Raw genomic sequence first — 922746 nt, forward strand, 5'->3', positions numbered from 1 at the left:
CGGGTTGTCGTCGTCCCGCCTCGGTGGAGATGGGTTCCATCGAGGGTAACGCCGGGGAACCGGCCGGGTCAGGTGGTTGCGCCGTCGTGGTTCAGAGCCGACGTGCGCGCTCCTTGCGACGGTCGAAGAACTGGAGACCGATGTTCACACCCATGACGACGGTGCCGAGGAGCATGGACACGAGCCCGGCGATCCGGAACCCGACCGGCAGCTCCAGGAGCAGCGCGAAGACGACCCCGAGCACGATGAGCGCGGCACCCACGGAGAACAACACCAGATACTTCATGCCCCCAACGGTACCGGCTGAGCGGCGGCCCCGGGACGGGACCGCGACCTAGGCTGGAGCCATGACCCGTCTCCCCCGTCGCGCGCACCTGCTCATCGCGGCGGGCACCGCCCTCCTGCTCGCGGTCACCGCCGCCGGCTGCTCCGCCTTCCCGAGCGGTATGCGCTCCGGCGCCGAGTCGACCCCGTCGGCAGACGGCTTCCCCACGGACGTCGTCTTCGACTACCAGCTCGGTGGCGGCTACGAGCCGGCGGCCGGCGTGGGCGGCGTCGCGCGCGACAGCACCGACTCCCCCGACCCCGACCGGTACTCCATCTGCTACGTCAACGGGTTCCAGAGCCAGCCGGCCGATCGCGAGGCCTGGCTGGCCGAGCCGGACCTCGTCCTCACCGACGACGCCGGTGAACCGGTCATCGACGAGAACTGGCCCGACGAACTCATCTTCGACCTCTCCACCGACGACCGTCGCGCGCGCATCGCCGAGCGGGTCGGTGCGAGCATCACCCGCTGCGCTGAGGCCGGCTTCGACGCCGTCGAGATCGACAACCTCGACTCGTACACCCGGTCGGACGGTCGACTCACCGTGGGGGACGCGATCGCCCTCGCCACCCGGTACGCCGACCTCGCCCACGACGCGAGCCTCCTCATCGGGCAGAAGAACGCCGCCGAGCTGGGTACGCGAGGCCGGGACGACGTCGGGTTCGACTTCGCCGTCGCGGAGGAGTGCCATCGCTTCAACGAGTGCGCCACCTACTCCGAGGTGTACGGAGACGCCGTGCTGGACATCGAGTACACCGACGACCTGCGCGGCACCTTCGACGAGGTGTGCGCCGATCCGCAGGTCCCGTTCTCCACGATCCTGCGCGACCGCGACCTCCGGACGGCCGACAACCCCGCCCACGTCTTCGACGCCTGCGCTCGGTAGGCAGCGGCAGGAGATCCGGTCCGGGGCAGGAGGTTCCACGGCGACGCGTCCTGTTGCGGGGTGGACCCCCGGCGCCCAGGCATCTCCAGCAGGTGTCGGTAGCGTGGAGGCATGATCCGGACCCACGACGCATGAACCTGGAGCAATTGGAGGCGGTCGTCGCGGTCGTCGACTACGGCTCGTACGCCGCAGCGGCCGACGTCCTCCGGATCTCGCAGCCCTCGCTCACGAGACGCATCCAACGCTGCGAGACCGACCTCGGGCTCGCGCTCTTCACCCGGGTCGGCCGGCGCATGCAGGTCACCGATGCCGGACGGTCCGTGCTCGGTCCGGCGAGGCGGATGCTGCAGGAGGCGAACGGGCTCCGCGCGCTCGCCGACGCCCAGCAGGCGCTCACCGCCGGCACGCTCCGGATCGGCGCGCTCCCCTCGCTCGTCGCGACCCACGTCCCGGAACTCGTCGCCCGGTTCCACGCCGCGCACCCCGACGTCCGCATCGAGGTCACGGGCGCCGTCGACTCCGCCGAACTGCTCGAAGCCGTCGACCTCGGGCGCATCGACCTCGGCGTGGCCGATGTGGCCACCGCCGGCCCCGGCGTCGAGGTGCGGCTCCTGGAGGAACAGCGGTTCGCGATCGTCCTCCCCGGCCTGAGGACCGTCGCCGAGCGCGAGGCCGAGCACGTGCCGCCGACCATCACCGGCGACGAGCTGGCTGCGCACACCCTGGTGACCCTGCCGCGCGGGACGTCGATGCGCGCCGTGACCGACGAGGCCTACGCCCGCTTCGGCGTGCAGCCACCGCGGGTCATCGTGACCACCCAGCGCGACGCGCTCACGCGGTTCGCGACCGCCGGCGTCGGACTGACCGTGGTCCCCGAGCGGCTCGCCGACTGGGCGGCGGCGAACGGCGCCCGGGTCCGCCGGTTCCCGACACCGGTCACGAGGAGCATCGGCCTGCTCGTGCGCCACGACAGCGTCGGGACACCCGCCGTGAGTGCCTTCCTCCGATTGGCAGAGCTCGTCCCAGCCGGGGATTGACGACGCCCTGCGTCAGCCGCAGAGGTCCGCGGCGGCGTTGCGGGACTCGACCTCGACGGGCGCGGGCGCGGCAGGCGGGGTCAGTGCGGCGAAGTCGTCGCCGATGACGAGCACGACGTCCTCATCGTCCGGCCCCGGTTCGCCGCTCACGACGACCGTGATCCCCAGCTCCTGGGCGAGGGAGGCGGCCGTCGCCCGAGCCGCGTCCGAGTCGCGCGCGAGCAGGACCGTGACCGGGGTGTCCGTCTCCGCGTCGCCGATCGACGCGACGGTGTAACCGAGGGCGGTCAATCGATCGGCCGTCGCCGTCGCGACCCCGTTCGTCTGCGAGCCGTTGAGGACGCTGACCGCCTCGACCCGCACCGGTTCGACGGGGGCGACCGGCTCGGCGGGGGACGCATCACCGGTTCCCGCGATCGGCACCGGGACATCGGTGGCGAGGCTCGAGAAGACGATCGCGGCGTCATCGCTCGGGACGACCCGGTTGGCGTCCGACGGCGCCTCGGTCCAGGGCATCGTCAGGAAGGTGATGGCCGACGCCGGCACCTGCGCGACCCGGTGGGCGAGCGAGGTCAGGCTCGCGAGGTCGCCGAGCGCGGTGTCGACGGTGAGCGAGGAGGTGACCGCGTCCAGGAAGCGGATGAGCCGGTCCGGCCGGGTGAGCACCTCGGCACTCAGCGCCCGCTGCACGATCGCGGACATCACCATCTGCTGGTTGCCGAGGCGCGAGATGTCGCTGCCGTCACCCACCGCGTGCCGGGTGCGGGCGAGCGCGAGCGCCTGCGTCCCGTCGATGACCTGCGCTCCGGCGGGCAGCGCGAGGTTCGAATAGGGGTCCTCCATGTCCGCCGGCAGACACACCGCCAGCCCGTCCATGCCGTTGACGATCGTCTGGAAGCCGCTGAAGTCGAGCTCGACGAAGTGGTCGATCGGCACACCGGTCATCGCCTGCACCGCGGCGACCGAGCAGGCGGCACCGGAGTTCAACGCCGCGTTGACCATGCCGTAGTCGTCGGGCGTCCCCCGCCCGGTGTCCGTGCACATCGACAGGTCGGTCAGCGTGTCACGCGGGATCTGCATCGCGTCGATCCGGGTGTTGCCCTCGGAGACGTGCACGAGCACCATCGCGTCACTGCGCTTGGTGCCGGTGTCCTCTCCGTAGTCGCCGACCGCGAGGTCACGACTGTCGGAGCCGAGGAGGAGGACGTTGATCGCCGGGTCCGGTGCGCCCGGCGGCGCGGGCTCGGTCGACCGTCCGGTCGGGGCGGCGATGGCCTCGGAGCTGAGGTTGCCCTGCAGCCGCAGTGCGAGCGCACCGACACCCCCGAGGAGCGCGAGCACGAGGCCGCCTGCGATGCCGACGATGAGGCGCCGACGGCGGACCCGCGCGCTCACCCCACCGCCGTGACGGCGAGCGTGAGCGGCACGTGGACGGACGGGTGCCTCGGGGAGATCGGGTCTGCGCATCGTCCCAGTGCACCAAGCGTCGAAGCGGCGGACAAGCAGCCTGCCCGGTGCGACTCATACGCGGCGCGCATGCGTCGGAGATCAGCTCACGGGCGAGGCGACCTGCGAGCCACGCAGCCCGGGCACCGCACGCTTACCGAACTGGCCGGTGACGACCAGGATGAGCGTCGTCGCTGCGAGGAGGATCCAGCCCGGCCAGCCGAGCAGGGTGCCGAACACACTGCCGGTGTCCTGCATCGACGTCGGGCTGGCGAACAGCAGCAGTGCCCCGACGGCGGCGTTCACCGCGCCGTGGGCGATCACCGCCGGCCAGACCGAGGCCGAGCGGAGCCGCAACCAGCCGATGAGGACGCCGAGCAGCATGCACCAGCCCAGCATCAGGAGCAGGCCGAGGACGTCGGTCCGCTGGTAGTTGTAGCCGAGGAGGATGAGCGGTGCGTGCCACACGCCCCAGATCGCCCCGGACAGCAGGAGGGCAGGCCAGGTGCCGAGCGGCAGGAGGTTCGGCAGCAACCAGCCGCGCCAGCCGAGTTCCTCCCCGAACGCGGACAGCGATGCCACCAGGACGCCGAAGGGCAGGGTGAGGAGCTGGACGAGGGCGACCGTGGTGAGCTCGTCCCGCCCGAGCTCGCCGGCGCCCGAGGCGGTCATGATGGCGGCGAGACCGGACAGGCCGACGAGGTCGAGCTCGATGAGGCCCATGGCCTGCCCGAGCAGCATGGAGCAGAACGCGAGGACGGGGAACCCGACGAGCGCCGCCGCGCAGAGCCCGAGGGTCCGGCCGAGCGGACGCAGGGGCGCGAGTCCGAGCAGCCGCGGGATGCTCCTCGGCCGGGCGACGAACAGCACCACGACGAGCGCGGCGACGGTCGGGGTGTACATCATGCCGAGGGCGATGAGCTGGAACCACGGGTTCGCGAGCCCCTCACCCGACAGCCACAGCGGTGCGGCGACGAGCCAGGCGAGGCCGACGGCGAGCACGGTGAAGACCGTGACGGCGACCCACGGGACGCTGGTGGGCAGGATCGGGGCCAGCTCGCGGTTGCGCCGGCGCTGGCGGTCCGCCTCCGACTCCGGCTGCTGCGCGAGCACGGCCCGCCCGGCGGCACCGATCACCGGAGCCGCGGCCGGTGCTGGTACCGGCGATCCGTCGGCGAGTGGCGTCCGGATCGGCCCTGGCGCGGGCTGTCCGATCGGCGCCCAGCCGCCCTCGGTCGGTGTGTCGTCCGGTCGCTGCATGTGATCCCCCGTGGTCGCGAACAGCTTCCTACGCTACGGAGCGACGGCGCGCGGCGCATCCACCGCCCGGGGGATCACGCGGTGAGGTGACAGCCGCAGGACTCCCGCAGGAGGAGCCCGACGGGGACGACGGTGCTGCGCTCGTGCTCGCCGTCCGCGTCACCGAAGCGGGCGAGCGCCCGGGTGGCGGCCAAGCGGCCCAGTCGTGCCGGGTCCTGTTCGATGACACTGACCGCCGGATCGAGCTGGTCGGCCATCGGGAAGTCACCGAAGCCGAGCGAGGCGATCCCCCGCGAGCGCAGCGCGGGGACGAGCGCCATCGTCACACGCGCGTTCGCCGAGAACAGGGCCGTCGGCGGAGAGGCGAGGGCGAGGAGACCGTCCACGACGGCGGCGGCCGGTTCGCGGTCCGTCGCGTCGAGGCTGACGAGGGCGTCGTCGACATCGATCCCGCTCTCGGCGAGCGCCGAACGGTAGCCCTCGAGTCGGCGACGGGTGCTCGGCGGGTGTGCCGAGTCGGCGATGAAGGCGACGCGGGTGTGCCCGTGCTCGAGCAGGTGCCTCGTCGCGAGGTAGGCGCCGCGGTGGTCGTCCTCGACGAAGCTGTCGGCGTCGAGCCCACCGGGGGCGCGGTCGACGAACACGATGGGGGTGTGCTCGGCCCACGGCGCGAGCCACGACTGGTCCTCCGCGACGGGCGCGAGGACGAGCCCCATGAGCTGTGAGCGGAGCAGCGAGTCGAGCACGGCACGCTCGCGCGCCGGGTCGTCGCCGATGCTCGTGACGAGGGTGGTGATGCCCGAGACCGAGCAGACCTCCTCGACGGCGCGGACGACCGCGGCGAAGAAGGGGTCGACGACGTCCGGGACCGCGACGCCCACGGAGGAGGACCGCCCGGCGCGGAAGGTGCGCGCCAGGACGTTCGGGACGTAGTTCAGCTCCCGCATGGCCGATTCGACCCGCGACCGCGTCTCCGGGAGCACGTGCGGGTCGTCGTTGAACACGCGGGAGACCGTCTTCGAGCTCACGCCGGCGAGGGACGCCACGTCCTGCATCGTGGCCATGGCTGCTCCTCGGGTGGTTCCACCTGCGTGGCGTGGTCGGATCGGGCTGGTTCGCGGGCGGCGACCGAGGACGCCGCCCGCGATCCGTCAGCGACCGGCGAGCGCGGTCTCGATGACCTGCTCGAGCTCACGGAGGCGAGGCAGTGCACGGTTCGTGAGCAGTTCCTCACGCTTCGCCGACGAGATCGAAAGGCTATCCTTCCACAGCGAACGACCGGCCATCGCGCCGCCGGCACCGTTCTCGACCGCGGTGCGGACCTGGCCGACGAAGGTCTCGTGGTCGACGCCGGCGGACAGCACGGCCCACGGCACACCGGCGGCGGCCTCGGTCACGGCTGCGGCTGCCTCGGCGGAGCCCGGGTACTGGAGCTTCAGGACCTTGGAACCGGCGGCGACGGAGATCTCCGCGGCACCGCGCACGAGCTCGGGGAAGATCTCGGCGTAGGCCTCGTCGCTCTCACCGTCGAGCTGGTAGACGAGGATCTCGACGATGAGCAGCACGCCCTCGGCGGTGCACTCCTCCACGAGGCGGGCGATCTCGTCGATGACGACCTGCTCGGCCTCGCGCTGGTCGGAGCGCAGGTAGAAGAGCATCTTGGCGGCGTCGCCACCGAGTTCGCGGACCCGGCGGGCGTCCATGCCGGGGACGTACTTCGTCCGGCGCAGACCGTTCTCGGTGTCGAAGCCCGAGGAGTCCATGCCGACGACGAGGCCGGTCGTGCGGGAGAGGGTGCGCTCGTCGACGACGAGCGGGAGGGCGACCTCCGGGTCGAGGAGGATGGCCGGCGCGTGGTTGCCGAGGAACCGGACGAGGTCGCTCTTGGCCTCGGCGAGTTCGTCACGGCTGATGCCGGCCGCGCCGTTCGGGGCGTCGGTCATGACGGCCTTCATGCCATTGCGCTGGTCGCCGGCGACGATGAGCATGCCGCCGCCCGGGGTGCTGATCGTGGCCATGGCGCGGCGTTCGAGCGTCGTCAGCTCGTTGGTCCTGGTGGCTACTGCGTTCATGAGGTGCTCCTTGTGCTTCGGATGGGGTCTGATCCCGGCAGCGGTCGCGCCGGGGAGGATCGGTCTGGGTCGTCGGGTGGTCGGTCGGTCAGGGATGTGATCGGGAGGTGGCTGGTTCGAGGAGGGCCCCGGCGAAGACGGCTGCGCCGTATGCCGTGTCCTGGGACCGGTGCGACACCTGCACGCCGGGCAGGACGGCCGCTCGGGCGCGTTGCACGGACCGCATGCCGGCCCAGCCGCCGGTGAGCAGCGCCGAGGTGGCCGGGGCGACCTCGCGGTCCATCGCCGCGATGAGCACGGCGAGTTCGTCGTTGCCGTGCCGGAGCACCGCTTCGAAGAGCTCGGCAGGTCCCGCGCCGTCGGCACGGACCGTGAGCTTGAGGACGCCGTCGTCGTTCCGGGCGCCCGCGACCGAGACGTCGCCGTCGCCGAGCAGCCCGCCCGCCGGGAGCGCCATGACCTCGTCGTCCAGGCGGTCGCGCCCTGCGCGGTCGGTCACCCCGACGAGCTGGAGGGTGCGACGCATCAGCAGGCCGGTCTTGACGCCGGCGACGAGCACCCAGGTACCCGGCACGACGTGACGGACGCAGTTGATGAACACCTCGGCGAGGCGCGCCCGGGCGGCGAACGGGAGTGGTTCGTCGAGGCGTCGCAGCAGGACCTCGGCCGTGCCCATCGAGACGTGGTACCGCTCGGCGGGGAACGAGCCGGTGGAGACGGCCGACACGAGGTGGTCGTGGCCGGCGACGGTCAGGGCCGCACCGGAGAAGACCGGCGGCACCCACGGGCCGCTCGCGGAGCCGAGCGGGGCACCGGCGTCGGTGAACGGCGGGAGGAAGGACGCGTCGACGCCGAGGTGGTCGAGCAGTTCGGGCCACGGCTCCCCCGTGTCCTGATCGAGCAGGCCGGTGCGCGACGAGAGCGAGTACTCGGCGGCCTCCTCGCCGCCGAGGGCCGCGACGAGGTACTCCGGCAGGTTGAGCCAGCGCGTTCCGGCGAGGTCGAGTCCGGCGTCGCGGAGGTGGAGGAGCTTGATGACCGAGACCTGCACGCCGAGCGGCAGGCCGGTCCGACCGGCGAACTGCTCGGCGATCTCGGCCGGGAGGGCCGCGAGCTGTTCGGCGCCGCGCGGATCGAACCAGGCGATGGCGGGCGCGACGGGCCGGCCGACGGCGTCGAGGACGATCCCGGACTCCCCCATGCCGGAGACGGCGAGCGCCCGGACCCGCGCGGCCGGCCCGAACCGGTCGACGAGTTCCGCACCGACGTGGTCGAGGAGCTCCCGGACGGTGGCGATGAGGGACGCCGCCTCCATCACGGTCGTGCCGCCTGGACCGGCGAGCCACGGGGTGGGCAGCTGGTGGATGAGGACTTCGGCGCCGTCGGCGTCGGTCACGAGGATCTTGACGCCGGTGCTGCCGAGGTCGAGGCCGGCGACGAGTCGATCCGAGGCCACGGAGGCGACGGCGGTCGAGTCGAGGTTCGCAGCAGGGTGCACGGCGGTGTCCGTTCAGGTTCCGACGTCCGTGTCGGCTTCCGACGATGACTCTATGTCATCGATGTCATGGCGAGCATACCTCGTTCATGTCATCGATGACATACCCCAGTGTGAATTCTTCGGAAACCGGGTACCGGATGGTGGCGAAGGCCGGCGGGCTCAGTCGCCGAAGTCGTCCACCGCCGGCTCGAACACGATCTCGAGGTCGACTTCGAACGACTCCCCGGGCTCCAGCATCCGACCGGCCTTCCCGCGATCCGGACCGGCGGCGTGACTCGGCCAGCAGGTGCCGGGTTCGATACCGAGGGCGTACGACCCCGCGGCCGTGCTCCGCCACACCGTGAGGAACGGCAACTGCTCCGGCCGGAACCGGACCGTGACCGTGCCGGCCTCGCCCGACAGGGTCGCGAGGGACCAGCCGTCGGGCCCGGCGACCGCGTCGAGGGCGTCGACCTGCTCGTCGGCCGCCGGCTCGGGCTCGCCGATCACCCGCCGCCAGCCACCGGCGTCCGGGCGTTCGGACCCCGCCCCGCCGGGGACGTCGGCCTCAGCCGCCACGACGGCACCGCCGTGCAGCACCGGCCAGCCGAGGTTCACGTGGTAGAGCAGGCGCACCGGCTCGGCGACGAACCCCTCGTTCCGGACGACGTCGTGCAGACGGATCCGCGCGACGCCGACCTCGGCTCGGATGCTGCGGGTCACCGTGAGGTTCTGCTGGAAGACGGCGCCCTCGCGGAGCAGGCCGTCGACGAGGAGCTCGTACCTGCCCGCCGCGGTCCATCGCCCCTCGCGGCGGGTCAGGGTCGCCGGGATGCGATGCGCCCGACCGTGCATCCCGCCGTCCGCCTCCGCGGCCACACCGACCGCGGTGAGCCCGCAGGTCGTCAGCAGACCGCCCTGCCAGCGACGGGCCCAGCTCTCGGCCTGCGGAACGGTCGTCGGCGCGACAAAGGACACGACTTCGCCGTTCCAGGAGGCCTCGCCGAGGTCGAGGAACTGGTCGACCTCGACCGTGACCTCGAGTCCGCCGAGGTGGCGCAGTTCGACCTGGCGCCGGCCCGTCGACGGCCCGTCGTCGACGCGGACCGCACGCGGAGCCCACGCCCGCTCGACGGCACCGGATCGGGCTTCGACGAAGCGTCGACGCCGGGCGCCCCACACGGCGTCGCGGTCGGCCTGGTCGTCGGGCGTCTGTTCGGGCGGCGTCGTCGTCATGGCGGGTCCTCGGGTCGGTGTGGTCGGGTCGAACGATTCGGCGGGTGGGGCCGGCTCAGAGGGCGGTGTAGCCGCCGTCAATGACGAGGCTCTGGCCCGTGAGGTACGAGGAGGCGTCGGACGCGAGCAGCAGGACGAGCCCGTGGAGGTCCTCCGGCTGCCCCATCCGGCCCGCCGGGATGTCCGCGGTCCACTCGGCGGCGAGGTCGGGGTTCGCCTCGGTGAACTCGCGGGTCATGTCCGAGAGGAAGTACCCGGGGGCGATCGCGTTGACCCGGACGCCGGAGGGTGCCCACTCGACCGCGAGTGACGACGCGAGGTGACTGACCGCCGCCTTCGAGGCGTTGTACGAAGCCTGGAACTGCGGCTGGTTCACGATGAACGCCGACATCGACGAGATGAAGACCGCTGAGGCGGGCCGACCCGCCGCGATGGCACGACGGGCGAAGGACTGCGCGGCGAAGAAGGTGCCGTCGAGGTTCACGGCGAGCACCTTCCGCCAGGTGTCCGCCGGGACGTCGACGCTGTCGCCCCAGATGGTGATGCCCGCCGCGGTCACGAGCAGCGACGGCGCGCCGAGCGCGGCCTCGGCAGCGGCGAAGGCGGCCTCGACGGCGGTGGCGTCGGTGACGTCGACCGGGTGCGCCGAGGTGCGGACGCCGTACTCGGACGCCAACCGCTCGGCCGACTCGTGGACGGTCGGCAGGAGGTCGAGCAGCGCCACCTGGACGCCCTGCGCGGCGAGCGCCGTGGCGATCGAGTAGCCGAGCCCGCGGGCCCCGCCGGTGATGACGGCCGTGCGGCCGTGGAGGTCAGAGAACATGTGCGGTCCTTCGATCGGGGCGGGCTGGTGGAGGTGTCGTCGGGCGACGCGAGTCGCTCAGATCTCCTGGTCGGTGGGCAGGATGACGAGGTCGCGGATGGTGACGTGTCGGGGTCTGGTGAGCATGAAGAGCACGGCGTCGGCGACGTCCTCGGAACGGATGCCGGTACGTGCCGCGATCTGGTCCTCCACGCCGGAGGCCCCCTCGGCGATCCCCCACAGCTCGTTGAGCACGACGCCGGGGGCGACCGCGCCCATCCGCACCCCGGATCCGACGAGGTTCCGCCGGGTGGTGTGGACGAACGACTGCATGGCGTGCTTCGTCGCGGAGTAGACGGGCTCCCAGTGGATGTCCTGGTGACCGGACACCGAGCTCGTCACCAGGACGTCGCCCGCGCCCTGCTCGACGAGGTGCGGCAGCGCTGCGCGAACCGTCGCCATCGCTCCGAGGACGTTGACGCCGACGAGTTCCTCGATCGCGGTCATCGGGGTGTCGACGACGTCACCGCCGACGTAGAGGCCCGCGTTGGCGAGGACGATGTCGAGGCGTCCGAAGGCGGCGAGCGCCAAAGCGACGGCCTGCTCGGACACGGCGGGGTCGACGAGGTCACCCGCCAGGAAGACGCTCGGTGTCGGCAGGGCGTCGGCGACGCCCGAGAGTCGCTCGGTGGAGCGTCCCACGAGCACCGTGCGCACCCCGGCACCGGCGAGCGCCTGGGCGTACGAGCGGCCGATGCCCGAGGACGCTCCGGTGATGATCGCGACCTGCCCGGTGAGGTCGATGGCGCTGGTCGACACGCTCATGTCGTGGTCCTTCCGTGCGCCGTCCCGGCGCGGTCGGTCGTGGATTCCTGCGCGGCGAGCGCGGCTCGTCGCAGCAGTTCGTCGGGTCTCGTGTCGATGCGGGCGACGGCCTCGTCGCTCAGGTACACCGGCCCGCCGGCGGTGAGTGCTCCGAGGAGCACCTGGGCGACCTTCACGGCCATCTCGGTGATCCGGAGGACCTCGGCCGCACTCGATCCGAGGGCGAACATCCCGTGGTTCTGGAGGTAGACGACCTTCGGCGCCCGGCCGGTCGTGGCGAGCTGCTCGCGCAGCATGCGGCGGACCGTGCGGGCGAGCTCGAGCCCGGGGTCGACGTAGGGCACGAGCAGCGGATCGGTGCCGAGGACCACGATCTGGTCGGGGAAGAGGGAACCGCGGGTCAGGGCGTCGGCCGACGGCGAGCAGAGCAGCGCGTTGACCGGTACGGGATGGGTGTGGCCGACCGCGATGACGCCTGGCAGGTCGAGGCAGACGGCGTGGAGGATCGCCTCCACCGAGGGGCGCCGACCGTTGCCGGCGAGTGCCGCGGCATCGAACAGCGCGGCCACCTCGGCGTCCCCGCCCGTGTGGGAGTCGACGAGGTCGAGCACCGGTCCGATCTCGAGACGGACCGCGTCGTCGGCGGTCGCCACGGCCATGGACGCGCCGCTCGCCTTCACGAGCATCGCCGGATCACCGTCGTCTGGCAGGAGCAGGGAGGTGTTGCCCTCTGCCAGCAGGGCCCACGCCCGATCGGGGCGGCCGAGGTCGCGCGAGAAGGCGACGAAGCGGTCGAGGAGGTCCGTCTCGATCTCCGGCTGGTCGATGCGGTCGGTCATATCGGTGTCCGCTCATGGTCGTGGTCGTCGTGATCGTCCTGGCCGTGCCGGTAGACCGCGTCGAGTGACGGCGCGTGACCGGCCGCGACGAGTTGCACGGCCAGATTGCCGAGCGCCGAAGCCTCCGCAGGACCGGCGGTGACCGGAAGACCGGTCCGTGCCGCCGTGCGGGCGCACAGGAGCCGGTTGCGCGATCCGCCGCCGACGATGCGGACCGAGCGGATCGCCACCCCGGTGATCGCCTCGCAGGCCCGGACCGTCTCGGCGTAGGCGACCGCGAGACTTTCGACGACGCTGCGCACGGTGTCACCCCGTCCGCCCGGTGGACGCTGTCCGGTCTCCCGGCACAGCGTCGCGATGCGTTCCGGCATGTCCCCCGGGACGAGCAGCCGTGGGTCGGCGACGTCGAACACGGCGGGCGTGACGTCCGTGGCCGCGTCCCGTTCCGTCTCCGACACGGCCGCCACGAGATCGACGAGGTCGACCGCGCTCCCGTCCTCGGCGGACCAGGCGCGGGCGCACTCCGTGAGCAGCCACATCCCCGCCAGGTTGCGGAGGAGCAGCGATGAACCGGCGACACCGGCCTCGTTCGTGAAGCCGGTGGCCCGCGCGTGCTCAGTGAGCACCGGCGCCTGCAGACATACCCCGACGAGGGACCAGCTGCCACTCGAGACGAGGAGCTCCGCGCCGTCCGGCCGGGCGAAGGCGAGCGCTGACGCGGTGTCGTGCTCCGCGACGCGGTGGACGGGGATCGGCACGCTCGACCCGAGACGCGCGGTGACCTCCGGCGTCGTCGGGCCGGCGACCGTCCCCGGTGCGACCACCGGCGGGAAGTCGAAGCCGTCGAGGCCCCATCGACGGATGAGCTCCGCCGCCCAGTCACCGGTGCCTTGATCGAGCAGCTGCGTCGTCGAGGCGATCGTGCGCTCCGCTCCGACGACGCCGGTGAGCAGCCACACCCAGAGGTCCGGGACGAGCAACACGGCCGGGCGATCGCCGTCGGCTCGGCGCGCGTCGAGCTCCTCGGCGCGGGACCGCAGCTGGTACGAGGTGTTGATGGTCTGCTCCAGCACGCCGGTCACCGCGTAGGCCGTCGCTGCGTCGACGAGCACGGCGGCGCGGGCCGGTCCATCGGCGTCGGCGCCGCGGTGATGCGGCACGGTCGGGAATGCCGTACCGGTGCCGACGCCCACGAGTGCGATGTCGACGCCCCAGCTGTCGACCCCGATCCCGTCGAGCACACCGCCCGCGGCCGCTGCGATCCGGACGGCCTCCGCGAGCCCGACGAGGGTCTCCTCGAACAGGCGCTCCGCATCCCACCGGAGTCGACCGTCCTGCGTGATCGGGCCGTTGGGGAACCGGTGCACCTCGGTGAGCGTCAAGCGGCCGTCGGCCCAGCGGCCGAGCATGACGCGACCGCTCGACGCGCCGAGGTCCACGGCGGCGTGGAAGCGTGGAACGGCCTGATCGGTCATGGCGTCGTCGCCTCCTCGCGCGGCGGCGTGGCCGGTTCGCTCAGCGGCGTCGTCGGGTCGGGGTCCTGGACGGCGGCCGGTGTGGTCAGCGCCTCGAGGGAGGTGAGGATGGTCGTCGCGCTCGACACGGCGAGCGCGCCCCAGGCGGCGGCCGACGCGACCGCTGCCGCCGGGTCGTCCTGTCCGTCCTCGCCGTGGAGTCCGACGAGGAATCCGGCCAACGAGGCGTCGCCGGCACCGGCCGTGTTCACGACCGTGGCTGCGACGTGCGCGTGCCACAGACCCGCCGCGGTGCGGAGAAGCGCCCCGTCGGCCCCCATGCTCACGTAGACGAGGTCGCAGCCGGCACGGTGCAGTTCGTCGGCGGCGGACGCGACATCGCCGATCGTCAGCAGCTCACGGCCGGTGAGCTCGGCGAGCTCGTGCGCGTTCGGCTTGAGCAGGTGGACGAGGTCGAGGTTCGCGACGGCGGTCTCGAGCGCCGCACCCGCGGTGTCGACGGCCACGCGCGCTCCCCGGTCACCCGCCTGCCGGAGCAACTGGAGGATGTCGACGAGGCCGGTGCCGCCCTGGACCGTCGGGATCGTGCCGGAGAGGACGAGCCAGTCCGCGCCGATCCGGTCGATCTCCGCGCCGGAGGTCGCGACGACGGCGGCCCAGTCCTCGGCGCGCAGCGGGATCGCCGGTTCGTTGACCTTGGTCGTCCCGGTCGCGGCGTCGAGGATGGTCGTGTTCACCCGCGTCCGACCGTCGGTCGGGACCACGGCGAGCAACGTGCGGAGTGCCGGGTCGTCGGCGAGGATCCGTCCGTCCGCACCCATCGGCACCACCGCACGGACCGGGAGCGGCGAGAGGGTGACCGCCCGCGCGACGTTGACGCCCTTGCCGCTCAGCTCGGTGGACACACCCACCGCCCGGTTGACGTCGCCGAGTCGCAGCCCGTCGACGCGGTAGGTCTGGTCGATCGCGGCCGCCGGCGTGACCGTCACGATGCCGCTCATGCGTCCGCCCCGACCGTCTCAACGCGGACGCCGGTCGCGAGGAGGGCGTCGAGGGTCGGTTCGTCGACGCCGTGGTGCACCACCGCCACGTCGAGGCGGGCGGCCGGGACGGAGGCCGCGAGGCCGTCGGCGCCGAACGTCGCCGGGTCGGCCAGGAGGATCGCCGTGGAGGCCAGCTCGACCGCCGACGCGACGACCGCCGCCTCCTCCGGCGAGGCGTGGAGCAGTCGGCCGTCCGCGGAGACACCGAGCGCCTCGACGACCGCGACGTCGAGGCGGAGGCCGGCGAGCTGCTCGCGCGCCCAGGCGCCGGTGAGGACGCCGCGCCCGTCCGCCGTCCCACCGACGAGGTGGACGACGGCCGATTCCTCGGCAGCGGCAGCGGCCAGCGCCACCGGCACCGAAGCGGTCACGATGACGGTCCCGGCGGTCGTCGCGAGGCCCCGGCGAGCGCCTCACAGGCCGAGCCCGCGCCGAGGAAGACCGCTGAGCCCGGGTCGACCAGGGTCAGCGCCCGCGCGGCGAGCGCACCGGACGCCCCGGAGTCCTGGCCCGGGTCGAGGTCGACCCGCACCGCACCGCCGTGCGCGCGTCGGAGGCGTCCGTCGAGTTCGAGGACGCGGAGGTCGCGTCGGATCGTCTCCTCGGTCACGCCGAGGTCTGCTGCGAGCACGCCGACTTCGAGCCGTCCGTCCTGGTCGAGTCGGGCGAGGATCTCCCGACGCCGGTCGTCCACCGGACTGGACGTGGCCGTCCCGCGGCCGCCGACGGAGGCGCTCATCGTTCCACACCGGCACGGTCGTCGCGTTCGGACCCCGGATCGTCGGGGCTCGGCTCCTCAGCCCGCCGTCGCCACCAGGGGCCGATTGCCTCGACGAGCTCGTCGAACGCGGTTCCGACCCCGGCCCAGTACGCGGCCGAGGCGTCCGTCGGCAGGACGGCGGGTGCGTGTCGGACGACGTCGCGCTGGGCCTGTTCCACCGACGGCAGGAGTCCGGTGGCGACCCCGGCGACGATCGCGGCGCCGAGGGCTCCGGCCTCCTCGGAGTCGACGACCGTCACGGGCGCGCGGAGGGCGTTGGCGACCAGCTGTACATAGAGCGGAGACCGCGCGAGGCCGCCGCCGAGGACGATCGGCTCGTCCCACCGGAACCGCTCGCCGAGCGCCCGGGTGTGCCAGCGGTGCATGAGCACGATGCCCTCGAGGGCTCCGCGCAGCACATGTGCCCGAGTGTGCCAGTCGCGGACGCCGGCGAGGGTGGCCGACGCTTCGGCACCGAGCGGCGAGTCCGATTGGAAGGGCAGGACGAGCGGCACCTGCTCCTCCGGAGGGAGGGCCGCGGCCTCGGCGATCAGCGCGTCGCGGCCGGTGGCGTCGGTCACGCCCAGGAGCCGGAGCGTCCAGTCGAAGGAGGGCGATGCCGTCGCCGAGGTGGACATCGCGATCCGCAGGTCCGGGGTGATCGAGAGGCGGGACTGCCACCGCGGGTCCACGTCGGGCTGGGTCGTCGTCACGCCGTTGGTGCTGAACGAGCCGGCCACGAGGGCGAGCCGCCCGGGGACGAGCGCTCCCATGCCGATCGACGAGGCCTGCACGTCGTGGAGTCCCGTGACGACCGGCGTCCCGGCGATGAGGCCCGTGGTCGCGGCGGCCTCAGGGAGCACCCGCCCGACGATCGTGCCGCTCGGGTTGATCGGCGGCAGCAGGCGGAGCAGTTCGGCGGGCAGGCCGTAGGCGTCGAGGACCTCGGCGCTCCAGGTGGCGGTCCCGACGTCCAGGAAGGAGGCGCAGGCGTCGGAGTAGTCGGTGGAGATCTCTCCGGTGAGCCGCAGGCGGACCACGTCCTTGCAGAAGAGCATCGCGTCCGCCTGCTGGACACGCTCCGGGTCGTGGCGGAGCAGCCAGCGGAGGAGGTTGCCGGCGGCGCCCGGCGTCGGCAGCTGTCCGGAGCGTTCGAGCACCACGCGCAGCCGGTCCGGGTCAGCCGCGAGTTCGGCGGCCTCGACGTGCGCCCGGGAGTCCATCGCCGTGATGGCCGGGCCGACCGGCGCTCCCGCGGCGGTCACGAGGTGCAGGCCGTCGCCGTGGCCGGTGATCCCGACGGCGGCGACCAGGGTCGGGTCGACACCCGACGTCGCCATCACCTCCGACACCGCATCGGCGACCGCGGCCCACAGGGCGTCCTGCGACCGCTCGGCGTGCCGGGCGACCGGGCGGTCGACGGGGCTCGCGCGCCGAGCGACCGCGACCGGCCGCAACCGCTCGTCGTGCAGGACGGCTTTGACGGCGGTCTGCCCGACGTCGATCCCGAGCAGGAACCGCGACCCCGACTCGTGGGGTGCGCTGTGCGGCCCGTGCTCAGCCATCGGCGGCCTTCCGTTCGTCGTCATCGTCGTCGTCGGGTGCGCCCGATCATGTTGATCTTTGCACCGATCCCACCGAATCGGAAGGGATATCGGACAGATTCGGATACGCTGGCCAGACCGGACGGAGCAGTCATGTACCCAGCAGAGCGTCACGCCGCGATACTCGCGGGCGCCCGCGACGGCGACGGTGCCCTGTCGGTCGCCGAGCTGAGCAGCCGACTCGGCGTCACACCGGAGACCATCCGGCGCGACCTCGCGGTGCTCGAGCGACAGGGGCTCATCCGCCGCCACCACGGTGGCGCGGTCCTCGCCCGGCGACCCGCGTTCGAGCCCAGCCTCCAACGACGCCGCGAGGGCGAGCGCATCGAGCGCGCCGCCGTCGCCCGCCTCGTCGTCGAGCAGCTCCCCGCGGAAGGGGTCGTCCTGCTCGACTCCGGTGCGATGACCCTCGAGGTCGCGGCGCTCCTCCCCCACGCCAGCCGACTCCTCGTGGTGACGAACAGCCTGCCGATCGTCGCTCTGCTCGGTGGCCGGCCGCGCCTCACCGTGCTCGCCCTGCCCGGGCGGGTCCGCGCCGTCACGCAGGCGACCGTCGGCGCGTGGACCGTCGAACGGCTGTCCGGACTCCACGCCGACGTCGCCGTCCTCGGCGCCAACGGGGTGGGGCTCGCCTCGGGCGCCACGACGACGCTGCCGGAGGAGGCCGAGGTGAAGCGGGCGATGCTCGGCATCTCCCGCCGACGCATCCTCGCCGTCACCGCCGCGAAGTTCGGCACCACCTCGTTCCACCGGGCCGCGCGGCTCGACGAGTTCGACCAGATCGTGACCGACGACGGGCTCGACCCGGACACCGTCGACGCGCTCGCCGAGAGCGGTCCCGAGCTGCTGCTGGCCACCACCTGACCATCCACACCGGCACCGGGTCGATCATCCCGCGTGCACCCCGAGAGGAACCACCATGACGCTCGTCTCCACCGCCGCGCTCCTCGACGCACAGCGCGCCGTGCTCGCCTTCAACGTCATCCAGCTCGAACACGGCGAGGCGATCCTCCGGGGCGCGGAGCTCGCGGGGCGAGGCGTCATCCTGCAGGTGTCCGAGAACGCGGCGAGGTACCACGGCGGCCTCGCGCCGATCGGGCTCGCGAGCCTGGAGCTCGCCCGCGAGGCCGGCATCGCGACCGCCGTGCACCTCGACCACGCCGAGGACGAGACGCTCGTCGAGGAGGCGGTCCGGCTCGGATTCACCTCGGTCATGTTCGATGCAGCCACCCTCCCCGACGAGGAGAACCGCGAACGCACCGCAGCGGTCGCCCGGGCGGCTCAGGCGCAGGGCGTGTGGGTCGAGGCCGAACTGGGGGCGATCGGCGGGAAGGGCGGCGCACACACGCCCGGCGTCCGGACCGACCCCGGTGAAGCCGTGGCATTCGTCGCCGGCACCGGCGTCGACGGCCTCGCGGTCGCGGTCGGCAGCTCGCACGCGATGACGTCGCGGAGCGCGACCCTCGACTTCGGCCTCATCCGCGAACTCGCTGCAGCCGTCCCGGTGCCACTCGTCCTGCACGGTTCGAGCGGCGTGAGCGACGAGGACCTCGTGCGGGCGGTGGACGCGGGCATGCGCAAGATCAACATCTCGACCCACATCAACGGCGTCTTCACCCGAGCCGTCCGTGAGCGCCTCGACGCGGACCCGTCACTCGTCGACCCGCGGAAGTACCTCGGCCCGGCGCGCGACGCCGTCGCCGCCGAGGTCGCGCGGCTCCTCACCCTCGTCGCATAGGACTCGTCGCCGACCCGACCGTCAGTCGATCGAGTCGTTCACAACCAGTGGACGATGTCCGGGTCCAGGCAGACCCCGCCGAGGCCCTCGGTGGTGGTGACGCCGTCCGCGAACCGGATCACCACGGCCCGTCCCTCCATCCGCACGTACTCGGCCCGGAGCCCGAGTCGGAACGGGACGTCGGTCGACGCGGCGGCCGCACGGCTCGCGCGTTCGGGGACCGTGATGACCAGGCGGTGGGCTCGCCCCGCTGCATCGACGACCTCGGCCTCGATCCGTCGCGGAGCATCGTCGGACAGCCGGCGCACCGCGGTCGCCGCGACGATCACCTGGGTCATGTCGCGATTCTCGCACCCCATGGAGGGTGGCGTCGAGGCGAAGCGGACCGGACGCAGCGCGACGGCGCCGGAGCTCGAAGCTCCGACGCCGTCGCGGTCTGGTGATGCGGGGTGGCCAGCAGGCCTAGCCGCACTTGGACTGGTAGACGGCATCCTTCGCGTCGCCGTCGACGTTGTCCTTCGTGATGATGGTGAAGCCGGTCTCGATCTTGGTCTCGACCTTGTCACCGTTCAGTGCGGCGATCGCCTGGGCGACGCCGTCCTTGCCGATGGTGGCCGGCTCCTGAGCGACGAGCGCCTGGACGGTGCCCTCCTTCAGCTGCTTGACCTGGGCGGGACCCGCGTCGAACCCGACGATGGTGACCGAGTCCTCCTTGCCGGCCTGCTTGACACCGGTCGCGGAACCTTCGGCCGCGAACAGGTTCGCTGCGAAGATGCCCACGATGTCGGGGTCCTTCTGGAGCGCCGCAGTCACGATCTCGGCAGCCGTGGACGGCTCGTTGTGGCTGTACTGCACGCCGAGGTCGGTGAACTTGTCATCGCCCTTGACCGCTTCCTGGAAGCCCTCGGCACGGGCGTCCGTGGTCGAGATGCCGGGGTCGACCGAGACCACGAGGACCTTGCCGCCCTCGGGGTGCGCTTCCTTGATCGCGTCGAACGCCGCAGCGCCGCCGCCCTTGTTGTCGCTGGAGATCTGCGAGACCGCGAACGACGGGTCGTCGACGGTGGTGTCGACGAGGACGACCTTGATGCCCGCGTCGGCCGCAGCCTTCAGCGGGGCCTCCATGGCCTTCACGTCGGTCGGGGCGACGAGGATCGCGTCCGGCTTCGAGGCGACGACCGAGTCGACGAGCGGCTTCTGCAGCGTCGGGTCGAACTTCTCCGGACCCTGGGTCGTGACCGTCGCGCCGGCATCCTTCGCCGCCGATTCGATACCGCACTGCATCGAGATGTAGAACTCGTCGCCTGCGACGCCCTGGATGAACGCGATCTTGTAGCCGTCGGAACCTGCTCCTGCGCTGCTGCCGCCCGAGCTCGCGCCACCGGAACACCCGGTGAGCATGAGGCCTGCCGACGCGCCGAGCGCGAGGACTCCGAGAACTGACTTCTTCCACTTCATTGTGATTACCCGTTTCTCTTGAACTGCTGGACTACTGGGATGGTGCGGGGGGGTGTTGATCTGTGTAAGGGGTTATTTCTTCTTCCTGCTGACGAGGGCTCGCCAGAAGCTCGTGGATCCACCGCGGGCTGCGGAGGAACGGCGGACCTGGTCGACGTAGACGGCCAGGATGAGGACGGCGCCGACCGCGACCTGCTGCCAGAAGGGCTGCACGCCGGTGATGACGAAGCCGTTCTGGAGGACGGCGGGGATGAACAGACCGACGACGGTGCCGAAGATCGTCCCGTAGCCACCGAAGAGCGAGGTGCCACCGATGACGACCGCGGCGATGACGTTCAGGTTCGTCTGCGACTGACCGGCGATCGCGGTGGTGCCGAACTGCGACAGCGACAGGATGCCGGCGAGACCCGCGAGGCCTCCGGAGATCGCGTAGATGCGGATGAGGTGACGGTCGACCTTCACGCCGACGCGTCGTGCCGCCTCCTCGCTCGATCCGACCGCGTAGGTGTACAGCCCGAACTTCGTCTTGTGGAGGACGAGCGCACCGATGATGACGACGACGAGGGCGATGACCGAGATGATCGGGACTGCGCCGAAGATGTTGCCGTACCCGATGGAGTCGGTGAGGACCGACGGCACCTCGCGGATGTCGACACCGCCGGTGAGGATCTGGGCGAGGCCGAGCGCCATGCCGAGGCTACCGAGGGTGACGATCAGCGGCGGCACCTTCGCCTTGGAGATGAGGATGCCGTTGAACGTGCCCCAGAGGATGCCGACGCCGATCGACACGATGATGCCGACGATCGCGGTCCCCCAGTCGTCGCCGCCCATGGCCCGCATCGTCGTCGCGGACACGACGCCCGAGAAGACGAGGACGGAACCGATCGAGAGGTCGATGCCGGAGGTGATGATGACGTAGGTCATGCCGACGCCGAGCACCGCGAGGATCGAGGCGTTCTGCACGACGAGCCGCAGGTTGGACAGCTGCGCGAACGTGTCGGGTGCGATCGCGGAGAAGATCGCGATGACGACGAGGAGGACGATGAAGATCTGGAAGGCCTGGGCCTTGAAGAGCTTCCTGATCGGGGTCTCCCGATCCTTGGCCGTCTCGATGGCGGTCGTCTCCGGCCCCATCTCGGCCTGCTTCACCGCGCTCATGCGACGTTCCTCGTGCTGGCACCGGTCATGAGACCGACGAGTTCTTCCATGTTCGTGTCCTTCGTGTCGACCGTCGCCGCGCGGTGGCCGAGCCGCAGCACCTGCACGCGGTCGGACACCTCCATGACGTGCGGCATCGAGTGGCTGATGAAGACGACCGCGATGCCCTTGTCGCGCACCCGGCGGATCGTCTCGAGCACGTTCTTCGTCTGGCGGACGCCGAGGGCGGCCGTCGGTTCGTCGAGGAAGACGACCTTGTTGGCCCAGTGCACCGCGCGGGCGATGGCGATCGCCTGGCGCTGCCCACCGGACATCGCGCCCACCGGGTCGGTGAGCGAGCGGACGGTCGCGCCGAGTTCGTCGAAGGCGTGACGCGACTGCTTGCTCATCTCCTTGACGTTCATGAGGCCGAGCAGCCCGCCGAGGCCCGGCCGCATGATCTCGCGGCCGAGGTAGACGTTCTGGACGGGGTCGAGGTGGGGCGCGAGGGCGAGGTCCTGGTAGACCGTCTCGATGCCGAGCGCACTCGACTGCATGGGCGAGGTGAGGGTGATCGGTTCGCCTTCGAACTTGATCACGCCACTGTCGACCGCGAGGTTGCCGGAGAGTGCCTTGACCAGGGTGGACTTGCCCGCGCCGTTGTCGCCGATGAGGGCGGTGACCTCGCCGGGGTAGACCTCGAAGTCCGCTTCGTCGAGGGCGCGGACGTGCCCGAACTGCCGGGTGAGGCCTCTGGCCTCCAAGACGGGAGTCGTCATGTCGTTCTCGTTCCTTTCCAGCCGGTCCCGGTGGACGGGTCCGGCGTGTGGTGGCTGTCGTACCGCCGTTCGGGGCGGTGGTGTGTGGTGAGCTGCTGCGTGATCGTGGGTCCTGCGTCGAGGGGTGGCGTCATCGGATGCCTCCCGATGCGAGGGTCGCCGGCCAGCCCACACCGGGGCCGGCGGCGAGCACGGTGCCGGAACCGCTGACGGTCCAGGGCCCGAACCCGGCCGGCACGGCGAAGACCTCTCCGGCGGAGAACTCGACGGCCTCGGCGCCGGTCTCAGGGACCAGTGCGCCTGCGCCGGTGAGCGCGAGGGCGACCGAGAAGCCGGCGTCCACGGGTGCGCTGCCGTCGGTGCCGGGCGCCACGGCGAAGAGCTGGAAGTAGGGGTCGGCGGCCGCGGGCAACAGCGACACCGGCGCGTCCGTGCGGGCGTCGAGGTCGTGCAGCACGACGAGGTGTTCGATCTCGGACTGCGGGAGTGCCTTCGTCGACACCGCGCCCATCACGGTCTCGAATCCGAGGCCGAGATGGGACTCGTCGCGGGTCGAGGTCGTGACCGACCACTCGAGGAGGATGGAGAGGTCGGTCGGTTCCTGTACCTCCGCGAGGAAGATGCCGCCGTCGATCGCGTGGGCCGTTCCGGCCGGGACGAGGATGCCCATGCCGCGCTCGACGACGATCCGGTTCATGTGCGAGAGCATCCACTCGCTGTCCTGGGCGTCGCGACGGCGGTCGAGCTCGTCGGGGTCGACGTCCTCGCTCCATCCGAGGTGGACGGCCGATCCGGGCTCGGCGTCGAGGATGAACCAGGCCTCCGTCTTGCCGTAGACGCAGTCGAGGTGGGAGGCGGCGAACGCCCGGTCCGGGTGGACGTGCACGGGGAGGCGCTGACGGGCGTCGAGCAGCTTGACGAGGATGCCGGTGTCGGCGGCGTCGGTGCCGTGGTCCTGTCCCGCCCCGGTCCACTGCTCCGGGTCGGCCGCGACGAGGTCGCGGAGGAGGACGCCGTCGACGGTGCGGGCGAGGCCGATGGCGCCGCCGGGTTCCTGGTCGGCGCGGCTCACGGTCGCTCCGAGCCACTCCTCCGGCTGGAACTCGCTCTGCTGCTCGATGCCGCGCAGGCTGGCGATGCGGTCGCCGCCGCGGTAGAAGTGCTCGATGAGGTTCGGCGCGAGTCGCGTCGGCTGGGCGAGCCTCGTGGGCTGGGTCGTGCTCATGCTGCTGGTCCTCCGACCATGCTCGTGGTGGACGCGGTGCGCGCGTCCACGGTGTGACGCTGTGCCGGGCCGGGGATCTCTCCGGAACCACGCGACACCAGGGAGGTCGGGACGACCCACTCGCGCGGTTCGTCGGCCGGTGATTCGCGCAGTTCGAGGAGTCGCTCGATCGCGGCGGTACCGATGACGAACGGATCCTGGTTGATGCAGCTGACGGCCGGTCGCAGGACGTCGGCGAGGGTGAAGTCGCCGAACGCGATGTGCGCCGTCCCCTCCCGCCCGATGCGGTGCAGGGAGGTCGTCAGACCGATCGCCGCCTTCGCGTTCGACGCGAAGAACGCGGTGGGCGGGTCGTCGAGTCCGAGCAGGCGCTCCGTCTCGGCGGCGTAGTCGAGCGAGCCGTCGATGGTCCAGGAGACGAGCGACGGGTCGAGGTCGATGCCGGCCTCGGCGAGGACGTCGGTGTAGCCCTGGTAGCGCCGACGAATGGTGAGGAAGCGTTCGTCCCGGTCGTAGAAGGCGATGCGGGTGTGGCCGAGCTCGACGAACTGGCGGATCGCGAGCTGGGTGGCGGCGTAGTCGTCGACCACGACGCTGTCGAAGGCGGCGAGCGGACGGTCGACGGCCACGACGGGCGTCACGTTCCGGAACGCCTCGAGGTAGGGCAGCTCCGCGGCGACCGGGGCGATGATGACGCCGGCGACCTGGTGGCCGGCGATGAACCCGGTGAGCTGGTCACGCTCGCGCCCCTCGTCGAGCCCGGTGCTCGCGACGAGGACGCTGAGGCCCTCCTTGAGCGCGCGGGCCTCGATGGCGCTCACGAGCGAGGCGAAGAACGGGTCGGCGAGCGAGTCGATGAGGACACCGATCGCGCCGCCGGTGCCGGACTTCAGGGAGCGGGCGGCCGTGTTGGGCACGTACCCGAGGCGATCGATCGCCTCGAGCACGCGGCTTCGGGTCTCGGGGTGCACGGACGCTTCGCCGTTCACCACCCGCGAGACGGTCTTGATGCTGACGCCGGACTGCGCAGCCACATCCTTGATCCCGGGCGGCCGCATCAGCGGGTCCCCCTGACGGGAAGCGGAACGGGTCGGACGTCGCAGCCGGTCCGGAGCGACGGGACGTGCGCACGTGTCCGGATCGGACTGGTCGCGGTGTTCGCGGGGTTGCAGGTGCCCATGGGCTCCACCTCCTGACAGCGTTGTCATCGGTCGGGGTGGTGCAGCTGCAGAACCCCGTCGTTCCTTCGTGCGCCTATACTGACCGCAGATCGACAACGTTGTCAAGCAACGTTGTCTGAAAGGGATCAAATTCATTTGGAACTCGCATCGAAGAGGCGTTCAGACCCCTCGGATGCGGGTCGCCACCCGGGAATCATCGAGGAGTCAGCGTGATCGTCGTCGTCGCAGGAGCAGCCGGAAGCGGCAAGACCACCCTCGGACGTGAGCTCGCCAGGGCCCTCCGACTCCCGCTCCTCGACCTCGACACCATCACCAATCCGTTGCTCGACGGTCTCGGTGCGGTGACCGATCCCGACGGCGCCGAACCGCTCCACTGGAACGACGCGAAGCTGCGCCCGACCATGCGCCCGGCACGGTACGCGGCCCTGCGAGCGGTCCTCGCCGACCAACGCGACAGTGGTGTTGGCGCGGTGCTCGTCGCACCCTTCACCGCGGAGCTGCGTGGCGGCGCCGAATGGGACGCGCTCGTCGAGGCGGCCGGGGTCGTCCCGAAGGTCGTCTGGCTGCACGCCGATGCCGCCACGCTCGCAGCCCGCCGGGCCGAACGCGGTGCCGAGCGGGACACGCACATCGTGGATCCGTCGACCGACACCCCACCCGCCATCGAGCACCTGTCGATCGAAGCGGCGTTGTCCACCTCGCAGCAGCTCGCCGCCGTCCAACGTGCGCTCGGCCTCGGACGGACCATCAAGGCCTCCGCACCGATCTTCGACCAGGTCTTCGCTGCCGGGCTCTTCGACCTCGACGGGACCCTCATCGACTCGACGCCGGCCGTGAACCGGTCGTGGGCGCAGCTCGCTCGCGAGTACGGCCTCGAGGGCGACCTGCTCGCCGCGGGACACGGCCAGCCCGCTGCCCAGCTGCTCGCCGCGATCTTCCCGCCCGAGCAGGTCGCCGGAGCACTCGCGCGGATCATCGAGATCGAGGCCGACGAGGTCGCCGACGTCATCGCGCTCCCGGGGCGGCGGAGGCGCTGGCGGCGCTGGGTGACGACGCGAAGGCGATCGTCACGAGTGGCACGAGACTCATCGCCGGCAACCGGATCGCCGCCGCCGGGCTCGTGCGGCCCGAGGTCGTCGTGACCTTCGACGACGTCACGAAGGGCAAGCCGGACCCCGAACCGTTCCTGCTCGGCCGCACCCGGCTGGGCATGGAGTCGCAGCCGTGCGTCGTGTTCGAGGACGCACCGGCCGGGCTCGCCGCAGCGCGCGCCGCCGGCTGCTGGACGGTCGGCATCGCTGGGACGCACGAGGCGCACGAACTCGATGCGGACCTCGTGATCGACGGCCTCTTCCAGCTCCGGCTCGAGCCGGTCGCCGAGGGTGGGTTCCGTCTCGTCCCGGCGTCGCTCGGCTGAGCGGCACCCCGATCCCGGCGCCTGTCGACGGGCCTCCGGACACGTCCTCGATCGCGACGACTCCCCCGCGCCGACGGTTCGTTCTCCACCGCCGCTTCGGGTAGTTGCAATGCGCTCCGTTGTCTTGCATCTGAAATAACACTGCTAACATATCGACCGCCATGTCGACCCTCAGTGCCACCGCCTCCCGCCGCTTCCTCCGCCCGATCTCCGCACTGGTCCTAGCCGTAGTCTGGTTCACCCTGTGGTGCCTGACCCCGGGCATCACCGACCAAGGCCCCGTGCGTCTCGTAGCGCAGGAGGACACCCTCGTGGTGTTCCTCGAGTCCCTGATCGCCGGCCTCCTGGTGATCGCCATCGCCATCCTGCAGCGCACCCACACCCGTGAACTCTTCGCTCCGTCCCGGCAGCGGTTCCTGTACGTCATCCCGGTCGCGCTCGCACTCACGTTGCCGTTGCACTACGAGCTCGAGTTCCCGGTGCTGCTCTACATCTTCTGGATGACCGTCTCGGTGTTCTGGCAGGACTACCTGACCTTCGGACTCCTGCAGCGCCATCTCGCCGCGAGCTTGCCGTCGCGCGCGGTCATCCCCGCCGTCGCCGTCCTGTTCGCCCTCGGACACGTCATCCTGCTCCCCGACAAATTCGGGCTCCTGCCGAACCCGCTCCCGGCACTGAGCATGCTCGCGCTCGGACTCCTGCTCGCGTGGCTCCGTCGCCGATTCACAACGATGCACCTCATCCTGACGCTGCACCTGTCGTTCTACTTCGTCTTCGCGTGAGGTCCGGCCGCACGTCCGAACGCGACCATCGGCGACCACCTCGACCGGCTTGACGACCGCACACTGAGACTCGCGCCCTGGTCATGTCAACGGGCCCGCAGATCCCATCCGCACCACTCCTCGACAACCGCGGAGACTCGTTCCCTGAGCCTGTCGAAGGGCCCCCGAGCAACCTCCCCCACCGCACGCCGGCACCGCGGGCACTCGGTCCCTGATCTTGTCGAAGGGCCCACGAACAGCCTTCCCCACCGCACCTCGACGGACGCCGCGGCCGCGGCCCCGCCGGTCCCTGAGCTCGTCGAAGGGCGACCCGAGCAACCTCCCCCACCGCACCTCGACAGACTCCGCGACCGCGTCACCGCCGGCCCCTGAGCCTGTCGAAGGGCGCCCCGAGCAAGCATCAACTGTCGGATAAAAGTCCAGATCAAGGTCTGATTCGGTGGCCGTTCGAATGTCAGTGGTCCGTGTTTGGATGGATCCATGACCAGCACCGCACCGAACCCGCTCGCCGCCGCCGCGGCCGGGTTCGATGCGGTCTGGCAGGGCGCGCTCGACGCGATCCGTCCCGGCACCGGTGTCGCGGAGCAGCTCGAGAACCTGAACGACGAGGCGATCCTCCGTGTCCTCGACGAGCTCGGCGCCGTGCAGCACGCGGTCGAGGTCCTCGCCGCCCGCGTCACCGGTGCGATCGCGTTGCGCCCCTCCCCTACCCGCCGCGACGACACCCTGGTGCGGGCCGCCGGTTACGCCAACCCGGGCGTCATGGTGTCCGAGCGGTGGCGGGTGGCACGCGCCCGAGGCGCGGCGATCGCCGAGGTCGGTGCCGCCATCACGCAACCGCGCGGGCTGCTCGGCGAGCTGGAGGAATGCCCGTTCCCGGCGGTCGCCGCGGCGCTCAAACCGGCCGCCAGTTCCGAGTCATCGAACACCGACGCAGTCCCGGATGACACCCACCCGTCAAGCGATGGCGGCACACCCAGAGCACCCCTGAGCGTCGACGGCGCCGCGGTCATCGTCCGCGAGCTCCGCAACGCCGGCCGCATCTGCACCCGAGGCGAACTGGACGCGGCGTCGGTGATCGCCATCGAGCACGCTGCTCACGCGCCCCTGCAGGACGTCACCCGCATCGCGAAACTCGTCCGCACCCGCCTCGACCAAGACGGCCGCGAACCCCGCGACGAACTCCTCCGCCGAGCAGAACGCTGCACCATCCACGAACTCCCCACCGGCATGACCCTCCTCCGCGCCGAGCTCGCCCCAGAAAGCGCCGCCTTCATCCGCGCCGGCCTCGACGCCCTCATCGGCGCCACCCACCGCAAACCCCACTTCACCAATCCCGACACGGCCGACCCCGCCGACCAACCCGACGGATCCGGGAACCACATGCCCGACGGGCCGTCACTCATCCCCATCGACCGGCGACGCGCCATCGCCCTCACCGAAACCTTCCGACACCTGGCCGGCTGCAGTGGCGCCGCCACCGAACTCACCCCCGTCACCGTCATCATCCGCACCGACCACGACACCCTCGAAACCGGCATCGGTGCTGCCACCATCGACGGCATCGACGAACCCATCGGCCCCGGCGCCCTCCGCCGCCTCGCCGCCGACGCCAACCTGATCCCCGTGGTGCTCCGCGGACCATCCCAGGTCCTCGACCTCGGCACCAGCACCCGCCTGTTCTCAAGAGCCCAGAAACTCGCCCTCGCCGAACGCGACGGCGGCTGCGCCTGGACCGGCTGCACCCACCCACCCTCCTTCACCGAAGCCCACCACATCCGATGGTGGTCCAAAGGCGGACCCACCAACCTCGACAACGGAATACTCCTCTGCCCCTTCCACCACCACCGCATCCACGACGACCACTGGAACATCACCATCCAAAACGGTGTCCCCTGGTTCATCCCACCCAGCCACATCGACCGACACCAAACCCCCATCCGAGGCGGACGCATCCACCTCGCCGCCTAAACCACGGCACCCGTCTGCCTGCACACCCGCCCGCCCGTCGACAAGCCCAGGGAACGACACGGGAACCACCCTGCCTCGCACACGCTCAGCGACCGGACCACCCGACCCCCGAGCCACTCGAAGGGCCCACGAACAACCGTCGCACCTGCCCTTCGACAAGCTCAGGGACCGAGACGCGACACCATCGCGCAGAGCGCGCCTCTGCGACCGACGCCGTATTCGAGAACCCGGCCACCCCGGTCCCTGAGCCTGTCGAAGGGCCCACGAACATCCGTCGCACCTGCCCTTCGACAAGCTCAGGGACCGAGACGGGAGCCGCCACCCGTCGACAAGCTCGGTGAACGCCGCCGTATTCGACGACCCGGCCACCCCGGTCCCCGAGCCTGTCGAAGGACCCACGAACAACCGCCACACCTGCCCTTCGACAAGCTCAGGGACCGAGACGAAAACCACCCTGCCTCGCACACGCTCAGCGACCGACGCCGTCCTCGACAACCCGGCCACCCCGGTCCCTGAGCCTGTCGAAGGGCCCACGAGCGACCACCTGCCCTTCGACAAGCTCAGGGACCGAGACGGGAACCACCCTGCCTCGACAAGCTCAGGGACCGGACCACCCGACCCCCGAGCCACTCGAAGGGCCCACCAACGACACCAACCCGTCGACAAGCTCGGGAACGACGCCGTATTCGACAACCCGGCCATCCGGTCCCTGAGCCTGTCGACGGGCCGACGCAGCGCACTGCCGCCGCAGGGTCAGCCTGCGGCGACGACCTCTTCCACGGCCACCCGCGCACCGACGGCCGCCAGCCGTGCGCGCGCCGCGATGAACGCCTCGCGCAGTCGCGCGTCCGATCCGAGGTCGCCGAACACGACCTCCAGGTCGAGGAAGGCCCCAGGGCGGTCCGCCTCCTGCGCGACCGCCGCCTGCAACTCGGCCAACCGTCGATCGACCGGGGCAAGCTCCCGCCCGTCCTCACCGACACCCTCGATGAACCGACTCCACGCCGCGAGCACGAGCGCCGAACGCGCGATCCCGCCGCCGGTCCGCAACTGCTCACGGACGACCGGGAGCAGGAACTTCGGGATGCGCTCCGAACCGTCGACGATCTGCCGCGCCAAGGTGTCCTTGATCGCCTCGCTGCCGAACCGGCGCATCAGCTCCGCGCAATACGCGTCGATGTCGATCCCCGGGACCGGCGCGAGCGTCGGCCTCGCCTCCTCATGCATGTACCCGAGGAGGAACCGCGAGAACAGCTCGTCACGGCAGACGTCGTGCACGTACGTCTCCCCCGCCAGCAGCCCGAGGTAGCTCATCGCCTGGTGGGAGGCGTTCAACAACCGGAGCTTCATCAGCTCATAGGGCTCGACGTCCTCCACGAGCTGCACGCCCACCTGCTCGTACGGCGGACGGCCGTCGGAGAAGTCGTCCTCGAGCACCCACTGTTCGAACGACTCCGAGAGCACCGGCCAGCGGTCGTCGATCCCGAACCGCTCGGAGACGAACGCGCGCTGCTCGTCCGTCGTCGCCGGGGTGATGCGGTCCACCATCGAGTTCGGGAACCGCACCTCGGCGGCGATCCAGGTGGCGAGCGCCGGGTCGACGCGCTCGGCGAAGGCGAGGATCGCCGTCCGGGCGACGTGCCCGTTGCCCTGGATGTTGTCGCAGGACATGACCGTGAACGGGACCGCACCCGCATCGCGTCGGGCACGGAGGGCCGCCGTGATGAATCCGAGCGGACTCTGCGGCAACGCGCCCGCCGGCAGCCCGTCGAGGTCCGCGAGCGTCGCGCCGTCGCTCGGCTCGAACGCGCCGGTCGCGTCGTTCACCCCGTAGCCGCCCTCGGTGATCGTGAGCGAGACGATCCGCGTCGACGGATCGCTCACCCGCGCGAGGACCGCTTCCGGGTCGTCGGGAGCGAACAGGTACTCGACGATCGACCCGACGACGCGCGCCTCGACCTCGCCGTCCGGACTCGTCGTCACGAGGGTGTAGAGCCGGTCCTGAGCACCGAGCGCGTCCCGCATGGCGGCGTCACCGGCCAGGGTGCCGACGCCGACGAGCCCCCAGGACGCGTGCTCGTCGCCGGGGAGCCCGAGTACGCGGTCGACGAACATCGCCCCGTGCGCCCGATGGAAGGCGCCGACCCCGAAGTGGACGATGCCGGGTCGGATGGCCGAGCGGTCGTAGGCGGGGACGGCCACCCGCTCGTCGAGAGCGGTGAGGGTGGCGTCGGAGAGCTGGGTCATGTGGTGCCTTCTCGTCGGTGAGCGGGTTCCGGGTGTTGCAGGTCGAGGGTGCTGCGGCTGCAGGGTGGTGCAGGTCGAGGGTGCTGCGGCTGAGGGGTTGGTCAGGTGCCGTGGGTGGACTCGGACTCCACCAGCGTCGACGCGTCGAGCGTGACGATGCGGGTGGCGCGCTGCTTGGTGGCGTCGACCAGACGGGCGTTCGGCTCGTCGACGCCGAGCACCCAGGCTTCGGCCTCGTCGCGCGGGTGTCCGTGACCGAGGCGTCGGGCGATGAGTCGGTCGCGGCGGACCTCGTCGTCCACGTCGACGTACCAGGACTCGTCGAGATGCGCGGCGACACCCTGCCAGCCGTGGTCGTCGAACAGGAGGTAGTTGCCCTCCGTGATCACGAGTGGCACCTCGGGGCGGACGAGGACGGCACTGCCGATCGACGCCTCGAGCGAGCGGTCGAACCGGGGTGCGTAAATCGGTGTGCCCGGCGACTCGGCGGTGCGTCCGGCACGGGCGAGGCGGGAGAGCAGCGCGATGTAGCCGTCGACGTCGAAGGTGTCGGGCGCGCCCTTGCGGTCGCGTCGCCCGAGGCGGACGAGTTCGGCGTTGTCGAGGTGGAAGCCGTCCATTCCGACGATCACCGCCTGGTCCCCGAGCGCAGCGGCGATCGCGTCGCTCACGGTGGACTTGCCCGCTCCGGGCGCACCGACGATCCCGAGGATCCGGCGGGACCCGGTGGCGGCCAGCGAACGGGCGTGATCGATGAGGCCGTCGAGGCCGGTCCCGGCGGTGGTCGTGGTGCCGCTCATCGTGATGCCTGACCTCTCCTCAGAGCCGACCGGTCGCGATCGCGCCGTCGCCCGACTCACGGTAGGTCCAGGGGATGCGTGTGTCAACAACGGATGTCACCGGTGTCATGATTTGCGGCGAAAATCCATGTCACGGGTGACATGGCCGTCATTCCGTGGTTATGATGCTCCCGACCCGGTGCACCGACGCACGGGCCTCATCACGTCGATCGGACCACCTCATGACTGACTTCAACGGCCGCACCATCCTCGTCACGGGAGCGAGCGGCGGCATCGGCGGCGCGACCGTCCGCCACCTCGTCGCAGCGGGCGCGCAGGTGATCGCCTCCGGTCGCAACGTCGAGCACCTCGACGCCATCGCCGCCGAGACGGGTGCCGAGCCGCTGCCCTTCGACCTCACCTCAGAGGACAGCATCCGCGACGCGATCGAGGGACGCGACATCTGGGGCGTCGTCAACTCCGGCGGTTGGGGCGGCGAGATCGCCTCCCCACAGGAGACCGACATCGACGTGTTCGACAAGGTCATCAGCATCAACGCACGCGGGTCGCTGCTCGTCACGAAGTACGCGTCGCGCGAGATGATCCGCCAGGAGCGCGGCGGCGCGATCGTCAACGTCTCGAGCCAGGCGAGCCTCGTCGCCCTCTCCGGCCACATCTCCTACGGCTCGTCGAAGGCCGCGCTCGACAACATCACGCGGGTCTCGGCCCTGGAACTCGGGAAGTACGGCATCCGGGTCAACGCCGTCAACCCGACGGTCGTGATGACGCCGATGTCCGCCTGGTACTGGGGTCGCCCCGACATCGAGGGCCCCTTCCTCGAGGCGATGCCGCTCGGCAAGTGGGCCACCGAGGACGACATCGCCGGCCCGATCACCTTCCTGCTGAGCGACGCCGCCGGCATGATCTCGGGCGTCTCGCTGCCGATCGACGGCGGCTACACCGCGCGCTGACCCGATCCGGCAGGACCGAACGGGAGGGACCCGAGCATGGCCACGATGCGCCAGATCGCCGCAGCCGCCGGCGTGAGCGCGAAGACGGTCTCGCGGGTCTTCAACGACGACCCGCACGTCCTCCCGGCGACCCGAGAACGGGTCGAGTCGATCATGCGGGAGCTCGACTACGTGCCGAACTCCCTGGCGACGGCGTTCCGCTCGGGCCGTCCGTCGGTCATCGGAGTCGCCGTCCCCGACATCGTCGACCCGTTCTTCGCCGAGATCGCGCGTGCGGTGGAGCGGACGGCGCGCGATCACGACATGTCGACGCTCGTGACGAGCCTCGGCGACGACCCGGACCGCGAGCGCGCGGTCCTCGAGCCGATGCTCCGGCGTCAGCTGGCCGGAGTGGTGCTCGCGCCGATCAGCGACGACCAGAGCTCGCTGAGTGCATGGGCGTCGCGGACGCCGTTCGTGTTCGTCGACCGCGCGCCAGGCGGGCTCGCCGCCGATGCCTTCACGCAGGACGACTTCGGTGGAGCGTTCGCGGCGACGTCCCACCTCGTCGAGCACGGCCACCGCCGGATCGGCTTCGTCGGCGACGAGCTGGCCCTGCCGACGACCGCCGAGCGGCTGCGCGGGTACCGGGCGGCACTCACCGAAGCCGGGCTGCCCGCCGACGAGGAAATCATCGCCCTCGGTGCGGCGACCCGCGAAGGGGCGGCACGTGCGCTGGCGGCGGTCGACTCGCGGGCGACGGCCTTGTTCTCGTCGAACGCCGTCTGCACGATGGCGTTGCTGCCCGCACTCGCCGAGCAACCGCTCCCGCTCGTCGCGTTCGGCGACTTCCCCCTGGCCGAGCTCCTGCGACCGTCGGTGTCCGTGATCACGCAGGACCCGGAGGCCCTCGGCCGACTCGCTGCGGAACGGATCATCGACCGCCTCGACCGCCCCGATGCGCGATACCGCCGGAGCACGGTCCTCCCGGTGCACCTCGTCGAACGCGACTCCTGTCGGTCCGCGCCCGCGGTCGTCTGAACCCCCGGTTCGGAGCCGCCCCGTATGGCCGTCGAATCCCCGGCCCCTGAACCATCCCGGTCCCTGAACCATCCCGGGCCCTGAACCATCCCGGTCCCTGAGCCTGTCGAAGGGCGCCACGCGAACGCCCCGAACACTCGACCGGCTCAGGGAACGAACCCGGCCGGCCTAGTAGCTCAAGGTCACCGGCGCGAGCTCCGCGGTCTGGTCGCCGACACGGCTCGGGTCGCGCGGGTCGAGGCGACGGACCTCGCCGACGTCCGCGAGTTCGTCGAGCTCGATCCAGAAGATGTTCGGACTCCGTGTCGAGCCGAAGTAGTAGACCCGGTTCGTGAGGTCCGCCCCGGCCCGCCACCAGGTCGGGTACACGTCGCCCGTCGAGTACGGCGCGCCGTACGGCACTGACACGTTCGCGATGAGCTGGAACACACCCGCCACCGCCTCGACGGTGTCCGCCGGCTCCGGCAGGTAGTGGAGGAAGTAGGAGGCGCGCACGAAGCGGTCGACCGAGGTGATGTCGCCGGGAGGTGGCAGCTCGCCGCCGAACGGCCGGTAGCGGTCGCGGTTGGTGATCTGCTCGTCGAGGCTCGGCGAGTTGGCCATGACGGTGTACTCGCGGCCGTGGTGGACGACGAGCCGGCCGTCGATCGGCTCGATGATCGCGGAGTCACCCGATGCGTCCTCGAGCGCGATGTGGATCCCCATCTGGAGGCCGCGGAACATCGGGGACGTGATGCGGACCGTGTCGATGTCGGCGACCGCTTCGGCGACCGACCCGTAGGTGTCGAGGAGGTACTGCACCCAGAGCGCGTTCGACACCGTCGGACGGCCGTCAGGCTCGGCGAACGTCACGTCCTCCGGGTCGAGGTAGAGCGCGTGCGCTCCGAGGCCCGCCGTGTTCAGGCCGTCGACGGTCCCCATCCCCCACATGCTCGTGACGACACTGCCGTACCGGGAGGTCCACCGGTGCGAGGTGGCGTCGCCCGTGCCACCTCGGTCGGTACCGCTCGGGACGAACCACAGCTCGGGTTCGTCACTCTCCGACCAGTCCATGCAGCGGCTGACCGTCTTGGCGACCGCGTTGTCGTTCCAGAAGATTCGAGTGCACACGCGCTGAGCGTACTCCGAGCACGGTGCTCGCCGGAGGGGCTATCGCCCACGCAGTGCCGCGGCCTCGCTGAGCCATCGGCTGTAGCAGTCCCAGGGGTCGACGTCGCGGGCGACCGAGGCGACGTGGGCGAGCAGTCGGGGCGACCCCGTGAACCATTCGGAGCGTTCGAGGCGCTCGCGGGCGAACTGTTCGTGACGCGCACGCTCGACGTGCCGGTCGCCGCGTTCGAGGGCGAGCAGTTCGTCGTGCCAGATCGCGGCGAACCGCTGGCGGGGGTTCGTCGTCGTGCCGATCTTCACGCGGTCGCCGTGGCGGAGGTAGTAGACGACGTCGATCCGCGGCCGGGCGAGGTCGTCGTCGGGCACATCCCCCTGCCGCCACTCGCACGCGGCGCACAACCAGGCGGTCGGGTAGCGACGGCCGAGCCGCGAGCCGCACATGATGCACGGCGAGGGCAGGGCGTCGACCACGCCCCATCGCTGCTCCGCCCAGTCGGCGGCGAGGGCCAGGTGATCCTCGCAGAGCGCGACGGGCGCGTCGACCGGTGCCACGGCGTCACACCCGGGTTGTACGCATCGTCTGTGGGGCATCTCCCGAGTGTCCCCCACCCCGCCGACACCGGCCTCCGCTCCCGGTCCCTGAGACTGTCGTAGGGCACACCAACAGACCCCACCCTTCGACAAAGCTCAGGGACCGAACGGTTGCGCGGGCAGGGACCGGCCGGATGGGCTGACAAGGGCTGACCGTTCGGAAACGAACGACTCCAACCCCGGTCCCTGAGCCTGTCGAAGGGCACACGGACAGACCCCACCCTTCGACAAGCTCAGGGACCAAACGGTTGGGCTGGCAAGGGACCGGCTGAGTGAGCGGACAGGGACTGACCGTTCGGAAACGACCGACTCCAACCCCGGCCCTGAGCCTGTCGAAGGGCACACGGACAGAGCCCACCCTTCGACAAGCTCAGGGACCGAACGGTTGGGCTGGCAGAGACCGGCTGAGTGAGCGAACAAACGAACGACTCCAACCCCGGTCCCTGAGCCTGTCGAAGGGCACACGGACAGACCCCACCCTTCGACAAGCTCAGGGACCGATCAGGCGAAGCGGCAGGGTCGAGCGACCGTCCTCCACAACTCCTCTGCGATCCGAAAGCGTCCACCGTCCGACGTCCGCGCAGACCGACAGGATCGAGGTCCTGCGAGGCTTCCCGGATGCCCCACGTCTACATCCTCAAATGCGCCGACGGATCCTTCTACACCGGCAGCACCATCGACCTCGCTCGACGAGTCGCCGAGCACATGGACGGCCTCGGAGCGACCTACACCCGCGAGCGACTGCCCGTCACACTCGTCTGGTCGGCCGAGTACGACCGCGTGGACGACGCGTTCTTCATCGAGAAACGTCTCCAGGGGTGGAGCCGGGCGAAGAAGCAAGCAGTGATCGACGGGCGGTTCGACGACCTCCCGCGTCTCAGCTGCTCGCGGATCACCGCATGGCGCGATCCAGAACCCGGATCGACCCCGGTGGCCGGTCCCTGAGCTGCGCCGCACTGAGCCTGTCGACGTGTCGGAGGCCGCACCACCAGAGCTCGCCCTTCGACAAGCTCAGGGACCGAACGGTGGGCTGGCAGGGACCGGCTGGGTGAGCGGACAGGGACCGACCATTGAGAAACGACCGACTCCGACCCCGGTCCCTGAGCCTGTCGAAGGGCACACGAACAGGCCCCACCCTTCGACAAGCTCAGGGACCGAACGGTTGGGCTGGCAAGGACCGCCCTTCGACAAGCTCAGGGACCAGAGAGGCGAGCGGACAACCCTTCGACAGGTTCAGGGACCGGGCAAGTGTGCGGACAGAGAGCGCCCTTCGACACGCTCAGGGGCCGGCCCGCGCGCTCCCGGCTGGGAGACGATCGGGTGGCCTCCCAGCCGATGCGCACGTCACAGCGCGATCGCGCGACCCTCCTCGTGGGAGCGGATCGCCGCTCGGTAGATGTCGTGGGTGAGCGCCGCCTCCTCGGGGCGTGCGGCACCGAAGCGGTCGCCGAGGGAGCCGTGCCGCTCGGCGAGGAACACGGCCCACATCTGGAGGATCGTGTCGGAGAACCCGGACTCGAAGTTCGGGCCGGTCACCGTCGGCCACACCGACTGGCTGCCCGCGTCGAGCTGCTGCCACACCTGCTCCCGACCGACGCCCGGGATGTCCCGCACCGCGAACACCTCGACGAGCTTCGGGTTCTTCGTGCTGAACCGGACCCCGCCGTCGAGACCGATCGCCTCGAACTCCCACGTGTTCTTCTGCCCGGGATCGATGCGCTTCGTCTCGGTCGTGAGCGGGAAACGGACACCGTCGTGGGTCGCCCAGCTGTGCAGCACGGCGTTGTCCCAGGTGTCGCACGGCACGAGCGAGCCGTCAGGGCCGGGACGCTCGGTGACGATGTTCTGCAACACCCCGTACACGCTCTCGGGTGCCCAACCGAGCCGCAGCGGCACGTGCCAGGTGTGCATTCCGAGGTCGTTCATCACGCCGGCCTCGCCGCAGAACTGCGTCTGGCGCTTCCAGTTGATCTGCTTGTCACGATCGATGTCACTCGAGTGCAGGAAACTGTTGCGCGCCTCGACGATCGTGCCGAGCGCCCCGGACCGCACGTATTCGATCGCCAGCTGCGCTCCCGGAAAGAACGGCATCTCACTCGAACACCGGACGAAACTCTCCGGGTGCTCGGCCATCGCCGCGAGCACGGACTGCGCGGCCGCCGCGTCGATCCCGAAGGGCTTCTCCGCCAGCAGGCCCTTCCCGGCTCGGATGACGTCGGTGTAGATCTGCTCGTGGAGGTCGTGTCGCACGGCCACGTAGACGACGTCCACGGACGGGTCGGCGAGCAGCTCGTGATAGTCCGTGGTCTTCGTGACGACCGTGTCGATCTCGTCGAACCAGTCGAGCGCCGCCGGGTTGATGTCGCAGACAGCCGTCAGTCGCGGTCGCACCGGGTGGTCGATGAGCGCCGGCCAGCGCTGGATGGCCGCGGCGATCTCGCGCCCCATGAGCCCACCCCCGATGATCGCGACGTTGACGCGCTCCGCCGTCGCCCGGTCGGCCGTCACCTGGTCGCCGCTCATGCGCGAGCCGCCTCGAGGATCGCGAGGCCGGCGTCGGCGTCGGCGCCGTCGTGCAGCACCGCCATGAGTGCCGCGGTGATCGCGGCCGGGTGCTCGTGCTGGATGATGTTGCGGCCGTAGACGATGCCGCTGACCCCGGCGTCGAGGACGGCGACCGTGCGCTCCAGCAGGGTCCGGTCGTCGACGCGACCGCCGCCGCGGACGAGGACGGGGATGTCACCGGCGACCTGCACGACGCGCGCGTACTCCGTGATGTCGCTGCTCGGGTCGGCTTTGATGAGGTCGGCGCCGAGTTCGACCGCCTGGCGCACGAGGGTGACGATCTTCTCGATGTCGCCGTCGACCTGGTACCCGCCGGCCGTCGTGTTGTCCTGCATGACGAGCGGTTCGATCATGAGCGGCATCCCGTACCGGGTCGCTTCGCGGCGCAGGGCCATGATCGAGCGGATGTTCGCCTCACGGACCTCGGGGTGCTCGGGGATCTGCATGAGGTTGACGCACACGGCGACGGCGTCCAGCCGGACGGCCTCCTCGATCGCGTGCGGCACGTGGTGGCTGTAGAGGATCGAGTCGAGCGGGTTGCCGTAGACGTTCGCGACGTCCGTGCGCAGGACGAGCGCCGGCTTGTCCTTGCCGGGGACCTGCTGCAGGAGACGGGCCTGACCGAGGGTCAGCTGGACGGCGTCCGGGCCCGCGGCGACGAGCGTGCGGACGACCTCGCCCATGTCCTCGATGCCGGTGATGAACGAACGCTCGCCGAAGAACCCGTGGTCGACGGCGACGTCGAGCGCGCGACCTGATCGGGCGTTGAAGAGACGATTGAGGCGGTACAGCGACATTGCGGCGGCTCCTGATCGTGACGGGGAGGGTTTCCGAATCGTCCCTCGGTGTGTCACAGTAGTGGCCTGAGACAACGTTGTCTAGCTTGCGTCGGGTCACCCCCGGGGCGAAGAACGGAGGGTCCATGGGCGAGATCGTCGTCGCCGGTCACATCTGCGTCGACCTGTCGCCGGGGCTGAGTGCGAGCGCACGCATCGATCCGGGCGCCCTCATCGACACCGGCCCGCTCCGCATCTCCCTCGGCGGCTGCGTCGCGAACACCGGCCTGGCCCTCGCCGATCTCGGGAGCACGGTCCGCCTGCACGCGACCGTCGGCGACGACGAACTCGGCGCGATCGTCGCGTCGCGCATCGCCGCGCACGACCGACTGCACCCGGCGCTCGAGGTCACCAATCGGGCCGCGACCTCCTACAGCGTCGTCGTCGAGCCCGCCGGCCTCGACCGGACCTTCTGGCACCACACGGGCGCGAACGAGGTGTTCACCGGCGAGCACCTGGCCGTCGGCGACGCGGACCTCGTCCACCTCGGCTATCCCCCGCTGCTCCCCGGGATCGTCGCCGACGACGCGGCGCCCCTCGCGAAGCTGCTCGAACGGATCCACCGACACGGTGCGACCACCTCGATGGACCTCGCCGTCGTCGACCCCACGAGCGCCGTCGGCAGACTCGACTGGGAGGCGATCCTGCGACGCACCCTGCCGCTGACCGACGTCGTGAGTCCGAGCGTCGACGACCTGCGTTCGGCGCTCGGCACGCTCCGCCTGCCGGCCGGAACCAGCGCATCGCCCCTGGCCCAAGCGGCGGCATTCGCCGACCTGCTGCTCGCCTGGGGTGCCGGGGTCGTGGGGATCTCGGCCGGCGAGGACGGTCTGCTCCTCCGGGCCGCCGGTGTCGACCGCCTGCGTTCGGGCGGACGGATGCTCGCACCGCTCGCCGAGGCCTGGGCCGACGTCGACCTCGTCGCGCCGCCCGTCCCCGCACCCGCGTTCGTGTCGACCAACGGCGCCGGGGACGCGTCGACCGCCGGCCTGCTGTTCGCGATGTCACGCGGTGCCGCACCGGCGGAAGCAGCCGAACTCGCGGGCGCGAGTGCCGCTGCGACGATCGCGGGACGCCGGCCGACGGCGGCCGTGATCACCCGACTGCGACCCGGACTCAGCGGCCTCTTCGGGGTCGCGGGGGCGGACGAGCCGGTCGCGTGATCCCCCATACGCCAGGATGGTGAGCATGCGCAGCTCCCGACCCCCGACCATGAACGACGTCGCCGCGGCGGCCGGGGTGGGGCTGAAGACGGTCTCGCGGTATGTGAACGGCGCGACGAACATCAACCAGGAGCTGTCGGAACGGATCGGCGCGGCGATCGAGGCCCTCGGCTACCGGCACAACCTGGCGGCCGCGAGCATCCGCCCCGGACGGTCCAGCAAGGTCATCGGGCTCATCATCAGCGACCTGGCGAACCCCTATTACTCGGTGCTGGCACGCTCGGTGGAGCGCGTGTGCACCGAACACGGCTACCTGCTGATGTCCGCGAGCTCCGAGGAGGACGCCGACCGGCACCGACTCCTCGTCGACCGGCTGGTCGCGCAGCGCGTGGACGGCCTCGTCGTCGTGCCACCACGGCAGGCGACGACGGCCTGGGCCACGAGCACGATCGTGCACGTCCCGATGGTGCTCGTCGACCGACCGACCGGGCCGCTCGAGTCGGTCGAGGTGCACACGGTGCTCGCCGACAACGCGGGCGGAGCGACCCGGGCGACGGCGGCCATGCTCGCCGCGGGTGCGCGTCGGGTCGCGTTCCTCGGTGACTCACTCGAGCTGTACACGATGCGGGAGCGCCTGGCCGGCTATCACCGGGCGCTCGCCGAGGCCGATCTCGGCGGCGCGACGGGGACGGGCCCGATCGAGCCGATCGTCTCCGACGGCGCACACTCCGTCGAGGACGCCGCAGCGGTCGTGGCAGGGTTCCTGGCGTCGGGCGAGGTGGACGCCGTGTTCGCCGCGAACAACCGGGCCGCGATCGGGGCCATGCAGGCGTTCGCGACGGCCGGGCGACGGCTGCCTCTCGTCGGGTTCGACGACTTCGAGGCGGCACCGCTCGTGACGCCGGCGGTGTCGGTGGTGGCGCAGGACGTGGCGCTCATGGGCCGGGTCGCGGCGGAGACCCTCCTGGCGCTCATCGCCGGCGAGGCGGGCCCGCCCGTGACCCACACGCTTGACGTGCGTCTGGAGCTGCGCGGTTCCGAGCGCTGACGCCCTTCGACAAGCTCAGGGACCGGAGGGGGTGCTCAGGGACCGGGAGGAGTGCTCCCGGACTGCAGGGGCATTCACGGACCGGGGGAAGCCACCCCGTGTACGAAGAAACCGCACACGGAGAACCGCTCCCTGAGCCTGTCGAAGGGCACACGAGAAGACGCCGCCCTTCGACAAGCTCAGGGACCGGGAGAGGTGCACCGGGACCGCCCTTCGACAAGCTCAGGGACCGGAAGAAATGCTCCGGGACCGCCCTTCGACAAGCTCAGGGACCGGAAGGGGCGCTCAGGGACCGGAGGGGGAGCTCAGGGACCGGTGACGGGAGCTCAGGGATTGGTGACGGGCGCTCAGAGACCGGCGGGGTACGTGAGGCCGTGGCCGAAACGGAAGAGCGGGTCCTCGGTGTCGTAGGGGACGTCGGACCGACTCGCCTCGACGGCCGCCATCGAGCGCGGCAGGTCGAACGGCAGCCGGCCCTCCGGCAGCGCCCGGCCGAAGACGACGTCGAGGAACGCCGCGTCACTGCCGCCGAAGCTCGCGACCAGCGCCGCGACCGCATCCGCCACCCCGGTGAGGATCGCCGGTCGGTCGAGGTGCATGTCGAGCACGGTCGGCACCGTCAGCGCGAGCGCCCGCAACCGCTCGACCTCGTCGGCCGGAATGTCGAGCGATCCGGCGTGGAACATGGCCTCGAAGCCGCCGGGCCGCGGTTCGTACGGCGTCTGCATGCGCACGAGCGCGACGTCCGCCGAAGCCGGATCCGCGACGACCTCGCCGTACGCGCCCGCGACCTCGGGGTCCACGCCCTCCAGGTACAAACGTGGACGCGGCGAGCGCACCGGCAGCGTCTCCTCCACGTTCGTCAGGACGGTGAACGCACGGCGCTGTGCGGCCTCACCTGCTGCGACGAAGTCCGCGCGCCCGACGATGCCGCTCGCGGCGCCCGCGTCGACGTACGGCTGCTCGAAGAGCCCCAGCAGGAACTTCTCGCGCAGCAGTCGGCGCACCGAGGCGTCGATGCGGTCCTCGGTGACACGTCCCTGCTCGACGAGTTCGACCACGAGTTCGGGTCGGGCCTCGCCGCCGAACTGGTCGCAGCCGGCCTGCAGGATGCGCTCGACCCGGGACAGCTCGTCGAGGTGCTCCAGGCCCCACGCCCGCGCTGGCATGTCCTGCCCCATGATCGACGTGTCGGTGACGAGCCCCCAGTCGGTGCAGACGATGCCTGCGAAGCCGAGCTCCTCGCGCAGGAGCCCGGTGATGATCCCGTGGTTGAAGGCGAACGCGACCTCCTCGTGTCCGGTCCCGACGGGCATGCCGTAGTACGGCATCATCTGCGCGGCTCCGGCGGCGATCGCGACGCGGAACGGGATGAGGTGGTAGTCGAAGTTGTCGCCGGGGTACACCTGTTCGCGCCCGTAGGCGAAGTGCGGGTCCTCCCCGTCGAGCTGGGGCCCACCACCCGGGAAGTGCTTCGTCATCGTGGAGACCGACTGCGGCCCGAGTTCGGCGCCCTGGAACCCTCGGATGTAGCCGGCGACGAGTTCGGCACTGAGCTCGGCGTCCTCGCCGAAGGTGCCGCCGATGCGCGACCAGCGAGGTTCAGTCGCGAGGTCGACCTGCGGGTGGAGCGCCAGCCGGATCCCGACGGCGAGGTACTCCTGCCGCGCGGTGTCGGCGAACGCCTCGACGAGGTCGGGCGACCCGATCGCCGCGAGGCCGAGCGTCTCGGGCCACTGCGAGAACGCGCCGGCACGGGCCGCCGTCCCGACGTTGTCGGTGAAGTGGTTGCGGGGGTCGGTCGACAGCGTGACCGGGATGCCGAGCCGCGTGCGAGACGCTCGTTCCTGCAGGGCGTTGGTCCACTCGGCGAGCGCCGTCGTGTCGGGCGCGGTGCCGAGGACGTTGAAGTGGGACATGAGCTGCTCGCCGATCATGTGCTCGCCGCTCGCGAGTCCCATGTGCGGGTTCGCCTCGTCGATGGGGCCCGGGGCGATCATCGTCTGGAAGAGCATGCCGGCCTTCTCGGCGACGGTCATCCGTCCGAGGAGGTCCTCCACCCGGTCCTCCACCGGCAGGCTCGCGTCGCGGTAGGGCAGCGCCGGTTCATGCTCGCTCATGGGTGGTCCGTTTCTCGTCAGTGAGTGGGGCGGCGTCGGGATCACCCGGGCTCAGGCGAGCCGGAAGCGAAAACCGAACTCCGTTCGGGAACGGAGCGTGACTCCAGTATGCCCGCTGACGAGGATCACGCAAGACTCAGTCGGCGTGGTTCCCCATGGCGCGCAGCCCGTCGGCCAGCCAGTCCAGCGACGGGGAGACGCCTGGTGCGACCGGATGGCGATTGAGGTGGCCGTGGAGGACGCCCGGCTCGAGCCGACTGCGGACGGGTGCACCGGCGGCCTCCGACGCCGCGATGAGCAGCTCCCCCGACGGCCGGAGGTCGTCGAACTCCGAGAGCAGGACCGACAGCGGCGGGCGGTCCGGGGTCACGGGGACGATTCCCGGCAGGGCGAGCTCGGGCACGTCCTCCAGCCGACCGACGTAGTTCTCGACCATCCAGTCGATCGACTCGGTCGGGAACCGCATGAAGTCCGGCAGGACCGCCATCTCGGCCAGGACGTCCGCGGGCAGGGCGGGCACGGCGGCGTGCAGGAACGGGTAGGCCAGCAGCACGGCGTCCGCACGACGATCGCTGCGGAGTGAGGCGGCGAGCGCGAGGGCCGCTCCGGCGCTTGCTCCACCGATGGCCGTCCGCGCACCGGGAACGGCCGACCGCTCGTCGTCGAGCTGCTCCCAGACCGCGAGGACGTCGTCGAGCGGCACTGGATAGCGCGTCGTACCGTCCGCCAGGCGGTAGTCGACGGACACGACCTCGGCGCCCGCTCGCGCCGCCAGTTCGGCGCTCACGACGTGCGCCTCCGGCCAGTCGAGCGTCCCCGCCGCGAAGCCGCCGCCGTGCACCCAGAGGAGGGCGGCACCACTGGGGTCGGCCGGGACGTAGCGCCGGATCGGGACCGCACCGTGCGGACCGTCGACGACCTCGTCGGTGATCACCACGTCGCTCGGTGGGCTCCACGGCCCGTCGTCGCCGTAGGCTGCGAGTCGTTCCTGGAACGCCTCGTCGAGCGTCCCGCCGGCGGCAGCGCGATCGGCGTTCGAGAACCCGTCGAAGAGGCTCAGGCGGTCGCGGTAGTACGGATCGAGTGACATGCGCCGAGCCTACCCAGCCGGCTCGGTCGACTCGGTCGACTCAGACCACGATGCCGCCGACGCGGTGGAGGTAGAGGTCGATGGCGTCCCGGCTCTCCTGGATGCAGCCGAGCTTCGCATCCAGTCGCTCGCGATGCTCGAGCAACCGCTCCAGCACCTCCGCCGAGGGAGTCACCTGGTAGATCGTGTCGTCGTCCTCGAAGCAGGGCAGGACCTGGAGGATGAGCGCGGTCGGCATGCCGACGGCGATCAGCTCGCGGATGCGCTGCACCTTCGCGACGAGGTGGTCCCCGTACTCGCGGTACCCGTTCGGGCAGCGGGTCGGGCGCAGCAACCCCTGTTCCTCGTAGTACCGGAGCAGCCGCGGCGTGCTCCCGGTGGCCGCCGCCAGTTCGCCGATGCGCATGCAAGACCCCTTCGACCGAGTTGTGTCCTCTTGGAGCAGCCGTCGGTGCCGGGCGGATATTCCCGGGGCATCCTCGTCGGCTTGACCCTGCCACCAGTGGCAGGCCGGGAGACTCACCGACATGACCACCGACAGCGTGCGCACGGCACGATCCACGACCCCTCCTGCTGCCCGAACCCGCCCTCCCGTCCCGACCGCGCTGCTCCTCGCCGCCGTCGGATTCGTGACGCTCCTCACCGAGGTGCTCCCGGCCGGCGTCCTCCCCGCGATGGCCGCCGACCTGGGCGTCTCGGAGTCGATCGCGGGCCAGAGCGTCGCCGTCTTCGCACTCGGCTGCATCGTCGCCGCGATCCCGCTCAGCCGTGCGCTCGCGAAGCTCGACCGCCGGACGGTCGTGCTGCTCGCCCTGATCGTCTCGGCGCTCGCGAACGCCGGCGCGGCCGTCGCGCCCGACCTGCTCACGCATCTCGCGACCCGGTTCGTCGCGGGGCTCGTGGCCGGCGTCGTCTGGGCGATACTCCCGGGGTACACGCGCGGGTTCACCACCCCGGAGCGGTTCGGTTCCACCCTGGGCGTCGTGCTGTCCGGTGCCACGCTCGGCTTCGCGCTCGGCGTCCCGGCCGGCGCGGTCCTCGGCGAGGGGTTCGGTTGGCGCACGGTGTTCGGGATCGTCGCCGCCGCCACCGCGCTCCTCGGCGTCCTCGCGGTCGTCGTCGCTCCCCGCGTGGCAGGCAGCGCCCCCGGGCGTTCGACACGCATGGGTGCGGCGCTCCGCATCCCCGCGGTCGTCACGATCCTCGTGGCCCTCGCCGTCTGCATCATCGGCCAGAACATCGCGTACACCTACCTCGCACCCGTCCTGTCCTCCCGCGGGACGCCCGTGCCGCTCGGGTTGCTCCTCGCCACGTTCGGTGTGGCATCGGTCGTCGGGACGCTCGGCGCCGGACGGCTGGCGAACCTGCGCCTCGGGACGACCATCGTCACGGCCGCCCTCCTCGGGACCGTCGGCCTCGCCGTCGTGGCCTGGGATCCCCCGGTCGTCGTCCTCCTCATCGCCGCGGCAGGCTGGGGGCTCGCCTTCGGCGCTTACTCCGTGCTGTTCCAGGTGGCGATCGCCCGGGTCGCCGGGAACACTGCGGATGCGGCCCAGTCGGCGCTCGTCACGGTGTGGAACTGCTCGATCGCCATCGGCGGGGCGGTCGGCGGGATCATCCTCGGCACCTGGGGCCCGGCCCTGCTCCTCCCGGCAGCCGCCGCGCTGACCGTCGTCGCCATCCCCCTCTGCGCCGTGATCGCACGCGCCGTCCGCCGCGGGTGAACGACGGAGGACCCGGCACGCCGGAGCCGGGTCCTCCTAGACTCGATGCGATGCCCGTCCCGTTCCTGCACTCGCCGAACATCCTGTTCGACACCGTCGTGGACCGCACGGAACGGCTGTCCCCCGGCTTCGTCCGCCTCACCCTCGCCGGTGCCTCGCTCGCCGACTTCGCCCCGTACGAGCGGGACCAGCGGATCAAGATCCTGCTGCCCGGAGAGGACGGCGCGTACCCGGACGGACTCCACGGCGGCCTGCCGGAGCACGCATGGCGGCGGGCCTGGCGCGCACTCCCACCGGCGGACCGCCCGGTGATGCGCAGCTACACGGCCCACCGCGTCAGGCCGGCGCTGCAGGAGGTCGACCTCGACGTGTTCATCCACGAGCCGGCCGGTCCGGCGAGTCGTTGGGCGCTCGCGGCGCGGCCGGGCGACCGCTTGCTCGTCTCGGGTCCGGACGTCCGTCGCGGCGACCCGACACACGGTGTCCAGTGGGCGCCGGGTACCGCGACGACCGTGCTCATCGCCGCCGACGAGACGGCCTTCCCCGCCGTCCACGGGATCCTGCGTTCCCTCGACGAGGACGTCCGCGCCCACGCCCTCCTCGAGCTCGGCGACCCCGCCGACACTGCCCTGCTCGGGCCACTGCTCGAGCGTCACACGGTCGAGGTCCATGAACGGGCCGGGCGGGCGGGCGGTGACGCGCTCGTCGCCGGCGTCGAGCAGTGGCTCCATCTGCACGGGTCGTCGGCGGCGACACTGGGCACGGACTTCGCCGCCTGGCTGGTGACCGAGAGCACCCGGATCCCCCTCCTGCGCGCTGCGACGACCGACCACGGGATCGATCCGGAGCGCGTCCACGGGCAGGGCTACTGGAACGCCCGCCCCAGAGCCACACCCGAGTGAAGGTTATGCTTGCCTTACTCGGTCGCATCCGCCGCGACCCGTTCGAAAGGTGATCCGTGCCCCTCCCCTCGCCCATCGTCGACGTCTCGTCGCCGTCGCCGCCCTCTCCATCGCCGCCCTCGGCCTCTCCGCCTGCAGCAGCTCGAGCGCCTCGACCCCCTCGGACACCGCGACGAGCGCGACGCACGTCATGGAGCACGCCCACGGCGAGACCAGCATCCCCGACGCACCCAAGCGGGTCGTCGTCCTCGAACCGGTGCAGCTCGACACGACCGTCGCGCTCGGCATCACCCCGGTGGGCGCAGCAGTGCTGAACGAGACCGCCGGCGTCCCCGCCTACCTCGGCGAGCAGGCCGCCGACATCCCCACCGTCGGCACCGTGGCCGAGCCGAACGTGCAGCTGATCGCCGCCGCGAAGCCCGACCTCATCATCGGCACCGAGTCGCGGCACTCCGCCCTGTACGACCAGTTGTCCGAGATCGCGCCGACCGTCTTCATGGCGACGCAGACCGACCCCTGGCGCGACAACGTGCAGTTCGTCGCCGAGGCGCTCGGCGACCCGGACGGCGCGGACGAACTCCTCGACGCCTACGACGCACGCTGCGCGGAGATCGCGAAGGAGCACGACACCGCCGGCAAGACGGCACAGCTGATCCGCCCCCGCGACGGCGTCCTGACGCTCTACGGCCCGACCTCCTTCGCCGGTAGCACCCTCGAGTGCGCCGGGTTCACGACGCCCGAACACGCCTGGGAGGACATCTCCCTCGACCTCTCCCCCGAACGCGTGCTCGAGGCGAAGGCCGACCAGGTCTTCGTGACGAGCGTCGATCCCGACGACACCTCGACCTTGCCGGCCTCCCTCACCGCGAACACGGACGCCTTCCCCGAGCTGCACCTCGTCGACCAGTCCTTCTGGATCACCGGCGTCGGCCCCCTCGGCGGCATGGCCGTCCTCGACGACCTCGACCGGCTGCTCTCCGACGGGTCGTGACGAAGCCGACCGCCATCCTGACCGCCCGCGACACCTCGGTGAGCGGGCGTGCGCCGCAGCGACACCGCCTGCTCCTCGTACTGCTCGCGGGCGTCGCAGTGCTCGCGGTCGCCATCCTCCTGTCACTGTTCGTCGGCGCGAACCCCATCGCGCCGGATGACGTCCGTGCGGCGCTCCTCGGTGCTGGGTCGGACGAGGCGGACTTCGTCGTGTGGGACCAGCGGGTGCCGCGCACGGTCGCGGCACTGGCCGTCGGTGCGGCCCTGGGCGTCGCGGGTGCGCTCATGCAGGCGTTCACCCGGAATCCGCTCGCCGACCCCGGCATCCTCGGGGTCAACGCCGGGGCAGGCTTCGCGGTCGCCGTCGGCCTGGCGTTCCTCGGCGTCCGGGCGCCGGGCGACATCGCCTGGCTCGCCTGCGGTGGGGCGCTCGTCGTCACCCTCGTCGTGTACGCGATCGGCTCCGGCGGGCGTGAGCAGTCCTCCACCGCCCGACTCACCGTCACCGGCGTCGCTTTCGGTGCGGTGCTCGCCGGGCTGACGACGGGGATCGCGATCACGCACCCCGACGCGTTCGACCGGATGCGCGGCTGGAACGCCGGCAGCCTGCTCGAACGCGACCTCGGCGTCGTCGTGCCGGTCCTCCCCTTCCTCGTCGTGGGGCTCGTCCTGGCCGCGGCGAGCGCGCGGAGCCTCAACGCGATCGCCCTCGGCCCGGACGTCGCCAGAGCACAGGGCGTCAGCGTCACGCGCAGTCGCATCCTGGTGCTCGCCGCGGTGACGCTGCTCGCCGGTGGCGCCACCGCGATCGCCGGGCCGATCGCCTTCGTCGGCCTCGTCGTGCCCCACCTCGTGCGCTGGTCGGTCGGCAGTGATCAGCGCCGCATCCTCGGGGGTTCGGTCCTCGTCGGCTGCGTCCTCGTGCTGTGCTCCGACGTCGTCGGACGGATCGCGGTGCTCCCGGGCGAGATGCCCGTCGGGCTCGTGACCGCGTTCGTCGGCGCGCCCGTCCTCATCGCGCTCGCCCGACGCAGAACGGCCTCGGGCCTGTGAGCACGACACGGGAACGGACGGGCGGCGGTCCGATCACCGGACGCCGACCGGCACCACGGACCCTCCTCGTCTGCGCCGCCGTCGTGCTGGCGATCGTCGTCGCGGCGATCGCCGGTCTCGCGCTCGGCGACTACCCGCTGACCACCGACGAGGTGATCGGCGTCCTCACCGGTCGCGTCGACGGCCTGGCGCGCACGGTCGTCCTGGATTGGCGACTGCCCCGCGTGCTCGCGGCGATCGGCTTCGGCGCAGCGCTCGGTGTCTCGGGAGCGATCTTCCAGACGCTCACCCGGAATCCGCTCGCGAGCCCCGACATCATCGGCCTCGCGAACGGCTCGTTCACCGGGATGCTCGTCGCGCTCCTCCTCCTCGGTGGCAGCTGGCCGGCGTTGATGGCCGGGTCGCTGATCGGCGGTCTGGCGGCCGCGGCCGCGATCTTCCTGCTGGCCCTCCGCCAGGGCTTGTCCGGCTTCCGCTTCATCGTCGTGGGCATCGGGGTCTCGGCCATGCTCGCCGCGTTCAACAGCTGGCTCCTGCTCCGGGCCGACCTCGACGTCGCGCTCTTCGCGGCGGCCTGGGGTGCGGGGACGCTCAACACTGCGACCGCGACCGTCGTGTGGCCGGCACTCGCGTGCCTCGTGGTGCTCTTCGCGGTCCTGCCGTTGGCCGCCCGTCCGCTCCGCCAGCTCGAACTCGGTGACGACGTGGCCGCTGCGACCGGGGTGCGCCTCACCCGTGAACGCGCCATCCTCATCGGCCTCGCGGTCGCGCTGGTGAGCGCGGTGACCGCCGTCGCTGGCCCGATCGCGTTCATCGCCCTGGCCGCTCCGCAGATCGCACGCCGGCTGACCCACTCGCCGGGCATCCCGCTGGTCGCGACGGGACTCATCGGAGGCGTCGTGCTCCTCGCGTCCGACCTCGTGGCCCAGCATCTGATCCCGCTGACGGTGCCGGTCGGCGTCGTCACGGTGGTCGTCGGCGGGCTGTACCTCACGCAGTTGCTGCTCCGCGAACGGCGGCGCTGAGGGGTCTGGACCGCACGGCTCAGCGGGCGTCGTCGAGCTCCAGCAGTTCGCCGACCGTGCAGTCGAGCACCCGGCAGATCGCCGTCAGGGTCGAGAACCGGATCGCCTTCGCGCGGTCGTTCTTCAGCACGGACAGGTTCACCACGCTCACCCCGACGAGCTCGCTGAGTCGGGCGAGGGTGAGACCGCGGTCGGCGAGCAACCGGTCGAGGTTGCAGTGCACGCCGGTCGCGACGTCCTCCTCGGGCGTCGGCACCATCAGACGAGTCCCTCGGTGTCGGCGCGCAGGCGCTCACCGGCGCGGAAGGCGATCGCGAGGCCGCCGACCGCCATGGCGACGAAGAACGGGATCCAGGTGAGCGGATAGGGGGTCCCTTCGACGGCGCCGTCGGTCGCCGCCGCGAGCGCGCCGTTGGACGCCATCGTGCCGAACCAGGTGTCCGCGATCCACCCGCAGAGGATGGCGATGGAGGCGATCGAGAGCAGCCGTGCGTTCCCGGGGGCGAAGGCGTCGCCACGGAGCAGGCGGCGGAAGAAGCGGAACGCGCAGACGATGACCAAGAGGTTCGCGATCGCCGGCAGGATCGCGGCGAGCAGCACGCACACGAAGGTCACCACCGGGAGGTCGGCCACGACGACCGAGCCCTGGTCGATCGTGAAGGATCCGGCTCCTGCCGCACCCGGAAGGACTGCATCGACGGCGTCGAAGAAGACGGGCACCCGGGTCCCGTCGGTGCCGAAGATCTCGAGCAGCCGGAGGACGAGCGTGACGACGACAGCCCCTGCCGCGACGACGGCGGCACCGAGCACGGATACGAGGTCGTTGCGGGTGGAGCGCTGGGTCTTCGCGGCCTGCCAGGCCGCGTGGTCGAAGCCGGACGGCGTCGGGCGATCGGTGGACTCGGTCATGATCATCACATCCATATCGATTGTCGTTGGTATCGATAAACGATATGCCGAGATCGATCAGAACGCAAGAGCGGGCGGTAAGCACGTCCGCCCAGCCGGATCACCCGGGCGGTGACCCGTCGAGCGCGTCGAGCTCTCGCAGCGCCGCCTCGGCACGCTGGAGTCGATCAGCCTCCGGCTCCTCCCACCACTCCGGGCCGCGTTCACCGAGCCCGTGCTTGGCGAGGCCGACGCGACGGCGGGCAGCAGCGACCGCGTCGGCGTCACCCGCCCGCTTCGCGACGCCGACGCCGGAGCGCCCGCGGCCGAGGTGGGACTGCAGGGACGCGACGAGTTCCGACGGCAGACTCGGATCCGTCCGACGCCAGCGTCTACCGTTCACGACGAACCAGTGGTCGTCCTCCTCCGGCCCGTCGTCCGATCGCGGCGTCACGGGTGCCTCCTGGAGACGACGCAGGGCCCGGCCCACCGCAAACGCGGACGAGACCGGACCCTGGAGGTCATGATGGCGCGATCAGCCGTTCTTGACGGCGTCGAGCACGCCCGCCCAGCCGAAGGCGGAGATGGCGTCGGCGAAGGTCGAGTCGCCGCGCCCCTCGCCGATCTGCTTGCCCGAGGCGTCGCGGACGACGACCGTGTGGTCCTTCTCGGCCTCGGTGCCGTTGCCCTCCTCGATGAAGTCGATGTGGATCTCGCTGTCGCCGAGGGTGCCGGTGACTGTGGTCGTGGCGTCCTTCTCGGTGGTCTTCGTCGTGAGGAACGGACCGCCGCCAAGTGCCGCGAGCGCCTCGTTGATCTGGTTCGTGAGCGATGAGGTGTTCATGTGTCTCTCCCTACGGTGGTGAAGTGACCAGGGTAGTGAGCGGACCCGGGAACGACGGGAGCATGGCGCTCGCGCACGAGATGTGCGATAGGGCGACTGGAGACGGCGACCGGACACGGCGACCGGAGTCGCCGCAGGAGCAGAAGATCCGCCTCGCGTCAACGGTCGGCACCATCCAGGTGCGGTCGGAGCCGCGAGTCGTAGGCTGCGAGCCACGCAGACCGGCACCCCGACACCGACGGGCCGGTCGACGAGACGAAGGAGACCCCATGGCCGGAGACACCGACCCCTACACGACCCTCAACAAGCTGCTCGCGGACTTCCGCTTCGCGATGCTCACCACGGTGGACCTCGACGGCAAGCTCGTCGCCCACCCGCTCACCGTCCAGGAGCGCGAGTTCGACGGCGACCTGTGGTTCATCGTCGGCAAGGACGCCTCCGCCGTGCAGCAGCTCGACGTCAACCCGAACGCCGGCGTCACGCTGAGCTCGGACAGCTCGTGGGTGTCGCTCGCCGGCACCGCAGAACTGGTCGAGGATCAGGCCAAGCTGGAAGAGCTGTGGAACAGCGTCGTCGAGGCCTGGTTCCCTGACGGCCCCTCCGACCCGCGCGTCGGTCTGCTGAAGTTCTCGGCCGACAGCGCCGAGTACTGGGACAGCCCCGGCGGCAAGATCGCGACCGCCGTCGCGTTCGTGAAGTCGAAGGTCACCGGCGAGACCTACGACGGCGGCGACAACGCGAAGCTCGACCTGTAACGAGCGGTCGACCGGCGGGCGTCAGTCCCGCTCGTCCGCCAGGACTCCGCCGAGGATGCGGGCCGCCTCATCGAAGCGGCCCGCGTCCTCGCCGGAGTAGTTGACCCGGAGGTAGGGCCCCGCGGGTTCGGCCGGGAACCACTCGGTGCCGTCGGAGACGATCAGCCCGCGGCTCTCGCAGGTGCGGACCACGCGCGGCACATCGGTGCCTTCCGGGAGCCGCAGCCACAGGTTCAGTCCACCGAGCGGCAGCCGCTCGAGGTGCGCCGTCGGGGCGTGCTCACGCAGACTCGCGACGAGCAGGTCCCGCCGAGCACGGAGGAGCGGTCGCAGACCACGGAGGTGCGACCGCCACCCGGGTTGGGTGACGACGTCGAGGGCTGCGGCCTGCAGGACCCCGCTGATGTACATCGACTCGGCGGCCAGGTCGGCCAGGATCCGGTCGTGGGCGGGCCCCCGCGCGATGACGGCCGCGACCCGCAGCGCCGGCGAGACGCTCTTCGTCAGCGACCGCAGGTAGATGACGTGTCCGTCGTCGTCGAGCGCGGCGAGCGGCCGGGAGTCGACGTCGATCGCGAGGTCGTGGGCCCAGTCATCCTCGACGAGGAACGCGCCGTGCCGCCGGACGGTCTCGAGGATCGCGACCCCCGTCTCCGGTGACCAGCGGCCGCCGGTCGGATTCGCGAAGGTCGGCTGTGCGTAGAATGCCCGCGCGCCGGTGTCCTGGAACGCGCGCTCCACGACGTCCGGGTCCGGTCCGTCGGGACCGGTCGGCACGGGGACCAGCGTCACGCCCGCCTGCTCGGCCGCGAGGATCGCACCCCAGTAGCTCGGCGACTCGATGAGCATCGGCTGGCCCGGGCCGACGAGCGCTCGGAAGATCGAGCTGAGTCCGCTCTGACTGCCGGAGATCACGATGACGTCCCGGGCGGTCGGCGGCGTGACCCCGGGCGGTGCGGTTCCCGCGAGGTCGGCCGCGAACCACGCCTGGAGCTCCGGCGACCCGGCCGCCGGCGATCGGGTCATCGCCACGTCGGTGCGGGCGACGCGCGCGAGCGCGGCGCGGACCAGCCGTTCAGGCAACAGTTCTCGGGCGGGGTATCCGGAGTGCATCGCGATCGCGGCGGGCGCGACCGACCGTTGCGCCGAGGAGAGCGCGCCAGACCGCCACGGCAACGCACCGAGCGCGGCGGTCTGCCAGCCGTAGTCCACCGTTCGCGCCGGACGAGCCGCCCGCACGAAGGTGCCGACGCCCGGCCGGCTCTCGATGAGCCCTTGCCCGGCGAGCTGGCGCATCGCGTTCTGGACGGTCACCGGACTCGCGCCGAACTCGGCCGTCAACGCCCGATTGGAGGGCACGCGTGCACCCGGAGGCGCCGCTGCGATCCAGGCGGTCATGGCGGCGACGATCCGCCCGGTGCTATCGTTGTCCATGATTCCACAGAGTAGCGTTATCGTGACGCCGGCGCGAGTGTTATCCCGCAGCGGGCTCGGCTGGGGCTTCCTCGGCGTCCTGGCGTTCTCCTTCACAGTCCCCGTCACGAAGGTCGCGCTCGTCGGGCTCTCGCCGCTCTTCATCGGTTCCGGGCGCGCGGTCGTCGCAGCCCTGCTCGCCGCGATCACCCTCGCCGTCCTGCGAGCGCGCCGACCGACCGGCATGCACTGGGCGCGCGTCGCGATCGTCGCAGGTGGCGTCGTCGTCGGATTCCCACTCCTCACCTCCTTCGCGCTGACCACCGCTCCGGCCGGTCACAGCGCCGTGGTGATCGGCCTCCTCCCGGCGGCGACGGCGGTCGCCGCCGTCCTCCGGGGCGGCGAGCGCCCGACCCGACGCTTCTGGATCTTCGCCGGCTCTGGTGCGATCGCCGCGATGCTGTTCGCGTCCGTGCAGCACGGCGGCCTCGCGCCGATGGCCTGGTCGGACCTCCTCTTGCTCGGTGCCGTCGTCGCAGCCGCGATCGGCTACGCGGAGGGCGGACTGCTCGCCCGGGAGCTGGGCTCCTGGCAGACGATCTCCTGGGCGCTCGTCGTGGCATCACCGCTCATGGTCGCCCTCACGTCACTGTCGGTCGTCCAGCAGCCGCCGACCGCAGCCATCGACAGCTGGCTGGCGTTCGGCTACCTCGGCGTCGTGAGTATGTTCCTCGGCTTCTTCGCCTGGTATCGCGGACTCGCGATCGGCCCGATCGCCCGGGTCAGCCAGATCCAACTCGTCCAGCCGGTGCTGAGCATCGTCTGGGCTGCCCTCATCCTCCGCGAGCGACTCGACTGGGCCACCGTGCTCGGCGGGCTCGCGGTCATCCTGTGCGCCGGCCTCGCCGTCCGCACCCGTCTCGACCGGAAGTGACCCCACCATGCGCCACACCCCCACGTACCTGATGACCGACGTCGACGAGGTCAAGCGCCTCATCCGCAACCACCCGTGGGCGACGTTCGTCTCGCCCGCGAGCACCGGGCTCGTCGCCTCCCACTACCCGGCGATCCTCGAGGAGGACCGCGATGAGCTGTCCATCGTCAGCCATTTCGGCCGACCGGACGAGCGCTCGCACGAGCTCGGCGAGCACGAGATCCTCGTCATCATCCAGGGCCCCCATGACTACGTCTCGCCGAGCTGGTACCCGGAGGGCCAGTTGATCCCGACGTGGAACCACGTCACCGCGCACCTGTACGGCACGCCGGAGGTCCTCAGCGAGGACGAGAACTACGAGATGCTCTCGCGACTCACCGACCACTTCGAGGATCACCGACCGGACGGCCGCCACCTGTCCCAGGACGAGGCCGGCACCCGGCGGGCCGCGAAGGGGACGGTCGGCCTCCGGATGCGCGTGACCCGCTTTGACGCCCGCGCGAAGCTCAGTCAGAACAAGACGCCCGAGGTGGTCGACGACATCACCGCGCACCTTGCGGAGCGGAATCCGGCACTGGCCGAGGAGATGCGCCGTCAGCAGGATCGGCGTCCGGCGGGGCACTGACCCGACGGGCACCGGAACGACCGCGGGCGTCGCTCACGAGCACGAGGGCGACGCCCGCCGCACTGAGCAGGAACCCGCCGGCCGTCAGGAGCGTGAACGGCTCCCGGAACAGGAGCGCACCCGCGACGGCGGTCGTCGGCGCGACGAGGAACAGGAGCGCGTTGAGGACCGTGACCCCGATGCGACGCAGCAGCCACCAGTAGAGCCCGTAGGCCGACAGCGTCGGGACGAGCGCGAGGAAGAGCGTCGTGAGCCAGAAGGTCGCGTCGCCCGGCGGCACCGCCTCACCGGTCGCAAGAGCGAGCACGGCGAGGAGCACCATGGTCGCCGTCGCGTGGACGGTCAGCGTGAGGAGGACCGGGGATCGGTGCGGCGAGCGCCGTTCCAGGATCGTCGCGGTGATGAGGCTGGCCATGGCCAGTGCGGGCAGGGCGTAGGCGATCGGCGGTGCGTCCGAGGCACCGAATTGGGATTGCACGATGAGGAACACCCCGACCGCGCCGATCCCGAGTCCCAGCCATTGGGCACCCGGCACCCGCACGTGCAACAGCGGTCCGGCGAGTGCCGCGATGACGAGCGGCTGGACGGCATCGATGAGCGCGGTCGTGCCGGTCGAGATGCCCACGGCGACCGAGGCGTAGACGAACACGACGTAGCCGAACTGCGCGAACAGGCCGATGACGAGCTGCGACCGCACCTGAGCCCGGGTGGCGTTCCGCCACTGCCCGCTGAGCAGTAGCACGATCGCGAGCCCCACGGCGAGCGGGACGAACCGCCAGAGGAGCACGGTGAGCACCGGCACGTCCTCGGTTCCGATCTTCGCGACGATGAACCCGGAACTCCACGCGAGGACGAATCCGATCGCCGCGAGGGGGACGATGACCGCGCGGATCGCGCGAACCACAGGTATACCGATCTGTTTACTCATCCTCGCAGTATACAGACTGGTATAGTTTTCGCATGACGGTCGACACTCCGGAGCTCGCACCCCTCACGCCGGGTGCCCGACGCGTGCTCGACGCCGCCTCCGTGCTCTTCTACGAGAACGGCATCCACGCGGTCGGCGTCGACACCATCGCGGAGGCCGCCGGGGTCACGAAGAAGACGCTCTACGACCGCTTCGGCAGCAAGGAGGCCCTCGTGCTCTCCTACCTGCAGCATCGCGACGCCCGCTGGCGCGACTGGGTCGACGAGTACCTCGCCCGGCATCCGGAGCCCGGGATCGACCGGATTCTCGCGATCTTCGACGCCGCGATCGGCTGGTCGGACGACAACAGCCCCAAGGGCTGCAGCGCCGTCAACGCACGCGCGGAGATCCCCGACCACGCGACCAGCGGCCTCGTCCTCCCCGAGGTCACCCGACAGAAGCAGTGGCTGCTCGACCGCTTCGCCGAGCTCATCACCGAAGCCGGCCTGTCGGACCCCGGAGCGCGGGCCCGCGAACTCATGCTGCTCTACGAGGGCGCCATCGTGACGGTCGGGATGCGCACCTTCCGCGAACCGTTCGAGACCGCGCGTGCGATCGCGCGTCGGCTCCTGGCCGCCTGACCGGAGCCGGCGCCGGTCTGTCGCCGACAACCCGACATCGCGTAGGGTCTCGGGATGGACTTCACCGACGACGCCACCGCCGCCGACCGCGAGAACAGCACCGACCGCATCGCCATCGTCACCGGGGTCGGGCGCCGCCGCTCGATCGGCGCGGGACTCGCCACCGGTCTCGCCGCGGACGGCTGGAACCTCGTCCTTAACGCCTGGCGACCCTACGACGACCGCGTCGGCTACGAGCGGACCCCCGACGACCCCGAGGCGATCGCCGACGAGTGCCGCGCGCTCGGCGTGACCGTCGAGGTCGTGTTCGGTGACCTCGCCGACCCGGCGTTCCCGGCCGAACTCGTCGGGCGGGCTGCGCAGCTGGGTCCCGTGTCGGGGCTCGTCATGTCGCACTGCGAGTCGGTCGACAGCTCGATCCTCACGACGGACCTCGACAGCTGGGACCGCCACTTCGCCGTGAACGCGCGGGCGACGTGGCTCCTCATCAAGGCCTTCGCCGAACAGCTCCCCGTGCAGGAGGCGCTGCCCCGGGTGGCCGGTCGCATCGTCGCCCTCACGAGCGATCACACCGTGAACAACCTCCCCTACGGGGCGAGCAAGGGTGCGCTCGACCGCATCGTGACCGCTGCGGCGGTGGAGCTGGGCGACCGCGGGGTGCGGGCGAACGTCATCAACCCGGGTCCGATCGACACGGGCTGGATGACCGACGACATCCGCCGCTGGGGCACCGAGGCGACGCCCGCCGGCAGGCTCGGAACGCCGTCCGACACCGCCGACCTCGTGCGCTTCCTGTTCTCGCCGGCCGGGTCCTGGATCAACGGCCAGGTGCTCTCGAGCAACGGCGGCTTCAACGTCGGCTAGCGGCGTCGCTCCCGGCCGACCCGCGCACGGATGTCGGCGATGTCGGTCGGCATGATCCGGCAGCAGCCGCCGATGATCGTCGCCCCGGCCTCCAGCCAGGCCTCCACCTCGCCGACCCCGGCGGCTCCGCGCCAGCAGCGGGCGCCGGCATCCCACTGCTCGCCGGAGTTCGGGTAGACCACCACCGCCTTGTCCGTCACGGACCGCGCGGCGGCGATGGCCGGGAGGACCTCGTCCGGGTGCGCGCAGTTGACACCGACGGCCTGGAACTCGTCGATTCGCTCGACGAGACGGAAGCCCTCCGCCATCGGTTCACCCGAGCGCAGACGACCGCCCTCCACCGTGAACGACAACCATGCCGGCACGCCCGAACCCCGCACCAGATCGGCGAGCGCCGTCGCCTCGTCGAGCGTCGGGATGGTCTCCAGGGCGAGGAGGTCGGGGGCCGCGTCGACCAGCACGGCCAGACGTCGCTCGTGCCACTGCCGCAGCTCGGTCCGACTGAGGCCGGAGGCACCCTCGTACTCCGAGCCGTCGCCGAGCGTCGCACCGTACGGACCGATCGACGCGGCGACGAGGAGCGGGCCGTCGGGGTCTGATTCCGACCGCGTGTCGCGCGCCGCACGCGCCACGTCGACGCTCGATCGCAGGAGCCGCTCGGTCTCGGGAGGCGCGATACCGATGCGCTCGAACGCCTCGAAGCCGACCTGGTAGGACGAGGTGATCGCGATCTGCGCACCCGCGGCGAAGAACTCCCGATGAGCGTCCAGAATCGCCTGTGGCTTCTCGAGCAGCAGACGAGCGCTCCACAACGCGTCGGAGAGGTCGTGCCCGCGTGCCTCGAGCAGCGTTCCGAGACCGCCGTCGATGGTCCAGACACCGCGCCGAAGATCCATGCCGTCCATTGTGCCCGCACCAGCGCGGGGAGGGGCGCCACTGGACACCTGGTATTGTCTATACCCGTCCAGAGCCGAGAGGACGCGTTCTCCCCGAGAACGACCCGCCACCCGACGTGCAGCTCCCCCGAGCTCCGTGCCAGTGCAGCATGGCGATCCTCCGGCATTTCTCGGGCACTGAGCGATTACGCGAGTGCCGAATGATTCAACACGACTGTCAGGAAACGAGTACTGCTTGTGAACTCCAGCGACAACGCGGCATCATCGTCCCCCGCATCCCCCTCCCCCAAAACCGGCCGGAAGCCGGCCCGTAAGACCAGACGCCTCCGCGTCGACGACGTCCTCGTCGTGAAGCGGTCGCGCATCCGCACCGCCATCTCGGGCACCGTCGTCGGCAACTTCATGGAGTGGTTCGACTTCGGCATCTACGGCTACCTCGCGGTCACGATGACCGTCGTCTTCACCGAAGGGCTCCCTCCTGAGGCCGGCATCCTCGTCACCCTGTTCGGGTTCGCCGTGTCGTTCCTCGTGCGTCCGCTCGGCGGGCTCGTGCTCGGACCACTCGGCGACAAGATCGGCCGGAAGAAGATCCTCTTCCTCACGATGTCGATGATGGCCGCGGCGACCGCCCTCATCGGCGTGTTGCCGACCGCCGCCCAGATCGGGCTGTGGGCCATCGCCCCGCTGTACCTCCTCAAGATGATCCAGGGCTTCTCGACCGGTGGTGAGTACGCCGGCGCCTCCACCTACGTCGCCGAGTTCTCACCCGACCGTCGCCGCGGGTTCTGGGCCTCCTGGCTCGACGTCGGGTCCTACGTCGGCTTCGCGGCCGGCGCCGGGACCGTCGCCCTCACCACGCTGATCGCGGAGGGCCTCGCCGGCCCCGACGCGATGACCGAGTTCGGTTGGCGCATCCCGTTCCTCATCGCCCTGCCGCTCGGTGCGGTGGCGGTGTGGTTCCGCCTCAAGATCCCCGAGACTCCTGCCTACGAGGTCGCCGAGACCGCCGGTGGGATCGAGTCCGAGCACGAGGACCCCATGGCCCGCCAGGGTGTCTTCGGGATCTTCCGTCACTTCTGGCGCCAGATCCTCATCGCGATGGCGATCGTCGCCGCGACGAACACCGCCGGCTACGCGCTCACGAGCTACATGCCGACCTACCTCGAGAAGGACGTCGGCGTCTCCAACCTGACGGCGGCGGTCGCGACCATCCCGGTCCTGCTCATCATGTCCGCCTGTCTGCCGCTCGTCGGCCGGATGTCCGACAAGCTCGGCCGCAAGCCCGTCTACCTCATGGCCGTCGGTGCAACTCTCGCCCTCATGGTGCCGGCGTTCGCGGTCATGCAGATCGGTGAGATCTGGGCCATCTTCATCGCTCTCTTCATGGTGGCCGCCCCGGTCGCGCTGTGGGCGGGACCGTCTGCAGCCTCGCTGCCGGCGTTCTTCCCGACGGCGTCCCGCTTCGGTGCCATGGCGATCGCCTACAACCTGTCGGTCTCGCTCTTCGGCGGCACGACGCCATTGTTCAGCGAGTTCCTCATCCAGCTCACCGGCAACACCTTCATGCCCGCGTTCTACATCATGTTCTTCGCGGCGGTGGCGGGCGTCGGCGTGCTCACGATGCGGGAGACGGCTCGTCGTCCGCTCATCGGCTCGGTGCCGACGGTCGAGACGAAGGCCGAGGCGGTGGAACTCGTCAAGGGGCAGGACGACAACCCGCTCATCGACACCCACACGATGCCACTCGACATCCTGCCGCCCGCGTCGACCACCGGTGCCGCGGCGGACGGCCAGGACGGACGCGTCACGACGCCCGCCGGCTAGGCGATTCGTCGACGCGTTCGTCGAGGACGGCGCGTTCGGTGATCACGATCGGGGCGGGTGCGCGGTGCGCATCCGCCCCGTCGCGTCCGACCCGCTCGAGGAGCGCGGCCTGCCAGCCGCCGCTCGCGACCGGCTTCGCCGGGGCAGCCGGCACGGTCGGCTCCACCTGCACCTCCGACGTCGTCGACGGCTGGAGTTGCGCGACCGACCCACGCTCCTCGACGAGCGCCTCCTGGATGATCCGTCGGGGATCGAACTGTCGAGGGTCGAGGCGTTTCCACTCGGTCGGGTCGAACTCGGGGCCCAGTTCCTCGGCGGCTCGCGCCTTGGTCGTCGCGACGAGGTCACGGACGGTGCGGACGAGCACCCCGAGTCGCTCGGCGTACACCGGCAACTGTTTCGGGCCGATGAGCACGGCCGCGAGGATCCCGATGACGATCAGCTTGTCCATGGTGAGTCCGAACACGATGCGCTCCGATGATCAGGCGGCAGGGGTGTCGGCGCGGGTGTCGGTGTCGGCCGACACCTCGTCCTTCAGGATGCGTGCCGACTGCCCGACGCTGCGGGCGAGGCTCGGGAGCTTCGCGGCGCCGAAGAACAGCAGGATGACGGCGAGCACGATGAGGGCGTGCCAGCCGGTGAGGTTCTGGAGGAGTCCCATGACGGGTCCTTTCGGGTCGATGCGGGTCAGGACAGAGGTGCGTGGAGGTGCCGCGGTCAGCGTCCGCTCGGCGGCGTTCCTCCGCCGCCGCCAGCCCCGCCACCGCCGGACGGAGCGGCACCGGCAGTCGGCGTCGTCGTGGTGTCGACCCGGACGGTGAGCGCCACCTGGTATCCGGAGGTCGCGTCGCCCGTCACCGTGGCGAGCTGCAGGGCGCCGCCGTCGTCGCCGAAGACGTTGTCGTCGTCGAGACTCACCTGGGCCAGGTTCGCGCTCGAACCGTCGTAGCCCGACAGCGCGTAGACGGTGTCGCACGCCGCCTGCGGGAGGGCGACCTGGGAGGTCGCGATCGCGTTCGCGGAGTCGGAGATGTCGTTCACCGTGGGGTACACCTCGAAGTGGATGTGCGGCCACCGGCCCGAGTAGCAGGCCGGGAAGATCGAGGTGTACGAGACGGTCCCCGAGCTGTCGGCGACCTGGACGCCGCGGAGGTAGGTCTCGTCCTCGATCCCGTCCGAGTACATCGAGTAGCCGCCCGACGCGTCGCAGTGCCAGACGTAGACGGCGACGTCGGCGAACGGGGCGTCACCGTTCGCCATGTCGAGGATGGTGAGCGAGAGGGCCATGGGGACCCCGCTCGCGGTTGTGCCGGACCCGATACTCGACCGGATGTCGCTGCGGACGATGCCGGACTCCTCGAGCACGTCAGCTCCGTTCGAGCCGTCGCCCGGGTAGGGGCCAGCGGTCTCGTCGGGGATCTCGCCCGATGGGAGGTCGCCGGTCGCCGTCGCGGTACTCGTGCCAGAACTCGCAGCGCCGGTGCTCGTGCTGCTGCTGCCGGACGCCCCGGTGGAGCAGGCGGCGAGCGCGACGGCCCCGACCCCGGCGCCGACGAGGCTCAGCACCGTGCGCCGGCTGACGAGGGTTCCGAGGTCGAACGCCACGCCCTGGTCGACGACCTCCTCGTCGGCCCGGTCGAGCAAGCGGCCCTCGTAGGCCGGGCCGTCCGGGGTGGTCTCGGGTGTCGGGATCCTGCTCATGGTGCGCCTCGCCTTCATCTGCGATCGGTGGTCTCGATCGGTCGTGAGACGAGCATCGGCGTGCCGGCTATGGACTCCCTATGAGCCGTCCATACGTCGTCGATGGGTCTGCTGGGCGATTGTCGAGCCTGCTGATCAGCGCGGGGTGGCCTTGAGCCCGTTGGGCGGTCCGTCGCGGTCGGAGGTGGTGCGCGGGACGTCGTATCGCACGAGGGCGTCGGCGCGTTCCAGGCTCGGTTGCACACTCATCAACACCCGCTTGAGCGGATCGATGTCCCAGGCGATGACGAAGTACGCGTCGGCACCACCCCGATCGCGGCGCCGTTCGATGACCGCCTTCGGGATCACCGGGTCGTTCCGCATCACGAGCCACGTGTCGTGGTCGAGCCGGATCGGACGCGGGCGGGTCATGTGTCGAACATACGTTCGAATGTCGCGTGAGGCAAGTCGACGATCGAGCTGCTTAACTTTGCTTAACCGCTTGACCACCTTCTCGGCGTCCCGCTACGGTAACTGCGTAACCGATTAACCACTCACCGCAGAGGACGTCATGAACCAACGAGGGTTCCACCAGCCGAACGGCGCATGGGTCGGAGACGTCATCCCCTGGCAAGAGGACGGGGTCTTCCACCTCCTCTACCTGCACGAGTCGCGTCGCGTGCCCAAGATCGGCATGCCGTGGCATCGCGTGACCACCCGCAACCTCGTCGACTTCGACGAGCTCGGCGAGGCACTGGCGTCGGGCGGACCGTCCGCGCCGGACTTCAACGTCTACACGGGGAGCATCGTCCGGGGTCCCGACGGCGTCCACCACGTCTTCTACACGGGTCAGCACCCGGAGCGCCGCGGTGCCGACGGTCTGGCGCTGCAACTCGTCATGCACGCCGTCAGCACCGACGACATGCGCACCTGGGAGCGCCGGGAGGCCGACACCTTCGGCGCCACCGCAGGGTACGAGACCGCCGACTGGCGGGACCCCTTCGTCTTCTGGGACGAGGACGCGGCCGTCTGGCGGATGCTCATCACCGCCCGACACGCGCACGGCCCGGAACGGCGTCGCGGCGTCATCGCCCAGTGCACCTCCACGGACCTCTCGACCTGGGAACCCGTCGAGCCGTTCTGGGACCCGCGCCGCTACATCGCCCACGAGTGCCCCGAGGTCTTCCAGTGGGGCGACTGGTGGTACCTCGTGTACTCCGAGTTCAGTGAGTCGTTCACGACGCGCTACCGGATGTCGCGCACCCTGCACGGACCCTGGCTCGTCCCCGAGCACGACACGCTCGACGGACGCGCCTACTACGCGGCGAAGTCCGCCGCCCGCGACGGACGCCGGTTCTTCTTCGGCTGGATCGCCTCCCGCGAGGGGGCCCACGACGCGGGCGCCTGGCAGTGGGCCGGCACCATGTCGGTCCTCGAAGCGGAGCAGCGTGCCGACGGCACCCTCGCCTTCCACCCGCCAGTCGAACTGCGTGAGACGTTCGGACCCGCCGAGGAGCAGACGGACGCCGTCATCGCCCCGGGCACGGTCCTGAGCGCCCCCGACGGGTACGCCGACGCCCTGTCGGCCGTGGACGCGCCGAGTTCCTTCCGGCTGGTCGCCCGGTTCGACATCGCCCCCGGCACGACCGAGTGCGGCGTCCTCCTCCGGGCGAGCGACGACGGCGACGAGGGCTACGTCCTGCGCCTGGAGCCGAAGCGCGACCGCCTCGTGTTCGACCGCTGGCCCCGCTCCAGCACCGGCACGGAGCAGTGGCAGATCTCGGGCGACGTCCCGTTCGTCGTCGAACTCGAACGCCCCTGCCGCCTCGCCCCCGGCTTGCACGAGCTCGAGGTGATCGTCGACGGCGACCTGTGCGTCGCGACCGTCGACGACGCGGTCGTCCTCAGCACGCGCCTCTACGACCGACCGACCGGTCGCGTCGGCGTCTTCGTCGGTGAAGGGGCCGTCACCGTCGAGGCGTGCACGCTCCTGGAACGCGACGGCGGCGACTCCGACGACGACTCCCCGTCACACCGACTCCTCACCAGCACCACGTCCTGATCCCGACACCACGCTCCGCCCTGCTGCACCACCACCCGCACACCCGCACCCACCTGTGATCGATCAACGGAGATTCCGACCATGCCAACCACCGCACGCCCCCGCACCATGCGCCCCACCCGCGGCACCGCCTTCGTGGCGCTCGTCGCCGCTGCAGCACTCGCCCTCTCCGGCTGCGCCGGCGGATCGAGCGCCACGGACCCGACCGACGTCGACCCGAAGGGCGACATCGTCCCCCGCGAGATCTCGTGGCTGCTCTCCCGCCCGGCCGACGGCGGGGTGATCACCGCGATGGAGCAGATCGCCGACGAGTACGCGAAGGACCACCCCGGCTTCTCGCTGAACCTCATCACGACGCCCGACCGCCCGTCGTACATCCAGAAGTACGAGACCCTCGCGGCCGCGAACAAGCTCCCCGAGCTCTTCGACACCGACGCGACCCCGTTCGCGCAGAAGCTCGCGAAGCAGGGCCGGATGGTCGACGTCGACCTGCTCCTCGAGGACCTCGGTCTCGCCGACTCCTACCGCGAGGCGGCGCTCAACTACCAGCGGTTCGACGACGGCTCGCTGTACATGGTGCCGTTCGAGTTCCAGCTGGAGTTCTTCTGGTACAACCGCTCCCTGCTCGAGGACGCCGGTGTCACCGTCCCGGCCACGCTCGACGACTTCCCCGCCATGTGCAAGGCGCTCCGCGCCAAGGGCGTCACCCCGATCGCGCTCGACGGTCAGGACCAGTGGCCGCTCGAACGATACATGGCCTACTACCCGTTCCGGATGGCGGGTCCCGAGTACATCCAGGACCTGAAGGCCGGGAAGGCCTCCTTCTCCGACCCGGCAGGGAAGGCCGCAGCCGAGTGGCTGTACGACCTCGGGCAGGCCGGCTGCTTCCAGGAGGGCTTCTCCTCGACCGGTTACGCGGACGCGCAGGCGCTCTTCACCTCGGGGAAGGCCGCGGTCTACAACATCGGCACCTGGGAGCTCTCGAACCTCGCGACGGATGCGCTCGACCCCGGCGTCCGTGACGCGGTCGGCACCTTCACGCTGCCGACCATCGACGGTGCCGTCACTGCCGACAACGAGTACGTCACCCCGTCCGGCATCGGCATGGCGGTGAACGCGAAGACGTACGACCCGCTCGTGCGCGACTTCCTCGCGTTCGCCCTCGAGCGCTACCCGGAGCTCTACGCGGCGACGGGCGCCCTGTCTCCGACGACCTCCGCGCAGACCACCGTCCCCGCGAACGCGACCGAGCTGTACGCGAGCTCTGTGGCGCAGGCGGACGGCGTCGGACCGGCGATCGCGATGCCCTGGGACACCCAGCTCGACCCGGCCACGAACACCCGACTCCAGCAGGAACTGACCCTGCTCGTGCAGGGCGACATCACGCCGGACGAGTTCATCACGACGATGGACGCGGCCCTCACGGAGAACGTCGATGACTGAGCTCACCCAGAGCGCGGTGGGCGCGGCACCGGCCCGCCCACCGCGGCGGCGGAAGCCGATGTCCACGTCGATGCTGCCCCGCCGGTCGACCCTGTCGGTGCTCGTGTTCCTCGTGCCGCCGCTCGTCCTCTACGGTGTGGCGGTGCTCCTGCCGATCGTGCAGTCGCTGTTCCTCAGCCTCTTCTCGTGGGATGGCATCACGGACATGGCGTTCGTCGGACTCGACAACTACGTCAAGATGCTCACCCGGGACGACGTCTTCTGGACCTCCTTCGGCAACGCCCTCGGCTACCTCGCGATCTGCCTGGTGCTCCAGCTCGGCGGCGCGCTCCTCGTCGCCGGGCTGCTCACCGCCCTCCCCCGGGCCCGCGAACTCGTCAAGACGCTGTACCTCCTGCCAGCCGTCATCTCGACGGTCGCGATCGCCATCCTGTTCCAGCGGCTGTACGCGCTCGAACCGGTCGGGCTGATCAACCAGCTGCTCGCGTGGGTCGGCCTCGGCGACCTTCAGACGGCCTGGCTGTCGAACGTGCAGACGGTCCTCGCGGCCGTGTCGATCCCGGAGGGCTGGCGGTTCACCGGCCTGTACATGCTCATCATCTACGCCGCCCTCATGGCCGTGCCCCGCGACCTCGAGGAGGCCGCTCGGCTGGACGGCGCCTCCTGGTGGCAGATCTTCTGGCGGATCCGCTTCCCGTACATCCGGCCGGTGTGGATAACGACGACGGTCATGGCGACGACCTTCGCCCTCCGCGGCTTCGACATCCCGTACCTGCTGACGAACGGCGGGCCCGGTCAGTCGTCCGAGCTGCTGACCACGTACATGTACAAGACGGCGTTCGTCCACACGGACTACGGCTACGCCAGCGCGATCTCCATGTTCATCGTCGTCGAGTGTCTCGTCGCCGTCGGCCTCATCTTCCTGCTGCTCCGACGGAAGGACCAGTCATGACCGCCACCCTCCCCGCCCGGCCGACCGAACACGTCGCGCCCCCGGCGGCACAGGCACCGAAGCGGAAACCCCGGCACACCCCGCGCGTGCGGGTGCAGCGGACGATCCTCACCGTGACCGTCGTCGCGATCGTGCTCGTCCAGGTCTACCCCCTCGTCTGGTTGCTGCTCACGAGCTTCCGGACGGCGGCGGACTTCGCCGGCGGCAACCCCTTCGCGCTGCCGTCCGAGTGGACGCTCGACAACTACGCGCGGGCGTTCTCCACCGGCAACCTCGGGCTGAACATCGTCAACAGCCTGATCGTCACCCTCGGGTCGAGCGCCCTGATCGTCATCGCCGGCATGATGGCGGCGTACGCGCTCCAGGTCCTCGGGTTCCGGTTCAGCGGGCTCGTCCGCGGCCTGTTCCTCCTCGGCATCATCGTGCCCGTGCAGATCGCGCTCGTCCCCCTGTTCATCGACTACTCGCAGGTCGGCCTGCTCGACACCCACCTGTCGATGATCATCCCGCTGGCGGCGTTCGCCCTGCCGATGGCCGTCTACCTGTTCTCCTCGTTCTACGAGTACATCCCGCGGGAAATGTACGAGGCCGCGTCGCTCGACGGGGCTGGTCCGTACCGGATCTTCGGCCAGATCACCTTCCCGCTCTCGGTCAACACGATCATCACCGTCGTGCTCGTCAACAGCATCTTCATCTGGAACGACTTCATCTTCGCGAACACCTTCGTGCTCTCCGACGGATTGAAGACCATCCCGCTCGGCCTGCAGAACTACATCGGGGCGATGGGGAACACTGATTGGACGGCGACGTTCGCCGCCGTCTGCGTCACGGTCACACCGCTGCTGCTGGTGTTCCTCGTGTTGAACAAAGCGATGATCAGCGGCCTCGAGAGCGGAGCGACCAAGGGATGAGCAGCACCGACCAGCCGAAGCCCGGCGCGGACCACCCGAAGAACACCTCGGGCATCACGATGCGCGACGTCGCGAAGGCCGCCGGCGTCTCCGTGGCGACCGTCTCGCACGTCGTCAACGACAAGCCGGGGTCGCGGATCGGCGAGGACGCCAAGCGTCGGGTGCACGAGGCGGTGGCGGAGCTCGGCTACCGGCCGAACGCCCTCGCGAAGACGCTGTCGCAGGGGCACTCCCGGTTCATCGGCCTCGTCGCCGACGCGATCGCGACGACCCCGTTCGCCGGCCAGATCATCCACGGCGCCCAGGACGAGGCGTGGCGCCACGGCTACGTCCTGCTCGTCGCCAACACCGACGGCAACACGGCCGCCGAGGAGGAGGCGATCGCGATGATGCTCGAGCACCAGGTCCGCGGGATCCTCTACTCCACCTGGTTCCACCACGAGATCACCGTGCCGGAGGCACTCCTCCAGACCGACACGGTGCTCGTGGACTGCTACGCCGCGGGCAGCGGGCTCCCGGCCGTCGTCCCCGACGAGGAGCAGGGCGGGCGGACCGCGACCGAGGCGCTGCTCGCGGCCGGTCACCGACGCATCGCGTTCGTCAACACGACAACCCCTCACCGGCACAGACCGGCCGGCTCGCCGGATACCGATCGGCGCTGCAGGCGGCGGGGGTGGCGTTCGACGACACTCTCGTGTTCCCGGCCTCACCGGAGCAGGAGGGCGGATACGCGGCGACCGCCGAGGTCGTCGACTCGGGCGCCACTGCGGTCTTCTGCCACAACGACCGCGTGGCGATGGGACTCTACGACGGGCTGCGGGAACGCGGACTGCGGATCCCCGACGACATGGCCGTCATGGGCTTCGACAACCAGGACGTCATCGCCGCCCACCTCCGGCCGCCGCTGTCGACGGTCGCCCTCCCCCACTACGAGCTCGGGGCGGCCGGTGTCCGTCGGCTGCTCGGTCTCGACGCCGCGCTGCCCGCCGGGCCGCAGCTCATCGCCTGCCCGGCCGTCACGCGGCACTCCGTCTGAGGGCGCGACCATGCACGACGAGCAGCACGCCCTTCCACGGCCCGGCTTCCACCTGACGCCCGAGCGGAACTGGATGAACGACCCGAACGGGCTGGTCTTCCACCGCAGGCGGTGGCACGCCTTCTTCCAGTACAACCCGGAGGGTGGCGACTGGGGCAACATGAGCTGGGGCCATGCTTCGAGCATCGACCTGCAGCACTGGGACGAGCATCCGGTCGCCCTGCGGTACACCGCCGAGGAGCAGGTGTACTCGGGATCCGTGGTCGCCGCAGGTCCCGACGGACGCCTCACGGCGTACTACACGAGCGTGTTCACCGACGGTCGGCAGGCGCAGTCGCGGGCGACCAGTGACGACGACGGGCTCACCTGGCAGCGCGACCCGGAGAACCCGATCCTCGACCGCGGCTCGCACGCCTTCCGTGACCCGAAGATCATCCGATACGAGGACGCCGCGGGTTTCCGCTGGATCATGCTCACGGTGGAAGCCGTGGAGCGTCAGGTGCTCGTGTACTCCTCCACCGACCTCCGCACCTGGGAGCTCGTCAGCACCGTCGGTCCGTTCGGTCCCACCGGCGTCGTGTGGGAGTGCCCCGACCTCATCCCGCTCGCGGTCGACGGCCGCCCGGACGAGGTCCGGTGGGTCCTGCTCCTCAGCACCAACCCGGTCGGCGATGCGCAGGACCCGGACGGGTCATCGATGAGCTATCTCCTCGGCGACTTCGACGGCACGGTGTTCACGCCTGAGCGGGCCGAGCTGCAGCGACTCGACCACGGTCGGGACTTCTACGCGGCGGTCGGGTTCGACGGCGCTCCGGACGGCGAAGCGGTGATCCTCGGCTGGATGGGCAATTGGCGCTACGCGGCCGACCTCCCCGCCTCACCGTGGCGGGGCGCGATGTCGCTCCCCAGACGCCTGTCCTTGACCACGGTCGACGGCGAGCCGCGACTCGTGCAAGAGCCGCCGGCCTTCGTCAGGGAACGACTCGCCGCGATCGAACCGACGACCGTCGTCCTGTCCTCGGACGCCGTCGACCTGGCGCTCGAGGGCGACGGCGTGGTCGAGCTGCACTGGGATCCGTCGATCACCGGTGAGCTGCGGCTCCGGCTGACGGCCGACACCGACGGGGCGGTCCTCATCGCCCACGACCCGGCGGCGGCGTCACTCGCGGTCACCCGGTCGGGCGGTGCCATGGACACGGTGCACCCCGACTTCGCCTCCACGAGCATCGTCCCGCTCGCCGGCGACCGTACGGCGCGGCTCCTCCTCAGCCTCGACGGCCCGCTGCTCGAGCTGTTCGTCGACGGCGGTCTCGCCACCGTCTCCGACCTCGTCCTCCTCGGGAGCGGACGACCGACGCTGACCCTCGCGAGCGAACGCGCCAGTCCCGTCTCGGTCGCCGTCATCGTCCTCGACCGGGCGCCCGCCACCGACCAGGTGCACGCGCTCGCCTGAGCATTCCTCCACCGCACGATCCAGCACCATCCCCGCCACGGGTGCCTTCGGCGCGCCCGCGGCACCGACGAAAGGAACAGCAATGACGCACGACCTCTCCCGCCGGACCGTCCTCCAGGGCGCCGGCCTCGGGGCGCTCGCCCTGTTCGCGAGTGCCGGCACGCCCCTCGCCGCCCAGGCCGCGACCACCACCCAGGCGCAGGCGTCCCTCCGATCGGTGTTCCACATGACGCCGCCGTCGGGGTGGCTCTGCGACCCGCAACGACCGGTGTTCACGAACGGCGCCTACCAGCTGTACTACCTGCACTCCGGCCAGAACAACGGCCCGGGCGGTTGGGATCACGCGACGACGACCGACGGCGTCGCCTTCACCCACCACGGGACCGTCATGCCGTTGCAGCCGGACTTCCCGGTGTGGTCGGGATCCGCGGTCGTCGACACCGCGAACACCGCCGGGTTCGGTGCGGGTGCGGTCATCGCCCTCGCGACGCAGCCCACGGACGGTGTCCGGAAGTACCAGGAGCAGTACCTCTACTGGTCGACGGACGGCGGCTTCACGTTCACGATGCTCCCCGACCCCGTGATCGTGAACACCGACGGACGCGCTGCCCAGACCACGGCGGAGATCGAGAACGCCGAGTGGTTCCGGGACCCGAAGGTCCACTGGGACGCGGCCAGGAACGAATGGGTGTGCGTCATCGGCCGGGCGCGCTACGCGGCCTTCTACACTTCGCCCGACCTCACGACCTGGCAGTTGCAGCACAACTTCGACTTCCCGAACCACGACCTCGGCGGCATCGAATGCCCGGACCTCTTCCAGATGCGAGCGGGTGACGGCAGCTGGCACTGGGTCTTGGGCGCCAGCATGGACGCCTACTCGATCGGCCTGCCCATGACCTACGCCTACTGGACGGGCACCTGGGACGGCACGCGGTTCATCGCCGACGACCTCACCCCGCAGTGGCTGGACTGGGGCTGGGACTGGTACGCCGCCGTCACCTGGCCGAAGGCGGAGTCGCCCGACGACCGCCGGCTGGCGATCGCGTGGATGAACAACTGGAAGTACGCGGCCCGCGACGTCCCCACCGACGCCTCGGACGGCTACAACGGCCAGAACTCCGTCGTCCGGGAGCTGCGACTCGAGGCGCAGTCCGGTGGTCGGTACAGCCTGCTCAGCTCACCCGTGGACGCCCTCGCCGGGTATGCGACCTCCACCGTCTCCCTCCCGGACCAGACGGTCACCGGGAGCGCCGTCCTGCCCTGGAGCGGCCGGGCGTACGAGATCGAGCTCGACCTCACCTGGGACACCGCGACCAACGTCGGTCTCTCCGTCGGGCGGTCGGCGGACGGCTCCCGCCACACCAACATCGGGAAGGCCGGGGCCGAGCTCTACGTCGATCGTGCACCGTCCGACCTGGCCGGCTTCTCGCTGCAGCCGTACACCCGGGCCGCAGCGCCGATCGACGCGGCTGCGCGCTCGGTCCATCTGCGGGTCTTCGTCGACACGCAGAGCGTCGAGGTCTTCGTCAACGCCGGTCACACCGTCGTCTCGCAGCAGGTGCACTTCGCCGAGGGCGACACGGGGATCTCGCTCTACACCGATGGCGGGCCGCTGACCGCCTCGGGGATCACGATCCGCGAGTTCGGCACGGCGATCTGAGGCAAGCTCCCGCATCCATACGTCAGGATGGACGGATGGATCTCCAGAACCTCGCCGAGCACGGACGTTGGACGACGGCCCCTGCGGCGGTGACGACGGAGCCGGACGGTTCCCTGCTCGTCACCGCCGTCGAGGGCAGCGACGCCTGGCGGCACACCTCCTACGGTTTCGTCCACGACACGGAGCACGCGCTGATCGCGCCGATGCAGCGACGAGCGGCGATCGAGGTGTCGTTCGTCCTCGACGGCTCCGAGCAGTTCGATCAGGCCGGCGTGTTCCTCCGCGTGTCCGAAACGACGTGGATCAAGGCCGGGGTCGAGGTGTCCGACGGGGTCGCCCAGCTCGGTGCTGTCGTCACGCACGGCACCTCCGACTGGTCGGTGGCACCGGTCCCGGACTGGCTCGGACGAACGGTCACCGTGCGCGCGAGCCGAGACGGCGACGCCGTGACCGTGCGTGCCCGGGTGGATGGCGAAGCCTGGCGGCTGGTCCGCGTCGCCCACCTCGACCCGGAGACCGACGTCGAGGCGGGGCTCTTCTGCGCGGCCCCGACTCGCGCCGGCCTCACCGTGCGGTTCACCGCCGTCCGTCTCGGTCCGCCGGACGACGCGCTCCACGGCTGACGGTCTGCACGGTCGCGGCATTGCGCTCCGCGAGCTGCGCGAACGCGGCGGCGAGTTCAGGCGGCTCGACGACGTCGACGTCGGTGTCGAAGCGGTTCACGGAGGCGGCGAGCGCCACCCACGACCAAGCACCGGCGGTGTAACGCGTGCGGTCCGGGCCGAGGGGCTCGGCGGTGCCGTCGCCCATGAACGGTCGGACCGCATCGAACGGCAGGTGGAGCACGACGGTGCCGACACACGGCCACGCGTCGGTCTGCTCGGATCCCTTGAACCTCGCCGCCACGAACGCCTGGACGTCTCCACCCGGCACCTGGCGCGGACGGAATCGCGGTCCGGTCGGCGTCCTCGGCACGATCCGGTCGGCGCGGAAGATCCGCCAGTCGTCGCGGTCGAGATCCCAGGCCACGAGATACCAGCGCCCCTGGGAGGTGACCAGGTGGTGCGGTTCGACGCGTCGAGGGGGTTCCGGATCATCGTCGGATCGCCCGAAGCGGAGCACTTCCCGCGCGCGGATGGCTGCGGACAACGCGAGGAGGACCGGCACGGCCACCTGCGGGGTCGGTCCGTCGCCTGAGCGGGGCACCGAGGTGACGTCGAGCGCGTCGAGTCGATGACGCAGCCGCGACGGCAGGACCTGCCGCACGGTCGTCAACGCTCGGAGCGCGGGCTCCTCGAATCCGGATCCCGCGACGGCTGCGGTCTGGAGGGCGATGGTGAGCGCGACGATCTGCTCGTCGTCGAAGAGCAGTGGCGGGAGTTCGCTCCCGGCGTCGAGGTGGTACCCGCCGTCCGGCCCCATCGTGGCCTCGATGCGATACCCCATCTCGCGGAGCCGGTCGACGTCGCGGCGGATCGTGCGATGGCTGACGTCCAGCCGGTCGGCGAGCAGGGCCCCCGGCCAGTCGCGCCGCGCCTGCAGGAGCGAGAGCAACTGCAGGAGTCGGGAGGTCGGCGAGGCCATGGTGCGAGCGTAGTCCGAGTACAGGACACGATCTGTCCTAGATGCCTGGGACAGTGGTGCTCGACCGGGAGGAGCCCGGCACGAACCGAGGAGCACGCATGAGCATCACGACCACGACCCACCTCAACTTCCAGGGCGACGCCCGCGCTGCGCTGGAGTTCTACCAGTCCGTCTTCGGCGGGCGGACGACGATCGCGAGCTACAGTGACTTCGGAATGCCGAAGGACGCCCCGGGCGCCGAGCTGGTCGTGTTCGGTCAGGTCGAATCCGAGGACGGCTTCCGGGTGATGGCGTACGACAGCCCCGGTTCCACGGCGGGTTCGCTGATCGGTGCCGGATCGACCCGCCGTGAACACGGGACGACCGTCACCGAGCAGTCCTGCTTCGTCGCGGTGCGCGGCGAGACGCTCGCGGAGGTCGAAACGTTCTGGGACCGACTCGTCGTCGGAGGGTCGGTCGTCGAGCAGCTCGCCGCGTCGGCCTGGAGCCCCGGTTTCGGCATGGTGACCGACCGGTTCGGCGTCACGTGGGTGCTCGATGTGTCGGCGGCCAACTGAGGCGTCCGCTCACGTCCTGGAGCGGACGGAGAACGGGCCGGTGCGGACGATTGCGTCCACCGGCCCGTTCCGGTCGTCAGGTTGCGACTCAGCGCACCCTGTCGAACCGCTGCCCCTCAGGCTTCGAGGGAAGGAGGAAGAGGACGAACAGGATGAGGCCGCCGATCGAGGGGATGAGCGAGAGGAAGTAGAACGGGCCGGGGAAGTTGGCGTCGTGCAAGCGGCGCCAGGCGAGGGCCAGGTTCGGGACGATGGTCGCCAGCCCGATGAGGCCGAGGAGCACGACGCCCGTCAGGATCAGCGGAGCGGCTCCGGGGATCTCGAGGATGCCGGGCTGGGTGTAGTAGGTACGCGAACCGGTGCTGCTGTCGAACACGACGGCCTCGCGCTGCGCGGCAGCCGACGACGCCCCGATCGCGACGCCCGTGAACAGGAGGGCGTTCGGGATGAGCGCGACGAGGAAGACGAACAGCGTGGCCCACCAGTATTCGCTCCGCGAGGCGCGGCCGGTGAAGGTCGCGTACTTGCGGAGGTAGCGCTTGATGGCCTGCGGGAAGGTCGCCCCGTACAGCGGGAGCGTCAGGTCGTCCGGTGGGGCGGCGCCGCGGATCGGCGCGGGGGCGTACGGCTGCCCGTACGTCGGCGTCGCGGGGTATTCAGGAGTGGTGTTGGAACTCATGGTGTCTTTCGATCGAGGTACACGTTGCTGAGATCCTGGCATAACACATGACCACGCCAGAACGACTTGCACGACCGACCGATTTCAGGCATGGCCCCATCGGTCCCGGGCAACCTCGTCCGGTCCCTGAGCCTGTCGAAGGGCACACGGCGCATCCCACGAATCCGGCGGACCTCTCCCGGTCCCTGAGCCTGTCGAAGGGCCCACGAGGGACCTCCTGCTCTGGTGGTCTTCTCCCGGTCCCTGAGCTTGTCGAAGGGTGCACGAGGGACTTCCACAACCGGGACCACTCGCCATCTGGAATGTCAGTGGTCCATGGTGGACTTGTCCAATGACCGAGGCCACTGCCGCCGCGATCTGCGCTGGCGACGAGTACGCCGCGCAGCTGGCGGAGTTCTCGGACGAGTGGGCGGAGCTCCACCGGCAGCAGGCTGCCCTGGACGCGAAGAAAGCGCGCCTCCTCGCCCGCTCCGCCGCCTACGCCGATGCGTTCGCCGACGCCACGGTCCCGGCGATCTTCCCGCCGGCCGAACGTCAGGGCCTCTCCCGCCGGTCCACCTGTGCAGCCCTTGCGATGGCGACTCGCACGCCGGAACGGACGATCCAGCGGGCGACGAACGACGCCGAGCGCCTCGTGAACGACGCGCCGGCCGTGCTGGCGTCGCTGGAGGCCGGCCGGATCTCGGCGCGGCATGCGCAGGTGATCACCGATCAGCTCTGCGACGTCCCTGCTGCTGGGCGGGCAGCGTTCCTCCAAGCAGTCCTCCCCGTGGCGGAGCGCATGACCGCCGCCGGGCTCAAGAGCCGCGCCCGCGTGCTGCGCGAGCGACTCCACCCCGAGTCCATCACCGCCCGCGCGGTCCGCTCCGAAGCGGACCGCCGCGTCGAGTTCGAACCGGCCGCCGACGGCATGGCGTGGGTGCACCTGTTCACGACCGCACCCATCGCGCAGGGCATCATCGAGCGCGTCGAAGCCGCAGCGGCCGGGTCGCGCAATGCCGGCGACACCCGCACCTGCGCACAACTCCAGGCCGACGCCCTCGCAGCACTCGCCCTCACCGGCGTGACTCCGGAAGACGTCATGTCGAGCCCGGTCCTTCCGCACCCGATCGAGGTCCAGGAGCACATCGTGCCCACGGTGCAGATCACCGTGCCGGCGCTCGCCATGGCCGGCGTTTCTGACGCCCCGGCCACCCTCGACGGCTACGGTCCGATCGACCCGGAGACCGCCGCACGTATCGCAGTGAACGCGCCGAGCTTCACCCGGATCCTCGTCCAGCCCGAAACCGGCGCGGTACTCTCCGTCGGGCGCAATCAATACCGGGTCCCGGCAGACCTCCAGCGCGCGGTGCGCCTTCGGGACGGCACCTGTCGCGCACCTGGCTGCGGGAGACGAGCCCGGGCCTGCGATCTCGATCATTCGGTCGCGTGGGAGGACGGCGGGACGACGGATGTGGGCAATCTCGCCTGCCTGTGTCGACATCACCATCGGATGAAGCACCTCCCGGGGTGGAACCTCGACCACGGGCCCGGCGGGGTGCTCAAGTGGACGACGCCCGACGGGAAGCATCATCGGACGGAACCGGATCCCGCGCCGTTCTGACCAGCCTCGGCGTCCTCAGATCGAAGTGTCCCCCGTGGGCACTTCGACAGGCTCAGTGACCGGGAAACGTACACCCGGAACGATGGGGCGTCCTCGTGGACACTTCGACAGGCTCAGCGACCACGTCGACACACGCAGCGACCGGACGACGGACAGCAGGAACGGAACGCCCCGCGCAGCTCCGCGTCAGCGCCTTCGATCGAACCGCCGTCCAGACGGCCTCGACGGCATCAGCACGAGGACGAACACGACGATGCAGCCGATCAACGGGATCGCCGAGAGGAAGAAGAGCGGACCGGGGAAGCCGGCGTCATGCAGGCGCCGCCAGAGCATAGCCAGACTAGGCAGGACCGTGACGGCCACGAGGAGACCGACGATGACCAGGGCGGCGCTCAGCAGTCGAGACCCATCGTCGACCACCGGCTCGCGCTGCATAGCCGCGATCCCAGCGATCGCCAGCCCTGGACCGAACAACACCGTCGGTATGAGCCAGACCAAGACGAGGAACAATACGGTCCACCAGTACTCGCTCCTCGAGGCGCGACCGGAGAAGGTCGTGTACTGACGGAAGAACCGGCCAACGGCCGCCGACATCGTCGCCCCGGGGAGCGGAAGAGCAGGGCTCGGCAGGACACCAGCCGCAGGTACGGGCGGCTTCACCGCCGACCTCCCGCCGGACGGGGCGGACGCGCACCCCAGGGAGCTGTCGCTACTCATGATTCCCCTCGGGTCATGTATTTCTCATCGATACTCAAATGTAACATGTGAAAAGCGGATGTTCCGAGCCGGTTCCTCCAGGTACCGCCGTCATGACTCCGCGAGGATGATCACGTGATCGGAAAGCGCTTGCCGAGCAGGCCTCCGCACCGGTAGCCTCGTCCGGAACCCCACCCGGAAGGTCGCGATGCTGCGCCGACACGACACCTCCACCACGCCGATCGTCGTCAACGACAACGCCGCCTGGTGCTGGTTCCAGGATGAGCGCGCACTCGTCGATCCGGTCTCGAACCTCCTCGTCGTCGGCTCGATCGCGTCAACGGGCGGCATCGACGGCGAGCAGCGCGGCGGCAACGTCGAGGTCACCGTCGTCGACCTCAGCACCGGCACCGCCGACGTCGTCGTCCTGCACGAACGCCTCGAGTCCGACGACCACGACGTCCCGGCCCTCTGGCGGCGGCGCGACGGGCGCTGGCTCGCGATGTACACCCGCCACAAGACCGACGACCTCACCCGCTGGCGCATCAGCGAACCACACGACCCGCGTCGCTGGGGGCCCGAGCACACGTTCGACTGGAGCGCCCACACCGGCGGACTCGGCGTGACCTACTCGAACCTCCACGAACTCGACGGCCGCCTGTACTGCTTCGCCCGCGCCGTCAACGACGACCAGTGCGCGCTCGTGTCGGACGACGACGGCGACACCTGGAGCTACATCGGCAAGCTGTTCACCCGGCCGAAGGTCGGTTACGTCAACGGCTACACGCGCTACGTCTCCTCCCCCGGGCGCATCGACCTCATCACCACCGACCACCACCCGCGCGACTACGACAACAGCGTCTACCACGGCTTCCTCGACGCCGACGGGCTCCACCGAACCGACGGTGCGGTCGTCGACCCGCATCCGTTGCGTGGCGACGCACCCTCGCAGGTCGAGCTCACCACCCTCGTCGCCGCCGGGTCACGAATGCCCGACGGCGGCAGCTGGGCCGGCGACCTCCTCTCCCACTGCTGGACCGTCGACGTGCGACGAGCCCCCGACGGCACCGTGGCCGCCGTGGTCTCCGCCCGCGCCGACGACGGACCAGCGCATCCGGACGAGGCGACCGAACGCCTCCGGCCCGTCCTGGACCATCGGTTCCTGTTCGCCCGCCTCACGCCCGGCGGCTCCTGGCAGGTACACCCACTCGCCCTCGCCGGCCCCGGCCTCCTCCCGCACGAGCAGGACTACACCGGCCTCGCCGCGATCGACCCGGACGACCTCGACTCGCTCTACGTCTCGACGCCGGTCGACCCCCGAGATGACCGACCGCTCGCCCACCACGAGATCTTCCACGGTCGTACCGACGACGACGGGGCGACCTGGACCTGGACACCGGTCACCGAGGGCTCGGACGTCGACAACCTGCGACCGATCGTCGCACCCGGTGACCCCTCGACCGTCTCGCTCCTGTGGTTCCGCGGGGACATGGCGAGCTCGCAGGACTACCGGTGCGAGGCCGTCCTGCTCCGGCTGCCGCGCGCCGAGTGACGACCGGTCACTCGGGCCAGGACACCTCGCCGCTGAAGTCCGGGTGCTTGCGGAGGTAGGCCTGGATGAAGGGGCAGTACGGCACGATCGTCAGGCCTCGCTCGACCGCATCGTCGAGCGCCGCGGCGGCGAGGACGCTGCCGAGCCCCTGCCCACCGAAGTCCGGATCGATCTCGGTGTGGGTGAAGAGGATGCGACCCGGTTCCTCCCGGTACCCGGCGATCCCGGCGACGCGCTCCCCCACGAGGATCTCGTACTCGTGACGCTCGTCGTTGCGGACGACCTGCGGGCCGTCCTCGGGTGTGCTCGATGTCGACATCGGGGCTCCCTTCCGTTCGTCCCCCACTGTACGTCGAGCGCTCCGTCATGTGCTGTTTACGCAGCGGCCGATTCCGCAACGTGCCGGAAACACGCGCACAGGCCATCGGAAACACGCCGGTGTCACGCTGGGCGCACCCGACGCGCTCCAGCCGCGTCCCTGCGGAGAGGCACCTCGAATGGATCAAGGAAACACAGCGTTCATCCTGATATCAGCGGCACTCGTGCTGCTCATGACACCAGGGCTCGCGTTCTTCTACGGCGGCCTGGTCAAGGCGAAGAGCGTCATCAGCATGATGATGATGAGCTTCGGCGCACTCGGCCTCATCGGCGTCCTCTGGGTGCTCTACGGGTACGCGATCGCGTTCCCCGGCTCCGAAGGCACCGTCGCCCCCTGGGCGATCGACACCGGGAACATCGGTCTGACCGCCGCCCTCGAGACGCCCGAGGGAGCGGCCTACCCGCCACTCGCCTTCGTCGCCTTCCAGGCCACCTTCGCGATCATCACCGTCGCCCTCGTCTCCGGCGCCATCGCCGACCGCGCGAAGTTCGGCTCCTGGATGATCTTCGCCGGCATCTGGGCGACCGTCGTCTACTTCCCGGTCGCGAGCTGGGTGTTCAACTTCGGCCTCGCCGACGACGGCAGCTTCGCCTACGGTGGTTGGATCACGCACGGCCTGCAGGACGTCTTCGGCGTCGGCGTCATCGACTTCGCCGGTGGCACCGCGGTCCACATCAACGCCGGTGCTGCAGCCCTCGCCCTCGCGCTGGTCCTCGGCCGCCGCGTCGGGTTCAAGAAGGGCGTCCACGTCCCCCACAACCCGCCGTTCGTCCTCCTCGGCGCCGGTCTGCTCTGGTTCGGCTGGTTCGGCTTCAACGCCGGTTCGGAACTGGCTGCCGACGGCACCGCGGCACTCGTGTTCGTCAACACCATCGCAGCCCCGGCAGCAGCTCTGCTCGCCTGGCTCGTCGTCGAGAAGATCAAGGACGGCAAGCCGACCTCCGTCGGTGCCGCATCGGGAGCCGTCGCCGGTCTCGTCGCGATCACCCCGGCGTGCGGTTCGCTGCACCCGATCTGGGCGATCGTCCTCGGCCTCGTCGCCGGTGTCGTCTGCGCCCTCGCCATCGAGCTGAAGTTCAAGCTCGGCTTCGACGACTCGCTCGACGTCGTGGGCATCCACCTCGTCGGTGGCCTCATCGGCACCCTGTACCTCGGCTTCTTCGCCAACGGCACCGGCCTCTTCATGGGTGGTGACGCTTCGCAGCTGCTCGTCCAGGCGATCGCCGCGTTCGCCGTCCTCATCTACTCCTTCGTGCTCGCCTTCATCATCGGCTTCGCGATCGAGAAGACGATCGGCTTCCGCGTGAAGAACGAGGACGAGATCGCCGGCATCGACACCGTGGTCCACGGTGAAGAGGGGTACGTCCTGGTCGACACCAAGGCCTGATCCACCGGCCTGAACGACCTGCCCGACCCGACCCGACGAGGACGAGATGCGCGGAGCAGCTGGACCCGAACCGGCTGCCACCCCCGCTCATCTCGTCCTCGTCGACGTCGCGTCACGACCACCGGCCGACCCGGGCCCGCCCCGGCTCGTCCGGTTCGCCGACCTCGTGCGGCAACCACTCGACCGTGGCCGGGGCAGCGTGCGAGACGTCTGGACCAGCACCGACGTCGACCGCCGCATCCGCTGGCGACTGCAGGTCGTCGAGCTCCGTGACGCCGCCGGACTCATCGCCGCTCCCGACGACATGAACCACGCGATCGTCGGCTTCGCCGGCCCACAGGTCGCGGTCCGCGCGGGCGGAAACGAGCTGAACGGCCCCGGACGCATCCTGCACCGCGACGAGGTCCTGACCGTCCGCGAATCCTCCGTGCGCCTCTCGAGGCCGCGGCTGCGGGCGTCGGGGTCGAGCTCGATGATCCTGCTGAGCTACAGCACCTCGGAGGACCCGCCGACGCTGAACTTCGAGCATCCGGAGACCGCGCACGATCCCGCCGACGGCCTGCGGATCACCCTCGCCCTGCGCGGTCCGATCCGGCGCGGCGAGGGCGAGGTCCCGCAGGGTGCCGCCCTCGTCTCTGCTCCCCTCGCGGTGCCGCCGCGCTACCGCTGACCGCTAGCGCTGACCGGCGGTCCGGCCGTCGGCGAACCGCTGGCGCGCGTGCTGCTGCCGCGACCCGACCGGCACGGCCTCGGTCGCCGCGGGCAGCCCCATCGACGGCGTCGACACGTAGATACTCTCGGCGCGGTCGACGAGGAACGTCTCGTGCCAGACGCCGACGGCCTTCGGCGCGGTCCGGGCGCGCTTGTTGAACCGCGACCAGGCAGGCCGATGGGCGGAGGCCGGTGCCGACGCGTAGGCGTAGAGCTTGTCGATCGACGACCAGTACTGGACGAGGTACGGGCCACTTGAACCGAGCAGGATGTGCGAACCGAGGAGCCCGGACTCCGGGTCGGACATGAGCTCCTGCAGCATGCGCGGCATGTCGCCGAAGATCGGGAGCCACTTGTCCACCCGCCACCACTGGTTGATGGTCATCCCGATGTGGAACACGACGAGCTCACCCTCGTGACGATGAGTGATTCGGCCGACGACGACGCGTGACATAGACTGCTCCTGTTCGATAGTGACGCTATCCAAGTTGGATAGTAGCACTATCCAGACGAGGGGGACAGGATGAGGATCTCGGAACTCGCGGCGGTGTCCGAGGTGCCGGTGGCGACCATCAAGTACTACCTCCGCGAGCAACTCCTCCCGGAGGGCGAGCGCACCTCGGCGACCCAGGCGAGCTACGGCGACGCCCATGTGTCCCGGCTCCGCGTGATCCGCGCACTGCTCACCGCCGGCGTGAGCATCGCGGAGACCCGCAACGTCGTCGCCGCGCTCGACTCACCACCGGCGGGCCCCTACGACCTCCTCGGCGTCGCCCACACCGCCGTCACCCCGCGCCCGAGCGGCCCGGTCGACACGACCCGCGCACTGGAGCTCTACGAACGACTCGGCGGGGTCGAGGCGCATTGCGATCCCGGACTCCTCGCCGGCCTGGCCGGGGCCCTGGACACCCTCGAGCGAGCCGGCTTCACCGTGCCACCCGCGGTCCTCGACCGATACGTCGACGCAGCGCGCCGCATCGCCGAAGCCGAGATCGACGGCATCCCGGCGGACTCCCCCGAGCTGGCGGTGCAGTACATCGTGCTCGGCACCGTGCTCACCGAACCGCTCATCCTCGCCCTCCGTCGTGCGGCCCAGCAGGTGGTGTCGTCGGAGCGTTTCGACGGGACGGAAGCCCCGGCATCCCAGCCGTCCTGAGCCTCAGGCTCCGGAGCCTCAGGCTCCAGAGCCTCAGGCGTCGAGTTCCGCCGAGGTGGGCGGGTTCGCCCCCGGCCGCGACACCGTGATGCTCGCGGCCCACGCGGCGCGGTCGAGCAGCTGCTGCAGCACCTCGTCGGACACCTCACGAAGTCGTTCCTCGGCCCCGGGCCCAGCGATACCGGCGGTCAACAGTCCGTCGATCAGCGCACCCATGAACGTGTCGCCGGCACCGACGGTGTCGGCCACCTGCACCCGTGGCGTCTCGATCTCGAGCACGGAACCGTCTCTGACCGCGACCGCCCCGTCACCACCCATCGTCACGACCACGAGTCCCGGCCCGGCCGCGACCCACTCCCGAGCTGCGTCGACCGGCGCCACACCGGGCAGCAGGAACGCGACGTCCTCGTCACTCGCCTTCACGACGTGGGCGCGCGCGATGCAGTCGAGGGCCGCCTGACGGACGCGGGCCGCGTCGTCGATGAGCGACGGCCGGATGTTCGGGTCGTAGGTGATGAGTGCCGAGGGACGACGCGCCTCGACCAGCTCGCGGAGGCGGTCGGCACTCGGCTCGAGGACCGAGGCGATCGAGCCGGTGTGGACGACCGCGGCGTCCGGCGCACCCGAGGCCTCCAGATCGAGCGAGAGGTCGAACTCGTAGGTTGCCGCCCCCTCGGCGTCGAGGGTCGCCTGCGCCGTGGACGTCCGACCGGTCGGGGCCGACACGAGGGTCACCGCGGACGCGTCGAGCCAGGAGCGGATCGCCGCGCCTCGCTCGTCGTCGCCCACATGGGTCACCAGGGCCGGGGCGCGGCCCAGCCGACCGAGGGTGATCCCGACGTTCGCCGGGCTGCCGCCGGGGCTCTCCGCCTGCGTCCCGTCGAGCCGCCGGACGATGTCGATGAGGGTCTCGCCGGCGATGAGGACGTCGGTCGTGGGGGCTGCGTGCATGGCATCTCTCTCTGCTGGATCCGAGGGTCGGTGGCGTCAACCGGCGTCGGTCGACACCGCGGCGATGAGCGAGTCGCGCTCGATGATCGGCATCGTGACCAGCTCGTGCCCGAGGGCGTGCTGGCCGAGGAGCATCGAGGCTCCGAGCGCGCCGATCTCCTGGTAGGGCAGCCGTGCGGTGGTGAGGCCCGGGCGCAGGTAGCCGGCGAGGATCTCGTCGTCGAAGGAGACGACGGAGACGTCCTGCGGGATCCGACGCCCCAGTTCGAGCAGCACCTGGTAGGCACCGAAGGCGACGCCGTCGTTCGCGGCGAGGATGGCGGTGACGTCGGGGTGGCGCTCGAGGAGCGCGGCCGTCGCCTCGTACCCCGGTTCCGGCTGCCACTCGACGATGTCGACGCGCGCCGGTTCGATCCCGGCCTCCGCGAACGCCGCGGCGATGCCCGCGAAGCGGAGTGCCACCGTCGCCGTCTGTCGCGGATCGTCGATGACGTCCTGCGGCAGGTCGCCGACCACGCCGATCCGTCGGTGACCCGCGTCGACGAGCCGCTTCGCGACCGCGTACCCGGCCGCGCGCTCGTCGGGCAGGACGTTCGCGTGTCCCGAGGAGGACGCTCCGTTGAGCACGACGACGGGGACACCGGTCGAGGTGGTGGGGAGGTCGATGAGGCGGGCGCCGAGGAGGCCGATGAGGATGCCGTCGACCCGGTGGTCGATCATCGTCTCGAAGGCGCGGGCGAGGCCACCCTCGATCCCCTCGGTCTCCGCGATGAGCATCGTGTGGTCGTGGGCCTTCGACACCTCGAGCGCACCGCCGATGAGCCCCGAGGCATGCCGGGTGAGCGTGACCTCGTCGGAGATGAACCCGATCGTCCTGGTCTTCCCGCGGCGCAGCACCTGGGCCGCGGGGTTCGGGCGGTAGTCGAGCTCCGCCGCGGCGGCGCGGACCCGCTCGACGGCGTCCGCGGACAGCCGGGAACCGGGGCGGTCGTTCATGATCATGCTCACCGCGGCCTTGGACATGCCCGCGCGCTCCGCGACGTCCGCGAGGGTCGTGCGGCGGCGTTGCGTGGACATGACACTCCCTCGTGCGGTTTGCTGAATCAGTTCAGCATATCGCGCGGAGCTGTGTTATGTTTCGTCTGCTGAATCCGTTCAGCACCTCCATTCACGGCTCATCGTCCGCGCCCTGCGAACGGTCGGCCCCGATTTCGCAGGAGCAACAACGTGGTTGATCTGAGTCGCAGGGCGGCACTCGCCCTGCTCGGTCTCGGTCTGGCGGGCACGGCCATCTCCTGGCCGCGCCTCACCGGCGGAGACATCCCCGGCCGAGGTGACGACGCCCTCACCGTCGCCCTCTTCGGCACCGCCCAGGACGCCGCCGCCCGGCAGTCGCTCGTGGACGGCTTCCAGAAGCTGCACCCCGACATCCCCGTCCGGATCATCGCGATCCAGGGCCAGGACTGGGGCAACTTCTTCGCGAAGATCCTCACGATGGTCGCGGCGGGCACCCCGCCGGACATCGTCTCGGTCGCCACGGAGGGCACGCAGCTGTTCGCCGAGCGACTCGCCCACCCGATCGACGAGTACGTGCAGCGCGACGCCGCCGAACTGCAGGAGTACTTCGACGACGTGAACCCCTCGCTCATCGAGTCGTTCATGTACAAGGGCAACCTGTTCCAACTGCCCGACAACTTCAACGCGGCGAACATGTACTACAACACCTCCGCGTTCGAGCGGGCCGGCCTCGAGCGTCCGCGCGACGACTGGTCGGTCGACGACTTCTTCACCGTCGGCCGCACCATGCAGGCCAGCGCCCCCGGATCGTTCCTGCCGTACTTCTGGAACAACCGCCTCTGGGGCGGTGTCGTGCCGTGGTTGTACATCAACGACACGAGCTTCCTCACCGAGGAGAAGGCACCCGGCGGCGACTGGATGTGGTCGAAGTTCTACCCGAACGAGACCCCTCGTGGTGGTGGGTACCTGTGGGAGAACGCCGACGCGCTCAGCGACCGCACCGTCGAGAGCTTCGAGGTCCTGCAGCGCATGGTCTCCGAGGGCATCGCCGCGAACCCCGCCCAGGGCGGCGGTAACGAGCTCGTCTCGCTCTTCTCCCGCGGCTCGGTCGGCATGACGCCGGCCGGCGGGTTCTGGGTCAAGGGCCTCAACGACGCCGGCCTCGGGAACGACGAGTACGACGTCACCTACTTCCCGAAGATGCGCGGACAGCGCCACCAGTTCGGAGCCGGCGGGTACGCGATGATGCAGACCTCCGAACGCAAGGACGAGGCGTGGGAGTGGATGAAGTACTGCATCTCCGTCGAGGGCATGTCGATCGCGCACAGCCAGCCCGACTCGTCGCTGCCCCGGCGCTCGCTCAACGCCGAGCTGTACGGCGGTGACATCGGCCCGAAGCACTGGGAGGTCTTCTACGACACCCTCGACCGGTTCCCGACGACCGGCCCGATGCCCGCGCCGCCCCAGCAGGCGGCCGTGGAGTCGGCCCTCATCAAGAACGTGGTCGGCACGATCACGAACGGCCCGAACGGCGTCCGCCGCGGCCTCGAGACGATGCAGCGGGACCTCGAGCTCGCGCTGAAGGGACGATGATGGCACTGCAGTCACCGACGGCGACCCGGACACTGGTCGTCCCGCCCGAGGCCGAGACCGGACGGCGCAAGCGAGCCCCTCGCGGCAGCCGGCTGCTCGTCTGGGTGTTCCTCGCCCCGACGCTCATCGGCCTCGGACTCTTCAGCTTCGTCCCGATCATCGGGTCGTTCGTCCTCGCCTTCTTCCGGTGGGACATCATCTCGGCACCTGAGTTCGTCGGCGTCGGCAACTTCGTCGACCTCGCGGCCAACCCGACGGTGCGCGTGTCCTTCCTGAACACGGTCGGCTTCGTCGTGGTGGCGGTCACGCTGCAGCTCGCCGTCGCCCTCCTGCTCGCGATCCTCGTGCAGTCGCGGATGCCGGAATGGCTGCGCACCTTCTTCCGCTCCGCGCTGTTCTTCCCCCTGGTGCTGTCGGCCGCGTCCGTGTCGCTCGTGATGTCGTACCTGTTCAACCAGGAGTTCGGCCTCGTCAACGAGTTCCTCGGGCTCTTCGGCGTCGGGAACATCGGCTGGTTGACGACCGGGTTCGGGGCGAAGATCGTCGTCCTCCTCGTCTACGTGTGGCAGAACTTCGGCTTCACCTTCCTGCTCTTCATCGGCGGACTCGCCGCGATCCCACGCGAGGTCTACGAGGCGTCGTCGCTCGACGGCGCGTACGGCTGGAGCCAGTTCCGGAACGTCACCCTGCCCCTCGTGAGCCCCACCATGCTCGTCGCCTCCGTCATGGCCATCATCAGCGCCCTGCAGATCTTCGACCAGCCGTACGTCCTCACGCGAGGTGGGCCGGGAGACGACACCCGTACCGCGGTGATGGTGATCTACGAGTCCGCGTTCCAGCAGCTCGACTTCGGTCTCGCCGCAGCGATCGGCATCGTGCTGACGCTCCTGATCATGCTCGTCACCGCCGCACAGTTCCGGCTGAGCAAGCGTTTCGTCTTCTACGGATGAGGTCCCAGATGTCCATCGCAGCAGTCACTCCCGACTCATCACGCCGCCGACTCGCCTCGGCCGGGAAGTTCCTCGTCCTCGTCATCGCCGCGTTCCTCACGCTCGCGCCCGTCGTGTGGACGCTCATCACCGCGCTCACCCCCGCGAACGTCGACACCGGGCAGACCGAGTTCGGCCCGGGCGCGTTCATCGACGTCTTCCAGAAGATCCCGATCCTGCTCTACACGTGGAACAGCGCACTGGTGACGCTCCTCATCGCGGCCGGACAGATGCTCAGTGCGGCCATGGCCGGCTACGTGTTCGCGCGCTTCGACTTCGGCGGCAAGCGCATCCTGTTCGGCCTCATCCTCGCCACGATGATGGTGCCGATGCAGGTGACGATCGTCCCCGTGTTCATGCTCATCCGCGGCATGGGACTCTCCGACACGCTCCTCGCGCTCATCATCCCGATGATCCCGACGGCGTTCGGCACCTTCCTCATGCGGCAGTACTTCATGGGGTTGCCGCCGGAGCTCGCCGAGGCGGCGCAGATCGACGGGCGGGACCCTGGAAGATCTTCTTCCGCATCTACCTGCCGCTCGCCGCCCCGGGCCTCGCGATCGTCGGCATCCTCGCGTTCAACTACCACTGGAACGAGTTCTTCCGGCCACTGATCCTCACGATCAGCGAACAGAACTTCACCCTCCCGCTCGGGCTCGTGACCCTGCAGGGCAACCTCGGCACCGGGTCGGTCGCGACCGTCCTCGCCGGTGTCGTCCTGTCCATGATCCCGGCTGCGCTGGTCTTCGTGTTCGGCCAGAAGCCGCTGCGCGAAGGGCTCACCGCCGGCGTCAGCAAGTGACCAGCACCACCGCCCTCCCCTCGATCCGACTGATCTCGAACCGAAAGGAAGCCATGACCGGCCTCCACGCAACGCACGTCCTCGACCGCGGCTTCCCGCTGCTGCACCCGCGACCCGAGGCCGGGTGGTTGAACGACCCCAACGGCATCATGTTCGTCGACGGTCGCTGGCACGTCTTCTTCCAGTACAACCCGGGGTCGGCCCGGCACGAGGACATCCACTGGGGTCACGTGAGCTCGCCGGACCTGCTCGCCTGGGAGGAGCACCCGGTCGCCCTGGCACCCCGTCCGGGCACCACCGACGGCTTCGGCTGTTGGAGCGGCGTCGGGGTCGTCGATCAGGGCCGGCCGGCCGTCGTCTACTCGGGCGCGCGTGATCGACACGGGTTCTCGGAGGTCGTCGTCGTCCACGGCTCGGCGGATGCGCAGGACTGGAGCGGCGAGCGCATCGTCTCTGCCGGGCTCCCCGCGGACGAACGCGTGACGATGGTGCGCGACCCGTTCGTCTTCGAGCTGGGTGGGCGCCGCTGGGCGATCCAGGGCGCCGGCCGCTCCGACGTCGGTGGCGCGCTACTCCTCTACGGTGTCGACGACCTCGACGCCTGGACCGAGGAGGGGTACCTGCTGACGGCCGAGGCGCCGGTCGTCTCGGAGCTCGCTCCGTGCGAAGGGTGGGAGTGCCCCCAACTCGTGCGCGTCGGCGACGACTGGGTGCTGCTGGTGTCGCTGTGGCTCGACGGCCAGCCGCACCGCGGGGTGGCCTGGGTCCTCGGCTCGATGGACCTCGACGAGGCCACCGGGCGACCCGTGTTCAGCGCCCGGCGGACCGGCATCATCGACGAGGGGTCGAGCTTCTACGCCCCACAGGCCGTGCAGTCCGACGGCTCGGACGGACAGCCCGAACGCGTGCTCCTCTGGGGCTGGGCCCAGGAGATCGCACCCGATGGAGTCCGCGGCCGGACGCAGGCAGACACCGACGAGCACGGCTGGTCGGGCATGCTGACGTTCCCGCGCGAGCTCGTGGTCCGCGGCGACGAGGTCGAGCTGGTCCCCGCGCGGGAGCTGACGGGACTGCGGGCCGAGGTCGTCGACGCGGCGGAACTCCCTGATCAGGCGGAGGTGCGACTCACGGGTGCAGGCACGGCCTCCCTCGAGCTCGTCGGCTCGGAGACGCAGGTGGTCTGGCGCGGTGAGCTGGCCGAGGGCGACGAGGTCCGGATCCTCATCGACGCGTCCATCGTCGAGATCCACCACACCGGGCACCCCGCTCGGACCTTCCGCGCGTATCCGGCCGATGGCGAGCGGTACGCCGTGCGGCACGACGCGGGCGTGCGGAGCGAAGCGTGGTCGCTGGCGCTCCCCGCGGCCGTCGAGGTGTCGGCGTCCCGCTGACCCGGAGACGCGGTGACGCGCGGCACGGAATGCGCCGCGCGTCACCGCGTGCAGTCGCCGGACCTACTTCGCGAGGAACTCCAGGACGGCCTCGTTCCATTCCTCCGCGTGGCTGACGTTGACGCCGTGCGGCGCACCCTTGACGACATACAGCGTCGACGTCGGGATCGCCGCGTGCGTCCGTGCACCGGAGCCCTCGAAGGGGACGGTCGCATCGCTGTCGCCGTGGATGACGAGCGTCGGGACCGTGACGTTCGGCAAGTCGTCGCGGAAGTCGGTGTTCGCGAACGACGCCATCGCCTCGAGCGCGGCGGGCTTGAACGCCTGGTGCGCGAGCGCGAGGGCTTCCTGACGCTGCTCCTCCGTGACCTTCAGCTCGCCGTCGACCGAGAAGAAGTCGGTCGTGAACTGGTCGTAGAACGCGTCCTGGTCCGCCGTGAGACCTGCGGTCATCTTCGCGGCCTCGGAGACGGGGAGCGGACCGTCCGGGTTGCCGGGGGTCTGCAGCAGGTAGGGCGGCACTGCGGAGGCGAACACCGCACTGTGGATGCGCTCCGAACCGTGGCGGGTGAAGTACCGGGCGACCTCGCCGCCACCCATCGAGAACCCGACGAGCGTCACGTCGCGCAGGTCGAGCGCTTCGAGCACCGCCTGCAGGTCGTCGGTGAGCCGGTCGTAGCCGTAACCGGTCAGCGGCTTGTCGCTGCGACCGAAGCCGCGGCGGTCGTAGGTGATGACACGGTAGCCGGCGGCCTCGAAGGCCGGGACCTGTTCCTTCCACGACTCGCCCGACAGCGGCCACCCGTGGATGAGGACGACCGGGCGTCCGGTGCCGCCGGTGTCGTCGACGTGCAGCTTCGTCTCCTTCAGCAGGCCGTGGTGTGCGGTGATCTCCGACATGGCGTTCCTCTCCCGGGCCGCAGGTCGCGGCCACTCAGACCAGCTTCGGAGGGAGTGCCGCGAGCGGATGGGGGCTTGCGAACCGCGAGGCGATGTCCTATCCGATGAAGACTCCGGCGACGTGGCGACCCGGCACGTTCACCGCTCGGTCGGGAGCAACCCCAACCGCCGTGCGGTGGCCAGCGCGTCCTCGCGGGAGTCGACACCGAGTTTCCGATAGACGTTCCGGAAGTGGAACTTCACCGTGTTCGCGGAGACGTACAGCGCCTGGGCGATGTCCTGCCGGGTCCGGCCCTCCGCTGAGAGTTGCAGGATCCGCCGCTCGGTCGCGGTGAGTTCCACGAGCTGCGCGCTCTCCGGTGTGGGCTCAGGGCTCGAGGCGAGCGTCCGGTCGATCTGCGCCTGCGTCTCGCTCGGTGACACCGTGCGGAGGAGCTGGCGCAACGGTCGGCGTGGTGCGACCACGAAGGGCGTGAGCATCCCCGTCCTCGCCGTCGTCGCGATCGCCTGCAGGAGATGTCGTCGGCCGTCCTCGTCGGACTCGTCGGCGAGGGCCGAGGTGATGAGCAACTCGGTCTGCGCACCCGCGTCGATGTTCGTCTCGGCGAGTCCGGCGGTGGCGAGTTCGCGGGCGAGCGGCTTGCGATCCGTCAGGAGCGCCAGCCGGGAGGCGACCGCCGCGGTGTGGGCGTTCCGGTCCCGGCCGTCGAGGAGCGCGTTCGCCTCGGTCGGGCGGTCGAGCGCCAGCAGGAGTGACGCCTCCACCGCGTCGAGGAGTCGCTCCGACCCGGCATGACGCAGGCTGCGACCGGCGAACAGGCGGGTGCGTTCGATGAGCTGCAACGCCGCCCGCCGATCGCCCCAGAGGAGCGCGTGCTGCGCTTGCGCGTAGGTGATGAACGGTGCCCAGGACCGCTCACGGTTGACCTGCAGCTCCAGGGTCGCGAGCGCCACCTCCGCCGCCGCCCGGTCGACGCGGGCGACGGCGATCAAGGCTCGGGCGATGGCACCGGACAGTTGGACCAGCGGCACCATCCACCCGTGCGCACCGCCACCGTCGTCGTGGCGCCCGAGCCAGCGGTCCGCCTCCACGATCTCGCCGCGCACCGCGTAGAGCAGGGCGAGCTTGCCGGAGGCGTCACCGCCGTTCCGGCCGTCCCACGACTCGTGTCGGAGTTCGTACGCCTCGCGGAGCACGAGGCTGGCCTCGTGGAGGTCGCCGACGAGCAGCTTCGTGATCCCCACCTGCAGCAGGGCCGTGGGCACCCGCGGCCCGAACTCGGTCGGGCGGTGGACGCGGGCTCGTCGCGCGAGCTCCTCGGTGATCCGCGCATAGTGCAACGCCCGCTGGTGCCGACCGTGCACGCGGTAGGCGATCATGAACGCCGTCGACGCACTCAGGCTGATGCGCGCGAGCTCGGTTCGGGCTCGGTCTCGGAGGTCGTCGGGATCGGTCGGGAGCTGGAATTGCGCCACCGACTGGTCGAGTGCGTCGGTCTCGCCGCGGATGTTGAGCCTGATCTCCCGGACGGCGAAGACGATGGGGTGGCTCGAGAGCACGCGCGCCGGGAGCGCCTGCAGCGCGCGGTCGAGCGTCTCGAGGTCGAGCGCCATGAGGATCCCCCACTCGTACTCGATCACCGAGACGACCGTGTCCCAGTCCTCCTCCTGGATGGCCGTGGTGAGGAGACGGGTGACCGGGGCGACGTCCGTGGGGTGGAGGAACCCCGCCCCGAGGGAGGGAAAGTACCTATTCCGACCGATGCGCACGGGTCAACCCTAAGTGACCGTCACCTGTCGGGGAACACCCGGGGCAGGATGCGGGGTGGTCTTTGCCCGATCCGCCCGGACCGCGTCGGGGTTGCCGCTCTACTGATCCTCGGCCCCACAGCTGGGGCCAGGTTTTCGGCGGGCGCACCGCCGCTTCACGGGGAAGGCAACACACATGCAGCAGCACACGGGTCGAAGGAGTCACCGCGCTCGGTGGCGGAACCGGTGGGGGCACCGTCCGCCGGTCGCGCGACCATGGGGATCATCGGGGTGACCGTCCTGTCGGCGCTGTCGCTCGTCGGGGTCGGCTCGAGCGCGCAGGCGCTGCCGGGGACGCCGGGAACACCGCAGTCGGGCTCGGTCGTCTACACCGAGGACTTCGAGAACGGCGTGACGTCGCCGACGTACATCGAGGACTACGTCGGCGCCGACGGCACGCGGTACACCGCGGACGCCTCCTGGCGCGACCACACCCAGTGCAACGGCAACATCACGAGCTTCGCCTCGTCCGCGGAGCCGCAGTGCCTCGCGGCATCGGCGTCCGGCGAAGGGCGCACGCGGCAGCTCGCGTGGGCGCTCGGCGGCGGCAACACGGCCAACCACTCCGTGAGTGCCTGGACCTCGCAGCAAAACCTCACGATGAACCCGCCGAACGCGGTCGAGTTCGCGACCGTCGACCCGATCGCGCTCACGAGCGCCGGCCGGTACCTCACGACCTCGGTGGATCTCGCCGCGGTGTCCTGCAACGCGTCGCAGCAGCCCGTCCTCGAGTTCTTCCTCACCGACGACCAGGGCGGCGCGCACTCCGTCGGGGCCGTCAACGGCTGTACCGCAGCCGGCTCCCGGTCCGTCACCGCACCGGCCACCGGCGCGGCCGGGGCCGAGAACGTCCGTGTCGGCACCTACGTCTCGCCAGGCGCGGTCCTGCTCCCCGGAGCGACCGTCGGCATCGTCGCCCGCAACCTGACCGGTGGCGGCACGGCCGGCAACGACCACGCCTTCGACAACATCCAGGTGCTCGACGTCTCTCCGCAGTTGGACAAGTCGTTCAGCCCGGCGAGCGTCGTCGCCGGTGAGACGTCCACGCTGACCCTCACGATCACCAACACCGACGAGCTCGCGGCGAAGAACGGCTGGTCCTTCACGGACGCGCTGCCCGCCGGCCTGACGATCGCCGACGGCGACGCGTCGACCACCTGCCCGTCGGGTGTCGTCACCGCACCCGAGGGCGGCTCGTCCATCGACGTCACCGGGAACCTCAGCCAGGGCATGACCTCCTGCGCCGTCACCGTCGAGGTCACGTCGCCCGTCGCCGGGACGTTCACGAACGGGCCCGACAACATCACGAGCGTGGGCCTCAACCCGCCGGCCGACGCCACGGTCGAGTTCGTGCCGCAGGCCCCCGCGATCACCGTCGTGAAGTCCGCGTCCCCCGCTGCCGCGGAGTACGCCGTCGGCGACGAGATCACCTACTCCTTCCTCGTCACCAACACCGGCAACGTGCCGCTCACCGACGTCCAGGTCGACGAGGGTACGTTCACCGGGACCGGTGACCTCTCCGACGTCGTCTGCCCGCCGGGCGCGGCGACACTCGCCCCCGCGGCGGCCGTCACCTGCGAGGCCACCTACACGATGACGCAGGCCGACATCGATGCCGGGACCGTCTCCAATTCGGCCACCGCGACCGGGACCCCGCCGCAGGGCCAGCCACCGGTCTCACCGCCGTCCGAGGTCACCATCCCGGGCGTGGCTCAGGCCCCGGCGCTCACCGTCGCGAAGTCGGCGACGCCGACGACGGTCGCGAACGCCGGCGAGGACGTCACCTACTCGTTCCTCGTCACCAACACCGGCAACGTCACCCTCACCGACGTCTCGATCATCGAGGGCGAGTTCACCGGCACCGGCGAGCTCTCCGACGTGGTCTGCCCGGCCGCAGCCGGCTCGCTCGCTCCGGCGGCGACCGTCACCTGCGAGGCCACCTACTCGGTCACGCAGGCCGACGTCGACGCCGGCTCCGTGACCAACTCGGCGACCGCGACCGGCACCCCGCCGGCAGGCGGCACTCCCCCGGTCTCACCGCCGTCGGAGACCACGGTCGAGTTCCCCGCCGCGCCCGCCATCACCGTGGCGAAGTCCGCGACGCCGACCACGGTCGCGAACGCCGGTGAGGACGTCACCTACTCGTTCCTCGTCACCAACACCGGCAACGTCACCCTCACCGACGTCCAGGTCGTCGAGGGCGACTTCACCGGCACCGGTGAGCTCTCCGACGTCGTCTGCCCGCCCGCGGCAGGCGCGCTCGCTCCCGCCGCGACCGTCACCTGCGAGGCCACCTACACGGTGACCCAGGCCGACGTCGACGCGGGATCCGTCACGAACACCGCGACCGCGACCGGCACCCCGCCGAACGATGGCACTCCCCCGGTCTCGCCGCCGTCGGAGACCACCGTCGCGTTCCCGGCGACACCCGCCATCACGATCGTGAAGTCGGCCGATGCGGTGGCCCAGGACGGCCTCGCGGTCGGCCAGGTCGTCACCTACTCCTTCCTCCTCACCAACACCGGGAACGTCACGCTGACGAACCCGACGGTGGTGGAAGGGGAGTTCTCCGGCGCCGGCGAGCTGTCCGACGTCGTCTGCCCGGCCGAAGCCGCTTCGTTGGCACCGGGCGCGACGATCACCTGCGAGGCCACCTACACGGTCGTGCAGGCAGACGTCGACGCGGGCCTGATCACGAACTCCGCGACCGCGACGGCGACTCCGCCGAGCAGTGTGAACGGTGTGCCGCCGGTCTCGCCGCCATCGGAGGTCACGATCCCGTCGCCGCCCGTCCCCGGCCTCTCGGTGGTCAAGACGGCCGATGTCGAGCGGGCCACGACTGCGGGACAGGTCGTCACCTACTCGTTCCAGGTGACGAACACCGGCAACGTCACGCTGCGTGACGTCGCGGTCCAGGAAGGTGACTTCACCGGCACTGGGACGCTCTCGGCGATCACCTGCCCGACCGGCACGGCGCTCCTCGCCCCCGGCCTCCAGGTCGTCTGCACCGCGACGTACACGGTCACCCAGGCTGACCTGAATGCGGGCTCGATCCGCAACACCGCGTTCGGGACCGGCGTGACGCCGGGCGGCGAGTCGTTCACCTCCGACCCGTCCACGGCCACCGTGCGCACGCCGGGTCCGGTGCTCGCCTCGACCGGAACGACCGTCGCACCGCTGGTGGTCGGGGCGGCGATCCTGCTGCTGCTCGGTTCCGGGCTCGTCGTCCGACGCCGCCTCGTCACTGGGCGCTGACGCGGACCTGACCGATCGGGCGGGTCGAGCCTTCGGGCTCGGCCCGCCCGTCGTCCTTCCACCGCCACTACCCTGTTGAGGCCATGAGATCCGCGACCACCACGACACTGCTGCGCTGTGCGGCCTTCGGCGCCGTCGGTGCCGTCATCCTCGTCCTCGTCAGCCCGCTGACGTCGACCGCCGCAGTACTCAACCCGGTGCTCTACGCCGCGATCGCCGCCGTCACGATGGTGATGCCGATGCTCGCCAGGCGCTGGACGGGCGTCCCCGGTGCGACGGTGCTCACCGCAGCCGTCACCGGGCTCCTCGCGCTGCCCGTGACGGCCCTCGGCCCGGCGATCATCGTCGCGCTCGTCGTTCCGGCAGCCGCGATCGACCTGGTGCTCGCCCGCCGACGGCACCCCACCCGCATGACGACCTGGCTTGCGGCTGCGGCCGGCGGCGTCGCGATCTGGGCGCTGTCCTTCGTGGTCATCTCGCCCGACCTCGTCTCACCGGTGCTCGTCATCGTGCTGCTCGCGGTCCGGGTCGTGAGCTACGTCCTCGCCATGGAGCTGGCCGGTCTCGTCGCCGGGCGCCTCCGCCGATCCGGCGTGCGATCGGTGCGTCGCGGCGACGCCCGCCGAGGATCCTTCGACGCCTGATCCGCGTCAGCGTTCGACAGCCGCGTTCCACCGGGGGCGTCCCGGGTCGGCGTCCCACTCCTCCAGCACCGCTGCTCCGGAGGCGACGGGGAAGGTCGTGATCAGGCGCTCGTCGATGCCGTACACGAGCGCGACGGCGTCGGTGTCCGTCGGGTCGCCGAGCCCCAGAAGCATCCGACCGAGCGGCCCGTCGGCCGTCCGCACCGGTCGTGCGAGCTGGTCCTGCGCGGCGGCCGTCACCCGTGACAACAGGGACGATGTACGGGCCCACGGGACGAACTCGTCGTCGGGCAACCCGAACGCGCGCGCGAGCGCTCCGTCCAGCCAGCGGTCGCGCTTCAACCCGTACGGCGTCGGGACCGACGACAGCAGGTAGCCGTAGACGTGGAGGAGCCCGGCGTTCCCGACCGGCCAGACCTCGGCGAGGCCGGCGCGCGCATGGAGCGCTTCGAACAGCGCACGTGGGATCACGGGCCCGCCCGTGTGCTCGTCGATGACGGTCGACGCACCCCACGAGGCGAACCGGCCAGCCGCCGTGTCGTCGTCGATCGCCGCGCCCAACCAGGAGTGCTCCTCGAGCACGGTCGAGGGTTCGGTCTCTGCTCGTCGCGCGAGCTCCGTCATCATCACAGCACCACAGCATAGGCGGCTCGTGCGTCGGTGAATTCACCCGCCGTTCACCCGCCATGGTGATTGCGTCCACACTCACCGTTCATGATGGACGCAGCGTCCGCAGAAGCGGCCGTGTGAACGACCCGCTCAGAAGGAGCGCCTGTGGCCCCCACCATCCTCTTCGATTTCGACGGCACCCTCGCCCTCGGCGACGGGCCGATCACGGCCTTCGCCCGCGCCATCGCCGAGCGCTCCGGCGACACCGGATTCGCGATGCGTGCCGAGGCCGCCCTCGCCGCGTTCGCGACCGGCGAGACCGACGCCCGCGACGGGTACGACGCCGTGACCCGGATCGCCCGCGAAGCCGGCGTCGGTGGGGACGTCATCGGCGCCTCCTACGACGACTCCCGCGCCCTGCTCGGCTCGAGCGAAGCGGCGGTGACCTCCCCTGAGGGCCTGCCCGCATTCCTCGAGACGCTGGGCACCCACGCCCGACTCGTCCTGGCCACGAACGCCCCCGGCGACGGCATCACGGCGCTCCTCCAGACCTGGGGCGTCGCCGAGGCGTTCGACGCCGTGCACTTCACCGTCGGGAAGCCGGCAGGCCTCGTCCCGCTCATCCGCGACGCGCTCGCCGCCGGCCCTGTCCTCGCCGTCGGCGACATCGTCGAGAACGACCTCGCTCCCGCCGCCGAGCTGGGCGCCGACACCGCCCTCGTCGGCGCGACCTTCGAGCGTTCAACGGCCACCGCCACGATGCGTGGCCGCTCGCTCGCCGATCTGTACGAGCAGATCATCGCCTGGGCCGCAGCAGCATCGCGCCTCCCCGACGCCTCCCAGACTTCCACTCCCGCTCCGTCCGCCTCCTGATCACCCTCCACCCTCGAAAGGCATCCCGAACATGCGCAAGACCCTGCTCCTCACCGGCGTCGCGGCCGTCGCCGCCCTCGCCCTCGCCGGCTGCAGCCCCGCCGCCTCGTCGCCGTCGGCCACGGGCACGGCGTCCTGGCCCGACTCCATCACCATCTCGCTCGTGCCGTCGGTGGAGGGTGAAGACCTCGCCGAAGCGCTCGACCCGCTCACCAGCTACCTGTCGGAGAACCTCGGCATCGAGGTCAACGGGGTCGTCGCGACCGACTACGCCGCGACCGTCGAGGCCCTCGGCAGCGACCAGGCGCAGGTCATCATCACCGACGCCGGATCGCTCTACAACGCGACCGAGCGCTACGACGCGAACCTCGTCCTGCGCGATGTCCGCTTCGGCGCGACCTCGTACGCGTCGGTCGCCTACACGAACAACCCCGACAAGTACTGCGCCGAGGCTCCCGTCATGGTCACCTACGCGGCGAGCGACACCCCGCTCTCGTACTGCAACGGCATCGAGCCCGGCGCCGACGCTGCGACTGGCTCCGGGCCGGCCGCGCTGAAGGCCCTCGACAAGATCTCGAAGGGCACCAAGGTCGCCCTGCAGGCCGCGACCTCACCCGCCGGATACCAGTACCCCGTGGTCGCCATGCGTGACGCCGGCATCGACACGGACACCGACATCACCCAGGTGCCGGTCGAGGGCAACAACAACGCGGTCCTCTCCGTCTACAACGGCGACGCCGAGGTCTCGTTCGGCTACTGGGACGCGCGCACGACCGTCCTCAAGGAGGCGCCCGACGTCGCCGACAAGGTCGTCGCGTTCGCCTACACCGAGATGATCCCCAACGGCGGCGTCGCGGTCTCGAAGTCGCTCCCGGCCGACCTCACCAAGCAGCTCACGAAGCTCATGGCGGGCTACGCGGACTCCTCCGACGCGGCGAAGAAGGTCATGTTCGACCTCGTCGGCCTGTCCGGCTGGACCGACAAGACGGCACCGGAGGAGATCACCCGCTACGGCGAGATCCTCGACCAGTTCTCGAACTGACCCGCTCCAACCGATCGACCCTCTCCAGGAATCCGGTGCATGAACACTGATCAGCATCGCGCGGAGGCCCGAGCCCAGCTCGCGGCCTCCGCGTCGTGGTCCATCCGTCTCGACGACGTCTCGGTCACCTACCCGAACGGCACGAAGGCGCTCCGCAACGTCTCACTCGACATCGCCGCCGGGGAGATGGTCTCCGTCGTGGGGCTCTCCGGCTCCGGCAAGTCGACCCTCATCCGCACGATCAACGGCCTCGTGCCGGCGACGAGCGGGACCGTCACCGTCGGGCCGCACACCGTCACCGGTCTGCGCGGCCGGCAGCTCCGTCGGCTGCGCGGGCACGTCGGCATGATCTTCCAGGGCTTCAACCTGGCCGACCGGACGAGCGTGTACCGCAACGTGCTCGTCGGCCGGTTCGCCAGCACCCCGACGTACCGGAACCTCCTCGGCCTGACGACCGCGACCGACCGGGAGCTCGCCCTGCGTTCGCTCCAGTCGGTCGGCATGCTCGACAAGGTCTGGACCCGCGCGGCGCAACTCTCCGGTGGGCAGAAGCAGCGGGTCGCGATCGCCCGCGCCCTCACGCAGCAGCCGAGCGTCATGCTCGCCGACGAGCCCGTCGCGAGCCTCGACCCGCCGACCGCGCACACGGTGATGAACGACCTGCGCCGGGTGAACACCGAGACAGGCCTCACGGTGCTCGTCAACATCCACCTCATGGACCTCGCCCGCACCTACACGACCCGCATGATCGGGCTCCGCGACGGCGAACTCGTCTACGACGGCTCCGCAGCCGACGCGACCGAGGCGGACTTCGAACGGATCTACGGTCGCCCCATCCAGCCCGACGATCGGCTCGACCGATGACCGCGGCCGGGACCGACGTGAAGCTGCCGTCCGGGACCGACTGGCAGCTGCCGCCCAGGCCGAGCACCCGCCTGCGGACCGCCCTCATCATCGGGGCCGTCGCCGCTTTCACGATCGCCACCTGCCTCCCGGCGATCGGCGGCGTGCAGCTCGACTTCGGCGCGCTCATCTCCCACTGGGACAACGGATCCGGTCTGCTCCTCCAGCTCTTCCAACCCGACTTCGCCTTCCTGCCACGGACGGTGCAACCGATGCTCGAGACGCTGCAGATGGCGCTCGTGGGTGCGGTGGCCGCTGCGTTGCTGTCCGTCCCTCTGACGCTGTGGGCGGCTGCCCCGACGAACCCGAACGGCCTGTCGCGTCGCATCCTGCGCGCGATCGTCAACGTCGTCCGAGCGGTGCCCGACCTCGTCTACGCGACCATCCTCGTCGCCATGGTCGGCGTCGGTGCGCTGCCCGGCCTCCTGACGCTCTTCCTCTTCGACCTCGGCATCATCGTCAAACTCGTCTCGGAGGCGATCGACTCCGCCGACCACCCGTACATCGAGGCGGGCAAGGCCGCCGGTGGGACGCAGACGCAGATCAACCGCGTCACCGTCCTTCCGCAGGTCTGGCCGCTGTTCGCGAACCAGTGGCTGTACGCCCTGGAGCTCAACGTACGGATCTCCGCCATCCTCGGCATCGTCGGCGCCGGCGGCATCGGTCGACTGCTCGACGAGCGGCGGGCGTTCTACGCCTACGACGACGTCTCGGTCATCGTCCTCGAGATCCTCGTCGTGGTCGTCCTCATCGAGGTCGCGTCCAACCTGCTGCGGAGGCGACTCGTATGACCGCGAACGATCCGAACACTGTGCTCCCCCGCCGTCCCTCGCGACTCGTCCCGACCCTCGCGGCCGTCGCCGTCGGGATCGTCGTCATCGCTGCGACCGCCGGCCTGCCGATCGACTGGCGCGACCTCGGCACCGTCCCGGCGCAGCTCGTGCACTTCGGCGGGCTCATGTTCGAGAGCCCGAACTGGGAGAAGCTGCCGCGGGCCCTCACCGAGATGTGGCGGTCGATCTCGATGGCCTGGATCGGCGCGATCCTCTGCGTCCTCGTCTCCATCCCGCTCGGCATGCTCGCCGCAGGGTCGGTCGGTCCGGTCTGGCTGCGGCTGCCGTTGCGTGGGGTGTTCGCCGTCATCCGCGCGGTCCCGGAGGTGATCATCGCCCTCATCCTGCTCACGATCACCGGGCTCACCCCGTTCACTGGCGCCCTGGCCCTCGGGATCGCCGGCATCGGCACCCAGGGGAAGTGGGTCTACGAGACGATCGAGTCCGTGCAGGAAGGTGCCTCTGAAGCCGTCCGCGCGGCCGGTGGCGGTACCGCCGAGGTGACGCGCTGGGCGCTCTGGCCCGCCGCCGCCCCGGCACTGCTGTCGCTCGCGCTCTACCGGTTCGAGATCAACATCCGCACCTCGGCGGTCCTCGGGCTCGTCGGCGCGGGCGGGATCGGCAGCATGCTGGCGAACTACACCAACTATCGCCAGTGGGATACAGTCGGGATGCTGCTGATCGTGGTGGTCGTCGTGACCATGACGATGGACGCGATCTCGGGTGCCATCCGACGCCGGATCACCCGGGGCCCCGGCATCGCCCGCACCACCCGTACCGCCCTTCCCGCCCGCACGACGAGGAGCCGCAATGTGGACAGGGTCCGCTGACGCCCCGCCGACGGCCAGGATCGCGATGCTCGCGCCGTCGCTCCAGCCGAGCGAACGCCGGGTGGCCGAGACGGTGGCGGAGGACATCGAGGCGAGTATCGAGCGCACCGCCCAGGAGGTCGCCGACCTCGCCGGCGTCGGCCGCGCCACCGTCATCCGCACCGCGCAGTCGCTCGGATACGAGGGCTACCCGCAGCTGCGCGTCGCCCTCACCCGCGAGGTCGCGCTCGGGACACCGACCGCCCGCGACGATGGCGACGACACGATGCTCGGCACCCTCCGCGGGGCCATCGACCACTTCGCCGGTCGCCTCGGCCAGACGACGTCGGCGATGACGGAGGAGACGCTCGAACGGTTCGTCCGCGTGCTCGACGAGGCGCCGAGACTGCTCATCGCGGCGAACGGCCTCTCCTCACCGCTCGGTTCCGATCTGGCGATGCGCCTCATCTCGGCCGGCCGACCGGCCGAGTACCTGCCCGACACGCTCGGGCAGCAGATCGCCGCCACCCACCTCGGCCCGGGCGCGGCGTGTCTGGTCCTGTCGGGCTCGGGCGCGAACCGGGCGTCCGTCGACGTGGCCGCGGCAGCTCGGGCGAGTGGCGCGACCGTCCTCGCGATCACCTCCTTCCCGCGCTCGGCCGTCGCCGAACTCGCCGATGTCGCGCTCGTGGTCGCTCCCATCGACGCGACCTTCCGGGACGAACTCGTGCACACCTCTCGGGCCGCCATCATGCTCGTGACGGAATCGGTGGTCGGGCTGCTCGTGGGCCGACGGGGCGATCGTGCGCAGCGCGCCCAGTCGGCGACGCTCGCGGTCATCAGCGGCTCGCTGTCGGACGACGCCTCGGACTGACCCGGCTCGGGCCGACCGGCTCGGGCCGGTGCCGGGATCCGCGAGAATGTTCCCCATGCCCCGTCACCGACTGTGTCGTCACCTGCTCACCGCCGTGATCGCGGCCACCGGTTCACTCCTCGTCCTCACCGGCTGCGCGGGCCCCGCCACGACCCCGGCCGCGGACACCGACGCGACACTCCGCGTGGGCCTCGTCCTCGAGCCGTCGGACCTGAACATCCGGACGACCTCCGGCGTCGCACTCGAGCAGGTCCTCATCGACAACGTCTACCAGGGGCTGGTCTCGCGCACGTCGGACAACGAGATCGTCGACACCCTCGCCGAGCGCCACGAGGTCAGCGCCGACGGGCTCACCTACACCTTCGTCCTCCGCGACGGCGTGACCTTCCACGACGGCGCTCCGCTCACCGCCGCCGACGTGGTCGATTCGCTCACGCAAGTGCAGCAGAACGCGGCGTTCGTCGACCACCTCGACCTGGAGCAGCTCCAGACCGTCACGGCGGTCGACGACCGTACCGTCCGCCTGCAGCTCAGCTCCCCCGACTCCGACCTGCTGTGGGCGCTGACGGGTCGTGCGGGGCTCGTCCTCCGGTCCGGGGCGGACAACGACCTCTCGACGACCGCGAACGGCACGGGCCCGTTCACACTCACGTCGTGGAAGCAGGGCGACAGCATCACCGTCGAGCGGAACGACGACTACTGGGGTGACGCACCGAAGGTGAAGGAGGTCGTCTTCAGCTACATCCCCGATGCGTCCTCGGCCGTCAACGCGACCCTCGCCGGCGAGGTCGACGTGCAGATCGGTCTCGACGCGAACCTGCGGGACCAGGTCGCCCGTGCCGACGGCCTGACGATCGTCGAGGGGAAGACGACCGACAAGTACACCCTCGCCTTCAACAACCAGCGCGCACCGCTCGACGACCCCCTCGTCCGCCAGGCGCTCCGCACCGCCATCGACCACGCGGCGATCGTCGAGGCGGTCGGCGGCGCCGCGGCCCTGCAGTACGGACCGATCCCGGAGCTCGACCCCGGCTACGAGGACCTCAGCGACGTCGTGAGCTACGACCCGGAAGCGGCGAAGGCGCTCCTCGCCCAGGCCGGCCAGGAGGACCTCGCGCTCACGCTCACCGTCCCGAACCACTACGGCACCGCCGCCACAAACGTCCTGGTGTCGCAGTTCAAAGCCATCGGCGTCACCCTCACGGTCGACAGCGTCGAGTTCCCCACCTGGTTGAACGACGTCTACACGAACCACGACTACGACCTCAGTCTCGTGAACCACGTCGAGGCACGCGACGTCCAGCACTGGGCGGACCCGGACTACTACTTCGGCTACGACAACCCGACGGTGCAGTCGTTGGTCGCCGAGGCCAGGGCCGCGACCGACCCCGAGGTCGCCGACGAACGACTCCGCGAAGCCGCAGCGCTGGTCTCACAGGACCACGCGGCCGATTGGCTCTACACCGGGATCACCCTCACCGTCGTGCGCGACGGCGTCACCGGCTTCCCCACCGACTTCGTCAGCGAGCACCTCGACCTCCGGGACGTCGCCGTCACCGACTGATCGGTGGCGGGATCCTAGTCGCGCTCGGCGGCGCGCGTGGCGGAGGACACCAGGTCGTCTTTCGGCAGCGCCGTGCCGTCTGTGAGGGCCTGCGTCCACGCCTGCGTCGTCGCGACCGCGGCGAAGTTCGAGTCGAGCAGCGCCATGAGGGTCGTGTGCACCGTCTTCGCGTCGACGGACCCGGCCCCGTTCTCGAGGTTGATCGCACCGGTCGCGTCGGAGAGCACCTCGACGTCGATACCGAGTTCCTCCGCGCCCGCCGCGGACGCGATGACGCAGTTGTTCGTCATATAGCCGACCAGCGTGACGGTGTCGACGCCCTGCTCGCGCAGCCACGCCTCGAGGTCCGTCCCGGCGAAGACCGAACCGTACTGCTTCACAATGCCCTTCCAGGACGGCTGCACACGGCGGGCTACCTCGGGGTGCAGCCCGAACGCGCTCGTGTCCGGGTCGAAGACCGGAGCCCCGCTGCCCGATGAATGCTGGACGACGACGACCGGGATTCCTGCGGCCGTCGCCGCGTCGATGGCGGTCGCGATCCGCAGGATCGACTCCTCACGCGGCGGGTACTGGATCGCGAGTGGACCGGCGAAGTACTCCTGCTGGACGTCGATCAGGATCAGGGCGCGACGGGTCGTGGTCACAGGGGAACTCCTCGGTTCGGTGATGGCATCGGCACGACGCCGGTTCCATCCTCCCTCGGAAGCGGACGACGCGCGCCACCGATAGTCTCGGCGCATGGGGATCAGGGGTGCGGGGATACGGTCGGTCGGGATCACTGCGGGACTCGCAGTGATGGTGGTGCTGTCGGCGTCGGCGTGCGTGTCGTCCGCGACACCGAACGCGGCGCCGACCTCCGACGCACCGAGCACCCCCGTATCGACCGAACTCCTCGCGTGCAGCGACCTCGCGTCGCTCGACACGGTGGCCGGCGTCCTCGCCGCTGAACCGGCAGACGTCGTCGAGGCCGTGCAACCGTCCGATGCCGTGGATCTGGCCGTCCTGACGGCGGCCGGTGGGCTCGCCTGCTCCTGGCGGGTGGGCGCCGGTCAACAGATGATCGGCGACGGAGCGGGCGACTGGGCCTACCTCTCGATCGAGATCCTGCCGGGCGCTGCCGACGACTGGGCCCCGCCCTACGCGGGCGACACGCCGTCCGAGGACACGAGGACGATCGCCGGTGTCGAGGCGACCACCTCGACGGGCGAGACCGGATGGCGCGTGTCGGCGCCCGTCGGCTCGGCCTGGGTCGAGCTGTCGATCACCGCCTCCGGGCTGACCTCCACCGGCAGCCGGTTCGAGGGCACGCCGCGGGCGAGGTCCTCGACAACCTCGCCACGGCGGCGGAGACCACCTTCACGACGGTGGAACCGGCCTCCGAGGCTCAGCTCGCCTGGCCTGCGCTCGCGCCACGCGAAGGCGACGCGACCTGCGACGGCGGGCTGGACGAGGCCGGGATCGCTTCCGCGCTGCAGTACGGCGAGGCCACCACCACCTACACCGTCATCGACCCGCGGGCCCAGCCGATCGGCGATCTGGAAGATGCGGCGAGCGCCCGCGTCGGCGCGTTCAGCTGCGAACTCTTCGCGGAGGGCTTCGGGTACACCGACATCCTGGTCGTGCGCGACGGCGCGACGATCATCGACGAGCTGGCAGCCCAGCCCGACATGGCGGCGGCGCTCGAGCCGGTCACCCTCGAGGGCGCGGTCGACGGCGAGTCGGCATTCGTCGCGCGCCGCATGGACGGTCCGCGGTCGCCGCTCTACCTCACCGTCGGTGAGACGTTCTACGCCGTCAGCTCCGGCGACGGTGCGCAGACGGTCGCGGAGGCGATCATCGCCCAGACCCGCTAGCGGCGAGACCGACGCTCGCGATGAGCGGCGCGATTGTCACGACGAGGATGAACGCGCGCTCGGCCAAGCCGAAGGAGTGCGGACGCAGCGGCCGGACCAGGAGTGAGACCACGAGGGCGGCGAGCGCGACGGCGGCGATCGGATCGAGGACGCCCAGAACGGCGCCCGGCGCTCCACCGAACAGGCCTCCGAGCGGGCCGATGGTCGAGTACCCGAGGGTGAACCAGGCGACGGCGAACAGGAGGTGCACCCTCCCGCCCGCTGTCGTCGAGGAACCCGTCCGATCGGTCGGCACGAACGGCATCGCCGCCAGCAGACCCCCGAGCACGAGGAGCCAGCCGCCGACGCCGAGCCGACTCTCGCCGAGGGACGCGTCCGTCAACACGCCTGCGCCCAGTGCCGCCCAGGCGGCAGCCGCGCTCCAGGAGGACACGGTCGCGAGGGTCCGTGTGGTGCGCGAGTCGGCGACCGCGTAGTCGCTCACGGTGTCGCGGACGGGGTGGACCCCGCCGGGCACGACATGGAGGGCGATCAGCAGCAGCAGTCGACATCCGAACAGGACGGAGGCGAGGACGAAGATCGGTTGAGACATGATGACCCTTCAGGACGTTGTGGAACGGGCTTCCGTCCATGAGGCTAGAGATTCAAGTCGCTTGAAGGTCAAGGAGGGTTCCGGTGAGGATCGGTGAGCTGGCGAGACGGACCGGTCTGGCGACGTCCGCGATCCGTTTCTACGAGCAGCGCGACATGTTCAGCCCAGGGCAGGTCGAACGGCGCGCGAACGGGTATCGCGACTACGGGCCGAGCGCCGTGCGGCGTCTGGAACTGATCCAGGCGGGTCGGGCGGCCGGCTTCTCGCTCGACGAGATGCGGGATCGCATGCGCGACTGGGACACCATGCCCGTCTCGCAGCGCGTGGACCTGTTGCGGGAGCAGCTGGAGGTCATCGAGGAGCGGATGCAGGAACTCGCGCGCGGGCGCGAGACGGTGCGGGCCGCGATCGCCGGGTTGTCGGAGTCGGATCGGAGCTCGGGGTGAGGGTGGTCGCCGAGGCGATCATCGCGCAGCTGTGGTGACGGCGGCAGCGTCGGCAGGCGGTGTCGCCCGTCCGGCCAGGAACCGGCTCACTCGCCGGCGGTGTCGAATCCGCAGGTCTGGATGGTCCAGGCGATGAACGCCTGATAGTTCGGGTCGGTTGCGGCACTCTGCACGGCCTGCGACTCGGTGAACCTCGGGTCGAGCCCGACGTCGGAGACGAGGCTGTCGGCCGGGAACTCGGCGAGGATCGCGGCGGTCTCTTCAGCGGAGGTCGCGAAGACCTCGGCGCCGGCTGCGACCTCGGCGCTCACGCCGTCCAGGGGCAGGAGGTCGCGGATCGTCGTGACCTGCGCCTGCACGGCCTCGAGGTCCTCGCCGACGGTGCCCGACTTCGCGGTCGCCGCCGCGCGGTTGGCCGCGCAGAACGCCGTGTAGTCGGCGGGCCCGTCCGCGGCATCGGCGGTCGCCGTGGCGGTGGGGGTCGACGACGGCGCCGCGGAGTCGCGGTCCCCGCTGGACGGTGCCGAGCATCCGGCGAGGAGTCCGGCGACGAGGAGGCTGGAGCCCCAGACGAGGGCGAGTCGGCTGCGGTGCGGTGCGGTCATGAACGAGGTCCCCTTCAACGAACTGCGAGTCGGCGCCATCCATGTTGCCGCACCCGCGCGCGGTCCGAAAGGTCCGCGGCGCGGTCCGGAGCGTGATCTCGTATCGTTGATCGACGTGAGCACCTCCCTTCCCACGACGTTCCCGCTGTCCACCGAACGACTCGTCCTCCGCCTGCACCAACCGTCGGACGTGTCCTGGTTGCTCGCCGTCTACGGACGGCCCGACGTCGCCACCTACCTCCTCGACGAGCCGTGGACGGAGGAGGTCGCGCAGACGAAGAGTGCCGAGCGGCTCCAGCGCACCGGCCTGGACAGCCCGGCGCGTGCGCTCGCCCTCATCGTCGAGCACGAAGGTGCGCCGGTGGGCGAGGTCCTGCTCTGGTACACCGACCATGAGCGGGGCGTCGCCGAGATCGGCTGGGTCCTCGACCCGTCGCACGGCGGCAAGGGGTTCGCAACCGAGGCCGTGGGCGCGGTCCTCGATCTCGCGTTCAGCACCCCCGGGATGCATCGGGTCGCCGCACAGCTTGACGGGCGGAACACGGCTTCGGCACGACTCGCGGAGCGGGTCGGCATGCGGCACGAGGCCCACCTCCGGCAGAACTGGTGGAGCAAGGGCGAGTGGACCGACACGGTTGTCTTCGGCCTGTTGGCGAGCGACCGCGACTGAGGCTGATGGCCCGACGACTCAGCGGCGCTCCGGATCGATGATCAACAACGGGTCGTCGACCGCCAGACGCTCCAGCACCTCGTCCGTCGTCGACCGCTTCGCCTCCTCGACATCGGTGTCGGTCAGCGCGACGGCCTGCCAGAAGGCGACCCGGCCGTTCGGCGTCTCGATGGGAGCGACCACCGGGTCGGCGGTGACCGCCAGGGTGGTGAGGGCGCCGTCGGGATCGTCGGTCACGCCGTCGGCGAGCCGGATCCGGTCCCCGAGCCACAGTTCCTGCGGCCCACTGCGCACGTACTGCGCGAGGACGATCAGCGCGCGGTACGGCCACTGGGGCGGCGTCTCGTCCGCCGGCGACCGGCGCACGCGCATCGTGAGTTCGTACCCGAAACCGCTGGTCGTCGGGTCGTCGGAGTCCTTGCCCCACAGCTCGGTGAGCCCGTAGGTGACGTAGAACCAGTGGTCGGGGCCAGGCAATGCCGAACACCCCTGCAGAGCGGAGCCGAAGTGCAGTCCCGGCGAGTAGGCGACATGGAACTCGCGGGCACCCGGGTAGTGCTGCGACACCGCCTGCGTGACAGCGTCCCATCCCCGCTCGTCGAGGTCGTCGTGCTGAACGGGCGCAGCTTCCGTCGCGGCGGGCGGCGTCGGTGGCTGCTGGCGTTTGCGTCGGAAGAAGCTCATGCGACGAGTGTAGGCATCGGTCGCTCGGATGCACCCTCGGAGGCGGACGCGTCCAGCACATAGGCCGTCGGATGAGGGCAGATCAAGGGCGCCGCCCATCGATCGCGACGGCGATACAGTGAATTGGCCCGACACGGGGCGGGACACCTGGGAGGCCCGATGCCACGCTGGATCGAAGGCACGGAGCGCCACCCCCGGTTCGGCTTGTTGAGCCGGAGTCAGGGGCCGCTGGCGCTTGGGGTGGGGATCGTCACTGCGATCGTCGGCATCACCAGTCCGGCCGTCCTCCGGGTCACCGAGCTCCAACTGGCTTGGGCGGTGATGGGACTCGCGCTCGTCGCGACACTCGCGCTTCCGTGGGAGCGGATCGCGCGCCCGTGGGCGCTCACCCTCGTCAGCGCCGACCTCGCCGTCGTGGGATTCGTGAATCATGCGGTGTCCCCCGTCCTCGGCGCCTCGATCGTGCTGCTCGCGTTCCCCGTGCTCTGGCTGTCCTACAGCTTCGGACGCCTCGGCGTCGTCCTCGCTCTCGTGGGGAGCGTGCTCGTCATCTGGCTGCCCAGCCTGCTGTATGGCGAGGGTCCCGAGAGCGCGCAGGACCAGAGTGAGCTCGTCGCGCTCACCCTGCTGCTGGTGCTGGTCATCCTTGCCGTCGGCCTGCAGTCGCAACGGTTCGAACGCGCTCAGGCGAGCGTGCGGGCCGAGGGCGAGGCGAAGGTCGAAGCCCTGGAGGGGCAGAACCGGCTGGCCCTGATGCTCCGCACCGTCGCCGACGAGGTGAACGTCGGACTGGTCTTCTTCGACGAACACGGAGACCAGATCCTCAACAACCGACTCGCCGTGGAACTCGCGACGCTGGCCGGCTACGACGCGTCCACCGGGGGCGCCCGCTTCATCTGGGCGGCGGACGGTGTCACCCCGCTGGCGACGGAGGACCAACCGGTCGTGCGGGTGCTCGATGGACAGGACGTCCGCGACTTCTTCTACTGGGTGGGGCCTCCCGGCAAGCAACGAGCTCTCGTCGCGAACGGCCGACCGGTCAGTGGCGCGGACGGCGAACCGAACGGAGCGCTCCTGGTCGGGCAGGACGTGACCGAGCTCACCGAAGCCGTCCGGATGCGCACCGAGTCGCTCACGAGCCTCAGCCACGAACTCCGGACACCGCTCACGAGCATCCTCGGGTACCTCGACATGCTCGAGGACGACGCGGACGTCGCGCCCCGGGTGCAGGCCCAGCTCACCGTCATCCGCCGGAGCGCCGATCATCTCGGGCGTCTGGCTGAACAGTTCCTCGCAGCGAGCGCACCCCACCTGGAGATCACCGACGAACCCGTCGACCTCAGCGCCATCGTCCTCGAGGCGGCCGACGAGCGACGACGGCTCGGCCTGCCCGACGGCGTGGAGCTGCGCACGGCTGCCGTGCCGACGCTGCAGCTCGTCGGCGATCGAGCGCGCCTCCGGGAGTTGCTCTCGATCATGCTCGACAACGCGGTGACCTACACCCGCGCCGGCGAGATCCTCCTGAGCGTGCGCTCGGACGGAGCGGATGCGATCATCCGCGTCACCGACACGGGGATCGGCATCCCGACGGACGAACTCACCCGGGTCTTCGAACGGTTCCACCGGGCCGGGAACGTGCGCGAGGAGACGATCCGCGGTTCGGGCCTCGGACTCACCATCGCCAGGTCCATCGCGCAGGCGCACCGTGGCACGATCGAGGCGTTCGCCACCGGTGATCCCGGGACGACCTTCATCGTCCGCTTGCCGCTGGCCCGTCGGAAGCGTTCGGTCGATCGACGTCGCCGATGAGGCGCCTCGGTCGCTGAGGCACCCGGGCCGAGCGATACTCACCACCAGAAGGGCGCTTGCGTCACGTAAGGGGATTCGAGCCTGGCGACCTCGTCGTCCGTCAGCTGCACGTCGAGCGCGGCGGCGGCATCCGTGAGGTGTGCCGGTTTGGTGGCACCGATGATGGGAGCTGCGACCGTCGGGTTCCGCAGGACCCAGGCCAGTGCGACCTGAGCCATCGGGATCCCTCGCTCGACCGCGATCTCCTCGACGGCGTCGATGATCGGGCCGTCGGCGTCCGTGTCGAACGCCTTCGCCACCTCGTCGATGTTCGAGCGGTCCGTGGCTGCGCCGCGCGGCCGGGCGAGTCGTCCTTTGCCGTTCGGCGAGTAGGGCGTGAGGCCGACTCCGGTGTCCGCGCACATCGGGATCATCTCCCGTTCCTCTTCGCGTTTCAGCAGGTTGTACTGGTTCTCCATCGCGACGAAGGGCGTCAGCCCGCCCACCGCTGCAGCCGTCTGCAGCTTCGCGAACTGCCAGGCGTACATGGAGGAGGCGCCGAGGTAGCGCACCTTCCCCGCGCGGACGATGTCGTCGAGCGCCTGCATCGTCTCCTCGACCGGCGTCTCCTCGTCGAAACGGTGGACGTAGTACACGTCGATGTGGTCGGTCCCGAGTCGCCGCAACGAGGCGTCGACCTGTTCGAGGATGGCCGTTCGGGAGAGTCCCGATCCCCCGGGCCCGTCATGCATCCTCCCCGAGACCTTCGCCGCGAGGACGATGTCCTCACGGCGGCTGAACCGCGTGATCGCGCGGCCGACGTACTCCTCGCCGCTGCCCTGTTGGTAGACGTTCGCGGTGTCCCAGAACGTGATCCCCAGCTCGACCGCCTGCCGGAAGAACGGCGCGGACGCCGCTTCGTCCAGGGTCCAACGGTGGAGTCCGCGGGTCGGATCGCCGTAGGTCATGCAGCCGAGTGCGAGGCGGCTGACGCGGAGGCCGGTCGCTCCGAGGCGGGTGTACTCCATGCTTGGTGCTCCTTGCTTCAGTGGTGGGGCGAGGGGTGTTCGGAGGTGGCCGCCCAGCTGGCGAGGAGTTTGAGTGACTCCTCGCTCGGTGAGCCGGGTTCGGCGCTGTAGATCAGGAAGTTCAGGCCGGGCTGGTCCATCGGCTCCATCGCCTCGTAGATCATGCGGAGCTCGCCGACGACCGGGTGATGGAACACCTTCTCGCCGGACGTGTGATGGCGGACGTTGTGCGCGCCCCACCGGACGCGGAACTCCTCGCTGCGCGTGGACAACTCACCCACCAGGTCCTGCAGGGCCCGATCGTGCGGATTGCGCCCCGCCTCGGTGCGGAGGATGGCGACGTTGATGTCGGCCGAGGTCGACCAGCTCGGGTAGAACGCCTCCGCGAGGTCGCGGTGCAGGAACACGAACCGAGCCAGGTTCACCGGGCGCTCGGGGAGCGCGTAGAGGTCGGCGTACAGCGCGCGGAAGAGTGCGTTCTCGGCGAGGACGTCCATCCGGCCGTTCCGGACGAACGCCGGGCCTGCGGTGATGGAGTCGAGGGCGAGTTGCATACCGGGCCGCACGCCGGCCGGCGCAGACCGTCGACGGGCCCTGATCGGCGATTCGTTCGCCGCCCGAGCGAGGTCCGTGAGGTGGGAGCGCTCCGCGTCGTCCAACCGCAGTGCGGTGCCGATCGCGTCGAGGACCGCCTCCGACACCCCCGAGAGGTTCCCGCGCTCGAGACGCGAGTAGTACTCGACGCTCACTCCGGCGAGCATCGCGACCTCGGTGCGACGCAGCCCAGGTACGCGTCGGTTCGTTCCGCCAGGCAGCTCCACCTGCTCTGGCGTGAGTCGGTCCCGACGGGTCGTCAGGAACTCGCGCACCTCGTCTCGATTGTCCATGCCGACAACGATATGACGCGGTCTCCGGCGCTGGGGTGTTCCCGCAGGACACCCATCCTCGACCTCGTGGAGGCCGTCCGGGCAGGCACGCAGCGTCTCCCGTGCTCGCGCAGCCCTGAGACGTGCCCTGGCGGAGTATCCCTGCTTCGTCGCCGGTGGTGTGTGATCGAGGGATGCAGATCGACCACGGGAACGCGGCAGCACACCGCGTGTCATCGCCGACCTCGGACGATGGCCTCGCCGACTGTGCAGGCCGGAAGCCGCGACAACGCCTGACGCTGCTGTTGGCTGCGCTCGGGTTCTTCCTGATCACCCTCGACATCCTCATCGTCACCATCGCGCTCACCAGCATCGCGCGAGACCTCGGTGGAACGACGGCATCGCTGCAGTGGGTGATCGACGCCTACACCGTGCTGTTCGCGGCCCTCCTGCTCGTCGCCGGCAACCTCTCGGAGCGGTTCGGCGCGAAGCGGGCGTTCGGCGTCGGCATCACCGTCTTCCTCGTCACGTCGATCGCGTGTGCGGTGGCCCGTCGATCGGTGTCCTCATCGCCGCTCGAGTCCTGCAGGGCGCCGGTGCGGCGTTGATGCTGCCGGCGTCCATGGCGCTCATCCGTGAGGCGTTCCCAGGAGCTCGCGAGCGCGCTCGCGCGCTGGGTGTCTGGGCGGTCGGCGGCGCGGTCGCCACCGCACTCGGGCCGGTCCTCGGCGGCGCGTTGACGACCATCGACTGGCGACTGGTGTTCGCGATCAACCTGCCCGTCTGCATCATGATGCTCCTCCTGCTCCGGACGGTCGCATCGTCCCCTTCCCGCCCGGAGCCGTTCGACTGGGCCGGACAGTTCGTCTGGCTCATCGCGTCGACGGCGCTGGTGTTCGGACTCATCGAGGGCGGGTCGGACGGGTTCGGCAGTCCGGTCGTGGTCGCCAGCCTCGGCGTCGCGCTGGTCGGCATCGTCGGTTTCCTCGTCATCCAGGCCAGGAGCGCGCACCCGATGATGCCGTTGGATCTGTTCCGATCGAGCGGTATGCGCATCGCCCTCGCCGTCGGATTCGCGTTCATGGTGAGCAACTTCGGGACGGTGTTCGTCCTGAGTCTGTTCCTGCAGCAGCAGCTCCGACTGCCGCCGCTGCTCGCGGGCCTGGTGTTCCTCCCGTCGGCCCTCTTCGCCGTCGTCGGCAACATCGTCAGTGGCACCATCGCCAACCGGTTCGGTGTGCGCGTCCCGATCGTGTCGGGGCTGCTCCTCATGGTGGTCGGGCTCGCCGGCACCGTCGCCACCGCGCACCTGGGGTCGCCGATCTGGGTGGGTGTCTTCGCGTGCTTCACCGCCGCAGGAGGTTCCGTGGCGATGCCGCCGGTGACCTCCGTGGTCCTCGCGAGCGTCCCGGCATCGCGTGCCGGCACCGCGAGTGCGGTCTTCAACACCTTCCGCCAGCTCGGCGGCGCGGTCGCCATCGCGGTCTTCGGGGCGCTCCTCACCGGCTCGACGGGCTTCATCGCCGGGCTGCAGCTCAGCCTCGTCATCGCCGCGGCGCTCATCCTCCTCACCGCGATCGCGAGCGTGTTCATCAGGCCGGCGGACGGGGCCTCATGACGCCGTAGTCGACCAGGCGGGATCAGGCAGTATCGTCACCGACGCGCGGCGTGCGGCCGGGGTCGATGCCCAGCCGCTCCTCGACCCGCTCCACGTCGGCGAACCGCCGGTCCTCGACGACGAGCAGCACCTTCTTGGGCACCGTCTTGAGCCAGATCCTGCCGCCGTTCGCCAGTTCCCAGTACGGGTCTCCGACCTGGGAACCGGCGGGCTGTCCAAGGTGCCCGCTCAGCGCCGACTGCAGCTCCTGAGCGGCACTCCGCAGCGCGCCGGGGTCGTCGCTTTTGTCGGAGACCGCGATCACGACCTGGGCGATCGCTTCATCTGCGACGAGCGAACGAACGGTCGGCAGGTTCACGTGATACCCGGAACGGTGCTGCACACCGCTCGACGTCTCCAGTTTGAGCTGCCACCCGAGACGCTCCGCGATCGCCTTGAAGTCGTCACGACCCAGCGGCCACGACACCGACGTGAAGGCTTCGCAGACGGCATCGATCTGTGCGTCCGTGGCTCTGGCGAGTGCACCCATCCGGTCATCCTACGGCTGTCTCCGCACCGGCTTCGGCGGCGGGCGAGGAAGCGTCCCGAAAACTAGAACAGCCGCTGACCTGGGTGTTCCAGGGCAACGGCCGGGTGATGCTGGTGAAGCCGCCCAAGGGAATCGAACCCTTGACCTTCTCATTACGAGTGAGGGCGACGGGATCCATGGGCGTCCGCGGTAGTCCGCTGATCAGGGTTTTTCCAAGCCAGGGTCCGCCTAAGTTTGTCATGTCAGTCCCGCGTTGCTGTCATCTACACCTCGCCAATGAGACGACCGTCGCCCCCTCCCCCGTGCTCGTCGGGTGAAACTGTGCCCCCTGCCGTCATCAATCAGACTCCCGGGCGAAACCCCACCCTCTGAGGTTTCGAGCAGCTCGGGTTTAGACGCCGAGTTCTGAGCACCCGACACGAGCGGAATCTCGCCACATCGCCGGACCGACTGGCGGGCGGTCAGAAACGATCGTTTGCGAAGGTGTCCGCGCAGGCTGCCGAAAGGAATCGATCAACTCGGCAAGCCTTTCAATCGTCCTCGTCGCCGCCCGAGATGAGCTTCGGCGTCATCACTCGCGACGCTCCGCTTGCGACGCCTCTGGCTGTTTCCGGAGATCAAGAGGGGGCGACTCGGTTGCTCTCGAGCACTGACCGGACACCAGCATTGATTGAACATTGTGGGTCGACTACCCTACTTTGGGGGTGGAAACTGGTGTCCTCCGTTGAACGAAAGCGAGGGCTACATGAGGCCACGATCGATTTTCGCGACTGCCGCCGCTGCGGGAGTGAGCCTACTTCTGTTTGGAGTTGCGGTTCCCGCGTCTGCGACCGAAACGGCGGATCCGTTCGCCGATGCCAGGGCAGGATTCACCCAGTTGGGCCTGTCCTCGCATGAATCCGACTTGCTCCTCGGCAAGCTCGCGAATGGTGAGCCTCTTGATTCCATGACGGACGGGGCCGTGCCTGTTCGAACGGACCAGTACGTGCAGGTAGGTGACGCGCCGTACGCAGGTGATGGCGACCAGGTCACCGTGAAGTGGTTCGCTGACGGCTCGCCCGCCGTCACCTCGACGGAAGCGCCCACCGAACCTGCGAAGAACGCGACTGCTCGCGACATCGGCGGGTGCACATACACGTCGGGAAGCGGCTATAGCAGAGCCTACGGATGCACTGTTACTGCCTGGTGGGGAACCATTCAGATCGCATTCATAGCCGACTACACGCTTGTTCAGGGGGCCCAGACTATATCAGCGATGCCTACAACGGCTGGCAGCAGTGCGTCTATCCAACAAGCTGCGCAAGACCCGTGGATATTCAGGCCAAGTACACTGAGGGGTCAGGCGGCGACGCGTTCTCCCGCTGGGGCTCGACGGTGTCGGCGCCGTGGGGGTCGTGGGAAGTCTGGGTACAGATCATGGTTGGTCAGGACCGCGCGACGTTCGACTCTCCTTGATTCCAATTTCTCAAGACCTAGGAGGATCAATGTCGGCCCCGAATGACGTAACCATACCTATCGAGTGGACTTTCTTCTACTATGCGGCAATTGTGATCCTACTTGTCGCCGTGGCCGCCGGCATCGTCTGGAGCCTGCGACACAGTGCTACGGCGAGTACGGGATCGAGGACGGTTTGGGTCGTCATCCAGCTCGCCCTCCCACTGCTTGGCTTCGCCCTTTGGCTAATCGTTGAGTCTCGACCATCAACGCCCGCGACGACTGACGTCAGTCCGATGAGCTGAATCTGCATTCGACGTGAGGGCCTCGGGACGCAAGTCTCGGGGCCCTCACGTGTCTCGCGTAAGCCTCCCGCGGTCGTTGGTGACCGAGAAGAGGTGGTGCCTGAACCGCGCCGCCTGTATGGATCTATACATCGGACCGATAATCTTCGTTTTGTCAGTGAATGAGATTTATGCGGGTGCGGCAGCGTTCACTCGCCGACATCGAGGACAACGGCTACGCAAGGGAGAATCCTGAGGTGATGGCAAACAACCAGCTGAGGCTACCCGCTAGGCAACCAGCGACGATCTGAAACCAGAACGTACTTATCCATCGGACCTTACGATGCTCGCTCAAGTCAACGCGAGCCCGCCTGAAGACCCTCACCGCCACAATCACGGGCAGGAGAAAGAGGATCAGCCAGCCGAACACGAATGCCGCCCTCGACTGAAGGCCTACCTCCAGGGTCGATGTTCTCGATATGTTCGTGGCAATGTGGGTCAGCAGCGGGCGAGAAACGAGCTGGAACACGGTTACACAGATCGCCGATGCGAGGGCAAGGCTGGCAGCCGATCTCCATCCGGCTCTGGTTCCAGGAACTGTCCTGCCCTCCGAGCCTGTCACAAGAGAGACCTGACGATCATGAGCGCTGTGCCGCCACATTTTGGGACACGTTCGTGGCGTAGGACTTCGCCACCTGCGCGAGCTCAGCGCAATCTTCTCCCGGAACGACGCTCGAGCCTGCGCGCCCGGCCGCGAGAGCGAGCACGAGGCCACTGAGGCCGAGGGCGCCGAGAACGCGATGTGGGCGCTTCACAGGGCAATCCTCCGCCGGCGAAGCTCCGTGATGATCGCCACATCCTCCTCGAAGTGCCGCGATCGCTTGTTGGCCGAGAGAATCGTGTCCTTCCAACCTCGCTTCACCACATCCTGGAGTGCGATGTAGAACGTGGACTCCCCGAAATCGATGTCGTCCCAGGCCTCGTTCACTGCACGCTCCCGCGGCACGACCGCTTGGAAGCTCGGATCGATCCGAATCCGGTGAGAGCTGTACCCCTGGATCGAGATCGCACCCTCGACCCCACTGATGTCCAGGCCCATGTCGTCCGCCTGGTCAGCTTCCCTGACCCGACGTTCGTACATCGCGAGCTCCTCCGGGGTTCTCGCGGTCACAAACGTCTGAATCACCACATCACCAATAACCCCGGACAGCGAGACGTTGTGGAACTCACACCCCCCAATGAACACGGGACCACGGACACCAGTCAACCCACCCACCGTCACGTTCCGCAGCAACGCTCCAGCCAGCACGCAGCTCGCGACTCGCAGCGACCCTACCGACACATCCTCGATCACCGGACGTGCATCGAAGTCCTCAGCAAGACGCGTGCGGCAGTCATCTAGGAGAAGATCACCGAAGTTGGCTCCCCGGAGAGACTGCCCCTCTCGGAGGACCGCTCCTCGAATTTTCTGTCGCATATTCACTTCCCGTAGGTCCACATGGTGTACTTGGCGATCCGAGTCGGGTCGACGTAGGACCGCTTCAGATGACGCGCGAGCGTTGAGAGGTTGTCCGTCGTCAGCTCGTAGAACAGGCCCGAGCTGCTCAGAACCGCCGATGTTTCCTAAGACGAGACGAGCACAATGTTACGCAATCGAGAATCCTGAGCTTATGGCGAACACCCAGCAGACACTGGCGAGCACACAAGCCGAGAGAGTCGGGAACCAGAACGTCCTCCGCCACGTGACCTTGCCGTGGTTGTGAAGGTCGGTGCGCGCCTTCTTGAAGATCCTCACCGACATGATCGCCGGCAAGAAAACGAGGAGCACCCACCCGAATGCGAGGACTCCCTCGGATCGGAGAACGGTTTCCAGGGTCGCTGACTTCATGACTTCAGCGACGATTTGGTCGAGTAGCGGACGAGAAAAGAGCTGAAATGTGACGACGCAAATCGCCGATGCCAGCGCGAGGCCAACGGGCGCTCTCAGCCGGTCCTCGGGTTCGGGTCTCACTCCGTCGGTCCTCATCAAGAGAGGGACCTGAAGATCATGAGCCCCGCAAACATGACCATCGCGATACCGAGCCAGAACCACAACCTTGGACTCCAACCGCCGGACCGTGTCTCCGTTCTGCCCAGAGCTCTCCGAAAGTGCGGCCCAGCGATTCGATCGAATTTTTCTCCGAAGAAGACCAAAATCAAACCAGCTACTCCCACAACCGCTGCCCCAAAGAACATCTCTACGTGCACAGTCGATCCGCTCCTACCAGGGTGAGTAAAACTGTATGGAACACGAGGCCCCGGCCCCTGCAGCCGGGCCGACTGCAGAGTCCTCCATCGGCCAACCCTGTCGAGTGGCCCGTCGCTGACCTACCGAACTAGCCCAGACGCAGGAATACCCAGCTCAACACAAAGCCGGCGCTTACCCAGGCGATCGGCGCCCAGAACGTCCACCACCACCGTATGCGTTGATGGACGAGCACATCCCGTCGTAGCACCCGAACCGTTCAGAGGAAGAGTGCCGTTGGAAAGATGAACAAGAGACTGATCCCGAACACCATGGTGATGCGGGATTCGTTTGTGTCATCGGCCGAAAAGAACTGAGTCGGCGTTGACGTGAGCCGGTCGATCGTCAGTCGGAGGATGATCTGCAGCACCAGAGCAGTGAGCCCAGCGGCCACAGCGATGGGCCACACTCGTCCCCCGCCGAAGGTGGGCTCGCTTGTTTGGGTTTCGTCTGCGTTTCCAGACGTTGGATTGGACACAATTTTCTCCTGAGCCACAGCGGTGTTGAGCTAGCGTCTACGTACTATCGCTATCACCCCAGCGACCTGATCAGCATGAACGTTGCCAACACGGCAGCAAGAAATCCAAGCCATCGCCAAAGAACCGTGTCGCCGTCGGGAGAAGTCGTCTGTCGCCGGATGGTTCTCCGCAGGTGCGGGCCCGCGTACCGCTCGAAGAGCCGCGCGAAGACCATCAGGCCCAGACCTGCAACCAGCACAATGACCGATCCGATCATCATCTCAACATTCACTAGTGCTGCCCTTCCTACCAGGGGGTGACTCGCACGATCGAGCAGGCGAAACCAGCCCCGACAGTTGCGCCAACGCCCGGCGTGAACTTCGATCCACCGTCCCAGGCAAGTTCAACATAGCCCCCTCCGACCGCCGAAAAAGAACATGTGGCAACGTACTGGACGCCAGGCGGCGCCTTTCCGGCGGTTCCGGCTTGAGCACTAACTCCTGCTCCAAAGCCTCGCCCCCCCGTCCCAAACGTGCCACAGACCAACGCACACCCATTCACCGCCGCTGAGTAGCTGGCGTCCTTCCACTTGTTCGCCTGCGGGTTGTCGAAGAACTTGGTCCAGGTCTTGTTCCAGGCGTCATGGACCAGCTCCTGCGGACACCCGAGGAATAGACCGGTTAGCTACCGGAACGGATGAGAAGAAGAACTCCCACGCAGGCGCACGCGATCCCGCCAGCCACGGTCCCACCTGGGCGAGGTGTCTGGACGAAGTCGGAGTTCTTAGGAAGGGTCCAGCCGCCAACTCGCCTGAAGAAGCTATCGACAGGCCGACTGAACACCGCCGCGAGCACACCTACGACCATGAGGACAACTGCAGCTATGACCATCTTCTCAGCCCCACTCCTCTTACCATGCCCACGGCGTATTCCCTACGCCTCCACAGCTAGCTGTGGTGCCGATTACGATTCCGATGTATGGATACCAGCCATCCCCGCCGTCCCAGACGGCTCCGACAACGGCTCCGACTCCGGGCGAGACGCTACAACTGAAGTTCACGGTGTTGGCATTCGGGGTCTTTGCGCCCAATGTAATCGTACCGTTGAAGCCCTTCGCTCCAGTTGCAGCGCCGAAGGCATAGCCGCCGGTCCCTGCGCTGGCGCAGACGGCGGCGCATGCACCGGCAGTGGCAGTAATCTCAGCGTCGCCCCAGGATCTCGCCTGAGGGTTGTCGAAGAATTTCGTCCATGTCTTGTTCCAGTTGACAGGAACATTGGCCCAGGTGCTGTTCCAGTTGTCCGCCACCCGGTCGCCGTACGATTTCGCCTTGGCTGGTTGAGGGCGTGGTGGGAGCCGTTCTCCGGTGACGCTTCCGTTCGGTCCGATTTTGAGGCCGCGACACTCTTCGTTGATGCAGGCTCGTTCGCCGCTGAGGTCGAATCGGTTGACGGGGTCTGGTGGGTAGTCGTAGTTGTTGGTGACTCCACCTTCGACCGGGTCAACCTCGAGGAACCGTCCGAGCTCGGGCACGTATTGCCGTGCGCCCATCTCAATGGTGCTGATAATCCCACTGTGTTCGGTGAGCTTCTGGTGTTGCCCAAGCCAGCCCCAGTCGGCATCACCAGTCAGCGTGTCAGGTCCTGCGTCGTTACCTGAGACTGTTCCGAGCACCCCGGAGGTTGGGTCAACCGCCTGCCCGAACGGGTCGTAGCGGTGAACGCTCGGGCTTCGAGCACCTCCAGCATCGGCGGTCACGACAATGTCTCCGTGGATGTTCGGGTAAGACCACAGCTGTACCGCGCCGCGCATGGTCACCGAAACGCCTCCCGGCAGGTTCACCATGAGCTCGAGCACTGCGTTGGCGCCGTCAAGTGTGAACGCGGCGCCACCGCTGGAGGCGGTGTGGCCGTATCTCACGACGGTCGGCGTCCCTCCCCCGTACGGTGTCTCTGTTCGCTGTACGATGCGGCCCGTGACGTCGCGGAGGTACTCGACGATTGGGCCGGCTTGGATGACCGTCTTCGTGTGGCGATCTGCGATGTCGTAGCTGATCGTCTGGTCTGCGAGTTTCGTGGTGTTGCCGTGGGCGTCGTATGCCAACGACGTCGCCGCCAGTCCTTGAGACACAGGCCCTCGAGTCGGGTCGGCTGCTCCGCTGATCTGTGAGGACGTCAGTCGGTCGGCCCAGTCGTAGCAGTACGCGGTCGAGGTGGTTCCTCCCCCGACCACCTGGTCGGTGGAGGAGGTTCGGTTGCCATTCATGCCGGCTCGAGTGTTAGCGCCGCAGCCGTCTGCGTAACCGTAGCTGAGGTTGTGGCCAGGGATTGCTGCGGCAACGAGGCGGCCTGCTGTGTCGTAGGAGTAGCGGGATTCGTACGCTTCGTCCCCGTCCAGCAGTGTGTTCGAGAGAATCCTGCCCGACTGGGATCGCAGGACAGAATCGGTGACCGCTTCTCCGGTTGGGAAGGACCAGGTTTGGTCGGTGAGTGCCGCAGCGCCGTTGCGCTGGACTCCCTCGAGGGATGCCCCGTTGCTATAGCTGATCGACGCAAGTTCGCCCTGCACGTAGCTTGGCGTCGCCGAGATGCCCGCTTGTGTGACCCCGGTGAGGCGCCCATCGATGTCGAAGGTGGATTGCGACGTTTGAGCTGGTCCACTGGGGGTTTTGAGTGTCGTCGTTGTCGGTTGTCCGAGCCGGTTGTATCGAGTCTCGGTGACAGCACCCCAAACGTCGGCGTAGGTGGTGGTGCGACCGAGTAGGTCGACCGTCGTCGTGATAGCACCGGCGGAGTCCCCCGCGATCATGGTGAGGGGCGCGGTGACACTGTAATAGAACACAGCCGTTCGTGTGACCTGCTGCGCAGTCGCCGGATATTCGGTCTGAATACTGCGACCGCGCAGATCAAACATCGTGCAGGTCCAATCTGCGTCGCCGGAGCGTTTCGTCCCGACCTCTCGGCCCCACAGGTCGTACAGATACTGCGTCTCAGCCCGGGCGCCATCTGCCCCGGCTGGCGGGGTGGACTTCTTCAACGCACCGAACTGAGCGGTCGTCTTGGGGATCCCGCAGATGTGTGAGCTGGCGTCCTTCACTTGTGGATCGTCAGGCAGGGCCGCCTTGATCGTTTGGGTGTCCCCGAAGTAGCTGTAGGTGGTCCCAGCGACTGCGAGTGATTGTCCAGAGGCAACGCCCGCCGGGAGCATGCGTGAGGTGCGGCGGTTGTAGGTATCGGAGTGTCCAGCCTGGGTGCGCAGGTTCAACCCTTGTGGGTCGAGAGCTGTCTCGGTTGCGATCCCGAGCCAGGGTGATGCCCCGTACGAGGTTGTCGTCTTGCTTGCGGGGACGTCAGTGTTGTCGATGCCGGCAGGTGCACCAGGTGGTGCCGAGTCGTCCGTGATTGTGGATGTTGCCAGGTTGTATGCAGGGCTCAGGGCAGTTCCCGGGACGGCGGTGAAGGTCGTCTTGCCGGGTGCTTTCCAGTTGAGAACAAGCGCTGCTGGACCGGTGTCCTGGTAGTAGTGGATGCGAATTCGGGACACCTGGCCGGCTTCGGCGACATTGACGATGCCCACGGGTGACGGTGCCCATGCGCCGCCTCGCCAGAAGTTCACGACGAGGTTGTCGTCGACCCAGACCTGGGAGCCATCGTCAGAGTAGGTCTGGAACTCATACTTGCCCGCGGCGGGGAAGGTGATCGTTCCCGTCATGCGAGCGGACCAATTGGTTGCGGCGATCCCGGAGACCGGTGAGGCGGAACTCCAGTCTTTCTCTACAAGGCCACTCGGGACTGTGGGGATTCCTTGCGTCATAACTTTCGGGACGCCGCTCAAGGTCTGGTTGTTGTACCAGGCTGTGGAGAGGCCGCGTAGGCCCTCGTCATAGTTCGTCGACGTATGCGCCGGCGCCGTTGCACAGCTTGAGAGCGGGCGCTTGTCGGAACCGAAGCAGGACGCCGGCGCGGGCCCGTATGAATCGGTTTGGAGATCTGACTGGTTGTAGAGGTTGGTGATCATTCGACCCGTGGCGTCCGTTGTGGACAGAATCTGGTCTCGACTGCTCCACTCGACTGAGGAGCTCAGTCCCGAGGGTGTGGTCTCACTCACCCCACGCCACGCGGAATCCCATGTGACGGTTCGCGCGAGGGCGTCGGACCCGTCGTCCGCGACCGCGTTCACGATCGTCGTCCCTGCCTGATAGGTGTACTTGCGCCCGGGTTGTAGGTTCGCGCTGATGCCGTCCGGTGCGGCTAGCGTCACCGCGGCTGCCTTGCCAGCGGCGTCGTAGGAAATGACTGTTTGGTTTGTGTTGCTTGCGGTTCGGTTGGAATCTGCGAGCAGCCAATCGTTCTGGGCGACGTTTCGCACGGCAGTGAGTCGGCGGTCGGCGTCGTAGCTGAAGCTGAGATTCTGGTTACCCGGATTTTGGATCCCAATTAAACGGCCGGCTGCGTCGTAGAACAGACGGGTGGTGTCGGTCGTACCGGGCCGGTGACCTGGATACACGATGCGGCACAGCAAGCCGAGGGGAGCTTCGCTGCCGCCGGGGAGGGCTGGGCAGGCGGAGTTCGCAAGGTTCGAGTCCGCGCGCGTCAACGGAGCCTCAGCTGTGTCCCCTCCGTAGAAGTACCGGATGTCCCGAGGCACCGCCGAAGTACTCAGCCGGTCATAGGTTCGTTTGACTCGCCCTTGAGCGTTGTACTCGAGCGCGGGCGCGGCCGGTTTTGCGATGTCGATCGGACTGACGACTTGGTCGATGACACCATCAGCTCGGAACGTGTGCACGATGCCGGTTGCATCGGTGAAGGTGACGAGTTTGTTGCTCGACAGGGAGACGACTCCCGTCTCCCCTGCGGGTGGCCGGTAACCGCCGTCGGCAGCCCGCGTGTAGGAGTGCGTTCCACCCTTCGAGTCAGTGAGGGTAATTGACCCCTCTTCGACACGAGCTCTCGTGTAGCTGCCGATGTCGCCGGCGAGAATCGCCGAGGTCGCCCACCCGTCAGGCAGGATCTCGGGCGACTTCGTGAACCATGACGCCGGCACGATGAAGGGTGCACCGTTCGGGCCCAGTTTCGCCCACAGCTCGATTCCTGCGGGGCCGGATGCCTCGTAGTAGTCGAACTGGAACGGTTTCGGTCCAGCTGGCAGGGTCTTTGAGGTGGTCGCGAAGACCGGTGCCGGAGTGAATGCTGTGTTCGCCCACTTGTTGATGATCGTTGTTCCGTCGATGATCAGCTTCGCCCCGTCGTCCTGTCGCGTGCCGAAGTAGTAGTCGCCGGCGACGTTCGGTGAGATGAACCCTGTCCAGCGCGCCAAGAACCGGTCCGCGGGCACGCTCGCGCCCGGCGAGTCGGCGCCAGGCGACCCTGTCTCCCAGTTGAAGCTGATGAGTTTGTCCGTGCGTTGCAGCACCCGGGTGGCTGTTGCGAAGTCGTAGGTCTGGGTCTGGCCAGGCTTGGCGGTGGCGTCGAAGTACTCGGCCTTCAGTCCGGCGTTCGACTCTGTGAGCGAGTTGTAGTTGAATCCGACTCCCATCGGCCCGCCGACGGTGGAGACGGTGGGTGATGAGAACTGCACGTTCGCGTTCCCCGACGCCAGGTTTACGGCGACGGATCCGGCGACGTCGGTGGGCGAGATGCTGTCGGCCCCCAAGCGTTTATTGACGGTGAAGGTGGCAACCCAGGGAGTTGTCGACTCGACGTCGTATCCCACATCCTTCGTCAGAACGGTCCAAGAGTAGGTGGTTCCGTCCTGCAGCGATGCCGTTGGTATCTGCCACTGAGGGGCGTCCAACCAGTTCGACAACAGGATCCCTCCCGTTCTGGTGTCGGGTCCGGTCGCGATGCGGAAGCGATATTTCAACGCACGGCCTGCTGGATTTGGTGGCGCTGCGACCGCGAGGACGGGCGAGTCAGTGACTGTGATACTGCGGTCCTGTGGCTGGGAGGAAGCTTTGTCCACCACGGGGACATTGGCCGTGGTGAAAGCCCACGTGCCAACCGGTCGCGTGGTTGACGTTCCGAACACGCCGTCGTAGTTATCTCTGACGAAGGCACGCCAGTAGTACTTGCGGCCGGGGAGTAACTTGTCCGCGGGAACTTGGATCTGATCTTGGGCCAGCCATCCGGAATCCCAAACGGTGCCGACGTCCGGGTTGGGATTTTCGCTGAGACGGAAGAGGTACTGCAGCGAAGTGCCGGGCGCCGGGGTCACGCCCTTGATCTTCAGCGTCGGTGTCAGGTTCGTGTTGATGGCATTGTGTGCAGGAGCCGTCGGAGAATCGACGGTGCCACCGGTGGGGTACTCCTTCCACCAGACGTACATCTGAGACGCCTGATAGTGCTTATACGTGTAGGTGTTGGACTCCTCACCGGTGAATGTGAAATGCATCGCCGTCGTGCCAGCTCGGGTCCACGCTGCAACCTGACTGGTGAGTCGATCATCGTCGACGAGCCCGTTGCCATTGTTGTAAGTGGCGTTGCCGAGGAAGGTGCCTAGTGAGTTGTACTGGAAGCTTGTCGCAACCCACAAGCCTCCGGCCCGTACGGTGGTCGTTGAATCACGCGATTGGCCCGCCAGGCCGACCTGCACGTCGAGAACCTGCTTGCCCGAGATCGATGCCCAGTTATACAACGCCAGCGCGCGCCAGGTGCCGTTCGTGTTGGTGTTTCCGACCTGGATTCCATAATTGTGGTTGTACTGACCATTGGTCTTGTAGGTGTGAGTCTCGGCCGCTGTTGAGTAAAGGTCTGGGTCAACGAAGACTGGGTAGACGCGATCAGCGCTGTTCAGCCAGTTGCGGTCGGGTTCCAGCGAGAGAAGCCAATCCTTGCCGTCCTGCTCGACGCTGACGTCCACATTGGTTTGGGCGTTTGCCCGATCGCCCCTCTTGCTTGCCGAGTCCCACATCGTCGGACGTGGGATGGCGAGCTCTGGCACACCAAGTTCGTTCTCGAAGACGATGTCGCCGTTCCCATCTATTCGTACATCGAGTCCAGCCGTGGAAACTCGCCACTGCCATGAGGCTTTACCCGACGCGCCCGGCGCCGCCTTGAGCTCGAAGAGTTCCTTGACGCCGGCCGGGGTCACCTCGTACACGAGGTCCGTAGTCGGGAAGACGTCGTGGTAAACGGCACGTTCCTTGACATCGCTCCAGGGAAACATGTCGCGCTGCAGCGGCGATGCAGAGGCTCCCTCGAGAGTAAAAGTGATCTCCCGGAGGTTCTTCGTGATCGCAAGCAGCGGCGATTCGTCCGCTCGTCCAGCGAACACAGGAGCGAGGGGGTGCTGCACGACTTCAGCGCCGCCCTGGCCCAACCACTGGAACGGACCGCGACCTGAAAGATCTGTGGCGACCGGCTTCCACTCGCCATCGATCTTCACGTTCAGCGGCACGTCGGAGAACTTCGTGACGTTCGATCCGTCCGGCCCCTCGTACGTCTCCGAGTAGGCCTTCCGGTCAACGACCTCGGCCGACGAAGGATCCACCTCATCCACAGAGTCGAACTCGGGATCAGCATCCGGGGCGGGCGCCTCCTCCACCGGTTCCGCCGGCTGAGGAAGGCTCTCAATCTCCATCGGCACAGGTGCCTCGCCCTGTGGAAGCGCAGCGTCCTCCGAGGATCCGGTCAGCGCCGGTTCCAAAACCGACGATTCGCCGAGTTGCCCAGGCTCGTCGGGCTCGTCAGCAGCGGCAGGCTGCGCAATGGTTCCGACCAACGCTCCGACAATCGCAAAACCCAGCACCGCACGCATGAACCGTCGAGCGGCCACATATCCCCCAAAGTCAGAGCAACGAGGCCGAAGGTACGAGAAACCTGAAGATCACCGCAACATCGACTGCGTGATTTCACTTGTACGCGTGTCAGTCTTGACAAGATTGGGTCAACAACCACGGTCGCCCCAACGCTCATCATCCGGAGGCCTTCGATGCGTCAGGAACCTACAGGTTTACGAGACACGGATCGCATCAATGGCCGCGGCGAACTCAAGCCCGGAACGCTGCAGATCTCACCGGCAGCCACCTGTCTCGAAAACTCATCTCAGGGCAAGGTGTGTCTCGTCGAGTCCGGCCACGCCTTCTGAGACGTGCAGGTGTGATGAGGCAGATGGGGTACAGCAGAGTCAGCTCCGCCGGCCAGGACGCGCAGTTGCAGCTCGACGCACTCGTTGACGCCGGCGTCCAGAAACGGGATGTGTTCGCGGACGTTACCTCCGCCAGCAAGACCGCGATCGAGCGCCCCGGCATGACGAAACTGCTCGAGTACGCCGACGCCGGCGACACCGTGATCGCATGGCGCGTCGACCGACTCGGCCGCTCCCTCCTCTACGTCCTCAACACCGTCGAGCTTCTGCGCGGCCGCGGGATCCACGTTCGATCGCTCTCCGATGGGATCGACCCCGCGACGTCGACGGGCCGGCCGATGCTGCACATGCTTGCCACCCTGGCGGAGTACTAGCGCGAGCTCATCGTCGAACGTGTGAACGCTGGTATCGCCGCGGCACGCGAATCAGGCACCCTCTTCGGGCGCCCACCAGTCAACCCCAGCCATCGCGGAGAAGCTCGCCATCGTTACCGAAGCCCGCAGCCGTGGCCGCACCGCCGCGGAGGCCGCCGCACTCGTCGGCTGGAGCGTCGCGACGCTCTACTGTCATCAGACCGACTCCGCGAGCAGAATCCCTGCGCACTGAGGTTTCGAGCAGCTCGGTTTGGGCAATGAGGTCTGAGCACCGGGCGCCCGCGGAACTCCACCACGGCATCGGGTCGACCCTGCTCAGAAACGATCGTTCACAGCAGCCGATGCGTGTTGCTATCTCGATAGGACGCGACCTCATCCCCGCCTCGGGGATGGCGCTGTGCTCGAGGTCGCTGCCGGCACACACACGGGCCCCGATGAGGCCGCGGCGGAGATCAACCGATCTATCCGCATGGCTCACCGGTAGCGTCAAGCGCATCGGCACCAATCGCACCATTCGCATCTGATCGTGAGCGATGTCGGAGCTGGCCGGTACCCTGAGGTCAACATATCGATTCAAAGGAGAATCAGCCATGGCATCCAAGACGGTTTTCATCGCGTTCGCGAAAGAGGACGAGTCCACCCGCAACCTTTTCACCGGACAGCGCGTCCACCCCGACACCCCGTTCGAGTTCACCGACATGTCCGTCAAGGAACCGTACTCGTCGGAGTGGAAGGCAAAGGTCCGCGCCCGCATTCGCCGCTCCGACGGCGTGATCGCACTCATCAGCAGCAGCACCCCAATGGCCACCGGCCAGTTGTGGGAGATCAGTTGCGCCGTGGAAGAGGGTGTGCCGCTGATCGGCATCTGGATCGAGGACGGCTACCGCACCAAGCCGACCCAAATGGGCTCCGCTCAATGCATGGCCTGGACGTGGGACAACGTCGCCGACTTCATCGACGGCCTCTGAGATGAAACGAGCACTAGTGGTCGGCATCGACTACTACGACCGCTACAACGAGCTAGCCGGCTGCGCCAACGACGCCACCGCCCTGCATCCCCTTCTCGCCCGTAACGAGGATGTCTCGATCAACCTAGACTGCAGAATTGTGACCGCCACCGACCCCTCCACCCGGGTCACCCGCGACGAGCTGCTGCCCATGATCGACGCGACCCTCGCCCCTGGGGCAGAGTTCGCGCTGTTCTACTTTGCCGGTCACGGGGCTCCGGTCCGCGGGGACGTCGCGCTGGTCACCAGCGACGGCACCGAACACACCCCCGGTGTGCAGTTCAGCGAGGTCCTCGAACGGATCATCGCATCGCCGGTACAGGAGATCGTAGTCATCCTCGACTGCTGTTTCGCCGGCGGCGCAACCACCATCGCCTCCCTTGGCACGACCCTCGCCAACCTAAAGCCCGGCCTATCCGTACTCACCGCGAGCCGCGACGATCAGACCTCCGCCGAGACACCTGCCGGTCGAGGCCTGTTCTCCACCTACCTCGAAGGAGCACTGGACGGTGGCGCCGCCGACGTCCTGGGCCATGTCAACGTCTCCGGCCTCTACGCCTACCTCTCCGAATCCTTCGGAGCCTGGGAACAGCGCCCCACCTTCAAAGCCAACATCGACCGTCTCCACGACATTCGCGTCTGTGACCCCCGCGTCCCCCTCAGCGACCTCCGCAACCTCCCCACCTGGTTTCCCATCGTCGACCACGACTACCCGCTCGACCCGTCCTATGAGGACACCGCCGAACCGCGACAACCCGAGCACGAAGCCATCCTCAAAGCCTTTCAACGGCTCCGCGCCTGCCGCCTCGTGGAACCCGTCGGCGAAGACCACCTCTACTACGCCGCCATGAACTCCACCGGCTGCCGTCTCACCCCCCTCGGGCGGCACTACTGGCAGCTCGCACGCTCGGAGCGGATATGACCCGCATTGGCGTTACCGGCCACCAAGACATCCCCGCACAGGCGCTCCCACTCATCACAGATGGCATCCGAGCGTTCCTTGCCGAGCTGCCCGCTCCCGCTGATGGGTACAGCAGCCTCGCAGGCGGCGCCGACCAACTCTTCGCCCGAATCCTGCTGGACAGTGGCGGCCGACTTCACGCCGTCATCCCCGCAAGCAACTATGAAACCACCTTCGAAGGCGATGCCCTCAGGCAGTATCTCCGTCTGCTGCGCGAGGCGGTAAGCGTCGAGGAGCTGCCCTTCGACGCGCCGAGCGAGGGAGCCTACGATGCTGCCGGACATTGCGTCGTCGACCACAGCGACATCCTCCTCGCCGTCTGGGACGGAGAACCCGCCCGCGGCCAGGGCGGCACCGCCGACGCCGTAAACTACGCCCGCGCCCAGCACCTCCCAGTACACATCATCTGGCCAGCAGGTGTCAGCCGCTGACGCGGACTGTCCCCGAGCAGGCAGCGGATGTTGCCTAGTGCCGCAGGTGGTTGACCACGTGCCCACGGCACCATAGGTCGCCGTCGGCAGAACCAGTCACACTCAGACCCAGATGCCCTGTGGTCGGCGAAACAGCAGTCCGCCGGAGACCGTTTACGGCCCCTTGCGCGCTGATTCTGCTAACCCACCATGAACGATCCTTCTGGGCGGGCTGGGTAAGCCAAGGGAGTCGCCAGCTAAATGCGTTCGCCATAGCTTCCTCCCTCCAGTCGCGCTCAGGGGCTAGCGAACGCGCAAAGTCGACATCGCGTTGTCGATGTAGCATCCGAGTTCTTCGCTGCGGTCAGGCGCAAAGCATGCCTATCGAGCTGCTTGCATGCACGCAACTGCCGCGCTAACGAAACCCGCTTGTCGCACGCATCAGGGACGTTGCGTTCGCGACTCGCGAGCAGCAGCAGCAGCAGCAGCAGCAGCAGCAGCAGGAAATCGACTTGGTGAACATCGCTGTAGTCAAGGAAGTCGAGGGAGACACGAACCGGGCGTAGAAGTGAAGCTCGTACCGGCATGAACGCTTGCACTGCGCCCGGAGCGGGTGGTCAGCTATCGGGCGGTAGATAGAAGTTCCGCGTCATGGCGCGGTCGATGACCTGCGCTGGCACACCAAGCTCGGTCAGGAAGACGGTGTTGAGGATCGCAGTCGTGACGAGCATCAACGCGAACAGATTGCGTTCACCTCGCGCGTTCCCAGCATGCGCGAGCCCGTTCCGGACCTTCACCAGGCGTCTCGCCCAGTCTTCTTGGTCTTCGGTGAACGCTGCCATGGTCCCTGGTACGGGGATGGAGGCGAGGGCGAGAAGACGTTCGCGGAAGCTGGGCGCATTGCGTAATTTCTCCTTCACCCAGGCACGCTGCCGTTCATCTTTGGTAGCCGCGAGCAAATCCTCCTTCAGCACTTTGAATTCTGAGTCGGGAAAGTCCGTGACTGAACCTCGGAGATCCTCGTGGAGGGTCTCTGCGGCGATAGCGACCTGCAGCACCCGCATGTCCAGGAACGCCGGCCGATCATACTCGAGGCCGAAGAAAACGTTGCACGCCGCCCGGGCCTTCGCGCGCAGGGGGAGCCAGGTCTCGATGGTTTCCTTAAACGAAAGATCCTGGCTGGTGAAACGAAAATCTGCTGCATCCACAGCCGGCTCGTCCGGTCGCGCCTCGTGGATACGTCGGGCATGAAACGTGACCCACACGCGTCGGTCGATGTGCTCGTCGGAGCGCGGGAAACGGAATCGGTTGGGTTCCGCGTGCAGAAGCTTCATGCTGATCAGACCCGATGGCATTCCTGAGGCCAAGGTCATCAGGTCCGACAACGACTGAATGATGGTGTTGAAATCGCTGTACGAAGCGGACTCTGCGGGGGTGACGACGATCGCTGCGGTGACGTCCCCGGTCAGGGAAATCGAATCACGCCTGTGCAGGTAGCGGAAGTGACGATTCTCGACGGTGGCCTCAACCGTCCAGCCGTCGACCTCCGCCCGCTGGGGCTCCGCGGAGTTGATTTCTGCAGTCGACGTACTCCCATCGATGTGCACCCTCCCCGTCATGTTCTCGGGTTGCAACCAGTCTGTGAATTGCTCGAAGCGAAGCTCGGCGCGGCGGAACGCTCGCTCGTCCGGGTCGCTCAGGTGGGCGCCAACCAGGGCGGCTTGTGCGTGGAGTCGGTGGAGCGTCGGCCGGCTGAAACCGAAACTGCCGCCCCTGGCAGACAAGGTCTGCAGGTTGACCAGCGACACCTTTCCCTGCTGCGTTTCGCCGAGCACAAGTGGGAACAACCGGCCCACGGAGATCGTTGCGAAGGTGTCATCGATCTGTTGCTTGACGCTGGGATCGAAGCCACCGATGAGCGTGAGAGCGACGGTCCCGTTCGCGGCGATCATCGCGGTGCCATGCTGCGGTTGGTCCTCTTCGCCCGGCAGCCACCACGTACCATGCAGTTCAGTAGAGTCCATGGCCCCAGTCTGGCGCTTCCCAGAGCCGAGCTGCGGGCCAGCCGCTCGGTGAGCTTTCCTTACACACCGGCTAAACCCGCCGGCGTCGGCGGTGGATTTCAAGCCAAGACCCCGGGCGCCGCCGTCCGCGGATATCTTACTTCAAAGCAGGCCCCTAATATATCATCGGTTTGTTCGGGTACTCTCTTCGGGCAGCTACTCAGGCGATCAAATTATGGGCCGCATCAGGCGCACTGCGGTGGGGTCCGAGGCGTCGCCTAGTATCGCCAGAGACAGCCACGCAGGCGGGCGCTAAGCCTGTACCCCGATGGTCAGGTAGGTCCCCGCCCCCAGCCCCGCCATCCGCGGGGCTTCGTGCAGTGAGCACGGGCGCGACCCGCGCATTATCACGAGCGCTCGCCCTCCCCCGCGACCGCACTCGGGTTATATGCCCGGGTCGAAGCTCGGGGTCCATTGAGTCGGTAACGCCGACTACAAGGATGCCATTCGCCGCAGACATCGCAGCGCATGAGGCTTCCGCTGCCGCCACCACCCGATGGGCCTCCACAGCCAGAGCTCCCGACAAGCCGTAGAGTGCGCCGATCGGAATGGCGCGCTTGCCGTTGAGGTAGCGCAGCACCGTCGTGCGTACCATCCCGGCACGCCTCGCGACTTCGTCGATGGTGATACCTCGAGCCGCGCGTTGGCGGCGGAGTTCAGCGGCCACCGCGTCGTTGAAGTCGAAGGCGATGTCCATCCGGCCACCGTAGCAAACAAGAACTCACCCACACAAATCTAATATTTGACAAGTCGACCAAGTGGTTCCTATGGTGACCAAATGGACACCATCCCCCTCTCCCAGCAGATCGCTCAACGCGTCCAACACGCGTTGCTTAACCATGGCCAGACGGAAACCCAACTTGCGAACGCAGTCGGGATGCCGCCAGAACAGCTCCGGCTGAAGCTCGCCGGTCAGCTCGACTTCACCGTGGCCGAACTCGACCGGATCGGCGCCGCCCTTGGGCTAAGAGGCTCTGAACTCCTGCCATCATCTGCAGCAGCGGCCAATGGCCCCACCAGTGTCTGAGCCCGCAGAGAAGATGCCGATGGGTCCTCGGGAGTACTCGATCACCGAGGCAGAGTTCATCCGGCCGGAGTTCGACTTCGAGAGCGAGTTCGCCCAGTTCCGGAACTGGTGGGCGCGTGATCCACGCATCGTCGGGAACGCGTTCTCCCTGATGCTCTACCTCGTCACGCACCGACGCACATATCGGATCACGCAGTCCCGAGCCCAGCGAGACCTCGGCCTCGGGAAAGACGCTTTCAGGGCAGCCCGACGCAAGCTCGAGGCCGCGGGATTCCTTCGTGTCGAGGAGCACCGGCATCCAGCGGGGACTGTCGATGCCGCCGGGCAATCGATCGCCGGCCACCGCCGCGTGTTGCTGATTCTCCTCGATCCACCCCAGCCGGACTTAGCATCCGATGGTGGCGCTGCCGATACCTTGGCGGGTTTCCCTCCCCCGCTCTTCGATGCCTGGGACGAATCCGACTCTCCATCCCTGCACGGCACAGCGTCGGGAGCCGTCTCCGCTGCCGACCACGTCGGGTCTTCCTCACAGGCCGAACCATCGACGGTTCTCCCGCCACTTAAAGAACATCAATCCCCAGAACACCATTCTTCTTCGACGTCTCCCGGTTTGGAGCTGGCGGCGCAGGCTCTGCACCCTCGACTCAGCCTCGCCGCCGTGGGGCGGTGGCTGGCGAAGCACGCGCCATCGGTGAATGTGTCCGCGGTCGACGTTCTGGCGGCGAGCGTCGATGCGATCCATGGTTCGTCACGTCCCGTCGGTGATCCGGTCGCATACGTCGGCCGATCCATCGCCAGAGAACCTCATCGATGGCCCGCGAATGCTGGTGACTCAGACGGCGGAGATCTCGCCCCGCCGGGTCTCAGACGCATCGGCAATCGCCCGCCGACGGTAGCTGAGTGCCGCGCGGACGGACATCGGTTCGTCGGAACCTTCCGAGAGGTGTGTGGCACCTGCGGCGAAGAGCGTCCGGACTGGAGAAAGGACCGTGACCGTGCATCGGCCTGACCTTGCAGAGGCGGTGCCCGCTTCGACAGCTGCGGTCGATGCATCGCTACTCACCGCATCGTCCGATGCAATCGACCGCATCGGGCTGGATGTCTTCCTCGCCGCCATCGAGTCCACACGTGGCTACGTGACTCGCGTACTCAACCAGCACGCTCTCCACGGCGAGATCGACGCAGCAATGCAGGAGATCCGAGTCGTCGCGTGGCGACGAGCGGAGAGTTTCGACCCGACCCGGGGATCCTTCGGTCACTATGCCCAAGGCATCGCAGCCAAGGTCGTGCTCGCGACGCGGCGCGAAGCTGCAATCCAGTGTGAACGGTTCACCGCGGAGTTCGATACGGACCGCCCGGCAGCAGGCGGCGACCCGTTGGACCTTCTGGTGCACCGATTCGAGCAGCGCCGGCGTATCGCGTGGGTGCGGGAGACGGTGTCAGAACGGGACTGGACGATCGCCATCGAACTGATGCTCACCGACGAGGCCCGTGCCGACGTCGCGGAACGCATCGGCGTCTCACCCCGCACGATCCGCACCGCGCGGGAGAACATCGCCGCCGCTGCCTGGACCGCCAACACCGCGCTCCGCCTCACCGACCGTGGGTACCCGAACACGCGGCAGTCCGCGATCGAGTGCATTCCCGAGACCGACGGCCTGCGAGCAATCGCGCTCTTCCAGCCGGCCATGATGCGCGACGCAGCCGCTGTCGCGCGGATCACCGGCCTGAGCAAGCACCGGGTTCACAGCCGGATCGCTCACGTACGCAAGCTGCTCACACTCGCCGCACGCATCCTGGATGGAGAGTCCATCTGATGGCGGCGCCGATGCTCGCGGTCAAGGTCGTTCTGGCGATCGGGCCGAAGAAGGTCTTGGGCGGGGCGCTCGCGCTGCTGCTGGGCGGGCTCGTCGCGACTGCAGCGCTACCCGCGATCGCCATCACGCTGTTCGTCCCGACGGGGAGTGCGCTGCGGCAAGCGCACTGCGCGTCGCTCGGGACGGTGCCGGCGGAACAGCCGACCGGCCCGCTCGTGGTCGCCGAACAACTCCTCGTATCGGCGATCGTCGACGCGGCGGCGGCGATCACTCCGGAGCCGATGGCCAAGCTGGCAGCACTCACTGCGGCGTACGCGGCGTCAAACATGACTGCCTCGACGACCGACACGATCACCGATGACACACCACTCGGCGTGTACCGGCGCACCGTCCGCGGTGGGTGGGGAACAGCCGAGCAGCTGCAGGACACCGCCACTGCCACCGCGCTCATCCTGACCGGGTCCAGCGCGAACCGACCAGGGATCATGAGCGACCCCGCCTGGATCGACGAACCCGCCGGGTGGTGGCTGTCGACCATCGGCATCCACGCGGAAGCGCCGACTGTCGCTGGTGCAGAAGCGTCAGCCCGGAATGCACTCGCCGTCGTCGAACCAGAGCTCACGGACGAACAACTGACCGTGGGCGCAGCCTGCAACTACCTGCCGATCGACGGCGACAACCGCGAACTTGCCCTCCGACTGGTCAGCGCGATGGACGAAGGGCGCCTGGTCGGGAGCGACTACCTCCAGCAGCTCCGCAACGTCGCGAACGGAACCGCGCTCGCCGACTGCGGCATCGACTCCCGCATCATGCAGATCCTGCTCGTCGCACTGAACACGTTCAAGCAGGTAGCCGTGTCCGACCTCAACCGACGCTGCACCGGCTCGCTCGAGGGAGCCGGCGAGAACTCCTCGCACTACCGCGACGGCGGCGGCATGGCCGTAGATATCTACGCGCTCAATGGCAGCTCCGTGACAGGCGGTGACGGCCTGTCTCTGCAGTTGTTGGCACTCCTGGACTCCGTCGTGCCGCCCGGATCACGAGCCGGGCAGTCCAACTGCCGGAACAGCCCCGGATTCGCGCACTTCGACGAGTTCGAGGACACGTGCAATCACGTGCACATCGACGTCGCTTATGCGAATCCGGGGCTGTAGTCCGCAGAATGCGGATGCTCAGGCAACCTACTACTTGGCAGCCTCACGGAACTTCTCGAGAAGTGCAGCGGGGATGCGTCCCCGATCGGAGACGTCGTGCCCGTTGGCGCGCAGCCAGCTGCGCGCAGCCGCGAGCTCCTCCTTGTTGCTCCGGCTCGAACCGGCAGAGCTGGCCGTCTTCGACCGCGACACGGTGCGCGCCGCTTTGAGGTAGGGCTCGAGCGCAGCGCGCAGGGCCTTCTCGTTCTTCTCGGACAGGTCGATCTCATACGTCGAGCCTTCCAAGCCGAGCGTGATGGTTCTACCCTCGCCCTGCTTCAGCTCGGATCCGTCGAGGTCGTCGACAAGGGTGGTGATGACTTTCTGCGCCATGGGGATTCTCCTTCTTTGTATGAACGCGTTCGGACCGCAACCGACGATTGTCGTATGCGTGTTGCCCGGCGGGGGAAGCTACGTTCAGAGCATTGACGACGATATCGATAAAGCCTGGACTCCGTCGGGAATGGGACAGCCATAGCCGGGCCGACAATGCTGACGCTCGACCGGGCGGAACCGAATGCCACACCTCACGCACCGAGACCTCATCAGGCTTATGTGAGATTGACCATCGCGAATGCGCCTCCCCTCGCCCACCAACGGCGGAGTCCATCACAGGTTGGACAGTCGTTGCTTCGCAAGCCTCAGTGCGCAGAACCAAGGATCTGAACGCTGTCAGCCATCAGCGAGACAAGGACCGCATCAGAACCTTGCGATGCCGGCGAGGCACGGAGGACGTTCAACTCTCCTCGAACAGCGACCTCGCTTCCGGACCTCAGCGAGCCAGCCGCCTTCGTGGTGCCAGTGGATTGGCAGATGACCTGACACCACGCAACCCGGGTTTGGACGATGAGTCCATCGTCGCTCAAAGCTCGCTGATCGTCCGCCAGCACGAATGAAACAATCGGACGCTCCGCCGGGCCGGTGCGGAGGACCTCCCCATCAACGACGCCGATCACTTCAGCTCTTGCAGTCACACACCCTCGATCCTTTAAAGATGGCTTAACCATCTGCAAATCATGGACCAGTCCGAGACCGTGCACAATGACCCCATGCCCCGCGTCGCTCGCCCCAAGCTCTCCGACGATGCGCGGAGTGCGCTCGCGACCCTCGGTGAACCGGTGAACTTCGCGATCCTCTCGAGACTGCTCGCGGAGGGCCCGCTCACGCGCGGGCGCATCGCCGAGCTCGTTGAGGTGAACCGGGTCACGGTGCAGGACCACCTGGAAACATTGCGTGAACTGGGAGTTATCGAGGCCCACCCAATCCAGGAGCCTGACGGCAAACGGCACCGGTACGAGTACGTCGTCCTCGAGCAGGTCGTATCCGAGTGCTACCGGGATCTCGGCGTCGAACTTGGCCTGGGACGGACTCGACCAGCGTCCAAGTAGTCGGGAAGTTATCCACAGACGCCCGTCCTCGCCCGAAGCGGGTCCGCTCCCCCGCCTAGCGTCGACTGCATGACCTGGGCGAACCGATGAAACTGCGCGGCTGGATGTTCCTGCTCCCGCTGCCGTTCCTGGCGATTGTGCTCGTGGTGGTGATCCTCAGCCGTTGGGGTGGCTGGGTCATCAGCCAGGTCGTCGTCTCGTTGTTCGGAACCATGGTTCTGTTACACGACGCGCATCAGGATCCCGCGACACGTGCGTTGGTTCTCGCCATCATCTGGGCTGCTGCTGCCGCGAACGCGACGCTCTACATCCGACATGTCGCTCGGCGGCAGCGCACGGTCCAGGTCGCATCCGGTACATCCTTCGACCTCACTCCCTACCGCCGCCGGAACTAAGTCCGCAGGTCTGCCAGCATCACGCCAAGAGCGATCGAGGACGCACACGTCCTCGCGAACTCTCGGGAGGATCGATGCGGCGACCGCTGCTTGTAGGACTGCTTGCTGTCGGAGCCATCACTCTGACCGGGTGTGTCGATGCCGACGCCGCACCCCAGTCCACAGCCTCCTCCACAGACCGAACAGGCCGAACAGACCTCTCGCCCGCCGCTCCGGATCAGGAGCCAGTCGCCCGCGCGGCCACCTCAGACCTCGGCGTCGCCGTCTACGAGCTCGGCAGCTACGTGACGACCCAGGACTCGGGTCTCCTCCGCCAGCCCGGTGGCACAGACCGCTTTCCGGCCGGGAGTTTCGTGACGGTCATCGAGGTGTCGCTCGACGGCTTCGTCCCGTTCGGCGAGCTCGACCTGAGCGGGCTCACCGTCCGCGAGACGAGCTGGGCCGGGCTCGGCGATGCGGCCGAACTGGACACCAATGAGGGACCGGACTTCGCGGCTGACGGAGACGTTCCGTGGGGACCGGCCGGCGCGCAGGGGCGCGGTCGTGACTGGTCTCTACCGAACCACCTGAGCACGAGCTTCGCGCTCGCGTACTACGTGCCATTCGGTGTATCCGCGCTGGATCTCGTCGTCGATGTGCCTTCCCAGCGCGACCTGCTGACCCTCTCTGTCCCGATCCACGCGAAGTGAACACTGTGGGCGAACGCATCATCACGTCCATCTGGACCACGAACCTCGGCGGGCTTCTCCTGAAGACGATCCCCGACATCACGCCGAAGGCTGGTCCTGGATCGAAGGCCATCCAGGACCTTGCGGGCAACATCCTCTTCGTCGTCCTCATCCTCTGCGGCATCGGGGTGCTCCTCGCTGCCGCCTGCATCGCGCTCGGTTGGCTCATCAAGAACGGAGCACTGAAGTCCGTCGGGATCGCTGGGGTTCTCTGCTCAGTCGCCGCTGCCGCAATCGCGGCTGGCACCACCGCACTCATCAACTTCGGCATCGGGCTGCAGATCGTATGAGCGGCTTCTGGACTGACGACTTCGGCGTGCCCCAGTTCGGCTGCGGGCCCGCCGACATCCCCTGTCTGGCGCAGGAGTCTGCGGCACGCTTCATCGGCGGCGGCATCATCGGCCTCGGCGACTTCATGACCGACATGCTCGCAAATGCCTTCATCGGCAGCCGTCCCGGCGAGTCCAGCTGGACCATCGCCGACGGCCAGTTCTGGTTCTGGGTGGCGACGATGGCACTCGTCATCTCGATCGTGGCCTGCTTCCAGCTCGCGCCGGCGGCGATCATGCGAGACGGCCGGCGGATCGCGCAGGTCGCCGTCGGCCTGGTCGTCGCGGTGCCGTCCAGCGTCGCTGCTGTCTACGTGATGAGGCAGTTCGTGACGTACGGCGGCGAGACGACCGATGCACTCGTCGCAACCGTCCAGGACCAGAGCCTCGGTAACGCGCTACTGCGCATGTTCGGATACCGCGTGGTCGCCGATGTCCCCGTCCCGACCGACGATGGCGCGATCGCCCGGGCCATGACCACCGCCAAGCTCGCCCCGAACGTGGTCATCGGCCAGTACACGGTGGTCCTTCTCATCCTCGCCATCATGGCGCTGGCCGCGCTCTTCCTCTACGTCTCGATGTCGATCCGATCCTTCTCGCTCGTCGCCCTCGCCGCGACAGCACCGATCGGCCTCATGATGATCGGTCAACCGAAGTTCGCCGTCTGGGCGACGAGGTGGGCGAACCTGACGATCGGCCTCGTCATCGCCGAACCATTAGCGGCGGCGATCCTCGTCCTCTCGATCCAACTGGTCACGGACTCCACTGACCTCGGCGTCGTGATCGTCGCCGCCGGCGTCGTCTTCGCGGCAGCATTCGCTCCCCTGTGGGCGGTCCGCCTGGTCTCGTTCGCCGGCGACGAGGTCCGGAACTCCCTGCAACCGCGACCGCACGTCTCGGGCAAGGCCCAGAACGCCATGCGCCTCCTCGGACGGATTCTCGCGAAGTGACCAACTCGCCGGCATTGCCCCGCGTCCGCTTCGCGCAGCGCGAGCGGCGCGGCGCGTTCCTCGGTCTGAGCTGGCCCCAGCTCACCGTCATCTGCGCGACCGCCGCAGCCTCGGTCATATGGCTCCTGATTGATTGGGGCGCTTACTGGCGCATCGGGATCTGGCCGGCAGCACTCTCGATCGCCATCGGGAGCTGGACCTGGCACCGCGAGTCCGGTCTCGCGCTCATCTGGCGCGTGCTCACCTACGCCTCTCGACGGCATCGCCTCCAGACGAGCTTCAGGCGTGACGTGTGGGACTCACGAAAGGACGAACCCATGAAGATCGGAACGAAGCGGCACGGGACGGAAAGCCCGCGCGAAGTCCATCGCCATCGCCTCCCCGGCGCGTACGGATCGCTGCGCTTCGTCCAGGTCCCAGGTCGGGGCGGATTCCTCCTGGACCCGAAACGATCGCTCATCTCGTTCTCGGTCGACGTTCTGAGTTCCGCATGGCCGCTACTCGATGAAGGCGTCCAGCAAGCGGCATACGACGGCTTCGTCGGATGGATGAGCGGGCTCGAGGCGGTCCCCGGGCTGGTCGATACAACGGCGCGTATCCGTGTCGATGCCAAACCCGCCGACGAGCTCGCGCGCTACGCAGCGGAACGCGATCGAACCGATCCGTCGACCGTCAGCCCAGCGGTCCGAGCGGAGTACGACACGCTGATCACCGCGGGTGCTGATCGATCGATGCAGTTCACCAACACGGTGACCGTCACCTGCGACCTGCGCTCGCTCCGGTCGGCGATCAAGCACTCTGGCGGTGGCCTCGTCGGCATCGCTGCCATCGTCACCGACCTTGTCGAGCAGATGCGTGACTCGCTCGAAGCCATCGGCGTCGAGCTCCGGAACTGGCTCGACATCGAGGCGATCGACGAGATGCTCGCACTCGCCATGAACCCGACGAGCTTTGCAGCAGAGTCGCGGAATGACGGCCCGAACCGACTCGCTCCGGTGATGGGCATCGAGGAGCGCTGGGATCACGTGCAGATCGATGGTTCGGTCCACCGCACGTTCTGGATCGCCGAGTGGCCTCGCTCCGAAATCAGCGTGGGGTTCCTGGACAAGTTGCTCTATTCAGGCGACGCGACGCGGGTGCTCACCCTCAGCGTGCGGCCGGTACCGACCCACAAGGCTCTGAGTCAGGTGGGGCGAGCGAAGGTCGACCTCGAGGTCGCACGAGGCTTGCGCCAAAGACGCGGGATGATCACCACCCGTGAGCAGGATCGCGAATACGAGGATCTCAGCGAGCGCGAGGATGACATCGTCGACGGGTTCACCGACATGGAGTTCCGCGGGTTCGTAACCGTCTCGGCCGCCGACGTCGACGGCCTCACCCGCGCATCGGCCTCCATCCTGCAGTCAGCGCAGCCGGCCCGGGTCACGCTCGCTGCGATGTACTTCCAACAGGCCGCGGCGTTCATGTCGACCGCACTCCCGACTCCGGTGGGCAAGCAATGAGCCGGCGTCGATCCGGATCTGTGTCGCCTCTGAGCGCATGGCGCGATGCAATCGCCGAGGATGCGCTTCCGGCGAGTTCGATGCCTGCCGGCGGCTGGAAGGCACCGCACAACCTCCGCGCGCGGCCGGGCGTCGTCGCGCCGGTCCACCGCGCCTCCTCACGCACCCTCGGTGCCGCGCTGCCCTTCCTTGCCGAGAGCGGCGAACCGATGGCAGGCGCATACATCGGCCCGAACCTGCTGTCGCGATCCACGTTCTGCTTCGACCCGTGGGAGGCCTACGCCGCGGGTGTCGTTCGCTCGCATTCAATGGCGATCTTCGGGGTAAAGGGCAGCGGCAAGTCCGTGCTCGCGAAAGCACTCAGCACGCGCCTGTGTCGGCTAGGCCGGAAGGTCGCGGTGCCGCACGATCCGAACGGCGAGTGGACGCGCGTCGCCGCCTACGTCGGAGGTGTGACGATGCGCCTGGGCCCTGGTCAGGCCGCGCGGATCAATCCGCTCGATCCGGGACCCCGCCGCGCTGATGTGAGCGATGCCGATTGGACGCAGGAAGTCCTGCAGTTCCAGCGGGCCAAGGTCCGCGCCATGGTCGCCATCCTCCGGAACACGACGGAGCTCAGCGAGATCGAGCACACGGCTATCGATCTCGCGCTTGAGCAGGTGCATCGGTCGAACTCAACCGCGCTGGTGCCGATGGTGTGGGAAGCGCTGCGTCATCCCGAGTCCCACATCGCCGAGGAGATCGGTGCGGGCGGCCAGATGCTCGCCCACACCCTTCGTCGCGTGACGGTCGGCGATCTCGCCGACCTCATGGACCGCCCGTCGACTGTTGCTTTCGACGCGAGCACACCGATGCTGACGGTCGACACCTCAGAGCTCCTGCGCGCGAGTGCGGAGACGAAAGCGCTTCTGCGCCTGGCGACAACCGACTGGATCGAGCGAGGTACCCCTGCCGGTCCTGGCCAGGCGCGGCTGATCGTGCACGAGGAGGCAGCCGTCGCGCTGCTCAACGAAGTCGCGGGCGGTGGCAATCTCGTCGGACGAGTGAGCGACGAAAAGACCGCTCGTCACAAGAGGCGGTCGAACTGCTACCTCATCCACCGCATCAACGACTTCGACGCGCTTGGCGATCGCGGGTCCGCCTTGCATGCTCAAGCCCTCGGGCTCCTGGCGGACTGCGACACCCGCGTCAACTACGCGCAGCACACCGGCGAACTCGAGCGCAGTTCGCAGGTCCTTGGATGGAACCGGACGCAGACCGAGCTTGTCCGCAAACTCCGCCGTGGCGAAGGCTTCTGGCAGATCGGACCGGAGCGGGTAGCCAAGGTCCGCAACGACTGCACACCTGGCGAACTGGCTGTCTTCCGCACCGACGGCCCCGGAGCGGCACCCCGATGACCGACCGACTCGTGCTCGTTCTCCTCGGCATCATCGCCATCGCGGCGACCGCAATCGGCATCGCGGGCGCCGTGGTGATGGTCTTCGTGCTGCTGGCCTGTGGAGAGATACCGGCTGGACTCGGTCCGTTCGCCGCGGCTGGGCTGCTGGTCGCCAGCGGTTCGCTTTCCGCAACACCGGGTGGGGGCTGCATCGTCTCCACGGATGGCGCCCGTTGGACGGTCATCGGCATAGTGGTCCTGCTCACGATCGTCGCCGCGCTGTGTCTTGCCGGGTGGCTGTCGTTCCGTGAATCCGACCGCTGGTTCCGGTCACAGCTCCTGCGGCGCAACGGACTGGCCGGACGCAGCGAGGTGCGGCGACAGGTCTCCGAGCGGGCGCTTCTTCGAAGGGCGGGAACCCTTCGTCCGACGCTCGCGGATCCCACCGCCGATGATGTCGGTTGGCGGATCGGCACCTCGCGTGGCCTCGACGTCTACGTCTCGATCGAAGACTCTCTCCTCCTCGACGGCCCGCCCCGGTCCGGCAAGGGCTGGCGAGTCATCATTTCCGCGATCCTCGATTGGAACGGCCCGCTGGTCACGACCTCCACCCGCAACGACAACCTCGCCGCGACGATGGCACACCGCGCACAACGGGGAACCGTCACGGTCTTCGACCCGCAGCAGCTCTCAGGCGTCCGCTCCGCCCTCCGGATCTCACCGGTGACCGGCTGCGCTGACCCGCTCGTCGCCGAGCAACGAGCCCGGACGATCATCGCCGGCAGTGCACTCGGACGCTCCTCCACCAACCAAGAGTGGGCCGGCGCCTCGGGTACGCTCCTCGCTGCCCTGCTGCATGCGGCAGCGCTCAGCGGCGGTGGCACGACAGCGCTCCGTGACTGGGGCATGAGCCCGGTGTTGGCGGGGCGTGCTGTTGATGTGCTCGCTGACTCTGGCGCGCCGGGGTGGGCCATGGGTCTCGCGGATGTGATCGAGGGTGATGCGAAGCTGCTGGGATCGAAGTGGTTCGGCGTCGCCGAGGCACTGCGTCCGCTCGCTATCCCGTCCGTCTTCGAGTCGATGAATCCGGGATCCGACGAGGCGCTCGACGTCGACGAGTTTCTCGCCGGCTCGAACACGATCTACCTCATCGGCACTGGAACCGGCGCGGGGGCGGTCGGCGGGTTTCTCGGCGCGGTACTGGACGACATCGTCGAGTCCGCTCGTCGGAAGGCGCTGGCCTCGCCCGGAAACCGACTCGATCCTCCACTCGGGCTGATCCTCGACGAGATCGCGAACATGTTCGCCTGGCCGCAGCTGCCGACGATCCTCTCGGATGGTGGCGGTATCGGGATCTCGACGATGGTCGTGCTCCAGTCGCTGTCGCAGGCGAAGTCCGCCTGGTCGGAGAGCGAGGCGGACACGATCTGGAACTCCGCCATCGCCAAGCTCATGCTCGGCGGGTCGTCCAACATCAAGCATCTGCAGGACGTGTCGAGCATGCTCGGCCAACGGCAGGTGAACCGTGGATCCGTCAGCCGCAGCGAGACGGGCACGACCCGCTCCGAACAGCGACAGCTGGAGCCAGTGCTGACGGTCGATGAACTCCGACGGCTTCCTGAAGGCATGGGTCTGCTGAGCTACCGGAACCGACGAGGCGTCCTCCTCGACGTCGAGGGATGGACCACACGACGCGACGCTCGCGAGATCGTCGCGGGCAAGAGAGCGACGGAGGCTGCCCAGCGGCAGGTCTTCACCGAGCAGTCCGAAGCCCGGCGGAAGACGCATGGCTGAGACTGGCGGATGGCGGCAGGCAGCGGAGGGTGAGTTCCGGGCTCCGTTCGCGCTGGACGACGCGGACGAGGTCGGCGATGGGTTCGACACCTGGCCGGCACTGCCCGAGCCCGAGTACTTCGGTGTCGTCAACTGGCGGTCCTTGCCGGACGAACGCGAGCCAGAGGTCTGGCGACTGCTCGCAGAATGGGTCTCCTGGCTCTGCACCCGGTACACGATCCCGGCCCGGCTCATCCCAGACTGCTGGTATCTCCACGACGGCATTGTGGAGGAACTGTCCGCGCTCTTCAGCAGCTGGGAGGTGTCGTTCGAAGAAGCCGACAGCGGCGGGTACGGGCCCCTCGGCTGGCACGAGCGATTCGAGTACTTCCGCTCCCGCCTTCGCCACTACAAGCCCGAAGGCTGCGCGAACGGACACCTGGAAACGGCGAACCGGACCTTGCCGGAAGGACCTGAGCTCCGCGCACGCACCGCCCGCGCCGACCGAGACAGACCGGTGCCCTGATGCTCGCCACGGCTCCCAAGACCCTCGACTACCAGGCCGAGGCGAAGGCGTTCTTCAACGGACTGAAGAAGGCAAGCCCCGAGCGTCTGCAAGCCCTTCTGAACGAGGGCGCGTATGACGCCAAGCTCAGCTTCGTGCTGTGGGAGTCTCGCGACTGGATCGCTCGCGAGCACATCCGCGAGGCTCGAGGGCTCGGGTACGGGAGGGAGAAGGCCCTCGCGAAACAGCGCACCCAGTCGTTGCTCGGCCTCTACCGCAAGGACGCGAAGCGGAACTACGTGTCGCTGCCGACGCGAGTACTACTCCCGCCGCCCCGACTCCACGAGACAACGCCGGCGGAACAGCGACTCGCGGAGCAGCGTGCGAAGAGCTTCTTCTCAGCATTGAGTCGGGCAAGCCCGACTCGGCTCGAGGCGCTCTACCAGGAGCGACGTGGTGGCGAACAACTGTGGAGGCTCCTCCATCCTGAACCAGGCCGGCCGACGGCCGAGGAGCGGAAGAAGATCTTCGAGTCTCGTTCACGGCTCGATCCCGCAATGCGCCCCGCGCCGACGACCGGACCCTACAAGCGTGGGAAGGTCACCCCAGTTGGAATGACCCGCGCACGCGCACTCCAGCTGGCCGTCGAAGCGGAGAAGCGCCGCGAGGCCGAGCAACTCGCTCGCCGCGCCAGCCGGGGTCGAAACGGTCCGGCGATGAGCTGAGGTGGTCCACATGGTCCGCAGGGCGGAAGTTATCCACAGTCCAACACTTGTCACCCCGCGGCCGGTGTCGCCGTCCTTACGTTCGATGCAACAACGAACAGGACACCGAATGACTCGCTTCACCCGCATGATGCTCTCCACCTTCGACGACACCGGGCTGCCATCCAAGGCAGCGGCCGAGTGGCAGTGGATCAATCTGGACCACGTCGAGCGGATTCACGAACACGTCCACGAGGAGCCCGCGCGCGAGAATCCGCATCGCCCTGACCGGCCTCGATATCTCGCGTTCCTCGTACTGACGTTCTGCAGCGGCGCACTCCTCGCGCTCCCGGCAGGCAGATACGAATCTGATGATGCCGCTCTCGACGGCTTGGTCCACGTCCGGCAAACGCAGCTCGGCGCCGGCTGACGCGTTCGCAGCCTTAAGAGCGGCGGCTCAGCCGGTCAATACGTCATGACGTATTGAAGGACGGCCGCCCATCACACCATCCACCCTTCCGACAAACCATATGAATGGACGTCAACAAATGCCTCACAAAGAAGCCATCGGCTCCCGCAAGGGCGGTGTCGGCAAGACAACGGTCGTCCTTGGTCGAGCAGACGCCCTCGCCCAAGAGGGCCGAAAGGTCCTCGTCATCGACCTCGACCCGCAGTCCGATGCGACAACCGTTCTCGGGAGACACGGTGAGTACACCGTCTTCGATGTCCTCCACGCGGGCGACGCAGGAACGCTCGGCGCAGCGGCGGCTCCGACCGACTGGAAAAACGTCGACCTCATCGCCGGGTGCCCCGATCTTGCACGGATCGAGTCGGAGTCCCTCCTGACGCCTGAGCTGCGGCTCAAATCATCCGCCTGGGGAAGCGCGCAGCTCGACGCCTACGACAACATCCTGATCGACACGCCACCAGCGCTCGGACGACTCACCCTCAACGCACTGCTCTGGGCGGACAGCACGATCGTCGTCACCGACCCCACCGCCTTCGGCCTCACCGGCGTCGGACAGTACCTCGAGACGGTGGCGAAGGTTCGGGCGCTCCCCCACCTGAACCCCTCCCTGCGGTTCGCCGGCATCGTGGTCAACCGAGTCACTCCCCGACTGACCTCAGAGCACCGATACCGCTTGGAGGAGCTCGAGGCCACTTACGGCGAAGTCCTGCTCCGCCCGTTCCTGCCAGAACGTACGGCGATGCAAGATGCGGAGAGCCGCCGTCGGCCGCTCAGCTCGTTGACGACTCCCGGTGCACTGGTGCTGACCGAGCGATTCGCTGCACTCACAGAGGCGTTGCACGGAGTGGCAGCATGAGCGCGGATGACCGTCGCCCAGCACTGAGGAAGGCGCCGACGGTCGATGACCTCACAGCGCTGACCTCGCCCGCCGGTCGGCCCGGCGGCATGACGGATGATCTCGCCTCCCGCCGCCTGGGACCGGGTAGGCCGCGCAATCGCCGCCGGATGGAGCCATTCTCCTCGAAGATCGAGATCTCCCTCCGGGATGACCTCGACCGCTACCTCGCGATCCACGACATCAGCATCGTCGACTTCCTCGACGAGGCGATTCGCGACCGTCTCAACCGCAATCCGTCATGACAGACGGAAAGACGCACAGACGGGCAGGCGGCTATCTCGCTGACTGTCATGATCGACAGGCGGACAGCACATGCTGATCGCGTATCTCGATGAGTCCTACACGCGCGACTACTACTACATTGCTGCCGTGGTCATCGATGCGGAGCACGAGGACCGGCTCCGAGAGGCGATCGTGCGCGCGGCGGGCATTGCCGAGGCGTTCGGTCTCCCCCGTGACGTCGAACTGCACGCACACGAGATGACAGCAGGCAAAGGCGCGTGGTCGACTCTCCGCGGTCGTCACCGAGCTGTCGCGACCATCTACCGGCGAGCGCTCGAACTGCTCGTCGAGGTTCCCGTCGAGGTTTTCGTCCGGGGGTTGGACGTGGCACGGTTACATGCGCGGTACCGCTATCCACGCCGACCGCACGAGGTCGTCTTGCAGCACATCCTCGAGGAGCTCAGCGACCATGCTGTTGCGCGAGGGACGTGGCTGACCATCGTCGCCGATGAACTCCCGGACCAGGCCGCCCTGCACGCTCTCGTACGCCGATTCCGCGAGATCGGGACTCCAGGCTATGCCTCATCGACGCTCACCGGAATCGAACTGCCGCTGAGCTTCCGAGCGTCGCGAGGGACTCCTGGCATCCAGGCTGCAGACCTCGTGGCCTACCTATACCACCGGCTGGATGGACACCCCAAAGGAGACGCACGCGCGCGCCGCTCCGCGGAGCGGTTGTGGGCAGCGATTGAGCCGGCGGTTGTCCATGTCTGGGTCTGGCGCCCTTAAGCACGAAAGCCCCGCGAGGCGGGGCATCCGGCGAACAACGTTCTGGTGACCAGCCCGTCGTAGCTTCGATTCTACGGCACACCGTGCTGCCGGGGAAGACTCATGACGCGCGCAGAGCTCTCCTCAGCCGCAGAAGTTCGAGCTCCGCCCGACCACTTCATGCACATGTCTGATACTCGTTCAATCGCCCAACTAGCGCTAACGTTCGAGCATGGAACCTCACCGCAGCTCCTTTGTATCGACAAGCGTTGCAGCGAAGTTGCTTGGCCTCGACGCCGCCGTGGTCAGGGCAATGATTGAGGCCGGATCTCTACCCGAACCTCAATGGCTGAATCTTGGCCGACGACTGGAGCGGATCTACTCACTTGAATGGTTGAGGCTGGCGAGCGAATCGGTCGACCTTCAACGGTTGCAGGGGCTGGAGCTCGGCTTCGATCCGGCCCACTCAGTCGAATTCGTCCTCAGGTTCGCCAAGCCGGACTGGACACTGCCAGAGATCGCTGACCGGCTGGCCACAATTGACGATCTATGGATTGTCTGCGCCGCAGCCCTCAATCGGGAAGAAGGCCATGTTCCGAGCCTGAATGTCCGCCGGCTCTCGGCGGGTTCGCCGCTGGACGTGTTCGTCTGGGTTGGCGAACAGTGGGGCGCACTCGGCACCGGCGCCGTTGCGGCCCTGCTGCTCTACGTACTGAAAAATCCGGAGAAGGTGAGTGAAGCTATTCCACGTATGGTCGCCGGCTGGCGCGAGCAGCGGGCACGCGCAGATGATGCGAGAATCGCGCAGATCACCGCGAGGGAGAACCGCAAAGCTTTTGAACGCGACGCCGGCCAGATTCTCAGACGGATGAATTCGCGCCCGACGGGCTCCGCGTTGTCTGGTCTAGGCACCAGCAATCTTGATCTTACCTCCCCCGATCCAGCTACACCCGCGATAGCACCGAACGTTGGGGAGCAGGTTACGACGACCGGTGAAACTGAGACGAGCGACACACCGGAGTGACCTCGCCGGGCTTAGGTGAAACAGGTGTCTTGCTCACACCGTGCACAAAGACCTCACCCGGTCGATGAGGCTAGCCGCCGGAGTGGAGCGACCTGCGAAAGTTGTGCGCCGTTCACCTGGTGCTCACGCTGAACAGATAGCAGGTCCCAAGCCGCTGCGCCAGTGACAGATACTCCGCTCGCGCCCGACCGCCGGGTCACACCACGAACAAGCATGTGGTGGGTCTGGAAGACGCCTGAACCGATCTGCTCTTGGACGTCGTGGAAGAAGACGACGTTGGAAACCGGGCCGGTGCCGTCGTCGAGAGACACGAAGACAACGCGCTTGCCGCCACGCATCGGCGGCGTGTTGGTTGCTCGGCGTACGCCGGCGATGAGGACCTCGGTTCCACCGGGCAGGTCCACGAGATCGCGCGCCGGGATGACACCCAGCTCGCGGAAGAGCGGATAGAACCGCTCCATCTGGTGGCGGTTCACTGCTAGACGCATCTCCTGCAGTTCGAGGTCGGTTTGAGTTCTGCCGCGAAGCTCGAGCGAGGTCACTGTGCTGCGCTCTGGAACGGGCAGGTCGAGTTCGAACGCGAGCTGTTCATCGGCGATGAGCTGGGCGCTCGTTGTGACTCCAGCGAGGTGGGCGAGGAGTTCGTGGCGCCGTCTCGGGATGTAGTCGATGAACGCATCAAGAGCACCCACACGAGCCAGCGCCTCGAAGGTGCGGCGGCGCGGACGGACTCGGTCCCGAAAGTCCTGGAGCGATGAGAATGGCTGGTGTCTCGCAATGCGGGCGCGTTCCTTCTCCGTGCTTCCCTTCGTCTCGACCAGTGACATTCGCACGCCGAGCCGGCCGTCGGGCGCGAACTCGACGACGTACTCCAGCCCGGAGCGCTGAACATCGATCGGCAGGACTGGCACGTCGAGGTGGCGGGCTTCCGCGAGGATGAGGTCCTTCGGCCACATCCCCGGGTCATGAGTGAGGAGCCCGGCCATGAACTCGGCCGGGTGATGCCGCTTCAACCAGGCAGACTGGAAGGTCGGTAACGCGAAGGCCGCTCCGTGCGCCTTCGCGAAGCCGAAGGACCCGAAGCCAGCGAGAATCGTCCAGGCTTTGTCGATTACGGCTGGCCGGAATCCACGCGCCATCGCACGGTCGCGCACGAAGGTTTCGATTCCGGCGAGGCGCCCGCGGTCTGCGAGCTGTCGGCGGATGACGTCGGCGGGACCGAGACCGCAGCCGGTGAGTTCGTCGATGATCCGCATGACCTGCTCGTGGAATACGACCACGCCACGCGTCTCGCGCAAGATTGGCCGAAGTCTCTGGTCGATGTAGTCGGGCATCGTCTCGCCGTGCCGAACCTGAAGGTACTGCAGCGGCATGTTGTTCTGCATCGGCCCCGGGCGGAAGAGTGAGATCTCCACCGTGAGGTCGTTGAAAACTTCCGGCTGCAGCTTGCCGACAAGTTCCATCTGCCCGGGCGACTCGAGCTGGAAGACACCGAGCGTGCGCGTGGAACGGAGGAGTTCATACGTGGGTTCATCGTCGAGCGGCAGGGCGTCGAGTTCGATGGTCTCGCCGGTCAACCGTTCGTGCTCGCTGACGGCGTGAGCCATGGCCGACTGCATCCGCACGCCGAGGATGTCGAGCTTGATGAGGCCCATGTTGTCCATGTCGTGCTTGTCGTACTGCGACATCGGAAGGCCCATGCCCGACAGCTGTGTCGGCGTGCGGTTCAGCAGGGACGTATCGGACAAGATGACACCGCAGGGGTGGACGCTGATGTGGCGCGGCAGGCGATCGAGACGCTCGGTGACGTCCACAAGCAAGTCGAGTTCGCGGGACTCGCGAACCGCGTCAGCGAGGTCGGCCAGCTCTGGCTTGTCTCGGAGGGCGTCGCGGAACTCGCGGGCGTTGAATCGCCACATCTGCTTCGCGATCATGTCGATCATCGACTCGTTCATACCGAGAGCGAGACCCGCGTCGCGGACGGCTCCGCGCGAGCGGTAGGCGTTGGTCATCGACATGAGCGTCACGCGGTCTGAGCCGAAGCGGGCAAACACCTCGCGGTAGACGTCGTGACGGCGGGCGGACTCGACGTCGAGGTCGATGTCGGGCAGGTTGGTGCGTTCGGGCGAGAGAAAGCGTTCGAAGATGAGCCCGTTGCTGATCGGCTCGACCGACGACGTGTGGAGGGCGTAGTTGAGGACGGACCCGACGCCTGAGCCACGTGCCTGAATCCGGATCCCCATCTCGCGGATGATGTCGGCGACCTTGGCGACCGTGAGGAAGTAGGACGGCATGCCGAGCTGCTCCACGATCCGCATCTCGTGTTCGAGGGCCCGGTGCGCGTCTTCCAGTGGAGGCATCCCTGGCCGCGCGTACCGTTCATCGACGCCCACACGTGCCCGTTCCCACAGGGCCTGGTGCGGGTCGCCGCTGATGCCGATCACCGACGCTTCCGGCATGCGCGGCTGCTTCCAGCCGACATCGGACGCCGGGTCGAGAGCGCACCGTTCGGCGAGACGCTCGGTCTCAGCCAACAGCCGCTGCGCCGCGTTGTCATCGTGGCTGCCGGCGCCGACGATCATCCTGGCGATCTGCCGCATCTGCTTCGCGGGCTTCAACCAGGCCTGCCCGTTGACCTGCAGCTCGTTCAGGTCGTCGAGCTCCGCCAGCGGACGCAAGAATCTCGCGGCGTCCGCTAAGTCTGCGGTGGCGGCCTCGTCTGGAAGTCCGTATCGAACGGCGTTGGTGAGCACCGCGGGGATGCTGGCGGACTCCGCGAGGCTGAGCATCCGAGTCGCGACCGCCACATTGCCCCGAACCCCTTGATCGGTGAGATGACAGACGACCTCGATCACAAGATGACGCGCTGGTACCCGGTCCCGCCACCGATCGAAAGCCGCACCGGCGCCGGCGTGATCACGTCGCTCGATCGCCTGCCCGACATCGGACTCGGGCCCGAGCATCACCGTCAGCGCGGGATCGTTGGCGAGGATCGCGGCGAGTTCATCGCGAAGGATCGCCGGCCTCTCGCGGCGACCGTGCGCAGCGCTGACCGCACGACACAGTTGAGCGAACCCAGCTCCGCTGTTCTGACCATGCGCGAGCAGGACGACCCGGCCGATCGGCTCCTGGTGTTCGTCGAGGACGGCGAGGTCGGCCCCCAGCCCTGGCGAGATGCCCGCAGCCAGGCACGCTCCGACATGCTTTGGCCCTCCGTAGAGCCCGTCGCGGTCCGTCAAAGCGAGGAACGACGCCCCGTCTTCCGCTGCGAGACCGGCCAACGCGGCGCTCGACGTGACGCCGTAGTGCGCGGAGAGGTGGGATGCGACGTGGAGGTGGGAGAAACTCACGTCCAGGCGACCGCGAGGGTCCATCTGCCCGTGGTGTCACGGCGGAGGTCGTACCGGGTGGGCTCCTCGTCGCCTCGCGCTGCGTCGACCCGCCACGTCTCGATATCGATGCGAGCTGGCGAGGAATCGCCTGTCCACCAGGCTTGGCGAGAGAACAGCGCTTGCGGCTGGCCGATGACCCGGTGTTCGAACCGTTTCCACACGAACGCTCGCGGATCGCCGTCCGCCGCGAGATCAACATCCACTGCTTCGTCAACGATCGTCGCCATGCTGCACCTCCGAGTTTCGAACACGTGTTCGATGTAGCGAGTGTACGTTGTCCCGGCGACAGGGATGTCCCACGACACCGGTGGCAGCTCTGCAGCGGGACACCGGTAACAATCGATGTGACGGGATAGGTTCGTTCCATGTGGCAATCTGACGCGTCCGACTTCTTGGTAGTGCAGGATGCGGAGCTTGCGTTGTTGTCTTCGACGGTGCGAAACGATGCGGAGCAAGTCTCAGCCTTTCTCGCCAATGACTTCGCCGAGATCGGTCGCTCAGGTCGCCGCTGGACCTACGAGGAGATGGTCGCGGCGCTGCGGGACGAGGGGCCTCGCGCCGCTCCTGCGACGTCGGAGTGGCTGTTCAATCGGCTTTCCCCACAACTGGTCCTCGTCACCTATCGAATTCATGGCACCGATCACGACAGTCGACACTCGTCGCTGTGGGATCTTGCCGGCCCGGTGTTGCGGTTTCACCAAGGCACGATCATTCCCAGCAGCTAATCGACGGCGGCCAACGAAGGACAACACAGGCCGGTGCCCGAGTGGAGCGGATCGCTACGGGCAAGAGGATGCAGGGTGGAACGACCCCTTCTCCAAGACCTCCCGCTCCGTGACACCCGGAGCCCTCAAATGCTCGCTCCGGCGATGGCCCCTCTGCAGGCCGCGCGCTCAAGATCGACCCGCGCCGCGTGTCGTGTGGCACTCACGGTCGGTTCCGAAGCACCGAGCGCAAGCAACTCGGCTATCTGCTCACGGAGGTCGAAGACCCTCGGCGGGAGCACCAGGGTGTTCTGGAGCTTTCCGCGAGTGAGACCGACGTAGACGGCCGCGCCGTTCACTGCACCAGACGTGTAGCTGACGTCAGCGGTCTCACCCTGAGCACCATGCGCCGTGGATGCGTAGGCCAGGTGAACGTGTTCAGCGATGTAGCTCGCTGGTACGTTTCGGACGCGGCTTGGGTCCGAAACGGATTCGAGCGAGGCGTGCTCACCGGCGATGCTTCGGACTCGCCAAAGCTGACGGTTGCTCACGCCCAGGTTCTTCTCGTTTGCTCGACTCTGGACGAGGTCCCCTCATGGATGGGTTGCGAGTCCTGCGCGATGAGAACGGACCTTGCCTGCAGCTCGCCTCGCGAGAGTCGGAGTCGCTGGATCGTGTCATTGATGCGCTGCGCCTCCTCATTCGTCGCCGTCACCAACGCAACATGTAGCCCTGCTGCGGTGTCTGCGAGATACCGTTCGGCGAGGTAGGCCGTCGGATCCTCGCCAGGCTCAAGCTCGGCGACATGGCCGCCGGAGATGAGACGATCTGCCACGGCCAGCCGATCATCTTCGCTACGTGCATCGCGCAGGGCAATCGTGAGCTGCGCGTACTCGCGGTCGATCGCTCCGTCTGGCTTGCGGAAGCGGTGGACGTCCTCGAGATCGACGCGTGCCGTCGCAGCCTCGGTCGCGAGCAGCATCGCTCCCGAATGTCCAACTGGGCGCAACTGCATCGGGTCGCCGACGAAGGCCAGGTCGATGCCGGTTTGCTCTGCGGTGATACAGAGCGCGCGGGCGGCCTCGAGGTCGAGCATGCCGGCTTCGTCGACGATGACGCGGTCGTTGCGTCGGAGTCGGTAGCGGCGAGGAATCGGGTTGGCTGGACGTTCCCAGGTCCAAACATCGCGGCCGGCGTCATCTGTCTTCCAGGTCCAGCCATGCGCTCGGAGCATCTCGTGCACGCTCGTTGCATCGGCGCCCGTCTCGGCACCAGCGACCTGGGCGGCCTTCCGCGTCGGTGCAAGCAGTAGCGGGCGACGGCCGTTGCGGCGGAGCAGGTCGCACGCGACGCGCAGCATGGTCGTCTTGCCTGTTCCTGCTGGGCCGGTCACGGTGACGAGTCGATCACTGCCCGCCAACGCTCCGGCGGCGGCTCGTTGCCCTTCATCGAGCGAGCGACCGGCCGGAAGGGACGCGCTCTCGGTGGGGGAGACCGCCTCGTCAGTCAGAGACCGCCCCGGGGACGCGAGTTCGATCATGCGACGCTCGACATCACGCTTGAGCGTCACGGTGTGATTCGAGAGGTAGCCCTTCACCTGTGGCGGCACTTCGTCTACGCCGAGCAGGTCCGTGCAGCCCTCGTCGACGGCGCGCTGAAGCACCTGCTCGATCAGCGGTTCGAGCTGGGATCGTTCAGCGACGACGCCCGTTGTGGCGAGTGCCCGGAGCGCGCCCGCGCGGACATCGAATCGGCTGAATCGTCCTCCGCTCGGCGTCGAGCGTTGGTCAGCATCGGTGATCGCCCGCCTCGCGAGCAGATCGACATTGAGGTCATTGAGGCTGCTCACCACCGGCGCCACGGGGTCCCGCTTCTCAGCGAGTCTCGGATCGAGTTCGATGATCTCGTCTCGGACCAAGTTCTGCCAGTCCGCTTCGTCTATTGCGCGAGGCTTCGCGGGGCGCTCGTGCGCGTAGGCCCACTGGTCGATGGCGGTCAGGTCCTGCGGCGTGGGTTCAACGCCGGGGTGTTCGAGCCGCCACTCGTCGAGCCGGTTGGCGCGGTTCCGTTCGATCTGACGAGACCGCTTCGACAACGGTCGCACGATGTGGGCGAGCTGTTCGATCTCGCCGTCGTCGCCGATACTGAAACCCCTCCGGGCGAGCGCGGCGACCCACTCCGGGTCTGTCCTGGCAGCGAGGTCGCCTTCAGCGTTGATGACGGTCTGGAAACGCAGCGCCACTCGGGAGTCGATGTTGCTCCAACGCCCGTCCTCTCCGAGCACCTTGATGTTGAGCCACAGGTGCCGGTGCTGGTGGGGATCAAGTGCGCGCGACCGGGCGTGGCGGAGTTCTACGATCTCGATACGCGTCAGCGGCATGCGGCGGTGGCCGGCTTTCCCACGACGCGCATTGAGCTCACGCTTCCAGGCGAGGATGATGCGTTCGCGGAGGCGATCCTGGAGTGCGTCGTACGCTGCCGCGACCTCCGGATCGAGGATCGCCGCAATGGAGAACGATTTCGACGCGTTGATGGTGGCGTCAAGGAGCAGATCTGCTCGAGGTGAGGGGTTCCGGATGCCTCGCATGACCTCGGTGTCGGGATCAAGCGGCGAGTTTCTGTCGGTCGAGCTGGTCAGAGGTGACCTGTTCGTTCTCGACGATAAAGCGGGTTACGGTCTCGGGTGCGTAACCGAGCGCGCGGGCGATGCCAGCGGGGGTGCCGACAGTTGCATCGCAAGAACCACCGAGTGCATAGTCGACGGCCTGCCGGAGCCCCTGCGAGGCCAGGCCTCGCTTCCATCTGACCATCCCACCGCGCAAGAGCGTCTCCTTGGCAAAAGGCGGTAGTTCCGCCTCGCTAGCTCTTGTGGCTGGTCGACAACCCGAGCGGACTTGGCCATCCCGGTGCCTGCGTGCATCCCTGACTCGACACCCCAGTCCCTGTGCCGGGGCGGGGGCATGTGCCCCTCGCCCCTCCGTCATTGACGGCCCCGTCATCGATGCCCATCGCTGGTCGCCTGGTGCCAACCCTCTGAGCTATGGCGGCCGTTCGAGGGCAAGGCGAGCGGAGCGAGGCGCGGCAGCCCGAATGCGGGACTGGGGTGTGCTCGCGCGCCGCCAGCCTCGAAGGCGTTGGGGGGATGAGCCGACGCCGAACAGCGGCTGAAGTCTTCAAGACGCGTCCGCCTGATTGTCGGGCCCTCCACAAGAGCAGGAGGTGACGCACGAGCGTTCACCTCAACTCGCGCAAGCGACGGAAGGACAACATGGCACTGCCCCTCTCCCTGCAGCTCGCGGCGACCGCGTTGAGTGCGACCGCGCTCGGTACGACCGGTCCGGCGATCCCCCTCGACGCGCCAGCACTCGCTGCCGTTACGGCCTCGGGTTCCGCAAGCCCGTCGGTAGCGGAAGTGGGCGACTGCGTCGGCTTCGCACTCGACGTCACTGGGACCCAGGACGGCATCGCGATCGAACCGATCACAGCAGCGCTCACCGGACCCTACGACGCCTGGCCCCCGGTCGGCTCGGTCGCCGACGCTGTGACGGTCGGCTCATTTTCTGCGACCTGGACGGGCTCCGAGTGGAGCTACGACGGCGACTGCGTGAGCGTATCGGCCGCCGGTGGATACGCCTGGACGCTCGACAACCCGAACGATCCGGAAGGTCTCGACCTGATCATCCACGAGTCCTCCGTCGTCGATGTCACCGAACCGGCCGTCGTTGACCCGGAGGACGGCAACGAGACCGAGCTACCCGTCGACGACGAGGATGAGGGCGGCGGGACCGCCATCGATGTCGTTGCAGACCGCTCTGGCGGGAGCGTCGGGACCAAGCGTCCACAGCTCGCCGTCACCGGCGCGAACGAAGAACTCCTCATCGCCGGCGCTGCGGGAGGCCTGCTTGCGATCGCGGCGGGTGTTGCCCTCGCACTGCGGAGCCGACGAAGCCGAGCTCGAATGGAGCAGGCAGCATGAGCCGCCGCATTCTGAGCGCGGCCGGCGCATCGATTCTGCTTGCCACCACGCTGAGCTTGCCTGCCCTTTCGGCGAGCGCTTCGGTTCCCGCCGCGGACGATACCTCGGCCGCTGCGGACAGCACCACTCCATCCCCTCGGGCCACCACCGCCTATGGCTGGGGCCAGCTCGTGAACTACGTCACCCCGGACGGCTCTCTTGCGTACTGCATCGACGTCCAAGCCGACTGGCCATCAGGTGCGACCGGCGGCGGAACGCTCGTCGGCGGGATCGGAGCAACAGCCGGGACGCGCGACGTCGGCGGTACGGAACTCGCAATGCTCAACGCGGGCCTCTCCCAGTTCGGGCAGACCACGGACAACGACACCGCAGCAGCCGTCGCCGCGTTCGTCTACGCCTTCACCTCGCAGAACCACCCCGGCTACGACGGCGCCATCCACTACATCAGCCAGAAAGCCGACGGCCACGACGCCACCGTGACCGCAGCGTTCAACAGCATCTGGGCATGGGTCGGCGAGAATTGGGTTGCCGCAGCCGGCTCGAACACGGCGACCACAGCCATCACGATGACCGACAGCACCACCGGATACATCGACGTGACCGTCGACCCCGCAGCCGCGACCGGCACGCTCACCCTCACCGGCGCGCACCAGACCAGCACCGGGGCGACCTCGGTGGCCGTCGGCAATGGATCCCGCATCGACATCACCGGCGATCCCGCCGACGGCATCGCGGACTACGACATCCGCGCCGACGGTTCCTGGAGCACGCCCGGCGGCTACGCCTCCGAGGCCTGGATGTACGAGACGCCGGGCCAGCAGCGTCTCGCTCGCGGTAGTGACAACCGCTCCCCCGTCCCGTTTACCTCTGCTGCCAGCATCATCGCCTCGACGACCTTCCAACCGATCGTGACGAGCGAGATGCAGCAGACCCTCATCCCCGTCGGCGGCACCATCGTCGACCACGCCACCTGCGATATCTCCCCCGACAGCACCAGCACCACCTGGCGACGCAACCGAGACGGCGTCGGCGTCGAAGTCGTCTGGGACGTCGCGATCTACGCAAAGCTTCCCGGCGAGGACAGCCTCCCCGAGGTCCCGGAAGGACGGCCCGCGCTCGGCACAGCCACCGCCACCTGTGACGAGGTCGGCGACATCATGGAAGCCAGCTTCCCCCGCCCCGACACGGCCGACGGCCCGATCACCGCAGTCTGGTCACTCGACCTCGACAAGCAGTCCGACACGACCAAGTCCGTCCTGCAGGGACCGTGGCACGACGCGTTCGGGCTGCCCGACGAGACCACGGTCATCCCCCGCGTCACAACGAAGGCCGTGCCGTCGGTGATGGAGGGCGAGCAGTACGGCGACACCGCCCACCACGAAGACGTCGCCCTCTACCCCGACACCGCGGTGCAGACCTTCACCGCCTACCGCATCACCGACGGCCAGCCCGTCTGCGATGCCACAACCGAATACCTGCCGGAGTCGGCGCCGATCCTGGTCAACGGCCGCACCGATGTCCCCGGGCCGACATTCACTGCCACCCGCGACATCGGCACCGGGGTCAACTGGCTCGAACGCACCTACGCCGACGACACAAAGCAGGTGCTCCTCAGCGAAGGTGTCTGTGGGCAGGAGGGGGAGCAGACCCTCTTCCTCGACCGCCCCGGACAGAAGCTCGCGAGCACCGGCTACGACGGCGCCACGCTCGCCGCCGGCGCTGCTGCCACGATGCTCCTCGGGGCCTCGCCCTTCGTCGTTCGTCGTGTCATGCGACGCCGAGCCAGCCTGACCGACTCGAGCGAGGGACTCGCAGGATGAGCGGAGAACAAGCGGACCCGGCGTCCGCCCTGGGGCGGGACCAGCAAGGGTGGGTAGAGACGTATCGGCGCGGGCAAGCACTCCGAGACCTGGAACCAGACTATGAGGAGCTGTTCGACGACTCCGAGGACGTTCACGGCGACGACCCCCGGCCGGAGGCACATGTTCAACGCAGAATCGCAGAGGCACAGATGGATCTCCTCCTCCGCTTCACCGGGGCGTCGGACTACGCAGACGGACACGACCCCGACTCATGGCTCGACACGTTCTACGCGTTGGCAGGTAAGTGGCACGGGCAAGACGCCGCGATTGACGAACAATTGGAGAGCATTGACCATGTTCTCTCGCAGACCGGTGGGCCGCTCTGGCGTCCGGATTTGTACCTTCCGTTGGACGAGGTGTACCAAGCTGCAGTAGATGCCGTGCCTCAAAGCCCACAAACCGCGCCGTCGATTTACGCTTCGAGCTGGCGGGAGCCACCCCGTCTCATCGACTGGACTCCTGAAGAGGACCCTGCCGCGGGGTACCTTCGCGAGCTCAACTCACAGCGTGAACAGACGCGGTATGAAAACCCAGCTCAGCGAACCCCGGCAGAATCTGAGCTCGAACCTCGCGGGCGTTTGGCTAGGTTCGCTCGGAAAGCGACTATGAGGGTCAGCGGCTCTCGGACCGCCAGTGCCGAGAACGGACGAGTTACAACGAGCGGCCTAACGGATAGTGACGGAATGGTCCTGTAGCTCGACCAGTAACTCATCGTCGCCCGAAGCGGCCTACGTTGTCGCGAACGCGGTCGGAGCCGAGCGACGCCCGACGACGGGGTTGCCCTCGTCCCACACCACCCTCACGAGAGTCAGCGTCCGCCGAGGCCGCTCGTCACGATGCCGCGGATGAGGTGCTTCTGCAGCAGGATAAGCATGAGGACGGTCGGGAGCATCGAGATGACGGAAGCCGCCATCACGAGATTCCACTGGCTGCCCTGCTGCCCGAAGAACTGTTGGAGTCCGAGCGGGATCGTCCCGTAGGTGTTCACGTCGTTGATGATGATGAGCGGCCAGAGGAACGAGTTCCAGTAGGCGATGAACGAGAAGACCGCGAGGACCGCGAGGGTCGGGCGGGCGAGCGGGAGCATGACGTGCGTGAACGTCCTGACCACGCCGGCACCGTCGACGCGAGCGGCGTCGTCCAGTTCCTGCGGCACGGTGAGGAAGAACTGCCGACAGAGGAAGGCGCCGAGCGCGGTGAATGCGAACGGGATGATGAGCGCTTGGAACGAGTCGACCCAGCCGAACCCTTGCATCATCACGTACAGCGGGATGAGGAGGACGTCCTGCGGGATCATCATGGTCGCCAGGAAGAGGACGAACACGACGTTGCGTCCCCTCCACCGGAGGCGGGAGAAGGCGTAGCCGCTCAGTACGGAGACGGCCATGTTGATCATGGTGCCGATGACGGCGACGAACAGCCCGTTCAGGAGGAACCGACCGAAGGGCAGGTAGCTGAAGGCCTCCGAGTAGTTCTCCCAGCGGATCGACGAGCCGATGAGCGTCGGGGGCGTCGTGAACGTCTCTGCGGCGGGTTTCAGCGAGGTCGCGACCATGTAGATGAGTGGTGAGATGAACGCGAGCGCGACGAGACACAGCACCACGTAGGAGACGATCGACCGGGCGCGGCCGACGGACTTGGTCTGCCCCCTACGGAGGCCGCGGGGGTTCACGGTGACGAGCGAGGAGGTCGGCGGGTGCTGCGTGGCGACCGACCTGGTCGCCGGGATCCGACTACTCATAGTGCACCCACTTCTTCTGGCCGAGGAACTGCACGGCGGTGATGGCCAGGATGATGATGAACAGCACCCAGGCGGCGGCGGAAGCGACCCCGAGCTGCTGGAAGACGAATCCCTGGTTGTAGATGAACTGCACGAGCGTGGTGGTCGAGGACCCCGGACCGCCCTTCGTGAGGATGAACGGCTGGGCGAAGACTTGGAACGCGGTGATGAGCGTCATCATCGCCGCGAAGAAGATCGACGGCGAGATCATCGGGAACTTGATCCGCCAGAACGACGTCCACGCCCCGGCACCGTCGAGTTCGGCCGCCTCGAGCTGGCTCTCCGGCACCGAGTCGAGCGCCGCGGAGAAGATGAGCATGTTGTAGCCGAAGCCCTGCCAGACGCTCATTGCGACGATGGCGAGCATGGCCCACTGCTCGTCGGCGAGGAAGTTCGGAGCCGAGACCCCGATCGTCGACTGCATCGTCGCGTCGATGAGCCCGTCGGGCTGGTAGATCATCCGCCAGATGACCGCGTTCGCGACGATAGGGGTGACGGTCGGGATGAAGAAGAGGACCCGGAAGATCTGGCGGTGTTTGATCTTCGGGCTGAGCCACGCCGCGAGGCCCATCGACACGATCAGGTTGAGCGGCACGTACAAGACGACGAACAGGGTCGTGTTGAGGATGACCGTTCGGAAGATCGGGTCTGCGAACAACGCTGCGTAGTTGTCGAAGCCGACGAAGGTCGGCGACCCGAGCATCGGCCAGTTGTTCAGACTGATGACGAGCGACGCGATGATCGGCACGACGGTGAACAGCGCGAGACCGATCGCGTGGGGACTGGCGAATCCCAGTCCCCACCAGGATCGTCGGGCGTGGACCGCATCCGGATCGACGCGCGCGGAGCGCTTGGAGGGCCGGACGGCTCGCACCGGGGCCGCTGGGAGGGTAGCCATGCTGATTCTTCCTTCGCTTCGACGACGATCGGGGCGACCGGCGGGCGACACGAGTCGCCCACCGGCCGGACCTCACTTCGGCAGCTGGCTCGAGATCTGGTCGAGGACCTCGGCGCCGGACTGCTGTCCATTGATCGCCTGGATCGCGTACTGGGAGAACAGTTGGGCGAGCTGATCGCTGTTCTTGTTCCCGGGCAACGGGACGGACCCGTCCTGGGCCGCAGCGAAGCTCTCCTCGACGCCATCGATACCGGCGTTGTCGAACCATGCTGTCTGCGCAGCGGTCCGCGCCGGGAAGGCTCGACCTTCCTTGCCGAGGTTCGAGAGCACGTCGTCACTCGTCATGGTCGTGATGGCCCGATAGGCCTGCTCGGGAAACTCGCACTCCTTCGAAATCCCGAAGCCCGAACCCGCAGAGAAGGTCGTCGGCGCGCTACCGGCCGGCAACGTCACGACGCCGATGTCGAACGTCGCCTTGGCCTTCGTGTTGAGCAGAGACCAGGGTCCGTCGACGAACGTGGCGGCCTGTCCGTTGATGAAGGCGTTGTCATCGGCCGAGCCGTCCGCGCTCGCCTGCGTCGCGTAGCCTTCCTTCACGAGGCCGGCGAGCCAATCGAGTCCCTCGGCGAACTTCGCGTTGGTCACGTCGAGCGAGCCGTCCTCGCTCACCACGCGACCACCGTTGTACGACAGGATCATGGACTCGAGGTAGAGGTCCTCGACGCTCGTCGCATAGAGCTGCTTCCCTTTCGACTTGAGCGCCTCACCCGCCGCTTCGAAGTCGTCGACCGTCCAGCCGGGCTTCGGTTCTGCGACGCCGGCCTCAGCGAAGAGGTCCTTGTTGTAGAACATGATGAGCGGGCCGGTGTCGTACGGCAGGGCGTAGAGCTTGCCGTCGACCTTCATCGCGTCGAGCGCCGTCGTGTCGAACTCGTCGAGCGCGGTGCCACTGCTCTTGGCCAGGTCGTCGAGCGGGAGGAGGACGTCGGTGTAATTGGCTGCCCGGAGGCTCTGCACTGTGACGATGCACGGGGCGGTACCGGCGCTCAACTGGGTGCGGAGTTTCGTCCAATAGTCGGTGAACGGAGCACCCTGGATCGTGACGTCGATCTTGTCCGTCGACTTCACCTCGTCGGCGACCGTCTGCCACGCTGCCTGGTCCTCCTGACCGGCGATCCACATGGACCAGACGAGCGACTCCGCACTCTGGGAGCCGGTCGCGCTGCCACCGGCACACGCCGTGAGGGCGAGGACACCTGCCATCGCCGCGCCGGCCATGAGCTGTCGTTTCATCGGTTGCTTCTCCACTTCATCGTGTGTGCAGTACTCGAGGAATCCGGACCCGTTCGGGAACAGACGGGCGGGACGTGAAGTGATCTAAACATCAGATGTCTGCCCTGTCAATACTTGAAATCAGAGCGAAATTGCGACAGTTTGGACCCAATCATCACGGAGAGTCCGGATGAATGACACACGTACCGACCTCGACGCTTCCTAGCCCGACCCATCCATCAACGACGAAGGATCACTCATGGCCATGTTCAAGGACGACTCCGTCCGCCTCCCCGAGTTCGAGAAGTTCGTCCACGAGACACCCGCCTGGTTCTCCGACGCCAAGCTCGGAATCTTCGTCCACTGGGGCGCATACTCGGTAGCTGCCTGGGCGGAACCGATCGGCGAGCTCGGCGCGGCGGACCACTCGCATGACTTCGCCCGCAACCCGTACGCCGAGTGGTACTTCAACACCATCCGCATCGAGGGGAGCCCCGCGCAGCAGCACCACCGGGAGACCTTCGGAGACGTCGACTACGACCACCTGCTCGAGCTGTGGCGCGCCGAGCGATTCGACGCGGACGAAGTACTCGCCCTCGTGAAGCACACGGGAGCACGGTATTTCGTGCCGACGACGAAACACCACGACGGCATCACGCTCTGGGATGCTCCCGAGACGAACGGCCGCAACACCGTCGCCCGAGGCCCGAAGCGCGACCTTATCGGCGAATTCGCTGCAGCGACGGAACGCGCCGGACTCCGCTTCGGCGTCTACTACTCGGGTGGCCTGGACTGGCACTTCTCCCCCTCCGAACCGGTCGTCGAGACCGACGGGCCGGACGGCTGGACGAACCGGGCCAACGATCGGCCGTACGCCGACTACGCGTACGACCACGTCGCCGACCTCATCGAGCGGTACCGTCCCGACATCCTCTGGAACGACATCGAGTGGCCAGATCCAGGGAAGGACGATGGCGCTCGTGGGCTCGTCTCCCTCTTCGACCGCTTCTACGCCGCGACCCCCGACGGACTGATCAACGACCGCTGGGGAGACACCCATTGGGACTACCGGACCACGGAGTACCAGATGGGCGACATCACCGATGAGCCTTGGGAGAACTGCCGCGGCATCGGCTACTCCTTCGGGCACAACACCCTTGAGGACGAGACGCACCTCCTGAGCGGCGAGGAGGCGATCCGCTACTTCGTCGACATCGTCGCACGCGGCGGGAACCTGCTCCTGAACATCGGCCTGCAAGCGGACGGCACCGTCCCTCCGGAACAGCGCGCGACGCTGGAGACGCTGGGCGATTGGAACGCGGTGAACGGGGCGGCCATCTTCGACTCGCGTCCACTCGACGCTTCGATTGGGGCCCCTGCGGAAGGTCCCTGGGTGCGTTGGACCAAGGTCAACGGGCATGCCAACGCGATCGTGGACGCCGACGGCTCTGTAACACTGACCACAGGTGAAGGTCTCGACGTCGACTCGGCCCGCCTGATCAATGGAACCACATTGGCCACGACCGTCGCCGACGAACGCACGCGAGTCGCGCTTCCACCCCGCTCGACACCGGGCCCTCAGGTCATCGTGTTCGATCTCGTCTGAGCACCTTCCCACTGCGCGCCGACGTCACGTCCCGAGGAGACGTCGGCGCGCCATCAGACCATGGGAGCTGGGGCTGGCTTGACCCCCCTGCCGGCAACTGTGGACTCGTCTGGCCGCTTGATGGTCAGCTCGCGGATCAGCGGCCGCCGAGTCCGCCGTTCTCGGTCCGCAACCCTCGCCCACCCTGACCGCGCCGGCGTCCGAGCCTCCGAGCCTCCGAGCGCAACCGTGGGACGTGCAGGGAATCCGACCGTTCCGGACGAGGGCCGCTCTCCCTCCGGTCTCAGTCCACAGGTGTCCAGGCCGCTATGAGGTTGACGAGCATCGAGATGACGTCATCGGGTGTCGTCTGCCACATCTGCGGCGAGAGGTGCCCGCTGGCCTGCATGCTGGCGATGCCGTTCGCGCTCGTCAGGAGCAGCGCGCCGAACAGGTGCGCCTGCTCGTCACCGACGACATCACCGACGATGCGGAGGAACTCCGCCTGGGCACGACCGGCAGCCTCGATGGCGATCTCGGGGTTCTGCGTCGGCATCGTGAACATCATCCGATAGATCTCCGGTTCATCACGCCCGACGCTCATGAGGGCGTCCAGCGCCGAACGCAGGACCGTCGCGCGATCGTCGGCGGCACTCGGAAGTGTCCTCAACTGCTCAGCGATCCGATCCCAGCTCTCGGCACCGACAGCCGCCAGCAGGCTCTCCTTATCCGGGAAGTGCCGATATGGCGCACCTCGCGAGACATTTGCGCGTGCGCCGACCTCTCGCAGGGTGACCTTGGGAGGACCGCCTTCGTTGAGGAGCTCGCGGGCGGCGTCGAGGAGGGAGCGGCGCGTGGCCGCGGCGGATTCGAGACGACTGACCATCACTCCACTATACAGTTGACAATGTCACCTGACGTGCTACGGTTTCAAGATGACAACGTCACCCGAACCCACTGAACTCATCCTCGTCACCGGCGCCTCGACCGGCATGGGCGCAGCGACCGCCCGCGAGCTCGCCTCCCGCGGCTTCCACGTCCTCGCAGGCGTCCGGCGCGAGAGCGACGGTGAGGCGATCGCGACGACGAACCTCCACCCCGTCATCCTCGACGTCACACGCGCCGAGCAGATCGCCGACCTCGCGGCGTCCATCGAGGCCGATGGTCGCCCACTCCGAGCCATCGTCAACAACGCCGGCATCGCCGTGAACGCCCCGGTCGAGGTCCTCCCGATCGCGGAATGGCGACGCCAGTTCGACGTGAACTTCTTCGGCCACATCACGGTCACGCAGTCGATGCTTCCAGCGCTCCTCAAGAGCCGCGGGCGTGTCGTGATGATCAGCTCACTCGGAGGTCGCCTGGCCCAGCCGACGTACGGCGCGTACTCGGGATCGAAGTTCGCCCTCGAGGGCGTCAGCGACGCACTCCGCCGCGAACTCGCGCCACACGGGGTCACCGTCGCCATCGTCGAGCCGGGCGCCGTGCGCACCGAGATGGTCGGCCGTGGTGGTGTCACCCTCCAGAAACTCGCAGCCGAGATGACTCCCGAACAAGAACGTCGCTACGGCGGCCTCATGCACGCGATCCTCGCCCAGTCCGAAGGCTTCCTCCGCGACGGCGTCGATGCCTCCGAGGCGGCGAAAACCATCGCGACTGCCGCGACGGCCACCCGCCCGAAGACCCGCTACACCGTCGGCAAGGATGCAGCGCTCCTCACCCGCTTCGCACGCCTCCTGCCGGACCGCACCCTCGACCGAGTCCTGGCCTCGGCCCTACGTCCGCTCTTCCCGAAATCCCGCTGATCCACTCACGAACACCTGACACCCCACGGAGACGAACACATGAACACCTCGCAAGTACAATCAGCCCGCGGCGAGCGCACCGGCGGCCACATCGACGTCGAGACCCGAGGACCGGTGCTCATCGCCACGCTCGACGGCGGTCCACACGCACTGTTCGACGTATCGATGGCCAGAGAGCTCAAGGAACTCGTCGATCGCGCGGACCGCGACCCGGACGTTCGCGCCGTCGTGTTCACCGGCGCCCATCCCGACCGGTTCCTGAGCCACGCTGACGTCTCCTGGCTCCAGGAGGGCGGCGTCGGCTTCCCGCCCATCACCACCGGCGTCGCGCGCCTCGTGTCGCGACTGGCGACCGCGATCAACAAGACGCCTGTCATCAACACGATCGCGCACAAGACCCGCCTCAAGACGTTGCTGCAGCTGGACAACGTGCACTCCACCTTCCTGAAGATGAACGCGAGCGGCACCATCTTCATCGCCGCCCTGAACGGTTCTGCCCTGGCCATCGGTGCGGAGTTCGCGTGGGCATGCGACCTGCGGATCATGGCCGACGGAGATCACGTGATCGGGTTGACGGAGGTGTTGCTCGCGCTGACCCCGGGCGGCGGCGGATCACAGCGCTTGCCGCGGCTGATCGGTATGCAGCCGACGCTCTCGGCCGTGCTCGAAGGAAAGCCGTTCACCGCCGCTGAAGCATCGGCCGCCGGCGCGGTGGACGAGGTCGTCGCTCAGAGCGAGGTCGTCGAACGCGCCGTCGCCAAGGCTCAGTACCTGAGCCTGAGGTCGAAGGGATCGTTGGGCGCCATCAAGCGATCCATCTACTTCGGCTCCTCGCTCCCCCTCAAGGACGGCCTCCTCCTCGAGCACTCGGAGTTCCTCGTGCGCGACCAGCAGCAGGAGGCGCAGCAGCTGATGCTCGGCTACATCGCAGCAACCGACACCACCGGCGAACTGCCGCTGCTGGACAGCGAAACGTACGCGCAGGCACTCCGCGTCGGACACATCGGCAACCTCGCCACATCTGCGTCGCCACGCTGACTCACCGACATCCTCCCCACACATCAGCACTCCAGAAAGTTGACACTCATGCCATCCCTCAACAACGCCGTCGTCCTCGTCACCGGAGCGAACGGCGGTATCGGCACCGCGTTCGTGCAGGCCGTCCTCGCCCGCGGTGCCGCCAAGGTGTACGCCTCGGCGCGCACGCCTCGCACCTGGGACGACGACCGCATCGTGCCACTCACCCTGGACGTCACCGATCCATCATCGATCAGGGCTGCGGTGGCCGTCGCGAACGACGTCACGGTCCTGGTCAACAACGCCGGAGGCCTCCCACCGACCGCAAGCCTGCTCGACATCACCGAGGAACAGATCCGTCAGAACATGGAGATCAATTTCTTCGCACCGCTGTTCATGACGCGAGCCTTCACCCCCGTTCTCGCAACCGCGGAGAATGCCGCCCTCATCAACATCCACTCCGTCGCAAGCTGGTACGCCGGAGCCGGCGTCTACAGCGCCTCAAAGGCAGCCATCTGGTCGGCCACGAACTCGCTCCGTCTCGAACTCGCACCTCTGGGCGTCCACGTCACCGGCGTCCACATGGGCTACGTCGACACTGCCATGGCAGCTCACACCGACGACCCGAAGCTCAAGCCCATCGACCTCGTCGACACCGTGCTCGATGGTGTCGACAACGGCCAGTTCGAGATCGTCGCCGATGCGCTCAGCACCCAGGTCAAAGCCGGTCTCGCCGCACCGATCGAGGCGCTCTACCCAGAGCTCGACAGCACCGGCCGTTGATGATCAACAGGATCGCGCTGCCGCACCACTCCACACCCAGACACATCTCGATCAGCAGGAGTTCCCCATGACCATCGCGTTCTTTATCACCGCCGGCCTTGCCGCTCTCGCCTTCGTCGGCTCCGGCGTCCTCAAGGTCGTCCGCCCCAGTGCGGCCCTCCGAGCAAGCGGACTGACCTGGGTGGACGACTTCTCAGACCAGACGGTGAAGTTGATTGGCGTCGCAGAGGTACTCGGCGGCCTCGGGCTGATCCTCCCGATCCTCACCGGCATCGCACCGTGGCTCTCCCCGATCGCCGGAGTCGCACTGACGGCTCTGATGATCGGTGCGGTCGTCGTCGACGCCCGCCACAGACTGACCATCGTGCCCGCCCTGGCACTGGCCATCCTGGCGGTCGCCGCAGGCATCCTCGGGTTCCTCATCGTCGACTGAGCCTCGGCGTCAGGAGCCACGCACTCGGGTCGCCCGGACGATGACATCGTGACCGTCAGCCGCCTGCGATCGTTCCGCGACGTCTGGCCGACCGCCGTACTCGTCGTCCGCTACGGCCGCACCCGTGAACAGATCGCCGACGACATCGAAACCGGCCTCGCGGACATCGCACCGCTCGGCCGGTTCGCGCTCGCGAACCCTGATGTCGTCGAGCGCCTGCGCACCGACGCCCCGCTCAACGAGGTCGACCCCGCCACGATCTACAGCGGTGGCGCCACCGGATACACCGACTATCCCGTCCTGACCCGAGCCTGACGGGCCCGTACCGCCCATCCCGGCCGCCGCTCCGGCCGGGATGGGCCTCGCCTTTCATCGCAACACCGACCAGGAGAACGCAACTCCGCAGAGCGACGGCCCAGGGAGTGTAGGGAGCGACTGGTGCCCTTCTCCCACGTGTCTGGCCGGCCGCGAGGCGCACAGCGCACATACAGACGCCGTAGAAATACTGCCACCGACCCGGCAACAGACAACAGACAGATGGGACAGCATGAGCCAGACGGACAGCGCCGCCTCACACGAGGTTCGCGAATACCTCGATTCGTTGAGCCGAAACGGCTATGAAGCGCCCTCGCACCTCTGGGGGTTCGGCGGCTTGCATGGAGGGCTGATACTCGCAGCGCTCACGGAGCGGGCTCATCGACTGGCACCGGGCGTGTCAGTACGCAGTGTGACCGGCCGCTTCCACCGCACCATCCGCGAAGATTTTTCGGTCAACGTGAGCGCGCTCAAGGGTCGTGGGAGCGTTCTGGCGTACTCGACGTGGGCCCAGTCGGGCGACACCGTGCTCGCTGACGCGACCGTCGTGCTTGGCGCGCCTCAGTCGGCCCGTTTCCCAGCGACCTCTGCGCCCATGCCGGACGTTCCTGCCCCAGCAGACTGCGATGTTTTTCCAGTCCCTCGGGAATTCGTCCCCGCCAGTGCCCAGGTTGAAATTCGACTCGCTGGCCCAGGCCAGCCGTACAGCGGCCAATCGGAACCGAAACTCCTCGCGTGGGTGCGGGTCATCACCGATGATGTTCCTCCGGATCAGCTGCGGATCCTGTTCATCCTCGACATGCTCGCGCCCTCCTACTCCGCCGTCCTGGACTCGCTGGTCCCTATGCCGACGCTCGAGCTGGGTGTCCAATTCACGCAATCATCCCCAGCCGACAACCGCTCGCCATGGGTGTTGGTCTCCGCTCACACCAGAAACGCTCCGGGCGACGGATGGCTCTTCGAGGAGTTCGATGCCTGGACGGAAGACGGGACACACCTGGCCGCGGCCCGTCAGATCCGGATCATTCGGGACTGACCCTGTGGTGGGCGACGGTCGAGAGCATCCGTCGAGGACTCAGCGCCTGAGACTACGGTGGCCTCGCGTCCAGTCGAGGCGATCGAGCCGTGCCGCATCAGCGCTCTGGCGTTGCCTCCTCGGTGACTCGGAGGACGAGTGACCGCTGCGGCAGCATGGTGAGCGGACGCAACCCGATGGACGACAGCTCGGCACCGCTCAGTAGGCGCGGCGCGGTCAGCCACTCAAGCGAGGACAGCCCGGAGCCGACCACGTCGCCCTCTCCCAACTGCTCCACCCGGAACACCTTCCGCGGCTCGAGGCCCGGAAGGCGCACGCGGGCCGTCGGGTAGGACGTACTCATCTCGACCTGCGACACGATGTAGACCGCTTCGGTGCCATGAGCAGAGATGACGCCGCGGACATCGACCGCAGGCTCAGCGGTGTCGCCGTTGACGAGGCGCCCGGATGCCACCAGCGGGCGCAGCTGCTTGGCGATCTCGATCCAGCGGCGGATCTCGGCTCGCTGCTCCGGCTCGGTGGTGCCGAGATCCCACTCGATTCCGACGTGGCCGATGAGGGCTACCGCGGCGGTAAACGACAGTTCGACGGTCCTCCCCGTGGTGTGCACGGTCGGGCTCGTCAGGTGGGTCCCCTGCATCTCCGGCGGAACCACGAGCGAGGTGTACCGCTGGTTCCGGAGGCGCTCGATGGGGTCGAGGTTGTCACTCACCCAGATGCGGTCGGTACGATCCAGCACGCCGAGATCGACCCTGGATCCACCGGACGCGCACGATTCGATCTCCAGCCCGGGGTGCGCTGCGCGGAGCTCGTCGAGCAGGCGGTAGAACGCGAGGGTGTGAGCGTGCACCTGTGCGTGCCCACCCGATCCGGACCCCGCATCGACGAGATCCCGGTTGTGGTCCCACTTGAGGTACGCGATCGGGTAGGTGCTGAGGAGTGCATCGAGACGTTCGAAGATGTAGGCGAACGCCTCGGGGTTCGCGAGGTTGATGAGCTGCTGGTTCCGACCGGAAGCGGGGAGGTGCGACCGCGCCTGCAGCAGCCAGTGCGGATGGGCCCGCGCCAGGTCGCTGTCCGGATTGACCATCTCCGCTTCGACCCAGAGACCGAACTCCATACCGAGCGCTCGGACATGGTCGATCAGGGGCGAGAGTCCGTCGGGCCAGACCGTCTCATCGACGTACCAGTCCCCGAGCCCGGCAAGGTCGTCGCGACGGCCGCGATACCAGCCGTCGTCCAGGACGAAACGCTCGACGCCGACCTCGGCCGCCGCATCGGCGAGCGCCGTCAGCCGATCCAAGCGGTGGTCGAAGTACACCGCTTCCCAGGTGTTCAGCGTGATCGGGCGGGGCCGCGACGGGTGGTTCGGACGCGCACGCCACAGGGAGTGGAAGCGGGAAGCGAGCGCATCGAGTCCGTCACCCCACGAGCCGTACACGATGGGCGAGGAGACACTCTCCCCCGGCGCGAGGTTGATCTCGCCCGGCAGGTACAGTTCTCCGCCGGTCAGGAGGGCGTCGCCGGTCGTCACGCGCTCGGCAGCGGTGCGGTGGTTGCCACTCCAACCGACGTGGACACCGTGGACAAGCCCGGCTTCGAAGCCGAACCCGGGTCGCCCGCAGGCGAGGAGCAGGGTCGCGTCTGCGCCTGGGCGGCCACGTCGGCTCTCCCTGAGATGTGTGCCCATGGTGAAGGCTCGCCGCTGCGGGGTGCGCTCCCGGAGGTGCCGACCGGTGGTGTCGAGGATCTCGGTCGAATCCCATGGCACGGGGAACGTCGCCTGGAGAGCCTGCAGGTGATAGACGTCGTCGCCGGTGTTCAGGAGGGTGAGGCGCTGCGTGAAGACACCGCCGGATCCGATCTCCAATTCGACGGTCAGGCGGATCCGCGTCTCGGCGTCCTCGAGCGTCAACACTGCGCGGTGGGCGGCGACCTCCGTTCCGGTCAGAGTGAAGAGCAGGCTGAAGTGCTCGCCGCCGGAGCGAAACCCCTCAACGCCCGGCGAACCGGCCCAACCGCTCGACGCCGTCGGGACGATGGCGAGCCGTGGGGGCGAGTCCTGTCCGCCAGTCACCCGCTGCGGTTGGAGGACCGTCGCGAGGTCGGCGAGTGAGCTGGCCTCGTCCTGCGGGAGCTCCGCTCCCCAGTGGATGATCGCCGGCCCATAATCGGTCCGCAGGTCGATGACCACGCTCGTGCCCTCGCGGTGCAGGTGCAGGATGCGGGTCGCGTCGACGTCGCCGAGTGCGTCGGCACGATCGTCGAGGCGTCTTGAGCGGCTCATGGTGGTCTCCTCTGGAGTGTGGGGTCGGGGACGAGTCAGCCCTTGACGGCGGATCCGGCGACGGACTGGACGAAGTAGCGCTGGAAGATCAGGAAGACGACCAGCACGGGGAGCACCAGCAGGGTGCCGAAGGCGAACACCTGGCCCCAGTCCGGCGGCACCTGGGAGGAGAACACCCCCATCTCCAGCGGCAGCGGACGCACCGCGGGATCGGAGGTCACCAACGACGGCCACAGGTACTGCCCCCACGAGCTGAGGAAGGTGAGGATCGCCACAGTCGCGAAGACCGGGCGGGAGTTCGGGATCACGATCCGCGCGAACGTGCCCCACGACCCGAGACCGTCGAGCCTGGCCGCCTCCTCCATGCTCTTCGGCAAGTTGAGGAAGAACGTGTAGAAGAGGAAGACGGAGAACGCGTTTGCGATGAACGGGACCATCTGCACGAACAAGGTGTCGCGCTGGCCTTGCATGAGCGACATCAGCGGGATCGCGACCGACTCGAACGGCACGATCACGAGCAAGATGATCAGGATGAAGACCTTGTCACGGCCGACCCACTCGAGACGAGCGAACGCATACCCGGCCAGGGAGTTCACCACGAGCCCCGCGACCACGACGACCGCCGAGATGAGGAACGAATTCGTGAAGAACTGCCAGAAGTACCCGGTGGCATCGGAGTTGAGCGCGTTCAGCACGCCGATGTAGTTGTCGAAGGAGAGGTTCGTGGGGAGGAAGCCTGCGAAGCCGTCGAGGACCTCGGCCGAGGGTTTGAGGCTCCCGACGAGCAGGTAGTAGATCGGCGCGAACATGAGGATCGCGGCGATGACCATGAGCGCGTAGTCGCGGATGGTCGCCGTGATGCGGCGCGTTCTGGTGGTGATCATCCTTCGCTCCTCTGACGCAGGATCCGGCGTTGGATCACGGTGATGATGACGATGATGACGAAGAGCACGACGGAGATTGCGGATGCCCGTCCGAGGTTGTTCTCGCTGTAGATCGATTGCGTCGCGTTATAGAGGAGGGTCTGCGTGGCCTCCTCGTTCGCTCCTGCCGTCCGGATGAGGATGAACACCTGGTCGTAGACGCGGAAGGCGAGGATCGTCGTCAGGAGGACGACGAAGATCAGGGTGTTCCTGATGCCAGGGACGGTGACGTTGAGGAACTGCTGCCAGCCGTTGGCACGGTCCAGGCGCGCCGCCTCGTACCGTTCCTCGGGGATCTCCTGCAGCGCGGCGAGGAGGATCACCATCTGGAAGCCGACGCCCTGCCAGATCGACAGGAGGATGACGGAACCGAGTGAGGTCGCGGAGGCGCCCAACCAGTCCTGGGCAGGGACGAGGCCGCCGGTGAGGAAGGCTACCGAGGAGTTGATGAGGCCGTCCGGACCGCGGTCGAGGATCAACCGCCAGATCACTGCGACGAGTGCCATCGGGAAGACGACGGGCATGAAGAAGAAGGTGCGGAAGAATCGGACGCCCTTGAGCTTCCGGTTGAGCAGCACGGCGAGTACGAGCGCGAGGCCGGTCTGCACCGGGATGACGACGACGGCGAAGACGAGGTTGTTGGCGAGGGAGCGTAGGAATGCGCCCGAGACGACCGGGTCGGTGAACAGACGGATGTAGTTGGTGAACCCCCAGAACTTCGGGGGTCTGGCCTGGTCGACCTGGACGTTGTAGAGCGACAGGACGATCGCGGCGACGAACGGTACCGCGACGAACGCGATGAGGCCGATGACGGCGGGCAATGACATGAGGACGCCGTCACGGGTGTCCCGCCATCTCCGGCGGGGCTTCTCGGGTGTGCGTTCGGCGACTGCTGGACGCATCGGCGTTGATACGGGCGAGGCCACGATCGATTCCTTCCTTGGGTCGGCGACGTCGCCGACGTGGTGGTGGTGCTGCGGGTGCCCGAGACGACGCGGGCACCCGCAGCGGTCGGCTACTTGAAGCCGTCGTTGTCCGCGAAGTTCTGATCGATGGCCGTGGCGGCCTCGGTCAGCGACTCCTTCGGGTCGGCGCCCTTCCAGATGGCGGCGAGTGCACCGCCGAACTTCGCGGTGATGGCCGGGTAACCGGCGGTCACCGGGCGGTAGACCGCGATGCAGTCCGCGGTGATCGCGTCTGCGGCACAGGCGTTGGCGAGCTGTTCGCCCCAGAGCGCGAGCGGACCGCCCGTCTGGTAGAGCGCGTCGGCCTCGAACGCCGAGGTCGTCGCTGCGGGGGCACCGTTGGCATCGGTCATGGCGGTGACGTTTGTGTCGTTCAGGAGAGCATCGAGGAACGCGCCTGCGGCCTTGCCGTTCTGCGTGCCTGAACCGATGCCCCAGGTCCACGAACCGGCGCCGGCTTTCGCACCCTCACCCATGTTCGGGAGCGGCATCGCGACCAGGTCCTGTCCGAGCGCCTCGGAGAAGGTGGGGTAGTTCCAGTGGCCGCCCCAGGCGATCGCGACCCGGCCGTCGACGAAGGCGTTGCCGTCGGAGTTCGGGTCGGTGAAGGGCTTCCAGGAGGCGACCGCCGTCAGCGCGTCGATACTTGCGGCGGAGTCGAGCGCACCCGCCGCTTTGCCGTCGGCGATGAGGTTGCCGCCGGCCGACTGCACGAGTGGCGCGAATCCGTAGGCTCCCCATTCACCGGAGAGGCTCGACTCGTTCAGGTCGAGGGCTTTGCCGGACGGGTTCGCCGCGGACAGCGCCTCGAGTGCGGTGGTGAACTGCTCCGGCGTCCAGGCGGCGTCGAACGAGGTCGGGTAGACGACTCCGGCGGCGTCGAGGAGCTTCTTGTTGCCGTACAGTCCCATCGCCGAGTCGTACATGGCGAGGCCGTAGAGCTCGTCGCCTGAGGTCCCCTCGGCGATCGATCCCGGGGTGGCGTTGTCGATCGTGGCCTTGGCGACGTAGTCGCTGATCGGCGTGATCTTGTCGTTGTACACGAAGCTCGCGAGCGTCGGCCCGTCGATCTCGAGCACGTCCGGCAACTGGTCCTTCGGCGTGCTGGTGACCGTCGTCGTGTAGGTGTCGCCGGAGATCAACCGCAGCTTCACGGTGACCTTGTCCTGAGAGGCGTTGAAATCGTCGACGGCGGCCTGGATCGCGGCGTTCTCGCTGTCTTGACCCTGGTGCGCCCAGACCTCGATGTCGCCGGTACCGTCGCCGGCAGCCGAGCCGGCGCCTCCGGCGGAACAGGCCGTGAGCGATCCGACGACGGCGATCGTGGCGGCTGCGAGCAGTGCTCCGCGTCGCAGTGTGCGTGTGGTGATCATGGTTCTCCTCATTTCAGTGCATCCTTCGTTGGATACCGATGGCAGGTGGTGGTGCCGTTCGCGGGAGCGTCCCTGCATCGCTCCGCGAGGTCTGTGTGTTTGTGTCTGTGTGTGTCAGCCGTGCCCGACGCGCTGCGCGAGGGCGGGTCGGCCATGCTCGTCGATGGAGAAGGCGACGGGATCGTCGATGCCGCCGACGAATGGGCGCCCGGGCCCCGCGTTCGCGAATGACAGGAACGACCAGTCCCCCGCACGGTTCCGCACGATCCGCCCCGAGTAGTGGTGCGCGGTGCTCACCGGCCGAGCAGCGGCGAGCGACCAGGGTCCGACCGCGTCGTCGACCACGACGGCCCAGGTGCCGGCCTCGGGGTACAGCTCGGCGCGGGCACTGGTCATCGAGTCGGCGGTCGACGAGAAGAGCAGGACCCACCGGCCGTCGACCAGCTCGAGCTGCGGTACCTCGAGGTGGGCGAACCCTTCTCCCGGACTCGTCAGCGGCGGCCCCACCTCCCACGTCTCCAGATCGGCCGAGAAGGCGTGTCCGATGACACCACGGTCGTCGATGGGACCTTCCGTGGAACGGGCCGTGATGAGCATGTGCCAGCCGACACCCGAGGGATCGCGGAAGACCCAGGGATCGCGCCAGGCCTCCTCCTTCCAGGTGGAGGTGCCCCAGGTCTCGTACCAGCGACTGTCTGCGGAGGTGATCGGCCCCGGACGCTTCTCCCAGGTCATCAGGTCGGTCGACACCGCAACGCCGACGGTCTCGATGTTCGCCATCCCCGGTTCCTCCCCGAGGAATCGGGACCCGGTGTAGAACATGCGCCACAGCCCGTCGTCACCGCAGACCACGTTGCCCGTCCAGGTCGCCGTCTCATCGAAGTCGCCGGGCGCACCCGTCTCGAAGACAGGTCCGGGTAGGACCTCCCAGGAGGACAGATCCGAGGACACAGCGTGCCCGATCCGCGCTGCACGGTGACGTCGGCGCTCGTCACCGAGATCCGTCGGGGCCTGCAGATAGAAGGCATGGAACCGTTCGCCGTCGTCGGCGAGCCAGAAGTCCCAGACCCAGGAATCGTCGACCGTCAGCACAGCACCACTCCTCGGCACCTGGTCCCGCTGAGGCGGGGCGTTCCACTGGGCACGGCGTTCCTCTCCATTGATCACGACGCGTGCTAACACGCTTAACTCATGAAGTTAGGCGGTTTAGCACGTCGTGTCAACCGCTTTAGCAGAATCGAGATACGATGAATCCCAGGCGACTGCGAGAGGTGGGGCCTTGGCTCGACAACGGGTGACGATGGCGGACGTGGCGCTCCGCGCCGGTGTCTCGACGACCGCGGTCTCGCTCATCCTCAACAACCGCCAGGGCACCCGACTCTCGGACGATGCAGCGGCCCGAGTGCGCGCGGCGGCCGACGAGCTCGGGTACCGGCCGAACCTCACCGCCAGGGCGCTCAGCACGCAGAAGTCTCATGTCATCGGGTTCATCTCGGAGCAGGTGACCACGGACCGCCTGGCGAGTGGTCTCATCCGCGGAGCGCTCCAAGAGGCCAAACGCCAGGGCCATGTGCTCTTCATCGCCGAGACGGAGGGCGAGGCCGATGCGGTGGATGAGGCCGTCGACGCCCTCACCGACCGCCAAGTCGACGGCATCATCTACGCGGCGACACGGCCACAGACCCTGCGGGTGCCCGCCCGAGTCGGCAACACTCCGGTCGTCATGCTGAACGCGTTCTCGGACGACGTCGACGACGCCGTCCTGGCGGACGAGTTCACCGGCGCGCAGGACATCGTCGACCTCCTCCTCGACGCCGGCCATGCCGATGGGATCGTGATCCTCGGGAGGTCACTCGACCAGCCCGACGACGAATGGCTCACAGCCGCCGTCCAGCGCCGCCTCGGCGGGATCTGGAGCTCATTGGAACGTCACGACGTGCGACCGATCGCCCAGCTCCCCTGCCAACCGTGGTCGGTGAAGAACGGGTACGAAGCTGTCCACGATCTGCTCGAAGCAGGTATCCAGCCGCAGGCCCTCATCTGCCTGAACGACCGGCTCGCATTCGGCGCGTACCGCGCCCTGTCGGAAGCGAACCTCACGGCCGGCCGCGATGTCGCGGTCATCTCGTTCGACGACGACGACATCGCGGTGTACCTCCACCCGATGCTCACGACCGCTGCCGCACCCTTCGAGGACATGGGTGCCCTCGCAGTCCGATTGCTCCTCGACGAGGACCACGAGCGCGGCGAGCACCTGGTGCCCATGCCGCTCCGGGTGCGTGATTCGGTGCACCTCACGCGCGCCCGCGCGGCCCAACTCGCGGCGAGCAACCCGGAGCCCGACTGGACGCGCTGAGCACGTGGACGCGCACTGGAAGATATCCCGTCCTGAAATTTCGGAACTCGGTGTCCTTCCGCTGGATCAGCGGGTGAGGAAGTCGATCGAGACCGGGGCGAACCGCTCCCAGTACTGGAAGATGCCGCCGTGGCCGGAGTTCGGGTAGATGATCAGTTCCGATCCGCCGATCCGGCGGTGCAGGTCGTTCGAGAGCACCAACGGGACCATGCGGTCGTTGCAATCTTCTGGTGGACTCGTCGCGCCTCAAGCGTTCACGGCCATGGCGCTGTCGTCACGTCGACGTCATGGACACCTCGTTTGCGCGCAGCGGCTGGGTGCGTGTTGCCGAGCTGCCTGGTGCCCTGAGGAACGTGGTCGAGTGCTAGAGCGCCGCCCAGCAGTACATTTGTTCGCCACGATCGCGTGCCGTTCGGGCAAGCGCCGCCCACTCTTGGAGCATTGACAGCAGCTCCGTAGCGTCACCATTACCCCAAAACTCTTCAGTCTCCGACCACGGGGTGGCCACCTCAGCGAGGCGATCTTCGCTCGAGGTGGCAAGTGCTTCGGTGAAGGTATCGGGCATGGCAATGACCCAAGCGGAATCATGGTCCGGCGAGGAGACGAGTCGCGACCACGAAGGATCATCGGTGATCGATTCATACGTCGCGCCAGAGAGCAGCGCCAGCAACGTGCCGGCCTCCACCGTCGCGCCGACCGCCTCAACAACCGGAGAGCGCACCCCGGCGGGCCCGTCGTCAACGACAGCGGCCGCAGCCGCGTCATCCGGCGCGATGAAGTAGGTGTTGAACATTCCCATGACCTCATTCTTGCAGTATCCCGAGTTGCTTTCCTCGAGAGTTCTCCAGCTGTCGCCCTGACGTCACGTCGATGTCATCGACACCTTGCTCGCGCACACCTGCTGGTCGGTGTTGTGGAGCTACCTGGTGCTCGACGGGGCAGGGGTGGGCGATTCGGTGGCAGCGCAGGATTCGATCAGCGGCGGAAGGGCCTCACTGAACGAAGTGACCGCGGTCTCGAGGGCGGCTCGAGAATGATCGGTCAGCCCGGAGTCCGAGATGCCTTGTGCAGCATCGGAGATGCCGTCGACCAGAACCTGGATCTTGGCGGTCACGTCCTGTTCTCCGCCGATGTCATTCGTCGCTGCACGAAAGAGCTCGCCGGCTCCCGAGAGCTGTGATGCACCGACAGCGGGGTCGGTTTCCAGAGTCGCCACATTTTGGGACACGTTCGTGGCGTAGGACGTCGCCACCTGCGCAAGCTCAGCGCAATCCTCCCCCGCAACGACACTCGATCCTGCGCACCCGGCCGCGAGAGCGAGCACGAGGCCACTGAGGCCGAGGGCGCCGAGAACGCGATGTGGGCGCTTCACAGGGCAATCCCCCGCCGGCGAAGCTCCGTGATGATCTGAACATCCTCCTCGAAGCGCCGCGACCGCTTGTTGGCCGAGAGAATCGTGTCCTTCCAGCCTCTCCTCACCACATCCTGGAGTGCGATGTAGAACGTGGACTCGCCGAAATCAATGTCGTCCCAGGCCTGGCTCACTGCACGCTCCCGCGGCACGACCGCTTGGAAGCTCGGATCGATCCGAATCCGGTGAGAGCTGTACCCCCGGATCGAGATCGCACCCTCGACCCCACTGATGTCCAGGCCCATATCGTCCGCCTGGTCAGCTTCCCTAACCCGACGTTCGTACATCGCGAGCTCCTCCGGGGTTCTCGCGGTCACAAATGTCGTGATTGCCAGATCACCGATGACCCCGGACAGCGTGACGTTGTGGAACTCACATCCCCTGATGAACAGGGAACCTTGGTCGCCCGTCAACCCACCCACCGTCACGTTCCGCAGCAACACTCCAGCGAGCAGACAGCTTTTGACCCGCAGCGACGCCACCGACACGTCCTCGATCACCGGACGCGCATCAAAGTCCTCAGCAAGACGCGTGCGGCAGTCATCTAGGAGAAGATCACCGAATGTGACTCCCCGGAGAGACTGCCCCTCTCGGAGGACCGCTCCTCGAATTTTCTGTCGCACATTCACTTCCCGTAGGTCCACATGTTGTACTTGGCGATCCGAGTCGGGTCGACTGAGGACCGCGCTAGATGACGCGCGAGCGTTGAGAGGTTGTCCGTCGTCAGCTCGTAGAACAGTCCCGAGCTGCGACTGATGAAGTCAAGGGCGTTCGGTCTGCCACGATGCTTGAACAGTTGATCGATCAGAGGGTTTTCTGCGAGTCGCCGTTCCATCGCTTTGCCTTTGGTCATTCTCTCAATTCGCCGGTACGTTCTGGACTGCCGCCTGGATGGCCGATGGCGACGCCGGCCTGAACCAACCCAGTCGATTCTTGGACGAGGGAAAACCCCCGAATCATCACTGATCCCTCGACACTTTACTTGAGGTAAGGGTACCCTCACAAAACAGCGCAGGTGGCGCTACTGATCGGAGGATGAATGTCGAACCTGAGACGTACCATCGGTATCGCTGGGGTCGGGTCGCTGTGCGCTTCAGCGCTTCTGGGAGGATCATCTGCAGCCTTTGCCGAGGAGCAGCTGCCGTACTCTGATGTGCTCGCTGCAGTGGAGGCCGTCGTGCCGGAGACGCTGGATGCGGCAGCGCCGGCAAGCAGCACTGACGCCGACGCTGCGCAGTACTCGGCAGAGGGAACCACGGTCACGGTTCCTTGGGATGCAAGTCGTGCAGCTACCCTCAACTCCCCAAGCCAGGAGCTCACCGTTTCCCTGCCGTTCGCCCAGCAGGCCGGTGACGGGGTGTTGTTGCATGACGGTGTGACGGCGTTCGACAACGGCAACGCGTCGACGACCGTCCCGGTGGTCCGCGAGGACGGCAGCCTTCAGATCATCACAGTGATCGACGGTGCTCAGGCGCCAACGCGCTATGACTACGACTTCTCCGTTCCAGAGGGCGGAGCACTGACGATCCGGGAAGACGGCGTTGTGATTATCACCGACGCCAGCGGCGGGTTCTCCGGTGGCGTCGCGCCAGCGTGGGCGAAGGATGCTACCGGTGCACCCGTCTCGACCTGGTATGAAGTCTCTGGCAACACCCTGACCCAGGTCGTCGACCACAGCGCGGAGACCGCGTACCCCGTCGTCGCTGACCCATGGGCTGGCATTACTCTGTTCCAGAACTTCAAGCGAGACAGCTACAAGGGCGACTACCGTTACAGTGCCTGGGTGACCCCGCTCGGAGCGGTCGTGCTTAGTGGCGGCGGTGGCGTTGGCGGATACATCGCTGGTCAAGCCGTCTTCAACGGCGCAGGCTGGGATGAGTGGAAGGCTAGGTTCGGTGCGACCGCGATGACGAACAAGGCCACACTCAAGCACCAGTACAACTGCCACGTCGCCGCCAGCGTCTACGGCCTCCCCTTCACCCAGGACTACAACCTGGAACGCTTCCGCACCAACCGGTCCAACTGGCCCGCCGGTGTCGTCACCCACCGATGCAACTGGTAGCCATCACCCAGGAGTCATGCCCGTGAAGAAAGTCATCATCGCTTCAGCCATCCTGGCCACCGTCGGGGCGATCACCGTCATCGTGTTCTTCATCATTTCGGGACTGCAGTATCGCGCTCAGGAGGACCAGGGGCTGGAACCTGGCTACACCCCGGCCCCCATCGTGCTCGGCATCGACATCGGACTCTGGGCATTGGGTATCGGCCTCACGGTGTTCGTCGTCGCGGGGACACTCACCCTAGCCAGACGACGAACACGCCCAAGCACCACACCATCACCATCCGAGGATTGACCTCGCCAAGCACGTCACACAACCACAGCCGCGCCCCGAACCAACACAGCCGGGGCGCAGCTGCGACACCACCACACGGGTGACCGCGAGGGGACCACGCAGTCGGAGTCCGTCAGCTCCAAGCGCACAACGCATGGCTCGACGTGACCATGCAGCTCGGGCTGGTCGGTGCAATCGTCTTCCTGGTCCTCATCGTCCAGACCACTCACGGGACACTGTCGCTCCTCCCCAACCGATTGACCAGGTCAACACTCAGCACCTTCTTCGCGGCCGCCGCGCCGTTCTCGCTGCTCCTGCTCCTGGTGCTGCAGAGCTTGACTGAGAGCCGCCCGCTCATCGAGTCGGGATGGGTGCTCTTGGCGATCCTCGCCGTCAAGCCACGCATGTTCGACAATCCGCTGCCGGGTGGGCGTGCCGATGCGGAGACGGCACGCCCACGCGCAATCAGCAGGCTGCGTAGCCGTTTGGCACGTACCAGTTGGTGACGTTGTTGATGATGGCCGAGCCAGGCTGGATCGTCCGACATGCCGTCGTGGAGCCACTCTGCAAGCCGGCGATCCTGAATATGCCTTTGATGGGGTAGCTGCACTTGTTGCGCAGCGTCTGCGTGTAGGTGGGGTTCGGTAGTCGCAAATTACTGCAATAATTTAGCTGGAAATATACCTTATTTCAGTAGGCCTGTTTGCGTGACCCGCCGTTCGGTGTGCTATTTCCGCCACGTGGCGGGTGTTCATTCCGCTGATCGTCCAAGAGGCTTTCAGCAGTGGCGTCGACGAGCGTCACAACATCGCAGAGCTCAGCGGCGCTTCACTGAAGCCTGATTCCGTTCGGCCGGGGGTCGCGGATGCAGACCTTCGAGTGCGACCGTGACCACACTATCGAGGGGAAAGACTTGCGCATCACCATGAAACTCGTTGCTACCGTTGGAGCCGCGCTTCTGGCGGCGGGATTGGCTGTTCCTGCTCATGCCGCAGAATCCGAGCCTGACCTGCTGGCTGCCATCGCTGCGGCAGCCCCGGAGGTATTGACCGGCGTCGCGGACGCTTCGGTTGACCTTTCTGATAGGTCAGCAGTCGAAGCAAGCACCTCCGAAGCCTCCGCGATCCTTCCAACTAAGGCGGCCGACGGAGTGACACTGACCGATTCTGGAGGCACCGAGATCACTGTGGGTTTGCCGAACGCCACGAATGCGGAGAATGCCATCGCCGAGGCAGATGGGATCGTGTCTTACGACAACAACGACGGCTCGACAACCGTCCCCGTGCTGAAAGAGGATGCCTCGGTGCAGATCACTACCGTGATTGACGGTGCCCACGCGCCGACCCGCTACGCCTACCCGCTGCAGGTACCCGCGGACGCGACGGTCACCCTGGACCCGGCGAGCGGCGCTGTCGTGATCGTCGACGCAGAAGGCAAATTCCTCGCTGGAGTGGCGTCAGCTTGGGCAAAGGACGCGAACGGCACCGACATCGCTACGCATTACGAGCTCGACGGGACCACCCTCACCCAGGTGGTTGAACACGCAGAAGGTAGCGCATACCCGATTGTCGCCGATCCGTGGCTCGGCATCGCCCTGGTCGACCGCACGAAATGGTCTGGTAAAACGCTGCAGGTCTATCCGTCATCCTGGGCACGAGTGAACCCGTGGGCTAGCGCCGGTGTGGCCGCACGGTGGGCGGGGTGGGACGAAGTCCTCAACAAGACACCGGGGAGCCGGGAGAACACCCCGTCTATGCGAGACCAGTACTACTGCCACTTCGACTTCGTTCGATTCCGCGCACCCAACAAGGTGAGCTGGAACCTCGACCTCGGCCGACCTGCGTACGACTACTGGACGCTGATCCAAAGGCAGTGCAACTGATGCGTGCCCTCGCCGGCGGGGCGGCTATCGCCTCTGCAGCCGGGGTACTCACAGCCGTTGGCACACTCATTTACCTCGGGATAATCCTCGGAGACCGCGGCCTTACAGCTGACGCCAACGGAACATCGGGCTACACCACAGCCACCGAGACCACCTTGCTCATCGGTAGCTTTATCGCGATCCCACTCCTGGGCGTTCTCGGAGCGACAAGCCTGGTGTTCTGGATCGCCCGGTACCGGGCCGACCGAACCAGCAACTCGAGTACAACGCCCTAAACCAGGGCTGACGTCAACGCGCAAGCTCGGAGCAACTCACAGGGCCCCGGCCAGTTGGCCGAGGCCCTGTCTGCTGCAAGCGATCGCCGTCGGCAGCACCCGTCCATGCGCTTGATCGGAAGAGGTTGCCCAACAGGCCGACGATCAAGTCGTCCCCACTCTGCCCCCGCTGATTGGCCTGCCGGACCCCTGGACAACAATTCTGCGAACCCGGTCGCCTACGGCACGATTGAGACGGCACGGGCCGGGCATGCAGCACAGCGACCGTTCGCAGACGTGCTCAACGACGCCGTCGCGGCGCTCACCGAGGCTGGACGGTGGCGCCGCCCGCGCCTGCAGCAGACACCCACCGGCAAGGTCGAGCCACATCCGACTGAGACTGACCCTGCTGACTGGGCTGAGTTCGTCACCCTGGCCCTCGCCGGCGCTGCGGCGAATCTCGGCGCAATCGATGAGGCGCTGGCCGGTCGACCAGGATCCTGGGAAGCGGCGAAGATGGCAGAGCTGCTCGAGGCGACCGTCGGTCCTGACCAAGCCGAGCTATGGCAGCACCGCACCGAACCACTGCAACTGGTCGTCGACGTCGACGACCTCCTCTCCCACCGAACTGACGCCAGGTCCCAGTACGACGACGCGGAACACAGCATCGCGAACAGCAGCTCGCGGTAGAGCAGGCAGACCCCTACCCCGACGAAGCCACATGCGGGTGGAGCTACAAGGTCACCGGCCCGAATCAGCTCACGGCCGTCGACCCAGCAGCGCCCGAATGGTCATGGGACACCTGGCGTACCCTCACCGACAATGACAACGCCAATCTCGTCGAGAGATCGATCCACGACGGTGACACCTTCTTCACCTCGCTCTTCATCCCCGACTCCCCCGCCTCCGCAGTCGGGTACTACTCGTCTCATCGACGAACGTGACGCCCGGATCGGTTTGTTCTACAAGCAGCTCCGACTGCTCGAAGCACAGAAGCAGCAGGAATGGGACACCTACGCAGTAGCGCTCACCCAATCGATCGAGACCGCAGCACGCTCCATCCAGGGCCTGCGCGTTCCCATCGAGGTCGCAATCACCACGAACACGGATTCGATCGTCACTGCACATCAGAAGCTTGAGCCGCTCGCCGAGCAGCTCCTCGACGCCGCCGTAACCGCAACCCCCTCCCCTGCCGACCTACCCGGAACGCCACTAGAACGCATCGCCGCAAAGGCTCAGTAACTCGGCGGCGTGTCCCTTCACGGCTCGCCTCACGTCGTCCAGTAACGCGTGGCAGTGGCGTTCTGCTTACAACGGGACGCCCGACTCATCCCATCCTCGGAACAACGCTGGTGTTCGCGCTGACCATCTTGGCCCCAGACGTCGGAGTCGGTCGCTAGACATGAGGCATACGTCTCGAACGATGCCGCCTCGAGACCTGATAGCCGATTCGCGCGCGATCGCCATCGGGGTCTCAATCGGCAGACCGACTCTTGACCACGGTTCGAAGCTCGTAGTCCCATGACTACACGACACGTTCAGCTCAGACCAAGGGACGCACTACCAGCGACAATTCAGATCCACACCCCGCCAGGTGGCGTGATTCACAGGGTCTGCCGGCGGATACCCGAGACAACCCAACATCGAAAGGCTAGATCCGAATCAACAACAGATCCCGCAACGAAATGAGAATCAAATGAAGAACAACCGGCAACCGACACGTGCGATCTCGCTGTCCCTGAGCGCCCTCCTGCTCGTGGGCACCTCGACACTTGCCGCTCAGAGCGCACAGGCGGCGCCGGCGCCATCAGTGTCCACCGCCGCATCAGCACCGATCACCTAATCCCTGCAATCGCGCGGTCCGATTGTTGTGAAGTTCTTCTGGTCCAGCATCATGAGAATCTTCATCACGTTCTCTAAACACGCCGTGACGCAGATGTCCGCCCGCGGCGTCTCCGCGGCCACGGTTCAGCAGATTTTGAATTTTGGACAGGTGATCTCCCGCCACAACGGCATCACTTCTATCCGGTCGGGGCAAATCACAGTGCGGGTCAACACGAATACCGGTAACGTGATCACGGTGATCAGGTCTTCCGGAGGTGGTGGTCGATGAAACTGAGCTACGACCCTGAAGCGGATGCAGCCTACGTTCAGGTTGCGCCTCATATCGAGCCCGGCGCAGTAGTGAGGTCAGAGGAGACCAGCTACCTTGATTGCCATATCGCGGTGGACTACGACAGCGACGACCGCGTCCTCGGTATTGAGATCTTAAGCGCCTCCACCCTATTTACGCCCACAGCACTCGATGTGGCCGGAAGCGAATAGCCTCATGTTGCACGGACAGTGACACGTGATCCACCTCTCCTGGAATTCACCGGACCTCCCGAACGCCTTCCGGCGAGCTTTTGCCTGACGCCTCAGGAGCTATCGGGGACCGTGAGCATGAAGTCTCTAGCGGCTCGCGAAGAAAGTTCACGTTCACGCAAGGGAGGTATTCACGGGGGGCTGAAACTGGATGCGGATTTCGATCCCGCTAGCTGCCGCCACGGCGAGACGATGCCCGACTACCTCCACCCCCGGCTCCGCCCGATCCTGCGGGAAACCCGCGGCGTGGTGGTGTTCCACGAGCAGGTCATGCGCATCATCGACGAACTCACCGGCACAGGCCTCGGCACCGCCGACGTCCTCCGCCGGCAACTCGCCGACCCAGGCCGGCTCGACGGCATCGAATCGTGTTCTTCACCATTTCGGGACTGCAGTATCGCGCTCAGGAGGACCAGGGCTGGAACCTGGCTACACCCCGGCCCCCATCGTGCTCGGCATCGACATCGGACTCTGGGCATTGGGTATCGGCCTGACAGTGTTCGTCGTCGCGGGGACACTCACCCTAGCCAGACGACGAACACGCCCAAGCACCACACCATCACCATCCGAGGATTGACCTCGCCAAGCACGTCACACAACCACAGCCGCGCCCCGAACCAACACAGCCGGGGCGCAGCTGCGACACCACCACACGGGTGACCGCGAGGGACCACGCAGTCGACGGGAGTGCTGCGGGGCAGCCTGGCGTCACTTCGCGCGCGGGCAAACATGACAGCTCTCGACTGGACACGGCAGGTGTCGTGGTTGAGCCCGATGGGACGCTCTCGGCCGATCCTGCGGCGTCGGCACCTCAGCCGGAAGGTTCCGCGGGTACGCCGGCAGCGCCGGCTGGCTTCACTGCAAGACTTGCTTCCGCGCCGACGAACCGTGTCGTGCCGCGCACTGGGACGTACGATGTGAGTCACGCTTCGTCGGGCCGCCTACGAGAAGATCGTCAACAAGCACAACCTGACCACCGCGGTCGTGAAGCGCGTCACGACGTCCTACTCCTCGCGTCTCGGCGCCGGATCCGCGACCGCGTTCAACTGCTTCCTGGAGGCCAGGCAGTTCACCTGCAACATGCTGACCTGCTGGGTGAGCCCGTGTGGGTGCAGTCGACGGTGGACTACCGTGCAATCACCCGTGGCACCTTCGGCGTCGTCACAACGTACTGTCAAGGAGTGACGCTGGCTGTGCCTCAACTGGGTCAAGAACGCCCTCAACGTCTAGGACGGCGCCATGCATCCAATACGCGTTCATAACGCGTTCCTCGTCGAGCTCGCGCGCCTCGAGCAAGCGCAGCTCGATGACAGGATCCTCTGCACCAGGATCGACTTCACGGACGCTTCCGCCCTCCTGACGAACAGCGGCGGGCGCGTAGCCGCGCCCCTGGGGCGGATGCCGAGGCTCTGGCACGGCTGTTACAGCCGCTCCTCGGGCCACTCGACGCCCCGTCAGAACAGGGAACGCGCAACTATCCGAGCAGCGGGACGTTGGGCAGCCGGTGGGCGGAACTGCACTACGACCTCGGCCGTTCCGACTTTCTCATCCAACTCGACTCCGCGGCTGAGACAAGCTATCAGAGCCTGGAACTCGGTGATCGAACCGCGGTCCTGACCTTGAGACGGCCCTCCGAGAGCCTCGTGGTCGAGATGAACATCGACGGCTACCCGGTCCACGCTGCCTCCGAGATCGGTGAAGCCATCGACCGCGACGGCCAGCCCTAATCACCCACTTATCGGCCGGCGCGGATGATCTCCTCTCTCGCAAGGTCGGCAGGGTATCGAAGTCCGTCTGGGATGAACCCAGCGGCTGAAGTTGAAGTGTCGGAGGACGCAGTATATGGATCTGACGAGTAATGGGCAGGCCTGTCACCGTGCCGGGATGGAGTGTGAGCGAGACGTCATCGACTGCTGTCGTCGCGCCGAATCTCTTCGTGAGATGTTCCATTGTGATCATACGCTCACTCTAAGAATGGTCGACAGCAGGGTCATCGTGCCGGGGGACCACAGCCATACATCCGCAGCACGATTCCCACTTCGTACTTGAGTTTCTTGCAGCGTTTTCGCCAGACCACTCGGATTGAAACTCTTCCATGTAAACGCGGCTGTATCCGGGTACAGAAACACATGAGAACCCCGCATATCGCCCAGTCGACTTCGACCCACCCGGCCTCGCCCTCCCCAGAACTCGCCCTCGCTGACAACCATTGCCCCCCCCCCCCCCCATCATCAATGTGCAAAGGACAAGCTCGTGGAGTATCTAAGAGCAATCCAGCCCGTCCGAGTATCTACTCGCTCTAGCAAGAGTTCCAGACGAAGGCGGCGCGAATGCACATTCAGTCACTCCCAGAGAGCATCCCAATCCCGCGTTTCCGTTGCGGGCAGATCGTCCAGCGACCTCGAGAACCATGGACAGCGCCGCAGACTATCCACAGATCCTGTCAGGACGAGGGCGTCGGCGAAGCACCAGTAGAATTCCCGCAAGAAGCAGACTCATCGACAACGATGCGATACCGGCGATGTGCGCCATTTCTAGGCCCGTGCTCGGTAGACGCCCACCGTGCGTTCCCGTCTCGGAGGTGATTGGAGACGAGCTCGGGGCCGGGCCGTCCGCGGTGATGACGATGGTGTACTGCGCAGTGTCGGATCCTGCAGCGTCTGTCGCGCTGATGCTCAATGAGTAGGCGCCCGCGCTCGTGGGTGTTCCCGAGATCACCCCAGTGACAGGATCCAAGGACAATCCCGGTGGCAGTACTCCGCCACTGACGGCGTACACGATCGGTCCGGTACCGGTGGCGGTCACCGTGTGGTTGTATGTCGATCCGGTCTTTCCCTCACTGGGCGAACCGGAGGTGATTGCTGGACCCGTCGACGTCGGCGTCGACGGCGTTGCGCCGACGGAGATCACATAGGACGCTGCGTCTGAACCCACGATGTTCGTCGCGGTCACGGTGAACGAGAAGACGCCTGCGGCTGTCGGAGTGCCGAAGATCACGCCTGTGGCCGCGTCCATACTGAGACCTTTCGGAAGCTGGCCGCCCGAAACGTTGAATGTGATCTTCGACGGGGCTGCGTCAGCGGTGACGGCAAACATGTAGCTCTCACCGACGGTGCCATCGATTGGTGCAGCTGAGGCGATCGTTGGCGCGGCACCCAGCACCGACACACTGTTCGAGACGATCGAGGCGATATAGACAGAACTGTCCTGCGGGTTGTACGCGCCGAACAGTGGCGATCGTCCCACGGCGATCGGGGAGCCGATGACCGCACCGCTCGCGCCGTCGATGACCGAGACTGTGCTGCTGCCGGTGTTGGAGATGTACAGATCTCCGGTCGGCGGGTAGTAGATGACTCCTACTGGAGCGGTTCCGACCCCAATGGGCGAGCCGACGACGGTTTGGGTGCTCTGGTCTATGACTGAGACCGAGTTGCTGAAGGTATTGGCGACATACACGCGATCTGTCACCGGATCAATGGCGATTCCCCAGGGCGCTGTTCCCACGGCAATCGTGCCGACGACAAGACCCGATGAACCGTCAATGACTGACACGGATGCGCCGCTGTTGTTGGTGACGTAAATCCGGTTGGCGTCGAGGCTGTAGGTCACGCCGACGGGCCTCTGCCCGACGGGAATGCTCACGATGACCGATCTGGTGGTGGGGTCGATAACCGAGACGGTGTCGCTGCGCGAATTCGCGACGAACACATGCCCGGTCGCCGGATTCACCGCTAGACCGGCCGGAAACGTGCCGACGGAGATGGGTCCACCGATGATGGCCTTTGTCATGGGATCGACAACAACGACCGTGTTTTCCCGTTCGATGGCAACGTAGAAGTATCCGTTGAAGGGGTTGAAGACGATCCCGCTCGGGCTCTGGCCGACGGAGATGATCGTCTCTTCTTTGGTGGCCCCATCGATGATCGACACCGTTGCACTCGCCGAATTGGTCACGTAGACGTCACCCGTGCTGGGCTCGACTGCTGCTGCGGCGGCGCCGCGCCCCACCGGAAGTTCCGAGTACGCGACATTCGGCGCTGCCTCACCTGCCCTCGCGGTCATCGTGCCGCCAGCAACTACCATCCCCGCTGCGACGGCGAGAGCGATCACAAATCGTGCAGCCCCCGTCACAACAACATCGCGAACTGCGCTCACCGACCAGGACGATCTCCGAGCCACCGTCCCAAACTGATCAGCCATGCATCCCTCGAAATTCGATCAAAAACCCTCTGAACGGACACATATCCCACAGAGTCAGTGCAGCGAGGCCGAATGTACGAGAAACCTGAGGATCACCGCAACATCGACTGCGTGATTTCACTTGCAGGCGTTTCAGTCCTGACAAGGTTGGACAAACACCCGGCCTCGCCCCAATGCTCATCATCCGGAGTCATGACGTGCGGGCGGTCAGGTCGCCTTCGCCGACCATGATGAGCGGGTGAGTTTTGCCTTCCTAACGAACCGTACGGACGGTACCGGCGATGTCCGGGGAACCGCGATCGTTGACTTGCTCCGCTCCGTGCTCGCCCGAGCCTGAGCCCGGAACGGCTGTGACGAAACGAAGCGTTCTGAATTGCATCCAAGCCCAAGGAGCGTAAGAACGGCTATTCCCACTCCAGCCAGTCGCAAATTTCATGCACTTCTATTGAAGATCCTGTTCGAACCGTGCCGGTTCGTAGCTCGCATGCGTCCAACTCGGCCGATTACTGAGCGGTCTCCATCCGAATAGAGCCGACTCGAGCTGCAGTTCCTGTTTCCCTATCGGGAGCCACGCAACGTCCCACTCCAGCATAAACTGCACGAAGTGCTCAGTGTTCGAGATATATCGGTCGTCGGGTACGGACGCCTCCGGAGACGTCTCGACGACCACGGTCCACCAAGGCTCGACAGTATCCGGGTACACAAACACATGACGACCCTGCAGGTCGCCCCGCCGAATCCGACCCACCCGGCCCTGGCTTCCCCAGAACTCACCCTCACTGACCACCATTGCCGCCGCCTCTCATGGTCGATTTGGGAATGACACGTTCGTGGAAATGTCAGGAACACGATAGCGCGCCCGAGCGTCCGCTCCCATCATCAAACGTCGCGGACAGCGACGGCCCTCTTGGGAGGGCACGCCGGTCTACACGTCGTGATTCAGCGTAGCCAGCGCATTGGAAAGCGCCTGAAGCGCGCTCCCGCCAGCTACCTCGGCACCAGAGCTCGACTCGACGGCCGGAACGATGTCGATGAACGCGAAGCTGCCCTTGGTTCTCACTGAGATGCGGACTGCTTCCGCGTCGGGGGTGCCGACGGACTCGAGCTCTGCGGATCGGAATGAGGCAATGACTTGAGGTCCATTCGACGTCACACCCCAGAACGACAACGTGTCGGCCGAAATCACGAATGCAGCCGTGATCATCGATCGCCGCAGCCGACGAGCTCCGTCTGCGTCAAGGACGCGCAATGCGGTCGCGAGCTCCTCCCCGCCAACGACGAGTTGCGCGTGGTCGCCGGCCCGCCGACGGGTACTCAAGAACGCGCGTAACGTCGCCGCCCGCCTCCTATGGCCACGCATGACGAAGAAGAGGACAAGTGCGAACACGGCCCCAACGGCAAGCAGGAGCGCGATCAAGGCGACGATCGCGTCGACAGAGGCGCCCGCGAACGTCACCGCGAAGGAGATCACGATCGCTACGCCACTTGCGACCACGACAGCCACGGTCATGATTCGGAAGAAGCGTGCGGTAAATAGCACCGGCTTCGCCGCTTGCACCCGGTCCCCAGTTGCTCGAGCGTCGAGAACGCGACCCTCTCGCACGGCTGCGACGCGTTCGCGCCACAGCTTCCGCGTCAACGCGGCTTCGCCGGGCAGACGAATGATCGCCCCGGTCCGGGGATCAAGTTGCGGTACATCTGGATGCACGACGGACAGAGTCGTGTAACCCGCGCTCAGCTCCTCGGCTTCGCGACGCTTGAACGGAATCGGGGCAAAATGCCCAATGAACATGAGCACGAGGACTGCCATGGCTCCACCCATGAGGCCGTTGAAGCACATCCAGAGTCCGGCTGCGACTTCAACGAACGTGGAGAACGCTATTCCAAGCCCGACATGACGCAGACTTCTGGCGGACCAGCCCGCTACGCGGACGCCACCCCACTTACCAGTCATCAGTGATTACCTGTCCCTCAGTTTTGAACAGTCAAACGCGGCACACGAAGCGCCGGAGTATGTCGTAAACCTTTAGCCCGCAAGCACTTGTGTGCGAGTTGCATGATCTCACTCGAGTCAGCGGGGCAAGCGAAGGGTCAGCGTGAACGCGTCGGTTTCCATTGACGCAGTGAGCACGCCGTCGAGTATCTCAGCACGCTCTCGCAGCCCCATGAGCCCATGCCCGCCAGGGAGATTATCGACGTCGGTAAGAGGGAGGACGAGCTCGTTTCGAATGGAAACCAGAATCTCAGTTCCGGTGGCAACTGCACGAATCGATGCGTGTGCTCCTGGAGCGTGTTTGCGGACGTTCGTGAGACCCTCCTGAACGGTGCGATAGACAGCACGTTGAACCGGCAAGGGGAGATCCTTGGGCAGATCCAGCTCCGCTTCTCCTGGCGTCCCGCTGTTTGCGATGAGATCGGGCAGGTCCGCAACTGTCGGCTGGGGTGTGATGAGCTGTGAGGAGTCCTCGGCTCGGAGCAGACTGACCATCGCTCGGAGTTCGTCCAGCGTACGGACCGCCAGCAACCGAATGTTCTTGAGAGAGTGGCGGGTCGGCCCATCAGCGGTGCTGACTTGGAGGGCGCCGGCTTGGACGGCGATGAGGCTCACCTGGTGGGAGACGACGTCATGCATTTCCCGCGCGATGTTCACGCGTTCTTCCCGCAGGAGCTCCATCGCGAGAAGTTGTCGTTCACTTTCGCGGGACGCGTGGAGATCGGCTAGCCGAGCGGCAAGTTCAGCCCTGGTGCGGATCAGAATGCCGAGAGCAACGGGCCCTCCTGCATACAGGAGAGCGTATGCCAACGCAAGGATCGTGTACTGCGGTAGTGGCAAGCCTCGCCACGGCGCTGCAGCGATGGCGAAGACGACGAGGCCGGCAAGCACAAGGGCCGACCGGCGTTGTTCTCGACAGGCCACCGAATACAAGGCGATGAGGCCAGCGAAGGCTGCCAGGCCGAGCGCGAACGCTGGTGCTGCGAGGAGCAGCGAGATCCATGGCCAGCGGTGTCGCACGAGCAGTCCGCCCACCGCAGCCATCGCGATCCACGACTCGATCGGTGACGCCCAGTCGAACGTCGTCAGACCTTCTGCGAATGCCACCGCCAAGAGCGCCAGATCGGCAGCGAGTGTGAGCATCTTCGAGCGTCGCATCAGCGGGGCGAGTGGCGCTCTGCGATGAGTGCCGCCTGGAGTCTGGAGGTGACTCCGAGTTTGGTGAGGATGCTGCTGACGTGGTCCTTGATGGTGGCGCTGCTGAGGTGCATCGCTTCGCCAATAGCCGCGTTGGAGGCTCCAGTATGGAGGAGCGCAAGTACTTCGCGTTCTCTCGAGGAGAGGCTGTCGACGCGCGAATCCCATCGCGTCGTCGAGCGAGTGGCTGCCAGGAGCGATCGCGAGACTTGGGGCGAGAGGACGATTCCACCTGCTGCCAGCGATCGGATCAACGCGGGTAATTGCTCCGGGTCGGTGTCCTTGACCAGAAACCCAGCCGCACCCAGGTGGAGTGCCGTGGCAATGTATTCGTCGGTGTCGAAGGTGGTCAGCACCGCGGTCGCCGGCGGCCGTGCCCACTGTTGCAGATCGCGGAGGACGTCGAGGCCGCTCCGACCAGGCATCCGGACGTCCAGAAGTACCACGTCGGGATCGGAGCGAGTGATCTCGCCGACAGCAGACACGCCGTCGGTGGATGCGACGACCTCGATGTCGGGAGTCCCGCCGAGGATGAGCTCGAAGCCACCCCGGAACAACGCTTCGTCATCGATGATCGCGACCTTGAGCACTCTCTGCCTCCAATTTTCTCCACACTAGGGCGAACGAGGAGGCGCGAGATCGCCATGGCTCAGATACCCCCGGACGGCGGGGGTGATTCCACCTCTTGTTCGATACGGGCGCTCTCGGTCTGCGTGAAGCTGGCATCGGTTCGCTCTTCAGGGCGGACGATCAGAGGAGGAGGACGGCTTGGCTCGGACGAACCGACGGGCTGCGCGAGCTCAAGGTTGCGCTACATCGCCCTACGTCGCCATCGGCTTGATGGCGACGACACTCTTGGTCGCCGTCGTGCTCGGCATCGCGTTCTACGTTTTCGTTCTCCTGCAATGAACGTCCCCGCTCCAGTGCTCCTGTTGAATGCCCCACTCTCCATCGGTGAGCACAACCGCATTTCCACGCTCTGTCGCTGATCTCCGGGGTGCGCGAGCCTCATCGCCGAGTCGGGAGCCCGATGAGTGCACCCAGCACACCTGCCATGAAGTAGGGGGTGATGAACGACCAGACGGCCGGGTGGGGGGTATTCCCTCCGGGTGACGGATGGCGACCGTAATGCAGATCATCGACGCTTGACGATGTCGTGTTGTGTGCGCACTGACGGGTGCGGCCGGGTGAGGAGTGTGCATGTTCTTGACGCAGATGAGTCTGAAGAACCGTCTCTTGGTGGGACTGATCACCATCGCCGTCGCTGCCCTCGGAGTACTTTCGATGGGCAAGCTGAAGCAGGAGATGATGCCGCCCACGACGACTCCGATGGCGTTCGTGTCAGTCCAGGTCGAAGGGATCGCCCCTGAGGAGATGTCACGGATCGCGACCGTGCCCTTGGAGACGGCGTTGCAGTCGGTTCCGAATGTGAAGAATGTATCGTCCACGACGTCGACGGGGTCGTCGAACGTGATTGTGGAGTGGCCATTCGAGAACGATGCGGACGAGACGCTTCGTGCGGTGAAAGCCGCTGCCGACGGGGTGAAATCGGCGTTGCCCGCGACTGCACAGATCGACGTGTTCTCAGGCAGCAACAGCGAGATCCCGGCCATGCAGCTCAGCGCCGGCAGTAGCGGAGATCAGGACGCATTCGGCGACGCTCTCGCGCAGAAAGTCGTGCCGGCGTTGAAGAACGTGCCCGGGGTACAGAAAGTCGAACTCGCCGGCCGCGAGGAGCAGCGCATCGTGATCGATCTGCGCCAAGCGGATGTGAACCGACTCAGGGTGGATCCGACGCAGCTGGGTGCGGTACTCGAAGCGCACGGTGCTGCGGTGCCGGCCGGCCAGGCCGACTCTCCGGACGGGTCGACATCAATCTCAGTCGGCACCGCCACCACCAGCCTGGAAGACTTGCAGAACCTGCCGGTGAAGACCGAGGCCGCGATCGTCGCGCTGAAAGAGTTCGCTGACGTTCATGTCGAAAAGCTTCCCACCGGGAGCTTGTCCCGGGTGAACGGGAAACCGTCATTGACCATCACTGTGTCACCTGCCCAGGGTGCGAACGTAGTACAGATCTCCCACGTCGTGAATGCGGAACTCGACAGGCTGGCACCGAGCCTGAAGGCGGAGTTCGTGACGCTGTTCGATCAGGCTCCGGTGATCGAGCAGTCCATCCATGACCTGTCGGTCGAGGGCGGTCTCGGCCTCCTCTTCGCGGTGATCGTCATCCTCGTCTTCCTCGGCTCGTGGCGGTCGACGGTCATCGCCGCGATCTCGATTCCGCTATCGCTGTTGATCACGATGATCGGCCTCTTCGTCAGCAACAACACCTTGAACACGTTGACGTTGGGGGCACTCACGATCGCGATCGGCCGGGTGGTGGACGACTCGATCGTGGTCATCGAGAACATCAGTCGACGAGCGGAAACCGACGGGCTCGGTACGAGCAGTATCATCGCGTCTGTGCGGCAGGTGGCCGGGGCGATCACCGCATCCACCTTGACGACGGTGGCAGTCTTCCTGCCGATTGTGTTCGTCTCCGGAGCGGCCGGGCAGCTGTTCCGGCCATTCGCGGTGACCGTGTCGATCGCACTCCTCGCATCCTTGCTGGTGTCGTTGACGATCGTGCCGGTTCTCGCTGCGATGTTCATGCGGATGAAGCACCAGGACGCCCTCGCGATCACCTCGCCCGACACGCACGAGGATGAGGCCGCTGTCGTTCATGTCGGCTCTGAGTATTCGTCGGATATGGCCCCAGTAGACGAGCCCATCACGACAGCCTCCTCAGCCCCTGAAGTTCGCGATCGTCCGGTGCAACGGGACCGGACCGGTTCGGATAGCAGCCACGTGCCTGAGGACCGGCTGCAACGCGCGATCATGCCGAGCCTACGAGTCACACGTCGCCACCCGGTGATCACGCTCGTCGCCTCCGGCATGCTCCTCGCGGTCACCCTCGGGATGGGCATCATGATCCCCACCGATTTCCTCGGCTCCTCCGGGAACGAGACCCTGGAACTTTCGCAGTCCCCCGGCACTGCGATCGACGGCGAGTTGGAGAGTGAACAGAGCGACAACGGTGACACTTCCCCCGGAGACGGCGCTGTCGACCCTGCTCCCGAAGCCGCGCCCGCGGAGGATGAATCTGCCGCAGAACCACCGTCGAGCGAGCAAGACCTGGTGACGGCGGCGACCGAGGTGGAGGAGGCCCTCAAGCGCGTCCAGGGTGTGAAGGGCGTGCTCACCAGCATCCCCGTCGGTGAGCAGCAGCCTGGGAAAGCCACCACGATCTCGTACACGCTGAGGCTCGAAGAGAACACCGACGTCGAACAGGTGAGGATTGCGGTGCAGGCGCGGCTCGACAAGATGCCCAAACCCGAGGAGTTCCGGCTCCTCACCCAAGACGCCTTCGTCGGCGACAGCGGTGCCGGCGGTGGGATCGATCTGCGAATTCAGGGCAACGACCCGGCAATGCTCAAGGAGGCCAGCGTCCTGCTTCAGGAACGTCTGAAGTCAGCTGCCGGAATCCAAACGGTGTACAGCGAGCTCGAGGGCGGGCAGAGCATCGTCCGAGTGAAGCTTGATGAGGTGCGCGCTGGGAAGCTCGGTTTCGACCGAGCCTCGGTCGCCAAAGCGATCCAAGACACCCTCCAGGGTGCACAAATCGGATCGCTCATGCTCGAAGGCGAAAAGCGCCCCATTGTCCTCCGCACGCCCGGCACGAAGTACACCGCTGCGCAGGTGGGCGAGATACTGCTTCCGGTGACGGCGGAACAGACGAGTCAGGCACAGAAAGTCGCCTCCGATGCGCTTGAGGCGAGAGCACAGGCTGAAGCCGACGCCGCGAAGCGAACCGCCACGGCCGAGGTGAACAAGCAGATCGCTGCTGCCCGCCAACAGCGTGCGGACGCGACATCGAGCATCGCCTCGCTGCAGCAGCAGCTCGCAGCACTTGCCGCGTCCCCCGTTGAGCCTCGACCTGAACCCGACGAGCAGGAGAAGGCTGCGGAAGAACGTCAAACGCAGCTCGCCGAACTCCAGAGCGCGATCGCCAATGCCGAGGCGAGCATCACCGCCGCAGACGAGCAGATCGCCCAGCTCTACCAGTCGCAACGCGATACGGCCGCCCAGGAAGCAGAAGCGAAGAAGGCAGCAGACGAGCTGAAGGCGGTCACCGAGCTGCGCGGCACCCCGCTGAAGGTCAGCGACATCGCTACGGTCGAGAACGAACTCGTCCCGCCGATGATCAGCCGTGACAACGGCGAACGAACAGCGGCCCTCACCGTGACACCAGAGAAGGGGAAGCTCAGTCAGGCAAACGCCTCCGTGCAGGATGCGATCCAAGGGACCCAACTCCCCGCGGGCGTCACCTTCGACATCGGAGGCGTGAGTGAGCAGCAGGACGAGGCGTTCAGCCAGTTGGGGATGGCGATGATCATGGCCATCATGCTGGTACTCATCGTCATGATCGCCACGTTCCGCAGCTTCCGGCAACCCTTCGTGCTGCTCGTTTCGATTCCGTTCGCGGCAACCGGTGCGATTCTTGGGCTCCTCCTCACCGGCACTCCTCTCGGGCTCCCGGCGCTGATCGGGCTGCTCATGCTCGTCGGCATCGTGGTGACGAATGCGATCGTGCTGATGGATCTCATCAACCGTTTCCGCGAGGAAGGGTCTCCACTGGATGAAGCAGTCACGAACGGCACCCGGCTCCGGTTGCGGCCGATTTTGATGACCGCCGCGGCAACGATCTTCGCGCTGGTCCCGATGTCGCTCGGCCTGACCGGTGGTGGTGCGTTCATCTCCCGACCGCTTGCGATCGTGGTCATCGGCGGACTCCTCAGCTCCACCCTGCTCACGCTGATCCTCGTCCCGATCCTTTACACCTGGATCGAGCACGCCCGGGAGCAGAGAATCGAGCGTCGCACTTTGCGCCGCAGCGCCACCCTCGATGAGACACGGACAAGTTCGGAACACGAGGAGGTCGACGCATTCGAAAGAACGCTGCGTTCGACCCCCTGACGGCACGCGCGTCTGTGGGGTCGCCTGTGACTGAGGTGGGGTCCCGCAGAAGGTCCGACGGCGATCGGGACCGACACCGTCGAGCGGACAGTACATCTCCTCGATCGAGCACCCCGTCACCCCTGCCACCGCCCACGGACGCGCATATGACGAGTATTTTCACGCCCTCCCAGGCACGAGACGACCACGACGCAGAGTACGGTGACCAAGCATCTCGGATAAGTACTGCACGATGCACTTTTCTCGCGTAGCTGACAGCACTGCGAGAATCATGGGATACCACCAGTGAGGCACGAAGCGGACAGCATGAGCACCAGACACCAATCCAATTCTCGCAATCTCACCGACGACCCCTCATTCCTAGGCGCGGTCGCGCGCGTCGACATCGCCTTGAAAGCCATGGGTCACGGAGAATCAGAACTTTTCGCGAACTGTTGGGCCCACCGTGAAGACACTTCCCTGTACGGCGCCTTCGGAACACGCGAACATGGCTTCGAAGCGATTAGCGCAACCCTTGCATGGGTAGCAAGCCGGCTGTCGGACGGCGATCTGGTACCGCAATACGAGCTGATGACATCTTCTGCAGATTTCGGCTACACGGTCGGATTCGAACGCGGCTTCCTGCGCGTGGATGGCGGCGAGCCAGGTCCATTCGAGGTACGAGTCACGCACGTCTTCCGGAAGATAGAAGACGACTGGTTGATCGTGCATCGCCACGGCGATCATCCGCCGCGGCTGTAGAACGAGTTCCAGAAGCTCCCGACTGCGAGCCTCATCACCGACACCTGGAGAACACTCATGAAGATCCGACGCGCGTCGATCGCGGCACTCGCCCTCACCGCACTTCTTGCCCTCACGAGCTGCGGCGGAAACACCGCCCCCGGTGACGGAATGGAAGGCATGGACCACGGCGGCAGATCGTCCGCCCCCGCGACGAACGCGGCTGTGAATGATGCCGACCTCATGTTCGCCAACATGATGAAAGAGCACCATGCGCAGGCCATCGAGATGTCCGATGTCCTACTCGGCAAGGAAGGTGTCGATCAGCGCGTCGTCTCTCTCGCCGAACAGATCAAGGACGACCAGATGCCTGAGATCGAGATGATGGACCAGTGGCTCGAAGATTGGGGCGCCGACACGTCTGACATGGACAACATGGACCACGGTGGCGGCACGATGTCCGAAGCGGAGATGCAAGCCCTCGAAGACGCTTCGGGCGCAAATGCCAGCCGTCTGTTCCTCGAGCAGATGATCCAGCACCATGAGGGGGCCGTCGACATGGCGCAAGACGAAGTCGACAACGGCCAGAACAGTGCCGCCATCGCACTGGCGAAGACCGTCATCGGCGCACAAACCGAGGAGATCGCGGCGATGAAGGACATCCTCGCGACGCTGTGATCGATGTCGGAGTCGACCGCTGCGATGGCACGCGTGCCCCGGGTATGGTCTTGGCCACCCAACTCACTCCTGGGGACTTGTTACTGCGGGAGCCGGAGGACGGGTGCGGAAGCGGGAGTGAACGAGCACGAACACCGTGACGACAGCCATGATCGCGGCGCCGGTGACGATCGGCAGCGATGGCCACAGTCCGTAGAGAGCAGTTCCTGCGGTCGGCGCAATGACGAACGTCAGCCCGGTCACCGCACCAAGGAGACCCGCGAGGCCCCCTGTTCCTCTCTACGGACGAGGAGACTGGGCCCAGCGCTGTACCCGGGGATGGCGGTTCCCAGCCCGACACCGATAAGGACGACGGCCGCCAAGAGGCTCACGAGGCCGGCGTCGACAACAAGAAGAGCGAAGCCGGATGTCGCCACAACGCCTCCCACACGCAGCAGGATCGTCGGTGTCCAGCCGCTCCGCGGCACGATGACCACCTGCGCGAGAACCATGCCGACCCCAGCTGCGAGTAGGCAACCGCCGGTAACCAAGCCGGTGCGCGCGGCGTCGAGTCCGAGGCGGTCTTGGACGATGAAGCCCATGATCACCTGAATGAACCCCAGAGCGGTGAACATCCCGAAGCCGGCGATCAAGAACGGCCACACACGACCGTCGAACGGCGAGACCCGAACGGGCTTCTCGACGAGCTCATGACGTGGTTCTCGATGGAGCCGGAAGCCGATCAGCACCAGCCCGACCAAGAGGAGGCCGGGTACAGCTATGAGCGGGGCGAGCAAGCCGAAAACCGACAACACCCCGCCGATGACGGAGCCGCTGACCATCGCGATGCCCTGGACAGCGCCGACTCCGGCCATGCCATTTACCCGGGTTCGCTCGTCAGTCGTGACGTCAGCGATGTATGCCTGCGCCGTGGGCGGCACCGCTGCAATCGCGGACCCGAACCCGATCCCGCGCAGCAGCACGAACAGTGAGAACAGCGCAGCGCCCGTGATCATCCCTGTCATTCCGAGCCAAGCGGATAGCCCGAAAAGTGCCATCGAAACGAGGCCGAGACAGAAGGCGGCAACGAGTACTGGCTTACGTCCCCACGATTGAGAACGGCGACCCCAGAACTGACTGGTCAGGACCACCATCATCGCGGCCGCGCTGATGGTGACTCCCACCTGCCACTCCGCGAGACCGACCTCGCGAGACAGCGGCGCGATGATCGGGTTGAGCGTCATCTGTCCGAGATAGATGAGGAAGACGGCTCCGAGCAGCACGGGAATCTGTGGGCGGGGCATGTCCGACGGGGTAGTCGTCTCCTGACTCGGTGACGTCATCGGTCCTCCTGACAACTGAAGCTTGATTTCGAGACCTTGGGCGGGATCAACATGAGTCCGGCCACAACTCGGGCGGATCCGGCAGCCCACTTGGTCGTGATCGGCACGCGTTCCCTCTCGGTACATCCGTCTCGTTCAGGTATCAAACGCCCGCATTAGAGTCCCGTGGCCCGGTGAGACGGACACCGGCACTGCGGGGATCGAACAGAGGCGTCGTATCGCTCCCGACGCCACTGCCGTTCATTCTCCGCGCCGATGGCGAACCTCGCACCCGCCAGGTTGCGGGAATTACGCGCTTGGTGACCGGTGTTGGGGCCGACACCTACAGTTCGTAGAAACCGCTCTTCTCGAGTCGCTGGACCGCGTCTTCCCGTGACGAGGCTCCCACCTTCTTCAGCACAGCGGACGCTTGAGACTTCACCGTGCTGATGGTGACGTGGAGTCCATCCGCAATCTGCCGGTAGCTGTTGTCAGACCGCAGATGATGGGCGATGAGTCGCTCTCGTTGGGACAACACCGGCAGCGAGAACTCGGGGGCGACGGGCGAGGGAATGGAGCGCATTCGCTCGAGGACGATTCGCAAACGAGGCGCCAGGCTCCGATCGCGTGACAGCAAGAGTCTCCCAAGATCCAGAAGATCCTGAGTCGGGACAAGCATGAGGCCGAATGAAGGGTCGAGACGCCCGGTGTACTCGAGGGCCTCCAAGGCCTCTCGCACTGCGCTCTCGACGTTGCCGAGACGCATGTTCGCTACAGCCCGACGCAGGAGCGTTGCTGGCAAGGTCCAGCGACTGTGGACAACCTTCATGCGGAGACAATCGTCCGTCGCACCGCGAGCACCGCGGTACTCCCCGAGCACGAGGTACGCCGATGACCGGATCATCGCCAGACACATGAAGTGCATTCCCGGCAAGGGAACGTCGCGAAGCATTGCAACGGCTTGGGCTGGGGAACCGCGCATGACATGGGCGATCGCTTTGAGGCCCAGAGCACAGGTGCGCACCATGGACGGCCCATTCGGTTGATCCGTGCCCTGAGCAACCCTTCCAGCCCTGACCAGGGTCGCCGTCAGATCTCCCTCGACGAACGCGTTCAGCGCCTCGATCAGTCGAACAAGGGAGAGAGCCGTCGGCTCGCTGCGGACGAGCGAACGGGCTCGTGGAAGGATCGCCCGAACTCGCGCGGCATCCATCGAGGTCAAGCCCAGGATCGCCTCAGCGACCGCCTGCATGTACTCCACACGCTCGTCGCCCCAACCTTGTTCCGCTTCCAGTACCCGGATCTCGGCGATCATCTGCTCCGCTGCGACATGGTCGCCATCAATGGCGAACGATGCTGCAGCGATTCCCAGAACTCGGTTTCGCCACTCGGCCCGAATCCCTCGATGCAGTTGGGGAAGCATCCGTTGAACATGCTCGTTGCTCCGAACAGCGTTGCCTTGATTGACGTAGACCTCCGCCAGCGCCGCCTCGAGAGCCAGCAACGATTCAACCGGACTCGTGCGATCTCCAAGATTCAAGAGGCCGTCTCTGATGGCATCGGCGAGGCCGATCGATGCTTCTGTGTCATCGGAACGGACACGGGCCATCACCATCCCGGCGAGCACCATCTGACGTTCACCGTCTTCGAACTGCTTCGCATCGGAGAGGGAGCAGCGGCGGAGGATGTCGACGGACACCAGCTCAGGGAATCGCCCGCCCCGGAGCGATGACTCCACGATCGACTGTGCTGCTTCCAACATCCGCTTCGCCCTTTCCGCCCCACCAATCTGTCGCAGCGACCGGCCACCGGAGGTGGCTTTCCTGACACACATCTGAACCGCGCCACGCCTTGAGCGAAAATGCGTCCGGCTGCCACGTCGGCAGTCTCAGCTGTTCCTGACCGCTCGCCACCGACGCTTCCATCCGTTGAAGTACCACCCGCTGACGACACCGATGGCCGCTGTCGCGACGACCACCCACCAAGGGAAACCAGGGACGTCCGGTCGAGACGCCATGTCGTTGATGTCCTGCTGGGGAGTGGGAAGTACCCGCTGTGCTGTGACGAGGATCCGGTGTGTGTTGATTCCGAGTGGTGTGCAGGTCACGAGTGTAATCAGGTCGGCACCATCTACGGGACGGATCTCTTCCGTATTGTCGGGTGAAACTACCTGGATCTCGAAGATTCTGTACGTGAGCACCTGGTTCAGCACTTCGATGTTGATGGAGTCACCTTTCCGGACTTCGGAAAGTCGCGTGAACATCTCGGCGCTGGCCAACCCTCGATGACCGGTGAGAACCGCTTTCGTTCCCTTGCCACCCACAGGCAGCGATGTTCCCTGCAGGTGACCGACACCTTTGAGCAGGGTTTCGTCCGATGTGCCGTGGTAGACAGGAAGGTCGAGACCGATCGAGGGGATTCGGATGCGAGCCAACGTCCCCGTCGGTTCAGCGCGAAGCAGCTGGTCGTATTCGACGCTCGCCCCCGTCTCGCCGGTTCCGATCGCGACGTTTTCTCCTCCTTTGAGGAGAGCGCCTGACTCCAGGAGGTCGTTGTAGCGGTGAGCCTCGTCGAGGCTCGCCTTCATCTCGGAAGCAGCAGTCTCGGCATTTGCCGTTGTCTGATCGTGCACGACGTTCGACTGATTGAACTGCGAAACCCAGGCGGCCGAGATCGGGTACAGCAGGAGACCGACTCCCAAAAGCGTGCACAGCGCGATCAATGTGTCGGGCCACCGGAACCCTCGCCTCAGGAGAATCGGTTGTCGTGCGTGTCGTGCCGCCGGAGCGTGTCTTGTCAGATGACGAGCCATCGAACCTCCAAAGAGTGAGTCCGCGCTTACCCGCGGAGAAAACGCGATGACCGTGACGCAGGCCCGACCCGCGTCACGGTCATCCACAGTCAGACGGTCCCGATGTCCGCCCGACAACTACTGGATCAGCCCTGTCCGGCCATTGATCCACCGGTCTCTGACTGGTCCTTGCGACGACGGAGGAGGAACAGTACGACGCCTGCGAGCAGGAACGAAGAGCCGGCGACGATGATAATGACGCTGCCCGACGCACCGGTCATCGGCAACGATGGAAGATCACCCACATCGCTACCGATCTGCGTGTTGACGACCTCGATCGACGAGTCCGCGCCGCTCACCGTGAGCATCATTCCTCCGGCGAGTCCTTTGTACCCGGCCGGGACAACTGTCTCGTACACGCAATACTTCCCTGCGGCGAGCACCGCGTCAGGGGTATTACCGGAGGAGTCTGACGTCTGAGTACCCAACACTTGGACCTGGTACGGGTCGCTGGCGGGAGTCGCGGCGCAGCTCGTAGCAGCATCGTCCGCGCGGTAGAGCAAGAACTGAGCGCCGGCTAGGGGAACGGTTGCCGTGACGCCCTTGTTTCGCGCGACGTTCCGGACGTGGACACCCGAGAAGAAAGCTTCCGGGTTCTGGACGGAGGGACCAGTGCCGGGGGCGGTACTTACTCCATTCACCGTGATCGTGGCCTCGTTGGCGGTACTGCCCGATGAGACGGCATCGGTTGCGATCTCGAGGTAGATGCGTCCGCCGATGTTCGCATTGACGAGTTCCAATCCGGCGGCAGTGAAGCTCAGCACCACTTCTGCACCGCGCGATCCGTCAGGCTGAGTAAGCGTGTAATGGGTTCCGGAAATCAGATCCACATTGCTCGTCCCAGCCGCAAACATCTGGACACGACCTCTGGTGTATGTCACAGAGGGCGCAAGCTGATCGTTGATCCGCATCTCCGTGTACTGGTCTCCGCCCGCAAGCGGACTAATCGGAAGCATGACTTCGAACCAGATCTGGTCGCCGACCATCTCGGCGACTTTCGTTGCGCCTGATCCGGCCACAACGTTCTTCGGGTAGATGTGTGGGTTGTAGTTCCAGGTGGCGCTGACACCACCGTTACCCGGATATGGAACGGTCACGAGCGTCGGCTGGGATGCAGTGACGGCGTTGGCAGCAAGCGTGCTCTCGTACACGACGTATGCGCGATCAGCGGCCAGCGCGGCGAACGTGGTCTCACCCGTCGTCGAGCTGGTCTCTTGCTCGACGCCGCAGCTCAGAGTGAGCGCAGTGCCGTTTTCTGAGACAACCGGCGCAGCACCGTTTGTACCTCCCGAGAGTGCGAGGCCAGCGATGTGGTCCCAAGAAGCGGCCGTGGTGAGATCGAGACCGTCGACGGAGCAGACCGTGAACCCAGCAACAAGCGGTGTCGCCCCTGTGGCGTCGAGTTGTGAACCGTCGTTGGGCCCGAGCGATGTGCCGCGCTGCTCCAGCTTGTGGACCGTGATCGTTCCAGTGCCGGCATCGCCTGGTGCGGCGGACGCAGGCAAAGCGACGAGCGCCGATGCGCCGAGGACGAGGAAGGCTGCGGTGATGGCCGCAAGCTTCGTCCCTCGCCCTGAAGATGTGTGAACCACGAGATTTCCTTTCAACTGTGGTGCATTGCGTCGCCGAGTGAGTACGCGGCGGCGATCGGTGGAAGTGTCAGACCCGTGCCCGGGCGGCGAGGACGGACCCACGGCGTCTGCTCAGGACCCACAGAGCCATCGCGAGAACCACGACGAGGCCCCCTGCTGTGGTGAACAACCACGCGCCTACGCCACCGGTCATTGGGAGGCCGGGGAGGTCTCGCGGCGAGGCGGCGACCACGCGAAGGACAGTGCGCTCGCCCTGCTCGATGATCACGGATGAGGGGTTCAGGTCCGTCCAGCAGCTTTCGGGCGCGTCCGCTGCCTGGCCTGCGAAGGCCGCGCAATTCGCAGCGTCACGGCGCAGCATCTGAATACCCAGCAACGAGAGTCCCTCCGGCACCGCGGCGGCCGCAGAGTACGTACCGGGCCGCGCCTCCGTGCGGACGAGCGAGGCATCGAGAGACACTGATGTACCTCCAGTCGCATCGGCCGAAACACTCCACCCATCGGTCGGATCGTTCGTCGGCCCGTTCAGCTGTTTCGTGACGAACGAAAGGTGGCTCGTCTGGTTGGTGAACGCGCAAGTGATCGGTTCGGCAACGAGCGTCGTAGCTCCGATGACGAGTCGCCTAGTAGACGCATCGAACACGGAAGAATCGAGCGGACGAGCGTCGCCGTCGACACAAGCCAGTTCTCCTCGCTGCGTGTAGAGCGATGCGTTGGCATCGGGTCCGGGCGTGCTTCGAAGGCGCTCGGAGAGCGTGTAGGTCACTCCACGTTCGAGTTCCGCCCCGGTGGCACCGCTGATCAGCTCGGTCGCCGTCGCCGATGCCGCTGTGACCTCCCAATTGGAAGCGGAGACCGAAGGCAGAGTGGGGTCACCACCGACCACAACGTCGGCGACCTTCGTGACGCCGACCACCACCACGTCTGTAGCGACCTGGTACTTGCAGGCGGCTGTCCGAGGCGACTCGTTGCCGGCGCGGTCCACCTGGGTAGCCGCGAACCCGTAGATTCCGTCCGGAAGCTCTGATACGACCGTGTAGCTCCAGGTGGATCCGGTGACCGTTGCGGTGCCGAGAAGAGTCTGGCCCTCATAGATTCGAGCCACACCTCCAACTTCCAAACCCGAACCTGACAGCGTCGGCGTCGCGTCCTTGGACGGAGTGGCCAAGCATTGGAAAGCGGGCGCCGCGGGAACCGTCGTGTCGATCGAGAAGGTGACGCCCCAGTTGGTGGCAGACGTCGGAGGGTCCGGATTTGACGGAGCACTGGTCAGGTAGTAACCGGACGTCTGCTCTGTCTGCAAAGCCAGGACGGTATAGGTGCCGTCGACGAGAGGCACTTGGGGAGCATAGGTGTAGCTCCAAGCGCCGGATGTGTCCACGATCACCGAGCATGCTGTGGTCGGTCCGCACTGCCGGTCGCCGTCGGCCAGGGTTGTGTTCGTCGCGGCGTTGATGTTGGAGATCGTGGATCCCGAGGCGAGTTTGAGGCTGATGGAGTGCCCGGGCGTTCCCGTGCCCGAGATCGTGACCGACTTACCCGACTGGAGATAGCCATCCTCAGAAGGAGTCGTGATGGTGGGGGCGTCAGGCCGCGCGACACTGTAGTTGTAGTAAACGGAACCGACAGTCCATGACTCATCGATCCGTCCGGCCACGGGACGTTCTCCCGCGAACAGTTGACCAGCGGTGTAGGAGAGGAGGGGCGAGCCGTTGTTCGCGGTCACTGTCGCTGGGTTACGCGACTCAGGCCACACGACGAGACGGTAGTACCCCGTCCCGCCTGCGGATCGGAAGTCCACTCGTCCGTCCGTCTTCACGTTGTTCGTCAACCCCTGCGCCGCCGCTCCGGCGGTCCACGCCAGCGTCGGCGCCCCGGATGTCGCCGGGGCGACATTCTTCACAACAGCCGAGTTGTTCACAAGATCCCGGTGAGGAGTCACACCCGTGACATGTATCGGCGCAGTGTTGATCGATGACACAAGACTGCCGTCCTCATGGACCCACGCGTACCAGAAGCTGTCGCTGACGGATCCGGCTGGGCCGGTCGCCACGGATGTGAACGCGAAGTTCGTCAGATCGACCGGGAGCGAGTTCGCCGGAAGAATGCCGGCCGGCTGTCCGTTCAATCCGTAGTCGATCACCTGGCCCCAGTTCGCTTGGTTCCCCGACCAGAGGTTGTAGGTGGCGTCGTATTGCACCTGGACCACCGGTCCTGAACGGCTCGCGACACCCCACCCGTCTGCATAGATTCTGAGGTCGACTGGGAACACCGTCTGGGCGCCGGGGATCCAACTGGTGTCAACTGTGCTGGCGACTGCGCTGTTCGCCAACGAGAAGTACAGGTTCATCTGCCCGGAGTGCCCACCTGGAACGTTGTTTCCAGCGCTCGGGGGAACGTCCATGTCTCCTTCGACGGAGATGACGAGATAGTCGTTCTCCCCCGCCGCGATCACCTTATGCACGGTGAAGAACTCACCCCGGTTGCTGGCCCAGACGGTTGCACCTGAAGCCGAGAATGTATTGATGTACTGCATGCTGCGATAAGACGGAACGCCATTGTCGTTCCGCCCGTCATAGTCGTAACCGACGCGGAGGAACTTACCGTCGACCCTTTGCATGGCTCCGGTCGTCGCATTGACGTAGCCGTGTGGGACCTTCAGAACGAACGAGGCGCGGAGCTCGTCGATTGCCGAGTCCATCTTGGAGTTGTTGGCGTGGAACTTCACTATCTGTGGGGCTGCAACGGGGGCAGCCTGCGCCGGCGGCGCTGCCGTCAGCGTGATGCCGAAGACCGAGATCGACGCCGCGACGACGACCGAACCGACGACCATCCGCAGGAACGACCATCGTCGGGTTTGCGGACGGGAGGAATGTCCTCGCAACACGGCACTGCTTTCTCGTCATACCCGTCGGTCTTGCGCAAGAGCTGACTACCCGACGGGTTCGGTTCGTGATTCTCGGAGCGGAGGATGGACGTCGATCACGCCGCGACGGCGTCATGCCGAGATGATCGCGCGAGCGGATGACCGGACTCGGGATGAGCTCCCTCGGTGACAGATCCTCCCAGCGCACAGGTGTGTCCTGATGACGACCGCGAGTTGTTTCATCCCACTTTTCAACCGCCCCATGCGGTGCTGGCTCCACGGAGGAACGGAGGTGGCGAAAGCACGTCCAGCCGTCGGGGCCGGCACTACGCTGGCCGACATTGGCTGCGGCTATCGAACACAAGCAAGGAAAGACCATGCTGCTCTCCGACCAGACCACCACCGCGCTCGACGCCCCAAGCGCGACCATCGGAACACACACCAACTCCTTCGTCGTGACGCACGGTGAAGCATGGGAGTGGCATCAGCACGATGTCGACGAGCTACTTTGGGGAAGTCGCGGGTCTCTCGTCGTCGAGACAGGGGCAGGCGTCCATGCCCTCCCAGGGCATTTCGGGCTCTGGATACCGGCCGGCGAAGCGCACCGAGTGACTGCCGCACCGGGAACCTCGTTCGCCTGCACCTTCCTCTCGCCGGACCTCGGCGATCCGCCTCGCTCGGGGGTCGGAGTTGTGTGCGTGCCCGCGGCAGCCAGCGCTCTCCTTGACGAGCTCGGTCGCGACGATCTCGCTGCCGAAACACGACGCCTGGCCGAGCTCTTGGTTCCGCGACTGCTTGAACCAGCCGAGATCATCCGTCTCCAACTCAGCTTGCCGGAGGACGATCGTGCTCGACGCGTGGCCGAAGCAGTCCGGCGCGACCCCGCAGACGCACGAACGCTCGGGGAATGGGGCACAGTCGTGGGTTCCAGCGAGCGCAATCTGTCGAGGCTGTTCCGCCGGGACACCGGGCTGAGCTTCCTGGAGTGGCGGACGCGAGCACGGATGCTCGCTGCACTCGAGCTCCTCGCCGCAGGGATACCTGTCGGTGCAGTCGGACGAAGAGTTGGGTACACGACTCCGAGCGCGTTCGTGCAGGCATTCCGACGCGAGTTCGGAACCACCCCGGGTCGTCTCGATTCGATCGCACGCGAATTCGTCGGGCAGCCGACATTCTTTGGCCGGTTGGCGACATGACCCTAGGAGAGGATCAGTGAGGTGCCCAAGTAAGGCACACCTAACCACTCGAAGAGAAGGTCTCCATGCCGCTCCTACGTCCTCGTCTCCTCGCTGCCTCAGCATGTATCGCTGCTACTGCATTCCTCTTGACGTCCTGCAGCTCCCCGTCCGACGTCTCGACCTCGCGCGACACGCTCACAGTGGACACCGACTTCGGTGAGGTGACAGTGCCCGTCGAGCCGAAGGCCGCACTCGGGTTCTACACGACCGATGTCGACATGTTGATCACGCTCGGATTCCCCCTGGCCAAGGAGCAGCCGCTCCGAGACGATTGGAGCGCGTTCCCCAGCTTCTTCCCCCAAGACGAACTGGCTGGCATCAAGGGGTTCCACAATTTCCCAGAGTTCAATCTGGAGAAGGTACTGGACGTCGAGCCCGACTTCATCCTCAACGGACTCGGTTACGAGACCGACTTGCACGACAAACTCACGCCGATCGCACCGACCTACACCTACAACGGATTCGATGGTGGCGATTGGCGCGACAAGTTCGACAAGATCGCCAGCGACCTCGGTCGAGCGAAACAAGCGGAGGCATGGCGAGACCAGTACGACGCTCGCGTGGCGGAAGTCAAAGCGCAGCTCGACGAGAATGGCGTCGCCCCCGTCGTCGCGGATGTGACGTTCTGGGGAGGCCAGGTGCAGATCAGCTGCTACAGCATCTCCTGCCTGGTATTCAAAGACCTCGGGTTGCAGATCAGCCCCCTCGCAGACGGCGATGGAGACGGCGAGCCGGACAGCACGGGCCGAGCGCTCAGTCCCGAGCAGGTCGGCGATCTGCGGGACATCGATCTCATTGTCACGACTGTCAATCAAGACGGATCCGACCTCATCACGAACAACGAAGCGGTCACTTCCAACCCACTTTGGGCGTCCCTGCCCTTCGTGATGAATGAACGAATCTACCCGTACAACCTCGAGATGGCCTACGGGTCCCCGAGCGGCCAGGACGCACTCCTCGAGGTGATCGGGCAGGCTCTTCTCAAATGAGTCGTGTCGTAACGCCGACTGTCAGCTGTAACGAGGGGCGCAACGCGGACCAGCCGGAGACGAACGCGACGGGGGCCATGTTCCCAGGAGACCGTCCGCAGATTCACCGCCGCATCCGAACGTCGGTCTTGACCGACGTGAACCGGGCCGACCCGCCGCACCGCGGGCGCGGCCCGATCTTCGCCGACGGAAGCTACGAAGCGGTTGAGCAGGGGCACGAAGCCGTCGTCGACGTCAATGGGCGCTGAGGTCGAACCCACGCTGCACTCGTCGGGCGCTTTCTCAGCGCGGACGTCGGCGGCGGCGGAACAGGAGCGAGCGGCTATCGGGGTTCCCACCGGTCGACGGCTCGTGGGATTCGCCATGATGCTGGGCGCGCTGGCGTTCTGTGTTGCGGTCAGTCTTGTACTCGGGTCCAAGGACCTGTCGATTGAGCAGATAGCCGGCGGACTCTCCGGCACGGACCCTGACGCAGCGACGATCATGTTCACTCTTCGCGGATCGCGCACCGTTCTCGGGATCATCGTCGGCGCCGCACTCGGGATGGCCGGAGCGTTGATGCAGGCGTTCACCCGGAACCCACTCGCGGATCCCGGCATCCTCGGAGTGAATGCCGGCGCAGCCTTCGCGGTGGCGGTCGGAGGCGCGGTGTTCGGCATCACGAGCCTGGCAGGCACCGTCTGGTTTGCCCTGTGTGGGGCTATGGTCACCACTGTCGCCGTCTGGGCAATCGGAGCGGCGGGTCGCGGTGGACCCGACGCCCTTCGAATCACACTCGCGGGGGTGGCCATCGGAGCTGTTCTCAGCGGATTCACGACAGGGATCACCCTGCTTTCGCCCGACGTGCTCGACCGGATGCGCGGATGGAACGCCGGAACCATCAGCAACACTCCGTTCGACCAGTTCAGGTGGTTGCTGCCGTTCCTCGCGTTCGGGTTCGTGCTCGCTCTCCTCGTCGCGAAGCCGTTGAACTCCCTGGCTCTCGGCGACGATCTCGCCCTTTCGCTGGGCGCCAGCGTCGTGCGCACCCGGGTACTGGCGGTCGTCGCCGCCACACTACTCTGTGCAGCGGCAACCGCGGCGGCGGGCCCGATCGCATTCGTCGGGCTCATGGTGCCGCATGCTGTGCGGTGGTTCACCGGGCCTGACCAACGTTGGATTCTTGCTGGCAGCGTCCTCACAGCACCTGTGCTCCTCCTGGCCAGCGACATCGGCGGGCGGCTCGTGCTTGCCAGCGGTGAGCTCCCGGTCGGGGTCGTCACCGCTTTCGTCGGCGGACCAGTCCTCATCGCCCTGGTGAGACGAACAGGAGCAAGCGCGCTGTGACGGACATCATCTCCTCCGACCGATCGCGCATTGATCGTGGCTATCGCTTCGGCGTGCTGCGAACCCGGGCGGGGCGCCTCAGCGTGATTGTCGGGATGCGTCGTGCGATCGCCACCTTCGTGCTCGTGGCTGCAGCGGCGGCTGTGGCGGTCGTGAGCCTCGGGTCAGGCGACTTCGTCGTGCCGATCCCGGACGTCATCGCCACAGTGCTCGGGGGCGGGACGCGCAAAACCCAACTCGTCGTGCTCGACTGGCGGATGCCGCGGGTTCTGCTTGCTCTCGCGCTCGGAGCTGCGCTCGGTGCCGCGGGGGCGATCTTTCAGTCACTGACACGGAACCCGCTGGGCAGTCCGGACATCATCGGCTTCGATTCGGGTGCCTATGCCGGCGCTCTCATGGTGATGACGACAGCAGGCACCGGCTATCTCGCCGTCGCCGCAGGCTCGCTCGCCGGAGGTCTCGCGACCGCGCTGCTCGTGTACGCGCTCGCCTACCGGCGGGGGTTCCACGGATTCCGCCTGATCATCGTGGGGATCGCGATATCCGCCATGCTTGCGTCGCTGAACACCTGGATCATCCTCAACGCGGACCTTGAGCTCGCACTGTCCGCAAGCGCATGGGGCAGTGGCTCGCTCAATACGGTCGCATGGGCCCAAGCGTTGCCCGCGACGGTCATCATCCTCGCGCTCGGAGTGGTTGCCGGACTTCTTTCACGAGGGATGCACACCCTCGAAGTCGGCGACGAAGCCTCGACCGCGCTGGGCCTCCGTGGTGGTCGCGTGCGCCTCGAGCTCGTCGTGGTCGGTGTCGGCTTCACTGCAACTGCTACCGCTACAGCCGGCCCGATCGCATTCGTCTCACTCGCTGCACCCCAACTCGCCCGGCGTCTGACGCGCTCCGCTGGCGTCTCTCTGTCCGCATCCGCAGCGATGGGAGCCTTGTTGTTGGTGTCCAGTGACTTCGTTGCACAGCGATTGTTTGCTCCCGCGCAGCTCCCAGCCGGCGTGATCACCGTGTGTCTCGGCGGCGCATATCTCATCTGGTTGCTGATCATGGAGGCGAAGAGGCGACCGTAGAGCTTCCGGGAGGGGAACGCCCAGCGTGTGTGGGCGGCGATGGAGCTCGCACAGGAGACACCACCTTGCTCCTCAACGAGCCGACGACGCCCTCGTCCACCGCGCGCCAATACGCCGGAGATCGACGCACGGTAGCAGCGGCCAACGCGACGACAGATGCCCTTGTTAGGTTTTGTGCGATTTGTTGCCGGTCCGAGGCGAGCCGTCGCATGGTTGTGGTCACCGATCCGGAGCATCGAACAGTAGTAGCACCCCACCCGGTGGCGGAACCTCCACGTGCACTTGGAAGATTCAGGCGACCGCGAAACTGATCGCAACACGGAATCTCGCTCGGTGAAGTGGCGGCGATCGCTGGTGGAGCGGAGGCGGCCATGATGCCGCGGTTCATCGCGGCCAGGGCGGTACGGATCGGTTGACGATCAAGAACCAAGACCACCGACAAGGAAGACAGTGGACATGAATCACCGAAGAAGCAGTACTCGCGTCGGAGCTATCATGGCGACGGCGCTCGCAATCGGGACGCTGAGCGCGTGTGCGAACGGCTCAACGACGAGTGACGACTCCGCGGCCTCTCGCGAATTCACCTACTGGTCGATGTTCAAGATGGGCGAACCCGGCCAGGTCGCGCTAGCGACGATCATCGACGAGTTCGAGAAGGACACGGGGATCACCGTTGACGCCCAGTGGGTAGGTCGTGACGTGCTCACCAAGCTGCAACCCACGCTGTCGACGTCACCCGCGGCTGATCTCATCGACCGCCCCCTCTGGGCTGTCGAATCCGTCATGGTGCCGAGCGGCACCGTCGCGGATCTGGAACCCGTGCTCGATATGGAGATTCCGGGAAGTGACGAGACCGTCCGCGACGTCATCCCCGAGACCTACCTCGAGGTCGCGCGATCAAAGGACGGGGCTCAGGTCGTCATCCCTTGGACGATGACCAGCTACGACATCTGGTACGACTCAGCTCGGTTCCCGGACCTGGTGAGCACGACTGACCTGACCTGGGACCGCTTCGTCGAAGTACTCGACGATTCGCGAACGCTGGGAGCTCCGTTGGCCCTGGACGCTGACATCCTCGGCTACAGCGCCTACTGGTACAACAATGCAGTGCTCCACACCATGGGTCCTGGTGCCATGAACAAGGCCGCCGGGGACAAGACCGGTAAGACCTGGGACGAGAGCGGGTACCGGGACGCGGCCGACCGGATCCAGCAGCTCGTCGCCGGAGGCTACTTCGCAGAGGGATACAACGCGAGCAAGTTCCCGGCCATCCAACAGAAGTGGGCGTCCGGGGAAGCGAACTTCATCCTCAACGGATCATGGCTCCCCGGCGAAGCCGCACCGAATGCCGCAGAGGGATTCGAGTTCGCAAGCATCCCGTTCCCCGCTGACGAGCCAGACTCGAAGTACGCGGCGACCACTGCGTACGGCTGGGTCATCCCTTCGAAGTCCACGAATCCCGGTCCAGCGGAACAGTTCATCGCCTACGCCTACGGCAAGGAGCGCGCACAGGCGTACGCCGATGAGACCTCGGTCATCTCAGCCCGAGCGGACGTGACGGAGTCGGCGGCCGTGGCGTCCGCGGCCGCGACGCTCGAAAACGCTGACAAGCTCGTTCTGGACGACGACGGCATCTCCCAGAGCTACGGCGGCGACTGGTCGACGAAGGTCTACCAACCGCTGGTGGCCCAGCTGCTCACCGGCGGGCTCGACGCCGAGAAGTTCATCGCCGAGATCAAGCAGCAGACGGTCTCCTACTGGGAACTCAATCAGTGACGAATCAGACTGATCAACGTGCAGTCCGGGGTGCCGCCACCATGTCGGCCCCCGGGCGGCCGGCCGGCCGCTCCGCGTCCGCGCGTCGTGGCTCGTTCGAACGATCTCGTCGACGTCTCTTCTGGCCGTTCGTTCTTCCGGCGCTCCTTCTCTTCGCCCTGCTGATGATCGTTCCACTGGTCGGGACATCGTGGATCAGCCTCCACAAGTGGCCGGGAACGGGTCCCATGGAATGGGTGGGCCTGAAGAACTTCGTCTATCTTTCCCGCGATCCAGCCTTCCTCAAGTCGTTCGCGAACTCGGGGTTGGTCGTGGTCGTCGCGGGCGCTGGAATCTTCGCGTGCAGTTTCGTCCTGCTCGCACTCCTGAAGGACATGGTCGGACGTGGACGCGCATTCGCAAGATCCGTGATCTTCTTCCCGGTGATCATTCCAGGGATCGTCCTGTCGATCGTTTGGGGATTCATGTTCCAGGCGGACGGGCTCGTCAACGAGGTACTCCACACGATCGGTGTCACGGACCCTCCAGCGTGGCTTGCAGCAGAGAACCGGTTCGGAGTCATCCTCCTCGGCATCGTCTGGTTCGGTGCCGGATTCTACGCGACGATTCTGCTAGCCGGCGCTGATCAGATACCGCCCTATCTGTACGAAGACTGCGCGTTGGCCGGGGCGAACATGTGGCAGCGGTTCAGATATGTGACCTTGCCCCTCTCGTGGGACATCATCTCCGTCTGTGCCGTCCTCTGGACCATCAATGCGCTCAAGACGTTCGAGTTCATCCTGGCGATCGCCGGGTCCTCGAGCGGACTCCCCGACCCCGGAACGTGGACGATAGCTCTCTACACCTACGCGTCCGTCCTCAACCCGGCAGGGGTACCCAGCTATGGTCTCGGGGCCGCAAGCTCGTTGGTCATGCTCGCGCTCATCGGCGTACTCGTCGTCCTCATCCGGCGCATCATGCGTCGAGAGAGCATCGAGTTGTCATGAGCGACTCGTCGTCGTTTTCGAAAGGATCTGATCGTGCCAACCGATGAGACGAGAAATCTCCTGGTTCCGCGCTCTCGCAGCAGAACGGCCCTGCGGAAGCCGTCGATTGCGAGCCCCCTTCAACGCGCTCTCAGCGGTCCGATCGTGGCCGTGATCGTCATTGCGAACGTCGCGTTACTCGCCTGGCTCCTGATGTCAGCTTTCAAGTCGAGTCGTGACATTCTGAATCAGCCTTGGTCGCTACCGACCGAGCTGAGGTGGGAGAACTTCGTGCTCGCCTGGACGACGGGCAACTTCAGCGTCGCCACAGCGAACTCGGTCGTCCTGACCGTGGGCACAGCGTTCTTCACGATCGTCCTGGCCGCGCCCGCCGCCTACGCGCTGAGTCGACTGGGGAACCGAGCAGCAAGCCCGTTGACGTCTCTGTTCGCCGTGTGCATCGGCATCCCGGCTCAAGCGATCTTCCTGCCGATCTTCGCAATGCTCGCTCCGGTTGGCCTGGTGAACAATCTGTTCGGGCTGCTACTCATCTACGTGGGCACATCACTTCCGTTCGCGGTGTTCTTCCTGACCGGATTCTTCCGAACGCTCCCACTCGAGCTCGAAGAAGCGGCGGCGCTGGACGGTGCAACGCCGGCGCGGACGTTTTGGCGGATCATGCTTCCGCTGGCCCGCCCGGGAATCATCACACTGGTCGTACTGAACGTCATCGGCCACTGGGGAGAAACCTTCTTCGCACTGGTCTTCCTGCAGTCGCAGGAGCTCCAGACGCTTCCACTCGCATTGCTCGGCTACTTGCAACAGATGCAGTACAACGGAATGAACTGGGGCGGCATGTTCGCCGGAATCGCCGTCACGGTCGTTCCGATCCTGGTGATGTACCTCTGGGTCGGGCGCCGGATCATCGAGGGGATGACGCTCGGAGCGACCAAATGAGGCTGGCTTGAACGGGCGGGGCGCGGAACGCAGTCGATTCCGTGCCCCGCCCGTGTTCCATGGGACGCTATTCGCTTCCAGTCATCAAGAGAAGTGCCGACGAAGCAGCACTCCCTCAGCCGCCGCGCAGCCCATACGGTTGGCACCGCAGTCGCTCACGTCAGCCGCTCACGTCCCGCAGTGCAGTCCGTGTGTCAGGGACATCCGACGCGCGTGCGGCGACCGCACCGTTGGGATGTTCTTCGTTCTTCGCCGGCAGCTCCAGACGGATCGCCGCCAGATTGAGCGAGTCGATGGTCCACTTCGAATCCTTGATCCGGAGACCGCGTATCTTCAGGGTGTATCGGCCGGCCTCGGGCACCTCGACTGTTCCGATCTCACTTCGCACCATCTGCCAGAAGAACAGCACCGGACTGAATTCCCGACCGTCGTCGGTGACGACAAAAGCGCGAGTGTGAACCTCACCACTGGGGGTCGCCCATTCCAGACGTCCGGTGAGCCCCGCACCGTCCCAGCGCGGCTTCGCGTGTCCGGAGGTTTCCTTACTCAGCGCGACGACCCGGTAGTCGCCGGGATCGACAACGTCGACGTCCCACGCGATACCACCTGGAATGGACCTGGCCGATCCCACGTCGAGTCTGATCGATTCGGCAGAGGATTGCGCGGGAACGGGGTCGATGTCCGGCGCCGAGCCGAATGTGAGCTTGACCAGTCTGGGAAGATCGTCGCTCGGGGCGGGTACCTCCGTGATGAACGAGGATCCCAAGAGCGCCGGGGCCACGCGCGACAGTGGCAACGCACGCTCACAACCCGTCGGTTCGATGAACGACACTCCGAGCGGCTGCGTCCGAAGTCCCGGCAAAGCAAGGCGGACGAGAGACGGATCGGTGATATGGACATACAGCGATGTTCCTGCTGAGGTGACGTAGCCCCAGTCGAAACCCGACGGGAACGGCGACCCACTAGCTCCGTGGATGGCAGGCGATGCACGACGCATCCAACGGCTGATCTCTCGAAACTGTTCGCTGGCCCGAGCCGGAATGCTGCCAGCGCCGTCGGGTCCGAAGTTCAGGAGCAGGTTGCCGCCCCGGCTCACGGTGAAGGCGATGGTCTCGCACAGACTGGCGGAAGTCTTCCAACGGCTCTCGCTTGCGACAAATCCCCACGAGTCGTTCGTGGTCGCGGCCGTCTCCCACGCTGACCTCGGCAGAACCGTATTGAAGTAGTTGTCATCCATTGATTCGTAGTCTGCAACGCCGCCGACACCGACGCGACTGTTGATGACCGCTGTCGGCTGGAGCTCACGGACGATTCTCGCAGCCTCGGCAGCTTGGTGCGGGGCGATACCTGCGGGCATGTCGAACCACACGGACGCGATTTCGCCGTATTCGGTGAGAAGCTCCGTGAGCTGTGGCATCGCTTTCGACCGCCAATATCGCTCGAAAACTCCGTCTCCGGAAGTCGTATCCCAGTCATTGCTTCGCGGCCCGACAGCATCCGGGTCGGCCCAGTCGATGACATGCGAGTAGTAGATCCCGAGGGCGACACCGTGCTTCCGGCAGGCGGCGGCGAGCTCAGCCAGTGGATCACGCCGGAATCGCGTGGCGTCGACGATGTTGAACGAGCTCGCTCGCGACCGATACATGGCGAAACCATCGTGATGCTTTGCGGTGAAGACGAGATATCTGGCTCCCGCACGAGCTGCCATCAGTACCCACTCATCCGCATCGAACCGAACCGGGTTGAATTCGGCGGCAAGCCTGCGGTACTCGTCGCGTGGAATCCGCGCCGTCGACTGAATCCACTCGGCCAGCCCCGGGATGTCTTGTCCGGCGTACTGCCCTCCGAACAGAGATGAGACTCCCCAGTGCACGAACGCTCCGACACGCCAGGACTCCCATCTCCGTCGCCGGTCTTGGTCGGCAGGCGTGTCACCGATCGTGGGGAGGTCGCCGTGCAGCCCTTCTCCGGCGGGTGTGGCGGTATCTACAGGCAACACGGTTCTCCTTCGCGCCGGACGCCGGCTCGGTGTGTTTCGCGCCCAGTCGTGCTGGATGTATGTGTAGCACCTGGACTGTCCGAGCGGACATGTCCTGTGCGTTACTGTTCACTTCGCCCGCCACCTCGCCCCTGAGTTCGTCCGATGGTGAGGAACCAGGCCGCATCGCCAACGCGAAGTTAAGCGCTTGCGCGAGTGTTCACCTTTGTGCAGTGCACCACCTCGCGTGTTCCTCGCTGCTAGCGTCTGACCGTCCTCGCAGATGGCGGAGCGACCTCCATTGGCGAAGGCGGCCGATCGGTCGACTGCCGCAACCGCATGACCTGGAAGGCGTTCGATGATGAACCTCCGAGTAGTCGCAGCTGTGTTCCTGTCGTCCATCTTGGGTGCAGCGTCTCTCACCACGGGCGCCTCGGCCGCCGTGACGCCCGACCAGGGTGTGGTTTCGGGCGATTGGGTGGACCACGACTTCACCACGCGGGACCTCCAGCCCTTGGACGGTCACGTCGATGTGGACACGAAGCTCATGGGGCGGGTGTCGATCACGCCTGGCGCGAACAATGCCGGAACGGTCTCGGACGCGCGCGGGAACGTGTTCATGATCGAGGCCATCACGGAGGCGGTGAACGCCTATCGGGGGAGTATCAGCCGTTCGGTTCGCACCGGCATCGAAACACGAGTGAAGTTCTCGAGCACGGATTCGACTCGAACCCTCTTCGAGATGAAGAGCATGACACCACCCGCTGGGAAGGGCACGTGGCCCTCGCTGTTGCGGTTCGACGCCCAAGGGAAGATCAAGGATTGGAAGGGAGCGGTCGTCGGTGTCTACGCCGCGGACCGGTGGTATGACATTTCGATCGACATCGACTCGCCCGATCACCGGTACAGTGTCTGGCTGGACGGCTCGCCGCTGATCACCGACCTCGATCTCGGTAACTTCTCGGGGATACTGCAGAGCAAGATCATCCAGGGGACGAATCCGACCAAGTCGAGCACAACGACCTCCTTCGAATTTTTGCGCGCTGGAACGATCAATCCCCGGGTGCAGGCGATATCAGTGGCTCCGGGCACGGTCGAAACGGGAAAGGTCCACTACCCCTCCGCAACGGTGACTCCCGGAGATGCAGCCGTCTCGGGGTTTTCCTTCGCTTCGTCAGACGAGAGCGTCGCCCGGCCGTTCGGTGCAGCGATCCTCGGTCGAAACGTCGGGTCCGCGACGATCACCGCTACAGAAATCCGCTCGGGCGCGACCAGCTCGTTCGAGCTGTCGGTCACCGATTCGACCCAGCCGTGGTCAGCAGCCTCGATTCGTGACGCAGATCTCGCCTCGGCACTCATGGCCGGCGTGCGGGCTCAACGAACTTGGACCACGGATCAGATACTGGCCAAGTATCCCCTGGTTCAGACCTATATGGCCATGGACGAAGCAGATTTCGTCAGGGCCGTCGAAGCTGACTCGGCTCGGATCATGGTGCTCAATACGCCATCGAACTTCAGCTTGTACGCTCGGTTGTTCACGAGACTCTTCGAGACCACCGGAGACGAGTCGTACGCGAAACGTTCACTCTTGATCATGTACACGTTTGCGCTCGAATACCCGCGCATCGTGGGGCTGGGAGACTATGGTGGGCCGACCGCTTCGGCGGCCCAGCCGGATATGACCTGGGCATTCGGAGCCATGTTCGACATGGACGTATGGGGGCTGCTCGAGCCCACCGTCTCCGGTGATGATTTGAAGCTCCTGATCCAAGAAGTCATCGTCCGAGGGTCAGCCTATGTGGCCACCGATGCGGTGCTCTCCCGCGCTCGCATGGACAATCGAGACCCGTATAGCGCACGTCCTGCATCCGTGGCAGCGCTCCTCCTCAACGACCCGATACTCATGCGGCGCGTGATCGATGTCTACGACCGTCTCCTGAGCCCGGAGCACTATTACGGAGATGGACTTTGGCACGAAGAGACATCTGCCTACAGCGACCAGGTGGCAGGAAATGTGGCGACGACGATCGATGTGATCAAGTCGTACATCGATCCCGCCGGCTTCACAGACAGTCGGCTCGGCATCGTGCTCGACAACACCGACCTGACCGCCAGGTGGCCGCTGTTGACGAAGACGCGGAACGCTGCGACGGAGCAGCTCATCTACCCGGACGGCACTCCGATCCCATTCAACGATTCCGACGGCAAAGTCGGGAACCCGACGCCATTGCCAATCGTCTCGAAGGGTCTCAAGAACATCGAGATGGGTGACACCGGTTACTACGCACTCTTCCAAGGAGATGAGACGGAAGCCACCCACGTCGGCTTGTACGCACCGAAGACCAACCGGTGGGGTTCCGGGCACCATCAGTTCAATTTCAACAGGATCGACCTCTGGGGCGCGGGCGTCGAGCTGCTCCCCTACAGCGGATACGTCCGCAACACGAGTTACTCCGACGGCAGCGGTCGGAATCTGCGATATCCGTCCATGAGTCCGATCTGGGGGAACTCGCCTTGGGTATGGCGTGCTGACGGTGCGAACCAGACACCGAGCGAGGAATGGGTTCGTCCGGCGGTGCTCGCCTACGACGACGGCAGCGGAAACGACAAGCAGGTGCAGCTCGTCGAGACATCCGTCGCCGGGGTTCCAGGGAAGGGCTCCGAAGTGAATCGACGGCTGGAGCTCATGGTCAACCTCGGCGGCAATCGAAACTACACGTTCGATCTCAGCCGGCTCAAGGGTGGCCAGGCCCATGAGATCTATCAGCGCGGCGCTGAACTCGAGCCGATGTCAGAGCAGACGAACAACATCGACCTGGCTCAGACAGGCCAACCGGACCTCGCAGCCCACCTTGCAAACATCGGCAAGCCGGCAGGCTATCCGCTTCACCGAAACTGGCTGCTCAATCCGCGGGAAGGCAGCGGCGCGAGCCCCTACGACTTCACCTGGACGGGTGCTGAATCCGGTGCCTCCCTCCGTACCTTCATGAACGGCGTTCCGGGGTCAGAGGTGTTCATGTCACAGATCCCACGCACTCGGGTGATCACGACCAAGTCTCAAGAGACGACCTTGACGGCGCCCCATGTGACCCGTCGCACGATCCTCGCTTCTCCAGACCAGGCCACGCAGTACGGAGCAGTCTATGAAGCCACCGTCGATGGCCAGAAAGGTCTGGTAAGCGGCGTCGAGTGGTTACTGCCCACTGATGGAGATGACATGACCACCATCGCCAAGGTTCGGAGCGGAGAGTTCGTCGACACCGTCTACATCAGCGATGACACCGACGAGCGCGTCGTCGATGGGATCACCTTCTCCGGCAGCGTGGCGTTCGTCCGAACCGACGCACTTTCAGGCCGAATCCTGTCGACCTACGTTTCTGGCGACGGCATGATCCAAGCCCCCGAATCCGCGCCAGTGGCCTCCGGCACGGAGCAGCTGCGCATCATCGGGGCGACCACCTCGACAACGAACACCGGGCTCGACCCCGATCGACAGCGCAAGGACACCGTCACCTTGGAAGGAACGTTCACAGACCCGAGTGCGGTGGTCGGCCAGCGTCTGCTCACGCGGTTCGGTGACGGGTCCGGTTTCTCGATGCACGTGAACGGGATCGAGGAGGTGGCGGGGAACACCGTCCTGACAGTTGAATCGTTCACCCCATTCACGGTCACGGACAGCGGTATCGAGACCGTGTTCTATCCCCGGGTGTCCATCGCAGGAGACGCCTACGCGATCGTCAACCACTCGTCACGAAGAGCGGGAGATCCCCTGTCTGCAGACGACGCCGCGGAGAACCGTGAGAGGACCGAACCGGTAGCCGCGTCTCCGTGCGCGTTGCCGTTCTTCCCAACCGACAAGAACCAATCGCGAGAGCACGAGCCCACTCAGCGGAGCCCCAAATGGCACACGAACGCGCTCGGCTACGTGGTCGGTGGGTCGTCTGATTCGCCGCGGCGCAAGGGATCTCTGCGCTTCCATCAAGCCCCGCTTGTTGGTAGCTGACAACAACTGGAACACTGTGCTCATGCTCCGATCGGAGAGACAGAAGTCGATCCTGCGAGAGATCGATCGCCGCGGCGCGGTGGCGGTGACCGATTTCGCCGCGCGCCTCGGTGTTTCGGGGATGACCGTCCGTCGCGACCTTCTCGATCTCGAGCAGGCCGGCCTGATCGTGCGCGTCCACGGCGGCGCCGTGAAACGACACGCGCAGACACACCCGCGGCAGAGCGATTCCGCATTGACGCTCGGCCTGATCGTGCCCTCGGCGACCTATTACTTCCCCGGATTCATCAACGGCGCGAAAGCCGCTGCGGCGGAACAACATGTCCGGTTGGTCCTCGGCGTGACGGATTACGACAAGGACGTGGAACGGCATCAGGTTTCCCGGCTGTGCCAACTCGGTGTCGACGGCCTCATCGTCACTCCGAGCGGAGCGCCAGGAGCCGCCGATGGCGGCGACGAAGCGAACTACCACCTGCTCGCTCAGTCGGGGCTGCCCGTGGTGATCATGGAGCGCGCACTTGACGACAAGACAGCTGCGCTGAACCTCGGAGGCGTGCGAACGGACCATGCACACGGTTCCCGGTCCGCCGTTCGTCATCTCGTCGAACTCGGGCGGAAGAGGATTGCGCTGATCGCGCCCCCGCGGGGGAGCACTTCAGATCCCGTGCACGCGGGATACCGGGCTGCAATCGCAGCATTGTTGCCGGATTCTCCCCACCTGGAATTCGACCTGCAGGGAACCGTTGGCACCACCGAGCAGCGACGCTCATACGAGTGCATCTTCGACACCTGCGTGGCCGCTGGAGTCGATGCCATGCTCGTGCTTCCCGACGCTGTCGCCATCGCCCTCGCGGATCGCGCCTTGGACGCTGGAATAGCTATTCCGAAAGACCTGTCGATCGTCGCGTACGACGACGAAATCGCGTCAATGGCGGCGATGCCCTTGACCGCGGTATCGCCACCCAAGTTCGATGTCGGAGCAATTGCGGTTCGCACATGCATCGATTTGATCGTCCAGAAAGACAGCATCGGACGTCTCCCTCCCGAAGCGCGCGTGCTCTTGCTACCGACCCTGATCGTCCGCGCGTCGTCCGCGTCGACTAGAGGCACGTGACGCCACATTATGTGTGATTCTGTGCGATCTCGTGCAAATCGAACCGGACAGTGTGCAGACTGAAGCACCATCAGGCGCACGAGCAGGCAGCCTCGACAGAGTCGTAGTCCAATCGCCCGTGTGAAACAGGAGAGGCTCGCAGGTCTCCACAAAAACGTGCTGACACACACTCGATGCCGCCTCCTTCTGCAACAACGCCCCGTCCTCTCAACTACGAAAGAGCACCTTCATGTCTTCCGCAGCGCCGACATCGACGACGCACACCCGAACGGATCTCGCCCTCAACGTCGCGCTCGCGACCGTCCGCCGAAACGTTCCCCTCTTCCGCGGGATATACCCCGCCGACACCACCTCGGCCGGACGCTATCCCCGGCGCCCGGCGGCGACAGGCATCGAGGAGGGCGGGAACTCCGGTTGGACCACGAGCTTCTGGCCTGGAATGCAGTGGCTCGCCTGGGAGGCCACGGATGACGCGGTGTTCCGCGATTCGGCCCATGCCTACACGGTCGACTTCGTCCGTCGGGTTCGCGCAGTCGAAGATCTCGATATGCATGACATCGGCTTTCTGTACAGCCTGTCAACCGTCGCCGACTGGCGACTCACCGGCGATCTCGTCGCCCGGGATGCGTCGCTCCAAGCCGCCGCACTGCTGATGCGCCGTTTCCTGGAGCCCGCTGGGATCATTCAGGCATGGGGCGATCTCCAGGATCCTGCGCAACGGGGGCGTACGATCATCGACAGCTTGATGAACCTCCCGCTCCTCACCTGGGCGGCTGGTGAGACGGGCGACACCCGATTCTCCGATGCTGTCCAACGTCACACCGCACAGCTCCGCGAACACATCATCCGCGAGAACGACTCCACGTTCCACACCTATCAGTGGGACACCGTGACCGGCGTGGCCGCGGGGGGCACGACTGCGCAAGGGGCGCACGATCAGTCTTGTTGGGCGCGTGGCCAAGCCTGGGGTATCTACGGCTTCGCGCTCAATCACCGTGCAACCGGCGACCCACGGGACCTCGCGGCGGCGTGGCGTTGCGCGGAGTATTTCCTCGCCCACCTGCCCACCGATTTGGTGCCCTACTGGGATCTGGACTTCGGAGAGAACGACGGCGCGCCGCGCGACAGCTCAGCAAGCGCAATCGCGATCTGCGGCCTGCTCGAGCTGGCACGCGCCGGCACCGATTCGGTTCGTTCCGCCCGAGCCGATGAGGCCGCACGCGAGCTGCTCGATGCGCTCATCGAGCACTGCACACCAGCGACAGCGGAAGACGCTGACGCCCTGCTACTTCATGGCGTTTACAGCTTCCCGGAGGGTATCGGCATCGACGAGGGAACGCTCTGGGGGGACTATTTCTACCTCGAGGCTCTCGTACGAGTTGCCCGGCCGGATTGGACGACGTACTGGTGAGCGACCGCGAGAACACCGTCATGGATCGGTTCCGCCTCGATGGAAAGGTGGCACTGGTGACAGGAGCCAGTCGAGGCCTCGGACAAGGGGCGGCCGTCGCCCTTGCCCAGGCCGGCGCCGATGTCGCCCTCCTTGATCGCGGCGATGCGTCCGAGACCGCGCGGCTCATCGCCAAGACCGGCCGACGAGTCCTCCGCGTTCAACGGGACCTCGCTACTGCGACTCCGGGCCAGCTGTCGGAAGCCGTGGACATCGTCCGCGAGGAGCTCGGAGGACTCGACATCCTCATCAACAATGCCGGAACCATCCGCCGTGCCGACGCATTGCAGTACGGGCAAACGGATTGGGACGAGGTGCTGGCCGTGAACCTCGACTCAGCCTTTCATCTGGCTCAATCGGCTGGACGACATCTGATCTCACAGGGCAGCGGGCGAATCATCAACGTGGCCTCGATGCTGTCTTTCCAAGGCGGGATCAGAGTCCCTGCATACGCCGCCTCCAAGCACGCGCTCGTCGGACTCACCCGAGCGCTCGCGAACGAGTGGGCCACCTCCGGCGTGACGGTCAACGCCGTCGCGCCTGGATACATGGCCACCGACAACACCGCGGAACTCCGAGCTGACGCCGAACGGGACCGGTCCATCCTGGCCCGCATTCCCGCTGGCCGATGGGGCACACCCGCTGACGTGCAGGGCGCATTCGTCTTCCTGGCATCCGATGCGTCCGCGTACGTCAACGGAGCCGTGTTGCCCGTCGACGGCGGATGGCTCGTCCGCTGAGCCCCCTTCCTTCATTCGATTCAGGAGTTCACACACATGGAACAGAGATACGCAACCAACCCGGGTCAGATTCCGAGTTTCACCACGAAGGATCTCCGCGAGCGATACCTCGTTGATGAGATGTTCGTCCCGGGTGCGATCAGGCTCACCTACACGCACCACGATCGCATCGTCTTGGGCGGCGTCGAGCCCGCGGGGAAGGTCATCGAGCTCCCCGGATACCCGGAGATCCGCAGTGAGTACTTCCTCGAACACCGAGAACTCGGCATCATCAACGTCGGCGGAACAGGAACGGTAACCGCCGACGGCGAGCTGTTCACGCTGACGAAGGGGGCTTGTCTCTATCTCGGACGGGGCACTCGCGAAATCATCTTCGCCGATGCGGAGGGAAGTGCACAGTTCTACCTCTTCTCCGCACCGGCGCACATTGCTTATCCGACAGTGCACATCGCTGCGGGCGAGGGCACCGTTCGCGAACTCGGCGACCAGCTGACCTCCAACCGACGCACGCTCCATCAGTACATCCACGAGGGCGGCGTCCAGAGCTGTCAGATAGTCATGGGAGTCACCGAACTTCACCCAGGCTCGATGTGGAACACCATGCCGGCCCACACGCACGATCGTCGCAGTGAATGCTACCTGTACTTCGACGTTCCAGAGGAGGCCCGCGTCGTACACTTTCTCGGCGAACGTTCGGAGACCCGGCACGTCGTCGTCGCCGATCGCCAAGCGGTCATCTCACCGAGTTGGTCGCTGCACTCGGGTGTCGGCACGTCTGCATACTCCTTCGTCTGGGCGATGGCAGGCGAGAATCAAGCATTCGATGACATGGATGCGGCTCCCGTCACGACACTCGAGTGAGCTGCTGACGCGAAGGGCAACAGACGTTAGAAAGAACCACCGATCTGATCTGTTTGCGTCCGCGGCTCCGAGCCAGCGTTCGATGCCGCGGCGCCGTCGAACACCAGCTCGAATCACTCGTCACAACCTCGTTCCCCGCGTTCGTCGCGGAACTCACGTCAGAGAACGAGCCTGTGCAACGATGGCCGCGCGTCGAGACTGACGGGTTGACCCGGGAACGATCAGCGTGGCCAGATGCGGCAGGCATCCGTCTATGACGGCGAGAGCCACGACGCTCAACAGCGTCTGCGCCGCATACTCGTCACTGCGTTCCGGCAGGGCGTTGGAGAGCGCGGCGACGAGTTCCGCGCATCCGCGCGCCCGCTGCAGTGCCGATACAGGCTGATCCAGCTCAAGGCTCTCCCAGGCCAGAAGGCGTGCAATGTGGGGACGCACCGAGGTGCGATCGTACAGTCGCCCTGCGAGATCGCCCAGCGCGTCAGCTTGTTGACCAGTGATCTCGACGCCATCCATCAGGCCGTCGACCTCGGCCTCGAGCACGGCCCCGAAAAGACCGGCTTTGTCTCCGAAGTACTGGTAGATACGCTCCTTATTGACACCGGCGTCTTTGGCTATCGCGTCGACACGGGCACCGGCCAACCCGGCCGCAGTGAAATGCGTCGTCGCGGCAAGAAGCAGCTTGCGTCGTGTCTCATCCGTGTCCCACGCCATGCGTCCAAGAGTAGTCCAACCAGACGGTTGCATTGATGCTGCATCCGAGATGACACCGTACGAAGCCGCTCGACGATGCCCCGGACACACGGGGTACTGCGCAGGGCGAAGCGAAGTCTGATGAGGGCGGCCTGGTGATCGACGCGTCACTCTCCTCGCATACGAGTTCCACACCGCCGTGTCGCAACGAGGGCTCCCCCGAACACCAGCAGCAGTCCAGTGGACACGAGGACCGCGGGCGAGACGGAGAAGCCCGTTCGCGAAAGCGTGCCGCTGCGAACAGTCGTCTGGGATTCACCGAGGTCAATCCGCAGCGGCCTGAACTCGACCCGAAGAGACGCCCCACCCTCGGCTCGGGGCAGTGCGACGTTCGCAGTTCCCTCCACGACGATTGCTCGACCGAGTAGTTCGGCTCCCCGGTAGACGGATGCAACCCCCCAGGGACTGGCACCCCGGCATCAGGGGAGATGTCGGTCTGGTCGACCGCTGCGCTCAATCGCAGTGTCGAGCCGTCGATGACGGCAGACATCTCGGTACGACGAGGGCGGACATCGACGACGGTCGACACCGAAGTGGCGGATTCCACGCCTGGATCGCCAACAAATCGAGCTGTGAGCTCGAGACGCCCCGGTGGCAGCGCGGCGATCGGGACCGACCAAGCTGCCGCGATCCCGGGCCTCGTCGGCGCCTCGTCCGCGTCCGACAGTTCCAGGAGAAGATCGTTGCCACGGTACAAGGCAACTTCGCCCGTGACGGGGGCTGACGTACCATCACTGCTCAGTTCCACCAGGACTGCCCCTGCTGAATCGGCTATTGGCGTCACGCTCGCGGCGGTCAGAGTGAGTTGTGTGTCCCGGAGGGCGTAGTCCCCCTCCACGGAGACGCCGCCGGGATCCTTCCAACGGTCCGGATCCCCCTGGAACAGTGCCGTCACGAGATTGCTCTCCTGATCCAGACTGATGTCCGCGAGGACCGCATTGCCGTCCTCCATCCGAGCTGTGCCCAAGAACCTGCCGTCGTCGAAGAAGGACACCTCACCGGTGACCGGGGTGGTCGTCTCGCGAGAAGATCCGGTGGCGCGGAGATCGACCGCTCCTCCCGGAAGGGCTGCATCGATGTCGGCAACCGTGAGCGCGAGAGCGAACTCCTCGGGCAACACCGTCAGTGTCCGTTGTTCGGCTGCAGCCCAGGCGAGCGAACCCTCCCCTGTCCCGTCGGCTGGGTCCGAGTAGACAGCGTCGATCCGGTAGGTCGCACTTATCGGAGCTGGTAGCTCGAGGGTGGCTCGACCGCTGACCGGCGTCGCGCTGCCGATCGGTGATCCGTTGAGCATGAAATCGACAATTCCTTCGTTTGTCGGCACACGACCGTGTTCGACATCGACGGCGAGCGTCACGCGGGATCCTGGTGAGACACTCTTCCAGTCCCCTGCCCAGCGCACTTCGGGCTCGGCGTCGGCATCGGTGTTCGTACGATTCCCGGCGCTCGATGCGGCGTCCTGCACCGATGGCGCGTGTTCCTCCGCCTGGGCCGCCGCGAGGGGCGTGGGCTGAGCAAGCGGTCGGCCCGGCATTTCAGAAAGGGTCGCGACTGGACAGCCGTCGTATACGGACAACCGGGACCAGGCCTTCTGCGCGAAATCGGCCGGGTTGTACTGATAGGGCATCGAGAGGGTGGGGGCGTGCCATGGGTCACCTGCAAACGATGCCGTGATCTCCTGGGCTGGCTGATCGGTGACGTTCAGACGAACACACCAGACGTTCGGACCGAGACGTCCAGCGGTCGCCTCACCCGATGGCTGAGGCGTATCGGTTCCCCAGCCGCGCGATGCGAAGCCTATTCGGGGCAGATCAACGTCGACGCCTGCGGCCGCCCATGACGTCAAGCGCACGACGAGCGAGTGTGTGCCATCCGCACCCAGGGCCGGCTCGAAGAGGAAACGTGACGACGAGCGGGCCGGTACGACTTCTGTGGTGCTCGTGGACGGCCGATGCAGGCCTGGGTCGTCAGGGGTGAACTCGACTCGCACGGCCACCGGCGACCCGGGTAGTAACTCTTGCGCGAGGTCGAGCGCGAACCTCCCCGAGGCCGCAGGCCGGACTTCCGCTCGCTTGCGATCTCCCAGGTAGACGGCGACGGTACCCGCATCGAGTTCCACGTGGGTGCGCATGTCGCCTGTAGCCGGTTTCCTGATCGTCTGCTGCACTTGCCCCTGAGCACACCGCCATCGGCGTCGCGGATGATGACCTGAGTGTCCCGAAGTTGCTTCCACCTGAGCGTGACGAACGCGGGTCCGGTGTTCGGGGTGATGGCCGGCAACGAGCACGGGTTACCGCACGAGTGAAAAGCCAGATGGCTCGTTCCCGCCCCTCCTCCGGTCGCAGGAACGAGCGATGGAAGGTTGCCGTAGAGGTTCTTCCGATTGCCCTGTGTCCACTCGGAAGCGGTCTGAGCTGAGCCGCCGACTCCGGAGTTGAGTCCGCCTCCACCTCCTCCACCTCCGGTGAGGTGCGAGTACCAGGAAGTACCCGAAGCCTCTCCAGCCTTCGCCTGCATTCCGCTCCTGCAGGCGTCCCGCACCGTGCTGGGACCCCCGGAGCTCCACACGAGGCTGTCCTCGCCGCGCACAGGAGGAGTCAGGTCGAGAGAATCGGTGAACAGCCCGCTTCGGGTTTGCCTTCCCGATGATCCTCCGCCACCTCCGGCGACGGCGATGACGTTTCGCGGGCTCTGAGCACACACGTCGCTGTCCGTCCGCTGCACGAGCATCGTCGCGTTGCCGCCCGCGGTGCCCGACTCCTCCATGCTCCCGCCCACACCACCCGGGGCGGCGTCCAGCGCGGAAAATGTTCCATCGGTGCCCGCGCCGAACAGCACATCAAGGACCGTGCCCGGCCTCAGGGAGCGAGTCCGGAACGTGAACGTCGCACCTGCACCGCCCGCGGACCCTCGGCCGGGGGCGCCCGCGATCGTCACCTCAACGCCGTCGACGGTTTCCGGCACGGTCCAGCTGCGGTCGATCCACCGTGGGTCCAGGGTGAGTTCGAACGAGTCAGCGCCTGACGATGCCGCTGCTGACGCAGTCTGAGCGGCCGTCGCGCGAGATGGAACCGCTGGACTAGCAACGAGACTGCCCACCAGTGCCGCGATCCCAACAAGAACAACCGTTCGAGCTGCACGTGCCATAGACACCCCCTTGATCGAACGCTGAATGAGCCGTTCCGGCCCAGGATCCGACCGTAGGCTCAGCCAAGCTTCGTCGACCAGGACAAACCCCACACCTCCAGCGTCGGACGCGAGGAATCACTTGCTCCAGATTCAGATGTCGCCCGCGAGGACGAAGGACCGCTCATGCGACCGTCGTCCGACCAGGTGGTAACACGCGTCCGTCGATTCCCACACGAGGACGCGACAACCAGCATGGCGACAGGATTCGTCCGAGTCCATGCACGCCGCGGGGGTTCGCTGAGCCGCACCAAGGTGGGCATCCAGCGAAAGGAATAGTTGTTGTCCCTCAAAGATGTTGCGAGGAGCGCTCTTCTCGTCATGACGACCGGTGCAGTCGTGCTCGGCACAGGCACAGTGTCGACCGCGGCAGAACCCGTCACACCCGACCTGCCATACAATGTGGTTCAGCTCGGTGATTCCTACTCGGCAGGGAATGGAGCCGGCCGCTACTGGGGTGATCCGGAGGCGCGGTTGAGTCACAACAACTACGCCGAGGTCTACACGGACTGGCTCAACACTCAGCCGCAGATCAACGCGCGCTACTCGAGCTATGCGCACAGCGGGGCGGAGACCTCGGACATGCTCGACAAACAGATCCCGCGCGTCGACAGCGAAGCCGATCTCGTCATGTTCACGATCGGTGGCAACGACGTCGGGTTCCAGGACATCATCAAGTACTGCTTCGCCCTCGGATACCGGTCTGCTGGGGATTGCCGCGCAAAGGTGGACTCCGCACGCGCAGCAATACCCGCCGTCGAAGAGCAGCTCACCGTGATCCTGCAGCGGCTCTCGGAGCGTATGAAGCCGAATGCGGAGATCATGCTGGTCGGATACCCGCAGCTGAGCACCGCCGCTCCGCACAATCTCTGCGACTACGTCGTGCTCTGCTGGGGGGGCTACTCGTATGACGCCTCGAAGGGAGTCCGCCAACTGGGATCGGCCGCCGCAGACATGCAGCAGCGGGTCGTCGACGCATGGAACCGGACCAACCCGTCGAACCCGGTCATCTACGCTTCCGGGGTCGCTCGCGCATTCGAGGGGCACGAGCCGGAGCCTGACACGATGCTGCGAAACAACTACCAGTGGATCAACGGCTTGCTCGCGAAGGAGACACGGGTCGTGCATCCCAGCGGCCGAACGGACTACAGCGCCAGCACCGACAAGATGAACTGGTACCACCCCGGGATTGTCGGTCACGCCCAAGTGGCGAGCGTCATTCAGACCCAGATCGGGCTGACGCCTCGAGCCCGAGCGATCCAGGCGAGTAACGCCGGGGCTCCTGCTCTCCGCGCACCGTCGGGGATCGCTCGCAGTGTCGCAACGCAACTGGCAAGTCTTGGCTCTGCGCCGAGTGCTGTCGCCGAGGACGGGAGCCCATCAGCTTGGTTGCTCGGACCCCACGTCCAGGCGATGGGGACCACCATCCGGTTGGACGCCCGCGGGAGTGTTGCGGGAGATGACGTCATCGCTTCCTACGAGTGGGACATCGACGGCGATGACATCGTCGATCGCACCACCGCAGAACCGGTGGCTGAGTTCCGATTCGACTCGCTCTACGAAGGAGCGGTTTCGGTGCGGGCGACACAAGCCAACGGGAAGTCCTCGACGGCCTCGACGCAGGTCCTCATCTCCGAGGACGGCGACAGCACGCCGAAGGTGTCGGACAACTGCCCTGACGTCGAGAACTACAGTCAGAGCAATGAGGACGGCGATGCGTTCGGAGACGAGTGTGACCCCACTCCGGGACATCCGACCGAGGATCTGCCTGGCGTGTACGCCGTGACAGCTGCAGGCGTGACCACTCGCTCCGGGACGGACACCGCACCGACGACATTCGAACCGTCCAGCTCTAAGGGTGCCTCACTGTCGGTGACGAAGACGTCGGCGCGCCCCGGCGACACCGTGCAGTTCGAGCTTTCGGGCTTCACCGCCGGCGACGAGGCTCAGCTTGTCTGGGGCACCGACGGCACCAACGTCATCGGTAGGGTCGTCATCGGTCCTGACGGTTCCCAGAGTGGGAGCATCGTCATCCCTGCGAGCGCCCCTGCTCGCGCTCATGCACTTGTCGCTGTCGCACCAGCAACGTTCGCCGCAATCGAACTGACGGTTCTCGAGCCGACCTCGTCCGCCTCCGGCACACCGTCGGGCGGCAGCGGTCCTGGAGTGGCGGCCGCGCCGAAGCCTGCGCCTCGTGGAGCGGACGGCCTCGCCGCGACCGGCTTCGACGGAGCGTTGAGCACGACTCTCGTGCCCGGGAGCGCGATCGCGATCGTCCTTGGTGCGCTCTTCGTCCTCATGGTCAGGTCGAAGCGAAGGGCCGACCGAAAGTAACCCCGTTCCGATCACAGCTCGGACGGAGCACGAGCCTTTGCTCGCGCTCCGTCCGAGTCGTTTCGCTCCGGTTCTCGCGTCAAACGGCCAGAGCACCTTCGCGTAGTACTGCCTGGTCTGCTCCCGATCTGCACCGTTGCTGGGTGCCGTCGCACGGCGGACCATCATCGCGATCGACGGCTCTGCGTGTCGGAGACTGGTTTCCGACATGCGTGGAACCTCTCGGGAGGGTTTCGAACGGATTGGTCGGGGTCCAGAATCGATTCACGGCGGCGCGGGACAACCGCGGCTCGGTGGATCGAGTTGCTGGTGCGGTGCATTCGGAGCCGCATCAGCCCGCTCGGCGTAGGCTCATCGGCCACCCGTGGCCTGTGCGCCAAGGGCCTGGATCGTCCCTCGGGGCTGAGACGATCTCGAAGCCGGTGACGCACGCGCCGGCGGAGAGGGCACGGGTCGACCGTGTCCTCTCCGCGGCAACCTCTTGAGTCTCGTCTAGCACGGTGTTCCGAGCAAGGTTTCCCTCCTGACCGCGTCACCAAGCACCGACTAACCGGGTGGCGGCTCGGACAGAAGCTGTGTGGAGGTCAGCGGAATGCGTGCCCACAACCGCGCGCCTCCAGCCGGGGCTTCACCGAGGTCGATCTCACCCCCATGAGCGCGGATCCGATTTCGGAGCGCCTGCAGGCCACGGTCAGGGCCCGGCATGCTCGGCATACCGGTGCCGGCGTCGTCGAAGACGATCGAGATCGCGGAAGGAGGATCCCCGTCGAGTCCCACCGTGAGGTCGACGTGGCGTGCAGCACCGTGCTTCAGTGCGTTCGTCAGTCCTTCCTGCACGATGTCGACGACGAGAGTCCTGATGCCACTATCGAGCTGCGGTTGCTCGAGCCGCTCGATCTCTTCGAGCTTCGGCTCGATCGCAACGGTGAAGCTCACGTGTGACGGCAGCCGGTCGAGCATTAGGCGTATCGCACTCGGAGCCCCGAGGTCGAGCCCTGCGGGCCTGGAGTACTCAGCGACTGCCCGGACGTCCCGTTCACGCAAGAGTTCCAGGTCACGGGCGACGGCAGACAGCCCCTCGACAAGGGACGGCGCGGATTCGCCGGCCACGGCCACGCGACGCAGCTGCGCCACTTTCCACTCGATGAAGAGGATGGACTGCTGGAGAGAGCCGTGCAGGCGTCGGCGAATCTCTGCGCGAACCTCTTCTTCCTTGCGAACTCCTGCCTCCAAAGCCTCAGCCGCCCGAAATCGTGCTTCGAGCTCTGAACGTTCCCTGATACGGGTGCGAACGCCGACATCGACGCTCAGCAGCCCGACCGCTGCGAGCATCATCAGGAGGAGCGCGACGAAGAGCTGCCGGAGGAACGACGAGGCCAGGTTCGGAGGCTCTCCGAAGAACTGCATGACGACACGAACCGCGCTCACGAGCAAGATCACTTCTCCGATGATCCGCGCGCGTTCGACGCGCCCTCGGAAGACCGGATTCCGCCACCGATAGGCAGCCGCGACGACGAACATGCAGACGAGATCCATCAGAAAGTCAGTGACGATCGTCCGTTGTGCGCCGAGATCGAGGTGCGGCGCCCACGTGAATGCGACGCGCAGCAGTCCGAGCCAGGTGAGAGCGATCGCCTGCCCCACGACAAACCGTCGACCATCATCAGGGACGTATTCGTCGCGTGAGACCAGTGGGTTCGGCAGGGGCTTGAACCCCAGGAGGCGGCTGGGCATCAGATCGTCCTCGACGTTTCACGCAGGAATGCGATCGTGGCCGACACACGTGGGTTCACATTGCCGTCATTGGAGATCTTGAGCACGTCGTAGATCCCCTTCAAGTGACCTTCCACGGATCGCACCGAGAGAGCCAAGCGATCCGCGGTCGCCTGATTCGAGTACCCCTGGCTGACGAGCTTCAACACCTCGAACTGACGCGCCGTCAAACCCGCCAGACCGGAGCCAAGCCTCGCAGTCGACTTGTCGACCAATGCTGGATCAAGGATCGTGTTTCCTTGAGCAGTGCCCCAAAGAACCCGGATCAGCGTCTCCGCGTTCATCGACGACAGCTTCGACAGGTAACTCCACCCCGCGGAGATGTCCTCGGGCAAGCTCAGGACGAGATCCATGACATCGTGGCTGGAAAGCAGCAGTATCCCGAGCTCGGGGTCGCGGCGACGCAACGAGACACCCAGCGCCACACCGTTTCCGTCCGCGAGCTCGACGTCCATGATGACGACATCGGCTGTGCCCGGAAGAATCTTCCGGCGTGCTTCCGTAGCGCCGCTTGCCGCCGCGACCACCGTAGTCGTCGGATGTGCGTTCACAACGGCTGCCAGCATCGCGAGATACAGCTCTTGGTCCTCGACGATTGCGACTCTCAAGGCGGAAACCAAGGGCACTCCATACTCGAAGGAAACCGGCTACAGGCTGCGCGCACGCACCGAAGCGGTGCCGCTCCACACCGAACTGTAATCGAACCTCAGTACTTTCCTCAGGATGGCGCGTGGAATTACCTGCGCGCTTGAAACAGTTCGCTCCGCAGAGGCTTCGCGTCTACCAGGGTGCACGCTTGGCCGGCGTACCCGGTGGCTCCTCCTTCGGGTCCAGATCAGCCAGTTCCCAGGTGCGCGTGAACAGGGTGTACTTGCCGGTGAGTGTGAGGAGCTCGAGGTCTGCGAGCGTCCATCGAGCGATCGAGACCTTCAGCCGCCCGGCGAAAGTAAGGAGGAGGTCGAGCGACACCTCCACCTGGACTGCAGAGCCGATATTCTTGATGGAGCCGCTGATCGATGCCTGCCCGGCCACTGAGAACTCGGGACCGGCGAAGCCATAGATCTTCGAGGTCACCGACACCTCCGGACCGATCGCGAAGTCGCCGGAGAGTTTGAACTCGACGTCGCTGAGCTTCTCGGGCTTGAACGGAGAGCTCGTTATCTTGGGAGCCTTCGACAGGGAGCGGCTTCCCGCTCCCGACGAGTAGGTGAAGCCGGCTACGTCCTCACGGGTGATCCCGATCGAAGGGATCGACACAGCCGCTTGCCACCGCATAGACACTTTGAACGCGACGTCCACGGAGTTCAGAATGACGACCGGCACCGGTCCGACGGGGACGGTGAACGCCGGGAGCTTGAATCCGGCGACCTTGTTGCGGATGGCGTGCTCGAGTGACGAAGCGATGAACACCATCACGCTCGCTTCGGCCTTGATCTTGGTCCTGACCTTGACCGTGAGTTCGTCGACCACCACCGATGTGGAGAACCAAGCGAAGGTGAAGTGGGTACGCAGTACAAACGTGAGTTCGAAACCGACCTGAGCTGCTGCCGACAGCACGAGCCCCGTCTCCTGAGTGCGCGTCATCTCGCGGAATTGGCTCTGGAGGAGCGCTTTCGGGTCTCCAGCGGCTTTCGAGAGATCCGTCAGCCTCGGGGATTTCGTCTCGGTGTCGTACACGGCTTTGACATGGAGGCGAGATGACAGCGAGATGCCGAAGTCCCCCGGTTCATCGTCCTTACCCGAGCCGTCCGTCATGGCGACAGCGCCTGGGAGTGGAACGCCGTCGACCGAATACGACTTTCCCGCGTCTCGGTGCGCTCCCTGAAGGGCGCCACGACCATCCACCGAGGATTGCGGCTCGGCATCGCTCGGTTCTGACAGGTCGTCGAGGTCCACGGCCTCGCCGGAGAGTATCGACGAGCTGATTCCTCCCTCGTCGATCTCGTGCTGGAACTCCGTCTCTTCGGGTGCAGTCTCGGGATCGTCGTCGACGAGAATTCCAGCCGGGTCGGTCAGGCTGACCAGCCGCTCCACGTCGGCCTGGTAGAACACGTCCTCGACCCGTGCGGGAACTGTCGTCACAACCCATTCGTCGTAGATCCGGTCCGCCGCTTGCACGATAACGAACACACCGTCAGGCGCTTGCTCGGTGGCCTCAGACACGAGGACATCTCCGGGACTGAGACCCGGATCGCTGGTGAAGGTCACTCGACTCGACACGACGTCCGCTACAGCCGGCGCCTGGTCCACAACACCGTCGGATCCGGCAATCGACGGTGACGCGCTCGGGGGCCCCAGCGGTGCCGCCACCGGTCCGCCGAGGTCCGTCCGCGCTATCACCACGTCCGGCGCGACCACGGTGTCCGTCTCGTCGACTGCGTCTACCTCGAGACTGATCTCAGCGGTGCTCGTGTGTCCTGCCCGGTCCACCGCGGTCGCCGTGTATCGATGCAGTCCGTCCTCTGGGGCTGAGACCCGATACGCCCAGGTGAGCACGCCCGTCGAGTCGTGCAGAACTTCGGCATTGCCGATCAGACCAGCCGGACCGGATACCTCAACGCGGTCGAGGCTCGCCTCGGAGATGTCGACGGTGCCGGACAGTTCGACGGACCCGTTGACGCCGAGATCGACCGATTGGCCGGGTTGGTGTGATCCGATGGTGATCGCGGGCCGTGCCCCCTGGCGCACCGGCGCCTGAGATCCGAGGACCTCGCCAACCGTGAGCACCGACGCAGCGGTCTGCCCCCGCCCAAGCGAAAGCGTGCTCACGCCCCGTCCTTGCAGCGGCGTCACGACCAGCTGCGGCTGGGCTCCCGCCTTCTCGTCCACGATGATCCCTCGCGCCCGCCCGCTGCTCGGCGGCCCGAGGTCGAGCAGCGTCGTCTCGCCGGCCGGTCCTGCGGACACAAGAGCGACAACATGGGTGGCGTCTCGAGGCGAGCCGAGCTGCACTTGCTGCTGCCGCCCGGGAGCATCGCCCAGGTCGATGACCGCACTCTTGGATTCGGACGAAGCCGTGGGCGACAACCCGCCAGAGACGTTCGCGCGCGCGAAGTCCTCGCCTGCGCCGGCAACCCAACCTCGGACGTCCAGTCGGAATGAGCCGCTCCCCTCGGTCAGTCTCGCCGATGTCGCTCCCGTCTCGTCCGGTGTGAGCAGCGTGGTCACCGATGTGGTCCCGGCACCGAGCACGATCGATTGCCCATCGAGCCGGAGCGTCGTGGCTGCGTCAACGGTGGACGTCGCTGTCACGTACACGCCTCGGACGCCATCAGACGGAACCCCTCCCACGCCGACGAGGCCGACAGTCACGGGTTCAGCCGATATCTCGGTTGCTGCGATTCCTCGGCTCGTGTCCGCGCGAGTCACCGGCTCAGGCAAAGCGATCGTTTCCCCAGGAGACGGAAGCCGGTTGTCTCCGAAGACGGCGAGTACTTCGATCCTGGTGTCTGCAGGATGCGTCGACCAGAGGTTGATCCGCCCCGACACCACGGGTAGAAGCACGCTCGTGGACGCGGACTGGCCTCTCGCGACGGCGAGGACCGGATACCCGGGCTCTTGCGATCCGCCTCCCGAGCGGACGCTGAGTTCGGATTCGGCGGTCAAGACGGCGATGCGAACGAGGATTGCGTTCGGCGTGACGGTCGGATCTCCGGCCCCGAGCATTGCTGACACGTCGATCATCGACGCCGGATCGGTGCCGAGCCGCTCTCCGCGCCCGATCTCGGATTCGACGACCGGCACGACACCCCGAGGTTCCGAGAACGGGAGCCTCTCCCCCACAGCGACTGTGGGTGCCGCAGACGGGGCGTTCGGGTCCGTTGTCGCAGCGAACGCACGCGCTGGCAGGCCGGCGATCGTGCCTGCAGTGAGCACCCCGATCGCAACAAGAAGTCCGATGACCCGCCTCGGTGAGAAGCCCTGCGTCGCCGTCATGATGACGCTCGATCCGAACTGACGGTGCGACGCAATCGACGAAGAAGGATTCCGACGCAAAGGAAACCCGCCGCAGCGATCGCGGCAGGTAAGAGGGCGAGTCCGGTGCTCTCCAGCCACCCCGACGGCCGCCCGCGATCGGCAGCTTCATCGGACCCAGCAGCCGGCATGCTGGTGTCGTCGGGCACGTCCGGCACGAACTCGTCGGCAGGCGCACCTGTTCGGGCTGGCGTGATCCGCTCGCGCGTCTCGGCAAGAATGCCACCTGTCGAGGACACCGCGGTCACCGCGAGGTCGGGATTGAGGTTCCGAGAAGGTTGAAGCCGAGCGAGCACTCGAACAGCCACCTCATGAGGATCTGCTGCTGCTCCGAGATCGACTTCGGCATGGAGCCCGAAGGTCGTTTTCACCGGAACCAGCGCCTCCCAGCGACCGGAATCCAAGTGATAGGACATCTCCACGTCCTCTGCGCGGAGGCCTCCTTGTTCGAGATCGATCCAAATGGCGGATGTATCGTCAGGAAGTTCGAGTGTACTCGACGTCGCTTGCGCGGGAACGGCCGGGAACAACACCGTCCAGGTCATGATCAGGGCACCTACCACCGCTACTCCGGTCGCTATGCGCGTTCGCACGGAAGCGCGGTAGCGCGCTCCAACACCGTGCTGAGCCATGAGCATCTCCTTTCCATGTGACGGCTCGGAGTGTGACTTCGAGCGCGCGGCGACGACCTTGCGGGTCTGCTCTCGTACGATGCTGTCGCAAAGAGGAGCACCCTGCCCGGTGACCGAGTGGTACCACGCGGCGGCGTCTTGACAGCGTCCGAGGCGCCCGGTCGGATGAGAGTCTCATCGGTCCGCGGCAAGCGGGTTCGTCCCGTCTGGACGGCCGATGGTCGTCCGAATCCAGAAGAGGTGTTCCACGTGTACGTCATCCTGCTGTGCATCTTGATCGGCGTCCTCGTCGTCGTCTTCGTCACCGCGGTGGCCGTGAATCGCGACGAACAGGGCCGACGCAAGACTCGAGGCGATTACGACAGCAGGCTGCCTCGGTAATCGGCCGACGATTCCACGGCGGCACGCTCGGCCCGCATCAGCTTCCTGGAGAAGCTGTCCGACTGCTCCGACCTCGGTCGATCGGCCAGAGATAGACACAGAGGACCGCCACAGCCACCACGGCAAGCCCTCCTATGCCGAGCGGTTCGCGAAGCGACGCGACGACGTGCCCGAGATGCGGGACGGCCGCGACGAGCTCTCCCGCCGTGGTCACGCGATACGGCTCCGGGTCCTCGACATCGTTTGCGTCTCCCTGCAACGTGAACATCCATTGATGACCGTCGCGCTCGATCGTCACGACCCGATGCGTCACCAGGCCACGGCCGTCGGTTCGATTCACCGTCACGATCTCACCGATCCTGACATCCGACGCCGGCACGGTGCGTGTCACGATGAGAGATCCCGTCGACAGCGAAGGCTCCATCGATCCCGAGATGACCACGTGTGACCGCAGGCCGAGCGCGATGCCGAGCAAGAACAGGATGATGGAGAGAGCTCCTATCCCAGCGGCGACCCACAGCGTCGCGGAACGGAGCACTGCCAGGATCGGCCACACGATGCCGCCTTTACCCTGACCATGGCCGGATGCATGTTGTCGTGACATCTATTCCGCTCGGACTCTCGTGGTGCCCGTCGAGACCACCGGGATCGGTGTACCGAACGGGCTCTGTGCGCTGGACGCTGCGTAGTCGTATACGCGATATCCGGCTACGGCAGCGGTCCGCGGCATGCATCGTGTGAAGTTCCATCCGGCGGCCGTTCCGGCCCCCAGGCGTACACCTCACCGGACGTCGTCGTCACCCAGGCAGCGCACTGTGTCGCTGCGATGGCTTGGAGAGGTGCCGCTGGCAGCCCCTGGACAGGAGCAGGAAGTGTGACGACCCGCGAAGGGGCATCAGTGGAGCAGACGAGCGGTATGGCTCGCCTGCTCACGTCGTCCCACCCGCCACCAACCGCCTGGCACAGGTTGTTATCGCCCCAGCCGAACGCGCGACCGGTCTTCGTGAGCACGAGAACCGAACTGATGCCGGCCGTGAACCGGTCGACCGAGTCCGTGCTGCCGTCGATCGTCACCGGTGCAGGAGAGAACACGTAGTTGCTGCTGAGCGGCGTGAGACTGGACGTGCGGCCCAAGAAGGTCTTGCCGAAGTACTCGGCGGACACCTGCCACGTGAGCATCGTCCCGTTCTGCAGCAGCAGACGCGGCGCGCGCGCGCTGAAGCCAAGTTGACGGACCGGGCATGGCCCGGAATCAACCTGACCAGTCGCCTTCGTTCCATCACATTCTGGGAGCGTTCTGCTGACCATGTTCGCGACGATGGCTCGATACCGGACGTTCCTGGCCTCTCTCGTTCTCAGCGCATCAGGTGAGAAGGTCGACCCGTCGGCCGCTCGGTAGAGGTGCGGATACGCGGCGAAGAGCGCTTCGTTGGCACCTTGGTTCAAGGTCGGACAGCCCGTGTCGAGTATCAGTGCCGACACCCCGTCGGAGTTGTCATAGCCCCAGGTGTACACCAGACCATTTGTCGCGACGGCACCACTGGAGTTGGTGCCTCCCCACAGGGAGTGCCAAACGACCTCGCCCGCGTGATTCGGCATTCCCGCCTTGCATGATCCACGCCCCGGCAGCGCACCGGTCGTATTGGACATCGTCGGCGCCGTCCTACTCGCAACGGAACCGTCTGGAAGAGGTAGGTTTTGCCCTCCGTAACCCCACACCCACAGCTTCCCGGAACCATCCAGCGCAAAGAACTGGTTCTCAGAACGAGCGATATCGACGATTTTCGGCAGGGGAACGGCAGGGTCGGAAGTGGAACTCACCTGTCCAGGGGCGGCTGCGGCCTGGGCGCTGAGTGGTCCACGCCCGATCAGCGAACGTCCAACGTCACCTCCAGGTAAAACCGCACCCCAGGTCCACACCCGCCCGGCGGAATCGAGAGCCGCAAACGAGGTGGTCAGAGCCTGGGCCGAAGTGAAGTCGTCGGTACTCCCTGCAGCATCGACAATGGCGACTCCCTCAGGAAACACAACTCTGGTCGGAGGTGCAGAAGCACTCGTCGTCAGTCCTCCGGCCCCGTCACCGGTACCCCGATAGCCAGCGACGAAGAGCTCGCCGAAACGAGAGAGGAACAGGCTCGACCCGAACGACTGGTCATACGAAACCGGCAGCGCAGGTGGTGACTCGGTCCGGAGGCGCGCGGCCGCGTACGTCACATCCACAAATCCAGCAGATGTGCTGGAGACACCGACCAGACCGGTCATCACCGTCATCATTGCGGCCAGGCCGATCAACGCGGCCCGGCGCCGGACGCCAAATTCGACGGTCATAGAGAGCTCCCGCTGATCGTGATCGTGAGACTCAGGGACCCGTGCGCCACAGCGCGCAATTCATCAGTGTTCGGGAGGTGGACATACACGCTCAGGACCACCTGTGACGTGGCCGGCCCGCTCCACACGGCACCTTCGGCGATGGGCTCAGAGATTCTTGGCGATAGCGAGATGTTCTGGGAGCGAGGAATCACCGCAGCCGCGAGTCCGTTCGTCTCGGGCTCGTCAGGTGATCCGAAGACACCAACGGTCTCCCCTCCCGATGCCGATGACGCCGAGAACCGCACGGTGTCGGCTAGAGCGCCGTCCGCCACGATCGAGAGACGTATGTTCGCAGCGATCGTGGGGCTGTTGTTAAAGACTCGGATGTCGATTCGAGCGGTCGCTCCCGGAACGAACCGGTCTTCGTTGGCGTAGGACAACGTCGCCCTCTTCGCTCCCACTTGGGTGGCGAAGCCAGATGGCGTGACGAGTCCAAGGGAGAACGTGCCGCTACTGATGGTGTGCATGTCAATGACGGCGCGGTCAGAGAAAGCTGCACGAGCGTTCACGACAGCGATGCAACTCGAGACGACGAGCAGCATGGAAAGAATGACCGCCACACGAAACCGACTCGGAGACCGGGACGGGACGACCAAGGTCGGGAGCTCACGAACTTCAGGCATCATCGTGGTCCATAGACTCATCGGGCGTCGTTCTGGCCTGGGCATTCATCGCGCCGAAGCAGGACAATGTCAGCTCTCCGGTGGCTGTCGCCGATCCCGGCGAGGAAGCGAGATGGCCCATTGTCGGAGTGTCGATGGTCACCGAGTCCCGCAGTGGCTCGCCAGGGAGCTCCGACGGCTCGGTCGAGACGTCAGCCAGGAGCAGTAGCCAGGTCATCACTGCCAGCAAAAAGAAGGTAAAGCTGAGTAGCGCGGTCAATCCCTCACCTGTCTTTCATCGCTGTTCTCGTTCTTCGACATCGTTCGCTCGATCGGAGTTGAAGCGTTCTCCATCACTCCAGACTTTCCTCGAGGACGAACGATTCACCGACACGGGTCTCCGCGAGCACACGGATGCCGATGTTCGCTGGCTGATTGAAAGCCGAGCGAGGAGCATCGGCGCGTAGCCAGATTTTCAACCTGATCGACGTTGAGGTTCCCGGTTTGAGGGAGATCGGCAGCGCGGCTCCTCGGCCGTTGTTCAGGTTCAGGAGTTCCGGCGCTGGCAGTGGAGTCCCATCTCTTAGGAGCGACACTGAACTGTCGTAGACGCCGAACACCAGAGCGTCGCTGATTGCAGAGGCATCGGAGAGTTCCTGGTCGTACACAGAGACGTACACGTCCGATTCAGCGGAATCGGGACTCAGGTAGATCTCTACCGCGAAGGAGGCAGTCTCAGTGCGCGGTTCACCCGATCCGCCTTCCGGAAGCGCTCGGATCGGTCTCGCTTCCGGTGCGATGCGAATCTGTTGCGGCGCCCGCGGATCCGAGTACTGAGACAGCCCGTCAGCTGACTGGGACACGTCGACTCGGCCGCTGACGCGAGCATGCGCCCTCTTCTCCTCGGTGAACGCAGCAGAAGTCGTACTGATCCCGGCGATGATCGCCCACAGGAACACCGCTACCACCGCACCTGTGGCAACCCGTCGACAGCTCGAAGCCGATCGGTTCGTGGTCACAACTTCTGTCCTTCGAAGAGTCTTGGTCTTCCGGAGGCGGCTCTTGATCGCGAGCTGATCTCCCACGAACGCGCCGTCCCCGTCCGCCGCTTCAGGATCACCATCTGCCTCCAGCACAGATGTCATCGGGACCGAGGTTCCTTCACCCCGCGCGTGAAGACGGCCTGACCAGGTCAGTCGATCGACTGCCCGTCGAAACGCGCGTGGATCTGCACCGACCCGCCGTTCGCGGCGTTGGTGGCCTCTTGCGTCGCACCGTTGACGAGGTAGGCGCGCACGACGAGGACTCTGCCAGTGCCGGGGCTCAGCGTGCTCAAGGCACTCGACACCGTCGCCTGTCCAGCTGCCAGCCGGAGCCCCGATACCAACCAGGTCGTTGGAATCGTGGAAGCGTCCTCGACCTCAGCGATGTCGAACCTGAGCAGCCCCGCGTACGCTGCGTCAGCGCTCGAGGGGTTCGCGTTCACATCGACGAACGTCACCGATGTCGTCGACTTCAAGCTGGTGGACTCGTTCCGGAAAGGCAGTTTGACGATGACTGGCGCTCCGCCCGGGACGAGGCGATCCGCACCCGCGATGGGGGCCACGTCCACCGCTGTCGGGTTCGCCTCCACCCACGCGGCCACAGACGCCGTCGTGTTCTCCTGCCCGGCGGACACCTGGAGGTTGTACGCGTTCGCGCGCCCGCCGAATCCCCCGGATCCGCCCAGGCCGAGAATGCCGTAGTCGGTGAACGCTGCCGTGCTGGCGAGGATCGCCACACCGAGCAGCGATCCCGTTGCGATGGCTGCGCGCTTCTTGCCGCTGCGTCGGCCATTTCGCGCGCTGCTGTCTGACTGCTGTGACATGACTGCATCCTCCCGGGTTGGTGTAGCGGAGCACGTTCGGCCGCGGGCTCAGTATCTCTGCACGTCCACCCCCTTCGAAGTGCGCGACCAGCGATTCCACGTGCTTGATCCCGTCACGTCGGGCTGGTGAGCGCCGCGCATGCGGCGACGGATCTGCAGATTCGGTCAGGCTCGGGGAAATCTCGGCGTGCGATGTCCACCGAAGCGCACCCATCGCGATCGGCGGCTGGGTGATTCCACGCGACCGAGATTGACGAATTCCCGCCGGTGCGGGTGAATAGTCCCGGGTCCAGCGATCGTGGTGGCGTGGAGAGACGTGCAACGACTGACGCCGGACCTGCTGGCTGTATCCCCCAAGCGGCCAGCCGGAGGGGTCGACTGCATGTGTCGACCCCTCCGACATTGTCGGCAGTGAACAATCCCGACAGTGCGATGGATCGAACCGCACCACGTCGGCTTGGGTGTCATGGTTCGGTGAAAAGGATCCTCGCACGACAGGCTTTCGGACGTCCTGGTCGGCGCGGACCCCGAGGCATCGGTAGAAGGCAAGGGCTCGAGCGAAAGCGCCGACCCATCGACGGGTCGCCTGTCATGTATCGACATCCCCTGACTGCACTGGCGAAATCAACGGACGACTTGGGGCCCTGTCCTGCGGGTTGTCGCCACCTCCTCGGTTGGAGGTCCAGCAGTCGACTCGGTCGGCGGTACCATCGGGCCTCATCTTTCAAAAGATTTGAACTTTCACTAAGTCGAGGCTAGCCTAACTCCTCGGGGCTTCCCTTGCCACGAGAGGACACATTTGTATGAAGACACAACGACGTTCCCTGTCAGTCACCGCGGTGCTGATCGCTGCGATGGCCCTGACCGGCTGCACGAGTTCCACCGCCAAATCGTCCGCAGATGAAGGCGGCAGCACCAATGACGATTGGGAGACCGTCACGATCGAGCATGCTCTGGGCGAAGCTGTAATCACCGAGAAGCCAGAACGGATCGTGTCCCTCGGCCAGGGATCGGCGGAAACCGCGATCGCACTGGGAACAATTCCCGTGGGCATCGAGGAGTACAAGTGGGGCAGCGACGAAAGCGGATATCTGCCGTGGATCCACGAAGCAGTCACCGAGCAGAAAGCTGAACTGCCCGTGCAGTTCACCGGAACGACGGAGCTCGACATCGAGACGATCGTCGGACTCGAGCCCGATCTGATCCTCGCGCCATGGTCTGGCGTCACCCAGGAACAGTTCGACATCCTCACGGACATTGCTCCGACGGTCGCCTACAAGGAGGAGCCCTGGGTCATCACCTGGGAGGAGCAGATCGAGGTCATCGGACAAGCAATGGGCAAGACCGAAGCCGCGCGGGATCTGATCGACGAGATCAACACGCAGCTCGGGTCAGCCGCACGCAAGGAGTACGAGGGAATCACCTTCTCCTACATCTACAACGACGGCCCAGGCACCCTTGGCGTGTTCTTCGAGGACGAACAGCGGGTGGCCATGGTCCGAGCGCTCGGGCTCACGGTCGATCCGGTGATCGATGAATTGCGAGAGTTCGAGGTCGAAGGCACCGACTCGGCGTCATTCGGCCTGGAGAACGCGGACAAACTTTCAGGGTCCGATCTCGTGTTCACGTTCTACTCCGATGAGGCGAACCGAGCAGAGATTGAAGGGCAGCCGCTCTACCAGCAGATCCCAGCAGTCGCGCGCGGGACAGTTGTCGCTCCCACGGACCAGCCATTCGTGACCGGTTCATCGATGATCAATGCTCTGACTGTGCCCTGGACCTTGGAGCGGTTCGTACCGCTGATTGACGAGGCCGTCGCAAAGCTCGATCGGTGATGCGCGGGGCGAGCCCCTCACGCGTGAGGTCGATCGTACTCGCAGTGGTGGGGCTCGCGACCGCCATCGCGTGCAGCCTGTTCTTCGGCGGCAAACTGACCGACCCCGCCGACATCGTCTCTGCCCTTCGTGGATCAGGCGAACCCTATGTCTCGGCCGTTTTGGACGCTCGAATCGACCGGACCGTCATGGGTGTCCTCTGCGGCGCGGCGTTGGCGGTGTCCGGCGTGATCATCCAAGCCATCACACGAAACCCGCTCGGAGATCCAGGACTACTGGGAGTGACGGTGGGATCGTCAGCTGCGATCGTAACCGCTGCATCGATCACGGGTTCAGGCTTTGGCTCCGGTTCGGTGTGGATCGCTTTCGCGGGTGCACTGGTGACGGTAGTTGCCGTCTATGCAGTCGGTGCTCGCTCCGCGTCAGGGAGCATCGTCTCACTCGTCCTGGCGGGCGCCGTGGTGTCGGCTGTGCTGAGCGCCTACGTTCAGGCGATGATCCTCACGAATCCCAGCGTCTTCGACTCCTTCAGGTTTTGGGTCATCGGCTCGCTCAGTGGTCGGGATACCGAGGTCGCGGTCATGGTCGCACCTGCATTGATCATCGGCCTGCTGATAGCGCTGATGCTCTCCCCGTCGCTGAACAACCTCGCTCTCGGCGAGGACGTCGCAACGTCGTTGGGGACGCCGGTCGCGCTTGTTCGAGCTGGCGGCATTATCTCCGCATCGATCCTTGCCGCCGCGGCGACAGCAGCGGTGGGCCCGATTGCATTCGTCGGGCTCGTGGTCCCCCACCTGACCCGCTCAGTCGTCGGCATCGACCACCGATGGCAGATACCGATTGCTGTGGTTCTCGGGGCGGCGCTCCTTGTGGTGGCTGACATCGCTGGACGCATGATCGCCCGACCGGAAGAGATCATGGTCGGCATCGTGACCGCGCTGGTCGGAGCGCCGTTCCTCCTCCTCGCCGTGCGCAAGGGATGGGCGACACGATGAGCCATACCGACACATCTCGGCGATTTGCGCTCTCGGTCGACCGGCGCTTCTGCATCGTCGCGATCCTCTCGATCGGGTCCCTCCTGATCGTCGCTCTTCTCACGCTCACCATCGGAAAACTGGGCATCCCGGTCACCGAACTCCCTCAGGCGCTGGTGGGTCGTGCCGAAGGACAAACAGCTTTCGTGTTGGAACGGCTGCGAGGTCCGCGTTTGGCTACAGCAGTCTTGGCCGGCGCCCTCCTCGGGGTCTCAGGTGCGTTGTTCCAGACGGTCACTCGCAATCCTCTCGGAAGCCCCGACGTCATTGGGCTCGGAGCGGGAGCCGGTGCAGGTGTAGCCCTCATGACCCTCAGCTTCCCCCTCTTCCCAAGCTCGCTCGGCGCCGTACTCGGTGCCGCAATCGCCACTCTCGCTGTGTACGTGTGTACCGGACGAGGATTCCGGTCGCCCGCTCGCACGATCATCGCCGGCATCGCTGTGGCCGCGATGGCCGCAGCGATCATTGAGTACGTCGTGAGTACTCAGCTTCGGGATGCGGCATCCCAGCTGGCCGCTTACCTCGTCGGATCGCTCAATGCCAGCAACGGACAAGACGTCCTCGTGACACTCGGCGCGGTTGTGCTCATACTCCCGGCAGCCATCGCCGTCTCGAGAGACGTGTCTCTCCTGGAGATGGGAGACGATACCGCATCAGGTGTGGGCATCGACCCGAACCGCACACGATCGATCGCCGTGATCCTCTCGGTGCTTGCCGGAGGAGCGGCAGTCGCAGCAGCCGGCCCCATCTCGTTCGTAGCGCTCACCGCCCCACAGATAGCGCGACGCCTACTCAAGACCTCCAACACCAGCGTGTTCTCCTCCGCGCTCACCGGAGCTCTCATCCTCACCGCCGCCGACCTCGCTGCGCAACAGGCACCGCTCGTCGCTGGTCTCCCCGTCGGCGTCCTCACGCTCGGGGTCGGTGGAATCTACCTCGGATACCTGCTCGTGCGCGAACGCTCAAAAGGACGACTATGACGACACCCACCCACCGCTCCACCCCGCTGCCGGAGACCGGACTGCACCTGCAACACGCACACCTGGCCTACGAAAACCAGGTCGTCAGCACCAACCTGAGTTTCTCGGTACCCGAGGGCGAGTTCACGGCGATCATCGGACCAAACGGCTGCGGTAAATCCACACTGCTCAAAGCCCTAGCCCGAACGCTACGCCCAACTACTGGGACAGTATCGCTCGATGGGAAGGACGTCCGCACGCTGCGGCCGAAGGCTATCGCGCGGCGAATCGCCGCGCTCCCGCAACACCCGATTGCCCCCGATTCGCTGCGCGTGCGCGACCTCGTCGCGCGGGGTCGCCACCCCTACCACTCCATACTTCGCCAATGGCTGCCCGGAGATGCTGAGATCGTGGACACTGCGATGAAAGCAACGGGCGTGAAGGACTACGCCGAGAAGCTCATCACGGAGTTGTCTGGCGGTCAACGGCAACGGGTTTGGATCGCGATGGTCCTAGCGCAGCAGACAGACTACGTCCTCCTCGATGAGCCCACCTCGTTCCTCGACCTGGCGCACCAGGTCGAACTCCTCCACCTCTGCCAAGACATGCGCAACGACGGCCGCACCGTCGTAGCCGTTCTCCACGACGTCAACCAGGCAGCCAGATATGCTTCACGGTTGGTCGTCATGCACGACGGTCAGGTCGTCCGCCAAGGAACCCCACACGACGTCCTCAGCACCGCTCTGGTGAGGGAGGTGTTCGGGATCGACGGCATCATCGAACGCGACTCGCAGACCGGGTCGCCGCTTGTCACAGTGCGCCGGCGTCACGTTTCCGCTTGAATTGCTCCCACCCAGCGGGTAGTTTCGCATCGATCATCCAGCCCATGTAGTCGCGCATGTTCCGCAATCGTTCCCAGGACCGGCCACCCTCGCTCACCAACGACATCGCCTCCTCTGCAAGACGAAACTGGTTCTGCAGATACTCCTGCTCGGCAGCCAGAAATCCCGCCCACACATCGTTTCCCATGGTGAAGAAGTGGGCACGAACACCTGGCTTACGGACCCGATGGACGAAACCACGGTCGATCAACTGCCGTGTATACGTTGACACCGATCCACTACTGATTCCGAGCTTCTCGGCCAACTCGGCAGCACTCACTTCACCTGTCTCGTCAAGAAGTAGATACCCCGCGATCAACCCTCGAGACGAGACTCACCTGCCGCTGACCAATGGTCAGCGAATCGTTCAATGGCAGCGCGCTCCCGTTGAGTTTCGATCCGTTCGGTCATCTGTCTCTCTGTCGTAGTTCTCGATGGCTCGCGGACGAGCTCAGGCGTGGCGCTGTGATGCGGAAAGCCGACGGTGCGTTCCAGGGTCTCGGTCCGGTAGACCGGCTGGCGTCATGCAGCACAACGACTCATCCGATCGCGTGGCGTCGACAATGCTGTTCGAAGCCTACCGACCTCGCCACTCTTGCGTTGAAGCGGTCAGCCAAGGCGATCCGAGTCCTCCATGTCAAGAAGCTGACCGTCAACGACGAACGCGACGACCCACCCGTGACGACTCGTCGATCACCACGGTCACCACCTCAACCGAGTCGAGCGTCGAGAACCGAACGACCTCAGGATCCCCCGACACCGCAAATCGCGCAATAGCCCGTTGCACGAATCGCGCCACCGACAGATTCGGCAACGCATACACGGTTCCATCGTGGAGCAACATCCATCCTGCTGCCATCGTGACTCCGTCGCTCTGTACGGATGCTGGAGGAGGCCACCCGCCGTGACCGTACGCCCTTTCGCGCGACGACACCAGCTGAAGTTTGTTCGCGAAGCGGCGACGACCTTTCGACCGCAACCGCACTGCGCAACACGTTCGCCAACCTGGTTGGCCGACGTCGCTCGTGCGCTCTTCGTCCGGTGCAGTCCGCGTGTTTCCACGCGGCTGATGTTGACGACAGCACACTGGGACGCGTGAATTGAAGCGGAGCTGGGAGTTGATCCGTGTGTGAGAGCACGAAGACAACCGCCCAATCCGCCGGCCCCTCTCCGTGGCCATTCGGAGGGGTCGACCGCAGGTTCGGCCCCTCCGTTCTCGTTCGATGCCTTACATCGATGCCGTATTCACACGACGAACCACGTCGCACGGCCGCCGTGAACCGCGCAGCGGGCACCGAGCAATACACCAGAGGGCGTGCAACGGGGCGTTCTGCGCTGGTCAGTGACTGTACCCAGTCGCCCGCTTGCAGTGTCTTCTGACTACCGCTCGCTGATGTCGAGGATGAGACGCGCCACGTACAAGGCGAGGTAGGCGATCTCATCTTGAGTGAGCTTGGTACGGACTCCCATCTCAATCAGATGCGCGATCTTCATCGAGCAGGCGATTGCCTCCGGGTGAGCGTTGGAGATGACTTCGAACAATGTCGGGTGCGGATCAGCAATCTGTTGACCCGCGTTCACGCGCGCGAACACGTAGCGAAGGTGAGTGATGAATCGAGCAGCGTTCATGGAACGCCTGTCGACGGCAATGGAGAAGGTACTTTCGATCACGGCGAAGGATTGCGCAATGATCTCCGTCATCTGCATCGCGGCTCCGACACCTGGCGTGGTGAACTGCGCGTTCACGAGATGCATCGCGAACGCAACGGCTTCATCGGGATCGATCCGTATGTGGAGGATCTGACTGGCAAGCGTCACAGCCTCCTGACCCACCGCGAACTCGGCAGGGTACAGCTGGCTGACCTCCCACAGCAGGGGGAACTGCATCTCCATGCCGCTCTCAGCGCGCTGCATGGCGAAGTGCAGGTGATCGGCCAGCGGGAGGATGAGGGCCTGGGTGACCCGAAGCCCGAGCCGCTCGTTCGCCAGTTCAGCGATCCTGGCTGCGGCGCGCACACACGCGACCCGACGGCCTGTCGTCGCGCCCGAGACGGATGCTGCCCCCCCCCCCCGACGGTTTCCACGTGCGCCCACTTGCGCGTCGTCGAGTTAATAAGGTAATCCTAACCTAAATAGCAGTACTGCTGGAGCTCAGCCCCACCTGTTGGAGCGCGCCGTCGGCACATCGAAATGCTGCTGCCTACCACTGTCTCGAAAGGCCCCTCTTGTCCCGAATATCCCCTCCGAAGGTCCTCGCGGCCGCCCTCGCGGCGGCGGTGATCGCTCTCGGATCGCTGACACCGGCAACCGCAGCGACCCCGCGCACGGATCTCGCCCTCGGCGCCGACGTCACCGTCAGCTCGACCCACCCGCACAACAACTTCGCCCTCGCCGGATCGAACCTCGTCGATGGTTCCAGCAGCACCCGCTGGGCAGCGGCCGATGACGCCACCTTCCCCCTCACGATCGACCTCGGCTTCACTTCAGAGGTCACCTTCACCGAAGTCGTCATCGACGAGTTCGTCGACTCGGGCACGAACGCGCGCGTGGCCGGCTTCGAACTCCAGCGCTGGGTGTCCGCGTCGTCGGCCTGGGAGACATTCTCCGCGTCGTCGGGACTCGGCCGGAAGAAGTCGATCAGCGGCTTCGGCGAGATCACATCGTCGAAGGTCCGCCTTTCCATAGCGGGACTGTTGCCGGGCGAGACGTACACACCGACGCTGACCGGCATCGCGCTCTACGCGACAGCACCCGAAGCCCCTGGGACCGGCGGTGAGGGAACCCCTGCTGCGAGTGATGCGCCGTACATCGCGTTCGAGACCGCTCCGGCCGGGAAGACCGCGATCGATCCTGGCGCGCGCGTCACCCAGATCGATACACCGTCGACGAACGGGTCGAACTCGATCCGTGTCGTCGAATCGGATGGCGACGTCTTCCTCCAGCAGGTGGCGGAGGACTCGGGCGCCGCCACGCAGACGCTCGAGATCAGCTCCAACATCGATGAGGTGACCTCCGGCACCGCGAGCCTCGACTACGGTGCGGCCTCGCCCTATCCCCTGAACATCACCCTCTTCGGCACGAAGGACGGGCAGCCGATCGTCCTCCGCGTCATCACGCCTGGATCGAGTTCGCTCGGGACCGCTGCGTCCACGACGTTCGAGACGCTGGACGCAGCAGCGTTCGAGCAGCGCACCGGCGTCGCGATCACGAGCCTCGAACTCATCAGCCCGTTCAGCACGGGCTACCTGGCCGTGTACTCGACCCCGAGCGGCTACGGCGCGAAGCGCCTCACGTACGCCCTGGCCCCACAGGCCGGACGCGATCCGATCACGCTGCCGTTCAGTCAGGTCGATCGCGAGTTCCGTCTCGACACCTACGGTGACCTGTACTCGAGTCGAGTCGGTGCCGTCGAGAAGGTCTCCATGTACGACCTCTCCGCCGTCGCAACCGTGGAGCTCCCGGGCGTCGGCATCGCCGCATCCTGGTTGCTGAAGCCGTACGCTGTGCTCCTGGTCGCGGATGCAGCCGGCAAGGTCGCGAACGTCAGCCTCAAGGATGGTGTTGCCCTCCGTGGCGTGATCACGCTCCCCACGCAGGCCGCCTCTCTAGCGTTCGTGGAGTACACCTCAGAGATCCAGCTCGCCACAGCAGGTGCAACACAGATCCGGAGGTTCGCGGCCTCCGACAGCAGTGAGCGGACCCCGTTGGATGCAGCCGGTGTGGTGCTCCCCGGGTCGTTGAGCTCCTTCGTCAGCTGGAATCCGGCGACGACCTACCTGGCAGCCATCGAGAAGAACGTCTACTCGTACCGCGCGTCGTACGTCTCCAGCGCCAAGCCGTGGTTCACGCCCTCGCTGTCCGCAGCAAAGCGCGGCGCCGGTATCGACTTCGCCTACTCCGGGGCCGGCACGGGTCTGTCCTCCGGTAACGCCTGGTTCGAGTACAGCCTCGACGGCGGAGCGAGCTGGGCCAAACGCGGCGACGCCTGGTCCGACGCGGTCGCTGATCGTGGCAACGTGACGACCCCGCCCGGCGCACTCGCCGAACCGCAGGACGGCATCGCTCCCTACCTGCGCCAGAACACCGAAGACGTCTGGGCGTCCACCACCCTCGGTGTCTTCTACGGCGACATCGTCCTCCCGGCCGAGCAGTACGACGCCCTCTGGCGCTACCGTCTCGAGAACGTCTACGGATCGGTCGCCAGCGCCGCCACCAAGATCAGGATCGAGAGCGAGCAAGAGGTCGACCCGACCCTCCGAGTGACCACCCAACCCACTGCCGCACGCGTCAGCGTCGGTGAGTCGCTCACCCTCACAGCCGCGGCTGCAGCAGCACTCCCGCTCACCGTGCAGTGGCAGCGCTCCGCCGACGGCACCGACTGGGCTGACATCGACGGGGCGACGGGTGACAGCCTGACGCTCACCGCGTCCGCGGCCGACACCGGCAGCAGCTTCCGGGCCGTGTACACCGCCGGCGATTCGACGATCCAGTCCGAACCGGCGAGCATCGCCGTGATGGTTCCGAACGGGCCGGTCACCTCCGCCGCGCCCGCCGGCGCCGTCATCGCAGCGGACGCACGCTTCACGCTGGACCTGTCCACGTACTCCCAGGAGTGGGTGCGCGACGTCGCAAGCAAGAACGTCTCGCTCGGAACGACCGGCTTCGAGTTCTCCACGGGCTCCGGGTGGACCGATCCCGCGTCCGGTGAGACACAACTGTCCTGGTCGGGCACGGCGATCTACCGCCCCTACGGCGGATACCTCGGCCTGTACATGGCGTACGCGAACCCCCACCTCGCGATCGCAGCGAACGGGCAGGCCACCCTCACGGCGGAGATCGCCTGGAACGATGGCGGCGGCAAGTGGAGTGGCCCCGTCGAGAACAGCTACAAGCGCGTCATCGTCGCGACGTTCGCCGACAGCGAGCTCACGACGGCGACTGACGGGACGCTCTCGTTCGCCGGCACGCCGGAGTGGTCGGGACGCGCCTACTCACAGGGTGCAGGCGAGGTGTACGCGGACAGTTTCCCCGCGTCACTCGTCGACTACTTCGACCCGAGCAACCGTCCGTGGTTCTACGCGACCGGCAGCTTCCGTGACCCGGAGAAGGCCGGCCTGCCGGTGACGGCGACGGCGACGGTCACGACCGAGACGGCCCCGACCGCAGGCTCGCGGGTCGACCCGCTCGACCCCCTCGGCGACGGCAAGAACCCGTTCACCCCGTCCTCACCGACCGTGGTCGCACAACCGCAGTCGGCGACCATCGGCGGCGACGGTACAGCCAACCTCACCGCCACCGCGACCGGGTCACCGGCACCGACGATCCGCTGGCAACAGCTCCTCGGCGCGGTCTGGACCGACATCGACGGCGCGACGACCACGACCTACACCGCGACAGGGCTCGCGGAGGGAGCGCACTCGTTCCGAGCCGTGTTCACCGGAGGCGGCACATCGGTGGAGTCGGAGACCGCCGTCGTCACGGTGAGCGCCGACGCGATCGATCCTCAGCCGTCGGCCGGTCCCGCACTGAGCGTGACCCCAGGTTCTCAGCTCGAGGACGACGCCAAGCTCACGGTGTCGGGGTCCGGCTATGAGCAGCACACCAACCGTCACGGCGCCTACCTCCTGTTCGGGTACGCCACCACGTTCCCGTCGGCCGGCGGCAAGCTCGGCGTCGACTACGACTACGCAGCAGGCATGGACAACCAGCGGTTCATCGCCTGGCCCGGCTCAGCGACAGCAGGAGCCTCGCAGGCACTCTTCACCGACAGCGGGTTCACCGTCGACGACTTCGCGGCGACGTCCACCTTCATCGGAGCCTCAGGCGCGGCCGTGGACTGCCGAGCCACCGGGATCACCTGCGGCGTGTTCACGATCGGCGCCCATGGCTCGACCGACGCGGCGCTCGAGACGTTCACCCCGGTAACGTTCACGACCGTTGCACCCGAACCTGGCACGAACCCAGGCACCGAACCGGGTACGAACCCAGGCACCGAACCGGGTACGAACCCAGGCACGGAACCAGGCACCGAACCGGCACCGCTGAAGATCGAGCCGTCTGGCTCAGACCTGACGCTCGAGAACGAGGGTCGCATCACGGTTCCGGTGAGTGCGATCGCAGGATCGACTATCGCCGTGTCCGTCGGCAGCGACCGAGCCGCGGACCGAGTGGCCGCGTACCTCTTCTCCGAGCCGAGTTCGCTCGGTACGCACAAGGTGTCTGAAAGCGGGACCTTCGAGGTCCGCCTCCCCGCTGACGTCACCGGCGTGCACCGCCTCGCGGTCTACGACGAAGACGGCATCATCGGCTGGGCATCCATCTCCATCGCCGCTCTGGCCGGCAATGGAGACAAAGCAAAGGACACGATGGCCGTCACGGGAACCGAGTTCCCGTCGGCTGCGATCCTCAGCGCCTTCGTGCTGATACTGCTCGGAGGGGTTCTGATCAAACGGCGTCGCAAGGTGACCGCGTGATCTCCTCCGCATAAAGGATCCGAAGGGGTCCAGAGCCGATCGGCTCTGGACCCCTTTGCATGTATCTACTCGTCCGCGTGCGGCAATAGTCAAGGCCATCGCCGCGACACAAAAGCGACGAGGTCGCGGCCATTCGGGAGCCACACGCAACTCACATCGGGCCCTGCTTCGACGAGAACGAAACGCCTGTCAGGCCTCGGAGTTGACGCAAGGTGATCACATCCGCCATCGTCAATGCTCCTCGCTGTCTGCGTTCGATAAGGCGCTCGGCCGCTGCAGCTGCGAGCCTGCCGGTGGCAACCGACTGACCCTGCCCCGAGAGAGACATCACCTCACCGGTTCTCCGATTGCCCACGCTGACACCCCAGGAGTCACCGCCGATGTGCGGCGCACGAGCGAGCAGTGGCGAGAGTGCAGGCAGGGCTCCGATGACCCCGAGTGCGGCGGTGGCCGCACGGGTGTCGATCGCCAACCAGGAACGCACCGCGATGTTCACGCGCCGCCCTGCAAGCAGATCGTCCGGGAAGTCCGCCCGCAGATGAGTTCGCTTGCCACCAGTCGGAGTAGACAGGCGTCGCCAGGACCGCAGGTTGACAACAGAGTGGGGTTCTGGAGGGGCGTGCAGTGTCGCTCCGGCAAGGCGCGCTGTCCAGGCGACGGCAGCGGCCCCGTGCGACTCGCCTCCTCCGAGCAAAATAGCTACATCGACATCGTCCCCCGGGACCGTTTGCAGTGCGTGAACGAGCACCGTGCTGGCACCAGGTGCTATGCCGGCTCCGAGCAGGACTGCTCCGTCAGCCGTAACGCTTGCAGCGAGTGCGCGCAGGTGGGACGCTGTCGCCGATACGTCCACGAGTGCAGTCGTTCCCACCGCAAGCTGTACAGCGCCCGATTCCAGCCCGCTCGCATCGATCACGACATCGACCCCCCGAGCCGCCTCAGCGAGAGCCTCTCGCCCCATGGTTGTGGATGCATCGATCGGCAGGTCATTCTCTGTCGCGCTGCGGCCCGCGCTGCGCACAGCATGCCCTCTCGCTCGGAGTTCGTTCACAGCAGCGGAACCTACTGCTCCGCGGCCACCCAGGACGAGCGCCTTCACTGCTCCTCCGCCGCGTGTGCAACGGAACTGCTCGTCTGATGAGTCGGCGCAGAGCAGCTGAGGTTCGCGTCTCGTGACGGCGCGTGTATCGCAGGAGCTGGACAGGACGTTGCTATGAGCGACATCGGCACCCCCCGCAGCCGTTGGGCCGCCCGTGCGAGCAGGGGTACCGCCCAGAAGACAGCGAGTGGCACGACGATGGTGACGACAACTGCGGTACGGAGCTGATGCGGCCAGTCCTCGGACATGGGGGCGAGAAGCGTGGACACCACCAGCGATAAGGGCAGTATTCCAAGCCAAGTCACGAGGGCTTGCAGCGGACGTGGAAGAGGACGCATGAAAACTCCAAACATTCGGTTGGATTTCAAGATAGCAGACTGCAACCATATAGTTGGAGATCGGAAAACACTCGCCACCGCGTCCCATCCCACCAACACCAACACCGGCACCGGCACCGGCACCGGCACCGGTGCAGTTTCCGCCAGCGCACTCATTCGCCAGCTCACCGAGGGTGCTGCCACGATGAAGGAACTGATCTTTCACCGCTTAAGCGACAAGCGGATCCGGTCTGCGGCAGCGGTGGCGACCGAGGTCAAGGGGCCTCTGGGAGTGATCGAGGTCGACGCGCGATCGCATTCGCGGCCACCCTCGACCGTCCGACTTCTCAATAGATTCGGTCTCCCTGAGAGCTTGGTCCTCGACCAGGGACCAACGGACGACGCCTGGCCGGGTACCGGAATGGTAGTTGTCGCGTGGTTTCACTTGTCCGGCGTTGACGGCTTCGCGGCCAAACGGCTGAATGGAATCTGTTCGGTCGTCGCAGGCGTCCAAGCGTGATGATGACCGATTGCCTCCTAGCCCCCACACCCGACTCGCCACGAGGCTTCAGCTCCCAGAGACCTAGGACGATCAGCCGGACCTCCATGCGCGCGCCAGCCCGGTCTTTGGTTGACCTTGGGGTCCGAACGCCCGAATCCCTCGAGGAACATCCTCTGGTCTCGCAGCCAGCCTCTGCGCTCGCACACATCTTCAAGGACACCAATGAACACCGAACCCCCGGCATCGCTGCGCGAGATTCAAAAGAAGCGCCACGCCCTGCAACAGGCCGTCGTTCAGGACTTCCTTGACGACCTCCCAGAACCAGTGCATCTTGCTGACATCGCAAAGCGGCTCTACCTCAGCTACTCCCTGGTGAAGTACTACCTGACAACGGGGCAACTCGTTGGGGTGTTGCGAAACGGGAGGTGGCACATCGACGCGTATGCCAGCCGAGAGTGGATCGGTAGATTTCTCGCGTCGCGAGCGAGCCGCCGTCTTCGTCTCCATCGACCGAATGAAGTTCGGGACGCGATCTCTGTTTTGGTGACCGCGCCAGACGCACTCGAGCGGCTGCGTCAGTTGCAATCGGTCGATCTGACCGCAGATACCGTCGTGGAGCATGCACTTCGGGTTCTTCCAATGAGCGACTCAGTGCTCGTTCTGCACGCGATCGACGAATTGACCGAGGTGACATGACGAAGATTTCTCGAAATGCTCGGACGCTCCGAGAAAGTATCTCTGCCGGTGTCAGTATCAGGCGCGAGCGAGGAACACGCCGTTTCGAAACGCCGCCAAAACGAGATCCTTTCGTACTGGGGTCGCTGGTCGTAGGGTCTTATTCTTCGACTGCGTCATTGGCCAGGTCCTTGCCCTCATCACGCAGTCCCTCTGTTTGGGCCGTGGACACAGTGGGTGGGTGGGTCCGGGGATCGCGATTGCACTCGTTCTCTGCCAGTCCGGCATCTTGGCGATCGGCTCCAGCCTTGCGCGTTCCCGCGCGTCGCACGAGGGTACCGTAAGCGACTCTTCCTAAGAGTGCATCGCGCTGAGACCCCACTCCAGACCTGTTGCGAGAAGCAACGGCGGACCGCCCGTGTCAATGGCACCAAACACACTCAGACCGACGACGCAATTCGAGGACGCACCGCTGGGCAGCGTTACCGTTCAACGCTGAGGATCGGCATCTTCGCCTGAGTGCTTGATGGTAGGAGGCGAGCAAGAGAGTGGTCTGAGGTCTGGAGCCCTGGCGACCGCCCAGCCCACTGGAACCAAGTCAGGAGGGGAGGTCCGCCGAAGGTTCCCGGGTGCGACAAGGGACTGTGCCGGTCGCCGCCGGTCCCCCGCCTTCAGATTGGACTGCCCCCATGCCTGTAGAGAAGCTCATGCTCACTGCCGAGGAAGCTGCTGAATCGCTCGGGGTCGGCCGTTCCACGGTCTACGATCTCATTCGACTCGGTCAGCTCTCCAGCGTGAAGATCGGACGCGCACGTCGCATTCCGGTCGCAGCCTTGCATCGCTTCGCCCGAACGTTATCCGGTGAAGACGCGTAGTGGGCCAACGCGCCAACGGCGAAGGTTCGATCTACAGGCGCAAGGACGACCAATGGACTGGCGCAGCATACGTGCTGGCCGCGAACGGAGCACGAAAACGTCGAACCGTCTACGGACACACCAAGGCACAGGTCGCAGCCAAGCTCCGGGACCTCATCTCACAGACCGACGCAGGCGTCCCGACCGCCGTCTCGGGCTGGACCGTGAAGACCTACTCCGAGCACTGGCTGACGCACATCGCACCGAATGCGCTCCGCCCGACGACCAGAACCAACTACGAGTGGGTTCTGCAGAAACACGTGATTCCATCACTCGGCGCAAAGAAGCTCGAACAACTGACACCACAACACGTCCGAGAAATGCACAGCAGCATCGCACGCACTGGCGTCTCGGCCCACACCGTTCGGCTTGCTCACGCTGTGCTCCGAAGCATCCTCGCCGAAGCAGCACGCGAGCAGCACGTCGGACGCAACGTCGCATCACTCGTCCGCGCGCCCAAGATCGAGCACCAGGAAGTCGAGCCGTGGACCGCAGAGGAGGCCTACAGCTTCCTGGATTCGAGCCGTGACTCGCAGTTCGCCGAGCTCTACGTGCTCGCGCTGACGCTCGGACTTCGCCGGGGAGAATTGCTCGGCCTGCGCTGGGCTGATATCAACGCAGAGCGAACACAGCTCCGCGTGCGGCAGACCGCTCATCGCGCCGGAACCGGGCAGGGGATCTCGATCGGCCCGACGAAGACCGCGCGATCGCGTCGGACGCTGCCGCTACCCGCCAGGGCCATCGCTGCGCTCAGAACACGAGCAGCCCACCAACTGTCCGATCAACGCGCCGCCGGCGAAGCCTGGGTCGACTCAGGGCTCGTCTTCACCACGCGGACAGGCACACCGATCGAACCGAGCAACCTCCGGCGCAGCTTCGACAAAGAGATCACCGCTGCAGACGTGCGCCGGATCCGTTTCCACGACATGCGCCACACTTGCGCATCGCTCCTTCTGGCCCAGGGCGTGCAGATGCGCACGGTCATGGAGATCCTCGGGCACGCCAATATGGCTATCACCTCCGACATCTACTCCCACGTCGCGCCGACGACGCTTCGGAACGCCTCAGACGCGATGAACGCCGCTCTCGACTTCCCCACAGCAGGCCCAGCATGAGCGTGCACGTTCATCCTTGTTCGCCGTCGTCCGCGGGGTCGTTGCTACATGCGTTGCTACACGCGTTGCTACATTTCGTGCCTATCCGGCAGCTGTCGCGCAGTTCGGCCGGTCGGACGGGCCTTTGAGCGGGCAAGAAAAATGCCGCTGACCTGGGTTTTCCAGGGCAACGGCCGGGTGATGCTGGTGGAGCCGCCCAAGGGAATCGAACCCTTGACCTTCTCATTACGAGTGAGATGCTCTGCCGACTGAGCTAGGGCGGCGCGTGCGCTGGTCGCCCGGCGCACGAGTATCCATGTTAGCGCAGCTTTTGGACCGTCGTGTACAGCTCGGCGAAAGAACGACGGATCCGCTCGGCGAGCGACCCGGGGGTCGGCGCATCGGCCCAGCAACGCCACGCGTGGCGCAGGCCGGCGAAGCCCACCATCGTCACCATCCAGCAGCGGTCGAACAGCGCCTCGGCGTCCTCCGCGAGCGTCGGGTCGTCGTTCAGCACCCGCCGCTCGACGACCTTGTAGAGGCCCTCCTCGAAGCCGCGCATACTCGCGATCCGCGCGCCCAGCAGGTGCGGGTGGTCGCGCAGCACGTCCTTGCGGAGATGGTGGATCTCGACGTCCTCGTCGGCGTCACCGACGGTCCGGGCCAGGAGCTCCCCCAGATCGGTGAGTACGTCGGTGGCGGGCCCGGCGGTGAGGAAGGCGTGCAGGGCGTCGCCGTCGGGGATCAGCGGGATGTCGCCGATCAGCGCCTCCTCCTTCGTTCCGAAGTAGTTGAAGAAGGTCCGCGGCGAGACTTCCGCCCGACGGCTCACCTCCTCGACCGTCACGTTCTCGAGCCCCTGCTCACTCGCGAGCGTCAGCACCGCATGCTGGATCGCCCGACGCGTCGCGAGCCGCTTCCGCTCGCGGAGCCCGAGTTCAGCCGGCGCCGTCATGGTCATCAGGTTCCCACCGTCAACTGCACATCGGGTCCTTCGACGGCACCGTGCCGTCGATAAGGTACTGGTCGACCGCCTGGTTCACGCAGTCGCTGCCCTTGTTGTAGCCCGTGTGGCCCTCACCCTTGTAGGTGATCAGCTGACCCTTGTCGAGCTGCTCCGCGAGGTTCTGCGCCCAGACGTACGGCGTGGCCGGGTCGTTCGTCGTTCCGACGACGAGGATCGGCGCTGCGCCCTTCGCGTGGATCTCCCCACGCTCGGTCCGCGTCTGATACGGCCAGTTGGCGCAGAACGTGTCGCCGTAGGCCATGTACTCGCCGATCACGGGAGCCGCCTCCTCCAGCTGCTTCGCCTCGTCGGCCATCTTCGTCTTGTCGTCGTCGTAGCTGTAGTCGAGGCAGTTGATCGCGTTGAAGGCCTCGGTCTGGTTGTCGGCGTACTTGCCGGACTCGTTGCGACCGTTGTAGCCGTCGGCGAACTGGAACGCGATGTCGGTCCCGCCCTGCATGACCTCGGCGAACATCTTGCTGAGGTACGGCCACGCATCGGCCTGGTACAGCGGGTAGATGATCGCCGTGAGCAGCGTGTTGCCGCCCAGCTCACGTCCGTCGTCGCCGGGGATCGGGTTCGCGTCGACCTCGTCGAGGAGCGTCTTGATCTCGGTCATCGCACTGTCGACGGAGCCCTTGAACGGGCAGTCCTTGCCCGTCATGCAGTCCTCGAGGTAGGCACGCAGAGCACTTTCGAAGCCCTTGGCCTGCTCCTTGACGACCTCGAAGTTCGACGTCGACGGGTCGATCGCACCGTCGAGCACGAGTCGGCCGACGTTCTTCGGGAAGAGCTCCGCGTACGTCGCTCCGAGGAACGTGCCGTACGAGTAGCCGAGGTAGTAGAGCTGCTTGTCGCCGACGGCGGCGCGCAGCATGTCGAGGTCCTTCGCGGCGCTCTGCGTGTCGACGAACTCGAGCATCTTGCCCGTCTCCTCCGCACACGCGTCGCCGAAGTCCTTCGCGGCCTTCTCGTTCGCGGCGATCCACTCGTCGGAGCCGCGCTTCCCCGGCGTCACGTCGTACAGGTACGCGTCCATCTCCGAGTCGGTCAGGCAGGTCACCGGCGTCGACTTACCCACACCGCGGGGGTCGAAACCGACGACGTCGAAGTTCTCCTGGAGGTCCTTGTCGACCGCGAAATCGAGGCTGTCGGCGACGAGGCTGTAACCGGAACCACCCGGGCCGCCCGGGTTCATGAAGAGCGAGCCGATCGGCTTGCCGTTCGTCGCCTGGTGACGCACGAGCGCCAGGGAGAGTTCGCCGTCCGAGGGGTTGTCCCAGTCGATGGGCGCCTTCGCCGTGGCGCACTCGAAGCCGTCGGCACAGCCGCTGGTCTTCCAGTCGAGTTTCTGCTCGTAGAAGGGCTTCAGCTCGGCGTCGACGTCGCTCGTCGCCGGCGAGGAGGACGACGTCGTCGGCTCGGCGGCCTTCGGCGGCAGGAAGGCCGTCACGCACCCGCTCAGGGTGAGCGCCGCGACCGCGAGACCGGCCACCAGGGCGACCCGCGCCGTACGGCGCGCACCGGGGCCCCTGCGACGGGGTGCACCGGTCGATCCCGTCGAGTCGGACGGCTGCTGCCTGGGCGAAGTCACAGAGGCTCCCTACCGGACCGCCGACACGAGCATGGCCTCCAAGGCCAGCGCCGGGGCGACGTTCCCTTCGATTCGTGTGCGGGCGACGGAGATCGCCTCCAAGGTTTCGATCGTAACCGCAGGCGTCGTCCGGCGAGCGGCTTCCTCGAGTTCCGGACGCAATTCACGGTTGATGATCGTGGCGTCGTGCCCCAGTTGCAGGAGCACGATGTCGCGATAAAGCGAGAGCAGGTCGACCATGATCCGGTCGAGGCCGTCGCGCAGGCTGCGGGTGGCGCGCCGCTTCTGATCCTCCTCCATCGCCCGGACCTGCGAGCGGAGGGCCGGCGGCACCGACTGACCGGGCTCGACGCCGAGTGAGCGCAGCGTGCTCTCCCGCTCGGCCTCGTCGCGGAGCGAGGTGTACGCCTTCGCGTCGTCGCCCGCCAGCTCCAGGAGGCGACCAGCGGTGACGACAGCCTGACCCGCACTCCGGATGTCGAGCACGGCACGGAGCGTGGACTCGCGGCGCTGCCGTGCGCCGGGGTCGGTCGCGAGGCGGTGGGCCATGCCGACGTGGCTCTGCGCCTCACGGGCGGCGCGTTCGGCGAGTTCGGGCGCCACGCCGTCACGCCGTTCCAGCAGCTCGGCGACGTCGTCGATGGTGGGGACGCCGAGACGGACCGAGCGGACGCGCGACCGGATGGTGGGCAACAGGTCGGCCTCGCTCGGTGCGCACAGCACCCAGATCGTGCTGCTCGGCGGCTCTTCGAGCGACTTCAAGAGCAGGTTGGAGGTGCGCTCGGTCATGCGGTCGGCGTCCTCGACGACCATGACGCGGAAGCGACCGACGGACGGTGCGCGGTAGGCGTTCCGGACGAGGTCGCGGACCTCGTCGATCGTGATGATGACGCGATCGGTGCTCAGCGCGGAGAGGTCGGGGTGGGTGCGGGCCTCCACCTGACGACGGGTGACGTCGTCTCCCCCGGGCTCGCGGCTGAGGAGCGCGGCGGCGAACGCGTAGGCGAGGGTCGACCGACCCGAACCGGGCGGCCCGGTGATGAGCCAGGCGTGGGTGAGGCCCTTGGGCGTGACCGGGTCCGACGCCGACTGGAGGAGCTCGATCGCGTCGCGTTGACCCGTCAAGTCGGTCCAGGAAGCCATGCGTCTACGATACCGGGCGGTACCGACGTGAGCCGGCGGGGTGCCCTTCGACAGGCTCAGGGACCGGAACGGTGCGGGCTCAGGAACCGGAACGGTGTGCGCTCAGGGACCGGAAGGGTGTGGGTTCAGGGACCGGAAGGGTGTGGGCTCAGGGACCGGGAAGGTGTGCGCTCAGGGACCGGAACGGTGTGGGCTCAGGGACCGGGAGGGCGTGCGCTCAGAGGAGCGGTGCGATGCGGGCCTGGATGTCGGCGGCCAGTCGCTCGGGCGGCAGCGCGGCGTCGACGACGAGGAACCGCTCGGGCTCCGCGTCCGCGAGGGCGAGGAACGACTCCCGCACCCGGGTGTGGAAGTCCTGCGCCTCGGCTTCGAGCCGGTCGAACCGCTTGTTGGCGTTGTCGAGACGACCGCGGGCGACGGCGACGTCCAGGTCGAGGAGCACGGTCACGTCGGGCAGGAGGTCCTCGGCGGCCCAGAGCGAGATGTCGCGGATCTGCTGGGCGTCGAGCACCCGTCCGCTGCCCTGGTAGGCGACCGAGGAGTCGAGGTACCGGTCCTGCAGGACGACCTCGCCCCTCGCGAGGGCCGGGCGCACCACGGTGGCGATGTGGTGTGCGCGGTCCGCCGCGTAGAGCAGGGCCTCGGCACGCGGGCTGATGTCGCCCCGGTGATGCAGCACGATCTCGCGGATCTCGACGCCGAGCTCACTGCCGCCCGGCTCACGGGTCCGGACGACCGTCCGCCCCTGCTGCTCGAACCAGTCGCTCAGGAGTCGCGCCTGCGTCGACTTCCCGACGCCGTCGCCGCCCTCGAGGGTGATGAACAGGCCCCGGGGGCGTCCTCCCTCGCTCACGTGACGGCGTCGGCCTTCGCCGCAGCCGCCTTGTTCGCGGCGCGGGTCGCGGCAGCCTTCTTCGCCGCTTCCGAACGGGCGGTCGACGTGGCCGTCGCGGACTTCGTGGCCGCCGTCTTGGCGGTCCCCGTCTTCGCGGCGGCGGTCTTCTTGGCCGGAGCCTTCTTCGCGGGTGCCTTCTTCGCGGGAGCCTTGCGACCGGCCTTCGGCTTCGCCGGGCCCTTCGCGCGCTTGTCCGCCAGGAGCTGGACCGCTCGCTCGAAGTCGACGTCCTCGACCTCCTCGCCACGAGGGATCGTCGCGTTGGTCACGCCGTCCGTCACGTAGGCGCCGAAACGGCCGTCCTTGATCTTGATCGGCTTCCCGCTCTCGGGGTCGGCCTCGAACTCCTTGAGGGCGCTCGACGCCTTCCGGGCGCCGTACTTGGGCTGTGCGAACAGCTCGACGGCACCGGCGAGGTCGACCGCGAAGATGTCGTCCTCGGAGGTGAGCGACCGGGTGTCGGTGCCCTTCTTCAGGTACGGACCGTAGCGACCGTTCTGCGCGAGGATCTCTTCGCCGGACTCAGGATCGGCACCGACGACGCGCGGCAGGTCGAGGAGCTTGAGCGCGGTCTCGAGGTCGATGGTCGCGAGGTCCATCGACTTGAAGAGCGACGCGGTGCGGGGCTTCTCTGCCGCCGCCTTCTTCTTGGCGGGGGCCTTCTTCTTGGCACCCGCAGCGGGCTCGGTCACCTCGCCAGTCGCCGTGTCGACGGAGAGCTCCGCCTCGGGCTCTGGGTCGACCTCAGTGATGTACGGGCCGAAGCGTCCGTCCTTCGCGACGATCTCCTTGCCGGTCGTCGGGTTCACGCCGATGACGCGATCGCCGACGACGGGTGCGTCGATGAGCTCGTGCGCCTTCGCGGGCGTCAGCTCGTCGGGCGCGAGGTCCTCGGGCAGGTTGACCCGACGCGGCGTCGGAGCCTCCTCACCCTCGGCCGGCGGCGGACCGTCGGGCGTGACCTCGAGGTACGGGCCGTACTTGCCGATGCGGAGCGTGACCCCGTCGTCGATGACGATCGAGTTGATGCGGCGGGCGTCGATGTCGCCGAGGTTGTCGATGACCTGACGCAGGCCGCGACCCGAGTCGTCGCCGAAGTAGAAGCCCTTGAGCCAGTCGACGCGGTCGACCGAGCCGCCGGCGATCCGGTCGAGGTCGTTCTCCATTTCAGCGGTGAAGTCGTACTCGACGAGTTCCTCGAAGTACTCCTCCAGGAGACGGACGACGCTGAACGCCACCCAGCTGGGGATGAGCGCCTGGCCGCGCTGCGTCACGTAGCCGCGGTCGATGATCGTGGAGATGATCGAGGCGAACGTGGACGGTCGGCCGATGCCGAGCTCCTCGAGCCGCTTCACGAGGCTGGCCTCGGTGTAGCGCGGCGGCGGCGAGGTCTCGTGCCCCTTCGCCTCCGGGTCCTCGATGCCGAGCTGCTGGCCTTCGGTGAGGGGCGGCAACTTCGCCTCGGACGCGTCGTCCTGCGAGTTGCGGTCCTCGTCCTGGCCCTCTTCGTAAGCGGCGAGGAAACCACGGAAGGTGATGACGGTGCCGGACGCGGTGAACTCGGCGCGGCCCACGTCGGTCTTCGACTCGAGCGTGATCGTCGCGGTCGAGCCCTTCGCGTCGGCCATCTGGCTTGCGACGGTGCGCTTCCAGATCAGGTCGTACAGCTTGAAGTCGTTGCCGCGGAGGGTCGACGCGAGCGAGGACGGCGTCCGGAAGGTGTCGCCCGAGGGACGGATCGCCTCGTGCGCCTCCTGCGCGTTCTTGCTCTTGCCGCTGTACAGGCGCGGCTTGTCGGGCACCGTCTCGGCACCGTAGAGGGCAGCAGCCTGCTTCCGCGCCGCGTCGATCGCCTGCTTGCTCAGCGAGGGCGAGTCGGTACGCATGTAGGTGATGTAGCCGTTCTCGTACAGCGACTGCGCGACGCTCATCGTCTGGCGTGCGGAGAAGCGGAGCTTGCGACCGGCCTCCTGCTGGAGCGTGGAGGTCGTGAAGGGAGCCGCCGGACGGCGGGAGTACGGCTTGGACTCGACGGAGAGGACGGTCGCCTTCGACTGCTCGAGTGCTGCGGCGAGCGCCGTGGCCCGCTGCTCGTCGAGCGGGACGGCACTGCCCTTGAGCTGTCCGAGGTCGTCGAAGTCGCGGCCGGTGGCGACGCGGTCGCCGTCGAGCCGGACGAGTCGTGCGGTGAAGGGTGCTCCGGTGGCGTCTGCTTCGGGGAGGAAGCGCGCGATGACGTCCCAGTAGGAGGCGGCGCGGAAGGCGAGGCGCTCGCGCTCCCGGTCGACGACGAGTCGGGTGGCGGCGGACTGCACGCGTCCGGCGCTCAGCCCGGGGCCGACCTTGCGCCAGAGCACGGGCGAGATCTCGTACCCGTACAGGCGGTCGAGGATCCGGCGGGTCTCCTGGGCGTCGACGAGGTCGGTGTCGAGGGGCCGCGTCTTGTCCTTCGCGGCGAGGATGGCGTCTTTGGTGATCTCGTGGAAGACCATGCGGCTGACGGGGACCTTGGGCTGCAGGACCTGCAGGAGGTGCCACGCGATGGCCTCGCCTTCGCGGTCCTCATCAGTCGCGAGGAGGAGTTCGTCGGCGTTCTTGAGTGCGCGCTTGAGGTCCGCGACGGTCTTCTTCTTCGCGTCGGAGACGACGTAGTACGGCTCGAAGCCGTTGTCGACGTCGACCGAGAACTTGCCGAGCGAGCCCTTCTTGAGCTCGGCGGGAAGGTTCTTCGGCTCGATGAGGTCGCGGATGTGACCGACCGAGGACAGCACCTCGTAGTCGTCACCGAGATATCCGGCGATCGACTTCATCTTGGTCGGTGACTCTACGATCACGAGTTTCTTGCCTGCCACGAGGCTCCTTCCATCAGGCACACCATACACACGTGCACAGCAGGCTTGTCCAATCGTGAAGCGGCCACGCGCGTGTCCAACCCCTTGCGTTCTGCGGCGTTCGGAGCAGAATGTCTGCCATGAGTACCCAGACGAGTTACACCGTGAAGTTGACCGACGGTCCACTGGAGGGCAAGACGATCAGCGCCCGACTCAGCGATCAGGGATCACCGACGCCCACCGTCGACGTGCCGAGCGGCACCGCCGGCAAGGTCTACCGGTACGCCCGGACGACCGGCGAGGAGTACGACGACTCCGGTGCCCCGAGCGCCGTCGATTACCGCTTCCTGGAGGCGGTCTTCACGACCGACTCCGGTCAGGGCTGACCGATCGCTCCGCTACCTCTTAATATGTGGCGGTCGCGGGCACCCCGACGACGGCGCCGGACGCCTCTGGAGGAGGTCCGGCTCTCGCGGCGACCGTGATGGCGCCGAAGGCCGTGTCGACAGTGGCGTCGACGAGGACGGTGACGCCCTCCACACTGCAGGTGCCGAGCGACGCGGCATTGCGCGCCGCGACCATGCGAGCAGTTTCGCAGGGGAAGCCTGGGAGACGACCGGACGCGGCGTCGGCTGCCGCCAACGCTGCTGCGTCTGCCGCGTTGGCCGCTCGCTGATGAGCGGCGAACAGCGTCACGACGGGCAGAGTCGCCAGGAGGACGACCACCAGGGCGCCGAGGATGCCTGCCGCAAGAACCGACCCGGCTCCGGTCTCGTCGCGCAGGTCTCGCGCCGCGCGGAGGACCAGGCGGCGCCACCTCACGCTCATCGGCCGCCGCCCATGGCGCACGAGGACGCCGACACCGGGACGACGCCGGCCAGGCCGGACCCGCCGACGGCGTCGACGCGCACGCAGACCAGGTCGCCCTCCACGCCACTCGTCATGGTGGCCCCTGGGAGTACGCGCGCGACCCGACCCGCCGCGGTTCCTGCGTCGTCGCCTCGCCCCAGACTCCGGGCGGCGTCCGCAGCCGCGTCGGTCGCACGGAGCTGGGTCAACCCGACCTGCACCGCGGAGAGCCCCATCGCCAGCACGAGGACGACGGCCGGAACGACGACCGCGAACTCCGCCGTCACCGCGCCGTCGTCCGAACGCCATGCCGGCACCTGCACACGCACGGCTCAGCCGTTCGCCGTCAGAGCTCGTCGGATGAGGTCGGTGAGGATGCCCCGCACCTCGTCTCCGCGGAGGATGGCGACTAGGAGCCCGGCGAACCCCACGGCCGCCATCGTGGCCACCGCATACTCCGCCGTGGCAGACCCCCGTTCGTCCTGCAGGACGCGCCGCACCTCGCGCGTGACACGCTGCTCGACTCGACGACCGATCGTGATCATGATGTTCCTTCCCCGCACCGGAGTGCTGCGCTCGTGGCACGAACACCTCCATGTTCGGCGAACGGATCCAGCGCCGCGCGGGCGGAGCCGACGACGGCGACGGGCCAGGTCGACCTACCGGTTGTGGAGCGAACTCGCCTTGCACCTATTCGCTATTCATGGTTGAGTAATAGTCATGGATGAACAGTTGGCGGCGCGCGACTCGCAACTCCTCCGAGGCGTGTTGCCGATGCTCATCCTGTCCACCGTGCACCGCGGGGAGACCTACGGGTACGAGCTCGTCGAACGCCTCCGGGCCCTCGGTCTGGCCGATCTGGCGACCGGCGTCGTGTACCCGGTCCTCAGCCGATTCGAACGCGACGGATTGGTGACCGCGCGTCGGGTCGCCTCCTCGGGCGGCCCAGCACGGAAGTACTACGCGATCACCGAACGAGGAGACGCGGCGAGGCTCGACGCCATCGCCCGCTGGAGAGCGATGACCGACATCGCCGAACGAGGAATCGACCCTGAAGGAGCACCAGCATGATCGACCAGAAGCGCCCCACAGCGGACGACCTGCTCGCCGAGCGCGCTGCACGCGGACTGAGCGTCGCGGACCGTTGGCGACGCGACTCGTACCTGCAGCGCCTCGACTGGCATCTCGAGGCCGTGGTCACGGGGCGGGAACGCCGCTCGATCGTCCGTTCGCTCCGAGACGAACTCTCGACCGATCGGCGACCGATGACGATCGCACTGGCCGACCTCGGCTCACCACGCGCTCTGGCCGCCCGCTACGCCGACGACCCGGCCCGCCTGCGACCGACCTGGTCGATCGGGGTCATCTGGGGCGGCGTCGCCATCCTCGCCTACTGGTTCTCATTCGCCCTGTTCACCCTCGGGATGCTCGCGGTCGTCGAGCAGTCGACGCTCGATGAGGCGCACGCACGGTTCTTCTTCGTCGACGTGCTCGCCTTCGCGAACGCGGACGGCATCGGTGTCGGCTGGTCAGGTGACGTCGCATGGATCCTCGTGCCGATCGTGATCATCACCGTCGCCGTGCTCATCGGAGCACGCTGCTGGCGCGCACTGCCACGCTCCCGCGACTGAAGCAGTCCCGCGACTGCAGCAGGGCGGGTCGGCGGCGACCAGGGCGTCAGAAGCCGAGCGTCGTCGACGTGACCACGCTGAGGAGGAGCGGAGCCACACCGACGAGAAGGAAGGCCGGCAGGATGCAGACCCCGAGCGGGACCATGAGACGGGTCGCGAGGATCGCGGCAGCCCGCTCGCCGTCGGACCGCGCCTGATCACGCTGCTGCTCCGCCTCGCTGCGGAGCAGCTCCCCGGCGGGGATGCCCGCCCTGGCCGACAAGGCGAGGACGCTGGTGATCGTGGCACCGTCGTAGGGGACGGCGAACCGGTCGCAGGCTTCCTCGACGACCGATCGGGCCGCCGGTGCCGCTACCCCACCCGCCATCGCCACCGCGACGAGGTCGAGCGACAGCCCCGGTGCAGGATCGCGCATGGCCGCCCGCGCACTGAGCGCGGCACTCCAGCGTGCACCGGCGACGAGGAACACCACGCCGGCCACGAGACAGCAGAGCCCCGGAGGCGTCGCGAAGAGCGTCCGCAGTGTGTCGAAGCCGAGGGCCATCCCGAGGAGGACGGCGACGAGCGGCAACCAGAGCACCAACCTCGCCGTCGCGGACGGTCCGGCGAGCGCCGTGCCGACGTCGCGGCCGATGCGGTCCAGCTCGCGCAGCGACCCGGCGAGGTCGCGCAGACAGACGCCGAGTGGCGCGCCGCTGATCGCAGCGACCTGCCAGGCGGCGGCCAGGCCTGCCCAGGCCGTCCGGGCGCCCGCACCCGTCTCCTGATCAGCGATGGCGGCGATCGCCGCCGGGAGGTCGCCACCGTGGGCCGCAGCATCGGCCACCGCTGACAGCACCGCCGCGTCGGCTCGATGATCGCTCGTCGGGCCGACTTCGTCGTCCGGTTCATCCGCCGCGAGACGGTCGGACACCGAGGCGGATCGGGTCCGCGCATCGGCGTCGGCTTCCAGGGCGAGATGCCTCCAGGCGCTGCCGGGTGCGACGCCGGCACCCAGGAGCACGGCCAGACGGCGGGTGGTGCGCGCCACGCGGGCGGGACCGTCGTCATCGGGCGGAGCCGCGCCGGGAAGCGCCGCGAGCACCCGCCGCAGGACCCGTGGCGGCATCACGGCAACTCCTCGACGGAGAGGCGGTCGTGTTCGTCGATCAGGAGGCGGCCGACGGCGACCACCTGCCGGCCGACCGGGAGCCGCGCCAGATGCACGACGAGTCCGATCGCGCTCGTCGACTGCCGAGCGACGGCCTCCTGACTCATACCGGCGAGCGCACCGAGCGCCTCCAAGCGGGCGGGCACGTCGGTCACGGAGTTCGCGTGGAGGGTGCCGGCACCACCGTCGTGCCCGGTGTTGAGCGCCGATAACAACTCGCGCACCTCGGGCCCCCGGCACTCGCCGAGGACGAGCCGGTCGGGACGCATGCGGAGCGCCTCCCGCAGGAGGCGCTCGAGGTCGATGCCGCCGGCCCCTCCAGGTTGGCCTGGCGCGACTGGAGTGCGACGACATGCGGGTGGAGGATCCGCAGCTCCGCGACGTCCTCGATCACGACGAGCCGCTCGGCGGGCGAGGCGAGGCCGAGCAAGGCGCCGAGGAGCGTCGTCTTCCCGGAGCCACCCGCACCGGTGATGAGGATGTTCGTCCGGGCGGCGACCGCGTCACGCAGCAGCTCGGCGACCGCCGCCGGGAACGTCCCGGCGGCCTGCAACGCATCGAACCCCAGCGCTTCGTCGCGCGGCACCCGGATGGACAGCAACGTCCCACGGGTCGACACCGGCGGGAGGACCACGTGGACCCGCACCCCGTCCTGCAACCGCACGTCGACGCACGGCGTCGCCTCGTCGACATGCCGCCCGCCTCTCGCCACCAGGCGCACCGCGAGCGCACGGATGGTCGCCTCATCGGAGCGCCACCCCGCCTCCCGGACGAGCCCGGCACCGTGGTCGAGCCAGAGGCCGGACGAACCGTTGACGAAGAGATCGGTGACCCCCGGATCGGCGAGGTATGGAGCAAGAGCCCCGAAGTCGGCGAGCGCCGTGACCCCGCGCGACTCGGCCGCACGCGCGGGTTCGGCATCGACCGCCGCTTCCGGCGGATCGGGCGGGGCGGCCTCGGGCGGGACGGAGACGACGAAGCGATCGGACATGCGGCGAGCGTAGGCGCGCCCGTACGAGCACCGCAGTGTGGAGGTGCGGACCACGCAACGTCACGCGAATGGTCCTGGTTGTGGAGCGGCGTCAGGCGGACGTCGACTCGCCTCAGCGCCCGATCGTCGATGCGCGGATGACGAGGTCCGCAGCGATCACCGGAGCGGGTGCCACCGTCCGGCCCTCGATCCGGGCGAGGAGTTGCTCGGCGCCCGCGCGACCGAGCGCCTCGCCGGGCAACCGCACACTCGTCAACGGCGGGTCGCTCACGACCGACGACGCCAGGTCGTCGAACCCGACCACCGCGAGCTCCCCCGGCACGGGCATGCCCATCGCCCGCGCCGACTGCAGCACCCCGTACGCGTGCGTGTCGGTCGCGCAGACCAGCGCAGTCACCCCGGCGTCGCGCCACCGAGGCCAGCTGTCGACGAACGCGGCGGCCGCCGCTTCGAGGTCGATGATGCTCTCCGCGCGATCGTCCGCGTGCACCCGCATCCCGCGTACGGCGGCCTCACGCTCGAGCAGCAGTCGACGCAGGAGGAACGTGTCCGTCGCCGTGCGGCCGCCGAGGTACCCGAGCTGCCGGTGACCCAGGACGTGGAGGTGGTCGAGGAGCGCCCGGACACCGCCGAGGAGGTCGAAGTCGACGGAGACGGCGCGTCGATCGGCGGCGACGGCACCGGACGCGGCCTCGGCCGTCGTCGTCGGAAGGCGGGGTGCGTCGAGCAGCACGAGCGCGGTGTCGAGCCGGAGCTCCTCCAGGAAGGCCTCGCTCGGCGCGTCGACCACGACCCCGGCCGGTCGGAGGGCCGCCAATCGGCCGAGTGCCGCCGCCGTGGGCACGTCGCCCTCCCCGGTCACCGACACGAGCAGCTGGTACGCGTCGCCGAGGCCGGCCCTGAGTCCGCGGATCACCGCACCGAAGTAGGGGTTCGACGCATCCGGTGTCACGAAGACGATCAGGTTGCTCGACCCGCTCGCGAGTGCCCGTGCGGCGTGGTCGGCGACGTAGCCGAGCTCGGCGATCGCCTGGCGCACCCGTTCGGCGTTCTGCGCCGACACATGACCGGCATCCTTGCCGTTGGCGACGAGCGACACGGTCGCGACCGACGTGCCGGCCCGCTCCGCCACCATCGCCGCCGTCACGCGACGGGCGGCGCGTGGCTGGGGATCGTTCGGTTCGAGGGGCACCCGTCGATCGTATCGGGGCCGCGGAACCCTGGGCCGATCGACCCGGTTTGGCGAACCTAAAGCGCTTGACGTAGGCTGCTCCCGGCGGACCTGAAGCGCTTTACGTTCCGTGTCGCCCGCTTCCCCAGCACCCCAACGATGTGGAGAACCATGCCCCGCAAGATCATCCTCGACTGCGACCCCGGCCACGACGACGCGATCGCCATCCTCCTGGCACACGGCAACCCCGAGATCGAGCTGCTCGCCGTCACGACCGTCGTCGGCAACCAGACGCTCCCGAAGGTCACCCGGAACGCCCTCGCCGTCGCCCGCATCGCCGGGATCACCGACGTGCCGTTCGCCGCCGGTGCCGACCGCCCGCTCGTGCGCCCGCTCGAGAACGCGCCGGACATCCACGGCGAATCGGGCATGGACGGCCCCGTCCTGCCCGAACCGGCGATCGCCCTCGACAACCGCCACGCCATCGACCTCATCATCGACCTCGTCATGTCGCACGAGCCGGGCGAGATCACCCTCGTCCCGACCGGCGGTCTGACGAACATCGCCCTCGCGGCCCGCAAAGAGCCGCGCATCGTGGAGCGGGTCAAGGAGGTCGTCCTCATGGGCGGCGGCTACCACGTCGGCAACTGGTCGGCGGTGGCCGAGTTCAACATCAAGATCGACCCCGAGGCCGCGCACATCGTCTTCAACGAGAGCTGGCCCGTCGTCATGGTCGGCCTCGACCTCACGCACCAGGCCCTCGCCACCCCGGAGGTCGTCGAGCGGATCGCCGCGATCGGCACCGGCCCGGCACGCTTCGTCGAGGAGCTGCTCGAGTTCTTCGGCACCACCTACAAGGACGCACAGGGCTTCGACAGCCCGCCCGTGCACGACCCGTGCGCGGTCGCCTACGTGATCGACCCGACGATCGTGCGGACCGTCAAGGTGCCGATCGACATCGAACTCACGGGCACGCTCACCCTCGGCATGACGGTCGCCGACTTCCGGAGCCCGGCTCCGGACGACTGCAGCACCTGGGCCGCGACCGAGCTCGACCACGCACGCTTCTGGGGCCTCGTCACCGACGCCCTCGAGAACATCGGGGAGGTCGAGCTGTGAGCGACCTCCTGAACTCCACGAAGCCCGCCGTCCGCATCGGCGCCCTCATGACGGCGTTGCTCGCCGCCTGCGTCGCGTTCCAGTTGAACGCCAGCATGCTGAGCCCCGCGCTCGTCAGCATGGCGCGTGAGCTGCGGACCGACGACGCCACCATCGGCCTCTCGCAGACCATGTTCTTCACGACGGCGGCGCTGTTCTCCGTCTTCCTCCCCCGCCTCAGCGACATCATCGGCCGGAAGCGCGTCCTGACCGGCATGCTCGTCGTCATGCTCGTCGGCACCGTCGTCGCGGCCCTCGCCGTGAACGTCGAGATGCTGTTCGTCGGACGCATCATCCAGGGCGTGTCCGGACCGGTCGTGCCCATCACCCTGCTCATGCTGCGCGCCGAGGTCACCGACCCGAAGCGGTACGGCGCCATGATGGGCCTCATCACCGCGGTCAACGGCGGCATCGCCGGGATCGACGCCCTCGCCGGCGGCTGGCTCGTCACGAACCACGGCTTCCGTTCCGTCTTCTGGACCATGGCCGTCGTCGCAGCCGTCGCGATCGTCTTCGTCGTCCTGTGGGCCGCGAACTCGCAGCCCTCGAAGGGCACGAGGATGGACTGGTGGGGCGTGCTTCCGCTCGTCGTCTCGATCGCCGCCTTGCTCACCGCGTTCAACGAGGCCGGGAAGCTCGCCGCGGCGAACTGGCTGCTCGTCGGCGGGTTCATCGTCGTCGCCCTCGTCGCGTTCGCGATCTTCTGGACCGTCGAGAACCGGGTCGCCGAACCGCTGGTCGCCACGAAGTACCTCCGCCAGCGCAGCACCTGGGCGCTCCTGCTCACGACGCTGCTCACGATGACCGGTGTCTTCGCCGTCGCCAACGGCCTCGTCACCTCGATCGCCCAGAACACCGACGCGGGGTTCAGCATGGAGGCCGACCTCGCCTCCCTCGCCTTCCTGACGCCGTACGCCCTCGTCGGCTGGCTCGTCGGCCCGTTCGCCGGTCGTCTCGCGCCCACGCTCGGCTACCTGAACGTGCTCCGCATCGGCCTCATCGGCAGCATCGTCTCGATCGTCATCATGGCGCTCGTCGGCGTGCACTCGCTCCCCGTGCTCATCGCGACGACCGTCCTCATCGGTGCGACCTACGCGGGCATCGGCAACATCATGCTCAACGGGCTGGGCATCGTCCTGTCGCCGAAGGAGAACCCGGGCTTCCTACCCGGACTGAACGCGGGCGCCTTCAACCTGGGCGCCGGCCTCAGCTTCGTCGTCCTCCCCGCCGTCCAGATCGCCGTCGCGCCCGCCGGAGGGACGTCGACGGCCGGGTACACGAGTGCCATGCTGGTCGGCGCGGGCATCACCGCGGTCGCCCTGCTGGTGTCGTTCCTCATCCCGAAGCCCGCGAGCGCCGAGGTCCGTCCGGCCGAGACCGCCTCGGCAGCCTAGGAGGGTCACCATGCAGAGTCCACGCATCGTCGTCGTCGGGTCCTTGAACGCGGACCTCGTCGTCCGCACGGCACGCTTCCCACAGCCCGGGGAGACGCTCACGGGATCCGAACTCGCCGTCATCCCCGGCGGCAAGGGCGCCAACCAGGCGGTCGCCGCGGGCAGACTCGGCGGCGACGTCACCATGGTCGGCGCGGTCGGCGACGACGCGCACGGATCCCTCCTGCTCGAGTCGCTGTCGAGCTCCGGGGTCGACGTCACGCGGATCGCCCGACGTGACGACGTCGCGACGGGCACCGCGGTCATCACCGTCGACGACGCCGGGGAGAACACGATCATCGTGTCTCCCGGGGCGAACGGCACCCTCACGCCGGATCGGGTCGGCGAGGCGTGGACGGCGCTCGACAGTGCCGGCGTCGTCTGCCTGTGCCTCGAGGTGCCGATCGACACCGTGCTCGAGACGGCCCGGCGGGGCTCTGCGGCCGGCGCACTGGTGCTCCTCAACCTCTCCCCCTACGGTCCGGTGCCGGAGGAGCTCCTCCAGGCGACCGGCGTCCTCCTCGTGAACGAGCACGAGGCTGCCGACCTCGCAGGGGTCGACCCGGAGGAGGCCGGGTGGGAGGCGACCGCCACGGCGCTGCGCAGCCATGGCATCCGGCGAGCCGTCGTCACGACCGGGGCCGCGGGCAGCGTCGTGATCGACGGCGAGGCCGAACCGACGTCGGTTCCGTCGCCGACGGTGGACGCCGTCGACACCACCGGCTGCGGCGACGCGTTCATGGGCGCCCTCGCACTGCGACTCGCGGCCGGCGACGAACTCGTCGACGCGGCTCGATTCGCCTCGACCGTCGGCAGCTACGCGGCGACCGGAGCCGGCGCCCAGGCGTCCTACCCCGATCAGCAGCAGCTCACGGCGTTCCTCGAGCAGCGATGAGCCACGGGGTCCCGCGTGAACCGACGCGGGACCCCGTGGCGGTTCACCCGGCCGCGATCACCCAGAGGTAGAGCACCGCAGCAGCGGCGATCGCCCAGCTCGTGAAGCTGCCGACGAGGAACTCCTCCGCCTTGCCGCCGACCCCGCGATCCTCGGAGATCTCCGGGAAGCGCACGATGCCCTTGGCCGCGACGAGGGCGGCGATCACCATGCCGGTGCCACTCAGCGCGAGGACGACGATGAAGACGCGTTCGAGCGGGCCGATGAGTCGGCCCCCGAGCAGTTGGGTCGACGGACGCAGCGGTGTGCCGTCCTGCTCGACGCTCCCCAACTCTCGACCGCGGATCTTGACCGTCCAGGCGGAGGCGGGTGTGGCGGTCGGTTGCGGCTCATCGTCCTCCCGCGCGCGCCGCAGCGACGCCCGCACGATGAGGTTGCTGCTCCGCGTGAGGAAGACGAGCGTGGATCCGGCTGCGACGGCGAGGGCCAGGGGCACCTCCTGCAGCACGCCGAGGTCGAAGCCCGCGTAGACCTGCGCTGCGGCGCTGTCGGCCGTCCCGCCCTCCCCGAACACGAGCGTGGAGGCGACGACGAGGAGACCGAGCAGCAGCACGGGCCAGAGTCCGCGCGGTCGCGAGGTGTCCGAGGACGGCATCGTCACGATCCACCCGAGGGCGATGAGGCCGGTCAGCGTCGGCCACCACCAATCGAGCCCGAGGCCCAACACGGCGAACAGCCAGACCGCCACCAGCCCGATCGCCGGGGACCAGCGCGGGCCGCGGATCAGACCACGACAGATGTCGGCGACCCCGATCATGAGCAGGAGGACGGCCGTGATCATCGGATCGCTGCTCCGGGGAGCAGATCGAGGGCCGAGACGAGCGCGGCGCCGCCCGACCGTTGCAGGTTCTGCGACACCGCGGACTGTGAGATGCCGACCTCGGCCGCCATCGACTCCTGCGATCGGCCGAGGAGCGCGCCCGCGGCGAGCTGTCGCTGTCGGGGGTTCCGCATCTGATCGATCGTGTGATCGCGCAGGGTGAGGAGTGCGTTCACGATGGCGTCTCCGTCCTGGGGCGCTTCGCCCTCGAACCACGATCGCAGGTACGGCTGACGTTTGTCCTCCCGTCGATGCGCCTCGTCGATGGCGGCTCGGGCCCGCCACCAGGCGGAACCGTCCTGGATGAGAGCGTCCTGGCCGGCGTCGATGTCCATGACCTCACCCCAACCGAGGCCGAACCGGCAGTCGACCTCCGCGGGGAACAGGAGCCGCGCGAGGGTGGTGGCGCGCAGTGCGGTCGCGACGTTCGCGTACACGACCTGGAACTCGTCGCCGACCGTGGGACGCAGCGGCTGGTCGGCGGGCCAGGTGGCCTCCACCTGGAGGAAGACGTCCTGGATCGCGCGTTGAGCTCGGGTGCGGTCGTCGAGACGGCGGGAACCCACGATGTCGACGACGACGGCCAGGAAGAGATCGGTCATCTCAGAAGCATAGAGCTGATACTTGCAGAACTATAAGCAATATTCGAATACTCTCCGGCGGCCAACCGCAGCCGGCGCCGGAGACAGAAGAAGGCGGCACCCATTGGGGGAATGGGTGCCGCCTCTACAGTGCCGGATTGGGGGGAATCGCTGGCACTGCATGCACGAATGTGTATTCGGCCGGGTCCAAGTGTACGCCAGTGGACGAGGAACACAAGCACTCAGACGCCCCCAGATCGAGTGGTTTCCCTACCATGCCCAGATCATTCACAGACAGGGCCCTGGAGTTTGTTCGGATGAGTGACAAATCCGCAACCGAGAACGCGCTACGCTCGTGCATGGCACGGACTCGACCCGCCTCGGCAGGTCGAGTCAGGAACGCGGATTCGCAAGGGAGCGAGACACACACGATGAGCACTCAGATCGACAGCCTGCTGCACGAAGACCGACGATTCCCGCCGTCGGAGGAGTTCGCCGCGCAAGCGATCGCCAGCGCCGAGCTCTACGAGCGGGCGTCGAGTGACCGGCTCGCCTTCTGGGCCGAGCAGTCCCGCGAGCTGCTCACCTGGAGCAAGCCGTTCACGAAGACCCTGGACTGGTCGAACCCTCCCTTCGCGACCTGGTTCGACGACGGCGAGCTGAACGTCGCCTACAACTGCCTCGACCGGCACGTCGAAGCCGGCAACGGCGACCGCGTCGCCCTCCACTGGGAGGGCGAGCCCGGCGACACCCGCACGATCACCTACGCCGAGCTCACGGCAGAGGTCAAGCGCGCGGCCAACCTGTTCACCAGCCTCGGCGTCGAAGCCGGCGACCGGGTCGCCATCTACCTGCCGATGATCCCGGAGGCGATCGTCTCGATGCTCGCCGTCGCGCGCATCGGCGCGGTCCACTCGGTCGTCTTCGGTGGGTTCAGCGCCGACAGCCTGCGCTCCCGCATCGACGACGCGGAGGCCAAGCTCGTCATCACGGCCGACGGCGGTTACCGCAAGGGCAAGGTCTCCGCGCTCAAGCCCGCCGTCGACGCGGCCCTCGCGAGCCGCGGCGAACTGCCCGAGCAGGCGACCGTGGACCATGTGCTCGTCGTCCGCCGCGGCGAGAACGAGGTCGACTGGACGGCCGGGCGCGACCTCTGGTGGCACGAGGCCATCGCCGACGCCGAACCCGAGCACGACGCGCAGCCCTTCCCCGCCGAGCAGCCGCTCTTCATCCTCTACACCTCCGGCACCACCGGGAAGCCGAAGGGCATCCTGCACACCTCGGGTGGCTACCTGACGCAAACGGCCTTCACCCACAAGAACGTCTTCGACCTCCACCCCGAGACCGACGTGTACTGGTGCACGGCCGACATCGGTTGGATCACGGGTCACAGCTACGTCACCTACGGACCCCTCGCGAACGGCGCGACGCAGGTGCTCTACGAGGGCACACCGGACGCCCCGCACCCGGGACGCTGGTGGGAGATCATCGAGAAGTACGGCGTGAGCATCTTCTACACGGCCCCGACGGCGATCCGCTCCTTCATGAAGCTCGGCCGCAGGATCCCGAAGCAGTTCGACCTGTCGTCACTCCGCCTGCTCGGCTCGGTGGGTGAGCCCATCAACCCCGAGGCGTGGATGTGGTACCGCAAGATCATCGGCAACAAGGTCGCACCGATCGTCGACACCTGGTGGCAGACGGAGACCGGGGCGATCATGGTGTCGGCCCTCCCCGGTGTCACGTCGACGAAGCCCGGTAGCGCGCAGGTCCCGATCCCGGGCATCGCCATCGACGTCGTCGACGACGCCGGTGACGCGGTCGGTGCCGGCGGCGGTGGACTCCTCGTCGTGACCGAGCCCTGGCCGTCGATGCTGCGCGGCATCTGGGGCGACCCCGAGCGGTTCAAGGAGACCTACTGGGAGAAGTTCTGGGACGTCGAGGGCGGCCCGTTCTACTTCGCCGGCGACGGCGCCCGACTCGACGCCGACCGCGACGTCTGGCTGCTCGGCCGCGTCGACGACGTCATGAACGTCTCCGGACACCGACTCTCCACCGCTGAGATCGAGTCGGCACTCGTCGCCAACGAGATGGTGGCCGAGTCCGCCGTGGTCGGTGCAGCCGACGAGACCACCGGACAGGCGGTCGTCGCGTTCGTCATCATCAAGGAGTCCCACCTCGAGCAGGCGTCCGGACTCGCCGACATCACCGGGGCGCTCCGCAGCTGGGTCGGCGAACAGATCGGTCCGATCGCCCGCCCACGCGAGGTCTACCTCGTGAACGAACTGCCCAAGACGCGCTCGGGCAAGATCATGCGCCGCCTCCTGCGCGACGTGGCCGAGGGCCGCGAGGTGGGCGACACCACGACGCTCGCCGACACCACGGTCATGCAGATCATCACCGACAAGATGGTGAAGAGCACGTAACGAGTTGCTGCATGCACGAGAGCCGGACGGAATCAGTCATTCCGTCCGCCTCTCCTGCATGTGGCGACCGCCTCCCAGGCACCCATCACGACCTGACCATCCACATCCGTTCCGCTCCCACCAGCGGTCGCACCCCGCCTGTATCAAGCTGCCAGCATGGACCTCATCGGATGGCTGGATCGACACGGCGGCATCGCTGAACGCCGGGAGGCGATCGAGCTCGGCGCGACACGAACGCAGATCGACTCCGCCCTCAGAGTCGGCACCCTCCGACTCATTCGTCGCCGATGGCTCGCGACGGCCACCGCTCCGACCGCTCTGACCACGGCAGCAGCGCGGGGAGGGAAGCTGACGTGCCTCAGCGCGGCTCGCGCGCTGGGACTCTGGGTCATCGACGACGGACTCGTCCATGTGAGCGTCAGGGCGAGTTCATCCGAACCCTCACCTCCCGGGGTGAAGCTCCACTGGATGCGCACTCCGCCAGGCACGAGTAGCCGTCGACTGGTCGAGCCCGTCGAGACGGCCCTCATCCACTTGGCGACCTGTCAACCGTTCGAATCCGCGCTGACGACGACCGAGTCCGCGATTCGCATGGGCCTCATCGACCGTGACCACCTGGTGCGGTTGGAGACTCGTTCGACGCGCTTCCGCGCCGTCGTCGCGGAATGCACCGGCTTGGCGGACTCAGGCATCGAGACGATCCCCAGAATCCGACTCGAGCGGATCGGATTGCACATGGAGCAACAGGCCGTCGTCGACGGCCACCGCGTCGACGGTCTCATCGGCCGTCGCCTCGTTCTGCAGTTCGATGGTCATGCCCCGCACCAGCAACCGCAGCAGCGGAGTCGGGACCTGCGCCAGGATCGGCGACTGGTGTTGCTCGGCTACACCGTGCTGCGTTTCAGCTACCAGCAGGTGATGCATGAGTGGGAGCGGGTGGAGCGATCCGTGGTGGCTGCCGTCGCTCAAGGGCGGCATCGCTGAATGCACGAGAGCCGGACGGAATCAGTCATTCCGTCCGGCTCTCGTGCATGTGGCGCGGGGAGGCGCTACGCGAACTCGACGATGAGCTCCACCTCGACGGGCGAGTCGAGCGGGAGCACGGCGACGCCGACGGCAGAACGGGCGTGCACGCCGAGGTCGCCGAAGATCTCGCCGAGGACCTCTGACGCACCGTTGATGACGCCGGGCTGGCCGGTGAACGCCGGGTCGGAGGCGACGAAGCCGACGACCTTCACGATGCGGGTGACGCGGTCGAGCGAACCGATCTGGCTCTCCACGGCGGCGAGCGCGTTGAGCGCGCACGTCCGGGCGTAGGCCTTCGCGTCGGCGGGCGAGACGAGTCCGTCGCCCTCGCCCACCTTGCCGGTTGCGGGGAGCTTGCCGTCGGTCATGGGCAGCTGGCCCGAGGTGAAGACGTGCTCGCCGGAGACCACCGCGGGGATGTAGGCGGCGACGGGCGGGACGACGGTGGGCAGGGTGATACCGAGCTCGGCGAGTCGGTCGGCGATCTGGGACATGGGGGTTCCTCCGGGACGTCGGGTCAGTCGGCGATGGGGCGCTTGAGGTAGGCGACGAGCCCACCCTCCGGACCGGTGACGACCTGGACGAGCTCCCAACCCTCCCCGCCCCAGTTGTTCAAGATGGCTGCCGTGTTGTGGATCATCAACGGCGTGGTGAGGTACTCCCAGCGGGTCATGTCTCTCCTCGATCGGGCGCTCCGCGCGGCGAGGCGGAGGCGCAGGGGATGTTCATGGCGAGCCCCAAGTGAAGCTCGCTCACAGTTTCCCCGCTTACCTTCGATCCTATGCCTGAACCACGTACCCCCGCGAAGACGGTCGCGCAGAGCGTCCTCGGCTTCGTCGGCTTGAGCGTCGCCGCCGGTGTGCTCGCCACCGCCGCGGTCACCCCTGCCATCGCGATGACCGGCCTCGCCACCTCCACGGGCATCTCCGTCTTCGACGGCCTCCCCGACTACCTCCAGCTCGACTCGCTCGCCCAGAAGTCGAGCATCTACGCCAAGGACTCCGCCGGCAACCCGGTGCTCCTCGCCTCCTTCTACGACCAGAACCGGATCGAGGACAGCTGGGACCAGATCTCCCAGTTCGCGAAGGACGCCGCAGTCTCGGCCGAGGACCCCCGCTTCTTCGAACACGGTGGCATCGACCTCGCGGGCACCGTCCGAGCGGTCGTCAACAACGCCGCCGGCGGTTCGACGCAGGGTGGCTCCTCCATCACGCAGCAGTACGTGAAGAACGTCCTGGTGCAGAAGGCCGAGGCCATCCCCGACAAGAAGGAGAGCGACGCGGCCTACGAGGAGGCGACCGCGACGACCCCGGAGCGCAAGCTCAAGGAGATGCGACTCGCGATCGGCCTCGAGAAGACGTACGGCAAGGAGGACATCCTCCGCGGGTACCTCAACATCTCCGGTTTCGGCGGACGCGTCTACGGGATCGAGGCTGCGTCCAACTACTACTTCAACACCACGGCGGCGAACCTCACGCTGGAGCAGGCGGCGACCCTGCTCGCGATCGTCAACAACCCCGAGAACCTCAGGATCGACAAGCCCGACAGTGCCGACAACGGCGCGGCGAACGGCTACGCCCTGACGAAGACGCGACGGGACTACGTCCTCGACCAGATGCTCAAGGAGCAGAAGATCTCCAAGGAGCAGCACGATGCCGCCGTGGCGATCCCGATCACCCCGACGATCGTGCCGCCCGTCACCGGCTGTTCCGCGGCCGGGTCGTCCGCCTACTTCTGTGATTACGTGACGAACGTGCTGCAGAACAACGAGATCTTCGGTTCCACACAGGACGAACGGTGGACGAACTTCAAACGCGGCGGGTACAGCGTCTTCACGACCCTCGACCTCGACCTGCAGAACGCATCGCAGGCGGCCATCGACGAATACGTCCCGAAGACGACCACGGAACTCGACCTCGGCGCCGTCTCGGTGAGCGTGCAGCCAGGGAGCGGGCGGATCCTCGCCATGGCCCAGAACAAGGACTACTCGCAGGATCCCGATGTCCTCGCGACGGGCTCCAACTACAGCGCGATCAACTACAACACCGACCAGGCCTACGGCGGCTCGGCCGGCTTCCAGCCCGGGTCGACGTACAAGATCTTCACCCTGACGGACTGGCTGAAGTCAGGCAAGGGCGTCAACGAGTCGATCAACGCGAACCGCAGATCCGACTGGGGCACCTTCACCAACAGTTGCGTCCCGGGTGGGACGGAGCAGGCCGAGGCCGGGTGGAGTCCACGGAACGACGAGGGCGAATCGGGGTCCTACACCGTGAGACGCGCCACCCAGCAGTCGATCAACACCGCGTTCATCGCGATGGCACAGGAGCTCGACCTCTGCGACATCAGCAAGACCGCTGAGTCGATGGGCGTGCACCGTGCCGACGGCGCGCCACTGAACAATTCCCCCGCCACCGTGCTCGGCACGAATGAGGTCGCTCCGCTGAGCATGGCGACCGCCTTCGCGACGCTCGCCGCCGGCGGCAAGACGTGCGACCCGATCGCGATCGACTCGATCACGAAGCCCGACGGTTCCACCGCCGAGGTCCCCTCGGCGAACTGTCGTCAATCCGTCGATGCGAAGGTGGCGGCCGCGGCCGACGACGTCCTCCAGGGCGTCGTGTCGAGCGGCACCGCGTCCGCGTCGGGCGCCCGCACCGACGGCGTGGGTGAGTTGATCGGCAAGACCGGCACCACCGACAACGCCGAGGCGACCTGGATGAGCGGTGCGAGCACGACGGTCGCGACGGTCGTCGGCACCTTCAACGTCAGCGGACACGTCAACCTCCGCGACACCTACATCGGCGGAACCCAGGTCGCGTCCATGCGGCACTACATCTGGCCGGCGGTCATGTCCGCCGCGCTCGCCAAATATCCGGGTGGCGACTTCCCCGAGGCGGATCGCGCCACGCTGCAGGGCGACGGTTCCGGGAGCAGCGAGGAGGACTCGACGCCCGCGCCGACACCCACCGCCGACCCGACGCAGGCCCCGAGCGAAGCGCCGACACCGGCCCCGGACGACGGCGGGGACACCGATGGGACCGGCGAAAACGGCGGGCCCGCAGCCCCGGGGAACGTCCCTGGGAACGGCGGCGGAGCCGGGAACGGGAACGGGAACGGCTCGCCCGGATGATCGGGTGCGGCTGCCGATCGCACGCCGACCGGCAGCCGCATCGGTGCGCCCGGCGGCAACGATCGGGTTTCAACGCAGCCCTGAGCGGGCCTTTTTTCAGGATTGTCGCTTAGCATCGATCCATGCCTCAACAACATCGCACGGCCACCGGTGTGCTCGGCGGCTTCCTCGGCTTCCTCGGCCTGAGTGTCGCCGCGGGCGTCCTCGTCACCGCCACGGTCACCCCGGCGCTCGCCGTCACGGGGATCGCGACCAACAGTACGATCAACGTGTTCGACGGTCTGCCCGACTACCTGGCCCTCGACGAGCTGGCGCAGAAGTCCAATATCTACGCGACCGACAGTGCCGGTACGCCGCAGCTCCTCGCGTCGTTCTACACGCAGAACCGCATCGAGGTCGGTTGGGACCAGATCAACCAGTTCGTGAAGGATGCGGCGGTCTCGGCTGAGGATCCGCGCTTCTACGAGCACGGCGGTGTCGACCTCACGGGCACGATCCGTGCTGCCGCGATCAGCCTGTCCGGCAATGACCTCCAGGGTGGTTCGTCGATCACGCAGCAGTACGTGAAGAACGTGCTCGTGCAGAAGGCCGAGGCGATCACCGACAAGGAGAAGATGGAGGCCGCGTACGACGAGGCCACCAAGACCACTCCGGAGCGCAAGCTCAAGGAGATGCGCATGGCCATCGGCCTCGAGAAGCGCTACGGCAAGCAGGACATCCTCCGGGGCTACCTGAACATCGCCGGCTTCGGCGGCCGTACCTACGGCATCGAAGCCGCAGCGAACTACTACTTCAACACGACCGCGGCGAACCTCAACCTGGAGCAGGCCGCGACGCTGATGGCGATCGTGAACAACCCCGAGACGCTGCGTCTCGACCGCCCCGAGAGCGAGACCAACGGCGCGGCCAACGGGTACGCGCTGACGAAGGACCGCCGCGATTACGTCCTCAAGCAGATGATCAAGGAGGGCAAGATCACGCAGGAGCAGTTCGACGTGGCCATCGCCACCGTGATCACGCCCACGATCACGCCGGCGAGCACGGGTTGCCAGACGGCCGTGAATATCAGCCCCGGCTCCGGGTTCTTCTGCGACTACGTCACCCGCGTGTTCCAGAACAACCCGATCTTCGGTGAGACCGAGGACGAGCGGTGGGCGGCGTTCAACCGCGGCGGCTACAGCGTGTTCACCACGCTCGACCTCGACCTGCAGTGGGCCGCGCAGAGCGCGCTCGACGCGTACATCCCGCACGCGAGCGACCAGCTCGACATCGGTGCGGTCGCCGTCACGGTCCAGCCGAAGACCGGTCGGATCCTCGCGATGGCGCAGAACAAGGACTACACGAACGATCCGGAGATCGCTGCGACCGGAGCGAACTTCAGCGGCGTCAACTACAACACCGACTACGACTACGGCGGGTCCAGCGGTTTCCAGCCCGGCTCGACTTACAAGACCTTCACCCTCGCCGAGTGGCTGAAGGAGGGCCACGGCCTGAATGAGGGCGTCGACGGTCGCAAGCGATCGCCGTGGGGTACGTTCAAGGACTCCTGCGCCGACGGCGGCACGGTCTACGCGGGTTCCGACTGGAACCCCGGCAACGACGAGGGCGGCAACGGCGGGTACTACACCGCCATGCAGTCCACCAAGAACTCGATCAACACGGGCTTCATCGCCATGTCGAAGCAGCTCGACCTCTGTGGCATCCGCAAGACGGCCGAGTCGATGGGCGTGCACCGCGCCGACGGCGGGCCGCTCCTGCAGTCCCCTGCCACCGTGCTCGGCACGAACGAGGTCGCCCCGCTCAGCATGGCGACGGCCTTCGCGACCTTCGCCTCCGGCGGCATCACCTGCGACCCGATCGCAATCGACCGCGTCGTGAAGCCCGACGGCTCCGAGATCCCCGTCCCCGCGGCGAACTGCCGTCAAGGGCTCGAGCCAAATGTGGCGTCGACGGCGAACGTCGCCCTCAAGGCGACCTTCAATGGCGGCACGACGAGTTCCTCCACTGTCGGCGACGGCATTCCGCTGATCGGTAAGACGGGCACGACCGACAACAACGAGGCGACCTGGATGAGTGGCGCAAGCACCTCCGCTGCCACGATCGTCGGTGTGTTCAACGCGACCGGGCACGTCAACCTCCGGCGCACGTACTTCGACGGCACGCAGGTGGCCGTACTCCGTCACTCCATCTGGCCGAAGATCATGAGGGTCGCCAACGGCAAGTACGGCGGCACAGAGTTCGGCGACCCGGATCCATCCCTCATCAACGGCCAGTCCGTCCAGGTGCCAGACGTCGCCGGGAAGTCCATCGAGGAGGCACAGAAGATCCTCGAGGATGCCGGCTTCGGCTTCGCGAACGGCGGCGCCGCCGACTCCGCCCTCCCCGTGGGTCAGGCTGCCAGCACCAACCCTGCAGGCACGGTCCCGAAGGGCTCGATCATCACCGTCTACACGAGCAACGGCCTGGTGGGCGTCATCCCCGATGTGAGCGCTGCCGCCAGCTTCGACGAGGCGAAGGCGGCCATCCAGGGTGCCGGGTTCTCGAACGTGGGTCAGAAGTGCGTCGCGGATCCCGCGGCTACGGCCACGAAGGTGACCGGCGTGGATCCACCAGCCGGATCCCAGGCGAAGAAGGACGCGAAGATCACGGTGTCGATCACGAAGGACAAGTGTTGACGCTCTGACGCGATGACGAAGGGCCCGGTCGGATGTCGACCGGGCCCTTCGTCGTAGCCGCGGATGCGCTCCGGGCGTCTTCGGAGGGGTCAGCGGGTACGCTCGTGGGACGGTCGGCACCACTCGACGACCGAGGAGGAGACGATCGATGGCGGCACCCATGAGCACCGGCGGCAGACTCGGAACGGCAGCGGCCGTCGTGGCAGGCCTCGGGGCCCTCACCTTCGGGTACGCGTCGGTGATCGAGCGCAACGCCTTCACGCTGCGCAGGGTGACCGCTCCGGTCCTCCCGCCCGACGCCGAGCCGATCACCGTGCTGCACCTCTCCGACCTCCACATGGCACCCTGGCAGCGCCGGAAGCAGGCCTGGCTGCGGTCGCTGGCGGATCTCCGGCCGGACGTCGTGATCAACACGGGCGACAACCTGGGACATGAGCAGGGCATCGACGGGATCCGGGCTGCGCTCTCGGTGTTCGCCGGGGTTCCGGGGGCGTTCGTGCACGGCTCGAACGACTACTACGGTCCGACCGCGAAGAACCCCTTCAAGTACTTCACCCAGACCTCCTCGAAGCACGTCTCCCCGACGACGCTCGACACGGGCGCGCTCGAGCGGTTCTTCATGGACGAACTCGGCTGGATCGACCTCAACAACGCGGTCGGTGAGATCTCGGTCGGCGGGACCCGCCTCGACCTGTTCGGCGTCGACGACCCGCACAAGCACTTCGACCGCCTGGACACCCTGACGGCGCTCATCGACGAGCGACTGGACGCAGAGACCTTGGAGACCGACGACCCGTCGCTGGCGCACACGGTGACGGTGGGCGTGATGCACGCTCCGTATCGTCGGGTGCTCGACGCGTTCGTGACGCAGGGTGCGCAGTTCATCTTCGCCGGGCACACCCACGGTGGTCAGGTCTGCGTGCCGGGCTACGGGGCACTCGTGACGAACTGCGACATCCCTCGCAAGCAGGTGAAGGGGCTCAGCGTCTGGCGCCATGCGCTCCGCTCGGCGTACCTGAACGTTTCGGCGGGTGTCGGCACGTCCATCTACGCGCCCGTGCGCTTCGCCTGCCGGCCGGAGGCGTCGCTCGTCACGCTCCTCCCCCGCCGCACGGTGGTCTGACCGGGCCTGGCTGCCCTTCGACAGGCTCAGGGACCGGGAATCTCCGGTGATGGCCGCCCTTCGACAGGCTCAGGGACCGGGAATCTCCGGCCCGAACACCCTGCGCCGGCATGAGCGCCCTCCGCCGGTCACTGAGCGCCCTCCGCCGGTCACTGAGCGCCCTCTGCCGGTCACTGAGCGCCCTCTGCCGGTCACTGAGCGCCCTCTGCCGGTCACTGAGCCTGTCGAAGTGCTGCCCTTCGACAAGCTCAGGGACCGGGACCCTCCGGGCTTTGCTGTCGGGGTAGCGGGATGTGCAACCCGCCGGCCCGGCGGACCGCCAGCCCGGGGAAACAGAGAAGCCCGGCCAGACGATCTCTCGTCTGACCGGGCTTGTACTGTCGGGGTAGCGGGATGTGCAACCCGCCAGCCCAGCGGACCGCCAGCCCGGGAAAACAGAGAAGCCCGGCGGATACTTGCGTATCTGCCGGGCTTGTACTGTCGGGGTAGCGGGATTTGAACCCACGACCTCTTCGTCCCGAACGAAGCGCGCTACCAAACTGCGCCACACCCCGATGGCCCGAAGGCCTTGTCTAGGATAGCCGATTTTTCAGCGGCTGTTCGCCACTTCCTGGAATCGGTGGATCCCGGACCGGATCGACCGGGCGCCGCCATCGCCGCCCGGCCGACCCGTGATCTCACGCCTGCTGGCGGCGACGCACCATCACGGTACCGAGCGCGGCGGCACCGACGGCGAGGAGCCCGCCGGCGACCCACGGGAGGGCGGTTCCGGCGAACCCGGTGTCGGCGAGGGCGTTGCCCCCGGCGGACGGGTCGGAGGCCGATGCGGCGGCCGCAGCGGCGTCCGCGGGGTCCAGGACGGTGAAGTCCGACGAGTCGGTCACGGCGCCCTGGGTCGCGGTCAGCGTGTAGGTGCCTGCGGGGTCCGCAGCCGTGTCGATGGAGACCTGGATGTCGCCGGCCGCGTCGGCGACGGTCGACAGCGTGCGAGCGGAGACGCCGGCCGCGGAGGAGTCGATGGTGATCGACACCGTCTGGTTCGCGGCCCAGAAGTCCGAGCACGAGTACGAGACCGCCGCGCCGCGCGCGACGCTCGCCGGCGTGATCGAGTTGCAGCTGCCAGGACCGTAGCTGTCGCCCTCGAGTGCGTTGGCTGCGGTGGGCAGCGCGACGACGGCGAGGACGACGAGTGCGGCGGCGGAGAGAGTTCGTTTCATGTGCGGGCCCCTAGGTGTGCGGATGGCGCATGCGCTGCGTGATGCGACATGCGGACAGGGCCTGGAGCCGAGCGCTGTTCACTCGTGGCCTCCATGGCCGTCATCATGCTAGGGCAGCTGTCATCTCACCACGGCTGGAAAACCGCGGAATTCCGCGGATGTGACCACCTTTGGGGGTACGGCCTGTCCGTCTGGCGCCATGTCGCGCGAGGACGGTGTCAGGTCGTGGTCCGAGCGGGCGACCGCTCGGACCACGGACTCCGACCGACGGATCAGGCCGTCTTCCGGCGACGGATCGCCATCGCACCGACGACACCGGCACCGACGACGAGCAGTCCTCCGCCGATCCACGGCAGGGCTCCACCGTCGAAGCCTGTCGAGGCGAACTCGCGCTCCGAGACCTGGAACGAGGCGCTCTCCGTGGTCGCGCCCTGGGTCGCGGTCACCATGCAGGTGCCGGACGCGGTCTTGCTGGTCTCGATCGTCACCGCGAACGCACGGGCGGCGTCGGCGTTGAACGTGCCGGACGTCGGCACGGCGCTCTGCTCGGCGGCCTGCTCGGTCGCGCCGGCGGTGTTGGGCTTCGCCGCGGGAATGCTGCAGCCGGGCCCGGCGACGGTGACCGTCACCGGAGTGCCGGGATCGAAGGTGCCGTCGCAGCGGAAGACGGTCGACTCCCCCTGGGTCACCGACACCGGTGTGAGGGTCGCACAGCCGGCAGGGCCGTAGGTGGACGAGTCGGTCGCTGCACTCGCGGCGGTCGGGGCCGCGAAGACTGCCAGGAGGCAGAGCGATGCTAGGGCAAGGGTGCGCTTCATGTTGATATCCCCAAGGAACGTCGAATACCCCCTGCGTCCGCCGATTTCGGGTGGGCGTCCGCGCGAGGTTCCTCAGGGTCACGAATTCGGGTGCGTGGCTTCCTGAGGTGTTGTCATGCTATGTCAGGAGCCGCACCGAGGGAAGGCTGAAATGGTCGTTTTGCCCGTGATTCCGGGGGTTGTGACCAGGTTTGGGGGTACGTCGGAGGCCTTCGGAGCGAGCACCGTGAAGACGAGTTCCCTTGTCGCCCCCGGAGTGAGGGTCACGTCGGTCTGGGCGTAGAGACGACCGTTCGGGTCGGTCACGGCCTTGACCGGCAGGTCCTCGCCGTCGCTCGCACCGAGCAGGGTCGCGCCGAGCGGGCCGTGGATCACGACGCGCGTCGCGATGTCTCCCGCGGGGGTGCCGAAACGCCCGCCCGCGGTCACGTAGTCCGGCAGGGAGGTCGCAGCGTCCGCCGGCGCGGTGGACGTCAGGGTGACGGCGACGACGTACTCGGCGCCCTGCTTCGTGCACCGGGCGTCGCGGATGTCGACCTTCGTCGCCAGGTAGTAGTCCATCTTCGCGCGGGTGAGGTCCTCGAGGTAGACGCCGGTGTAGACCGCGGCGTCGTCGGTCGCCGGTGGGATCCCGGCGAGGCTCGTCTGGGCGATCAACGCCTGTTCTGCGGGGACCGCACTCCACACGTGGAGACGGTTCTCGGCGCCGGACTCGGACAGGGCCTGGACGAGCGCGCCGGGGTCTGGCGAGCGGGAGATCATGCCCTCGAACACCGCACCCGAGACCGCGGCGAAGAACGCGTCCTGCACGAGCCGGTCGGGGAACCGGGCGTAGACGTCGCTCAGCAGCGTCTTCGCCGCGTTGTCGGCGGTGAGCTCGGTGCCGTCCGGAAGGGCGACGGGTCCGGTCGCCTCCAGCAGGTGCGCGAGGACGTAGGGGTCGACGGCGACCACGGTGTCGATGGGCACGCCGAACACCTGGGTCCCCATGGCTGCGGCAAGCTCGCCGGTGCGGCTGAAGTCGACCGTGAGGTTGGTGTCCTGGATGTACCGGCCGAGGTTCTCGGTGTAGACGTTCTGCTCGAACGGGGTGAGCGGCAGAACGGGGGCGGGGAATCCGGAGAAGTCGTCGCTCCCCCGGGTGCCGACGAAGGAGATGACGCCGTTCTCCGCGTGGATGAGGGCCACCGCCCCGGCGATGCCGCCACTCGAGCGCAGCTCCGCGTTGTTCTGGATCATCACCATGATGTTCCGAGGCCCGGCCCCTCCCGCCATGTCCGGCAGGAGCGCCGTGGCCCGCGCCGCGGTGTCGAGCATCGTGGATGCACCGGTGATCGTGCGGGTGAGCTTCTCGACGGCGTCGGCGACCACCGGCAGCGCACCGTCCGTGCCGATCGTGTCCACGCGCCCGGCGATGGTGTCAGCCGCTGCGGCCGCCTCGGCCACGGTCGGCGCGACGGCGCGGAGCGGCTCCGTCGCGATCGAGCCGTCGCCGGGGAGCAGGGACGACAGGTTCACCTGATCGGCGATCTCGACGACCTTCGGGACGACATCGACCGCGACGTCGTCGGTCGCAGCGGCAGCCTGTCGCACCGCGGAGAAGTTCACGCCGAGGAACGGGACCGCCTCGGCCGCCCGCCAGATGGGATCACTCGTCAGCGACACCGCCTCGCCGGTGTGCTTGGTGAGTGCTCGCTGCGTGGCCTCAGTGTTGCTCGCGTCGCCCGCGAGCACGGCCGACTGGAGCGATTTCGCCTCCGACTGGGCGGCTTCGAGCGCGTTCTTCGCCAGAGACGCCCGGACGCCGAGCCAGGCTCCGAGCGCGAGGACGACGAGGAGGACGGCGAGTGCGATCCACCACAGACGCGAACGCCGGCGGCCGGGCAGGCGGATGCCGGCCGTCGCCGGGCGTGGGTCAGCCAAGAGTGCTCCTTGTTCGGGTAGGCACAGCCTAACCGTCGGATGATGGCCGCCGAGGGTCGGTGCACGCCCCCTTTCAGGGGTGGACGGCGCACGCGGCAACCGGGCTCACGGCCGCTCATGGCCTACGATTGCGAGGTGCTGTCAGCACCCTCGTCGACCGATCTGGAGCCACACCGCAGATGACCCGCACGCCGCGCATCGTGATCGGGATCCTGCTGCTGCTCTGCCTGTCCGTCATGCTCGGCATCGCGTTCTGGCCGACGCCCGTCGATGCCGACGGCCGGACGACGCTGCTCGCGATCCTCGACCGCTTGCAGGCCGCGGGTGCCCCGACCTGGTTCGACTACCGCTTCGTCGAATCGGCCGCGAACGTCGTGCTGTTCATCCCGCTCGGCGCGCTGCTGGCTCTGGAGCTGCCGTTGCGGCTCTGGTGGATCGCACCGCTGACGACGACCCTGTTCTCGGTCGCGATCGAGCTCGGACAGACCCTGCTCCCCGAACGCGTCGCGACGATCGCCGACGTCTACGCCAATGCGGCCGGAGGGCTGCTCGGCGCGACGATCGTGCTCGTCGTCCGGCTACTCGTCACCGGTCACGGACGCCCGAGACCGACGTAACGCCAGCCGGCGCCCCGCCAGGCGTCCACGTCGAGGCAGTTGCGTCCGTCCACGATCGTCTTGCCCGCGGTCAGTTCGGCGACGGCCGAGGGGTCCAGGGCGCGGAACGCCTTCCACTCGGTCACGACGACGACGATGTCCGCGTCCGTCACGGCCTGCTCGGCCGAATCCGCGAACGTCAGCTGCGGGTGGAGCCGACGCGCGTTGGGGACGGCTTCAGGATCGAAGGCGAGCACCTTCGCACCCAGTCCGTTGAGGCCGACGGCGACGTCGAGGGCCGGCGAGTCGCGGACGTCGTCGCTGTCGGGCTTGAAGGCGAGCCCGAGTACTGCGACCCGCTTCTGGTAGGCGCTCCCGCCGAGCTCCTCCACGACGAGGTCGATGACGCGCTGACGACGACGAAGGTTGATCGCGTCGACCTCCTTGAGGAACGCCACCGACTCCCCACGGCCGAGCTCCTCGGCGCGAGCGGTGAAGGCGCGGATGTCCTTCGGCAGGCAGCCGCCGCCGAACCCGACACCGGCGTTGAGGAAGCGGCGACCGATCCGGGCGTCGTAGCCGATCGCGTCGGCGAGCTCCGTGACGTCGGCGTCGGTGACCTCGGCGATCTCCGCCATCGCGTTGATGAAGGAGATCTTCGTGGCGAGGAACGCGTTCGCGGCGACCTTCACGAGCTCCGCGGTCGAGTACCCGGTGGCGACGAGCGGCGTGCCGGTCGAGAGTGCCTGCGCGTAGACCTCGTCGAAAGCGGCTCGCGCGACGGCGGCGTCCTCGGGAGCCGGCGGCAGCCCGTACACGAGTCGGTCGGGTGCGATGGTGTCCTGCACGGCGAAGCCCTCCCGCAGGAACTCGGGGTTCCAGGCGAGCACGGCGCCGGTGGGGGCGACGAGTTCCGCGAGGCGCGCAGCGGTGCCGACGGGGACGGTCGACTTGCCGACGACGACGTCACCAGCGGACAGGTGCGGCAGCAGTGCCGTCACCGCGGCGTCCACGTAGCGCAGGTCGGCCGCGTTGGAGCCGGCCTTCTGCGGCGTGCCGACCGCGACGAAGTGCATGGTGGCCCCGGCCGCGTCGGCCATGTCCGTGCTGAACCGCAGGCGGCCTGACTCGACGCCGGCCAGCAGCAGCTCCGGCAGGCCGGGCTCGAAGATCGGCGAGCGTCCGGCGGCGAGCGCCTCGATCTTGGCCGGGTCGACGTCGATGCCGACGACCTCGTGCCCGATCGATGCCATGGCGGCCGCGTGCACGGCCCCGAGGTAGCCGCAGCCGATGACGGAGAGCTTCATGCGTGTGATCCTTCGCTGGTGGGAGGTGCGGTGGGCGTGCTGGACAGGCGACCGCCGGACTCCTGCAGGTAGCAGACGCCGCAGAGCGATTCATAGGTGACGGTGGTGCCGTCGATGGCGACCTGGTCGCCGTCGAAGACGAAGGTGTCGCCGAACCGGCGGCCGTTGAAGATCGCCTTCCGACCACACCGACAAATGGTCTTCAGTTCCTCGAGGCTGTGGGCCACCTCGAGGAGGCGGCGGCTCCCGGGGAACGCGACGGTCTGGAAGTCGGTCCGGATGCCGTAGGCGAGCACCGGGATGCCCTCGAGCAGCGCGATGCGGAGCAGGTCGTCGACCTGCTCCCCGTGGAGGAACTGGGCTTCGTCGACGAGCAGGCAGCTGACGTCCTCGCCGGTCTCCCGCACGACGCGGCGACGGTGCTCCGCGAACACCCGGACGGCGTCGTCGTCAGGACCGAGCAGGAAGTCGGCGTCCCGGGTCACGCCGAGGCGACTGACGATGGCGGCGTCGCCCTTCGTGTCGAGGGAGGGCTTGGCGAGGAGGACGCGGTGGCCGCGCTCCTCGTAGTTGAACGCCGCCTGGAGCAAAGCGGTGCTCTTGCCGGAGTTCATCGCCCCGTATCGGAAGTACAGTTTCGCCACCAGGCAAGCTTAGGGTTCCAGGGCTGCACCTGTCGCATCCGACGACGGGCCGGGCGGGCACCCGTGCGGCGGCTACAGCGAGATGTCGAGGGCCTCGGCGGTGTTCTCGAGGACCTTCGCCGCCGTCTCGGGGACGTCGTTCAGCGTCGAGCCGTAGGTCGGGATCATCTCGCGGAGCCTCGGCTCCCATGCGGTCATCCGGTCGGGGAAGCACTTGCGCAGGACGTCGAGCATGATCGGCACGGCCGTCGACGCGCCGGGAGAAGCGCCCAGCAGTCCCGCGATCGTGCCGTCCGCACCCGTGATGACCTCGGTGCCGAACTGCAGGACGCCGCCCTTGGCCTTGTCCTTCTTCATCACCTGGGCGCGCTGCCCGGCCTCGATGAGGTACCAGTCCTCGTCCTTGGCCGTCGGCAGGAACTCGCGGAGGCTGTCCATCTTCTGCGTGCGGGACTGCAGGAGCTGCCCGATGAGGTACGTGATGAGACTCGGGTTGTCTTTGGCGACCGCCAGCATCGGGAGCAGGTTGTGCGGTCGCACCTGGGTGACGAGGTCGAGCATCGATCCGCGCTTGAGGAACTTCGGGCTGAACGTCGCGTACGGGCCGAAGAGGAGGCTCGCCTGTCCGTCGACGACGCGGGTGTCGAGGTGCGGGACCGACATCGGCGGGGCCCCCACCGAGGCCTGGCTGTAGACCTTGGCCTGGTGCTTGGAGACGACCGCGGGGTTGTCGGTGCGGAGGAACTGCCCGCCGATGGGGAAGACGCCGTAGCCCTTGATCTCCGGGATCCCGGACTTCTGGAGCAGTTTGAGCGCCCATCCGCCGGCGCCGACGAAGACGAAGCGTGCGTTGATCTCCATCGGTGAGCGACCGAGGGTCTGGCGGCCACGGATGCGCCACGTGCCGTCCTTCAGCCGCTTGAGCGACCGGACCTCGTGGTTGGTGCGGACGTGCGCGTTCGGCGCTGCGCCGAAGAGCTTGTGCGTGAGTGAACCGAAGTCGACGTCGGTGCCCGCGGTGATCCGAGTGGCCGCGATGCGTTCGCCGACGGCACGACGGTTGATGAGCAGTGGAGCCCACTCGGCGATGACGGCCGGGTCCTCCGAGAACTCGATGCCGGCGAAGAGCGGCTGATCCTTCAGCGCCTCGTAGCGCTTCCGCAGGTATTCGACGTCCTTGTCGCCACGCACGAACGTCATGTGCGGGGTCGGGTTGATGAAGGTGTCGGGTGCGCCGAGCAGGCCCTCTTCGACGAGGTGCGACCAGAACTGGCGACTGAGCTGGAACTGCTCGTTGATGCCGATGGCCTTCGCCGGGTCGACCTGGCCGTGGGCGTCCTGCGGCATGTAGTTGAGCTCGCACAGCGCGGCGTGGCCCGTCCCGGCGTTGTTCCAGGGGTTGGAGCTCTCGAGTGCGACGTCGCTCAGGCGCTCGTACACCTCGACCTTCCAGTCAGGCTGCACCTGGTGGATGAGGGCGGCGAGCGTGGCGCTCATGATGCCACCACCAATGAGGGCTACGTCGATGGTTTCGGTCACCAGAGCAGTCTAGTCGCGGCGAGGCCCGAGCTCTCCACCCGCGTGCTGTCGCTGATCGCGTGCTGAGAGATCGCTCGATGTCGAGACACTTCGGCCCGACTGCCTGGCCCTCGGCTCAGCGTCCGGGGAGCGCGGGGGTGAGGGCGTCGAGTTCCTCGAGCATGCGCTGCGCGAGGTGCGCGTAGCCGGCGTCGCTCGGGTGGAGGCCGTCGGCGGAGATCCACGTCGCCGGGTCCTCGTCCAGCCAGTGTGACGCCCCGGAGATGTAGTCCGCCCCGATGGTGTCGGCGGCGTCGTGCACCCATCCGATGATCTGCTCGACGGAGGCCGGTCGCTCGGCGGTGTACCACCAGGGCTCCACCACGATGATGCGGGTGCCGGGCAGCCCGTCGCGCAGCCGCTGGAACTCCGGCAGGATCGCCTCCTGGATCGCCTGCTCGTTGCCGGTCCACTCGAAGTTGTCGTTGATGCCGAGCGCGACGATGAGGACCTCGGGGTGCTGCGCGATGACGTCGGCCGTGACATCGCCGACCTTGTCGCGCTTGCGGACGAAGCCGAGACCCGGGTAGCCGGCGTTGTACTCCGTCCAGCCTTCAGCCTTCGCGACGAGCGAAGACCAGCGCGCGGCGGGCGACGACGCTGCCGAGCCCTTCGTGTACGAGTCGCCGTAGAACGCTACGAGCGGTCCGACCGCGACCTCGGAGCCGGAGGTGTCGGCGCGGGCGACCGTCGTCTGCTGGACGTCGGCCCGCAGACCACTCACGGTGATCACCGCGGTGACGGCGATGGCCGCCGCGATGAACGCGGCCAACCAGCGTCGGCGCAGGCGTGGTCGCTGGCGGGCCATGTCGTCGTCCCCGATCGGGTGGAGGGAGGGCCGGTCAGACCGTCGCGGGCTGTGCGAGCAGCTCGGCGGCGACGAGCTCGGCGATCTGCACCGCGTTGAGGGCGGCACCCTTGCGGAGGTTGTCGTTCGAGATGAACAGGGCGAGGCCCTTGCCGGCCGGCGCGCTCTGATCCGGACGGATGCGCCCCACGAACGACGGGTCTGCACCGGCGGCCTCGAGCGGCGTCGGCACGTCCGACAGCTGGACGCCCGGGGCGTCGCTGAGCAGCTCGATCGCACGTTCCGGCGACAGGTCGCGCGAGAACTCGGCGTTGATCGACAGCGAGTGGCCGGTGAACACGGGCACGCGCACGCAGGTGCCCGACACGAGCAGCTCGGGGAGCTCGAGGATCTTCCGGCTCTCGTTGCGGAGCTTCTTCTCCTCGTCGGTCTCGCCCAGTCCGTCGTCGACGATCGAGCCGGCGAGCGGGATGACGTCGAAGGCGATCGGGGCGACGTACTTCTCGGGAGCGGGGAAGTCGATCGCGGAACCGTCGTGGACGAGTCGGGTGAGGTCGCCCTGGGCGACCGCGGCCTCGATCTGGCCGGCGAGTTCAGCCGCACCGGCGAGCCCGGAACCGGAGACGGCCTGGTAGGTGTTGACGATGAGGCGGGTGAGCCCGGCCTCGGCGTCGAGGACCTTGAGGACCGGCATGGCCGCCATGGTCGTGCAGTTGGGGTTCGCGACGATGCCCTTGACCGCGTCCTTGATGGCGTGCGGGTTCACCTCGCTGACGACGAGCGGGACCTCGGGGTCCATCCGCCACGCGCTCGAGTTGTCGATGACGAGCGCACCCGCAGCGGCGAACCGCGGAGCCTGCGTGCGGGAGCCGGTCGCGCCGGCCGAGAACAAGGCGATGTCGATGCCGCTCGGGTCGGCCGTCTCGACGTCCTCGACCACGATGTCCTGGCCACGGAACGGGAGCGTCGTGCCCGCCGAGCGAGCCGTCGCGAAGAAGCGGATCTCGCTGATCGGGAACTCGCGTTCCTCCAGCAGGCGGCGCATGACCTTGCCGACCTGACCGGTCGCTCCGACGACACCGACACGTACACCGTTGCTCATGGGGATTCCTCTGGTTTCAGGGGTTGTTGTGAACCATCTTGCATCAGGATCGGCGGGATCGCGCCCGTCGGTCCTCGGTCGGCTTGGTTCCGGAGCCTGTGGAGGAGCCGGCTCAGCGGCCGGTGCCACCGTGGACGACGGCTTCGTCCTCGCCGTCGAGACCGAACGCGGAGTGGACCACGTTGGCGGCCTTGTTGAGGGTGTCGGCGCGGGTCACGACCGAGATGCGGATCTCGCTGGTGGAGATCATCTCGATGTTGATGCCCGCTGCGCTGAGCGCCTCGAAGAGCTTCGCCGAGACGCCGGTGTTCGTGCGCATGCCGGCACCGACGAGGGCGAGCTTGCCGATCTGGTCGTCGTGCTGGATGGCCGAGAAGCCCACCCGCTCCTGCTCCGCCGCGAGCGCGCGGAGGACCTGCTGCGCCTCGGGCTTCGGCAGGGTGAACGAGATGTCGGTGACGCCGGAGACGGCGGTCGACACGTTCTGGACGATCATGTCGACGTTGCCGCCCGACTTCGCGACGATCGTGAAGATCTCCGCCGCCTTGCCCGGCAGGTCGGGGACACCGACGACGGTGATCTTGGCTTCGCTGAGGTCGGTCGCGACTCCGGCGACGATGGGCTGCTCCATGGGTGCCTCACCTGCTCCTGGGTTGTTGCGGCCCGCGTCGTTGAGGACGAGCGTGCCTTCGTTGTTGTTGAAGGACGACCGGACGTGGAGCGTCACGCCGTGGCGGCGTGCGTACTCGACGGCGCGGATGTAGAGGACCTTGGCGCCCGAGGCCGCGAGCTCCAGCATCTCCTCGCTGGAGATGCGGTCGATCTTCCGGGCCTTCGGGACGACGCGGGGGTCGGAGGTGAAGATGCCGTCGACGTCGGTGTAGATCTCGCAGACGTCGGCGTCGAGGGCGGCGGCGAGCGCGACGGCCGTGGTGTCGGAGCCGCCGCGACCGAGCGTGGTGATGTCGCGGGTGTCGCGGTTGAAGCCCTGGAAGCCGGCGACGATGACGATGGCGCCGTCGTCGAGGGCCTCGCGCAGGCGCACGGGGGTGACGTCGACGATGCGCGCGGCGCCGTGCTGGGCGTCGGTGATCATGCCGGCCTGGCTGCCGGTGAAGGACCGTGCGACGTAGCCCATGCTGCTGATCGCCATCGCGAGGAGCGCCATCGAGATGCGCTCGCCGCTGGACAGCAGCATATCGAGTTCGCGGGGCGCCGGGATGGGCGTCACCTCGTGGGCGAGGTCGAGCAGTTCGTCGGTCGTGTCGCCCATCGCCGAGACGGCGACGACGACCTCGTTGCCCGCCTTGCGGGTCTCCACGATGCGCTTCGCCACGCGCTTGATGCTCTCGGCGTCCGCGACGGAGGACCCGCCGAACTTCTGCACGATCAATGCCATCGGATCTCCTGGGGAAGTCGGTGCGGGCACGAGCGGCCCAGCGATCATCCTACCCATCCGGGCATTCCGCGCCGTTCATGTGACGAAGGGCACCCTCACCCGCTCCGGGGCGGGAGATCCGCCCGACAGCAGGACGCGTCGGCGCGTTCGGCCCTGCTGTCGGGCCGATCTCCTGCGGTGGGGAGCCGGGTGAGGCTCGGTAGGGTTGGCCTATGCAGCAGGAAGACGCTCGGGTGCTCGCGACGGTGCGGCGCCTCTGGCAGGGGCTCGCCTCGCCGACCGCGCGCTTCTCCGCCGGCCGCGTCGCCGTCGTCGTGAACGCCGGCTCGATGGCGTGCCCGCCCGGCTGGATCGGCGTCGTCGAGATCGACGGCAGCGCCCTCCTGATCGTGCCCGACGAGGACACCGCCAGGCGGCTCGCCATCGAGGACGAATCACCGAGGAGCGTCGGGACGGTCGAGTTCCTCCGCTCGCGGGTGCAGGTCGCGGAGGTCCTCGGGCCGGCGACGCTCGACTACCTGCTGCCCGGGCGGTTCCGACCGGCCGAGGAGATCGACGTGGTGGCGAGCAAGGCGAGTGATCCCGCCATCGAGTCGCTGCTGTCGAAGGTGGGCGACGACGAGGCCTCGGAGAGCGGGATCTTCGGCATCACCTCGCCGCTGTTCTCGGTGCGCGAGCACGGTCGGGTCCTCGCCGTCGCCGGCTACCGGTCGTGGCCGTTGGGCGTCGCGCACGTGACGGCGTTGACCGCCCCGGAGGCTCGCGGGACCGGTCTCGCGACCCGACTCGCGTCGACCGCGGTCGAGCATGCCCTCGCGGCCGGGCTTCTCCCCCAGTGGCGGGCCGCCGACACGAACCCCGGCTCACGCGCCGTCGCCCGCAAACTCGGCTTCTCCGCGATCGGCCGGCAGCTGTCGGCCCGTCCGGTGGTCGCCGAGTGGCCGGCGCCCTCCGCCGACGCCTGAGGCGCGCCCGGCTGCCCTAACTCAGGAGTCCGTCGGCACGGCGGAACGCACCAGCCCCGACACACCGGCCGACTCCTGAGAAAGGGCCGATGGCAAAAAACAGGGGCGGAGGGGCGGGCGACGAGACGGGGTGGTCAGCCGCTGACGACGGTGCGACCCTCGAAGGCACGACCGAGGGTGACCTCGTCGGCGTACTCGAGGTCGCCGCCGACGGGGAGGCCGGAAGCGAGGCGCGTGATGCGGATCCCCATCGGGAGGAGCAGCCGACTGAGGTAGGTGGCGGTCGCCTCCCCCTCGAGGTTCGGGTCGGTCGCGATGATGACCTCGGTGACGGTGCCGTCGGCGAGGCGCTGCATGAGACGACGGATGTTCAGGTCGTCGGGTCCGACGCCGTCGATCGGACTGATGGCGCCGCCGAGCACGTGGTAGAAGCCGCGGAACTCACGCGTGCGCTCGATGGCGACGACGTCCTTCGGCTCCTCGACGACGCAGATCAGGGCCGGGTTACGGCGCGGGTCGCGGCACACGCTGCAGAGGTTCTGCTCGGAGATGTTGCCGCATATCTCGCAGAACTTGACCTTCTCGCGGACGACGGTGAGCAGCTCGGCGAGCTTCGACACGTCGAACGACTCCGTCTGGAGGATGTGGAACGCGATGCGCTGCGCCGACTTCGGACCGATGCCGGGCAGCCGCCCGAACTCGTCGATCAGATCTTGGACGATTCCCTCGTACATGGCCTACCGCCCTCCGGAGCGCGGCTCGTGCGGCTGCTCCTCGATGAATGTGGCGCCGAGGAGCTCGCGGACGACGCTCTCGCCGTACCGGTTGTCGCCCGCGGGGTGGGACGTCGGCACCGGGGGCGCCTGGCGCATCCGGACCGGGGGCTGCGGGCGCTGCTCGGCGACCGGGGCCGCAGGCGGTGCGGCCTGCGGGGAGCCGGCGGGCGCTGCGGATGGCGCGCCGGCCGACGGGGCTGGAGCAGGAGCCGACGACTCGAACGGGTCGGGGTACGGCGGCTCGTCGTCCGGCGGCGGTGCGTCGTCGTCGGACGGGATGGAGACGACGTCCCAGGTGACCGTGCGCGAGCCGAGCGCGTCGCCGTTGGACGGGCCTCGGGCGGGTGCCTGCTGGCGCGGCGGGGCCGACGGCTGACGCTGCGCGGGTGAGCTGGCCGGCGTCTCGGGTGCTCCAGATCCGGCGGGTCGCCCGGGCTGCCCTTCGACAGGCTCAGGGACCGGAGACGGCTGCGTCGACGAGGCAGGCTCGGGCGCGGACGCGGGCCCTTCGACAGGCTCAGGGACCGAGGACGGCTGCGTCGACGAAGCAGGCTCGGGCCCTTCGACAGGCTCAGGGCCCGGAGACTGCTCAGGGACCGGGGACGGCTCGGGATCGTCGGCCGGCGGCGCGACCGTCGCCCACGAGGAGGCGGAGACGGAGGTCTGCTGCTCCGCCGGGGCGGGTACCGACGACGCTGCGGTCGCTGGTGCCGCAGATGATGGCGCGGCGTCGGCCTGCGCAGCGGAGGCGGGCTCGCCACCGGCTGGTGCGACGGTGGGCCACGACGAGCGGGATCCCGACCCGCCGCTGCCGGCGGACGACTCCGGGGCTGCGGGGCGGGGACGGTCTGCGGCAGGCTCGGGGTCGACCAGGCGGACGACTCCGACGACGGAGCACCGGTGGCGGGCGCAGCGGCGCGCGGTGCCGGCGGCTCGTCGGCACCGGCCACCTTGGCGAGGTACTTCACCCGCACGCCGAGGACGTCGAGGACCGCCGTGCGCAAGACCTCCGCGACACCGGTGCCGGGCGCGTGCCGTGCCTTGAAGTCGTTGAGGTCGCTGTTGTTCGCGAAGACGAGCGTGAGGACGTCGTCGTCCGAGTACCCGCTGACCTGGGTGTTGACGACGATCATCCAGGCCTTGCGGTCGGCCTTCTCGACCCGCGCCACGATCTCGGGCCAGGCGTCGCGGATGTGCTGCAGGGTGACCGGGCCGACCCGAGGGGCGGCGGGGGTCGGTGCGGTGGTCTGCGCCTGGTCAGGCTCCTGCGCCGGTCGACGGTCGGGGGCCGTGGACTGGCCGGAAGCTGCGGACGGGGCGGCAGCCGGGGCGGAGCTCGCCGCCGTGCTCGCGGGGGCCGCGCTGGCGGGGACCAAGCTGGCGGGGGCCGGAGCGCGATCGGCGACCACGGGCTGCGCCGAGACCGCGGCCTGACCGCCCTCGGCGGCAGCACCGTCGAGACCGATGCGACGCTCGAGCCGCTCCACCCGGGCCAATGCACCACGAGCGGAGTCGTCGGCTGCGGGCACGAGGATGCGCGCCATCATGAGCTCGAGGTGGAGCCGGGGTGACGTCGCGCCCGTCATCTGGGTGAGCGCCTCGTTCACGACGTCGGCCGTGCGCGACAGTTCGGCGATGCCGAACGCCCGCGCCTGGGCGAGCATCTTGTCGAGTTCGTCCTGCGGGAGCCCGCGGAGGACCGCCGCCGCGTTCTCGCCTGTGGCGGCCACGACGATGAGGTCGCGGAGTCGCTCGAGCAGGTCGTCGACGAAGCGGCGTGGGTCTTGGCCGGTCTGGATGACGCGGTCGACGGTGCTGAAGGCTGCACCCGAGTCGCGGGCGGCCAGGGCGTCGACCACTTCGTCGAGCAGGGCCGTGTGGGTGTAGCCGAGCAGGGCGACCGCACGCTCGTAGTCGACTGAGTCACCCTCGGAGCCGGCCATCAGCTGGTCGAGCAGGGACAGCGTGTCGCGGGCGGAACCGCCACCGGCCCGGACGACGAGCGGCAGCACGCCGGCCTCGACACCCACGTGCTCGCTCTCGCACAGCTGCTGGACATAGTCGAGCATCTGCGCCGGCGGGATGAGCCGGAACGGGTAGTGGTGGGTGCGGGAGCGGATCGTGCCGATCACCTTGTCGGGCTCGGTCGTCGCGAAGATGAACTTCACGTGCTCCGGGGGCTCCTCGACGATCTTCAGCAGCGCGTTGAAGCCCTGCGGGGTGACCATGTGCGCCTCGTCGAGGATGAAGATCTTGTAGCGGTCGCGCGCGGGAGCGAAGATCGCGCGCTCGCGCAGGTCGCGGGCGTCGTCGACACCGTTGTGGCTGGCCGCGTCGATCTCGACGACGTCGAGCGAGCCAGAGCCGTCGCGGGAGAGGTCGACGCAGCTCGCGCAGACACCGCACGGGGTGTCGGTCGGGCCCTCGGCGCAGTTGAGGCAGCGGGCGAGGATGCGCGCGGACGTCGTCTTGCCGCAACCACGCGGGCCACTGAACAGGTACGCGTGGTTGACGCGGTTCGTGCGCAGGGCCGTCATGAGGGGATCGGTCACCTGCGCCTGACCGATCAAGTCGGCGAACGTCTCGGGCCGATACCGGCGATACAGAGCTGTGACCACCCACCAATGGTAGCCGTCGCCCCCGACATCGGAGTCGGGGATCGGACTCCCCCGTCCGTTCGCCCATTCCCGGGCGAACGAACGTTCCCTCGCCCAGGAATGGGCGAGGGAACGTGTGCTTCAGGCGGAAGCCGTCAGCGTCGGACGATCATGATCCAGGAGAGCTGCACGTCGGTGCCGCCGCCCGAACCGACCGGATCGAGCGTGATCGACAGACGGCCGTCGGCATCCGGCTGCACGGACGACAGCGTCGCCACCGTCGGAGTGCCGGTGATCGGCTGTGCGCTGAGCAGTGTCGTACCGTTCGCCCCGATGTCCGCGCGCCGGTTGTCCGCCCACTGCGACCACGGGTCGTACAGCCCGACGTACACGTCGTAGCTCCCCGCGTCGAGGGAGTCGAACGCGTACTCCAGCGTGCGGTCGGTAGCGGAACTCGCGACGTAGCGGAGCGACTCCGAGAACGGCCCGTCGGTCGTGCCCGTCTCGGCGCCGACGACGCCCCAGTTCGCGCCGGTGGCCGCGTCGGCCCCGAGCGTCCGGTCGAACGTCGAGTTGAGCAGGGTGCCGTCGGCGTCCGCCACCGAGCGGATCGCGTCGTACTCCGGCGACGCCGATCCCCCGGCGTCGACGAGGTAGACGAGGTCCTTCGGGACGACCGTCACCTGCCTGGTCACGGGGCGGGACACACCCTCGACCGTGCCGGTCAGCGAGACCGGGCCGGGGACGGCGAGCGCCGCCGTGTCCCACGTGATCGCTCGGGTGGTCGTCGTGCCGCCCTCCGTGACCTGCGCCTCGCTCGGCAGGGTGCTCGCGTCGCCGAGCCGGACGGTCGCCGGCACGTCGACGTCGACCGCGACCTTGCCCTTCCCCTCGAGGTCCGCGAGCGTCCACTCGTCGTACCACTTCAGGGACAGGGATCCGTCGTCGCCGAACTCGAGCGGGAGCCAGACGGCCGGCGCGTTGCGCAGGTCGGACGGCGTCCAGCGGTCGCCCATGTAGATGAACTTGCCGGCGGCCGCGTCGATGGGGATCACGGACGTGCTCTGGCTGCCGTGGGTCGTCGACGCACCGGAACCGGTCACCGGGTTGCCGTGGTCGGTCCACTCCCCCAACATCGATTCGGCGGTGGCGTACTTGGCCGCGTTGGGGTTCCAGCCAGTCGCGCCGGAGGTGATGAGGTAGTAGGTGCCGTCGTAGACGAACACCGCCGGAGCCTCGCGCTGCCCGCCGATGTAGGTGCGGGTGAAGTCCTCGCCCTTCACGGCGCGGTCGACGGGTGCGGACAGGAACATGAAGTTCGACGACAGCTTGGAGATGAAGAGGGTCAGGTTCTCCTCGCTCGCATAGATGATGTAGCCGGTGCCGTCGACGTCGGTGAAGAGGTTCATGTCGCGGGCCATGCCGGGGCTGTCGGGCTGGTAGTTCGGCTCGCCCTCCGGCGCGACGTTCAGGCGGTAGCTGTCCACGTAGCGGAACGGGCCGGTCGGTGAGTCGGAGACCGCGACCCCGGCGGTCGCCTTCGCGTACTGCGCGTCGGACGTCGCACTCGGGCCGTCGGTGTGGATCCACATGACCCACTGCTCGGTGGCGGCGTTGTACATGACCTTGGGCCGCTCGAGGATCGCCGCCGGGACGGCCGGGTCGCTCGGGACCGTCAGGAGGTCGCGGACGACCGCCGCGCGTTGCTGGGCCGTGTAGTCGGCGTACAGCTCGGCTGCGGCCGGATCGGTCGTGAGCTGGTCGGCGGTGGACAGGGCCTGCAGCGCGAGGCCCTCGTCGGTCCAGTTGTAGAGGTCGCGCGAGGAGTACACGTGCACCCCGCGGCTGCTCGCGTAGCCGTTCCACCGGTCTTCGCCGTACCAGTAGTAGATCGGCTGGCCGTCGGCGTCCGTCGACGGCACGACCTGCCCGCCGTGCGCCTGGATCGGGTTGCCCTGGTCGTCCACCCAGGCCTGACCCGGGCGGAACGAGTCGTAGGTGACGATCGGCCGGAGTGCGGTGAGTGCGGCACCGAGCGCGTCGTAGGCTGCGGTGAGTGCCGCGGTGTCGGTCGACCCGGCGTCCACGAGCGCCTGGGCGTCGGCGATCGCCGCGTCGAGGACGGCGAGCGAGTCGGCTACGTAGCCGGCGCGCTGGCCCTCGTCGAGCGTGACGGCTCGGATCTTCGCCGCGAGCACCTCGGTGGATGCCGTGTGCGGTGCTCGGATGACGAGGTAGTTGACCGCGGGGTCGGTGTAGGTGTTGGTCCGGCCCGCCGGGCTGTGGACCTCGAGGTCGAGGGTGCCGTCGTCGACGCTCACCGTGAGCTGCTGCTCGAGGAGCGCACCGGCCGGCGCGGTGACCTGGGCGAGCGTCTCGCCCTCGGCCTTGAGGTCGAGCGGTCGTGCCGCCCAACCGCTCGGCAGGTTGAACCCGAGGGTGACCTCGTAGTCACCGGCCGGGAGGTCGAAGGCGTAGTCGACCGACCGCGTCGGGAGCGAGCTGCCCGCGGGCGGTGCGTCGTACCGGAGGGAAGCGGTCTTCTCGGTCCCGGAGGAGCTGTTCGCCGTGGGGTTGCTGTTCGCGTCGGCGACGAATCCCCAGGACGCGCCGGTGGCGGCGTCGACCCCGTAGGACTGGTCGGTGCGTGACTGGTACAGCCCGATGTGGTCGCCGGCGGAGACCGCGTCGGTCACCGTGCTGCCGGCGTTCGCGAAGTAGAGGACGAAGTCGTTGGCGACGAGCTCGTCGACCGTCGGGCTCGGGTAGCTCGGTGCAGCCTCGGCGCGTGGTGCGTCCGCCGTGACGAGTGCGCCGGAGAGCCCGAGCGCGAGGACGACCGCGCCCGCGACGCCACTGCGTCCGACACCGCCGCTGGAGGAGGCGTCTTCGGCGGAGTTCGAAGCTGCGACCCGACGACGGCGGAGGATGAGCAGTGCACCCGCGAGCAGGAGTACCGCAGCCACGATCACCGCGGCGGTGATCGAGACACCCGACACGGCGAGCCCACCGGCACCGCCGGCATTCGTGCCCGAACCGGGCTGACCGGCCCCCGGGTTCACCCCGGGCTCGCCACCCGGCCCGGTTCCGGGATCGGTGCCGCCGGGCAGGGACTCGACGGTGTTGCCCGGGCCGCCGTTCGTGCCACCGGCGACGGGGACCGCACCGGCGGCGGCGACGGCGCCCGTCTCGCCGAGCGCGACACCGGCCGCGAGGAGACCGTCGGGCAGCGCCGAACGGGCGTCGTCGGCACCCCAGACGGTGACCGATCCGTCGGCGGCGATCGCCCCGGACAGGTACGGACCCGCGAAGACACGGACGACGTCGACCCCGTCGAGGGACGCCGGCACCTCGGTCTGGCCGGAGCCGTCCGCACCCCAGGCGAGGACGGTGCCGTCGTCGGCGAGGGCGAGCGCGTGGTCGGCGCCGGCGGCGAGCTGCACGACGTCCTCGTCGGCGAGCGCCGGCGGGAGCTCGAGCTGCCCGGCGTCGCTCCGGCCCCAGGGGACGACGTCACCGTCGTCGGTGAGGGCGACGGTGAAGCCGGATCCGATGGCGACGTCGGTCACGCGTGCACCGTCGAGCGCGGTCGGGAGGTCGTTCTGTCCGAATGCGTCGTCACCCCAGAGCGCGAGCGTGCCGTCGGCGCGGACGGCGGCCGAGTTCGGTCCGCCGGCGGCGATGCGGAGGACCCGGTCGAGTCCTGCCGGGACCGTGGCCTGGCCGTCGGCGTCGCGACCCCAGGCGGTGACGGTGCCGTCGGCGGCGAGCGCGAGCGAGTGGTTCGTGCCGGCCGCCACCTGGGTGATCGTCCCGGTGAGGCTCGGGACGGTCGCCTGGCCGAAGCCGTCGGCGCCCCAGGCGAGCACGGTGCCGTCCGCACCGAGCGCCACGGCATGGCCGAGACCTGCGGCGACACCGGTGACCGGGGTGCCGACGAGCTCCGCGGGAGCCGCGGGATCACCCCAGCTGAGCAGGGCCGCCGTTGGCGCCTCGGCAGCGGACGCGCTCCCGGCCGTCAGGGCGGTGGTCCCGACGATCGCGACCGTCAGGAGGCCGGCAGCGAGGCCACCCCGCCGCAGGACGGCGGCACCTCCATCCGGTGTCGATCGGTCGGTTCGTCTCGTCGCTCGTCGCATGCTGCGGCGTCCTTTCACGTCATCGTGGGGTGCTGCGTTCGGATCGGTCCCTGAGCCTGTCGAAGGGCGGGGAGAGGTATTTGGGGCCCTTCGACAAGCTCAGGGACCGGGATTGGGGTCAGGGACCGGGGCGGGTGGGCGGCTAGAACTCGGTCGGGCCGAGCGAGGGGCGGGCGAGGAAGGAGAGCGTCGGCGTCGTGAGCGCATGGAACTCGAACACCGTGAAGCGGTTCTCCCCGGCACGGAGCTGGCCGCCGGGGACGTACAGCGTGTGCTGCGGCCCCCGCGACCAGTAGCGGCCGAGCAGGAAGCCGTTCACCCAGACGAGCCCCTTGCCCCAGGCCGCGGTGTCGAGGAACAGGTCGGTGGGCGCGTCGAGCGTGACGGTGGCGGTGAGCAGGACCGGCCCGGCACCGCTGATCGTGGCGCCGGACGTCCGCGTGGCTGCGGCGTCCACGACGGCGTCGAGGCGGTCGAGGGCCACGGGGGCGATGCCCCACGACGTGAGTTCCACGCTGTCGAGCGACACGGGCCCGATGATCCCCTTCGGCTCCCCGAGGCGCTTGCCGTAGTTCACGCGGCCCTGGTTCTCGAGGAGGAGTTCGAGCGTCTCGCCCGCCGGGATGACGATGGACCGCTCCTTGAACTCGCGGGTGAGCGCGCCGACCGGCACGCCGTCGACGGAGACGACCACGCGGTCGCGCACCTCGGCGAAGCGGAGCACCCCGCCGCGTCCACCGAGCGACGCCCGGTAGCGCGCCAGACCGCTGAACGCTCCGAGTTCGTCCATCGTGGGGATCCGGTCGAACGCCTGGAGCGGCGCGATCTCGTCGGCCACGTCCGCGAAGGGGACCTCCTGCTCGAAGGACACGGTGAACGCCGGGGCGTCCGTCGCGGCGGGCGGGATCTCGGTCGGCACCTCGGCGTACTTCGCGATCACGTCGCGGAAGGCGAAGAACTTCTCCGTCGGGTGACCCGCCTCGTCGAGGGGCGCGTCGTAGTCGTAGGAGGTGACGTGCGAGCGGTACTGCCCCTTGTCGTTCGCGCCACCGGTGAACCCGAAGTTCGTGCCGCCGTGGAACATGTAGATGTTCACGGACGCGCCGGCCGCGAGGAGGGCGTCGAGGTCGGCCGCCGTCTCCGCGATGGGCGTCGTGTGGTGGTGCTCGCCCCAGTGGTCGAACCAGCCGTCCCAGAACTCCGAGCACATGAGCGGCCCGGTCGGCTGGTGTTCACGCAGGGTCGCGAGGCGTTCGAGCGAGCGGCTGCCGAAGGAGCCGGTCTTGTGGAGTTCGGGGATGCTGCCGTCCTCGAGCATCTGGGCCGTGGGCTGGTCGACGGTCGTCAGCGGCACGGTGATGCCGAGCTCGCGGGTCCAGTCGGTCAGCGTGCGGAGGTAGTCGTGGTCGTCGCCGTAGGCGCCGTACTCGTTCTCGACCTGCACGAGGATGACGGGGCCACCGCGGTCGATCTGCAGCGGGGCGACGATCGGCAGCAGCGCCTCGAAGTACTCGCGGACGGCGGCCAGGTAGCGAGGCTCGCTGCGACGGAGGCCGAGCTCGGGGTCGTGCAGCAGCCAGCCGGGGAGGCCGCCGTTGTCCCACTCGGCGCAGATGTAGGGGCCGGGACGCACGATCGCGTACATGCCGGCGTCGGCGACGAGGCCGAGGAAGCGTTCGAGGTCGTTCACGCCCGTGGTGTCGAACACGCCGCGCTCGGGGCTGTGCTGGTTCCACGCGACGTAGGTCTCGATGGTGTTGAGGCCCATGAGCTTCGCCTTCGCGATGCGGTCCGCCCACTGCTCGGGGTGCACCCGGAAGTAGTGGAGGGCTCCGGAGAGGATCCGGAACGGCTGGCCGTCGAGCAGGAAGTCGTCGGCGCCGATGGAGAAGGTGGGCATGCTGGGGCTCCGTGATGAAGGGGTGCGGATGGAGCGACCACGGCCGGCCGGAGCGGATCCCGGAGGACCCTCCGACCGGCCGCGGTCGATGGTGCTGGTGCGACAGGTGCCGGTCGGCTACTTCTCGGTGACCGTGAAGCCCTGCGTGTTGCCGTACTCGACGAGCTGCTTCTGCCAGTCGGCGAGACCGTCGTTCAGGTCGGCCTTGTTCGCGTAGGACTGTCCGACGGTGTCGGCGAAGATGCTGTTCGCGTAGACCTGGTACGGCAGGTACTGCCACCCGGTCGACACGTCCTTCGCGCCCTGCACGAGGACCTCGTTGATCTTCTGGCCACCGAAGTACTCGGGAGCTGCGGAGAGGAACTCGTCGGAGTTGAGGTCGGCGGTCGTCGCCGGGAAGCCGCCGTTGTCGAGGAAGACCTTGACGCTGTCCTCGTCGTTGTTCAGCCACTTGAGGAAGCCAGCGGCGAGCGCCGGGTTCTTGCTCTGCTTCAGCACGACCTGGCCACCGCCACCGTTCTCGGCGTTGGCGGGCTTGCCGTCATAGGTCGGGATCGGGGCGACGCGCCACTGGCCGGAGGCCTCGGCGACGGACGACTCGAGCACACCCGGCATCCAGGCGCCCGTGATGAGCGTCGCGATGCTGCCGTTGCCGAGCGACTTGTACCAGTCATCGCTCCACCCGGGGACGTCGGAGAGCAGGTCGCCCTCGACGAGCTGGTTCCAGGTGTCGGCCCACTTCTTGGAGCCCTCGTCGGCGAGGTTGACGCTCACCTTGGTGCCGTCGGCGGTGAACGGACGTCCACCGGCCTGCCAGATCATGCTGGTCGCGAAGCCGGAGTCGCCGGAGTCGTTGGTGATGTACTTCGACGGGTCGGCCGTGTGCAGCTGTGCGGCTGCCGCGATGTACTCGTCCCACGTGGTCGGCACGGCGATGCCGTACTGGTCGAACACCGTCTTGTTGTAGAACATGGCCATGGGGCCGGAGTCCTGCGGGAGGGCGTAGAGGCCGTCGCCGATGTTGACGGAGCTCCACGGGCCGGGGCTGTAGTCGTCCTTCAGGTCGCCGAAGCCGTAGGCGTTGAGATCGACGAGGGAGTCGCTGAGCGCGAACTGCGGGATGGCGTAGTACTCGACCTGCGCGACGTCGGGGGCACCCTTACCGGCCTTGATCGCGTTCTGCAGCTTCGTGTACTCGGTGGTGTTGGTGCCGGCGTTGACGAGGTTGACCTTGACCTTGGGGTAGGCCTTCTCGAACGCGGCGACCTGCGCCTCGGCGGAGGGCGTCCAGGACCAGTAGGTGATCTCGCCACCGGCTTCGAGGGCGGACTCGATGTCCTTGGCGTCGCCCGAGGCGGTGCTGCCACCGCCGGACGAGCAGGCGACGAGCGAGGCTCCGATCATCGCGGACGCGACGGCCGCCGTGGCCGCGCGGCGCAGAACCGTGCGAGACGGTGAGATGCGCTTCATGGGTGTTTCCTTTCACTGCGTTGGGAGGAGGAGGTGATGCGGGTGGTGCGGGTTAGTAGCGGCTCCTGAGCCTGTCGAAGGGCAGGGACCGGTGGGAAAGCGGGTTGGGTGCGGGTGGCCCTTCGACAAGCTCAGGAACCGAGACCGCAGGAAGGATCAGCCCTTGACGCTGCCGGCGCTCAGACCGGACTGCCAGAAGCGCTGCAGGAAGAGGAACGCGATGACGATCGGGACGATGGTCAGGAGCGATCCGGTGATCACGAGGTTGAAGATCGGTTGTGCGGCGACACCGGTGGCCTGGGCGCTCCACTGGCTGAGGCCGACGGTGAGCGGATACCAGGTCGGCTCCGACAACATGATGAGCGGCAGGAAGTAGTTGTTCCAGGTCGCGACGATCGCGAAGAGGAGCACCGTGACGATGCCGGGGCCGAGGAGTCGCAGCGAGATCGTGAAGAAGGTGCGGAACTCCCCCGCGCCGTCCATCCGGGCTGCCTCGAGCAGTTCGGTCGGGACCGCGTCGACCGCATAGGTCCAGATGAGGTATAGGCCGAACGGGCTGACGAGCGAGGGCAGGATGACCGCCCACGGCGTGTTCGTGAGGCCGAGCTGGCTGAACATCAGGAAGGTCGGGACGGCGAGGGCCGTGCCCGGCACCGCGATGGAGCCGAGGATGATCGCGAACACGGCGCGCTTGCCGGGGAACCGGAACTTCGCGAGGCCGTAGCCGCCGATCGTCGCGAGGAGTGTCGCCCCACCGGCACCGACCACCACGTAGAGGAGCGTGTTGCCGAACCAGCCGACGAACTGCCCGTCGCGGTAGGTCAGGGTGTCGACGATGTTCTGCCAGAGGTTGAACCCGCCGTCGCCGAACCAGAGGCCGAAGGAGGAGAAGAGGTCGGGCTGGGACTTCGTCGCGTTGATGACGAGCCACAGGATCGGGACGACCGAGTAGATGAGGAAGACGGCCATGACGATCGTGAGGACGATCGAGCGCTTGCGACGCGGGTCGTGGCGCTTCCGGGTGGGCCGGTCGAAGGCACGCGGGTTGCGGGCGGTCCGGGTCGACACGGTCTGCGGGCGGACGGTCGGGTTCGAGACGGTGGCCATCAGCTGTTCTCCTGTCGGGAGCCGCGCACCTGCACGACGTAGGCGATGACGGCGGTGATGACGCCCATGATGATCGCGACCGTCGCCGCGAGGTTGAACTGCTGGCCGGCGAAGGACAGGTTGTAGGCGTACATGTTCGGGGTGAAGTTGCTCGTGATCACGTTGGGCGCGAGGTTCTTCAGCAGGTTCGGCTCGTTGAAGAGCTGGAAGGACCCGATGACGGAGAAGATCGTCGCGATGACGAGCGCTCCGCGGAGGGCTGGGATCTTGATGCTGAAGACGGTGCGGAACTGTCCGGCCCCGTCGATCTCGGCCGCCTCGTAGATCTCACCGGGCACGACGCGGAGGGCGGCGTAGAAGATGAGCATGTTGTAGCCCATGAACTCCCACGTCACGATGTTGCCGATGGAGGCGAGGACGGCCTGGGAGCTGAACGGCTCGAGGATCTGGGCGCCGACGAGGTCGTTGAAGCTGCCGGCGAGACCGAACTGGTCGCCGTAGATGAAGCCCCAGATGAGCGCCGCGACGACGCCCGGGACGGCGTACGGCAGGAAGAGCGCGATGCGGAAGAAGGCGGCGCCGTGGAGCCTGGCGCTGTCGAGCGCGAGCGCGGCGGTGAGCGACAGGGCGAGCATGATCGGCACCTGCACGACGAAGAACAGGGCGACACGACCGAACGGCTCCCAGAACTTCGGGTCCTGGAGGACCTGTGCGTAGTTCTCGAAGCCGACGAAGGCGTTGCCGCCGATGAGCTTCTCCTGGAAGAAGCTGAGGTAGAGCGCGTAGACGAGCGGCGCGATGATCATCAGCGCGAAGACGATCATGAAGGGGGCGATGAACGCCCAGCCCTTCCAATCCCGGCGGTCGCGTCGGTGGACACGGACCGCTGGTGGCCGGCCGGTGCGAGCGGTCGTAGTGGTCATGGGCAGCTTCCTTGCTGGGATTCGGGCGGAACCGTCGTGCGGTGGAGCCGTGCGGGGGAGGGATCGCGGCGGATGTTTGCGTCAACATCTGATCGGTACCATAGCATGTTCACGTCAACATGCAAGGATGGATGCGACGATAGGGAGACCATGACGGACACCACCCGGAGAGCGCCTGGCCGCGCCAGGCGAGCACCGTCGATGGCGGACGTCGCGGCGCACGCCGGCGTCTCCTCCCAGACCGTCTCCCGCGTCGCCAACGGACTGACGAACGTCGACGACGGCACCCGCGACCGCGTGCTGGAAGCCATGACGGAGCTCGGCTACCGTCCGAACAAGGCCGCTCGGGCGCTGCGATCAGGGCGCACCCGGAGCATCGGGATCACGATGTTCACGCTCTCCTCCTATGGCAACATGCGCACGCTCGACGCGATCACGGTCCAGGCCGCACGGGCCGGCTACTCGGTCACGGTCGTCCCCGTCGAGTACCCGACGCAGCGCGATGTCGCGGTCGCCCTCGACAGCCTTCGCGAGCAGGACGTCGACGGCCTCATCATCGTCATCGAGTCGCACATCGTCGACGGCGCCGACGTCGAACTGCCCGCAGGTCTGCCCGTCGTCGTGATCGACTCCGCGGCACGCACCGACTACCCGGTCGTCGACAACGACCAGGCCCAGGGTGCGGCACTCGCCACCCAGCACCTCCTCGACCTCGGACACCAGGGCGTCTGGCACATCGCCGGCCCCCGCACCTCCTACTCGGCGGCTCGTCGTGAGCAGAGCTGGGCCGACACCCTGCGGGAGGCCGGCATCACGCCGCCGCCCGCGTTCCGTGGCGACTGGTCGACGACCTCGGGGTACGAGATCGGCCTCGAGATCGCCGAGCGCCCGGAGATCACGGCCGTGTTCGCCTCGAACGACCAGATGGCGCTCGGGCTCCTGCGCGCCCTGCACGAGCGCGGCCGTGCCGTGCCGGAGTCGATCAGCGTCGTCGGCTTCGACGACACCCCGGAGTCGGACTCGTTCTGGCCGCCGCTCACGACGGTGCACCAGGACTTCGACGAGATCGGACGCCGGGCGATCACCACGCTCCTCCGCGAGATCGAGGAGGGCCCGCAGCTCTCCACCGAGCCCCTCACGCCGACGTCCCTCGTCGTCCGCGCGAGCACGGCTCCCCCGCCCGCGCGCTGAGGCGAGCGAGACACTCCACGCGGTCATTGAGCCTGTCGAAATGCCCACGGCGACACCTCGACCAGCTCGGCGAACGAAGCCCCGGTCATTGAGCCTGTCGAAATGCCCACCTCCGCACTTCGACAGGCTCAGTGACCGGAACGAGGGCCTCAGTGACCGGAACGGGGACCTCAGCGACCGGAACGGGGACCGCAGTGACCGGAACGGGCGCCTCAGCGACCGGGCCAGCCTTGACACCCGAGCGAGGGGTCGCCCATACTCGTCGGAAATGTTGACGTGAACACGGTGGTTCGACGCCGCTCGATGTTCACGTGAACATCCCCTGCACCACGGCCTCCAACGAAGGAACCACCGATGACACTGCCGTCACCAGTCCGCCGCCGAACGATCGGAGCGACCGTCGCCGTCGCCCTCGGCATCGCCGCGATCGCACCAGCACTCGCCACCGTGGAGGCCGCACCTGCGGCCGCCGCGGAGAGCACTCCCCTCACCATCACCCCGAACCCGGCCTACCAGAACGAGGCGTTCGAGGGCTGGGGCACGAGCCTCGTCTGGTTCGCCAACGCGACCGGCGACTACCCGGCGGACGTCCGCCAGGACCTCTTCGACAAGGTGTTCGGTGAGGACGGTCTCAACCTCAACATCGCCCGCTACAACATCGGTGGCGGCAACGCGAGCGACGTCCCGCCCTACCTGCGGGCCGGCGGCGCGGTCGACGGCTGGTGGAACCCGGACCTCGCTGCGAGCGACGCCGACGGCCCCATCACCTCCGACTACGCCGACCGCGACCGCTATGCCGCCGCCTGGGACGCCGACGACCCGGCCTCCTACGACTTCGACGCCGACGAGACCCAGCGCTGGTGGCTCACGGCGCTCAAGGACAAGATCACCAAGTGGGAGGCGTTCAGCAACTCCCCGCCCTACTTCATGACTGAGAGCGGTTACGCGTCAGGCAACTTCAACGCCGCCGACGAGCAGCTGAAGCCCGAGAGCGTCGACGACTTCGTCGCGTACCTCACCACCGTCGTCGACCATCTGGAGGCCGACACCGGCATCGACTTCGACACCATCGACCCGTTCAACGAGCCGAACACCAACTACTGGGGCACGACGATCGACCAGAGCACCGGTTGGCCGAGCGGCGGACGCCAGGAGGGTGCGCACATCGGCCCGGCCATGCAGGACACCGTCATCAAGGCCCTCGCCGAGCGCCTCGCCGCCGAGGGCACCTCGACCGATGCCGTCATCGCGGCCATGGACGAGACCAACCCCGGCATCTTCGCGACGAACTGGAACGGCTGGTCGCAGACCGCCAAGGACCTCGTCACGCAGCTCAACGTCCACAGCTACGGCCAGGGCGGCAGCGTCGTCGCGCGCGACATCGCGAAGACCGCCGGCAAGCCGCTGTGGATGAGCGAGGTCGAGGGCAACTGGGACTCCAGCGGCAAGCACAACCTCACGAACATCGACAACGGCATCGGTATGGCGACGCACCTGATCGACGACCTCCGCAACCTGGAGCCGACCGCGTGGGTGCTCTGGCAGCCCGTCGAGGACCTCTACAACATGGAGAAGGTCGAGAAGCTCAACTGGGGCAGCGTCCTCATCGACTTCGACTGCAACGCCGAGGGCGGCTCGGAGCGACGCATCGCCGACGGTGACGCCGACCCGAGCTGCTCCGTGAAGACGAACGCGAAGTACAACACGCTCCGCAACTTCACCCACTACGTGCAGCCCGGCGACCACCTCATCCCGTCCACCGACGCGCAGACCACCACGGCGCTCCGTGCCGACGGCACCGGTGCGACCCTCGTGCACGCCAACCCGTCGACCTCGGTTCGGACGATCACCATCGACCTGTCGAAGTTCGCGGACATCGCTCCCGGCGCGACGGTCACGCCGATCGTGACGACGGAGTCCCCCGCGGACGACGTCACCGCCAACGCGCTCGTGCAGGGCGACGCCGTGTCGATCGACCCGGTGACCAAGCAGGCGACGCTCACCGTCCCGGCGAAGTCGGTCACCACCTTCCTCGTCGACGGCGCGACCGGTGTCGCGGCGGATGCGGCACCGTTCCAGGACGGACACGCGTACCAGCTCGTCGGCAAGCAGAGCGCGAAGGCGTTCACCGCCGCAGCCACGACCGGGACCGTCCCGGCCGGCACGATCACCCCGCGTGCCTCCGACGCCACGACCGGTGCCGCACAGGTGTGGACCGCCGAGCGACTCTCGGGCGGCGGCACGAACACCGACCGCTACGCCGTCCGCAGCTCGTCCGGAGCACTCCTCTCCGCGAACTCCGCCGGCACCTCGCTCGTCGCCGCGACGCGGGAACAGGCTGCGGCCGACCCCTCGCTGCAGTGGATCCCGACGACGACCAACGGCTCCGACTGGAGCCTCGTGAACGTCGGGACGAGCCAGGCCCTCGAGGTCGGCGGGCAGTCCACCACGACGGGCGCCGCCGTCGGCGTCTACCAGTCGAACAACGGCGCGAACCAGACGTGGAGCTTCGTCGACACCGCCCTCACGGGTGTGCAGCCGGTCACGCTGCAGACCGTCGCCGGTGTTCCGGCCGCGCTGCCCACGACCGTGGTCCCGCTGTACGGCGCGGTGCAAGGCGCTCCGGTCCCGGTCACCTGGGACACCTCGGCCGTGGACTGGAACACGCCGGGCACGATCGTCGTGAACGGTTCCGGCACCGATGGGTGGGGTGCGGCGTTCACTGCACAGGCCACCGTCGACATCGGTGGCTTCACGACCACCGAGCCGGTCTCCCTGACGGTCGCCGCGGGGTCCCCGGCGAGCGCCGTCATCGCTGCGGCACCGACGACGGTCCCGGCGCAGATCGGGGCGAGCACCAACCGCTTCGACACGCCCGTCACGTGGGACTTCAGCACCCTCGACGACGCCGACCTCGCCGACACCGGTGTGGTGCAGGTGCGCGGCGCGGCGGCCTCGAACGATCCGGCCGCGGCACCGATCGACGCAGTCCTGTCGATCATCGTCACAGCGCCCGGCGAGCGGAACATCGCACCGGACACCACGACCGTCGCGAGTGCGACGTCCACCGAGTCGGGCTACCCGGCGAGCAACACGAAGAACGGTGTGCGGAACGACAAGGGCTGGTCGAACTGGCGCTCGTCGAACAAGCCGGCGAGCGACACCCTGAGCTACGAGCTCGGCGGTCAGCACACGATCGAGCACGTCACCTTCTACGCCTACAAGGACGGGAACACCAACAGCTGGCCGAGTGCACTGACCGTGCAGGTCCGCGACGCCGACGGCGCGTGGATCGACGCTCCGGGTGGGGCGGTCGCTGTGCCGGTCCCGACCGATGGGACGGCGCCGATCGTCGACGTCGACCTCGGTGGCGTCACGACGAGTGCGGTCCGTGTCGTGATGACGGCGTACGCGAACACCCACCTGGTCGTCTCGGAGGTCGAGATCTACGCGCTCGCACCGTCGGTCGCGACCGAGGCGAGCCTCGCCGCGCTGCGGGTGAACGGCACGCCGGTCGAGGGCTTCGACGCAGACGTCCTCGAGTACGAGGTGCCGCTGGCCGGGTCCGCCGACCCCGTGGTCGACGCCATCCCGGCCGACCGCGATGCGACGGTGACGATCGAACCGCTCGAAGCGGCACCGGCGGCTGCAGCCCGTGCTGCGGCTGACGCGAGCGACGGGGTCGTCATCACGGTGACGGCGGCCGACGGCGTGACCACGCAGTCGACGACCATCACCTTCGCCCGGACGGCGGTCGCGACCGCGATGCTGTCGAGCGTGGCCCGCGAGGGCGTGCCGACGACCGCGGCGGTCGTGGTCGACCCGGAGGACGCCACCGTCGTCTACGCCTGGCTGCTCGACGACGAGGTCGTGGACGGTGCCGACACGGCGACGTTCACGCCGCCCACCGGCAGTGCTGGTGCAGCGCTCGCGGTGCGGGTCACGGTCTCGGCCGATGGCTTCGCGCCGGTGGAGACGACGTCCACGCCGGTGACGGTGCTCGCCGCCGCGGTGGACCCGGGGACCGATCCCGGAACCGACCCGGGGACGAACCCCGGTACCGGTCCCGGCACGGGCTCCGGCGGTGGAACCGCCGGTGGTGGTGACGGCACGAGCTCGCCCTCGGGTGGTTCGGCCGCCGGCGCCGACTCGCTGTCGCGCACGGGTGTGGACGTGTCGAGCATCGGGCTCGTCGCGCTGCTCCTCGGCCTCGTCGGCTTCGCCTCGGTGCTGCTCGCGCGTCGCCGTCGCTCCGCCGAGTAGGTCGCTCCTGACGAACCCCGTCACCCGTCATCTCGGGTGGCGGGGTTCGTCGTGTGTCGGCAGGCGAGCGGTTCCCGGGGGCACTTCGACAAGCTCAGTGACCGGAGCGGTTTCACGCTCCCTGAGCCTGTCGAAGGGCCCACGAGGAACCACACCCGACACGAAACGGTTCCCCGGGGGCACTTCGACAAGCTCAGTGACCGGAGCGGTTTCACGCTCCCTGAGCCTGTCGAAGGGCCCACGAGCAACCTCACACGACACGAAACGGTTCCCCGAGGACACTTCGACAAGCTCAGTGACCGAAACGGTTCCACACTCCCTGAGCCTGTCGACGGGCCCACGAGCAACCACACCCGACACGAAACGGTTCCCCGAGGACACTTCGACAAGCTCAGTGACCGAAACGGTTCCACACTCCCTGAGCCTGTCGACGGGCCCACGAGCAACCACACCCGACACGAAACGGTTCCCCGAGGGCACTTCGACAAGCTCAGTGACCGGAACGGTTCCACGCTCCCTGAGCCTGTCGAAGGGCCCACGAGGAAACCCCGCCGTCCGAGACGACTCGGGCGGCGGGGCTTCGTGGTGCAGGATGACTACTCGGCGTCGAGGTCCGTCTCGAGGAGACCGGCGAGCTCGGCGAGTGCCTCGTCGGCGCCCTCGCCCTCAGCGCGGAGGGTGACGACGTCGCCGTTGGTGGCGCCGAGGCTCATGATCGTGAGGATGCTCGAGGCGTCGAGCGGGCCCGAGTCGCCCAGCTCGATCGTGACGGGCACCGGCTGGCGCTTGACCGTCTCGATGAAGAGCTTGGCGGGGCGGGCGTGCAGCCCGACGCGGCTGGCGATGGTGGCTTGGCGTTCGGCCATGATGATGCTCCTTCTGCGGTTCGGTTGGTGCCGGCCCGACCAGTGGATCAGGTCAGGCTGTGGATCGGACGGGTACGGATCAGACGGTCGCGGGTGCCGTGGCAACGGCCGGGGCTGCCGTGTCGACACCCTCCACCGGACGACGACGGGCGAACCGCTTCAGCAGGATGACCGCGATCGCGGTGATGACGGTTCCGACGGCGACCGACAGGATGAACATCCCGATGTTGCCGATGGCGAAGAACACGAAGATGCCACCGTGCGGTGCCTGCGAGGTGACGCCGGTCGCCATGATGAGCGCACCGGTGGCGGCACCACCGAGGATCGACGCCGGGATGACGCGGAACAGGTCGGCCGCGGCGAACGGGATCGCACCCTCGCTGATGAACGCGGCACCGAGCAGCCAGGCGGCCTTGCCGTTCTCGCGCTCGACCGCGGTGAACGAACGACGGCTGAGGACGGTCGAGGCGAGTGCCATCGCGAGCGGCGGCACCATGCCGGCGGCCATCACGGCGGCCATGATCTGCCACGGGGCCTGGTTGGCGAGCGTGCCCGCACCGAGACCGGCGACGGCGAACGAGTAGGCGACCTTGTTGACGGGGCCACCGAGGTCGAAAGCCATCATCGTGCCGAGGATCACGCCGAGCAGGATCGCGGAGACACCGGTGAGGCCGGAGAGCCAGGAGTTGAGCCCGCCCATGAGCGCGGCGATCGGGCCACCGAGGACGAGGATCATGAGCCCGGACGCGACGATCGAGCCGATCAGCGGGATGATCACCACGGGCATCAGCCCACGCAGCCACCGCGGCACGTTCAGGCGACCGAGGCCGTAGGCGACACCACCGGCGAGCAGACCACCGACGAGTCCGCCGAGGAAGCCGGCGCTCATGAGGAGGGCGACCGCACCGGCGACGAACCCGGGCGCGATGCCCGGTCGGTCGGCGATGGCGTAGGCGATGTAGCCGGCGAGGGCCGGGACGAGGAACGCCATCGAAGCGTTGCCGATGGAGAACGCGACCGCACCGAGGTAGGCGCCCAGGCCGCCGGCCGGCAGGTTCACGAGGCTGTTCTCGACGATGATCTTGCCGGCGTTCTCGGTGATGTTGTATCCACCGAGGAGGAAGCCGAGGGCGATGAGGAGACCGCCACCCGCGACGAACGGGATCATGTAGCTCACACCGGTGAGCAGCCAGCGCTTGATCGACTGACCGACGTTCGCGTCCTTCTTGTCCGACGTGGACGCGGAGGCGTCACCGGCGGCTGCGGCGACCCGCGGGGCGTTCGGGTTCGAGATCGCGGCGACCGCGTCGTTGATGAGCTGTTCCGGGGCGTCGATGCCGCGCTTGACGGGAGCCTTGATGACGGGCTTGCCGGCGAAGCGCGTGACGTCGCGGACGTCCACGTCGACGGCGAAGATGACCGCCTGCGCCTTCGCGACGACGTCGGCGGGCAGCGGGGTCGCGCCCGACGCGCCCTGCGTCTCGACGTGCAGCTCGACACCGAGGCGCTTGGCGGTGGCGGCGAGCGAGTCGGCCGCCATGTAGGTGTGGGCGATGCCCGTGGCGCACGAGGTGACCGCGATGAGCACGGGCCGTGCGGCCTGGTCGCCGGCCTCGACGGGAGCCGTCGCGGCGCGCTCGGCTGCTGGAGCCGACGCCGGCTTGGGTGCGTCGCTGAGCGCACCCTCGACGAGGGCGACCACGGCTGCGGCGTCGGGTGCCTCACGCAGCGACGTCACGAACTCGGGCTTGATGAGCGAGCGGGCGAGCTTCGAGAGGAGGGCGAGGTGCGCCTGGTCGGCGCCGTCCGGAGCCGCGATGAAGAAGAGGAGGTCGGCCGGGCCGTCGTCGGAACCGAAGTCGACGAGCGGCGAGACACGGGCCATCGCGAGCGTCGGCTCGGTGACGGCGGCCGAACGGCAGTGCGGGATCGCGATGCCGCCGGGGATGCCGGTGTCGGTCTTGCTCTCCCGCGCCCAGGCGTCGGCGAAGAGGGCCTCGGTGTCGGTGGCACGGCCGGCGCGGACGACGAGCTCGGCGAGCGCGCGGATGACACCCGCGCGATCGGTGCCGAGGTCGGCGTCGAGGGCGACGAGCCCTGGGGTGATGAGTGGGGTGGACATCTGGGTTCTCCTTCGAAACGGATGCTGGTGCTTCGGGTGGTCGGGGCGGCCCTTCGACAAGCTCAGGGACCGGGGTGGGCGGTCAGGGACCGGGGTGGGCGGTCAGGGACCGGGGTGGTCAGGGGGCGGAGGGGATCCGCTGCGGGAGCTGGACGACGTCGATGGCGGCGGCGTCCGTCCCGCTGAGCGCCGGCACGTCACTGCCGGGGAGTGCCGCGGCTGCGGCTCCGTGGGCGACGGCCTGCGCGAGGCGTGCTGCAGGTGGAAGACCTGCGGTTCGGGCGATCAGGTAGCCGGCGAGGGAGGAGTCCCCCGCGCCGACGGTGCTGCGCGCGACGATCTTCGGTGCCCGGGCCGACCAGGCGGTGTCGCCCTCCACCAGCACAGCTCCTCGGGAGCCGAGCGTGACGAGGACGGCGGCGACCGGACCGGGCCGGTCCGTGGTGCCGATGAGCGTGGCGGCGACGGACGCGGCGAGCGCCGGGTCCGCCTCGATCTCGTCGCCGGACGCGGTGCCGGTGAGTTCGGCGAGTTCGGCACCGTTCGGCTTGATGAGGTCGACGCGTTCCCCGGTGGCGGCGAAGGCGTCGAGGAGGGCGGCGAGCGGCTCCCCCGAGCTGTCGACGGCGACGAGCGGGCGGGTACCGTCGGTGAGGGCGCGAGCGGCCCGGACGATCCGCGCGTAGAAATCGGCGGGCAGACCGGGCGGCAGCGAACCGGCGATGACGAGCCACTCGGCGGTCGCGGCGGCACGGGCGGTCGCGTCGACGAGGCGTGCCGCGTCGTCCTCGGTGAGGAGCGGACCCGGCTCGTTGATCTTGGTGGTGGTGCCGTCGGGCTCGGTGAGCGTGATGTTGCGACGCACGGGCTGCCCGGTCGGGACGGCGAGGACGTCGATGCCCTGCGCGCGGAGCGACTCGATCATCGGGTCGGTCGATTCGCCGGGGAGGACGGCGATGGTCGCCAGCTCGGCGGCGGCGATGGCCCGGGAGACGTTGACGCCCTTGCCGCCCGGCTGCTCCCGGCTGGCGAGAGCGCGGAGGACCTCGCCGCGCTCGACGACACCGGGGAGCTCCACCGTGTGGTCGAGCGAGGGGTTGGCGGTCAGGGTGATGATCATGCGACGACCACCTCGACACCCGCAGCCTCGAGGGCGTCCCCGAGCGTCGTCGGAACGACCTCGTCGGTGATGACGGTGTCGATCTCGTCGAGGGCGGCGAAGCGGATGAGCGCTTCCTCACCGAGCTTGGCGGCGTCGGCGAGGACGACGGCCCGGCGCGAACCGCGGACGATCGCCGACTTCACGGCACCCTCGAGCTCGTCGGGCGTGCTGAGACCGAAGTCGGCGCTGACCCCGTTGGCGCCGACGAAGGCGATGTCGGGGCGGAACCGGCCGAGCTCGTCGACGGTGGTGCTGCCGACCGCCGCGCTCGTGATGCCACGGACCCGGCCACCGAGGAGGTGCAGTTCGACGTGGTCGCAGTGGTGGAGCGTCGCGGCGATCGGGACGGAGTTGGTGATGACGGTGAGGGTCTGGCCGGCGGTGGCCGGACGCCAGGTGACGAGGAGGTCGGCCAGGTGGGCCGTGGTCGTCCCGGCGTCGATGACGATCGAGCCGCTGAACGTCGACGGGATGAGCCGGAGAGCTGCACGGGCGATCGTGGCCTTCGCGTCGCTCCGCTGGCCCTGGCGGTCGGCGAGGCTGGCCTCGGCGACGGAGGCGCGTGCTGCGGAGACGGCACCACCGTGGACGCGGCGCAGGACGCCGGAGGTTTCGAGCTGGTCGAGGTCGCGACGGATGGTCTCGGCGGTGACGCCCAGCTCACGGGAGACATCGGCGACGGAGACCCGTCCGCTCGTCTTCACCCGGCTGGTGATGTGCTCGTGCCGCTCCGTCGCGTACATGCGTCGTCCTTGACCTTCGTTTCCGGTGTTGCAGGCTTGCAGTGCGAAGAAAGTATCACACAAACACAGAGAAACACAGATCCACTTCGGCCCCGGACCCTGAGCTTGTCGAAGGGCAGCAACCACCCCCGGTCCCTGAGCCTGTCGAAGGGCAGCAACCACCCCCGGTCCCTGAGCTTGTCGAAGGGCAGCAACCACCCCCGGTCCCTGAGCTTGTCGAAGGGCAGCAACCACCCCCGGTCCCTGAGCCTGTCGAAGGGCAGCAACCACCCCCGGTCCCTGAGCCTGTCGAAGGGCGCACTTCGACAGGCTCAGTGACCGATCGAGTAGGACGGTCGGCAGCGGCTCAGGACGCGAGGGATGGGACCGGCAAAGGGGTGGCGGTCGGCGCAACCGTGGCGCCGACCGCCGGTTCGTCTCGCACCCGAACGTGCGAGACGGCTGGTGTCACGACGGCGAACCGGCCGACGTCGTGACAGGTCTCTCCGCTGCTTGGCGCTCGGGCAGCAGTTGGCGGAGCACTCCCCCGGCGTGCGCCGCCCACCGACCGACGGCCACCCAGCTGCGGTCGCGGACGAACAGCAGGTCGAGCGCGATCATCGCGAGCGAGAACGGCCACAGTCCGAGGAACAGGCCGATGCCGAGGTGCATCAGGATCGTGAAGCCGAGCGCGAGGATCCGCGTCGGCCGCCACAGGATCAGCACCGGGAACAGCAGCTGCACCCACACGGACAGGAACGTTGCCGACCAGACGAACGGACCGACCTGCCAGGCGAGGTCGCTCAGCGCGGGGAACGGTCGGAACACGTCCAGGACGAGCGAGTAGTAGAACGCGGTCCCCTCTCGCCACTCGGGACCCATGAGCTTGTAGATGCCGGAGTTCACGTAGACGAGCATGATCTGGTACGCGCAGAGGAGGACCGCGGTGTTGTTGGCAGCGTTCGCGAGCCAGGCCGGGATCGCGAACCGACCGCGCAGGATCGGCCGCAGTGCTCGACCCCGCCGCTTGGTGAGCCAGGCGTCGACCGACCAGTGACGCGACAGGTCCGCGAACACCAGGAACAGCAGCGTGATGCGGATGATCGTGTCGCCGCCATTGGTCAGCACCGTGCTGTTGGTCGCGAGCCCCACCCAGAACACGAGCAGGACGGGCGTGACGAACCGGGTCTGCCAGCCGACGAGGAACAACAGCCCGAGCACGATGAGCACCCCGTAGGCGAGGTCGAAGACGAAGGCGCTGTCCTTCGTGAAGACGAGCTCGAACAGCGGGAACCAGGCGCGACGGTTCGCCTCCGGGTCGACCCACTTCGATGCGACGCCCCAGAGGTAGTGGCGGTCGGCGAGGCTCGTGACGAGGAAGCTGACGATCGCGACACCGTAGAGGATCCGTAGGGCGGAGAGGCTGTAGCCGGCGTGCTTGCTACCAGTGACCCAGCCGGCGAAGCGGTCGAACGATGCGCGGACGGCGTTCATCGTGCACCCCCGTAGCGGGCGATGACGTCCCGGTAGACGGCGAGGGTCTCCGGGTCGATGACGTCGTCGACCTGCCGCCAGCCGAAGGTGACGGCGGTGTCGTCGAACTGCTGCTCCTCGGAGAAGCGGTTGTCGAAGTCGTTCGGGCGGGTGCGGTCGATCCGCCACCGGACGCGCTCGACGTCCTGCTCGAAGTACGCCGTGGAGAACGCGGTCGCGTACTCCTTGAGCATGTAGTCGTACCGGAGGAACCGGACGACGTCGCCCTGTCCTGAACTCGGCGTCGTGCTGACGGCGTCGAGGTCGGCGATGAGTGACTCGGCCGACTGGGCGCGATACCCGCCACCGTCGGCCCGCTGGATGAAGGTGTCGCGCACGATTTCGCGCTGCTGGGCGTCGAGCGCGAGGTAGCGGGCGTTGTAGGCGAGCATCGCGTTCCACGAGGACTTCTGGATCCGCGACGGCTCGGCGTGGCCGGGGACCGCCTGCTGCTCGAGCTTCGTGACGTTGACCCAGTCGGACTTCACGAGCGCCCCGTCGGCGTCACGCCACTGGGCTTGGACGGAGAAGGTGATGTTCGTCTTCATGATGCTCGGCGCGAAGACGTTCCACTTCTGCGTGAAGTACGGGCCGGCGGCGGCGACGACGGCACCACGGACGGGTGTCGTGGGCGAGACGATGACGAGGGTGCCGGCGACGTAGACGCCGACGAGGGCGATCGAGACGGCGGCGGCGATGCGCGCGGCCCGCTTCGGTGGGGCGGCCGACTCCGCCCCCTGACCGCTGCTCGGTCCCTGAGCTTGTCGAAGGGTCCCCGCCGAAGCCTGCCCTTCGGCAGGCTCAGGGACCGGTTGCCCGGCCTCGAGCCCCTCGGCGCCGTCCGGTCCCTGAGCCCTTTCCGGCCCCTGAGCCCCTTCCGGTCCCTGAGCCCTTTCCGGTCCCTGAGCCCCTTCCGGTCCCTGAGCCCCTTCCGGTCCCTGAGCCCCTTCCGGTCCCTGAGCTTGTCGAAGGGTGTCAGAACGGCCCTCGACGGGTGTGCGTGTGATCGGAGTCACGGTTCCTCCTGGGTGTTGGGTGGTGATGAACCGCGGGGCACCCGTTCGGTGGTGCGTCCGCGGGGAAGGAGTGGGCCGCGCCGACCCGAATGCGGCGCGGCCCACTCGGCGGGGTCACTCCATACGCGCCCGTCGCGTAGCCACGAAGGCACCTCCGAGGAGGAGCATCATGGCGCCGAGTCCCCCGAGCCACAGGCCGTCGAAGCCGGTGCTCGGCAGACCGGGGCGTGACCCCGGTGCGGTGGCGGCCGCCGCGGTGACCGTGAAGGCGGTTGCCTGACGGTCGAGCGGCAGGGCACCGGTCACGGATCCGGAGAGCTCCACGCGGTGGGCACCCAGCTCGAGCGACGAGTCGATCGGGAAGGTGAACGTGGCGTTACCGGAGGCATCTGCGATGACCGGCGTCAGAGCGAACGGCGTTGAGAACACGGTGGCCGAGATGGTCTCGCCGGGCTCGAAGCCGGTGGCGTAGACCTCCTGGATCACACCCGTGTCGCGGACGATCGTCGCGTACTTGACGGTCGCCTGACGGTCGTCACCGGCGTCGGTGTCGCCGTCGGCGTCGGCCGCGGTGTCGGCGTCAGTCGCGGTGTCGGCGTCAGCAGCAGTGTCAGCGTCGGCGTCGGCGTTGAGGTCGAGGTCGGTGCCGTCAGCGGCGGTGTCCGCAGCAGCGTCCACATCTGCCGCAACATCGGTGTCGGCAGCAGCGTCAGTGTCGGCAGCAGCATCGACATCCGCGGCAGCATCCGTGTCGGCAGCAGCATCGACGTCCGCAGCAGCATCCACATCGGCAGCAGCGTCAGTGTCGGCAGCGGTATCCACGTCAGCGGCAGCGTCCGTGTCGGCGGCAGCGTCCGTGTCGGCGGCAGCGTCGACGTCAGCAGCAGCATCGACGTCAGCAGCAGCATCCGTGTCAGCAGCGGCATCCACGTCAGCAGCAGCATCGACGTCGGCCGCAGCATCGGTGTCGGCAGCAGCATCCACATCCGCAGCAGCATCCACATCGGCGGCAGCATCGACGTCAGCCGCAGCATCCGTGTCAGCCGCAGCATCCACATCCGCAGCAGCATCCGTATCGGCGGCAGCATCGACGTCAGCAGCGGCATCCACGTCAGCGGCAGCATCCACGTCAGCCGCAGCATCCACGTCAGCCGCAGCATCAGTGTCAGCAGCAGCATCCACATCGGCGGCAGCGTCCACATCGGCAGCAGCGTCCACATCGGCAGCAGCGTCGGTGTCCGCAGCAGCATCCACATCAGCGGCAGCATCGACGTCGGCCGCAGCATCAGTGTCAGCAGCAGCGTCCGTGTCAGCAGCAGCATCCACATCAGCAGCAGCGTCCACATCAGTCGCAGCGTCCACATCAGCAGCAGCATCCACATCGGCAGCAGCGTCCACATCGGCAGCAGCGTCGGTATCAGCAGCAGCGTCCACATCAGCAGCAGCGTCCGTGTCGACATCAGCCGCAGCATCCGTGTCGGCAGCAGCATCCACATCAGCCGCCGCGTCCACGTCAGTCGCAGCGTCGGTGTCCGCAGCAGCATCCACATCGGCGGCAGCGTCGGTGTCGGCGGCAGCGTCCACATCAGCGGCGGTATCGACGTCCACGTCGGCGTCCACGTCAGCAGCAGCGTCCACGTCGACCGCCGCAGCGTCGGTGTCGACGTCGACCGCACCGTCCTCGATGGTGACGTCGGACTCGGCCGGCGTCTCGGAGACGTCGCCCTCGGCCGTGACGGTGACCGGGCCAGGCGTGTAGTCGTCCGGGATCGGCAGCTCGACGGAGAAGGAGCCGTCGGGGTTCGTCACCACGGTGACCGACGGTGCGCCTGGGATCGAGACAGTGACGGTCTCCCCTCCGGCAAAGCCCGTGCCGTCGACCGTGACCGTCTCACCCGGCAGCACCGAGGACGGGTCGACCGTGATCGCCGTGTCGTACGCGAGGATCTCGATGATCGTCGTCGCCGGCTCGTCCGATGCGGCACCGAGTGCCGTCACCGTGGCGTCGCCGAGCGCGTAGCCGTCGGGGACCGGCAGGGTCACCGTGAAGCCACCGCCGGCATTCGTCACCTGCGTGACGACCGGGGCGCCCGGGATCGACACCGTGACCGTCTCGTTGGCTGCGAAGCCCGATCCGGTGATGACCGTCGTGTTGCCTGCGATCAGCGCGTCCGGGGAGGCGGTGATGACGGGCGAGAACACGATGGCGGTGACCGTGACGGTCGCAGTGGCCGGCGTCTGCGACACCGCTCCCTCCGCCGTGATGACCAGCGGGCCGACCGGCGCGTTCGCCGGGACCGTGATCCCGACCGAGAACTCGCCGGCACCGTTCGTGGTCGCCGGGACGGCCGTGCCACCCGGGACCGTGACCGTGACGGACTCGTTCGGCGCGAAGCCGGTGCCCGTGACGAGCGTCGCTCCGCCGGCCGTGACCGTGCTCGGGTCGGCGGTGATCGCCGTCTCGTAGGCCTCGACCGCGAGCTCCGCCTCAGCGGGCGTCGCCGAGGTCTCACCGACCGCGGTCACCGTGACCGGGCCGGCGGGCGTTCCGGGCGGCACCGGCAGCGTCGCGGTGAAGCCGCCGTCGCCGTCCGCCGTCACCACGACGGGGTCGCCGCCGGGGATCGAGACGCTGACCGACTCGTTCGGCTGGAAGCCGGTACCCGTGACCGTGGTGGTCTGGCCCGGGTTCACCGTGTCCGGCGTGAGGGTGATCGCCGTGTCGTAGACCGTGGCCTCGACCGTGACGGTGGTGGTCGCCTCGGTCGCCGAGACGACGCCGAGTGCGGTGACCGTGACCGGACCGGTCACGAAGCCCTGCGGGACGGCGAACGTCGTGGTGATCTCACCGTCGGCGTTCGAAGTGACCGTCGCCGGCGCCAGGCCGGGGAAGGTGACCGTCACGCTCTCGTTCGGAGCGAAGCCACTCCCCGAGATCTCCGTCGAGGTCCCGCCGGGGACCGTCGCCGGGTCGGCCGCGATCGTCGGCGTGTAGACCACGTCGACCGTGAGGTTCGTCGTCGCAGGAATGTCGGACGTCGCACCGAGTGCGGTCACCACGACCGCACCCTCGGCGTAGTCGGCCGGCACGGGCAGCGACACCGAGATGGTGCCGGTCGCCGTCGCCGTCGTGGTCACCGGGTCGGCGCCGGGGATCGAGACCGTGACGCTCTCGTTCGGCGCGAAGCCGGTTCCGGTGACGAGGGTGCTGGCACCCGCGACGACGGTGGTCGGGTCGGCCGTGATGGCCGTGACGTAGGTCGTGGCCTCGACGGTGAGCGTCGCCGTGGCGGGCGTCGCCGAGACGGCACCGGTGGCGGTGACGGTCACGGGTCCCAGCGGGAAGTCGGCCGGGAGGTCGACACTCACGGAGATCTCACCGGCGCCGTTCGACGTGGTCGGGATCGGCGTCGCGATGCCCGGGACGGTGACGTTCACGGCCTCGTTCGGCGCGAAGCCGGTTCCGGTGACGAGGGTGCTCCCACCGGGGGCGACCGTCGTCGGGTCGACCGTGATCGAGGTCTCGTACGCCTCGACGGTGACCGCCGCCGTCGCGTCTGTCGCCGAGATCGCACCGGTCGCGGTGACGACCAGCGGTCCGGCCTCCGTGCCCGACGGGATCGGCAGGGCAGCGGTGAAGCCGCCGTCGCCGTCCGTCGTCACCACGACCGGCGTACCACCGGGGATGGAGACCGAGACGGACTCGTTCGGCGCGAAGCCGGTACCGGTGATCGTGGTCGAGGTGCCGGGGAGCAGCGTGTCGGGGTCCGCGGTGATCGCGGTCTCGTACGGAACCACGGTCACGTCGGCGTCGGCGGGCGTGTTCGAGGTCTCACCGGTCGCGGTGATCGTGATCGGTCCGGCCGGCGTTCCGGCCGGGATCGTCACGGCCTGGGTGAAGTCGCCGTCGCCGTTCGTCGTCACGGTGACGGGGTCGCCGCCCGGGATCGTGATGGTGACGGTCTCGTTCGGCGCGAAGCCGGTGCCCGTGACGGTGGTGGTTCCACCCGGGTTGGCCGTCGTCGGATCAACCGTGATCGCCGTGTCGTACACGACCGCTTCGACGAGGACCGAGGTCTGCGCCGGGGTGAGCGACAGCGCGCCCGTGGCCGTGAACGTCACGGTCGCGGGGACGAAGTCCGCCGGGAAGGCGACCACCTGGCTGATCTCGCCGAGCCCGTTCGCCGTGGTCACGATGTCGTCGAAGCCGGGAGCCGAGATGGTCACCGACTCGTTCGCGACGTAGCCGGTGCCGGACAGGATCGTCGAGTCACCGGGGTTCAGGGTGGACGGCGTCGCGGTGAGCGTCGTGTCGAACGCCTCGACGGTGATCGTCGCAGTGGCGGGTGTGTTCGACACTGCTCCGACGGCCGTCACGACGACGGGGCCGGCGGGAGTGCCGGGCAGGATCGGCAGGATGGCGGTGATGTCGCCGTCCGGGCCGGCCTCCACCACGACGGGCGTGCCGCCGGGGACGGAGACGGAGACCGATTCGCCGGGCAGGAAGCCCGTCCCGGTGACGGTGGTGCTGCCGCCGGGGAGGAGCGTGTCGGGGTCGGCGGTGATCGCCGTGTCGTAGACCGTGGCCTCGACCGTGACGGTGGTCGTCGCCTCGGTTGCGGAGACGACGCCGAGGGCGGTGACCGTGACCGGACCGACCGCGAAGTCCTGCGGGACGTCGATGGTGGTCGTGATCTCACCGGCTGCGTTCGACGTGACCGTGATCGGGTCGAGGCCGGGGAAGGTGACCGTGACGCTCTCGCTCGGAGCGAAGCCGGCGCCCGAGATCTCGGTGCTGGTGCCTCCGGGGACCGTGGCCGGGTCGGCGGTGATCGTCGGGGTGTAGACCACGTCGACCGCGAGGTTCGTCGTGGCCGGGGTCTCGGAGACCTCGCCGAGGGCGGTCACGACGACCGTGCCCTCCGCGTAGTCCGCCGGGACCGGCAGCGAGACGGAGATGGTACCGGTCGCCGACGCTTGCGTGGTGACCGCGGGCGCACCGGGGATGGAGACCGTGACGGTCTCGTCGGGCTCGAAGCCGGTACCGGTGACGAGCGTGCTCTCTCCCGCGACGACGGTCGTCGGATCGACCGTGATGGCCGTGACGTAGGTGGTCGCTTCGACGGTGAGCGTCGCCGTGGCCGGGGTGGCCGAGACGGCGCCGGTAGCGGTGACCGTGACGTCGCCGAGAGGGAAGTCCGCCGGGAGGGTGACGCTGACCGTGATCTCACCGTCGCCGTTCGCGGTGGTGGTCACCGGGGTGGCGAGGCCGGGGATGGTGATCGTGACCGTCTCCTGCGGGACGAAGCCCGAGCCGGTGACGACGGTGCTCCCACCGGGTGCGACGGTCGACGGGTCGAGCGCGATCTCGGTGTCGTACGCCTCGACGGTGAGGTCCGTCTCCGCCGGCGTCGCGGAGACCGCGCCGATGGCGGTGACCGTGAGCGGACCGGCGGGCGTGCCGGACGGGATCGGCAGGACGGCCGTGAAGCCGCCATCGCCGTCAGCCGTCACGACGACGGGCGTGCCGCCAGTGAAGGAGACGGAGACCGACTCGTTCGCGGCGAAGCCGGTACCCGTGATGGTGGTCGAGTTGCCGGGGAGGAGCGAGGCCGGGTCGGCCGTGATGGCCGTGTCGTACGGCAGCACCTCGAGGTCGGCGGTCGCCGGGGTGGCCGACGTCTCACCGGTCGCGGTGACGATGACCGTGCCGGCCGGTGTGCCGGCGGGGACGGGCAGGTCGACGGTGAAGCCACCGTCGCCGTCCGCCTCGACGGTCACCGGGGTGCCGCCCGGGTAGCCGACGGTCACCGTCTCGCCGGGCAGGTAGCCGGTGCCGGTCACGGTCGTGGTGTTCCCAGGGATGAGCGACGTCGGGTCCAGCGTGATGGCGGTGTCGTAGACGGTCTCGGTGACGGTGACGGCGGTGGTCGCTTCGGTCGCGGACACGGCTCCGAGGGCGGTGACCGTGACGTCGCCGACCGCGAAGTCCTGCGGGACCGCGATGGGGGTGCCGATCGCGCCGAGTGCCGTGGCGGTGACGGTGATCGGGTCGAGGCCGGGGAAGGTCACGACGACGTCCTCACCCGGTGCGAACCCGGCACCGTTGATGATCGTGGTGGTGCCGCCCGCGACGGTGGCGGGGACGGCGACGATCGAGGTCTCGTAGACCACGGCGAGGTTGGTCGTGGCCGGGGTGTCGGACGTCTCGCCGAGCGCGGTCACGACGACCTGGCCTGCGGCGTAGTCGGCGGGGACGTCGAGCTCGACCGAGATCGTGCCGGTTCCGGTGGCCGTCGTGGTGAACGGGTCGACGCCGGGGATCGAGACGGAGACCGTCTCACCCGAGGCGAAGCCGGTACCGGTGATCGTCGTGGTCCCACCGGCGACGACACTGGCCGGGTCAGCGGTGATGGCGGTGACGTACTGCGTCGCCTCGACGGTGACCGTGGTGGTCGCCGGGCTGGCCGACGATGCACCGGTCGCGGTGACCGTGACCGGGCCGAGTGGGAAGTCCGCCGGGAGTGTGAGGCTGGCGGAGATCGTGCCGGTGCCCGTCGCGGTGGTGACGACCGGGTCGGTGAGGCCGGGGACGGTGATCGACACCGACTCGCCGGGGAGGAACCCGGTGCCGGTGATCGTGGTGCTGCCGCCGGGAGCGATCGTCGCCGGGTCGGCAGTGATGGCGGTCGCGAACGGCGCGACGACGAGGTCGGTGGCGGCCGGGGTGTCGGAGGTCGCACCGGTGGCGGTGAACGTCAGGGTCGCCGGGGTGAAGCCGGCGGGGATCGTGACCGACTGGCTGATCTCGCCGGCGGCGTTCGACGTCGTGGTGACCGGGTCGAGGCCGGGAGCGGTGATCGTGACCTGCTCGTTCGCCGCGAAGCCGGTGCCGTCGATCACGGTGGACTGGCCGGGGTTGACCGTCGCTGGCGTGGCGGTGATGGCTGTGTCGTACACGACGAGCGTGCCGCGCACGGAGGACGACGCGAGGTTGACTGTCGCGAGCGAGATCGCCGGGACGAGGGAGATCTGCACGGCTCGAACGGTCGCCGATCCGTCACCGAGGTCGCCGGTCGCCGGTTGCACGTTGGCGGTCACATCGGCGACGAGGCGGACGATGTTGAGGATCGGTCCGACGACGTTCGCGGCGAGGCCGCCGGTGATCCCGTTGAGGCCGGTGTTGAGCGTGTTCAGACTGGTGAACGCGGTGCCGACGACGTTCTTGACGAGTCCGAGGACGAGGTTGACCACGCCGTCCAGCGTCAAGCCGAGGGTCGCGAGGATCGGGTTCAGCACGTTCGGGAGGAGCCCCGCCGAGGTGAAGGCGGCGGTACCGTTCTGGACCGCCCCGAGGGTCGAGTCGAGCGACAGGGAGATGACCGGGACCTGTGTGACGACGACGTTCGTCGTGACGTTGCCGGTGACCTGGATGCGCGTGTTGTCCACGGCCGTCTGCAGGCCGGCGGACACGGCCGTGACCTGCGCGGCGACGGCAGAGGTGATCGCTGCAGCGATGGCGGCACCGATCGGGCCCGAGAGCAACGAGGTGTTCGGCGGCAGGTCGTTGAGGTCGGGCAGCGTCGGGTCGTTCGCGAGCAGGGTCGCGAGGTCGACGGTCACGGCGCCCGTGAGGAGATTGACCGAGACCCCCGTGGCAGCCGACTGCGAGGCCTGGGTGGTGAGGATGCCGTTGACGACGGTCGCGAGGTTCGGCGGGGTGACCGTCCCCGTCGCGCTCACGCGGAGGACACCGATGAGGTTCGCGTTCAGCGCCGTGTTGAGCGCCGAGGTGAGCCCGTTGAGCGTCGTCTGCAGCGGCGGGAGGAGGCCGGTCACCTGCGTCCCGACGTTCTGCACGAGGGGGCTCTGGAAGTTGAGCGTCGCACCGGAGATCTGGTAGTCGGGAACGGCCGTGGCACCGTCCGTCTGCGAGATCGTCGAGGCGAGGGCGCCGAGGCTGAGGGAGAGGTCGCTGAGGATCCCGCCGGTGGGCGTCCCGACCCGGCCGAGCAGACCGGTGAGGTCGAGTTCGGCGTCCGCCGGCGGAGCATCGGGTCCACCGATCGAGACGCCGCCCTGGTCGGTGACCGCACCGGAACCGGCGATCGCGTCACCGTTGTCGGCCGCGGCACCGTACTGGGCGACGGCACCGAGCTCGATGACGCCGTTGGCGCCGAACAGTTGGAGCGAGCTGCCGAGGTCGACGCCGAGGGTGTTCAGCACCTCGGCGGACAGCGGGTTCGCGGCGACCGGGTGCACCCCGCTCGGGTTCTCCGCACGGGCGCCGGCGACTGCGGCGAGGGCGTCGAGGTTGATCCCGGCCGCCTGTCCACCGAGGAAGCGGCCGAAGCCGTCGGACACGTCGGACGGGGCCGCTGTGGCCGCCGTCGTCGATCCCATGGCGATGACCGTGCCGACCACGGCCATGGCCGCGACCTTCCACGCACGGCCTCGGCCGAGGATGCTGCGTTGCTGTTCCCCCACGGTGGAACCCTTTCTTCGGTGCACGGGCAGACCCGCGACTGGCGTCAATCCCGGCCAATCTATGGGCGGGTGTGCCTGTCCCCCAGAGGAGGGACCCCAACCTCCGTAGTGCCGGATCGAAAACCGGTACTGGCCTCCGCAGTGCGAGGCGGCGACGCAGGACGCCTCGTGTTGATCGGTCCTGAGAAGGCCTCGACGCGTGTTCTGAGGCGGGGGTCGGGTGCACCGGGTTCCATCCGCGTCATGTCATCGATGACGCTAGAGAGATAACCCCCACCGGCCGGGCGTTTACCCCCGAGTGGGGTGCGTAGTTTCTACTGAGAACGCTCTCTTAGGGCTGCGGAAGCACTCAGGGATTACGGATAATGGGGCATCCGACGGAGTATTCGCAGCATCCCTAGTGGTGCGGATCCGGTCGGCATGACGGAGCTTGAGGGGGCTGCGATATGGAAGAACCGGTTGCGACGGCAGTGGAGCGAAGGCCACATCCGGCTTCGGCCGAGCAGGTCATCCCATGAACCCGGGTGCGCATCGGTTCAGCGGCGGCGCACGGTCCGCCGCATCGCCCACCCGTCGCTCCGGCGAGTTCCGCCAATCCGCCACCCGCGCTCCCGCCCAGCCGAGCGGCCGCTCAGCGGCGATCGCCCGGATGACGGCGCTCATCGCGAACCGGACCAGCACGCTCCTCGTCGGACCGCACGGCTACGGCAAGACCTTCATCGCGGATGCGATCGGGCGCCGGATGCTGGAGGCGGGACGCCCGGTCATCCACGTGTCGGCTGCGTCACGGGAGGCCTCGCATGCCTTGAGCGACTGGCGCACGGCACCGAGCGGTGCCGTCTTCATCATCGACGACGGAGCGAACCTCCACCCGGCGAGCCTGGCCGACATCATCGAACTCTCGCGGTCGCGTGAGCAGGTCGCCCTCGTGACCTTGGAACAGGAGCTCGCGGGGTTGCAGGGCCGCGGCGACGAGTCCGCCGACCGGCTCCTCGCCGTCTGGCGGACCGGATCGCTCACGCGGGTCGACCTCCCGGCGCTCGACGGGTTCGAAGCGTCGGCGATGGCAGAGGAAGCCGCGGACGACGCGGTCCTCGACGACATGGCCAAAGCCGTCATCGTGCGGCTGAGCAACGGCTCTCCGCGACTCGTGCACGAGCTCACGAAGGACGCCCTCGAGACGGGCGGGGAGTTCTACCTGCCGCGCAGCATCCTCTCGCTCGGGGTCGCAGGGGTCTCACCGCGGGTGCACGACCTCACGGAACCCCAGCTCTCGCGGCTCGAGGACGAGGGTCGCTACGCGCTGGTCATGCTGGCGAAGCTCGGCCCGGTCCCCTACTCGCGCGCGATCCGCCTGCTCGGTGAGCACCAGTTGCATGTGCTCCTCCGGCTCGGGCTCGCGCGGAACGACGGCTCGGGCCAGGACCGCATCGTCGCCGACGAACTGCACGCGTGGTCGGCACTCGCGGAGTGGCGCCACAGCGGACGATTGCACCGCCACGACCGCGTCCAACGGACGCTCATCTCGGACCTTCGCGGCGGTACCCGTCTCACGCCGAACGAGTCCTTCATCCTCGGCCGGTACTGGCTGACGGCCCCGCACACCGAACTCGACGAGGGCTTCGAGTCACTCACGATGGCCCGCACCTTCCTCGAGGCGGCGCACGTCGCGAACGTCTCCGGCCTCGCCGAGGACGGTCGTCTGCTCGCGGAACGCGCGTACACCTGGCGGCCGTCCGTGGCAGCCGCGCTGCAGTGGTCGCGGTCGCTCGCCATGCTGGGCGACGGTGAAGGGGCTCAGCGGGTCCTCGAGGTCGATCCGGAGGCCGACTCCGACGAGGACATGCAGGCGGAGGTCTTGAGTTGGCGGGCGACCCTCGATCGCTGGTCCGAACGCACCTGTGCGCAGGAGCTGACGGAGCAGGAGGAGCACAGCCGTGTGCTGTCCCAGCGCATCCTGATGGTCGAGACCTGGCGCGACCAGGATCGGCAGGAGCCGTCCGAGGGCGATGCCGTCTTCTGGAAGGTCCTGCGCGACACCGACGCCGCGCAGTCCTCTCGACTCTATGCCGCCGCTGCGCTCGTGACCCGGCTCGGCCTCCGGCTGCCACCGTCCGAGCTGCGGGAGCTGCTCCAGCTGGGTGACGCCGTCTACCGTTCGGTGCCCTACAGCGCAGCGCGGCCGTTGTCGCACGCCCTACGCGACGCGAGCGCCATGTACGTCCTGTCGGCCGGCACCATCCGCCTGCTGACCGGACTCTCCTGGGCAGGCTTCGCGCGCTACATCGACGAGTTCGTCGCTCGGGCCGAGCGCGGGACCGGGCGCCTGGCGACGACGGACCAGTGCATCGTCGGGATCCTCGGAGCGCAGTTGGCGTTCTTCGACGGCCGCCCGGACCGCACCGTGGCCGACCTCCGGGTCGTCGAGCGCCTGCTCGACTCGACCGTCCCGCCCGAGGTGCACACGCAGACCGCGCTGCTCCTCGTCGGCGCTCTCGCCCAGACGGGCGAGCTCGAGGAGGCGACGGAACGGCGAGCTGCCGAGGACGAACGCCTCATCGCCGCCTCCACGGTCCTCTCCTACCTGGCGGACATCGCCGACTTCGGTCTGCTGATGGCAGGCGGTCGCGTGATGGAGGCCCGGGATCACCTGCGTCGGCTCGCGCAGGACATCCGGAAGCCGCTGACCGAGCGGATCTACTCCGCGAGCCTGGCCTCCGCGGCCGGCGCCGACCTGTCCGAGACCCTGTCCTGGGTCGCGGACGCCCGATCGCATGAGCTCACGCCACTGCAGGCGTCGCTCATGCTGCTCCTCGAGGCCGGCGCCGCCGGTGACGCGGGCCGCGTCGAAGAGGCCGCCTGTTCGCTCGAGGAGGTCGGAGCACGGCACCGGGCGATCGGAGCCCACCTGCTCGCAGAACGACTCCACGAGGCCCAGGGTCGACTGCAGCACGCTCAACGTTGCGCGGAGCGGGCCGCCGAACTCGTGGGTCCCACGCCAGGCGCCGCTGCGGACGCTGCCGCTCGACGCAGCTCGATCGCCCATCCGTCGCCGGTGTTCTCCACCTACCGGGCGGAGACGACCGAGGAGACCGCCCCGGTCGAGCGCACCACCCCGGTCGAGCGCACGGTCCCGGTCGAGCCGCCGGCGACGCACGCGCCGCTGGCCTACCTCTCCCGCGGACAGGCGGACATCAGCCACGAGACCGCCGCGGCCGACCTGAGCGCGCTCACCCGACGGGAACTGGAGGTCTCCCTACTCATCTCGCAAGGACTGAGCAATCAGGAGATCGCGACGCGGCTCTTCCTCAGCGTCCGGACCGTCGAGTCGCACGTGCTTCAAGCGCGGACGAAGCTGGGTGCGGGTCGACGGCGCGACCTCGGCCGCCTCGTCGCGCAGTCCTCGCAGCGTCATGCCTGACCCCGGATCGGGCGCCGCAGCGCGGTTCAGCAGTTTTCTCGGTAGCGTCCGTCGATCCCAGTACCCCACTACTGGTTACAACCGTCAGCCTGCTGCCTATCGTCCTGAGAGTGTCGTGAGACGCGCGGAGACCGTCTCCGCACGCCCGACACCTGTGGTGACGCGAGCCGTCGCCGGCGGACTCCAGGGGGCTTCCATGACCATCGACACCAGCACCGAGGCCCCAGGGGCCACCGGCACCGACGCGCCCGTCCGCGGCCAGCGCAGCAAGCGGGCGAAGGCGATCCTCGCCGGCGGTCTGGTGCTCGGCGTCGGTGCGGCGATCACCCTCGCGGCCTGGAACGACTCCGAGTTCGCGACCGGGATCTTCGCCGGTGGTGGGTTCGGCATCGAGGGCAGCACGGACGGCACCGCGTTCACCGAGCACCCGACCGAGGCTGCGGCCGCACCGCTCACCTTCGCCGTGGAAGCCGACAACCTGGCGCCCGAGGAGCCCGTCTACGCCGGCTTCGCCGTCCAGCTGACCGCCGCATCGACGTACGCCGGGACGGTCGACATCACCGCGACGAGCGGCGCCGCCATCGCCTCCTCGCTCACCTACTCGGTCGTGGAGACCACCACCTTCGGCTGCGACGCCACGAGCTTTGCCGCCGGTGACCCGCTCGTGACGGACGCCGCGACGACGTCGAGCACGGCAGCGGACATCTTCACGCTCGGTGCCGTCACCACACCGGTGTTCCTCTGCTTCGAGGTCACCCCGGCGGCGAGCCTCCCGCAGTCGTCGCCGAGCGGCACCGTGGTCTGGGAGTTCGCTGCCGAGTCCACCACCCCGCTGCCGTAACCCGCGGCGGAACGGCGATCATGGGACGACACACACCGGCGGCGGGGAGACACCACCGCACCGCTGAGCGACGGAGCACGTCACGCTACACCAAGGCCAGAGCGGCCCTCGCGGCGGCGCTCGTGCTCGGCGTCGGGACCTCGCTCACCCTGGCCGCGTGGAGCGACGACGAGTTCGGAACGGCGACCTTCGCCGCCAGCACCTTCGCGGTGGAGTCGCAGACCTCGACGTCCACCTGGGCGGCACACGAGGCGGCGAACCCCGCCACGCTGGTGTTCAACGCCACGGCCATGTCACCAGGGCTCTCCCAGTTCGCGTTCATCGACATCCGCACCACCACCGCGACGAACATCGGCGGGACGGCGGCGCTGTCAGCGGTGTCGGCGGCGACGGGCACCCTCCTGCCGCAGCTCGAGTACCGCGTGGTCACGACGGCGGCGGGCACGGCGTGCAACTCCGCCGCGTTCACCTCGGCGACCGTCCCCGCGTACACCGCCTCGCTCTCGACGGGCACGGCTCCGCCGACCGCGACCGGCGCACTCACCGCGGGGGGCACCTCCACCGTGCGCTTCTGCTTCGACGTGCGGGTGAAGGCGGGTACGGCGTCCAGCTTCCAGGGCGGCACGGCCTCGGCGACGTGGCAGATCACCAGCACCTCCAGTTCCTGATCGGAGCACCGTGACCCGACACTCCACGGAAGCGATCGACGCCACCGAGCGGCAGCAACCCCGCCGCTCGGTGGCGTCGATCGTCGGCAGCACCCTGCTGAACCTCGCCGCCGTCGGTGGAGTGGTCTGCATCGTGCTCGTCATCCTCGCGACCTGCTTCAACATCACCCTCATCATGTTCAAGACCGGTTCCATGAGCCCGACGATCCCCACCGGCTCACTCGCGCTCGTCCGCGAGATCCCCGCGTCCGACATCGCGGTCGGCGACGTGGTGACGGTGGACCGCGCCGGGCAGCTGCCGGTCACCCACCGCGTCACCTCGGTGACCGGCGGCGTGGACACCGCAGGACCGCAGCGGACGATCACCATGCAGGGCGATGCGAACCTCTCGGAGGACCCCGAGCCGTACACCGTCTCGACCGTCCGCATCGTGCTCGCCTCGGTCCCCGGGCTCGCCTACCTCGTCGTGTGGCTGTCCAACCCGTGGGTTCTGGCAGGACTGACGCTCAGTTGTTCGGCCCTCGTCATGTGGGCGTTCTGGCCGCGCTCCGACCGCAAGCGCCCACCGCGTGGCCCAGGAGGAACGGGTGGCGAGGGCCGCGCGGCTTCCCGACGCCGCTCCTCGACGGCAGGCGCCGACGGAACCGGACCGCGTCCAGCCCGCCACGCCGCACTCCGATGCTCACCGGTCGTCCTGCTCCTCGGAGCCGGTCTCGCGATCGGCGGCGCAGCTCCCGCGCACGCCGAACCGACGGTCGACGTCATCGCCGGTGAGGCGGTCGTCCTCACCTCGATCGGTGACCCGTCGGCCATGCGGTCCCTCACGCCCGGCCGGTCGACGCCGTGGGAGGTCGGCATCAGGACCAAGCCGGAAGCCACACCGGGGTCCATCGACGTGTCCATGGTCGGCTCCGGCTCGCCCGAGCTCGGGCTCGTCATGGTGGTCGACGCCTGTTCCGTCCGCTGGACCGCGGCCGGCTGCGTCGGCACCGTCACCCACCTGTTCGACGAGATGGCGGTGCCCGTCGACGGCGTCGAGCGTGCGGTGCTCTCGATGAGGAGCTCGGAGGCGTGGTGGCTGAAGTTCGACGTCCGGATGCCGTCCGGTGCAGCGGTGGCGAACGCCTCCGTCGCCCTCACGGTCACGGCCGAGGGCATCGGCGACGACGTCTCGGTCTCGCCCGGCCCGATCACCACGCTCCCCCGCACCGGCGCGAGCATCGAGTTCGCCGTGTGGGCGGCTGCAGGTGCGATCCTCGTCGGTCTCGTCGGCGCGTGGTTCGGTGCGCTGCGTCAGCATTCGCGTTCAGCGAGGGGCGCGACCGTCCTGCGAGCGGATGATGCGACAGCGGGGTGAGGACAGCGGCCGTGTCCTCCCGTGGCACCGCCGGACCGCCGCGACGGTCATCGCCGTCGCGATGGCATTCCTCCTCGCGCACCCCGCACCGGAGCCGGTCGACGCGGCCTGGGCCGACCCCGAATACGGGACGGGCAGCTTCACCGCGGCCACCGTACCGACGCCGACGTTCTCGAGTTGCACCTTCAATCCGAACGCCGTCGGGCTGCTCTCCTCGTACACCGTCGTGTACACGATCCCCGCCGGGTACACGATCAACTACGCCTACTCGGCGAACGCCGCGTTCACCCCGAACACGATCATCACGCCGACCTCGACGAGCGGCACCACGACGGTCACCTCGACCTTCAGCCTCGGACTCCTCGGAGGCCTCCTCGGCTCCAACGTCTACATCGGCGCGCGACTCACCCTGCCGTCCACGAGCTGGACCTCGCCGTACCGGGTCGTGAGCGGCAACTCGAACGCGCTCGGAACGAACGGCACCTGCGCGGTCGTCCCGTAGCGAGCGTGCCGCGTCACCCGGCCGAGGACTCCCGCACGACGAGTTCGAAGCCCGCGCGCACCCGGCGCCCCGGCCCGACGTGCCCGGCCACACGTTCGACCAGCATCGCGACCGCCTCGCGCGCGATCGCCTCCTTGTCTGGCGCCACGGTCGTCAGCGACCGCATCGCGTACCGACCGTCCTCGATGTCGTCGAAGCCGACCACCGCCAGGTCGCGGGGGATGTCGACACCGCGATCCCACGCGGCGCGCATCGCGCCCAGCGCCATGAGGTCGTTGAAACAGAACACCCCGTCGGGAGGATCGCCGGCGTCGAGCATCTCGCCCATCACCGCCGCTCCGCTCGCGCGATCGTATTCCCCTTCTGCCATATACCGGTTCGGGTCGAGTCCCGCCTCGTGCATCGCCCTCGTGAACCCATCCACGCGCTGCTTCGCGGTGCCCGTGGAGTGGGCCTGCCGACCGATGGCACCGATGCGGGTGCATCCGCGTTCGATCAGGTGCCGGGTCGCCACGTAGGCCGCCTCAGTGCCGTCGATGGCGACGTGGTCCGCGCTCGCACCGTAGTCCCGCTCACCGAGCAGGACGATCGGCTGGGTCGCGGCAGCCGCTTCGACGTCCTCCTTCGTGAGGTTGAGTGCGTTGAGCAGCACGCCGTCGAACGTCGAGGACACCGCTCCCCCGGTGAGCACGGCGCGCTCGCGTTCCGGGTCGCCGTTCGTCTGATCCACGACGAGCGTGAGTGAGCGCTTCGTGAGTTCAGGGATGAGGCAGCGGGCGAGGTCGGAGAAGTACGGCACGTCGAGCTCGGGGACGACGAGGGCGATGAGTCCGCTGCGGTTGTTGCGGAGTCCTCTCGCGTGCGGATTTGGCCGATAACCGAGTTCGTCGATGACCGCCTGCACGCGTTTGCGGGTCTCGGCGCCGACTCGTCCCGGCAGGTTGACGACGTCCGACACCGTGCGCTGGGAGACACCGGCCGCCTGCGCGACATCCCGTGCGGTCACTGCCATCCGTGCCTCCTGTCGGTCGCGCGCGCTCCACCGTCCGCCGTTCCTGACGCAAGCGTAGCGACTCCGCGACCGTCGGATACCGGCGGCAACCGATTTCCAATTCCGTCTTGTGCTACGTAGCACAAGCGGTTAGCGTGTCTCCCTGTCAGCACGGTCGCAGCGAGTCGAAGGAGATGCGCAGCATGTTCGAGAGCCCACCACCCATCACCCGAGCCGCCCCATGAGCGCGCTCAACGAGCTGCGCGCGCTGCGGACGCCGAAGGGGGCGATCAAGCACCGCGACGCCTCCGAGTTCCGCGACAACCGCGCGGCGCTGCTCTTCCTCGGCCCCTGGATCATCGGCTTCCTCGTCATCACGCTGGGGCCGGTCCTCGTCTCGCTCTACCTGTCGTTCACCGACTACAACCTCCTCCAGAACCCGAACTTCACCGGGCTGGAGAACGCGCAGCGGATGGTCGAGGACCCCCGTCTGCACCAGTCCCTCGGCGTGACCATCACCTACGTCCTGGTATCGGTCCCGTTGCAGCTCATGGTCGCCCTCGCGATCGCGGTCCTCCTGGATCGCGGCCTGCGCGGGCTCTCGTTCTACCGGTCGGTGCTGTACCTGCCGTCACTGCTCGGCGGCAGCGTCGCGATCGCCGTCCTGTGGCGGCTCGTCTTCGGTTCGAGCGGCCTCGTCAACGCGCTCCTCGCCGTCTTCGGCATCCAGGGCCCCGGTTGGATCTCGGAACCCGACACCGCCCTGTCGACGCTGATCATCCTGCACGTGTGGACGTTCGGTGCCCCGATGGTGATCTTCCTCGCCGGTCTCCGCCAGATCCCGCGGCAGTACTACGAGGCTGCGTCGACGGACGGTGCCGGCCGGTGGACCCAGTTCCGCTCGATCACGCTCCCGCTGCTCAGCCCGATCATCTTCTTCAACCTCGTGCTCGGGATCATCGGCGCGTTCCAGTCGTTCACGCAGGCCTACGTGGTGTCGAACGGATCGGGCGGGCCGTCCGACTCGACGCTGTTCATCACGCTGTACCTGTACCAGAAGGGCTTCGGCAGCTTCCAGATGGGGTACGCGTCGGCGATCGCGTGGCTCCTGCTCATCATCATCGCCGCCGCCACGGCCATCAACTTCTGGGCCTCGAAGTATTGGGTGTTCTACGATGACTGACCTCAAGACCCGCCCCTCGTCCGAGGACGGCCTCTCCCCCGATGCGGCCGCCCGTCGCGAGCGGGGCGACGCTCAGCGCGCCAAGCTTCTCCGCCGTCAGCGGATCTCGAGCATCGGCAAGCACGCGCTGCTGATCCTGCTCGGGCTGCTGATGCTCTACCCGGTGCTGTGGATGGTGGTGTCGTCACTCCGCCCGAACGGGTACATCTTCGACAACCCGGGCCTCGTGCTCGACACCTTCGAGGCGTCGAACTACACGAACGGCTGGAACGCGCTCGCGCAGCCGTTCGGCAGCTACCTCGCGAACTCCGCGATCGTGGTCGTCGGCTCGATCATCGGCAACCTGCTCACCTGCTCACTCGCCGCCTACGGCTTCGCCCGGCTGCGGTTCCGGTTCAAGCGCTTCGCCTTCGCGGCCATGCTGCTCACGATGATGCTGCCGATCCACGTGCTGATCATCCCGCAGTACGTCATCTTCGCCCAGCTCGACTGGATCAACACCTACCTGCCGCTGATCGTGCCGAAGTTCCTCGCGACGGACGCGTTCTTTATCTTCCTCATGGTGCAGTTCATCCGCGGGATCCCCCGCGAGCTCGACGAGGCGGCGCGCATCGACGGAGCCGGACACCTGCGGATCTTCGTGCAGATCATGCTCCCGCTCATGACCCCGGCCCTCGCGACGACGGCGATCTTCACCTTCATCTGGACCTGGAACGACTTCTTCGGCCAGCTGATCTTCGTCACCGACCCCGACAAGTACACCTCGTCGGTCGCCCTCCGCTCGTTCGTCGACACCCAGTCGCAATCGGACTACGGCGCCCTCTTCGCCATGAGCGTCGTCACCCTGTTGCCGGTGTTCCTCGCCTTCCTGTTCGGTCAGCGGTTCCTCCTCCGAGGCATCGCGACCACCGGAGGCAAGTAGTCCCGGAGCCGGTCCCCGCCCTTCGACAGGCTCAGGGACCGCTGGGTCGCTGAGCCACAACCCGGTCCCCGAGTCGCCAACCCGGTCCCTGAGTCCCAACCCGGTCCCTGAGTCCCAACCCGGTCCCTGAGCCTGTCGAAGGGCCAACCGATCCACCCCATGCAAAGGAGCATCATGCGACGCCACCCACGCCCCCGGTCCCGCATCCTCGGCTTCGCGGCCGCCACCGCCGTCTCGGCGCTCGCCCTCAGCGGCTGTGCCGTGGGCGGCGGGAACGGCGACGCGTCCCTCAGCGACGAGGACGTCACCATCTCGTTCGCGTGGTGGGGAGCGAGTGCGCGCGATGAGCGCACCCGCGCCGCGATCGACCTGTTCGAGGAGCAGTACCCGAACATCACGGTGAAGGGCCAGTCCACCGAGTGGGGTGGGTACTGGGACAAGCTCGCCACGACCGCCGCGGGCGGCAACGCACCCGACGTGATGCAGTTCGACCAGACGCACCTCTCCTCCTACGCGCAGCGCGGAGCACTCGCCGACGTCGACGAGTACGCCGACGTCCTCGACACCTCGGAGTTCCCGGAGCCGCTCCTCGATCAGGGCAGGGTCGACGGCAAGCTGCACGGTGTCCCGGCCGGCGTGGGGTCGACGGGCGTCCTCGTGAACACGAGCGTCCTGGAGCAGTACGGCGTCGACCTCCCCGATCCGACGACGTGGACGTGGGACGACCTCACGGCGACGGCACTCGCCGTGACGGAGGCATCCGGTGGCGCGGTGCACGGGATCACCCCCTTCGGCGGGGACATGCCGACGCTGACCCTGTGGGCCAGGCAGCACGGCAACGACGTCTACGACACCGAGGGCGAGCTCATCCTGGAGGAGTCGGTCCTCACCGACTACTGGGACTACGCACTCGCGCAGATCGACAGCGGTGCCGCACCGACGGCATCGCAACTGGCCGAGCAAGCCGGTTCGGCGCTCGACCTGTCCGACATCGCGACAGGGAAGACCGCGTTCACCTTCGCACCGTCCGCGCTCGTCACCGCGTACCAGGCCGCCGCACCCGACAGCGCCTTCGACCTCGTCCCCATCCCGGCGGATGCGGACGCGACCGACGGCTACATGTACGTCCGACCGTCGATGTACTGGACGGTCTCGTCGCAGTCCGAGCACCCCGCGGAAGCGGCGCTGCTCATCGACTTCCTGACGTCGGAGCCGGCCGTCGCCAAGCTGTTCGGCACGGAGCGCGGCATGCCGGCCACGCCCACCTTCCAGGAGGCGGTCGCGCCGGATCTCACACCCGGCGATCAGATCGTCGCCGATGCGATCGAGTCCGCGACCGCGCTGTCGGGCGACGCACCCGGCATCACGCCGGTCGGCGCCGAGGACGCGGAGTCCATGCTCGCCCGGTACAACCAGGACGTCCAGTTCGGCCGGAAGACCACCGCCGAGGCCGCGAAGGCCTACATCGACGAACTCCGCACGGCGATCGCCGCCGCTTCCTGAGCCCCTCCCCCCTTCGACAGGCTCAGGGACCGACGTCCCGGAGTCCACAGCCCGGTCCCTGAGTCCACAACCCGGCCCCTGAGTCCACAACCCGGTCCCTGAGCTTGTCGAAGGGCCAACCGATCCACCCCATGCAAAGGAGCATCATGCAACGCCAATCACGATCCCGGTCCCGCCTCCTCGGCTTCGCAGCCGCAACCGCCATCTCGGCGCTCGCCCTCAGCGGCTGCGCCGTCGGCGGTGGGAACGGCGACGCCGCGCTCAGCGACGAGGACGTCACCATCACCTTCAACTGGTGGGGTGCCACGGCCCGCGACGAGCGCACGCGAGCCGCCATCGACCTCTTCGAGAAGAAGTACCCCAACATCACCGTGAAGGGTCAGTCCACCGAGTGGGGTGGGTACTGGGACAAGCTGGCCACGACGGTCGCCGGCGGAGACGCCCCCGATGTCATGCAGTTCGACCAGCTCTACCTCGCCTCGTACGCCCAGCGCGGCGCCCTCGCCGACCTCGGTGCGCTCGACGAGTTCCTCGACACCTCCGACCTCAGCGCCGAGGTGCTCGACCAGGGCAAGGTCAAGGACGAGCTCTACGGCGTGCCGATCGGTGTCGGCACCGTCGGTCTCATGGTCAACCGTTCCATCTTCGAGCAGTACGGGATCCAGCTGCCCGACGCGACGACCTGGACGTGGGACGAGCTCAACGAGGTCGCCCTGCAGGTGACCGAGGCTTCGGGCGGCGCCGTCCACGGCATGTCCCCGTTCGGCGGCGACATGCCGACCCTCACGCTCTGGGCGCGTCAGCACGGCAACGACATCTATGACAAGGAGGGCAAGGTAATCCTGAAGCCCGAGGTCGTGGAGAGCTACTGGCAGTACGCGCTCGACCAGATCGAGAGCGGCGCGGCCCCGAGCGCCTCGCAGCTGGCCGAGGGCAACGGTGTGGCGATCGACCTCATGGACATGAGCACGGGCAAGGTCGCGATGACCTTCCAGCCGTCCTCGGTGCTCACCGCCTTCCAGGCCGCTGCGCCCGACCACCAGCTCGACCTGCTGCCGTTCCCGGCGAGCGAGGATTCGTCCGAAGGGTTCCAGTACCTGAAGCCGTCGATGTACTGGTCGGTCTCGTCGAAGTCCGAGCACCCCGCTGAGGCGGCGTTGCTGGTGGACTTCCTCACGACGGACACCGAGGTCGCGAAGCTGTTCGGCACCGAGCGCGGCATGCCCGCGAACCCGGACTTCCAGAAGGCGATCGACCCCGACCTGACGCCGACGGACCGCATCGTTGCCGGCGTGGTCGACGCCGCGCGCGAGGAGTCGGGCACCCCGCCGGCGATCACGCCCGTCGGTGGTGGCGATAGCGAGAAGATCCTCGGCCGCTACAACCAGGACGTCCAGTTCGGTAAGACCACTCCCAAGGAGGCCGCTGAAGCCTTCGTCGCCGAGCTGACCAAGGCCGTCAACGACGCCCGGTAGTGACTCCCCCGCCCTTCGACAGGCTCAGCCCCCTCGGTCCCTGAGCTTGTCGAAGGGCCCCACCACCCCCGGTCCCCGAGCCCCCCGGTCCCTGAGCTTGTCGAAGGGCCCCACCACCCCCGGTCCCCGAGCCAACACCCCGGTCCCTGAGCCAACACCCCCGGTCCCTGAGCCCCACCCCGGTCCCTGAGCTTGTCGAAGGGCCCGACGACACCTCCACCCACCACCACGCATCGGAACGACACCCATGACGCACCCTCTCCTCTTCCCCGCCCCGCTGCCGAGCGGCCGTGCCGACACCACGCCACAGCCGCGCCCGGAGTATCCCCGGCCGCAGCTCGTCCGTGACGGCTGGGTCAACCTCAACGGCCTGTGGGAGTTCGAGATCGACGCCGGCGACAGCGGGCTCGAGCGCGGGCTCCTCGGCCGCGAACTGACCGACCGCATCCTCGTCCCGTTCGCGCCGGAGTCGGCCGCATCGGGCGTCGAGCACACGGACTTCATGGAGGCGGTCTGGTACCGCACGCGGTTCACGGTTCCGGCCGGCTGGCAGGGGAAGCACGGCGTGTTGCACTTCGGTGCCGTCGACCACGACACAACCGTGTGGGTGGACGGGGTCGAGGCGATGCGGCATCGGGGCGGCTTCACGCCGATCCGCGTGCCGCTCGGCGCGGTCGAGCCGGGGCGGGAACTCGAGATCGTGGTGCGCGCCCGCGACACCCGCCACGAGCCGAAGGCCGGTGGGAAGCAGGCGACCTGGTACGGCAACACCGACTGCTACTACACCCGCACGACGGGGATCTGGCAGACGGTCTGGGTGGAGGCCGTCGATGAGCTGCACCTGCGGCGGTTCACCGTGGTCCCCGATGCGGACGCCGGGCGGTTCGACTGCGCACTCATCCCCAGTCGCAACGCCGCCGGTGCGACCGCGACGGTGACCCTGTCCGCCGATGGCGAGGTCGTCGCGAGTGAGACCGCGCAGCTCGGGTCGACGATGTCGCCGTCGGTGCGGCTCGAGGTTCCGGCGGACCAGCAGCGGCTCTGGAGTCCCGCCGACCCGTTCCTCTATACCCTCGATATCGAGATCCGCGATGGTGCAGGCGACGTCACCGACCGCGTCTCGAGCTACGCGGGGCTGCGGAGTATCGCGATCGACGGCACCGCCGTGCTGATCAACGGCGAGCACATCTTCCAGCGGCTCGTGCTCGACCAGGGGTACTGGCCGTCCTCGCTCATGACCGCGCCGGACGACGATGCACTCGTAGCCGACATCACGCTCGGGATGGACGCAGGGTTCAACGGTGCGCGGCTCCACCAGAAGGTGTTCGAGGAGCGGTACCTCTATCACGCGGACCGGCTCGGGTATCTGGTGTGGGGCGAGTTCGGCGACTGGGGGGTGTCGGGAGCCGGCACGGTCGGTCACAACCAGGGTCCGACCGCGTCGTTCATCACGCAGTGGATCGAGGCGTTGGAGCGCGACGTCAACCATCCGTCGATCATCGGCTGGTGCCCGCTGAACGAGACGCACCAGACGCTGCACGACCGGGTGACCGTCCTCGACGACGTCACGCGAGGCATGTTCCTCGCGACGAAGCTCATCGACCCGAGTCGCCCGGTGATCGACGCCTCGGGCTACGCGCACCGGGTGCGGGAGACCGACGTGTGGGACGCGCACTCCTACGAGCAGGACCCGGCGGCGTTCGCCGTCGAGCAGGGCGGGATCGCGGACGGTGAGCCGTTCACGAACCTCGAGGACGGACGCACCATCTCCTTGCCGTACGAGGGGCAGCCGTTCTTCGTGTCGGAGTTCGGCGGCATCTGGTGGAACGCGGAGCTCGCGGCGGCTGACACCGGTGGTGACTCCTGGGGCTACGGTGCTCGGGTGGCGTCGGTCGAGGAGTTCCACGAGCGTTTCGCGGGGCTCGTCCGGGTGCTGACCGACGACGAGAACATGTTCGGTTACTGCTACACGCAGCTCACCGACACGTTCCAGGAGCAGAACGGCATCTACGACTTCGATCGCAAGCCGAAGTTCGACCTGGCCCGAGTGCGTACGGTGCTCGCGGCCGACGCCGCCTACGAGCGCCGAGTCCGCCCCTCCGCCTCCTGACCGATCGTCCAGTTCCTGAGCCCACACTCGGTCCCTGAGCCTGTCGAAGGGCCCACACCCCCAACCAGCCGACCCCCGTCGGTCCCTGAGCCTCCGCCGGTCCCTGAGCCCCCGCCCGGTCCCTCAGCCCCCGCCCGGTCCCTCAGCCCCCGCCCGGTCCCTGAGCCCCCGCCCGGTCCCTGAGCCTGTCGAAGGGCCCACACCCCCGACCGACCAAACCTCCGCCGGTCCCTGAGCCTGTCGAAGGGCCCACGGGCTCCTCGCTTCGCCCAGGGACCGGCGCCCGGGTCAGCTCCCGCTGCGTGCCAGCGTCAGCAGCACGGTGAAGGTGTTGAACCACACGTGCGTCCAGATGCCCGGTCCGAGGCGTCGGGTCGTCGCGGCGTAGACACCGTTCACCGTGCCGAGCACGAGGATGGTGAGTCCGAGCGTCACCATGGTGACCGGGCTGCCCCAGCCCTCGTAGAGGTGGACGATCGCGAAGATCAGTGCGCTCGCTCCCACCGAGACGACGGCCGCCGTGCGACGTCGGGCGGTGGAGGGCGTCGCCGCACCTCGCCGCACGCCGTTCGTCGTCCGTCCGCGGAGGATCGTGTTCCGGAACCCACGGAGCAGGAGCCCGCGGAAGAGCGCTTCCTCGCAGAACGGCGCGACGATCGCCGTGGCGAACACGGTGTTCACCAGCACCCAGACGAGCTCGGGCGACGGCGGGGCGATGTTCGACTTCGGTGTCTCGCCGGTGAGGGCGATGACGAACTGGCCGATCATGCCGCCGATCAGCTGGATGCCGACGGCTGAACCGAGCCCGATGAACACGTCGAACCAGCGGAAGCGGAGTCCGAAGTCCTTCGCCCAGGACCCGCTTCCCCAGGTGCGGCAGACGATCGCGAGGGCGACGAGGATGCCGCCGTCGAAGATGATCCACATGATCATCGTGCCGACCTCGCCGGACAGGACGCCGAAGGTCCGTGCGAGTTCGACGACGACGAGGAGCACGATGATCACGACGAAGGTCGTCAGCGCGGTCGGGGCACCCCACCTGGTGTCAGGCGAGGGGGCATAGGGCATGCGCGCCTCGGCGCGGCGAGCTTCGGCCCGTTCCTGGCGCGAGCCCGGGCGCGGGGCGGTCTCCGCCGGTGCAGCGGAGTGGTCGCTCATCGCTTGTTCGCGGCGAAGTACTCGCGTGCTGCCGGCACGTACATCTGGACGATCGCGACGATGGTCACGATGACGAAGATGAAGGAGAGCGGGTTGAGGGCGATCAGCCCGGTGATCGAACCGAGGACGGAGAGGATGCCGACCACGGTGAGGACGATCCGAGCCCAGTTGCGACCGCGGAGCACGAAGAAGGCGAACAGCACGTGGAGTGCGCCGACGATGAACGCGCCGACGGCGGTCGAGATCAAGAGCACGCCCGAGGAGAGCACACCTCCCGAGGCCGACTGTTCGGCTGCGGCCTCGGCGACGGTTCCGGCCGACATGGCGGCCGTGACCCCGGAGATGACGGAGAGGACGGCGGAGACGACCCACAACCAGAAGGAGATGACGATCGGCATGGGGGCGGTCTTGGTACCAGCGGTCGTGGCCATGATGCTCGTTTCGGTCGTGGAGGATCCGACGACCGGACCCAGGCTGCTCGAAGGGTATTGCCGCACCCCTGTCCCCCGGAAGGGAGGTATGTCCCGGCCTATCCGTTTTCCGCAAGAACCGTCGGTCCGCCCGGTCCCTGAGCCCCCTCCTTCCGGTCCCTGAGCCGCCCCACCGGTCCCTGAGCTTGTCGAAGGGCCCGGTCCCTGAGCCCTCCTCCCGGTCCCTGAGCCTGTCGAAGGGCCCGGTCCCTCAGCCCCCCCCCTCCCGGTCCCTGAGCTTGTCGAAGGGCGCGAAACCGCCGCCCGAGCACCCTGTCAAGCCTGCTCACCCGCGCTCCTCTACCTCTTAACCTGTCCCCATGACGAACGACACGAACGACACCGACCAGAACAGCAGCGAGGGAACGCCGAAGCCGGGCGGCCTGGGCGAGAACCAGACCATCCCCAACAGCGAGGACGGCCTCGCGGTCGGTCACGACCCCGACGCCTCGAACTTCAACCAGGAGGAAGACCCCGACCACCCGAGCGACGACGCGTAGGGTTCGGGAACGACGAAACGGCGGCCGGTGCAGAAGCACCGGCCGCCGTTTCGTGTGCGGCGTGAGCCGCGGTGTGACTAGGCCGCGAGCGAAGCGCGCTGGCGGCGAACCATCACGAGGACCGCGATGAGCGCTGCGCCGAGGGCGACAGCACCGGCTGCACCCCAGACGACGAACGCCGGAGCGCCGAAGCCGGTGTCAGCGAGGTCGTTGTCGTTGCCGCCCGAGCCGGAGCCCGAACCAGCAGCGGTGACCGTGAGGGTCGCGGTGCCGGTGATACCCGTGGTGAGGCCCGTAGCGGTGACCGTGTACGAGCCGGTCGCGTTGGTCGGCAGCGTCACGTTGAGGTTGACGGCGCCGGTGGACGAAGCCGTCTTCTGGATGGTCTGGGTGTCGACAGCGGCGAGCGTCGCGCCAGTCGCGTTCTCACCGGTCAGGGCGAGCGAGACGGTCTCGCCGGGCTGGAAGCCGCCGTCGCCGAACGAGACGGTGACGGTGCCGCCGGGGGTGACCGATCCACTCACCGTGATGCCGGCGTTCGGAACGTAGGAAGCGTTGGCGGCAACGGGTGCGATGAACAGGCCTGCGAGGGCCAGCGCGAAGACCGCGGTGATTTTCTTGATCATGTGATGTCCCCTTGAAGGCTCTGCAGGTGTGCTGGTGCAATGACAGTGCTGTAGCCGACCGCCAGGACGATGTCGTCTCACAGCGGAAGTAGATCGTGTCTCCCCGACACCCCCCGAAAACGGGTCAAGAGCGACAACAGTTCTTACTGTAGAGCAAATTCACAGTTAATGGACGCTTGTTGTGTTTCAGAGAGATGAACTTTCGGTGTAGCCACGATTTCGGGCGTTCCTGAAGCGTCATACGCGGTCACACCGAGGTCGATGGTCGTGCTCTCCCCTGGAGCAAGCTCGATCTTGAACTGCGTCACCGGGAACTCGCCGTCGGTCGCAAGCTGCGACGGGAGGTCGACACCGTCCCGCTGGACCCCGCCGGGCATGGATCCCGGAGGCGCGTAGACGGCGATGTTGAAGCGGAAGTTGCCCGGCGTCACGCCGGCCTGACCGGCACCGGTCACGTAGTCGCTCAGCGTCGATGCCGCATCGGCTGGAGCCGTGTTCGTGAGCGTGAGCTGCAATCCGAGCAGCTGACCGTCCGAACCGCACTTCGCGACACCGGTCGCTGCCTGCAGGTCGAGGTAGTAGCCCATCTTGCTACCGGTGGCATCGTTGACGTAGACGCCGAAGGTCTGCGGAGCCTGCTCGGCGGTGGGAAGCAGATCGGTGAGGGTCGTGCCGTCGAGCAGCGCCTGTTCCGCCTTGGCCGCGTTCCAGATCAGCACACGTCGCTCGGTCCCGGCTTTCGCCAGGGCTCCGATGAGCTTGGTCGGATCGAAGTCACCGGACGCGACGCGGTCGAACACGGCGCCAGAGGCCGCCGCGAAGAACGCGTCCTGCTCGGGTCCCGTCGGATAGCGGTTGTACACGTCGCTGAGCAACAGCTGCGCCGCGTTGTCGGTCGTGAGCTCGTCGCCGGTTGCGAGCGGGATGGAGCCGGTCGCGTCGAGCAGGTAGCCGAGGGCGACCGGGTCGATGCTGAGCACGCCGTCCACGCGAGTACCGAAGCGCTGGAACCACATCTCTGAGGCGAGTTCCGCCGACTGCTGGAACCGCGGGGTGAGCGTGACGTTCTGCATGAAGCGGCCCGTGATGTTGCCGTAGATGCCGGCCGTCTCGGTGGATAGCGGCAGGACCGGCTCCGGGAAGCGTGGGAAGTCGGCCGTCGATGCCTGCTGCAGCAACGAGATCCTGCCGCCGTCGGTACCGATGAGTGCGAGCGCACCCGGGTTGCCGCCGCTCGCCCGCGGCTCGGCGGGGTTCTGGAACATCACGAGGTAGGTGCGCGGTCCGTCGGCGCCGAGCATCGCGGGCATCAGGTCGATCGCGCGCCTCGCGGCGTCGACCGTGTCAGCGGTCTCAGTGAGGACGGGGCGGAGCTGATCGACGGCTCCGCGGACCTGGCTGATGAGCGGGCCTTGATCGATCGTCCGCACGCGTTTGGCGGCGCCTTCCAACGCGTCGTCGGCCTTGCGGACGTCTTCTTGGGCGTCCACGATCGGCTGGAGTGGCACCGCGCCGTCAATGGGCTTGAACAGTTCCGGGCGCAACGACCCGGCGAGGTTCACGAGCGGCGTAATGGCGCCGACGGCGACGTCTTCGGTCGCTCCGGCCAGCTCACGGACGGCGGTGAGGTTCGGCCCGACCCACGGGATGACCTCCGCGGCGCGCCAGATCGGATCGCTCGTGAGGTCGGCGGCCGATCGCGCATGCGCGGCCAGTTCACGCGCGGTCTTGCCGGCCGCTCCTGGGTCGTCGGCGACGACCTGCTCGCGAACCGTCTGCGCCAGCGGAACGGCGGCTTCGAGCTCGCCCTTGGCGAGGAATGCACGCACCCCGATCCAGGCCACCGCTGCGACGACGACGAGGACGAGACCACCGACGATGAGCAGCGTCCGGCGACGGCGCGCCTTCAGTCGCTCGTCACGCGCGCCCTCCCGACGACGGGCCCGCGAACTGGCGCTCGATCTCCGACGGGAACCGTCAGTGCGGCTCGAGCCCTCGGACCGTCGGGCGGCGGGGCGATCGCCGGAAGATGAACGACGGTCGTCGGATGGGGACGGCATGGGCGCTATTCAATCACGACGCCTGTTCCACCGGTCACGGCGGTCACACCGAGCACGAGGACCGAGGCGTTGAAGACGATGTGCGTCACGATGGCCGGACCGAGGCGCCCGGTGAGCACGGCGGCGGTGCCGGTTCCGAGCCCGACGAGGAATGTTCCGACGCCGGTGACGAGTGCTTCTGACGGCCCGCTCACGACCACGAGGTGGAGCGAAGCGAACAGCGCTGCCGAGATCACGACGGCGATCCACGCTGCCCGGCCGGGCATACTGCCGCGCACCGATCGCAACAGCAGTCCTCGGAAGAACAGCTCCTCGACGACGGGTGCGATCATCGTCGCCGCGAGCACGGCGACGATGAACGAGACCACGATGAGCGCACTCCCGGTCGGCGCTCCACCGCCGGCCGTCGCCGGCAGTGAGCCGTAGACGACCACCTCGAGGACACTGACGACGATGCGGAGGACGAGCCCCGCGGCCAGCCCCCAGAGCAGGTCGATCGGTCGGAAGGCGAGGCCGAGCACGGGTGCGCTTCCACGAGGAGCTGGAACGGCGAACCGGGCGAGCAGCACCGCGCCGAGGAGGGGGACCCACACGAGCACGTAGCCACCGAGGGCGTCGAACGGCTGCGCGATCTGCACCCCGGCTCGCATGGTCGCGGCCAAGAGGGCCGCGGCCGCGAGCCCGATGAGCGCGATGGTCAGCCGCGTCCGGGCGCGTCGCGTGTCCGTGCTCGAAGGGGTTCCTGGGTCGTCCGTCACGGTCGCAAAGCTACGCCACGCGTCGACCCGCTTGATCACGACGCTCGGGAACAGCTGACGGTTTGTGGCACCATGGCTCACAACCCCTCTTCGGGGCCGCCTCGATCCGAGGTGCCATGCTCTCCCCTCTGACTGATCGGACGCCACCGCGTGGAGCTTCGTGACTATCTCCGTGTCCTTCGCAAGTACTGGGTGCTGATCGTCGCGCTCTCCCTGCTCGGGGTGGCACTGGCGGCGACCTACTCGCTCGTCAAGACGCCCGAGTACAGCTCGTCGGCCAAGGTCTTCGTCTCGACGCAGTCGAGCGACAACGTGCAGGAACTGGCCCAGGGGAACGCGTTCACCCAGCAACGGGTCAAGACCTACGCCGACCTCGTTCAGACGCCGATCGTCCTCCTGCCGGTCATCGCGACGCTCGAGCTCAACATCACCGCGGGGCAGCTGTCACAGCAGGTCTCGGCATCCGCGCCGCTCGACACGACACTGATCGAGATCACGGCGGTGAGCCCGGACCCGGTGCTCGCGGCGGAGATCGCGAACACGACCGCCCAGAGCCTCACCGGTGTGGTCGCGAAGATCGAAACCCCTGAGAACGGAGCATCGAGCCCGGTGAAGCTCACCCGTGTGCAGGAGGCTGACGTCCCGTACACGCCGGTGAGCCCGAACGTCCCGCTCAACATCGCCCTCGGTCTCCTCGTGGGTCTCGCGATCGGCGTCGGGTTCGCCGTGCTGAAGGAGACGCTCGACACACGCATCCGCAACGAGCGCGACGTCGAGGGCGTCACGGACATCCCGCTCATGGGCGGCATTGCCTGGGACCCGAAGGCGAAACAGCGTCCGCTCATCGTGCAGGCCGATCCGAAGAGCCCGCGCGCCGAGTCGTTCCGCAGCCTCCGGACGAACCTGCAGTTCCTCGACGTGACCGACCAGCCACGCAGCTACGTCATCACGTCCTCGATCCAGAGCGAGGGCAAGAGCACGACGGCGGCGAACCTGGCGATCGCACTCGCCGACGCCGGGCACAAGGTCGTCCTCATCGACGCCGACCTGCGGCGACCGAAGCTCGCGAACTACTTCGACATCGAGGGCGCGGTCGGCCTCAGTGACGTCCTCATCCGTCGGGCCACGCTCGACGACACGATGCAGCCGTGGGGCCGCGGCCTGTTGCAGGTTCTCCCGGCCGGCGCCGTCCCCCCGAACCCCAGCGAGCTCCTCGGATCGGTGACGATGCAGAAGCTGATCCGCGGCCTCGAGCAACAGTTCGACTACGTCCTCATCGATGCGCCGCCGCTCCTGCCGGTCACCGACGGTGCGCTCCTCGCCCGTCACACCGGCGGTGCGCTCGTCGTCGTCGCAGCCGGTCGAACCCACAAGAACCAGCTCAAGGGTGCGCTGGAATCATTGACGCACGTGAACGCGTCGGTCGCTGGCCTCGTCATGACCATGGTGCCGACCAAGGGCCCCGACGCCTACGGGTACGCCCGGTACGGCTACGGCGCCGGCTACGGCTACGCCGAGGACGTGAAGAAGTGACCGGTTCCTCCGGAACCCACGATCGGCCGTTCTCGGTCCTCTTCGTCTGCACGGGGAACATCTGCCGCTCGGCGCTCGGTGCGCAGATCCTCACCGCGCGGCTCGCGGCCGCCGGCGTCACCGCGGGTGGCCGGCCGATCGCCGTGTCGAGCGCGGGGACGGGCGTCGGCCAGGGCCTCGAGATGCCTCATGAGGTCGTCGAGCAGTCGCGCCGCTTCGGTGGCTCACCGGAAGGCCACGTCCCCACACCGCTCGACCGCGACCTCGTGGCCGATGCCGACTTGATACTGACGGCGACCCGCGAACACCGCAGCGTCGTGGCACGGCTTCTCCCCCGAGCCTCCCGCGTCACGTTCACGGTGCCGCAGTTCGCGAGGCTCGTCGCGGAGGCCCCCGCCGTCTCCGACCCGTGGACGCTCGTCGATGAAGTCGCCGCGCAGCGTGGCTCCGTTCCGCCGCCGGAGGACCCGGAGGACGACGACATCGAAGACCCCTACCGCCGGAGCGCGGCCACCTACGCGCGGGTCGGCGACCAGATCCATGATCACGTCTCCGTCATCGCGGATCGACTCGCTCAGGCGGGCGACCGAGCGTGACACCGAAGCAGAGCAGGTCGACGTATCGCGCGGGCGATCGCAAGGAGACCTTCTGGGATCGCCTCGGCTCCCGACGCCGGACCTTGGCGCTCATCGGATTGGCGCTCTTCCTCGTCGCCGACGTCATCCTCGTCGGGCTCGCGCTCACGGCCAACGGCCGCAGCGCGGACGACGCGACACAGCGACCGATTCCCACCTTCGGCGGGACACCCTCGACCTCCGCGGCACCGGAGGCGACCGAGGAGCCTGCCGCAGCCGAGCCGACCGACCGGTTCATCGCTGCGGGGAGCGCCACGGTCCTCTGGCGCGCGACGCAAGGGACCTGCGAGGCTCCCGCCGTCGTCGAGCGCAGCGCCGACGCGGGCGTCACGTGGGCGGCGATTCCGACCGTCGAAACCTTCGACCTCCGCATCGTCTACGCCCTCACGGCGACGAGCGAGGACGAGGTGCAACTCGTCGGTTCAGCCGGGCCGGAGTGCACGGTCGGCGGGTACTCATCGACCGATGCCGGTGACACCTGGGCGTCCACGCCCGAGCTGCTTTCGACCATCGCCTACCAGACACCGGTCGCGCCCGACGGCTCGACCACGGTCGTCATGACAGGGCAGCCGGTGGTTGCGCCATGCCCGGTCATCGAGGCGCTCGCGGCAGACGCGACTCGCACGGTGACGGCCTGCTCGGCCGTCCTCGCCGAGTGGGATGCGACGAACGGCTCGTGGACGGCGATCCCATTCGCCGGCATCCATGCCGTGGAGCTGCAGTCGGAACAGATCCTGTTCGCCGCCCGTGGAGTCACCGGTTGCGCGGGCCTCGGCGTCCTCCGCGTGCCCGGTACGACCTTGACCGCCACGTCCGCGCCGGAGAGTGTCGGGTGCGTCGCAGCGGCGGACCTCACCGCCCCGGCCGCGCTCACCTCAGCCGAAGGGGTCAGTTGGCTCTGGGTGGACGATCTGCTCTTCAGCTCGCCCGACGGCGGGGTCTCGTGGGGAGCGGTCCCAGCCTGAGGCGCTGGCCAAACATCTGGCGCACAGTAGGGTTTTCCCTACAGTTGTCGCGATTGCGGCCCAAATGGGTTACAACCGCCAAAAAGGGGACAGATGTGGGGCATCTCCACCGCTAGTGTCAACAACACCGATACAGTCGCGTATCGAACCGCCGCCTTCACCCCTCGTCATCAGTAGTAATTACGTGTTTCACCACGGAGACCGCATGCTGTCGCAGCCTTCCGTGCCGCTGCCAACGACGCCCGCGAGCACTGCCCCCGCCCCACCTGCCGTCGTCGTGCGCGACTGGCGACGCGTGTACGCGAACCGTCTCGCACTGACGGATGCGCTGGTGCTCATCTGGGTGGTCTTCGGAACGCAGCTGGTGTGGTTCGACTTCGACCAGGAGACGACCTCGGTGGGGTTCGACGCGGCGCGGGTGGCCGTGAACTACACCGTGATCTCGCTGGTCTTGATCGGCGCATGGATGATCGTCCTCCGGGTGTTCGGTACCCGTGAAGCTCGCATCGTCGGGAGCGGCAATACCGAGTACAAGCTCATCGCCGACGCGAGCATCCGCCTCTTCGGCCTCGTAGCCATCGTCGCCTTTCTCTTCAAACTCGACCTCGCCCGCGGGTACTTCCTCCTCGCGTTCCCGCTCGGCATCCTCGTGCTCCTCCTGTCGCGCTGGATGTGGCGGCAGTGGCTGTCGGTCCAGCGAGCCCGGGGCAAGTACTCCTCGCTCGTCCTGCTCGTCGGATCAGCCGACTCCGCGGAGCACATCGCCGCCGAGCTGGGTCGATCGACGGATTCCGGATACCGCGTCGTCGGCGCTTGCGTTCCGACGGGCAAGGTCGGCGGCACGCTCGGATCGACCACGATCCCGGTGTCCGGCACCGTCGACACTGTGCTGCAGGCACTCGAGGCGACGGGTGCGGACACGGTGATCATCACGAGTTCCGATGAACTCACGCCAGTACGGGTCCGGCAGCTCAGCTGGAGTCTCGAGCCGGGCCGCCAGCACCTCATCGTCGCTCCGAGCCTCACCGACATCGGAGGCCCGCGCATCCACACGCGGCCGGTGGCCGGTCTGCCACTCATCCATGTGGAGACCCCGCGTTACGAGGGCCGGAAGCGGTTCTCGAAGCGGTTCTTCGACATCCTCGGTTCCGGTGCGATCCTGATCGTCGCGTCACCGATCCTGCTCATCGTCGCCCTGCTCGTGAAGCTCACCAGCCCCGGACCGGTGCTCTACCGCCAGGAGCGGGTCGGGCTCAACGGTGAGCCGTTCAACATGCTCAAGTTCCGCTCCATGCGCGTCAACGCCGACGCCGAACTGGCCGCGTTGCTGGCCCAACAGGGCACGAGCGATCGCCCACTGTTCAAGGTGCAGAACGACCCGCGCCTGACGCGCGTCGGCGCCACCCTGCGGAAGTTCTCGCTCGACGAATTCCCCCAGCTCTTCAACGTCTTCCGCGGCGACATGAGCCTCGTCGGTCCGCGCCCGCAGCGTGAGGGCGAGGTCGCACTCTACGACTCCGCCGCCAAGCGCCGCCTCATCGTCCAACCCGGCATGACCGGGCTCTGGCAGGTCAGCGGCCGCTCGGCCCTCAGCTGGGAGGACGCCATCCGTCTGGATCTGTACTACGTCGAGAACTGGTCGCTCATGGGCGACGTCGTCATCCTCTGGCGGACGATCCGGGCCGTCGTGGCTCCAGGCAAAGAAGCCCACTGATGGCTGGGCTCATCATCCACGAGTGGATCGAGCGCCACGGCGGCTCCGAGAACGTCGTCGATGCGATGGCCGCCGCCTATCCCGACGCCGACATCCACTGCCTGTGGAGCAACGCACCCGACCGCTTCCCCGGCCACACCGTGAGCGAGTCGTGGATCGCGCGGACACCACTCCGCAAGAGCAAGGCGGCCGCGCTGCCGTTCATGCCGACCACCTGGGCCAGGACCGACGTCTCCGCCGCCGACTTCGTCCTCATCAGCTCGCATGCGTTCGCGCATCACGCCGGCGGGCGACAGCCTGCCGACGGACCGCAGCGGTTCGTGTACGTCCACACGCCTGCCCGATACCTCTGGGCTCCCGAGCTGGACGTCCGAGGCGGCAACCTCGCTGCCCGCGCACTCGCCCCCACACTCCGACGGATCGACCGGAAGCGTGCGCAGGACGGCGCGACGTTCGCTGCCAACAGCGACTACATCCGCCAGCGGATGGAACGCTCGTGGGGCGTCGAAGCCGAGGTCATCCACCCACCGGTCCGCGTCGAGTACCTCCAGAGCGTGCCGTCCTGGGCGGACCGTCTGAGCACCGAGGACGCCTACCTGTTCTCGACGCTGCCGTCCGAGTACATCCTCGGCGCCTCCCGCTTCGTCGACTACAAACGACTCGACGTCGCCATCCGCGCTGGTGAACTCGCCGGTCTGCCGGTCGTGCTCGCGGGCGCTGGGCCGCAGCACGCCGAGCTGCAAGCACTCGCAGACGCAGCGACGGTGCCGGTCATCATCATGACGAGGCCGAGCGACGAGCTGCTCTTCGCGCTCTACCAGGCGGCATCGCTCCTGGTGTTCGCAGCCGTGGAGGACTTCGGCATCATGCCCGTCGAGGCGATGGCACTCGGTACGCCCGCGCTCGTGCTCTCCGAAGGTGGCGCGTCCGAGAGCGTGCTCGCCATCGACGGCGGTGTCGTCGTCGATGCGCTCGACGACGCGACGCTGCGCGAGGCGGTCGAGCGCGCCCTCCTCGTCGACATGGCACCGGCTCAGGAGCGCGTCAACGCCCTGTTCGGTTCGTCCGCCTTCGCCACCAAGCTCACCGACTGGGTCGGTCATTCCGCCCGCACTGACGGAACCGATCGGACCCTGGCCTCATGATCCTTGCCGACACCAGGTGGAGCGGCGTCCACGGCATCGGTCGTTATGCGTCCGAAGTGCTCTCGCGGTTGAGCGTCGATTGGTCGCCACTCGAGGTGGGCGGCAAGCCGTCCGATCCGCAGGACTTCCTCCGCGTGCGCCGGACACCCGGCGGGGAGACGATCTACTCCCCCGGCTACAACGGCTTCCTCGCGCGCTCGCCACAGGTCGTGACCGTCCACGACCTGATCCATCTGCATCCGACGACGAACCGTCGTGCCGTGTACCTTGCTCACTATTCGGCTGTCCTGCGCCCGATCATTCGTCGGAATCGCCTGGTGCTCACCGTGTCAGAGACGTCGAAGCGCGCGATCGAGGAGTGGGTCAGGGACGATCGCGTCCAGGTCGTCAACGCCGGCAACGGACTGTCGGAGGCGTTCCACCCGGGCGAGACCCCGGTTACTCACGTCTCCGAGCCCTATTTCCTCTACGTCGGTAACCTGCGGGCGCACAAGAACGTCGACGTGGTCTTCCGAGCCTTGGCTCGTGTTCCCGAAGTGAAGCTCGTCGTCGTCATGAACGACCGCGAGGGTGCCGAGCGTCGGGCCGCCGAGCTCGGGGTTGCCGACCGCGTAGAGGTGCGGAGCGGACTCTCCGATCCGGAGCTCGCGGACCTCTACCGGGGCGCGGTGGCCACCGCCTTCCCGTCGCTGGTCGAAGGTTTCGGGCTGCCTGCCGTCGAAAGCATCGCGTGCGGGACCCCGGTGATCTTCTGGGAGGGCTGCGAGTCGATCGCGGAGATCTCGAGCGGACAAGGATTCCCGGTCGGTGACGCGCACGACGACCTGGCCTGGGCCGACGCTCTGCGCGCCGCCCTCACTGAGCGGCCCCGTGCCACGGCTCCTGCGGCGACCTACAGCTGGGACCGGACGGCCGAGATCGTCTCGAACGTGTTGCGAGAGCGTTGATGGATCGTCCTGAAGCGGTCTCCTCGCCCCAACCGTCGATTGCCGCGGTCGTCCTGAACTGGCGCGACGCCGCGAACACGACTGCGTGCATCGCCTCGCTCGCACAGGACGGCGGTCTGAAGCAGACCGTCATCGTCGACAACGAGGCTGACGGCACGCTTCGGCAAGCGCTCGACACGTCGGACGCTCCGGATCACGTCCTGCTCGAACGGTCGGAGAACGGCGGCTTCTCCGCCGGAGTCAATGTCGGTCTGCGCTACGCCCTCGAGGCCGGCGCGGACTTCGTGCTCGTCATCAACAACGACGCTCGGCTGCACGAGGGAGCGTTGTCCGCGATGCTGGCGACGTTCGAACGCGATGCGAGTGTGGGGATCGTCGGTCCGGCAATCCTCAACGAGGACGGGTCACTCCAGGCGCTCGGCCCGGCCATCGGGTTCCCATTGCGGATCGACGAGACGGCGGGGTCGACGAGCCCCGACTTCGTGACCTGGGCGTGTGTCCTGGTCTCCCGACGGCTGTTGGAGACAGTCGGCCTGCTGGACGAGACCTTCTTCATGTACTGGGAGGACGTGGAATTCGGCTACCGCGCCCGTGCCGCAGGTTTCGGGATTGCGATCGCACCCGACGCGACCGTCGCTCATGCGGTCTCGTCGTCGCACAGCATCGCCGGTGACCGGGTCCAGCTCTACTCGGCGTATGGACTCGGCCGTGTCGCTGCGCGTCAGCGGCACTTCCTCCTGGCATCCGTCATCCGCGCGACGCTGCGTGTGGGCAAACGCGTCGCCGCAGGTCGATTCCGTTTTGCTGGTGACCTCTGGCTGGCGTATCGAGACGGCCTGCGCCAGACGGAACAGCCTGCTTTCGAACGTGTGACGAAGGACGCTTGGCCCCGATGACCCAGAAACCCATTGCCCGGTACTACCGCGGCGCGCGAACGACGCACCTCGAGCGGCTGCACGACAGCGCCCCGGGCGACTTCTTCTATCAGAAGCCGATGTACGACTTCGACATGACGCGAGCTCCTGCAGGGGTCCAGGTCGAACAGACCTCATTCGTGCGCATCGCGGCGCTGGTCCTCAAGGGCACCTACTCGAGGCTGGAAATCGTCGAACCGTACGCTCCGAGCGCACTGCCGCAGAACCTGGTTCTCTCGGCGGCAGCGCGAATCGGCCGACTGTTCCATCGGCAGCCGACGCAGCTCGTGACCTACGCGATCGAGAACGCCGACCTGCCGCGGAAGGTCGCTGCGAGCACGCATCTCCCAGTCGCCGTCACCCGGGCCCTGCTGCGTCTGACGGTTGGATTCTGCTACCGATCGCTGACTCGGGTCGTCTTCGGCACTGCCGACGCGGAGACGAACTACGAAGCCCTCCTTGGCGCCCGGATGAAGCGTCGTCCCCCGGAGACGACCTTGATCTGGGGCCTGCCGACGGCCCACCCGTCCGCTCTCACCGTCGACAGCGATGGGCCGGCATCGAAGGTGCTGTTCGTGGGTGCGCTCGACGAGCGGAAGGGCATCCGGCAGCTCATGGACAGCTGGTCGGAGATGTTGGCTGCCTCGCCGAGCGCCGAACTGCTGATCCTCGGCAAGGGGCCGCTTGAAGCGGAGGTGCTCACCTGGGCGGAGACCGCACCGCGTACGACGGTCATCATCGACCCCACCCGCGACGTCATCTTCGAGGCGCAGCGCCATGCGGACGTCGCCGTCCTGCTGTCGCAACCCTTCACCAACTGGAAAGAGCAGATCGGCCTGCCGATCGTCGAGGGCCTCAGCGTCGGCACCGAGATCGTCGCCAGCACGGAAACCGGCATTGCAGACTGGCTGATCCAACAGGGACACAGCGTGATCTCTCCGAGTGCGACGAAGGACGAACTAGCCGACGCCATCACCGGCGTACTCCGGACCCGGCGTCCACGGGTTGAAGTCCTGCGAACACTTCCCGCTGTTGATGGTCGATTGGCGGCTGATCAGTGGTTGTTCGCGTGAGGTCTAACGGCGAGGGCCTGATACCACGGCTGTAACCCGGCTCGGACTGGTCTCGGTTGTGTCCTCAACAGCATTCAACCTTCGGTCGCGACGCTCGGCGAACGCCATCCCGATCGTGATCCAGAACAGCGTGGCGATCAGGTGCCACCAGACTGCGTCGTAGGAGAAGAAGAACACGCCGAAGATCGCGAGAACCGCGCGGGTGGGGGCTGATGCCGCGATGAATGCCGTCACAAAGAAACCGATGAAGATGATGAAGCCCAGCAAGCCTGCACAGATGAACATCGTCAGGTAGGTGTTGTCGATCGCCCCAGTTACACCGTCCTGGAAGATCACACCGCCAAACAGAGACCCCTGAGAGTTGACGCCGGATCCGAACAGCACATACGCGATGTCACGACCGAACAACTGCTGGGCCGCCTGTATCACCCCGAACCGGTGAGTGAACGAGGCGTCGTTCGATTCATCGGCTTGCGCCAGATAATTCGCCAGGAAACCGGCTCCCCCGAACGCCGCAACGATGACGATGAAGACTGGAATCACGCGCCTGCGGCTGCGAACGAGTACGGCCACGACCAGGCCGACCGCGACTGCGACCAAGGCGGTCCGCGTCCCGGTGAGCAGGATCCCGAGCGTGAGCCAGACGAGCAACACCCATCGCCAACGGCCTCGAATGGCATCGGAAACGGCTGTCAGAATCCAGGCAATCGATAAGAAGTGCGCCAGCGGGATCGGGTATCCGAGGGTCCCCTGTGCGCGATTTGTCCAATCCCCGAGGATTGTGTTCGCACGGACGATGTAAACATCACTCGTGGTGCCGGCCACGCTCCCGCGGATCGCTTCCAACCCCACCAGCGTCTCGAGGACGGCAACACCCGTCTCGACTGTCGCCACGACAAGCAGGAATCTCACCAGGAAACGGCGAACATTCGCATCCATAGCCATGCCGCAGAGCAGGGCGCTACTCCACATCAGTCCGATGCCGAGCGCTTTGACAGTGTCAGAGGTTCCCTCGCGTGCACCGGTGGAGACAACCAGGATGATGGTCAGCGCCAGCACCCCGAGCATACTCAGGGGAATGCGCAGCCCACCCCCAAAGCTCACGAGGGCGAGGATCAGAGCGACAGCGACGATCACCGGCGTGATGAACGCAATCGACTCAGGCATGAGCGACGATCGCGCGACAATCAGAAAAAGGAGCGCAACCCCCAACAGCCAGACGAAGATGCGCGGCCGCTGTGGCTTCACTGTCACCGCGTGCACGAATCGGTCCCCATCCTGACGTCGATCCAGGATACGTCACAACCAGACGCGGAAACATCGCGGAGTGTGAAATCTGCGTTACGTCGCCGATGCACCAGCCGCGCGATTGGTACTGTTTGATGACCCGCAAACGGAGCACAGGGAACGCTCATGGCGATACCGTCGGTCCGATCGTTTGAGCCCGTGTAGGAATGTGTTCCAGAGAGGCCCTGTCCATGCGTCGGCCTGTCCACCCCGATCTCCGTAACTGGCGGAGGTCGTGCGGGTGAAAATCGCGATCTTCACCCCCGACATCACTTCGAACTCGCTCGGTCGCGCCTACTGCCTCTGGCTGCTGATGCGGGCCAACAGCTGGGAGACCGAGGTGTTCGCGCCACGTGGCGGCGAAATCTGGGGTCCACTGCGCGGCGGGGACTTCGCCGCGAACTGCCGCGCGGTCGACGAGGATGATCCCGAACTCGTTGCGGCGGTCGAGGCTGCCGATCTGGTCCTCGCAGTCAAACCGGTGGAGACGTCCTTCGGGCGCGCAAGACGACTCGCGCGCGCCGCACAACGGCCACTGCTCCTCGATGTCGACGACCCGGATCTCGAAGCCGCGCTGTCGTGGCGGCGCCCGCTGCGCCGCTTCGCGAAGGGCATCCTGAAGTTCAACGCCGTGCGCAAGAACACGGAGCTGAAGCGGCTCGCTCTGCAGGCGGACACCATCGTCAGCAATCCGGTCCTCCAAGCCATTTACGGCGGGCCCGTCGTTCCCCATGTTCGCGACGACCGGGGCTTCGGCGCACCGCACACCAGCTCCAAGCCCTCCATCGCATTCGTCGGAACGAATCGGAAGCACAAGGGCGTCGATATCCTGCGTGAGGCGGTCGCGAACCGTCAGGATCTCGGCATCACGCTCAAGCTCACCGACGAAGCGCCCGAGGACGCCCGGCCCTGGGAGCAGTGGGTCGGAATGACCTCATTCGATGAGGGCCTCGCCCTGGTCGAGAACGCGGACATCGTGGTGATCCCGAGCAAAGACGACGGATACGCCCACGGTCAGCTTCCGGCGAAGTTGATGGACGCCATGCTCGCCGGTCGCGCGGTCATCGTGAGCGACATCGAACCCATGACGTGGGCAGTGGGATCCGGCGGCCTGACGGTGGAACCGTCGTCTGTCTCGGCGCTCGCTTCGGCGCTCGGCGAGGTGGCGTCTCCGGGCACACGGACGTCGTTGGGACAAGAGGCGAGGGAACGAGCCCTCGCGTTGTTCACGGTCGAAGCCCACCAAGACGCATTTCGGGAGATATGCGAGGGCGCCGTTCGTCGGTTCTCGCAGGAGACGGGTACCAAGTGAACGCTGTCATCAACCAGGCGCGAACACTCGCAATGCGAGCCAGACGCAAGGCGAAGCGGGATCGAGTTGAGCGGGGCTTCATCGAAGCGTCCACTCGGGTGCCGGGAGCCAACGCCTTCGCAGGCCTCAACCCGATGAGCCTGGCGGTCGCATCGGTCCGACCAAGCGACCAGGTCCGGTCTCGTGTCTCGCTGATCGTGCCCGAGATCAAGGCCGAAGCCATCTTCGCCGGGATCCGCACGGCGCTGGAGGTCAGTGTCGGTGTGGCGAACTCGCTCGAGCTGCCACTCCGTATCTTCTCGCTGTGGGATGAGCCCAACCCACGGGCGTCCGCCAGCATCCGGGAATTCCTGCGGGATGAGTTCGGACTCTCGCGCTGGGCCGAGGCCGAGGTCCTCCACGTGTCAGCGCTCACCGGTCTGGCCGTCAGCGCGGACGAACTGTGGATCGGCACGCATTGGACCACGGTCCACCCGCTCGACGTCGCTGCTCGGCTCAACGTGATCCGACCGGACCGCGTCATCTACCTCGCTCAGGACTACGAGCCTGGCTTCTATCCGTGGTCGACGGAATTTGCGCTCGCTCGAGCCACCTATCACGCCGGTTTCCGCATGGTGGTGAACTCCGAACCACTCGCTGCGTACCTCCGGGATGCAGAGCAGCTCGATGTCGATCCAGCACTGGTGTTCGCACCGAGCCTCGACCTCGGACGCCTCGAGGAATCCGCCGCGAATCGGCGGAAGGCCGCACAGCCGTCCGTGATGTTTTACGGAAGACCAAACAAGCCTCGCAACCTCTTCGCGATCGGAATCTCCGCCTTGAAGCTCTCCGCCACATCGCCGGCGGGTGGTGGCGTCTCCTATTCGTCCGTCGGAGAATCGCACGCGACCATCGCGCTGTCAGGCACCGCCACGCTTGCGTCGCGCGGGAAGTTGTCCTGGCAGGGATACTTCGAGTTGCTCTCGAACACGGATGTGATGTTCTCACTGCAGCACAGCCCCCACCCGTCTCACCCACCCCTCGATTCGGTCGTTTCCGGTGGCATCACCGTGACGAACGAACTGGCCGGCACCAGAGCTGCGCTGCATCCGCGACTGCTCACCGCCGAACCTGATCCCACGCTCCTCGGACAGCGTCTGAACGACGCCATCGAGATGGCCCGATCAAGCGAACCTGCCGGATTCGACTCCACGTTCATCACGAAACTCGGCGCACCGCTGACCGACGTCGTGAAGCACGCCAGCGCGCTCGTCGCCTGATCAGGATGCGTACCCACATCTGATGAGAAGACTGCGCCAAGCCTCGAACCTCCTCTTGTACCTGCTCATCCCGGGCCTCGGAGCGGCCACTCCGCTGCTGGTCTACCCGGCGTTGACGGCTCAATACGGGAGCACCGGCTTCGCTGCGGTCGCCGTCGCGCAGTCGCTCGGTCTGGCCGGCGCGACCATCTGCGAGCTCGGGTGGAGCGTGCTCGGCCCACAACGGGTTGCGAGAGCGCAGACGGCTGAGCGCGCCTCGCTGTATCAATCGGCGTTGGCGACCAAGCTCCTTGCAACGCTGGTCGGCGCTCCGGTCGCGGCGGTCGCTGCCGCAGTCATCGCCACCGACTACAAGCCTGCCGCCGCGGTCCTGGCTGCCGCCTCCGTGGCGACCTGCCTCAGCCCGGGCTGGTTCCTCGTGGGGGCGAACCGGCCCCTTGCCATCCTGGCGTTCGAAGGCATCCCGCGGTTGCTGATCATGGCGGGGGTGGCCGGGCTTCTCCTCGCCGGTGCGCCGTTGCTCGTCTACGGGATCGGCACCCTCGTCGCGGTCATCTTCACCCAGGTTGCAGTCGCGCTTCGGTTCGGTCAGCGAGTCCTGCCGCGACTCTCGGCATTCACGAGCGGCGGGGCGATCATCAAGCAGCAGCTCCCACTCACCGGCGGACGCGCGGTGAGCGTGGTCTACACCTCGCTGCCGATCGCGATCGTGGGGTTGGTGAATCCTTCTGCGGTGGCGGTGTTCGCGGCCGTCGACCGGCTCATGCGGATGGCCCTCGCGATCCTCGGCGGTGTTCCCAGCCGTCTGCAGAGCTGGGTCGGTAGCGCTCCCGAGGATGGGCGCGTCAAACGCAGCCGACAGTCGCTCCTCATGAATGCCGCTCTCGGTGCCATCTCCGGCATCGGGTTCGCGGTTCTCGTCCCGTTCGTCGCGAACCTGGTCTTCTCGGGAACGATCGACATCGTCTGGCAGGTCGCCGTCCTCGGTGGCGCGATCCTGTTCGCGATCTGTGCTTCGCGAGGGTTCGGACTGTCGCTCGTCGCTGAGGGTCGGGCCAATTGGATCGCCCTGGCGAACGTCCTAGCGGCCATCGCCGGTGTGGCGACCACGTTCGCCCTCACGGGCCCGCTCGGCGCACCGGGCGCGCAGCTCGGCGGTCTCTGTGCGGAGCTCGTCGGTATCGCGGTGCAGGCGTTCTGCCTCTTCCTCCTGAAGCGACCGCCGCACAATACGAATCTGACGATCTGAGCAAAGTAGCTAAGAACTGCCAAATAGAAGGTAATTTCAGAAAATCGATGACGTGATCCATTTACCCGCTACACTGAGCGCACACTCAGGGGGAACATCACAAAAATCAACAGCCGCTTTCATGGCATTGACGGACTTCGCGCATTTGCGGTAATCGCAGTAATCGCCGCGCATGCACATGTACCTTGGCTACCCGGTGGCGGCGTGGGAGTGGATATATTCTTCGGGATCAGTGGATTTCTGATCACCTACCTCCTAATACAAGAACAGAAGAAGAACGGTCGGATCGCTCTCGGCCTGTTCTGGCTCCGAAGACTCCTCCGTCTCATGCCTGCCTTGATCCTCCTCGTTGTCTGCGTCAACGGATTCGCTCTTCTAATCGCGCCGTTCACTTCCAACGATTACCTGAATCAATCGGCGGTGGCGACGCCTGCGGTGCTGTTTTACTTCGCAAACTGGATGGTCGTTGGGACCAACTCGGCCTTTCTCGGCTGGTTCGGGCCGCTGTGGTCGTTGTCAGTAGAAGAGCAGTTCTATCTGGTGTGGCCGCTCGTGGTCCTGCTTTGCTTCCGCTTCAGGCACTCACTGCGGATAATCGGGATCACAGCTGCAGCGATCGCGATCGGGGCGACGATCAACCGCTTCGTGATTTTCGACGGAACGAATTTATATCGTACGTTTGGCACCGATTTTCGCGTGGACATGCTGCTGGCCGGCGTCCTACTCGCGATCGGTTTCCAAGCCGGCGGGGGCCAGGCGATCAAAAAAGCGTCCGCGTTCCTGGCGGCACCAGCGGCCCTGTTCTTGATCGTTATTTGTGTCGTCGTCCCGGAATTCGCAAGCGCAGACTCAGCAGATGGTGCACGCCTGTACTACACCGTCGGACTACCGTTCGTAGCCCTCGCGACGGTATCGATCATCGGGTACCTCGTCACTCACCAGAGCAGCCGCGTTGCCCGGGCGCTGTCATGGCGTCCCTTCGAATACACGGGTCAGATCTCGTACGGGATGTATCTCTGGCACTACCCGGTCGTGGAGCTTCTTCGAGCGGCCTTGAGTAACACGACGCTGATCTTTGTGCTCTGCCTGCTCGGCACGTACGTCGCCGCTGCGCTCTCATGGAAGCTTGTTGAGCAGCCGCTGCAGCGACGCTTCCATCAGCGCCTGAAACCGCGTGCTACCGCTGTCACAACCTAGCGACGACCCGCATCAGGAGGCACGAACTCGTGTGCGGTCGGGGGAAACGTCCCAGACCCCGCCTCCGAGGGCGCAACGTCCCCGTACGCTATTCAGCACGAGTAGCGAGCCTCAGATAGGTGAGCTGCAGATCGGGGGCTCGAGTGGCACACGACGAGGAACCACGTCCGGATACTGTTCATGAGGCTGAACCCAGTCCCCGCCCCAAACGCCCCACCTCCCGCCGCGACTTCTTCCGCGCGGCAGGCTTCGGCGTCGCGGGCCTCGCTGCGGGCGGTGCGGTCGCCGGCGGGATCGCAGCCGCCACCGCGTCCAACCCGCAGGAGGACTACGGTTTCACGCCGCTCCCCAAGCGCAGCGAACCAGGGTTCGACCACGTCGTCGTCGTGATGTTCGAGAACCGCTCATTCGACCACATGCTCGGCTGGCTGTATCCGGCGGGCGGCGAGCCCGCCGGTCAGACCTTCGACGGCCTCGCCCAGGGCGACTACAGCAACCCCGGCGAGTCCGGCGAAGCCGTCCCAGCCCACGTCTACACGGGCCCCACCGACCAGATCATGGCCCAACCCGACCCGGATCCCGGCGAGTTCTACCCACACGTCAACACGCAGCTCTTCGGCACCATCGACCCCGAGAGCAACGGCGACCTCCGCAATCCGCTGCAGCCGCCGTGGAACCTCCCTGCCGACACCTCCTCCCCCAAGAACGACGGCTTCGTCAAGGACTACATCGTCAACTCGACGCTCGCCCGCGGACGCAAGCCGACGCCCGAGGAGTACTCCACCGTGATGGGCGGCTTCTCCCCCGAGATGCTGCCGGTGTTGTCCACGCTCGCCAAGAACTTCGGCGTCTACGACCACTGGTACGCGGCGGTCCCCTCCCAGACCTTCTGCAACCGCTCCTTCTTCCACGCGAGTACCTCCCACGGATACGTCACCAACATCGAGGGCGACGGCATCGGCAAGTGGCTGAGCGCACCGGCCGTCCCCACCGTGTTCAACCGCCTCGAGGAGGCCGGCAAGACCTGGCGCGTCTACTACGACGCCCAACAGGTCGTGTCCCTCACCGGTCTCCTGAGCGCACCGTCGATCGAGCAGTACTGGAAGAGCAACTTCCGCAGCATGGAGCAGTTCCACGAGGACGCGGCGAACGGCAATCTGCCCGACTACGCCTTCGTCGAACCACGCATGGTGTTCGACCACAACGACATGCACCCGCCGGTCGTCCGTCCCGACAACCCGAGCCGGGACGACGTCGACCCAGAACTCGACTCCGCCTACTCCGACATGCGCGCCGGCGAGCAACTCCTCGGCGAGGTCTACACGGCGATCAAGCACGGGGCGTCGACCACCGGCTCGAACGCGATGAACACGGTCATGCTCGTCACCTTCGACGAACACGGCGGCATCTACGACCACGTCGCACCGCCCAAGGCGACCCCGCCGTCGGGCAAGCCGGAGGCGGGCGAGATGGGCTTCACCTTCGACCGTCTCGGCCTTCGGGTGCCGACCATCGTCATCTCCGCGTACACGAAGGCCGGCAGCGTCATCAACGAGGAAATGCATCACGGCTCACTCATGAAGACCCTCGCCGAGCTCCACGGACTCGACCCGCTGACCGAACGCGACCGCACCGCCACGAGCATCTTCAACGCCGTGAACCTCACCTCACCGCGGCAACCGGTGCTGTGGCCGACGGTGACGCCCGCCTACGTGCCGCCGAACCCCGAGGCGAACGCCCGTGCCGACAAGGACAAGGACCGCAAGCGACCACTCACGCCGCCGGCACTCGGACTCATCGGGATCCTCCTCGCGAAGTACGAGCCGGGAGCACCGCTACCGGACAACTACGCCGACGCCTACGAGGTGCTGACGAAGCACGGTGAAGGGTTGTTCGGCACGCGGGACTGACGGGACGGTGGTGCCCTTCGACAAGCTCAGGGACCGGACCGGGTCGCGACGAATGCGACCGCTCCGGTTCTCTACGCACCGCTCCGAGCCCCGAGCACCCGTTCCGATCCCCGAGCATTCCTCCCGGTCCCTGAGCGCTCCCAACCTCCGGTCCCTGAGCGCTCCCAACCTCCGGTCCCTGAGCACCCCTTCCAGTCCCGAGCAACCCCGCCCGGTCCCTGAGCAACCCCTCCCGGTCCCTGAGCTTGTCGAAGGGTGGCAACCTCCGTCGAGGTGCGACCTCAGAACTCGACGTCCGCCACCAGCGGGAACTCGGTGATCGGCTCATCGCCGAACGGGGCGAGTTCCAGGTACGTCGGCCGGTCATCTTCGATGAAGAGGAGGAGGAACGCGTTCGAGGTGCTCGCTTCGAGGACCGTCTGACGCGTCGCGGTCGGCCGGTCGCCGCGGTCGGAAGTCAGGTCGATCGAGGGGCAGGTGCCGCACCCGCACGTCCCATGCACCATGACGCCCGGGAGCTGTCCCGCCCACCGTTCTCGATCGGAGGCGGCGATGGCCCGGTCGGCACCCGGCTCCGTGCCGCGGGCGATCAGGGCGACCATGAGGTCGCGCTCACGGACGGTGAGGGGGCGCATACCGGCAGTGTACGCGGGTGTCCCAGGTGCCCCATCGTCCCTCACCGCGACCGTCGAGCTACCCTGAGCACTCCTCAGGCGCCCACTGACCGAGCCCGTCACGGCACCAACGCGCAACAGGCGTTGGATAAATACCCCAGATCAGCCGCGTAATCCATCGATGTTCGAATGTCAGTGGCTCATGTTTGGATGGTCCCATGTCCAGCAGCCCACGCGTTCCCCTCGGTCCGGTCTCCGCCGACCCCTTGGGCACGCTGGGCGAGACGGTGTCCGAGCTCCTGCGCACCTGGTCGGGCGCGCTCGACCCGATCCGACCGGGCGACGACGCCATCGAGCAGCTGGCCGGCATGAACGACGCCGGTGTCGTCCGCGTCCTCGACCAACTGGGTGCCGTGCAGCATGTGGTCGAGGTCCTGGCAGCGCGCGTCATGGGTTCGGTGTCGGAGCGCTCCCGCGGCGGCATCGTCGGCCACGACCCGTTGGCCCGCAGCCACGGGTATGCGACGCCGGCCGTCATGCTCTCGGAGCGGTGGCGGATCTCTCGCGGACGCGCCGCCACGATCACCTCGGTCGCCCAGGCGATCGCTCCCAAGCTCGCCCTCACCGGCGACGTCATCGAGTGCGATCGCCCCGAGATCGCAGCCGCCATCGAGCCCCGGCCCGCCGTCGACGCACCCTGCCTACCGCTGGGCGAAGGCGACAACCCGACGTGCACGGTCGACCACGACGAGGCGACCTCTCCATCCGGCTTCGTCCGGTCCGCACTCAGCGTCGAGGGCGCGGGCATCCTGCTGCGCGAACTGCGGCTGGTGAAATCCGGTGTCGACGACGAACGCGTCCACCGCTCGGTCAGCGCCGGCATCGAGCACTGCGACGGTGCGCCGCTCGCCGAGGTCAGCAGCCTCGCCAAGCTCGTCCGCACCGGTCTCGACCAAGACGGCCCCGTGCCGCGCGAGATCGCGCTCCGGAAGCAGCAGCGCTGCACCCTCCGCGAACTCCCCGACGGCATGACCGAGCTCCGTGCCTTCCTCGCGCCCGAGGCTGCGGGATGGGTCCGCGCGACGATGGACGCCGTCGTCGGCAAGCAACTGCGGCAGGTCCGCTTCGTCGACCCCTCGGACGAAACGGCCGGGGCGGCAACAGCCAGCAGCGAGTTGCCCTCAGACGATCCCTTCGACGATGCCTACGTCCCGCCGGCAGAGATGCCCGACACCCGCACGATGGACGAACGCCGAGTGGAAGCCCTCGTCGGGGTCTTCCGTCACGCCGCGGGTTGCGAGTCGGCGGTCATGGAACTGGCGCCCGTCTCCCTCGTCATCCGCATGGACGAACCCGACCTGGCCGACGACGGCCAGTGGTCCGACGGCAAGGCCTACATCGACGGCGTCTCCGAACCGATCTCCGCCGGCACCGCACGGTGCATGGCGGCCGACGGTCGGATCATCCCCATGGTGCTCGGCGGGCCGTCTCAGGTGCTCGACCTCGGAGTTGGCACACGGTTGTTCACCAAGGGGCAGAAGATGGCCCTCGCCGAGCGCGATGGTGGCTGCGCCTGGACCGGCTGTACCCATCCACCGTCGTATACCGAGGCCCATCACCTCGTCTGGTGGTCACGGGGCGGACCGACGGACCTGTCCAACGGCATCCTGCTCTGCAGCTTCCATCACCATCGCATCCACAACGACGGATGGGAGGTCCTCGTGCGCGACCACGTGCCCTGGTTCATCCCGCCCGCGCACATCGACCCGCATCGCATTCCACGACGCGGCGGCAAGCCGAGGCTGCGCGCTGCGTGACGCGCCCGGCACGACCGGACGACTATCTCGACGTCAACCCAATCCACGCGGCCGGACGCTCCGAAGCACTGTTTCCGGTCATTTTCGTTACCCGAACGCGCAAATGGCCGGCGCGCATGGCCTGGGCCAAGCGGTCCCGGCACGTGCGACCGGGCGGAGTGCAGCAATGGAGCTGCCGCTCCGCCTTCCTCCCCGCTGGGCTCGAGCCGGGAACTCTCCCGTAAGCCCTTCGACAAGCTCAGGGACCGGCGGGGCGGTATCGGTCACTGAGCCTGTCGAAGTGCACACGAGAAACCTTGCCCTCCGACAAGCTCAGGGAGCAGAGGGATATCGGTCACTGAGCCTGTCGAAGTGCGCCACGCTGGAGCCGGCCGGTCGCAGGAGTCACCCGTGGGCCCTTCGACAAGCTCAGGGAACAGAGAGCGGCTCGGTCACTGAGCCTGTCGACGTGGCAGCAGCCCGGCGTCAGCACGAAGCCCCGCCCTCGACCGGAGTCGAGGACGGGGCTTCGCAGGGTGAGACTAGGCCGTGACCTGCGCGCCCTTGCGGCGAGCAGCTGCGAACAGCATGCCCGCAGCACCGAGGAGCAGCAGTGCGGCAGCGCCACCGACGAGGACACCCGAGTCCGAGCCGGTGTCAGCAAGCGTCGGGACGACCGGGGCGCCAGCGGCGACCGGGTCAGCGATGACGGCGATCGCGTCCTCGGCGAAGACACCCGCGCTGTCAGTCACGCGGAAGGTGTACGTACCGACCTGGATGCCCTCGCCCACGAAGGTGAGGTCAGCTACGGCGAAACCACCGTCTGCGTCGGCGATGACCGTGTCGCCACCGTCAGCGGACCCGAAGACCTCGCCGTTGGGGTCGATGACGCTGATCGTCAGGGTGTCACCCGGGGTGAAGCCCGTGACGGTCACCGCGAAGCCTGCACCGCCGGGGCGGACGTCGGAGAAGTAGATCGTGTCGGGGTCGACGACCACCAGCGGGTCGAAGACCGGAGCGACGACCGGAGCAGCGAAGTTGTAGTTGTCGCCGTTGAACGAGATCGTCTGGACGACGTCGTCGCCACCTGCGATGACGAGCACACCGAAGGCGAGCAGGTCGAAGCTGCCGAGCGCGGCGCTCAAGTCGGCGATGGACGTCGGCGTGTTCGCGGCGATGCCCGCAATGTCATCGCTGCTCGCGACCCAGTTGCCGGTGAGGCCCGCTGCGCCCGGGTTCTCGGGACGAAGCGTGGTGAAAGTGTTGGTGTCGCCGGTCTCGGCGTAGACCGGGATCTGGAAGTAGGCCAGGTTGTTCGTCGACACGACGCCGGCCGTCGCCGCGATCGCCGCGAAGGTGGCGGTCGTCCCGTCGACCGCGACCGGAGCTGCGTAACCGTTGATGATCTGCGAAGGACCGGTCATCTCGAGGCCGGCGTCGGTGACAACCGCGTCAGCGCCGGGAGGGGTGGTCGAGCCGGGAAGGCCGTAGCCCTCGTGCCAGCCGGTGTACACCGTCTCGTTGGCGGCAACCTGGTCATCGGTGACCTGGATCTCAGCTGCGGATGCGGGTCCGGCGATGAGGAGGGTGGATCCGGCGACAACTGCGAGGCCGGTGGCGAGAGCCGCAGTGCGGCGTGACGTCTTCAAATTCACTGAGGTGAGTACTTTCGTCTAGGGGTCCAACAGGCGCGACGTACCTGTTGGTTTTCTGAGACTAAGCGGATTCTCAGGGAAAGTTAATAGGGGGAACCACTCATTCTTTTGTCCTCCGCACGGGGGACATGGGAGCGAGGTTCGCCCGTGCGCCCTTCGACAAGCTCAGGGACCGGAAGAGGTACTCAGGGACCGGAGGAGGCAATCGAGGACGACGTCGGTCACTGAGCCTGTCGAAGTGCACACGGGAACCCCGCCGATCGGGTCGCGCGCAAGCCCTTCGACAAGCTCAGGGACCGGAAGAGGAGCCGTTCAGGGACCGGAGCGCCGGGACTACGCCAGGGCGGCGACCGTCTGGCGGGCGATCTCGAGTTCCTCGTTCGTGGGGACGACGAGGACGGTCACCGGGGAGTCGTCCGTCGAGATCACCCGGATACCACGCGCACGCTCAGCGTTGCGGTCCTCGTCGAGGATGATGCCGAGTCCCTCGAGCCCCTGCACCGCACCCGCGCGGATCAACGGTGCGTTCTCACCGACACCGGCGGTGAACACCACCACGTCGAGCCCACCGAGGACCGCGAGGTACGCCCCGAGGTAGTGCCGCAAGCGGTGGACGGTCACGTCGAGCGCGAGCTGCGCCGCTTCGTCGCCCTTCGACGCCGACTCGGTGACGTCGCGCATGTCTCCCGTGCCCGACAGCCCCAGCAGACCACTGCGGCGGTTGAGCAGCGTGTCGAGCTCGTCGAACCCGAGCCCCGCCTTGCGATGCAGGTGGAACAGCACCGCGGGGTCGAGGTCGCCGGAGCGCGTGCCCATGACGAGTCCTTCGAGGGGCGTCATGCCCATCGAGGTGTCGACCGAGCGGCCACCGTCGATCGCGCACGCCGACGCACCGTTGCCGAGGTGGAAGACGATCTGCTTCAGCTCACCGAGCGGACGGTCGAGGAACGCCGCAGCCGCCTCCGACACGAACTTGTGCGAGGTGCCGTGGAAGCCGTACCGACGCACGCGGTGCTTCGCGGCGAGCTCCGCGTCGATCGCGTAGGTGTACGCCGCGGCCGGGATGGTCTGGTGGAACGCCGTGTCGAACACCGCCACGTGCGGGACGTCGGGGAACGCGACCTGCGCCGCGTTGATGCCCTGCAAGTTCGCCGGGTTGTGCAGCGGCGCGAGCTCGGAGATGTCCTCGATGTTGATCTTCACGAGGTCCGTCACGACCGGCGGCTCGAAGAAGCGCTTCCCACCGTGGACCACCCGGTGGCCGACCGCGATCGGCGCGTGCTCGTCGAGTGACGGCCCGTGCTCGGCGAACGCGTCGAGCATGACCCGGAACCCGGCCGTGTGATCGGGGATCTCGCGCTCGATGACCCAACGCTCCTCGATGGGCGGCGTCGTCGCGCCGGCCGCATCCGGGAGGTAGGACCGGTGTTCGGCGGCACCCGTCGCGTCGCCGATGCGCTCGACGAGCCCGCTGGCGAGCGTCCGCTCCGTCTCGACATCGATGAGCTGGTACTTGAACGACGAGGAACCGGAGTTCACCACGAGGACGGTGGGCATGTGTGTCTGGACCTATTCCTGTTCCTGCGCCTGGATGGCGGTGATCGCGACGGTGTTGACGATGTCCTGCACGAGCGCGCCGCGCGACAGGTCGTTGATCGGCTTGTTGAGCCCCTGCAGCACCGGACCGATCGCGACGGCGCCCGCGGAACGCTGCACCGCCTTGTACGTGTTGTTGCCGGTGTTGAGGTCGGGGAAGATGAACACCGTCGCGCGGCCGGCGACCTGCGAGTCGGGCATCTTCGTCGCGGCGACCGCGGCGTCTGCAGCGGCGTCGTACTGGATCGGCCCCTCGACGAGGAGGTCGGGCCGACGCTCGCGCACCTGCCGGGTCGCCGAGCGGACCTTCTCGACGTCGGCGCCCGCTCCGGAGTCACCGGTGGAGTACGACAACATCGCGATGCGCTGCTCGATCCCGAACTGCTCCGCCGTCTCGGCCGACGAGATCGCGATGTCGGCGAGCTGGGCGTCGGTCGGGTCGGGGTTCACCGCGCAGTCGCCGTAGACGAGCACGCGGTCGGCGAGGGCCATGAGGAACACGCTCGACACCACGGAGACGCCGGGCTTCGTCTTGATGATCTCGAACGACGGCCGGATGGTGTGGGCCGTCGTGTGGGCGGCGCCCGAGACCATGCCGTCGGCGAGCCCGAGGTGCACCATCATCGTCCCGAAGTAGGAGACGTCGGTGACGGCGTCGCTCGCCATGTCGATCGTGACGCCCTTGTGGGCCCGCAGCCGGGCGTACTCCTCGGCGAACTTGAGGCGCAGGACCGCGTCGAAGGGGCTGACGATCGTCGCCTTGCTGAGGTCGATGCCCAGCTCGATGGCGCGTGACCGCACCTCGATCTCCTCACCGAGGATGGTGAGGTCGGCGACCTCACGCGCGAGCAGGGTGCCGGCCGCGCGGAGGATGCGGTCGTCGTCGCCCTCGGGCAGCACGATGTGCTTGCGGTTCGACCGCGCACGCTCCAGCAGCCCGTATTCGAACATGAGGGGCGTCACGACGTCGGCGCGCGCCACGTTGAGCAGCTCGAGCAGGAGCGGTGCGTCGACGTTCTGCTCGAACAGCGCGAGCGCGGTGTCGTACTTGCGCTGCGAGTCGGCGGCGAGACGGCCACGGGTGTTCATGACGCGGACCGCGGTGTCGTAGGTGCCGAGGTCGGTGCTGACGATCGGCGGGATCTCGCCGAGACCGGAGATGAGTTCCTCCACGACCGCGGGCAGCGGGAACCCGCCGTTGAGCACGATGCCCGCGATCGACGGGAACGTGCCCGAGGCGTTGGCCATGAGCGCGGCGAGGAGCACCTCGGTGCGGTCGGCCGGGATGACGATGACGGATCCCTCGGTGATGCGCGGGAGCACGTTCACCATGGACATGCCCGCCACGACGACGCCGAGCGCCTCGCGGGTGAGCAACTCCTCGCTGCCCTTCACGAGGGTGCCGTCGACGGCCTCGAGGATGCTGTCCATCGTCGGCGCGATGAGGAACGTGTCTTCGGGGATCGCCCAGACGGGGACCATCGCGGCACCGGCGGCGTGACCGGCCGGGGCGACGACGGAACCGTTCGCGGAGCCGTTCGGGTGGATGGCGTCGCTGATCGCGGCGGTGATCTCGAGGAGCTTGTCGGGATCGGCGCGGTTCGCGACCACGGCGAGCAACTGGGCGTGCGCGTCGGCGAGTTCACCCAGGGCGAGTTCGGCGATGTTGCGCATGTCGTCGGGTGTGCGGGCGACGGACTGGCCGAGCTGCTCCCCCGCACCCTGACCGGCGCGGCCGCCGAGCACGAGGAGGACGGGCGCACCGAGGTTGGTGGCGATCCGCGCGTTGTAGCCGAGCTCCGTCGGGCTGCCGACGTCGGTGTAGTCGGAACCGAGGATGACGACCGCGTCGCACTGCGCCTCGATGTGCTTGTACCGCTGGACGATGCGCGAGAGCGCCGCCTCGGGATCGGTGTGCACGTCGTCGTAGCTGACGCCGATGCAGTCCTCGTAGGCGAGGTCGACGCCGTCGTGCTCGAGCAGCAGCTGCAGCACGTAGTCGGGTTTCGTGGTGGACCGCGCGATGGGGCGGAACACCCCGATCCGCTCGATCTGATGGCTCAGGGTGTCGAGGACCCCGAGGGCCACCGTCGACTTCCCGGAGTGTCCTTCGGCAGAGATGATGTAAATGCTTCGCGCCACGGTTTCCAGCCTACGGGGCGGGCTCTGCGGGGGCTGGGTAAGCGCACAATGTCGTGGTCGCAGGGCGATGATCGGTCGGCCTGCGCGAAGGTCTCCAGACCATAGGGAAAACCCCAATGCCAGCTCACAGGAAACTGCTAGGTTCAGAAACAACAGCTGTCACATCCGTCCTGCTTCGGCCTCCGTGCCGCGGCGGGACTTTCTCTGGGGGAACACCTTGTCTCGCACGTCGTCCTGGCGGAAAGCGCTTTCGCTGCCCGTCGTCATCTCGCTCGCCCTCGGTGGCGCGCTCCTCACCGCCGGACCCGCGTCCGCTGCGACCGAGCCGGTCCCGTCGGTCTCCGCGACCGCCACGCCGACCGAGTCGCCGGCGCCGGCTGAATCCCCGACGCCGACCGAGTCGGAACCATCGGCGTCGAGCGATGCCCCTGCCCCCGCTGACGACGCACCGCCCGTGACGGACGAGCCCACCGTGCCGGGTGAGGACGCCCCAGCAGCACCATCCGCGGCCGCCGCACCTGCGCCGGCCTTCGAGGTGCTCACGCCCGAGATGGGCGATGTCTTCACCACGCAGACGATCACCTTCTCCGGCGTCGGTGAGTCCGGAACGCTCGTGGACATCGCGGCGAAGGACTGGAACTACTTCGAGCTGGAGCCCTTCGCGGAAGACGTGCCGGTCGTCGACGGTGCGTGGTCGGTCACCCTCGACCTGCCTCTGGTCGAATCGGTGGAGGTCGCCATCTCGTCCACCCAGCAGACCGATGGTGCGGACACCGTGGTCGAGTTCAACATCACCCTGCCGAGCCAAGCCGAGCTGTGGGGTCTGAAAATGCTGACCCCGACTCCGATGCAGCAGTTCGACACCCGGACGGTCACCATCTCAGGCGTCACCGAGACCGACGTCGAGCTCCGACTCACCGTCTTCACCGCCGCCGGTGAGAGCTCCCCGATCACCGTCACCGGTGGCGCCTGGAGCTACACCCAGGTCTTCCCGGAGACATCCGGACGCGTCCAGACGGTGAGCGTCGTCGCCACCGATGGCTTCTCCAGAGGGTCCACCGGTGTCACCTTCCTCCTCCCCGAGCCGGAACTCTTCCCGGCACCGGTCATCGAGACACCGACCCCGGGTCAGGCGCTCGTCGGTGACGTCGTCACCTTCTCCGGCACCGCGACGCCGAACCACTACATCGCGGTGGCCCTCTTGCCGACCGCGTTCTACAACGCGCTTCAGAACGAGCTCGAAGACATCGCGAACGGCACCGGCGACAATGCCCGCCTCGCCCTCCCCGAGGGCAGGATGCAGCACCGGTCGACCCGCGCGCGCCGATCCTCGTCGGCGAAGACGGCCGCTGGTCCGTGACGGTCGCCATCGCCCCGGGCGACTACACCGCGGTCGCGTCACTCGTCTACGATCCGAACGCGGCCGTCCCACAGGTCACCTCGCTCCCGTCGGCACCGGTGCAGTTCACGCTCGCCGCAACGGCACCCGCGACGTCCGGTCACGGCCCGACCCTCGCGGAGACCGGCGCCGACACCACGGCACCGCTCGGCCTCGCCGCGATGCTGCTCCTCGGCGGCCTCGCGCTGGTTGCCGTCCGGAAGCGTCGCGCCCAGCTCAGCTGATCTGACGTGCTCGGAAGCCCCGGAGTCCTGCCACCGCAGGGCTCCGGGGCTTCGTCATTGGCGGGCGACGGGAGACCGGCGCCGGAGCAGGAGATCCGCGCGAGCGCAGGAGGAAGCGGCGCCGGGTATCCTGCTGCCGGGCGGATGTCCTGCTGCGGCGGCGCGGGGCCGATCGTGCAGGGCCGGAGACAGACACCGCAGGCACCGCGGGCACGAAAAGACTCCCCGCGCACCCGCCAGAGCCCGGTTACCCTTGCTGCGTTTCCGCCCTGGGGGAGTTGGCCTGGATGGCGCCACGCGGGGAGCCGTCACCTAGTGTACCCGAGCCGCGACCGGGTTGCGTACGCCCCGGTTGAGGCGTTGACTGACGGATCTGGGACCACTGGCCCCAGACCACCGATCGACCGCCGTCCCCACGAACGGACAGCGCACCGACCGGGACCGCATCGAACGAGAGGACTCACATGACCGACGTCGTCATCGCCGGAGGACACGGACAGATCGCCCTGCACCTGCAGCGACTGCTCGCCGAAGCAGGACACTCCCCCGCCGGCATCATCCGCAACCCCGAGCAGGTGGGCGAGCTCCAGGGCATCGGCTCCCGCGCCATCGTCCTCGACCTCGAGCACTCCTCGGCAGCCGAACTCGCCGACGAACTCGCCGGAGCCGACGTCGTCGTGTTCGCGGCGGGAGCCGGCCCGAACAGCGGCGCCGACCGCAAGCTCACCCTCGACCGCGACGGCGCCATCCTCCTCGCCGAGGCGGCCGAGCTCGCCAAGGTCCCGCGCTACGTCATGGTGTCCGCGATGAGCACCGACGACTTCGACCCGGAGTCGGACGACGTGTTCCAGGTCTACCTGCGGGCCAAGTCCGAGGCCGACGCCGACCTCCGCGGGCGCGACCTCGACTGGACGATCGTCCGCCCCGGTGGCCTGACCGACGACGCCCCGACCGGCACGATCACCGCCGCGACGACCACCGACCGCGGCTCGATCCCGCGCGCCGACGTCGCCGCCGTGCTGTTCGCGCTCATCGAGTCGGGCGCGGCGTCCCGCACGCAGTTCGAGGTCATCGGCGGCGAGACCCCGATCCGCGAGGCGCTCGCGGCGCTGTAGGTCCCTGCACCTCGACAGGCTCGGTGAACGGATCCCTGTTCCCGGGCCTGTCGTCGTCTCCGGCAGACCCGGCCTGAAGCCGGTACCCGGTCACTGAGCCTGTCGAAGTGCACACGGGACACCCTGCCCTCCGACAAGCTCAGGGACCGGAGAGGGTTCCACGGACCGTCGAGGGCTCCAGGGACCGCAATGGAGCCGGGCAACGAACACCGGTCACTGAGCCTGTCGAAGTGCACACGGGACACCCCCCTTCGACAAGCTCAGGGACCGGAGAGGGTTCCAGGGACCGTCGAGGGCTCCAGGGACCGGAACCGAGCCGGGCAACGAACACCGGTCACTGAGCCTGTCGAAGTGCACACGGGACACCCTGCCCTTCGACAAGCTCAGGGACCGTGGAGGGTTTCAGGGACCGGAGAGGGTTTCAGGGACCGGAAGACGTCTCACCGACCGGGTACGTGCTCAGTGCTCGGTCCACACAACCGATGCGTGTGCTGGCTCCGAAGAGTTCCCTGACCGGCACCGGCATCGTGTGCGTGCAACCTGGCGCACATATGGAGTTCCTGTGGGCGACACGTCCAGGGGTGTTACCTGTTCGTTATCAGTCTTAGGATCGGGCAACGGGTTCCGGCCCGGACGATGCACGCAGCGCGACGGAGGCCGACGATGGACCAACGCTACGACCCCGCGTTCCAGCGCGGACACACCGACGAGCGCACGCGCCCGAACGCCGCCGACGCCGGCCGCCGCAGCCACCTCGCCTCGCTCGAGGAGATCGCCCCGCAGCTCATCCAGCCACCCAGCGACGGTCGCCCCGTCCGCCCACCGACTGACGACCGGTTCGACGACGGCCCGCGCGCCCGGCCGTCCCGCGGTATGCCCTCGCAGCCCGACCGTCGCATCCACCCGTTCGAAGCTCGGACCGGCGACACCACGGCGGTCGCCGATCAGCCTGGGGCGGCAGGTCCCGAAGCGCAGCAGACCCAGTTCGACCAGGAGCGGTACGACGAGTACCTCGACGCTGCCGACGCCCACCGCGTCCGCGCCGTCGTCTGGGAACGGGTCCTCTGGATCGTCGGTGTCGTCTTCACCCTCGGCGGCGGCGTGGGGCTGTGGCAGTCGTTCACCCTGCTCTACCGCGGGTTCGTCGGCGACAGCGGCCCGACCGACAACTACCTCTGGATGCAGTTCCTCGGAGCACTCGCCCCGACCCTCATCACGATCGGCCTCGCCACCATCGTCGCGCTGCTGTTCAAGCGCATGCTCGACCACGACCGCAGGAGCCGACCATGACCGAGCAGAGCAACACCAGCCGCGCCCCGCGGGACACCGTCGCCGAACTGAAGCCCGCGCTGAACGCCGAGGAGTTCCAGGTCCTGGCCGAGCGCATCCTCGACAACGTCGAGCGCGTCCTCGACGGCAAGCCGTTCGCGGCACGGATGGCGCTCATCGTGATGCTCGCCGAGGGTCACCTGCTCATCGAGGATGTCCCCGGCGTCGGCAAGACGGTCCTCGCGAAGGCCCTCGCCGCGTCCGTCGGCAGCACCGTCCGCCGCATCCAGTTCACGCCCGATCTGCTCCCCTCCGACGTCACCGGCGTCTCGATCTTCAACCAGGTGGACCGCGAGTTCGAGTTCAAGCCCGGCGCGGTGTTCGCCAACATCGTCATCGCGGACGAGATCAACCGCTCCTCGCCGAAGACCCAGTCGGCGCTGCTCGAGTCGATGGAGGAGCGGCAGGTCACGGTCGACGGCGAGACGCACGCCCTCCCGTCGCCGTTCACCGTCGTCGCCACGCAGAACCCGCTCGAGATGGAGGGCACCTACGCCCTGCCCGAGGCCCAGCGCGACCGCTTCATGGCGCGCATCTCGATGGGGTACCCCGACGCTTCCGCGGAGCTCGCGATGCTCCGCCAGCGTGACACGGTCAACCCGCTCGACACCATCGGTCCGGTCGCGTCACGCGGCGACGTCGAGCGCCTCATCGCCTGGGCCCGCGGTGTCTTCGTGTCGCCGATCGTCGAGCAGTACTGCGTCTCGCTCGTGCAGGCGACCCGCGTGCACCCGGAACTCCGACTCGGCGCGAGCCCCCGGGCCACCCTGCAGCTCGTCCGCGCCGCAAAGGTGCTCGCCGCGCTCGACGGTCGCGAGTTCGTCCTGCCCGACGACATCGACCAGCTGCTGGCACCGGTCCTCGCCCACCGACTCATCCCCACCCGCCGCGCGGTGAGCGCCCACGACCGCTCGGGCGTTCAGGCGGTCTCCGAGGTGCTCGTCGAACTGCTGGAGCGGACGCCCGTGCCGCACTCCGGGCGCACCGAGCTGAGGTCCTGATCCGATGGCCCTGCACCGCAACCGTCGGTTCGATTCTGACCCGGCACCGGAGGTCCTGAGCCCATGAAGCGTCGCGTGCCGTTGACGAGACGTGCGGTCGGCGTGCTCATCGCGGCCGGCGTGTGCCTGATCTTCGCGCGCGGGATCGGCTCGCCGGAGTTGCTCGCAGCGGCCGGCCTGCTCGTCGCGCTCGTCGCCGCCAGCTTCGGCGCGGTCTACCTCGAGCGGCCGTCGCTCCGGGTCGACCGCATCACCCGGCCCGACCTCGTCGCGGTCGGCGGGCGGATCTCCGTCGAGGTCACGATCGCCGAGACGAGCGCACTCCCCCACGTCCACACGGAGTGGAAGGACCGCGTGCCGGCCGGACTCGCCGGCAGCGCCGAGGGGACCCTGCCGAGTACCGGCGTCGCGGGCATCGGTTCGCGCCGTCGGACGGCCGAGTACACCGTGACGGCGCTGCGCCGCGGAGAGCACGACCTCGGCCCGCTCGGACTCACCGTGAGCGATCCGTTCGGCCTCGTCGTCCGTCGGCGCGACGTCGGCGGAACGCATGCGGTCGTCGTCCTGCCGGAGGTCGTCGTCCTGCCGGAGATCCCCGCGCTCACCGCCAGCCGCGACGGTTCCACACGCCCGTCATCGCTGCACGTCGGTGCGGGTGAAGACGACATCATCGCGCGCCCCTACCTGCCGGGGGACGCGATCCGCCGACTGCACTGGCGGGCGAGCGCGCACCACGGTGAGCTGATGGTGCGGCAGGAGGAGCAGCGCAACGACCCCGAGACGACCGTCCTCCTCGACACCGCCGCAGCCCACTGGGCCTGGCCCGACGACGATCCGTCGTACCTGCCGGCGTTCGAGCAGGCCGTGTCGCTGGCGGCCTCGATCACCGCCCACCTCGTCGACGCCGACTACCGGGTCAACCTCGTCGGCGCCGGCACCGAGGAGCTTTTCCGCGAGATCGGTGCGAGATCCGCGTCCGGTGGACTGCGGTCCAGCCCCGTCGGCGACATGGGCGACGCGCTCGCCCGCGGCGGGCAGCATCTCGAGGAGGACGACCTCGACGCCGCCCTGCTCGACCTGGCCCTCCTGCGTCCGTCGGTGCAGCCCAACCGGTTCCTCGACCTCTCACCCGTCATCGCGGCACGCCGGTCGCAGCCGGTCATCGCGATCCTCGGCGACGTCGAAGAGGGCGACCTCGGTGAGCTGACCGCGGTCGCGCACCTCTCACCGCTCCCCGTCGCACTCCTCCCGGCCGGCGCTCGGCGTCGGTCCATCGAGCTCCTGGAGTCGGCCGGGTGGCGCTGCCACGTCGGCGAGCGCGGCGCATCGTTCCAGGCGCTGTGGTCCGGCACGAGCGGTCCGGCGACCACCACGCTCGCGCCGTCGACCGGCCGTAGCGATCGAAGCGGCCGGGGCGGACGTCGTGGTGCCGGAGGTGCGCATGTCCGTCGCTGAGGAACGCCGTGCGGCGGCCACGCGGGATGCCGCTGCGCGTCTCCAGGCAGCGCGATCAGGCGTCGGTCCCGGAGCCCGCTCGTCGAACCCCCGACGTCCGTCCCCGGGCGGGACGAGCGGCGGCTCGTGGTCGGGAAGCGCCGGCGGACGCCGCGACGACCCGCGGGACACCGCGAACGTCGGCGACCTGCGTCTGGGCCTCGCCGCCTTCCTCCTCCTCGCGACGGGCGGTCTCGGCTTCGGGCGGGTGCTCGACGCGCTCGACTGGTGGTTCGTCACGAACCTCGTCATCGCGATCGTCCTCGCCACGGCGATCCTCCTCCGGCGCACGAGACTGCCGGCGGTGTTCGTGTGGCTGGGCACCGGCGTCGCATGGCTGCTGACGATCACGCTGTTCTTCGCCAGTGAGACGGCGATCATCGGCATCGTCCCGACCCCGACGACGCTCGGCGCCTTCGAACGGTTGCGCGACGCCGGGTTCCAGACCTTCCACGACGGCTCGGCCCCACTCGACACCGACGCTGGCGTGGTCTTCGTCATGGCCGCGGGCGGTGGCCTCGTCGCGCTGGTGATCGCCTGGCTCGTGCTCGGTCGGCACGCGCCGGTGCTCGCGGCCGTCCTGGTGTTCGCCGTGTACGCCGGGCCGACGGTCGCCGTGTCGTTCCCCCTCGATCCGTGGGTGTTCGCGTTCGTCGCCCTCTCCTTCCTCTGGCTGCTCCGCGAGGACGTGCGACGCCGGGAGCTGCTGCGAGCGCTCGCCTCGGCCCGGGCTGCCGGCGATGGACGCGGCGCCGGCCCGTCGGCGATGACCGGTGTCGGCCGCTTCGGAGGCCTCGGCCCGGCCGTCCTCGTCAGTGCCGTCGCGGTGGTGGTCGCCCTCCTCACGCCGGCCGTACTCCCCGACCTCGCCGTCCGGGACGTGACCGCTGGCGCCCGTGGCAGCGGTCCGTTCGTGAACGGCATCAACCCGCTCATCTCGCTCGGCCAGAGCCTACGGCGCCCCGCGAACACGACCGCGCTCGAGTACACGACCACCGCCGACGAACCGCCGTACCTCAAGGTCACCGACCTCAACGAGTTCACGGGCACCGTCTGGGGACCGGACAACTCGGGCTACAACGACGGCAACACGCTCGACGCCTTCCCCGCGCCGGCCGGGCTCAGCGAGGCGATCCCGGTGGAGACCTTCGAGACGACGGTCACGGTGGACTCGCTGTCGAGTCCCTGGCTGCCGTTGCCGTATCCGACGCAGAAGGTCGACGGCCTCCGCGGTGACTGGCGGTTCGAAGCCGCCGGGCTGACGGCGATGGCGGAGCGTGGATCCACCCGCGGGCAGACGTACACGGCGACGAGCACGGCGATCCTGCCGACCGCACAGCAGATGCGCGACGTCCCGCCGGTCGCCGACCCGGCGTCCGCCGCCCCGTATCTCGAGCTGCCCGACGACCTGCCGCAGATCATCCGTGACACGGCCGCCGACGTCACGGCGACCGCCTCCACCGACTACGACCGCGCGATCGCCCTGCAGCGCTACTTCCGCAGCACCTTCGAGTACTCGGAGTCGGCACCCGTCGAGGAGGGCTTCGACGGCAGCGGAGCCGAGGTCATCGCGACGTTCCTGGAGCGCAAGGCCGGCTACTGCATCCACTTCTCGTCCGCGATGGCCGTGATGTCGCGCGTGCTCGGCATCCCCGCGCGCATCGCCATCGGGTACCTGCCGGGTACGACGATCGACAACACCCCGGCGAACCGCGACACCTACATCGTGACCTCGGACCAATTGCACGCCTGGCCGGAGCTGTACTTCGAGGGCGTGGGCTGGGTGCCGTTCGAGCCGACGGCCAGCCGTGGTGTCGTGACGCAGTTCAGCGATGCGAGTACGGCGACGCCCGGGAGCGGATCGGTGAGTCCCGACAGCCGTCCGGCTCCGACCGCGGCGTCGACGCCCACGCCCACCGCGGACGCGCTCGGCGGACCGACCTCGACCCAGTCCGGCGGGGCGTTCACCGCGGCCCTCGTCCCGCTCGCGATCCTGCTCGGCGTGCTGGTGCTGCTCGCCACCCCGTCGATCGCCCGGGGTCTCCGGCGTGCGGCCGGGCGTCGGCGTGCATTGGCCGAGGGGACCTCGGCGGGCTGGGCCTGGGCGGAGTTCCTCGACACCGCCCGCGACCTGGGCTTCCCCGTGACGTCGGCGGAGTCACCACGCGGGTTCGCATCGCGGCTGCGCGGGCAGTTCCGGATCGAGTCGCCGGCCGTCGACCGGCTCGTGGCGGCGGTCGAGCGGGAGAGCTATGCGCCGAGCACTGGTGGTGCGGCGAGCGCCGGTTCCGTCGACGCAGCGTTGGCTGATGCGAAGGCGGCGCTGCGGTCGGCGAGTCAGCCGCTCGAACGCGCTCTCGCGGCAGTCCTCCCGCGGTCGCTCGTGCTGCGGCGCAACCAACGGGTGGACTGGCGACCGCCTGCCGCGAGCTGACACGAGCGGCGCTCCGTGCCGGTGTCTCCGACCGCGGGCGTTCGTGCTCGGCCGGGCTCGGAGCGCGGCGGCGGGGGCGGGTGGCGCGCGGCGGTCCGGGAACCAGGTATGCTGCTATCTGGCCGTTTTTCACAAACAGCCATGGAGAATTCGCCTAGTGGCCTATGGCGCACGCTTGGAAAGCGTGTTGGGTTAACGCCCTCGGGGGTTCGAATCCCCCATTCTCCGCCAGCTTCATCACGAACGCCCCGCCTCGCGCGGGGCGTTCTGCGTTTCCTGGGTCAACCCAAGTGACGTATTCCCGTGGTGCCAGCGCGGTGCGCTGACGTGAGCGCGGGTCACACGCGTGAACGCGGGTCCCCGGAGGGTCGCGCTCAGGGCTACGACCCGCGCCCACGCCGAACTCGTCGGTTTCGTGCCAGCGCACCGCGCTGGCACCGAGCCCGCACATCTCACGTCAGCGCACCGCGCTGAGCGGGACGATCATTCGAGGGTTGACAGTTAGAACTCGAAGCGTTAGCGTTCTAACCATGGACGACGAGACACCCACCCTCAGCAGCACACTCGAACTGGTCCGCTGGATCGGGTGGGCACAGCGCAAGGCCGGCGAGGACTGGATCCGAGCCCGCGAGCTCAGTCACGAACAGGCCTTCGTCCTCGGCCACCTCGTCCGGCATCCAGGATCGAGCCAACGCGACATCGCCGAGGTGAGCCGGACGAGCGCCGCCAGCGTCTCGAGTCTCCTGCAGGGACTCGAACGTCGAGACCTCGTCGAACGCCGCACGGAGGACGGGAACGCACGCACCAAGCGCGTCTACGCCACCCCGCTCGGCACCGACCTCATCGCCGGGTTCGAGACCGCGATGGCCGAGGCCGACGACATCATCCTCACCCCGTTGGACCAGAGCGAACGCGACACCCTGCACGCTCTGCTCACGAAGCTCACGGCACACCTGCCGCAGCCGACCCGCTGATCACCGCTCGGGGCACCCGAGCACCCTGACCACGCGCCGAGACCACTCGCCGCGTCGCTCACCGACCGCCGAACACCATGGCGACCGCGAACGCCACGACGGCGCTGTCCGTCGCGCCCGAACGCCCGCTGAGCCCGTCCGCTCAGCCCGCGCCGGACGATCACCCCCATCACCGAACCCTCGCCGCGCCGGCGCTCATCGTCGCGCCCGGAACCTGCCCGAAACGGAGCCTGCCATGCACCCCGAACACCACACCGATCCCGCAACCGGAACACCCGTCCCGAGCAGCACCGCACCGTCGACGGCCACCGCACCATCGACCGACGCCGCACCCTCCACCGCAGCCGACACCGTCGGGAGCAACCGCTGGTACCTCGCGACCGCCCCGATCATCCGGGCACTCATCCATCTGTGCGTCCCGATGGCGGCGGCCCTGGTCGTCAGCGCCGTCTACAACCTCATCAACGCGGGCGTCGTCGGCTCGCTGCACGACACCACCCTGCTCGCCGCGATCACCCTCGGAGCCCCGATCCTCGGACTGATCATGGCCATCGGCGACCTGTTCGGCGTCGGCGGCGGCGCGCTCATCTCCAGACTCCTCGGCGCCTCCGAACACGACCCGGCACAGGCCGGGGACATCAAACGGGCCGCCTCCTTCTCCGTCTGGGGCGCGTTCCTGACGGGCGCCGTGCTGGGCGGGATCGGCCTCGTCTTCCTCGGCCCACTCGTGTCACTGCTCGGCGCGGACGCGGTCACCGCCCCGGCGACCTCGGCGTTCATCGGAGTCATGCTCGCGTTCGTCCCCGTCATGGCGACCGCGTTCTGTCTGGAACAGCTCGTCCGGGCCGAAGGCGCCGCCCGTCAAGTGATGATCGCCCTCATCGCGTCGGCCGTGGCGAACCTCGTCCTCGATCTCGTCTTCATCCTCGGGTTCGGCTGGGGCGTCGCCGGTGCGGCACTTGCGATGGGACTCGCGAACCTCGGTGTCCTCGTCTACTTCGTGGCGTGGTTGCAGCGCAACAGCGAGCACGTCAGCCTGGCTCCGCGCTGGTTCACGCTGTCGCCGACGATCCTCAAGCCGGTCCTCGGGGTCGGCGTCAGCACGCTCCTGCAGTCGGGGTTCCTCATCGTCACCGCACTCGTGTTGAACACGCTGGCCGCGGCCTACGGAGACGCCCCACTCGCCGCCATGGGTGTCGCGGTCCGGATCGCCCAGGTGCCCGAGTTCCTGGTCATGGGCGTCACCTTCGGCGTGCTCCCCCTCCTCGCCTACGCGTTCGGCAAGGGCGACGGCGCGCGACTCCGGTCGGCGCTCCGTGCCTCGGCATTCACGGTCGGAGGGATCTCGGTCCTCTTCGCTGGCGTCGTCTTCGTCCTGCGTGAGCCGATCGTCTCCGCGTTCATCGCCGACCCAGCCGTCCTCGGTCTCGGCGTCACGATCCTCGTCGCCCAGCTCACCGCGATGATCGCCAACGGGTTCACCGGGCTCATCACCTCGCTCTTCCAAGCGACCGGGCGAGCACTCGCCGCGGCGGTCATGGCCGTCACCCAGGGCGTGCTGTTCGTCCCGATCGTCCTTCTCGGCAACCTGTGGTTCGGACTCGGTGGCATCGTCTGGTCGCTCACCGTGACGGAGGTCATCGTCTTCCTGGTCGGCGTCCTGCTCTGGCTCGGCTCGCGAGGTGCCATCAGCCGTGGCCTCGCAGCCGGTTCCCCGGAGCGAGCCGACGCCCAACTCGCCGACGCCTGACGGACTGCCAGCGCGGTGCGCTGACGTGAGCGCGGGTCACACGCGTGAGCGCGGGTCTCCGGAGGGCCGCGCCCACGTCGCTGGCCCGCGCTCACGCCGATTGCAGCGATCTCACGTCGGCGCACCGCGCCGGCGCCCACACCACCGCGCTCGGGTCGGCGCACCGCGCTGGCGACACCCCACCGGGCGCGCGGACCGGCCCGAGAGTCTCACCCCGCCGAGGCGTCCAGGGGCATCCGCATCACCGCGTTCTCGATGAGCACCCCGCGACGCTCGACACGCTGCTCGCGGACCACGACGAAGCCGTGGCGCTCGAACACCGGCTGCGCCGTCCGACTCGCCTGCACGGTCACCTCGTGGAGCCCCACCACCCGGGCTTCGTCGAGCACCTGACGGATGAGCGCGGACCCGACGCCGCGTCGCCCGGCGCCCGGATCGACGAACAGCATGTCGAGGTAGCCGGTCTCAAGGTCCAGGTCGGTGAATCCGACCACCGAGTCGTCGAGCTCTGCCACCCACGTCTTCACCGCGGCACGCCGGGCGGCCCAGTCGTCCAGCACGGCGCCCGGTGGGTCGTCGGGCACCCAGGCGGCGAGCTGCTCGGCCGTGTAGTGAGCGGCTGCGGTCACCCGCACCGCGCGTTCGAAGATCGACCTGGTCGCCCGCGCATCGGTGTCGCGGTAGCGGCGGATCCGGGCGTCGTCGAGCACGCGCGTCAGCCTAGCCGGAGCGCCGGGACGCTGCGGGCAAGCGACCTCAGTCCTCGAGGGCCGGAATCTCCGAGAGGTCGGTGTACACGGGGATCCCGCGCTCACGGGCGATCGCGACGTCGGTGTCGGCACCGGACGACTCCCCCGGCAACCGGAGCACGGCGTCGCAGTGCTGGAGCAGCCGCCTCGCCGTCTCGTACATCACGTCGCCGTCGCCCGACGCGGTGTCCATCCCGCGCAGGATCGGCAGCGCGACCCACTCCCCGATCATCGGGACGTGACCGAGCGCGTAGATGGGCGCCGCAGCGGCTTCGAGTCGTTCCAGGTTGCGGGCGATGGCGTCGGGATCACCACCGGTCCCGGAACGGTAGGGGCCGGCGATGAGGATGAGGAGTGGCGTTGTCATGTCCAGCACTGTAGCGTTAACCGTGCACGAACGTGCAACATCACGAAGGAGCACGCATGTTGAGCGCCCAACGACGGTCACACCTGCTCGACCTCCTCGACCGCGACGGCCGGATCGTCGCGAAGGACGCCGCTGCGGCGCTCGGACTCTCGGAGGACTCGATCCGCCGAGACCTCCGCGAACTCGCCGAAGCCGGCCTCTGCGTCCGCGTCTACGGCGGCGCGCTCCCCGTCCCAGCGGCCGACCGCCCGTTCCGGGATCGCCTGTCCCTCGGGACGGCGAGCAAGGAGCGCGTCGCCCGCATCGCCGCCGAGCGGATCCGACCCGGCAGCACCGTCATCATCGACGCCGGCACCACCGCGCTCGCGCTCGCGCGACTCCTCCCGGACGACCCGACCCTCACCGTCATCACCCCGAGCCCGGCGGTCGCACTCGCCGTGGCGGAGCACTCGCCGGCACGCGTCATCATGATCGGCGGCGAACTCGGACGTCACTCGATGGTCGCGGGCGGCGCCCTCGCCGCAGAAGCCATCCGTCACCTGAGTGCCGACGCCTGCTTCCTCGGCGTCACGGGCTTCCATCCCGAACACGGCCTCACCACCGGCGACCTCGATGACGCCGCGACGAAACGCGCCCTCGCCGAGCGCAGCACCGACGTCTACGTGCTCGCGAGCGAGGAGAAGGTCGGGGCCGTCTCCCGGTACCCGGTGCTCGATGTCGGCGAGGTCACCGAGGTCATCGTCGACCCGCAGTCGGACAGACCTGATCCGTCGACGCGGGCCGGGGGTTCAGACGCGCTGGACCGTCAGGACCTCGGGTAGGTCTCGGCGAGGAACGCGGCGTAGCCACCCGGGGTCCGACCACGTCGCCGGCCCGAGGTCTCGACGGGCGCATCCAGCGTCGGCACGACCCGGAGACCCGCCGCCCGCGCTCGCTCGACGAGGTCGACGTCCTCATGCTCGGCCAACTCACGGAAGCCGCCGAGTTCGTCGAGTCGATCGGCCCGGACACCCAGATTGGCCCCGTGCACGTTGCCCGGCAGATGTCCGGGCGGGTGGGTCTCCATCCAGCGCTCGATGTCGCGCTCGGAGAAGTCCGTGAAGTCGGGACGGACGGTCCCCAGGAGGACGTCGACACCGTCGTCGAAGGCATCGGCGTGCACGGAGAACCAGTCCTCCGGAACGCGCGAGTCGGCGTCGGTGTTGGCGATCCACCGTTCGGAGACGTCGACAGCGCCTGATCGCACAGCGGCCGCGACACCCGCCCGCCGGGCCGCCCCGACACTGCGCTCGTCGATGACGACGGTGACCGCCTCCTCGGGATCGAAGCCCGCCAACCGCTCACGGACGATCCGCGCCGTGTCGTCGCGGCAGTCGTCGAGCACCACGACGATCCCCACCTGCAGCTCGGGACGGAGACGCAGCACGGCGGCACGCGCGACGAGCAGCGCGTCGAGGCATGCCCCGATCAGTTCCTCCTCGTCGTGCGCGGGCACGACGGCATCGATCCGTCGCAGCATCAGCCCGTCAGACCGTCCACCGCGGCGACGCTCGCCTCGTCGGCGGGCACGAGGACGTCGAGCAGGAAGTCGTCCTCGACGTGCTGGATCGACCGACGTCCGGGCCAGCGCTCGAGCAAGCGGCGATGGACGAACTCGGCGGAGGTCGTGGCGTGGTCGTCGGGGTGCCGCCAGTGACACGCGACGATGCTCCCGCCAGGCGTCAGCGAGCCGAGGAGGTGGTCGATGACCCGGTCGAGGTCGGTCGCCGACAGATAGTAGCCGACCTCCGACATCACCACGAGGTCGAAGGTGCCACTCGGCCAGTCGTCCGGGAGCGTGCCCCGTTCGAACCGGGCGGCGGGCACCCGTCGGCGGGCGATCTCGAGGGGTGCTTCGGCGATGTCGACACCGAGCACGTCGTCGCTGCGGTCCGCGAGCCGCTCCGTGAGCACGCCCGTCGCGCAGCCGAGTTCGAGGACCGAGCCGTAGCGCTGGCGCGGCAGGGCGGCGAGGAGGACCCGACGTTTGCGCTCCTCGTACCAGGAGCCGAAGTCCCAGCCGTCGGGGTGGTCGCGGTAGTGGTCCTCGAACGACTCCTTCGACCGCGAGGTCGTATCGGCCGACACGGCGTCCGTGGCGGTGTCGGTTTCGGTGTCAGAGTCCGCCGCCGCACCTGCCTCCGTGTCGGATCCCGGCGCGAGGTCCAGCGCACGCCCGTTCGGGAACAGCACCTCGAACCGCCGTGCGTAATGCTGCAGGTGGTGATGGTCGACGATCGCCTCGTCGCCCGGTGCGTCCGAGAGCGGCTCCGTCTGCGAGGGGTAGGCGTCCATCGCGGCGATCTTCGCCCCGTGCGCCGCCGCGTCGAGCGGGACGATCCGCGCCTCGGCCCAGGGCAGGGTCGCGTCGTCGGTGTCGGCCCAGTGCCAGAGCCAGATGGGGAACTCCACGAGCGCGAGGTCGAGCTCGGTCGCGAGGGCCGTGGCGAGTTCGCCCGCGATCCGATGGTCGCGGTGACCGTCGCCGCGCCAGGGGGCGACGATGAGCGGTCGCGATCCGGCGGTGGCGACGGCTGCTCGCAGTCGCTCCGCGATGCCCGCGCGTTCGGCGTCGAGGCCGCCGTCCGGGATGTGCAGGACGTCGTACCCGACCGTCGGGTGCAGACGACCGACCGCGTCGACGAACTCCGCTTCCCGGCGCGGGGCGAGTTCCTCGGGGGTGGTGGTCGGCGAGTCAGGGTGCGATCCCTCGCCGAGGGTCACGAGGAGGACCTCGACCGGGATCCCGGCTGCTGCGGCTGCCGCGATCAACCCGCCGGCTCCGAGCGACTCGTCGTCGGGGTGCGGCGACAGGACGACGACGCCCGTGGCGTGTCGCCAGCCGTCCCAGGCGGGCAGGTCGAGATCGTGCAAGCGGGTCGCCCAGGCGGCTGCCGACGTGCCGGGGTCGCGGTGGTCGAACGCGGGCATCAGTCGGCCTCCACCAGCATGCGGCCGTAGCGCGCGAGGTCGCGGTCGCCGTGGTCCTGCTGGACGTAGAGCTCGAGGTCGGACATCCGGGCGAGGTAGGCGGGTTCGGAGGTGAGCGGGCCGGGGCCGAGTGCTCCGAGCACCCCGGCGCGGATGGCGTCGACCCGACCGCGGACCGTCGACCGCACACGCTGGGCGAGGCGCGGTCCGGCCGCGTCGTCGGCGTGACCGTGCTCGATGGCCTGAGCCGCGTCGGCGATCGCCTGCTCGGCGATCGAGAGGTCGATGGCCGCGGCGCCGAGCGTGCGGAGGAGGAGGTCGGCGTCGGGTCGGGTGCGTGCCGCGGCGAGCAGGCGGTCGACGAGCGTGACCGCGCCGCCCCACCAGCAGGCGGCGACGCCGATCCCGCCCCAGGAGAAGCCGGGGCGTCGCAGGTACCACCCGTCGTCGCCGACCGGAGAGGCGGGGACCCCGTCGAAGCCGACCGGGCCACTCGGGACGAGCGGCAGTCCGCGGGCAAGCCATGCAGTGTCGTCGGTCGTGACCCCGGGGTCGGTGAGTGCGACGGCGAACAACCGCCGCTCCCCCGGCGCGGTGTGGGCGGTGACGAGGGCGTCGCTCAGGTGGGAGGCGAGGGAGCACCACGGCTTGGTGCCCGACAGCTGCCAGGCGTCGTCGACCAGCGTCGCGTTGAGCCGCAGCCCGGGTGCTTCGGCCGCGAACACACCCCAGGTGGAGACGGCCGGCGGTTCGAGGTCGGCCTGATGCAGGATGGCCAGTGCATCGAGGTGCGGTTCGACGACGCGTGCGAGCGTGACGTCGACCGCGGCGATCGCGCCGAGTCCTGCGAAGACGCGCCCGGCGGTGTGCTGTTGGAGTGGACCGACGAGTCGGGTGGCCGTCGAGGTGAAGGCCAGGCGCGACTCGATGCTCGCCAACGATCCTGTCGCCGCGTCGTGCAGAGCGTCGAGGTCGAGGGCGGTGACGCTGGTGGGCCAGGCGGTCGACTGCAGACGGATCATGCGATCCGTGTCTGGTGTCGGGGTTCCATCGGTGCGCGCATGCGACCTCCTCGCGTCGTGGAGGTCCCAGTCTCGCACCGCCACGCGCCGCCGCCCGCCCCTGGACCGCAACCATCGACCCTGGTAGTGCGCCAGCGCGGTGCGCTGACGCGGGCGCGGGTCATCGACGTGGGTGCGGGTCTCCGGAGGGGCGCGCTCGGTCGCCCGACCCGCGCTCACGCCGGTTCCCTCGGGTTCGCGTCAGCGCACCGCGCTGGCACCGGCTTCCGGCACCTCAGCCCAGCGCACCGCGCCGGCACCCCGCTCGGGCGAGGGACCGGGCAGCGGCTCAGTCGCGGAAGAGGGCGCTGTACGCGTTGATCGCCGGCTGCCCACCGAGGTGCGCGTAGAGGACGTTGCTGGACGCCGGGATGTCACCGCTCGTCACGAGGTCGATGAGCCCCGCCATCGACTTGCCTTCGTACACCGGGTCGATGATGACGCCCTCGAGCCGACCGGTCAGGCGGATCGCCTCCATCGTCGACTCGACCGGGATCCCGTAGAGGTCACCGGCCCACCCCTCCAACACCGTGATCTCGTCGTCGCGGAGCTCGCGTTCGAGGCCGATGAGCTCCGCCGTGTTGCGGGCGATACGTGCGACCTGGTCGCGGGTCTCCTGGATCTTCGCCGACGCGTCGATGCCGATCACCCGGCGCGGTCGGTCCTGCCCGGCGAACCCGGCGATCATGCCGGCATGCGTGGACCCGGTGACACTGCAGACGACGATCGTGTCGAAGAACACCCCGAGTTCACGCTCCTGCTGCTCAACCTCCGCGGCCCAGTTCGCGAAGCCGAGACCACCGAGCCGGTGGTCCGACGCCCCGGCCGGGATCGCGTACGGGGTGCCGCCGCGTTCGCGCACGTCGTCGAGGGCGCGCTCCCAGCTCGACTTGAAGCCGATGCCGAAGCCCGCGGGATCGAGACGGACCTCGGCCCCCATGATCCGCGACAGCATGATGTTGCCGACCCGGTCGTTCACGGAGTCGGGCCAGTCCACCCAGTTCTCCTGCACGAGCACGGCCTGCATCCCGAGCTTCGCCGCGACCGCCGCGACCTGACGCGTGTGGTTGGACTGGTAGCCGCCGATCGACACGAGCGTGTCGGCACCCTGCGCGATCGCGTCGGGGATGAGGTACTCCAGCTTGCGGGTCTTGTTGCCGCCGTAGGCGAGACCGCTGTTGACGTCCTCGCGCTTGGCCCAGATCGTCGCGCCACCGAGGTGGGCGGTGAGGCGGTTGAGTTCATGGACGGGACTCGGTCCGAAGGTGAGCGGGTAGCGGGGGAAGTCGCTGAGGGACATGTGGTGGCTCCTGGGTCTCGGTGGTGCGGCTGCGTGGTGGCGATCGGTGGGGCGGGCCCCTCGACGAGCTCGGGGACCGGGTCGGGTGGCTGGCGCTGCTCAGTCGTCCTCGAGGTGGGCGAGGACGAGGTCGGCGAGGGTCGTCCAGTTGCCCCGGACGAGCGCGGCCGCCGCATCGACGTCCCTCTCCGCACAGCGCTCGATGACGGCGTCGTGCTGCGCGATCGACCCGCGCGCGGCGACCGAGGAGAACCGCAACCGTTCGATCCGGCGCAGCAGCGGGGTGACCGCCTCGAGCGCATCACGGATGAACGGGTTCCCGGCGACGTCCACGGCCACGGCATGGAAGGCGTCGTCCGCTGCGAGCGCCGCGTCGGCGTCGTCGCGTTGGAGCGCGGCTGCGAAGTCGCGGTTCGCCGCGCGCATGCGATCGAGGTCGGCCGCACTCAGGTGCGGTACCGCCTCGCGGACGGCGAGTTCGTGCATGGCGGCGGCGACCGCCTGTGCCTGCAACGTCGCCCGGCTGTCGAGCGGGGCGACGACGGTCGACCGTCCGGGTTTCGCGATGACGAGCCCACTTCGGGCGAGGCGCAGGACGGCCTCACGGATCGGCGTTCGGCTGACGCCGAGCCAGCGTTCGAGTTCGGTGTCGACGAGCTTTTCACCCGGGTTGAAGGTCCCGTCGACGATCGCGTTGCGGAGCGACTGGTAGACATCGTCACGGAGGAGCGCTCGGCGATGCGGGTTGGCTTCAGCGGGAGCGGGCATGCAATATATTGCACATCGCAGAACCGAAAAGTCAAGCGCACCGGCGCAGCCGGGCGGACCACGTCGAAGAGTGGGGCATTCGTCCTACTTGTCCCCCAGATGGCGGATTGTCCACCCACTGAAAGCAGGCCACGATGATCTGCGGGGTGAGTGCGTGGTGCAACGGGGTGATGAACCGGTGACGGTCAGACCGCATCCGCGCGTGCTCTGGAGCGCCGTCCTGAGCGCCGCCATCGTCGTCCTCCCCGTGTGGGGCGTCTCGCTCTGGCTCGTCGGCCCGAGCCCGAGTGTCGAACGCACGTGGGTCATCACGCTCGGCATCGTCGGCATGGTCGTCCTGCTCGGCGTCGCGGCCCTGTCTCGACGCCAACGCATCGTCGTGTGTCGTGACGGGTTCATCGAGCAGCCCATCGTCGGGCGTCAGCGGTTCGTTCCGCGCGAGGCGATCGGGCGCAGCCTGCTCTTCGAGTTCCGGGGTCGGGGCTTGTCCGCGAGCTCGCAATTCTTCGTCTGCGATTCGGAGAACCGCCCGCTCCTGCGCATGCGGAGCAACCGGTGGAGCACGGACAGCATCGCGGCCGTCGTCGCCGCCTACGACGGCCCGGTGGAGCGACCTCGCCAGCCGGTCTCACTCGACGACCTCCGCGAAGACCACCCCGACCTGCTCACCCCGCTCGAGCGGCTGCGCTGGGCACGCGCCGAGCTGCTCTAGCTGCACTGATCTCGCTGAGACGTCCTGCCCCGGCTACCGCGACGGAGCGCGAGAGCGTCGTCGCACCACGCTGCATCCGGCTCGGGTGGGATGCAGCTCGAGTCAGAGCGTCTTCGCGTACCAGTGGGCCCCGGGATCGCCGTCGACCCGGGTGAAGCCCGTCCGCTGGTAGAACTGCTGCGCCCCGGTGTTCGAGACGCCGACGCCGAGGTGCACACCCGGGACGCCGCGCTCCGCGAGGAGCTCGCAGAACGCGTCGATGAGCCGTCTGCCGAGGCCCATCCCCTGCGTCTCCGGCAGCAGGTCGATGTGCAGGTGCGCCGGATACTGCGCGAGGAGCTCCGGGGCCAGCCCGCCGCGATCGGTCGCGGATCGGACGATGCCGCGTTCGCTCTCGGAGGCGACACCCGAGGCCGCGGCAGCCGCGTACTTCGCCTCGACGGTCGGCCACCAGCGCTCGACGAACCAACGGTCGAAGGCGGTCGTGTCCGCGGTGCCCAGGATGTAGCCGATCGGGCCGGCACCGGCGTCCACGAGGAGCGCCAACTCGGGCCCGTGCTCGACGTAGGGCAAGGCGTAGATGTCGGGGAGGAGGTCGTCCGTGCTGAACTGCCCGGTCGCGTCCGCGCCCGAGTCGCCCGTCCGGGTGCAGATCATCGCCACGGCGGCGCGGTCGGACGGTCGGTACGCGCGGATGTCGGTCACCGCGCCAGCCTAACCGGCGGGGCACCCCGACGGACCGGTTCGCCGTCGGTCGGTCGCCTGCTCCCCCTCCCGGTCCTTGAGTTCCCACCCTCCCGGTCCCTGAGCTCCAGCCTCCCCGGTCCCTGAGCCTGTCGAAGGGCGGTGTTCGCCCATGCACCGGCCCGCCACCGCGACCGGTCCCTGAGCTCCCACCCTCCCGGTCCTTGAGCCTGTCGAAGGGCGGTGTCCACCCGTGTGCCCTTCGACAAGCTCAGGGACCGATCGAGGTGCGGCCCAGGGATCGAGGTGCGGCCCAAAATCCGACCGAGGGGGCGATCAAGGTGCGGCCCAAGGATCGAGGGGCGACCCAGGGGCCGATCGAGGGGCGACCCAGGGTCCGACCGAGGGGGCGATCAAGGCGCGACCCAGGGACCGCCCGAGGCACGACCCACGCCCCGGTCCCACCGGGTTGCCTAGGCTGAGTCCCGTGACATGGCGACCAGGAGGCATCGACGCGGCCGTCGAGCAGTGGCGGCTCGTGCCCGATGGCGAGCTCATCGTGACGCCGTCGAGCCGACTGCTCCCCGTGACGCACGAGGGGCGACCGGCGATGCTCAAGGTGCCACTCGTCGAGGAGGAGGCGCTCGGCGGGCGGCTGCTCGCGGCGTGGGCCGGTGCCGGGTGTGCGGCGGTGTTCGCGAGCGATGACCACGCGATCGTCCTGGAACGCGCGACGGGCGGCCGTGGTCTCTCCTCGCTGACCCGCGCCGGTGACGACCTCGGAGCCGTCGCGATCCTGTGCTCGGTGCTCGACACCCTGCACGCGGCGATCCCGGCACCGGTGCCGATCGGCGCCGACGGTGTCATCGCCGAACTCCCCACGCTCCGCCGGTGGTTCCGCGAGCTGCTCGCCGACGATGCCTCCGCCCTGGGCGCCCTCCTCGGCGATCCGGCGAGCGCCGCCTTCCTCGAGCGTGGGCGGGAGCTCGCCGGTCGACTGCTCGACACCACGACGCCTACCGACGTCGTCGTGCTCCACGGGGACCTCCATCACATGAACGTGCTCGAGTTCGCAGCCGGCGATTGGCGGGCGATCGACCCCAAGGGCATCGTCGGCCACCGCGCCTTCGACGCCACCGCGCTGTTCAGCAACCCCGATCCAGCGACGGCGCGGAACCCGCGGCTGTTCGCCGAGCGGGTGGGGCTGGTGAGTCGATCACTGGGCCTGTCGCGAACCATTCTCCTCGAGTGGGTGGTCGCGCGCTCCGCGCTGTCCGCCGTGTGGTCGCTGCAGGACGGGCTGCTCGACGACGCCCGGGCCACCATCGAGCTCGGACGCCTCGCCGAAGACGGCCTGCGGTAGGTCCGCGCCCTTCGACAAGCTCAGGGACCGGGAGACCGCTCAGGGAACGGGGGAACCTTCTGGGACCGGGACTCCACTCCGGGAACGGGGACCCGCCCAGGGGAACGGGACACCGCTCGGGGTAACGGACACCGCTCGGGTAACGCAGCAGCTCAGCGGCGGCGACGCGTGCCGAAGATGCCCTCGACGACGCCGGTGAGGATCGACCGCGTCGCCTTCGACCCGAGGATCTCTTCGAGCGGACTCTTCGACGACGTCGACGACGACCGCGTCGACGTCCGGCGGGTCGTGCCGGCGGTCTTCCGGAGCAACCGTTCGTACTCGGCGTCGGCCTTCTTCTGCGCCGCGGCCTGCGCCTTGTCGGCGGCGGCCTGCTGCTTCGCGAGTTCCGCCGCGATGCGCTGCCGCTCGAGTTCGGCCTCGGCGGCGAGCGCGGCCTGGTTCGCCTCCTCGAGCTTCGCCGTCAGGATCTCCCTCGCCGACTCACGGTCGACCGGCGTCCCGTACCGCGCGAGCAAGGGTGAGGCAGCGATCGCCGCGTCGATCGCGGTGTCGGAACTGGGCGACATGAGTCCCTGCGGCGCCCGCAGTCTCGTCCACGCGACCGGCGACGGCGCACCCTTCTCGTTCATCACGGTGACGACCGCCTCACCGGTGCCGAGGGAGGTGAGGACCTCGCCGAGCTCGTAACCGGAGGTCGGGTAGGTCGACACGGTCGCTTTGAGTGCTTTCGCGTCGTCCGGGGTGAAGGCGCGGAGGGCGTGCTGCACGCGCGAACCAAGCTGCGCGAGCACCTCCCCCGGGACGTCCTTCGGTGTCTGTGTGACGAAGAAGATGCCGACGCCCTTCGACCGGATGAGCCGGACCGTCTGCGTGATCTGCGCGAGGAAGTCCTTCGACGCGTCGCGGAACAGCAGGTGCGCCTCGTCGAAGAAGAACACGAGCTTCGGCTTCTCGGGGTCACCCACCTCGGGGAGGGTGTTGAAGAGGTCGGCGAGCAACCACATGAGGAACGTCGAGTAGAGGGCCGGCTGGTTCTGGACGCCCGGCACCTCGAGGAGGCTGACGATGCCCTTCCCGCTCGGGTCGAGGCGGATGAAGTCGGCGGTGTCGATCTCGGGTTCACCGAAGAAGACGTCGGCGCCCTGGTCGGCGAAGGTGATGAGCTCTCGCAGGATCACCCCGACGGTGGCGCCCGACAGCCCGCCGAGCTCCTGCAGCTCGCCCTTGCCGTCGTCGCTCGCGAGGTAGGTGAGGACCGCGCGCAGGTCGCTCAGGTCGAGGAGCGGCAGGCCCGCCTTGTCGGCGTAGTGGAAGACGAGACCGAGGCTGGACTCCTGCGTGGCGTTGAGGCCGAGGACCTTGCTCAGCAGCAGCGGGCCGAAGGCGGCGATGGTGGCGCGGATCGGGACGCCCTTGCCGACGCCGCCGAGCGCGAAGTACTCCGTCGGAGTGGCGGCGGGCGTCCAGTCCTGGCCGATGCCGCGGGTGCGGTCGAGGAGCTTCTCGTTCGACTCCCCCGGGGTCGCGATGCCCGAGAGGTCACCCTTGATGTCTGCGGCGAACACGGGGACGCCGGCGGCCGAGAGCTGCTCGACGAGGCCTTGGAGCGTGCGGGTCTTCCCGGTTCCGGTGGCGCCGGCGACGAGGCCGTGCCGATTCATGACGCTGAGCGGGATGCGGACCTGCACCCCGGGCAGCGGTTCCCCGTTGACCAGGGCCCCCATCTCGAGCGCCGGGCCGTGCACGAGGTAGCCGTCGCGGATCTTCAGCACGTCGTCGAGGCCGAGCGGGCCCGGGCCGATGGTGTCGGCGCTGAGGTCGTCGGTGCCGGTGGCGGTGCTGCTGGGTTCGGCACCGACCGCGTCGTCGGTTGAAACGTCCGCCGGGGTGTCGGATGGGGCCTCGGCGGTCGGCGCGTCACTCGCGGAACCGGGGCCCGCCGGCTCGACCGGTGACGCCGACGCCGTTACCCCGCCCGACGCGGTGATCCCGGCCCCGGCGAGCGCCGCTGCCGCCTCGGCCGCCTTCACCTTCGCTGCGGCGAGCGCCGCCTGCGCCTGGGCGGCTTCGAGCTCGGCCTGCGCGTGGGCGGCGGCAGCCTGGAGTGCGGCGATCTGCGGGTCGGATGCTGCATCACTGGGCGTCATGTGCCGAGCCTAGCGACGCGTTCCCCACGGGTCGAGGGGTCGCGCGAGGGCTGGACGGCTGCTCCGATCACCACTGTTCGCGGGTGCGCTCCTGGTCGACGACGGCACGCAGGTCGGACAGTCGTCGCAGCCCGGCCAGCGGTTGCGCCATGCGGGTGTTGTGCCGGATGCGCGGTTCGACGCGGTCGAGGAAGGCCCAGTATCCGGCGGTGAAGGGGCAGGCGTCCTCGCCCAGCCGCACCTTGGGATTGAAGACGCACCCACCGCAGTAGTCGGACATCTTGTCGATGTACGCGCCACCCGAGGCGTAGGGCTTCGTCGCGACGATGCCGCCGTCCGCGTGCTGCGACATGCCGATGACGTTCGCGGGCATCACCCAGGGGGTGCCGTCGACGAACATGTCGATGAACCAGTCGTTGAGCGCGACAGGGTCGTACCCGTGCTGCAGGGCCCAGTTGCCGAGCACCATGAGCCGTTGGATGTGATGCGCCCAACCGTGGCGACGCATCCCGTCGATCGTCTCGCGGAGACAATTGGACTGGATGGCGGCGGCGTCGAGTTCGCGGAACTGGCGCGGGAGCGGCTCGTGTGCTCCGAGGGCGTTGTGACTCGTCCGGTACGGCTCGCCGAGGTGCCAGTAGAGATGCCAGACGTAGTCGCGCCAGCCGATGATCTGGCGGGTGAAGCCCTCGACGCTCGACAGCGGTGCACGACCGGCGTGGTACTCGGCGACCACGGTGTCGACGGCGTCGCGCGGGTCGAGCAGGCCGAGGTTGAGTGGTGCGCTCAGCAGGGAGTGCGCCATCGTCCAGTCGCCGCCGAGCATGGCGTCCTCGAACGGGCCGAAGTCGCCGAGCCTGGTCTCGATGAAGTCCGCGAGCGCCGCCTCCGCCTCGGCCGCTGTCACCGCGAAGCGCCGCGGCCCGTCGTCGCCGACCAGCTGGACCAGTCCATCGCGCTGCCACCGGTCGAGGTCCTCCCGGACCTCCGCGTCGATGGCGTCCTCCTCGGGCCAGAGCGGCTCGGGCAGACCGAGCCGGGCGGCTCCCTTCGGCGGCGGGTTCCGGTTGTCGTGGTCGTAGTTCCAGCGGCCGCCTTCCGGCTGGTCGCCGCGCATGAGGATCCCGGTCCGCTCCCGCACCGTGCGGTAGAAGTCCTCCAGGAGGAGCCGTTTGCCGTCCCGCGTCGACGCCCAGGCCGCGAAGTCGGGCTCCGAGGTCACGAAGCCGCGGCTCGGGAGCACCCGGAGGCCGCGCTCGCGGACGAAGCGCCGAGCCGTCCACGAGGGTGGATCGATCACCTCGAGGTCGGCGCCGGCCTCGACGACCTCCTCGTAGCGGTCGACCTGGTGGAACTCCGCCCGGTCGCCGAGTTCCGCAGCACGATGTCGGATGGCCGAGAGGAAGAGGTGCGCCTTCGCGCGGTGCATCGGTCGCTTGGTGAACGTGGACTTCGATTCGATGAGCAGGATCGGTCCGCCGTCGTCGAACGCCGGGCCGAGCTGGCCGGTGAGGATCCACCGCCGCCGAGGGGTCGCGTCATCGGGGTGCTCGGCGGCGCGCCGACCGGTGGTGTCCATCGCCTCAGCGTACGTGGGGCGACGGACACCACCGGGGGCTTGCTCAGCCTGCTCCGATGCTGCTGGGTTCGGTTCTGCGGTGCTCTGCTCGACTCACCGCCCTCAGAGCGTTGCGGCGAACGGGTCCCAGTCCTCCGCGACGAGCGGGACCGGCGCGACCCGGCTCGCCACATCGACCGTCTGGCCGGACACCACGGACTCGTCGATCGAGACGAGCGTGTCGAGCACGTGGTAGCCGAGGGCACCCGAGGCGAGCGGCGTGCCGCCGGAACGGATCGCCCGGGCGAGGTCGAGGACCCCGGTCCCGCGGCCGGCGAGGACACCCTCGGTCGGCACGACCTCCCACTCCGGGTCCTGCTGCATCCGCTCGATGGGCGCCGCGCGGGTGATCCGCACCTCGCCCGTGAACATGTTCGGGTCGGGGATCACGAGGGTCCCCTCGGTGCCGGTGATCTCGACGACGCCCATCTTCGCGAGCGGCGACTCGAAGCTGAAGACGCTCTGGCTCACACCGCCGTCCACGAAGCGGGCGATGGCGCTGACGTGCGTCGGCACCTCGACGGCGAACTCCGTGCCGACGCGGTCGCCCTGCTGGATCGTCCGCGTCGCACGTCCACGGGAGCCGGCCGCCGACACCGAGGCGACCGAACCGAACACCTGCACGAGCGTCGTCAGGTAGTACGGCCCCATGTCGAACAGCGGCCCGCCGCCCTTCGCGAACAGGAACTCCGGATTCGGGTGGAAGATGTCCGGCCCGGCGTACTGCATGACGGTCTGGGCGGTGAGCGGCTGACCGATGTCACCGCGGGCGATGGCACGACGCGCGGACTGGACGCCCGGGCCGAGGACGGTGTCCGGCGCGATGCCGACGAGGAGTCCTGCGGCGTCGGCCTGTTCGAGGAGCGCGAGCCCGCTCGCACGGTCGACGCTGATCGGCTTCTCCGTCCATACGTGCTTCCCGGCGGCGAGCACCTGCGACGCGACCTGCGCGTGGACGGCGGGGATCGTGAGGTTCACGACGAGCTCGACGTCCGGGTGTGCGAGGACGTCGTCGGCGGTCCCCCACTCGCCGACGCCCCACTTCTCGGCCTGAGCCTTCGCGCGGTCGACGTCGAGGTCGCCGAGGATCACGACGCGGACGTCGGGGAACGCGGTGAGGTGCTCGAGGTAGGTGTCGCTGATCATGCCGGTGCCGATGAACCCGACGCCGACCGGGCCGCTGCCCTGCGGTGCGCGCGCCGTCGTGCCCTGCGCTGCCGCGGGCATCAGCGGACCACCGCTTCGGTCGAGACGAGCTGCTCGGCGACGAGCGCGTCGACGCTCGCCTGGACACCGTCGAAGATGTCGCCGGCGCCGTAGTGGTCGAACTCGATGATGGCGAACCGTGCCGAGGGCGCTGCGGCGAGCGACTCGCGCAGCGGGACCTCACCCTGCCCGAACGGTCGCTGGTCGAGACTCGTCGGCACGAAGGGTGCGGCGCCCGGTGCGAACGGGTCGGCGGGCAGCAGGCCGTCCTTGACGTGGAGCGCCTGGACGCGGTCGCCGAGGCGGCCGAGCAGCGCGGGGACGTCCTGACCGGCGGTCGCCGCCCAGAACAGGTCGACCTCGAGGGCGACGTCGTCACGCAGCTGGTCGGCGAAGACCTCGAATGCGCTGCGTCCGCCGAACGATGCGACGAACTCCTGGGAGTGGTTGTGGTACCCGACGCGGAGACCGTGGTCGGCTGCGCGCTCCGCTGCGGCGTTCAAGCGGGCGGCCGTGTCGGCGACGGCAGCTTGGTCGAGCCAGCGGTCGGGGCTCACGAAGGAGTCGATGACGATCTCGAGGCCGAGTGTGGTGGCGGCGGCGAAGACGTCCTCCTGCGAGGCGACCGGCATGACCTGGTCGCCGAAGCGGATCTCGTCGGAGAGGAGCGTGGCGTGCCCGGTGCGGGCGGCGAGCCCGTGGCGGTCGAACGCCTCGCGGAGCGCGGGCGCACGGGAGACGAAGTCGAAGGCCTCGACCTCGCGCAGGCCCATGCCGGCGAGCCGGGCGAGGGCGTCGTCGAGTCCCTGGTCGAGGTGCTCCTTGATGCTGTAGAGCTGCACGGAGAGCGCTGGTGCGGTCATGGTGTTGCCGTCCGTTCTGACGCCGTCCTTGGCGTCGCTGGGTGATGGAGTGGAGTCGGTGATCGGGGTGCGGGAGGCGTGACCGGGGTCACCCACGGGTCGCGATGGATCCGGTGATCGTCCCGTCGGCGTTCCGGGTCATGCGGTGTCGGACCGGCAGGATCGTCAGGGCGCCGAGCACGGCGATCACCCCGGCGCCCCAGAACAGGGCCGTGTAGTTGTTGCCCACCGCGCCGAGTCCGAGGAGGAACGCGCCCACCGCGCCGGCGAGCGACTGCGGCAGGGCGTTCGCGATGTTGAGGACACCGAGGTCCTTCGCCGCGTCGTCGGGGTTCGGCAGGACGTCCACGACGAGGGCGGTGTCGACTGCGACGTACACGCCGTACGCCGCTCCCATGATCGCCTCGACGACGTAGAACATCGGCACGGTCGTGGTGTGGGCGAGCAGGACGAGTCCCACCGCGAAGACCACCGTCGACCCGATGACGAACACCTTGCGGTTGAGCATCCGGTCCGACAGCCATCCGCCGAGCTTCGCGGTGATGACGAGCGCGATCGTGTAGATCAGCACACCCATGGTCAGGGTGTCGACGGCGCCCTGCTGCGAGAGCCCGACCTCCTCCTGCAGGAAGAACAGGCGGAACGCGACGAAGAGGAACGAGGCGAGCGTCAGCAGGAACCGTGAGAGCCAGACCCAGCCGAAGTCCGGGTGCTTGAGCGGGTTCACCCAGAAGGTGAAGAGCAGGCCCCTCCATCCGCCGACGTCCGGACGGGTGGTGATCGCGCGGTCGGGCAGGACGAAGCAGTAGAGCCACACGGTGATGAGCGCGAAGACGGCGGGTGCGACGAAGAGCAGCAGCATGTCGGTGACGAACCAGCTGGCCACGAAGGCCGCCGCGAGGATGCCGACGTTCTGCATCACGCCGACGTTCGCGGAGACGCTTCCCCGCTGTTCCGGCGGGACCTGGTCGGCGATCGTCGCGAGGAGCGGGCCGAGGATGGCGTTGCCGGTCAGTTGGGCGAGGCACCACCCGGCGATGAGGACCGGGACGTTCGGCGCGAGGGCGACGATGGTGAGCGAGGCGACGAAGCCGATGGCACCGAGGAACATCCACGGGCGGCGACGACCGAAGCGCGAGAGCGTGATGTCGGACAAGCGGCCGATCACCGGGTTCGCGACGAGGGCGAACAGGGCCGCGATGGAGAGGACGTTGCCGTTGACGACCGCCGCCTGGTCACCCGGGACGAGCTGCTGCGTCTTGAGGGCCAAGCTCACGGTGACCGGGGCGAGCAGGGCGACGAACAGACCGAACTGGGCGAGCGCCATGGTGGTGACGACCCGTTTCGACGCCCGTTCCGTGGGCCCTGACGGGCCGGTGACGAGGCTGACGTAGGGGCCGCTCGAGGCACGTTGGCCGGTGGGTTTGGGGCGGCGGGGTGGGTTGGACATCCGAGTTCCTCTCAACGCTGAGCTGCGGACCGGCTCTGGCCCGCGGGTGGTGCTGTCCTGGCAGGTTCGGGAAACCGATCACTGCACGGCTTTGAGTATATGCGCGAAACCCGAGTGGTCAATAGGTTTTCACGAAACCTGTCGATGTGGGCTGCTGCCAGCGCGGTGCGCTGACGCGAGCGCGGCCCAGCCGCGTGAGCGCGGGTCTCCGGAGGGTCGCGCTCACGCGCCCGGGGCGCGCCCACGCCGATTCCCCGGCGCTCGGGTCAGCGCACCGCGCCGGACCCCACAGACCCGCGCTCGGGTCAGCGCACCGCGCCGGCGTCGTCGCCGACGAGGAGAGCCCAGGCGCGCTCGAGGTCACCGGCCATGTCGACGGAGGGGTCGAGCGTCCACTGCACCTGTAGGCCGTCGGCGAGGGCGACCATCACGCGCGCCACGTGATCGGGGTCGATGCCCGCGGCGACCCGCCCGGAGGCCTGGCGATCCCGGACGACGTCGGCGATGCTCCGACGCACTCCGGCGACGTGCTCGACGAGGAACGCCCGCGCCGGGTGCTCCGCATCACCGGCGGCGGCCGCCATCGTCAGATACAACTCGACGAGACCCGGGACGTCGCTGTTGTGGCGCATGACCGCGACCAGGCCCTCGATCGCGTCCTGCGACCCGGCCGCGGCGAACTCCTCGTAGTCGACGGCGTCGCGCTCCCGCAGGATCGCCGCGAACAGGTGTTCCTTGGATTCGAAGTAGTGCATGAGCCCCGGCAGGCTGACGCCGACCTCACGCGCGACCTCACGGAGCGACGTGCCGCGATACCCCTCGCGCGCGAACACCGCGAGCGCGACCCGGAGGATCTCCTCCCGGCGCGCAACGCCCTTCGCGTAGGAGCCCCGTGCCGTCATGTGCCGATTGTAGGGCCGCACGACGACGACGGGTGGGGATTCCCCCACCCACCGCCGACGCCGATACATGCACAACTCAGGACGGGTCCGGCGCGCCGTCCCGCGATCGCCGCGATCGCGGCAGACCCGCCGCGATCGTCCTGAGTTGCGAACGTCGAGACCCCTGCTCGCAGACCGCAGCCCGCTGCCCGCTCAGGCGCCGAGCGCGACCGCCGTCCACGACACGGGCGGGAGCGTGATCGTGAGGGTGCCGTCGGCGAGCGACGCACTCTCGTTCGCGACGAGACCGACGCGCTCGCGGTCGTCGATCGTGTTCTTCGCGTAGACGTCCTCGTCGTGGATACCGTTCGCCTCGACGATCGAACCGACGCCGAGCGCCGAGACGTCGATGGTCACCGTGATCGCCTCGTCCTGGTGGCGGTTCACGAGGAACACGGCCGCGGTCCCGGCCTCGGCGTCGTACGTCGCGACCGAGTCGACGAGCGGTGCGTCGCCGTGGACCTTCGTGGTGTAGCTGCCGACCTCGATGCGCGGCGCGATCACAACACCTGATGCGAGCCTGCTGGTGACCGAGAACGGGAAGAACGTCGTCTGCCGCCAGGCGCCGCCGCCCGGCTCGGTCATGATCGGGGCGATGACGTTCACGAGCTGCGCGAGGCTCGCCGACCCGACGCGGTCGCTGTGCTTGAGCAGGGTCATGAGCAGGTTGCCGAACACGACCGCGTCGGCGACCGAGTACACGTCCTCGATGAGGCGGGGCGCGTAGGCCCACTCCTCGATCGTGCCCTCGATCGCGTTCCACTCGTCGAGGTACCAGACGTTCCACTCGTCGAACGAGAGCTGGATCTGCTTGTCGGAGTGGCGCTTGTGCTGGACGTGGTCGGCGGCTGCGACGACCGTCCGGATGAAGTACTCCATGTTGAGGGACGACGCAAGGAACGACCCGAGGTCGCCGTCGCGCTCCTGGTAGTACGCGTGGCAGGAGATGTAGTCCACCGAGTCGAAGCTGTGCTCGAGGACGGTGCGCTCCCAGTCGCCGAAGGTCGGCATCGAGGAGCTCGACGAACCGCAGACGACGAGTTCGAGCTTCGGGTCCACCATCTTCATCGCCGACGCGGTCCGGGCGGCCAGCTTGCCGTAGTCGTCGGCCGACATGGCGCCGACCTGCCATGGCCCGTCCATCTCGTTGCCGAGACACCACATGCTGATGCCATAGGGCTCGGGTGCGCCGTTCGCGATCCGCTGGTCGGACAGCGCCGTGCCGCTCGGGTGGTTCGTGTACTCGAGGAGGTCGAGCGCTTCGAGCACCCCGCGCGTGCCGAGGTTGACGGCCATCATCATCTCGCTGCCAGTGAGCTTGCACCACTTGGCGAACTCGTCGACGCCGACCTGGTTGGTCTCGAGCGAGTGCCAGGCCAGGTCGCGGCGCACGGGGCGGTTCTCGCGCGGCCCGACGCCGTCCTCCCAGCGGTAGCCGGAGACGAAGTTGCCGCCGGGGTAGCGGATGGTGCTCGTGCCGAGCTCCGTGACGAGGTCGACCACGTCGCCGCGGAAGCCGTCGGCGTCGGCGGTGGGGTGGCCGGGCTCGTAGATGCCGTCGTAGACGCAGCGGCCCAGGTGCTCCACGAACGAGCCGAAGATCCGGCGGTTGACGGGGGCGACCGTGACGTTCGGGTCGATGGCGATGCGTGCGGTGGTCATGACGGGAGGTGTCCTTCGTTCGGGCCGGAGTCGGCCGTGGCGTGCAGTGCTGGTCGTGCGTGCGTTGCGTGGGCGGTCGTGGTGTCGATGATGTCGTGGAGTGCCCGGTCGGGGCGACGCCGCGGCGGCGCGTCTGTGAAGCGGCTCACTTCACACTGCCGAGGGAGAGCCCGCCCTGCCAGTACCGCTGCAGGGAGAGGAAGGCGATGATGAGCGGCACGATCGAGATGAACGCCCCGGTGACGATGAGGTTCCACACCTGCTCGCCGCCGGCACCCGCGTTCGACAGCGCCGTCCAGTTGTTCAGTCCGACCGTCACGGGAAGCAGGTTCGGGTCGCTGAGCACCGCCAGCGGCAGGAAGAAGTTGTTCCAGGTGCCGACGATCGAGAGCAGCAGCACCGTGACGATCGCCGGGCGCAGCAGCGGGAGCGCGACCTGGAAGAAGGTCCGCAGCTCCCCTGCGCCGTCGACCCGCGCGGCGTCGAGGATCTCGTCCGGGATGGCGTCCTGGGTGTAGATGCGCATGAGGTACACGCCGAACGGGCTGAGCAGCGACGGGAGGATCACGGCCCAGATCGTGTTGACGAGGCCGACCTGGCTGAGCAGGACGAAGGTCGGGATGACCAGGGCCGTGAGCGGGACCATGACCGCACCGAGCAGCAGGTTGAAGAACAGCGAGCGACCACGGAACCGGTACTTGGCGAAGCCGTATCCGGCGAGCACCGCGAGGACCGTGGCACCGATCCCACCCGAGAACGCGTACAGGAAGGAGTTCCCGAGCCAGCGCCAGTAGATCCCGCCCTGGTGGGTGGAGAGTTCGGCGACGTTGTCGAAGAAGTTGAACTCACCGTCGAACCAGAGCGGCCCGCCGGAGCCGGTGAAGAGCCCGGAGGTGTCCTTCGTGGCCGCGACGATCAACCACCACAGCGGGAGGATGAAGTAGATGACGAGGGCGAGGAGGAAGAGGTGCGAGCCGACGCGGCGACCCCCGGTGCGGGCCTCGGGGCCCTGACGACGTCGTCCGGCCTTCGGGTTGACGGCCGGGATGGCGGTGGTGGCGCTCATCATTTGAGTCCGCTCTGCTTGCGCGTGAGGAAGAGGAAGACGTACGAGCCGATGAACACGATGATCCCGAGTGCGAAGGAGATCGCGGAGGCGTAGTTGAACTGGCTGTACGAGAAGGCGAGGGAGTACGCGTACATGTTCGGTGTGTACGAGATGGGGATGGCGCCCTGGGCGACCCCGCGCAGCACCTGCGGTTCGGTGAAGAACTGCAGCGTGCCGATCATGGCGAAGATGAGCACCATGACCATCGACGAGGAGATCATCGGCACCTTGATGCGGAGCGCGGTCTGGAACGCGTTCGCGCCGTCGATGCGGGCGGCCTCGTAGATGGACGGGTCGATCCCGCGGAGCGCCGCGTAGATGATGATCATGTAGTAGCCCGACCACTGCCAGGTCACGATGTTCACGAGACTGCCGAAGATGCTGCTCTGGTCGAGGAAGGACGGCGCCGTGGCCCCGAAGAGCGCGAAGACGTCGGTCGCCGGACCGAAGCGCGGGCTGTAGAGGAAGCCCCACATGAGCGCGCCGATGACCACGGGGATCGCGTAGGGCACGAAGATCATGAGTCGTGAGAACTTCGACAGGACGGTCGCCAGGTTGTCGAGCACGAGGGCTGCGACGAGCGCGACGAGCATCTGCGCGGGGATCATGACGAGGGCGAACATCGCCACCCGGGCGAGCCCGCTGAGGAAGATCGGGTCGGTGAAGGCCTTCGCGTAGTTCGCGAGGCCCGTGAACTCGGTACCGGTCGCGAGGGTGGAGGTCTGGAGACTCATCCAGAACGCGTAGCAGAGCGGGAAGATGAGGAAGGCCGCGAAGACGACGGCGAAGGGGGCGACGAAGAGCCAACCCCAGCGCTGCCGTCGGCGGTCGATCGCGCCGATGCCGCCTCGTCGCGGACGGACGATCCTGGCGGCCGACACGGCGGTGGAGGCCGATCCGGTGGTGAGTGCCATGATGCTGCTTTCGAGTCGTGGGGACCACCGGGGCGGCGACTGCGCCGCCCCGGTGGCGGAGGACGTGCGGGGCGACGTGGCGGCCGCCCCGGCGGGCTACTTGGTGGTGAAGCCCTGCTCGGTGGCGTACTTCTCGAGGCTCGCCTGGAGGTCATCGAGCGCCTCGTCGGCGGTCTTCTCCCCCTGCACCATCGCGTACTGCTGCTCGGTCAACTGGTCGAACGCGTAGTTCTGGAACGGGCTGAACGTGAAGCCGCTGTACCCGGCCGCCGCGGCGAGGAAGACGTCCTTGTTGATCTGCTGGCCACCGAAGAACGGGTACTCGAGGTTCGTGAAGTAGTCGGACTCCAGGATCGGCTTGTACGTCGGGAACAGCGCGCCCTGCTCGATGCCGATCTTCCACGCCTCATCGGTGCCGAAGATGTCCTTCGCGACCTCGGCGGCGAGCTTCTTGTCCTTCGCCTGCTCGGTCACGGCGAAGGTGGAACCGCCCCAGTTCACCTGGACGGGGTTCGCCGCGTCCCACTGCGGGAGCGGGGCGGCGCGCCACACGGCGGTGTCGTCGGCGTCGGAGAGGCCCTGGAGGTAGCCGGGGCCCCACGCGGCCGCGAGGTAGACGGCGTAGGTGCCATCGACGAGGCTCGTGTTGTAGTCGGCGGTGAAGGCGTCGTCGGTGGTGACGAGTCCCTCCTTCACGAGGCCGTCCCAATAGTTGAGGACCCGCTTGGACGCGTCGTCGTTCACGTCGATCGACACCTCGGTGGGCTTCGTCTTGTCGTACTCGAACGGCTTGGAGCCGGCCTGGGCGAAGAGCGCCTGGTTGAAGGCGCGGCCGTTCGTCGGGAAGTTGGCGAGGACACCCGTGCCGGCGTCCTTCAGCTGCTTCGCGGCGGCGGCGAACTCGTCCCAGGTGGTCGGGACGGCGATGCCGGCCTTGTCGAAGAGGTCCTGGCGGTAGAGCATGCCCATCGGGCCGCTGTCGACCGGGATCGCGTACACCGAATCACCGCTCGTGACGTCGTTCCAGGCGCCCTCGGTGTACTTGTCCTTGACCTCGTTCGCGCCGAACTCGCCGATGTCGACGAGCGCCTTGCGGATCGTGAAGCTGGAGATGACCTCGGATTCGAGCATGATGACGTCGGGTGCGCCGGACTTCGCCTCGATGGCGGTGGAGAACTTCGTGTACTCGTCGTTGCCCTGGCCGGCGTTCGTCCAGCAGACCTGGACGTCGTCGTGTGTCTCGTTGAAGAGGTCGACGACCTGCTCGAAGGCGGGGAACCAAGCCCAGACGGTGACCTGCGGCACGTCCTTCTTGGTGATGGTGTTGGTGCAGGAGGCTTCGCCGCCTCCGCTTGCGCCACCGGTGGAGCATCCGGTGAGGGCCATCGCTGCGACGGCGACCGTGCCGACTGCTGCGAGAACTCGTGACTTCATGTGGGTGCTGTCCTCTCGGAGATGGAACTTCATTGTCATCGTGCCGGGTTTTACAACGTTGAAGGTAAACGTTGTAAAAGCATGATGCCGGGTGGTTCCAGCGATGTCAAGGACGAATCGGAGTGGTGGGTCAGACGGCGGGGAGCGCGGTGGACTCCCGCTGGACGAGCTCGAAGTCGGCCAGCACCAGGCGGGCCGGGAAGACCTCGTCGCGCCGCTCGATGCGCTCCAGCAGCAGATCCACGGCCGTCTCGGCGATCTGGTCGCGCCCCGGCGCGATCGTCGACAGCGACGGCAGGGAATACCGCCCCTCGTCGATGTCGTCGAAGCCGATGATCGCCACCTGCTCCGGCATCCGGATGCCCCGCTCGCTCAGGACGCGCATCGCGCCGAGGGCGAGCGCGTCGTTGAAGGCGACGATGCCGTCGAACCGCACCCCCTCGTCGAGCATCGCCCGCATCGCGACCGCGCCGTCCAGACGGTGCCAGATCTCGACTTCGCGCACGAGGGCCTCGTCGTACGGCAGACCCGCGGCGTCGAGCGCCTCGCGGTAACCGACGAGGCGGAGTCCCGCGGAACCGATCTCCTCACCCGGGTGCGCGCCGAACGCGACGATCCGGCGGCGCCCCGAAGCGATCAGGTGCTCCGTCGCCGCACGGACACCTTCGGTGTTCTGCATCGTGACGTGGTCGTTCGGAGCGTTGAAGATCCGCTCGCCGAGGAGGACCATCGGTGTGCGCACCTCGGCGAGGATGTCGACGTCCTCCTCCCCCAGCTCGAGCGCGGAGTACAGGATGCCGTCGACGAGCTGCGTCCGCGGACCACGGACGAGCGCCGCCTCGCGCTCGCGGTCGCCACCGGTCTGCTCGATCAGCACGTACAGACCACGCTGCGCGGCGGCGTGCATGACGGCGTCGGCGAGCTCGGCGAAGTAGGAGTTCCGGAGGTCGGGGATGATCAGGCTGATGACGCCGGAACGACCGGAGCGGAGTCCTCGGGCGGAGAGGTTCGGGCGGTAGCCGAGTTCGGCGATCGCCGCGAGCACCCGCTCCTTGGTGGCCTGCTTGATGTGCGGGTAGTCGTTGACGACGTTCGAGACGGTCTTGGCGGACACCCCGGCGAGCTTCGCCACGTCGTGCAGGGTGGTCGCCATGATCCTCCTCGGCGGCGGCATGCCCGGCCGCCCTGTACGCACTCTACAACGTTGAAGGAGCGGCCCCGGATCCTTGCCCCCGAGCGGTCGGAGAACCGGTGGACTCCCTCGGGACGACGCGGAAGCCGCTGACGATCGCGCGCGGAGCCTCCGGCTGCCCGGGTGCGGCGATCCGCTCGATCACGAGCTCGACGGCGCGCTCGGCGATCTCCTCGCGGCCGATGTCGACCGTGGACAGGGTCGGGAGGGCGTAGCGCGTCTCGTCGAGGTCGTCGAAGCCGATGATCGCGACGTCGTCGGGGATGCGGAGCCCGGCGTCCTGGAGGACGCGCATGGCACCGAGGGCCATCGCATCGTTGAAGGCGACCACGCCGTCGAACGGCAGGCCCGCGGCGATGACCTCCCGCATCGCGTTCGCCCCGTCGCTGCGGTGCCAGCTGACGACGGTGCTGACGTAGGCGGGATCGGCAGGGATCCCGGCGGCTTCGAGCGCCTCCCGGTACCCCTGGAGACGGAGCGCGGCCGGGCCCAGGGTGTCGTGCGGGTCGGTGCCGAGTGCCACGATGCGCCGTCTGCCCTGCGCGAGCAGGTGTTCGGTCGCCGCGCGGGCTCCGTCGACGTTGGCCATCGTGACGTGGTCGCGGTCGCCGTCGAACAGTTGCTCACCGAGGATCACCATCGGCCCGTCCGGAAGCAGCGCACTGTCGTCGCGGTCGAGGCTGAGCGGGCTGTAGAGGATGCCGTCGACGAGCTGCATGCGCGGCCCGCGGAGGATCTCGAGCTCGACGTCACGACCGCCGGCGACCTGCTCGATGAGCACCGAGAGCCCGCGCGCGCGAGCCTGACGCATGACCGCGTCCGCGAGCTCTGCGAAGTAGGCGTTGCGGAGGTCGGGGATGATGAGGCTGATCACGCCGGACCGACCTGAGCGGAGACTCCGGGCCGAGAGGTTGGGGCGGTAGCCGAGTTCGGCGATCGCGCTCTCGACCTTGGAGCGGGTCGCATCGCTCACGTGCGGGTAGTCGTTGACGACGTTCGAGACGGTCTTGATCGAGACGCCCGCGCGTGCGGCGACGTCGTGCATCGTGATCGACACGCGTCTCCTCCCCCGGCCGGCTCCCGGCTGTCAGCAGACTACCGCTCCGCCGGCACGGGGTGTCGTGGCCGCCAGCGCGGTGCGCTGACGCGAGCGCGGGTCTGTGGCGTGAGCGCGGGCCTCCGGAGGGGCGCGCCCACGCGGTGGACCCGCGCTCACGCCCATCCGGGCGGTCTGGGGTCAGCGCACCGCGCTGGCGTCAGGACCGAACACGAACGACGAGCGCCGGACGACGGGCATCAAGCGACCGGCGTCCACTCGGTCAGCCGTCGGTGAGTGGGACCCGTTTCTTCGGTTCGGTCGACATCCGGTGCAGCAACGGCACGGCGATGATGAGCGCGACACCGGCACCGAGCAGCAGCCCGCCGATCGTGTCGCTCACCCAGTGGGCGCCGAGATAGGTCCGCGACAGCATCATCAGCAGCGTGTAGGCGACACCGATCAACCACACCCAGACCCTCGGGAAGATGATCCCGAACGCGACGGCGATGGTCGCCGCGTTCGCACTGTGCCCCGAGGGGAAGGAACCGAAGTCCGCATGGACGAGGATGTCCTCGGGCCGCGAGCGACCGACGATGTTCTTGATGATCTGCACCGCTCCAGCGCTCAGGGCGGAGACGACCGCGAAGTACAGGGCGGCCCACGGGCGGCGCAGCAGGAGCAGGACGGCGATCCCGAGCAGCGGCACGACGAAGATCGCGACGACCCCGCCGCCGAGCCAGTTCATGACGAGCGCAGCCTGGACGAGCCACGGTGAACGCTCCTCGAGGATCTCCTGCATCCACTCCTCGTCGAACCCGAACGGGGCGTTCGGACCGCGCTGGAACAGCAGCACGCCGAGCAGGAGGACGAGGACCACGGCGATCGCGCCGCTGATCAACGGCCACCGCCGGGAGACCTTCGCGGCGAGCTTCGGATCGGGCCGGATCGACGCCGGGTCCGGATCCATCGCGAGCGCACCCGACTCGTCGAGGGCTGGCGAGACCGCCTCGTGCACCTCGGGAGCCGGTGCAGCTGCTGGGTCGTCGTGGTCGTCGGGTGCCGTCATCGTCCCATCATGCCGTGTCGGGCATGTCTCACGCGTGGGCTTGCGCCAGGAGGATGACGCGCGGATCGCCGCGTCGATGCACCGCCGGATCTGCGCGGACGGGCAGTGGCGACCGATGTCCGACGAGCACGACCCGCGAGTCAGACGGGCGATACTGGAGCGGTGACGACCGACTCCCGAACCGCCCCTCTCGCCGACGACGCGCGGTGCCCCTGTCTGTCCGGTGAGACGTACGGCACCTGCTGCGGGCGCCTGCACCGAGGCGAGTCGGTGGCGGCGACCGCAGAGGCGCTCATGCGGTCGCGGTTCTCGGCCTTCGCAGTCGGCGACGCGGAGTATCTGCTGCGCACCTGGCATCCGTCGACCAGGCCGGCGTCGCTCGAGCTGGACGACTCGCTCCGCTGGTACCGGCTCGACATCGTCGCGACCTCCCGCGGGGGCCTGCTCGACACCGAGGGGATGGTCGAGTTCGTCGCGCACCACAAGGTTCCCGGCGTGCGGGGCTCCGCAGGAAGCCAACACGAACGGAGTCGGTTCTCGAAGGACACCGGCGCGTGGGCGTACGTCGATGGCGTGGACCCCTCCGCCTGACCGGGACCCGCTCGCCCGGGCCCGAGCCGGTGTCAGCGCGGTGCGCTGGCCCGAACGGCCCCGAACCGGCGTCAGCGCGGTGCGGCCACCCGAGTGAGCCTGAACCGGCGTGACCGCGGGTCGCAGCCCTGAGCGCGCCGCTCCGGAGACCCGCGCTCACGCCACAAGCCCGCGCTCACGTCAGCGCACCGCGCTGGCGCAACCCACCAGGTCAGCCGGCGAGGGCCGGGACCTTCTTCGGTTGCACGATGAACCAGAGCGCACACACCGACACGACCGAGGTCGCGGCCATCACGGCACCCATGGGGATCGCGGTACCGATCCCGAGCACCCCGACGATCGGCGAGATGAGTCCCGCGAGCCCGAAGTTGAGCGCCCCGAGGAGCGACGCCGCCGTCCCGGCCTCGTGCCCATGGTTCGCGAGTGCGAGCACCTGCACCGCCGGGAAGCCGAAGCCGCACGACAGGATGAAGAAGAACAGCGGCACCAGCACACCGAACAGCCCGACGTCGGCCATCGTCAGCGCGACGATCGTGACCGCCGAGATGAGCTGCACGATGGTCGTGCAGGCAAGGATCCACTGCGGCCCGTACCAGCGCATGAGGCGCGACGAGATCTGCACGCCGGCGACGATGCCGAGCGAGTTCACCGCGAACAGGAGGCCGTACTCCTGTGCGTCGAAGTCGTAGACCTCCTGGAAGAGGAACGACGAGCTCGAGAGGTAGGCGAACAGGCCCGAGAAGCTCATGCCACCGATGAGGGCGACACCGACGAACACGCGGTCGCTGAACACCGAGCGGTAGCGGTCGCGGACGGTGCTGTGTCCGGCGTCGCGACGCCGCGCCGGCGGAAGGGTCTCGACGATCCAGAGCGACACCGCGATGACGACGAACAGCCCGTAGGCGGCGAGGAACACGAAGAGTCCGCGCCAGTCGAGGACGAGGAGGAGCTGCGACCCGATCACGGGGGCGGCGATCGGCGCGAGGCCGTTGACGAGCGCGAGTCGCGACAGCATCCGCACGAGCGGCTTCCCGCCGAAGAGGTCGCGGACCATCGCCATCGCGACGACACCACCGGCCGCCGCGCCAGCACCCTGCAGCACGCGGAACACCATGAGCCACCCGATGTCGGGCGCGAACGCGGCGCCGACCGAGGCCAGGATGTGGATACTCGTCGCGAGGATGAGCGGGAGACGCCGGCCGACCTTGTCGCTCCAGGGCCCCATGAAGAGCTGACCCACCGCGAAGCCGATCGTGGTCCCGGTGAGGGTGAGCTGGATGAGGCTGACCGGGACGTCGAGGTCCTGTTCGAGGATCGGGAACGCCGGCAGGTAGAGGTCGATGGTGAACGGCCCGAGCGCGGTGAGCGCGCCGAGCACGAGGATGTAGACGAGGCGCTGCCTGCCCGAGAGCGAGTCCCCGGGGTGGACGACGGTGATTCCTGCGGTGTGCACTGGTGAACGGATTCCTAGCGAGGTGCGGGGGGGTGGAGGGGTGGTCCGAATCGATGTCGAATCGATTCGAGAATCGGCGTCAAGGCTAGCAGTCGGGGACGCGTTTTCGCGACACCCCCGGACGACCGATCGGCGTCGACCTCGCTCCACAGGCCCTGGGGAGCAGGGTCGTCTCAACGACTCCCAGGCGACCGCCCAGCATCCGTTTCACGACGTTCGCTAGGCTGATCCGGCTGCAGACGAACCGGTCGCGGTCCGCCTGCCTGGAGCCCGATCCACCCTGCATATACCCCCGATGCAGGCCCCGTAGCCGCCGACGGAAGAGAGCCATGCCAGACCACTCCCGAGCCCCGCTGCCGTTCCAGGTCGATCTCCGCGGAGTCGTCGACCTGCTCAGCCGCCACATCTACTCGGGACCGCGCGTCTACCTCCGTGAGCTCCTGCAGAACGGACGCGACGCCGTCGCAGCCCGTCGCGCCGAGGACCCGACGGCGCCTCCCGGCAGACTCCTCATCACCCCGCACGTGCCACGGTCCGGCTCGGAAGCGGGCTCGCCGTTCCGCTTCCGCGACGACGGTATCGGGCTCACCCGCGACGAAGCCGCCGAGCTGCTGGCGACGGTCGGCCGCAGCTCCAAGCGCGGCGACCTCGACGAACTCCAGCGCGGCGACTACCTCGGTCGGTTCGGTATCGGGCTGCTGAGCTGCTTCATGGTCGCCGACACCATCACCGTCCGCAGTCGCTCGGCTCGTGGCGGTCCGGCCATCGAGTGGATCGGCGACGCCGACGGCACGTTCACGATCCGCGAACTCGACGACGCCACGACCGCCGCCATGCCGATCGGCTCGGAGGTCGTACTCGACCCACGCATCGACGGTCCACTGCACGACGGCAGTCTGCTCGGGCACGGCACGGTGCTCGGCCTCGCCACGACCTTCGGACGGTTCCTCGACCTCGACGTCGGGGTGGTCGATCCCTCCGCACCCGACCACCCGGTGCGCATCAACGTCGACCCGGTGTTCCGGACGGCTGAGGCGACCACTCGCGAGGCACTCCTGGCGTTCGGGGAGGACCTGCTCGGGACGCGCCCGTTCGACGCCGTGGAGATCGTGGTGCCAGGCACCGGCACCCGCGGCACCGCCTTCGTCCTCCCCTCACCGCCTCCGCCGGGCGCCCGGCAGGCGAGCCGGGTCTACCTCGGCGGCATGCTACTGAGCGAACAGATCGACGACCTGCTGCCCGAGTGGGCGTTCTTCGTCCGCTGCATCGTCGACACGACGGGGCTCCGCCCGACGGCGTCGCGCGAGCAGCTCGTGCAGGACGACGCGTTGGAGTTCACCCGCGAGGCCATCGGCGCAACACTGCGACGGTGGATCCTCGACCTCGCCCGCCAGCGGCCGCACCGACTCCAGGAGTTCATCGGCGTCCACCAGCTCGGCATCAAGGCGATCGCCGCCCACGACGACGACCTCGCGAGCGCCGTCGTCCGGTGGCTCCCGATCGAGACCTCCGCCGGCACGATGACCATCGACGAACATCTGTCGCAGACCGGCGTCATCCGGTACACGGCATCCCGCGACGAGTTCCGTCAGATCGCCGCGGTCGTCGATCCGGCCTCGCCGATCGTCAACGGCGGGTACGTGTACGACCAGGAGATCCTGGAGCGGCTGCCCCACCTGATCGACGGCGTTCAGGTCGAACGGGTGACGGTCGCCGACGAGCTCGACAACCTCGAGCCGCCGCACCTGGACGACCTCGCCGCGACGACGGCACTCGAGGACCGCGCCAGCCGCGTGCTCGCCGAGGTCGAGTGCCGGGTCTCGGTGCGCCGGTACCGGCCGGACGACCTCGCCGCGCTGTACGTCGCCGACCCGTCCGTACTCCGACGGCTCGAGCGGCACCGGGCCGCCTCGGTCGCGCCGGGTATCTGGTCGCAGGTCGTCGGGGCCGTCGACTCCTTCCTCGCCGATGCGGGCCCGGGAGGCACAGAGGCAGACACCGCCGCCCGGCTCTGCCTCAACTGGAACGCGGCGCTCGTCCGCCGCCTGGCGACCCTCGACGACGACCTCGTGTTCGAGCGCAGCATCCAACTGCTGTACGTCCAGGCGCTCCTCGCCGGGCACCGCCCCCTCGAAGCACGCGACCGCCGCATGCTCGACGCAGCCATGACCGACCTGATCGGCCTCAGTGTCGGTCTCGACGACAAGGAACTCCGATGACCGACACCACCGCCACCCCCGTGAACGACATCGACCCAGACGCGAGCGTCCAGGACCTCCTCGAGGAGGCCGACACCCTGCCGTGTGGTCCCGCCGAGCGCGCCCTGCTCGACGAGGCACTCCGGCGGGCTGAGGCCGCCGGCGACGAGGAGGCCGCGTACGCGACCCGCATGCGGTTGACCCAGTCGGCGCACATGACGGGCGACACCGACGCCATGTTCAGCTCCTTCGGCTGGTGCGTCGGCAAGCACGACGCGGACCCGGAGCGCTTCCCGATCACGGTCGACGGCTGCGACCTGCTGTTCCAGTACAAGTGGATGGCCGGCCGACTCTCGACGAACCCGACCTTCTCGCTCGCGCAGATCGAGGCCATGCACGAGGACATGCGCACGAGGTACGCGGCAGCGGGCGCCACGATGAGCGGCGTGGTGCAGTCGCAGTTCCACATCGCGACGGTGACCGGTCGCCTCGACGAGGCCGCCGCGTTCCTGGAACGCCGCTCGACCATCGAGGACGACCGGTACAGCCACTGCGAAGCGTGCGTGCGCAACGAGGACGCCTGGTTCCACCAGCTCCGCGGGCACGACGACGAAGCAATCCGGATCTACGACGAGATGTTCGAGAACCGCATGAGCTGTGGCGAGGAGCCGGAGACGAGCGAGGCACAGGCGCTCCTCCCCTACCTCCGCGCCGGCCGGTTCGACGACGCCAAGGCGGCGCACCAGCGCAGCTACCGGGTCGCCCGTTCCAACGCCGACGGGTTCGGCATCATCGCCGACCACCTCGTGTTCTGCGCCGTCACGGGCAACGAGGCGCGCGGCCTGGCGATGCTCGAGCGCCACCTGCCGACCCTCGTCAACGACCCCATCAACCTGTCCGGGCACGCCGACGGGCTCATCGCGGTCGGCGTCCTGCTGGATGCCGTCGCCCGAGCCGGTCATGGTGATCTGCCCGTGCGCGGTGCCGACGCCCCGGACCTCGCCCGGTACCTCGGCAGCGAGTCGACCGACCCGGCCGACTGGACCGTCACCGCGGTCGCGTCGCGCGCCTGGGCGGCCGCCGAGCACCTGACCCGTGCCTTCGACGAACGCAACGGCAACGGCTTCCGCACCGAGCGACTCGAGGCCGCGCGGGCACTCGCGACCGAACACTGGGACCTCCCGCTGTCGGTCGAGGGGTTCGCAGCCCCGGTCGCCGAGCCGGAACCGGCGACCACGGCCGCCGAGTGGCGCGAGCGGACCTCCGCGCTCCTGCAGAGCGCCGACCCACGCGGCGCGATCGTCGCCGCCGAGCAGGGCCTCGCGCTCCTCGCGGACGACGCGGATCCCGACGAGAACCTCCGTGCCGGGCTCTTCGGCGCGATCGCGCAGGCAGCGGTCATCGAGGGCGACGACGACCGCGCGGGGGCGGCCTGGACCGACCGCGACACGGCGCTCCGTGCAGCCGGACGCGTCGCGGTCGCCGACGTCGAGGCCCGCTTCGGCGTGGCCCTCCTCGGCACGGCGACCGAGGACCGGCTCACCCTCCTGCTCGCCGAGCTCGACGACGCCCGTCTCGTGCCCGTCGACGCGGACCGGCTCATCCACACGCTCGTCGTCACCGCACGCCATGCGTTCGAGCTGGCGGGAGCGCAGACCGGGCAGGAGTCCGCGGAACGGTTCATGGGGATCGCCGATCGGCTCGCGGGTGAGGCCGTGCTCGCCGCCGCGGTCGACGACCCGGGCGAGGCAGGCCCGCCGGCCCGTCTCCTGCACGCGCACCTCTTCGCCGTGACCGGCCGGATCGAGGAGGCGGCAGAGCTCCTCGACCCACTCCTCGAGCCCGGGCAGCGGGCGTCGGTCCGCCTCCCCGCACTGACGCTCCGCACCCGGATGCTCGGCGGGGCCGGGGCCTTCGCCGAAGGGGTCGCGCTCGCCGACGAACTCGTCGCCCTCCAGACACTCCTCGGCAACCGGCTCGGCATCATCCAGGCGTGCTCGCTGTCGGCGGCCCTCCTGAGCGACGCCGACCGCGACCGCGAGGCCGCTGCCCGCATGCAGCTCGCGATCACCCACGCGAAGCGGGCGGAGTACGCCGACCTCGACTCGCTCACGCTCCAGCTCGCGCGGTACCTCCAGTTCGCGGGCGATGCCGCCACGGCGCTCGAGCACTACGACGAGGTCTACCAGGCGAAGCGTGAGCACGCCGCGCCGGGTGAGCTCGCGGACCTGCTCGCCAACATGGGCGAGGCCGCGCGCATGATCGGTGAACACGGCATGGCGTACGGCGTGTGGCGCGCCGCGATCGACGACGCCGCATCCGTCGGGAACGACCAGGTGGTCATCCGCACCGGCTTCGGGTTGAGCACGCTCCTCGTCCAGTTCGAGGACGACGACGCGATCGAGGTCATCGACCAGGCACTCGCCGCCGCTCGCCGTCTGGGCGACCCGCAGCTCCTCGTCCAGGCACTCCAGCGTGCGGCGAGCGCACGGGCGGCCTTCGGCGACGACACCGGGCTGCCGCTCTACTCGGAGGCTCGTGACATCGCCTCGGCGCACGAGGCGGCGTGGCTCGTGGCCGACATCACCGATTCGGAGGCACGCTCGCTCGGTGCGCTCGGACGTGCCGACGACGCGACGGCGACGGCTCGGCTCGCCGCTGCGGGGTTCGTGGCCGCCGGTGACGAGAACGGCGCGGCGGTGGCCGAGGTGTTCGCGGCGAGGTCGCGGGTCGCCGTCGACGACCACGCCAGTGCCGTCGACCTGTTCCGTTCGGCTCGCGGGCGCCTCCCTGCCGGCTCGCCCGATTGGACGACGGTCACGGCCGAGCTCGCGGACGCGTACGAGCGCTTTGAGCAGCACACCGATGCGGCACTGCTCCGGGCCGAGATCGAGGAGTGATCGGGACCGTCCTCAGCGCGCCGACGGCACCGCGAGGACGGTCTTCGGACCGCGCCTAGGGCAGTCGCGCGAAGGCGCGGACGGGGAAGGTCGCGAAGTCCTCGACGAGTGGCGGCGTCGCGGTGAAGGCGGCGCCGCTCGCGGGGAGCTCCTCGAGGCCGGTGAGGTGCTCGACCACCTGGATCCCGGCTTCGAGGAGCAGCGAGTGGGCCGGACGCTCGCCCCCGGACCCCGGCTCGGTGTCGTCGATGTTGATGGAGTCGATGCCGACCAGCACCACGCCCTGCTCGACGAGGTACCGCACCCCGTCCTCGGCGAGGTAGGGAGCGTCCTTCGTGTAGGCCTCGGTCGCGAAGTGGCGGTCCCAACCGGTGTGCAGGAGGACGGCGGTCCCGCGCAGCTCGCGGTCGAGGAGGGCGTTCGCGCCGATGCCGCGTTCCGTCGAATCCTGGAGGTGGAACACCTCGGCCGGGAGGTCGACGAGCTGCTCGAGCGTCAGGCTCGCGAGGTCCCCGCCGCCGGCGTAGCGGTGGTAAGGGCTGTCGAGGTAGGTGCCGGTGTTGCCGACCATCTCGATGATGTCCATCGCGAACTCGGTGCCCTCGGCGTACTTCGGGCGCGAGTCCTCGCGCGTGAGGAACGGACGGATCACGGGCTCCGGCAGCCCCGGGTAGGTGCGGAGGCCGGCACGGATCGGGTGGCTGAGTTCGACGAGCGCGCCCTCCGGGCGTGGGCGCACGGCGTCCGCTTGCGCTGCGGTGTCCGGGATCTCGAGCCCGGCCGCCGCGGCCGCCGCCAGGATCCCGCGGGAGCCCTTGTGCTGCTCGCGCACGATCTCGAGCTTGGTGATGCGGATCTCGCCGACCATCGCGAGCCCGAGGTGCGTGACGAGCAGCCGACCGACCTCCTGCTGCTGCGCCTTCCCCTTCGCCTGCGCGATGGCTGGCGGCAGGTCGAGGCGGAAGTCCTCGACGGCGAGTCCGCCACCGTTCAGGAAGCTGACGGAGGCATCGAGGACGGCGCGTTGTTCGGTCATGCCCTCATTCTGACGGGTGCCGCGAACCCTGCCGAGGGATTCCCGGCCATGGGCCACCGATATCCGGCCATGACCGCGGGGTTCCCTCGACTCGACGGCTGAGCGCACTCCACAAGCAGCCCTCATGAGGCTTTTGTACACAGGGCTTGCATATCACATACCTCATGCTTATCCTCGATATGCAAGGACGGTTGACGAATCCGTCCGCGGACGAGGAGAGCCCCATGAAGCACCAACGAACCCTGTCGATCGCCGCTGCAGCCGCCACCCTGGCCGTGCTCTCCGCGTGCACGGGCGACGCCGGGGGCGAGCGCGTCGGTCGCTGCGCGATCGCAGACGAGTTCGCCGCTGGGACGCCGGTCGACGCGACGCCGTCCGGTGAGATCACCTTCCAGACCACCGCGCTGAAGGCCTCGTTCTCCGAGTACTTCACCGAACTCATCGAGGAGTTCGAAGCCGCCTACCCCGGCACGACCGTCACCTGGGAGGACGACCCTGGCGACGGCAGCTTCGCCACCCGGCTCGTCGCGGACGCGCAGGCGTGCTCGCTGGCCGACGTCGTGAACATGCCGCTCGCAACCGCCGGCGGGCTCCGCGAACAGGGCTTCCTCGCCGACCTCGACGCCGCGTCACCGGGCATCGGCGACGACTTCATCCCGAGCCTGTGGGACAGCCTGGTCCTCCCGGGCGACGACCACCACTACGTACTCCCCTGGTACTGGGGCCTCATCGGCCTCCAGACGTACAACACCGAGCTCATGCAGCGCGCCGGGCTCGACCCGGAGCACCCGCCGACCACCTTCGAGGAACTCTTCGACGCGGCCGATCAGGTCGCCGAACGGTCGAACGGCGAGTTCAGTGCCTTCTCCGCGAGTCTCGGTCTGCGACTCCCGCTCGAATGGCAGCTGCAGGAGGCCGAGGTCATCGCCGACGACGGTTCGGCGTTCGTCTTCGCCGACGATCCGGCCGTGCAGGAGTGGACCGAGCGCATGACGCGACTCGCGCTGGCCGGCGGCATCCCGAAGGACTCGATCGCGTCCGACGACGAGCCCACCGCCCTGTTCACCCAGGGCGCGACCGTCTGGGGCTCACCGAACGCCTCGTCGCTCCGGTACGTGCAGGAGGGCAACCCGAGCGTGTACGAGCATGTGGGCGTCTCGTCCCTCCTCGACCGCCGCGGCACGGCGATCGCCGAGGTGCAGACCATCGCTGTCCCGAGCACGAGCACCAACCCGGCCACCGCCATCGCGTTCGCTCGATTCCTGCTCGCCGCCGAGCAGCAGAACCGCTTCATCAGCGACCCGCGTATCCAGAACTTCCCGAGCACCACCGAGTCGCTCGGTATCCCGAAGCTCACGGACATCACCGGGACCGCACCGATCGACGAAGCGAACCGCCTCGCCGTCGACCTCGCCGAGGAAGCGGAGATCGTCACCATCGTGCAGTGGAGTGACGCGGTCGCGAACGCGGTCAACTCGGAGATCCAGCTCGCGCTCACCGGGAAGAAGGCGCCGCGTGAGGCGCTCCGGGCCGCCCAGGACGCGGCCAACCGGGTCATCGGAGCCGACGCCCGATGACGACCGCTATCCACCTCAACGGGGCGGCGCGCTATCGACCGCCCTGGGTGCCACTGCTGTGGTGTGCACCCGCACTCCTCATGATCACGATCTGGAGCGTCGGGCCCTTCATCGGGACCATCGCGCTGTCGTTCACCGACACGTCCCCGCTCGGCATGGGTGGAGCGTTCGTCGGCCTCGACAACTACCGCTCGATCCTGCAGGATCCCGCGTTCTGGTCGGCGACCGGAAACAGCGTGCTGTACGCACTCATCGCCGTCCCACTGCTGGTCGTCCTGCCACTGCTGCTCGCGCAGCTCGTCCACACCCGGCTCCCCGGGATGGGGTTCTTCCGCTCCGCCTACGCCGCTCCGATCGTGGCGTCCGTCGTCGCGGTCGGACTGGTCTGGCAGAACCTCCTCGGTGAACAGGGCCCGTGAACACGGCGCTCCAGCGGGTCGGTCTCATCCAGCAGGCGGTGCCGTTCCTCTCCGAGGGATCGCTCATCCTGCTCAGCGCCATCGCCCTCACGGTGTGGCGTGGGCTCGGGTGGTACCTGATCTTCTACCTGGCGGCGCTCTCCAACATCCCCCGTGAGCTGTACGAGGCGGCCGAGCTCGACGGCGCCGGCCCGACGCGTCGGTTCCTCACCATCACCGTGCCGGGCACCCGCCTCACGATGCTCCTCGTCGGGTTGCTCGCCGGCATCGGGTCGCTCCGCGTGTTCAGCGAGGTCTACCTGCTCGGCGGCGCCACCGGTGGCCCGGGAGGCGAGGCGCGGACGCTCCCGTTCTTCATCCGCGACGCAGCACTCGACCCCATCACCGGCAACGCGGGCTACGGCGCGGCCGCGAGCGTGGCGCTCTTCGCCCTCACCGCCGTGTTCGCCGTGCTGGCGCAGCGCTTCGGCGGGGAGAAGGACGCATGAGCGCGCGCATCGAGCAACCGCCCGCACGACCGCTCCTGAGGCGTCGGCGTCGACGCTGGTCGAGGACGACACCGGTGCGGTACGCGCTCCTCCTCATCGTGCTCCTCATCTCCGTCGGTCCGCTGCTGTGGCAGTTCCTGTCCTCGCTCAAGGGCTCCGGCGAAGCACTCTTCGGGCGCGACGCCACCCTGTTCCCACAGCTGCCGACCCTCGACGCCTACGTCACGATCTTCCAGCAGATCCCGATGGACGCCTACCTGACGAACAGCGCGATCGTCTGCGCACTCACCATCGCCTCCCAGGTGGTGCTGCCGACCGCCGCCGGGTACATGCTCTCCCGACGAGGCTGGCGGGGGCGACGGGTCACCTTCACCGTGCTGATCGTGTCGATGGTCGTGCCCTTCGAGTCGATCATGGTGTCGCTCTTCCTCATGACCCAGGAGCTCGGCCTGCTCGACACCCTGGTGGGCGCCTGGCTCCCCGGTGCGGTCTCCGCGATGAACGTGCTCATCATGCGGGCCGCGTTCACGGCGGTGCCCGACGAGATCGAGGACGCCGCGTTCCTCGACGGAGCGTCGGAGTGGCAGCGGTTCACCGCCCTGTTCCTGCCGTCGTCCATCGGCGCGATGCTCGTCGTCGTCGTCAACTCGTTCATCACCGCGTGGGACGACTTCCTCTGGCCGCTCCTCGTCCTGCGGAGCGAGTCGTCGTTCACCGTGTCGCTCGGACTCGCACGACTCTCGGCGTCGTCGTTCGGGTTCGACCCCAGGGTCGTGATGGCCGGATCCATCATCGCCGTCGTCCCGGTCCTCGTGGTGTTCATCGTGCTGCAACGATGGTTCCACCGAGGCGTCGCAGCAGGAGGAGTCAAGTGAGTCAACAGCCGCACCACCACCAGCACCGTCCCGTCCCGACCGAGGGCCAGTTGCGCTGGCAACAGAACGGGTTCGGCGTGTTCTTCCACTTCGGCGTCAACACCTTCGCCGGCAAGGAATGGAGCGACGGCACCCTGCCCGCCGCGAGCTTCGATCCGAGCGACCTCGATGTGCGGCAGTGGGTGCGCGTCGCGGCCTCGATCGGCGCCGGATACGTCATCCTCACCGCGAAGCATCACGACGGGTTCTGTCTCTGGCCGACCGCGACGACCGACTACAGCGTCGCATCCTCACCGTGGCAGGACGGCCACGGCGACGTCGTGGCCGAGCTCGCAGCAGCCTGTCGCGAGGCGGGCCTCGGACTGGGGCTCTACCTCTCGCCCTGGGATCGCCATGCACCCGAGTACGCCGACGAGGCGCGCTACGCCGAGGTGTACGCCCGTCAGCTCACCGAGCTGTGCTCGAACTACGGCGAGCTCGTCGAGCTGTGGTTCGACGGCGCCGGGTCCGAGGGTACACCTACGACTGGCCCGGCATCTCCGCGATCATCGAACGACTCCAGCCGCAGGCCATGGTGTTCAACATGGGCGCCCCGACGATCCGCTGGGTGGGCAACGAGAACGGTCTCGCCGAAGACCCGGTCCGGTATGTCGTCGACCACACCGACTTCAGCAACTACACCGTCGTCACCAGCCGGTTCGAGGAGGCCCTCTACCTGCCGCCCGAGTGCGACGTCTCGATCCGCCGCGGCTGGTTCTGGCACCCGGACGACGAGCCGAAGTCGGTCGAGCATCTGCTCGCGATCTTCTACCGGTCCGTCGGACTCGGCGCGAACCTGCTCCTCAACCTCCCACCCGACACCCGCGGGCTCCTCCCCGACGCCGATGTGGAACGTGTGACCGCCTGGGCCGCGGAGCGCGACCGACGCTTCGCACAGCCGATCCTGGGAACCCTGACCACCGACGGGCCGACGGTCACCGTCACGTTCGCGGAGCCGGTCACCATCGATCACCTCCGGCTGCACGAAGACCTCACCGCCGGACAGCTCATCGACCGCCACGAGGTCCGGACACCGGACGGCCGTACGCTCGTCCAAGCCGGTTCCATCGGCGTCTCGAGGGTGCACGTGTTCGAACCGGTCACGACCGACCGGCTGACGATCGCGCTCGTCCCCGACGTCACCGACGAGACGGGCCGCGCTGAGGAAGCGCCGATACCGATGCTCCTCGCGGTCACCGCGTTCCACACTGGCACGAGCACCGTCCCCGAGCTGCCGGTCGGATACGAGGCCCCGACGGACGCCCCCGACTGAGCCGGCACCGCCTCGACGCGGAACTAGGCTGGAGGGCGTGCAGGCGCTCCCCGAACCACTCGATCTGAGTGCGCTCACCCGGCCGCTCCCCCGCCACGACGTTCGAGAGCAGTGGCGAGCCTTCATCAGGGAGGACCCCGGCGCCCGCGATCGCATCGGGCGAGCCAGACGGCTCACCACCACCCTCGGCGCGCTGGGAGGCCTGTTCGGCATCTTCTTCTTCGGCCTGGTCGGCCTGCTCGCCTACGCTCAAGGCGGCAGGAACGCGGGAGGGATCGCCTTCGGCATGGGCTCGCTCGTGGTGGTCATGATCCTCCTCGCCGTGATCCTCGTCCGCATGACGATCCGGGTCTGGTCGCGTCGGACCCTGCGGCGCACACACCTCCGCCTCGCCAGCTTCGCCGAGGCCAACGGGTTCGACTACCGCGTCGGTCCCATCGCCCTCCAGCGCGACATGCCCTGGCGGAGCCGCGGGTCGGTGAACCTTCACCGAGTCCTCCGGAGCCGGGAGCCGCGCGGCATCGAGATCACCGACTACGAGGTCATCGGTAACCGCAAGAACCTCGCGGCCCCTTTCGGCGGCTACTGCGCGCTCCGGATGCCCGTCACACTCCCCCACATCCTGCTCCGCACCCAGGACGGACGCCGCCGAGGGATGACTGGCGCCGGCGCCCCGGCCGATGCGCAACGACTCAGCCTCGAGGGCGGGTTCGACCGCCACTTCCAGCTGTACTGCCCGGTCGGCTACGAGGCCGATGCCCTCTACCTGTTCACGCCCGACGTGATGGCGCGACTGCTCGACCACGTGCGCGGCTTCGACGTGGAGATCGTCGATGACTGGCTCCTGCTCGTGACCACCAAGGACCTCGTCACGACGAAGGTCGACGATTGGCGGGACATCGCCGCCGCTGTCGACGCCGTGGACGACCGCGTCGAACGCTGGGCACGGTGGCGGGAGACCCGAGGCGACCGGCGGAGCGCGAAGGCGGACGAGCAGGCCGCGGCGGCCGGCCGCGTCAGCACTCGTGGTCGGCGCCTCACCGTCCGCATGAGCGTCGACGACATCCTCATGTGGAGCGCGCTCGGGCTGTTCGTCGTCGGCACGATCATCGGGCTCCGGTAGCACGCCCGAACGTGCCCGAACCGACCCGGGTCAGTCGCCGTACTCGTCGAGGAACGTGTCCGACTCGGCATCGAGGGCACATCCCTCGGCGGCGGCCTCGGCCGGGGTGCGGTCGCCGGCGTCGATGATGGTGCTCGCCCGCTCCGCGATGCACCGTTCCATCGCCCGCTCGGCCGCCGCCGGGTCGGCGGCGGTGAACCCGCCCGTCGCTGCGACGATCGCGAGGACCGCTCCGACGCCGGCGACGAGGACGGTCCCACCGATCGCGAGCTTCCACCCGAGCCTCGTCGGCTCGGCCGTCCCCTCGTCGCCCGGCTCTTGCTGCTCCGTCTGCGTGAACACATCCGTCATCGGTCGACCCCCGTCGCTCAGCGCGCCACCCCCGGCGCGTCGCCCCAGGCTAGCAAGCGCCGTCGTCGCGCCGCACGATCGACGACACCACGACGCGAGACGGCCTCCCGCTGGTGGGCGGGAGGCCGTCTCGCGTCGGATCGTCCCGGGGCTAGAACCCTGGGCGAGGCGGTAGTACGCGTTGTTCCAGCGCACCTCGCGCTGGAAGTCGCGCGTCGTGGTCGACTCGTCGATCACCAGGAGCTCGGTCTTGGCGATCTCCGCGAAGTCGGCGAACACCTCGACCCCGACCGCGGTCGACATGACGGTGTGGTGCGCGGCACCGGCGGTCAACCAGGCGGCGGCCGAGGTCGCGAAGTCCGGTGCCGGCTTCCACACGGCGCGCCCGACGGGCAGCTTCGGCAGGGCCTCGATGGGCTGGACGACCTCGACGACGTTCGCCGTCAGCCGGAAGCGGTCGCGCATGTCGCTCATCGCGACGACGACTGCGGGGCCGGAGTCGGCCGTGAAGACCAGGCGCACCGGGTCCTCCTTGCCGCCGATACCGAGCGGGTGCACCTCGAGGGTGGCACGAGCCGAGGAGAGCGTCGGACTGACCTCGAGCATGTGCGCCCCGAGGATGAGCTCGTTGCCGGGCTCCATGTGGTACGTGTAGTCCTCCATGAGCGAGGCACCACCGGGGAGGCCGGCACCCATGACGGACGCGGCGCGCACGAGGACGGCGGTCTTCCAGTCACCCTCCGCGCCGAAGCCGTAGCCGTCGGCCATGAGGCGCTGGACGGCGAGGCCCGGCAGCTGACGCAGCTCGCCGAGGTCCTCGAAGCTCGTCGTGAACGCGGCGAAGTCACCGGCCTCGAGGAAGGAGCGCAGGCCCAGCTCGATCGCGGCGCCGTAGCGGAGCGACTCGTGCCGCTCGCCACCCTTCCGCAGCTCGGGGACGACGTCGTACAGCTCCTCGTACTCGGCGACGAGGGCGTCGATGTCGGCGTCCGTCGACGCGTGCACGGCCTCGGCCAGCTCGTTGACGCTCCACGTGTTGACCTGCACACCGAACCGCAGCTCGGCCTCGGTCTTGTCGCCCTCGGTGACGGCGACATAGCGCATGTTGTCGCCGAAGCGTGCGAGCTTGAGCTCGTGCGTGGCCGCCCAACCCGCAGCGGCGCGCTGCCAGGTGCCGACCTCACGCTGGACGCGCGGGTCGGAGACGTGGCCGACGACCGTCTTGCGGGCGACGCCGAGACGCGTCTGGATGTACCCGAACTCACGGTCGCCGTGCGCGGCCTGGTTGAGGTTCATGAAGTCGAAGTCGATCTCCGACCACGGCAGCTCGACGTTCGCCTGCGTGTGGAGGTGGAGCAGCGGCTTCTGCAGCGCGTCGAGCCCAGCGATCCACATCTTGGCCGGGCTGAAGGTGTGCATCCAGGTGACGAGACCGATGACGCTGTCGTCGGCGTTCGCGTCGAGCATGGCGCGACGGATCGACTCGGAGTCCTTGAGGACCGGCTTCCACTCGATCCGCACGGGGACGTCGGCGGCAGCTCCGAGTTCGGCGGCGATGGCCTGGGACTGCTCGGCGACCTGACGGAGGGTCTCCTCGCCGTACAGGTTCTGGCTGCCGGTGAGGAACCAGACGGTGTAGTGGTCGAGCGTGGTGGTGGGCTTCGGCATGGGTGGGTTCTTTCTTGAGGTCGTTTCGGTCCCTGAGCCTGTCGAAGGGCGGGACCGTGGTGGGTGGCCCTTCGACAAGCTCAGGGACCGGGAGGGTGTCAGGGACCGGGAGGGTGTCAGGGACCGGGAGGGTGTCAGGGACCGGGAGGGTGTCAGGGACCGGAGGTCGGTCGGGCTAGAGCGCGCCCTGCGGCGCCTGGCCGTAGACGTTCTGGTAGCGGTCGAACAGGGCGTCGATCGCTTCGGTCGGCATGGGCTTCGGCTCGCCGAGCTGGCGCGAGATGTGCACGGTGCGGGCGACGTCCTCGACCATGACCGCGGCCTTCACGGCGTCGCGGGCGTCCTTCCCGATCGTGAACGGTCCGTGGTTCTGCATGAGCACGGCGCGCGAACGGTGGCCGGTCAGCGTCTCGACGATGCCGCGCCCGATCGAGTCGTCGCCGATGATCGAGAACGGACCGACCGGGACCTCTCCGCCGAACTCGTCGGCCATCGCCGTGATGACGCACGGGATGGGCTCGGCGCGTGCGGCCCAGGCCACCGCGTAGGTGGAGTGGGTGTGCACGACCCCGCCGACCTCGGGCATATGCCGGTAGACGTATGCGTGTGCCGCGGTGTCGCTCGACGGCGACCGCTCAGCACCGGGCGTTCCCGGGATGACGTTGCCGTCGAGGTCGCAGAGGATCATGTTCTCGGGTGCGAGGTCGTCGTAGTCGACGCCGGAGGGCTTGATGACGAAGAGGTCGGCTCCCGGCACCCGACCGGAGACGTTGCCGCCGGTCCAGATGACGAGCCCGTACCGGACGAGCTCGCCGTGCAGCTTGGCGACGTCGGACCGGACGCGCGCGATCGCGACCTCGATCTCGGGTGAGTAGGTGTTCACGCGGTTACTCCTTCGAGGGCGGTGGTCTCGGTGTCGGTCGGCAGGCTGTCGACGCCGCCACCGAGGGCCGCTCGGCGGATGCGCTTCAGGCGCTTCATGACGTCGTTAGCGCCACGACCGAAGTAGTCGTGCAGCGTCGCGTACTCGGCGTAGAGCAGGTCGTACGCGTCGGCGGCTGCCTCGTTCGGCGTGTAGACAGCGCGGTTCACCTTGCCCATCGCGGCGCTGGCGGCCGGGACGTCCGGGTAGGCCCCTGCGGCGACGGCGGCGTGGATGGCCGAGCCGAGCGCGGGCCCCTGGTCGCTCGCCGTGATGGAGATCGGCAGGCGGAGGATGTCGGAGTACGTCTGCATGAGGAAGGGGTTCCGCTGCAGACCGCCGGCGACGATGAACTCGGTGACGGGGACGCCCGAGGCGTTGAACGTCTCGACGATCTTCCGGGTGCCGAAGGCGGTCGCCTCGAACAGCGCGCGGTAGACCTCCTCGGTGCGGGTGGTGAGCGTCAGGCCGAGGACGGTGCCGGAGAGCTCATGGTCGACGAGGACCGAGCGGTTGCCCGAGTGCCAGTCGAGGGCGACGAGCCCGTGCGCGCCGACGGGCTGGTCCTGGATGAGCGAGGTGAGGTACTCGTGGATGCTGACACCACGCGCCGCAGCCTCATCGGTGTACCGGGCGGGGACCTGGTTCGCGACGTACCAGGCGAAGATGTCGCCGACGCCCGACTGCCCGGCCTCGTAGCCGTAGAGGCCGGCGATGATGCCGCCGTCGACGACGCCGCACATGCCCGGGACCTCGCGGAGGACGTCGCCGTTCATGACGTGGCAGGTGGAGGTGCCCATGATCGCGACCATCTGACCGGGCGAGACGGCCTGCGCCGCGGGTGCTGCGACGTGCGCGTCGACGTTCCCGACGGCGACCGCGATGCCCTCACGGAGACCGGTCCACGCAGCGGCCTCGGCCGACAGGGTGCCGGCGGCGGCGCCCAGTTCACCGATCTCGTGCGCGACCTTGTCGTCGGCGAAGCGCTCGAACGCGGGGTTGAGCGCCGCGAGGAACTCGTGGCTCGGGTAGGCACCGTCCTGGTAGATGCCCTTGTAGCCGGCGGTGCAGGCGTTGCGCACGTAGGTGCCGGTGAGCTGCCAGATGATCCAGTCGGCCGCCTCGACCCAGTGGTCCATGCGCTCGTAGAGTTCGGGGTCCTCCTCGAGGAGCTGGAGGCCCTTGGCGAACTCCCACTCACTGGAGATGAGGCCGCCGTAGCGCGGCAGCCAGGACTCGCCCCGCTCGGCGGCGAGCTCGTTGATGCGGTCTGCCTGCGGCTGCGCGGAGTGGTGCTTCCACAGCTTCACGTAGGCGTGCGGGCGGTCGGCGTACTCGGGCAGCTCGTTGAGCGGCGTGCCGTCGGCGATGACGGGGACCATCGTGCAGGCGGTGAAGTCGGTGCCGATGCCGATGACGGCGGCGGGGTCGATCCCGGCGGCCTCGACGGCGCGCGGCACGGCGGACTGCATGACGGCGACGTAGTCGGCCGGCACCTGCAGCGCCCAGTCTGGCGGCAGCGCGGCGCCGGTGGAGGCGAGCTCACGATCCATGACGGCGTGCGGGTAGTCGAGCACCGCCGACCCGAGTTCGGCGCCGTCGGACACACGCACGACGACGGCTCGACCGGACAGCGTGCCGAAGTCGACGCCGATCGTGTAGGTCTCGGCGTGCGTGGCTGTCGCCTGCTCGGGGGCGCTGGCGGCCGGGTTCTGCTCGGTGTTCACCGGTGGGACTCCTTCGTCGATCTGGTGCTCGGTTGATTCGCGATGCTGTGGTGCAAGCGGGTGGGGGCGGCGGCTCGGTCGGGTGGATCAGGGCTGGACCGCGCTCCAGTGTACAACGTTGTATATTGCCGTGGCCATGGACAGGACGATGCGATCGCGATTCATGCGAGACCGCCCATCGCCTCGATGACGGCGCGTGCGTCGAGACGCTCGGCATCCGCGGCGCCGACCGCGCCCACGGTCCCCACGATCCGGCCCGCGCGGACGGCGACGACTCGATCGCAGACGGCCGCGAGCGCCGCCGGGTCCTCGCTCGAGACGACGACCGCCCGACCGGACGCCGCGAGCGAACGGATGAGGGCGCACCGCTCAGCCCGCCGACGTCCGTCCTCGGAGCCCGAGGCGCCCGCCGCACCGAACGGCTCGGCGAGCAGCACGGCGCGCGCGCCCGTGTCGGCGATGATCCGGAGCGACTCGGTGAACTGGTCGGCGTCCGGCCCGCGGTGTGCGCCGGGCAGTGCGGCGACCAGGCCGCTCGGCACGGTGGTCGCCCGGTAGTCGCGGCGCGGATCGGCCACGCCGAGCCGGACCATCCTCGTGAGGGCGTCCGGGGAGACGCTCGACGGCACCCCGCCGAGGAAGGAGAGGTCGAAGCGGATGGGGTGCTCGGTCGTGTAGAGCACCCCCGCGGCGCGCGCCAGCTCCGTCGTCGAGACGTCGACCACCGCACCGTCGAGCGCGACCGTGCCGCGGGTCCGTGCGCCGTACGACCGCCCGAAGACGCTCAGCAGTACCTCCCCGGCACCCGAGTCGGGCGGACCGAACAGCCCGAGCACCTCCCCCGGTGCGCAGGCGAAGGACAGGTCGTCGACGACGGTCCGCTCGGGGTCCGCCGGGTGGCTCGCGGTCCAGTGTTCGACGGTGAGGCCGGCGGCCGTCTCCGGCGATGCGATCGATGAGGCACGGTCCGACGTCGATGATCCGCCGGTGACCGGGCGGAACGCGTCGACGCCGCCCAGCCCGGCGGCCAAGGCTTCGAGCACCTCGCCTTCACCGTCCACGGCCGACAGCCGGATCGAGGGCGACGGGGCACCGCCGACGGCGAGCACGGTCGCCGTCGATGCGACCCGTGCGAGCCCGGTGACGGCCCCGGTCGCGAGGAGGACGCCGGGTGCGGGGGCGGCGGTTCGAGGAGCTCGGGCCACCTCGACCATCGCCTGCCGCCAGCGCTCGACCTCGTCCGCTCGAAGGGCGGGGCCGCTGTCGTCGATCACGATGAGCGACGCCTCAGCAGCGACCGACCGGGCCAGCTCCACGAGCCGACGCTCCACGACCGACAGGGCCCCGGCGGAGTCCGCGGACGACCGGTCGAGCCCGACGATACTCAGGGCACGGTGGATCCGCGCGGCATCGCTCTGCCCCACGGACGTCCGGTCGCTGGAGGGTCCTCGGAGGACCCGCGCGACCGTCTCCCGCAGGCCCGCCACACGCTCGGACCCGAGCAGGACGTTCTCGCCGATGGTCTGCGACCAGCTGATGGCCTGCCCGGCCGTCACGACGGCCACCCCGGAGGCGCTCGACGCGGCCCGGGACGACAGCCGCGCCGGTCGACCGGCGACGAGCACCGTCTCGGACCCGGACGCTCTGGCCGCGCCGCGCGGGGCGGAAGCCGTCCCGGACAACCGCGCGATCAGGTGCCGGAGCGTGGAGACCGGTCCGAGCACGGCGTGCACCGTGCCGAAGGGCACCTCGAGCAGTGGCGTGCCGTCCCGCAGGATCGCGAGCGCCCGCGGGACCGACGCGGACTCGGGCGGAGCGGCCGCCTCGCCACCACGCACGGAGGCGAGGGCACCGGCCAGGTCGCCGGTGCTCTCGCCTCCGTGGTGGATGTCCATGCGTCGGATCGATCCGGGTTCCGCTGTCGCGGACCTCGGGATCAGCGTCCGCCGCTGCGGCGCTTGTTGTAGACGTCGAACGCGACGGCCAGCAGCAGCACGAGGCCCTTGACGGCCTGCTGCCACTCGATGCCAAGACCGATGATCGACATACCGTTGTTCAGCACACCGATGATGAGACCACCGATGATCGCGCCGCCGATGGTACCGACGCCGCCCTGCACCGCTGCTCCACCGATGAAGGCCGCGGAGATCGCCTCGAGCTCGAAGCCGTCACCGGCCTTCGGACCGGCGAGGTTCAGGCGGGCCGTGAAGATGAGGCCCGCGAGCGCCGCGAGGAAGCCCATGTTGACGAACAGGAAGAAGTCGACCTTGCGGGTCTTAATGCCGGACAGCTCCGCGGCGTGACGGTTGCCACCGATCGCATAGATGTGGCGGCCGAAGACCGAGCGGTTCATGACGATGCCGTAGACGAGCACGAGGACGGCCAGCACGATGAGCGTGACCGGGATGCCCTTGTACGCGGCGAGGGCGTACACGAAGAAGCCGATGCCCGCGATGATGAGGACGAGCTTGGCGACGAACCACGGGAACGGCTCGGTGTCCTGACCGTACTTCTGACGGCCGAGGCGCGTGCGGACCTGCTGCACGACGAGGCCGACGACGGCGATGACACCGATACCGAGCGTCAGCGGGTCGATCGGGAAGTCACCGAACACGTCGTTCAGGAAGCCGTTGCCGAGCGCGCGGTACTCCGCCGGGAAGGAGCCGATGTTGGCGTTGCCGAGGACCACGAGCGCGAGGCCGCGGAAGATGAGCATGCCGGCCAGCGTCACGATGAACGCCGGGATCCCGACGTAGGCGATCCAGAAGCCCTGCCAGACACCGACGAGCGCGCCGATGGCGAGCGACAGGATGATCGCGATCCACCACGGCATCTGCATCTGCACGGCGAACACACCGGACACCGCACCGACGAAGGCCGCGACGGAACCGACCGACAGGTCGATGTGGCCGGCGATGATGACCATCACCATGCCGATCGCGAGGACGAGGATGTACCCGTTCTGCACGATCAGGTTGGAGATGTTCTGCGGCCGCAGCAGGATGCCGTCGGTGATGACGGCGAAGAACACGACGACGAGCAGGAGGGCGATGAAGATGCCGTTCTTGCCGAGGTCGCTGAGGATGTGGGTCAGCCAGCTCGTGAAGCGGTTGGTGGCCGGGTTGACGAGGCCGCCGGCGGCGGTACCGTCGCCTGCCGGGACGGTGGGTTTGGTGTCCAGATCGGACATTGCGGTTCTCCTTCGATCCGTCCGCGCCCGCGTCAGCGGGGCTTCTCCATGGTCATGAGTTTGAGGAGCGCTTCGGGGTTCGCTTCCTCGATCGGCAGTTCGCCGGTGATGCGGCCCTCGCTGAGGGCGTAGATGCGGTCGCAGATGCCGATGAGCTCGGGGAGCTCGGAGGAGATGACGATGACGCCCTTCCCCTCGGCGGCGAGGCGGTTGATGATCGTGTAGATCTCGTACTTCGCACCGACGTCGATGCCACGGGTGGGCTCATCGAGGATGAGGACGTCGGGGTCGGAGTAGATCCACTTCGAGAGGACGACCTTCTGCTGGTTGCCGCCCGAGAGCTTCCCGGTCTTCGCGAGCACGTTCGGAGCCTTGATGTTCATGCTCTTCCGGTACTCCTCGGCGACCTTGTACTCCTCGTTGTCGTTGACGAGTCCGCCGCGTTCGAGCTTCTTCAGCGAGGCCATCGAGATGTTCCGCTTGATGTCCTCGATGAGGTTGAGGCCGTAGTACTTGCGGTCCTCGGTCGCGTACGCGAGGCCGTTGTCGATCGCCTCCGACACCGTGCGAGTGCGGATCTCGGTGCCGTTCTTGAAGACCTTGCCGCTGATGCGGCTACCGTACGACTGACCGAACAGGCTCATCGCGAACTCGGTGCGTCCGGCGCCCATGAGGCCGGCGATGCCGACGATCTCACCGGCGCGGACGTTGAGGTTGACGGCGTCGACCATCACGCGGGTCGGGTCCTGCGGGTGGTGGGCGGTCCAGTCCTCGACGCGCAGGATCTCCTCGCCGATGTTCGGCGTGTGGTCCGGGTAGCGGTGCTCGAGGTCGCGGCCGACCATGTCCTTGATGATGCGCTCTTCGGTGACGTCGTTCTTCACGATCGTCTCGATGGTCTTGCCGTCGCGGATGACGGTGACGGTGTCGGCGACCTTCTTGATCTCGTTGAGCTTGTGGCTGATGATGATCGACGTGATCCCCTGCTCCTTGAGGTGCAGGATCAGGTCGAGCAGGTGGTCGGAGTCCTCGTCGTTCAGTGCGGCCGTCGGCTCGTCGAGGATGAGGAGCTTCACGCGCTTCGAGAGGGCCTTCGCGATCTCGACGAGCTGCTGCTTGCCGACGCCGATCTCGAGGATCTTGGTCGTCGGGTTCTCCCGCAGGCCGACCCGGGCGAGCAGTGCTGCCGCCTCCTGGTTGGTGCGGTTCCAGTCGATGAGGCCGAGCGGCCCCTTCAGCTCGTTGTTGAGGAAGATGTTCTCCGCGATGGAGAGGTAGGGGCTGAGGGCCAGCTCCTGGTGGATGATGACGATGCCCTTGGACTCCGAGTCGCGGATGTCCTTGAACTCCATCGTCTCGCCCTCGAAGACGATGTCGCCCTCGTAGGTGCCGAACGGGTAGACGCCGGACAACACCTTCATGAGCGTCGACTTGCCGGCGCCGTTCTCACCGCAGATGGCGTGCACGGTACCGCGCTGCACATCGAGCGTGACGTTCGAGAGGGCCTTGACGCCGGGGAAGGTCTTGATGATGTTGCGCATCTCGAGGATGCTCGTGGTCTCGCCTGACACCGTGTCTCCTTACAGGTGATCGTCGTTGAACCGGGCCCTCCGACAGGCCCAGGGATCGGAAGTGATTCCGTTCCCTGAGCCTGTCGAAAGGGGTGTTGCAGGACTGACTAGCCCTTGATCTCGTCTTCGGTCCAGTAACCGGAGTCCACGAGGACCTCCTGGATGTTGTCCTTGACGACGATCTGCGACTCGAGGAGGAAGGACGGGACGACCTTCTTGCCGTTGTCGTAGTCCTCGGTGTTGTTGACCTCGGGCTTCTCACCGTTCAGCACGGCGACGGCCATCTTGACGGCTTCGCTCGCCAGCTGGCGGGTGTCCTTGAAGATGGTCGCGTACTGCTCGCCGGACTCGATGGCCTTGACCGAGTCGAGCTCGGCGTCCTGGCCGGAGATGACGGGCCAGCCGTCGCCCACCGAGTAGCCGGCGTCGGTCAGCGCCGAGATGATGCCTCGCGAGATGCCGTCGTAGGGCGACAGGACCGCGTTGACCTTGCTGCCGTCGGAGTAGGTCGACGTGAGGATGTTCTCCATACGCTTCTGCGCGGTCTCACCGTCCCAACGGAGCGTTGCAGCCTGCTCGAAGGACGTCTGGCCGCTGGCGACCTTGAGGGTGCCCGCGTCGATGAACGGCTTCAGGGTGTCCTGAGCGCCGTCCCAGAAGAACGTGGCGTTGTTGTCGTCGGGCGAGCCGGCGAACATCTCGATGTTGAACGGACCGGCGGGTGCGCCCTCGGTGGGCTTGCCCTCGAGGTCGACGAGGCCGAGGCCGTTGAGGACCGAGTTGGCCTGCTGCACGCCGACCTTGTAGTTGTCGAACGACGCGTAGTAGTCGACGTTCTCGCTGTCGCGGATCAGGCGGTCGTAGGCGATGACGGGGATGTCGCCGTCCTTGGCCTCCTGCAGCACGCTCGTGAGCGTGGTGCCGTCGATCGAGGCGATGATCAGGACGGAGGCGCCCTTGGTGATCATGTTCTCGATCTGCGAGACCTGCGTCGGGATGTCGTCCTCGGCGTACTGCAGGTCGACCTTGAAGCCCTCCTTCTCCAGCTGCTCCTTGACGGCGTTGCCGTCCTGGATCCAGCGCTCGGAGCTCTTGGTGGGCATCGCGACGCCGACGAGCTTGCCGTCGCCTTCGCCGCCGCCCGATCCGCCGCTTGCGCCGCCGGAGCAGCCGGCGAGCGACACGACCATCGTGCCTGCGGCCAGCGTGGCGAGGAGCATTCTCTTCTTCACTGTGTGGTTCCTTCCCTAGGGAGTTGCTTGGACGTCATTGTCATGCGCAGGTCTGTCGGCTTCGATGTGTCCAGCTCATCGAGGCCGCTCATCGGCTACGTGGCGTTCGCGGGTGCGGGTGCGGACGCCTCGTCGTGGTGCCGGCGAGGGTGCAGGGAGAGGTGGCCGGCGGAGAGCCGGGCCGAGAGGGAGCTGTGGTCGGATCGATCGGTGCCGTGGATCGGGAGGTGGCTCATCGCCGACCTGCTCGCTCCATTGCGCTTCGTTCCCACGTCGACTTCCTCGTCACTCCGAATGTGACCGTTCACATTGTGTGTCACACGATAGCCCCAGACCTCCACCTGATGTCAAGTCGGGATGGGTCTCATTTTCATAACCGGCGACGGTCGGGGCATGGTCGCGCTCTCAGTGGGCCCGTGCGGGCAGGTGCCAGGGGCGCAGGTATGCCTCGATCAGCGTGCCCGGAACCCGGGGATGTGCCCCGGCGATCCCAGTGGACGCCTAGAGTTCGGCGTCGATCGCGCGGATGACGTCCCAGGCGCCGTCCTCGGAGTTCGACAGCACGACGACGTCGATGGCATCGGCGGCGGTCGGGCCGAAGTAGGTGCGGACGATGCCGCTCGCGCCGGGGTTGACACCGTCGAGGTACATCGATCGCACCTGGCCGTCCTCGTCGACGTCGAACTCGAAGCCGAAGCCGTAGGAGATCTCCTCGTCGACCTCGATCTGCGGGGAGGTGAACTCCTCGGTCAGCTCGGCGGTGAGGATCTTCGCGTCGCGGGCGGCGCGCAGGAAGGTGATCAGGTCGGCTGCGGTGGACTGAGCACCGGCGTCCGGGCCGCCGAGCGGCGGGAAGGCGTCGGCGTTCGAGTGCCAGACGCCGTCGTCGTCGACGTCGCCGCCCTCGGCCAGGCCGGGCTCGCCCGTCCGGCGGTCGACGAAGCCCGAGTGGTCCATGCCGACCAGCGCGAACACCTGCTGCTCGATGAGCTGGCGGTACGGCAACCCCGTCACGCCCTCGAGCGCGAGTCCGAGCAGCACGTAGCCCGCGTTGACGTAGTTCGCCTCCTCGCCGGGGGCCGCGAGCGGCTCCTTGTCGGCGAAGAGCGGCAGGAGGTCGGCGGTCTCGCGGATCGACGAGGCCGGGCGCTCGGCCCAGAGGTCGTCGTAGCTCTCGCCGGCGGTCTCGTCGGCGTCGTCAGCGATGCCGGAGGTGTGGGTCAGCAGGTGGAGCAGCTGGACGTCGCGACGGATGGTGGTGCCGTCGAGGTCGACGTACTCGTGGATCGACTCGTCGAGGTCGATGTGTCCGGCGTCGACCTGCTGGAGCACGGCGGCGGCGGTGAAGAGCTTCGTGATGGAGGCCGTGTCGAAGCGGGTGTCGAGGGTGATGGGCTCGTCGCGCTCCCTCGAGGCGAGGCCTCGGGCGGCCTCGAAGAGCGTCTCGTCACCGCGCTTGACGAGCACGACGCCCGAGAAGTCGGTGGCTTCGATGACGCGGGCGACGCTTTCGGTATCCATCCTCCAACGGTACCGTCGCGGACCCCTCCGTGGCTCCACGCACCCCGGGGCCCCGATCCGTCGGGGGCCTGACGCGTGTGCATAATGGGTGCAGCACGAAATGTGACCGTGCACATCGAGGTCCGAGGAATCCGTGAGCGACGACGCCGAACGGGGGCGAGCCCCCAATATCCGTGATGTCGCGCGCCTGGCCGGGGTGTCGCACCAGACGGTCTCGCGGGTGCTCAACAACCACCCGAGCATCCGCGACTCCACTCGCGACCGGGTTCTCGCCGTCATGGACGAGGTCAACTACCGTCCGAACCGGGCGGCCAGGGCGCTCGTGACGAGTCGGTCGCGGACCATCGGCGTGCTCGCGAGCCAGCGGTCGCAGTACGGTCCGGCGAGCATGATCCAGGCGATCGAGAACGCGAGCAAGGACGCGGGCTACCTCGTCAGCACGGCGAACCTGCCCGACGTCTCCGACGCGTCGATCGTCGCCGCCGTCGAGCATCTGCTCGCGCAGTCGGTGGATGGCATCGTGGTCATCGCACCGCAGGTCCGGGTCTTCCGGGCGATCGAGGAGTTGCAGGTACGGGTGCCGTTCATCGCGGTGCAGTCCGGCGGCGACCTCGACGACCACTCGATCGGTGTCGACCAGGTCGCCGGAGGACGCTTGGCGACGCGGCACCTCATCGAGCTCGGCCATCGGAACATCTACCACCTCGCCGGCCCGCAGGACTGGATCGAGGCGGAGGCGCGCATGCACGGGTTCCTCGCCGAGATGAGTGCGCAGGACGTGCCGACGACCGCGCCGATCCTCGGTGACTGGACCGCCGACTTCGGCTATCGCGCCGGGATCGAACTCATGCGGGTGCGCGACTTCACGGCGATCTTCTCGTCGAACGACCAGATGGCGCTCGGCCTCATCCATGCGATCCGCGACGAGGGGTACGACGTGCCGCGCGACGTGTCGATCGTGGGGTTCGACGACATCCCGGAAGCGCCCCACTTCTGGCCGCCGCTCACGACCGTGCGGCAGGACTTCGACGAGCTGGGGCGTCGCTGTGTCGCGCGGTTGCTCGGCAACCTCGAGGTTGACGCCGTCGGGTACCGCGGAACGATCGAGCCCGAGCTGATCGTGCGGAAGTCGACGGGTCGCCCGGCCTTCTGACCCCTGGCGGTCGTGGTCTGGTGATGGCGCCAGCGCGGTGCGCTGACGCGAGCGCGGGCCACACGCGTGAGCGCGCCCCTCCGGAGACCCGCGCTCGAGTCCACGCCCCGCGCCCACGCCGACTCGCGCGATCTCGCGTCAGCGCACCGCGCTGACGCGAGGTGAGCACGTCTCGCGTCAGCGCACCGCGCTGACCACCAGGCCGACAGCACTCGCGGCGACGATCACCAGGCGGCGGGGTCCGCGATGAGTCGGTCGAACGCGAGTTCCGCGGCACCAATGAGCAGGAGGTCCTGGCCGAGTTCCGCACGCACGATCGTGACGTCCTCGAACGGCGGGACGAGCGCCCGCTCACGGACCGCGTCGTGCAACTCCTCCGACGCCAGTTCGAGCACGATCCCGAGATGCCCACCGAGGACGACGAGCTCCGGGTCGAGAATGTTCACCGTCCCGGCGAGCGCCCGCCCGAGCGTCCTGGCCTGCCGGACGACCTCCTCCCGCATCGCACCAGCCGGATCGGCCGCGATGCCCTCGGCGAGCGCCGCTTCGAGGACCGCGTCGTCTCCGGCGGTGAGCCCGGCGACACGGAGCAGCTCGCTGCGTCGGACGGCGTCTTCGAGCGCGTTGCCGGCGGCCGTCGCCGAGGTGTGACCGAACTCCCCCGCGTACCCGCGCGCACCACCCACCGGTCGGCCGCCGGCGATGATGCCGCCGCCGATACCGCTCGCGCCGCCGTTCAGGTAGACGAGGTCGTCGATGCCGCGGCCCGCCCCGAAGGTCCGCTCGGCCCGGGCGCCGAGACTCGCGTCGTTGGCCGCGAACACCGCGCGACCGGTCGCGGCACGCAGTCGTTCTACCAGGGGTTCGTCGACCCATCCCAGGTGCGGTGCGAGCCGGACGACTCCGTCGGCGTCCCGGACGAGCCCGGGGATCGCGAGCCCGATCCCACCGCCACCGCGCGCCTCGTCGGGCAGGCGGGCGGCGAGTTCCGCGACCAGCTCCGCGATGATCGCCGTGGCCTCGGCCGCCGTCGGTGTCGTGTCGACCTCGCGACGCACGCGCTCGACGACCTCGCCGCCGAGTCGCACAGCCGCCACCGTGATCGCGTCGAGTTCCGGGTTCGCGGCGAAGGCGACGGCTCGCGGGCCGGCCGAGACGAGCGGCGACGGCCGGCCGACACCCTGCCCGCCGACCGGGACCGACTCCGTGACGATGCCGGTCGATGCGAGTTCCGTGACGAGTGCGGCGACCGTCGACCGGTTGAGCCCGGTCGCCCTCGTGAGCGCCGACCGCGACTGCACCCCGCCCTGGTGCACGAGCTCGACGATCCGCCCGAGGTTGCGACGGCGCACCGAGTCGAGTCCGCTCCCCATGCCGGATCCGCCCGCCGGACCCGCCCCGACCGCTGTCGATTCGCTCACACGCACACCCTCTGCTCGATCCCTCCAGTGTTCCCTATCCGGGCACGCGCCGGTTCACCCGCCGCCAGCCGTGGATGGTTGACTGGACGGATGCCCGCCGCCTGGACACTCCGCCCCGCCACCATCGACGACTCGACCTGGACGGCCGAGCTGCGCGCCGTCGTCATGCGGCCCGACCTCGAGCGCCTCGGTCGCTACGACGAGACCCGCGTCCGCCGTCGCTTCCTCGACGGATATCGACCGGAGCACACCTCGGTGATCGAGGTCGACGGCGTCGCGGCAGGGCTGGTCGCCCTCCGTCCGGAACCCGGCGAGCGGTGGCTCGAGCACTTCTACCTCGCACCCGAACACCAGGGCGCGGGTCTCGGCACCGCGGTGCTTGCGCGGTTCCTGTCCGATGACGGTGATCCGCGCCCGTTCCGTCTCAACGTCCTGCAGGGCAGCCCGGCCCGCCGCCTCTACGAGCGCCACGGCTTCACGCTCGAACGCGAAGACGAGGTCGACGTCTGGATGGTCCGCGGCACGGGAGCAGGAGATCGGCACGGCAGCAGGACGTTCGGCTGAGTGACGTCCTGCCACCGAGCGGATCTCCTCCTGCGACGCGGGCACCGGCTACCGGGTGAGCCGCGCGGCGCCGGAGCAGCTCACGCGGGCTGGCGGACCGTGGTGACGATGTCGACGAGGTGCGGGTCGGCCGGCGCGGAGCCGAAGCCGAAGCGCACGGGCGGATCGAGTCTGGCGAGGGTGCCGAGGTCCGCACCGGACCAGCTCGCGGTGGCGGCGGTGATGCGGCGAGCGCCGGTCACGCCGTAGTACTCGCGTCGACCGTTGCCGGCGGAGCCCGCCGTCCGGGCGCCGGGTTGGAGCACCCGGGCGAGGGGGTCGATCGTCTGCAGCCAGACGGGGTTCACGGCCACCGGCTTGGGGACGACCCGCAGCGCCCGGCCGAGCGGCGAGCTCCCGCCGATGCGGAGGGTCGTGTCGAGCGGACCGCCCACGAAGCGGAGCCCCGTCGGCAGGCGCGTCCAGCCGACGGTGCCGATCTCGACGTCGTCGAAGGTGTACGTGGAGGAGATGAAGTCGGCGATCTCCTGCGTCGGCGCGAGCAGCAGGCGTTTGCCGCGGGAGTCCTCGATCATCGCGTCGGCGAAGGAGCCGAACGGGGAGGTGGACCAGAGCCCGAGGACGATGCGGACGCCGCCCGTGGTGCCGTAGCCGGCGATCCTCCCGGAGAAACGAAGGTCGATTGCGGGCATGGGATCACCCTAGTCGCCCCGTCTGCGGGAGTGTCCGTCAACGGCGGCCCGCGGCCCGGTCGCCGAGCAGGTCGACGGGCGCCCGAGCACCACCCGGTTGACGGCGTCGGCGCGATCCGCTTCCGTGGGAACATGCCGACCTCGCTGCTCCTCCTCGCCGACACCCACTTGCCGAAGCGGGCGAAGGTCCTGCCGGACGCGGTCTGGGCCGCCGTCGACGCAGCGGACCTCGTCGTCCACGCGGGTGACTGGGTCGATGAGGCGACGCTCGACGCCCTTGAGGCCCGGGCCGCCCGCCTCGTCGGCGTCTTCGGCAACAACGACGGCCCCGGCCTCCGCGCGCGTCTTCCCGAGGTCGCGCGCTTCGAGCTCGACGGGCTACGGTTCGCCGTCGTCCACGAGACCGGAGCGGCGACCGGTCGCGAGCGACGAGCCGACGAGGCCTTCCCCGACACCGACGTCCTCGTCTTCGGACACAGCCACATCCCGTGGGACTCGGTCTCCCCCGCCGGTCTGCGTCTGCTCAACCCCGGCTCGCCGACGGACCGCCGTCGTCAACCGGAGTGCACGATGATGACCGCCCGGGTCACCGACGGCACCCTCACCGACGTCCGCCTCATCCCGGTCGCCCGCTAACCCTCCCCCGCCCGCGAACTGTCACTCGACGCTAGTCCGAGCGGCTGGAACTGTGCCGGAGTGACAGTTCGCGGGCCACGGGTGCCGGACGGGGACGGTACTGGTCAGCTCCACGACGCGGTGCTCACGACCGGCGACGATGATCGCCTCCATGATCTCCAACACGTGGAACGCGAGGTCACCCGAGGCCCGATGCGGTCGGTCCTGTTCGATCGCCTCGGCCAGGTCGGACAGGCCCACGCCGCGCCCTGCGTCGACGAAGCCGGCGCTGTCGGGGACGGCACGCCAGGTGCGGTCGTCGGCCGTCGCGATCTCCACCGGGTCCGAGAACCGGTTCGGGTCGGGCACGGCGACCGTCCCGCCCGTCCCGTAGACCTCAAAGAGCGGCACGCGGCTCGCCCACACCTCGAACGAGACCGTCACGGTCGAGACCACCCCGTTCGCGTGCTCGAGGATCGCGGTGACGTGCGTGTCGACCTCCTCGTGCACCGGGATCGGCGTCCCGGCCAGCGCTCCGGTCGCGACCGACCGCTCACGATCCGACCGTGCGACCGCCCCCGACACCCGCACGACGGGACCGAAGAACGACACGAGGCTCGTCAGGTAGTACGGCCCCATGTCGAGGAGCGGTCCGCCGCCCGGCTGGTAGTAGAACGCGGGGGCAGGGTGCCACAGCTCGTGTCCCGGGGCGCTCCAGGCGACCGCCGCGGCGATCGGCCGACCGATGGCACCGCTGTCGAGCACGGCGAGCGCCGTCTGGACGCCCGACCCGAGGACGGTGTCCGGCGCGCTGCCGACGCGGAGGCCCTTCGCTGCCGCGAGCTCGAGCACCGGTCGCGCCTCGGCGGTCGACAGCGCGAGCGGCTTCTCCCCGTAGACGTGCTTGCCGGCCTGGAGAGCTCGGAGCGCGACCTCGGCATGCGCGGCCGGGATGGTGAGGTTCAGGACGACGTCGACCTCGGGGTCGGCGAGCAGCTCGTCGACGCTCGACGACCGCACGCCCTGTTCGGCGGCGACCTCCGCGGCGCGGGCGAGATCGAGGTCCGCGACGACGACGAGCTCGAGGTTCGGCAGCTTCGGGAACTCGGCGAAGTACTGCTTCGAGATGTTGCCGACGCCGATGACGCCGACCCGGAGGACGGACCCTCCGGTGGTCTCGGACACTCCGTTCAGCGAGCTGCCCACAGCAGGCCCCTTTCGATCATGGCGCGGCCGGCGTTTCGGCACCGGTCCTCGACGATCCCGTTCAGCGTGCTGCCCACAGGAGGCCCCTTTCGATGATGGTGCGGACGTTCGGGTCTTCGACGATCTCGATGCGGTGGCCGGGAGCGGACACGAAGATCCTGCCCTTCCCCCACTGCCGTGTCCAGATGGCGGGCGCCGTGACGGGACGGTTCCACGCGTCCCAGGGCCGCACCTCCTGTGTCGTGGTCGCGAGGACGTCGTTGTACTCGTCGCTCAGCACCCAGTACTGCTCGGTGACGAGGTCGAAGTCCTCGATCCCCTCCGTGATGGGGTGGGTCCGTCCGTACTCGGTGATGTGGACGGTGTACGGGATGTAGTTGTCGGACTGCTCCCCCGTCCGCTCGGCCGGGTCCTTGCCGGCGTGGTGCGCGAACTGGCCACCGATCATGTGCAGGTAGTCGGCGTTGTTGCGGTACGAGTCCGCGATCCCGCCGTGCCAACCGGCCATGCCCGTCCCGTTCAGGACGGCGCGCTGCAGGCCGGCGAACTCCTCCGGCTCGATGGTGTTCATCGTGTTGATCTGCACGATGAGGTCGACCGTGTCGAGGTAGTCGGTGTCCGTGTAGACGGTGGTCCCGTCCTCGACGCGGACGGTGAACCCGTTCGCCTCCAGGAAGGGGATGAAGGCCGCGGTCGTCTCGACGGGCATGTGCCCGTCCCAGCCGCCTCGCACCACGAGCGCCTGCTTGTCAGTCATGTGTTCCTCTCAGGGGATGGTTCGGTCATTGGTCGGCTCGCGATCAGCACTACTTGCTGAAGCCGGCGGTCATGCCACTGATCAACTGGCGTCGGCCGAACAGGTACAGGATGAAGATCGGCAGGGTCGACAACACCACGGCGGCGAGCACCGCCGGCACGTTCACGCTGAACGAGCCTTGGAACGTCCACAGCGACAACGGCAGCACCCGGTTGCTCGGCGACTGCGTGAGCACGAGTGGGAACAGGAACCCGTTCCACACGTTGAGCGCGTTGTAGAGCGCGACGGTGACGATCGCCGGCCGGGCGAGCGGGAGGACGAGCGAGACGAGGGTCCGCCAGCTCGACGCCCCGTCGACGGTCATCGACTCGAACAGCTCCTTGGGGATGTCGCGGATGAAGTTCGACAGGATGAGCACGGTGACGGGCACCGCGAAGCCGATCGACGGCAGGATCAGCGCCAGGAGGGTGTCGTAGAGTCCCGCTTTGCTGAGCATGTAGAACAGCGGGATGATCGTCGCCTGCAGCGGGATCGCGAGGCCGAGCAGGAAGAACGAGAACGCTCCCCGCGTGAACCGGGAGTTGGTGCGCACGATCGCGTACGACGCCATGAGGCAGACGAACACGGTGACGGCGACGCTCGCGACCGTGATGATGACGCTGTTGCCGAGGTACAGGAAGAAGTCGCTCTGCAGGACGAGGGCGTAGCCGTCGAGCGTCGGATCGCTCGGTGGGATGAGCTGGTTGCTCGAGAAGAACCCGGCCTGCGGACGCACGCTCGTGATGACGATGTAGTAGATCGGCAGCACGATGATGAGCAGCCAGATCCAGGCGCCGATACCGCCGATGATGTTCGGTTTGCGACGGGCACCTCGGGGGCGCTTGCCTCGCGTCTCGTGCTCGCCTGGGCGTCCGCGCTTGGAGCCGGCCGTCGAGACGCTGACCGTGTCGAGGCTTCCCGTCGGGAGCGCGCCGGGCTTCGTGAGTGGGTTCGTCGCTGACATCAGAGGCCCTCCTGCTGACTGTCCATCTTGGCGAAGCCGCTCAGCTTGGTGAGCAGCAGGGCGATGGCGAGACCGATGACGGCCAGGATGATCGCCATGACGCTCGCCTGCCCGAACTGGCTCGCGGAGAAGCCCGTCACGTACATGAGGATCGGGAGGATGCGGGTGCCGGCGCTCGGAACGCCGCCGGTGAGCACGAAGATCACGTCGAAGTAGGTGAGCGAACCGATGATCATGAGCGTGGACGACGTCACGAGCGTGTACCGCAGCTGCGGGAGCGTGATGTGGAAGAACTGCTTGACCGTCCCAGCCCCGTCGATCTCGGCCGCCTCGTAGAGGGACGCCGGGATCTGCCGCACGCCACCCTGGAACAGGAGCGTGTGGAAGGGCACGAACTGCCACGCGATGATGAAGATCACGACGAAGAGCACGAGCTGCTGGTTGCCGAGCCAGTCCTGCTTGAGGAACGGGATGCCGAGCGACGCCGACAGGCCGAAGTTGGGGTCGAGGATCGCCTTGAACGCGATGGCCGTCGCCGCCGACGACAGCAGGAGCGGCAGGAAGAAGATCGCGCCGAGGACGGCCCGGTTGCGCTGCTTGCCGGCGGTCCAGGTCCCGAGCAGCAGGCTGATCGGGGTCTGGACGATCCAGGAGATCACGATGACCTTGAGGGTCAGGACGAGGGCGTCGATCGCGACCGGGTCGACGAGGACGGAAGCCCAGTTGTCGAGGCCGACCCACGCGGGGTCGGTGATCGCGTCCCAGCGGGTGAAGCTCAGGTACAGGGCGACGATGAGCGGGATGATCGCGAAGACGAGGAAGAAGCCCAGCGCCGGCGCGACCATCCAGCCGCTGGGGCCGGTGCGGCGGCGCATCGCTGCCGCACCGGCCCCTCGGGCCCCGTTCAATGGACGGGTGACGGTCATCGGGAGATCACTGTCCGATCGTCTTGTTCATGTCGTCGGAGAACTCCTGCGGGGTGATCTGCAGGTTGAACAGCTGGTCGAGGTTCGTCAGCAGCGCGGTCGCCTGTGCGGGCGGGAGCGCCTGGTCCCACGACATCTGGAAGTTCTTGGCGTTCTTCGTGAGGTCGTAGACGGTCGTGCCGAAGTCGCCGCCGGCGTCCGCGATCTGGTCGTCGATACCCGTGATCGGCGGCACCTGACCGGCCTCGACCATGCGGTCGATGTAGCCCTTGTCGAACACACCCTCGGTGAGGTACTTCAGCGCGCTGGCCTTCTGCTCCTTCGTCGCCGAGGCGGAGATGGAGAAGTACCCGGACGGGTTGCCGACGATGTTCGACGGGTCGCCCTTGCCACCGGTGACGGCGGGGAAGGTCGTGTAGCCGAGACCCTTCTCGGCGAACTCGGCCGCCTGCTGCTTGAAGGTCGTCATGACCCAGGCGCCCTGGAGCATCATGGCGGCCTTGCCCGTGTAGAGCAGGGCGACGTCGGCGTTGCTGTCGGCGGTGACCGAGGCGTAGCCGTCGACGAACGCGCCGGCCTTCACGAGCTCCTGGATCTTCTCGTTCGCCTCGATGATGCCGGGGTCACTCCACGCGTCGGCTTCACCGGCCATGATCTTGTTGAACGCCTCGGGTCCGGCGACGCGGTCGACGAGGTACTCCTCCCACATGAGCGACGGCCACTTCGAGGCACCCGCGAGCGAGAACGGGGCCACGCCCGCGGCCTTGAGCTTGGGGATGGCGTCGACGATCTCGTCGAAGTTCGTCGGGACCTCGACGCCGGCGGCCTTCAGGACGTCCTTGTTGTAATAGAACATGATCGGCGTGGTGGCGTTCATCGGCACCGCGTAGACCTTGTCGTCGATGACGCCCTGGTTCCAGACGGACTCGAGGAACTTGCCCTTCGCGTCCGCGGTCTCCGAGGTGATGTCGGCGACCTTGCCGGCGTCCACGTACGAGTTCAGGGTGCCGCCCGCCCAGCTGTAGATGATGGTCGGAGCGCTGCCTGCGCCGACCGCCGTGCGGATCTTGGTCTTGTAGGCGTCGTTCTGGAAGTAGGTCGCGGCGACCTGGCCGTCGGCGTTGGCGCCGTTCCACTCCTTGAGCGACGGGCCGAGGACGGTGTCCTCGTCGGTGCCGGTGAGGCCCCAGAGGGTGGCGCTGCCTCTCGGGGCGCCGCCGCCGCTGGAGCAGGCGGTCGCGCCGAGCATGAGTGCCGAGACGCCGAGGGCGACTGCGGCCAGTCGGGTCCGACGGCGGGATGAAGTACGAAGCGTCATTGCGTTCTCTCCTTGGTGGGTGCTGCTGCTGATGGTGCGATGGGGACGGATCAGTCGGTGGGCGTCCAGGCGCTGCCGTTCGCCGCGCTCGACTCGACGGCACGCAGGACCCGCTGGACCTGCAGCCCGTCGGCGAAGGACGGCTCGGGATCGGTGCCGGCGGTGATGGCCTGGACGAGGTCGCGCACCTGGTGCGAGAACGGGTGCTCGTAGCCGATACCGTGGCCGGTCGGCCACCAGGCGGCCATGTACGGGTGCTCCGGCTCGGTGACGACGATGCGCGTGAAGCCCTGCTTGCCGGCGGGAGCGGTGGCGTCGTACACCTCGAGCTCGTTCATCCGCTCGAGGTCGAAGGCGATGGCTCCGCGGGAGCCGCTCAGCTCGATGCGGAGTGCGTTCTTCCGGCCGGTCGCGTAGCGGGTGGCCTCGAAGGCACCGATCGCGCCGTCCGCGAGTCCGCCCGTGAGCTTCGCGGTGAACCAGGCGGCGTCGTCGACGGTGACCGCGCCGCGTTCCTCCGAGGCGGTCCCGCTCAGGCCGACGGTCTCGCCGAGGAGCGGTCGCTCGGTGACGAAGGTGGCGAGCGTCCCGCTGACGGTGTCGAGTCGGGCACCGGTCAGGTGCTGCACGAGGTCGATGGCGTGCGCGCCGATGTCGCCGAGCGAGCCGGAGCCGGCCTGGTCCTTGTCGAGGCGCCAGGTCATCGGACCCTCGGCGTCGCTCAGCCAGTCCTGGAGGTAGAGCGCGCGGATCTGGCGGACGTCGCCGAGCGCGCCCTCCGCGATGAGCTGGCGGGCGTACCCGATGGCGGGCACCCGACGGTAGCTGAAGCCGACCATGGAGCGGACGCCGCGGGCCCTCGCCGCCTCGGCCGCGGCGACCATCAGCTCCGCCTCCTCGACGCTGTTGGCGAGCGGCTTCTCGCAGAGGACGTGCTTGCCGGCTTCGAGGGCGGCGATCGCGATCTCGACGTGCGAGGAGCCGGGCGTGCAGACGTCGACGATGTCGATGGACGGGTCGGCGATGACGCTGCGCCAGTTCGTCGAGGCCGACTCCCAGCCGAACTTCACGCGGGCCGCCTCGAGCGCTTCGGGATTGCGGCCGACGATCGTCGCCATGACCGGTTCCGCGTCGAGGTCGAAGAAGCGCGGTGCGGTGCGCCAGGCCTGCGAGTGCGCGGCTCCCATGAAGCCGTATCCGATCATCGCGACCCGGAGTTCCGGCCGTCCGCTTCCCGCCATGTGCAACGCTCCCGAGCTGCTCGCGCAGCTGCGGCCCCGGGGTTCCGGATCGCTTCGCTGCGGTGCCCTGAAGCTAGCCCCGCCGCCTGTCAGCCCGCAACTTCCCTATCCCCGATTGGAAACTTTTCGCACCCGCCCACCATCCCCACCCCCTGCCCGCGAACTGTCACTCCGGCACAGTCCCGTCCGCCGGGACTAGCGGCGAGTGACAGTTCGCGGGCTACGGGGTGGGCGGGGCGGCGGTCGAACCCCGGACGACGAGGGAGGTGGCGAGGTCGAGGCGGATGTTGTCGACCGTCTCGGACCGGAGCTTGAGCACCAGGCGGGTGGCCTCCTCGGCCATCTCGATGAGCGGCTGCCGGATGGTCGTGAGGGCCGGACCGACCCACTTGGCCGGCGGGACGTCGTCGTACCCGACGACCGACAGCTGCTCCGGGATCGAGATCCCGAGCGAGCGCGCCGCCTCGTAGACGCCGAACGCCTGCATGTCGTTGCCGGCGAAGATGGCGGTCGGTCGGTCCTCGAGCTGCAGCAGTTCGAGCGCCAGGACGCGTCCGGCCTCTGGGATGAACTCACCGCGCCGCAGGATGGTCTCGTCGAGCGGGATCCCGGCCTCCTCGAGCGCGGACCGGTAACCCGAGACCCGCGCCCGCGAGCACATGAGGTCCTGCGGGCCCGAGATCAGGCCGATCCTGCGGTGTCCGAGCTCGATGAGGTGGCGCGTCGCGGCCATCCCCCGGACCAGTTCGTGGAGCCGATGGCGGCGACCTCCGGGCCCGGGTCCCCCGCCGGGTCGACCACGACGACCGGGATGTTGCGCGTGTGGAGTTGGCGCCGATACGCCGGGTCGATGTCCGAGAACACGAGGATGACCCCGACCGGCTTCCTCCCGATGATGCTCTCGACCCAGCCCTCGCCGGTCGAACGCCGGGCGCCCGTCTCGGTGAGGGTGACGCTCATGCCGTGCTGGCGCGCGACCTTCTCGACACCGCGGATGATCTCGAGCGACCAAGAGCTGTCGATGTACTCGAAGACGAGCTCGATGAGCGAGCCCTGCGCGAGCTCGGCACCGCGGCGACTGTAGCCGTGGCGGTCCAGCAGCCGCTCGACGATCTCCCGGGTGTCCGGCGACACCCCCGGCCGCCCGTTGAGCACCTTGGAGGCGGTCGACACCGACACGGAGGCCTCTCTGGCGATGCGCGACAGGGTCGCTCGCCCGCCACCTGCACCGGGTCCAGCGGTCTGCACCGCGGGGTCGTCGCTCATCCGAGTCCTCCGATCCCTCCCTGTCGGGCCGGACGGCCGTCTCTGCAGCGAGAAGTTCTGCCCATGCTAACGAAATATTTCGCGACACCCGACCGGTGACGCGAGGCCCACGATCTGCTAGTCTCGACTATAAGTTGTGATTAACAACAAATCATCCGCTCACCAACGACGTTGAAGGACTGCACGCATGAGCCTCACCCCCACCAAAGCCGATCGGTTCTCCTTCGGCCTCTGGACGATCGGCTACAACGGGACCGACCCGTTCGGTGGCCCCACCCGCCCCGACCTCGACGTGGTCGAGGCCGTCACCCGCCTGAACGACCTCGGCGCATACGGCCTCACCTTCCACGACGACGACCTCTTCGCCTTCGGCTCGACCGACGCCGAACGCCAGAAGCAGATCGACCGTCTCAAGCAGGCGCTCGCGGACACCGGCGTCATCGTGCCGATGGTGACCACCAACCTGTTCAGCGCGCCCGTCTTCAAGGACGGCGGCTTCACCTCGAACGACCGCGCCGTCCGTCGTTTCGCCCTGCGCAAGGTGCTCCGCAACCTCGACCTCGCCGCCGAGCTCGGGGCCAAGACCTTCGTCATGTGGGGCGGCCGCGAGGGCGCCGAGTACGACTCCGCGAAGGACGTGCAGGCGGCCCTCGAGCGCTACCGCGAAGCGGTCAACTTCCTCGGCGACTACGTCACCGACAAGGGCTACGACATCCGCTTCGCGATCGAGCCGAAGCCTAACGAGCCCCGTGGCGACATCCTGCTCCCGACGCTCGGCCACGCGATGGCGTTCATCGAGACCCTCGAGCGCCCGGAGCTCGTCGGCATCAACCCCGAGGTCGGCCACGAGCAGATGGCGGGCCTCAACTTCACGGCCGGCATCGCCCAGGCGCTCTACCAGGGCAAGCTCTACCACATCGACCTCAACGGACAGCGGGGCATCAAGTACGACCAGGACCTCGTCTTCGGTCACGGCGACCTGCAGAACGCGTTCTCGCTCGTCGACCTCCTCGAGCATGGTGGCGTGAACGGCGGCCCCGCGTACGACGGCCCGCGTCACTTCGATTACAAGCCGAGCCGCACCGAGGACATCACGGGCGTGTGGGACTCCGCAGCCGCCAACATGCGCATGTACCTGCTGCTCAAGGAGCGCGCCGAGGCGTTCCGCGCCGACCCCGAGGTGCAGGAGGCGCTGGCCGCCGCCCGCGTGCCCGAGCTGCGCGAGCCGACGCTCAACCCTGGCGAGACCGTCGAGCAGCTGCTCGCCGACCGCTCGTCGTACGAGGACTTCGACGCCGACGCCTACTTCGGCGGCAAGGGCTTCGGGTTCGTCCGCCTGCAGCAGCTGGCCGTCGACCACCTCATGGGTGCGCGCTAGCCACCACCCACGAACCTGGCGTTCCGTCTCCTGATCCGAGAGGATCGGGGGCGGAACGCCGTTCCGCGTTCCACCCCACCGCAGACCCGGCGGTCACCCGACCGCCCCACCACCGAGAACAGGGAGAGCGATGACGCTCGTCGCCGGCATCGATTCGTCCACCCAGAGCTGCAAGGTCGTCATCCGCGACGCCGAGACCGGAGCGCTCGTCCGCGAAGGACGCGCGGCGCACCCGGCCGGCACCGAGGTCGACCCGGCCGCGTGGTGGCAGGCGCTGCAGGAGGCCGCCGCCGCTGCGGGCGGGTTGGCCGATGTCGCCGCGGTGTCGGTCGCGGCCCAGCAGCACGGCATGGTCGCGCTCGACGTCGACGGACGCGTCATCCGTCCGGCGCTCCTCTGGAACGACACCCGGAGCGCGCAGGCCGCGACGGACCTCATCACGGAGTTCGGCGCTGCGGAGCTCGCCCAGCGGACCGGATGCGTCCCCGTCGCCTCCTTCACGATCACGAAGCTGCGCTGGCTGCGAGACGCCGAACCCGGGAACGCCGCCGAGGTCGCCGCCGTCGCGCTCCCCCACGACTGGCTGAGCTGGCGTCTGCGCGGGTTCGGTCCGGCCGACGAGAGCCCACTGGGCGCGGACCTCGCCGAGCTGACGACCGACCGCTCCGACGCCTCGGGCACCGGGTACTGGTCACCCGCCGACGGCGAGTACGACCGCGAGCTGCTCGTCGCAGCACTCGGCCACGATGCGATCCTGCCGCGCGTGCTCCCGCCGGAGGAGTCGGCCGGGACCGGTGTCGACGGTGGCCTCATCGGGACGGACACGGTCATCGGGGCGGGTGCCGGAGACAACGCGGGAGCCGCCCTCGGGCTCGGGGCGATGGCCGGCGATGTCGTCGTGTCGATCGGCACGAGCGGGACGGTTTTCGCCGTGACGCCGGCCGTGGTCCGCGACAGCTCGGGCACCGTCGCCGGGTTCGCCTCAGCCGACGGCGCGTTCCTGCCGCTCATCGCGACGCTCAACGCCGCCCGGATCCTCGACGCGGTGGCCGCGCTGCTCGGCGTCGACCACGCGGAACTCGGTCGACTCGCGCTCGAGGCCCCGGCCGGCGCACGCGGTCTCGTGCTGCAGCCGTACTTCGAGGGCGAGCGCACGCCGAACCGGCCGGACGCGACGGCGACCCTCTTCGGCATGACCCTGGAGTCGACGACGCGCGAGGGCCTCGCCCGCGCGGCGATCGAGGGGCTGCTCTGCGGACTCGCGGACGGCCTCGACGCGGTGCTCGCGCAGGGCGTCACCGCGGAGCGCGTCCTCCTCATCGGTGGCGCGGCGCAGAACCCGGCGGTGCAGGCGATCGCGCGCGAGGTCTTCGACGTGCCGGTCGTCGTGCCGGCACCTGGGGAGTACGTCGCCGACGGCGCCGCGGTGCAGGCGGCCTGGGCGCTGAGTGGCACTCGCCCGGCGTGGGCTGCGGTGGGGGCCGGCGACGGCGCCGACCAGGCGGACGCGGTCGCTGCGGACACCTCCGGGATCGCGCGGGAGCAGTACGCCGCCCGAGCCTGAGCCGGCACCGGTCGCCGAGCGAACCTCTCCCGGTCACTGAGCCGACCTCTCCCGGTCACTGAGCCTGTCGAAGTGCCACACACCGGAGCCTCCCGACCTACAACGCTCCCCGGGGGCCCTTCGACAAGCTCAGGGAACGAGTACCCCCACCCCGGTCACGCGAGCCAGCCCCGGTCACCGAGCAACCCGCACCGGTCACTGAGCGAACATCCCCCGGTCACTGAGCCTGTCGAAGTGCCACACACCGAAGCCTCCGAACCGCAACGTCACCCCGGGGGCCCTTCGACAAGCTCAGGGAACGGATATCCCTTCCCTCGGTCACTGAGCGAACCCCTCCCGGTCACTGAGCCGACCCCTCCCGGTCACAGAGCCTGTCGAAGTGCCACACACCGAAGCCCCCGAACGGCGATGTCACCCCGGGGGCCCTTCGACAAGCTCAGGGAACGGGTATCCCTTCCCTCGGTCACTGAGCGAACCCCTCCCGGTCACTGAGCCGACCCCTCTCGGTCACTGAGCCTGTCGAAGTGCCACACGCAGAAGCCTCCCGAGACGCAACGTCACCCCGGGGGCCCTTCGACAAGCTCAGGGAACGGGCATCCCCTCCCCAGTCAGTGGGCCGACCCCTCCCGGTCTCTGAGCCGACCCCTCCCGGTCGCTGAGCCTGTCGACGTGCCACCGCGGAATCTTCCGCGGGGCGGAGACGTTGGCCCCGGTATGCGATCGATCGTCTACTCCACCAACGGTGACCCGTCCGTCCTCCACCTCGTCGAGCGCGAGCTCCCCGAGCCCGGCCCCGGCGAGGTCCGCGTCAAGCTCGCGTTCTCCGGCGTCAACCCGACCGACTGGAAGACCAGGCGCGGCGGCGGCCCCTCGGGTGGCATGCCCTTCCCCGAGGTCGTCCCGAACCTCGACGGCGCCGGCGTGATCGACGCGGTCGGCCCGGCCGCCGGCGATGCGGCGTCCACGACCACCTTCGCCGTCGGCGACCGCGTCTGGGTGTACCTCGCGGCGCACGAGAGCCCGCTGGGCACGGCCCAGGAGTTCACGGTGCAGCCCGTCTCCCGTGTGGTCCCCCTGCCCGACGCAGCATCCTTCGAACTCGGTGCCAGCCTCGGCGTCCCCGCGATGACCGCGCACCGCGCCCTCACCGTCGCGCAAGACGGCCCGACCCGCCTCTCCCCGGGTGCCCTCGACGGCCGGACGGTCCTCGTCCAGGGCGGCGCCGGTGCCGTCGGCAACGCCGCGATCCAGCTCGCCCGCTGGGCCGGTGCGACGGTGATCAGCACCATCAGCAGCGACGAGAAGGCCCGCCTCGCGACCGCCGCGGGAGCGCACCACGTCGTCAACTACCGCGAGGGCGACACTGCCGCGGCGATCCGCGAGGTGGCACCCGACGGCGTCGACCTCGTCGTGGAGGTCGCTATCGCGCAGAACCTCCCCCTCGACCAGGCGGTCCTCGCCCCGCGCGGCACGGTCGTCAGCTACGCCAACAACGGCGGTGACCAGATCACGCTCGACATCCGGCCGCACATGGGGCTCAACACTCGGCTCCAGTTCATGCTGCTCTACACGGTCGGCGACGCCGCGCTCCAGGCCGCCGCTGAGGACATCACCGCCGCGATCGAGGACGGCGCGCTCCACGTCGGTGAGGACCACGGTCTGGCGCTGACGGTGTTCCCGCTCGCCGAGACGGCCGCGGCCCACGCCGCCGTCGAGGACGACACGGTCGGGAAGGTCCTCATCGACGTCACCGCATGACGTACGTCACCGCATGACGTCCGTCACCGCCAGGTGAGGTGATCACGGGCGGTACTGGTTGGCCAGTGCCGCCCCTGCCGCACGCAGGTGGACGAGCGGTTCGGCCATCGCCGCCTCGACGCCGCCGGCCAGCTCCGTGAGCGAGGCCGCCGCGAGGAAGATGCCCTCGGTGGGTGCCTGGATCGCGCCGGCCACGAGCATGGTCCGGTCCGACGCCAGCCCGGCGACCCAGGAGGCGACTTTGCCGTCGGCCGTCTGGTCGTCGAAGCGGCCCTCGCCCGTGATCACGATCGACGCCGCGGCGGCCGCTTCCGGGAGGGCGATCGCCTCGCCGACACCGCGCGCGCCCGAGGTGGCGGTGGCGCCCCACAGGAGGAGGCCGTAGCCTGCACCGCCCGCGGCACCGGCACCGGGTTCGACCGCTGCGCGTTCCGCGCGACCCGTCCCGAACGCCTCCGCAGCGCGGCTCACGAACCGGGCCAGGTTGGCGTCGAGTGCCGCGACGTCGGAGGTGGTCGCACCCTTCTGCGGGCCGAAGACCGCAGCGGCACCGCGGTCACCGAGCAGCGGGTTGGTCACGTCGCTGAGGATGACCGCACCGTCCGGCGGCAGCGCGCGGAGTCCCGCGGTGTCGATGTCGCGGAGCGTCGCGAGTCCGGCGTTGCCGACAGCAGCCGATCCCCCGTCGGCGTCCAGCAGCCGTGCCCCGAGCGCGGTGAGCAGTCCCGCTCCGCCGTCCGTACTGGAGCTGCCGCCGATGGCGAGCAGCAGCCGTCGGACACCGTGGTCCAGCGCGGCCGCGATGGCCTCGCCGAAGCCGGCGGTGTGCGCCGCGAACGGCTGCAGCGGGTCGAGCAGGGTGAGACCGCTCGTCTGCGCCAGTTCCACGACCGCCGAGCCGTCGGGCAACTCGAGCCACTCGGCGACCACCGGGTCGCCGACCGGGCCGGTGACCGTGATCGGGTGCCGACGCGCGCCGGGTACGGCGGCCGCGAAGGCGTCGAGCGTGCCCTCGCCGCCGTCGGCCATGGGGAGCGACTGCAGGAGGTCATCGGGCCGGACGGTCCGCCACCCGTCGGCGATCGCCTCGGCGACCTCCGCGGCGGTCGCCGTGCCTTTGAAGGAATCCGGTGCGATGACGATGTGCCGGGTCATGTCTTCAGCCTCCCACGGTGGACGGGATCGGGTGGGCCGAGGCCGTGCTCGTCGTCAGCACCTCGATACCGTCCGGCGTGACCACGACGGTGTCCTCGACCTTCACGCCGGGGGCGGTCGGGTTCCAGGCGAAGGCCTGCCACGGCTGGACGACGTCGTTCGCCTCGGGCGTGGCGCGCGGGTCGCGTCCCGCATAGCCGGCGGCACCGCCCTGATGGTGCCTCGTCCACTCGTCGGCGTCGAAGCCCTGCTCCGCGTAGGCCGCACTCCCCGCCCGGAGGATGTCGGCGAGCGAGGCACCCGGCACGGTGGCGTCGAGATAGGCGCGTTCGACGGCCCGGATGCACTGCATGTCCGTGGCGAACGGCTCAGCCGGGGTGCCGCCCTCGTCGAACCACCGCGTGAGGTTCACGATGAGCCCGTCGCGGCGGCCGCAGGCGACGAGCATGGCCCGGGAACCGAGCCGCCCCTCGGTCGGCAGCGGGTGCCGGTGGGCGAGTCTGCCCTCCCCGGCGACGAGGAGGACGAGCGGGTCGATACCGGCTGCGACGAGGCGCCCGGCGAGGTCCGCAGCGACCGCGCGTTCCGTCCGGGCGGGGTCGAGCTCGTCGACGAGCGTCTCGAGCGCCGACGTCGTCTCCCGCCCGAGCGAACGGAAGCGCGCGAGTTCGGCCGGGAGGAGCGACGCACGTGCGGCGCGCAGCTCGGCGGCGACGTCCGCCTCCTGCAGCACCCCGTCCCCACTCGGCAGCACCGCGTCGATCGGCGTGTGCCACGGCACCGTCCGAACGCGGATGTCGGGCAGCTCCTCGGCCTGCAGCCGGTCTACCTCGTTGGAGGTCGCGACGAGCCACGCGTCGCCCGGCGAGACCACGACCGCGACGATCGGGTCGGCCGCGAGGCTCACGTGGACGCGCGAGCCGTCGAGGTACCAGCTGACCGCTGCGGCGGACCGCAGCACGATCGTGCCTGCTCCGCGGGCGTCCAGGAGCGACACGAGTCGGGCGTGTTTGCGACGGCGGTCGTCCTCGTCCGGCCCGGGCCGCTCGTGGTTCATCGCCGGGCCCAATCGGTCCCGAGCTCGGCGAAGGTGCTGCCGGAGGCGGCCGCTTCCGCGACGAGCTCCTCGATCCTCGGAATGACGGGGCGGCGCTCGTCGCCCGCCCCGAGCCACTCGACGAGATCAGCGGGGATGCGGTGTGGCGCTGGGGCCGACCGGACCGCGTCGAGGACGGCGGTGAAGGCGGACGCGTCGGCCAGGGAGCTGACGAGTGCGGCATCCTCACCAGCCCGGACCGCCTCGCGCGCGCGGAGGAGGTCGGGGAGCAGGTCGGTCCGGCCCGTCGTCCAGCGTCGCAGGGTGACGCCGTCGACGACCAGCTCGACCTCGTCGCGTGTGTAGTGGAACCGGATCGAGCCGAGCTCTCCGTGGACCGTGACCACCGGGTCGGTCGTCTCCTGTGCGCACAGGGTGAGCGCCGCGGTCATGATCGGACCGCGCTGTGGGGTGATGCGGACGACCGAGGTGTCGTCGGCCTCGATGTCGTTCGCCCGGTACTGATCGAGGTCGATGGTGGCGATCGCCGCGCGGTCGGTCGTGCCGCCGAGCCGGAGCATGGTCTGGACCGCGTGCGCGAAGGGGTTGGTGACGACACCGTCCACGACGGGTGTGCCGTCGAGCGTGCGCCTGCCAGACCACGCGGCACGCGTCCAATACCCGACGGTGCGGACCCAGGTGCCCCTCGCCTCGAGCGCCGTCACGGCCCCGATCTCCCCGCCGGTGACGACGTTGGCGATCTCGTCGATCGCGTGCGACCCGAGGCTCTGGAACCCGACCTGCACGAGCCCGCCGGTCCGGGCGGCGGTGGCCTGCAGCCGGTCGAGTTCGTCGTTCGAGGTCACCGGGGGCTTCTCGAGCAGGACGTCGGCGCCGTGCTCGAGTGCGGCGACGGCGAGGTCCAGGTGCGTGTGGATCGGGGTCGAGAGGATGACCACGTCCACCCGCCCGGCGGCGAAGCACTCCTCGAGCGAGTCGCAGAGCGGTGCGTCCCCGGCTGCGCGGTCCTCCTCGGTGAAGGTCCGGTCGACGAGGCCGACGAGGCGGATCGCGCCGGTCGCGGCGAGCGCCCTGGCTGCCGCCACGTGGCTGGCGCCATGGCCGTGGATCCCGACGACCACGACGGTCGGGGCGGTGGGGTGGTCGGTGCTGGTCATACGTCACTCCCTGTGCTGCGCGGTTCAGTGCTGCGCGGTTCGGTGCGGCGTTCCTCGGCAGTGAGGAGCGCGCGGTGGATGGCGTCCGCCTGCTCCGCGTCCAGGGTGCCGTCGATGACGACCGCCTCCAGACCGGTGACGAGCGGGGTGTCGGCGGTGATGGTGGTGCGGCTGGTGGCGGCGAGCGAGACCCCGATGCCCGGGTACTCGGCCGCACGGAGGAACCAGGGGAAGGCGTTCGCTGCTGGCTGGCGGAACAGGACGGTCGTGGGGCGTCGAGCCGGCGTCGGGGCGGGCTCGGCAGCGTCACCCGTCTCCGGGTCGACGCTCCCGTCGGCGTCGGCGTCGAGGACGAAGGCGACCCAGGACGCACGCGAGCCGTGCGCGGTCGACTCCCCTGGCCCGTCCGCGCTGAGGACGGACCGGTGGGCGCCCGCGGGCAACCGCCAGAACCATCCGCCGTACCCTGCGCCTTCACGACCGTTCGTGGCCGGCGACCCGATCGTCGCCGTCGATCCCGTCGCACGGAGGACGCTGGAGACGGCGACGCGGAGCGCCGACCTCCCGCTGCCGACGCCGGGCACGGCGAACTCCTCGACGACCGTGCTGCGCGACTCCCGCAGCTGCGTCGTCCCGTCGCGCCCGACCCAGTCGAGGGACTGACGCAGCACACCCGCGTCCACCTCGGTCTCAGTGACGCGCTGGACACCGTGGTTGTCGAGCATCGTCGACCCCTGTCCGGCGACGTAGGTGCGACCGCCCCAGTAGGAGACGCCGTCGACGTCGGCGACGGCCATCGAGAGACCGACATGGTGGGGGTGGTCGTCGGGAGCGGATTCCGTGACGACGGTCCCGCCGAGCGAGGTGACGGGGTGTGCGAACGGTCGCGGGGCGTCGGTCGGTTCGAGGCCGCTGCCGTCGTGGAGGACGAGGACGTCGCGGTCGCCGAGCCGGGCGGTCAGCTCCGGCGAGATGGGGTGGTGTTCGGTTCCGCGCCAGACCGGTGGACTTGCGGGCGGGCGGGCGGCGGTGCTCTCCCGGGCGACGAACCGGGGCCGGAAGACGAGCGGGTGTCCACCCTCCGCGCCGCCGATGGTGTCGCGCAGTCTGGTCCACGCCTCGGCGCCGAGCTCGCGTCGCGGAACGGACACCGTACTGAGCGCCGGCACCGCGAACGCCGCGAACGGGATGTCATCGAAGCCGACCACACTGAGCGCCGAGGGGACGGACACACCGGCACCGCGGAGCGCCGAGACGAGCCCGAGGGCGACGAGGTCGTTGAAGGCGACGACGGCGGTCGCGTCGTGCTGCGCCACCGTGTCGACGACCGCGGCGCCGTCCACCAGCGCTGACCCGGCCGGCACGATGTCGATGGAGAGGTCGTCGTGGTCCGAGCGTGCGCGGGCGATGCCGACCCGTCGGAGGCGATCGCCCTGGCTCGCGGTGGGCCCCGCGAGGTACAGGATGCGTCGGTGCCCGAGGGCGTGCAGCTCGGCGAGCACCTGCTCCATGCCACTGGCGTAGTCGATGGACACCGACGGCACGGGCGAGTCGGCGAGCTCGCGGTTGACGAGCACGACCGGGTGGAGTTCGGCGAGCAGCGCTCGAAGCTCCGGTTCGGCCAGGCGGGGTGAGCAGAGGACGATCGCGTCGCAGCGACGACGGGCTTCGCGGGCCGCCGCCGCTTCGTCGGCCGGGTCCTCCTCGGTGTCGGTCACGAGGACGCGGTAGCCGTCGGCCGCCGCGGCCCGGGTGACCCCGCGCAGGATCTCCTGGAACATCGGGTTCTCGAGGTCGGGCACGACGACGCCGATGGTGTTCGTGCGGCCGAGCGACAGGCTTCGGGCGAGCATGCTCGGGCGGTACCCGAGGGCGTCCACCGCGGCGAGGACGCGGTCGGCGATCGTCGCGTCGACGGTCGCCTTGCCGTTGAGCACGCGCGACACGGTGGCCTTCGAGACGCCCGCCTGCTCGGCGACGTCGGAGATCGTCGGTGTCGGTCCAGCGCTGGGGAACCGGTTGCTCATACGTCCTCGTTCAACTCGTCACAGGTGGTGCCGTCATCAATCATCCTATAGGCTCGCCCTGAGAAACCGGTTTCCAGGTTGGCGCGGTCGACCTGGTCGACCCGGACGTGGTCAGAGAGGACACCGATGCGCATCATCGTCACCGGCGGCGCAGGACGACTCGGACGGAGCGTCGCGAGCGCCCTCGCCGAAGCAGCCCACGAGGTCGTCTCCGTCGATCGGACCGACCCCGGACTCCCCGGCGTCGAGGGCCGGACCGCCGACCTCCTCGACCACGACGCCACCCACGAGCTCTTCGCCACCCTGCGGCCCGACGCCGTCGTGCACCTGGCGGCGATCGCCGTGCCCTTCAGCGCGCCGGAGCACGTCATCCTGTCGACCAACCAGACGCTCGCCTTCACCGCCCTCACCGCCGGGATCGCCGCCGGGGCGACCAGGCTGCTGGCCGCGAGCAGCCCGACCGTCATCGGCTACGGCGCCCCGCACGGTTGGACGCCCGAGGCGCTCCCCATCACCGAGGAGCACCGGGTCGCCCCATGGAACGCCTATGCGCTGTCGAAGGTCGCGATCGAGTCGACGGTCGCGATGCTCGCCCGAGCCCACGGCGACGCCGTCGTGACCGGCGCGTTCCGGCCGTGCTTCGTCGTCTCCCCGGAGGAGTGGGAGGGGGCGCCGACGCAGCAGGGGCACACCATCGTCGACCGGCTCGCCGATCCCGCACTCGCGGCCGTCTCCCTGTACAACTACGTGGACGCGCGCGACGCCGGCCGGTTCGTCGCCGCCTGGATCGATCGTGCGGAGGCCCGGCACTCCGGTGAGGTGTACTTCGTCGGCGCCGACGACGCCCTGGCCCTCGCACCCTTGTCCACCCTGCTGCCCGCGCAGGTCCCGAACACCGCCGGATCCGCCGACGGGCTCGTCGACCGAGCCGCCGCCTTCAGCAGCGCGAAAGCCACCGCCCACCTCGGGTGGCGACCGGAGCACGACTGGCGATCGGCACTCAGCCCCGCCGAGGCGGCCCGGCTCACCGATCTGCTCGCCGCCGACACCGGCCGGCCGGCCACCACTCCTGTTCCAGCCCCAGCCCCACGATGACGAGGACCTCCACCATGCCAGCACCACTCGCCTTCGACGGCGTCCTGTACTTCCCGATCACCCCCTTCGACGCCGCGGGCGAGGTCGACCTTGGGCTCCTCGGCACCCACCTCGAGTCGCGACTCGAACACCGGCCCGGTGGGGTGTTCCCCGCCTGCGGCACCGGCGAGCTGCACGCGATGTCGCCGTCGGAGGCCGCCCGCGTCGTCCGGCGGACCGTCGAGGTCGTCGACGGCGCCGTCCCGGTCATCGGTGGCGCCGGAGGAGGCGTGGCGACCGCCAAGGAGCTCGCCGTGGCGGCCGAAGAGGCGGGAGCCGACGCGATCCTGCTCATGCCGCCGTACCTCGTCTCCGGGCCGGCGGCCGGTCTGCAGGCGTACGTCGAGGACGTCCTCTCGGCGACGAGCCTCCCGGCGATCGTCTACCACCGGAACAACGCCCGGTACACGACGGCGACGATGCGCCACCTCGCGCGCAACCCGCAGGTCGTCGGATTCAAGGACGGCGTCGGCGACGTCGCGGCCGCACAGGACATCGTGCTGGCGGTGCACGAGGAGGGACGCGACGATTTCGCCTTCTTCAACGGCCTCCTCACCGCCGAGCTCACGCAGGCCGCCTATCGCGGCATCGGCATCCCGCTCTACTCCTCGGCCGTCTTCGCCATGCTGCCGGAGCTCGCGACGCTGTTCTACCGCGCGTACACCGAGCACGACGAGCCGCTCCGCGAGCGCCTGCTCCGCGAGTTCTACCGGCCGCTGGTCGCCCTCCGCGACGAGACCCCCGGCTTCGCCGTGTCACTCATCAAGGCCGGGGTGCGGCTCGGCGGTCTGCCGGTCGGTTCCGTGCGGTCGCCCTTCGTCGATCCGACCCCCGAGCAGACCGACCGCCTGGAGGCACTCCTCGCGACCGGTGCCGACCTCGTCGCCGAGCACGCGACCCTCGCCGCAGGACGCTGACGATGCCCGGGATCGACTCCATCACCACCTCGCTCGGGCGGTTCGCCATGCCGCGCCCCTGGGTGCCCGAGGCGCCGTGGCTGCATCTCATCCGCGTGGACGTCGTCGATGACGAGGGAGCGACCGGCTCGGGCTTCACGTGGACGCCGACGATCGGGGCCACGGCCATCCGCGCGCTGCTCGACGACGACATCACGGCCGCCGCCCTCGGAGCGACGACCGACCCCGAAGCGCTCTGGCCGCGGCTGTGGGCCCATCTGCACGAGGCCGGCGGTGGCGGGATCACCACGATCGCGCTCGCCGGGCTCGACACCGCACTCTGGGACCTCCGCGGGCGGCGGGCCGGTCTCGGGCTCCCCGACCTCCTCGGCCGTCGACGCGACACCGTCCGGGCGTACGGCAGTGGCGTGAACCTCCACCTCGACGCCGCCTCGCTCGCCGCGCAGGTCGAGCGGTGGATCGCGGCGGGCTACGACGCGGTCAAGATCAAGGTCGGCAAGCCCGACCTCGCCGAGGACGTCGACCGCGTGACGATGGTGCGGGAACTGCTCGGACCGGACCGCCGGCTCATGATCGACGCGAACCAGCGCTGGGACGTCGACCAAGCGGTCTCGTCTCTGGAACAGCTCGGCGTCGTCGACCCGGCGTGGATCGAGGAACCGCTGCGCTCGGACGACACCGCGGGGTACGAACGGCTGCGCCAGGCGACCGACATCCCGATCGCACTGGGCGAGAACGTGCACACGATCCACCGGTTCCGCGACCTCGTCGACCGTGGCGTCGCTGATGTCCTACAACCGAACGTGGTCCGCGTCGGCGGCATCACCCCCTTCCTCGCGATCGCCGCGCTCGTCGACGACGCCGGGCTGACGCTCGCCCCACACCTGCTCCCCGACCTCTCCGGTCAGCTCGCCCTCGCCCTCCAGCAGGTCACCGAGGTCGAGGACGTCGAGGACGCGGGCTTCGTCGCGATCGGCGCCGTCGACCCGCCCGGGCCGGTCACCATCGCGGAGGGCCTGGTGCAGGTCGAGCAGCGCCCCGGCCTCGGCTTCGTGATCCGCGATCGGATCGCCGAGACCGTCATCAACGCCCACTGACATTGTCTGATCGGCCGCCCGCCGGCCGACCAGACGCCCGGATCATCACCTGTCGCATCCGCATCCTCGAGGAGTCACCACCATGCACGACACCGACCACAGCACCGACACGATCGACCGCACCACCCCCGCCAGGGCGCGCACCGACGACTCGGACAGCGTCGGCGGCCGTATCGACGATACCGACGGCAGCGGCAACGGCAGCGCGGGCCACGGCGGCGACACCGTCACGACCGCCGGTCACACTGGCGACGCCGCGTCCGGCGCGGGCCGTGCCGCCGTTCCGACCGTCGACGAGGTCGCCGCGGCAGCAGCCGCGGCCTCCTCCGAGCTCGCGTCCACAGCGCCCACGACCCGCGCCGCCTGGCTCGAGGCCGTCGCCGACGCGCTCGACGCCCGGGTCGACGAGCTCGTCGCACTCGCCGACGAGGAGTCCCACCTCGGGACCGCGCGCCTCACGGGCGAGGTCGCGCGGACGACGGGCCAGCTGCGACTGTTCGCCGCAGTGCTCCGCGACGGGGCCTTCCTCGAGGTCGTCATCGACCACGCCGACGCCTCCGCCACCCCGCCCAAGCCGGAGCTGCGACGGATGCTCCGGCCGACGGGGCCGGTGGCGGTCTTCAGCGCGTCGAACTTCCCGTTCGCGTTCTCGGTGGCCGGCGGTGACACGGCGTCGGCGCTGGCGGCCGGATGTCCGGTCATCGTGAAGGCGCACTCCGCCCACCCGCGACTCTCCCGGCTGACCGCGACGATCGTCACCGAGGCGTTGCACACGGCGGGTGCCCCAGAGGGCACGTTCGCTCTCGTCGAGGGTCGTGAGCAGGGCACCGCCCTCGTGCAGCACCCGGCGATCACCGCGGTCGGGTTCACCGGCTCACTCGCCGGCGGGCGTGCCCTGTTCGACCTCGCGTCGCAGCGGCCGGCCCCGATCCCCTTCTACGGCGAGCTCGGCAGCACGAACCCGGTCGTCATCACCGAGGCCGCACTGCAGGGCGAGGCGGCGCATGACCTCGCTCGCGGGCTGGCGGCGTCCTTCACGCTCGGGGTGGGGCAGTTCTGCACGAACCCCGGCCTCGTCCTCGTGCCGAGCGGCAGCGGGTTCGCCGAGCTCGTCGCGCAGGCCGCGGCGGACACCGTCGCCGGGCGCATGCTGACGCCGGGCATCGCCGAGGCGTACGCAGCGGGCACCGCTCGCGCCGCCGGCCATCCCGGGGTGCGGACGCTCCTCGGCGGCGAGACGGCGAATGCGGATTCCGGCGTTCCGACCGTCCTCGCGACCACCGCCGCGACGGTGCTCGACGCCCCCGAGGTCCTGCTCGAGGAGATCTTCGGGCCGGCGACGCTCGTCATCGAGGTCGCGGACGACGCCGAGCTGCACGCGGTCCTGGCCGAGGTCGATGGCGCGCTCACCGCGACCGTGCACGCGGCGCCCGGTGGGGACATCGCCGGTCTCGTGTCGCGGCTCGAGCCGATCGCCGGCCGGGTGCTCTTCGGTGGCTGGCCGACGGGTGTCGCGGTCGGCTGGGCACAGCACCACGGCGGACCGTGGCCGGCGACGACCTCGCTCCACACCTCGGTGGGTGCGTCGGCAGTGCGCCGCTTCCAGCGTCCGATCGTCTACCAGGACGCACCCGAGCGCGTGCTCCCCGAGGCCCTGCACGAAGCGAACCCGCTCGGTCTCCCCCGCCGCGTCGACGGCGCCCTCGAACTCCCCGTCCCAGCCCGCGCCTGACCAGCGTCCTGTCCGTCCCCAACTCAGGACTCCCCCGGCGTGCCGCCCCAGCCCAGCCCCGACACACCGGACACCTCCTGAGTTGGGGACACCCCACCGCCCACGTTCACAACTCAGGACGCGCCCGGCGCGCCGTGCGCCACAGCACCCGCCCCGGGCCTGACACACCGCACCCGTCCTGAATTGCGAACACCGTGACCACCGTCCCCAACTCAGGACTCCTCCGGCGCGCCGCCCCAGCCCAGCCCCGACACACCGGACGTCTCCTGAGTTGGGGACACCCCACCGCCTCCGTCCCCAACTCAGGACTCCCCCGGCGCGCCGTGCGCCACAGCACCCGCCCCGGGCCTGACACACCGCACCCGTCCTGAATTGCGAACACCGTGACCACCGTCCCCAACTCAGGACTCCCCCGGCGCGCCGCCCCAGTCCAGCCCCGACACACCGCGCATCTCCTGAGTTGGGGACACCCCACCGCCCACGTTCACAACTCAGGACACACCCGGCGCGCCACCCGCCCAACACCCGCCCCGGGCCCGACACACCGCACCCGTCCTGAATTGCGAACACCGTGACCACCGTCCCCAACTCAGGACTCCCCCGGCGCGCCGCCCCAGCCCAGCCCCGACACACCGGACATCTCCTGAGTTGGGGACACCCCACCGCCCACGTTCACAACTCAGGACACACCCGGCGCGCCACTCCGACCCAGCCCCGACACACCGGACGTCTCCTGAGTTGGGGACGAAACCAGCGCCGGTCAGGCGAGGGCGGTGGCGAGCCAGGCGCGCAGCTCGGCCTGCATCGGTGCGGACCAGCGGTGCGGTTCGTCGTGGAAGGTGCCCGTGTAGGCCGAGCGCTCGGCACCGACCCGGTACCGCTCGGTGAGGATCGCGTGCGCATCACGCATGCCGGCCGGCTCGAAGAGTTCGTCGCGCTCGGCGTACTGGACGAGCAACGGCAGCCCGGGGCGCAGGGAGGCGAGCTCCGGCCAGTCGCCGACCCGCGACAGTCCCGGTGAGAGGAACGACCACGAGTGCTGATCGGCGTGCCCGTCGAGCACACCGTCGAAGGTCGACATCATCGCGACCACGCCGGCAGCGCGGATCCGGTCGTCCATGGCTGCGAGCAGAACGGCCCGGGCACCACCACCGGAGAGGCCGAAGCACGCGAGGGCTCCGGAACGGACTCCGGGCGCGGCCGCCAGCTGGTCGAGCGCGATGAGGTCGTCGCGGAGGATGAGACCGGCGAGCGAGGTGCCCAGGACGCCCAGCTCCTTCGCGAGCTGCGGCTCGTTGGCCGCCGCAAGGAGCTCGGACCGTTGCCCGGGCGACACCGCCGTGGCCTGCTCCCCGCGCTGCACAGCCGCGGCCCGACGACCGGCGAGCTGCAGATCGACGGTCCGATGGAAGCGTTCGGCGACGGCCTCGTCCGGGATCCGCCGGGATCCCCACCCGAACGCATCGTGCACGAGCACGGCGAACCCGTCGCGCGCGAGGTCGGATGCGACGGCGCGGCCTCCGTAGTAGCGGTAGCGGAACGCCCGCAGCTCCTCGCGCGCGACGGTCGACGTGGCAGGGACACCATCGGGTCCGTCCGCCAGTTTCTCCCGCCCGACGCGCGTGAACCCACCGTGGTCGTGCAGCGCAAGCGCGCCCGGGAGCACGCCCGTCTCGCCGGCCGGCCGCAGGAGCCACGCCGACGTCGGCGCACCGAACCCGGTCGACCAGCGGAGTTCGACCCCGTCGACGCCGTCACGGGTCCAGCTGCCGAGCTCCTCGGGCGGTTCGGGCTGCGCCGGTCGCGAGAGGACGCCGAGGACCTCGGTGAGGCGCGTGCGCGTGGCGTCGAGCGATCCGTCTGCGGTACTGACACCCCGGATCGACTCGCGGAACCGGGCGGCGAGCGCTCGCAGACCGGGGTCGCGCGCAGGTGGAGGTGTGACCGGTCGGGACCGCACCTCGACAGGCTCGGTGACCGGGACCTGGTCCACGACCGGGACGTGGCTAGCGATCGGGACGCCGACCGATGCGGGACCGTCCCGCAAGGCAGCATCCGGGACCGGGACCGACCCTGTCCGGGACCGAACCTCGCCAGGCTCGGCGACAGGGACAGACTCGGCGACCGGAACAGACTCACCGGCCGGGACAGACTCGGTGATCTGGGCGGGCTCGGTCACCGGCTCAGCGGCCGCGGTCGACCCGACGTCCGGGTCGGCGCCGGCGCCGGCATCCGGGCCGGAGCTCACGGCGCGATCGTCGCGACCGGACGCCCGGTCAGCAGCGACTCGTTCCCGGCGATGCCCACCGAGATCGCCCGGACGCCGTCGTCGTAGCCGGCGGGCCGTCCCAGTTCGTCCTCGGTGACGCGGTCGAAGAGGTGCCGCAGCAGGAACGCGTCGCCGCCGCCGTGTCCGCCGACGCCCTCGGGGATCTCGATCTCCCGGGCCTCCTCCCAGTGGCGTTGCAGCACGAGGCGTTCCCCGCGCGAGCGCACCGGCGTGACGGACGCAGCGCCGTCGGCGGTCCCTCCGTCGCCGCTCAGGCTCGGGTCGAGGACGACGCGCCCGTCGGCCCCCACGAGCACGGCGGCGCGCTCCACGACCTCGAGCTCGACCCTGCCCTCCGTCCCGTTGATGGCGACGCGATACCCCTCCCACGGCGCGTGGGCGTTCAGGGAGTAGCTGAGCGAGGCGCCACCGTCGTACTCGACGAGGACGGACAGGTTGTCCTCGATGTCGATCCCGGGGGAGAAGACGTCGCGGTCGCGCAGGTACCCGTCGTGCTGCTCGGCCCGCAGGTAGAGGGACTCGAGTCGCGGGTCGTCACGGAGGTCGAGGGCGAACGGGTCGGTCGATCGCCCGCGAGCCGCCGCCTCGGCGTCGTCCGGTACCGATCCACGCCCCGGACGCGCCGCGAGCCCGCGCTCGGCCGCGTTGGCGTCGCCATAGAAGCGGAGTCCTCCGGTGGCGTAGACGGACGCCGGCCGAGCCCCGATCCACCAGTTGACGAGGTCGAAGTGGTGCGACGCCTTGTGGATGAGGAGCCCGCCGGAGTGCTCCTTCTCGCGGTGCCAGCGACGGAAGTAGTCGGCGCCGTGCACGGTGTCGAGCACCCACTCGAAGTGCACGCTCGTCACCCGGCCGATCCCACCGTCCTGCACGATGCGGCGCAGCTCCGAGTTCCGCGGGCTGTAGCGGTAGTTGAAGGTCGTCACGACGTTCCGGCCGCTCTCGGCGACGGCCGCCGCGATCCGCTCGACGCCCGCACGGTCGATGGTGAGCGGCTTCTCGACGACGACGTCGGCACCAGCGAGGAGCGCGCGCGAGACGATCTCGGCGTGCGTGAAGTCGGGGGTCGTCACGATCACCCGGTCGACGCGCTGCTCGGCGATGAGCCGCTCGACGTCGTCGGGGCCGTACCGGGCGGGCAGCGGGACCCCCTGCTCGGCGAGGACCGCCTCGTAGTGGTCGAGCCGGCCTGGGTTGCTGTCGCTCCAGGCGACGAGCTCGGCGACGTCGGCGTGCGGGCCGGTGATGGCGTCGAGGTACATCTGCGAGCGGTGTCCGGTGCCGATGAGGGCGTAGCGTTCGCGGGTCGTGGTCATGCGCGTGGGTCCTTCCGGATCGATGCGGCGGGCGTGGTGATGGGCGCCCTGTCGTGGTGGTCGGCACGGCCAGAACGCGACCGTTCGAGCGCGTCGCGACCGGATGCGGCGAGCGCCGCGGCCCGGCCGTTCCCGGCTGCACCGTCGGCGACGACGACGGCGTAGCGGAACGCGAGGGTCTCGCCGGCTCCGAAGGGCAGTTCTTCACTGAAGAACGGGGCCGGGCACAGACCGGCGAACTCCTCGGTGCGCGCGAACCACTGCGGCGGGTGCGCGGGGTTCCGCACGTCGTCGACGATGACGATGCTCGACGCCGCGGCCGTTCCGTCGTGGAGGCCGGTGAACCCCATCCACGCGTGGCGGGTGCCGCGGAGCTCCTCGCCGCCGCTCCCGTCGGGGGTGTGGAGGGTGCCTCCGGTGAAGGATCGTGGGCCGCGCCAGAAGAGCCCGCCGTAGCCGGCGTTCTCCCGCCCCTTCGTCGTGGGCGACCCGATCGACAGGTCCCGGCCGGAGACGTTGCGCATCCGGGTCTCGAAGGTCAGCGTCCAGCCCCCGGCGGCCGGTCGCACCGTGAGCGCGCGCTCCTCGTCGACGACGTGCCGACCATCCTCGGTGTTCCACGCGAGCGTGTGCGCGAACCGCACCTCGTCCGGGTCGGCACGGACGTCCGTGACCGCGACGTGCTCGGAGCGGCCGTTGTTCGCGAGTTGTTCGTAGGCGGTCCCGGTGAAGGTCGGGCCGCCCCAGAAGTTGTCGTCGCCGACGTGCGGGAGGGCCCAGGCGATCCCGGTGTGCCAGACGTGGTCGTGCGGTCTGGCCAGGGTGACGAGCGCTCCGCCGGCGGTCCGCACCGGGTGGAGGTACGGCTTCGGCGATTCGAGCTGGACCGTGTCCGGTCGGTAGGTGTACCGCAGGATGTCGATCCCGTCGAGGTGCACGGTGATGGCCGAACCGACCTCGTGCGTCAGCGCGAGACCGGTCGGACGGGGGCGGTGTTCGGTCGTCACGGGATCCCCTCGGATGAAGCGGTGGTGGAGCTGCCGATCGACCGGCTCGGGGAACGGACGTCGTTCCCCGAGCCGGTCGAGAGGCTGTGGCCGGGTCAGCCGGCGGCGACGGCGGCCTTGAGGTCCTTGATGAACCCCTCGGCGGCCTGGTCGGGCGTGTTCTTCCCGAAGAGGACCTGCTCGGTGTACTGCTTCACGAGCGCCTCGATCGCGCTGCCACCGGCGGGCGTGACGGTCGGCGGCTCACCGATGTCGTCGGCGAGGCCGTCGAGGAACTCGACGACCGCCTGGTCGGTCTCGGCCAGCTTCGGCGTGATGTACTCGCGGATCTTCGTGTTGGCCGGGACGCCGCGCTCGGTGAGGAGCGAGTCGGCCGCGGTCTCGCTGTTGGCGAGGAAGTCGATGAACAGCGCCGCCTCGGCAGGGTGCTCGGTCCGGGCGGACGCCGACCAGTACATCGACGGCTTGTAGTACGCGGAACCATCGGCGCCGCCGTCCACCGTCGGCACCCGCAGGAGCTCGAGCGGCGACCCGCTCGCCTCGGTCAGGGCCGTCAGCTGGCTGTTCCACCAGGGGGCGAACGCGGCCGAGTTGGTCGCGGTGAAGGACTCGGCGAGCCCACCGGCCTGCTTCTCGATGATCGCGGAGGGCGACGGCGTCGCTCCCGCATTCACGAGGTCGAGGAGGTAGGTCCACCAGGAGGACAGGGTCTCCGGTTTGATGGACACCTCGCCCTTGTCGTTGTACAGCTCGTCGCCGTGCTGGCGGGCCCAGTTGTTGAGGCCACCGTCCTCGAAGCCGAAGGGCTGGAAGCCGTAGATCGATCCGCCACCGGCTGCCGAGACCTGCTCGCTCAGCTCGGTGAAGTCGTCCCACGTCCAGGTCTCGTCGTCGGGCATCTCGATGCCGGCCGAGGCGAGGAGGTCGGGGTTCACGACGAAGGAGTAGCTCGTGATGCCCGAGGGGACGCCGTAGAGCGAGTCGTTGACCGTGCCGGACGTCAGCGTCTCCTTGGGGAAGTCGCCGAGGTCGAGCTGGTCGGTGACCGTGTTCAGGTCGAGGAGTGCGCCCCGGTCGCCGTAGGTGGCGATGTACTTCTCGTCCATCTGGATGATGTCGGGGGTGTCGTTCGCCGCCGTCTCGGTGGCGAGCTTGTCCCAGTAGCCGGCCCAGTCCGTGAACTGCGGCTCGATGGTGATGTTCGGATACTCCTTCTCGAAGGCCGCGATGACCTCCTGGGTGGCCGCCGTGCGGGCATCGTTGCCCCACCAGGTGAAGCGGAGGGTGACGGGCTCGTCGGACAGTTCGGTGGCGGCGTCGCCCCCGGCGCTGCAGCCGGCGAGGAGGAGGGCTGCGACGGCTCCCGTCGCGATGAAGCCGGCGGCTCTGCCGTGCTTGCTGATGCTCATGCTGTTCCCTTTCGAATCGATCGATCCGGATCCGGAGCTGCTGGATCCGGTGGTGCTGGGTCTGGTGCTGGTGGTCTGGTGCGGGTGCTGCGGTGGTGCTGGTCGGTGGGTCTGGCCTCACTTGCCGCCGGTCGTCGCGATGCCCTTCAACAGGAACCGCTGACCGAACAGGAAGACGAGGAAGATCGGCAGAAGGGAGACGACACTCATGGCGAACATCGGCCCCCATGAGGTGGACGATTGCGCGTCCATGAACGCCCGCAGGGCGAGCGGCACCGTGTACATCTCCGGTTTCGTCAGGTACAGGAGCTGACTGAAGAAGTCGTTCCACGTCCAGATGAAGGTGAAGATGGCGGTCGTCGCGAGCGCCGGCACCATGAGCGGCAGGATGATGACGCCGAAGATGCGGGCGTGCCCGCAGCCGTCGATGCGGGCCGCCTCGTCGAGTTCCTTCGGGATGCCGCGGATGAACTGCACCATGAGGAAGACGAAGAACGCGTCGGTCGCGAGGATCTTCGGGAGGATCAGCGGCAGGTACGTGTTCACGAAGCCGAGCTGGGAGAACATGATGTACTGCGGCACGATGATGACGTGGATCGGCAGCATGAGCGTCATGAGCATCGCCGCGAACCACCAGCGCTTGCCGCTGAACTTCAGCCGGGCGAAGGCGTAGGCGGCCATCGAGCAGGACACGAGGTTGCCGACGATGCAGCCGAGGACGATGAGCACGGAGTTCAGCAGGAACACGTGGAACGGCTCCGAGAGGGTGTTCCAGCCCTCGCTGTAGTTGCTCACCTCGAAGCTGTCGAGGACGATGCCGGGGTTCCGGAAGATCTCCTCCGTCGGGCGGAGCGAGGAGACGACGAGCCAGATCACCGGGTAGAGCATGATGAAGCCGACGAGGATGAGGCCGATGTGCTTCAGGACCGACTTCCAGGGCGACCAGCCACGAGCGCGGCGGTACTGGCGTTCGGCCTCCTTGGCCTCGCGACTGCGGTTCTTGCTGTCCGTCGTGATGGACCGTGTGGTCAGCGTGTCAGTCATCGTAGTTCACCCAGTATTTCGACGCCCAGAAGTTGATCGCGGTGAAGACTCCGATGATGAGGAGCAGGAACCAGGCCATGGCCGAGGCGTAGCCCATGTCGAAGTTCGAGAAGCCGCGGTTGTAGAGGTACAGCGTGTAGAACAGCGTCGAGTCGGCCGGGCCGCCCGTTCCGCCCGACACGATGAAGGCCTGCGTGAAGGCCTGGAACGCGTGGATGATCTGCAGCACGAGGTTGAAGAAGATGATCGGGGTGAGCAGCGGAAGGGTGATCTTGGTGAAGCGCTGCCACTTCGTCGCACCGTCCATCTGCGCCGCCTCGTGGTACATCACGGGGATCTGCCGGAGGCCGGCGAGGAAGATCACCATCGGTGCGCCGAAGGTCCACACGTTGAGCGTGATGAGCGTCGAGAGGGCGGTTGAGGGGTCGGCGATCCAGCTGCGTCCCTCGATCCCGAAGATCGCGATGAACTGGTTCACGAGGCCTTCGCCGCCGAACACCTGCTTCCACAGCACCGCGATGGCGACGGAGGAACCGAGGAGCGACGGCAGGTAGTACACGGACCGGTAGATCGCGAGGCCGCGGAGACCGCGGTCGAGCAGGGCGGCCAGTGCCAGAGCCGCGGCGAGCTGGAGCGGCACCGACACAAAGACGTACACGAAGGTGACGCCGAGCGAGTTGTGGAGCCGCTCGTCGCCCATCATGCGGATGAAGTTGTCGAGCCCGATGAACTTGGGCGCCTGCAGCAGGTTGTACTTCGTGAAGGACAGCGCGAGCGAGGCGACCATCGGGCCGACGGTGATGACGGCGAGTCCGATGAGCCACGGGAGGAGGAACAGGTAGGCGGCCTTGTTGTCGCGGCGGTTGTCCTTCTTGATGAAGGCCTTCTCGGCCGCCGTCTGCGGGCGTTTGCCGGCGCTGAGCTTGCGGAGCTCGCCGAGCGCGCTCACCGAACACCCCTCGCGAGTGTCGTCCTGGGTGCCCCTGGAGTTGCACGGACCACGTCGGACCTCCTTGTCGATCGTCGTTGATGACTTCCCGGAAAGCGTTTCCCGGCTGAGCTGCATCAAGTTCTATCACGGCCCCGTCGGACGATGCAACGATTCAATCCGCATCCGTGTCCGATCTGTGATCACCTGCGACCGAATCGGTTCGAACGCTTGCCACGGCCCTGCACGTCGTTCTACAGTGACCCGGTAAACGCTTTCCGGATGGCCCGCGGCCGCCGGGACCGGAACACGAACCAGAGGAAGAGCCACCGTGTCAGAGCAGACCATCGGGATCATCGTCAACGGCGCCACCGGGCGCATGGGCTACCGGCAGCACCTCGTGCGGTCGCTGCTGGCCATCCAGGAGCAGGGCGGTGTGCAGCTGTCCGACGGCACCCGCCGCCAGATCGAGTTGATCCTCGTCGGCCGCAACCAGGTGACCCTCGACGAGCTCGCCGCGCGGCACGGCATCGAACACACCTCGACCGACCTCGACGCGGTCCTCGCCGACCCCCGCTGGGACATCTACGCCGACTTCCTCGTCACGAAGGCCCGCGCCACCGCACTGCGCAAGGCGATCGCGGCCGGCAAGACCATCTACACCGAGAAGCCGACGGCGGAGTCCTTCGAGGAGGCGCTGGAACTCGCACGCCTCGCCGCCGAAGCGGGCGTGAAGAACGGCGTCGTGCACGACAAGCTCTACCTGCCGGGGCTGCGGAAGCTCAAGCGCCTCATCGACTCGGGTTTCTTCGGCCGGATCCTCTCCGTCCGTGGCGAGTTCGGCTACTGGGTGTTCGAGGGCGACTGGCAGCCGGCGCAGCGCCCGAGCTGGAACTACCGGGCCGAGGACGGCGGCGGAATCGTCGTCGACATGTTCCCGCACTGGAGCTACGTGCTCGAGAACCTCTTCGGGCGGGTCGAGTCCGTGTACGCGAAGGCGACGACGCACATCCCCGAGCGCTTCGACGAGCGGGGTGAGGCCTACGCGGCCACCGCCGACGACGCCGCCTACGGGGTCTTCGAACTCGAGGGCGGCGTCATCGCCCAGCTCAACTCCAGCTGGACGGTGCGCGTCGACCGCGACGAACTCGTGCAGTTCCAGGTCGACGGCACGCATGGCTCCGCCGTCGCCGGTCTCTTCGGTTGCAAGGTGCAGCCGCGGAACGTCACCCCGAAGCCGGTGTGGAACCCCGACCTCGCCGACGACCACGACTACGCGGGCGACTGGCAGGACGTGCCGACGAACGACGTGTTCGAGAACGGGTTCAAGACGCAGTGGGAGGAGTTCCTCCGCCACGTCGTCGAGGACGGCCCCTACGAGTACGACCTGCTCGCCGGCGCGCGCGGCGTCCTGCTCGCGGAGCTCGGCCTCGAGAGCTCGCGCACCGGCCGCCGCCTCGACCTGCCCGAGGTGACGCTCGGAAGCACGGGCGACACCGCCGGCGCGGACGAGGAGCTGGCGTCGCTCGAGGCCTCGGTCGCACGATGACGTCCGTCCCGCTGCTCTCGACCGACGGCACGGTCACCACGCTGGAGCTCCGCGAGCCCGTCGTGGCCGAGCGCCCGACCACTCCCCTGTCGAGCCGCACCGCCTACGCCGCCGCGCACGTCGTCCCGACGGCCTGGGGCGACAACGTGCCGGGTGCGCCCGCCGAGCTCGACTGGGAAGCGACGCTCGCCTACCGCCACCACGTGTGGTCGTACGGCCTCGGCGTCGCGGACGCGATGGACACCGCCCAGCGGAACATGGGGCTCGACACCGCCGCCACGCGTGAGCTGATCACCCGGAGCGCCGCCGAGGCCGCCTCCGTCGGCGGCGCGCTCGTCGTGGGCGTCAACACCGACCATCTCACCGACGAGACCGTCTCGCTCGACGCGGTCGCCGACGCCTACCTCGAACAACTCGCGTTCGCCGAGGACGCGGGCGCCGGGACCGTGCTCATGGCCAGCCGACACCTGGCGAGGGCGGCGCAGTCCGCCGACGACTACCGTCGCGTCTACGACCGCGTCCTGTCGGCCGCGCAGTCACCCGTGGTCCTGCACTGGCTCGGTACGGCGTTCGACCCGAGCCTCGAGGGCTACTTCGGCGCAAGCGACGTCGCCGAGGCCTCGGACACCCTGCTGCGCATCATGACCGACCACGTCGACCACGTCGCCGGGGTCAAGATGAGCCTCCTCGACGCCGATGCGGAGATCGCCGTCCGACGTCGCCTCCCGGCCGGCACGACGATGTTCACGGGTGACGACTTCAACTACGTCGACCTCATCGCCGGTGACGCCGACGGACACTCCGACGCCCTGCTCGGAGCGTTCACCGCGATCGCTCCGGCCGCGTCCGCCGCGATTCAAGCGCTCGACGCCGGCGACCCGGCCTCCTACGAGCGGATCCTCCGACCGACCGAGGCCCTGTCGCGGCAGATCTTCGCCGCACCGACGTACTACTACAAGACGGGCATCGCCTTCCTCAGCTGGCTGAACGGTCACCAGCCGGCGTTCTCGATGGTCGGCGGCTTGCACGCGGCCCGGAGCCTGCCGCACCTGTCGGAGATCGTGCGCCTCGCCGACGCGGCCGGAGCGCTCGAACACCCGGAGCTCGCCGCCGAACGTTGGACGGGCCTGCTGCGCACGGCCGGTGTCGTCGGCACGCTGACCACTGCGGGAGGAGCCCGATGAGCACGACCGCCCTTCGACCGGCTCAGGGACCGGCGAGCGGCAGCACCACCCCGCACCCGCGACTCTCGGTCAACCAGGCCACGATCAAATACGCCACCCTCCCGGAGGCCGTCGCAGCCGTCACCGCGGCCGGCGTCGCGAGCTTCGGCGCCTGGCGCGAGCCGGTGCAGGAGTACGGCGTAGCCGCCTCGGCGACCCTCCTCACGGACAGCGGCCTGCGTGTCTCGAGCCTGTGCCGCGGTGGGTTCTTCACCATGCCGGAGGGACCGGCCCGCCGGACGTCGATCGACGACAACCGGACCGCGATCGACGAGGCCGCCGCCCTGGGCGCCCCGGCCCTCGTCCTCGTGGTCGGCGGCCTCCCGGCCGGTTCCCGCGACCTCGTCGGCGCCCGCGAACTCGTCCGCGACGCGATCGGTGAACTCACCGACCACGCGCTCGAATCCGGCGTGCAGCTCGCCATCGAACCGCTGCACCCGATGTACGCCTCGGACCGCGCCGTCGTCTCGACGCTCGGCCAGGCCCTCGACATCGCCGAGCAGTTCGCCCCGGAGGCCGTCGGCGTGGTCGTCGACACCTTCCACATCTGGTGGGACCCGCAAGTGCTCGAGCAGATCGCCCGCGCGGGTGCGACCGGTCGGATCTCCAGCTACCAGGCGTGCGACTGGTCGACACCGCTCGCCGCGGACGTCCTCCTCTCCCGGCACTATCCGGGTGACGGCGTCGTCGACTTCGGCTCGCTCACCCGTGCCGTCGAGGCGGCGGGATACACGGGCGACATCGAGGTCGAGCTCTTCAACCAGGACATCTGGGACAGCCCGTTCCAGCAGGTGGTCGATCGCACCGTCGACGCGTTCCAAGCGACGGTCGTCCCGCACCTCGACCACGACGACGACGCGATCCACCACCCCTGATCGCCGCGGCCGCCCTGTGGCAGAGTGTGTCTCAGCAGCCGCCAGTACGAAGGAGCGCCATGTCGGTCGACGAGCACCGGGCGACGCCGGTCCCACCGACGCTGCACGACGTCGCCCGCGAGGCGGGGGTCTCCCTCGCCACCGCGTCGCGCGCGCTCAACGGGAGCACCCGGACGGTCAACGAGACGTTCCGTCGGCGGGTCCTCGACGCCGCGCTCCGCCTGAACTACACGCCGAACCTGTCGGCCCAGGCGGTCGCGAAGGGCCTGTCGTCGACGATCTCGCTCCTCGTGAGCGACATCGCCGACCCGTACTTCTCGTCCATCGCAGCCGGGGCCATCCGCGCGGCCGACGAGCAGCGCATCGCCACGACCATGGCCGTCACGCACCGCGACCACGAGCGCGAACTCGAACTCGTGCGGGTGCTCCGCGGGCAACGGCCACGTGCCATCATCCTGACGGGCAGTCGCTGGGACGGGGTCGCGTCGGAGCACCGGTTGTCGGATGAGCTCGCGGCCTACGAGTCCACAGGCGGACGCGTCGTCCTCGTCTCGCAACGGACGCTCCCGTTCGCCACGGTGCAGCTCGGCAACGCGACCGGTGCCCGCGAGCTGGCCCGGGAACTCGTCGGTGCCGGGTACCGCCGGTTCGCCGTCATCGCCGGCGACGACCGCCTGCTCACCTCCCGCGAGCGCGTGAGTGGGTTCGCCGAGGGATTGGCCGAACACGGCATCGCGATCCACCCGTCGAGGATCGTCCGGGCCGAGTTCACCCGCGACGGCGGGCGCCAGGGTGCCGCCGAGCTCCTGCAGCTGGGACTCGACGACATCGACCTGGTCTTCGCCGTCAACGACGTGATGGCGATCGGGGCGATGTCGGCGTTCCGTGCGGCCGGACTCCGCCTCCCCGAGGACCTCGCGGTCGCCGGCTACGACGACATCGCGACCTCCCGCGACGTCACCCCGGCGCTCACCACGGTCGCCGTGCCGCTCGAGGCGGTCGGTGAGCACGCGGTGCGACTTGCCCTCGACCCGGCGACGGACAGCACGACGACGGAGCCCGTCGGCGCGACGGTCCTCCTCCGCGAGAGCACGCCGCCCCGCGCCTGACCCGCCAGTCCGTCCCCTCCCCGGGGCGTTCATCCGTGCACAACTCCTGCAGCTCGCCCCGATCCGGCCTTGCAGCGACCGGCGCGGTGGTCCTGGGGCCATGTAGCAGGAGTTGCGGACAGCAGCACGTCCTGAGTCTGGTGCCCTCGGACGGGGACGCGATCGCCTCCGCGCAGCCGAGGTGCCCGCTCGTTCCCGCGCACAACTCCTGCTGAGAGCTGGCGAGCAGCCCGACACGGCGCCGGCAGCCAGGTTCCGGCGCCATCCAGCAGGAGTTGTGAACGCGAGACAGTGCTCAGTCGGCGACGTGCTCCTGGAACCAGGGGGTGTAGGCGGCGACCTTGGTGCGGTGGCCGGCGGCGGCGACGAGTCGCTTGACGTGCTCGCGGACGTTGACCGTCGCGACCCCGATCACGGTGACGCGGTCGAACGGCACGGCGTCGGCGATGAGCACCTCGGCACGTCGGAGGGCCGCAGGGTCCTCGTCGGTCGCGAAGCGCTGGACCATGCGGTCGGCGGTCATCGCGTTGGCGCCGATGCTCGTGAGCACGTGGGACGCGTCACCGTCGGCGACCACGACCCGTGCGCGGGATGGCCGACCGGTGTCGGCGTCGAACTCGCCCGGGTGCACGGCTGCGCCGTCGATCGTGGTGACGAGCACGACGTAGTCGTTCACCGATGACGCGAGCGCCTCGTCGGACAGCCGGACGTCGTGCTCGCCCGCACGGATGCCCGCCCAGAGGTCGGCGTCCGGGGTCAGGAAGAACGGGACGAAGTCGGCCGGCGTGAGGTCGTCGGTGCCGGCGAGGACCATCGTGCGTCGCGCTTCACGGTGGCTCGCGGCGGCGATGTCGACGACCGGCCCGTCGGGGAGCGCCGGGGAGGCCACCGGCAGGATGCTGCCGGTCTCGAGGATGCGCTCGAGGTTGCGGATGTGGGTGACGTGGTACAGCCGCTGCTCGCCGACACGGACCACGGGCAGGGCGGCCGCAGCCTTCGTCACCGACTTCGTGGTGGCGGCGGTCCGCACGCGGGTCGGGGCCGGCTCGCGGAGCGAGGGAGCAACCGTCGACCGACGGACCTTGGGAGCGGGTGGTTCAGCGACCGGCACCTCGCGGGGCGGCGGCGGGAAGCAGGTCGCGCAGAGGCCGTTGTCGAAACCGTGTTTGCATTCGTCGCTCAAGAGAGTCCTTCTGCAGTCCGGCTCCGAGACACGAGGAGCGGGTCACTGGGGGACGAGCCGAGACGTACGCATCAAGGGTACGCGGCTTCCGCACCCCTCGTGGACGAGGGCGTCCTCAGGGAGGCCGGTTCTGCGCGCGGCGGCCGCGCCGGATCGGGCGATGAGGGCCCCTGGCTCAGGTGCGAACCGCGTGACGGAGCGCCCGTCGCCTGGACACTGCAGCGATGCGTGGGCGACGCTACCCCCCACGCACCGCAGCACTACCCAGGCGACGGCGTCTCGGCTCACCCGGTCGTGCCTGGCTCAGCTGGTCGGCTCACCCGACGCGCGACGACGACCGCCACGACACCGGCGACCAGCGCGATCGCGAAGCACCCGGCGAACGCGATCCCGCCGGGAGCGATCCACCCCAGCCCCGCGAACGCTCCGGAGCCGTCGAGTGCCGTGAATGCCAGCCCGGTCGCCGCGAGCGCGAGGGCACCGCCGATCGCGTCGCCGATCGACATCGCCGCACTGTTGAACCCCTGCGAGCGCTCGTCGGAGTACGCGAGCGTCATCACGCTGAGGCGCGGGAACATGAGGCCCATCCCGCCGCCGCTGACCACCCACGCCACGATCGGCACCACGGGCGGCAGGCCGATGAGGGCGGCGGACAGGGCGATCGCGACGGCGACCGTGACGAGCGACGACCCGATCTGCACGGCGTTCGCATTCGACAGTCGGTCCCCGAGGCGCCCCTGCAACCAGGACGACAGCGACCACGCGATCGCCCCACCGGTGAGGGCGAGTCCGGCGAGCGCCGGCGTGAGCCCGTGCTCGCGGGTCAGCAGGTACGGCACGTACACCTCGGCACCGAAGAACGCGGCGGAGGTCAGTCCGCGCACGAGGATGACCGTCGGGAGCCCGCGGCGTGCGGTGAGCGTGCCGAGCGGGATGAGTGGCCGGAGGGCGAGGATCGCGACGACCGCACCGACGACCGGGAGCGCCCAGGCGGTCCATCCCGAGAACTCCGTCGAGAGGTTGACCGCGAGGACCGCCGCCGCGACGAGCACCGCCCATCCGAGCCGACGCAGCTCCGCGCCCGTCCGCGCGACCGGGGCCGCCTCGCCGCCGTCCTTTGCCGACTGCCGCTCGGCCGCCTGTCGCTCGGCGCGTTCGGTTGCGGAGGCGCGCAGCATCCGCAGGGCCGGCAGGAGGAGGAGCGTCGCGACGACCACGAGGCCGACGACCCCGAGGAAGACCCAGTGCCAGCTGAACCGCTCGGCGACCACCCCGGCGAGGAACGGTCCGATCAAGGAGGGGACCACCCACGCGGCCGCGAAGCCGGCGAAGATCCGCGGGTGCAGGGCCGGTGGGTAGATGCGTGCGACGAGGACGTACAGCGCGACGGTCATCGCTCCCGAACCGAGGCTCTGGACGAGGCGTCCCGCGACGACGGCCCACATGGTGGTGGCGGTCCCGGCCAGGAGCAGACCGACGAGGAACAGGACGACGGACGCGAGCAGCGGCTGGACTGGACCGATTCGGTCGGCGACCGAGCCCGCCGCGACCATGCCGATGACGCTCACGGCGAGCGGGCCGGCGAAGGCGAGCGCGTAGAGCTGCTCGCCGCCGAGCTCGCCACTGACGAGCGGCATGATCGTCGTGACGGCGAGGGACTCGAAGGCGCCGAGGAACACGAGCGCGCACGCACCGATGGTGACGAGGACGAACCGGCGGCTGAAGATCCCGCGGTCGCGGGGCGTCGGGTCGGCTCCGGTCACGGGCTCGGGGGTCGTCGCTGTGGTCACGATTCCGAGCCTAGAACCTCAACGCGACTTGAGGTCAAGCGCCCGCCGCCCTCCCTAACTCAGGACGGCCGCGGCGCGTCGCCGGCCGGCGTCGGCCTCAGCGCGCGACACGCCGCGGGCGTCCTGAGTTAGGGAGGGGCAGAGGATGGATTGCGAACGAGCCGGGGCGACCCGCTAGTGCTTGGCGCTCGCTTTCAGGACCTTCGCGAGCGCGCGGTCGAGGTCGGCGATGAGGTCGGCGACGTCCTCGATGCCGACCGACAGCCGGACGACGTTCTCGGGGACGGCCAACTCCGTGCCCTTCACCGAGGCGTGCGTCATCTGTGCCGGCAGGCCGATGAGCGACTCGACGCCACCGAGTGACTCGGCGAGCGCGAACAGCTTCGTCTTCTCGACGAGGCGCGTGGCCGCATCCGGTCCTCCGACGAGGGCGAGCGACAGCATGCCGCCGAACCCGGACATCTGGCGGGCGGCGAGCTCGTGGCCGGGGTGGCTCTCGAGGCCCGGGTAGTAGACGCGCTCGACGGCGGCGTGGCCGTCGAGGAACTCGGCGATCGCCTGCGCGTTCGCACTGTGCTGACGCATCCGCACCGCGAGCGTCTTGATGCCGCGGGTCGTGAGCCACGCGTCGAGCGGGGCCGAGACCGCGCCGGCGGCGAACTGCACGAAGCCGAGCTGCTCGGCGAGCTCGTCGTCGTTCATGATGATGGCGCCACCGAGGACGTCGGAGTGGCCACCGAGGTACTTCGTCGTGGAGTGCACGACGATGTCGGCCCCGAGCGAGAGCGGCTGCTGCAGCGCCGGCGAGGCGAAGGTGTTGTCCACCACGGAGAGCACCTCGTGCCGGTGCGCGAGGGCGGCGAGTGCCGCGATGTCGCTGATCTTCATGAGCGGGTTGCTCGGCGTCTCGACCCACAGCAGCTTCGTGCGGCCCGGGATGATCGCCGCTTCGACGGCCGCGAGGTCACCGAGGTCCACGACCGTGTGCTCGATCCCCCAGGCACCGTGCACCCGGTTGATCAGCCGGTAGGTGCCGCCGTAGACGTCGTTGCCGATGACGATGTGGTCGCCGGGGCGGAGCGCCGTGCGGATGAGCGCGTCCTCGGCGGCGAGGCCGGAGGCGAAGGAGAAGCCGTGCTTCGCACCCTCGAGGGCGGCGAGCTGCGTCTCGAGCGCCGTGCGGGTCGGGTTGGCGGAGCGGCTGTACTCGTAGCCGCCGCGGAGCCCGCCCACGCCGTCCTGGACGAAGGTCGACGTCTGGTAGATCGGCGGGATGATCGCCCCGGTGGTGGGGTCGAACTCCTGTCCGGCGTGGATGCTGCGGGTGGCGAAGCCGTGGTCGTGCTTGCTCATGGGTGACTCTTTCGGTTCAGGATTCGGGGAGGTGTGGGTGGGCGACCGGGCGGATGGACCTGGTCACCGGGATCGGGCGTGGTCGGGACATCGCCCGGACCGAGCCCACACGACCGGCTTGCCGCCCACGCTCAACCCGCCAGGTAGGTGAGGAGGTCGTGCCGCGTGATGACGCCGATCGGCTTGCCGCCGTCGGTGACGAGGAACGCCGGGGCGGAACCGAGCGCCGCGCGCGCAGCCGGGATGGACTCGCCGAGACCGATGAGCGGCAGCGGGTCGCCGACGAACGCGCTCGCGGCGTCGTTCATCTTCGCCGCGCCGCTGAAGACGGCGTCCATGAGGCTGGCCTCGTCGATCGCACCGACGACCTCGCCCATCACCACGGGCGGCTCGGCGCTCAGCACCGGGAGCTGCGAGACGCCGTACTCGGTCATGATGTCGACGACGTCGCGGACGGTGTCGCTCGGGTGCACGTGCACGAGGTCCGGCATCTCCGAACCCTTGCCACGGAGGATGTCGCCCACGGTGCGGTCGTCGGCGACCTCGCTGAAGCCGTAGGACTGCAGCCAGGAGTCGTTGAAGATCTTGCCGAGGTAGCCGCGCCCGCCGTCGGGCAGGAGGACGACCACAACGGCCGACGCCGGGAGGTCGCGCGCCGCGACGAGGGCCGCCTGGACCGCCATGCCGCTGGAGCCGCCCACGAGCAGTCCTTCCTCACGGGCGAGGCGACGCGTCATCGCGAACGACTCGGCGTCGGTGACGGCGATGATCTCGTCGGGGATGGACGGATCGTACGCGGTCGGCCAGAAGTCCTCACCGACGCCCTCGACGAGATAAGGACGCCCGGTGCCGCCCGAGTAGACCGAGCCCTCCGGGTCTGCACCGATGATGCGCACGCCGCCCTCGGAGACCTCCTTGAGGTACTTGCCCGTCCCGGAGATGGTGCCTCCGGTGCCGACGCCCGCGACGAAGTGGGTGATCTCACCCTCGGTGTCGCGCCAGATCTCGGGGCCGGTCGACTCGTAGTGGCTGCGCGGACCGTTCGGGTTCGCGTACTGGTTGGGCTTGAACGCCCCCGGGATCTCGGCGGTGAGGCGGTCGGACACGCTGTAGTAGGAGTCGGGGCTGTCGGGAGCGACGGAGGTGGGCGTGACGACGATCTCCGCACCGTAGGCGGTGAGCACGTTCCGCTTGTCCTCGCCGACCTTGTCGGGCAGGACGAACACGCAGCGGTAGCCGCGCTGCTGGGCGACGAGGGCGAGGCCGACGCCGGTGTTGCCCGAGGTGGGCTCGACGATCGTGCCGCCCGGCTTGAGGTCGCCCGCCGCCTCGGCGGCGTCGATGATGCGCGTCGCGATGCGGTCCTTCGAGGAGCCGCCCGGGTTGAGGTACTCGACCTTGACGAGCACGGTGGCCGCGATGCCCTCGGTGACCCGGTTGAGCTTGACGAGGGGCGTGTTCCCGATGAGATCGAGGACGGAGTCTGCGTAGTTCATGTCTGCAATCTGTTCCTGTGGTGCGTCACCGCACGACTCTCGCGTGCGTCACCGGATGGCTGGGGCGGCTGAGGCGGCATCCCGGCAGGGACGGTTCAGCGGGGACAGCAGGAACACGACAGGCGGAGACGCATGCTGACCACCCTACCCGGCGAGTGCAGGGAACGCAGCCGGATGACGGGGCCGATCCGGCGTCAGTGGATCGCGACGAGTCGCTGCCGCGGACCGAGTGCCGAGACAGCCGAGGACACCAGCCGGACGGCGACGGTCAGCACCATGAGGACACCGATGACGGTGAGCACGACCGCGGCGAGCACCAGCACCGCGACGAGCGCCGGGAGTCGACGCAGCGCGAGCTCGACCGGGCGACGACGGGGTGCCCCGTCAGCCTCGGGCGTCTCCAGGTGACCTTCGCCCGCCATCGCCGCGGCGACGAGTTCGAGCGTGGCACGCGCGCCGGATCCGAGCCGTGCGGTCGAGGTGCGCAGTGCCTGGGACATCACGTGGCCCTTCTCGTCGGATGGATCGGTGTTCGCGGGTGCGAGGACTCGACCGTAGCAGTCGGGTGCCCCGTTCGGGGGTGCTGCGCCCATTCTGCCAGGCGGGCGTGAACGCGCGGTGGCCTGCCGACGGCCGCATGATGGACGCACACGACGCTCTCTAGACTGGAGGCATGACCGTCTCCGGCCTCTCCACCGTCTCCCAGGACTACCTCAAGACGATCTGGACGACCTCCGAGTGGGCCGACGAGTCGGCCACCGTCAAGCTGCTCGCGGATCGCATGGGCGTCCGCCCCGCGACCGCCTCCGACGCCGTGAAGCGACTCGCCGCCCAGGGACTCGTCGTACACGAGCCCTACGGCAGCATCGAGCTCACCCCCGCCGGGCAGGCGCACGCGGTCGCGATGGTGCGGCGGCACCGGCTCATCGAGACCTTCCTCGTCGAGATGCTGGGCTACGGCTGGGACGAGGTCCACGACGAGGCGGAGATCCTCGAGCACGCGGCGAGCGACACGATGATCGAACGCATCGACGCCGCGCTCGGCCACCCGATCCGCGATCCGCACGGCGACCCGATCCCCTCGGCCGACGGCACCCCGCACCGCCCGGACGCGGTCCGGTTGAACGAGGCTCCGTCCGACAGCCCGCTGACGGTGTGCCGCATCTCGGACGCCGACCCGGAGACCCTCCGCCACCTGAGCGCCCTCGGCATCGTCCTCGACACCGAACTCAGCGTCGACGACCACCGGGCCTTCGCGGGCGAGCTGGAACTCCGACTCTCCGCCACCGGCACCCGCCTCACGCTCGGTCGCCTCGCCGCCGATGCCGTGTGGGTGACCGTCGCCACCTGATCGCGGGCCACTCCGTTCGCCCAGGTCCGGGCGAACGGACCGCGGGGTGGATCACCCGAAGAACGTCAGGACGATGAGGGCGACGTTCAAGGTGACGATGAGCGCGACCACGACCCAGGCGAACACCCGGGTGGCGAGCTGATCGACGTGGACACCCATGATCCGCCGGTCGCCCGTGTAGCGCACGAGCGGGATGAGCGCGAAGGGGATGCCGAGGCTGAGGAACACCTGGCTCAGCACGAGCGCGGTGGTCGGGTCGATGCCCGCCGCCAGGATGACGAGCGCGGGGATGAGGGTGATCACGCGTCGGGCGAGCAACGGGATGCGCACCTTGAGGAGCCCGCCCATGATCGCCGCCCCCGCGTAGGCCCCCACCGAGGTCGAGGCGAGCCCGGAGGCGAGCAGCCCGATGGCGAAGATCACGCCGATGACCGGCCCGAGCGCAGCGGTGATCGCCGCATGCGCGCCTTCGATCGAGTCCGTCCCCTCGACACCGCCGAGCGAGGCGGCCGCGAGCAGCAGCATCGCGATGTTCACCGCTCCGGCGAGGACGAGTGCCGCCGCGACGTCCCAGCGGGTCGCGACGATGAGCCGACGGATGGCGCCGTCGCTCGTCTGCACCCCGTGCCGGTCACGACTGAGCGAGGAGTGGAGGTAGATCGCGTGTGGCATGACCGTCGCGCCCAGCATGCTCGCGGCGAGCAGGACCGTCGCGGTGCCCTCGAACCGCGGCACCAGGCCACCGGCCGCGGCGCCCCAGTCGACGGGACTGACGAACAGGCCGGCGAGGAAGCCGACGGCGATGACGGCGAGGAGCGTCAGGATCGCGAACTCGAAGTGGCGCTGGCCGTACCAGTTCTGCACGGCGAGGAGCACGATCGAGAAGACTCCGACGATGACGCCGCCGAGCACGAGTGGGATCCCGAAGAGGAGGTACAGCGCCACGGCACCGCCGATCACCTCGGCGAGGTCGGTCGCGGCGGCGACGAGCTCCGCCTGCACCCAGTAGAGCCGACGCGGACCGGTCCGCAGTCGCGAGCCGAGCAGCTCGGGCAGGCTCTGCCCGGTGACGAGGCCGAGCTTGGCGGAGAGGTACTGGACGAGCACGGCCATCGCGTTCGCGGCGACGAGCACCCAGACGAGCAGGTAGCCGTACTGGGCTCCCGCCGTGAGGTTCGCCGCGACGTTCCCGGGATCGACGTAGGCGATCGCCGCCACGAAGGCGGGCCCGAGCAGGAACAGGAGTCGTGGTCCGCGGGGCGCACGGGTCGTCCGCGGGGAGAGATCGGTGGTCACATCGGCCATGTTAGCAAGACCAAACTACATTTGTTAGACGCCCCTAACATTGGGATCGACGGTCGACCGCCTTGGGACAGCCTGAGAATCGGCTGCACATCGATGACCCCTGAAAACCCTCAGTTGTCGATCTGGTTCGATAGTTACGCATACAACTTTTCGAGAGGCCCCCGTGACCCCCGCAGCAGATCGCCCCAAGAACGCCCCCGTCCCGCCCGCCGTCAAGCAGCAGAGCGTGAAGCAGGAGCGCGAAGCCCAGCGTCAGGCCAAGGTCGCAGCGTTCAAGCAGGCGCAGAAGCGGAAGAACCGCAACCGCCGCATCGGGATCTGGGCCGCTGTCGTGGGCGGCGTGGCCGTCATCGCCGTCCTCATCACGAGCGTCGTCCTCACCCTGCCGAAGAACGCCAGCTACCCCGGTGGTGGCACGGGCACCGGCCAGGACATCGCGGGCGTGGAACTGTTCCAGAACACCTCGGAGCACGTCGAGGGCACGGTCGACTACCCGCAGAACCCGCCGGCCGGTGGCCCGCACAACCAGTACTGGCTGAACTGCGGCGTCTACACCGAGGAGCAGACCAACGAGAACGCGGTCCACTCCCTCGAGCACGGCGCGATCTGGGTCACCTACGACCCGTCCCTCAGCGACGCGGAACTCACGAAGCTCAAGGAGCTGCTCCCCACGACCTACGTCGTCCTGTCGCCGAAGTCCGACCTCCCCTCGCCCATCGTGCTGAGCGGCTGGAACTCGCAGCTGCAGGTCAACAACGCGAGTGATGGCCGCATCGCCGACTTCTTCGAGGAGTTCTGGAAGAGCAACAACGTCCCGGAGCCCGGCGCGGCCTGCACGGGCGCGATCGACGGACCCGGCAAGGTCTGATCCGGTGACCCCGGCGAGCACACCCGATGCCCCGGCGACCGGTGGACCGGCCGACGACGGCGTGACCGACGAGGAGCTCGCCGCCTGGGAGGCGCAAGGCTCCCCGACGGCTCCAGCCGGACCCGCGTCGTCATCGCCGCGATGGCCGTCGTCGCGATCATGGTCGCCGCGGCGATCGGTTTCTCGGTCGGTCGGCTCAGCACGCTCGCCGACCCGACACCCACCACGACGAGTGCCGAAGCGGGCTTCTCGCGCGACATGCAGGTGCACCACAACCAGGGTGTGGAGCTCGCCATGATCATCCGCGACCGGACGGACGCGGTCGATGTGCGCACCCTCGCGTACGACATCGCGACCACCCAGGCGCAGCAGTCGGGCCAGTTGTACGACTGGCTCGTCCAGTGGAACCTCCCGCAGGGTTCGCGGCAGCCGGACATGACGTGGATGACGCTCCCCACCCTCACGGGCGCCAGCGGCCATGCGCATGGCGGCGACACGGCGACCCCGGGGTCCACCCACACCCCGGGCGACCCGATGCCGGGCCTCGCCACACCCGCCCAGATCGACCAGCTGACGGCGGCGTCCGGACTCCAGGCGGAGCGGGTGTTCCTCACGCTGATGATCGCCCACCACCAGGGCGCGGTCGAGATGGCCGAGGCGCTGCAGCCGCGGACGACGAACGCGACCGCGCTGGCCTTCACGCGCGCGGTGATCGCGAGCCAGCAGGCGGAGATCGAACTCATGACCCGCATGCTCGACGACCGGGGCGGACCGGTCGACCTCGCCGACTGACGCCTCTCGTCGACCACGCCGACGAACACGGCTCGGAGTCCACGCGACGACAAGGGGCTAGCCAGAACCCCGGCCGACGGCGAAGAATGATCCCGACGCCCGAACGGGCCCGATGAACAGGAGCGACGAATGGCACTCGACGACATCACCAAGAAGGCTCAGGAATTCCTGAAGGACAACAAGGTCAAGGACGCGCTGAAGAGCGAACAGGCCGAGGACATCAGCGACAAGCTCCTCGGCAGTGTGGCCGACGCGGCCAAGAAGGTCACCGGCGGCAAGTTCGACGAGCAGATCGACGGCGCCCGCGACGCGGCGGACAAGGCCGTCGGCAACGAGTAGTCCTCCGGCTCGAGACGCGTGACGGCCGGGTCCCGACGGGCGCCCGGCCGTTCGCGTCTGCGACGGGCAGCGCCGATCGTCACTCCGTGCCGGTCAGTGGCCGTCGACGTCGGTGTCGACGGGATTGCTCCGGAACCGGTCGAGCGCGATGGCCACGAGTTCCGGAGCCGACAGGTGCGTGTCCTGCATGAGGTCCGAGAGCACTTCGGACGCGCGCCCGCTGAGCGTCAGTTGCACGGTCGCGGAGCGGTCCTCATCGACACCGCTCAACGCGCGACGACGTTCCCCCAGGCTGAGGATGGCCGACCGCAGATAGGTGCGGCTCGCGACGGTGTCGATCTCCCAGCGGCCGGCGCGACGGTTCGCGACGACATTGCCACGACGGATGTTGGTCATGAGGGACGCTCGGCTCACATGGAGCCGCGCGGCGAGTTCCGCCGTGCGGACCGGACGTGGGAGGTCGTCGATGAAGTCCTCGACGAGCGCCTCCCGGAGGAGCTCCCAGGCGACGTCCGGTGGGAGCGGCGCGTCGGGCATGCCGCCGCCGTCCTGCAGCGGACCCACCCACTCGGTCGTGGGGGCGTCGCGTTCGGTCATCGTCATCGCCCCTCCAATCTTCCGGCGCTCGAACCTCAAGCATGCTCGGTGACCAGGGAAAGCGCGTCCCCCAATGCGGGTTGCCCGCGTTCGCGGGGTGCCGCCCCGAAACGACGCACCCCGTCCAGCCGGTGCGGACGGGGTGCGGGCGACGCTCAGACGACTCAGCTGCGGTTCGCGACCGGCCGGGAGCCCACCGGGCGGGTCCCCTCGAACAGGATCCGGTAGCTGAATCCGGCGATCAGGGCGCCGATGATGGGGAACACGATGAACACCCAGACCTGCGCGAGCCAGTCGCCTCCGCCGAAGATCGCGGTCGCGATGGAGCGCGCCGGGTTGATCGAGCCGTTGTCGATCGGGATCGCGATCAAGAGGAACAGGGTGAGGGCGCCGCCGATGGCGATCGGCGCGAAGCCCGCGGCGGCCCGCGTGTGCGTGACGCCGAGGATGACGTAGAGGAAGAGCGCGGTGATGACGACCTCGATCACGATCGCCGAGACGAGTCCGAATCCGCCGGGCGAGAGCTCACCGAACCCGTTCGAGACGAAGCCGCTCGCGACGGCCTTGTCGAGGAAGCCCGCCGGACCGCCGGCCGCGAGGCCGAACACCGCGAGCGCACCGAGGAACGCTCCGACGAGCTGGGCGAGGATGAACGTCCACGTCGCGCGCCAGGGGAACCGGCCGGCGGCGGCCAGCCCGAGCGTCACCGCCGGGTTGAAGTGGCCGCCCGAGATGGGGCCGAACGCGTAGGCGGCGATGGTCACCGAGAGCCCGAGGGCGATCGCCACTCCGAGGAACCCGACGCCCAGGGGGTTCGACGTCTCCTCGCCGAAGAAGGCGGAGAAGGTCGCCGTCCCGACGAGACCGAAGACGAGCAGGAAGGTGCCCGCGACCTCGGCGAGCAGCTGCGACGCGGTCGTCGGTTCGACGGAGGGTGGGACTTCCGGGGAGGACATCTGGACTCTTCTCGCTCGAGGTGACGACGTGGACGCGGTCGTCTGGCGACCACCGCGTCACCAGCAGACTATTGCCAGGCGCACCACCGGCGACAGCCCGCGGTCCGCATGTCACCGACCGTCAGTGCACCTCCAGGTCGTGGAGCGGGACCTGGAGTCGGAAGACGTGCTCGATCGCGAGCTCCGCGCCGACGGCGTCGCCCGAGGCGATCGCGGCGCGGAGGTGCGGGTACCCGACGCGGAGATCCGACCAGTCGACCGTCTCAGCGGACCGCGTCGCCGTGACGCGGTAGATCAAAGCGCCGATCACGTCCTTCGTCGCCGCGACGAGGACGGGGTTCTCGCAGTGCTTCAAGAACCGGTCGACGAGCCCCCAGACGCAGCGGCCGTGCGCATCCGCGTCCTCCGCCGCCACCGTCGTCATGGTGTGCTCGACGAAGGCGAGGAGCTCGGCCCGTTGCCCCGCGGTCAAGGTCGGGACGGTGACCCGGACGACCCCGCTGACGAGCGCACCGAGGGTCTGGAGCACGGCCGTCCGGTCCTCGGCCCGTGGCTGCGCGACACGGGTGTGCCGCTGCGGTGCCGTCTCGACCAGTCCGACGCGCTCGAGTTCCCGGAGTGCCGTGGCGATCTCCTCGCTCGGAGCGTCGAGCCACTCCCGGACTTCCGCCTCGATGAGCAGCTCGCCCGAGGCGAGCGTCCCGTCGTAGATCGCCGTGCGGATCCGCTCGGTCACGGACCCGCCGGCGGGAGACGGTCGCGACCCGGACGGTCCATCGGGGTTCGGCATCGGTTCCTCGCTCGGCTGGGGACGGCTGCTGTCTACGGGCCGATCGTACCGCGGACGATCCCCGCCTCGGCGAGCGCCGCCTGCGCCTGCCGGTGCTTGTTGTCGATCGAGGCGCCGATCTCCTGGGCCAGGCGCGGCTTGCTCCGCACGAGCTGGTCGATCGTGGACAACGGCATCCGCAGGACCAGGGTCGTCCCGTCGGCGATGGCGGCGGCCATGGCGACCTCTCTCGTCAGCGCCGTCTGACCGATGAAGTCGCCGACGCCGAGTCGTTGGAAGGTGATGAGCCCGTTCGTCGTCGGCACCGCGAGATGGACGCCTCCCTCGACGAGGAACCGCATCGCGCCCGGGATGGTGCCCGCCTGCTGGATGGTCTCCCCCGGTCCGTACCGCTCGAGCGCGCACGTCCGGGTGAGGTCGTCGTAGTCCTCCTCCCGCGCGTGGAGCGTCGGCGCCAATGCGGCGATGGCGCTCCGCAGCCGCTCCGGCGTCGCGATCGGATCGGAGCCGTCGCCGTCGAGGGCGAGACCGCGTCGCCGCGAGGCGTACCAGAGCCAGGCACGGAAGAGGGCGACCGCGGCGTCGGCGGTGGAGGGCCCGGACACGGGCAGGGTGACGGAGAACCGCGCAGCACCGAGGTAGGAGGCGGACACCACGTCCCCAGGCTCGAGCATCGGCAGTCCCGATCCGACCTCGCGGAGCAGCCGGAGCACGTCGTCCGGCGGGTCGTCGGTCGAGAAGGTCACCTCGACGCTCGCGGTGTACGCACCCACCGGCTGACTGAGGTTCGTGAACGAGGCCCCGGCGAGTGACGAGTTCGGCACGATCTGGATGCCGTTGCCGGTGTCGAGGTGGACCGCCCGCCAGTTCACCTCGACCACGCGACCGCGGACGCTTCCGGTGTCGAGCCAGTCGCCGAGCCGGAACGGCTGCTCGAACAGCAACAGCAGCCCGGAGATGACCCCGCCGACCGCGTTCTGCAGGGCGAGGCCGATCACGATCGACGTCACGCCGAGCGCGGTGACGAGCCCGCCGATGTCGGCTCCCCACACCCAGGAGAAGAGGATCGCGAGGCTGATGAGGATGAGGGCCAGCCGCGCGAGGTCGACGAAGATCGACGGGATGCGGTCGCGCCAGGACCCCTCCTCGGCGTTCGCGAACAGGGCGACGTTGAAGGCGGAGAGGATGAGGAGGATCACGAGGAAGCCGAGCAGCGTACCGACGATCCGCACCCAGGTGCTGTCGTCGGCCCTCGCCGTGGCGAACACCAGGAGCGCGAACACCGCGCCGACCGGCACCACGTAGTTGCGCAGCAGACGGATCGGTTTCGCCGCGGCGTGCTTCCGGCGGTTGAGCGCACCGAGCACCTCGGTCAGGACGATGAGCAGCACGGGGACGCCGACGGCGAGCGCCACCGCCCAGGGGAACCACGCCTCCTGCCACACCTGCGTCATGACTTCGGCCCCGAGACGACCTGCCAGACGGCCTGCGGACCGCCGCGCGTCTCCACGGTGCCGGCGGCCTCGAAGGTGACGGTGTCCTGCATGCGGTCACGCACCCGCTGGCTGACGAAGATCCCGGCCCGACCGGAGACCGACTGGACCTGGTTGGCGAGACTGACCGCGTCGCCCCACATGTCGTAGGCGAGGCTCGTGCGACCGACGAGGCCGCTCGTCACGACGCCCGTGTCCACCCCGATCCGCAGGGTCAGGTCGGCCTGGTGCTGCGCGTTGAAGCGTTCGACGATCGTCCGCATCTCCAGCGCGAAGTCGAGGGTCCTGCGGACGTTGTCGACGCGCGGCACGATGAGGCCGCAGCTCGCGAGGTAGCCCTCCCGCAGCGTCCGCACCTGCTCGATCCCGAGGCGTTCCGCCGCCTCGTCGAAGCTGCGGACGAGCGCGTTGAGCATCGACAGCTCCCGCTCCGGATCGAGGCCACGGGTGAGGTCGTCGAAGCCGACGAGGTCCGCGAAGATGACCGATACGTCCTGGTGGACCTCGGAGATCGTCTCCTCACCGTCCTTGTAGCGTTTCGCCACCGTGGCCGGCATGAGCGTGAGGAGCAGCTTCTCGTTCTCGGCCCGCTGCTCGTCGATGAGCTCCTGTTTCACGCGGAGGCTTCGGCTCATGTCGTTGAAGGCCGCGCCCAGATCCCCGAACTCGTCGCGTCGGGTGTTCGGCACCTCGACGCTGTAGTCGCCACCGGCCACGCGCCGCACCGCGCCGACGAGCGCTCGCACCGGCCGGGCGAACACCTGCGCCAGGAGCAGGGAGAGCAACGACACCACGACCACGATCGCGAGCACCGAGATGACGAGGTTCCGCGTGAAGTCGGTGACCGGCGCGAAGGCCTCCGACGCGTCGATCCGCGCGACGAGCACCCACTGGAGCCCGTCGATGTCGAGCGGTGTGTACGCGGTGAGGTTCTCCTCGCCGAGGTAGCCGCGCCCGATGGTCGTGCCGGTCTCGCCCGCGAGCGCACGCTCGACCGATTGCGTGCGGGTCGGCTGGATCTGGATCGTCCCGGCGACGGCGACGGCACGTGCAGCGGCCTCCGGCGGTGTGCCGGCGGCGACCGCGGCGCGCTCGTACGCCTTGGGATCCTCGATCAGCAGGCGGGAGGTCGAGCGCATGAGTTGATCGGGCCCGGCGAGGTACGTCTCACCGGTCTTCCCCAGGCCGTCCTGCTCCCACTGGCCGGAGCCGGTCATGATGTCGTTGATCGCCTCGATCGGGACCTGCAGCGCCATCACCCCGTCGATCCGACCGTTCTCGCCGACCGGTGAGAAGATCCACTGGGTCGGGACGTTGAGCGACGGCTGGTAGCGCTCGAAGTCGGTGATGCCGACGTAGTCGATCGCGTTCGACCGGAGCGCCGCGGTGAATCCGTCCTCGAGCACCCCGCCCTTGTAGGGGCCGGTGAGGACGTTCGTGCCGAGGTCGGGGCCCTTGTAGGCGCTGTAGACGACGTCGCCCTCGTCGTCGATGAGGAGCGCGTCCTCGTAGCCGAAGCGGTCGATGATCTCGCGGAAGTAGTCGTGGTACTGCGCGTGTACGGACGACCAGGCACTCCCGTCGCCAGCATCGTCGACGGTGATCGCGGTGTCGTAGTCGAGGTCGGCCGGCGTGTACGCCGACTGCAGGTAGGTCTCGGCCGGGTTCGTCGGGATGAACGCAGCCGGGTCCGCCTCGTCTCCCGTGCGTTCCGCGAGCTCCGGCGCGAAGGTGTCCTCGTAGAACGACGTCACCGTCGACGCGCGGGCCGGGTCCACCGGCTGCTCCTCCAGCTCGTGGAAGGCGTCGTGGAAACCGTTCATCGCGTCGACCACCGTGGTGCCGCGGGTGTAGACGACGAGTGAGTCGCGCGTCTGGTCGTAGTAGTTCGTGATCTCACGGGCGCGGGACTCGCGGACCTCGGTCAGCCGCTCGAAGGACGCCTGACGCAGCGAGTCACTGCCGGACAGGTAGCCGACGATCCCGGTGACGATCGACGCTCCCACGCTGACGAGCAGCAGCATGACGAGCAGCTTCGACTGGATGCTGAAGCCGGGGCGACCGAGCCGTCCGCGACCGAGCCTGCGGAACCTGGCCGCCGAGGAGGGTGCCGGTGGAATCGGGGGGTCTGTCGGGCCCGTCGGCGCGGCGCCGTCTGGCGCGGATCCGGATGGTGCGTCCACAGCTGCGGTCATCGACGAGTCCCCTACTCGATCCGGCGGTGCGCGGTCGTCCCCCTCCTTCGGGGGTCACGATGGCGCTCACTCTAGCCACACGCGTCGCGCGCCCACAATGGCTGGACCGGGGTTCTTCGCTCGCCGGACAGCGCCCGCGCACGACCCGGCGCCGGCCAGGCCCCGGCGCAGCCCCGGTACACGGCGGTGCGGTGTCGACGTGACCCGCGCGACGCGACGCGACCTCTCTCGCTCAGACGGTGACGGCCTGCTGGGCGTAGAGGGTCGCGTACACGCCGCCGGCGGCGAGCAGCTCCTGGTGGGTTCCGCGCTCCACGATGCGCCCGCGGTCGAGGACGAAGATGACGTCGGCGTGCACGATGGTCGACAGACGGTGCGCGATCGACACCGTCGTGCGTCCGCGGGTCGCGTCGTCGAGGGCGACCTGCACGACGCGTTCGGAGATCGTGTCGAGGGCGCTCGTCGCCTCATCGAGGATGAGCACCTCCGGGTCCTTCAGCAGCACGCGCGCGATGGCGATGCGCTGCTTCTCGCCGCCGGACAAGCGGTAGCCGCGTTCTCCGACGAGCGTGTCGTAGCCGTCCTCGAAGCGAGCGATCGTCTCGTGGATGTTCGCCGCACGACAGGCGGTCTCGAGCTCGTCGAGGGTCGCGTCGGGTTTGGCGTAGCGGAGGTTCTCCGCGATCGTCGCGTGGAAGAGGTAGGTCTCCTGGCTGACGATGCCGATGCGGGAGACGAGGGACTCCTGCGTGACGTCGCGGACGTCGGTGCCCGCCACCATGACCCGGCCGCCCGAGACCTCCTGGAAGCGCGGGATGAGGTAGGAGATGGTCGTCTTGCCTGCTCCCGACGGTCCGACGAACGCGGCGAACTGTCCGGGTTCGATCGTGAAGGAGACGCCGTCGAGGGTGGGTGTCGAGTCGTCCTGGGCGTCGGCGTAGCGGAAGGTGACGTCGTCGAAGCGGATCTGCGGTGCGACGCTCGGGAGCGGTGCGGCGCCGGGGCGGTCGGCGATCGCGGGCTTGAGGTCGAGGTACTCGAAGATCCGGGCGAAGAGGGCGCCGGAGGTCTGCAGGTCGAGGGCGACGCGCATGACGCCCATGAGCGGGAACAGCAGGCGGGCCTGGATGGTGGTGAAGGCGACGATCGAGCCGGCGGTGACATCCGCCGCGCCGCCGGTGATGAGCCAGCCGGCGACGAGGTACACGATCGCGGGGATGGAGGACAGGAAGATGTTCACCATCGCGAAGAACCACTGGCCGCTCATCGCCTGGCTGACCTGGAGACGGATCTGGGTGCGGTTCTCCGCGCTGTAGCGCTCGACCTCGGTGTCCTGGCGGTTGAAGCTCTTCGCGAGGAGCACGCCGGAGACGCTCAAGGCCTCCTGGGTGATCGCGGTCATCTCCGACAGCGACTCCTGCGTCTTCGTCGCGATCCGTGCCCGGACCTGCCCGACGCGGCGCTGCGCGATCACGAGGATCGGCATGAGGATGAGGGCGACGATCGTCAGCTGCCAGTTGAGGATGAGCATGGCGACGAGCGCGGAGATCACCGTCACGGTGTTGCCGAGCACGCTCGACACGGTGTTGGTGAGGACGTTCGCGACGCCGCCGACGTCGTTCTGGAGGCGCGACTGGATGATGCCCGTCTTCGTGCGGGTGAAGAAGCTCAGCTCCATCGCCTGCAGTTGCGAGAACAGCTTGATGCGCAGGGCACCCATGACACTGTTGCCGACGGTCGCCGTGAGGTAGGTCTGCCAGACGCCGAGCAGGGCGGCGATGATGAAGAGCGCCACCATCACGCCGACGATCTCCGCGAGGGCGACGAGATTCGGGCTGCCACCGTCGGTCGGGAACAGGCCGACGTCGAACGCCTGCTTGACCAGCAGCGGAGGGAGCACAGCGAGGGCAGCACCGATGACGACGAGCACCATCGTGAGGATGATCTTGGCGCGGAAGGGCACGAACAGCGCGACGATGCGCTTGCCGAGGTTCGGGATCCTCGGTGCCTCGGCGTTGAGCGCCTTCTGCGCCGCCATGTCGCCACCGCTGACACGGCTGCCCGCGCGGGGCCCGCCGCCCCCGGGTGCACCGCCGCGTGGCCCGCCCCGTCCGCCGTGCATGCTCATCCCGCCACCCTATCCCCGCCCACCGTCCTCCCCGCCCCTCTCCCCGTCCCGCGGTTCATAACTCAGGAGCGGCTCCGCGTTTCGCCTCCGTTTGTGCGCCTGCAGGCCGACACGCCGTCCCCGATCCTGAGTTATGAACCGACACGAGCGTGCTCCACAACCGGTCGAATCGGTCATCGGCGCACATCGGCGCAGGCGTGCGTCATCGCAGCGGATGCGACACGAGGACGCTGGAGCGATGATCGGACTCGCGACCGCCGTAGAGCACCTGGGACAGGTGGCGACTCGGCGTGAACTGATCGACCACGGTTTCACGGGGCGACAACTGACCTTCGCGGTGGCGACAGGACTCCTCGTCCGACCACGCCGTGGCTGGTACGCGGCACCCGCCGCAGATCCCGCCTTGATCCGGGCCGTACGGGTGGGCGGGCGACTGGGCTGTGTTTCAGCCGCGGAGCGTTACGGCTGGGCCGTTGCTCGGAGGGGTGAGGTGCATGTGAGCCTCACCGAGAACGCCTCACGACTCCGCCATCCCGATGACCGGACGACCTACCCCAGTGGGGAGGAGTTCCGCGACCTGCAAGGTCTCGTTCTGCACTGGCACTCGCCCCTCTCCAGAGATGACCGACCGAAGCTCCTGACCTCGCCGTACGAGACCACCCTGCAGATCGCAGCCTGCCAGCATCCCGACCTCGCCGTCGCCGCATTCGACTCCTTCATCAACGTCGATCCACGCGGCGCTGCTCATCTCGAGGACTGGCTACGGGAACTCCCCCGCCGGTTCTTCGACGCCCTCCCCCGGCGAGAGAGCGGCTGCCACAGCTTCCTCGAGACCATCGGCCGGATCCGCCTCGAGCGTGCGGGCATCCGCGGAGTCCACCAGGTACTCATCGATGGGGTAGGACGGGTCGACCTCGTCCTGGCGGGACGGATCGTGATCGAGTGGGACGGACGTGAGTTCCACGACACGCCAGATGCTCACGAGCACGACCGCTGGCGCGACGCGATGCTGGCGATCCGCGGGTACCGCGTCCTCCGATTCACCTACCGGATGGTCATGGACGACTGGTACGCCGTCGAAGGAGCCATTCGTTCGGCTCTCGCCGAATCGTGACCTCGACTGGCCGTTCGAGGTGCAGTTGCTCTCGGTCCACAACTCAGGATGTCCGCGGAGTGTTGCGTCCACAACCCGGTCAGTCGGGCGGGGCACGCCGAGGCTCTCCTGAATTGTGAACACTGCCGTCGATCTCCCACACCTGTCTCTTTGTTCACAATTCAGGACGGATTCGGCGAGCCTGACTGAGTCTCCCGGCGGCAAGTCCGGCACGCCGAGGCTCACCTGAATTGTGAACTAGACAAGACGACCCGCAGACGCACGAACGCCCCGGGGGCGCGAGCTCCCGGGGCGTCCGCGCACCGACGACGCTGTCGATCGGAGGATCGAACCGCGGCGTCGGGTCAGCCCTTCGTCGAACCGGCCAGGAGCCCGCGGACGAAGTACCGCTGCAGTGCGAAGAACACGACGAGCGGGACGAGGATCGAGATGAACGCGCCAGCCGTGAGCAGGTGCCACTCGTTGCCACGCGTACCGGTGATCTCCGCCAGCAGCTTCGTGATCGGTGCGACCTCGCCGTCCGCGAAGATGAGCGCGACCAGCAGGTCGTTCCACACCCACAGGAACTGGAAGATCGCGAACGACGCGATGGCGGGCATCGTCAGCGGCAGCACGATCCGGAAGAAGATCTGACCGTGACCCGCGCCGTCCACGCGTGCCGCCTCGATGACCTCACCGGGGATCTCCGCGACGAAGTTGTGCAGCAGGAAGATCGCCAGCGGCAGCGCGAACATGGTGTGGGCGATCCACACCTGGGCGAAGGTGCCGCTCGCGTCCAGTCCCTCGCCGACCTGCAGACCGAAGATGTTCAGGCCACGGGAGAAGGTCGACAGCAGCGGGACGAGCGCCATCTGGATCGGCACCACCTGCAGCGCGAACACGAGGATGAACAGGAAGTTCTTGCCGCGGAAGTCGATCCACGCGAACGCGTACGCCGCGAGGCTCGCCACCACCAGCGGGATCAGGGTCGCCGGGACCGCGATGGCGATCGAGTTGACCCACGAACCCGCCAGGTTCAGCGTCGAGTTGCCGGCCTGCAGCACCTGCACGTAGTTGTCGATGGTGACCTGGAAGTCGGAGAAGATCGTCCACCAACCGGTGGTCTTCACCTGCTGCTCAGGCCGGAACGAGGAGACGAAGAGACCGAAGGTCGGGATCGTCCACAGCACGGCGATGACGACGGCCGCAATGGTCGCGCCACGGCTCGTGAGCCGCTTCTTCGTCCGTCGGCTCGCAGCCTCGATGCCGCGTTCACCCTTCGCGAGCTGGTCCTTCGTGGACTCGTCGATCGGTAGTTCGATCGGCTGCACAGCACTCATCGGATCTCCCTCTGCTTCTTGATCTGCCGTGCGTTGTAGATGACGATCGGCAGCACGAGGATGAACAGGATCACGGCGAACGCCGCACTCCGGCCGTTCTCGAAGTTCTTGAACTGGGTGTACATCTCGTTCGCGATGACCGAGGTGCCGTTGTTGCCGGCGGTCATGGTGCGGACGATGTCGAAGACCTTCAGCGACGCGATGGAGATCGTCGTGACGACGACGACCAGCGAGGAGCGGATGCCGGGGACGATGACGTTGGTGAAACGCTGCCAGCCGTTCGTGCCGTCGAGCTCGGCGGCCTCGATCTGCTCGGTCGGGACACCCTTGATCGCGGCGGACAGGACGACCATCGCGAACCCGGTCTGCACCCAGATGAGCACGACGATGAGGAACAGCGTGTTCCACGGCTCGTTCTGCAGCCACTGCACCGGGGTGCCGCCGAACCACACGACGATCTGGTTGAGCAGACCGATCTGGGTCGCGCCGGCCTCACGGTAGGCGTAGATGAAGCGCCAGATGATGGATGCGCCGACGAAGGAGATCGCCATCGGCATGAAGACGAGGATCTTGAAGTACTTCTCGCCGCGGGACTTGTCGATGAACACCGCGTAGGCGAGGCCGAAGGCCGTCGACAGCGCCGGGACGAGCAGCACCCAGATGATCGTGTTGATCACGGTGCGGATCGCGCTCGGCTGCGTGAACAGCCAGATGAAGTTGTTCAGGCCGACGAAGTTCTTACCGGACGCCGACATGAACGCGGCGATCGTCGTGTTGATCGACGGCAGGATCAGGCCGATCAGCAGCAGCAGGAACGCCGGTGCGAGGAAGCCGACGAGCTGGACGAGGTACCCGACGCCCTTCTTGGACCGGTAGTCGAGGAGGAAGAGCACGCCACCCAGGACGGCTGCGACGGCCGCGGCCCACAGGAACGAGCCGAAGAAGAGGACGACGACGACGGGCACCAGGACGCAGAACGCCAGACGGATGACCGTGTAAAGGGTGCCCTTGCGTGGCGCGATGTCCACGAAGAAGAGGAGGAGGGCCACCACCGCGCCGAAGGCGATGACGACGATCGGGATCTGGGCGAGCGGTGGCAGTCCGCCCAACCAGTTGAGGAAACCTGACATAGCTGGCCTTTCGAGTACGGCGTTGGACCCTGAGTGAACCCTAGGGGGTTCCACTGCCGAGGCGGAAGCGCCGGAGGGTGGTGATCACCCTCCGGCGCTCCCGCTCACGAGCAGCAGTTCCGGATATCGATTACTCGCTGGAGGGCCAGCCGGCTTCGATGTCCTTGAGGACCTGGTCGGTCTCGTCGCCGTTGATCCAGTTCACGAGGCCCTTCCAGAAGGTTCCGGCGCCGACGGCACCGGGCATCAGGTCGGAGGCGTCGAAGCGGAACGTGGTCTTCTCGTCCTGCAGGATCTCGATCGCCTGGCTGAGGATCGGGGTCGAGGCGTTCGCCGGGTCGAGGCCGTTGTTGGCGGAGATGACGCCGCCGAGCTTGACCCGCTTGTTCGCCCACTCAGGGCTCGAGAGGTACTCCTGGACCTTGACGGTGCTCTCGTCGTCGCTGAATGCGCCGACGATCTCGCCACCACCGGTGACAGCGGTCTCGCCCTCCTTGATGCCGGGGGTCACGAAGGCCCATACGTCACCGTCGGGAGCGACGGTCGCGCCGGCGTCCTCGAGGAAGCCGGAGAAGAACGATGCCTGGTGGTGCAGTGCGCAGGCGCCGGAGGCGAGCGCCGGAGCGACGTCACCGAACTCGGTCGAGTTGATCGAGGACACGTCGCCGAAGCTCGCGTTCACGTACTCCGGGTTCTTGAGGATCTCGCCGACCGAGTCGAACGCTTCCTTGATCTTCGGGTCGGTGAACTTGACCTTGTTGGCCACCCAGTCGTCGTAGACGTCCGGACCCTGCTGGCGCAGGACGAGGTCTTCGATCCAGTCGGTGCCGGGCCAGCCCGAGGCGTCGCCGGAGCCGAAGCCGGCGCACCAGGGTGCGGAACCCGTCTTCTCCTGGATGGTCTTGGTCAGCGTGAGCAGCTCGTCCCAGGTCTTCGGGACCTCGACGCCCCACTCCTTGAACTTGGCCGGCTGGTACCAGACGAGGCCCTTGACGCTCGCCATGAGCGGCGCGCCGTAGACGGTGTCGTTGACGGTGCCGTAGGCGGCCCAGTCCGTCGACCAGTACTTCTCGATGTTCGCCTTGACGCTGTCGGGCGCGGGCTTCAGGTAGTCGCGCTTGGCGAGGTCGGCCAGGAGGCCGGGCTGCGGGAAGATCGCGAGGTCGGGCGGGTTACCACCCTGGGCGCGGATACCGATCTGCGACTCGAACTCCTTGGAGGACTCGTACTTGATCGTGATGCCGCTGTCCTTCTCGAAGTCGGCCCAGCTCTCCTCGAGCAGCTTCGCCTCGGTGTCGGCGATCGTCCCGTAGATGGTGACGGTCTTGTCGTCGTCGCCACCGCCGCTGCTGCCCGATCCGCCTGAACAAGCGGTGAGCGCGACGCCCGCGACGGCCAGGACGGCCAGCGGCAGGGCCGTCCGGCGGGTCCGAATGAAACTCATCTGTGTCCTCCTCATTGAGTGCTGCAGGTTCGAACGTCTCCAGGGTCGAGCCGTTCCGATGATGCACTGGTGCGGAATCGGTCCGGATGCGGAACCGTTTCCATGCGTCAAAGTACTTCACCCGGCGACAGGATGCAAGCACGAGAACATAACGAAATAGACAGTGAGAGCGCTCCCACCAAAATCACACGCCTGGGCGGACCATTCGTGTTCCAGATGTTATGGATCGGTTCCAGTCGACAGTTCCAGGTCTGTTCCAGATTCGCTATGGTGGTGCTACCCAACGGAGGGAGTCGGCATGAGTGGTGCCATCAGTGATGTCGCGGCCCTCGCCGGCGTCTCGAAAGCGACGGCCTCGCGAGCCCTCACCGGGCGCGGATACGTGTCGGCCGAGACCCGGGAACGGGTCGTGCAGGCCGCGGCCACGATCGGGTACGTCGCCTCGCCCATCGCCGCGAGTCTGTCCACCGGACGCACGCTGGCCATCGGCGTCCTCACCTCGTTCCTCAACCGCTGGTACTTCGGCGAGGTCCTGGAAGGCGCCGAGGGAGCCCTCCGTGCGCGGGGCTACGACCTGACGCTCCACCATCTGCCGCCCGACTCCCCGGAACGCGATCGGATCTTCGACGCCTACCTCACGAACAAGCGCTTCGACGGCATGATCTCGATCGGGATCGAGGCCTCGCAGGACGAGATCGCGCGCCTGCTCGCCAACCCCCGTCCACTGGTGTCGATCGGCGGCAACATCCGCGGGGCTCACTCCATCAACATCGACGACCAGGCACTCGGGCGCGAGGCGACGGAACACCTCATGACACTCGGGCACACGCGCATCGCCCACATCACCGGTCACGACGCCGAACTGCAGACGGACACCGTGCACGGCAGGCGCCTGGCCGGCTACCTCGCAGCGATGGAGGACGCAGGGCTCACTTCGGCCGTGCACGTCCTGCCCGCCGTCCACTCGCTTCCGGGCGGGTACGAGGCCGCGGCGCAGTTGCTGCGGGACGCGAGGATCCGCCCGACGGCGGTGTTCGCCTCGACGGACGAGGTGGCGATCGGCATCATCATCGCCGCACGACGACTCGGGATCACCGTTCCGGCGGAGCTGTCGGTCATCGGGATCGACGGGCACTCCTACGCGGAGATGTTCGCGCTCACCACCTTCGAGCAGGAGCCTCGCGCGCAGGGGCGTCACGCCGTCGAGATCCTCCTCCAGGACCTCGAAGAGGAGCAACGTGCTCAGGCCCCGGACTCGGGCGGCTCGGGCACCACGGTGTCGGAGGTCCACTGGCCGACCCGTCTGGTGATCCGACAGACCACGACGCGCCCCGAGTCCGCCGAGTAGACGACCCGGCTGCGCTCCCCAGCGCGGTGCGCTGACGCGAGCGCGCCACACCGACGTGAGCGCGGACCCCTGGAGGGTCGCGCTCGCGTCAATGAGGCGCGGTGACCGGTCGGATCAGCTCGCGTCGGCTGCGGTGATCGCGATGGCCTCGTCGAGCTCGCTCTCCACCGGGCCGTCGACCCGGGCGAGGTGCTTGCGTCCGAGGACCACGATGAGGACCGCGACGATGAGCGAGCCGGCGGCCACGTAGTAGGGCGCGGCGGGCGAGATGAGCTTCGCGATCTCCGCGGCTGCCGGCGGCGCGATGGCACCGCCGAGGAACCGCACCGACGAGTAGGCCGATGATGCGACGTTGCTCGGCAGGTCCGTCGCCTCCATGACCGACTCGGTCAGCACCGTGTTCATGACGCCGAGCAGCAGCCCGCCGACGACGATGCAGACGATGAGGCCGGCGGTGGACTGCACGAGGAGTCCGGCCGCGACGAGGTCCAGTGCCAGCAACGGCAGGACCAGCTTGATCACGGAGGTGCGACGCATCCGAGCCGTGAGCAGCGGAGCGACGAACACGCTCGTGACCGCCAGTGCGACACCCCACCCGAAGAAGGTGAACCCGAGACCCATCGCATCGAGGCCGAGCGGGAACGGTGAGTACGCGAGCAGCGTGAAGAAGCCGATGTTGTAGAACAGGGCTGCTGCCGCGAGGATGCCGAGCGACGGGATCGCGAGCGCCTTGAACGGCGCGGACAGCTTGAGCGGCGCGGGCTTCGGCCCCTCGGTCTTCAGCAGGGTGACGATCGCGATGAACCCGACGGCCATGAGCGTCGCGGTGCCGAAGAACGGCCACTTCCAGCCGATGCCGCCGAGGAGACCACCGAGGAGCGGTCCGATCGCGATGCCGAGCCCGAGCGCCGCCTCGTACAGGATGATCGCATTGGCGCGACCGCCAGCTGCCGCTCCGACGATGGTGGCGAGTGCCGTCGAGATGAAGAGCGCGTTGCCAAGGCCCCAGCCGGCCCGGAAACCGATGACGGCGCCGACGGAGTCGGACAGGCCCGCGAGGAGCGCGAACAGGACGACGAGTGCGAGTCCGATGAGGAGCGTGCGCTTGGCACCGATCCGGCTCGACAGCCAGCTCGTGAACAGCATGGCCACACCGGTGACGAGCAGGTAGCTCGTGAAGAGCATCTCGGCCTGCGTCGGCGTCGCCTGGAGGTCTTCGGCGATCGCGGGCAGGATCGGGTCGACGAGGCCGATGCCCATGAACGCGATGACGCTCGCGAAGGCGACCGCCCAGACGGCCTTTGGCTGGTGCAGGATGCCGCCGAGGCCGGCACTGTGGCCGGCGCCGTGGCCGTGGCTCGACGCCGTGGGCGTGGAGGACGTGCGTGCGCTGGTGTCGGCGCTCATGCCGTCAGCTCCGACGCGACCTCGACGGCCACGCGAGCCTGGATGATCTCGACGGTCCTGGCGATCGCGGCGAGGTCGTCGTCCTCGAGATCGGTGAAGGCCGGCTCCAGGGCGTCGGTGAGCTCGTCGCGCCAGGCGAGGAGAGCGGCCGTCCCCTTCGGGGCGATGGCGATGAGCCACGCGCGATGGTCGTCGACGTCGGCGATCCGCTTGATCCAGTCGCGCTCGTCGAGGCTCTGTACGAGCTTCGTCATCGTGGGTTGGGACACCCGGCTCTGGCGGGCCAGTTCGCCGACCCGGACCGGGCCGACCGTGGTGAGCACGGAGAGCGTGCGCCAGACGGCGGGCGATTCGGAGGATCCGGTGGCCTGGGCGGCAAGGCGGGTGAGCCGGTGCGATGCCGTGATGAGGTCGCCGAGGATGGTGTGCAGGGGTGAATGCGTACGGTTCTCGGTCATGATCCATCCAGTATACATAGCCAAGCTATGCACTATTCCCTGTAGCTCTACCCCAACTCAGGAGGTCGACGGCGTGTCGCCCGGCAGCGCCGGGCGTCCGAGGCGACACGCCGCGGTGTTCCTGAGTTGGGGAAGGAGTGGTCCGAGGGTCAGCGCATCCAGGTGGTGAAGGACTGGCTGACCCGCGGATCGGGCGGGTGGGCGTCGCTCGCCCGTTCCGACTCGGTGAAGGCGGATGCGAGCTGGGCTCGGATCCAGGTGATGGTTGCACGCCAGCGTGCGTGGCTGTTCATGGTGGTGGGTTCTCCCGATTCGGGCACCGCACCGACGGCCCACGCTCACACGGAGCGGGACGACGACGCGGATACCTGCGTGAACCGTCGACGAACGTCGTCGACGGGTGCAGAGCATCCGTGTCCGTATGGAGTGACGCGACGAATCGCGAGCCCTCCGGTTAACTGACGGAGGGCACCGCTCCCGAACGAATCGGGGGCGATGCCCTCCGATCACGGATGTCTCTGCCGAGTGCATGCTGCACTCGTCTCAGGAAGATCCGCGATCGTCAGCGGCGACCGACCGGAGTCGGTCGCCAGCCCAGTGGTTGTCCCCCGCAGGGGACCGACTACTTGAGCGTGACGGTGGCGCCGGCAGCCTCGAGGGCTTCCTTCGCCTTGTCAGCGGCTTCCTTGTTGGCGCCTTCGAGGACGGCAGCCGGAGCGCCGTCGACGAGAGCCTTGGCCTCGCCGAGGCCGAGCGAGGTGAGCTCGCGGACCGTCTTGATGACCTGGATCTTCTTGTCGCCAGCAGCCTCGAGGATGACGTCGAAGTCGGTCTTCTCTTCGACCTCTTCAACAGCAGCGCCAGCAGCAGCCGGGCCGGCGACGGCGACGGGAGCAGCAGCGGTGACCTCGAAGGTCTCCTCGAACAGCTTGACGAACTCGCTGAGCTCGATGAGCGTGAGCTCCTTGAACGCGTTGATCAGTTCTTCGTTTGACAGCTTTGCCATGATTGTTCTCCTTGTTTCATGCCCTGCAACCGCATCACGCGGCGGACAGGTACGGGGTTGATTGTTCGCGGAACCGAATTACTCGGCCGCGGACTCCTGCTTCTCGCGCAGCGCCTCGACCGTGCGAACGGCCTTCGAGAGCGGTGCGTTGAAGAGGTAGGCAGCTCCGAACAGCGAGGCCTTGACGGCGCCGGCAAGCTTTGCCAGCAGCACTTCACGGGACTCGAGGTCGGCGAGCTTGCCGACTTCTTCAGCGGTCAGCGGGTTACCGTCGAAGTAACCGCCCTTGACCACGAGGAGAGGGTTTGCCTTGGCGAAGTCACGAAGAGCCTTCGCGACGGTGACCGGGTCACCGTGCACGAATGCGATAGCGGACGGACCGGCGAGCTCGTCGTCGAACGACGAGATGCCGGCGTTGTTCGCCGCGATCTTGGTCAGCGTGTTCTTCACCACGGCGTAGGTTGCGTCCGCACTGATGCTCTTGCGCAGGTTCTTGAGCTGAGCAACAGTGAGGCCGCGGTACTCGGTCAGCAGAACGGCGGTCGAGCTCTGGAACTTCTCCGTGAGTTCGGCAACCGAGGCTTCCTTGTTCGCCATGGCCACTCCTTTTCGAATCTTGTATGCGTGCAGCGGAGGCCGCACACACCAACCGCCGGGCCGGTGAAGGGTTCGGGCATGAAAAAAGCTCCGGCGCAAGCGCACGGAGCTGGGGAGAGGCGAGCCTCGATCAGATCTTCATACACCTGCGCTGGACGTCTCGTCATGAGAACCTTCGATTGCCTCGTTTGCACGCGACAATGACCGGCGGTCTTTGGTTTCCACAACCATAACACACCCCCGACCCCGTTCCGACCGGCGTGCACCGGGCGCTCAGGCCCGCCGGTCCGGATGTCCGAGGAGACCGGCACCATGGAGCCATGATCCAGACGCTCGCCATCTCCGGCTACCGGTCCATCCGAGACACCGTGCTGCCGCTGCACGGCCTCGACGTCGTGACCGGCGCGAACGGCACCGGCAAGTCCAACCTCTACCGGGCACTCCGACTCCTCGCGAGTGCGGGCGACGGCGACGTCGTCGGATCCCTCGCCCGCGACGGCGGGCTCTCCTCGACGCTCTGGGCCGGCCCCGAGCACGTGAGTCGGGCCATGGTCGACGGCTCCGTCCCGGTCCAGGGCACGCGCCGCTCGGGTCCGATCAGCCTGCGACTCGGATTCGCGACGGACACGCTGGGGTATCTCGTCGACCTCGGGATCCCGCAACCGTCCACGACGCTGTTCGGCCGCGACCCCGAGATCAAGCGGGAGCAGATCTTCGCCGGCGCACTGGCCAAACCGAGCAGCCTGCTCGTCGACCGACATGGTCCGGTGGTCCGGGTCCGCGACGGGTCGTGGCGTCCGATCGGTCGAACGCTCGGCACCTCGGAGAGCATCCTCACCGAGTTCTCGGACGCCGACGCGACGCCCGAGGTCCTCCGCGTGCGCGGCCAGGTGCGCGGCTGGCGCTTCTACGACCAGTTCCGGACCGACCGCGAGGCCCCGGCACGTGCGCCGCAGGTCGGCACGAGGACGCCCGTGCTCGGGCACGACGGCGCGGACCTCGCCGCCGCGGTGCAGACGATCATCGAGTCCGGCGGTCGGGACCGCCTCGACGCCGCCGTCGACGACGCGTTCCCCGGCAGCGTGCTGCGCGTGCGCGCCGACGACGGGGTGTTCCGGCTGGAGCTCGAACAGCCCGGCATGCTCCGTCCGCTGTCGGCCGGCGAGCTGTCCGACGGCACGCTCCGTTACCTGCTGCTCGTCGCGGCGCTCCTCACCCTCGCCCGCCCGAGCTCATGGTGCTGAACGAGCCCGAGACGAGCCTCCACGGCGACCTCCTCCCCCAGCTCGCTCGGCTCATCACCGCGGCGAGCGCCGACACGCAGCTCGTGGTCGTCTCCCATGCCCGCCCGCTCATCGAGGCCATGCTCGAGGCCGGCGAGGTGCACGAGCACCGGTTGGTGAAGCGGCTCGGCGAGACGACCGTCGAGGATCAGGGCCTGCTGTCGACGCCGCCGTGGGCCTGGCCGTCGCGGTGAGCGTCCGGCCCCGGCGACCGCCGACTAGGCGCGGTCGGCCTGCTTGCCCAGGTAGCGGTCCGAGCCGTAGCTGAGGATGAAGAAGCCGATGAGCTGGAACAGGACGAGCCCGAAGAACCGGAACACCGTGCTCTTGTCGAACTGCTTGCCGATGTGCCAACCGACGATCCATCCGAACACGATGTTCACGAGCGGGATGAAGTAGAGGATGGTCGCCGCGCCCGTGAAGCCGGCGAGCTTCACGACGACGTACCAGTTGTAGATCGGGATGATCGCGGTCCAGCCGGAGCGGCCCGACTTCTCGAACATCCCCCAGACGGAGGCGACGAACAGGGCGTAGCCGATGATGCCGCCGAAGACGTTGGCGGGGGCGTTCATGAACTCGATGGCGGCACGACCGTTGTCGTCTGCGGCGAGCAGGATGGTGTCGAACACGGTGGTGGCGCTCCTTGTCGTCATCGCGGTCGACCGACCGCCTCATCCGACGAATGTAGCGTGCGGGTCACCTCCCGGACCAGCGGGTGTCCCGCAGACGCTCAGACGGCCCGGGCGGTGCGGGCGGCGTGTACGAACGATCGGATGAGCTCCGGCGACTTCACCCCGCGCGAGGACTCGACCCCGCTGGACACGTCGACCCCCCAGGGCCGGAGCTCCGCGATGAGGCCCTGGACGTTCTCCGATGTGAGGCCGCCGGCGAGGATCCACGTGCGGGTGGGAGGGTTCGCCACCAGGGCGATCGTGTCGAAGGTCTTCCCGGCACCCGGGTCCGGTGCGTCGAGGAGCAGCAGCTCCTCGGCGTAGGCGGCGCGCTCGGCGGCGTTCTCGGAGGCGTAGTGCACCGCGGAGGTCGCCCGGAGCGTCCGCCATCCCATCGCCTGCAGCTCCTGGAACGCCTCCGGTGGTTCGTCGCCGTGGAGCTGCACGGCCTGCACCCCGGCAGCACCGGCGATCCGAGAGACCTCCTCGACGGACTGTCGCCGGAAGACGCCGACCGTCAGCACCGACTCCGGGACGTCGGCGAGCAGCGAGGCGACGCGTTCGGGCTCGACAGTACGGGGCGACCCCGGCGCGAAGACGAAGCCGATCGCGTCGACTCCGGCGTCCACCGCCGCAGCGACATCGGACGCCTCGGACAGACCGCACACCTTCACCCACATGGGGACCACGCTACCCGGCCGCACGGATCACTCCGCCGTCGGGACGAGGACGTCCGGGGTGGCGACGGCCGGCAGCTCGACACGGAACACCGTCCGCCCTGGTGCGCTCTCGCACCTGACGGTGCCGTGGTGCGCGGTCACGACGGCGTGCACGATCGCGAGGCCGAGGCCGGTGCTCCCGGTGGCCCGGGACCGGGAGTCGTCACCGCGGACGAAGCGCTCGAAGAGGTTGGGCTGCAGCGCAGGTTCGATGCCGGGGCCGTCGTCCGACACGGTCAGTACGGCGATCTCGCCCGCAGGACCGCTCTCGACCGCCAGTCCCGTCCGCACGGTCGTCCCGGCGGGCGTGTGGGTCCGCGCGTTCGCCAGCAGGTTGACGATCACCTGTTGCAGTCGGGACGCGTCACCCGTGACGAGGACGGGCTCCTCGGGGAAGTCGAGCTCGAACACGTGGTCCGGCCCGGCGACATGGGCGTCGCCGACGGTGTGGATGACCAGTTCGGTGAGGTCGACGGGGCGCTTCGCGAGTTCGCGTCCCTCGTCCAACCGCGCCAGCAGCAGCAGGTCTTCGACGATCGTGGTCATGCGACCGGCCTCGGACCGGATCCGGCCGAGGGAGTGGGTGACGTCCTCCGGCAGCGTGTCCGACTTCCGTGCGGCGAGTTCCGAGTATCCGGCGATGGACGCCAGCGGGGTCCGGAGCTCGTGGCTCGCGTCCGAGACGAACCGGCGCACCTTGTTCTCGCTCGCCTGCCGGGCGTTTAGCGCGGACGAGACGTGCCCGAGCATGCGGTTGATCGCCGATCCGACGCGTCCGACCTCGGTGCGCGGGTCGGTGTCCGACTCCGGTACCCGGACGGCGAGCGCCACCTCACCGCGGTCGAGGGGCAGCTCGGCGACGACCGCGGCCGTCGCGACGACCCGGTCGAGCGGGCGGAGCGAGTACCGCACGATCGCGAACGCCGCCAGCCCGGCGAGCAGCAGGACCACGACGCTCATGATCGCGATCAGTGTGACGAGCTGCATGACCGTCGACGCGACCTCGGCGAGCGGAAGCCCGATGATCCTCGTCGCGCCGCTCGCGTCGGTGACGGCGACGACGCGGTAGTCGCCGAGGTGCTCCCCGAGGTTGATGGTCGACGGTCGGTCACCGGCCGACACCGTGAGGATCATCGCGTCCTGGCTCTCGGTGCACGGGACCGTGCTGCCGTCGGCGTTGAGGTATCCGGCGCTGACGATGGTGCCGTCGACGACGATCGCCCCGAGTGCGCCGGGGCCGAGGCCCGGAGCGCCGATGAAGGCGGGCGGCTCGCGCGTGCCCGAGCCACCGCCGTAGCCGTCCGGGATCGCGTCGGGGATGGACTCCGGTGTGGGGAGTTGACCGTTGCGACCGTAGTCGACGATCCGCTCGGCGGCCTTCGTGAGCTGGTTGTCGACGCCCTCGGTGAGGAGGCCGCTCACCGCCACCGCGCTCGCGACACCGACGACGGCGCTGCCGAGGGCGAGGAGGCCGACGACGACGACCATGAGGCGTCGACGGAGCGTCCACGGAGCGCGCTTGGGGTGGGTGGAGCCGGTGGTCGTCGCTGCCGGGTCGGTGACGGGGGCGCTCGTGGTCACGAACCGACCGTCGGGATCTTCAACATGTAGCCGGCGCCGCGCACGGTGTGGATCATGGGCTCGCGTCCGGCGTCGATCTTCTTCCGCAGATACGAGATGTAGATCTCGACGACGCTCGCACGACCACCGAAGTCGTAGCTCCACACCCGGTCGAGGATCTGGGCCTTGCTCAGCACCCGGCGCGGATTCCGCATGAGGAACCGCAGCAGCTCGAACTCGGTCGCGGTGAGTTCGATGGGCTCGCCGTCGCGCGTCACCTCGTGGCTGTCCTCGTTGAGCACGAGGTCGCCGACCACGATGTCCGGGCCGGACTCGTCGGCGGCCAGGAGCGTCGAGCGGCGGATGAGCCCGCGCAGCCGGGCGACGACCTCCTCGAGGCTGAAGGGCTTCGTCACGTAGTCGTCGCCGCCGGCGGTGAGGCCGGCGATGCGGTCGTCGAGCGAGTCCTTGGCGGTGAGGAACAGCACGGGGACGTCGCTCCCCGAGGTCCGCAGGCGGTTCAGCACCTGCAGGCCGTCCAGGTCGGGCAGCATAATGTCGAGCACGATGGCGTCCGGGCGGAAGTCGCGGGCGGTCGCGAGGGCCTCGCGGCCGTCGGCGGCGGTCCGGATCTCCCAGCCCTCGTAGCGCAGGGCCATCTGCAAGAGGTCCGTGAGCGTCGCTTCGTCGTCGACGACGAGCACGCGGACGGCGGTGCCGTCGGCCCGTTTGAGTGCGCTTCGCGCGGCACCGGGCGCCTGGGTCGGGATGTTCACGGCTTCAGTATTCGCCGCCGCCCTATGAGCTGTCTATGAACCGACCAGACGGATGCTGTGCCCTTCCCGAGCCGGCGAAGCCTCCGTAGCGGCCTGGGCCGATTCATAGCGTCGCCGAGGCGCAGGCCAAGCGGGCCTCCGTAGCGTCCGGTCCAAGTCATCCGCGACGTGCGGATCGTCGGCGTCGCGCAACGGGGACGCCGACACGTGCACCAGAGCAGAAGGAAACACAGACATGTTCGGAACCTATCTCCGGCGGGAACTCGTCGGTCGTCGCAAACAGACCATCATCATCGCCATCGGGATGGCGCTCGCCATCGCCCTCGTGATCATCGTCAACTCGGTCGCAGCCGGTGTGAAGACGGCGCAGGCGTCGGTGCTGGAATCCGTCTACGGGGTCGGAACGGACATCACGGTGAGTCAAGCCGCCGAAGCGCCGACGGAGGGCGGCGGCCCCGGCCAGAACTTCGACTTCGGCTCGGGCGACGGATCGACGAGCGACGGCACGACGACCGTCAACCAGTCGCGGCTCGAGGCGGCGCGCGGCACGTCGACCTTCGACGCGACGGCGCTCGACACGATCACCGACGTCGCCAACGTCGAAGCCGCCGCAGCCACCCTGTCGCTCACGAACACGACCTTCACGGGCGAGCTGCCCGACTTCTCCCAGGCGCAGGGATCCGATGGGTCGGCAGGCGTGCCCGGCGGTGACGCGTCCGGTGCGACCCCGCCGCAGGGGGGTCCGGATGGCGCAGGCGGGAGCTCCTTCGGCGTCGACTCCTTCACGGTCCTCGGTCTCGACCCCTCGGGTGACGCCGTCGGGCCACTCTCGGCCGTCACCCTCAGCGACGGTCGCTCGCTCGCAGCCGACGACGCGGGCTCGGACGTCGCCGTCCTCGACGCCTCCTACGCGACCGAGGCGGGGATCGCCACCGGCGACACGATCGACATCGCGGGCACCACGTTCAGCGTGGTCGGCACGGTGACCGCCTCCGGAGCCGACGCCACGACCGCCTCGAACGTCTACATCCCCTCGACGTCGCGCAGACGCTTGCAGGCCTCGACGGCCAGGTCAGCGACGTGTACGTGCAGGCCGCCTCGTCGACCGACATCACGCAGGTGCAGACGGACATCGAGACGGCACTGCCCGACGCGACGGTGAGCACCCAGGAGGACCTCGCGTCCACCGTGTCCGGCTCGCTCGCCTCGGCGTCGACGCTCGTGTCGAACCTCGGCACCTGGCTGTCGCTCATCGTGCTCGCCGCCGCGTTCCTCATCGCGATCCTGTTCACGATCTCCGGCGTCACGCGCCGCACCCGTGAGTTCGGCACGCTCAAGGCGATCGGCTGGAGCGACCGGCGCATCGTCGGCCAGGTCGCGGGTGAGTCCGTCGTACAGTCGCTCATCGGCGGTGCCGTCGGCGTCGCGGTCGGCCTCGTCGGCATCCTCGTCGTGAACCTCGTCGCACCGACGCTCAGCGCGGCGGCGACGACCTCGGCCGGTGGCGGACTCGGCGGACCCGGCGGTGCCGCGGGCATGCCGTCGGACGCGGCGGCTGGATCGGCCGGTGGGTTCGGCGGTGCCCCGGGCGCTGCGGCCGCGACCACCACCGACATCGTCCTGCAGGCCCCCGTGACCGTGTGGATCATCGTCATCGCCGTCGGGATCGCCATCCTCGGCGGGCTGCTCGCGGGTGCCATCGGAGGGTGGCGCGCCTCACGGCTGCGCCCGGCCGAGGCGCTCCGTTCCGTCGCCTAGGCGACGCACCAGACGCCGCCGGGTGGTCGTCTCCCCCGCGACCATCCGGCGGTCCGACTCCTCACTCCGACCAGCAGAACGAAGGACCCCATGTACACGATCACCGGCCTCACCAAGCAGTACCGCCAGGCGAAGCGCTCCGTCACGGCGCTCGACGGCGTCGACCTCGAGATCCCCGACGGACAGCTCGTCGCCATCCAGGGCCCGACCGGCGGCGGCAAGTCGACACTCCTCCAGATGCTCGGCGCGCTGGACCGACCGACCGCCGGCAGCATCTCACTCGCCGGCGACGACCTCTCGACGCTCAGCGAGACGAAGCTCGGCAGGATCCGCGCCACGGAGATCGGCTTCGTGTTCCAGGGGTTCAACCTCATCCCGACGCTCACGGCACAGGAGAACGTCGAGATGGCCCTGGTCCCGATCGGCACCCCTCGGGCCGAACGCGAGACCAGGGCTCGGGCGGCGCTCGCGTCCGTCGGACTCGCCGAGCGGGGTTCGCACCTCCCGGCTGAGCTGTCGGGCGGGCAGCAGCAGCGGGTCGCGATCGCCCGTGCGCTCGTCAAGGAGCCCGAAGTGCTGCTCGCCGACGAACCGACCGGCAACCTCGACGAGGAGACCCGCGACGAGATCATGGACCTCCTCGAGGGCCTGTGGCGGGACCGCGGACTCACGGTCGTGGTGGTCACGCACGACACCGCGGTCGCCAAGCGCGCCGAGCGTCGTCTGCACATCGCGAACGGAAAGCTCAAGGACGTCACGGCTCGGCGCTGACCCGGCCCCTCGGCAGGCTCGGGGAGCGGCTCCATCCGCTCCCCGAGCCGCCCCTGACCGGTCCGCGAGCCACCCGTCCGCTCCCCGACGCGCCCCTCCCCGGTCCCCGTGCCGCCCCGCCCCGGTCCCTGAGCCGCCCAGCCCAGGTCCCCGTGCCGCCCCGCCCCGGTCCATGAGCCTGTCGAAGGGCCACGGGAATACCCCGCCGTCGTGATTGGTTGACACTGATCAACTACTTCTCATATAGTTGACGCATATCAACTAGCTGACGTCATCACGATCGCGGAGCCCATGTCACACACCACCTCAACACCCGCCACGCCCGCTCGCGCGGACAACGGCATGACGCATCGCCAGGTGCTCGAGGCCCTCTCGGGCCTCCTCCTCGGCATGTTCGTGTCGATCCTCGCCGGAACCGTCGTCTCGACCTCCCTCCCCCGGATCATCTCCGACCTGAACGGCGACCAGACGGCGTTCACCTGGGTCGTCACGGCCACCCTGCTCGCCACCACCGTCTCGACGCCCATCTGGGGCAAGTTCGCCGACCTCTTCAACCGCAAGCTGCTCATCCAGCTGGCCCTCGGCGTCTTCGTCCTCGGCTCGGCGCTCGCGGGCTTCTCCCAGGACACCGGCACGCTCATCGGCTTCCGCGTCCTGCAGGGCCTCGGCGCCGGTGGTCTCACGGCGCTCAGCCAGATCATCATGGCCGACATCATCAGCCCGCGTGAGCGTGGCCGGTACATGGGCCTCTTCGGCGCGGTCATGGCGGTCGGCACGGTCGGCGGCCCTCTCTTCGGCGGCCTCCTCACCGACTCGCTCGGCTGGCGCTGGAACTTCTTCGTCGGCGTCCCCTTCGCGATCGCCGCGATCTTCCTCCTGCAGCGCACGCTCCACCTCCCGAAGCGGAACGTCGGCAAGGTCAAGATCGACTACCTCGGCGCCGCCCTCATCGCCGGCGGCGTCTCGCTGCTGCTCATCTGGGTCACCCTGGCCGGGACGCAGTTCGAGTGGGCGAGCTTCACGACGCTCGTCATGGTGGGCATCTCCGTCCTCCTGCTCGCAGCGGCGGTCATCGTCGAGATCAAGGTCGACGAGCCGATCATCCCGATGTCGCTGTTCAAGAACCGCACCTTCACCCTCGCGGTGATCGCGAGCATCTCGGTGGGTGTGGCCATGTTCGGCACCTCGGTGTTCCTCAGCCAGTACATGCAGCTGGCGCGTGGGGCGACGCCGACCGAGTCGGGCCTGCTGACGCTCCCGATGATCGGCGGCCTCCTCATCGCCTCGATCGTGGTCGGGCAGTTCATCTCCCGCTTCGGCCACTGGAAGCCGTACCTCATCGTCGGTTCGATCCTCCTCACCGTCGGCCTGTTCCTCATGAGCACGATCCACTACGACTCGAACTACCTGCTCGTCTCCGTGTACATGTTCGTCCTCGGCGCCGGCGTCGGCATGGTCATGCAGAACCTCGTGCTCGTGGTCCAGAACGACGTCCTGCCGCAGCAACTGGGTACGGCGAGCGCGGGTGTCGCGTTCTTCCGCAGCCTCGGCGGCACGATCGGCGTCTCGGTCATGGGCTCGGTGCTCGCGACGAAGGTCACCGACATGCTCTCCGACCGGCAGGACGACCTGCAGGCGGCCATCGTAGCGCTCGGTGCCCCCGGCGCCAAGATCGCCGAGACGCTCTCGAGCGGCACGATCCCGAAGGTGAGCACGCTGCCGGAGTCGGTGCGGACCATCATCGAGTCCGTCTACGGTGACGCGGTGGCCGACATCTTCCTCGTCGCCGCGCCGCTCGCGATCCTGACGATCATCGCCGTGATCTTCCTGCCGAACAAGAAGCTCGGGTCGAAGAACGCCGTGCAGCGCATGGCCGAGCAGGGCACCGGGGAGCCCGCCCTGGTCGGCGCGGCCACCGGTTCCGTCTCGACCGCCACCGGGTCCACGTCGACCCAGTCGTTCGCGACCGGTGCCCTCGACGTGGCCGAGGCCATGATCGGTGGCGAGGCGGACACCCGACTCGAGCGAGGACGGGACGAGACCGCCGACGCCGACAGCGGCTCGGAGGCCGAGGCGCACAGCCCCCGCCACGGCCGCTAGTCCGTACAATGCGAACGATGTCCATCGATCACGACGCCCAGGCCGGGCCGGCCGCTGCCGACGACGACGCAGCGGCCGGCACCGCGCACGACCTCGCGATCGGTGCCGTGGAGGAGCAGTTCGCGCTCCTCATCAACCGCATCCGCAACGGCATCCGCGACCGGGCCGAGCGGATCTCCCCCGGGCTCCAGCCGGCCGGCTACAAGCTGCTCAGCATGGTCTCGCGCTCCGGAGCCGTCCGGGCAGGGGCTCTCGCCGAGATGCTCGCGACGGACAAGAGCGCGGTGAGTCGCCTCATCCACCAGCTGGAGGAGCTCGGCCTCGTGACCAGGACCCCCGATCCCGAGGACGGACGGGCGAGCCTCGTCGTCGCGACGCCCGAGGGCCAGCGTCGGATGGACTCGACGAAGGCCAGCGACCAGGCGATGCTCTATCAGCAGCTCTCGTCCTGGGACGAGGCCGAGGTGAGGCGCCTCGCCGAACTCCTCGCGAAGCTCAACGACACCCTCTGACCCGAGTCGCTCCGTCCCGTGAGCTCCTCACTCCCCTGACACCCCAACCACACCGATCCATTCTGTTCTCCCTAACTCAGGACGCCGTCGGCGTGTCGACGCGGCCCATCGGAGGAGCCGGGCGACACACCGGGCGCTTCCTGAGTTAGGGAAAGAACCACACGTGGGTCAGGCCGGGGCGACCGTGTCTCGCCAGCTGTGCTTCGGGTTGTACCCGAGGACCTCGCGGGCGTGGTCGATCGAGAGCAGCGTCCCGTTGCCGGCGATGTCGCCGTTGACGGGCACGTCCGGGAAGACCTCCGCGACGAGCTCGACGTTGTCGCGCGACATGACCGTGTCGGCGGCCGCGATGATGAACCGGTCGAACCCGGTGGCCTGGTGCTCGAGCGCGAGCCGCACCGCCTGGGCACCGTCACGGCCGTCGATGTAGCCCCAGAGGTTCCACTTGCGGAGGGTGGCGTCGGCGTCGAACGACGGGAACGCCGCGTAGTCGGCCTCGTCCATCACGTTGGAGAAGCGGAGGGCGATGATCTTGAGCTCGGGGTGCCACCGCGTGAGCTCGATCGCGAGCTGTTCCTCGAGGTGCTTCGAGAGCGAGTACGTCGACTCGGGTCGGGCGGCGTAGGCCTCGTCGACGGGTATGTAGGGCGGCGGGGTGTCGAACGGCAGCCCGAGGACGGTCTCGCTCGACGCCGTGACGATGTTCGTGATGCCGGCCTTGATGGCGGCGTTGAACACGTTGTACGTGCTGAGGATGTTGTTCTGGAAGGTCGCGGTGTTCGTCGAGAGCCCCGGCGCGGGGATGGCGCTCAGGTGGACGACCGCGTCGAACCCGTCGGGCGCCTGCTCGTCGACACCGGTGAGGGCGTCGAACACCTGGCCTGCGTCACGCAGGTCGATGCGGACGAAGCCGTCGCCGCGCTCTCCCGCCTGGTCGAGGTTGATCACCAGGTGACCGTGCTCCCGAAGGTGGCCGACCACTGTTCGCCCGAGCTTGCCCGAGCCTCCCGTCACTGCGATTCTCATGACGCCCATCCTGGTCCATCAACCCGTGATCGCGTGGACGATTGACAACTCCCCCAGGATCTGGCGACCGAAGCGGAATGGTCGACCGCCGGCTCGCGTTGGACGAGACGTGAAGCTCACCCTGTACACCTCCGCGTTCTGCGCCCCCTGCATGCAGGCTCGCGCCGTCCTGGCCGAGGTCCCGGCGCTCGTGGCCGGCGCCGTCGTCGAGGAGCGCGACGTCGCCTTCCGGTCGGCGGAGGCGGAGGCCGACGGCATCCGTTCCACCCCGACCGTGATCATCACGGCCGACGACGGCACCGAGGTGTTCCGTGCGACGGGTGCGCCCACGCTCAACCAGGTGCTCGTCGCGGCGGCGAAGGCGTTGTAGCCCTTCGACAGGCTCAGGGACCGAAGAGGCGGCTCAGGGACCGGAGGAGCAGCTCAGGGACCGGAGGAACAGCTGAGGGACCGAAGAAGCGGCTCAGGGACCGGGGCTACTGGGTGCTGAACGCCGCGTCGAAGGACTGCTCGGGCAGCTTCCAGAGCAGGTTCCGGATGTACCCGACGGCCTCCTCGGCACCGTGCAGACGGTCCATGCCGGCGTCCTCCCACTCGATGGAGATCGGCCCGGCGTAGCCGATGCTCGACAGGGCACGGAAGGCGTCCTCCCACGGCACGTCGCCGTGACCGGTCGACACGAAGTCCCAGCCGCGCCGCGGGTCGCCCCAGGGCAGGTGCGAGCCGACGATGCCGGCGTGACCGGTGGCCGGCCGGATCCGGGTGTCCTTGCAGTCGACGTGGTAGATCCGGTTCGCGAACTCGACGATGAACCCGACCGGGTCGACGCCCTGCCACATCATGTGCGACGGGTCCCAGTTGAAACCGAACGCCGGGCGGTGGTCGATCGCCTCGAGGGTGCGGACACTCGTCCAGTAGTCGTAGGCGATCTCGGACGGGTGCACCTCGTGGGCGAAGCGGACCCCTTCGGCGTCGAAGACGTCGAGGATCGGGTTCCAGCGGGTCGCGAAGTCCTCGTACCCGGCGTCGATGACGGAGGCCGGCACCGGCGGGAACATCGCGGAGTACTGCCAGATCTTCGACCCGGTGAAGCCGACGACCGTGTCGACGCCGAGCTTGCGCGCGACCCGCGCGGACCGCTTCATGTCCTCGGCCGCGCGCTGACGCACCCCCTCCGCGTCGCCGTCGCCCCACGTGTAGTCGCGCACGATCGCCTGGTGGCGGAAGTCGATCGGGTCGTCGCACACGGCCTGGCCGGTGAGGTGGTTCGAGATCGCGAAGACCTCGAGGCCGTGCCGGTCGAGGATGTCGAGGCGGGACTGCAGGTAGGCGTCGTCCTCATCCGCGCGCTTCAGGTCGAGGTGGTCGCCCGAGGCCGCGATCTCGAGACCGTCGTAGCCCCAGGAGGCAGCGAGGCGGGCGACCTCTTCGAAGGGGAGATCCGCCCACTGTCCGGTGAACAGGGTCACCGGGAGGCGGCTGGCGTACTGCTTGTCGGTGGTGTCGGTCATGCGCTGATCCTCTGCTCGTCATCGGTGGAGGTGGCGACCGGAGTCCAATCGCCGGAGTCGGCGGCGTCCAGGACCGCCTCGGTGATGCGGGCGGCTCGCAGGCCGTCCGCGAAGACGGGCAGCCCGTCTGGGACTTGCCCGGCCATCGCCGCGTAGCTGTCGGCCACGAACGCGTTGAAGGCGTCCTGGTAGCCCATCGGGTGCCCCGAGGGGACGATGGACAGCCGAGCGGCGTCCGGGTGCAGCTGGTCGGCGTCGCGCGGCAACATCTGCGTTCCCGAACGACGCCCGAGCCAGAGCGTCTCGGGCGCTTCCTGATCGAAGCCGATGCTGAGCTCGGTCCCGGCGACCTCGAGGTGCAGCCGGTTCTTCCGACCGGGCGCGACCTGCGAGACGAGCAGCGTGCCGATGGCGCCGCCCTCGAGCCGGATGACGACCGCGGCCGCGTCCTCGGTCGTGACCTCCGGGGTGTTCGCGCGTTCGGCGAAGAAGGTGCGGACCGTCGAACTCAGCTCGGTGATGCGCGCGCCCGTGATGAACTCCAGGAGGTCGACGAGGTGCGAACCGATGTCGGCGAAGGCGCGCGAACGGCCCCCGGCCGCCGAGTCGACCCGCCAGTTGTCGTCGGCCTGCGCGAGCAACCAGTCCTGGAGGTACGAGCCGCTGATCGTGAGCAGGGTCCCGAGGTCGCCGGCGGCGACACGCGCGCGGGCCTCCCGGACGAGCGGGTGGAAGCGGTACACGAACGGCACCGTGCCGACGACACCGGCCTCGGCCGCGGCGGCGACGAGACGCTCGGCGGTCGCGGCGTCGGTCGCGAGGGGTTTCTCACAGACGACGTGCTTGCCGACCGCGATGGCCGCGAGTGCCTGCTCGGCGTGGAGCGCGTTCGGCGTGCAGACGTGCACCACGTCGACCGAGGGGTCGGCCAGCAACTCGTCGAGCGAGCCGTACCCGCGCTCGAACCCGAGGTTCGCGGCGACCTCCCGCGAGCGTTCAGGCGTCGAGGCGACGACACCGACCAGCCGGGCACCCGCCGCGCGGGCCGCCCGGCTGTGGACGGTGGCCATGAAGCCACCGCCCACCACCGCGATACCGGGACCGGCCACGGTCATGCTCCGAAGGTGCCGTCCGCCGGCGTCCACGACTCTGGCAGTGCGGGAGCGAGTTCCACGGTGCTGACGACGTCGACCGAGGTGCGGCTCAGGCCCGACTCGGCCGTCGAGACCATGACGTCGAGCACGTGGTACGCGAGCTCACCGGAGGCGCGCTCGGGACGACCGGCGCGGATCGCCTGGGCGAGCTCGACCACCCCGGTTCCGCGACCCTGCGTCGGACCGGTCGACGGGATCGACTCGGGCTCCTCGCCACCGCCGTAGACGAGCAGGTCGCCCTCGAAGGTGTTCGGGTCGGGGACGACGAGCGTGCCGGTCGAGCCGGCGACCTCGAACTGCGTGCGGCCGAGCTTGGAGTCGAAGCTGAAGACGCTCTGCGCGAGCTGGCCGCTCTCGAACTCGAAGAGGGCGCTCACGTGCGTCGGCACCGTCACGTCGAACGACTGACCGGCGCGCGGGCCGGATCCGATCGTCCGCTGCGGGAAGGCCTGCGAGGCCAGCGCGGTGACGCGGGCGATCGGACCGAACAGCTGCACGAGCGCCGTGATGTAGTACGGGCCGATGTCGAAGAGCGGACCGGCGCCGTCCTGGAACAGGAAGTCGGGGTTCGGGTGCCACGACTCCGGGCCGGGGCTCTGCATGAGGGTCAGCGCGGTGAGGGGCTGGCCGATGCCCCCGGCCTCGACGAGTCGGCGGGCGGACTGGATGCCGGCGCCGAGGAAGGTGTCCGGAGCCGTGGCGACGCGGAGCCCCTTCTCCGTCGCGGCGGCCAGCAGAGCCTGCCCGCTCTCACGGTCGAGCGCGAAGGGCTTCTCGCTCCACACGTGCTTGCCGGCGTCGAGGATCTGCATGGCGACCTCGACGTGGACCTTCGGGATGGTCAGGTTGACGACGATCTCGATCTCGGGGTCGGCCAGGAGTTCGGCGACCGAGCCGTGGCCGGGCACCCCGTACTTCTCGGCCTGTGTCTTCGCCCGCTCGAGGTCGAGGTCCGCGACGAACCGGACGTCGAGGTCGGGGAAGGTGACCAGGTTGCTGAGGTACTGGTCGCTGATGACGCCGGCGCCGATGAGGCCGACACCGACCGTTCCGGTGCTGTTGCTCATGCCTGGACTCCGTTCGTGGTGAGGTACGTGAAGCTCTGCTCGAGCCCCTGGAAGATGTCGCCGTCGAACGCGTCGAACTCGACGACGCGCAGGGCCTGCGGTGCCGCAGCGAGGATGTCGAGCACCGGGACGACCCCGGCACCCGCGGGCAGCTGCTTCAGCGTGTCGCGGGAGGCGTCGCCGTCCTTGACGTGGATGAAGCGCACGCGATCGCCGAGCGCGCCGAGGACGTCGACCGCGCGGCGTCCGCCGACCTCGACCCAGTAGGTGTCGACCTCGAAGACGACGGCCGGGTCGGTGAGTGCGGCGAGGTGCTCGAGCGGGCTGGTGCCCGCGACGTCGCCCTCGAGCTCCCACCAGTGGTTGTGGTAGCCCACCTGGACCCCGTGACCGGCGGCGACCGCTGCCGCGGCGTTCAGCTCGTCGGCGATCGACGCGACCGTCTCGGCCGTGGCGAAGCGCTCTTCGGCGATGGCGGGATCGATGAGGACCTGCACGCCCTGCTCCGCCGCCGCGGCGAAGGCCGCCGACAGGTCGATGTCGTCGGCGATGACCTTGCCGTGTGCGCTCGGCGTGGCGAGGCCGGCATCGTGGATGTCCTGCAGGCTGACGCCGGGACCGAAGCCGAACGGCTCGGCCTGGCGGAACCCGATCTCGGTCAGGCGCTGCAGCGCTGCGGCACGATCCGCGGTGAGCGGCTCCCGTACCGAGTAGAGCTGGACAGAGAGTTGGGAAGTCGACACGATGCTCCTCAATGATGATGGTGTCCGGCAGCCGCTGCTGCGAGATCCAGGCTAACCACACTTCTGTCGGTGGTCAAACAAAAGTCTTCCACCTGTCGCCGCTCCCCCGGCGACGAATACCGCAGGAGTCTGAAGCGTGGGGGACAATGGAGAGGTGAACTCAGCTCTGCTCTCCCGGATCGTCGCTGACTCCAGCGACCGCATCTCGTGGTTGCGGGCTCGTTCGCGCGGGATCACCGCCACCGACGTCGCCACCCTGTCGACCCCGGCCTCGATCCAGCGGGCGGCCGACGCGAAGCTCGGCGGGACGGGCTTCTCGGGCAACGCCTTCACCGACCACGGACGCGCCCGCGAGCCGGAGATCGCCCGGTGGGTTGCCGCGACGCACGGGATCAACCCCTCGTCGGCGCTCTTCCGGGCCGAGGTCGAACACCGCCACCTCGCCACCCCCGACGGCATCGCCGTGACCGAGCGCGGGGCCGTCGTACTCGCGGAGATCAAGACCACGACGAAGTCCTGGCGCTCGATCCCTCGCAACTACCTGCGTCAGGTGTGGTGGCAGCAGTACGTGATCGGCGCGGAGCGGACGCTCGTGGTCTGGGAGGAGCACAAGGACTTCGTCCCCATCGACGACGAACCGCTCTGTCGGTGGGTCGAGCGCGACGACGCCGAGATCGCGAAGCTGGTCGGCCTCGCGAACGCACTCATCGACGAGCTGTACCACCGCACCAATCCGGCCGCCCGGCGCCCGGTCCTCCCGGAGCCCGCACCCGTCACTCGGCAGCTCCGGGAACCGTTGCTGAGCCTCGACTTCTGACGACAAGTCGACAGAAGTCGGCCGAGGTGGTTGACTGTCGCCATGACCGAGCCGCTACGCCCCTCCCCCGGAGCACCGGGCGCCGGCGACCTCTTCCAGCTCTTCCGCGGCGGTGAGGCGCGCACGAAGTCGGAGTTGTGCGCACTGACCGGCCTGGCCCGCTCCACCGTCTCCCTCCGCATCGACGCCCTCGTGGCGGCGGACCTGCTCCGTCCCGCCGGAGAGGCCGCGTCCTCGGGCGGTCGCCCGCCCGCACGGATCGCGTTCAACCCGCTCGCGCGCGTCGTCGTCGCCGTCGACCTCGGGGCGACACACGGGACGGTGGCCGTCACCGACCTGGCCGGAGCGATCCTCGCGACGAGCCGAGCGGAGCTGCAGATCGCCGCAGGACCCGAGCCCGTCCTCGACTGGGTGGTCGAAGCGGCGTCGGCCCTGCTGGCCGCTCCGCAGACCTGGGCCACACCCCAGCCGGTCGCTCCCCCGGTCATCGGGATCGGGATCGGCCTCCCGGGGCCGGTCGAGCACTCCACCGGACGGCCGACCAACCCGCCGATCATGCCGGGCTGGGACCGCTTCGACGTCCCCGCCTACATCCGACGGACCATCGACGTCCCGGTCCTCGTCGACAACGACGTCAACGTCCTCGCGCTCGGCGAGCACGCGATCTCCTGGCCGGACACCGACGACCTCGTCTACGTGAAGGTGTCCACGGGTATCGGTGCCGGCATCATCGCGGGTGGCGAGCTGCAGCGCGGGGCACTCGGTGCGGCCGGCGACATCGGGCACGTGCAGGTCCCCGTCGGCCGGGACTCCCCGCGCGCAGCGGACGACGAGCGCGACCTCGAGGCCATCGCGAGCGGGCCGGCGATCGCCACCGAGCTCCGCGCCCGCGGGATCGACGCCGTCAGCAGTCGCGACGTCGCAGCACTCATCCGCGGGGGCGACCGGACGGCCATCGAGACCACGCGGCAGGCCGGCCGAGAGATCGGTGAAGTGCTCAGTGTCGTGGTGAACCTCCTGAACCCGACGGTGATCGTGCTCGGCGGGACGATGACCCGGGCGGGTGAACATCTCCTCACCGGCGTCCGCGAAGTGGTCTACCGTCGATCGATGCCGCTCGCCACGGGCCACCTCGGCATCGTCACCTCGACGGCCGGCGAGGAGGCCGGGGTGTTGGGGGCGGCGATCATGGTGCTGCGCGACGCCCTGTCCGCACCGGCGATCGATGCGATGACTCAGCTTCGGGCGCTCGACGCCGCGTCGACCTGACGCGCGTCCTCCACTGCGGAACCAGGGGCTCCGACGTCGTCCGCTTTCCCGACGGCGAGCACCTCCGCCAGGCCGTACCCGACGAGCCAGAACAGGGCGATGGTCATCGCCGCGAACTCCAGCCAACTGCCGACCTGCTGCCCGACCTCGGCGAGTGAGAGGAGGCCGCCGAGCCCCGCGACCACCGCGACGGCGGACCCGGCGAACCAGGACAATCGTCGGACGGCGCGCAGCCGTGATCCGAGGGCCGACCCGATCATCGCCAGGCAGGCGAGCGCGAAGCCCAGCACCGCGAAGGAGATGTGCACCGCGTCCTGGAGCGTGAACAGCGGATTCGACGGGATCGGGCACTCGTAGGTGCACGTCACCCGGGACGCCACGAGGAAGCACAGGCTCGACAGGCCCACGAGCAGCCACGGGACGAGCAGCAGTCCAACCCTCGTGCGGCGCTGACGGGGCTCGCGGGACGGGACGACTCGCTGCAGCGCTACGGCGATGCTGAGACCACCGACCGCGACCATGAGCAGCGCGGCGTTGAAGACCGGAGCCGTCACCTCACCGGTGGCGCCGAGGCCGCTCACGTAGCTGTTCTTGCCGAGACTGAGCCGCGCGGCCCAGATCATGACCGTGGCGACCACGACGAGCACGCCACCGATGATCGCGAGCCCGAGGGCGACGGATCGGCGCCGACGGACGGCCGAGGGGCGAGGGACCCGCTGGTCTGGTGTGGCACCCGTCATCCGCGGATGAGCCTCGTCCGGCTCAACGCGATGACGGCGCAGCCCATCAGGCCGATGAACCCGGCGATGGCGATCATGTAGACGACGACGGCTCCCCAGCCGCCGGGCTGGGCCGGGTTGAGGAACGGGTACGGGTACCAGCCGACGATCGATCCGCGGATCATCGTGTAGACGGTCCAGACGAGCGGGAACGCGATGATCGCCCACACCTGACGCCATTCCAGGCGGGACTTGCCGGGCGTCACGATCCAGACGAGCACCAGGTAGATCGGTGCGATGAGGTGCAGCACCTCGTTCGACCAACCGAGGGTGTGCCCCTGGTCGAGGGCGATCCCGCGGAGCAGCAGGTTGTAGACGACGCCGGTGGTCGCCATGTAGGTCACGACGCAGCCGAGGACGAGGTTGTACCAGGCCGGATCGCGTCGCAGCCGGAAGCAGTATCCGGCGCCGACCAACAGGACGATCGCACTCAGCGCGTTCGACAGGATCGTGAAGTAGCTGAAGAAGTTGACGAAGAAGTCGTCGGGCGCATCACCGAAGGACAGGGTGTAGACGAACTGGCCGACGATGGCGGCGATGATCACCCCGCCCGCGATGATCCTGATGACTCCGAACAGTGCGCGCATTGCGCCACTGTATCGGAAGCTCGCGCCCGAGGATCGGGCGACAGCCGGGCCGCCGTGTCCCCCGAAGAGAGGGAATCGTTTCCAGCCAATTGACACCCCCGTAACAGCGCCGACTCATTCGACGGCTTTGATGAGAACAGAGCCGGACCACGCACCGGAGCGAGACTCGTCGCCGAGCCGACCTCCGCCGGGTGGAGCTTTCGGGGGATGAACGACGAAGGAGTACTCGATGCGTCAAGGAGTCGGACACTCCTGGTCTCTGGCGACAACCGCGGACGCGGTGAAGCCGGCACCGGAGACCATGCGAGCCGCGGTGATCGACGCCGTCGGCAGCCCCGAGGTCCTCCGGATGGAGACCGTACCGACACCGCGTCCGGTCATGGCGGAGTTCCTCGTGAAGGTCGTCGCGGCCGGCGTGAACCCGGTCGACGCCAAGACCCGCGCGGGCCGGGGCGTCTCCTCCGCCATCACGGCGATGCCGGCCGTCCTCGGGTACGACTTCAGCGGCATCGTGGTCGAGTCGCCCTTCGCTGCCGCTGGCCTCCTGCCCGGCGACGAGGTCTACGGCATGACGAGCTTCCCGCGGACGGGCGGCAGCTACGCCGAGTACGTCACGGTGTCCTCCCTGAGCCTGACACGGAAGCCGACGACACTGTCGCACGTCGAGGCAGCCGGGGTCCCCCTCGCCGCGCTCACCGCGTGGGGCATGGTCGTCGACGTCGCGAAGGCGCACGAGGGGCAGCGCATCCTCATCCACGCCGGGAGCGGCGGTGTCGGGCATTTCGCCGTGCAGTTCGCCACCTACTTCGGCGCGCGGGTGATCGCCACCGGCTCCGGTCGGAACGTCGGTTGGCTGCGCGAACTCGGCGCCCATCAGGCGGTCGACCACGAGTTGCACCGGTTCGAGGACGTCGTCGACCAGGTCGACGTCGTGATCGACCTCGTGGGCAACACCGTGGAGGACACGGGGTCGCGTTCCCTGCGGGTCCTGCGCCCTGGCGGGCTCATCATCAATGCGCCGACCGGTTCCTGGCCGACGCTCGAGGAGGAGGCCCGCGCCGCGGGCGTCCGTGCGACGCGGTTCACCGTGGCCCCCGACGGCGCAACGCTCGACACCATCAGCAGGCTGCTGGAGTCCGGGGACGTCCGGGTGTTCGTCGACCAGGTGTTCGACCTCGACGCCGTCCGGCAGGCCCACGTGCTCCTCGAGGGTGGGCACTCCCGCGGCAAGATCGTCCTCAAGGTCGCCGACGGCTGAGTCCACCTGCCCGTCGACAAGATCAGGGACCGGAGGACCGCCCTTCGACAGGCTCAGGGGCCGGAGGACCGCCCTTCGACAGGCTCAGGGACCAAAGGACCGGTCACTGAGCCTGTCGAAGTGCGTCCCCGAAGACCTGCTCCATGACGAAGTCGTCGTGCCGTTCGGGTCCGACAAGGAACGTCTTCGTCCCCACGACCGCGAACCCGCTCTTGCCGTAGAACCGGATCGCCCTGGCGTTCTGCTGGTTCACCCCGAGCCACACCGACGTGACACCTCGGGACCGGGCGTCGTCGAGGGTCGCCTCCATGAGCGTGCGCGCTCCGCCGGCACCGTGGCTCGCGGGGAGCACGTACAGCTTGCTGAGTTCCGCCGTGGGGCGGCGCGTGACTGCGGCGAGCACGTCGGCGTCGATCGGATCACCGAAGACGAGCATCGTGTAGCCGATGGCCGTGCCGTCATCGTCGTCGATCAGGAGCCGGAGCGCGCGTCCGGGATCGGCCAGGTGGTCGGTGAACCGATCGAGGGTGAGATGCTCGGCGATGAACGCATCGATGTGCTCCTGCGCGGTGCCGGGTGGGCAGGCGAGGGCGAAGGTCGCTGCGGCGAGCGTGGCGAGGGTTGCGGCGTCGTCGGCCGTGGCGGTGCGGGTGGAGACCATCCCTGCATCGTACGACGCGACCGCGCCGGACGACGAAGGCCCGGTCGCGTGACGCGACCGGGCCTTCGTGCTAGTGAGACTAGATGGAGTTGACGTCCAGCGGGATGCCGGGGCCGAACGTGGTCGACACGGCGCCCTTCTGGATGTAACGGCCCTTCGAGGAGGACGGCTTGAGGCGGAGGATCTCCTCGAGCGCGGTGTTGATGTTCTCCTCGAGCTGCGATGCGTCGAACGAGGCCTTGCCGACGACGAAGTGCACGTTGGAGTGCTTGTCGACGCGGAACTCGATCTTGCCGCCCTTGATGTCGGACACGGCCTTGGCCACGTCCGGCGTCACGGTGCCGGTCTTGGGGTTCGGCATGAGGCCACGGGGACCGAGGACCTTACCGAGACGACCGACCTTGCCCATGAGCTCCGGGGTGGAGACCGCGGAGTCGAACGAGGTGTAGCCCTCGGCGACCTTCGCGATGAGCTCGTCGCCGCCGACCTCGTCAGCACCGGCCGCGATCGCGGCCTCTGCTGCCGGGCCCGTCGCGAAGACGATGACGCGGGCGGTCTTGCCCGTGCCGTGCGGGAGGATGACCGTGCCGCGGACCATCTGGTCCGCCTTGCGCGGGTCGACACCGAGCTTGAGGGCGACCTCGACGGTGCTGTTGAACTTGGCGGAACCGGTCTCCTTGGCGAGGGCGACAGCCTCGTTCGGGGTGTAGAACTTGTCAGCCTCGATCTTCTCGACTGCGGCCCGGTAGGCCTTCGACTTCTGTGCCATGTGCGTTCTCCTATGAGAAATGTGGTCATCGGCGCCTGGCCGGCGCTGCCACGAGTGAAAAAGAAAGGTGCGAGGGTGTGGCCTGGACGGCTCACCCCGTGCGGTTCGGAAGGACTAGCCCTCGACCGTGATGCCCATGGAGCGGGCGGTGCCGGCGATGATCTTCGCGGCTGCGTCGATGTCGTTCGAGTTCAGGTCGGGAGCCTTCTGCTCGGCGATCTGACGAACCTGCTCCTTGGTGAGCTTCGCGACCTTGACGGTGTGCGGGGTACCGGAGCCCTTGGCGACGCCGGCGGCCTTCTTGATGAGCTCCGCTGCGGGCGGGGTCTTCAGGATGAAGGTGAACGAACGGTCCTCGTAGACGGTGATCTCGACGGGGATGACGTTGCCGCGCTGCGACTCGGTGGCCGCGTTGTACGCCTTGCAGAACTCCATGATGTTGACGCCGTGCTGACCAAGGGCGGGGCCGATGGGGGAGCAGGGTTTGCGGCGCCGGCCTGGATCTGCAGCTTGATGAGACCCGTGACCTTCTTCTTCGGTGCCATGTTTCTTCCTTCTTCTGGGGTTCGAACGCCATCGGATGATGTGCGCTCTCCCGCGCGCCCGTCGGGCGGCGGTGGACTGGGGAGCCGTGCGGCTTAGAGCTTGGTGACCTGGTCGAAGCTGAGCTCGACCGGCGTCTCGCGCTCGAAGAGGGAGACGAGCACCGTGAGCTTGCCGCTCTCGGGCTTGATCTCGCTGATGGAGCCGGGGAGGCCCGCGAACGAGCCTTCCTTGATCGTGATGGTCTCGCCGATCTCGAAGTCGACCTCGGCGGGGATGACACGCTGCTGCGTGGCGGTGCCCTTGGTGCCGGAGCCCTTGACGGGCGCGGTCTCCTTGACCTCGACGAGCGACTTCAACATGTTGAAGGACTCTTCGAAGCGGAGCGGCGTGGGGTTGTGCGCGTTGCCGACGAAGCCGGTGACGCCAGGCGTGTGGCGGACGACCGACCAGCTGTCCTCGTTGAGGTCCATGCGGACGAGCACGTAGCCGGGGATGCGGACGCGGGTGACCATCTTGCGCTGGCCGTTCTTGATCTCGACCACGTCTTCCATGGGGACCTCGACCTGGTAGATGTAGTCCGCGACCTCGAGCGTCGACTTGCGCTGCTCGATGTTGGCCTTCACCTTGCGCTCGAAACCGGCGTAGGAGTGGATGACGTACCACTTGCCGGGCAGGAAGCGGAGTTCCTTGCGGAACGCGTCGTAGGGGTCCTCTTCGGTCTCCTCGGCGGGCTCGGCGTCGGTGGGGTCTGCCTCTTCTTCGGCGATGGCCTCTGCCGCGGCTTCGACCTCGTCGAGCTCGAGGGCGTCGTCGACGACGGCGTCGGCCTCGGGGTCGACGGCCTCGGCCATCGCGTCGAGCACGGCGTCGAGGTCGACCTCGGTGTCGCCGGTCTCCTCGACGTGGACGGCGTTGTGCTCAGCGGGGTCGACGGAGTGCTCGTCGGCCGAGAGCACGTTGCCCTCCTGGGCCTCGTCGTCCTCCGAGGACTGCTCGGCAGCGGTTGCCCAGTCGACGTCGTTCGAGTTTCGCTCAGACACTGATTTCCATTCCGTTTCTGTTGTGCGGATCGTGGGTGATCCCCGACCGCGGCGCCAGATCCTGGCGCGTGACGACTGCGTCGCCGTCTGTGATTGTGGAACCCGGGTGCCGGACCGGAGCACCGGAACCTGAGCGGAACTAGCTCGCGGTACCGAACACCAGCGTGACGACCCAGGCGAAGACGAAGTCGATGCCGTAGACGAGCGCCATCATGATGCAGACGAAGACGAGCACCACAGCCGTGTAGCTGAGGAGTTCCTTCCGCGTCGGCGTGACGACCTTCTTGAGTTCCGCGAAGACCTGCTTCAGGAACAGGACGATGCCCGAGAAGAAGCCGCGCCGTTCGGCACGGTCCGCCTTCGCCTTGACGACGACGTCCTCGCCGGGCGTGTCGGTACTCTTCGGGGCCACTCGTTACACCTTTCGTGTGCCGGTGCATACGCACCGACTCGCAGGGCGGACAGGACTTGAACCTGCAACCTGCGGTTTTGGAGACCGCTGCTCTACCAATTGAGCCACCGCCCTTCAGTGCTGACGCACTGGAGGGGTCGAAGCTACCCTGACCTCCTGAGCGTTGCCTCACCACACGGGTGAAAACAGGCGCAGAAAATCATGGCAGATTTCAACTACCTCCATCCAGTGTACGGCACGGTCGCCCGGCTGTAAAACCAGCGACAGGTCGCGCCGGTGAGGGCTCGATCTCCCCCTGCCCTCGGAGCGCTTGCTCGCGTAGGGTTGCTGCTTCGAACGCACGACGACTCGACCCTGGGGGACCGATGAGCAGCGCAGACGAACACCCGACGACCGCGAAGGCGGCGGAGACGGATCGTGAGGACGATCGCCGGATCCCGGCCCGGTTCGCGGACGACAGCCCACTCCCGGGCGCCAGCCCGATCCAAGCGTTCCTCCGCTTCTGGAAGCGGTATCCGATCTTCACCGGTCGGGCCAGCCGAAGCGAGTTCTGGTGGTGGGTGGTCGTCCACGCCGTCATCGTCACCGCACTCCTGGTGATCGGTCGCGGCGTCGACGTCGCGACCGGGGTGACGGCCGGTTTCTGGGAGGGTCAGGTCACCGAAGGCCCCGCCTGGGGCGTCCAGAGCGTCCTGTCGGGGATCTGGGGCCTCGCGACGATCATCCCGGGGCTGTCGCTGAACGCACGCCGCATGCACGACACGGACCACAGCGGCTGGTGGCAGCTCATCAACCTGGTCCCGATCTTCGGGTGGTTCTTCTTCATCTGGCTCGCGGCGCAGCCGAGCGACCGGGGCGGTGCCCGCTACGACACTGGCCCGAACCGCGAGGGCGCCCAGATCAAGCCGGCCGACGCTCCGCAGTGACCCGCCGGTCCGGGAGGAGAGTGTCGGCGATCGCGGCGAGGACGAGCACCACCGTGCAGAGACACCCGAGGACGAGTTCCCCGAGCTGCGGGGCGAGGAACGCGACGACCGCGCAGCCCGCGAGCATCGCGAGGCCGATGACCGGCGCGAGCGGGACGGCGCGATCGACGACGACCCGGAACAGCGACAGCCCGAGCAGGTAGAGGACCGGTCCGCCGAGGATCACGACGCCCCCGGCGAGTTCGACGGCGTGGGCCGGTCGGTCGAGGATCTCCTTGTCCCCGACTGAGACGAGCACGATTCCGGCGACGATCACGACGTGGGCGTAGCTGTACCCGTCGCGCGCGATGCGTCCGAGGCGGCCCGGCCCCCGTCGCCCGGGACGGCCGTCATCACCGTCGGCGCGGTCGCCCTCCTCCTCGGCGGCCTCCACCGCCCGGCGTCCCGCCGCCTCCGTGCGGTGGAAGTACAACCACCACAGCGCGACGGCGGAGACGAAGGCGCTCAGCATCCCGACGACGGCGTCGACCGACGTCTCCAGTTCGACGAAGGCGAACCCGGTGACGAGCAGCGACTCACCGATCGCGATGATGATGAAGAGGGACGCCCGCTCGGAGAGGTGCGCACCGGAGAGCTCCCAGCTCTCGACCTCCGAGGTCCGCACACCCGGCAACCTGAACCCGAGGGCCCCACCGCCGTACTCGACGGCGACGGCGCAGATCCAGAACGCCAGTTGCCAGTCGGCCGGCACCAGCGCGCCGGCGATCCAGAAGACCGCCGCGAACGCGGTCCAGACGAGCACCCGCGCGAAGCTCAGGGCCACCTCGCGGTCGTGCCGCCACGTGGCGACGACCATGAACAGCGTCCGGACGAGCTGGAGGACGACGTAGGCGACCGCGAACGCCAACGCCCGGTCGGTGAACGACGCCGACACCGAGACCGCCGCGACGAACGCCAACAGACCGAAGCCGATGAGCGCGAGTCGCACCGCGAGCCGTTCCGGATCGAGCCAGTTCGTCACCCAGCTCGTGGACACCCAGGACCACCAGAGCGCCAGGATGAGGACGATCGACTCGAGCGCGGCGGTGACGCTCTGGTCGTCGGCGATGAGCTTGCTCAGCTGGGTGAGCGCGAAGACGAAGACGAGGTCGAAGAACAACTCGACGAACGTGACGCGTTCGGCGCGTTCACCGGACTCCGGGCGACGGAGATCGGCGACGAGGCCGAATCTGGGGGCGGGCATCTTCGTATCCTGGCAGGCATTCCACGGAGATCCGGGGAGTGACCGACGAGGGATCCCGGTGCCGACGCCTCCCCCTCGGATTCGTCGACACCGGGTCGTGCTCGTCGCGAGCTGCGGGGACAGAGCCCGACGACCACCAGGCGAGCGTAGCAAGAAGTATTCCAGATGCACAAGGTCCAGAAGCATCATCGGAATATCGGCGGTCGCCTGCGGGTTGCGTCCGGAGGCCGCGTCCTTCGCGTGCCGCACCCCCACGAAAGGCATCACCCGCATGGATCTCTTCGCCCCCGTCCGACTCGGCGACCTCGAACTCGCCAACCGCGTCGTCATGGCCCCGCTCACCCGCATGCGGTCCGGAGCCGACGGCGTCCCCGGCGACCTCGTCGCCGAGCACTACAGCCAGCGCGCAGGACTCGGGCTCATCATCACGGAGGGCACCTACCCGAGCGCCGAGTCGCGCTCCTACCCGGGCCAGCCCGGGATCGTCACGCCCGAGCAGGTCGAGGGATGGCGGGGCGTCGCGAAGGCCGTGCACGGTGCGGGCGGGCTCATCGTCATGCAGCTCATGAACGGCGGCCGGGTCTCGCACACCGACATCACGGGCACCGACCGCATCGTCGCGCCGAGCGCGATCGCCATCGCCGGCGAGGTCCGGACGCCCGCGGGTGCCCAGCCGTACCCCGTCCCGCACGCGCTCACCACCGAGGAGCTCGACACGGTCCGCGAGGAGTTCGTCCAGGCGGCTCGCTACGCGATCGAGGCAGGGCTCGACGGCGTCGAGCTCCACGCCGCGAACGGCTACCTGCTGCACCAGTTCCTCTCCCCCGTCTCCAACGTGCGCGACGACCGCGCCGGAGGCAGCCCGGAGGCCCGCGCGTCGTACGTCGCCGAGGTCGTCAGCGCCGTCGCCGAGGCGGTCGGTGCAGCGCGCGTCGGCATCCGCATCTCCCCCATGAACGGTGCGGGCGACACGGCGGAGACCGACGAGGCCGACGTCCGCGCGACCTACGAGGCCCTGCTCGACGCCCTGGCCCCGCTCGGACTCGCCTACGTCAGCATCCTCCACGAGGACCCGGCCGGCGCGCTCGTCCAGGACCTCCGTGGCCACTTCGGCGGCAAGCTCATCGTCAACAGCGGCTTCGGCACCGTCACGACGCGCGACGAGGCGATCGCCCTCGTCGAGCACGCGCACGCCGACGCCGTCGCCGTCGGGCGTCTCGCCATCGCGAACCCCGACCTCGTCGAGCGCTGGGCGGGCGAGCACGAGGAGAACACGCCGAACCCGGCCACCTTCTACGGCCCGGGCGCCGAGGGCTACACGGACTACCCGCGCCTCGCGAGCTGATCACGCTGAGGTGAGGCACCTCGTCGCTCGACGCACTGCGCAGCGACGAGTCGCCTCACCTCAGTCCGCTCGGGGTGCGTGCGACTCGAGGAACTCGTAGACCTCGACGGAGTCGACCCCCGGGAAGGATCCGGTCGGCAGCGCCGCCAGCAGACTCGTCGGCGTCCGCGCCGCCGGCCAGGCCTTCCCCTCCCACCGTTCGGCGAGCGCCGGCGACGCCCGACGACAGCATCGCTCGTCGGGGCAGTTCGAGGTCGACCGATGCGGCGTCTCGCGTCCGCGGAACCACTTCACGTGCGCGAACGGGACGCCGACGCTGACCGAGTACTCGCCCTCCTTGGCCTTCTCGATCCGCGAGGTGCACCAGAAGGTGCCGGTGTCCATGTCGGTGTACTGATACCAGGGACTGAAGCGGTCCTCGACGTCGAAGACGGTCCTGGCCGTCCAGTTGCGGCAGACAAGCGAACCCTCGACGGCTCCGAGGACGTCGGAGGGGAACGTCACCCCGTCGTTCTCGTACGCCTTGATGATCGTCCCCGACTCGTGCACTTTCATGAAGTGCACCGGGAGCCCGAGGTGCCTCGTCGCGAGGTTCGTGAAGCGGTGCGCGGCGGTCTCGTACGACACCGCGAACGCGTCGCGCAGGTCCTCCATCGAGATGCGCCGGAGCTGCTTCGCCTCACCGAGGACGCGCACTGCGTCGCGCTCGGGCAGCAGGATGGCCGCCGTCAGGTAGTTGGTCTCGACACGCTGCCGCAGAAAGTCCGCGTAGTTTCCCGGCTCCTCGTGGCCGCACAGGTGACTGGCGAACGCCTGGAGGATGGGGGAACGCGAGTCACGGGACATCGAGGGTTCGGTCGGCAGGTAGATCCGACCGTTGCGCCGGTCGGTGACCGAACGCGTCGAGTGCGGCAGGTCGCCCACGTAGTGGAGTGAGAACCCGAGGTGCTGTGCCATCTCCGCGACCGTCTGGTGCGAGACCGGCCCTCCGGTGTAGCCGACGGCGTCGAGCAGCCCCTTCGCGACGGCCTCGAGCTCGGGAAAGTGGTTGTCGGCCGCGCGCATGTCAGCCCGGAGGACCGCGTTGGCCCGGCGCGCCTCCTCGGGTGTCGCCGCGCGCTCCCGATGCAGGCGGGCGACCTCGTCGTGCAGCGCCAGCACGGTGCGCAGCGTCTCGTCCGCCGTCCCTTTCGAGACGCGGATGGGCGCGATTCCGAGGGCGGAGAAGACGGGGCCCCGCTGGGCACGCTCGACGGCGATCTCGAGCGCGGCCCGGTCGCTCGGCGGTTCGTCACGGAGCAGGTCGTCGACGGTGGTGCCGAGGGATGCGGCGATGACGCGGAGCATCGACAGGCTCGGCTCCCGATGCCCGTTCTCGATCGCCGACGCCTGCGACGGTGCGCGGTCGATCGCCTGCGCGAGCTCGTCGAGGGTGAGGCCCGCACGGGACCGGGCATCGCGGATCCGGCGACCGAGGACGAGGGCGTCCGCGTGCGGAGCAGGTCCGTCACCAGGGGTGGCGGAGGCGGGTGGAGCAGCGGCGGTGCTGGTCATGGTGATCATGCTCACACGCGCCGGTTGTTCCGGCAAACAGAAGGTCGGCCGTTCTTCTGTCCACGGATGACGTCCGTCGGGGTTACGGCGAGCGCAGGATCGTTCCCACAGCACGACCCGCCCCACCGACCTCGACACCACAGGAGTCATCGTGAGCAACGAAGCCACCCGACCGACCGACCACCGCACGCCCCTCCGCGCCGGCGACCAGACGCAGACGGCCGAGGAACTGCAGCGCGAGTGGGACACCGACCCGCGCTGGGACGGGGTCCGCCGCGACTACACCGCCGAGGACGTCGTCCGCCTGCGCGGCGGTGTCCGGGAGGAACCGACGCTCGCCCGCCGAGGGGCGGAGCGGCTGTGGAACCTCCTCCACACCGAGGAGTGGGTTCCTGCACTCGGCGCACTGACCGGCAACCAGGCCGTGCAGCAGGTCCGGGCGGGCCTGCAGGCGATCTACCTCTCCGGCTGGCAGGTCGCCGCCGACGCGAACCTCTCCGGGCAGACCTACCCCGATCAGAGCCTCTACCCGGCGAACTCGGTTCCGGCGGTCGTCCGGCGGATCAACAACGCGCTGCTCCGGGCCGAGCAGATCGACTTCGCCGAGCGAGCCGTCGGGGAGACGCCGGGACCCGAGGCGATCGACTGGCTCGCGCCGATCGTCGCCGACGCCGAAGCGGGCTTCGGTGGACCGCTCAACGCCTACGAACTCATGGCCGGCATGATCCAGGCCGGCGCCGCGGGCGTCCACTGGGAGGACCAGCTCGCGGCTGAGAAGAAGTGCGGCCACATGGGCGGCAAGGTGCTGGTGCCGACGAGCCAGCACATCCGGACCCTCAATGCGGCCCGGCTGGCGGCGGACGTCGCCGGCGTCCCGACCATCGTCATCGCCCGCACCGATGCGCTGGCCGCCACGCTCCTCACGAGCGACATCGACGAGCGCGATCTGCCGTTCCTGAACGGGAACCGGACCCCGGAGGGCTTCTACGAGGTGGAGAACGGCATCGGTCCGGTGCTCGCGCGCGGCCTCGCCTACGCGGAGTACGCCGACCTGCTCTGGGTCGAGTCGGCCGAGCCCGACCTCGACCTCGCCCGGCGGTTCGCCGAGGCCGTCCGCGAGCGGTTCCCGGGCAAGCTGCTCGCCTACAACTGTTCGCCGTCGTTCAACTGGAAGTCGCACCTCGACGATGCGCAGATCGCATCCTTCCAGCGCGAACTCGCCGCCATGGGATACGCGTTCCAGTTCATCACCCTCGCCGGCTTCCACGCGTTGAACCACTCGATGTTCGCCCTGGCGAGCGACTACCGGGAGCGGGCGATGAGCGCCTACGTCGACCTCCAGGAAGCCGAGTTCGCCGCAGAAGCCAGCGGCTACACCGCCACCAAGCACCAGCGAGAAGTCGGTACCGGCTACTTCGACCTGGTCGCGACCGCCCTCAACCCCGGCAGCGCCACCCTCGCCCTCGCCGGGTCGACCGAGGAACAACAGTTCCACTGATCCACGCGCAGACGCGTTCCCTGCGCCCACACCCAGTTCCTGCACCCGGCCCCTGAGCCTGTCGAAGGGCCATCCGACGCACGACCATCCGAAACGGAGTCACCCCATGAACACCATGCTCGCTTCCCCATCGACACCAACCACCGCGCCGGTGCCCACGCAGCGCACCGGCCCCGCCATCGAGGTCGTCGGCCGTCTCGGTGACCGGTACGAGGAGATCCTCACCCCGGACGCGCTCGCCTTCCTCGCCGAACTGCACCAGCGGTTCGCGGGTGCGCGCCATGACCGCCTCGCCGAGCGCATGCGCCGACGCTTCGAGATCGGGAACGGCCGCGACCCGCGGTTCCGCGACGACACCGCGGCGATCCGGGAGGACCGCTCCTGGCGCGTCGCCGGCGCCGGGCCCGGTCTCGAGGACCGCCGGGTCGAGATCACCGGCCCCACCGATCCGAAGATGACGATCAACGCCCTCAACTCCGGCGCGAACGTCTGGCTCGCCGACCAGGAGGACGCGACGAGCCCGACGTGGGCCAACGTCATCGGTGGTCAGCTCTCACTGCGCGACGCCGTCCGCGGCGAGCTGACGTTCACGAACGAGGCGGGGAAGGTGTACCGCGTCACCGCGACGGAGACGCCGACGATCGTCATGCGACCGCGCGGCTGGCACCTCGTGGAGAAGCACCTGCGGTTCATCGACCGATCCGGGGCGGCGATGGCGGCCTCCGGGAGCCTCGTCGACTACGGCCTCTACATCTTCCACAACGCCCGACCGCTCATCGACGCCGCCCGCGGGCCGTACTTCTACCTCCCGAAGTTGGAGTCGAGCGAGGAGGCGCAGCTCTGGGACGACGTCTTCACGTTCACCGAGGAACGCCTGGGTCTCGACCACGGCACGATCCGCGCCACCGTGCTCATCGAGACGCTCCCGGCGGCGTTCGAGATGGACGAGATCCTGTACGCGCTCCGCGACCACTGCGCCGGTCTCAACGCCGGTCGGTGGGACTACATCTTCTCGATCATCAAGAACTACCGGGGGCGCGGTGCCCGGTTCGTCCTGCCCGATCGCAGCGAGGTGACGATGACGGTGCCGTTCATGCGGGCCTACACCGAGCTCCTCGTGCAGACGTGCCACCGCCGCGGTGCGCACGCGATCGGCGGGATGTCCGCATTCATCCCGAACCGGCGCGATCCGGAGGCGACGGCGCGCGCGATCGAGAAGGTCTCAGCCGACAAGCGCCGCGAGGCGGGCGACGGCTTCGACGGGACCTGGGTGGCGCACCCGGACCTCATCGAGACCGCGAGGGCCGAGTTCGACGCGGTCCTCGGCGATCGTCCGAATCAGCTCGACCGTCTGCGTGAGGACGTGTCGGTCTCCCCTGCGCAGCTCCTCGACGTCCGCATCGGTCGCGCGGTCACGGACGCCGGTCTCCGCGACAACGTGTCGATCGCTGTCCGCTACCTCGACTCCTGGCTGCGCGGCGTCGGTGCCGCGGCCATCGACGGACTCATGGAGGACGCGGCCACGGCGGAGATCAGTCGATCGCAGGTCTGGCAGTGGATCCACCAGGACGTCGCGACCGACGACGGCCGTCCGATCACCCGTGAGCGGGTCGAAGACCTCCTCGACGAGCTCCTCGCCTCGCTCCCCCGCACCGCGGACGACCGCTTCGACGACGCCGCCGAGCTGTTCCGCGAGGTCGCGCTCAGGGACGAGTTCCCGACCTTCCTCACCGTGCCGGCGTACACGCGGTACCTCGTCGACCCCGCATGAGGACCGAGGTGAGGCACCTCGTTCCCCGGTGGACCGGGCGACGAGGTGCCTCACCTCGCTGCACGCGAGGTCGGACACATACTGTCCTCGCGACACCGGGTTGGGTACGCTCGGACTCGTGCCTGAATCGACTCCCACGCCCCGCCTGTCCACGAAGATCTCAGCGATCGCCGAGTCCGCCACGCTGAAGGTGGACGCGAAGGCGAAGGCGCTGCAGGCGCAGGGCCGGCCCGTGATCTCCTATGCGGCAGGCGAGCCCGACTTCCCGACGCCCGAGCACATCGTCGAAGCGGCGCTCGTCGCCGCCCGCGACCCGAAGGCGCACCGGTACACCCCAGCAGCCGGCCTGCCGGACCTCCGCGCGGCCATCGCGGAGAAGACGCTCCGCGACTCCGGCCTCGAGGTCGACCCGAGCCGCGTCATCGTCACCAACGGCGGTAAGCAGTCGGTGTACGAGGCGTTCCAGGTCCTGCTCAACCCGGGCGACGAGGTCATCGTCCCGACGCCGTTCTGGACCACCTACCCCGAGGCCATCGCCCTCGCCGACGGTGTCGCGGTCGACGTCTTCGCCGACGCTTCTCAGAACTACCAGGTCACCGTCGAGCAGCTCGAGGCGGCGCGCACCCCGCGGACCAAGGTCCTCCTCTTCGTCTCGCCCTCGAACCCGACCGGCTCCGTCTACTCCCCCGAGCAGACGAAGGCGATCGGCGAGTGGGCGCTCGAGCACGGCATCTGGGTCATCACCGACGAGATCTACCAGAACCTCACCTACGACGGCGTCCGCGCGACGTCGATCGTCGAAGCGGTACCCGAGCTCGCCGAGCAGACGCTCCTCGTCAACGGCGTCGCCAAGACGTACGCGATGACGGGCTGGCGCGTCGGGTGGACCGTGGGCCCGGCGGACGCGATCAAGGCACTAGGCAACCTCCAGTCGCACCTCTCCGGCAACGTGAACAACATCGCGCAGCGCGCGGCGATCGCGGCCCTCACCGGTCCGCAGGACGCCGCGGAGGCGATGCGTGAGGCGTTCGACCGCCGCCGCAAGCTCATCGTCGGTGAGCTCAACAAGATCGACGGCTTCGAGACCCCGACCCCGCAGGGTGCCTTCTACGTCTACCCCGACGTCACGGCACTGCTCGGCCGGACGTTCGGCGGGGTGACGCCCACGACGTCCCTCGAGCTCGCGGACCTCATGCTCGACCAGGCCGAGGTCGCGGCCGTGCCCGGCGAGGCGTTCGGTCCGTCCGGCTACCTGCGCTTCAGCTACGCGCTCGGCGACGACCAGCTCCTCGAGGGCGTCCAGCGGCTGCAGCGCCTCTTCGCGTCCTGACCTGAGGTCCGCTCGCCCGTCTCCGGGCGAGCGGACCTCGGCAGCGTCAGATCGTGACGCCGACCACCACGGGCTCGGGCTGCAGGAGGACGCCGAATTCGGCGTGGACGCGCGCCTGCACGAATCGCGCGAGTTCGGCGATCTCGGTGGCGGTCGCGCCGCCCCGGTTCGTCAGCGCGAGGGTGTGCTTCGTGGAGACCGCGGCGTGCGATCCGGGGAGCGCGAACCCACGACGGACGCCGGCCCGCTCGATCAGCCAGGCGGCCGAGAGCTTCGCGAGGCGCTCCACGGGAGCCGGTCGGGGTGGGTTGACGACCTCGCCGAGCGGGAAGACGTACTCGGTGTCGTCGTCGGCCGGCGGGTCGACGGGCCACCACGGGGCGTCCCCCGGCAGCGAGCGGGCGACGTGCTCGGACACGATCGGATTCGTGAAGAACGACCCGGCGCTGGCGGTGTCGGGGTCGTCCGGGTCGAGCACCATGCCCTTCGACGCCCGGAGCGCGAGCACGGTCGTGCGCACCTGGGCCAGACGGACCTGCTCGCCGACCTCCACGCCGAGCGCGAAGGCGAGCTGCTGATAGGCGATCGGTGCGGCCAGGCCGTCGGCGCCGACGTCGTCGAGCTCGATGATGATCGCGACGACCACGCCGGAGCGCTCGGGTTCCCCGCCGCCGTGACGCTTCAGGACCGACGTCCGGTACCCGAGCCCGAGTTCGGCGGCCGGGATGCGCTCGAGGGTCTGCGACTCCTCGTCGAGCAGATCGACGGCGACGAGCGACGACACGATCTCCTGTCCGTAAGCCCCGATGTTCTGGACGGGGGCCGCACCGCAGGATCCGGGGATGCCGGAGAGCGCCTCGATGCCCGCGAAGCCGTGCTCCACGGTGAAGGCGACGAGTGCGTCCCAGTCCTCACCGGCCTGCACCCGCAACCGGACGCGACCGGACGGTGCGTCCAGGCGTTCGATGCCGCGGTTGGCCGCCCGGATGACGGTCGCGTCGAGTGGCTCGTCGCCGATCAGCAGGTTGGACCCGCCGCCGAGCAGCAGCCACGGCTGGTCGGTGTTCCAGACGTCGAGCACGGCATCGATCAGCTCGGCCTCGCTCGTGCACTCCACGAGCGCGGCGGCCGGCCCACCGACCCCGAGGGTGGTGAGTTCGCTCAAACGGATGGCGTCGTTCATGGTCCTCCGGGTCAGGCGAAGCTGATGACCAGCTGTGCCTTGCCGAGCACCGTCTGCTCGGCGTAGGTGACGGTGAGGTCGACGCGCGCGGTGCGGGCTTCCTCGTCGACCTTGCCGACCTTGGCGACGATTTGGAGGTCGGCGCCGGTCTCGGGGTCGACGACGACCGGGCGGGTGAACCGCACCTGGTACTCGAGGATCCGACCGGGGTCGCCGATCCAGTCGACCACGGGCTGGGCCGCGATCCCCATCGTCAGCATGCCGTGGGCGAGTACACCCGGCAGCCCGACGGACGCGGCGACGTCGTCGCGGTAGTGGATGGGGTTGAAGTCTCCGGAGGCGCCGGCGTACCGCACGAGGGCGTCGCGCGTCAGGTGGACCGTCCGCTCCGCGACGATGTCGCCGACAGCCGGCATGGTCGGGGTCTGCTGCACGTCGCTCATCCTTCGTCTCCTCGCACCACGAGCGTCGAGGTCGCGGTGACCACCGGCTCGCCGGTGGCATCGGTCATGACCGAGTCGCACGTGACCATCGAGTGGCCGCCCAGGGACTTCACCGCGGTGACGGTGAGCTGCGCGGTGAGCTCGTCGCCGGCGACGATCGGACGGTGGTGCACGAAGCGCTGGTCGCCGTGGACTACCCGGCTGAAGTCGATACCCGCGTCGGGTGCGGCGAGCAGTTGCTGGAGCGTGTGCTCTTGGACGACGACGGCGAAGGTGGGCGGTGCCACGACGTCGGCGTATCCTGCGGCGCGGGCCGCCTCCGGGTCGAGGTTGATCGGGTTCGTCGCGAAGACGGCCCGCGAGAACTCGCGGATCTTCTCGCGTCCGACCAGGTACGGGGCGACGGGCGGGAAGACCCGACCGGCGAGCTCTGGGTTCACTGACACGCCCTCCAGCCTACCCGCTGCCCCGGCCGGGCGGCCGGGCACGGACGGACCGGCGGGGGTCGGTCAGGAGCGCTTGAGCGCCTGGAACACCATGCGGATGGCGATGACTACGAGGAACGCCGCGAAGAGCAGGTTGCCGACGAACGGCGGGACGACCGACGCGACGATGGCGCCGAGGGCCGTGGTCGTACAGGCGGCGACACCGATGATCGCTGCGGCCGTCAGGTCGACGTTGCCTCGCCGGACGTTGCCGATGGTGCCGGAGATCGCGGTCGGCACCATCATGAGCAGCGAGGTGCCCTTGGCGATGAGGTCGCTCGCACCGAACAGCAGGATGAGCATCGGCACGACGACGACCCCGCCGCCGATGCCGAGCAGCCCCGACAGGACGCCGGTCAGGAAGCCGAGCACGATGAGGCCGATGATCGATCCGACGTGCAGATCGATCTCGGCCGTGCGGGACGGGACGATGAGGAACAGGGAGACCACCACGACGAGCAGGAAGCCGATGAAGCCCCACTGGAGCGTCTTCTTGGGGAGCTTGGAGAGGAGGTAGCTGCCGAGTTGCGCGCCGCCGATGGCACCGATCGCCAGGAGGATCGCCGCCACCCAGTCGACGGTCCCGTTCACCGCGTAGGAGACGACGCCGACGAGCGAGGTCGGGACGATCGCGGCCAGGGAGGTCCCCGCGGCGAGCCGCTGGCCGAAGCCGAGCAGGAAGACGACGGCCGGGACGATGAGGATGCCGCCGCCCACCCCGAACAGCCCGGAGAGGAATCCGGCGGTCAGCCCGATGCCGATCAGCCAGGCGACACCGGACGGGGAGCGGACCGGACGGCCGGTCGAGTCGCTCCCGCTCACTGCGCGCTGGAGCCGGACAGCGCCGTCTCGAGCGAAGGCGTCGTGCGAGCGGTACCGGCATCCAGGAGCGACCAACCGGTGTCGGTCGCCTCGATGACCGACACGGAGCAGTTCTCCAGCGGTGGGACCGTCGTACCGGAGAGGTGGCTCAGCGTGAGTCGGATGAGCGTGCCGTGGCTCACGACGAGGACGTTCTGCCCGGGGAAGTCGCGTGCGATGGCGTCGATGCCGCGGAGTCCGCGTTCGATGACCGACTCCTCGGTCTCGAGGTTCGGGTACTGGTGGTCTGGCCAGTTCTCGAGGACCATCTGCGCCGTCGCGCCCTCGGCGTCGCCGTAGTGGCGCTCGACGACGTCGGGGTAGGTGGGGCCGAGCTCGAGACCGAGCGCGTCCGCGATGATCTGCGCGGTCTCGCGTGCGCGCCCCAGCGGGGAGCTGACGACGACGTCCCAGGTGCCGGTGAGCCGAGGGGCGACCGTGGCCGCCTGCTCCCGCCCGGTGTCGTTCAGGGGGATGTCCGTCGTGCCCTGCAGCCGTCGTTCGAAGTTCCAGGCGGTCTGTCCGTGACGGATGAGGGCGATGGTCATGTCTCCAGCCTAACCGGCGTCGGACCGAGCTCCTCCGGTCTCAGGACGACAGGGGGCGCACTACTCGACGTCGGCGTCCTTGGCCCATCGGATCCGGATGGGGCCGCGAACCGTCGCGCGGTCGACCGCCTCGTCGCCCTGCGTGATCCGCACCCGGCCTTCGTCGACCAAGCGCCAGGCGACCCGGCGGGTGTCGTCCATCAGCGCTCGCCAGTCGTCGCCACCGACCGCCCGAGCGACATCGGACGGACAGATGGACGAGGTCGCGGCCCGCTTCCCCAGCAGGTCGAGCATCGTCGATTCCAGGAGGTCGTCGTCCACGGCTGCCGCAGGCTGCGGGTCCGGTGCGGCTTCGTCGGTCATGGTCCCAGTATGCGCGCGCCGCTACGCGAGGTCGGCGTGCTGGGCCAGGTCCGCATGCTGCGCGACAAAGGCCCGGGCGAGGCGCTTCGTGACGCCGAGTTCCGCGACGAGATGCTCGAGGTCCGGTGCCCAACGCGCGATGGCTCGGAACTCGTCGAGGTCGATGAGGTTCGACGCGGCGAAGCGGTCGGCCTGCACCTCGTGCTTCGGTCGGTCGTCCTCGTGACCGAGCACGCAGTGCGCGATGCCGTGGGCGAGGGCGTTCCGCCGGTGGACGGACCGGAGCGACTCCTGGATGACGATCGTGTGCGCGGACGGCAGCCAGCGCTCGTGGGACACCCGCAGGGGCCGGAAGATCACGGCGAGACCGAGCTCCTCCGCGTGCGCATACGGGTCGTAGGCGCGCCCTCGCTCACGGGGCTTCCGGCTCGGGTTGCTCCAGTTCTCCATCGGTGATTGCCGCCCCACGTTCCCCCTCCAACTGCTCCGTCGTCCACGACGCAGCTTCCCTCTGCCGGCGTCTGCGATCCAGCTCGTCATTCGTAGCAGTCGTGTCCGACACCGGAGCCACACGCTCGTCGTCGCTCGCCTGCAGTTCGGCCTCGATCCGGCTCATCCCCCCGACCGCTTGCAGGGCGTCGGCCAGGAGTCGCAGCGGATCAGCACCGGTCGCCGCGCAGAGCGTGACGAAGGTCGGGCCGCTGATCTCGCTGCGACCGGCGAGGACGCGCTGCAGCGTCGTCGGACTCATTCCCGTCGCCTCAGCCAGAGCGCGCTGATTCATGCGTCGCCGCTTGTAGGCGGCCACGAGTTCGTCCGCCAACGCCTGATTGACCATCGCCTCTGCTGCGTTCACGTTCCGATCGTAGCCAGAAAGCCTGTCATGAACGGCAGAAAACCTGCCTCATGCGCTCTATAGTGTCACCTCCGACCTGAATGATGCCAGATGAGACAACTTCTGGGAACCATCCAGGTCTTCTACCACCACCAACGCCCGAGGAGGCACCATGACCGAACACCGGACCGCTCCAGAACCACCGACACCACCGACACCACCGCCCGTCCCGTTTCCAGCACAGCGGATCATCCGCACCGTGATCCAGACGACCGCGGCCGTGATCCTGAGCTCGGTGGCCTGCATCACGACCGCGAGCATCATCGCGCCACAACTCCTGGAGGCGATCCGGGAACTCCTTCCGGACGACGTCTACGCCTGGGCGGCGGCGGCCGTGGCCACGACGGCGGCGATCGCCGCAGCGCTGGCCCGGATCATGGCGATCCCCGGCGTGAACGGGTTCCTGACGAGACTGAGAGCAGGATCCACACCCCGCCATGCTCGACTCGATTCCGACGCCGAATCTGCCTCTGAAGAAAGAATTTCAGGATGAATCGACAGAATAAACTGGACAATACGACGAGATTGTCATAGAGTCTCTCTCGAACACACGTTCGAATGTCGGAGGACACATCCTCCACGAAACAACAGATTGGAGGCAGAGTGGCGCTCAACAACTACGTGCTGAACGGCCCGTCCACGGTGATCGCGGACGACAACCGCGATCCCTACGTGTCCTGGCAGAACCACCTCGACCGGACCGGCCGAGGCGGGGTCGACCTCGTCGCCGCTGTGGGCACCCCGGTGCTCGCACCCACGCCCGGAACCATGAACTGGGTTCCGAACGACGGATCAGCGGGCAACTCGTGCCGCTTCAACCATGACCAGAACCCCGGATGGGCCGATGTGTTCTCGCACCTCGACCGATACGTCGGGAGCAACGGTCAGCACTTCAACCAGGGCGACATCATCGCCTATTCGGGCAACACGGGAGGCGTGCCTCAGCACCTCCACCGTCACCTGCTCGACCCCTCTGGCAGCCGCCAGAACCCGTGGAGCTACTTCGGCTCCGCGAACCCATCAACAAGTACAGGAGAACAACTCGTGAAGATCATCCGTCAGGGACAGTCCGGCTACGTCTGGCAGGGCAAGCAGACCTTCGGCGCCATCGCGCTCGTCGGCCCCGGCTACGTCCGCTACATCGCAGCACCCGTCGTCTACGACGCGCTGGTGCCGACCTACGGGCCGTACGTGAACCTCACGGGCGACCAGTTCTACACCACCATCCGGGAGCTCACGTCGAACCAGGCGTAGCGCACCGGTGACCTCGAGTCACCACTGACCGGCAACGGAGAACGGCCTCCGAGCAGACCGTAACTGCTCGGGGGCCCACCCTCCGCGCCACGAAAGGAGCCACATGGTCCTCCGCTATCAACACCCGTTCCCGCAGATGGATCTGGCCGACGGCTGGGGTTCGATGGCCGGAGGACGATCCCAGCGACACCGCGGGCTGGACTACCAACCGGGCGCCGGGGCTGCGGTCCCCGCGGTCGCAGCCGGCGTCGTCTCCGCCAACCGCTGGAGCGACGCCCTCGGCAACGTCCTCGTCATCGCTCACCCCGACGGCATGTACTCGGGCTACTGCCACCTGGCGGCCGCCTCACCGCACCAGGTCGGCGCGGCGGTCGTCCGCGGTGAACCCGTCGGCGTCGTCGGGAACACCGGGTCCGCTTCCAGCGGAGCCCATCTGCACCTCACCATCACCTTCACCGCGGACGGCACGTGGAACAACGCCGACATCGGGGTCACCACCGATCCGTATCCGTTCATCAACGCTCGCCTGAACGGCGAGGACCCAGGACACCCGCTCAAGGAGTCAGACATGCCCAAGATCATCAGCGTGCCGGCCGGCACCATCGCGCTCGTCACCGAGACGTTCGGAACGATGTACACCTCACCCGGCGGCGCGCAGGGGTTCTCCATCGCCGCCAACACGAAGGCCTACGGTCAGGTCACCGGCCTGACCGAAGACCAGGTGAAGACCCTCGTGGCCGAGGCGAACGCCCGAGGCCAGCGCATCGCCGACCTCGTCGCGGCCGCGCGGTAACGCACACCGGCATGAGGAAGCCCCCGAGCAGACCGTAACTGTTCGGGGGCTTCCTCCATTCTGCACCGTGCACGTCTCGTGCACAGCGCCCAGGCTCCATGCTCAGGCGAACTGTGCGTAGAACGCGTCGGGGTCGTGGGCGAGCGAGGCCTTGACCATGGCGCTCCACTCGTCGACGACGACCTCGGAAGCGCCGGCTGCGACGCCGTCGAGGCTCGCCCGTGCGACGTCCGCGGGGTCGACCATGGGGCCGTCGTAGCCGGCCATGATGTCGGTGTCGGCGGCCCCGAGGTGGAGCCCCTGCACCGTGACACCCTTCGGGGCGAGTTCCAGACGGACCGCGTTCGTCATGTTCCACTCCGCCGCCTTGGCCGCGGCGTATCCGCCGGAGCCGGGGTGGGCGAACCAGCTCAGGGCGGAGAGCACGTTGACGATCGTCCCTCCACCGTTCGCTTCGATCACCGGCGTGAACGCACGCACCATGGCGAGGTTGCCCCAGTAGTGCGTATCCATCTCGCGCCGAGCGTCCGCGAGGTCGCCGGTCAGCATCGAGCCCTGCGTGGCGATCCCGGCGTTGTTGACGAGCAACGTGACGTCGGTCGCGATCTCGGCCGCCGCAGCGACGGACGCCTGATCGGTGATGTCGAGCTGCAGCACTTCCACGCCCGGGATGTCGACGAGTTCCGGGCGCCGCGCGGTCGCGTACACCTTCGAGGCCCCGCGCTCGAGCAGCTGCACGACGAACCTGCGTCCGATGCCCCGGTTCGAGCCGGTGACGAGTGCGACGGATCCTGCGATGTCCATGATTCCCTTCCGCGTGCGAGGCGATCCCGCAGCAGCCTGGTTAGGCTAAGACCTCACATCAATGTCAGGTGCAAGCCAGGAACGGAAGCTCGATGCGCATCGGAGATCTCGCGGCTCGGACCGGGGTGAGCGTTCGCTCGCTCCGCTACTACGAGGAGCAGGGGCTGCTCACGGCCACCCGCACGACGAGTGGCCAGCGGACCTACGAACGAGCGGCGGTGGAACGCGTCGAGCTCGTGCAGCAGCTGTTCGCGGCCGGCCTGCCGAGCCGCACGATCGTCCAGCTGCTCCCCTGCGTCGATGCCGGTGTCGCGACGCCGGAGTCGCTCGAGCTGCTTCGGACCGAACGCGACCGCATCACCGCGCAGATGGCGGACCTCGAGGCTGCGCGCGCCCGCCTCGAAACGGTCATCGACATCACCCTCCACCCGACGCCGGAGCACTGCCCAGCCCTACGCGAGGACCTTCCGGCCGAGCTGGACGCCGCCTGACGCCGTCCGGCACGGCTCCGCCATGGTCGGCCCATCGCGGCTACCATGACCACGTCGGAGGTCAAGGGCGCAACCGGTCGCTCGCCTTCGCGGCAGCCGAGTCGGGCACACCTGAGCCCGGCTCCCGATCGGGGGATCAACGATGAGCGAACCAACGAAGCAGGGACCAGCGACCGCGACCGAATCGGTCGCCGCCCAGGCGGCGCGCACCCGCCTCGAGGAGCGCATGGCGGGCATCGAGTCGATCCTGATCTCGGTCCCGATGCTGCTGCTCGAGATCGCGCTCATCCTCTCGCTGTTCGTCCCCTACGCGATCCAGACGAAGACGGATGAGGACCCTGAGTCCTTCAATCTGTTCTTCTTCCTCGCGGGCTTCGCGGACCGTGACGACGACGGCGACCCTGATCCCGCATCGATCCTGTTCGCGAGCGCGTTCCTGGTGCTCATCGTCGTGATCATCGGCACGATCTGCACCGCGCCGATGCTCGCGGGCAAGCGCGTCTCGTCCCGGGCCGGGGCGACCGCGGTGACCTTCATCATCGTGCTCATCCTCGGCAACATCGGCGCCTGGATGGTCATGCTGATGGGGGTCTACGCCGACTCGCCCTGGACCATCGGTCCAGCTCTGCCACTGCTCAACCTCGGCACCCTGCTCGCGGCGATGATCGCCTTCATGCCCGGCTACCGTCGCATCTGGGAGCGATGAACGTTCGGGGCCAGAGCGCGATGGGGAGCACTGCCCATCCGACGATCGTTGCGGACTCTCGCCGCGTTGCCATACTGAGTCCGTGAGTGGAACCGACGTTGCGCCGACGGGCGTGCTGCAGGACTATCAGTGGGCCGTCGAGGCCGAGCTGCAGAACACCCCGTTCATCGTCACCAGCCTCCCCGACGGGTTTCAGGTCGGGTACGACCTCGCGGACGCCCGCTGGTGGAACGTCCTCCAGCTGAACGAGGTGTCCGACAGCATCACTTACACCGTGCGGGTCGATGAGCGACGTCGGCGGTTCAGCATCACGGACACGGTCAAGCGGATGAGCTGGTCGGCTGGTGTCTCCGGCTTCGTCCCGCGCCTCTCCTGGTCGTTCCCCTGGCAGTCCGGCCGAGTCCGGTACGGCAGGGTCATCATGCTCGGGACCTCCCCCGGCGGGTTCGAGATCGCGTTCAGCCCCGAGAACGAACGGGCGCGCATCAAGGAGATCGGCGAGGAACTCGGTCTGCGTCCCCGCATGAGCCCCCACATCAGCATCGGGCTCTGGGCGGCGGCCGGTGGCGTCGCGATCGGCCTGATCGTGCCCGCCATCATCATGCTGAGTCTTTCCCTCACTGGGAACCACTGATGCAGGAGCTTCGAATCGGGACGGTGGCGCACTGGTGATGGCACGGAAACGCGCGACGGGCGACACACGGGGCTTCCTGCACAGCAGGGTGTTCCAGACGGTGGCGATCGTCCTGATGCTGTTGGCCGGTCCGGTGGCCGTGGTCGTCGGTTCCTTCATGATGGCTGCCGACAGCGACCTGTTGCAGAACGGGGAGCGGACGAGTGGGACGGTCACCGAGGTGGATGACGGGAGGAAGGCATCGGACCACCGGTTCAGGACCGACTATCTGGCACCCGACGGTTCGCCACAGCGGGTCTGGGCGGACTGGCCCCTCGACGGAAAACCCGCCGTCGGCGACGTCGTCACGGTGATCTACCGAGCGGACGACCCCGGCACGGCGGTGCTCGAGGGCTATGACGGACCGGGGACCTCGGTCGTCGGCATCGGTATCGTGCTGACCGGCGTGAGTCTCCTAATCGGCACCGCCATGCTCGTCGGCGTCCTGCTCCGTGCAGGCCGGGGACCCGACCCCGGCGAGACTTCGAAGGGCTGACGCCACGCTGTTCGCGCATCCCACAGGAGAGCTGCCGATTTAGGCCGCATACAGCTCTTCTGCGCCGGCGTAGGCCGAGGCAGCGAAGTACGGGGTCCGAACAGCGGACGCCATCACGAGGTCGACCGGACGGCCGAACAAGGACTCAAGGTCTTCTCGAAGACCGAAGTACGCGTCGAACGGATCTGTCGACCCCGGTACGAACTCGACGAGCAGGTCGACGTCGCTCCGGCCATCGTCGAACTGATCGGACAGGGTGCAGGCGAAGACGCGCAACCTGGCGACCCCTCGCGCGCGACAGATCACTCCGAGCGCGCTCGCGTCGACCGAGATCCGCGACGTCATGGAGGGAAGTCCACCGATTCCGCACCAGCTAGGGCAGGCAGAAGGACCCGAACTCGTGCTCGTCCCGATCTCGGTGGAGTGGGGGCTCGTGGCCACCGTGCACAATGATGCGTCGACGACGTCGCCATGTCCTCGGCGATCGAGGGTGACCGCGTCGACGTCCCGGCCTGCCCCGATCACGGACGAGCGCATCGAGGCTTCTCCACGTCGGCGCGTCTGATCCCATCATGTGTCGTCTGCTCAACCGTCCACGGGCACGAGGCATGGCTAGGCTTGGTTGATGAGCTCCGATGACGAAGTGATTCAGGCCATTGCCGCTGGTTCCGATGCAGGACTCGTGATGGATTTCGACGGTGTCCTCTCCCTGATCACGGACGAGCCGGCCCTCAGCGAGTTGCTGCCTGGCACGGCGCAGACGCTTGAGCGCCTGGCTGGGAAGCTCTCCACGGTCGCGCTCCTCTCTGGGCGCCCGGTGGGTTTCCTCGCCGACCGCGCCACGATCCCCGGCGTCGACCTCTACGGTTCCTACGGTCTCGAACGTCTCACCGACGGCGGCATCGACGTCGTGCCCGAAGCCCAGGAGTGGACGGCTGCTGTCCAAGCCGCGACACGCGAACTCCACCGAGAACTCGACAGCATCGACGGTGTCGACGTCGAAGAGAAGTCCCTCGCCGTCGCGGTCCACTGGCGCCGTGCACTCGACCGCGCGGCGGCCGAGCAATTGGTGGCGCCGCTCGTCGAGCGCATCATCGACGAGTTCGGGCTCAGGCGGGAACCCGGCAAGTGCGTCGAAGAGCTGCGGATGCCCTTGGATGAGGACAAAGGCACGGCGCTGCACAGGATCATCCGGGCTGATGGCTTGGGTGTTGTCGCATACGCCGGTGACGACCGTGGGGATCTGCCTGCGTTCCGGGTGGCGCTGGCCAGCGGCGGGTACGCACTCGTCGTCGACGGCCCCGACGCTGCGGAGGAGGTCGCTCGGGTGCCCGGAGTCCACTTCTCCGGTCCCGGCGAGTTTCAGCAGTGGCTCCGGCAACTCGACGACGCTCTGGGATGACCGGATCGCTCTGAGAACCAGTAGCCTCGATGAGATCCTCTCCGCGTGGGCGGGCACGCTCAGTGCACGCACGGCAGGGCGGCATGACACCAGGGGGAAACGCATGAATCACTCGTCCGTGCGATTCATCGCTGTCGTGTCTGCAGTCGTCGTCCTCGGCGTGAGCATTGCCGGCTGTACCTCATCGTCGTTGCCTGAGCAGACCGCCACGGCAGGCGGATCCGGCTCGGCAGTCGCGGCAGCTACGACCTGTGGCGCTGTGTCCGTCGTCTTCGCGAACCTCCAGAGCGCAGACTCGGACTTCAGGGCAGGCCGCATCACGGAGGCAGAATGGGTTGCCATGACCAACCTGGCCAAGACGGATCTCGACGGCATACGCAGGTTCCGCGATTGGGGTCTCCAGGACGAGCTCAGTGGACTGACCGACTACATGACGACTCATGAGGCGCTGCCGTCTGGCGCACAGTTCGACTCGACAACCGATGAGTTCGGTGGGCTCCAGAACGACATGCGAGACGCCTGCGAAGCCAACGGCTCGCCGGTCACGACGTTCGCGACCTCGGGCGGTTGAGGGCTCTCACGCCGACGACGATGTGACTCCGACCTTGTGGAGCGTCGTCCTGCCCACCCGTGTTCGGCGCGAACAAAGATGACCTCGATCAACCTGCAGGGCATGTCGCACAACACTCAGACGGTTGTGGGCAGAGGCGTCCGACGAGTTGCGCGGCAGACGGCGCGGATCACCTGCCGCCGAACAGGCATTGCGCTTCCACGGCCCCTGCTGCACGCTGGGGTCATGCGAGCGATGGTGGGAAGCCGGGGCGAGATGGTCGGCGGGCTGCTCGTGGTCGCGGCCTCTGTCGCACTGCTTGTCGCCGCGTTCGCCTACGGCGCAGGAGACGAGCTCGCGTTCTTCGTGCTGATCATCGCCTTCGCCGCGGGGACGACGGGCTTCGGTGTACTCGTCGCGAGCCGCGAGGCCCGCTTCCGGCGCGACAAGCGCTGACGCACGGTCAGATGGCCAGCGGTGAACACTCCCGATGCGGCGAGGAGCGCGTCTCAGGCGATGGTCGTGCCGCTCCAGGATCCCCTGGGCGGCCAGTCCCTGATCAGCCGAGGGTCACCGACGGTCTGACCGAGTACAGCTAGAAGCCGGCGGCGATCAGCTGGGCCGCGGGATTCCAGCCCTCCGGCGGCGGGTCCCGCGGACTGGTGCTCCACCACGGCATCCCCTTGGCGATCCACGCCTCGCGCAACTGCTCGTGGGTGCGGTTCGCGTCGTCGTTGCCGAACTCGGTGCCGCAGCTCGGGCAGATGTCCCAGAAGGCGAGCCCGTCGCGGGAGGGCGGGCTGTCGAGCCCGGGGTAACCGCACACCGGGCAGGTGTAGGTCTCAGCGCTGGCGGGCATTGAAGTACTCCAGGTTGCTGTCATGGCCGGGGGTTGCGGGGCCGACACCTTGGTCGTCACCGAGGACGGTGGAGCGATTGCCACGGTCCAACAGAAAAGCACCGAAGAAATCTCCGGTGCTTCTCTCTTGAACAGCTGATCTGGTAGCAGGAGAGAGATTCGAACTCTCGACCTCACGATTATGAGTCGTGCGCTCTCACCAACTGAGCTACCCTGCCACGTCTCTCCGTATGCCGGCGAGAGCAGTGACGGAGAGAACGAGCCCCGAGCGGGACTTGAACCCGCGACCTCTTCCTTACCAAGGAAGTGCTCTACCACTGAGCTATCGGAGCGCGAACCAGACCGCTCACGCGGAAATGGCACCAGTAGAGACTAGCATCCCGCGAGGGGTGCTTCGTACACCGGATCGGGATCAGTTCGCGGCGAAGGTGTCCGCGGCGTGGACGACCTTCTGCAGGTACGACGCGGCCCCGTTGTACGACCCGATCGCCGCGATCCAATCGGCCTCGATGCGGAGGTCCCGGCCACCGTGGCACAGGTAGTGCGCTGCGGCGAGCGCCGCGTCATCGATCTGCTGCGGGTCCGCGACACCGTCGCCGTTCCCGTCCGCGCCCCACCGCTGCCAGGTGGACGGGATGAACTGCATCGGCCCGACCGCACGATCCCATCTGGCGTCGCCGTCGAAGGCGCCGCGGTCCGTGTCGGTGACGGCGTCGAACTCGGTGCCGGTGAGCGCCGGGCCGACGATGGGTGGAACGGCCCGCCCGGCGTCGTCGAGCGCACCGCCGAAGATGGTGCCGTGGCCTGACTCGACGCTGCCGAGCGCGGCCAGGGTGTTCCAGGCGATCCCGCAGCCCGGTTGGCTCTCGGCGACGGCGAGTGCCGCACCGGCGTAGGCGACCATCGCCCGCTCGGGGATGCCGATGCGGAGCGCCGTGGCCGTCGCCCAGGCACGGTCCACCCGGTCGGTGACGGCCACCGGCGCTGTTCCGGCCGAGCCCGCGGCGGGGATGCCCGGTCCCTCGACGGCGGCATGTGGCGCGGTTCCGAGGGTCGAGTCCCGTGCTTCCGCTCGACTGATGAGCTCCGGTCCCCAGACGACCGCTGCCACGATGACGGCGAGACCGACGATCGCGACCGCCCCGCCGGCGACGAGCCATCCCACACGGATGCCCGCCCGCCGGTTCCGGCGCGTCGGCGCGGCGGGTCGCCGGGAGCGGTTGCGCGCGCTGGTCGGTCGGGATCGCGGCTTCCGCGTCGAGCGGGTGGCGCTGGTCGTGCGTCGTCCGGGCGCAGCGGTCTTGCGTTGTGCGGGCCGGCGGGCTCCACTCCCCTTCGCCGATGTCCCCACTGGTCCACCGTAGCCGGGTGGTGGTACAGGCACGGTTCGCCCACGCGAGCCGGGTCAGCGATGCGCCACGGAGTCAGTGCTCCGGCGCGGCCTTCGCGGCCTGCTTGGCCTGGCGCTTCGCCCGAAGGTCTTTCGCGACGGCGACGCCCTTCTTGGCGGCGGCGTTCGCCTTCGTGCTGGCCTGCTTCGCACCCTCGAACTCCGCGGCGAGGACGGCGAGCCCGCCGACGGCGATCAGTGCGCCCGGCCCGGGGAGCGGGATCAGGGCCACGCCGAGCGCCACGGTGCCACCGCCGACGACTCCGACACCCGCACGGTACACCCGGTTCGCGGTCGGATTCCGACGGATGATGCCACGCGTCGTCCGGGCCGCTGATCCGGCGATGCCTCCCGCCTGCGCGGCGACGCGCTTCGCCGTGCTGCGGGCCGAGCCGTCCGATTCCGTGGTCATGTCCCCACTCTAAGCAAGGCGGGCAGGTCGGTGGCCGGGAATACGGTCCGAATCGACAGCCGCGCGCCAGCCCCGGCGACAGCGCGCTGGCCAGTCCACGAGCGGCGATGGGCCCCGTGAATGGCCTAGGGTAGCGACATGGACTCCGCCCTCCCGACCACGTCGGCGACCGCAGCTCAGCACGCCTCCCCCGCAGGAGGCTCCACCCCGGTTCGGAGTGGTGGCGCTCCGCCGTCATCTACCAGATCTACCCGCGATCCTTCGCGGACGCGAACGGCGACGGCCTCGGCGACCTGCCCGGGATCACCTCCCGCCTCGGCGCCCTGCAGGAGCTCGGCGTCGACGCCATCTGGCTGTCCCCGTTCATGACGAGCCCGCAGAAGGACGCCGGCTACGACGTCGCCGACTACTGCGACGTCGACCCCATCTTCGGCACGCTCGCCGACTTCGACGCGATGACCGCCGCCGCGCACGCCGCCGGCATCCGCGTCATCGTCGACCTCGTCCCCAACCACTCCTCGAGCGCCCACCGCTGGTTCCAGGAAGCCCTGGCGGCCGGGCCCGGCTCGGCGGAGCGCGCCCGGTACATGTTCCGCGACGGCAAGGGCGAGTACGGCGAGATCGCCCCCAACAACTGGGAGTCCGTCTTCGGCGGCCCGGCCTGGACGCGCGTCACCGAGGCCGACGGCACGCCTGGCCAGTGGTACCTGCACATCTTCGACTCCTCGCAGCCCGACTTCGACTGGACGAACCCGTGGGTCCGCGAGCAGTTCCGCGACATCCTCCGGTTCTGGCTCGACCGCGGCGTCGACGGGTTCCGCGTCGACGTGGCGCACGGCATGATCAAGGCCGACGGCCTGCCCGACTACACCCCACCGGCCGAGGGCGGCAGCATGGGTGGCGCCTCGGCGGGCGTCGCACTCGAACCCGGTATCAGCACCGGGCCCGCCTCGTGGCCGGAGACCGCTCCATACTGGGGTCAAGACGGCGTGCACGAGATCTACCGCGACTGGCACGAGCTCCTGGAGACGTACGACGGCGACCGCGTGCTGTGCGCCGAGGCCTGGGTCGACCCTCTCGACAAGATGGCCCTGTGGGTGCGCCCCGACGAGATGCAGCAGGCGTTCAACTTCCCGTACCTCGAGACCCCGTGGAACGCCGCGGACCTCAAGGCGGTCATCGGCGAGTCGCTGAGAGCGTTCGCGCAGGTCGGCGCTCCGAGCACGTGGGTGCTGTCCAACCACGACGTCGTCCGGCACGCGTCCCGCCTCGCGCTCACGGAGGAGAACCCCAGGGCTACGGCGTCGGTCCGAACACCCCCGGCCAGCCGGATCGCGCGCTCGGGCTGCAGCGGGCCAGGGCGGCGACCGCCCTCATGCTGAGCCTGCCCGGTGGGGCGTACCTCTACCAGGGCGAGGAGCTCGGACTTCCCGAGGTCATCGACCTGCCGGACGACGCCCGACAGGATCCGACCTGGTTCCGAACGAACCACGAGCGGTACGGCCGCGACGGCTGCCGTGTGCCGATCCCGTGGGAGGCCGGGCACCCCGCGTACGGCTTCAACACGACCGGTGCGTCCTGGCTGCCGCAGCCCGACGACTGGAACGACTACTCGCGCGACGCACAGGCCGGCATCCCCGGTTCGACCCTGGAGCTGTACCGCACGCTGCTCCGCCTGCGCCGCGAGCACACGCTGGGACTCGGTTCGATCGCCTGGATCGAGGGGGCTCCCGACACCATCCTCGCGCTGACCAACGGCGCGGTCACGGTCGTCGCGAACACCGGTGCCGACGACATCGCCGTCCCCTCGTCGCTCGCGGACTCGTCCGTGCTCGTCGCGAGCGGACCCTTCGACGGCAGCACCATCCACGGCGACACCACGGTCTGGTTCACGACGCCGTCGACCCTGCCCGTCGGCTGAGTCACCCCGCGGGCCGGTGTGCCAGCGCGGTGCGCCGACGTGACCGCGGGCGTTTCGGCGTCGGCGCGTTGCGCTGACGCGAGCGCGCCGGAATCGGCCCCGCCGCGGGGCGTGTGCGTGAGCGCGCCCCTCCGGAGGGGTGCGCTCACGCCGTAGACCCGCGCTCGCGTCAGCGCACCGCGCTGGCCCAAGGGCAGGCAGGTCAGTGGTGGAGGATCGCGACCGCGTGGGGACCGAGCCGGAGTGATCCGTCCGTCGTGACGACCTCACCGAAGCTGTCGAGGAGTTCGCCGACCCGCAGTGCGAGCTCGACCGGCTCCGTCCCGAAGTTCACCGCCAGGGTCGCCGAGCCACGACGCAGGACGAACGAGCCGGTCGCCTCGTCGACGATCGCCGTCGTGTCGGCGAAGGCCGGATCGGTGAACGCCGGGACCGTCCGCCGCAGCTCGATCACCCGTCGGTACCAGGTCAGCAGCGTCGCGTGCCGCCCACGGGATCGCTCCGACCAGTCGAGCACCGACCGACGGTAGGTCTCGGGATCCTGGGGATCCGGCACGTCAGCCTCGTTCCAACCCATCCGGGCGAACTCGGCTATCCGGCCCTTCGCCGTCGCCTCACCGAGCTCGGGCTCCGGGTGCGAGGTGAAGAACTGCCAGGGCGTCGAGGCGGCCCACTCCTCCCCCATGAACAGCATCGGGGTGAACGGCCCGAGCAGCGTGACGGCGGCCGCGATGGCGAGCTGCCCGTCGTCGAGGGTCGCGGCCAGCCGGTCGCCCGTCGCGCGGTTCCCGATCTGGTCGTGGTTCTGGTCGGACACGACGAGCCGCCAGCTCGGCGTCCGTTCGAGGTCGATGCGGCGGCCGTGGTGGCGCTTGCGGAAGCTCGACCAGGTGCCGTTGTGGAAGAACCCCTCCTCCATGACCTTGCCGAGCGCACCGAGCGGCGCGAAGTCGGCGTAGTAGCCGGACACCTCGCCGGTGAGCGCGACATGGAGCGCGTGGTGGAAGTCGTCGCTCCACTGCGCGTCGAGACCGTACCCACCAGCACCGCCGGGCCCCGGGGCGTGATGAGCTTCGGGTCGTTCAGATCCGACTCGGCGATGAGCGTGAACGATCGGTCGAGGTCGGCGCTGAGCGCATCCACCGCGGCGTCGAGTTCTTCGAGGAGGTGGATCGCACGGGTGTCGTGCAGGGCGTGGACCGCGTCGAGGCGCAGGCCGTCCACCCCGTACTCCTCGAACCACAGCAGCGCGCTGTCGATGATGTACCGACGCACCTCGTCGGAGTCCGGCCCGTCGAGGTTGAGGCCGTCGCCCCAGGTGTTGCCGGCGCCGTCCGCGAGGTACGGGCCGAAGCGGGGCAGGACGTTGCCGGAGGGACCGAGGTGGTTGTACACGACGTCCTGGATGACGGCGAGCCCGCGCTCGTGGCAGGCGGCGACGAAGCGACGGTAGCCGTCCGGTCCGCCATAGGCCTCGTGGACCGCCGACCAGAAGACGCCGTCGTAGCCCCAGTTCCAGACACCGTTGAACGCGTTGACCGGCAGGATCTCCACGGCGTCGACACCCAGCTCGACCAGGTCGTCGAGGCGTTCGATCGCTCCGTCGAAGGTGGCCGCCTCGGTGAAGGTGCCGATGTGGAGCTCGTAGAGCACGGCACCGATGAGCGAGCGACCCCGCCAGCCGGTCCCGTCGCACGGCACGGGGTCGGATGCGACGACGCGCGACGGGCCGTGGACGCCCTCCGGCTGCCGACGCGAGCGCGGATCGGCGAACGGACCCTCACCGTCGACGAGGTAGCGGTAGTCGCTGTCGACGACCGCCGCGCGTGGCTCGGCACCGTCGAGCGCGATCCACCACCCCTCGGCGACGTCGCGGTCCATCGGGTGCTGCTCACCGTCCAGGACGAGGTCGACGCGCTGGGCCTCGGGTGCCCAGACACGGAACCCGTCAGCCGGACTCGTGGTGCTGGTCGTCATCGTGCTCACTCCTCGCTCGCGGCCTCGGCCGCATCGTCGGGCCGCGTCAGGACGGCGACGGGATACTGCTCCAGCAGCGCCGCGAGACGGACCTCGCCACCCTGCAACTCACGGCCCGTCAGCACGTCGACGAGCCGGCCTTCCGGCAGGGTGACCGTGGTCGACTTCCAGCCACCGTGCTCCGCGAGCCGGAGCGAGAGCCGGGTCGCGACCGTGATCACGCCACCGCGCGAGAACGCGACGACGTGGTCGGCTGCCGGTCCGTCCGCCCCGATGGGCGTGTACTCGGTGAAGCGCGACGGGTGCTCCCGTCGCAGACGCAGGAGTCGGCTGGTCACGAGGAGCTTCGCCGCGCCGTCGGCGTCGACCGGCGGCAGCCACCCCTCGTCGAGACGGGCGAGCACCGCGCGACGCTCGGCGTAGTCGACCGGACGACGGTTGTCGGGGTCTACCAGCGACCGGTCCCAGAGCTCGCTGCCCTGGTACACGTCCGGCACGCCCGGCATCGTGAGCTGGATCGCCTTGGCGACCAGACTGTTCGACCATCCGGCCGCCTCGACGTCCGCGACGGCGTCGAGCAGCGCGGCGTTCGCACGACGGCTGTCATACAGTCCGTCGACCGCGGCGTGCAGGGCGGCCTCGAACGTCTCGTCCGGTGCGGTCCAGGTGGTCGAGTCGCCGGCCTCGCGGGCGGCCTTCTCGACGTAGGCGTGCAGTCGTTCGCGCTCGATCGGCCACGCACCGACGGCCGCCTGCCAGACCAGCTGCTCGAGCTGCCGGTCGGGGAAGCCGTTCGAGGTGTGGAGGGCGACGGCGTGCTCCGCCCACCGGTCCGCGACCTCGCTCAGGGCGTCGATGCGGGCGCGGACGTCCTCGCTGCGCTTCGTGTCGTGCGTGCTGAGCGTCGTCATCGAGGACGGCCACTCCGCCTGCCGCCGTGCCTGGCGGTGGTGGAACTCGGCGACGCTGATGTCGGTCTCGGCGGGGTCGCCGCCGACCTCGGTCAGCGAGGTGAGCGCCGTGTAGCGGTAGAACGCGGTGTCCTCGACGCCCTTCGCCATCACCATGCCCGAGGTCTGCTGGAACCGCGCGGCGAGCGGATCGGTCGAGCTGCGCAGGCGCGGAGCCAGCGCGGCGAAGGCGTCCGCGAGCTCCGGCCGACGGGTCTCCGCCTCGTCGAGTGCGGCGTCGAGGTACTCGTCGCCGAGCGGCAGGTAGGAACGATAGACGGGGAACGCGGTCAAGATCTCGGCGAGCGCGTCGACGGCGTCCGGCACCTCGGGGACGAGCCTCGCCAGGCGTCGGACCTCGGACCCGAGGATCCCGTCGGCGATGCCCCGCTTCGTGGTGTGCACGAGGTCGTCCCAGGCGTCGCGCGTCAGCTCGACCCCCGCAAGCTGACCGAGCGTCGGCAGGCCGTCCGGGTCGACGAGCACCCGGTCGACGTCGCCCAGGGCGTCGTAGCCGGTGGTGCCGAGCGTGGCCCACTCGGCCGGGAGGTCCTCTTCGCCCTCGAGGATCTTCTCCACCCAGATGGGTGCTCCGCCGATGCGCTCGGACAAGCGGTCGAGGTAGGCACCGGGGTCGAGGAGCCCGTCCGGGTGGTCCACGCGGATCCCGTCGGCGAGGCCGTCGTCGAACCAACGACCGATCTCGACGTGCGAGCCGTCGAAGACCGCCGGTTCCTCGACGCGGATCGCGGCGAGCGTGTTGACGGCGAAGAACCGTCGGTAGTTCAGCTCGCTGTCGGCGCGGCGCCAGTTGACGAGTTCGTAGTGCTGCCGATCGTGCACCTCGCGCGGGCTCGCGTCGTCGTCCGCCGTCCCGGGAGCGATGGGGAGTCGGTGGTCGAAGTACCGCAGTTCGCCGTCCTCGATGCTGAGGTCGTCGAGCGCACTGCGGCCGTCCTCGTCGTCGCCGAGGATCGGCACGCGGATCCGACCGGCGCCGGCCTCCCAGTCGACGTCGAACGCCGCGGCGTGCTCCGCGTCCCGGCCATGCTGGAGCAGGTCCCACCACCAGGCGTTCTCCACCGGTGTCGCGACGCCCATGTGGTTGGGGACGGTGTCGATGAGGACGCCGAGGCCCGCCGCGTGGGCGGCCTCGGCGAGCGCTGTGAGCCCCTCGGCACCGCCGCGTTCCGGGTCGACCACGGTGTGGTCGACGACGTCGTAGCCGTGGGTGGATCCAGGTTCCGCGCGGAGGATCGGCGACAGGTAGACCCAGTCGGCGCCGAGGGCCTGGAGGTAGTCGACGAGCGCCGCGGCGTCCTGCAGCCGGAAGTCGGCGGTCAGCTGGAGGCGGTAGGTCGAGACGGGCACGGCGGAACGCTGTGGCCCGCCGCCGGACACGTCGGTCATGATGCGACCCCCGATCGCAGGAGGGTGAAGGAGGTCCCCTGCACGATCACCGTCGTCGACCCCTCGGCGAGCATCTGCTCCGGGTCACTCGACTCGACGAGCGTCCATGGCAGGCCGGGAGCCTTCGGCAGGCTGAACTCCACGCCGTTCTCGGCCGCGTTCAGCAGCAGGGCGAACGAGGCCGATCCGGCGTGACGGAACACGAAGGTGATCGACCGGGCGTCGGGGTTGTCCCAGTCCTCGTCGGCGAAGGGTTCGTCGTCGGACCGGGTGATGAAGACCCGGTCGTCGGCCTTGGAGCCCGGACCCTGGCGGAACCAGTCGGGTCGCAGCGCCGGCTCGGCGAGGCGCAGGGCGATCAGGCGCTTCGTGAAGCCGAGGAGGTCGTGGTCGGCCTTGTCCCAGTCGAACCACGACACCTCGTTGTCCTGGCAGTAGGCGTTGTTGTTGCCTCCCTGGGTGCGGGCGATCTCGTCGCCGCCGAGGAGCATCGGGACACCGGCCGACAGCAGCACGGTCGCGAGGAAGTTGCGACGCTGGCGATCGCGGCGCGCGTTCACGGCGGGGTCGTCCGTCGGGCCCTCCGCACCGTTGTTGCTGGAGCGGTTGTCGCTCTCGCCGTCGTTGTTGTCCTCACCGTTGGCGGCGTTGTGCTTCATCGAGTACGCCGTGAGGTCGGCCAGGGTGAAGCCGTCGTGCGCGGTGACGAAGTTGACGCTGGACAGCGGCGAGCGCCGGGACGCCTCGTAGACGTCCGGGCTGCCGAGGACGCGCTGCGACATGGTGCCGAGGACGCTGTCGGCGCCGTTCCAGAAGTCGCGGACGTCGTCGCGGAACTTCCCGTTCCACTCGGACCAGCTCGCGGGGAAGCCGCCGACCTGGTAGCCGGCGGTGTCCCACGGCTCGGCGATCATCTTGATGGGTGCGAGGACCGGGTCCTGCTCGATGAGCGACAGGAACGCGCTGTGGATCTCGGCGGAGCCGTCCTGGCGGGTGAGCGTCGTCGCGAGGTCGAAGCGGAAGCCGTCGACGTGCATCTCGGTCACCCAGTAGCGCAGGGAGTCCATGATGAGCCCGAGCGCCGCGGGGTGGCCGACGTTGACGCTGTTGCCCGTGCCCGTGGTGTCGAAGTAGTGCTCGCGGTCCTCGTCGACGAGACGGTAGTAGGCCGCGTTGTCGATGCCCTTGAAGGACAGGGTCGGGCCCATGTGGTTGCCCTCGGCCGTGTGGTTGTAGACGACGTCGAGGATGACCTCGAGGCCGGCCGCGTGCATCGCCTTGACCATGGCCTTGAACTCGTCGACCTGCCCACCGGTGTCGCCGGCGGCCGCGTACTCGCCGTGCGGGGCGAAGAAGCCGATGGAGTTATAGCCCCAGTAGTTGCGGAGGCCCTTCTCCTCGAGGTGGCTGTCCTGCACGAACTGGTGGACGGGGAGGAGCTCGACCGCGGTCACACCGAGGTCGGTGAGGTAGCGGATGGCAGCCGGGTGGGCGAGGCCGGCGTAGGTGCCGCGGATCTCCTCGGGCACCTCGGCGAGCTGCTTGGTGAAGCCCTTCACGTGGACCTCGTACACGATCGTCTCGGCGAGCGGGATGCGCGGAGCGACGTCCTGGCCGTCGGCGTCCCAGTCGAACGAGGACGGGTCGGTGACCACGCCGAGCGCGACGTGCCCTGCGGAGTCGGTGTCGTCCATCGTCTCCGGCGCGTCGAGGCGGTGGCTGAACTGCGCCTGGCCGAGGTCGTAGCGCCCCGTGACCGCCGTCGCGTGCGGGTCGAGCAGCACCTTGGCCGGGTTGTGGCGGAGACCGTTCGCCGGGTCCCAGGGGCCGTCGACACGGATGCCGTACCGCGTCCCGGGGACGAGGCCCTCCACCAGTCCGTGGAACACGTGTCCGGTGCGCTGTTCGAGGCGCGTCTGCTGCTCCTCACCGCCCTCGGGGAAGATGCACACGGTGACGGCGTCGGCGGTCTCCGAGTAGATGGCGACGTTCGCACCATCGCCCCGAAGGGTGACGCCGAGCGGATAGGGGGTCGAGAGCGTCATGGCGCCCTTTCACTCGAAGGGATCGATCGTTGATGAGACGGTACACCGACCGGATGACTTCCCCGGATCCGGACGAAACGTGGTAAGGGGCCGATCAGAACGCGAAGATGCCGATCGCCACACCGATGGCGAGCCCCGCAGCGGCCGTCGCGGCGGCGAGGAGCAGTGCGATCCGCGGGTCGACGCCCTGGTCGACGACGAGACCGAGCCGTGCACGCACCCGACGGACCCGGCGCACGCGCGACTCCGACCAGATCTCGCGCAGGCTGGCCGCGACCTCATGCGCTGCGGGTCGGTCCTCCGGCTTGCGGGCGGTCATCGACCGCAGCAGCGGGTGCCAGGCGGCGGGGAGTTCGGCCGGGATCACCGGGTCGCGGTGCAGGCGTGCGATGGCGGCCTCGACGAGACCTCCGTCGAACTCCCGACGGCCGGTGACGGCCTCGAGCAGGACGAGGCCGAGCGAGTAGATGTCCGTCTCGGTGCCGACGGTGTCGCCGAGCGCCTGCTCGGGCGAGAGGTAGGACGCTGTGCCGGAGATGGCCTCGGTGTTCGTGAGGCGCGACCCGCCCACGAAGTGCGCGATCCCGAAGTCGGACAGCTTCACGAGGTTCGCGTGCCCGAACGCGGCGATGTCGCTGAAGAGCATGTTGTCGGGCTTGATGTCGCGGTGCACGATCGACCGGGTGTGGATGAAGGACAGCGCGTCGGCGACCTGCGCACCGAGGGCGGCGGCGTCGCGCGGGAGCATCGGGCCGGCCTGCAGCTTGTCGGTGAGCGTGGCACCCGGGATGTACTCCATGACGAGGAACCGGTGCTCGACGCCGCGGTGGACGACGGAGCCGGAGTCGTAGAGCTCGACGAGGCCGGGGTGGCGGAGTTCGCCCAGCAGGCGGATCTCCCGCTCCTGGCGCAGCCGGTCGTTCGCGGTCGCGGCCTCGTCGCGGAAGAGCTTCACAGCGACGGGACGGGAGAGCAGTTCGTCGCGTGCCCGGTAGACGTTGGCGGACCCGCCGGAGCCGAGCTGCTCGCCGATGCTGTAGCGCCCGTTCGACAGGCTGACGCCGGTGACGACGGTCTCGGTGTGCTCGGTGAACATCGCCGCTGGATCGGTGATCGATCCGGCGTGTGCCGGCGGTCGGTGCAGGGAGTCGCTCACGGCCGCCCCCTTCACGGTGCAGTCGATGTTGGCCGCGCCACCGTGTTCTCGGCAGGCTGTTCCAGCAACCACGTTACAAGGCGTTCGTCGTTCAGCCGGATTCGTGTCGGAGTGTTGAGAACGGCTAGCGCACCTGGTAGGCGTCTGCAAGACCACGATGCTCCCTTGCGGGCCCCGAACCGCGACGAGGACCATGGAGGGGGCCGGGGAACCCGGGCCGAGTCGTCTGCTGCGAGGAGCACCCATGTCCACTGTCGCTGAAACCGTCGTCGCAACCCTCCAGGCCAGCGGTGTGCAACGCGTCTACGGCCTCCCCGGTGACTCCCTGAACGGCTTCACCGACGCCCTCCGCTCCTCCGGCGGCATCGACTGGGTGCACGTGCGCCACGAGGAGGCGGCCGCCTTCGCCGCAGCGGCCGAGGCGGAGCTGACCGGCGAGCTGGCGGTCGTCGCGGCGAGCTGCGGCCCCGGCAACCTCCACCTCATCAACGGACTCTTCGACGCGAACCGCTCGCGGGTCCCGGTGCTCGCGATCGCCGCGCACATCCCGAGTTCGGAGATCGGCAGCACCTACTTCCAGGAGACCCACCCCCAGGAACTGTTCCGTGAGTGCAGCGTGTACGTCGAGCTCGTGTCCGTCCCGGAGCAGCTGCCGCGGGTGCTCGAGATCGCGATGCGCACCGCCGTCGAGCGCCGCGGCGTGGCCGTCGTCGTCGTGCCGGGCGACGTCATGCTCCAGCGGGCCGTGAGCGAGCACGTCTCCGCCATCCGTGCCACACAGCCTCGGATCCTGCCGTCGGAGCACGAGCTCGACGAGGCCGCACGCATCCTCAACGCCGGCAAGCGCGTCACGATCCTGGCCGGTGCGGGCGTCGCGGGCGCTCACGCACAGCTCATCGACACGGCCGACGCACTCGCCGCGCCGATCGTGCACGCCCTCCGGGGCAAGGAGCACGTGGAATACGACAATCCCTTCGACGTCGGCATGACCGGCCTCCTCGGATTCGCCAGCGGATACCACGCGATGCTGTCGTGCGACGTCCTCCTCATGCTCGGCACCGACTTCCCCTACCCGCAGTTCTTCCCCGAGGACGCGACCGTCATCCAGGTCGACATCCGCGGTGAGCAGATCGGGCGCCGACACCCGGTGGACCTCCCACTCGTCGGCACCGTCCGCGACACCCTCGACGCGCTGCTGCCGAAGCTTGAGCGCAAGACCCACCGCAAGCACCTCGAGGAGTCGCTCAAGCACTACCGCAGCTCGCGGAAGGGCCTCGACGATCTGGCCACGGCCGACCACGACGGCCAGGCGATCCACCCGCAGTACCTCGCGAAGGTCGTCGACGAGCTGGCGACGGACGACGCCGTGTTCATCCCCGACGTCGGCTCCCCCGTCGTCTGGGCGTCGCGCTACCTCACCATGAACGGCCGGCGTCGGCTCATCGGATCGTTCAGCCACGGCAGCATGGCGAACGCCGTCTCGCACGGGCTCGGCGCGCAAGCCTCGCACCCGGGTCGTCAGGTCGTCGCGCTCGCGGGCGACGGTGGACTCACCATGCTGCTCGGCGAGCTCATCTCGCTCACGCAGAACAAGCTGCCCGTGAAGATCATCGTGATCAACAACTCCTCGCTCAACTTCGTCGAGCTGGAGATGAAGGCGGCCGGGTTCGTCAACTACGGCACCGACCTCGAGAACCCCGACTTCGCCCGCGTGGCCGAGGGCATGGGCATCCACGGCGAACGCGTCGAGCGGGCGAGCGAGCTGCAGGGCGCCATCCGTCGGGCCTTCGACCACGACGGTCCGGCGCTCGTCGACGTCGTGACCGCCAGGCAGGAGCTGTCGATCCCGCCGACGATCACCGCCGAGCAGATGAAGGGGTTCACCCTGTACGCGCTCCGGACGGTCATGTCGGGCCGCGGCGACCAACTGCTCGACCTCGCGAACACGAACCTGCTGCGCCGCATCCTGCCCGGTCACTGAGCGACGACCGGATTCTCCCGCGGTATCCAGAGACCGCCGGGTAGACTCGTCTACCGTGTCCAGACTTCTCGTTACCGGCGGCGCCGGATTCATCGGCTCGAACTTCGTCCACTACGTCCTGAACAACACCGATCACTCGGTGACCGTCCTCGACAAGATGACCTATGCGGGCAACCGCGCCTCACTCGACGGCCTCCCGGCCGATCGTTTCGAGCTGGTCGTGGGCGACATCCAGGACGCGGCGCTCGTCGACGAGCTCTTCGCCCGTCACGACGCCGTCGTGCACTACGCGGCGGAGTCGCACAACGACAACTCCCTGCACGACCCGCGCCCGTTCCTCGACACGAACATCATCGGCACGTACACGCTGCTCGAGGCCGCTCGCAAGCACGGCACGCGCTTCCACCACATCTCGACGGACGAGGTCTACGGCGACCTCGAGCTCGACGACCCGGAGCGTTTCACCGAGCAGACGCCGTACAACCCCTCGAGCCCGTACTCCTCGACGAAGGCCGGCAGCGACCTCCTCGTCCGCGCATGGGTGCGTTCCTTCGGCGTCAAGGCGACGATCTCGAACTGCTCCAACAACTACGGTCCGTACCAGCACGTCGAGAAGTTCATCCCGCGCCAGATCACGAACGTGCTCGGCGGTGAGCGCCCGAAGCTGTACGGCACGGGTGAGAACGTCCGCGACTGGATCCACGCGAACGACCACTCGTCCGCCGTCCTCACGATCCTCGACAAGGGGGTCATCGGCGAGACGTACCTCATCGGTGCCGACGGCGAGAAGAACAACAAGGATGTCGTCGAGCTCATCCTCACCCAGCTCGGTCAGCCGGCAGACGCCTACGACCACGTGAACGACCGTCCCGGCCACGACCTCCGCTACGCGATCGACTCGTCGAAGCTGCGCACGGAGCTCGGCTGGACCCCTGCGTTCAGCGACTTCGAGGCCGGCCTCGCCGACACGATCGCCTGGTACCGCGACAACGAGTCGTGGTGGAAGCCGCAGAAGGCCGCCACCGAGGCGAAGTACCAGGAGCAGGGTCAGTAACCCTCCGACATCATGACGAAGGCCCGTCCGGCATCAGCCGGGCGGGCCTTCGTCGTTCCCTGCCCCGGCCCCTGAGCTCCACCACCAGCCTCTGAAACTCCCACCACCAGCCCCTGAAACTCCCACCACCGGACTCTGAAACTCCCACCACCGGTCTCTGAGCTCCCACCACCTGTCCCTGAGCCTGTCGAAGGGCGGCGTACCTCGTGGGCACTTCGACAAGCTCAGTGGCCGAAGGAAGTACGCCGCACCACGAGAACCCCATCCGCAGTCTCGGACACCCACCCCGGTCCCTGAGCCTGTCGAAGGGCACCCACCCTCGGGGTGGAACACGAATGCCCCGCCCGGAATCGGGCGAGGCAGTCGAAGCGTTCGGGTTGCGCGGCGTCAGTCGACGTTCGCGTAGAGCCACTCGAGCGGGTCGACCCAGGTGACACCGTCGAGTCGGATCTCGAAGTGGAGGTGCGGGCCCGTGGACATGCCCGTGCTGCCGGTGAGGCCGAGGATCGTGCCGACCTTGATCGCCTGCCCCTCGACGACGCGGACCGAGCCGTGCTGCATGTGCGCGTAGACGCTCGAGACGAGGCGGCCGTTGATCGTGTGGTCGACGATGACGTTGACGCCGAGCGAGCCTTCGCCGTCTTCGACGTGGCGGACGACGCCGTCGGCGATGACCTGGATGGGCGCGCCGTTACCGGGGTTGAAGTCCTGGCCGTGGTGGTCGCTGGAACAACCGGCGCAGTCGCGGGCACCGAAGCGGTCACCGATGGTGACACCGACCGCGAACGGCCACTGGATGGTCCCGTTCGGGTTGTTCGTGAAGGTGTTCGCGGGGCGGATGCCCATCGCGGCGGCGGCTTCCTCGACGGTGCTCGTCGTGTAGTCGTCGCGGGTGAAGGTCAGCTCTGCCGAACCCTCGCTGTCGAGCGACTGCGACGCCTGGTTGCTCAGCCCGTTGCCGTCGCCGAGCTCGGCCTGCGAGGCCTCGGCCACCGACGTCGCGACGTCTTCAGCGGTGAGCAGCGCGTTGGCGGGCACCGAGGTGGCCACGGCCATGAGGGCGACGAAGCCCATCGCGGCGCCCGCGAAGATCTTCGTGGTGATGCGGCGCTTGCGGGCGATGGTCGTCGGGCGGGGCGACGCCGGTGCGGCGGCCGGGCGCGACGAGGAGCGGGGCTTCGAGGCCGGCTTCGGTGCAGCGGCGTGGCGCGCACGGGGCGCGTCGACCGTGGACGCGTCGACCGTCACGGTGATGGATTCGGTGGCCGGAGTGGACTCTGAAGCCACGGCCGGTTCGGTGATGAGGGGCTCTGCCTCGATCGGCGCGATGTCGGCGACGTCGGTGGTGTGCACGGCGTCGATCGCCTCTGCGATCATCTGGTCGACCGGGTCGACGGCCGCGGCCGTCTCCTCCTGGTCGGCGCTGGCCTCGTGTGCCGGCTCCTGCAGCACGGACTCCTGGTGCTCCAGGGCAGCCGCCGCCTGACGCTCACGTTCGCGGAGTTCACGGCGGCTGAGCGGCGGCGTCTGCAGGGATGCAGCGCTGTTCTCGACAGACGTGTTCTGCGGGTCCTGAGGGTCGGGAAGCACAGGGGTGTCCTCAGGGCTGGCATGGCGTGACAAGGGGGCGGGGGCCTTTCAATGGGGCTGGCAGGAAGATCTCGACGTCCGTCCGCGCGGGGGAACGCGAAGGTAACGAATGCATAAATGCTAGCAACGGGAGGCTGAAAAAGCCATGGCAGTGCTCGGTTTTACTCGATAAAGCCCTGGTCAGAGACTATATGAGAGTTCTCTTATGAACGAGTCGCCACCGGAGCGCTACCGCGAGCGGCTGCAGCGCGCATGGAGTGTCACCCGATCGGCGTCGCGAAGCCCTGCTCGACGAGGAGCCGTTCGAGGACCGCGAGCAGCGGCGCATCGGCGGCCATGATGAGCTGCGTGGTGGCCGGAGCACCGTCGAAGCCGGCGACCGTCGCGCCCGCCTCGGCGGCGATGAGCGCGCCCGCGACCTGGTCCCACGGCTTCAGGCCGCTCTCGTAGTAGGCATCGAGACGGCCGGACGCGACGCTGCAGAGGTCGAGTGCGGCGGAGCCGATCCGACGGACGTCGCGGAAGGTCCCGAGGAGGGCGCCGAGCACGGCCGCCTGCTCCATGCGCCGCGAGGCGGTGTACGAGAAGCCGGTGCCGAGCAGCGCCACGTTCGGGGCGACGCCTCGGTTGACCTCGAGAGCGCGGCCGTTCAGTCGCGCTCCACCACCGCGGGAGGCTGAGTAGCGCTCCCCCAGGACCGGGTTCACCACGGCTCCGGCAAGGGCGGTCCAGGTGGCCGGGTCCGGTTCGCCTTCGACGACGCCGATGCTGACGGCGTACGCGGGGATGTCGTAGAGGTAGTTGACGGTGCCGTCGATGGGGTCGACGACCCAGGTCAGGCCGGAGGTCCCCGTCGCACCGCCCTCCGCGCCGGTCTCCTCGCCGAGGAATCCGTCGTCCGGTCGTGCTGCCAGGAGGCGCTCGCGGATGAACTGCTCGGACTCGCGGTCGGCTCGGGTCACGACATCCTCGACCGACGACTTGCTCGCGGCGATCTCGACGCCCTCCCGGCGTCGGCGCAGGATCAGTTCACCGGCCTCTGCGGCGATGTCGGTGGCGATCTGGAGGAGTTCTTCGTGTCCGGTCACCCCACCACCCTATGGCGGCCCCTGCCGCCCTTCGACATGTCGACAGGCTCCGTGCGCCGCAGCTCCGGGACCGGCGTCTCCGGGCACCCCTCTCCCGGTCACTGAGCTTGTCGAAGTGCCCACGAGGATGCCTCATCGTTCCGGGCGCACCCCTGCCGCTCACTGAGCCTGTCGAAGTGCCCACGAGAAACCCTTCGACACTTTGACAGGCTCAGTGCGCCGCAGCTCAGGGACCGAAGCGAACCCGGGCGCACCTCCTCCGCAGACCGAGGCGGCGCAACCCGAGCGCCCTTCGACAGGCTCAGGGACCGGCGCCTCACGGGCACACCCCTCCCGCTCTCTGAGCCTGTCGAAGTGCCCACGAGCACGCCCCATCGCTCCAGGCACACCCCTCCCGGCCACTGAGCCTGTCGAAGTGCCCACGAGGAACCCTTCGACAGGCTCAGGGACCGGTGGAGGTCAGAACGGTGCGGGATCAGGTTCCGTCCGATGATGTTTCCCGTCGGGTGTCGTCCACTCGAGGACCCCGCCGGGACCGTGGTCGAGGTTCCACCCGGGGAGGTGCTTCATCCGGTGGTGATGTCGACAGAGGCAGGCGAGGTTCCCGACATCCGTGGTCCCGCCGTCTTCCCACGCGACCGAGTGATCGAGGTCACAAGCCCTGGCGCGTAGCCCGCAGCCTGGTGCCCGGCAGGTGCCGTCCCGGAGGCGGACCGCGCGTTGCAGGTCGGCCGGGACTCGGTATTGATTCCGCCCGACGGAGAGGACCGCGCCGGTTTCCGGCTGGACGAGGATCCGGGTGAAGCTGGGCGCGTTCACCGCTATCCGTGCCGCGGTCTCCGGGTCGATCGGACCGTAGCCGTCGAGGGTGGCCGGGGCGTCGCTGACACCGGCCATGCTGAGTGCCGGGACGGTGATCTGCACGGTTGGCTTGATGTGCTCCTGCACCTCGATCGGGTGCGGGAGGACCAGGCTCGACATGACGTCGTCGGGCGTGACGCCGGTGAGTGCGAGGGCTGCCAGGGCGTCGGCCTGCAGTTGGGCGCACGTGCGAGTGTCACCCGCAGCGCGCGACTCAGCCGCTGCTGCTTCGACGCGCTCGACGAGCCCCTGGGCGATCGGTGCTGTGGTGAAGAGGTGCACCCACGCCATGCCGTCTGCCGCAGGCTCGAACTCCACCCGGCGGTCCGCTTCTGAGCGGACCGCTCGGGCGGTGATCGATTCGGGGTGGAGGCGCTCGCGCAGGACGCGGGCGCGTTGCCGGAGGTACGAGGCGGTCGCGATCTCTGCGACCGGCAGCACCTGTTCGAGGAACGCCGCCCGGCCCGTGGTTGGGACGTCGCTGAGCTGGTCGGTGATCACCTGTGCATGCCGCGCCGAGATGCGGCCGGCCTCGAGTGATTCGAGCACGGCTGGTGCGTCGTTGACGAGGCGTTCGGCGTCGTTGGTCGCGCGCTGGATCGTTCGTTCCGGTGTCCGGGTCGCCATCGCGAGCGCTGCGCAGGTGGAACGGCGCGAGAGCGCCAGACGCTCGGCCGGCGGGAACACGGCCGGAACGACCGAGTCGGCGAGCGCGTCGGCGTAGGCGGCGGAACGGGCCAGGAGGCGCGCCTTGCGCGCGTCGAGGACGGCCTGTTGCCGGTGGAGCTCTGCCCACTCGTCCGAGAACTCCACCAGGCGCGCGGCGTACTCGTCGCCGACGCGGATCGCGGTGAGGGTGGTCTCGGTCATGGGACCAGTCCACCATGGACCACTGACATTCCAGATGCCGAGTTGTGCCGGTTGTGGAAGTTGCTCGTGTGCCCTTCGACAAGCTCAGGGACCGATGAAGGTCGGCCGGATTGGCGGGTTCTCCGCGTGCCCTTCGACAAGCTCAGGGACCGGAGAGGGTTGCTCAGGGACCGGAGAGGGTTGCTGAGAGACCGAAGGAGGCATCCCGGGTTCGGGGGGGGTTCTCCGTTCGCACGTCGACACGTCGACAGGCGCAGTGCGGGGCAGCTCAGGGACCGGCCGGGGTTCCCGCCCGACTCTCGCCGGCACGACGAAAAATCGCCCCATCCTGAGGATGAGGCGATTTGTCCGTGGCGAGTGAGGGATTCGAACCCCCGAAGGCTGAGCCGTCTGATTTACAGTCAGATCCCTTTGGCCGCTAGGGTAACTCGCCAAGCGCGCCCGACCGACTTTCGAACAGCCAACCGAAAGCGCTTGACCAATATAGCCGTCAGACCGCCGGACGCGAAATCAGCATCGGCATCCGTCACCGGGCCGCTCAGCGCTTGTCGGATGGCACGGCTTCGGCGTACTCGTTCGCCGCGGCGGCGACCCGCCGAAGGTACTCGGGTGATGTGTTGTACGCCCGGATCCCGGTCAGCCAACCATCCTCCGTCCGCATGTCGTAGTCGCTCGCCCGGCAGAGGTAGTTCGCGGCCGCCATGGCCGCGTCGTCGAGGTTCTGCGGGTCGAGCACGCCGTCACCACTCGCGTCGGTCCCCCAGTTCTCCCACGACTGCGGGATGAACTGGAACGGCCCGACGGCTCGGTCGTGGACGGGGTCGCCGTCGATGACCCCCTGGTCGGTGTCGGTGATCTCCTCGGTCTCGCCACCCGTGAGCGGCACACCGAAGATCGGCGGCGTCACGACACCGTCCTCGCCGAGCTTCGAGCCGTCGTGGCGACCGTGGTCGCTCTCGGCGAACCCGACGGCCGCGATCGTCGTCCAGCCGATGCCGCACTCCGGCGTCAGCTCGGCCTTGCGGATGGCGGCACCGGCATAGGACCGCAGGGCGCGCTCGGGGATGCCACTCGCCTCGGCGACCTCGGTGATCCACTGGGGATCGGCGAGGTCGACGTTCGCGACACCGCCGTCAGGGGCGTCGCTCTTCGGCGGGAGCTCGACGGGAACCGCATACGGGACGGGGTCCGGCTCGGGAGCGCATCCGCTCAACACGAGCACACCGATCACCAGGGTCGCTCCGGCGAGCGCCCCTCGTCGTCCGACGATGGTCCGCTGGTCCTGCTTCACCGGGCTGCGCATCGCATCCACCCAACCACACCTGCCTGAGCGACACCGGCGCTACCATGGTCCACATGGCAGATTCATCGTTTGACGTCGTGAGCAAGGTCGACAAGATGGAGGCGGACAACGCCCTCAACCAGGCGCACAAGGAGGTCGAGCAGCGGTACGACTTCAAGAACGTCGGTGCCTCGATCGCCTGGAGCGGCGAGAAGATCCTCATGAAGGCGAACACCGAGGAGCGCGTGAAGGCGATCCTCGACGTCTTCGAGTCGAAGCTCATCAAGCGCGGCATCTCGCTGAAGAGCCTCGAGGTCGGCGACCCGTTCGCGAGCGGCAAGGAGTACCGGATCGAGGCGACCCTCAAGGAGGGCATCAGCCAGGAGATCGCGAAGAAGGCCAACAAGCTCATCCGCGATGAGGGCCCGAAGTCGGTCAAGTCGCAGATCCAGGGCGACGAGCTCCGCGTCTCCTCGAAGAGCCGTGACGACCTCCAGGCCACCATGGCGCTGCTCAAGGGTGCCGACCTCGACATCGACCTCCAGTTCGTCAACTACCGCTAGCAGACCGGGCGCGGTCGATCGCGTCATGATCCACGCCTGACCCACTCTCTTCATCGGAGCACCCGATTCAGCGTGCTCCCGTTCGGCAGACCGCCGGATGAACTGCATCCTGCGCGAGCGGGATCGATGGTTGGAGTGGAGCTGTGGATCACCCGACACCCACGGACGGGTCGCATCTCGAACTCTTCCGGACCTCGCGCGCCGGCCAGGAGGTCGGTGTCCCGTGCTGGTGCACGATCGGTGGGAATCACAGCTACGCCGACTGGCTCGCCGCGGGGCGACCGGATCCACGACGACCGATGGGTTCGCGTCGTCGCCTTCCGCCCGCCGAACGCTAGCGGCCGGCGGTCGGCGGCTTCGTGAGGTAGCCGCGTCCCCACGCGACGATCTGTTCGAACGCGCGCTGTCGGACGGGCTCCTCGGACAGGAAGACGTCGTGCAAGGCGCCGTCGAGGCGCACGATCGTGACGGTCTCGCCGAGGTCGAGAGCGCGTTCCGCGACCGCGTCGACATCCAGCGCCGTGTCGCTCCGCATCATCGCGTCGTTCCACCGCGGCAGCAGGACACTCCGTGCCGACAGCAGCGTGAGGGCCGGCACGCGCAGCTGCAGACCCGCGTCGACGAGCCGATGCCCTCGCAGGATCGCGTTCAACCACCCGGGATGCAGCGGGAAGCCGTGGAGCGGCCGCCAGGCGAAGTCGTAGTCCCAGGCCCCGTCCATCGTGCTCGACACGGACCGGGTGTAGAACCCGAGGTCGACGACGGGGAGCTGCGCACGCGGATCGATCCGCGATCCGGCTTGGACGAGCGGGGCGATCGCGAGCCGTCCGAGCTGCCTCGCCTGGAATTCGAGCCACGGACTGTTCAGGACGAGACCGGCGACGCGATCCTGGTTCCTGGCAGTCCAGAGACTCAGGGTGAGCCCACCGGTCGAGTGGCCGAGGAGGACGAGTCGGCGCCTGGTCCGCCGCCCGGCGGCATGCTCCTCGGAGCTGTGCCCCATCACCGCGAGCGCGGCCTCGATGTCCTCGTCGTAGGTGCGGAGGTCGTCGACGTATCCCGGCGTCTGGTGCGGACGGAGACTCCGGCCGTACTTGCGCAGGTCGAGTGCGTAGAACCGCGCACCGAGTCTGGCCCAGAACTGCGCGAGATGGCGCTGGAAGAAGTAGTCGGACCAGCCGTGGACGTACAGGACGTCGATGCCGTCAGCGACGTCGGGCAACAGGAACTCACCGAGCTGCTCGAGCGGCGGCATACGGTAGCGGACGAGGGTCGCGACGACGTCGCCCTCGTCATCCGGCTCCAGGGCGAGCGTGCGCTGCTGGAAACCCTCGCCGAGGATGTCGGCGGTCCACCCGCGAGATCCGGCCATACCGTCACGTTACCGTGACGGGTGATCGAGGGGCGGATGGCCGGGCTCGCGCGCCGACCATCCGACCTCCGACTACTGCTGGTACGGGTTGTGCTGCTGCGGTGCCTGCGGCTGCTGTCCGTAGGGCTGCTGCACCTGACCGTGCTGCTGCGACCCCTGGTCGTGCTGACCCTGCTGGTGCTGACCCTGGTCGTGCTGACCCTGCTGGAAGTGCGGCTGATCGTTGTGCTGCTCGCGCGGCGTCTCCGCGAGCCCCTCCGGTGCGACGAAGCGCGTCACGAGCACGGCGCCGATCGTCAGGAAGCCCGCGAGGGTGACCCCGTAGAGGATCGGTGAGAGGAAGCCCTGGTTGACGAAGAACGCCGGCGTACCGTACTGATCGACCACACCACGCACGATGGTGACGATGAGCACGACGAGCAGCATGACGCCGGTGCCGACGGCCGCAGCGATCCCGACCGACTGGATGAGGTCGCGAGCAGTGCGGGCGCGCGTGAGCGGACGGACCATGATGAGGATGAGCGCGGCTCCCGCTCCCCAGAGGGCGATGTTCACGAGGTTGGCGCCGAAGCCCAACAGGACGTCGCCCACGGGGTAGTACTCGGAGATGCTGAAAAAGGACCCAATGAGGCTGACCAGCGCGACGGCCGCGGCGATACCCGCTGCGATGCCGACCGACACGAGCGCCAGGCGCGTCTCGCGTGCACGGGGGTTCGGCGCCTTCTGCGGAGCCTGCGCGTACTGCTGCGGCTGACCGTACTGGCCCTGCTGCGGCTGACCCCACTGTCCCTGCGGAGCAGGGTACTGGCCGGTCTGCTGCGGCTGCCCGTACTGACCGGTGTCCTGGCCGTACTGGCCGGTGTGCTGCGGCTGCCCCGGGTGCTGCGGCTGGCCGTACTGGCCCTGCTGCGGCTGACCCCACTGGCCCGCCTGCTCACCGGTCTGCGGCTGACCCCACTGGCCACCCTGCTGCGGAGCAGGGGTCTGCTGACCCGTCTGGTCCCACTGCTGCTGCACGGGATCCGGGTGCATCTCGCCGTAGCGCGGCTGCTGCTGTTGCTGCTGCTGGCCGTCGGCGACGAAGGCCGGCGGGTCGGACGGCGGTACGGACGTCGGCTGCTCCGACGGGACGTTCTGGGGCGCGTTGGGGTCGGTCATCCGTCCAGCATAGTGACCGGCACGCGCCGGAACCGGGTTCAGTGAAGCGGCTTGACTCGCGGCGATCGGCCGGATTGCGACCGTCGCCGGTGCGACTCAGGCGGACGGTGTCCCGTCATCCGACGGCTGGGCACGCGAGATGGCCACCATCTCTTCACGCGGCACCACCTTGATGCGGGCGCGACCCTGCGGCTCGCCGAGCGCGATCTCATGCTGGTCGAGGAGGTGCCAGCCCTCGAGGTCCGTGTAGGCCACGCCGCGGGACTCGAGCAGCGCGACGATGGCTTCCTCGTCGGGTTCGACGGGCGTCCACCAGTCCGCCTGATCGTTGATGACGTGGCTGATGGTCTCCATCGCGTCCGATTTCGTGTGGCCGATGAGGCCGACCGGACCACGCTTGATCCACCCGGTCGCGTAGACGCCGGGGACGCGCTCGTTGCTCTCGGGGTGGAGGACCTTGCCCTCGTGGTTGGGGATGACCCCGTGCCTCGAGTCGAAGGGCACGCCGGGCAGCGGGCTCCCGAAGTATCCGACCGCGCGGTAGAGCGCCTGGATCGGGACCTCGCGGATCTCGCCCGTGCCCTCGACCCCGCCCTGTCCGTCTGGCCTCGTCCGCTCGTACCGGAACGCGGCCACCTTGCCGGAACCGTCGTCGACGACCTCGAGCGGCTTCGCGTAGAAGTGCAGGTGCAGGCGACGGGAGGCCTGACCGGTCTCGCGCTTGCGCCACTGCTGCAGCACGCGGTCGATCACCATGACCTGCTTGTTGCTCGCCACCGCCGCCTTCGACGCCTCGTCGTAGTCGAAGTCCTCGTCGGCGAGGATCATGTCGACGTCGTTGAGTTCCCCGAGTTCGCGGAGCTCCAGCGGCGTGAACTTCACCTGCGCGGGCCCGCGACGCCCGAAGACGTGCACGTCGGTCACGGGAGACTGCTGCAACCCCTCGTGGACGTTGGCCGGGATCTCGGTCGGGAGCAGGTCCTCCGGGTGCTTCGCGAGCATGCGTGCGACGTCGAGCGCGACGTTGCCGTTGCCGATCACGGCGATCGACTCCGCCTCGAGCGGCCAGGTGCGGGGCACGTCGGGGTGTCCGTCGAACCAGCTCACGAACTCGGCGGCGCCGTACGACCCGTCGAGGTCGATCCCCGGGATGTCGAGCGGGGCGTCCTCGACGGCGCCGGTGGAGAAGATCACGGCGTTGTAGTGGTGCTTGAGGTCGTCGAGGGTGATGTCGACGCCGAAGCGGACGTTGCCGAAGATCCGGATGTCGCCTCGGTCGAGGACGTCGCGGAGCGCGTTGATGATCCCCTTGATACGCGGGTGGTCGGGCGCGACGCCGTAGCGGACCAGACCGTACGGGGCCGGAAGCTGCTCGAAGAGGTCGATGGAGACGTCGAACTTCCGTTCCGCCTTCAGGAGGATGTCTGCCGCGTAGATGCCTGCGGGTCCTGCGCCGACGATGGCCAGCCTGAGCTTGGTCACGGTGGTTCCTTTCGTGTCCCCGTGCGGGGTTCCGGGTGCGGCCGGTGGAGCGCTCCGGCCGTCATGCATGCGCGTCTGGGATGCCGTGCCGCCCGGGGAGGCGGCGCCGCCATCAACTCCTTCGGTCGACGATCGCCTTCGCGAAGTGCACGAGCGCCTTCTTGACCGAGCCGTCGGGCAGCGGTGCGAGTGCCGCGATCGCCTCGTCGGCCCACTGCCGGGCCTCGGCGAAGGTCCGTGCGGTCACGGCGTGGTCGCGCAGGGTGGCCACGAGCGCGGCGAACCGGGCGGGGTCGTGGTCGGTCTCCGTGACCTCGGCGTCGAGTCGGGCGACGAGCGCTGCCGCCTCGGGGTCGGCGACGGCCTCGCGGCGCAGGTAGAGCATAGGGAGGGTGACGACGCCGGCCCGCAGGTCGGTGCCGGGGACCTTGCCGGTCTCCTCGGGCTGCGGCGACAGGTCGATGACGTCGTCGATGAGCTGGAAGGCGATGCCGACCTTCTCGCCGAACTCGACGACCGCACTCTCGTACGCCTCGGGGGCGTTGGAGAAGATGACGCCGCTCCGGGCCGCAGCGGCGATGAGCGACCCGGTCTTGTCGGCGAGGACCTGGATGTAGTGCTCGACCTCGTCCTGACCCTCGCGAGGACCGGTGGTCTCGTGCAGCTGCCCCAGCACGAGGCGCTCGAACGTGGCGGCCTGGATCCGGATCGCCCGCTCGCCGAGGTCGGCCATGATCTGACTGGCACGGGCGAACAGGAGGTCGCCGGTGAGGATGGCGGTGTTGTTGCCGAACACCTGGTGGGCGCTGGGCACGCCGCGACGCTTGTCGGCGTCGTCCATGACGTCGTCGTGGTACAGAGAGCCGAGGTGGGTGATCTCGATCGCCTCGGCCGCCCGCAGGACGTTGTCGGTGATGCCGTCGCCGAGCTGGGCGATGAGCATGGTGAGCAGCGGGCGGACCCGCTTGCCGCCGGCCTCGAGCAGATAGCGCGCGGTGACGTCGACGAGGTCGTCGGTGAACCCGAGCTGCTCCTCCAGACCGATCTCGAGGCGGGCCACACCGTCGTCGATGGTCTTGGCGAGCTTGCGGTCTGCACCGGTCGCGAACATGCGTTCGGCAAGCCCGGCCTGGCTGGCCAGGTTGCTGACACGGCGGGTCGCGCTGGGATTCACAGCTCTAGCCTAGCCGGGGCAGCCCGTCACCTGTGCCGGAGGACCGGAATCCGCGGGCGCGGTCAGGCGATTGGCAGCTGTGGTCGGACCACATGACTCGATTCAGCGGAGTCGCACGCCCTCGGCGTCGTAGAACGCCAGGTGCGGGAACTCGTGCGCGAGGTCGAGCAGCATCGAGTAGCCGTCGGTGTTGAGCGGCGGCCAGGTCCAGGCGTCGACGCCCTGGGCGGTCGGCAGCGCGGCGCGGAAGAGGCCCGCCTCGACGCCGGTCCCGAGGTGTTTCGGCGGCACGACGACGAGGGCGATCCTGGCCGACGGCCCGGACGCCACGAACTGGAGCCGCGCACCGGTCGCGTCGTCTCGCACGATGAACTCGCGGGTACCCGGGGTGTCCGGCGGGATCTCGGTGGTGTCGTAGCGCTCGTACGGCTTCGCGAACGCGGACTTCGCCCGCCTGGCGTTCAGGAGGATGACGACGAGCACGAGACCGACGATCGCGATGCCCCAGATCCACGGGCCGCCTGGCAGGGTGTCCAACATCCCACCAGTATGCCCGGCCCGCCTGGACGGCACCGGGAGATGCGCCCTTCGACAAGCTCAGGGACCGGAGGGGAGGCTCAGGGACCGGAGGGAGGCCCAGGGACCGGAGGGAGGCCCAGGGACCGGGGGTCAGGCGAGCCCACCGTCGACGGAGCGACCGTACTCGATCGGTTCGTCGGGCACGAGGACCTCGGTGTCGCGGTTGAGGCTCTCCCCGCGGAAGAAGGGCCGCGAGGACTTCCTGCTGTACCAGAGCAGCATGAGCACGAAACCGAAGGCCAACGAACCGACGCCGATGACGAACGTGCCGCCGACGCCGAACAGGACCGTGTAGCCGTAGTCGACGTCGAACATGTCGATGCAGCTCTGCACGAAGGCGAAGGTGAGCATGAGCGCCCCGAGGAGCGGGAAGAGGCCCTTGAAGAAGAAGTCCTGCGCGGAGCGGAAGAGCACCTTCCGGAAGTACCAGACGCACGCGTACCCGGTGATGCCGTAGTAGAAGGCGATCGCGAGTCCGAGGGAGAGGATCGAGTCCGCGAGGATGTTCTCGCTGACGAGCGTCATGCCGACGTAGTAGACGATGGCGACGATGCCCATGACGAGTGTCGAGAATGATGGCGTCTTGAACGTCGGGTGGACGGTCGCGAACCGCTTCGGCAGCGCCTTGTAGGCCGCCATGGCGAGCGTGCCGCGCGCCGTCGGGAGGATCGTCGTCTGCGTCGACGACACCGCCGAGATGAGCACGGCGACGACCAGGATCCACGCCCAGGGTCCGAGCACGAGGTCCTTCAGCGCCAGGAAGATGTCGTTCGCGTTGTCCTCGTTGGCGAGGCCGGTGCCCGTGGTCCCGAGTCCGGCGTAGACCATGGCGGCGACCGTGACGGTGACGTAGGTGACCAGCAGGATGACCGTGGAGATGACCGCCGCGCGGCCCGGGATCTTCTGCGGATCCTTCGTCTCCTCGTTCAGGGCGAGGCAGGTGTCCCAACCCCAGTAGATGAAGAGTGCGAGCAGCACCGCCTCGATGAAGCCGTGGTAGTCCGTGAACGCGAACGGGTTGAACCAGTCGAGCGAGATCGGCGTCGCGTCGGGCGCGGTGCCGTTGGACGCTCCGATGAAGGCGAACACCGCGAACAGCACGAGTGCGAGGTACTGGACCGCCAGGAGGATGTTCTGGATCCGCTCCCCCAGCTCGATGCCGCGGTACGACACCCACGTCATGAGGGCGATGAACACGACGCCGGTGGCGGTGACGAGCGGGACGTTCGAGGCGAGGGAACCATCACCGATGAGCAACCACAGGTACTGCCCCGCGATCTGTGCGAGGTTCGCGAGCACGACGATGCCGGCGAGCGCGACGCCCCACCCTCCGATCCAGCCGGTGACCGGGCCGAAGGCCTTCGTCGCCCAGGTGAAGGTGGTGCCGCAGTCCGGCACGTCGCGGTTCAGCTCGCGGTAGGCGAACGCGATGAACAGCATCGGGATGAAGGCGACGATGAAGGCGATCGGCGCCTGGGCACCCACGGCGAGTACGACGAACCCGAGTGTCGCGACGAGCGAGTACACCGGCGCGGTCGACGCCAGGCCGATGATCACGGAGCCGAAGAGGCCGAGGGTGCCGGTGGCGAGACCCTTGCCGCCGGTGGGTGATGCCGGCTGCGACCCGCGGGCCGTGTCCTGTGCTGTCATGACGGAACGGTAGGGCCGGGCGCACCCGTGTGTCAATGCTCCCGTTCGGGACCGGGCTACGGAATCAGTCGCGACGACTCGTGGGAAGTGACGGGATCAACAGGTTCCTGCCCTCGACAATGCCGAGACGAGCCCCGACGGCGACGAGACTCAGGCCGGCTTGAGTCCCCGGTGCAGGGCGACGATCCCGCCGGTGAGGTTGCGGTAGGCGACGTGCTCGTAGCCCGCTTCGCGCAGCCAGGCGGCCAGCTCCGGCTGGCTCGGCCAGGCGCGGATCGAGTCGTTCAGGTAGGTGTACGCCTCGGCGTTCGAGGAGGCCACTCCGGCGACGAGCGGCATGACCCGCTCGAGGTAGAGGTTGTACGCGGCGCGCATGGGGGCGAGCGTCGGCGTGGAGAACTCGCAGATGACGATGCGGCCGCCGGGCTTCGTGACCCGGAGCATCTCGGCGAGGGCGTCCTTCGGGCGGACGACGTTGCGGAGGCCGAAGGAGATCGTCGTGGCGTCGAACTCCTCGTCGGCGAAGGGCAGCGCGGTCGCGTCGGCCTCGACGAACTGGATGTCGGAGCGGTCGGCGTACTTGTCGCGACCCACGGCGATCATGCCGGGCGAGAAGTCGGCAGCCACGACCTGCGCGCCATTGCGGGCCAGCGCCGCGGAGGAGGTTCCCGTGCCGGCTGCGAGGTCGAGGATGCGCTCGCCGGCGGCCGGACCGACCGCACGAGTGGTCGCGATGCGCCACAGGGCATCGTTCCCGACGGAGAGGACCGCGTTCATGCGGTCGTACTTCGTCGAGACGTCGTCGAACATGGCCGAGACCTGCTCGGGCTGCTTGGAGAGGTCGGCGCGGTTCACCCGTCCATCCTACGTCCGCGCCGCTGGGAGCCGGCCGTCCGAGCACGGCTCCCAGGCTCACGCTCAGTAGTCGATGCGTCCGTGCCGGTTGTGGAACTCGCCGGTGGGACCGTCCGGGCCGAGCAGGGCGAGCGCGACGGTCGCGTCCGTCCCCTCGGTCACCGTCTGGTGGCCACCGTGTCCGTTGAAGTCGGTCGCCGTGTAGCCAGGGTCGCTCACGTTCACCCGGAACCCGGGCAGGTTCTTCGCGTACTGCACGGTGAGCGTGATGACGGCCGCCTTCGACGCGGCGTACGGGATCGTCGGCACCGCGAACTCGTCGGCCTCCTCGGAGGTGAGGAAGCGGGGCCATCCCACTCCCGAGGCGACGTTCACGATGACGGGTCGGGACGAACGGCGAAGGAGGGGCAACGCCGCCTGGGTGACGCGGACGACACCGACGACGTTCGTGTCGAGGACGTCCTGCATCGACTCCGGGGTGAGGTCGTCCACGCCGAAGGACGTGCCGAGCACGCCCGCGTTGTTGACGAGCACGTCGAGCTCAGGGATCGCTGCGAGCGCCGCGTCGACGCTCGCCTGATCGGTGACGTCGAGCTGGACGGGGTGGGCGCCGAGCGCGGCGACGGCATCGCCGCGGCCCAGGTCGCGCATGCCGGCGTAGACGGTGTGGCCGGCGTCGATCAGTCGGCGTGCGGTCTCGAGTCCGAGGCTCTTGTTGGCCCCGGTGATGAGTGTGGTGGTCATGGGTCCATGCTCCGCCCGGCATGGTCGGTCCGCCAGGCCCCGGTCGACAGGGGGACCGGCAGTACCAGGATGCGGACCGACACCGGGGGCACAATGGCCGGATGGACGAATTCGCCGGTGTGCTCCGGGCCTGGCGCGAGCGGGTCTCCCCTGCCGAGGTGGGTCTTCCGGCCGGTCCCGGCAGACGGACGGCCGGCCTGCGCCGCGAGGAGCTCTCCGCCCTCGCCGGCATCAGCGTGGATTACATCGTCAGGCTCGAGCAGGGCCGCGCTCGGAATCCATCACCGCAGCTGTTGCGGGCCCTCGCGGTCGCACTGCGACTGACGGATCAGGAGCGCGACCACCTCTACCGGGTCGCCGGAGCCGCTCCACCACCGCCCGGGGTCGTCCCACGGCACATCGGTCCGGGCGTGCAGCGCATCGTCGACCGGCTCGGCGACGTGCCGCTGGCGGTCTTCTCCGCCGCCCACGACATCCTGCTCTGGAACCCGCTGTGGGCCGCGGTGAACGGCGATCCCTCCGCCCTCGTCGGTGACGATCGCAACCTGGTGTGGCGGCACTTCACCGCGGGGCACGACGGCACCGACTTCGACGAGCAGCACGAGGAGGAGTTCGCGAGCGACCTCGCGGCAGACCTCCGGGCCGCGGTCGGGCGCTACCCGCGGGACGACGAGCTCGCACGACTCGTGGCTCGGCTGCGATCGGTGTCGCCCGAGTTCGAGCGGCGCTGGGCGGAGGCCAGGGTCGCGGAGCACCGGGCGAGCCGCAAGACGGTCACGCGGACGCCGGTCGGACCGATCACCGTCGACTGCGACGTCCTGTCCACGCCGGGCGGCGACCTGCGCATCGTCGTGTACACGGCGGCACCGGGCACCGAGGACGCGGCGAAACTCGCGCTGCTCGGGGTCACCGGGTTGCAGACGATCGGGACGTCCGGCCGGTGAACGGCCCTCCGACGAGGCGGTGACCGACCCTCCACCAGTCGGGCTGCGGCGGGGAGGGACCCCTCCTGCGCGGGCGTAGGGTTGAACGGTGACCATTCCCCTGACCTCGTCACTGGTCGCCCAGACCGTCGCCATCGACGACCCGCGCCAGCTCCTCCCGTTCGCCGACCAGACCTCGCCGCTCCTCTGGGTGCGGAAGGGACACGGGCTGGTCGGACTGGGTGAGGCGCTCCGCCTGGAGTTCTCCGGCCCCGACCGGTTCACGCGTGCCGCAGCGGCCTGGCGGGACGTCTGCGCTGCAGCAGTGGTCACGGACGAGGTGCGACGGCCCGGGACCGGCCTGGTCGCGTTCGGCACGTTCGCGTTCGACGACGAGTCCTCCGCGACGAGCGTCCTCATCGTGCCGCGCACGATCATCGGCCGCTACCCCGACGCGAGCTTCATCACGCGGGTCTCCCTCGGCGACGACGCCGAGGACGTCGATCCCGTGACCACGGCGTACGGGCCGGAGTACCGCATCCAGCTGACCCCCGGGGTGCAGAGCCGCGAGGGCTACCTCGACTCGGCCGAGCGCGCCATCGCCCGCATCCAGGCCGGCGGTCTCAGCAAGGTCGTGCTCGCACGCGACCTGGCCGGGCACCTCCCCGCCGAGGCGGACCGCCGCCGCGTGCTCCACGACCTCGCCCTCGGCTACCCCGACTGCTGGACCTACGCGGTCGACGGCTTCATCGGCTCGAGCCCCGAGACACTCGTCCGCGTGGATCGTGGTGCCGTGTCGGCCCGTGTCCTCGCCGGCACGATCTCGCGTGGTCCCGACGCCGAGAGCGACCACGACCAGGCCGTCGCACTCACGACGAGCGCGAAGGACCAGGGTGAGCACCAGTTCGCCGTGCAGTCGGTGCTGACCGCCCTGCAGGCCCACAGCCCGCATCTGCGCCGCAGCGAGGTCCCGTTCACCCTCAAACTGCCGAACCTCTGGCACCTCGCGACCGACATCGACGGACGACTCTCGGACGGCTCGTCCTCGCTCGACCTCATGGACGGCCTGCACCCGACGGCCGCCGTCGCCGGAACCCCGACGCGCGACGCCGTCGCCCTCATCCGCGAGCTGGAACCGTTCGACCGCGGTCGCTACGCCGGTCCGGTCGGATGGGTGGACGCCTCGGGCGACGGCGAGTGGGCGGTGGCCCTCCGCTGTGCGCAGATCGCGCCGGACGGTGACATCACGGCCTATGCCGGCTGCGGCATCGTCGCCGACTCGGACGCCGCGACGGAACTCGTCGAGACGAAGATGAAGTTCCGGCCGATCGTGGAGGCCTTCGGCTGAGCCGAGGCCCCTCGGCTTCAGCTCGCCGCGAGTCGTGCCTGCTCGACGGCGATGTCGTAGTCGGCCGGCGGCCATTGCGGGTCGATGTCCTCGAGGGCGTCGAGCAGCAGGCGTTGGACCGCGATGCGCGCGTACCACTTGCGGTCCGCCGGCACGACGAACCATGGGGCGGCCTCGGTGCTCGTGCGCTCGAACGCCACCTGGTACGCGTCCTGATAGGCCGGCCACAGCTCGCGTTCGTCCACATCTCCCGGGTTGTACTTCCAGTGCTTGTCCGGACGCGCGAGCCGGTCGGCGAGCCGCTCCTTCTGCTCGTCGGCGCTGATCTGCAGCATCACCTTGACGATGCGGGTCCCGCTCGCGACGATGCCCGCCTCGAAGTCGTTGATCGCCCCGTACCGACGCTCGATCTCGTCCGGCTCCGCGAGCTGACGCACCCGACCGATGAGGACGTCCTCGTAGTGCGAACGGTCGAAGACGCCGATCTGACCCGGCTTCGGCAGGTGCGGCTCGACCCGCCAGAGGAAGTCGTGGGAGCGCTCCTCCTCCGTGGGCTTCTTGAAGGCGTAGTGGTGCACGCCCTGCGGGTCGACGGAGCCGACGACGTGCTTGACGATGCCACCCTTGCCCGCCGTGTCCATCGCCTGCAGGACGAGGAGCACCGCTTCCGGGGCTCCCTGTGTGCTCGCCGCGAAGAGTCGCTCCTGCAGCTCGGACAGGGCGGGCACCCCCGCGTCCAGCTCGTGCCTGCCCTGCTGCTTGTCACCGTCGAAGCCCGGCGTCGACCGCGGATCGACGTCGGCGAGGCTGAACCCCTCCCCCACGCGCAGCGTGTCTCGGGGTGGTGCCGTCCAGGTCGATGCGTGCTCCGATGCCGTCATCCGCCCATTCTGGCCGGATCCCGGGCCCGAAGTCGACCCCCGGGAGGACCCACGGATCAGGCTCGCGGCAGCGGGACCTCGATGAGGACGGGGCCGGTCACCGGCGCGGTGAACGCCTGGTCGAGTTCCGTGCGAGTGCGGGCCGAGCGGTACTCCCACCCGTAGGCGGTCGCGAGCGACTCGAGCCGGACGTGCTGCGGCGTGTACTGGACGCGGTCGAAGAGCGCTCCGGGGGCACTCTGGGCGACTTCGAGCGCGTCGAAGATGGTGCCACCCCCGTCGTTGCCGACGATCACCTGGAGACGCGGCGCGACGCCGTCGTCGAGGAGCAGCGCGCCGACGTCGTGGAGGAAGGCGAGGTCGCCGAGGAGTACCCGTGTGACACCGGGACCGCCGTCGGCCTGGCTCGCCAGCGCGACCCCCGTGGCGGTGGCGATGGTGCCGTCGATGCCGGCGAGTCCGCGGTTGGCGTGGACGCTGATCTTGCGGCCGGGGACGAGACCGTCGGCCACGCGGATGAGCCTCGACGCACCGACGACGAGGCGATCGTGCGGCCAGGTGGCACGCCAGACCGCGTCGACGAGGACCTCGCGGGTGACCGGGAGGCGGACGGCGTCGAGCTCGGCCCGGACGGAGGCCAGTCGCTCGGCGGGTGTCGTGGAGTGCAACCCGTCGAGATCGGGGGCTGCGGGCGAGGGGTCGATCACGCGTTCGCGGGATCCGACGACCCAGGCGCCGAGCCAGGCGCGATCAGCGGGCCCAGCCTCGACCGCGACGGAGGACACGATCCGGTCGGCCCGTCGTCCGGGGTTGTAGACCTCGGCTCCGGCCGGGGCGACGACGATCGTCTCGACCTGCGGCTGCTGGAGCAGGAGGGGGACCTCGCGGCTGAGGGTCGGGTGGCCGAAGACGACGACGCGCTCGACGGCCTCGCGGTAGTCCTCCTCGCGCAGCAGCTCCCGGTAAGCGGCGATGACGTTCCGCCCGAACCGGGATCCGCTCGACACCTCCGCGATGAGCGGCCATCCGCCGTCCGCCGCGAGTTGCTCGGCAGCCGGGCCGGCGTGGTGCCCGGCGACGACGAGGGTCCTGGGCCCGCGCTCGAGCACGAGATGCGGTCGCCCCGGGTAGAGCGGCGCTTCTGCGGTGGCGTCCGTCTCGACCGGGACATCGGGGGCCGCCTCGACGACGACCGGGACGAAGCCGCCCGAGAGCGGCTCCCGGAAGGCGAGGTTCAGGTGCACCGGGCCCGGGTCGAGGACGTCCGTCGCGGCGCGGTACGCCCGCTGGGCGAGATCGCGGGCGGCCTCCTGCTCACCGGCATCACCGGTCGGCGCCTCGACGACCACGGCGAGGCGTGCTGCGAACCCGTAGAGGTCGTCCTGCTTCGTCGTCTGGTTCGCCCGGATGCCGTGCGCCTCGGCCGGCCGATCGGCGGTGAGGACGATGAGCGGGACGCGCGAGTGATGCGCCTCGAGGACCGCCGGGTGCAGGTTCGCGGTCGCCGTGCCGGAGGTCGTGATCACGACGGCCGGGCGGTCGGTCTCGACGCCGAGGCCCAGCGCGAGGAAGCCGGCGACCCGCTCGTCGATACGCACGTGCAGGGTGATCCGCCCGGAGGCCGCCAGCTCGGCTGCGGCGAGCGCGAGCGCCTGCGACCGGGAACCGGGGCAGACGACGACGTCGGAGACTCCTGCGGCGACGAGCGCGTCGAGGAGCGCCCATGCGGACGCGCTCGCCGGGCTCGACGACGGAGCCGAGCCGACGGGCTCGGGAGCGGCGGACGGGTTCACGAGGCGCTCGGGGCGCCAGGCGGTCTGCGGCCGGAACCGTCGTCGGGCGTGTCGGACCCCGGGGCGGGGTCGTCGTGCGCCGTCGCATCCGGACTGCCGCCCGACTCGTCGTCGAAGCGGTTGAGCTCGTCCTCGAGGTCACGGATGCGCTTCGTCTGCGCGCGGTCCGCGTCGAGCTTCTTGAGGAAGTCGGGGTCGTCGTCCGGTGCCGAGCCGCGGGGCACGGCCTTCGGAGCACGGACCCGCCCGATGATCCACCAGAGGACTCCGCCGATGACCGGCAGGAGGAGGATCGCGATGATCCACGAGGTCTTGCTGATCCCTCGGACGCGGTCGCGCGGCATCGTGGCGCAGTCAACCACCGAATACACGATGAAGACGACTGCCGCGACGGCGAGGCCGATCCAGAGACGAACCATGTCTCCATCGTAAACGCCAGGTGACGTGATTACCTGGGGTTGCCTTCAGGCGGGACGCCTAGACTTATGTGGTGAAACGCGTTCCCGCCGCCGTCCGGTACACCATCCTCCGCCTGCTGGCGTTCGTGGTGCCGCTCCTGCTCCTCGTCTTCCTGACCGGTCTGCAGCCCTGGGTCGCCGCGATCATCGCCGCGATCATCGGGCTCTGCGTGTCCTACATCTTCCTGCGCACCCCACGGGAGACCGTCGCGCAGGAGCTCTACGCCCGTCGGCACGGCGACAAGCCGACGCCGCACGACGACGAGGACTCCGAGGACGCGGCGCTCGATGCGAGCGCGGCGACACCGGAAGCGTCCTCAGCTGCCGATGCCGGGCGTGTAGAAGAACGCCAGACCGAGGATCACCCCGAACGCTAGCTGCACGAGCCCCGTCAGCTTGAGCACCAGGATCTGCTCTCTGGCCGTCGTGGAGAACAGCACGATCACGCACGCCGGGATGGCGGCGAGCAGCGCGAACATGGTGAACCAGGCGATCGGGTAGAAGAGCGCGAGGAACGCGGCGATGCCGAACGGCACGAGTAGCAGGACGCAGTAGAGCACCTTCGAGGCGATCCGACCGATGAACGTCGACAGGGTGCGCTTCCCGACCGCCTTGTCCTGTTCGAGGTCGCGGAGGTTGTTGACCACGAGCGCGGCGCAGGCGATGAGGCCCGCGCCGATCGCGCCGAACCATGCCTCCTGGTTCACCGTGCCGACCTGGACGAAGGTCGTGCCGAGTGTGGCCACGAGGCCGAAGAACACGAAGACGAAGACCTCGCCGAGCGCGAAGTACCCGTAGGGCCGCTTCCCGCCCGTGTAGAACCAGGCGGCGACGATGGCGACCGCCCCGACGAGGAGCAGCCACCAGAACTGGGTGAGGATCGTGAGGACGATGCCGGCCACCGCCGCGATACCGAAGAACACCAGCGCGACGGTGAGGACCGTCTTGGGCTTCGCCGCACCGGAACCGGTCAGTCGGCTCGGGCCGACGCGCAGGTCGTCCGTTCCGCGGATGCCGTCGGAGTAGTCGTTGGCGTAGTTGACGCCGATCTGCAGCGCGAGCGCGACGACGAGGCAGAGCAGCGCACGGACCGGGTGGTAGACCCCGGGGCCCGCGATGATCGTCGCGGCGCCGGTGCCGATGAGCACGGGGGCGACGGCCATCGGCAGCGTGCGGATCCGCGCAGCACCGACCCAGTCGCCGAAGGTCGCCGGCTTCGCGAGGGGGACCTTGCGACCGCCACCGCGTGCGGGGTTGCCCGATCGTCCACCGTTCGCGCCACGACCCGCCGTGGGGCGCTGTGCGGACGTCTTCTGCTGTTTCGGCGCTGCCGGCCGTGCTCCATGTGCCACGACGGCGAGTCTACCCGCGGAGCCACGGGGCGGACGGTGTCACAGGGCCCCGGCGGCCTGGAGCGTCTGGAGGATCGCCGGAGCGATGTGCTCGGCGAACGCCGGGGTGAGGTGCACGCTGTCGTACTTCGTCGGCGTCGTCCCGGCGAACGCCGGGCAGACGCCATCCGCACAGCTGAACGGGAGCGACGAGACGAAGCGCTCCCCAGCTGCTCCCGCCGCGGACTCGGTCGCCGCGGCGAAGTCGTTCCAGGCCGCGTCGACGCCCACGGCGCAGTCCTGCGGACTGGACACCCGTGAGTAGCAGGAACCGAGGTCGGCGCCGAGCGGTGGTGGTGCGAGGAACACGACGTGGCCCGGGACCTGGTATCCGGCCGTCTCGGCGAGCGCCGACGCGACCATGGACGTCGTGTCGAGCGATCGGCCGTCGGATGCGCGGCCCGCGGTGAACGCGTTCGAGACGATCACGAGGTCGGGCTGGTCGGCCGCGATGCGTTCGGCGATGTCGTGCTTCCGCGTCGGGCAGTCGTCCATGACGCCGGCGCCGCTGTTCTGGATGAGGTCCTGCGTGAAGCGGCATCCGTAGAGACCGATGGTGGTGATCCGCACCGCACCGCCGCTCTGGTCCGCGATCGCACGGAACGCCGGCGCGTAGGCGAGCGCGGTCGAGTCGCCGACGAGGTAGACGTGCTTCGGCGCAGCGGCATCCCCCCAGGTGCACGAGCCGTCGTCAGGCGTCGCACCCAGGTCGAAGCAGGCCCGTGCGGGGTTGGTGCTCGAGGTCGCACTGATCGCGTCGTCGAGGCTCGGCGAGAGGTTGTCGGGCCACGCGGAAGCCTGGCTCGCGAGTTGCAGCTCAGCCGCGATGCCCTGGAGCGGGTCTCCGGCCGGTGTCGCGACGGCCGCCGGTCCCCCGGTGGTCACCGGTATGCGGAGCGCGGGCCCGATCGCGATCACCGCGAGCCCGGCGACGATCACGAGTCCGACCGCCGAGTAGAGGAACTGGGAGGCGAACCGCTCGCGCCACGCGGCCCAGGCGGCGTCCCTGGCGTCTCGGTCGCCGTGGAACGAACCCACGAGCGGCGTGCGGTGCAACGGCTGTTCGATGAGCAGGAAGGAGAGCACCGAGACCCCGAGGATGAGCCCGAGCATCCCGGGGACCGTGCTGAGGGCGGTGTCGGGGACGAGCATCGGCACGAACAGGAGGATCGGGAGGTGCCAGAGGTAGAGCGAGTAGGAGATCGCTCCGACGCCACGGCTCAGCGGGTTCGCGAGTGGGAACATCCAGCGCTGGTACGCCGGACCGGCTCCGGTCCCGGCGGCGATGAGCAGCATCGCGGCGGCGACGGGGGCGACCGCCCAGGGGCCGGGGAACCCGATCGACCCGGTGATGAGCAGCGCGGACGCGACGATGCCGACGAGCCCCGCCCATCCGGCGACCACCCGGAGCGCCAGCGGCAGCCGGCCGAGGAGCGGCGCGAGCACGGCCAGGAGTGCGCCGGCCCCCAGCTCCCACACACGCGCGCCGGTCGCGAAGTAGGCGGCCTGCGGAGCCGCCCCGGACTGCCACACGGCGACGGCGAACGAGGCCGCGATGAGGACGACGAGCACGCCACCGACGACGATGCGCGAGCGCAGCACGGGTCGGGCTCCGCGAGCTGCGACGGCGAGCAGGACGACGAGCAGGACCGGCCACACGAGGTAGAACTGCTCCTCGATCGAGAGGGACCAGAAGTGCTGCAGCGGTGACGCGGCGTCCGTCGCGTGGAAGTAGTCGGTGCCCGACGCCTCGAAGCGCCAGTTCGAGACGAGCAGTGCGGCGGACACCGCGTCCCACCAGGTCGCGAGCGCCCGCGGCGCGTTGAAGAGCCACGTCGCCAGCGCGACGGTCGCGGCTAGGACGACCAGCGACGCGGGCAGGATGCGCTTGATCCGCCGACCGAAGAAGGCCGGCAGGGAGATCCGCCCGGATCGCTCGTGCTCGCGCAGGAGCAACCCGGTGATCAGGAAGCCGGAGATCACGAAGAAGACGTCCACGCCCACGAAGCCACCGGCGGGCCAGCCGGTCGCGTGGGCGAGGATCACCGCCGCCACGGCGAGCGCCCGCATCCCCTGGATGTCGGCACGGAACGCCGTCGTCGGCCTCGTGGGCGCAGCGCCCGTGTCGGTCCCCGTTGTCACCTGTCGTCGTCCCCCGGCTGCGGTCGCTCGTCGACGCGCATGGGAGAGCATGCCCTATGCGACATCCGCCTGCAAACCGGCCGTCGCGGTCACGCGGAGGACGGGCTCAACCCAGGCGTGAGCGGAGTGCGACGAGGTCGGGTTTGCCGCTCGCGAGCAGCGGCAGCTCGGTCAGACGGACCAGTCGGGCGGGGCGCGCCGGGCGGCCGAGCGCCTCCGCGACGGTGTCCCGGGCGGCCTGCAGGAGAGCCTCGTCCGCGTGCTGATCCGAGGCGGTCCCGGCGGCCGTCACGATCGCGGACGCCTGACCGAACCGCTCGTCGGGGATGGCGACGACGACGGCTTCGGCGAGCCCCGGCATCGACCGGACGACCGCTTGCACGCGGTCGAGGGAGATGTTCACCCCGCCGCTGATGATCACGTTGTCGGCCCGCCCGGTGACGCGGACGACGCCGTCGACGAGCTCTGCGGTGTCGCCGGTGCGGTACCACCGGCGACCGCCGTCGTCCGGGAAGGCGGTCGCCGTGCGGTCCGGTTCGCCGAGGTAGCCCTCGGCGAGGACCGGTCCGGCGATGAGGAGCTCTCCGTTCACCAGCCGGGGTTCGACGCCGGGAAACGGCACGCCGTCGTACAGACAGCCGCCGGACGTCTCGCTCGAGCCATAGCTCCGCACGACCCGGATGCCGAGCGCCGCGGACCGCTCCAGGAGTGGAACCGGGGTGGCCTGTCCCCCGACGAGCAACCCGGCGAGTCCGGCGAGCGCGTCGCGCACGGAGGTGCTCGTCTCGGCGGCGTCGACGAGCATGCGCAGTTGTGCCGGCACCAGGGCGGCGAAGCCGGCGTCGGCGTCGAGCTGCTCGACGAGTCCGCAGAACGCCCGGGCGTCGAACGATCCCACCGGGGCCTCGACCGGCCTGGTCCCGGCGACGATCGACCGGAGCAGCACGTTCACGCCGGCGATGTAGTGCGTCGGGAGCGCCAGGATCCACTGCGAGGAACGGCGGTGGGCATCAGGGCCACCCAGAGCCACCGCGGAACCGGCCGCGCTGGCCAGGAGGGCGTCGGCCGCGAGGGCGACCCGCTTCGGCAGACCCGTCGAGCCGGATGTCTCGATCACGAGGGCCACCCGGTCGTCGACCACTGCCGGTGCCGCGGACGATCCGGGTCGCATCGGGAGGACCGCGGGTCCGGAGCCGTCGAGCGCCGTCTCCAGGGCTGCGAGCATCGCCGAGGCGGATGCGTCGACGGGGAGCAGCTGACGGGTCATGGATTCAGCGTACGCCGGGTGCGTCGGCGCTCCGCCGACCCCTCGAGGTCACGGAACTCAGAACTGCCAGGGGAACGGAGCCCAGTCCGGCTTGCGCTTCTCCAGGAAGGCGTCGCGCCCCTCCACGGCCTCGTCGGTACCGTAGGCGAGACGGGTGGCCTCGCCCGCGAACACCTGCTGGCCGACGAGACCGTCGTCGACGGCGTTGAAGGCGAACTTCAGCATGCGGATGGCGGTCGGCGACTTGCCGAGGATGGTGCGAGCCCAGGCGACGCCCGTCTGCTCGAGCTCGGCGTGCGGGACGACCGCGTTGATCGCGCCCGCCTGCAGCGCGCGCTCCGCGTCGTACTCCTGGGCGAGGAAGAACACCTCGCGCGCGAACTTCTGACCCACCTGCTTGGCGAAGTACGCGCTCCCGTACCCCGCGTCGAAGGAACCGACGTCGGCGTCGGTCTGCTTGAACCGCGCGTGTTCCCGACTCGCGATGGACAGGTCGCACACGACGCCGAGCGAGTGCCCGCCGCCCGCGGACCACCCGGGCACGAGGTTGATGACGACCTTCGGCATGAAGCGGATGAGGCGCTGGACCTCGAGGATGTGCAGGCGACCGTTGCGCGCGGCGTCGATGCCGCTCGCCGTCTCGTCGTCCGCGGCGTCGTCGCTCGCGTACCGGTAACCGTCGCGACCGCGGATGCGCTGGTCGCCGCCCGAGCAGAAGGCCCAGCCGCCGTCCTTCGCGCTCGGACCGTTGCCGGTGAGGAGCACCACGCCGACCGTCGGGCTCTGACGCGCGTGGTCGAGCGCGCGGTACAGCTCGTCGACGGTGTGCGGGCGGAACGCGTTGCGCACTTCAGGACGGTCGAACGCGATGCGCACGAAGCCGCCCTCGCGCGCCACGTGGTACGTCAGATCGGTGAGGTCCTCGAACCCCGGTACGACGTCCCAGATCTCCGGGTCGAACAGTTCGGACACTCGATCGCTCATGCGTCCAGCCTAGGCACTACTTCGGCTTGTCGAGGTCCGCGTAGGGCTTGAGCGCCTCCAGGTAGTCGGCGCGGTCCGCCTCCTTCAGGAGTGCATAGGAGTCGAGGTGCAGCTCGACACCCTCCGCCGCCATGTCGTAGTAGTCGACGTCGAACTCGCGGTCCTTCGCGACCGTGCCGGCCGAATCGAGCGTGAGATCGACGATGCTCGTCCGGAAGTCCCCGGCCCCCGTGATGGCGTTGTAGGTGTGCAGGTCCCACAGTGCCTGGGTGTCGAGGGTCTCGCCGCCGTACCGCTCGGTGAGCTCGCCCGGCTCACGCCACGAGGACGGTGCGTTCTGCATGTCGAGGTTCGCGATGCCGTAGCGGAGCAGGACCTGCCGGATCAGCTCGACCACCCGCGACTTCTCCTCGAAGGTGCGCACGGTCGTCGTCGTCTGCCACACCGGTGCCGTGTACTCGAAGAGCATGGAGTCCCCGCCGTACCCGTTCTGATCGACCTCCGTCTCGGCAGGCTGTCGCTCCACCCAGTCGAAACCGAACTCCGCGGTCAACGCCGTCCGGATCTCCGCGAGCATCTCGTCGGACGTCCCGACGAAGTCCTCATAGCTCGGCCCGTCGAGGGTCTCCTTCGCGTCGACGTAGGCGGATCCCGGGTAGGTGTCCCAGATCGGGTCGTGCTCCTCGTCGCCGCTGCCGCCTGCGGACGCGCCATCCCCGGCCCGGTCGGTGGAGAGACCGCCGACAGCCATCGCCGTGACCGGGTTGACGACGAGGAGGAGCACCAGCGCCAGCACGCCCCAGGGGCGCCGCGCCTTCCGACGGATGACGACGACACTCCCGATGAGCAGCATGATCTGCACGAGGACGACGAGGACGAAGGCCACGACGATGGCCCACGCCCCCTCGCCGGGCCGGTAGCTCACGGCCAGTAGGACGGTGAAGAGGGTGACGGCCACCACCGCGCCGAGCAGGGCGAGCGGGGAGAAGGAGGCGACGACACCCCGACTCCGCGCGCCGAGTTCGTCCCGACCCGTCGGGGAGACGCCGGCGGCAGGCGGGTGGGACGCCGGAGTCCCCTCGCCGGCGTCGGTCGGGATCCCCGCGGCCTTCGGTTGCGAGGCGGCCGCGCGCTCCGCCGCATTCCGTTGACGACGCGACGACGGCTTCCGCGATGCGGGCTGCCGCGGTGTCCGTCGTCCTCGCGACCCCGGACGACGGAACCGGGCGGTCTCCGCCTCCAGCTCCTCGGGCGTGCGTTCCGGAGCGTCAGGCGCTTGCACGGCCGCGGGCACGGCTGCCGGCGGCGCCCCGGGAATCGGCGGGGCGTTCGGATCGCGCGGCTCGTCGGAGGACCCGACCGGCGATTGTTCGATCACCGGGAGCACCTCGGCCTCGGGGCCTGGCTCGAAGATCGGCTCGGGCACCGAGAAGGCGGCCGGTTCGTCCGCGGGCATGCTTCGCCGATCGCCGGGCGTCGGCTTGCGTCGGGAGAACAGCGGCACGGGATCGATTGTGTCACGGGCGTCCCGCGACGGCTTCCGACGTCCGGGTGCAGGATGGGGACATGCAAGCGAACCTCGACGACGTCCTCGCCACCGCCCGCGTGGTCTCCATCCCCCTCCGGGTCCGGTTCCGGGGCATCGACACCCGCGAGGCCGTCCTCTTCCGTGGGCCCGCCGGGTGGACGGAGTTCTCCCCCTTCGTCGAGTACGACGACCAGGAGTCGGCCGCGTGGCTCCGGGCCGCCATCGACTTCGGCTGGTCGGACCTCCCACCCCTCCACCGGGACCGCATCCTCGTGAACGCGACGGTCCCGGCCGTGGACGCGGCGGACGTGCCGTCGATCCTCTCCCGCTTCCCGGGCTGCCGGACCGCGAAGGTGAAGGTGGCCGAGCGCGGGCAGGAGCTCGCCGACGACGTCGCGCGCGTCGCCGCCGTCCGGCGGGCCATCGGACCCGAGGGTCGTCTCCGCGTGGACGCCAACACCAACTGGAACGTCGACGAGGCCGAACACGCCATCCGCGCCCTCGAGGCCTTTGATCTCGAGTACGTCGAGCAGCCCTGTGCGACCGTCGCGGAACTCGCCGAGATCCGTGAACGGGTCTCCTCCCTGGACGTCGCCATCGCGGCGGACGAGAGCGTCCGCAAAGCCGAGGACCCCCTCGCCGTGGCTCGTGCCGGCGCCGCCGACCTGCTCGTCGTGAAGGCGCAGCCGCTCGGCGGCGTGCACGCCGCGCTCCGCATCGCGGGCGAGGCCGGTCTGCCGATCGTCGTCTCGAGCGCCCTCGACACCTCCGTCGGCATCTCCATGGGTGCCCACCTCGCGGCGGCGCTGCCGGAACTCGACTACGACTGCGGGCTCGCCACCACCGCGCTGCTCGGCGGCGACGTGACGACCGCACCGCTCGATCCCGTGGACGGCGGCATCGGCGTCCGGCGTGTCGAGGTGGACGTCGATCTCCTCGAGCACTTCACGGCGTCACCGGAGCGGACCGCCTGGTGGCTCGACCGTCTCCGCCGCACGCACGCGTTGCTCGGCTGAGGGCCGATGCAGGGCCTACAGGCCGCTGTAGGCGTGCAGACCCTTGAAGAACACGTTCACCACGACGAAGTTGAACATGACGGCACTGAAGCCGATGATCGCGAGCGTGGCCGCCCGTGATCCGCGCCAACCGCGCGTCGCCCTGGCGTGGATGTACCCGGCGAAGATCACCCAGATGATGAAGGTCCACACCTCTTTGGTGTCCCAGCCCCAGTACCGACCCCAGGCGCGCTCCGCCCAGATGGCGCCGGCCATGAGGGTGAACGTCCAGAAGATGAAGCCGATGATGTTGACGCGGTAGGCGAGGTTCTCGAGACGCTCCGCGTTCGGGAGGGTCAGCAGGAAGCGGAGACGCCCGGAGCCTTGGCTGGGCTGCACGAGCCCGAGCCGGCGCTCGCGACGCCCCTGCAGGAGCTGCACGACGCTCAACGCGAAGCCGATGGCGAAGAACGCCGTGCCGAGGCTCGCGACGAACACGTGGATGACGAGCCACGCCGACTGCAGCGCCGGCGGCAGCGGGACGACCTCGACGTAGAAGTTCGCGGTCGCGAGGCCGAGGAGCACGGTCACGAGGCCGATCACGAAGCTGCCGAGGAACCGGAGGTCCACGCGCGCGATGACCACGAGGAACACCGCGACGATGAGCAGCGTGCCCGTCATCGCGAACTCGTACATGTTCGCCCACGGGACACGACCGGCGGCGATACCGCGCGTCACGTCCGCGACGAGGTGGAGGAGGAAGGCGATGACCGTGAGCGAGACCCCGACCCGGAGGCTCGGTGACTTGCGCGACGCCTGCTGCTCAGGCTCGTCCGAGGGACGGCGGGTCTTGCGCGGGACACCGTCGTTCGTGACGATCGGTGCGACGGTCCGTGCCGAGGCGGAGGCGAGTGCACCGACGCGTTCCTCGGCGGCTGCCGACCGTTCCAGCTCGGCCCGCTCGGCCGCGTCGATCGCCGCGGTGACCTCGGCGCTGCGGCGCGCGAGGTCGAACGTGAAGGCGATGAACGCCAGCGCGTAGACGGCGACGGCCGACCAGAGGCAGAGGTTCGAGATTTCGACGAGGGTCACGGGGCGATTCTACCTTCGGGTTCGGACGGGACAGGCGTTGGACTGTGCGCTTCGGCGATCGCCGCGACGGCCGCTTCGAGGCCGGGGTCCTCGCCGCGGGCGAGCCCGGCGTATTCGAGGGAGACGGTGCCGTCGCTCCCGGTCACGGCCTTCACCCAGACGCGCCGTCTGGCGACGAAGAGCGAGGTGATGAGGCCGGACAGGGCGAGGATGGCGAACGCGAGCACCCAGAGCTGGGTCGGGTCGTGGTGGACGTCGAACGAGGCGAACCGCTTGACGGAGCCGGCGTAGTTCTCGGTCGACGGGTTGGCGGCGACGTTGTCGAAGGACACCGTGCCGAGTCCGTTCGGCAGGTCGGTGATCTGGCCAGGCGTGAGTTCGATCGACTCGACGCCGGTGTCGCCGCCCGTGAGCTGCTTCATGTCGTCGACGTCGAGCGCGTAGACCGACTTCGGAGCACCGGCGTTGATGCCGAGGTCGCCGGAGTAGACGTTGAGCGTCAGCACCGGGTAGGCGAGGTCGGGGTAGGAGGAGAAGAACGGCGGCTTGGACGCGGCCTGCGTCGGGTAGAAGAACCCGATCATGCCGAGCTGCTCCGCCAGTCCGTCCGGGACCTTGACGATGCCGAGCGAGGTGAGCTGGGCGTCCTGCGGCAGGAACGGGATGGAGTCGCTGAACACGACCTTGCCCTCGGGATCGCGGACGGTGATCGTCGGCGCGTAGCCGTTGCCGAGCAGGTAGACGTCGGTGCCCTCGAACCGTAGTGGATCGTTGACCTTGATCGTCGCGTCCTGCGGCTTCCCGCCGGGCGAGGTCGTCGTGACCTTCGCACGGTAGTCGATCGCCTGGCCGTACGCGTCGAGGTTCTCGGTCTCGTAGGTGACGCCGAACTCGTCGAGCGTCAACTTGTAGGGGGCCAGTTCCGACTCGTTGAAGAAGCGGCCGGGGTTGAACGAGTCGTAGTCGAGCAGCGTGTTGACGAAGGTCTGACCCTCGACGAGCACGCGCTGACCGGAGAAGCCGAAACCGCCGCCGAAGCCGACGGTCACGAGGATGCCGACGAGGGCCGAGTGGAAGACGAGGTTGCCGGTCTCGCGGAGGAAGCCGCGCTCCGCGGACACCGATGCGGACCCCTCGGCGTCGTAGCGTTCGACGCGGTACCCCTGGCGCTTCAACTGCTTCGTCGCGTCGTCGATGAGCTCGGTGGCGGTCGCGCCGCTGTCGTCGCTGCGACGCTCGAACGCGGAGAGCCGAGACAGGCGCGCGGGCGTCCGCGGCGGGCGGGAGCGCAGGGCGAGCCAGTGGTGCTTCGTCCGCGGGATCACGCAGCCGATGAGCGAGATGAACAGCAGCAGGTAGATCGCGGAGAACCAGGCCGAACTGTAGACGTCGAACGCCTGCACCTTGTCGAGGATGGGCGCGAGGTCCGGGTTGTCGGTGAAGTACTGGGTGACGCCGTTCGGGTCGCTCGACCGTTGCGGGACGAGCGAACCGGGCACCGCGGCGATCGCGAGGAGCAGCAGCAGGAAGAGCGCCGTGCGCATGCTCGTGAGCTGACGCCAGAAGAAGCGGAGCCAACCGACGAAGCCGAGCTTCGGCTGGTTGATGCCGTCGGCCGGAGCCGGGGCGGCGGAATCGATGTGATCAGAGGGGCGTGACAAGGCCGCTCATCACCCCCTGCAACGAGTACATCCAAGCGGACCAGAGACCAGACACCATCAACACACCGATCACGATGAGGAGCACGCCGCCGATGATGTTGATCGTGCGGATGTGCCGTTTGAGGAACGCCAACGACCCCGTGACCCAACCGAGTCCGAGCGCGACGAGCAGGAAGGGGATGCCGAGACCGAGGCAGTAGAACAGCCCGAGGAGGGCCCCGCGCCACGCGGAGCCGCCCGAGAGAGAGAGCGCGCTGATCGCGGTGAGCGTCGGGCCGAGGCAGGGCGTCCAGCCGATGGCGAAGACGAAGCCGAGCAGCGGCGCGCCGGCGAGGCCGGTGGCGGGTGCCCAGCTGGTCCGCACCGTGCGCTGCAGCCGCGAGAACTGTCCGATGAAGATGAGCCCCATGAGGATGACGACCGCGCCGAGGACGCGGGTGATGACGCCCTCCCACTCGACGAACCAGGCGCCGATCGTTCCGACGAACGCCGCGATCGCCACGAACACGAGGGTGAAGCCGAGGATGAAGAGACTGACGCCGAGCAGCACGCGCCGGCGACCTGCACCGGAATGCCCCTCCTCGACCGTCGTCATGCCGCCGACGTACCCGAGGTAGCCGGGGACGAGCGGCAGAACGCACGGCGAGAGGAAGGACAGCAGACCGGCCGCGATGGCGATCGGGATCGCCACGAGGAGCTGGCCGCCGTAGACGAGCTCGCCGGGGCTCACTCTGGGGCGCTCTCGGCGATCGTGTCGCGGATGAGGGTGTCGAGGATGGTGCGGTCCTGCAGCTGCCCGAGGATGCGGGCGGCGACCCGACCTTCGGCGTCGAGGACGATGGTGGTCGGCACCGCGTTCGGCGGGACACTGCCCGTGAAGGCGAGCTTCGCCTCCCCGCTGTCGACGTCGAGGATCGAGGGGTAGGTGATGCCGAAGGTGCCGTTGAACGCCTTCGCGGTGTCGGCGGTGTCGCGGACGTTGACGCCGATGAAGGTGGCGCCCTTGTCGGTGTAGGCCTCGTTGAGCGCCTGCAGGTCCTTGGCCTCCGCGCGGCAGGGGGCGCAGGCGGCGTACCAGAAGTTCACGACGAGGACCTGGCCCGCGTGGTCGGCGGAGGAGATCTGCTCGCCGTCCTCGCCGACGCCCGAGAAGCTGATCGACTCACCGCGGTCGTCGAGCGCGACCTCGGTCACGCTGCCGTCGCCCGCGACATACCCCTTGCTGCTGCCCTCGCGGTACTGCTCGGCGAGCGGATCGCTCCCGCACGCCGTGAGCAGGAGTGCCCCGACAGCCAACACGGCGGCGACGGCGGACGTCCTCGATCGGCGGGCCATCAGACGGCCCCGACATCGGTCGCGCCGGACGACAGACGGGCGGCCGGATCGACGTAGCCGACCTCGACGAAGCCCTGCTCGGTCCGCTCGAAGGTGGTGATGCTCGACAGGGCGCACCGTCGCTTCCGCGGGTCGTGACGATACGGCGCCCCGACGATGGAGCTGTGCAGCATCCAGATCGGCAGCTGGTGGCTGACGATGACGACATCGCCCGACGGCGTCGCGCGCCAGGCGTCCTCGACGGCAGCCGTCATGCGGTTGACGATCGACGCGTACGGCTCGCCCCAGCTCGGACGCGACGGATTGCGGAGCTTGGGCCAGTTGAGCGGGTTCTTCAGGGCACGGCTCATGCGCTTGCCCTCGAACTCGTTGAACGGTTCGATCACGCGCGGCTCGGAGACGACGGCGAGCCCGAACGCGGCGGCGACCGGCGCTGCGGACTCCTGGGTGCGCTGCAGCGGGGACGCGTAGAGCGCGCCCACCGTGCGATCGCGGCCCACCAACTCGTCCGCGGCGGCCTGCGCCATGCGCTCGCCGAGCTCCGACAGTCGGAATGCGGGGAGTCGACCGTAGAGCACACGAGAAGGATTGTGCACCTCGCCGTGACGCACGAGATGGATCTGGTCGGCTACCACCCTCCAAGTGTACGTTTCCCCAAGCTGCGGATTCACCGTGACCTCCGTCCAGGTCCGAGCCACGAGCGACGGCTAAGCTGTCGGGGTGAGTGAACGCGTCGTTGTGAAGAACCTGGCCGCCCTGTCCGACGGTCCCGTCACCGTCTCCGGATGGGTCGAGACCGTCCGCGACCAGAAGAAGGTGCAGTTCGTCGTCCTCCGCGACGAGAGCGGCGCCGTCCAGCTGGTGAACCCGGCTGTCCGCGAGGTCGACCCGGAGGTCGAGGGCTCCGCCGAGCGTCTCGCCACCACTGAGGCGATCTCCGCGCTCGCGCACGGCTCCTTCATCACCGTCACCGGCGAGCTCAAGCACGACGAGCGCGTCAAGCTCGGCGGCATCGAGGTCAAGGTCGCCACGCTCGAGGTCGTCACCGCCGCCAACCCCGAGACGCCGATCGCTGCGGACTCCTCGCTCGACAAGCGCCTCGACTGGCGCTTCCTCGACCTGCGCCAGCCGAAGCAGGCCCTGATCTTCCGCATCCAGACGACGTTCGAGCACGCACTGCGTCAGTACTGGATCGACAACGACTTCATCGAGATCCACACCCCGAAGCTCATGGCGAGCGCGAGCGAGTCGCGCGCCGAGCTCTTCGAGGTCGACTACTTCGAGGGCAAGGCGTACCTCGCGCAGTCCCCGCAGTTCTTCAAGCAGATGGCGCAGTCCGCCGGCTTCGGCAAGGTGTTCGAGGTCGGACCCGCATTCCGCGCCGACCCGTCGTTCACCAGCCGACACGCGACCGAGTTCACGAGCGTCGACGCCGAGATCAGCTGGATCGAGTCCCACGAGGACGTCATGCAGCTGCACGAAGAGCTCCTCGTCGCCGGCTTCACGGCGGTCAAGGACAAGCACGGCGAACAGATCTCCGAGCTCTTCGGCATCGAGCTCGAGGTCCCGTCCCGTCCGTTCCCGCGCATCCCGCTGGCCGAGGCCAAGCGCATCGTCGCCGAGCGCGGCTACGAGATCCCCCGCGCCGACGACGACATGGACCCCGAGGGCGAGCGTCAGATCGCGGCCTACGTCAAGGAGACCTTCGGTCACGACTTCGTCTTCCTGACCGACTACGCGTCGAGCATCCGGCCGTTCTACCACATGCGCAACGCCGAGGACGGCTCGCTCACCAACAGCTACGACCTCATCTACAACGGCGTCGAGATCTCCACGGGCGCGCAGCGCGAGCACCGCGTCGACGTCCTCGTCGAGCAGGCCAAGGAGAAGGGCCTGGAGCCCGAGGAGCTCGAGTTCTACCTCGACTTCTTCCGCTACGGTGTCCCGGCGCACGGCGGCTTCGGCATGGGCCTCGCCCGTGTGCTCATGCTCATGCTGCACGAGACCTCCATCCGCGAGGTCACCTACCTGTTCCGCGGCCCGACCCGCCTCGCCCCGTAACCCCGCAAGAAGGACGCCATGCAGATCGTCATCCTGTACGGGACCGAATCCGGCAACGCCGAACGCCTGGCCGGCGACATCGGCAAGGCCATCGGCTCACAGCACCAGTGGCGCGTCGCCGACCTCGGCGACGTCGACCCCGCGGAGCTGTCGACCGACGAGATCTACATCTTCATCACGTCGACGTACGGCGACGGCCTCCTCGGTGAGACCGGCCAGATCTTCTACGAGGCGCTCGAGGAGTCCGACGTCGAGCTCGACGGGCTCCGGTACGCCATCTTCGGGCTGGGCGACAGCAGCTACGAGGACACGTACAACCAGGGCAGCTCGCTGCTCGACGCCATCCTCACCGAGCACGGCGCGACCCGCTTCGGCGAGTTCGGTCTGCACGACGACGGCGGGTTCGAGCGCAAGAAGGACGTCGCGCTCGCCTGGCTGCCCGGCGTGCTCGCTGCCGCAGAACAGCTCTGACCACCGCTCTGGTGCGTGCCCGGCCGCGACGGTAGCGTGACTCGCACCGGCCGTGCGGTGTCCTCGCACGTGAGCGAGGGGTGAGCCAGATGAACGCGACCGCCGAATCCGTGGTCCTGCGCCTTCGTGCGGCGGGGTGCGTCTTCGCCGAGGACGAGGCGGCGCTGCTCCTCGCCGAGTCGGATGATCCGGATCGACTCGAACGGATGGTCGCGGCACGGGTCGCCGGCCGGCCGCTCGAACACGTCCTCGGCTGGGTCGCGTTCCGGGGCCGCCGGGTGGTCGTCGAGGACGGGGTCTTCGTGCCGAGGCGACGGACCGAGCTCCTGGTCGACGCCGCCCTGCCACGCCTCCAGAACGGTTCGGTGGTCGTCGAGCTCTGCTGCGGTGCCGCGGCCGTCGGGAGTGCGCTCCTCGCCGAGGCGCCCGGCCCGATCGACGTCTGGGCGTCGGACATCGAACCCGCTGCGGTGGACTGCGCACGACGCAACCTCGGGCCGCGCGGTGGGCACGCCCTGCTCGGAGACCTGTTCAACGGGCTGCCCCGGTCGCTCGCGGGGCGCGTCGACCTCCTGCTCGCGAACGCCCCCTACGTCCCGACGGCGTCGATGGCGACGATGCCGCCCGAGGCTCGGGAGCATGAGGCCGTGATCGCGCTGGACGGCGGTGCCGACGGGCTCGACGTGCAGCGTCGGATCATCGCGCAGGCCCCGGACTGGCTTGCGCCGGGCGGTGCCGTCATGATCGAGACGAGCGAACGTCAGGCCCCCGAGACCGCCGCGCTCATGAAGGCGGCGGGCCTCACGGCGTCGATCGACCGCGACGACGAGCTCGACGGCACCGTCGCCGTCGGCGTCGTGGCCTGAATCCTGCGGGCGCCGGGCTCAGTCGAGCTGGAAGTCGACCGCAGAGCGCTCGACGACGAGCTGACGGACGATCTGCACGACGCGGACGTGCTCCGGGTGCACCTGATACCGCTCCAGGGCTTCGAGGCTCGGGTAGTCGCCGACCAGCACGACGTCCCAGTTGCTCTCGGGGTAGGCGATGTTGCGTCCGACCTGGAGGTGCTCGATGTCGTCCGGCATGAACCCGGCGAGTGCCTCGAGTTCGGACTGCATGGTGGCGAACGCCGCGTCGCGCTCGGCGTCGTCCGTAGCTGCCAGCTTCCAACTGACGATGTGGCGGATGGTCACTGGGCCCCCAAGGGTCGATGTGGATGGATGGACGTGCGGATCAGTCGGCGAGCAACGCGGACCGCAGGCGGTCGGGGTCGATGCGCCAGTAGTTGTGGACCCTGCCGTCGATGAGGACGACGGGGATCTCCTCCCAGTGGCGGTCGTGGAGCGCCGGATCGTCGAGGATCGAGAGCTCGTCGCGTTCGATCATGGGGCCGTCGGACGGGAGGCCTGCGACCACCTCGTCGATCACGGCACGGGCGTCGTCGCAGAGGTGACAACCGGGCTTGCCGATGAGCGTGACGTGCAGAGTGGACACCTCCTCAACTGTACGGGGTGCCTGAGGTCGGAGCACCTCCACGGAGCCGACACGTGTGGTGTTTCACCGAGACATCTGACACGATGCCGGAATGATGATGCCGTCGAACCCAGGACCGCGAACCATAAGTGGTGAAACCGGCAGGCTCAGACACTCTGGCATGCGCCGGTCGAGGTCCGTTGTCATTGAGTGATGCCTACACATTCGGAAGCCGCGACCATCCTCGGCGAGCGGTTGCGGGCCGCTCGCAACGAGCGCCAGCTGACCCTCGAGGACCTGGGCGTGTTGGCCGGGATGCACTGGACGAACATCGGCAAGATCGAGCGGGGCCAGGTGCACCCCAGCGTGGAGACGCTCGTCCGCCTGAGTACCGCGCTCGACCTCGACCCCGCCCCGTTCATCACGGGCCTGAACGCCGACATGTACCCGGGCCGGGCGCACAAGCTGACGGCACGGGATCTGCTGGCTGCTCGCCGCGACCAGGAACGCTGATCCGCGCATCGAGGACCACTCCCCTCCAGCCGGTGGGGCCCGTCAGAAGGTGACCCGCCACAGGTACTGGTGACCGCCGGGACGGAACCAGGACACCTGCACGCTGGTGGCCCGGGCCAGCTCGGCGCCCATCACCTCGAACTCCAGCGCGCTCCCCGGCGTCAGGCGACACGGTTCCAGTGGAGCGAGGAGTCCGGGTCCGATCAGGCGCAGCACGACCCAGTGAACGGCTTCGTCACCGACGTTCCGGAGTCGATAGCGAGGTGCGTCGTCTCGTTCGACGACGAACGGCACCCGGTACGCGAGCTCGCGTCGGTTGCGGTGGACGGTTGGCGGGAGATCGCGGGTCATGCGACGAACCTACGAAGGACCGCCGACGATCTCGGGGCGACGGACCGCGTGCCGCGACGCGCTGTGGATCAGTCCCGTCCGGCCTCGCCTGTGGAGGAACCTCGACGCCGCTCGACCCGCGGCGACCACACGCCACGACCGGCGAACGAGACGATCACCTCGACAACGCCAGAAAGCGCCGTACCCGAATGGGCAGGCGCTTCCGGTGGACGAAGAGTCGTCAGGCGCTCCGAACGGAGCAGCCGGCTACTTCTTGTTGCGGCGCTGGTGACGGGTCTTGCGAAGCAGCTTGCGGTGCTTCTTCTTCGCCATACGCTTGCGGCGCTTCTTGATAACAGAACCCACGGATTTACCTCACAGAATTGGGGGGCTTGGCCGCAGGGATCGCGACCGAAGAGAACAAGTCTTGTTGCCAGTCTAGCCGATTGCAGCGCGCGTCGTTCACACGCCGTACGCCTGCAGGCTGCTAGGAGCGGGAAACGCCTCAGCCGACGTCGGCGACCGGGCGCTGCCGGACGGCGTCGACGGCGGTCTCCGGCACCCGGAACGACTTCCCGAACCGGATGGCCGGGAGTTCCCCCGAATGCACCAGGCGATACACGGTCATCTTGGACACCCGCATCATCTCGGCGACTTCGGCCACGGTGAGGAAGCGGACGTCGGCAGTGTCCTGCGTCATCGAACCCCTCCTGTGCCTCTGGAAACCCGCTTGAACGGCGCTCCGAGGACCGGAACGCCGCATGGCAACTCTAGAGGGCCGACGCCCGCCCTGTACATCCCCTGAGTGAACGGTATGGGGCCCGGGCTACGGGCGGAGCTTCTTCGTGACCGACTGCACCGCGTGGGTCACGTCCGCAGCGACCTTGCCGACCGATCCCGCGACCGCCTTGGCCTGGTCCGGCAGCGACAGCGCAGCAAAATCGACACCGTCGTCCTGGTAGTCGACGCTGAGGAACGGGATGAGCCAGTCCTCCACGTCCTCGAGCGGCGCCGAATCCAGGCTGTAGTAGCGGTGCTGGCCCTCCTCGCGCACCTCGACGAGCTCTGCTTCGCGCAGGACCTTGAGGTGCTTGGACACCGTCGGTTGGCTGAGGCCGAGCTGCGCGACGATCTCGGAGACGCTCGTCCCGGTGCCACCGTGCCGTTCGAGCAGCAGCGCGAGGATGTCCCGCCTGGTGGTGTCAGCGATCACGTCGAAAATGTCGGCCATGCTCCAACGATAGTGATGGAGCGCACGGAGTACCATTGCCTCCGGCGCAGTCCTGAGGTGTTGAGGGGTCAGATGAGCGGCAATGCCATGGGGCGTCGTCCCGAGATCATCGTGCGCCACGGCCTCGCGCGGGTGAGGGAGGCCGTCAGCGACTTCGCCGCGAAGTCGACCTCGCGGTTCGCCATCCTCGTGTTCAGTTTCCTGATCTTCGTCTTCACGATGCTGTTCTCGCTCCCCATCGCGAGCGCCGACCGCCAGGTGACCCCGATCGCCGACGCCCTCTTCACCGCCGTCTCCGTCATCTGCGTCACCGGGCTCTCGACCGTCGACATGGCCACGCACTGGTCGCTCTTCGGTCACGTGCTCGTCTTCATCGGCGTCCAGATCGGCGCGCTCGGCGTCCTGACCCTGGCCTCGATCCTCGGGTTCGTGATCGCACGACGACTCGGGCTCCGCCAGAAGCTCATGGCGGCGAGCGACACGAACCCCCTGCGGTCGCACCACGGCCCCGTCGCCGAGGGTCAGGCGGTCCGCCTCGGGGAGATCGGCAACCTGCTCGTCACCGTCGCCGTCAGCGCCCTCGTGATCGAGGCGGCTCTGGCCGTCCTGCTCTTCCCGCGTATGCTGCTCGACGGCATCAACCCCTGGGACGCCGCCTGGAACAGCGTCTACTACGCGGCCATGGCCTTCACCAACACCGGCTTCACGCCGAACGCCGAGGGGCTCGCGGCCTTCGAGAACGACTACTGGTTCCTCAGCATCCTCATGCTCGGGGTCTTCCTCGGCAGCATCGGCTTCCCCGTCATCTACGCGCTGAGCCGGAACTTCCGGCGGCCGAGCCGCTGGTCGCTGCACGTCAAGCTCACGCTCGTCACGACGATCATCCTGTTCTTCGCCGGCGCGCTCGCCTTCATCCTGCTCGAGTTCAACAACCCCGAGACCTGGAACAAGTGGAACCTCTGGGACACGATCTTCCAGGGGTTCTTCCTCTCGGCCATGACGCGGTCGGGCGGCTTCTCCACCGTGGACATCGGCGACCTCAACGGCTCGACCCTGCTCGTCGCCGACATGCTCATGTTCATCGGCGGTGGTTCCGCCTCGACCGCCGGCGGCATCAAGGTCACGACGCTCGCCGTCCTGTTCCTGGCGGCGTTCGCCGAGGCCCGCGGCCGTGAGGGCGTGGAGGTCTTCCGCCGCCGGATCCCGCAGGACGTGCTCCGCGTCGCGGTGAGCGTCGTCCTCTGGGGTGCGACGATCGTCGCACTGTCGACGATCGTCATCCTGCAGATGACGAAGGCTCCGCTCGACCACGTGCTGTTCGACGTCATCTCCGCCTTCGCGACCGTCGGGCTGAGCACCGGCCTCGTCGCGGACCTGCCCGACGCCGGGGTGTACGTCCTCGCCGTCACCATGTTCCTGGGCCGCGTTGGTACAGTGACACTCGCTGCAGCCGTGGCCGCGAGTCAGAGCGGCCAGCTGTTCAAACGTCCCGAAGAGAGGCCCATCGTTGGTTGACCGCATCAAGCACGACGCCCCGGTCCTCGTCATCGGACTCGGTCGGTTCGGTGCGGCCTGCGCCGGCGAACTCGACCGGCTCGACCGCGAGGTGCTCGCGATCGACGACAACTCCGACCTCGTGCAGAAGTGGTCCGACCGGGTCACCCACACCGTGCAGGCCGACGCGAAGAACATCGAGGCACTCCGGCAGATCGGCGCGCAGGACTTCTCGGTCGCGGTCGTCGCGGTCGGATCCTCGATCGAGGCGAGCGTGCTCATCACCGCCAACCTCGTCGACCTCAAGATCCCGCAGATCTGGGCCAAGGCCGTCTCGCAGTCGCACGGCAAGATCCTCGCCCGAGTGGGGGCGAGCCACGTCATCTACCCCGAGCGCGAGGCCGGCGAACGCGTCGCCCACCTCGTTTCGGGCCGCATGCTCGACTTCATCCAGTTCGACGACGACTTCGCGCTCGTCAAGATGTACCCGCCGAAGCCCATCCGCGGGCTGAACCTGACGGAGTCGGGCGTCCGGACGAAGTACCGGATCACCGTCGTCGGGGTGAAGTCACCGGGGAAGCCCTTCACCTACGCGACCGCCGACACCGTCGTGTCGAACCACGACCTCATCATCGTCTCCGGCACGTCGGCCGACATCGAACGCTTCGCGTCGCTCGAGGGCTGACGCCTGGTCAGCTGAGGCTACGCGCGTAGCAGCGCGACTGCGGCTCGTCGACGTACGGCCCGAACGCCTCGATCGGGTGGTATCCCTCGCGCTCGTAGAAGCGCATCGCGTCCGGTTGCTCCGTGCCGGTCTCGAGGAGGAGCTCGGCGAGACCGAGCGACCGCGCTTCGCCCTCCAGTGCCCGCAGGAGCGCGGTGGCGACGCCGGTCCCCCGGGCCTCCTGCACGACGAACATGCGCTTGATCTCCGCCCGGTCCTCGCCGAGCATCCGCAGGCCGCCGCAGCCGAGCGGGGTGTCGTCGACGTCGCTGGCGAGCAGGAAGAGCGTGATGTCGGCTGCGGTCGGCGGCGTGCCGGGTTCGTGATCGTCGCTCCCGTAGCGCGCGTCGAGTTCGCGGCGTTGGGCGGCCCGCAGCGCGCTTCCCGCCTCGTCATCCCAGGCCACCCGGCTGATCCTGATCGTCATGCGTGTTCTCCCGTCATTCCGTAACAAGCATTACGGTAACATCGGTTCCGAGGTGATCACGACATGGCAAGAACCAAGGACCCGACTGCCCAGGCGCGGATCTCGCACGCGGTCTGGGAGGTCCTGGGCGAGCACGGCCCGCACGGGCTGACCCTCCGCGCGGTCGCGGAGCGGGCCGGGTGCACGACGGGCCTGGTCCTGCATCGCTTCCCCGACAAGCGCGCGCTCCTGCTGCACGCTCGCGACCTGCTCCACGAGCGGACGGCGGCGCGGACCGAGGCGCTCGAAGCCGCAGCCGAGAGCCCGCGTGACGCTCTGCGCGCCGTCCTCCGACAGGCCCTGTCCCTCACGGATGAGACGCGCCAGGAGGCCCGGGTCTGGCTCGGCTACCTCGCGGCGGCGCTCGACGACGAGGTGCTGGCCGAACGGCACCGTACTGGTCATGGTGTGTTCGTCGCGCGCACCCGCCGGCTCGTGGCCGAGATCCGCCCCGAGCTCACCGAGGCCGAGGTCGCCGCGACGGCCACCGTCGTCGTCGGATTCATCGAGGGCGTCAGCACCCTGAGCACGGCCGACGACGACCACTACGACGCCGCGGCCCAGCTCGCCGCGCTGGACCGACTGCTGCTCGTCCTCGGGCTCGACGAGACGAGCCACGCATGATCGTCGTGGAACGGTGGGCGGATGCTCCGGCTCATCGTCGCGAGCGATTCGCCGAGCTCCTCGAGGAGTACCACCGCCGGACCGAGCACGAGAAGCTCCTCGGCCGAGAACCGCGTCCGGAGGATCCCGCCCCGACGATCACCCTCACCGACCGCTACCGGGTCGAGATCGCCGACCCGAGCACCGCCTTCGCCTCCGACGAGATCCTCCTGGCCGTCGAGGACGACCGGGTGCTCGGCTGCGTCGTCCTGACGGACGGCCCGTCGCCGGAGCTCAAGCGACTCTGGGTCGCCCCCGACGCTCGTCGCAGGGGCGTGGCCGGAACACTGCTCGAGGCCGCGACGACCGTCTCGCGGCTGCGGGGCGACGACGCCATCCGTCTCTCCGTGTGGCACTGGCGCTCCGCCGCGATCGCGCTCTACCGGCGGTCCGGCTTCGTGGCGGTCGATTCCTGGGACGACAGACCCGGCCTCGACTGCTTCGCGCGGTCCTTCGACTGATCGGGTCGCCGTCGGGTCAGGACGCCGACAGCTCCTCGGCGCGTGCGATGGCGGCTGCCGCGGCGCGGTCGAACGTCTCGCTGAAGCCCGCCTCGGCGAGCACGGCGAGCGCCTGCTCCGTCGTCCCCTTGGGGCTCGTGACATTGATCCGCAGCTGCTCGGCACTCTCCCCCGTCGTCGCGAGGAGCTCCGTCGCGCCGCGGAAGGTGCCGTTGACCATCACAGACGCCTGCTCGGCGGTGAATCCGAGGCCGATCGCCGTGCGGGTCAGTTCCTCGATGAGGTAGTAGACGTACGCCGGACCGGAACCGGAGATGGCGCTGAGGGCATCGATCTTCGATTCGGGGATGACGACCACCTGGCCGACGGTCTCGAAGAGCGCGGTGACGACGGCGAGGTCGTCCTCGCTCGACCGGGTACCTGGCGCGAGCCCGGTGACGCCGAGCCCCACGTAGGACGGGGTGTTCGGCATGGAACGCAACACTGAGACCGACTCCGGCAGGGCGGCCTCGAAGGCCGCACCGCGGATGCCGGCGGCGAGGCTCACGACGATCGTGCCCGGCTGCAGGGCGTCGGCGATCTCGGCGAGGAGGTCGGCGACCAGGTAGGGCTTCACGCCGATCAGGACGATCTTCGCCGCGGCTGCCGCCCGACGGTTGCCGTCGGCGTCCTGCTCGAGGGCGATCGAGGTGACGCCGGGCAGCTCGGCCAGAGCCTCCGCCTTGCCGATGGTCCGGTTCGTCACCGTGATGCCACCGTCGACCTCGACACCCGGCTGGACGAGACCGCGGAGGACGGCCCCTCCCATCGAACCGGCTCCGAGGATGGCGATGCTGGGCAGGCTGATCGTTTCACTCACCCTGCGAGTCTAAGCACCTGCATGCTCGGCGGCACGTGCCCGGCCGGGTCAGTCGGCGAGGCAGGCGCCCGACGGGACCGCGGACTGCAGCGACCCGGCGAGCGCGACGACGGGCAGGACCTCGTCCATCGCGAGCGCGTACCCGACCGGCGCGGAGTTCGCGTCGCGGGCGAAGATCACGCCGGCCACCTCACCGGACTCGGTGAGGAGCGGGCCACCGGAGTTGCCCGGCTGCACCGTCCCGGACAGCGTCACGACCTGACGGCTCGTCGGGTTGTTCCCGCTGATGTCGGCGACGAGGCTCGGCCCCACGACGATGACCTGCGCGCCACCGGCCGTGTACGGGCCACCGAACGGATACCCGGCGACGACGGCGTTCGAACCGGGCGCCGGGTTCGGTGCGAGCGGCAGGGATCGGGCACCGAGGTCGTCGACGCGGATGACGGCGAGGTCGTCGACCGGATCGAAGTAGACGATCCGTCCTTCCCGAGGCATGGCCCCCGGCACCTCGACGACCGGGTTCGTCACGCCGGCGAGGACGTGCGCGTTCGTCATGACCAGGTCGTCGGCGAAGACGAAGCCGCTTCCGGTGAGGCTCCGCGAGCAGGACTCGGCGGTGCCGCTGATGCGCACCACGGACGCGGAGGCCGTCTGCAGCGCCGGCGTCGAGGTGTCGAGCTGCGGGGCGGCGGGCACGTCCGCGGTTCCACCGAAGGCCTCGATGACGCGTTGGGCCCCACCGTCGACCACCGTGGAGCGGAGCTGCGCGAGCGTGCTCTTCACCTGCACTGGCGTGACGCGGTCGATCGTGCCGATCACCGCGGACGACCCGACCGCCTGGGCGAGCAGCGGGATACCGAGGGATCCGACACCGAGGGCCGCGGTCACGAGGACGAGCGCGGTGACGACGAGGTTGAGCGCGGCGCCGAGCAGCCGTTCCAGACCGCGCAACGGGGTCTTGCGGACGACGGAGCCGATGGCCCCGCCGATGAACGCACCGATCGTGTAGCCGACGGCGAGGACGACCACCGCCGCCGCGACCGCCGCCCAGCCACGCCACGCCGCGTCCGGCACCCACGAGGCGACGAGCGGGATCGCGAAGAAGGCGCCGACCCACCGGCCGCCAGCCCGACGAGCCCGCCGAGGCTCCCGAGGAGCCCCGCACGCCACCCGCGGATCAGGAAGCCGATCAGGACGACGACGAGGATGATGTCGAGGATCACGCCGGGTTGCATCCTGCGATCCTGCCATCACCCGCCGACAACGGGCTCCGGAAGTGCTGGGAGCAGCCGCGTCCGGTCACCGATCCTGTCGAAGCGCGGGGGGCATCCGGGGCCCTGCGCGCCCTCAGGGGGCTCCGACGCCGCCCGCGCCCCGGAAGAAGTCGGTGAGGAGCGTCGAGCAGCGCTCGGCCTCCACACCCGCATAGACCTCGACACGGTGCTGCAGTCGCCGGTCGCGCAGGACGTCGTAGACGGAACCGACCGCGCCGGCCTTCTCGTCCCAGGCCCCGAAGACGACCCGCGGGATCCGGGCGGCGAGGATCGCGCCGGCGCACATGACGCAGGGTTCGAGGGTGACGACGAGCGTCAGCTCCGTGAGGTGCCAGTCGGCCAGCGCGGCCGCGGCGGCGCGGATGGCGACCACCTCGGCGTGGGCGGTCGGATCGGTGTGCAGCTCGCGCTCGTTGCGCCCGACGGAGACGACCGTGCCGTCCGGGGCGACGAGCACCGCGCCCACCGGGACATCGTCGCTGGCCAGGGCCGCCTCGGCCTCGGCGATGGCGAGGTCCATCCACGCGGCGAACTCGGCCGGTGCGTGCATCCGTCATCTCCCCGAAATCCTGGTCGCTGCGCGAGCGACTAGATTGATCGTATGCGAGTGCACGTAGCCGACCACCCCTCATCACCCACAAGCTCACGGTGCTCCGCGACAAGACGACACCGTCACCGGTGTTCCGTGCCCTCACCGAGGAGCTCGTCACGCTGCTCGCCTACGAGGCGACGCGCGGCGTCACGGTCGAGGAGATCACGATCCAGACGCCCGTCACCGAGACGGTCGGCGTCAAGATCAGCGAGCCGCGTCCGCTCGTGGTCCCGATCCTCCGGGCAGGCCTCGGCATGCTCGAGGGCATGGTGAAGCTGCTCCCCACGGCCGAGGTCGGCTTCCTCGGCATGGTGCGCAACGAGGAGACCCTCGAACCCACCACGTACGCGGAACGCCTCCCCGACGACCTGTCCGACCGCCAGTGCTTCGTGCTCGACCCGATGCTCGCGACCGGTGGCTCGCTCGCGGCGGCCATCGACTTCCTCTTCAAGCGCGGCGCGATGCACGTCACCGCCATCTGCCTACTCGCCGCGCCCGAAGGCCTCGAGCGTCTCGAGGCCGAGACGGCCGGCAAGGACGTCACCATCGTCCTGGGCGCCCTCGACGAGAAGCTCGACGAGAACGGCTACATCGTCCCCGGGCTCGGCGACGCCGGCGACCGCCTCTACGGCGTCGTCTGACCCCTGCTCCCGCCGACATGAGGCGGATCGTCGTCCATCCCCGCGATGGACGACGATCCGCCTCATCTCAGTTGTGCCGCCAGCTGGCAATCCCCGAGTAACAGAACGTCATCTTCCGCTCACACTTGACAGGATCCGGGGGATTCCTGTTGTATTGCGGACTATGACGACCAACGCGCCCACCCCGACCTCCTTCGAGGCCCCTGGGAACGCCGGCATGATGATGCCCGGCCGCGCTGTCATGTGCTGTCGAATGTGTCGCTGATCCGACTCCTCCAGCACCGGTAGCGATCCACACGGATCCGCTCCACTGCTCCCAGCACCTCCGAGTCCGCCGCTCCCCCACCAGGTGAGCCGACTCCCGGACGTACCACGTCCGTACCCGGCCGACGCGCCACTTCCCGGATCGCGGGACCGCAACTGCCCACCGGCAGGCGGGATCACCCCGAGCGCACCGCGCACGATCCGTCGTAGCATCATCACTCCCGAGGACCTCGCACTCATGTCTCTTGCAGCCGTTCAGACCACCCGCCCCACCCGCCAGCTCGCCGCCGTCGAGGACGCACCTCGGGCCGCGACCCCGCACGTCCGCGCCGTTCCGGCCGGCCCCGAAGCCCGAGGCTTCGTCCTCTACGTCGGCCTCGACGAGGCGAAGGCGGCGGCCGCCGGCACGAGCCTCGGTGAGATCGTCGAGGCCATCAAGGCCCTGACGGCCCAGTTCGCTCCGGAGGCCGAGACGCACGCTGCCGTCGCCCTCGCCCCTCGCGGTGCCGGCGGACGCGACCTCGACGTCGTCCGGCTCGCCCTGCAGGACCCGTCGGCACTCGCGGCCCACCGCGACGAGGTCGACGAGGAGGAGCAGGACCGCGCCCACGCCGGTGTCGTCGTCGACATCTCCCGGAAGCGCCTCGTCCTCGACAACGAGGCTGCGCCGCTCACGTACAAGGAGTTCGAGCTCCTCCAGTACCTCGTCCTTCGCGAGGGACGCACGATCGAGCGCGCCGAGCTCATCTCCTCGCTGTGGCGCGCCGGCGACGACGAAGAGGTCCCGAACGAGCGGACCATCGACGTCCACGTGCGTCGCCTCCGCGCCAAGCTGGGCCGTTACGAGGACATCGTCCGCACCGTGCGTGGCGTCGGCTACCGCTTCGACCGCCACGCGGACGTCTCGATCCGCTACGCCAGCACCCCGTCGCCCGACCTGTTCTAAGCCGCTTCGGCGGCCCACCGACGAGACGATGGGCCCGGTAAGTGGGTGTTCCACTCGCCGGGCCCGTCGGACGACCAGCGTCAGATGACGCGGGGCTTCTTCGGCTTCTCGCCCGGTGCCGGGACCGGGCGCATCGCGAGCTTCCACACGCCGAAGACGGCGATCGCGCCGGCGACGACGAAGAGCACGAGCGCGAACCAGGGCGCACTGGCAGCCTCACCGAGCACGACGATGCCGATACCGACGGCGACCAGCGGATCGACGACGGTGAGACCCGCGACCACCAGGTCGGGCTGTCCGCTCTGGTGGGCCTTCTGGACGAAGAACCCTCCCACCCCGGCGGCGACGAGCAGTGCGATGATCCCGACGACGGTGAGACCCTCGAAGTTCTGCGTGATGACCCGGTTGATGACGACCTTCGCGAGGGTCACGACGAAGCCGTACAAAACGCCTGCCGCGACCACGTAGAACACCGTGTGCAGCTTCCGGCGCCACAGGGCATAGGCGCCCGCGAGGGCGAGGGTCACCACGGTCAGCATGATCAGGATGATGATGAGCTGCGGCTGACGGATCGGCTCCTCGACCGCGTAGAGTGCGGCGACGATCACGAACAGGCCGATGCCGGCGACGCAGAGCACCATCGCGCGGGTCTGCTCCTTGGTGATCTTGACCCGGGTGACCCTGGCGTTCAACAGCGCCGTGATCACGAGGGCGATCGCTCCGAGCGGCTGCACGACGATGAGCGGCGCGAAGGCGAGCGCCACGAGCTGGAAGACGATGGCCAGGCCGAGCAGCAGGGTGCCGATGAGCCAGGACGGGCGACCGAGCAGCTGCGGGAGCTGCTTCAGCCCGAACGCCGACGAGGCCGCCTCGACCTTTCCGACGCCCCGGGACTGGAGCTGCGTCCCGACCGCCAGGAAGAAGGCACCGACGAGGGCGATCGGGATGCCGATCGCCTGATAGGGCGTGACGCTGATCGTCGGGATGTCGAGATCGACGGCCGCGCGAGCCGACTGCGCGACGATGCCGGTGGTGCCCGACAGCAGCAGGGCGCCGGCCGCGAGGACCGGGAACGAGGTCGCCGCCATCACTTCGCCGCCGCGCTCGTGCCGACGGCCGCCGTTTCGGCATCACCGAGTTTGTTCTCCGGTACCACCTTGGAGTCCTGGCTCGGGAAGACGACCTTCTGCACGATGATGATGATCGACGCGGCGACCGGGATCGCGACGAGGGCGCCGAGGATGCCGCCGAGTGCGCCACCACCGAAGGCCGCGATGACGACGAGCGCGCCGGGGACCGCGACCGCCTTGTTCATGATGCGCGGGCTCAGGACGTACGCCTCGAGCTGCATGTAGATCAGGTAGTAGATGATCGCGATGAGTGCCGTGACCGGCGACACGAAGAGGCAGAGCGCACTGTTCACGATTGAGGCGCTCAGCGTGCCGACGAGCGGGATCATCGAGCCGATGAACGCCAGCAGGGCGAGCAGCGGCGGGAAGGGCGCTCCGATGATGCTGAGGAAGATGAAGCTCAGCACGCCGTTGACCAGTGCGAGCCCGACCTGTCCGACGACGTAGCGTCCGACGGCCTGCGTGATCTCCTCGAGCACCTGCGCGAAGCCTTCGCGTCGGTAGGCGGGGAGGAAGCGGTACGTGACGGCCTTCATCGAGCGCAGCGACGCCAGGAAGTAGAGCGTCAGGATGAGGACGATGATCGAGCCGGTGATGCCCGACGCGACGCCCGCGCCGACCGCGACGATGCCGCCACCGATGTTCAGCAGGTTGTTGGGGTCCTTGAGGAAGGAGAACGCGTCATTGAGCGCCGAGTCGATGTCGAGGGTGTTCCCGATCGTGTTCTGCACCCACGCGACGAAGTCGCTGTTGAGGAACTGCTGCGAGATCCGGGGTAGTCGCTCACGAAGTTCGAGATCTGCGTCACGAGCAGCGGCACGATGGCGAAGATGATGCCGACGAACGCACCGATCACGGCGAGGAAGACGACGGCGATGGCGAGGCCACGCGGCAGCTTCTGCTCGAGCCAGGAGACGAGCGGGTCCAGGCCGAGCGCGATGAAGAGCGCGACGCCGACGTAGATCAAGGTGGTGCTGAGCTGCGTGACGATGCTGCCGATCACGAGCGCGACGAGCACGCCGATGCCGCCGACGAGGCCGATGCGGAACGCGTTGATGCGCACGCTCGGAGCCGAGGGCTGGAGCGCCGCGACCACAGCGGCCGACGGCGGTGAGGACGCAGCGGCCTTCGCCGCGCGCTCCTGCTTGGCCTCCTGGTGCTTGACGCGCCTGGCTTCACGCTCCTCCGGGGTGGAGGAGAACCCCGGCAACCGGAGTTTGGGTGTTTTCATCGTGCGATCTCCTCGGTGGTGATGCGATCGGGGTTGTGGAGGCAGTTCACATGGATCTCCGCTCTGTGCCTACAGTAGTGAGACGGAGCGCGGCCCGCAGATGTCACGATCCGTTCTGGGGAAAACCGTCGGAAGATGTCGCGGGCTTGATCGGAGAGGTGACGCAACCGTGGGACCTGATCCAAGACGCACGCCGGGCGGCCTCCTCGAGCAGGCGACCGACCGGACGCTCGTCGAACGGTGCGTCGACGGCGACACCCGCGCGTTCCAGGTCCTCATCACGCGCTACGGCCGGATGATGAAGGCGTACGCCGTGCGACTCACGCGCTCCTCGGCGGACGGCGACGACGTCGTCCAGGAGGCGCTCATCTCGGCCTGGAAACGGATCGACACGCTCGAGGACGGCGCGATGGTGAAGAGCTGGCTGATGCGCATCGTCAGCCGCCGGGCGATCGACCTCATGCGGCAGCGCAAGGACACCGAATCGACCGATGACGTCATGGTTGAAGCTCCCGAGCGCGACGGGCCCGAGCGGAGGGCCGAAGCGTCGTCGCAGCTGGGAGCACTGTCAGCAGCGCTCGACAGACTGCCGCACGGACAGCACCAGGCTTGGGTGCTCCGCGAGATCGGCGGATACTCGTACGAGGAGATCGCCGAACAGTTGGGGCAGAGCGTCGCCAGCGTCCGAGGGAGTCTCGCGCGGGCCCGGGTGACACTGGTCAAGGAGATGGAGGGGTGGCGATGAACACGGATACTCCGGGCTCCGAACAGCCCGAACCGAGCGGCTGCGCGCACGGTGTCGACGCCCTCACGGACTACCTCGAACGCGACATGCTGCCGGCCGACCCGTCGATCGACGACTCGCCCGAGTGCCAGAGGATCCTGCGTTCCCTGCGACGCGTCCGCTCGCTCGCCACGCCCCTGATGGAGGCGGACGAGGCCGCGGTCGCCACGCTCGACCAGGACTGGATCCGCGGAATCATGGAGAACATCGGCCGCGAGGCGAAGGCTGGACGCGACATCCCGTTCGGCGCGTCCGACGACGACGCGGCGCTCGTCATCACGGAGGGCACGGTCCGCGGGCTGGTCCGCGGAGCCGGCGACCGCACCCCCGGCGTACTCGTGGGTCGATGCGTGCTCGAGGGCGACGTCACCTTTTTCGGCGAGCCGATCATGCTCCACGTCACCGTGAGCATCGGTTGGGGGAAGTCAGTCGCCGAGACGGTCTCGCTGTTCCGCGAGGAGGTCGCCGCCAGCCTCCGGCAACACACGGACCTCGTCGTGGCGGGACTCGACGTCGTCGTCGACGATCTGCACTTCGAGGCGGACGAGATCGGAGAGGTGGGGGACGATGCGTGACCTGGCGGAGACGGACGACGACCTGGGATCGCTCGCGAGCTCGCTCGACGGCTTGGTCCTGGCGGTACCGGGCGTCGACGGGTTGACCGCCGTCGAGCCCACATTGCTCCGGGTCGCGAAGGAGGGCGTCGGTGCCCTGCTCGGCGCGCCCGACCAGCCGGCACGGGTGAGCGTCAAGCGTGTCCGAGGCGTCCTGACCGTGCAGACCAACATCTCCGTCGCCGCGGAGGCGGCATCCCCTGCCGTCGCGCAGGCGGTCCACCGAGCCATCGCGGAGCGACTCCGGTCGACCACCGGCGAAGGGGCTCCGTCCATCACCGTTCGCGTGATCGACGTCGTCCCGAGCGGCTCCCAGGACTGACACGAGCGCGCACGGTCCCGGTTCGGGGATCGTGCGCGCTCGATCTGGTGGCCCCTCGACTCAGCCGCGCGACTCCTCGGCACCACCGCGGGCGCGACGCGAGCGCACGAGGAGTGCCGTACCGCCGATCACGAGCAGGAGCATCGCGGCGATCACCGCCTGGTCGAGCCACAGCACACCCGTCGTGGCGAGCGGCCCCTGCGTCCCGGATGCGCGTTCCGGTGTCGCCTGCGGCGTCTCGGTCGGCGTCGGTTCCGACGGCTCCTTCGGCCCCTCGGGGTCGGTCACCGGTGGCGTCACCGGCAGCTCCACCTCCACGATGCCGCCGTTCCAGGTGAGGTCGACCCGGTCAGCGCCGGTCGGCGACGGGTCGGCCACGACGATGTCCTCCATGGTGGACGACTGCGGGTCCAGGGCGGAGTTGACGAGACCGTCGTCGCCGATCCGGAACCCGGTGATACCGGCGCCCTCGGGGAGGTCGACCCTGATGGAGTAGGTACCGGACACGAGGCCGCTGAAGCGATACCGACCGTCGGCATCGGTCTCGGTCTGCTCGGAGACCTCGGCACCGTGCTTGTCGACCCCGGTCAGTCGCAGCGGCACACCGGCCACCCCGTCACCGGGCTGCCCGTCGGCGCCGTCGTCGTCGATTCCGTCGCCGTCGCGGTCCCACCAGAGGCGCTCGCCGATCGACGACGACACGACCGTCGTCGCCACGAGTGGGGAGCGTGCCCCGAGCGTCTGCGACGCCGAGCGGACCGTCGCGTCGTTCCGGTACTCGGCACCGGACACCGCGCCATCGGTCGTGAGTTCCACGACGATCTCGTGACGTTCGAGGGCGTCGAGTTCGGCGGTCTCCACGCGGAACGCGGTGACGTCGGCGAGGGAGGTCGGGCACGACTCCGCACCGAACTCGTCGAACGAGCACCAGGTGAAGCCTGCGGGGAGGTCTCCGTAGCCCGTTTCGGCGCCCACACCGGACGTGGCCTGCACCGCCGCCGGATCGGCCGAGGTGTAGCGCACGCGGTCGCCGTCAGGTGCATCGACCTCGCCGGCCAGGACACCGTCGGCGGTCGAACCGCGGCTGTCGCCGACGAACGGGAGCACGTCCACGAGCGCCACGTCCTCCTGCGCCCCGGTGGCGTTCATGTTCGCGTAGGCGAGCCGGTAGTCGATGTGGTCGCCGGACTCGACGACCCGCTGCTCGACGCTCTTCTGGACGCGAAGGCCTCCGGGCGCGCGCAGCGACACCGTCTGGCGACCGTAGTGGGCGTCCTGCACCGCCGGGTCCGTCGGGACCTCGTCGAGCGACCCCGGGTCGTCGGGACTGGAGACGACGACCTGGTTCACGAGGTCACCCTGGACGGTCGCGTCCGAGGTCGCCCAGTACCGGATGACGGGCTCGGAACCTCGGGCGACCTGCCCGAGTCTCCAGGTGATGAGGGTGGAGCCGTCCTCGGCCGTCTCGACCGACTCGGGGACGTGGGACACGTCCGTCGGGTCGTACACGAGACCGGCGGGCAGACGGTCGACGACGACGACGTCACGTGCGGCGTCACCCTGGCCGGGCACACTCGTGATCTGCGGCGTCACCTCGAAACGCACGCGCTCGCCGGCGAGCAGTTGGGCGGGCGATCCCGGATCCACGGCCGGCACGATCGCCCGCTTGCCGATGCTGATCACCGCGTTCGCCGCGGTGAGCCGGTCTCCGCGCGGGAAGTCGGCGTTCGACACCTGGCTGGGGTCGTACTTGCTGTGGTACCAGCCGTCCTTCGCGTACCACTTGCTCGTGTCTCGGTCGTCCGGGAACTGCTCCGGGCTGTACAGGGAATAGCTCTCGGCCAGCAGGGTCCCCGCCGGGACACCCTCGTTCATCTCGAGGGTGAGGGAGGCCATGAGTGAGGCACCGATCGCGATGACCCCGTTCGTGCTGCGGTACCGGATCTTCGTGATGTCCTCGACGGCGATGGAGGAGAGGTCGGTCGTCCAGACGTCGTCGCCGTCGTCGCAGGTGGTGTCGTTCATCTGCTTCCAGCGGGTCGCGTCGTCGGCGGTCTCGTCGACCGTCGGTCGTGTGCCGTATTCGATGACGATGTCAGTGGACCCGTGTGCACGGGCGGGTACGCCGTCGAGGCCGACGGCCACGTGCTGGGTCTTCGTGTCGAACGCCTGACAGAACAGCTGTCCCGTGAACTCGGTCCCACCGCGGTTGTTGTACATGGTGAGGGCTCGGTACTGCTGCCCCGGGACGACGACCCCGTCGCCGGTTCCGGGGAGGAACTGCCCGGGCACCGGGACGAGCTCCGTCAGCGTCTCGCCGACGTACCGGGTGGCGTGGGTTCCGTCCGGCCGACGGATGAGGTTCGCCGTGGCGGTGTTGTCGTCGAGTGGCTCCTGCGCGTTCGGAACGGGACCGCCGGACGCGTCGGTGCCCGTCGCGACGAAGTCGCGGACGTGGATGCGCGTGTTGAGTGAACCGTCGGCCGGCACGTCGTCCCGCGGGGTGAAGATGCCGAACCTGCCGAGTGCGAGGTAGCCGCGGAGCGGGATCGCCGCACCGTTGGCGGTCTTGGTCGGGATGTGGTCTGCACTCAGGTCGGCACCGGACACCGTCACGATGATCCGACGCGGATCGCTCAGATCGATGCGACACGTCCACGTGCCGGAGTCGGAGACCGCGTTGTCGCCTCCGCCACCGACCTTCGGGAAGACACGTCCCTCATGGGCGCCCGCGGCGCAGACCGTCTTGTCGGAGAGCCGCGAGTTGGGGCTCACCTCGTCGAGATCGACGACGAACGTGACGTCGTCGACCACGTTGGACTGCCCGCGTGCGCCGAGGCCACCCGCGGCGTTGTAGCCGGCGAGGTCGAGATAGGCGTCGTAGTGGACGAGGAAGCCGGGGACACCTCCCTGAGACGAGGTGTTGCTGACGACGGCGGGGCGGACGCCCAGGTTCACACGGGGCCCGCTGCTGGCCGTGACGGACGGGATGTCGGTGGCGTCCGTGGCGGGCGAGCCGGAAGCGGCATCGGTCGCGGTCGCGCTGATCGCACCCGGCACCGCCGCCAGGACGGAACCGTTCGCGACACTCGCCGCAGATGCGACGAGGTCGTACGTGGTGACGGAGTTCGGCAGGACCCCGCTGAGCACGCAGTCGAGGACGAGGCGGTCGTCGCTCACGGTGGAGCCGGCGCCACAGTAGGCGGGGAGCCCGGCGACGGACGGCCAGAGCAGGCCCTCCGGGAGCACCTGGCGGACGACGACCCGATCATCCGAGGCAGCGCCGTCGAGCTGGACCTCGACGCGGTACGTGATCGTGTCGTGGGTGCGGACGATGTCGTTCGTGGCACTGCTGTCGTGGCCGGGGGCGTCGTCGGCGTCGAACGGAGCCGTGCCGGTCGTGACGCCGGCGAGTGCGATCCGCAGCGCGAGGTCGATGTCCGCGGGTGTCGCGGCCGGCGTGGCCACGGGGTCCGTGGCAGGTGGGGTCTCCGCCGTGGTCGGACTCGGTGTCTGCGCCGGCTCGTCGGCATCGTCCGACGACTCGTTCGAGGGGGACTCGTCGGTCGAGCCCTCGGGAACGTCTCCCGCTGAGGGGACGGAGGACTCGGCCGGTGGCTCCGGTGACGCAGCTGCGGCAGCCGCGGGGCTTGCCAGCGCGCCGGTCATGAGGGCGACCAACGCGAGGACGGCGCTGGTCTGCAGGGGGACGGCTCGGCGGCCTCTCGGCCTGAGCGGTGAGGACATCGGGATCTCATCTCAGTCGTTGCGGAACGGGTGATATTTGAGACTGTAACATAACAAACAAGTGTTTGAGTCGATTACCTGCGCTTGGCCGTGCCACTCGGGCAACTCTCAGCAAAAATAACGTTCTGGACTATTGCATCCGTTACCAACATTGATGAGTGGCAGAGCGCGAAGGAGTGCGCGGACGTCTCGGAGCCCACGGTGAGTGAGCGCATCGCGTCGGTCGACCGCATTGGTTTGGCGTCGTGAGAAGAGGCCCCCTCGTCGATGGGCCGTCAGCTCTACGGGTTATTACTACTATCCCCCAAAAGGAGGACAAGGCCCTCGCTTAACCCTCGTGCCTCGACTACCGTCCGGAGACCAGACAGAATCTGGATCCCAGGGGGAAGCAATGATGCTCGACCAGTACACCAAGTCCATGCGCCGGCGCCGTCGCAGCGAAGCCACAATCCGCACGCGTCTGTTCTATCTGAAGAAGTTCGACGCGTTCCTCGGTCCACGTGAGCTTGTCCAGGCAACGACAGATGACATGTACGACTACCTCGACTCGAACCCGAAGTGGTCACCAGCAACGAAGCAGTCCATCGTGTCGTCGATCCGCGTGTTCTACGCGTGGGCGTTCAAGCGTGGGTATGTGCAGTCGGACGAGTCGGAGGAGTTCTGGGCGGCGAAGGTGCATCAGGGCACACAGCGCATGGCGTCGGAGGATGCCATCAGGAGGGCCCTGGATCGGTCCACGGACGCCGAGAAGGCGATGATTCTACTGGGCGCCGAGTGTGGCCTCCGGGTGTCTGAGATCGCCTCCCTGCACCTGTCCAACCGGCATGAGGACTTCCTGACCATCGTCGGGAAGGGCAACAAGCAACGCACCGTGCACATGTCCGACGAGCTCGCCACCGTCCTGACGATGATCGAGAACACGACGATGCGGTTCGGGAACTACTTCCCCGGCCAGTCCGGGAAGAAGCCCATGCATCCGACGTCGATCTGGCGGCACATCACGAAGGTGCTCGAGTCCAACCCACACAGCCTCCGACACCGTGCAGGGACGGTCGCGTATCGGAAGGGTGGCAGGGATATACGGTTAGCGCAGACGATGCTCGGTCACGCGTCTCCTGTGACGACGGCGGTGTACGTACACATGGAGGACGACGATCTGCGGAGAGCGTCAACGGCAACACGCGTCGCGGCATGACGAAAAGCCCCTCACGATCCGTAGACCGTGAGGGGCTTCCCCGTGTTGCGTGTCGGGGCTGATGGCTATGCTTCGGGGATGATCCGCTTCCTTGCCCCCACTGCTGTCCTACTGCTCGCCCTCACCGGTTGCTCGAGCGCCGCTCAGCCCTCACCGACACCGTCCGAACCTGCTGGCCCTGCGACGTACTCGTCTGTGGTGGATCTGCGGGACGCCTATGTTGCGGCCGGCGGTGCTTGTGACGAGTGGTCGCAGACGAACCGGGTGACGGTGGCGGCGCAGTCGGGTGACTGTGACGGCAACACGGTCCTGTCGACGTATGCGAGCGAGTCCGACCGGGAGACGGCGGTCGCGAACCTGAAGATGCTGAACCCGGATGGGTACAGTCTGTTGTCGGGGCCGAACTGGATCATCAACTCACCTGATGTCGCTGACGTGTCTGATGCGCTCGGCGGCATCCTCGTCACGAAGTAGTGACTCGTCCGAAGCCGATCCGTTACGACCAGGACACGTGGTTGGTGATGCGCAACGACCCGGTGAATCCGAAGGCGATCATCGAGAGACGCCGTGACGGTGCCGGTGAGGAGGTGTTCTTCGTGTCGCGTTGGAACGTTGACCCTGGCGCGCGTGTCCTCATGGGGACGAAAGGGTCGCTGGTGGAGGCGGATGATTTCGTGCGCTACGACCTGCCGACGAAGCGTGATGGGCGGGATGGGCCACCGAACGGGATCGACGGCGACGGAGTACAGCGGCGTCGCATCTGAACGTCACCTGTTGGGGTGTGGCTAGACTCTGCTCGTGACCACGCCCGAGAAACCAGCACGTGCGCTCGTGCTGTCGATCATCGCGGCCATCACGCTCACGGTCGTCTCGCGCAGTTCACTGTTCCCGCCTGTCGACCGTTCCGTGACAGACGGACTGACCGTGCTTCTACCCGTTGCGGGCTTCGTGCTCTCCCTCCCGCGCCTGGCATCCCGCCGCGACGCGCAGGTCGGGCTGTGGATCGCGATCAGCTTCGCCGTCGTGGTAACGATTTCCGGGCTCGTGAATGGCCCGGGCATCGCCTCAGTGTTCGGGATGCTCCTGCCCGCCGTCATGGCAGTCGTGCTCGTCCTCCTCGGCTCCATCATCACCGTACGCGAGTTCCGCACCATCGCCCGCTGGATTATCCTGCTCGCCGTCGTGCAGGCCGTCTTCGCGATCGCCGACGTCCACCTCATGCAGACGTGGGCGCAACAGGCCGCGCTGACCAACGGGGTGTACATCTACCGGCCCAACCTCATCGTCGACGGCATCGGCCGCGCCAGTGGGACCATGGGACACCCGATCCTCCTCGGACTCATCTGCACCATCGGTGCCGTACTCGCGCTCAGCAAGGACATCATCCGCCGGCCAGTGATCCGCCTGGTGCTGGTAGCGCTACTGCTGTGGGCCGTCGTGCTCTCCGGCTCCCGGAGCTCGGTCGCAGCATTCGCCGTAGCAGTGCTCCTGTTCTTCATCCACCCTGCCAGTCCAGCGAAGCGCGGCCTGCGGATCCTGATGGTCATCATTGTCACCCCGCTCACGCTGGTCTACGTGAACGAGGCCATCAACACCGCCCGCGAGGTGTCGCTGTTCTCCCTCACGAACCGGATCGACGCCCTGCCCCGACTCGTGGATACGCTGCGGCGTCCCGCACCGGAGTGGCTGATCGGCGAGGGAAGTCGATTCAACATCGGCATCGCGGACAACCAGTTCCTCACCACGAGCGGATCCTACGGGCTGATCGGACTCGTCGCGCTGATCGCAGCCATCGTCTACGCCATCCGCTCTCGGAGTCCCATCGTCGTCGCTGCGGTCGGGTGCCTAGCGTTCATGTCCCTATCGTTCGACACGCTGACGTGGGGATTCAGCTCGTTCCTGTTCTGGTTCTTCGTCGGTGCGTCGCACTCACAGAACGCACGAAAGACCCCCGAACCCACTCTCTCGAGTGAGCCCGGGGGCGTTCTGCTTCGTTCCAATCGCGCCTAGAAGCTGCGGCTAACCTCTGCCCATACGGTGGCAGTGAGGGCGATGAACTTCATGTACGCGTTTGCTGGCGGGTTCGCGTTGGTCGCCCCCTTCAGGATGATGTTGCCCGAGTTCACCAGCGTGGTGTTCGCGTTGCCGAAACGGATCGTCACCTCACGGTTCAACCACCCACCAGCGAACTGGCTGACGTTCGTCGCCGCAGCCATCTGGATGTTGAAGTACTCGGTCGCGTACGGTGACACGAATCCGAGGTCGAGCGTGTTGCCGCTCGTGTACGCGATCGTGTCCACACCGCCAGGGATGACCGTCTGCTGTGCTGCGGTAGCCATGTAGGTGAACACGGCACCGCCGAGCAGGTTCGGCCCGATGATGTTGCGTGCTCCTGTGCAGTTGAACAGCGCACCGGCAGTCGGTGCCGCTGCGGCGTTCTGCGGCATGATCTCGCAACCAGTGACCCGAGCCTGACCATTCAGCTCGAACAGGGTACGCGTGCCACCCTTCGCGCTGGTGTAGATGGTCGCCTCTGTGTACGAGGAGCCCTTCTGCAGGATGAACGGCGCCAGACCTGCGCCAGCCCATGCCGTCCGGCACGTGCCACCCTTCGACTGGAATCGGCCGGCGGTGACACGCACCCAGCGTGCACCACCCTCGAACGCCTCTGCTGTTCCGCTTCCGGAGTCGACGGTTGGGGTGCCGGTGTACGGTGCGCTGTTGAAGTTGCAGTCGACGAGCGTGACGACAGCCTCCGCGTAGGCGACCCGGATGAAGTGGGGCTGCACGGTCGAATCCGAGTACACCGGGTCATCGGCGCTACGGGACACGAAGTAGCAGCCGACGAATGTCGTCTCTCGTGAGTTCCCCACGTAGATCGGGGACGCGAGCGGGGCGGCAGTGAACAGCTCGAACTTCGATGCGACGAACGAGTTGTGCCGCGCGTCACCCTCGACGAGAAGGAGGTACGGGCAGTTCTCGACGTGCACCCCGAACCCGTGGACCGAGTTCGTGTTGCCTTCCGCGGTGCCTGCGTAGTGCAGGGCCGCGTAGGTGCCATCCGTACCGCAGAACAGCAGGCGCGTGTTCAACACGGTACCGTCGTAGCACTCTTCGAAGTGGATACCCTGGCGCTGGAACCCGGTGATCATGACGCCAGAGATACGGAACTCACTGATGACCTTGTACATGTGGATAGCCACACGATCCTTGGCCCCCGTGCCGCTCGTCCAGCTTGCGGAGCCGAGCAGCATGATGTCCTGAATGCCCACACCAGCGAGGTAGCCACCAATGGTCGGGTTCTTGGCCTCGATCACCGGAGCGCCTGCCGTGCTGGGCGTCCCCGCAACGAGGACCGTACCGGCCGTGCGTGCGCTGCTTGACGGCGCGTAGGCCATGTACTGGCCCCGGAGCAGCACTTCGTGCGTAATCGCGATCGTCCCGTTGATGAGGTACCGGCCGGCGGGGATGAACACGGATCCGACGTTGAACGTCTTCGCCGTGGTGATCGCAGTGTTGATGGCGGTCGTTGAGTCCGTCGCCCCGGTCGGGTCAGCATTGAAAACGAGAACGTTGATCTCGGAGGCTCCACGGCTCGACTGCTGCGCGTGCAGCTTCCGGGCAGCGTCCGACCAGTCTGAACCAGTCGCCATTGGAACAATGCCTGACGTGGCGCCTTTCTGTGCGGTCAGGACCGTTTCGATGGCGGTCTGAGTGGGCACAGTATTCGGGCCAGCCGGACCAATCAGGTTTCCCAGAGGGATCTCTGACCCGTCGTCCTGAATGAGCCAGACATTCCCATACGTGGGCGATCCCGGATCGGCGTCCACCCGAGCATCATTGATCGTCTTCGGGGAGAAGGGAAGCGCGTAGAGGACGGACTCGGGCAGCTCCTTCGTTACGGAGTCGACGGATACGAGATAGTTGACCATGCTGCCCCCTTCAAGGGATACGAGTGGGTGGGGGGTTAGACGGACGTCTCGGGAAGGTGCTGCACGCGGATCTCAGACGCAGCGAGCACCTGGCCGGGGCTGACGGTGACGTTGTCCTTCACGAAGTAGCCGAGGACCGTTGCAGCGACCGTCACGACGAGCGCGGCAAGGCCAGGTTCGAGGGACACGCCGAAGTGGTTGTCGAGTGCGTACACGATCGCTGATGCGGCCGTACCACCCGTCAGGAACGCGAGCAGCTTCGGGGCCAGGTCCGACCATGCGCGGCGGATTTTGATCTTCACAGGGTTGTCGATTGCGTGGCTCATGGGGATGTCTCCTATATCGGTGGGTCGTTTAAGTGGGTAAGCTCGCGCTCACCCTCCTGCAGGGGTAGGGCTTCGGGGTGGTAGGAACACTCCGAAGTCCGCTCAGTCAGAGTGCAGATCCTCGATCTCGAGCTGCGTCATGTCCTCAGCGGACGGCATCGGCATCTGACCCTGACGGCCGTTTCGATCCCATGTGATGAGCTGTCGGAAGAACCGGCGGATGATCGCGTTCGTGGACTTCTTCCATTCCTTGAACGCGTCAAGCTCCGCCTGCACTGGCTGCAACGCGATCGCGATGCGCTTGTCCACGTACTCAGCGAGCTCGATGTTGTTGTCGAACAGTTGAGACCCGGCATCCACCTGATTGCGGGTCTCAGCAGTGCGGTTCGAGCGCTTATTGTTGATGTACACGCCCAACCCGAGGAGGGCTGTGACGATGAGGCCGGCGGCGGAGATCATCTCCGCGCCGGTCACTTGCGCACCGCCTTGCTCTTACGCAGCTGAATGCCGAGGTCGAGGACACGCCAGATGGGTAGCACGACGAGCGCGGACATGAGTCCCGCGGTAGCTTGCGATCCGGGCACCTCGAAGCTCCGAGCCGTCAGCACGGCAACGTACGACCCGACCAAGCCGATGAGGACGAGCTTCGCTCCCAGCTCGAGCTTCCCGAGCTTCGGGAACGCGACCCCCACCAGACATGCGAGCGAGGCCAGCGCGATTGCACCGGACCAGAATGCCGCGTACGTGGTGTTCGTCGCATCCGTCACCGACCCGACACCGCGCACGAACCCGACCACCCCGAAGTACAGGAAGATGAGGTTGCCGACTGGCAGGACGACCCGGAAGATCCCACGGAACCGCCAATCCTCAGGCCGGATGTTGCCCGACGCCCAGATGGACGCGGCGAATAGACGTTTGAACATGGGATCCCCCTCCCGGGATGGAAGCGGGCTACTTGATCGCGTTCGCGGCAGACGTCGGGGCCAGCTTCGCGAAGTCGTCAGCAAGGGCCGCATCAACCGCACCAGCAGACTCGTTCGCTGCTCGGACCGTGGCTGCGAGGTTCGTCACGAAGTTGAACTCGTTCGCCGGCACATCACGCGCGTCAGTGGGTGCCAGGTTCCGGAGCTGACCGTCCGCACCAACAGGCTGGTCGATGATGCCGTACTTCGTTAGCAGCGGCAGGTACTCCCAGTTCGGCAGACCGAAGTAGAAGCCCGTCGCGGGGTTCACGGCGGCGACACGGCCGAAGGTCTTGTCTGTCGGTGTGGCGTTGCGGATGAGCTGCGTCTTGGGCATGTCGTCTTCCTCTTTCCGGGGTGCGGGTTTGCCCGCTTTGATGGTGTTCGCGCGAACCACGGTCGCGTCGATGGGTAGCCCGCCTGGACAGGCGGTTGCGTAGGAGGCGCCGTAGAACTGGTACAGCTCCCGGTGCCCGAGGACTGTGGAGTCGGCGCCGTCACGGACCAGTGGGAAGCCGTACCGCTTGGACACGTCAGCCATGAGCGCGGACAGGGACTCCTGAGCGGCAGCGCTGATCGTGTACGCCGGAGCGAGGGTCTCGTTGCACACCTCGACGGTGATCGCCCGCCCGTCCCACTCAGCAGACGAAGACGTCCACGCACGGAACTCCTCCGGGACCACCGAGATGATCTCGCCGTCGTTGCCGATGATGTAGTTCGCGGACACTTCCTTCGCGCCCATCATCAGCCCGAGCACGGCACGCCAGTCCCGAGACACCGCGTGGTGCTGGATGAACCGGTCGATGGTCCGCCCGCCTCGAGAGGACTTCTGCGGTGTGACGTACGCCTGTGTGGTGAGTGCGCTGATCGTCATACTCACCACCCCCAAGCTGTCCAGATGAGCCGATACGAACCAGCGAACGCAGCACCAGCCGCGTTACGCACGCGGATGCCGAACTGAGACGCCGAAACCGACCCGACAATCACACCAACCGAATACCCGGGTGTCGCGTCCGGGTCACCGTTCACCACCGACATCGCCAACACACCATTCGGGAACGGTGTCGGGAACGGCAGCGTGAAACCACCAGAACCCGACGTCGTAACCACCTGATACCCGGTCTGCATGAACGCAGCCCGCGGAGAGCCAGAACCAGCCATCAGCCCGTTGTTCCCCAGCAGTTGCACACCCACAGGCGTCCAGGTCCCGGGGAGCGCTGTGACCTCATACACGCCCTTACCGGCAACGCTTCGCTGTCGTCCCAGCCAGTTACCGAGCGCAGGAAGATCAGAGGGCGTCGGGACGGCAACATCCAGCTCATCGCCAACCGCATTCGCGATCGCCGTCAAGTCCGCAGCAAAGTCAGCCGGGTCCGTGTTCGCCCGAGTCGGCAAACCCTTCGGTGTCGTGCCAGCCATGAAACCTCCAAAGAAAAAGCGCCCCACGATGGAGGCGCGACAGAACGAACAGGAAAGAGGGTTACGACCAGCTGATGGACAACCCACCAGACGTCGCCGACGACTGCCACTGCAGGTACCCGGAGTCCTCGACCGACCCGATACCGAACGCCGTTCCATCACGCAGAGCGGCAGCCCACGGCAGGGGGAGAGGTTTCAGGCCAGACCCGCCCGAGACGTTGAACGTGTCCAACGGGTTCGGCGGTGCACCAGTGCGCGACGAATCGCTGTGGAGCGTCAATGTCACATTCGACAGCCGGTTCCAGTCCTCCTGGACGGTCATCCCGAAACTGTTGATCGTTGCCGTGTTCGGGATCGTGTCCCTGATCTGGAACCCGTACCAGTAGAACCCCCGCCGCGACTCAGACACCCCGAACAGGTTGTCCACCCAGCCGCCACGCCACGTCGCCGAGTCGGTCGGCAAGAACACCCCAGACCCACCCGATGGCGCAACGCCAGCAGAGGGAGGGACCACAGGGATCACACCTGCAGGGTCGGCTGAGATCTGACCGATGACCACACCGTTCGCCGGCCAATCAACAATCACCCGGTGGCCGAGAGCCGGCACGTACCCCTGCACGAACGGCAGAACGCGTGCCTGTGAATCGTCGGTGGTCACAGCCACCAGCGACCCAACCGGGTCAGCAGTAACCGTTCCCGTCGAAGACTTCGGGATCGGACCCAAACACACCGGCAGTGCACCCAGATACCCGATCAGTACTCGGTCTGCGGGGAACGGGGCGGAACCCACCATCGGTACCGAAACCTCAGCACCCTTGATGTTCGCCACCACCAACGAGTTCGCCCAGTCGACCGACATACACACACCCTGCGTGTACGACGACATGCCTTGGCGGGCTGCAGCATTCGCCGCCTCCTGCGTCTCAGCGTCCTTCCGCACCATGTCAGCGAGCGCACTCATCGTGTCTCCGCAGCGATCAGCTCCACCGTCATCGCATCAGTCGGATTCATCGGGAACGTCATCGACGTCACCTCCCCAACCACCTCACGACCCTGGGCCTCATCGACAACCTCGATGTAGTCGCCGAGCTCCAAGTCAGGGCGAGGAAGACACGACACCCGAACCGCACGCGACTGACGCCCCGACACTCGAGCGAGAACCGTCTTCGCGGCAGCGTTCACCTTCGCCTGCGTGTCCAACAGCGGAGACGAATACCGGTAGGTGCGGCCACCGATCGGCCGGCCAACCGCGATCGGGTTCGACATGTCCGTGATGCGTGCCACAGCGACCAGATCATTACCGCCCGTGGAGGACGTCACCTGCACCTGGTTGTAGAAGTCCATCGACAACGAGTCGTCCAGGTCGATGACACCTTTCACCGTCGCCACCGGTTCCGTCGCCGTCAACCACACGTCCGCGGGTCGGGCGGTCAACGCGCCCTGGCGGGTCAGGTGGGGGACCCCGCCCAACGCCGCCATCAACACCTCAATGGCGTCGATGCGGGACTTGTACGCCACCCCGGCAGGGATCGTCGTATCCGGAAGCGACTGCACTATGGGGTACGGGGACAGCCGGCGGATCTCCTGCCACACCGTGTTCCCAGGCTTCGGGGCTTCGGTCTGCAGGAAGTCGTCGGCGATGATCGCTTCGAAGCGGTCGCGGAGGGACAGTTCAGCATCCCACCCGATGACCTGAGCCTGCGACGGGTACAGCCGCAGGTACTCGCGCATCGACGGCACCTCGAAAATGCGGAACCGCCCCATCGGGATGTCCCACGTCTTCGAACCGACCGTCACCGTGCGGGTGATCGCCAGTTCCTGACCGAACGGCGCCAACGGGTCAGTCTTCGCTTTCGGCACCAGCGAGTCATTGTCGCGAGCCAGCCGAACCGTCCCGCGACCCTGCACCTGCGCGTCACCAGCGAACGTCAACGACCCATCCCACGTCAACGGCACATCCGCGGCCGTCAGCGTGGGACCGTAGAACGCGTCCGCGCGCCAACCGGGTTCGTGGTTCTCCTCCAACGCGGCGAGGAGTTCAGGTTCAAGCTGCAGCACCATTAGTCCCCCGGTGGGTTTCGAAGAGCATCGACATACGTTGAGTACGCAGCGTTGAAGTCGGCGTACGTGGGGAACACCGCCGAGTAGGTCCCGTACGTGACAACGGGGATGGTGATGTTCAGCGGTGACGGGGAAACCTCATCAGCTGCGATGTCCCACACCACCCAGCCGCCGCCGTACTGCACGTCCTGAGCGATTTCATTCACCGTCTCAATGGACACGTACAGCAGCACCGGCAACCTGAGCAGCTTCGGTGCACGCACCAACACCACATCAGCGTCGAGGACTTCCTGATACTTCGCAGCATCCTCAAGCGTCTTCACCTGCGACGACAGTTGCACGTTCTCGAGCAACCCCATCGGCCCAGACAACGCGATCGTCCGGAACCCAACACGGTGCTTCGTAACTTCCCGACGCCGCGTCAACTTCTCCGCGAAATCGGTCCGCAACTCCACCCGCACAGCACGCCCCGGAGCCAACGGGTCAGACACCCACGCATACGACGGATCCTCCGTCAGCGTGGCCGTCGCAGTGTTCGTGTACTCCACGAACTCCCCATCAACGTAGATCGCCGCCCGATACGACACCGGAGTGCCGATGGGTGCTTCGTAGTCGATGATCGTGAAGCTGCCATCAGCGAACGCATCCAACGCACCACGGACGGTGCCCTCGGAGGAATCCCAGAACCGGAACACCGTCACACGCGCGTTCGCCGGCAACCCATCCAGGTCAATCCGGATACGAGGCGACGGGTCAGCGTCAGGCAACGCCGTCACCATCAACGGACCCATCACCTCGTACAAGCCAGGGATTGGGGACTCCACAAAGTTCGACGTGGAATACAGTCCCGGCTCAACCAGAATCGCCCCACCTGGGACACCATAGAGACCGTCCTCAGGCATCAGATCCCCGTCCTATAGCCAGACCCTCGAGCCTGCTTCTGTGCCGCGAACGTCATCGTCAGTCCGCTCTCAACCACACCCTCAACGAGCCCGATCAGGTCGCCCTGCGGGGTCATGATTGGTGCGCTGATGCTGATCTGCGGTGTGCCCGACGATGCGCTCATGTACCGGTCCGGGGCGTACATGCCCCGCCCGCGTAACCATCAACCCCGAGCCGTCGACCTGTCTCCTGCCAAATGTCCAACGACCGTGCACGCTTCGCCGGAGCCAACGGGATGTACGCCTCACCGCCAGTCTCTGGTTCAGCCCACACCCGGAACGAACCGGCAGGGGCGATCTGCGCCACGTGGTTCTCGCGCAGTCCACCGTTCGCGTAGAAGTCGAGAACGCCACCGTTTGCCTGAGCGACGGAAGCGCGACCAGACTGCGACCCGCCAGCACTACCACCAAAGAGCGGCATGCTGTTGATGAGGTTGATGGTGTCTCGGATGGCCTGCTTCACACGGTCGAGATTCGCAATCGCGGCATCCGTCCCGTTCAGTGTCACTGATGTCTGCACGGTCGCGGGAGTAGCGATGAGCTTGTCCGCGTACACCTGGGCAGCCTGAGCCGAATCACCGAGGGCAATACGGGCGTCGATGATCCGCTGACGCCCAGCATTCAAAGCACCAGCGATCTCATCGTTCGTGCCACCCACCGCAGCGATCGCTGCAGCGTTCTCGTTCGCAGCTCGAGCAGTGTCCAACATCGCTGACTGCGTCTGCCGGCCAGCCTCAGTCGTCACATCGAGCGATGCCGAACCGGCGTCCAAGTTCTCTTTCAAGGAATCGAACGCCTCGTACAGCCCAGCCGTGGATTCCTCGACGTCGAACTGTGCCGACCCGAAGTTGCGGATGTCGTCGGACAGGTCATTGACCGCATCCGACGTCTCGACCGCGACACCCTGAATCTGCTCGAGCGACTTCGCGGAATCGTCAGCAGCAGCAGCCTGGTCCTTGAAATTTTGTTTGCCGGTGTCCAGATCGTTGTTGAGGTCACGAACCGCTTGTGACGCGTTACCGGCGCGGATACCCACACCAGTGAAGAACGTCACAGGGGTGTTGTTGTCGCCGAACTTCTTCAGCACGCTATCGAGCGCGTCTCCGCCCTCAATGACTGCATCCGTGAGTTCCCTCTGGCTGACCCCAGCTTCCCTCGCCGCCTCGTAAGCACCCTTCTCGGCGAGCTTCTTCGACACCAAGTTGCGGGTGTAATCCGTGAGGGAGCCAGTCGACTTGTCCAGAGAGTCCTGGAACTCGTTCGACTGCGACACGGCCTCAGCCTGACGTGCGGCCCAGATCGAGAACGCCACCCCAGCAGCAAGCAGCGCACCCGACGCCAGACCAAGTCCGAGAGCTGCACGGCCACCGCTGAGGTTCAGGGTTGCCATTGCCGCCTTGAACTCCGCGATCTTCGGGATAGCCACCAAAGCGGCGCCACCCACCAGGCCGATGACTGCGATGACGCCACCGAGCGCGAGACCAACGCCGAGAACAGGGCCAGGCAGGTTTCCGATGGCGTCCACGACACCAGTCGCGGACTGCACGATCTGACGCAGTGACTCGTTCGCCGCCGACCCAGTACGAATCAGAGCCGTGTCGAACGCGCCACCGAGCGCCTCAACGTCACCAGACAGGTTGTCGAGACGCTTCGCGGCCTGCTCCGATGCGTACCCCTGATCGTTGACCGCAGTCGTCCACTCGTCAATGCCCTCAGCGCCCTCGTTGTACAAGACGTTCGCAGCACGCACAGCATCCGAACCGAAGATCACCGCGAGGGCAGCATTCCGCTGCTCCGGCGTCAACGACTTCAGGGAGTCCTTGAGGTTGCCGGCGAACGCAGACAGGCCAACGAACTGGCCCTGCGCGTCGTACGCCGAAATCCCGAGCTCTTCCATCTTGGACTTGGCTTCCGCAGACTGCGGTGTGAGGCGCTGCAACATCGACTTGAACGACGTACCAGCATCCGACCCCAACAGGCCCGCAGACGCGAACGCAGCCAGCCCAGCAGTGGTCTCCTCAATCGACAGACCCGTACCCTCAGCAACCAGACCAGCCTGATTCAAGGCGGCGGACAGGTCCGTGACGTCACCCATCGCCTTACCCGCACCAGCAGCGAGCAGGTCAGCGACATGGGACATGTCCGTCCCGCGAAGACCGAACGTCTTCAACGCGACGGCAGCGATACCAGCAGCCTCAGCAACACCAAGCCCGCCGGCCGCAGCCAAGTCGAGGGCGCCGTCGAGGCCACCGTCGAGGATGTCCTGCGTCGAAACGCCAGCCTTCCCCAACTCCTCAATCGCGTTCGCGGCCTCAGTAGCCGAGAACACCGTCCGAGCACCAGCATCCAGGGCAGCCTCACGCAACCGGTTCATGTTGTCCGCGGACTCGTTCGTCGCAGCCTCAACATTCGACATCGCTGCGTCGAACTCCATGAACTTCGAAACCGCGATACCCACAGCCACCGCGGCGATCGTCCCGATGGCGAGCATCGACTTGCCGACGGTGTCCATTGCCCTGGCCCGCTCAGCCGACGATGCTGCAGCATCACCCACCCGACGGGTGCTATCCGCGGCCTGCTCCATGCCCTGCACGTACTCAGCGACCTGAGCGGTGAGGCGTACACGTACGACACGATCGGCCACGATTTCTCCGATCTGTCAGTAACTCGAAAGCCCCGCACAATGGCGGGGCGGGTTGGGTGGAATCAGTGGACGGTGTCGGTACACGGTGGTAGAGTTGGCGTAACGACACCCCGAGGATTTGGAGTAAGCGAATGACACGAACTGAGTCAACAAATGCCGAGCTAATCGAAAGAGCGAACAACATCGCCGATAGTGGGGCACAGAAGGACGACGGCTTCGCCTACTCGGTTCCAGCCAGCAAACTCGTGGAGTACGCCGAGATCATCCGTGCCCTGATCGACCGACTTAAACGAAGTGAATGACGACTGTGCCGAACAAGCCCAAGACGCCCACTTCCACGTTCCGCATACCCACGGCGTTGAAGACAGCCGCACAGGAACGCGCCGAGGCGGAGGGGAAGACGCTCACCGACGTAGTCGTGGACGCACTCACCAAGTACGCGAAAGGGAAGAAGCGATGAGCGCTAGCGAGTTGATTGCACTGCTGGAGAAGTACGAAGCAGATACGCCCGTCGCTGTTCAGGAAGACTGGTGGAACCACGAATCCGCGCTCTGCATCCGTACGGGTGACACTTGGGAACCGATCCTCCGATAGCTCCACGAAGCACGCGAAAGGGAAGAACCGATGAGCCCGAACACAAACGCCAGTCCGCAGAACGAAATCATCACGATCAGCATGCCCGTGTGGGCGTTCCAAGGAATCATGAACGGCATCGAAAAGTGGACCGGTGACCAGTGGGACAACCACGAGATCACGGCCCCGATCAAGTTCGAATCCGTGCCGCCCTCCTGGTGGATCGCAACGGAGGACGGACAACGCTATCTGCTGAGGACGGAGGATTCATGAGCGACGAACGAATCTCGTACCAGGCGAAACCCGGCGTAGACCGGATTGGATACTGGGACGTTGGCCTCGACGGAGATGCCGGGATCACGACGCGGTTAGACATCGAACCCTACCGGATCGAGATGCAGAAACGCATGGCAGAGATGGAAGACTCCATGCTCGCCGGCATCGTAGCCGACGAGATGCGGCGGCGCGGGTACACAGTAATTCCACCCGCCTAGCACCCCCAGACGAGATGCCCCCTGGACTTCGGCCTAGGGGGCATCCGTCGTAACCGGCAGGTTTCGCTCTTCGCGGTGCACCCGGAAGATCAGGCCGGCCATGTCGGCATCCGGGTAGCTCTTCCGGTACGCGTCTTCCGCGTTCCGCTTCGCCTTCTCGGCGTAGTCCACAGTCGGCACCGAATCCGCGTAGAAACGGACCGTGCCCTCCGGGTTGTTCGGGTCAGCATCAGGAGACGTCGTCTCCGGCATCAGGAACCCATGCGGCCCCAACTGCGACTGGTGAATCTCGTACGCCAGCAACAACGAACGTTGCTCGTCGTCAAACTCCGGCTCAGGGAACGAAACCGTCCCCACCAGAACACCGTCCTCATAGACGTGCTCCGTCAACGTCGAAGGCTCCCACCCCCAAAGTCGCCGAGGGGCGACTCCGAGACGCGCGGCAAGAGCCACATCAGCTAGGAGCGCGTCGCTGCTCCTGAGGCTTTTACCAGTTCAGCGATACGCTTCTGCGTCGAATACTCGTTGAGCTCCCACACCGCATCACGGATGTCCTGAACTTCCGTACCAGTCAGGCCCGCGAGCAGGTCGCCCCACTCGTCCACGGGCTTCTGGTTGTGGATCGTCTTCTCTTCGACCTTCAACGTGATCTCTTCACCGTTGTCGATCACACACGCATACGCGGCACCATCAGCGTCCACGTACCGGACAGCGGCCTCGCAGACGCCGTCGATGTTGTAGCCGTACTGACGGTCAACCGGCGAATCCAGACGGGCAGGATTGCGGGACGTCAGCCGCGCCCACACGTTCCCAGGGATGCGACGGAACCGCAACGTGATGAGACCATCGTCGTCCTTGTACAGGGCGTCGATCTTCTCCTGAATCTCCTCAGCCGGCGACTTCGACGCCAATCGCTTGTCGTCCCGGTTCCCGAGCTTCGCCAGTTCAGCCTCGAGCCGTTCACGCTCACCCTGCAGATGATCATCCAACAGCACCTGAACATCCTTGAACGGGCGCGCATTCTTCCGCGCAGCCAACCGCTCCTGAAAAGTCACCACAGTGTTACTCCTTCACCAGATTCACCAGATGTAGTTGAGACCTGCGCGGGCGGCTCTGGTGGGACCGCCCGCGCAGGAACCGTTACGCCACAGTCAGCGCGTCGTCCTCCGGGATGCCGGTGACGTAGAACGACTGCGTGATCGTCTGGATCCCGTTCGCAGTCGGAGCGTCCTTGCGCTGCTTACCCGCGAGGATCGGGATGACGTCGACCTTCTGGCCGACCGCCCAATCCGTTGCGTTCGCGAGGCTGTACCGCACCACCAGGAACCCGGAAGTTCCCTCGGTGAGTGCCGGACGCGCCACCTCAGCGCCGCCGCCGTAGACGTACTGCAGCTCGAGCGTCTGCGTCGTCGTACCAGGACGCGACAGCGTGATCTTCAGCGTCAGACGCGGGTCATCGATCGAGTTCTCCGTGATCGCCCGGTTGAACCCAGACGGGGTCAGCGAGTACGTCAGAGCCTTCGTGGTCACTGCAGCCAGGACGGCAACAGACTTGGCATTTCCAGACGGCACGAAAGCAATCCGGAGATTGCCATCGGACGCTACTGATGCTTCAGCGGTTTCAAGCGCCATCAGTGATCTCCTTCTTCTTGTGTGCCGCGGACGCGGCCTTACTCACGGGAGGTTTCTCCGTGAAGTCATCGGGCCAACGGTCGAGCCATTCGCGGCTCACTCGGGCCTCATTTCCGTCCTTGTCGTAGACGGTCACGATCTCTGCAGACATCGGGTCTCCTTAAACACGAAAACCCCGCACAAGGCGGGGTAAGTAGAGGGGTAAGGTCAGGGGCGCCGGGACCAGAACGACAGCTCGAACCGGGCATAGAACAACGGCGGAAGGACTTTCGAGTCGATGTCGACCGGGTCAACCGTCACGCGGATCGGATCACAGTTACGACCGTCAACCACAGGACGCTGACCAATCACCTGAGCAACCAGACGATCCATCACGCTCAACACACCGAGCGCATCGACGGCAACACACTGGCCATCCATCACATACTCGGCATCCGAATCGGTCGCCTGATTCTTCGACAACCGGCCATCATCAATCGTCTCCGGACCAGCCGGCCACAAGATGACGTATGAACCGCGGTACGGGTTCCCGTCAGCGTTCAGCCGAATCACCTCAGACACAGCCAACGCCGCATCCCGTTGGATCATCGACTTCACAGCCAGATAATGCGGCCTACTCGAGGACATCAGCCACCGCCCGCTCTAGACCACGCTGGAAGTCATCCTCGTTCTTCCGCGCAGCCTTCTGACCCGACTTCTGCGGACGAGCACCAACACCACCAGGAGCATCCTCGAGGAAACCAAACGAACCCTGCGCCCAACGACCGCCAGGCTTCGGACCAACCTCAGCACCAATCTCACCGTCAGTGTTGAGCTCCATGTCGTAATCGATGGAACCCGCGTAATACCTCGCCGCACCACGGTTCTGCCGGCGAGCATCATCACGCCAGTCATCCTTCACATGACGTGCCGTGATCTCCACAGCCTGACGGATCTTCGGGATCGCCTCCTCCGGAGCACCCTCAATCGCAGCGACCAACGACGACACCTCAGAGAAATCGAACTCGATGCTCGCCATGACCGCTCCTAGCTGATCTCTTCCACCGGAAAACGATGCGCCGTCGTCTGCCCCGCCTGCGGACGCCCAGTCACCCGGAACAGCCGACCAACCAACGTCGGATCCTCCGACCCAATGACCTGCACCCGGTCATCCGTGCGCACCATTGGTGCCGAACCGAACGGCACATGCACCTCAGGCGACTGCAGAGCAATCAGCTGAGTCCCCTGGTCGCGGTCCTGCACGTTCAACGTCCGGTACTTGATCCGCGCCACCGTCGTAGCGACCGTCTCGCGAACCTCAACAACCTCGAGCGTCTCAGGATCCGTCGTCACCTCACCGGTCACCCGGGAGAACACAACAGTCTCCTTCATCCGCGACTCAGCCTGCCCCCGAAGGAACGGCAGAGTCGCGTCGATGTCCTGCCCGAGGCTCACAGCTCGCCGCCCTCATAGATGGGCGTGCCGGCGATGTCCACCCCGCACGAGCAGTACAAGGCACCGAACATCGACGCACACCACGGAAGATGAACGTTCGCGAACCCGAGCATGTCAACCGAGAACGCACCGGACGTCTCATCCAGCAGGCCCAGGAACGTCCACCACTCATCGACCGTCACACGGCCGCGGCCCGACTGAAACGTCTTCGACGTCGACCCGTCATCCACCGACACCGTCACCTGCGTGGCGTCATCCGGCTTCTTGACATGCGATACAACAGCCTGCCGCACCGCGTAATCGATCTTCGCCTCATCAACCTCACGAGGCGGAGTGAACGAAACACGCCGATCCTCGATCAGCATGTAAGCGTCGGCGATCCACATCTCCCACTGTTGCTCAGTAACCGAGCCAGGTTCGGGGGCGGCCTGCCCGAGAGCAACCGCAATCATGCTGGGAGTCACAGCCATGACCGCCCCCTTTCCCTAGTTAGGACTCGTCGGACTTCTTCGGACGACCAGGACCGCGCTTCACCGGCGTTTCCGCCGGCTCCCACTCAGACCCAAGCCGTGCGGCCTTCTCCTCAGGAACACTCACGACAGCACCTGTCGTGACGTTCTTCAGACGAACCACGATCAGACGAGGTCGTGGATCTTGGCGAACGCGTTGAGGTCAGCGATACCCCAGCCGTAGACAACCTCAGCGCGGAACGCGACCTGGTTGTTGCGCTTGAGGTCACCGCCGCCGTCCGGGTCGCCGTACTTGATCAGCTCGAGGCCGATCGACTTCTGGATGCCCCAACGGATGGCCGAGAAGTCACCGACGAAGCCGAGAACCTTCGTGTCCACCGCGAGGACGCCAGTGCCGCGGACCGTGTTCGACACGGAAGCGCGGTGACCGTCGAGCTCGCTGGTCTCGATGCCGAGGCGGAAGTTGGGGTACAGCTTCTGCTCGGAGTTGATCCCGCGCAGCGAAGAGAACTTCGCAGCGTACGTCGGGTCGAGCGCGATGTCGCGGGGCACGAAACCATCCGCGAGAACCAGGTTGTCGGCCGCGTCGAGGCTGACGTACGGCTTGTCGGCCGCCGCGTACTCGACAAGGTTGGTGGTGTCAGTGATGCCACCGTTCATGGCAGCAACGACAGCGCCACCAGTCGGGTTGATCTCGTGGAACACGCCGAAGTCGAGCGCACGCGAGAGCGCCGGCTGGATGAGAGCGAGGATCTCGTCCACGACCTCAAGCTGACGGTCCTCGTCGGCCCACTGAACCTCTTCGTTGAAACGAAGTGTCTTGTGGAACTTGAAGGGCTTGACCGACTTCGTGGTTGGGGTGACCGTCGAAGCGCCCTTCTGCGCTCCTTCAGCGACGTACTCGGCCTCGCCGATGTCGAACGTCCACGACTCGCCCTCGCCGAACGTCATCGGGGTCTGGTCCGAGAGCGTGGCGACGGTGGAGCCGTTCTGGATCTTGCCCAGCCACGGGTCAAGCTTCTGCTTTGGGATCGAGAGCGATCCAGTTGCGAGTGCAACCATGATTGTGCCTTTCGGTTAGTCGGCAGCGCCGAACAAGCCCTTCGTGAACTCACGAAGATCCTTGCTCGGTCCACCAGTCGTGTCCGTCGCACCCTCCTTGGGTGCAACATTGCCTTGCTTCTTCCGGTCTGCTTCTCGATCAGCGAGACGCTTCGCCTGCGCCGTCAGAGTTGCCTCATCCGTACCGGTCAAGAACAGGTCGCGGTCTTCCACGCTCAGGCCATACTTCGCGGCCACATCGCTGCGCAGAGCACGAGCTTCAGCCGCCGAATACTTGCCCTCAAGCTCAGCAAGCTTCTCCTCGACGGTCTTCGCGCCCTCTGCCTTCACCTTCAGCTCTTCGTAGTCCGCATACTTCGCCTGGACGCGTGCTACGCGGTCCTTGACAATGCGATCAACGTCAGCCTGTGTGAGCGACTGTTCCTGCTGCCCACCCCCATCAGCGCCAGTCTCAGTGCCGGTAGAGGTTGCTTCGTTCTCGGGCATTCCGGTTCTCCGTTTCTGTCCCGTCGGACATCAGACCGGCCTTGAAACGCGGCCGTAGCGCTCTCCCCAATTCGGGGAAGTCTTAGTAGAAGGAGTCGAGGTACTCACGGAGCGCAGCACGCTGCTCCGGGCTCCTCGAGCGACGCGATGCCCGGTACTGGACAACGGACGCCTCAACTCCTGTGTCATTGGTCGTGAAGACTGGCTGGGCGACGCAGTGACAATTGGTATGGGCAGCGAAGCGGGCCGTATCTGCTTTGTAGACAGCTCCACGGTCAGCGAGCATCCGACAGAACTTGCAGCCGCCGGCTGTCACCCGGCGCCAACCCACTGCATCCGGATCCTGACGACGGTTCGACGTGATCGTGTCCCGATACGGTCGAGCCGTCTCAAGCTGCACAACCTCCGCCAGCCGCCCTTCAGCAGAGTCACCTGATTCGTCGAACCACGGCGCTGTCGACCAAGCGATAGCCCGCCGAATCTTCACCGTACGATCGAGCACCACCGCCTCAGCCGTGAACCGCGACCGAACCTCAGCGAGCTCGCGCTCCTCCTCGTAGAAGTCAGCAGCCAACGCCGCCGAACCCTCCGAGTAGTAACCGATCAGCTCAGGAACACCATCGAGCAGCGCAGCTCGGCGCACCTCAGGCGACCCCACAACACGGTTCGAGAGATCCGCCGCATACGCGACAGCCTCAGCCGTAACCAGTTGCAGAGCCGCACGAGACTCACGCGCCGACATCCGTCTGCACCGGAGGCTTAGCCGGCTGCAGGGCAGCTAGCACAGCACGCCCCGAAGCCTTCCGCTTGTCAGCCATCGCCCGCTTGATCTGCTGCTCATCAAGCCCCAGCAGCTCAAGACCAACCTCAGTCTCAGCAAGCCACGGCACAGCACCGATCTGCTTCGCACCCGCATCAGCAGCGGCGGAACGGGACAGGTACAACGGCGAACGCCACTTCGTATCGATCGAAGCCCAACTCTCGGGCACTGGATCTTGCCCAGCCACGGGTCAAGCTTCTGCTTTGGGATCGAGAGCGATCCAGTTGCGAGTGCAACCATGATTGTGCCTTTCGGTTAGTCGGCAGCGCCGAACAAGCCCTTCGTGAACTCACGAAGATCCTTGCTCGGTCCACCAGTCGTGTCCGTCGCACCCTCCTTGGGTGCAACATTGCCTTGCTTCTTCCGGTCTGCTTCTCGATCAGCGAGACGCTTCGCCTGCGCCGTCAGAGTTGCCTCATCCGTACCGGTCAAGAACAGGTCGCGGTCTTCCACGCTCAGGCCATACTTCGCGGCCACATCGCTGCGCAGAGCACGAGCTTCAGCCGCCGAATACTTGCCCTCAAGCTCAGCAAGCTTCTCCTCGACGGTCTTCGCGCCCTCTGCCTTCACCTTCAGCTCTTCGTAGTCCGCATACTTCGCCTGGACGCGTGCTACGCGGTCCTTGACAATGCGATCAACGTCAGCCTGTGTGAGCGACTGTTCCTGCTGCCCACCCCCATCAGCGCCAGTCTCAGTGCCGGTAGAGGTTGCTTCGTTCTCGGGCATTCCGGTTCTCCGTTTCTGTCCCGTCGGACATCAGACCGGCCTTGAAACGCGGCCGTAGCGCTCTCCCCAATTCGGGGAAGTCTTAGTAGAAGGAGTCGAGGTACTCACGGAGCGCAGCACGCTGCTCCGGGCTCCTCGAGCGACGCGATGCCCGGTACTGGACAACGGACGCCTCAACTCCTGTGTCATTGGTCGTGAAGACTGGCTGGGCGACGCAGTGACAATTGGTATGGGCAGCGAAGCGGGCCGTATCTGCTTTGTAGACAGCTCCACGGTCAGCGAGCATCCGACAGAACTTGCAGCCGCCGGCTGTCACCCGGCGCCAACCCACTGCATCCGGATCCTGACGACGGTTCGACGTGATCGTGTCCCGATACGGTCGAGCCGTCTCAAGCTGCACAACCTCCGCCAGCCGCCCTTCAGCAGAGTCACCTGATTCGTCGAACCACGGCGCTGTCGACCAAGCGATAGCCCGCCGAATCTTCACCGTACGATCGAGCACCACCGCCTCAGCCGTGAACCGCGACCGAACCTCAGCGAGCTCGCGCTCCTCCTCGTAGAAGTCAGCAGCCAACGCCGCCGAACCCTCCGAGTAGTAACCGATCAGCTCAGGAACACCATCGAGCAGCGCAGCTCGGCGCACCTCAGGCGACCCCACAACACGGTTCGAGAGATCCGCCGCATACGCGACAGCCTCAGCCGTAACCAGTTGCAGAGCCGCACGAGACTCACGCGCCGACATCCGTCTGCACCGGAGGCTTAGCCGGCTGCAGGGCAGCTAGCACAGCACGCCCCGAAGCCTTCCGCTTGTCAGCCATCGCCCGCTTGATCTGCTGCTCATCAAGCCCCAGCAGCTCAAGACCAACCTCAGTCTCAGCAAGCCACGGCACAGCACCGATCTGCTTCGCACCCGCATCAGCAGCGGCGGAACGGGACAGGTACAACGGCGAACGCCACTTCGTATCGATCGAAGCCCAACTCTCGGGCACACTCGACTCGCCATTCTGGATAGCCAACGCCGTAGTGACACTGCGCCGGATCGAGATGGACCAGTCGTCCATCGCACCCTCGGCCTCAGCAATCAGATTGTCGCGGCCTGCAATGTACGAACCCTCACTCGTCGGGTTCGCCATATCGCTCAACGCGAAGTCAGCATCGGGCAGATCAGTCTCGCGCGCCGCCAACTTCGCCAGCGCATTCAGGTCAGCGAGGTGCGGTTCAGGAGACTCGGCGGAGAACTGCTTCACATCGGCCCGCGGGTTCGTGGCCTCTTCGTCGTCCGGGATTCCGAACGCGCGACCCAAAGCAACCTGCCAGGACGTCTTCGATGTCCCATCAGCGTTCTTGAAGATCCCCTCGTCAGCACCCAACAGAATGAGCTTCGGGATCGTGTAGATGTCCATGTGCGCCTCAAGACGCACCAGAGCGCGCAGAGCAGAATCTTGGTGCGACATCAACGGTCGGCTGATCCTGCTCTTTCCCATCCGACGCGAAGAACGCGGACGATACACAAGAGGCTCAGCCGGCACCCCGAACGAATGCTCAGACCGCGAAACCTGCCACTTGCCGTCAACGACATCTGCAGCGATCGTCAGCCGGTCGAGGTACAGCACGAAGCCGTCGATCCTGTTGTCCTTGCGGCTCGTCACCGAGAGCAGGTTCTGCAGCCGACGAGTACGAACATTCCACTCGCCAGTCGCACTCAGAGCATCACGCGCATGCACCAGCGCAGCCGGCTCACCGTCAGCACCACGCGTCGTCACCAAGTACGAGACGCCGTGAATCAGCGAATCAGTGCGAGCCTGCGCGATCTCGGACAACAGAAAGTTGCTGTCCTCGAGCTCAGACATCCCAAGCTGATCCAGGTCACCATCAGTCCAAACGAACTTGTCCAAGTTGCAACGACGAGCAAGCCCATCGACACCCTTCGCCGCCCAGCCGAGCGCGATACCGATCTGCGCATACTGCGGCGGGATGACGCCACCAATGCTCGTGATCGCCCGCTTGCCGTCGTAGTACGCCGAACGCAGCTCATTCCGGCGCCGCTTCGACTCGAGCTGCTCCGCAAGCGTGTTCAGCGTGCCGTTCTCGTCCTCTGTCAGCCCCGGGACAGTGATCTTCTCGTACGTCAAAGCATCACCGCCGTCCTCGAAGTAGTGCGCCGCGTAGGACGCTTCACGTTGTCATTCTGAGCACCCCAAAGGGCAAGAGTTTCCGCGACGATCGGACTGATGTTCGACATGGCATCCTTACGGTTCCACGCCCACGAACCAGCAAGCGGACGCTTCGTCGCAACCGACAACGCCACATTCACCTGCGGCTGATCCGTGTGGAACACCGAACCATCCAAAATGCCGTCATAGAACTTCGAGCAAGCGATCGCCATGTCCTTGCCCTCCCTCGCCGCCAACGTCACCAAGACGTCAGTGCCAATCAGGTAATGGCGACCACGACGCTCCTCGACAAGCCCAGACAGCTCATCAACCACAACAGAGTGCAGACGGTTCCTCGAGGCACGCTCGACGACGTAGGGGATCGCCCAATCGACGCCCTTACGCTCCTCGTACAACTCCACATGCCAACGACCGTCAGCACGCACACCAGCAAGAGCAACAGCCGCATACCCACGACCAGGCGGAACCTCAACCGAAATCGTCAGGCGATCAATCGCCATCGACGATGCATCTGCAGCGTTCGACCACGAAACCTCGTCAATGACCTGCTTCGACGTCAACGCATCCCAGATGCCCAACGCCTCGCGCTTGAACGAGTCATCGTCAGTCAGGTTCGCGCGCATGCGCTGCATGGATTCAACCGGCGTCCGATGCGGAAACGAAGGGTTCGCCTTCGCCCACTGCTCCAGATCGTCAGGATCAGCATCAGCCTCCGCCGAAAGCTCGACGTACACCATGTTCTTCGCCGTGCCGTCCAGCGCCTTCGCCCGGCGGTTCGTGAACTCCTCACCAGGATCAGTCGGCCGCGGCGGGGTGCCCATGAAGAACAGCAACGCACCCGAAGCCTGCTTCGACGCGTTCGCCGCCGGCACCATGTCCTCGAGCGCCTTCTCCGTGAGAATCTGCGCTTCGTCGAACACCTCCACGTCGACCGAATCGAACCCGCGCCCGAACCCAGCCTCGCGGGCGCCAAACATGATCACCGAACCGTTCTTGAAACGGATCTCCTGCTCACCATTCGTCGACCGGATGCCATCGTTGCGGATAGCAGCCAGATGCACACGGATCTTCTTCTTGCGAACCATGCCCTGCATCGTCTTGAACGTCATCGTCGACGTCCTCGTCCGGTGCGCCGTCCACAGCACGGTGAGGTTCGGGAACAACACACACAGGGCGATGATCATCATGCCCACCAGGAAGGTTTTCCCCACCTGGCGCGGGATGCTGAGAACAACGCCGCCGACAGTCGCAGCGTACTTGCCGTTCTTCAACTTGCCGAGGGCAACCATCCCAATGCCGTGCTGCCACGCATCGAACGAAACGCCCATCGCAGCGCACTGAGCAACCACCCGCGGCCACACCGTCGAAGCGATGTTCTTCGGGAACACCACATGCCGAGCAACCTCAGACAGCTTCAGCTCAGATGGCTTCCGCGTCGAACTCCCCGTCCTCGACATTCGCGCCACCCTCAGCCTCATCCGAATCCCGCGACACCAACGCCTCGATCTCCTTCGAGATCAACGACAACTGACGGTGCAAAGCAGCCTTCGCCGGGCCGCGCTCCTCCGGCAACGACGTCACGATCTCCCGACGCTGAGCAAGAAGAATCTGCAGATAGTCACCGAGCTCGATCGCCTCAGCCAGAGACAAAATCTTCGGCGGATCCGGCGTCTCATCAGGCGCCACAGCACGCAATTTCCTAGGCGCAGAACCCATGCGAGCACCTCCTAGAAACGAAAAAAACGACAGAGAGGGAGGACGTCAACACCCGGAGGTCTCTTGGGGTGGTGCTTGGGGTGGGGTCCCCGTGGGCCTCAGGCCCCTCTGAGCGACGTCTCGGGAGCCTTTGATCCCTTTCGGATGTTGCACCTGATGTGGGCCAGTTGTACGTTGTCTCGCGTGTGTGCCGCCTACGGATAGGGGCAGACGGTGGTCGAGGCTGGCACTCATCTGGTTAGGGAACTCGAGTGCTTTGTCCACTGGCTCGTTGCACAGTTGGCAGATCCAACCGTCTCGTTCATAGATGGAATCGGTGAAGATGGTCTCGGCCTGGTATCGATCAGCACCACGCTTCACTGCGTGCCGCTTCTTCCACACTGCTCTACGTTGTAGTGACCATTGGTCTGATGGTGGGTTGGCCATGCCGTTGGCTCGCTCCCACCTGCGGTAGTGCATGCGGCACATGCCACGGCTGGCGCTGGGGCGGTCGCAGTCGGGGGCGTTGCATGGGGTGGGTACGTGTGGCGGGCGTTGTTGCCGCGGCTTGGGGGTGTACTTGTTGCGAAGCTTGGTGAGGTAGGCGTCCCATGCTTCGGGATCTTGCCTCATGCGCTGGTACCTGGCTGCTTCTCTGCATCTGGCATCACAGTAGACGCGCCCGCCGTGCGTGTGGCTGATGTCTGCACCGCAGTGGGTGCATGTACGCTGGTTCATAGCCGTTGATCCTTCTTACCCAAGGTGATCGGTTAGGCCCCGGCAGATGTTGACGCATCTGGTTTGGGGCCGTTCTTATTCTCGCACGTGCCTCGGACATCTCAGCCGAGTGATCCGCTGCGTCGCACGATTGGTGCGATGAGCCTTGCCCTCTTCTTGGAGTTGCACAGTCGATGGGCTGCGGCGATGTTCGATAGTGCGTCTGCCCCGCCTCGATGGATCGGGATGACGTGGTCGATGACGAAAGACATGGGGTCCAGGTAGTCAGCGTCCCAGTCGATGGGGTCGCCGCAGATGTGGCAAGCGGGGCGTGCTGCCTTGATGCGTGCGCGGAAGCGGTTCTGTTTGCTGGTGTTGCGCTTCTCGGCCACGTCCAGCACCTCCGAGTGGTACATAACTCGACAAGTTCCGCGTCTTTCCGCGGTTCAACATTTGGGCGGTTTGGTCTAGCCCCGTGTTTTCTGAGACCGGAGTGGTACAAACGGGCTTCAGATGCGCCGGTATGCCGATCTCGGGAGCTTGCGCAGCTCGTACCGGATCTTGCGCTTGCCACCTGACGTCAGGATGCTGTTGCCCTGACGGTCGAGGACGAGCACTCGTACGATGACGAGGCGTCCGACGATGGTGAATGGGTCAGGCGGCAGCGTGTAGAGCCTGATGTCTGCTGCTTCGTCTGGTTCTCCTACGAAGTAGCCGAGTTCCTTGCCGATGGCGATGGTCCAGAAGGGTTGGCCGTAGGTCTTCGCAGCTTGGTAGGCGTCCTCGTAAGGTGTCGCCTGCACTCGAGGGGTGGTCTTCGTCTTCTTCATGCGTCTTCCCTCTTCATGGCCGGCGCCCATCCTTCGGTCATCCCAACCAGGTTGCTGACTGCCGTGTCCTGCTTGTCCCCGATGATCCCTGCCCCGGTGAGTGCTGCCCGTGCGTGGTCTTCCTGTTCAGCGTTCATGTTCTTCCCCTTCGACCGTTGCCGTCAGGACTGGTGCGGGGAAGAGTGAGCGTCCGGCGAAGACGATGATGTCTCGCATTGGGAAGCCGCTGACGTATCCGTAGGCGAGGTCGAAGATGGCCCGTCTGACGCCGTGGTCACGCATCTTTCGGGGGATGCCGCGTCCGAGGTCCATCAGTGGTCCGGTGTATCGACCTGTCTGGCCATTTGCTTTGCGCCATTGCATATCAGCGTTCATCGCTGGGTTCCTCGGGTGGGAGTTGGTGGCGGAAGATCGGTGACCCCATGCTGTCGAAGGTGACGAGCTGTGCGTTGCGTCTGATGCGTGCCAGCTGTTCATCGGTGAACGGGACGAACGTCTCGAGCCCTTCTGGCTCTCCCCAGATGCGATCTCCGGGCTTCCCAGGGATGATGCCACCGCGTGCGAGTTCACTCATGCGCTTCTCTCCCGCCGAGGCGGTGGTGCCATACGTTCCACCTGAGTACCCCGCTGCTCATGTCGCTGTGGTGTGTTGGTCCGCAGATGCAGTGTTCGTCGGGTTGGTGGTCGATGAGGTCACCGTCGGGGATGTGGTGGGTGTCTTTGGTGTGGTGGTGGATGATCCAGTCACTGCGCATGACAGTCTCCTCAGAGCTGCGACGCACTCCCGAACATGTCTTCTATTCGCATGGGCGCGGGCAGTGGAGCGAAGTAGGCGGGCAAGGTTGGCGCTTCCCGGACTGCGAGCCTCCTGCGTGCCTCGACGAGCGCTTCGAGCATGGCGTCGTAGGTCGCATCCTTGCGGTCCCTGTGGCCCTTCTCGAGCTTGGCGGTAACGATCAGATCGGTGAGGTCTCTCATCTCGGCCTCCAAGGCGTCTGTGGTGGGCAGTGACGACGCGTGTGTGTGGCTCTACGGCCTGTGCGTGTATGCCCACCGAAGGGGCGCGTTCCTGTCTTCGAGCGTGTTGGCTGTCACTAGCTGGCCTGTACCCTCGTCCGGGCTTGCCGAGACGTGTTGTCTTCGGACTGCCGGGGGTGCTACTGGTCGCTTCTCGCATGGTGGTGACGCTGAGACTGGAACGCGAGCTAGATACACGAAAAGGGCCAGCACCCGAAGATGCTGACCCTTTCTCGTGAAAGTCGAATGCCCCGGTTCTTGACAGAGTCATCCGAGGCATTTCCGATGCTACCAGCAAACTACAGGCTTGTCATTCATCACGTCCTCTCGCGTGTCTCCAAGGATGGAGTGCGTGCTCCTGTTCGGGCGACACGCTATGCCGGTGGTCGGTTCCGATCTCACACCGGCATTCGGCGCGAGTGAAACTCCCGATCGATGTGTGTCCCGGATCTGTTTCTATTGGCGCGGTATACCCGAGGGTCACTACCGCGTCGAGGATTGCCACCGCGTCGCGGAGGTACTCCTCCTGGGCGGACGCACCAATGTCATCCCACGGCGGCGAAAGCCGCCCGTTCACCACCACTCCGAAGCGTTTCGCATCCTGAGCCTGCATAAATAACGCCAGCCGATAGGCCGGTTGGTCGACCCTTGGCGTCCTACTCCTGGCGCTTTCCTGCGTCATGACTGCTCCTCTTCGATCAGGTGCGGTTCATTGTCCGCTTCCACATGCGCGGCGATGAAGTCGTACGGGCTACCCACAGCACGCAGCGACCTCAGTGCGGCGTCCAGCTCCGGGCGGGTCAGGTCGCGAGTCACGAAACCCTCCTTGGGTTGGCCCAGATGAGCAGGCAGCATCCGAACGGTGGGCGCTCGTTCGGTCCCACGTCCGTCTGCCCGGGCTTGATGAACCGCATGCGACCGGGAAGGAACTCGACCGTCAGCGGGGATCCGGGGCGGTCGCGGTGCGGTTCGACGTGCTCCTGCCACCACTTCTGCTCAACACGGTTCGCCGGGAGCAGCATCACAATCCCCCGGGTGTCGGGGTACTCCTGCCATGCCTTCCGCAGCCACTGGTCCAGGCCGCTGTACGGCGGGTTGCACCACACACGTTCACCCGCCCATGACTGCAGTAGGCCATTGTCTTCACGGGTGAAATACCGTTCGCACTTCGCGTTATGAGGTGCGGCAGCGACATCGAGGGTGAACCCTCCGAAGCGTTCGTTCCACGGCTCGAAGTAGATCGGGTGTGTCCCTCGGTCATCGACCTCGTCTAGCGCGCCACGCTTGGCGGTCTGCTGCGGGTGATTCGACGCCTTGAAACCAACGACACTCATCGCGGGACCTCCTTCCAGTCCATTTCTCCTCGTTTCTCCTCGACTTCGTCCCCGAGCTCGGACATTGCGTCTTCGCCTTCCCACGACACCGCACACACCGCATCCCGACACCGCACCCTCGGGTCGATCACTTGCCCGTCTTCGCCGCGCTGGTACTCCAACACGAGGGGATGGTTGCCGCCGTTGCCCATGTCGTCCACCCACTGATCCGTGTGGTGGACAGGGCACGGGTAAGGCAACTCTTCGCGGACGGGTGGTTTGAGGATGTTGGTGATGGTGCGTGCCCATTTGGTGAGTTCGCGGATCCTCCATTCGGGGTCGTTGTCGTACCGGGTGAACGCCACATACCAGGCGTTCAGGTTAGTGACCGGGTTGTGTCCTGGTGTGACTTCAGCCATGCGGCACCAGTCCCGGATTGCGGAGCTGATCTTCGCGAGGTGGAACAGGGCGGTCCCGTCGATGATGTTCCGAGTGTGCGCCAACGATGATGAGCCGGCGGTCGTGTTGGTGGATGGTTTCACAGCCTCCGCCAACTGCACCAACAGGGACGGGCTCTCAACTGTGTGAGTTGAGAGCCCGTTGCAGAGTTGCGCACACGTGTGTGTGGGTAACGGTCTACCGGTGTCGTCGGACGGTTTGATGTGCTCCACTGTGGTACGGGTGAGCGCTTGCACTGCATCGAGAAGGTCAGTCATCGGATGCCCCCAACGTCTTCGGCTCCAGCACCAGGCTGTCGGGCTTCACCACTGACGCGCGCCATCCGCCAAACTGAACGGAGACGGTAGTAGCGCGTATGTCATCATTCCCCCGGGTTACGGTGCCCAACCAACCGTGCTTCAGGTGCCGGACGTGCTCGCCGCGCAGAAAAATTTCGCTCATTGCCTCTCCTCCTGTTTCGTTTCTTGCGGGTACCCGTGCTCCTGCAAATCAGCGAGAAGACGAGGTTGGGAGTCGGCCATCTCGAAGGCTTGACCGATTGACGCCCACGGGGTCGGGAAATCAGACATGAGGCGCCTCTGATCGGCCATGACACGTCTGGCAGTTCGGGTTGCAGTCGGTGCCGTGCTCATGCTTCCGAAAACCGCACGCTCGACTGTGCGGCCGGCGATCCGTCGTCTCCGCTTTCACGGCTTCGAGAGACACAGGAGCAGCAGCGAGTTCCTCGTCGTCGCACGGTCGGCGCTCGTCAGGCACCGAGTCGAGGAGTGCACGCAGCTCCGGCACGATCGACGGGCGGTACAGGAACTGGAATCCGAGATTGATCTCCCGATCCCACATTTCCCGGAGCCCGGCGATGACCGTGTCTCGTCGCGCCTTCTCGGCCTCAGCAGCCTCCAACGCGTCACAGAGCTGGGTCATCGTCTCAGCGATTACTTGCATGTGTTCGTGCGCGTACCGGGCTGCCATGACATGCGCTTTCGCGATGAGTTTCGTGTTGTCCATCAGAATCCTTTCTTGGTGATCCACCGGGTGAAGTAGATAAGAGCAGCAGCAACCGCGATGTTGGATGCGGCAGCGAGGGTGCGGATGATGCGATCCGAGGTCACCAGAGACCTCCGATGTAGTGCATTCGGCCCAGCCACGTCAGGTGCGAGTCATGCGGCTCGGGTACGTCACATCCCTTGCAGCGGCGCGTGTAGAGCTTGATCCACAGTCGTTTCATGTCGTTCTCCTGTCGGGGTTGTTGGGGCAGTTCGGGTTGCCGCGGGTGTACGGGTTCGCGCACCGCCCGCACCGATGTTCGGTCTGTTCGTGTTCCTGGGGGTTCGGGCTGATCGGGGCGAGACTGTACGCACCCCGAACCGACTGACCCGTCACGAGTACATCCGCCTTGCGTAATCGGAACTGACCCCGATCGCGCGACTGATCGCGGACGTTCCGACACTGTCGCGAATGACCTCGTCTGCGAGCACCTTGGGCTCACCGTCCTTCTTCTCGACGCTCGATGTCACGACCACGCGTACGTCGTCACCCCGGCGAATGGCGGACCATGTTGACCAGCCGTCGCCTCCGTAGGCTGAGTTCACGGCGCTCATCAGAACGGGCTCTCATCCGACGCTGCCGCGCTCCACGCATCCTGCTGTGGCTGGCCCTGTGCGCCCCGTGGAGACGAGTTGCCTGCTCGCGGCACCACCGATAGGGTCGCGCCCTTGATGCGGACAGACGCGGCATTCTCCCCGTTCTGTTTCGTGTACACGTTCAGCTCCGGGAACCCATCGATGCGAACCAGCGTCCCCTTCGACACCGCAGCGACGATCGCCGGTGCCATGTCTTCCCAGAACGTGGCCTGGAACCACGTCGTCGGCCCCGAATCCTCCCACTCGTTGGTCTGTGGGTTCTTCTTCCGGGGCGTGTGGGCGACGTCGATGTTGACGACGTCCTTGCCGGCGGCGGTGCGGAGTTCGGGTTCGTTCGCGACGAATCCCTCGATGCTGACGGTGGCCTTGCTCATGGTGAAACTCCTTCGTACGGCGGAATGGGTTCGGGTTCCGGCGTCATGCGGAACCCTGCGTTTACGGCGGCTCGCGCCATGTCGAGGAACGACTCGTGGTAGCCGGCCGGGTAGAGGGTGGCGGGCGAATCAGGCTCAACCTCGTACCACGTCTGCTGAAGTATCGGCAGCAGCGCCATCACGTGCTCGTGGTGCGGGAACCTGCGGGACATCGTCATGCTGCTTGCTCCTTCGTGTTGTTGGTTACCCTGATGAACTGGGTCAACCGTTCCGTTTCGGCGTCATACGCCTCGATCTGACGTTGCGCCTTCGACTTCCGGTGCTTCTCGGCCTGCACATCCTTCGCGGGCACAGAAAGCAGAAACGCCACCTGAGAGAACTCAGATGACGCACGATGCTGGACAGGTTTCGGGTACCTCACGGGCGCCTCCCCACATCACCGACGTCGATCGGCCTACCCTCGAGCGCATCCAACTCCGAGAACGCCGCAGCGTTACGCCGATCGAGGTCCCGCATCGCCTGCAGACCGTGCTTCACGTCCGCCGGCAGTGGTTGACGGTTTGGCCACGACGACTCGATCAACCCACGAGCCTTCGCGGATCTCACGTCGGCCTCGATCTCGTAGTCGCTGTTGCGCTCAGCCACCTGCAGCGCGTCGACCATGTGACCGACCGACAGGTACTCGTGACGGCGCGGCCCACGGTGGTGTTCGATGACTGCCTGCTTGGCGTCTTCGTAGCTGGCCGCTGCGATCTCCGGAATCAGCTCCCACGCGGACACCGACACGTTGTCAACCTTGCGGTTGTCGAACCCCGCCGCCAACGTCAGCAGCATCCCAATCTCTTGCTTGTTCACTGGGTGATCTCCTTCGGCTGGTACGGGTCATCGGCGAGAGTCGCAAGGAACGCGAGGTTCTCATCACCGCGGGTGGGTGCACGCTGGATCGTGCGGGGCTGGGGTAATTCGTCGTCCCATCGCTCATGCGCCAACCATCTGCCGAGCGCGGGAACCATCTGCTTGTCGGTGGTGCGTGCGTAGGCGTCACCGAACCGGCTGACGACTGCGACTAGCTCATCGACGTCACCGAACTTCTTAACCGCGATCTTGAACTTCTCCGCAGCGGGCTTCCGTTCGACCTTCTTCGGCCAGTGCGACCATGCTTCATCGAACGCTCTCGCCAGCGCCGCAGGTGCTGAAGTGTCTGTTCCCCTGTTCCCCTGTTCCCCTGTTCCCCTGTTCCCCTGTTCCCCTGTTCCAGGCGCGAGGAGTAGCGACTCTTCGCGAGGAGTAGCGACGGACTCGCGAATGATGGAATCCTTGTAGTCGGAAGTGCCGTCTGGTCTGGGGTTTCTTCCCGCCTGTGCCTTGTCGATGCGTTGCACTGACTCCCAGAACGAGATGTAGAGCAAATTGCGCTCATCAGACGTGTATCGCCACACCAAACCGGCCCGGTGAAGCTCGGAAATCGCTTCGGACACCCTCGCGAGGGTTCGCGAGGGCTCGCGAATGAGGTCATGCAGGAAGCAGTCACCGACCAGAACGTTCACGTCGTCCTCGCCGACGCCGTTGTCATCGACGTACGACTCGAGCGCCTTCAACACCAGGCGGGCATCCCACGACACCGACGCGATGAGCTTCGAACGCCAGAACTCAGGTTTCGTCGAACGGATTCTCATGTCTCCTCCTTTCCTGTGTCATGCGGCGCCGTCACTGCCTGGGTGGACGTCTACCGGGAGCAAGCCGTCTATCGCGTCTCGTACCGCACCGGAGCCAGCGAAAATGTCGGTCACGTCATCCACGCCGGGCTCATACCCGAGCATGTCGAGCACCCAGCGGGTCCACTCGGGTGGTTTGGATCCCAGGAAACCGCTGGGTCGCACAGGCGCCACAAGAGCGTCGCGAACTCGCGTTCCTGATGAGCGGTCACGTCTGCCTGCGGGGATACGCACAACTACGGGCTCCCATGTGTTGATCAACCTGCCACCGCCCGGCATGGCGTTTGGCCTAACCCACACCGCCAGATGCGAGCCAGGGGCGGCGGCGAGTAGCAGTGATGCTGTTGTCGCGGCACCAGCTACCACCCAGCCGTCGTAGGTGGCGTCGAGTTCGCGAACAAGCGCCTGGTGTCGAGCCGGGCTGTCCCACTCGGCAGCGAGAGGGTGATGATCGGGTTTTCGAGCAGGTCGCCCACTGGTAGAAGCACGCCCCGACCCTCTACCGTTGCCATACCACCGGTCGGCGCGCCCAAGATAGGGCGGGTCTGCAATCGCTAGTTTCATCTGCTGAGCACTCCTTTCACGTAGTTCCCGCCAGCCGCGTCGATCAACTCGAGCGCCAAAGCAGTGTTGATTGGGTCAGCGTTTCCGAGCTCGTCAGGTAGAGCCCAAACGCCGGTCGACTTGTTGAAGAACGGGATCTGCGTCGCCAGCATCGAGCCGCGGTTCCTGACCAACTTCCAGCCCATGCGTTTGCCCATCGACTGGAACGCCGGATCGGACTCGAGTGCTTGGTTGTGTCCGGTGCACATCATCACCCCGTCAGCAGGCGTCAGTGTCGGCGCCTTGTGACCCCGACCACCGATGCCAGAAGACGACCGGTGATTCCACTCGAGCTGCCCCCAACACTTCGCTGAGAACGCCACACACACGCCACGCTCACGATCCACCGTCATACGGCGAACCAGCGGAGACGGGGCAGTCACGAGTCTCTCCATCCCGGCATGGCCATACGCTCCTGAGGCGTTGTGCCACCCCAGACGCCCCACTTCTCGCCACGGCGCAATGCGTAGGCCAGGCAGGAACTCGTCACCGCGCACAGCTCGCACACCTGCCTCGCATAGGAAGCACTGCCGCCGAGCTCGGGGAAGAACTCGTCGGGCGATACCGTGCGGCAGAGGGCGTCGTCCTCCCAACTCATTCCGTAGCCTCTTGGAACAGGACGTCAGTGCAACGCCGGTGCCGGCCCGATGAGTCGGTGAACCAGATGGCAGGTGAACCATTGCGCAGCGAAGACGCACGCGCCAGTCTGTAGGTCGGGAAGTGGAACTTGGATCCTTCGCCACGTTCCGCGGGCAACTGGAACCAGTACGGCTCCGAGAGGAACGTGGAGTGCTTGCCTGCCCACGGTGTTCCGATGTCGCTCATGCGAGCTCCTTGATGGTGAGGTTGAAGTGGGCGACGTCGTCTCGTTTGCGGACGTGGCGGATGGTGGGCATGACTCCCTTGCGTTGTGCGTTGTCGAATAGCCGATGACAACTGCTGCAGCGTGGGAAGTAGTGGTTCAGATCCAGCGAGTACCGCATGACGAAGCCACGCATGTTCTGCGTAAGCTCGTCCGGATCGGTTCCGTCGTAGGACCATTCGCGAGCACGACCACCGCAGTCGATACAGACCCGTTTTTTCGCGGTCCCGCGTGACCTATAGAGGCGCTTGTGGATCGCATCCCAAGACGGATACTCACCTTTGAGTGGTCGCCCACCGCGAGGGCCCGGGTCGTGAGGATCGCCGTTCTTCACTAGTCGCCTGTGGTGCATGACGCACAGCCCACGAACGTGACGCTCGCGGTCACAGCCGTCTAGGTCACACGGCTTCCGAACATGCTTCACGGCCGACCCTCCGTTTCGATTCCCCAGACCAGGACGAGCAGTTCGCGGACCGTCATGGTCACGTACTGGTCGATGAACTGGCCCTTGCGTGCCCGTTTGTGAATGACGATGCCGGCTCCAGCGTCAGCGTTGCCCGCTTCCTGTTGCGCTTCGGTGACCCATCCGGCGAGGTTCGTCTTGGCGACGTTCTTGCATTCGATGGCGAGCTTCCCGTTGGGGGTGCGTACGTTGGCGATGTCGCCGCGGTCGGCGGTCCCTCGGAGTGGTGCGCGGTCGATGCGGTCGTCTTCGAGGGCTGCGGCGAACCCGTCTGCGATGAGACGTTCGAACGTGGTGCCCTTCTGCTTCGACTTGCTCATGCCGGCCCCGCCTTCACACGCGTCCACTCGGCGGTGATCATGTCGATGATCGTCTTCCCTGCATGGTTGGCGCGTGCAGCGTGTCCGAGCGCAACGATCGCATCCAAGTCCTCGTTGGTCTCGTTTAACTCCTTCAACCAGTCCCGACCTGACGTGTCCTTCGGGGTCTCGAGCGGCTGCACAGTGAACGGTGCACGCTTCCCACGAGTGACGGTCAGGGCGATCGTGACGGGCTTCTCGATGTGAGACAGCGCGGCGATACGAATACCGCCGACCGCCTGCCCGCCGAACCTAACGTCCGGGTCACCGAACAACTTCATCTTGCGTCCGGCATACACGGACGAGTCGGCTCCCCAGCATCCGAGGAGCACCCGTCTCATGCTTTTCGAAGGCTTGAACGGGCGACCGGGGAACTCCGCCAAGTGCACTTCCACAGGCTGTTCAGCGTTGCCTGCCTTGACCTCGCTCACAGTGACCGTCTTCGGCCCGCCCACGTAGTCGTCGTAGTTCTGCTGGTCGCTCTTCGGGGCAGTTGTTTCTGCGATGTCCATCAGTACCAGTCCTTCCCTTCACGCCTCTCGAGGCGCTCAACTGTCGGGATGTAGAAGAGTGTCCGGTCCCAGGCCGACCGATCGTCCCGGCCGTCCTCGAAGGCGTTGAATCCCGGGTACTCGATCTCGACCCAGATGGTCTGATCTGTCTGCTTCGGGTTTGTCGTGAGGCGGTATTCGCAGCCCGCGCGGAGCAGGGCAAGTGCCTCACCAAGCTGTTTCTGCGCGTCAGCCGAATCACGGTCGTACCAGTGGTCGACCGGTACGACACCGCGCCAGCACAAGTCGATCAGTTGCTCTCGTTTCATGAGACCTGGATCTCTTCCTCTTCGGACTCATACACGGCCCATGTCGGGGGTGTGAGTGTTGCTGTTGGGTAGCCAGGCCACACGCCTGACTCGGTGCATTCGCGGTAGAGGTCGCGTGCTCGTTTGACGCGTTCCTTGGCGAGGTCTTCCCACATGAAGTCGAGGTCGTACACACCCACGAGGTAGGGGGCGGATTTCTCGACGACGATGAACTTGAACGGTTCGAGCTCGGTGCCAGTGATGGCGGTGTGGGTATCGCCGTACCAGCGGTCTTGGATGTGGTATCCGTACCGTGCGACGGCTTTGTTGAATCCGGCAGGTGACGCGTCGTCAGCGGTTTTCAGGTCGCCGGCTCGCACGCCGTTGTAGATGTCGAACCGTGCACGTGAGGGGACGCCTTCTACGTCTGCGAACAGGCTGACCTCGCGACCGTCGACGGATTCGAGGATCGCGCGAGCCTCAGGTTTCGCGAGGACGGATTCGGCCATCTCATCGACGGCTCGGATCTGGCCGGGTGACACTGGCGTCAGACCCTTCGCGCGTTGCTCCTCAGCCCACGCCATCGTCGCGGCCTTGGTCGAGACGTTCCCGCCCGGAGTCAGGTGCTCATCCGGGTACGCGATGACCCCTGCGCCGACTCCCAGCACCTTCGTGTGAGCTGCGGTGCCCACGTCAAATGCGGCACGCCCTGCCTGGGGGTGGGTGCGTTCGTAATGGAACTTGGCTGCTGACTTGAGGAGGCTTCTCGCGCCGGTAGAGGAAAGGGCCGGGTCGGAATGGTAGGCGGCCTCATCGAGTCCGTGAATGATCCCGGATCGGCGCTCACCTTCCACGCCCATTGCTGCCCGGATGGTGGCGGGGTCAGACTGCAAACGCTCAGACATCAGCCACTTCCTCTTCCTCGGCGGCATCCCACACGGCTTGCGGGTCGACGCCTCGGTCGGTCATGTAGTCCCACATCAGCTCGCTGAGGAGACCACCGTCTTCGGTGTACGCCCACAAGACGCGCGCCAGGGTGTCGGCCTGGTCGCGGTCCCGCTTCTGTGCCTCCACGAGCAGAACGGTTACCTGTTGGATCCCGATGATCGTCGTCAACGATTCGAGGTAGGCCTGCAACTTCTCATCGCGCTCGGGAGTGTCCCTGTCAGCCCGGAACCACTCACGCGATGTCTGCTCGTGGCGTACGCCTCGGGAGAGCGCAATGCGGGCGAAGTACTTGATCAAGTTGTCGGCGGTTACGTCCTCTTCACGTTCCGGCCAGCCGGTCTGCGCAACGATCGCTTTGGCTGCATCACTCATGCTCATGTCTGTGTCTCGTTTCTCTGTGTAGTTGTCCCCGCCCGTTAGAACAGGGCGGACGGGTTGTCGTGTTCGCAGTACGTGCACACCCAGGTGCGGGTGTTGTCGTCCACGTCGTAGATGACAGTGACGGTTTGGTAGAGGCCGCAGCGTTCGCATGTGACGTTCTCGTCGTGATACGAACGACCCTCACCCGACGTCGGCATTGGGTGCCTCCGTCTTCGTGAGCCACGCCGTCGCGTTGTCTGCGCGCTTCTCGCGAGCCTTGACCGACTCAACGCCGTCCAAGAACCCGGACCAGTACCACTTGTCTTCTCGCTGCACGCGGCGCTCCTTCAGCCACGTGATGGTGAGGATCGCAGTGAAGGTCAGAATCGACGGGGACAGTACGAGCGGCACTACCCACCAGGTCATGCTCTTTCCCCGTTCACGAGTTCCCGCACGGTGATTGGTTCCCCGTCGCCCAACCGGAGTGCGCGTTCGTTCGCGAGTTCCTTCCCACCCCGGTCAGCCATTGCCTTCCACCGGTCGTGGTCCTGCTGCAACTCAGCTTTCGAACCACCCGCGACGAGCAGACAGACGAGGAGGAAGACGATGACGGTGAGCTCAAACGCCGCGACAGCGATCAGGATGGTCTCGCTCATCGTGCACGCGCCAGGTGGTCGCCTGAGATCGGCCACGGCATCGAATCACTCGCCATGTTCTGGACCTCAGCAACGGTCATGCCGTGCCGCACCGCAATACTGGTCGAATCCCTAGGATCAATCTCTAGTTGTAGACATTCGTGGTTCATTCGGAAACCTCCTTAAATCGTGTGCAGGAGCACGGATCCTCGTGTTTGAGGTCGACCGCAGTGCCTACCTCGCACCTGTCCCACACGACGTCGTCCGATTCGAGCCGGAAGAGGAACTGTTCGTGCTCGGTAGGGCCAGAGTCCGCAAGCCGCGCGTGGTACGGCTTCTGGTGTCCGCATGTGCACAGGGAGACGTCCTCCACACATCGGCATTCACCCACCCACGGGCACTCATGCTGGACGGTCATGGCTTCGGCCGAATCGTTAGACGGTCAAGCGCCGCAAACAAGTCAGGGAAGAGTCCCATCGTCCCCTCCGCCTCGTCCGGCTCCGGCTCATTGGCTGGCCCGAACAGGTTGATGATCTCGGCGCTCATCGTGCACCGCCGTTCGCGGCATGCGCAGACGCCGGCACCGGCGTGATGTGCATGACTCGCTTGTGCTCGCCCATCACCCTCACGCCCGATTCGGGGCTAGTGGTCCAGAAGGTCAGGTCACACTCGTCGCAGCTCATGTAGTGCTTGCTCATTGCTGTCTCCGTTGTTCTCGTTGTGCCTCGAACCGGTCGAGGGCTTCCAGATCGTGTTCACGCCGAACCACCGCAGCCATGTGCAGGTCGGTGGGTGTCGTTGTGGTGTCGTCGGGTGGGAGCAGATGACCCACGTCATGCCAAATGGGGTCAGACATCGGTCGGCCTCACCGCGAGTGCACGACGAAGCTCCTTCGCGGAAACCGTAGGCACCGCTCTTTTGCTGGCCAGCTTGGCCAACCTCTCGACCGCTGCGATCTGCGCCATCGCGAGCCTCAACGCGCTCTCGATGTGGCGGGCGTTCGGCTCATCCAAGTCATCAGCAGAGAACGTCACGACGACACCGCCTCTGCTGCATCCCTCGCGGCGCCGTCCATGACGTACATGCCGTTCTCGTCCTGCGGCGGCAACTGCCCGGCATCCATGCGCCGGCCGATCTCGTCAGCGAGCGCCAGAATCCAATCAATGTCTTGAGCCATGACGGCTCCTCTCTCTGTGTTGTTGTGTCAGTGCCCCCGCCGCGACTCGAACGCGGACGACCCCAAATGGCTCGGGGCGGTGATCTTGCTGAACCGGGATCACCGACCGGTCCTACATCCGCAGCTCCCCGGAGGTGAAGGAGCGTTGGAGTTCAGCGCGCTCGGCGGTGGAGTCGAACCACCACTACGACCATCCGAGCCGGTCAGCCCGTACCTCACGGCCAGGGTCGGAACCCCCTCACTGCCGTGGTGTAGCCCGTGCCTTCCCCGATCGGGGACTACCGAATGACACGACCCATAGCTGCTGACCTGAAACTTGTGTTGCACCGGCCCGCGAGCTGCTAGTCGCATGTCCGGCAGACGGTTTACAGTTCCGTCCCCCACCGTTTGCTACGACGGCGGGTGCCCCTTCTCTTTTCATCGGGGCTTCACTGTGGAGTTATCAAGGTGCGATGGAGCTTTGGACCGTCACGCGAGCGCGACAATCAGCGCCCAAGCCGCCGACGAAAGCGACAAGGGCTAGAACATGGAGTTGTCAGCTCCGGAGAATCAGCCAGATGACGAAGCACCCGGCAGCGATCCACGCGATGGTCACGAGTGCGTCAGGCCAGCTCATGAGGACGCCACCTTGCAAGAGCACCCGTCGACCGTTGGGCTTGTGGACTCGTACTGCCACCCGTACAGGCAACCGAGCCGGGGATCATGCCACTCGGACGAATGCCAGCAGTCGTGGCATCGTTCGGCGCTCATCCCGTCACCGCCCAGACGACGACCACCAGGAATAGCAACGGCACGTACGTGATCAGGTACAACACCGTGTTATCCAGCTGACGGGCACGACGCGGGGTCATGCGGACACCGCCCGGTTGAAGACTTCGGCCGATATCTGGTCATACAGAGCCATGCTCTTGTCGATCGATTCATCCGTCCCAACCGCGGCAGCCAAGGCTCGAGCCATGCCGTATTCGCTCACCAAGAGCATCAGTGCCCGGGGCTCATGCTGCCTTCCCCTTCGCACGGTCGCGGTACCGCTTCGAGGCATCAGCGGCACACCGCTTGCAGTCCTGCGAGGTGTGGCCGTTCTTGCGGGTGTGCGTCTTGACATTGTCCGCGGTGAGTTCGTGTCCACGAGGGCACTTGACTACCTTTTCCCAGCGGCGGCGGTTGTTGACGGCGTTGGTCACGGGCTCGAGGTGTGTCGGGTTGATGCAGCGGTGAATACCGCACAGGTGGTCGATGGTGAGTCCTTCAGGGATCGGGCCGACGAAGAGCTCGTAGGACATGCGGTGGGCGAGTGCCGTTCCGCCGTTCCCGCTCTTCACTGACGCGTACCCGTTGCCGTTCTTGGCGCCGGTCCAGAGCCAGCAGGTTGCGGTGATGGCGACCTTGTTCCACCAGTTCTCTGGTAGATCCCATGCGCGGACTTCGTTGTCGATCCCGGTCGGACGCGGTACAGTGTGGGTGTCGGACACAGTGTTCCTCTCTGGTTCTTCGAAACGCCCTGGTTGCCGCCGGGGCGTTTCTGTGTTGGTGGTCATGCGACAGATTCCGCTTCGGCCGGAAGGAACTCGATGCGAACGTTGACTCCTGCTGCGGATGCCATGGCGAACAGCTCATCGATGGTCGGTGAGGTGTCGCCGTTGAGCCGGCGGGAGATGGCGGATGCGGAGATTCCGGTTCGTGCTGCTGCGGTTTTCTGGCTGACTCGGTTGAAGCGGTAGATGCCGCCCAGTTCCTGAATTACCCGTTTAGCGGGTGTCGTCTTTGCCATGCTTCAGTTTTACCCGCTCAGCGACTAATCACAACCCCCCAATCGCGTGTCGGGCAATCTGCCCGCAATCGTGTCGATTCACCCGCTGAGCGGTTGACTTAGTGGGTCAGGCGTCCTAGTGTTGATCTCATGAGCCACTCACTCGATATCAAGCCCGCCACGACCAACGTCCGCCACGAGATCGCCGCAGCCGTGCGCGCCCACTTCGCAGTCAGAAGCACCAACGACTCCAAAGTCGCCCGCGCCATCGGCAAGTCGCAGTCATGGATGAGTCGTCGCACCAACGGGGACACGCCGTTTGACGCCGATGACCTCGGTGCGATCGCAGATCTGTTCGGCATCAGCTACCTCGAGCTCGCTCAGATGCCTACCGGGCGGCCGAACCCTGAGAACCCGATGCAAAATTCGTTCTGATAACTACCGCTCGTTACCGATCCGTTATATGGTTCTGGAACGTTAGTTGTTTTGCTGTGGCAGCTGACGGAATGTGATTGCAGGACACTCTTGGTGCAAGGGAAAGAGAGCCGGTCGTAGCCTCTGCGACCGGCTCTCGTCATGTCCGGAGCCGATACGAAGCGCAACCACCTGATCCAGACGCGCCGCTCGACGGCCGTCCAGGATAGATTCAGGTGGTGGATCGTCGGACGGCAACGGGAGCAGGTATGGACGAGAGGCGACTCGCGATCGCTGCCTGGGAGTCGCTCTTCCGCGCGCAGGTCGACGTCATGCGCCACATCTCGCACGACTTCCCAAGCCACGGCATCTCGTTGAACGAGTACGACGTCCTCCACACGATGTCGCGCGAGCCCGATCGTCGGATCCGTCTCCGCGACCTCAACTCGAGCGTGCTGCTCTCGCAGCCGAGCATCAGTCGCCTGGTCGATCGGCTCGTCGCGCGTGGGCTGGTCGGCAAATGCCCCGACCCGGACGACGGCCGCGGCACCCTCGTGCGCATGACCGACGCGGGCTACGACGTCTACCGCGCCGTCGCCATCGCTCACGGCGCGACGATCGCCGAACGCGTGACCACCTCGCTCAGCCCACAGGAGATGGCGACCCTCGCGGCGCTCAGCGACAAGCTCCGCGGAGCGTGAGCCGCGCCGACTGATCCGGCGCGCACGGCCCCCACTGTCGTGTCCGATTTCCGCTCGTCCGACCCGGTGGCGCATGTCAGACTCGGATCATGGACGACACCCGGAGCATGGACTTCGCCGAACGCTACCGCGCGATCCAAGCCCGCGACCAGCGCTTCGACGGGCAGTTCATCACGGCCGTGAGCTCCACAGGGATCTACTGCCGGCCGTCCTGCCCGGCTCGGACCCCGAAGCCGGAGAACGTCACGTTCTACGCGACGAGCGCCGCAGCGCACGAGGCCGGTTTCCGCGCGTGCAAGCGCTGCCTGCCTGAGGCCGTCCCGGGCACCCCAGCCTGGAACCTCGGCAACGACGTCGCCGCACGGAGCATGCGTCTCATCGCGGACGGGGTCGTCGAACGCGAGGGGGTCCCCGGTCTCGCCTCGCGACTCGGGTACTCGAGCCGCCATCTGACGCGGATCCTCAGCGCCGAGCTGGGCGCGGGTCCACTCGCGCTGGCGCGGGCCCACCGCGCCCAGGGTGCTCGACAGCTGCTGACCGGCACCGACCTCCCCTTCGGTGACATCGCCTTCGCCGCCGGGTTCTCGAGTATCCGGCAGTTCAACGACACCATGCGCGAGGTGTTCGAGCTCACCCCCGGTGAACTGCGGGCGAAACACCGGACGGTCGGCGAGCACGCCCCCGGCTCCATCACCCTGTCACTGCCGTTCCGCCGCCCGTTCGACGCTGCGGGCGTCTTCGCCTGGCTCGCGCCACGGGCGGTGGACGGGGTCGAGCTCGCGGGCCCCGACCACTACGCCCGGCTCCTCGCCCTTCCCGGCGGCACGGCGTGGTTCGAGGTCCGGCAGGTCGGCGACGACCTCCGACTCACCGCCGAGGTGACGGACCTCGCCGACCTTCCGGTGCTCGTCTCGCGGGTCCGCCGGCTCTTCGACCTCGACGCCGACCCGACCTCCGCCGACGCCGTCCTCGCGGCGGACCCACGTCTCGCCACCTCGGTCGCGGCCACGCCGGGCATCCGGCTCCCCGGGGCGGTCGATCCGGAGGAGATGCTGGTGCGGGCGATGGTCGGCCAGCAGATCACCGTGGCCGCGGCGCGCACCCAGCTCCGCCGTCTCGCGGACGAGGTGAGCACGACGGTCCCCGAACGACACGGGCTGCACCGACTCTTCCCGAGGGCGGCGCAGATCGCGGACGGCGGGGAGGCCGCACTCGTCGGGCCCCGAGCGAGGATCGACAGCTTGCTCGGCGTCGCGCGGGCACTCGTGTCCGGTGAACTCACGATCGGTTTCGGCGACGACCGCGACGAGCTCCGGACCCGCCTGCTCGCCATGAAGGGGATCGGCCCCTGGACGGCCGACTACGTCAGCATGCGGGTGCTCGGCAACCCCGACGCCTTCCTGCCCGGCGACGTCGCCGTCCGCACCGGTGCCGGCCGGCTCGGCTTGTCCTCCGACGCCCGCTCCCTCACCGCGGAAGCGGACGCCTTCGCACCGTGGCGCTCCTACCTCTGCCTCCACCTGTGGAAGGCGGCCTCCACACCGGCACCGTCCGCCGCACCCTCAGCCCTCGAGAAAGGTCCAGCAGCATGACCACCATCATCTCCAGCACGAGCGCCCGCCGCGATGACGGTCGGGCGCCCGCCGCGCAGCTCACCGCGACCAGCCAGACCGTCGACACCCCGGACGGCCCCTTCACGATCCTCGCGCGGGAGGACGGGGCGGTGCTCTCCTCAGGGTGGTCCGACGACATCGGCGTCATGCTCGAACGGATCCGGCCAACCGACCGCCCCGGCGAGACGGTGGCGGGGACGGTCGCGGCGATGGACGCCGTCCGGGCGTACTACGACGGCGACCTGACGGCGATCGACCTCGTGCCGGTCGCCCAGTTCGGTGGCCCGTTCCGCACACACGCCTGGACGGTCCTGCGGACGATCGCGGCAGGACACCCGGTGACCTACACGGAGTTCGCCGCGGCGAGCGGTCGGCCGTCGGCGGTCCGCGCTGCGGCGAGCGCCTGCGCGACGAACGCCCCCGCCCTCTTCGTCCCGTGCCACCGGGTCCTCCGGACCGACGGGACCCTCGGCGGGTTCGCCTGGGGTCTCGACGTCAAGCGGTCGTTACTCGACCGCGAGGCCGCACTGAGCTGAGTGGGCACGGGAAGAGGGACCACCGGTCCCTGAGCACCCATGCACGGTCCCTGAGCACCCATGCACGGTCCCTGAGCCTGTCGAAGGGCGGCGCCTCCCCGTGGGCACTTCGACAAGCTCAGTGACCGGAGAAGGAGACAGCGGAGCACGAGGGCACCCGTCCAGACGGGGAGAACCCTCCCACGGTCCCTGAGCCTGTCGAAGGGCGGCGCCTCCCCGTGGGCACTTCGACAAGCTCAGTGACCGGAGGATGGCTCGGTGACCGGAAGAGGGGTCAGTGACCGGAGGATTGCTCGGCGACCGGAGGAGGGCTCACCGGAACGGGCGGGTCCGGTCAACCCTGCGGAGCGAACGGATCGTCCGCGTAGGCTGACGGGATGGCTGCTGCCCCGACGATCGTATGGTTCCGCGACGACCTCCGCCTGGCCGACAACCCCGCGTTGCATGCAGCGGTCGAGCTCGACGCCCCGATCCTCTGCCTGTTCGTCCTCGACGACAGCGAAGCGCTGCGACCGCTCGGCGGCGCGTCGCGCTGGTGGCTGCACCACAGCCTCGAAGCGCTCGGCGACGACATCCGCGGTCTCGGCGGCACGCTGCTCCTGCGGTCCGGGAGCGCGGCGACCATCGTGCCCGAACTCGCCCACTCGATCGGTGCCGGCGCGGTCCTGTGGAACCGCCGGTACGGCGCGGCCGAGCGGGAGATCGACGCCGGGATCAAGTCGGAGCTGAAGGACGCGGGGCTCGACGCTCGCAGCTTCGCCGCGAACCTCCTCGCCGAACCGTGGGAGATCGTCACCGGGCAGGGGCAACCGTATTCGGTGTTCACCCCGTTCTGGAAGGCGTCACTGCAACGGTACGCGGCGAACCCGCCGAGACATCCCCTCCCCGCGCCGAGCGCGCTGACCGCCATGGCCGACCCGCCCTCGGGCGACGAGCTCGGGTCGTGGAACCTCCTCCCGACGAAACCGGACTGGGCGGCCGGACTCCGCGAGCAGTGGACGCCCGGCGAAGCCGGCGCCGACGAACGGCTGGCCGACTTCATCGACGGTGGCGTGACGGGCTATGCGGAGGACAGGGACTTCCCGGCCCAGCCGTCGACCTCCGGGCTCTCCCCGCACCTCCGGTTCGGCGAGATCAGCTCGCCGCAGATCTGGCACGCCGCCCGCGACGGCCGACGCCACCTCGGTGACGACGGCGCCACCTTCCTCAAGGAACTCGGCTGGCGCGACTTCGCCTACCACTGCCTCTTCGCCTTCCCCGACCTCGCGACGCGCAACTGGCGTCAGGCCTTCGACCGGTTCCCGTGGCCGGACGTCGACCAGGACGCCTTCGAGGCCTGGACCGCCGGGAGGACCGGGATCCCGCTCGTCGACGCCGGCATGCGGGAGCTCTGGGCGACGGGCACGATGCACAACCGGATCCGGATGGTGACGGCGTCGTTCCTCACCAAGAACCTGCTCATCCATTGGAAGCTCGGCGAGGACTGGTTCTGGGACACGCTCGTCGACGCCGATCCCGCATCCAACCCGTTCAACTGGCAGTGGGTGGCCGGCAGCGGCTTCGACGCCTCGCCCTACTTCCGGATCTTCAACCCGGAACGGCAGCGCGAACGCTTCGACGCCGACGACGCGTACATCAAGCGGTGGGTGCCCGAGTTCGGGACGCCCGACTACCCCGAGCCGATCGTCGACCTCGGCGAGACGAGACAGGCTGCGCTCGCGGCGTACGAGCACGTCAAGGGGGCGTAGCTCCGGGCCGTCGTTCTTCGACCCTTCGACAGGCTCAGGGACCGGGATTCGGCTCAGTGACCGGGTGGATCGGACCCCGAGTCAGTCGACCCTTCGACAAGCTCAGGGACCGGGGTGGGCGCTCAGGGACCGGGTGAACCGCTCCCTGAGCCTTACGAAGGGCGCGGGGATACGGACCGGCCCCTGAGCTTGTCGAAGGGCACTCAGCGGGTGCGGAAGAGACCGGCACGTTGGGCCGCGGCGATCGCCGCCGAGCGGTTCGACACGTCGAGCTTCGTGTAGATGTGCGCGAGGTGCGACTTCACCGTCGTCTCCCCGACGTGCAGTCGCCCGGCGATCTCCAGGTTGGTGAGCCCCTCGGCCGCCCGCGCGAGCACCTCGATCTCCCGTGCGCTCAGCGCCTGTTGCGGCGCACTCACCCGAGCGACCAGACGGGTCGCCACGGCCGGCCCGAGCACCGAGTTCCCGCCGGCCGCCGAGCGGATGCCGTCGATCAGGTCCTCCGGGGCGGCGTCCTTCAACAGATACCCGGCGGCTCCGGCTTCGATCGCGCCGAGGATGTCGGCGTCGGAGTCGTAGTTCGTCAGCACGAGGACCGACGGACCGCCCGGCAGCGACGCGATCTCCCTCGTCGCATCGATGCCCGTCGGACCGTCGCCGAAGCTCAGGTCCATGAGGACGAGGTCCGCGCCGGGTGCGGCGGCCACGGCCTCGGCGGCGGTCGATGCGGTCCCCACCACCTCGATGTCGGCGATCGGTGCGAGGACCGCGAGGAGTCCGGCTCGGACGATCGGGTGGTCGTCCGCCACCACCACCCGGATGACCCGCGGCTCCCCGGCATCCGTCGCATCGTCACGCATGAACGTCCCCCTCCACTCCTGGCGCCGCGAACCGTACGGTGATGGTCGTTCCGGCGCCCGGCGCGCTCCGCACCTCGACCTCGCCACCCAGTTCGGTGATGCGACGGCGCATGGACATCATGCCGAACGAACCGCCAGCAGTGCGCTCGGCGACGCTCGCCGGATCGAACCCCGCTCCGTCGTCGTCGATGTCGAGGATGACCTCCTCGTCGAGGTAGGTGAGGGTGACGTCCGCCCGGCTCGCTCCGGCATGCCGGACGACGTTCGCGAGACTGCTCTGCGCGGCCCGGAGGAGCGCGGTCGTCACCGGCGTGCCGAGGACGAACGCATCGCCGGTGACCGTCGTGGAGACCGGCGTGCCGCTCTCGGCGGTCGTCGTCTCGGCGAGCCGACCGAGCGCGTCCGCGATCGTCGCCCCAGTCAACGCCGGCGGGCTCAGCTCGTCGATGAGACTGCGCGTCTCGGCGAGGGCCGTCGCCGCGGCGTCCCGCGCCAGCCCGATGTGCGAGCGCAGCTGCTCCGTGCCCGGCTGCTCGACGGCGGAGCGTTCGGCCGCGTGCAGGAGCAGTTGGATGCTCGACAGGGCCTGGGCGACCGTGTCGTGGAGGTCGGCGGCGAGGCGCTCCCGCTCCGCCAGCTTGCCCGCCTGCCGACCCCGCTCAGCGAGTTCCTCGCGTGCTGCGACGAGCTCGGCGATGAGTCGCTCCCGCTCGGCCGCCTCCCGGGCCAGCGCCTCGTAGCCGAGTCCGATCGCGACGGCCACGGCCGCACCGACGAGCGGGCCGACGACTCCCCCGACGCTGAAGCCGGCGTGCAGACCGATCGCGACGACCGCGGCGATGGTGGCGATCACGACGGCGGGCACTGCGACGGCCCTGGGGAGGAGGTGCAGATAGAGGAAGAACAACGGGAAGACCAGGTAGGCGGCATCCGGGCTGAGGAGCACGAGGACCACCCACTCGACGCTGAGCAGCACCAGCCAGACGAGGACGGACACCCGACCTCGACGGACGCCCGCCGGCGCGGTGGCGCGATCGGTCCCTCCGGTGGCGACCACCGCGCGGCGGACCCGACCGCCGAGGATCGCGCCAGCGGCGTAGGTGAGCAGCATGACGACGGCGAGGACGATCGCCGCGAGGGCCGTTTGGCCACCGACCGAGACGGATCGCGCGATCACGAGCACGATGAGTGCGGTGACGAGGCCGTGGAGGCCGAGCTGCAGGCCGGTGAACACGGGGCTGAGTGCCGAGTGCTTCATCCGCCCAGCGTACGGCGGGGATCGTCCTCGCGAATCATCAGAAAGGTGGAACGTCGCCTCCACCTGACCGCGCCTGAGGACCGTCCCGTCCGACGATGCCCGGCGTCGGCGACGCGACGAGGCTGGAATCCTGCCGCACCACGGAGACGCCGTCGGGCGGCTGACAAGGAGTCCCCATGTTCGTCGCCTGGCGCGACATGCGCTTCGCCACCGGTCGCTTCGTGCTGATCGGGGCGGTCGTCGCTCTCATCACCCTGCTCGTCGGATTCCTCAGCGGCCTCACCGCGGGACTGGCGAACCAGAACATCTCGGCGATCACCGGGCTGGGTGCGTCGAGCATCGTCCTCGCAGCCCCGACGGACGGCGAGCAGGCGACGTTCGCCGACTCCGCGATCGACGCGGACGCGGCCACCACGTGGGCTGCGGTCCCCGGGGTGGACGGTGTCCAGGAGCTCGGCATCAGCCAGACGCGGATGACCACGGACGATGCGCGCACCTCCGTGGCACTGTTCGGGATCAGCGGTGACGCCGTCGCGGGTCGCGCTGCCGACGTGCCCACCGACGGAACCGTCCGCCTGAGTCGGACCGCTGCGGAGGCCCTCCACGTCTCCCGCGGCGACACCGTCTCGATCGGTGGCAGCGAGCTCGAGGTCGGATCGGTCGTCGACGACCAGTGGTACAGCCACACGCCGGTCGTCTGGACGAGCCTGTCGGAGTGGCGGTCGCTGCAGGCTGCGCAAGGATCCCCCGGCGACGGAGCGACCGCGCTCGCCATCACCGGGAACCCGAGCGCCGATGCGGTGACGGGAGCGGAGCAGGCCACCGGCACGGTGTCGAAGGACGTCCTGTCGTCCCTGCTCGCGATCGGCTCGTTCCGCTCGGAGATCGGATCGCTCCTCCTCATGGTCGCCATGCTGTTCGGGATCTCCGCGCTCGTCATCGGAGCCTTCTTCACGGTGTGGACCATGCAGCGCGCGGGCGACGTGGCGATCCTCAAAGCGCTGGGCGCGACGACCCGTCGGCTGTCGCTCGATGCCCTCGGCCAGGCGCTCGTCCTCCTCGTCCTCGGGGTCGGGCTCGGCATCGGCATCACCGCCGCACTCGGTTCCGCGGCGGGCACCGCGCTGCCTTTCGTGCTCAGCCCACTGACGACGCTCGTGCCCGGGGTGATCATGATCGCCCTCGGCCTGATCGGCGCCGCGTTCGCCCTGCGGTCGATCCTCTCGGCCGACCCGTTGACCGCGCTCGGCGGCAACCGGTGAACGCGTCCGACCTCCCTGCGTCCTTCCTCGCACCCACCCTCGTCACCATCGGAGTCACCTCATGATCTCGCTCACCGACGTCACCCTCACCTTCCCCGACGGCGACCACCGCGTCACCGCCGTCGACCACGCGACCCTCACCGTCCCGGCCGGAACCGTGACCGCGCTCACCGGGCCCTCGGGCTCCGGGAAGTCGAGCGTGCTCGCCGTCGCGGCCGGCCTCATCCGGCCCGACAGCGGCCTCGTGGAAGTGGCCGGGGTCGACGTCACCTCCCTCGACCGCCGTGCGGCCACCGACTTCCGCCGCACGAGGCTCGGCATCGTGTTCCAGCAGGCGAACCTACTGCCGTCGCTCACGGCCCTCGAGCAGCTGTGCGTTCTCGAGACGCTCGGCGGCCGCGCATCGCGGGCCGACCGGACGCGCACCCGCGAGCGGGCCGCGATGCTGCTCGCCGCGGTCGGGCTCGCCGACCAGGCCGACAAGCGGCCGCATCAGCTCTCGGGTGGTCAGCGGCAGCGGGTCAACATCGCGCGCGCCCTCATGAACGAGCCCGACGCCCTCGTCGTGGATGAGCCGACCAGTGCCCTCGACCACGAGCGGGGATCCGCGATCATCGAGCTCATCCTCGAACTCACCGCGACCTCGGGCGCCGCGACGCTGCTGGTCACCCACGATCGGAGCCACCTCGACCGCATGGACCAGGTGCTCGTCATGGAGGACGGTCGACTCAGCGCCGCCGCCGACGCGCTGGCCTTGCGGTCCTGAGGCTCACCGTCGCCCGGCGGTAGGGTGAGGTCACGTCGAGAGAGGACCGCCATGCGCCGTGCCACCCGTGGGCTGACCGTGATCGCGATCGTCGGCGCCGCGCTCGGCACGAGTGCCTGCACCGGTGGGGCGGACTCGCCCTCCGGTCAGAGCTCCGCGAGCGAGGCCGACGTGATCGCACCCGTCATCGTGCAGCTCGTCGATCAGGACGGCCGCACCGTCACCGTCGGTCTCGACAACGTGGTGGACCTCGTCGCCGTCGATCCGACCGTGTGGTCCGCGGAGGTCGAGGATCCGTCGATCGCGGAGTACGTACCGGGCGGCTCCCGCGGCGGCGCGTCCTTCAACCCCGGTCTGCAGCCACTCGAGGTCGGGAGCACGACGGTGACGCTGACGAACAGCTCCGACGATTCGACCGTCGTCCTCACACTCGAGGTCGTCGACTCCTGAAGCACGGACCGGTCTCTCAGCCTGTCGAAGGGCGTCACCACCCCGTTCACTGAGCCTGTCGAAGGGCGTCACCACCCCGGTCCCTGAGCCTGTCGAAGGGCGCTCAGATGTTGAGGTAGCGGCAGAGGTACGCGGTGGTGACCTCGACCTCGACCTGGAAGCTGCTGCTCCCCGGGATACTGAACTGCGCGTCGGGCCCGAAGTCCTGCCACGCACTCGTGTTCGGCAGGAGCACGCGGAGCTTGCCGGAGATCACGGACATCTCCTCTGCCTTGCCGGTGGTGAAGGTGTACTCCCCCGGCTCCATCACTCCGACGCTGGCCGACTCCGCACCGGGCTCGTTCGTGGTGAAGCCGATCGACTTCACGTTGCCGTCGAAGTACTCGTTGCTCGTCAGCATCAGGGGCCTCTCGTCGTGGTCCGGGACCGCGGCGGCGGATCCGGCATTCATCGTATCGGCTCGGCGAAGAATGCCTCCTCGTGCGCGGCCGAGGCGAGGAACGCCCGTCGCATCGTGTCCCGGCCGGCCTCGTCGGCGCGAGCTGCCGCCCCGGCGACGATCTCGATCGCTCGGGCGTTCGCCGTCGCGAAGGCGGGGTCGGCGTAGGTGTCGAGCCACGCGGCGAAGGGGTGCTCCACGTGTGATGCATCGACGAGCCGTTCGCCGAGGTCCTGGTAGATCCAGTAGCAGGGCAACACGGCGGCGACCACGCGCCCATAGTCGCCGTCGACCGTCGCCGCGTGCAGGTGGTCGAGGTACGCCGTGGTCGTCGCCGACGGTTCCACATCCATACCGCTGACGGCATACGTCCTCAGCCAGGTGCGGTGCAGCTCCATCTCGGCCTTGATGGAGCCCGCCGCACCGGTCGCCCAGAACACCTGCTCCTCGGCCGTCGGCGCCAAGGCACTCGCCCTCGCGAGGACCCGCGAGTAGGCCCGCAGGTAGATCGCGTCCTGCTGCAGGTACCAGGCGAACCGGGCCGGATCGAGGGTGCCGTCCGCGAGCGTCGTCACGAACGGCAGATGGTCGATCCGGTCCCGCAGCTCGGCGATGTCCTCCCACCAGCCCGTGAGGATGCCAGCGCCGTCCTGTCGGCCCGATGTCATCCCGGCCGACGCCCACAGCTCCGCGAAGTGGCTGATCGGCCCGTTGCCCGAGCCGACCTCGAGCGCGTCCGCGTGCCGGAGGCTCGACGTGAGCCACGACTTCGCCTCGCCGAGCGCCTCGGTCCAAGACCCCGACCGCGCGACGAGGGTGGCCATCGCGCTCGACAGCGAGCATCCGGTTCCGTGGGTGTTCGGTGTGTCGACTCGAAGACCGTCGAACTCGACGAGTGATCGGCCGCCACCCAGACCACCGGTGGCGTCGACGAGCGCATCCGGACACGCGGCCGTCCCCGTCAGGTGCCCGCCCTTCACGAGCACGATCACGCCCGCCTGCGCCGAGACCCGTTCCGCCTGGGCGAGTGCGTCGGCCCAGCTCGTCGCCACCGGTTCGTCCGCCAACACGGCGAGCTCCGGCAGGTTCGGGGTCACGAGGTCGACGTGCGGCAGGAGCTCGCGCATGGCCGCTTCGGCGTCGCGGTGGAGGAGGCGGTCGCCGCTCGTCGCCACCATCACCGGGTCGAGGACGACGGGTCCGGTCACCGTCTCCTGCAGCCAGGTCGACACGGTGTGGATGATCGCGACATCGCCCAGCATCCCGATCTTGACCGCGTCGATCACCACGTCGTCCGCGACCGCGTCCAACTGCTCGCGGAGGAACCCGACGGGCGGCGTGTGCACGGACCGGACACCCCGGGTGTTCTGCGCGACGAGTGCGGTGACGACCGCCATGCCGTATCCGCCGTTCGCGGCGATGCTCTTGAGGTCGGCCTGGATCCCGGCACCACCGGTCGGGTCGGTGCCGGCGATGCTCAGCACCCGCGGTGTCTCGCGAGTCGTGACAGGTCGTCGACCGTGCACCCGGTTCGAGCTCGACGACGCCGGCGTCAGTGTCTGTTCCGCGGCGCTCATGCCGAGACCTCGGTCCAGGCCGCGCAGAACGCCCGTGCGGCCTCGGCGGGATCGTCGGCGGCGCAGATGGCCGAGACCACAGCGAGACCAGCGGCGCCCGAGGCGTGGAGCTCGACCGTGTCCTCCAGTGACACCCACCGATCGCGACGCACGGGAGCGGGGTCGCGGCGGCGATCGCGGCGAACCCCTCCACGCCGAGCGGTGCCGGGTGGTCCGGCTTGGTCGTCGTCGGGCGGATGACGCCGACGCCCAGGTAGTCGACCGTCCCGAGTGGCAGCGCTGCGACCGCGTCGAGGTGCGCCGGGGTGTTCGCCGTCAGTCCCACGATGGCGGCCTGCCCCACGATGCGGCGCACGGCGTCGACCGGGAGATCGCTCTGACCCACGTGGACGCCGTGGACGACGGCACCGGCGGAACGGGCGGCGAGGAAGACGTCCACCCGGTCGTCGACGAGGAGCAGCGCCCGCCCGGCGACGACCTCCGCCGCACGCACGGTCAGGTCGAACAGCTCTCGCGCCGATGCGGTCTTCTCCCGCAGCTGGACTGCGGTCACCCCGCCGTCGACAGCTCGGCGCACGACGTCGAGGACACCGCGATCTCCGCTGGCCGAAGCATCCGTGACGAGGTAGGTGGCGATACCGCGGCGCACGAGCTCGGCGTGCGAACGGGCCACGAGGACCCGGTCCGCGGTGGTCGAGGCACTCACGCGATCACCGCCAGGCTGCGGACGGTGTCGGCATCGAGGAGGTGGAGGTGGTCGAGGAAGGCGGGAGCGAAGGAGCCGGGGCCACGGCTCTCCGCGGCCGCCAGCTGCGCGGCGACCGTGTACGCGGTGGTCGCCGCGACCGTCGTCAGCAGCCGGTCGTCGTCGAGTGACGCGAAGGCGGCGAGCACGGCACCGAGGGCACAGCCACCGCCCGTCACGAGGGTGAGCCAGGCGTGCCCGTTCGAGCAGCGGACGATGCGCTCACCGTCGGTGATGACGTCCGTCGGGCCGGAGATCGCGACGACGGCACCCGAGGTGCGGGCGATCGCGGTGGCCGCCTCGACCGCGCTGTCGACCGAGTCGGTGCTGTCGACCCCGCGACCACCGGCGCCCAGTCCGGCGAGCGCGATGATCTCGCTGGCGTTGCCGCGGACGATCGTCGGCCGGAGGGCGAGGAGTTCGGCGGCGAGCGCCGTCCGCACCGGCAGGAAGCCGACGGCGACGGGGTCGAGTACCCACGGGGTGCCGGCGTCGTTCGCGGCGGTGGCGGCCTCGACCATGGCCTCGCGCTGCTCAGCCTGCGGCGTGCCGAGGTTGAGGAGCACCCCGGAGGCGATGCGGGCGAACGGTCCGGCCTCGGTGGGGATGTCGGTCATCGCCGGGGCGGCGCCGATGGCGAGCAGGACGTTCGCGGTGAAGTTCGTCACCACGGCGTTCGTGATCGATTGGACGAGCGGCGTGCGCTCGCGCAGGCGGTCGAGGAGGTCCCCGGACGCGCTCGCGAACTCGCCGACGGACGAGTCGTCGGTGGACGGGTGGGCAGACTGCTGCGGTGTGCGAATGCTCATTCGCGACATCCCTTCGCTCGGACTAACGAGATCAGGTTCGACGGGTGTGTTCTCAGCCGATCGTCGTGGGATCGGCACCCCGTGTCACTCGCGACCACCCTAGCGGGTCGGCCCGGCTTCCCGTCCAGCGGGCGGGCGAGGATGATGGAGGGATGGACTTCTTCGAGCTGGTCACCATCGTCTTCGAGGTCGCCGGTGTCGGGGCGATGGTCGTGGGCTTCGTGATCGCCGTCACCCTGTCGGCCCGACTGTGGTGGAGCACGCGCGACGGCGCACGGGCCTTCCGGATGCTGCGGGAGACGATCGGCTCGGTCATCCTGCTCGGGCTGGAGATCCTCGTGGCCGCCGACCTCGTGAAGACGGTCACGTCGACGCCCTCGCTGACCGACGCACTCGTCCTGGCGATCATCGTCGTCATCCGCACCCTGCTGAGCTTCTCGCTGCAGATCGAGATCGAGGGCACCCTCCCCTGGAGGCGCCTGGCGACGACCGGCCCACAGCTGTTCGATCGGGCCGTCAAGCGCGGCGGCGAACGCACGCGACGTCGCGCCGAGGAGCAGGACGCCTCGGCGTCACCCGACGCGGCACCGGCGCCGATCGTCACGACGCAGCCCGTCCCCGACGATGAGGACGGCTTCCCGGAGCTCCGCAGTCGCAGCTAGCGCGGCACGGCTAGCGAGCCGCGGAGGTCGCCCAGGTGTCGCGGATGAGGTCTGGCAGCAGGCGCATGTCGTCGAAGACGTGGGTGCCGTCGCCGACGAGCCGCTCGGCGGGCGTCATGCCACCGGCGTAGGCGTAGACCGTCATGCCGGCCGCGCGTGCAGCCAGCACGCCGACGACGCTGTCCTCGATGACCGCGCACCGCTCGGGGGCCGTGTCGAAGTCGGCGGCGGCGTGGAGGAAGAGGTCGGGTGCGGGCTTGCCGACGGCGACGTCGGTCGCACTGAAGATGCGCCCGTCGAAGCGGTCGTGGATGCCCACCTGCCCGAGGTTGCGGACGACGTCGTGCAGCATCCCGTTCGAGGCGACGCACAGCGGCACCCCGGTCGCAGCGATGCCGTCGAGGGCGTCGACGACCCCGTCGACCGCCTCGAGCTCGCGCTCGCAGATGCCGCGGAACATGTCGCTCCAACGCTGGATCCAGTCGGCCTCGAGCGGCTTCCCGAGCCGCTGCTCGACGAGCGTCGCGTAGGTCTCGAGCGAGGCACCGACGAAGAGCTCCCGCACCTCGGCCTCGGTGTAGTCACCGCCGACCTCGTTGAGCAGCTGGAGGTTCACCCGGACGGAGATGCGTTCCGTGTCGACGAGGGTGCCGTCGCAATCGAAGATGACGAGGTCCGGATAGTCGACTGGCATGCTCCGAGCCTAAACGACGCCGCCTGCGCTGTGGCCGTGGGCCATCCGGTGGTGGCCTCCGACGACGGTCGGCGCGGCGGTCAGCGGGACGCGCGGACGCCCTGTCGCTGCCAGGTGACGACCATGCGTCGCGCATACTGGGTCGCCGCGACGAAGTGGCCGAGGAGTCCGAGGAGGATCGCCACGAAGCCGACCCCGCCGAAGACCCGGTAGAGCGCCGACGCCGGATCCCCGCCGCCGAGCGCGAGGCCCGTGAGCAGCGCGAAGAAGCCGACGAAGAGGAACACCGTGCGGATCTTGCCCGCGATGCTCACCGGCACCTCCGGCGTCCCGCGGAACGCGACGACGGCGACGAACGCGAGCAGGAGGTCCGGGACGATCATGACCACGAACACCTGCCATGGGATGATCTGCGCGACGGCGAACGACGCGGCGACCACGACCACGGTCAGGCGATCGGCCACGCCGTCGAGCCAGGTACCGAGCGCGGAGACCGTGCCCATGCGGCGCGCGATCTGCCCGTCGGCGACATCGCTCAGGAACACCACCGCACCGACGACGAGCGCAGCCCAGTAGGAGCCGGTGATCACGAGTGCGGCGAAGACCGGGAGCAGGACGATACGTCCCGCCGTGATCGCGTTCGGCAGGTTCCTCCAGTCGTCGTCGGAAAACAGCTGCGTCCGGAGGCGCGCGAGCGGCGTCTTCTCGTGCAGGGTCACCGGGATCATCGCCTCGTCGCCGGGGATCGCGGCACCGCGGCGGAATCGGGCGATCGCGACCACCGTGACCACCACGACGAGCGCGAACAGCAGCACCCAGCCGGTGGCACCGAGGTACTGGCGGACCGTGTCGAGTGTGGCGCGGACGAGGGAGCCGACCCCGACGTAGACGGCGGACCAGAGGAGGGAGCCCAGCAGCGATGCCGCGAGGAACGACCGGTAGGGCACGCGGGCGACCCCCGCGGCGGTCGGTGTCAGGCACCGGAGCACGGGGACGAGCCTCGTGAGGAAGACGGCCTGGGCCCCGCGCCGCTCGAGCGCCTCGACCGCGCGGTCCCAGCCGTGGACGCCGAGACGCCGGACGATGGCCGAGTCACGGAGGCGACCACCGGAACGACGACCGACGAGGTAGCCGAGCTGATCCCCGAGCGACCCGCCGAGGGCGACCGCGAGGAACAGCACGAGGGCACCGGGGGCGGAGTCGAGCATGGCCGCGAGGAGGAGCACCACCGGTTCACCGGGGACGACGAGGCCGAGCCACAGACCGGACTCGGCGGTCGTGAACAGGAGCCCGAGGAGCCAGATCAGCGGATCGGGCAGCGCCGTCGCGGCGTCGTTCACCCACCCGATGATGTCCACGGATCCCCGTTCAGCAGTGCGATCCGCACTCCTGGGTGGGGCGCGGCTCGCCCAAGTCTACGGACGAGCCGCACCCTCCCATCCCCGAGGGGTCGTTCAAACGGTCATTCGCCGGACAGCTCGTCCCGATTCGCGTGTCGACGACGCAGGACGGCCGCGGTGACGACACCTGCGGCACCGAGCACGAAGAGCGCTCCGGCCGCGACGATCCACGGCATCGCGTCCGCACCGGTCGAGGGCAGACGACCCGCGTTGCTCGGAACCGCGGGGTCGCTCGGGTTCGCCGACGGCACGGGTACGACGGCGTCGGGAACGAGGACGAAGGCCGGTACCGAGACCACGGAACCGTCTGCGGCGACGACCACGGTCGCCGTCGTGGCACTCTCGGCGGTGTAGCCCTCCGGCACCGTCACGGACACCTCGTATGAGCCTGGCGCGAGGCCGTCGAGGTCGTAGGCACCGTCGGCGTCCGTGGTGACGTCGACCGGGCCTGCCGGGGTCTCGACGCTCACGGTCACGTCCGCGATCGGAGCGCCGGTGTCCGTCTCGACCGTTCCGGCGAGGCCGCCGAGCATCGCGTCGGCGACGAGCACGAAGGTGGGTACCGTCTGGACCGCCCCGTCCGTGCCGACGACGACGGTGGCGGTCGTGGCGCCACCCGCGGGCACCGAATACCCGGCCGGGACGGTCAGCGTGACCTCGTAGCTGCCCGGCGCCAGATCGGCGAGCCCGTAGGACCCCTCGGCCGTGGTGGTCAGGGCGACCGGGCCGCCCGGCGTCGTCACCGTGACCGTCGCTGCGGGCACCGGGGCATCGGTGTCCGTCCGCACGTCGCCGATGACGGTGCCGAGCCGAGCGAGCTCGAAGTCGACCGCGTCGAGATCGTTGCCGGCGAGCTCCTCCTCCCGGGTGGCCGCTCCAGAGACGACGTACCCCTCCGGGGCGACGACCGAGACCTGGTAGGCACCCGCGGGCAGGAGCGGGAAGCGGTAGGAACCGTCGGCGGCCGTGACGGCGCTCTCGACACCGTTCGGACCGTCGACGCTCACGGTGACGCCGGCCACACCCACCCCACCGGAGGTGATCACCCCACCGAGACTGGGGTTCGCGACGAGCACGAAGTCCTGCTCGGTGATGGGTGTCTCGCTCCCGACCGGCACGGTGAACGATGCCGGTGCGGTCTGCACCGCGTAGCCCGCGGGCGGCGTGATGACGACCGTGTGGTCGCCGACCGGCACGGTGTCGAAGAGGTAGTTCCCGTCGGTGTCGGTGGTGACGCTGCCAGCACCGTCGATCGTGACCGTGGCCCCGACGATCGGCACACCGTCCGTGTCGAGCGCGGTGCCGGACACGGCGACGGGCACGATGTCCCGGACGGTGAAGTCCGCGACGGCGTCGGCGTCCGTCAGATCCGCGGCGGCACGTGCAGGACCGACGGCGATCTTGCCGGTCGGCGGGACGAGCTGCACCGTGTAGCCGTCGGTCGCGAAGTAGCCGGCGAAGGTGTACGTGCCGCCACCCGCGGTCGTGGTCGAGGCCACCACCCGGCCGTCGCGGTCGATGAGCCGGACGCCGACGCCGTCCAACGGGCCCGTGGTCTGGTCGGTCACCGTGCCGGTCACGTCGCGCGCGAGCGACGCGAACCACGCCTGGTAGACGGGCGCTCCGAGACGCTGTTGGAAGGTGAACGTGAGACTGGAGATCGGGGCGGAAGGCTCGAACCACCCCGCTGCACCGGCGGTGTCCTGGGCTGCGTCATTGCCGCGGAGCACCTGCGTCGCCGGGTCCCAGGTGGGGACGTCCGTCGCGGAACCGGTGCAGGACGGCTTGCCGGCCAGACCGGGAGCGCAGTAGTTGAAGCCCCCGTTGAACCCGAGCTCGTCGGGGGTGAGCGCCGTGCCGTCCGGGCCGATCGCCGTCACGGTGACCTGGTCGGCGTCGATGTCGCCGAGGACGAACGTCCAGCCGGACGGCGGTGTCGGCGTCGCGAAGGAGTAGGTCGTGGTCGAGGGCGACGCCGCGTTGTTCGCCTTCGGCCGGAGGTTGAGGTAGGGCTGGTCGCGGCTGCTGCCGTACTTCGCGCCCACCGGGGTCGACGCCGCCAGCCAGGTCGAGGCACCCGAGATGACGCCGACGCCACCGCCGCCGACCGAGTCGCTCGTCAGGGCTGCCGTCAGGGCGGGTTGCCCGGCCAGGGTCATCGTGCCCTGGTACGACCCCGATGCACCGGAGAACGTGGGCCACGTCGCCCAACTCGAGGTGGTCGCGGCGGAGGCCGCCGGGACGGCTGCGGTGAGGGCGAGCGCTGAGGCTCCGAGCAGGGCGAGCACAGCGGCTCCGATGCGGCGGGTCATGGGCGTCAGGATAAACGCACGTCGGTCGTCTCCGGAACCCTGCTGTCCGGTTTGCGAGGGTCACCGCGCAGCGTGGTATGGCGGGGCTACGGCACCCCAGACCCATGCGTGAGGCGCCGAGGATCGTCCCGCAGGTGGATAGGAGATCGGGCGCGCGGGCGACGCGCCCCGGCGGCGATCCGAGGAGGCTGGAGCCATCAACCGATCAGCTCCGCACACCGCGGAGGAAGGAAACCCACCTCATGTCCGCCTCAGCCACCACCGAGTCCACCACGATCTCGCCCGCCGAGGACGTGACCCTGGCAGATGCCCCGACCGAAGCGTTCGGCCCCGAACCCTCACCCAGGCCACGGCCGTGCAGGAGGTCGCCCCGACACAGCCGACGACCCCAGTGCCCCTCGCACCCGTGCCTGCCCCGACGGCCGCCGACCGCGAGAGCTCGACCCAGACGCTGTCGATCATCGCGTTCGCCCTGTCGATCGCCGCGATCGTGGCGCCGTCGTTCGTCCTCCTGCCGATCGCCTCACTCGTGCTCGGCATCATCGCGCTCGCCCGCAAGCCGAAGTCGAAGGGCTTCGCCCTCACCGCCGTCATCATCTCCGGCACGATGCTGGCACTCGCCCTGATCGTCGCCGCCGGCGCAGCCCTGCTGCTCGGGGTGTCGGTGATCAGCAGCGGCTACGCCGGCTGACCCGGTCTCCCACCCGACGCCCGTCCGCTCCTCGAGCGGGCGGGCGTCGTGGCGTTCGTCCCACAGCATCCCGATCGGCCGTTGATTGTTACACAATCCTGCGGCAAGCTGTCCCCATGACCCGCTCGCCGACGGAGACCCCGTCGACCGCCGACAACACCACCGCCGGGCGCCTGCCTGTCGCCGCCGCGATCCTCGCCGCCGTGTGCTTCGGGACGACCGGGACGGCTCACGCGCTCCTACCGATCGAGGTGGGCTCGGTCGCGTTCGGCGCCGCACGCATCGTCTTCGGTGGAGCGCTCCTCGTCCTCGTGTGGACGGCGTTCGCCCGTCGCTCGAGGGCCACGCCACCTCGGACCCGCGCAGCGGAACTCGGGAGGCCCGCGCTGGTCGTCGCCGTCGTCGTTGGCACGATCGGCGTCACCGCGTATCAACCGTTCTTCTTCCTCGGCGTGGAACGCAACGGTGTCGCGATTGGAACCCTCACGGCGCTCGGCTCCGCACCCGCCATCACCGGTCTCCTCGAATGGGCGATCCACCGCCGACGCCCGAGCGGCCGCTGGTTCCTGGCGACGATCGTCGCCGCAGCCGGTGTGGCCGTCCTGTCCGGGGTGACGGGCGGCGGGATCGGGACCGTCTCGGTGGACGGGCTGCTCGCGTCCGTCGGAGCCGGAGCCTCCTACGCCCTGTACACGCTCTGCAGCAAGGCGCTCATCGAGCACGGGTGGACGCCGCTCGGCACCATGGCGGCGCTCTTCGGCGCAGCGGCGCTCGTCTCGATGCCGATCCTCCTCGCCACCGAGACCGCCTGGATCCTCACCGTGCCCGGCGCCCTCGCGGTCGCGTGGCTCGCGCTCGTGAACACGGTGGCGGGGTACCTGCTGTTCGGCTACGCGCTCGGTGGGCTGCCCGCGTCCCGCGTCGCGACGCTCACGCTCTTCGAACCGATGACGGCGACGCTCCTCGGCATCCTGCTCCTCGGAGAGTCCTTCGGGCCGTCCACCGTCGTCGGTGCCGCGCTGCTCGTGACCGGACTCGCGATCCTCGTCGTACCGAAGCGCATCGACCGTCGCGAGGTCGCCCCATGACCGCGGTCGACGCCGTCGCGGATGCACTGCGGGAGGACATCCTCGACGGACGGCTCGGCGCGGACGAGCCATTGCGGGAGACCGCCCTCACCGCCCGGTTCGGCGTCAACCGGCACACCGTTCGAGCGGCGCTCCAGGCGCTCGCGGCGGAGCGCCTCGTCACGTTCGAGGCCTACCGCGGCGCACGGGTGCGGTCGTTCAGCGACGCCGACGTGCTCGCCCTCATGGAGTACCGGACGGCGATCGAGGCCGAGGCGGTCCGGCTGCTGCGAACGCGTGCGGAACCGGGATCGCGTCCACCAGCCTCGGTGGTCGCGGCGAACGACAGCCTCCGACGCGTCTGCATCGACCGACCCGGTGATCACCGCGCCATCGAGGTCGCGCACGCCGAGCTGCACCACGCGATCGTCGCCGCAGCTCGGAGCCCTCGACTGAGCGAGGCGCACGGTGGACTGCTCGCCGAGCTCGGCCTCTTCATGGTGCAGCTCCGGAGCGTCCTCCCGCCCGAGGAACTCATCGACCAGCACGACCGACTCGTCCACGCGCTCAGCGGCGACCAGGGCCAGGCGGAGCTCCGCGCGCACCTCGCCCACTCGGCGCAGCAGCTCATCGCCCTCCGCCGGTCGGCCCCCTGAACCATCCCGTCCGGCCCCTGAGCCATCCCTTCCGGTCCCTGAGCCATCCCTTCCGGTCCCTGAGCCATCCCTTCCGGTCCCTGAGCCATCCCTTCCGGTCCCTGAGCTTGTCGAAGGGCACCTCGACAAGCTCGGTGACCGGATGGCGCTCGGTGACCGGATGGCGCTCGGTGACCGGGTGGCACTCGGCGACCGGGTGCAAGTCGACGACCGCGGTCGGGCGATCAGCCTCGCGTCGAGGTGACCGCCTCCGGTCGCGTCCCGGTGGCGTCGGCCGCCGGCCGGACCGCGGGGTGCTCCTCGGACGGGCCCGACCACGGCAGCGTCACCGTGAACGTGGTGCCGGCGCAGGACGAGGCGACCTCGATCGAGCCCTCGTGGCCCTCGGCGATGGACAGCGCGATCGCCAGGCCGAGGCCCGTGCTGCCGGCGGCACGCGAGCGCGAGGAGTCGGCCCGGGCGAACCGGTCGAAGAGTTCGGGGAGGAAGGCCTCGTCGATGCCGGGTCCGTCGTCGGCGATCGTCAGCGAGGCGCGCTGCGGCTCGTCGAGGCTCTTCGGTGCGCTGATGCGGGTGACCACGGAGGTGCCGGCCGGGGTGTGCACGGCGGCGTTCGACAGCAGGTTCACGACGAGCTGGTGGAGACGCTCGCGGTCGCCGCGCACGATGATCGCGCGCTCCGGCACGTCGACCGACCAGTGGTGCGCCGGTGCAGAGACGGCCGCGTCGCTCACGGCGGCGGCGACGAGGTCGCTCAGGTCGACGTCGTCGAGGTGCAGGTCCTGCCCCTCGTCGAGACGTGCCAACAGGAGCAACTCGCTGACGAGCGAGCTCATCCGGGTCGCCTCCGACTCGATGCGGGCGAGCGCGTGCTCCGTCATGGGCGGGAGGTTCTCGCTGTCCTGGCGGGTGAGCTCGGCGTAGCCCTGGATCGCGGCGAGCGGCGTTCGGAGTTCGTGGCTCGCGTCGGTGACGAACCGGCGCATGCGTTTGTCGGTCGCGGCTCGGACGGCGAGTGCGCGGTCGACGTGGTCGATGAGGCCGTTGAGCGCCTCGCCCACCTTGCCGATCTCCGTCCGAGGGTCGGTATCGGCCTGATCGACCCGCACGTCGATCCCGGTGTCGCCGCGCTCGAGTTGCAGCGTGGACACCTCCTCGGCGGCGGCGGCCACGCGGGACAACGGTCGGAGCCCGAGGCGGACCACGATGATCGCCCCGACGATGGTGACCGCGAGCGCGAGGACGGCGAGGATCGCGATGACGATCGCCTCCTGCTGCACGGCCGCTCGCGGGGTGGCGAGCGAGACGCCGGCCACGAGGGTCTCGCCGTCGCCGTGGTCGAGGAACTCGAGCCGGTATCCGCCGAGCGACCCCAGTTCGATGTTCTGTCGCTCGGAGCTGTCGGCCGCGACGGCCTCCTCGATGAGCGCCTTCGTCCGCACGTCGAGCGCCGTCGCGTTGGACTGGGTGAAGCGCGCGGAATCGACGACCCCACCATCCGCGACGAGTGCGATGAGCGTCCCGGGCCCGTGGCCGACGTAGTCCACGAACGGCTTGACGTAGCCGGGCTCACCGCGCGTGGCGTCGGGGTCCACCACGGCTCCCCCGCCCGCCTGCTGATCGTGGAACTTCACCACGGAGTGCTCGAAGGCCTCCATCGATCCGGTGAGCTGGGTGTCGACGACGGCGGTGACCGACCCTTCGACCGTGACGATCGTCAGGATGCCCGACACCGCGAGGACCGCTGCGATGACCGCAGCGATGCCCGTCACCAACCGTCGCTGGAGCGTCCACGGGTGCCGCCGGTCCGCCCGAGGCGTCGGCACGCCCGCAGTCGGAACCGATGCGGTGCTCATTCGACCGGCCGCAGCACGTATCCGACACCGCGGACGGTGTGGATCATCGGCGCACGGTCGGCGTCGATCTTCTTGCGGAGGTAGGAGACGTAGAGGTCGACGATGCTGGCCTTGCCGGCGAAGTCGTAGTTCCACACGCGGTCGAGGATCTGGGCCCGGCTCAGCACGCGCTTCGGGTTGCGCATGAAGTAGCGGAGCAGCTCGAACTCCGTCGTCGTGAGCGCCACCGGCTCGCCGTCGCGGCTGACCTCGTAGCTGCGCTCATCGAGGAAGAGCCCGCCGATCGTGATGCGGGAGTCGTCGTCGGACACGACGTGCGCGGTGCGTCGGAGGAGACCACGGAGGCGGGCCACGAGCTCCTCCAGCGAGAACGGCTTCGTCATGTAGTCGTCGCCGCCGGCGGTGAGGCCCATGATGCGGTCGTCCACCGAGTCGCGTGCAGTGAGGAACAGGGTCGGGGTGCCCGATTCCGGCTCCCCCTGCGAGAAGCTGCGGAGCTGGCGGAGGACACTCAGCCCGTCCATGTCGGGCAACATGATGTCGAGGACGACGACGTCCGGACGCTCCGTGCGGTAGCGCTGGACGGCCTCGCGCCCGTTGGTGGCGACGTCCACGACCCACCCCTCATAGCCGAGGGCCAGGCTCACGAGGTCGGTCAGGACCGCTTCGTCGTCGACGAGGAGGACGCGGATGGGTGAACCGTCGGCCCGGTACATCCGCGGTAGCTTGGCGAGGACCGCCCGGCGGCGCCCCGAGTCGACGATCTGCGTTGGCAGGTCGGAGGGCATGGGTCGATTATCCGTCGTCGAGCTGCGAGGCGGGGGAGCGACGGGCGATTCATAGAGGCCTCATATCTTTTCAGGCCGAGCCCATGGGTGCGATGCCTACCGTGGAGGGCATGACCCGAGCAGAACCCCTGGGCACGTCGTTCGCCCCCCGCCGTCGTCGGACGGCCGGAGCGACGGCCGAGCCCGCGGACCGGATCCGGAGCGGCCTCGCCGCCGCGGTCCGTGCTCTGCGTCCCCTGTTCCCGGCAGGCGTCTCACGTCCTCGATTCCTCCGCGGGCCGCGGATCGAGGTTCCGGTCGATGCGCACCCGATCAGCACCGACCGTCTCGTCCTGCGTCGCCACCGGTTGGAGGACGCCGAGGCCTGGTACCGCATCCAGTCCACGCCCGAGGTCGTCGAGCACCTGCCGTGGCCCGTCCGCGACCGGGAGGCGTCCCGCGAGCACCTGCGTGACCGCGTCCGGCACAGCCGCCTCTGGCAGTCGGGCGACTTCCTCGCTCTGGCCGTCGAGCACGACGGGCGGCTCGTCGGCGACGTCTCCCTGCACCTCCGCGACGTCCAGCCTGCTGAGCGCTCGGTCGAGATCGGATGGGTCCTCGACCCCGCCGTCGGCGGACGCGGTCTCGCGAGCGAGGCCTCGGCGGCGATGATCGACCTGGCCTTCCGCGAGGTCGGGGCGAAGACCGTCACGGCCGTCATCGAGCCGGAGAACACCAGGTCCATCGCCCTCGCCGAGCGGCTCGGCTTCCTGCGGGCGACCGCACCGCGCCGGTCGTCGAGCATCACCTTCGCGATCACGCCCTCGCTCCGCGCCGCACGTCGTGCGGAACAGACCTCGGGCAGCATCGGCCGGAGCTGAGCGCCCGTCCGGGCGGCCGAACCTGCCGGGGCCGTGTCTCCCCCACACGCGCCTCGGCAGGTTCAGCCGCCTGGACGGACATCCGCGCGTCGCTCCCGTCCCGCGCCCACACCCGGCGCCTCCCCCACCCGCCTGTCACTTCCCCAACTCAGGATCGGCTCGGCGCGTCGTGGCCCTGGCCCCCGATCGGACGGCGACACGCCGCAGCGGTCCTGAGTTAGGGCACTGCCAGGGTTTCGGTCGGTTCCAATATCCTATAGGATTATCGCGATGTGCCGGCTTGCGCCGGATCGACGGACTCGATGACGAGGAGATGCAGATGACCAGGCTCTGGAACCGACCGGCCGACTTCGCGGATGAGATGGTGGACGGCTTCGTCCGAGCCAACGGACGCTGGGTGCGCAAGGTCTCCGGCGGGGTGTCGCGCTCCACGAAGTCCGCGGAACCGGAGGTCGCCCTCGTGATCGGTGGCGGATCCGGCCACTACCCCGCCTTCGCCGGCCTCGTCGGCCCAGGACTCGCCCACGGTGCGGCCATGGGCAACCTCTTCGCCTCGCCGTCCGCACACCAGGTGGAGAGCGTCGTCCGCGCGAGCGAACAGGGTCGGGGCGTCCTCCTCAGCTACGGCAACTACGCCGGCGACGTGTTGCACTTCACCGCCGCCCAGGACGCCGTGCGCGCCGACGGCATCGACTGCCGCACCGTCACCGTGACCGACGACATCTTCAGCGCACCGCCCACCGAACTCGAGAAGCGACGCGGGATCGCGGGCGACCTCACCGTCTTCAAGGTCGCGGGCGGCGCTGCCTCGGGTGGGTACTCCATCGACGACGTCGAGCGCGTGGCGATCCTGGCCAACACCCGGACCCGTTCGATGGGCGTCGCGTTCTCCGGGTGCACGCTGCCCGGTGCCGACGAACCGTTGTTCTCCGTGCCGGAGGGACGCATGGCCGTCGGGCTCGGTATCCACGGCGAGCCCGGTATCGACGAGACCGACATCCCCTCCGCGGACGGATTGGCGGAGTTGTTCGTGCACCACCTCCTGAACGAGTCCGAGATCCCGGACGGCGTCACGCCGAAGGGCGCACGCGTCGTCCCGATCCTCAACGGTCTCGGCTCCGTGAAGTCGGAGGAGTTGTTCGTCGTCTACGACCGCATCGCCTCCCTGCTGGAGGACGCCGGGATCACCCTCGTCGACCCCCAGGTCGGTGAGTTCTGCACGAGCTTCGACATGGCCGGCGTCTCACTCACCCTGCTCTGGGTGGACGAGGAGCTGGAGCGACTGTGGAGTGCTGCTGCGGACACGCCCGCGTTCCGCACGGGCGCCGTCGACTCCGGCGCACTCGAGACCGTCGCAGCCGACGACACCGAGGACGTCGCCTTCGTCGTGCCGGACGCTTCGCCCGAGTCGCAGGAGTCGGCGGCCGTCGTGGCCGACGCGATCTCCGCGATCCAGGAGCTCCTCGCGGAGCACGCGGACGAGCTGGGACGCCTCGACGCCATCGTCGGCGACGGCGACCACGGCATCGGCATGGACCGCGGGGCGACCGCCGCCGCCGAGGAGGCCGAGCGCCTGCGCGAGGCCGGTGCCGGCGTCGCGACGCTGCTCGACCGCTCGGGCGACGCCTGGTCCGACCGCGCCGGTGGCACCTCGGGCGCCCTGTGGGGCGTCATGCTCCGAACCCTCGGCGAGCGCCTCGGCGACGCCGAGCGCCCGACCGCCACCACCGTGAGCGAGGGCGTGACCGCAGCGAAGGACGCCGTCATGCGCTACGGCAAGGCCTCCGTCGGCGACAAGACGCTCGTCGACGCCCTCGTCCCGTTCGCCGACACGCTCGCAGAACGCGTCACGGCCGGCGACGACCTCTCCACCGCCTGGACCACCGCGGCGGCGGCAGCAACCGCTGCGGCACACGACACGGCCGGTCTCATGCCCGGCATGGGCCGAGCCCGCTCGCACGGCTCGAAGGCCGTGGGCGTCGAGGACCCCGGAGCCGTCTCCCTCGCCCTCATCGTCGAGCGTGTCGGCACCCTGCTCGCCGAGCGCTGAACGCCCGATCCACCGACAGACACTCCGCTCCCTGAACAGACACCCGCTCCATGAACAGACGCCCCGCTCCCTGAACAGACACCCGCTCCCTGAAGCGACACCCGCTCCCTGAAGCGACACCCCGGTCCCTGAGCTTGTCGAAGGGCCAGCAACGAAAGGCACACCATGACCCGCACCTGGCGAATCGTCATCGGCTCCGATGACGCCGGCTACGACTACAAGGAGATCCTCAAGCGCGACCTCGAGGCGAGCGACCTGGTCGCCTCAGTGGTCGACGTCGGGGTCGACGCCGACGGCCGCACCAACTACCCGACGGTCGCGGTGACCGCGGCCGAGATCGTCGCCCGCGGCGAGGCCGACCGCGCGCTGCTCATCTGCGGCACGGGCCTCGGCGTGGCGATCGCGGCGAACAAGGTCCAGGGCATCCGAGCCGTCACCGCGCACGACGGCTTCTCCGTCGAACGCGGGGTGCTCTCGAACGACGCCCAGGTGCTCTGCATGGGCCAGCGCGTCGTCGGCATCGAACTCGCCCGCCGCAACGTGCGCGAGTGGCTCACCTACGAGTTCGACGCCTCGAGCGCGTCGAACGACAAGGTGCAGGAGATCAGCGCATACGAAGCGTCCTGATGTCAGGACGCCCAAGACTCGTCGGCGTGAGCCTGAAGATGTACTTCGGGCACGCGCAGACGCTCGACTGGTGCTCGGTCGTCGCGGGGGTGTCGGCCGAGCACCACGCACTCCGATCCGGCGCGGCGGAGCTGTTCGTCATCCCCGGGTACCTCTCGGTGACCGGTGCGGTGAAGCGGCTCCGCGGCGTCGCGTCCGTGGGGGCTCAGGATCTCGCGACCGAGGACACCGGGGCGTTCACCGGCGAGGTGAGCGGTGCCGAGCTCCGCGAGGTCGGCTGCGAGGTCGTCGAGGTCGGGCACGCGGAGCGGCGCCGACTGTTCGGTGAGACGCCCGACGTCGTCCGCGCGAAGACGACCGCCGCGCTCCGCAACGGTCTCGCGCCGGTGCTGTGCATCGGCGAAGCCGAGCACGGAGACGCCGCGGTGGCGGCCGCGGAGTGCGTCGCACAGCTCGACGACGCCCTGGCAGGGGCGGTCGCCGCCGGGATCGTGGGCCGCGTCATCGTCGCCTACGAACCACACTGGGCCATCGGCGCCACCGAGGCCGCGAGTCCAGCCCACATCCGCACGGTGTGCCTCCGGCTGCGTGGTCACCTCGACGCGCTCGCCACGAGGGGTCTGGTCGACACCTCCTCGGCCGTCATCTACGGCGGGAGCGCCGGACCCGGCCTGCTCACGACGATCGGCGACGCGGTCGACGGGGTCTTCCTCGGCCGCTTCGCCCACGATCCGGCAGCCCTCTCACTGGTGCTCGACGAGGTGGCCGGCCTCGACCGCGCGGGCTCCGACCTGCCGCGATGACAGCTGGAGGCCCCGTAAACTGGTCCTCGACGATCATCGCGGCCGCTCGACCGGAGGTTCCCCTCCGTGACGACGCCTCGAGCACACCCTTCGGAGGCTGCCGTGGTTGATGCCGTCTTCCCGCTCGGCGCCTCCTCCTCGCTCGAGCGCCGCGGTCTGCGCGACCGCGTCTACGAGCTGGTGCTCGACATGCTCTTGAGCTCCGGTATCGAACCGGGTGCCCGTCTGTCGATCGACGCCATCGCCCGCGACCTCGACGTCTCGCCGACGCCGGTCCGCGAGGCACTCGTCCAGCTGGAGCGCACCGGGCTCGTCACCCGGGTCACCCACAAGGGCTACCGGGTGGCACCGCCGCTCGCCGACGACCAGCTCGAGTCGCTGTTCGACGCCCGCATCGTGCTCGAGAGCGGCGCCACTGCGCTGGCCGCCGCCCACGCCGACGAGCTCGTCCCGGCCCTCGAGGTCGCCCTCGCACAGCACGTCGGGATGACCGCCAGGGTGCGCGCCGCGGCGTCGGCCGGCGAGATCCCCGTCGCACTCCTCCGCGAGTACTTCGCGGTGGACTGGAACTTCCACCACCTCATCTTCGAGGGCACCCGCAACCCGTTCCTCCTCGACATGTCCGAGGGCATCTCCACCCGCGTGCACCGCATGCGCCAGACGGTCGAGACGGGCGTCACCGACGCCGACCAAGCGGTCGTCGAACACCGAGCCATCCTCGACGCGTTCTCCGACGGCCCCGAGGCCGCCGCGGCGGCCATGCGCTCGCACATCGAGCTCGTGCGCACCCGCGCCCGCAGCGACGCCGAGCACTGAGCCGCCCTCCTCCGGCGCCCGAGCCGCCCTGCTCCGGTCCCTGAGCCGCCCTGCTCCGGTCCCTGAGCCGCCCTCCTCCGGTCCCTGAGCCGCCCTCCTCCGGTCCCTGAGCCTGTCGAAGGGCGCAGAAACGGGGCCGACCGCCTGAGCGATCGACCCCGTCCGGGTGTTGCGTCGTGACTAGTGCGCCGTGCGGTTCGCCGTCGTCTCGAGCAGCTCGTCCGCCTTCGCCCCACGGAAGAACCGGGTGCAGTAGAGCATCGCGGCCGCGAGGAAGGCGAACACCCCGAGCGAGACCACGCCCCACACGCCGCTGTCGGTCGGCACGCTCTCGTTGATCCCGGTGCGCATGATCGGGGCGACGAAGCCGCCGAGGTTACCGAGCGAGTTGATGAGGCCGATGCCCGCCGCTGCAGCCGTTCCGGTGAGGAACGCCGTCGGGTAGGCCCACGTGATCGGCCCGACCGAGAGGAAGCTCGCCACCGCGATGGTGATGAACAGGATGCCGAGGAAGGGCTGGTTGTTCGCACCAGCCCAGGCCGAGGCCAGGATGAACACGCCGGTGGAGATGTAGAACATCGTGCCCCAGGTGCGACGACGGACGACCGTGTTCGCGTTCCGGCCCACGTAGTAGCAGGCGAACAGACCCACGAGCCACGGGATCGCCGCCACGAGACCGACCTGCCAGCCGACGTCCTGACCGATGAGGTTCGCCACCTGCTGCGGGAGGTAGAACGTCGTGCCGTACACCGCGATCTGCAGGCAGAAGTAGATGATGGTGAAGTACCACACCTTCCAACTCGTCATCGCCTTCGCGATACCGGTCGGGCCGTCCGACTGCCGCACGGTGTCCTCGCGTTTCATCGCGGCCGTCAACGAGTCCTTCTCCTGTTGGTCCAGCCACTTCGCCTGTTGTGGCGAGTTGGTGAGGAAGTAGAGCGCTGCGAAGCCGGCAAGGACCGCGAGCATGCCCTCGGCGAAGAACATCACCTGCCAGCCGTGCCACGGGGTCAGGGCGTCACCGAAGCTGATGAGGCCACCACTCAGCGGGGCGCCGAGCATCTGTGAGAACGGCTGCGCCAGGTAGAAGATCGAGAACATCTGGACGCGGACCTTGTTCGGGAACCACTCCGACAGGAACATGATGACGCCGGGGAAGAGCCCGGCCTCGGTCACGCCGAGCAGGAACCGCAGGACGATGAACATCGTGTCGTTCGTCGTGAAGGCGAACAGGGCGGCGACGATGCCCCAGGTCACCGCGATGCGGGCGAGCCAGAACCGGGCGCCGAACTTCTTCAGCAGCAGGTTGCTCGGGATCTCGAAGATCGCGTACCCGATGAAGAAGATGCCGGCGCCGAGGGCGAAGGCACCGTTCGAGATGCCGCGGTCGACGCTGAGCGCCTCCTCGGCGAAGCCGACGTTCGTGCGGTCCAGGAACGCGACGAAGTACAGGATGACGAGCATCGGCATGAGGTGCTTCGACGCCTTGCGGATCGCCGACTTCAGCGCCGGATCGTTGGTCGATCCGATCGCCGGCGGATTGGGTGTGGACAAGACACTCTCCTTTGAGATGACTGGTGCGGGTGGGTGCTGCTGGCGCTACTGCTGCTGCTGGCGGTGGTCAGGAGACCATCGAGGGGATGATCATCCAGAGGCCGATGCCGACGAAGACGACGCCGAGACCGAGGAAGATCAACCGGGATTTGGTCCACTGACCGGTGAGGTGCTGCATGGTGCTGCTCCGTTCGCTCGTGGTGCGTGTGGTGGATCAGTGCATGTAGAGGCCGCCGTCGACGTTCAGCGTCTGACCGGTGACGAAGCCGGCGTCCTCACTGATGAGGTAGGCGATGGCGGCGGCGATGTCGCGTGGGGTGCCGATGCGGGGCAGGACGCCGTCGGCGGCCATGTCCGTCTTGCGCTCCTCGGTGAGGGTGCCGCCCATGATGTCGGTGTCGATGGGTCCGGGCGAGATGGCGTTGACCGTGATGCCGTCGTGGCCGAGCTCGCGGGCGACGCTGCGGGTGAAGCCGATCACGCCGGCCTTCGCCGCCGAGTAGGCCGTCTTGCTGAAGGTGCCGCCGCCGCGCTGGGCGGAGACGGACGACAGGCTGACGACGCGACCGACGCCGTTCGACACCATCGACTCGACCGCACGGCGGGTCGTGTAGTGGACGCCGTTGAGGTTGATGTCGATGACGCGCTTCCACTCGTCGGCGCTCACGTCGAGGTAGGGCACGGGTGAGGCGACGCCCGCGAGGTTCACGAGGGCGACGAGCTGCGGGAGGGCGGCCTCGAGCGCGTCGAACGCGGCACGCACCTGCGCCTCGTCGGCGACGTTCGCGCCGGCGCCGGCCGCCTGCACCCCGTGCTGCTCCGCGATCTCGGCGGCGACCGCCTGCGCCGCAGCCTCGTCGAGGTCGATGATCCCGATGTTCCAGCCGAGTTCGGCGAGGTGGTGGGCGGAGGCGCGACCGATGCCGCGCGGGGAGGCTGCGCCGGTGAGGACGACGGTCTTGGATTCGGGGAAGGTGGTGGCGGTCATGGCCGGCCTTTCTGCGTGGGAGTGGAGGAGTCTGGTGTCCGATCGAGTCGGACGGTGCGGCCGGTCGGCGCCGCGCCGCTCAGTTGATGGGCGCGGGGCCGAGCTCGTCCATGAGCTGCTTGATCGCGACGTAGGCCTTGTTGCGGTACGCGATCAGCTCGGGGGTGCGGTCGGCCGGGACGTCGAGGTAGCCGGCACCGGACTTCGTGCCGAACTTACCGGCGTCGACGAGCTCCTTGAGGGAGTCCGGCGTGGCGAACCGCTCGGGCCACCGGGTCTGGAGCGAGGCGTAGCAGAACGAGTACACGTCGAGTCCGGCCATGTCGGCGATCGCGAACGGACCGAAGACGGGGAGCCGGAAGCCGAAGGTGGTGCGGACGATCGTGTCGATGTCCTCGGGCGTCGCGACGCCCTCCTCGACGAGCTGCGTCGCCTCGTGGAACAGCGCGTACTGCAGGCGGTTGAGCACGAAGCCGGTCGCGTCCTTGACGCGGGCGGTCTCCTTGCCGGTCGCTGCGACGATCTCCTCGACGGTGGTGATCGCCGCATCGGCGGTGGTCTCGTGCGGGATGAGTTCGACGCCGGGGATGAACGGGGCCGGGTTCGAGAAGTGGACACCGAGGAACCGCTCCGGGTTCGTGACGGCCTCGGCGAGCGAACCGATGAGGATGGTCGAGGTGTTCGAGCCGATGATGGCGTCGGGCGAGGCGGCCGCGCTGATGCGACGGAGGGTCTCGTGCTTGATCTCGATCTTCTCGGGGACGGCCTCCTCGATGAAGTCGGCTCCGGCGACGGCCTCCTCGATGGACGCGGCGGGCGAGACGTTGGCGCGGATCCGCTCCACGGCGTCGGCGGGGAAGAGTCCGTCGGCGACGAACTGCTCGGCCTCGGCGATGAGGCGGTCGTAGTTCTTGCGCGCGATCTCCTCGGAGATGTCGGCGATGCGGACGGTGGCGCCGGACAGCGCGAGCACCTGGGCGATGCCGCCGCCCATGTACCCCGATCCGACGACGGCGATGGTGTGTGTGGTCATGATGAAGCTCTCCTGTGGTCGTCTGGGTCAGGCCTGCGGCAGCAGGGTCCTGATGTACTTCTGGTTGGTGGAGCACATGCCGAGGCTGTCGCCGCCGTAGTGCTCGGCCAGGATGATGCCGTTGAAGCCGAGCTCGACGGCGTCGCGGAAGACCTGGCGGTAGTTGATGAGCCCGGCCTCCATGGTGGAGGGCACGGACGTCGCCCAGCTGCCGTCGGCCGCCTCGTCGCGGGTGTAGTTCTTCACGTGCATGTAGTTGGCGTAGGGCAGGGTCTTGGCGAACAGCTCGCGCCAGTCCTCCACCGGGCGGTGCAGGCGGATGAGGTTCGCGACGTCGGGGTTCAGGCCGACGTTGTCGAGCCCGACCTCCTCCACGAACCGGACCGCGCTGTCGGCGGTGCCGAGGTAGGTGTCCTCGTAGAGCTCGAGTGCGAGCGGCAGGCCGACCTCGGCCGCGTGCTTGCCGAGCTCGCGGATGCGGCTGACGGCGGCGTTCCAGACCTCGGGGTCGTCGGGGTCCTTCGGGCCCTGCGCGGTCCAGAACCACAGCGCCTTGCGCTGCGCGTCGTTGAAGGGCTGGTGCAGGCCGGTGGAGAAGACCTGCATCCCCCACTCGGCGGCGGCGTCGATCGTGCGGTGCGCGTACTCGAGGTTGCGCTCCTCGTGGCCCGGCATGATCACGCTCTGTCGCTGCAGGTGGACGGACGGGACACCGACGCCGTGCGACTTCGCGATGGCGAGGAACTCGTCACGACGGGACGGTTCGAGGTCGGCCGGCCGGACGTGGCTGTCGGGCAGTTCGGCGAGGGTGAACCCGACGCCGGCGACCTGCGCGAAGAGGTCGTCCCAGGCTTCGGGTTCCGCGTCGTGCAGGGACACGCCGTTGCGGTCGACGGGTGGGATGCCGTGCAGGCAGGTGGCGATGGGCCAGGTGTCGGCGGTCCATCGGGGTGTCGACGCGGTCGCGGTCGTATCCGTCATGATGCTCCATTGCGCTCAAGGACTGCTCGGGGCTGGTGCTCCCGGTCAAAAAGATCCTATAGGAAATAGTAAAGCGTTTCCACGAATGCGCAAGGGCACTTCGACAGGCTCAGTGACCGGCGGCACCGAGCACTGCCGGTCACCGAGCCTGTCGAGGTGCGACGACGGGGCTCAGCCGCCGAGGATGTCCCAGTCCTCGTCGTCCGCGTCGGCGATGCCGCCCGCGATGAACGCCTCGCCGGCCTCGGTGGCGCGATCGCGCACACCGACCAGCAGCTCTTCGAGCGAACCGGCCGAGAGGAACCGCATCTGGTCGATCTCGCTCACCGGGGCGATGCCCGCGAGCTGCCACGACGACTCCAGCGGATCGTCGGCGAGCTCCACGACCGAGGCCCACTGCTGCTCGCTGAACTCACTGGCGACGGCGAGCGAACGCCGCACCGATGCCTCGGTCTCGTCCCGCAGCCGCTCCCAGCGCTCGTCCCACTCCAGGTCGTCGAGCGGACGGATCTCGGCGCGCGGGTACGGGTCGTCGGGCAACCAGTCGGTCACCTCGAACCGCTGACCGCCCTCGGCGATCACCGCGACGAACCCCTCGCCGCCGTCGACCTCGACGATCTCGGCCACGGTCCCGGTACGGAACCGGTGTTCACCGCCGCCCGTCTCGCGCCCGCGCTCGATGAGCACCACGCCGAACGCCGGGTCCTCCGCCTCGAGGAGGTGCGCCAGCATGGTGAGGTAGCGCTCCTCGAAGAGCCGCAGGGCGAGCGGCATGTGCGGGAACAGCACGGAGCCGAGTGGGAACATCGGCAGTTCGAGGACCGGGAGGCCGGATGCCCACGGCTCGGCACTGAAGGAGTCGGTCACGTCAGTCCTCCTCCGCCTCGCAGGCCCGACCGGGTGTCACCCGGCCGATCGTCCACCCGAATCGTGCTGCGATCATAGCCGCCGGACACCGGAGGCCACTCAGGCGGCGAGGACGGCACGCAGCGCCTGATCGAACCGGATCGCACGATCGACCTCGACCGCCGTCTCGTAGTCGGTCCCGCGCAGGGCGACATGCAGCGGCCAGTCCACGTCGATGAACCCGACGCGCCGATCTCCCACGAAGACGCCGAAGCGATCGGCCGTGAGCTGCTCGACCCAGGCTCGACGGAGTTCAGACGTCTCGCTGCCGGTGGAGCCCATGGAACGACCTCTCTCGGCGGGTGCAGCGACCGGATCCGGACAACCCCTCGAAGTATCTCGATTGTCTAGCTATCTCCGCCGTGCTTCATCATGACAGCACCGACGGCTGGTGGACAACTTTCTATCCGTCAAGCGAATGCGACCGACGGCTGGAGGCATCGTTGCGAGATCGTGGCGCGATGGTCCGCGGATCTTCAGGAACCGTCCGTAGGATGCTGATCGTGGGGTGGAAGTGGCCGTGGGGACGCAAGCGCATCGTCGATGCGCCGGTCGATGCCGGGTCCGACCCCTATCTCCAGTACCTCGAGTGGGTCCGCCTGGGCAAGCCGTCACTGGCATCACCCGACGATCCGCCGCTGCAGTTCGACCCGCGCTTCGCGCCACGACTGGCCTCCGACGCCGTCAACTCGTCGCGCGCCGACGGCGTCTGAGCCCTCCGGTCTGAGCCTGCCGGTCCGCGCACAGCACAGCGCCCGACACCGAAGTGCCGGGCGCTGCGAAGGTACTTACGCGGTGGCCTGCTCCGCGACCTCGGCGCGGCGCGGGAGCTTCCAGCCCGGGCGCACGAAGTGGCAGGTGTAGCCCCACGGGATGCGCTCCAGGTAGTCCTGGTGCTCCGGCTCGGCCTCCCAGAACTCGGAGACCGGCTCGACCTCGGTGACGACCTTGCCGGGCCAGAGCCCTGAGGCGTCGACGTCGGCGATCGTGTCGCGGGCGACGCGCTCCTGCTCGGGCGAGGTGAAGAAGATCGCCGAGCGGTAACTCAGGCCGACGTCGTTGCCCTGACGGTTCTTCGTCGACGGGTCGTGGATCTGGAAGAAGAACTCCAGGAGCTCACGGAAGGACAGCTTGCTCGGGTCGAAGACGACCTCGAGCGCCTCCGCGTGCGTGCCGTGGTTGCGGTAGGTGGCGTTGGCGACATCGCCACCGCTGTAGCCCACGCGCGTCGACTTCACGCCCGGCATCTTCCGGACGAGGTCTTCCATGCCCCAGAAGCATCCGCCGGCCAGCACCGCGCGCTCGGTCGTCGTGCTCTGCTCGTCTGCTGCACTCATCGTGACTCCTCCTTCGTGCCGAGCACCGTGCGGGTTCCCCGCGTGCTCCGGTCTTCGGCTCCATGGTATGCAACAGCATCCGCTTCCGGACTGTTCCGGGCGGGGCTTGCACTCAGCGCTCGCACAGGTGCGAGGACGCGACGGCGACGCTCAGACGGTCCGTTTGCGGCGGAGCTGCTTGATCGACTCGTGGATCTCGGGGCCAGCGCCACAGCGCCGGACTGCTCCGACTGCTCGAGGGTGACGGCCTGCGCCTCGTCCGCCGCGGCGAACCAGGAGGCGATGGTGACGCCGTGGCCGGGCTGTCGGACGATCTCGATCGGGTCGCCCGCCTGCACCGTCCCGCTCTTGACCACCTTGAGGTAGGCACCGGGCCGTGCGGCGTCGGCGAAGCGCTTCACCCACCGGGGCTCGCCCAGGCGCCGCTGGAAGGTGCCGCACGGGGTGCGCGGGCAGGTCACCTCGACGACGAGGGTGTCGCCGATCCGCCAGCGTTCACCGATCTCGGCACCGTTCACGTCGAGCCCCCGCGTGCGGAGGTTCTCGCCGAAGAGCCCCGGCGTGATCTCCCGACCGAGCTCACCCTCCCAGAACCGCGCGTCCTCCTCGGCGTAGGCGTAGAGCGCCTTCGTGAGGCCGCCGTGGTGTTTGCGATCGGCCTGCACGTCGCCGTACAGCCCCATGGGCCGCACGTGCAGCGGCTCGTCGACGGGCCGCTTGTCGATCGCGGTGACGCCGATCGAGCCGTCGTCCACCTGGAGGGCTTCGACGCGACAGAGGGCGAGGAGTTCAGACATGTGACCAGTCTGCCGTGTCCTCCGCGACCGTCCGGACGGCGGGGCCGGTGCGGCCCGGGTGGAGTGGCTCAGCGGATCGGCTCAGGCGGACTGGCTCAGGCGGACTCGCGGATGACGAGTGAGACACCCACCGAGCGTCGGACGGACGGCCCCGAGAGCGGGAGCGCGCCGGACATCATGCCGTCGAGCAGCTCGAGGCTGTGCCGTGCGATGTCGCCCTTGTCGACGGCCACGCTCGTGAGCTCGGGGGTGACGAAGCGACCGAGGTCGAGTCCGTCGATGCCGATGACGGCGACGTCCTCCGGCACGCCGACCCCGGCGCGGGCGAGGCCCTTGAGCACGCCGACCGCCATGACGTCGTTGAAGACGAGCACGGCGTCGACGTCGGGCATCGCGGCGCGGCACCGCAGGGCGGCCGAGACCCCGCCCTGGTGGGTGTCCTCCGCCCAGGTCTCCGACGCCTCCGACCACGGCAAGCCGTGCTCCGCGAGGAACGCGCGGTACGCGAGACGCCGTCCGGACGGTTCGGCCGAGGCGTCGATCATCGCGATGGACCGGCGCCCGGTCGCGACGAAGTGGGCGAGCGCCTGTCGGATGCCGTCCTCGAAGTCGATGTCGACGCCCGCCACCTGCAGCGCGGGTTCCGAGCCGGACGGGTCGGCTCCGGCCTCGGACTCGTCTGGCCGGTGGTCGCCGAGGGAGACGAAGGGGATCGTGGCGAAGGCACCCTGGAGCGCTCCGTGGTCGGCGCCGTTGCGTCCGACGACCGCGTCGACCTGCCGTGCGAGTTCGGCGAGCTGCGCGCGTTCCGCGTCGGGGAGGTCCGGTCCACGATCCGCGGCGGCGGGACGGTCGCCCGACGCGTTCGCCGCTCCCCCGACCTCGGCGACCAACACGGTCCATCCGCGCTCTGCCGCCTGCTGCACGAGGGCGGCCGCGAGCTCCGGGTAGTAGGGGTTCCGCAGGTCGTCGACGACCAGTCCGAGCGTCGTCGTCCGGCCGCTCACCAGGTGCTGCGCAGCGCGGTTCGGGCGGTAGTTGAGCGAGGCCGCGACCTCGACGACCCGTTGTCTGGTGGCGTCGCTGACGTCGCGCATCCCGTTGAGTGCGCGGGTCACGGTCTGGCGCGAGACACCGGCGACCCGGGCGACGTCGATGATCGTCGCTCGCGCCGGAGCGTGATCGTCGCGGGGCCTGGTCATGGTCACATCGTACTGATACGCTCGCACCGTGAACGTTCACGGTGACGTTCGCCACAGACCATCGCACCGCCGATCAACGTTGAGGAGCACCACCATATGGAACACGTCGCCTGGGGGATCATCGGACCCGGAACGATCGCCGAACGGTTCGCGACCGAGCTGCACGCGAGTCGCACCGGTCGACTCGCCGCCGTCGCCAGTCGTGATGCATCGCGGGCCGAGGAGTTCGGTGAGCGCTTCGGCGACGGCACGGCTCCCGTCCGCGGGTACGGCTCCGTCGCCGAGTTGCTGGCCGACCCCGGCGTCGACGCGGTCTACATCGCGACCCCGCACACGGAGCACGTCCGGCTGGTGATCGAGGCCGCCGAGGCCGGCAAGCACATCGTCAGCGAGAAGCCGCTCTCGGTGAACCGCGCCGGTGCGATGCTCGCGATCGAGGCCGCCCGCCGTGCCGGCGTGTACCTCGCCGAGGCGTTCATGTACCGCTTCCACCCGCAGACGGCCAAGCTCGTCGAACTCGTGTCGTCCGGCGCCATCGGCGACGTCCAGCACATCGAGGCGTCGTTCGCGTTCGCCGCGAACCTGCCCGCCGACCACCGGCTCATGAACCCGGAGCTGGCGGGCGGCGGCATCCTCGACGTCGGCGGCTACCCCGTCTCCATCTCGCGGCTCATCGCGGGTGCTGCCGTGGGTGCGCCGTTCGCCGACCCGACGGAGGTCACCGGGAACGGCACCATCGGTTCGACCGGCGTCGACGAGTGGGCAAGCGCGTCGCTCGTCTTCCCCTCGGGTATCACGGCGCACGTCACGAGCGGCGTGCGCGTGCAGGACGACAACCGCGTCGTCGTCACGGGCTCGACCGGCCAGATCATCGTGTCCGACCCGTGGTTGCCGTCGGTCGAGGACGGCTCGACGATCGAGGTCCGCACCATCTCGGGCACGGAGTCGATCCACATCCCAGGCGCACCGCAGTACGCGATCCAGGCCGACGCGGTCGCCGCGTTCGCCGACGCCGGTCAGGCACCGCAGATCCGCTGGGCGGACTCACTCGGCAACGCGGCGACCCTCGACCGCTGGCGCGAGGCGGTCGGCCTCGAGTACCCGTTCGAGTCGATCGACACCGACATCCCGACCGGTTCCGGCCGGCCGCTCGCCGTACGCGCCGAGCTCCCGATGCCGACCGGTCGCATCGCGGGCATCGACCACGACATCTCGCGGCTCGTGATGGGTGTCGACAACCAGCAGACCCTGTCGCACGCGTCGGCGATGTTCGACGACTTCTTCGAGCGCGGCGGCAACGCCTTCGACACGGCCTGGCTGTACGGCGACGGCCTGCAGGAGCAGCTGCTCGGACGCTGGCTCGCCAACCGTGGCCTCCGCGACGACGTCGTGGTGATCGGCAAGGGTGCGCACACGCCGTTCTGCGACCCGGAGTCGATCTCGCGTCAGCTGTTCGAGAGCCTCGACCGCCTCGGCACCGACCACCTCGACCTTTACTTGATGCACCGCGACAACGTCGAGGTGCCCGTGGGCGAGTTCGTCGACGTGTTGAACGAGCACGCCGAGGCCGGTCGCATCCGTGCGTTCGGCGGTTCCAACTGGTCGATCGAGCGCTTCGAGGAGGCGAACGCCTATGCGGCGGCCAACAGGAAGCGGGGCTTCGCGGCACTGAGCAACCACTTCGGTCTCGCTCGCGCACTCGATGTGCCGTGGGCCGGATGTGTGGAGGTCACGGATCCGACGAGCCGGGCGTGGCTCGAGGAGACGAAGACGCCGCTGCTGCCGTGGTCGTCGCAAGCACGCGGGTTCTTCACCGGGCGCGCCGAACCCGAGGACCTGTCGGACCCGGATCTCGTGCGCTGCTACTACAGCGACGACAACTTCGAGCGGCTGGCCCGTGCCCGTCAGCTCGGCTCCGAGCTGGGTGTCGCGCCGACCGCGATCGCCCTGGCCTATGTGCTGGCGCAGGACTTCCCGACCTTCGCCCTCATTGGGCCGCGGTCCATCGAGGAGACGCGTTCGTCGACCGACGCCCTGTCCCTGAAGCTGACCCCGGAGCAGGTCGCCTGGCTCGACCTCCGCGTCTGATCCGTTCCCTCGGGTGACGCCAGCGCGGTGCGCTGACGTCACCGCGGGGCATGGGCGCGAGCGCGGGTCTCCAGAGACCCGCGCTCGCGCGTGTGGGTCGCGCTCGCGTCAGCGCACCGCGCTGGCGCAACCGCACCACCAGACTCGGGTGGACGTCAGGTGAGGGGTTTGCGGGCGCGGTCCCGCGCGAGGAGGACTCCGAGGAGCAGGATCAGGATCAGGACGACACCGCGGGCGAGGCCCTGCCAGTAGAAGGACAGCCCGATGAGGTTCATCCCGTTGGTCAGCAGCGCGAAGATGAGCACACCGACGAGCGTCCCGAAGAGATTGGGCCGCCCCGTCCGGCTCAGCGTCGTCCCGATGAACACCGCACCGATCGAGTCGAGCACGTAGAGCTGACCGCTGTTCGCGACGAAGCCCTGGCTCCGCGAGGCCAGGATCAGCCCGGCGATGGCCGCGATCCCGGCGGCGAAGATGAACGCCGTCGCCATCGACGTCCCCGCCAGACGCCCGGAGATCCGGGTCGCCGTCGGCTGCTCCCCCGCCGCAGTCAGCACCCGACCCCAGCGGCTCCGTTCGAGCGCAGCCCAGACGATGATCAGCACGAGCACGGCGACGACGATCGGCGCGGCGACACCGAGCACGGTCCCGGCGCCCAGCCACGCGAACTCGTCCGGCACGCTGCTGCGCGACAGGTAGATGGGTGACCCACCGTCGGTCGCGACCTGCTGCACGCCACCACCGATGAACCAGACGCTGAGCGTCGCGAGGAACGGTCGGATGCGCAGCACCACGATGAGGAACGCGTTCACGGCCCCGACGAGCAGGCCGACGACCAGACCGCCGACGATCGCCACCCAGGCCACGTAGTCGTCGGCCAGGAGCGCCGACGCGGTGAGTGCCGCGAGGTCGATGGCGACACCGATCGAGAGGTCGATGCCCCCGGCGCGGACGACGACCGTCATCGCGACGGCCGCGAGCAGGAGCAGCGCGTTCTGGTTGAGCACCCCGAGCAGGTTGTCGGCGGTGAGGAACGACGGCGACAGCACCGCGAACACGATGAGCAGCACCGCCAGCACGGCGGGGGCGAGCGCCTGCGGGACCGCGGCACCGAGGCCACGGACCGTCAGCCTCGAGAGCGGGCCACCGTGACGCTGGTCGCCGCCGCCTCCCGGTCCAGCCGATCCGGCGTTCGGCACGGAGACGCCGGTGGTGGCGGAGGACTGCGTGCGCGTGTCGACACTCATCGCTTGACGCTCCGTTCGCGGATCGCGGCGACCGCGAGGACCAGCAGGATCAGCACACCCTTGGTGATGCCGATCCACTGGCTCGGGACGCCGAGCTGACTGAAGCCGTTGGTGAGGATCGCGACGAACACGGCACTGAACAGCGTCCCCGTGATCGTGACGACGAGCCGGCGGGAGAACGCGATGGACAGGAACGTCGCGAGGAGGATGTCGATGAGCGACTGCTCCCCGATCCCCGGCAGCGCAGCGGACAACCGACTGGTCATGAGGACGCCCGCGATCCCCGCGAGGACCGCCGCGAGCACGTAACTGCCGACGATGTGGCGGTTGACGTCGATCCCGGCCACCCGGGCGGCCGTCGGGTTCTGCCCGACCGCGGCGTTCTTGACGCCCCAGCTGGTGCGCCCGGTTGCGAAGGCGACGACCGCGAAGACGATGAGCAGCACGACGACCGCGGCGGGGACACCGACGACGTGTCCGCTCCGCAACCAGACCAGCCCGGCGTCGGAGACCGGCACCTTGACGTTGTTCGTGATGACGATCGTGAGGCTCGTGACGATGCTCATCATCGCGAGGGTGACGAGGAGTGGCCGGATCCCGGCGACGACGACGAGACCGTTGACGAGCCCGATGAGCGCCGTGGCTCCGATTCCGATGAGCAGCGCGAGCGGCAGACCGAGCTCGGCCTGCAGGAGCACCGCGACGAGGGCACCGGAGAAGCCGAGGACGGCGCCGATGGAGAGGTCGATGCCGCCGCGGACGACGTCCTCACCGCCCGTGACGACGACGATGGACAGTCCGAAGGCCGCGATCGCGTAGACCGCCGACTGGGTGAGGATCGTCGCGAGGTTGGCCGGGTCGAGGAAGCCGGGCGAGGCGACCGCGAAGACGACGACCTCGATGACGACGATCGCGTAGCCGATGAGTCCCAGCCGGGAGACCGGGCGACGCTTCGTCGTGGACTCCGCCGCGGCCGAGGGTGCAGCGGGTGGAGCGGAGAGGGCGGTCATGCGGAGACTCCTCGGGTGGGTGGCGTGGCGCCTCCGGCGGATCCCGCGGGGCCGGGCCGGTCTGGTTCGGCCTGCGTCGACGACGTGGGCCCTTCGACAAGCTCAGGGACCGAAGGGGCCGACGGGACCGAGGGGGCCGACGGCGTGGACGCGACCTCGGCGGCACCCGTCGACCAGGCGAGGATCGTGTCGGCGGTGGCCTGCGATCGGGGCAGCTCGGTCCGGATCGTTCCGCGGTACAGCACGAGGACGCGGTCGGCGAGCCCGATCAGTTCCTCGAGGTCGACGCTCACGAGCAGGACGCCGGCGCCCTGCGCGACGAGCGCGTCGATCTCCGCGTAGATCTGCTGACGCGACCCGATGTCGACGCCGGAGGTCGGCTGGTCGAGCACGAACACGGTCGACCCGGCCGCGAGCCACCGACCGAGCACGACCTTCTGCTGGTTGCCGCCGGAGAGGCTTCCGGCCACCGCGGTGTCGTTCGCGGGCCGGACGTCGAGCCTCGTGACGAGGTCTGCGGCGATCTCCCGCTCGCGTCGACCACGCAAGATGCCAGCGAGCCCGGTGATGCGGTCGAGCGCGGCGAGCGTGAGGTTCTCGCGGACGGACTGACGGTTCAGGATGCCGTCCCGGTGGCGGTTCGCCGGGACATACGCCCCGCCCGCCCGGACGAAGGCGCGCGGCGAGCGGATCGTCGCCCGGCCGAGCCGCACGGTTCCGCCGTGCGCACGCAAGCCGGTGACCGCGTCGGCCAGTTCCTCGAGGCCCGAGCCGACGAGACCCGTGACGCCCACGATTTCGCCCGGACGGACGGTGATCGAGACGCCGTGGAGCCGCTCCGGGACCGTCAGGCCGTCGATCGCGAGGACCGGTTCGGCACCGGCGTCGGCGACGATCCGTTCGCGGTCGCCGAACTCCTCGACGCTCCGCCCCACCATGAGCTGGACGATGGCGTCGAGGGTCGCGTCGGGATCGGCCAGGTCGAGCGCACCGACGCGTTCACCGTTGCGGAGGACCACGACGCGGGACGCGATGTCGCGCACCTCCTGCAGGTAGTGGGAGATGTAGATGACGGCGACGCCCTGGCTCTGCAGGGTCCGGACGGTGCGGAACAGCCGCTCCACGTCGCCGGCGGCGAGCGGTGCGGTGGGTTCGTCGAGCACGAGGACCCGCGGGCGCGTGATCGTCGCGATCGCGAGCTGCAGGAGTTGCTGTTCGGCGACGCTCAGCTCGTCGACGAGGGTCTTGCCCGGCACGTCGAGCCCGACGAGGTCGAGCAGCTCCCGCTCGGCTCGGCGGTCGAGCTGCCGGCCGGTGAGGAACGCGGAGCGCGAGCCGAGGAACAGCTGCTCCGCGACCGTGAGCCGACCGGCCAGGTGGCGGTCCTGATGGATGACGCGGACACCGAGGCGTTCGGCGTCGCCCGGGTTGCGGATGACGACCGGTTCGCCGTCGATCTCGATGGCGCCCTCGCTCGCCGTGTATAGGCCGGTGAGGATCTTGATGAGCGTCGACTTGCCCGCGCCGTTCTCGCCGACGAGCGCGACGACCTCCCCGGGATGCACCTCGAGGTCGACGTCGTCCAGCACCCGGACGCCGCCGAAGTCCTTCGCGATGCCACGCATGCTCACGGCGGGAGCCGAGACTTCGGTCGTGGCGGCACCGGGCCGACCGCCCAGCGAGCGCTGGGCGGCCTGACCGTCGATCGAGGTGTCGTGCGTCATTCCAGGCCGAGTCGCTTGCGCTCGTCGGCGACGTTCGCCTTGTCGATGAACACGGCGTCGAGGTAGGTGCTCAGCGGCACCTCGTCCTGCTTGCCACCGAGGTACAGGGCGACGTTGTTCGCGCTCGTCGTCCCGAACAGGGTCGGCTGCTGCGCGACCGTGAACTGGTACACCGAGTCGGGGTCCTGGATGAGGTCGAGCGCTCCGGGCTCCGCGTCGACGCCGTAGACCTTGATCTCGTCTCGGCCCGCCGCGTCGATGGCCTGCGAGGCACCGATCGCGGGGAGGTCCCAGCACGACCACACGGCCGAGATCTCGCCCTTGGGGTAGCGGGTGAGCGCGTCGTTCGTCTTCTGCTTGGCGTCCTCGATGGTGCCCTCGTAGATGTCCTGCAGCTCGGGCTCGATGATCTCGATGTTCGGGTAGTTCTTCAGCACGAGCTTGAACTCGTCGTAGCGGATCTGGCAGGGGGTGACGTCGTAGAAGCCGTTGAAGACGAGCACCTTGCCCTTCCCCCCGATGTCCTCGGCGAGGGTGCGGGCGAGGGTGGAGCCGATCTGCCAGTTGTCGGAACCGATGTTGTTCACCGAGTTCTCGCTGGCGTGGTCGATCGTGAAGACCGGGATGTCGGCGTCCTTCGCCTGCTGCAGCGCCGGGGCGAGCGTGGTCGCGTCGCCGAGGATGACGACGATCGCGTCGACCTTCTGCGAGACGAGGTTCTCGACGTTGGCCAGGTGCTTGTCGTCCTGTGCGTCGGCCTGGGTGGCGACGACCTTGGCGCCCAGCTCCTCCAGGCGGTCCTGCACACCCTGGTAGGTGAGGCGGCCGAAGTCGCGGACGACGTCCTTGGCGGCGACGCCGACGGTCTTGCCCTTGAGCGAGGGGACGTCGACCTCGGAGGCGGCGGAGCTGGCAGCGGCGCCGCTCGTCGACTCGCTGGACGAGGACTGCTTGAGCGAACAACCGGTGGCCAGGCCGGCCACGACGGCCAGGGTGACAAGAGACAGCGCGAGGCGCGATCGACGACGCATGGGGACTCCAGATGACGGTGGGGTGCGGGACGGTGCAGGGGGTGGTGGAGCGTGCCGGCGTCCGCTGTCGGTGCGGTCGGGCGCACCGGGACGTCGGGTTGCAGCAACAGTAGGGAGTGATCGGACGGGCCGCGAGAGGGCGCTCAACCTGACGTAACACAAGGTGCCCGGTGTCGGCGTTGCGTGGAGCCTGGTCGGGGTGCGGCCCGCGGAAACGTCGGATGTATCATGGCGCGAGGCGGTGTTCCACGTGACCGTCTCGCTCGAGCAGGGGTCGCATGGCAGTCACGGACGAGGCGATCGCGCGGATCCAGGCGATGATCGTCGCCGGAGACCTCACACCCGGCCAACGCCTCCCTCCGGAGAAGGAGCTCAGCGAGACCCTGGGGCTCTCCCGCAGTTCCCTCCGCGAGGCGGTGAAGGCGTTGGAGCTCATCCGGGTGCTCGACGTCCGTCGCGGCGACGGCACCTATGTCACGACGCTCGAGCCGAGCCTGCTGCACGAGGCGATGTCGTTCGTCATCGACATGCACGCCGACGCCTCCCTCATCGAGATGTTCGAGGTGCGCCGCATCCTCGAACCCTCCGCGTCGGTGATGGCGATCCAGCACCTCGACGACGAGCGGATCGCCGAGCTGCGCAGCATGGTCGACGAGGTCGACGAGTCCACGACGGTCGAGGATCTCGTCGCCCACGACCTCCAGTTCCATGCGCGCGTGATCGAGCTGAGTGGTAACGCCTACCTCGCGAGTCTGCTCGCCGCCCTCGGCAGCAAGACGGTCCGGGCCCGCATCTGGCGCGGCCTCACCGAGGAGAAGGCCGTCGCCCGCACCCTGCAGGAGCACCACGCGATCGTCGACGCCCTCGAGAAGCGCGACACCGAACTCACCCGCGCGCTGGTCACGGTCCATGTCTCCGGCGTCGAGAGCTGGCTCCGCCGCTCGATGTGATCCCTCCCCCCCTGCCCGCGAACTGTCACTTGCTGCTAGTCCGGGCCGCTCCAACTAGCCGTTGGTGACAGTTCGCGGGCAGGTAGCGTGAGGGGATGGACGGCACGATCGACACACGAGCGCTCATCGACCCCATCGACCGTGACGCCATGGCGAAGGCGCCCTCGTACCATCGCGCGCCGTCCGCCCGGCTGTTCATCGGCCTGCTCGCGGCGATCGTCGTGGTCACCGTCGCCGGGTTCGTCCTGTTGGGAACGCTGCCCTCGCCCTCACGAGGCGGCTCCGGCCCGACACCGCTGCTCGGGATCGGATTCCTCGCGGCCGCCGCCGTCGCGGTGATCGCGGTCCTCTCCTGGCGTACGAGGCGTATCAAGCGCTTCCGCCTCTCCCAATTCGCCGCGGCCAACGGGATGACCTACACCGCAGACCTCAGCTACCCGCCGTTTCCCGGCATGATCTTCGGGATCGGATCGTCGCGGCAGTCGACCGACGTGCTGCGGGGTGGTCGTCCCCGCGCCGTGGAGTTCGGCAACTACCGGTACACGGTCCGTCACGGGAAGAGTTCGACGACCCACCACTGGGGATACGTCGCGGTGAATCTCGACGTCCCCCTGCCGAACATCGTGCTCGACGCGATCGGCAACAACGGGTTCGGCTCGAACCTCCCGGCAGCGTTCCAACGGGCCCAGCGACTCTCCCTGGAAGGCGACTTCGACCGACACTTCACGCTCTACTGCCCCGAAGGCTACGAACGCGACGCGCTCTACCTGTTCACGCCGGACATCATGGCGAGGTTCATCGACCACGCCGCCGAGCTCGACGTGGAGATCATCGACGACTGGCTGTTCCTCTACACGAAACGGGAGGTGTCGACCCTCGATCCCGACACCTGGGCCTGGCTGTTCGGCATCGTCGACGCGCTGATGACGAAGTTGGACCAGTGGGCTCGGTGGCGGGACGACCGTCTCCTGTCGCAGGCGACCGGAGCGGTGGATCACCAGCTCGCATCCGGCGCTCAGACCACCTCCCCCGCGATCGGACTGCTCACCCCGCCGCCGGGTGTCGCCCCGTCCGGCCGCAGGTTGCGACGATCCGGGACGTGGATCCCCGTCGCCTTCGTCGTCGGAACACTGATCGTCTGGATCGTCACACGCATGAACTGACCCTCCCCTGCCCGCGAACTGTCACTTGCTGCCAGTCCGGGCCGCTCCGACTAGCGGTTGGTGACAGTTCGCGAGCATGTTGGGAACGTCTGGTGATCGGGAGACGAGGACGGAACAGGACGGTTGATGGGATGACGGAGTGACCAGGACCGGTCACCTGTCAGAAAGGACCACCCCATGCGCCGATCCACGGCCCTCGGCTTCGCCGTCCCCGTCCTCGCCCTCATGCTGGGCCTCACCGCCTGCTCCGGATCCGCGGGAGCCCCATCGAGCGGTGGATCGCCGTCGACCGCCGACTCCTACGCCGAGGCGTACGACGACTACACGATCTCCCTCGCCGACTGCCTCCGTGACCAGGGGATCGCCGTCGAAGACCCGGAACCGGGCACCGCGATCACGTTCGACGGCGGCGACGCGATGAACCAGGCCTACGACGTCTGCGCCGCGGAGCTCGGCCCGCCGCCCGCGAACCCCGACCAGCTCAGCAAGACGGAGATCTCCGACGAGCTCCGCCTTCGCGCGCAGTGCCTGCGGGACCAGGGGTTCGACGTCCCCGATCCGGATGCGAACGGGGTGTGGGACCTGCCGGAGGACCTGTTCGATGAGGCCAGGGCGTGCGCCGTGCAGTGATCTCCGCACCAGCTGGAACGGCCGACCGATCCCGTGATCGGTCGGCCGTTCCGTCGTCCCGCGGTCAGGCGACGATCAGGCGCCGGTGAGGCTGAGGTCACGAGCGTCCGGCAGCAGCACTGTCGCCTCGAGTCCACCCGCCGGCAACGGCGCGAGCCGCAGCGACCCACCGTGCAGCTCCACGATGCGGGCACCCAGGGTGAGCCCGAGACCGTTACCCCGATCGCGACCGGCAGCGCGCGCCATCCGGGCATCCCTCCGGTCGAACGGCTCCACGAACCGCGCAACCTCGGCCTCGTCGAGTAGCGGCCCCGAGTTGCTGACCACGACGACGGCCCGTTCTGGCGCCTGCGGGTCGGGTCCGACCCACACCGAGACCCAGCCGTCCGGACCGCTGTTGTAGCGCACGGCGTTCGACAGCAGGTTCGTGACCAGTTGCTGGAGGAGCACGCGGTTGCCGCGCACCGATGCGCTCCGGAGGGTCGACGAGATCGTGACCCCGGCGTCCGCGGACTCCGGCGAGATGAGCTGTGACGCGTCGCGAGCCACCGCCGCAAGGTCGACGGGCGAGGTCACGAGCGGTCGGCGATCGAGCTGGTTCAGCTGCAGGAGCGCCTCGACGATCGCGATCCCCCGCTCGTTCGTCTCGTGCAGCCGTCGCAACGCGCGGTCGACGTCGCGGCCCTCCGGGTCGGCCTGGGCGACCTCGATGAGCATCTTCATCGTCGCGAGCGGTGTCCGCAGTTCGTGCGAGGCGTTGGCCGCGAACCGCTTCTGCGTCAGGAACGACTGCTCGAGGCGTGCCAGCATGTCGTCGAAGCGGTCGGCGAGCTCGCGGAACTCGTCGCGGCGACCCGTCATCGCGATGCGGTGGTCGAGCGAACCCTCCGCCGCCGCGCGCACGGCCGCGTTGAGGTCCCGCAGCGGCCGCAGAACCCGTCCGGCGACGATCCAGCCGACACCGGTGCCGATCACGGCCATCGCGATGAGCGCGAGCATCGAGTAGTTGATGAGCGAATCGCGGATCTCGCCGCGGGTGATGGCGGAGATCTGTCGACTGTCGGCGGCGGGCGCGAGCGGATAGCTGGGGAACCGCCAGATGATGACGTTGATGACGATGAGCGCGATGAGTCCCGTCACGATGGTGAACGCGGCGTAGGTCGCGGTGAGTTTGACGCGAGCGGTCATCCACGTCGGTCGGGCGATGTCACCGGCTTCCGGAGCGGCGGTCATGCGCTTGCCTCGTCATCCTCGTCGACGTCGACACCGCTCGCTTCGGCGGGGCCCTCGCCCGGCGGAAGCACCCGGTAGCCGACGGCCGGCACGGTGTGGATGATCCACGGCTCGCCGAGCACCTTCCGGAGCGTGGACATCGTCACCCGCACGGCGTTCGTGAACGGGTCGGCGTGCTCGTCCCAGGCGCGCTCGAGGAGCTCTTCGGCACTCACGACGCCACCCTTGGCCGCGAGCAGGATCTCCAGCACCGCGAACTGCTTCTTCGCCAGACGCACGTACCGGCCGTTGCGGTACACCTCGCGGCGGAACGGGTCGAGCCGCACACCGGCGTACTCGAGGACGGGTGCGAGCGACGCTTTGGGTCGACGCGCCAACGACCGGAGGCGGAGGACGAGCTCGCGCAGCTCGAACGGCTTGGTCAGGTAGTCGTCGGCGCCGATCTCGAAGCCGCTCTCCTTGTCGTCGAGGTCGGCGGCAGCGGTGAGCATGAGCACCCGGCAGGGCAGTTCCTGGGCGATGATCCAGCGGCAGACGTCGTCGCCGTGCGTGCCAGGGAGGTCGCGGTCGAGCACCACGACGTCGTAGGCGTTGACGGCGAGCCGCTCGAGCGCGGTGTCGCCGTCGAACACGAGGTCGGCGGCGAGTCCCTCGTGCTGCAGGCCCTCGAGGATGCTCTCGGCGAGGTACTGCTCGTCCTCGGCGATCAGGACACGCATGGGACCTCCGGTGTTCGGGACGGATGACGCGTCGATGGCGTCACTCCGGCGCCCGCGATGGGCGTCGTGTCGATCGTAGGCGGCGCGGTGTTTCGGAACCGTCTGGTGATCGTCCGACGCCCGTGTAACCGCCGTCGAGCTGGACTGGGGGCCGGGTCGTCGCGTGCCGAACACCGACGACCGACCGAGGAGGAACCATGCAGCACGACATCCAGCACCAGCAGCAGCCGCACCGGCACCCGGGCCGACGGAGCACCGTCGCCCGCAGGGGCTCCAACCGAGCCGTCGTCATCCTTGCCGCCACGGCCGTCGCCCTCACCGCCGCGATCGCCCTGGTCGCGTGCACGGGCGTCGCGCCGACCATCACCCGCGGGATCACCGCGCTGGCCGAGCGGCCGTCCGGAGACGCGGGTGCCGGGACCACGACCACGACGGATGGCGCGTTCGGGGCCGACGACGGCGTGCTGGACGAGAACCGGTACTCGGCCTACGACACCGATCTCCCGGCCATCGCGAACCTCGATGCGGCCCTCCTGGAGGCCGTCCAGCAGGCGACCGACGCAGCGGCGCAGGACGACATCGCGCTGTACGTGAGCTCCGGTTGGCGGAGCACGGCGTACCAGCAACACCTGCTCGACGAGGCGATCCTCCAGTACGGCAGTGAGGCGGCCGCCCGGCAGTACGTCGCGACGCCCGACGGCTCCTCGCACACGCGCGGGGCGGCAGTCGACATCGGTGCGACGGACGCCGACTACTGGCTCATCGAGCACGGCGCAGACTACGGCCTCTGCCAGACCTATGCGAACGAGATCTGGCACTTCGAGTTGGCCACCGTCCCCGGCGGCGAGTGCCCGGAGCTCCTCCCCGACGCCGGGTGAGGTCGGAGCCTGGACCAGCCGCTGCAGCCGGGCACCCCGGTCCTATCCGGCGACCGGTGCCAGCCGACTGACGAACTCGTCCACCCGGAGGCGGATGTCCTCGAACGCCGCGTCGAACGCCTCATCGGTCGCGGGTGCGGCCGGGTCGGGGATCGACCAGTGCAGGTCGTCCCGCCCGCCGAGCTCCTCGTGCGCCCGGTTGCACACGGTGATGACGAAATCGCCGTGCCGGAGGACCTCCGCCGTCGCGCGTGGAACGCTCGGGCTGATCAGGACGCCATGGCGCGCCGCCGCCCGAACGGCGCCCGGGTTGACCTCGCTCGCCGGCCGGCTGCCCGCGGATGCGACGGGGACGTCACTACGGTCCTGCCAGAGCGCCTCGGCCATCTGCGACCGCGCCGAGTTCGCCGTGCAGACGAAGACGACCCGCGCCGGGGCGCTGATCGGTTCGGGTGCGAGGCGGTCGAACGCCCCCGGGACGAGCCGCACGTAGTTGCGGCGTCCATCGGACTCGGATCGCGAGCGCGAGAGGATCCCCGCTCGCTGGAGGACGCTGAGGTGATGGGAGACGAGGTTCGACCCGATCCCGAGGGCGAGCTGGATCTCGGTGGGTGAGAGGTCGCCGAGCGCGAGGAGGTCCACGATGCGCAGCCGCGCCGGCTCCGAGAGCGCGGCGAACTTGGACGCCCTTACCGTCAGCGACTCCACCGACACAACCCCCGTTGACTCAACCGTGATTGACTCAATAATAGGCTGAGTCGTCCGTGAACACCCCTTGAGCGATCCGCTCGAACTCACGGTCGTCGAGAAGAGGAGCTACTCATGGGTCTCGGAACCGGAATCGCCCTGGTCGTCATCGGCGCCATCCTCGCCTTCGCCGTGAACGTCGACGTCCCCGCTGTGGACCTCACGCTCATCGGGTACATCCTCATGGCCGCCGGCGCCGTGGTGTTCCTCATTTCGCTCGTCCTCGTGCTCCGCCGCCGACAGGTCTCCTCGACCACGCGCTCCGCCGTGGACCCCGGTAGCGGCGAGCGCGTCACCCGCCGCAGCACGACCGACAACGACGGCCCCGTCCTCTGACGACCGGACCGGCCGCACCACCCATGACCGAACCCGCTACCGCGCCGTCTCAGAGCGGCGAACTGCTGGACGGTCGGTATCGACTCGAGCGACCGATCGGTGCCGGCGGGATGGCGACCGTCCATCTGGCGACCGACGAGGTGCTCGGGCGCAAGGTGGCGGTCAAGCTGTTCCGCCGGGGAACGACCGATGCGACCGACGGCGCCAGGACCGCCTCGGAGACGCGTCTGCTCGCGTCGCTGAACCATCCGGCCCTCGTCACCCTCTTCGACGCCAGGGTCGTGGCCGGCGACGGCTCCTACCTCGTCATGGAGCACGTCGACGGCCCGACGCTGTCCCAGCGCATCGCTCGGTCGCCGCTTCCGCCGTCCGAGGTCGCCGCGATGGCCGTCGACCTCGCGGAGGCGCTCCACACGGTGCACGCGGCGCGAGTCGTCCATCGCGACATCAAGCCGTCCAACGTGCTGCTTCGACCGACGATCCTGCCCCACCAGGCGTACCGCGCGAAGCTCGCCGACTTCGGCATCGCCTACCTCATCGACAGCACCCGGATGACCGCGCCGGGCTCGTTGATGGGCACGGTCGCCTACCTCAGTCCTGAGCTCGTCCGTGGTGCGGATCCGGCCCCTCCGGCCGACGTGTACGCCCTCGGACTCGTCCTCCTCGAAGCCTTGACCGGTCGCCGCGCCTACCCGCAGACCACTACGCACGAGTCGCTCATGGCACGCCTCAACGCGTCGCCGACGATCCCCGGCGAGCTCGGCTACCAGTGGAAGTCGCTGCTCACCGCGATGACCGCGTCCGAACCGGCGCAGCGCCCCACCGCCCTGGACGTCGCCACGACGGTCCGCGCGATGGACCCCGTGCTCGACCCGGCGGATGCGACCGTGGCGACCTCGGCACCTGCGATGACGACGACCGCCTACCCGGCGCCGACGGCCGCGACCGAGCCGCTCGTCTCGACGACGCCGTTCGAGCCGACGGCGGACGCGCCCGCCGAGACCGGCCCGACCGCGGTGCTCGACGGCACTCGCCGCTCGGAGCGACGTCTCGACGGTGGTGCACGGCGACAGGCCGCAGCGCACCAGCCGCGGCGCCTTCGACGCTGGCTGATCCTCGCGGCCGTACTGCTGGTGATCGCGGTCGCCGTCGTCTGGTTCATCGTGTCCCAGGCACAGCCGCCCGCCCCGACGCTGCCCACCCTGCCCGAACCGTTGTCGACGCATCTGGATGAACTCCTGCGGGAGGTGGCGCCATGAGGAACTCCTGGAACCGGGGGCTCCGGCTGCTCGCAGCACCGGTGGTCGTCGTCGCCCTGCTGAGTGGCTGCGCCGGACCGGCTGCAGACCTCGACGCGAGCACCGGCCGCGACCTGCAGAGTCGTGTACTCGTGGTCGCGAACGCAGCCGCCGACGGCGACACTGCGGGTGCGCTCTCGGCTCTCGACGCGCTCGAGGCGCAGCTGGCCGCTGCTGAGGCGGCTGGGACCGTCTCGGCGACGCGAGCCGCGGACATCCGTGCGGCGATCGCGCTCGTCCGCGCCGACCTCTCCCCCGCGGTCGAGACCCCGGCACCGACCCCGGAACCCAGTTCGGTCGAGCCGGCCGAACCCGTCTCGCCGGTCGAGGACGATGGAGGCGGGGACGATTCCGACGACGGTAACGGGGACGATCCCGGGAACAACGGGAACGGCAACGGCAACAACGGCAACGGCAAGGACAAGAAGGACAAATGAAGCGACGAGGAAGCACGGACTCCGCGCCCGACGACGGATCGGTCGAGCCCGGGGACGAAGAGACGGCGAAGCGAACCCGCACGGCGGAGGACGGGGTCTCCACCGTGCAGCACAGCATCGTCGTCGACCTCCCCATCGCCGCGGTCTACAAGCAGTGGGTCGATTTCGAGTCCTACCCGGAGTTCCTGCCGGCCGTGCGCGAGGTGAAGCTGACCGGCGAGGTCTACAGTCGCTGGACCGTCGCGATCAGCAAGCTCTCGCGGCAGTTCCTCGTCGAGATCCTGGAGCAACTCCCGGAGGAGCGCCTGGTCTGGCGCACCATCGAGGGCGACGTCTGGTTCAGTGGCGACGCCACCTTCGACGCGATCGACAAACAGCAGACCCGCGTGGACGTCACGGTGCACTGGAAGCCGGTGTCCGCGGTGGAGCGGACCGCTGCAGCGCTCGGGCTCGCCGGACGGGCCGTCCGCGGGACGCTCGAGGCGTTCAAGACGTACATCGAGTCGACCGGCGGCCCCTCGGGTCACTCCCGCATCAAGGTCGTCTCCCCGAATGGCTAGCCGTCGGCCCCACCTGATCAGCTCATGAACGGTCGCAGGTCCGGATAGCCGGTGGTCTGCCAGGCGCCGTCGACGACGAGGTTGTCGCCCGAGATGTACGACGCGTCGTCGCTCGCGAGGAACAGGGCGGCTGCGGCGATCTCCTCCGGCGCAGCGGCACGTCGGAGCGGGATGCGCTCGTCGTACGCGGCCTGAACACCGGGGATGTCGGTGAGCGACTTCGTCAACGGCGTCGCCACGAGACCCGGCGACACGGCGTTCACGCGGATCCCGTGCTCACCGAGTTCGAGCGCCGCCTGCTTGGTCAACATGACCGCGCCTGCCTTCGACGCCGTGTAGCCGACGCCGAAATGCATGGGGACGAGCGAGTTGAGCGAGGCGATGTTGACGATCGACCCGGCCTTGCCCTCGGCGAGGAATTGGCGGGCGGCGAGCCGGGTGCCGTTGAAGGCGCTGTAGAGGTTCAGCCGGACGGTGAAGTCCCAGTCCTCGAAGGAGATGTCGGTGATCGTCCCGGCGCGTGATCCACCGGCGACGTTGAAGAGCGTGTCGAGCGTGCCGAAGCGCTCGACGGTCTCAGCGATCAATGCGGAGAAGTCCGCCTCGTCCGTGACGTCGGTCCGCCTGCCGTGCACGCGATCGCCGAAGGTCTCGCGGGCACTCGCGATCAACTCGGCGTTGATGTCAGCGACGACGACCGAGGCGCCCTCGGCGACCAGCCGTTCGGCGATCTTCGCCCCGATGCCGGACACGCCCCCGGTGACGATCGCGACCTTGCCGGCGAACCGGCCCTGGATTGATGCATTCGACATGATGCGGCTCCATTCTGCTCGCCGGCTCTGGCGAGCATCTCCAGCATACGCATCTATCAGTCACATGTCAGATAGTTTCAGGCGGCCCTCAGCATGACGACGCCAGCCCCGGGACGACGTGTCCCAGGGCCGGCGTCATGCAGCGGCCGAGTCCTACCGCGGCGACTGCTCGCGATCAGCGTCCGTCAGTTCACCGTCGCGACTCGAGGCCCGGTCGAACGCGGGTACCCCGGTGGTCGAGGCAGGCACCTTGCCGCGCGCTGCAGCCTCGAGCGACTCCGCCTCGTCTCCGCCAACGGCCTCACCGCGGGCGACGAGCCCGGCGACGTCGGACAGCGGGATCTGCTTGAGGAACAACGACAGCAGGAAGGCCGCGCCGATGAACGGCAACAGGTACCAGAACACCGGAGCCAGAGCATCGGCATAGGCGGTCACGACACCGTCGCGGATGCCCGGCGCAAGCTGGCTGAGCGTCTGCGGATCGATCGTCGCCGCCGCGTTGGAGGCGTCACCCGCGCTGGCTCCCGAACTCGCGAACACGTCCTTCAGGTTGGCCGTGAGGCGCGTGGTGAAGATCGTGCCGAACACAGCGACGCCGAGCGACGCCCCGACCTCGCGGAAGTAGTTGTTCGTGCTGGTCGCGGTTCCGACCATCGACGCGTCCACCGAGTTCTGGGCGACGAGCACGACGACCTGCATGATGAGGCCGAGACCAGCGCCGAAGAAGAACAGGAAGACGCAGATCAGCCAGATCGGGGTGTCCGCCGTGAGCGTCGTGAACGCGACCATGGAGGCGGCGGTGACGAGCGTGCCGATGACCGGGAACATCCGGTAGCGACCGGTCCTGGTGATCAGGTTCCCCGAGACGATCGAGGTGCCGATGAGGCCGACCATCATCGGGATCATGAGGAGGCCCGACGCGGCTGCCGAGGTGCCGGACGACATCTGGAGGAAGGTCGGCACGAAGCCGATCGCCGAGAACATGCCGAGGCCCAGCGTGAGGCCGATCGCGGTCGCGTTGATGAACGTCGGGTTCTTGAACAGCGACAGCGGGATGATCGGGTCCTTGGCCCGCGCCTCGGTGATGACGAAGAGCAGCGCGGCGAGCAGCATGCCGATGCCGAACATCCAGGTCTCGATGGCGCCCCAACCGTGAGCGGCGTCCCCACCGAAGTCGGTGAAGAAGATGAGGCAGGTGGTGAACGCCGAGAGGAAGATCACGCCGAGGAGGTCGATCGGCGCGGTCGCCTTCTTGTTCGGCAGCCTCAGCGTGAAGAATGCGATCGCGAAGGCCGCGATGCCGACCGGGATGTTGATGTAGAACGCCCACTGCCAGGTGAGGTGGTCGACGAAGAAGCCACCGAGGAGCGGACCACCGACGGCGGAGAGACCGAACACGGCGCCGAGCGGGCCGAGGTACTTGCCGCGCTCGGAGGCGGGCACGATGTCGGCGATGATCGCCTGCGACAGGATCATGAGGCCACCGCCACCGAGGCCCTGGACGGCACGCCAGACGATGAGCTGCGTGAAGTCGCCCGCGAACGCACAGCCGACGGAGGCGATCGTGAACAGGGCGATCGCGACGAGGAAGAGGCGACGACGGCCGAGGACGTCACCGAACTTGCCGTACACGGGCATGACGATCGTGGTCGCCAGGAGGTAGGCGGTGGTGAGCCAGACCTGGTGGTCGACGCCGCCCAGCTGTCCGACGATCGTCGGCATGGCGGTGGAGACGATCGTCTGGTCGAGGCTGGAGAGCAGCATGCCCGCGATGAGGGCGGCGAAGATGATCCAGATGCGGCGCTTGGTGAGCAGCATCGGGCCCTCGGTGGGTGCGGCGGTGGCGGCGGTCACGGGAGGTCCTTTCGGGGAGTGGGGTTCGTGTGGGGGTTCTGGGGCGCGGCGTCGTCGGCAGGTCCGGCGTCGGCGGGTTCGGGGTCGTCGGGCTCGAGGATGGTGCGGTACGTCGCGAGGCAGTCGCGGATGGAGCCGACGATGTCGAACTCCCCGCCCTGTCCGAGGTCGGCGACGCCGCTGCCGAAGACGCGCGCCATCGTCGTCTTGATCGCCATCCCGAAGAGGTCGGCGCAGGCGCGGGCACGTGGATCGTCCGCCGGGACGCCTTCCCGCGCGGCGATGAGCTCGACGAGCAGTTGCTCGCGCTCACGGTTGAGGCCCATGAAGCGGACCAGCAGCTTGGGTTCGCGCTCGAGGGCGGCGTGGAAGTCGACGTGCTCGGCGAGACCGAACCCGGACCGCTCCGCATGGGCGGCCGCGATGACCATGAAGTCGTCGAGGACGGCGCGCCACCCGCGCGAGCCGAGGGCGAGGAACTCGGTGGCGAACCGCTCGGTCTCCTCGGTCTCGTCGACGCCGAGGACGGCGTCCTCCTTGCTCGGGAAGTAGTTGAAGAAGGTGCGGCGCGAGACGCCGACCTCCTCGCAGAGTTCCTCGATCGTGAAGCCGTTGAGCCCGTGGGTGGCCGTGAGCCGACGTGACACGGTCGTCAGGCGCGCAGCGGTGGCGGCCATCCGGTCGGACAGCCGATTCGTCGAAGTTGCACTCTGCATCACGAAGTGCAGTATTGCACTCTCCGAGCAGGGGTGCAACTTGGAGCACGAGCCGACCGGTCGGGCCTCACTAGAGTGAACGCATGGACCCTCGTCAGGCACGAACCCGCAGTGCCCTTCGTGACGCGATCCACACCCTCGCGGCGGCGAAGCGCATCGATCAGGTGACCGTTGCGGAGGTGTCCCGGGTGGCGGGGATCACCCGCGACACCTTCTACCGTCACGCCGCGACGCCCGTCCACCTGCTCGCCGACGTGCTCGGCGAGGAACTGGATGAGACGCTCCAGGCGCACGCCGATCTGCCGGCGCGCAGCGACTCGACGCTGAGCGTCTTCGACGAGTCCGAGCGCGACCTCCTGCGTCACGTCGCCGAGCACGCGACGATCTACCGCAACGCCATGCACCCCCGGCTCATCGGCCCCCTGCGTGACGCGCTCACCGAGCGGATCGAGCAGGCGCTCGCGCACCACCTCGACCGACACCCGCAGATCGCCCCACCCCGCGAGGACGGCATCACGCCGGAGCGACACGTGCGCATGCTCGTGGCCTACGCCGGCGCCGGCACCGTCGCGGCGATCGAGGAGTGGCTGCGATCCGGTGACCTCGACGACATCGATGCCGCGGCTCGCACGGTCATCGCGGCCTCCCCCGCCTGGTGGCTCGGCCGCTCCTGACCCCGGGCCTGGGCCTGACGCCAGCGCGGTGCGCTGACGCGAGCGCGGGTCCCTGACGTGAGCGCGCCCCTCCGGAGGCCCGCGCTCACGTCCTTCGGGGTGCGCTCACGCCAGCGCACCGCGCTGGCACAGCGGCCTCGTGCGCGACATATGTCGGTGTAGGCATATCTGCACTGTGGATAACCCGAGCGGCCTCTTCGACCGCCCGTAGCGTCGAGGGATGCCGACGACATCCGCGCCTCGAACCCTCTCCACACTCGCACTCGTGATGGGACTCCTCGCCCTCACCGCGTGCACCGACCCCGAACCGGCTCCGCCCCGAGCAGTCCTCCGCCGGTCTTCGAGAACGAGGAACAGGCCCTGGCGGCCGTGACGGAGACGTATCAGCAGTTCCTCGACATCTCGAACACCATCCTTCACGAGGGTGGCATCAATCCAGAACGCATCGAAGCTGTCGCGTCCCCCGACGTTGTGGCTATCGAATACGAGGCGTACTCCCGAATGCGTGACGGCGGCTACAGCACTCGAGGAGACATCGGGCTGTCCGGTGTCCAAGTACGAGAGTTCTACAGCTCGCCTGACTCACTCGGAGTCGTAGCCCGAGCATTCGCATGCGAGATCATCGACTCCGTCGAGATCTTTGACGCGAACGGCCAGCCCCAACCGCAACCCGATCGCCAACCCGCCGTTGGATTCGGGATATCCCTCGGCGTCGATCCGGTTAACTCCGACCGTTTCATCATCACGTCGAAGGATGCAGAAGAGGGGGCGTCGTCATGCGCGTGAGGACAGCAATTGCCACGCTCGCCATGGCTCTCGTTGCCGGGGTGACGATGACGATGGCCGCCCCTCAGCCTGCAATGGCCGCGAGCTGCGGTTCCGCTGACGCAATCTGGGGATGCGCCGGCAATGGCTCCGTCGACATCGGTGGCAGCGTCGAACGGCCCGGTTCGGGTGGAGGCGGTGGTTCCGGTGGCGGGACGGGCGGAGGCGACGACGAAGGCGGCTCAGCCGAGCTTCCACCCGGTGTGACAGATGGTCCCAACGGTGAGCGCACGGTCTGCAGCCTCATCCGGCCGGACGAGTGTTACACCTTCACCCCGGGCGATCTCGGCACCGACCTCGGAGCAGCACCCGCCGCACAGCCCGTCACGATCCGCGACGTCGCCAGCTTCGCACCCGCCGCAGCGACCGTCACGACCGAACCCGCCGCCTGGGGTGTCCGCGGGCTCCACACCAACGTCATCGCCGGCGCTTCAGGACACACCCGCACCGGCACCCTGTTGGGCCAGGCCGCGGAGGTGAACTTCATCCCCGTCGGATTCACCTTCGACTACGGCGACGGCGAGACCGCCACCACCCGGACCGGCGGGTCGACCTGGGCGTCCCTCGGGCTGGCCGAGTTCTCCAAGACCCCGACCAGCCACCGCTACACGACGGTCGGAACCAAGATCATCACCGCGGAGGTCGAGTACGCCGCCGAGTATCGCATCGGCGACAGTGGGTGGCTTCCCGTCGTCGGAACCCTCTCGATCCCGACCGAAGAACCCCACACGGTCCAGATCGTGCGGAACTCGACCGTCGGCGTCGACAAACCCTGCCGCCCCGGCAAACCAGCCATCGGCTGCTGACACCGCGACGGGTCCACCCCGTGAGCGCGCCCCATCGGCGTGAGCGCACCCCTCCGGAGACCCGCGCTCACGTCACGGGGGCGCGCCCACGCCGACAAACCCGCGCTCGCGTCAGCGCACCGCGCTGACGCACACCCGCAGTGGAGGAGACCGTCAGGAGGTCGTGAAGACCGCGACCCGCGCGATCCGCGGCTGGGCTCGCGATGCGGTGATCGTCACGCGCAGCTCGGACGTCTCGACGGCGTCGAACCGGAGGATCCGCTGAGCACCCACCGTCGCCGCCGAAGCGAGCACCCGCGGCACACCGTCGGCGTCCACCACCGAGACCTCGACCCCCTCGACCAACTGCCCGTGAGCGATCGCCTCCCGCACGCTCACTCCGGAGACCAGCTGAGGTCGATCCCAGCGGAGCCGCAGGGTCGGCTGGGGATCGTCGTCGGCCGGACGCCATGACACCAGGTCCAGCTGCGAACCCGTACCGGTGATCGACGCGGCCGGCACCGGCGCGCTCGACATCGTGAGCAGAGCGGCATCCGCGACGTCGAGCTGTTCCAGGCCGTCGATGAGTCGGCCGAGACCGGCGAGGCTCTCGAGGTCGGGCTCCGCGATCAGTCCGTCCCTGGTGGGTGGCAGGTTGAGCAGGAACGTCGCGTTCCCGCCGACACTGCGCTCGTAGATGTCGAAGAGCTCTTCGGCCGAGCGGACCATCCCGTCCTCGGAGGGATGGTGGAACCACCCCGGACGGATGGAGGTGTTGACCTCCGCCGGGTACCAGACGAGCGGCTCCCTGGTCGCGAGGATGGCAGCGCGGCTACCGAGGTCGTCCTCGTCGGACTGGACGGCCCGGCAGAACAGCCCGTCGTCGACCTGCTGCGAGCGGTCCGCGGTGCGCTCGGCATCTCGCAGCGACGCGGGGACCACGCTCCACTCGTCAGCCCGCGTGGACCCGGCCTCGTTCCCGCACCAGCGCACGTCCGGTCCGCACACGCTGATCGCCGCGTTCGGCTGCAGCTCGCGCACGACCGCGTAGTAGCGATCCCAGTCGTACAGCTGCTTCTTGCCGTTCGGCCCTTCACCGTTCGCGCCGTCGAACCAGACCGAGAACAGCTCGCCGTATCCGGTGAGGAGCTCGGTCAGCTGCGCGACGAAGAAGTCGTCGTACGCATCACCTGAGCCGTAGCTCGGTTCGGCGCGGTCCCACGGCGACAGGTAGACGCCGAACGCCAGCCCCGCCGCTCGACACGCGTCCGCGACCTCTGCGACGAGGTCGCCTCCACCGTCGCGCCACGGACTCGACGCCACCGAGTGGTCGCTGACGGCCGTGGGCCACAGCGCGAAGCCGTCATGGTGCTTGCAGGTGAGGATGAGCCCGCGCATGCCGGCGCTCTTCGCCGCCGCGACCCACTGCGCCGCATCGACGCCAGCCGGGTCAAACACGGCGGGCGACTCGGTGCCGTCGCCCCACTCCCGGTCGGTCATGGTGTTGACCCCGAAGTGGATGAAGCCGTAGAACTCCATCCGCTGCCACGCGAGCTGCCGGGGCGACGGTACGACGGCGACCGCTTCAGCCAACCGCGCAGCGACCGTCTCCGCCGAGCCGCCGCTCATCGGAACTTCCGGTTGTAGAGGGCGAGCAGCGTGATCAACCCGGCGAGTCCGAGCAGCATCACGCCGAGGTTCAGCCAGCCCACGGACTGGTTGGCGATGATCACCGCTGCCACGCAGATCACGAAGACGACCGCCGCGACGACGGCCCCCACACGTTCCTTGGTCATTCCTTCAGCCCTCCGGCTCCGACGTTCTGCAACAAGCGTTTCTGGATGATGATGTAGAGGATCACGACCGGGATGATGACGATCACCATGCCCGCGTACAACCGCCCGTAGTCGGCTGCCGCACGCTGTGCCTGGAACAGGTTGAGCAGTCCCACCTGCAGGGTCTTGTTCTCGCCCGGGATGAGCGACAGGGAGATGATGTAGTCGTTCCAGTAGCTCAGGAAATTGAACAGGATCGCCGTGCTGATCGCCGGCATCGCCATCGGCAACATGACCGTCCGCATCGTGCGGAACCGGGACGCACCGTCGAGCGTGGCGGCCTCCTCATAGGACACCGGGATGGTGCGGAAGTACGCGAGCAGCAGGTAGATCGTGAACGGCAGCGACGTCGCCGCGTACACGAGGCCCAGCACGAACAGGTTGTTGATGAAGAAGCCGCTCGGCATGAAGGTCCGCAGGGCCTTGTCCCACCCGAGCAGCATGAGGAAGATCGGGATGACGATGTAGTTCACGTTGATGAACAGACCGGCGAGCAGCAGTGTCTCGAGGATCGACTTGCCGCGGAACTCGAACCGCGCCAGCGCATAGGCGGCCGGCACGGCGATGATCAGGACGAAGCAGAGGCCGACGACCGTGACGAGCAGGGAGTTGAGCAGATACGGGCCCATGTTGGCGTCGACGAACGCGTCGACGAAGTTCTGCCAGTGCAGGCCCTCCGGGAGCGCCCACGGGTTGCCGTAGAACTCGCCCTTGGTCTTGACCGATGCCATGACGACCCAGAGCACTGGCACCAGGATCATGAGCGAGATGAGGATCAGGACGAGGTTCGAGATCCACGACACCGGCCGACGACGACGGACGCGCTGACGGGAGGTCGGACCAGGCGGGACCGACGAGGACGGTGGCGTGACGATCGGGGGGACTGGGGCTGAGGTGGTCGTGGTCATCAGAACTGGAGGACCTCTCGCTTGGTCGCGCGGCTGATGATGAGCGCCGCGAGGAATGAGAACAGGAAGATCGCTGTCCCGATGGCCATGCCGTAGCCGTAACTCGAGTTCGTGTACGCCTGCTTGTACATGTAGTCGAGGAGGACCTCGGAGGCGCCGTCCGGACCACCGCCGGTGAGTGCCCGGACGAGCACGAACGCGAGGTTGATCGAGCTGATGATGAAGAAGATGAGGGAGGTGCGGAGCGTCTCCCAGACGAGCGGCAGCGTGATGTCGAAGAACTGCCGGAACGGGCCAGCACCGTCGAGCGCGGAGGCCTCGTAGATCTCGGCCGGGATGTTCGACATGCCGGACATGTAGAGCACGAGGTAGTAGCCGAGGGACTGCCAGACCATCGCGAAGGCGATGCTGTACATGATGATCTTCTGGTCGCCGAGCCAGACCTGCGACAACGAACCGAGGCCGAGGAAGTTCAACGAACCGTTGATGAGGCCGTTCTGCTGGTCGTACACGGCGGAGAAGATCGCTGCGACGACGACGATGGACAGCACGCTCGGCAGGTAGAGGACGAACCGGTACAGGTTGCTCGCCCGCACCTTGCCCTGGGTCATGACCCCGGCGAGGACGAGCCCGCCGGCCATCGTCACGATGGAGACGACGACGAGCAGGAAGACGGTGTTCTGGAACGCCCGGACGAACTGCATGTCACCGGCGAGGGCGATGAAGTTGTCGAAGCCGGCGAACGTGGGGGTGCCGCCGACGCCGGTCCAGTTGTAGAGCGACATCCGGAAGACGTCGAAGGTCGGGACGACCATGAAGAGCACGTAGAGGATGATCGCGGGCGCGACGCACAGCAGCACGAAGCGGTTCTTCCCACGGGTGTTGAGGGAGACGGGGCGTCTGGCCACAGCGCGTCCTTTCTGCGAGGAGGGTGGTGCGCCCGTCCGACCAGGGGATCGGACGGGCGCACCGGTTCGGATCAGCCCGCGAGCTGGTCGGTGAGCTTGTTGCTCGCCTCGTTGACCTGGTTCTGCCAGTCCTCGAGGGTCATGGTGCCGGAGAGGACACTGTTGGCCGCGTCGAAGAGCGTGGCCTTGAGGTCGACGCCAGGGACCGGCTTGGTCGCGGCGAAGGCACCGACGACGGCCTCGACCCCGGGCTCGCTGTAGACGGCGTAGAAGTCCTTCGCCTCACCGGTCAGGCGCTCGGGGAGCCCCTGGATCGGCTGGATGGCGTTCGCCTTCGCGAAGATGTCGGCGGCCTCATCCGAGTAGAGGTAGGCGATGAAGTCCTTCGCCGCGTCCTTGTGCGCTGCCTCCTTCGGAACCCACGCCGACTCGACGAACGTCGTCAGGTAGCGCGTGCCGTCGGCCTCGGGAGCGGGGACCGGGGTGAGCCCCCACTGGAACCCGTCGGTGCGGGGGGCGTCCTTCATCTCGTTCGCGATCCAGGAGCCGTTCGGCATGAAGAGCGTCGTGCCGTCGAGGATGGTCTGCTGGTTCTTCGTGAAGTCCTGCCCGTTCGCGTAGCCGACCGTGGTCGGGGCCGCGTAGCTGAGGAGCTTCGTCGTGAGCTCGAGCGCCTCGGTCGCGTCGTCCGACTTCCAGACGTCCTGCTTGTAGGTGAGGACGTCGTTCAGGAACTCCGGTCCGCCCACCGCCGACAGCAGCGAGAAGAAGTAGGAGTCGAGGTAGCCCGCCGTCGGGTAGGTGAACAGCGAGATACCCTCGGCCTTCGCGGTGTCGCCGAGCTCGAACATCTCGTCCCAGGTGGTGGGGACGGTCCAGCCGTTGTCGGCGAACAGCTTCTGGTTGTACACGAGGCCGGTCGGCGACGCGTACATCGGCATCAGGTAGACCTTGTCGTCGCCGTAGGGATTGGTGTTGAGGTTGCCGACGATGCCGGGGGTCAGCTTGTCGCCGACCGTGACGTCCTCACCGGGGATCTTCTCGTCGAGGACACCGGTGAGGTCTTCCAGGTTGTTGTCGCGGACGAAGGACTCGGTGAAGCCCTCCTTCGCACCGAGACCGAGGAAGACGAGGTCCGGGTAGTCACCGGCCGCGACCTGCGGGGTGAGTTCGTCGGCGAGGGTCTTGCTCGTGGTGAGCTCGATCTTCACGTCGGGGTTGAGCTTCTCGTAGGCCGCGACCACCTCCTTGTACATCTCGGCGCCGTAGCCGCCTTCGAATGCGGCGATCTTCAGGGCGTCGGCGTCGTCACCGCCCGTCCCGGAGTTGCCCGCGCAGCCGGCGAGCATGCCGACCGTCGCGACGGCGGCGATGACGCCGAGGGTTCTGGTGCGCTTCATGACAGGGGTCCTTCCCAGTGCTGGTGGGTGGTGCAGGGGTGGTGGGGTGTGTTGTGGTGCGGGGGTGGGCGAGAGTGCTGCGGTCCGTCATCGGTTCATGGCCGATGCGCGACGGGCCCGCAGGGTGAGTGCTGCTGCTCCGGCCAGCAGGAGGAGGATCCCTGCAGCTGCCGGCACGAGGCCGTCGACTCCGGTGCTCGCAAGCGAACCGCCGTTGGAACCGGTACCGGTGGCGCCAGATCCACCGGTACCGGGGCTTCCTGCGCCGGGCGTGCCGGGCGTACCCGGTCCACCCGGCGTGACCGGGGTGCCGCCACCGGGCTCGAAGGCCTCGATCGCGGCGTTCAGCGCGACGACCGCAGCTTGCACGTCGGCGTTCGTCACGGCGGTGTTGCCAGTCGCGACGGTGTCGCGGTTGACGAGGGCCAGGACCGCCTCGGCCGAAGCGATCGCCGCGGTCAACGTCTCGGTACCGTCCGCCGCCGGAGCAGCGGCGCGCGCCGACTGAGCCGCGGCCGTCGGCGGGGCGAGCAGGGCCTTCGCCGTGCCGATCGACGCCGCGAGTTCCGTCGTGTCGACGATCTCCACCGTGACCCGCTTGGTCGCGTTCGAGCCGAACTCGAAGACGACCCCGGAGGTACCGAGCTCCTTGTCGGCGGCGAACGCGTTCGTGAGGGTGATCGTCGCGCCGTCCGCGGTGTCGGTGCGGACGTAGTCGGCACCGTCGAGGCTGCCGACGATCGCGCCGGAGGGCTGGACGTACCGGAGACCGGTGAGCGTGTCACCGTCGAGGTCGACCGTGAACGTGGGCAGGTTGTCGGGGTCCTCCGCCATCGCGGCGTTCTTGTCCATGACCGCTGCCGTCGGGGTCACCGTGGGATCGGTTGCGGCGACCGCACTGTTGAAGACGCTGATGGTGCTCAGAGTCGGTGCGTAGATCTGACCTGGCAACAGGCTCTCGAGCGACACCCGGAGCTTGGAGCTGGTGACGGACTCGAAGTCCTTCACGACCTTGCTCGCGCCGATCCCGGTCTGGGAGGAGAACGTCACCCAGGCCCCGGCCGCCGCGTCCCATCGCTGCAGGGAGAAGGCGTTGACGCGAGGGTCGGTGCCCGAGTCGGTGAACTCCGAGAGGTCGACCTCGTCGAAGGTCGTGTCGGCACCGAAGTCGATGTCGATCGTCAGCGGATAGGTGGCGTCGTCTGCACCGGCCCAGCGCGTCGCCGGGTCGCCGTCGACGAGCTTGCCCGCGTTGAACTCGAAGTCGTTGTGCGGGTGCGTGCTGCTGGCGACGATCGGCCTGCCCTTGGCGAGGTCGACTCGGGTGTCCACGCCCTCGTTCTCGATTGGGTCGGTGTCGACCGGGTTCTCGACCTTCGCGCCGGTCGGCGCCTCGTACAGCCCGATGTCGACGCCGTCACCGTAGTAGAGCTCGGTGCCGAAGAAGTCGTCCGAGCCGATGCGCTCGTTGTACCGACCGGCATCGACCAGCGGCGAGGTGTCCTGCAGCTTGAACAGGGACGCGGAGTCGCGGATGGCGTCGACGCCGGCGTCCTTGGCGTAGTCGGCCGGGTTCCCGACAAACTGCGGGTCGCCGACGACGGCGCGCTTGTCCACCGGCTGGTTGGCCGACTGCGTGCCGCTCGCCTCGAAGTAGGCGTTGTTCGAGAACACGCCCTTGTCGAGGCCGCCGGCCTTCCGAGCCCAGTTCGTGGAGGTGGTCGTCGAGGTGTTGTAGAAGACGTTGTTCGCGAAGTAGACGCGGTCCTTCAGCACCTCGTCGTGGAAGCTCTCGAGCTCCGCGCCGTCGTAGACGAAGACGTTGTTGAGGATGTACGTCGGCGAGTAGTTCGACGACAGCATGTTCTTGAAGATCACGCCGTTGTCGTTGACGCTGAGGTTGTAGCGGGCGATCGAGTTGGAGCTGTTGCCCATGTAGGACATCCACCCGCCCTGGTTGTCGTGCGAGTAGTTGTGCTCGTAGACGACGTTGAAGTTGGTGAACTCGAGGTCCCAGGGCGTCGCGTCGTACTCGTTGGCGGGGCCGCCGTAGATCTCGTTGAAGCGCATCACGCTGTCGGCACCGGCCCACAGGTAGAGGCCTGCGGAGACCTGGTTGTAGCGCTCGAGCCACCCGTTGGCCTCGTTGTACTCGGCGGTCAGGCGCTGGGTGTTCGCGAACTGGAACGGACCCTGGCCGGTGCTCTCGGCGTAGTTGTGGCTGATCGTCACGTCGCGGCTGTAGAGGTCGCGGTCGCGGACCCAGAGCTGTTCCCAACCCTCGTGGTACTTGCCGGAGGCGTCCGTCTGGCCCTGCTGGTCGCCGAACCAGTTGAACGCGAACTGCACCGCGTGCAGCTCGACCTTCTCGAAGGTGTTGTCCTGGATGCTGATGTCCTGGAAGTGGTGGCCACCTGTCGGGTACGCCGTGTACTGCTGCGAACCGAACACCTGGAAGTTGACCCCGGCGTAGTGGATCTTCTGCCAGGAGCTCGGGCCGTCGATGTCGTGGGCGAAGACGTTCGAGATCGAGATCCCGCGCATGATCGAATCGGCGCCGGCCTCGAGCTTGTCGGCGTTGATCGAGACGGAGATGCCGTCGCGGACGTAGCTGCCGGTGGTGATGTCGGTGGCGAAGTCGTCGTCGTTCGACACCTCGAGGTTCGCGATGTGGACGTACTGCTGGTTGCGGAGGATCACCGCTCCGGTCAGTCCGACGGTCTCGGGGTTCTTGACACCGGGACTCGTGAAGGGGCTGGGGACCTGTCCGTTCGTCGCGATGTAGGGACGGCGCGCACCGGCGTCACCGTACGCGTCGATCACGATGGGCGCGGTCTCGGTGCCCGAACCCTTCGGCCACAGGGAGGTGTTCGACCAGGTCTCTCCGGCCTTCAGGAGGACGCGGTCGCCCGGCGCGAAGGTCTTCGCGTTGACCTGGGTGAAGCTCTTCCAGGCGGTGGCCGCCGACGTGCCGGTGGCCGCGTCGTCCCCGGCAGTTGCGTCGACGAAGTAGTCCGTGCCACCCGTCGTGTTCGGGGTGTCACCGGCCCAGCCTGTCGGAGCGGCAGCCGCCTGGACGGCGGTGCCCGGGGTGGTCGGTGCCGCGGACGCCGCCGGAGCGAAGGCCGTGGCGAAGAGGGCGGTGAGCCCGAGGACGGCGAGTCCTCGGAGGGCGGGGTGCTGGGCTGACCGGTTCCGACGTCTGCGTCGGGGTTCCGGGGTCGCCGCGGGGGTGGCGGTGTTCATCAGTGCGTGTCCTCCATCGTGAGTTGGTGCAGGGCGTTGCTGTTCATCTGGCGTGCTTGGGCCGCGACGCGTTCGGCGATGAGCGCGTCGAGGGCGGTGTTCTCGAGCTGGGCTCGGATCCGGTCGGCGTAGGCGGTGAAGGCGGCGTCCCGGTCGACGGTGACGGCGTCCACGCGGTAGACGACGTGCTCACCCAGCTCCACCACGGGCGAGCTGAGCGCGCCGGCTGGCAGGGTCGCGACCTCGGCGACGAGGCGTGGGTCCGGGGTGCGGGATCCGGCGTCGAGGAGACCGGTCGCGCCGTCGAGGGTGGACGCGGAGACGGTCGCGTCCGGGTCGGTGCTGGAGACGGCGTCGACGCCCTCTGCGGCGAGTCGTGCCGCGAACTGCTCGGCGGTGGTCGAGGCGAGCGGCACCGCGATCCGGGTGAGCTGGTAGGTGGACGCGTTGACGGTCCAGTCCTCGGCGTGCGCGTCGAAGGCGCCCCGGACCTCCTCGTCGGAGACGTCGAGGACCGGGTCCGCGCCCGAGCTCAGCGCAGAGAAGAGCCTGGTGCGGAGATCGGCGATCGTCCGGCCGTAGAACTCCTGTGCGCGGAAGGAGGTGAGTCCGTAGACGACCTCGCCCTCGTCGAGCTGCGCCGCTCGGGCGGTGTTGGTGTCGGCGAGGGCCTGTTCGAATCCGGCGAAGTCCGCGAACGGGACGAGTCCGCGCTCGTGCCCGAGGTCGAGCACCACGCGGTCGGCCGCGAGCTCGTCGAGGGCCGCCGTCCGGAGTCGGTCGAGGGCGGTCGTGTCGCCGAGTGGTGCGTCCCAGTCGACGGAGCCGGATCCGGTCTCGACGAGGACCTCGTTCTCGACGGCCGGTCGGACGCGCTCCATGTGGAACAGCAGCTCGTCGCGGGTGACCGGGGCTCCGTCGATGGTCCCCAGCTCAGCGGGTGCCGCGCCCGCTCCGCTGACGGCGACGCCGACGACGACCGTTGCCGTCAGCACCAGGGCTCCGGCGGCGAGGAGCAGCCGCGACCGGCGCCGACCATGTGAGAGCGCACCACGGAGGCCGTGGGCGGGAGCGTCGGTGCTGGTCATCGGTGCGGCCTTTCCGTGGGAGGGGAGCGGGGTCGGCGGTGCTTGGCAGTCATGCTGGCAGAAAATGCTACGGATAACAATCGATGACTCAAAAGCGTTACAAATCGGCTGAAATGAGCCGAGCAAAGGCTTGGCATCCATAACATGCATGGCTCATAGTGGAAGTCTGCACGCCGATCCGAGGAGACGACCGCACCATGACGAAGTTCGCCGACACCGTCGGTCCCGCCGTTCCGCCCGTGATCGACGACGCCGTTCGGCAGGCTCCATCCGCACTGCACTGGAGGGACGGACGACTCTTCCGCGATGGGGCGCCGCACTCCGTTCGGTCCGGATCGCTGCACTACTTCCGCGTCGTGCCGGAGCAGTGGCGCGACCGGATGCTGCGCTTCGTCGACCTCGGGCTCAACTCGATCGACACCTACATCCCCTGGAACTTCCACCAGCCACGCGTGGACGCTGCACCGGGCTTCTCCGGCTGGCGTGACATCGGCCGGTTCATGGAGACGGCCGCCGACCTGGGGCTCGACGTCCTGCTGCGACCCGGCCCGTACATCTGCGCGGAGTGGTCGAACGGCGGCCTCCCCGCGTGGCTCACCGCCCGCGACATCGCGCTCCGCAGCTCGGACCCCGGGTACCAGCAGCCGGTCGAGACGTGGTTCGAGGAACTCATCCCCCGACTCACGCCGTATCAGGCGATCCACGGTGGCCCGGTCGTCGCCGTGCAGGTGGAGAACGAGTACGGCAGCTACGGCGACGACGCACATCACCCCGGGTGGCTCGCCGCGCTGCTGCGTCGCCTCGGTGTGCAGGAGCTGCTGTACACCGCCGACGGGCCCACCGACCTGATGATCGACGGCGGTTCCATCCCCGGGATCATGATGGCGGCGACCCTCGGCTCGAAGCCGGACGAGGCGCGCGCCCTCCTGCGGAGTCGGCGCCCGGACGAGGCGTTCTTCGTCGCCGAGTTCTGGAACGGGTGGTTCGACCACTGGGGGCAGCCGCACCACGTGCGGGACGCGCGGAACGCCGCAGCGGTGGCCCGCGACATCCTGGCCGACGCCGGGAGCATCAGCATCTACATGGCGCACGGCGGCACGAACTTCGGGCTCTGGTCCGGAGCCAACATCGTCGAGGGCGAGCTGCGTCCGACCATCACGAGCTACGACTCAGACGCACCGATCGCCGAGGACGGCCGGTTCACGGACAAGTTCTTCGCCCTGCGTGAAGTCCTCGGCGTCGCAGACGAGCCGCTGCGATCCCCCGAGGTGCGGTTCTTGCCGGAGCGCAGCGTGTCCCTCCGGCACGGTGCCGACCTCCTGGACGCACTGGCCGGACTCGGTGAGCCCCTCGGACCGGAGTCGGCCGCCCCGCCGTCGTTCGAGGATCTCGGTGTCGACGCCGGTCTCGTCGTCTACGAAGCCGACGTGCTGCTCCCCGACCGACCGGTCGACCTCGTGTTCGACGGCGTGGCCGATCGCGCCCTGGTCTTCGTCGACGGAGCCCTCCAGGCCACGATCACCACCGCGGGGACGGTCACCGTGGTCGGCTCAGGCCTCATGTCGAAGCTGACCGTGGTGGTCGAGAACCTCGGCCGGGTCAACTACGGACCGCAGCTGGGCGCGAAGAAGGGCCTGCTGGGGCCGGTGCTCGTCGAACGCCGTCTCGTGCACGGTTGGCGAGCACGCGCAGTGGCCCTCGATCAGCTGGACCCGCTGCATCTCCGAGCGGTCGTCGACCGGACCGGCGGCCCGACGGCCACCCCGAGTGCTGGGGGCGGCCTGTCGAGCGCGACGTTCGTCGTCGACGAGCCGCTCGACACCCACCTCCGACTGCCCGGCTCCACGAAGGGCTTCGTCTGGGTCAACGGGGCGCTCCTCGGTCGCTACTGGAACATCGGCCCGCAGCAGACGCTCTACGTGCCGGGGCCGCTTCTGCGGACCGGCACGAACCGCATCGTCATCCTCGAGCTCCACGAGGCCGGATCGACCGTCGAGTTCGTCGACCGTCCGGAACTCGGACCGACCGAGGAGTACGTCGAAGAGTTCTGAGCCACGACGCGGGGATGGACCGCGCGGGCTACGGGGCGGTCGTCGGCGCCGCGGTGCTCCCGCGCACGATCAGCTCGGGCAACATGACGACCGTCTCCCGCTCCGCGGCCGGCTCCTCGATGAGCGTCAGCAGGTGCTCGACCGCCACGCGTCCCATCTCGCTGAACGGTTGGCGGATGGTGGTCAGTGGCGGCGAGGCGAATCGTGCCAGCGCGATGTCGTCCATGCCGATCACCGAGACGTCGCCGGGCACGCTCCGGCCCAGTTCGTCGAGGGCACGCAGGACGCCGAAGGCCATCTCGTCACTCGAGACGAAGATCGCCGTCACGTCGGGCATGCGCCCGAGCAGGAGGCCGTTGCGGTACCCGGACTCCGGGCTCCAATCCCCGTAGAGGACGGGTGGTTCGTCGATCCCGCGGTCGCGCAAGGCGGCGCGCCAGCCGGTCGTCCGGCCTCCCGCGTCCTTCCAGGCGGTCGGGCCACTCAGGTGCCAGACGGTCTCGTGTCCGAGGTCGAGCAGGTGTTCCGTCGCGAGACGGCCTGCGGCCTCCTGGTCCACCCGCACGATCTCGTCGGCGAAGGATTCGAGGCCGTCGATCACCACGGTCGGCAGATCGGCCGTGACCCGGAGCAGGGAGACCTCGTCCCAGATCGGGACGGCGATGACGAGACCGTCGACACCCTGGTTGCGGAGCCGTTCGATGGCGTCGGTGATCGACGCGGCGGACAGCGAGGTCGTGCCGGCTGCGCTGACGAAGTAATCGTGCTGGTGCGTCGCCCGCTGGATGCCGAGCATCATCGAGGCGCGCGCGTAGTAGTCGGTCTCGTGGGTGAGGACGCCGATGGTGCGGCTGCGGCCGGTGACGAGCGCGCGCGCGAGACCGGTGCGGCGGTAGCCCGTCTGCTCGACGGCGGCTTCGACCTGGAGGCGGGTGACCTCGGTGACGTTGTCGAGGCCCCGGAGCACGCGGGAGACGGTCTGCGGGGAGACGCCGGCGATCGCGGCGACATCGGCCATCGTGGGCATCCGCGTCCGCTTCTCGCGACGCGATCGGCCCCCGCCGTTCGCCGTCGATGTGGGCGCGTCGAGCGCGGTCGGTCCCCCGGGTGACGTCATTCCCACATGTTAGTCAATGGCACGGATAACACCTGCACCTCCACGCCGGTGTGCGCCGCAGCCGGCGCGGTGCGCTGACGCGAGCGCGCTCGGATCGGCGTGGCCGCGCCCCGCAGCCGTGAGCGCGCCCCTCCGGAGACCCGCACTGGCGTCACAGGCCCGCGCTCACGTCAGCGCACCGCGCTGGCCAAGAGGGGACGACCCACGTGTCGGCGTCAGATGAGCCCCTCGCGACCGCCCGACACCCAGTTCGGGTCGGCGGCCCGCGCACCGCTCACCTGGTCGGCGTAGGTATCGATCTCGGCTCGGATCTCGTCCGTCAGCTCCACCTGGAACGCCTCGAGATTCGCGTGCAGGTGCGCGACGCTCCGGGTGCCCGGGATCGAGACGACCCGTGCGCCGAGCTGCTGCCCCCGGTCGTGCACCCAGGCGAGCGCGAGCGCCTCCGCGGTCGCCCCGATGCGGTGGGCGAGGGTGCGGAATCGTGCGGCCAGTTCGAGGTTCGCCGCGAGGTGCTCGGGCTGGAAGCGCGGGAAGTTCGCTCGCGTTCCACCGAGCGGCACCGTCTCGGCCGTGAAGTCCTCCGTGAACAGCCCGCGCGACAGCGGCGAGAACGCGACGACCGTCACGCCGAGCTCCGCCGCCGTCGGGACCACGTAGGTCTCGATGTCACGGCTGACGATGCTCCACTCGGACTGGATCGCGGCGATCGGGTGCACGGCGTGCGCGCGGCGGAGTTCGTCGCCCGTCGCTTCGGACAGACCGATGCGGCGGACCTTGCCGGCGGCGACCAGTTCGGCGAGCGCCCCCACCGTCTCCTCGATCGGGATGTCGGGGTCGACGCGGTGCTGGTAGTAGAGGTCGAGGTGGTCGGTGCCGAGGTGGGTGAGCGAGCCGTCGATCTGCTCGTGGAGATGGGCGCGGTCGCCGCGGATCCCTCGTTTGCCGATACCGCCGCCGGTGACGATGCCCACCTTGGACGCGAGGAAGACGTCGTCGCGGCGCCCGGTCAGGTACCGGCCGAGGAGTTCCTCGCTGCGGCCGTCGCCGTAGACGTTCGCGGTGTCGATGAGGTTCACCCCACTCGCCAGGGTGGCTTCGAGGATCGTGGTGACATCGGCGTCGGCGATTGCCCCGTAGGTGCCGGCGATGGACATCGCGCCGTACCCGATGGCGCCCACCTCCGCGGCAGTGTCGCCCGCGCCGATCGTGGTCGAGGGCAGCGCGGTCGTGGTCGGCTCCGTGGCCAGGGGTGCTTCGCTCATGGATTCACCGTATTGGTTCACGTCCCTCTTCTCCGTCCTGTCAGTCACGGGGTGCAATCTTGGTGCGTGAGGCGTAGCATTATGACAGCTATAGCGGTCGGTTCAGGCAATTTCTGACCGGTAGAAAGGTCAGGTTGAATCATGGTGCAACGACAGTCTCCGCGGCGACGCCGTGCGCTGGAGGAGTTCGGCGAAAACCTCCGCCGGTGGCGCCGGATCAACGGCATGTCAGCGACGCAATTGGCCGAGCGCGCCTCGATCACGCGCGACACCCTCCGCAGCATCGAGGGCGGCACCGGGACCGCTCGGTTGGACTCGGTGATGGCTGTACTCCTCGCGCTGGGCATCTCGGACTCGGTCGTGGGTTCCACAGACCCGTACCGGAATGACGCCGCCCGCGCCAGGATCGACGACCTCCTCTCCTCCGGCGGTGCGTTGTGAACCGAACACCCGAGGTGGAGGTGTTCCTCGACGACACGCCGGCAACCCCTCGGTTGGTGGGCATGCTGCGTCCGTCATTCCAGGGCGGTCGGACGCTCGCGTCATCGTCGTTCCAGTACGACTCCGGCTACCTCGCCTCACCGGACGCCTATGCACTGTCCCCCGATCTCCCCCTCGTCGCAGCCCGGCAGTACACCGACGAGTCGACGGTCTTGTTCGGAGCGCTCGCAGACGCGACCCCCGACGAGTGGGGTCAGAAGATCATCCGCGCGAACCACGCGAATCGGCTCCGAGAGGATGCCTCGCTTCCGCGTCGTGTCGGAGCGTTCGACTTCCTCATCGGCGTGTCCGACCACACGCGCACCGGCGCGCTGCGCCTTCGTCACCGAGGCCGAACGGTGTGGCTCTCGAGCGATGCCGCCGTTGCGACCGTCCACGACCTCGTGCACATCCTTGCTGCTGCGAAGCGCTACGAGTCCGACGATGCCACCGCTGAAGACGTCGCGTACCTGAACGGCGTCGCCACCTCACCCGGTGGCGCACGCCCGAAGGCGAACGTCGTCCTCCCGTCCGGCCGGCTCGCGCTCGCGAAGCTCCCTCGCTCCGCCGACGGGTCCATCGACGTCGAGGCTTGGGAGGCCGTCGCACTCACCCTCGCGTCGAGCGCGGGCCTCAGGACGAGTCCGTGGCGCCTCAGACCGGCAGGAACCGGTCGAAGCGTCCTCGTGGTCGACCGATTCGACCGGGGACCGGCTCAACGGCGGATCGGATACGCGTCAGCTGCCACGATGCTCGAGATCGGGCAACATGACGATGCCCGCGTGACGTACGAGGAGTTCACCGACACGATCGCCGAGGTGAGCGCCGACCCGAGGACGGACCTGCTGGAGATGTTCGGTCGGATCGCCCTGACCATCCTCATCAACAACGTCGATGATCACTGGCGCAATCACGGCTTCCTGCGGGAATCCGGCGGATGGAGACTGGCACCGGTCTTCGACGTCAACCCGAGTCCTCACCGGGGCATCATCGACGCCCGCCAGATCAGTGATGTCGACGATCCGCGCGATCGTCGCCTCGAACACCTCCTCGACATTGCAGCTGCGTTCCATCTGACACGCCCGGCTGCTGTGGAGGTACTCAAGTCCGTCGCAGGGCGGGTGCGTGACTGGCGAGCCGTCGCATCTGACCTCGGCATCTCGCATGATCAGGCCGCGCTGATGGCTCCAGCATTCGACGACGAGCAGATCGCCTTCGCACTGTCGCTCGAAGCGTGAATCACGCCTTCAGCGACGACCGTCAGACCCGCGAACCGGTGCGGGCGGCGAGCGCCTGCAGGAGCGCGGCGGGTTCCTCGGGGTCGTCGATCGTGATCGCGAACTGCTTGCCGGAGGTGGTCGTGACCACGAGGCCCGGACCGGACCGCAGCACGACGGCCGAGCGGCCGGGCATGATCCGGTAGCCCCAGCCACCCCAGTCCATCGGGCGGATGTCGGTGGCCTCGACGACGTCGACCTGGTCGAGGGGGATGCGCTTCATCGGGATGCCGAAGAGCGAGACGACGCGGAGGCCGCGCCAGTCGACGCTCACGCGGAGGCGGATGAACGAGGCACACAGGAGGGTCGCGACGGCGAGGATCGACAGACCGAACATCGCGACGCCCGACTCGCCGCCCAGCAGGATCGGCGTGTAGGCGACGGCGCCGATCGCGACGAGGGCGAGGGCGAGCCAGAGGAACAGCAGGGCCGTGACGCTCCGGCTCCAGGCACCGACCTCGGTCTCGCCGAGGTCCATCGGCGCCGGTCGGGCAGCTGCGCCGGCGAGCAGCGGCTGAGACGGCAGGATCACGGCGGGGATCACGCCCCAGAGCGAACACGCGGCGAGCGGGACGATCCACCAGCCGAGGACGGCACCGTCGACCGAGCCGGCCTGCAGGGTGAGCCACGTGGGGATGATCCACACGGACGCGGCCGACCCGGCGGCGATGCCGATGAAGAGGACGATCATGCGTTTGGTGCGCATGTCCGGCTTCGGCAGGGCGAGCAGGATGATGGCTGCGATCGCGGCGACGGACGCGATGAGCAGCGTCACGAGGAAGACGCCCGCGGCGGGCAGGGAGTCGTCCGGTGCCCCGGTGCCCGACCAGTGCGAGGCGACGTCGACGGGGATCGCATTGCCCCAGACGAGGCGGGTGAGCGCGATCGCGATCGCCGGAACGGCCATGGCGAAGCCGGCCAGGACGATCCGTCCGCGCGCAGGTGCTGCCGGTGGCGGTGAGGTGGTGGTGTCGTGCATGTGCTCCCCCTGAGCTGCTGAGGTGGTCTGATCGTCGGCGTCGACCGACGGGGTCGTACGGTTGGCGTCTGGGATCGTCAGGTGCGTTCGATCATCCGGCTGAGGTCCTTCGGCGAGATTCCGAACTTGCGTGCCTCGGTGACGAGCTGGGCGACGAGTTCGTTGACCCGGACGAGGCCCGGTGCTGCATCCTCGTTCACCCACGCGCCGCGGCCCTGTCGCATCCCGATGAGTCCGTCGTCGCGGAGCTCTCCGTAGGCGCGGAGGACCGTGTGCATGTTGATCTGCAGTGCTCGGGCGAGGTCGCGGGCAGGCGGGAGGCGCTCCCCCGGTGCCAGCGCGCCCGTCGCGATGCCGGAGCGCACCTGCACCGCGATCTGCTCGGCGAGCGAGACCGCGGAGGTGGGATCGACGCGGAACAACATGTTTGCAAGGGTACTAGAACAATGCATTCGATGCCCGCGACATCTGTGGGGTTGAGGTCGGCGCGGTGCGCTGACGCGAGTATGCGCCACTCGGCGCGGGCGCACCCCACAACCGCGAGCGCGCCCCTCCGGAGACCAGCGCTCACGCCGGAGGCCCGCGCTCACGTCAGCGCACCGCGCTGGCCCAAGCCGCAGCAGAGGAGGGAGGGAACGGTCAGAGGGCGACGACGTGCACGGCGATGTCCGCTGCCGCCAGACGCTCGAGCTCGTCGGGGTCGGCGGAGGAGTCGGTCACGAGGTCGTGGATCTGCCCCAACTCGGCCATGCGCGCGAGCGTGACCCTCCCGACCTTCGAGCCGTCGGCGACCACGATCACCCGCTGCGCGTGCCGCACCATCGCCAGGTTCGTCCGCGCCTCACGCTCGTCGTGCGTCGTCGCACCGCCCTGCGCACTGATGCCGTCGGTCCCGAGGATCGCGGTACCCACGTTGATCGCACTGAAGGTGTTCTCGGCGAGCGCCCCCACCGCCTCGAACGACGAGGAGCGCACCAGGCCTCCCGTCATGATCACCTGCAGGTTCGGCCGGGAGGCGATCTCGGTCGCCGTGGTGAGCGAGTTCGTCACGATCGTCAGTTCCGCCCGGTTGCTCAACTCCTTGGCGACCGCCGCCGTGGTGGTGCCACCACTCAGGGCGATCGCGTACGGTCCCGCGGGGATCATCTCCGCCGCGCGCAAGGCGATCCGACGCTTGGCCTCACGGAACTGCGTGTCGCGGAACCGCACGGGCACTTCGTCGCGCGACTCCACCGCCCGAGCGCCACCGTGCGTCCGGAGGACGAGGCCCAGGTCGTCGAGGTCGGCGAGGTCGCGCCGGATCGTCGGGGCCGACACGTCGAGCCGGGTCGTGAGGTCGTCGATCGAGACGACGGCGTCCTCCGCCGCGAGGAGCGCGAGGATGGCGCGCATCCGCTGACTGCGTTTCCCGGACGGAGCGTGTCGCGAGAGCTCGGCTGCGGTCGGTCCTCCCACGGCGAACCCCTCCCTCGTCGCCGACGGCTCTGCTCAGCGAAAGTGATCATTTCAATCGATTTCCGATCAAGTTCTTGCTCGGTTCGATCACTGTAGTCGATGATCACTCCATGACACGAGTGACTTTCATCGGGGCGGGCAGCGTCGTCTTCACCCGCCAACTCATCGCCGACCTTCTCCGCTACCGCGACCTCGCCGGCCTCGAGATCGTCCTGCACGACATCGACCCCGAGCGCCTCGCCGTGGCCGAGGGCACCGCCCGCCACGTCGACGAACGCCTCGACGGCCGGGCGACGATCTCGGCGGAGTCCGACCGCCGTCGCGCCCTCGCCGGTGCGGACTTCGTGATCAACATGGTCCAGGTCGGCGGCATCCGCGCGACCGTCTCCGACCTCGAGATCCCGGCGACCCGCGGTCTCCTGCAGACCATCGGCGACACCACCGGCATCGGCGGCGTCTTCCGAGCCCTCCGCACCTTCCCGTTGCTCTCGGCGCTGACCGCCGACATGCGGGAGATCTGCCCCGACGCCCACCTCCTGAACTACACCAACCCGATGGCGATGAACATCTGGTGGGCGTCGGTCGTCGCCCCCGACATCAGCGCGATCGGCCTCTGCCACAGCGTGTTCTGGACGGTGAACGACCTCTGCGAGCTCGTCGGCGTGCCGATCGAGGGCACGAGCTACCGCGCCGCCGGCGTCAACCACCAGTCGTGGTTGCTCGAGTGGACCCACGAGGGCCGCGACCTCTACCCGGCCCTGCGCGACCGCATCCGCGAGGACCCCGAGCTCAGCCGCCGCGTGCGCGTCGAGATGTTCCGCCGCATCGGCTACTACCCCACCGAGACGAGCGAGCACTCCTCCGAGTACCTGTCGTGGTTCCTCCGCTCCCCCGAGCAGGTCGAGCGCTTCCGCCTCCAGCCGCTCGAGTACCTCGGCATCAGCGAGGAGAACGTCGCGGAGTTCGAGGCGACGAAGGCCGCCCTCGCAGCCGGGACCCCGCTGACGCTCGAGGACGAGGCGAGCGAGTACGCCCCGCAGCTCATCCACTCCCTCGTGACCGACACCCCGCGACTCATCCACGGGAACGTCGTCAACCGCGGCCTCATCGACAACCTGCCGCAGGGCGCCGTCGTCGAGGTCCCCGTCCAGGTCGACGGGAACGGCATCGCCCCGCAGCCCATGGGCGTCCTGCCCGTGCAGTGCGCCGCGCTCAACCGCCCATATGTCTCCGTCGCGGAGCTCACGATCGAGGCGGCCCGCACCGGGAACCCGACGCTCATCCGGCAGGCGGTCCTCATGGACCCGAACGCCTCGTCCACCCTCACGCCCGAGCAGATCTGGGAGCTGTGCAACGACCTCGTCACCGCGCACGGCGAGCTGCTGCCGGAGCCGCTCCGGGAGATCATCCCCGCCGACCGCATCTGACCGACCCGAAGCACCGCCGAACCGAATCCTTCCCGAACGATCGACACAGGAGACGACCACCGATGTTCCCACCCCGTTCCACGATCCACGCTTCCACCTCACCGCACGCCCGCCGCGCACGTCGCCTCATCACCGCGACCGCCGTCCTCGCCGTCGGAGCGCTCGCGCTCTCCGGGTGCGCCGGCGGATCCTCCGGTGCCACGACACTCGACAAGGACGCGAAGGTGAAACTCACCTTCTGGACCGGGCAGGCCGACGCCGCGCAGCAGATCCTCACCGGTCTCGTCGACGACTTCGAGAAGCTGCACCCCAACGTGACCATCGACGTGTCCTCTGGCGCGCCGTCCACGGAGGACCTCCTGCAGAAGCTCTCCGCGAGCTTCGCGGGCGGCAACTACCCCGACGTCTCGTACGCCTTCGGCTCCTGGGCGAGCCGGCTCGAGGCGTCCGGCCGCACCCTCGACATCACCGACCAGGTGGCCGAGCCCGACGTGAAATGGGACGAGTTCTCCGAGGCGGCCCGCAAGACAGTGCAGCCGACCGGCGAGAAGACGATCGGCTTCCCCGCCGTGGTCGACAACATCTCACTCCTCTACAACACGACCGTCTTCGACGCGGCCGGCGTCGACTACCCCACGGCCGACTGGACCTGGGACGACTTCCGCCAGGCGTCGAAGCAGCTCACCGACCCGGCGACGAACACCTACGGCTATGCGTACTCGGTGTCGGGCAGCGAGGAGACGACCTGGCAGTTCTGGCCGCACCTCTGGCAGAACGGTGGATCGATCATCTCCGACGACGCCAAGACGGCCGAGTTCGCCTCGGATGCGGGCGTCGACGCACTGACCTTCCTCCGCGACATGGCGGTCGAGGACAAGAGCGTCTACCTCGACCAGACCGACACGAAGTTCGGCGACCTCTTCGCCAGCGACCGCATCGGCATGATCACCTCCGGTCCGTGGCAGCTGTCGACGCTGCAGACGAAGGGCACGAAGTACGGCGTCACCGTCCTCCCCGGAACCGACGGCGACCACCAGACCGTCTCCGGCCCCGACGTCTGGGCGCTGTTCGACCACAAGGACAAGAACCGCGAGTACTGGGCGTACGAGTTCACGAAGTGGCTCACCGACTCGGAGCAGGACCTCAAGTGGAACGTCGCCTACGGCAACCTCCCGCTGCGCTCGAGCGAGATCGACACCCCCGAGTTCCAGGCGCAGGTGGCTCAGCTGCCCGGCCTCGACGTGATGGCCGAGAACGGCGTCAACGCCAAGCAGGCTCGTCCGACGGTGCCCGGCTACGTCGGCCTCTCGGAGGCCATCGGCAAGGCGATCTCCTCGGTGCTGCAGGGCCAGGGCGACCCGAAGCAAGCGCTTGAGGACGCCGCGAAGACCGCCGACGACGCTCTGGCGGAGGACTGATGTCCACGGTCGCCGGACGCGACACACGTCCATCGACGGAGCCGAAGCCGGAGCGTGCCGAGCGCGCTCCGGCCCGGCCCCGCCGTTCCGGACGACGGTTCCGCGACAGCCTCACCGGCTGGGGCTTCGTCGCCCCGGCGATGCTCATCGTGCTGGGCCTGTCGATCTTCCCCGCGATCTGGGCGTTCTTCCTGTCGCTCCAGAAGTGGGACGGGTTCAGCGAGCCGGAGCAGGTCGGGCTGGAGAACTACGCCAGCATGATCGGCAACGACGAGCTGCAGGCGGCAGTCGTCCACACGGTCGTCTACACGCTCCTCTTCGTCCCGGCGTCGCTCGGCCTCGGACTCTTCCTCGCCGTCGCGCTCAACCGCCGGATCCGCTTCATCGGCGTCTACCGCACGGCGATCTTCGTCCCCTTCGTCGCCTCCGCCGCCGCGACCGGCATCCTCACGACGTACCTCTTCAACCCGCAGTTCGGCCTCCTCAACACCGTGTTCCGGTTCCTCGGACTCCCGGCGCAGGGCTGGCTCGAAGACCAGGGGCAGGCGATGGTCGTCATCACGATCATGTCGCTCTGGGGGCAGGCAGCCTTCACGACCGTCATCTACCTGGCGGCCTTGCAGGACATCCCCGCCGAACTGCTCGAGGCGGCACGGATCGACGGTGCGAACGCCTGGCAGTCGTTCTGGCGCATCACCTTCCCGCAGCTCGGGCCGGTCACCGTGTTCGTCGCCATCTGGCAGTTCATCCAGGCGATCCAGCTGTTCGACCTCGTGTACACCACCACCCGGGGAGGCCCGCTCGGCGCCACCCAGACGATCGTGTTCTACCTCTGGGACGCGGCGTTCAAGCAGTTGCAGTTCGGGTACGGCTCCGCGGTCGCCTACGGGCTGTTCGTGGTGACGCTCATCGCCACGATCGGTGTCGTCCTGTACTCCCGCCGTTCCAACGTGGAGGCATTCTGATGACCGTCCTGACCACCCCGCCACGCGGCGACGCCGCCACCGGCAAGTCGTCCGTGACCGCCCCGCCCGCCGAGCGACGCACGCGTCGGCGCTTCAGCCCCTGGCACCTCGTGCTCGCGCCGATCGCGATCATCTTCGCCATCCCGTTCGTGCAGATGTTCATCACCTCGGTGACGCCGGAGTCGGAGATCAACACCTATCCGCCCCGCATCCTCCCCTCGCACATCACCTTCGACGGGTTCGCGAAGCTCTTCTCCGAGTCGAACATCCTGCTCTGGCTCGGCAACACCGTCATCGTGTCGACGGTCGCGGTCCTGTCCCATCTCGTGCTCTGCTCGCTCGCCGGCTACGGGTTCGCGCGCCTGAAGTTCCGCGGGAAGACGATGGGCTTCCTCATGATCGTCGCGACGATCATGATCCCGACGCAGTTGCTCATGATCCCGACCTACATCCTGTTCTCCCGGATCGGGCTCATCGACAGCCTCGGGGCGGCGATCGTGCCGTGGCTGGCCTCCGCGTTCGGCATCTTCCTCATGCGGCAGTTCTTCCTGTCGCTCCCGGCGGAGCTCGAGGAGGCCGCGCTCATCGACGGCTGCACCCGACTCCAGGTGTTCTTCCGGGTGATCCTGCCGCTCGCGAAGCCAGCGCTGGCGACGCTCGCGATCTTCACCCTGTTGGGCTCGTGGAACGACCTCGTCTGGCCACTCATCGCGATCAACAACGACCAGGCCTTCACGCTGCAGCTCGGCATCACGAACTTCCAGGGCGCGCGCCGCACGGACTGGGCGCTCCTCATGGCCGGCAACGTCGTCGCCACGCTCCCGCTGATCGTGTTCTTCCTCTTCGCCCAGAAGCAGTTCGTGGCGACCATGACCTTCTCAGGCCTCAAGGGTAGGCACCGATCCCGGCATGGCAGGATCACGTCCATCGCCGCGCGCGTCGAACGCTCAACCAACATCGCTACCTCGCAACTCCCCCTCATCACCTCGACCCACCCCAGGAGCAACCCGTGTCCATCACCACCATCGTCGGTTCGGAAGCCACCGTCCGCGAGATCACCCAGCAGCCCGACGTCTGGCTCGAGGCGTCGACGGGGATCGCCGCCCGCCGCGAGGAGATCGACGCGTTCCTCGCACCGCTCCTGGCACGACCCGAGTTGCGTATCGTCCTGACCGGGGCGGGGACCTCGGCCTTCATCGGCGAGATCGCGGCACCGGCCCTGACCCGGACGCTCCGTCGCCGGATCGACGCGGTCGCGACCACCGACATCGTCTCCAACCCGCAGGAGTCGTTCGCCGAGGACGTCCCGCTGCTCCTCGTGTCGTTCGCGCGCTCCGGCAACAGCCCCGAGAGCGTGGCCGCGACGGAACTCGCCGACCAGTCGCTCGCCGAGGTGCACCACCTGGTGATCACGTGCGACGAGACCGGCGAGCTGTACCGACGCCACCACGATCGCGCCTCGTCGCTCACCGTGCTCATGCCCCTGCGGTCGAACGACGAGGGCTTCGCGATGACGTCGAGCTTCAGCTCGATGCTGCTCTCGGTCCTCCTCATCCTCGGCGGCGCGGACGACGCCGCCGTACAGGCGCTCGCGGCCGGAGCGACGACGATCCTCGACCAGCGCGAGGTGGACATCCGCGCGCTCGCCAACGAGGGGTGCGAACGCGTCGTCTACATCGGCAGCGGCCCACTCACCGGTCTGGCCCGCGAGTCGGCGCTCAAGCTGCTCGAGCTGACCGCCGGACGGATCGTCACCTACTACGACTCGGCGCTCGGGTTCCGTCACGGACCGAAGGCGGTCGTCGACGACAGCACGCTCGTCGTCGTCTACCTGTCGTCCGATCCGTACACGCGGCGGTACGACCTCGACATCGTCACCGAACTGCGCGCGACGCTGTCGCCGGAGCGCGTGATCGCGATCTCCTCCGAGCCGGTCGACGGCGCCACGGCGTACGACTGGGTGCTGCCCGAGCTCGCCGGCCTCGACGACGCGCAGCTCGCGATCGGCTACGTGCTCGTCGCGCAGCTGCTCGGCCTGTCGTACTCGCTGCAGCTCGGCGCGACGCCCGACAACCCGTTCCCGAGCGGCACGGTGAACCGCGTCGTGCAGGGCGTCCGGATCCACCCGGTGACCTCCGGCGCAGCGGGCACCGCACCCGAGGAGCGGTAGGCGTGTCGCTCTTCCTCGGCGTGGACGGCGGCGGCTCGAAGACCGCGTTCGTGCTCCTCGACGACGGCGGACACGTCGTCGCCGAAGCACAGACGGCCAGCTGCTACTACTTCGACGACGGCATCGAGCTCGTCGGTCGGATCCTCACCGAGGGTGTGGCGGCGGTCACGTCGTGGGCGGGAGTCGAGGCGTCCGACATCGATCAGGCGTTCCTCGGTCTGCCGGGATACGGCGAGGTCAGTTCCGACCTCGACCGGCTGAACGCGATCCCCGGCGAGGTGCTCGGCCACGGACGGTACTCGTGCGACAACGACATGGTGTGCGGCTGGGCTGGATCGCTCGGCGCCGTCGACGGCATCAACGTCATCAGCGGGACCGGGTCGATGACCTACGGCGAGCGCCGTGGCCGCGGGCACCGGGTCGGCGGCTGGAGCGAGCTGTTCGGCGACGAGGGCTCGGCGTACTGGATCGCGGCTCGAGGTTTGAACGCCTTCACGCGGATGAGCGACGGCCGCCTGCCGCGCGGGCCGCTCTACGACCTCATGAAGGCGCGGGTCGGGATCACGAGCGATCTCGACGTGATCGACGTCGTCATGAACCGCTGGAAGGGTCAGCGTGGCCGCATCGCGGATCTCGCGAAGACGGTCGTCGCTGCGGCCGAGCAGGGTGACGAGGTCGCGGCGCGGATACTCGCCGACGCGAGCGGGGAGTTGGCGGAGATCGTCGAGGCGACCCGCGTGGAACTCGGCTTCAACGGCGACGAGGTCGTTCCGGTGTCGTACTCGGGCGGGGTGTTCTCCGCCGAACCGGTGCGGTCGGGTTTCGAGCAGGCCATCGCGGCACTGCCGGCCCGGTACGAACTCCGGGCCCCGCTGTTCGGTCCGGCGATCGGCGCCGCTCTGCACGCCGCGAAGCGCGCCGGGTCACCGCTCTCCCCCGAGGCCCTCGAGGCGCTGCGCTCCCGGTAGCCCTCCTCCGCCCGCCGTCGCCTTGGGCCAGCGCGGTGCGCTGACGCGACCGCGGGCCTGACGCGTGAGCGCGGGTCTCCGGAGGGTCGCGCTCACGCGCGCGGGGCGCAGTCACGCCGGTTGCGCAGCGGGCACGCCGGTTGTGCAGCGGCCACGCCGGGTACACCGCACTCGCGTCAGCGCACCGCGCTGGCAGCCTCCCGGGGTAGGGCACTTGACCCTCACGCGGCGTGAGGCTTTAGCGTCGTCACCATGACGATCACGATCCTCGACACCGCCAGCGGCATTCGTTCCGTCCTCGACGCGCCGGAAGCCGAACGACCCGCGCGACTCCGCGCCATGCTCGAGCCCGTCGCCGACATGTACCGGTACTTCCCGGGCGAAGTCGACCTGCTCGCCATGCACACGATGGGCTCGGGTTTCCCGATCGATCGGAGCCTGGATCGGGTCGTCGACGCCCTCGACCGACTCGTCGCGGCGGACGCGTGGGGACAGATCTCGCGGGCACTCGACGCGGCGGTCGCCACCCAGCTCGACGCGGTCCCGGGCCTTGTCGTCCCCGACATCACCGTCCTGCTCGTCCTCGGCGACCCCGACGACACCTACTTCATGGAGTCGATCCGCGGATTCATCGGCAACGGCAGCGCGACCGGGTTCATCTCCCTCATCCTCTGGCCGACGGAGGAGAACCTCGCGCGCCTCGAGGCGGCCGCCGTCCACGAGCTCAACCACAACCTGCGATACGCGCCGGGCGGGGTGGTGTGGGATCCGGCGACCGTCGTGGTCGGTGAGCAGGTGGTGTCGGAGGGGCTCGCGGACGCGTTCGCCCGGCAGTTGCACGGGCCGTCCGGCTACACGCCGATCGGTGTCGCGCACCTCGACGACGACGCGGTGTTCGACCGGGTCGTCGAGGGTCTCGACGTCGGCGGGATGCAGCACTTCGTCTCGTGGGTGCACGGCGACGAGGCCGCGCTGCGATACGGGGGCGAGCCGGTCGGTCTGCCGATGGGTGCCGGGTATGCAGCGGGCAACCGCCTCGTCGACGCCTACCTGTCGGCGACGGGGACGACCGCCGCGGAGGCGCTGCACGTTCCGAGCGCGACGATCATCGAGGTGGCACTCCGCGAGCTGGGCTGAGGCGGATCGCTCTCACTCCCAGACGGCGGTCTCGGGGTCCACGTCGTGGCTGCGCGCATTCGCGTCGATGACCGGTGAGAGCCACGCGGCGAGACCTGGTTCGATCCGGTCGTAGGTGTCGGCCATGCCGGGCTCGGTGAGGGCGAGGCGACCGGTGATCACGTGCATGGACGGCGTGCAGTGGAAGTACTCGCTGAGGGACGCGCGATGCCGTTCGGCGAGGGTGTTCGCCGTCGCGCTTCCGGCGACGACACCGGCGCGCTTGGCCTCGGCGAGTTCGTCGACCAAATCGCGCATGGGACCGACCAGCGCGCGCCAGTCGTCCGGCGTGCGGGTCGCGGACCGCTCGGCGTACTCGGCCCACTGCGCGGAGTCGCCCCAGCGGGCGCGGGCGGTCTCGGCCATCGTGGGGTTCCAGTCGTCGCCGAACACCGCTTCGCGTTCGTCCTCGGGGACGAGCACACCGACCTCGTCGGCTTCGAGCAGGCGGTCGACGGACTGGGCGACGGCTTCGAGTCGTTTGATGGTGTCGCCGAGTTCGCGGCGGCGCTCAATGAGCTCCGCCCGTCGTTCGGCGGCAGGCGCGGTGAGCAGGGTGGGGATGCGAGCAAGTGGGACGCCGAGGTCGCGCAGGAGGACGACCCGGCGGAGGCGGGCGATGTCGACGAGCAGGTACGAGCGGTAGCCGCTGTTCGTCCTCCCCGGGGGTGTCGCGACCCCGAGTTCATCCCAGTGGTGCAGCGTCCGCACGCTGACGCCGATCTCGGCCGCCGCCCGACCGACGGTCACACCACCCTCGGTCCTCCCGTGCTCGTCCATCCACCCAGCATTGCACCCGGGCCCGACCTGCGTCCTCTGCCCCTCTGCCAGCGCGGTGCGCTGACGCGAATGCGTCCGACTCGGCGTGGGCGCGGCCCACACCCGCGAGCGCGCCCCTCCGGAGACCCGCGCCCGCGCGCCAGACCCGCGCTCACTCCCAGCGCACCGCGCTGACACCGGAACCGAACTCGCCAGCGCGGTGCGCTGACGTGAGTGCGCGCTCTTCGGCGCGAGCGCGCACCTCTCGGCGGGGGCGCACCCCACACACGTGAGCGCACCCCTCCGGAGACCCGCGTCCACGCGCCAGACCCGCGCTCACGTCAGCGCACCGCGCTGGCAACACCACCACACACCGGGCCGGCCCGACCGGTGACGCGAACGGCCCCGGGAGCGGTGTGCTCCCGGGGCCGTCGGACCTTCAGTCGGTCAGGCAGCCCGACGACACGCACGCATCGCGACGAGGACTCCACCGAGGAGGACCAGCAGGACCCCCGCACCGATCGTGCCGAACGGCAGCTCGGTCCCGGTGGTCGCGAGCGTCCCACCCGACGCCGAACCGTCGACGGTCGTCCCGTCGGCCGCGACGATCCGGACCTCGGTCCAGCCGATGAGTGAGCCGTCCGCCGCGTAGACCGCGACCCGGTGGTCGCCCAGCGTCGCGTCGGCCGGGATCGCGGCTGACAGGTCAGCAGCGGCGTTCGTCGTGCCGGTGGCGATTCGCGCCGGCGTCGAGTACAGCCACACCTCGACGGTCGTCGCGGCGAAGCGGTCTTCGAGGCCGACCGTCACGGTCTCGCCCCGCCGCACGGTGTCCGCCAGCGTGATCGCACCACGGTTGGCCTCGGTGAGGCTCGTCCCGGGAAGCGGTGTGACCCCACCGGTCGGGGGCGTCACGGGCGGCGTGGTCGTTCCGGGCAGCGACCCGAGACGCAGGGCCTCCGAGGCGTACCCGTCGGCGAACCAGTACACGGGACGCTTGCCGCCGACCGAGAGGGATGCCGGTGCGGTCGCGAAGCCCTCGTTGTTGAGGTTGGGCAGTCCCGCCGGACGCTCGACCTGAGCGACCCCGGGCTGCTCGGTCCCGTTCAGCGTGATTTGCGCACCGGTGCCCGCGCAGCCGTCGTCGCACACGGCCCACAGCACGCCGAGCGTCGTGTCGTAGTCGAGCGCCATGACCGCCGGGAGGCCCGGGTCGATTGTCGAGATCAGCGTGGCCGAGCCGTCGGCGTTCAGTGCGAACGCGTACACGTCGCCGGTGTCCTCGACGCCGACGAAGAACAGTCCGTCACCGTGGCCCGCGTAGTTCGCCGGGTCGTAGGGCGCCTTCGTGTTGTCGTCGAAGAGCTTGCCGGCGAGGTCGCCGTCGGCCACCCACTCGACGGCCTCGACACCGAGGTTCGCACCGACCGTCGGCAGCAGGGCCGTGAGGTCCCACTCCTCGGAGGCGACGACATCGGGGCCGGGCGCGTTCGGGTCGACCTTGAGCACGGCGTTGAGCGTCGTGCCCTTCACGCTGTTGTCGCGCTCGACACCGACGTAGACGGAACCAGCGCCGTCGACGGTGATGCCCTCGGTGTCGGGGCCGGCTGCGGAGGGGTTCGACGCGTCCTTCTGGAAGCGGGCGCGCTTGCCGTTTTCCCAACCGTCGACGAACGAGACCGAACCGTCGGCGGCGATCGCGAGCTTCCAGAACGAGCCGGTGCCGTTGTCGACCGCCCAGAGGAACGCGCCGTCGGCGGTGACCTGGGTGTCGAGGCCGGAGCTGTCCTCGAGGAACATCGGCTTGGTGTCGAGCACCGTCACGTCAGGCGAACCAGGCCACGGACCGATCGGGATCTCCCCGGCGCAGACGTTGGCCGTGCCCTTGGTGGCCTCGGCCGTCGCTGCGAAGGCGCCGGTCGCGTCGGGGCAGCGACCCCAGGTGTTCGCCGGGTGGCCCTCGCCCCAGGTGGTCGAGTCGAGCAGTGCGTCGCCCTCGAACAGACGGACCGTGTCGCCGCCGCCGAGACCGAAGCCGAGGGCTGCGCGCTCGATGACGAGGTAGCCGCCGGCCGCGATGCTTGTGCCGGTGGGGATGGCGTAGGCGTGGGTGTCGTCGTCGTCCTTCACGACGATGCCGGAGACGTCGAGGGCGGCGGTCGTCGGGTTGACGAGCTCGATCCAGTCGTCGGGAGATCCGCCGTCGGACTCGACCTCGTTGATGCGCACCGGGTTGCCGCAGGCGTTGCGCAGGCCCTTGGTGGAGACGGCGGTGTCGACGAACTCGCCCGTGCCGTCGGGGCAGCGCGCGAAGACGCCGTCCGCGTGGGCCGCATAGGTGTACTCGGCTACCGTCGCGCCGGTGGCGTTCCGCACGGTGGTGGTGTCGCCGTTGCCGAGCCCGAACGCGAAGTTCACATTCTGGTCGAAGACGAAGTAGGCGCCGGGCTCGAGGATCGTGCCCGCGGGCAGCGGGGTCGTGTCAGCGGCGTGGCCCACCGGGTCGTTGTCCATGAGCGTCCAGCCGGAGATGTCCAGCGCGGTCGCCTCGAGGTTGACGATCTCGACCCAGTCGGTCGCGTTGTTGTTCGACTCGACCTCGTTGATCGCGACGTTCGGGAGGACGCAGTCGTTCGCGGCACCCTTGGTGATGCGTGCGAGCGTGAAGTCGCCTTCACCGTCGGGGCAGCGGGCGAGCGTCGCGGCGATGAAGTCACCGTCGATGGCCGAGTGGCCGCTCCACGTTCCCGAGCGGTCGATGAGCGTGCCGGTCGCGTCGAACAGGCGGATCTCGTCGGCGCTGCCGATGCCGATCGGGTCGCGGAACGCGCCCTGCGTCTCGGTGCCGCCGACCAGGCCGATCGTCGCTTCGTCGACCACGAGGAACTCGCCGGGGGCGATCGTCGTGCCGGGCAGGAACTGCCAGCGGTGGTCGTCGGAGTTGTCGCGGATCTCGTAGCGCGAGATGTCGAGGGCCGTCGTGCCGGGGTTGAAGAACTCGACCCAGTCGGACGGCTGGGAGTCGATCTCGTTGATGCGGATCTCGCCGTCGGTCTCCGGGACCTCGGGTGCGGTGAAGACGTTCGCGGCGCCCTTCGTCGACTCAGTGGTCTCGGCCCAGCCGGCGCGGTCGGCGGCGACGCCGTAGGTGACCGGCGCGTGTGCGGTCCACGAGTACTCGTCGGCGATCGCGGCGGTCGGGTCGAACAGGCGGACCGAGTCCTCCTTGCCGAGGCCGAACCCGAGCTGGTCCTCGTCGACGACGAGGAACGCGCCGGGCTCGACGACGGTGCCGGCCGGGAACGCGTAGTTGCTGTCGTCCTTGTTGTCCTTCACGACCCAGCCGTCGAGCGTGACCGCGGTCGACGCGGTGTTGGTGAACTCGATCCAGTCGCCGGGGACGCCCCCGGAGGACTCGACCTCGTTGATCTGGAGCCCCGGCGCTGGGGCGGCGATGGCGGCGGCGGGCGTCGCGATGAGGGCGGTTGCACCGATGGCGCACGCGGCGGTCATCGTCAACACACGGGTGAGGCGGGGCATGGGTCTCCAGGGCACGAAGGGACGGGGATCGTGTCCCATCCCATCGGCGTGGGGTGGCCGGGTGGAGGAGCGGCGGTGACCGGGAGGTGAACGGCGGGTGGCTTCCCAGGCGGGACGTGCCACGATCCAGCAGATCGGACGCAGCGACCAGGACTACGCTCACCCCATGACCGACGACGCGACCACCGACTCCGCTCCGCGCGCAGACCTCACCGGCTGGGTGCGGACCCCGTTCACCGGCGGCGGCGTCACGCACGACCGCTTCGAGAAGGGGTCCGGGCCGGGCGTCGTCCTCATCCCCGAGCTGCCCGGACTCACGCCCGAGGTCCTCGGGTTGGCGGAGCATCTCGTCGCTGAGGGGTTCACCGTCTCGATCCCCTCGCCGTTCGGGACGCCCGGACACGAGGGGACCCTCGGCTACACGCTCGCGAGCGTCAGCAAGGTCTGCGTCTCCGCCGAGTTCAAGGCGTTCGCGACCGGCGCCCACCGACCCGTCGCCGACCACGTCCGGGCACTGGCCGCCGACCTCGCGGCCCGAACGCCGGGCCCTGGCGTCGGCGTCATCGGCATGTGCTTCACCGGCGGATTCGCGCTCGCTGCTGCCGTCGACGACCACGTCCTCGCTTCCGTCATGAGCCAGCCGTCGACGCCGTTCCCCGTCAGCCGGGCCCGCCGCATCGACCCCGGGATGTCCGCCGCCGAGTTCGACGCCGTCGCAGCCCGTGCCGCTCAGGGCTCGGTCTGCGCACTCGGCCTCCGCTTCAGCGAGGATCGAGCTGTCCCACGGGAGCGCTTCGCCACCATCGCGGCCAAGCTCGGCGACGCGTTCGAGGTCATCGAACTCGACTCCTCCCCCGGCAACGTCGCCGGGTTCTCGAAGACCGCGCACTCGGTCCTCACGGGCGAGGTCCGCGAGCGCGACGGCCACCCGGCGTTCGAAGCACGCGAGCGCGTGGTCGCCTTCCTCCGCGAACGACTCGCGACACCGACCACGTCGGCCTGATCTTCCCAGCCGCCCGCCACGCTGCGATCATCGACTCCATGACCTCGACACGACACGACCGCGCGACACCGAACCTGCCGTCACGCAGCTTCGACGCGACGGAGACGTTCTACTCGGCGTTCGGCTTTGAGCGCACGTTCCGAGACGAGGGCTGGTTGATCCTCGTCCGCGGTGGTCTGCAGCTCGAGTTCTTCCCGGCGCCCGACCTGGACCCCGCGTCGAGCAGCTTCATGTGCTGCCTGCGTGTGGCCGACGTCGACGAGCTCTACGACGCCATCCGACGTTCAGGAGTCGCCGAGGCGACCGTCGGTGCGCCTCGCCTGCACCCGGTCCGGATGCAGGACTGGGGACTCCGAGCTGGATTCCTCATCGACCCCGACGGCACGCAACTCACCCTCATCGAGCAACGCGACTGATCCGCGACGGCGCGGCATCCGCGGGTCGCTGCTCGGGACCGCCTAGAAGAAGGTGATCCCGTGCGGCGCGCGCGGCGTCTGGAGCATCGATCGCAGCAGGAGCGGCGCAGCAGGGTCGGCCGCCTGCAGCACACCGGCTGCGGCGAGCGACACCGGGGAGACCGCGCCGAGCAGGAGCGAACCGAGGTCGGCGACGTCGAGCGCGAGGTCGGCGCCGGCAGCGTCGGTCTCGTCGCTCAGCTTCGTGGCCGTGCCGCGACCACCGGTCACCTCGAGGCGGAAGGTGCCCGCCGCGTAGCCGAGCGCGTCGGTCACGGCGATCGTCAACGAGCCGTCGACCGCGAACGGACGTGACGCGAGGACGGCCGGGAGGTCGAGGACGCGCAGCCACACGTGGTCCTCTTCGTGCTCGATGTCGTACGCCCGGTTGTCGCCGAGCGCCGAGACGATCGGGTCGTCGAGCCTGGCGCGGTTGTACTTCACGACGTCGTTGAGGTCGATGGAGAGCAGGAACTCCCACAGCGACAGGTAGGCCGCGTCGGTCGCGTAGACGAGGTCGATGATCTCGATGCCGGTCTGTCCGCCGGGCTGCTCGACCATGCGCCACGTGACGTAGCCGTCGACCTCCTCGCCGTCGGCGGGACGGTGCACGGCGGCGCGGGTGTCCTTCGCCGGTTCGCCGTCGCGACCCAGCGTGCCGAGGACCAGCGGCCACGACCCGGTGTTGCGGACCATGGACCCGATCGAGCGCTCGTCGAAGCGGTCGAACACCTGACGTGCGACGCCGTCGACCAGGTACTCGGGGGTGACGACGGACACGATGCCGCTCGTCGGCGCGAGGAACGGCAGGGCCTTCGCGCGCTTCACGACGACGTTGCGCTCACGGATCGCCGAGCCGAATCCGAACCGACGGTAGATCGTGCCCTCGCTGGCGGTGAGGGCCGCGATCGCATAGCCGTCGGCGACGCCGCGCTCCAGAGCCTGCGTCATCATGCGGCGCAGGATCCCGCGGCGTCGTTCGGTCGGGCGGACCGTGACGTCGGAGATCGCCTGCGTGTTGATGCTGGTGCCGTCGCCCCAGCTGAGCGCCTTCGGGAACCAGGAGAAGGTGCCGGCGGGCCATGTCTCGTCGACCGAACCGGGCTGCGGCTTGCGGACATAGGCGCCGAGCAGCACTGCTTCGTCGGCGATGAGTTCGTTCACCTTGCGCTTGCGCGCCTCCGGCTTCGGGGTGGACTCATGGAAGCCGAATCCGATGGCGTCGAGGGCCGCGAGGCTCTCGGGCGTCGGTTCGCCGTCGGCCCCGTTCGCGAACGGGAACTCACGGAGCTCGTACCGGGTGTCGAAATCTTTGCTGTTGGCCACGACTCCAGCCTAACGACCCGGCCTGACACGCCCCCGGGAAACATAATGGGCTCTGCCAAAGTACCGGCGCTGCCTCGCTTCATTCGCTCCAGCCGCAGCAGCAAGAAGCCTGAGCGACCGACCAGCATAGTTCGACGTAAGAGCGTCAGGAGCCATGCGGAACCGACCTCATAAGACTGCTGTATCGAAACAGTTCGTCTGCTGCGCAGACCAAGGACTCTTGAACGGGCAATCAAGGCCGCCCGTGTCTACCTAAGAACACCCGAGATGCTCACGCTGAACTTGGCTGGGGCGCCTCCGCCCGGTACCAATGCACTTCAACTCAGAAGGAAAGCAAGTGGGCCACATGTACGATCCACAGAACATGCGGCCTGCCGAAATGGCCATGCCGGTTCAGTGCCAGCCCGCGCTTTGGACGACGCGCAAGTTGGAACCTGCTGCGATGAGTACCGTGCCATGAACGACGACAGCAAACAACCGCCTAGGGCGAAAAGTCAACAATGGACTCGTCTCGGCTTCCAAGCGCGGTGAAACCGCCGTCACAGAACAGCTCGCTCCCTGCAAGGGCCCCGAGCAAGACTGGCTTCCAGTGGTTCAACCCGTACTCACGGACGACACCCCGCGCCTCCGACCTCAGGTACTGGGCCACCGCTTCACCACCACCGTTGTCGAAATACTCGTAAAATGGAGTGAGCTTCTCGACCATGAGCTCGGTTGCGAGCTCGCCGTAGAGTTCAGCCAAGGCCAACGCCTCGAAATGGCTCGTGAGTGTAGCGAACGTCGAGTCACTCATTGCACTCGTAGATACCACGTGAAAGTCGGCTGCGACGGTCGCACCTAAGGTTATTGTAGCCCGCAGAAATTGCTCCGTCGACGGCAACTGATCTCGGTATGCGTGGAGGAACGATGGGCCACCATCGGCACGACGATACTTATCTAATTTGACGTGGTTGCAACGAGCGCAGACCGGAACCAGGTTTAGGGTCAAGACGGAAAATTCCGGAAACGCCGCTCGTGGCAAGTGGTGATCGAGTTGTCCCGCGGGCGCATGCCAACAAAGACAACATCTCTTACTGCGCCGCAATAGTGACGCGGCAACATCCTTCTCCGACCCGCTTCGAAGCGTAGCGTAGTTCGACTTGAGGGCCTGTCCGTCCAGCTCCTTTGGTGCAGCAATAATAGAAGCCAGGCCGCTCGCAGAAGGCGATCCGGCGTATGCTGCGTACGCTTCACCTACTTGCTTTCGAAGCGCCTTGAGGCGACCAAGACGGCTTGCACTCGCGTGAGAACAAACTTTGTCATAGATGTCAATTTCACTGACCGCATCGAAATACTGGAGAATCGCGCGCATACCTACGTCAGATTCCTTTTTACCCGCAGCACGAGAGCCCTCGCCTGATCACTCATACCCAGCGGAAACAATCTCTCAATCTCATCAAGACTCAAACGTCGCGCTATATCCGCAAGAATGCCCTGATAATCCGTTGCCGCACTATCGAGCGAGAATACGTGGCGAGTAATCGACCCCACGTTCGCTCCGAATGTTTCTAGTTCAGGCGCTCCAATGTCGGAGAGGTCTCCGAACCGCGTGAGAACACGCACGGATGATGCGGGCACCTCTTGGAGGACGACTGGTGAATGAGTGGCGATGATAACGAAAGAGTCATATGCATCGAGAAGACGCTGGAGCACTCGAAGCATAGCCGCCAGCAGAGGCGGATGAAGATGGGTTTCCGGCTCATCCAGAAGCACGATCGAACGCGGCTTTAGATGCGCGGCAAGTTGAACCACGATATTGAGCACTATCTTATGTCCCGTACTCAGTTTCTGAATCTCGAGCCTGGGGTCTGCACCCAATTGCAACCATTCGGATGGAATTATCCCGATACGGCCAAAAGATGGCTCCTTTTCGAGCAACCGCAGACACTCCTCGAGGATTCGTTCCTGGCCCACCGTCCGATGCCGAGCAATCTCAAATGCATTTAGTAATTCTTGGTCGAGTTCATCAAGGCTCTTGAGTTCGTTACGCGAATCTGAACTTGCTCCCTGAGAGGACAGATCCACCCGACGAAGGCCGCAATAGACGTAGCCGAATACTTCGGTCCGAGCCGATTCCTCGGCGAAATAGTCATCAGACTGTCCCTGGGTCTTGTCTTGCGGGAGTTCGAAGTTATCGAAGGCGCTATACGAGATGGCGATCACCGCACTGAAGGTGGAATCTTCGCCTATGAGCGCACCTACACTGCCATGCACACCGCCTCGCTCACTCGCAGCACGGGCAATATCAGCCAAGAGATGCGTCTTACCTACACCGTTATATCCGATCACCACGTTGCTGCGCCCGGGCAGATCTGTCGTGTCATTGAATGAAAATTCAACGGTTGAGCCAGAGGGTGAACTGCCTACGTACTCGAAGGTCGCCACCCCGACGTTCCGTTTGACTCCCTGCGTCAGCTCTTTACCGACCTCAAGAGCGTGCAACGCCTGACCGAATCGAGTGAGTGACGTCGTCCACCCATCCATGTTCATGAACCCGCGTCGGATGTCCTGGTCGAATGCGGCGTCTCGAATGCTTCGCAAGTAGCTCTCCCGAACTGAAACAGGAAGCTTCGACAGTAGCTCATAGTATTCGGTGTCCTGCCCCAGCGAGCAGTAGTCAATGCCAAGGTTGCTGAACTTTCTCCCCGGCATCTCAGTAGCCCCACTGAGCTGACCCTCTCTGAGGATCTTCACGCCGCCCAGTTCGATCATTGCTCCATCCGCCAGATAGAGTTCCGCTTGGAAGAGGGTCTTGAACCCAAAGTCATCCCAGTTGCTGTCACGCAGCACTACCAACGGCCGCGGCTCCGCGGTCGGCTTTTCCCACGGGCCCCAAATTTCGAACCGCATCCGCAAACCCCCGCCCTCGATACGCTGTCTAAGACACTATCTCCTGTTTGGGACCCGAGTGGCGATCGCGCCACGCGCTCAGATACCGCCAGAGGTGGTCGCATTCCATGTCGAGAGGAATTGCGGCCAAACGCTGCTCAGAGTTGGCGGCAGCTATGGCTTGAAACTGAGTGGAAGGATCGGTTGCTGGTAACTGAGCTGAATGCCTACGGCAGGGTGATCGACACCTCGACCGTGTACTCGTCGGCGGTTTGACCGAGCACCCGCTGCCGCAGCTCGGTGGTCGGCATCGTGATGCCACGCTCCGCGATTGCGTCGAACAGGGCGACCACCGCGGGGTGGGTCGATCCCTCCGGGAGCTCGACGCCCGGTTCGGATCGCCAGACCGCAGCGAGCTCGGTCCGCTCGGGCAGCGCGTCGACCGTGGTCTCGTCACCACCCCACGTCGGTTCGAGCTGCGACGAGGTCGGCCAGCAGCAGACGACCTCGACCGCCCCTTGCTCGCCCGGACGGAGCGCGGTCCAGAATGTGCCCGTCGGACCGCCCCCGGCCTCCTGCAGGGCGACGTAGAGCTGCGAGAATTGCTCGTTCGCGTCGTCGTCCGTCACGGCGTCCTCGTCGCCGCGCGGCACGGTCAGCACCCGGCCGACATAGGGCTGGGGCGGCAGCTCGCGTTCGACGATCTCGACCGGTGCCGCGAGCGACGCGACGACCGAGCGGGCCTGCGCGAACGCGTGGTCCTCCTGCTCCCGCTGCTCCAGGACCAGGCGATGGTGCACGTCGAGAGCGGTCGACGGGTCGGCGCCGGCGACGGAGACACCCACCGCGGCGAGGGGAACACCGGCATCGCGGAGGGCCTTCACGATCACGCCCGCGCGCACCTGCTCCTCGCCGTAGCGACGGTAGCCGGAGTCGGGATCGACGTCGGCCGGAACCAGGACGCCCTTCTCGTCGTAGTGGCGGAGCGCCTTCACGCTCAACCCGGTCATGCCTGCGAACTCTCCGATGTGCAACATGCTTCAAGCATCACGCCTCCCCCTACGGGAGAGTCAAACCGGCGACAATGGCGTCCAAACTGCACCCCGACGGTTCCTTAGTGAAGGATAAGCGCATAAACTTCACTAACGGCTCTCGTAACTGCAACTTCGGCCGGGAAACAGGAGGGGACGATGACAACCGCTGTCACGTATGAACAGCGGCCCTGGCGGTCGCGTATCGCTCCCGACGCGTTGCCGAAGCGCGAGCGGCTGCTCCTCGCACAGCCATACGACGCCGCCGTCCCGCCGCCGATCGCGGACCTCGACATCCGCTTGTCGGATGATCTTGTGGAGCTGCTGGGCGAAGCGCAGGAACGGATCATCCGTTTCGACAGCGAGGTCGGTCACGTCACCGCGCCCTTCTCGTCGATCCTGCTGCGGAGCGAATCGGCGTCGAGCTCGCAGATCGAGAACCTGACGAGCAGCGCGAAGGCGATCGCCGAGGCCGAGTTGGACGAGCGTGACACCGGGAACGCGCCGCTCATCGTCGCCAATGTCCGAGCTCTCGAGGCGGCACTCGCAGCATCGGACGAGCTCTCCAACACGACGATCATCGCCATGCAGGAGCAGCTCCTCGGCACATCGGCACCGGAGATCACCGGCCGATATCGCGACGAGCAGGTCTGGATCGGGGGCGGCAATTTCGGTCCGCATGAAGCAGACTTCGTTCCGCCGCACCATGACCGTGTCGCAGCGGCGATGGACGACTTCATCGCCTACTCCCTCCGACCGGCACCCCTCCCGCTCGCTGCGATCGCCGTCGCTCACGCGCAATTCGAGACCATCCACCCGTTCCCTGACGGCAACGGGCGCACCGGTCGAGCGCTGCTGCAGGCCGCCCTCCGGCGGGTCGGACTGACCAGCGGGGTCACTGTGCCCATCTCAGCCGGCATCCTGCAGCAGCGTGATGACTACTTCGCTGCACTCACCAGCTATCGGCAGGGCGACGTCGAGCCGATCGTCCGCGTCTTCGCCGACGGTGCGTTCCTCGCGATCGCCAACGGACGGACGTTGGTGGAGGAGATCGAGACCATCCGGGCCGCATGGCAGCAGGCCTTGCGCGACATCCGCGCCGATGCGGCCGCGCATCGCATCACGGCACTGGCACTGGAACATCCGGTGATGAACAGTCGGCTCGTGCGCGAACATCTCGACGCCTCAGATCGCACGGTCTTCAACGCGCTCGACACCCTCGTCGACCGTGGCATCCTCACAGTAGGCTCGTCGCGACAGCGGAACCGTCTCTGGACTGCGCCTCCCGTTCTGGCAGCGCTCGACGGGTTCGCTGCGCGCAGCATGCGGCGCGGTTGATGGCGCTCCCCCACGACACGGAGCACCTCCGGTTCCGGCGCATGACACCGGCGGACCTCGACGAGATGGCGAACCTCCTCGGCGACCCTGCGGTCATGCAGTTCTACCCGGCGCCGAAGACCCGCGAGCAGGCCGCGGCGTGGATCGCCTGGAACGAGGACAATTACGCAAAGTACGGCTTCGGACTGTGGGTCATCGAGACCCACGACGGCGACTTCGTCGGCGACTGCGGCCTGACCTGGCAGCGGGTCAACGGCGATCTGAAGCTCGAGGTCGGGTACCACGTGGGCCTCACCTGGCAGGGTCGAGGATTCGCGACCGAGGCCGCCGCCGCCAGTCGGGATTTCGCCCAGGAGCACACAGACTCGTTCGATCTCGTCGCGATCGTCCACCCCGACAACCGGGCGTCATCGCGCGTGGCCGAGAAGATCGGCATGCGGCGCGTGGACGACGACCTCGGGGCAGACGGGTCGGTGCGGCACGTGCTGAGCATGCGACTTCGATCGACGGCCGGCCTCAGCGACGCAGATCACCTCGCTGAGTAGTCGCCGCACCTACCCCCGCGCTGCTACAAACGCCGCGACGCAGTCCTCGATGTCCTGCTCGCTGTGCGCGGCACTGATCTGCACGCGGATGCGAGCCTCGCCGCGGGGCACCACGGGGAAGCTGAACGGGATCACGTAGATGCCCTGCTCGAGCATCCGCGCCGCGACCTGCACCGCCTGCTGTTCGTCGTCGAACATCACCGGGATGATCGGGTGCGAGCCTTCGAGCAGCCGGAAGCCCTCTTCCGTCATGCGGGCTCGGAACAGGTCCGCCTTGCGGAAGAGTCCCTCGCGCAGCTCGTCACCCTCCGCCGCGAGCTCCACGGCCCGACGCGCTCCGGCGACCAGCGACGGCGCCAGGCTGTTCGAGAAGAGGTACGGCCGGCCCGACTGCCGCAGCACGTCCACGATCTCCTGCTTCGCGCTCACATACCCGCCCGACGCACCGCCGAGCGCCTTGCCGAGGGTGCCGGTGAGGATGTCGACCCGGTCCTGCACGCCGAACAACTCCGGCGTTCCGCGACCACCCGGGCCGACGAAGCCGACGGCGTGCGAGTCGTCGACGAGGACGAGCGCGCCGTAGCGGTCGGCGAGGTCGCAGATCTCATCCAAGGGCGCGTAGAAGCCGTCCATCGAGAACACGCCGTCGGTGACGATCACGGTGCGACGAGCGTCGGCAGCGTTCATGAGCTGCTGCTCGAGGTCGGCCATGTTGCGGTTGCGGTAGCGCAGGCGTCGGGCCTTGCTCAGACGGATGCCGTCGATGAGCGACGCGTGGTTGAGCGCATCGGAGATGATCGCGTCGTGCTCACCGAACAGCGCCCCGAAGACCGCTCCGTTCGCGTCGAAGCAGGAGGAGAACAGGATGGTGTCCTCCGTGCCGAGGAAGGCGCTCAACTCCTGCTCGAGGTCGCGGTGGATCTGCTGGGTGCCGCAGATGAAGCGGACACTCGCGAGCCCGTAGCCCCACTCGTCGAGCGCCAGCTTGGCGGCGTCGACGATCGAGGGCTCGTTGGCGAGGCCGAGGTAGTTGTTGGCGCAGAAGTTCCGCACCTCGCGGCCGTCGATCGTCACGCGGCTGCCCTGGCGGGAGGTGATCGCGAACTCGCGCTTGGTGAGGTCGTCGGCCTCGATGCGGTCGAGCTGGTCGCGCAGTTGGGTCTTGATGGTGCCGTACATGTCGTCTCCTCGGGGTCGAGTGGGCGGTTGAGCTGAGTGTGGCGGTCGCTCAGGCGGCGGTCGCGGTGTGGGCGGCGACCGGTGCCTGTTCGTCGATGACGCCGGTGATGACGACGTCGCGGGTGTCGGTCCAGTCGATGAGCACCTTGCCCGCCGCTCCCCCGCGTGCGGTGTCGAACGCGTCCTGCCAGGAGGCCAGCGGGAAGCGTGCGGTGACGAGCGACTCGAGGGCGTTGCGGAGCTCGGGGCTGTGGTCGACCATGGCGCTCGCGTGGTGCCAGGTGTCGAACATCTCGCGGCCGTAGATGCCCTTGATGGTGATCATGCGGGTGATGACCTTGGTCCAGTCGATCTCGATGTTCGTCGAGGGCAGACCGAGGAGCGCGACCTTGCCGCCGGTGTTGAGGTTCTCGATGAGCTCGCTCGCGGCGGCGGCCTGTCCCGACATCTCGAGGCCGATGTCGAAACCCTCCAGCATGCCGAGCTCGGCCTGGGCGTCGGCGACCCGCTCCTTCGAGACGTCGACCACGCGGTCCGCCCCGACGGCGAGGGCCTTCTCGAGGCGGTCGCCGACGACGTCGGTCGCGACGATGTTGCGCGCCCCGGCGACCCGGCAGACGGCGATGGCCATGAGGCCGATGGGGCCGCAGCCGGTGATGAGGACGTCTTCGCCGAGGATCGGGAAGCTGAGCGCGGTGTGGACGGCGTTGCCGAGGGGGTCGAAGAGGGCGCCGAGGTCGGGCGTGACCTGGTCGCCGTGGACCCAGACGTTGGTGGCCGGCAGGACGACGTACTCGGCGAAGGCGCCGTCGAGGTTGACGCCGAGGCCGCGCGTGTGGCGGCAGAGGTGGCGGCGGCCGGAGCGGCAGTTGCGGCACGTGCCGCAGACGAGGTGCCCCTCACCGGAGACCGCCGCGCCGACGGGGATCCCCTCGACGCGGCTGCCGACCTCGACGACCTCGCCGGAGAACTCATGGCCTGGGACGAGCGGGGCGTCGACCGCGCCGGCCGCCCACGGGTCCCACGACTCGATGTGGAGGTCGGTGCCGCAGATACCGGTGCGGTGGACGCGGATGAGGACGTCGTCGGAACCCATGGCCGGCATCGCGCGCTCGACGAGTTCGAAACCGGCGGTGTCGGGTCGTTTCCAGAGGGCGAGCAACGGCGTTCCTTCCTGCGGGAGCGGCGGCGGCCGGTGGGGCCGGCTGTCGCGGACGGGCGTCGTTGCGCTGTCCTGGTGACCAACGTAGTCAGATCGATCCGTCATGAATATTGAGGGTTTCCACGTGACCAGTTAGCTTGAGCTGATGAATCTCTCTCAGATGCGGATCATGCGTGAACTGGCCGAGCGTGGCACTATCGCGGCGGTCGCGCGGCACCTGCACGTCACAGCGCCGGCGATCTCGCAGCAGCTGGCCGCCCTGCACCGCGAGCTCGGTGTCGCGCTGACGTATCGGGTGGGGCGCGAGATCCGGCTGACCGAGGCGGGCATGGCGCTGGCCGAGATGGCCGGGACGGTGCACACGCTGATCGACCGTGCAGCCGAGACGGTGCGCGAGTACGGCGACGACACTGGGGCACGGGTGCGGGTGGCGGCGTTCCAGAGTGCCGGGCAGGCGTTGCTGCCGGGGTTGCTGGTGGACGCTGATGGCGGACCGTCGCTGGTGTTCGGGGAGCACGATGTCGCGCAGCCGGAGTTCGCCGAGCTCGTCGACCAGTACGACCTCGTCATCGCGCACCGGATGGACCATGACGAGCCGTGGCCGTCGGAGCAGCTGTCGGTGACGACGCTGCTGAGCGAGCCGTTCGACGTGGCGATGTCGGTGGATCACCCGCTCGCGCGGCGATCGTCGGTGTCGGCGGCGGAACTCGCTGACGAGTCGTGGATCGCAGCGCACGCTGGCTTCGCGCCGGATGTCGCGCTCGGGGTGGTCGAGGCGACGGCGGGCGTGCGGTTCCACCGGGCGCATCGGGTGAACGACTACCACCTGGCCGCGTCGCTCATCGTGGGCGGGGAGCTGCTGGCGCTGTTCCCGAGGTACACGGCGCCGCGGGCCGACTCGCGACTGGTGTTGGTGCCGCTCCAGGACGTGCGGATCGCGCGCAACATCGACGTGCTCGCGCGGCCGCACGCGCTGGCTCGAGTGGCAGTGGCGGGGACGCTGGAGCGACTGCAGGAGGGTGCTGATGCGCTGCAGCGGGAGCGTCTGGCGGCGCCGGCCGGGCCCGGGCTGCATCATGTCGAGGTGTGGCTCGCGGACGTCGAGGCGGAGCGGGCGGGCTGGGCCTGGCTGCTGTCTCGTGTCGGGTTCTCCCAGGAGAGCGAGTGGCCGGGCGGCGAGTCCTGGGAGGCCGGCGACACCTACGTCACGCTGACGGCGTCGCCGAACCTCAGTGCAGAGTCGCACGATCGGCGACGGCCGGGCGTGAACCATCTCGCGTTCCGCGGCGGCACGCGGGAGGCTGTCGACGCGATCATGGGGGTGGGCCCCGAGTATGGCTGGCGGCCGTTGTATCAGGATCGCTATCCGCACGCCGGTGGCGAGCAGCACTACGCGGGCTGGCTCGAGAACGAGGCGGGCTTCAAGGTCGAGGTGGTCGCTGATCCCGGTCCGTGAGACCAGCTACCCCGCCACTGATCGCGCGCCTCATGACGATGCGGCGCAGGGTCAGCTCTCGAGAGCCCCGCCGCCAGCAGGTCCGCTCGGAGTCGGTGGTCGGTCGCCTTCGTCACCGCTTGCCGAGATAGATCTCACTGGCACAGAGCGCAGCGACCTCTGGAAAGGCGAGGCCCGATTCGGAGGAAGCGAGCTCTGGCACGCACAACATGACCTCCATCGGCTGGATACCGAGCTTGTCGGTGACAGCGAGGACCGAACTCCAGGCTCTGGAGAAGTTGTCGGTCGTGACCGGCGTACCGGTCGCGACCAGCGCCGCGGCAGTCGCCTGCTGCACTCGTTCGTAGGAGTACGAGCCGCCAACCACCTCGCGTGCTTGTTCTATCGGATCATCCGCAGCCTGAAGCGAAGGAGCGTCAGCTGGCGACGACTGCACCGACGATTGGTTGTCCGATTGCACGACTGCTGGAGGACGCGATCCGCCGACGACAACGCTGACGACGACGATCGCACCGATCGCCGCGATGATCGAGCACGCGATCAGAACCTGTCCCGTCGTCGTTCGCGTGGACTTCATCGGCGCGGGTGGGTCTCCCCCGGGATCGATTTCAGGTTGCGCTTCGGACATGCGGAGGTCACTCTCCATCGGGTCAAGTCGGAATGGTCGATGCTGGCCGGAGATACCGGGCTCTTCGATCCACCTTGCGCTACCCTTCCACAACTCGGGCGCGTGACCCATTCTGGGACTGATGACCCCCGCCCCTCCCCGCCAGACTGTGTTTGGCCCGGTTCTCGGGTCCGTCACCTGCCGTCGATGATCCGATGCTGCTGCGGGTCGCGTTGACCCGATGCAAGGACCGTTCCCATGAGCTCGACCACCCCGCCCTCTGCCACGCCCGCCGGCTACGTCCGCGCGTCCGCCGCCGTGCTTCGCGACATCGGTACTCGGACGGTTTGATCATGAGCAGCGACATCGAACTCATCGGCGATGACAATGGCTACGCCGTCATCGGGGATCAATCGGCCGTGGAGCGATTCCTGAACGCGCAGGGCTTGGCATTCAAGGACCTTGGACTGCAGAGGCTGAGTCCGGCTCTCGGCACCGCAGCTGCCACGGTGCAAGCAGGTGCAGAGATCGCTGCGAACTCCGGCCGCTGGGTGAAACTCACGAAGGAATCCGCGCAAGCCCTCAACCAGTTCACTGCGATGAAGGGGTCTGCTGCGCACCTCAGCCGGGCCGTCGTGACCGAGAACGGCAAGATCAAGGGAATTCTGCAGTTCGTCAAAGGCTCGGGCGTTTCGCTCACCAACCCTGCAATGCTCGCCGGTGCCGCTGGAATCATGGCTCAGATCGCGATGCAGCAGGCGATGAACGAGATCACCGACTACCTCGCAGTGATCGATGCCAAGGTCGACGATCTGCTGCGCGGGCAGCGGGACTCCGTCCTCGCCGACATGATCGGTGTCGACCTGATGATCGAGGAGGCAATGACCATCCGGGAACACTCCGGGCGTGTTTCCGAGACCGGCTGGTCGAAGATCCAGAACTCGTCGGGCATCGTTGCTCGAACTCAGGCGTATGCACTGCTGCAACTCGATGCCATTGCGGAGAAGCTGGAGCGGGAGCGCGATGTCGATGACCTCGCTGTCCTGGCGAAGACTGCTGAGACGTCGGTAGGCGAATGGCTAGCCGTACTGGCGCGATGCTTCCAACTGCAGGACGGCATCGCGATCCTCGAGCTCGACCGGGTGCTTGATGCGTCACCGGCGGAGCTCGACTCTCATCGCGTGGGGCTCCAGGCCGCCCGGCAGAACCGATTGAATCGAATCGCGAAGACGACGGAAGCCCTGCTCGCCAGAATCAACGCAGCTGCGGCAATCGCGAATGGCAAGGTCCTGCTGAATCCGTTCTCGGCACGGAAGGTCGTGCGTTCCAGCAACCACGTGTCCTCCGGCATCGTGGAATTTGAAGGCCGGTTGGGAATCGAGAGCGACCACGAGGCGCTGCAGGCGAAGCGTTGGGGCGAGGCGGCTGCGGACGTTCGCGACAGCGCTCTCGAGACCGGCGCCGCCGGTGTCGGTGCAGCGGTCCGCCTCGGGAACGAAGGAGTCGACCGCGCTCGCGTCGCGGCGGGGACGCTGCTGGGCGGCATGTCCGAGCGGATGCTCCGTCGACGCGGTGACGAGAAGAAGTAGCTCTAAGAACGGTGGCCGCTGATTCGACATTGGCGGCCCATGATCCGTGGTCGTGATCGATGCGCAACCAGGCGAGCTAAGAGCCTGAATCAAGCCAGTCGACCGAGATAAGCTCACCAAGAGACCGACTCCTCGCTATGGATCGGCGCTGCGCAACTGGCGGCAAGCGAAAGGCAATGATGCTCACTCAGGTCACGTCCCCACAGAAGATCTTCTTTGCACCACAGCGTCTGGTTGTTCCACTGTTCCAGCGCCCGTATGTCTGGTCGAAAGAGAACCAATGGGAGCCGTTGTGGGACGACATCCTTCGCCTGGTAGAGATGATGGCCGAGGGCGATCAGCAGGCAACTCACTTCTTAGGCGCCGTCGTGCTCCAGAACCAAGAAGCAGTGTCGGGCACCCTTGCGGTATATACCGTCATAGACGGTCAGCAGCGGCTCACCACCCTGCAAATCTTCCTGGACGCCCTTCACGCTCAACTTGAAGAGGCAGGTCTCTCCGCACTCGCCGGACAGGTCCTCGCCCTGGTGGAGAATCCTGAAGCGTTTCGCGCCCAGCCCGAAGATCGTTTTAAGGTCTGGCCGACCAACCGGGATCGGCCGGCGTTCTCGGCTGCAATGTCAGCTGAGACCCCGGTCGACCACGGCAAGCTTCTCAGTGGCCGCCTCGTCGATGCTCACGCCTACTTCTACGAGTCGATCAGGTGCTGGTTCCAGCAAGCCCCTCCTGAGCGAGATTCTCGCGCCGCCCTCCTTGTGCAGGCAGTGACGTCGCGACTGCAGTTGGTATCTATCGAGCTGCAGTCCCATGAGGACGCTCAGGAGATCTTCGAAACGCTGAATGCACGCGGCACGCCTCTGACGGCCGCCGATCTCATCAAGAACTTCATCTTCCAACGCTTCGAAGGCGATGCCATCGCAACCGAGCGGGCGTACCAGGAAAACTGGTCAGAGTTCGAGACGCCGTTCTGGGAAGCCGAGGTCCGAGCCGGGCGCATTCGGTATGCACGAAGCTCCCTGTTCCTCACACAGTGGCTCACCGCCCGAACGTTGAAGGAGATACCGGCTAGGGAGGTATTTTCGCAGTTCAAGCGATACGTAGCCGACACGAAAGCTGACGTGTTGCCGCTACTTCGTTCGATTGGCCTTGCCGCCGCGAAGTACCGAGCTTTCACGGAAGGAGCGGCGGTACCAGACGGCCTGCTCAGCAGAATTGACCGATTCGTCTACCGCCTGGACAAGCTCGACTCCGAAATTGCGAAGCCCCTGCTGATCTGGCTCGCGGAACCTGAGCAAGCGGACATCGACGAGCCAACTCGGCACGAACTTTTGGAGGTGCTCGAGAGCTGGTTCGTGCGACGCGCGCTCGTTCGCGCTCCATCGCAGGGAACCAACCGACTCATGCTTGATCTGCTTGTACAGCTGTCGCGTCGAGAGCCCGGGCAGACCGTTGCAGCGATCGCCGTCGACTTCCTCACCAGCCAGACATCGCCCGTGGGCTACTGGCCTGATGACGCCGAGGTGCGGCGCGAACTCCAGAGCGTTGAGGCATACAAGCGGTTCCGCCGAGGACGTCTGCTCATGGTCCTGGAAGCGATCGAGGACGACCAGCGAGGGTTTACCAGCGGCAATCCGCGATCGGTCTCCCCGATCACCCGCGGAGTAAGCACGATAGAACACGTCATGCCCCAGGAATGGCGCGCGAACTGGAACAACGGACTCGATCTGGCGCAGGAGACTAGTCGAGATCGTCTCATACACACGATCGGTAACCTGACCCTTGTAACAAGCAGCCTGAACTCGCGACTGTCGAACGCAGCTTGGCTGGGCGAGAACGGGAAGCGTGATGCGCTGCGTCGGAGCGATACGCTCCTACTCGGCCGAGACGTGGTCGACTTGCACGCCGAGACCTGGTCCGATGCGCATATCGAGAAGCGATCGGGCAGACTGATTGACACCATTCTCGCGATTTGGCCTGTCCCCGACGGACACACTAGTTCGGCTGAGCTTTCAGTGGCGCGAGCTCAATACAAGGTAGAGGTGGCCGATCTCATTCGAGCGGGTCTCGTCGTTCCGGGGACGGTGCTGTACGCGAAGCCAGTAGCGCATCGTGGGCGCACTGCCATCGTGAACGCCGACGGCTCTCTCCTCCTGGAAGGTGCGAATTACACCACTGTGAGTGGCGCCGCTCGGAAGATACAAGGCGGCGGAACTGTCGCGGGTTGGAACTTCTGGGCGGTAGACCCCGCTCTGTCCCGGACGCTCGCGGACGTCCGCGCGACCTACGCGGGTTCGACTAGCTGAATCACTAGCGACCGCGCTCCATTTAAAGCCTCGAAACTTAAAGCCTCGAAACGATCGTCTCTCCACTCCGCGCCAGGCGTCCCGAGCCCAGCCCGAACTCGAGGGCCTCGCCGAGGCGGGCTCCGATCGCGGCGGTGACGCGCTTGCCGCCGAAGATCGCGAGGGTCTCGCGGCGGAGTTCTTCGGGCGAGAGGCCAGCGGACTCCTCCGCTGCGATCGCCATCGCGTTCGCGATCTCCACCAGAGAGATGTGCTCGATCGCTCGGGCGGCTTCCGCCGAGGACTGACGGGCTCCGCGCCAGGTGAGCGGGTCGATCGACGTCGGCCAGGCGAACGGCTCGTCGGAGCGGCCCAGCAACTCGGCCGGGACCTTGTCGAGGATCGACTTCACTCGGGAACCCACCACCCGGTCGAGACCGAACGCACCCGCGACCAGCTTCGCCAGACGCGTCACGTGGATCGGCCCCTCGGCCTCCACCGCCGCACGGATCGCACCCTGCACCGCGACGACCGACTGCCGCCCGGGCAACCGGTCGAGTACTTCGATCCCACCCAGCGTGGGTGCGTCCCAGGGCTGGTACTCCGAGAGCTCCGGGTGGCGCGCGGACGTATCCGCCACCGGCGCCGCCTCGACGGGCTGCACTGAACCGACCTTGCGGTCGCGGAACTCCGACAGGGTCTCCAACGACGCCAGCCGCTCCGACCACTCCCGCACTCGGGCGCTGCGAACCGGCGCGGGCGCATCCGTATCCTCGGGAGCGACATCGGCCTCATCGGTAGCCGACGCATCAGCAGGATCCGACTGCGCACCAGACGACACCTCCGGCACCGTACTCGCCGCAGCAGCCCGCTCAGCCGCAGCCTCAACCGCCGCGACCAACCGGTCCAGCACCTCCTCGCGGTGGTGCAACCACTCCGGCAACCACACACGCTCGACGCCCGGCCACCGCATCAGGCCGCTCAGCACTTCGACCGGCAGTCCGTCACGGTCCGCGACCGTCCGACGCTCACGCCACGACGCTCCGTCGAGCAACACCGCCACCAGCGGTCGGTCCGGCTCCGCCTCCGTCGCGATGCTGATGTCGACCCGGAAGTCCGACAACCCCACGTCCGTCCGCACGGCGTGCCCGGCATATCGCAGCTCGTCGGCGATCTCGTCGCGGTGGCGGTCGATGATCGCCTGACGACGACCGTCCTCGCCGGCGGCCTCGCTCCCCCGCTGCGCCAGCTCGAGATACGCCTTCAGGTGCTTGATGCCGATCGACGAGGTCTGTTCCGCCCGCAGCTCCGACGGGTCGAAGCTCGCGAACAACACCACCTGTCGCCGCGCCCGCGTCACCGCGACGTTCAACCGTCGCTCTCCGCCAGCGCGCGTGAGCGGACCGAAGTTCAACGGGATCACACCCTTCTCGTTCGCACTGAACGCGATCGAGAACAGGATCGTGTCGCGCTCGTCACCCTGCACGTTCTCCAGGTTCTTGACGAAGAGCCCGTCCTGCTCGTCCAGCGCCAGCGCGATCCGCGGGTCGGCGCTGTCACGCAGCAGGTCCTCGATCAACGTCCGCTGCTGCGCGTTGAAGGTGATGACCCCGAGCGACGGCGTCTCGTCCGGCGAAGCTTCGAAGCGACGCGAGATCTCCTCGACGATCGCCTGCGCCTCCACCGGGTTGGTCCGCAGCGACTTGCCGCGTCCGCCCCGCTCGAATTGCCCGTCGAGCCGCACGAACGCCAGCCCGTGACCCGCCACGCCACCGTCGCCCGCGCCCGCGAACGGCGCCGGGAACGACGACAACTGGCTGTCGTAGTAGTGGTGGTTCGAGAACGCGATGAGCGACTCGTCCTGGCTGCGGTAGTGCCACGACAGCCACTTGCTCGGCACCCGCGCCTGCACGCACTCGGAGAGGATCGACTCCTCGTCCTGCAGCACCTCGCTCGTGTAGTCGGCGTCGTCGTCGATCGTCGCGCCCGCCTCGGCGAAGGTCGTCGGCGGCATCTGCTTGCTGTCGCCCACGACCACGACCGAGCGCGAGCGTCCCATCGCCCCGATCGCGTCGGCGACCCGGATCTGCGACGCCTCGTCGAACACGACGATGTCGAACAGCTCGGCCGCGGCCGGGAAGAACCGCGCGACCGACTCCGGGCTCGCGAGTGTGCACGGCATGATCTGCGTGATGAGCTCGCCGAAGTTCTCGAGCAGGGCACGGACGCTCATGCCGCCGCGCTGACGGTCGATCTGGCGACGCAGCCCGCCGACCTGACCGCTCTCCGACTGCGAACTGAACGTCCGCAAGCCGAGCACCGACGCTGGGATCGCCCGCGGCAGCTCCTCGCGCACGGCCTTCACGCTCGTGGTGAAGCGGGTGACGCTGCGGTTGTGCGCGGTGGCGTCGAAGGCGTCGAGCGTGGTGGTGCGCTCGCGCTCGTCGATCGACGCCTGCGCGAGGCCCTTCTCGAAGGCGAGCGTCGCGTCCTCGGTCTCGATGCGACCGGCGAGGATCGCAGCGCGGACGTCGTCGAGCCCGTGGGCGCAGAGTGGTTCGATGACCCGCACGAGGTCGAGCCAGCGTTCGAGGACGACGGGCTCGGCGGCGTCGAGACGGCGTGCGTCGCGTGTCGACCACCAGGCCTGCAGGAAGCCCTCGCCGCCCGACCACGCCGACAGGCGCTCGGTGCTGACGGACGCGATGCGCAGGAAGTCGCTCCAGGTGCTCGCGAGCGTCGTCAGCGCCTGGGCCGCCTGCTGCGACGGCTCGGTCGTGGCGTAGTGGTCGCGGACGGCGGTGACGAACGGGTCGTCGGGCGTGCCCGGCAGGCGGAAGCCCTCCGACAGCCAGCGGTACCAGCCGAGCAGTTCGCGCACGGGCTGGGTCGGCTCGACGAGCGGGTTCCAGCGGTCGCCGACGAGCGGCAGGGCAGTCGAGCGGAGCGTGCCGCGCAGCTGGACGAGGCGGTCTTGCGCCGCCTTCGCCTCGGTGAGCTGCGGCACCAGTTGCTTGACCTTGAACGAGGTCGCGTCGACAGCCAGCACGTCACTCAGCTGGGCGAGCGCGGCCCTCAGCCGCTTCTTGCGACCGAAGAAGCTCGACGCAGCGGCCTGCTCGGCGGCGTGAAGCGGGCCGGCGATGTCGCGGTCGAGGATGGCGGGTGTGAAGGTCGAGCGCCACTCGGCCTGGGCGTCGCGGAGCTGCTCGGCGGCGGCGAGGGCGTCGTCGAGCCGGGTGAAGTCCTCGGGCCTGGTCCCCGCCATGAGCGCGCCGATCGGCAGGCGCGGTGCGGCGACCGCGGTCGACCAGAGTCCGAGGAGGTCGGGGCGCGTCGAGAGGCGCAGCGCGTCCATCGGGAGGCCGGCGTCGAGCGTCGAGGCCAGAGCGGCATCCAGCGCGCGGGCGGCCTGCTGCACGGTCGCGGCGTCGAGCCCGGGAGCCGACGGGCCGTCAAGGAACGCCCACGGGTGCGTCGTGCTCGGGCGCGCGAGGTCGGAGCGCTCGGGGAGGTCGCGGAATACCTGGCGCAGCTGCTCGAACGCCTCGGACGTGCCGGCGGCGACGAGCTGCTCGGGGATCGCCATCGGAACGAGGTCGTGGTCCATCGCGAGCAGGCGGCTCCGTGCAGAGTAGAGGGAGAATCCGGCGGCGTTGACCTCGTGGAGGCGATCGGCGTAGCGGGTGAGGGTGCGGAGGCCGGATTCGGACAGTTCGCGGTTGGTGCTCAGCGCGTCGATGTCGGCCTTCGTGCGGAGGTCGAGGCCGGTTTTGATCTGCGCGCGGACGACGTTGGGCCGCGCGCCCTTGTCGTGGAGGTCGAGCGAGAACGCGCCGAGTCCGACGTCTTCGAGCCGCTGCTTCACCACGTTGAGCGCCGCACGCTTCTCGGCGACGAACAGGACCTTCTTGCCCTCGGCGAGCGATCGGGCGAGGAGGTTGGTGATGGTCTGTGACTTGCCGGTGCCGGGAGGGCCTTCGAGCACGAAGGTGCGGCCGGCGACCGCTTCGGCGACGGCGTCGAGCTGGGAGGAGTCGGCGGCGACCGGGCAGTCGAGGCCGAGGCGGTCGAGGTCGGTGTCGGTCTGTGCGGGCGTCGGGTCGGCGTAGGCCTCGAGCGGCGAATTGATGAGGTGGTCGACGAGGCTGTTGGAGGCGAGCGTCTCCCAGTTCTCGTCGAGGTCCTTCCACAGCCGGTACTTCGCGAACTGGAGGATCGACAGCGACGCCGTCTCCTCCACGCGGAACGGGAGGCCGGCGTCGAGGATCGCCTGGCGCACGGCGGTGAACGCGGCCGGGAGGTCGATGCCGGAGCCGTCCTCGACGGGGTTGGCGAGTCCGGGGATCTCGAGGCCGAAGCTCAGGCGCAGCTTCTCGAGCAGGCAGTAGTTGGGCGTGGAGGAGCCCGACTCGTCGAGGGTGAGGCGGTAGGAGGAGCCGCGGCTCGTGGTCGTGAGCGTGACCGGCACGAGCACGAGGGGTGAGCGGAGGTCGCGGTCGCCGAAGCGCCAGCTGAGCATGCCGAACGCGAGGTAGAGGTTGTTGGCGCCGGTCTCCTCGACGATCGTCTTGGCCTTGTAGGCGAGGGCGCGGAGCTTCGTCGGGTAGGCGGCCTCGGTGACGTCGATGAACGCGCTCTTCTTGTCCTCGAGGAAGGTGATGCGGTCGCTCTCGTCGAGGTCGCGGCCGAAGCGGATGCCGCGCTGCTGGTCGATCGTCGCGACGCTGTCGGAGGCGACGAGGGTGAGCGGGGTGCCGTGGTTGATGCTGTCTTCGAGGCGCCCGAGGGCGGGGCCGGGGACGGCGAGCTCGAAGCCGGAGCGGTCGGTGTAGTTGATGAGTTTGTTGCGGAGGCTGAGGTCGAGGAGGGCGTTCTTCCAGGTGGAGACGCGCTTGGGTACGTCGGGGCCGTGGCCGGCGGCGGTCGACTCGGCGGCGGCCGGGGCGTCTTGCGTGAGGGCGCGGGCTTCGGGTGCCTGGTAGAGGGTGACGACGGGTTCGCCCTCGGCGTTGATGCGGCGGCTCGGCAGCGGGTAGATCTTGCGGAGGCGGGCCTGGACGACGTCGGTGATGCCGATGAAGTCGTCGAGTGAGCCGGCGAGGTGGTCGGTGTGGGGCCGGCGGGAGGCATCGGCGAAGGTGGCGGAGGTGCCGGTGAGCATGGTGGTCTCGACGACGCCGATGCGGCCGAGTTCGAGGGAGTTGACGGCTTCGGAGACGTCGGTGCTGGCGACGACGTCGAGGGTGGTCTGGACGCGCCAGTAGCCGAGGAAGATGTGGTCCTTGAGCAGCCAGAGGAGGGGGTGGATGCCGATGGCTTCGAGGACGGACGCGAGCAGGATCGTGGTATCGAGGCAGGTGCCGAGGTGGCTGGTGAGGACTTCCTCCGGGGTGCGGACCTTCTGGCCGCTCTGGCCCCAGCTGGCGGGTGGTTCGGCGTAGCGGATGTCACGGGCGCGGGCGGCGTCCCAGACGGCGGCGACGATGGCGTCGATGCGGGCGGGGTCGTCGAGTTGGTAGGTGGCGAGGGAGCTGTTGCCGGTCTGCTTGTCGAGGAGGTCGGAGACCTCGAGCATGAGCTCGCTGACGACGAGGGCGTTGGGTTGCACGTGGGCGGCGAGGAGTTCGAGGCCGAGCTGCACGGGTGCGGCGATCCACTGGTTGGACGCGAGCACGGTGACGGAGCTCTCAACGGTGCCGAGCTGGGTGCCTGCGGCGTCGCGGACGGTGACGCGGATGACGCCGGGGCGCTGTTCTTCAACGAGGAGCATGCGGCGTGGGTCGAGGAGGACCTCGGGGCTGCGGAGGAGGGTGGTGCGGTCTTCGCCGAGGTCGGCGAGGAGCACCTTGGTGTCGGCGAGGGCGCCGTCGGCGGTGACGACGTCGATCTCGACGGAGGCCGCCCGGCGTTCCCCGCCGTGGTTCTCGAGGATGATCTCGTCGATCACCGCGATGCTGCAGTGCGCCATCGCGTAGCTGAGCGTCGGCGTCGCGCTGACGCGGATGGAGACGGAGGAGGCGCTTGCGGCGTCTGCGGCAGACAAGGAGTCTGCGGCGCCGTCAACGGAACTGGAGCCTGCGGCGCTCTGCCCGTCTTCCGCTTCGCGGCCGTCGGCCAACCCTGTCGACGCAACCGTCTCGGTCCCTGAGCCTGTCGAAGGGCCCATCTCGTCTTCGTTCGCCGTCTTCGTCAACGCACCCGTCTCGCTCCCTGAGCCCACCTCTTCGGTCCCTGAGCTTGTCGAAGGGCTCAACACCCGCCCCTTCAACGCCTCCACAACCGCAGCCTGCTCCCCGGCCCCGACACTCTCCAACAACAACTGCATCGAATCCAACGCCCGATAGGCCGACTGCTCCGTGAACCCCGCGTTGTGGGCCCAGGCGTTCCGAACCTCCCGAAGCTCACTCGCATACCCGCGAGCGCTCCGCGACAGCACGCGGTCGAACGGGTACCCCAGCTCCCCGATCCGCTCAGTCATCGCCCGAAGCATGAGCGACACGTCGGTCGCCGAGTACCGCCCATGCCCGATCCCGGCCGCGCGGTCCTTCTCCTCGAGGATCCGAGTCCACTCGACACCGGGCACCGCCTCGGCGAACGCACCCTCGACGAACGGGCGAAGCCCCAACCCAAGCTGCTCGAGCCCCTGGCCGACGGCGGAGTTGAGTTCAGAAGCGTCCACGTGTGGGCCTTTCATTGGGGTGGTGCGTTTGAATCGGGCGCGGACCTCGTCCATCAGATGGCCGCGACAGAACTACACCCTGTGGTGTCTGTCGCGACAGTGAGATGTTGTCGCCGCGACCCCAGGAAGTCTGCCGGGCGCGCCTGTACGAACCCTAACGAACACTGGGGACACCACTGCCTCGGGAGCTTCCCGACCCATCGCAACTGACGGTCACTTGCCCAACAAGAGTTGGCCATTCACCCGATAAGCAACACCTGGCCGCTAGTGTCGGCTCATGCCGCTCATCACACCTGCAAGCCTCTCCCTCGAGCTCCAGGTGGATCAAAAACGCATTCGCAACGTCCTCCGGGAGCTGTACGGCACGCTTCCAACCGGGACGACGCGCTGGGAGCTCAGCGAGGAGCAAGCGGACGCAGTGCGTTCACGTCTTCCCGCAAGCGAGGCCAGTAAGGAACGTCAGTGGACGCTCGAGGTCGGCGACACTGTCCGTCGTCGCGAGATCCACGATGCCTTCCGTGGTCAGCAGCAGGGCGGAATCTCCACTCCGAAGAGCATCCCCGACATTCTGATCTTCACCGACCCTAAGGAGGGCGCGAAGTTCGGCTACGACCAATTCGAAGGGCTCCGGGAGGACGGCTCCTACTCGTACACGGGCGAGGGGCAAGAGGGCCACCACGAGTTTCTCCGCGGGAACAAGGCTCTGCGCGATGCAGCTGCCGATGGCAAGACCGTCCGGCTATTTCGGACGAGCGGGACGATGGCAACCTACGTCGGCGCTTTCACCACCGGTGAGCCTGCGTATCGAACAGAAACCATCCCCGACGTAACTGGCGCTCAGCGGTTGGGAATCATCTTCAATCTCGTGCCCCTCGATGCCGACACAACGCTCCTGCCTCCGTATGGTGGCAAGCGCTCGGTGAGTGCCACGATCACCGATTGGACGGCGCCGAATCACTCCGACATCGTCGTCGCCCAGGATGAGCTGATCACCACCGGCGAACGAGTGGTTTCGAGGGTCGAATTCGAGCTGCAGGCCGACTTCGGCCGCTGGCTCGAGAGCAAAGGCCACCTGGTCAAGAGGATCACGCTTCCCACGGAATCGTCCACGATCGAGCCCGATCTCTACGTCGAGTCCAACGGCTGGATCGTCGAGGCGAAGAAATCTTCAGGGCGCGCATACGTAAGGACCGCGATCGGTCAGGTGCTTGATTACGCACATATTGCGCGCCGCGCTGGCTACACTGTCACCCCGGTCATCCTCCTGCCTGGCCACCCGGAGCGAGAGCTCCTGGAACTAATGGCAAGCCTCGACATCACCGTTGTCGCCCGCCGTGGCGATTCGTTCCATGTACTACAACCAGATCACTAACGCGGCGGCCAGCTTCGGATTCACCTTGCGGTTATTGCGCTTTAGCCGCGAACCGCGACGACAAGACACTCCCGAGGTGCGCCCGCCGGGCGGGATCGCTCCCGTACACAGACGTACCCCGGATCCCGCGTGTCAGCAATACCGTGTACACGTTCGTGACATGGCGCAGGATGTCGTCGTCTGAGTAGGTCGAGCCGAGAGCCGGCTTGTTCTCGCCATTCCGGTCGAAGCAGGACTCTCACTCGAACACAATACGGTGGGTCGTAGCGCGGATGCGAACCGCATATCACCCCGCGTGATTCTGGTCGCAATTTGAAACCGGTATGCATTGGACCGCTTCTTCCGAAGCCCGCACTACTCCTGCCGCTCGAGCGCCGTGCAAGGTCACCAATCGCGGTGTCGCAATCGGCCGCATGCCTACTGCACTGTAAAGGCCGCGATGTAGACCGTGAGCGTCCCGCATCTTGGCAACGCAACCCAGGGCACGACTTTTCAGCGAGCAAGACGATGATGCCATCGAGGAATGGCGCGCCTGAGCTCTCGGATCCACTCGGTGTTAGCACGGAGCAGCACGGACACTCCGGTCGCCCGGTACAGTCCGTGTTTAACCGGAACGGTCCGGTCTCGTCCTCAAGAACCGAGCCCACACCGGGCGTCAACGACTCGCCGCGCCTAGGCGCAACGCGCTTCGCCAGTTCGAGCCAAAGTTGCTCCACACCCCTGAAATCGGCGACCTCGACTCCGAGGACGATGCTTGCGGCGGATCATCCGCAAATGAACGTACGCACGCTTGCCGAACGGGACGGCGCCTCAGCAGCTGACATCGGAGATCGGCGCGCCACCCACTGACAGCGGTAAGACTCTCCCGAGATCATGCGTCGGAGAAGTATGCTCGTGAGACAGACGGGCGATGGGGGCGAGATCGTGATGGATGGGAGACCTTCCGGCCAGGAGGACAGCGACAACGCACGGCGGAGACTACTGAAGCATGGGCAACGGCCAACAGCAATAGCCTTAATCGTCAGACGATTGGTCAATGCTGCGCAGCCGGGCAGCAGAGGACCGATATTACGCGTCCCTCAACCTCGCGGCTCGGCGGTAGCGTTCGCCGCAATGAACAATTCCCCAGCTGAATTGCAACCAGGTATCTATCGGCGCACACATCGGGGACTTCATGGACACAAATGAATTGGTCCGCTCAAGACAATTCTTGTCCGAAATTGGCATTTGGCCTCCACCCCGATCAGTCGACATTGAAGGCTGGCTCGCGAATTACCAAAACGAAGACGACCTGGCTATGGCCGGGGATATCTTAGAATCCTTCGTGCACCTCAATGAGGAACAGATAATACAATGTGTTGGCTCGACGATCCGATCACTGTCGGCGTCGGAACGCTTCGGTGCAATTTCGCAGCGTCGAGCCGAGTGGAACGATTATCTCAATCGCGTCGTAGTCTCTTTTCCCCTCTCTCGTGAAGGCGATCCGACGGCCTCGGGTTACATCTTCGCTCGGATCGCTAGTGAGAAATTGGGCTTCAATGAAAATCAAGTACTGCTGCCTGAACAGTTAGTCCGCAAGTTAGCCGGCAGCACAACACCTATCGACCTGATAATGCTGGATGACATCACCGCATCCGGAACTCAGTTCCTGAGGTCTTGGAACAGGAAGGTCGAAACGCCAACCGGAAAATTTAGCCTTGCGGACCTAGCGCAATCGGGAAAGCTGAACAGCACCTACTACCTGCCGATTGTCGCAACCGAGATTGCTAAGTCATCGATAGAATCGAACTGCGCAGTTGAAGTCATAGCAACATATCTCTTAACGCCCGACTACTGCGTGCTCGATGCGAAAACTCGGCTAGTACGAAGCGAAAGGCGAGGACGGGTTGCTGACTTTCTTTCACGCCACAGCCCCCGAACCAGCCACAACCAGTACGGCCCAGCCGGCTATGACGATCTAGGACTTGCGGTTTCATTTCATCATGGCTGCCCAAACAACACTATTCCCCTCCTTCAATGGGACGCCAAGACAACAGAGTGGACACCGCTAATTTCATGACTGCGCTAAATCAGACCAATTTGCTCGAGGCCATAACGCGCGCCATGGGCCAGGTACGAGCAGAATATGAGGATGATGAGGATCTGTACAGCCGCTTTTCGCCGCCACTCTACTTTCACAAGCTACTTGGTCTAACGCCAGCCTTCTTAATCGGCGGCAGAGGAACTGGGAAGACCACCACACTTCGATCGATGTCCTACAGGGGTCAAGCCAGAGTTTCCGGTTCGCTGGACCCGAAATCCTGGCCGGCTATTGGGGCCTACTGGAAAGTCGAGCCGAGCGTAGTAACCGCCTTCAAAGGCCGAGGAGTCGAGGAAGACGACTGGATCCGCATATTCTCCCACTACCTGAACCTTCGGCTCAGCGCACTAGTGGTCGATTTCGCGAGGTGGTATAGCGAGAACCACACTAGCTTTGCGCTCGACCAGCACCGCGTTCAACTATTTGTTCACTCTTTGCACATCGCACCTTCAGCTAGCCTCGAGGAGTTGGCCAATGCAATAGATGTGGCGCTAGTCGACATTGAAGCAAAGTTGAACGGAAGCATATCCGCCCTTGCTACCAGTGACTTGTCCTTGCTAGGACGACCGCTCGACCACCTATTTGACGCCCTCGGAGAAACTGGCGTCACTCGAAGTCACCCCTTTATGTTCTGCCTAGATGAGTTCGAGAATCTGATTCCCTACCAAAAGCGCGTACTCAATACCCTTATCAAACAGGTAGGATCGGGACCATTCACATTCAAGGTCGGGGTTCGCAATACGATAGGGATCGACCCGACGACGCTAGTGGATGGGCAACCCATCCAAGATCCGGCCGATTTCACCAAGGTGGATATCGTCGCGGATCTCAAGGACGACGCGTTCGAGCAATTCGCGGAAACTGTGGTTGGCCAGCGACTAAATCTTGTACCGAACCCGGTGCTAAGCCCGACACAGCTGCTTCCCGCCATCTCGGTTGACGAAGAAGCCGTTCTCCTCGGTGCCGTGGACCTGAAACGACAACTGCTAGCTGAGATACTCAATTCACCAGCACACACAGTGGGCGATTTGAAGTTCGTCGAAGCCTCGTCACCGCTTGAAGCTGCACTCGCCGTTCGCTGGGCGGAGAGCCACGATGAAACACTGCCGGCAACGGTTCGCTGGGCGGTCGACAACCCGGATAAATGGAAGACTCGTGTTGTCAACTATGGTTATGCCGCGCTATTTACAATTCGCGCGAACCGTGTTGGCCATCGCAAATACTATTCGGGCTGGAAAACGTACTGCCAGCTTGCCGACGGTAACATTCGATACATGATTCGCCTGGTACATGAGGCACTCAGACTCCATGTGACGTCGGACAATTCGCTAGACACAGCTGTTGCAATAGGAGCGCAGACCGACGCTGCTACCCGCGTGGGAGAGGCAACTGTGCGGGACCTCCAGGGATGGTCCCGTCAGGGTGCCGACCTCACGCGGCTTACCCTCGGATTAGGCAGCGTATTCGGCAGCCTGGCTAGAGAAGCAGCACTGTCAACGCCAGAGGTCAATCAGTTCCGCGTAGGCTATTCGGGCAGCATGGCCTCCGCGGCCGAGGTAGAGCGATTGCTCGGTGAAGCGGTTGGACAAGGCGTTCTGATCGAATTTGAGGGAGATAAGAATGCGCGTTCATCGGGTGCGACCCCGGAGATGGACTACCAATTGCATCCCGTACTCGCGCCCTTCTTTATTTATAGCGCGAGAAGCAAGCGTCGCATGATACTGAAGGCCGACCAGATTCTCGCTCTGACGAAGCGTGAGACGGCGAGCGCGGCTGTGCGCAAAGTGTTGGCTCTGCGCGGTGCCTCCGCTAGGAGATTGCCAGCGGAGATCACGCTATTTGAGGACGCATCCCATGATTAACCTGCGGGACCCCACCTTCACTCGGCGCGTGGACCTCGCCTCTCTGAACGATCTAGGCATCGCGCACCTGTTTTTCGGATCGGACATCGAGGAGGAGCGAGCCCTGACGATCGCGGCGGCATTCCCCGAGACCTCTCCGACCGTTGCGTGTCGCGTCGAGCAAATTGATGACGCGACGTGCATGTTTCATGCCTACAATACTTCGGTCAACTTGTTCGAAGTAGAGCAGATCCAATCACTCCTCGGGGACATTGAAGGAACCATCGCTATCGACCTTACCAGCCTTGAGAACCGCGTTTGGGCCCCGCTGGTCAGGTCGCTCGTGCAATCAGGATCGGACTTCTTGGCTGTCTATGCCGAGCCCGACGACTATCGCAAGAGCGACCTACCCGGCTTCGTTTACGACCTCAGCGGAGGGCGGGGTATCGAGCCACTACCTGGCTTTGCTCAGGTCGCGAGGCGTGTAGGAGATGAGGGGCATTTCATTCCACTCCTTGGCTTTGAAGGCGCGCGGCTAAGTCATATTGTGGATCAGGAGGAGGTAGAGGTTTCTCGGGCTTACCCCATAGTTGGTTCGCCGGGTTTTCGCATCGAATATCCCTCGACCGCGTATATCGCGAATCAAAATATCCTTTCGCTCGAGCACATGGATCAACGGATCGAGTTTGCGCAGGCGAGCTGTCCGTTTGAGGCGTATCGGGCACTCGAGCGAATCCACTCGCGCATCGGTGCTCAGCACGTGCGCATAGCTCCTATCGGCACCAAGCCCCACGCGCTTGGCGCGATTCTCTATGCGATCAAGAATCCCGTTGGCGCAGAGATTGTGTACGACCATCCACAACGTTCTCGTGGTAGAACACGCGGAACTCGCGGCGTTTACGTTTACGAAGTGAGTGGCTTCCTTGCTGACATGGCAGCCTCCCATGGCCTCTAAACGCGGAACGGTTGACGCGTTCTACACGCCTCAGTGGGCGGCGGAAGCTCTAGCCAGTGCCCTTCCCGGGACTGTTGCCGGCCCAGTACTAGATCCTTCGGTCGGCGGTGGGGCGCTGCTCAGCGCGGTGGAGAAGAGATTTGGAACTGCTGTTGATCTACTTGGGCTTGATGTCAACCCAGAGGCGGTGCGGCGGCTTCGTTCGACTCATTCTCACTGGGCTGTCAGCACAGCGGACTTGCTTTCAGCGAGATCTCGCGCTTCAACCCTCGCCTGGCGTGCGGCACGCGAAAACCTCGATGCCGTGGTCATGAATCCGCCGTTCTCCTATCGTGGCAACGGCGGAGCTCTCATCGACTATGGGGGTTTTCGGGGGCGTGTCTCGCCATCTGTCCACTTCCTGACAGAGGTCGTAAAGTCATTGGATCCGGTCCATGGGTTCTATGCAATTCTCCCCGATGGTGCGCTGGATGCGGAACGCCACCTCGGTCTCTGGGCGGAGATCGCTGCCGCCTATAGTGTTGATCGGCTCGAGCGCTTGGGTACCTCGTCGTTTCGCGGCGCACGCGTAGCCACCTCTATCGTGCGAATCCGAAGGCTCCAGGAGGTATCCACCAGAAGACTTGATTCTGTTCCGACCAAGCCATCATCGACCGCGCCTCGTGACACTTCGTGTCGGTGTCTCGAAGTGGTTCGTGGCCGGGTTTCGCTGCATTCTCTCGGCGCCGTTGAGGGCATGGAGCCCAGCGCCCCATTCATCCATACCACTGATCTCAGTTCAATGGTCTTGCAGCGTTTCGCCCCTGATCGCCTAGCTGACGATGCCCCGCTGGTCGTCTTCGGGCGAGTTGGAAAGTGGCACGCGCCTAGGCTGATCGAAGTTGGTCGCATTGTGCTTAGCGATTGCCTATTCGGCCTCCGACCTCGCACCCAGTCCAGTCTCTCGGCACTTATGGTCGACCTTGCCACTCTCGAGCCGTCTCTTCGAGCACGGATGCGCGGGACCGGTGCCCCTACCTCACCTTGAAGGATGTGGAGACCGTCTTTCGTGAGGCTGGATGGCATACCCATGTCGTGAAAGCGAGCGTTTCAGTTAGCGACTGTTGTTGCGGCAGCGATCAGGACACCTGCCGAACACGAGCGTCTGGTGAGGTTGACCTGCGCAGCGCTCACTAGTCAATTGTCTATTGATTCCGGCGGCATGTTCACACGTGTGCTCGATCGACGGAATCGGCCGTCGGAGGCCCGGTCGACGGCAGTCCACCTGCGGTTTGCGGACAGCAGTCAGCCGGCTGCTCGTCAACCTAGGCTGACAACCGTGAAGGAGCGGATCGGATCTTCGGACACCGTCGCGCCTGAGCCGCGCCTTCCGTCAGGCGTTCGTCAAGACATCCAGCGTGATCGTTCTGCGCGGCCCGGCGCCATTACTCAGTTCGACACCGACGGGTACCCACCGTCCTGGTCCGGCACCAAGCCCAACGGCCCAAGCTGAGCACTATGCGTGTCGACCCAGATGTGGTGGTGGAGACATGGAGCTGAGGCCGGTGGATCGCGGTGGTCCGCCGTCTATCGGAGTGGCGCATCTCTCGGGAGAGCCGATCAACGCGCGATGTGAACCTTCGAGTGATTCTGAAGCTAGAACCGCTCACCCCGCTCAACATCCAGCAACGCATCCACCGACCCCACCTCGGCAACGAGCGCGTCCCACCCACGCTCCCCCGCGACCGCGGCCTCACCGTCCGTGAGCAACCGCAGGGTCCGCACGTGTCCTACCACCTGGCCGGCCTCGTTACGGATCTCGTCGAAGGATGCTCCCCAGCGCGACGGCGTCACCAGGAGCGCGGAGATCGCTGTCCCGTTGAGGAACGGCGTGCCGTTGCGCCACGGCGCAAGCACCGGTGGCACCCGGCGGTTGGTCGCGATCTCGTTGATCACGATGCGCAGCGCGACCATCGCGGCACCCTGCTGACCGTCGACGACCTCCACAGCGAGCTCGATCCGTTCGCCGGAGTCGGTCGCGAGCCGAGACACCCCTGAAGTGAGGATGGTCACCGGCCCATCCTCAGGGCGCTTCTCGATCACCATCACCGATCCGCCAATGCGGTCCTTGAACACCACCGGGTCCAAGCCGAGGGCGTCGAAGATGTGGAGTGGGAAGGCGTCTTCGCCCGGGACGAGAGGGACATCGCTACTCATGCGCCGAGCCTAACCAAACGGGTGCTCGGCGAGCCAGAGGGCAGGCACCGAATCCGGCGGATCACACACGAGCCGACCTGCCCTACGGCATCACCGGCAGCGCCCCCGAGGCGTGCTTGCTCAACGTCTTCACCGACTCCTCGAAGACCGCGCGGTTCTCAGCCGGCAGGACGGACAGCATCAGGCGCTCGATGTTCCGAGCATGCAGACCAGCAGCCTCGACGACCGCCCGCTCACCCTCCGCCGTCAGCTCGATGAGCTGCACCCGGCCATCCTCGGCAGAGGCCCGGCGACTCACCAACCCCTGCTCAACGGCGCGATGCACGAGCCGCGTCGCCCCACCGGACGTGACGACCTTCGCCTGTGCGATGTCCCGCACCGACAGCCCACCAGCACCCGCCCGACCGACGATCAGTAACAGCTCGAACAGCGAATGACTGAGGCCCGTCTGCTCCTCGAGCTCCTTGCCCAGCAGATACTCGAGGCCGTTCGCCGCGCCCAGCAGACGACCGAACACCAGGATGCGCGCATCACTCGCCGCATCCTTCGCCGAAGCGAACTCGTTCTCAGTCGTCACCTCTCCACAGTAGACGCTGGAGGCAGGCCGCCGACCGGTCGGGAGGTCTTCATCCAAGGATCGGGAATAGCTGACGAGTCAGCTTTTGTTGTAGCTTCATGTAGGCCGCACCGCGGCATCGACTCGGGCGCACCGAGCCTCGTCCAACCGAAGGATCCACCACCATGACGCTTAACTTCGACGTCTTCGACCTCGATTTCCCCGCGGGTTCGAAGAACAAGTCCGCCGTCCTCGTGACCGGCGAAACCGAGGCACTCCTCGTCGATGCCGGCTTCACCCGTGCCGACGGCCACCGCCTCGTCGCGGCCATCCTCGACTCCAGCAAGACGCTCACCACGGTGTTCGTCAGCCACGCCGACCCCGACTTCTACTTCGGCCTCGAGGTCGTCGCGGACGCCTTCCCCGACGCAGCACTCGTCGCCACCCCCATCGTCATCGAGCACATCAACGCGTCGTTCGACGGCAAACTGACCGCCTGGGCCTCCCTCGGCGCGAACCTGCCGACCCGGCTCGTCCCCCTCACCCCGCTCCGCGGCGACGCACTCGTCGTCGACGGCCAGCGCCTCGAGCTCAAGGGCGCCTCAGTCGCCCTCCCGGACCGCCAGTACCTCTGGAACGCGGAACACCGCGCCATCTTCGGTGGCGTCCTCCTCTTCCAGCAGGAGCACGTGTGGACCGCAGACACGTCGACGCCGGAACTCCGCGCGGCGTGGATCGAGCTCCTCGACGAGATGCAGGCCCTCGACCCGCAGCTCGTGATCGCCGGCCACCGCCTCCCCGACACCGCGAACGACGCGACCGCCATCGACTACACGCGCTCGTACCTGCAGGCGTTCGAGACGATCGTCGCAGCGTCCGCCGATGGCGCTGCCGCGACGCAGGCGCTCGTCGAGCAGTACCCGTCCTCGGGCATGCTCATCGCCGCTCAGATCGGACCGAAGGTCGCGAAGGGTGAGATGACATGGGGCTGAACGACACCACCGCGACCGAGCCGTCCTCGGGACCACGGGACGTCGTGCGGAGGCAGTACCTCGCCTCCGCTGCCGGCGACCTCGACGCACTGCGCGCGACCCTCGCCCCAGACGTCGAGTGGACCGAGATGGCCGGCTTCCCGCTCGCCGGAACGTACCGGACGCCGGAGGGCGTCACGAGCAACGTGATGGAACGACTCGGCGCGGACTGGGCTGACTGGACCGCGCACGACGACACCTACGTGGTCGACGGCGAGAACGTCGTGGTGCTCGCGCGGTACACGGCGACGCACCGCGGCACGGGCAAGGAACTGAACGCCCGGGTGGCCCACCACTTCGTCGTCCGCGGTGGACTCATCCTGCGCTTCGAGCAGTTCGTCGACACGGCACTCGTCCGCGACGCGAGCCGGTAGCGACCAGCGCTGGTCTACGAAGGGGTGGGGCGGACATGCCCCACCCCTTCGCTGTCGGCATGGACCGCGAACCGAAGACGGCAGTGATCCAGAGCGTCGACCTCGGTACGGTGGAACCAACGCAGCAGAGAGGCACCACGCGCATGTCCACTTCGAATCAGCCGCCCGCCCAGAACCAGCCCTACCCGCTGCCGGTGCCCGGACCGGCTCCCGTGAAGACCGGCAAGCGCGGCAACGGACTCGGCATCGCTGCCCTCATCGTCGGCGGGTTCGCGCTCATCGGGGCGTTCATCCCGATCCTGAACTACGTCGCCGGGTTCGTCGGACTCGTCGGCCTCGTGCTCGGCATCATCGCGTTGTGCCTGAAGAACCGGAAGAAGGGCTTCGCCGTCGCCGGCACGATCGTCTCGGCCATCGCGATCGTCCTGAGCATCATCCTCGCGATCACGTACACGGCCGGGTTCGCCGGGCTCATCGGCGACGCCGTCAAGACCGCCGAAGCGAAGTCCTCCGAGGCGGCCAACAAGGAGATCTCCGTCGTCTACGAGGTCAACGGGACCGCGACCGACGCCTCGATCGTCTACTCCACCTACACGGCGGGCACCAACGGCACGGAGCAGTCCACCGGTCAGGCGCTCCCGTTCATCAAGGAACTCGCCGTCAAGGCCGGCAGCGACACCGACTTCACCGCGTTCTCCCTCGTCGCGACCAACGGCGCCGAGGACACCGGGTCGGTGAGCTGCAAGATCACCGTCGACGGCGATGTGGTCGCCGAGCAGACGTCGACCGGCGCGTACGCGTCAGTGGCGTGCTCCGCGTCGGGTGTCGATGGGGTGACGGAGAACAAGTAGTCTCCATCGCCCGCCTGACGATTGAGACCGCCGACCCCAGGACTGAACATCGTGAGCTCGGCAGTGGACCCGCGGACTGATCGACCCGTGAACAGGCGCTGCGGAGCAAGGTCGCGGACGAGGGACCGCGCGGACGCGATCCGCTTCCAGACCAGGGGATAACCCCCTCTACGAAGTTGGTCGCGTGCCCTACATTGGGACTGATGTCCCCCACAGTGCGGACATCAGACTGAACACACAGGGGGCCTCACGGCGTGAACCTGACTTCGCCGCCTGCCCGCTGAACCTCCCGCCGGTGCATGCCCTCTCCGAAAGCACCTCGATGACGCTCGTCCCCCAGCAGCCCGGACACATCCCGGCAGGTTGGTACCCAAACCCGCAGCGACCCGGTCAGCAGCAGTACTGGGACGGCACCGCCTGGACCTCGGCCGTTGCACCGCTCGCTCCGACCGGGCCAATGCCGATGCTTCCCGCACCACAGCAGTACGGAGCGCCCCCTGCTCCAGCCGCATATGCGCCCATGCCCTACGCACACCAGCCCTACCCGGCACAGGTCCCGTATGCCCGTCCGCTCAAGGAGAGCGGCACCGGCTACCTGCTGGCGATCCTCCTCGGCGGCTTCGGAGCTCACCAGTTCTATCTGGGCAACGTCGGCGCCGGGATCGGCTTCATCGCCCTCTGGTGGGGCGGCTGGGCACTGAGCGTCTTCGGCATCGGCTTCGTCGCGATCCTCGCCGCCTTCATCTGGTGGATCATCGACCTCTGCACCATGCAGTCCCAGGTCGACACCGCGAACCGACGCCTCATCGCGTACCCCTACTGACCCGCCCGGCATCCGGGTCGCGCACGCAGCACTGACCAGGCGCCCTCCCACTCGCTTCCCCGCACCACCGACCGACGCCAGCACGCCGGCCGATCACACCGCAGAAAGGCACCACCACCATGTCCTACCCCGAGCAGCCTCCGTCACCGCAGGAGCCCTACGGTCAGCAGCCGTACGGCCAGGCACCCCAGGGCCAACAGCCCTATGGCCAGGCACCCTACGGCCAGCCCGGTTTCGGCCAGCCGACGCCGCCGCCCGCGAAGACCGGCAACGGTCTCGGACTCGCCGCCCTCATCATCGGTGTCGTCTCGCTCATCGGCGCGTTCATCCCGTTCGTGAACTTCGTCTCCGGCTTCCTCGCCTTCGTCGGCCTGGTGCTCGGCATCATCGCCCTCTTCCTCAAGAACAAGTCGAAGGGCCTCGCCATCGCGGGCACGGTCCTGTCGCTCATCGCGATGATCCTCAGCATCATCCTCGCGATCACCTACACCGCCGGGTTCGCCGGCGCCGTGAGCGAAGGCATCAAGACCGCGCAGGCTGAGTCGTCCGCCGAAGCCGACCGCGACGTCACCGTGGTCTACGAGGTGACCGGCACGTCCGCCGCCTCGTCGATCACGTACATGACGTTCACGGACGGCAACAGCGGCACCGAGCAGGCCAACGACCAGGCGCTCCCCTTCACCAAGGAGTTCACCATCAAGGCCGGTGGCACCTTCGACTACAGCTCGTTCTACGTCATGGCGATGAACGGTGCCGACGACGCGGGTGACATCTCCTGCAAGATCACCGTCGACGGCAAGGTGCTCGCCGAGAACACCTCGACCGGCGCATACGCCTCGGCGTCGTGCTCCGCCTCGAGCATGGACCTCAACGAGTAGGTGCCTTCGGAGCACCCAGCTCGGGCTGCGCTCGCCGAGAGCGACCAGATGGGCGCTTGCAATCTTGGAAACTAACGCCCAGAGCGTTAGAATCCAAGCATGCATTCCCAAGAGTCGCTCCGCACACTCGCGGAGGTGACCAATTCCCAGTGGGGCATGGTCACCTCCGCTCAGGCCGGCGCGCGCGGGATCAGCCACATGAACCTCACCAGGCTGACCGAGTCAGGAAGTCTGGTCCGACTGGCGCAGGGCGTGTATCGGGATGCTGGCGCGCCGAGCGTCGAACACGAGGAGCTCCGCGCAGCCTGGCTCGCGATCGAACCCAAGAAGCTCGCGTACGAGCGACTCGAGGACGTGCCGAACACCGCAGTCGTGTCCGGCGAGTCGGCCAGCAGACTCCATGCCATCGGCGATCTGCGCGCCTCCAGAAGCGAATTCACGACGCCTACTCGCAAGCAGACGCAGCGCACCGACGTGCGGTACCGCACTCGGTCCCTTCCGAAGCAGGATGTGGTGGTCCGCGACGGTCTTCCTGTCACGACGCGAGAACGGACGATTGCAGACCTGGTCGAGGATCGACAGGATCTCAGCCTCGTCGCTGGCGTCCTCCGCGATGCCGCGCAGCAGTCCCGTCTGGGTCTCGACCGCCTCAGCGAACTCCTCAGCCCGCTCGCGGAACGGAACGGCCACCGCAAGGGTGATGGGGATGCGCTCCTCGAAGAGCTGCTGCAGATCGCAGGCATCGACGCCGCGTCGGTTGCGAAACACCTGGCGGCCATCCCCGACCTCGGGGCACTCATCACGGCGAACTACCTCAGCCAGCTGCCCGAGTTCGATTTCAAGCGGATGTTCCCGGATATCGATGGCATCAACGCAATTTTCGGGAAAGCAATGCGATCACAGGCCGAACAGATGAGCGATCTCGTCGCAGCGATGTCCACGCGTGCCATGGCCGACATGCAAGCGAACACAGCGAAAGCCCTCAAGGGCTATGACTGGGCTTCCATCGCGACGGCGACATCACGGACTCAGCGGAGCGCCGAGGAGTGAGCGGACAGGAACGCTATGCAACGCCCGCAGCCGTGGAGTCCGCAATCGCCGCCGCCGCACGCAACACGTCTCGCTCGAATCCATCACTGACGACGAGCGAGCGTATTCGCCTCGAGTACTTCAACCGATTCCTCAGCCGGGTCTTCTCCGAAGGCCACGTGTCCGGCTGGATCCTCAAGGGCGGCACCGGGATGCTCGCGCGGGTGGCATCGGCGCGGGCGACCATCGACGTCGACCTCACTCGGAGCGGTCATTCCCTCGATGCTGCTCTCAGCGAGCTTCGCCGTCTCGCCGAGACCGACCTCGGAGACTTCTTCCGCTTCGACTACACCGGGTACGTGCCGTCGATCGGTGGGGACCAGCAGGCCTAGGTCGACGGATACCGGGTGAGCTTCGACATCTCGATCGGGGCGAGTCGCAAGGGCCAGCTCCACGTGGACCTCGTATCGAGCGCCATCACCACGGACGACCCGGAATTCGCCTCGCCAGCCAATGCGCTCGATCTGCCGAAGCTGGCCAACCACCCCTATCGGTTGTATTCGGTCGTCGATCAGATCGCGGACAAGGTGTGCGCCACACTCTCGCTCTACAACGGCCGCCCGTCGAGCCGTGAGAAGGATCTGGTCGACCTCGTCGTGCTCGCCGTGACGCAGGACATCGATGGCGCGAAGCTCACAACCGCTCTCCAGGTTGAGGCACGCATGCGATCGCTCGACCTGTCCCACACGTTCCACGTGCCGCCGCACTGGGGCGCCAATTATGCAAAGCTCGCGAAGGGTGTGCCCGCCTGCGAGCAGTTCCGAACCATCGATGACGCACAGTCGCTGGCTCGATCGCTCATCGAGCCGGCACTCGATGGCAGCGCCGCAGGACGAGTCTGGAACCGTGCCACGCTGAAATGGAGCTAGGGTCGATCAGCCTTTCGAGACGCTGATCTCCACCGGCGTCGGGTTCTGGAACAGGTCGAGCACCGGGCAGTGCGCATCGACCGCGGCGCGCAGCTCCTGGTAGCGGTCCTCGGTCTCGGGACCGCTGATGCTGATGTTCAGCCGGATCGTCGAGAACCCCGCGCGAATCTCGTCAGTGATGCCGAAGAGGTTGCGCACGTCGAGGTCGCCCTCCGCATCGACACTGATGTCGTCGACCTGGATGCCCAGCGCGCTCGCATACAGCCGGTAGACCACGATCTGGCAGGAGATGAGCGCCCCGAGCGCGAACTCCACCGGGCTGGCGGCTACATCGTCCCCAGCCAGCGCGGCCGGCTCGTCGACGAGGAAGCGGTGCCTGCCCGCGGTGATCTCGCTCGCGACCGAGCCCTCGCCGGAGCCGGAGACGCGGTAGGTGAGCGCCGCACTCGATGGTGCAGAGGCGATCCGCTCGGACCAGGAGGCGCCGGCGGCGGCGAGCCGGTCGGCGCGCTCGGTTGCGGAGACGGCAGGGACGGTGACGGTGGCGAGGTCGTTCGTGAGGAGAGTCATGCGGACAGTGTCGGCGGTGAGCGCGATATCTGGCCAACGTCCGGTGTCACAACTCGTCACGAAGTCGACGGCACCGGCCTCAGGGCGGCACGAACGTCACAACTGACCGGGCGACTCGCAGTCAGTACCGCCACTCCCACGCCGCACTCACATCGAGAGGCGACGCACGAGCTCCTCGACGGTCGAGAACTTGATCGACTCGACGCCCTCTTCGTCGTCCTCGTCGGGCTCGACCTCGACGGCCTCGAACGCGAGGTCGGCGTCGAGCTGCACGAGCACCGAGCTGTCGGGGAACTGCTTCGGCGCGTCGAACGAGAGCAGCACGGCGTCGATGAAGACGATCACCGAGCGCAGCACGAGGTCGTCGCGCAAGTCGGCGGTCTCGATGACCTCGTCCGACTCGACTGCCTCCTCGATCTCCGACGCCACGCGGTCGAGCAGCACCTTCCACTCCGCCGCGGGCGTCGAGAGGACCCGCTGCGCCAAGTCGGCGAGCGCCGCCGGCTCCGGCTCGCCCTCCTGCTCCTCGGGCTCGGGGTCGACGTTGAGCATGACCTCGGCGTCGATCGCGTCGAAGCGGGCGAGCCCGTAGACGAACGTGTCCTCCACCTCGGGCGAGGCGACGAGGCCCCGACGCGTGAGTTCTTCGGCCAGGGCAGTCAGCGATGCAGTCATGCGCGCCAGGCTATCGCGACCGGGTGAACGGAGGCAGAACGCCGGTCGGCCGCTATTCCTTGGTGGCGTAGATCCGGAACCGGCGCTGCGTCACGATGATGGGCGCTGCTGCGTTCAGCTCGGAGAGTCGCTGAGCATGCGCTTGCACGGTGAAGTCGGGAGCGTCCCACGGGACGAGGCCGATGTACGTGACGAGGGCGACAGCATCCTTGAACTGCATCGATCCCTCCCATGAGTCGACCTGGTCGATCCGCATCCCCGCTTCCCGCAGAGCCTCCGCGTGGGCTTCCACGGTGACATCGGGGTGGGTGTACTCACTCCCGAACCATTCATGGATCTGGGGTGCGTCGAAGCCGTCCACCTGTTGGGTCAGGAACCTGCCGCCGGGCGCCAAGACGCGGGCGACCTCGACCGCGTCGTAGGACTCGTGCCGAGACATCACGAGATCCTGGCTCTGATCGGGGAGGCCGAGGTCGTCGCTGGCATCCGAGTCGTACTGCAGCACCGCGACGTGGTGGGGTGCGAGCTGCGCTCTCGCTACGGGGACGTTGGGTGGCCATCCTTCAGTAGCGACGACCAGGGGCAGACGTGCGGACTCGCGGGAGAGCGATTCCAGGAGCGCGGACAACCGCTCCCCACCGCCCGTTCCCAGATCCAGGGCTCCGATGCGTGAGTCACGCAGCGCGCGCAGGCAGTCCGCTTCGAAGTCCCACCATGGACTGTCGGAGATCAGCGCGTCGTCCAACCGTGAGAAGTCCCATCCGACCATCTGCGCTTCGGAATGTGCCGCGTTGAGGCGTTCGAGGAGGTCGTGATCAGCTCCGTGGAGCCCGCCGCTGAGCTGCTGGGAGTGCTGTTGTCGGTCGCCGATCGTCACGTTTTGAGTCTGACACTGGGTCGGTTGGGTGTCGACCCGACCTCGGTGATGGCGTCGGAATTGCCGAGTGCCGCGGCGTCCAACCCCGCTGAGTTGCCTGAATGTGTTGCGAATCGGGCGAGATCGGAACAGTTTCGGGCGACTCGGCACAGGCCCAGCACCACACCTGTCAGCGGCACACGCCATGATCACCGTATGCCCTTCGCAGACGAGCTCCTCGGCACCGCCGTCGCCCGCACCCTCACCCACTCGCTCCAGGAGGCCGCGCCAGGGAAGCCGTTCGAGGCCACGGCCCAAGCAGCCGAGCGGCTCGACGGCCTCGCCCTCCGCGAGCGGGCCGACCTCCTGCGCGACGCCCTGCTCGAGGACGTTCCCGGCGACTACTCGACGCTCGCCGGCGTCATCCGCACCGCCCAGGCGTCGAACCCCGCGTTCACCGGCTGGCTCATCTGGCCGGTGACGAGCGCCGTCGCGGCCCGCGCGGTCGAGGAGGGCACCCCCGACGCCTTCGACGACGCCATGCGACTCCTCGCCGAACTCACCGAGCGCCTCAGCGCCGAGTTCGCCATCCGCACCCTCCTGCGCCACGATCTCGACCGCGCGCTCTCCATCGTCCTCGACTGGACCACCTCCGACAACGAGCACATCCGCCGCCTCGCCAGCGAAGGCACCCGCCCCTACCTGCCGTGGGCGGTGCGCGTTCGGGAGATCGTGGCGAACCCGGGCGTCACCGTCCCGATCCTCGACGCCCTCTACCGCGACCCGAGCGAGTACGTGCGCCGCTCCGTCGCCAACCACCTCAACGACCTCAGCCGCGACGACCCCGACCTCGTCGTCGCGACCGCGAACCATTGGCTGGCCGACCCCGACGCCAACACCCCGGCGCTCGTCCGCCACGCGCTCCGCACGCTCGTGAAGCGCGGCAACCCGGGCGCCCTCGCGGCCCTCGGCTTCGGCGCGGCGACAACGGAGGTCGAGGGTTTCGCGGTCGACAGCGCGCACATCCCGTTCGGAGGCTCGGTCCGATTCGTCGCGACCGTCCGCAACACCGGTGCCGAGACGGCCCGCTTGGCGATCGACTACGTCGTGCACCACCAGAAGGCGAACGGCTCGCAGACGACGAAGACGTTCAAGCTGACGACGACCGAACTGGCTCCCGGCGAGCACATCCTCCTCTCCCGCGAGCACTCGTTCCGAGCGATCACCACCCGCCGCTACCACCCGGGTGCGCACGGGATCGCGCTGCAGGTGAACGGGGTCGCGACCGAGCCGCTGGCGTTCGAGCTGCTGCCGCCGGTGGAGTGAGGCGGGCGTCCCCACGGCCGAGCCCGCTTACTGAGCCGGTCGAAGGGCGCACTTCGACAAGCTCAGTGACCGGTGGAGCTCAGTGACGGCCTCGGCGGGCCGCTCCGCACCCGACCGCATCCGGCAGCCACGCCAATGGGAATACACATGTATTCTTTCCGCGTGTCCACTCTCTCATCGCCCACCTCCACGCCCGATCTGATCAGCAACCACCCCATCGCGAGCTGGCGCCTGCGCGCACCGTGGCTCGCCGCCATCGCCTTCGCGCTCGTCCCCGTGGTGTTCACGGCCGGCGCGTCAGCAGCAGCGCAACTCTCCGGGGCGAGCGAGGCCGGAGCAGCCCTCACGCTCGCCGCGGGAGCAGCCGTCTCCGCGATCCTCGGCCTGGTCGTCATGCGCCTGTCGCCGCCTCGATTCCGCGACTTCGGCTTCCGGAGTCCGCGGCGAGCGCGCGCCGCGCTGTGGTTCGTCCCGGCCGCAGCCACCGTCCTGATCATCCTCGGCGCCCAAGGCATCCGGGTCGAGGCACCGACCATCGCGGCGTACGGAGTCCTCGTCGCCGCCGTCGCGCTGAACGAGGAGACCTGGTTCCGCGGCATCGTGTTCGCGATCCTCCGCGCACGCAGCACCCGCACTGCCGTCATCGGCAGTTCCGTCCTCTTCGGCGTCCTGCACCTGGCGAACCTCGCGGGCGGTGCGGACGTCGGATCCTCCATCCTGCAGGTGGCCTTCGCAGCCCTGTTCGGCCTCGTCGCCGCCCAACTCCTCGTGCTCACGGGCAGCCTCTGGCCTGCGATCGCCTGGCACGCCGCTTGGAACTTCGTCAGCTTCATCGGCGGTGACTCGACCGACGACCGGTCGCTCGTCGGACTCGGCGCGGCCTGCGTCGTCATGCTCGGCTATGCGGTGTTCCTCGGGCGCCGAACGTCTTCGCTGCCTGACGGCGCAACGACGACCGACGCCCCAGCCCTACCCTGAGAACGTGGACCTGACCGAGCGCCAAAGCCAACTCGCCGACGCGGCGCTGCGGATCGTCGCACGATCCGGCCTGGGCGCCCTGTCGTTCCGCGCCGTCGCGAGTGAGGACGACTGCTCGCTCGGTTCCGTGCAGAAGGCGTTCCCGAGCAAACAGCGGATGGTGGCGGCAGCGTTCACCCGACTCCGCGACACCTCGGCGCCCCTGCCACCCGGAGAACCGGGCCGCCCGAACCTGCGACAGTGGCTCGTCGACCTGTTCATCGGCGTCCTCCCGCTCGACGAGCCGCGCCGAGCCGCACACCGCCAGGGCGAGGTGTTCGGGCAGGTCGCGCTGGTCGACCCGGACATCGCCGCCGCCATCGCCGAGACCGACGCCCGACTCCGCGGGCTCATCGCCTCGCTCGTGGCGCGCGGGCGTGCTGAGGGAGAGATCCCCGCGTGGGTCGATCCCGACACCGCCGCCTGGGCCGTCTGGGCGCTCGCGGGCGGCGTCGCCTCCCAGCTCGGCTACGACCCGGAACCCGAGAGCGACGTCCGGAGCAGACTCGATGCGGCGATCGGCGCGCTCCTGGGCGTCGCAGCCACCGACTGACGACCGGCCCATACGACCGATCCAACGCGGATGAACGTCCGCTGAGAATCGCCGCGCGGAGGAATGCCCCACCCCGCCCGAACCGTTCCCCTGAACATGACAACCATCGGAATCATCGGTTCAGGAAACATCGGCTCTCAGCTCGCACGCCTCACGGTGGCGCAGGGTCACGACGTCATCGTGTCCAACTCGCGCGGACCGGAGACGCTCACCGACCTCGTCTCGGAGCTCGGCGAGCACGCCACCGCCGGCACCGCCCTCGACGCGGCCCAGCGTGGCGACATCGTCATCGTCACCATCCCGCTGCACGCGATCGACACCGTCCCCGTCGCACCGCTCGCGGGCAAGGTCGTCATCGACACGAACAACTACTACCCCGAGCGCGACGGCCACATCGCCGAGCTCGACGAGGAGACCACCACCACGGCCGAGATGCTGCAGGCGCACCTCCCCGAGTCGAAGGTCGTGAAGGCGTTCAACCACATCTACGCCGCCGACCTCACCACCAAGGGCAAGCCGTCCGGCACCCCGAACCGCCGGGCCCTCGTCATCGCCGGTGACGACGCCGACGCGAAGGCCACCGTCGCCGCACTCATCGACTCCTTCGGGTTCGAGCCCCTCGACATCGGCGCGCTCTCCGAGGGATGGCGCATCCAGCGCGACACCCCCGGCTACGGTCCGGACGTCGACGCCGACAAGCTGCGCGAACTCGTCGCCGAGGCCAAGCGCTACCGCGACATGTAAGTCACGCCACATCGCGGATCGCCTCGAGTGGTCGTCCAGGATCTCCTGGTGCGAGCATTCGGGGCGATTCGTCGTTCAGTGGCCCGGTGGGTCGGCCCGCCATTCGAGGAGCAGCGGCGCTTCCTCGAACCCGGCGCGGCGGTAGACCGGCGCACCCGCGTCGTTCGAGCTGACGGAGACCCGCCCGATGTCGCGAGCGCGGGCGGCGTCGAGGAGTCCGTCGACGAGACGGCCGGCGATGCCGCGACCGCGGTACTCCGGGCGGACGAAGACACTCTGCACGTCGCCCGTCAGTCGGCGGAGTGTCCCGATGTTGGGTGCGCGGGAGAACACGACGAGCCATGCCATGCCGACGAGCTGATCGTCGACCTCGGCGACCAGGCACACCCGGGAGTCGGGTTCGACCGCGATCCACGAGACGAGGTCATGGGCGAACAGCGCCCGTTCCCAGTCGGCGAGCGGGGCGGCGGGCGGCGACATCATGAGCTTCAGCTTGGCGAGCCCGGCAGCATCGGCCGGCGTGGCGACGCGGATCACGACCTCGGGTTCCATGGGTCGAGTGTGCCACGGGCCGCTGTCATGGCGCGGGAGGGGCAACCCGGGGTGCCCTTCGACAGGCTCAGGGACCGGAAGGGGGCGCCCGGGGACCGGAAGGGCGGGCCAAGCAGAAGGGACCGCCCGGAACCGGTGACCCGGAGCCGAGTCACGGTCACGGAGCCTGTCGAAGTGCGGGGAACGGAAGAATGTCTCGAGCGGAGGGACCGCCGAGGCACCAGTGACCCGGAACCGAGTGACGGTCACTGAGCCTGTCGAAGTGCACACGAGGGACGCCCGCCCGGGCTGAAGCCTCCGCGGGAGGGGCGGACTCGTGGGCCCTTCGACAAGCGGGTCCTGGGCCTGTCGAAGTGCACACGAGGGGCGCCCGCCCGGACCAAAGCCTTCGCGCGGGAAAGCCGGACTCGTGGGCCCTTCGACAAGCGGATCCTGAGCCTGTCGAAGGGCAGGGAGCGGGAAGGTCTCGGGCGGAGGTGACCGCCGCTAACCGAGTGACCCGGGACCGGGCTCCTGTGCGCGCCGAGCCTGTCGAGGCGCTCGGGCGCCCTTCGACAAGCTCAGGGACCGGAAGGGGCCGCTCAGGGAGCGAGCGCCGCGAAGCGGTCCAGGGCCGCTCGCAGCACGGCGCTCTCCTCGGCGCCGCCGTGGCCCTCGGTCTCGACGATCGTCAGCTCGCTCGCCGGCCACAGCTGATGCAGGCGCCAGGCGGTCACGGCCGGTCCGCTGATATCCCTGCGGCCGTGGACCAGCGCACCGGGGATGTGCGCGATGCGGTCCATTCGCGACGGCACCGCCCGGTCGCCTGCGAGGAAACCGTCGTGACTCCAGTAGTGGGTGACGAGCGTCGCGAAGGCCTCGCGCACGGCCGCGTCGGCGAACAGCTGGCCGACGCGTTCGGGGTGGTCGAGTGACACGTGCGCACTCTCCCAGCGGTCCCAGGCGGTCGCGGCGTGTGTGCGGTCCGCCGCGTCGCCCTCTCGGAGACGACGCGCGTAGGCCTCGACGACCCGCTCACCGTCCCGCCGGTCGCTGTCACTTTCGAATCGCGCCCATTCCTCGGGGAAGACGCGGCCGACGCCCTCGGTGATCCAGTCGACCTCGTCACGACTCGTGGTGGTCACCGCGACGAGCGCCAGCGCGATCACCCGATCGGGATGCTCCTGCGCGTAGGCGAGCGCGAGGGTCGTGCCCCACGAGACCCCCGCCACGACCCAGCGCTCCACACCCGAGGCGACTCGCACCGCCTCGATGTCGGCGATGAGTCGCTGCGTGGTGTGACCGTCGAGCTGGTCGCGGGCGTCCACGATGTTCGGCAGGCTGCGGCCGCTCCCGCGCTGGTCGATGCCGATGAGGCGGTACCGCGACAGGTCGAAGTGCGAGCGGTACCAACCGGAGCCGAGCGACCCGCCGGGGCCGCCGTGCAGCCAGAGCGCGGGGACGCCGTCGGGGGTACCGGACTCCTCGACGAAGATCGACGCACCGCCATCCACGTCGACGAAACCGGTGGTGTGCGGGTCGGCTTGCTCCTCGGTCATCCGTGCCACGCTACACAGCTCGGGTCCTGCGTGCAGGCCCTTCGACAGGCGCAGGGACCGGGAAGGCGTCCGCTGCCCTTCGACAGGCTCAGGGACCGGGAAGAGGTCCGTCGCCCTTCGACAGGCTCAGGGACCGGCCAGGCGTGCATGCCCTTCGACAAGCTCAGGGACCGAGAAGTGGGCCCGTCCGTAGACTGGGCGCCCATGGCGGAAACGAACGCAGTCACGTCAGGGTCCAAGCAGGTGTGGATCGTCGCCGGAGCACTGCTGGTCGGGTCGGTCCTCCTCGGCCCACTCGTCCAGATCGGGTCCTTCCTCGGGCCGACCGACGGCATCCTCGCGACGTTCCTGTCCGTCTTCTCGATCGCCCTGTTCGCGATCGGCTCCGACCGTTCCAGCAGCGTGACCGCGAGGCGCCCGCTCGGCACCGGCGCCCTCATCGCGCTCGGCATCTGGATGACGATCAGCTCGTTCGTCCGCGGTCTGGCGACGATCCCGGCCGCCGTCGAGACCTTCCTCAGCTTCGGCTACCTCGACCTGCTCATCCAGTTCGTGCTCGCGGCCATCGCGACAACGCAGATCGCCCGCGCCGGAACCGTGCCCCGCCCCTGGCACCTCGCGCCGCTGTGGGTCGTGGCGGTGACAGCAGCATCGTGGACCGTCCAGCAGATCATCGTCGTGGCGGCGGGCTCGAACGTGTCCCTCTTCATCCCGATCATCGTCATCCTCGACGGGTGGGTCCGTATCGTCGGCCCCGTCTTCCTCGGGATCGTCGCCATCGCCCTCGCCAGCCGCGAGTCGGCCGTCGCGGCTGGCGTCCGGGAGCAGGAGTCGTAGGCTGTCGGGAATCGACATCGGGGGACGTCACATGCATCGACGCATCGCATCAGGACTCATCGCACTCACACTCGCCGCCGGGCTGAGCGCATGCACCGGCGGGGTGACGAGCTACGCCGACCTCGAGCGCGACCAGGCCGACACGGATCGTCTCCCGGCAAGCACCACCGGAGCCGGCAGCGACGACCCGCTCACGATCGACGCCGACACGACCCGACTCGTCGCCGTCCAAGGCGACACGGAGATCTTCCTCGCGTCGGCGACGGAGCAGGGTCAGTCCCGGATCTGCATCATCGTCTTCGCGGAGACCGAACCGTTCCGGGCCTGCGGCAGCGGTGACCGCGTCGGCATGAGCGACAGCGTCAACGAGTACACGGTGCTCTCCGACGCCGTCGTCGACACCGCACTCGACCCCGCCGAGGACTGGACGAAGATCAGCGAGAACGTCTTCACCCGCCCGGTCCAACCGACGACGAGCGACACGCAGTAGCGGCGGACACAGACCCTTCGACAAGCTCAGGGACCGGCGCGGCACGTCGGGCTGATACGACCGCGCGACTGCGTGGGCCCTTCGACAAGCTCAGGGACCGACGTGGCACGTCGGGCTGATACGACCGCGCGACTGCGTGGGCCCTTCGACAAGCTCAGGGACCGGCGCGGCACGTCGGGCTGATACGACCGCGCGACTGCGTGGGCCCTTCGACAAGCTCAGGGAACGGCGCGGCACGTCGGGCTGATACGACCGCGCGACTGCGTGGGCCCTTCGACAAGCTCAGGGACCGGCGCGGCACGTCGGGCTGATACGACCGCGCGACTGCGTGGGCCCTTCGACAAGCTCAGGGAACGGCGCGGCACGTCGGGCGGATACGGCCGCGGGACTGCGTGGGCCCTTCGACAAGCGGATCCTGAGCATGTCGAAGGGCAGGGACCGACGTGGCACGTTGGGCGGATACGGCCGCGGGACTGCGTGGGCCCTTCGACAAGCGGATCCTGAGCATGTCGAAGGGCAGGGACCGACGTGGCACGTCGGGCGGATCCGGCCGCGGGACGACGTGGGCCCTTCGACAAGCTCAGGGAACGGGAGCGACGGGGGAGCTAGGAGACGAGTCGCTCGCGCAGGCGTTCGCCGGATGGGGCAGTGTCACGCCGGGTCGGGCTGATCGTCGCCCAGACCTCGTCGAGGGAGAGGCCGAGCACCTCGGCGATGGCGGCGATGGTGGAGAACGCCGGCGTCGCGACCCGGCCCGACTCGATCTTCCGCAGCGTCTCCGGCGAGAGACCGGCGTCGAGGGCGATGTCGAGCATCGAACGCTCACCTCTGGCCTCGCGCAGGAGCGCACCGAGGCGCTGACCGCGTTCGACATCGGTGGGGGTGAGCGGAAGGCGGACCATGCGCCCAGTGTAGTACGGGATAGTTTGACCGGTATAGTTATTGGCCGAGCGCCGTTCGCGGCACGAACACCACCGCACCACGAACGCAGCACGCCGATGGAAGGGCCCCGCATGATCGAGATCTTCACCCCCACCGAGGTCGCGAAGGCACGTCGCACCGGCGAGCTCGTCGCGAACATCCTGCACACGCTCAAGCACCGGGTGACGGTCGGCACGAACCTCCTCGAGATCGACCGCTGGGCGAAGGCGATGATCCTCGAGGCCGGCGCTGTCTCCTGCTACGTCGACTACGCCCCTCCTTCGGTCGCGGTCCCTTCGGCCACTACATCTGCACCGCCGTGAACGACGCCGTCCTGCACGGCCTCCCCCGCGACTACACGCTGGCCGACGGCGACCTCCTCACCCTCGACCTCGCCGTCCTGCTCGACGGGATCGCCGCCGACTCGGCCATCAGCTTCGTCGTCGGCACGGCGACCCCCGAAGACCTCGCGCTCATCGAGACCACCCAGGAGGCCCTCGCCGCCGGTATCGCAGCCGCCAAGCCGGGTGCGAAGATCGGCGACATCTCCTTCGCGATCGGCACCGTGCTGCGTGGCGCCGGCTACCCGGTCAACATGGAGTTCGGCGGCCACGGCATCGGCACGACCATGCACCAGGACCCGCACGTCTCGAACGACGGTCGCGCCGGCCGTGGCTACAAGCTGCGCCCGGGCCTCCTCCTCGCGATCGAGCCGTGGGTCATGGCCGACACCGACAAGCTCGTCACCGATGCCGACGGCTGGACCCTCCGCAGCGTGACCGGCAGCCGCACCGCCCACAGCGAGCACACCATCGCGATCACCGAGGACGGCGCCGAGATCATGACGCTGCCGACCGTCACGTTCTGAGCACCTGAGGGTCCGCCGAGCGGACTCGACCGGCCCGGCACACCGTGTTTAGGCTGGTGACATGACCGACGATCGCCGCACGGTCCTCCGGGGCCGGTACCTGAGCCTCGGACTCGGCGAACTGTTCGCCGCCCTCGTGTTCATCTGGGTCGCGTTCGTCTCGGCGCTGCCGTTGTTCGAACGGCCGACCGACGCGCTCGCGTTCTGGTCTGCCCTCGTACCGCTGCTGCTGATCCTCGTGCAGGCCGGCGTCTACTGGCTGCTCGCCCGGCGGTGGGTCAAGCAGGGCATCATGCCTCCTGGACTGGCCGCCACCTACCGCGGGTTCCGCGTGCTCGACGCGGTCCTGCTGCTCGCCGGACTCGTCGGCATCATCGTCTGGTTCCCCGCCCACCCCTTCGCGGCCATCGGCATCCCGTTCGTCTGGCTCCTGGGTGTCATCGAGTACGTGAACTACTTCGTCGTCCGGCTCGCCTACCCACCGTCCGTGTGGTTCAAGCGGATCGGCGAGTGGCGTACGCCTCGACTCATGCAGGACGTCCGGGCGGCTCAGCGGAGCTGACGCTCAGCGAGCGGCGCTGAGCGAGTCGATCCACTGCGCGAAGGTCTGCTCACCGCGCTGCGCATCTGGCCCGGCGAGGGTCGTGCCGTCGCGCATCGCCTTGCCGAAGCCGCCGGGCAACGGGATCTGCACGACCGGGCCACGGATGCCCGTGGCGGCGGTGTAAGCCTTGACCATCGCGGTCATCCGCAGTTCCTCGGGGCCCGCGAGATCGGCCGGGCGCCCCTGCGGCTCACCCTCCGCCAGCTCCACCAGGCGCTCGGCGACTTCGCGCGCGGCGACCGGCTGCGAGGTCATCGTCGGCACCATCGTGACCGGCCCGAAGCGGAACCGCTCGACCATCTGCTGCGCGAACTCGTGGAACTGCGTCGCCCGGAGGATCGTCCACGGGATGCGCCCAGTGCTGACGAGCTCCTCCTGCAGCGCCTTGCCCGCGTAGTAGCCGAAGGGCGCACGATCACTGCCGACGATCGACAGCGCGACGTGGTGGGGCACGCCGGCAGTGCCCTCGGCCTCGAGCAGGTTGCGGGTGACCGCCCCGAAGAACTGGCGCGACTGCTGGGCGGACTGCGTGGCCGTCGACGTCACATCGATGACGACGTCCGCGGCCTCCAGCTGCTGCGCGAGCCCGGCTCCGGTGGCGAGGTCGACGCCGGTGGCACGCGACAGCGCGACCAGCCGGTGTCCGCGCTCCTGGGCCACCGCGACGACGTGTCGCCCGACCATCCCGCTGCCTCCTGCGACGACGATCTTCATGCGACACTCCCCTCTGCTCGACGGATGTCACTCTATCGGCGAGGCGCGGCGCCGCTTGAGTTGCACGCGGTCACATCGCGGTGTATAACAAATCTGCACGTCGAGATGCAGATCCTCCCCGACGGGTCAGGACACCGAGACGCACCTCCCGCCCGAACCCGACCAGGAACCACCCGACCCCGATGACGACCCTGCAGCACCCCGCCTCCACCGGCTCCATCCGCACCCCACGCCCGCAGCTCGCGGCACTCCCCCGCACCCTGCGCCGCAGTATCCCGGCCGAGCAACGCCAGCTCTTCCGCACCCTAGCCGCCACCATCGGTGGTTTCATCCTCGCGACCGGCCTGGTCGGCGCATTCATCACCGGCTGGTTCGTCCTGCTCGGACTCCCCGCCGCGGCGATCTTCCTCAGCGCGACCGCGCCCTGAGCGATCGCGCCCTGAACGACCAGAGGAATCGGCGCGAGGATCTCCCTAGAAGTGCGTCCGCAGGAAGGGCGCCTGCTCCGTCGCGAAGGCGAGGTCGAGCGCTCGGACCGCCTCCGAGGACCCGGTGATGAGCCCGGCCTCGGCGAGCGCCGACACGCGCGGGCCGCCGAGGAGGACGGCCGACAGCTCGTTGATGGTGAGGCGCACAGCGTCGTCGTCGGTCGACTCCGGCACGTCGCCGAGGCGTTCCGCGACCGCGGCACCGTGCTCGTCGATGCGGAGCGCGAACCGACCACCGGCGAGACCGAGGGTGTCCTCGACGTCGAGCAGGTGCTCGTGAGGATCGGACGCCCCGGGGACGGTGAACCGGCGCGCACCGAGCACGGTCGGCACGTCGACGATGCGCAGCCAGAGGGAGTCGGCGCGCGCGGTGGTCTTGACCGCTCGACGATCGACCAATCGCCACTGGATGGCTTCGACCGTCGGAGCCTGGTGGAAGGTGACCTTCGTCGTGAGGCTGATCCCGGTGAGGTGCCGCCAGAGCGCATAGCGGGCCTCCGGGGTGGTGGCGACGAGGTCGTCGACGACGATGGTCCCCCACTCCTCGCCCACGCGGTACAGCGCGTAGCCCTGCGGCTCGCCTTCGGCGTCGTCGTAGCGGAGGGCGAGCGTGTCACCCTCACCGTGGCTGAAGTGGCGGATGGTCACCTCACGGAGGGCCTGCTTCCACCACGCGACCCCGCGGTCGATGTCGCCAGTGCCGCGGGAGCGCTCGAACAGCCCGGGCGCGACGGTCGCGAGCGAGCGCGGGTCGAGCGTGTGGACGCGGCCAGCGGGCGGCGCACCCCGCCAAGCGACGCGCTTGGGGTCGACCTCGTGCGTGAACTCCCAGGTCGCCGGGGCGAAGCCGTAGCGGCCGTAGATGGTCGCCTCACTCGCGGTGAGCGCGACGACTGCGGCACCGGTGGCCTTCGCGTGGTGGAGTCGGTTCTCCATCAGTGACCGGGCGATCCCCCGACGTTCGTGGGAGGTGGAGACGGTCACCTCGGTGATGGCCAGGGCGCGGACGGTGCCGCCAGGGATCGACAGGGCGGTCGGGAAGGAGCCGAGCGTGCCGACGGGGACGAGCGGTTCGGCCGCGGTGTCGTCGTAGACCCCGAGGATCGAGCTGCCGACGAGGAGCTGACGCCGCTCGGCACGCACCGCCACGTCGGTCTCGGGCTTCGAGAGGAAGCCGCGGGACGCTGCACCCCACCAGAGGTCGAGGGCGGCGTGGTCCGTGTGGTCGAGCTCGACGGTGCGCAGGTTCATGCGACAAGCCTATTGGGGCCGCGGTGACGGACCCCGGTCGGAGAAGGAACCCGGTCACTGAGCCCTCCACCGGTCACTGAGCCTGTCGAAGTGCACACGGAGAACACCACCCGGCGAACAGAAGCCAGCCCGGGGGCCCTTCGACAAGCTCAGGGACCGAAAGAAGACACCCGGTCGGAGAACGAACCCCGGTCACTGAGCCTGTCGAAGTGCACACCGAGAACACCACCCGGCGAACAGAAGCCAGCCCCGGGGCCCTTCGACAAGCTCAGGGACCGAAAGAAGACACCCGGTCGGAGAACGAACCCCGGTCACTGAGCCTGTCGAAGTGCACACCGAGAACACCACCCGGCGAACAGAAGCCAGCCCGGGGCCCTTCGACAAACTCAGGGACCGGAGGAAGCTGAACTCAGGAGCGGAGTGGCCGGAACGCAGGAGGTCGGCGCGAGAGCAGGATGGGCGGGCGCGAAGCGTCCTGCTGTCGGGCGGATGTCCTGCTGCCGCGCCGCGAGGCGCGCGGGTCAGGCGACGTAGACCTTGCGGAGGGTCTCGCGGACGGTCCAGGTGGTGCGAGCGCCGGCGGCGAGTCGGGCGATGGAGCCGGCACGGAGCTCGAGCGACGGGGTGCCGTCGGCGAAGTCGACCGTCGCCTCACCGGAGAGGACCACGAACACCTCGTCGATCTCGGTGTCCTGCACGACGCCAACACCCAGCTCCCACACGCCCACCTCGGTGTCACCGACGGCCGTGAGGGACACGATCCCGCTCCGCGGCGACCCCGAGACGACGTCCTCGGGCGCGAGCGGGTTGTCGGCGAGCGCCACGTCGGCACCCTGGAGCACCGCATTCGGAGCGAGCAGGTGGTCGGTCATGAGGTACCTCTCTGAGCAAGAAGGAGACGAGCGGGGTCGGCGCAGCCCGACGACCTACCCGACGCCCCAGCCGTAGGCGAGCTTGTGGGCCTCGAGGACGAAGAAGGTCTCGGTCGACCGCACCCCTGGCGTCGGCTGCAGAGTGTCGAGGAGGAACGTCTTGTAGTGGTCCATGTCGCGGCACACGGCCTCGACCATCACGTCGAAGCCACCGCTCGTGAGCACCACGTAACTCGTCTCCGCGTGCTTCGACAGCTCCTGGCACACCCCGCGCGCCATCCCCGGCTCGCAGCGGATGCCGATGAGCGCCAGGTGGTCGAAGCCGATCGACAGCGGGTTCGCGATGCCGACGATCTGCAGGATCCCGGTGTCCTCGAGTCGCTGGATCCGGTAGCGGACGGACGATGCGGGGAGCCCGGTCTCGGTGGCGATCTCGGAGAACGCCTTCCGTCCGTCCTGCTGCAGGATCGCGATCAGCCGACGGTCGATGTCGTCAAGGTCGTTCATGTGGCTCCTCCGGCAGCGGGCGGATGGTCATCTGGCAAGCGTAGCGAGGGAAGCCGTGCGGCCCGGGTGCGGTGTCCGCCCCACCCGAGCCACGAGCCCCGGCCGACCGACCGACCCGAACGCGGGCGGTCGGCCGAGGCGACGCCGATCGAGCGGACCGAGGGAGGTCGCCGATCGGCGGATCGGTCCGACTAGCGGACGTGGATCGCGCCGGTGCGGAGGTCGGTCGTGTCGTGGAGCGTGTACATGCCGCCGATCCGACCCCAGCCGGTGCCCTTGCCGCCCGCGCCACCGAAGGGCATGTTGATGTCCCACCACCCGTTGGAGTCGTTGACGATGACCTGACCGGTCTCGAGCTCCTCCATGAAGCGGTAGGCCTTCGACAGGCTCTCGGTGAACACCGCGGACTGCAGGCCGAGCGCGTCGGCGTTGGCGATGCGGAGGATGTCGTCGTCGTCCTTGGCCGTGAGGATGGGGAGGACCGGACCGAACGACTCCTCGCGCGACAGCAGGCTGTCCTCGGAGACGCCGTCGACGATCGTGAAGTCGTAGTAGAGGTCCGTCGGGTGGCCGGTGGCCCGACCGCCGCCGAGCAGGATGTCGAAGCCGAGTGAACGGGCCTCGTCGAGGTGGCGGTCCATCTTCGCGGCGACGCCCTCGTTGTTGAGCGGGCCGAGGTTGATCCCCTCGTCGAAGGGGTTCCCGAGTCGCACGGTCGCCTTCGCGTAGGCGAGGGCCGCCTCGACGAATGCGTCGCGGACGTCGTGGTGGACGATGAGCCGCTCGGTCGCGCAGCAGACCTGCCCACCGCTGTAGAAGGCGGAGTCCACGGCGGCCTTCGCGGCGCGCTCGATGTTCGCGTCCTCGAGGACGACGATCGGGCCGTTGCCGGAGCACTCCATGAGGGAGCGCTTGAGGCCGGCGGTGCGGACGATCTTCGCGCCGGTGGCGGACGAGCCGATGAAGCCGATCGCGTCGATCCCGTCGTGGGAGACGAGCTCGGAACCGAACGCGCCGTCACCGGGGAGGACGCTGACGAGCCCGGCCGGGACGCCCGCCTCGACGAGGCAGTCCATCGCCGCGAGGACCGCGAGGGGCGTGTTGCTCGGCGGCTTGACGATGCAGGCGTTGCCGGTCGCGAGGCCCGGGGCGACGAACTCGCTGAACATGAGGAGCGGGAAGTTCCAGGGCGTGATGATGCCCCAGACGCCGACCGGCGCGCGCCAGGTGAACATGCGCTTGTCGATGTCGCTCGACGGCAGCGTCTCGCCGTAGAGGCGGAGGGCGTCCTCAGCGTGGAGGTGGAAGAGCTGTGCGGCCTCGGCGATGTCGGCGATCGATTCGGCGAGCGGCTTGCCCTGCTCCAGCGTCTGCAGGCGGGCGAGCTCCTCCACGCGGGCGTTGATCGCGTCGCCGACCCGGTGACAGATCTCCGCGCGCTTGAACACGCCGAGCTTCCGCCACTCCCGCTGCGCCACGTGCGCCCGTCGCACCGCCTCGTCGAGTTCGGCGGTGCCGGCCACGGGGATCGACGCGATGACGTCACCGGTGACGGGGCTGATCACCTCCGAGCGCTCCGAGCTGGTTCCGTCGGTGAACTCGCCGGCGATGAAGAGCTGGGTGCGAGTGGGTGTCGGCAACGTGGTCATTCCGGACCTCCTGGTGTCGTGGCTGGGCCGACGACGCCGAACAGCGTCGTGCGGATGTCGTCGGGAGAATGTGGGATCAGCCTAGGACCTTGCGATTCCTCGAACAAGCAGTATTGTTTCGTCAAAGTTACGATTACAACAACGAGACCGACACGATCTTGTCGTCACAACAATTCTTCGGCACATTGAGTGCACCAGCAGCGAGACAGCGACGTCCCGTCCCCACGAATCGAGAAGAGCCCATGTCGACCGAACACGTCACAAGCACCGACGAGACCACGCACCTGCCCAAACGGATGCGCTGGTTCGACGGCTTCGCCATGGCGATGACCATGCCAGCCGCGCTCATCGCCACCCTCGGCGCCTCCATCACCGGCCTCGGCGGCTGGGGTGCCGCCGTCCTGTGGGCGATCTCCATGATCCTCGCCATGGGCGTCAACTGGATCTACACCGAGCTCGCCACCATGTTCCCGAACTCCTCCGGCGGCATCGCGCACTACGCGGCCGAAGCATGGAAGTCGCGTGCGCCCTGGGTCGCGCCGATCACGGGCGTCGGCTATTGGCTCCCCTGGGGCACGAACCTCGCCACCTACGGCGCGGTCACCGGTGCGCTCATCCAGGCGCAGTGGTTCCCGAACGAGGACTGGGTGATCCAGCTCGGCCCGATCTCCATCACCTTCCCGATCCTCATCGGGCTCGGCGTCATCGGCGTGATGTACCTCATCAACGTCATCGGCGTCCGCGTCACGATGGCGTTCGTCTACATCACGGCGGGCATCCTGCTCATCCCGCTGTTCGTGTTCATCGTCTTCCCGCTCTTCAGCGCCGACTGGGCACCGCTCGACCTCACCTGGAAGCTCGAGGGCATCGAGGGCCTGCACACCGCGATCGTCTGGCTGTACATCATGGCGTGGACCACCTTCGGCATCGAGGTCTGCGCGACCTTCGCCCCGGAGTACCGCGACTCGGTGAAGGACACGACCAAGGCGATCAAGGCCTCCGTCCTCTTCTGCCTCGGCGTCTTCTTCATCATCCCGCTGACCCTCGGCGGCTACGCGGGCGAAGCGACGATCGCCGACAACCCGGCGACCTTCTTCGTCGCGAGCTTCGCCTCGCTCGTCGGTGGCGCCGCGGACGTCATGGTGCTCTGCCTCATCGCCTCGCTGCTGCTCATCATGACCACCTCGGTGGCCGACGCCTCACGCGTGCTGTTCAACATGGGCAAGGAGCGCGTCACCGTCCCGTCGCTCGGCGTGCTGAACCGTCGCGGTGTGCCGTTCCGCTCGCTCAACGTGATGCTCGTGATGAACGTCGTGATCCTGGTGGTGCTGCAGAACCCGCTCGCGATCATCGTGACCGGCAACCTCGGCTACATCCTCACGCACTTCTTCGCCGTCTCCGGCTTCTTCCTGCTGCGCAAGGACCGCCCCGACGCCGTCCGCCCGATCCGCCTGCCGCGCTTCTTCGTGCCGCTGTCGGTCGTGCTGTCGGTGCTCCTCGCGATCATCCTCATCGTCGGTGCCACCGGCTTCTCGACCACGGGCTACGGCGGGTTCCTCGAGCTCGGCATCGCGCTCGGGCTGCTCGCGCTCGGCGTCGTGATCTGGCTGTTTGTGCAGCGGAGCACCAAGCGCGACGCGGGGCTCGGGACCGGCGGAGCATCCGCCGCAACCCCACGTGCCGAGACCGAACGCACCGACGCCGCCCGCACCGACTGACCGCGCACCACGCGACCGCACCGAACCACGCACCACAGGGGACCCACCATGAGAACCACCTACGAACTGGCCGAAGAGCTCGCCGACACCGCACGCCTGCGGGAGCAGCTGGCCTCGGCCGAACCGGAGCCGTACTGGCTCGACGACCCGGCACGGCCCGCTCCGCTCCCCCGGCTCGAGGCGGACGTCGAGACGGACCTGGCGATCGTCGGTGGCGGGTACTCGGGCCTATGGACCGCCCTGCTCGCGAAGGAGCGCGACCCGGACCGCCGGGTCGTGCTCCTCGAGGGCCGGCGCATCGCGTGGGCGGCGTCCGGTCGCAACGGCGGGTTCTGCGAGCCGAGCCTCACCCACGGTTCCTCGAACGGCAAGAGTCGCCTGCCGCACGAGTTCGACCGCCTGGAGGAGCTGGGACGCGAGAACCTGCGCGAGATCGGCGAGACCATCGCCCGGTACGGCATGGACTGCGACTGGGAGGAGACGGGCCTGCTGCAGGCGGCGACGGCCCCACATCACGTCGACTGGTTGCGGGAGAGCGCCGAGGAACACGGCGCCCGGTTCCTCGACCGCGAGGCCATGCAGGCGGAGGTCCACTCGCCGATCTTCCAGGCCGGCCTGTTCGAGCCCACCGGTGCGGCGCTCGTCAACCCGGCGAAGCTGGCGTGGGAGCTGCGACGCGTCTGCCTCGACCTGGGTGTGGAGATCCACGAGTACACGCACGTCCGCTCGATCCGGTCGGACGCGACGTCGGTCACCCTCACGACGACGCACGGTTCGGTCGTCGCGAAGCACGTCGCCCTCGGCACGAACGTCTTCAAGGCCCTCATCCCGAGTGCCCGGAAGTACACGGTGCCGGTATACGACTACGCGCTCATGACGAACCCGCTCTCCGCCGAGCAGCTCGAGAGCCTGGGTTGGAAGGGCCGGCAGGGCATCTCCGACCTGGACAACCGCTTCCACTACTCGCGGCTCACGACCGACGCGAACGGGTCGACCCGCATCCTGTACGGCGGCTACGACGCGGTCTACAACTACGGCGGGCGCGTCGAGCCACGGTTCGACCAGCGCGAGGAGTCCTTCCTCAAGCTCGCCGCGCACTTCGCCCACACCTACCCGCAGCTCGTCGACCTCGGCTTCTCCCACAAGTGGGGCGGGGCGATCGACACCTGCGGGCGGTTCTTCTCCTTCTTCGAGACCGCGCACGGCGGCAAGGTCGCGCACGCGGCCGGGTTCACCGGCCTCGGCGTCGGCGCGACGCGATACGGCGCGAACGTCATGCTCGACCTCCTCGCCGGCACGCCGACCGAGCGCACGACGATGGACTTCGTCCAGAAGAAGCCGACGCCGTTCCCGCCCGACCCGCTCGCGTTCATCGGTGCGCGCATCTCGCTGTCGGAGATGGCCCGGGCCGACCGCAACGAGGGCAAACGCGGGCTCTGGCTCCGCGTGATGGACGCCGTCGGGCTGGGCTTCGACTCCTGAGCCGGGTTTCGACGCAGGAGCCGCAGTCCAACCCATGACAGGCGGAGCCTGGTTCGATACGGTGCAGGTGGTGGTCCCGCTCACGTCGAACCCGCACAGCTCGCATCGGCCGGCAACGGACACCGCACCGCACCAGCAGCACCTCAGACAAAGGAGCACACCAGTGAGCGACTACGCCGTCGTCAACCCCGCGACCGGAGAGACTCTCCGCGACTACCCGACGATCACGGACGAGGAGCTGCAGCAGGCGATCACCGCCGCGTCGGCCGCCCACGAGGAGTGGTCGCGTCGCGCTCCCGTCGCCGACCGCGCTGCGCTCATCGCCCGCGTCGCCGCCCTCCACACGGAGCGCCGCGAGCAGCTGGCCGAGATCGCCGTCCGCGAGATGGGCAAGACGTACGAGCAGGCGCTTGGCGAGGTCGACTTCGCCGCCGCGATCTACCAGTACTACGCCGACAACGGCGAAGCCTTCTCCGCCGACGAGCCCATCGAACTGTCCGACGGAACTGGCTCGGCGTTCATCCGTCGCGCGTCGCTCGGCGTGCTGCTCGGCATCATGCCGTGGAACTTCCCGTATTACCAGGTGGCGCGGTTCGTCGGCCCGAACGTGGTCAACGGCAACACGATCCTCCTCAAGCACGCACCGCAGTGCCCCGAGTCGGCACTGGCCATCGCGCAGATCTTCGACGACGCCGAAGCCGAGCTGGGCGCCCACGATTCCGTGTACGTGAACATCTTCGCCACGAACGACCAGATCGCGAGGGTCATCGCCGACCCGCGCGTGCAGGGCGTCTCGGTCACCGGTTCTGAGCGCGCCGGTTCCGCCGTCGCCGAGCTGGCGGGCAAGCACCTCAAGAAGGTCGTGCTCGAGCTCGGCGGGTCCGACCCGTTCATCCTGCTGTCGACCGACGACCTCGACGCCGCCGTCCAGGACGCCGTCAACGCCCGCATCGACAACAACGGGCAGTCCTGCAACGCCGCCAAGCGGTTCATCATCATCGACGAGCTGTTCGACGACTTCGCCGCGAAGTTCACCGAGGTCTTCACCGCGAACGCGCCGGCCGACCCGATGGCGGAGAGCACGCAGCTCGGCCCGCTGTCGTCGGCCGCCGCGACCGAGCGACTCGGCGAGCAGCTCGGCCGCGCGAAGGCGCAGGGCGCGACGATCCTGGCATCGGGCGAGCCGAATGGGAACTTCTTCCCGCCGGCCGTGCTCACCGATGTGACGCCTGAGATGGACGCGTTCCACGAGGAGTTCTTCGGACCCGTCGCGTCGCTGTACCGGGTCGCGTCGGAGGAGGAGGCCGTGCGCCTCGCGAACGACACCCCGTTCGGTCTCGGCTCCTACGTGTACACGACCGACCAGGAGCAGGCGCTGCGGGTCGCGGACGGGATCGACGCCGGCATGGTGTGGATCAACCTCGTCCTCGGCGACGCGGCGGAGCTGCCCTTCGGCGGCGTCAAGCGCTCCGGCACCGGCCGCGAGATGGGCAAGCCAGCGATGGACGAGTTCGTCAACAAGAAGCTCATCCGCATCGCCTAGGCGCGTCGGCCCCGGTCGCCGAGCTCGCGCCACCGGTCGCTGACGCCCCCATCCGGTCACTGACGCCCCCATCCGGTCACTGAGCCTGTCGAAGTGCGGTCCCGCCCCATGTCGACCGCCCTTCGACAAGCTCAGGGACCGGGATGGGGTGCGCGCGAGGACCGGGACACGGTGCACCCACTCACCGCGCTCCTCACCCGCGGAACGCTTTCCGGTCACTGAGCTTGTCGAAGTGCGGTCCCGTCGTGCGGTCGCTGCCCTTCGACAAGCTCAGGGACCGAGAGGGGTGCGACTCAGGGACCAAGAGGGGTGCGACTCAGGGACCGGACCGGGATGGTTCAGCTCAGGGACCGGGATGGCAGGGTGCGGCTTGGGGACCGGAACCCCTGCTGGGGTTCGTCGGCAAGCGGCGGTCACCCCGAGCCGAGCACCTTCTCCGCTCCCTGAGCCTGTCGAAGGGCCCACGGAGGCACCTCGACAAGCTCGGTGACCGGGGTGGGCTCAGCGACCGGGGTGGGCTCAGCGACCGGGGCCCGAAGGACCGTCAGCCGTCGGTGAGCTGGAGGGCGCTCCACAGCTCGGCACGGTCGCCGAAGCGCGAGAGGTCGAGGTCGAGCAGCGACTCCAGCGTGCTGATGCGCGCGCGGAGGGTCTGCCGGTGGATCCCGAGCCGGCCGGCAGCCTGATCGGTCACGCAGTTCGCCTCCAACCACACCCGAGCCGTCTCCACGTGGACCGCCCGAGCCTCGGCTCCGAGCCCGCCCAACGGCTCCAGCAGCCGGTTCGCCAGCACCGATCCGCCCGACGCACTCAGCAACCCGAGCAACCCCTGCTCGGCGAGCGCCTCGTACCGCACGAGCCGCGGCGTCTCCCCGGCCGACGCGCGCGCCCGCTCAGCCTCGGCCAAGCCGTCCCGCAAGCCCTCCCAGCTCGTCCTCGCCGACACCCCACCGGACAGCCCGTGGCGGCCGACGACGGCGTCCCAGAGTCCGGTGTCCGCGTCGCTCGACACGATGACGATCCGCTCGTCCTGCTCGGCGAAGAACAGCTTGCCGCCGTGCGCCGCGGCCTGCACGTCGAGTTCCGAGAGGAAGCCCAGCTCACCCGCGGGGATGTCGACCACGGCGACCCGGATCGGGTCGGGCGGCAGCGGCCCCCAGAGCCGCTGGGCGGTGCGCTCGGCGACCGTACGGTCACCGGAGAGCAGCAGCTCGAGGAGCCCGGAGCGAAGCTGCCGGCGTGCGAGGTCGAGGGCGCTGTGCTGCTCGAGAGCGATGCTCGCGAGGCCGATCACGCTCGAGACGAGGTCGTGCTCGGCGTGGTCGAGCGGCACGCTGGAGCCGACCGCGAGGATGCCCCGCAGCTCGCCCCGTCGACCGAGCGTCAGCAGCGTCGCGCCCGCCGCTCCGTCCGCGAGGTGCAGGCCGGCCCGCGACCCGCGGCGCAGCACCTCGGAGACGGCGGCCTCCACGCCCTCCGGCACCGGCTCGCGCGTCCTCGTGGTGACCCGGTTGCCGAGCGCGTCGTACAGCGCAACCCAGCACCCGAGCTGCTGCCCCAGCTCCGCGAGGATCGCCGTCAGGCCGTCGGGTCGGAGCGCCGCCCTCGCGACCGCACGCTGGGCGGCGAGCGACCACTCGAGCGACGCCACGCGCGCGGCTGCGACCGCATCTGCGACGAACCGGATGATGCCGATGAACGGGGTCCGCTCCCCCACCTCGAGCAGGGTGAACCCGTGACGCTCGCACGCGTCGACGAGACGCTGCGGGATGTCGGCGTGGATGATCCCGGTGGCGAACCCGAGCGCGAGCACGCCCCGGGCGGAGAGGCGGCGGACGTACTCGTCGGCGCGGCGGTCGGCGAGCTCGTCGCTCATCTCGCCGGTGAACTGCATGCCGTCGGTGAGGAGCAGCTGGCCGGGCTCCAGCCAGGGCGTCGGGTCGCCGAGGTCGGAGCTGTGCACCCAGGCGATGTCGCGGTCGAGGACGTCGGCGTCACCCGCGACGACGAGGCCGAGCTTGAAGACCGGCTCGGCCATGAGCGTGCGCAGGGAGACGTTCGAGGACGCACGGCCGACCTCGCCAGCGATCACTGAAGTGGTGGACATCCACCGAAGCTATCACCGATCCCGCCATGTACATCAGCACCATCGATTGCCAGGCTGCAGGAGTGATCAATGACTTCCTCTCCGGCCTCGACAACGCCGGCGTCCGCGACGCCGACACCCAGCGCGTCCTGCACTCCTGGTCCGCCCAGAGCACGCTCAAGCCGCTCCCGATCGCGGGTGGACTCGGCAGTACCGTGTGGGACCACGACGGACGCCACTACCTCGACTTCTCCAGCCAGCTCGTCAACGTGAACCTCGGGTACCAACACCCGAAGGTGGTCGCGGCGATCCAGGAGCAGGCGGCGCAGCTCACCACGATCGCGCCCGCCGCGGCGAACGCGACCCGTGCCGAGGCGGCTCGTCTCATCCTCGACCGCGCCCCCGAAGGCTTCGAGAAGGTCTTCTTCACCAACGGCGGCGCCGACGCGAACGAGAACGCGATCCGCATGGCGCGCATCGCCACCGGCCGCGACAAGGTCATCTCGACCTACCGCTCGTACCACGGCAACACGGGCGCGGCCATCGTCGCGACGGGCGATTGGCGGCGCATCCCCAACGAGTACGCGCGCGGTCACGTGCACGTGTTCGGCCCGTTCCTCTACCGCACCGAGTTCTGGGCGACGACGCCGGAGGAGGAGTCGGAGCGCGCCCTCCGCCACCTCGAGCGCACCGTCCAGGCGGAAGGCCCCGGCTCGATCGCCGCGATCCTCCTCGAGACCGTCCCCGGCACCGCCGGCATCCTGACCCCGCCGCCCGGCTACCTCGCGGGTGTCCGTGCGATCGCCGACCGCTACGGCATCATGCTCATCCTCGACGAGGTCATGGCCGGCTTCGCCCGCACCGGTGAGTGGTTCGCGTTCGACGCGTTCGACGTGCGCCCCGACCTCATCACCTTCGCGAAGGGCGTCAACTCCGGCTACGTGCCGCTCGGTGGCGTCATCGTCTCGGAGCACATCGCCCGCGTCTTCGACGAGCAGGTGTTCCCCGGCGGGCTCACGTACTCCGGCCACCCGCTCGCTGCCGCGAGTGTCGTCGCGACGCTCACCGCGATGGCCGAGGAGGGCGTCGTCGAACACGCGAAAGCGATCGGCGCCGACCACATCGGCCCCGCGCTCCGCTCCCTCGCCGAGCGCCACGCGCTCATCGGCGAGGTCCGCGGCAGCGGCGTGTTCTGGGCGGTCGAGCTCGTCGAGGACCGCGACACCCGCGCACCGCTCGATGCGGCGGCGATGGGTCGGTTCAAGTCGTCCCTGCTCGAGGCAGGCCTCCTGCCGTTCATCAGCGAGAACCGCATCCACGTCGTCCCGCCTGCCGTCGTGACCGCCGACGAGGTCGCCTCGGGCATCGCGATCATCGACGCCGCCCTCGGGGAGCTGCGCGCATGAGCGGCGATCCGGACCCGTTCTGGGACTCGGTGTCGGGACTCCCGGCACCTGTCCCAGCACGACCAGCACCCAGCACCCCTGCACCCCACGACGCCCAGGAGCCCTCCGCATGACCACCACCGCCACAAGCACCACCCCCACCACCGACACCGGTTCGCTGCCGGTCATCCCGCACTGGATCGACGGAGCCGAGGCCCCGTCCACCTCGGGTCGCACCGCCCCGGTCTACGACCCGGCACTCGGTGTCGCGACGAAGCACGTCGCGCTCGCGAACCAGACGGAGATCGACCGCGCCGTCGCATCCGCCGCCGCCGCATTCCCCGCCTGGCGCGACCTGCCGCTCGCGAAGCGTCAGCAGATCGTGTTCAAGTTCCGTGAACTGCTCGAGGCGAAGAAGGGTGAGCTGGCGGAGATCATCACGGCGGAGCACGGCAAGGTCGTCTCCGACGCGTTGGGTGAGATCACGCGTGGGCAGGAGGTCGTGGAGTTCGCGACCGGCCTCGCGCACCACCTCAAGGGTGAGTTCTCCGAGCAGGTCTCCACCGGCGTCGACGTCTACTCCACGAAGCAGCCGCTCGGTGTCGTGGGCATCATCTCGCCATTCAACTTCCCCGCGATGGTGCCGATGTGGTTCTTCCCGATCGCGATCGCAGCTGGGAACACGGTCGTGCTGAAGCCGAGTGAGAAGGACCCGTCCGCGGCGATCTGGCTCGCGAAGCTCTGGAAGGAAGCCGGGCTCCCCGACGGGGTGTTCACGGTGCTGAACGGTGACAAGGAGGCCGTCGACGGGCTCCTCACCCACCCCGACGTCCGCGCGATCTCCTTCGTCGGTTCCACCCCGATCGCGAAGTACGTCTACGAGACCGGCACCGCACACGGCAAGCGCGTCCAGGCGCTCGGCGGGGCGAAGAACCACATGCTCGTACTGCCCGACGCCGACCTCGACCTCGTCGCCGACTCCGCCATCAACGCCGGCTTCGGCTCCGCAGGCGAGCGGTGCATGGCGATCTCCGTCGTCGTGGCCGTCGAGCCCGTCGCGGACGAGCTCATCGGGAAGATCGCCGAGCGTGCAGCCACCCTGCGGATCGGTGACGGACGCCGGAACTGCGACATGGGACCGCTGGTGACGAAGGTGCACCGCGACAAGGTCGCGTCCTACCTCGACATCGCCGAAGCCGACGGGGCGACGATCGTCGTCGACGGCCGCAACACGCCCATCGACGGCGACCCGAACGGGTTCTGGCTCGGCCCGACCCTCATCGACAACGTCCCGACGACGTCGAAGGTGTACACGGAGGAGATCTTCGGCCCCGTCCTCGCCGTCGTCCGCGTGCAGTCCTACGAAGCAGGCGTCGCGCTCATCAACGGCGGCGCGTTCGGCAACGGGACAGCGATCTTCACCAACGACGGCGGTGCCGCCCGACGGTTCCAGAACGAGATCCAGGTCGGCATGATCGGCATCAACGTGCCCATCCCCGTCCCGGTCGCGACGTTCTCCTTCGGCGGGTGGAAGGACTCCCTGTTCGGCGACACCAAGGCCCACGGCGCCGAGGGCGTCCGATTCTTCACCCAGCAGAAGGCCATCACCTCCCGCTGGCTCGACCCCTCCCACGGCGGCATCAACCTCGGCTTCCCCCAGAACTGAGGTTCCCCGGCCCTCGGCAGTGCTCCCCGCGAGCCTGCCGAGGGGCCGCGTGCTTCCGGGGCCCTTCGACAAGCTCAGGGACCGGCGGGTGGTGTTGGTCCCTGAGCCTGTCGAAGGGCGGGACCAGGGATGGTTCCGCCCTTGCCATGGGTCGGACTCAGCCGCGACAATGGCCCCGCCGACCACGACCGATGAGGGGCGCCACCGATGGCCATCGAACCGACCGAGCTCGATCACGGCTTCACCGCGCCGATCGGCGTCGACGTGAAGGGCGACGTCTGGTCCTGCGTCGAGATGCCCGGCTCGGCCGAGTTCTTCGGAACCTGCAAGTCCGTCCGCGTCGACGCGACCGTCGACGGTGTCGACCTTCCGAACGTCGGGCTCATGCCGACGGGTTCCGGTGGTCACATGCTGTCCATCAGCGCGAAGCTGCGGAAGCGTCTCGGCAAGGACATCGGCGACACCGTCGACGTCCACCTCACCCGCCGCTTGAGCTGAGACCAGGAGATCCGCGCGGCAGCAGGAGATCCTGAGGGAGAACCTCCTGCTGCCGCGCGGATCTCCTGCGCTCAGCCGCCCGTGACCCGGCGGATGAGGTCCTGGATGAACGGGACGACGTCAGACGCCTGGTCGACGCCCGCGAAGGCGACCGCCAGCAGTGGCCACAGCGACACGAGGAGCGCCGAGATCACCGCGGCGACGGCGAGCACCCAGGAGAGTGCGCCGTTGCGACTGCGGACGCACCCGAGCAGGAACAGCAGCGCGAGCACGTACCCGATGAGGAGCGCGACCACGATGCCGCCGACGGGGACCCTGAGCGCACCGACCGTCGCGCCGTCGGCGGCGCCGATGAGCCCGAGGATCGGGATCAGCACCCCGACGACGATCAGGACCAGGAGGACGACTCCCGTGATCGCGGCCGCCCACACGGCACGCGGACGCGGACGGGAGCCGTACGACGTGGTCCGGCTGAAGAGCGGCATGTCACTGCTCCTTCGTCGGCGCAGCAGCTTCGACGGCCGTGGCCTCGGCGGGAGCGTCCGCCACCTCGTCGACGTCAGCGACCTTCGGAGCAGGCTGGTCGTGCGTGTCCTCGTCGGCGGGCTCGAGCGCGCTCGGGGTTCCGTCGACGGTCTCTGCGGCGCCGCCGTTCTGGTCGGCATCCGAAGCCAGGTCGGCAGTGGGGCCTGCGTCAGCCGCCCCGACGGGCTCAGCGCCGGCGAGGTTCGAGTCGCCGTGCGTCACCTCGTCAGCGACGGTCGCGAGCGAGTCGGCCGCGGTGGCCAGCTGGCGGGCGGCCTCGGCGAGTTCCTCCGACACGTCGTCGGAGGTATCCGACACCACCGCATCGATCGGTTCGCCGGCGACCTCGCCGCTGGCCGCGAGGTCGTCATCGTCGCCCTCGGACCGGTCGGACCGCTGCTCCACCGCATCGCCAGCCGCGTCGGCCAGATCGGCCGCTCCGGCTCGCGCCGAGTCCACCGCGTCCGATGCAGCAGCCTTCGCCGTGCCGAGGGCATCGCCGGCGGCCTCCGCCGCATCGCCGATCGCGGCACCCGCCGCGGACGTCGCGTCACCGATGGCCGCCGTGGCGTCGTCGATCGCCGCACCCGGATCGGGCTCGATCGGGTCGAACGGCCCGTGGATGTCGGTGACCGTGATGTCGATGTCGACCGGTCCCGAGTGGCGGGCTTCCAGCGCCGCAGCGACGTCGGCCCGGACCGTGTCCGCGACCTCGTCGATGCTGGCCGGGTACTCGGCAACCAGTGAGACCTCGACGTTCAGCACGTCGTCGTCGGCCAGGACGTTGACGCCGGGGACGGCGGTGCGGCCGAGCAGGCGGGTGCGGGCGCTGTCGATGGCACGGGCCGTCGGGGAACCGAGGGCGTGCACGCCGGGGACCGTCTCGGCCGTCGTGGCGATGACCTGGGCGAGCTCGTCGGCCTCCTGCTCACGCCGGCGGCCGGAGTCGAGCTCGACCACCGGTGCGTCTGCCGCTTCCGACGAAGCCACCGGCTCCGACACCGTCACGGTCGGCGTCTCGGCGGAGACCGAGTCGGCCACGGCCGGTTCAGCGGCCTCCGGACCAGCGACAGCCCCGTTCGCCGGTGCGACCACAGGAGCTGGCGCGGTCTCACCCACGTGCTCGCCGTCGTGCGACTCGATGCGGCGGACCTCGTCATCGGGATGCGCAGGCACGAGCACCGTCGGGTGCTCCGCCCGGACCTCGGCCGGGGTGGGGATGTGCTGCTGGTCCGGGTGCTTCGTGTCGTCGCTCATGCGATCCTCCTCGCACCGCGTCGGCGGTGCATCGGTCCTACTGCTGTCGGTTCGGGTGCCGCGGCGGCACCGCGGGGTGTCGGGTCAGACGACCCGGTTGGTGCTGGCGAGCCGCGTGCGCAGTCCGCTGACGATCTGGATGACCACCGGGGTAGACGTCCCGAGGACGCCGTCCCACTCGTGGATGGCCGCCTCGATGTCGCGCCGCAGCTGGACGGGCGAGGCGCCGCGACGGGCGTGTGCAGTGAGGCGCAGCGTGGACTGCTTGCGGATCCGGAAGCCGGTGACGTCGACGGAGACCACGTCGGGGTTGCGCCCGATCGCCTCCTCGAGGACCTGCTCGGCGACCTTGACGTCGAGCACGACGCGACCACCGGTCGGGGTGTCCTTCGTCCGCTGCTCGTCGACCTGCAGCAGCGTTCCGGTGTGGCCGCGCCCCTGCCGGAATACGAACCAGAGGATGACGAGGATGAGCAGCAGGGCGACGACCGCCGCGACCCACAGGATCCACGGCTGGGCGTCGATGGTGTCGTTCGTCGGTCCGACGGCCCGCTCGGCGTTCTCGCTGATCGTGCGCTGCACGTCCGGCAGGAGCGCACCCACGGACAGGGCCGCGCCGACCGCGAGGACGACGAGTCCCACGACGAGGATGAAGAACCGGTTGAGGAATCGATTCGTGGAGTTCATCAGGCCACCGTTCCCTTGCTGCTCACGCGGACCTTGGCGCGGAGCGCCGGCCGGTAGTCGTAGGACGCGACCTCCGCGTCCACGGCCTGCTGGATCTCGCGCTGGTCGACGCGTCGGCCGCTCGTCGGCGTGACGTCGACGCGGGCGCTCCTGGCGCCGACGCTGACACTCACCTGCGAGGGGTCGATGTCACCGGCGTACGAGGCGACGCGGGCGAGCGACTGCGCGATCACGCGGTCGTCCACGACGGCCGCGGTGCGGTCGGCGATCGACCCGCGACGCCCTTGGCGGGCGGGAGCCAGCGACAGGACGATCAGCACCAGGCCGACGATCGCCGCGACCGCACCGATGGCGACGAGCAGCGGGGCCGGAGCGGTCGCCGCGGTCAGCACCGCGGTGACGATGTCCTTCGGTGCGACGAGGAGCGCCGGCTGCCCGATCGCGGCCAGGACCGATTCGGTGCCGAGCCAGGCGAGCACGAGCGCGAGGATGATCGCGATCGTGATCGCGAGCGTCGACCGCGGCGAGTGGGTCTCGCGACGCACCGCGCGGCGGTACAGGGCTGGGGTGCTCACAACACCCTCCTTCGTTCTTCGAGCTTCGCGCCCGTGATGTGGAGGTCGACGCGTCCGATCGTCGACCCGGTCAGGTCCAGGCACCGCTCACGGATGCTGGTCTGTGCGCGTGCCAGGCGTTCGAGGACGGTTCCCGAGGTCCGGGATCCGGCGCCGAGCGGCGACACGTGGATGGGCGTGCTCGCGGTGACCGTGAGGGCCCCCTGGGCGTCGGAGAGCTCGACCGAGACCTCCGACGCCCGCACACCGAGTTCCTCCGCGGTGACGGCAGACACGACGCGACGCACGGCGCGGGAGCTGATCGTGTTGCGACCATGCACGGCCTGTTCGGCCGCCACCGCCGCGGTCACGACGACCGCCGCCCGCGGAGCGCGTCGGCGACACCGCGCAGGTCGAGCTTGCCCTCGAGCACGCGTCCGATGCCGAATCCGATCAGCATGAACAGCGCGACGAGGATCATGCTCCAGAACCCGAATGCGACGGCCGCCAGTGCGAGGACGGCACCGACGAGGATGCCGCGATCGGTCGTGGTCACTGGACGCGGCTCTCGTCAGCGTCGTTGTCGTCGTCCGACGGGATGTGGACGTCGGAGACGGTGACGTTGACCTCGGTCACGTCCATGCCGACGACGTTCGAGATGGCGTCGGTGACGCTGCGACGGACGTCGTCCGCGACGCGCTGGAGGTCGACGGGGTACTCGGCGACGATCACGATGTCAGCGGCGACCTGCTTCTCGCCGACCTCGACCGAGACGCCCTGACCGCGGTCCTGAGCGTTGATGGCGTTGCGGATGGCGCCGATGGCGCGAGCTGCTCCGCCGCCGAGGTCGTGCACGCCGGGGACCTCGCGGGCTGCGATGCCGGCGACCTTCTGGACGACGCCATCGGCGATGACGTTCTTGCCCGTGGAGGCGGTGGCTGCGTGGTTGGCGGTGTCGGTGGTGTTCGACATGGTGTTGCTCCTTCGGTGGCTGGTACTGCGGTTTCACGTTCCGGGTGTCCGGTCGCGGTGCCCGTGTTCCGGACGACATCTATGAGACTGCTTGTCACGCTCGAACCTCACGGTCGATCTCGTTTTCGTCGCGAAGCACTCATTTTCTGGATATTCGCGACTCGTCGATCAACCGCGGAGGGTCTGGCTCGGGCCCTCGCCGAACCGGGCCCGATAGGCGGAGGCGAAGCGTCCGAGGTGGACGAACCCCCACCGCTTCGCGACCTCACCGACCGTCGTCTCCTGCGGTGAGCTGTCGGCGAGCTCGCGTCGGGTGCGGTCGAGGCGGATGTCGCGCAGGTAGGCGGTGGGCGACATGCCGAGCTCCCGACGGCAGTGGAGCTGCAGCGTCCTCGTGTGCAGCCCGGCCGCTTTCGCCGCGTCGGCGGGCGTGATGGGCTCCGCCGCGTGATGGTGCAGGTACTCGACCGCGAGGCGGGTGCGAGCCATCGAGGGCTCGCGGAGCGGCTCCGGCAGGTCGACCACCGCCCACGGTGCGAGCTGGAGCAGTGCGAGGGCGAGCGGTCGTTGGGCGTTCATCCGGAGGAGCGGAGGCGACGTCTCGTCGGTGAGCACCGGGGTGGAGGCGTTCAGCGCCACGCGCCAGCGCTCGATCGCCTCAGGTGTCGGCGTCGCCTCGAGGTCGAACGACACCTGCTGACTCGGGCCGGCGTGGATCTCGGTCGCGAGGTCCTCGAGGTACGGTGCTGAGAAGAGCACGGAGTTCTGCCGGTGGGGCGTGAGGTGCACCGTGTACGGCCGGTGGAACGGGAGGACGAACGGGTGTCGTGGGATCTCCATCCGTTGGCCGTCACGACGCACGATCCAGCCGCCGCCGGTCGTGACCCATGAGACCACGTAGTCGGTGAGGCCCGGGGTCTCACCGGTCACGTGCCCGGTCATCGTCGCTGTGCGGAGCGAGACACGGTCGTCGCCGATCGACACCCACTGGAACGAGAACGGCTCGGAACCGCGGGTGACGGTGAAGCGGCTGCCGTCGTAGGCGCGCTCGTAGTTCTGCCGGGCGACCGCCGGATCGTCGCCGCTGACGGTGACCTTGCGGATCGGAACCGTCGACGCCGTACTGCTCGCACTGCCGAGCAGCGGGCCGGTGTTGGAGTCGCTTTCCGGATCTGATTCGGATGCGAGGAAGGAGTGTTGCATGGTCGTCCTTGTGCGAGTGGGGTTCTCTTCGTCGCGGGACGGGCCCCAGGGCCCCGTCTGTTTCCCGCGTCATTGGAGAGACGGACCGAGAGGAGGGAATCTCACGGTTCACTCAGCAGTTCGTCAGACAACGCCGTACCAGATGCCTCGCAGCACGCGTTTCGGTGAAAACTCAGTAGTCGAGACCTCCTGGTGAGGAGATGAATCCGTCCCCGGCGCCCGGTCCCTGAGCCTGTCGACGGGCAGCCGAAAGCGCCCGTTCCGTCGTCCTGCAGCTCTCCAGACGACGCAACGGGCGCTCTCGGTGATGTCGCAGTGCCGCCTACGCTGCGTCCAGATACCCGTTCGGGTTGAGGACGAACTTCTGCGCAGCCCCCGCATCGAACTCGGCGTACCCGCGCGGGGCGTCCTCGAGGGTGATCGCGGTCGCGTTGACGTTCTTCGCGATGTGCACCTTGTCGTGCAGGATCGCCATCATCAGGCCGTGGTTGTACTTCATGACCGGGCACTGACCGGTGGTGAACGACAGCGACTTCGCCCAGCCGGTACCGAGGCTCAGCGAGAGCGCGCCCTTCTTCGCGGCCTCGTCGATGCCGCCCGGGTCACCCGTCACATAGAGCCCGGGGATGCCGAGCGCGCCGCCGGCCGCCGTGATGTCCATGAGCGAGTTGAGCACGGTCGCCGGAGCTTCATGACCCGCGTCACCGCCGTGGCCACGAGCCTCGAAGCCGACGGCGTCGACCGCGCAGTCGACCTCCGGGACACCGAGGATCTGTTCGATCTGCTCCGCCGGCTCGCCCTTGGTGAGGTCGACGGTCTCGCAACCGAAGCTCCGCGCCTGCGCCAACCGGTCGGCGTTCATGTCGCCGACGATGACCGCAGCGGCACCGAGGAGCATGGCCCCGGTCGCTGCGGCGAGTCCGACTGGTCCCGCGCCCGCCACGTAGACGGTCGATCCGACGCCGACACCCGCCGTCACCGCACCGTGGAAGCCGGTCGGGAAGATGTCGGAGAGCATCGTGAGGTCCATGATCTTCTCGAGCGCCTGGTCGCGGTCCGGGAACTTCAGGAGGTTCCAGTCCGCGTAGGGCACGAGCACGTACTCGGCCTGACCGCCGACCCAGCCACCCATGTCGACGTAGCCGTAGGCACTGCCCGGGCGGTCGGGGTTCACGTTGAGGCAGATGCCGGTCTTGCGCTCCTTGCAGTTGCGACAGCGACCGCACGCGATGTTGAAGGGCACCGAGACGATGTCGCCGACCTTGATGAACTCGACGTCCGGTCCGACCTCGACGACTTCTCCGGTGATCTCGTGTCCGAGGACGAGGTTCGGCGGTGCCGTGGTGCGGCCGCGGACCATGTGCTGGTCGGAGCCACAGATGTTGGTCGCGACGGTCTTGAGGATGGCGCCGTGGGGGACTTTCCGGCCGACGTTGGCCGGGTTCACCCCCGGTCCGTCCTTGAGTTCGAAGGTGGGGTAGTCGATGTCGATGACCTCGACGACACCCGCTGCTTTGTAGGCGACAGCTCTGTTACCTGACACGTGATCCTCCTTGATCGCGGGCGCCCGTTGTGGGGCACCCTGTGTCTGCTCGACCCTATCCCGGCCCTGTCGCGAGCGGCAGTCCCCCGGTCCCTGAGAACACCTCCCCCGGTCCCTGAGCGCACCTCCGCCGGCTCCTGAGCGCACCTCCGCCGGTCCCTGAGCGCACCTCCGCCGGTCCCTGAGCCTGTCGAAGGGCCCCCTGTGGAGAACGCCCTCGGTCGTCCGCACACCTTCTCTAGGCTTCCCTGAGACCGTCGGCCGATGGCTCGGTCATCCCCCACATGTACAGACGGAGGCCCAAAACGTACACTTGCGACATGTCCCGGATCAACGTCACCGAAGCTCGCGCGAAGTTCTCCGAGCTCATCGCGCGATCCCACACCGAAGCCGTCTTCGTGGAGCGTCGCGGGCGCGCAGAGGCCGTCATCATCAGTCCCGAACAGTACGACCGGATGATGGAGGCGCTCGAAGACGCCGAGGACGCCCGTGCCTTCGACGCGGCGATGGCCGAGGAGGGCGACAGCATCCCGTGGGCGCAGGCGAAGGCCGACCTCGGCTGGGAATGAGTCGATACGACATCGAGCTGCGGCCGGCCGCGATCAAGGCGCTCCGCAGGATCGACCATCAGGACCAGCGACGCATCCGGGCCGCGATCGCTCTGCTCGGGGAGAACCCACGCCCGCCGAGCGCCACGGCGTTGCAGGGGCGCCCCGGCTTCCGAGTCAGGGTTGGCAGGTATCGGATCGTGTACACGATCGATGACGGTGTGCTCCTCGTGGTCGTCATCACGCTCGGCCATCGGAGCGACGTCTACCGGGGCTGACGTGCGGCATTTTCGTGTCGGCGCCCACCTCTACGCTGGTGGAGCAGACCCCGAGGAGAGCACCCAGCATGAAGAAGACTCCCTTGGCGTTGCTCGTCGCGCTCCTTGCAGCCGTCGTGGTGCTCGTCGCAACGCAGTTCGACGGCGGGATCGTGTTCGGCGGACCAGGCTCACCGACGCCGACATCCGTCGCACCGACGCCAGCAGCGGTCAGTCCCAGCGCTCGGGCATCGCTCGAGGCGGCCGGCTTCGCTGTCGTGGACGCGTCCGGGCAGTTCGTCGTCTCGGCCACCGCGGTCGAAGACGCGCTGGCCGACGTCGACACCGCGACCCAGGTTGCCACCGGGTACGACCGGGACCGGTTCGGTCAGCGTTGGGCCGACATCGACCGCAACGGCTGCGACACCCGCAACGACGTGCTGGCACGCGACCTCGTCGACGCCACCTTCAAGCCGGGGACCCGCGACTGCGTCATCCTCACCGGAGTGCTGCACGACCTCTACACGGGGTCGACGATCGACTTCCAGCGCGGTGAGCGGTCGAGTCAGCTCGTGCAGATCGACCACGTCGTGCCGCTCGCGTGGGGTTGGCGTCACGGCGGGAACACGTGGACGGAGCAGCAGCGCGAGCAGTTCGCGAACGACCCGATCAACCTGCAGGCCGTCGACGGCGCGACGAACTCGTCGAAGTCCGACTCGGGCCCCGGCGATTGGATGCCGCCGTCGGCCGCCTCCCACTGCGAGTACGCGGCGCGCTTCGTCCTCGTGCTGATGGCGTACGACCTCACGGTCGACGACGCCGACCGCCAGGCGCTCACGGGCACGCTGGGCAGCTGCCGGGCGTAGCTCCCTCGGCACCGCAGCAGGACAAACGCCCGAGAACCGGAGATTTCCCGCGATTCCATCCGGTTCTCGCGCAGATATCCTGCTGTCAAGCGGGACGAAAAAAGCGGCCCACCGAAGTGGACCGCTTTTTCAGAATGTGCGCCCGAAGGGATTCGCCCCAACCTTCTGATCCGTAGTCTCTGCCGAGCCGTCCAGGGACGCCCGATGGTCCCATCAGGAACCACCAGAGATTATCTTCGGACGGCTGCGAACTCCTCCACTACCCGGATGATTGCCGTCACCGTTCCGTCTAAGCCAAGAGGGAGAGCATGGACAGATTGAGAGACCGTGTCATTCCTGCAAGACGGCAAGTCTTATCCACTACGTTTCTCGTCCAAGCACGATAGCGTAGGTCTCCTCGACGAGATGGGATAGCAGCTTGAGACTCAATGAGGTATCGGTGAGCAACTACCGCTCCATCGCGAAGCAAACCAGATTTACCGTCGGCGACCTTACTACGCTGATTGGCCCGAACAACCAAGGTAAGTCGAATCTTCTTCGAGCACTGTCGCTCGGGATGACACTTATAGAAGGTTGGAGTGCTCTTCCCGACCGTCTTGCTGGCAAAGAAGAGCTCACGGGGATGGAGGCTGTGTCCTTCCTTCGCAACAGCCGTACGACACGAACGCGGCGAAGCGACGACGAGCTGCCGGGATATCAGTGGGTTAGAGACTACCCCTCCAGAAGCAGGAATCAAAGGGGGCGCAGCCAACGACGATTCGATTCACATTCGCACTCGACGAATCAGAGGTTGCGCGTTATCAGGAGATCACTGGAATACGCAACAATGGCAGCATACCCATTGAGTTGAAATTGGGTCGATCCAGTGTTTCACTAGGTATTGTCAAGCCGGGACGCGGCGCGGCAGGGCACAAGGCTAAAGCGCGAGAGATCGCGAAGTTCGTCTCAGACGGAGTCAAACTAGTGTCGATCCCGGCGATTCGCACGAGCCGCCAGGCCCAGGCGCTCGTGAACGATCTGGCTCGAATTAGACTGCAGACAGTGGCCCGGTCAGAGGAATATCGCGAGCTGGCCGCGCAGATCAATCTCCTGCGTCAGACAGCAGTCTCTGAAATCGCAGCCAGTCTCACCCAATCCGTTAAACGATACCTACCGACCATCGCCACCATCGACATAGAGACCATCGACATCGCCTCGTCTGACGCAGTTGCGGATCTCAGGATAGACGACGGCACGTCAACCTCAATCGAAAACAAGGGAGATGGCATCAAATCACTCGTATCCATGGCGCTGCTTCACGAACTCGCTAGTGAACGCGCCGGTACGCAGAACATCATTCTGGCTGTTGACGAGCCAGAGGCACACCTCCACCCCGCCTCCGTGCATGAGCTACAGACACTTTTTGCCCAAATTTCCGGCGCTCAGCAGGTCATTCTCGCAACACACAACCCGATCTTCGTGAATCGCGAGGATGTCAGTTCGAACATCCTGGTTCGCGAGAACGAGGCCCGTCCGGCACAGTCAGTGGACCAAATTCGCGAAGCGATCGGGGTGCATCTCCATGACAATCTGAGCTCTGCAGAGAAGATCGTCTTGGTCGAGGGCCTAACTGACGCCGCTAGTTTGCCCATACTACTCAATTCGGTAGCACCTGGCATTCGAGAACTCGTGACGACAGGGCGACTAGTATTCAAGCCAGTAAAGGGAGTCGGCAAGCTAAGGTCACACATCCTCCGCGAGAAGTCGACCCTATGTCAGATTTTCGTTGTTGTTGATGGCGACCAAGCGGGCAAAGAAGAGGCTGGTCGAGTAATCGATGAGAAGCTGCTCCCCGCTCGAAATGTATTCCAACTAAACGACGGTCAACGCAAGCAGTCAGAGCTCGAGGATTTAGTCGAACCGGCAGTGTACCTCGAAGCTCTGAGCGACACCTTCGGTCGGACATTTCTCGATTCCCACTTCAAGAACCGGTCGCGGAAGTGGGCAGACAGTTTTGAAGAGGTTGCATCAACCTTGGGCGTCGTATTGACCCCAACCGTTGTCGACAGCGCAAAAGTAGCTGTCGCGGACGCGGTACGCGCCTACAACGGGGATTCCCTTACGCGAACAGATTCGCAGCCCTCTTTGGTCGCCTTAAGTGGTCTCCTGAGGTCCTGAACGGGGCTGCGCACCTCGGGCCGACTCGAGGTGTGATGAACTGCGATTCTCCTCGTGCCTCGATAGCGACCGGGTGCTCCGCGATAGCGGCATGGCCTTCTTCAGTCTCCTCTTCGAGAGCTATTGCACCAACCAGAGAGATGGCGATCTTGCCTGACTCGCTGAGATACCCCTGGACTCGACGTAGAGTGGCTGGACACCGAGGTGGTATTCCCGAAAGGCATCGAACTGGCCGGTTGATCATAGTAAGAGAACGGTCTCGTGTTCCTGACTGGCATCAGCACGATCCTCGAACCAAGTGACTTGCGGCGGTGCTGTGACCACGCGATGGTCGTCAGTGCGTCCGTCGTACGCTATGCGTCCTACGTGCGCCTCGCTACTGCTGACGAGGGGTGCTCCGTTGCACGTCGTGATAAATGTGATCGGACACTCGACGATGTCCATCACGTCCGTCCTCTACGCCCATGTCATGCTGCGCGCGCTCGTCCCTGCCGCATCCGCCGACGCGGAGCCTGCTCCGCAGCCGTTGCTGTGTCGATTGCTGTCGGCCATTACGCATCGAGCACACCGACATTCTCAAACCGCTGAGAGGACCAATAGAAATGACCGCTCACCGGGCAAAACAAAAGCGGCCCACCGAAGTGGACCGCTTTTCAGATGTGCGCCCGAAGGGATTCGAACCCCCAACCTTCTGATCCGTAGTCAGATGCTCTATCCGTTGAGCTACGGGCGCATTGCTTGCTGAGAGAAGAGAACTTCGGCTCGGCAGGCCGAAGTAGAGCCTACAACACGGAAGCCGAAGACGCGAATCGTGCTGCGAAGGGTTCGGGACCGGGGAGGGTCACACCCTTCGACAAGGTCAGGGACCGGGGAAAGCTCAGGGACCGGGGAAGGTGACGCCCTTCGACAAGCTCAGGGACCGGGGAGAGTAGCTCAGGGACCGGAGGAGGTGACTCAGGGACCACCGAAGGCAGCTCAGGGACCGGGTGCGGCCCGGGCTGCACCGGAGGGCTCCCCATCGACACGACGGGCGCCGACATGGAACAGTCGATGCGACCACCTGCCGAGAGGACGATGTGAGCGCAGCATCAGGACCGACGAACGACAGCTTCACGATGATCGGCCGCCCGCCCGTCCGGGCGAACCTCGTCCTCATCCTGATTCTGTCGGGCATCCTCGCCACCGTCCTCGGCTGGATCACCGGAAGCGTCATCGACGGCATCTTCGACGTCGCGCCCGCGGCGCTCATCGTCATTCCGGTCTTCTTCATCATCACCGCCGGCATCTGCCTGCTCTACCTCCGGACCGCCTTCCGCCCGGTCGGTGTCGACTCCGTCCGCGGGACCGCGCTCCTCGGCGGCGAGACGATCCCGCTGCGCTCGATCGTGAGCGGCGAGCTCCTCACCCGCAATCCCGCCGCGACCACGCCGGCCCTCAGCCTGCGACTCACGACCGACACCGGCGCACGCGCCCGCATCATCATGAACGGTGGTTGGCTCCGCAGCCTCCCCACCTCCGACCTCGTGCCACTCGTCGCACTCATCGCCGGCAGCGGCATCCCGGACGACACCGGCCAGGATCCCCTCGACGTCGGACGGGAGCGCATCTCCCGCTCGCTCGCCGGAAAGGGCTCGAACGTCTCGATCGGTCGACGCGGGTTCATCGCCGATTGCATTACGGCAGCAGAGTCCACGGGCGACGTGAAACTCCTGGACGCGGTGGTCCAGGCGGCGGGACCGCTCGGCCGGAGCATCCGGGACGAGGCGACGCGGGCGGCACAGGGCACCGTGGAGGAGGTCGTGCGCGCGCACCAGGACGTGGCTCCAGCAGCGCCCGAAGCCCCGAACCCGACTCCCCTCGTGCCGCCCGCGCCGCAGTACGGGTCGGTCGTCGCGGACGAGGACGAGGCGACGGCAATCGACGACGACACGGACGACGACCGGTTCCGTCGACCGGACGACCCGGCCCGGCTGGCCGCGGAGCAGCTCATCGACCGAGTGCACCTCGACAAGCTCGGTGACCGGAATGGGGCGCTCGGCAATCGGGATGCGGAGCGCGGCGATCGGGATGCGGAGCGCGGCGATCGGGATGCCGAGCGCGTCGACCCGGACGACGGACGCGAGTTGCCGTCGTGGATTCCGCCACAGGACCAGGCTCGGGTGCGGTCCTGGCTCGCGGACGACGACGACGTCGTCCACCTGCAACCGATTCCGGAGACGGTCGGCGCACGCACCCTCCGGAAGGTCTGCGACCGGATCCTCATCGCGCTCGCCGGCATCGGCCTGCTCGCGATCTTCGGCGCGGCCATCGCGGAAGGGCTCATCGACCGCCTCCTGCCGACCGACGCGAACGCGCTCGTCGCCGTCGCCGTGGTCGGCTCTGCTCTACTCGCGTTCGTCGCGTGGATCGTCGGCGGCATCGCGCGGGCACGCGAGATCCACATCGCTCAGCGCTTCTCGCTCGACTGGCTCGACCGCCGCGGCCCGGAACAACGCCGCCGCGGACTCCCGCCCGTGCTCCTGCAGCACTTCCTCGGCCCGATCCCCGCGTCGCGCCTGTTCGCAGCCGGAGCCTACGCCGGCACCTGCCTCGGCGGCGTCGGCGTCCTCGCTGGCGCCCTCCTGTCCGTCGACCCGGAGGAGCTCGGCGCGACCGGGCCGATCATGCTCGGCGTCAGCCTCGTGCTCACGGCTGTCGGGACGGTGCTCTTCATCGTGCGGTGGCGGCGGGTGAAGCGGCAGCGAGCGCTGGCGATCGAGCTCGGCGGCGAGCGCCTGGCCTACCTCGGGAACCTGTAGGCAGAGGGCGGTCGGCGAGCCCTTCGACAGGCTCAGGGACCGGGAGAGGACCCACGGCCCTTCGACAAGCTCAGGGACCGGCGACGATGGCCGAGAGGATCTCTCGAGCGACCTCTCTGGGCCGTCTGTGAGTCGTGTCGATGCGCAGGCCGTCAGTGAATCCGGCCCGCTCGAGGACGCCCGCCAGTTCGGGGTGACGCCGTGTATGCCAGCTGAGCGCCGCCTCGTCGTCACCGTGGCGTCCGGCCAACCTCGAGCGCGCGACGTCCGGATCCAGGGTCAGGCGGACGTGCAGCGACCTCAGGGAGCCGAGGGCGACGGTGGTGCGTTGCAGCTGGTCGAGCGTCTCCATCACCGTGGCGACGACGATGACCGCTGCGCCGGCGCGCCGGAAGTTCGCGGTGATCGCCTGCAGATTCTCGAGAGCGAGAGCGGTCCGGAACGGATCGTCCTCAGGTGCAGGCCAGAACCGGCTCAACCAGTCGACGTCGATGACCGCGCCTGAAACGCCGCATCGCTGCAACGCCTCACCGACTGCCTCGGCAGCGGAGGTCTTGCCGGTGCCCACGCTGCCATTGATCAGGACGGTGTCGAACCTCGCGATGGACATTGCCCGATGGTATCGGTCGCGGCCACGACGGTGCTGGCGCCTTCGCAGCTCTTCCGGAGGGGTGAGTGAGCGCCGCCGCGATTCGGGAGAGGTGACTCAGCGAGCGACGACCTTCGCGAGCACCCAGTGCGCGCGGTCGAGGGTGTTCGCGGGTGCGGGCTGGTACTGGAAGGCCCGCGCGCCACGCTGGACGGAGACACCCTGCGCCGTCGCAGCGGCCTCCAACTGACCGGTGAAACGCTGCCAGCCGTCGAGACCCTGCGGGAACCCGAAGTTCTCCTCCAGCGAGGTGACCAGCACCTCAGCGCCGGAACCCGCGGGCCACACCTCGATCACCGCGTCCTCCTTCGAGATCTGGTTGAGGCCCCAGACGCCCGGACGCAGGGACTTCAACCGGCTCTTCGGCAGGCCCTCGATGAGCGCGACGGCACCAGCGGTGTCGGTTCCGAGGATGACGGAGCGGCCGAACTCCTGCAGGGTCGCGGGGATCCTGGCCTGCTTGCTCTCGCCGGCCTCCCGGATCTTCCGCCGGCCGAGTCCCTTCAACACCCCCAGCCCGACGATGGCGAGCAGGACGAGAATGGCGATGATTGCGAGTACGTTGCTGTCCACAGGAGCCCCCCAAGGCTGTCGGTCACGAGCGGTATCGCTCACGACGAGGATGCCGTAGACCGGCCACCCGCTCAATGGGCAGCGCTCCCCACCTGACGTCGCCGTGCTCAGGCCGACCTGGCTCAGGCCGGCAGCGGCACGCCGTTCTCGGCGGCAGAGGACTCCCGGCGGTCCGACGGGGTCGAGACCGTCGACACCGGGGCGGACCGCGCGGCGTCCCGCCACATCGCAGCCGGCGTCACCCCCGGGATCCCCGTGATCGAGGCGATGCTCCGGAATCCGCTTCGCCGATACAGTGCGCGGTTGCGCTCGTTCGACGACTCGAGGTATACGGGGAGGCCGTCTGCGTCGATGGAGCGAAGACGCGACTCGAGGAGCGCACCGCCGACACCGGCCCCGCGAGCGCCGTCGCCGACGCCGATCTGTGCGAGGTACCAGTGCGGTTCGACCGGGCGGTGCGACGCGAGCGCCCGCTGCAGGCGCATGGCTCGCGGAAGGCCGCGTAGACCCAGCGCACGGGCGAACGTCGGCAGCTGCCGCACCTGATCGAGCACGGAGTGGCGGGCGTCCGGCATCTCCCAGACGGCGACCCCGAGGACGACGCCGTCGGTGTCGCGGCGCGCGAGGTCGACACGCCCGCTCGACGGCGCACCCGAGCGCAACATCGCCTCGAACAGGAGGGCGAGCCGGCGCTCACGATCGGAACCGGAGACGAGCGTCGAGGTGACCGTGTCCTGCCGGAAGGCGGTCGCGAGCACGGCTGCGGCCTCTTCGAGATCGGCGGGTGAGGCTGGGGCGATGGTGAACACGGGATTCCTTTCGGGCTGGATGGAGGTTCGAGCGGGCGGCGGGCTGCCCGGGTCAGTGCGCCTGCGAGCCGAGCTCGATGACGAGCACACCGACCGCGATGAGGCCGATGCCGACGATCATCTTCGGTGTCAGCTTCTCCTTGAACAGCACGCGTGCACCGATGGCCGTGAGGGCGACCCCGCAGGCGGCCCAGATCCCGTAGGCGATCCCGACGGGCATCCCGTTCGCGAGTGCGATGGTCAGCAGTCCGAAGGCGGTCACGTAGAACACGGCGACGGGAGCGATCCACCGCTTCTTCCGCAGGCCTTCCGAGGCGCGCAGGGACAGCGTCGCGGCCACCTCGGTGACGATGGCACCGGCCAGGAGCAACCAGGTCATGCGCCGACCTCCTCGTTCGTCGCGGTGGGCTTCGGCGACTCCGGCGCGTGGCCCGTCTCCACGAGCACGACGCCGGCGATCACGATCGCGATGCCGAGTCCGATCGTGAACGTGAACTGCTCGCCGAACACGAGCGAGGCGAGCACCGCGGTGAGCGCGACGCCCGCAGCGGCCCAGATGCCGTAGACCACCCCGATCGGCACACCCATCCGGAGCAGGAGCGACAGGGCGACGAAGGCGCCCGCGTATCCGGCCACCGCGAGGATCGACCACCAGGGGTTCTCGATGGCGCCACGGAGCGAGAGGGTCGCCGTGACCTCCAACAGGATGGCGGCGGAGAGGATCAGCCACTTCTTCATCGGGAACCACCGCCCGCGAGCGTCAGGAGTCGCGAGACCAGGTCGGCGCGCTGGTCGCGGCCGACCTCGAGGATGCCGGTCGCCTCGGCGATCCAGAGGCCGTTCGCCGCCAACCAGACGAGCAGGAGGGAGGTCGAGTCGGCGTCCGCGCCGAACCCGAACCAGGTGCGGAGGTACTCGAGCCATGGAGCAGCGAGTTCGGGACGCCTGACCGCCTCGGCGAAGACGACGAACTCGCCCTGGCTCGCCCCGCCCTCCCCCGCGAAGGCGACGAAGGCCCGCACCCGCTCGTCCAGGGTCGACTCCTCCAGCGGCGCACCCAGTTCCTCGACGAGCTCGCGCTGCCAGCGGGCGACGACGTGCTCGATGACCGCGATCATCATCGCGTCCCGTGAGGGGAAGTGGTAGCGCAGGCCGGCCTTCGTCAGACCGACCTCCTGCGCCACCGCCTCGTAGGTGATGTCGGCCTCTCCGGAGGCGTCAACGACGCGGACGGCCGCATCGAGGATCTCGTTCCGTGCACTGGGTCTCATGGGAGTTACTTTACCTTACGTAAGGTAAAGTAACTCTGGGAAGGAACCGTGAGGAACGAACTCCCAGCGGCCCATGTGACGCTCTGTTTCGGGCCCCTCGCGAGTACCGAGGCCCCCGAGTACCGTCGTGCTGGACGGCGCCGTGATCGCCGTCGGACCCAGCCTCGACGAGACGACCCGGTGGTATCCCTGTGAGCAAGCGCATCATCCTCAACGCGTTCGACATGAGCTGCGTGACCCATCAGGCGCCCGGCCTGTGGAAGCACCCCGACAACCAGGCGCACCGCTACAACGACATCGACTACTGGATCGACCTCGCCAGACTCCTCGAGCGGGGCACCTTCGACGCCCTGTTCATCGCGGACGTCGTCGGCATCTACGACGTCTACCGCCACTCCTCCGCGCCCGCGCTCATCGACTCCGCGCAGCTGCCCGTCGGCGACCCGATCATCCAGGTGTCGGCCATGGCGAAGGCGACCGAGCACCTCGGCTTCGGCGTCACCGTCGCCTCCACCTACGAGCTGCCGTACGCCCTCGCCCGCCGCTTCTCCACGCTCGACCACTTCACGAAGGGGCGCGTCGGCTGGAACGTCGTCACCTCCTACCTCGACTCCGCCGCCCGCAACCTCGGCCTCACCACCCAGATCAAGCACGACGACCGCTACGGCATCGGCGAGGAGTTCCTCGACGTCACCTACAAACTATGGGAGGGCTCCTGGGAGGACGACGCGGTCGTCATCGACCGCGAGAACGGCGTCTACACCGACCCCACCAAGGTGCACCCCATCAACCACCGGGGTGAGCACTTCCAGGTGCCCGGCATCCACCTCTCGGAACCGTCGCCGCAGCGCACCCCCGTCATCTTCCAGGCCGGCGCGTCGGCCCGCGGTCGCCAGTTCGCGGCCACCCACGGCGAGGCGGTGTTCATCAACGGGCTCGTCCCGGAGCTGACGCGCAAGACGACCGACGACATCCGCGACCGCGCCGAGGCCCTCGGACGCCCGCGCGACAGCGTGAAGATCCTCACCCTCGCCACCGCGATCGTCGCTGAGACCGACGAGGAGGCGCAGGCGAAGTACGAGGAGTACCAGCAGTACATCTCGCTCGACGGTGCCCTCACCCTCTACGGCGGCTGGTCCGGCCTCGACCTCTCCTCCTTCGACCCCGACAAGCCGCTCAAGTACGTCGACACCGACGCCGCCCGCTCGGCGCTCGCGATCTTCACCCTCGCCGACCCGGAGCGCGAGTGGACGCCGCGCGACATCGCCCACTACATCGGCATCGGCGGCATCGGGCCCGTGTTCGTCGGCAGCGCCGCGACGGTCGCCGACGAGATCGAGCGCTGGATCGACGTCGCCGGGACCGACGGCTTCAACCTCGCCTACGTCATCACGCCCGGCACCTTCGAGGCCGTCGTCGACCTGCTCGTGCCCGAGCTGCGTCGCCGCGGCCGGGTCTGGGACGAGTACCCGGAGGGGACGCTCCGCGGACGCCTCAATGGCACGGGCTCCCCTGTCGTGCCCGAGTGGCATCCGGCCCACCGGTACCGCGGTGCGTACGTCGGGCAGCCGTCCGCCGCCGACGACACCGCACCCTCCCTCTTCGACACCGACACCGCCGACGCGGCAGACGACAACGCCTACGCCACCGAAGGAGCTTCCGCATGAGCATCGACACGACCAGCACTTCGACAGGCTCAGTGACCGAGGATCCGGTCCCCGAAGGGCGCACCTACTGGTCCGGCACCGCCGACGACGCCGAGCTCGCGCACTGGGACGCCGTCGCCACCGAGGTCGCCACCCAGCTCGCCGTCGACGTCCTCGACCGCGACCGCGCGAACCTCGACCCCACCACCGAGCTCGACCTCCTCCGCGAGTCGGGCCTCGTCAACCTGCTCGACCCCGCCGAGTTCGGTGGCGGCGGTGGGCACTGGGAGAGCGCCTTCCGGGTCGTCCGCATCCTGTCGCGCGTCGACGCGTCCATCGGCCAGCTGCTCGCCTACCACTACATCAACGCCGGCAACATCGGCTTCACCGCCGACCCGGCCACGCAAGCCGAGTGGCACCGCAAGACCGTGGAGGGCCGGTGGATCTGGGGCGACTCCGTGAACCCGACGGACCCCGACCTCTCACTCATCCAGGACGGCGACGCGTTCCGCCTCAACGGCCTCAAGCGGTTCTCGACGGGCGCCTCGGCCGGCGACGTCATCCTCGTCAACGCGGTCGTCCGCGGAGGCGACCACGACGGCACCATCTTCCAGTTCGTCCTCGACCACGACCGCGCGGGCATCGCCTACCTCGGCGACTGGGACGCGCTCGGCCAGCGGCTCTCCGCGTCGGGTTCCGTGCGGTTCGAGGACGTCCTCGTCGAGCAGGCGGACATCCTCGGCACCGTCGGCGACGAACCGTTCTCCTCCCTCGTGACGCCCGGCATCCAGCTCGCGTTCGGCAACCTCTACCTCGGCATCGCGGAGGGCGCGCTCGCGCAGGGCACGGAGCTCGTCCGGGCACGGAAGAACGCCTGGTTCCTCAGCCACGCCGAGACCTACCGCGACGACCCGTTCGTCCAGCGCGTCGTCGGCGAGTTCGTGTCGTCGATCGCCGCCGTCGAGGCGCTCGCCGACCGCACGAACGCCCGCTTCGACCGCATCATCGAGCGGGGAGCGGAGGTGACCGCGGAGGACCGTGGCGCCATCGCCATCGAGATCGCGAAGCTCAAGGTCGTCTCCACCGAGCTCGGCATCGAGGTCGCGAACCGCATCTTCGAGGTCACCGGGTCCAGCTCGGCGAAGGCCTCCGTGGGGCTCGACCTGTTCTGGCGGAACGTGCGCACGCACTCCCTCCACGACCCGGTCGACTACAAGAAGCTCGAGGTCGGCGCGAACCACCTGAACGGCGAGCTGCAGCCGATCTCGCTGTACACCTAGGCCGCTGCCCCGGTCCCGCCCTTCGACGGGCTCAGGAACCACCCGTCGACAGGCTCAGGGCCGAACCCCAGCTCAGGGACCGCACCAGCCCTCGGTCCCTGAGCACCTCAACCGGTCCCTGAGCTTGTCGAAGGGCCCACCCAGGAACGGACTCCACCATGACCCTCACCTCCACCACCGCCCGTCCGGTCGGCTTCGCGGCCGCCCGGGAGCTGCTCCTGCCGCTGTTCGCCGAGATCCAGGCTGGCACCGTGGAGCGTGAACTCGAGCACCGGCTCCCGCGCGAGGAGGTACGGAAGCTCGCCGCCGCCGGCTTCGGCGCGCTCCGGGTCCCCACCGAGTTCGGTGGTTCGGGCCTCACCTTCCCGGAGTTCACCGAGCTCCTCATCGAGCTGGCCGCAGCCGACTCCAACCTTCCGCAGATCTTCCGTGGGCACATCGCCCTCGTCGAGGACCAGCTGGTCGCGGCCCCGAGCGACCGACGCACCGCCTGGCTCGAGCGGTTCGTCGCCGGTGAGATCGTCGGCAACGCGTGGAGCGAGGTCGGCTCAGGCGCGCTCGGCGTCTCCGGAACGGTCGTCACCGAGCGCGACGGCCGCTACCTCGTGAACGGCCGCAAGTTCTACACGACGGGCAGCATCTACGCCGATTGGACGGACGCCACCGCACGCCTCGTGGTCGAGGGCCAGCCCGACACCGAGGTCACCGTGCTCGTGCGCACGAACCAGCTGGGCGTGACGATCGCCGACGACTGGGACGGCTTCGGACAGCAGCTCACCGGCACGGGGACGATCGTGTTCGAGGATGCCGTCGTCGACGCCGACCAGCTGCACCCCTTCACCGACCGGTTCCGCTACCAGACCGCGCTCTACCAGCACGTGCTCATCGCCGTGCACGCGGGGATCGCGGCGGCGGTCGAGCGCGACGCCGGGGAGCAGATCCGTGCGCGCACCCGCGTCTACACGCACGGTCTCGCGCCGCTCGTGAAGGACGACGGGCAGATCCAGGCGGTCGTCGGCGAGATCTCGTCGATCGCGTTCGTCGCGAAGCAGACCGTCCTCGGGGTCGCCGCGGCCATCGAGCGGGCGTCGGAGACCGCTGCCGACCGCGATTCCGCGGACGACCTGCAGGCGAACATCGAGGCCGAGATCCGTTCCGCCCAGGCGCAGGTGGTGCTCTCTGAGCTGGTGCCGCGCGCCGCGACGCTGCTCTTCAACACACTCGGCGCCTCGGCCGTCAGTCGCGCGAGCGCCCTCGACCGCCACTGGCGCAACGCCCGCACGGTCGCGTCGCACAACCCCGTGATCTACAAGACGCGCATCGTCGGCGACTGGTCCATCAACGGCACCCCGCCGCCCTTCGTCTGGGCCGTCGGAACGGCCAAGCCGGAGTAGCCCGCCGCGGCACGAGGGCAGGACATTCCGCGTCGAAACGTCCGGTTCTCGGGCGGATGTCCTGCTGCCGGGCGGCGCGTGTCAGTGAGCGGACCCGGCGGCGGACGACACGACGTCCAGTCGGAGCCGTGATGCTCCAGCCAGGTAGAGCCAGACACCGATTCCCGCTGACGCCGGCACGAACAGCCAGTACGCCAGAGCCCATTCAGGCGATGTGAAGAGCCCGACGAGGAACATCACCACCCCGGCGACGAGCGCGACCGCACCGAGGATCCGCAGGGCGACGACTCCACCGTCGAGCCAGTCAGCCGGCACGCGGGCCTGTCGCGCGCTCCTGGAGACGACAACCACAGCGATGATGAGACCGAGGGGCCCGATGATGAGGAGCGCCGGGGCGTCGAGCAGGTGCGTCGACGCCAGCGACGGAAGCGACCCGAAGACCGAGATGGCCCCGAGGCGACGATGCGTCGAGCCTCACCAGCGGGCATCGGCCCCCTACGCGGAGAAGCGATCGTGGTAGCTGTGGTCATCTGAGCCTCCCTCGGTTCCGTGCGGGCCACCATACCTGGCACCCCAGGCGCATGCCACCGACCGCCGCGGGTAGCGCGGTGAGGCCGCGGGAGCCAGACGGCATGCAACCCCAGAACACAGCCGGTCCCTGAGCCATACGCGGTCCCTGAACCGCAGCCTCTCCGGTCCCTGAGCTTGTCGAAGGGCAGCCCCACCGGACGACCCCTTCGACAAGCTCAGGGACCGGAGGAGGTCACTCGATGGTCGGGGACCGGGACGTCACACCGGAGACCACCTGCCGGCAGCCCGCGGCACGAGGGCAGGACATCCGCCCGAGAGCAGGACGTTTCAACGGGAAACGTCCTGTTCTCGGGCGGATGTCCTGCTGCCGCGCGGGGGGTCAGCGACCGGCGAAGGCTCCGCGGTAGGCGCGCAGCGGGTGCGTCTCCGGGAGGGTGGGCTCCGCACCGAAGAGCTTCTCGCGGAGCGTGCCCGGCGCGTACTCGCGCTGGGCGAGCCCGCGCTCCTGCAGGACCGGCATGACCTCGTCGACGAAGACCTCGTAGGAGTGCGGGATCATCCAGTTGGCGACGTTGATCCCGTCGATCCCGGCCGCGCGCCACTCGGCCAGGTGGTCGGCGATCTGCTCCGGCGTGCCGACGACGCGACCCCGCAGTTTCGCAGTGAGCTTCGCGAGGTCGCGCACGGTCGGTTCACGGTCCGGCGAGAGGGCCTTGAGCGCCTCGAGCATGCTGTGGCCACCCTGGGTCTCGACGTCCTTCAGCGGGGTGTCCGGGTCGATCGGCTTCCCGGTCGCCTGGTCGGTGCCGAGGTTCGAGTGCGCGAGGAACGCGTCGGCCGACAGGTACTCGTCGTACTCGGCCTCGATGCGCTTCGCCTCCTCCTCGGTGCTGCCCACGATGAACGACATCGCCTGCCAGAACTTCACGTCGCGTGGGTCGCGGCCGGTCTCGGCGACGAGCGCGCGCGTGGACTCCGCAGACGCCCGCGCCGCCTCGATGCTCGGCGCCATCATGAACTGCACCTCAGCGTAGTTCGCGGCGAACGCCTTCCCCGCGCCGGACGACCCTGCCTGGAACAGGAGCGGTGAGCGCTGTGGCGACGGCGACGACAGGTGCGGGCCCTCCACGCGGTACCGTTCGCCGACGTGGTCGATGCGGTGCACCTTGGTCGGGTCGGCGAAGACGCCGCTGGCCTTGTCGGCGAGGAGTGCGCCGTCGTCCCACGAACCCTCCCAGAGCTTGCCGACGACCGCCACGTACTCCTCGGCCCAGGCGTACCGCTCGTCGTGCTCGACGAGGCGGTCGAGCCCGTAGTTGCGCGCCGCGTTCTCGAGGAAGCTCGTGACGATGTTCCAGCCGACCCGACCGCCGGACGCGTGGTCGATCGTCGAGATCTTCCGGGCGAAGGTGAACGGGTGCTCCTGCAGGATCGACGAGGTGAACGCGAGGCCCAGGTGCTCGGTGCTGATCGCCAACGCCGACAGCAGCATCGACGGGTCGTTGCTCGGCAGCTGCATGCCCTCACGTGCGTTCACGTCGAAGGACGCCCCCGCACCGCCGTAGACCCCGACGACGTCGGCGAAGAAGATCGTGTCGAACCGACCACGCTCGAGCGTCTTCGCGAGGTCGACCCAGAGGTTCACGTCGTCGAAGGTGTGCTGCTTCGCGTCCGGGTGGCGCCACAGGCCGTGCTGCATGTGGGAACCGGTGTCCATCACGAAGGCACCGAACTGGAGGCGGGAGGGCTGAGCGGCGGTCATCCCCTCACGCTACCGGCAGGGGCTCAACCGAAGGTGCCCTCGAGGTCCTGGTCGGTCCCGGAGGTGTTGATCGAGTAGCCGACCGGATATCCGGACGGGCTCGTTCCGGCGAGCGCCGGGTCCTGCAGGATGGCGACGATCGCGGCACCCTGCTCAGGCGTCACGTCGGTGATCCAGAGCTTCGGTTGCGTCGTCACCTCGATCTCGACGCCGGGGTAGGCCTCGACGACGGCGAGGATGGCGTCGACCATCGGCACGCTCAGCTCGGCCGGGTCGTCCGGCATGGAGAAGCGTTCCGGCACACGGTAGTGCGCGCCGTCCGGGTAGATCCCGCGGAGTTCCCGGACCGCAGCGGGAAGGGTGTCCATGGAGAAGACCGTGATGAGCGGTGCCCCCTCCGTGACGGCGATCGACACCTGCAGCCGCTCCGTCAGCATCAGCCGCTGCAGTTCGTCGGCGATCTCGTCGATGCTCTGATCGCTCGGCACGAGCTGCACCCGCCACGGCCCCCGTGGTGGGTCCTGTTGCTGGGCGAGCGAGGTCGGGTCGGCCTCCCGCTGGATGACGACGATCGCGATCCCCTCGAGGTCCTCTCCGGCTCGCTTCGCCGCGTCGGCCGCGCCGAGCACCTGCCCGACGCCGGCATCGAGCGACATGGTCACCGTCGCGCCGTGACCGACGACCTCGATGTCGGCGATCCCGTCGATGTCGGCGAGCGCGCGGGTGAATCCGTCTACGGCTTCTGAGCGTTGCGCTGCGGCAACCTCCCGCGCGGGCGGCGGGCGGAACGCGCCGGTCGACGTAACGATGACGGCGACGACGACGAGTCCGGCGAGCACTGCGGTCACGACCCGCACCCGTCGCCGGCCGATGACGAACGTGAGGAGCATGATGAGGGCGGCGACGATCAGCACGGGGATGCCGTAGGCGATGAGCCCGAAGACGAGGAAGGCGAGCGCTGATCCGAGGTTGGCGCCCAGCCACGTCCATGGCGAGATCCCGAAGATCACGAGGACACCGAAGCCGATCCCGGCGACCACGACCGCCGCGAGGCCACCCAGGTAGGCGAGCCCACGCGAGGGGGTCGCCCGACGGACGACCTCCATCACCGGTTGGACGATCACGAGCATGACGCCCACGGCGACGAGGATCCACCCGCCGAGCGAGCCGACCGTCTGGTACCAGAGCTCCGCCGCCGACGGCCCGCCGAGCACGATCGGTGCGTCCGGGCCGTACGACCCGGTCGACTGATCGACGGACATGGCGGTGCCGACGATCCTGAAGAGCGTGGTGATGACGCCCCCGACGGCGACGGTCAAGACGGCCGCGACGGCGAGGTCGAGGGAGCGGATGAGATAGGCGGTCAGGAACGCGACTCGGGGCGACCGGCGGGCGGGATCCCGCGGATCGCTGGACGCATCGTCGGGGTCCGGCGAGGTCGCCACAGTCGATGTCGCGACGACGGATCCGGCGGCGCTCGCCTCGGCGTCATCGCGCTCAGGCGATGTCCCGGCTGCGCCCCCGTCGCTCATGGCTCCCCACTTCCGATGCGTCTCGATGACGCTCCCCCGGTCGTCAGTCTGGCACGACCCCTTCGCGATGCGGCCGAGACCGGGCCTATCCCGAGTCAGCGCGCGTCGAGCGCCCGGCGCTGGCGCTGCAGGGCGACCTGCCGGTACGAGGTGTCGATGAGTTCGGCGATGAGCGTCCAGTCGACGTCGTCGAGCGTGCGGCCGTCGTCGCCGTCGAGACCGGCGTCGAATGCGAGCTTGCCCGACGGGCCGTCGTACTTCGGCGACCAGAACCGCTCATCCTCGAGCCAGGCGCCGCGCTCCTCCTCGGCCGGCGTGAAGGTGATGCTGTGCGGGATGCGCATCTCCGACCCGACGGTCACGAACACCCGCTTGCCTGCCTTGAACCGCGGGCGTCCGTGGCCGAACGTCTCGACGGCCTCCGGATAGGCGAGGCAGATCCGCCTGACGCGTTCGACGAACGGATCGTCGGGTTCGTGCACGATCGGATGCTCCATGCGCCGACGCTACTCCGCGCGGGCTTCACGCGACAGTGCTCACCGGATGGCATGCCCCGGGTGGGCGGCGTCGTAAGCCGAACGCGACGCCGCAATCGCCGGCCGCTGCTCGAGCGACCAGTCGGCGAGCGTCTTGATCAGGTGGGAGAGCCCCGCGCCGGACGAGGTGAGGGCGTAGGACACCTGCGCGGGCACCGTCGGGTACACGGTCCGGTCGACGAGGCCGTCGCGTTCGAGCCGGCGGAGGGTCAGCGTCAGCATGCGCTGGGAGATCCCGTCGATCGCGCGCTGGAGCTCTCGGAACCGGCGGTCGCCCGACGCGAGCTCGACGACGACGAGGACCGACCAGGTGTCGCCGATGCGGTCGAGGACGTCCCGGATACCGCAGTCCGGGTGGTCCTCCTTACCGCAGGGTTCGAGGTCGGCGGTTACCGCGGTGTGCGTGAGTGACATGGAAGTGCCTTCTTGTGGGGCCGGAACAGGGGACGCAGACTCGTCCGAGTCATCAGTCCGAACACCGAAAGGCCCTGAAATGATCCTCGTCACCGGAACCACCGGCCAACTCGGCGGCGCGATCCTCGATGCACTCACCGCCCGTGGGGCCGCACCGCTCGCGAGCAACCGCAGCGGACAGGGCGGCGCGCGACGGATCGACTTCGACGACCCCGACACCGTCTCTTTCGTCGGGGTCGACACGCTCGTCCTCGTGTCGGCTGGTGAAGCCGAAGACGACGTCGTGATCGCCCGACACGAGACGGCGATCGCCGCGGCCGAGCGGGACGGGGTACAGCACGTCGTGTACACGAGCCTCATCTCGGCCGGAGACCACCTCGCGTTCGCGCTCGCGCACCGGTGGACCGAGCGTCGGCTGCAGCACAGCAGCCTGTCCTGGACGATCCTGCGGAACGGCCTGTACGCCGAGCTGTTCGGGTCGCTCCTGGTGTGGTCGGGCGACGCGCTCGGTTCGGCGTTCGGCGACGGGGCGCTCGCCGCCGTCGCACGAGCCGACCTCGCCGAGGCCGCGGCCGTCGTCGCGGAGTCCCCGTCGGAGCACGTCGGTCGCAGCTACGACCTGGTCGGCGAACCGATCACGGCCGCGCAGGTGGCCGATCGGCTGGCCGTCCCACTCCACACCGTCTCCCTCGCCGAGCAGCGGACAATGCTGGCCGACGCACCGCTCAAGCCGTTCCAGCCCGCCATGCTCATGTCGATCTTCACCGGTGTCCGGCACGGATTCCTCGACGGCGCGGGTGACGACCTCCGGACCCTGCTCGGACGCGAACCAGCGGACACGGTCGCGGTCGCCGCCGCCTCACTCCCGCCCCGCTGAGTGGCCCGGATCTGCACGAATCCGAGCCGAAATCGTGCAGTTCCGGGCGACTCAGTGCTCAGGCGGCCGGCAGCGCAGCACCCCGCAGCGGGACGGCGCGACGCCAGGTGGCCATCCGCCAGACCCACTCGACCGGCCCGTAGCGGAAGTGCCGCAGCCAGACCCGGCTGAGCACCGACTGCACCGCGATGAGCGCGAGCGCCCCGACGCTCACCGCGGCCAGGTCGTCGATCTCCCGGAAGGGGACGACCAGCCCGACGACCGCGAACACGGCGCTCGCGGCGAGGTAGTTGGTGAGCGCCATGCGGCCGAGGGGTTCGAAGACGGCTGCGAGGACTCGACGCACCGGTGTCTGCCAGAGCAGCGCGAATCCGGTGACGTACACGACGGCGAGGATCCCGCCCGCGATGCCACCGGCGGTCGTGAACCGCGGGTCGCCGGGCTCGGTGGTCTGCCAGACGATGGCCGGGACGGCGAGGGTCGTCGCCACGAGGAAGGTGACCCACACGGGCCGCCCGCCGGCGTCGAGCACCTTCGGCAAGCCGTACGCCGCCGCCCCCGCACCGGCGAGGAACAGTCCGGGCAGGGTCGCGAGCCCACCGCCCGTGAGCGCGTAGGCGGCGATCGTGAGCACGACGCCGGACCCGAGCAGCGCCCAGCGCGGCAACCACAGCATGAGGGGGAGCATGAGGATCCCGCAGATCGCGTACTCGCGGAGGATCTCCCCCGGGTACAGGAACCCGTGCGCGACACCGATCAGGAGCAGCGTTCCGAGACGCAGCAGCATCGGGACGAGTGCGCCGGTGCCGCGACGGCGGGCGCCCTGGATCACGAGCATCGCGCTCAGCCCGAAGAGGAAGGCGAAGATGGGGACGAACCGCGTCTGCACCGCGAACTCGAGCACGGTGTCCATGAGCGTGGACTGTCGCTGGTCGAACGGGATGTCGCTGCCGAGCCGGGTGATGTCGGGGACGTTGACGAAGAGGATGCCGACGAGTGCGAACCCGCGGAGGGCGTCGATGAGGTGCCAGCGACGCGAGGTGGCGTCGCCGGTGGACGGGACCGGCGAGGTGGAAGAAATGTTGACCTGAGGCATATCACCAGTTCAGCACCTGTGGCGGAACCCCGCATGCACCTGGAGGATGACGTCCTGCCACCTGGGACGGAGATCGCCCTCAGGCGGCCGGCGCCTTCGGGCAGTGCAGCTGCGTACGCGGGCCGGTCGTGCGGTCGACGATGTGCTCCGACATGGCGTGGCCGCAGATCGGGCACCCCGACTGCGCGGCCGGCGGCAACGGCTCCTCGTTGTACGGACCGAGGGGCGGCGGACCGAGCACCTTCCACATGCGGCCGTTCACCCAGCCGTACAGACCACCGGCCTCGCGCACGGACTCCCGGAAGGATCGTTTCTCGCTCATATTGATAAGTGTACTAATCATTTGGGTACGATGGGACCGTGACCGCCAACGAATCAACCACCGTCGCCACGGCCGACGACCTGCTCCAGCTCGAGAACCAGGTCTGCTTCGCGCTCGCCGTCGCGTCGCGCAGCGTCATCTCGCTCTACCGGCCGATCCTCGAACCGCTCGGTCTCACCCATCCGCAGTACCTCGTGATGCTCGCGCTCTGGCAGCACAGCCCGCGCTCGGTCAAGGACCTCGGCGGAGCGCTGCAGCTCGAGCCGGCGACGTTGTCCCCGCTCCTCAAGCGCCTCGAGACCGCCGGGCTCGTCCGACGCGACCGCAGCCGACTCGACGAGCGCGTCCTCGACGTCTCGCTCACCACCGCCGGCCGTGAGCTCCGCACCCAGGCGGAGGCCATCCCACATCGGGTCATGAACGAGCTCCGGATGGACGCCGAGCACCTCACCCAGCTCCACGAGATGCTCCACGCGGTGATCGGTGCGGCCACCACCGCGCCCGCCGTCACGGGTGGCGACCCGCGCTGACCGAGGGCTCGCTGCCCGGCGAGGTCGTCAGGCCGGGGCCGAGGTGGGCGTCTCCGGCGCGGTCGCGGTCCGCGGATTCCGGATGCAGACGAACGACACCACGCCGCCGACGAACATGAACACGGCGGTCGCCAGGACCACCCGCGGGAACCCGTCGACGCCGAGCGCACCGCCGGCGATGATGCCGACCAGGGCGATCGACACGAGGCCGGCCACGCGCGACACCGCGTTGTTGACCGCCGATCCGATGCCGGCATGGGCCGGGTCGATCGATCCGAGGATGCCCGCGGTGAGCGGCGCGACCGTGATCGCGAGGCCGAGACCGACGAGCAGGATGCCCGGGAACAGCTGCACCCAGTAGTTCAGATCCTGCTGCGCACCCATCATCAGGAGGAAGCCGACGCCGGCGACGATCGGCCCGACCGTCATGAACAGCCGCGGTCCGTGCTTGCCGGCCAGCTTGCCGAACCACGACGACAACGCGAGCATGACGAGCGTCGGCGGCAGCGTCGCGATGCCCGCCAGCGTGGCGCTGAAGCCCGCCGTCTGCTGGATGAAGACCGCGATGGCGAAGAACCCGAGCGAGAGGGCGCCGTAGATGAAGACGGTCGCGATGTTGCCGTAGCCGAAGTTGCGCACGCGGAAGAGCGACAGCGGCAGCATCGGGTCGGGGTGACGACGCTCCCACCAGAGGAACGCGACGAAGGACACGACACCACCGATGAGCGGCACGAGCAGCATCGGGCTCGACCAGCTGTAGCGCTCCTGCTCGATGAGCGCGAAGACGGGACCACCCAGCCCGACGGCGCCGAGCACCGCACCGACGACGTCGATACGCGGGCGATGTTCGGGCTCGGGTACGCGGTCGGTGCGCATCATGAGCCACAGGGTGACGAGGATCGGGATGATGTTGATCGCGAAGATGAGGCGCCAGGACAGCGTGTCGACGAGCACGCCGCCGAGCAGCGGGCCGGTGATGCCCGCGGCTCCCGTCCATGCCGTCCAGGTGCCGATCGCCTTGCCCTGCGCGACGCCGCTGAACGTCGAGATGATGATGGCGAGCGAACTCGGCACGAGCAGCGCAGCCGCGCCGCCCTGGAGCAGCCGCGCGATGATGAGCACCTCGGCGGTCGGCGCGACCGCGCACAGGATCGAGGTGACGCCGAATCCGATGAGCCCGATGCGGAGGATGCGGATGCGCCCGAACGCGTCGGAGAGCGAGCCCGCGAGCAGGATGAGCGACCCGAGGGTGATCAGGTAGGCGTCGACCACCCACTGCTGCACGATCAGGCCGCCGCCGAGTTCCTTCGTCATCGCAGGGAGCGCGACGTTCACGACCGAGCCGTCGAGGAACGCCACGAACGAGGAGAGGATCGCGATCGTGAGCACGAGGCGCTGCTGGCGGGTCATGGGTTCAGGGTAGCCCCGCGGACCGACGTGCCGAGCGTGATCCCGAGGAAGCTCGACAGGCGTCGAAACGCCGTCGACGACCGACGCCCGGCGCCACGTCCTTCCCAGCCGATCCCCGTTCCGCGTTCGTAGACTGGACCCCATGGACGACCTGTGGTGGCTCCCCTCGCTGATCGTGTTCGGCGGCGTCGGCATCATCGTCTGGTTGCTCGTCACCCTGCTGCGTCGGCGCAATCCGAAGACCCCCGTCGCCTCCATCGACGACCTCCACCGCCGCGCGGGCATCGCTCTCGTCCGCACCGACGACGCGGTCCGCGAGGCCGAGGACGAGGTCGGATTCGCCGAAGCGGAGTTCGGACGCGAAGCCGCCCGAGGGTACGCGGCCGATGTCGCCTCGGCGCGCTCGGCACTCGGGGAGGCGTTCCGGCTCCGCCAATCGCTCGAGGACGAGATCGCCGACACGGAGGCGCAGCGTCGCGCCTGGAACGAGCGGATCATCAGCGTCTGCGAGGACGTCGAGCGCACCCTGAGCGCCCGATTGCGCGGTTTCGACGAACGCCGTGGAGCGGAGCGCTCGGCCCCCGACCTCCTCGACCAGCTCGAGCGACGCATCGACCGCGCGCGCGAACGACTCACCACCACCGGCCTCGCGATCGCCTCCGCAGCCGATCGCTATGCGGCGACCGCCGTCGAGGATGCCCGGGTGCTCCGCCGGACTGCGCAGGACACGGTCGACCAGGCGACGGACGATGCGGCGAGGACGAAGGATCGGATCGACACCGGCCAGCCGGCCGCTGCGGCCCTGCACGCCCTGGGGCGCGAACTGCAGCAGGCGGAGGACCGGCTGGACGCCGTCGAGCGTTCGCTCGCGGGCATCGCTGCAGCGGAGACCGAACTCGCCGCAGCTGGACGGGAGCTCCGCACGGTGATCGCCGAAGCGGAAGCCCTCCGCGCGGAGGTCGAGCGGCCGGAAACGGCCACCGTGATCGCTGACGCCGTCGAGCGGGCCAACCGCGCGCTGCTCGAGGCTGAGTCGACCACGTCCACGGACGGTGACCGCGTCCTGCCCGATCCGATGCGACGCCTGGAGGCGGTTCGCGCCGCCGACATCGATCTCGACGCGGCCCTCGCGACCGCCCGGAGCGCACAGCAGCGCCTCGACAACGCACGCGAGGCGATGCGCGGGGCACTGTTCACCGCGGACAGCAACATCCGCGTCGCCGTCGACGTCATCTCCGCGCACCGAGGGAGGGTGGGTGCCGACGCGAGGACGCGCCTCGCCGAGGCACAGCGGCAGCTCGCGCTCGCGGAGGCGGCAGCGGTCGACGATCCGGTCGAGGCGCTCGACGCCGCCCGCCGGGCATCGCGGATCGCCCAGGACGCCGATGCATTGGCGCGATACGACGTCGGGTGACGCTCGACCTCCGACGCGGGGCCGACACTCAGTATTCATGTTCTAGAATATGAGTCTCGCTGTCGCGTGGTACTGACCGTGCTTCGCGCAGCCCTCGCCGTCGATCACAAAGAGGACCCCGTGCCCAGCTCGTCCGCGCGCCAGCCGCGCTCCGCGTCCCCGATCTTCACGACGCTCACCCAGGGGTACGACGCGCGGGCGGCGTCCTCTCCTCCGGAACAGACCCGCCTGGCCGGAGCAACGACCCAGCACGGGTCGCCGATCCCCTCACCCGACTGCCCGATCTTCGATCAGCTCGCGGGCCGACGCCTCGCCCGCCGCCGGAGCAACGTCGTCCACCCCGCCTGACCCCACCCTTCGACAAGCTCAGGGACCGGAGTGGAGCTCAGGGACCGGAAGAGGTGCGCGCAAGAACCCGGTCACTGAGCCCCAGCCCCGGTCACTGAGCCTGTCGAAGTGCCCCAGAGACACGCCTCGACAAGCTCGGTGACCGAGAACGGAGTCGCGTCGCCCTTCGACAAGCTCAGGGACCGGAGTGGGAGCTCAGGGACCGGAGTGGGAGCTCAGGGACCGGAGAAGGAGCTCAGGGACCGGAGGTGCGGAGCGCCGGCCGACGGGCCGCAGTGTAGGGACGATCGCCCGTCCTTGCAGCGCGTTTACGTTTCATCTCGAACGGTGACGGTCCGCGGTAACGCAACGTGCGCCCCTCCGCGAGCCTCGGGAAACTGGCTCCGTGCACGCACCAGTGCACCCACAGACAGAGCCGAGGACCATCATGAGTGAGCACACGGGACCAGAACCGAGCGAATTGCGGGCGTCGATCGCCTCCGGCAAGCGGAAGCGTCGGAACCTGCTGATCGGCGGTGTCGCGGTGGTGGCCGTCGCCGCGATCGCCGTCGTCGTCTCGGTCGTCGTCGGTGGCCAGAACGGTGCCGCCGACGCGGCGACCGGTTCCGGCGCGCCCGCCGAACGCCTCAGCGTGAAGATCGCGGTGTCGGAGGACACGCAGTTCCAGGACGCCGTGAAGGAGGTCGCCGCCGAGAAGGGCCTCGACGTCGAGTGGGTGAACGTGAAGGACTGGGTCCTCCCCAACACCGAACTCGTCGCCGGCACCGTCGACGCGAACGCCTTCCAGCACATCCTCTACCTCTCGGCCTTCAACGCGGAGAACGACGCCGACCTGACGCCGGTGTTCTCGACCGTCATCACGCAGTGGGGGATCTTCTCGAAGACGCTCACCGACGTCAATGACCTCGCCGACGGCGCGCGCATCGCGATCCCCGACGACCCGTCCAATGGCGGCCGTGCCCTGAACATCCTGGCTGCGGCCGGACTCATCGAGATCGCAGCGGACGCGGGGAACTTCCCGACCGTCGAGGACGTCACCGCGAACGACAAGGACCTCCAGTTCGTGCCACTGCCGGCGACGAGCATCCCGCAGCAGTTCGACGACCCGTCCCTCGCGGCCGTCGTCGTCGGCACCTCGTACTTCGACCCGAGCCAGGGCATCACGAAGGACGACGCACTCTTCCTCGACGACTCGCTCTCCGAGAAGAACCTGCCCTACGTCAACGTCATCGCCACCCGCGAGGAGGACAAGGACAACCCGGCCTGGAAGATCCTCGAGGACACCTACGCCGACCCGCGCGTCGCCGAGGCCCTCGACGACGAGTTCGCGGGGAACTCGATCCTCGTGAAGGTGCCGGTGAAGGACCTCCGCGACAAGCTCGCCGAGCTCCAAGCCGAAGCCGAGTAGGACGACGGTGGCCGGTCATCGCCTCCCGCGATGACCGGCCGCCACCACGCAGTGGCCGTCCGGGGTCTCCCGGACGGCCCTCCCGCGAGAGGAGCAGGTGATGAACACAGCAATCGTCTTCGAAGACGTCAGCAAGACGTTCGAGGTGAAGGGCCGTGCCTTCGAGGCGCTGCGGCACGTCGACCTGACGGTCGAGCGTGGTGAGATCTTCGGCATCGTCGGGTACTCCGGCGCCGGGAAGTCGACGCTCCTGCGCACCGTCAACGCTCTCGAGCGGCCGACGAGCGGTCGGGTGATCGTCGAGGGCCTCGAGATCTCCGCGCTCGCCGGGCAGGCGCTCTACGCCGCGCGTCAGCGGATCGGCATGATCTTCCAGCAGTTCAACCTCCTGGAGTCCCGGACCGTCTACAAGAACATCGCCTACCCGCTCAAACTCGCGAAGGTGCCGGACGCCGAGATCCTCGACCGCGTCGAAGAACTGCTCGCGTTCGTCGGGCTGAGCGACAAGGCCCTCGCCTACCCGTCGCAGCTCTCCGGCGGGCAGAAGCAGCGGGTCGGCATCGCCCGCGCCCTCGCCACCCGCCCCGAGATCCTCATCTCCGACGAGGCGACCAGCGCCCTCGACCCGCAGACGACCGGCGAGGTCCTCGAGCTCCTCCGGCGGGTGAACGAGGAGTACGGCGTCACGATCCTGCTCGTCACCCACGAGATCGACGTCATCCGCGAACTCGCCGACCGGGTCGCCGTCATGGAGGACGGCGAGGTGGTGGAGCAGGGCAGTGTGTACGAGGTGTTCTCGGCGCCACGCACCGCGACCGCGCGACGCTTCGTCTCGTCGGTGCTCCACCACATCCCCTCCGAGGAGGTGCTCGCGAAGATCCGAGCGGTGCACCACGGGCGCCTCGTCCAGCTGCACGTGGAGGACCGCGACACCAACCACCCGTTCCTCTCGCGGGTCGCCCGCGACAACGACATCGACTTCAACGTCGTGTTCGGCGGCGTCGACGAACTCCAGGGGCGACTGTTCGGCAGTCTCACGGTCGAGCTGCTCGGCCCGGACGACCGCGTCGACGCCGCCATCGCGGGGCTCCGAGCCACGGCGACCGTCACCGCGATCGACCCTGCGCCCGCCCTTCGACAAGCTCAGGGACCGGGCGTGGGGGCTCAGGGACCGGGCGTGGGGCAACACGGACCGATCGCCGCCGGGCATGAACCGCTCACCGCGGACCCCGACTCCCTGAAGGAGCACACCCATGCGTGACTTCGATCCCGACGCTTTCTTCCCGCGTCTCCTCAAGGCCATCGGGGAGACCGGCCTCATGGTCTCCGTGTCCTTCGCCGTCGCGACGGTCATCGGGATCCTGCTGGGCCTCCTGCTCTATGCGAGCCGGCCCGGCAACCTCCTGCAGAACCGCGTCGTGTTCGGCGTCCTCAACTTCATCATCAACGTCATCCGACCGGTGCCCTTCCTCATCGTCGCGATCGCACTCATCCCGCTCACAAGGCTTGTGTTCGGCACCGGCCTCGGACCGCTTCCGGCGACGATCCCGCTCATCCTCGTCGCGAGCGTCGCCATCGGGCGCGTCTCCGAGTCGAACCTCGTCGCCGTCTCGCCGGGTGCCATCGAGGCCGGCGCGGCCATGGGGGCGAGCCCCGTGCGGGTGCTGTTCACGATCGTCGTGCCCGAGGCGCTCGGCCCGCTCATCCTCGGACTGACGTACATCCTGGTCGCCCTCGTCGATGCGACGGCCGTGGCCGGTGTGCTCGGTGGCGGCGGCCTCGGCGACCTCGCCATGACCTACGGTTACCAGCGGTTCGACTGGATCGTCGTCGGGCTCGTGGTCGTCACGCTCGTCCTGCTCGTGCAGCTCGCCCAGTTGCTCGGCAACGTGCTGGCGAAGCGGGTGCTGCACCGATGAGCGCCGACGACTTCGACTCGTTCCTCTCCTCCATCCGCGGCGGCGCCGTGTCGCGCGAGACCGATCGGCGCCTCCTGTTCGACGAGGTCGCCGAGCTCAAGCACCTGGGCTTCGCCGCAGCCAGAGTCCCGGTCGCGTCCGGCGGCGGCGGGCTCACGCTCGAGCAGCTGTTCGCGCGACTCATCGCGCTCTCGGCGGCGGACTCGAGCCTCGGGCAGGTCTGGCGCGGACACATCCTGTTCGTCGAGGCGCTGCTCGCTTCGCCCGACGCCGCCTATCGGGAGCACTGGTTCGCCCGCCTGAGCGCCGGCGACCTCGTCGGGAACGCGCAGTCGGAGCGGCACGCGACCGCGCACCTCGAGACCGTCCTCGACCGCGACGGCGAGCTCCTCACGGTGACCGGCACGAAGTACTACACGACCGGCAGCATCTACGCCGACTGGATCTACCTGTCCGCGCTCGACGGGACCGACCGCGTCGCGGTGACCGTCTCCGCGCACGATCCAGGCACCCGCTCGGTGGACGATTGGGACGGCTTCGGACAACCGTTGACCGGAAGCGGGACGACCACGTTCGACCGCGTACCGGTGGACCCGCGCGACCTCGTCGTCCACAGCGGCGACGCGGCGGGGTGGCACCGGACGGGCGCCCTCCAACAGCTCATCCTGCTCGGTGTCGTGGCTGGCATCGCGCAACGTGCCCTCGAGGACACCGTCGACTACGTGCGCGCCAGGCGACGGACCGTCGGCCACGCGGGCGAGCACCTGCCGCGGGAGGATCCGCTCGTGCAGTCGATCGTGGGCCAGCTGAGCAGCGTCGCGCACACGGCCCGCTCACTCGTCCTCGCCTCCGCTCGGACCCTGGAGGGAGCGGCCACCGAGCCCGACGCCGCCCGGTCCGCGCTGCTGGACGTCTTCCGTGTCCAACAGGTCGTCCTTCCGCTCGTCCTCGACGCGCTCAGCCGCCTGTTCGAGGTCGGCGGGGCTTCAGCCGTCGGCCGGTCCCACGCACTGGACCGACACTGGCGGAACGTCCGGACGATCGCCTCCCACAATCCCGCCGTGCAGCGTTCGGCGGCACTCGGACAGTTCGAACTCAATGGCACCCTGCCCGAGTGGCAGGCTCCAGGGGCACGGCCCGAGACCGAGCCCGTTCCGGCGGACGGAGAGCAGGCATGAGCGAGACGGCGACGATCGACCGCGATCTGGCGCAGCGCTTCGGGCCGCTCTTCGACGAGCTCGGGCGGGACGCCGTCGAGCGGGAGCGCGAGCGCCGGCTGCCGTATGCCGAGGTGGAGGCGCTGCGTGCAGCGGGCTTCACCCGCGTGACGCTCCCGCGACGGTACGGCGGCGAGGACGCCACGCACGGCGAACTGTTCGAACTGCTCGCCGAGCTGGCCAGACGCGACCCGAACCTCGCGCAACTGTTCCGCTCCCATTTCTCCTACATCGACCGCACCCTGCACGCGCCGGCGTCAGCAGACCGCGAGGCGCGCCTGGCCCGGCTGGCCGACGGAGCCATCGTCGGCAACGCGAGCCACGAGCGGTCGAGCGCGAAGGTGGGCTCGCTCGCCACCCGGCTCACCGAGACGCCGGGCGGTCTCCGGCTGAACGGGACCAAGTTCTACAGCACGGGCACCCTGTTCGCCGACCTCATCGGGGTCGCCGCCGAACAGGACGGCGAGTTCGTCTCGGTGCTCGTGGAGACGGACGCCGCGGGTGTCGATCGCATCGACGACTGGACCGGGTTCGGACAACGACTGACGGGCAGCGGCACCACCGTCTTCACGGAGGTCGCCGTCGACGCCTCGGCGGTGACCCGGCGCGAGCCGGAACGCCCCTCGCACGGCGGCGCGTTCGTCCAGTTGGTCCTGCTGGCGGCGGTGACGGGTATCGGCCGCGCCATCGTCGACGACGCCGGCGCGTTCGTCCGCGCGCGGACCAGGACGTACAGCCACGGTGCGGCGTCGACCGCCCAGGCCGACCCGATCGTGCAGGAGGTCGTCGGCGAGCTGTCGGCGAAGTCGTTCGCCGCCGATGCCGCGCTGGCCGCCGCGACGACGGCACTCGGTCGTTCGAGCGCGGCGATCCTCGGCGCCGACCCGGATCTCGTCCAGGAACGGATCGCCGCCGTCGAACTCGCGACGGCGCGCGCGCAGCTGGTGATCCTGCCCGCCGTGCTCGACGCCGCGACCGCCCTGTTCGACGTGGGCGGCGCGAGCGCTGTCGAGACGCACCGGGCGCTCGACCGGCACTGGCGGAACGCCCGCACGATCGCCTCGCACAACCCGTCCCGCTTCAAGGCCAGGGCGATCGGCGACCACGTCGTGAACGGGACGCCGATCGCCTCCTGGTGGAGCACCGGCGAGGCCTGAGTGCGGCAGTCGCGGCCAACGAAGAGGGCCAGAGCTAAGGTGAGCCCGCCGCTCTCAGGCTCGAAACCCAGTCATTAAAGCGGGGAGTATTGACTAAGGCTGAGTCTAGTCGATCCTCAAGGATGGCCACTCCATCCAGGACCTTGCTGTACCCCGGAATCGCCGCCAGCACCCTTTTTGACGGAGCGGTTGCCACTCCATCGTTGATCAATTCGGCATTGCCCCCATGACCGTCGATAAGCCGTCGAAATTCTGTCGCTGCAACTTTGTCTCCCAGCACCTCCGAGGAGGCGCCTCCAGCAGCGATTATCAGCGTCTCGAATTCGTGAAGCGCGAGAAAGGGAGCGAAACGATGATCGTAATGAAAGGCCTCTCGGATACTTCGCTCGCGATCGACCACACAAGCTGGCTGGCCGTGTGCACCTAGACATGAACAGGTCGGCGCATCCGACGGATAGCCGTAGTAATCAATAAGTGTGGTGATCAAGGACCAATGCGATTCAGCAAGCAGGCGCTGCAAATGATCGTGGTAATGTCGCCACTTACCACCCCCGCGGAACGCAGTTCCGTTTGCCGAACGTGAGGTGTGCACAACAATAGGCGTCAAGTATGCGACATCGTAACCGAGATAAGGCTGGAGCACCCGACTAACAAAAGCCTCCTCGGTCTGCCCTTCAACTAGAATAGCGATATTGGCGGTCACCGCGTCAGCTGCCCGTCTCGGCGAGTGCTTCCTGCGGGCCGACCACCTAGAAGATTCATCTCCCAGAGTTCTCCGACAGAGTAATCGTTGAGCCAGGCCGCAAGTCGTTCGCGATCCGGTCGGGTGACCGCAGTTGAACCATTTGCACGTTCGACGACGGCTACCTCCTCCAGGGAGAATTGACCAAGTAGAGTCACTGACTGAGTCGCCGCAACTATCCGATGACCCTGACCCACCGTTCTCATGAGTTCAGCGAGCTGGTGGATCGCCGCAGGATGCAATCCCAGCTCTGGCTCATCGAGGACTATCGTGGCAGGTGGACGCGGCTGCAACAGCAAGACAGAGAGGCAGATGAAGCGCAGCGTTCCTGAGCTCAAAGCCGCCCCCGAAAAGGCACCATCCAAACCTCGTTCACTCCATCGTAAGAGCACACTTTCTCCATCAGGCCTCAGCACAAAGTCATCAAAAAACGGTGCGATATTGCGCACTGAGCGGACCACTCTTTGATACAAGTGCGGAGTATTCTCCTGCATAGCAAATAGAATTGAGCCTAGATTGCGCGCGTCATTGTGAAGCGTCTCCGAGTCACTCAGGGGCGACCGACGTAGCGGTGGAGCGGCCGAGCTTGTGTCGTCGAAGTGGAACACACGGCAACCTGATAGCACATCAAACAAGTACCTATTTGCGAGGTGGTCTGCAACACCCTCCGATAGTCGGCTCTCCCGGCCGTATCCCAAAGGTGCCTCATAGGGGCGGTCATGCTCCTGACCATGAGTGTAAGCATTCTCAGTCAGCAAAGCTGTATCGTCTGGTCCGGTTTCCAACCTTAAATCATATCCGTTTCGATACGAACCGTTCCAATCTCCCCACACTTTGACGCCGATTCGCTCAGCGACAGTACCGCCAGGCGAGCGGTGCACCAACTGGGAGAATCCACCGCTTCGAAGAACATGTGCCGCCAGTTTCTTGTCAACGGTGTATCCCAAAAGCTCAAAAGCATCGATTATGTTGCTCTTTCCAGCTCCGTTCGCTCCGATGAGGAGTGTCACTGTCGTGGAAAGCTCGAGCGTCAGTGAATCGATCGATCGAAATCCATGCACCTCGAGCGAGGTCAAAGGTGCTGCCATCTGTCTCCTCCATTCGCATCGGCTGTCCCAGCGACATCTTACGAGCCCGCACGACTGCGGCCATGCTCAAACTGGCTTGACAGAGGGTGGCGGGCTACTTCAGCCCGGAGAACGCCAGCCCGTCGATCACCCGGCGCTGGAGCACGATGAACAGGATGAGTACCGGTGCCATCGCGAGGATCGACGCCGCCATCATCACCGGGTAGTCCGTCGTCTTGTCACTCGAGAGCGTCGCGAGACCGGCGGCGAGCGGCATCGAGTTCGCGTAGGTGGACACCACGAGCGGCCAGAGCAGTTCGTTCCACGACCACAGCACGGTCGTGATCGCCAGGACGCTGATACTGGGCCTCGCGAGCGGCAGCATGATCTTCCAGAAGATCTGGAACGGCCCGGCGCCGTCGATCCGTGCCGCCTCCTCGAGCTCGGTCGGCAGGTTCAGGAACGCCGTCCGCATGAGGAAGGTGCCGAACGCGCTGAACAGGCCCGGAGCGACGATGCCGAGCGTGGTGTTCAGCCAGCCGAAGCCCTGCACGATCTGGTACTGCGAGATGAGGTACGCCTGCGACGGCACCATGAGGATCGACAGCGTCACGGCGAGCAGCACCGCGCGTCCGCGGAACCGCATCCGCGCGAACGCGTACCCCGCCATCGTGCAGAGGACGATCTGCGCGAGCGTCCTGATCACGGTGATGACGATCGACGTGCGCAGCTGATCGAGGAAGGGGAGGCGCTCGAACACCGCGGCGTAGTTCTGCCACTGCAGTTCGGCCGGCCAGAACGTGGGGACCACGCTCTGCACCTCCGCGTTCGTCGATAGCGACATGATGATCTGCCAGATGAACGGGAACGCCATGATGAGGCCGCCGACACCGAGCACGATGTGGGCGACGACGTGCGACCCGCGACGCTGGCCGGGGCGACCGGCCTCGCGGCGTCGCGCGGACGCGGCGGACGGACGACCCGAACCCGGAACGGTGACGGCACGGGTGGTGAGCGGTGCTGTGGCCGTGAGTTGCTCAGTCATTGTTCACCCATCGTTTCTGGAGCCGGAACTGGAGGAGCGTCACGAGTCCGATGATCAGGAAGATCACGATCGCGATCGCCGCCGCGTACCCCTTGTCGTTCTGGACGAAGCCCTGGTCGTAGAAGAAATAGACGAGCGACATGCTCTTCGGGAGCACCGGGTTGGTGCTGCCGAGGATCGCGTACAGCAGGTCGAAGAGCTGGAAGCTCGAGATGACCGTGATGATCGTGACGAAGAAGATGCTCGGGGTGAGCAGCGGCACCGTGATCGAGCGGAACTGCCGCCACCGGGTGGCGCCGTCGAGTTCGGCCGCCTCGTACAGCTCCGGCGCGATGTTCTTGAGTCCGGACGCCAGGATGATCATCGAGAAGCCGAGCGACGACCAGAGACCGACGATCGCCACGGCGAACATCGCGGTGCCCGGCGTACTGATCCAGTAGGGGCCGTCGATGCCGACGAGCGACAGCGTGTAGTTGAGGATGCCGAAGTCGCCGTTGAAGATGATGCGCCAGACGATGGCCACGGCGGTCGGCATCGCGACGTACGGCAGGAAGAAGAGGACCCGGTAGAAGCTCGCGAACCGCAGTCCCGGGAGGTTCAACAGGCTCGCGAGATAGACGGCGATCGGGATGCCGAGGAGCACCACCGCCGTGTAGATCAGCGTGTTGCCGAGGGAGGTGTAGAGCCGCGGGTCGGCGAACAACCGGACGTAGTTCTCGACGCCCGTGAAGGTGGTCCCGCCGAAGACGCCCCACTCGGTGAACGAGTAGTAGGCGGTCTGGATCATCGGCCAGATGAAGAAGACGCCGATGCCGGTGAGGAGCGGGAGGACGAAGACCCACGGCCACGCGCCGTCGCCGCGGGCGGCACCCCGCCGGGCCGCTCTCCGTGAGGAGAGCGGCGCCGACGGGGTGCGCAGCACGGTCTGACCGGTCACTTCTTGGCCAGCGCGGCGTTCATCTGCTCCGCGATGTCCTTCGCCACGTCGGCGACGGGCTTGTCGCCGCTGAACGCGTCGGGCAGGAGCTCGACCTCGAGCGCGTTCCACGCTGCGGTGTTCTCCGACACCGGCAGCGGCTTGGCATAGTCGAGGGCGTCGAGGAAGACCTGCAGGTTCATCGTCGGGTAGGAGTCGACGAAGGACTGCTGCGTGCCGGTGAAGGCGGGGATGACGGCGCCGAGGTCGCCCTGCTGCTGCTGGGCCTCCTCGCTCGCCAGGAACACCTGCAGCGCCTGTGCGGCCTGCTTGTTCTTGCTCGCCGCCGCGACGACGTTCGAGACGCCGTGGATGACCGTCGCCTGCTCCTTGCCAGTCGGCAGCGGGAAGGCCTGCGTGGTGGCGGCGACGTCCGACTCACCGACGAGGGGTCGCAGCCAGCTGCCGCCCCAGTACATGGCGACCTTGCCCGAGGTGAACCACTGGTCGGCCGGCGTGTCCGTCAGCTGTTGCATGCTGGGCGAGGAGCCGTTCGCGATGAGGTCGGTCCAGAACTGGAGCCCTTCCTGGGCCTCGGGGCTGTCGTACTCGGACTCGGTCTGGTCGGCGTTGATGACCTCGCCGCCGGCCTGCAGGATCGTGTTGTAGTAGGTGGTCTGGCCGTCCATGCCGCCGGCGGCACCGTAGACGCCCTGGTCCTTGAGGTTCGTCGAGATCGTCTGCGCGGCGGTGTCGAAGTCGTCCCAGGTCCAGTCGTCGGCGGGCAGCGCGACGCCGGCCTGCTCGAAGAGCGCCGTGTTGACCCACACACCGACGGTGTCGAAGTCCTTCGGCACGCCGTACTGGGTGTCGTCGAGCGAGTACAGCTCGTTCAGTGCCTCGGGGTAGTTCTTCGGGTCGATGTCGCCCGCCTTCACGGCGCCGGTGATCGGCTCGATCTTGCCGTTCGCCGCGTAGACCTGGAAGTTCGGCCCGTTCAACCAGAAGAGGTCGGGCAGGGTGTCGCTCGAGGCCTGCGTCTGGAGCTTCGACCAGTACGAGGCCCAGGGCGTGACGTTCACGTTGACGGTGATATCGGGGTAGACCTTGTTGAAGGCCTCGATGTTGGCGTCGATCGCCTCGACCTGGGCCTGGTCCCAGACGCCGTAGGTGATCTCGGCCTTGAGGTCCTTCGGGCGGCGGCGTACTCGCCACCGGTGGCGCCCCGCCACCGGTGCTGCAGCCGGCGGTGAGCGCGGCGGCGGCGAGGAGGCCGATGCCACTGAGGACGGCACGGCGGCGGTTGCGACCACCGGGTGCGGTGTTGCGGTTCAGGAACGGCGAAGGCATGACTGGAGTCCTTTCGAGGTGCGCTACCGGGCGGCGGCGTCGAGGGAGTGCGGTGCGGTGCTGGCGGTGAGGGAGGAGAAGTACTCGACGAGTGCGGGGTCGAGTGGGGGGACGTCGAGCGGGATCGAACCGTTGCGGAGGGAGTGGGCGGCGAGGGCACCGGCGGCGACGGCCTGGCGCGCGGCGACCGGCGACAGCGTGGTCGGGGTGCCGTCGGCGACGAAGGCGAGGAACTCGTTCATCGTGTCGAGGTCGGCGTCGGCGTGGCCCTCTTCGACGCCCGCGATCGGGAACTCGACGTCGCCCTCGGTGCTCCAGGTGCGACGACGGTTCCAGACCTTGACGGTGCCACCGGCGGTGTCGCCGATGTTCTCGAGCCGGCCGTGCGTCCCGATGACGGTGTAGTTCCGCCAGTAGTCGGGCGTGAAGTGGCACTGCTCGTAACTGGCGGTGATCCCGTGCTCGAGGGTCATGAGCATCATCGAGACGTCCTCGACGTCGACCACGGGGTTCAGGCCGCGCTGCGCCTCGGGCGGCCAGTTGTCGTACGAGAACCAGTCGGCCATGGTCTGGCCGCTGCGGTCCTCGTGGTCGTCGATGTCGCCGTAGACCGCGAGGTCGCCCATCGCGACGACGCGCTGCGTGTACGCGCCGGCGAGGAAGTGGACGACGTCGATGTCGTGGCTCGCCTTCTGCAGGAGCAGGGTGTTCACGCGCGAGCGGTCGGCGTGCCAGTCCTTGAAGTAGTAGTCGCCGCCGTTGCCGACGAAGTGACGCACCCAGACGGACTTGACCGCCCCGATCTCGCCGCGCTCGATGACCTCGTGCATGAGCCGGACGACCGCCGCATGCCGGAAGTTGTGCCCGACGTAGAGCGGCGTCCGCGACTCGTAGGCGGCCTGGAGGACCGCATCGGCGTCGTCGAGCGTGATCGCGAGCGGCTTCTCCAGGTAGACGGCGATGCCGGCGCGCAGCAGGTCGACCGCGATCTCCTTGTGCGTCCAGTCGGGTGTCGTCACGATCGCCGCGTCGACACCGCCCTGCGCGATGAGCGCCTCGTGGGAGTCGAAGACCTCGATGTCGTCGCCGAACAGCTGCCGTGCCCGACCGCGACCGATCTCGGTGGTGTCGACCGCCGCAACGACCGATGCGGACGTGGGGCTCGTGGCGACGTGCTCCGCGATGTAGGCCCGCTGGCCGGTGCCGATGACGGCGACCCGGAGGCCTTCGGGGGTGGTGGCTGATGCAGTGCTCACTCGATCACATCCGCTTCCTTGCGTGAAGTTGATTCATATGATGCCAAAACGATCATGAAATGACAATAGGCGATCACAGCGCTGACGCAAGTGCGGGGTCGCCGATGTGGAGAGGTTTTACCGCGCGGAAACATGGGGAGCGGGGTCGCACTTCGACAGGCTCAGTGACCGGGAGGGCGGGTCAGTGACCGGGAGGGCGACTCGCCGGTCGGCGACCGCGGAGGACTCAGGCGGCGATGATGAGCTCGACGCCGGCTGCGGCCAGGGCGTCGGCGAGCGTCGGATCCACCGGCTGGTCGGTGACGAGCACGTCGATGCGGTCGAGCGGGCAGATGCGGGCGAAGGTCGCTTTCGTCATCTTGGTGCTGTCGGCGACCACGATGACCCGCTTCGCGACCTTGACGAACTCCTGGCTCACCGAGGCCTCACCCTCGTGGAGGGTGGTGGCGCCGAACTGCGCACTCAAGCCGTCGACGCCCAGGATCGCGACGTCGAGGGCGATCTCGGCGAGCGCCCCCGCGACGAGCGAGCCCACGAGTTCGTAGGACTGGCGTCGTGCGACGCCGCCGGTCACGACGATCTTCACGTGGGAGCGCACGGACAGTTCGAAGGCGATGTTGAGCGCGTTCGTCACGATCGTGACCGAGGCGTCGCCGTCCGAGCGGACGAGGTGCTCGCTCCGCCCGATCACGCGCGCGACCTCACTCGTGGTGGTGCCGCCGTTGAGCCCGACGGCGTCGCCCACGTTGATCAGGGCGGCCGTGGCCTTCGCGATGGCCATCTTGGCGTCGGCCTGTCGAGCGATCTTGTACTGCAGCGGCAGCTCGTAGCCGGTGCCGAGGGCGGCGGCACCGCCGTGGGTCCGCGTGACGAGTCGCTGTTCGGCGAGCGCCGTCAGGTCGCGACGAGCGGTAGCCGCGGAGATGCCGAGCGCTTCGCCGATCTCGGCGATCGTCACGTTGCCGCGCTCGCTCACGAGCTCGAGCAGGGCGTTGAGTCGCTGTTGCTGCGTCATCTGTCCTGCTTTTCCGGTCGGGTCGGGCGTACTGTGACCATCATATGGGCGCTCAGCCAGCGTCTGTCTGATTGATTCTGACGATTTGCACTGGTATCGATCAGATTCGATCCGGTATGGTTGCGGCAACGCATCGCCACGCTGCGATCGCGTCCCCTCACGTGAAAGGCACGTCATGCCCGAGACCTTCGTCGCCGCCGAACTGGCGTCGCAGCCCGAATCCTGGCGCACCGCCGCCGCCCTCGTGCCGGAGGCCGTCGGCGTGCTGCCGCAGCCGGGCGAGCGCGTCGCGGTGGTCGGGTGCGGCACCAGCTGGTTCATCGCGATGAGCTACGCCGTGTTGCGCGAACAGGCTGGGCTCGGCATCACGGACGCGTTCGCGGGCTCGGAGTTCCCCGGCGTCCGCGACTACGACCGCATCGTCGCCATCTCCCGCTCCGGCACGACCACGGAGATCGTGCACCTGCTGGAGGCGGTGGGTGACTCGGTCACCACTGTCCTCATCACCGCGGTCGACGATTCCCCCGCGACCGTTCCGGCGGCGCACGTCATCGCCCTCCCCTTCGCCGACGAGCGTTCCGTGGTCCAGACCCGCTTCGCCACCACGACACTCGCGCTCCTCCGCGGCTCGCTCGGCCACGACGTCGAGGCACTCGCCGTGGAAGCCGAGCGGGCGCTGCAGATCCCGATCGACGAGTACCTCGCCGCCGACCAGGTCTCCTTCATCGGACTCGGGCACGCCGTGGGCCTCACCTTCGAGGCCGCGCTCAAGACCCGGGAGGCGGCACAGTTCTGGGCGGAGTCCTACCCCGCCATGGACTACCGCCACGGTCCTATCGCGATCGCGCAGCCCGGCCGACTCGTCTGGTCCCTCGGACCGACGCCCGCCGGCCTGCCGGAAGACGTCGCGGCCACCGGAGCGACCTTCGTGCAGCACGACCTCGACCCCATCGCCGGGCTCGTCGTCGCCCAGCGCTTCGCGGTCGCGTTGGCTGAGGCCCGCGGCCTCGACGCCGACCACCCCCGTTCGCTCACGCGCTCCGTCATCCTGACGCCGTGACCGAGCGGGCGGTCCTCGGCATCGATGTCGGCGGGACCGGGATCAAAGCCGCACTGACGGATGCCGACGGCACGGTCCTCGGGCGCTGGCGCGAGTCGACGCCCTCGGGCGACACCTCGGGTGTCCTGACTCGCGACATCGTGCTCGGACTCGTCGCCGCCGCGAGCCGCGTCGCGGCCCCAGCGGCAATCGGGGTAGTCGTGCCCGGCGTCGTCGACGAGGAGCACGGCGTCTGCATCCATGCGGTCAACCTCGGTTGGCGCGACCTCGCCTTCCCCGAGCTCCTCCGTCCCGCGCTCGACGTCCCGCTGGCCTTCGGGCAAGACGTCCGTGCGGGGGCGCTGGCGGAAGCGGTCTCGGGCGCTGCAGCCGACGTCACGGGCACGATCGCGTTCGTACCGGTCGGAACCGGTCTGGCCTCGGCGCTCGTCATCGACGGCGTCCCCTTCGCCGGCGGCGGCTGGGCCGGCGAGATCGGCCAGCGCGTGATCCATGACGGCCCGCACCGCGGGCTCCGGGTCGAAGAACTCGCCTCAGCGGGCGGCATCGCACGACGCGCGGGCGCCCGCGACGCGAAGACCGTCGCCGACGCCGTCGCCAGCGGTGACGCCGCTGCCATCGCCATCTGGAACGACGCCGTCGATGCACTCGCCGAGGCCCTCGCCGGCATCACCGTCGTCGCCGCACCCACCGCCATCGTGATCGGCGGTGGGCTCGCCCTCGCCGGAGTCGCCCTCTTCGAGCCACTCGAGCAAGGACTCCGCGAGCGCCTCGACGTCGTCCGTGTCCCGCAGCTCCTGCCCGCTCGGCACGGCGACGAGGCGGCCACGGTCGGTGCGGGGATCCTCGCTCGCCGACTGGTGGCAGCCCGATGACGACCACCCCCGCACCGCGTCGCGTCGTGGTCGTCACGCCGAACCCGGCGGTGGACATCACCTACACGGTCGCCGAGCAGCAGCTCGGGGTCACGCAACGCGTCCAGTCCGTCGTGCGGCGTGCCGGAGGGAAGGGTGTGAACGTCGCCCGCGTCCTCGAGTCGCTCGACGTCCCGACTCTGCAGGTGCTCCCCCTCGGTGGCGCCTCCGGCACCTGGCTCGCGGACGCCCTCGCGGTCGACGACCTCTCCACCCGGGTCGTGGAGCTCCGCGCCGAGACACGCTCGACGGTCGCGGTCGTCGACGGCATCCAGCATCCGACCCTCTTCGCCGAAGCCGGTCCGGTCGTGACGCCCGAGGAGTGGACCACCCTGACGACCGAGCTCCGACGCGCCCTCCACGGCGCGAGCGCACTCGTCATCTCGGGCTCGCTCCCGCCGGCCACGCCCGACGCCGTCGTCGAAGCGCTCGTCCGAACCGGGCACGACGCCGGCGTCCCCGTGATCGTCGACGTCAGCGGCACGGCGCTCCTCGCCGCGGCCCGCGCCGGTGCGACCATCCTCAAACCCAACCTCGACGAGGCCCTCGAGGCGACGGGCGCCGCCGACCTCGCATCGGCTCGCGCGACACTCCTCGCGCTCGGCGCCCGCGCGGTCGTCATCTCCCGTGGGGCCGACGGCCTCACCGCCGGCAACGCCGATGGTGCCCACGAGGTCCCGGCCGTCCCCGGCGTCAGCGGCAACCCGACCGGCGCCGGCGATGCCGCCACGGCCGGCCTGGTCGCAGCGCTCCGCGCGGGAGCCACACTTCCCGAGGCACTCCGCACGGCGGCGGCCGCAGGCGCGGCGGCCGTGCTCGAACCGATCGCCGGCGCGATCGACCTCGCCGCCTTCCACCGATTCATCGACGCACCCGCCGCACCCGACCCCATTGGAGCAACCGAATGACCACCGCCCTCGACTTCACCGCGCTCCTCGCAAACGCCTCGGCCTCGAACGCCGGCATCGCGGCGTGCAACGTGGTCCTCCTCGAGCACGCCGAGGCGATCGTCGCCGGCGCCGAGGAGGCCGGGCTGCCGGTCATCCTGCAGATCAGCGAGAACTGCGTGCGGTACCACGGGTCGCTCGCCCCCATCACGCTCGCCTCGCTGGCCATCGCCCGCGCAGCGACGGTCCCGGTCCTCGTCCACCTCGACCACGTGGAGTCGGCCGAGCTCGTGCGCGAGGGCGTCGAGCTCGGCGTGGACAGCGTGATGTTCGATGCCTCGACCCTGCCGTACGACGAGAACGTCCGCGCGACGAAGGAGATCGTGGACTTCTGCCACGCCCGCGGCGTGGCCGTCGAAGCGGAGCTCGGCGAGGTCGGCGGGAAGGACGGCGTCCACGCTCCGGGCGCGCGCACGGTGCCGGCAGAGGCCGTCGCGTTCGTCGGTGCGACCGGCGTCGACGCCCTGGCCGTGGCCGTCGGCACCTCGCACGCGATGACGAGCCGGGAGGCCGCCGTCGACCACGCGCTGATCGCGCAGCTCCGCCGCGAGGTGCCCGTTCCGCTCGTGCTGCACGGCTCCTCCGGACTCCCCGACGACGAACTCCGCGCGGCGGTGCGTTCCGGGATGACGAAGATCAACCTCTCGACGCACCTCAACGGCTTGTTCACCCGGGCGGTGCGCGACGTCCTCGACGAGCAGCCGAAGCTCGTCGACCCCCGGACCTACGTCCGGGCCGGTCGCAGCGCGGTCGCGACCGAGACGGCACGGATCCTGCGCCTCCTTGCAACGGACTGAATCCTCCCAGGATTTCCACAGCAACACGCAACGCTGAGCTGTTAATATATATTGTGTTGGAGTTCTTCCAACGCCTCCACCGGTAACCGATCGTCCCCCGCGATCACCCTCCGGCCTCCCGAGCCCGATATCCCTTCGGGTGCGCGGGAGATACGGCCACCCCTCCCCTAGGTGCGGTGGCCCGAAGCTCTGCGACACCGCCGGTCGATGCTCGGGGCCACACTCGGGCATCGACCCGCGCAAGCACTGACGATCGTCATTCCCAGGTCGTTCTCAGCTTGGTCGCGTACGTTCGTTCCTCGAGTGCCGATGTCACAACCGGCTTCCGTGTGCAGAGTCCACACCTCCACGGATACGCCGATGCTCCCGACACGACACCACCAGCCGTCATCCAGAACGGCGAAGAACGATCCACCGGACGGCCCCAGCCGACCAGCGCAGCCGAATCTCGGCGCAGCTGCACTCCGGACGGTCTCGTCGCTCCATCCATGCGACCAGCACCGATCGTCATCGCATTCCCCCTCTGGAACCGGCCCATCCATCATCCGCAACACCAGAATCGAGAATCACCATGTCCATCACTCAGACTCGGACCCCAGCGTCCTCCAACCGTTCCGCGGGCACCGCCGTCCACGGCCGCGGTCACTCCACCGAGAAGCTCACCTACCGCTTCGGTCTCCGCACCCGCGAGACCGGTGCGGAGCAGCGCGGCTCCAGCAGCGCGGCCAACCGCCGCGGCTGAGCCGCCTCACCGTTCCAACCGACGCCCCCGCACGGCTTGACCGTGCGGGGGCGTCGTGCGTGCGGAACCGGCGCCGATCACGGTCGGTCCGGAGTTCGGACGATCGTACGGACGACCACGGCCTCCCAGGTGGGAGAATCCCCACATGGATCCCGTCGCGCTCATCTCGTGGATCGTCGTGTTCGTCGTCGTCACCGTCATCGTGTCGGGCCTGTCCGGCCGAGCAGGCCTCTCCGCCCCGGTGGCCCTGGTGCTCGTCGGCGGCGTCGCGTCGTTCATCCCCGCCGTTCCGACCGTCGAGATCGAACCCGACCTGATCCTCTACGGACTGTTGCCGCCGCTGCTCTTCGCGTCGGCGATCCGGATCTCCCTCATCGACATCCGTGCCCGTAACGACGGCATCATCCTGCTCTCGGTGGGAGCGGTCGCCTTCACCGTCGTGTCGGTCGGGTTCGCCAGCTGGCTCCTCATCCCGTCGATCACCCTCGCGGCGGCGTTCGCATTCGCAGCGGTCATCGCACCGACCGACGCCGTCGCCGTGAGCGCGATCGCCGGACGACTCGGGCTCCCGCGCCGCGTGCTGACGATCCTCGAGGGCGAGAGCCTGCTCAACGACGCCACCGCACTCGTGGCACTCAACGCCTCGATCCTCGCCATCACGAGCGTCGTCAACCCGGTCATGATCGCCGGCGAGTTCGTCATCGAGGTCGTCGCCGGTGTCGGCGTCGGTCTCGCGGTCGGCTGGGTGCTGTCCGAGGTCCGCCGACGCCTGCGCGCTCCAGTCCTCGACACCTGCCTCTCCCTCATCACCCCGTTCCTCGCCTTCCTCCTGGCGCAGGCGATCCACGGTTCGGGCGTGCTCGCGGTCGTCACCGCCGGGCTGCTGCTCGGCTACCGGGCGCCCATCGTGCAGTCGGCCGAGGCGCGCATCGCCGAGTCGCTCAACTGGCGCACCATCCAGTTCCTGCTCGAGAACGCCGTCTTCCTGTTCATCGGGCTCAACCTGGCCGGCATCCTCGAGGGGGCGATCCAGACCGGTCCGGGGCTCTGGCCGACCGTGTTCATCAGCATCGGGGTCCTCGCGGCGCTGATCGTCTCGCGGTTCGTGTGGGAGATGACGGTCACGGCGATCTACCGGCTCGGGCCGAGACGACTCCGTGAGCGGAGCTGGTCGTGGGGCAACGGGATCGCCGTCTCCGCAGCCGGCGTCCGTGGCGTGGTGACCCTGGCGGCCGTGTTCCTGCTGCCCGAGGACACCCCGTCGCGCGAGTTCCTGCAGTTCCTGGCGTTCGTCGTCGTCGTCGGCACGCTCCTCTCGGGGCTCGCGCTGCCCCGGATCATCCGTGCCCTGCACCTTCCGCCGCCCAACCACAGCCAGGAGCGCGTCGAACAACTGATGCTCATGGCGGAGGTCCAGACCGCCGGTCTGTCCCGCCTCGACGAGCTGACGACCGAGGCGGACGAGGAGCAGGTGCTCAACCGTCTGCGGACTAATGCGAGCTTCGTGGCCAACGCCCTCGAGCAGTACACGGGCGATGGCTCGGAGCTCCGCACGGTCGCGTTCGCCCGACTCCGCCGGCAGATGATCGCGGCGGAACGCGAGGCGCTCCTCTCGGCGCGCGCCGAGGGTCGCTACCAGGAACCGGCGGTCGCGGCGGTCCTGGCGGCGATCGACGCCGAGGAGGCGACCCTCAAGGCGATGACGCCGAAACCCCCGCGGCCCTAGCATCCCGAACGCTCTGCGCGCACGCCCCATCCGAACGGCCGGTGCAGGACGATCGGTCGGGCAGGATGAGGGCATGATCATGTTGCTCCCCGCCGCCGTCTTCGCGGTGCTCTACGTCGTGAGTCGACGCCGCGACGCCCGTCGCCTGCGCAACGGGGTCTTCCTCGTGTCCGCGATCGCCTGCGGGCTGCTGGCGCTCCTGTCGGAGGCGTCCCGAACGACGCCGTTCACCGTGCTCCTCGCCGCATTCGGCACGGTCCTGCTGGTGGGCGTGCTCGGGGTCCTGCTCATCGGCAACGGCATCACGATGCTCCGGCTCGAGGGCCGGAGCATCGGCAACCTGCTCTCGCTGTTCGCCGGGGTGGCGATCCTCGTCCTGCCCGTGCTGGCCGTGCTGCTGGTGCTCGGGGCGCACCCGCAGTCCCTGCCCTCCTGGCTCACGGTCGTCCTCGTCGCCGTGGGCCTCCTCCTCGGGTTCGCCTGCTTCTACGCGGCGGCCACCTTCGCGGCCTTCGGGGTGTACTCCCTCGTCTACAGCCGCTACCGCCACACCCGGACGCCCGACGCCCTCGTCGTCCTCGGTTCCGGCCTCATCCACGGCGAGGTCCCGCCGTTGCTGCGCAGCCGACTGGACCTGGCACTCCGCATCTATCGGGCCACTGCACCGGGGACGAAACGACCGCTCCTGATCCCGTCCGGCGGCCAGGGCGACGACGAACCCCGCCCGGAGGGGACCGCCATGGCCGAGTACCTCGTCGCGAACGGTGCGGACCCGACGGACGTGCTCCCGGAGACCGCGTCCACGAGCACGCGCGAGAATCTGCTGCTCTCCCGGGATCTGCAGCAGTCGGCCGGGCGGGACGGCGAGACGATCGTGGTGACGAACAACTACCACGTCCTCCGCGCGGCGCTCCTCGCACGTTCGATCGGGAGCGACGCGCAGGTCATCGGCTCCCCGACGGCCGCCTACTACGTGCCGAGCGCGTTCCTCCGCGAGTACGTCGCCATCATGGTCGAGCACCGTCAGCTGAATGCGCTGGCGATCGCGGGCGTCGCGGGCCTGATCGCCCTCGCGGTGGTCTGGTCGCTCCTACCGATCTGAGCCGCCGTCTCGCTCGAGGACGACGACGCCCGCAGCGCACGACGGGCCGTCGTCCGAATGGATCGGAGGACGGCCCGTCGGTCGTGTGGTGTCCGACTCAGTCGGGTGCGGTGTCGTAGACCTCGCGGGCGTCGTCGGTGGCCTCGGAGGCCGGGCCGGAGTCGGGCTGGTGGTCGGCCGAACCGTCGGCGTCGCCGCCCTCGCCCTCGGCCAGCGGTGCGTCGAGTTCGGTCGAAGGCTCGGGGGTCTCGACGGCCTCCTCGGTCGCCTGCTCCTCGTCGGGAGCCGCGTCCTCCGAGCCGGTGCCGTCGACGGTCTGACTCGACCCGTCCGAGCCGGGTCCGGCGGTCGTCTGGTCGGAGCTCACGAGCTCTGCGGTGTCGATGTCGGCACCCTCCCAGGCTTCCTGGTCCGCTCCGGCCGCACCGGTCGCGAGGTCGTCGCTTGAACGCTGGTCCTGCTGATCCGTCATGATGCACTCCTTTCCGCGGAACGCGTCGCGCTCCGTGTCCTCGGACTCTACGTCGTGATCCTCCACGGTCTCCCGGGGTTGACAGCCACCGACGGGCGCCCGGGCCAGCCGCGATAGCGTGGGGTCATGAGCCTCCCCGTCACGGACACGCGCGTCACCTATCCCTCCGGAGCCCTCGCCTCGACGGGCACGGTGCTGCACGTCGAGCCCGTCGGCGACCACCTCGCCGTGGTGCTCGACGAGACGGCCTGCCACCCGGTCGATGCCGCGTGGCCCGACCAGCCCGCCGACACGGCGACCATCACCTTCGGTGCGGGCGCGGGCGCCGTGGAGGTCGCCGTGATCGATTGTGTCGTCGCCGCGAGCGACGGCACCCGGCTGTACCTCGGCCCCGACATCCCCGTGAAGAAGGGCACCGAAGGGTGGGCCTTCCTCGTCGCCCATCTGGTCTCCACCGAGGCAGCGGCGGTCGCTGTCGAAGGCGCGACGGCCCATATCGAGGTGGATGCGTCCACCCGACACGCGCTCTCCGCCGGGCACACCGGGTGCCACCTCGTATCACTCGCCTTGAACGCCGCGCTCGCCGACGCCTGGCGCAAGGAGGTCGTCCCCGATGCTCTCGGGGCCCCCGATTTCGACGCGCTCGCCTGCGAGTCGTCGCGGATCGCTCCGAACGCGTCGACCGACCGTTACCGCATCGGCAAGTCGCTCCGACGGAAGGGGTTCGACCCGGCCGCCCTCGACGACCTCGACGCACTCGGGTCACGCATCCGGAACACCCTCGACGGCTGGTTGGACAGCGGCGCGTCCGTCCGGATCGATCGCGAGGGCGAGCTGCTCACGAATCGACGTAGCTGGCACTGCGAGCTGCCGGGCGGCCCGGCGGTCATCGCCTGCGGCGGCACCCACGCGGCGTCGCTGGGCGAGTTCTCGAGCATCGCGGTCTGGCTGGAACGCGAGGACGTCGACGGCGCCGTGGTGCTGTCGATGGTCAGTACGGTCGTCCCGGCCGGCTGACCGATGGCTCGGCGGCTGACCGGCGACTAGGCGGCGATGCCCGTGGAGGCCGCACCGCCGACGCCGGCGAGCAGGCCACCGATGACGAACACCCAGAGCAACACGAGCGCCGCCCAGACGAGCAGGAACAGCCCGTTGAGCACGACGCCCGTGATGGCCATCGCCCGACCGGCGGGCTCGCGGCGGAGCCCCATGAGGCCCAGGACGGATCCGACGACCGGGAGCACGAAGGTGAACCCGAAGAACAGCGACACCAGGCCGATGACCATGCTGGAGATGCTGAGACCCTTCGGCGGCGACGCCGGGTACGGGTAGGGCGCGGGGTACACGGGCGCATACGGCTGCATGCCGTACTGCGGCGGATAGGGCTGCTGCTGCGGGTAGGGCGCCTGCTGGGCGCACGGCTGCACCCCGTACTGCTGCGACTGGAGCTGCTGGTGCGGATACGGCTGCGGCGGAACCGACTGCTGCGAGTGCGCCTGCTGCGGCGCAAGGGGCTGCGGCTTCGATCCGTCCGGTGTGCTCATGCCCGTCAGCCTATCGACCAGCCCGCGCTCGGTGCCCGACCCCTCGCCCCGACGGCAGCCTCCAGCTCTCTGGGAGCTCACGCTCAAGGGCGGTGAGGGGCCCGGAAAGCGACTACCGTATTCGTGCGGTCCTCGCAGTGAACCCGGAACACGGACCGCGCCACACCCAGAAGGAGCACCGTGCAGAACGACGCGATCGCCGAGGAACAGGACCATCTCGATCGGCTGCACGACGTGATCCGGTCGCAGTCGGACCTCGAGGAACGACGCTCCGAACTCGCCCTCCGCGCCTTCGACGGCGACGACGACTCGAGCTTCTCGGAACGCGACGCCCTGGTCGCCCACCACCGCCAGCGGATGGTCGAGCTGCGTTCGTCCAGCTACGGACTCCTCTTCGGTCTCCTCGAACGCGAGACCGACGAACGGCACCACATCGGGCGCATCGGCCTGCGCGACCCGGAGAGTGGCGACCAGCTCCTCTTGGACTGGCGCGCGCCGGCCTCGCGCCCGTTCTACACCGCGACGCCACTCCGCCCCGAAGGCCTCCGACTGCGCCGCCGCATCGGCACGGCCGGTCGCCGCGTCACGGAAGTGCACGACGAGGTCCTCGACACGACCATGCTCAGCGACGACGAGCCGAGCGGCATCGGCGAGTCCGGTGCGCTGCTGGCGGCCCTCGGTCGCGCCCGGACCAAGCACATGGCGGACATCGTCGACACCATCCAAGCTGAGCAGGATGCGATCATCCGAGCGCCCCTCCCCGGCACGCTCCTCGTCCAGGGCGGTCCGGGCACTGGGAAGACCGCCGTCGCGCTCCACCGCGCCGCGTACCTCCTGTACGAGCACCGCGAGCGACTCATGCGCAGCGTCGTGCTCATCGTCGGGCCGAACTCGACCTTCCTCGACTACATCAGCCGGGTGCTGCCGTCGCTCGGCGAGACCGCCGTCGTCCTCGTCACGCCGGCGACCCTCGTGCCCGGACTCGACGCACACGCGGAGGACTCGCTCGAAGCCGCCGAGCTCAAGGGTCGGCTGCGGATGGCCGACGTCGTCGCCCGGGCCGTCCGCGAGCGCCAGGTGCCGCTCGACGAGCCGGTCACGATCCGTATCGCCGGTGACGGCCCGCTCCGCGTCACGCCGGGCGTCCTGCGCCGGATCAAAGCCGGTATCGAACGCTCGGGCACCCCCCACAACGAGGCCAAGCTGCGGTTCGACCGCGCCGTGCTGACGCACCTCATCGGGCTCGAGGCGAAGCGCGACGGCTTCGAACCCCGCACGGGCGAAGACGCCGACGAGCGCCGACAGGAGCTGAGCGAGGAGCCGGAGGTCGAGGAGCTGCTCGACACGATGTGGCCGATCCTCGAACCGGCCGAGATCATCGACCGCCTCTTCACCGACCCCGAGCTGCTGGCGCGCGTCGCTCCCGACCACACGGAGGAGGAGCGTCGCCTGCTGCTCCGCGAACCTGTCGCCGAGGCGGACGGCTCCGGCGAGATCGACTGGGCCGCCCGGCTCACGCCCGGCGACATCGCCCTCGTCGACGAGGCCGCCGAGCTCATCGGCGAGGACCAGCGCCCCGAGCTGGAACGGCAGCGCCGCGCCGCCTACGAGCGCCGGCACGACGTCGAGTACGCGCGCAGTGTGCTCGAGATGATCGGTGACATCAGCATCGACGACGAGGCCCAGGACGACGACTACCTCCGTTCCGCGCAGGACCTCGCCGACCGCCAGACCGTGGAGGACGACCGCAGCCCCGCGGAACGCGCCGCGAGCGACCGCACTTGGGTCTACGGGCACGTCATCATCGACGAGGCGCAGGAGCTCACCCCCATGCTGCTGCGCGCCGTCCTGCGCCGCGGCCCCAACCGCTCGATGACGCTCGTCGGCGACATCAACCAGCAGAGCACCTCCGCCACCCGCTCGAGCTGGCAGGAGCTGCTCGGCCCGCAGCTCCCGCGCTGGACGGAGGAGCTGCTCACCGTCAACTACCGGACGCCCGAGCAGATCATGGCGCTCGCCGATCCCGTCCGGCTCGAACTCGACCCGGACTCCCCGGCGCCCGTGTCGATCCGCCGCGGTGAGGAGGAGCCCGTGCAGCTCACGGTCGGACCCGCCGCGCTGGCCCCGACGGCGGTCCGCGCCGCCGTCGACGCGATCACCGCACACCCCGGCATCGCGGGCGTCATCGCACCCCGCTCGCTCCTGGCGGAGATCGACGCCCTCCTCGCCGACGCCGGAGCCGATCGCGCGCGGGTGTGGACCGGCACCGCGCGCGAGAGCAAGGGCCTCGAGTTCGACAGCGTCGTGCTCGTGCAGCCCGACGCGCTGGGCGGGACAGGGCATGCGGCCCTGTCGCTCCGGTACGTCGCGCTCACCCGTGCAACCCAACGGCTCACGGTCGTCGACTCGTCGAGCTGACCGTCGGCATCCGGCGACGCACCGTCGTCCGGCCCCGCCCAGAGCACTGACCGACGGGAAGGACCGTAGGCTTGGGCTCTGCCAACAGAATGTGAGGCTGGGATGAAGGTCATCAGCTACAACCTCCGCAAGAACAAGGCCAGCGGCGAGCTCGTCGCGCTCACGGAAGAGTTCGGCCCCGACGTCCTCGCGTTGCAGGAGGCCGACACCCTGCAGCTGCCCGCCGAACTCGGCGGCCTGCACCTCGCCGACAGCACCCACCGCAACCGGCTCGGCCTCGCGATCTACTACCGCCGCGACCGGTTCACCGCCGAGTCGACGCAGACGTTCGCGCTGAAGAAGTCGCTGCACGACATGGTGCTCGCGCCGGCGCACGAGCGCCTCATCGGCACCCGCCTCACCGACGTCGAGGCCGGGCGCGAACTCATCGTCGCCTCGTTCCACGCCGCCCCGCTCACCGCGCTCAACTCACTGCGTCGGCACCAGATCAAGGCCGCGCACGAGCAGCTGCACGCGATGGGCGACGTCCCGACGCTCATGGTCGGCGACTACAACTACCCGCTCTTCCAGAAGGGCCTCGGCACCAAGATGCAGGAGAGCGGCTACGACCTGAGCCTCAGCGACCGCAGCACCTACACGCGATACAAGATGTTCCGTGGGCACTTCGACTTCGCGACGTCCGTGGGCCTGAAGATCGACCGGGTGCAGACGCTCCGCCGCGGCATCTCGGACCACCTGCCGATCCTCGTCGACGCAAGCTACGGCTTCGCCGTTCCCGAGGACGACGGCGCACCGGAGTCCGCCGCCCGCTGACCCGGTCTCCTGCCCCTGGGCGCGCCCCGTCCGTCTCCTCACACCGACTTCTCCTCGTTCCCTAACTCAGGACGACGTCGGCGTGTCGCGAGGTCGGCGCCGTATATCGCTCCGACACGCCGAGGCATTCCTGAGTTAGATACCGAGCCGTGGGCCCGACGCGGACCCGCGGGCTGGGTCAGATGAGGCCGCGGAGGAACTCCTGGACACTCGTGCCGGCCTCGCGGGCGCGACGGACCAGGCGTTCGTGCTCATCGGACGTGAGGTCGAGGGTGAGCTGGTGCCACGTCGGCTCGACGTCGAGTGAGAACAGCGCGCCGTCGTCCTCCGCATCGAAGACGGGGGCGGTGCGTTCCTCCTCCACCTCGAGGTCGGCGAACAGCTCCGGCTCGGTCGTCTCGGGAGCGTCTTCAGCGCCGGCATCAGCCTCGGGGGTCGACGGGGTCTCCGCGGCTCCGGGGCCAGTCCAACCGGGTCCCTCCGGCACCGGCGTCTTGCGCTGGAAGGCCTCAGCCGCCATACGGGCGCGGATGTCGGCGGCCTCGTTGAGGCGGTGACCGACGTGCCCCTTCACCCACTCGAACCGGTAGCGCCGCCCGGCGATGGCGGCGTCGATCTCCTGCATGAGCTCGAGGTTCATGACGGGCTTGCCGTCGCCCTTCTTCCAGCCCTTCTTCTTCCAGCCCGGCATCCACTTCGTGATCGAGTCGATGACGTACTTGCTGTCGCAGAGGATGTGCAGGTCCTCGTCGAGGTGCTCGGTGGCGCGGAACAGTTCGAGGACGGCGCGCAGCTCGCCCATGTTGTTCGTGCCGTGCGGCCATCCCCCGGCTGCCCAACAATCGTCGTCGACATACCAGGCCCAGCCGGCGGGTCCGGGGTTGCCGAGGGCGGAGCCGTCTGCGGCAGCGGTGATCGTCATGAGCGCCTTTCGATGAGTGCCCTCCATCGTATCGACGCACCGCCGACGCCCCGACGCCGGTCCCGTGGTGCCGGTGTCGGGCTGGCCCGGCGTCAGGCGGGCGACGTCAGGCGGGCGCGAAGACGCTGAGCGTGACGGCGACCGTGACCGTCGTGTAGCCGGGCAGGTCGGCGATCGCCTGCTCGAAGACGTCGTCGTCGAGGTGGTGGGCGCTCGGCCCCATGCGGACCTCGTCGCGCACCTCTTCCGGCATCAACTCGACGGCATAGTCGAGCGTGTCGCGGGAGCGGAGCTCGAACCCGTCGAGCTGCGCGTCGAGGCGGGCGTCCTTGCGCTCGGCGATCCCGATCATGCCGAGCCGGTCGCGCAGCTCTGCCAGGTGACCGGGTTGCGGCGTCACGACGGTGAGCAGGCCGTCCGGGCGGAGCACCCGACGCATCTCGGGACCGTTGCGTGGGCCGAAGATGCTCAACAGGTGGTCGACCGACGCCGCCTGCAGCGGGAACGGCGCCCAGGCGTCAGCGGTCGCCGCTGCAGCCCGACCGTGTGCGCGCGCGGCGCGACGAGCGGCGAGCGGCGACAGGTCGAACCCGAACCCGCGCCAGGCCGGCCGGGCGTCGAGGATCCGGCCGAGGTAGTAGCCGGTCCCGCCGGCGATGTCCACGACGAGCGGGGCGCTGTCGTCGTCGACCGAGCCGTCCGGGAGGAAGCGCGCGAGCGGCAGGGTCGTGGCGACGTGGTCGGCGATCGGCTCGTAGTGCTCGGCCTCGAGGAACGCTGCGCGGGCCGCTACCATCTCCTGCGTGTCGCCGGTCTTCGGCGTCCGACCGCCGACGACGAGCGAGGCGTACCCCTGCCGGGCGATGTCGAAGCTGTGACCGGCGGGGCAGCGGAGCACGCGGTCGCCGAGCTCGAGGGTCGCGGTGCAGATCGTGCACGCGAGATCGGGGGCGACGAGGCTCAGCCGATCGTGCTGCGGGACGTCAGCGAGGATCGGCATGCCTTCGAAACGCTCCGCTTCCAGCTGCTGTGTCCGTCGCCGCCGCGATGCTTCCGGTTGTCGCACTTCACCCACACGGTGAGTCTAGGCGCGTGCCGCATGGTGCGTGCGCCGGAACGTTCGAGCGGCGATCGGTCGCGGCGGGGCTTCGGCACCGCGGTGACTCGATCAGCTCGCTGACTCAGTCCTCGAGCGCGCTCCGCAGACGCTCGACGTCCTCGTGTGCGGCGTCGCTCGCACGCTGCGCCCGGTCAGCCTCTCGCTGGCGCCGGGCCCACTCGCGATCGGCGTCGGCGATGTCCGCGTCGAGCTCCTCGAGCCGCCTCGCGAGGTCCTCGCGGTCACGCAGGAGGCCCGATCGTCGGACCGCCGACTCGTCCAGGACGGCGGTCGCCTCCTCACTCGCGCTGGACGCCGCCTCCTCGTCGCGCTCGGCCGCCTCCAGCCGGGCCCGAAGGCGTCGGCGTCGGTCGTCGTCATCGTCGGAATGGTCGCCGTCTCCGTCGACCTGCGTCGCCGCGGACCCGTCGCCGGTGGGGCGCCTACCGGGGGAACCTGGCCCGCCGACGACCCCGCCCCACCCCGCTCCGCTCGAGGTCGGGGCGTCGGTCAGCCGACCGGACGACACCTGCGCGGCGAGGTCGGCGTCAGCGCTCGCCGCCTGCAGGCTCTGGCGGACGGTCTCGATCACCGCTCCGGAGAGGGACGCCCCTCTGCTGCTGCGGCTTCGACGGTGGCGGTGACGAGCGTCGCGATCAGTGAGCGACGTTCGGAGCCCAGTGTGCGGAGCGCTGTGGCGTCCCCCGAGCGCTGAGCGTCGCCGAGCGCGGAACCGAGCTGTTCCAGTTCGCCGAGCAGATCAGGGCGATGCGCCGTCAACACGTTGAGCGCCCAGGCCGCGACCGACGGTTTGCGGAGCGCGAGGATCGCCGTCGCCAGGTCGTCGTCCCCGTCGTCGCGCGCTGCGAGGGCAAGACGTTTGCGCTCCGTCACGAAGCCGCTGAGCGGGACGCGCAGCAGCTCCACGGCTGCGGACGCGAGACCCGTCGGGGCCGGCGTTCCGGTGTCGCGGTCGTCGGGCACGGTGCCGCTCCCTCGCATCATTTCACGTCAGGCTAGCGCCCTCTTGCGCCAGAACGGCGTCCGACTGTCGCCTTTTCGGGGGTCGATACCGACAATGTGGACATGGATGCCAGACCTTACCCCGACACGGTGGAGCCGCCAGAAACAGCGGCCTGCACCGATTTGAAGTCCCTCCTCAGGACCGTGGACTTCCCGATCTCACGCCGCGAACTGCAGACGATCGCCGTCCGTTCCGGACTCGACCGCGGGACCCTCGCCGCACTCAACACGCTCACCGAAGAGCACTACGCCGGCTCGTTCGGCATCCTCCGCGAACTCCGCCACCACGGCGAGCTCCGTCGCTCCGCCTGACAACCCCGTCCGACACCTGGTGGACTCCCCAGCGCGGTGCGTTGGCGTGAGCGCGGGTCACAGACGCGGGCGCGGGTCTCCGGAGGGGCGCGCTCACGCGTGCGGGGCGCGGTGACGTCAGCGCACCGCGCTGGCGATTCCGGCAGACATCGTGCAACGCAGAAACCCCCGCCGAGGCGAGGGTTTCGAGCTGAAGACCAGTGCGGAGACGGCGGGATTTGAACCCGCGGTCCCCTTACGGGGACTCCACCTTAGCAGGGTGGTGCACTAGGCCGAACTATGCGACGTCTCCATGTGCGCTCGCAAGCGGACGCACGACGACCAGCATAACCGGTGATGGGCGTGGTGACGAATCCCCGGGTCCGAACCCGGGTCCGAGACGCCCTTCGACACTTCGACAAGCTCAGTGCGGCGCAGCTCAGGGACCGAACCAGGTTGGGACCGGGCCGCTGACGGGCCGGGACGCCTACTGGTCGTCGAGGGTGCGACCGCGGGAGCAGGTGCGCTGGTCGGCGGTCTGGCCGGTCACGGTCGACGGGAGGACCACTGCACCACCGGCGGACGTGTCGGTCCCATCGGCAGGCGGGGCAGTCGCCGCAGGATCGCCACCGGCATCCGCACCTTCGGCGGGATCGACCGCGGTCGGGTCGGTCGGGTTCGCCACCGCACCGGCACCGGTCGCGCCCGAGAGCTGGATGGGCTGGTCGTTGCCGAGCGCCTCGAACAGCGCGGTCGCCGCATCGTCGATCGGCTCGACCCCGCCCTCCACGGCGGCGTTCGGGTACTGCACGAAGGCGATGTTCGCGAGGTCGACCTCACGCAGCGTCATGGCGATGGCGATCATCGTGTCGAGGCTCGTCAGACTGTCGGACAGCTGCATGTTCTGCGCCGCCGCCTTGGCCAGAGAGTAGAGGATTCCAGGGTTGGTCAGGGTCTCGGCGCTCTTGACCTGCTGCATCATCGCCGACAGGAACACCTGCTGGTTGCTGATGCGACTGAGGTCGCTGCCGTCGCCGACGCCGTGCCTGGTGCGGAGGAACTGCAGTGCCTCATATCCCTCGAGGGTGTGCTCGCCCGCCGAGAGAAAGGTGCCCGTGTACTCGTCCTCGATCGGGTCGGCGACACACACCGTCACGCCACCGAGCGCGGTCGACATCGCCATCACGCCACTGAACTGCACCTCGGCGGCGAACGGGATCTCGAGCCCCGTGAGCTGCGAGACCGTCAGCGCCGTGCAGGCGAGCCCGCCGTAGCTGAGCGAAGTGTTGATCTTCTGCCGACTCATCGAGTCGAACGAGCCGCCGGACGGGTCAGGACAGGACGGGATCGGGACGAACATGTCACGCGGGAAGCTGACGACCGTCGCGTTGCTGTGATCCTCGGAGATGTGCACGAGCATCGTGACGTCGTTGAGGTTGCCCGTCTCCTCCTCGGCGTCACCGAAGACGGGGTCCTGGCCGGCGCGGGAGTCGCTGCCCACGATGAGGAGGTTGACGCCACCGGGATACGCTCCGATCGCGGGCAGATCGGTGACCGCCTCACCCTGCGAGTCGACGAGCGCGACGCCGGGTTTCACGGTCGCGGCGACGTCCCAGAGGGCGATGCCTGCCACGATGCCACCGCTGACCAGCGCGACCGCGAGCGTCGAAGCGAGGATCTTCAGGCCGGTCGTGATCGGGTTCGACCGCTTGAGTCGTCCGTGGCGGGCGATGGTCGCGAGCTTCTTCGGGCGGGGCCCACGAGGTGCCGTTCGGCGAGCCGCGGCGTCGCCGGCGGGCTCGTCGATGTCGGTCGAATGCGGGGCATCCGTCGATTCAACCACGGGTTCATGTGAAGCGCACAGCCCGGAGTCGTGGCGTCGAGGCGCGGGAGTCTCGTGGGCGATGAAAGCAGTGCGGAGGGCGTGGGATTCGAACCCACGAGACATTTCTGCCCACCAGTTTTCAAGACTGGCTCCATCGGCCGCTCGGACAGCCCTCCTGATGGTCGATCGCACGCCATGACGCAGCTGACGACCAGGATCGAGTGTATCGGATGGGGCCAGCGACGAAGCGGCCCCATCCGATCACGCGGGGACTATTGGTCTTCCTCCGGACGACCAGCCGTGCAGGTGTTCTGCGCGGCGTTCTGGCCGGTGATCGTGTCGGGCAGGGCGACGGGGCCGGCGGCGGACGGGTCCGCGGGCGCTGCCGGGTCCGCCGTCGCAGCGGGGTCGGCCGCCGCATCGGTCGTCGCCGGGTCTGGCGTGACGGGCGCGTTCGGGTCGGTCACGACGTACTTGCCGGTGGCGGACAGCGCCACGGCCTGGTCGCTCTGCAGCGCCGTCCATAGCACATCCGCATCGGACGTCGCTTCCACGCCACCTTGGACCGTGGCCGTCGGCGTCTGCACGAACGCGACGCGGTCGAGGGGATGTCCTTGAGCGCTGCGGCGATCGACACCATCGTGTCGATGTTGTTGAGGCTGCTCGACAGCGTCACGTTCTTCAACGCGGCACGGGCGATCGAGTAGAGCTTGATCGGGTCGGAGAGCGTCTCGCTGCTCTTCAGCGTGCGAACGAGCGAGGAGAGAAACACCTGCTGGTTCGAGATCCGCGACAGGTCGCTGCCGTCGCCGACGCCGTGACGCGAGCGGAGGAAGGCGAGGGCGGACGCACCCGAGAGGTCGTGGGTGCCGACGTCGAGGTTGATGCCGCTCCAGGCGTCGTTGAGGGGTTCGGTGACACACACCGGCACGCCGCCGACCGCGTTCGACATCGAGATGACGCCGTCGAATCCGATCTGCGCGGCGAACGGGATGGAGAGGCCGGTGATGCCCTCGACCGTGGACACCGCGCAGGCGAGCCCGCCGTCGGCACCGCCGTACATGAGGGCGGTGTTCATCTTGTCGCGACCGTTGCCGCCGTCGGCGCAGTCGCCGATCTGCACGTACATGTCGCGCGGGAAGCTGACCACGGTCGCGCTCGAGTGGTCTGCCGAGATGTGCATGAGGATGGTGACGTCGTTGAGGTTCTCGTCGCGATCGCCGTACGCCTCGTTGCCGTCGCCCGAGTCGCTGCCGACGAGGAGCAGGTTGACGCCGCCCTCGATCGCGCCGATGTTGGGCGGCGGCGCACCCGGGGTCTCGTTGTCGAGGTGGGCGACGGGCTTCACGCTGTTGGCCAGGTCGAGCGCGGCCACACCGGCGACCGCGATGCCGCTCACGCCGACGACGGCGGCCGTCGCGGCGACGATCTTCGCGACGGTGACGAACGGGTTCGACTTGCGGAGTCTGCCGTGACGGACGGCGGCGCGCGGTTTGGACGCGTCGGCGTTGCGGGTCATGGATCTCGCTCTCGTCTCAGGAACAGGGGTGGCCGGAACCCTCGAGACGGGGCTGCGGCGAGTCGTCGGGCGACACCTGGAGCAGGCGCGCACCGACGCCCCGTGCCCACCGGAAACGGCGAATCGGCACGGAGCTTTGGACGATGCTAACCCGAAATGCTCCTCAGGAGCTGAGAGAGACCGTCGTCGGTGACCGTGCCGGTGACCTCCGACGCGACCGCGAGGACCTCCTCGGGCGCCTGGCCCATGGCGACACCGCGCCCTCCGGCGGCCGCCCAACCGAGCATGTCGACGTCGTTGCGGCCGTCGCCGACGGCGACCATCTGCGAGCGCTCGAACCCCAGCCACTCCCGGACACGCTCCAGCGCGGTCGCCTTGTTGACGCCCTTCGGCGCGATGTCGAGCCACGCCGTCCATCCGATCGCGTAGCTCACCTGGTTGAGCCCGATCTTGTCGACGATGCGGAGGAACTCCTCCTCGTCGTGGCTCGGGGACACGACGACGACGCGCGTCACCGGGCTCGTGACGAGCTCCTCGAACGGCACCTCGATCGCGTTCTCGAGGTTCCAGTCCTCCATGCCGACCGTGTACTTGCGGAAGCCGTCAGGGTACTCGACCATGTAGCTGCCCTCAGAGAGGTGCGGCTGGATGAGCCCGAGGACCTCGGTCGGGTCGAAGGTCTCCATGAAGAAGCGCTCGTAGGAGTCGGGCTTCGACTCGTCGCGCTTCATGATGAGCGCGCCGTTCGCGCAGACGACGTACTGCGGCGTCAGCTCGAGCTCCTCGAGCACCGGGCGCGTGCTCTCCCAGCTGCGACCGGTGGCCAGCGTGACGATGTGGCCGAGCGAGACCACGCGACGCACCTCGTCGGCCACCGACAGGCTGAGCGAACCGTCCTCGTGCAGCACGGTGCCGTCGATGTCGAGGGCGATGAGCAGCGGGGTCGCGGTGGTGGTCGCGTCGTCCGTCATCGGATCGGCCTCGCGACCTCGATGCCGCCCAGGTACGGACGCAGCACCTCGGGGATGACGACACTGCCGTCCTCCTGCTGGTGCGTCTCGAGGATCGCGACGATCCAGCGGGTGGTCGCGAGCGTTCCGTTGAGCGTCGCGACCGGCGTGGTCTTGCCCGACTCCCCGCGGTATCGGGTGTCGAGGCGACGAGCCTGGTAGGTGGTGCAGTTCGAGGTGCTGGTGAGCTCACGGTACGCGTCCTGCGTCGGCACCCAGGCCTCGACGTCGAACTTACGTGCCGCGCTCGACCCGAGGTCGCCGGCGGCCGTGTCGATGACCCGGTAGCTGAGGCCGAGCGACTGCAGCATCTCCTCCTGGTACGACAGCAGGCGCTCGTGCTCGGCGGCGGCGTCCTCCGGCTTGGTGTAGACGAACATCTCGAGCTTGTTGAACTGGTGCACCCGGATGATGCCGCGGGTGTCGCGCCCGTAGGAACCGGCCTCCTTGCGGTAGCAGGTCGACCAGCCGGCGTAGCGGAGCGCGCCCTGCTCGAGGTCGAGGATCTCGTCGGAGTGGTACCCGGCGAGCGCCACCTCGCTCGTGCCCGTGAGGAAGAGGTCTTCGCCGGCGATCTGGTAGACCTCGTCGGCGTGCTCACCGAGGAAGCCGGTGCCCTTCATGATCTCGGGGCGCACGAGCGTCGGCGTGATGAGCGGGACGAAGCCGGCCTCGATCGCTCGATCGAGCGCGAGGTTCATGAGGGCGATCTCGAGGCGGGCACCGATGCCGCGGAGGAAGTAGAAGCGCGAGCCGCTGACCTTGGTGCCGCGCTGCATGTCGATGGCGCCGAGGAGTTCACCGAGCTCGAGGTGGTCGCGGGGGGTGAAGTCGAACGAGGGGCGTTCGCCGACCTCGCGGAGCGTGATGAAGTCGGCCTCGCCACCGGCGGGCACGCCGTCGAGCACCGGGTTCTGGATGCGGCCGGCGACGTCGGCGAAGTAGGCCTCGGCCTCGGTCGCGACCTGCTGGGCCTCCTTGACGCGGGCGGCGAGCTGCTGCGCCTGGGCGACGAGGGCGGCCTTCTCCTCCTTGGGGGCCTTGGCGACCTGCTTGCCGAACGCGTTCTGCTCAGCACGGAGTTCCTCGAACCCGGTGATCGCGGCGCGGCGTGCGGTGTCGGCGTCGATCGCCTGGTCGACGAGGTCGACGGAGGACCCTCGCTTCTGCTGCGACGCTCGGAGGACTTCTGGCTGTTCGCGGAGGAGTACGGGATCGATCACCCGGCAAGTCTAGCGATCGAGGTCGGTGACGAGGCCCCGGGACAGTACCGTTGGGCCATGCCGACTCCCCCGCACGCCGCGCTCGTGTACAACCCGGTGAAGGTCGACGCCACCCGGCTGCGGAGCGCGTTGGAGGCGCGGTCGCAGGAGGCCGGATGGGCGGCTCCGCACCTGTACGAGACGAGTGTCGACGACCCCGGCGTCGGTCAGGCGCGGCGCGCGGTCCTCGACGGCGCTCAGGTGGTGCTCGTGGCCGGGGGCGACGGGACCGTGCGGGCCGTCGCCGAGGGGCTGCGCGGGAGCGGTGTGCCGCTGACCCTCGTCCCGTCGGGGACCGGCAACCTGCTCGCGAGGAACCTGAAGCTGCCGCTCGGCGACCAGCTGGCCGCGATCGGAACGGCGTTCACGGGCGACACGCGCGCGATCGACATCGGCGTCGCCATGATCACCCGTGCCGACGGGTCGGAGGAGGAGCACGCGTTCGTCGTGATGGCCGGCATGGGCATCGACGCGATGATGATCGCCACCGCGAACCCCGACCTCAAGAGGTCGCTCGGCTGGCTCGCCTATGTCGAGTCCGGTCTCCGCTCGATCGCCACGGCCGCGCCGTTCCGCATCCACTACCAGTTGCGCGGGCACCGTCAGCATGCGGCGACCGTGAGCTCGGTGCTCGTCGGGAACTGCGGCACGCTGCAGGGTGGGGTGCAGCTCATGCCGGACGCCGAGCTCGACGACGGGTTCCTCGACGTCGCGGTGCTGCAGCCGAAGGGTGCCTTCGGCTGGCTGCTCGTGTGGCGGAAGGTCACGTGGGAGAACCGGGTCCTGCGACGGACGGCCGTCGGGCGACGGATGATCCGCTTCACCGAGGGTCGGGGCGGGAGCACGGTGACGAACCTGCGTGCCGAGGCGCTGACCGTGCGGTTGGAGGAGGCGCAGGACCTCGAGCTCGACGGCGACGCGTTCGGCATGGCGACGATGGTCGCGTTCGACGCGCACCGCGGCGGGTTGCTCGTCAAGCTCCCGTAGTCGCCACCGCTGAGCCCGGCTACCGTCCCTCGACGAGGTCCGCGATGTCGGTGAGGAGCGCCGTCGCCCGCTCGAGGTCGGGGCGGAGGTCGCGGTCGGCGTCGTCGGAGCCGAGCGACCCGGAGGCCCGGGCGAACACTGCGGCGAGCGCCCCGGTCAGTCGATCGGCCACACCGCGACGCCGCACGACCCGCACCGCTCCGAGGAGTTCGCAGGCGATGAGCGTCCTCGTGGCGACGACCGCATCCTCCAGCTGGGCGACGGCCTGCGCGGCGAACGGTGCGTCCTCCTCGGCTCCGCGCGACAGGACGACCGTGCCGAGCGCCGCCGGTTGCGCCGCGTGCCGGATGTCGGCGACCGCGCCCGCCGCGACGTACTCGACCATCATCAGTCCCGACGCTCCGGGTTCGCCATCGCCGAGGAACGGCGGCAGGCCCGTGAACGTGGGCTCGTTCACCAGCCGCAGGCGCGAGTGGGTGACCGTCGACGTCTGCGCGAGCGCGAGCGCGGTCGCATCCAGTTCCGCTGCCAGCTGCGCCTGGAAGAAGGCGCCGTGGTGGAGGACCGCCCGTGATCCGTCATCGGCGCCGAGGACGTACAGCGGGTTCTCCTGCGCAGCACCCATGAGCGCTGCCACCTGGTCCGCGAGCCGGTCCGTCGCCGTCGTCACCACGCCCTGCGTGATCGCCGCGATGCGGAGTGCGAACGGGTCCTGGATCCGAGCCGGTTCCGGCGCGGGTCCGATGAGCGCGCGCAACGCCGCAGCGGCAGCTTCGACACCGGGCGCGGCTGACGCACCCGCGGCCGCCTCGGCGTACGCCTGCGCATTGCCGTCCAGCGCATGGAAGCTGAGCGCACAGACCGCCGACCACGCGCGGTCGAGCCTCCGCAGCTCCGCGACGGCGAGCGCCGCACGGGCGATGGTCAGGGCGCTGCTGCTGATGAAGGACAGGGCACTCTCGGACCCCCACGCCCCCAGCGGCTCCAGCGGTGCCGACGCCGGCCGCTCGCCGAGCAGCGTCAGCGCCGTCCCGGCGAGCGCGGTGAGATCGCCGGTCCCGATCGACCCGAGGGTCCGGACGGTCGGCAATGCATCGCGGCGCAGCATCTCGGCGAGCGCTGCGACGACCGCGGGCTCGACACCCGATCCGCCGATGGCGAGCTGATTGAGCCGGACCGCGAGCATCGCCCGCGCGACCCGGTCGGGGACGGCCTCGCCCGCGTCGACGGCGTGACTACGGAGCAGGCGGCGCGCGTGGGCATCGCCGTCGTCGGCCACCGCGGTGTCCTTGTTCGCCCCCACGCCCGTGCTCCTGCCGTAGACGGCCGCGTGCTCGGCGAGGTCCCGCGCTTCGTCATGAGCGGTCGCCAGCCGGTCGAGCACAGCGGGCGGCACGAAGGCCTCCTCCTCGAGGTCCGCGATCCGCCGCAGCTCGTCGATGCCCAGTGCTCCCGCGATCTCCATCATCCCGACACCCTCTCTTGCGCTCCGCCGTCGTGTGCACCATCCTTGCTCACACGGCGAACGTCCCACCAGATGAAATTCGGGTTTTACCTGACGGAAACATTCGAGGCGGTTCGCTGAAACGGCGGAGCCATAGCGTGGTGGCTCGACAGAGAGGGATCTGATGGCTGAATCATCGACTCGAACCGTGGAGCGTGCACTCTCGCTCCTCGCCGTGGTGTGCGACCGCGGCCGCACGACCCTCGCCGAGAGCGCGCGACTCGTCGACCTCTCGCCGAGCACCGCCCTCCGGCTCCTCCGCACCCTGGAGTCCACGGGCTTCGTCCGGAAGGACGCCGACGGCAGCTACCGACCCGGCAGCCGCGTCGTCCAACTCGGCACGCAGGCACTCAGCAACGAGTCGCTCGTCGGCTTCTGCCACACGGAGATGCTCGACCTCGTCGAACGCACCGGCGAGTCCGCCTATCTGAGCGTCGAGGGTCACGCGTCCACCGCGCTCTACCTCGCGATCACCGAGGGCACCCACTCCGTCCGTCACGCGAGCTGGGTCGGTCGCACGATCCCCCTCGACGGCTCGGCCGCGGGTGCCGCACTCACCGGGCGGACGCCTGCCGCCGGCTACGTCACGGTCGAGCGGGGCGTCGAGTCGGACGTCACCGCGATCGCCGCTCCCGTCCGCTCGGGAGCACGGATCGTCGCGGCACTGAGCCTCGTCATCCCGAGCTACCGGATGACCGACGACCTCATCGCCTCCTACGGCGAGCTCCTCGTCGCCGCCACGGACCGGCTCTCCAGCGGGCTCGCCTCGTACACCGGACCCACCGACAACACACCCGCGACCGTCCCCGACGACGCCGCGGACCTCCTGGAGGGACGCGCATGATCCGCTTCACGAACGTCAAGAAGGCCTACCCGGACGGCACGGTCGCCGTCCACGACCTCTCCTTCGAGGTGCCGACCGGATCCCTCACGGTGCTCGTCGGCCCGTCCGGCTGTGGCAAGACCACCTCGCTCCGGATGATCAACCGCCTCATCGACCCGACCTCGGGGTCGATCCTGCTCGACGACGTCGAGACCCAGTCGCTCGACCGCGTCACCCTCCGTCGTCGGATCGGCTACGTCATCCAGAACGCCGGTCTGTTCCCGCACCGCACCGTCGTCGACAACGTCGCAGCGCTCCCCCGTCTGCTCGGCGGCTCGCGTCGGGAGACGCGCACGGCAGCCCTCGAGCTGCTGGAGCGCGTCGGTCTCGACGAGAAGTTCGCGAAGAAGTACCCGTGGCAGCTGTCCGGCGGTCAGCAGCAACGCGTCGGCGTCGCCCGCGCCCTCGCGACGAACCCGCCGTTCCTCCTCATGGACGAGCCCTTCAGCGCGGTCGACCCGATCGTCCGGACGCAGCTCCAGGACGAGTTCCTGCGCCTGCAGGCCGACATCTCGAAGACGATCGTGATGGTCACCCACGATATCGACGAGGCACTCAAGCTCGGCGACCAGGTCGCGGTCCTGCGGGAGGGCGGTGTCCTCGCGCAGATCGCGCCGCCGGTCGACCTCCTGACCCGCCCCCACGACGCGTTCGTCGCCGACTTCGTGGGTGAGGCCCGCGGCTACCGTGCACTCGGCTTCCTCGGCCTCGACCACGACGACGCCCTCCACCGCGAGCCCGTCGCCCGGCTCGGCGACACCGCCGTGACCGGCGTGCACGCGAGCGGCTGGGTGGTGGTCACGGACGACGAACGCCGTCCCCTCGGCTGGTTCGACACCGCAGCCGGTCACGGCTCCGTCTCGATCGACAGCATCAGCGGCCACGGCCTGTTCGTCCCGCGCACGGCGTCGCTCCGCATCGCCCTCAACGCAGCGCTGGCGCACCCGAGTCGACGCGTCGGGCTCCTCGACGACGACGGCCGGCTCACCGGCACCATCGCCGCCAGCGAACTGCTCGAGCACCCCGGCCCCGAGCGGAGCCTCCGATGACGATCGACTGGATCTGGGAGAACCTCCCGCTCATCGGCGACCTCACGCTCAACCACCTCTGGTTGACGCTCACCCCGACGGTGCTCGGCCTCCTGGTCGCCCTCCCGTTCGGCTGGTGGGCGCACCGCTCGCGTCGCGGGCGTCCGTTCATCGTCGGTACCGCCGGGCTGCTGTACACGATCCCGTCGCTCGCGCTGTTCATCATCCTGCCGACGATCCTCGGCACGAAGATCCTCGACCCGATCAACATCGTCATCGCCCTGACCGTCTACACGGTGTCGCTCCTCGTCCGCGTCGTCTCCGACGGACTGTCCTCGGTGCCGGTGGACGCGGTGCAGGCGGCCGAGGCCATGGGCTACCGGTCCTGGCAGCGCCTCGTGCTGGTGGAACTGCCCGTGGCCGTCCCGGTGATCGCCGCCGGCCTGCGCGTCGCGGTCGTCTCCAACGTCAGCATCGTGACGATGGCCGCCCTGCTCGGCATCCCGCAACTCGGGACGCTGTTCACGCAAGGCTTCCAGCTCCGCCTGTTCGTGCCGCTCGTCACCGGCATCCTGCTCTGCGTCGTCCTCGCCGTGATCCTCGACCTCATCATCGTCCGGCTCGGCTCGCTCGCGACGCCCTGGCGTGATCGGACGGTGGCCGCATGAGCGTCATCGACTGGCTGACCGACCCCGCCAACTGGACCGGCCCGGACGGTATCCCCTCGCAGATGGGCTACCACCTGCTGTACACGGGCATCGCGCTCGTCATCGCCGCAGCGATCGCCGTGCCGCTCGGCATCCTCGTCGGCTACACCGGCAAGGGCGAGCGACTCGTCGCCGGATCGGCCAACGCCCTCCGCGCCCTGCCGACCCTGGGCCTCCTCATCCTGCTGTTCCTCCTCATCTCGCCGGTGGTCCCCGGGCAGCTCGTCTACGTCATCCCGACGATCGTCGTCCTCGTGCTCCTCGCCGTCCCGCCCATCCTGACCGGGACGTACACGGGCATCCAGAGCGCCGATCCCGACGCGGTGGGCGCCGCCCGCGGCATGGGCTACACGAAACTGCAGATCCTCTGGCACGTCCAGCTCCCCTGCGCCCTCCCCCTGCTGCTGTCCGGCATCCGCTCGTCCACCCTCCAGGTCGTCTCGACCGCGACGGTCGCCGCCTACCTCGGCCTCCAGGGGCTCGGCCGGTACATCATCGACGGCCGCGCCCAGGCCGACTTCTTCCAGATGGCCGGCGGCGCGATCCTCGTCGCCGCCCTCGCCTTCGCGCTGGAGATCGCCTTCACCCTCCTCGGCTCCCTCATCGTCTCCCCCGGTCTGCGGCGCACCAGCCGCAGACGGCGGACGGCGGCCCCCACCACCGTCACCGGGGCGATCCCCCGGCCGGCCTGAGCCGCACCCGCACCGCACGACCACCTCCGCACGACCGCACCACCGATCCGTCCATCTCACCGAATCGAGGTCCTCATGCCCTTCCCCACCTTCTCCCGTCGACTCGCGGCCATCGCCGCGACCACCGCAGCCGCCGCGCTCGTCCTCACCGGCTGCGGCGGCCAGGACGCCCTCAGCAGCGACGGCGCGTCCGGCTCCTCCGGCGATGCCGTCATCATCGGCTCGGCCGACTTCACCGAGAGCCAGCTCATCGCCACCATCTACTCCCAGGCGTTGCAGGCCGAGGGCGTCAAGGTGAAGGAGCAGTTCAACATCGGCAGCCGTGAGGTCTACATGGCCGCACTGCAGGACGGCTCCATCGACCTCCTCCCCGAATACTCGGGCGCACTGCTCAAGTACCTCGACTCCGAGTCGAAGGCGAGCACGAGCGAGGATGTCGTCGCGGAACTCGGCGACAAGCTCCCGAAGGGTGTCAGCATGCTCGACATCTCGCCCGCGGAGGACAAGGACGTGCTCGCCGTCACCCAGGAGACGGCCGACAAGTACGACCTCAAGACGATCTCCGACCTCGTGCCGTACATGTCCGAGCTCAGCCTCGGCGGCCCGCCGGAGTGGAAGACGCGCGTCAACGGCGTCGTCGGCCTCGAGCAGGTCTACGGTCTCACCTTCAAGGAGTTCGTCAGCCTCGACGCCGGCGGACCGCTCACGATGACCGCGCTCACGAGCGGCCAGGTGCAGGTCGGCGACATCTTCAGCACCGACCCCGGGCTCACCGCGAACAAGCTCGTCGCCCTCGAGGACGACAAGTCGCTCTTCGCGGCCGAGAACATCGTCCCCGTCATCAGCACGAGCAAGCTCGACGACACGATCTCGAAGACGCTCGACAAGGTCTCCGCGGCCCTCACCACCGAGGACCTCATCGAGATGAACGGCAAGGCGTCCGACGGCACGAGCCTGAAGAGCATCGCCGAGGAGTGGCTCAAGGACGCCGACCTGGGCTAGCGACTCCCTTCGACGGGCTCAGGGGCCGAGAGACAGCTCAGGGCGACCCGCCCTTGAGCCCGTCGGAACAGCACCACCACCACCGCACCGCAGACGTAAAGGACCAGCGCATGCCGACCACCACCCGGACCATCCGTGCCGCTCGCGGCACCACCCTCACCGCCAAGAGCTGGCAGACCGAGGGCCCGCTCCGGATGCTCATGAACAACCTCGACCCCGAGGTCGCCGAGCACCCCGAGGACCTCGTCGTCTACGGCGGCACCGGGAAGGCCGCGCGCAACTGGGAGGCGTACGACGCGATCGTCCGCACGCTCGAAGGGCTGGAGGCCGACGAGACCCTGCTCGTGCAGTCCGGCAAGCCCGTCGGCGTCTTCCGCACGCACGAGTGGGCTCCGCGCGTGCTCATCGCGAACTCCAACCTCGTCGGCGACTGGGCGACATGGCCCGAGTTCCGGAAGCTCGAGGCCGAGGGTCTCACCATGTACGGGCAGATGACCGCCGGCTCGTGGATCTACATCGGCACGCAGGGCATCCTCCAGGGGACCTACGAGACCTTCGCCGCCATCGCCGACAAGCGGTTCGGTGGCACCCTCGCCGGGACGCTGACCCTCACCGGCGGCGCCGGCGGCATGGGCGGGGCACAGCCGCTCGCCGTGACGCTCAACGAAGGCGTCGTGCTCATCGTCGACGTCGACCCGAGCCGGCTGGAGCGACGCGTCGAGCACCGTTACCTCGACGAGATGACGGACGACCTCGACGACGCCGTCGAACGCGTACTCGCCGCCAAGGCCGAACGGCGGCCGCTGTCGGTCGGTCTCGTCGGCAACGCCGCGACCGTCTTCCCCGAACTGCTGCGGCGCGGTGTCGCCATCGACATCGTCACCGACCAGACGAGCGCTCACGACCCGCTCGCCTACCTGCCCGAGGACACGGCGCTCGCCGACTGGCAGACCGAGGCGGCGGCCGACCCGGTCGACTTCACGCGCCGCTCGCGACTCGCCATGGCGAAGCAGGTGCAAGCGATGGTCGACTTCCAGGACGTCGGTGCCGAGGTCTTCGACTACGGCAACTCCATCCGCGCCGAGGCCAAACTCGGCGGTTGCGAGCGCGCCTTCGACTTCCCCGGCTTCGTGCCCGCCTACATCCGGCCGCTCTTCGCCGAGGGCAAGGGCCCGTTCCGCTGGGCGGCCCTCTCCGGCGACCCGGCGGACATCGCCGCGACCGACCGCGCCATCCTCGAGCTCTTCCCCGAGGACGAGAAGCTGCGCCGGTGGATCACCTCGGCCGGCGAGAAGATCGCTTTCGAGGGGCTGCCCGCCCGCATCTGCTGGCTCGGCTACCAGGAGCGCCACCTCGCCGGCCTGAAGTTCAACGAGATGGTCGCCTCAGGGGAACTGAGCGCGCCCGTCGTCATCGGCCGCGACCACCTCGACTCCGGTTCCGTCGCCTCGCCGTACCGCGAGACGGAGGCCATGGCCGACGGCTCCGACGCGATCGCCGACTGGCCGCTGCTCAACGCCCTGCTCAACACGGCGTCCGGCGCGACCTGGGTGTCGATCCACCACGGCGGCGGGGTCGGCATCGGCCGCTCCATCCACGCCGGTCAGGTGATCGTCGCCGACGGGACGCCGCTCGCTGCCGAGAAGATCGCGCGCGTGCTCGTCAACGACCCGGGTACCGGCGTCATGCGTCACGTCGACGCCGGCTACGAGCGGGCGGCCGAGGTCGCCCGCGAACGCGGCCTGCGGGTGCCGATGTGGGAGGGCGAGTGACCGACGGCCTGATCGCCCACGGCCGACTCGCCGGGCTCGACGAGATCACCGGCGTCGGCGTCGATCCGGCACGCGGCGGGTACTCCCGGCATGTCTGGACGCCGGCCGAGTCCGAGCTGCGCGAGTGGTTCACCGCTCGTGCCACCCGACTCGGGCTCGACGTCGAGACGGACCGGAACGGCAACCTGTGGGCGTGGTGGGGTGTGCCTGGTCCCGACGCGGTCGTCACCGGCAGCCACCTCGACTCCGTCCCGGGCGGCGGCGCGTTCGACGGGCCGCTCGGCGTCGTCTCAGCGCTGGACGCCGTCGCGCGTCTGCAGGCGACCGGGTTCCAGCCGTCGCGTCCCGTCGCCGTCGTGGTGTTCGCCGAGGAGGAGGGGTCCCGGTTCGGGGTCGCCTGCCTCGGATCCCGGCTCCTGTCCGGGGCGATCACCGCGGACGCCGCCCGAGCGCTGACGGACGCCGACGGGGTCACCGTGGCGGAGGCTGCAGCGGCCGCCGGGCTCGCTCCCGAGCACCTCGGTCGCGACGACGAGGCGCTCGGCCGCATCGGACTCTTCATCGAGTTACACGTGGAACAGGGTCGCGGCCTGATCGACCTCGGCTCCCCTACCGCCGTCGCCTCGTCGATCCTCGCCCACGGCCGCTGGCGCCTCCGGGTGAGTGGTCAGGGGAACCACGCCGGCGCGACCGGCATGCGCGAGCGCCGTGATCCCGTGGTCGCCGCGGCACGCGCCGTCCTCGCGGTCGAGCAGGCCGCCCTCGCGACGGACGACGCCCGCGCCACCGTCGGCCGCCTGCGCATCGTGCCGGGCGGCACCAACGTCATCGCCTCCGAGGTCGACGCCTGGGTGGACGCCCGCGCGGCCACCGACGCCGGCACGCGCGCCCTCGTCGCGGACATCGAAGGCCGGGTCCAGGAAGCCGTCGCCGATTCCGGGTGCGCGGTGGAGCTGATCGAGGAGTCGTGGTCGGGCGTCGTCGAGTTCGACCCAGAGCTCGCCGCGCGGCTCGCCGGCACGCTCGGCGGGGTCCCACTGCTGCCGACGGGCGCAGGCCACGACGCCGGCGTCCTGAGCGGCGCGGTACCGACGGCGATGGTCTTCGTCCGGAACCCGACCGGTGTCTCGCACTCTCCGGAGGAGTTCGCCGAGACGGCCGACTGCGTCGCGGGTGTCGAGGCGCTCGAGGCCCTGCTGCGGAGCGTGCTGTGACGGCCGCGAGCGTCGACCCCGGCGCGGCGGACGTGCGGGGTTCCATCTGGGCCGCGACGGCGATCATCGACGGTCGCCCGACCGGCCACGTTCGCTTCACGGCCGACGACTCCGGACGGATCACCGCCGTCGAGCGGGGCGTCGAGCCGCAGACGGGCGACCGACGCCTCGAAACGGTCATCCCGGGCATGGGGAACGCCCACTCCCACGCGTTCCACCGTCTGCTCCGCGGACGCACCCACGCCGACGGCGGCGACTTCTGGCAGTGGCGCGAGGCGATGTACGCCGCGGCCGCCAGCCTCGACCCGGACCACTACGGCCGGGTCGCCCGCGCCGTGTTCGGCGAGATGCTCGTCTGCGGCTGGACGGCGGTCGGCGAGTTCCACTACGTGCACCACCAGGCCGACGGCACCCCGTACCCGACCGCCCACGCGATGGAACTGGCGGTCGCCGAAGCCGCCGCCGACGTCGGCATCCGGCTCACCCTCCTCGACACGGCCTACCTCGCGAGTGGCCTCGGGCCCGCCGGGGGTCCCGCCGCTCCGCTGCTCACCGAACAGCTCGCGTTCGGCGACGGCGACGCGGCCGGTTGGCTCGACCGCTGGCATCGGCTGCGCGCCGCGCTGTCCGGCTCCGTCGGCGCCACCGGGCTCGTCACGCTCGGTGCCTCGCTGCACTCGGTGCGCGCCGTGCCCGTCGACGCCATGCGGACGATCCTCTCCGGCCTGCCCGACGACGTCCCGCTGCACGTCCACCTGTCGGAGCAACCGCAGGAGAACGTCGACACGCTCGCGAAGACGGGCAGGACGCCGACGGGCGTGCTCGCCGCGCTCGGTGCGCTCGCCCCACGCATCAGCCTGGTCCACGCGACGCACCTGACCGACGCGGACATCACGGCGATCGGGCGGTCCGGCGCGACCGTCGTGATGTGCCCGACGACCGAAGCCGACCTCGGCGACGGTATCGGACCGGCCCGCCGCCTCGCGGACGCGGGTGCCCGGATCGCCGTCGGCTCCGACCAGAACGCGGTGGTCGACCCGCTGCTCGAACTGCGTGGCCTCGAAGCCGGCGAACGGCTCGTCTCCGGCAGACGCGGCCGGTTCTCGCCCGCCGAGCTCCTCGAGGCGGGCACCGACAACGGATACCGTTCGCTCGGACTCGGGCGGCACACGCTGGACGTCGGCGACCCGCTCGACCTCGTCGAGGTGTCGACGTCGAGTCTGCGCACCGCTGGCACGCACCCGGCACAACTCGCCCTCGTCGCGACCGCGTCCGACGTCGAGCGGGTCGTCGTCGGCGGGCGGCTCGTGGCGGAGGGAGGTCGGCTGCTCGCGACGTCACAGGAGTCGACGCCGGAGCGGCTCCTCGCGGTGGCGCTCGCCGAGCTGGCAGCATCGACGGAGACGCCCCGGGCAGCCACCTCGTCCCCGACACCTGATCACCCCTCGCAGGAGATGCAGCCATGACCAGCGAACTCATCACCGGCATCGCCGAGCTCACGACCAACGCGGGCTCCGGGCCGGGCGACGTCGACGGGAACCGGATCACCGATGCGGCGCTCGTCATCGAGGACGGCCGGATCGCGTGGCTCGGTGCAGCGGTCGACGCGCCCGACGCCGACACACGGACCGACGTGGGCGGGCGCGCCGTGCTTCCCGGCTGGGTCGACACGCACACGCATCTCGTGTTCGCGGGCGACCGCTCGGCGGAGTTCGAGGCACGGATGGCCGGCGGCCGGTACGCGGCGGGCGGGATCGCGACGACCGTGGCCGCCACACGGGCCGCCTCGGAGGAGCAGCTCGTCGCGGGTACGCGGCGGTTGCGGGCGGAGGCGCTCGCGCAGGGGACGACGTTCCTCGAGGCGAAGACGGGGTACGCGCTCGACGTGGAGGGCGAGGCGCGCTCCGCTCGCGCTGCGGCCGAGGTCGCCGACGTCGTCACCTTCCTCGGGGCCCATCTCGTTCCGGCCGGTGTCGACCGCCGCGACTACCTCGACCTCGTCACCGGACCGATGCTCACGGCGGTGGCTCCGTTCGCGTCCTACATCGACGCGTTCTGCGAGGTCGGCGCCTTCGACGTCGAGGAATCGCGCGAGGTGCTGCTCGCCGGTCGCGCCGCGGGCTTGGGTGTCCGAGTGCACGGGAACCAGCTCGGCGAGAGCGGCGGGGTGCGCCTCGCGGTCGAGCTGGAGGCCGCGAGCGTCGACCACTGCAACCACCTCTCGGACGCCGACGTCGACCTCCTGGCGGGTTCGACGACGGTCGCGACCCTACTCCCGGCCTGCGACCTGTCGACGCGCGAGCCGTTCCCACCGGCGCGTGCGCTCATCGACGCAGGTGCTTCGATCGCCCTCGCGACCAATTGCAACCCGGGCACCTCGTACACGACGTCGATGGCCTACTGCGTCGCGACCGCCGTCCTGCAGATGCGGCTGACGATCGCCGAGGCGGTGTGGGCGGCGACCCGCGGGGCCGCGGTGTCGGTCGGTCGGTCGGATGGCGTCGACGCCGTCGGATCGCTTCGCGTCGGTGGTCTCGCGGACCTGCAGGTGCTCGACGCCCCCTCGGTCTCACATCTCGCCTACCGGCCGGGCGTGCCGTTGACGGTCGGCGTCCGGCAGCGCGGCGAGCGCGTCACGGCAGGGACGACGCAGCGGTGAGCGACGCGGTGGAGGGTCGTGCGCTCGTGCTGCTGCCAGCTGACCGGCATCGGAGCTACCGCTGGCGGAACGGGCTGGGGACCGCGACGGAGATGGCCGTCGAGTCCGTCGGACTCCGGACCGATGGTGGGCGCGACGACGGTGACGCGCCGGCCGCCCCGGGGTGGACGCTGAGCATCGCGACGGTCGAGTCGGACGTCGCATTCTCGTCCTTCCCGGGCGTCGACCGTCAGCTGATGGCGTTGTCGGCGGGTGGACTCGGACTCGTGATCGACGGTGAGCCGGTCGAGTTGGACCGGTGGCAGGTCGCCGCCTTCGACGGGGCCTCGGCGGTGTCGTCGCGGGGCGTGGTCGGGCCGACGCTCGATCTCAACCTGATGGTGTCGCGCGACCGGTTCCGTGGATCGCTCGAGGTCGGCGTCGTCGACGGCTCGAGGCTCGTCACCACGCCGCCGGGTGCCACCACGTTCGTCGTGCTCCTCGACGGGACGGTGTCGGCAGCGGGACCGGGCCTGGACCGTTGCGCGCTCGACGTGCACGACGCCCTCCGGCTCGAGGCCGGCACCCTGTCCTTGACCGGCGACGCCACGATCGCACTCGCCCGGATCCTCCCCCGCTTGTGATGGGTGCCAGCGCGGTGCGCTGATGCGAGCGCGCCCCGCAGCCGCGAGCGCGGGTCTCCGGAGGGGCGCGCCCACCTCCCAGACCCGCGCCCACGCCGACTCGGCAGGTCTCGCGCCAGCGCACCGCGCTGACCTGAGACCTCCCCACCGGGTGCCGGCGCGGTGCGCCCGCGCGAATGACGCACACCCGGTGTGAGCGCTCCCCGCGCACGCGAGCGCGGGTCTCCGGAGGGGCGCGCTCACGTCACAGACCCGCGCTCACGCCAGCGCACCGCGCTGACGCACACCCCAGCGGCGACGACTACTTCGTGCGGTCGAGCACCGCGAAGCGGAAGGTGTACGTGGCGTCGAGCGTGTCCTCGAGGCCCGTCACGTTCTTCTGGGCGAGGACCGTCTCGGTGCCCTGGAGGAGCGGGATGATCGGAGCCGCGGTCGCGGTCAGCGCCTGGATCTGCTCGATCGCCGCGATGCGAGCCGCCGGGTCGGTCGCCGTCGCCTCGGTGTCGATGAGCGCGTCGACGGCCGGGTCCGAGTACCCGTTGGCGACGGACGCCCCGGTCGTCGAGTACGCCGAACGCAGGAAGTTGTCGGGGTCCGGATAGTCCGGGAAGAACCCCAGCTGGTACGCCGGGTAACCCGACTCCGGGTTCAGCTCCTTCACGTAGCTCGTCCACTCCGTCGACTGCAGGTCGACGGTGAACAGACCGGACTCCTCCAGCTGCGACTTGATGAGCGCGTACTCCTGGTCGGAGTCGGGGCCGTAGTGGTCGCTCGTGTACTGGATCGGCAGGGCGACCGGGGTGCTGACGCCCGCGGCCGCGAGGATCGCCGCGGCCTTCGCGGGGTCCGGCGCGTCACCGTACGCGGTCTGGAATGCGGGCGTCGCACCCGTCTGGCCGTCGAGCACCACCGAGTAGGCCGGCGCATAGGTGCCCTTGTAGACCTGGTCGGCGATCTCCTCGCGATCGACGAGCGACGCGACCGCCTGCCGGATCGCGAGCTTCTGTGCGTCGTTCGCACCCGGCTGGGTGTTCAGGTTGAAGGTGAGGAACCGCACCGAACCGCCCGGCCCCTCGACGACCTGCAGGTCGGAATCGCTCCGGAGGTCGGCGACGTCCGTCGCGGTCAGCGAGCGGTAGGCGATGTCGACGTCGCCCTTCTCCAGGTCGAGCCGCAGGTTCGACGCCGTCGTGTACGGCTTGAGCACGACGTGCTGCGTCTTCGCGCGGGTGCCGGAGTAGCGCGAGTTCGCCTCGAGGGAGAGCAGTCCGCCCGCCTGGTAGCTGTCGACGGCGTACGGACCGGAACCGATCACGTCGTCGTCGCTCAGCAGCTCGTCCGCCGGGAAGACCTCCTCGTCGACGATCGGCCCGGCCATGCTCGTGAGCACGTAGGGCCAGGTCTGGTCGTTCGGCACCGAGAGGTGGAAGACCACCTGGTTGTCGTCACCCTCCTCGACGCTGTCGAGGTTCGCGAGCAGCGGCGACGGGCCGTTGTCTGCGGCGATCTCACGGACGCGGGTGAAGGAGTAGACGACGTCCTCAGCTGTGAGCGCGTGGCCGTTGGAGAAGGTCAGTCCCTCCTTGACCGTGCAGACGTAGGTGGTCTCGTCGGTGAAGTCGCACGATTCGGCCGCGTCGGGGGCCGGGACGACGTCGCCCTCGTCGTAGCTGAGGAGGTGCTGGTAGATCTGGTTCTGCGGCGTGAACGATCCGCGATCCCAGGCACCGGCCGGGTCGAGCGAGACGATCTGATCGGTGGTGCCGATGACGAGCGCGGTGGTCGTGGTGGTGCCGCCCTGGGCCGTGCAACCGGTGAGGGCGGCGACGACACCGAGGCCGACGGCGACCGTGGCGAATCTGGCGGATCGGTTCATGGAGCGGTTCCTTCGCGTGACTGCGGGAGAGCTGATGCTGATGCTGCTGGCGCGACGGGTACCGCGTGGGCGGCGAGCGCGAACCTCGGGTGCGGTTCGGCGCCGTCGACGAGATCGGCGATGAGGCGTCCCAGTACCGGGCCGAACTTGAACCCGTGACCGGAGAATCCCGTCGTGATGATGATGCTGTCAATCCGGTCGATCACGAAATCCTCGCTGGGGCTCAGATCGTAGAGGCAGCTGATGGTATGGGGTGCCGACGCGTCCACGCCGGGCACCCACTCGGCGACGTAGGCGGTGAGCCGCGCGAGCTCCTCGGGTTCGGCGAGGCCGTCGCGTTCGTCGGGGTGGACGTGGACGGCACCGCCGTGCAGCCCGACCTTGACCCCCTCGCCGGGCGTCAGCAGCCCGTACACGCTCGACCCCTCGGCGGGATAGTGGACGAAACTCGGCCAGGCGTCCGCGGCCAGTTCGCTCGGGAAATGCGCGGGCTGGACCTGCGTCACGACGATCTCGGGCAGCGGACGACCGACGCTGCGAGCGAGATCGCCGACGAGGTCGGGTGTCCAGGAGCCGGCCGCGACGACCACGTGGTCCGCGACGACGTCGCCCAGCTCGGTGCGGACGACGGCGCCGGCGGCACCCGCGGTCGGGTCGTTCGACTCGGCCGGTTCGACGCCCGTCACCCGCACGCCGAAGCGCAGGGTCGCTCCGGCCACCTCGGCGAGGTCGAGCAGGGCCTCGATCGCCTCGGCGGAGTACAGTCGCCCGCCGGTCGCGTGGTGGAGGACCTCGCGGTCGAACCGCAGTCCGGGCCAGCGGTCGCTCGCCTGCTCCGGGGTGAGGCGCTCCGACGCGATCCCACCTCGGGTCATCGCCGCCTCGATCGCCGCGAGCATCTCGGGGCGGCCGTGGTCGAGTGCACCGGTGAGGTCGAGCAGTGTCCGCCCGCTCGCCGATTCGAGCGCCCGCCAAGCCGCGAGCGCCTCCGACGTCAGGGCGATGTAGTCGTCGGCGTCGTACCCCTGACGGAAGATGCGGGTCGCGCCGTGCGAGGAGCCGTGCTCGTGACCGCGCGGGTACCGCTCGAGGAGCAGCACGTCCCGGCCCTGCTCGGCCAGCGAGCGCGCAGCCGCCGCACCGACGATCCCGGCACCGATGACCACGACCTCGGCGCGCGCCGGCAGCGCGGTCGGCGTCGCGTCCGCTGCCGGACCCGGCGCGGTCATCGGCCCGACTCCGCAGGCAGGCCCGACTCCGTCGTCACGCGCGTCGCTGCGGTGGCGCGCGCGTCGACCGCCCGACGGGCCGGCATCGCGGCGGCCACGGCGGCCTCGTCGGCGAACGGACGGGACGGGAATCGACCGGGCGCGTACCGCGACGCGTCGACGAAGGGGCTCTCACCCGTGACCATCAGTTCGGCGAGCATCCGGCCGAGTCCGGGGCCGTGCGTGACGCCGGACTCGTTGTCGCCGGCCACGACGTACAGACCGTCGACCTCCGGGACCGGCCCCGCGATGAAGCGGCGGTCCGCGGTGTACGACACGATCCCCTGCACGGCTTCGGCGTCGTCGACGACGGGTGCGGCTGCCGGGATGAGCCCGGAGACGATCGGCGACAGGTGCTCCCGCATCGCCTGGATCAGGTCGGGGCGGTCCGGGCGCCGGTCCGCCGGGCTGTCGCGCACCGCGAGCGCTTCGTAGCCGACGCCGTTGCCGTAGGTGAGGCCGCCGAGGTGCTCCCGGATCCACAGTCCGTCGAGTTCCGGGATCATGAGGGTCGGCACCTCACCGAGGCCGAACGGGGCGGTGGTCAGGCGGCTCGCGATCACCCGCGCGAAGGGCAGCACGCGGTCCGTGGCGGCGAGGAGGTCGTTCGTCCAGGACCCGGCGGCGAGGACCACCTCGTCGCCGAGGACGCGCTCGTTGGCCGCGGTCAGCACGCCGACGGCTCGGCCACCCTCGGCGAGGAAGTCGACGACGGGCGTGTGCTCGACGATCTCGACGCCCTCGGCCCGGGCGAGCGCCGCGAGCGCGAGTCCGGCGTCGGGCGCGCTGATCTGGATGCCGTCGGGATGGATGAACGCCCCGACGATGGCCTCCGGGTCGAGACCCGGAACGAGCTCAGCGGTCTCGACGGCGGTGAGCAGGCGGGCGTCCTCGGGGCGGAGCGGGTGCTCGGCGAACGGCAGCAGGTGGTCGAGCACCGCCTGCTCGGTGAGGGCGAGCCACACGTTGCCCGTGTTCCGCAGCCCGATGTCGTACCCGGCCGCGTCGAGCCCGCGGTAGAAGTCGATGCCCGCCTGCTCGAGGGCGAGTTCCGACTCGTCCCAGTACCAGGCGTAGCCCGCCGCCCACAGGCCGACGAAGCCCGCTCCCGCCGCGGTGGTCGCTCCGGCGGCGGTGCCCGACTCGAGGACCGTCACCCGGCGCCCGGCGCGGGCGAGGTGGACGGCAGTCGCCAGGCCGAAGAGGCCGGCACCGACGATGACGGTGGTTGCGGGGCGTGGGTCGGTCACCCTTCGAGGCTAGTCACTCGCCGTCCAGGAGCCGACCACCCCGTCGCAATCCGACACCCGCCGCGTCCCTCGCCGGCGGATTCCGCGTCCCTGACTCAGGAGGTCTGCGGCGCGCCGGGCCCGTCAGAGCTCGACGCGCCGGAGCACTCCTGAGTCGGGGACAGGGCGGGGCTAGATGACGCCCTGGGCGAGCATCGCGTCCGCGACTTTGACGAACGCGGCGGTGTTCGCCCCGACGACGTAATCGCCCGGCCGGCCGTAGCGCTCGGCGGCCTCGTAGGCGGCGCGGTGCACACCGTGCATGATGCCGCGGAGTTTCACCTCGCTGTCGTCGAAGGACCACCGCTGCCTGGCGGCGTTCTGGCTCATCTCGAGCGCCGAGGTCGCCACGCCACCGGCGTTCGCCGCCTTCCCCGGGCCGAAGAGGACGCCGGCCTGCTGGAACACCCGCACGGCCTCGGGCGTCGACGGCATGTTCGCGCCCTCCGCGACCGCGATGACGCCGTGCTTCACGAGGGCGATCGCGTCGCGTTCGTGCAGCTCGTTCTGCGTCGCACTCGGCAGCGCGATCTCCCCCGGGACGTCCCACACGCTGCCGCCGGCGACGAAGTGGGCGCCCTGACGGCGGGCGGCGTACTCGGAGATCCGGCCGCGCTCGACCTCCTTGATCTGCTTGAGGAGCTCGAGGTCGATGCCGGCGTCGTCGACCACGTATCCGGAGGAGTCCGATGCGGTGACGGCGGTCCCGCCGAGCTGGTGGACCTTCTCGATCGCGTACGTCGCGACATTCCCGGAGCCCGACACGATGACGCGCTTGCCCTCGACCCCGCGGCCGTCGACAGCGAGCATCTCGTCCACGAAGAACACCGTCCCGTACCCGGTCGCCTCGGTACGCACCTCGGCGCCGCCCCAGCCGACGCCCTTGCCGGTGAACATGCCCGACTCGTGACGGTTGGTGATCTTCCGGTACTGGCCGAAGAGGAAGCCGATCTCGCGCGCGCCGACGCCGATGTCGCCCGCCGGGACGTCGGTGTGCTCGCCGAGGTGGCGGTAGAGCTCGTTCATGAAGCTCTGGCAGAAGCGCATGATCTCGGCGTCCGACCGCCCGTGCGGGTCGAAGTCGCTGCCGCCCTTCGCACCGCCGATGCCCTGCGCGGTGAGGGCGTTCTTGAAGATCTGCTCGAACCCGAGGAACTTCACGATCGACAGGTTCACGCTCGGGTGGAAGCGCAACCCGCCCTTGTACGGGCCGAGCGCCGAGTTGAACTGGACGCGGAATCCGCGGTTCACCTGCACCCGATTGCGGTCGTCGGTCCACGGCACGCGGAAGACGACCTGCCGCTCGGGTTCGACGAGGCGTTCGAGGACGCCCGCCTCGAGGTACTCGGGGTGTTCGTCGAGCGCCGGGCGGATGGACTCGAGGACTTCGAGGAGCGCCTGGTGGAACTCGGGTTCGCCCGCGTTGCGCCGCAGGGCGGCCTCCGCGACGGCGTGGACGGGGTCGGTGGACGTGGTGGTGCCGGTCACTGTGGTGCTTTCTGATCGGCCGACCAGGCGTCTCCGGCTGTCGCTCGACGGTGGTCGGAGGCAGTGGAGCGCGACTCGCCGGCGGGGAGGTACACGGGCCGTCGTGGGGCCTCGGCAAGCCTGGCAGCCGCGATAGATATCCGTCAAACGTCGACTAGACGAGCCGACCGGACCGGTGGGACGACGCCCTAGAGGTGGTCGTGCTCCGCGGCCTCGCTCGGGATGATCGGGATCGCGAGGGCCGGGAGCACCGCGACCGCGAGGAAGGCGAGCGGATAGCCGACCAGCCCGATGAGCGCACCGACCGCCGGACCGACGATCGACGCGGCGATGAACTGGCCGGTGTTCTGCGCCCCCAGCGCCCGCCCGGCCCAGGTGGGGCCGGCCATCTCCGCGACCGAGGTGAAGGCGAGCCCGTTGTCGGCGACCGTCACGGCACTGGCGACGACGAGCGCGACGGCGACCGCCACCGGCCACTGCAGCAGCCCGACACCGGCGAGGAGCAGCATGACGACGACCGCCGACACCGCCACCCAGCGCAGCGGTCGCACCCGGCTGCCGACGCGGTCGCTCAACACCCCGACGCCGATCCGGCCGATCGCTCCGACGAACTGCGCCACACCGACGAGCACGCCCGCCGCGAGTGCGTTCCAGCCCTGATCGGTGACGAGCCACACCAGAGCGAAGGTCGTGAGGGTGAACTGCGGCACCACGAGCAGGATCGACACGGCGTGAATGCGCCAGAGGAAGCCGTCGCCTCGGTAGGGGTCGCGCGGCCACGGGGTTCGGCGTCGTCGCCGTCGGGACCGGCTTCGGCACGGCGGTCCGCGGCGGATTCCGGAGTCCGATGGTGCAGGCCACGGCGAGGACACCCGTCGCGACGAGCGAGATCACGAGGGCAGCGGAGATGCCCGACGCCGCCGCGACGGACGGCACCGTTACCGCGGCCGCCGTGACGCCGAGCGGCTGGGACATCTGACGGACCCCCATCGCGAGGCCGCGGCGGTCCTTCGGGAACCAGCCGACGACGATCCGGCCGCTCGCCGAGTTCGTGCTCGCGGAGGCGGCGCCACCGAGGAGGAGCAGGATGCCGAGCGGACCGTAGCCGAGCGAGGGGATGAGGCCGTCCGCGGCGATCGCCCCGGCGGCTGCCAGCGCGGTGAGGGCGAGGCCGCCCGCGATGACGATGCGCTCGCCGACGCGGTCGGCCAGCCAGCCCCAGGCGATGAGCGTCAGCACCATGCCGAGCGTGGGGGCAGCGGCCAGGACGCCGGCCTCGGCGAGCGACATGCCCCGCTCGGCGTGCAGGAGTGGGATGAGGAACGCCGGGGTGCTGACGAAGAGCGTCCCGGCGGTCTGCGCGGCGACGCCGAGCCCGAGGACGGTCCAGGCCCGACCGGCGTTCGGCATCGGTGGACGCGCCCCGCGCGCGGTCGCCGGGGCCACGGGGGCTGGTGTCGATCCGGTCATCGTGCCGCTTCCTGCGCTGGGTGTCTCCCACTGCTAGCATGACGGTACACCATTTTGGTATACCAAGAGTCACCGGCCGGATCGGGAACACGGATGAGCACTCCGACGCAGACCACGCAGCTCTACGAGCGCCTCCGCGGGGCGATCCTGACCCTCGACCTCGCGCCCGGTCAGCCGCTCACCGAGCGTGGGCTCGAGCAACGCTTCGCGGCGTCACGGACACCCGTGCGCGCCGCACTCACCCGGCTCGAGGCCGAGGGACTGGCGCGTCGGGACGGCCGCGGCTGGATCGTCGCCCCAATCGACCTCGAGGAGATCGGGCTCATCGCCGAGGTCCGTGAGGCGCTCGAGACCGGCGGCGTCCGGCTCGCCGCCGAACGCGCGTCCGAAGCGCAACTCGCCGCGATCCGCACCCTCCTCGACGAACCCCGCCCCGACGACGGGCACACGGTGCTCCGCGTCGGCGGCGACTTCCACGAGGAGCTCGCGGCGCTGTCTGCGAACCACCTGCTCGCCGAAGGGGTGCACGGTGCGATGGTCCGGCTCGCCCGCACCCGCTGGCTCGAGGTGCGGACGCCCGAGGCCCGGGAGCAGGCCGCCTCGGAGCACCGCGCCATCCTCGACGCGGTCGCGGCGCGCGACCCCGAGCGCGCGGCTGAGCTCGTCGCGCGTCACATCCGCGGGACGAACGAGCGGCTCATCGCCTCACTCACCGCCGACCAGCGTCGCCTTCGCGGTCACGGGGTCGACATCGTCAGCTGAAGCACCAATGACCCGCGGTCGGCGTCCACAACTCCTGCACCCGGCCGCGAATCCCGCTGACACGCCGTCCCCGAGCTCAGACGCGGACCGACAGCAGGAGTTATGCGCGAGCGTGACAGCTCAGTCGTCGAGCGGCTCCGCCGACAGCAGCCCGCGCAACCAGTCGCGGGCCTCGATGAACACCTCGTCGTTGTAGCGGGAGTGGTAGTCGACGGCGGTGCGATCGGCGCTCGGGTACGAGCCCAGGAAGATCACGTTCGGGCTGAAGCGTCGGAGCCCGAGCAGGGCGTCCGCCATCCGCTCGTCCTCGATGTGTCCGAGGGCGTCGATCACGAAGCGGTAGCGGCCGAGCGCGTCGCCGATGGGCCGGGACTCGATGAGACTCAGGTTCACGCCTCGCGTGGAGAACTGCTCGAGCATGCCGAGCAGCGAGCCGGACTCGTCGTTCGGCAGCTCGACGATGAGGCTCGTCTTATCGGCGCCCGTCCTGGCCGGGATCTCCCGTGAGCGACTGACGACGACGAAGCGGGTCACTGCGTTCGGGTTGTCGCCGATGTTCTCCGCGAGGACGTCGAGGTCGTAGTGGTTCACGATGCCGGGCGGGGCGACCGCGGCGTCGGCGGTGGAGGTGCCGTCGAGGAGCGAGGCCGCGGCCGCGACGTTGCTCGACGCCGGGATATGTCCGTGCGAGGGCAGCTTGGCGTCGAGCCAGAGGTGGCACTGCCCGTAGGCGACGGGGTGTGCGTTCACGACCGAGACGTGCTCGAGGCGGGTTCCGGGGCGGGCGACGAGCACGAAGTTCACCGGCACGAGCACCTCGCCGACGATGCGGAGACCGGGCATCGTGGCGAGTGCATCCTGCGCCACGGACACACCTCCGTCGACCGAGTTCTCGATGGCGATGACCGCAGCCGTGCTGCGACCCTCGAGGACGTCGCCGAGCGCCTCGCCGACATTCGACACGGGCTTCCAGATCTGCCCGCGCGCCTCCTCGACCTGGCCGAGCGCCACCTCGGTGAAGGTCCCGCTCGGACCGAGGAAACTGTAGCTCCGGAGGGCGTCGTCGGCGGGTGCGGCTGGCATGCCTCCGAGCGTACCGTGTGGTTCGCGACACGCCCTTGGACGACCGTTGACTCCCATCCAGGTCACATTCGGGTGATTTCCAGGAAGATCGGGCCATTTCGGCCCCGATACCCCCCGTTTTGAGCTATTCAAATCACGCCACTACCCGCCACAATGGATACAAGGGTGTATTGAGCGCTGCCGCTCGTCTCGGGAAGCGAGTTCACGGCCGTTCGTCTCCCCGATCTCGATGCGCGATCCATGTCGTGCGAGGCTCCACCCGACGGGCTGAGACAGGAACAGGAGTGACGTGACGAGTGTCTTCACCGACGCCGCCCCGCGGTCCACTCCCCGACTGATTCTGGCGGGCGGCGGCGAGGCCGCGTTCAGCCTCGGCTCTTCCTGGAGCCTCCCGTCGTTGTCGCTGCCGACCTGGGTCCACCGACCGATCTCGGCAGCCCGCGCGACACTCGTCAAGTCGCTCGTCATGACCGTCGCGATCGCCGCGATCCTGGCCGGCGTCGTCACGGTGACGCAGACCTCGACCGCCGGTGCGAGCGCGATCTCCGCAACGGACTTCGCGCCGGCGGCCTCCTCCGTCCCGACGATGACGGCCGCGGCCTTCACGACGGCCTATGCAGGAGATCTCGCTGCGGCGGCGACGGCCCTCACGGCGATGTCGTCGCCACAGGTCGCCGAACTGTGGACCGAGCTCACCCCGGGGTACCGCGCGTTGCTCATCACCGGGTACCCGGCGATCATCGGCAACCTCGAGGGTGTCGCCTACACGGACCGGGCGACGGCCAACGTCTCCCGCCTCGCCGGCCTCCTCGCCGACACCGAGGCGAGCTACCGCTCGCTGACGGTGAGCAGCGACCAGGTCGACGGGCAGGCGGACTCGGCGGCGCTCGCCACGACCCTGTCGCGCCTGGACGCGATCAAGCTACTCGTCGACCGGTACACGCCGGACGCGATCGCCGCCCGCCTCCAGCCCGAGTACCTCATCACCCTGCAGGCGGCCGGCTCAGGACCCCGCGGGTCGCGGTCGCCGTCGGAGACGTTGACACCGCCGCCTACGTCACGGTGCTCGTCCCCGGGATGAACAGCAGCGCGCTCGAGCTCGACGACTACCTGCGCGGAGCGAAGCGCATCCAGACCGCTGCCGCCGACAGCGCGGTGATCCTCTGGATCGGCGGACACAGCCCGAGCGCGCTCGAGGTGCCGTCGAACGACCGGGCCGTCGAGGGCGCACCGCTGCTCGCCGGAGTGCTCGCCGGATACGACGCCGTCCGTTCCGCGCACGGTGTCGTCTCACAGCTGAGCGTCGTGGCGCACTCCTACGGCACGGCGACGGCCTCGCTCGCGTTGGCGTCCGGCGACTACCACGTCGACGACTTCGTCATGCTCGGTTCGGCCGGCATCCCGACGGAGATCGGGATCGACGATCTGCACATCCCGGCCAGCCGCGTGTACGCCTCCCAGGCGAGCGCCGACACCCTCGCCGGCCTCGGCCAGCTCCTATCCGGTCGGGCCGACCCCGCGACGAGCTCCTGGGGCGCGACCACCTTCGGCTCGGACGGGCTGACCCTCGGCGATGGTGACCACCTCGGCGCCGTCGACGGACACAACGCGGTCGGGTCGAGCAACGCCGACGACCGGGGCAAGTACCTCGGGCCGGCGACCGAGAGCCTCTACGCGATCCAGCGCATCGTCACGGGTCAGGGCTACGCGGTCGCCGACCTGACGACGCCCGGGTCGTCCCACCAGCGCGCCTCCGTGCCGGATGCCGCGGGCGCCGGTGCGGGCACATCCACGACGAACACCTCCACGACCGCCTCCGCTTCCGCCTCGGCCGCGGCGCTCCTCGCCACTCGCTAGTCGACGGCCCTCCACAGGCACCCGAGGCAGCGATCGCTCCACAGATCCGCGTCGGCTCACTCCTGCGCCGATGGAACCCGACAGCGTCGTTGACATACCGACATACGCCTTCGTAGGCTCGGGTCATGCGAACGACCATCCGACTCGCCGACGAGTTCTACGAGGCCGTCCGCGAGCACGCCTCGCAGGAGGGGAAGACCGTGACCGCCTACATCGAAGAGGCCCTGCGCGCGAAGCTGGCCGCTGCGGCCACACCGCCCGAGCGGGAGCCGTACAAGGTCGTCCCGTTCCGCGGCGGGCGCGGGCCTCGGCCAGGCATCGATCTGACGAACAACGCGCAGCTGCAGGACATCATGGACGGACTCGAGTGAAGGTTCCGGACGTCAACGTCCTCGTGGGCGCCTTCCGGGACGACGATCCGAATCACCTCGCCCTCGTCCGCTGGCTCGAATCCGCGGTGGCCGCCGACGAACCACTCGGCGTCAGCGACAGCGTGCTGGCCGCATACGTCAGGATCGTCACGAATCGTCGGATCTTCGATCCGCCGACGCCGCTCCTGCAAGCACTCGAATCCGCGGACGACCTCCGGCGTGCAGACGGCGTACGACCGGTCCATCCGGGCCCATCGTTCTGGAGGCTCTTCGTCCGGTTGTGCCAGGAGTCCGGTGTCGCCGGACCTCAGGTCGCCGACGCAGCCCACGCCGCGCTCGCGATCGAACACCGGGCGACCTTCGTGACGCTCGATCGCGACTTCGCGCGCTTCCCGGATCTCCGGTGGGAATCGCCACTCGCCACGGGTCAAGCGCCTTCCTGACATCGGTCGTTCCTGCCAGACTGGTGCGATGAACGATCGCGCAGGTACCCCCGCCACCGAAGCAGATCTGATCGACGTCCCGTCGCTCATCGACGCGTACTACACGCTGAAGCCGGACGTCTCGATCCCCGAGCAGCGGGTGGTGTTCGGAACTTCCGGCCACCGCGGCTCCTCGCTGAACACCGCGTTCAACCAGGACCACATCGCCGCCACCACGCAGGCGATCGTCGAGTACCGCGCTGGCCAGGGGATCACCGGGCCGCTCTTCATCGGTTCCGACACCCACGCGCTCAGCGGGCCGGCGCAGACGACCGCCCTCGAGGTCCTGGTCGCCAACGGTGTGCGCGTCCTGGTCGACGAGTTCGACGACTTCGTGCCGACCCCCGCGCTCAGCCACGCGATCCTCAAGTACAACGCCGAGGGCAACGGCGACCAGGCGGACGGCATCGTCGTCACCCCCAGCCACAACCCGCCGGCCGACGGCGGCTTCAAGTACAACCCCCCGCACGGCGGACCCGCCGACTCCGACGCGACCTCCTGGATCGCGAACCGTGCCAACGAGCTCATCGCCGGTGGGCTGCACGACGTCAAGATGGCAGAACCGTCCGCCGTCGAGACGTACGACTTCCGCGGCAACTACGTCGACGACCTGAAGCACATCATCAACCTCGACGCCATCAAGCGCAGCGGGATCCGCATCGGTGCCGACCCTCTCGGCGGCGCGAGCGTCCACTACTGGCAGGCGATCGCCGACCGCTACGAGATCGACCTCACCGTCGTGAACCCGCACGTCGACCCGGCCTGGGCGTTCATGACCCTCGACTGGGACGGCAAGATCCGCATGGACCCGTCGTCGCCCTCCGCCATGGCGGCGCTCGTCGCACGACGCGACGAGTTCGACCTCCTCACCGGCAACGACGCCGACGCCGACCGCCACGGCATCGTCACGCCCGACGCCGGGCTCATGAACCCCAACCACTACCTCGCCGTCGCGATCGACTACCTGTACGCGAACCGGCCGGGCTGGCGCGACGACGCAGCCGTGGGCAAGACCCTCGTGTCGTCGTCGGTCGTCGACCGCGTGGCCGAGTCCCTCGGACGCCGCCTCTGGGAGGTCCCGGTCGGCTTCAAGTGGTTCGTCCCCGGTCTCGTCGACGGCTCGGTCGGCTTCGGTGGCGAGGAGAGCGCCGGCGCGAGCTTCCTCCGCTTCGACGGCTCGGTGTGGACCACCGACAAGGACGGCATCCTCCTCTGTCTGCTCGCCGCCGAGATCCTCGCCGTGACGGGCAAGACCCCCTCGGTGCTCTACCGCGAACTCACCGAGCGCTTCGGCGACCCCGTGTACGAGCGTGTCGACGCCGCAGCCTCGAAGGAACAGAAGGCACGGCTCGGCAAGCTCGACGGCGACGCCATCACGGCGACCGAGCTCGCCGGCGACCCGATCGTCGCGAAGCTCAGTCACGCGCCGGGCAACGACGCGGCCATCGGCGGCGTCAAGGTCGTGACCGAGCACGCGTGGTTCGCCGCGCGTCCGTCCGGCACCGAGGACGTCTACAAGATCTACGCCGAGTCGTTCAAGGGCGCGGAGCACCTCAAGCTCGTCCAGGCGGAGGCGAAGCAGATCGTCGACGCCGCCCTCGGCGCCTAGGCCTCACCCCGCGCTCCGCCCCGGTCCCTGAGCCTGTCGAAGGGCTAACTCAGGTACCCGGGCGCCGCCGGGAGCCCGAAGAACTCCTCGAGCGTCGTGACGCCCGTGTTGTGCATCTCGGTCGCGAGCGGCACGCCGATGTAGCGGTAGTGCCACGGTTCGAACGAGAAGCCGGTGACGTCGACCTTGTCGGCCGGGTACCGCAGGAGGAACCCGAAGCGGTAGGCGTTCGCGGCGAGCCACTGGCCCTCCGCCGTGTCGCCGAAGCAGGTGTTGAGCGAGCAGTTGCCGCTCTCGGCACCGATGTCCATCGTCCAGCCGGTCTGGTGCTCGCTGTAGCCGGGGCGCGCCGTCGTCGAATCGTCGGGTTCGCTGTCATACACCGACACCTGGCTCGAGTAGCTGCGGTACGCGCTGTTCGAAGCGAGCGACAGGCCGGCCTCGGCTGAAGCGGTGTCGAACAGCTGCACGATCGCGGCGGCAGCCTCGGCACGCAACAGCGGGTCCCACGTGTGGGCGACGGGGACGGACACGAGGTCCGGTGGTGTGTAGTCGACCGGGTTCAGCGGCCGGGTCTTGTTGACGACCACCCATGGGCTCAGCGGGTCGTCGATCGAGTAGGCGGCCTTGTCGAACGCCGGCGGGGCCGGAGGCGCGACCGGTACCGTCTCCGTCGGGGTCGGCGTGGGGGTCGGCGTCGGGGTCACGGACGGGGTCGCGCTCGGCGTCTTCGTGGCGGCGGCCGGGGTGGGCGTGGCGCCGCCGGCGATGTTGACGACGAGCACCACGAGCAGGATCGCGAGCGCGGCGGCCAGGACGCTCAACGCGATCACGCGGTTGCGTCGGACGCGCCGCGAAACCGGGCGTCGGTGGGAGGGCTGGTGGGCTGCGGTCACACGTCGAGCCTAACCGCGACACGGCGCATGCGCCTCTGCCACACTGTCGACAGGCTTGCACACCGGACGAGGGGCCCGACCATGACCGCAGGGACGCCAGCACACCACGCGCCGACGCACCGGAAGCGCCCGCGGTTCCGTCGGCTCCTGACCGCGGCCGCCGTCGTGATCGGTCTCGGCCTCGTCGTCGCGGTCATCGCAGCCATCACCCCGTGGCCGTCCGCGCTCCTCATCCGCTCGGTGTTCGAACGCGGCGGTGCTGCGACGGTCGCCGAGATGGAACCATACGTCCCCGACACGAAGCTCACGGAGTTCCGCGACATCACGTACGCGGCACCGAGCGGCGGCCGGCCACAGGTGGACACCACCCTCGACGTCTTCACTCCCGCGGCGGGCACCGAACCGCTGACCACGATCGTCTGGATCCACGGCGGCGCCTGGATCTCCGGCGAGAAGGGCAACGTCGAGCCCTACCTCCGCATCCTCGCAGCAGCGGGGTACACGACGATCGCCGTCAACTACACGATCGCTCCCGAGGCCGTCTATCCGACGGCCGTGAACCAACTCAACGACGCCCTCGCGTACATCTCGGAGCACGCCGCCGAGTGGAACGGGAACCCGGACCGCCTGGTGCTCGCGGGCGACTCAGCGGGATCGCAGCTCGCCAGCCAGCTCGCCGTCCTGACGACCAACCCGGACTACGCGACGCTGTCGGGCATGACGCCGGGGATCGAGGCCGACCAGCTCGTCGGGGCCATCCTCAACTGCGGGGTCTACGACCTGCCGGCGATGGCCGAGCTCGACGGCATCGGCGCCTGGGGCCTCCAGACCGCCCTCTGGGCCTACGCGGGCACGAAGGACTGGTCGGAGACGTCGACCGGGACGCTCATGTCGACGGTCGACTTCGTCACCGCCGACTTCCCGCCGACCTTCATCACCGGCGGGAACGGCGACGCGCTCACCTGGCTGCAGTCGGTCCCGATGAGCCGGGCGCTCGAGGACGCGGGCGTCGACGTCACGAAGCTGTTCTGGGCCGCGGACCACGAGCCGGCACTCCCCCACGAGTACCAGTTCCACCTCGACCTCGACGACGCCCACGTGGCACTCACCGCCACCCTGGACTACCTCGCGGCGCTCGACGCGAACCTCGACGCAGCGCCGACCACCACGCCCTGACCGGAGCGGTTGCCGCGGAACTTGCGCCGGGTGTAAGTTTGCACACTACGCAAAATCCCCAACGTCGGTGCGCCTGCAAACCGGCGCGCCCAGAGTCGAACGAGACCGCATGTCATCCAGTTCCCCCGCCTCGACCGAGCCGTCGGGATCCGCCCCCGTCCTCAGCCACCGGCAGATCCTCTTCATCATCTTCGGCCTCATGGCCGGGATGTTCCTCTCCGCGCTGGACCAGACCATCGTCGGCACCTCGATGCGCACGATCGCCGACGACCTCGACGGCATGGCCCTCCAGGCGTGGGTCACCACCGCGTACCTGATCACCTCGACCGTCTCGACGCCGATCTACGGCAAGCTGTCCGACATCTTCGGCCGCCGCCCGCTGTTCATCATCGCGATCTCGATCTTCCTCATCGGCTCGCTCCTCGCCGGCATGTCCGGTTCGATGTACGAGCTGGCGATCTTCCGCGCCATCCAGGGCCTCGGCGCCGGTGGCCTGATGGCCCTGCCGCTGACGATCATGGGCGACATGCTGGCTCCGCGCGAGCGCGCCAAGTACCAGGGGTACTTCCTCGCGGTCTTCGGCGTCTCGAGCGTCATCGGCCCGCTGATCGGCGGCCTGTTCGCCGGTGCCCCCGAGCTGCTGTTCATCACCGGTTGGCGCTGGGTGTTCCTCATCAACCTGCCGATCGGCGTCATCGCGCTCGCGATCGTCCTCCGCTTCCTGCACATCCCGCACACGCGCCACAGCGTCCGCATCGACTGGTGGGGTGCCGCCACGGTCGTCCTCGCCGTCGTGCCCCTGCTGCTCGTCGCCGAGCAGGGCCGCATCTGGGGCTGGGCCTCGGCCGGGTCCATCGCCTGCTACGCCATCGGGGTCGCCGGCATCATCGGGTTCATCCTCGTCGAGCGGGCCATGCGCGACGACGCACTCATCCCGTTGAAGCTGTTCAAGAACTCCACCTTCCGGGTCGCGACCATCCTCGGCGTGCTCGTCGGGTTCGGCATGTTCGGCGCGATGATGACGGTGCCGCTGTTCCTCCAGCTCGTCGAGGGTGCGACGCCGACCGAGTCCGGTCTGCTGATGCTGCCGATGATCCTCGGCCTCATGATCTCCTCGATCGCGAGCGGCCAGATCATCGCACGCACGGGCAAGTACAAGGCGTTCCCGATCGTCGGTACCTTCCTGCTCCTGAGCGGCTTCTTCTACTTCAGCTTCGCGACGGCCGACAAGCCGGTCTGGTGGATGATGGGCGGCATGCTGCTCGTCGGCCTCGGACTCGGCCAGCTGATGCAGACGCTGACGATCGCGAGCCAGAACGCCGTCGAGGCACGCGACATCGGGGTGGCGACGAGCTCGTCGACCTTCTTCCGCCAGATCGGTGGAACGTTGGGCACGGCCGTCATCTTCTCCGTGCTCTACACGCGACTCCCCGACACGATCGGTGCGGCGTTCAAGGACCCGACGCTGCTCGCGAACGCCCAGGCTGCGGCGCAGGACCCTGCCGTGCTCTCCGATCCCGCCAACACGGGGATCCTGGACGTGCTCTCCAAGGTGCAGTCCGGCGGCTCGGCCGGTTCCGCGCTCGACGGCGACACCTCGTTCCTCGTCGGTGCGAACCACGACCTGGCCGCGCCGTTCCTCACGGGGTTCGCGGACGCGACCGTGACCGTGTTCTGGGTGAGCTTCGCGGTGGTCGCCGTCGCGTTCGTGCTGAGCTGGTTCCTGAAGGCGCCGCCGCTGCGGGCGAAGTCCGCACTGCAGGAGCGCACCGACGCCCAGGCCGCGGAGGACGCCGAGGACGAGTTGTCGCTCGCCGCCCAGCGCGCCGCCGAGCTGGCGGGGTCGCAGCTGTCGCCCGACACCGCGAGCAACCGCGTCGTCGATCCCTCCGCCCGTCGCTGAGCCTCGTTCGCTGGTTTGCCAGCGCGGTGCGCTGACGTGAGCGAGGGGTGACCGCCGCCAGCGCACCGCGCTGAAGGGGTCATCCGGGTGCCAGCGCGGTGCGCTGACGTGAGCGCTGTCGAATCGGCGTCACCGCGGCCCCAGCACGTGAGCGCGCCCCTCCGGAGGGGCGCGCTCACGCCGCAGACCCGCGCTCGCGTGAGCGCACCGCGCTGGCGCCACACCCCCACCCAACCCAAAACCAGCATGAGAGCGCTCTCAGCAGGCGATAGCATGGGCGTGCACCCAGCCACGAGGAGCTTCGATGACGCACGCCCCCAGCCCACCACCCGTCCGGCCCTGATCCTGCCGCCGTTCATCTGGGGATCCGCCACCGCGGCCGCCCAGGTCGAGGGAGCAGCGCACGAGGACGGCAA

The 922746-nt window shown here is 68.3% G+C and carries 849 protein-coding genes, 10 tRNA genes, 1 other RNA gene, 19 pseudogenes and 1 riboswitch (1 of these 880 cut by a window edge); of the genes and pseudogenes, 388 read left to right on the top strand and 491 right to left on the bottom strand.

Translation table 11 applies throughout. The features are described from left to right. Window positions 1-91: 91 nt before the first annotated feature. The gene (locus tag FGL15_RS02545) at window positions 92-286 is read right to left on the bottom strand and encodes a hypothetical protein (RefSeq protein WP_138944824.1); all 195 of its coding nucleotides are present in this window, start codon (window positions 284-286) and stop codon (window positions 92-94) included. 61 nt (window positions 287-347) lie between these two features. Between FGL15_RS02545 and FGL15_RS02550 the strand changes: the two genes are divergently transcribed. Then, on the top strand, window positions 348-1211 hold the full coding sequence (locus FGL15_RS02550; RefSeq protein WP_138944825.1) for an endo alpha-1,4 polygalactosaminidase: 864 nt from the start codon (window positions 348-350) through the stop codon (window positions 1209-1211). Between the two features lie 131 nt (window positions 1212-1342). Beyond that, a complete protein-coding gene (locus FGL15_RS02555; protein ID WP_138944826.1) occupies window positions 1343-2248 on the top strand; it encodes a LysR family transcriptional regulator in 906 nt (301 codons plus the stop codon). Between the two features lie 12 nt (window positions 2249-2260). Here the strand turns inward: FGL15_RS02555 and FGL15_RS02560 are convergent, their stop codons facing one another. From FGL15_RS02560 to FGL15_RS02625, 14 genes are all read right to left on the bottom strand, one after another. Then, window positions 2261-3715, bottom strand: a complete 1455-nt coding sequence (locus FGL15_RS02560) for an LCP family protein (RefSeq protein ID WP_138944827.1) — start codon at window positions 3713-3715, stop codon at window positions 2261-2263. An 81-nt stretch (window positions 3716-3796) separates the two neighbouring features. Beyond that, window positions 3797-4954 (bottom strand): CPBP family intramembrane glutamic endopeptidase, encoded by a 1158-nt coding sequence (locus FGL15_RS02565; protein WP_138944828.1) that lies wholly within the window; start codon window positions 4952-4954, stop codon window positions 3797-3799. Window positions 4955-5028: 74 nt separating this feature from the next. Further along, window positions 5029-6018, bottom strand: coding sequence for a LacI family DNA-binding transcriptional regulator (locus FGL15_RS02570; RefSeq protein WP_138944829.1), 990 nt, complete (start codon window positions 6016-6018; stop codon window positions 5029-5031). Between the two features lie 87 nt (window positions 6019-6105). Continuing rightward, window positions 6106-7026: a hypothetical protein gene (locus FGL15_RS02575; protein ID WP_197479028.1), complete on the bottom strand. Its 921-nt coding sequence runs from the start codon at window positions 7024-7026 to the stop codon at window positions 6106-6108. An 88-nt stretch (window positions 7027-7114) separates the two neighbouring features. After that, window positions 7115-8524: an L-fuculokinase gene (locus tag FGL15_RS02580; protein ID WP_205858670.1), complete on the bottom strand. Its 1410-nt coding sequence runs from the start codon at window positions 8522-8524 to the stop codon at window positions 7115-7117. Window positions 8525-8683: 159 nt separating this feature from the next. Further along, entirely contained in the window at window positions 8684-9739 is a 1056-nt protein-coding gene (locus FGL15_RS02585) for a DUF4432 family protein (protein WP_138944830.1), read from the bottom strand. A 55-nt stretch (window positions 9740-9794) separates the two neighbouring features. Beyond that, window positions 9795-10562: an SDR family oxidoreductase gene (locus FGL15_RS02590; RefSeq protein WP_138944831.1), complete on the bottom strand. Its 768-nt coding sequence runs from the start codon at window positions 10560-10562 to the stop codon at window positions 9795-9797. 57 nt (window positions 10563-10619) lie between these two features. After that, entirely contained in the window at window positions 10620-11366 is a 747-nt protein-coding gene (locus FGL15_RS02595) for an SDR family oxidoreductase (RefSeq protein ID WP_138944832.1), read from the bottom strand. After that, a complete protein-coding gene (locus FGL15_RS02600; RefSeq protein ID WP_138944833.1) occupies window positions 11363-12205 on the bottom strand; it encodes a class II aldolase/adducin family protein in 843 nt (280 codons plus the stop codon). The genes FGL15_RS02595 and FGL15_RS02600 overlap by 4 nt, the downstream gene beginning before the upstream one ends. Then, entirely contained in the window at window positions 12202-13680 is a 1479-nt protein-coding gene (locus FGL15_RS02605) for a rhamnulokinase family protein (RefSeq protein ID WP_138944834.1), read from the bottom strand. The genes FGL15_RS02600 and FGL15_RS02605 overlap by 4 nt, the downstream gene beginning before the upstream one ends. Further along, on the bottom strand, window positions 13677-14681 hold the full coding sequence (locus FGL15_RS02610; protein WP_138944835.1) for a 1-phosphofructokinase family hexose kinase: 1005 nt from the start codon (window positions 14679-14681) through the stop codon (window positions 13677-13679). The genes FGL15_RS02605 and FGL15_RS02610 overlap by 4 nt, the downstream gene beginning before the upstream one ends. Further along, the gene (locus FGL15_RS02615; protein ID WP_168223284.1) at window positions 14678-15094 is read right to left on the bottom strand and encodes a hypothetical protein; all 417 of its coding nucleotides are present in this window, start codon (window positions 15092-15094) and stop codon (window positions 14678-14680) included. The genes FGL15_RS02610 and FGL15_RS02615 overlap by 4 nt, the downstream gene beginning before the upstream one ends. Beyond that, window positions 15091-15462 (bottom strand): DeoR family transcriptional regulator, encoded by a 372-nt coding sequence (locus tag FGL15_RS02620; RefSeq protein WP_138944837.1) that lies wholly within the window; start codon window positions 15460-15462, stop codon window positions 15091-15093. The genes FGL15_RS02615 and FGL15_RS02620 overlap by 4 nt, the downstream gene beginning before the upstream one ends. Further along, window positions 15459-17048: an FGGY-family carbohydrate kinase gene (locus FGL15_RS02625; protein ID WP_168223285.1), complete on the bottom strand. Its 1590-nt coding sequence runs from the start codon at window positions 17046-17048 to the stop codon at window positions 15459-15461. The genes FGL15_RS02620 and FGL15_RS02625 overlap by 4 nt, the downstream gene beginning before the upstream one ends. A 132-nt stretch (window positions 17049-17180) precedes the next feature. On the opposite strand from FGL15_RS02625, the gene FGL15_RS02630 reads away from it, so the two are divergent. After that, window positions 17181-17951 (top strand): DeoR/GlpR family DNA-binding transcription regulator, encoded by a 771-nt coding sequence (locus FGL15_RS02630; protein ID WP_168223286.1) that lies wholly within the window; start codon window positions 17181-17183, stop codon window positions 17949-17951. Window positions 17952-18006: 55 nt separating this feature from the next. Further along, window positions 18007-18825 carry a class II fructose-bisphosphate aldolase gene (locus FGL15_RS02635; RefSeq protein WP_138944840.1) on the top strand — a complete coding sequence of 273 codons (819 nt, stop codon included), beginning with the start codon at window positions 18007-18009 and terminating at the stop codon, window positions 18823-18825. A 38-nt stretch (window positions 18826-18863) separates the two neighbouring features. Here the strand turns inward: FGL15_RS02635 and FGL15_RS02640 are convergent, their stop codons facing one another. From FGL15_RS02640 to FGL15_RS02665, 6 genes are all read right to left on the bottom strand, one after another. Next, on the bottom strand, window positions 18864-19163 hold the full coding sequence (locus FGL15_RS02640) for a hypothetical protein (RefSeq protein WP_138944841.1): 300 nt from the start codon (window positions 19161-19163) through the stop codon (window positions 18864-18866). A gap of 124 nt (window positions 19164-19287) precedes the next feature. Next, window positions 19288-20283: an ABC transporter substrate-binding protein gene (locus tag FGL15_RS02645; RefSeq protein ID WP_138944842.1), complete on the bottom strand. Its 996-nt coding sequence runs from the start codon at window positions 20281-20283 to the stop codon at window positions 19288-19290. A gap of 72 nt (window positions 20284-20355) precedes the next feature. Beyond that, entirely contained in the window at window positions 20356-21441 is a 1086-nt protein-coding gene (locus FGL15_RS02650) for an ABC transporter permease (protein WP_079707371.1), read from the bottom strand. Continuing rightward, entirely contained in the window at window positions 21438-22199 is a 762-nt protein-coding gene (locus FGL15_RS02655) for an ATP-binding cassette domain-containing protein (protein ID WP_079707372.1), read from the bottom strand. Before FGL15_RS02655 ends, FGL15_RS02650 begins: the two co-directional genes overlap by 4 nt. A gap of 130 nt (window positions 22200-22329) precedes the next feature. Continuing rightward, a complete protein-coding gene (locus FGL15_RS02660) occupies window positions 22330-23424 on the bottom strand; it encodes a class I mannose-6-phosphate isomerase (RefSeq protein WP_138944843.1) in 1095 nt (364 codons plus the stop codon). Further along, the gene (locus FGL15_RS02665; RefSeq protein ID WP_168223287.1) at window positions 23421-24458 is read right to left on the bottom strand and encodes a LacI family DNA-binding transcriptional regulator; all 1038 of its coding nucleotides are present in this window, start codon (window positions 24456-24458) and stop codon (window positions 23421-23423) included. Before FGL15_RS02665 ends, FGL15_RS02660 begins: the two co-directional genes overlap by 4 nt. A gap of 356 nt (window positions 24459-24814) precedes the next feature. Here FGL15_RS02665 and FGL15_RS20475 point away from each other — a divergent pair, with 356 nt between their 5' ends. From FGL15_RS20475 to FGL15_RS21335, 4 genes are all read left to right on the top strand, one after another. After that, window positions 24815-25747 carry an AAA family ATPase gene (locus tag FGL15_RS20475; protein ID WP_205858671.1) on the top strand — a complete coding sequence of 311 codons (933 nt, stop codon included), beginning with the start codon at window positions 24815-24817 and terminating at the stop codon, window positions 25745-25747. Next, window positions 25669-26022, top strand: coding sequence for an HAD-IA family hydrolase (locus FGL15_RS20480; RefSeq protein WP_240773908.1), 354 nt, complete (start codon window positions 25669-25671; stop codon window positions 26020-26022). The genes FGL15_RS20475 and FGL15_RS20480 overlap by 79 nt, the downstream gene beginning before the upstream one ends. A gap of 161 nt (window positions 26023-26183) precedes the next feature. After that, window positions 26184-26804 carry a type II CAAX prenyl endopeptidase Rce1 family protein gene (locus FGL15_RS02680; protein ID WP_138944845.1) on the top strand — a complete coding sequence of 207 codons (621 nt, stop codon included), beginning with the start codon at window positions 26184-26186 and terminating at the stop codon, window positions 26802-26804. Window positions 26805-27284: 480 nt separating this feature from the next. After that, on the top strand, window positions 27285-28775 hold the full coding sequence (locus tag FGL15_RS21335) for an HNH endonuclease signature motif containing protein (RefSeq protein WP_138944846.1): 1491 nt from the start codon (window positions 27285-27287) through the stop codon (window positions 28773-28775). Between the two features lie 753 nt (window positions 28776-29528). Here FGL15_RS21335 and FGL15_RS02690 read toward each other — a convergent pair. Together FGL15_RS02690 and FGL15_RS02695 are read right to left on the bottom strand one after the other, a co-directional pair. Beyond that, window positions 29529-31022: a mannitol dehydrogenase family protein gene (locus tag FGL15_RS02690; protein WP_138944847.1), complete on the bottom strand. Its 1494-nt coding sequence runs from the start codon at window positions 31020-31022 to the stop codon at window positions 29529-29531. A gap of 101 nt (window positions 31023-31123) precedes the next feature. Further along, a complete protein-coding gene (locus FGL15_RS02695) occupies window positions 31124-31822 on the bottom strand; it encodes a nucleoside/nucleotide kinase family protein (RefSeq protein ID WP_138944848.1) in 699 nt (232 codons plus the stop codon). A 221-nt stretch (window positions 31823-32043) separates the two neighbouring features. On the opposite strand from FGL15_RS02695, the gene FGL15_RS02700 reads away from it, so the two are divergent. Together FGL15_RS02700 and FGL15_RS02705 are read left to right on the top strand one after the other, a co-directional pair. Beyond that, window positions 32044-32772 (top strand): SDR family oxidoreductase, encoded by a 729-nt coding sequence (locus FGL15_RS02700; protein WP_064296395.1) that lies wholly within the window; start codon window positions 32044-32046, stop codon window positions 32770-32772. Between the two features lie 36 nt (window positions 32773-32808). After that, the gene (locus FGL15_RS02705) at window positions 32809-33792 is read left to right on the top strand and encodes a LacI family DNA-binding transcriptional regulator (RefSeq protein ID WP_138944849.1); all 984 of its coding nucleotides are present in this window, start codon (window positions 32809-32811) and stop codon (window positions 33790-33792) included. 168 nt (window positions 33793-33960) lie between these two features. Here the strand turns inward: FGL15_RS02705 and FGL15_RS02710 are convergent, their stop codons facing one another. Continuing rightward, complete coding sequence (locus FGL15_RS02710) at window positions 33961-34902, bottom strand: linear amide C-N hydrolase (RefSeq protein ID WP_138944850.1); 942 nt, start codon at window positions 34900-34902, stop codon at window positions 33961-33963. Between the two features lie 39 nt (window positions 34903-34941). After that, on the bottom strand, window positions 34942-35454 hold the full coding sequence (locus FGL15_RS02715) for a GIY-YIG nuclease family protein (RefSeq protein ID WP_240773742.1): 513 nt from the start codon (window positions 35452-35454) through the stop codon (window positions 34942-34944). A gap of 657 nt (window positions 35455-36111) precedes the next feature. Between FGL15_RS02715 and FGL15_RS02720 the strand changes: the two genes are divergently transcribed. Continuing rightward, complete coding sequence (locus tag FGL15_RS02720) at window positions 36112-36438, top strand: GIY-YIG nuclease family protein (protein ID WP_138944852.1); 327 nt, start codon at window positions 36112-36114, stop codon at window positions 36436-36438. 399 nt (window positions 36439-36837) lie between these two features. Here the strand turns inward: FGL15_RS02720 and FGL15_RS02725 are convergent, their stop codons facing one another. Together FGL15_RS02725 and FGL15_RS02730 are read right to left on the bottom strand one after the other, a co-directional pair. Next, the gene (locus FGL15_RS02725) at window positions 36838-38016 is read right to left on the bottom strand and encodes a Gfo/Idh/MocA family protein (protein ID WP_138944853.1); all 1179 of its coding nucleotides are present in this window, start codon (window positions 38014-38016) and stop codon (window positions 36838-36840) included. Continuing rightward, on the bottom strand, window positions 38013-38855 hold the full coding sequence (locus FGL15_RS02730) for a class I fructose-bisphosphate aldolase (RefSeq protein ID WP_138944854.1): 843 nt from the start codon (window positions 38853-38855) through the stop codon (window positions 38013-38015). The genes FGL15_RS02725 and FGL15_RS02730 overlap by 4 nt, the downstream gene beginning before the upstream one ends. A gap of 125 nt (window positions 38856-38980) precedes the next feature. On the opposite strand from FGL15_RS02730, the gene FGL15_RS02735 reads away from it, so the two are divergent. Beyond that, window positions 38981-40057 (top strand): carbohydrate kinase family protein, encoded by a 1077-nt coding sequence (locus FGL15_RS02735; RefSeq protein WP_138944855.1) that lies wholly within the window; start codon window positions 38981-38983, stop codon window positions 40055-40057. A gap of 25 nt (window positions 40058-40082) precedes the next feature. Next, window positions 40083-41105, top strand: coding sequence for a LacI family DNA-binding transcriptional regulator (locus tag FGL15_RS02740; RefSeq protein WP_138944856.1), 1023 nt, complete (start codon window positions 40083-40085; stop codon window positions 41103-41105). Window positions 41106-41452: 347 nt separating this feature from the next. Here FGL15_RS02740 and FGL15_RS02745 read toward each other — a convergent pair whose 3' ends face one another. From FGL15_RS02745 to FGL15_RS02755, 3 genes are all read right to left on the bottom strand, one after another. Beyond that, the gene (locus tag FGL15_RS02745) at window positions 41453-43225 is read right to left on the bottom strand and encodes a glycoside hydrolase family 3 protein (RefSeq protein ID WP_138944857.1); all 1773 of its coding nucleotides are present in this window, start codon (window positions 43223-43225) and stop codon (window positions 41453-41455) included. A 136-nt stretch (window positions 43226-43361) separates the two neighbouring features. Continuing rightward, on the bottom strand, window positions 43362-44315 hold the full coding sequence (locus FGL15_RS02750; RefSeq protein WP_138944858.1) for an alpha/beta hydrolase fold domain-containing protein: 954 nt from the start codon (window positions 44313-44315) through the stop codon (window positions 43362-43364). Window positions 44316-44355: 40 nt separating this feature from the next. After that, on the bottom strand, window positions 44356-44721 hold the full coding sequence (locus FGL15_RS02755; RefSeq protein ID WP_138944859.1) for a MerR family transcriptional regulator: 366 nt from the start codon (window positions 44719-44721) through the stop codon (window positions 44356-44358). A 121-nt stretch (window positions 44722-44842) separates the two neighbouring features. On the opposite strand from FGL15_RS02755, the gene FGL15_RS02760 reads away from it, so the two are divergent. Genes FGL15_RS02760 through FGL15_RS02780 form a run of 5 tightly spaced genes read left to right on the top strand, consistent with a single transcriptional unit; the run spans window position 44843 to window position 50009 of the window. Next, a complete protein-coding gene (locus FGL15_RS02760) occupies window positions 44843-46039 on the top strand; it encodes an MFS transporter (protein WP_138944860.1) in 1197 nt (398 codons plus the stop codon). A gap of 50 nt (window positions 46040-46089) precedes the next feature. Then, complete coding sequence (locus tag FGL15_RS02765) at window positions 46090-46941, top strand: siderophore-interacting protein (RefSeq protein WP_138944861.1); 852 nt, start codon at window positions 46090-46092, stop codon at window positions 46939-46941. 49 nt (window positions 46942-46990) lie between these two features. Continuing rightward, complete coding sequence (locus tag FGL15_RS02770) at window positions 46991-47932, top strand: iron-siderophore ABC transporter substrate-binding protein (RefSeq protein WP_240773744.1); 942 nt, start codon at window positions 46991-46993, stop codon at window positions 47930-47932. Then, window positions 47929-48984 (top strand): iron ABC transporter permease, encoded by a 1056-nt coding sequence (locus tag FGL15_RS02775; protein WP_240773745.1) that lies wholly within the window; start codon window positions 47929-47931, stop codon window positions 48982-48984. The genes FGL15_RS02770 and FGL15_RS02775 overlap by 4 nt, the downstream gene beginning before the upstream one ends. Next, entirely contained in the window at window positions 48981-50009 is a 1029-nt protein-coding gene (locus FGL15_RS02780; protein WP_205858672.1) for an iron chelate uptake ABC transporter family permease subunit, read from the top strand. The genes FGL15_RS02775 and FGL15_RS02780 overlap by 4 nt, the downstream gene beginning before the upstream one ends. Window positions 50010-50028: 19 nt before the next feature. Here the strand turns inward: FGL15_RS02780 and FGL15_RS02785 are convergent, their stop codons facing one another. The 4 genes from FGL15_RS02785 to FGL15_RS02800 form a co-directional block, all read right to left on the bottom strand. Then, window positions 50029-50268 (bottom strand): helix-turn-helix transcriptional regulator, encoded by a 240-nt coding sequence (locus FGL15_RS02785; protein WP_079002926.1) that lies wholly within the window; start codon window positions 50266-50268, stop codon window positions 50029-50031. After that, window positions 50268-50918 carry a DUF2975 domain-containing protein gene (locus FGL15_RS02790; RefSeq protein WP_138944862.1) on the bottom strand — a complete coding sequence of 217 codons (651 nt, stop codon included), beginning with the start codon at window positions 50916-50918 and terminating at the stop codon, window positions 50268-50270. The genes FGL15_RS02785 and FGL15_RS02790 overlap by 1 nt, the downstream gene beginning before the upstream one ends. A 100-nt stretch (window positions 50919-51018) precedes the next feature. Beyond that, on the bottom strand, window positions 51019-51351 hold the full coding sequence (locus FGL15_RS02795) for a biopolymer transporter Tol (RefSeq protein ID WP_138944863.1): 333 nt from the start codon (window positions 51349-51351) through the stop codon (window positions 51019-51021). A gap of 81 nt (window positions 51352-51432) precedes the next feature. Continuing rightward, complete coding sequence (locus FGL15_RS02800; RefSeq protein ID WP_079706962.1) at window positions 51433-51741, bottom strand: hypothetical protein; 309 nt, start codon at window positions 51739-51741, stop codon at window positions 51433-51435. A 269-nt stretch (window positions 51742-52010) separates the two neighbouring features. Between FGL15_RS02800 and FGL15_RS02805 the strand changes: the two genes are divergently transcribed. Next, entirely contained in the window at window positions 52011-52496 is a 486-nt protein-coding gene (locus tag FGL15_RS02805) for a pyridoxamine 5'-phosphate oxidase family protein (protein ID WP_138944864.1), read from the top strand. A gap of 21 nt (window positions 52497-52517) precedes the next feature. Here FGL15_RS02805 and FGL15_RS02810 read toward each other — a convergent pair whose 3' ends face one another. Beyond that, window positions 52518-53930 carry a PLP-dependent aminotransferase family protein gene (locus FGL15_RS02810; protein ID WP_138944865.1) on the bottom strand — a complete coding sequence of 471 codons (1413 nt, stop codon included), beginning with the start codon at window positions 53928-53930 and terminating at the stop codon, window positions 52518-52520. On the opposite strand from FGL15_RS02810, the gene FGL15_RS02815 reads away from it, so the two are divergent. Both FGL15_RS02815 and FGL15_RS02820 read left to right on the top strand, forming a co-directional pair. Continuing rightward, complete coding sequence (locus FGL15_RS02815; protein ID WP_138947178.1) at window positions 53929-54843, top strand: DMT family transporter; 915 nt, start codon at window positions 53929-53931, stop codon at window positions 54841-54843. The two genes, FGL15_RS02810 and FGL15_RS02815, sit on opposite strands and share 2 nt — an antisense overlap. A gap of 7 nt (window positions 54844-54850) precedes the next feature. Beyond that, window positions 54851-55468, top strand: a complete 618-nt coding sequence (locus FGL15_RS02820) for an FMN-binding negative transcriptional regulator (RefSeq protein ID WP_085512312.1) — start codon at window positions 54851-54853, stop codon at window positions 55466-55468. Here FGL15_RS02820 and FGL15_RS02825 read toward each other — a convergent pair. Then, window positions 55386-56396, bottom strand: coding sequence for a DMT family transporter (locus FGL15_RS02825; protein ID WP_138944866.1), 1011 nt, complete (start codon window positions 56394-56396; stop codon window positions 55386-55388). The genes FGL15_RS02820 and FGL15_RS02825 overlap by 83 nt on opposite strands. Window positions 56397-56428: 32 nt before the next feature. Between FGL15_RS02825 and FGL15_RS02830 the strand changes: the two genes are divergently transcribed. Together FGL15_RS02830 and FGL15_RS02835 are read left to right on the top strand one after the other, a co-directional pair. Next, window positions 56429-57016: a TetR/AcrR family transcriptional regulator gene (locus FGL15_RS02830; RefSeq protein WP_138944867.1), complete on the top strand. Its 588-nt coding sequence runs from the start codon at window positions 56429-56431 to the stop codon at window positions 57014-57016. A gap of 54 nt (window positions 57017-57070) precedes the next feature. After that, the gene (locus FGL15_RS02835; protein ID WP_138944868.1) at window positions 57071-57880 is read left to right on the top strand and encodes an SDR family oxidoreductase; all 810 of its coding nucleotides are present in this window, start codon (window positions 57071-57073) and stop codon (window positions 57878-57880) included. On the opposite strand, the gene mmuM is transcribed toward FGL15_RS02835, so the two are convergent. Beyond that, on the bottom strand, window positions 57877-58776 hold the full coding sequence (gene mmuM / locus FGL15_RS02840) for a homocysteine S-methyltransferase (RefSeq protein ID WP_240773747.1): 900 nt from the start codon (window positions 58774-58776) through the stop codon (window positions 57877-57879). The genes FGL15_RS02835 and mmuM overlap by 4 nt on opposite strands. Before the next feature lie 237 nt (window positions 58777-59013). On the opposite strand from mmuM, the gene FGL15_RS02845 reads away from it, so the two are divergent. Then, window positions 59014-60600, top strand: a complete 1587-nt coding sequence (locus FGL15_RS02845; protein WP_192018437.1) for an MFS transporter — start codon at window positions 59014-59016, stop codon at window positions 60598-60600. Here the strand turns inward: FGL15_RS02845 and FGL15_RS02850 are convergent. The 4 genes from FGL15_RS02850 to FGL15_RS02865 form a co-directional block, all read right to left on the bottom strand. Continuing rightward, window positions 60581-61066 (bottom strand): Sec-independent protein translocase TatB, encoded by a 486-nt coding sequence (locus tag FGL15_RS02850; RefSeq protein WP_205858673.1) that lies wholly within the window; start codon window positions 61064-61066, stop codon window positions 60581-60583. The two genes, FGL15_RS02845 and FGL15_RS02850, sit on opposite strands and share 20 nt — an antisense overlap. 15 nt (window positions 61067-61081) lie before the next feature. Continuing rightward, the gene (locus tag FGL15_RS02855; RefSeq protein WP_138944870.1) at window positions 61082-61261 is read right to left on the bottom strand and encodes a twin-arginine translocase TatA/TatE family subunit; all 180 of its coding nucleotides are present in this window, start codon (window positions 61259-61261) and stop codon (window positions 61082-61084) included. A 56-nt stretch (window positions 61262-61317) separates the two neighbouring features. Further along, window positions 61318-62301, bottom strand: a complete 984-nt coding sequence (locus tag FGL15_RS02860; RefSeq protein ID WP_138944871.1) for an intradiol ring-cleavage dioxygenase — start codon at window positions 62299-62301, stop codon at window positions 61318-61320. Between the two features lie 135 nt (window positions 62302-62436). Continuing rightward, window positions 62437-62712 carry a hypothetical protein gene (locus FGL15_RS02865; RefSeq protein ID WP_079706952.1) on the bottom strand — a complete coding sequence of 92 codons (276 nt, stop codon included), beginning with the start codon at window positions 62710-62712 and terminating at the stop codon, window positions 62437-62439. A 139-nt stretch (window positions 62713-62851) separates the two neighbouring features. Here FGL15_RS02865 and FGL15_RS02870 point away from each other — a divergent pair, with 139 nt between their 5' ends. From FGL15_RS02870 to FGL15_RS02905, 8 genes and pseudogenes are all read left to right on the top strand, one after another. After that, window positions 62852-64342, top strand: coding sequence for a glycoside hydrolase family 32 protein (locus FGL15_RS02870; protein ID WP_138944872.1), 1491 nt, complete (start codon window positions 62852-62854; stop codon window positions 64340-64342). An 81-nt stretch (window positions 64343-64423) separates the two neighbouring features. After that, window positions 64424-65785, top strand: a complete 1362-nt coding sequence (locus FGL15_RS02875; RefSeq protein ID WP_369821894.1) for an ABC transporter substrate-binding protein — start codon at window positions 64424-64426, stop codon at window positions 65783-65785. A 70-nt stretch (window positions 65786-65855) separates the two neighbouring features. Continuing rightward, window positions 65856-66737, top strand: a complete 882-nt coding sequence (locus FGL15_RS02880) for a carbohydrate ABC transporter permease (protein WP_138947179.1) — start codon at window positions 65856-65858, stop codon at window positions 66735-66737. Further along, window positions 66734-67648, top strand: coding sequence for a carbohydrate ABC transporter permease (locus FGL15_RS02885; protein WP_138944873.1), 915 nt, complete (start codon window positions 66734-66736; stop codon window positions 67646-67648). Before FGL15_RS02880 ends, FGL15_RS02885 begins: the two co-directional genes overlap by 4 nt. 59 nt (window positions 67649-67707) lie before the next feature. Next, window positions 67708-68684, top strand: a pseudogene (locus FGL15_RS02890) (LacI family DNA-binding transcriptional regulator). Between the two features lie 61 nt (window positions 68685-68745). Then, window positions 68746-70137, top strand: a pseudogene (locus FGL15_RS02895) (glycoside hydrolase family 32 protein); the annotation flags it as partial. An 82-nt stretch (window positions 70138-70219) separates the two neighbouring features. Next, a complete protein-coding gene (locus FGL15_RS02900; RefSeq protein WP_138944875.1) occupies window positions 70220-71797 on the top strand; it encodes a glycoside hydrolase family 32 protein in 1578 nt (525 codons plus the stop codon). Between the two features lie 35 nt (window positions 71798-71832). Continuing rightward, entirely contained in the window at window positions 71833-72420 is a 588-nt protein-coding gene (locus FGL15_RS02905; protein ID WP_138944876.1) for a DUF1349 domain-containing protein, read from the top strand. On the opposite strand, the gene FGL15_RS02910 is transcribed toward FGL15_RS02905, so the two are convergent. Then, entirely contained in the window at window positions 72374-73381 is a 1008-nt protein-coding gene (locus FGL15_RS02910; RefSeq protein ID WP_138944877.1) for a YafY family protein, read from the bottom strand. The two genes, FGL15_RS02905 and FGL15_RS02910, sit on opposite strands and share 47 nt — an antisense overlap. 98 nt (window positions 73382-73479) lie before the next feature. Here FGL15_RS02910 and FGL15_RS02915 point away from each other — a divergent pair, with 98 nt between their 5' ends. Then, window positions 73480-73938, top strand: coding sequence for a VOC family protein (locus FGL15_RS02915; RefSeq protein WP_138944878.1), 459 nt, complete (start codon window positions 73480-73482; stop codon window positions 73936-73938). Window positions 73939-74026: 88 nt separating this feature from the next. Here the strand turns inward: FGL15_RS02915 and FGL15_RS02920 are convergent, their stop codons facing one another. Continuing rightward, complete coding sequence (locus FGL15_RS02920; RefSeq protein ID WP_138944879.1) at window positions 74027-74617, bottom strand: DUF805 domain-containing protein; 591 nt, start codon at window positions 74615-74617, stop codon at window positions 74027-74029. A gap of 331 nt (window positions 74618-74948) precedes the next feature. On the opposite strand from FGL15_RS02920, the gene FGL15_RS02925 reads away from it, so the two are divergent. Next, window positions 74949-76220: an HNH endonuclease signature motif containing protein gene (locus tag FGL15_RS02925; protein WP_138944880.1), complete on the top strand. Its 1272-nt coding sequence runs from the start codon at window positions 74949-74951 to the stop codon at window positions 76218-76220. 186 nt (window positions 76221-76406) lie between these two features. On the opposite strand, the gene FGL15_RS02930 is transcribed toward FGL15_RS02925, so the two are convergent. Next, a complete protein-coding gene (locus FGL15_RS02930; protein ID WP_138944881.1) occupies window positions 76407-76937 on the bottom strand; it encodes a DUF805 domain-containing protein in 531 nt (176 codons plus the stop codon). Window positions 76938-77124: 187 nt separating this feature from the next. Here FGL15_RS02930 and FGL15_RS02935 point away from each other — a divergent pair, with 187 nt between their 5' ends. Further along, window positions 77125-78468 (top strand): BNR-4 repeat-containing protein, encoded by a 1344-nt coding sequence (locus tag FGL15_RS02935; protein WP_138944882.1) that lies wholly within the window; start codon window positions 77125-77127, stop codon window positions 78466-78468. Between the two features lie 7 nt (window positions 78469-78475). On the opposite strand, the gene FGL15_RS02940 is transcribed toward FGL15_RS02935, so the two are convergent. Continuing rightward, window positions 78476-78787 carry a GNAT family N-acetyltransferase gene (locus FGL15_RS02940; RefSeq protein WP_079706940.1) on the bottom strand — a complete coding sequence of 104 codons (312 nt, stop codon included), beginning with the start codon at window positions 78785-78787 and terminating at the stop codon, window positions 78476-78478. 178 nt (window positions 78788-78965) lie between these two features. On the opposite strand from FGL15_RS02940, the gene FGL15_RS02945 reads away from it, so the two are divergent. Together FGL15_RS02945 and FGL15_RS02950 are read left to right on the top strand one after the other, a co-directional pair. Then, window positions 78966-80234, top strand: coding sequence for an ammonium transporter (locus FGL15_RS02945; protein WP_079706939.1), 1269 nt, complete (start codon window positions 78966-78968; stop codon window positions 80232-80234). Between the two features lie 46 nt (window positions 80235-80280). Then, on the top strand, window positions 80281-80904 hold the full coding sequence (locus tag FGL15_RS02950; protein ID WP_138944883.1) for a hypothetical protein: 624 nt from the start codon (window positions 80281-80283) through the stop codon (window positions 80902-80904). Window positions 80905-80907: 3 nt separating this feature from the next. Here the strand turns inward: FGL15_RS02950 and FGL15_RS02955 are convergent, their stop codons facing one another. Next, window positions 80908-81399: a DUF4188 domain-containing protein gene (locus FGL15_RS02955; protein WP_138944884.1), complete on the bottom strand. Its 492-nt coding sequence runs from the start codon at window positions 81397-81399 to the stop codon at window positions 80908-80910. 69 nt (window positions 81400-81468) lie between these two features. Between FGL15_RS02955 and FGL15_RS02960 the strand changes: the two genes are divergently transcribed. Then, the gene (locus FGL15_RS02960) at window positions 81469-82101 is read left to right on the top strand and encodes a MerR family transcriptional regulator (RefSeq protein WP_138944885.1); all 633 of its coding nucleotides are present in this window, start codon (window positions 81469-81471) and stop codon (window positions 82099-82101) included. 33 nt (window positions 82102-82134) lie between these two features. Here FGL15_RS02960 and FGL15_RS02965 read toward each other — a convergent pair whose 3' ends face one another. Together FGL15_RS02965 and FGL15_RS02970 are read right to left on the bottom strand one after the other, a co-directional pair. Then, on the bottom strand, window positions 82135-83052 hold the full coding sequence (locus tag FGL15_RS02965) for a carbohydrate kinase (protein ID WP_138944886.1): 918 nt from the start codon (window positions 83050-83052) through the stop codon (window positions 82135-82137). A gap of 36 nt (window positions 83053-83088) precedes the next feature. After that, window positions 83089-84129, bottom strand: coding sequence for a LacI family DNA-binding transcriptional regulator (locus FGL15_RS02970; protein WP_138944887.1), 1041 nt, complete (start codon window positions 84127-84129; stop codon window positions 83089-83091). 150 nt (window positions 84130-84279) lie between these two features. Here FGL15_RS02970 and FGL15_RS02975 point away from each other — a divergent pair, with 150 nt between their 5' ends. From FGL15_RS02975 to FGL15_RS02990, 4 genes and pseudogenes are all read left to right on the top strand, one after another. Next, the gene (locus tag FGL15_RS02975; RefSeq protein WP_138944888.1) at window positions 84280-85662 is read left to right on the top strand and encodes an extracellular solute-binding protein; all 1383 of its coding nucleotides are present in this window, start codon (window positions 84280-84282) and stop codon (window positions 85660-85662) included. Further along, a complete protein-coding gene (locus FGL15_RS02980) occupies window positions 85662-86612 on the top strand; it encodes a carbohydrate ABC transporter permease (RefSeq protein WP_138944889.1) in 951 nt (316 codons plus the stop codon). Before FGL15_RS02975 ends, FGL15_RS02980 begins: the two co-directional genes overlap by 1 nt. 8 nt (window positions 86613-86620) lie before the next feature. Beyond that, window positions 86621-87453: pseudogene (locus FGL15_RS02985) on the top strand (carbohydrate ABC transporter permease). Window positions 87454-87506: 53 nt separating this feature from the next. Continuing rightward, window positions 87507-88844 carry a glycoside hydrolase family 32 protein gene (locus FGL15_RS02990; protein WP_138944890.1) on the top strand — a complete coding sequence of 446 codons (1338 nt, stop codon included), beginning with the start codon at window positions 87507-87509 and terminating at the stop codon, window positions 88842-88844. A 63-nt stretch (window positions 88845-88907) separates the two neighbouring features. Here the strand turns inward: FGL15_RS02990 and FGL15_RS02995 are convergent, their stop codons facing one another. Continuing rightward, window positions 88908-89744, bottom strand: coding sequence for an alpha/beta fold hydrolase (locus FGL15_RS02995; protein WP_138944891.1), 837 nt, complete (start codon window positions 89742-89744; stop codon window positions 88908-88910). 138 nt (window positions 89745-89882) lie between these two features. Beyond that, window positions 89883-91514, bottom strand: a complete 1632-nt coding sequence (locus FGL15_RS03000; protein WP_138944892.1) for a LuxR C-terminal-related transcriptional regulator — start codon at window positions 91512-91514, stop codon at window positions 89883-89885. A 213-nt stretch (window positions 91515-91727) separates the two neighbouring features. Between FGL15_RS03000 and FGL15_RS03005 the strand changes: the two genes are divergently transcribed. Together FGL15_RS03005 and FGL15_RS03010 are read left to right on the top strand one after the other, a co-directional pair. Next, window positions 91728-94808 carry a DUF11 domain-containing protein gene (locus FGL15_RS03005; protein ID WP_138944893.1) on the top strand — a complete coding sequence of 1027 codons (3081 nt, stop codon included), beginning with the start codon at window positions 91728-91730 and terminating at the stop codon, window positions 94806-94808. An 83-nt stretch (window positions 94809-94891) separates the two neighbouring features. Then, window positions 94892-95452, top strand: coding sequence for a hypothetical protein (locus FGL15_RS03010; protein ID WP_138944894.1), 561 nt, complete (start codon window positions 94892-94894; stop codon window positions 95450-95452). Between the two features lie 6 nt (window positions 95453-95458). Here FGL15_RS03010 and FGL15_RS03015 read toward each other — a convergent pair whose 3' ends face one another. Continuing rightward, entirely contained in the window at window positions 95459-96079 is a 621-nt protein-coding gene (locus tag FGL15_RS03015) for an amino acid deaminase (RefSeq protein WP_205858674.1), read from the bottom strand. Between the two features lie 147 nt (window positions 96080-96226). Between FGL15_RS03015 and FGL15_RS03020 the strand changes: the two genes are divergently transcribed. The 7 genes from FGL15_RS03020 to FGL15_RS03050 are packed head-to-tail and all read left to right on the top strand — an operon-like array spanning window position 96227 to window position 102959. After that, the gene (locus FGL15_RS03020; protein WP_205858675.1) at window positions 96227-96934 is read left to right on the top strand and encodes an HAD family hydrolase; all 708 of its coding nucleotides are present in this window, start codon (window positions 96227-96229) and stop codon (window positions 96932-96934) included. 31 nt (window positions 96935-96965) lie between these two features. Continuing rightward, entirely contained in the window at window positions 96966-97976 is a 1011-nt protein-coding gene (phnD, locus tag FGL15_RS03025) for a phosphate/phosphite/phosphonate ABC transporter substrate-binding protein (RefSeq protein WP_138944895.1), read from the top strand. A gap of 39 nt (window positions 97977-98015) precedes the next feature. Beyond that, on the top strand, window positions 98016-98840 hold the full coding sequence (gene phnC / locus FGL15_RS03030; RefSeq protein ID WP_138944896.1) for a phosphonate ABC transporter ATP-binding protein: 825 nt from the start codon (window positions 98016-98018) through the stop codon (window positions 98838-98840). Next, on the top strand, window positions 98837-99670 hold the full coding sequence (gene phnE / locus FGL15_RS03035; RefSeq protein WP_138944897.1) for a phosphonate ABC transporter, permease protein PhnE: 834 nt from the start codon (window positions 98837-98839) through the stop codon (window positions 99668-99670). The genes phnC and phnE (FGL15_RS03035) overlap by 4 nt, the downstream gene beginning before the upstream one ends. After that, entirely contained in the window at window positions 99667-100542 is an 876-nt protein-coding gene (phnE, locus tag FGL15_RS03040) for a phosphonate ABC transporter, permease protein PhnE (RefSeq protein WP_079706922.1), read from the top strand. The genes phnE (FGL15_RS03035) and phnE (FGL15_RS03040) overlap by 4 nt, the downstream gene beginning before the upstream one ends. Continuing rightward, on the top strand, window positions 100523-101395 hold the full coding sequence (locus FGL15_RS03045; protein WP_121293987.1) for a MurR/RpiR family transcriptional regulator: 873 nt from the start codon (window positions 100523-100525) through the stop codon (window positions 101393-101395). Before phnE (FGL15_RS03040) ends, FGL15_RS03045 begins: the two co-directional genes overlap by 20 nt. Window positions 101396-101450: 55 nt before the next feature. After that, window positions 101451-102959, top strand: coding sequence for an ABC transporter substrate-binding protein (locus FGL15_RS03050; protein ID WP_240773749.1), 1509 nt, complete (start codon window positions 101451-101453; stop codon window positions 102957-102959). Window positions 102960-102973: 14 nt separating this feature from the next. On the opposite strand, the gene FGL15_RS03055 is transcribed toward FGL15_RS03050, so the two are convergent. Next, entirely contained in the window at window positions 102974-103603 is a 630-nt protein-coding gene (locus FGL15_RS03055; protein WP_138944899.1) for an isochorismatase family protein, read from the bottom strand. 570 nt (window positions 103604-104173) lie between these two features. On the opposite strand from FGL15_RS03055, the gene FGL15_RS03060 reads away from it, so the two are divergent. After that, on the top strand, window positions 104174-104812 hold the full coding sequence (locus FGL15_RS03060; protein WP_138944900.1) for a hypothetical protein: 639 nt from the start codon (window positions 104174-104176) through the stop codon (window positions 104810-104812). On the opposite strand, the gene FGL15_RS03065 is transcribed toward FGL15_RS03060, so the two are convergent. Next, the gene (locus FGL15_RS03065) at window positions 104793-105404 is read right to left on the bottom strand and encodes a DUF998 domain-containing protein (RefSeq protein ID WP_138944901.1); all 612 of its coding nucleotides are present in this window, start codon (window positions 105402-105404) and stop codon (window positions 104793-104795) included. The genes FGL15_RS03060 and FGL15_RS03065 overlap by 20 nt on opposite strands. Before the next feature lie 83 nt (window positions 105405-105487). Here FGL15_RS03065 and FGL15_RS03070 point away from each other — a divergent pair, with 83 nt between their 5' ends. Further along, window positions 105488-105850, top strand: coding sequence for a MerR family transcriptional regulator (locus FGL15_RS03070; RefSeq protein ID WP_138944902.1), 363 nt, complete (start codon window positions 105488-105490; stop codon window positions 105848-105850). Between the two features lie 86 nt (window positions 105851-105936). On the opposite strand, the gene FGL15_RS03075 is transcribed toward FGL15_RS03070, so the two are convergent. Further along, window positions 105937-106455, bottom strand: a complete 519-nt coding sequence (locus FGL15_RS03075) for a hypothetical protein (RefSeq protein ID WP_138944903.1) — start codon at window positions 106453-106455, stop codon at window positions 105937-105939. Between the two features lie 115 nt (window positions 106456-106570). Between FGL15_RS03075 and FGL15_RS03080 the strand changes: the two genes are divergently transcribed. After that, window positions 106571-107125 (top strand): GNAT family N-acetyltransferase, encoded by a 555-nt coding sequence (locus FGL15_RS03080; RefSeq protein ID WP_240773751.1) that lies wholly within the window; start codon window positions 106571-106573, stop codon window positions 107123-107125. A gap of 18 nt (window positions 107126-107143) precedes the next feature. On the opposite strand, the gene FGL15_RS20170 is transcribed toward FGL15_RS03080, so the two are convergent. Continuing rightward, complete coding sequence (locus FGL15_RS20170) at window positions 107144-107809, bottom strand: suppressor of fused domain protein (RefSeq protein WP_168223288.1); 666 nt, start codon at window positions 107807-107809, stop codon at window positions 107144-107146. A 240-nt stretch (window positions 107810-108049) separates the two neighbouring features. Here FGL15_RS20170 and FGL15_RS03090 point away from each other — a divergent pair, with 240 nt between their 5' ends. After that, the gene (locus FGL15_RS03090) at window positions 108050-109618 is read left to right on the top strand and encodes a PAS domain-containing sensor histidine kinase (RefSeq protein WP_168223289.1); all 1569 of its coding nucleotides are present in this window, start codon (window positions 108050-108052) and stop codon (window positions 109616-109618) included. A gap of 38 nt (window positions 109619-109656) precedes the next feature. Here FGL15_RS03090 and FGL15_RS03095 read toward each other — a convergent pair whose 3' ends face one another. Both FGL15_RS03095 and FGL15_RS03100 read right to left on the bottom strand, forming a co-directional pair. After that, window positions 109657-110625: an aldo/keto reductase gene (locus FGL15_RS03095; RefSeq protein WP_138944907.1), complete on the bottom strand. Its 969-nt coding sequence runs from the start codon at window positions 110623-110625 to the stop codon at window positions 109657-109659. 17 nt (window positions 110626-110642) lie between these two features. Next, window positions 110643-111512, bottom strand: a complete 870-nt coding sequence (locus FGL15_RS03100) for a helix-turn-helix transcriptional regulator (RefSeq protein WP_370282012.1) — start codon at window positions 111510-111512, stop codon at window positions 110643-110645. Window positions 111513-111685: 173 nt separating this feature from the next. Between FGL15_RS03100 and FGL15_RS03105 the strand changes: the two are divergent. Continuing rightward, window positions 111686-113109: pseudogene (locus FGL15_RS03105) on the top strand (MFS transporter). A 22-nt stretch (window positions 113110-113131) separates the two neighbouring features. On the opposite strand, the gene FGL15_RS03110 reads toward FGL15_RS03105, so the two are convergent. From FGL15_RS03110 to FGL15_RS03135, 6 genes are all read right to left on the bottom strand, one after another. Beyond that, window positions 113132-113638, bottom strand: a complete 507-nt coding sequence (locus FGL15_RS03110) for a DUF6301 family protein (protein ID WP_138944909.1) — start codon at window positions 113636-113638, stop codon at window positions 113132-113134. A 2529-nt stretch (window positions 113639-116167) separates the two neighbouring features. Continuing rightward, window positions 116168-116833 carry a hypothetical protein gene (locus FGL15_RS03120; protein WP_138944910.1) on the bottom strand — a complete coding sequence of 222 codons (666 nt, stop codon included), beginning with the start codon at window positions 116831-116833 and terminating at the stop codon, window positions 116168-116170. Window positions 116834-117001: 168 nt separating this feature from the next. Next, window positions 117002-117367, bottom strand: coding sequence for a hypothetical protein (locus FGL15_RS03125; protein ID WP_138944911.1), 366 nt, complete (start codon window positions 117365-117367; stop codon window positions 117002-117004). A 493-nt stretch (window positions 117368-117860) separates the two neighbouring features. Continuing rightward, window positions 117861-118010, bottom strand: a complete 150-nt coding sequence (locus tag FGL15_RS20175; RefSeq protein WP_168223290.1) for a hypothetical protein — start codon at window positions 118008-118010, stop codon at window positions 117861-117863. 161 nt (window positions 118011-118171) lie between these two features. Beyond that, on the bottom strand, window positions 118172-118378 hold the full coding sequence (locus tag FGL15_RS03130) for a hypothetical protein (protein WP_138944912.1): 207 nt from the start codon (window positions 118376-118378) through the stop codon (window positions 118172-118174). 629 nt (window positions 118379-119007) lie between these two features. Continuing rightward, window positions 119008-125850 (bottom strand): PA14 domain-containing protein, encoded by a 6843-nt coding sequence (locus FGL15_RS03135; RefSeq protein ID WP_138944913.1) that lies wholly within the window; start codon window positions 125848-125850, stop codon window positions 119008-119010. Window positions 125851-126194: 344 nt separating this feature from the next. Between FGL15_RS03135 and FGL15_RS03140 the strand changes: the two are divergent. The 4 genes and pseudogenes from FGL15_RS03140 (at window position 126195) to FGL15_RS03155 (ending at window position 128953) form a co-directional block, all read left to right on the top strand. After that, window positions 126195-126786, top strand: a pseudogene (locus FGL15_RS03140) (recombinase family protein). A 358-nt stretch (window positions 126787-127144) separates the two neighbouring features. Beyond that, window positions 127145-127522 carry a TIR domain-containing protein gene (locus FGL15_RS03145; protein WP_138944914.1) on the top strand — a complete coding sequence of 126 codons (378 nt, stop codon included), beginning with the start codon at window positions 127145-127147 and terminating at the stop codon, window positions 127520-127522. 16 nt (window positions 127523-127538) lie between these two features. Further along, window positions 127539-128483, top strand: coding sequence for a caspase family protein (locus FGL15_RS03150; RefSeq protein ID WP_240773753.1), 945 nt, complete (start codon window positions 127539-127541; stop codon window positions 128481-128483). After that, complete coding sequence (locus FGL15_RS03155) at window positions 128480-128953, top strand: DUF1273 domain-containing protein (RefSeq protein WP_138944916.1); 474 nt, start codon at window positions 128480-128482, stop codon at window positions 128951-128953. Before FGL15_RS03150 ends, FGL15_RS03155 begins: the two co-directional genes overlap by 4 nt. A 596-nt stretch (window positions 128954-129549) precedes the next feature. On the opposite strand, the gene FGL15_RS03160 is transcribed toward FGL15_RS03155, so the two are convergent. Together FGL15_RS03160 and FGL15_RS21405 are read right to left on the bottom strand one after the other, a co-directional pair. After that, window positions 129550-130956 (bottom strand): HEPN domain-containing protein, encoded by a 1407-nt coding sequence (locus tag FGL15_RS03160; protein WP_138944917.1) that lies wholly within the window; start codon window positions 130954-130956, stop codon window positions 129550-129552. A gap of 199 nt (window positions 130957-131155) precedes the next feature. Further along, window positions 131156-131692 (bottom strand): helix-turn-helix transcriptional regulator, encoded by a 537-nt coding sequence (locus FGL15_RS21405; protein ID WP_138944918.1) that lies wholly within the window; start codon window positions 131690-131692, stop codon window positions 131156-131158. Between the two features lie 81 nt (window positions 131693-131773). On the opposite strand from FGL15_RS21405, the gene FGL15_RS03170 reads away from it, so the two are divergent. Genes FGL15_RS03170 through FGL15_RS03185 form a run of 4 tightly spaced genes read left to right on the top strand, consistent with a single transcriptional unit; the run spans window position 131774 to window position 134993 of the window. Continuing rightward, window positions 131774-132022, top strand: a complete 249-nt coding sequence (locus FGL15_RS03170) for a hypothetical protein (RefSeq protein ID WP_138944919.1) — start codon at window positions 131774-131776, stop codon at window positions 132020-132022. Next, complete coding sequence (locus tag FGL15_RS03175; RefSeq protein ID WP_138944920.1) at window positions 132015-133031, top strand: hypothetical protein; 1017 nt, start codon at window positions 132015-132017, stop codon at window positions 133029-133031. Before FGL15_RS03170 ends, FGL15_RS03175 begins: the two co-directional genes overlap by 8 nt. 13 nt (window positions 133032-133044) lie before the next feature. Next, window positions 133045-133839: an RNA polymerase sigma factor gene (locus FGL15_RS03180; protein ID WP_168223291.1), complete on the top strand. Its 795-nt coding sequence runs from the start codon at window positions 133045-133047 to the stop codon at window positions 133837-133839. Then, on the top strand, window positions 133839-134993 hold the full coding sequence (locus tag FGL15_RS03185; protein WP_138944922.1) for a hypothetical protein: 1155 nt from the start codon (window positions 133839-133841) through the stop codon (window positions 134991-134993). Before FGL15_RS03180 ends, FGL15_RS03185 begins: the two co-directional genes overlap by 1 nt. 30 nt (window positions 134994-135023) lie before the next feature. Here the strand turns inward: FGL15_RS03185 and FGL15_RS03190 are convergent, their stop codons facing one another. After that, the gene (locus FGL15_RS03190) at window positions 135024-135365 is read right to left on the bottom strand and encodes an Lsr2 family protein (protein ID WP_138944923.1); all 342 of its coding nucleotides are present in this window, start codon (window positions 135363-135365) and stop codon (window positions 135024-135026) included. A 716-nt stretch (window positions 135366-136081) separates the two neighbouring features. Here FGL15_RS03190 and FGL15_RS03195 point away from each other — a divergent pair. From FGL15_RS03195 to FGL15_RS03265, 15 genes are all read left to right on the top strand, one after another. Beyond that, the gene (locus FGL15_RS03195) at window positions 136082-136420 is read left to right on the top strand and encodes a winged helix-turn-helix domain-containing protein (RefSeq protein WP_168223292.1); all 339 of its coding nucleotides are present in this window, start codon (window positions 136082-136084) and stop codon (window positions 136418-136420) included. 86 nt (window positions 136421-136506) lie between these two features. Next, window positions 136507-136815: a hypothetical protein gene (locus FGL15_RS03200; protein WP_138944925.1), complete on the top strand. Its 309-nt coding sequence runs from the start codon at window positions 136507-136509 to the stop codon at window positions 136813-136815. A gap of 368 nt (window positions 136816-137183) precedes the next feature. Next, on the top strand, window positions 137184-137504 hold the full coding sequence (locus tag FGL15_RS03205) for a hypothetical protein (RefSeq protein WP_138944926.1): 321 nt from the start codon (window positions 137184-137186) through the stop codon (window positions 137502-137504). Then, window positions 137501-137833 carry a hypothetical protein gene (locus FGL15_RS03210; protein WP_138944927.1) on the top strand — a complete coding sequence of 111 codons (333 nt, stop codon included), beginning with the start codon at window positions 137501-137503 and terminating at the stop codon, window positions 137831-137833. The genes FGL15_RS03205 and FGL15_RS03210 overlap by 4 nt, the downstream gene beginning before the upstream one ends. Further along, complete coding sequence (locus FGL15_RS20715; RefSeq protein ID WP_138944928.1) at window positions 137830-138822, top strand: hypothetical protein; 993 nt, start codon at window positions 137830-137832, stop codon at window positions 138820-138822. The genes FGL15_RS03210 and FGL15_RS20715 overlap by 4 nt, the downstream gene beginning before the upstream one ends. After that, the gene (locus FGL15_RS21410) at window positions 138819-140324 is read left to right on the top strand and encodes an SCO6880 family protein (protein ID WP_138944929.1); all 1506 of its coding nucleotides are present in this window, start codon (window positions 138819-138821) and stop codon (window positions 140322-140324) included. The genes FGL15_RS20715 and FGL15_RS21410 overlap by 4 nt, the downstream gene beginning before the upstream one ends. A gap of 20 nt (window positions 140325-140344) precedes the next feature. Continuing rightward, on the top strand, window positions 140345-141721 hold the full coding sequence (locus tag FGL15_RS03225) for a helicase HerA domain-containing protein (protein WP_168223294.1): 1377 nt from the start codon (window positions 140345-140347) through the stop codon (window positions 141719-141721). 77 nt (window positions 141722-141798) lie between these two features. Then, window positions 141799-143496, top strand: a complete 1698-nt coding sequence (locus tag FGL15_RS03230; protein WP_240773916.1) for a type IV secretory system conjugative DNA transfer family protein — start codon at window positions 141799-141801, stop codon at window positions 143494-143496. Next, the gene (locus FGL15_RS03235; protein ID WP_138944931.1) at window positions 143489-144001 is read left to right on the top strand and encodes a hypothetical protein; all 513 of its coding nucleotides are present in this window, start codon (window positions 143489-143491) and stop codon (window positions 143999-144001) included. Before FGL15_RS03230 ends, FGL15_RS03235 begins: the two co-directional genes overlap by 8 nt. Beyond that, window positions 144001-144705, top strand: a complete 705-nt coding sequence (locus FGL15_RS03240) for a hypothetical protein (protein ID WP_138944932.1) — start codon at window positions 144001-144003, stop codon at window positions 144703-144705. The genes FGL15_RS03235 and FGL15_RS03240 overlap by 1 nt, the downstream gene beginning before the upstream one ends. 109 nt (window positions 144706-144814) lie before the next feature. Next, window positions 144815-145114, top strand: a complete 300-nt coding sequence (locus FGL15_RS03245; protein ID WP_168223295.1) for a hypothetical protein — start codon at window positions 144815-144817, stop codon at window positions 145112-145114. A 118-nt stretch (window positions 145115-145232) separates the two neighbouring features. After that, window positions 145233-146009 carry a ParA family protein gene (locus tag FGL15_RS03250; protein WP_138944934.1) on the top strand — a complete coding sequence of 259 codons (777 nt, stop codon included), beginning with the start codon at window positions 145233-145235 and terminating at the stop codon, window positions 146007-146009. After that, on the top strand, window positions 146006-146293 hold the full coding sequence (locus tag FGL15_RS03255) for a hypothetical protein (RefSeq protein ID WP_138944935.1): 288 nt from the start codon (window positions 146006-146008) through the stop codon (window positions 146291-146293). The genes FGL15_RS03250 and FGL15_RS03255 overlap by 4 nt, the downstream gene beginning before the upstream one ends. A 70-nt stretch (window positions 146294-146363) precedes the next feature. Next, a complete protein-coding gene (locus tag FGL15_RS03260) occupies window positions 146364-147062 on the top strand; it encodes a DUF3800 domain-containing protein (protein ID WP_138944936.1) in 699 nt (232 codons plus the stop codon). Between the two features lie 211 nt (window positions 147063-147273). Then, window positions 147274-148065, top strand: a complete 792-nt coding sequence (locus tag FGL15_RS03265) for a hypothetical protein (RefSeq protein WP_138944937.1) — start codon at window positions 147274-147276, stop codon at window positions 148063-148065. A 53-nt stretch (window positions 148066-148118) separates the two neighbouring features. Here the strand turns inward: FGL15_RS03265 and dnaE are convergent, their stop codons facing one another. Together dnaE and FGL15_RS03275 are read right to left on the bottom strand one after the other, a co-directional pair. After that, entirely contained in the window at window positions 148119-151415 is a 3297-nt protein-coding gene (gene dnaE / locus FGL15_RS03270) for a DNA polymerase III subunit alpha (protein WP_168223296.1), read from the bottom strand. Further along, window positions 151412-151684 carry a hypothetical protein gene (locus tag FGL15_RS03275; protein WP_138944939.1) on the bottom strand — a complete coding sequence of 91 codons (273 nt, stop codon included), beginning with the start codon at window positions 151682-151684 and terminating at the stop codon, window positions 151412-151414. Before FGL15_RS03275 ends, dnaE begins: the two co-directional genes overlap by 4 nt. Before the next feature lie 138 nt (window positions 151685-151822). On the opposite strand from FGL15_RS03275, the gene FGL15_RS03280 reads away from it, so the two are divergent. Beyond that, entirely contained in the window at window positions 151823-152182 is a 360-nt protein-coding gene (locus tag FGL15_RS03280) for a DUF4440 domain-containing protein (protein WP_138944940.1), read from the top strand. Between the two features lie 526 nt (window positions 152183-152708). Here the strand turns inward: FGL15_RS03280 and FGL15_RS03290 are convergent. Further along, on the bottom strand, window positions 152709-154799 hold the full coding sequence (locus FGL15_RS03290; protein WP_370282207.1) for an AAA family ATPase: 2091 nt from the start codon (window positions 154797-154799) through the stop codon (window positions 152709-152711). Between the two features lie 630 nt (window positions 154800-155429). Here FGL15_RS03290 and FGL15_RS03295 point away from each other — a divergent pair. Together FGL15_RS03295 and FGL15_RS03300 are read left to right on the top strand one after the other, a co-directional pair. Continuing rightward, window positions 155430-156137: a hypothetical protein gene (locus FGL15_RS03295; protein ID WP_138944943.1), complete on the top strand. Its 708-nt coding sequence runs from the start codon at window positions 155430-155432 to the stop codon at window positions 156135-156137. After that, window positions 156134-157957 carry a hypothetical protein gene (locus tag FGL15_RS03300; protein ID WP_138944944.1) on the top strand — a complete coding sequence of 608 codons (1824 nt, stop codon included), beginning with the start codon at window positions 156134-156136 and terminating at the stop codon, window positions 157955-157957. Before FGL15_RS03295 ends, FGL15_RS03300 begins: the two co-directional genes overlap by 4 nt. Window positions 157958-158807: 850 nt before the next feature. Here FGL15_RS03300 and FGL15_RS03305 read toward each other — a convergent pair. From FGL15_RS03305 to FGL15_RS03315, 3 genes are all read right to left on the bottom strand, one after another. Next, a complete protein-coding gene (locus FGL15_RS03305) occupies window positions 158808-159740 on the bottom strand; it encodes a carbohydrate ABC transporter permease (protein ID WP_138944945.1) in 933 nt (310 codons plus the stop codon). Next, window positions 159733-160677: a carbohydrate ABC transporter permease gene (locus FGL15_RS03310; protein WP_138944946.1), complete on the bottom strand. Its 945-nt coding sequence runs from the start codon at window positions 160675-160677 to the stop codon at window positions 159733-159735. The genes FGL15_RS03305 and FGL15_RS03310 overlap by 8 nt, the downstream gene beginning before the upstream one ends. 72 nt (window positions 160678-160749) lie before the next feature. Further along, window positions 160750-161970 (bottom strand): ABC transporter substrate-binding protein, encoded by a 1221-nt coding sequence (locus FGL15_RS03315; protein WP_138944947.1) that lies wholly within the window; start codon window positions 161968-161970, stop codon window positions 160750-160752. A gap of 238 nt (window positions 161971-162208) precedes the next feature. Here FGL15_RS03315 and FGL15_RS03320 point away from each other — a divergent pair, with 238 nt between their 5' ends. Further along, window positions 162209-163555, top strand: coding sequence for an alpha-L-fucosidase (locus FGL15_RS03320; protein ID WP_138944948.1), 1347 nt, complete (start codon window positions 162209-162211; stop codon window positions 163553-163555). Between the two features lie 283 nt (window positions 163556-163838). Here FGL15_RS03320 and FGL15_RS03325 read toward each other — a convergent pair whose 3' ends face one another. After that, window positions 163839-164420, bottom strand: a complete 582-nt coding sequence (locus tag FGL15_RS03325; protein WP_138944949.1) for a TetR/AcrR family transcriptional regulator — start codon at window positions 164418-164420, stop codon at window positions 163839-163841. Between the two features lie 49 nt (window positions 164421-164469). On the opposite strand from FGL15_RS03325, the gene FGL15_RS03330 reads away from it, so the two are divergent. The 6 genes from FGL15_RS03330 (at window position 164470) to FGL15_RS03355 (ending at window position 168920) form a co-directional block, all read left to right on the top strand. Continuing rightward, a complete protein-coding gene (locus FGL15_RS03330) occupies window positions 164470-165336 on the top strand; it encodes an SDR family NAD(P)-dependent oxidoreductase (protein ID WP_138944950.1) in 867 nt (288 codons plus the stop codon). A 39-nt stretch (window positions 165337-165375) separates the two neighbouring features. Next, the gene (locus FGL15_RS03335) at window positions 165376-166374 is read left to right on the top strand and encodes an enoyl-CoA hydratase/isomerase family protein (protein WP_138944951.1); all 999 of its coding nucleotides are present in this window, start codon (window positions 165376-165378) and stop codon (window positions 166372-166374) included. Between the two features lie 48 nt (window positions 166375-166422). After that, a complete protein-coding gene (locus tag FGL15_RS03340; RefSeq protein WP_138944952.1) occupies window positions 166423-167136 on the top strand; it encodes an SDR family oxidoreductase in 714 nt (237 codons plus the stop codon). 67 nt (window positions 167137-167203) lie between these two features. Then, entirely contained in the window at window positions 167204-167569 is a 366-nt protein-coding gene (locus FGL15_RS03345) for a DoxX family protein (RefSeq protein ID WP_138944953.1), read from the top strand. Window positions 167570-167617: 48 nt separating this feature from the next. Next, complete coding sequence (locus tag FGL15_RS03350) at window positions 167618-167884, top strand: hypothetical protein (RefSeq protein WP_370282017.1); 267 nt, start codon at window positions 167618-167620, stop codon at window positions 167882-167884. Between the two features lie 232 nt (window positions 167885-168116). Continuing rightward, window positions 168117-168920 (top strand): acyl-CoA thioesterase II, encoded by an 804-nt coding sequence (locus FGL15_RS03355; protein ID WP_168223297.1) that lies wholly within the window; start codon window positions 168117-168119, stop codon window positions 168918-168920. 97 nt (window positions 168921-169017) lie between these two features. Here the strand turns inward: FGL15_RS03355 and FGL15_RS03360 are convergent, their stop codons facing one another. The 5 genes from FGL15_RS03360 to FGL15_RS03380 form a co-directional block, all read right to left on the bottom strand. Next, a complete protein-coding gene (locus tag FGL15_RS03360; RefSeq protein ID WP_138944955.1) occupies window positions 169018-171207 on the bottom strand; it encodes an alpha-galactosidase in 2190 nt (729 codons plus the stop codon). A 35-nt stretch (window positions 171208-171242) separates the two neighbouring features. Next, a complete protein-coding gene (locus FGL15_RS03365) occupies window positions 171243-172091 on the bottom strand; it encodes a carbohydrate ABC transporter permease (RefSeq protein ID WP_138944956.1) in 849 nt (282 codons plus the stop codon). After that, complete coding sequence (locus FGL15_RS03370) at window positions 172088-173056, bottom strand: carbohydrate ABC transporter permease (RefSeq protein ID WP_240773755.1); 969 nt, start codon at window positions 173054-173056, stop codon at window positions 172088-172090. Before FGL15_RS03370 ends, FGL15_RS03365 begins: the two co-directional genes overlap by 4 nt. Window positions 173057-173145: 89 nt before the next feature. After that, window positions 173146-174468, bottom strand: coding sequence for an extracellular solute-binding protein (locus FGL15_RS03375; RefSeq protein ID WP_138944957.1), 1323 nt, complete (start codon window positions 174466-174468; stop codon window positions 173146-173148). 114 nt (window positions 174469-174582) lie between these two features. Then, window positions 174583-175560, bottom strand: coding sequence for a glycosyl hydrolase family 32 (locus tag FGL15_RS03380; protein ID WP_138944958.1), 978 nt, complete (start codon window positions 175558-175560; stop codon window positions 174583-174585). Between the two features lie 208 nt (window positions 175561-175768). Between FGL15_RS03380 and FGL15_RS03385 the strand changes: the two genes are divergently transcribed. Beyond that, on the top strand, window positions 175769-176824 hold the full coding sequence (locus FGL15_RS03385; RefSeq protein ID WP_138944959.1) for a LacI family DNA-binding transcriptional regulator: 1056 nt from the start codon (window positions 175769-175771) through the stop codon (window positions 176822-176824). Between the two features lie 66 nt (window positions 176825-176890). Here FGL15_RS03385 and FGL15_RS03390 read toward each other — a convergent pair. The 4 genes and pseudogenes from FGL15_RS03390 to FGL15_RS03405 all read right to left on the bottom strand — a co-directional run. Next, window positions 176891-177043 (bottom strand): annotated as a pseudogene (locus FGL15_RS03390) (alpha/beta fold hydrolase); the annotation flags it as partial. Between the two features lie 145 nt (window positions 177044-177188). Then, window positions 177189-177623 (bottom strand): hypothetical protein, encoded by a 435-nt coding sequence (locus FGL15_RS03395; RefSeq protein WP_138944960.1) that lies wholly within the window; start codon window positions 177621-177623, stop codon window positions 177189-177191. A 120-nt stretch (window positions 177624-177743) separates the two neighbouring features. Next, on the bottom strand, window positions 177744-178076 hold the full coding sequence (locus FGL15_RS03400) for a hypothetical protein (protein WP_138944961.1): 333 nt from the start codon (window positions 178074-178076) through the stop codon (window positions 177744-177746). Between the two features lie 116 nt (window positions 178077-178192). Further along, entirely contained in the window at window positions 178193-178735 is a 543-nt protein-coding gene (locus FGL15_RS03405; RefSeq protein WP_138944962.1) for a hypothetical protein, read from the bottom strand. Between the two features lie 539 nt (window positions 178736-179274). Here FGL15_RS03405 and FGL15_RS03410 point away from each other — a divergent pair. The 11 genes from FGL15_RS03410 to FGL15_RS20185 all read left to right on the top strand — a co-directional run bounded on the left by FGL15_RS03410 (window position 179275) and on the right by FGL15_RS20185 (window position 186795). Next, a complete protein-coding gene (locus tag FGL15_RS03410; protein ID WP_138944963.1) occupies window positions 179275-180297 on the top strand; it encodes a hypothetical protein in 1023 nt (340 codons plus the stop codon). Between the two features lie 22 nt (window positions 180298-180319). Continuing rightward, window positions 180320-180589, top strand: coding sequence for a hypothetical protein (locus FGL15_RS03415; RefSeq protein ID WP_138944964.1), 270 nt, complete (start codon window positions 180320-180322; stop codon window positions 180587-180589). Between the two features lie 143 nt (window positions 180590-180732). Then, window positions 180733-181074 (top strand): hypothetical protein, encoded by a 342-nt coding sequence (locus tag FGL15_RS03420; RefSeq protein WP_138944965.1) that lies wholly within the window; start codon window positions 180733-180735, stop codon window positions 181072-181074. Between the two features lie 359 nt (window positions 181075-181433). Continuing rightward, window positions 181434-182450, top strand: a complete 1017-nt coding sequence (locus tag FGL15_RS03425) for a DUF2599 domain-containing protein (RefSeq protein WP_138944966.1) — start codon at window positions 181434-181436, stop codon at window positions 182448-182450. Further along, window positions 182450-182725: a hypothetical protein gene (locus FGL15_RS20180; protein ID WP_079003050.1), complete on the top strand. Its 276-nt coding sequence runs from the start codon at window positions 182450-182452 to the stop codon at window positions 182723-182725. Before FGL15_RS03425 ends, FGL15_RS20180 begins: the two co-directional genes overlap by 1 nt. A gap of 276 nt (window positions 182726-183001) precedes the next feature. Continuing rightward, window positions 183002-183394 (top strand): hypothetical protein, encoded by a 393-nt coding sequence (locus FGL15_RS03430; RefSeq protein ID WP_138944967.1) that lies wholly within the window; start codon window positions 183002-183004, stop codon window positions 183392-183394. 267 nt (window positions 183395-183661) lie between these two features. Continuing rightward, complete coding sequence (locus tag FGL15_RS03435; RefSeq protein WP_138944968.1) at window positions 183662-183946, top strand: hypothetical protein; 285 nt, start codon at window positions 183662-183664, stop codon at window positions 183944-183946. Window positions 183947-184598: 652 nt separating this feature from the next. Beyond that, entirely contained in the window at window positions 184599-184817 is a 219-nt protein-coding gene (locus tag FGL15_RS03440; protein ID WP_138944969.1) for a DUF4258 domain-containing protein, read from the top strand. After that, the gene (locus tag FGL15_RS03445) at window positions 184814-185029 is read left to right on the top strand and encodes a DUF2283 domain-containing protein (protein ID WP_079003054.1); all 216 of its coding nucleotides are present in this window, start codon (window positions 184814-184816) and stop codon (window positions 185027-185029) included. Before FGL15_RS03440 ends, FGL15_RS03445 begins: the two co-directional genes overlap by 4 nt. 117 nt (window positions 185030-185146) lie before the next feature. Continuing rightward, window positions 185147-185728, top strand: a complete 582-nt coding sequence (locus FGL15_RS03450) for a hypothetical protein (RefSeq protein ID WP_138947183.1) — start codon at window positions 185147-185149, stop codon at window positions 185726-185728. Window positions 185729-186561: 833 nt separating this feature from the next. Further along, window positions 186562-186795, top strand: a complete 234-nt coding sequence (locus FGL15_RS20185; RefSeq protein WP_168223253.1) for a hypothetical protein — start codon at window positions 186562-186564, stop codon at window positions 186793-186795. A 139-nt stretch (window positions 186796-186934) separates the two neighbouring features. Here FGL15_RS20185 and FGL15_RS20725 read toward each other — a convergent pair. The 5 genes and pseudogenes from FGL15_RS20725 to FGL15_RS03475 all read right to left on the bottom strand — a co-directional run. Further along, window positions 186935-187027 (bottom strand): annotated as a pseudogene (locus FGL15_RS20725) (ABC transporter ATP-binding protein); the annotation flags it as partial. A 468-nt stretch (window positions 187028-187495) separates the two neighbouring features. Beyond that, window positions 187496-189223, bottom strand: a complete 1728-nt coding sequence (locus FGL15_RS03460; RefSeq protein ID WP_168223298.1) for a putative Ig domain-containing protein — start codon at window positions 189221-189223, stop codon at window positions 187496-187498. 970 nt (window positions 189224-190193) lie between these two features. After that, window positions 190194-191078, bottom strand: coding sequence for a hypothetical protein (locus tag FGL15_RS03465; protein ID WP_138944971.1), 885 nt, complete (start codon window positions 191076-191078; stop codon window positions 190194-190196). Window positions 191079-191339: 261 nt separating this feature from the next. Beyond that, on the bottom strand, window positions 191340-192404 hold the full coding sequence (locus FGL15_RS03470) for a sensor histidine kinase (protein ID WP_168223299.1): 1065 nt from the start codon (window positions 192402-192404) through the stop codon (window positions 191340-191342). Window positions 192405-192418: 14 nt separating this feature from the next. Continuing rightward, window positions 192419-193048, bottom strand: a complete 630-nt coding sequence (locus FGL15_RS03475) for a response regulator transcription factor (RefSeq protein WP_079003061.1) — start codon at window positions 193046-193048, stop codon at window positions 192419-192421. 610 nt (window positions 193049-193658) lie between these two features. Here FGL15_RS03475 and FGL15_RS03480 point away from each other — a divergent pair. From FGL15_RS03480 to FGL15_RS03490, 3 genes are all read left to right on the top strand, one after another. Next, complete coding sequence (locus tag FGL15_RS03480; RefSeq protein ID WP_205858678.1) at window positions 193659-197474, top strand: efflux RND transporter permease subunit; 3816 nt, start codon at window positions 193659-193661, stop codon at window positions 197472-197474. Window positions 197475-197780: 306 nt separating this feature from the next. Next, window positions 197781-198215, top strand: a complete 435-nt coding sequence (locus tag FGL15_RS03485; protein WP_138944973.1) for a nuclear transport factor 2 family protein — start codon at window positions 197781-197783, stop codon at window positions 198213-198215. A 57-nt stretch (window positions 198216-198272) separates the two neighbouring features. After that, the gene (locus tag FGL15_RS03490; protein WP_138944974.1) at window positions 198273-198872 is read left to right on the top strand and encodes a DUF305 domain-containing protein; all 600 of its coding nucleotides are present in this window, start codon (window positions 198273-198275) and stop codon (window positions 198870-198872) included. Window positions 198873-199111: 239 nt separating this feature from the next. On the opposite strand, the gene FGL15_RS03495 is transcribed toward FGL15_RS03490, so the two are convergent. The 5 genes from FGL15_RS03495 to FGL15_RS03515 all read right to left on the bottom strand — a co-directional run bounded on the left by FGL15_RS03495 (window position 199112) and on the right by FGL15_RS03515 (window position 207449). Continuing rightward, window positions 199112-200155: an MFS transporter gene (locus FGL15_RS03495; RefSeq protein WP_205858679.1), complete on the bottom strand. Its 1044-nt coding sequence runs from the start codon at window positions 200153-200155 to the stop codon at window positions 199112-199114. Between the two features lie 361 nt (window positions 200156-200516). Further along, window positions 200517-201872 (bottom strand): LuxR family transcriptional regulator, encoded by a 1356-nt coding sequence (locus tag FGL15_RS03500; RefSeq protein WP_168223300.1) that lies wholly within the window; start codon window positions 201870-201872, stop codon window positions 200517-200519. Window positions 201873-202061: 189 nt separating this feature from the next. Continuing rightward, window positions 202062-203072 (bottom strand): class C sortase, encoded by a 1011-nt coding sequence (locus FGL15_RS03505; RefSeq protein ID WP_205858680.1) that lies wholly within the window; start codon window positions 203070-203072, stop codon window positions 202062-202064. Window positions 203073-203110: 38 nt separating this feature from the next. Next, a complete protein-coding gene (locus FGL15_RS03510) occupies window positions 203111-204616 on the bottom strand; it encodes a SpaH/EbpB family LPXTG-anchored major pilin (protein ID WP_138944976.1) in 1506 nt (501 codons plus the stop codon). A 67-nt stretch (window positions 204617-204683) separates the two neighbouring features. Continuing rightward, window positions 204684-207449: an Ig-like domain-containing protein gene (locus tag FGL15_RS03515; RefSeq protein WP_138944977.1), complete on the bottom strand. Its 2766-nt coding sequence runs from the start codon at window positions 207447-207449 to the stop codon at window positions 204684-204686. A gap of 410 nt (window positions 207450-207859) precedes the next feature. On the opposite strand from FGL15_RS03515, the gene FGL15_RS03520 reads away from it, so the two are divergent. The 7 genes from FGL15_RS03520 (at window position 207860) to FGL15_RS03550 (ending at window position 215809) form a co-directional block, all read left to right on the top strand. Next, entirely contained in the window at window positions 207860-208678 is an 819-nt protein-coding gene (locus FGL15_RS03520; RefSeq protein WP_138944978.1) for an AraC family transcriptional regulator, read from the top strand. A 182-nt stretch (window positions 208679-208860) separates the two neighbouring features. Then, entirely contained in the window at window positions 208861-209709 is an 849-nt protein-coding gene (locus FGL15_RS03525) for an ABC transporter substrate-binding protein (protein WP_240773757.1), read from the top strand. Between the two features lie 363 nt (window positions 209710-210072). Next, entirely contained in the window at window positions 210073-211035 is a 963-nt protein-coding gene (locus FGL15_RS03530; RefSeq protein ID WP_240773764.1) for an iron ABC transporter permease, read from the top strand. Then, the gene (locus FGL15_RS03535) at window positions 211032-212111 is read left to right on the top strand and encodes an iron chelate uptake ABC transporter family permease subunit (RefSeq protein ID WP_240773766.1); all 1080 of its coding nucleotides are present in this window, start codon (window positions 211032-211034) and stop codon (window positions 212109-212111) included. The genes FGL15_RS03530 and FGL15_RS03535 overlap by 4 nt, the downstream gene beginning before the upstream one ends. A gap of 456 nt (window positions 212112-212567) precedes the next feature. Continuing rightward, complete coding sequence (locus FGL15_RS03540; RefSeq protein WP_240773920.1) at window positions 212568-213887, top strand: ABC transporter substrate-binding protein; 1320 nt, start codon at window positions 212568-212570, stop codon at window positions 213885-213887. A 311-nt stretch (window positions 213888-214198) separates the two neighbouring features. Beyond that, a complete protein-coding gene (locus tag FGL15_RS03545; protein WP_205858681.1) occupies window positions 214199-214873 on the top strand; it encodes a carbohydrate ABC transporter permease in 675 nt (224 codons plus the stop codon). A 144-nt stretch (window positions 214874-215017) separates the two neighbouring features. Continuing rightward, a complete protein-coding gene (locus FGL15_RS03550; protein ID WP_205847534.1) occupies window positions 215018-215809 on the top strand; it encodes a carbohydrate ABC transporter permease in 792 nt (263 codons plus the stop codon). A 160-nt stretch (window positions 215810-215969) separates the two neighbouring features. Here the strand turns inward: FGL15_RS03550 and FGL15_RS03555 are convergent, their stop codons facing one another. Then, window positions 215970-217808: an alpha-L-fucosidase gene (locus FGL15_RS03555; RefSeq protein ID WP_255467587.1), complete on the bottom strand. Its 1839-nt coding sequence runs from the start codon at window positions 217806-217808 to the stop codon at window positions 215970-215972. 421 nt (window positions 217809-218229) lie between these two features. Between FGL15_RS03555 and FGL15_RS03560 the strand changes: the two genes are divergently transcribed. The 5 genes from FGL15_RS03560 to kduI all read left to right on the top strand — a co-directional run bounded on the left by FGL15_RS03560 (window position 218230) and on the right by kduI (window position 225955). Then, complete coding sequence (locus FGL15_RS03560; RefSeq protein WP_138944984.1) at window positions 218230-221790, top strand: hypothetical protein; 3561 nt, start codon at window positions 218230-218232, stop codon at window positions 221788-221790. Window positions 221791-221812: 22 nt separating this feature from the next. Further along, window positions 221813-222904 (top strand): LacI family DNA-binding transcriptional regulator, encoded by a 1092-nt coding sequence (locus FGL15_RS03565; RefSeq protein ID WP_138944985.1) that lies wholly within the window; start codon window positions 221813-221815, stop codon window positions 222902-222904. A gap of 229 nt (window positions 222905-223133) precedes the next feature. Beyond that, the gene (locus FGL15_RS03570) at window positions 223134-224315 is read left to right on the top strand and encodes a glycoside hydrolase family 88 protein (RefSeq protein ID WP_138944986.1); all 1182 of its coding nucleotides are present in this window, start codon (window positions 223134-223136) and stop codon (window positions 224313-224315) included. Window positions 224316-224335: 20 nt separating this feature from the next. Beyond that, window positions 224336-225094 (top strand): 2-dehydro-3-deoxy-D-gluconate 5-dehydrogenase KduD, encoded by a 759-nt coding sequence (gene kduD, locus FGL15_RS03575; RefSeq protein WP_138947186.1) that lies wholly within the window; start codon window positions 224336-224338, stop codon window positions 225092-225094. Between the two features lie 36 nt (window positions 225095-225130). Beyond that, window positions 225131-225955, top strand: coding sequence for a 5-dehydro-4-deoxy-D-glucuronate isomerase (gene kduI, locus FGL15_RS03580; protein ID WP_138944987.1), 825 nt, complete (start codon window positions 225131-225133; stop codon window positions 225953-225955). Window positions 225956-226108: 153 nt separating this feature from the next. On the opposite strand, the gene FGL15_RS03585 is transcribed toward kduI, so the two are convergent. After that, the gene (locus FGL15_RS03585) at window positions 226109-226666 is read right to left on the bottom strand and encodes a TetR/AcrR family transcriptional regulator (RefSeq protein WP_138944988.1); all 558 of its coding nucleotides are present in this window, start codon (window positions 226664-226666) and stop codon (window positions 226109-226111) included. Beyond that, on the bottom strand, window positions 226647-228836 hold the full coding sequence (locus FGL15_RS03590; protein ID WP_138944989.1) for an Ig-like domain-containing protein: 2190 nt from the start codon (window positions 228834-228836) through the stop codon (window positions 226647-226649). Before FGL15_RS03590 ends, FGL15_RS03585 begins: the two co-directional genes overlap by 20 nt. Before the next feature lie 1376 nt (window positions 228837-230212). Here FGL15_RS03590 and FGL15_RS03595 point away from each other — a divergent pair. Further along, window positions 230213-232225 (top strand): SGNH/GDSL hydrolase family protein, encoded by a 2013-nt coding sequence (locus FGL15_RS03595; protein WP_138944990.1) that lies wholly within the window; start codon window positions 230213-230215, stop codon window positions 232223-232225. A gap of 546 nt (window positions 232226-232771) precedes the next feature. Here the strand turns inward: FGL15_RS03595 and FGL15_RS03600 are convergent. The 4 genes from FGL15_RS03600 to FGL15_RS03615 form a co-directional block, all read right to left on the bottom strand. Beyond that, window positions 232772-233959 (bottom strand): sensor histidine kinase, encoded by a 1188-nt coding sequence (locus tag FGL15_RS03600; protein ID WP_138944991.1) that lies wholly within the window; start codon window positions 233957-233959, stop codon window positions 232772-232774. After that, on the bottom strand, window positions 233959-234624 hold the full coding sequence (locus FGL15_RS03605) for a response regulator transcription factor (RefSeq protein WP_240773768.1): 666 nt from the start codon (window positions 234622-234624) through the stop codon (window positions 233959-233961). Before FGL15_RS03605 ends, FGL15_RS03600 begins: the two co-directional genes overlap by 1 nt. A 154-nt stretch (window positions 234625-234778) precedes the next feature. Beyond that, a complete protein-coding gene (locus FGL15_RS03610; RefSeq protein WP_138944992.1) occupies window positions 234779-237934 on the bottom strand; it encodes a hypothetical protein in 3156 nt (1051 codons plus the stop codon). Then, window positions 237931-238518: a hypothetical protein gene (locus FGL15_RS03615; protein ID WP_138944993.1), complete on the bottom strand. Its 588-nt coding sequence runs from the start codon at window positions 238516-238518 to the stop codon at window positions 237931-237933. The genes FGL15_RS03610 and FGL15_RS03615 overlap by 4 nt, the downstream gene beginning before the upstream one ends. 252 nt (window positions 238519-238770) lie before the next feature. On the opposite strand from FGL15_RS03615, the gene FGL15_RS03620 reads away from it, so the two are divergent. Next, on the top strand, window positions 238771-238986 hold the full coding sequence (locus FGL15_RS03620) for a hypothetical protein (RefSeq protein WP_138944994.1): 216 nt from the start codon (window positions 238771-238773) through the stop codon (window positions 238984-238986). 37 nt (window positions 238987-239023) lie between these two features. Here FGL15_RS03620 and FGL15_RS03625 read toward each other — a convergent pair whose 3' ends face one another. The 5 genes from FGL15_RS03625 to FGL15_RS03645 form a co-directional block, all read right to left on the bottom strand. Next, on the bottom strand, window positions 239024-239542 hold the full coding sequence (locus FGL15_RS03625) for a signal peptidase I (protein ID WP_168223303.1): 519 nt from the start codon (window positions 239540-239542) through the stop codon (window positions 239024-239026). 152 nt (window positions 239543-239694) lie between these two features. After that, window positions 239695-241314, bottom strand: coding sequence for a hypothetical protein (locus tag FGL15_RS03630; protein WP_138944996.1), 1620 nt, complete (start codon window positions 241312-241314; stop codon window positions 239695-239697). Then, on the bottom strand, window positions 241311-241898 hold the full coding sequence (locus FGL15_RS03635) for a hypothetical protein (protein ID WP_138944997.1): 588 nt from the start codon (window positions 241896-241898) through the stop codon (window positions 241311-241313). The genes FGL15_RS03630 and FGL15_RS03635 overlap by 4 nt, the downstream gene beginning before the upstream one ends. Window positions 241899-242311: 413 nt before the next feature. Further along, entirely contained in the window at window positions 242312-243103 is a 792-nt protein-coding gene (locus FGL15_RS03640) for a hypothetical protein (RefSeq protein WP_138944998.1), read from the bottom strand. Window positions 243104-243150: 47 nt separating this feature from the next. After that, entirely contained in the window at window positions 243151-243825 is a 675-nt protein-coding gene (locus tag FGL15_RS03645) for a hypothetical protein (protein ID WP_079003091.1), read from the bottom strand. Between the two features lie 803 nt (window positions 243826-244628). Here FGL15_RS03645 and FGL15_RS03650 point away from each other — a divergent pair. Genes FGL15_RS03650 through FGL15_RS03665 form a run of 4 tightly spaced genes read left to right on the top strand, consistent with a single transcriptional unit; the run spans window position 244629 to window position 248495 of the window. Further along, entirely contained in the window at window positions 244629-245660 is a 1032-nt protein-coding gene (locus tag FGL15_RS03650; RefSeq protein ID WP_079003092.1) for an iron-siderophore ABC transporter substrate-binding protein, read from the top strand. A 47-nt stretch (window positions 245661-245707) separates the two neighbouring features. Next, window positions 245708-246655: an iron ABC transporter permease gene (locus FGL15_RS03655; RefSeq protein WP_205858682.1), complete on the top strand. Its 948-nt coding sequence runs from the start codon at window positions 245708-245710 to the stop codon at window positions 246653-246655. Then, window positions 246652-247674, top strand: a complete 1023-nt coding sequence (locus tag FGL15_RS03660) for an iron chelate uptake ABC transporter family permease subunit (RefSeq protein ID WP_168223304.1) — start codon at window positions 246652-246654, stop codon at window positions 247672-247674. The genes FGL15_RS03655 and FGL15_RS03660 overlap by 4 nt, the downstream gene beginning before the upstream one ends. After that, window positions 247671-248495, top strand: coding sequence for an ABC transporter ATP-binding protein (locus tag FGL15_RS03665; protein WP_138945000.1), 825 nt, complete (start codon window positions 247671-247673; stop codon window positions 248493-248495). Before FGL15_RS03660 ends, FGL15_RS03665 begins: the two co-directional genes overlap by 4 nt. Here the strand turns inward: FGL15_RS03665 and FGL15_RS03670 are convergent. Next, window positions 248464-248814 carry a MarR family transcriptional regulator gene (locus FGL15_RS03670; RefSeq protein ID WP_205858683.1) on the bottom strand — a complete coding sequence of 117 codons (351 nt, stop codon included), beginning with the start codon at window positions 248812-248814 and terminating at the stop codon, window positions 248464-248466. The genes FGL15_RS03665 and FGL15_RS03670 overlap by 32 nt on opposite strands. A gap of 1100 nt (window positions 248815-249914) precedes the next feature. After that, the gene (locus FGL15_RS03675; RefSeq protein ID WP_168223305.1) at window positions 249915-250550 is read right to left on the bottom strand and encodes a PRD domain-containing protein; all 636 of its coding nucleotides are present in this window, start codon (window positions 250548-250550) and stop codon (window positions 249915-249917) included. A gap of 209 nt (window positions 250551-250759) precedes the next feature. On the opposite strand from FGL15_RS03675, the gene FGL15_RS03680 reads away from it, so the two are divergent. Next, entirely contained in the window at window positions 250760-255007 is a 4248-nt protein-coding gene (locus FGL15_RS03680) for a hypothetical protein (protein ID WP_138945002.1), read from the top strand. A gap of 151 nt (window positions 255008-255158) precedes the next feature. Here FGL15_RS03680 and FGL15_RS03685 read toward each other — a convergent pair whose 3' ends face one another. Beyond that, a complete protein-coding gene (locus FGL15_RS03685) occupies window positions 255159-255503 on the bottom strand; it encodes a hypothetical protein (protein ID WP_138945003.1) in 345 nt (114 codons plus the stop codon). A gap of 939 nt (window positions 255504-256442) precedes the next feature. On the opposite strand from FGL15_RS03685, the gene FGL15_RS03690 reads away from it, so the two are divergent. The 4 genes from FGL15_RS03690 (at window position 256443) to xerC (ending at window position 259629) form a co-directional block, all read left to right on the top strand. After that, window positions 256443-256943: a hypothetical protein gene (locus tag FGL15_RS03690; RefSeq protein ID WP_138945004.1), complete on the top strand. Its 501-nt coding sequence runs from the start codon at window positions 256443-256445 to the stop codon at window positions 256941-256943. Window positions 256944-257147: 204 nt separating this feature from the next. Next, a complete protein-coding gene (locus FGL15_RS03695) occupies window positions 257148-257621 on the top strand; it encodes a hypothetical protein (RefSeq protein WP_138945005.1) in 474 nt (157 codons plus the stop codon). 668 nt (window positions 257622-258289) lie between these two features. Further along, window positions 258290-258475: a helix-turn-helix domain-containing protein gene (locus tag FGL15_RS03700; protein WP_079003108.1), complete on the top strand. Its 186-nt coding sequence runs from the start codon at window positions 258290-258292 to the stop codon at window positions 258473-258475. Next, the gene (gene xerC / locus FGL15_RS03705; RefSeq protein ID WP_138945006.1) at window positions 258475-259629 is read left to right on the top strand and encodes a tyrosine recombinase XerC; all 1155 of its coding nucleotides are present in this window, start codon (window positions 258475-258477) and stop codon (window positions 259627-259629) included. Before FGL15_RS03700 ends, xerC begins: the two co-directional genes overlap by 1 nt. A gap of 187 nt (window positions 259630-259816) precedes the next feature. Here the strand turns inward: xerC and FGL15_RS03710 are convergent. The 6 genes from FGL15_RS03710 to topA form a co-directional block, all read right to left on the bottom strand. Next, window positions 259817-259892, bottom strand: a tRNA-Thr gene (locus FGL15_RS03710). Window positions 259893-259927: 35 nt separating this feature from the next. After that, complete coding sequence (locus FGL15_RS03715) at window positions 259928-260563, bottom strand: TetR/AcrR family transcriptional regulator (RefSeq protein ID WP_175117477.1); 636 nt, start codon at window positions 260561-260563, stop codon at window positions 259928-259930. A 19-nt stretch (window positions 260564-260582) separates the two neighbouring features. Further along, window positions 260583-262208, bottom strand: a complete 1626-nt coding sequence (locus tag FGL15_RS03720; protein WP_138945007.1) for an alpha/beta hydrolase — start codon at window positions 262206-262208, stop codon at window positions 260583-260585. A gap of 9 nt (window positions 262209-262217) precedes the next feature. Continuing rightward, on the bottom strand, window positions 262218-263351 hold the full coding sequence (locus FGL15_RS03725) for a DNA polymerase III subunit delta' (RefSeq protein ID WP_137243700.1): 1134 nt from the start codon (window positions 263349-263351) through the stop codon (window positions 262218-262220). Between the two features lie 217 nt (window positions 263352-263568). After that, entirely contained in the window at window positions 263569-264204 is a 636-nt protein-coding gene (gene tmk, locus FGL15_RS03730; RefSeq protein WP_138945008.1) for a dTMP kinase, read from the bottom strand. Beyond that, a complete protein-coding gene (gene topA, locus FGL15_RS03735; RefSeq protein WP_138947189.1) occupies window positions 264201-267056 on the bottom strand; it encodes a type I DNA topoisomerase in 2856 nt (951 codons plus the stop codon). Before topA ends, tmk begins: the two co-directional genes overlap by 4 nt. Window positions 267057-267217: 161 nt before the next feature. On the opposite strand from topA, the gene FGL15_RS03740 reads away from it, so the two are divergent. Then, window positions 267218-267463 carry a hypothetical protein gene (locus FGL15_RS03740; RefSeq protein ID WP_138945009.1) on the top strand — a complete coding sequence of 82 codons (246 nt, stop codon included), beginning with the start codon at window positions 267218-267220 and terminating at the stop codon, window positions 267461-267463. A 19-nt stretch (window positions 267464-267482) separates the two neighbouring features. On the opposite strand, the gene FGL15_RS03745 is transcribed toward FGL15_RS03740, so the two are convergent. From FGL15_RS03745 to FGL15_RS03755, 3 genes are read right to left on the bottom strand one after another with little or no spacing between them, the layout of a single operon-like run. Then, window positions 267483-267905, bottom strand: a complete 423-nt coding sequence (locus FGL15_RS03745) for an Rv3654c family TadE-like protein (protein WP_138945010.1) — start codon at window positions 267903-267905, stop codon at window positions 267483-267485. Then, the gene (locus FGL15_RS03750; protein ID WP_138945011.1) at window positions 267902-268255 is read right to left on the bottom strand and encodes a TadE family type IV pilus minor pilin; all 354 of its coding nucleotides are present in this window, start codon (window positions 268253-268255) and stop codon (window positions 267902-267904) included. The genes FGL15_RS03745 and FGL15_RS03750 overlap by 4 nt, the downstream gene beginning before the upstream one ends. A gap of 3 nt (window positions 268256-268258) precedes the next feature. After that, window positions 268259-268471 carry a DUF4244 domain-containing protein gene (locus FGL15_RS03755; protein ID WP_121293956.1) on the bottom strand — a complete coding sequence of 71 codons (213 nt, stop codon included), beginning with the start codon at window positions 268469-268471 and terminating at the stop codon, window positions 268259-268261. 175 nt (window positions 268472-268646) lie between these two features. Here FGL15_RS03755 and FGL15_RS03760 point away from each other — a divergent pair, with 175 nt between their 5' ends. Then, a complete protein-coding gene (locus FGL15_RS03760; RefSeq protein ID WP_138945012.1) occupies window positions 268647-268997 on the top strand; it encodes a PadR family transcriptional regulator in 351 nt (116 codons plus the stop codon). Further along, window positions 268994-269557, top strand: coding sequence for a hypothetical protein (locus FGL15_RS03765; protein ID WP_240773770.1), 564 nt, complete (start codon window positions 268994-268996; stop codon window positions 269555-269557). Before FGL15_RS03760 ends, FGL15_RS03765 begins: the two co-directional genes overlap by 4 nt. Window positions 269558-269603: 46 nt before the next feature. On the opposite strand, the gene FGL15_RS03770 is transcribed toward FGL15_RS03765, so the two are convergent. The 4 genes from FGL15_RS03770 to FGL15_RS03780 form a co-directional block, all read right to left on the bottom strand. Further along, window positions 269604-270665 (bottom strand): type II secretion system F family protein, encoded by a 1062-nt coding sequence (locus FGL15_RS03770; protein ID WP_240773924.1) that lies wholly within the window; start codon window positions 270663-270665, stop codon window positions 269604-269606. After that, the gene (locus FGL15_RS21415) at window positions 270665-270976 is read right to left on the bottom strand and encodes an ATPase, T2SS/T4P/T4SS family (RefSeq protein ID WP_370282026.1); all 312 of its coding nucleotides are present in this window, start codon (window positions 270974-270976) and stop codon (window positions 270665-270667) included. The genes FGL15_RS03770 and FGL15_RS21415 overlap by 1 nt, the downstream gene beginning before the upstream one ends. Next, window positions 270859-271698 (bottom strand): ATPase, T2SS/T4P/T4SS family, encoded by an 840-nt coding sequence (locus FGL15_RS03775; protein WP_370282027.1) that lies wholly within the window; start codon window positions 271696-271698, stop codon window positions 270859-270861. The genes FGL15_RS21415 and FGL15_RS03775 overlap by 118 nt, the downstream gene beginning before the upstream one ends. A gap of 112 nt (window positions 271699-271810) precedes the next feature. Continuing rightward, window positions 271811-272890 (bottom strand): LacI family DNA-binding transcriptional regulator, encoded by a 1080-nt coding sequence (locus FGL15_RS03780; RefSeq protein WP_370282028.1) that lies wholly within the window; start codon window positions 272888-272890, stop codon window positions 271811-271813. Between the two features lie 150 nt (window positions 272891-273040). Here FGL15_RS03780 and FGL15_RS03785 point away from each other — a divergent pair, with 150 nt between their 5' ends. From FGL15_RS03785 to FGL15_RS03795, 3 genes are read left to right on the top strand one after another with little or no spacing between them, the layout of a single operon-like run. Further along, on the top strand, window positions 273041-273988 hold the full coding sequence (locus FGL15_RS03785) for a nucleoside hydrolase (protein ID WP_138945014.1): 948 nt from the start codon (window positions 273041-273043) through the stop codon (window positions 273986-273988). Continuing rightward, complete coding sequence (locus tag FGL15_RS03790) at window positions 273985-275421, top strand: MFS transporter (RefSeq protein WP_370282030.1); 1437 nt, start codon at window positions 273985-273987, stop codon at window positions 275419-275421. Before FGL15_RS03785 ends, FGL15_RS03790 begins: the two co-directional genes overlap by 4 nt. Window positions 275422-275431: 10 nt before the next feature. After that, window positions 275432-276355, top strand: a complete 924-nt coding sequence (locus tag FGL15_RS03795) for a ribokinase (RefSeq protein ID WP_138945015.1) — start codon at window positions 275432-275434, stop codon at window positions 276353-276355. 43 nt (window positions 276356-276398) lie between these two features. On the opposite strand, the gene FGL15_RS03800 is transcribed toward FGL15_RS03795, so the two are convergent. Both FGL15_RS03800 and FGL15_RS03805 read right to left on the bottom strand, forming a co-directional pair. After that, window positions 276399-277196, bottom strand: coding sequence for a hypothetical protein (locus tag FGL15_RS03800; protein WP_138945016.1), 798 nt, complete (start codon window positions 277194-277196; stop codon window positions 276399-276401). Beyond that, window positions 277193-277837 (bottom strand): SatD family protein, encoded by a 645-nt coding sequence (locus FGL15_RS03805; RefSeq protein WP_138945017.1) that lies wholly within the window; start codon window positions 277835-277837, stop codon window positions 277193-277195. Before FGL15_RS03805 ends, FGL15_RS03800 begins: the two co-directional genes overlap by 4 nt. 410 nt (window positions 277838-278247) lie before the next feature. Between FGL15_RS03805 and acs the strand changes: the two genes are divergently transcribed. Then, window positions 278248-280239, top strand: a complete 1992-nt coding sequence (gene acs / locus FGL15_RS03810) for an acetate--CoA ligase (protein ID WP_138945018.1) — start codon at window positions 278248-278250, stop codon at window positions 280237-280239. Window positions 280240-280395: 156 nt separating this feature from the next. Continuing rightward, window positions 280396-281223, top strand: a complete 828-nt coding sequence (locus FGL15_RS03815) for an endonuclease domain-containing protein (protein WP_138945019.1) — start codon at window positions 280396-280398, stop codon at window positions 281221-281223. Window positions 281224-281288: 65 nt separating this feature from the next. On the opposite strand, the gene FGL15_RS03820 is transcribed toward FGL15_RS03815, so the two are convergent. Further along, window positions 281289-281759 (bottom strand): RidA family protein, encoded by a 471-nt coding sequence (locus tag FGL15_RS03820; protein ID WP_138945020.1) that lies wholly within the window; start codon window positions 281757-281759, stop codon window positions 281289-281291. Window positions 281760-281782: 23 nt separating this feature from the next. Next, window positions 281783-281938: a hypothetical protein gene (locus FGL15_RS20190; RefSeq protein ID WP_162852301.1), complete on the bottom strand. Its 156-nt coding sequence runs from the start codon at window positions 281936-281938 to the stop codon at window positions 281783-281785. A 108-nt stretch (window positions 281939-282046) separates the two neighbouring features. Between FGL15_RS20190 and FGL15_RS03825 the strand changes: the two genes are divergently transcribed. The 3 genes from FGL15_RS03825 (at window position 282047) to FGL15_RS03835 (ending at window position 288196) form a co-directional block, all read left to right on the top strand. Beyond that, window positions 282047-284398, top strand: a complete 2352-nt coding sequence (locus FGL15_RS03825; protein WP_138945021.1) for a transglycosylase domain-containing protein — start codon at window positions 282047-282049, stop codon at window positions 284396-284398. Window positions 284399-284520: 122 nt separating this feature from the next. Beyond that, on the top strand, window positions 284521-287073 hold the full coding sequence (locus FGL15_RS03830; protein WP_138945022.1) for a transglycosylase domain-containing protein: 2553 nt from the start codon (window positions 284521-284523) through the stop codon (window positions 287071-287073). A 148-nt stretch (window positions 287074-287221) separates the two neighbouring features. Next, on the top strand, window positions 287222-288196 hold the full coding sequence (locus FGL15_RS03835; RefSeq protein WP_231884382.1) for a metallophosphoesterase: 975 nt from the start codon (window positions 287222-287224) through the stop codon (window positions 288194-288196). 480 nt (window positions 288197-288676) lie between these two features. Here FGL15_RS03835 and FGL15_RS03840 read toward each other — a convergent pair. From FGL15_RS03840 to FGL15_RS03855, 4 genes are all read right to left on the bottom strand, one after another. After that, a tRNA-Pro gene (locus tag FGL15_RS03840) sits at window positions 288677-288750 on the bottom strand. A gap of 123 nt (window positions 288751-288873) precedes the next feature. After that, window positions 288874-289413, bottom strand: coding sequence for a hypothetical protein (locus tag FGL15_RS03845; protein WP_138945023.1), 540 nt, complete (start codon window positions 289411-289413; stop codon window positions 288874-288876). Window positions 289414-289685: 272 nt separating this feature from the next. Next, window positions 289686-290231 carry a hypothetical protein gene (locus FGL15_RS03850; protein WP_138945024.1) on the bottom strand — a complete coding sequence of 182 codons (546 nt, stop codon included), beginning with the start codon at window positions 290229-290231 and terminating at the stop codon, window positions 289686-289688. A 123-nt stretch (window positions 290232-290354) separates the two neighbouring features. After that, entirely contained in the window at window positions 290355-292154 is a 1800-nt protein-coding gene (locus FGL15_RS03855; protein WP_138945025.1) for a DUF4012 domain-containing protein, read from the bottom strand. Window positions 292155-292333: 179 nt separating this feature from the next. Here FGL15_RS03855 and FGL15_RS03860 point away from each other — a divergent pair, with 179 nt between their 5' ends. After that, window positions 292334-292771 carry a VanZ family protein gene (locus FGL15_RS03860; RefSeq protein WP_138945026.1) on the top strand — a complete coding sequence of 146 codons (438 nt, stop codon included), beginning with the start codon at window positions 292334-292336 and terminating at the stop codon, window positions 292769-292771. On the opposite strand, the gene FGL15_RS03865 is transcribed toward FGL15_RS03860, so the two are convergent. From FGL15_RS03865 to FGL15_RS03890, 6 genes are all read right to left on the bottom strand, one after another. Beyond that, entirely contained in the window at window positions 292747-294057 is a 1311-nt protein-coding gene (locus FGL15_RS03865; RefSeq protein WP_138945027.1) for a UDP-glucose/GDP-mannose dehydrogenase family protein, read from the bottom strand. The genes FGL15_RS03860 and FGL15_RS03865 overlap by 25 nt on opposite strands. Next, window positions 294054-294701: a thymidine kinase gene (locus tag FGL15_RS03870; RefSeq protein ID WP_138945028.1), complete on the bottom strand. Its 648-nt coding sequence runs from the start codon at window positions 294699-294701 to the stop codon at window positions 294054-294056. Before FGL15_RS03870 ends, FGL15_RS03865 begins: the two co-directional genes overlap by 4 nt. 72 nt (window positions 294702-294773) lie before the next feature. Next, the gene (gene mqo, locus FGL15_RS03875; protein ID WP_240773926.1) at window positions 294774-296198 is read right to left on the bottom strand and encodes a malate dehydrogenase (quinone); all 1425 of its coding nucleotides are present in this window, start codon (window positions 296196-296198) and stop codon (window positions 294774-294776) included. A gap of 157 nt (window positions 296199-296355) precedes the next feature. After that, window positions 296356-297087, bottom strand: a complete 732-nt coding sequence (locus FGL15_RS03880) for an SGNH/GDSL hydrolase family protein (RefSeq protein ID WP_138945030.1) — start codon at window positions 297085-297087, stop codon at window positions 296356-296358. A gap of 34 nt (window positions 297088-297121) precedes the next feature. Beyond that, complete coding sequence (locus FGL15_RS03885) at window positions 297122-298189, bottom strand: aspartate-semialdehyde dehydrogenase (protein ID WP_138945031.1); 1068 nt, start codon at window positions 298187-298189, stop codon at window positions 297122-297124. Window positions 298190-298301: 112 nt separating this feature from the next. Beyond that, window positions 298302-299588 carry an aspartate kinase gene (locus FGL15_RS03890; RefSeq protein WP_064296092.1) on the bottom strand — a complete coding sequence of 429 codons (1287 nt, stop codon included), beginning with the start codon at window positions 299586-299588 and terminating at the stop codon, window positions 298302-298304. A gap of 212 nt (window positions 299589-299800) precedes the next feature. Between FGL15_RS03890 and FGL15_RS03895 the strand changes: the two genes are divergently transcribed. Beyond that, window positions 299801-300553 carry a GNAT family N-acetyltransferase gene (locus tag FGL15_RS03895; protein WP_138945032.1) on the top strand — a complete coding sequence of 251 codons (753 nt, stop codon included), beginning with the start codon at window positions 299801-299803 and terminating at the stop codon, window positions 300551-300553. Between the two features lie 134 nt (window positions 300554-300687). On the opposite strand, the gene recR is transcribed toward FGL15_RS03895, so the two are convergent. From recR to FGL15_RS03930, 7 genes are all read right to left on the bottom strand, one after another. Continuing rightward, complete coding sequence (recR, locus tag FGL15_RS03900; protein WP_056014479.1) at window positions 300688-301287, bottom strand: recombination mediator RecR; 600 nt, start codon at window positions 301285-301287, stop codon at window positions 300688-300690. Next, window positions 301260-303947 carry a DNA polymerase III subunit gamma and tau gene (locus FGL15_RS03905; protein ID WP_138945033.1) on the bottom strand — a complete coding sequence of 896 codons (2688 nt, stop codon included), beginning with the start codon at window positions 303945-303947 and terminating at the stop codon, window positions 301260-301262. Before FGL15_RS03905 ends, recR begins: the two co-directional genes overlap by 28 nt. 134 nt (window positions 303948-304081) lie before the next feature. Continuing rightward, window positions 304082-308065, bottom strand: a complete 3984-nt coding sequence (locus tag FGL15_RS03910; RefSeq protein ID WP_138945034.1) for a family 43 glycosylhydrolase — start codon at window positions 308063-308065, stop codon at window positions 304082-304084. A gap of 142 nt (window positions 308066-308207) precedes the next feature. Beyond that, a complete protein-coding gene (locus FGL15_RS03915; RefSeq protein ID WP_138945035.1) occupies window positions 308208-309965 on the bottom strand; it encodes a glycoside hydrolase family 35 protein in 1758 nt (585 codons plus the stop codon). Between the two features lie 117 nt (window positions 309966-310082). Then, the gene (locus tag FGL15_RS03920) at window positions 310083-311435 is read right to left on the bottom strand and encodes a sugar ABC transporter substrate-binding protein (RefSeq protein ID WP_138945036.1); all 1353 of its coding nucleotides are present in this window, start codon (window positions 311433-311435) and stop codon (window positions 310083-310085) included. Between the two features lie 156 nt (window positions 311436-311591). Then, the gene (locus FGL15_RS03925) at window positions 311592-312542 is read right to left on the bottom strand and encodes a carbohydrate ABC transporter permease (protein ID WP_085512471.1); all 951 of its coding nucleotides are present in this window, start codon (window positions 312540-312542) and stop codon (window positions 311592-311594) included. Next, window positions 312542-313465, bottom strand: coding sequence for a carbohydrate ABC transporter permease (locus FGL15_RS03930; RefSeq protein WP_064296050.1), 924 nt, complete (start codon window positions 313463-313465; stop codon window positions 312542-312544). The genes FGL15_RS03925 and FGL15_RS03930 overlap by 1 nt, the downstream gene beginning before the upstream one ends. A 150-nt stretch (window positions 313466-313615) precedes the next feature. Here FGL15_RS03930 and FGL15_RS03935 point away from each other — a divergent pair, with 150 nt between their 5' ends. Both FGL15_RS03935 and FGL15_RS03940 read left to right on the top strand, forming a co-directional pair. Next, the gene (locus FGL15_RS03935; protein ID WP_240773772.1) at window positions 313616-314656 is read left to right on the top strand and encodes a LacI family DNA-binding transcriptional regulator; all 1041 of its coding nucleotides are present in this window, start codon (window positions 313616-313618) and stop codon (window positions 314654-314656) included. 354 nt (window positions 314657-315010) lie between these two features. Further along, complete coding sequence (locus FGL15_RS03940) at window positions 315011-318919, top strand: glycoside hydrolase (RefSeq protein WP_138945037.1); 3909 nt, start codon at window positions 315011-315013, stop codon at window positions 318917-318919. A 596-nt stretch (window positions 318920-319515) separates the two neighbouring features. Here FGL15_RS03940 and FGL15_RS03945 read toward each other — a convergent pair. The 7 genes from FGL15_RS03945 to FGL15_RS20195 all read right to left on the bottom strand — a co-directional run bounded on the left by FGL15_RS03945 (window position 319516) and on the right by FGL15_RS20195 (window position 334827). Continuing rightward, complete coding sequence (locus FGL15_RS03945; protein WP_056014456.1) at window positions 319516-319785, bottom strand: HPr family phosphocarrier protein; 270 nt, start codon at window positions 319783-319785, stop codon at window positions 319516-319518. 79 nt (window positions 319786-319864) lie between these two features. Further along, window positions 319865-321907, bottom strand: a complete 2043-nt coding sequence (locus FGL15_RS03950) for a fructose-specific PTS transporter subunit EIIC (RefSeq protein WP_138945038.1) — start codon at window positions 321905-321907, stop codon at window positions 319865-319867. Between the two features lie 118 nt (window positions 321908-322025). Continuing rightward, window positions 322026-323027 (bottom strand): 1-phosphofructokinase family hexose kinase, encoded by a 1002-nt coding sequence (locus tag FGL15_RS03955; protein ID WP_138945039.1) that lies wholly within the window; start codon window positions 323025-323027, stop codon window positions 322026-322028. Next, window positions 323024-323812 (bottom strand): DeoR/GlpR family DNA-binding transcription regulator, encoded by a 789-nt coding sequence (locus tag FGL15_RS03960; protein ID WP_086475043.1) that lies wholly within the window; start codon window positions 323810-323812, stop codon window positions 323024-323026. Before FGL15_RS03960 ends, FGL15_RS03955 begins: the two co-directional genes overlap by 4 nt. Window positions 323813-324259: 447 nt before the next feature. Next, window positions 324260-325285 (bottom strand): HTTM domain-containing protein, encoded by a 1026-nt coding sequence (locus FGL15_RS03965; RefSeq protein ID WP_138945040.1) that lies wholly within the window; start codon window positions 325283-325285, stop codon window positions 324260-324262. Continuing rightward, entirely contained in the window at window positions 325282-326340 is a 1059-nt protein-coding gene (locus tag FGL15_RS20490) for a DUF5819 family protein (RefSeq protein ID WP_205858685.1), read from the bottom strand. Before FGL15_RS20490 ends, FGL15_RS03965 begins: the two co-directional genes overlap by 4 nt. Window positions 326341-326454: 114 nt before the next feature. After that, window positions 326455-334827 carry a hypothetical protein gene (locus FGL15_RS20195; RefSeq protein WP_168223306.1) on the bottom strand — a complete coding sequence of 2791 codons (8373 nt, stop codon included), beginning with the start codon at window positions 334825-334827 and terminating at the stop codon, window positions 326455-326457. A gap of 514 nt (window positions 334828-335341) precedes the next feature. On the opposite strand from FGL15_RS20195, the gene FGL15_RS03980 reads away from it, so the two are divergent. The 5 genes from FGL15_RS03980 (at window position 335342) to FGL15_RS04000 (ending at window position 341616) form a co-directional block, all read left to right on the top strand. Continuing rightward, complete coding sequence (locus tag FGL15_RS03980) at window positions 335342-338248, top strand: LuxR C-terminal-related transcriptional regulator (protein WP_138945041.1); 2907 nt, start codon at window positions 335342-335344, stop codon at window positions 338246-338248. Window positions 338249-338444: 196 nt separating this feature from the next. Next, window positions 338445-339089 (top strand): SipW-dependent-type signal peptide-containing protein, encoded by a 645-nt coding sequence (locus FGL15_RS03985; RefSeq protein ID WP_138945042.1) that lies wholly within the window; start codon window positions 338445-338447, stop codon window positions 339087-339089. Between the two features lie 20 nt (window positions 339090-339109). Then, window positions 339110-339757 (top strand): SipW-dependent-type signal peptide-containing protein, encoded by a 648-nt coding sequence (locus FGL15_RS03990; RefSeq protein ID WP_138945043.1) that lies wholly within the window; start codon window positions 339110-339112, stop codon window positions 339755-339757. A 10-nt stretch (window positions 339758-339767) separates the two neighbouring features. Continuing rightward, on the top strand, window positions 339768-341114 hold the full coding sequence (locus tag FGL15_RS20495; protein WP_240773773.1) for a signal peptidase I: 1347 nt from the start codon (window positions 339768-339770) through the stop codon (window positions 341112-341114). Continuing rightward, window positions 341095-341616 (top strand): hypothetical protein, encoded by a 522-nt coding sequence (locus FGL15_RS04000; protein WP_138945044.1) that lies wholly within the window; start codon window positions 341095-341097, stop codon window positions 341614-341616. The genes FGL15_RS20495 and FGL15_RS04000 overlap by 20 nt, the downstream gene beginning before the upstream one ends. Window positions 341617-341629: 13 nt before the next feature. On the opposite strand, the gene FGL15_RS04005 is transcribed toward FGL15_RS04000, so the two are convergent. Next, complete coding sequence (locus FGL15_RS04005) at window positions 341630-342628, bottom strand: LacI family DNA-binding transcriptional regulator (protein WP_138945045.1); 999 nt, start codon at window positions 342626-342628, stop codon at window positions 341630-341632. A gap of 220 nt (window positions 342629-342848) precedes the next feature. On the opposite strand from FGL15_RS04005, the gene FGL15_RS04010 reads away from it, so the two are divergent. The 5 genes from FGL15_RS04010 to FGL15_RS04030 all read left to right on the top strand — a co-directional run bounded on the left by FGL15_RS04010 (window position 342849) and on the right by FGL15_RS04030 (window position 349800). Then, complete coding sequence (locus FGL15_RS04010; RefSeq protein ID WP_079706839.1) at window positions 342849-343790, top strand: carbohydrate ABC transporter permease; 942 nt, start codon at window positions 342849-342851, stop codon at window positions 343788-343790. Beyond that, entirely contained in the window at window positions 343783-344712 is a 930-nt protein-coding gene (locus FGL15_RS04015) for a carbohydrate ABC transporter permease (RefSeq protein WP_085512504.1), read from the top strand. Before FGL15_RS04010 ends, FGL15_RS04015 begins: the two co-directional genes overlap by 8 nt. Window positions 344713-344886: 174 nt before the next feature. After that, window positions 344887-346215, top strand: coding sequence for an ABC transporter substrate-binding protein (locus FGL15_RS04020; protein WP_168223307.1), 1329 nt, complete (start codon window positions 344887-344889; stop codon window positions 346213-346215). A gap of 146 nt (window positions 346216-346361) precedes the next feature. Beyond that, on the top strand, window positions 346362-347690 hold the full coding sequence (locus tag FGL15_RS04025) for an ABC transporter substrate-binding protein (protein WP_168223308.1): 1329 nt from the start codon (window positions 346362-346364) through the stop codon (window positions 347688-347690). A 247-nt stretch (window positions 347691-347937) separates the two neighbouring features. After that, window positions 347938-349800, top strand: a complete 1863-nt coding sequence (locus tag FGL15_RS04030) for a glycoside hydrolase family 2 protein (protein WP_138945048.1) — start codon at window positions 347938-347940, stop codon at window positions 349798-349800. Between the two features lie 288 nt (window positions 349801-350088). Here FGL15_RS04030 and FGL15_RS04035 read toward each other — a convergent pair whose 3' ends face one another. Then, window positions 350089-350958 (bottom strand): CPBP family intramembrane glutamic endopeptidase, encoded by an 870-nt coding sequence (locus FGL15_RS04035; protein WP_138945049.1) that lies wholly within the window; start codon window positions 350956-350958, stop codon window positions 350089-350091. After that, the gene (locus tag FGL15_RS04040) at window positions 350955-351389 is read right to left on the bottom strand and encodes a hypothetical protein (protein WP_138945050.1); all 435 of its coding nucleotides are present in this window, start codon (window positions 351387-351389) and stop codon (window positions 350955-350957) included. Before FGL15_RS04040 ends, FGL15_RS04035 begins: the two co-directional genes overlap by 4 nt. Window positions 351390-351748: 359 nt before the next feature. Here FGL15_RS04040 and FGL15_RS04045 point away from each other — a divergent pair, with 359 nt between their 5' ends. Continuing rightward, entirely contained in the window at window positions 351749-351928 is a 180-nt protein-coding gene (locus FGL15_RS04045; protein WP_064296076.1) for a hypothetical protein, read from the top strand. 77 nt (window positions 351929-352005) lie between these two features. On the opposite strand, the gene FGL15_RS04050 is transcribed toward FGL15_RS04045, so the two are convergent. From FGL15_RS04050 to FGL15_RS04060, 3 genes are all read right to left on the bottom strand, one after another. Further along, complete coding sequence (locus FGL15_RS04050; RefSeq protein ID WP_138945051.1) at window positions 352006-352554, bottom strand: hypothetical protein; 549 nt, start codon at window positions 352552-352554, stop codon at window positions 352006-352008. 143 nt (window positions 352555-352697) lie between these two features. After that, window positions 352698-354614 (bottom strand): DUF4012 domain-containing protein, encoded by a 1917-nt coding sequence (locus FGL15_RS04055; protein WP_138945052.1) that lies wholly within the window; start codon window positions 354612-354614, stop codon window positions 352698-352700. Window positions 354615-354619: 5 nt separating this feature from the next. Continuing rightward, entirely contained in the window at window positions 354620-355372 is a 753-nt protein-coding gene (locus FGL15_RS04060) for a CPBP family intramembrane glutamic endopeptidase (protein ID WP_138945053.1), read from the bottom strand. Between the two features lie 150 nt (window positions 355373-355522). On the opposite strand from FGL15_RS04060, the gene FGL15_RS04065 reads away from it, so the two are divergent. The 8 genes from FGL15_RS04065 to FGL15_RS04100 all read left to right on the top strand — a co-directional run bounded on the left by FGL15_RS04065 (window position 355523) and on the right by FGL15_RS04100 (window position 364298). Beyond that, the gene (locus FGL15_RS04065) at window positions 355523-356905 is read left to right on the top strand and encodes a polysaccharide biosynthesis tyrosine autokinase (RefSeq protein ID WP_138945054.1); all 1383 of its coding nucleotides are present in this window, start codon (window positions 355523-355525) and stop codon (window positions 356903-356905) included. Next, window positions 356902-357501 carry a low molecular weight phosphatase family protein gene (locus tag FGL15_RS04070; RefSeq protein WP_138945055.1) on the top strand — a complete coding sequence of 200 codons (600 nt, stop codon included), beginning with the start codon at window positions 356902-356904 and terminating at the stop codon, window positions 357499-357501. Before FGL15_RS04065 ends, FGL15_RS04070 begins: the two co-directional genes overlap by 4 nt. Next, a complete protein-coding gene (locus FGL15_RS04075) occupies window positions 357498-358505 on the top strand; it encodes a hypothetical protein (protein WP_138945056.1) in 1008 nt (335 codons plus the stop codon). The genes FGL15_RS04070 and FGL15_RS04075 overlap by 4 nt, the downstream gene beginning before the upstream one ends. A gap of 205 nt (window positions 358506-358710) precedes the next feature. Then, on the top strand, window positions 358711-360219 hold the full coding sequence (locus tag FGL15_RS04080) for a sugar transferase (RefSeq protein ID WP_138945057.1): 1509 nt from the start codon (window positions 358711-358713) through the stop codon (window positions 360217-360219). Next, a complete protein-coding gene (locus FGL15_RS04085) occupies window positions 360219-361364 on the top strand; it encodes a glycosyltransferase (RefSeq protein ID WP_138945058.1) in 1146 nt (381 codons plus the stop codon). The genes FGL15_RS04080 and FGL15_RS04085 overlap by 1 nt, the downstream gene beginning before the upstream one ends. Then, window positions 361361-362311 (top strand): glycosyltransferase family 1 protein, encoded by a 951-nt coding sequence (locus FGL15_RS04090; protein WP_138945059.1) that lies wholly within the window; start codon window positions 361361-361363, stop codon window positions 362309-362311. Before FGL15_RS04085 ends, FGL15_RS04090 begins: the two co-directional genes overlap by 4 nt. Beyond that, window positions 362311-363207 (top strand): glycosyltransferase family 2 protein, encoded by an 897-nt coding sequence (locus FGL15_RS04095; protein ID WP_138945060.1) that lies wholly within the window; start codon window positions 362311-362313, stop codon window positions 363205-363207. Before FGL15_RS04090 ends, FGL15_RS04095 begins: the two co-directional genes overlap by 1 nt. Next, on the top strand, window positions 363204-364298 hold the full coding sequence (locus FGL15_RS04100) for a glycosyltransferase (protein WP_240773927.1): 1095 nt from the start codon (window positions 363204-363206) through the stop codon (window positions 364296-364298). Before FGL15_RS04095 ends, FGL15_RS04100 begins: the two co-directional genes overlap by 4 nt. A gap of 3 nt (window positions 364299-364301) precedes the next feature. Here FGL15_RS04100 and FGL15_RS04105 read toward each other — a convergent pair whose 3' ends face one another. Further along, window positions 364302-365561: an O-antigen ligase gene (locus FGL15_RS04105; protein ID WP_138945062.1), complete on the bottom strand. Its 1260-nt coding sequence runs from the start codon at window positions 365559-365561 to the stop codon at window positions 364302-364304. A 265-nt stretch (window positions 365562-365826) separates the two neighbouring features. Between FGL15_RS04105 and FGL15_RS04110 the strand changes: the two genes are divergently transcribed. The 5 genes from FGL15_RS04110 (at window position 365827) to FGL15_RS04130 (ending at window position 372512) form a co-directional block, all read left to right on the top strand. Beyond that, the gene (locus FGL15_RS04110; RefSeq protein WP_138945063.1) at window positions 365827-366897 is read left to right on the top strand and encodes a glycosyltransferase family 4 protein; all 1071 of its coding nucleotides are present in this window, start codon (window positions 365827-365829) and stop codon (window positions 366895-366897) included. Between the two features lie 32 nt (window positions 366898-366929). Continuing rightward, window positions 366930-368156 (top strand): hypothetical protein, encoded by a 1227-nt coding sequence (locus FGL15_RS04115; protein WP_138945064.1) that lies wholly within the window; start codon window positions 366930-366932, stop codon window positions 368154-368156. A gap of 22 nt (window positions 368157-368178) precedes the next feature. Then, the gene (locus FGL15_RS04120) at window positions 368179-369405 is read left to right on the top strand and encodes a lipopolysaccharide biosynthesis protein (RefSeq protein WP_138945065.1); all 1227 of its coding nucleotides are present in this window, start codon (window positions 368179-368181) and stop codon (window positions 369403-369405) included. 126 nt (window positions 369406-369531) lie between these two features. Further along, complete coding sequence (locus FGL15_RS04125) at window positions 369532-370602, top strand: acyltransferase (protein WP_255467754.1); 1071 nt, start codon at window positions 369532-369534, stop codon at window positions 370600-370602. A 143-nt stretch (window positions 370603-370745) separates the two neighbouring features. Continuing rightward, entirely contained in the window at window positions 370746-372512 is a 1767-nt protein-coding gene (locus tag FGL15_RS04130) for an alkaline phosphatase family protein (RefSeq protein WP_138945067.1), read from the top strand. A 281-nt stretch (window positions 372513-372793) separates the two neighbouring features. Here the strand turns inward: FGL15_RS04130 and FGL15_RS04135 are convergent, their stop codons facing one another. After that, complete coding sequence (locus tag FGL15_RS04135; RefSeq protein ID WP_138945068.1) at window positions 372794-373147, bottom strand: hypothetical protein; 354 nt, start codon at window positions 373145-373147, stop codon at window positions 372794-372796. A gap of 197 nt (window positions 373148-373344) precedes the next feature. Between FGL15_RS04135 and FGL15_RS04140 the strand changes: the two genes are divergently transcribed. Next, window positions 373345-374943, top strand: coding sequence for an HNH endonuclease signature motif containing protein (locus FGL15_RS04140; protein ID WP_138945069.1), 1599 nt, complete (start codon window positions 373345-373347; stop codon window positions 374941-374943). Window positions 374944-375464: 521 nt separating this feature from the next. Here the strand turns inward: FGL15_RS04140 and FGL15_RS04145 are convergent. From FGL15_RS04145 to pta, 3 genes are all read right to left on the bottom strand, one after another. After that, complete coding sequence (locus tag FGL15_RS04145) at window positions 375465-376577, bottom strand: hypothetical protein (protein ID WP_138945070.1); 1113 nt, start codon at window positions 376575-376577, stop codon at window positions 375465-375467. Between the two features lie 333 nt (window positions 376578-376910). Continuing rightward, window positions 376911-378134, bottom strand: coding sequence for an acetate/propionate family kinase (locus tag FGL15_RS04150; protein ID WP_138945071.1), 1224 nt, complete (start codon window positions 378132-378134; stop codon window positions 376911-376913). A 12-nt stretch (window positions 378135-378146) separates the two neighbouring features. Continuing rightward, a complete protein-coding gene (gene pta, locus FGL15_RS04155) occupies window positions 378147-380315 on the bottom strand; it encodes a phosphate acetyltransferase (RefSeq protein WP_138945072.1) in 2169 nt (722 codons plus the stop codon). 217 nt (window positions 380316-380532) lie between these two features. Between pta and FGL15_RS04160 the strand changes: the two genes are divergently transcribed. Both FGL15_RS04160 and FGL15_RS04165 read left to right on the top strand, forming a co-directional pair. Further along, window positions 380533-381675 (top strand): hypothetical protein, encoded by a 1143-nt coding sequence (locus tag FGL15_RS04160; RefSeq protein WP_138945073.1) that lies wholly within the window; start codon window positions 380533-380535, stop codon window positions 381673-381675. Further along, a complete protein-coding gene (locus FGL15_RS04165) occupies window positions 381672-381938 on the top strand; it encodes an LPXTG cell wall anchor domain-containing protein (protein ID WP_168223309.1) in 267 nt (88 codons plus the stop codon). The genes FGL15_RS04160 and FGL15_RS04165 overlap by 4 nt, the downstream gene beginning before the upstream one ends. A gap of 213 nt (window positions 381939-382151) precedes the next feature. On the opposite strand, the gene ffs is transcribed toward FGL15_RS04165, so the two are convergent. After that, an RNA gene (gene ffs / locus FGL15_RS04170) (signal recognition particle sRNA small type) lies at window positions 382152-382248 on the bottom strand. Window positions 382249-382402: 154 nt separating this feature from the next. Between ffs and FGL15_RS04175 the strand changes: the two genes are divergently transcribed. The 8 genes from FGL15_RS04175 (at window position 382403) to FGL15_RS04210 (ending at window position 392035) form a co-directional block, all read left to right on the top strand. Further along, window positions 382403-383053: an SDR family oxidoreductase gene (locus FGL15_RS04175; RefSeq protein WP_064294959.1), complete on the top strand. Its 651-nt coding sequence runs from the start codon at window positions 382403-382405 to the stop codon at window positions 383051-383053. Window positions 383054-383716: 663 nt separating this feature from the next. Next, window positions 383717-384343, top strand: a complete 627-nt coding sequence (locus FGL15_RS04180) for a hypothetical protein (RefSeq protein ID WP_138945075.1) — start codon at window positions 383717-383719, stop codon at window positions 384341-384343. Then, entirely contained in the window at window positions 384340-385383 is a 1044-nt protein-coding gene (locus FGL15_RS04185) for a MoxR family ATPase (protein WP_086475010.1), read from the top strand. The genes FGL15_RS04180 and FGL15_RS04185 overlap by 4 nt, the downstream gene beginning before the upstream one ends. Before the next feature lie 63 nt (window positions 385384-385446). After that, on the top strand, window positions 385447-386838 hold the full coding sequence (locus FGL15_RS04190; protein WP_138945076.1) for a DUF58 domain-containing protein: 1392 nt from the start codon (window positions 385447-385449) through the stop codon (window positions 386836-386838). Next, on the top strand, window positions 386825-389311 hold the full coding sequence (locus tag FGL15_RS04195; RefSeq protein ID WP_138945077.1) for a DUF3488 and transglutaminase-like domain-containing protein: 2487 nt from the start codon (window positions 386825-386827) through the stop codon (window positions 389309-389311). The genes FGL15_RS04190 and FGL15_RS04195 overlap by 14 nt, the downstream gene beginning before the upstream one ends. A 143-nt stretch (window positions 389312-389454) precedes the next feature. After that, window positions 389455-389542: transfer RNA gene (locus FGL15_RS04200), tRNA-Ser, on the top strand. 299 nt (window positions 389543-389841) lie between these two features. Then, window positions 389842-390285, top strand: a complete 444-nt coding sequence (locus FGL15_RS04205; protein WP_138945078.1) for a MarR family winged helix-turn-helix transcriptional regulator — start codon at window positions 389842-389844, stop codon at window positions 390283-390285. 235 nt (window positions 390286-390520) lie between these two features. Then, window positions 390521-392035 carry an MATE family efflux transporter gene (locus FGL15_RS04210; protein ID WP_138945079.1) on the top strand — a complete coding sequence of 505 codons (1515 nt, stop codon included), beginning with the start codon at window positions 390521-390523 and terminating at the stop codon, window positions 392033-392035. A 209-nt stretch (window positions 392036-392244) separates the two neighbouring features. On the opposite strand, the gene FGL15_RS04215 is transcribed toward FGL15_RS04210, so the two are convergent. Together FGL15_RS04215 and FGL15_RS04220 are read right to left on the bottom strand one after the other, a co-directional pair. Continuing rightward, window positions 392245-392745, bottom strand: coding sequence for a GNAT family N-acetyltransferase (locus tag FGL15_RS04215; RefSeq protein WP_168223310.1), 501 nt, complete (start codon window positions 392743-392745; stop codon window positions 392245-392247). Window positions 392746-392791: 46 nt separating this feature from the next. Beyond that, a complete protein-coding gene (locus FGL15_RS04220; protein ID WP_138945081.1) occupies window positions 392792-393151 on the bottom strand; it encodes a DUF4406 domain-containing protein in 360 nt (119 codons plus the stop codon). 56 nt (window positions 393152-393207) lie between these two features. Here FGL15_RS04220 and FGL15_RS04225 point away from each other — a divergent pair, with 56 nt between their 5' ends. Then, window positions 393208-393972, top strand: coding sequence for a DeoR/GlpR family DNA-binding transcription regulator (locus FGL15_RS04225; protein WP_138945082.1), 765 nt, complete (start codon window positions 393208-393210; stop codon window positions 393970-393972). Here the strand turns inward: FGL15_RS04225 and FGL15_RS04230 are convergent. From FGL15_RS04230 to FGL15_RS04250, 5 genes are all read right to left on the bottom strand, one after another. Continuing rightward, the gene (locus FGL15_RS04230) at window positions 393957-394670 is read right to left on the bottom strand and encodes a glycosyltransferase family 2 protein (protein WP_138945083.1); all 714 of its coding nucleotides are present in this window, start codon (window positions 394668-394670) and stop codon (window positions 393957-393959) included. The two genes, FGL15_RS04225 and FGL15_RS04230, sit on opposite strands and share 16 nt — an antisense overlap. Continuing rightward, window positions 394670-396121, bottom strand: coding sequence for a bifunctional PIG-L family deacetylase/class I SAM-dependent methyltransferase (locus tag FGL15_RS04235; protein ID WP_138945084.1), 1452 nt, complete (start codon window positions 396119-396121; stop codon window positions 394670-394672). Before FGL15_RS04235 ends, FGL15_RS04230 begins: the two co-directional genes overlap by 1 nt. Further along, window positions 396121-397143 (bottom strand): acyl-CoA/acyl-ACP dehydrogenase, encoded by a 1023-nt coding sequence (locus FGL15_RS04240; RefSeq protein ID WP_138945085.1) that lies wholly within the window; start codon window positions 397141-397143, stop codon window positions 396121-396123. Before FGL15_RS04240 ends, FGL15_RS04235 begins: the two co-directional genes overlap by 1 nt. Window positions 397144-397471: 328 nt before the next feature. Next, on the bottom strand, window positions 397472-398482 hold the full coding sequence (locus FGL15_RS04245) for a 1-aminocyclopropane-1-carboxylate deaminase (protein ID WP_138945086.1): 1011 nt from the start codon (window positions 398480-398482) through the stop codon (window positions 397472-397474). Window positions 398483-398581: 99 nt separating this feature from the next. Further along, window positions 398582-399250: a GntR family transcriptional regulator gene (locus FGL15_RS04250; RefSeq protein ID WP_138945087.1), complete on the bottom strand. Its 669-nt coding sequence runs from the start codon at window positions 399248-399250 to the stop codon at window positions 398582-398584. Between the two features lie 178 nt (window positions 399251-399428). Between FGL15_RS04250 and FGL15_RS04255 the strand changes: the two genes are divergently transcribed. Further along, window positions 399429-399962 carry a hypothetical protein gene (locus FGL15_RS04255; RefSeq protein ID WP_138945088.1) on the top strand — a complete coding sequence of 178 codons (534 nt, stop codon included), beginning with the start codon at window positions 399429-399431 and terminating at the stop codon, window positions 399960-399962. A 102-nt stretch (window positions 399963-400064) separates the two neighbouring features. Here FGL15_RS04255 and FGL15_RS04260 read toward each other — a convergent pair whose 3' ends face one another. Further along, window positions 400065-400667, bottom strand: a complete 603-nt coding sequence (locus FGL15_RS04260; RefSeq protein ID WP_138945089.1) for an N-acetyltransferase — start codon at window positions 400665-400667, stop codon at window positions 400065-400067. A 466-nt stretch (window positions 400668-401133) separates the two neighbouring features. Between FGL15_RS04260 and FGL15_RS04265 the strand changes: the two genes are divergently transcribed. Continuing rightward, on the top strand, window positions 401134-402009 hold the full coding sequence (locus tag FGL15_RS04265) for an aminoglycoside phosphotransferase family protein (protein ID WP_138945090.1): 876 nt from the start codon (window positions 401134-401136) through the stop codon (window positions 402007-402009). A 152-nt stretch (window positions 402010-402161) separates the two neighbouring features. On the opposite strand, the gene FGL15_RS04270 is transcribed toward FGL15_RS04265, so the two are convergent. The 13 genes from FGL15_RS04270 to FGL15_RS04330 form a co-directional block, all read right to left on the bottom strand. Continuing rightward, on the bottom strand, window positions 402162-404159 hold the full coding sequence (locus tag FGL15_RS04270; RefSeq protein ID WP_138945091.1) for a helicase HerA-like domain-containing protein: 1998 nt from the start codon (window positions 404157-404159) through the stop codon (window positions 402162-402164). A 67-nt stretch (window positions 404160-404226) separates the two neighbouring features. Continuing rightward, window positions 404227-405738: a cryptochrome/photolyase family protein gene (locus FGL15_RS04275; protein WP_138945092.1), complete on the bottom strand. Its 1512-nt coding sequence runs from the start codon at window positions 405736-405738 to the stop codon at window positions 404227-404229. Between the two features lie 102 nt (window positions 405739-405840). After that, entirely contained in the window at window positions 405841-407004 is a 1164-nt protein-coding gene (locus FGL15_RS04280; RefSeq protein ID WP_138945093.1) for a Gfo/Idh/MocA family protein, read from the bottom strand. Further along, the gene (locus tag FGL15_RS04285; protein ID WP_240773774.1) at window positions 407004-407942 is read right to left on the bottom strand and encodes a sugar phosphate isomerase/epimerase; all 939 of its coding nucleotides are present in this window, start codon (window positions 407940-407942) and stop codon (window positions 407004-407006) included. The genes FGL15_RS04280 and FGL15_RS04285 overlap by 1 nt, the downstream gene beginning before the upstream one ends. Beyond that, window positions 407935-409296: an MFS transporter gene (locus tag FGL15_RS04290; RefSeq protein WP_138945095.1), complete on the bottom strand. Its 1362-nt coding sequence runs from the start codon at window positions 409294-409296 to the stop codon at window positions 407935-407937. Before FGL15_RS04290 ends, FGL15_RS04285 begins: the two co-directional genes overlap by 8 nt. Before the next feature lie 305 nt (window positions 409297-409601). Next, complete coding sequence (locus tag FGL15_RS04295; RefSeq protein WP_138945096.1) at window positions 409602-410198, bottom strand: TetR/AcrR family transcriptional regulator; 597 nt, start codon at window positions 410196-410198, stop codon at window positions 409602-409604. Between the two features lie 192 nt (window positions 410199-410390). Further along, the gene (locus FGL15_RS04300) at window positions 410391-411899 is read right to left on the bottom strand and encodes an alpha-N-arabinofuranosidase (RefSeq protein WP_138945097.1); all 1509 of its coding nucleotides are present in this window, start codon (window positions 411897-411899) and stop codon (window positions 410391-410393) included. Window positions 411900-412044: 145 nt separating this feature from the next. Continuing rightward, entirely contained in the window at window positions 412045-412965 is a 921-nt protein-coding gene (locus tag FGL15_RS04305) for a carbohydrate ABC transporter permease (RefSeq protein WP_138945098.1), read from the bottom strand. Next, window positions 412965-413921 (bottom strand): carbohydrate ABC transporter permease, encoded by a 957-nt coding sequence (locus FGL15_RS04310; protein ID WP_138945099.1) that lies wholly within the window; start codon window positions 413919-413921, stop codon window positions 412965-412967. Before FGL15_RS04310 ends, FGL15_RS04305 begins: the two co-directional genes overlap by 1 nt. Window positions 413922-414017: 96 nt before the next feature. After that, window positions 414018-415355 carry an extracellular solute-binding protein gene (locus tag FGL15_RS04315; RefSeq protein ID WP_138945100.1) on the bottom strand — a complete coding sequence of 446 codons (1338 nt, stop codon included), beginning with the start codon at window positions 415353-415355 and terminating at the stop codon, window positions 414018-414020. Between the two features lie 130 nt (window positions 415356-415485). Beyond that, window positions 415486-416508 (bottom strand): LacI family DNA-binding transcriptional regulator, encoded by a 1023-nt coding sequence (locus FGL15_RS04320; RefSeq protein ID WP_138945101.1) that lies wholly within the window; start codon window positions 416506-416508, stop codon window positions 415486-415488. A 43-nt stretch (window positions 416509-416551) separates the two neighbouring features. Beyond that, entirely contained in the window at window positions 416552-417604 is a 1053-nt protein-coding gene (locus FGL15_RS04325; protein WP_138945102.1) for a LacI family DNA-binding transcriptional regulator, read from the bottom strand. 262 nt (window positions 417605-417866) lie between these two features. After that, the gene (locus FGL15_RS04330; protein ID WP_240773775.1) at window positions 417867-418652 is read right to left on the bottom strand and encodes a phosphatase PAP2 family protein; all 786 of its coding nucleotides are present in this window, start codon (window positions 418650-418652) and stop codon (window positions 417867-417869) included. A gap of 162 nt (window positions 418653-418814) precedes the next feature. Here FGL15_RS04330 and FGL15_RS04335 point away from each other — a divergent pair, with 162 nt between their 5' ends. After that, window positions 418815-419243: a YchJ family protein gene (locus tag FGL15_RS04335; RefSeq protein WP_138945103.1), complete on the top strand. Its 429-nt coding sequence runs from the start codon at window positions 418815-418817 to the stop codon at window positions 419241-419243. A gap of 211 nt (window positions 419244-419454) precedes the next feature. On the opposite strand, the gene FGL15_RS04340 is transcribed toward FGL15_RS04335, so the two are convergent. Next, window positions 419455-420696 (bottom strand): multidrug effflux MFS transporter, encoded by a 1242-nt coding sequence (locus FGL15_RS04340; protein WP_205858686.1) that lies wholly within the window; start codon window positions 420694-420696, stop codon window positions 419455-419457. Between the two features lie 329 nt (window positions 420697-421025). Between FGL15_RS04340 and FGL15_RS04345 the strand changes: the two genes are divergently transcribed. Continuing rightward, entirely contained in the window at window positions 421026-422915 is a 1890-nt protein-coding gene (locus tag FGL15_RS04345; protein WP_138945104.1) for an HSP90 family protein, read from the top strand. Continuing rightward, a complete protein-coding gene (locus tag FGL15_RS04350) occupies window positions 422912-425794 on the top strand; it encodes a hypothetical protein (protein ID WP_138945105.1) in 2883 nt (960 codons plus the stop codon). Before FGL15_RS04345 ends, FGL15_RS04350 begins: the two co-directional genes overlap by 4 nt. A gap of 55 nt (window positions 425795-425849) precedes the next feature. Here FGL15_RS04350 and FGL15_RS04355 read toward each other — a convergent pair whose 3' ends face one another. Beyond that, window positions 425850-426830 carry a cyclase family protein gene (locus FGL15_RS04355; RefSeq protein WP_138945106.1) on the bottom strand — a complete coding sequence of 327 codons (981 nt, stop codon included), beginning with the start codon at window positions 426828-426830 and terminating at the stop codon, window positions 425850-425852. Between the two features lie 224 nt (window positions 426831-427054). Here FGL15_RS04355 and FGL15_RS04360 point away from each other — a divergent pair, with 224 nt between their 5' ends. The 7 genes and pseudogenes from FGL15_RS04360 to FGL15_RS04380 all read left to right on the top strand — a co-directional run bounded on the left by FGL15_RS04360 (window position 427055) and on the right by FGL15_RS04380 (window position 432624). Continuing rightward, on the top strand, window positions 427055-428407 hold the full coding sequence (locus tag FGL15_RS04360) for an extracellular solute-binding protein (protein WP_168223311.1): 1353 nt from the start codon (window positions 427055-427057) through the stop codon (window positions 428405-428407). After that, complete coding sequence (locus FGL15_RS20730) at window positions 428404-428826, top strand: hypothetical protein (protein ID WP_240773776.1); 423 nt, start codon at window positions 428404-428406, stop codon at window positions 428824-428826. Before FGL15_RS04360 ends, FGL15_RS20730 begins: the two co-directional genes overlap by 4 nt. After that, on the top strand, window positions 428823-429314 hold the full coding sequence (locus tag FGL15_RS20735; RefSeq protein WP_240773785.1) for a carbohydrate ABC transporter permease: 492 nt from the start codon (window positions 428823-428825) through the stop codon (window positions 429312-429314). The genes FGL15_RS20730 and FGL15_RS20735 overlap by 4 nt, the downstream gene beginning before the upstream one ends. Further along, window positions 429311-430189 (top strand): carbohydrate ABC transporter permease, encoded by an 879-nt coding sequence (locus tag FGL15_RS04370; RefSeq protein ID WP_138945108.1) that lies wholly within the window; start codon window positions 429311-429313, stop codon window positions 430187-430189. The genes FGL15_RS20735 and FGL15_RS04370 overlap by 4 nt, the downstream gene beginning before the upstream one ends. Further along, window positions 430150-430647, top strand: a pseudogene (locus FGL15_RS20740) (alpha-L-fucosidase); the annotation flags it as partial. The gene FGL15_RS04370 and the pseudogene FGL15_RS20740, both read left to right, overlap by 40 nt. 29 nt (window positions 430648-430676) lie before the next feature. Further along, on the top strand, window positions 430677-431501 hold the full coding sequence (locus FGL15_RS20745) for an alpha-L-fucosidase (protein ID WP_240773787.1): 825 nt from the start codon (window positions 430677-430679) through the stop codon (window positions 431499-431501). A gap of 37 nt (window positions 431502-431538) precedes the next feature. Further along, entirely contained in the window at window positions 431539-432624 is a 1086-nt protein-coding gene (locus FGL15_RS04380) for a hypothetical protein (protein ID WP_138945109.1), read from the top strand. Window positions 432625-433131: 507 nt separating this feature from the next. On the opposite strand, the pseudogene araA reads toward FGL15_RS04380, so the two are convergent. From araA to FGL15_RS04425, 9 genes and pseudogenes are all read right to left on the bottom strand, one after another. Beyond that, a pseudogene (gene araA / locus FGL15_RS04385) lies at window positions 433132-434643 on the bottom strand (L-arabinose isomerase); the annotation flags it as partial. A 175-nt stretch (window positions 434644-434818) separates the two neighbouring features. After that, the gene (locus FGL15_RS04395) at window positions 434819-435526 is read right to left on the bottom strand and encodes an L-ribulose-5-phosphate 4-epimerase (protein WP_138945110.1); all 708 of its coding nucleotides are present in this window, start codon (window positions 435524-435526) and stop codon (window positions 434819-434821) included. Further along, the gene (araB, locus tag FGL15_RS04400; RefSeq protein ID WP_370282208.1) at window positions 435523-437220 is read right to left on the bottom strand and encodes a ribulokinase; all 1698 of its coding nucleotides are present in this window, start codon (window positions 437218-437220) and stop codon (window positions 435523-435525) included. The genes FGL15_RS04395 and araB overlap by 4 nt, the downstream gene beginning before the upstream one ends. A 233-nt stretch (window positions 437221-437453) precedes the next feature. Continuing rightward, complete coding sequence (locus FGL15_RS04405; protein ID WP_138945112.1) at window positions 437454-439187, bottom strand: hypothetical protein; 1734 nt, start codon at window positions 439185-439187, stop codon at window positions 437454-437456. Between the two features lie 41 nt (window positions 439188-439228). Next, window positions 439229-440482 carry a multiple monosaccharide ABC transporter permease gene (mmsB, locus tag FGL15_RS04410; protein ID WP_085512640.1) on the bottom strand — a complete coding sequence of 418 codons (1254 nt, stop codon included), beginning with the start codon at window positions 440480-440482 and terminating at the stop codon, window positions 439229-439231. Window positions 440483-440514: 32 nt separating this feature from the next. After that, on the bottom strand, window positions 440515-442023 hold the full coding sequence (gene mmsA / locus FGL15_RS04415) for a multiple monosaccharide ABC transporter ATP-binding protein (protein WP_064295024.1): 1509 nt from the start codon (window positions 442021-442023) through the stop codon (window positions 440515-440517). Between the two features lie 137 nt (window positions 442024-442160). Next, window positions 442161-443273, bottom strand: a complete 1113-nt coding sequence (chvE, locus tag FGL15_RS04420) for a multiple monosaccharide ABC transporter substrate-binding protein (RefSeq protein WP_079706775.1) — start codon at window positions 443271-443273, stop codon at window positions 442161-442163. 107 nt (window positions 443274-443380) lie between these two features. Beyond that, on the bottom strand, window positions 443381-443521 hold the full coding sequence (locus FGL15_RS20200; protein ID WP_168223312.1) for a hypothetical protein: 141 nt from the start codon (window positions 443519-443521) through the stop codon (window positions 443381-443383). A 265-nt stretch (window positions 443522-443786) separates the two neighbouring features. Beyond that, window positions 443787-444806, bottom strand: coding sequence for a serine hydrolase (locus tag FGL15_RS04425; protein ID WP_138945113.1), 1020 nt, complete (start codon window positions 444804-444806; stop codon window positions 443787-443789). Window positions 444807-444939: 133 nt separating this feature from the next. Here FGL15_RS04425 and FGL15_RS04430 point away from each other — a divergent pair, with 133 nt between their 5' ends. After that, window positions 444940-445959 (top strand): LacI family DNA-binding transcriptional regulator, encoded by a 1020-nt coding sequence (locus FGL15_RS04430; protein ID WP_064294998.1) that lies wholly within the window; start codon window positions 444940-444942, stop codon window positions 445957-445959. Between the two features lie 224 nt (window positions 445960-446183). On the opposite strand, the gene FGL15_RS04435 is transcribed toward FGL15_RS04430, so the two are convergent. Further along, window positions 446184-447380: an ROK family protein gene (locus FGL15_RS04435; protein ID WP_240773789.1), complete on the bottom strand. Its 1197-nt coding sequence runs from the start codon at window positions 447378-447380 to the stop codon at window positions 446184-446186. 90 nt (window positions 447381-447470) lie between these two features. Between FGL15_RS04435 and FGL15_RS04440 the strand changes: the two genes are divergently transcribed. Continuing rightward, on the top strand, window positions 447471-447944 hold the full coding sequence (locus tag FGL15_RS04440) for a GNAT family N-acetyltransferase (protein ID WP_138945114.1): 474 nt from the start codon (window positions 447471-447473) through the stop codon (window positions 447942-447944). An 80-nt stretch (window positions 447945-448024) separates the two neighbouring features. On the opposite strand, the gene FGL15_RS04445 is transcribed toward FGL15_RS04440, so the two are convergent. Next, a complete protein-coding gene (locus FGL15_RS04445; protein ID WP_138945115.1) occupies window positions 448025-448636 on the bottom strand; it encodes a hypothetical protein in 612 nt (203 codons plus the stop codon). A 132-nt stretch (window positions 448637-448768) separates the two neighbouring features. Between FGL15_RS04445 and FGL15_RS04450 the strand changes: the two genes are divergently transcribed. Next, window positions 448769-449272 (top strand): metallophosphoesterase, encoded by a 504-nt coding sequence (locus FGL15_RS04450; RefSeq protein WP_138945116.1) that lies wholly within the window; start codon window positions 448769-448771, stop codon window positions 449270-449272. A gap of 21 nt (window positions 449273-449293) precedes the next feature. Here the strand turns inward: FGL15_RS04450 and FGL15_RS04455 are convergent, their stop codons facing one another. The 8 genes from FGL15_RS04455 to FGL15_RS21425 all read right to left on the bottom strand — a co-directional run bounded on the left by FGL15_RS04455 (window position 449294) and on the right by FGL15_RS21425 (window position 456968). Further along, on the bottom strand, window positions 449294-450436 hold the full coding sequence (locus FGL15_RS04455) for a Gfo/Idh/MocA family protein (RefSeq protein WP_138945117.1): 1143 nt from the start codon (window positions 450434-450436) through the stop codon (window positions 449294-449296). A gap of 82 nt (window positions 450437-450518) precedes the next feature. Next, on the bottom strand, window positions 450519-451214 hold the full coding sequence (locus FGL15_RS04460; RefSeq protein WP_064295003.1) for a ThuA domain-containing protein: 696 nt from the start codon (window positions 451212-451214) through the stop codon (window positions 450519-450521). Between the two features lie 49 nt (window positions 451215-451263). Then, window positions 451264-452217: a carbohydrate ABC transporter permease gene (locus FGL15_RS04465; protein ID WP_138945118.1), complete on the bottom strand. Its 954-nt coding sequence runs from the start codon at window positions 452215-452217 to the stop codon at window positions 451264-451266. Next, the gene (locus FGL15_RS04470) at window positions 452217-453143 is read right to left on the bottom strand and encodes a carbohydrate ABC transporter permease (RefSeq protein ID WP_071258845.1); all 927 of its coding nucleotides are present in this window, start codon (window positions 453141-453143) and stop codon (window positions 452217-452219) included. The genes FGL15_RS04465 and FGL15_RS04470 overlap by 1 nt, the downstream gene beginning before the upstream one ends. Window positions 453144-453150: 7 nt before the next feature. Beyond that, a complete protein-coding gene (locus FGL15_RS04475; RefSeq protein ID WP_138945119.1) occupies window positions 453151-454461 on the bottom strand; it encodes an extracellular solute-binding protein in 1311 nt (436 codons plus the stop codon). A gap of 50 nt (window positions 454462-454511) precedes the next feature. Continuing rightward, window positions 454512-455702, bottom strand: a complete 1191-nt coding sequence (locus FGL15_RS04480) for a Gfo/Idh/MocA family protein (RefSeq protein WP_240773791.1) — start codon at window positions 455700-455702, stop codon at window positions 454512-454514. 220 nt (window positions 455703-455922) lie between these two features. Then, entirely contained in the window at window positions 455923-456435 is a 513-nt protein-coding gene (locus FGL15_RS21420; RefSeq protein ID WP_370282052.1) for a substrate-binding domain-containing protein, read from the bottom strand. Beyond that, window positions 456384-456968 (bottom strand): LacI family DNA-binding transcriptional regulator, encoded by a 585-nt coding sequence (locus FGL15_RS21425; protein ID WP_370282053.1) that lies wholly within the window; start codon window positions 456966-456968, stop codon window positions 456384-456386. Before FGL15_RS21425 ends, FGL15_RS21420 begins: the two co-directional genes overlap by 52 nt. A gap of 187 nt (window positions 456969-457155) precedes the next feature. Here FGL15_RS21425 and xylA point away from each other — a divergent pair, with 187 nt between their 5' ends. The 3 genes from xylA to FGL15_RS04500 all read left to right on the top strand — a co-directional run bounded on the left by xylA (window position 457156) and on the right by FGL15_RS04500 (window position 461668). Next, window positions 457156-458346: a xylose isomerase gene (xylA, locus tag FGL15_RS04490; RefSeq protein ID WP_064295008.1), complete on the top strand. Its 1191-nt coding sequence runs from the start codon at window positions 457156-457158 to the stop codon at window positions 458344-458346. A gap of 130 nt (window positions 458347-458476) precedes the next feature. Further along, window positions 458477-459910 carry a xylulokinase gene (gene xylB / locus FGL15_RS04495; protein ID WP_138945120.1) on the top strand — a complete coding sequence of 478 codons (1434 nt, stop codon included), beginning with the start codon at window positions 458477-458479 and terminating at the stop codon, window positions 459908-459910. A gap of 714 nt (window positions 459911-460624) precedes the next feature. Then, window positions 460625-461668 carry an NADPH:quinone reductase gene (locus FGL15_RS04500; protein WP_138945121.1) on the top strand — a complete coding sequence of 348 codons (1044 nt, stop codon included), beginning with the start codon at window positions 460625-460627 and terminating at the stop codon, window positions 461666-461668. 42 nt (window positions 461669-461710) lie between these two features. On the opposite strand, the gene FGL15_RS04505 is transcribed toward FGL15_RS04500, so the two are convergent. Genes FGL15_RS04505 through FGL15_RS04520 form a run of 4 tightly spaced genes read right to left on the bottom strand, consistent with a single transcriptional unit; the run spans window position 461711 to window position 467064 of the window. Continuing rightward, window positions 461711-462823 carry a glycerate kinase gene (locus FGL15_RS04505; protein ID WP_138945122.1) on the bottom strand — a complete coding sequence of 371 codons (1113 nt, stop codon included), beginning with the start codon at window positions 462821-462823 and terminating at the stop codon, window positions 461711-461713. Window positions 462824-462827: 4 nt separating this feature from the next. Then, the gene (locus FGL15_RS04510; protein ID WP_240773793.1) at window positions 462828-463880 is read right to left on the bottom strand and encodes a Xaa-Pro peptidase family protein; all 1053 of its coding nucleotides are present in this window, start codon (window positions 463878-463880) and stop codon (window positions 462828-462830) included. Continuing rightward, on the bottom strand, window positions 463877-465037 hold the full coding sequence (locus FGL15_RS04515; RefSeq protein ID WP_138945123.1) for a Gfo/Idh/MocA family protein: 1161 nt from the start codon (window positions 465035-465037) through the stop codon (window positions 463877-463879). Before FGL15_RS04515 ends, FGL15_RS04510 begins: the two co-directional genes overlap by 4 nt. Then, window positions 465034-467064 (bottom strand): DUF6807 family protein, encoded by a 2031-nt coding sequence (locus FGL15_RS04520; protein ID WP_138945124.1) that lies wholly within the window; start codon window positions 467062-467064, stop codon window positions 465034-465036. The genes FGL15_RS04515 and FGL15_RS04520 overlap by 4 nt, the downstream gene beginning before the upstream one ends. Window positions 467065-467190: 126 nt before the next feature. Here FGL15_RS04520 and FGL15_RS04525 point away from each other — a divergent pair, with 126 nt between their 5' ends. From FGL15_RS04525 to FGL15_RS04540, 4 genes are all read left to right on the top strand, one after another. Beyond that, window positions 467191-468159 carry an NAD(P)-dependent oxidoreductase gene (locus tag FGL15_RS04525; RefSeq protein WP_138945125.1) on the top strand — a complete coding sequence of 323 codons (969 nt, stop codon included), beginning with the start codon at window positions 467191-467193 and terminating at the stop codon, window positions 468157-468159. A gap of 14 nt (window positions 468160-468173) precedes the next feature. Further along, window positions 468174-469115, top strand: a complete 942-nt coding sequence (locus tag FGL15_RS04530; protein ID WP_124769998.1) for a 5-dehydro-4-deoxyglucarate dehydratase — start codon at window positions 468174-468176, stop codon at window positions 469113-469115. A gap of 2 nt (window positions 469116-469117) precedes the next feature. Then, on the top strand, window positions 469118-470212 hold the full coding sequence (locus FGL15_RS04535) for a mandelate racemase/muconate lactonizing enzyme family protein (protein ID WP_138945126.1): 1095 nt from the start codon (window positions 469118-469120) through the stop codon (window positions 470210-470212). 82 nt (window positions 470213-470294) lie between these two features. Beyond that, entirely contained in the window at window positions 470295-471944 is a 1650-nt protein-coding gene (locus FGL15_RS04540; RefSeq protein WP_138945127.1) for an aldehyde dehydrogenase (NADP(+)), read from the top strand. A 760-nt stretch (window positions 471945-472704) separates the two neighbouring features. On the opposite strand, the gene FGL15_RS04545 is transcribed toward FGL15_RS04540, so the two are convergent. From FGL15_RS04545 to FGL15_RS04570, 6 genes are all read right to left on the bottom strand, one after another. Next, on the bottom strand, window positions 472705-473937 hold the full coding sequence (locus tag FGL15_RS04545) for an acetylesterase (RefSeq protein ID WP_138945128.1): 1233 nt from the start codon (window positions 473935-473937) through the stop codon (window positions 472705-472707). 251 nt (window positions 473938-474188) lie between these two features. Next, on the bottom strand, window positions 474189-475550 hold the full coding sequence (locus FGL15_RS04550) for a Gfo/Idh/MocA family protein (RefSeq protein WP_138945129.1): 1362 nt from the start codon (window positions 475548-475550) through the stop codon (window positions 474189-474191). Continuing rightward, window positions 475547-476557, bottom strand: a complete 1011-nt coding sequence (locus FGL15_RS04555) for a PmoA family protein (RefSeq protein WP_138945130.1) — start codon at window positions 476555-476557, stop codon at window positions 475547-475549. The genes FGL15_RS04550 and FGL15_RS04555 overlap by 4 nt, the downstream gene beginning before the upstream one ends. Before the next feature lie 95 nt (window positions 476558-476652). Beyond that, window positions 476653-477966 (bottom strand): ABC transporter substrate-binding protein, encoded by a 1314-nt coding sequence (locus FGL15_RS04560; RefSeq protein ID WP_124767322.1) that lies wholly within the window; start codon window positions 477964-477966, stop codon window positions 476653-476655. 117 nt (window positions 477967-478083) lie between these two features. Then, window positions 478084-479010: a carbohydrate ABC transporter permease gene (locus tag FGL15_RS04565; protein ID WP_079706749.1), complete on the bottom strand. Its 927-nt coding sequence runs from the start codon at window positions 479008-479010 to the stop codon at window positions 478084-478086. After that, window positions 479003-479959 (bottom strand): carbohydrate ABC transporter permease, encoded by a 957-nt coding sequence (locus FGL15_RS04570; RefSeq protein ID WP_079706748.1) that lies wholly within the window; start codon window positions 479957-479959, stop codon window positions 479003-479005. Before FGL15_RS04570 ends, FGL15_RS04565 begins: the two co-directional genes overlap by 8 nt. A 358-nt stretch (window positions 479960-480317) precedes the next feature. Between FGL15_RS04570 and FGL15_RS04575 the strand changes: the two genes are divergently transcribed. From FGL15_RS04575 to FGL15_RS04590, 4 genes are read left to right on the top strand one after another with little or no spacing between them, the layout of a single operon-like run. Then, the gene (locus tag FGL15_RS04575; RefSeq protein WP_138947197.1) at window positions 480318-481487 is read left to right on the top strand and encodes a Gfo/Idh/MocA family protein; all 1170 of its coding nucleotides are present in this window, start codon (window positions 480318-480320) and stop codon (window positions 481485-481487) included. Further along, a complete protein-coding gene (locus tag FGL15_RS04580) occupies window positions 481484-482671 on the top strand; it encodes a dihydrodipicolinate synthase family protein (RefSeq protein WP_138945132.1) in 1188 nt (395 codons plus the stop codon). The genes FGL15_RS04575 and FGL15_RS04580 overlap by 4 nt, the downstream gene beginning before the upstream one ends. Next, entirely contained in the window at window positions 482668-483585 is a 918-nt protein-coding gene (locus tag FGL15_RS04585) for a sugar phosphate isomerase/epimerase (RefSeq protein WP_138945133.1), read from the top strand. Before FGL15_RS04580 ends, FGL15_RS04585 begins: the two co-directional genes overlap by 4 nt. Window positions 483586-483644: 59 nt before the next feature. Beyond that, a complete protein-coding gene (locus FGL15_RS04590) occupies window positions 483645-484694 on the top strand; it encodes a LacI family DNA-binding transcriptional regulator (protein ID WP_138945134.1) in 1050 nt (349 codons plus the stop codon). 295 nt (window positions 484695-484989) lie between these two features. Here FGL15_RS04590 and FGL15_RS04595 read toward each other — a convergent pair whose 3' ends face one another. From FGL15_RS04595 to FGL15_RS04615, 5 genes are all read right to left on the bottom strand, one after another. Beyond that, a complete protein-coding gene (locus tag FGL15_RS04595; RefSeq protein WP_138945135.1) occupies window positions 484990-485877 on the bottom strand; it encodes a DarT ssDNA thymidine ADP-ribosyltransferase family protein in 888 nt (295 codons plus the stop codon). Window positions 485878-486161: 284 nt separating this feature from the next. Continuing rightward, window positions 486162-487667, bottom strand: a complete 1506-nt coding sequence (locus FGL15_RS04600; protein ID WP_240773795.1) for an MFS transporter — start codon at window positions 487665-487667, stop codon at window positions 486162-486164. Window positions 487668-487841: 174 nt separating this feature from the next. Next, window positions 487842-489020, bottom strand: coding sequence for a cystathionine gamma-synthase (locus FGL15_RS04605; RefSeq protein ID WP_138945136.1), 1179 nt, complete (start codon window positions 489018-489020; stop codon window positions 487842-487844). A gap of 131 nt (window positions 489021-489151) precedes the next feature. Beyond that, window positions 489152-490516 (bottom strand): cystathionine beta-synthase, encoded by a 1365-nt coding sequence (locus FGL15_RS04610; protein ID WP_138945137.1) that lies wholly within the window; start codon window positions 490514-490516, stop codon window positions 489152-489154. Between the two features lie 194 nt (window positions 490517-490710). Then, window positions 490711-491109, bottom strand: coding sequence for a hypothetical protein (locus FGL15_RS04615; RefSeq protein WP_138945138.1), 399 nt, complete (start codon window positions 491107-491109; stop codon window positions 490711-490713). A gap of 80 nt (window positions 491110-491189) precedes the next feature. On the opposite strand from FGL15_RS04615, the gene FGL15_RS04620 reads away from it, so the two are divergent. After that, window positions 491190-491867, top strand: a complete 678-nt coding sequence (locus FGL15_RS04620) for a metal-dependent transcriptional regulator (protein WP_138945139.1) — start codon at window positions 491190-491192, stop codon at window positions 491865-491867. A 51-nt stretch (window positions 491868-491918) separates the two neighbouring features. Here the strand turns inward: FGL15_RS04620 and FGL15_RS04625 are convergent, their stop codons facing one another. After that, window positions 491919-493172 carry an Nramp family divalent metal transporter gene (locus tag FGL15_RS04625; RefSeq protein WP_138945140.1) on the bottom strand — a complete coding sequence of 418 codons (1254 nt, stop codon included), beginning with the start codon at window positions 493170-493172 and terminating at the stop codon, window positions 491919-491921. 163 nt (window positions 493173-493335) lie between these two features. Here FGL15_RS04625 and FGL15_RS04630 point away from each other — a divergent pair, with 163 nt between their 5' ends. The 3 genes from FGL15_RS04630 to FGL15_RS04640 all read left to right on the top strand — a co-directional run bounded on the left by FGL15_RS04630 (window position 493336) and on the right by FGL15_RS04640 (window position 495171). Continuing rightward, window positions 493336-494040 carry a DUF3105 domain-containing protein gene (locus FGL15_RS04630; protein ID WP_138945141.1) on the top strand — a complete coding sequence of 235 codons (705 nt, stop codon included), beginning with the start codon at window positions 493336-493338 and terminating at the stop codon, window positions 494038-494040. Between the two features lie 141 nt (window positions 494041-494181). Then, window positions 494182-494832: a DUF305 domain-containing protein gene (locus FGL15_RS04635; protein ID WP_138945142.1), complete on the top strand. Its 651-nt coding sequence runs from the start codon at window positions 494182-494184 to the stop codon at window positions 494830-494832. Window positions 494833-494961: 129 nt separating this feature from the next. Beyond that, entirely contained in the window at window positions 494962-495171 is a 210-nt protein-coding gene (locus FGL15_RS04640; RefSeq protein ID WP_079706736.1) for an antitoxin, read from the top strand. A 93-nt stretch (window positions 495172-495264) separates the two neighbouring features. Here FGL15_RS04640 and FGL15_RS04645 read toward each other — a convergent pair whose 3' ends face one another. The 6 genes from FGL15_RS04645 to FGL15_RS04670 form a co-directional block, all read right to left on the bottom strand. Then, window positions 495265-495768 carry a hypothetical protein gene (locus FGL15_RS04645; RefSeq protein ID WP_138945143.1) on the bottom strand — a complete coding sequence of 168 codons (504 nt, stop codon included), beginning with the start codon at window positions 495766-495768 and terminating at the stop codon, window positions 495265-495267. A 164-nt stretch (window positions 495769-495932) separates the two neighbouring features. Next, on the bottom strand, window positions 495933-496724 hold the full coding sequence (locus FGL15_RS04650; protein WP_138945144.1) for an aquaporin: 792 nt from the start codon (window positions 496722-496724) through the stop codon (window positions 495933-495935). A gap of 121 nt (window positions 496725-496845) precedes the next feature. Continuing rightward, window positions 496846-497514 (bottom strand): GntR family transcriptional regulator, encoded by a 669-nt coding sequence (locus tag FGL15_RS04655; protein WP_138945145.1) that lies wholly within the window; start codon window positions 497512-497514, stop codon window positions 496846-496848. A gap of 32 nt (window positions 497515-497546) precedes the next feature. Further along, entirely contained in the window at window positions 497547-498968 is a 1422-nt protein-coding gene (locus FGL15_RS04660) for a mechanosensitive ion channel domain-containing protein (RefSeq protein WP_138945146.1), read from the bottom strand. Then, window positions 498965-501202: an adenylate/guanylate cyclase domain-containing protein gene (locus FGL15_RS04665; protein ID WP_205858687.1), complete on the bottom strand. Its 2238-nt coding sequence runs from the start codon at window positions 501200-501202 to the stop codon at window positions 498965-498967. Before FGL15_RS04665 ends, FGL15_RS04660 begins: the two co-directional genes overlap by 4 nt. A 232-nt stretch (window positions 501203-501434) precedes the next feature. Continuing rightward, window positions 501435-503324 (bottom strand): ABC transporter ATP-binding protein, encoded by a 1890-nt coding sequence (locus FGL15_RS04670; protein ID WP_138947200.1) that lies wholly within the window; start codon window positions 503322-503324, stop codon window positions 501435-501437. 502 nt (window positions 503325-503826) lie between these two features. On the opposite strand from FGL15_RS04670, the gene FGL15_RS20205 reads away from it, so the two are divergent. After that, a complete protein-coding gene (locus tag FGL15_RS20205; RefSeq protein WP_168223313.1) occupies window positions 503827-504444 on the top strand; it encodes an endonuclease domain-containing protein in 618 nt (205 codons plus the stop codon). Between the two features lie 344 nt (window positions 504445-504788). Here FGL15_RS20205 and FGL15_RS04680 read toward each other — a convergent pair whose 3' ends face one another. The 3 genes from FGL15_RS04680 to FGL15_RS04690 all read right to left on the bottom strand — a co-directional run bounded on the left by FGL15_RS04680 (window position 504789) and on the right by FGL15_RS04690 (window position 508337). Beyond that, window positions 504789-505763 carry a carbohydrate ABC transporter permease gene (locus FGL15_RS04680; RefSeq protein ID WP_079706730.1) on the bottom strand — a complete coding sequence of 325 codons (975 nt, stop codon included), beginning with the start codon at window positions 505761-505763 and terminating at the stop codon, window positions 504789-504791. Continuing rightward, complete coding sequence (locus tag FGL15_RS04685; protein WP_137243882.1) at window positions 505760-506893, bottom strand: carbohydrate ABC transporter permease; 1134 nt, start codon at window positions 506891-506893, stop codon at window positions 505760-505762. Before FGL15_RS04685 ends, FGL15_RS04680 begins: the two co-directional genes overlap by 4 nt. A gap of 130 nt (window positions 506894-507023) precedes the next feature. Beyond that, window positions 507024-508337 (bottom strand): ABC transporter substrate-binding protein, encoded by a 1314-nt coding sequence (locus FGL15_RS04690; protein ID WP_137243883.1) that lies wholly within the window; start codon window positions 508335-508337, stop codon window positions 507024-507026. 298 nt (window positions 508338-508635) lie between these two features. Between FGL15_RS04690 and FGL15_RS04695 the strand changes: the two genes are divergently transcribed. Then, window positions 508636-509685 carry a LacI family DNA-binding transcriptional regulator gene (locus tag FGL15_RS04695; protein WP_138945148.1) on the top strand — a complete coding sequence of 350 codons (1050 nt, stop codon included), beginning with the start codon at window positions 508636-508638 and terminating at the stop codon, window positions 509683-509685. A gap of 114 nt (window positions 509686-509799) precedes the next feature. Here the strand turns inward: FGL15_RS04695 and FGL15_RS04700 are convergent, their stop codons facing one another. The 5 genes from FGL15_RS04700 to rplJ form a co-directional block, all read right to left on the bottom strand. Beyond that, the gene (locus FGL15_RS04700; RefSeq protein WP_138945149.1) at window positions 509800-511092 is read right to left on the bottom strand and encodes an MFS transporter; all 1293 of its coding nucleotides are present in this window, start codon (window positions 511090-511092) and stop codon (window positions 509800-509802) included. Next, on the bottom strand, window positions 511089-511550 hold the full coding sequence (locus FGL15_RS04705; RefSeq protein WP_064294532.1) for a MarR family winged helix-turn-helix transcriptional regulator: 462 nt from the start codon (window positions 511548-511550) through the stop codon (window positions 511089-511091). The genes FGL15_RS04700 and FGL15_RS04705 overlap by 4 nt, the downstream gene beginning before the upstream one ends. 149 nt (window positions 511551-511699) lie before the next feature. Beyond that, complete coding sequence (locus FGL15_RS20210; protein WP_168223314.1) at window positions 511700-511843, bottom strand: hypothetical protein; 144 nt, start codon at window positions 511841-511843, stop codon at window positions 511700-511702. 329 nt (window positions 511844-512172) lie between these two features. Then, entirely contained in the window at window positions 512173-512556 is a 384-nt protein-coding gene (gene rplL, locus FGL15_RS04710; RefSeq protein WP_056014124.1) for a 50S ribosomal protein L7/L12, read from the bottom strand. Window positions 512557-512634: 78 nt separating this feature from the next. After that, complete coding sequence (gene rplJ / locus FGL15_RS04715) at window positions 512635-513153, bottom strand: 50S ribosomal protein L10 (RefSeq protein WP_079706724.1); 519 nt, start codon at window positions 513151-513153, stop codon at window positions 512635-512637. 320 nt (window positions 513154-513473) lie between these two features. On the opposite strand from rplJ, the pseudogene FGL15_RS04720 reads away from it, so the two are divergent. Next, window positions 513474-514630 (top strand): annotated as a pseudogene (locus FGL15_RS04720) (AAA family ATPase). Window positions 514631-514654: 24 nt separating this feature from the next. Here the strand turns inward: FGL15_RS04720 and FGL15_RS04725 are convergent. From FGL15_RS04725 to FGL15_RS04740, 4 genes are all read right to left on the bottom strand, one after another. After that, window positions 514655-515065 (bottom strand): DUF5684 domain-containing protein, encoded by a 411-nt coding sequence (locus tag FGL15_RS04725; RefSeq protein ID WP_138945150.1) that lies wholly within the window; start codon window positions 515063-515065, stop codon window positions 514655-514657. A 101-nt stretch (window positions 515066-515166) separates the two neighbouring features. Then, window positions 515167-515787: a phosphoribosylanthranilate isomerase gene (locus tag FGL15_RS04730; RefSeq protein ID WP_138945151.1), complete on the bottom strand. Its 621-nt coding sequence runs from the start codon at window positions 515785-515787 to the stop codon at window positions 515167-515169. A gap of 27 nt (window positions 515788-515814) precedes the next feature. Continuing rightward, window positions 515815-517407 (bottom strand): cell wall metabolism sensor histidine kinase WalK, encoded by a 1593-nt coding sequence (locus FGL15_RS04735; protein ID WP_138945152.1) that lies wholly within the window; start codon window positions 517405-517407, stop codon window positions 515815-515817. After that, window positions 517404-518162 (bottom strand): response regulator transcription factor, encoded by a 759-nt coding sequence (locus FGL15_RS04740; protein WP_123539744.1) that lies wholly within the window; start codon window positions 518160-518162, stop codon window positions 517404-517406. Before FGL15_RS04740 ends, FGL15_RS04735 begins: the two co-directional genes overlap by 4 nt. Window positions 518163-518397: 235 nt before the next feature. Here FGL15_RS04740 and FGL15_RS21430 point away from each other — a divergent pair, with 235 nt between their 5' ends. The 5 genes from FGL15_RS21430 to FGL15_RS04760 all read left to right on the top strand — a co-directional run bounded on the left by FGL15_RS21430 (window position 518398) and on the right by FGL15_RS04760 (window position 523303). Then, entirely contained in the window at window positions 518398-519324 is a 927-nt protein-coding gene (locus FGL15_RS21430; protein WP_370282065.1) for an ABC transporter permease, read from the top strand. Further along, window positions 519243-519920 carry an ABC transporter permease gene (locus tag FGL15_RS21435; RefSeq protein ID WP_370282067.1) on the top strand — a complete coding sequence of 226 codons (678 nt, stop codon included), beginning with the start codon at window positions 519243-519245 and terminating at the stop codon, window positions 519918-519920. Before FGL15_RS21430 ends, FGL15_RS21435 begins: the two co-directional genes overlap by 82 nt. Before the next feature lie 90 nt (window positions 519921-520010). Next, on the top strand, window positions 520011-520691 hold the full coding sequence (locus FGL15_RS04750) for an ABC transporter ATP-binding protein (protein WP_138945153.1): 681 nt from the start codon (window positions 520011-520013) through the stop codon (window positions 520689-520691). Between the two features lie 342 nt (window positions 520692-521033). Beyond that, a complete protein-coding gene (locus FGL15_RS04755; RefSeq protein WP_138947201.1) occupies window positions 521034-522791 on the top strand; it encodes an MDR family MFS transporter in 1758 nt (585 codons plus the stop codon). Window positions 522792-522808: 17 nt separating this feature from the next. Then, window positions 522809-523303, top strand: a complete 495-nt coding sequence (locus tag FGL15_RS04760; protein WP_168223315.1) for a MarR family winged helix-turn-helix transcriptional regulator — start codon at window positions 522809-522811, stop codon at window positions 523301-523303. A 168-nt stretch (window positions 523304-523471) separates the two neighbouring features. Here FGL15_RS04760 and FGL15_RS04765 read toward each other — a convergent pair whose 3' ends face one another. Continuing rightward, window positions 523472-524329 carry an NAD(P)-dependent oxidoreductase gene (locus FGL15_RS04765; RefSeq protein ID WP_138945155.1) on the bottom strand — a complete coding sequence of 286 codons (858 nt, stop codon included), beginning with the start codon at window positions 524327-524329 and terminating at the stop codon, window positions 523472-523474. Between the two features lie 109 nt (window positions 524330-524438). Between FGL15_RS04765 and FGL15_RS04770 the strand changes: the two genes are divergently transcribed. Beyond that, window positions 524439-524699: a hypothetical protein gene (locus FGL15_RS04770; RefSeq protein WP_064294542.1), complete on the top strand. Its 261-nt coding sequence runs from the start codon at window positions 524439-524441 to the stop codon at window positions 524697-524699. Between the two features lie 106 nt (window positions 524700-524805). On the opposite strand, the gene FGL15_RS04775 is transcribed toward FGL15_RS04770, so the two are convergent. From FGL15_RS04775 to FGL15_RS04790, 4 genes are read right to left on the bottom strand one after another with little or no spacing between them, the layout of a single operon-like run. Further along, the gene (locus tag FGL15_RS04775) at window positions 524806-525840 is read right to left on the bottom strand and encodes a sugar phosphate isomerase/epimerase (RefSeq protein WP_064294543.1); all 1035 of its coding nucleotides are present in this window, start codon (window positions 525838-525840) and stop codon (window positions 524806-524808) included. Further along, on the bottom strand, window positions 525837-526955 hold the full coding sequence (locus FGL15_RS04780) for a Gfo/Idh/MocA family protein (protein ID WP_138945156.1): 1119 nt from the start codon (window positions 526953-526955) through the stop codon (window positions 525837-525839). The genes FGL15_RS04775 and FGL15_RS04780 overlap by 4 nt, the downstream gene beginning before the upstream one ends. Further along, on the bottom strand, window positions 526952-528061 hold the full coding sequence (locus FGL15_RS04785) for a Gfo/Idh/MocA family protein (RefSeq protein WP_138945157.1): 1110 nt from the start codon (window positions 528059-528061) through the stop codon (window positions 526952-526954). The genes FGL15_RS04780 and FGL15_RS04785 overlap by 4 nt, the downstream gene beginning before the upstream one ends. Further along, a complete protein-coding gene (locus tag FGL15_RS04790) occupies window positions 528058-528804 on the bottom strand; it encodes a sugar phosphate isomerase/epimerase (RefSeq protein WP_138945158.1) in 747 nt (248 codons plus the stop codon). Before FGL15_RS04790 ends, FGL15_RS04785 begins: the two co-directional genes overlap by 4 nt. Before the next feature lie 154 nt (window positions 528805-528958). Here FGL15_RS04790 and FGL15_RS04795 point away from each other — a divergent pair, with 154 nt between their 5' ends. Then, window positions 528959-529621 carry a YqaJ viral recombinase family protein gene (locus tag FGL15_RS04795; protein WP_138945159.1) on the top strand — a complete coding sequence of 221 codons (663 nt, stop codon included), beginning with the start codon at window positions 528959-528961 and terminating at the stop codon, window positions 529619-529621. 42 nt (window positions 529622-529663) lie between these two features. Continuing rightward, the gene (locus tag FGL15_RS04800) at window positions 529664-530890 is read left to right on the top strand and encodes an ROK family transcriptional regulator (protein WP_138945160.1); all 1227 of its coding nucleotides are present in this window, start codon (window positions 529664-529666) and stop codon (window positions 530888-530890) included. Here FGL15_RS04800 and FGL15_RS04805 read toward each other — a convergent pair. After that, window positions 530857-531630, bottom strand: a complete 774-nt coding sequence (locus FGL15_RS04805) for a DUF998 domain-containing protein (RefSeq protein WP_168223316.1) — start codon at window positions 531628-531630, stop codon at window positions 530857-530859. The genes FGL15_RS04800 and FGL15_RS04805 overlap by 34 nt on opposite strands. Continuing rightward, complete coding sequence (locus FGL15_RS20215; protein WP_064294549.1) at window positions 531627-532256, bottom strand: Pr6Pr family membrane protein; 630 nt, start codon at window positions 532254-532256, stop codon at window positions 531627-531629. The genes FGL15_RS04805 and FGL15_RS20215 overlap by 4 nt, the downstream gene beginning before the upstream one ends. Window positions 532257-532557: 301 nt before the next feature. Between FGL15_RS20215 and FGL15_RS04810 the strand changes: the two genes are divergently transcribed. Beyond that, entirely contained in the window at window positions 532558-533514 is a 957-nt protein-coding gene (locus FGL15_RS04810) for an NADP-dependent oxidoreductase (RefSeq protein ID WP_138947202.1), read from the top strand. A 103-nt stretch (window positions 533515-533617) separates the two neighbouring features. On the opposite strand, the gene FGL15_RS04815 is transcribed toward FGL15_RS04810, so the two are convergent. The 6 genes and pseudogenes from FGL15_RS04815 to FGL15_RS04840 form a co-directional block, all read right to left on the bottom strand. Next, window positions 533618-534175: a GNAT family N-acetyltransferase gene (locus tag FGL15_RS04815; RefSeq protein WP_138945162.1), complete on the bottom strand. Its 558-nt coding sequence runs from the start codon at window positions 534173-534175 to the stop codon at window positions 533618-533620. A 79-nt stretch (window positions 534176-534254) separates the two neighbouring features. After that, complete coding sequence (rplA, locus tag FGL15_RS04820; RefSeq protein WP_085512798.1) at window positions 534255-534944, bottom strand: 50S ribosomal protein L1; 690 nt, start codon at window positions 534942-534944, stop codon at window positions 534255-534257. A gap of 114 nt (window positions 534945-535058) precedes the next feature. After that, window positions 535059-535489, bottom strand: a pseudogene (gene rplK / locus FGL15_RS04825) (50S ribosomal protein L11). A 93-nt stretch (window positions 535490-535582) separates the two neighbouring features. Then, entirely contained in the window at window positions 535583-536530 is a 948-nt protein-coding gene (gene nusG, locus FGL15_RS04830; protein ID WP_138945163.1) for a transcription termination/antitermination protein NusG, read from the bottom strand. 139 nt (window positions 536531-536669) lie between these two features. After that, a complete protein-coding gene (gene secE / locus FGL15_RS04835) occupies window positions 536670-536942 on the bottom strand; it encodes a preprotein translocase subunit SecE (RefSeq protein ID WP_079706702.1) in 273 nt (90 codons plus the stop codon). A gap of 41 nt (window positions 536943-536983) precedes the next feature. Next, window positions 536984-537056: transfer RNA gene (locus FGL15_RS04840), tRNA-Trp, on the bottom strand. A 251-nt stretch (window positions 537057-537307) separates the two neighbouring features. On the opposite strand from FGL15_RS04840, the gene FGL15_RS04845 reads away from it, so the two are divergent. After that, entirely contained in the window at window positions 537308-537868 is a 561-nt protein-coding gene (locus tag FGL15_RS04845) for a DUF805 domain-containing protein (RefSeq protein WP_138945164.1), read from the top strand. Here FGL15_RS04845 and FGL15_RS04850 read toward each other — a convergent pair. Next, window positions 537843-539111, bottom strand: a complete 1269-nt coding sequence (locus tag FGL15_RS04850; protein WP_168223317.1) for a low temperature requirement protein A — start codon at window positions 539109-539111, stop codon at window positions 537843-537845. The two genes, FGL15_RS04845 and FGL15_RS04850, sit on opposite strands and share 26 nt — an antisense overlap. A gap of 271 nt (window positions 539112-539382) precedes the next feature. Here FGL15_RS04850 and FGL15_RS04855 point away from each other — a divergent pair, with 271 nt between their 5' ends. Beyond that, a complete protein-coding gene (locus FGL15_RS04855) occupies window positions 539383-540456 on the top strand; it encodes an alkene reductase (protein ID WP_138945166.1) in 1074 nt (357 codons plus the stop codon). 60 nt (window positions 540457-540516) lie between these two features. On the opposite strand, the gene FGL15_RS04860 is transcribed toward FGL15_RS04855, so the two are convergent. Continuing rightward, a complete protein-coding gene (locus FGL15_RS04860) occupies window positions 540517-542010 on the bottom strand; it encodes a helix-turn-helix transcriptional regulator (protein ID WP_138945167.1) in 1494 nt (497 codons plus the stop codon). A gap of 151 nt (window positions 542011-542161) precedes the next feature. Between FGL15_RS04860 and aceA the strand changes: the two genes are divergently transcribed. The 3 genes from aceA (at window position 542162) to FGL15_RS04875 (ending at window position 546609) form a co-directional block, all read left to right on the top strand. Continuing rightward, window positions 542162-543508, top strand: coding sequence for an isocitrate lyase (gene aceA, locus FGL15_RS04865; RefSeq protein ID WP_138945168.1), 1347 nt, complete (start codon window positions 542162-542164; stop codon window positions 543506-543508). 115 nt (window positions 543509-543623) lie between these two features. Further along, window positions 543624-545279, top strand: coding sequence for a malate synthase A (gene aceB, locus FGL15_RS04870; protein WP_138947203.1), 1656 nt, complete (start codon window positions 543624-543626; stop codon window positions 545277-545279). 118 nt (window positions 545280-545397) lie between these two features. Next, window positions 545398-546609: a pyridoxal phosphate-dependent aminotransferase gene (locus tag FGL15_RS04875; protein ID WP_138945169.1), complete on the top strand. Its 1212-nt coding sequence runs from the start codon at window positions 545398-545400 to the stop codon at window positions 546607-546609. 46 nt (window positions 546610-546655) lie between these two features. On the opposite strand, the gene FGL15_RS04880 is transcribed toward FGL15_RS04875, so the two are convergent. From FGL15_RS04880 to FGL15_RS04915, 8 genes are all read right to left on the bottom strand, one after another. Then, the gene (locus FGL15_RS04880) at window positions 546656-547792 is read right to left on the bottom strand and encodes a UDP-N-acetylmuramate dehydrogenase (RefSeq protein ID WP_138945170.1); all 1137 of its coding nucleotides are present in this window, start codon (window positions 547790-547792) and stop codon (window positions 546656-546658) included. An 11-nt stretch (window positions 547793-547803) separates the two neighbouring features. Beyond that, window positions 547804-548235: a MaoC family dehydratase gene (locus FGL15_RS04885; protein WP_240773798.1), complete on the bottom strand. Its 432-nt coding sequence runs from the start codon at window positions 548233-548235 to the stop codon at window positions 547804-547806. Next, complete coding sequence (locus FGL15_RS04890) at window positions 548232-548681, bottom strand: MaoC family dehydratase N-terminal domain-containing protein (protein ID WP_085512810.1); 450 nt, start codon at window positions 548679-548681, stop codon at window positions 548232-548234. The genes FGL15_RS04885 and FGL15_RS04890 overlap by 4 nt, the downstream gene beginning before the upstream one ends. A 63-nt stretch (window positions 548682-548744) precedes the next feature. Then, the gene (locus tag FGL15_RS04895) at window positions 548745-549542 is read right to left on the bottom strand and encodes a sulfite exporter TauE/SafE family protein (RefSeq protein ID WP_138945171.1); all 798 of its coding nucleotides are present in this window, start codon (window positions 549540-549542) and stop codon (window positions 548745-548747) included. Then, on the bottom strand, window positions 549539-550129 hold the full coding sequence (locus FGL15_RS04900) for a histidine phosphatase family protein (RefSeq protein ID WP_138945172.1): 591 nt from the start codon (window positions 550127-550129) through the stop codon (window positions 549539-549541). The genes FGL15_RS04895 and FGL15_RS04900 overlap by 4 nt, the downstream gene beginning before the upstream one ends. Window positions 550130-550189: 60 nt before the next feature. Further along, window positions 550190-550492 (bottom strand): DUF3253 domain-containing protein, encoded by a 303-nt coding sequence (locus FGL15_RS04905; protein WP_205858688.1) that lies wholly within the window; start codon window positions 550490-550492, stop codon window positions 550190-550192. Between the two features lie 21 nt (window positions 550493-550513). Continuing rightward, complete coding sequence (locus tag FGL15_RS04910; RefSeq protein ID WP_165767072.1) at window positions 550514-550960, bottom strand: ImmA/IrrE family metallo-endopeptidase; 447 nt, start codon at window positions 550958-550960, stop codon at window positions 550514-550516. After that, window positions 550905-551348, bottom strand: coding sequence for a helix-turn-helix domain-containing protein (locus FGL15_RS04915; protein ID WP_138945173.1), 444 nt, complete (start codon window positions 551346-551348; stop codon window positions 550905-550907). The genes FGL15_RS04910 and FGL15_RS04915 overlap by 56 nt, the downstream gene beginning before the upstream one ends. Window positions 551349-551499: 151 nt before the next feature. Between FGL15_RS04915 and FGL15_RS20500 the strand changes: the two genes are divergently transcribed. From FGL15_RS20500 to FGL15_RS04930, 3 genes are all read left to right on the top strand, one after another. Continuing rightward, on the top strand, window positions 551500-551880 hold the full coding sequence (locus FGL15_RS20500; protein ID WP_205858689.1) for a hypothetical protein: 381 nt from the start codon (window positions 551500-551502) through the stop codon (window positions 551878-551880). A 110-nt stretch (window positions 551881-551990) separates the two neighbouring features. Beyond that, window positions 551991-552641, top strand: coding sequence for a M23 family metallopeptidase (locus FGL15_RS04925; protein WP_168223318.1), 651 nt, complete (start codon window positions 551991-551993; stop codon window positions 552639-552641). Between the two features lie 103 nt (window positions 552642-552744). After that, complete coding sequence (locus tag FGL15_RS04930) at window positions 552745-553434, top strand: M23 family metallopeptidase (RefSeq protein WP_138945175.1); 690 nt, start codon at window positions 552745-552747, stop codon at window positions 553432-553434. A gap of 102 nt (window positions 553435-553536) precedes the next feature. Here FGL15_RS04930 and FGL15_RS04935 read toward each other — a convergent pair whose 3' ends face one another. Further along, window positions 553537-554238 (bottom strand): SDR family oxidoreductase, encoded by a 702-nt coding sequence (locus FGL15_RS04935; RefSeq protein ID WP_138945176.1) that lies wholly within the window; start codon window positions 554236-554238, stop codon window positions 553537-553539. 92 nt (window positions 554239-554330) lie between these two features. Between FGL15_RS04935 and FGL15_RS04940 the strand changes: the two genes are divergently transcribed. From FGL15_RS04940 to FGL15_RS04955, 4 genes are all read left to right on the top strand, one after another. Continuing rightward, window positions 554331-554729 carry a MerR family transcriptional regulator gene (locus FGL15_RS04940; protein WP_138945177.1) on the top strand — a complete coding sequence of 133 codons (399 nt, stop codon included), beginning with the start codon at window positions 554331-554333 and terminating at the stop codon, window positions 554727-554729. A 142-nt stretch (window positions 554730-554871) separates the two neighbouring features. Further along, window positions 554872-555435 carry a hypothetical protein gene (locus FGL15_RS04945; RefSeq protein WP_138945178.1) on the top strand — a complete coding sequence of 188 codons (564 nt, stop codon included), beginning with the start codon at window positions 554872-554874 and terminating at the stop codon, window positions 555433-555435. Between the two features lie 82 nt (window positions 555436-555517). Then, window positions 555518-556069, top strand: coding sequence for a hypothetical protein (locus FGL15_RS04950; RefSeq protein WP_138945179.1), 552 nt, complete (start codon window positions 555518-555520; stop codon window positions 556067-556069). Window positions 556070-556106: 37 nt separating this feature from the next. Continuing rightward, complete coding sequence (locus FGL15_RS04955; protein ID WP_138945180.1) at window positions 556107-556604, top strand: DUF3592 domain-containing protein; 498 nt, start codon at window positions 556107-556109, stop codon at window positions 556602-556604. A gap of 39 nt (window positions 556605-556643) precedes the next feature. On the opposite strand, the gene FGL15_RS04960 is transcribed toward FGL15_RS04955, so the two are convergent. Continuing rightward, the gene (locus FGL15_RS04960; protein ID WP_138945181.1) at window positions 556644-556949 is read right to left on the bottom strand and encodes a nucleotidyltransferase family protein; all 306 of its coding nucleotides are present in this window, start codon (window positions 556947-556949) and stop codon (window positions 556644-556646) included. Window positions 556950-557229: 280 nt separating this feature from the next. Here FGL15_RS04960 and otsB point away from each other — a divergent pair, with 280 nt between their 5' ends. From otsB to FGL15_RS04975, 3 genes are all read left to right on the top strand, one after another. Beyond that, a complete protein-coding gene (gene otsB, locus FGL15_RS04965; protein WP_138945182.1) occupies window positions 557230-558006 on the top strand; it encodes a trehalose-phosphatase in 777 nt (258 codons plus the stop codon). 259 nt (window positions 558007-558265) lie between these two features. Further along, window positions 558266-558577, top strand: a complete 312-nt coding sequence (locus FGL15_RS04970; protein ID WP_138945183.1) for a hypothetical protein — start codon at window positions 558266-558268, stop codon at window positions 558575-558577. Between the two features lie 225 nt (window positions 558578-558802). Beyond that, window positions 558803-559012, top strand: coding sequence for a hypothetical protein (locus FGL15_RS04975; protein ID WP_138945184.1), 210 nt, complete (start codon window positions 558803-558805; stop codon window positions 559010-559012). A 139-nt stretch (window positions 559013-559151) separates the two neighbouring features. On the opposite strand, the gene FGL15_RS04980 is transcribed toward FGL15_RS04975, so the two are convergent. From FGL15_RS04980 to FGL15_RS05000, 5 genes are all read right to left on the bottom strand, one after another. After that, window positions 559152-559415 (bottom strand): hypothetical protein, encoded by a 264-nt coding sequence (locus FGL15_RS04980; protein WP_138945185.1) that lies wholly within the window; start codon window positions 559413-559415, stop codon window positions 559152-559154. 141 nt (window positions 559416-559556) lie between these two features. Next, window positions 559557-559633 (bottom strand) — tRNA-Met (locus tag FGL15_RS04985). 42 nt (window positions 559634-559675) lie between these two features. Next, window positions 559676-559747, bottom strand: a tRNA-Thr gene (locus tag FGL15_RS04990). A gap of 80 nt (window positions 559748-559827) precedes the next feature. Next, on the bottom strand, window positions 559828-560580 hold the full coding sequence (locus FGL15_RS04995) for a lytic transglycosylase domain-containing protein (protein WP_240773799.1): 753 nt from the start codon (window positions 560578-560580) through the stop codon (window positions 559828-559830). 259 nt (window positions 560581-560839) lie between these two features. Then, entirely contained in the window at window positions 560840-561217 is a 378-nt protein-coding gene (locus FGL15_RS05000) for a PGPGW domain-containing protein (protein ID WP_138945186.1), read from the bottom strand. A gap of 236 nt (window positions 561218-561453) precedes the next feature. Here FGL15_RS05000 and FGL15_RS05005 point away from each other — a divergent pair. Next, a pseudogene (locus FGL15_RS05005) lies at window positions 561454-563138 on the top strand (glycoside hydrolase family 13 protein). Window positions 563139-563340: 202 nt separating this feature from the next. Here the strand turns inward: FGL15_RS05005 and treZ are convergent. From treZ to FGL15_RS05025, 4 genes and pseudogenes are all read right to left on the bottom strand, one after another. Beyond that, window positions 563341-565115 (bottom strand): annotated as a pseudogene (treZ, locus tag FGL15_RS05010) (malto-oligosyltrehalose trehalohydrolase). Window positions 565116-565120: 5 nt separating this feature from the next. Continuing rightward, complete coding sequence (gene treY / locus FGL15_RS05015) at window positions 565121-567475, bottom strand: malto-oligosyltrehalose synthase (RefSeq protein ID WP_138945187.1); 2355 nt, start codon at window positions 567473-567475, stop codon at window positions 565121-565123. Continuing rightward, window positions 567472-569520, bottom strand: a complete 2049-nt coding sequence (glgX, locus tag FGL15_RS05020; protein WP_138945188.1) for a glycogen debranching protein GlgX — start codon at window positions 569518-569520, stop codon at window positions 567472-567474. The genes treY and glgX overlap by 4 nt, the downstream gene beginning before the upstream one ends. A gap of 94 nt (window positions 569521-569614) precedes the next feature. Further along, window positions 569615-570676 (bottom strand): serine/threonine-protein kinase, encoded by a 1062-nt coding sequence (locus FGL15_RS05025; RefSeq protein WP_168223319.1) that lies wholly within the window; start codon window positions 570674-570676, stop codon window positions 569615-569617. Between the two features lie 244 nt (window positions 570677-570920). Between FGL15_RS05025 and poxB the strand changes: the two genes are divergently transcribed. Both poxB and rfbB read left to right on the top strand, forming a co-directional pair. Further along, complete coding sequence (gene poxB / locus FGL15_RS05030) at window positions 570921-572657, top strand: ubiquinone-dependent pyruvate dehydrogenase (protein ID WP_138945190.1); 1737 nt, start codon at window positions 570921-570923, stop codon at window positions 572655-572657. Between the two features lie 55 nt (window positions 572658-572712). Beyond that, on the top strand, window positions 572713-573711 hold the full coding sequence (gene rfbB, locus FGL15_RS05035; protein WP_138945191.1) for a dTDP-glucose 4,6-dehydratase: 999 nt from the start codon (window positions 572713-572715) through the stop codon (window positions 573709-573711). 387 nt (window positions 573712-574098) lie between these two features. Here the strand turns inward: rfbB and FGL15_RS05040 are convergent, their stop codons facing one another. The 5 genes from FGL15_RS05040 to FGL15_RS05060 form a co-directional block, all read right to left on the bottom strand. Continuing rightward, entirely contained in the window at window positions 574099-575301 is a 1203-nt protein-coding gene (locus FGL15_RS05040) for a M23 family metallopeptidase (protein ID WP_138945192.1), read from the bottom strand. Between the two features lie 260 nt (window positions 575302-575561). Beyond that, window positions 575562-576389 (bottom strand): inositol monophosphatase family protein, encoded by an 828-nt coding sequence (locus tag FGL15_RS05045; RefSeq protein WP_138945193.1) that lies wholly within the window; start codon window positions 576387-576389, stop codon window positions 575562-575564. 459 nt (window positions 576390-576848) lie between these two features. Then, on the bottom strand, window positions 576849-578120 hold the full coding sequence (locus FGL15_RS05050; RefSeq protein ID WP_138945194.1) for an HNH endonuclease signature motif containing protein: 1272 nt from the start codon (window positions 578118-578120) through the stop codon (window positions 576849-576851). Window positions 578121-578471: 351 nt separating this feature from the next. Beyond that, a tRNA-Tyr gene (locus FGL15_RS05055) sits at window positions 578472-578553 on the bottom strand. Window positions 578554-578658: 105 nt separating this feature from the next. After that, entirely contained in the window at window positions 578659-579423 is a 765-nt protein-coding gene (locus FGL15_RS05060; protein WP_138945195.1) for a lytic transglycosylase domain-containing protein, read from the bottom strand. Window positions 579424-579476: 53 nt separating this feature from the next. On the opposite strand from FGL15_RS05060, the gene FGL15_RS05065 reads away from it, so the two are divergent. After that, the gene (locus tag FGL15_RS05065) at window positions 579477-579965 is read left to right on the top strand and encodes a YajQ family cyclic di-GMP-binding protein (protein WP_056014685.1); all 489 of its coding nucleotides are present in this window, start codon (window positions 579477-579479) and stop codon (window positions 579963-579965) included. Between the two features lie 334 nt (window positions 579966-580299). Here FGL15_RS05065 and FGL15_RS05070 read toward each other — a convergent pair whose 3' ends face one another. From FGL15_RS05070 to FGL15_RS05105, 8 genes are all read right to left on the bottom strand, one after another. Further along, window positions 580300-581337, bottom strand: coding sequence for an alpha/beta hydrolase (locus FGL15_RS05070; protein ID WP_138945196.1), 1038 nt, complete (start codon window positions 581335-581337; stop codon window positions 580300-580302). Between the two features lie 72 nt (window positions 581338-581409). Further along, window positions 581410-582495: a hypothetical protein gene (locus FGL15_RS20505; RefSeq protein ID WP_205858769.1), complete on the bottom strand. Its 1086-nt coding sequence runs from the start codon at window positions 582493-582495 to the stop codon at window positions 581410-581412. Window positions 582496-582591: 96 nt separating this feature from the next. Further along, a complete protein-coding gene (locus FGL15_RS05080; protein ID WP_138945197.1) occupies window positions 582592-583977 on the bottom strand; it encodes an FAD-dependent oxidoreductase in 1386 nt (461 codons plus the stop codon). Window positions 583978-584089: 112 nt separating this feature from the next. Further along, a complete protein-coding gene (locus FGL15_RS05085; RefSeq protein WP_240773800.1) occupies window positions 584090-585151 on the bottom strand; it encodes a polyprenyl synthetase family protein in 1062 nt (353 codons plus the stop codon). Window positions 585152-585253: 102 nt separating this feature from the next. Next, window positions 585254-585691, bottom strand: coding sequence for a hypothetical protein (locus tag FGL15_RS05090; protein WP_138945198.1), 438 nt, complete (start codon window positions 585689-585691; stop codon window positions 585254-585256). 129 nt (window positions 585692-585820) lie between these two features. Beyond that, window positions 585821-587380 carry an APC family permease gene (locus FGL15_RS05095; RefSeq protein WP_085514037.1) on the bottom strand — a complete coding sequence of 520 codons (1560 nt, stop codon included), beginning with the start codon at window positions 587378-587380 and terminating at the stop codon, window positions 585821-585823. Window positions 587381-587530: 150 nt separating this feature from the next. Beyond that, window positions 587531-588235 carry a demethylmenaquinone methyltransferase gene (locus FGL15_RS05100; protein ID WP_138945199.1) on the bottom strand — a complete coding sequence of 235 codons (705 nt, stop codon included), beginning with the start codon at window positions 588233-588235 and terminating at the stop codon, window positions 587531-587533. Window positions 588236-588298: 63 nt separating this feature from the next. Further along, the gene (locus FGL15_RS05105; protein WP_138945200.1) at window positions 588299-588979 is read right to left on the bottom strand and encodes an SDR family NAD(P)-dependent oxidoreductase; all 681 of its coding nucleotides are present in this window, start codon (window positions 588977-588979) and stop codon (window positions 588299-588301) included. A gap of 101 nt (window positions 588980-589080) precedes the next feature. Between FGL15_RS05105 and FGL15_RS05110 the strand changes: the two genes are divergently transcribed. Together FGL15_RS05110 and FGL15_RS05115 are read left to right on the top strand one after the other, a co-directional pair. Next, window positions 589081-589923 carry a helix-turn-helix domain-containing protein gene (locus FGL15_RS05110; RefSeq protein ID WP_138945201.1) on the top strand — a complete coding sequence of 281 codons (843 nt, stop codon included), beginning with the start codon at window positions 589081-589083 and terminating at the stop codon, window positions 589921-589923. A gap of 88 nt (window positions 589924-590011) precedes the next feature. Then, window positions 590012-591250, top strand: a complete 1239-nt coding sequence (locus tag FGL15_RS05115) for an isochorismate synthase (protein WP_240773801.1) — start codon at window positions 590012-590014, stop codon at window positions 591248-591250. Between the two features lie 17 nt (window positions 591251-591267). Here FGL15_RS05115 and FGL15_RS05120 read toward each other — a convergent pair whose 3' ends face one another. The 3 genes from FGL15_RS05120 to FGL15_RS05130 are packed head-to-tail and all read right to left on the bottom strand — an operon-like array spanning window position 591268 to window position 594343. Beyond that, window positions 591268-592131 carry a polyphosphate kinase 2 family protein gene (locus FGL15_RS05120; RefSeq protein WP_138945202.1) on the bottom strand — a complete coding sequence of 288 codons (864 nt, stop codon included), beginning with the start codon at window positions 592129-592131 and terminating at the stop codon, window positions 591268-591270. 56 nt (window positions 592132-592187) lie between these two features. Then, window positions 592188-593924: a 2-succinyl-5-enolpyruvyl-6-hydroxy-3-cyclohexene-1-carboxylic-acid synthase gene (menD, locus tag FGL15_RS05125; protein WP_138945203.1), complete on the bottom strand. Its 1737-nt coding sequence runs from the start codon at window positions 593922-593924 to the stop codon at window positions 592188-592190. Next, the gene (locus tag FGL15_RS05130; RefSeq protein ID WP_138945204.1) at window positions 593921-594343 is read right to left on the bottom strand and encodes a PLD nuclease N-terminal domain-containing protein; all 423 of its coding nucleotides are present in this window, start codon (window positions 594341-594343) and stop codon (window positions 593921-593923) included. Before FGL15_RS05130 ends, menD begins: the two co-directional genes overlap by 4 nt. 71 nt (window positions 594344-594414) lie before the next feature. Here FGL15_RS05130 and FGL15_RS05135 point away from each other — a divergent pair, with 71 nt between their 5' ends. Next, complete coding sequence (locus FGL15_RS05135; RefSeq protein WP_138945205.1) at window positions 594415-594759, top strand: DUF4229 domain-containing protein; 345 nt, start codon at window positions 594415-594417, stop codon at window positions 594757-594759. Here the strand turns inward: FGL15_RS05135 and FGL15_RS05140 are convergent. From FGL15_RS05140 to FGL15_RS05160, 5 genes are all read right to left on the bottom strand, one after another. Then, window positions 594700-595734 (bottom strand): 1,4-dihydroxy-2-naphthoate polyprenyltransferase, encoded by a 1035-nt coding sequence (locus FGL15_RS05140; protein ID WP_138945206.1) that lies wholly within the window; start codon window positions 595732-595734, stop codon window positions 594700-594702. The two genes, FGL15_RS05135 and FGL15_RS05140, sit on opposite strands and share 60 nt — an antisense overlap. Before the next feature lie 39 nt (window positions 595735-595773). Next, window positions 595774-597915, bottom strand: a complete 2142-nt coding sequence (locus FGL15_RS05145) for an acyltransferase family protein (RefSeq protein WP_240773803.1) — start codon at window positions 597913-597915, stop codon at window positions 595774-595776. Window positions 597916-598021: 106 nt separating this feature from the next. Continuing rightward, window positions 598022-599182, bottom strand: a complete 1161-nt coding sequence (locus FGL15_RS05150; RefSeq protein WP_138945208.1) for an AMP-binding protein — start codon at window positions 599180-599182, stop codon at window positions 598022-598024. 57 nt (window positions 599183-599239) lie between these two features. Further along, on the bottom strand, window positions 599240-600166 hold the full coding sequence (locus tag FGL15_RS05155) for a 1,4-dihydroxy-2-naphthoyl-CoA synthase (RefSeq protein ID WP_064294597.1): 927 nt from the start codon (window positions 600164-600166) through the stop codon (window positions 599240-599242). 16 nt (window positions 600167-600182) lie between these two features. After that, on the bottom strand, window positions 600183-601670 hold the full coding sequence (locus FGL15_RS05160) for a hypothetical protein (RefSeq protein WP_138945209.1): 1488 nt from the start codon (window positions 601668-601670) through the stop codon (window positions 600183-600185). A gap of 62 nt (window positions 601671-601732) precedes the next feature. Here FGL15_RS05160 and FGL15_RS05165 point away from each other — a divergent pair, with 62 nt between their 5' ends. Next, a complete protein-coding gene (locus FGL15_RS05165) occupies window positions 601733-602710 on the top strand; it encodes an o-succinylbenzoate synthase (RefSeq protein WP_138945210.1) in 978 nt (325 codons plus the stop codon). 15 nt (window positions 602711-602725) lie between these two features. On the opposite strand, the gene ccsB is transcribed toward FGL15_RS05165, so the two are convergent. Genes ccsB through FGL15_RS05190 form a run of 5 tightly spaced genes read right to left on the bottom strand, consistent with a single transcriptional unit; the run spans window position 602726 to window position 607412 of the window. Further along, window positions 602726-603781: a c-type cytochrome biogenesis protein CcsB gene (gene ccsB, locus FGL15_RS05170; protein ID WP_138945211.1), complete on the bottom strand. Its 1056-nt coding sequence runs from the start codon at window positions 603779-603781 to the stop codon at window positions 602726-602728. Then, on the bottom strand, window positions 603778-605442 hold the full coding sequence (locus tag FGL15_RS05175) for a cytochrome c biogenesis protein ResB (protein ID WP_138945212.1): 1665 nt from the start codon (window positions 605440-605442) through the stop codon (window positions 603778-603780). Before FGL15_RS05175 ends, ccsB begins: the two co-directional genes overlap by 4 nt. Further along, the gene (locus tag FGL15_RS05180) at window positions 605426-606172 is read right to left on the bottom strand and encodes a cytochrome c biogenesis CcdA family protein (RefSeq protein WP_138945213.1); all 747 of its coding nucleotides are present in this window, start codon (window positions 606170-606172) and stop codon (window positions 605426-605428) included. The genes FGL15_RS05175 and FGL15_RS05180 overlap by 17 nt, the downstream gene beginning before the upstream one ends. After that, entirely contained in the window at window positions 606169-606777 is a 609-nt protein-coding gene (locus tag FGL15_RS05185) for a TlpA disulfide reductase family protein (RefSeq protein ID WP_138945214.1), read from the bottom strand. Before FGL15_RS05185 ends, FGL15_RS05180 begins: the two co-directional genes overlap by 4 nt. Continuing rightward, on the bottom strand, window positions 606777-607412 hold the full coding sequence (locus tag FGL15_RS05190; RefSeq protein ID WP_138945215.1) for a histidine phosphatase family protein: 636 nt from the start codon (window positions 607410-607412) through the stop codon (window positions 606777-606779). Before FGL15_RS05190 ends, FGL15_RS05185 begins: the two co-directional genes overlap by 1 nt. An 85-nt stretch (window positions 607413-607497) precedes the next feature. On the opposite strand from FGL15_RS05190, the gene aspS reads away from it, so the two are divergent. The 3 genes from aspS to FGL15_RS05205 all read left to right on the top strand — a co-directional run bounded on the left by aspS (window position 607498) and on the right by FGL15_RS05205 (window position 610175). Beyond that, the gene (aspS, locus tag FGL15_RS05195) at window positions 607498-608838 is read left to right on the top strand and encodes an aspartate--tRNA(Asn) ligase (RefSeq protein ID WP_085514014.1); all 1341 of its coding nucleotides are present in this window, start codon (window positions 607498-607500) and stop codon (window positions 608836-608838) included. An 18-nt stretch (window positions 608839-608856) separates the two neighbouring features. Then, window positions 608857-609309, top strand: coding sequence for a flavodoxin domain-containing protein (locus tag FGL15_RS05200; protein ID WP_138945216.1), 453 nt, complete (start codon window positions 608857-608859; stop codon window positions 609307-609309). 89 nt (window positions 609310-609398) lie between these two features. After that, complete coding sequence (locus tag FGL15_RS05205; protein ID WP_138945217.1) at window positions 609399-610175, top strand: putative protein N(5)-glutamine methyltransferase; 777 nt, start codon at window positions 609399-609401, stop codon at window positions 610173-610175. 18 nt (window positions 610176-610193) lie between these two features. Here the strand turns inward: FGL15_RS05205 and FGL15_RS05210 are convergent, their stop codons facing one another. Both FGL15_RS05210 and FGL15_RS05215 read right to left on the bottom strand, forming a co-directional pair. Next, window positions 610194-610502 (bottom strand): Dabb family protein, encoded by a 309-nt coding sequence (locus tag FGL15_RS05210; protein ID WP_079706641.1) that lies wholly within the window; start codon window positions 610500-610502, stop codon window positions 610194-610196. Window positions 610503-610542: 40 nt separating this feature from the next. Further along, entirely contained in the window at window positions 610543-610803 is a 261-nt protein-coding gene (locus tag FGL15_RS05215; protein ID WP_138945218.1) for a glutaredoxin family protein, read from the bottom strand. Between the two features lie 192 nt (window positions 610804-610995). On the opposite strand from FGL15_RS05215, the gene FGL15_RS05220 reads away from it, so the two are divergent. Continuing rightward, window positions 610996-611295, top strand: coding sequence for a helix-turn-helix domain-containing protein (locus FGL15_RS05220; protein WP_064294610.1), 300 nt, complete (start codon window positions 610996-610998; stop codon window positions 611293-611295). A gap of 42 nt (window positions 611296-611337) precedes the next feature. On the opposite strand, the gene FGL15_RS05225 is transcribed toward FGL15_RS05220, so the two are convergent. From FGL15_RS05225 to FGL15_RS05240, 4 genes are all read right to left on the bottom strand, one after another. Beyond that, window positions 611338-611646 carry a hypothetical protein gene (locus FGL15_RS05225; RefSeq protein ID WP_137243973.1) on the bottom strand — a complete coding sequence of 103 codons (309 nt, stop codon included), beginning with the start codon at window positions 611644-611646 and terminating at the stop codon, window positions 611338-611340. A gap of 246 nt (window positions 611647-611892) precedes the next feature. Further along, entirely contained in the window at window positions 611893-611991 is a 99-nt protein-coding gene (locus tag FGL15_RS05230) for a 30S ribosomal protein bS22 (protein WP_003792170.1), read from the bottom strand. Between the two features lie 139 nt (window positions 611992-612130). Then, complete coding sequence (locus FGL15_RS05235; RefSeq protein ID WP_079706638.1) at window positions 612131-612325, bottom strand: helix-turn-helix domain-containing protein; 195 nt, start codon at window positions 612323-612325, stop codon at window positions 612131-612133. A 126-nt stretch (window positions 612326-612451) separates the two neighbouring features. Then, the gene (locus FGL15_RS05240) at window positions 612452-612856 is read right to left on the bottom strand and encodes a helix-turn-helix transcriptional regulator (RefSeq protein ID WP_064294613.1); all 405 of its coding nucleotides are present in this window, start codon (window positions 612854-612856) and stop codon (window positions 612452-612454) included. A gap of 72 nt (window positions 612857-612928) precedes the next feature. Between FGL15_RS05240 and FGL15_RS05245 the strand changes: the two genes are divergently transcribed. After that, window positions 612929-614371, top strand: coding sequence for a TrkH family potassium uptake protein (locus tag FGL15_RS05245; RefSeq protein WP_079003294.1), 1443 nt, complete (start codon window positions 612929-612931; stop codon window positions 614369-614371). Continuing rightward, a complete protein-coding gene (locus tag FGL15_RS05250; RefSeq protein ID WP_056013885.1) occupies window positions 614364-615035 on the top strand; it encodes a TrkA family potassium uptake protein in 672 nt (223 codons plus the stop codon). The genes FGL15_RS05245 and FGL15_RS05250 overlap by 8 nt, the downstream gene beginning before the upstream one ends. A gap of 7 nt (window positions 615036-615042) precedes the next feature. On the opposite strand, the gene FGL15_RS05255 is transcribed toward FGL15_RS05250, so the two are convergent. Beyond that, window positions 615043-615501 (bottom strand): GNAT family N-acetyltransferase, encoded by a 459-nt coding sequence (locus FGL15_RS05255; RefSeq protein WP_138945219.1) that lies wholly within the window; start codon window positions 615499-615501, stop codon window positions 615043-615045. Between the two features lie 63 nt (window positions 615502-615564). Here FGL15_RS05255 and FGL15_RS05260 point away from each other — a divergent pair, with 63 nt between their 5' ends. Then, complete coding sequence (locus FGL15_RS05260; RefSeq protein WP_138945220.1) at window positions 615565-616164, top strand: TetR/AcrR family transcriptional regulator; 600 nt, start codon at window positions 615565-615567, stop codon at window positions 616162-616164. Next, window positions 616161-616664, top strand: coding sequence for a GNAT family N-acetyltransferase (locus tag FGL15_RS05265; protein WP_138945221.1), 504 nt, complete (start codon window positions 616161-616163; stop codon window positions 616662-616664). The genes FGL15_RS05260 and FGL15_RS05265 overlap by 4 nt, the downstream gene beginning before the upstream one ends. Before the next feature lie 16 nt (window positions 616665-616680). On the opposite strand, the gene proC is transcribed toward FGL15_RS05265, so the two are convergent. The 3 genes from proC to tadA all read right to left on the bottom strand — a co-directional run bounded on the left by proC (window position 616681) and on the right by tadA (window position 619347). Then, a complete protein-coding gene (gene proC, locus FGL15_RS05270; protein WP_138945222.1) occupies window positions 616681-617523 on the bottom strand; it encodes a pyrroline-5-carboxylate reductase in 843 nt (280 codons plus the stop codon). A gap of 48 nt (window positions 617524-617571) precedes the next feature. Continuing rightward, window positions 617572-618693, bottom strand: coding sequence for a MarP family serine protease (locus FGL15_RS05275; protein WP_168223320.1), 1122 nt, complete (start codon window positions 618691-618693; stop codon window positions 617572-617574). A 177-nt stretch (window positions 618694-618870) separates the two neighbouring features. After that, window positions 618871-619347 (bottom strand): tRNA adenosine(34) deaminase TadA, encoded by a 477-nt coding sequence (gene tadA / locus FGL15_RS05280; RefSeq protein WP_240044092.1) that lies wholly within the window; start codon window positions 619345-619347, stop codon window positions 618871-618873. A 51-nt stretch (window positions 619348-619398) separates the two neighbouring features. Here tadA and upp point away from each other — a divergent pair. Continuing rightward, window positions 619399-620030, top strand: a pseudogene (upp, locus tag FGL15_RS05285) (uracil phosphoribosyltransferase). A gap of 502 nt (window positions 620031-620532) precedes the next feature. After that, window positions 620533-621240: a winged helix-turn-helix domain-containing protein gene (locus tag FGL15_RS05290; protein ID WP_079003301.1), complete on the top strand. Its 708-nt coding sequence runs from the start codon at window positions 620533-620535 to the stop codon at window positions 621238-621240. Window positions 621241-621320: 80 nt separating this feature from the next. On the opposite strand, the gene FGL15_RS05295 is transcribed toward FGL15_RS05290, so the two are convergent. Genes FGL15_RS05295 through FGL15_RS21200 form a run of 3 tightly spaced genes read right to left on the bottom strand, consistent with a single transcriptional unit; the run spans window position 621321 to window position 623601 of the window. Further along, window positions 621321-622328: a DMT family transporter gene (locus tag FGL15_RS05295; RefSeq protein WP_138945224.1), complete on the bottom strand. Its 1008-nt coding sequence runs from the start codon at window positions 622326-622328 to the stop codon at window positions 621321-621323. Then, window positions 622328-623101, bottom strand: coding sequence for an AI-2E family transporter (locus FGL15_RS21195; protein WP_255467609.1), 774 nt, complete (start codon window positions 623099-623101; stop codon window positions 622328-622330). Before FGL15_RS21195 ends, FGL15_RS05295 begins: the two co-directional genes overlap by 1 nt. Beyond that, a complete protein-coding gene (locus tag FGL15_RS21200) occupies window positions 623014-623601 on the bottom strand; it encodes an AI-2E family transporter (protein WP_255467610.1) in 588 nt (195 codons plus the stop codon). Before FGL15_RS21200 ends, FGL15_RS21195 begins: the two co-directional genes overlap by 88 nt. 169 nt (window positions 623602-623770) lie before the next feature. Between FGL15_RS21200 and FGL15_RS05305 the strand changes: the two genes are divergently transcribed. From FGL15_RS05305 to FGL15_RS05315, 3 genes are read left to right on the top strand one after another with little or no spacing between them, the layout of a single operon-like run. Next, the gene (locus FGL15_RS05305; RefSeq protein ID WP_240773805.1) at window positions 623771-624346 is read left to right on the top strand and encodes an RNA polymerase sigma factor; all 576 of its coding nucleotides are present in this window, start codon (window positions 623771-623773) and stop codon (window positions 624344-624346) included. Next, window positions 624343-624960, top strand: a complete 618-nt coding sequence (locus FGL15_RS05310; protein ID WP_138945226.1) for an Asp23/Gls24 family envelope stress response protein — start codon at window positions 624343-624345, stop codon at window positions 624958-624960. Before FGL15_RS05305 ends, FGL15_RS05310 begins: the two co-directional genes overlap by 4 nt. Further along, window positions 624953-625321, top strand: a complete 369-nt coding sequence (locus FGL15_RS05315; protein WP_138945227.1) for an Asp23/Gls24 family envelope stress response protein — start codon at window positions 624953-624955, stop codon at window positions 625319-625321. Before FGL15_RS05310 ends, FGL15_RS05315 begins: the two co-directional genes overlap by 8 nt. Before the next feature lie 60 nt (window positions 625322-625381). Here FGL15_RS05315 and FGL15_RS05320 read toward each other — a convergent pair whose 3' ends face one another. Then, the gene (locus tag FGL15_RS05320; RefSeq protein WP_138945228.1) at window positions 625382-629068 is read right to left on the bottom strand and encodes an SdrD B-like domain-containing protein; all 3687 of its coding nucleotides are present in this window, start codon (window positions 629066-629068) and stop codon (window positions 625382-625384) included. Between the two features lie 391 nt (window positions 629069-629459). Here FGL15_RS05320 and FGL15_RS05325 point away from each other — a divergent pair, with 391 nt between their 5' ends. From FGL15_RS05325 to FGL15_RS05340, 4 genes are all read left to right on the top strand, one after another. Then, window positions 629460-630263, top strand: coding sequence for a tyrosine-type recombinase/integrase (locus tag FGL15_RS05325; RefSeq protein WP_138945229.1), 804 nt, complete (start codon window positions 629460-629462; stop codon window positions 630261-630263). 78 nt (window positions 630264-630341) lie between these two features. Then, window positions 630342-630737 carry a hypothetical protein gene (locus FGL15_RS05330; protein WP_138945230.1) on the top strand — a complete coding sequence of 132 codons (396 nt, stop codon included), beginning with the start codon at window positions 630342-630344 and terminating at the stop codon, window positions 630735-630737. Beyond that, a complete protein-coding gene (locus tag FGL15_RS05335; protein ID WP_138945231.1) occupies window positions 630737-631027 on the top strand; it encodes a hypothetical protein in 291 nt (96 codons plus the stop codon). The genes FGL15_RS05330 and FGL15_RS05335 overlap by 1 nt, the downstream gene beginning before the upstream one ends. A gap of 34 nt (window positions 631028-631061) precedes the next feature. Beyond that, window positions 631062-632273 carry an O-antigen ligase family protein gene (locus tag FGL15_RS05340; RefSeq protein ID WP_138945232.1) on the top strand — a complete coding sequence of 404 codons (1212 nt, stop codon included), beginning with the start codon at window positions 631062-631064 and terminating at the stop codon, window positions 632271-632273. Here the strand turns inward: FGL15_RS05340 and FGL15_RS05345 are convergent. The 10 genes from FGL15_RS05345 to FGL15_RS05390 all read right to left on the bottom strand — a co-directional run bounded on the left by FGL15_RS05345 (window position 632270) and on the right by FGL15_RS05390 (window position 642548). Further along, window positions 632270-634195, bottom strand: a complete 1926-nt coding sequence (locus FGL15_RS05345) for a glycosyl hydrolase family 28-related protein (RefSeq protein ID WP_138945233.1) — start codon at window positions 634193-634195, stop codon at window positions 632270-632272. The two genes, FGL15_RS05340 and FGL15_RS05345, sit on opposite strands and share 4 nt — an antisense overlap. Before the next feature lie 35 nt (window positions 634196-634230). After that, window positions 634231-634521, bottom strand: a complete 291-nt coding sequence (locus FGL15_RS05350; protein ID WP_138945234.1) for a hypothetical protein — start codon at window positions 634519-634521, stop codon at window positions 634231-634233. A 102-nt stretch (window positions 634522-634623) separates the two neighbouring features. Further along, window positions 634624-634995: a hypothetical protein gene (locus tag FGL15_RS05355; protein WP_138945235.1), complete on the bottom strand. Its 372-nt coding sequence runs from the start codon at window positions 634993-634995 to the stop codon at window positions 634624-634626. Next, window positions 634992-635444, bottom strand: a complete 453-nt coding sequence (locus FGL15_RS05360; RefSeq protein ID WP_138945236.1) for a hypothetical protein — start codon at window positions 635442-635444, stop codon at window positions 634992-634994. The genes FGL15_RS05355 and FGL15_RS05360 overlap by 4 nt, the downstream gene beginning before the upstream one ends. Before the next feature lie 28 nt (window positions 635445-635472). Next, window positions 635473-636357 carry a peptidoglycan recognition family protein gene (locus FGL15_RS05365; protein ID WP_138945237.1) on the bottom strand — a complete coding sequence of 295 codons (885 nt, stop codon included), beginning with the start codon at window positions 636355-636357 and terminating at the stop codon, window positions 635473-635475. Between the two features lie 2 nt (window positions 636358-636359). Continuing rightward, complete coding sequence (locus tag FGL15_RS05370) at window positions 636360-636902, bottom strand: hypothetical protein (RefSeq protein WP_138945238.1); 543 nt, start codon at window positions 636900-636902, stop codon at window positions 636360-636362. A 61-nt stretch (window positions 636903-636963) separates the two neighbouring features. Then, window positions 636964-637863: a hypothetical protein gene (locus FGL15_RS05375; protein WP_138945239.1), complete on the bottom strand. Its 900-nt coding sequence runs from the start codon at window positions 637861-637863 to the stop codon at window positions 636964-636966. Next, window positions 637860-638963 carry a hypothetical protein gene (locus tag FGL15_RS05380; protein ID WP_138945240.1) on the bottom strand — a complete coding sequence of 368 codons (1104 nt, stop codon included), beginning with the start codon at window positions 638961-638963 and terminating at the stop codon, window positions 637860-637862. The genes FGL15_RS05375 and FGL15_RS05380 overlap by 4 nt, the downstream gene beginning before the upstream one ends. Continuing rightward, on the bottom strand, window positions 638963-639865 hold the full coding sequence (locus tag FGL15_RS05385; RefSeq protein ID WP_138945241.1) for a hypothetical protein: 903 nt from the start codon (window positions 639863-639865) through the stop codon (window positions 638963-638965). Before FGL15_RS05385 ends, FGL15_RS05380 begins: the two co-directional genes overlap by 1 nt. Before the next feature lie 160 nt (window positions 639866-640025). Then, window positions 640026-642548: a phage tail tape measure protein gene (locus FGL15_RS05390; RefSeq protein WP_138945242.1), complete on the bottom strand. Its 2523-nt coding sequence runs from the start codon at window positions 642546-642548 to the stop codon at window positions 640026-640028. A 298-nt stretch (window positions 642549-642846) separates the two neighbouring features. Here FGL15_RS05390 and FGL15_RS05395 point away from each other — a divergent pair, with 298 nt between their 5' ends. The 3 genes from FGL15_RS05395 (at window position 642847) to FGL15_RS05405 (ending at window position 643615) form a co-directional block, all read left to right on the top strand. Beyond that, a complete protein-coding gene (locus FGL15_RS05395) occupies window positions 642847-643008 on the top strand; it encodes a MoaD/ThiS family protein (protein WP_138945243.1) in 162 nt (53 codons plus the stop codon). Between the two features lie 164 nt (window positions 643009-643172). After that, entirely contained in the window at window positions 643173-643394 is a 222-nt protein-coding gene (locus tag FGL15_RS05400; protein WP_138945244.1) for a hypothetical protein, read from the top strand. Continuing rightward, complete coding sequence (locus tag FGL15_RS05405) at window positions 643391-643615, top strand: hypothetical protein (RefSeq protein WP_138945245.1); 225 nt, start codon at window positions 643391-643393, stop codon at window positions 643613-643615. The genes FGL15_RS05400 and FGL15_RS05405 overlap by 4 nt, the downstream gene beginning before the upstream one ends. Before the next feature lie 33 nt (window positions 643616-643648). Here the strand turns inward: FGL15_RS05405 and FGL15_RS05410 are convergent, their stop codons facing one another. The 51 genes from FGL15_RS05410 to FGL15_RS05625 form a co-directional block, all read right to left on the bottom strand. Continuing rightward, window positions 643649-644005: a hypothetical protein gene (locus FGL15_RS05410; protein WP_138945246.1), complete on the bottom strand. Its 357-nt coding sequence runs from the start codon at window positions 644003-644005 to the stop codon at window positions 643649-643651. 68 nt (window positions 644006-644073) lie between these two features. Then, on the bottom strand, window positions 644074-644673 hold the full coding sequence (locus FGL15_RS05415) for a hypothetical protein (RefSeq protein WP_138945247.1): 600 nt from the start codon (window positions 644671-644673) through the stop codon (window positions 644074-644076). A gap of 82 nt (window positions 644674-644755) precedes the next feature. Then, entirely contained in the window at window positions 644756-645145 is a 390-nt protein-coding gene (locus FGL15_RS05420) for a hypothetical protein (RefSeq protein WP_168223321.1), read from the bottom strand. Window positions 645146-645236: 91 nt separating this feature from the next. Then, complete coding sequence (locus FGL15_RS20220; protein ID WP_168223322.1) at window positions 645237-645398, bottom strand: hypothetical protein; 162 nt, start codon at window positions 645396-645398, stop codon at window positions 645237-645239. 56 nt (window positions 645399-645454) lie between these two features. Then, window positions 645455-645844 carry a hypothetical protein gene (locus FGL15_RS05425; RefSeq protein WP_138945249.1) on the bottom strand — a complete coding sequence of 130 codons (390 nt, stop codon included), beginning with the start codon at window positions 645842-645844 and terminating at the stop codon, window positions 645455-645457. Between the two features lie 16 nt (window positions 645845-645860). Then, window positions 645861-646265, bottom strand: a complete 405-nt coding sequence (locus tag FGL15_RS05430; protein WP_138945250.1) for a hypothetical protein — start codon at window positions 646263-646265, stop codon at window positions 645861-645863. An 8-nt stretch (window positions 646266-646273) separates the two neighbouring features. Then, a complete protein-coding gene (locus FGL15_RS05435; protein ID WP_138945251.1) occupies window positions 646274-646681 on the bottom strand; it encodes a DUF6093 family protein in 408 nt (135 codons plus the stop codon). Next, window positions 646678-647151: a hypothetical protein gene (locus tag FGL15_RS05440; protein WP_138945252.1), complete on the bottom strand. Its 474-nt coding sequence runs from the start codon at window positions 647149-647151 to the stop codon at window positions 646678-646680. Before FGL15_RS05440 ends, FGL15_RS05435 begins: the two co-directional genes overlap by 4 nt. Window positions 647152-647316: 165 nt before the next feature. Then, window positions 647317-648213, bottom strand: a complete 897-nt coding sequence (locus FGL15_RS05445; RefSeq protein WP_138945253.1) for a phage major capsid protein — start codon at window positions 648211-648213, stop codon at window positions 647317-647319. A gap of 15 nt (window positions 648214-648228) precedes the next feature. Further along, on the bottom strand, window positions 648229-648699 hold the full coding sequence (locus FGL15_RS05450) for a hypothetical protein (RefSeq protein ID WP_138945254.1): 471 nt from the start codon (window positions 648697-648699) through the stop codon (window positions 648229-648231). 82 nt (window positions 648700-648781) lie between these two features. Continuing rightward, window positions 648782-649441 (bottom strand): hypothetical protein, encoded by a 660-nt coding sequence (locus tag FGL15_RS05455; protein ID WP_138945255.1) that lies wholly within the window; start codon window positions 649439-649441, stop codon window positions 648782-648784. Beyond that, window positions 649428-649706: a hypothetical protein gene (locus FGL15_RS05460; RefSeq protein ID WP_205858690.1), complete on the bottom strand. Its 279-nt coding sequence runs from the start codon at window positions 649704-649706 to the stop codon at window positions 649428-649430. The genes FGL15_RS05455 and FGL15_RS05460 overlap by 14 nt, the downstream gene beginning before the upstream one ends. A gap of 68 nt (window positions 649707-649774) precedes the next feature. Continuing rightward, entirely contained in the window at window positions 649775-650245 is a 471-nt protein-coding gene (locus tag FGL15_RS05465) for a hypothetical protein (RefSeq protein WP_138945254.1), read from the bottom strand. Between the two features lie 82 nt (window positions 650246-650327). Next, window positions 650328-650987, bottom strand: a complete 660-nt coding sequence (locus FGL15_RS05470; protein WP_138945255.1) for a hypothetical protein — start codon at window positions 650985-650987, stop codon at window positions 650328-650330. After that, window positions 650974-652377 (bottom strand): phage portal protein, encoded by a 1404-nt coding sequence (locus FGL15_RS05475; RefSeq protein WP_138945256.1) that lies wholly within the window; start codon window positions 652375-652377, stop codon window positions 650974-650976. Before FGL15_RS05475 ends, FGL15_RS05470 begins: the two co-directional genes overlap by 14 nt. Continuing rightward, window positions 652374-653807: a terminase large subunit domain-containing protein gene (locus FGL15_RS05480; protein ID WP_205858691.1), complete on the bottom strand. Its 1434-nt coding sequence runs from the start codon at window positions 653805-653807 to the stop codon at window positions 652374-652376. The genes FGL15_RS05475 and FGL15_RS05480 overlap by 4 nt, the downstream gene beginning before the upstream one ends. Window positions 653808-653838: 31 nt before the next feature. Continuing rightward, on the bottom strand, window positions 653839-654135 hold the full coding sequence (locus FGL15_RS05485) for a hypothetical protein (protein WP_138945257.1): 297 nt from the start codon (window positions 654133-654135) through the stop codon (window positions 653839-653841). Between the two features lie 818 nt (window positions 654136-654953). Then, complete coding sequence (locus FGL15_RS05490) at window positions 654954-655223, bottom strand: HNH endonuclease (protein ID WP_205858692.1); 270 nt, start codon at window positions 655221-655223, stop codon at window positions 654954-654956. Window positions 655224-655340: 117 nt separating this feature from the next. Next, a complete protein-coding gene (locus tag FGL15_RS05495) occupies window positions 655341-655661 on the bottom strand; it encodes a hypothetical protein (protein WP_138945259.1) in 321 nt (106 codons plus the stop codon). Beyond that, window positions 655658-655798: a hypothetical protein gene (locus FGL15_RS20225; RefSeq protein WP_168223324.1), complete on the bottom strand. Its 141-nt coding sequence runs from the start codon at window positions 655796-655798 to the stop codon at window positions 655658-655660. Before FGL15_RS20225 ends, FGL15_RS05495 begins: the two co-directional genes overlap by 4 nt. Then, the gene (locus FGL15_RS05500; RefSeq protein WP_138945260.1) at window positions 655788-656036 is read right to left on the bottom strand and encodes a hypothetical protein; all 249 of its coding nucleotides are present in this window, start codon (window positions 656034-656036) and stop codon (window positions 655788-655790) included. Before FGL15_RS05500 ends, FGL15_RS20225 begins: the two co-directional genes overlap by 11 nt. Continuing rightward, window positions 656026-656235 (bottom strand): hypothetical protein, encoded by a 210-nt coding sequence (locus FGL15_RS05505; protein ID WP_138945261.1) that lies wholly within the window; start codon window positions 656233-656235, stop codon window positions 656026-656028. The genes FGL15_RS05500 and FGL15_RS05505 overlap by 11 nt, the downstream gene beginning before the upstream one ends. A 191-nt stretch (window positions 656236-656426) precedes the next feature. Beyond that, window positions 656427-656639, bottom strand: coding sequence for a hypothetical protein (locus FGL15_RS05510; RefSeq protein WP_138945262.1), 213 nt, complete (start codon window positions 656637-656639; stop codon window positions 656427-656429). 717 nt (window positions 656640-657356) lie between these two features. Then, entirely contained in the window at window positions 657357-657494 is a 138-nt protein-coding gene (locus tag FGL15_RS20230; protein ID WP_168223325.1) for a hypothetical protein, read from the bottom strand. Further along, a complete protein-coding gene (locus FGL15_RS05515) occupies window positions 657491-658012 on the bottom strand; it encodes a DNA N-6-adenine-methyltransferase (protein ID WP_138945263.1) in 522 nt (173 codons plus the stop codon). The genes FGL15_RS20230 and FGL15_RS05515 overlap by 4 nt, the downstream gene beginning before the upstream one ends. Next, entirely contained in the window at window positions 658009-658707 is a 699-nt protein-coding gene (locus FGL15_RS05520) for a hypothetical protein (RefSeq protein ID WP_138945264.1), read from the bottom strand. The genes FGL15_RS05515 and FGL15_RS05520 overlap by 4 nt, the downstream gene beginning before the upstream one ends. Then, entirely contained in the window at window positions 658700-658891 is a 192-nt protein-coding gene (locus FGL15_RS05525; RefSeq protein WP_138945265.1) for a hypothetical protein, read from the bottom strand. The genes FGL15_RS05520 and FGL15_RS05525 overlap by 8 nt, the downstream gene beginning before the upstream one ends. Window positions 658892-659011: 120 nt before the next feature. Continuing rightward, a complete protein-coding gene (locus tag FGL15_RS05530) occupies window positions 659012-659455 on the bottom strand; it encodes a hypothetical protein (RefSeq protein ID WP_138945266.1) in 444 nt (147 codons plus the stop codon). A 371-nt stretch (window positions 659456-659826) separates the two neighbouring features. Further along, entirely contained in the window at window positions 659827-660048 is a 222-nt protein-coding gene (locus FGL15_RS05535) for a hypothetical protein (protein ID WP_138945267.1), read from the bottom strand. Beyond that, complete coding sequence (locus FGL15_RS05540) at window positions 660048-660464, bottom strand: single-stranded DNA-binding protein (RefSeq protein ID WP_138945268.1); 417 nt, start codon at window positions 660462-660464, stop codon at window positions 660048-660050. The genes FGL15_RS05535 and FGL15_RS05540 overlap by 1 nt, the downstream gene beginning before the upstream one ends. Next, complete coding sequence (locus FGL15_RS05545) at window positions 660461-660682, bottom strand: hypothetical protein (RefSeq protein WP_138945269.1); 222 nt, start codon at window positions 660680-660682, stop codon at window positions 660461-660463. Before FGL15_RS05545 ends, FGL15_RS05540 begins: the two co-directional genes overlap by 4 nt. A 199-nt stretch (window positions 660683-660881) precedes the next feature. Next, complete coding sequence (locus tag FGL15_RS05555; RefSeq protein WP_138945271.1) at window positions 660882-661319, bottom strand: hypothetical protein; 438 nt, start codon at window positions 661317-661319, stop codon at window positions 660882-660884. Continuing rightward, window positions 661316-662140, bottom strand: coding sequence for a hypothetical protein (locus tag FGL15_RS20510; protein WP_205858693.1), 825 nt, complete (start codon window positions 662138-662140; stop codon window positions 661316-661318). Before FGL15_RS20510 ends, FGL15_RS05555 begins: the two co-directional genes overlap by 4 nt. Before the next feature lie 599 nt (window positions 662141-662739). Continuing rightward, complete coding sequence (locus FGL15_RS05565; RefSeq protein WP_138945272.1) at window positions 662740-663165, bottom strand: hypothetical protein; 426 nt, start codon at window positions 663163-663165, stop codon at window positions 662740-662742. Continuing rightward, a complete protein-coding gene (locus FGL15_RS21440; protein WP_138945273.1) occupies window positions 663162-663380 on the bottom strand; it encodes a WhiB family transcriptional regulator in 219 nt (72 codons plus the stop codon). Before FGL15_RS21440 ends, FGL15_RS05565 begins: the two co-directional genes overlap by 4 nt. Further along, window positions 663377-663607, bottom strand: coding sequence for a hypothetical protein (locus FGL15_RS05575; RefSeq protein WP_138945274.1), 231 nt, complete (start codon window positions 663605-663607; stop codon window positions 663377-663379). Before FGL15_RS05575 ends, FGL15_RS21440 begins: the two co-directional genes overlap by 4 nt. Further along, window positions 663604-663780, bottom strand: a complete 177-nt coding sequence (locus FGL15_RS20235) for a hypothetical protein (RefSeq protein WP_168223326.1) — start codon at window positions 663778-663780, stop codon at window positions 663604-663606. Before FGL15_RS20235 ends, FGL15_RS05575 begins: the two co-directional genes overlap by 4 nt. Window positions 663781-664064: 284 nt before the next feature. Further along, a complete protein-coding gene (locus FGL15_RS05580) occupies window positions 664065-664427 on the bottom strand; it encodes a hypothetical protein (protein WP_138945275.1) in 363 nt (120 codons plus the stop codon). Continuing rightward, complete coding sequence (locus tag FGL15_RS05585; protein WP_138945276.1) at window positions 664424-664978, bottom strand: hypothetical protein; 555 nt, start codon at window positions 664976-664978, stop codon at window positions 664424-664426. The genes FGL15_RS05580 and FGL15_RS05585 overlap by 4 nt, the downstream gene beginning before the upstream one ends. Beyond that, the gene (locus FGL15_RS05590; RefSeq protein WP_138945277.1) at window positions 664978-665286 is read right to left on the bottom strand and encodes a hypothetical protein; all 309 of its coding nucleotides are present in this window, start codon (window positions 665284-665286) and stop codon (window positions 664978-664980) included. Before FGL15_RS05590 ends, FGL15_RS05585 begins: the two co-directional genes overlap by 1 nt. Next, window positions 665283-666170 (bottom strand): PD-(D/E)XK nuclease-like domain-containing protein, encoded by an 888-nt coding sequence (locus FGL15_RS05595; RefSeq protein ID WP_168223327.1) that lies wholly within the window; start codon window positions 666168-666170, stop codon window positions 665283-665285. Before FGL15_RS05595 ends, FGL15_RS05590 begins: the two co-directional genes overlap by 4 nt. Then, window positions 666163-666585, bottom strand: coding sequence for a hypothetical protein (locus FGL15_RS05600; protein WP_138945279.1), 423 nt, complete (start codon window positions 666583-666585; stop codon window positions 666163-666165). The genes FGL15_RS05595 and FGL15_RS05600 overlap by 8 nt, the downstream gene beginning before the upstream one ends. A 189-nt stretch (window positions 666586-666774) precedes the next feature. Beyond that, on the bottom strand, window positions 666775-666999 hold the full coding sequence (locus FGL15_RS05605; protein ID WP_168223328.1) for a hypothetical protein: 225 nt from the start codon (window positions 666997-666999) through the stop codon (window positions 666775-666777). Further along, window positions 666996-667229, bottom strand: a complete 234-nt coding sequence (locus FGL15_RS05610) for a hypothetical protein (RefSeq protein WP_138945281.1) — start codon at window positions 667227-667229, stop codon at window positions 666996-666998. Before FGL15_RS05610 ends, FGL15_RS05605 begins: the two co-directional genes overlap by 4 nt. A 393-nt stretch (window positions 667230-667622) precedes the next feature. Further along, window positions 667623-667754, bottom strand: coding sequence for a hypothetical protein (locus FGL15_RS21205; RefSeq protein WP_255467611.1), 132 nt, complete (start codon window positions 667752-667754; stop codon window positions 667623-667625). After that, entirely contained in the window at window positions 667751-667906 is a 156-nt protein-coding gene (locus tag FGL15_RS20240) for a hypothetical protein (protein WP_168223329.1), read from the bottom strand. The genes FGL15_RS21205 and FGL15_RS20240 overlap by 4 nt, the downstream gene beginning before the upstream one ends. Before the next feature lie 150 nt (window positions 667907-668056). Further along, window positions 668057-668242: a hypothetical protein gene (locus tag FGL15_RS05615; protein ID WP_138945282.1), complete on the bottom strand. Its 186-nt coding sequence runs from the start codon at window positions 668240-668242 to the stop codon at window positions 668057-668059. Then, window positions 668239-668385 (bottom strand): hypothetical protein, encoded by a 147-nt coding sequence (locus FGL15_RS20245; RefSeq protein WP_168223330.1) that lies wholly within the window; start codon window positions 668383-668385, stop codon window positions 668239-668241. Before FGL15_RS20245 ends, FGL15_RS05615 begins: the two co-directional genes overlap by 4 nt. Window positions 668386-669232: 847 nt before the next feature. Beyond that, window positions 669233-669358 carry a hypothetical protein gene (locus FGL15_RS21210; RefSeq protein WP_255467612.1) on the bottom strand — a complete coding sequence of 42 codons (126 nt, stop codon included), beginning with the start codon at window positions 669356-669358 and terminating at the stop codon, window positions 669233-669235. Window positions 669359-669380: 22 nt separating this feature from the next. Further along, complete coding sequence (locus FGL15_RS05620; protein ID WP_138945283.1) at window positions 669381-669923, bottom strand: HNH endonuclease signature motif containing protein; 543 nt, start codon at window positions 669921-669923, stop codon at window positions 669381-669383. Further along, window positions 669920-670156, bottom strand: coding sequence for a helix-turn-helix transcriptional regulator (locus tag FGL15_RS05625; RefSeq protein ID WP_138945284.1), 237 nt, complete (start codon window positions 670154-670156; stop codon window positions 669920-669922). Before FGL15_RS05625 ends, FGL15_RS05620 begins: the two co-directional genes overlap by 4 nt. A gap of 129 nt (window positions 670157-670285) precedes the next feature. Here FGL15_RS05625 and FGL15_RS05630 point away from each other — a divergent pair, with 129 nt between their 5' ends. The 5 genes from FGL15_RS05630 (at window position 670286) to FGL15_RS05650 (ending at window position 675147) form a co-directional block, all read left to right on the top strand. Beyond that, the gene (locus tag FGL15_RS05630) at window positions 670286-670570 is read left to right on the top strand and encodes a helix-turn-helix transcriptional regulator (RefSeq protein ID WP_138945285.1); all 285 of its coding nucleotides are present in this window, start codon (window positions 670286-670288) and stop codon (window positions 670568-670570) included. Between the two features lie 248 nt (window positions 670571-670818). After that, window positions 670819-671250, top strand: a complete 432-nt coding sequence (locus FGL15_RS05635) for a MarR family winged helix-turn-helix transcriptional regulator (RefSeq protein ID WP_085513978.1) — start codon at window positions 670819-670821, stop codon at window positions 671248-671250. Between the two features lie 89 nt (window positions 671251-671339). After that, entirely contained in the window at window positions 671340-672842 is a 1503-nt protein-coding gene (locus FGL15_RS05640) for an AlkA N-terminal domain-containing protein (protein WP_240773806.1), read from the top strand. Next, a complete protein-coding gene (locus FGL15_RS05645; protein ID WP_138945286.1) occupies window positions 672839-673399 on the top strand; it encodes a methylated-DNA--[protein]-cysteine S-methyltransferase in 561 nt (186 codons plus the stop codon). Before FGL15_RS05640 ends, FGL15_RS05645 begins: the two co-directional genes overlap by 4 nt. Window positions 673400-673776: 377 nt before the next feature. Beyond that, window positions 673777-675147 carry a deoxyribodipyrimidine photo-lyase gene (locus FGL15_RS05650; RefSeq protein WP_138945287.1) on the top strand — a complete coding sequence of 457 codons (1371 nt, stop codon included), beginning with the start codon at window positions 673777-673779 and terminating at the stop codon, window positions 675145-675147. 203 nt (window positions 675148-675350) lie between these two features. On the opposite strand, the gene FGL15_RS05655 is transcribed toward FGL15_RS05650, so the two are convergent. Both FGL15_RS05655 and FGL15_RS05660 read right to left on the bottom strand, forming a co-directional pair. Next, window positions 675351-676007 (bottom strand): response regulator transcription factor, encoded by a 657-nt coding sequence (locus tag FGL15_RS05655; protein ID WP_138945288.1) that lies wholly within the window; start codon window positions 676005-676007, stop codon window positions 675351-675353. Then, complete coding sequence (locus FGL15_RS05660; protein ID WP_138945289.1) at window positions 676000-677265, bottom strand: sensor histidine kinase; 1266 nt, start codon at window positions 677263-677265, stop codon at window positions 676000-676002. Before FGL15_RS05660 ends, FGL15_RS05655 begins: the two co-directional genes overlap by 8 nt. A gap of 176 nt (window positions 677266-677441) precedes the next feature. Between FGL15_RS05660 and FGL15_RS05665 the strand changes: the two genes are divergently transcribed. The 3 genes from FGL15_RS05665 to FGL15_RS05675 all read left to right on the top strand — a co-directional run bounded on the left by FGL15_RS05665 (window position 677442) and on the right by FGL15_RS05675 (window position 679743). Continuing rightward, window positions 677442-678527, top strand: coding sequence for an ABC transporter permease (locus tag FGL15_RS05665; RefSeq protein ID WP_138945290.1), 1086 nt, complete (start codon window positions 677442-677444; stop codon window positions 678525-678527). A gap of 61 nt (window positions 678528-678588) precedes the next feature. Further along, on the top strand, window positions 678589-679293 hold the full coding sequence (locus tag FGL15_RS05670) for an ABC transporter ATP-binding protein (protein WP_138945291.1): 705 nt from the start codon (window positions 678589-678591) through the stop codon (window positions 679291-679293). Between the two features lie 51 nt (window positions 679294-679344). After that, window positions 679345-679743: a hypothetical protein gene (locus FGL15_RS05675; RefSeq protein WP_138945292.1), complete on the top strand. Its 399-nt coding sequence runs from the start codon at window positions 679345-679347 to the stop codon at window positions 679741-679743. Between the two features lie 103 nt (window positions 679744-679846). Here the strand turns inward: FGL15_RS05675 and FGL15_RS05680 are convergent, their stop codons facing one another. The 5 genes and pseudogenes from FGL15_RS05680 to thiM all read right to left on the bottom strand — a co-directional run bounded on the left by FGL15_RS05680 (window position 679847) and on the right by thiM (window position 683313). Beyond that, entirely contained in the window at window positions 679847-680143 is a 297-nt protein-coding gene (locus tag FGL15_RS05680; RefSeq protein WP_168223331.1) for a pyrimidine/purine nucleoside phosphorylase, read from the bottom strand. A gap of 47 nt (window positions 680144-680190) precedes the next feature. Continuing rightward, the gene (locus FGL15_RS05685) at window positions 680191-681759 is read right to left on the bottom strand and encodes a bifunctional hydroxymethylpyrimidine kinase/phosphomethylpyrimidine kinase (protein ID WP_138945294.1); all 1569 of its coding nucleotides are present in this window, start codon (window positions 681757-681759) and stop codon (window positions 680191-680193) included. Continuing rightward, window positions 681756-681893: a hypothetical protein gene (locus FGL15_RS21445; RefSeq protein ID WP_370282090.1), complete on the bottom strand. Its 138-nt coding sequence runs from the start codon at window positions 681891-681893 to the stop codon at window positions 681756-681758. The genes FGL15_RS05685 and FGL15_RS21445 overlap by 4 nt, the downstream gene beginning before the upstream one ends. 50 nt (window positions 681894-681943) lie before the next feature. Then, a pseudogene (locus FGL15_RS05690) lies at window positions 681944-682465 on the bottom strand (thiamine phosphate synthase); the annotation flags it as partial. After that, window positions 682462-683313, bottom strand: a complete 852-nt coding sequence (gene thiM, locus FGL15_RS05695) for a hydroxyethylthiazole kinase (protein ID WP_138945295.1) — start codon at window positions 683311-683313, stop codon at window positions 682462-682464. The gene thiM and the pseudogene FGL15_RS05690, both read right to left, overlap by 4 nt. Next, window positions 683305-683405: riboswitch (TPP riboswitch) on the bottom strand. (Overlaps the previous gene by 9 nt.) 60 nt (window positions 683406-683465) lie before the next feature. On the opposite strand from thiM, the gene FGL15_RS05700 reads away from it, so the two are divergent. Continuing rightward, window positions 683466-683975 carry a DUF1622 domain-containing protein gene (locus FGL15_RS05700; RefSeq protein WP_138945296.1) on the top strand — a complete coding sequence of 170 codons (510 nt, stop codon included), beginning with the start codon at window positions 683466-683468 and terminating at the stop codon, window positions 683973-683975. 10 nt (window positions 683976-683985) lie between these two features. Here FGL15_RS05700 and FGL15_RS05705 read toward each other — a convergent pair whose 3' ends face one another. The 3 genes from FGL15_RS05705 to FGL15_RS05715 form a co-directional block, all read right to left on the bottom strand. Further along, the gene (locus FGL15_RS05705; protein WP_137243990.1) at window positions 683986-684669 is read right to left on the bottom strand and encodes an HAD family phosphatase; all 684 of its coding nucleotides are present in this window, start codon (window positions 684667-684669) and stop codon (window positions 683986-683988) included. Between the two features lie 80 nt (window positions 684670-684749). Continuing rightward, complete coding sequence (locus FGL15_RS05710; RefSeq protein WP_138945297.1) at window positions 684750-686027, bottom strand: CDP-alcohol phosphatidyltransferase family protein; 1278 nt, start codon at window positions 686025-686027, stop codon at window positions 684750-684752. A gap of 104 nt (window positions 686028-686131) precedes the next feature. After that, window positions 686132-688381, bottom strand: a complete 2250-nt coding sequence (locus FGL15_RS05715) for a carboxypeptidase regulatory-like domain-containing protein (protein ID WP_138945298.1) — start codon at window positions 688379-688381, stop codon at window positions 686132-686134. Between the two features lie 406 nt (window positions 688382-688787). Here FGL15_RS05715 and FGL15_RS05720 point away from each other — a divergent pair, with 406 nt between their 5' ends. From FGL15_RS05720 to FGL15_RS05730, 3 genes are all read left to right on the top strand, one after another. Then, window positions 688788-689072 (top strand): hypothetical protein, encoded by a 285-nt coding sequence (locus FGL15_RS05720; RefSeq protein WP_138945299.1) that lies wholly within the window; start codon window positions 688788-688790, stop codon window positions 689070-689072. A gap of 116 nt (window positions 689073-689188) precedes the next feature. Further along, entirely contained in the window at window positions 689189-690160 is a 972-nt protein-coding gene (locus tag FGL15_RS05725; protein ID WP_138945300.1) for a DMT family transporter, read from the top strand. Continuing rightward, window positions 690157-690795 (top strand): GntR family transcriptional regulator, encoded by a 639-nt coding sequence (locus tag FGL15_RS05730; RefSeq protein ID WP_138945301.1) that lies wholly within the window; start codon window positions 690157-690159, stop codon window positions 690793-690795. The genes FGL15_RS05725 and FGL15_RS05730 overlap by 4 nt, the downstream gene beginning before the upstream one ends. Window positions 690796-691019: 224 nt before the next feature. On the opposite strand, the gene FGL15_RS05735 is transcribed toward FGL15_RS05730, so the two are convergent. Together FGL15_RS05735 and FGL15_RS05740 are read right to left on the bottom strand one after the other, a co-directional pair. Further along, the gene (locus tag FGL15_RS05735; protein ID WP_138945302.1) at window positions 691020-692651 is read right to left on the bottom strand and encodes a cell wall metabolism sensor histidine kinase WalK; all 1632 of its coding nucleotides are present in this window, start codon (window positions 692649-692651) and stop codon (window positions 691020-691022) included. Beyond that, window positions 692648-693439, bottom strand: a complete 792-nt coding sequence (locus tag FGL15_RS05740) for a response regulator transcription factor (RefSeq protein WP_064295688.1) — start codon at window positions 693437-693439, stop codon at window positions 692648-692650. The genes FGL15_RS05735 and FGL15_RS05740 overlap by 4 nt, the downstream gene beginning before the upstream one ends. Before the next feature lie 110 nt (window positions 693440-693549). Here FGL15_RS05740 and FGL15_RS05745 point away from each other — a divergent pair, with 110 nt between their 5' ends. From FGL15_RS05745 to FGL15_RS05765, 5 genes are all read left to right on the top strand, one after another. Then, the gene (locus tag FGL15_RS05745; protein WP_138945303.1) at window positions 693550-694299 is read left to right on the top strand and encodes a GNAT family N-acetyltransferase; all 750 of its coding nucleotides are present in this window, start codon (window positions 693550-693552) and stop codon (window positions 694297-694299) included. A gap of 319 nt (window positions 694300-694618) precedes the next feature. Further along, on the top strand, window positions 694619-696349 hold the full coding sequence (locus FGL15_RS05750; protein WP_138945304.1) for a dihydroxyacetone kinase family protein: 1731 nt from the start codon (window positions 694619-694621) through the stop codon (window positions 696347-696349). 165 nt (window positions 696350-696514) lie between these two features. Further along, entirely contained in the window at window positions 696515-696976 is a 462-nt protein-coding gene (locus FGL15_RS05755) for a ribose-5-phosphate isomerase (protein ID WP_138945305.1), read from the top strand. Between the two features lie 26 nt (window positions 696977-697002). After that, the gene (locus FGL15_RS05760; RefSeq protein ID WP_370282092.1) at window positions 697003-697779 is read left to right on the top strand and encodes a triose-phosphate isomerase; all 777 of its coding nucleotides are present in this window, start codon (window positions 697003-697005) and stop codon (window positions 697777-697779) included. Between the two features lie 102 nt (window positions 697780-697881). Then, window positions 697882-698595, top strand: a complete 714-nt coding sequence (locus FGL15_RS05765; RefSeq protein ID WP_240773808.1) for a GntR family transcriptional regulator — start codon at window positions 697882-697884, stop codon at window positions 698593-698595. Between the two features lie 180 nt (window positions 698596-698775). Here FGL15_RS05765 and FGL15_RS05770 read toward each other — a convergent pair whose 3' ends face one another. The 6 genes from FGL15_RS05770 to FGL15_RS05795 form a co-directional block, all read right to left on the bottom strand. Then, window positions 698776-700149, bottom strand: a complete 1374-nt coding sequence (locus tag FGL15_RS05770) for an MFS transporter (RefSeq protein ID WP_240773810.1) — start codon at window positions 700147-700149, stop codon at window positions 698776-698778. Between the two features lie 214 nt (window positions 700150-700363). Continuing rightward, a complete protein-coding gene (locus tag FGL15_RS05775) occupies window positions 700364-701137 on the bottom strand; it encodes an SDR family NAD(P)-dependent oxidoreductase (RefSeq protein WP_138945307.1) in 774 nt (257 codons plus the stop codon). 79 nt (window positions 701138-701216) lie between these two features. Beyond that, window positions 701217-702170 carry a 3-hydroxyacyl-CoA dehydrogenase family protein gene (locus FGL15_RS05780; RefSeq protein ID WP_138945308.1) on the bottom strand — a complete coding sequence of 318 codons (954 nt, stop codon included), beginning with the start codon at window positions 702168-702170 and terminating at the stop codon, window positions 701217-701219. 27 nt (window positions 702171-702197) lie between these two features. Next, on the bottom strand, window positions 702198-703151 hold the full coding sequence (locus tag FGL15_RS05785) for a sugar phosphate isomerase/epimerase (RefSeq protein WP_079003326.1): 954 nt from the start codon (window positions 703149-703151) through the stop codon (window positions 702198-702200). Window positions 703152-703322: 171 nt separating this feature from the next. Further along, window positions 703323-704018 carry an LON peptidase substrate-binding domain-containing protein gene (locus tag FGL15_RS05790; protein WP_240773812.1) on the bottom strand — a complete coding sequence of 232 codons (696 nt, stop codon included), beginning with the start codon at window positions 704016-704018 and terminating at the stop codon, window positions 703323-703325. Between the two features lie 99 nt (window positions 704019-704117). Next, on the bottom strand, window positions 704118-704339 hold the full coding sequence (locus FGL15_RS05795) for a hypothetical protein (RefSeq protein ID WP_064295679.1): 222 nt from the start codon (window positions 704337-704339) through the stop codon (window positions 704118-704120). A gap of 221 nt (window positions 704340-704560) precedes the next feature. Between FGL15_RS05795 and FGL15_RS05800 the strand changes: the two genes are divergently transcribed. Then, window positions 704561-704770 (top strand): hypothetical protein, encoded by a 210-nt coding sequence (locus FGL15_RS05800; RefSeq protein ID WP_124767435.1) that lies wholly within the window; start codon window positions 704561-704563, stop codon window positions 704768-704770. A gap of 75 nt (window positions 704771-704845) precedes the next feature. On the opposite strand, the gene msrA is transcribed toward FGL15_RS05800, so the two are convergent. The 3 genes from msrA to FGL15_RS05815 form a co-directional block, all read right to left on the bottom strand. Further along, window positions 704846-705394, bottom strand: a complete 549-nt coding sequence (msrA, locus tag FGL15_RS05805; RefSeq protein WP_064295677.1) for a peptide-methionine (S)-S-oxide reductase MsrA — start codon at window positions 705392-705394, stop codon at window positions 704846-704848. Further along, window positions 705391-706191 (bottom strand): MOSC domain-containing protein, encoded by an 801-nt coding sequence (locus FGL15_RS05810; RefSeq protein ID WP_240773814.1) that lies wholly within the window; start codon window positions 706189-706191, stop codon window positions 705391-705393. The genes msrA and FGL15_RS05810 overlap by 4 nt, the downstream gene beginning before the upstream one ends. Window positions 706192-706286: 95 nt before the next feature. Then, complete coding sequence (locus FGL15_RS05815; protein WP_138945309.1) at window positions 706287-707393, bottom strand: LacI family DNA-binding transcriptional regulator; 1107 nt, start codon at window positions 707391-707393, stop codon at window positions 706287-706289. Window positions 707394-707489: 96 nt separating this feature from the next. Between FGL15_RS05815 and FGL15_RS05820 the strand changes: the two genes are divergently transcribed. After that, window positions 707490-709481: an aldo/keto reductase gene (locus FGL15_RS05820; RefSeq protein ID WP_138945310.1), complete on the top strand. Its 1992-nt coding sequence runs from the start codon at window positions 707490-707492 to the stop codon at window positions 709479-709481. A gap of 155 nt (window positions 709482-709636) precedes the next feature. Here FGL15_RS05820 and FGL15_RS05825 read toward each other — a convergent pair whose 3' ends face one another. From FGL15_RS05825 to FGL15_RS05840, 4 genes are read right to left on the bottom strand one after another with little or no spacing between them, the layout of a single operon-like run. Next, window positions 709637-710728, bottom strand: a complete 1092-nt coding sequence (locus FGL15_RS05825; protein WP_138945311.1) for an ABC transporter permease — start codon at window positions 710726-710728, stop codon at window positions 709637-709639. Further along, a complete protein-coding gene (locus FGL15_RS05830) occupies window positions 710725-711738 on the bottom strand; it encodes an ABC transporter permease (protein WP_138945312.1) in 1014 nt (337 codons plus the stop codon). The genes FGL15_RS05825 and FGL15_RS05830 overlap by 4 nt, the downstream gene beginning before the upstream one ends. Beyond that, window positions 711735-713462: a sugar ABC transporter ATP-binding protein gene (locus FGL15_RS05835; RefSeq protein ID WP_138945313.1), complete on the bottom strand. Its 1728-nt coding sequence runs from the start codon at window positions 713460-713462 to the stop codon at window positions 711735-711737. Before FGL15_RS05835 ends, FGL15_RS05830 begins: the two co-directional genes overlap by 4 nt. Next, complete coding sequence (locus FGL15_RS05840) at window positions 713459-714493, bottom strand: sugar ABC transporter substrate-binding protein (RefSeq protein ID WP_138945314.1); 1035 nt, start codon at window positions 714491-714493, stop codon at window positions 713459-713461. The genes FGL15_RS05835 and FGL15_RS05840 overlap by 4 nt, the downstream gene beginning before the upstream one ends. Before the next feature lie 278 nt (window positions 714494-714771). Here FGL15_RS05840 and FGL15_RS05845 point away from each other — a divergent pair, with 278 nt between their 5' ends. The 3 genes from FGL15_RS05845 to FGL15_RS05855 all read left to right on the top strand — a co-directional run bounded on the left by FGL15_RS05845 (window position 714772) and on the right by FGL15_RS05855 (window position 717236). Continuing rightward, window positions 714772-715443: a FadR/GntR family transcriptional regulator gene (locus tag FGL15_RS05845; RefSeq protein WP_064295672.1), complete on the top strand. Its 672-nt coding sequence runs from the start codon at window positions 714772-714774 to the stop codon at window positions 715441-715443. A gap of 95 nt (window positions 715444-715538) precedes the next feature. Beyond that, entirely contained in the window at window positions 715539-716606 is a 1068-nt protein-coding gene (locus FGL15_RS05850) for a hypothetical protein (protein ID WP_138945315.1), read from the top strand. A 177-nt stretch (window positions 716607-716783) separates the two neighbouring features. Continuing rightward, a complete protein-coding gene (locus tag FGL15_RS05855) occupies window positions 716784-717236 on the top strand; it encodes a hypothetical protein (protein WP_138945316.1) in 453 nt (150 codons plus the stop codon). Between the two features lie 75 nt (window positions 717237-717311). Here the strand turns inward: FGL15_RS05855 and FGL15_RS05860 are convergent, their stop codons facing one another. Together FGL15_RS05860 and FGL15_RS05865 are read right to left on the bottom strand one after the other, a co-directional pair. Further along, window positions 717312-718469 carry a HAMP domain-containing sensor histidine kinase gene (locus FGL15_RS05860; RefSeq protein ID WP_205858694.1) on the bottom strand — a complete coding sequence of 386 codons (1158 nt, stop codon included), beginning with the start codon at window positions 718467-718469 and terminating at the stop codon, window positions 717312-717314. Further along, window positions 718466-719188, bottom strand: coding sequence for a response regulator transcription factor (locus tag FGL15_RS05865; protein WP_138945317.1), 723 nt, complete (start codon window positions 719186-719188; stop codon window positions 718466-718468). The genes FGL15_RS05860 and FGL15_RS05865 overlap by 4 nt, the downstream gene beginning before the upstream one ends. Window positions 719189-719385: 197 nt before the next feature. On the opposite strand from FGL15_RS05865, the gene FGL15_RS05870 reads away from it, so the two are divergent. After that, window positions 719386-720066 carry a M15 family metallopeptidase gene (locus FGL15_RS05870; RefSeq protein WP_138945318.1) on the top strand — a complete coding sequence of 227 codons (681 nt, stop codon included), beginning with the start codon at window positions 719386-719388 and terminating at the stop codon, window positions 720064-720066. 42 nt (window positions 720067-720108) lie between these two features. Here the strand turns inward: FGL15_RS05870 and FGL15_RS05875 are convergent, their stop codons facing one another. Next, window positions 720109-720774, bottom strand: coding sequence for a metalloregulator ArsR/SmtB family transcription factor (locus FGL15_RS05875; protein WP_370282098.1), 666 nt, complete (start codon window positions 720772-720774; stop codon window positions 720109-720111). Window positions 720775-720888: 114 nt separating this feature from the next. On the opposite strand from FGL15_RS05875, the gene FGL15_RS05880 reads away from it, so the two are divergent. From FGL15_RS05880 to FGL15_RS05895, 4 genes are read left to right on the top strand one after another with little or no spacing between them, the layout of a single operon-like run. Continuing rightward, window positions 720889-721149, top strand: a complete 261-nt coding sequence (locus FGL15_RS05880) for a DUF6458 family protein (RefSeq protein WP_138945320.1) — start codon at window positions 720889-720891, stop codon at window positions 721147-721149. Between the two features lie 23 nt (window positions 721150-721172). Next, complete coding sequence (locus FGL15_RS05885) at window positions 721173-722408, top strand: serine/threonine-protein kinase (protein WP_138945321.1); 1236 nt, start codon at window positions 721173-721175, stop codon at window positions 722406-722408. Then, the gene (locus FGL15_RS05890; RefSeq protein ID WP_138945322.1) at window positions 722405-722884 is read left to right on the top strand and encodes a hypothetical protein; all 480 of its coding nucleotides are present in this window, start codon (window positions 722405-722407) and stop codon (window positions 722882-722884) included. The genes FGL15_RS05885 and FGL15_RS05890 overlap by 4 nt, the downstream gene beginning before the upstream one ends. Beyond that, window positions 722881-723444, top strand: a complete 564-nt coding sequence (locus FGL15_RS05895) for an SRPBCC family protein (protein ID WP_138945323.1) — start codon at window positions 722881-722883, stop codon at window positions 723442-723444. Before FGL15_RS05890 ends, FGL15_RS05895 begins: the two co-directional genes overlap by 4 nt. A 17-nt stretch (window positions 723445-723461) precedes the next feature. Here the strand turns inward: FGL15_RS05895 and FGL15_RS05900 are convergent, their stop codons facing one another. From FGL15_RS05900 to FGL15_RS20515, 3 genes are all read right to left on the bottom strand, one after another. After that, window positions 723462-724256 carry an SDR family NAD(P)-dependent oxidoreductase gene (locus FGL15_RS05900; protein ID WP_138945324.1) on the bottom strand — a complete coding sequence of 265 codons (795 nt, stop codon included), beginning with the start codon at window positions 724254-724256 and terminating at the stop codon, window positions 723462-723464. Window positions 724257-724409: 153 nt separating this feature from the next. Continuing rightward, window positions 724410-726074 (bottom strand): MDR family MFS transporter, encoded by a 1665-nt coding sequence (locus FGL15_RS05905; RefSeq protein WP_138947214.1) that lies wholly within the window; start codon window positions 726072-726074, stop codon window positions 724410-724412. A gap of 32 nt (window positions 726075-726106) precedes the next feature. Further along, on the bottom strand, window positions 726107-726826 hold the full coding sequence (locus FGL15_RS20515) for a TetR/AcrR family transcriptional regulator (RefSeq protein WP_138945325.1): 720 nt from the start codon (window positions 726824-726826) through the stop codon (window positions 726107-726109). Between the two features lie 83 nt (window positions 726827-726909). Here FGL15_RS20515 and FGL15_RS05915 point away from each other — a divergent pair, with 83 nt between their 5' ends. The 3 genes from FGL15_RS05915 (at window position 726910) to FGL15_RS05925 (ending at window position 729131) form a co-directional block, all read left to right on the top strand. Next, a complete protein-coding gene (locus FGL15_RS05915) occupies window positions 726910-727500 on the top strand; it encodes a TetR/AcrR family transcriptional regulator (RefSeq protein WP_138945326.1) in 591 nt (196 codons plus the stop codon). Window positions 727501-727791: 291 nt separating this feature from the next. Beyond that, entirely contained in the window at window positions 727792-728286 is a 495-nt protein-coding gene (locus FGL15_RS05920; protein ID WP_138945327.1) for a hypothetical protein, read from the top strand. A 242-nt stretch (window positions 728287-728528) separates the two neighbouring features. After that, entirely contained in the window at window positions 728529-729131 is a 603-nt protein-coding gene (locus tag FGL15_RS05925) for a hypothetical protein (RefSeq protein ID WP_138945328.1), read from the top strand. 153 nt (window positions 729132-729284) lie between these two features. Here FGL15_RS05925 and FGL15_RS05930 read toward each other — a convergent pair whose 3' ends face one another. The 7 genes from FGL15_RS05930 to FGL15_RS05955 all read right to left on the bottom strand — a co-directional run bounded on the left by FGL15_RS05930 (window position 729285) and on the right by FGL15_RS05955 (window position 738495). After that, the gene (locus FGL15_RS05930) at window positions 729285-730739 is read right to left on the bottom strand and encodes an alpha-L-fucosidase (RefSeq protein WP_138945329.1); all 1455 of its coding nucleotides are present in this window, start codon (window positions 730737-730739) and stop codon (window positions 729285-729287) included. Continuing rightward, complete coding sequence (locus tag FGL15_RS20255) at window positions 730736-730906, bottom strand: hypothetical protein (RefSeq protein ID WP_167620520.1); 171 nt, start codon at window positions 730904-730906, stop codon at window positions 730736-730738. The genes FGL15_RS05930 and FGL15_RS20255 overlap by 4 nt, the downstream gene beginning before the upstream one ends. Then, complete coding sequence (locus FGL15_RS05935) at window positions 730903-731853, bottom strand: carbohydrate ABC transporter permease (protein ID WP_138945330.1); 951 nt, start codon at window positions 731851-731853, stop codon at window positions 730903-730905. The genes FGL15_RS20255 and FGL15_RS05935 overlap by 4 nt, the downstream gene beginning before the upstream one ends. Beyond that, a complete protein-coding gene (locus FGL15_RS05940) occupies window positions 731853-732761 on the bottom strand; it encodes a carbohydrate ABC transporter permease (protein WP_231884403.1) in 909 nt (302 codons plus the stop codon). The genes FGL15_RS05935 and FGL15_RS05940 overlap by 1 nt, the downstream gene beginning before the upstream one ends. A 71-nt stretch (window positions 732762-732832) precedes the next feature. Beyond that, window positions 732833-734161: a carbohydrate ABC transporter substrate-binding protein gene (locus FGL15_RS05945; RefSeq protein WP_138945331.1), complete on the bottom strand. Its 1329-nt coding sequence runs from the start codon at window positions 734159-734161 to the stop codon at window positions 732833-732835. Between the two features lie 87 nt (window positions 734162-734248). Further along, window positions 734249-737407 (bottom strand): discoidin domain-containing protein, encoded by a 3159-nt coding sequence (locus FGL15_RS05950; protein ID WP_138945332.1) that lies wholly within the window; start codon window positions 737405-737407, stop codon window positions 734249-734251. After that, window positions 737407-738495, bottom strand: coding sequence for a peptidylprolyl isomerase (locus FGL15_RS05955; RefSeq protein WP_138945333.1), 1089 nt, complete (start codon window positions 738493-738495; stop codon window positions 737407-737409). Before FGL15_RS05955 ends, FGL15_RS05950 begins: the two co-directional genes overlap by 1 nt. 197 nt (window positions 738496-738692) lie before the next feature. On the opposite strand from FGL15_RS05955, the gene FGL15_RS05960 reads away from it, so the two are divergent. Then, window positions 738693-740546 carry a glycoside hydrolase family 35 protein gene (locus FGL15_RS05960; protein ID WP_138945334.1) on the top strand — a complete coding sequence of 618 codons (1854 nt, stop codon included), beginning with the start codon at window positions 738693-738695 and terminating at the stop codon, window positions 740544-740546. 28 nt (window positions 740547-740574) lie between these two features. Here the strand turns inward: FGL15_RS05960 and FGL15_RS05965 are convergent, their stop codons facing one another. Together FGL15_RS05965 and FGL15_RS05970 are read right to left on the bottom strand one after the other, a co-directional pair. Then, on the bottom strand, window positions 740575-741663 hold the full coding sequence (locus FGL15_RS05965; protein WP_205858695.1) for a LacI family DNA-binding transcriptional regulator: 1089 nt from the start codon (window positions 741661-741663) through the stop codon (window positions 740575-740577). A gap of 215 nt (window positions 741664-741878) precedes the next feature. Next, the gene (locus FGL15_RS05970) at window positions 741879-742928 is read right to left on the bottom strand and encodes an aldo/keto reductase (RefSeq protein WP_138945335.1); all 1050 of its coding nucleotides are present in this window, start codon (window positions 742926-742928) and stop codon (window positions 741879-741881) included. 141 nt (window positions 742929-743069) lie between these two features. Between FGL15_RS05970 and FGL15_RS05975 the strand changes: the two genes are divergently transcribed. Beyond that, window positions 743070-743369 (top strand): helix-turn-helix domain-containing protein, encoded by a 300-nt coding sequence (locus FGL15_RS05975; RefSeq protein ID WP_138945336.1) that lies wholly within the window; start codon window positions 743070-743072, stop codon window positions 743367-743369. A gap of 62 nt (window positions 743370-743431) precedes the next feature. Then, on the top strand, window positions 743432-744646 hold the full coding sequence (locus tag FGL15_RS05980; RefSeq protein ID WP_138945337.1) for a type II toxin-antitoxin system HipA family toxin: 1215 nt from the start codon (window positions 743432-743434) through the stop codon (window positions 744644-744646). A gap of 22 nt (window positions 744647-744668) precedes the next feature. Here the strand turns inward: FGL15_RS05980 and FGL15_RS05985 are convergent, their stop codons facing one another. From FGL15_RS05985 to FGL15_RS05995, 3 genes are all read right to left on the bottom strand, one after another. Next, window positions 744669-745664 carry a hypothetical protein gene (locus FGL15_RS05985; protein ID WP_138945338.1) on the bottom strand — a complete coding sequence of 332 codons (996 nt, stop codon included), beginning with the start codon at window positions 745662-745664 and terminating at the stop codon, window positions 744669-744671. Between the two features lie 77 nt (window positions 745665-745741). Continuing rightward, window positions 745742-746089 carry a GntR family transcriptional regulator gene (locus FGL15_RS05990; protein WP_124767458.1) on the bottom strand — a complete coding sequence of 116 codons (348 nt, stop codon included), beginning with the start codon at window positions 746087-746089 and terminating at the stop codon, window positions 745742-745744. A 214-nt stretch (window positions 746090-746303) separates the two neighbouring features. Then, a complete protein-coding gene (locus tag FGL15_RS05995) occupies window positions 746304-747056 on the bottom strand; it encodes a DeoR/GlpR family DNA-binding transcription regulator (RefSeq protein ID WP_138945339.1) in 753 nt (250 codons plus the stop codon). Between the two features lie 173 nt (window positions 747057-747229). On the opposite strand from FGL15_RS05995, the gene FGL15_RS06000 reads away from it, so the two are divergent. The 7 genes from FGL15_RS06000 to FGL15_RS06030 all read left to right on the top strand — a co-directional run bounded on the left by FGL15_RS06000 (window position 747230) and on the right by FGL15_RS06030 (window position 755204). Further along, window positions 747230-748546 carry an alpha-glucosidase/alpha-galactosidase gene (locus FGL15_RS06000; RefSeq protein ID WP_138945340.1) on the top strand — a complete coding sequence of 439 codons (1317 nt, stop codon included), beginning with the start codon at window positions 747230-747232 and terminating at the stop codon, window positions 748544-748546. A gap of 62 nt (window positions 748547-748608) precedes the next feature. Further along, on the top strand, window positions 748609-749964 hold the full coding sequence (locus FGL15_RS06005) for an ABC transporter substrate-binding protein (protein WP_138945341.1): 1356 nt from the start codon (window positions 748609-748611) through the stop codon (window positions 749962-749964). Next, the gene (locus tag FGL15_RS06010) at window positions 749964-750929 is read left to right on the top strand and encodes a carbohydrate ABC transporter permease (RefSeq protein WP_124767461.1); all 966 of its coding nucleotides are present in this window, start codon (window positions 749964-749966) and stop codon (window positions 750927-750929) included. The genes FGL15_RS06005 and FGL15_RS06010 overlap by 1 nt, the downstream gene beginning before the upstream one ends. Continuing rightward, window positions 750929-752101, top strand: coding sequence for a carbohydrate ABC transporter permease (locus FGL15_RS20750; protein WP_240773816.1), 1173 nt, complete (start codon window positions 750929-750931; stop codon window positions 752099-752101). Before FGL15_RS06010 ends, FGL15_RS20750 begins: the two co-directional genes overlap by 1 nt. Beyond that, the gene (locus tag FGL15_RS06020; RefSeq protein ID WP_240773932.1) at window positions 752086-753099 is read left to right on the top strand and encodes an SIS domain-containing protein; all 1014 of its coding nucleotides are present in this window, start codon (window positions 752086-752088) and stop codon (window positions 753097-753099) included. Before FGL15_RS20750 ends, FGL15_RS06020 begins: the two co-directional genes overlap by 16 nt. A 2-nt stretch (window positions 753100-753101) precedes the next feature. Continuing rightward, window positions 753102-754067 (top strand): N-acetylglucosamine kinase, encoded by a 966-nt coding sequence (locus FGL15_RS06025; RefSeq protein ID WP_138945343.1) that lies wholly within the window; start codon window positions 753102-753104, stop codon window positions 754065-754067. A gap of 252 nt (window positions 754068-754319) precedes the next feature. After that, on the top strand, window positions 754320-755204 hold the full coding sequence (locus FGL15_RS06030; RefSeq protein WP_138945344.1) for a DUF2268 domain-containing protein: 885 nt from the start codon (window positions 754320-754322) through the stop codon (window positions 755202-755204). Window positions 755205-755216: 12 nt separating this feature from the next. Here FGL15_RS06030 and FGL15_RS06035 read toward each other — a convergent pair whose 3' ends face one another. Then, window positions 755217-756023: a MerR family transcriptional regulator gene (locus FGL15_RS06035; RefSeq protein ID WP_138945345.1), complete on the bottom strand. Its 807-nt coding sequence runs from the start codon at window positions 756021-756023 to the stop codon at window positions 755217-755219. A 426-nt stretch (window positions 756024-756449) separates the two neighbouring features. Then, complete coding sequence (locus tag FGL15_RS06040; protein WP_138945346.1) at window positions 756450-759542, bottom strand: lamin tail domain-containing protein; 3093 nt, start codon at window positions 759540-759542, stop codon at window positions 756450-756452. Window positions 759543-759708: 166 nt separating this feature from the next. Between FGL15_RS06040 and FGL15_RS06045 the strand changes: the two genes are divergently transcribed. Together FGL15_RS06045 and FGL15_RS06050 are read left to right on the top strand one after the other, a co-directional pair. Next, window positions 759709-760545, top strand: a complete 837-nt coding sequence (locus FGL15_RS06045; RefSeq protein ID WP_138945347.1) for a dienelactone hydrolase family protein — start codon at window positions 759709-759711, stop codon at window positions 760543-760545. A 38-nt stretch (window positions 760546-760583) separates the two neighbouring features. Continuing rightward, the gene (locus FGL15_RS06050) at window positions 760584-760961 is read left to right on the top strand and encodes a bleomycin resistance protein (protein WP_138945348.1); all 378 of its coding nucleotides are present in this window, start codon (window positions 760584-760586) and stop codon (window positions 760959-760961) included. Window positions 760962-761003: 42 nt separating this feature from the next. Here FGL15_RS06050 and FGL15_RS06055 read toward each other — a convergent pair whose 3' ends face one another. The 4 genes from FGL15_RS06055 to FGL15_RS06070 all read right to left on the bottom strand — a co-directional run bounded on the left by FGL15_RS06055 (window position 761004) and on the right by FGL15_RS06070 (window position 766231). Beyond that, window positions 761004-762326 (bottom strand): GNAT family N-acetyltransferase, encoded by a 1323-nt coding sequence (locus FGL15_RS06055; protein ID WP_138945349.1) that lies wholly within the window; start codon window positions 762324-762326, stop codon window positions 761004-761006. 481 nt (window positions 762327-762807) lie between these two features. Beyond that, complete coding sequence (locus tag FGL15_RS06060) at window positions 762808-763119, bottom strand: hypothetical protein (protein WP_138945350.1); 312 nt, start codon at window positions 763117-763119, stop codon at window positions 762808-762810. A gap of 560 nt (window positions 763120-763679) precedes the next feature. Further along, window positions 763680-765155: an AAA family ATPase gene (locus FGL15_RS06065; RefSeq protein WP_168223332.1), complete on the bottom strand. Its 1476-nt coding sequence runs from the start codon at window positions 765153-765155 to the stop codon at window positions 763680-763682. 266 nt (window positions 765156-765421) lie between these two features. After that, entirely contained in the window at window positions 765422-766231 is an 810-nt protein-coding gene (locus tag FGL15_RS06070) for a MerR family DNA-binding transcriptional regulator (RefSeq protein ID WP_138945352.1), read from the bottom strand. 153 nt (window positions 766232-766384) lie between these two features. Between FGL15_RS06070 and FGL15_RS06075 the strand changes: the two genes are divergently transcribed. Then, window positions 766385-767563, top strand: coding sequence for a Fic family protein (locus tag FGL15_RS06075; RefSeq protein WP_138945353.1), 1179 nt, complete (start codon window positions 766385-766387; stop codon window positions 767561-767563). Beyond that, window positions 767563-768108 carry a GNAT family N-acetyltransferase gene (locus tag FGL15_RS06080; protein WP_240773817.1) on the top strand — a complete coding sequence of 182 codons (546 nt, stop codon included), beginning with the start codon at window positions 767563-767565 and terminating at the stop codon, window positions 768106-768108. The genes FGL15_RS06075 and FGL15_RS06080 overlap by 1 nt, the downstream gene beginning before the upstream one ends. Before the next feature lie 9 nt (window positions 768109-768117). Here the strand turns inward: FGL15_RS06080 and FGL15_RS06085 are convergent, their stop codons facing one another. Then, complete coding sequence (locus FGL15_RS06085; RefSeq protein WP_138945354.1) at window positions 768118-769287, bottom strand: glycine C-acetyltransferase; 1170 nt, start codon at window positions 769285-769287, stop codon at window positions 768118-768120. A gap of 49 nt (window positions 769288-769336) precedes the next feature. Further along, entirely contained in the window at window positions 769337-770449 is a 1113-nt protein-coding gene (gene tdh / locus FGL15_RS06090; RefSeq protein ID WP_138947217.1) for an L-threonine 3-dehydrogenase, read from the bottom strand. A 160-nt stretch (window positions 770450-770609) separates the two neighbouring features. Here tdh and FGL15_RS20755 point away from each other — a divergent pair. After that, window positions 770610-771458: pseudogene (locus FGL15_RS20755) on the top strand (LysR family transcriptional regulator); the annotation flags it as partial. Window positions 771459-771494: 36 nt separating this feature from the next. Next, window positions 771495-771905, top strand: coding sequence for a VOC family protein (locus tag FGL15_RS20760; RefSeq protein ID WP_240773933.1), 411 nt, complete (start codon window positions 771495-771497; stop codon window positions 771903-771905). Between the two features lie 112 nt (window positions 771906-772017). On the opposite strand, the gene FGL15_RS06100 is transcribed toward FGL15_RS20760, so the two are convergent. Then, complete coding sequence (locus FGL15_RS06100) at window positions 772018-772533, bottom strand: hypothetical protein (RefSeq protein ID WP_138945356.1); 516 nt, start codon at window positions 772531-772533, stop codon at window positions 772018-772020. Between the two features lie 332 nt (window positions 772534-772865). Here FGL15_RS06100 and FGL15_RS06105 point away from each other — a divergent pair, with 332 nt between their 5' ends. Both FGL15_RS06105 and FGL15_RS06110 read left to right on the top strand, forming a co-directional pair. Beyond that, window positions 772866-774101 (top strand): hypothetical protein, encoded by a 1236-nt coding sequence (locus tag FGL15_RS06105; protein ID WP_138945357.1) that lies wholly within the window; start codon window positions 772866-772868, stop codon window positions 774099-774101. A 176-nt stretch (window positions 774102-774277) separates the two neighbouring features. Further along, window positions 774278-776404, top strand: coding sequence for a DUF262 domain-containing protein (locus tag FGL15_RS06110; RefSeq protein ID WP_168223334.1), 2127 nt, complete (start codon window positions 774278-774280; stop codon window positions 776402-776404). 37 nt (window positions 776405-776441) lie between these two features. On the opposite strand, the gene FGL15_RS06115 is transcribed toward FGL15_RS06110, so the two are convergent. Further along, window positions 776442-783065, bottom strand: coding sequence for a DUF3320 domain-containing protein (locus FGL15_RS06115; RefSeq protein ID WP_205858696.1), 6624 nt, complete (start codon window positions 783063-783065; stop codon window positions 776442-776444). A gap of 277 nt (window positions 783066-783342) precedes the next feature. Between FGL15_RS06115 and FGL15_RS06120 the strand changes: the two genes are divergently transcribed. The 5 genes from FGL15_RS06120 to FGL15_RS21450 all read left to right on the top strand — a co-directional run bounded on the left by FGL15_RS06120 (window position 783343) and on the right by FGL15_RS21450 (window position 790340). Next, complete coding sequence (locus FGL15_RS06120; RefSeq protein WP_138945359.1) at window positions 783343-784437, top strand: hypothetical protein; 1095 nt, start codon at window positions 783343-783345, stop codon at window positions 784435-784437. A gap of 1297 nt (window positions 784438-785734) precedes the next feature. Next, the gene (locus FGL15_RS06125) at window positions 785735-786496 is read left to right on the top strand and encodes a hypothetical protein (RefSeq protein WP_138945360.1); all 762 of its coding nucleotides are present in this window, start codon (window positions 785735-785737) and stop codon (window positions 786494-786496) included. Next, window positions 786454-788379 (top strand): hypothetical protein, encoded by a 1926-nt coding sequence (locus FGL15_RS06130; protein WP_138945361.1) that lies wholly within the window; start codon window positions 786454-786456, stop codon window positions 788377-788379. Before FGL15_RS06125 ends, FGL15_RS06130 begins: the two co-directional genes overlap by 43 nt. A 28-nt stretch (window positions 788380-788407) precedes the next feature. Further along, entirely contained in the window at window positions 788408-789313 is a 906-nt protein-coding gene (locus FGL15_RS06135; protein ID WP_138945362.1) for a hypothetical protein, read from the top strand. Continuing rightward, window positions 789303-790340 carry a methyltransferase gene (locus FGL15_RS21450; protein ID WP_138945363.1) on the top strand — a complete coding sequence of 346 codons (1038 nt, stop codon included), beginning with the start codon at window positions 789303-789305 and terminating at the stop codon, window positions 790338-790340. The genes FGL15_RS06135 and FGL15_RS21450 overlap by 11 nt, the downstream gene beginning before the upstream one ends. Window positions 790341-790948: 608 nt before the next feature. Here the strand turns inward: FGL15_RS21450 and FGL15_RS06145 are convergent. Then, window positions 790949-791509, bottom strand: a complete 561-nt coding sequence (locus FGL15_RS06145; protein ID WP_138945364.1) for a suppressor of fused domain protein — start codon at window positions 791507-791509, stop codon at window positions 790949-790951. Window positions 791510-791591: 82 nt separating this feature from the next. Beyond that, on the bottom strand, window positions 791592-792086 hold the full coding sequence (locus FGL15_RS06150) for a MarR family winged helix-turn-helix transcriptional regulator (RefSeq protein ID WP_138945365.1): 495 nt from the start codon (window positions 792084-792086) through the stop codon (window positions 791592-791594). 164 nt (window positions 792087-792250) lie between these two features. On the opposite strand from FGL15_RS06150, the gene FGL15_RS06155 reads away from it, so the two are divergent. The 7 genes and pseudogenes from FGL15_RS06155 to FGL15_RS06190 all read left to right on the top strand — a co-directional run bounded on the left by FGL15_RS06155 (window position 792251) and on the right by FGL15_RS06190 (window position 797980). Further along, on the top strand, window positions 792251-793057 hold the full coding sequence (locus tag FGL15_RS06155; protein ID WP_138945366.1) for an MBL fold metallo-hydrolase: 807 nt from the start codon (window positions 792251-792253) through the stop codon (window positions 793055-793057). After that, window positions 793048-793470, top strand: coding sequence for a nuclear transport factor 2 family protein (locus FGL15_RS06160; protein WP_138945367.1), 423 nt, complete (start codon window positions 793048-793050; stop codon window positions 793468-793470). The genes FGL15_RS06155 and FGL15_RS06160 overlap by 10 nt, the downstream gene beginning before the upstream one ends. A gap of 143 nt (window positions 793471-793613) precedes the next feature. Beyond that, window positions 793614-794321 (top strand): DUF4190 domain-containing protein, encoded by a 708-nt coding sequence (locus FGL15_RS06165; protein WP_168223335.1) that lies wholly within the window; start codon window positions 793614-793616, stop codon window positions 794319-794321. Between the two features lie 322 nt (window positions 794322-794643). Beyond that, the gene (locus FGL15_RS06170) at window positions 794644-795144 is read left to right on the top strand and encodes a DUF2510 domain-containing protein (protein ID WP_138945369.1); all 501 of its coding nucleotides are present in this window, start codon (window positions 794644-794646) and stop codon (window positions 795142-795144) included. Between the two features lie 119 nt (window positions 795145-795263). Then, window positions 795264-796022: an MmpS family transport accessory protein gene (locus tag FGL15_RS06175; protein WP_138945370.1), complete on the top strand. Its 759-nt coding sequence runs from the start codon at window positions 795264-795266 to the stop codon at window positions 796020-796022. A gap of 99 nt (window positions 796023-796121) precedes the next feature. Continuing rightward, window positions 796122-797072, top strand: coding sequence for a type IV toxin-antitoxin system AbiEi family antitoxin domain-containing protein (locus FGL15_RS06180; RefSeq protein ID WP_138945371.1), 951 nt, complete (start codon window positions 796122-796124; stop codon window positions 797070-797072). Between the two features lie 32 nt (window positions 797073-797104). Beyond that, window positions 797105-797980, top strand: a pseudogene (locus tag FGL15_RS06190) (nucleotidyl transferase AbiEii/AbiGii toxin family protein). A gap of 6 nt (window positions 797981-797986) precedes the next feature. On the opposite strand, the gene FGL15_RS06195 reads toward FGL15_RS06190, so the two are convergent. From FGL15_RS06195 to FGL15_RS06205, 3 genes are all read right to left on the bottom strand, one after another. Then, entirely contained in the window at window positions 797987-798550 is a 564-nt protein-coding gene (locus tag FGL15_RS06195) for an OsmC family protein (protein ID WP_138945374.1), read from the bottom strand. Between the two features lie 147 nt (window positions 798551-798697). Beyond that, window positions 798698-799225 carry a cytochrome C5 gene (locus FGL15_RS06200; protein WP_138945375.1) on the bottom strand — a complete coding sequence of 176 codons (528 nt, stop codon included), beginning with the start codon at window positions 799223-799225 and terminating at the stop codon, window positions 798698-798700. A 52-nt stretch (window positions 799226-799277) separates the two neighbouring features. Then, on the bottom strand, window positions 799278-800102 hold the full coding sequence (locus tag FGL15_RS06205; RefSeq protein ID WP_240773818.1) for a class I SAM-dependent methyltransferase: 825 nt from the start codon (window positions 800100-800102) through the stop codon (window positions 799278-799280). 195 nt (window positions 800103-800297) lie between these two features. On the opposite strand from FGL15_RS06205, the gene FGL15_RS06210 reads away from it, so the two are divergent. The 4 genes from FGL15_RS06210 to FGL15_RS06225 all read left to right on the top strand — a co-directional run bounded on the left by FGL15_RS06210 (window position 800298) and on the right by FGL15_RS06225 (window position 803721). Next, window positions 800298-801407 (top strand): DNA alkylation repair protein, encoded by a 1110-nt coding sequence (locus FGL15_RS06210; protein WP_138945376.1) that lies wholly within the window; start codon window positions 800298-800300, stop codon window positions 801405-801407. Window positions 801408-801569: 162 nt separating this feature from the next. Next, complete coding sequence (locus tag FGL15_RS06215) at window positions 801570-802385, top strand: CPBP family intramembrane glutamic endopeptidase (RefSeq protein ID WP_138945377.1); 816 nt, start codon at window positions 801570-801572, stop codon at window positions 802383-802385. Between the two features lie 4 nt (window positions 802386-802389). Then, window positions 802390-802977: a TetR/AcrR family transcriptional regulator gene (locus FGL15_RS06220; RefSeq protein WP_168223338.1), complete on the top strand. Its 588-nt coding sequence runs from the start codon at window positions 802390-802392 to the stop codon at window positions 802975-802977. Between the two features lie 96 nt (window positions 802978-803073). Next, window positions 803074-803721 carry an NADPH-dependent F420 reductase gene (locus FGL15_RS06225; RefSeq protein WP_138945379.1) on the top strand — a complete coding sequence of 216 codons (648 nt, stop codon included), beginning with the start codon at window positions 803074-803076 and terminating at the stop codon, window positions 803719-803721. Between the two features lie 75 nt (window positions 803722-803796). Here FGL15_RS06225 and FGL15_RS06230 read toward each other — a convergent pair whose 3' ends face one another. Next, a complete protein-coding gene (locus FGL15_RS06230) occupies window positions 803797-804273 on the bottom strand; it encodes a GNAT family N-acetyltransferase (protein ID WP_138945380.1) in 477 nt (158 codons plus the stop codon). 581 nt (window positions 804274-804854) lie between these two features. Further along, window positions 804855-805811, bottom strand: a complete 957-nt coding sequence (locus tag FGL15_RS06235) for an alpha/beta fold hydrolase (RefSeq protein WP_138945381.1) — start codon at window positions 805809-805811, stop codon at window positions 804855-804857. A gap of 204 nt (window positions 805812-806015) precedes the next feature. On the opposite strand from FGL15_RS06235, the gene FGL15_RS06240 reads away from it, so the two are divergent. Together FGL15_RS06240 and FGL15_RS06245 are read left to right on the top strand one after the other, a co-directional pair. Further along, window positions 806016-806648, top strand: a complete 633-nt coding sequence (locus FGL15_RS06240) for a hypothetical protein (RefSeq protein ID WP_138945382.1) — start codon at window positions 806016-806018, stop codon at window positions 806646-806648. 31 nt (window positions 806649-806679) lie between these two features. After that, window positions 806680-807138: a hypothetical protein gene (locus tag FGL15_RS06245; RefSeq protein ID WP_138945383.1), complete on the top strand. Its 459-nt coding sequence runs from the start codon at window positions 806680-806682 to the stop codon at window positions 807136-807138. Between the two features lie 605 nt (window positions 807139-807743). Here FGL15_RS06245 and FGL15_RS06250 read toward each other — a convergent pair. Then, window positions 807744-808040 (bottom strand): helix-turn-helix domain-containing protein, encoded by a 297-nt coding sequence (locus FGL15_RS06250; RefSeq protein ID WP_121292442.1) that lies wholly within the window; start codon window positions 808038-808040, stop codon window positions 807744-807746. 111 nt (window positions 808041-808151) lie between these two features. On the opposite strand from FGL15_RS06250, the pseudogene map reads away from it, so the two are divergent. Further along, a pseudogene (map, locus tag FGL15_RS06255) lies at window positions 808152-808927 on the top strand (type I methionyl aminopeptidase). A gap of 61 nt (window positions 808928-808988) precedes the next feature. Further along, window positions 808989-809489 carry a hypothetical protein gene (locus FGL15_RS06260; RefSeq protein ID WP_138945384.1) on the top strand — a complete coding sequence of 167 codons (501 nt, stop codon included), beginning with the start codon at window positions 808989-808991 and terminating at the stop codon, window positions 809487-809489. Between the two features lie 3 nt (window positions 809490-809492). Here the strand turns inward: FGL15_RS06260 and FGL15_RS06265 are convergent, their stop codons facing one another. Next, on the bottom strand, window positions 809493-810245 hold the full coding sequence (locus FGL15_RS06265; RefSeq protein WP_138945385.1) for an SDR family oxidoreductase: 753 nt from the start codon (window positions 810243-810245) through the stop codon (window positions 809493-809495). Window positions 810246-810427: 182 nt separating this feature from the next. Here FGL15_RS06265 and FGL15_RS06270 point away from each other — a divergent pair, with 182 nt between their 5' ends. Next, window positions 810428-810673, top strand: coding sequence for a hypothetical protein (locus FGL15_RS06270; protein WP_086474745.1), 246 nt, complete (start codon window positions 810428-810430; stop codon window positions 810671-810673). A gap of 45 nt (window positions 810674-810718) precedes the next feature. Here the strand turns inward: FGL15_RS06270 and FGL15_RS06275 are convergent, their stop codons facing one another. The 4 genes from FGL15_RS06275 to FGL15_RS06290 form a co-directional block, all read right to left on the bottom strand. Beyond that, complete coding sequence (locus FGL15_RS06275) at window positions 810719-811984, bottom strand: GNAT family N-acetyltransferase (protein WP_138945386.1); 1266 nt, start codon at window positions 811982-811984, stop codon at window positions 810719-810721. Window positions 811985-812505: 521 nt separating this feature from the next. After that, a complete protein-coding gene (locus FGL15_RS06280; protein WP_138945387.1) occupies window positions 812506-812856 on the bottom strand; it encodes a cupin domain-containing protein in 351 nt (116 codons plus the stop codon). A 54-nt stretch (window positions 812857-812910) separates the two neighbouring features. Continuing rightward, complete coding sequence (locus FGL15_RS06285; protein ID WP_056013555.1) at window positions 812911-813363, bottom strand: Lrp/AsnC family transcriptional regulator; 453 nt, start codon at window positions 813361-813363, stop codon at window positions 812911-812913. Window positions 813364-813554: 191 nt separating this feature from the next. After that, window positions 813555-815012: an aldehyde dehydrogenase gene (locus FGL15_RS06290; RefSeq protein WP_138945388.1), complete on the bottom strand. Its 1458-nt coding sequence runs from the start codon at window positions 815010-815012 to the stop codon at window positions 813555-813557. A gap of 242 nt (window positions 815013-815254) precedes the next feature. Here FGL15_RS06290 and FGL15_RS06295 point away from each other — a divergent pair, with 242 nt between their 5' ends. From FGL15_RS06295 to FGL15_RS06305, 3 genes are all read left to right on the top strand, one after another. Continuing rightward, window positions 815255-816730, top strand: coding sequence for an APC family permease (locus tag FGL15_RS06295; RefSeq protein ID WP_138945389.1), 1476 nt, complete (start codon window positions 815255-815257; stop codon window positions 816728-816730). Between the two features lie 48 nt (window positions 816731-816778). Continuing rightward, complete coding sequence (locus FGL15_RS06300) at window positions 816779-818212, top strand: FAD-binding oxidoreductase (RefSeq protein WP_138945390.1); 1434 nt, start codon at window positions 816779-816781, stop codon at window positions 818210-818212. 163 nt (window positions 818213-818375) lie between these two features. Then, window positions 818376-819755, top strand: a complete 1380-nt coding sequence (locus tag FGL15_RS06305) for an NAD-dependent succinate-semialdehyde dehydrogenase (RefSeq protein ID WP_138945391.1) — start codon at window positions 818376-818378, stop codon at window positions 819753-819755. 544 nt (window positions 819756-820299) lie between these two features. Here FGL15_RS06305 and FGL15_RS06310 read toward each other — a convergent pair. Next, complete coding sequence (locus FGL15_RS06310; protein WP_138945392.1) at window positions 820300-821862, bottom strand: PucR family transcriptional regulator; 1563 nt, start codon at window positions 821860-821862, stop codon at window positions 820300-820302. 26 nt (window positions 821863-821888) lie between these two features. On the opposite strand from FGL15_RS06310, the gene FGL15_RS06315 reads away from it, so the two are divergent. The 3 genes from FGL15_RS06315 (at window position 821889) to FGL15_RS06325 (ending at window position 825390) form a co-directional block, all read left to right on the top strand. Then, window positions 821889-823247: an aspartate aminotransferase family protein gene (locus FGL15_RS06315; RefSeq protein WP_138945393.1), complete on the top strand. Its 1359-nt coding sequence runs from the start codon at window positions 821889-821891 to the stop codon at window positions 823245-823247. Between the two features lie 109 nt (window positions 823248-823356). Further along, window positions 823357-824892: a CoA-acylating methylmalonate-semialdehyde dehydrogenase gene (locus FGL15_RS06320; protein ID WP_138945394.1), complete on the top strand. Its 1536-nt coding sequence runs from the start codon at window positions 823357-823359 to the stop codon at window positions 824890-824892. A 207-nt stretch (window positions 824893-825099) separates the two neighbouring features. Next, window positions 825100-825390 (top strand): DUF1905 domain-containing protein, encoded by a 291-nt coding sequence (locus FGL15_RS06325; RefSeq protein WP_138945395.1) that lies wholly within the window; start codon window positions 825100-825102, stop codon window positions 825388-825390. A gap of 71 nt (window positions 825391-825461) precedes the next feature. Here FGL15_RS06325 and FGL15_RS06330 read toward each other — a convergent pair whose 3' ends face one another. From FGL15_RS06330 to fdhA, 9 genes are all read right to left on the bottom strand, one after another. Beyond that, entirely contained in the window at window positions 825462-825875 is a 414-nt protein-coding gene (locus tag FGL15_RS06330; protein ID WP_086475340.1) for a hypothetical protein, read from the bottom strand. 1 nt (window position 825876) lies between these two features. After that, window positions 825877-827172, bottom strand: coding sequence for an Asp23/Gls24 family envelope stress response protein (locus FGL15_RS06335; protein ID WP_138945396.1), 1296 nt, complete (start codon window positions 827170-827172; stop codon window positions 825877-825879). An 84-nt stretch (window positions 827173-827256) separates the two neighbouring features. Continuing rightward, a complete protein-coding gene (locus FGL15_RS06340; RefSeq protein ID WP_138945397.1) occupies window positions 827257-827859 on the bottom strand; it encodes a hypothetical protein in 603 nt (200 codons plus the stop codon). Further along, on the bottom strand, window positions 827859-828434 hold the full coding sequence (locus FGL15_RS06345) for a hypothetical protein (protein WP_138945398.1): 576 nt from the start codon (window positions 828432-828434) through the stop codon (window positions 827859-827861). Before FGL15_RS06345 ends, FGL15_RS06340 begins: the two co-directional genes overlap by 1 nt. After that, a complete protein-coding gene (locus FGL15_RS06350) occupies window positions 828431-828784 on the bottom strand; it encodes a hypothetical protein (protein WP_138945399.1) in 354 nt (117 codons plus the stop codon). Before FGL15_RS06350 ends, FGL15_RS06345 begins: the two co-directional genes overlap by 4 nt. Then, on the bottom strand, window positions 828781-828969 hold the full coding sequence (locus tag FGL15_RS06355; protein WP_064296821.1) for a DUF2273 domain-containing protein: 189 nt from the start codon (window positions 828967-828969) through the stop codon (window positions 828781-828783). The genes FGL15_RS06350 and FGL15_RS06355 overlap by 4 nt, the downstream gene beginning before the upstream one ends. Further along, window positions 828966-829385, bottom strand: a complete 420-nt coding sequence (locus FGL15_RS06360) for an Asp23/Gls24 family envelope stress response protein (protein ID WP_085513765.1) — start codon at window positions 829383-829385, stop codon at window positions 828966-828968. Before FGL15_RS06360 ends, FGL15_RS06355 begins: the two co-directional genes overlap by 4 nt. Before the next feature lie 168 nt (window positions 829386-829553). Continuing rightward, window positions 829554-830588, bottom strand: a complete 1035-nt coding sequence (locus FGL15_RS06365; RefSeq protein ID WP_138945400.1) for a helix-turn-helix domain-containing protein — start codon at window positions 830586-830588, stop codon at window positions 829554-829556. Window positions 830589-830910: 322 nt separating this feature from the next. Continuing rightward, a complete protein-coding gene (gene fdhA, locus FGL15_RS06370; RefSeq protein WP_079706515.1) occupies window positions 830911-832131 on the bottom strand; it encodes a formaldehyde dehydrogenase, glutathione-independent in 1221 nt (406 codons plus the stop codon). Window positions 832132-832451: 320 nt separating this feature from the next. On the opposite strand from fdhA, the gene FGL15_RS06375 reads away from it, so the two are divergent. The 5 genes from FGL15_RS06375 to FGL15_RS06395 all read left to right on the top strand — a co-directional run bounded on the left by FGL15_RS06375 (window position 832452) and on the right by FGL15_RS06395 (window position 835959). Further along, window positions 832452-832700, top strand: a complete 249-nt coding sequence (locus FGL15_RS06375; protein WP_064296825.1) for a type II toxin-antitoxin system Phd/YefM family antitoxin — start codon at window positions 832452-832454, stop codon at window positions 832698-832700. Further along, window positions 832697-832957 (top strand): type II toxin-antitoxin system RelE/ParE family toxin, encoded by a 261-nt coding sequence (locus FGL15_RS06380; RefSeq protein WP_085513761.1) that lies wholly within the window; start codon window positions 832697-832699, stop codon window positions 832955-832957. The genes FGL15_RS06375 and FGL15_RS06380 overlap by 4 nt, the downstream gene beginning before the upstream one ends. 68 nt (window positions 832958-833025) lie before the next feature. Next, on the top strand, window positions 833026-833802 hold the full coding sequence (locus FGL15_RS06385; RefSeq protein WP_138945401.1) for an HNH endonuclease family protein: 777 nt from the start codon (window positions 833026-833028) through the stop codon (window positions 833800-833802). A 418-nt stretch (window positions 833803-834220) separates the two neighbouring features. Then, window positions 834221-834652 carry an AAA family ATPase gene (locus tag FGL15_RS21455; protein WP_138945402.1) on the top strand — a complete coding sequence of 144 codons (432 nt, stop codon included), beginning with the start codon at window positions 834221-834223 and terminating at the stop codon, window positions 834650-834652. 191 nt (window positions 834653-834843) lie between these two features. Next, complete coding sequence (locus FGL15_RS06395) at window positions 834844-835959, top strand: AAA family ATPase (protein ID WP_138945403.1); 1116 nt, start codon at window positions 834844-834846, stop codon at window positions 835957-835959. Between the two features lie 660 nt (window positions 835960-836619). On the opposite strand, the gene FGL15_RS06400 is transcribed toward FGL15_RS06395, so the two are convergent. Next, a tRNA-Arg gene (locus FGL15_RS06400) sits at window positions 836620-836692 on the bottom strand. Between the two features lie 343 nt (window positions 836693-837035). Here FGL15_RS06400 and FGL15_RS06405 point away from each other — a divergent pair. Continuing rightward, a complete protein-coding gene (locus FGL15_RS06405; protein WP_138945404.1) occupies window positions 837036-838757 on the top strand; it encodes a hypothetical protein in 1722 nt (573 codons plus the stop codon). Window positions 838758-838827: 70 nt separating this feature from the next. On the opposite strand, the gene FGL15_RS06410 is transcribed toward FGL15_RS06405, so the two are convergent. The 6 genes from FGL15_RS06410 to FGL15_RS06435 form a co-directional block, all read right to left on the bottom strand. Beyond that, on the bottom strand, window positions 838828-839367 hold the full coding sequence (locus FGL15_RS06410; RefSeq protein ID WP_138945405.1) for an AAA family ATPase: 540 nt from the start codon (window positions 839365-839367) through the stop codon (window positions 838828-838830). A 96-nt stretch (window positions 839368-839463) separates the two neighbouring features. Continuing rightward, a complete protein-coding gene (locus tag FGL15_RS06415) occupies window positions 839464-839979 on the bottom strand; it encodes a hypothetical protein (RefSeq protein WP_138945406.1) in 516 nt (171 codons plus the stop codon). A gap of 122 nt (window positions 839980-840101) precedes the next feature. Then, a complete protein-coding gene (locus FGL15_RS06420; protein ID WP_138945407.1) occupies window positions 840102-840788 on the bottom strand; it encodes a GNAT family N-acetyltransferase in 687 nt (228 codons plus the stop codon). Window positions 840789-840840: 52 nt separating this feature from the next. Beyond that, window positions 840841-841167 carry a multidrug efflux SMR transporter gene (locus FGL15_RS06425; protein WP_071260538.1) on the bottom strand — a complete coding sequence of 109 codons (327 nt, stop codon included), beginning with the start codon at window positions 841165-841167 and terminating at the stop codon, window positions 840841-840843. Continuing rightward, window positions 841164-841526, bottom strand: coding sequence for a multidrug efflux SMR transporter (locus FGL15_RS06430; protein WP_138945408.1), 363 nt, complete (start codon window positions 841524-841526; stop codon window positions 841164-841166). The genes FGL15_RS06425 and FGL15_RS06430 overlap by 4 nt, the downstream gene beginning before the upstream one ends. Continuing rightward, window positions 841523-842059, bottom strand: coding sequence for a TetR/AcrR family transcriptional regulator (locus FGL15_RS06435; protein WP_138945409.1), 537 nt, complete (start codon window positions 842057-842059; stop codon window positions 841523-841525). The genes FGL15_RS06430 and FGL15_RS06435 overlap by 4 nt, the downstream gene beginning before the upstream one ends. A gap of 191 nt (window positions 842060-842250) precedes the next feature. Between FGL15_RS06435 and FGL15_RS06440 the strand changes: the two genes are divergently transcribed. The 3 genes from FGL15_RS06440 to FGL15_RS06450 all read left to right on the top strand — a co-directional run bounded on the left by FGL15_RS06440 (window position 842251) and on the right by FGL15_RS06450 (window position 846379). Next, a complete protein-coding gene (locus FGL15_RS06440) occupies window positions 842251-843726 on the top strand; it encodes an LLM class flavin-dependent oxidoreductase (RefSeq protein ID WP_138945410.1) in 1476 nt (491 codons plus the stop codon). Continuing rightward, window positions 843723-844985 (top strand): acyl-CoA dehydrogenase family protein, encoded by a 1263-nt coding sequence (locus FGL15_RS06445; protein ID WP_138945411.1) that lies wholly within the window; start codon window positions 843723-843725, stop codon window positions 844983-844985. Before FGL15_RS06440 ends, FGL15_RS06445 begins: the two co-directional genes overlap by 4 nt. A gap of 158 nt (window positions 844986-845143) precedes the next feature. Continuing rightward, window positions 845144-846379 carry an acyl-CoA dehydrogenase family protein gene (locus tag FGL15_RS06450; RefSeq protein ID WP_138945412.1) on the top strand — a complete coding sequence of 412 codons (1236 nt, stop codon included), beginning with the start codon at window positions 845144-845146 and terminating at the stop codon, window positions 846377-846379. Window positions 846380-846460: 81 nt separating this feature from the next. Here the strand turns inward: FGL15_RS06450 and FGL15_RS06455 are convergent, their stop codons facing one another. From FGL15_RS06455 to FGL15_RS06475, 5 genes are all read right to left on the bottom strand, one after another. Then, the gene (locus FGL15_RS06455; protein ID WP_138945413.1) at window positions 846461-846694 is read right to left on the bottom strand and encodes a hypothetical protein; all 234 of its coding nucleotides are present in this window, start codon (window positions 846692-846694) and stop codon (window positions 846461-846463) included. Between the two features lie 595 nt (window positions 846695-847289). After that, window positions 847290-848672, bottom strand: coding sequence for an LLM class flavin-dependent oxidoreductase (locus FGL15_RS06460; RefSeq protein ID WP_138945414.1), 1383 nt, complete (start codon window positions 848670-848672; stop codon window positions 847290-847292). Window positions 848673-848695: 23 nt separating this feature from the next. Beyond that, entirely contained in the window at window positions 848696-850204 is a 1509-nt protein-coding gene (locus FGL15_RS06465; protein WP_138945415.1) for a hypothetical protein, read from the bottom strand. Between the two features lie 95 nt (window positions 850205-850299). Continuing rightward, window positions 850300-850701, bottom strand: coding sequence for an MmcQ/YjbR family DNA-binding protein (locus tag FGL15_RS06470; protein ID WP_138945416.1), 402 nt, complete (start codon window positions 850699-850701; stop codon window positions 850300-850302). A gap of 39 nt (window positions 850702-850740) precedes the next feature. After that, window positions 850741-851154, bottom strand: a complete 414-nt coding sequence (locus FGL15_RS06475; protein WP_138945417.1) for a helix-turn-helix domain-containing protein — start codon at window positions 851152-851154, stop codon at window positions 850741-850743. A gap of 79 nt (window positions 851155-851233) precedes the next feature. Here FGL15_RS06475 and FGL15_RS06480 point away from each other — a divergent pair, with 79 nt between their 5' ends. Then, window positions 851234-852031 carry an NAD(P)H-binding protein gene (locus tag FGL15_RS06480; RefSeq protein WP_138945418.1) on the top strand — a complete coding sequence of 266 codons (798 nt, stop codon included), beginning with the start codon at window positions 851234-851236 and terminating at the stop codon, window positions 852029-852031. A gap of 58 nt (window positions 852032-852089) precedes the next feature. Here the strand turns inward: FGL15_RS06480 and FGL15_RS06485 are convergent, their stop codons facing one another. Further along, a complete protein-coding gene (locus tag FGL15_RS06485; RefSeq protein WP_138945419.1) occupies window positions 852090-853127 on the bottom strand; it encodes a DUF418 domain-containing protein in 1038 nt (345 codons plus the stop codon). A gap of 79 nt (window positions 853128-853206) precedes the next feature. After that, window positions 853207-853449 (bottom strand): hypothetical protein, encoded by a 243-nt coding sequence (locus tag FGL15_RS06490; protein WP_064296841.1) that lies wholly within the window; start codon window positions 853447-853449, stop codon window positions 853207-853209. A gap of 38 nt (window positions 853450-853487) precedes the next feature. On the opposite strand from FGL15_RS06490, the gene FGL15_RS06495 reads away from it, so the two are divergent. Further along, the gene (locus FGL15_RS06495; RefSeq protein WP_138945420.1) at window positions 853488-853979 is read left to right on the top strand and encodes a MarR family winged helix-turn-helix transcriptional regulator; all 492 of its coding nucleotides are present in this window, start codon (window positions 853488-853490) and stop codon (window positions 853977-853979) included. Between the two features lie 27 nt (window positions 853980-854006). Here FGL15_RS06495 and FGL15_RS06500 read toward each other — a convergent pair whose 3' ends face one another. Next, window positions 854007-855389, bottom strand: coding sequence for an MFS transporter (locus tag FGL15_RS06500; protein ID WP_138945421.1), 1383 nt, complete (start codon window positions 855387-855389; stop codon window positions 854007-854009). A gap of 142 nt (window positions 855390-855531) precedes the next feature. Between FGL15_RS06500 and FGL15_RS06505 the strand changes: the two genes are divergently transcribed. The 7 genes from FGL15_RS06505 to FGL15_RS06535 all read left to right on the top strand — a co-directional run bounded on the left by FGL15_RS06505 (window position 855532) and on the right by FGL15_RS06535 (window position 862852). Next, the gene (locus tag FGL15_RS06505; RefSeq protein ID WP_138945422.1) at window positions 855532-856803 is read left to right on the top strand and encodes a hypothetical protein; all 1272 of its coding nucleotides are present in this window, start codon (window positions 855532-855534) and stop codon (window positions 856801-856803) included. Window positions 856804-856923: 120 nt separating this feature from the next. Next, complete coding sequence (locus FGL15_RS06510) at window positions 856924-857151, top strand: hypothetical protein (protein WP_138945423.1); 228 nt, start codon at window positions 856924-856926, stop codon at window positions 857149-857151. A 427-nt stretch (window positions 857152-857578) separates the two neighbouring features. Next, on the top strand, window positions 857579-858559 hold the full coding sequence (locus FGL15_RS06515; protein WP_138945424.1) for a MetQ/NlpA family ABC transporter substrate-binding protein: 981 nt from the start codon (window positions 857579-857581) through the stop codon (window positions 858557-858559). Window positions 858560-858659: 100 nt separating this feature from the next. After that, window positions 858660-859820: a methionine ABC transporter ATP-binding protein gene (locus FGL15_RS06520; protein WP_138945425.1), complete on the top strand. Its 1161-nt coding sequence runs from the start codon at window positions 858660-858662 to the stop codon at window positions 859818-859820. After that, window positions 859813-860478: a methionine ABC transporter permease gene (locus FGL15_RS06525; protein WP_071260563.1), complete on the top strand. Its 666-nt coding sequence runs from the start codon at window positions 859813-859815 to the stop codon at window positions 860476-860478. Before FGL15_RS06520 ends, FGL15_RS06525 begins: the two co-directional genes overlap by 8 nt. Next, window positions 860475-861656, top strand: coding sequence for a hypothetical protein (locus FGL15_RS06530; protein ID WP_138945426.1), 1182 nt, complete (start codon window positions 860475-860477; stop codon window positions 861654-861656). The genes FGL15_RS06525 and FGL15_RS06530 overlap by 4 nt, the downstream gene beginning before the upstream one ends. Further along, window positions 861653-862852: an acyl-CoA dehydrogenase family protein gene (locus FGL15_RS06535; protein WP_138945427.1), complete on the top strand. Its 1200-nt coding sequence runs from the start codon at window positions 861653-861655 to the stop codon at window positions 862850-862852. The genes FGL15_RS06530 and FGL15_RS06535 overlap by 4 nt, the downstream gene beginning before the upstream one ends. Before the next feature lie 34 nt (window positions 862853-862886). Here FGL15_RS06535 and FGL15_RS06540 read toward each other — a convergent pair whose 3' ends face one another. From FGL15_RS06540 to FGL15_RS06570, 7 genes are all read right to left on the bottom strand, one after another. Then, complete coding sequence (locus tag FGL15_RS06540) at window positions 862887-863555, bottom strand: DUF4276 family protein (RefSeq protein WP_168223340.1); 669 nt, start codon at window positions 863553-863555, stop codon at window positions 862887-862889. Next, on the bottom strand, window positions 863552-864682 hold the full coding sequence (locus FGL15_RS06545; protein WP_138945429.1) for an AAA family ATPase: 1131 nt from the start codon (window positions 864680-864682) through the stop codon (window positions 863552-863554). Before FGL15_RS06545 ends, FGL15_RS06540 begins: the two co-directional genes overlap by 4 nt. 94 nt (window positions 864683-864776) lie before the next feature. After that, window positions 864777-865706 (bottom strand): carbohydrate ABC transporter permease, encoded by a 930-nt coding sequence (locus FGL15_RS06550; RefSeq protein WP_079706486.1) that lies wholly within the window; start codon window positions 865704-865706, stop codon window positions 864777-864779. Then, window positions 865699-866628 (bottom strand): carbohydrate ABC transporter permease, encoded by a 930-nt coding sequence (locus tag FGL15_RS06555; RefSeq protein ID WP_240773819.1) that lies wholly within the window; start codon window positions 866626-866628, stop codon window positions 865699-865701. Before FGL15_RS06555 ends, FGL15_RS06550 begins: the two co-directional genes overlap by 8 nt. Window positions 866629-866639: 11 nt before the next feature. Then, complete coding sequence (locus tag FGL15_RS06560; protein WP_138945430.1) at window positions 866640-867935, bottom strand: sugar ABC transporter substrate-binding protein; 1296 nt, start codon at window positions 867933-867935, stop codon at window positions 866640-866642. Between the two features lie 60 nt (window positions 867936-867995). Continuing rightward, a complete protein-coding gene (locus tag FGL15_RS06565; protein ID WP_138945431.1) occupies window positions 867996-869228 on the bottom strand; it encodes a Gfo/Idh/MocA family protein in 1233 nt (410 codons plus the stop codon). A 226-nt stretch (window positions 869229-869454) separates the two neighbouring features. Next, window positions 869455-870243 carry a DeoR/GlpR family DNA-binding transcription regulator gene (locus FGL15_RS06570; RefSeq protein ID WP_079706484.1) on the bottom strand — a complete coding sequence of 263 codons (789 nt, stop codon included), beginning with the start codon at window positions 870241-870243 and terminating at the stop codon, window positions 869455-869457. 175 nt (window positions 870244-870418) lie between these two features. On the opposite strand from FGL15_RS06570, the gene FGL15_RS06575 reads away from it, so the two are divergent. The 7 genes from FGL15_RS06575 (at window position 870419) to FGL15_RS06600 (ending at window position 877531) form a co-directional block, all read left to right on the top strand. Next, window positions 870419-871303 (top strand): SIS domain-containing protein, encoded by an 885-nt coding sequence (locus FGL15_RS06575; RefSeq protein WP_138945432.1) that lies wholly within the window; start codon window positions 870419-870421, stop codon window positions 871301-871303. Then, on the top strand, window positions 871300-872178 hold the full coding sequence (locus FGL15_RS06580; RefSeq protein WP_138945433.1) for an ROK family protein: 879 nt from the start codon (window positions 871300-871302) through the stop codon (window positions 872176-872178). Before FGL15_RS06575 ends, FGL15_RS06580 begins: the two co-directional genes overlap by 4 nt. Beyond that, window positions 872175-873125 (top strand): 1-phosphofructokinase family hexose kinase, encoded by a 951-nt coding sequence (locus FGL15_RS06585; RefSeq protein WP_138945434.1) that lies wholly within the window; start codon window positions 872175-872177, stop codon window positions 873123-873125. The genes FGL15_RS06580 and FGL15_RS06585 overlap by 4 nt, the downstream gene beginning before the upstream one ends. Next, window positions 873122-873961 carry a class II fructose-bisphosphate aldolase gene (locus FGL15_RS06590; protein WP_138945435.1) on the top strand — a complete coding sequence of 280 codons (840 nt, stop codon included), beginning with the start codon at window positions 873122-873124 and terminating at the stop codon, window positions 873959-873961. The genes FGL15_RS06585 and FGL15_RS06590 overlap by 4 nt, the downstream gene beginning before the upstream one ends. Before the next feature lie 571 nt (window positions 873962-874532). Continuing rightward, the gene (locus tag FGL15_RS20260; RefSeq protein WP_153303529.1) at window positions 874533-874703 is read left to right on the top strand and encodes a hypothetical protein; all 171 of its coding nucleotides are present in this window, start codon (window positions 874533-874535) and stop codon (window positions 874701-874703) included. Between the two features lie 145 nt (window positions 874704-874848). Further along, window positions 874849-876429, top strand: coding sequence for a sodium:proton antiporter (locus FGL15_RS06595; protein WP_138945436.1), 1581 nt, complete (start codon window positions 874849-874851; stop codon window positions 876427-876429). Between the two features lie 73 nt (window positions 876430-876502). Beyond that, complete coding sequence (locus FGL15_RS06600; RefSeq protein WP_138945437.1) at window positions 876503-877531, top strand: YdcF family protein; 1029 nt, start codon at window positions 876503-876505, stop codon at window positions 877529-877531. Window positions 877532-877628: 97 nt separating this feature from the next. Here the strand turns inward: FGL15_RS06600 and FGL15_RS06605 are convergent, their stop codons facing one another. After that, on the bottom strand, window positions 877629-878003 hold the full coding sequence (locus FGL15_RS06605) for a hypothetical protein (RefSeq protein WP_124767560.1): 375 nt from the start codon (window positions 878001-878003) through the stop codon (window positions 877629-877631). A gap of 126 nt (window positions 878004-878129) precedes the next feature. On the opposite strand from FGL15_RS06605, the gene FGL15_RS06610 reads away from it, so the two are divergent. Then, window positions 878130-879020 (top strand): metal-dependent hydrolase, encoded by an 891-nt coding sequence (locus FGL15_RS06610; protein WP_138945438.1) that lies wholly within the window; start codon window positions 878130-878132, stop codon window positions 879018-879020. Window positions 879021-879046: 26 nt separating this feature from the next. Here FGL15_RS06610 and FGL15_RS06615 read toward each other — a convergent pair whose 3' ends face one another. Further along, window positions 879047-879547, bottom strand: coding sequence for a DUF4190 domain-containing protein (locus FGL15_RS06615; RefSeq protein WP_138945439.1), 501 nt, complete (start codon window positions 879545-879547; stop codon window positions 879047-879049). A gap of 180 nt (window positions 879548-879727) precedes the next feature. Between FGL15_RS06615 and FGL15_RS06620 the strand changes: the two genes are divergently transcribed. Together FGL15_RS06620 and FGL15_RS06625 are read left to right on the top strand one after the other, a co-directional pair. Next, window positions 879728-881965 carry a UvrD-helicase domain-containing protein gene (locus tag FGL15_RS06620; RefSeq protein ID WP_138945440.1) on the top strand — a complete coding sequence of 746 codons (2238 nt, stop codon included), beginning with the start codon at window positions 879728-879730 and terminating at the stop codon, window positions 881963-881965. Window positions 881966-882067: 102 nt separating this feature from the next. Continuing rightward, window positions 882068-882778: an endonuclease/exonuclease/phosphatase family protein gene (locus tag FGL15_RS06625; protein WP_085513692.1), complete on the top strand. Its 711-nt coding sequence runs from the start codon at window positions 882068-882070 to the stop codon at window positions 882776-882778. A gap of 178 nt (window positions 882779-882956) precedes the next feature. On the opposite strand, the gene FGL15_RS06630 is transcribed toward FGL15_RS06625, so the two are convergent. From FGL15_RS06630 to FGL15_RS06645, 4 genes are all read right to left on the bottom strand, one after another. After that, window positions 882957-883700, bottom strand: coding sequence for an RNase H family protein (locus FGL15_RS06630; protein ID WP_138945441.1), 744 nt, complete (start codon window positions 883698-883700; stop codon window positions 882957-882959). Between the two features lie 106 nt (window positions 883701-883806). Further along, entirely contained in the window at window positions 883807-884700 is an 894-nt protein-coding gene (locus FGL15_RS06635) for a putative RNA methyltransferase (RefSeq protein WP_138945442.1), read from the bottom strand. 181 nt (window positions 884701-884881) lie between these two features. Next, the gene (locus tag FGL15_RS06640) at window positions 884882-885391 is read right to left on the bottom strand and encodes a hypothetical protein (protein ID WP_138945443.1); all 510 of its coding nucleotides are present in this window, start codon (window positions 885389-885391) and stop codon (window positions 884882-884884) included. Then, on the bottom strand, window positions 885388-885804 hold the full coding sequence (locus FGL15_RS06645) for a hypothetical protein (RefSeq protein ID WP_138945444.1): 417 nt from the start codon (window positions 885802-885804) through the stop codon (window positions 885388-885390). Before FGL15_RS06645 ends, FGL15_RS06640 begins: the two co-directional genes overlap by 4 nt. A gap of 81 nt (window positions 885805-885885) precedes the next feature. Here FGL15_RS06645 and FGL15_RS06650 point away from each other — a divergent pair, with 81 nt between their 5' ends. Further along, window positions 885886-886134, top strand: a complete 249-nt coding sequence (locus FGL15_RS06650) for a hypothetical protein (RefSeq protein WP_138945445.1) — start codon at window positions 885886-885888, stop codon at window positions 886132-886134. A gap of 203 nt (window positions 886135-886337) precedes the next feature. Here FGL15_RS06650 and FGL15_RS06655 read toward each other — a convergent pair. The 7 genes from FGL15_RS06655 to serS form a co-directional block, all read right to left on the bottom strand. Continuing rightward, window positions 886338-886426 (bottom strand) — tRNA-Ser (locus FGL15_RS06655). A 174-nt stretch (window positions 886427-886600) separates the two neighbouring features. Further along, on the bottom strand, window positions 886601-887956 hold the full coding sequence (locus tag FGL15_RS06660; protein ID WP_240773820.1) for an LCP family protein: 1356 nt from the start codon (window positions 887954-887956) through the stop codon (window positions 886601-886603). Between the two features lie 73 nt (window positions 887957-888029). After that, window positions 888030-888114 (bottom strand) — tRNA-Ser (locus FGL15_RS06665). 96 nt (window positions 888115-888210) lie between these two features. After that, window positions 888211-888435: a hypothetical protein gene (locus tag FGL15_RS20765; RefSeq protein ID WP_240773821.1), complete on the bottom strand. Its 225-nt coding sequence runs from the start codon at window positions 888433-888435 to the stop codon at window positions 888211-888213. Next, complete coding sequence (locus FGL15_RS06670; protein WP_240773822.1) at window positions 888402-889457, bottom strand: LCP family protein; 1056 nt, start codon at window positions 889455-889457, stop codon at window positions 888402-888404. The genes FGL15_RS20765 and FGL15_RS06670 overlap by 34 nt, the downstream gene beginning before the upstream one ends. 146 nt (window positions 889458-889603) lie before the next feature. Then, complete coding sequence (locus FGL15_RS06675) at window positions 889604-890428, bottom strand: HAD family hydrolase (protein WP_138945447.1); 825 nt, start codon at window positions 890426-890428, stop codon at window positions 889604-889606. Further along, a complete protein-coding gene (gene serS / locus FGL15_RS06680) occupies window positions 890425-891690 on the bottom strand; it encodes a serine--tRNA ligase (RefSeq protein ID WP_138945448.1) in 1266 nt (421 codons plus the stop codon). The genes FGL15_RS06675 and serS overlap by 4 nt, the downstream gene beginning before the upstream one ends. 57 nt (window positions 891691-891747) lie before the next feature. Here serS and FGL15_RS06685 point away from each other — a divergent pair, with 57 nt between their 5' ends. Further along, window positions 891748-892716: a diacylglycerol kinase family protein gene (locus FGL15_RS06685; protein WP_138945449.1), complete on the top strand. Its 969-nt coding sequence runs from the start codon at window positions 891748-891750 to the stop codon at window positions 892714-892716. 19 nt (window positions 892717-892735) lie between these two features. Here the strand turns inward: FGL15_RS06685 and FGL15_RS06690 are convergent, their stop codons facing one another. Continuing rightward, window positions 892736-894184, bottom strand: a complete 1449-nt coding sequence (locus tag FGL15_RS06690) for an aromatic amino acid lyase (protein ID WP_138945450.1) — start codon at window positions 894182-894184, stop codon at window positions 892736-892738. Window positions 894185-894368: 184 nt separating this feature from the next. On the opposite strand from FGL15_RS06690, the gene FGL15_RS06695 reads away from it, so the two are divergent. The 10 genes from FGL15_RS06695 to FGL15_RS06740 all read left to right on the top strand — a co-directional run bounded on the left by FGL15_RS06695 (window position 894369) and on the right by FGL15_RS06740 (window position 904800). Next, window positions 894369-895064, top strand: a complete 696-nt coding sequence (locus FGL15_RS06695) for an IclR family transcriptional regulator (protein ID WP_240773824.1) — start codon at window positions 894369-894371, stop codon at window positions 895062-895064. After that, entirely contained in the window at window positions 895061-896152 is a 1092-nt protein-coding gene (locus FGL15_RS06700; RefSeq protein ID WP_138945452.1) for an ABC transporter ATP-binding protein, read from the top strand. Before FGL15_RS06695 ends, FGL15_RS06700 begins: the two co-directional genes overlap by 4 nt. After that, entirely contained in the window at window positions 896149-896799 is a 651-nt protein-coding gene (locus FGL15_RS06705; RefSeq protein WP_162852302.1) for an ABC transporter permease, read from the top strand. The genes FGL15_RS06700 and FGL15_RS06705 overlap by 4 nt, the downstream gene beginning before the upstream one ends. Further along, window positions 896796-897530, top strand: coding sequence for an ABC transporter permease (locus FGL15_RS06710; RefSeq protein ID WP_138945453.1), 735 nt, complete (start codon window positions 896796-896798; stop codon window positions 897528-897530). The genes FGL15_RS06705 and FGL15_RS06710 overlap by 4 nt, the downstream gene beginning before the upstream one ends. Window positions 897531-897605: 75 nt before the next feature. Continuing rightward, the gene (locus FGL15_RS06715; protein WP_138945454.1) at window positions 897606-898532 is read left to right on the top strand and encodes an ABC transporter substrate-binding protein; all 927 of its coding nucleotides are present in this window, start codon (window positions 897606-897608) and stop codon (window positions 898530-898532) included. A gap of 110 nt (window positions 898533-898642) precedes the next feature. Continuing rightward, window positions 898643-900304 (top strand): urocanate hydratase, encoded by a 1662-nt coding sequence (hutU, locus tag FGL15_RS06720; protein WP_138945455.1) that lies wholly within the window; start codon window positions 898643-898645, stop codon window positions 900302-900304. After that, window positions 900301-901518 carry an allantoate amidohydrolase gene (locus tag FGL15_RS06725; RefSeq protein WP_138945456.1) on the top strand — a complete coding sequence of 406 codons (1218 nt, stop codon included), beginning with the start codon at window positions 900301-900303 and terminating at the stop codon, window positions 901516-901518. The genes hutU and FGL15_RS06725 overlap by 4 nt, the downstream gene beginning before the upstream one ends. Next, window positions 901515-902984, top strand: a complete 1470-nt coding sequence (locus FGL15_RS06730; RefSeq protein WP_240773826.1) for a formimidoylglutamate deiminase — start codon at window positions 901515-901517, stop codon at window positions 902982-902984. The genes FGL15_RS06725 and FGL15_RS06730 overlap by 4 nt, the downstream gene beginning before the upstream one ends. Then, window positions 902981-904177, top strand: a complete 1197-nt coding sequence (hutI, locus tag FGL15_RS06735) for an imidazolonepropionase (RefSeq protein ID WP_138945457.1) — start codon at window positions 902981-902983, stop codon at window positions 904175-904177. Before FGL15_RS06730 ends, hutI begins: the two co-directional genes overlap by 4 nt. Further along, a complete protein-coding gene (locus FGL15_RS06740; protein WP_138945458.1) occupies window positions 904174-904800 on the top strand; it encodes a HutD family protein in 627 nt (208 codons plus the stop codon). The genes hutI and FGL15_RS06740 overlap by 4 nt, the downstream gene beginning before the upstream one ends. A gap of 301 nt (window positions 904801-905101) precedes the next feature. On the opposite strand, the gene FGL15_RS06745 is transcribed toward FGL15_RS06740, so the two are convergent. The 6 genes and pseudogenes from FGL15_RS06745 to FGL15_RS21220 form a co-directional block, all read right to left on the bottom strand. After that, window positions 905102-906676: an ABC transporter substrate-binding protein gene (locus FGL15_RS06745; protein ID WP_138945459.1), complete on the bottom strand. Its 1575-nt coding sequence runs from the start codon at window positions 906674-906676 to the stop codon at window positions 905102-905104. Beyond that, window positions 906673-907905: an FAD-dependent oxidoreductase gene (locus FGL15_RS06750; protein WP_138945460.1), complete on the bottom strand. Its 1233-nt coding sequence runs from the start codon at window positions 907903-907905 to the stop codon at window positions 906673-906675. Before FGL15_RS06750 ends, FGL15_RS06745 begins: the two co-directional genes overlap by 4 nt. After that, window positions 907902-909194, bottom strand: coding sequence for an FAD-binding oxidoreductase (locus FGL15_RS06755; RefSeq protein ID WP_138945461.1), 1293 nt, complete (start codon window positions 909192-909194; stop codon window positions 907902-907904). Before FGL15_RS06755 ends, FGL15_RS06750 begins: the two co-directional genes overlap by 4 nt. A 171-nt stretch (window positions 909195-909365) precedes the next feature. Next, on the bottom strand, window positions 909366-910721 hold the full coding sequence (gene gdhA / locus FGL15_RS06760) for an NADP-specific glutamate dehydrogenase (RefSeq protein WP_138945462.1): 1356 nt from the start codon (window positions 910719-910721) through the stop codon (window positions 909366-909368). A gap of 188 nt (window positions 910722-910909) precedes the next feature. Next, complete coding sequence (locus FGL15_RS21215) at window positions 910910-911449, bottom strand: MFS transporter (protein WP_255467641.1); 540 nt, start codon at window positions 911447-911449, stop codon at window positions 910910-910912. Between the two features lie 118 nt (window positions 911450-911567). Next, a pseudogene (locus FGL15_RS21220) lies at window positions 911568-912011 on the bottom strand (MFS transporter); the annotation flags it as partial. On the opposite strand from FGL15_RS21220, the gene FGL15_RS20770 reads away from it, so the two are divergent. Together FGL15_RS20770 and FGL15_RS06770 are read left to right on the top strand one after the other, a co-directional pair. Continuing rightward, complete coding sequence (locus tag FGL15_RS20770; RefSeq protein ID WP_240774011.1) at window positions 911947-912228, top strand: hypothetical protein; 282 nt, start codon at window positions 911947-911949, stop codon at window positions 912226-912228. The pseudogene FGL15_RS21220 and the gene FGL15_RS20770 sit on opposite strands and share 65 nt — an antisense overlap. Window positions 912229-912284: 56 nt before the next feature. Then, window positions 912285-912953: a GntR family transcriptional regulator gene (locus FGL15_RS06770; RefSeq protein ID WP_138945463.1), complete on the top strand. Its 669-nt coding sequence runs from the start codon at window positions 912285-912287 to the stop codon at window positions 912951-912953. Window positions 912954-913073: 120 nt separating this feature from the next. Here FGL15_RS06770 and pheA read toward each other — a convergent pair whose 3' ends face one another. After that, a complete protein-coding gene (gene pheA, locus FGL15_RS06775; RefSeq protein ID WP_138945464.1) occupies window positions 913074-914036 on the bottom strand; it encodes a prephenate dehydratase in 963 nt (320 codons plus the stop codon). 289 nt (window positions 914037-914325) lie between these two features. On the opposite strand from pheA, the gene FGL15_RS20775 reads away from it, so the two are divergent. From FGL15_RS20775 to pgm, 5 genes are all read left to right on the top strand, one after another. Then, a complete protein-coding gene (locus FGL15_RS20775; RefSeq protein WP_138945465.1) occupies window positions 914326-915117 on the top strand; it encodes a hypothetical protein in 792 nt (263 codons plus the stop codon). Continuing rightward, on the top strand, window positions 915099-915893 hold the full coding sequence (locus FGL15_RS06785) for an alpha/beta hydrolase (RefSeq protein WP_240773828.1): 795 nt from the start codon (window positions 915099-915101) through the stop codon (window positions 915891-915893). The genes FGL15_RS20775 and FGL15_RS06785 overlap by 19 nt, the downstream gene beginning before the upstream one ends. Window positions 915894-916018: 125 nt before the next feature. Then, window positions 916019-916264 (top strand): ribbon-helix-helix protein, CopG family, encoded by a 246-nt coding sequence (locus FGL15_RS06790; protein ID WP_138945467.1) that lies wholly within the window; start codon window positions 916019-916021, stop codon window positions 916262-916264. Next, window positions 916261-916707 carry a TA system VapC family ribonuclease toxin gene (locus tag FGL15_RS06795; protein ID WP_138945468.1) on the top strand — a complete coding sequence of 149 codons (447 nt, stop codon included), beginning with the start codon at window positions 916261-916263 and terminating at the stop codon, window positions 916705-916707. The genes FGL15_RS06790 and FGL15_RS06795 overlap by 4 nt, the downstream gene beginning before the upstream one ends. A 28-nt stretch (window positions 916708-916735) precedes the next feature. Beyond that, window positions 916736-918355, top strand: coding sequence for a phosphoglucomutase (alpha-D-glucose-1,6-bisphosphate-dependent) (gene pgm / locus FGL15_RS06800; RefSeq protein ID WP_138945469.1), 1620 nt, complete (start codon window positions 916736-916738; stop codon window positions 918353-918355). 44 nt (window positions 918356-918399) lie between these two features. On the opposite strand, the gene FGL15_RS06805 is transcribed toward pgm, so the two are convergent. After that, entirely contained in the window at window positions 918400-919251 is an 852-nt protein-coding gene (locus FGL15_RS06805; RefSeq protein ID WP_240773830.1) for a M15 family metallopeptidase, read from the bottom strand. An 81-nt stretch (window positions 919252-919332) separates the two neighbouring features. On the opposite strand from FGL15_RS06805, the gene FGL15_RS06810 reads away from it, so the two are divergent. The 3 genes from FGL15_RS06810 to FGL15_RS06820 form a co-directional block, all read left to right on the top strand. Continuing rightward, the gene (locus tag FGL15_RS06810; protein WP_138945470.1) at window positions 919333-920427 is read left to right on the top strand and encodes an alpha/beta hydrolase; all 1095 of its coding nucleotides are present in this window, start codon (window positions 919333-919335) and stop codon (window positions 920425-920427) included. A gap of 109 nt (window positions 920428-920536) precedes the next feature. Further along, the gene (locus FGL15_RS06815) at window positions 920537-922330 is read left to right on the top strand and encodes an MDR family MFS transporter (RefSeq protein WP_138945471.1); all 1794 of its coding nucleotides are present in this window, start codon (window positions 920537-920539) and stop codon (window positions 922328-922330) included. A 273-nt stretch (window positions 922331-922603) separates the two neighbouring features. After that, window positions 922604-922746 carry the 5' end (the start) of a GH1 family beta-glucosidase gene (locus tag FGL15_RS06820; RefSeq protein ID WP_138945472.1) on the top strand. The gene runs 1336 nt beyond the window's last position, so 143 of the gene's 1479 nt are visible here — the first part of the coding sequence; its start codon is at window positions 922604-922606; its stop codon lies off the right edge, out of view.

This window comes from Plantibacter sp. M259 (assembly GCF_006065115.1).
Classification (GTDB): domain Bacteria; phylum Actinomycetota; class Actinomycetes; order Actinomycetales; family Microbacteriaceae; genus Plantibacter; species Plantibacter auratus.

Bases quoted from the DNA above. Each gene is read 5' to 3' on its own strand.
- FGL15_RS02545 (WP_138944824.1), bottom strand. From the start codon at position 286: ATGAAGTATCTGGTGTTGTTCTCCGTGGGTGCCGCGCTCATCGTGCTC.
- FGL15_RS02550 (WP_138944825.1), top strand. From the start codon at position 348: ATGACCCGTCTCCCCCGTCGCGCGCACCTGCTCATCGCGGCGGGCACC.
- FGL15_RS02555 (WP_138944826.1), top strand. From the start codon at position 1,343: ATGAACCTGGAGCAATTGGAGGCGGTCGTCGCGGTCGTCGACTACGGC.
- FGL15_RS02560 (WP_138944827.1), bottom strand. From the start codon at position 3,715: ATGCGCAGACCCGATCTCCCCGAGGCACCCGTCCGTCCACGTGCCGCT.
- FGL15_RS02565 (WP_138944828.1), bottom strand. From the start codon at position 4,954: ATGCAGCGACCGGACGACACACCGACCGAGGGCGGCTGGGCGCCGATC.
- FGL15_RS02570 (WP_138944829.1), bottom strand. From the start codon at position 6,018: ATGGCCACGATGCAGGACGTGGCGTCCCTCGCCGGCGTGAGCTCGAAG.
- FGL15_RS02575 (WP_197479028.1), bottom strand. From the start codon at position 7,026: ATGAACGCAGTAGCCACCAGGACCAACGAGCTGACGACGCTCGAACGC.
- FGL15_RS02585 (WP_138944830.1), bottom strand. From the start codon at position 9,739: ATGACGACGACGCCGCCCGAACAGACGCCCGACGACCAGGCCGACCGC.
- FGL15_RS02590 (WP_138944831.1), bottom strand. From the start codon at position 10,562: ATGTTCTCTGACCTCCACGGCCGCACGGCCGTCATCACCGGCGGGGCC.
- FGL15_RS02595 (WP_138944832.1), bottom strand. From the start codon at position 11,366: ATGAGCGTGTCGACCAGCGCCATCGACCTCACCGGGCAGGTCGCGATC.
- FGL15_RS02600 (WP_138944833.1), bottom strand. From the start codon at position 12,205: ATGACCGACCGCATCGACCAGCCGGAGATCGAGACGGACCTCCTCGAC.
- FGL15_RS02605 (WP_138944834.1), bottom strand. From the start codon at position 13,680: ATGACCGATCAGGCCGTTCCACGCTTCCACGCCGCCGTGGACCTCGGC.
- FGL15_RS02610 (WP_138944835.1), bottom strand. From the start codon at position 14,681: ATGAGCGGCATCGTGACGGTCACGCCGGCGGCCGCGATCGACCAGACC.
- FGL15_RS02620 (WP_138944837.1), bottom strand. From the start codon at position 15,462: ATGAGCGCCTCCGTCGGCGGCCGCGGGACGGCCACGTCCAGTCCGGTG.
- FGL15_RS02625 (WP_168223285.1), bottom strand. From the start codon at position 17,048: ATGGCTGAGCACGGGCCGCACAGCGCACCCCACGAGTCGGGGTCGCGG.
- FGL15_RS02630 (WP_168223286.1), top strand. From the start codon at position 17,181: ATGTACCCAGCAGAGCGTCACGCCGCGATACTCGCGGGCGCCCGCGAC.
- FGL15_RS02635 (WP_138944840.1), top strand. From the start codon at position 18,007: ATGACGCTCGTCTCCACCGCCGCGCTCCTCGACGCACAGCGCGCCGTG.
- FGL15_RS02640 (WP_138944841.1), bottom strand. From the start codon at position 19,163: ATGACCCAGGTGATCGTCGCGGCGACCGCGGTGCGCCGGCTGTCCGAC.
- FGL15_RS02645 (WP_138944842.1), bottom strand. From the start codon at position 20,283: ATGAAGTGGAAGAAGTCAGTTCTCGGAGTCCTCGCGCTCGGCGCGTCG.
- FGL15_RS02650 (WP_079707371.1), bottom strand. From the start codon at position 21,441: ATGAGCGCGGTGAAGCAGGCCGAGATGGGGCCGGAGACGACCGCCATC.
- FGL15_RS02655 (WP_079707372.1), bottom strand. From the start codon at position 22,199: ATGACGACTCCCGTCTTGGAGGCCAGAGGCCTCACCCGGCAGTTCGGG.
- FGL15_RS02660 (WP_138944843.1), bottom strand. From the start codon at position 23,424: ATGAGCACGACCCAGCCCACGAGGCTCGCCCAGCCGACGCGACTCGCG.
- FGL15_RS02680 (WP_138944845.1), top strand. From the start codon at position 26,184: ATGTCGACCCTCAGTGCCACCGCCTCCCGCCGCTTCCTCCGCCCGATC.
- FGL15_RS21335 (WP_138944846.1), top strand. From the start codon at position 27,285: ATGACCAGCACCGCACCGAACCCGCTCGCCGCCGCCGCGGCCGGGTTC.
- FGL15_RS02690 (WP_138944847.1), bottom strand. From the start codon at position 31,022: ATGACCCAGCTCTCCGACGCCACCCTCACCGCTCTCGACGAGCGGGTG.
- FGL15_RS02695 (WP_138944848.1), bottom strand. From the start codon at position 31,822: ATGAGCGGCACCACGACCACCGCCGGGACCGGCCTCGACGGCCTCATC.
- FGL15_RS02700 (WP_064296395.1), top strand. From the start codon at position 32,044: ATGACTGACTTCAACGGCCGCACCATCCTCGTCACGGGAGCGAGCGGC.
- FGL15_RS02705 (WP_138944849.1), top strand. From the start codon at position 32,809: ATGGCCACGATGCGCCAGATCGCCGCAGCCGCCGGCGTGAGCGCGAAG.
- FGL15_RS02720 (WP_138944852.1), top strand. From the start codon at position 36,112: ATGCCCCACGTCTACATCCTCAAATGCGCCGACGGATCCTTCTACACC.
- FGL15_RS02725 (WP_138944853.1), bottom strand. From the start codon at position 38,016: ATGAGCGGCGACCAGGTGACGGCCGACCGGGCGACGGCGGAGCGCGTC.
- FGL15_RS02730 (WP_138944854.1), bottom strand. From the start codon at position 38,855: ATGTCGCTGTACCGCCTCAATCGTCTCTTCAACGCCCGATCAGGTCGC.
- FGL15_RS02735 (WP_138944855.1), top strand. From the start codon at position 38,981: ATGGGCGAGATCGTCGTCGCCGGTCACATCTGCGTCGACCTGTCGCCG.
- FGL15_RS02740 (WP_138944856.1), top strand. From the start codon at position 40,083: ATGCGCAGCTCCCGACCCCCGACCATGAACGACGTCGCCGCGGCGGCC.
- FGL15_RS02745 (WP_138944857.1), bottom strand. From the start codon at position 43,225: ATGAGCGAGCATGAACCGGCGCTGCCCTACCGCGACGCGAGCCTGCCG.
- FGL15_RS02750 (WP_138944858.1), bottom strand. From the start codon at position 44,315: ATGTCACTCGATCCGTACTACCGCGACCGCCTGAGCCTCTTCGACGGG.
- FGL15_RS02755 (WP_138944859.1), bottom strand. From the start codon at position 44,721: ATGCGCATCGGCGAACTGGCGGCGGCCACCGGGAGCACGCCGCGGCTG.
- FGL15_RS02760 (WP_138944860.1), top strand. From the start codon at position 44,843: ATGACCACCGACAGCGTGCGCACGGCACGATCCACGACCCCTCCTGCT.
- FGL15_RS02765 (WP_138944861.1), top strand. From the start codon at position 46,090: ATGCCCGTCCCGTTCCTGCACTCGCCGAACATCCTGTTCGACACCGTC.
- FGL15_RS02785 (WP_079002926.1), bottom strand. From the start codon at position 50,268: ATGGTGCCGACGCCCGAGGAGGACGTCGCGACCGGCGTGCACTGCAAC.
- FGL15_RS02790 (WP_138944862.1), bottom strand. From the start codon at position 50,918: ATGACCGAGTCCACCGATCGCCCGACGCCGTCCGGCTTCGACCACGCG.
- FGL15_RS02800 (WP_079706962.1), bottom strand. From the start codon at position 51,741: ATGAACACCTCATCGCTCACGAACCAGATCAACGAGGCGCTCGCGGCA.
- FGL15_RS02805 (WP_138944864.1), top strand. From the start codon at position 52,011: ATGGCCGGAGACACCGACCCCTACACGACCCTCAACAAGCTGCTCGCG.
- FGL15_RS02815 (WP_138947178.1), top strand. From the start codon at position 53,929: ATGATTCCACAGAGTAGCGTTATCGTGACGCCGGCGCGAGTGTTATCC.
- FGL15_RS02810 (WP_138944865.1), bottom strand. From the start codon at position 53,930: ATGGACAACGATAGCACCGGGCGGATCGTCGCCGCCATGACCGCCTGG.
- FGL15_RS02820 (WP_085512312.1), top strand. From the start codon at position 54,851: ATGCGCCACACCCCCACGTACCTGATGACCGACGTCGACGAGGTCAAG.
- FGL15_RS02825 (WP_138944866.1), bottom strand. From the start codon at position 56,396: ATGAGTAAACAGATCGGTATACCTGTGGTTCGCGCGATCCGCGCGGTC.
- FGL15_RS02830 (WP_138944867.1), top strand. From the start codon at position 56,429: ATGACGGTCGACACTCCGGAGCTCGCACCCCTCACGCCGGGTGCCCGA.
- FGL15_RS02835 (WP_138944868.1), top strand. From the start codon at position 57,071: ATGGACTTCACCGACGACGCCACCGCCGCCGACCGCGAGAACAGCACC.
- mmuM (WP_240773747.1), bottom strand. From the start codon at position 58,776: ATGGATCTTCGGCGCGGTGTCTGGACCATCGACGGCGGTCTCGGAACG.
- FGL15_RS02855 (WP_138944870.1), bottom strand. From the start codon at position 61,261: ATGGGACTCCTCCAGAACCTCACCGGCTGGCACGCCCTCATCGTGCTC.
- FGL15_RS02860 (WP_138944871.1), bottom strand. From the start codon at position 62,301: ATGAGCAGGATCCCGACACCCGAGACCACCCCGGACGGCCCGGCCTAC.
- FGL15_RS02865 (WP_079706952.1), bottom strand. From the start codon at position 62,712: ATGACCCGCCCGCGTCCGATCCGGCTCGACCACGACACGTGGCTCGTG.
- FGL15_RS02870 (WP_138944872.1), top strand. From the start codon at position 62,852: ATGAACCAACGAGGGTTCCACCAGCCGAACGGCGCATGGGTCGGAGAC.
- FGL15_RS02875 (WP_369821894.1), top strand. From the start codon at position 64,424: ATGCCAACCACCGCACGCCCCCGCACCATGCGCCCCACCCGCGGCACC.
- FGL15_RS02880 (WP_138947179.1), top strand. From the start codon at position 65,856: ATGCTGCCCCGCCGGTCGACCCTGTCGGTGCTCGTGTTCCTCGTGCCG.
- FGL15_RS02885 (WP_138944873.1), top strand. From the start codon at position 66,734: ATGACCGCCACCCTCCCCGCCCGGCCGACCGAACACGTCGCGCCCCCG.
- FGL15_RS02900 (WP_138944875.1), top strand. From the start codon at position 70,220: ATGACGCACGACCTCTCCCGCCGGACCGTCCTCCAGGGCGCCGGCCTC.
- FGL15_RS02905 (WP_138944876.1), top strand. From the start codon at position 71,833: ATGGATCTCCAGAACCTCGCCGAGCACGGACGTTGGACGACGGCCCCT.
- FGL15_RS02910 (WP_138944877.1), bottom strand. From the start codon at position 73,381: ATGGCCTCGCCGACCTCCCGACTCCTGCAGTTGCTCTCGCTCCTGCAG.
- FGL15_RS02915 (WP_138944878.1), top strand. From the start codon at position 73,480: ATGAGCATCACGACCACGACCCACCTCAACTTCCAGGGCGACGCCCGC.
- FGL15_RS02920 (WP_138944879.1), bottom strand. From the start codon at position 74,617: ATGAGTTCCAACACCACTCCTGAATACCCCGCGACGCCGACGTACGGG.
- FGL15_RS02925 (WP_138944880.1), top strand. From the start codon at position 74,949: ATGACCGAGGCCACTGCCGCCGCGATCTGCGCTGGCGACGAGTACGCC.
- FGL15_RS02930 (WP_138944881.1), bottom strand. From the start codon at position 76,937: ATGAGTAGCGACAGCTCCCTGGGGTGCGCGTCCGCCCCGTCCGGCGGG.
- FGL15_RS02935 (WP_138944882.1), top strand. From the start codon at position 77,125: ATGCTGCGCCGACACGACACCTCCACCACGCCGATCGTCGTCAACGAC.
- FGL15_RS02940 (WP_079706940.1), bottom strand. From the start codon at position 78,787: ATGTCGACATCGAGCACACCCGAGGACGGCCCGCAGGTCGTCCGCAAC.
- FGL15_RS02945 (WP_079706939.1), top strand. From the start codon at position 78,966: ATGGATCAAGGAAACACAGCGTTCATCCTGATATCAGCGGCACTCGTG.
- FGL15_RS02950 (WP_138944883.1), top strand. From the start codon at position 80,281: ATGCGCGGAGCAGCTGGACCCGAACCGGCTGCCACCCCCGCTCATCTC.
- FGL15_RS02955 (WP_138944884.1), bottom strand. From the start codon at position 81,399: ATGTCACGCGTCGTCGTCGGCCGAATCACTCATCGTCACGAGGGTGAG.
- FGL15_RS02960 (WP_138944885.1), top strand. From the start codon at position 81,469: ATGAGGATCTCGGAACTCGCGGCGGTGTCCGAGGTGCCGGTGGCGACC.
- FGL15_RS02965 (WP_138944886.1), bottom strand. From the start codon at position 83,052: ATGCACGCAGCCCCCACGACCGACGTCCTCATCGCCGGCGAGACCCTC.
- FGL15_RS02970 (WP_138944887.1), bottom strand. From the start codon at position 84,129: ATGTCCACGCAACGCCGCCGCACGACCCTCGCGGACGTCGCGGAGCGC.
- FGL15_RS02980 (WP_138944889.1), top strand. From the start codon at position 85,662: ATGGCACTGCAGTCACCGACGGCGACCCGGACACTGGTCGTCCCGCCC.
- FGL15_RS02990 (WP_138944890.1), top strand. From the start codon at position 87,507: ATGACCGGCCTCCACGCAACGCACGTCCTCGACCGCGGCTTCCCGCTG.
- FGL15_RS02995 (WP_138944891.1), bottom strand. From the start codon at position 89,744: ATGTCGGAGATCACCGCACACCACGGCCTGCTGAAGGAGACGAAGCTG.
- FGL15_RS03010 (WP_138944894.1), top strand. From the start codon at position 94,892: ATGAGATCCGCGACCACCACGACACTGCTGCGCTGTGCGGCCTTCGGC.
- FGL15_RS03015 (WP_205858674.1), bottom strand. From the start codon at position 96,079: ATGATGACGGAGCTCGCGCGACGAGCAGAGACCGAACCCTCGACCGTG.
- phnD (WP_138944895.1), top strand. From the start codon at position 96,966: ATGCGCAAGACCCTGCTCCTCACCGGCGTCGCGGCCGTCGCCGCCCTC.
- phnC (WP_138944896.1), top strand. From the start codon at position 98,016: ATGAACACTGATCAGCATCGCGCGGAGGCCCGAGCCCAGCTCGCGGCC.
- phnE (WP_138944897.1), top strand. From the start codon at position 98,837: ATGACCGCGGCCGGGACCGACGTGAAGCTGCCGTCCGGGACCGACTGG.
- phnE (WP_079706922.1), top strand. From the start codon at position 99,667: ATGACCGCGAACGATCCGAACACTGTGCTCCCCCGCCGTCCCTCGCGA.
- FGL15_RS03045 (WP_121293987.1), top strand. From the start codon at position 100,523: ATGTGGACAGGGTCCGCTGACGCCCCGCCGACGGCCAGGATCGCGATG.
- FGL15_RS03050 (WP_240773749.1), top strand. From the start codon at position 101,451: ATGCCCCGTCACCGACTGTGTCGTCACCTGCTCACCGCCGTGATCGCG.
- FGL15_RS03060 (WP_138944900.1), top strand. From the start codon at position 104,174: ATGGCGCGTGTCGGCGCCCGTCGGCTCGGCCTGGGTCGAGCTGTCGAT.
- FGL15_RS03065 (WP_138944901.1), bottom strand. From the start codon at position 105,404: ATGTCTCAACCGATCTTCGTCCTCGCCTCCGTCCTGTTCGGATGTCGA.
- FGL15_RS03075 (WP_138944903.1), bottom strand. From the start codon at position 106,455: ATGACCGCACCGCACCGCAGCCGACTCGCCCTCGTCTGGGGCTCCAGC.
- FGL15_RS20170 (WP_168223288.1), bottom strand. From the start codon at position 107,809: ATGAGCTTCTTCCGACGCAAACGCCAGCAGCCACCGACGCCGCCCGCC.
- FGL15_RS03095 (WP_138944907.1), bottom strand. From the start codon at position 110,625: ATGGAGTACACCCGCCTCGGAGCGACCGGCCTCCGCGTCAGCCGCCTC.
- FGL15_RS03100 (WP_370282012.1), bottom strand. From the start codon at position 111,512: ATGGACAATCGAGACGAGGTGCGCGAGTTCCTGACGACCCGTCGGGAC.
- FGL15_RS03110 (WP_138944909.1), bottom strand. From the start codon at position 113,638: ATGGGTGCACTCGCCAGAGCCACGGACGCACAGATCGATGCCGTCTGC.
- FGL15_RS03120 (WP_138944910.1), bottom strand. From the start codon at position 116,833: ATGCGACAGAAAATTCGAGGAGCGGTCCTCCGAGAGGGGCAGTCTCTC.
- FGL15_RS03130 (WP_138944912.1), bottom strand. From the start codon at position 118,378: ATGATGATCGGATCGGTCATTGTGCTGGTTGCAGGTCTGGGCCTGATG.
- FGL15_RS03135 (WP_138944913.1), bottom strand. From the start codon at position 125,850: ATGCGTGCGGTGCTGGGTTTTGCGATTGTCGGAGCGTTGGTCGGAACC.
- FGL15_RS03145 (WP_138944914.1), top strand. From the start codon at position 127,145: ATGGCATCCAAGACGGTTTTCATCGCGTTCGCGAAAGAGGACGAGTCC.
- FGL15_RS03155 (WP_138944916.1), top strand. From the start codon at position 128,480: ATGACCCGCATTGGCGTTACCGGCCACCAAGACATCCCCGCACAGGCG.
- FGL15_RS03160 (WP_138944917.1), bottom strand. From the start codon at position 130,956: ATGGACTCTACTGAACTGCATGGTACGTGGTGGCTGCCGGGCGAAGAG.
- FGL15_RS21405 (WP_138944918.1), bottom strand. From the start codon at position 131,692: ATGGACATCGCCTTCGACTTCAACGACGCGGTGGCCGCTGAACTCCGC.
- FGL15_RS03170 (WP_138944919.1), top strand. From the start codon at position 131,774: ATGGACACCATCCCCCTCTCCCAGCAGATCGCTCAACGCGTCCAACAC.
- FGL15_RS03185 (WP_138944922.1), top strand. From the start codon at position 133,839: ATGGCGGCGCCGATGCTCGCGGTCAAGGTCGTTCTGGCGATCGGGCCG.
- FGL15_RS03190 (WP_138944923.1), bottom strand. From the start codon at position 135,365: ATGGCGCAGAAAGTCATCACCACCCTTGTCGACGACCTCGACGGATCC.
- FGL15_RS03195 (WP_168223292.1), top strand. From the start codon at position 136,082: ATGCCCCGCGTCGCTCGCCCCAAGCTCTCCGACGATGCGCGGAGTGCG.
- FGL15_RS03200 (WP_138944925.1), top strand. From the start codon at position 136,507: ATGAAACTGCGCGGCTGGATGTTCCTGCTCCCGCTGCCGTTCCTGGCG.
- FGL15_RS20715 (WP_138944928.1), top strand. From the start codon at position 137,830: ATGAGCGGCTTCTGGACTGACGACTTCGGCGTGCCCCAGTTCGGCTGC.
- FGL15_RS03230 (WP_240773916.1), top strand. From the start codon at position 141,799: ATGGTCTTCGTGCTGCTGGCCTGTGGAGAGATACCGGCTGGACTCGGT.
- FGL15_RS03235 (WP_138944931.1), top strand. From the start codon at position 143,489: ATGGCTGAGACTGGCGGATGGCGGCAGGCAGCGGAGGGTGAGTTCCGG.
- FGL15_RS03240 (WP_138944932.1), top strand. From the start codon at position 144,001: ATGCTCGCCACGGCTCCCAAGACCCTCGACTACCAGGCCGAGGCGAAG.
- FGL15_RS03245 (WP_168223295.1), top strand. From the start codon at position 144,815: ATGACTCGCTTCACCCGCATGATGCTCTCCACCTTCGACGACACCGGG.
- FGL15_RS03250 (WP_138944934.1), top strand. From the start codon at position 145,233: ATGCCTCACAAAGAAGCCATCGGCTCCCGCAAGGGCGGTGTCGGCAAG.
- FGL15_RS03255 (WP_138944935.1), top strand. From the start codon at position 146,006: ATGAGCGCGGATGACCGTCGCCCAGCACTGAGGAAGGCGCCGACGGTC.
- FGL15_RS03260 (WP_138944936.1), top strand. From the start codon at position 146,364: ATGCTGATCGCGTATCTCGATGAGTCCTACACGCGCGACTACTACTAC.
- FGL15_RS03265 (WP_138944937.1), top strand. From the start codon at position 147,274: ATGGAACCTCACCGCAGCTCCTTTGTATCGACAAGCGTTGCAGCGAAG.
- FGL15_RS03275 (WP_138944939.1), bottom strand. From the start codon at position 151,684: ATGGCGACGATCGTTGACGAAGCAGTGGATGTTGATCTCGCGGCGGAC.
- FGL15_RS03280 (WP_138944940.1), top strand. From the start codon at position 151,823: ATGTGGCAATCTGACGCGTCCGACTTCTTGGTAGTGCAGGATGCGGAG.
- FGL15_RS03295 (WP_138944943.1), top strand. From the start codon at position 155,430: ATGGCACTGCCCCTCTCCCTGCAGCTCGCGGCGACCGCGTTGAGTGCG.
- FGL15_RS03300 (WP_138944944.1), top strand. From the start codon at position 156,134: ATGAGCCGCCGCATTCTGAGCGCGGCCGGCGCATCGATTCTGCTTGCC.
- FGL15_RS03305 (WP_138944945.1), bottom strand. From the start codon at position 159,740: ATGAGTAGTCGGATCCCGGCGACCAGGTCGGTCGCCACGCAGCACCCG.
- FGL15_RS03310 (WP_138944946.1), bottom strand. From the start codon at position 160,677: ATGGCTACCCTCCCAGCGGCCCCGGTGCGAGCCGTCCGGCCCTCCAAG.
- FGL15_RS03315 (WP_138944947.1), bottom strand. From the start codon at position 161,970: ATGAAACGACAGCTCATGGCCGGCGCGGCGATGGCAGGTGTCCTCGCC.
- FGL15_RS03320 (WP_138944948.1), top strand. From the start codon at position 162,209: ATGGCCATGTTCAAGGACGACTCCGTCCGCCTCCCCGAGTTCGAGAAG.
- FGL15_RS03325 (WP_138944949.1), bottom strand. From the start codon at position 164,420: ATGGTCAGTCGTCTCGAATCCGCCGCGGCCACGCGCCGCTCCCTCCTC.
- FGL15_RS03330 (WP_138944950.1), top strand. From the start codon at position 164,470: ATGACAACGTCACCCGAACCCACTGAACTCATCCTCGTCACCGGCGCC.
- FGL15_RS03335 (WP_138944951.1), top strand. From the start codon at position 165,376: ATGAACACCTCGCAAGTACAATCAGCCCGCGGCGAGCGCACCGGCGGC.
- FGL15_RS03340 (WP_138944952.1), top strand. From the start codon at position 166,423: ATGCCATCCCTCAACAACGCCGTCGTCCTCGTCACCGGAGCGAACGGC.
- FGL15_RS03345 (WP_138944953.1), top strand. From the start codon at position 167,204: ATGACCATCGCGTTCTTTATCACCGCCGGCCTTGCCGCTCTCGCCTTC.
- FGL15_RS03355 (WP_168223297.1), top strand. From the start codon at position 168,117: ATGAGCCAGACGGACAGCGCCGCCTCACACGAGGTTCGCGAATACCTC.
- FGL15_RS03360 (WP_138944955.1), bottom strand. From the start codon at position 171,207: ATGAGCCGCTCAAGACGCCTCGACGATCGTGCCGACGCACTCGGCGAC.
- FGL15_RS03365 (WP_138944956.1), bottom strand. From the start codon at position 172,091: ATGATCACCACCAGAACGCGCCGCATCACGGCGACCATCCGCGACTAC.
- FGL15_RS03375 (WP_138944957.1), bottom strand. From the start codon at position 174,468: ATGATCACCACACGCACACTGCGACGCGGAGCACTGCTCGCAGCCGCC.
- FGL15_RS03385 (WP_138944959.1), top strand. From the start codon at position 175,769: ATGGCGGACGTGGCGCTCCGCGCCGGTGTCTCGACGACCGCGGTCTCG.
- FGL15_RS03395 (WP_138944960.1), bottom strand. From the start codon at position 177,623: ATGGGAATGTTCAACACCTACTTCATCGCGCCGGATGACGCGGCTGCG.
- FGL15_RS03410 (WP_138944963.1), top strand. From the start codon at position 179,275: ATGTCGAACCTGAGACGTACCATCGGTATCGCTGGGGTCGGGTCGCTG.
- FGL15_RS03425 (WP_138944966.1), top strand. From the start codon at position 181,434: ATGCAGACCTTCGAGTGCGACCGTGACCACACTATCGAGGGGAAAGAC.
- FGL15_RS20180 (WP_079003050.1), top strand. From the start codon at position 182,450: ATGCGTGCCCTCGCCGGCGGGGCGGCTATCGCCTCTGCAGCCGGGGTA.
- FGL15_RS03440 (WP_138944969.1), top strand. From the start codon at position 184,599: ATGAGAATCTTCATCACGTTCTCTAAACACGCCGTGACGCAGATGTCC.
- FGL15_RS03445 (WP_079003054.1), top strand. From the start codon at position 184,814: ATGAAACTGAGCTACGACCCTGAAGCGGATGCAGCCTACGTTCAGGTT.
- FGL15_RS03450 (WP_138947183.1), top strand. From the start codon at position 185,147: ATGAAGTCTCTAGCGGCTCGCGAAGAAAGTTCACGTTCACGCAAGGGA.
- FGL15_RS03465 (WP_138944971.1), bottom strand. From the start codon at position 191,078: ATGGCAGTCCTCGTGCTCATGTTCATTGGGCATTTTGCCCCGATTCCG.
- FGL15_RS03470 (WP_168223299.1), bottom strand. From the start codon at position 192,404: ATGCTCACACTCGCTGCCGATCTGGCGCTCTTGGCGGTGGCATTCGCA.
- FGL15_RS03480 (WP_205858678.1), top strand. From the start codon at position 193,659: ATGTTCTTGACGCAGATGAGTCTGAAGAACCGTCTCTTGGTGGGACTG.
- FGL15_RS03485 (WP_138944973.1), top strand. From the start codon at position 197,781: ATGAGCACCAGACACCAATCCAATTCTCGCAATCTCACCGACGACCCC.
- FGL15_RS03490 (WP_138944974.1), top strand. From the start codon at position 198,273: ATGAAGATCCGACGCGCGTCGATCGCGGCACTCGCCCTCACCGCACTT.
- FGL15_RS03495 (WP_205858679.1), bottom strand. From the start codon at position 200,155: ATGCCCCGCCCACAGATTCCCGTGCTGCTCGGAGCCGTCTTCCTCATC.
- FGL15_RS03515 (WP_138944977.1), bottom strand. From the start codon at position 207,449: ATGGTCGTCGGTTCGGTCGTCGTCGCGGCGTCGATCTCGGTCTTCGGC.
- FGL15_RS03520 (WP_138944978.1), top strand. From the start codon at position 207,860: ATGCTGCTCTCCGACCAGACCACCACCGCGCTCGACGCCCCAAGCGCG.
- FGL15_RS03530 (WP_240773764.1), top strand. From the start codon at position 210,073: ATGATGCTGGGCGCGCTGGCGTTCTGTGTTGCGGTCAGTCTTGTACTC.
- FGL15_RS03540 (WP_240773920.1), top strand. From the start codon at position 212,568: ATGAATCACCGAAGAAGCAGTACTCGCGTCGGAGCTATCATGGCGACG.
- FGL15_RS03565 (WP_138944985.1), top strand. From the start codon at position 221,813: ATGCTCCGATCGGAGAGACAGAAGTCGATCCTGCGAGAGATCGATCGC.
- FGL15_RS03570 (WP_138944986.1), top strand. From the start codon at position 223,134: ATGTCTTCCGCAGCGCCGACATCGACGACGCACACCCGAACGGATCTC.
- kduD (WP_138947186.1), top strand. From the start codon at position 224,336: ATGGATCGGTTCCGCCTCGATGGAAAGGTGGCACTGGTGACAGGAGCC.
- kduI (WP_138944987.1), top strand. From the start codon at position 225,131: ATGGAACAGAGATACGCAACCAACCCGGGTCAGATTCCGAGTTTCACC.
- FGL15_RS03585 (WP_138944988.1), bottom strand. From the start codon at position 226,666: ATGGCGTGGGACACGGATGAGACACGACGCAAGCTGCTTCTTGCCGCG.
- FGL15_RS03590 (WP_138944989.1), bottom strand. From the start codon at position 228,836: ATGCGCACCCACGTGGAACTCGATGCGGGTACCGTCGCCGTCTACCTG.
- FGL15_RS03595 (WP_138944990.1), top strand. From the start codon at position 230,213: ATGACGACCGGTGCAGTCGTGCTCGGCACAGGCACAGTGTCGACCGCG.
- FGL15_RS03600 (WP_138944991.1), bottom strand. From the start codon at position 233,959: ATGCCCAGCCGCCTCCTGGGGTTCAAGCCCCTGCCGAACCCACTGGTC.
- FGL15_RS03610 (WP_138944992.1), bottom strand. From the start codon at position 237,934: ATGACGGCGACGCAGGGCTTCTCACCGAGGCGGGTCATCGGACTTCTT.
- FGL15_RS03615 (WP_138944993.1), bottom strand. From the start codon at position 238,518: ATGACCTGGACGGTGTTGTTCCCGGCCGTTCCCGCGCAAGCGACGTCG.
- FGL15_RS03620 (WP_138944994.1), top strand. From the start codon at position 238,771: ATGAGAGTCTCATCGGTCCGCGGCAAGCGGGTTCGTCCCGTCTGGACG.
- FGL15_RS03630 (WP_138944996.1), bottom strand. From the start codon at position 241,314: ATGACCGTCGAATTTGGCGTCCGGCGCCGGGCCGCGTTGATCGGCCTG.
- FGL15_RS03635 (WP_138944997.1), bottom strand. From the start codon at position 241,898: ATGCTGCTCGTCGTCTCGAGTTGCATCGCTGTCGTGAACGCTCGTGCA.
- FGL15_RS03640 (WP_138944998.1), bottom strand. From the start codon at position 243,103: ATGACATCTGTGCTGGAGGCAGATGGTGATCCTGAAGCGGCGGACGGG.
- FGL15_RS03645 (WP_079003091.1), bottom strand. From the start codon at position 243,825: ATGTCACAGCAGTCAGACAGCAGCGCGCGAAATGGCCGACGCAGCGGC.
- FGL15_RS03650 (WP_079003092.1), top strand. From the start codon at position 244,629: ATGAAGACACAACGACGTTCCCTGTCAGTCACCGCGGTGCTGATCGCT.
- FGL15_RS03660 (WP_168223304.1), top strand. From the start codon at position 246,652: ATGAGCCATACCGACACATCTCGGCGATTTGCGCTCTCGGTCGACCGG.
- FGL15_RS03665 (WP_138945000.1), top strand. From the start codon at position 247,671: ATGACGACACCCACCCACCGCTCCACCCCGCTGCCGGAGACCGGACTG.
- FGL15_RS03690 (WP_138945004.1), top strand. From the start codon at position 256,443: ATGAAAACTCCAAACATTCGGTTGGATTTCAAGATAGCAGACTGCAAC.
- FGL15_RS03695 (WP_138945005.1), top strand. From the start codon at position 257,148: ATGAACACCGAACCCCCGGCATCGCTGCGCGAGATTCAAAAGAAGCGC.
- FGL15_RS03700 (WP_079003108.1), top strand. From the start codon at position 258,290: ATGCCTGTAGAGAAGCTCATGCTCACTGCCGAGGAAGCTGCTGAATCG.
- FGL15_RS03715 (WP_175117477.1), bottom strand. From the start codon at position 260,563: ATGACGGCGCCGGCTGAACTCGGGCTCCGCGAGCGGAAGCGGCTCGCG.
- FGL15_RS03725 (WP_137243700.1), bottom strand. From the start codon at position 263,351: ATGGCTTCCTGGACCGACTTGACGGGTCAACGCGACGCGATCGAGCTC.
- topA (WP_138947189.1), bottom strand. From the start codon at position 267,056: ATGAAGTCGATCGCCGGATATCTCGGTGACGACTACGAGGTGCTGTCC.
- FGL15_RS03740 (WP_138945009.1), top strand. From the start codon at position 267,218: ATGAGTACCCAGACGAGTTACACCGTGAAGTTGACCGACGGTCCACTG.
- FGL15_RS03745 (WP_138945010.1), bottom strand. From the start codon at position 267,905: ATGAGCGTGAGGTGGCGCCGCCTGGTCCTCCGCGCGGCGCGAGACCTG.
- FGL15_RS03755 (WP_121293956.1), bottom strand. From the start codon at position 268,471: ATGATCACGATCGGTCGTCGAGTCGAGCAGCGTGTCACGCGCGAGGTG.
- FGL15_RS03760 (WP_138945012.1), top strand. From the start codon at position 268,647: ATGGATGAACAGTTGGCGGCGCGCGACTCGCAACTCCTCCGAGGCGTG.
- FGL15_RS03765 (WP_240773770.1), top strand. From the start codon at position 268,994: ATGATCGACCAGAAGCGCCCCACAGCGGACGACCTGCTCGCCGAGCGC.
- FGL15_RS03770 (WP_240773924.1), bottom strand. From the start codon at position 270,665: ATGCCGCCACGGGTCCTGCGGCGGGTGCTCGCGGCGCTTCCCGGCGCG.
- FGL15_RS21415 (WP_370282026.1), bottom strand. From the start codon at position 270,976: ATGCGTCCCGACCGGCTCGTCCTCGGCGAGTGCCGGGGGCCCGAGGTG.
- FGL15_RS03775 (WP_370282027.1), bottom strand. From the start codon at position 271,698: ATGTCCGATCGCTTCGTCGTCTCCGTCCCGCCCGAGGCCGCCCCGCCC.
- FGL15_RS03785 (WP_138945014.1), top strand. From the start codon at position 273,041: ATGCCCCGCAAGATCATCCTCGACTGCGACCCCGGCCACGACGACGCG.
- FGL15_RS03795 (WP_138945015.1), top strand. From the start codon at position 275,432: ATGCAGAGTCCACGCATCGTCGTCGTCGGGTCCTTGAACGCGGACCTC.
- FGL15_RS03800 (WP_138945016.1), bottom strand. From the start codon at position 277,196: ATGATCACGGCCGTCCTCCTGCTCATGATCGGGGTCGCCGACATCTGT.
- FGL15_RS03805 (WP_138945017.1), bottom strand. From the start codon at position 277,837: ATGACCGATCTCTTCCTGGCCGTCGTCGTCGACATCGTGGGTTCCCGC.
- acs (WP_138945018.1), top strand. From the start codon at position 278,248: ATGAGCACTCAGATCGACAGCCTGCTGCACGAAGACCGACGATTCCCG.
- FGL15_RS03815 (WP_138945019.1), top strand. From the start codon at position 280,396: ATGGACCTCATCGGATGGCTGGATCGACACGGCGGCATCGCTGAACGC.
- FGL15_RS03820 (WP_138945020.1), bottom strand. From the start codon at position 281,759: ATGTCCCAGATCGCCGACCGACTCGCCGAGCTCGGTATCACCCTGCCC.
- FGL15_RS20190 (WP_162852301.1), bottom strand. From the start codon at position 281,938: ATGACCCGCTGGGAGTACCTCACCACGCCGTTGATGATCCACAACACG.
- FGL15_RS03825 (WP_138945021.1), top strand. From the start codon at position 282,047: ATGCCTGAACCACGTACCCCCGCGAAGACGGTCGCGCAGAGCGTCCTC.
- FGL15_RS03830 (WP_138945022.1), top strand. From the start codon at position 284,521: ATGCCTCAACAACATCGCACGGCCACCGGTGTGCTCGGCGGCTTCCTC.
- FGL15_RS03835 (WP_231884382.1), top strand. From the start codon at position 287,222: ATGGCGGCACCCATGAGCACCGGCGGCAGACTCGGAACGGCAGCGGCC.
- FGL15_RS03845 (WP_138945023.1), bottom strand. From the start codon at position 289,413: ATGAAACGAACTCTCTCCGCCGCCGCACTCGTCGTCCTCGCCGTCGTC.
- FGL15_RS03850 (WP_138945024.1), bottom strand. From the start codon at position 290,231: ATGAAGCGCACCCTTGCCCTAGCATCGCTCTGCCTCCTGGCAGTCTTC.
- FGL15_RS03860 (WP_138945026.1), top strand. From the start codon at position 292,334: ATGACCCGCACGCCGCGCATCGTGATCGGGATCCTGCTGCTGCTCTGC.
- FGL15_RS03865 (WP_138945027.1), bottom strand. From the start codon at position 294,057: ATGAAGCTCTCCGTCATCGGCTGCGGCTACCTCGGGGCCGTGCACGCG.
- mqo (WP_240773926.1), bottom strand. From the start codon at position 296,198: ATGAGCGCCACGCTCGCCGCCCTCATCCACCAGGTGCAGCCTGACTGG.
- FGL15_RS03880 (WP_138945030.1), bottom strand. From the start codon at position 297,087: ATGGCCCGCCAGCGACCACGCCTGCGCCGACGCTGGTTGGCCGCGTTC.
- FGL15_RS03885 (WP_138945031.1), bottom strand. From the start codon at position 298,189: ATGAGCAACGGTGTACGTGTCGGTGTCGTCGGAGCGACCGGTCAGGTC.
- FGL15_RS03890 (WP_064296092.1), bottom strand. From the start codon at position 299,588: ATGGCATTGATCGTGCAGAAGTTCGGCGGGTCCTCCGTCGCGGACGCC.
- FGL15_RS03895 (WP_138945032.1), top strand. From the start codon at position 299,801: ATGCAGCAGGAAGACGCTCGGGTGCTCGCGACGGTGCGGCGCCTCTGG.
- recR (WP_056014479.1), bottom strand. From the start codon at position 301,287: ATGTACGAGGGAATCGTCCAAGATCTGATCGACGAGTTCGGGCGGCTG.
- FGL15_RS03910 (WP_138945034.1), bottom strand. From the start codon at position 308,065: ATGCGACGAGCGACGAGACGAACCGACCGATCGACACCGGATGGAGGT.
- FGL15_RS03915 (WP_138945035.1), bottom strand. From the start codon at position 309,965: ATGCCCACCTTCTCCATCGGCGCCGACGACTTCCTGCTCGACGGCCAG.
- FGL15_RS03920 (WP_138945036.1), bottom strand. From the start codon at position 311,435: ATGAAGCGCATCTCACCGTCTCGCACGGTTCTGCGCCGCGCGGCCACG.
- FGL15_RS03925 (WP_085512471.1), bottom strand. From the start codon at position 312,542: ATGGCCACCGTCTCGAACCCGACCGTCCGCCCGCAGACCGTGTCGACC.
- FGL15_RS03930 (WP_064296050.1), bottom strand. From the start codon at position 313,465: ATGACCACTACGACCGCTCGCACCGGCCGGCCACCAGCGGTCCGTGTC.
- FGL15_RS03935 (WP_240773772.1), top strand. From the start codon at position 313,616: ATGACGGACACCACCCGGAGAGCGCCTGGCCGCGCCAGGCGAGCACCG.
- FGL15_RS03940 (WP_138945037.1), top strand. From the start codon at position 315,011: ATGACACTGCCGTCACCAGTCCGCCGCCGAACGATCGGAGCGACCGTC.
- FGL15_RS03945 (WP_056014456.1), bottom strand. From the start codon at position 319,785: ATGGCCGAACGCCAAGCCACCATCGCCAGCCGCGTCGGGCTGCACGCC.
- FGL15_RS03950 (WP_138945038.1), bottom strand. From the start codon at position 321,907: ATGTCCACCCCACTCATCACCCCAGGGCTCGTCGCCCTCGACGCCGAC.
- FGL15_RS03955 (WP_138945039.1), bottom strand. From the start codon at position 323,027: ATGATCATCACCCTGACCGCCAACCCCTCGCTCGACCACACGGTGGAG.
- FGL15_RS03960 (WP_086475043.1), bottom strand. From the start codon at position 323,812: ATGTACGCGACGGAGCGGCACGAGCACATCACCAGCCGGGTGAAGACG.
- FGL15_RS03965 (WP_138945040.1), bottom strand. From the start codon at position 325,285: ATGAACGCCGTCCGCGCATCGTTCGACCGCTTCGCCGGCTGGGTCACT.
- FGL15_RS03980 (WP_138945041.1), top strand. From the start codon at position 335,342: ATGAACCCGGGTGCGCATCGGTTCAGCGGCGGCGCACGGTCCGCCGCA.
- FGL15_RS03985 (WP_138945042.1), top strand. From the start codon at position 338,445: ATGACCATCGACACCAGCACCGAGGCCCCAGGGGCCACCGGCACCGAC.
- FGL15_RS03990 (WP_138945043.1), top strand. From the start codon at position 339,110: ATGGGACGACACACACCGGCGGCGGGGAGACACCACCGCACCGCTGAG.
- FGL15_RS04000 (WP_138945044.1), top strand. From the start codon at position 341,095: ATGATGCGACAGCGGGGTGAGGACAGCGGCCGTGTCCTCCCGTGGCAC.
- FGL15_RS04005 (WP_138945045.1), bottom strand. From the start codon at position 342,628: ATGGCAGTGACCGCACGGGATGTCGCGCAGGCGGCCGGTGTCTCCCAG.
- FGL15_RS04010 (WP_079706839.1), top strand. From the start codon at position 342,849: ATGAGCGCGCTCAACGAGCTGCGCGCGCTGCGGACGCCGAAGGGGGCG.
- FGL15_RS04015 (WP_085512504.1), top strand. From the start codon at position 343,783: ATGACTGACCTCAAGACCCGCCCCTCGTCCGAGGACGGCCTCTCCCCC.
- FGL15_RS04020 (WP_168223307.1), top strand. From the start codon at position 344,887: ATGCGACGCCACCCACGCCCCCGGTCCCGCATCCTCGGCTTCGCGGCC.
- FGL15_RS04025 (WP_168223308.1), top strand. From the start codon at position 346,362: ATGCAACGCCAATCACGATCCCGGTCCCGCCTCCTCGGCTTCGCAGCC.
- FGL15_RS04030 (WP_138945048.1), top strand. From the start codon at position 347,938: ATGACGCACCCTCTCCTCTTCCCCGCCCCGCTGCCGAGCGGCCGTGCC.
- FGL15_RS04035 (WP_138945049.1), bottom strand. From the start codon at position 350,958: ATGAGCGACCACTCCGCTGCACCGGCGGAGACCGCCCCGCGCCCGGGC.
- FGL15_RS04040 (WP_138945050.1), bottom strand. From the start codon at position 351,389: ATGGCCACGACCGCTGGTACCAAGACCGCCCCCATGCCGATCGTCATC.
- FGL15_RS04045 (WP_064296076.1), top strand. From the start codon at position 351,749: ATGACGAACGACACGAACGACACCGACCAGAACAGCAGCGAGGGAACG.
- FGL15_RS04050 (WP_138945051.1), bottom strand. From the start codon at position 352,554: ATGATCAAGAAAATCACCGCGGTCTTCGCGCTGGCCCTCGCAGGCCTG.
- FGL15_RS04055 (WP_138945052.1), bottom strand. From the start codon at position 354,614: ATGCCGTCCCCATCCGACGACCGTCGTTCATCTTCCGGCGATCGCCCC.
- FGL15_RS04080 (WP_138945057.1), top strand. From the start codon at position 358,711: ATGCTGTCGCAGCCTTCCGTGCCGCTGCCAACGACGCCCGCGAGCACT.
- FGL15_RS04085 (WP_138945058.1), top strand. From the start codon at position 360,219: ATGGCTGGGCTCATCATCCACGAGTGGATCGAGCGCCACGGCGGCTCC.
- FGL15_RS04090 (WP_138945059.1), top strand. From the start codon at position 361,361: ATGATCCTTGCCGACACCAGGTGGAGCGGCGTCCACGGCATCGGTCGT.
- FGL15_RS04095 (WP_138945060.1), top strand. From the start codon at position 362,311: ATGGATCGTCCTGAAGCGGTCTCCTCGCCCCAACCGTCGATTGCCGCG.
- FGL15_RS04100 (WP_240773927.1), top strand. From the start codon at position 363,204: ATGACCCAGAAACCCATTGCCCGGTACTACCGCGGCGCGCGAACGACG.
- FGL15_RS04115 (WP_138945064.1), top strand. From the start codon at position 366,930: ATGCGAGCCAGACGCAAGGCGAAGCGGGATCGAGTTGAGCGGGGCTTC.
- FGL15_RS04120 (WP_138945065.1), top strand. From the start codon at position 368,179: ATGAGAAGACTGCGCCAAGCCTCGAACCTCCTCTTGTACCTGCTCATC.
- FGL15_RS04135 (WP_138945068.1), bottom strand. From the start codon at position 373,147: ATGCGCCCCCTCACCGTCCGTGAGCGCGACCTCATGGTCGCCCTGATC.
- FGL15_RS04140 (WP_138945069.1), top strand. From the start codon at position 373,345: ATGTCCAGCAGCCCACGCGTTCCCCTCGGTCCGGTCTCCGCCGACCCC.
- FGL15_RS04150 (WP_138945071.1), bottom strand. From the start codon at position 378,134: ATGCCCACCGTCCTCGTGGTGAACTCCGGTTCCTCGTCGTTCAAGTAC.
- FGL15_RS04175 (WP_064294959.1), top strand. From the start codon at position 382,403: ATGACCGACGTCGTCATCGCCGGAGGACACGGACAGATCGCCCTGCAC.
- FGL15_RS04180 (WP_138945075.1), top strand. From the start codon at position 383,717: ATGGACCAACGCTACGACCCCGCGTTCCAGCGCGGACACACCGACGAG.
- FGL15_RS04185 (WP_086475010.1), top strand. From the start codon at position 384,340: ATGACCGAGCAGAGCAACACCAGCCGCGCCCCGCGGGACACCGTCGCC.
- FGL15_RS04190 (WP_138945076.1), top strand. From the start codon at position 385,447: ATGAAGCGTCGCGTGCCGTTGACGAGACGTGCGGTCGGCGTGCTCATC.
- FGL15_RS04195 (WP_138945077.1), top strand. From the start codon at position 386,825: ATGTCCGTCGCTGAGGAACGCCGTGCGGCGGCCACGCGGGATGCCGCT.
- FGL15_RS04205 (WP_138945078.1), top strand. From the start codon at position 389,842: ATGGACGACGAGACACCCACCCTCAGCAGCACACTCGAACTGGTCCGC.
- FGL15_RS04210 (WP_138945079.1), top strand. From the start codon at position 390,521: ATGCACCCCGAACACCACACCGATCCCGCAACCGGAACACCCGTCCCG.
- FGL15_RS04220 (WP_138945081.1), bottom strand. From the start codon at position 393,151: ATGACAACGCCACTCCTCATCCTCATCGCCGGCCCCTACCGTTCCGGG.
- FGL15_RS04225 (WP_138945082.1), top strand. From the start codon at position 393,208: ATGTTGAGCGCCCAACGACGGTCACACCTGCTCGACCTCCTCGACCGC.
- FGL15_RS04230 (WP_138945083.1), bottom strand. From the start codon at position 394,670: ATGCTGCGACGGATCGATGCCGTCGTGCCCGCGCACGACGAGGAGGAA.
- FGL15_RS04235 (WP_138945084.1), bottom strand. From the start codon at position 396,121: ATGCCCGCGTTCGACCACCGCGACCCCGGCACGTCGGCAGCCGCCTGG.
- FGL15_RS04240 (WP_138945085.1), bottom strand. From the start codon at position 397,143: ATGATCCGTCTGCAGTCGACCGCCTGGCCCACCAGCGTCACCGCCCTC.
- FGL15_RS04245 (WP_138945086.1), bottom strand. From the start codon at position 398,482: ATGTCCCTCAGCGACTTCCCCCGCTACCCGCTCACCTTCGGACCGAGT.
- FGL15_RS04250 (WP_138945087.1), bottom strand. From the start codon at position 399,250: ATGCCCGCTCCCGCTGAAGCCAACCCGCATCGCCGAGCGCTCCTCCGT.
- FGL15_RS04270 (WP_138945091.1), bottom strand. From the start codon at position 404,159: ATGACGCCCAGTGATGCAGCATCCGACCCGCAGATCGCCGCACTCCAG.
- FGL15_RS04275 (WP_138945092.1), bottom strand. From the start codon at position 405,738: ATGGACACCACCGGTCGGCGCGCCGCCGAGCACCCCGATGACGCGACC.
- FGL15_RS04280 (WP_138945093.1), bottom strand. From the start codon at position 407,004: ATGCCCGCGGCAGCGCAGGGCACGACGGCGCGCGCACCGCAGGGCAGC.
- FGL15_RS04290 (WP_138945095.1), bottom strand. From the start codon at position 409,296: ATGTCCAACCCACCCCGCCGCCCCAAACCCACCGGCCAACGTGCCTCG.
- FGL15_RS04295 (WP_138945096.1), bottom strand. From the start codon at position 410,198: ATGACGGCACGGGGCTCCTACGCGAAGGGCGTTGCGCGCCGGGAGGAG.
- FGL15_RS04300 (WP_138945097.1), bottom strand. From the start codon at position 411,899: ATGACCACCGCACGCATCGCCATCGACCCGAACGTCACGGTCGCCCCC.
- FGL15_RS04305 (WP_138945098.1), bottom strand. From the start codon at position 412,965: ATGAGCGCCACCACCGCCATCCCGGCCGTCAACCCGAAGGCCGGACGA.
- FGL15_RS04310 (WP_138945099.1), bottom strand. From the start codon at position 413,921: ATGGCACTCACCACCGGATCGGCCTCCACCGCCGTGTCGGCCGCCAGG.
- FGL15_RS04315 (WP_138945100.1), bottom strand. From the start codon at position 415,355: ATGAAGTCACGAGTTCTCGCAGCAGTCGGCACGGTCGCCGTCGCAGCG.
- FGL15_RS04320 (WP_138945101.1), bottom strand. From the start codon at position 416,508: ATGGCGACCACCCTGCACGACGTGGCGAAGCTCGCCGGGGTGTCCGCC.
- FGL15_RS04330 (WP_240773775.1), bottom strand. From the start codon at position 418,652: ATGACGGCACCCGACGACCACGACGACCCAGCAGCTGCACCGGCTCCC.
- FGL15_RS04345 (WP_138945104.1), top strand. From the start codon at position 421,026: ATGCCAGACCACTCCCGAGCCCCGCTGCCGTTCCAGGTCGATCTCCGC.
- FGL15_RS04350 (WP_138945105.1), top strand. From the start codon at position 422,912: ATGACCGACACCACCGCCACCCCCGTGAACGACATCGACCCAGACGCG.
- FGL15_RS04355 (WP_138945106.1), bottom strand. From the start codon at position 426,830: ATGACCGAACAACGCGCCGTCCTCGATGCCTCCGTCAGCTTCCTGAAC.
- FGL15_RS04360 (WP_168223311.1), top strand. From the start codon at position 427,055: ATGAAGCACCAACGAACCCTGTCGATCGCCGCTGCAGCCGCCACCCTG.
- FGL15_RS20730 (WP_240773776.1), top strand. From the start codon at position 428,404: ATGACGACCGCTATCCACCTCAACGGGGCGGCGCGCTATCGACCGCCC.
- FGL15_RS04370 (WP_138945108.1), top strand. From the start codon at position 429,311: ATGAGCGCGCGCATCGAGCAACCGCCCGCACGACCGCTCCTGAGGCGT.
- FGL15_RS04405 (WP_138945112.1), bottom strand. From the start codon at position 439,187: ATGGACATCCACCACGGAGGCGAGAGCACCGGCGACCTGGCCGGTGCC.
- mmsB (WP_085512640.1), bottom strand. From the start codon at position 440,482: ATGTCCGATCTGGACACCAAACCCACCGTCCCGGCAGGCGACGGTACC.
- mmsA (WP_064295024.1), bottom strand. From the start codon at position 442,023: ATGCGCAACATCATCAAGACCTTCCCCGGCGTCAAGGCCCTCTCGAAC.
- chvE (WP_079706775.1), bottom strand. From the start codon at position 443,273: ATGCTCCTCGCCACGCTGGCCGCAGGCACGATGGTCGTGTCGCTCGCC.
- FGL15_RS20200 (WP_168223312.1), bottom strand. From the start codon at position 443,521: ATGAGCCACCTCCCGATCCACGGCACCGATCGATCCGACCACAGCTCC.
- FGL15_RS04425 (WP_138945113.1), bottom strand. From the start codon at position 444,806: ATGGATACCGAAAGCGTCGCCCGCGTCATCGAAGCCACCGACTTCTCG.
- FGL15_RS04440 (WP_138945114.1), top strand. From the start codon at position 447,471: ATGCCCGCCGCCTGGACACTCCGCCCCGCCACCATCGACGACTCGACC.
- FGL15_RS04445 (WP_138945115.1), bottom strand. From the start codon at position 448,636: ATGCCCGCAATCGACCTTCGTTTCTCCGGGAGGATCGCCGGCTACGGC.
- FGL15_RS04450 (WP_138945116.1), top strand. From the start codon at position 448,769: ATGCCGACCTCGCTGCTCCTCCTCGCCGACACCCACTTGCCGAAGCGG.
- FGL15_RS04460 (WP_064295003.1), bottom strand. From the start codon at position 451,214: ATGACTGACAAGCAGGCGCTCGTGGTGCGAGGCGGCTGGGACGGGCAC.
- FGL15_RS04465 (WP_138945118.1), bottom strand. From the start codon at position 452,217: ATGTCAGCGACGAACCCACTCACGAAGCCCGGCGCGCTCCCGACGGGA.
- FGL15_RS04470 (WP_071258845.1), bottom strand. From the start codon at position 453,143: ATGACCGTCACCCGTCCATTGAACGGGGCCCGAGGGGCCGGTGCGGCA.
- FGL15_RS04475 (WP_138945119.1), bottom strand. From the start codon at position 454,461: ATGACGCTTCGTACTTCATCCCGCCGTCGGACCCGACTGGCCGCAGTC.
- FGL15_RS04480 (WP_240773791.1), bottom strand. From the start codon at position 455,702: ATGGCGGGAAGCGGACGGCCGGAACTCCGGGTCGCGATGATCGGATAC.
- FGL15_RS21420 (WP_370282052.1), bottom strand. From the start codon at position 456,435: ATGGCCGCGACGCGCCACCTCATCGAGCTCGGACACCGCAGGATCGGC.
- FGL15_RS21425 (WP_370282053.1), bottom strand. From the start codon at position 456,968: ATGAGCGACGACCCCGCGGTGCAGACCGCTGGACCCGGTGCAGGTGGC.
- xylA (WP_064295008.1), top strand. From the start codon at position 457,156: ATGAGCCTCACCCCCACCAAAGCCGATCGGTTCTCCTTCGGCCTCTGG.
- xylB (WP_138945120.1), top strand. From the start codon at position 458,477: ATGACGCTCGTCGCCGGCATCGATTCGTCCACCCAGAGCTGCAAGGTC.
- FGL15_RS04500 (WP_138945121.1), top strand. From the start codon at position 460,625: ATGCGATCGATCGTCTACTCCACCAACGGTGACCCGTCCGTCCTCCAC.
- FGL15_RS04505 (WP_138945122.1), bottom strand. From the start codon at position 462,823: ATGACCCGGCACATCGTCATCGCACCGGATTCCTTCAAAGGCACGGCG.
- FGL15_RS04510 (WP_240773793.1), bottom strand. From the start codon at position 463,880: ATGAACCACGAGCGGCCCGGGCCGGACGAGGACGACCGCCGTCGCAAA.
- FGL15_RS04515 (WP_138945123.1), bottom strand. From the start codon at position 465,037: ATGACCAGCACCGACCACCCCACCGCCCCGACCGTCGTGGTCGTCGGG.
- FGL15_RS04520 (WP_138945124.1), bottom strand. From the start codon at position 467,064: ATGAGCAACCGGTTCCCCAGCGCTGGACCGACACCGACGATCTCCGAC.
- FGL15_RS04525 (WP_138945125.1), top strand. From the start codon at position 467,191: ATGCGCATCATCGTCACCGGCGGCGCAGGACGACTCGGACGGAGCGTC.
- FGL15_RS04530 (WP_124769998.1), top strand. From the start codon at position 468,174: ATGCCAGCACCACTCGCCTTCGACGGCGTCCTGTACTTCCCGATCACC.
- FGL15_RS04535 (WP_138945126.1), top strand. From the start codon at position 469,118: ATGCCCGGGATCGACTCCATCACCACCTCGCTCGGGCGGTTCGCCATG.
- FGL15_RS04540 (WP_138945127.1), top strand. From the start codon at position 470,295: ATGCACGACACCGACCACAGCACCGACACGATCGACCGCACCACCCCC.
- FGL15_RS04550 (WP_138945129.1), bottom strand. From the start codon at position 475,550: ATGACCACGACCCGCGAACGCTACGCCCTCATCGGCACCGGACACCGC.
- FGL15_RS04560 (WP_124767322.1), bottom strand. From the start codon at position 477,966: ATGAGCATCAGCAAGCACGGCAGAGCCGCCGGCTTCATCGCGACGGGA.
- FGL15_RS04565 (WP_079706749.1), bottom strand. From the start codon at position 479,010: ATGACTGACACGCTGACCACACGGTCCATCACGACGGACAGCAAGAAC.
- FGL15_RS04575 (WP_138947197.1), top strand. From the start codon at position 480,318: ATGGGCTACCGGCAGCACCTCGTGCGGTCGCTGCTGGCCATCCAGGAG.
- FGL15_RS04580 (WP_138945132.1), top strand. From the start codon at position 481,484: ATGACGTCCGTCCCGCTGCTCTCGACCGACGGCACGGTCACCACGCTG.
- FGL15_RS04585 (WP_138945133.1), top strand. From the start codon at position 482,668: ATGAGCACGACCGCCCTTCGACCGGCTCAGGGACCGGCGAGCGGCAGC.
- FGL15_RS04590 (WP_138945134.1), top strand. From the start codon at position 483,645: ATGTCGGTCGACGAGCACCGGGCGACGCCGGTCCCACCGACGCTGCAC.
- FGL15_RS04605 (WP_138945136.1), bottom strand. From the start codon at position 489,020: ATGAGCAAGCACGACCACGGCTTCGCCACCCGCAGCATCCACGCCGGA.
- FGL15_RS04610 (WP_138945137.1), bottom strand. From the start codon at position 490,516: ATGAACTACGCAGACTCCGTCCTCGATCTCATCGGGAACACGCCCCTC.
- FGL15_RS04615 (WP_138945138.1), bottom strand. From the start codon at position 491,109: ATGGGCGCAGCACCCCCGAACGGGGCACCCGACTGCTACGGTCGAGTC.
- FGL15_RS04620 (WP_138945139.1), top strand. From the start codon at position 491,190: ATGACCGTCTCCGGCCTCTCCACCGTCTCCCAGGACTACCTCAAGACG.
- FGL15_RS04625 (WP_138945140.1), bottom strand. From the start codon at position 493,172: ATGGCCGATGTGACCACCGATCTCTCCCCGCGGACGACCCGTGCGCCC.
- FGL15_RS04635 (WP_138945142.1), top strand. From the start codon at position 494,182: ATGGCCGTCGTCGCGATCATGGTCGCCGCGGCGATCGGTTTCTCGGTC.
- FGL15_RS04640 (WP_079706736.1), top strand. From the start codon at position 494,962: ATGGCACTCGACGACATCACCAAGAAGGCTCAGGAATTCCTGAAGGAC.
- FGL15_RS04645 (WP_138945143.1), bottom strand. From the start codon at position 495,768: ATGACCGAACGCGACGCCCCCACGACCGAGTGGGTGGGTCCGCTGCAG.
- FGL15_RS04650 (WP_138945144.1), bottom strand. From the start codon at position 496,724: ATGTCCTCCCCGGAAGTCCCACCCTCCGTCGAACCGACGACCGCGTCG.
- FGL15_RS04655 (WP_138945145.1), bottom strand. From the start codon at position 497,514: ATGCCGAACCCCGATGGACCGTCCGGGTCGCGACCGTCTCCCGCCGGC.
- FGL15_RS04660 (WP_138945146.1), bottom strand. From the start codon at position 498,968: ATGACGCAGGTGTGGCAGGAGGCGTGGTTCCCCTGGGCGGTGGCGCTC.
- FGL15_RS04665 (WP_205858687.1), bottom strand. From the start codon at position 501,202: ATGACCGCAGCTGTGGACGCACCATCCGGATCCGCGCCAGACGGCGCC.
- FGL15_RS04670 (WP_138947200.1), bottom strand. From the start codon at position 503,324: ATGCACGGCGGACGGGGCGGGCCACGCGGCGGTGCACCCGGGGGCGGC.
- FGL15_RS04680 (WP_079706730.1), bottom strand. From the start codon at position 505,763: ATGAGTGCTGTGCAGCCGATCGAACTACCGATCGACGAGTCCACGAAG.
- FGL15_RS04685 (WP_137243882.1), bottom strand. From the start codon at position 506,893: ATGTCAGGTTTCCTCAACTGGTTGGGCGGACTGCCACCGCTCGCCCAG.
- FGL15_RS04690 (WP_137243883.1), bottom strand. From the start codon at position 508,337: ATGAGTTTCATTCGGACCCGCCGGACGGCCCTGCCGCTGGCCGTCCTG.
- FGL15_RS04695 (WP_138945148.1), top strand. From the start codon at position 508,636: ATGAGTGGTGCCATCAGTGATGTCGCGGCCCTCGCCGGCGTCTCGAAA.
- FGL15_RS04700 (WP_138945149.1), bottom strand. From the start codon at position 511,092: ATGAGCGCCGACACCAGCGCACGCACGTCCTCCACGCCCACGGCGTCG.
- FGL15_RS04705 (WP_064294532.1), bottom strand. From the start codon at position 511,550: ATGACCGAGAACCGTACGCATTCACCCCTGCACACCATCCTCGGCGAC.
- FGL15_RS20210 (WP_168223314.1), bottom strand. From the start codon at position 511,843: ATGAACAGCCACGCACGCTGGCGTGCAACCATCACCTGGATCCGAGCC.
- rplL (WP_056014124.1), bottom strand. From the start codon at position 512,556: ATGGCAAAGCTGTCAAACGAAGAACTGATCAACGCGTTCAAGGAGCTC.
- rplJ (WP_079706724.1), bottom strand. From the start codon at position 513,153: ATGGCGAACAAGGAAGCCTCGGTTGCCGAACTCACGGAGAAGTTCCAG.
- FGL15_RS04730 (WP_138945151.1), bottom strand. From the start codon at position 515,787: ATGTGGGTGAAGGTGTGCGGTCTGTCCGAGGCGTCCGATGTCGCTGCG.
- FGL15_RS21430 (WP_370282065.1), top strand. From the start codon at position 518,398: ATGTTCGGAACCTATCTCCGGCGGGAACTCGTCGGTCGTCGCAAACAG.
- FGL15_RS04750 (WP_138945153.1), top strand. From the start codon at position 520,011: ATGTACACGATCACCGGCCTCACCAAGCAGTACCGCCAGGCGAAGCGC.
- FGL15_RS04755 (WP_138947201.1), top strand. From the start codon at position 521,034: ATGACGCATCGCCAGGTGCTCGAGGCCCTCTCGGGCCTCCTCCTCGGC.
- FGL15_RS04760 (WP_168223315.1), top strand. From the start codon at position 522,809: ATGTCCATCGATCACGACGCCCAGGCCGGGCCGGCCGCTGCCGACGAC.
- FGL15_RS04765 (WP_138945155.1), bottom strand. From the start codon at position 524,329: ATGAGAATCGCAGTGACGGGAGGCTCGGGCAAGCTCGGGCGAACAGTG.
- FGL15_RS04775 (WP_064294543.1), bottom strand. From the start codon at position 525,840: ATGACCGACACCACCGACAAGCAGTACGCCAGCCGCCTCCCGGTGACC.
- FGL15_RS04780 (WP_138945156.1), bottom strand. From the start codon at position 526,955: ATGACCGTGGCCGGTCCCGGTATCGCGGTGGTGGGCGGTGGCTTCATG.
- FGL15_RS04785 (WP_138945157.1), bottom strand. From the start codon at position 528,061: ATGAGCAACAGCACCGGAACGGTCGGTGTCGGCCTCATCGGCGCCGGC.
- FGL15_RS04800 (WP_138945160.1), top strand. From the start codon at position 529,664: ATGACCGAGCCGCTACGCCCCTCCCCCGGAGCACCGGGCGCCGGCGAC.
- FGL15_RS04805 (WP_168223316.1), bottom strand. From the start codon at position 531,630: ATGACGGGTGCCACACCAGACCAGCGGGTCCCTCGCCCCTCGGCCGTC.
- FGL15_RS20215 (WP_064294549.1), bottom strand. From the start codon at position 532,256: ATGCGCGCACTGTTCGGAGTCATCAGGATCATCGCGGGCGGGGTGATC.
- FGL15_RS04810 (WP_138947202.1), top strand. From the start codon at position 532,558: ATGCGAGCCGCGGTGATCGACGCCGTCGGCAGCCCCGAGGTCCTCCGG.
- FGL15_RS04815 (WP_138945162.1), bottom strand. From the start codon at position 534,175: ATGGTCTCCACCCGCACCGCCACGGCCGACGACGCCGCAACCCTCGCC.
- rplA (WP_085512798.1), bottom strand. From the start codon at position 534,944: ATGGCACAGAAGTCGAAGGCCTACCGGGCCGCAGTCGAGAAGATCGAG.
- FGL15_RS04845 (WP_138945164.1), top strand. From the start codon at position 537,308: ATGAGCAGCGCAGACGAACACCCGACGACCGCGAAGGCGGCGGAGACG.
- FGL15_RS04850 (WP_168223317.1), bottom strand. From the start codon at position 539,111: ATGCCCGCCCCCAGATTCGGCCTCGTCGCCGATCTCCGTCGCCCGGAG.
- FGL15_RS04855 (WP_138945166.1), top strand. From the start codon at position 539,383: ATGGATCTCTTCGCCCCCGTCCGACTCGGCGACCTCGAACTCGCCAAC.
- FGL15_RS04860 (WP_138945167.1), bottom strand. From the start codon at position 542,010: ATGACCAGCACCGCCGCTGCTCCACCCGCCTCCGCCACCCCTGGTGAC.
- aceB (WP_138947203.1), top strand. From the start codon at position 543,624: ATGCTCGCTTCCCCATCGACACCAACCACCGCGCCGGTGCCCACGCAG.
- FGL15_RS04880 (WP_138945170.1), bottom strand. From the start codon at position 547,792: ATGAACGACGCCATCCGTTTGAGCGAACTCACCACCCTCGGGGTCGGT.
- FGL15_RS04885 (WP_240773798.1), bottom strand. From the start codon at position 548,235: ATGAGCGACGTGCAGCAGACCCCGACCATGCCGGCTGTCGGCGACATC.
- FGL15_RS04900 (WP_138945172.1), bottom strand. From the start codon at position 550,129: ATGACCATCGCCCTCATCCGTCACGGACAGACCGCCTGGAACTTCGAA.
- FGL15_RS04905 (WP_205858688.1), bottom strand. From the start codon at position 550,492: ATGACCGACGAAGCCGCACCGGACCCGCAGCCTGCGGCAGCCGTGGAC.
- FGL15_RS20500 (WP_205858689.1), top strand. From the start codon at position 551,500: ATGACCGAACACCGGACCGCTCCAGAACCACCGACACCACCGACACCA.
- FGL15_RS04930 (WP_138945175.1), top strand. From the start codon at position 552,745: ATGGTCCTCCGCTATCAACACCCGTTCCCGCAGATGGATCTGGCCGAC.
- FGL15_RS04935 (WP_138945176.1), bottom strand. From the start codon at position 554,238: ATGGACATCGCAGGATCCGTCGCACTCGTCACCGGCTCGAACCGGGGC.
- FGL15_RS04940 (WP_138945177.1), top strand. From the start codon at position 554,331: ATGCGCATCGGAGATCTCGCGGCTCGGACCGGGGTGAGCGTTCGCTCG.
- FGL15_RS04945 (WP_138945178.1), top strand. From the start codon at position 554,872: ATGAGCGAACCAACGAAGCAGGGACCAGCGACCGCGACCGAATCGGTC.
- FGL15_RS04955 (WP_138945180.1), top strand. From the start codon at position 556,107: ATGGCACGGAAACGCGCGACGGGCGACACACGGGGCTTCCTGCACAGC.
- FGL15_RS04960 (WP_138945181.1), bottom strand. From the start codon at position 556,949: ATGACGTCGCGGATCTCGGTCGACGCGAGCGCGCTCGGAGTGATCTGT.
- otsB (WP_138945182.1), top strand. From the start codon at position 557,230: ATGAGCTCCGATGACGAAGTGATTCAGGCCATTGCCGCTGGTTCCGAT.
- FGL15_RS04975 (WP_138945184.1), top strand. From the start codon at position 558,803: ATGCGAGCGATGGTGGGAAGCCGGGGCGAGATGGTCGGCGGGCTGCTC.
- FGL15_RS04980 (WP_138945185.1), bottom strand. From the start codon at position 559,415: ATGCCCGCCAGCGCTGAGACCTACACCTGCCCGGTGTGCGGTTACCCC.
- FGL15_RS05000 (WP_138945186.1), bottom strand. From the start codon at position 561,217: ATGACCACGGAATCGGACGGCTCGGCCCGCAGCACGGCGAAGCGCGTC.
- treY (WP_138945187.1), bottom strand. From the start codon at position 567,475: ATGACCGACGTGTCCGGCGGCGGGCCACAGCGTTCCGCCGTGCCCGTC.
- glgX (WP_138945188.1), bottom strand. From the start codon at position 569,520: ATGACGCTCTCGACCCCCTATCCGCTCGGCGTCACCCTTCGGGGCGAT.
- poxB (WP_138945190.1), top strand. From the start codon at position 570,921: ATGTCCACTGTCGCTGAAACCGTCGTCGCAACCCTCCAGGCCAGCGGT.
- FGL15_RS05050 (WP_138945194.1), bottom strand. From the start codon at position 578,120: ATGACCGAGACCACCCTCACCGCGATCCGCGTCGGCGACGAGTACGCC.
- FGL15_RS05060 (WP_138945195.1), bottom strand. From the start codon at position 579,423: ATGCGCAGCCCGGTGAAGCAGGACCAGCGGACCATCGTCGGACGACGA.
- FGL15_RS05065 (WP_056014685.1), top strand. From the start codon at position 579,477: ATGGCAGATTCATCGTTTGACGTCGTGAGCAAGGTCGACAAGATGGAG.
- FGL15_RS05070 (WP_138945196.1), bottom strand. From the start codon at position 581,337: ATGGCCGGATCTCGCGGGTGGACCGCCGACATCCTCGGCGAGGGTTTC.
- FGL15_RS20505 (WP_205858769.1), bottom strand. From the start codon at position 582,495: ATGACCGACCCCAACGCGCCCCAGAACGTCCCGTCGGAGCAGCCGACG.
- FGL15_RS05090 (WP_138945198.1), bottom strand. From the start codon at position 585,691: ATGTTGGACACCCTGCCAGGCGGCCCGTGGATCTGGGGCATCGCGATC.
- FGL15_RS05095 (WP_085514037.1), bottom strand. From the start codon at position 587,380: ATGACAGCACAGGACACGGCCCGCGGGTCGCAGCCGGCATCACCCACC.
- FGL15_RS05105 (WP_138945200.1), bottom strand. From the start codon at position 588,979: ATGACCACCACACTCATCACCGGGGCCAACAAGAGCCTCGGACTCGAG.
- FGL15_RS05110 (WP_138945201.1), top strand. From the start codon at position 589,081: ATGGACGAATTCGCCGGTGTGCTCCGGGCCTGGCGCGAGCGGGTCTCC.
- FGL15_RS05120 (WP_138945202.1), bottom strand. From the start codon at position 592,131: ATGACGGCATCGGAGCACGCATCGACCTGGACGGCACCACCCCGAGAC.
- FGL15_RS05130 (WP_138945204.1), bottom strand. From the start codon at position 594,343: ATGGTTCGTCTCTGGATCGGCCTCGCCGTCGCGGCAGTCGTCTTCATC.
- FGL15_RS05150 (WP_138945208.1), bottom strand. From the start codon at position 599,182: ATGACCCGTCAGCTGCTCCCCGTCGACGCATCCGCCTCGGCGATGCTC.
- FGL15_RS05155 (WP_064294597.1), bottom strand. From the start codon at position 600,166: ATGAGCGATCGAGTGTCCGAACTGTTCGACCCGGAGATCTGGGACGTC.
- FGL15_RS05165 (WP_138945210.1), top strand. From the start codon at position 601,733: ATGCAAGCGAACCTCGACGACGTCCTCGCCACCGCCCGCGTGGTCTCC.
- FGL15_RS05185 (WP_138945214.1), bottom strand. From the start codon at position 606,777: ATGGCCCGCCGATCGAGGACGTCCGCCGTCGCCGCCGTGTTGGCTGTC.
- FGL15_RS05200 (WP_138945216.1), top strand. From the start codon at position 608,857: ATGCAGATCGTCATCCTGTACGGGACCGAATCCGGCAACGCCGAACGC.
- FGL15_RS05205 (WP_138945217.1), top strand. From the start codon at position 609,399: ATGAACGCGACCGCCGAATCCGTGGTCCTGCGCCTTCGTGCGGCGGGG.
- FGL15_RS05220 (WP_064294610.1), top strand. From the start codon at position 610,996: ATGCCTACACATTCGGAAGCCGCGACCATCCTCGGCGAGCGGTTGCGG.
- FGL15_RS05225 (WP_137243973.1), bottom strand. From the start codon at position 611,646: ATGACCCGCGATCTCCCGCCAACCGTCCACCGCAACCGACGCGAGCTC.
- FGL15_RS05235 (WP_079706638.1), bottom strand. From the start codon at position 612,325: ATGACGCAGGACACTGCCGACGTCCGCTTCCTCACCGTGGCCGAAGTC.
- FGL15_RS05240 (WP_064294613.1), bottom strand. From the start codon at position 612,856: ATGGCCGACATTTTCGACGTGATCGCTGACACCACCAGGCGGGACATC.
- FGL15_RS05245 (WP_079003294.1), top strand. From the start codon at position 612,929: ATGAGCGGCAATGCCATGGGGCGTCGTCCCGAGATCATCGTGCGCCAC.
- FGL15_RS05255 (WP_138945219.1), bottom strand. From the start codon at position 615,501: ATGACGATCAGGATCAGCCGGGTGGCCTGGGATGACGAGGCGGGAAGC.
- FGL15_RS05260 (WP_138945220.1), top strand. From the start codon at position 615,565: ATGGCAAGAACCAAGGACCCGACTGCCCAGGCGCGGATCTCGCACGCG.
- FGL15_RS05265 (WP_138945221.1), top strand. From the start codon at position 616,161: ATGATCGTCGTGGAACGGTGGGCGGATGCTCCGGCTCATCGTCGCGAG.
- tadA (WP_240044092.1), bottom strand. From the start codon at position 619,347: ATGCACGCACCGGCCGAGTTCGCCGCGTGGATGGACCTCGCCATCGCC.
- FGL15_RS05290 (WP_079003301.1), top strand. From the start codon at position 620,533: ATGTCTCTTGCAGCCGTTCAGACCACCCGCCCCACCCGCCAGCTCGCC.
- FGL15_RS05295 (WP_138945224.1), bottom strand. From the start codon at position 622,328: ATGGCGGCGACCTCGTTCCCGGTCCTCGCGGCCGGCGCCCTGCTGCTG.
- FGL15_RS21200 (WP_255467610.1), bottom strand. From the start codon at position 623,601: ATGAAAACACCCAAACTCCGGTTGCCGGGGTTCTCCTCCACCCCGGAG.
- FGL15_RS05310 (WP_138945226.1), top strand. From the start codon at position 624,343: ATGAACACGGATACTCCGGGCTCCGAACAGCCCGAACCGAGCGGCTGC.
- FGL15_RS05315 (WP_138945227.1), top strand. From the start codon at position 624,953: ATGCGTGACCTGGCGGAGACGGACGACGACCTGGGATCGCTCGCGAGC.
- FGL15_RS05320 (WP_138945228.1), bottom strand. From the start codon at position 629,068: ATGTCCTCACCGCTCAGGCCGAGAGGCCGCCGAGCCGTCCCCCTGCAG.
- FGL15_RS05325 (WP_138945229.1), top strand. From the start codon at position 629,460: ATGATGCTCGACCAGTACACCAAGTCCATGCGCCGGCGCCGTCGCAGC.
- FGL15_RS05330 (WP_138945230.1), top strand. From the start codon at position 630,342: ATGATCCGCTTCCTTGCCCCCACTGCTGTCCTACTGCTCGCCCTCACC.
- FGL15_RS05345 (WP_138945233.1), bottom strand. From the start codon at position 634,195: ATGGTCAACTATCTCGTATCCGTCGACTCCGTAACGAAGGAGCTGCCC.
- FGL15_RS05350 (WP_138945234.1), bottom strand. From the start codon at position 634,521: ATGAGCCACGCAATCGACAACCCTGTGAAGATCAAAATCCGCCGCGCA.
- FGL15_RS05360 (WP_138945236.1), bottom strand. From the start codon at position 635,444: ATGTTCAAACGTCTATTCGCCGCGTCCATCTGGGCGTCGGGCAACATC.
- FGL15_RS05365 (WP_138945237.1), bottom strand. From the start codon at position 636,357: ATGACGATCAGCGCACTCACCACACAGGCGTACGTCACACCGCAGAAG.
- FGL15_RS05370 (WP_138945238.1), bottom strand. From the start codon at position 636,902: ATGGCTGGCACGACACCGAAGGGTTTGCCGACTCGGGCGAACACGGAC.
- FGL15_RS05375 (WP_138945239.1), bottom strand. From the start codon at position 637,863: ATGAGTGCGCTCGCTGACATGGTGCGGAAGGACGCTGAGACGCAGGAG.
- FGL15_RS05380 (WP_138945240.1), bottom strand. From the start codon at position 638,963: ATGGTGCTGCAGCTTGAACCTGAACTCCTCGCCGCGTTGGAGGAGAAC.
- FGL15_RS05385 (WP_138945241.1), bottom strand. From the start codon at position 639,865: ATGCCTGAGGACGGTCTCTATGGTGTCCCAGGTGGGGCGATTCTGGTT.
- FGL15_RS05395 (WP_138945243.1), top strand. From the start codon at position 642,847: ATGACGACTGTGCCGAACAAGCCCAAGACGCCCACTTCCACGTTCCGC.
- FGL15_RS05400 (WP_138945244.1), top strand. From the start codon at position 643,173: ATGAGCCCGAACACAAACGCCAGTCCGCAGAACGAAATCATCACGATC.
- FGL15_RS05405 (WP_138945245.1), top strand. From the start codon at position 643,391: ATGAGCGACGAACGAATCTCGTACCAGGCGAAACCCGGCGTAGACCGG.
- FGL15_RS20220 (WP_168223322.1), bottom strand. From the start codon at position 645,398: ATGTCTGCAGAGATCGTGACCGTCTACGACAAGGACGGAAATGAGGCC.
- FGL15_RS05430 (WP_138945250.1), bottom strand. From the start codon at position 646,265: ATGGCGAGCATCGAGTTCGATTTCTCTGAGGTGTCGTCGTTGGTCGCT.
- FGL15_RS05440 (WP_138945252.1), bottom strand. From the start codon at position 647,151: ATGGCTGTGACTCCCAGCATGATTGCGGTTGCTCTCGGGCAGGCCGCC.
- FGL15_RS05445 (WP_138945253.1), bottom strand. From the start codon at position 648,213: ATGGTTGCACTCGCAACTGGATCGCTCTCGATCCCAAAGCAGAAGCTT.
- FGL15_RS05450 (WP_138945254.1), bottom strand. From the start codon at position 648,699: ATGCCCGAGAACGAAGCAACCTCTACCGGCACTGAGACTGGCGCTGAT.
- FGL15_RS05455 (WP_138945255.1), bottom strand. From the start codon at position 649,441: ATGTCGGCGCGTGAGTCTCGTGCGGCTCTGCAACTGGTTACGGCTGAG.
- FGL15_RS05465 (WP_138945254.1), bottom strand. From the start codon at position 650,245: ATGCCCGAGAACGAAGCAACCTCTACCGGCACTGAGACTGGCGCTGAT.
- FGL15_RS05470 (WP_138945255.1), bottom strand. From the start codon at position 650,987: ATGTCGGCGCGTGAGTCTCGTGCGGCTCTGCAACTGGTTACGGCTGAG.
- FGL15_RS05485 (WP_138945257.1), bottom strand. From the start codon at position 654,135: ATGGGTTCTGCGCCTAGGAAATTGCGTGCTGTGGCGCCTGATGAGACG.
- FGL15_RS05495 (WP_138945259.1), bottom strand. From the start codon at position 655,661: ATGAAGAAGACGAAGACCACCCCTCGAGTGCAGGCGACACCTTACGAG.
- FGL15_RS20225 (WP_168223324.1), bottom strand. From the start codon at position 655,798: ATGAACGCTGAACAGGAAGACCACGCACGGGCAGCACTCACCGGGGCA.
- FGL15_RS05500 (WP_138945260.1), bottom strand. From the start codon at position 656,036: ATGAACGCTGATATGCAATGGCGCAAAGCAAATGGCCAGACAGGTCGA.
- FGL15_RS05505 (WP_138945261.1), bottom strand. From the start codon at position 656,235: ATGAGTGAACTCGCACGCGGTGGCATCATCCCTGGGAAGCCCGGAGAT.
- FGL15_RS05510 (WP_138945262.1), bottom strand. From the start codon at position 656,639: ATGAGAGACCTCACCGATCTGATCGTTACCGCCAAGCTCGAGAAGGGC.
- FGL15_RS05515 (WP_138945263.1), bottom strand. From the start codon at position 658,012: ATGAGTGTCGTTGGTTTCAAGGCGTCGAATCACCCGCAGCAGACCGCC.
- FGL15_RS05520 (WP_138945264.1), bottom strand. From the start codon at position 658,707: ATGACTGACCTTCTCGATGCAGTGCAAGCGCTCACCCGTACCACAGTG.
- FGL15_RS05525 (WP_138945265.1), bottom strand. From the start codon at position 658,891: ATGAGCGAAATTTTTCTGCGCGGCGAGCACGTCCGGCACCTGAAGCAC.
- FGL15_RS05530 (WP_138945266.1), bottom strand. From the start codon at position 659,455: ATGGACAACACGAAACTCATCGCGAAAGCGCATGTCATGGCAGCCCGG.
- FGL15_RS05535 (WP_138945267.1), bottom strand. From the start codon at position 660,048: ATGAGCGCCGTGAACTCAGCCTACGGAGGCGACGGCTGGTCAACATGG.
- FGL15_RS05540 (WP_138945268.1), bottom strand. From the start codon at position 660,464: ATGAGCAAGGCCACCGTCAGCATCGAGGGATTCGTCGCGAACGAACCC.
- FGL15_RS05545 (WP_138945269.1), bottom strand. From the start codon at position 660,682: ATGACGATGTCCCGCAGGTTCCCGCACCACGAGCACGTGATGGCGCTG.
- FGL15_RS20510 (WP_205858693.1), bottom strand. From the start codon at position 662,140: ATGAGAATCCGTTCGACGAAACCTGAGTTCTGGCGTTCGAAGCTCATC.
- FGL15_RS21440 (WP_138945273.1), bottom strand. From the start codon at position 663,380: ATGAGTTGGGAGGACGACGCCCTCTGCCGCACGGTATCGCCCGACGAG.
- FGL15_RS05575 (WP_138945274.1), bottom strand. From the start codon at position 663,607: ATGAGCGACATCGGAACACCGTGGGCAGGCAAGCACTCCACGTTCCTC.
- FGL15_RS20235 (WP_168223326.1), bottom strand. From the start codon at position 663,780: ATGCGTGGCTTCGTCATGCGGTACTCGCTGGATCTGAACCACTACTTC.
- FGL15_RS05580 (WP_138945275.1), bottom strand. From the start codon at position 664,427: ATGAGCAAGTCGAAGCAGAAGGGCACCACGTTCGAACGTCTCATCGCA.
- FGL15_RS05585 (WP_138945276.1), bottom strand. From the start codon at position 664,978: ATGGACATCGCAGAAACAACTGCCCCGAAGAGCGACCAGCAGAACTAC.
- FGL15_RS05590 (WP_138945277.1), bottom strand. From the start codon at position 665,286: ATGAAACGAGAGCAACTGATCGACTTGTGCTGGCGCGGTGTCGTACCG.
- FGL15_RS05595 (WP_168223327.1), bottom strand. From the start codon at position 666,170: ATGTCTGAGCGTTTGCAGTCTGACCCCGCCACCATCCGGGCAGCAATG.
- FGL15_RS05600 (WP_138945279.1), bottom strand. From the start codon at position 666,585: ATGAGTGATGCAGCCAAAGCGATCGTTGCGCAGACCGGCTGGCCGGAA.
- FGL15_RS05605 (WP_168223328.1), bottom strand. From the start codon at position 666,999: ATGACCTGGTGGGTAGTGCCGCTCGTACTGTCCCCGTCGATTCTGACC.
- FGL15_RS05610 (WP_138945281.1), bottom strand. From the start codon at position 667,229: ATGAGCGAGACCATCCTGATCGCTGTCGCGGCGTTTGAGCTCACCGTC.
- FGL15_RS21205 (WP_255467611.1), bottom strand. From the start codon at position 667,754: ATGAGCGCCGAGATCATCAACCTGTTCGGGCCAGCCAATGAGCCGGAG.
- FGL15_RS20240 (WP_168223329.1), bottom strand. From the start codon at position 667,906: ATGAGCAAGCACTACATGAGCTGCGACGAGTGTGACCTGACCTTCTGG.
- FGL15_RS20245 (WP_168223330.1), bottom strand. From the start codon at position 668,385: ATGGCTCAAGACATTGATTGGATTCTGGCGCTCGCTGACGAGATCGGC.
- FGL15_RS05620 (WP_138945283.1), bottom strand. From the start codon at position 669,923: ATGACCACCAACACAGAAACGCCCCGGCGGCAACCAGGGCGTTTCGAA.
- FGL15_RS05625 (WP_138945284.1), bottom strand. From the start codon at position 670,156: ATGGCAAAGACGACACCCGCTAAACGGGTAATTCAGGAACTGGGCGGC.
- FGL15_RS05630 (WP_138945285.1), top strand. From the start codon at position 670,286: ATGAGCCACTCACTCGATATCAAGCCCGCCACGACCAACGTCCGCCAC.
- FGL15_RS05635 (WP_085513978.1), top strand. From the start codon at position 670,819: ATGGACGAGAGGCGACTCGCGATCGCTGCCTGGGAGTCGCTCTTCCGC.
- FGL15_RS05640 (WP_240773806.1), top strand. From the start codon at position 671,340: ATGGACGACACCCGGAGCATGGACTTCGCCGAACGCTACCGCGCGATC.
- FGL15_RS05645 (WP_138945286.1), top strand. From the start codon at position 672,839: ATGACCACCATCATCTCCAGCACGAGCGCCCGCCGCGATGACGGTCGG.
- FGL15_RS05650 (WP_138945287.1), top strand. From the start codon at position 673,777: ATGGCTGCTGCCCCGACGATCGTATGGTTCCGCGACGACCTCCGCCTG.
- FGL15_RS05655 (WP_138945288.1), bottom strand. From the start codon at position 676,007: ATGCGTGACGATGCGACGGATGCCGGGGAGCCGCGGGTCATCCGGGTG.
- FGL15_RS05660 (WP_138945289.1), bottom strand. From the start codon at position 677,265: ATGAAGCACTCGGCACTCAGCCCCGTGTTCACCGGCCTGCAGCTCGGC.
- FGL15_RS05665 (WP_138945290.1), top strand. From the start codon at position 677,442: ATGTTCGTCGCCTGGCGCGACATGCGCTTCGCCACCGGTCGCTTCGTG.
- FGL15_RS05670 (WP_138945291.1), top strand. From the start codon at position 678,589: ATGATCTCGCTCACCGACGTCACCCTCACCTTCCCCGACGGCGACCAC.
- FGL15_RS05675 (WP_138945292.1), top strand. From the start codon at position 679,345: ATGCGCCGTGCCACCCGTGGGCTGACCGTGATCGCGATCGTCGGCGCC.
- FGL15_RS05680 (WP_168223331.1), bottom strand. From the start codon at position 680,143: ATGCTGACGAGCAACGAGTACTTCGACGGCAACGTGAAGTCGATCGGC.
- FGL15_RS05685 (WP_138945294.1), bottom strand. From the start codon at position 681,759: ATGAGCGCCGCGGAACAGACACTGACGCCGGCGTCGTCGAGCTCGAAC.
- thiM (WP_138945295.1), bottom strand. From the start codon at position 683,313: ATGAGCATTCGCACACCGCAGCAGTCTGCCCACCCGTCCACCGACGAC.
- FGL15_RS05700 (WP_138945296.1), top strand. From the start codon at position 683,466: ATGGACTTCTTCGAGCTGGTCACCATCGTCTTCGAGGTCGCCGGTGTC.
- FGL15_RS05705 (WP_137243990.1), bottom strand. From the start codon at position 684,669: ATGCCAGTCGACTATCCGGACCTCGTCATCTTCGATTGCGACGGCACC.
- FGL15_RS05715 (WP_138945298.1), bottom strand. From the start codon at position 688,381: ATGACCCGCCGCATCGGAGCCGCTGTGCTCGCCCTGCTCGGAGCCTCA.
- FGL15_RS05725 (WP_138945300.1), top strand. From the start codon at position 689,189: ATGACCCGCTCGCCGACGGAGACCCCGTCGACCGCCGACAACACCACC.
- FGL15_RS05730 (WP_138945301.1), top strand. From the start codon at position 690,157: ATGACCGCGGTCGACGCCGTCGCGGATGCACTGCGGGAGGACATCCTC.
- FGL15_RS05735 (WP_138945302.1), bottom strand. From the start codon at position 692,651: ATGAGCACCGCATCGGTTCCGACTGCGGGCGTGCCGACGCCTCGGGCG.
- FGL15_RS05740 (WP_064295688.1), bottom strand. From the start codon at position 693,439: ATGCCCTCCGACCTGCCAACGCAGATCGTCGACTCGGGGCGCCGCCGG.
- FGL15_RS05745 (WP_138945303.1), top strand. From the start codon at position 693,550: ATGACCCGAGCAGAACCCCTGGGCACGTCGTTCGCCCCCCGCCGTCGT.
- FGL15_RS05750 (WP_138945304.1), top strand. From the start codon at position 694,619: ATGACCAGGCTCTGGAACCGACCGGCCGACTTCGCGGATGAGATGGTG.
- FGL15_RS05755 (WP_138945305.1), top strand. From the start codon at position 696,515: ATGACCCGCACCTGGCGAATCGTCATCGGCTCCGATGACGCCGGCTAC.
- FGL15_RS05775 (WP_138945307.1), bottom strand. From the start codon at position 701,137: ATGACCGCCACCACCTTCCCCGAATCCAAGACCGTCGTCCTCACCGGC.
- FGL15_RS05780 (WP_138945308.1), bottom strand. From the start codon at position 702,170: ATGACCACACACACCATCGCCGTCGTCGGATCGGGGTACATGGGCGGC.
- FGL15_RS05785 (WP_079003326.1), bottom strand. From the start codon at position 703,151: ATGACGGATACGACCGCGACCGCGTCGACACCCCGATGGACCGCCGAC.
- FGL15_RS05795 (WP_064295679.1), bottom strand. From the start codon at position 704,339: ATGGGCTCCACCGGCAGCGAGACGTCTGAACTCCGTCGAGCCTGGGTC.
- msrA (WP_064295677.1), bottom strand. From the start codon at position 705,394: ATGAGTGCAGCAGACGAGCAGAGCACGACGACCGAGCGCGCGGTGCTG.
- FGL15_RS05810 (WP_240773814.1), bottom strand. From the start codon at position 706,191: ATGTCTGAACTCCTCGCCCTCTGTCGCGTCGAAGCCCTCCAGGTGGAC.
- FGL15_RS05815 (WP_138945309.1), bottom strand. From the start codon at position 707,393: ATGACCAGGCCCCGCGACGATCACGCTCCGGCGCGAGCGACGATCATC.
- FGL15_RS05820 (WP_138945310.1), top strand. From the start codon at position 707,490: ATGGAACACGTCGCCTGGGGGATCATCGGACCCGGAACGATCGCCGAA.
- FGL15_RS05825 (WP_138945311.1), bottom strand. From the start codon at position 710,728: ATGAGTGTCGACACGCGCACGCAGTCCTCCGCCACCACCGGCGTCTCC.
- FGL15_RS05830 (WP_138945312.1), bottom strand. From the start codon at position 711,738: ATGACCGCCCTCTCCGCTCCACCCGCTGCACCCTCGGCCGCGGCGGAG.
- FGL15_RS05835 (WP_138945313.1), bottom strand. From the start codon at position 713,462: ATGACGCACGACACCTCGATCGACGGTCAGGCCGCCCAGCGCTCGCTG.
- FGL15_RS05840 (WP_138945314.1), bottom strand. From the start codon at position 714,493: ATGCGTCGTCGATCGCGCCTCGCGCTGTCTCTTGTCACCCTGGCCGTC.
- FGL15_RS05845 (WP_064295672.1), top strand. From the start codon at position 714,772: ATGGCAGTCACGGACGAGGCGATCGCGCGGATCCAGGCGATGATCGTC.
- FGL15_RS05850 (WP_138945315.1), top strand. From the start codon at position 715,539: ATGGACGGCACGATCGACACACGAGCGCTCATCGACCCCATCGACCGT.
- FGL15_RS05855 (WP_138945316.1), top strand. From the start codon at position 716,784: ATGCGCCGATCCACGGCCCTCGGCTTCGCCGTCCCCGTCCTCGCCCTC.
- FGL15_RS05860 (WP_205858694.1), bottom strand. From the start codon at position 718,469: ATGACCGCCGCTCCGGAAGCCGGTGACATCGCCCGACCGACGTGGATG.
- FGL15_RS05865 (WP_138945317.1), bottom strand. From the start codon at position 719,188: ATGCGTGTCCTGATCGCCGAGGACGAGCAGTACCTCGCCGAGAGCATC.
- FGL15_RS05870 (WP_138945318.1), top strand. From the start codon at position 719,386: ATGCAGCACGACATCCAGCACCAGCAGCAGCCGCACCGGCACCCGGGC.
- FGL15_RS05880 (WP_138945320.1), top strand. From the start codon at position 720,889: ATGGGTCTCGGAACCGGAATCGCCCTGGTCGTCATCGGCGCCATCCTC.
- FGL15_RS05885 (WP_138945321.1), top strand. From the start codon at position 721,173: ATGACCGAACCCGCTACCGCGCCGTCTCAGAGCGGCGAACTGCTGGAC.
- FGL15_RS05890 (WP_138945322.1), top strand. From the start codon at position 722,405: ATGAGGAACTCCTGGAACCGGGGGCTCCGGCTGCTCGCAGCACCGGTG.
- FGL15_RS05895 (WP_138945323.1), top strand. From the start codon at position 722,881: ATGAAGCGACGAGGAAGCACGGACTCCGCGCCCGACGACGGATCGGTC.
- FGL15_RS05900 (WP_138945324.1), bottom strand. From the start codon at position 724,256: ATGTCGAATGCATCAATCCAGGGCCGGTTCGCCGGCAAGGTCGCGATC.
- FGL15_RS05905 (WP_138947214.1), bottom strand. From the start codon at position 726,074: ATGCTGCTCACCAAGCGCCGCATCTGGATCATCTTCGCCGCCCTCATC.
- FGL15_RS20515 (WP_138945325.1), bottom strand. From the start codon at position 726,826: ATGCAGAGTGCAACTTCGACGAATCGGCTGTCCGACCGGATGGCCGCC.
- FGL15_RS05915 (WP_138945326.1), top strand. From the start codon at position 726,910: ATGGACCCTCGTCAGGCACGAACCCGCAGTGCCCTTCGTGACGCGATC.
- FGL15_RS05930 (WP_138945329.1), bottom strand. From the start codon at position 730,739: ATGAGCGGCGGCTCGGCGGAGACGGTCGCTGCGCGGTTGGCTGAAGCG.
- FGL15_RS20255 (WP_167620520.1), bottom strand. From the start codon at position 730,906: ATGACCAAGGAACGTGTGGGGGCCGTCGTCGCGGCGGTCGTCTTCGTG.
- FGL15_RS05935 (WP_138945330.1), bottom strand. From the start codon at position 731,853: ATGACCACGACCACCTCAGCCCCAGTCCCCCCGATCGTCACGCCACCG.
- FGL15_RS05945 (WP_138945331.1), bottom strand. From the start codon at position 734,161: ATGAAGCGCACCAGAACCCTCGGCGTCATCGCCGCCGTCGCGACGGTC.
- FGL15_RS05950 (WP_138945332.1), bottom strand. From the start codon at position 737,407: ATGAACACCGCCACCCCCGCGGCGACCCCGGAACCCCGACGCAGACGT.
- FGL15_RS05955 (WP_138945333.1), bottom strand. From the start codon at position 738,495: ATGACCAGCACCGACGCTCCCGCCCACGGCCTCCGTGGTGCGCTCTCA.
- FGL15_RS05960 (WP_138945334.1), top strand. From the start codon at position 738,693: ATGACGAAGTTCGCCGACACCGTCGGTCCCGCCGTTCCGCCCGTGATC.
- FGL15_RS05965 (WP_205858695.1), bottom strand. From the start codon at position 741,663: ATGACGTCACCCGGGGGACCGACCGCGCTCGACGCGCCCACATCGACG.
- FGL15_RS05970 (WP_138945335.1), bottom strand. From the start codon at position 742,928: ATGAGCGAAGCACCCCTGGCCACGGAGCCGACCACGACCGCGCTGCCC.
- FGL15_RS05975 (WP_138945336.1), top strand. From the start codon at position 743,070: ATGGTGCAACGACAGTCTCCGCGGCGACGCCGTGCGCTGGAGGAGTTC.
- FGL15_RS05980 (WP_138945337.1), top strand. From the start codon at position 743,432: ATGCTGCGTCCGTCATTCCAGGGCGGTCGGACGCTCGCGTCATCGTCG.
- FGL15_RS05985 (WP_138945338.1), bottom strand. From the start codon at position 745,664: ATGCACGACACCACCACCTCACCGCCACCGGCAGCACCTGCGCGCGGA.
- FGL15_RS05990 (WP_124767458.1), bottom strand. From the start codon at position 746,089: ATGTTGTTCCGCGTCGATCCCACCTCCGCGGTCTCGCTCGCCGAGCAG.
- FGL15_RS05995 (WP_138945339.1), bottom strand. From the start codon at position 747,056: ATGCGCGCCATCCTCGCGCTCCTCGCGGCGGAGGACGCCGTCGTCTCG.
- FGL15_RS06000 (WP_138945340.1), top strand. From the start codon at position 747,230: ATGACACGAGTGACTTTCATCGGGGCGGGCAGCGTCGTCTTCACCCGC.
- FGL15_RS06005 (WP_138945341.1), top strand. From the start codon at position 748,609: ATGTTCCCACCCCGTTCCACGATCCACGCTTCCACCTCACCGCACGCC.
- FGL15_RS06010 (WP_124767461.1), top strand. From the start codon at position 749,964: ATGTCCACGGTCGCCGGACGCGACACACGTCCATCGACGGAGCCGAAG.
- FGL15_RS20750 (WP_240773816.1), top strand. From the start codon at position 750,929: ATGACCGTCCTGACCACCCCGCCACGCGGCGACGCCGCCACCGGCAAG.
- FGL15_RS06030 (WP_138945344.1), top strand. From the start codon at position 754,320: ATGACGATCACGATCCTCGACACCGCCAGCGGCATTCGTTCCGTCCTC.
- FGL15_RS06035 (WP_138945345.1), bottom strand. From the start codon at position 756,023: ATGGACGAGCACGGGAGGACCGAGGGTGGTGTGACCGTCGGTCGGGCG.
- FGL15_RS06040 (WP_138945346.1), bottom strand. From the start codon at position 759,542: ATGCCCCGCCTCACCCGTGTGTTGACGATGACCGCCGCGTGCGCCATC.
- FGL15_RS06045 (WP_138945347.1), top strand. From the start codon at position 759,709: ATGACCGACGACGCGACCACCGACTCCGCTCCGCGCGCAGACCTCACC.
- FGL15_RS06050 (WP_138945348.1), top strand. From the start codon at position 760,584: ATGACCTCGACACGACACGACCGCGCGACACCGAACCTGCCGTCACGC.
- FGL15_RS06060 (WP_138945350.1), bottom strand. From the start codon at position 763,119: ATGAGTGACTCGACGTTCGCTACACTCACGAGCCATTTCGAGGCGTTG.
- FGL15_RS06070 (WP_138945352.1), bottom strand. From the start codon at position 766,231: ATGTTGCACATCGGAGAGTTCGCAGGCATGACCGGGTTGAGCGTGAAG.
- FGL15_RS06075 (WP_138945353.1), top strand. From the start codon at position 766,385: ATGACAACCGCTGTCACGTATGAACAGCGGCCCTGGCGGTCGCGTATC.
- FGL15_RS06080 (WP_240773817.1), top strand. From the start codon at position 767,563: ATGGCGCTCCCCCACGACACGGAGCACCTCCGGTTCCGGCGCATGACA.
- FGL15_RS06085 (WP_138945354.1), bottom strand. From the start codon at position 769,287: ATGTACGGCACCATCAAGACCCAACTGCGCGACCAGCTCGACCGCATC.
- FGL15_RS06100 (WP_138945356.1), bottom strand. From the start codon at position 772,533: ATGTCCGAAGCGCAACCTGAAATCGATCCCGGGGGAGACCCACCCGCG.
- FGL15_RS06105 (WP_138945357.1), top strand. From the start codon at position 772,866: ATGAGCAGCGACATCGAACTCATCGGCGATGACAATGGCTACGCCGTC.
- FGL15_RS06110 (WP_168223334.1), top strand. From the start codon at position 774,278: ATGATGCTCACTCAGGTCACGTCCCCACAGAAGATCTTCTTTGCACCA.
- FGL15_RS06120 (WP_138945359.1), top strand. From the start codon at position 783,343: ATGCCGCTCATCACACCTGCAAGCCTCTCCCTCGAGCTCCAGGTGGAT.
- FGL15_RS06125 (WP_138945360.1), top strand. From the start codon at position 785,735: ATGGCCGGGGATATCTTAGAATCCTTCGTGCACCTCAATGAGGAACAG.
- FGL15_RS06130 (WP_138945361.1), top strand. From the start codon at position 786,454: ATGGGACGCCAAGACAACAGAGTGGACACCGCTAATTTCATGACTGCG.
- FGL15_RS21450 (WP_138945363.1), top strand. From the start codon at position 789,303: ATGGCCTCTAAACGCGGAACGGTTGACGCGTTCTACACGCCTCAGTGG.
- FGL15_RS06145 (WP_138945364.1), bottom strand. From the start codon at position 791,509: ATGAGTAGCGATGTCCCTCTCGTCCCGGGCGAAGACGCCTTCCCACTC.
- FGL15_RS06155 (WP_138945366.1), top strand. From the start codon at position 792,251: ATGACGCTTAACTTCGACGTCTTCGACCTCGATTTCCCCGCGGGTTCG.
- FGL15_RS06160 (WP_138945367.1), top strand. From the start codon at position 793,048: ATGGGGCTGAACGACACCACCGCGACCGAGCCGTCCTCGGGACCACGG.
- FGL15_RS06165 (WP_168223335.1), top strand. From the start codon at position 793,614: ATGTCCACTTCGAATCAGCCGCCCGCCCAGAACCAGCCCTACCCGCTG.
- FGL15_RS06170 (WP_138945369.1), top strand. From the start codon at position 794,644: ATGACGCTCGTCCCCCAGCAGCCCGGACACATCCCGGCAGGTTGGTAC.
- FGL15_RS06175 (WP_138945370.1), top strand. From the start codon at position 795,264: ATGTCCTACCCCGAGCAGCCTCCGTCACCGCAGGAGCCCTACGGTCAG.
- FGL15_RS06180 (WP_138945371.1), top strand. From the start codon at position 796,122: ATGCATTCCCAAGAGTCGCTCCGCACACTCGCGGAGGTGACCAATTCC.
- FGL15_RS06195 (WP_138945374.1), bottom strand. From the start codon at position 798,550: ATGACTCTCCTCACGAACGACCTCGCCACCGTCACCGTCCCTGCCGTC.
- FGL15_RS06200 (WP_138945375.1), bottom strand. From the start codon at position 799,225: ATGACTGCATCGCTGACTGCCCTGGCCGAAGAACTCACGCGTCGGGGC.
- FGL15_RS06210 (WP_138945376.1), top strand. From the start codon at position 800,298: ATGCCCTTCGCAGACGAGCTCCTCGGCACCGCCGTCGCCCGCACCCTC.
- FGL15_RS06225 (WP_138945379.1), top strand. From the start codon at position 803,074: ATGACAACCATCGGAATCATCGGTTCAGGAAACATCGGCTCTCAGCTC.
- FGL15_RS06230 (WP_138945380.1), bottom strand. From the start codon at position 804,273: ATGGAACCCGAGGTCGTGATCCGCGTCGCCACGCCGGCCGATGCTGCC.
- FGL15_RS06235 (WP_138945381.1), bottom strand. From the start codon at position 805,811: ATGACCGAGGAGCAAGCCGACCCGCACACCACCGGTTTCGTCGACGTG.
- FGL15_RS06240 (WP_138945382.1), top strand. From the start codon at position 806,016: ATGGCGGAAACGAACGCAGTCACGTCAGGGTCCAAGCAGGTGTGGATC.
- FGL15_RS06245 (WP_138945383.1), top strand. From the start codon at position 806,680: ATGCATCGACGCATCGCATCAGGACTCATCGCACTCACACTCGCCGCC.
- FGL15_RS06250 (WP_121292442.1), bottom strand. From the start codon at position 808,040: ATGGTCCGCCTTCCGCTCACCCCCACCGATGTCGAACGCGGTCAGCGC.
- FGL15_RS06260 (WP_138945384.1), top strand. From the start codon at position 808,989: ATGACCGACGATCGCCGCACGGTCCTCCGGGGCCGGTACCTGAGCCTC.
- FGL15_RS06265 (WP_138945385.1), bottom strand. From the start codon at position 810,245: ATGAAGATCGTCGTCGCAGGAGGCAGCGGGATGGTCGGGCGACACGTC.
- FGL15_RS06270 (WP_086474745.1), top strand. From the start codon at position 810,428: ATGACGACCCTGCAGCACCCCGCCTCCACCGGCTCCATCCGCACCCCA.
- FGL15_RS06275 (WP_138945386.1), bottom strand. From the start codon at position 811,984: ATGAACCTGCGCACCGTCGAGCTCGACCACACGGACCACGCCGCCCTC.
- FGL15_RS06280 (WP_138945387.1), bottom strand. From the start codon at position 812,856: ATGACCGACCACCTGCTCGCTCCGAATGCGGTGCTCCAGGGTGCCGAC.
- FGL15_RS06285 (WP_056013555.1), bottom strand. From the start codon at position 813,363: ATGAACGACCTTGACGACATCGACCGTCGGCTGATCGCGATCCTGCAG.
- FGL15_RS06290 (WP_138945388.1), bottom strand. From the start codon at position 815,012: ATGACCACGTTGCCGACACCCACTCGCACCCAGCTCTTCATCGCCGGC.
- FGL15_RS06295 (WP_138945389.1), top strand. From the start codon at position 815,255: ATGTCGACCGAACACGTCACAAGCACCGACGAGACCACGCACCTGCCC.
- FGL15_RS06300 (WP_138945390.1), top strand. From the start codon at position 816,779: ATGAGAACCACCTACGAACTGGCCGAAGAGCTCGCCGACACCGCACGC.
- FGL15_RS06310 (WP_138945392.1), bottom strand. From the start codon at position 821,862: ATGTCCACCACTTCAGTGATCGCTGGCGAGGTCGGCCGTGCGTCCTCG.
- FGL15_RS06315 (WP_138945393.1), top strand. From the start codon at position 821,889: ATGTACATCAGCACCATCGATTGCCAGGCTGCAGGAGTGATCAATGAC.
- FGL15_RS06320 (WP_138945394.1), top strand. From the start codon at position 823,357: ATGACCACCACCGCCACAAGCACCACCCCCACCACCGACACCGGTTCG.
- FGL15_RS06325 (WP_138945395.1), top strand. From the start codon at position 825,100: ATGGCCATCGAACCGACCGAGCTCGATCACGGCTTCACCGCGCCGATC.
- FGL15_RS06330 (WP_086475340.1), bottom strand. From the start codon at position 825,875: ATGCCGCTCTTCAGCCGGACCACGTCGTACGGCTCCCGTCCGCGTCCG.
- FGL15_RS06335 (WP_138945396.1), bottom strand. From the start codon at position 827,172: ATGAGCGACGACACGAAGCACCCGGACCAGCAGCACATCCCCACCCCG.
- FGL15_RS06340 (WP_138945397.1), bottom strand. From the start codon at position 827,859: ATGAACTCCACGAATCGATTCCTCAACCGGTTCTTCATCCTCGTCGTG.
- FGL15_RS06360 (WP_085513765.1), bottom strand. From the start codon at position 829,385: ATGTCGAACACCACCGACACCGCCAACCACGCAGCCACCGCCTCCACG.
- FGL15_RS06365 (WP_138945400.1), bottom strand. From the start codon at position 830,588: ATGCAACACTCCTTCCTCGCATCCGAATCAGATCCGGAAAGCGACTCC.
- FGL15_RS06375 (WP_064296825.1), top strand. From the start codon at position 832,452: ATGTCCCGGATCAACGTCACCGAAGCTCGCGCGAAGTTCTCCGAGCTC.
- FGL15_RS06380 (WP_085513761.1), top strand. From the start codon at position 832,697: ATGAGTCGATACGACATCGAGCTGCGGCCGGCCGCGATCAAGGCGCTC.
- FGL15_RS06385 (WP_138945401.1), top strand. From the start codon at position 833,026: ATGAAGAAGACTCCCTTGGCGTTGCTCGTCGCGCTCCTTGCAGCCGTC.
- FGL15_RS06410 (WP_138945405.1), bottom strand. From the start codon at position 839,367: ATGTCCATCGCGAGGTTCGACACCGTCCTGATCAATGGCAGCGTGGGC.
- FGL15_RS06425 (WP_071260538.1), bottom strand. From the start codon at position 841,167: ATGACCTGGTTGCTCCTGGCCGGTGCCATCGTCACCGAGGTGGCCGCG.
- FGL15_RS06430 (WP_138945408.1), bottom strand. From the start codon at position 841,526: ATGAAGAAGTGGCTGATCCTCTCCGCCGCCATCCTGTTGGAGGTCACG.
- FGL15_RS06435 (WP_138945409.1), bottom strand. From the start codon at position 842,059: ATGAGACCCAGTGCACGGAACGAGATCCTCGATGCGGCCGTCCGCGTC.
- FGL15_RS06445 (WP_138945411.1), top strand. From the start codon at position 843,723: ATGAGCATCGACACGACCAGCACTTCGACAGGCTCAGTGACCGAGGAT.
- FGL15_RS06450 (WP_138945412.1), top strand. From the start codon at position 845,144: ATGACCCTCACCTCCACCACCGCCCGTCCGGTCGGCTTCGCGGCCGCC.
- FGL15_RS06460 (WP_138945414.1), bottom strand. From the start codon at position 848,672: ATGACCGCCGCTCAGCCCTCCCGCCTCCAGTTCGGTGCCTTCGTGATG.
- FGL15_RS06465 (WP_138945415.1), bottom strand. From the start codon at position 850,204: ATGAGCGACGGGGGCGCAGCCGGGACATCGCCTGAGCGCGATGACGCC.
- FGL15_RS06470 (WP_138945416.1), bottom strand. From the start codon at position 850,701: ATGGAGCATCCGATCGTGCACGAACCCGACGATCCGTTCGTCGAACGC.
- FGL15_RS06475 (WP_138945417.1), bottom strand. From the start codon at position 851,154: ATGTCACTCACGCACACCGCGGTAACCGCCGACCTCGAACCCTGCGGT.
- FGL15_RS06480 (WP_138945418.1), top strand. From the start codon at position 851,234: ATGATCCTCGTCACCGGAACCACCGGCCAACTCGGCGGCGCGATCCTC.
- FGL15_RS06485 (WP_138945419.1), bottom strand. From the start codon at position 853,127: ATGCCTCAGGTCAACATTTCTTCCACCTCGCCGGTCCCGTCCACCGGC.
- FGL15_RS06490 (WP_064296841.1), bottom strand. From the start codon at position 853,449: ATGAGCGAGAAACGATCCTTCCGGGAGTCCGTGCGCGAGGCCGGTGGT.
- FGL15_RS06500 (WP_138945421.1), bottom strand. From the start codon at position 855,389: ATGACCCGCCAGCAGCGCCTCGTGCTCACGATCGCGATCCTCTCCTCG.
- FGL15_RS06505 (WP_138945422.1), top strand. From the start codon at position 855,532: ATGGACGACCTGTGGTGGCTCCCCTCGCTGATCGTGTTCGGCGGCGTC.
- FGL15_RS06515 (WP_138945424.1), top strand. From the start codon at position 857,579: ATGAGTGAGCACACGGGACCAGAACCGAGCGAATTGCGGGCGTCGATC.
- FGL15_RS06520 (WP_138945425.1), top strand. From the start codon at position 858,660: ATGAACACAGCAATCGTCTTCGAAGACGTCAGCAAGACGTTCGAGGTG.
- FGL15_RS06525 (WP_071260563.1), top strand. From the start codon at position 859,813: ATGCGTGACTTCGATCCCGACGCTTTCTTCCCGCGTCTCCTCAAGGCC.
- FGL15_RS06530 (WP_138945426.1), top strand. From the start codon at position 860,475: ATGAGCGCCGACGACTTCGACTCGTTCCTCTCCTCCATCCGCGGCGGC.
- FGL15_RS06535 (WP_138945427.1), top strand. From the start codon at position 861,653: ATGAGCGAGACGGCGACGATCGACCGCGATCTGGCGCAGCGCTTCGGG.
- FGL15_RS06545 (WP_138945429.1), bottom strand. From the start codon at position 864,682: ATGGCAGCACCTTTGACCTCGCTCGAGGTGCATGGATTTCGATCGATC.
- FGL15_RS06550 (WP_079706486.1), bottom strand. From the start codon at position 865,706: ATGACTGAGCAACTCACGGCCACAGCACCGCTCACCACCCGTGCCGTC.
- FGL15_RS06570 (WP_079706484.1), bottom strand. From the start codon at position 870,243: ATGACGCAGCAACAGCGACTCAACGCCCTGCTCGAGCTCGTGAGCGAG.
- FGL15_RS06575 (WP_138945432.1), top strand. From the start codon at position 870,419: ATGCCCGAGACCTTCGTCGCCGCCGAACTGGCGTCGCAGCCCGAATCC.
- FGL15_RS06585 (WP_138945434.1), top strand. From the start codon at position 872,175: ATGACGACCACCCCCGCACCGCGTCGCGTCGTGGTCGTCACGCCGAAC.
- FGL15_RS06590 (WP_138945435.1), top strand. From the start codon at position 873,122: ATGACCACCGCCCTCGACTTCACCGCGCTCCTCGCAAACGCCTCGGCC.
- FGL15_RS20260 (WP_153303529.1), top strand. From the start codon at position 874,533: ATGTCCATCACTCAGACTCGGACCCCAGCGTCCTCCAACCGTTCCGCG.
- FGL15_RS06595 (WP_138945436.1), top strand. From the start codon at position 874,849: ATGGATCCCGTCGCGCTCATCTCGTGGATCGTCGTGTTCGTCGTCGTC.
- FGL15_RS06600 (WP_138945437.1), top strand. From the start codon at position 876,503: ATGATCATGTTGCTCCCCGCCGCCGTCTTCGCGGTGCTCTACGTCGTG.
- FGL15_RS06605 (WP_124767560.1), bottom strand. From the start codon at position 878,003: ATGACGGATCAGCAGGACCAGCGTTCAAGCGACGACCTCGCGACCGGT.
- FGL15_RS06610 (WP_138945438.1), top strand. From the start codon at position 878,130: ATGAGCCTCCCCGTCACGGACACGCGCGTCACCTATCCCTCCGGAGCC.
- FGL15_RS06615 (WP_138945439.1), bottom strand. From the start codon at position 879,547: ATGAGCACACCGGACGGATCGAAGCCGCAGCCCCTTGCGCCGCAGCAG.
- FGL15_RS06625 (WP_085513692.1), top strand. From the start codon at position 882,068: ATGAAGGTCATCAGCTACAACCTCCGCAAGAACAAGGCCAGCGGCGAG.
- FGL15_RS06630 (WP_138945441.1), bottom strand. From the start codon at position 883,700: ATGACGATCACCGCTGCCGCAGACGGCTCCGCCCTCGGCAACCCCGGA.
- FGL15_RS06635 (WP_138945442.1), bottom strand. From the start codon at position 884,700: ATGCCGATCCTCGCTGACGTCCCGCAGCACGATCGGCTGAGCCTCGTC.
- FGL15_RS06645 (WP_138945444.1), bottom strand. From the start codon at position 885,804: ATGATGCGAGGGAGCGGCACCGTGCCCGACGACCGCGACACCGGAACG.
- FGL15_RS06650 (WP_138945445.1), top strand. From the start codon at position 885,886: ATGGATGCCAGACCTTACCCCGACACGGTGGAGCCGCCAGAAACAGCG.
- FGL15_RS06670 (WP_240773822.1), bottom strand. From the start codon at position 889,457: ATGACCCGCAACGCCGACGCGTCCAAACCGCGCGCCGCCGTCCGTCAC.
- FGL15_RS06675 (WP_138945447.1), bottom strand. From the start codon at position 890,428: ATGACGGACGACGCGACCACCACCGCGACCCCGCTGCTCATCGCCCTC.
- FGL15_RS06685 (WP_138945449.1), top strand. From the start codon at position 891,748: ATGCCGACTCCCCCGCACGCCGCGCTCGTGTACAACCCGGTGAAGGTC.
- FGL15_RS06690 (WP_138945450.1), bottom strand. From the start codon at position 894,184: ATGATGGAGATCGCGGGAGCACTGGGCATCGACGAGCTGCGGCGGATC.
- FGL15_RS06700 (WP_138945452.1), top strand. From the start codon at position 895,061: ATGATCCGCTTCACGAACGTCAAGAAGGCCTACCCGGACGGCACGGTC.
- FGL15_RS06705 (WP_162852302.1), top strand. From the start codon at position 896,149: ATGACGATCGACTGGATCTGGGAGAACCTCCCGCTCATCGGCGACCTC.
- FGL15_RS06710 (WP_138945453.1), top strand. From the start codon at position 896,796: ATGAGCGTCATCGACTGGCTGACCGACCCCGCCAACTGGACCGGCCCG.
- FGL15_RS06715 (WP_138945454.1), top strand. From the start codon at position 897,606: ATGCCCTTCCCCACCTTCTCCCGTCGACTCGCGGCCATCGCCGCGACC.
- hutU (WP_138945455.1), top strand. From the start codon at position 898,643: ATGCCGACCACCACCCGGACCATCCGTGCCGCTCGCGGCACCACCCTC.
- hutI (WP_138945457.1), top strand. From the start codon at position 902,981: ATGACCAGCGAACTCATCACCGGCATCGCCGAGCTCACGACCAACGCG.
- FGL15_RS06745 (WP_138945459.1), bottom strand. From the start codon at position 906,676: ATGAACCGATCCGCCAGATTCGCCACGGTCGCCGTCGGCCTCGGTGTC.
- FGL15_RS06750 (WP_138945460.1), bottom strand. From the start codon at position 907,905: ATGACCGCGCCGGGTCCGGCAGCGGACGCGACGCCGACCGCGCTGCCG.
- FGL15_RS20770 (WP_240774011.1), top strand. From the start codon at position 911,947: ATGAGCGTCAGCACCATGCCGAGCGTGGGGGCAGCGGCCAGGACGCCG.
- FGL15_RS06770 (WP_138945463.1), top strand. From the start codon at position 912,285: ATGAGCACTCCGACGCAGACCACGCAGCTCTACGAGCGCCTCCGCGGG.
- pheA (WP_138945464.1), bottom strand. From the start codon at position 914,036: ATGCCAGCCGCACCCGCCGACGACGCCCTCCGGAGCTACAGTTTCCTC.
- FGL15_RS06790 (WP_138945467.1), top strand. From the start codon at position 916,019: ATGCGAACGACCATCCGACTCGCCGACGAGTTCTACGAGGCCGTCCGC.
- pgm (WP_138945469.1), top strand. From the start codon at position 916,736: ATGAACGATCGCGCAGGTACCCCCGCCACCGAAGCAGATCTGATCGAC.
- FGL15_RS06810 (WP_138945470.1), top strand. From the start codon at position 919,333: ATGACCGCAGGGACGCCAGCACACCACGCGCCGACGCACCGGAAGCGC.
- FGL15_RS06815 (WP_138945471.1), top strand. From the start codon at position 920,537: ATGTCATCCAGTTCCCCCGCCTCGACCGAGCCGTCGGGATCCGCCCCC.